General features: G+C 41.2%; 586 protein-coding genes, 6 tRNA genes and 3 pseudogenes (1 of these 595 only partly in view). 375 read left to right on the top strand and 220 right to left on the bottom strand.

Translation table 11 applies throughout. The annotated features are described in order from the left end of the window. Together D0S24_RS01010 and D0S24_RS01015 are read left to right on the top strand one after the other, a co-directional pair. Window positions 1-862, top strand: partial view of a Fic family protein gene (locus D0S24_RS01010; RefSeq protein ID WP_117018003.1) — the 3' portion only. It extends 701 nt beyond the left edge of the window; the window shows 862 of its 1,563 coding nt (coding positions 702-1,563); the start codon falls outside the window, past its left edge; the stop codon is at window positions 860-862. Between the two features lie 91 nt (window positions 863-953). Continuing rightward, window positions 954-3,941 (top strand): DEAD/DEAH box helicase, encoded by a 2,988-nt coding sequence (locus D0S24_RS01015; RefSeq protein WP_220377709.1) that lies wholly within the window; start codon window positions 954-956, stop codon window positions 3,939-3,941. Between the two features lie 185 nt (window positions 3,942-4,126). Here the strand turns inward: D0S24_RS01015 and D0S24_RS01020 are convergent, their stop codons facing one another. From D0S24_RS01020 to D0S24_RS01030, 3 genes are all read right to left on the bottom strand, one after another. Beyond that, on the bottom strand, window positions 4,127-4,348 hold the full coding sequence (locus D0S24_RS01020; protein WP_117018004.1) for an RNA polymerase sigma factor: 222 nt from the start codon (window positions 4,346-4,348) through the stop codon (window positions 4,127-4,129). Between the two features lie 259 nt (window positions 4,349-4,607). Next, the gene (locus tag D0S24_RS01025; protein ID WP_117018005.1) at window positions 4,608-4,952 is read right to left on the bottom strand and encodes a hypothetical protein; all 345 of its coding nucleotides are present in this window, start codon (window positions 4,950-4,952) and stop codon (window positions 4,608-4,610) included. Continuing rightward, window positions 4,949-5,263, bottom strand: a complete 315-nt coding sequence (locus D0S24_RS01030) for a hypothetical protein (protein ID WP_117018006.1) — start codon at window positions 5,261-5,263, stop codon at window positions 4,949-4,951. Before D0S24_RS01030 ends, D0S24_RS01025 begins: the two co-directional genes overlap by 4 nt. 145 nt (window positions 5,264-5,408) lie before the next feature. Here D0S24_RS01030 and D0S24_RS01035 point away from each other — a divergent pair, with 145 nt between their 5' ends. The 5 genes from D0S24_RS01035 (at window position 5,409) to D0S24_RS01055 (ending at window position 10,622) form a co-directional block, all read left to right on the top strand. Further along, window positions 5,409-7,835 carry a TonB-dependent receptor gene (locus D0S24_RS01035; RefSeq protein WP_117018007.1) on the top strand — a complete coding sequence of 809 codons (2,427 nt, stop codon included), beginning with the start codon at window positions 5,409-5,411 and terminating at the stop codon, window positions 7,833-7,835. A 1-nt stretch (window position 7,836) separates the two neighbouring features. Further along, complete coding sequence (locus D0S24_RS01040) at window positions 7,837-9,138, top strand: PepSY domain-containing protein (RefSeq protein ID WP_117018008.1); 1,302 nt, start codon at window positions 7,837-7,839, stop codon at window positions 9,136-9,138. A gap of 404 nt (window positions 9,139-9,542) precedes the next feature. Further along, window positions 9,543-9,788 carry a hypothetical protein gene (locus tag D0S24_RS01045; RefSeq protein ID WP_117018009.1) on the top strand — a complete coding sequence of 82 codons (246 nt, stop codon included), beginning with the start codon at window positions 9,543-9,545 and terminating at the stop codon, window positions 9,786-9,788. Beyond that, a complete protein-coding gene (locus D0S24_RS01050) occupies window positions 9,772-10,044 on the top strand; it encodes a type II toxin-antitoxin system RelE/ParE family toxin (protein WP_117018010.1) in 273 nt (90 codons plus the stop codon). Before D0S24_RS01045 ends, D0S24_RS01050 begins: the two co-directional genes overlap by 17 nt. Before the next feature lie 65 nt (window positions 10,045-10,109). Then, window positions 10,110-10,622: a YfcE family phosphodiesterase gene (locus tag D0S24_RS01055; RefSeq protein WP_117018011.1), complete on the top strand. Its 513-nt coding sequence runs from the start codon at window positions 10,110-10,112 to the stop codon at window positions 10,620-10,622. 105 nt (window positions 10,623-10,727) lie between these two features. On the opposite strand, the gene D0S24_RS01060 is transcribed toward D0S24_RS01055, so the two are convergent. Beyond that, window positions 10,728-11,675 (bottom strand): helix-turn-helix transcriptional regulator, encoded by a 948-nt coding sequence (locus tag D0S24_RS01060; protein WP_117018012.1) that lies wholly within the window; start codon window positions 11,673-11,675, stop codon window positions 10,728-10,730. A 143-nt stretch (window positions 11,676-11,818) separates the two neighbouring features. On the opposite strand from D0S24_RS01060, the gene D0S24_RS01065 reads away from it, so the two are divergent. Then, complete coding sequence (locus tag D0S24_RS01065) at window positions 11,819-12,478, top strand: DUF975 family protein (protein WP_117018013.1); 660 nt, start codon at window positions 11,819-11,821, stop codon at window positions 12,476-12,478. 443 nt (window positions 12,479-12,921) lie between these two features. Here the strand turns inward: D0S24_RS01065 and D0S24_RS01070 are convergent, their stop codons facing one another. Together D0S24_RS01070 and D0S24_RS01080 are read right to left on the bottom strand one after the other, a co-directional pair. Next, a complete protein-coding gene (locus D0S24_RS01070) occupies window positions 12,922-14,346 on the bottom strand; it encodes an L-serine ammonia-lyase (RefSeq protein WP_117018014.1) in 1,425 nt (474 codons plus the stop codon). 335 nt (window positions 14,347-14,681) lie between these two features. Next, window positions 14,682-17,063: an outer membrane beta-barrel family protein gene (locus D0S24_RS01080; protein ID WP_117018016.1), complete on the bottom strand. Its 2,382-nt coding sequence runs from the start codon at window positions 17,061-17,063 to the stop codon at window positions 14,682-14,684. A 328-nt stretch (window positions 17,064-17,391) separates the two neighbouring features. Here D0S24_RS01080 and D0S24_RS01085 point away from each other — a divergent pair, with 328 nt between their 5' ends. Continuing rightward, window positions 17,392-18,417, top strand: a complete 1,026-nt coding sequence (locus D0S24_RS01085) for a LacI family DNA-binding transcriptional regulator (protein ID WP_117018017.1) — start codon at window positions 17,392-17,394, stop codon at window positions 18,415-18,417. A 131-nt stretch (window positions 18,418-18,548) separates the two neighbouring features. Here the strand turns inward: D0S24_RS01085 and D0S24_RS01090 are convergent, their stop codons facing one another. The 18 genes from D0S24_RS01090 to D0S24_RS01175 all read right to left on the bottom strand — a co-directional run bounded on the left by D0S24_RS01090 (window position 18,549) and on the right by D0S24_RS01175 (window position 41,301). After that, complete coding sequence (locus D0S24_RS01090) at window positions 18,549-19,994, bottom strand: tagaturonate reductase (protein ID WP_117018018.1); 1,446 nt, start codon at window positions 19,992-19,994, stop codon at window positions 18,549-18,551. Between the two features lie 401 nt (window positions 19,995-20,395). Further along, window positions 20,396-21,439 (bottom strand): Gfo/Idh/MocA family oxidoreductase, encoded by a 1,044-nt coding sequence (locus D0S24_RS01095; RefSeq protein ID WP_117018019.1) that lies wholly within the window; start codon window positions 21,437-21,439, stop codon window positions 20,396-20,398. Window positions 21,440-21,514: 75 nt separating this feature from the next. Continuing rightward, window positions 21,515-22,789 (bottom strand): TRAP transporter large permease, encoded by a 1,275-nt coding sequence (locus D0S24_RS01100; protein WP_117018020.1) that lies wholly within the window; start codon window positions 22,787-22,789, stop codon window positions 21,515-21,517. Next, the gene (locus D0S24_RS01105) at window positions 22,786-23,250 is read right to left on the bottom strand and encodes a TRAP transporter small permease (protein WP_181938001.1); all 465 of its coding nucleotides are present in this window, start codon (window positions 23,248-23,250) and stop codon (window positions 22,786-22,788) included. The genes D0S24_RS01100 and D0S24_RS01105 overlap by 4 nt, the downstream gene beginning before the upstream one ends. After that, window positions 23,240-24,235 (bottom strand): TRAP transporter substrate-binding protein, encoded by a 996-nt coding sequence (locus D0S24_RS01110; protein WP_117018022.1) that lies wholly within the window; start codon window positions 24,233-24,235, stop codon window positions 23,240-23,242. Before D0S24_RS01110 ends, D0S24_RS01105 begins: the two co-directional genes overlap by 11 nt. Before the next feature lie 313 nt (window positions 24,236-24,548). Further along, window positions 24,549-24,911: a hypothetical protein gene (locus tag D0S24_RS01115; protein WP_147321413.1), complete on the bottom strand. Its 363-nt coding sequence runs from the start codon at window positions 24,909-24,911 to the stop codon at window positions 24,549-24,551. 356 nt (window positions 24,912-25,267) lie between these two features. Beyond that, window positions 25,268-26,536: a sorbosone dehydrogenase family protein gene (locus D0S24_RS01120; protein ID WP_117018024.1), complete on the bottom strand. Its 1,269-nt coding sequence runs from the start codon at window positions 26,534-26,536 to the stop codon at window positions 25,268-25,270. A 359-nt stretch (window positions 26,537-26,895) separates the two neighbouring features. Further along, window positions 26,896-28,173 (bottom strand): DUF3570 domain-containing protein, encoded by a 1,278-nt coding sequence (locus D0S24_RS01125; protein ID WP_117018025.1) that lies wholly within the window; start codon window positions 28,171-28,173, stop codon window positions 26,896-26,898. Between the two features lie 6 nt (window positions 28,174-28,179). Continuing rightward, a complete protein-coding gene (locus tag D0S24_RS01130; protein ID WP_117018026.1) occupies window positions 28,180-28,389 on the bottom strand; it encodes a DUF4266 domain-containing protein in 210 nt (69 codons plus the stop codon). Window positions 28,390-28,393: 4 nt separating this feature from the next. Next, window positions 28,394-29,371, bottom strand: coding sequence for an FAD:protein FMN transferase (locus D0S24_RS01135; protein WP_117018027.1), 978 nt, complete (start codon window positions 29,369-29,371; stop codon window positions 28,394-28,396). A gap of 8 nt (window positions 29,372-29,379) precedes the next feature. Further along, window positions 29,380-29,814, bottom strand: a complete 435-nt coding sequence (locus tag D0S24_RS01140; protein WP_117018028.1) for a thioredoxin family protein — start codon at window positions 29,812-29,814, stop codon at window positions 29,380-29,382. A gap of 156 nt (window positions 29,815-29,970) precedes the next feature. After that, the gene (locus D0S24_RS01145) at window positions 29,971-30,885 is read right to left on the bottom strand and encodes an alpha/beta hydrolase (RefSeq protein ID WP_117018029.1); all 915 of its coding nucleotides are present in this window, start codon (window positions 30,883-30,885) and stop codon (window positions 29,971-29,973) included. 512 nt (window positions 30,886-31,397) lie between these two features. Beyond that, complete coding sequence (locus tag D0S24_RS01150; protein WP_117018030.1) at window positions 31,398-33,515, bottom strand: M56 family metallopeptidase; 2,118 nt, start codon at window positions 33,513-33,515, stop codon at window positions 31,398-31,400. Beyond that, window positions 33,515-33,874 (bottom strand): BlaI/MecI/CopY family transcriptional regulator, encoded by a 360-nt coding sequence (locus tag D0S24_RS01155; RefSeq protein WP_117018551.1) that lies wholly within the window; start codon window positions 33,872-33,874, stop codon window positions 33,515-33,517. Before D0S24_RS01155 ends, D0S24_RS01150 begins: the two co-directional genes overlap by 1 nt. A gap of 368 nt (window positions 33,875-34,242) precedes the next feature. Beyond that, entirely contained in the window at window positions 34,243-36,009 is a 1,767-nt protein-coding gene (locus D0S24_RS01160; RefSeq protein ID WP_117018031.1) for a SusD/RagB family nutrient-binding outer membrane lipoprotein, read from the bottom strand. Window positions 36,010-36,028: 19 nt separating this feature from the next. After that, on the bottom strand, window positions 36,029-39,424 hold the full coding sequence (locus tag D0S24_RS01165) for a SusC/RagA family TonB-linked outer membrane protein (protein WP_117018032.1): 3,396 nt from the start codon (window positions 39,422-39,424) through the stop codon (window positions 36,029-36,031). 304 nt (window positions 39,425-39,728) lie between these two features. Beyond that, entirely contained in the window at window positions 39,729-40,559 is an 831-nt protein-coding gene (locus tag D0S24_RS01170) for a sugar phosphate isomerase/epimerase (RefSeq protein ID WP_117018033.1), read from the bottom strand. Between the two features lie 13 nt (window positions 40,560-40,572). Next, window positions 40,573-41,301, bottom strand: coding sequence for a phytanoyl-CoA dioxygenase family protein (locus D0S24_RS01175; protein WP_117018552.1), 729 nt, complete (start codon window positions 41,299-41,301; stop codon window positions 40,573-40,575). Between the two features lie 88 nt (window positions 41,302-41,389). On the opposite strand from D0S24_RS01175, the gene D0S24_RS01180 reads away from it, so the two are divergent. Both D0S24_RS01180 and D0S24_RS01185 read left to right on the top strand, forming a co-directional pair. Beyond that, window positions 41,390-42,253: an AraC family transcriptional regulator gene (locus tag D0S24_RS01180; protein WP_220377710.1), complete on the top strand. Its 864-nt coding sequence runs from the start codon at window positions 41,390-41,392 to the stop codon at window positions 42,251-42,253. Window positions 42,254-42,816: 563 nt separating this feature from the next. Then, window positions 42,817-43,626 (top strand): glycerophosphodiester phosphodiesterase family protein, encoded by an 810-nt coding sequence (locus tag D0S24_RS01185; protein ID WP_117018034.1) that lies wholly within the window; start codon window positions 42,817-42,819, stop codon window positions 43,624-43,626. 101 nt (window positions 43,627-43,727) lie between these two features. On the opposite strand, the gene D0S24_RS01190 is transcribed toward D0S24_RS01185, so the two are convergent. The 4 genes from D0S24_RS01190 to D0S24_RS01205 form a co-directional block, all read right to left on the bottom strand. Further along, window positions 43,728-45,236, bottom strand: coding sequence for a RagB/SusD family nutrient uptake outer membrane protein (locus D0S24_RS01190; RefSeq protein ID WP_117018035.1), 1,509 nt, complete (start codon window positions 45,234-45,236; stop codon window positions 43,728-43,730). A 20-nt stretch (window positions 45,237-45,256) separates the two neighbouring features. Then, window positions 45,257-48,664 (bottom strand): TonB-dependent receptor, encoded by a 3,408-nt coding sequence (locus D0S24_RS01195; protein ID WP_117018036.1) that lies wholly within the window; start codon window positions 48,662-48,664, stop codon window positions 45,257-45,259. 121 nt (window positions 48,665-48,785) lie between these two features. After that, entirely contained in the window at window positions 48,786-50,033 is a 1,248-nt protein-coding gene (locus tag D0S24_RS01200; RefSeq protein ID WP_117018037.1) for a FecR family protein, read from the bottom strand. Between the two features lie 100 nt (window positions 50,034-50,133). Next, complete coding sequence (locus tag D0S24_RS01205; protein ID WP_117018038.1) at window positions 50,134-50,724, bottom strand: RNA polymerase sigma-70 factor; 591 nt, start codon at window positions 50,722-50,724, stop codon at window positions 50,134-50,136. 213 nt (window positions 50,725-50,937) lie between these two features. Between D0S24_RS01205 and D0S24_RS01210 the strand changes: the two genes are divergently transcribed. The 15 genes from D0S24_RS01210 to D0S24_RS01280 all read left to right on the top strand — a co-directional run bounded on the left by D0S24_RS01210 (window position 50,938) and on the right by D0S24_RS01280 (window position 72,631). After that, entirely contained in the window at window positions 50,938-51,804 is an 867-nt protein-coding gene (locus D0S24_RS01210) for an AraC family transcriptional regulator (protein ID WP_117018039.1), read from the top strand. Window positions 51,805-51,908: 104 nt separating this feature from the next. Next, on the top strand, window positions 51,909-53,231 hold the full coding sequence (locus tag D0S24_RS01215; protein WP_117018040.1) for an L-fuconate dehydratase: 1,323 nt from the start codon (window positions 51,909-51,911) through the stop codon (window positions 53,229-53,231). Between the two features lie 214 nt (window positions 53,232-53,445). After that, on the top strand, window positions 53,446-54,222 hold the full coding sequence (locus tag D0S24_RS01220; protein ID WP_117018041.1) for an SDR family NAD(P)-dependent oxidoreductase: 777 nt from the start codon (window positions 53,446-53,448) through the stop codon (window positions 54,220-54,222). Between the two features lie 317 nt (window positions 54,223-54,539). Further along, window positions 54,540-56,783: an alpha-L-fucosidase gene (locus D0S24_RS01225; protein WP_117018042.1), complete on the top strand. Its 2,244-nt coding sequence runs from the start codon at window positions 54,540-54,542 to the stop codon at window positions 56,781-56,783. A 126-nt stretch (window positions 56,784-56,909) separates the two neighbouring features. Then, a complete protein-coding gene (locus D0S24_RS01230) occupies window positions 56,910-58,493 on the top strand; it encodes an arylsulfatase (RefSeq protein ID WP_117018043.1) in 1,584 nt (527 codons plus the stop codon). A 137-nt stretch (window positions 58,494-58,630) separates the two neighbouring features. Beyond that, complete coding sequence (locus D0S24_RS01235; protein ID WP_117018044.1) at window positions 58,631-59,491, top strand: fumarylacetoacetate hydrolase family protein; 861 nt, start codon at window positions 58,631-58,633, stop codon at window positions 59,489-59,491. A 178-nt stretch (window positions 59,492-59,669) separates the two neighbouring features. Further along, window positions 59,670-61,823: a TIM-barrel domain-containing protein gene (locus D0S24_RS01240; protein ID WP_117018045.1), complete on the top strand. Its 2,154-nt coding sequence runs from the start codon at window positions 59,670-59,672 to the stop codon at window positions 61,821-61,823. A 35-nt stretch (window positions 61,824-61,858) separates the two neighbouring features. Continuing rightward, complete coding sequence (locus D0S24_RS01245; RefSeq protein ID WP_117018046.1) at window positions 61,859-64,000, top strand: GDSL-type esterase/lipase family protein; 2,142 nt, start codon at window positions 61,859-61,861, stop codon at window positions 63,998-64,000. A 155-nt stretch (window positions 64,001-64,155) separates the two neighbouring features. After that, window positions 64,156-65,559 (top strand): sialate O-acetylesterase, encoded by a 1,404-nt coding sequence (locus tag D0S24_RS01250; RefSeq protein WP_117018554.1) that lies wholly within the window; start codon window positions 64,156-64,158, stop codon window positions 65,557-65,559. A gap of 22 nt (window positions 65,560-65,581) precedes the next feature. Next, window positions 65,582-66,922, top strand: a complete 1,341-nt coding sequence (locus tag D0S24_RS01255) for an alpha-L-fucosidase (protein ID WP_117018047.1) — start codon at window positions 65,582-65,584, stop codon at window positions 66,920-66,922. A gap of 24 nt (window positions 66,923-66,946) precedes the next feature. Beyond that, entirely contained in the window at window positions 66,947-68,494 is a 1,548-nt protein-coding gene (locus D0S24_RS01260; RefSeq protein WP_117018048.1) for a sulfatase, read from the top strand. A gap of 194 nt (window positions 68,495-68,688) precedes the next feature. Next, window positions 68,689-69,471: an SDR family oxidoreductase gene (locus tag D0S24_RS01265; RefSeq protein ID WP_117018049.1), complete on the top strand. Its 783-nt coding sequence runs from the start codon at window positions 68,689-68,691 to the stop codon at window positions 69,469-69,471. Window positions 69,472-69,534: 63 nt separating this feature from the next. Next, window positions 69,535-70,845: an L-fucose:H+ symporter permease gene (gene fucP / locus D0S24_RS01270; RefSeq protein ID WP_117018050.1), complete on the top strand. Its 1,311-nt coding sequence runs from the start codon at window positions 69,535-69,537 to the stop codon at window positions 70,843-70,845. 217 nt (window positions 70,846-71,062) lie between these two features. Beyond that, window positions 71,063-71,392 (top strand): L-rhamnose mutarotase, encoded by a 330-nt coding sequence (locus D0S24_RS01275; protein WP_117018051.1) that lies wholly within the window; start codon window positions 71,063-71,065, stop codon window positions 71,390-71,392. Between the two features lie 81 nt (window positions 71,393-71,473). Then, window positions 71,474-72,631, top strand: a complete 1,158-nt coding sequence (locus D0S24_RS01280; protein ID WP_117018052.1) for an alpha-hydroxy acid oxidase — start codon at window positions 71,474-71,476, stop codon at window positions 72,629-72,631. A gap of 65 nt (window positions 72,632-72,696) precedes the next feature. On the opposite strand, the gene D0S24_RS01285 is transcribed toward D0S24_RS01280, so the two are convergent. The 5 genes from D0S24_RS01285 to D0S24_RS01310 form a co-directional block, all read right to left on the bottom strand. Next, window positions 72,697-73,704, bottom strand: a complete 1,008-nt coding sequence (locus D0S24_RS01285) for a LacI family DNA-binding transcriptional regulator (protein WP_117018053.1) — start codon at window positions 73,702-73,704, stop codon at window positions 72,697-72,699. Between the two features lie 729 nt (window positions 73,705-74,433). Beyond that, the gene (locus D0S24_RS01295) at window positions 74,434-75,918 is read right to left on the bottom strand and encodes a sodium:solute symporter (protein ID WP_117018055.1); all 1,485 of its coding nucleotides are present in this window, start codon (window positions 75,916-75,918) and stop codon (window positions 74,434-74,436) included. A gap of 343 nt (window positions 75,919-76,261) precedes the next feature. Then, entirely contained in the window at window positions 76,262-77,422 is a 1,161-nt protein-coding gene (locus D0S24_RS01300) for an exo-alpha-sialidase (RefSeq protein ID WP_117018555.1), read from the bottom strand. A gap of 52 nt (window positions 77,423-77,474) precedes the next feature. Then, complete coding sequence (locus D0S24_RS01305) at window positions 77,475-79,256, bottom strand: L-fucose isomerase (protein ID WP_117018056.1); 1,782 nt, start codon at window positions 79,254-79,256, stop codon at window positions 77,475-77,477. A gap of 32 nt (window positions 79,257-79,288) precedes the next feature. Beyond that, the gene (locus D0S24_RS01310) at window positions 79,289-80,974 is read right to left on the bottom strand and encodes a ribulokinase (RefSeq protein WP_117018057.1); all 1,686 of its coding nucleotides are present in this window, start codon (window positions 80,972-80,974) and stop codon (window positions 79,289-79,291) included. 290 nt (window positions 80,975-81,264) lie between these two features. Here D0S24_RS01310 and D0S24_RS01315 point away from each other — a divergent pair. After that, window positions 81,265-81,336, top strand: a tRNA-Arg gene (locus tag D0S24_RS01315). A gap of 217 nt (window positions 81,337-81,553) precedes the next feature. Here D0S24_RS01315 and D0S24_RS01320 read toward each other — a convergent pair. The 6 genes and pseudogenes from D0S24_RS01320 to D0S24_RS01345 form a co-directional block, all read right to left on the bottom strand. Continuing rightward, window positions 81,554-82,819 (bottom strand): annotated as a pseudogene (locus D0S24_RS01320) (efflux RND transporter periplasmic adaptor subunit); the annotation flags it as partial. Between the two features lie 5 nt (window positions 82,820-82,824). After that, window positions 82,825-83,307, bottom strand: a complete 483-nt coding sequence (locus D0S24_RS01325; RefSeq protein ID WP_117018059.1) for a DUF305 domain-containing protein — start codon at window positions 83,305-83,307, stop codon at window positions 82,825-82,827. 12 nt (window positions 83,308-83,319) lie between these two features. Beyond that, a complete protein-coding gene (locus D0S24_RS01330; protein WP_117018060.1) occupies window positions 83,320-83,916 on the bottom strand; it encodes a DUF3347 domain-containing protein in 597 nt (198 codons plus the stop codon). Window positions 83,917-83,944: 28 nt separating this feature from the next. Further along, on the bottom strand, window positions 83,945-85,138 hold the full coding sequence (locus D0S24_RS01335) for a TolC family protein (protein ID WP_408912540.1): 1,194 nt from the start codon (window positions 85,136-85,138) through the stop codon (window positions 83,945-83,947). A gap of 55 nt (window positions 85,139-85,193) precedes the next feature. After that, window positions 85,194-88,958 (bottom strand): efflux RND transporter permease subunit, encoded by a 3,765-nt coding sequence (locus D0S24_RS01340; RefSeq protein ID WP_117018062.1) that lies wholly within the window; start codon window positions 88,956-88,958, stop codon window positions 85,194-85,196. 111 nt (window positions 88,959-89,069) lie between these two features. Continuing rightward, window positions 89,070-89,492 (bottom strand): HYC_CC_PP family protein, encoded by a 423-nt coding sequence (locus tag D0S24_RS01345; RefSeq protein WP_117018063.1) that lies wholly within the window; start codon window positions 89,490-89,492, stop codon window positions 89,070-89,072. 329 nt (window positions 89,493-89,821) lie between these two features. On the opposite strand from D0S24_RS01345, the gene D0S24_RS01350 reads away from it, so the two are divergent. Continuing rightward, a complete protein-coding gene (locus D0S24_RS01350; protein ID WP_117018064.1) occupies window positions 89,822-90,178 on the top strand; it encodes a hypothetical protein in 357 nt (118 codons plus the stop codon). A 181-nt stretch (window positions 90,179-90,359) separates the two neighbouring features. Then, window positions 90,360-90,533, top strand: a complete 174-nt coding sequence (locus tag D0S24_RS01355; protein WP_117018065.1) for an adenylosuccinate synthetase — start codon at window positions 90,360-90,362, stop codon at window positions 90,531-90,533. A gap of 280 nt (window positions 90,534-90,813) precedes the next feature. Here the strand turns inward: D0S24_RS01355 and D0S24_RS01360 are convergent, their stop codons facing one another. Next, window positions 90,814-91,641 carry a ferritin-like domain-containing protein gene (locus D0S24_RS01360; protein ID WP_117018066.1) on the bottom strand — a complete coding sequence of 276 codons (828 nt, stop codon included), beginning with the start codon at window positions 91,639-91,641 and terminating at the stop codon, window positions 90,814-90,816. Window positions 91,642-91,662: 21 nt separating this feature from the next. Continuing rightward, entirely contained in the window at window positions 91,663-92,397 is a 735-nt protein-coding gene (locus D0S24_RS01365; protein WP_117018067.1) for a ferritin-like domain-containing protein, read from the bottom strand. A 468-nt stretch (window positions 92,398-92,865) separates the two neighbouring features. On the opposite strand from D0S24_RS01365, the gene D0S24_RS01370 reads away from it, so the two are divergent. The 4 genes from D0S24_RS01370 (at window position 92,866) to D0S24_RS01385 (ending at window position 95,025) form a co-directional block, all read left to right on the top strand. Continuing rightward, window positions 92,866-93,309: a molybdenum cofactor biosynthesis protein MoaE gene (locus D0S24_RS01370; RefSeq protein WP_117018556.1), complete on the top strand. Its 444-nt coding sequence runs from the start codon at window positions 92,866-92,868 to the stop codon at window positions 93,307-93,309. A gap of 2 nt (window positions 93,310-93,311) precedes the next feature. Next, window positions 93,312-93,743, top strand: a complete 432-nt coding sequence (gene moaC / locus D0S24_RS01375; RefSeq protein ID WP_117018068.1) for a cyclic pyranopterin monophosphate synthase MoaC — start codon at window positions 93,312-93,314, stop codon at window positions 93,741-93,743. Between the two features lie 69 nt (window positions 93,744-93,812). Then, window positions 93,813-94,190, top strand: coding sequence for a hypothetical protein (locus D0S24_RS01380; protein ID WP_117018069.1), 378 nt, complete (start codon window positions 93,813-93,815; stop codon window positions 94,188-94,190). Window positions 94,191-94,515: 325 nt separating this feature from the next. Beyond that, window positions 94,516-95,025, top strand: a complete 510-nt coding sequence (locus tag D0S24_RS01385) for a hypothetical protein (protein ID WP_147321414.1) — start codon at window positions 94,516-94,518, stop codon at window positions 95,023-95,025. A 154-nt stretch (window positions 95,026-95,179) separates the two neighbouring features. Here the strand turns inward: D0S24_RS01385 and D0S24_RS01390 are convergent, their stop codons facing one another. Then, on the bottom strand, window positions 95,180-95,902 hold the full coding sequence (locus tag D0S24_RS01390) for a hypothetical protein (protein WP_117018071.1): 723 nt from the start codon (window positions 95,900-95,902) through the stop codon (window positions 95,180-95,182). A 465-nt stretch (window positions 95,903-96,367) separates the two neighbouring features. Between D0S24_RS01390 and D0S24_RS01395 the strand changes: the two genes are divergently transcribed. The 7 genes from D0S24_RS01395 (at window position 96,368) to D0S24_RS01430 (ending at window position 103,062) form a co-directional block, all read left to right on the top strand. Then, window positions 96,368-97,822 (top strand): arginine decarboxylase, encoded by a 1,455-nt coding sequence (locus D0S24_RS01395; RefSeq protein ID WP_117018072.1) that lies wholly within the window; start codon window positions 96,368-96,370, stop codon window positions 97,820-97,822. Between the two features lie 45 nt (window positions 97,823-97,867). Further along, the gene (gene speB, locus D0S24_RS01400; RefSeq protein ID WP_117018073.1) at window positions 97,868-98,812 is read left to right on the top strand and encodes an agmatinase; all 945 of its coding nucleotides are present in this window, start codon (window positions 97,868-97,870) and stop codon (window positions 98,810-98,812) included. After that, window positions 98,799-99,776, top strand: coding sequence for a deoxyhypusine synthase family protein (locus D0S24_RS01405; RefSeq protein WP_117018074.1), 978 nt, complete (start codon window positions 98,799-98,801; stop codon window positions 99,774-99,776). The genes speB and D0S24_RS01405 overlap by 14 nt, the downstream gene beginning before the upstream one ends. Before the next feature lie 3 nt (window positions 99,777-99,779). Next, window positions 99,780-100,094, top strand: a complete 315-nt coding sequence (locus D0S24_RS01410) for a hypothetical protein (RefSeq protein ID WP_031442019.1) — start codon at window positions 99,780-99,782, stop codon at window positions 100,092-100,094. A 209-nt stretch (window positions 100,095-100,303) separates the two neighbouring features. Next, on the top strand, window positions 100,304-100,720 hold the full coding sequence (locus D0S24_RS01420; protein ID WP_117018076.1) for a VOC family protein: 417 nt from the start codon (window positions 100,304-100,306) through the stop codon (window positions 100,718-100,720). Between the two features lie 326 nt (window positions 100,721-101,046). After that, the gene (rimK, locus tag D0S24_RS01425; RefSeq protein WP_117018077.1) at window positions 101,047-102,423 is read left to right on the top strand and encodes a 30S ribosomal protein S6--L-glutamate ligase; all 1,377 of its coding nucleotides are present in this window, start codon (window positions 101,047-101,049) and stop codon (window positions 102,421-102,423) included. A 144-nt stretch (window positions 102,424-102,567) separates the two neighbouring features. After that, entirely contained in the window at window positions 102,568-103,062 is a 495-nt protein-coding gene (locus D0S24_RS01430; protein ID WP_117018078.1) for a hypothetical protein, read from the top strand. A gap of 256 nt (window positions 103,063-103,318) precedes the next feature. On the opposite strand, the gene D0S24_RS01435 is transcribed toward D0S24_RS01430, so the two are convergent. The 4 genes from D0S24_RS01435 to D0S24_RS01450 form a co-directional block, all read right to left on the bottom strand. After that, complete coding sequence (locus D0S24_RS01435) at window positions 103,319-104,023, bottom strand: hypothetical protein (protein WP_117018079.1); 705 nt, start codon at window positions 104,021-104,023, stop codon at window positions 103,319-103,321. 131 nt (window positions 104,024-104,154) lie between these two features. After that, window positions 104,155-104,529, bottom strand: a complete 375-nt coding sequence (locus D0S24_RS01440) for a hypothetical protein (protein WP_117018080.1) — start codon at window positions 104,527-104,529, stop codon at window positions 104,155-104,157. 122 nt (window positions 104,530-104,651) lie between these two features. Next, window positions 104,652-105,461 carry an SDR family oxidoreductase gene (locus tag D0S24_RS01445; RefSeq protein WP_117018081.1) on the bottom strand — a complete coding sequence of 270 codons (810 nt, stop codon included), beginning with the start codon at window positions 105,459-105,461 and terminating at the stop codon, window positions 104,652-104,654. Continuing rightward, window positions 105,458-107,740 (bottom strand): M28 family peptidase, encoded by a 2,283-nt coding sequence (locus D0S24_RS01450; protein ID WP_117018082.1) that lies wholly within the window; start codon window positions 107,738-107,740, stop codon window positions 105,458-105,460. The genes D0S24_RS01445 and D0S24_RS01450 overlap by 4 nt, the downstream gene beginning before the upstream one ends. 214 nt (window positions 107,741-107,954) lie before the next feature. On the opposite strand from D0S24_RS01450, the gene D0S24_RS01455 reads away from it, so the two are divergent. Continuing rightward, window positions 107,955-108,419: a CBS domain-containing protein gene (locus D0S24_RS01455; protein ID WP_117018557.1), complete on the top strand. Its 465-nt coding sequence runs from the start codon at window positions 107,955-107,957 to the stop codon at window positions 108,417-108,419. A gap of 236 nt (window positions 108,420-108,655) precedes the next feature. Here the strand turns inward: D0S24_RS01455 and D0S24_RS01460 are convergent, their stop codons facing one another. The 5 genes from D0S24_RS01460 to D0S24_RS01480 all read right to left on the bottom strand — a co-directional run bounded on the left by D0S24_RS01460 (window position 108,656) and on the right by D0S24_RS01480 (window position 111,132). Further along, window positions 108,656-109,006, bottom strand: a complete 351-nt coding sequence (locus tag D0S24_RS01460) for a hypothetical protein (RefSeq protein WP_117018083.1) — start codon at window positions 109,004-109,006, stop codon at window positions 108,656-108,658. A gap of 7 nt (window positions 109,007-109,013) precedes the next feature. Continuing rightward, window positions 109,014-109,622 carry a DapH/DapD/GlmU-related protein gene (locus tag D0S24_RS01465; RefSeq protein ID WP_117018084.1) on the bottom strand — a complete coding sequence of 203 codons (609 nt, stop codon included), beginning with the start codon at window positions 109,620-109,622 and terminating at the stop codon, window positions 109,014-109,016. Further along, entirely contained in the window at window positions 109,619-110,005 is a 387-nt protein-coding gene (locus D0S24_RS01470; protein ID WP_117018085.1) for a VOC family protein, read from the bottom strand. Before D0S24_RS01470 ends, D0S24_RS01465 begins: the two co-directional genes overlap by 4 nt. Before the next feature lie 84 nt (window positions 110,006-110,089). Then, a complete protein-coding gene (locus D0S24_RS01475) occupies window positions 110,090-110,662 on the bottom strand; it encodes a pentapeptide repeat-containing protein (protein ID WP_117018086.1) in 573 nt (190 codons plus the stop codon). A gap of 89 nt (window positions 110,663-110,751) precedes the next feature. Continuing rightward, window positions 110,752-111,132, bottom strand: a complete 381-nt coding sequence (locus D0S24_RS01480; RefSeq protein ID WP_117018087.1) for a DUF1304 domain-containing protein — start codon at window positions 111,130-111,132, stop codon at window positions 110,752-110,754. Between the two features lie 270 nt (window positions 111,133-111,402). Between D0S24_RS01480 and D0S24_RS01485 the strand changes: the two genes are divergently transcribed. Then, window positions 111,403-111,735: a single-stranded DNA-binding protein gene (locus tag D0S24_RS01485; RefSeq protein WP_117018088.1), complete on the top strand. Its 333-nt coding sequence runs from the start codon at window positions 111,403-111,405 to the stop codon at window positions 111,733-111,735. Between the two features lie 290 nt (window positions 111,736-112,025). Continuing rightward, window positions 112,026-112,241 carry a hypothetical protein gene (locus D0S24_RS01495; protein WP_117018090.1) on the top strand — a complete coding sequence of 72 codons (216 nt, stop codon included), beginning with the start codon at window positions 112,026-112,028 and terminating at the stop codon, window positions 112,239-112,241. A gap of 1,100 nt (window positions 112,242-113,341) precedes the next feature. Here D0S24_RS01495 and D0S24_RS01505 read toward each other — a convergent pair. The 5 genes from D0S24_RS01505 to D0S24_RS01525 form a co-directional block, all read right to left on the bottom strand. Further along, complete coding sequence (locus D0S24_RS01505; RefSeq protein ID WP_117018092.1) at window positions 113,342-115,465, bottom strand: Tex family protein; 2,124 nt, start codon at window positions 115,463-115,465, stop codon at window positions 113,342-113,344. A 207-nt stretch (window positions 115,466-115,672) separates the two neighbouring features. Further along, window positions 115,673-115,972, bottom strand: coding sequence for a GIY-YIG nuclease family protein (locus D0S24_RS01510; protein ID WP_117018093.1), 300 nt, complete (start codon window positions 115,970-115,972; stop codon window positions 115,673-115,675). 278 nt (window positions 115,973-116,250) lie between these two features. Then, window positions 116,251-118,335 (bottom strand): methionine--tRNA ligase, encoded by a 2,085-nt coding sequence (metG, locus tag D0S24_RS01515; RefSeq protein WP_117018094.1) that lies wholly within the window; start codon window positions 118,333-118,335, stop codon window positions 116,251-116,253. A gap of 276 nt (window positions 118,336-118,611) precedes the next feature. Then, entirely contained in the window at window positions 118,612-120,327 is a 1,716-nt protein-coding gene (locus tag D0S24_RS01520; protein WP_117018095.1) for a DUF1501 domain-containing protein, read from the bottom strand. An 11-nt stretch (window positions 120,328-120,338) separates the two neighbouring features. Further along, on the bottom strand, window positions 120,339-121,847 hold the full coding sequence (locus D0S24_RS01525) for a DUF1800 family protein (RefSeq protein WP_117018096.1): 1,509 nt from the start codon (window positions 121,845-121,847) through the stop codon (window positions 120,339-120,341). A gap of 197 nt (window positions 121,848-122,044) precedes the next feature. On the opposite strand from D0S24_RS01525, the gene D0S24_RS01530 reads away from it, so the two are divergent. Then, window positions 122,045-122,404, top strand: a complete 360-nt coding sequence (locus D0S24_RS01530; RefSeq protein ID WP_117018097.1) for a YraN family protein — start codon at window positions 122,045-122,047, stop codon at window positions 122,402-122,404. Between the two features lie 51 nt (window positions 122,405-122,455). Next, the gene (locus D0S24_RS01535) at window positions 122,456-123,115 is read left to right on the top strand and encodes an aspartate kinase (protein WP_117018098.1); all 660 of its coding nucleotides are present in this window, start codon (window positions 122,456-122,458) and stop codon (window positions 123,113-123,115) included. 103 nt (window positions 123,116-123,218) lie between these two features. Here D0S24_RS01535 and D0S24_RS01540 read toward each other — a convergent pair whose 3' ends face one another. The 6 genes from D0S24_RS01540 to D0S24_RS01565 all read right to left on the bottom strand — a co-directional run bounded on the left by D0S24_RS01540 (window position 123,219) and on the right by D0S24_RS01565 (window position 132,457). Next, complete coding sequence (locus D0S24_RS01540; RefSeq protein ID WP_117018099.1) at window positions 123,219-124,550, bottom strand: thioredoxin-like domain-containing protein; 1,332 nt, start codon at window positions 124,548-124,550, stop codon at window positions 123,219-123,221. Between the two features lie 14 nt (window positions 124,551-124,564). Beyond that, entirely contained in the window at window positions 124,565-127,963 is a 3,399-nt protein-coding gene (mfd, locus tag D0S24_RS01545; RefSeq protein WP_117018558.1) for a transcription-repair coupling factor, read from the bottom strand. A gap of 77 nt (window positions 127,964-128,040) precedes the next feature. After that, window positions 128,041-128,745: an SCO family protein gene (locus D0S24_RS01550; RefSeq protein ID WP_117018100.1), complete on the bottom strand. Its 705-nt coding sequence runs from the start codon at window positions 128,743-128,745 to the stop codon at window positions 128,041-128,043. A gap of 4 nt (window positions 128,746-128,749) precedes the next feature. After that, window positions 128,750-129,547 (bottom strand): formylglycine-generating enzyme family protein, encoded by a 798-nt coding sequence (locus D0S24_RS01555; RefSeq protein ID WP_251795676.1) that lies wholly within the window; start codon window positions 129,545-129,547, stop codon window positions 128,750-128,752. Window positions 129,548-129,559: 12 nt separating this feature from the next. Then, window positions 129,560-131,020, bottom strand: a complete 1,461-nt coding sequence (nirK, locus tag D0S24_RS01560) for a copper-containing nitrite reductase (RefSeq protein ID WP_117018101.1) — start codon at window positions 131,018-131,020, stop codon at window positions 129,560-129,562. 174 nt (window positions 131,021-131,194) lie between these two features. Then, the gene (locus D0S24_RS01565) at window positions 131,195-132,457 is read right to left on the bottom strand and encodes an alginate export family protein (RefSeq protein WP_117018102.1); all 1,263 of its coding nucleotides are present in this window, start codon (window positions 132,455-132,457) and stop codon (window positions 131,195-131,197) included. Window positions 132,458-132,897: 440 nt separating this feature from the next. Between D0S24_RS01565 and D0S24_RS01570 the strand changes: the two genes are divergently transcribed. The 14 genes from D0S24_RS01570 to D0S24_RS01635 all read left to right on the top strand — a co-directional run bounded on the left by D0S24_RS01570 (window position 132,898) and on the right by D0S24_RS01635 (window position 164,656). Continuing rightward, window positions 132,898-135,225, top strand: a complete 2,328-nt coding sequence (locus tag D0S24_RS01570) for a hypothetical protein (protein WP_220377711.1) — start codon at window positions 132,898-132,900, stop codon at window positions 135,223-135,225. Window positions 135,226-135,891: 666 nt separating this feature from the next. After that, window positions 135,892-138,606, top strand: coding sequence for an NPCBM/NEW2 domain-containing protein (locus D0S24_RS01575; RefSeq protein WP_220377712.1), 2,715 nt, complete (start codon window positions 135,892-135,894; stop codon window positions 138,604-138,606). 140 nt (window positions 138,607-138,746) lie between these two features. After that, entirely contained in the window at window positions 138,747-141,629 is a 2,883-nt protein-coding gene (locus D0S24_RS01580; RefSeq protein WP_181938003.1) for a two-component regulator propeller domain-containing protein, read from the top strand. A 546-nt stretch (window positions 141,630-142,175) separates the two neighbouring features. Next, window positions 142,176-143,318 (top strand): S9 family peptidase, encoded by a 1,143-nt coding sequence (locus D0S24_RS01585; RefSeq protein WP_181938004.1) that lies wholly within the window; start codon window positions 142,176-142,178, stop codon window positions 143,316-143,318. 93 nt (window positions 143,319-143,411) lie between these two features. Further along, window positions 143,412-144,689 carry an alpha-L-fucosidase gene (locus D0S24_RS01590; protein ID WP_181938005.1) on the top strand — a complete coding sequence of 426 codons (1,278 nt, stop codon included), beginning with the start codon at window positions 143,412-143,414 and terminating at the stop codon, window positions 144,687-144,689. A gap of 905 nt (window positions 144,690-145,594) precedes the next feature. Next, the gene (locus tag D0S24_RS01595) at window positions 145,595-148,804 is read left to right on the top strand and encodes a TonB-dependent receptor (RefSeq protein WP_117018107.1); all 3,210 of its coding nucleotides are present in this window, start codon (window positions 145,595-145,597) and stop codon (window positions 148,802-148,804) included. An 8-nt stretch (window positions 148,805-148,812) separates the two neighbouring features. Beyond that, on the top strand, window positions 148,813-150,627 hold the full coding sequence (locus D0S24_RS01600) for a RagB/SusD family nutrient uptake outer membrane protein (protein WP_117018108.1): 1,815 nt from the start codon (window positions 148,813-148,815) through the stop codon (window positions 150,625-150,627). A gap of 374 nt (window positions 150,628-151,001) precedes the next feature. Next, entirely contained in the window at window positions 151,002-154,364 is a 3,363-nt protein-coding gene (locus tag D0S24_RS01605) for a VCBS repeat-containing protein (protein ID WP_181938006.1), read from the top strand. A 329-nt stretch (window positions 154,365-154,693) separates the two neighbouring features. Further along, window positions 154,694-156,766: a hypothetical protein gene (locus tag D0S24_RS01610; RefSeq protein WP_117018110.1), complete on the top strand. Its 2,073-nt coding sequence runs from the start codon at window positions 154,694-154,696 to the stop codon at window positions 156,764-156,766. A 48-nt stretch (window positions 156,767-156,814) separates the two neighbouring features. Further along, window positions 156,815-159,247, top strand: coding sequence for a hypothetical protein (locus D0S24_RS01615; RefSeq protein ID WP_117018111.1), 2,433 nt, complete (start codon window positions 156,815-156,817; stop codon window positions 159,245-159,247). Window positions 159,248-159,508: 261 nt separating this feature from the next. Beyond that, entirely contained in the window at window positions 159,509-161,233 is a 1,725-nt protein-coding gene (locus tag D0S24_RS01620; protein WP_117018112.1) for an IlvD/Edd family dehydratase, read from the top strand. A gap of 12 nt (window positions 161,234-161,245) precedes the next feature. Then, window positions 161,246-162,013, top strand: a complete 768-nt coding sequence (locus D0S24_RS01625; protein ID WP_117018113.1) for an SDR family NAD(P)-dependent oxidoreductase — start codon at window positions 161,246-161,248, stop codon at window positions 162,011-162,013. A gap of 64 nt (window positions 162,014-162,077) precedes the next feature. After that, window positions 162,078-162,959 carry an SMP-30/gluconolactonase/LRE family protein gene (locus D0S24_RS01630; RefSeq protein WP_117018114.1) on the top strand — a complete coding sequence of 294 codons (882 nt, stop codon included), beginning with the start codon at window positions 162,078-162,080 and terminating at the stop codon, window positions 162,957-162,959. Between the two features lie 71 nt (window positions 162,960-163,030). Next, the gene (locus D0S24_RS01635; protein WP_117018115.1) at window positions 163,031-164,656 is read left to right on the top strand and encodes a sodium:solute symporter; all 1,626 of its coding nucleotides are present in this window, start codon (window positions 163,031-163,033) and stop codon (window positions 164,654-164,656) included. Window positions 164,657-164,696: 40 nt separating this feature from the next. Here the strand turns inward: D0S24_RS01635 and D0S24_RS01640 are convergent, their stop codons facing one another. Next, a complete protein-coding gene (locus D0S24_RS01640) occupies window positions 164,697-165,581 on the bottom strand; it encodes a dienelactone hydrolase family protein (RefSeq protein WP_117018561.1) in 885 nt (294 codons plus the stop codon). Window positions 165,582-166,302: 721 nt separating this feature from the next. Here D0S24_RS01640 and D0S24_RS01645 point away from each other — a divergent pair. Further along, the gene (locus tag D0S24_RS01645; protein ID WP_117018116.1) at window positions 166,303-166,725 is read left to right on the top strand and encodes a hypothetical protein; all 423 of its coding nucleotides are present in this window, start codon (window positions 166,303-166,305) and stop codon (window positions 166,723-166,725) included. A 17-nt stretch (window positions 166,726-166,742) separates the two neighbouring features. Further along, window positions 166,743-167,168 carry a response regulator gene (locus tag D0S24_RS01650; RefSeq protein WP_117018117.1) on the top strand — a complete coding sequence of 142 codons (426 nt, stop codon included), beginning with the start codon at window positions 166,743-166,745 and terminating at the stop codon, window positions 167,166-167,168. A 350-nt stretch (window positions 167,169-167,518) separates the two neighbouring features. On the opposite strand, the gene D0S24_RS01655 is transcribed toward D0S24_RS01650, so the two are convergent. The 5 genes from D0S24_RS01655 to D0S24_RS01675 all read right to left on the bottom strand — a co-directional run bounded on the left by D0S24_RS01655 (window position 167,519) and on the right by D0S24_RS01675 (window position 177,839). Then, entirely contained in the window at window positions 167,519-169,906 is a 2,388-nt protein-coding gene (locus tag D0S24_RS01655) for a PDZ domain-containing protein (protein WP_117018118.1), read from the bottom strand. A gap of 112 nt (window positions 169,907-170,018) precedes the next feature. After that, window positions 170,019-171,503: an alpha-L-fucosidase gene (locus tag D0S24_RS01660; protein ID WP_117018119.1), complete on the bottom strand. Its 1,485-nt coding sequence runs from the start codon at window positions 171,501-171,503 to the stop codon at window positions 170,019-170,021. A gap of 203 nt (window positions 171,504-171,706) precedes the next feature. Continuing rightward, a complete protein-coding gene (locus D0S24_RS01665; RefSeq protein WP_117018120.1) occupies window positions 171,707-173,161 on the bottom strand; it encodes a RagB/SusD family nutrient uptake outer membrane protein in 1,455 nt (484 codons plus the stop codon). A gap of 18 nt (window positions 173,162-173,179) precedes the next feature. Then, window positions 173,180-176,554 carry a TonB-dependent receptor gene (locus D0S24_RS01670; protein ID WP_117018121.1) on the bottom strand — a complete coding sequence of 1,125 codons (3,375 nt, stop codon included), beginning with the start codon at window positions 176,552-176,554 and terminating at the stop codon, window positions 173,180-173,182. 127 nt (window positions 176,555-176,681) lie between these two features. Further along, a complete protein-coding gene (locus D0S24_RS01675; RefSeq protein WP_117018122.1) occupies window positions 176,682-177,839 on the bottom strand; it encodes a FecR family protein in 1,158 nt (385 codons plus the stop codon). 165 nt (window positions 177,840-178,004) lie between these two features. Here D0S24_RS01675 and D0S24_RS01680 point away from each other — a divergent pair, with 165 nt between their 5' ends. From D0S24_RS01680 to D0S24_RS20990, 3 genes are all read left to right on the top strand, one after another. Next, window positions 178,005-178,547: an RNA polymerase sigma factor gene (locus tag D0S24_RS01680; protein WP_117018123.1), complete on the top strand. Its 543-nt coding sequence runs from the start codon at window positions 178,005-178,007 to the stop codon at window positions 178,545-178,547. Window positions 178,548-179,176: 629 nt separating this feature from the next. Continuing rightward, entirely contained in the window at window positions 179,177-181,606 is a 2,430-nt protein-coding gene (gene ppsA / locus D0S24_RS01685) for a phosphoenolpyruvate synthase (protein WP_117018124.1), read from the top strand. A gap of 3 nt (window positions 181,607-181,609) precedes the next feature. After that, window positions 181,610-181,765 carry a hypothetical protein gene (locus tag D0S24_RS20990; protein ID WP_181938007.1) on the top strand — a complete coding sequence of 52 codons (156 nt, stop codon included), beginning with the start codon at window positions 181,610-181,612 and terminating at the stop codon, window positions 181,763-181,765. 108 nt (window positions 181,766-181,873) lie between these two features. Here the strand turns inward: D0S24_RS20990 and D0S24_RS20995 are convergent, their stop codons facing one another. Then, window positions 181,874-182,023, bottom strand: a complete 150-nt coding sequence (locus D0S24_RS20995) for a hypothetical protein (protein WP_181938008.1) — start codon at window positions 182,021-182,023, stop codon at window positions 181,874-181,876. A 143-nt stretch (window positions 182,024-182,166) separates the two neighbouring features. Here D0S24_RS20995 and D0S24_RS01690 point away from each other — a divergent pair, with 143 nt between their 5' ends. Further along, complete coding sequence (locus tag D0S24_RS01690; protein ID WP_117018125.1) at window positions 182,167-182,502, top strand: hypothetical protein; 336 nt, start codon at window positions 182,167-182,169, stop codon at window positions 182,500-182,502. 88 nt (window positions 182,503-182,590) lie between these two features. Here the strand turns inward: D0S24_RS01690 and D0S24_RS01695 are convergent, their stop codons facing one another. Next, window positions 182,591-183,322, bottom strand: coding sequence for a hypothetical protein (locus D0S24_RS01695; protein ID WP_117018126.1), 732 nt, complete (start codon window positions 183,320-183,322; stop codon window positions 182,591-182,593). Between the two features lie 288 nt (window positions 183,323-183,610). Then, window positions 183,611-184,453, bottom strand: a complete 843-nt coding sequence (locus D0S24_RS21000; protein WP_181938009.1) for a hypothetical protein — start codon at window positions 184,451-184,453, stop codon at window positions 183,611-183,613. Window positions 184,454-184,594: 141 nt separating this feature from the next. Between D0S24_RS21000 and D0S24_RS01715 the strand changes: the two genes are divergently transcribed. The 3 genes from D0S24_RS01715 to D0S24_RS01725 are packed head-to-tail and all read left to right on the top strand — an operon-like array spanning window position 184,595 to window position 188,705. Further along, window positions 184,595-185,107, top strand: a complete 513-nt coding sequence (locus D0S24_RS01715; RefSeq protein ID WP_117018129.1) for an RNA polymerase sigma factor — start codon at window positions 184,595-184,597, stop codon at window positions 185,105-185,107. 52 nt (window positions 185,108-185,159) lie between these two features. After that, window positions 185,160-186,074, top strand: a complete 915-nt coding sequence (locus D0S24_RS01720; protein ID WP_117018130.1) for a FecR family protein — start codon at window positions 185,160-185,162, stop codon at window positions 186,072-186,074. Window positions 186,075-186,083: 9 nt separating this feature from the next. After that, window positions 186,084-188,705, top strand: a complete 2,622-nt coding sequence (locus D0S24_RS01725) for a TonB-dependent receptor (RefSeq protein ID WP_117018131.1) — start codon at window positions 186,084-186,086, stop codon at window positions 188,703-188,705. A 424-nt stretch (window positions 188,706-189,129) separates the two neighbouring features. On the opposite strand, the gene D0S24_RS01730 is transcribed toward D0S24_RS01725, so the two are convergent. Together D0S24_RS01730 and D0S24_RS01735 are read right to left on the bottom strand one after the other, a co-directional pair. Beyond that, window positions 189,130-189,888, bottom strand: coding sequence for a LytTR family DNA-binding domain-containing protein (locus D0S24_RS01730; protein WP_117018132.1), 759 nt, complete (start codon window positions 189,886-189,888; stop codon window positions 189,130-189,132). A gap of 2 nt (window positions 189,889-189,890) precedes the next feature. Further along, entirely contained in the window at window positions 189,891-191,924 is a 2,034-nt protein-coding gene (locus tag D0S24_RS01735) for a histidine kinase (RefSeq protein WP_117018133.1), read from the bottom strand. Window positions 191,925-192,176: 252 nt separating this feature from the next. Between D0S24_RS01735 and D0S24_RS01745 the strand changes: the two genes are divergently transcribed. From D0S24_RS01745 to D0S24_RS01755, 3 genes are all read left to right on the top strand, one after another. Next, window positions 192,177-193,112: a hypothetical protein gene (locus D0S24_RS01745; protein ID WP_117018135.1), complete on the top strand. Its 936-nt coding sequence runs from the start codon at window positions 192,177-192,179 to the stop codon at window positions 193,110-193,112. 87 nt (window positions 193,113-193,199) lie between these two features. Then, window positions 193,200-194,453 (top strand): hypothetical protein, encoded by a 1,254-nt coding sequence (locus tag D0S24_RS01750; protein ID WP_147321416.1) that lies wholly within the window; start codon window positions 193,200-193,202, stop codon window positions 194,451-194,453. Between the two features lie 213 nt (window positions 194,454-194,666). Next, window positions 194,667-195,557 (top strand): hypothetical protein, encoded by an 891-nt coding sequence (locus D0S24_RS01755; RefSeq protein WP_251795678.1) that lies wholly within the window; start codon window positions 194,667-194,669, stop codon window positions 195,555-195,557. 289 nt (window positions 195,558-195,846) lie between these two features. Here D0S24_RS01755 and D0S24_RS01760 read toward each other — a convergent pair whose 3' ends face one another. The 5 genes from D0S24_RS01760 to D0S24_RS01780 all read right to left on the bottom strand — a co-directional run bounded on the left by D0S24_RS01760 (window position 195,847) and on the right by D0S24_RS01780 (window position 199,457). Then, window positions 195,847-196,464: a TlpA disulfide reductase family protein gene (locus D0S24_RS01760; protein ID WP_117018137.1), complete on the bottom strand. Its 618-nt coding sequence runs from the start codon at window positions 196,462-196,464 to the stop codon at window positions 195,847-195,849. 12 nt (window positions 196,465-196,476) lie between these two features. Further along, window positions 196,477-198,129, bottom strand: a complete 1,653-nt coding sequence (locus D0S24_RS01765; RefSeq protein ID WP_117018138.1) for a bifunctional UDP-sugar hydrolase/5'-nucleotidase — start codon at window positions 198,127-198,129, stop codon at window positions 196,477-196,479. 10 nt (window positions 198,130-198,139) lie between these two features. After that, on the bottom strand, window positions 198,140-198,562 hold the full coding sequence (locus tag D0S24_RS01770) for a sulfur reduction protein DsrE (RefSeq protein ID WP_117018139.1): 423 nt from the start codon (window positions 198,560-198,562) through the stop codon (window positions 198,140-198,142). A gap of 5 nt (window positions 198,563-198,567) precedes the next feature. After that, a complete protein-coding gene (locus tag D0S24_RS01775; protein ID WP_117018140.1) occupies window positions 198,568-198,969 on the bottom strand; it encodes a DoxX family protein in 402 nt (133 codons plus the stop codon). Window positions 198,970-199,094: 125 nt separating this feature from the next. Then, the gene (locus D0S24_RS01780; RefSeq protein ID WP_251795680.1) at window positions 199,095-199,457 is read right to left on the bottom strand and encodes a hypothetical protein; all 363 of its coding nucleotides are present in this window, start codon (window positions 199,455-199,457) and stop codon (window positions 199,095-199,097) included. A gap of 824 nt (window positions 199,458-200,281) precedes the next feature. Between D0S24_RS01780 and D0S24_RS01785 the strand changes: the two genes are divergently transcribed. The 9 genes from D0S24_RS01785 (at window position 200,282) to D0S24_RS01825 (ending at window position 218,148) form a co-directional block, all read left to right on the top strand. Then, the gene (locus D0S24_RS01785) at window positions 200,282-200,896 is read left to right on the top strand and encodes an RNA polymerase sigma factor (protein ID WP_117018142.1); all 615 of its coding nucleotides are present in this window, start codon (window positions 200,282-200,284) and stop codon (window positions 200,894-200,896) included. Window positions 200,897-200,995: 99 nt separating this feature from the next. After that, window positions 200,996-202,057, top strand: a complete 1,062-nt coding sequence (locus tag D0S24_RS01790; protein ID WP_147321417.1) for a FecR family protein — start codon at window positions 200,996-200,998, stop codon at window positions 202,055-202,057. A 136-nt stretch (window positions 202,058-202,193) separates the two neighbouring features. After that, entirely contained in the window at window positions 202,194-205,610 is a 3,417-nt protein-coding gene (locus D0S24_RS01795) for a TonB-dependent receptor (RefSeq protein ID WP_117018144.1), read from the top strand. Window positions 205,611-205,620: 10 nt separating this feature from the next. Continuing rightward, entirely contained in the window at window positions 205,621-207,375 is a 1,755-nt protein-coding gene (locus tag D0S24_RS01800) for a RagB/SusD family nutrient uptake outer membrane protein (RefSeq protein ID WP_117018145.1), read from the top strand. Between the two features lie 323 nt (window positions 207,376-207,698). Further along, complete coding sequence (locus D0S24_RS01805) at window positions 207,699-210,206, top strand: hypothetical protein (protein WP_220377713.1); 2,508 nt, start codon at window positions 207,699-207,701, stop codon at window positions 210,204-210,206. 96 nt (window positions 210,207-210,302) lie between these two features. Continuing rightward, window positions 210,303-212,090 (top strand): FAD-dependent oxidoreductase, encoded by a 1,788-nt coding sequence (locus D0S24_RS01810; protein ID WP_251795681.1) that lies wholly within the window; start codon window positions 210,303-210,305, stop codon window positions 212,088-212,090. Window positions 212,091-212,155: 65 nt separating this feature from the next. After that, entirely contained in the window at window positions 212,156-213,271 is a 1,116-nt protein-coding gene (locus D0S24_RS01815; protein ID WP_117018147.1) for a hypothetical protein, read from the top strand. Window positions 213,272-213,328: 57 nt separating this feature from the next. Further along, window positions 213,329-214,768 carry a carbon starvation protein A gene (locus D0S24_RS01820; protein WP_117018148.1) on the top strand — a complete coding sequence of 480 codons (1,440 nt, stop codon included), beginning with the start codon at window positions 213,329-213,331 and terminating at the stop codon, window positions 214,766-214,768. Next, window positions 214,765-218,148 carry a VCBS repeat-containing protein gene (locus D0S24_RS01825; protein ID WP_117018149.1) on the top strand — a complete coding sequence of 1,128 codons (3,384 nt, stop codon included), beginning with the start codon at window positions 214,765-214,767 and terminating at the stop codon, window positions 218,146-218,148. The genes D0S24_RS01820 and D0S24_RS01825 overlap by 4 nt, the downstream gene beginning before the upstream one ends. 310 nt (window positions 218,149-218,458) lie before the next feature. On the opposite strand, the gene D0S24_RS01830 is transcribed toward D0S24_RS01825, so the two are convergent. Then, window positions 218,459-219,211 carry a DeoR/GlpR family DNA-binding transcription regulator gene (locus D0S24_RS01830; protein ID WP_117018150.1) on the bottom strand — a complete coding sequence of 251 codons (753 nt, stop codon included), beginning with the start codon at window positions 219,209-219,211 and terminating at the stop codon, window positions 218,459-218,461. Between the two features lie 330 nt (window positions 219,212-219,541). Between D0S24_RS01830 and D0S24_RS01840 the strand changes: the two genes are divergently transcribed. From D0S24_RS01840 to D0S24_RS01885, 10 genes are all read left to right on the top strand, one after another. After that, complete coding sequence (locus tag D0S24_RS01840; protein ID WP_220377714.1) at window positions 219,542-221,134, top strand: glycerol-3-phosphate dehydrogenase/oxidase; 1,593 nt, start codon at window positions 219,542-219,544, stop codon at window positions 221,132-221,134. 38 nt (window positions 221,135-221,172) lie between these two features. Continuing rightward, window positions 221,173-222,669: a glycerol kinase GlpK gene (gene glpK, locus D0S24_RS01845; RefSeq protein ID WP_117018565.1), complete on the top strand. Its 1,497-nt coding sequence runs from the start codon at window positions 221,173-221,175 to the stop codon at window positions 222,667-222,669. 21 nt (window positions 222,670-222,690) lie between these two features. Continuing rightward, a complete protein-coding gene (locus D0S24_RS01850; protein ID WP_117018152.1) occupies window positions 222,691-223,425 on the top strand; it encodes an MIP/aquaporin family protein in 735 nt (244 codons plus the stop codon). A gap of 247 nt (window positions 223,426-223,672) precedes the next feature. Continuing rightward, window positions 223,673-226,975, top strand: coding sequence for a SusC/RagA family TonB-linked outer membrane protein (locus D0S24_RS01855; RefSeq protein WP_117018153.1), 3,303 nt, complete (start codon window positions 223,673-223,675; stop codon window positions 226,973-226,975). An 11-nt stretch (window positions 226,976-226,986) separates the two neighbouring features. Further along, a complete protein-coding gene (locus D0S24_RS01860; RefSeq protein ID WP_117018154.1) occupies window positions 226,987-228,555 on the top strand; it encodes a SusD/RagB family nutrient-binding outer membrane lipoprotein in 1,569 nt (522 codons plus the stop codon). A 25-nt stretch (window positions 228,556-228,580) separates the two neighbouring features. After that, a complete protein-coding gene (locus D0S24_RS01865; RefSeq protein WP_117018155.1) occupies window positions 228,581-229,810 on the top strand; it encodes a BACON domain-containing protein in 1,230 nt (409 codons plus the stop codon). A 61-nt stretch (window positions 229,811-229,871) separates the two neighbouring features. Then, window positions 229,872-231,122, top strand: a complete 1,251-nt coding sequence (locus tag D0S24_RS01870) for a hypothetical protein (protein ID WP_117018156.1) — start codon at window positions 229,872-229,874, stop codon at window positions 231,120-231,122. Between the two features lie 57 nt (window positions 231,123-231,179). Beyond that, window positions 231,180-233,168 (top strand): calcineurin-like phosphoesterase family protein, encoded by a 1,989-nt coding sequence (locus D0S24_RS01875; RefSeq protein ID WP_117018157.1) that lies wholly within the window; start codon window positions 231,180-231,182, stop codon window positions 233,166-233,168. A 135-nt stretch (window positions 233,169-233,303) separates the two neighbouring features. Then, window positions 233,304-234,104, top strand: a complete 801-nt coding sequence (locus D0S24_RS01880; RefSeq protein ID WP_117018158.1) for a glycerophosphodiester phosphodiesterase family protein — start codon at window positions 233,304-233,306, stop codon at window positions 234,102-234,104. Window positions 234,105-234,108: 4 nt separating this feature from the next. Then, a complete protein-coding gene (locus tag D0S24_RS01885; protein WP_117018159.1) occupies window positions 234,109-235,056 on the top strand; it encodes an HAD family phosphatase in 948 nt (315 codons plus the stop codon). A gap of 287 nt (window positions 235,057-235,343) precedes the next feature. On the opposite strand, the gene D0S24_RS01890 is transcribed toward D0S24_RS01885, so the two are convergent. Both D0S24_RS01890 and D0S24_RS01895 read right to left on the bottom strand, forming a co-directional pair. Next, a complete protein-coding gene (locus D0S24_RS01890; protein WP_117018160.1) occupies window positions 235,344-236,027 on the bottom strand; it encodes a GDSL-type esterase/lipase family protein in 684 nt (227 codons plus the stop codon). Window positions 236,028-236,528: 501 nt separating this feature from the next. Further along, a tRNA-Leu gene (locus tag D0S24_RS01895) sits at window positions 236,529-236,608 on the bottom strand. A gap of 331 nt (window positions 236,609-236,939) precedes the next feature. Here D0S24_RS01895 and D0S24_RS01905 point away from each other — a divergent pair. From D0S24_RS01905 to pth, 3 genes are all read left to right on the top strand, one after another. Beyond that, the gene (locus D0S24_RS01905) at window positions 236,940-237,881 is read left to right on the top strand and encodes a ribose-phosphate pyrophosphokinase (protein ID WP_117018162.1); all 942 of its coding nucleotides are present in this window, start codon (window positions 236,940-236,942) and stop codon (window positions 237,879-237,881) included. A gap of 45 nt (window positions 237,882-237,926) precedes the next feature. Beyond that, window positions 237,927-238,556 carry a 50S ribosomal protein L25/general stress protein Ctc gene (locus tag D0S24_RS01910; protein WP_117018163.1) on the top strand — a complete coding sequence of 210 codons (630 nt, stop codon included), beginning with the start codon at window positions 237,927-237,929 and terminating at the stop codon, window positions 238,554-238,556. Between the two features lie 88 nt (window positions 238,557-238,644). Then, window positions 238,645-239,274: an aminoacyl-tRNA hydrolase gene (gene pth / locus D0S24_RS01915; protein WP_117018164.1), complete on the top strand. Its 630-nt coding sequence runs from the start codon at window positions 238,645-238,647 to the stop codon at window positions 239,272-239,274. 5 nt (window positions 239,275-239,279) lie between these two features. Here the strand turns inward: pth and D0S24_RS01920 are convergent, their stop codons facing one another. Then, window positions 239,280-239,963: a hypothetical protein gene (locus D0S24_RS01920; protein WP_117018165.1), complete on the bottom strand. Its 684-nt coding sequence runs from the start codon at window positions 239,961-239,963 to the stop codon at window positions 239,280-239,282. A 132-nt stretch (window positions 239,964-240,095) separates the two neighbouring features. Then, window positions 240,096-243,869, bottom strand: a complete 3,774-nt coding sequence (locus tag D0S24_RS01925) for a reprolysin-like metallopeptidase (protein WP_117018166.1) — start codon at window positions 243,867-243,869, stop codon at window positions 240,096-240,098. A gap of 52 nt (window positions 243,870-243,921) precedes the next feature. On the opposite strand from D0S24_RS01925, the gene D0S24_RS01930 reads away from it, so the two are divergent. Next, window positions 243,922-244,848 carry a bifunctional riboflavin kinase/FAD synthetase gene (locus D0S24_RS01930; RefSeq protein ID WP_117018167.1) on the top strand — a complete coding sequence of 309 codons (927 nt, stop codon included), beginning with the start codon at window positions 243,922-243,924 and terminating at the stop codon, window positions 244,846-244,848. After that, a complete protein-coding gene (locus tag D0S24_RS01935) occupies window positions 244,849-246,183 on the top strand; it encodes an HTTM domain-containing protein (RefSeq protein WP_117018168.1) in 1,335 nt (444 codons plus the stop codon). Between the two features lie 4 nt (window positions 246,184-246,187). Here D0S24_RS01935 and D0S24_RS01940 read toward each other — a convergent pair whose 3' ends face one another. Continuing rightward, complete coding sequence (locus D0S24_RS01940) at window positions 246,188-246,568, bottom strand: VOC family protein (protein WP_117018169.1); 381 nt, start codon at window positions 246,566-246,568, stop codon at window positions 246,188-246,190. 88 nt (window positions 246,569-246,656) lie between these two features. Here D0S24_RS01940 and serS point away from each other — a divergent pair, with 88 nt between their 5' ends. The 8 genes from serS (at window position 246,657) to D0S24_RS01980 (ending at window position 255,439) form a co-directional block, all read left to right on the top strand. Beyond that, window positions 246,657-247,928 carry a serine--tRNA ligase gene (gene serS / locus D0S24_RS01945; RefSeq protein WP_117018170.1) on the top strand — a complete coding sequence of 424 codons (1,272 nt, stop codon included), beginning with the start codon at window positions 246,657-246,659 and terminating at the stop codon, window positions 247,926-247,928. A gap of 593 nt (window positions 247,929-248,521) precedes the next feature. After that, window positions 248,522-250,306: a tetratricopeptide repeat protein gene (locus D0S24_RS01950; RefSeq protein ID WP_117018171.1), complete on the top strand. Its 1,785-nt coding sequence runs from the start codon at window positions 248,522-248,524 to the stop codon at window positions 250,304-250,306. Between the two features lie 87 nt (window positions 250,307-250,393). After that, entirely contained in the window at window positions 250,394-250,705 is a 312-nt protein-coding gene (locus D0S24_RS01955) for a DUF4286 family protein (protein ID WP_117018172.1), read from the top strand. Window positions 250,706-250,721: 16 nt separating this feature from the next. Continuing rightward, the gene (rsmA, locus tag D0S24_RS01960) at window positions 250,722-251,594 is read left to right on the top strand and encodes a 16S rRNA (adenine(1518)-N(6)/adenine(1519)-N(6))-dimethyltransferase RsmA (protein ID WP_117018173.1); all 873 of its coding nucleotides are present in this window, start codon (window positions 250,722-250,724) and stop codon (window positions 251,592-251,594) included. Next, complete coding sequence (gene mgtE / locus D0S24_RS01965; protein WP_117018174.1) at window positions 251,581-252,933, top strand: magnesium transporter; 1,353 nt, start codon at window positions 251,581-251,583, stop codon at window positions 252,931-252,933. The genes rsmA and mgtE overlap by 14 nt, the downstream gene beginning before the upstream one ends. Window positions 252,934-253,153: 220 nt before the next feature. Further along, window positions 253,154-254,092 (top strand): 2-hydroxyacid dehydrogenase, encoded by a 939-nt coding sequence (locus D0S24_RS01970; RefSeq protein ID WP_117018175.1) that lies wholly within the window; start codon window positions 253,154-253,156, stop codon window positions 254,090-254,092. A 263-nt stretch (window positions 254,093-254,355) separates the two neighbouring features. Continuing rightward, the gene (locus D0S24_RS01975) at window positions 254,356-254,823 is read left to right on the top strand and encodes a TM2 domain-containing protein (RefSeq protein WP_117018176.1); all 468 of its coding nucleotides are present in this window, start codon (window positions 254,356-254,358) and stop codon (window positions 254,821-254,823) included. A 124-nt stretch (window positions 254,824-254,947) separates the two neighbouring features. Beyond that, a complete protein-coding gene (locus tag D0S24_RS01980) occupies window positions 254,948-255,439 on the top strand; it encodes a GNAT family N-acetyltransferase (protein WP_117018177.1) in 492 nt (163 codons plus the stop codon). A gap of 39 nt (window positions 255,440-255,478) precedes the next feature. Here the strand turns inward: D0S24_RS01980 and D0S24_RS01985 are convergent, their stop codons facing one another. The 3 genes from D0S24_RS01985 to D0S24_RS01995 form a co-directional block, all read right to left on the bottom strand. After that, complete coding sequence (locus D0S24_RS01985) at window positions 255,479-257,302, bottom strand: lysophospholipid acyltransferase family protein (RefSeq protein ID WP_117018178.1); 1,824 nt, start codon at window positions 257,300-257,302, stop codon at window positions 255,479-255,481. Between the two features lie 86 nt (window positions 257,303-257,388). Then, window positions 257,389-258,639, bottom strand: coding sequence for an aspartate kinase (locus D0S24_RS01990; RefSeq protein ID WP_117018179.1), 1,251 nt, complete (start codon window positions 258,637-258,639; stop codon window positions 257,389-257,391). Continuing rightward, window positions 258,636-259,115 carry a GNAT family N-acetyltransferase gene (locus D0S24_RS01995; RefSeq protein WP_117018180.1) on the bottom strand — a complete coding sequence of 160 codons (480 nt, stop codon included), beginning with the start codon at window positions 259,113-259,115 and terminating at the stop codon, window positions 258,636-258,638. The genes D0S24_RS01990 and D0S24_RS01995 overlap by 4 nt, the downstream gene beginning before the upstream one ends. Before the next feature lie 113 nt (window positions 259,116-259,228). Between D0S24_RS01995 and fbp the strand changes: the two genes are divergently transcribed. Continuing rightward, entirely contained in the window at window positions 259,229-260,236 is a 1,008-nt protein-coding gene (fbp, locus tag D0S24_RS02000) for a class 1 fructose-bisphosphatase (protein ID WP_117018181.1), read from the top strand. A gap of 208 nt (window positions 260,237-260,444) precedes the next feature. On the opposite strand, the gene D0S24_RS02005 is transcribed toward fbp, so the two are convergent. Next, complete coding sequence (locus D0S24_RS02005; RefSeq protein WP_117018566.1) at window positions 260,445-260,867, bottom strand: TerB family tellurite resistance protein; 423 nt, start codon at window positions 260,865-260,867, stop codon at window positions 260,445-260,447. A 323-nt stretch (window positions 260,868-261,190) separates the two neighbouring features. On the opposite strand from D0S24_RS02005, the gene D0S24_RS02010 reads away from it, so the two are divergent. The 4 genes from D0S24_RS02010 to D0S24_RS02025 all read left to right on the top strand — a co-directional run bounded on the left by D0S24_RS02010 (window position 261,191) and on the right by D0S24_RS02025 (window position 266,864). Then, window positions 261,191-263,233 (top strand): response regulator, encoded by a 2,043-nt coding sequence (locus tag D0S24_RS02010; RefSeq protein WP_117018182.1) that lies wholly within the window; start codon window positions 261,191-261,193, stop codon window positions 263,231-263,233. Between the two features lie 348 nt (window positions 263,234-263,581). Then, window positions 263,582-264,442 carry a UDP-2,3-diacylglucosamine diphosphatase gene (locus D0S24_RS02015; protein WP_117018183.1) on the top strand — a complete coding sequence of 287 codons (861 nt, stop codon included), beginning with the start codon at window positions 263,582-263,584 and terminating at the stop codon, window positions 264,440-264,442. Between the two features lie 38 nt (window positions 264,443-264,480). Beyond that, on the top strand, window positions 264,481-265,476 hold the full coding sequence (locus D0S24_RS02020) for a glycosyltransferase family protein (protein ID WP_117018184.1): 996 nt from the start codon (window positions 264,481-264,483) through the stop codon (window positions 265,474-265,476). Between the two features lie 14 nt (window positions 265,477-265,490). Further along, window positions 265,491-266,864: a GH1 family beta-glucosidase gene (locus D0S24_RS02025; RefSeq protein WP_117018185.1), complete on the top strand. Its 1,374-nt coding sequence runs from the start codon at window positions 265,491-265,493 to the stop codon at window positions 266,862-266,864. Between the two features lie 11 nt (window positions 266,865-266,875). On the opposite strand, the gene D0S24_RS02030 is transcribed toward D0S24_RS02025, so the two are convergent. Beyond that, window positions 266,876-268,957 carry a TonB-dependent receptor domain-containing protein gene (locus tag D0S24_RS02030; protein WP_117018186.1) on the bottom strand — a complete coding sequence of 694 codons (2,082 nt, stop codon included), beginning with the start codon at window positions 268,955-268,957 and terminating at the stop codon, window positions 266,876-266,878. Between the two features lie 428 nt (window positions 268,958-269,385). Between D0S24_RS02030 and D0S24_RS02035 the strand changes: the two genes are divergently transcribed. Both D0S24_RS02035 and D0S24_RS02040 read left to right on the top strand, forming a co-directional pair. After that, complete coding sequence (locus D0S24_RS02035; RefSeq protein ID WP_117018187.1) at window positions 269,386-270,147, top strand: exodeoxyribonuclease III; 762 nt, start codon at window positions 269,386-269,388, stop codon at window positions 270,145-270,147. Between the two features lie 201 nt (window positions 270,148-270,348). Further along, the gene (locus D0S24_RS02040) at window positions 270,349-271,389 is read left to right on the top strand and encodes an NADP(H)-dependent aldo-keto reductase (RefSeq protein ID WP_117018188.1); all 1,041 of its coding nucleotides are present in this window, start codon (window positions 270,349-270,351) and stop codon (window positions 271,387-271,389) included. 119 nt (window positions 271,390-271,508) lie between these two features. Here D0S24_RS02040 and radA read toward each other — a convergent pair whose 3' ends face one another. The 11 genes and pseudogenes from radA to panC form a co-directional block, all read right to left on the bottom strand. Beyond that, window positions 271,509-272,870 carry a DNA repair protein RadA gene (gene radA / locus D0S24_RS02045; protein ID WP_117018189.1) on the bottom strand — a complete coding sequence of 454 codons (1,362 nt, stop codon included), beginning with the start codon at window positions 272,868-272,870 and terminating at the stop codon, window positions 271,509-271,511. A 307-nt stretch (window positions 272,871-273,177) separates the two neighbouring features. Beyond that, window positions 273,178-273,477 carry a type II toxin-antitoxin system RelE/ParE family toxin gene (locus D0S24_RS02050; RefSeq protein WP_117018190.1) on the bottom strand — a complete coding sequence of 100 codons (300 nt, stop codon included), beginning with the start codon at window positions 273,475-273,477 and terminating at the stop codon, window positions 273,178-273,180. Then, entirely contained in the window at window positions 273,470-273,721 is a 252-nt protein-coding gene (locus D0S24_RS02055) for a type II toxin-antitoxin system ParD family antitoxin (protein ID WP_117018191.1), read from the bottom strand. The genes D0S24_RS02050 and D0S24_RS02055 overlap by 8 nt, the downstream gene beginning before the upstream one ends. A 226-nt stretch (window positions 273,722-273,947) precedes the next feature. Continuing rightward, a pseudogene (locus D0S24_RS02060) lies at window positions 273,948-274,097 on the bottom strand (type II toxin-antitoxin system HigB family toxin); the annotation flags it as partial. Window positions 274,098-274,218: 121 nt separating this feature from the next. Beyond that, on the bottom strand, window positions 274,219-275,463 hold the full coding sequence (locus D0S24_RS02065) for an RNA polymerase sigma factor (protein ID WP_220377715.1): 1,245 nt from the start codon (window positions 275,461-275,463) through the stop codon (window positions 274,219-274,221). Further along, window positions 275,456-275,773, bottom strand: a complete 318-nt coding sequence (locus D0S24_RS02070) for a hypothetical protein (RefSeq protein ID WP_117018192.1) — start codon at window positions 275,771-275,773, stop codon at window positions 275,456-275,458. Before D0S24_RS02070 ends, D0S24_RS02065 begins: the two co-directional genes overlap by 8 nt. Further along, window positions 275,770-276,108, bottom strand: a complete 339-nt coding sequence (locus D0S24_RS02075; protein WP_117018193.1) for a YciI family protein — start codon at window positions 276,106-276,108, stop codon at window positions 275,770-275,772. Before D0S24_RS02075 ends, D0S24_RS02070 begins: the two co-directional genes overlap by 4 nt. 149 nt (window positions 276,109-276,257) lie before the next feature. Then, complete coding sequence (locus tag D0S24_RS02080; RefSeq protein WP_117018194.1) at window positions 276,258-277,400, bottom strand: alpha/beta hydrolase; 1,143 nt, start codon at window positions 277,398-277,400, stop codon at window positions 276,258-276,260. Between the two features lie 25 nt (window positions 277,401-277,425). Beyond that, the gene (locus D0S24_RS02085) at window positions 277,426-278,391 is read right to left on the bottom strand and encodes a lysylphosphatidylglycerol synthase transmembrane domain-containing protein (protein WP_117018195.1); all 966 of its coding nucleotides are present in this window, start codon (window positions 278,389-278,391) and stop codon (window positions 277,426-277,428) included. Between the two features lie 2 nt (window positions 278,392-278,393). Then, window positions 278,394-278,744: an aspartate 1-decarboxylase gene (panD, locus tag D0S24_RS02090; RefSeq protein WP_072860413.1), complete on the bottom strand. Its 351-nt coding sequence runs from the start codon at window positions 278,742-278,744 to the stop codon at window positions 278,394-278,396. 77 nt (window positions 278,745-278,821) lie between these two features. Continuing rightward, window positions 278,822-279,664 carry a pantoate--beta-alanine ligase gene (gene panC, locus D0S24_RS02095; RefSeq protein ID WP_117018196.1) on the bottom strand — a complete coding sequence of 281 codons (843 nt, stop codon included), beginning with the start codon at window positions 279,662-279,664 and terminating at the stop codon, window positions 278,822-278,824. Between the two features lie 103 nt (window positions 279,665-279,767). Here panC and D0S24_RS02100 point away from each other — a divergent pair, with 103 nt between their 5' ends. From D0S24_RS02100 to D0S24_RS02125, 6 genes are all read left to right on the top strand, one after another. Further along, window positions 279,768-280,577, top strand: coding sequence for a glycogen/starch synthase (locus D0S24_RS02100; RefSeq protein WP_117018197.1), 810 nt, complete (start codon window positions 279,768-279,770; stop codon window positions 280,575-280,577). 5 nt (window positions 280,578-280,582) lie between these two features. Further along, complete coding sequence (locus tag D0S24_RS02105; RefSeq protein WP_117018198.1) at window positions 280,583-282,421, top strand: DUF4270 domain-containing protein; 1,839 nt, start codon at window positions 280,583-280,585, stop codon at window positions 282,419-282,421. A 125-nt stretch (window positions 282,422-282,546) separates the two neighbouring features. Continuing rightward, entirely contained in the window at window positions 282,547-284,394 is a 1,848-nt protein-coding gene (glmS, locus tag D0S24_RS02110) for a glutamine--fructose-6-phosphate transaminase (isomerizing) (RefSeq protein ID WP_117018199.1), read from the top strand. A gap of 255 nt (window positions 284,395-284,649) precedes the next feature. Beyond that, window positions 284,650-287,460 carry a TonB-dependent receptor domain-containing protein gene (locus tag D0S24_RS02115; RefSeq protein WP_117018200.1) on the top strand — a complete coding sequence of 937 codons (2,811 nt, stop codon included), beginning with the start codon at window positions 284,650-284,652 and terminating at the stop codon, window positions 287,458-287,460. A gap of 194 nt (window positions 287,461-287,654) precedes the next feature. After that, on the top strand, window positions 287,655-289,163 hold the full coding sequence (atpD, locus tag D0S24_RS02120) for a F0F1 ATP synthase subunit beta (protein ID WP_031445674.1): 1,509 nt from the start codon (window positions 287,655-287,657) through the stop codon (window positions 289,161-289,163). Between the two features lie 81 nt (window positions 289,164-289,244). Next, window positions 289,245-289,523 carry a F0F1 ATP synthase subunit epsilon gene (locus D0S24_RS02125; RefSeq protein ID WP_117018201.1) on the top strand — a complete coding sequence of 93 codons (279 nt, stop codon included), beginning with the start codon at window positions 289,245-289,247 and terminating at the stop codon, window positions 289,521-289,523. A 78-nt stretch (window positions 289,524-289,601) separates the two neighbouring features. On the opposite strand, the gene D0S24_RS02130 is transcribed toward D0S24_RS02125, so the two are convergent. The 4 genes from D0S24_RS02130 to D0S24_RS02145 form a co-directional block, all read right to left on the bottom strand. Beyond that, window positions 289,602-290,723, bottom strand: coding sequence for a Gfo/Idh/MocA family protein (locus D0S24_RS02130; protein WP_117018202.1), 1,122 nt, complete (start codon window positions 290,721-290,723; stop codon window positions 289,602-289,604). Between the two features lie 223 nt (window positions 290,724-290,946). Continuing rightward, a complete protein-coding gene (locus D0S24_RS02135; protein ID WP_117018203.1) occupies window positions 290,947-291,243 on the bottom strand; it encodes a putative quinol monooxygenase in 297 nt (98 codons plus the stop codon). A gap of 125 nt (window positions 291,244-291,368) precedes the next feature. Then, on the bottom strand, window positions 291,369-292,817 hold the full coding sequence (locus D0S24_RS02140) for a sulfatase (RefSeq protein WP_117018204.1): 1,449 nt from the start codon (window positions 292,815-292,817) through the stop codon (window positions 291,369-291,371). 434 nt (window positions 292,818-293,251) lie between these two features. Further along, window positions 293,252-294,376, bottom strand: a complete 1,125-nt coding sequence (locus tag D0S24_RS02145; protein ID WP_117018205.1) for a serine hydrolase — start codon at window positions 294,374-294,376, stop codon at window positions 293,252-293,254. 544 nt (window positions 294,377-294,920) lie between these two features. Here D0S24_RS02145 and D0S24_RS02150 point away from each other — a divergent pair. Beyond that, a complete protein-coding gene (locus D0S24_RS02150) occupies window positions 294,921-295,202 on the top strand; it encodes a type II toxin-antitoxin system RelE/ParE family toxin (RefSeq protein WP_117018206.1) in 282 nt (93 codons plus the stop codon). A gap of 4 nt (window positions 295,203-295,206) precedes the next feature. Further along, window positions 295,207-295,509 carry a HigA family addiction module antitoxin gene (locus D0S24_RS02155; RefSeq protein ID WP_117018207.1) on the top strand — a complete coding sequence of 101 codons (303 nt, stop codon included), beginning with the start codon at window positions 295,207-295,209 and terminating at the stop codon, window positions 295,507-295,509. Window positions 295,510-296,074: 565 nt separating this feature from the next. Here D0S24_RS02155 and D0S24_RS02160 read toward each other — a convergent pair. From D0S24_RS02160 to D0S24_RS02175, 4 genes are all read right to left on the bottom strand, one after another. Continuing rightward, entirely contained in the window at window positions 296,075-297,031 is a 957-nt protein-coding gene (locus tag D0S24_RS02160; protein WP_117018208.1) for a c-type cytochrome, read from the bottom strand. 658 nt (window positions 297,032-297,689) lie between these two features. Further along, entirely contained in the window at window positions 297,690-297,866 is a 177-nt protein-coding gene (locus tag D0S24_RS02165) for a sodium-independent anion transporter (protein ID WP_117018209.1), read from the bottom strand. A 96-nt stretch (window positions 297,867-297,962) separates the two neighbouring features. Then, a complete protein-coding gene (locus tag D0S24_RS02170) occupies window positions 297,963-298,526 on the bottom strand; it encodes a PIN domain-containing protein (RefSeq protein ID WP_117018210.1) in 564 nt (187 codons plus the stop codon). Further along, window positions 298,516-298,971, bottom strand: coding sequence for a helix-turn-helix domain-containing protein (locus tag D0S24_RS02175; RefSeq protein WP_117018211.1), 456 nt, complete (start codon window positions 298,969-298,971; stop codon window positions 298,516-298,518). Before D0S24_RS02175 ends, D0S24_RS02170 begins: the two co-directional genes overlap by 11 nt. Window positions 298,972-299,756: 785 nt before the next feature. Between D0S24_RS02175 and D0S24_RS02180 the strand changes: the two genes are divergently transcribed. The 3 genes from D0S24_RS02180 to D0S24_RS02190 all read left to right on the top strand — a co-directional run bounded on the left by D0S24_RS02180 (window position 299,757) and on the right by D0S24_RS02190 (window position 302,256). Beyond that, entirely contained in the window at window positions 299,757-300,752 is a 996-nt protein-coding gene (locus D0S24_RS02180; protein WP_117018212.1) for an SDR family NAD(P)-dependent oxidoreductase, read from the top strand. Between the two features lie 29 nt (window positions 300,753-300,781). Continuing rightward, window positions 300,782-301,603: a helix-turn-helix domain-containing protein gene (locus D0S24_RS02185; RefSeq protein WP_117018213.1), complete on the top strand. Its 822-nt coding sequence runs from the start codon at window positions 300,782-300,784 to the stop codon at window positions 301,601-301,603. A gap of 173 nt (window positions 301,604-301,776) precedes the next feature. Beyond that, entirely contained in the window at window positions 301,777-302,256 is a 480-nt protein-coding gene (locus D0S24_RS02190) for a hypothetical protein (RefSeq protein WP_117018214.1), read from the top strand. Between the two features lie 594 nt (window positions 302,257-302,850). Here the strand turns inward: D0S24_RS02190 and D0S24_RS02195 are convergent. Continuing rightward, window positions 302,851-304,944, bottom strand: a complete 2,094-nt coding sequence (locus D0S24_RS02195) for a lipocalin family protein (RefSeq protein ID WP_117018215.1) — start codon at window positions 304,942-304,944, stop codon at window positions 302,851-302,853. 440 nt (window positions 304,945-305,384) lie between these two features. Between D0S24_RS02195 and D0S24_RS02200 the strand changes: the two genes are divergently transcribed. From D0S24_RS02200 to D0S24_RS02260, 13 genes are all read left to right on the top strand, one after another. Then, window positions 305,385-305,738, top strand: a complete 354-nt coding sequence (locus D0S24_RS02200; protein ID WP_117018216.1) for a VOC family protein — start codon at window positions 305,385-305,387, stop codon at window positions 305,736-305,738. A 497-nt stretch (window positions 305,739-306,235) separates the two neighbouring features. Further along, window positions 306,236-306,682, top strand: coding sequence for a MarR family winged helix-turn-helix transcriptional regulator (locus D0S24_RS02205; RefSeq protein WP_117018217.1), 447 nt, complete (start codon window positions 306,236-306,238; stop codon window positions 306,680-306,682). Beyond that, complete coding sequence (locus tag D0S24_RS02210; protein ID WP_117018218.1) at window positions 306,679-307,182, top strand: transposase; 504 nt, start codon at window positions 306,679-306,681, stop codon at window positions 307,180-307,182. Before D0S24_RS02205 ends, D0S24_RS02210 begins: the two co-directional genes overlap by 4 nt. Window positions 307,183-307,685: 503 nt before the next feature. Continuing rightward, the gene (locus D0S24_RS02215; protein WP_117018219.1) at window positions 307,686-308,744 is read left to right on the top strand and encodes a serine hydrolase; all 1,059 of its coding nucleotides are present in this window, start codon (window positions 307,686-307,688) and stop codon (window positions 308,742-308,744) included. Between the two features lie 474 nt (window positions 308,745-309,218). Further along, entirely contained in the window at window positions 309,219-309,752 is a 534-nt protein-coding gene (locus D0S24_RS02220; RefSeq protein ID WP_117018220.1) for an RDD family protein, read from the top strand. A 343-nt stretch (window positions 309,753-310,095) separates the two neighbouring features. After that, on the top strand, window positions 310,096-310,749 hold the full coding sequence (locus tag D0S24_RS02225; RefSeq protein ID WP_117018221.1) for a Yip1 family protein: 654 nt from the start codon (window positions 310,096-310,098) through the stop codon (window positions 310,747-310,749). A gap of 14 nt (window positions 310,750-310,763) precedes the next feature. Beyond that, window positions 310,764-311,771: a tetratricopeptide repeat protein gene (locus D0S24_RS02230; protein ID WP_117018222.1), complete on the top strand. Its 1,008-nt coding sequence runs from the start codon at window positions 310,764-310,766 to the stop codon at window positions 311,769-311,771. A gap of 211 nt (window positions 311,772-311,982) precedes the next feature. Continuing rightward, the gene (locus D0S24_RS02235; RefSeq protein ID WP_117018223.1) at window positions 311,983-312,735 is read left to right on the top strand and encodes a hypothetical protein; all 753 of its coding nucleotides are present in this window, start codon (window positions 311,983-311,985) and stop codon (window positions 312,733-312,735) included. A 298-nt stretch (window positions 312,736-313,033) separates the two neighbouring features. Next, window positions 313,034-313,786: a DUF4844 domain-containing protein gene (locus D0S24_RS02240; protein ID WP_251795684.1), complete on the top strand. Its 753-nt coding sequence runs from the start codon at window positions 313,034-313,036 to the stop codon at window positions 313,784-313,786. A 475-nt stretch (window positions 313,787-314,261) separates the two neighbouring features. After that, on the top strand, window positions 314,262-314,852 hold the full coding sequence (locus tag D0S24_RS02245; protein ID WP_117018225.1) for a hypothetical protein: 591 nt from the start codon (window positions 314,262-314,264) through the stop codon (window positions 314,850-314,852). Between the two features lie 301 nt (window positions 314,853-315,153). Next, window positions 315,154-316,029, top strand: a complete 876-nt coding sequence (locus D0S24_RS02250) for a carboxypeptidase-like regulatory domain-containing protein (protein ID WP_117018226.1) — start codon at window positions 315,154-315,156, stop codon at window positions 316,027-316,029. Between the two features lie 167 nt (window positions 316,030-316,196). Then, window positions 316,197-316,745: a hypothetical protein gene (locus D0S24_RS02255; RefSeq protein ID WP_147321418.1), complete on the top strand. Its 549-nt coding sequence runs from the start codon at window positions 316,197-316,199 to the stop codon at window positions 316,743-316,745. 160 nt (window positions 316,746-316,905) lie between these two features. After that, complete coding sequence (locus tag D0S24_RS02260; protein ID WP_117018228.1) at window positions 316,906-317,424, top strand: SRPBCC family protein; 519 nt, start codon at window positions 316,906-316,908, stop codon at window positions 317,422-317,424. A gap of 381 nt (window positions 317,425-317,805) precedes the next feature. On the opposite strand, the gene D0S24_RS02265 is transcribed toward D0S24_RS02260, so the two are convergent. Next, on the bottom strand, window positions 317,806-318,063 hold the full coding sequence (locus tag D0S24_RS02265) for a helix-turn-helix transcriptional regulator (protein WP_117018229.1): 258 nt from the start codon (window positions 318,061-318,063) through the stop codon (window positions 317,806-317,808). A gap of 876 nt (window positions 318,064-318,939) precedes the next feature. Between D0S24_RS02265 and D0S24_RS02275 the strand changes: the two genes are divergently transcribed. From D0S24_RS02275 to D0S24_RS02285, 3 genes are read left to right on the top strand one after another with little or no spacing between them, the layout of a single operon-like run. Continuing rightward, complete coding sequence (locus D0S24_RS02275) at window positions 318,940-321,966, top strand: SusC/RagA family TonB-linked outer membrane protein (RefSeq protein ID WP_117018231.1); 3,027 nt, start codon at window positions 318,940-318,942, stop codon at window positions 321,964-321,966. A 10-nt stretch (window positions 321,967-321,976) separates the two neighbouring features. Beyond that, window positions 321,977-323,371, top strand: a complete 1,395-nt coding sequence (locus tag D0S24_RS02280; RefSeq protein ID WP_117018232.1) for a RagB/SusD family nutrient uptake outer membrane protein — start codon at window positions 321,977-321,979, stop codon at window positions 323,369-323,371. Further along, a complete protein-coding gene (locus tag D0S24_RS02285; protein ID WP_117018233.1) occupies window positions 323,361-326,252 on the top strand; it encodes a pitrilysin family protein in 2,892 nt (963 codons plus the stop codon). The genes D0S24_RS02280 and D0S24_RS02285 overlap by 11 nt, the downstream gene beginning before the upstream one ends. Window positions 326,253-326,319: 67 nt before the next feature. Here D0S24_RS02285 and D0S24_RS02290 read toward each other — a convergent pair whose 3' ends face one another. From D0S24_RS02290 to D0S24_RS02305, 4 genes are all read right to left on the bottom strand, one after another. Next, the gene (locus D0S24_RS02290; protein WP_117018234.1) at window positions 326,320-326,625 is read right to left on the bottom strand and encodes a DUF6520 family protein; all 306 of its coding nucleotides are present in this window, start codon (window positions 326,623-326,625) and stop codon (window positions 326,320-326,322) included. 369 nt (window positions 326,626-326,994) lie between these two features. After that, complete coding sequence (locus D0S24_RS02295) at window positions 326,995-327,453, bottom strand: MauE/DoxX family redox-associated membrane protein (RefSeq protein ID WP_251795685.1); 459 nt, start codon at window positions 327,451-327,453, stop codon at window positions 326,995-326,997. A gap of 99 nt (window positions 327,454-327,552) precedes the next feature. Beyond that, window positions 327,553-328,512 (bottom strand): helix-turn-helix domain-containing protein, encoded by a 960-nt coding sequence (locus D0S24_RS02300; protein WP_117018235.1) that lies wholly within the window; start codon window positions 328,510-328,512, stop codon window positions 327,553-327,555. A 53-nt stretch (window positions 328,513-328,565) separates the two neighbouring features. Beyond that, a complete protein-coding gene (locus D0S24_RS02305; protein ID WP_147321419.1) occupies window positions 328,566-328,955 on the bottom strand; it encodes a hypothetical protein in 390 nt (129 codons plus the stop codon). A 238-nt stretch (window positions 328,956-329,193) separates the two neighbouring features. Between D0S24_RS02305 and D0S24_RS02310 the strand changes: the two genes are divergently transcribed. Continuing rightward, window positions 329,194-331,617, top strand: coding sequence for an aminotransferase class I/II-fold pyridoxal phosphate-dependent enzyme (locus tag D0S24_RS02310; protein ID WP_117018237.1), 2,424 nt, complete (start codon window positions 329,194-329,196; stop codon window positions 331,615-331,617). 343 nt (window positions 331,618-331,960) lie between these two features. Here the strand turns inward: D0S24_RS02310 and D0S24_RS02315 are convergent, their stop codons facing one another. Together D0S24_RS02315 and D0S24_RS02320 are read right to left on the bottom strand one after the other, a co-directional pair. Then, entirely contained in the window at window positions 331,961-333,613 is a 1,653-nt protein-coding gene (locus tag D0S24_RS02315) for a hypothetical protein (RefSeq protein WP_117018238.1), read from the bottom strand. 280 nt (window positions 333,614-333,893) lie between these two features. Then, window positions 333,894-335,702, bottom strand: coding sequence for a M61 family metallopeptidase (locus D0S24_RS02320; protein WP_117018570.1), 1,809 nt, complete (start codon window positions 335,700-335,702; stop codon window positions 333,894-333,896). Window positions 335,703-335,853: 151 nt separating this feature from the next. Between D0S24_RS02320 and D0S24_RS02325 the strand changes: the two genes are divergently transcribed. From D0S24_RS02325 to D0S24_RS02350, 6 genes are all read left to right on the top strand, one after another. Continuing rightward, complete coding sequence (locus D0S24_RS02325; protein ID WP_251795687.1) at window positions 335,854-336,987, top strand: 8-amino-7-oxononanoate synthase; 1,134 nt, start codon at window positions 335,854-335,856, stop codon at window positions 336,985-336,987. Next, window positions 336,984-337,367 carry a DUF2007 domain-containing protein gene (locus tag D0S24_RS02330; RefSeq protein ID WP_117018240.1) on the top strand — a complete coding sequence of 128 codons (384 nt, stop codon included), beginning with the start codon at window positions 336,984-336,986 and terminating at the stop codon, window positions 337,365-337,367. Before D0S24_RS02325 ends, D0S24_RS02330 begins: the two co-directional genes overlap by 4 nt. Before the next feature lies 1 nt (window position 337,368). Then, window positions 337,369-337,980: a dethiobiotin synthase gene (bioD, locus tag D0S24_RS02335; RefSeq protein ID WP_117018241.1), complete on the top strand. Its 612-nt coding sequence runs from the start codon at window positions 337,369-337,371 to the stop codon at window positions 337,978-337,980. A gap of 137 nt (window positions 337,981-338,117) precedes the next feature. Beyond that, complete coding sequence (bioA, locus tag D0S24_RS02340; RefSeq protein WP_117018242.1) at window positions 338,118-339,386, top strand: adenosylmethionine--8-amino-7-oxononanoate transaminase; 1,269 nt, start codon at window positions 338,118-338,120, stop codon at window positions 339,384-339,386. A 3-nt stretch (window positions 339,387-339,389) separates the two neighbouring features. Further along, window positions 339,390-340,559: a beta-ketoacyl synthase N-terminal-like domain-containing protein gene (locus tag D0S24_RS02345; protein WP_117018243.1), complete on the top strand. Its 1,170-nt coding sequence runs from the start codon at window positions 339,390-339,392 to the stop codon at window positions 340,557-340,559. Between the two features lie 142 nt (window positions 340,560-340,701). Then, window positions 340,702-341,565, top strand: coding sequence for a bestrophin family protein (locus D0S24_RS02350; RefSeq protein ID WP_117018244.1), 864 nt, complete (start codon window positions 340,702-340,704; stop codon window positions 341,563-341,565). Between the two features lies 1 nt (window position 341,566). Here D0S24_RS02350 and D0S24_RS02355 read toward each other — a convergent pair whose 3' ends face one another. The 4 genes from D0S24_RS02355 to D0S24_RS02370 all read right to left on the bottom strand — a co-directional run bounded on the left by D0S24_RS02355 (window position 341,567) and on the right by D0S24_RS02370 (window position 345,415). Beyond that, complete coding sequence (locus D0S24_RS02355; protein WP_117018245.1) at window positions 341,567-342,334, bottom strand: sterol desaturase family protein; 768 nt, start codon at window positions 342,332-342,334, stop codon at window positions 341,567-341,569. 125 nt (window positions 342,335-342,459) lie between these two features. After that, window positions 342,460-343,335 (bottom strand): helix-turn-helix transcriptional regulator, encoded by an 876-nt coding sequence (locus tag D0S24_RS02360; protein ID WP_117018246.1) that lies wholly within the window; start codon window positions 343,333-343,335, stop codon window positions 342,460-342,462. 161 nt (window positions 343,336-343,496) lie between these two features. Beyond that, window positions 343,497-344,450 (bottom strand): nitrilase family protein, encoded by a 954-nt coding sequence (locus D0S24_RS02365; protein WP_117018247.1) that lies wholly within the window; start codon window positions 344,448-344,450, stop codon window positions 343,497-343,499. A gap of 80 nt (window positions 344,451-344,530) precedes the next feature. Continuing rightward, window positions 344,531-345,415: a restriction endonuclease gene (locus D0S24_RS02370; RefSeq protein ID WP_117018248.1), complete on the bottom strand. Its 885-nt coding sequence runs from the start codon at window positions 345,413-345,415 to the stop codon at window positions 344,531-344,533. A 510-nt stretch (window positions 345,416-345,925) separates the two neighbouring features. Between D0S24_RS02370 and D0S24_RS02375 the strand changes: the two genes are divergently transcribed. Next, complete coding sequence (locus D0S24_RS02375; RefSeq protein WP_117018249.1) at window positions 345,926-346,438, top strand: heme-binding domain-containing protein; 513 nt, start codon at window positions 345,926-345,928, stop codon at window positions 346,436-346,438. A 143-nt stretch (window positions 346,439-346,581) separates the two neighbouring features. On the opposite strand, the gene D0S24_RS02380 is transcribed toward D0S24_RS02375, so the two are convergent. The 6 genes from D0S24_RS02380 to D0S24_RS02405 form a co-directional block, all read right to left on the bottom strand. Beyond that, window positions 346,582-347,109 carry a hypothetical protein gene (locus tag D0S24_RS02380; RefSeq protein WP_147321420.1) on the bottom strand — a complete coding sequence of 176 codons (528 nt, stop codon included), beginning with the start codon at window positions 347,107-347,109 and terminating at the stop codon, window positions 346,582-346,584. A 213-nt stretch (window positions 347,110-347,322) separates the two neighbouring features. Beyond that, window positions 347,323-348,501 (bottom strand): acyl-CoA dehydrogenase family protein, encoded by a 1,179-nt coding sequence (locus tag D0S24_RS02385; RefSeq protein ID WP_117018251.1) that lies wholly within the window; start codon window positions 348,499-348,501, stop codon window positions 347,323-347,325. A 75-nt stretch (window positions 348,502-348,576) separates the two neighbouring features. After that, window positions 348,577-349,290, bottom strand: a complete 714-nt coding sequence (locus tag D0S24_RS02390) for a tRNA1(Val) (adenine(37)-N6)-methyltransferase (protein WP_117018252.1) — start codon at window positions 349,288-349,290, stop codon at window positions 348,577-348,579. A 60-nt stretch (window positions 349,291-349,350) separates the two neighbouring features. Next, window positions 349,351-349,938 (bottom strand): SET domain-containing protein, encoded by a 588-nt coding sequence (locus tag D0S24_RS02395; protein ID WP_117018253.1) that lies wholly within the window; start codon window positions 349,936-349,938, stop codon window positions 349,351-349,353. A 201-nt stretch (window positions 349,939-350,139) separates the two neighbouring features. After that, window positions 350,140-350,667 carry a ribosome maturation factor RimM gene (gene rimM, locus D0S24_RS02400; protein ID WP_117018254.1) on the bottom strand — a complete coding sequence of 176 codons (528 nt, stop codon included), beginning with the start codon at window positions 350,665-350,667 and terminating at the stop codon, window positions 350,140-350,142. Window positions 350,668-350,680: 13 nt separating this feature from the next. Continuing rightward, complete coding sequence (locus tag D0S24_RS02405; protein ID WP_117018255.1) at window positions 350,681-351,241, bottom strand: 30S ribosomal protein S16; 561 nt, start codon at window positions 351,239-351,241, stop codon at window positions 350,681-350,683. A gap of 284 nt (window positions 351,242-351,525) precedes the next feature. Between D0S24_RS02405 and D0S24_RS02410 the strand changes: the two genes are divergently transcribed. The 12 genes from D0S24_RS02410 to D0S24_RS02465 all read left to right on the top strand — a co-directional run bounded on the left by D0S24_RS02410 (window position 351,526) and on the right by D0S24_RS02465 (window position 363,677). Further along, window positions 351,526-351,978, top strand: a complete 453-nt coding sequence (locus D0S24_RS02410; protein WP_117018256.1) for a PA2169 family four-helix-bundle protein — start codon at window positions 351,526-351,528, stop codon at window positions 351,976-351,978. 243 nt (window positions 351,979-352,221) lie between these two features. After that, window positions 352,222-356,658: a DNA polymerase III subunit alpha gene (gene dnaE / locus D0S24_RS02415; RefSeq protein ID WP_117018257.1), complete on the top strand. Its 4,437-nt coding sequence runs from the start codon at window positions 352,222-352,224 to the stop codon at window positions 356,656-356,658. A gap of 148 nt (window positions 356,659-356,806) precedes the next feature. Continuing rightward, window positions 356,807-357,124, top strand: a complete 318-nt coding sequence (trxA, locus tag D0S24_RS02420; RefSeq protein WP_031442126.1) for a thioredoxin — start codon at window positions 356,807-356,809, stop codon at window positions 357,122-357,124. Window positions 357,125-357,323: 199 nt separating this feature from the next. Next, window positions 357,324-358,253 carry a DUF58 domain-containing protein gene (locus D0S24_RS02425; protein WP_117018258.1) on the top strand — a complete coding sequence of 310 codons (930 nt, stop codon included), beginning with the start codon at window positions 357,324-357,326 and terminating at the stop codon, window positions 358,251-358,253. A 74-nt stretch (window positions 358,254-358,327) separates the two neighbouring features. After that, window positions 358,328-358,404: transfer RNA gene (locus D0S24_RS02430), tRNA-Asp, on the top strand. 117 nt (window positions 358,405-358,521) lie between these two features. Beyond that, window positions 358,522-359,163 (top strand): hypothetical protein, encoded by a 642-nt coding sequence (locus D0S24_RS02435; protein WP_117018259.1) that lies wholly within the window; start codon window positions 358,522-358,524, stop codon window positions 359,161-359,163. 137 nt (window positions 359,164-359,300) lie between these two features. Beyond that, complete coding sequence (locus D0S24_RS02440; protein ID WP_093978170.1) at window positions 359,301-359,624, top strand: AlpA family transcriptional regulator; 324 nt, start codon at window positions 359,301-359,303, stop codon at window positions 359,622-359,624. A 29-nt stretch (window positions 359,625-359,653) separates the two neighbouring features. After that, window positions 359,654-360,859 (top strand): primase-helicase family protein, encoded by a 1,206-nt coding sequence (locus tag D0S24_RS02445; RefSeq protein WP_117018260.1) that lies wholly within the window; start codon window positions 359,654-359,656, stop codon window positions 360,857-360,859. A 208-nt stretch (window positions 360,860-361,067) separates the two neighbouring features. Next, entirely contained in the window at window positions 361,068-362,024 is a 957-nt protein-coding gene (locus D0S24_RS02450) for a toprim domain-containing protein (protein WP_117018261.1), read from the top strand. Beyond that, window positions 362,021-362,326 (top strand): mobilization protein MbpA, encoded by a 306-nt coding sequence (mbpA, locus tag D0S24_RS02455; protein ID WP_117018262.1) that lies wholly within the window; start codon window positions 362,021-362,023, stop codon window positions 362,324-362,326. The genes D0S24_RS02450 and mbpA (D0S24_RS02455) overlap by 4 nt, the downstream gene beginning before the upstream one ends. Beyond that, a complete protein-coding gene (locus D0S24_RS02460; protein ID WP_117018263.1) occupies window positions 362,323-363,192 on the top strand; it encodes a relaxase/mobilization nuclease domain-containing protein in 870 nt (289 codons plus the stop codon). The genes mbpA (D0S24_RS02455) and D0S24_RS02460 overlap by 4 nt, the downstream gene beginning before the upstream one ends. Window positions 363,193-363,203: 11 nt before the next feature. After that, window positions 363,204-363,677: a DUF6730 family protein gene (locus D0S24_RS02465; protein ID WP_117018264.1), complete on the top strand. Its 474-nt coding sequence runs from the start codon at window positions 363,204-363,206 to the stop codon at window positions 363,675-363,677. A gap of 167 nt (window positions 363,678-363,844) precedes the next feature. Here D0S24_RS02465 and D0S24_RS02470 read toward each other — a convergent pair whose 3' ends face one another. Further along, window positions 363,845-364,168, bottom strand: coding sequence for a SymE family type I addiction module toxin (locus D0S24_RS02470; RefSeq protein ID WP_220377716.1), 324 nt, complete (start codon window positions 364,166-364,168; stop codon window positions 363,845-363,847). A gap of 48 nt (window positions 364,169-364,216) precedes the next feature. Here D0S24_RS02470 and D0S24_RS02475 point away from each other — a divergent pair, with 48 nt between their 5' ends. After that, on the top strand, window positions 364,217-364,423 hold the full coding sequence (locus tag D0S24_RS02475) for a helix-turn-helix transcriptional regulator (RefSeq protein ID WP_117018265.1): 207 nt from the start codon (window positions 364,217-364,219) through the stop codon (window positions 364,421-364,423). Window positions 364,424-364,675: 252 nt separating this feature from the next. Here D0S24_RS02475 and D0S24_RS02480 read toward each other — a convergent pair whose 3' ends face one another. The 5 genes from D0S24_RS02480 to D0S24_RS02500 all read right to left on the bottom strand — a co-directional run bounded on the left by D0S24_RS02480 (window position 364,676) and on the right by D0S24_RS02500 (window position 371,457). After that, window positions 364,676-365,701 carry a DNA cytosine methyltransferase gene (locus D0S24_RS02480; protein WP_117018266.1) on the bottom strand — a complete coding sequence of 342 codons (1,026 nt, stop codon included), beginning with the start codon at window positions 365,699-365,701 and terminating at the stop codon, window positions 364,676-364,678. Further along, window positions 365,701-366,243, bottom strand: coding sequence for a hypothetical protein (locus D0S24_RS02485; protein WP_117018267.1), 543 nt, complete (start codon window positions 366,241-366,243; stop codon window positions 365,701-365,703). Before D0S24_RS02485 ends, D0S24_RS02480 begins: the two co-directional genes overlap by 1 nt. Further along, window positions 366,240-367,124 carry a hypothetical protein gene (locus D0S24_RS02490; protein ID WP_117018268.1) on the bottom strand — a complete coding sequence of 295 codons (885 nt, stop codon included), beginning with the start codon at window positions 367,122-367,124 and terminating at the stop codon, window positions 366,240-366,242. Before D0S24_RS02490 ends, D0S24_RS02485 begins: the two co-directional genes overlap by 4 nt. 2 nt (window positions 367,125-367,126) lie before the next feature. Further along, entirely contained in the window at window positions 367,127-369,850 is a 2,724-nt protein-coding gene (locus tag D0S24_RS02495) for a sensor histidine kinase (RefSeq protein WP_117018269.1), read from the bottom strand. 398 nt (window positions 369,851-370,248) lie between these two features. Continuing rightward, on the bottom strand, window positions 370,249-371,457 hold the full coding sequence (locus D0S24_RS02500; RefSeq protein ID WP_117018270.1) for a site-specific integrase: 1,209 nt from the start codon (window positions 371,455-371,457) through the stop codon (window positions 370,249-370,251). 617 nt (window positions 371,458-372,074) lie between these two features. Between D0S24_RS02500 and D0S24_RS02505 the strand changes: the two genes are divergently transcribed. Further along, complete coding sequence (locus D0S24_RS02505) at window positions 372,075-373,841, top strand: PQQ-dependent sugar dehydrogenase (protein WP_117018271.1); 1,767 nt, start codon at window positions 372,075-372,077, stop codon at window positions 373,839-373,841. A gap of 13 nt (window positions 373,842-373,854) precedes the next feature. On the opposite strand, the gene D0S24_RS02510 is transcribed toward D0S24_RS02505, so the two are convergent. The 4 genes from D0S24_RS02510 to D0S24_RS02525 form a co-directional block, all read right to left on the bottom strand. Then, the gene (locus D0S24_RS02510) at window positions 373,855-374,580 is read right to left on the bottom strand and encodes a LytTR family DNA-binding domain-containing protein (protein WP_117018272.1); all 726 of its coding nucleotides are present in this window, start codon (window positions 374,578-374,580) and stop codon (window positions 373,855-373,857) included. After that, a complete protein-coding gene (locus D0S24_RS02515; protein WP_117018273.1) occupies window positions 374,561-375,622 on the bottom strand; it encodes a sensor histidine kinase in 1,062 nt (353 codons plus the stop codon). The genes D0S24_RS02510 and D0S24_RS02515 overlap by 20 nt, the downstream gene beginning before the upstream one ends. 8 nt (window positions 375,623-375,630) lie before the next feature. Continuing rightward, a complete protein-coding gene (locus D0S24_RS02520; protein WP_181938010.1) occupies window positions 375,631-375,960 on the bottom strand; it encodes a DUF4907 domain-containing protein in 330 nt (109 codons plus the stop codon). A 173-nt stretch (window positions 375,961-376,133) separates the two neighbouring features. Further along, window positions 376,134-377,138, bottom strand: coding sequence for a kelch repeat-containing protein (locus D0S24_RS02525; protein ID WP_251795711.1), 1,005 nt, complete (start codon window positions 377,136-377,138; stop codon window positions 376,134-376,136). A 229-nt stretch (window positions 377,139-377,367) separates the two neighbouring features. On the opposite strand from D0S24_RS02525, the gene D0S24_RS21280 reads away from it, so the two are divergent. The 14 genes from D0S24_RS21280 to D0S24_RS02590 all read left to right on the top strand — a co-directional run bounded on the left by D0S24_RS21280 (window position 377,368) and on the right by D0S24_RS02590 (window position 397,146). After that, window positions 377,368-377,925, top strand: a complete 558-nt coding sequence (locus D0S24_RS21280) for a DUF4270 family protein (RefSeq protein WP_251795689.1) — start codon at window positions 377,368-377,370, stop codon at window positions 377,923-377,925. A 6-nt stretch (window positions 377,926-377,931) separates the two neighbouring features. Then, entirely contained in the window at window positions 377,932-378,684 is a 753-nt protein-coding gene (locus tag D0S24_RS21285) for a DUF4270 family protein (RefSeq protein WP_251795712.1), read from the top strand. Further along, window positions 378,668-379,924, top strand: a complete 1,257-nt coding sequence (locus D0S24_RS02535) for an OmpP1/FadL family transporter (protein WP_117018275.1) — start codon at window positions 378,668-378,670, stop codon at window positions 379,922-379,924. Before D0S24_RS21285 ends, D0S24_RS02535 begins: the two co-directional genes overlap by 17 nt. Before the next feature lie 177 nt (window positions 379,925-380,101). Next, window positions 380,102-381,064: a 2-dehydro-3-deoxygalactonokinase gene (locus D0S24_RS02540; RefSeq protein ID WP_117018276.1), complete on the top strand. Its 963-nt coding sequence runs from the start codon at window positions 380,102-380,104 to the stop codon at window positions 381,062-381,064. Continuing rightward, window positions 381,054-381,695 carry a bifunctional 4-hydroxy-2-oxoglutarate aldolase/2-dehydro-3-deoxy-phosphogluconate aldolase gene (locus tag D0S24_RS02545; RefSeq protein WP_117018277.1) on the top strand — a complete coding sequence of 214 codons (642 nt, stop codon included), beginning with the start codon at window positions 381,054-381,056 and terminating at the stop codon, window positions 381,693-381,695. Before D0S24_RS02540 ends, D0S24_RS02545 begins: the two co-directional genes overlap by 11 nt. A gap of 284 nt (window positions 381,696-381,979) precedes the next feature. After that, window positions 381,980-383,128 (top strand): lactonase family protein, encoded by a 1,149-nt coding sequence (locus D0S24_RS02550; RefSeq protein ID WP_117018278.1) that lies wholly within the window; start codon window positions 381,980-381,982, stop codon window positions 383,126-383,128. Between the two features lie 209 nt (window positions 383,129-383,337). After that, window positions 383,338-383,943 carry an RNA polymerase sigma-70 factor gene (locus D0S24_RS02555; RefSeq protein WP_117018279.1) on the top strand — a complete coding sequence of 202 codons (606 nt, stop codon included), beginning with the start codon at window positions 383,338-383,340 and terminating at the stop codon, window positions 383,941-383,943. A 74-nt stretch (window positions 383,944-384,017) separates the two neighbouring features. Further along, window positions 384,018-385,151: a FecR family protein gene (locus D0S24_RS02560; protein ID WP_117018280.1), complete on the top strand. Its 1,134-nt coding sequence runs from the start codon at window positions 384,018-384,020 to the stop codon at window positions 385,149-385,151. 144 nt (window positions 385,152-385,295) lie between these two features. Then, a complete protein-coding gene (locus D0S24_RS02565) occupies window positions 385,296-388,685 on the top strand; it encodes a TonB-dependent receptor (RefSeq protein WP_220377717.1) in 3,390 nt (1,129 codons plus the stop codon). 4 nt (window positions 388,686-388,689) lie between these two features. Continuing rightward, window positions 388,690-390,360, top strand: coding sequence for a RagB/SusD family nutrient uptake outer membrane protein (locus D0S24_RS02570; protein ID WP_117018282.1), 1,671 nt, complete (start codon window positions 388,690-388,692; stop codon window positions 390,358-390,360). A gap of 13 nt (window positions 390,361-390,373) precedes the next feature. Next, complete coding sequence (locus tag D0S24_RS02575; protein WP_117018283.1) at window positions 390,374-392,899, top strand: alkaline phosphatase D family protein; 2,526 nt, start codon at window positions 390,374-390,376, stop codon at window positions 392,897-392,899. A gap of 98 nt (window positions 392,900-392,997) precedes the next feature. Further along, window positions 392,998-394,560 (top strand): arylsulfatase, encoded by a 1,563-nt coding sequence (locus D0S24_RS02580; protein ID WP_220377718.1) that lies wholly within the window; start codon window positions 392,998-393,000, stop codon window positions 394,558-394,560. A 105-nt stretch (window positions 394,561-394,665) separates the two neighbouring features. Beyond that, a complete protein-coding gene (locus D0S24_RS02585; RefSeq protein WP_117018284.1) occupies window positions 394,666-396,132 on the top strand; it encodes a sulfatase in 1,467 nt (488 codons plus the stop codon). Between the two features lie 177 nt (window positions 396,133-396,309). Beyond that, on the top strand, window positions 396,310-397,146 hold the full coding sequence (locus D0S24_RS02590; protein ID WP_181938011.1) for a phosphatase PAP2 family protein: 837 nt from the start codon (window positions 396,310-396,312) through the stop codon (window positions 397,144-397,146). Between the two features lie 156 nt (window positions 397,147-397,302). On the opposite strand, the gene D0S24_RS21290 is transcribed toward D0S24_RS02590, so the two are convergent. Then, window positions 397,303-397,425: a hypothetical protein gene (locus tag D0S24_RS21290; protein ID WP_258922813.1), complete on the bottom strand. Its 123-nt coding sequence runs from the start codon at window positions 397,423-397,425 to the stop codon at window positions 397,303-397,305. 514 nt (window positions 397,426-397,939) lie between these two features. On the opposite strand from D0S24_RS21290, the gene D0S24_RS02600 reads away from it, so the two are divergent. Then, a complete protein-coding gene (locus D0S24_RS02600; RefSeq protein ID WP_117018286.1) occupies window positions 397,940-398,824 on the top strand; it encodes a lysophospholipid acyltransferase family protein in 885 nt (294 codons plus the stop codon). Window positions 398,825-398,840: 16 nt separating this feature from the next. On the opposite strand, the gene D0S24_RS02605 is transcribed toward D0S24_RS02600, so the two are convergent. Continuing rightward, a complete protein-coding gene (locus D0S24_RS02605) occupies window positions 398,841-401,462 on the bottom strand; it encodes a sodium:solute symporter family transporter (RefSeq protein WP_251795690.1) in 2,622 nt (873 codons plus the stop codon). 119 nt (window positions 401,463-401,581) lie between these two features. Continuing rightward, window positions 401,582-402,355, bottom strand: coding sequence for a creatininase family protein (locus D0S24_RS02610; protein WP_117018287.1), 774 nt, complete (start codon window positions 402,353-402,355; stop codon window positions 401,582-401,584). A 236-nt stretch (window positions 402,356-402,591) separates the two neighbouring features. On the opposite strand from D0S24_RS02610, the gene D0S24_RS02615 reads away from it, so the two are divergent. Beyond that, a complete protein-coding gene (locus tag D0S24_RS02615) occupies window positions 402,592-403,317 on the top strand; it encodes a FadR/GntR family transcriptional regulator (RefSeq protein WP_117018288.1) in 726 nt (241 codons plus the stop codon). 29 nt (window positions 403,318-403,346) lie between these two features. Here D0S24_RS02615 and D0S24_RS02620 read toward each other — a convergent pair whose 3' ends face one another. The 7 genes from D0S24_RS02620 to D0S24_RS02650 form a co-directional block, all read right to left on the bottom strand. Then, window positions 403,347-404,222, bottom strand: a complete 876-nt coding sequence (locus D0S24_RS02620) for a phytanoyl-CoA dioxygenase family protein (RefSeq protein WP_117018289.1) — start codon at window positions 404,220-404,222, stop codon at window positions 403,347-403,349. 107 nt (window positions 404,223-404,329) lie between these two features. Further along, window positions 404,330-405,460 (bottom strand): exo-alpha-sialidase, encoded by a 1,131-nt coding sequence (locus tag D0S24_RS02625; protein ID WP_117018290.1) that lies wholly within the window; start codon window positions 405,458-405,460, stop codon window positions 404,330-404,332. A 162-nt stretch (window positions 405,461-405,622) separates the two neighbouring features. Next, the gene (locus tag D0S24_RS02630; RefSeq protein WP_117018291.1) at window positions 405,623-406,795 is read right to left on the bottom strand and encodes an AGE family epimerase/isomerase; all 1,173 of its coding nucleotides are present in this window, start codon (window positions 406,793-406,795) and stop codon (window positions 405,623-405,625) included. A 40-nt stretch (window positions 406,796-406,835) separates the two neighbouring features. After that, a complete protein-coding gene (locus D0S24_RS02635) occupies window positions 406,836-408,890 on the bottom strand; it encodes a family 20 glycosylhydrolase (protein WP_181938012.1) in 2,055 nt (684 codons plus the stop codon). A 5-nt stretch (window positions 408,891-408,895) separates the two neighbouring features. Continuing rightward, a complete protein-coding gene (locus D0S24_RS02640) occupies window positions 408,896-409,795 on the bottom strand; it encodes a dihydrodipicolinate synthase family protein (protein WP_117018293.1) in 900 nt (299 codons plus the stop codon). 367 nt (window positions 409,796-410,162) lie between these two features. Beyond that, window positions 410,163-411,668 (bottom strand): RagB/SusD family nutrient uptake outer membrane protein, encoded by a 1,506-nt coding sequence (locus tag D0S24_RS02645; protein ID WP_117018294.1) that lies wholly within the window; start codon window positions 411,666-411,668, stop codon window positions 410,163-410,165. An 11-nt stretch (window positions 411,669-411,679) separates the two neighbouring features. Further along, complete coding sequence (locus D0S24_RS02650) at window positions 411,680-415,000, bottom strand: SusC/RagA family TonB-linked outer membrane protein (RefSeq protein ID WP_117018295.1); 3,321 nt, start codon at window positions 414,998-415,000, stop codon at window positions 411,680-411,682. A gap of 418 nt (window positions 415,001-415,418) precedes the next feature. On the opposite strand from D0S24_RS02650, the gene D0S24_RS02655 reads away from it, so the two are divergent. The 21 genes from D0S24_RS02655 (at window position 415,419) to D0S24_RS02755 (ending at window position 447,048) form a co-directional block, all read left to right on the top strand. Continuing rightward, window positions 415,419-415,919, top strand: a complete 501-nt coding sequence (locus D0S24_RS02655) for a hypothetical protein (RefSeq protein WP_117018296.1) — start codon at window positions 415,419-415,421, stop codon at window positions 415,917-415,919. A gap of 1,018 nt (window positions 415,920-416,937) precedes the next feature. After that, a complete protein-coding gene (locus D0S24_RS02660) occupies window positions 416,938-419,886 on the top strand; it encodes a TonB-dependent receptor (RefSeq protein WP_220377719.1) in 2,949 nt (982 codons plus the stop codon). A gap of 18 nt (window positions 419,887-419,904) precedes the next feature. After that, window positions 419,905-421,590 carry a RagB/SusD family nutrient uptake outer membrane protein gene (locus D0S24_RS02665; protein ID WP_117018297.1) on the top strand — a complete coding sequence of 562 codons (1,686 nt, stop codon included), beginning with the start codon at window positions 419,905-419,907 and terminating at the stop codon, window positions 421,588-421,590. 314 nt (window positions 421,591-421,904) lie between these two features. Further along, the gene (locus D0S24_RS02670) at window positions 421,905-422,930 is read left to right on the top strand and encodes a LacI family DNA-binding transcriptional regulator (protein ID WP_117018298.1); all 1,026 of its coding nucleotides are present in this window, start codon (window positions 421,905-421,907) and stop codon (window positions 422,928-422,930) included. 142 nt (window positions 422,931-423,072) lie between these two features. After that, complete coding sequence (locus D0S24_RS02675) at window positions 423,073-424,014, top strand: class II fructose-bisphosphate aldolase (protein WP_117018299.1); 942 nt, start codon at window positions 423,073-423,075, stop codon at window positions 424,012-424,014. An 11-nt stretch (window positions 424,015-424,025) separates the two neighbouring features. After that, the gene (gene iolB / locus D0S24_RS02680; RefSeq protein WP_117018300.1) at window positions 424,026-424,901 is read left to right on the top strand and encodes a 5-deoxy-glucuronate isomerase; all 876 of its coding nucleotides are present in this window, start codon (window positions 424,026-424,028) and stop codon (window positions 424,899-424,901) included. A 6-nt stretch (window positions 424,902-424,907) separates the two neighbouring features. After that, the gene (gene iolC, locus D0S24_RS02685) at window positions 424,908-425,921 is read left to right on the top strand and encodes a 5-dehydro-2-deoxygluconokinase (RefSeq protein ID WP_117018301.1); all 1,014 of its coding nucleotides are present in this window, start codon (window positions 424,908-424,910) and stop codon (window positions 425,919-425,921) included. 100 nt (window positions 425,922-426,021) lie between these two features. Then, on the top strand, window positions 426,022-427,881 hold the full coding sequence (gene iolD / locus D0S24_RS02690) for a 3D-(3,5/4)-trihydroxycyclohexane-1,2-dione acylhydrolase (decyclizing) (protein ID WP_117018302.1): 1,860 nt from the start codon (window positions 426,022-426,024) through the stop codon (window positions 427,879-427,881). A 20-nt stretch (window positions 427,882-427,901) separates the two neighbouring features. Further along, window positions 427,902-429,500, top strand: a complete 1,599-nt coding sequence (locus D0S24_RS02695) for a solute:sodium symporter family transporter (RefSeq protein WP_251795692.1) — start codon at window positions 427,902-427,904, stop codon at window positions 429,498-429,500. 38 nt (window positions 429,501-429,538) lie between these two features. Beyond that, window positions 429,539-431,014 carry a CoA-acylating methylmalonate-semialdehyde dehydrogenase gene (locus D0S24_RS02700; protein WP_117018303.1) on the top strand — a complete coding sequence of 492 codons (1,476 nt, stop codon included), beginning with the start codon at window positions 429,539-429,541 and terminating at the stop codon, window positions 431,012-431,014. 12 nt (window positions 431,015-431,026) lie between these two features. After that, entirely contained in the window at window positions 431,027-431,932 is a 906-nt protein-coding gene (locus D0S24_RS02705; protein WP_117018304.1) for a sugar phosphate isomerase/epimerase, read from the top strand. 43 nt (window positions 431,933-431,975) lie between these two features. After that, window positions 431,976-432,986 carry an inositol 2-dehydrogenase gene (iolG, locus tag D0S24_RS02710; protein WP_117018305.1) on the top strand — a complete coding sequence of 337 codons (1,011 nt, stop codon included), beginning with the start codon at window positions 431,976-431,978 and terminating at the stop codon, window positions 432,984-432,986. Between the two features lie 309 nt (window positions 432,987-433,295). Continuing rightward, window positions 433,296-433,880 carry an RNA polymerase sigma-70 factor gene (locus tag D0S24_RS02715; protein ID WP_251795694.1) on the top strand — a complete coding sequence of 195 codons (585 nt, stop codon included), beginning with the start codon at window positions 433,296-433,298 and terminating at the stop codon, window positions 433,878-433,880. 63 nt (window positions 433,881-433,943) lie between these two features. Beyond that, on the top strand, window positions 433,944-435,086 hold the full coding sequence (locus D0S24_RS02720) for a FecR family protein (protein ID WP_117018306.1): 1,143 nt from the start codon (window positions 433,944-433,946) through the stop codon (window positions 435,084-435,086). Between the two features lie 170 nt (window positions 435,087-435,256). Next, entirely contained in the window at window positions 435,257-438,778 is a 3,522-nt protein-coding gene (locus D0S24_RS02725; protein WP_251795697.1) for a SusC/RagA family TonB-linked outer membrane protein, read from the top strand. An 11-nt stretch (window positions 438,779-438,789) separates the two neighbouring features. Continuing rightward, the gene (locus tag D0S24_RS02730) at window positions 438,790-440,370 is read left to right on the top strand and encodes a SusD/RagB family nutrient-binding outer membrane lipoprotein (protein ID WP_117018307.1); all 1,581 of its coding nucleotides are present in this window, start codon (window positions 438,790-438,792) and stop codon (window positions 440,368-440,370) included. A 344-nt stretch (window positions 440,371-440,714) separates the two neighbouring features. After that, window positions 440,715-442,166, top strand: coding sequence for an amino acid permease (locus D0S24_RS02735; protein ID WP_220377720.1), 1,452 nt, complete (start codon window positions 440,715-440,717; stop codon window positions 442,164-442,166). Window positions 442,167-442,266: 100 nt separating this feature from the next. After that, a complete protein-coding gene (locus D0S24_RS02740; protein WP_117018309.1) occupies window positions 442,267-443,643 on the top strand; it encodes a glutamine synthetase family protein in 1,377 nt (458 codons plus the stop codon). 5 nt (window positions 443,644-443,648) lie between these two features. After that, complete coding sequence (locus D0S24_RS02745) at window positions 443,649-445,034, top strand: aldehyde dehydrogenase family protein (RefSeq protein WP_117018310.1); 1,386 nt, start codon at window positions 443,649-443,651, stop codon at window positions 445,032-445,034. A gap of 41 nt (window positions 445,035-445,075) precedes the next feature. Next, window positions 445,076-446,248, top strand: a complete 1,173-nt coding sequence (locus D0S24_RS02750) for an iron-containing alcohol dehydrogenase (protein WP_117018311.1) — start codon at window positions 445,076-445,078, stop codon at window positions 446,246-446,248. A 2-nt stretch (window positions 446,249-446,250) separates the two neighbouring features. Further along, window positions 446,251-447,048 carry a type 1 glutamine amidotransferase gene (locus D0S24_RS02755; protein WP_117018312.1) on the top strand — a complete coding sequence of 266 codons (798 nt, stop codon included), beginning with the start codon at window positions 446,251-446,253 and terminating at the stop codon, window positions 447,046-447,048. A 135-nt stretch (window positions 447,049-447,183) separates the two neighbouring features. On the opposite strand, the gene D0S24_RS02760 is transcribed toward D0S24_RS02755, so the two are convergent. Then, a complete protein-coding gene (locus tag D0S24_RS02760; RefSeq protein WP_117018313.1) occupies window positions 447,184-449,445 on the bottom strand; it encodes a GH92 family glycosyl hydrolase in 2,262 nt (753 codons plus the stop codon). Further along, window positions 449,432-451,390, bottom strand: a complete 1,959-nt coding sequence (locus D0S24_RS02765; RefSeq protein ID WP_117018314.1) for a metallophosphoesterase — start codon at window positions 451,388-451,390, stop codon at window positions 449,432-449,434. The genes D0S24_RS02760 and D0S24_RS02765 overlap by 14 nt, the downstream gene beginning before the upstream one ends. Window positions 451,391-451,816: 426 nt before the next feature. Between D0S24_RS02765 and D0S24_RS02770 the strand changes: the two genes are divergently transcribed. Together D0S24_RS02770 and D0S24_RS02775 are read left to right on the top strand one after the other, a co-directional pair. Next, entirely contained in the window at window positions 451,817-454,966 is a 3,150-nt protein-coding gene (locus tag D0S24_RS02770; protein WP_117018315.1) for a TonB-dependent receptor, read from the top strand. Between the two features lie 29 nt (window positions 454,967-454,995). Further along, window positions 454,996-456,540, top strand: coding sequence for a RagB/SusD family nutrient uptake outer membrane protein (locus D0S24_RS02775; protein ID WP_117018316.1), 1,545 nt, complete (start codon window positions 454,996-454,998; stop codon window positions 456,538-456,540). A gap of 545 nt (window positions 456,541-457,085) precedes the next feature. Here the strand turns inward: D0S24_RS02775 and D0S24_RS02780 are convergent. Next, window positions 457,086-458,996: a tetratricopeptide repeat protein gene (locus tag D0S24_RS02780; RefSeq protein WP_117018317.1), complete on the bottom strand. Its 1,911-nt coding sequence runs from the start codon at window positions 458,994-458,996 to the stop codon at window positions 457,086-457,088. A 779-nt stretch (window positions 458,997-459,775) separates the two neighbouring features. Here D0S24_RS02780 and D0S24_RS02785 point away from each other — a divergent pair. From D0S24_RS02785 to uxaC, 3 genes are all read left to right on the top strand, one after another. Continuing rightward, window positions 459,776-462,322, top strand: a complete 2,547-nt coding sequence (locus D0S24_RS02785; protein ID WP_117018318.1) for a phosphoenolpyruvate carboxylase — start codon at window positions 459,776-459,778, stop codon at window positions 462,320-462,322. A 171-nt stretch (window positions 462,323-462,493) separates the two neighbouring features. Next, window positions 462,494-464,734 (top strand): c-type cytochrome, encoded by a 2,241-nt coding sequence (locus D0S24_RS02790; RefSeq protein ID WP_117018319.1) that lies wholly within the window; start codon window positions 462,494-462,496, stop codon window positions 464,732-464,734. A 67-nt stretch (window positions 464,735-464,801) separates the two neighbouring features. Next, window positions 464,802-466,211 carry a glucuronate isomerase gene (gene uxaC, locus D0S24_RS02795; protein ID WP_117018320.1) on the top strand — a complete coding sequence of 470 codons (1,410 nt, stop codon included), beginning with the start codon at window positions 464,802-464,804 and terminating at the stop codon, window positions 466,209-466,211. Window positions 466,212-466,396: 185 nt separating this feature from the next. Here the strand turns inward: uxaC and D0S24_RS02800 are convergent, their stop codons facing one another. Together D0S24_RS02800 and D0S24_RS02805 are read right to left on the bottom strand one after the other, a co-directional pair. Next, window positions 466,397-467,314 carry a ThuA domain-containing protein gene (locus tag D0S24_RS02800; protein ID WP_117018321.1) on the bottom strand — a complete coding sequence of 306 codons (918 nt, stop codon included), beginning with the start codon at window positions 467,312-467,314 and terminating at the stop codon, window positions 466,397-466,399. 7 nt (window positions 467,315-467,321) lie between these two features. Further along, complete coding sequence (locus D0S24_RS02805; RefSeq protein ID WP_117018322.1) at window positions 467,322-468,338, bottom strand: LacI family DNA-binding transcriptional regulator; 1,017 nt, start codon at window positions 468,336-468,338, stop codon at window positions 467,322-467,324. Window positions 468,339-468,612: 274 nt separating this feature from the next. Between D0S24_RS02805 and D0S24_RS02810 the strand changes: the two genes are divergently transcribed. The 27 genes from D0S24_RS02810 (at window position 468,613) to D0S24_RS02940 (ending at window position 507,517) form a co-directional block, all read left to right on the top strand. Next, a complete protein-coding gene (locus tag D0S24_RS02810; RefSeq protein ID WP_117018323.1) occupies window positions 468,613-471,813 on the top strand; it encodes a SusC/RagA family TonB-linked outer membrane protein in 3,201 nt (1,066 codons plus the stop codon). Between the two features lie 20 nt (window positions 471,814-471,833). Then, a complete protein-coding gene (locus D0S24_RS02815; RefSeq protein WP_117018324.1) occupies window positions 471,834-473,681 on the top strand; it encodes a RagB/SusD family nutrient uptake outer membrane protein in 1,848 nt (615 codons plus the stop codon). A 57-nt stretch (window positions 473,682-473,738) separates the two neighbouring features. Continuing rightward, window positions 473,739-474,965 (top strand): PmoA family protein, encoded by a 1,227-nt coding sequence (locus D0S24_RS02820; RefSeq protein WP_117018325.1) that lies wholly within the window; start codon window positions 473,739-473,741, stop codon window positions 474,963-474,965. A 63-nt stretch (window positions 474,966-475,028) separates the two neighbouring features. Further along, on the top strand, window positions 475,029-476,405 hold the full coding sequence (locus D0S24_RS02825; protein ID WP_117018326.1) for a Gfo/Idh/MocA family protein: 1,377 nt from the start codon (window positions 475,029-475,031) through the stop codon (window positions 476,403-476,405). Between the two features lie 102 nt (window positions 476,406-476,507). Further along, entirely contained in the window at window positions 476,508-477,884 is a 1,377-nt protein-coding gene (locus tag D0S24_RS02830; protein ID WP_117018327.1) for a putative oxidoreductase C-terminal domain-containing protein, read from the top strand. 242 nt (window positions 477,885-478,126) lie between these two features. Then, window positions 478,127-478,945 carry an SDR family oxidoreductase gene (locus tag D0S24_RS02835; RefSeq protein WP_117018328.1) on the top strand — a complete coding sequence of 273 codons (819 nt, stop codon included), beginning with the start codon at window positions 478,127-478,129 and terminating at the stop codon, window positions 478,943-478,945. 218 nt (window positions 478,946-479,163) lie between these two features. After that, window positions 479,164-480,360 (top strand): mannonate dehydratase, encoded by a 1,197-nt coding sequence (gene uxuA / locus D0S24_RS02840; protein ID WP_117018329.1) that lies wholly within the window; start codon window positions 479,164-479,166, stop codon window positions 480,358-480,360. A 162-nt stretch (window positions 480,361-480,522) separates the two neighbouring features. After that, on the top strand, window positions 480,523-481,512 hold the full coding sequence (locus tag D0S24_RS02845; protein WP_220377721.1) for a TRAP transporter substrate-binding protein: 990 nt from the start codon (window positions 480,523-480,525) through the stop codon (window positions 481,510-481,512). Continuing rightward, a complete protein-coding gene (locus tag D0S24_RS02850; RefSeq protein WP_117018330.1) occupies window positions 481,512-482,000 on the top strand; it encodes a TRAP transporter small permease in 489 nt (162 codons plus the stop codon). The genes D0S24_RS02845 and D0S24_RS02850 overlap by 1 nt, the downstream gene beginning before the upstream one ends. Further along, complete coding sequence (locus D0S24_RS02855; protein ID WP_181938013.1) at window positions 481,990-483,300, top strand: TRAP transporter large permease; 1,311 nt, start codon at window positions 481,990-481,992, stop codon at window positions 483,298-483,300. Before D0S24_RS02850 ends, D0S24_RS02855 begins: the two co-directional genes overlap by 11 nt. Window positions 483,301-483,652: 352 nt before the next feature. Next, window positions 483,653-486,862, top strand: a complete 3,210-nt coding sequence (locus tag D0S24_RS02860) for a SusC/RagA family TonB-linked outer membrane protein (RefSeq protein ID WP_117018331.1) — start codon at window positions 483,653-483,655, stop codon at window positions 486,860-486,862. A gap of 11 nt (window positions 486,863-486,873) precedes the next feature. Further along, a complete protein-coding gene (locus tag D0S24_RS02865; protein WP_117018332.1) occupies window positions 486,874-488,373 on the top strand; it encodes a SusD/RagB family nutrient-binding outer membrane lipoprotein in 1,500 nt (499 codons plus the stop codon). 21 nt (window positions 488,374-488,394) lie between these two features. Then, on the top strand, window positions 488,395-490,122 hold the full coding sequence (locus tag D0S24_RS02870) for a LamG domain-containing protein (RefSeq protein ID WP_117018333.1): 1,728 nt from the start codon (window positions 488,395-488,397) through the stop codon (window positions 490,120-490,122). 124 nt (window positions 490,123-490,246) lie between these two features. Further along, entirely contained in the window at window positions 490,247-491,899 is a 1,653-nt protein-coding gene (locus tag D0S24_RS02875) for an alkaline phosphatase family protein (RefSeq protein WP_117018334.1), read from the top strand. An 84-nt stretch (window positions 491,900-491,983) separates the two neighbouring features. Continuing rightward, window positions 491,984-493,201 carry a phosphonoacetate hydrolase gene (phnA, locus tag D0S24_RS02880; RefSeq protein ID WP_117018335.1) on the top strand — a complete coding sequence of 406 codons (1,218 nt, stop codon included), beginning with the start codon at window positions 491,984-491,986 and terminating at the stop codon, window positions 493,199-493,201. A 17-nt stretch (window positions 493,202-493,218) separates the two neighbouring features. Then, window positions 493,219-494,646: an aldehyde dehydrogenase family protein gene (locus D0S24_RS02885; protein WP_117018336.1), complete on the top strand. Its 1,428-nt coding sequence runs from the start codon at window positions 493,219-493,221 to the stop codon at window positions 494,644-494,646. A 218-nt stretch (window positions 494,647-494,864) separates the two neighbouring features. Then, the gene (locus D0S24_RS02890) at window positions 494,865-495,977 is read left to right on the top strand and encodes a 2-aminoethylphosphonate aminotransferase (RefSeq protein WP_117018337.1); all 1,113 of its coding nucleotides are present in this window, start codon (window positions 494,865-494,867) and stop codon (window positions 495,975-495,977) included. Window positions 495,978-496,179: 202 nt separating this feature from the next. Next, the gene (locus D0S24_RS02895) at window positions 496,180-497,442 is read left to right on the top strand and encodes an MFS transporter (RefSeq protein ID WP_117018338.1); all 1,263 of its coding nucleotides are present in this window, start codon (window positions 496,180-496,182) and stop codon (window positions 497,440-497,442) included. A gap of 221 nt (window positions 497,443-497,663) precedes the next feature. Then, entirely contained in the window at window positions 497,664-498,743 is a 1,080-nt protein-coding gene (locus D0S24_RS02900; protein ID WP_117018339.1) for a zinc-binding dehydrogenase, read from the top strand. Continuing rightward, window positions 498,744-499,988 (top strand): MFS transporter, encoded by a 1,245-nt coding sequence (locus D0S24_RS02905; protein ID WP_117018340.1) that lies wholly within the window; start codon window positions 498,744-498,746, stop codon window positions 499,986-499,988. Between the two features lie 68 nt (window positions 499,989-500,056). Further along, on the top strand, window positions 500,057-500,998 hold the full coding sequence (locus D0S24_RS02910) for an alkaline phosphatase family protein (protein WP_117018341.1): 942 nt from the start codon (window positions 500,057-500,059) through the stop codon (window positions 500,996-500,998). Between the two features lie 89 nt (window positions 500,999-501,087). After that, window positions 501,088-502,314, top strand: a complete 1,227-nt coding sequence (locus tag D0S24_RS02915; RefSeq protein ID WP_181938014.1) for an FAD-binding oxidoreductase — start codon at window positions 501,088-501,090, stop codon at window positions 502,312-502,314. 19 nt (window positions 502,315-502,333) lie between these two features. Then, on the top strand, window positions 502,334-503,338 hold the full coding sequence (locus tag D0S24_RS02920; protein WP_117018343.1) for a metallophosphoesterase: 1,005 nt from the start codon (window positions 502,334-502,336) through the stop codon (window positions 503,336-503,338). 243 nt (window positions 503,339-503,581) lie between these two features. After that, complete coding sequence (locus D0S24_RS02925; RefSeq protein WP_117018344.1) at window positions 503,582-504,139, top strand: helix-turn-helix domain-containing protein; 558 nt, start codon at window positions 503,582-503,584, stop codon at window positions 504,137-504,139. Between the two features lie 571 nt (window positions 504,140-504,710). Beyond that, window positions 504,711-505,517, top strand: a complete 807-nt coding sequence (gene proC, locus D0S24_RS02930; protein ID WP_117018345.1) for a pyrroline-5-carboxylate reductase — start codon at window positions 504,711-504,713, stop codon at window positions 505,515-505,517. 3 nt (window positions 505,518-505,520) lie between these two features. Continuing rightward, entirely contained in the window at window positions 505,521-506,291 is a 771-nt protein-coding gene (proB, locus tag D0S24_RS02935; RefSeq protein ID WP_117018346.1) for a glutamate 5-kinase, read from the top strand. 23 nt (window positions 506,292-506,314) lie between these two features. Beyond that, a complete protein-coding gene (locus D0S24_RS02940; protein ID WP_117018582.1) occupies window positions 506,315-507,517 on the top strand; it encodes a glutamate-5-semialdehyde dehydrogenase in 1,203 nt (400 codons plus the stop codon). Window positions 507,518-507,844: 327 nt separating this feature from the next. Here D0S24_RS02940 and D0S24_RS02945 read toward each other — a convergent pair whose 3' ends face one another. Continuing rightward, the gene (locus D0S24_RS02945; protein ID WP_117018347.1) at window positions 507,845-510,130 is read right to left on the bottom strand and encodes a GH92 family glycosyl hydrolase; all 2,286 of its coding nucleotides are present in this window, start codon (window positions 510,128-510,130) and stop codon (window positions 507,845-507,847) included. Window positions 510,131-510,439: 309 nt separating this feature from the next. Here D0S24_RS02945 and D0S24_RS02950 point away from each other — a divergent pair, with 309 nt between their 5' ends. The 4 genes from D0S24_RS02950 to D0S24_RS02965 all read left to right on the top strand — a co-directional run bounded on the left by D0S24_RS02950 (window position 510,440) and on the right by D0S24_RS02965 (window position 515,408). After that, window positions 510,440-511,024 (top strand): bifunctional precorrin-2 dehydrogenase/sirohydrochlorin ferrochelatase, encoded by a 585-nt coding sequence (locus D0S24_RS02950; protein WP_117018583.1) that lies wholly within the window; start codon window positions 510,440-510,442, stop codon window positions 511,022-511,024. A 294-nt stretch (window positions 511,025-511,318) separates the two neighbouring features. Beyond that, a complete protein-coding gene (locus tag D0S24_RS02955) occupies window positions 511,319-512,803 on the top strand; it encodes a xylulokinase (protein ID WP_117018348.1) in 1,485 nt (494 codons plus the stop codon). 3 nt (window positions 512,804-512,806) lie between these two features. Next, window positions 512,807-514,132 carry a xylose isomerase gene (xylA, locus tag D0S24_RS02960; protein ID WP_117018349.1) on the top strand — a complete coding sequence of 442 codons (1,326 nt, stop codon included), beginning with the start codon at window positions 512,807-512,809 and terminating at the stop codon, window positions 514,130-514,132. Between the two features lie 259 nt (window positions 514,133-514,391). Next, window positions 514,392-515,408, top strand: a complete 1,017-nt coding sequence (locus D0S24_RS02965) for a LacI family DNA-binding transcriptional regulator (protein ID WP_117018350.1) — start codon at window positions 514,392-514,394, stop codon at window positions 515,406-515,408. A gap of 21 nt (window positions 515,409-515,429) precedes the next feature. Here D0S24_RS02965 and D0S24_RS02970 read toward each other — a convergent pair whose 3' ends face one another. Beyond that, window positions 515,430-516,503 carry a phosphotransferase enzyme family protein gene (locus D0S24_RS02970; protein ID WP_117018351.1) on the bottom strand — a complete coding sequence of 358 codons (1,074 nt, stop codon included), beginning with the start codon at window positions 516,501-516,503 and terminating at the stop codon, window positions 515,430-515,432. Window positions 516,504-516,515: 12 nt separating this feature from the next. Continuing rightward, window positions 516,516-517,406 (bottom strand): sugar phosphate nucleotidyltransferase, encoded by an 891-nt coding sequence (locus tag D0S24_RS02975; protein WP_251795698.1) that lies wholly within the window; start codon window positions 517,404-517,406, stop codon window positions 516,516-516,518. Between the two features lie 262 nt (window positions 517,407-517,668). Here D0S24_RS02975 and hemN point away from each other — a divergent pair, with 262 nt between their 5' ends. The 3 genes from hemN to D0S24_RS02990 all read left to right on the top strand — a co-directional run bounded on the left by hemN (window position 517,669) and on the right by D0S24_RS02990 (window position 521,128). Further along, window positions 517,669-519,030, top strand: a complete 1,362-nt coding sequence (hemN, locus tag D0S24_RS02980) for an oxygen-independent coproporphyrinogen III oxidase (protein ID WP_117018353.1) — start codon at window positions 517,669-517,671, stop codon at window positions 519,028-519,030. A 56-nt stretch (window positions 519,031-519,086) separates the two neighbouring features. Next, window positions 519,087-519,908 (top strand): universal stress protein, encoded by an 822-nt coding sequence (locus tag D0S24_RS02985; protein WP_117018354.1) that lies wholly within the window; start codon window positions 519,087-519,089, stop codon window positions 519,906-519,908. Between the two features lie 152 nt (window positions 519,909-520,060). Further along, window positions 520,061-521,128 carry an amidohydrolase family protein gene (locus D0S24_RS02990; protein ID WP_117018355.1) on the top strand — a complete coding sequence of 356 codons (1,068 nt, stop codon included), beginning with the start codon at window positions 520,061-520,063 and terminating at the stop codon, window positions 521,126-521,128. Between the two features lie 196 nt (window positions 521,129-521,324). Here D0S24_RS02990 and D0S24_RS02995 read toward each other — a convergent pair whose 3' ends face one another. From D0S24_RS02995 to ccoS, 8 genes are all read right to left on the bottom strand, one after another. Next, the gene (locus tag D0S24_RS02995; RefSeq protein WP_117018584.1) at window positions 521,325-522,191 is read right to left on the bottom strand and encodes a PIG-L deacetylase family protein; all 867 of its coding nucleotides are present in this window, start codon (window positions 522,189-522,191) and stop codon (window positions 521,325-521,327) included. Between the two features lie 151 nt (window positions 522,192-522,342). Continuing rightward, complete coding sequence (locus D0S24_RS03000) at window positions 522,343-523,044, bottom strand: sulfite exporter TauE/SafE family protein (protein ID WP_117018356.1); 702 nt, start codon at window positions 523,042-523,044, stop codon at window positions 522,343-522,345. 37 nt (window positions 523,045-523,081) lie between these two features. Further along, window positions 523,082-523,540, bottom strand: a complete 459-nt coding sequence (locus D0S24_RS03005) for a FixH family protein (protein WP_117018357.1) — start codon at window positions 523,538-523,540, stop codon at window positions 523,082-523,084. A gap of 68 nt (window positions 523,541-523,608) precedes the next feature. Beyond that, on the bottom strand, window positions 523,609-525,027 hold the full coding sequence (gene ccoG / locus D0S24_RS03010; protein WP_117018358.1) for a cytochrome c oxidase accessory protein CcoG: 1,419 nt from the start codon (window positions 525,025-525,027) through the stop codon (window positions 523,609-523,611). A 66-nt stretch (window positions 525,028-525,093) separates the two neighbouring features. Further along, window positions 525,094-525,972, bottom strand: a complete 879-nt coding sequence (locus D0S24_RS03015) for a cbb3-type cytochrome c oxidase N-terminal domain-containing protein (protein WP_117018359.1) — start codon at window positions 525,970-525,972, stop codon at window positions 525,094-525,096. Further along, window positions 525,969-526,163, bottom strand: coding sequence for a CcoQ/FixQ family Cbb3-type cytochrome c oxidase assembly chaperone (locus tag D0S24_RS03020; RefSeq protein ID WP_117018360.1), 195 nt, complete (start codon window positions 526,161-526,163; stop codon window positions 525,969-525,971). Before D0S24_RS03020 ends, D0S24_RS03015 begins: the two co-directional genes overlap by 4 nt. Before the next feature lie 3 nt (window positions 526,164-526,166). Continuing rightward, on the bottom strand, window positions 526,167-528,368 hold the full coding sequence (gene ccoN / locus D0S24_RS03025; protein ID WP_117018361.1) for a cytochrome-c oxidase, cbb3-type subunit I: 2,202 nt from the start codon (window positions 528,366-528,368) through the stop codon (window positions 526,167-526,169). A gap of 2 nt (window positions 528,369-528,370) precedes the next feature. After that, window positions 528,371-528,577 (bottom strand): cbb3-type cytochrome oxidase assembly protein CcoS, encoded by a 207-nt coding sequence (gene ccoS, locus D0S24_RS03030; RefSeq protein WP_117018362.1) that lies wholly within the window; start codon window positions 528,575-528,577, stop codon window positions 528,371-528,373. 254 nt (window positions 528,578-528,831) lie between these two features. Here ccoS and D0S24_RS03035 point away from each other — a divergent pair, with 254 nt between their 5' ends. Beyond that, on the top strand, window positions 528,832-531,501 hold the full coding sequence (locus tag D0S24_RS03035) for a c-type cytochrome (RefSeq protein WP_220377722.1): 2,670 nt from the start codon (window positions 528,832-528,834) through the stop codon (window positions 531,499-531,501). Between the two features lie 103 nt (window positions 531,502-531,604). Here D0S24_RS03035 and D0S24_RS03040 read toward each other — a convergent pair whose 3' ends face one another. Beyond that, window positions 531,605-534,001, bottom strand: a complete 2,397-nt coding sequence (locus D0S24_RS03040; protein ID WP_117018586.1) for a heavy metal translocating P-type ATPase metal-binding domain-containing protein — start codon at window positions 533,999-534,001, stop codon at window positions 531,605-531,607. A 172-nt stretch (window positions 534,002-534,173) separates the two neighbouring features. On the opposite strand from D0S24_RS03040, the gene D0S24_RS03045 reads away from it, so the two are divergent. Beyond that, window positions 534,174-534,809 carry a Crp/Fnr family transcriptional regulator gene (locus tag D0S24_RS03045; protein WP_117018363.1) on the top strand — a complete coding sequence of 212 codons (636 nt, stop codon included), beginning with the start codon at window positions 534,174-534,176 and terminating at the stop codon, window positions 534,807-534,809. A 404-nt stretch (window positions 534,810-535,213) separates the two neighbouring features. After that, window positions 535,214-536,116: a universal stress protein gene (locus tag D0S24_RS03050; protein ID WP_117018364.1), complete on the top strand. Its 903-nt coding sequence runs from the start codon at window positions 535,214-535,216 to the stop codon at window positions 536,114-536,116. On the opposite strand, the gene D0S24_RS03055 is transcribed toward D0S24_RS03050, so the two are convergent. Continuing rightward, window positions 536,109-536,336, bottom strand: coding sequence for a DUF2101 family protein (locus D0S24_RS03055; protein WP_117018365.1), 228 nt, complete (start codon window positions 536,334-536,336; stop codon window positions 536,109-536,111). The two genes, D0S24_RS03050 and D0S24_RS03055, sit on opposite strands and share 8 nt — an antisense overlap. Window positions 536,337-536,552: 216 nt before the next feature. Between D0S24_RS03055 and D0S24_RS03060 the strand changes: the two genes are divergently transcribed. Then, window positions 536,553-537,257 carry an NrtR DNA-binding winged helix domain-containing protein gene (locus D0S24_RS03060; RefSeq protein ID WP_117018366.1) on the top strand — a complete coding sequence of 235 codons (705 nt, stop codon included), beginning with the start codon at window positions 536,553-536,555 and terminating at the stop codon, window positions 537,255-537,257. 312 nt (window positions 537,258-537,569) lie between these two features. Then, window positions 537,570-538,727, top strand: coding sequence for a homogentisate 1,2-dioxygenase (locus tag D0S24_RS03065; protein ID WP_117018367.1), 1,158 nt, complete (start codon window positions 537,570-537,572; stop codon window positions 538,725-538,727). 108 nt (window positions 538,728-538,835) lie between these two features. Here D0S24_RS03065 and D0S24_RS03070 read toward each other — a convergent pair whose 3' ends face one another. The 3 genes from D0S24_RS03070 to D0S24_RS03080 all read right to left on the bottom strand — a co-directional run bounded on the left by D0S24_RS03070 (window position 538,836) and on the right by D0S24_RS03080 (window position 543,275). Next, window positions 538,836-539,798 (bottom strand): glycosyltransferase family 2 protein, encoded by a 963-nt coding sequence (locus D0S24_RS03070; protein WP_117018368.1) that lies wholly within the window; start codon window positions 539,796-539,798, stop codon window positions 538,836-538,838. A 56-nt stretch (window positions 539,799-539,854) separates the two neighbouring features. Further along, window positions 539,855-542,254: a lipopolysaccharide assembly protein LapB gene (locus D0S24_RS03075; RefSeq protein WP_117018369.1), complete on the bottom strand. Its 2,400-nt coding sequence runs from the start codon at window positions 542,252-542,254 to the stop codon at window positions 539,855-539,857. Between the two features lie 166 nt (window positions 542,255-542,420). Continuing rightward, entirely contained in the window at window positions 542,421-543,275 is an 855-nt protein-coding gene (locus D0S24_RS03080) for a class I SAM-dependent methyltransferase (RefSeq protein ID WP_117018370.1), read from the bottom strand. 491 nt (window positions 543,276-543,766) lie between these two features. Here D0S24_RS03080 and D0S24_RS03090 point away from each other — a divergent pair, with 491 nt between their 5' ends. Both D0S24_RS03090 and D0S24_RS03095 read left to right on the top strand, forming a co-directional pair. Next, the gene (locus D0S24_RS03090) at window positions 543,767-544,660 is read left to right on the top strand and encodes a LysR family transcriptional regulator (RefSeq protein ID WP_117018372.1); all 894 of its coding nucleotides are present in this window, start codon (window positions 543,767-543,769) and stop codon (window positions 544,658-544,660) included. Between the two features lie 30 nt (window positions 544,661-544,690). Continuing rightward, window positions 544,691-545,242, top strand: coding sequence for a nitroreductase (locus D0S24_RS03095; RefSeq protein ID WP_117018373.1), 552 nt, complete (start codon window positions 544,691-544,693; stop codon window positions 545,240-545,242). 9 nt (window positions 545,243-545,251) lie between these two features. On the opposite strand, the gene D0S24_RS03100 is transcribed toward D0S24_RS03095, so the two are convergent. After that, entirely contained in the window at window positions 545,252-545,767 is a 516-nt protein-coding gene (locus D0S24_RS03100; protein ID WP_117018374.1) for a DUF456 domain-containing protein, read from the bottom strand. Window positions 545,768-546,585: 818 nt separating this feature from the next. On the opposite strand from D0S24_RS03100, the gene D0S24_RS03105 reads away from it, so the two are divergent. The 13 genes from D0S24_RS03105 to D0S24_RS03170 all read left to right on the top strand — a co-directional run bounded on the left by D0S24_RS03105 (window position 546,586) and on the right by D0S24_RS03170 (window position 558,285). Continuing rightward, window positions 546,586-546,948, top strand: a complete 363-nt coding sequence (locus D0S24_RS03105; protein WP_117018375.1) for a BlaI/MecI/CopY family transcriptional regulator — start codon at window positions 546,586-546,588, stop codon at window positions 546,946-546,948. After that, entirely contained in the window at window positions 546,945-549,452 is a 2,508-nt protein-coding gene (locus D0S24_RS21295) for a M56 family metallopeptidase (protein ID WP_251795700.1), read from the top strand. Before D0S24_RS03105 ends, D0S24_RS21295 begins: the two co-directional genes overlap by 4 nt. Window positions 549,453-549,603: 151 nt before the next feature. After that, window positions 549,604-550,080, top strand: coding sequence for a hypothetical protein (locus D0S24_RS03120; protein ID WP_117018376.1), 477 nt, complete (start codon window positions 549,604-549,606; stop codon window positions 550,078-550,080). A gap of 147 nt (window positions 550,081-550,227) precedes the next feature. Continuing rightward, window positions 550,228-550,785 (top strand): crossover junction endodeoxyribonuclease RuvC, encoded by a 558-nt coding sequence (gene ruvC, locus D0S24_RS03125; protein ID WP_117018377.1) that lies wholly within the window; start codon window positions 550,228-550,230, stop codon window positions 550,783-550,785. A gap of 21 nt (window positions 550,786-550,806) precedes the next feature. Then, entirely contained in the window at window positions 550,807-551,172 is a 366-nt protein-coding gene (locus D0S24_RS03130) for a four helix bundle protein (protein WP_117018378.1), read from the top strand. 292 nt (window positions 551,173-551,464) lie between these two features. Beyond that, complete coding sequence (hemW, locus tag D0S24_RS03135; RefSeq protein WP_117018379.1) at window positions 551,465-552,598, top strand: radical SAM family heme chaperone HemW; 1,134 nt, start codon at window positions 551,465-551,467, stop codon at window positions 552,596-552,598. Between the two features lie 24 nt (window positions 552,599-552,622). Further along, the gene (locus D0S24_RS03140) at window positions 552,623-553,375 is read left to right on the top strand and encodes a cyclase family protein (RefSeq protein WP_117018380.1); all 753 of its coding nucleotides are present in this window, start codon (window positions 552,623-552,625) and stop codon (window positions 553,373-553,375) included. An 8-nt stretch (window positions 553,376-553,383) separates the two neighbouring features. Then, window positions 553,384-553,743, top strand: a complete 360-nt coding sequence (locus D0S24_RS03145) for a DUF4260 domain-containing protein (RefSeq protein WP_117018381.1) — start codon at window positions 553,384-553,386, stop codon at window positions 553,741-553,743. Next, on the top strand, window positions 553,736-554,359 hold the full coding sequence (locus D0S24_RS03150; RefSeq protein ID WP_117018382.1) for a DUF4230 domain-containing protein: 624 nt from the start codon (window positions 553,736-553,738) through the stop codon (window positions 554,357-554,359). The genes D0S24_RS03145 and D0S24_RS03150 overlap by 8 nt, the downstream gene beginning before the upstream one ends. Window positions 554,360-554,468: 109 nt before the next feature. Beyond that, window positions 554,469-554,864 (top strand): Dabb family protein, encoded by a 396-nt coding sequence (locus tag D0S24_RS03155; RefSeq protein WP_117018383.1) that lies wholly within the window; start codon window positions 554,469-554,471, stop codon window positions 554,862-554,864. Between the two features lie 176 nt (window positions 554,865-555,040). Further along, window positions 555,041-555,400, top strand: coding sequence for an MmcQ/YjbR family DNA-binding protein (locus D0S24_RS03160; protein ID WP_117018384.1), 360 nt, complete (start codon window positions 555,041-555,043; stop codon window positions 555,398-555,400). Window positions 555,401-555,433: 33 nt separating this feature from the next. Next, window positions 555,434-557,206, top strand: a complete 1,773-nt coding sequence (locus tag D0S24_RS03165; protein WP_117018385.1) for a MutS-related protein — start codon at window positions 555,434-555,436, stop codon at window positions 557,204-557,206. A gap of 77 nt (window positions 557,207-557,283) precedes the next feature. After that, on the top strand, window positions 557,284-558,285 hold the full coding sequence (locus D0S24_RS03170; RefSeq protein WP_117018588.1) for a metal-dependent hydrolase: 1,002 nt from the start codon (window positions 557,284-557,286) through the stop codon (window positions 558,283-558,285). Window positions 558,286-558,309: 24 nt separating this feature from the next. Here D0S24_RS03170 and D0S24_RS03175 read toward each other — a convergent pair whose 3' ends face one another. The 4 genes from D0S24_RS03175 to D0S24_RS03190 form a co-directional block, all read right to left on the bottom strand. Then, the gene (locus D0S24_RS03175; RefSeq protein WP_117018386.1) at window positions 558,310-559,410 is read right to left on the bottom strand and encodes a DUF4407 domain-containing protein; all 1,101 of its coding nucleotides are present in this window, start codon (window positions 559,408-559,410) and stop codon (window positions 558,310-558,312) included. 226 nt (window positions 559,411-559,636) lie between these two features. Continuing rightward, window positions 559,637-561,721 carry a M56 family metallopeptidase gene (locus D0S24_RS03180; RefSeq protein WP_117018387.1) on the bottom strand — a complete coding sequence of 695 codons (2,085 nt, stop codon included), beginning with the start codon at window positions 561,719-561,721 and terminating at the stop codon, window positions 559,637-559,639. 2 nt (window positions 561,722-561,723) lie between these two features. After that, complete coding sequence (locus D0S24_RS03185) at window positions 561,724-562,089, bottom strand: BlaI/MecI/CopY family transcriptional regulator (RefSeq protein ID WP_117018388.1); 366 nt, start codon at window positions 562,087-562,089, stop codon at window positions 561,724-561,726. A 194-nt stretch (window positions 562,090-562,283) separates the two neighbouring features. After that, window positions 562,284-563,672, bottom strand: a complete 1,389-nt coding sequence (locus tag D0S24_RS03190; protein WP_117018389.1) for a dipeptidase — start codon at window positions 563,670-563,672, stop codon at window positions 562,284-562,286. 111 nt (window positions 563,673-563,783) lie between these two features. On the opposite strand from D0S24_RS03190, the gene D0S24_RS03195 reads away from it, so the two are divergent. Then, window positions 563,784-563,865: transfer RNA gene (locus D0S24_RS03195), tRNA-Leu, on the top strand. Between the two features lie 214 nt (window positions 563,866-564,079). Here D0S24_RS03195 and D0S24_RS03200 read toward each other — a convergent pair. Then, window positions 564,080-564,763 carry a TetR/AcrR family transcriptional regulator gene (locus D0S24_RS03200; RefSeq protein WP_117018390.1) on the bottom strand — a complete coding sequence of 228 codons (684 nt, stop codon included), beginning with the start codon at window positions 564,761-564,763 and terminating at the stop codon, window positions 564,080-564,082. 593 nt (window positions 564,764-565,356) lie between these two features. Between D0S24_RS03200 and D0S24_RS03210 the strand changes: the two genes are divergently transcribed. The 13 genes from D0S24_RS03210 (at window position 565,357) to D0S24_RS03265 (ending at window position 573,739) form a co-directional block, all read left to right on the top strand. After that, window positions 565,357-565,854 carry a mechanosensitive ion channel domain-containing protein gene (locus D0S24_RS03210; RefSeq protein ID WP_117018391.1) on the top strand — a complete coding sequence of 166 codons (498 nt, stop codon included), beginning with the start codon at window positions 565,357-565,359 and terminating at the stop codon, window positions 565,852-565,854. Beyond that, complete coding sequence (locus tag D0S24_RS03215) at window positions 565,847-566,431, top strand: hypothetical protein (protein WP_069858489.1); 585 nt, start codon at window positions 565,847-565,849, stop codon at window positions 566,429-566,431. Before D0S24_RS03210 ends, D0S24_RS03215 begins: the two co-directional genes overlap by 8 nt. Continuing rightward, window positions 566,421-567,113, top strand: a complete 693-nt coding sequence (locus D0S24_RS03220) for a DUF2490 domain-containing protein (protein ID WP_069858491.1) — start codon at window positions 566,421-566,423, stop codon at window positions 567,111-567,113. Before D0S24_RS03215 ends, D0S24_RS03220 begins: the two co-directional genes overlap by 11 nt. A 20-nt stretch (window positions 567,114-567,133) precedes the next feature. Then, complete coding sequence (locus D0S24_RS03225) at window positions 567,134-568,090, top strand: calcium/sodium antiporter (protein WP_262921896.1); 957 nt, start codon at window positions 567,134-567,136, stop codon at window positions 568,088-568,090. A 543-nt stretch (window positions 568,091-568,633) separates the two neighbouring features. Next, window positions 568,634-568,873, top strand: a complete 240-nt coding sequence (locus D0S24_RS03230) for an AlpA family transcriptional regulator (protein ID WP_117018392.1) — start codon at window positions 568,634-568,636, stop codon at window positions 568,871-568,873. Between the two features lie 104 nt (window positions 568,874-568,977). Continuing rightward, window positions 568,978-570,174, top strand: coding sequence for a primase-helicase family protein (locus D0S24_RS03235; RefSeq protein WP_117018393.1), 1,197 nt, complete (start codon window positions 568,978-568,980; stop codon window positions 570,172-570,174). A gap of 95 nt (window positions 570,175-570,269) precedes the next feature. Continuing rightward, window positions 570,270-570,452 (top strand): hypothetical protein, encoded by a 183-nt coding sequence (locus D0S24_RS20910; RefSeq protein ID WP_147321421.1) that lies wholly within the window; start codon window positions 570,270-570,272, stop codon window positions 570,450-570,452. After that, window positions 570,430-571,296 (top strand): toprim domain-containing protein, encoded by an 867-nt coding sequence (locus D0S24_RS03240; protein ID WP_117018590.1) that lies wholly within the window; start codon window positions 570,430-570,432, stop codon window positions 571,294-571,296. The genes D0S24_RS20910 and D0S24_RS03240 overlap by 23 nt, the downstream gene beginning before the upstream one ends. A gap of 85 nt (window positions 571,297-571,381) precedes the next feature. Continuing rightward, a complete protein-coding gene (gene mbpA, locus D0S24_RS03245; protein WP_117018591.1) occupies window positions 571,382-571,678 on the top strand; it encodes a mobilization protein MbpA in 297 nt (98 codons plus the stop codon). Further along, on the top strand, window positions 571,675-572,544 hold the full coding sequence (locus D0S24_RS03250) for a relaxase/mobilization nuclease domain-containing protein (RefSeq protein WP_117018394.1): 870 nt from the start codon (window positions 571,675-571,677) through the stop codon (window positions 572,542-572,544). The genes mbpA (D0S24_RS03245) and D0S24_RS03250 overlap by 4 nt, the downstream gene beginning before the upstream one ends. Before the next feature lie 17 nt (window positions 572,545-572,561). Beyond that, the gene (locus D0S24_RS03255) at window positions 572,562-573,026 is read left to right on the top strand and encodes a DUF6730 family protein (RefSeq protein ID WP_117018395.1); all 465 of its coding nucleotides are present in this window, start codon (window positions 572,562-572,564) and stop codon (window positions 573,024-573,026) included. A gap of 195 nt (window positions 573,027-573,221) precedes the next feature. After that, a complete protein-coding gene (locus D0S24_RS03260; protein ID WP_069858505.1) occupies window positions 573,222-573,446 on the top strand; it encodes a type II toxin-antitoxin system ParD family antitoxin in 225 nt (74 codons plus the stop codon). Beyond that, window positions 573,446-573,739 (top strand): type II toxin-antitoxin system RelE/ParE family toxin, encoded by a 294-nt coding sequence (locus tag D0S24_RS03265; RefSeq protein WP_069858507.1) that lies wholly within the window; start codon window positions 573,446-573,448, stop codon window positions 573,737-573,739. Before D0S24_RS03260 ends, D0S24_RS03265 begins: the two co-directional genes overlap by 1 nt. A gap of 164 nt (window positions 573,740-573,903) precedes the next feature. Here the strand turns inward: D0S24_RS03265 and D0S24_RS03270 are convergent, their stop codons facing one another. Continuing rightward, window positions 573,904-575,040 carry a site-specific integrase gene (locus tag D0S24_RS03270; RefSeq protein ID WP_251795702.1) on the bottom strand — a complete coding sequence of 379 codons (1,137 nt, stop codon included), beginning with the start codon at window positions 575,038-575,040 and terminating at the stop codon, window positions 573,904-573,906. Between the two features lie 1,315 nt (window positions 575,041-576,355). Between D0S24_RS03270 and D0S24_RS03275 the strand changes: the two genes are divergently transcribed. The 9 genes from D0S24_RS03275 to D0S24_RS03315 all read left to right on the top strand — a co-directional run bounded on the left by D0S24_RS03275 (window position 576,356) and on the right by D0S24_RS03315 (window position 594,502). Then, entirely contained in the window at window positions 576,356-579,100 is a 2,745-nt protein-coding gene (locus tag D0S24_RS03275) for a substrate-binding domain-containing protein (RefSeq protein ID WP_117018396.1), read from the top strand. Between the two features lie 428 nt (window positions 579,101-579,528). After that, window positions 579,529-580,890: a sugar porter family MFS transporter gene (locus D0S24_RS03280; RefSeq protein ID WP_117018397.1), complete on the top strand. Its 1,362-nt coding sequence runs from the start codon at window positions 579,529-579,531 to the stop codon at window positions 580,888-580,890. Window positions 580,891-580,919: 29 nt separating this feature from the next. Next, entirely contained in the window at window positions 580,920-582,545 is a 1,626-nt protein-coding gene (locus D0S24_RS03285; protein ID WP_117018398.1) for a glycoside hydrolase family 32 protein, read from the top strand. Window positions 582,546-582,558: 13 nt separating this feature from the next. After that, a complete protein-coding gene (locus tag D0S24_RS03290; protein WP_117018399.1) occupies window positions 582,559-585,711 on the top strand; it encodes a TonB-dependent receptor in 3,153 nt (1,050 codons plus the stop codon). An 11-nt stretch (window positions 585,712-585,722) separates the two neighbouring features. Beyond that, on the top strand, window positions 585,723-587,465 hold the full coding sequence (locus D0S24_RS03295) for a RagB/SusD family nutrient uptake outer membrane protein (RefSeq protein WP_117018592.1): 1,743 nt from the start codon (window positions 585,723-585,725) through the stop codon (window positions 587,463-587,465). Between the two features lie 71 nt (window positions 587,466-587,536). Further along, window positions 587,537-588,424 carry a carbohydrate kinase family protein gene (locus D0S24_RS03300; protein ID WP_117018400.1) on the top strand — a complete coding sequence of 296 codons (888 nt, stop codon included), beginning with the start codon at window positions 587,537-587,539 and terminating at the stop codon, window positions 588,422-588,424. Window positions 588,425-589,488: 1,064 nt separating this feature from the next. Continuing rightward, the gene (locus tag D0S24_RS03305) at window positions 589,489-589,791 is read left to right on the top strand and encodes a hypothetical protein (protein ID WP_117018401.1); all 303 of its coding nucleotides are present in this window, start codon (window positions 589,489-589,491) and stop codon (window positions 589,789-589,791) included. Between the two features lie 409 nt (window positions 589,792-590,200). Continuing rightward, a complete protein-coding gene (locus tag D0S24_RS03310; RefSeq protein WP_117018402.1) occupies window positions 590,201-593,044 on the top strand; it encodes a DUF1549 domain-containing protein in 2,844 nt (947 codons plus the stop codon). 6 nt (window positions 593,045-593,050) lie between these two features. Then, a complete protein-coding gene (locus D0S24_RS03315; protein WP_117018403.1) occupies window positions 593,051-594,502 on the top strand; it encodes a DUF1501 domain-containing protein in 1,452 nt (483 codons plus the stop codon). Between the two features lie 142 nt (window positions 594,503-594,644). Here D0S24_RS03315 and D0S24_RS21300 read toward each other — a convergent pair whose 3' ends face one another. The 4 genes from D0S24_RS21300 to D0S24_RS03335 form a co-directional block, all read right to left on the bottom strand. After that, window positions 594,645-594,770, bottom strand: a complete 126-nt coding sequence (locus D0S24_RS21300) for a hypothetical protein (protein WP_258922814.1) — start codon at window positions 594,768-594,770, stop codon at window positions 594,645-594,647. A 152-nt stretch (window positions 594,771-594,922) separates the two neighbouring features. Further along, complete coding sequence (locus tag D0S24_RS03320; RefSeq protein WP_117018404.1) at window positions 594,923-596,239, bottom strand: sugar porter family MFS transporter; 1,317 nt, start codon at window positions 596,237-596,239, stop codon at window positions 594,923-594,925. Between the two features lie 208 nt (window positions 596,240-596,447). Continuing rightward, complete coding sequence (locus D0S24_RS03330) at window positions 596,448-596,732, bottom strand: hypothetical protein (RefSeq protein ID WP_147321422.1); 285 nt, start codon at window positions 596,730-596,732, stop codon at window positions 596,448-596,450. Window positions 596,733-596,764: 32 nt separating this feature from the next. Next, window positions 596,765-598,000, bottom strand: a complete 1,236-nt coding sequence (locus D0S24_RS03335; RefSeq protein WP_117018593.1) for a 3-deoxy-D-manno-octulosonic acid transferase — start codon at window positions 597,998-598,000, stop codon at window positions 596,765-596,767. Between the two features lie 115 nt (window positions 598,001-598,115). Between D0S24_RS03335 and D0S24_RS03340 the strand changes: the two genes are divergently transcribed. From D0S24_RS03340 to D0S24_RS03360, 5 genes are all read left to right on the top strand, one after another. Beyond that, window positions 598,116-599,273: a DegT/DnrJ/EryC1/StrS aminotransferase family protein gene (locus tag D0S24_RS03340; protein WP_117018407.1), complete on the top strand. Its 1,158-nt coding sequence runs from the start codon at window positions 598,116-598,118 to the stop codon at window positions 599,271-599,273. Between the two features lie 202 nt (window positions 599,274-599,475). Beyond that, the gene (gene galE, locus D0S24_RS03345) at window positions 599,476-600,492 is read left to right on the top strand and encodes a UDP-glucose 4-epimerase GalE (protein ID WP_117018408.1); all 1,017 of its coding nucleotides are present in this window, start codon (window positions 599,476-599,478) and stop codon (window positions 600,490-600,492) included. Between the two features lie 135 nt (window positions 600,493-600,627). After that, window positions 600,628-600,978, top strand: coding sequence for a transposase (locus D0S24_RS03350; RefSeq protein WP_408912541.1), 351 nt, complete (start codon window positions 600,628-600,630; stop codon window positions 600,976-600,978). Window positions 600,979-601,297: 319 nt separating this feature from the next. After that, window positions 601,298-601,729 (top strand): hypothetical protein, encoded by a 432-nt coding sequence (locus D0S24_RS03355; RefSeq protein WP_117018409.1) that lies wholly within the window; start codon window positions 601,298-601,300, stop codon window positions 601,727-601,729. 172 nt (window positions 601,730-601,901) lie between these two features. Continuing rightward, window positions 601,902-602,258, top strand: a complete 357-nt coding sequence (locus tag D0S24_RS03360; protein ID WP_117018410.1) for a hypothetical protein — start codon at window positions 601,902-601,904, stop codon at window positions 602,256-602,258. Between the two features lies 1 nt (window position 602,259). Here D0S24_RS03360 and D0S24_RS03365 read toward each other — a convergent pair whose 3' ends face one another. Beyond that, the gene (locus D0S24_RS03365; RefSeq protein ID WP_117018411.1) at window positions 602,260-602,790 is read right to left on the bottom strand and encodes an alpha-ketoglutarate decarboxylase; all 531 of its coding nucleotides are present in this window, start codon (window positions 602,788-602,790) and stop codon (window positions 602,260-602,262) included. Window positions 602,791-602,893: 103 nt separating this feature from the next. On the opposite strand from D0S24_RS03365, the gene D0S24_RS03370 reads away from it, so the two are divergent. After that, entirely contained in the window at window positions 602,894-605,704 is a 2,811-nt protein-coding gene (locus D0S24_RS03370; RefSeq protein ID WP_117018412.1) for a 2-oxoglutarate dehydrogenase E1 component, read from the top strand. Between the two features lie 117 nt (window positions 605,705-605,821). Then, window positions 605,822-607,033: a 2-oxoglutarate dehydrogenase complex dihydrolipoyllysine-residue succinyltransferase gene (gene odhB / locus D0S24_RS03375; protein WP_117018413.1), complete on the top strand. Its 1,212-nt coding sequence runs from the start codon at window positions 605,822-605,824 to the stop codon at window positions 607,031-607,033. A gap of 97 nt (window positions 607,034-607,130) precedes the next feature. Here the strand turns inward: odhB and D0S24_RS03380 are convergent, their stop codons facing one another. Beyond that, window positions 607,131-607,571, bottom strand: coding sequence for a TIGR02281 family clan AA aspartic protease (locus D0S24_RS03380; protein ID WP_117018414.1), 441 nt, complete (start codon window positions 607,569-607,571; stop codon window positions 607,131-607,133). A 39-nt stretch (window positions 607,572-607,610) separates the two neighbouring features. Here D0S24_RS03380 and D0S24_RS03385 point away from each other — a divergent pair, with 39 nt between their 5' ends. The 8 genes from D0S24_RS03385 to D0S24_RS03420 all read left to right on the top strand — a co-directional run bounded on the left by D0S24_RS03385 (window position 607,611) and on the right by D0S24_RS03420 (window position 613,036). Next, window positions 607,611-608,378 (top strand): TatD family hydrolase, encoded by a 768-nt coding sequence (locus tag D0S24_RS03385; RefSeq protein ID WP_117018415.1) that lies wholly within the window; start codon window positions 607,611-607,613, stop codon window positions 608,376-608,378. A 231-nt stretch (window positions 608,379-608,609) separates the two neighbouring features. Next, window positions 608,610-609,656, top strand: coding sequence for an asparaginase (locus D0S24_RS03390; RefSeq protein ID WP_258922816.1), 1,047 nt, complete (start codon window positions 608,610-608,612; stop codon window positions 609,654-609,656). A gap of 66 nt (window positions 609,657-609,722) precedes the next feature. Beyond that, window positions 609,723-609,810, top strand: a tRNA-Ser gene (locus tag D0S24_RS03395). 79 nt (window positions 609,811-609,889) lie between these two features. Further along, a complete protein-coding gene (locus D0S24_RS03400; protein WP_117018416.1) occupies window positions 609,890-610,639 on the top strand; it encodes a MotA/TolQ/ExbB proton channel family protein in 750 nt (249 codons plus the stop codon). A 26-nt stretch (window positions 610,640-610,665) separates the two neighbouring features. Next, window positions 610,666-611,109 (top strand): hypothetical protein, encoded by a 444-nt coding sequence (locus tag D0S24_RS03405; protein WP_117018417.1) that lies wholly within the window; start codon window positions 610,666-610,668, stop codon window positions 611,107-611,109. Window positions 611,110-611,124: 15 nt separating this feature from the next. Further along, a complete protein-coding gene (locus tag D0S24_RS03410) occupies window positions 611,125-611,745 on the top strand; it encodes a biopolymer transporter ExbD (protein ID WP_117018418.1) in 621 nt (206 codons plus the stop codon). 25 nt (window positions 611,746-611,770) lie between these two features. Next, on the top strand, window positions 611,771-612,253 hold the full coding sequence (locus tag D0S24_RS03415; RefSeq protein WP_117018419.1) for a biopolymer transporter ExbD: 483 nt from the start codon (window positions 611,771-611,773) through the stop codon (window positions 612,251-612,253). 90 nt (window positions 612,254-612,343) lie between these two features. After that, the gene (locus D0S24_RS03420) at window positions 612,344-613,036 is read left to right on the top strand and encodes a porin family protein (protein WP_117018420.1); all 693 of its coding nucleotides are present in this window, start codon (window positions 612,344-612,346) and stop codon (window positions 613,034-613,036) included. Here D0S24_RS03420 and D0S24_RS03425 read toward each other — a convergent pair. The 6 genes from D0S24_RS03425 to pyrH all read right to left on the bottom strand — a co-directional run bounded on the left by D0S24_RS03425 (window position 613,031) and on the right by pyrH (window position 620,829). Beyond that, window positions 613,031-613,636: a hypothetical protein gene (locus D0S24_RS03425; protein ID WP_117018421.1), complete on the bottom strand. Its 606-nt coding sequence runs from the start codon at window positions 613,634-613,636 to the stop codon at window positions 613,031-613,033. The two genes, D0S24_RS03420 and D0S24_RS03425, sit on opposite strands and share 6 nt — an antisense overlap. Further along, on the bottom strand, window positions 613,636-615,093 hold the full coding sequence (rpoN, locus tag D0S24_RS03430; RefSeq protein WP_117018422.1) for an RNA polymerase factor sigma-54: 1,458 nt from the start codon (window positions 615,091-615,093) through the stop codon (window positions 613,636-613,638). The genes D0S24_RS03425 and rpoN overlap by 1 nt, the downstream gene beginning before the upstream one ends. A 40-nt stretch (window positions 615,094-615,133) precedes the next feature. Next, entirely contained in the window at window positions 615,134-616,567 is a 1,434-nt protein-coding gene (gene asnS / locus D0S24_RS03435; RefSeq protein WP_117018423.1) for an asparagine--tRNA ligase, read from the bottom strand. A gap of 102 nt (window positions 616,568-616,669) precedes the next feature. Further along, entirely contained in the window at window positions 616,670-619,072 is a 2,403-nt protein-coding gene (locus tag D0S24_RS03440) for an RND family transporter (RefSeq protein ID WP_117018424.1), read from the bottom strand. Between the two features lie 455 nt (window positions 619,073-619,527). After that, the gene (frr, locus tag D0S24_RS03445) at window positions 619,528-620,082 is read right to left on the bottom strand and encodes a ribosome recycling factor (protein ID WP_117018425.1); all 555 of its coding nucleotides are present in this window, start codon (window positions 620,080-620,082) and stop codon (window positions 619,528-619,530) included. A 39-nt stretch (window positions 620,083-620,121) separates the two neighbouring features. Further along, entirely contained in the window at window positions 620,122-620,829 is a 708-nt protein-coding gene (gene pyrH / locus D0S24_RS03450) for a UMP kinase (RefSeq protein ID WP_117018595.1), read from the bottom strand. A gap of 239 nt (window positions 620,830-621,068) precedes the next feature. On the opposite strand from pyrH, the gene D0S24_RS03455 reads away from it, so the two are divergent. Beyond that, window positions 621,069-622,961: a peptidase M61 gene (locus tag D0S24_RS03455; protein ID WP_251795706.1), complete on the top strand. Its 1,893-nt coding sequence runs from the start codon at window positions 621,069-621,071 to the stop codon at window positions 622,959-622,961. Window positions 622,962-623,036: 75 nt separating this feature from the next. Here the strand turns inward: D0S24_RS03455 and tsf are convergent, their stop codons facing one another. The 4 genes from tsf to rplM form a co-directional block, all read right to left on the bottom strand. Next, the gene (gene tsf, locus D0S24_RS03460) at window positions 623,037-623,861 is read right to left on the bottom strand and encodes a translation elongation factor Ts (protein ID WP_117018426.1); all 825 of its coding nucleotides are present in this window, start codon (window positions 623,859-623,861) and stop codon (window positions 623,037-623,039) included. Window positions 623,862-623,959: 98 nt separating this feature from the next. Next, window positions 623,960-625,006 (bottom strand): 30S ribosomal protein S2, encoded by a 1,047-nt coding sequence (rpsB, locus tag D0S24_RS03465; RefSeq protein ID WP_117018427.1) that lies wholly within the window; start codon window positions 625,004-625,006, stop codon window positions 623,960-623,962. A 306-nt stretch (window positions 625,007-625,312) separates the two neighbouring features. Further along, window positions 625,313-625,699 carry a 30S ribosomal protein S9 gene (rpsI, locus tag D0S24_RS03470; protein ID WP_031442374.1) on the bottom strand — a complete coding sequence of 129 codons (387 nt, stop codon included), beginning with the start codon at window positions 625,697-625,699 and terminating at the stop codon, window positions 625,313-625,315. Beyond that, a complete protein-coding gene (gene rplM, locus D0S24_RS03475) occupies window positions 625,699-626,154 on the bottom strand; it encodes a 50S ribosomal protein L13 (protein ID WP_110357074.1) in 456 nt (151 codons plus the stop codon). Before rplM ends, rpsI begins: the two co-directional genes overlap by 1 nt. A gap of 404 nt (window positions 626,155-626,558) precedes the next feature. On the opposite strand from rplM, the gene D0S24_RS03485 reads away from it, so the two are divergent. Then, window positions 626,559-627,059, top strand: coding sequence for a hypothetical protein (locus D0S24_RS03485; protein ID WP_117018429.1), 501 nt, complete (start codon window positions 626,559-626,561; stop codon window positions 627,057-627,059). Between the two features lie 48 nt (window positions 627,060-627,107). Here the strand turns inward: D0S24_RS03485 and polA are convergent, their stop codons facing one another. The 3 genes from polA to D0S24_RS21305 are packed head-to-tail and all read right to left on the bottom strand — an operon-like array spanning window position 627,108 to window position 631,136. After that, window positions 627,108-629,954, bottom strand: coding sequence for a DNA polymerase I (polA, locus tag D0S24_RS03490; protein WP_117018430.1), 2,847 nt, complete (start codon window positions 629,952-629,954; stop codon window positions 627,108-627,110). A 44-nt stretch (window positions 629,955-629,998) separates the two neighbouring features. Continuing rightward, entirely contained in the window at window positions 629,999-630,994 is a 996-nt protein-coding gene (locus D0S24_RS03495) for an isoaspartyl peptidase/L-asparaginase family protein (protein WP_117018597.1), read from the bottom strand. Between the two features lie 10 nt (window positions 630,995-631,004). Then, window positions 631,005-631,136, bottom strand: coding sequence for a hypothetical protein (locus D0S24_RS21305; RefSeq protein ID WP_258922817.1), 132 nt, complete (start codon window positions 631,134-631,136; stop codon window positions 631,005-631,007). 231 nt (window positions 631,137-631,367) lie between these two features. Between D0S24_RS21305 and D0S24_RS03500 the strand changes: the two genes are divergently transcribed. The 3 genes from D0S24_RS03500 (at window position 631,368) to D0S24_RS03510 (ending at window position 633,943) form a co-directional block, all read left to right on the top strand. Further along, entirely contained in the window at window positions 631,368-632,096 is a 729-nt protein-coding gene (locus tag D0S24_RS03500) for a copper homeostasis protein CutC (protein ID WP_117018431.1), read from the top strand. Between the two features lie 229 nt (window positions 632,097-632,325). Further along, complete coding sequence (locus D0S24_RS03505; protein WP_117018432.1) at window positions 632,326-633,555, top strand: metallophosphoesterase; 1,230 nt, start codon at window positions 632,326-632,328, stop codon at window positions 633,553-633,555. 91 nt (window positions 633,556-633,646) lie between these two features. Continuing rightward, window positions 633,647-633,943 carry a co-chaperone YbbN gene (locus D0S24_RS03510; RefSeq protein ID WP_117018433.1) on the top strand — a complete coding sequence of 99 codons (297 nt, stop codon included), beginning with the start codon at window positions 633,647-633,649 and terminating at the stop codon, window positions 633,941-633,943. Window positions 633,944-633,998: 55 nt separating this feature from the next. Here D0S24_RS03510 and D0S24_RS03515 read toward each other — a convergent pair whose 3' ends face one another. After that, complete coding sequence (locus D0S24_RS03515) at window positions 633,999-637,331, bottom strand: DUF2723 domain-containing protein (RefSeq protein ID WP_117018598.1); 3,333 nt, start codon at window positions 637,329-637,331, stop codon at window positions 633,999-634,001. Window positions 637,332-637,618: 287 nt separating this feature from the next. Between D0S24_RS03515 and D0S24_RS03520 the strand changes: the two genes are divergently transcribed. Continuing rightward, window positions 637,619-637,690: transfer RNA gene (locus tag D0S24_RS03520), tRNA-Gln, on the top strand. Window positions 637,691-637,825: 135 nt separating this feature from the next. On the opposite strand, the pseudogene D0S24_RS21310 reads toward D0S24_RS03520, so the two are convergent. Continuing rightward, window positions 637,826-638,008, bottom strand: a pseudogene (locus D0S24_RS21310) (transposase); the annotation flags it as partial. Between the two features lie 1,416 nt (window positions 638,009-639,424). On the opposite strand from D0S24_RS21310, the gene D0S24_RS03530 reads away from it, so the two are divergent. From D0S24_RS03530 to D0S24_RS03610, 15 genes are all read left to right on the top strand, one after another. Then, the gene (locus D0S24_RS03530) at window positions 639,425-639,946 is read left to right on the top strand and encodes a sigma-70 family RNA polymerase sigma factor (RefSeq protein ID WP_117018434.1); all 522 of its coding nucleotides are present in this window, start codon (window positions 639,425-639,427) and stop codon (window positions 639,944-639,946) included. Window positions 639,947-640,060: 114 nt separating this feature from the next. Next, window positions 640,061-640,252 carry a hypothetical protein gene (locus D0S24_RS03535; protein ID WP_117018435.1) on the top strand — a complete coding sequence of 64 codons (192 nt, stop codon included), beginning with the start codon at window positions 640,061-640,063 and terminating at the stop codon, window positions 640,250-640,252. Between the two features lie 1,037 nt (window positions 640,253-641,289). After that, a complete protein-coding gene (locus tag D0S24_RS03545) occupies window positions 641,290-642,402 on the top strand; it encodes an acyltransferase family protein (RefSeq protein WP_181938015.1) in 1,113 nt (370 codons plus the stop codon). Between the two features lie 909 nt (window positions 642,403-643,311). Beyond that, window positions 643,312-644,493: a FecR family protein gene (locus D0S24_RS03555; protein ID WP_117018439.1), complete on the top strand. Its 1,182-nt coding sequence runs from the start codon at window positions 643,312-643,314 to the stop codon at window positions 644,491-644,493. A gap of 128 nt (window positions 644,494-644,621) precedes the next feature. After that, the gene (locus tag D0S24_RS03560) at window positions 644,622-648,008 is read left to right on the top strand and encodes a TonB-dependent receptor (RefSeq protein WP_117018440.1); all 3,387 of its coding nucleotides are present in this window, start codon (window positions 644,622-644,624) and stop codon (window positions 648,006-648,008) included. Window positions 648,009-648,018: 10 nt separating this feature from the next. Then, window positions 648,019-649,662 carry a RagB/SusD family nutrient uptake outer membrane protein gene (locus D0S24_RS03565; protein WP_117018441.1) on the top strand — a complete coding sequence of 548 codons (1,644 nt, stop codon included), beginning with the start codon at window positions 648,019-648,021 and terminating at the stop codon, window positions 649,660-649,662. Between the two features lie 103 nt (window positions 649,663-649,765). Beyond that, the gene (locus D0S24_RS03570; protein WP_117018442.1) at window positions 649,766-652,237 is read left to right on the top strand and encodes an alpha-glucuronidase family glycosyl hydrolase; all 2,472 of its coding nucleotides are present in this window, start codon (window positions 649,766-649,768) and stop codon (window positions 652,235-652,237) included. Between the two features lie 11 nt (window positions 652,238-652,248). Continuing rightward, window positions 652,249-653,565 carry an exo-alpha-sialidase gene (locus tag D0S24_RS21005; RefSeq protein ID WP_181938016.1) on the top strand — a complete coding sequence of 439 codons (1,317 nt, stop codon included), beginning with the start codon at window positions 652,249-652,251 and terminating at the stop codon, window positions 653,563-653,565. A 30-nt stretch (window positions 653,566-653,595) separates the two neighbouring features. Further along, window positions 653,596-654,348 (top strand): RraA family protein, encoded by a 753-nt coding sequence (locus D0S24_RS03580; RefSeq protein WP_117018443.1) that lies wholly within the window; start codon window positions 653,596-653,598, stop codon window positions 654,346-654,348. A gap of 40 nt (window positions 654,349-654,388) precedes the next feature. Beyond that, window positions 654,389-655,582 (top strand): sialidase family protein, encoded by a 1,194-nt coding sequence (locus tag D0S24_RS03585; RefSeq protein ID WP_117018444.1) that lies wholly within the window; start codon window positions 654,389-654,391, stop codon window positions 655,580-655,582. A 34-nt stretch (window positions 655,583-655,616) separates the two neighbouring features. Further along, entirely contained in the window at window positions 655,617-656,780 is a 1,164-nt protein-coding gene (locus D0S24_RS03590) for an exo-alpha-sialidase (RefSeq protein WP_181938017.1), read from the top strand. Window positions 656,781-657,106: 326 nt separating this feature from the next. Beyond that, complete coding sequence (locus D0S24_RS03595; protein WP_117018446.1) at window positions 657,107-658,333, top strand: exo-alpha-sialidase; 1,227 nt, start codon at window positions 657,107-657,109, stop codon at window positions 658,331-658,333. An 83-nt stretch (window positions 658,334-658,416) separates the two neighbouring features. After that, the gene (locus D0S24_RS03600; RefSeq protein ID WP_117018447.1) at window positions 658,417-659,949 is read left to right on the top strand and encodes a sodium:solute symporter family transporter; all 1,533 of its coding nucleotides are present in this window, start codon (window positions 658,417-658,419) and stop codon (window positions 659,947-659,949) included. A gap of 37 nt (window positions 659,950-659,986) precedes the next feature. After that, the gene (locus D0S24_RS03605) at window positions 659,987-661,555 is read left to right on the top strand and encodes an FAD-dependent oxidoreductase (protein ID WP_117018448.1); all 1,569 of its coding nucleotides are present in this window, start codon (window positions 659,987-659,989) and stop codon (window positions 661,553-661,555) included. Window positions 661,556-661,650: 95 nt separating this feature from the next. After that, entirely contained in the window at window positions 661,651-662,595 is a 945-nt protein-coding gene (locus tag D0S24_RS03610; protein WP_117018449.1) for a dihydrodipicolinate synthase family protein, read from the top strand. 386 nt (window positions 662,596-662,981) lie between these two features. Here the strand turns inward: D0S24_RS03610 and D0S24_RS03615 are convergent, their stop codons facing one another. From D0S24_RS03615 to D0S24_RS03640, 4 genes are all read right to left on the bottom strand, one after another. Then, window positions 662,982-663,182, bottom strand: coding sequence for a hypothetical protein (locus D0S24_RS03615; protein ID WP_117018450.1), 201 nt, complete (start codon window positions 663,180-663,182; stop codon window positions 662,982-662,984). A 1,526-nt stretch (window positions 663,183-664,708) separates the two neighbouring features. Then, entirely contained in the window at window positions 664,709-665,932 is a 1,224-nt protein-coding gene (locus D0S24_RS03630; RefSeq protein ID WP_117018453.1) for a site-specific integrase, read from the bottom strand. Between the two features lie 727 nt (window positions 665,933-666,659). Continuing rightward, on the bottom strand, window positions 666,660-667,061 hold the full coding sequence (locus D0S24_RS03635; protein WP_117018454.1) for a response regulator: 402 nt from the start codon (window positions 667,059-667,061) through the stop codon (window positions 666,660-666,662). A gap of 124 nt (window positions 667,062-667,185) precedes the next feature. Further along, on the bottom strand, window positions 667,186-670,233 hold the full coding sequence (locus D0S24_RS03640; RefSeq protein ID WP_117018455.1) for a PAS domain-containing protein: 3,048 nt from the start codon (window positions 670,231-670,233) through the stop codon (window positions 667,186-667,188). 921 nt (window positions 670,234-671,154) lie between these two features. Between D0S24_RS03640 and rimP the strand changes: the two genes are divergently transcribed. The 3 genes from rimP to infB are packed head-to-tail and all read left to right on the top strand — an operon-like array spanning window position 671,155 to window position 675,737. Then, window positions 671,155-671,616, top strand: a complete 462-nt coding sequence (gene rimP, locus D0S24_RS03645; protein WP_117018456.1) for a ribosome assembly cofactor RimP — start codon at window positions 671,155-671,157, stop codon at window positions 671,614-671,616. A gap of 13 nt (window positions 671,617-671,629) precedes the next feature. Continuing rightward, window positions 671,630-672,862, top strand: coding sequence for a transcription termination factor NusA (gene nusA, locus D0S24_RS03650; RefSeq protein WP_072862850.1), 1,233 nt, complete (start codon window positions 671,630-671,632; stop codon window positions 672,860-672,862). A 43-nt stretch (window positions 672,863-672,905) separates the two neighbouring features. Continuing rightward, window positions 672,906-675,737 carry a translation initiation factor IF-2 gene (gene infB, locus D0S24_RS03655; RefSeq protein ID WP_117018457.1) on the top strand — a complete coding sequence of 944 codons (2,832 nt, stop codon included), beginning with the start codon at window positions 672,906-672,908 and terminating at the stop codon, window positions 675,735-675,737. A 39-nt stretch (window positions 675,738-675,776) separates the two neighbouring features. Here the strand turns inward: infB and D0S24_RS03660 are convergent, their stop codons facing one another. Beyond that, window positions 675,777-676,148, bottom strand: a complete 372-nt coding sequence (locus D0S24_RS03660; RefSeq protein ID WP_117018458.1) for an SPOR domain-containing protein — start codon at window positions 676,146-676,148, stop codon at window positions 675,777-675,779. A gap of 229 nt (window positions 676,149-676,377) precedes the next feature. Here D0S24_RS03660 and D0S24_RS03665 point away from each other — a divergent pair, with 229 nt between their 5' ends. The 9 genes from D0S24_RS03665 to D0S24_RS03705 all read left to right on the top strand — a co-directional run bounded on the left by D0S24_RS03665 (window position 676,378) and on the right by D0S24_RS03705 (window position 689,054). Further along, complete coding sequence (locus D0S24_RS03665; protein ID WP_117018459.1) at window positions 676,378-677,706, top strand: c-type cytochrome; 1,329 nt, start codon at window positions 676,378-676,380, stop codon at window positions 677,704-677,706. A 35-nt stretch (window positions 677,707-677,741) separates the two neighbouring features. Continuing rightward, complete coding sequence (locus D0S24_RS03670) at window positions 677,742-680,861, top strand: TAT-variant-translocated molybdopterin oxidoreductase (RefSeq protein WP_117018460.1); 3,120 nt, start codon at window positions 677,742-677,744, stop codon at window positions 680,859-680,861. A 33-nt stretch (window positions 680,862-680,894) separates the two neighbouring features. Further along, window positions 680,895-682,643, top strand: a complete 1,749-nt coding sequence (nrfD, locus tag D0S24_RS03675; protein WP_117018461.1) for an NrfD/PsrC family molybdoenzyme membrane anchor subunit — start codon at window positions 680,895-680,897, stop codon at window positions 682,641-682,643. A gap of 2 nt (window positions 682,644-682,645) precedes the next feature. Next, on the top strand, window positions 682,646-683,167 hold the full coding sequence (locus tag D0S24_RS03680) for a DUF3341 domain-containing protein (protein WP_117018462.1): 522 nt from the start codon (window positions 682,646-682,648) through the stop codon (window positions 683,165-683,167). An 11-nt stretch (window positions 683,168-683,178) separates the two neighbouring features. After that, the gene (locus tag D0S24_RS03685) at window positions 683,179-683,739 is read left to right on the top strand and encodes a cytochrome c (RefSeq protein WP_117018463.1); all 561 of its coding nucleotides are present in this window, start codon (window positions 683,179-683,181) and stop codon (window positions 683,737-683,739) included. Between the two features lie 18 nt (window positions 683,740-683,757). Then, window positions 683,758-685,071 carry a quinol:cytochrome C oxidoreductase gene (locus D0S24_RS03690; protein WP_117018464.1) on the top strand — a complete coding sequence of 438 codons (1,314 nt, stop codon included), beginning with the start codon at window positions 683,758-683,760 and terminating at the stop codon, window positions 685,069-685,071. 34 nt (window positions 685,072-685,105) lie between these two features. Continuing rightward, a complete protein-coding gene (locus tag D0S24_RS03695) occupies window positions 685,106-686,164 on the top strand; it encodes a cytochrome c oxidase subunit II (RefSeq protein ID WP_117018465.1) in 1,059 nt (352 codons plus the stop codon). A gap of 46 nt (window positions 686,165-686,210) precedes the next feature. Further along, window positions 686,211-688,031 carry a cbb3-type cytochrome c oxidase subunit I gene (locus tag D0S24_RS03700; RefSeq protein WP_117018466.1) on the top strand — a complete coding sequence of 607 codons (1,821 nt, stop codon included), beginning with the start codon at window positions 686,211-686,213 and terminating at the stop codon, window positions 688,029-688,031. A 198-nt stretch (window positions 688,032-688,229) separates the two neighbouring features. Next, window positions 688,230-689,054: a GIN domain-containing protein gene (locus D0S24_RS03705; protein WP_181938018.1), complete on the top strand. Its 825-nt coding sequence runs from the start codon at window positions 688,230-688,232 to the stop codon at window positions 689,052-689,054. Window positions 689,055-689,215: 161 nt separating this feature from the next. On the opposite strand, the gene D0S24_RS03710 is transcribed toward D0S24_RS03705, so the two are convergent. Next, window positions 689,216-691,480 (bottom strand): acyl-CoA dehydrogenase, encoded by a 2,265-nt coding sequence (locus tag D0S24_RS03710; protein WP_117018468.1) that lies wholly within the window; start codon window positions 691,478-691,480, stop codon window positions 689,216-689,218. A gap of 143 nt (window positions 691,481-691,623) precedes the next feature. On the opposite strand from D0S24_RS03710, the gene ruvB reads away from it, so the two are divergent. The 25 genes from ruvB to tsaB all read left to right on the top strand — a co-directional run bounded on the left by ruvB (window position 691,624) and on the right by tsaB (window position 722,178). Continuing rightward, the gene (gene ruvB, locus D0S24_RS03715; protein ID WP_117018469.1) at window positions 691,624-692,646 is read left to right on the top strand and encodes a Holliday junction branch migration DNA helicase RuvB; all 1,023 of its coding nucleotides are present in this window, start codon (window positions 691,624-691,626) and stop codon (window positions 692,644-692,646) included. 192 nt (window positions 692,647-692,838) lie between these two features. Continuing rightward, window positions 692,839-693,759 carry a tRNA epoxyqueuosine(34) reductase QueG gene (gene queG, locus D0S24_RS03720; protein WP_117018470.1) on the top strand — a complete coding sequence of 307 codons (921 nt, stop codon included), beginning with the start codon at window positions 692,839-692,841 and terminating at the stop codon, window positions 693,757-693,759. Between the two features lie 183 nt (window positions 693,760-693,942). Beyond that, window positions 693,943-696,237, top strand: coding sequence for an NADP-dependent malic enzyme (locus D0S24_RS03725; RefSeq protein WP_117018471.1), 2,295 nt, complete (start codon window positions 693,943-693,945; stop codon window positions 696,235-696,237). Window positions 696,238-696,293: 56 nt separating this feature from the next. After that, entirely contained in the window at window positions 696,294-696,875 is a 582-nt protein-coding gene (ruvA, locus tag D0S24_RS03730) for a Holliday junction branch migration protein RuvA (protein ID WP_117018472.1), read from the top strand. Between the two features lie 5 nt (window positions 696,876-696,880). After that, window positions 696,881-704,062 carry a cell surface protein SprA gene (sprA, locus tag D0S24_RS03735; protein WP_117018473.1) on the top strand — a complete coding sequence of 2,394 codons (7,182 nt, stop codon included), beginning with the start codon at window positions 696,881-696,883 and terminating at the stop codon, window positions 704,060-704,062. 354 nt (window positions 704,063-704,416) lie between these two features. Further along, window positions 704,417-704,797, top strand: a complete 381-nt coding sequence (gene gcvH, locus D0S24_RS03740) for a glycine cleavage system protein GcvH (protein ID WP_117018474.1) — start codon at window positions 704,417-704,419, stop codon at window positions 704,795-704,797. Then, a complete protein-coding gene (locus D0S24_RS03745) occupies window positions 704,790-705,191 on the top strand; it encodes a VanZ family protein (RefSeq protein WP_117018475.1) in 402 nt (133 codons plus the stop codon). The genes gcvH and D0S24_RS03745 overlap by 8 nt, the downstream gene beginning before the upstream one ends. 288 nt (window positions 705,192-705,479) lie before the next feature. After that, a complete protein-coding gene (locus tag D0S24_RS03750; RefSeq protein WP_117018476.1) occupies window positions 705,480-706,190 on the top strand; it encodes an energy transducer TonB in 711 nt (236 codons plus the stop codon). 213 nt (window positions 706,191-706,403) lie between these two features. Beyond that, on the top strand, window positions 706,404-707,303 hold the full coding sequence (gene cyoE / locus D0S24_RS03755) for a heme o synthase (protein ID WP_117018477.1): 900 nt from the start codon (window positions 706,404-706,406) through the stop codon (window positions 707,301-707,303). Between the two features lie 5 nt (window positions 707,304-707,308). Next, entirely contained in the window at window positions 707,309-707,890 is a 582-nt protein-coding gene (locus D0S24_RS03760) for a cytochrome c oxidase subunit 3 (RefSeq protein WP_117018478.1), read from the top strand. Window positions 707,891-708,037: 147 nt separating this feature from the next. Beyond that, complete coding sequence (locus D0S24_RS03765; RefSeq protein ID WP_117018479.1) at window positions 708,038-709,012, top strand: cytochrome c oxidase subunit 3; 975 nt, start codon at window positions 708,038-708,040, stop codon at window positions 709,010-709,012. A gap of 60 nt (window positions 709,013-709,072) precedes the next feature. Then, complete coding sequence (locus D0S24_RS03770; RefSeq protein ID WP_117018480.1) at window positions 709,073-709,456, top strand: cytochrome C oxidase subunit IV family protein; 384 nt, start codon at window positions 709,073-709,075, stop codon at window positions 709,454-709,456. Window positions 709,457-709,591: 135 nt separating this feature from the next. Next, window positions 709,592-710,224, top strand: a complete 633-nt coding sequence (locus tag D0S24_RS03775) for a hypothetical protein (protein ID WP_117018599.1) — start codon at window positions 709,592-709,594, stop codon at window positions 710,222-710,224. Beyond that, window positions 710,224-710,952: an SCO family protein gene (locus tag D0S24_RS03780; RefSeq protein WP_117018481.1), complete on the top strand. Its 729-nt coding sequence runs from the start codon at window positions 710,224-710,226 to the stop codon at window positions 710,950-710,952. Before D0S24_RS03775 ends, D0S24_RS03780 begins: the two co-directional genes overlap by 1 nt. Next, entirely contained in the window at window positions 710,952-711,485 is a 534-nt protein-coding gene (locus tag D0S24_RS03785; RefSeq protein WP_117018482.1) for a DUF420 domain-containing protein, read from the top strand. Before D0S24_RS03780 ends, D0S24_RS03785 begins: the two co-directional genes overlap by 1 nt. Beyond that, a complete protein-coding gene (locus D0S24_RS03790; protein WP_251795708.1) occupies window positions 711,475-711,738 on the top strand; it encodes a hypothetical protein in 264 nt (87 codons plus the stop codon). Before D0S24_RS03785 ends, D0S24_RS03790 begins: the two co-directional genes overlap by 11 nt. An 89-nt stretch (window positions 711,739-711,827) precedes the next feature. Next, window positions 711,828-713,075: an ABC transporter permease gene (locus D0S24_RS03795; RefSeq protein WP_117018484.1), complete on the top strand. Its 1,248-nt coding sequence runs from the start codon at window positions 711,828-711,830 to the stop codon at window positions 713,073-713,075. A gap of 24 nt (window positions 713,076-713,099) precedes the next feature. Next, complete coding sequence (locus D0S24_RS03800; RefSeq protein ID WP_117018485.1) at window positions 713,100-714,359, top strand: ABC transporter permease; 1,260 nt, start codon at window positions 713,100-713,102, stop codon at window positions 714,357-714,359. Between the two features lie 165 nt (window positions 714,360-714,524). Beyond that, window positions 714,525-715,637, top strand: coding sequence for an efflux RND transporter periplasmic adaptor subunit (locus D0S24_RS03805; RefSeq protein WP_117018486.1), 1,113 nt, complete (start codon window positions 714,525-714,527; stop codon window positions 715,635-715,637). A gap of 99 nt (window positions 715,638-715,736) precedes the next feature. After that, the gene (locus tag D0S24_RS03810; protein WP_117018487.1) at window positions 715,737-716,438 is read left to right on the top strand and encodes an ABC transporter ATP-binding protein; all 702 of its coding nucleotides are present in this window, start codon (window positions 715,737-715,739) and stop codon (window positions 716,436-716,438) included. After that, on the top strand, window positions 716,431-717,660 hold the full coding sequence (locus D0S24_RS03815; RefSeq protein ID WP_117018488.1) for an ABC transporter permease: 1,230 nt from the start codon (window positions 716,431-716,433) through the stop codon (window positions 717,658-717,660). Before D0S24_RS03810 ends, D0S24_RS03815 begins: the two co-directional genes overlap by 8 nt. A gap of 1 nt (window position 717,661) precedes the next feature. Beyond that, window positions 717,662-718,924 (top strand): ABC transporter permease, encoded by a 1,263-nt coding sequence (locus tag D0S24_RS03820; protein ID WP_117018489.1) that lies wholly within the window; start codon window positions 717,662-717,664, stop codon window positions 718,922-718,924. A 31-nt stretch (window positions 718,925-718,955) separates the two neighbouring features. Further along, a complete protein-coding gene (locus D0S24_RS03825; RefSeq protein WP_117018490.1) occupies window positions 718,956-720,104 on the top strand; it encodes an efflux RND transporter periplasmic adaptor subunit in 1,149 nt (382 codons plus the stop codon). A gap of 42 nt (window positions 720,105-720,146) precedes the next feature. Further along, window positions 720,147-721,487 (top strand): TolC family protein, encoded by a 1,341-nt coding sequence (locus tag D0S24_RS03830; RefSeq protein ID WP_117018491.1) that lies wholly within the window; start codon window positions 720,147-720,149, stop codon window positions 721,485-721,487. Between the two features lie 19 nt (window positions 721,488-721,506). Further along, window positions 721,507-722,178, top strand: coding sequence for a tRNA (adenosine(37)-N6)-threonylcarbamoyltransferase complex dimerization subunit type 1 TsaB (gene tsaB, locus D0S24_RS03835; protein WP_117018492.1), 672 nt, complete (start codon window positions 721,507-721,509; stop codon window positions 722,176-722,178). A gap of 48 nt (window positions 722,179-722,226) precedes the next feature. Here tsaB and D0S24_RS03840 read toward each other — a convergent pair whose 3' ends face one another. The 3 genes from D0S24_RS03840 to D0S24_RS03850 all read right to left on the bottom strand — a co-directional run bounded on the left by D0S24_RS03840 (window position 722,227) and on the right by D0S24_RS03850 (window position 724,410). Beyond that, a complete protein-coding gene (locus tag D0S24_RS03840; protein WP_117018493.1) occupies window positions 722,227-723,051 on the bottom strand; it encodes a mechanosensitive ion channel family protein in 825 nt (274 codons plus the stop codon). Between the two features lie 186 nt (window positions 723,052-723,237). Next, window positions 723,238-723,438 (bottom strand): dodecin family protein, encoded by a 201-nt coding sequence (locus tag D0S24_RS03845; protein WP_117018494.1) that lies wholly within the window; start codon window positions 723,436-723,438, stop codon window positions 723,238-723,240. Between the two features lie 69 nt (window positions 723,439-723,507). Then, window positions 723,508-724,410: a NifU family protein gene (locus D0S24_RS03850; RefSeq protein ID WP_117018495.1), complete on the bottom strand. Its 903-nt coding sequence runs from the start codon at window positions 724,408-724,410 to the stop codon at window positions 723,508-723,510. A 59-nt stretch (window positions 724,411-724,469) separates the two neighbouring features. Between D0S24_RS03850 and D0S24_RS21010 the strand changes: the two genes are divergently transcribed. After that, on the top strand, window positions 724,470-724,646 hold the full coding sequence (locus D0S24_RS21010; RefSeq protein ID WP_181938019.1) for a hypothetical protein: 177 nt from the start codon (window positions 724,470-724,472) through the stop codon (window positions 724,644-724,646). Window positions 724,647-724,787: 141 nt separating this feature from the next. Next, window positions 724,788-725,780, top strand: a complete 993-nt coding sequence (locus tag D0S24_RS03855; protein WP_117018496.1) for a type IX secretion system membrane protein PorP/SprF — start codon at window positions 724,788-724,790, stop codon at window positions 725,778-725,780. A gap of 505 nt (window positions 725,781-726,285) precedes the next feature. Here the strand turns inward: D0S24_RS03855 and D0S24_RS03860 are convergent. Further along, window positions 726,286-727,464 (bottom strand): VWA domain-containing protein, encoded by a 1,179-nt coding sequence (locus D0S24_RS03860; protein WP_117018497.1) that lies wholly within the window; start codon window positions 727,462-727,464, stop codon window positions 726,286-726,288. A gap of 460 nt (window positions 727,465-727,924) precedes the next feature. On the opposite strand from D0S24_RS03860, the gene D0S24_RS03865 reads away from it, so the two are divergent. From D0S24_RS03865 to D0S24_RS03900, 7 genes are all read left to right on the top strand, one after another. After that, a complete protein-coding gene (locus tag D0S24_RS03865; RefSeq protein WP_117018498.1) occupies window positions 727,925-730,126 on the top strand; it encodes a tetratricopeptide repeat protein in 2,202 nt (733 codons plus the stop codon). Between the two features lie 70 nt (window positions 730,127-730,196). Beyond that, window positions 730,197-730,928, top strand: coding sequence for a LytTR family DNA-binding domain-containing protein (locus tag D0S24_RS03870; RefSeq protein ID WP_117018499.1), 732 nt, complete (start codon window positions 730,197-730,199; stop codon window positions 730,926-730,928). Between the two features lie 325 nt (window positions 730,929-731,253). Continuing rightward, complete coding sequence (locus D0S24_RS03880) at window positions 731,254-731,763, top strand: gamma carbonic anhydrase family protein (protein ID WP_117018600.1); 510 nt, start codon at window positions 731,254-731,256, stop codon at window positions 731,761-731,763. 257 nt (window positions 731,764-732,020) lie between these two features. Continuing rightward, window positions 732,021-732,905 (top strand): ACP S-malonyltransferase, encoded by an 885-nt coding sequence (fabD, locus tag D0S24_RS03885; protein WP_117018501.1) that lies wholly within the window; start codon window positions 732,021-732,023, stop codon window positions 732,903-732,905. A gap of 155 nt (window positions 732,906-733,060) precedes the next feature. Next, complete coding sequence (locus D0S24_RS03890; RefSeq protein ID WP_117018502.1) at window positions 733,061-736,924, top strand: Calx-beta domain-containing protein; 3,864 nt, start codon at window positions 733,061-733,063, stop codon at window positions 736,922-736,924. Between the two features lie 8 nt (window positions 736,925-736,932). Then, window positions 736,933-737,928, top strand: a complete 996-nt coding sequence (locus D0S24_RS03895) for a type IX secretion system membrane protein PorP/SprF (protein WP_117018503.1) — start codon at window positions 736,933-736,935, stop codon at window positions 737,926-737,928. 12 nt (window positions 737,929-737,940) lie between these two features. After that, complete coding sequence (locus tag D0S24_RS03900) at window positions 737,941-739,872, top strand: OmpA family protein (protein ID WP_117018504.1); 1,932 nt, start codon at window positions 737,941-737,943, stop codon at window positions 739,870-739,872. 60 nt (window positions 739,873-739,932) lie between these two features. Here the strand turns inward: D0S24_RS03900 and D0S24_RS03905 are convergent, their stop codons facing one another. The 5 genes from D0S24_RS03905 to D0S24_RS03925 all read right to left on the bottom strand — a co-directional run bounded on the left by D0S24_RS03905 (window position 739,933) and on the right by D0S24_RS03925 (window position 745,258). Then, a complete protein-coding gene (locus D0S24_RS03905; protein ID WP_117018505.1) occupies window positions 739,933-740,124 on the bottom strand; it encodes a hypothetical protein in 192 nt (63 codons plus the stop codon). 405 nt (window positions 740,125-740,529) lie between these two features. Then, window positions 740,530-741,789, bottom strand: a complete 1,260-nt coding sequence (locus D0S24_RS03910; RefSeq protein WP_117018506.1) for an NRAMP family divalent metal transporter — start codon at window positions 741,787-741,789, stop codon at window positions 740,530-740,532. A gap of 298 nt (window positions 741,790-742,087) precedes the next feature. Continuing rightward, complete coding sequence (locus D0S24_RS03915; protein ID WP_117018507.1) at window positions 742,088-742,723, bottom strand: vancomycin high temperature exclusion protein; 636 nt, start codon at window positions 742,721-742,723, stop codon at window positions 742,088-742,090. Window positions 742,724-742,893: 170 nt separating this feature from the next. Continuing rightward, on the bottom strand, window positions 742,894-743,349 hold the full coding sequence (locus D0S24_RS03920) for a hypothetical protein (protein WP_117018508.1): 456 nt from the start codon (window positions 743,347-743,349) through the stop codon (window positions 742,894-742,896). A 1,060-nt stretch (window positions 743,350-744,409) separates the two neighbouring features. Then, on the bottom strand, window positions 744,410-745,258 hold the full coding sequence (locus D0S24_RS03925; protein WP_117018509.1) for a DUF1080 domain-containing protein: 849 nt from the start codon (window positions 745,256-745,258) through the stop codon (window positions 744,410-744,412). A gap of 599 nt (window positions 745,259-745,857) precedes the next feature. Between D0S24_RS03925 and D0S24_RS03930 the strand changes: the two genes are divergently transcribed. The 3 genes from D0S24_RS03930 to D0S24_RS03940 all read left to right on the top strand — a co-directional run bounded on the left by D0S24_RS03930 (window position 745,858) and on the right by D0S24_RS03940 (window position 752,874). After that, window positions 745,858-749,100, top strand: a complete 3,243-nt coding sequence (locus D0S24_RS03930; RefSeq protein ID WP_220377723.1) for a TonB-dependent receptor — start codon at window positions 745,858-745,860, stop codon at window positions 749,098-749,100. 17 nt (window positions 749,101-749,117) lie between these two features. Continuing rightward, window positions 749,118-750,893: a RagB/SusD family nutrient uptake outer membrane protein gene (locus tag D0S24_RS03935; RefSeq protein WP_117018510.1), complete on the top strand. Its 1,776-nt coding sequence runs from the start codon at window positions 749,118-749,120 to the stop codon at window positions 750,891-750,893. Between the two features lie 94 nt (window positions 750,894-750,987). Continuing rightward, window positions 750,988-752,874 (top strand): heparinase II/III family protein, encoded by a 1,887-nt coding sequence (locus D0S24_RS03940; RefSeq protein WP_117018511.1) that lies wholly within the window; start codon window positions 750,988-750,990, stop codon window positions 752,872-752,874. A gap of 153 nt (window positions 752,875-753,027) precedes the next feature. Here D0S24_RS03940 and D0S24_RS03945 read toward each other — a convergent pair whose 3' ends face one another. Both D0S24_RS03945 and D0S24_RS03950 read right to left on the bottom strand, forming a co-directional pair. Then, window positions 753,028-753,495: a hypothetical protein gene (locus tag D0S24_RS03945; RefSeq protein WP_117018512.1), complete on the bottom strand. Its 468-nt coding sequence runs from the start codon at window positions 753,493-753,495 to the stop codon at window positions 753,028-753,030. Between the two features lie 7 nt (window positions 753,496-753,502). Continuing rightward, window positions 753,503-753,937: an META domain-containing protein gene (locus tag D0S24_RS03950; RefSeq protein ID WP_117018513.1), complete on the bottom strand. Its 435-nt coding sequence runs from the start codon at window positions 753,935-753,937 to the stop codon at window positions 753,503-753,505. 421 nt (window positions 753,938-754,358) lie between these two features. Between D0S24_RS03950 and D0S24_RS03955 the strand changes: the two genes are divergently transcribed. Beyond that, a complete protein-coding gene (locus D0S24_RS03955) occupies window positions 754,359-755,774 on the top strand; it encodes an alkaline phosphatase (protein WP_117018514.1) in 1,416 nt (471 codons plus the stop codon). A 209-nt stretch (window positions 755,775-755,983) separates the two neighbouring features. On the opposite strand, the gene D0S24_RS03960 is transcribed toward D0S24_RS03955, so the two are convergent. From D0S24_RS03960 to nadA, 3 genes are read right to left on the bottom strand one after another with little or no spacing between them, the layout of a single operon-like run. Further along, entirely contained in the window at window positions 755,984-756,373 is a 390-nt protein-coding gene (locus tag D0S24_RS03960) for a putative zinc-binding protein (protein WP_117018515.1), read from the bottom strand. 36 nt (window positions 756,374-756,409) lie between these two features. Next, window positions 756,410-757,999 (bottom strand): L-aspartate oxidase, encoded by a 1,590-nt coding sequence (nadB, locus tag D0S24_RS03965; RefSeq protein WP_117018516.1) that lies wholly within the window; start codon window positions 757,997-757,999, stop codon window positions 756,410-756,412. A 1-nt stretch (window position 758,000) separates the two neighbouring features. Further along, a complete protein-coding gene (nadA, locus tag D0S24_RS03970; protein WP_117018517.1) occupies window positions 758,001-758,927 on the bottom strand; it encodes a quinolinate synthase NadA in 927 nt (308 codons plus the stop codon). 610 nt (window positions 758,928-759,537) lie between these two features. Between nadA and D0S24_RS03975 the strand changes: the two genes are divergently transcribed. The 7 genes from D0S24_RS03975 (at window position 759,538) to D0S24_RS04005 (ending at window position 766,162) form a co-directional block, all read left to right on the top strand. Continuing rightward, entirely contained in the window at window positions 759,538-760,017 is a 480-nt protein-coding gene (locus D0S24_RS03975) for a DUF2975 domain-containing protein (RefSeq protein WP_117018518.1), read from the top strand. Window positions 760,018-760,020: 3 nt separating this feature from the next. Continuing rightward, window positions 760,021-760,236, top strand: a complete 216-nt coding sequence (locus tag D0S24_RS03980; RefSeq protein ID WP_117018519.1) for a helix-turn-helix transcriptional regulator — start codon at window positions 760,021-760,023, stop codon at window positions 760,234-760,236. 454 nt (window positions 760,237-760,690) lie between these two features. Beyond that, the gene (locus D0S24_RS03985; RefSeq protein ID WP_181938020.1) at window positions 760,691-761,584 is read left to right on the top strand and encodes a sugar phosphate isomerase/epimerase; all 894 of its coding nucleotides are present in this window, start codon (window positions 760,691-760,693) and stop codon (window positions 761,582-761,584) included. Between the two features lie 300 nt (window positions 761,585-761,884). Next, complete coding sequence (locus D0S24_RS03990) at window positions 761,885-762,184, top strand: type II toxin-antitoxin system RelE/ParE family toxin (RefSeq protein WP_220377728.1); 300 nt, start codon at window positions 761,885-761,887, stop codon at window positions 762,182-762,184. A gap of 5 nt (window positions 762,185-762,189) precedes the next feature. After that, window positions 762,190-762,489, top strand: a complete 300-nt coding sequence (locus tag D0S24_RS03995; RefSeq protein ID WP_117018520.1) for a helix-turn-helix domain-containing protein — start codon at window positions 762,190-762,192, stop codon at window positions 762,487-762,489. A gap of 340 nt (window positions 762,490-762,829) precedes the next feature. After that, on the top strand, window positions 762,830-764,326 hold the full coding sequence (locus D0S24_RS04000) for a SulP family inorganic anion transporter (protein ID WP_117018521.1): 1,497 nt from the start codon (window positions 762,830-762,832) through the stop codon (window positions 764,324-764,326). Between the two features lie 621 nt (window positions 764,327-764,947). After that, window positions 764,948-766,162 carry a site-specific integrase gene (locus D0S24_RS04005; RefSeq protein WP_117018522.1) on the top strand — a complete coding sequence of 405 codons (1,215 nt, stop codon included), beginning with the start codon at window positions 764,948-764,950 and terminating at the stop codon, window positions 766,160-766,162. 37 nt (window positions 766,163-766,199) lie between these two features. On the opposite strand, the gene D0S24_RS04010 is transcribed toward D0S24_RS04005, so the two are convergent. From D0S24_RS04010 to D0S24_RS04030, 5 genes are all read right to left on the bottom strand, one after another. Further along, on the bottom strand, window positions 766,200-766,409 hold the full coding sequence (locus tag D0S24_RS04010; RefSeq protein WP_117018523.1) for a hypothetical protein: 210 nt from the start codon (window positions 766,407-766,409) through the stop codon (window positions 766,200-766,202). Between the two features lie 20 nt (window positions 766,410-766,429). Further along, on the bottom strand, window positions 766,430-767,041 hold the full coding sequence (locus D0S24_RS04015) for a plasmid pRiA4b ORF-3 family protein (protein WP_117018524.1): 612 nt from the start codon (window positions 767,039-767,041) through the stop codon (window positions 766,430-766,432). 52 nt (window positions 767,042-767,093) lie between these two features. Further along, window positions 767,094-767,447 carry a hypothetical protein gene (locus D0S24_RS04020; RefSeq protein WP_117018525.1) on the bottom strand — a complete coding sequence of 118 codons (354 nt, stop codon included), beginning with the start codon at window positions 767,445-767,447 and terminating at the stop codon, window positions 767,094-767,096. A gap of 419 nt (window positions 767,448-767,866) precedes the next feature. Further along, the gene (locus D0S24_RS04025; protein WP_117018526.1) at window positions 767,867-768,934 is read right to left on the bottom strand and encodes a PepSY domain-containing protein; all 1,068 of its coding nucleotides are present in this window, start codon (window positions 768,932-768,934) and stop codon (window positions 767,867-767,869) included. Between the two features lie 60 nt (window positions 768,935-768,994). Continuing rightward, window positions 768,995-771,379 (bottom strand): TonB-dependent receptor, encoded by a 2,385-nt coding sequence (locus D0S24_RS04030; protein ID WP_117018527.1) that lies wholly within the window; start codon window positions 771,377-771,379, stop codon window positions 768,995-768,997. 931 nt (window positions 771,380-772,310) lie between these two features. On the opposite strand from D0S24_RS04030, the gene D0S24_RS04035 reads away from it, so the two are divergent. The 4 genes from D0S24_RS04035 to D0S24_RS04050 all read left to right on the top strand — a co-directional run bounded on the left by D0S24_RS04035 (window position 772,311) and on the right by D0S24_RS04050 (window position 775,826). After that, window positions 772,311-773,075 carry a hypothetical protein gene (locus D0S24_RS04035; RefSeq protein ID WP_117018528.1) on the top strand — a complete coding sequence of 255 codons (765 nt, stop codon included), beginning with the start codon at window positions 772,311-772,313 and terminating at the stop codon, window positions 773,073-773,075. A 312-nt stretch (window positions 773,076-773,387) separates the two neighbouring features. Continuing rightward, complete coding sequence (locus D0S24_RS04040; protein WP_117018529.1) at window positions 773,388-775,058, top strand: SulP family inorganic anion transporter; 1,671 nt, start codon at window positions 773,388-773,390, stop codon at window positions 775,056-775,058. Window positions 775,059-775,266: 208 nt separating this feature from the next. Next, window positions 775,267-775,512, top strand: coding sequence for an AbrB/MazE/SpoVT family DNA-binding domain-containing protein (locus D0S24_RS04045; protein WP_117018603.1), 246 nt, complete (start codon window positions 775,267-775,269; stop codon window positions 775,510-775,512). Continuing rightward, window positions 775,503-775,826 carry a type II toxin-antitoxin system PemK/MazF family toxin gene (locus tag D0S24_RS04050; RefSeq protein WP_117018530.1) on the top strand — a complete coding sequence of 108 codons (324 nt, stop codon included), beginning with the start codon at window positions 775,503-775,505 and terminating at the stop codon, window positions 775,824-775,826. Before D0S24_RS04045 ends, D0S24_RS04050 begins: the two co-directional genes overlap by 10 nt. Window positions 775,827-775,942 lie beyond the last annotated feature (116 nt).

Genomic DNA, 775,942 nt, shown 5'->3' on the forward strand with positions numbered 1-775,942 from the left:
CTTTGATGCCAAATTGGAATTGAAATTGTCGGCAAGGGAACGTTCTCCTTATGCCAACCGCATACGCCTGATATGGCTACAGATGCGTGGGGCTGTAATGGCCAATTTTCCCCAAGCCCCCGGCATACGGACCGACCATGAATCCTATATGAAGGACGTGGACGATATATACATAACGGATGCCTACCATTCCCTGTCCATTGAGCGCTATCGGGTGACCCCTGAGTTGATTCAAAAAGTGAGTTCCGGCGAATGGGACACCGAGGAAAACGAAGGGGACCGGAAACAACGGGATGCGATGGCAGCCCGGGGCTATTATCAGGCTTTCCAATCCGTAAAGCGGAGCATCAAAGCCATATTGGAAGGAGCAAATGCAGGAACACAGGTCGATAAAGACCATGCCACATGGTACAGGCAGTTGTTCGACCCAAGTGTAACGGCAGGCCTGTTGAAGGCTTCCGACCTTTCCGGTTACCGCAATAGCCAAGTGTACATCGGAAACTCCAAACATGTTCCCCTAAATGTAGAAGCCATGCGCGATGCCATGCCCATACTATTTGAACTGTTGGAGGAAGAGTCCGAGGCTTCCGTGCGCGCCGTGCTGGGCCATTTTGTCTTTGTTTTTATCCACCCGTATATGGATGGCAACGGTCGTATGGGCAGATTCCTGATGAATACAATGCTGGCCTCCGGGGGCTATCCATGGACCGTAATTCCCGTAGAAAAGCGGGATGAATATATGCAGGCATTGGAGGAAGCGAGTGTAAGACAGAACATCGAACCGTTTGCAAAATTCTTGGGAGATTTGGTCAACGAAAGAATGAAAGGTAAAAATGCAGCGGAATTACCGAACAAAAAATAGCCACATTATATTATTTGAAATCATTTGATTAAAGTTACCGTATAGAAAGCATAAAACGCTCCCGTCGATGTCCTAATTACAAAACACTGGAATGAAACTCCAAGAACAAATACAGCTCTTAAAACTCTTGTTCAAAGGACGAGACGATGTATTTGCCTTGCGATGGGAAAAGGGTAATAAAAGTAGCTACATGCCTGCCTATCATTACGACCCCTATATGTACCGCCTACACAAGCAGAAAGGAGGAACATTCAGTAATTATAAAGACAAGACCTATTTAAAATTAGATGGCCATCAATTATCAAAACATATAAAAGGCGAGCAATTTATTGGTGTTTATCCGCTTTTAAAGGATAACACCTCTTGGTTTATCGTGGCCGATTTTGACAAGAAAGACTGGAAAGAGCAATCCGTCAAAGCCATAGGTATTTGTAAGGAAAATGGAATTCCTGCTTATTTGGAACGTTCACGTTCCGGAAATGGCGGACATGTATGGGTGTTTTTTGAACAACCATACCTGGCTACAAAAAGCAGAAAGATTATATTGAAACTTTTTGAGCAAGCGGGCATTTTTTCGCTATTTGATAAGAACACAAGTTTTGACAGACTGTTTCCAAATCAGGATTATCTATCGGGAAAAGGGTTTGGAAACTTGATTGCCCTTCCACTTCAGGGAACAGCTTTTCAATATGGAAATTCCTGTTTTATCGATCTCGAAACATTTTCACCTATCCAAAATCAATGGCAATTTTTAAAAGCCATCAAAAAAGTTTCGACCATTCATTTGGATAAGGTTTTACAAGCATTATCCAATCAAAAAGAAGAAGCAAGAGTTCTTTTCAAAAACAGCATTTCCAGTTCTGGAAGATTGCATATTATCTTGAAGAGCAGTGTTATAATCAATCGAAGAGGCTTAATCCCACCAATAGTCGATTTTCTAAAAGAACATTTGAATTTTTTCAATGCCAATTATGCGATTAAAAAAAATACTGGAAGAAGTACTTGGAAAACGGAGCGGTATTTCAAACTTATCGATGAAACCGAGAACACCATTGAAATTCCAAGAGGGTTTATAGGAAACTTGGTTCGGTTTTGTAAGCAACAACATATTGATTATGAATTTATAGATCAAAGAAAACAGTTGAATAAAGTTGGGTTTTCATCTACAATTCAATTGCTAAAACATCAATTCCATCCAGTAGAAACAGCGACAAAAAAAGATTTCGGAATCATTGTAGCCCCTCCGGGTTCGGGAAAAACAATTATTGGGCTGAAAATTATTGAGCATAAACAACAACCTGCATTAATCCTTACCCATAGAAAACAGATTGCCGACCAATGGACGGATAGAATTGAAACATTCTTCGGTATTCCAAAAAGAGAAATCGGTAAAATAGGCCAAGGAAAGATGAAGATTGGTAAGCAGATAACAGTGGCATTGATTCAAACTTTGGCAAAGAAATTATCCAATGAAAATGATATGGGAAAATTGGCATCTGCTTTTGGCACCATTATCATTGACGAATGCCATCATATTCCAGCTAAATCCTTTCGGAAGGTTATCCATAAACTTTCTCCTTATTATCAATATGGGTTAACGGCTACCCCTTTTCGGAAAAACAATGATGAAAAACTATTTTTCGTCTATTTGGGAAATATCATTTCTGAAATCAAGCCCCAAGAAATTGAACATTACAAAAAAGCACGGGTTGTAATTCGGGAAACCAACCTTAATGTTCCCTTTAACTCAAAAACTGACAATTTTGAAACCCTTTCCAAAATATTGGTCCACGATTCCGAAAGGAATAAACTGATTTTAAGCGATGTTCAAGATGAACTGAACAAAGGTAGAAAAGTAGTAATAATCACAGAGCGAAAGGAACACATCCAAACGCTGCATCAGTATCTGAAAAATCAATACGAAGTTGTTCCGATTTCCGGTGATGACAATGTAAATTCACGTGCCATGAAATGGAAAAGCATCGAGCAGGACAACTATCAAACTATTATCACTACTGGGCAATTTTTTGGTGAAGGAGTGGATATTCAAAGTATATCCTGCTTATTTTTGGTCTATCCGTTTGCCTTTAAGGGCAAACTAATCCAATATATAGGAAGGGTACAACGTTCTGAATTAACACCTATTATTTATGATTATCGAGATAAACAAATCCCATATTTGAACAGGCTCTTTTTAAAACGGAACACTTACTACCGAAATCTAGACCGACAAGCTACCTTATTTGAGGATTTACAGGAAACCATTGAAAACAGAATGCCTCTAAGTGACATCGATAAGATTATCAAAATCGCAATCCATGATTTGGATTTTCATTACGGGATGGTCTGTTTTTCGTATAAACTATCAAATGGTGTTTCACTTAAATTTGAAATCGAGAATGAAGAAGTACAGCCAGAATTCGAGGTGTTAAAGCCTTACTTTTCCAAAGTTCTAAATTCAAAATCCGTTAAAGTTCGTATACATGTTGGATTTGAAAATGATGTAGTTGTTTCACAACTGGCCACTTCGGAAGATATTGACCATATCAATAAAGAAATAGTGGATAGTGTAAAATTTCAGTTTATTGAACAAAAGTTTATTAGGAGTGGAAAGTTTGTAAATAAAGAGGATATTGAAGAAGCTCCTAAAACAATAGGTTCTTTCTTTGGTTCTGAAGAAAATTTACTGGAAAGCCTATTGAAAAACAGCAAGTATGTCCACCATAAGCAGTTATTGTATCTAGCAAAACAGCATCAGAATAAAAAGCTGAAAATTAGGTTTGTTTTAAATCCATTTTCATTCGTTTTCCTTTTAGAGGGAGAACAAAAATTTTACATTGTTTTGGAAACATTAGACACCAAAGAGGCGACCTATGTTTGGCATCTTTCGAAAGAACATTCTTTTTTCAAAATAGAATTGGAACGCATCAACCGGAAATTGAACTGGATACGTAAAAATGGGCGCCAATCATTTTTGGAAACCAAAAGCGAAAATTTCAGTAGGATAATCCATGACTATAGCGAAGATAAAAAAGGGTTCTATAAATGGAAGAATGCTTTGGAGGAAAGGTTAGTCTAATAATTGTGCGCTTATAAAACTTACGGTTAAATAGATTGTTTTAATATTTAACAAAGTTTATATTTGCACCGTCAGAAAGTAAAGCAATTTATTTTGAGTTCATTGAAGTATCGTCAACAAATCGGATAACAGTTGTCTCTTTAAGACTGTAACTGGTTGATATATAAAGAATTACGTGGTTGGGTTCAAACTCTGCCACAAACATTCAGGGTGATACGGAATATCCAGGTGGACAATGAGGAGTTGGACTTAAAATTGGGCATTGATTGCCATATTTGGATCAATACTTCTTGGAAAAGGTCTTTGGTATCTTCAGCATCTTTAGAGTAAGCGTAACAAATTCTCAGCACCTTTTGCTCATTTTGTTCCAATGCCTCTAGAAAAGTGGTTTCAAATTCTTTGACCATTCTTATATTTTGTCTATATTACTTTAGTTACAAGAGCTCTAAAAATATGACACTTTGGTCATCTTTTTTTAAGTTATATGCCAAATGCCTTCAGATGTTGGGCTCAAGTGCGATATAGATATCCGCAACATCTTCGGTTGTTTTAAGCAGTGGTTTACTGATTTACTGGTCTTCAGTTTCATTGGCCGTTTTATTTATTCGTTTTGGTAATTTAATTTGTATTGCTAACCTCCCTTCAAATTACATTCTTTTCCCATTGTTATTGTAACCCTTCCCTCAATTTTTCCTCCCTATAATAAAGATTGAGATGGTCCATAAGTTCTTCCTCTCCCTGGGGCATTAACCGGTTGGCAATTGTCAATATTTGGCGGAGATACTCTTTTTCATATCGTTCATTGATGTCATCGTACAATTCCGGGTCGATCACCTTCTTGGCAAGGTAGAGCATGACACGTACTGTTAGTAAGAGATCCAGGTGGTTGTCCACATAAAAGAAGCTTACTTCATATTTATTGTTAAAGAGGGGGTGGGGCTTTAGGGTAGGGTGATGGTCCTTCGCCTGATATTTTAGGCTATTGATCAGTTTTTCTTCGTTCGGGTTCATAGGTGTTGATTTTTAGGTGATTTTGTTTTGGTATGGTCCAAACCGTTCAGCTTTTCGGTCACATAGTCCATAAAATCCATTTGACTGTGGGGCAGTATATTGAGGACCAGTTCCAGCACCCTGCAAACGCTGTCGTGTTTGGTTACATTTTGATGGTTTGGGAACAAGAGCATTCCGTTCCCGTCCAGGGCAAATACACATACTTCCAGAAGGCTGGCGATGTTCAATAGAAGATCATTGTTGTCCCTTATCTTCAGGGAGACCTTATAATTTCCTGATGGATTGCCTGGATCCCGATTTAATAGCCCCATCAGATTTTGGTGCAGTCTATGGATGTCGTTCAGGGTCTTAAGATTGTTTTTTATCTAAAGTCTGTATGAATCATATAATATCTTTTATTCATATTTGGTCTAAATAAGAATAAATGCGTATCATTGCACCTTAAAAAAATTATCCATGAAAAAATTCTATTTCTCATTAACTCTCTTTTTCCTTATTCAAAACATATTGATTGCGCAAGCTACTTTAAAAGGAAGGGTACTTGATCAAGAAGGGGCACCGCTAATGGGCGCCAATATTATGGTTGCCGAAAACGAGGGTACCATTGCCGATTACGAAGGAAACTATACTATTCAGAACCTTTCACCTGGAACCCATACGATAAAAGTAACTTTTATAGGTTTTATTCCACTGAGCCGAACCATAACAGTTATCGATAAAGAGAGTGCAACCTTAGATGTTGTCCTAGTTGCTGCCAGTGAACAATTGCAAGAGGTTGAGATAACAGGAAGAAGGGAAAAATCATATAAGAACAATCTAACGTTTGCCGCAACCAAGACCGCTACGGCCATTAAAGACATCCCTCAGGCGGTAAGTTATGTGACCAAAGAAGTCTTTGCAGATCAACAGGCATTTCGGGTAAACGATGTTATAAAAAACATTAGTGGTGTTAATATGTATTCCTATTATGATGATTTCACCTTCCGTGGATTCCGTTCTGGTGACACCTATATCAATGGCCTTCGGGTTGTGGGGTTATTTGGCCCTGAACCCTTACTGGCCAATATTGAAAGGGTAGAAGTTATAAAAGGACCGGCATCGGCCATGTTTGGGAATTCGATTCCTGGGGGTATTATGAATAGGGTTACCAAAAAACCCTTGGCAGAAGATCGGAAAGCAATTAATTTCACTTTAGGAAGTTTTAATACCCTTAGGACCACTGCCGATTTCACGGGTCCCATAAACGAAAAAGAAACCTTGCTATACCGACTTAATTTAGCGTACGAAAACTCGGATTCTTTCAGGGATCTTCAGGAATATAAGTCCTATGTGATTGCTCCTTCCATTTCATTCTTGCCTACGGATAGGACCCGTATTAATTTTGACCTGGTCATCACCAATTTTGATGGAAAATTGGATCGTGGGCAACCTATTTTTGGGGCTACGGCCGGGACAGATATTTACGCTACCCCTATTTCTTTTGCTATAGGACAGACCAGCGATTTTCATAAAAGCGATGTTGTGTATTCCACTCTTTCCTTAAATCACGAATTCACCGATAATCTTTCTTTTAATGCCTCTTATATCAAGTATCTTTTTGATGAGGATCTGGAAGAACACCGTACCTCCAATCAATTTGCCATTGATGCCAATGGGAATCCTATCCCAACTTTAATGGGAATGCAAGTGATTACGCGACAAGGGCAGACCATTGCCGATAACCTTTCTACCTATTTTGTTTATAAGGCCAAAACAGGAAATCTTGAACATAAAATAGTGGCTGGGTTTGATTATAATGAACAAAAGCAACCTGTTGGTAATGCACAGTCTTTTGCAAGAGGATATCTTTTAGAGGGTGGTGGTGCATCGAACAGTGCCGCAGATTTTGACAATTTCCTTAGGGATGCAAACGGTAATCCTGTACCCAATGTGCCGCATTTTGATTTACAGAACCCTACCTATAATGTTGCTAGACTTAGTGATTATATATTCACCAATTCTCCTTCAGATCCTACAAAATATTACTCTTATGGTTTCTATATCCAAGATCAAATTAAATGGAACAAGTTTCAGCTATTGTTGGGTGGAAGACAGGAATATTATAACGATGTTTCCAATTTTGACCAACCCGAAGAAGAGATTACCACCCAAAATAAATTTCTTCCCCGTATTGGCTTCGTCTATTCGGCCACTCCAAATATGAACTTATATGGGACCTATACAGAAAGTTTTCAGCCCCAAGGTGTGGCATCTTTAAACAACCCCCAAGCTGGCGGACCTTTTGATCCAGTAAATGCCTTTATGCTGGAAACAGGAGCGAAGGGGGAATTTTTCAACAATAAATTAGCGGCCAATCTTGCCATATATTATATAGAAAACAACAACATTCTGATCAATGCCAATGATACCAATAATCCCGAATTGCTCCGTCAGCGTGGACAGGAGGAATCTAAAGGGATTGAACTGGACATTAACGGACGTATTCTGCCCAACTTGAGCATCACCGCTAATTATGCCTATAACGAGGCAACGATTACCGAAAGTGATATTTTGGATGAAATAGGAACTAGCAAAGAGAACGCCCCATTGCATCAAGGAGGAATTTTTGGGAAATATAGTTTTCTTTATGGGAAATTAAAAGGCATTGGTCTTACCTTGGGAAGCAATTTTGTAGGGGAACGCAACACTATGGAACCAACGCTTCAACTGCCTTCTTATATGGTTATGGATGCAGGGGTTTCGTATGAAGTGGATAAATTTAGCATTCGCTTTTTGGTCAATAACCTCACGGACAAGACCCATTGGGTAGGAGGGTATAGTTATACCCGTTTATATCCTGGAACGCCAAGAAATTATCTGTTAAGTGTGGGGTATACCTTCTAAAATGAAATTGGATAAGAAAATATTTTTTAAGATCCATAGTTGGATAGGTGTAAAGCTCAGCATCTTATTTTTTATTGTTTGCTTTTCAGGAACCTTGGCCACGCTTAGTCATGAAATGGATTGGCTTTTTAATCCGGATATGCGGGCAAGTCCACAAAACGAATATGCTTCCCGCAACCTCATTGCCGCCAATTTTAAGGAAGCATATCCAGATGCCCGAATTCAGTATTGGATGCGTTCTGAAGAACCGTATCTATGCGATATCCTCTATAAAATGGAAGGGGATGCACTGAGCTATGTATTTGCCAATCCCTATACAGGAAAAATACAAGGGGAATCCGCGATTACTATTCAGCGCTTTTTTAGGGATCTGCATTATTTTCTGTTCATTCCGTTTCAGATTGGAAATTTTTTGGTTTTGATCTTTGGATTCCTCCTGTTCATTTCATTGGTTACCGCATTATTGTTTTATAAAAAATGGTGGCGTAAACTATTTGAATTGAAAACGGGAAAAGGTCCGCTCGTTTTTTTCCGAAGTTTTCATCGATTGGTCGGACTTTGGTCTGTCCCTTTTACTTTGTTATTTTCTATTACTGGAATTTGGTATTTTATAGAGCGGGCCAATGTAGGTGGAATTGGCGGCGAAGTAAACCCAAAGATGCCCCAATTGGAAATAACCGACCTCACTCAAAATAATGTAGCAGATAATAATTTAAGTTATAACATTGATTATGATAAGGCGATTGCCATAGCCGAAAAAGAGATCCCTGGACTTCATGTGGGCAATTTATACATTCCATATAAGCAAACGGATATACTTGGGTTAGTAGGTAAAAGTAATGTTCCGTTAGTACGCCAAAGGGCCAATAGGGTGCATTTGGATCCAAGATCTTATGAGGTTATCTCTTCTCAAAAAGCCGACCAAATTAGTACAACTATGTGGTTAAACGATATTGCCGACCCGCTTCATTTTGGATATTGGGGAGGAATACCTACTAAAATAATCTGGTTTGTTCTAGGGTTGGGAATTTCCTCCTTGGTATTGTCCGGAATTTGGATTACAATGAAACGCAAGAACCTGAAACAAAAAAAGATTAAACGACCCTTAGGAGTATGGAAATATATAAACTGGGCAGTTTACGGAATTATGCTATTGTTTATGTATATGAGCTTAATAAATCGCTATAAGGCCTCTGTTGAGGCATTAATTACAATCAGTTTTGGTTGGATTGTTTTTATTTTCCTGACCTATTATATTTTCGTTATTAGACTAAACAGAGTTGTTAAGAAAAACAAAGCCTAATTTTTAATGAATCGGGTGGAATTAGGTTTAATTCTATTAAATTCTTCTATATTTATTTGTTGGATGATGGAATTTTATGGGAAAATTTGGACAAAATGCCGGTAAGACATTTGCCAAAATGTGTACGATTGCTCAAGTTTTTCTAAATGGGAGGATAGGGGGCGGTAGGACGAACCTGATACTTTTCCTGATTTATATATAGTATTTATTGTTATTATAAATGCTGAAACAGAGGTCGTTTCTGCTATAAATTTTAGGCCCTTGATGAGGATACTATTTTGGGAAATTATGGCCTGAAACCGACAAAAATTATAAATGCATGGTTGGTAATGTTTACATATGGGATTGATTGGTAATTATTTCGGTAATATTACGTATATTGTACGTATAATTAATATTCGATTATGATACGTAAGGAATTACATTTGGACGAAAAGGTCATTTTGGCATTGGAGGCCGAAGCAAAAAGGCAAAATCGCAGTCTCAAGAACTATCTTGAGTTTTTGGCTATAGAACAGGCCAAAAAACTAGAAGTGCCGTCAAAGGAGTACATGGATATGATGGATGGCCTTTTAAATAAGTTTGATAAAGATGAAATTGAGTTTTCAACCATTGAAGAAGTAATGAGCCGAAATGGAATATCCAGTTAAGGTTTCAAAAGATGCGGAGAAGGATATTTTAACAGCCAAATGTCATTACCGTATTTCCGGTATGGAAAGGCTTTTTGATGATGATTTTATAAAACAGCTAACGTATTTAAAAGCCAATCCTTTCCTCTATCAGATTTACTATCGCAATGTTAGAAGGTCCCACTTTGATAGTTTTAAATATGCTATTCATTTCGTAGTCCAAAATGATGCCCTTTATATTTTGAGAATTCTACATCATAAGCAAGAGTTAATATAAACGATGGTCAAAAAATAACCGACTTGCTGCAACTGGAACAGTAACGATATAAAAAGATACTTCAAATGAAAATCGCCCTAATGTCCGATATCCATGACAACATTTGGAACCTGCAAAAAGCCTTGGCCAGGCCCGAGCTACAGGCTACGGAAGCGATGCTGTTCTGTGGGGACCTTTGTTCGCCCTTTGTCATCCATTTATTGGGGCGGGGGTATTCCGGACCTATCCATATGGTACTTGGCAACAACGATGGGGATGTTGCGGCCATCATGGCAAACTCAAAAAAGTATTCGAATATCCACATTCATGGGGAATATTTTAAAAGTGTCTTGGGTGGGCGTACAGTGGCCATGAACCATTACCCGGATAAAGCGAGGGCCATTGCGGAGAATGGAGGGTTCCATATAGTGTGCTATGGACATAACCATACCATGGTGAACGATGAAATGGTGGGTGACACCCTACTGATCAATCCAGGGGCCATTATGGGCTATCATGGGGGAGGGCTGATGGATATCCCCGCCACCTATTTGGTGCTGGATACCGACCTGCTCCAAGCCGAGGTACATCAAATTTGAGGGGAGGGCCACACAGGAAGTCGTTGCCATTGTTCAAATAAACGACCCCATGTAATAATTTTCAAAATAAAGATAAAAATTGAGAGAGATTGAAAAACCGCAATCCTACCCGTTCACCAAGCGTACCAGCTTCATTCGACTATTTATACCGATTTTGGTATAAATCCTATGGGTATGGTCCTTTACCGTCTGTAGGCTAATAAACAGTTCGTCCGCTATTTGTTGGTTGGTCTTGCCCAGGCAGATCTGCTCAATAATCTCTTTTTCCCGCTTGGAGATGTCATACTTGCTATAAATGAATTCCTTTTTTCCTTGATTCGGGTTTTCGGAATGCAAAGGTGCAAATATCAAATGGGAACGGAGTTTCAGATAAAATACAGGGACAAAACTCGACATAAAGTACACCAATATCAATAGGGCAATCAGCCATGGACTGGAAAAGGCAAAGGCCAATACCAATAGTCGCAATACAAGGCTCCCAAACATCAAAATTATAAATTGGAGGACCATTTTTTTAGTAGCTGGTTTTTGTTTTTTGGAATAGTGCCGGGCAATACCAACAAATAGGAGCGTATATCCCAGTTCCAAACCAATGAATATTACCATTTCCGCATACATGGGATGTGCTGTAATTAACGAAGGAACGGTATTAGTTGAAAAGTAAATTCCGGATGCGATAGCGATGACAGATGCCAAAAAAATAAGATAGATCCGAAAAGCTTTGTTCTTTGACTCTACAGCAACTACGGAAAAACCCATTTTAATTAACATATACCAGGAAATAAGTAGGAAGGGGACGCCAAGTACAGGTGAAAAATGGGTTACCTTTTCCACGGTCGTAACCTCCACCTCAATTGAAGAGAGGATGACCCGCATAATGATCGGTGCCCAAATGCCATAAAAGGCAAATGAATAAAAGGTGGCCAAAAAATAAAAGTAGTTACGATGAAATTCGGTATTGTAGGTGGTAATGAGCTGGTGGGCCACCAAAATACTGGCCGATGCTATGGCGGCACAAAAAACAAATACGACTATGAAGGTTAAACTAAGCAAAAATAATTCTGTTATAGGCTAAAAGTATAAAAATGCAGGTAATCCCAACCCCTACTTAAGTAGTGATTTTAAATTCACTACTTAAGTTGGAATGTAATTTAATAAGACACCCTTACATTTACCCGAATTTAAAATCAAAGCTCATGGAAATCATAAAAGCGGAAAGAAGACCTGAAGCAACCATTACGGGAAGTTATGGTTATGGATGGCAACAAATGTGGAAACATTTTTTGTATTTATTTTTAGTGATGATCATTGTGGGTATTGCAGAATCCCCGATCTCCATTATTAGTGATTCCGATGCCGAGAATTCTCCTGGAAGGATCATTGTACAGATTTTGGCCGCCGCCTATTGGTTGTTGGTCTTTTCAGTAATCAAATATGGGGGTGACTTAATGTACCTGCGTGCCGTTCGCAACCAAAAATTTGAAATCGGTGAAATGTTCGATGGCTTTAAAAAGAACTATATCAATATCATCCTTGCTAATCTGCTTACCTTTTCCATAATTGGTTTGGGCTTTGTTTTTCTAATAGTACCCGGAATTATTTTGGCCTGTAGGTTGGCTTTCGTTTCCTACCTGGTAATGGATAAAGATATGGAGCCGGTTGCCGCAGTTGAAAAAAGCTGGGAAATGACCAGAGGGCACGGATGGCGGCTTTTTGGGATGGGCCTGCTTGCAATTCCCGTAGCAATAGGCGGATTCCTCTGCTTTATTGTCGGGATTATATTCTCCATTATATGGATTTCCGCAGCGTTTGCCTCTATGTACCATGCCGTGGACCTATCAAAAAACAGTAATTGAAGGTAAAGATATTTGTTGTTGAGAAATGGCCTAGCCTTTCCAAAGGGGAATAAAAAGTAAATGATTTTGCCACATTGAACCAGAAACCTTGGACTCAACCTTGAACCTTGGACTTTGAACCTTGAACTTTTTCCCTGCCCACTGCCCGCTTCTGTAAGAGATCTCGATCCCCGTCCGGACACGGCCGTCACTTCGACATAAGCCCTTTTCGGGCGATTGAGAAGTCGCACATACTTGGTCTGAGCTACATGTGCGATTTAGCTTATAACATTTTTATTTTACGGGTATTCGTGAACCCTCGGTTTCTCCCTTTGGACACTCCACAGACATTGAACCTTGAACCTGAAACTTTGAACAAAAAATACGGTCCAGTTTCTAGGATCCAGAATCTAGATTCTAGATTCTAATTTCTAAATACTCACTACCCAATACTATGTAATACATCAACAATCGCTGAGATAAACGCCAACGGCGAGCCCCCCTTCAGAGGTTTCCTTGTATTTGGTATTCATATCCTTGGCCGTTTCCCACATGGTATTGACTACTTTGTCCAATGGTACTTTTGCATTGGCAGGGTCCGAGTCCAATGCCAGTTCCGCCGCATTGATGGCCTTAATGGCTCCCATGCAATTGCGTTCTATACACGGAATCTGTACCAATCCGCCTATTGGATCACAGGTAAGGCCCAGATGGTGTTCCATGGCAATTTCCGCTGCTATCAGTACCTGTTCCGGGCTGCCGCCCATAAGCTCTGTTAGTGCTGCGGCGGCCATGGCGGAAGACACGCCGATTTCGGCCTGGCAGCCGCCCATGGCCGCTGAAATGGTAGCCCCCTTTTTAAAGATGCTGCCAATTTCTCCCGCTACAAGAAGGAATTGCTTAATATGTTGAAAGCTGGCCTGGTGGTTCTCTATGACCATATAGTACATGAGCACGGCCGGTATTACCCCGGCACTGCCATTGGTAGGGGCGGTGACCACTCTGCCCAGGGAAGCGTTTACCTCATTCACGCTTAGGGCAAAACAACTCACCCATTTAAGGATGGAACGGAACTTAACTTCGGTCTTTCTTATAGTAGTCAGCCATTGCTGGGGGGTGGAATAGGGGAGGTCGCCCTTTAGTTTTTGATAGGTATCATAAGCCCTTCTCCGCACATTGAGTCCGCCTGGCAGGCTCCCTTCGGTATGGCATCCTATGTACATGCACTCCAGCATGGTATCCCAAATATGTTGCAGGCCCCGGTCTATTTCCGTATCGGAACGCAGGGAACGCTCGTTTTCCAGCACCAATTCGGAAACGGATTTGTTTTCTTTTTTGCAAGTGGCCAAGAGGTCCGCCCCCTTTTCTACGGGAAAGGGGAAGGCCTTAAAAACTTGCCTTTTCCTTTTGGACCTTTTAAGCTCCTCTTTAACAACAAATCCCCCTCCAATGGAATAGTAGGTTTCGCTAATGGATTTGCCGTTGGCAAGGCTGGCGTTAAAAGTGAGTCCGTTGGCATGGAATGGCAAAAATTCCCTTTTGAACAGGATATCCAATTGGGGATCGAATGGAATCTCCTTGGCATTGTTCAACAGCAGTTTTTTGCTCTCCCGGATCCCGCTTATGATCCCGCTTATATTTTCAATAGGAATATTGACCGGGTCGGCCCCTGTAAGGCCCAACATAATGGCCAGATCGGTGGCGTGGCCCTTTCCGGTCAGGGAGAGGGAGCCATATACGTCCACCTGTATATGGGCAATGTCATGGAACAATTTTTTTTCCAATAGTTCGCCAATAAACCGTTCTGCGGCACGCCATGGGCCCAAGGTGTGGGAACTGGAGGGGCCTACACCTATTTTGAGCATATCGAAAACACTAATGCATTCCATTTTATGTTGTTTTATCAGGTTAAATATATGGTTTACAATTGGAAAAATCGATGTAGATATAAACGACTTGATTAGGAATTGTGAACCTATTTTGAGAATTTGGCGTATGTCCTATTTGGGCCAGGTTCCAAGATATAAGCGATTTCCCATAATGGTAAGGGTGGGTCACTGTTATCATATTTGATGGCTGGAAAAATAACAACAAATTGCCCGTCACCATTTTTAGGGTGATAAAGGGAAATGATATGCCGTGCACTGTTTCCCAATAGAAGGGGAAGATTAAATGGAACCGGGATTGATCAAGGATTTTGTGTTGGCCCAAAACCGGGATTTGGTTACATTCTGTTCTGTCCGGAATACTGCATGGCCTCTCCCTTACCAAAGCCATAGCTAAAACCAAGGGCTACAAATGTACCGCGTTGACGGCGATTGTACACTTCGTAATTGGCCTGGGCAATTTGGCTCTCGTCTACCCTGGAGGCGAACAGGTCCCTCACACTTAAATTGAGGACGGCCTTGCCTTTCAGGATACTTTTTCGCAGCCCCATATCCATAAAGAGCATATCGCTAACGTTGCTTTGTACGGTTTGGTAACTGGATTGGTAATTGCCGGTCATTTCCATATCGAAATCCGATGGAAGTTTAATTTTTGTCATTAATTTGGAAGTCCATTGGTCATTGTTAAAATCGAAAACAGTGGTCTCGAAGATACCATCCCTTTGAAATTTGTTGTAATTAAAATCCCCGTTCAGGCTAAGCCATTTTGCAGGGCTATATTTTGCATTGAATTCGATACCATAAGCTTTGTTGGTTCCAATATTTTCGGGCCTGCTGGTGCTAATGTTGTTTTCAAAGGTGGTAATGCCCTCTATGACGTCTGTGGTATAACGGTGGTACGCCCCAAAATTGATACTGGCAGGACCTAAAATGTATATACTGGTTACCTCATAGGAATCGGTAAACTCGGGCTGTAATTCGGGATTTCCCTGGCGTATGCTATAATTGTTCCGGATATTGAAGAAAGGGTTCAAATCCCACATTCTGGGTCGGTATATTCGTTTGGAATAGCCGGCCTGAATGGAAATCTTGTTACTGAATTTATAGGAGCTATGAAGGCTGGGAAAAAAGTTGCCATAGTTTTCATCGTTGGCAGAGTCCGTTGTGACGAGCAAGGTATTCTGATCGGTATGTTCCAAGCGCAGGCCTCCTTTTACGCCCCATTTTTTACCTTCATAAGATCCTGTACCGTATAGGCCCAGCACCTTTTGGTCGAATTGAAAAACATTGGTCAGACCAGGGTCGTTGACAAAGGCTCCATCTATGAAATTATTTACCTCAAAATCATTGCTTACGTCGTTCATTACGTATTGGGCTCCGGTTTCCAAGGTCCATTCGTCCGAAATAGGATTGGTATAATCCAGTTTGTAGGTATATATGGCTTCCTTGAAATCGGTTCTTGTCTGTTGCCTGGAATCATTATCCGCTCCGGAAATAGTGCTGTTGAGGAATTCGGAGGATTGGTCCTTCCCAAAGAAATTTCCCAGTCCGCTAAAAAGTAGGGTATGGTCCTCATGGTTTTTAAATTCCTTTTTGTACTGTAGTTCAAATTGAAATTTTGGGTTTCTCGCATCTGTAACTTCGGTGCGTTCCCATTCCGAGCCAATGGCATTGTTGGAATCCAGGGACACAAAACTGGTGTTGGAGGGTTGGTCCTCTATTTCCATGGCAAAGTTTCCGGAGAGGGTCAGTACATTGTTATCATTAATGTGATAGTCCGTTCCCAAGACAAAATTATAATAGGCTTCATTCCGGTACTCGGTACCCGTACTAAGAACGGTAATGTTGTTTTCCAAATCTACGTTTCTGGTTTCAATATCGTTGGGCAAATCCCGAAGCCCTGCTCCCAATTGGGTGAACAAGTTGAAATTCTCGGTTCTCCTATTTAGGCTAACCCCAATACTATGGCTATCTGGGGCCCCGGTATTCACAGAGATGGAACCGTTAAGGCCTTTGCGTTCCTCCTTTTTTAATACAATATTGATTATACCGGAAGTACCCTCGGCATCATATTTGGCCGAAGGATTGGTCATTACCTCTACCTTTTCGATCATATCCGCCGTAATGGTCCCAAGGGCATTTCCTTCCTCACTGGCAATGATGGACGGCTTGCCATTGATGAGGATCTGCACTCCCTGACTGCCCCTTAGGCTAACGCGGCCCTCCATATTAACGTTAACGGATGGTACATTGTTTAAAACTTCCAAGGCACTTGCCCCGGTAGTACTGAGGTCTTTGCCTACGTTGAATACCCGTTTGTCCAATTTAAATTCGGTACGCGAAACTTCACCTTGTACCACTACTTCCTGTAATTGTTCCACATCTTCCGAAAGGGCTATTTTCCCTAAATCTATAATTTTGCCCTGGGTTGGTGGTGGTCCAAATGTTTTGGTCCGGAAACCAAGAAAACTTACTTCTATATAGTATTCGGTAGCAGCGGTCTCCAAGCTAAAACGACCATCATCCATAGTGGTAGTACCACTTATGGGTTTTTTGGTTTCGTTATCCCCTACCATTACCGTGGCATATGCAATGGGCTGTCCGCTGGACTCCTCCACCACGGTTCCCTTTATGGTAACCGTGCCTTGTTGCGCCATGGCCATGGGGCAAAAGAGGATTAAAGAACTGGCGATGAACATATGTACCAATATTTTTTTCATAGTTTCCTTTAATGGTTTATAATGGCATTGTAAGAATTGCAAATATGAATCTTTTTATTGGGACAGCTTGGGTATTTTCTGCAAACGACAAAAGTATTCCATTAAACAACAGACCTCATCTGGTATTAACAACGGCCAAGAAAGAGTTTGTGGAAAAATACGATTGTAACTAAAATACTTTCAGACTTACATTGCAATCCATTACAACCAAATAACCAAATTAGTATATCTTGCCAGGATTAAACCTAAAATACGATTATAATAGGGATCCCTTTCTTTTCAATTCATAGCCAGCCTTTGGGATATTGTTATAAGATGTACTCAATTCATGGAAAAGAAAACGACCATATATGATATTGCGGCCAAACTTGGTCTAACCGCTGCCACAGTCTCCAGGGCCTTGAACAACAATGCCAAAATAAGTTTAAACACCCGCAAGTTGGTCTTGGAGACGGCTTTGGAAATGAATTATGAACAGAATAAGTTGGCTTTGGCCCTAAAAAGTGGAAAAAGTTATAATGTAGGGGTCATAGTTCCCAGAATTGATAGTAATTTCTTTTCAACCGTTATACGTGGCATTGAAGAAGAATTGTATCCCAAGGGCTACCATGTCATTATCTGCCAGACCCACAACCAGGAAAATTTGGAAATTGAAAAAATAAATTCCCTCTTAAATGTTCAGGTAGATGGCATTTTAATGTCTATTTCCAATGCCGATCTGGAGGAAGATAAAGGGTTTAACAAACTTTTAAAAAATAAAGGAACGCCATTGGTGTTCTTTGATAGAAAGAAGGACATAAAGGGGGTTAGTTCTGTAACCATAGATGATTTCAAGGGAGGATATGATGCCACCAAACACCTAATAGAACAGGGCTGCAGGCGTATAGCCCATCTGTACAACGACCGTAAGTTTGAGATTTTCAACAATAGGTTTTTAGGGTATAGGCAGGCTTTGCTCGATAATGGCATTGAATTCGACGAAAGTTTGGAAATCGAAACCATTAGCAATGTGGCGGAGGGCAGAAAATCCGCTAGGGAGTTGCTTGGTAGGGACAGACCTCCGGATGCTATTTTTTCTTCCAGTGATTTTGCGGCTTTGGGGGCCTTGCAGGAAATAAGGGAGCGCGGACTTGGCATTCCGGAGGACATATGTATTGTTGGATTCTCCAATGAGCCATTTACTAAGTTTATGGAATTGACCATCACTTCAGTGGATCAGTTTCCTATGGAAATGGGGAAAGTGGCGGCCCAGGTATTTTTGGAAGAGGTAAGCAATATCCAGGACATCAAAATAGCCAAAAATATTGTGCTGACACCGGAACTGATTGTGAGAAAATCGTCATTAAAAACTTAGACATTCTCTCAAAAGGCTTGAATCAATTATCCCAATTCTTCGCGCTTTGATTTTTAAGGGATACACCTCTGCGCCATGGAATTCCATTCCGTTCCAAAACCCATTTCATTACATATTCTGTTAGTTCTTCCTTAGAACCTTTTGCTGAAATTGGCAAACCCCCCTTCTATTCCGTGGGTGTCAATTTCCTCCAAGGCTACCGCTACGGCATCCGTAAGGTTTTCCGTTTGGTTCAGGTCTTCCCCCCAGTAGCTTGTTTTGCCCAGGACATTTGTAGCTATTTCCCTATAATTATTGGATTTCCATATGTCGGCAAACACATCCACAATATCCGCACTGTCATTTACCGGTAATTTTTCACCCTTCCAGCTTCCTTTGTAAAATCTGATCAAGGCGGCAAAGGCAAAGGTGAGGTGGAGGGGTAATTTTTTGTTGAGGGCAACGTATTCCAATAAACTTGGTAGTACCCTTACCTTAAATTTGGAAATGGAATTGAGGGCTATACTGGATAGGTTATGGACAATAAACGGGTTTCTAAAGCGATCCAAAACCTCTTCGGCAAATTGGTCCAGTTCCTTTTTATCCATAGGGAGGGTTGGGTTGATCTCGTTAAAGATGGCATTGTTTACAAAGCCACCGGTAAAATCGTTGTCTACGGTTTGCTTTACGGTGGCATTGCCGTATAAAAGGGAAAAGGGGACCATAGCGGTATGCGCGCCGTTTAGGATTCTAACCTTTCTGGTCCTATAGGGCTGCATATCCGCTACAATCTTTACGTCCAGATCGGTTTTATGAAAGGGCAACTTGTCCTTAAGTGCGTCATCACCTTCAATCACCCATAGAAAAAATGTTTCCGCCGCTACTATTAAATGGTCCTTATAGGATAGTTGGGCATTGTAGGCCTCAATGTCATCTTTGGGATAGCCCGGTACAATTCGGTCCACCAGGGTGTTATGGAAGGAGCAGTGTAGGTTGAGCCATGTAATAAAGGCGTCGCCAAGTTTCCAATCATCGGCATATTTTAAGATGATTTCCTTAAGACTGTCCGAATTATAATTGATCAATTCACAGGGGATTATGGTCAGGCCCTTATTGGCATCCCCTTTAAAATATTGAAAACGATGGTGTAAAAGTAACGTGAGTTTGGCAGGAAATGAACTTGGGGGCTGCATATCCATGGTGTCGGTTTCCACATAGGCTATGCCCGCTTCGGTAGTATTGGAAACAATGAACTGAAGCAATTCTTCCCGCGCCAAATTGAGATAATCTTTAAAATTGCTATAGGGATCGATTCCTTTTACAATATTGGTAATAAGTTCTTTATGTTGAATCTCCCTGCCTTTCTGAATACCTTTCATAAACAGGGTATACAATCCATCTTGGGCGTTCAGCATTTTTACCATGCCCCGATCAATGGGCTGTACCACCGCTATGCCCGCATTAAAATGGGCTTTTTCATTTAATTTTTGGAAGGCATAATCCACAAAGGCCCTTAAAAAGTTGCCCTCACCAAATTGTACGACCTTAATGGGCAGGTTAGATTCTAAATGGGCGTTAGTTCTGTTTACTATTTTCATCTGTTGGTATTTATTGTTGTCTGGCGAGTGTAATTACACACATCAATTTTTTATTATTAATGGGTTTGTGAACCTTCGGTTTCGCTTATTAACATTTCGTCCCGATAATTATCGGGAGGTATCAACTTTATTGTTATGGCTCATTTCATGTTTTTAAGATTAAGGTTTGCTATACGCCATATATTTTAAATCTTAATCAATAGATTTTTTATTGTGGCATTTTTTAATTTGTTGCCTTTAATTTTTTTGAGGACGCCTTAAAAACCTTTTCTGATCATCTTCCATCAATAATGTAATCGATTGCACAAAAATACTATAAATTATTTTATGTCCTATTGCTTTCCCTTGATTGTGTCACCCAAATTGTACGGTCAAAGCTAGAGAGGCATGTCTTCGTAATGTTATAATGGGACTACTTTCTTGTCCCTGTTGCTTTCCAAAGCTGCTTCAATTACTTTAATTACATTCTTTCCTTCCGTTCCTGTTACCGGGACCGATGCATTATTTCGCAAGGTCTGGTAAATACCTTCATAGTATTCCATGTAATCCCCGTTTAGGGTAGGTAGGTGTTCCCTGATAATTTTACCTTCCTTTTCGGTGTGCAATAATCCTTTTTCCCCATCCGGTTCCACCCCCCAGTCTTTGGAGCCCGGAATTTTTCCGGCCTGTAGTTCCGCTTCCTGAATATCGGCCTTGGACTTAACAAAGGTGCCCTTGGTTCCGTGAACAATATTTCCGGGCAATTTCTCCCGAACGTAATAACTGGATTTCAATATAACCCTATGGGTATCATAGAATAATTTTAAATCGAAGTAATCACCTACTTTGGAATTTGGGCGAAAAGTATCCAGATCTGCAAATAGGGCCGTGGGCATCCCAAATAATACCAATGCTTGGTCTATCAAATGTGAGCCCAGGTCATAGATGCTTCCAACGGCGGCCGTGGGGACTTCCTTATGAAGCTTGTAGCTCAGCCCTGGGTCATAACGGTCATAATGGATCTCTGCTTCAACAATATTTCCCAGCCATCCCTCATCGAGGATTTTTTTCACGGTTTTAAAATCACTGTCATATCTTCTATTGTGGTATACGGAAAGTGCCACATTTTTTTCCTTGGCCAACTGTATCAGTTCTTCCGCCTGTTTTACAGTGGCGGTGAACGGCTTTTCTACAATGACATTTTTCCCTGAAATTATGGCCTGCTTGGTAAAATCATAATGTGTAACACTTGGGGTATTCACAACTACCAGTTCAATATTTTGGTCTTCCAGCATTTCTTCCAGGGTGCGAAAGGTCTTTATATTTGGATATTTGGCCTGGGCATTGTTTTTGGTCCTTTCCCAAACCCCATATAAATTGAACGCTGGATGTACCTCGATGAAGGGAGCGTGAAAAACGTATCCACTCATTCCAAAGGAGCATAAGGCAGTGTTTATAGGTTTCATTGTTTTAAATGTTTAAAAGGGTTCTATAATAATCTATTTTCAAAATAATTTCAAATTAGATCCGGAACTTATTGGTCAATCTATAAAAAGGTTGGGCAATGCGAGGGATAACCATGGAAACAAGGTCACTAGAATCAATACCAAAAAGCTCACCAATAAAAATGGAAGTCCAGCCTTGCTTACCGCTCCAATGGAAATCTTTCCTATGCTGGAGGCTACAAAAAGGCAAACCCCAACTGGTGGCGTTGTTAAACCTATAATTAAGTTCAGCACGGCAATCACGGCAAAATGTATGGGATCAACATCTACGGCGACCGCCACCTTCAACAGGATAGGAAATAGGATCAATAAGGCGGCAATGGTCTCCATAAAGGTACCGACTACTATCAGTAACAGATTGATCAGCAAGAGAACTACATATTTATTGTCCGAAAATCCCAAAATTTCCATGGAGATCTCCTGTGGAATTTGTTCCGTAATCAATATATATCCAAATAGATTGGCAAAACCTACCAAGACCATTAGGGAAGCCGATGTTTTCATGCTGTCCAGGATAATGACCTGGGTGTTTTTCATATTCAATTTTTTATACACAAATTTCCCAATTACCATGGCATAGACTACGGCGATAATAGAGGCTTCCGTTGGGGTGAATATGCCGCCCACAATTCCATAAAGGATAATGAAGGTCATCAAGAGCGACCAAAAGGTGTCCACAAAACTTCCTGCCACATCCCTTAGGCTACTGCGCTTATGCTTGGGGTATTTTTTTCGCCTGGATATAAAATAGGCGGTCAACATGAGGCCAATACCCAATAACAGACCGGGAAGCGCTCCAGCCAAAAACAATTTCCCCACGGAAAGGCCGCTCAAGGTGGCCGCTATGATCATGGGTACACTGGGTGGAATTATGGGCCCAATGGTGGAGGAGGCCGCGGTAACGGCACATGAAAAGTCCGTATCGTAACCTTCCTTTTTCATGGCCGGGATCATAATGGAGCCCATACTGGCGGTATCCGAAATGGCCGTACCGGATATTCCGGCAAAAAGCATGGAAGCCCCAATATTGACAAGGGAAAGGCCACCGCGAATATGGCCCAAAAGGTGGTTGCAGAACTTGATTATTTTTTCGGTCAACCCCCCTTGATTCATCAGATTTCCTGCAAGGATAAACCCGGGAACACTGAGCAGGACAAAGACATCTATGCCAGAGTACATTTTCATGGGTACTAGGATCAACGGTACCCCTTTGACCACCAAATAGCTTAAACAGGCAAGTCCCAAAGCAAAGGCAATGGGAAAGCGAAGTATTAGACCAAGAATAAAAACGATGACCAGGATCCAAATCATGGTTTAGAACTTTTCTTAATGTTCATAATTTTTCTTATGAGGTAATAACTTATTGATGATGACATTATAAAGATGCTAAAGAAGGCGATTCCCATATTGAGGCCCATACTCGGGGATTTTTCCGATAGTCCCAAAATCACGAATTTAATGGCGTATATGGCCATAACAACAAAAAGGACCAGGGTAATTGAAGGTACTGCCATGTTCAATGTTCTTTTGATCCTTTCCGGAAACTGATTGTAAAACATGTCCAAGTGCACGTAAAATTCGTTCTTCATGGCCAGACCGGCGGCAAAAGACATCGCATAAATAAAGAAAAGACGGGAAGCCTCCTCGGTCCAAGGTGGGGTGTTAATGGGTGAAAACCGACAAATTATTTGAAGCATAACGGTGAAAAGTAGGCCAAATGTACTTAGTAAGGTCCCCATTTTGAGCAGGCGGCCAATGTTTTTATTTAACATCGTCTTCGTCATTTTTTAGTTCCCTATATAATTTTTGTATTTCGGGAGAGAGACTTTCATAAATGGCCTTTTCGCATTTTTTTGCAAAGGCTTCCTTGTCCACCTCTATAAATTGCATTCCTGAAGCCTTAAGTTCTTCCTGTACATTTTTCTCATTTTCCAGATAGAGCTGGTGTTCAAAGGCCTGCATTTCTTTCCCTGCCTGTAGAAAAATTTCCTGAAGGTCCGGGGGCAGTTTTTGAAATTGCTTTTCGCCCACTACCGGGTAGACCCAACTAATGACATGCCCGGTTAGGTTGAGGTATTTCTGTACTTCTGAAAATCCTGCGTTATGAATCATGGCAAATGGGTTTTCCTGGGCCTCTATGGTACCCTGTTGTAGGGAAGTAAAGACTTCGGAAAATGCCATGGGAGTTGGTTTGGCCCCAAGGGCGCTCCATGTGGTTACAAATGCGGGTACATTGGGCACTCTAATGATAAGTCCCTTTAGGTCGTCCGGATGGCGTATAGGTCTATTGGAGGTTAAATGCCGAGGTCCCCTTTCAAAATGGCCAAGGGCGCGTAGCCCTGATTTTTTGATCATTTCCTCTTCCATTAATTTCCCTACCGGACCATTAATATACCGGTTCATATCGGTAGAGTCCCTCATTAGGAAGGGCAACTCGCAAAAAGTGGCCACCTCGAACCAATTGGTCAAGGTAGATCCCGTTGTGGTCATATCAATAACCTCGGCCTGTATCATGCGAATGGCCTCGATCTCTTTGGCCAATTGTTCGGAGGGATATATCTCTACTTTGATACGGCCTTTGGAACGTTCTTCCACAATTTCCGCAAAAAAGGCAAAGGCCTTGTACCAGGTATGTTCCTCATTTACCAATAGGGCGGTCCGCATCAAAAACTCAGGTTCCTTTTTTTGTGTTTCGCATTGGGGGAAGAGGAATATGCAGAGTAAAGCGAAAATTAATGTAGCGAGGAAACGGGCCATCCGAAGCGGATTTTTCATGGTATTGGTCCAAAATTGATTATTCGTATAAATATAACTATTTAGTTTTAACGGCCATAAAAGTTAAAGGGGGTAAAATGGAAGAATATAATGGGTGGAAAGGGCCTCCGCTCCTCTAGCGTTAATTGTTTTTTAAGGAGTACTTTTATTTAGGCCGATTTTCAGTTTCTCCTAGATCAAGTTACTAAAAAGTCAAAAACCCTTAGAACTAGGAACCAAGGGTTTTTGATATGGGGGAATGTTTTTTACGTTGCTACACTATTGAGTTTTGAAAGTATAGCATTTGGCGTACCAATTAAAGTCGGACCAACTCCTCTGCATCCAAAGCTTCTTTTAGTTTGGCTTTTATATAGCTATGGCTATTGAAAAAGCGTTTTCCGTTTTTCCGCTTTAGGTGTACTACCTTACTACCATCTGGCATCTCTTCCATTTTCGAAATGATCACTTTGCTTTCGAAAAGTGTTTTGTAGTTTGGTATACCGCCTTTCTTAATGATGAAATTCATCCTTGGTACTTCTATATGTTCATACAGATTTGCCGATGGACTTCCGATCATTAATACCGAACCTACTTCCAAATCATCAATTTCAGTTGTCGGTGACGCTTGTAGTAGGGTTACTCCACAAAAAAAATAAAGTGCTGTTAATACTGTTTTCATAGTTTTACAGTTGTTTTTTAATTGTTTAATCATTTTTACCGCTTAAAAATAACAATAATTAAATATTTGGAGTCTTAAGATTTTCATAAATCGGCTCGTGTAGAGGGACAAATAGGAGGGGAATAGCTTTAAGTCGACTTTTTTGGAGCAAGATTGCCAAACTATAAATGGGGCATCACCTGGAACGCTATAGTAGTCCGTTCCAAAAGTTGGCCATTAATGCATGTTTAGGGGTTGGGCAAAAATAAATCCCTTTAGAAAAGTAGCTAAAGGGATTTGTTTGTATCAATATTGCCACTTGCCCCATTGTGCCATAGAGGTATGTGATGGCATTTAGGTCATTGCCTCGATGTTTATCAATAGGATATTTTGTATACGGTACCATTTAAATCTTCACTTACATACAATTCGCCATTAGGTCCTTGCGCCAACCCACAGGGTCTGTGCTGAATGGGGCCGCTGGGATTTGCCAGGTCAATGCCGGAAAAATTGTCTGCAAAAATTTCCCAATCCCCATTGGGCTTGCCATCCTTAAAAGGGATGAAGGCCACGAAATATCCTTTTTTTAACTCTGGGGACTGTCCGTGGAAAGCAATAAAGGCGCCATTTCTATATTTTTCAGGGAACATGGTACCTGTGTAAAAAAGTAGGTCGTTGGGTGCCAAATGTGCTGGGAAGGCCATTATAGGATCTATAACGTCTTCGTTTCCTGTTTTTTCGCCATCTCCCCCATATTCCGGAGCAAGTATATTCTTTTTCTTAAACTGGTCGTAATAGATATAGGGCCAACCGGCATCATCCCCTTGATTAAGTTCAAACAAAGTTTCCGCAGGAAGCTCGGCACTGTGCTTGGCCGTATAGAGTTCTGGATAAAAATCATGGAATGCTCCCCGGCCATGTACGGCGGCAAATAAGGAGTTGGTCTTGTTGTTCCAGGCTGTGGCTACCGCATTTTTTACTCCGGTGGCATAGCGTTTTCCATCGGAAAAGGATTGGTTTAGTTTATCGGCCTTGAATTGCCAGATACCCCCTGCCGAATCCAGGATAGCGCAGGGCATAATACCTTTTCCAGTGCCTTCTTCGCGACAGGAATCGTTCCAGGAGCCTATAGTGACATAAATATTGTCATTATTGTCCATTACAAATGATTTTGCATTGTCCCGGCCTTTATCCGCCAATCCGTCTACTATATTCTCTGGATTATCGACGTCAATGATTTCTTCGTTTTCGTTTAATTTATAGCGATATATCCCAGAATTGGAAGAGGCATATAGGTATCCGTTTTTAATCAATATTCCTGTACCGGGGAGCTTGCCAAACTGATGTTCCCCATCAATTTTTCCGTCCTTGTCCGTATCTTTTAAGACTACAATTCCTTTTTCGTCCTTTAGCTTGGATCGGTTAATAAAGATATCCCCGTTTTTTGAGACGGTCATATGTCGTAGATTTCCCAAATCTTTGGCTACGACCTCAAGGGAAAACCCGTCAGGGATTACAATATCCGTTTCATTGATTGCAACTGCTGCTTTTTCTTTGGAATTTTGTTTGCATTGGGTAGTCAGTAATCCCAATAAAACAATCATGGTCAATGATTTAAAAAGAGGGAAGGAAATAGTGTTCTTCATGAATAAATTTTAGTAAAGTTTGAAAAGGGGCTAAAGATACTACATCAATCCAAGTTTTGGGCAAAAAACTCAAAATTGGCCTAAGATGTTAAAGTTTTTTAATGGAAGTGATTTATACTTTTTGGTTAAGTACATGACAAAAATCGTTTCAACATGGTTTCTCGGAAAATCAGTTTAACCCCAAACCCTAAAGCCTGCCTGTCCGGTAGGCAGGGGAGCCTGATTTTCCTTGATTTCTCCCTTTAGGGTCGGGGCCAAAAATTGAGGAAAATCATGCAAAATTAAATTTTGTCATGTACTATAACTTTTTGAAAATAACCTTGTTTTTTTCGGGGCATTACAGAAGAGTTCTGTAAATTTTAATCCATTATAAACTTGGCGCCCAATTCAAAAATGCTGGCACTTAATCCGGTAGTTCTTTCGTATTGGTTAAACCTAAAACTAATGCTCTTTAATCCAAATTTCCACACTTTGCTCTGGGTAAAAATGTCCTTATAGGTAACGCCCAAGCCATATTGGCTGCTGTCAAAGCCCGAAAGGTCGTAATCCGAGGTGTAATATTCATAGGTGGACAAGGCCGTTTCCTTGGCGTAAAAATAATTGGAGGCAGTTTGGGTATAGTAACGGTACATAGGATATATCGTAAACTTATCCGATATTTTTACCGGTATTTCCAAACTTCCCGTATAGGCGGTCACCCCCCAATCATCGTAATAGTATCTGAAATAGGCCCTAAGGCTTATAAGTTCGTTGAAATAGTATGAGATTCGGCCTCCTAGGGGAATTTTAAACCTACTTTCAGGCAATATTTCCACATTGTCCGCCAATTGAAACTCTTCTATAAAAAAGTTGTTCCTGTCCTGCAGATACACCCTTTGGTGCGGAGTGGACAGCAATCCTTCCTGAAAAATAAAGTCGAGCGAAAGGGATGCCTGAAAACGCTTGGTGATGATTTGGGAAAAAATAAGGGAAACGGAATACGAATTCCGATTAAGTTTATCAAATTCATTGAAAAGGGGGGAATAGGTGCCGTTGCCACTGATTCGATTATCAAAAAAGCCTTCCCGTAATTCAATGGGGTACTGTGGTTTATAGGTATCCAGATATACTTGTCCGCTAATTCCCAATTCCGTATTTTTTTCGTTCATGAGATGGGTGTAGCCACCACCGAAGCCTATGGAAAAATAATCATACTCTGCAGATACCGCAATATTGCCGCTAAGGATATTATTTCGATCCTTGGAGCTATGGGTAAAGGTGGGGTGAAAATAAGTTAGGGCATCACTTCTTGATGCGCCGGAGGAGGCTACCCACGGACTGGCCGTATTGTTGCCGTCAAAAGGGTTGATATTGCTGGAAGAAGCTGAGGTATAGGCCGATATTCCAGCGTCCAGACTCAGAACATTATCCTCCCCAATAGGAATGCTCACAATGATCGTTGGGGTCATATCCGTCAATTTTTCTGTTCCCTCCCCACCCGTAACAGCGGCATTGTTTCCGTCCTGACTGTAATAACTATATAGCAGCTCCACTTCAGGGGTCTCCAAAACTTTTTTTATATATTCTTGATTGTTTTCTTGGGAAATTCCTGCCCATGAAACCATTCCAAAAAATAAGATACATCCTATTGCCTTCATTCTATTTTAATTGCATCCGCAACCACCACCTGTTTTGCCCCCATTGGCCCCAGCAGCAGCTTCCCGATAAATATGAAAATTGGTTTCAAAGCGTTCCAGACTTTTGGTGGCCAAATCCATTTCTTCATCGTTGAGGTATACTTTGTCGTATTCCTTTACCGCAACGCATGAGGATAGTGATAAAATGCCAATAATAGGAAGGATCAAATGTCGCATAATGTTATTGGGTTTTGTTAAGTTCAATATTTTGGGAAGTGTGAATATTGTTTTGGTCATCAATAATAATGCATTCCACCCCTTTAATTTGGTCGATCATATTAAGTCCCGTTTCCGTTCCAGTAATAAAAACGGAGGTAGCCAGCGCATCGCACAATTCGGCACTAAGGGCAAAAATGGTGACGCTTTGGATACCTGTGGAGGGGTATCCCGTTCTTGGGTCGATAATATGGCTATATTTTACCCCATTAAAGGTGACGTATTTTTCATAATTACCCGAGGTGGCCACTGCTGCATTGACAACGGGGAACCAGGAGAAAATGTTGTCCTTGTTCAAAGGATTGGTTATGCCTACCATCCAATCCTTGCCGTCCGCTTGTTTCCCCCAAGTTGTCAGATCCCCGGAGGCATTGATTATTCCGGCTTTTACCCCTTCGGCCTTTAACATGCTCCTTACCTTATCGGCAGCATAACCTTTACCAATGGCCCCGAAACCTATTTTCATACCCTCCAATTTTAAAAATACGGTTTGCGCCTTTTTGTCCAGTACAATATTTTGGTAGCCGATCTTGGCAACCGAATTTTTTATGGCCTCTTTAGAGGGCATTTGGGCCATACTGCCATCATATTTCCAAACCTTGTCCATGGAGGCATAAGTAATATCGAAGGCACCGTCCGTAATTTTGGAAACGGTGATGCACCGTTCGATCAGATCTATTAATTCTTGATCTACTTTTACGGGTGATATGCCCGCATTTTTATTTATTTCAGAGGTTTGTGAGCTAGGGTTCCAGGAGGAAATCAACTTTTCAATTCTAGAAATTTCTTCAATGGCCATGTCTATATAATGGTTGGCAGCAGTTTCATCCGGGGCAACGATAGTAATATCGAACCTGCTACCCATTAACTTTGTAGTTCGTCTTTGTGCCTGTTCTTGGGGAAAAACGGTACCATAAACTAGAATGGCAATTGCCAATACCATTGGGATTTTCAACCTTCAAACGATTTTAAAAGTGCTATATATTCTTTGACGGAAATATTCTTAAACCCGGTTTGGCCCAGAATATTGCCATTGGAATCCAAAACTAGCACCAAGGGGAAATATCCGTTTTTATTATACTTTTCTGCAAGTTGGGCGTTTTTCTTTTTTTGGTCTTCTTGGAGTTGGTTGGCTTTTTTTCGTGGAAAGTCTGCCCTTAGCATAATCCAATGGTCCTTGGCATAATCCTGAAATTCTTGGGCCTGCCAAATACTTTTATCCAATTTTATGCAGGGCGCGCACCAATCGGAACCAGAGAAGACCATTACTATATTCCGGTTACTTTCTTTGGCCATTGCCGCTGCGGCGGACCAATCGGTTTCCCAGTTTTGAGCGGTTATTAGACTTGATATCAACAGCGCCATTATTAAAGTCCACTTCTTCATTTGAAATGTTTAAGTGATAAAAGTATTGCTTTTGAAAATATCAAATCATGATAACTATCATGTTTATTTTGTCGGGCTAAAATCAATTCCTTACATTCAGTAGTTGATCAAAATCTTGGATAAGAAGGATTCCTTAATAATATAATTGAAAAGTAATTACCGTTTTAAGGTATTTAACCATCCTACCCATTGATCGGTCCAACTGGCCAGATGTGGGTCATTTAGGCCCAATGCAAAACCGTGGCCCCCTGTTGGATAGATATGCATTTCAGCAGGAACTTGGTGCTGCACCAATGCGGTATAAAATAATAGGCTATTTTCTACGGGAACAGCAGTATCGTCCGTGGCATGGACCAAAAAAGTGGGCGGCGTATCGGCCGTAACCTGTAATTCGTTGGAGAAATGATCCAACATTTTTTGGGAAGGATTTTCTCCCAATAGGTTTTTCCTGGAGCCTCCGTGAGTATTGGGTTCCCCCATGGTAATTACCGGATAGGCCAGGGTCATGAAATCTGGACGTGCACTTTGTTCGTCAATGACATCTTTCTTGGGGTAAACATTTTCATTAAAGTGGGTGCCCAAGGTAGAGGCCAAATGTCCTCCTGCAGAAAAGCCTATGATACCAATGTTGCGGGGATCAATATTCCATTCAGTAGCCCTGGAACGCACTGTCCTCATGGCCCTTTGTGCATCTTGTAAGGGTACTATGTGCATATTTGTTTGGGATTTTGCACTGGGCAAACGATATTTTACCACAATGCCTGCAATACCCTTGGAATTTAAGAATTTGGCGAAATCGGTCCCCTCCCAATCATAGGCCAGTATTCCGTAACCACCACCTGGAAATATCAATACCGCCTGTCCTGTGGCATTTTTTTTGGAAGGCAGATATACTTCCAATTCTGGTATTTGCACCTTGGCGATCCTCACAATATCCGCACTAATCGCCTCCTCTTTTTCATTCGTTTTTATAGTATTTGGAATGTCGTTGGGCCAAAGCGGAAGTACGGTGTTTTGTGCGAAAGTAGTCATAGTAAATAAACAGCTCAAGAGAAAATGAAATGGTTTCATTATTATTTTTGAATTGGTTGATAAGGTTAAAGATAGAAAATTTGGATGAACAAGAAGGTTAATGGTTTTTTAAGCGCATCCTATTCCCCGAAATGAATTGTTTTAAGCGATTTTCACTGTAATAAGGGCTATATTTTAATACATATGGGATATTGAAATATGTTTTTCAATAGTTATTAGTTACTAATATTTTTTTAAAACATTGATAATAAATGTATTACAATATTGACATTATTTAACTTTCTATATTTCACTAGAAGTTTTAAAGGTGACTCCGTAGAAATGACCACGGCAGTCATTTCGAACAACCGATAGAGGGAGAAATCGAAGATTCACGAATACCTTTAAAATAAAAATGACATGGGCTAAATCGCACAAATGGACCGCTCCAAACTAGGCCAGGGCCAAATCCTATAGTAAATTCAAATATATGCGATTTCTCTATGAATACTTATTGGGACCTGTATAATATGGTGTCTTTTATCGAGGTAGTTGTTGGGTTGCGTAATGAATTAATTTTTCTTTGTAGTAATCTCTATAACTCCATTCTTTCCTTGTTTTCCATATTTCTTTGTAGTTTCAGCACCTGGCCTATAAGTAGTCGTGCTTTCAACCTCCGAATATTTCAAGGTGGGAACAAAATTCTTGCCCTTGTTTACACCGTTCACATAAATGACAGCTTTTTCCATTCCATTCCGTCTAAATGGGCTTAAGTCATAGATGTCATCCGGGTCGTTCATATTGATGCTATAACCAACCTTCCATTTGCTAATTTGAGTGGTTTCACCTTCATGTTTTATGACTTCAATACTTTCCACAGAGCCCGGTGTGTTGCCGTTTAGGTTGCCATTGGATTGTGGGTCACTGTTATTGTTGCCGGACTGGACCTTCCATTCACTTTTTTTGGAAGTAATTTCAATTACTCCATTTTTTTCTCCTTTTTTGCCGTATTTATTCAAGGCCGCGTCTCCTTTTAACACCTTCATGTTTTCGATTGAACTAGGGGGGATGGTACCAAAATTAAAATCCGAATCTTTTTCGACACCATCAATAATAAATAAAGGTTCCTTATCGGATTTAATGTAGGTGTAAGGATTGATTTGGGTATTTGCTGGGGTTTTGTCGACTGTTATCGCGTTATGATAACTTTTAGTCGTAATCTCTATAGCACCATCTTTTGCTTTTTCACCGTATTTATTGGTAGCCGTAGCTCCTTTTACTACATTAATACTGTGTATGTCCGCAGGGTCAACTTCACTGGCCTTTGAGTCCTTAGTTGCCTTAACTCCATTTATAATGATCATTGGGTCTGTTGGGACTGAATTATTCGTCGTTGGTGATGCCTTGATATGGATTGTTTCAGGATTAGGATTAGTTTTTCGAATTTGGTTATAGGTTTTAAGTCCATCTAGGTTATCATATTGGTCCGACCCATGACCCATAGAAATAATTTTACCATCCTTATCGGCTTCAACATATAATGAAAATGGTTTTATACCACTCTGGTCATTAAATGTATTGGTGCCGGTGATGGTAGAATTGTCAGCTTTGGATACGGTGAACGACGATGATATATTTATGATCACTCCTATTTGGTTTCTCTTAATGTCTGTAAAAGATTGGGAAATGTTATAAACTCTTTTAAGGGTGCTGGTTATCTTTTCCAAATCTTCATCTGAAGTATTTCTATCAATTGTAAACTCAACTTTGGTGGTTTCGTTGCTACCGTTTACTAATGATGATTCCTGTATGTTAGTTGAGGAATTTACCTTTGTAACCGTTTTAGTATTAAATGCTAGTAAAAAGAAGGCAAGGCCAGGAATTACAAGACTAAATTTCCAGGCTTTGAATTTGTTTGATCTGTTTTTGTTTAACATGACGATTCGTTTTTTGATTGATGATGTATAAAATGGATTGATAATTGATGAATATTGTTGTTCTGCTGAGGAATTTTTTAGTAATAGGTATTGATATTCCTTAGAGTTGTCCATTTTTTTTGTAGCACAATGGTCCGCTATATATTCCAAATTTTGTGTTAGTGATTTTTTGTAAAGCCATACAAAGGGATTTACCCATTGAAACGCAGAAAATAACTGGATCAACAAAATATCTATGGAATGCCATTGAAGCACGTGTATTTTTTCATGGGCAATGATTTTTTCCAATTCATCTGTCCGGTGCATGTCCGGATTGTAAACGATGAGATTGAAAAAGGAAAAGGGAGAAGTGTTGGTTTTGGACTCTATATATTTAAAGTCTTTATCATTAATAATGGTTCCTTGTTTTATCAAGCGCCTTAATGATAATAGTTGAACTCCAAGTCGTCCCAGAAAAAGGAGTACACCACAGGCGTATAGTATTGCAATTATGTTCCACCTATTAAGTGTAGTAGCGCTTATGGGAGTGGATTCCATAGTCGGGGATTCGGTCAAAGTTAAGGGTAGGGGGTCTACCAGAATAATCTCGGTAAGCGTCCAGATAGGAAAAATTAGGGCCATGACAATCCCCAAAATCAGAAAAACCCTATGGAAGGTTAAAAAGGTCTCCTTTTCCAGGAAAAGTTTAAAGCAGCACCAAAAAAGACCAAGAATACCACTGCTTTTTACCAGGTATATAAGGAAATCTTCCATTAGTTCTTTTTTTCTATGTGCTTTATAATTTCTTTCAATTCTTCCACACTTATTTTATCCTCGGAGGCAAAATGTGATACCAGATTCTTATATGAATTATTAAAATAATCCTCAATGGCTCCACTAATGAATTGCTTTCGATACTCTTCCTTGGCTACTAAAGGGTAGTATTGGTGGGTATTTCCGTAGGCTTCATGGGATACATATCCCTTTTCTTCCAGATTACGGATAATCGTGGAAAGGGTGTTATAATGGGGTCTGTCTTTCGTAAATTTAGCAAGAACATCCTTTACAAAAGCCTTCTTCAAATCCCACAAAACTTTCATTACCTCTTCCTCCTTGTTGGTCAATTTCTTCATAGCTGCTTTATTTATCATTTGTTGGGCGTTACGGCAAAGGCCGCCAGGCTTTACGTTACAAGTCCTCGTTCTGGAATCCATAACTGCGGGCTTTTCACTCCAATCCTTAACGCAGGTCAAACATACAACTATATATTTAGTTGTGCAACTACACAAATAGTTAATTAACTATTTGTGTAGTTTTTATTCGTTAAGGCCAGAAATGTCTATGCGTCAGGATCATTCAAAAAGGCCCCTTATGTGCGCAATGGGTTTAAACCAACGTTTTTCTAAAAGTGATGGTGACATCAAAAAAAAAAATGGTTGGCTAAGAATTTAGCCAACCATTTTTTTAATCAATAAACACTTACTTTTTTGTCAAATCACAACTAGTTTCCTCCGCTACCTATGGTCGGGTTGTTTTTATCCCACCAAAGGCGTTGGGAGTTTAGAACACTTGGGGTTTCATCCCTTGGGCTGGTAAATCCTTGGTCTGCGCTTGCTTTCTCCCAGTTTTCCCTATTTAAATCACCTGGTTCCGGTGTTGGGGCTCTCCTAGGAAATGGTATTTCATTGTCATCGGTAGGATAACGCGCCAATAACGAAGATCCATATTTTGGATATCCGGTACGCATGGATAGGGCCCAACCTTCCGAGGGCAATCTGTAAAAATTCAGAAACTGTTGTACATACACCTTTTCCAAATCGTCAGTACCATTAAATTGGACTTCAGGAGTGGCAAGGTAATTTGTAATCTCATTATCCGCTATTGGTAGATAGGGATATGTTTTATTGGCTACTCTTAAGGAAAGATCTCCTCTTTCACCTATCATGTTGTAGGTTCTGATAGAAGATTCTATTCCTTTAATGTACCAATCCTCGGCATTCCCGGAAGTATAACCTTTAAGGATAAATTCGGACATCAAAAAACAGACCTCTGCATAGGAAATGACTACATCAACGTAATTGCCTTCGGGCTGTGGTAGTCCACCATAGGTGTGCTTCGATTCCTGGATCAGTCTTCGGTTCCATTTTGATACCATCATAGTATTGGTTCCTATGGTATTGGGATCGTCTATAAACAAATAATATCCGGGTACCCCTATATTGGGATCCTGCCTATGGGTAGGGGCCCCAATATAACGGTATCCCAATATATCCTCTCCCTCGGCGGTAGTATAAAGTACCGTATTGTCATTGTCTATATCCACAGCAGGTGAAATATCGGCTGTGCTAGCAAAGGCATCAATGGATTCTTGTGTATAACCATTGGGTTCAAAGAAAATTCTCAATCTAGGATCTACGGTACCTTTCATAAAATCTACAATAGGTTTTGCGGCCCACATAAGTCCTTTCCATTCAAAGGCGGCACCGGCAGAACCACGGTATGTTCCGCCTAGGTCAAAAATGAACTGATCTTCATCACCTTCAAATAACCGGCCATCTGTCACCACACTGGCTATAATTTCCCTTGCCTTGGTTTCGTTTTGAGACAACAAACGTGTGGCAATTCGCAATTTAACCGCATTGGCACATTTCACCCATTTTGAGGCGTCCCCATTATATACTATGTCACTGCTGCCAAAGTCGAATTCATTGACCAGATTCTCACTTAAATTTATGATGGCGTTGTCCAATTCGTCTATCAATTGCAATAAAAGGGCTTCCTGCTTATCATAAATAGGGTCCAATTTTCCCTCATAACGACCTTTACCCGCCTCGGAATAGGGGATATCCCCGTATTGATCCGTAATAGTTAAAGCAAAATAGGCCTGAAGTACATCGGCAGCGGCAACCAATTTTTGTTTTGATTTTTTCTCCTCTTCTGGAAGTTGGCTTATTTGAAGCCGCATTTCATCCAAGTGGTTCATAACCGTTCCATAGAAAGTACCGTATTTACTGCCGGGCAAAATGGTATTTACATCATCCGCATTGGCAATCCCTTGGGAGAGGTACTGGGCCCAGGTCATTTTTTGATGGTTTTCATGGTACCATTCCCCACCACCTTTGTAGGTGCCTATTGATTTTTGCACATAAGTAAACAAGGTTTCCGGAGGGGGAACCCCTACCTCGGGATCGGTATTTATCTCCTGAAAATCCTTTTCGCACCCTACAAAAAGTCCCAGTGCAAACATTATATAAATTATTTTTTTCATGGCTTCTAAATTTTTCCGATTAGAAATTAAGATTTACTGCAAATGTTATGGACCTTACATATGGCGCCGATCTCATTTGCAACGGATTGGCCGCAGCATTATTGCTTATAGATGGATTGATATTGTCCGGCATGGAGTTGTATATGAATCCCAAATCCCTTCCGGTTAGGGAGAGCGAGGCACTATTTATGGACAATTTGTCCAGTATTGATCCCGGTACTTGGTAGGATAGCGATAATTCACGCAGGGCAACCCAACTTTGGGTATAGACTCCCGTTATGGGAGTACCCGTACTTGCAGATGTCCATCTATATATATAGCCGGACCAATGGGTTGGCTCTACCAATCCCTGATCGTACGCCTGCTGATAGGTTAAGCCCCCAACATCAACACTTGTTCGGTTGCCCGAAGGGCCGGAATCAATTGTTGTTCCATCCGGAAAAACACCATCCGGGATATATCCATCCTCATAGGTTTTGCCGAAAAAGTTTTGCCCCTGTCCCTGGCTGGTCCAAACAATACCACCTTGGGAAGCATCCCTGTTGGGCAAAGAGCTTTTTATTACTCCTTGGTGCAGACCATAACGGGCATCCGCGGAATATATTTCACCCCCGTACCTGGCATCGACAATGGCGCTTAGACGTAACCTTTTAAACCTTACGGAAGTATTTGCACCGCCATACCAATCTGGTTGCATATTTCCCATTACGTGCAACGAATCCAAGTTGTTGATTCCAATGGGGTAGGCTACGGACCAACCATTTCGGTTTGCCAAAATTGGTTTGTCATGATTTTCGGTATTGGATCCTTCATAGTAGGAGTAGCCCCTTCTGGTGACCAAGTCTCCGTAATTGCCACCAACATAGGCATAGGATGCCGTACCAGCATTGCTGTCATCAGGATTTCCGTATAAATTAAATTCGTTTATGCCGGGTGCCAATTCAATAATTTTATCCCGGTTTCTAGTGAAATTGGCCCCAATATCCCAACTAAAATCTTTGGTGTCAATAATATTTACATCCAGTGCCGCCTCGATCCCCGAATTTTGAAGGTTACCGGCATTTATCAATTGCCTGTTTATACCAGATTCACTGGGAACGGGCAAGTCGATTATCTGATTTTTGGTATTGTCCTTATAATAGGCCACATCCAAACCAACCTTATTATTAAAAAAACGGATATCTATTCCGGTTTCCCAAGAATATTTCTTTTCTGGCTGTAGATCTGGGGATATTGCCGTATTGTTTTCATATCGAAATAGGTTTAAAGCTGGGTTGTCATTAAAATTGTCTGACACGAACCCTGTAGAGAGTCGATAAGGAGAGGTGTCATTACCAACAATGGCATAGGATCCCCGTAATTTTGCAAACGAAATAAAGCTGGGCAAAGGCAAGGTTTCACTTACCACCCATGACAAACTCCCTGAGGGATAAAAATAGGAATTATTTCCATGTCCGTCCGGATAGACCAAAGCGGAGGACCAGTCATTTCTGGCCGTTAGATTTAGATATAGGTCTCTTCTGAAGCTGGTATTGAAGAAGGCATATACGGAATTTATTTTTTTCCTATCACCAATTCCCCCGTCTACATTGGCAGGATTAAGGGAGTTTGAGATGTTAAAGAAATCCCGGATTTTAAATCCGCCGTTAGTACTTATACTGGTATATTTGGTCTCTGTACTCCACATATCACCTCCCAATATCAGGTCCAGTCGGATATCCTCATTTATCTCTTTGTTAAAGAATAGTTTTCCGGAAAAGCTATATTGAAATTTTTCTCCATTCTCCATTCCATAAGCCCCGCCCAATCTATTCACATCCTTTGCAAAGGTTTTAAAATCCTGGGTCCAAGTGTATTGGTTTAAATTTCCTTCCAAGGAAGCACTAATGTTTTTGGTTATGGTGTAATCCAAATTTAATTTACCGATAAGGGAACCTTCCACACGCTCATTTTCATCGTCCAAAATACCCATCCACAGTTTGCTCATTCGGGTGTAGTTGTAGTTGTCTCCGGCAGGATAGGGTATACCACCGTCTACATCCTTATAATTGTTTCTCCACTTATTTACATCGTAATTACGGGGAAAACCATCGTGGAACCAATCGGAATTTGCTCCGGGATTTACGGGATTTTTTCCTATAGATCTTGTGTAATGAACTGTGGCACCAACGGTTAATTTATCTTTGATCAAATCTTGGGAACCCTTGAAACTAATAGAGTTTTTATCGAAATCGTTCCTCGGTGATACCCCTGTTTCCGAAAAATTGGAGAAGGACAATCGGAAAGCGTTCGTTTCCCCACCGCCATCTACCGAAACGTTGGTATTTCTTAGAAAACCGGTATCGAAAGAGTCTTTGTAGTTATTGGGCTGCGCTACCCATTTGGCCAAGGAACCGTCGTAATCTATGATATCCTGTCCGTCAAACCTTGGTCCCCAACTCGCTGCATGTTCCTCGCTGGAAGTAAAAGCCATGGAGGGCAGACCAGTGGTGAGGTCGTAAGTAAAAAACTGGCTGGTGTCATGTCTGTCGTCCCTTACTCTAGTGTTTGGACCGTTATCAACGCCACTGAACCAACCGGCCGTGTTGCCAGATCCGTATTCATTCTGGAAATCTGCACTATCATAAACGTTTCTTGTGCCTATGGTCTGATTGATACTAACCCCTAGCCCTTTGCGTTTTTGACCGGATTTTGTGGTAATCATTACTACACCATTTAAAGCGCGCGAACCGTAAAGTGCGGCAGCTGCGGCGCCTTTTAAAATGGAAAAGGATTCAAAATCGTCAGGGTTTAGGTTTTTTAATTGGTTGCCCCAGTCCGATCCGTTAGTACCACTAAGGTCGTTGTCCATCAACACACCATCAACCACGAATATGGGCTGTGTATTGCTTCCAAAAGTAGAATTACCTCTTATAGTAATACGTGAACCACCAAAGGTACCCCCCGAGGTAGTACTGATCTGTACCCCTGCCGTTTTCCCCTGCAAGGTGTTAACAGGATTTACCTGTACCGCTTGGGCCAATTCGCCCCCGGCTATTTCGGTAACCGAATATCCAAGGGCCCTTTCCTCCCTTTTTATTCCCAAGGCCGTTACCACTACTTCATCCAATTGACTGGAATCTTCTTCCATAGAAATATTGACGCTGTTGGAATTGCCAATGGTTACCGTTTGGGTCTTCATTCCTATATAGGAGAAAGAGAGTATATCCCCTACGGAAACCTCAAGGCTATAATTCCCGTCAAAATCGGTTTGTGTGCCGTTTGTGGTCCCTTGAACCACAATGCTTACCCCGGGTAGGGGAGTTCCGTCATTGGCATCCGTAACGCTGCCCGAAACTGTTTTGTTTTGGGCCATTACCCCGTTTAAACAGAGTAGGGTCAGAGCCATTAGGAAGAAATGGATTTTCTTGTTCATGTGAAATTAATTAGTCTAGTTAGTATTGACGACGGATGCATTTTGCAAGCGTAGATACCATTAAATTTCTTAACTATTTGTTAACTTTTTTAAAAATATCGACCAACAACATTATTGAAATGACGAACAACGTTCCTTAGTCGTTATTGAAAAAAATATTATGATTTTTGAGAGTGAAAATTTGTTGATTAGTGATATTTTTTTTGCCCTATTTTTTGATGATATTTGATGATGGTCTTTTTTTTGTCAATATTTGATTCAATTGAATTTATGGACCTAATTTGCTATATCTCGTTAATGGATATTAATTCCTTAAATGATTTGGTAGTATTGACACAACAATATGGCTTTTAATAAAGTTATTTATTTCCAATTGATCCCCAAGCGGTATTTTAGTATTGGGCCGGTAAAGGGAGTAGGGGTATGGACCATATTCCGGGGTGATGGTGATAAAGGGGCGGTTGTTATCTTGGGCATTTTTGATCATCAAACCCCACCACTCTGTAAATTGTTCCAACTCCGCTTTGTAATTTTCGTCGCGTGGGTCCACGACCTGTGGAGTTTGGGCCGATCCTACCCTAGCATGGATATGGTACGTATGGCTTATGGCCTTTTTTACTGCTTCGGGTTGGTTTTCCAACAAAGATTCGGCAACACAGCACCAATGTGATAGGTCCGAAGTGAGTTTCAGAAAGGGATATTCCTCCAAGTAGGGCAAACAGGCATGGGCGGCAAAGGAAAATCGTGAGCGATGGGTTTCATGGGTAATGATGACCCCGGTCTCCAATTCAATTTCATGGGCAGTTTCAATTAGGACGGAGTTTTGGCACCTTGTATAAAAGTCCATGCCGGTATGCGAATTCACCAATAGGGGGTTGGCCTCCACGAGGTTGTACAAATGTCTTTTATATTGTTCCCGATGCTTGGTAAAATCTACCTCCTTGGTTTGCCAATGCTGTCCTATGAAATCCAGTTCCAAATCTTTCAGCATGGAACAAATTTCCTTCTTTTTAACAGTTTCCAAAGGAAGGTCTATTTCTACGCCCTGATAACCGGCCTCTTTAATTTTGTTTAAAAATACGGGCCAGGATACATCGGTACTTCCCCAACGTGGATATATAAATTTAATTTGCATGCGTTGTATTGCTTTAATTTCTCTGCTTTCTTTCGCCAGTATGATCTACCCCTTGTTCCCGCTCATAATCGATCATTTTTTTGGGCCTAAAGTTTAGGATCAATGCCCTTCTATGGGTTTCGGTGGTGTTGCCCCGGCTAAAGTGAAGCGTAAAGCCGTCATGAAAGGTGCATCCACCTGGATTTAGGGGCATACTTAAAGCCTTTGAACTGTCTATTTCGCAGTATAGGGCTCCCCCATTGGGTAGGTTTTTGTGGGGCAGGATGGCATTATCTTCTGTTTTTGGGATAAACCACATACATCCATTTTCTACGAACACCTTGTCCAATGCAATCCAACAACTGGCCGATCTTTTGTCTGGCATGGCTATCCAATAGGCAGCGTCCTGGTGCCAAGGGGTTGGGGTATTGGTATAAGGGGCCTTATTGATCATCATGTCAAAATCCAGTTCCATATCTTCGCCTAGTAGGTCTTTGGCCCATTGTTCCGCTTTTTTATAGGCACTGTTATTAATGAGTTCATGGGCTATGGTGCTGGGTCTCATAATTTGGGTAATACGCTCCACCCTACTATTGGTACTATTATCCGCGCCTGCAAGGTCACTTCGCAGGTGGGCGGTTTTCACTTTGTCCCCTAACAACCCGTCGTAAATGGTCCTGAGAGAGTCCACTTCCTCTTGTGTGATTAAATGCTCTATTTTAATAAATCCATCCTTGATGAATTTGGATCTTTTTGTTTCCATGCTGCTCATTTGTGTGCATCAAAGATGTAGTTAAAATAGATAAATAGCTATCAATTTTGTACTATATTACTTTTTTATACATTTTATCATGGATATTGGAGCACAGGAAAGACGGGTGTTTAATTTACAGGATTATGGGGTTAAAAGAGGATTGGCCATTGGGCATTATCGTTATAAACAGGTAAAGCCGGGTCTTGAACGTCATCAACATAAAGGAGCTTTGGAAATTTGCTACTGTATGAAAGGGCAACAACACTATAAGATTGGGGAGGAATTGTATGAGCTTAACGGTAATGATATTTTTGTAGTACCCCCTAATACTGTTCATAGCACGGGGGAATTTCCGGAAGATAAGGGAGAACTGTTTTGGATTCAATTGCTTGTAGATAGTTCCAAAGGGAAACTATGCAATATGCCCAAAGAGCATTCCGAATTTTTGCTTGCTGGGCTTCTGGATAAATCGCAACATGTTTTCAAGGGCTCCTTTCAACTAAAATTTATTTTGGAGAAACTGTTGGTTCAGTTGGAGAATTTTGATTCCTTGTTGTCTAGAATAATGGTGGATCAGTTGATTGCCCAATTACTATTGGAAACCGTTATGCTGTCCAATAGTCCCCAACAAAGTCCGCCATCCGTAAAGCTGAATGACCTGAACAAGTTTATTCATAAAAATCTGCATAGGACAATTTATGTGGATGAAATGGCAAATCTAATTGGGATGTCCGTGGGGTATTTTAAGTTTTGGTTTAAATCGAAAACGGGTATGCCGCCTAGGGAATTTGTTAACCGATTAAAGATTGAACAGGCCAAAATAGATTTATTGTCCGGTAACTCGGTAACTAAAGTAGCCTTTGGTCTGGGTTTTGGTTCCTCCCAATATTTTGCTGTCACTTTTAAGAAGTTTACGGGGTCTACCCCCCGATCTTATAGAAGTTTGCATAGTGGAGAATGAAATATAAAATAAACCTACACCACTTACCTTAATAAAAAAATCCGGAACCACTAGGGTATCCGGATTTTTCAAAACTAACTCAACTCAATTTTAACAGGCCTATTTAGAGGAACTTGAAACAAGCCTGAAAATCATTAAAACTCTAATATTATGTATGTCAATTCATTTCATGAATGAAATCTTAGGCAAGATATGATGTAAATATCCTCTAGGCTACCAATTTAATGATTATTAATGATACATTTTTTGCATTTTTAGCATAGAATAATAATTATATGGTATATATAGGATATATAATTTTAGAAGAATGTCTAAAAGCAAAGTACTAATTAGGTTTTTACGGGTCACCATACCAAGGTGGTGGCCTTTTAGGGGTTAACTCCTTCGTTGACCTTATCTTGCTTTCCTGTTGGCACTTATATTGAAGCTCCGATTTATACACAATTACAATTTTCACTAACTTGTAATCTTGTTACGGATGAATTTGCATAAACAGGTTTTACGACTTGTTTTTCAGTTTGTTCCGAGCCTTTTAATTACATAAATTGTTAATTAACAATAAAATGAAAGCCACTATACTAATATCCCGTTTCCTCCTAATTGGATGTCTCTTTATTCAAAGTCTTATATTCGGACAGTTTAATAAACATAAAGGAGAAGATAAATATCATTTGATAGCCCATCGCGGAGGAGTTGTTGATGACCAAACTGCGGAAAACAGTATTGCTTCGTTGAAAAAGGCTTCAGAAGAGGGATATTGGATGGTCGAGGTTGATTTGCGTTTAACACGGGACAGTGTTCTGATTATCCATCATGATTCAAATTTTAGGAGATACTATGGGGTAAATAAAACCGTATCGGAAATGGATTGGAATGAGGTAAAGGAATTAAAAGGGGATTTGGGTAATAGGGTCCTTTCTTTTGAAGAAGCGCTGAAGTTTTGTCAAGAAAGCGATCTACAGGTGATGGTCGATAATAAAATTAAAGGGTACGATATCGATTTATTTGGGGAAGTAGTGGCATTATTAAAGAAGTATGAACGTTTGGAGCATGCCATGATGATCGGAACGGATGAATCCACTGCCTTCTTCACTGGGAAAGTAAAACTCAGTTGCACACGCCAACAGCTTCAGGATAATATGCTCAAGCCAGGGTTTAATCCTAAAGACTATTATTTGTTTTCTAAAAGTATATCAAAAGAGGATGTGGAATGGACAGGGAGGCATGGTATAATGGCTGTTGGGATAATCAATGCTTGGGCATTGAAAGCTAACAATATGATGGAGGAAGCCGGTGAAGAGGCAAAAAAGTTAAAAGAAGCAGGTGTGGGCTACTATCAAATTGATTCGATTTTTGGTTCTTTGTTTAAGTAGAAAACAAAAACACGGGAAGAAAATTCCTGCCCGTGTCCTGTAATTGTTTTTTTTGAAACTTTTTGGGATTTCAAAAAAATCATATCCATTCCTTAAATGAATCAGTAACCTGTGTTTTGTTCCAGATTTGGATTATTCTGCATCTCGGAGGTGGGTATGGGGAATAAGAGTTCCCTTGCGGTAAGTGCCTTATTTGGCAGGTACGAGAAATTATGCCCCACAAAATCTTCCAAAGCATTGGTTTCCGTGTTATATGCCTTTCTCCATCTAACCATGTCGAACCATGTCTTGTTTTCGAAACTAAGCTCATGGATTCGCTCTATTCGTACCGCTTCCCTAAAGGCATCCTGTGAAAGACCGGTGAGATCGGCAAGCTCGGCACGATCCCGAACTAGATTGACTGCATCATATGCCTCTGTTGTAGGCCCGCTTTGGGCTTCGTTCGATGCTTCCGCATACATCAACAATACGTCGGCATATCTATAAATGCACCAGTTCAAGTCCGATTGGGCACTTCCTTCATTGGCGGTAATATCAAAAAGTTTATAGATATATGGTGCTCCTAGATTGATACTGCTGTTGCGATCGGCCTCCAAGGAATAGCTTGTAAAATAGAATTGCTTTTCTTCTGCCCTCTTGTCGCCCGTCTCATAAGAATCCACAAAGGCATTTGTTGAAAAGATACCTCCGGTTTGGTCGGAATAGGCCGAAATTCCCAAGTTATATGGTAAAATCGCTGCTTGCCAGTTACCAGATTGGATACCCGCCGCGAACTGGGTCATAAAGATATATTCCCCTGTATTTTTGGTCGCAGGGTCGTGCAGCTCGTCATAGGTTTCAAAAAGACCAAACTCTTCCGAATCGATCACCTCTTTGGCTTTGGCGGCGGCAAGTGCGTAATTCTCGGTTTTTTGGAGGGGGTAGCCCGCCATGGTCAGATATACATCTGCCAACAGTGTTTTAATGGCTCCCATAGATACCCTTCCCGATGCATCCCTCCAAGGTAAGTTGGCATTTTCCGCATCTGTAAGATCGCTGACAATCAAATCATATACCGCTTCGGGCGACGATTGTTCAGGGTATAACTGCTCCGAGCCCAAATCTACCGAATTGGTGATAATGGGAATATTCCCGAACATTCTTACCAAACCAAAATAATAGTAGGCCCTAAAGAATTTTGCTGTGGCCAAATAATTTTCCTTATCGGTCTCATCCATATTTATTTCAGGGATTTTCTCTATGGCCAGATTGGCCCTGGAGATGCCGGAATAATATCCGGTCCAGAAACTATTGCCATATCCATTGTCGGAATTGTTAATTAGATCCTTTACCAGGTATATATTGGTAGCCTGTCCCAAAGAGGTATTGGCCAGACCAGTGGCAAACTCGAGCATTAACCAGGTACCTCCGCCAAATCCACTGCTGGTAATCGGAATCAGGGGTTGGTACAATCCATTAACCGCACTTTCGGCATGTGCAGCCGTGGTAAAGTAAGTGTCGGTGGTGAAGTTAGACTCATCTTCTTCATCCAAAAAATTACTACAGGCCGTTATACTTGATATTGTGGTTACGACGGCTATAGCTCTTATAAAGTTTTTATAGAATTTCATTTTTTTTATCTTTTATATGGTTATAGTCCAATATTTAGTCCTAGCATAAAGGTTCGGGGCCTAGGATAATCGTACAGTGAGAATCCTTGATCAAAAGCGCCACCGCCATTCGAACTTTCAGGGTCATACCCCGGATATTTGGTCGATACAAAAAAGTTCTGCACCGAGGCGTATACCCTGAAACGATTCAGGTGCAAGCGCTCTACCAATTCCGGTTTGAAGACATAGGACAGCATCAAATTTCTTCCCCTTAAAAAGGAAGCATCCTTTAATTTTCCTGAATCGTTGTTGGTGTCATATCCGGCCGCAATTGGTCTTATCTGGGCTATATCGGTATCCTGATTGTCCGGGGTCCACGCATTAAGGACGGTCTTGAAGCTATTGGCAATGGTCTGGCGGTCTTCTGCAGAGTGTTCGTCACGATACATTACACTATTGCCATATTGAAATTGCAGGTCTACCAATAGCTCAAAATTGCCATACCTAAAGGTATTGGAAAAGGTTCCAAAACCATCCGCAATACCTTTTCCGATGATGGCCCGGTCATCGCTATTGATGGCCCCATCGTTATTAAGGTCGCGGTATTTGATATCCCCGGGCAATCTGTCGTAGATAGCTGCCTGGGCCGCCTCATCGGTGTTCCATGTGCCCTCATCAATATATCCGAAGAAAGTACCTAAAGGCTCGCCAACACGGATCAGGGTAGATCCCAAGAAAATATCGGAACCTCCTGAAAGCGCAATTACTTCGTTCTTATTGATTGAAATATTAAAGTTACTGCTCCAGCCAAAAAGGTCATTATCAAAATTGACCGTATTCAAATTGATTTCGATACCCTTGTTTTCCAGGCTTCCAACGTTTCTAAACACATTGGTAAAACCACTGGAGGAGGGTATGGGCGCATTTAGGAGCATATCCGTGGTCAACTTTCTATATACATCAAGCTCCAGTCCAATGCGATTGTTTAAAAGGCCCAATTCAATGCCGGCATCCACTTGTTCTGTTTTCTCCCATTTTAAATCCGGATTGGCCATACGGCCCGCTACGGTATAAGTGGCTAGGGCATCATCTAAAATTACCGTTCCATTGGACAGGCCTGCCAAGGCTTGGTAGGCCGGTAGTTCTGAGTTGCCCGTTGCCCCGTAACTGGCCCTGATTTTAAGATTGGAAATGGTTTCGCTCTCCGAGAGAAAATCCTCTTCGGAAGCCCTCCAGGCCAATGCCGCAGAAGGGAAAAAGGCAAACTGATTTTCCGGTCCAAATTTTGAGGATCCGTCGGCCCTACCGGTAAGGGTCAACAAATATTTGTTCATGTAGTTATAGTTGACACGCCCAAAATAAGAGTTGAGACCGTAAGCTACCTTGCTCGAAGAGGGAGCCTGTGGGTTGGAACCTGCACCAAGGTTGTTAAAACCGTAAAAATCATCCGCAAACCCTCTAGTGGATGCTGTTGCGCTGAATTCATCTATATGTTGCCAGGAAAGCCCTACCATGGCCGTTATGGAATTATTGCTGTCAAAATCCTTGTTATAGGTCAAATAATTTTCAAATTGCCATGAATTATAACGGGAGTTGGCGACACTGGCGGCACCATCGGGCATGGCTATATATCTTAGGTCCTTACCTCCGTAATAATCGTTTCTTTGGTTGATAATACTGGTACCTATGGTGGTTCGCAATTGAAGGTTTTTATTAAATTCAATATTACCGTAGAAGTTGCCGAGAACGGTCTGGGTCTTAAGGAAGTATCTACGATCGTTGGCAACCGCTACTGGGCTGCCGCCACCTTCCATTCCTGGATAGTCTATATTGGATCCCCAACTGCCATCTTCATATCGAACGGGGATAATGGGCAAGGCCTCATATACTTGGCGCATGGTAGTGATACCGCCGCCTCCAAGTTGATCTACCTGCTTTTCGTTTTGGTCGTTGTAGCTCAGGCTGCCTCCAACCCTTAACCAATCGGTTACTTCCGTGTCCAAAGTAAACCTGCCGGAGTAACGCTTTAGCCAAGATTCCACGATTAATCCTTCTTCATCCCTAAAGCCCATAAATAGCCCGAAATTTGATTTTTGGTTACCACCGGTAAAGGAAAGCTGATGGTTTTGGGTAAGGGCCGCCCTAATGGCCTCATCTTGCCAATCGGTATCATATAGGGGGTTGCCGTTGGCGTCAAAAAGCCTGGGATCGGTCCTCTTTAATCTGGGGTCGGTATATCTTCCCCCGGCCCATCCTTCAGGGTCGAATTTTTCGGCATTGGCATAGGCAATTTCCTCAACGCGAAGAAACTCTTCCGAATTCAACAGATCAAGCTTTTTAGGTAAGGTTCCCAAACTGAAATCCACATCGTAATTAAGTCGGGTTTCACCGGTGGTCGTACCTTTTTTGGTAGACACCAGTATTACCCCATTGGCGCCCCTGGCTCCATAAATGGCAGTTGCGGAAGCATCCTTTAATACTTCAATGGATTCGATATCATTAGGGTTCAGGTAATCTATCGGGGTACTGCCGTTAGGTAAATTCACTGCATTAAGGATTACACCATCAATTACATAAAGGGGAGTATTGGCGATACTTACCGAGGTATTGCCACGGATCCGTACTACGGTCCTACCTCCTGGTCGTCCGGAGCCGGAGGTTATGTTTACCCCTGCTACCTTCCCGGCCATGGCCTGGTTTAAGGAGGCTGCCGGCCTTTCTGCCAACTCTTCGGACTTAATGGAGCCCACAGCCCCGGTTAGGTCACTCTTTTTCTGTGTTCCATAACCGATCAGCACAACCTCGTCCAATCCTGCTGCACTTTCCTCCAAGCTAATGGAAACAGAGGATTGCCCATTAAGGGGTACTTCTTTTGAGGCAAAGCCAATATAGCTTATAACCAAGGTTGCATTTTCATTGGCCACATCCAGTGAAAAGTTGCCGTCAAAATCGGCCGTAACCCCATTAGTGGTTCCTTTTTCCACGATATTTGCCCCCGGTAGGGGGTTGCCGTCCGCATCGGTAATGGTTCCGTTTACGGTATGTTGTTCAATGGGATTATTTACGGGGTCGACAGATTTGCGTATTTTACCCGTTTTTAATATAATCTGCTTGTTCTTAACGGTAAAATAGATATCTGTTGCTTCAAACATCCTGTCCAAGATATTTGAAATAGGTTCTTTCTTCACATTTACGGAGACAGTTCTCTTTAAATTTACCTTTTTATGGTTGTACAGAAACCTGAAATCGGAAAGGGATTCTATTTCCTCAAAAACCTGTTGAACGCTAACGTTATTTAGGCTTAATGTGATTTTTGTATTCTGGCCATAGGTGTTGGCCTGAATTTTAAATAGAGAAACTATTAGTAATAGGGTCGTTAGTTTCATCTTTAAATGATGTTTACTTAGCCAATCCGAATGGAAAGGCCCTACTAGATTCAATTTTTTCATACTTTTGTAAAGGTTTGGTGATTAAACATTTCGTTTGTTTATATCACTTTCTTATGCCGGGAAATGCTCCAACATTTTCCGGCTTTTTTTGTGAAAGCGATTTGTCCAGTGTTCCTAATTCTCATTTATTGTTCATTGGCGTCTTATTTAAGTTAGTATTAGTTTCGAGTATAATAATTTTGGAACCTTCGCGTACATATTCAAAGGGAGTATCTTCTTTGAAGGCGTCCATGATTTCTTCAATAGTCTCATTTCTAAATGTAGCGGTGTATATTTGATTTTCCAATCTCCCGCTTCTATCTTCTATACTAATATTGAAATGACGTTCCAGTTTTGCCCTAATACTATAAAAAGGGGAGGCCTTGAATAAAAGATACCCATCTTTCCATGCCGTGTAGATATTGGTGTCCACCTCTTTTACGGTCATGGTATTATTGGTCTTGTTCCATGCCGCCCTTTGTCCGGGTACCAGTTGGGCCGTAGTATTTGATCCCATGTTGGCCCCTTCCTTGTATAGGACCACGGCCCCTTCTACCAGCACGGTGCTGATGTCCTCATCTTCCGGATAGTGAGAAAGGTTAAATTGGGTGCCCAATACCCTTATGTTCATTTCGTCCACGTTTACAATAAATGGATGGGCCTTATCTGTGGTAACGTCAAAATATGCTTCCCCTTTTAAAAAAACTTTTCTCTCCTGCCCCTTAAGGAAACTGACCGGATATTTAATGGAGCTTCCTGAATTTAATTTTACCTTGGTGCCATCGGAGAGGACAAGGTCGAATTCCCGTCCATAGGGAATGTTGAGGGTATTGTAAACCAATTTGTCCTGAGCTTCGGTACTGTTATATTGTAAAGAGTTTCCCTGCTGTGAAGCCACCAAATTTCCATTGGTAGTGGTAATTTTTCGCTCTCCGTTCAGCGAAATGGTTTCAACAGTACCATTGTCCAATTGCAATGTAATTAGCTCGGAATTCGGCTTGTTTTCAATATCTGTTGGAGTGGTAGCGGCTCCCAATGTGTTTTGGTTATAAAAGTAAACACCAATCAGCACTAGGAAGGTTGCTGCAATACCGGACCAAAATCCAATATCTGATTGTGGAAAAAATAACCTAACTTTTTTTTTCTTTTCAATACCCTTTATTTTGAAAAGTATTTTGTTCAATAGAATTTCGGAATCTCCTTTTATTCTTTTCTTGATGGGCAGGTTTCCTATTTTTACATTTTCCCAATGCTTGGCCAAAATTCCGTTCATAAGGTCATTTGGATCGGAACTATTGATAAGCTCCATTAAACAATCCAATTCCTTCTCGGAAATGGTATTGTCCACCAATTTTTGGAAGAGCTTCTCCAATTTGTTCTTGTTTTGCATCTATTGTATTTTGATAGCCGTATTATGGGTTGTATAAGTAATACACCTCAAAAATGAAAAAGTCCCAAATTAAATGTATTTTTTTTACGAAATAGATAAATTAGGCTGGAAGAAGGAGAGCGAATAGAAAAAAATATATGGTGTCTGCCATATGCGGTTTTAATTCTGTCCTGATAATTTGTAAGGTCTTCCAGAGATGGTTTTTCACCGTTTTTTGGGTTATTCCCAAAAGATCGGCTATTTCCTCATTGCTCTTTCCCTGTTGTTTGGACAAAATGAAGATGCTGCGTTTTTGAGTGGGAATGTTTTCCAATATATCATTGACCAAATCCTCATATTCGGCAAGGAGAATAGTGTTTTCGGTTTCCTCGTTTAATAGACTAATGTTTTTCCAATATTCCTTTTTTAAGGATTCTTGACAAGCAATACTCCTTAAATAATTGTAGGTTGAATTTTTGGCTATGGTAAATAGAAAGGCATCAAAAGATTGTCTTGCATCTATGGTTTCTCTTTTTGTCCAAATCTTTATGAATACCTCCTGTAGTATTTCCTCGGAGGCATAATCCGACTTGGTTATGGAATGTATAAAATAGTACAGCCTTTTTTCATACAGATCAAATATGGTCTTGAATGCCGCCCTGTTTCCCTTTTTCAGGGAAACAATCAGTTGGTCTAAGGGTTGTCCTAACATTTTACAAGCAATTGAAGGAGTTGGGTTTTGAGTAATTTAAGTTAGTAATTTCCTTAAGAAAAAGGAACCACTTCATGTTAATATCCGAATATATGATGTAATTTCTTTCATTTCAACTAAAATTTACACATTTAGCAATACTTTTTTTGCCAATTATGTATCAGTACAAAAAAAGATGTATATTTATAATCTCAATTAAGCCGTTTATTTTTTATGAAATTACACCTTCTTAATAGGGCCAGTTTACAGAATAGTTCCTTTACGGTTACCTATAATAGGTATTCCCATTTCTTAAAAGTGTGGCATTACCACCCGGAGTTGGAATTGGTTTACATTGCCAAGAGTACCGGTACCCGTTTTATTGGGGATGGAATTGAAAAATTCTCTGAAGGAGATCTCGTACTTATTGGTAAAAACCTACCTCATATGTGGCTTAATGATGAGATCTATTTTGAGGCCGATTCAGGCCTGGAGTCGGAGGCAATAGCCATCCATTTTAAGGAAGATTTTTTAGGGATGGAATTTTTGAATGCCATAGAAATGAAGCCGATATTACAATTGATCAAAAGGGCCGGGCAGGGGATTAAATTCTCCAATATGGATTCCAGACTTATTGAGAAAATTAAGAAACTTCATAGCCATGAACCTTTTGACAAAACAATAAAGCTTATTGAAATTTTGTACAAATTGGCAAATCATGAGGAGTATCAGCTATTGTCGAGTCCAGGGTTTTTAAATTCCTTTAACAAGACCGATAATAAAGGGTTGGATGAAATTTATGAGTTTGTCTTTAAAAATTTCAATCAGCCTATCGGCTCCAAGGATGTGGCGGAGATAGCCAAAATGAATCCTTCTGCCTTTAGTAGGTTTTTTAAGCGTATTCACAGAAAGACCTTTACCCGTTATTTAAATGAAATTCGAATTGGTTATGCCTGTAAATTGCTGATCGAGAACAAGAATAGCATTACCCCTGTCTGTTATGAATCCGGATTTAACAATATTTCAAATTTTAACAGGCACTTTAAGTCCATAACCGGGATGTCGCCTTCAGATTATATTAAACTTCATACTCAAAATTAATATGTATCTTATTTAATGGCAAAGAAAGTATTGATATTGGTACTTCTTGTGGTTGTCATAGATAAGCTTTGGGATTAGTTTTGTTGTGATCAATTTTAAACATAATGAACAGTAAAATTATAATTACGGATGTTCTGGTAAAAGATGTCCGATTTCCTACCAGCAAGTCGCTGGATGGTTCTGACGCCATGAATCCGGATCCGGACTATTCCGCAGCCTATGTAATACTAAAAACCGATCATCCCGACCATCTGGAGGGGCATGGACTGACCTTTACCATTGGAAGGGGTAATGAATTATGTGCAGCTGCCATCCATTCATTGGCACCCTTGGTAAAAGGAAAATCGTTGGGGAGTTTCACTGCCAATATGGGCGCCTTTTGGAAGATGATTACGGGCGACAGTCAATTGCGTTGGTTGGGACCTGAAAAAGGAGTGATCCACTTGGCTACAGGAGCTGTGGTAAACGCCGTTTGGGATCTTTATGCCAAAGTAGAAAAGAAACCCTTGTGGAAACTATTGGCGGACATGACACCCCAAGAATTGGTTTCCTGTATAGATTTCACCTACATCACAGATGCCATTGGCCCTCAGGAAGCTTTGGAACTTTTGGAATCAAAGGTGGCTACCAAACAGCAGCGGATAGATAATTTATTGGCTAATGGTTATCCTGCCTATACTACTTCAGCAGGGTGGTTGGGATATTCGGACGATAAAATGAGGAGATTGTGCAGGGAAGCCAAGGCATCCGGATTTAAGCATATGAAAATAAAGGTAGGATCGGATCTAAAGGACGACATGCGGCGGGCGGCCATAATCAGGGAAGAGATCGGGACCGACTTAAAACTTATGATGGATGCCAACCAGAAATGGGATGTGGACGAGGCCATTGCCAATATGGCGGAACTTAAAAAGTTTGATCCATGGTGGATCGAGGAACCCACTAGTCCGGACGATATTTTAGGCCATGCAAAAATAGCAAAAGCCGTTCACCCTATAAAAGTGGCCACTGGGGAACACTGCCAAAACAGGGTTGTTTTTAAGCAACTTATGCAGGCCAATGCCATTGGTATCTGCCAGATAGATAGCTGTAGGGTTGGAGGGGTAAATGAAATATTGGCCATCCTTTTAATGGCCGCTAAATTCAATATTCCTGTTTGTCCCCACGCTGGGGGAGTAGGGCTCTGCGAATATGTACAGCACCTTTCTATGATAGATTATATCGCTATAAGCGGCTCTATGGAGAATCGGATAATAGAATATGTAGATCATTTGCACGAGCATTTTTATGACCCTGTGGTAATAAGGAACGGGGCTTATATGCCGCCTTCCATGCCAGGTTATAGTATCACTATGAAAGAGCAATCCTTGGAGGACTATAGTTTTCCGGAAGGCGTAATTTGGCAGGATGGGGTCGTAGCCAAATAAATGGGAAAAGTATAATAGTAAACTACCTCGGGGCAATCCCGATAGTTATAGGGACACGAGGCATTGAAAGTAAATTCAAGTTTGATTTAGACGTCTGTCTGCCGACAAAGGCAGGTCCGTCCGAACGGATACGGGCGGGCAAGCGTCGGAGCACCTGCCTGCGACAGGCAGGTTTAAATCTCGATTATCGAGTATAATTAATTTAAAATATAATATGTCACTTTTTAGTCTAGAAAACAAAATAGCAGTTGTCACCGGTGGTGCCAGCGGGATTGGTGAGGCCATATCCAAAGCGTTTGCCGGTCAAGGTGCCCATGTGCACATCTTGGAATTTAATGCGGAAAATGGAGAACGTGTTGTTGGGGAAATCAAGTCCATGGGAGGAAAGGCCAATTTTCACGCCTGTGATGTGTCCAATAATGCCCAGGTGGCCCAAATAATTTCCGCCATTGGTAACGAGGGCTATATTCATATTTTGGTGAACAACGCCGGAATTGCCCATGTAGGAAATTTGGAAGGAACCGCCGAGGAGGATATGGATAGGATCTATAATGTAAACATCAAAGGGGTGTATAATTGTATGCATGCCGTTATCACCAAAATGAAGGAGAAGGGCGGGGTCATTTTAAATATGGCTTCCATTGCCTCCACAGTTGGTATATCGGACAGATTTGCCTACTCTATGTCCAAAGGGGCAGTGCTTACCATGACCTATTCCGTGGCCAAGGATTATTTGGATCAGGGCATTCGCTGTAATAGCATTTCCCCGGCGCGGATCCATACCCCATTTGTAGACGGATTTATAAAAAAGAACTACCCTGGCAAGGAAGCGGAAATGTTCGAAAAATTATCCAAATCCCAACCTATTGGAAGGATGGGCAAACCTGAGGAAGTGGCAAATTTGGCCGTTTATCTCTGCTCGGACGAGGCCTCTTTTATCACAGGAACCGATTTTCCTATAGATGGGGGGTACATAAAATTGAACGGATAGGTTTAATGTGGCAATGTGATAATGAACCAATGAACCAATGAACCAATGTATCAATGTATCAATGTACCAATGAACCAATGTGATAATTTGATGATTTGGAGATACGGGGTTTGAAATGGGATTGGTAGAGATTTGAAAAAGGAAAGACAGTTGGCAGTAGCAGGGGGCAGAAAGAAGAGAATGTACCAATGAAGCAATATACCAATGAAACAATGTAGCAATTTGATGATTTGGAGATTATAGAAATTGTAAAACATAACCTCATAACATGATAACCCCATAACACAAGAAGTAATTCTTATTAAAAAAAATGATAAATGAGTAGGATATTTCAATATTTGGCCATCATATGTTTGTTGGGAGCTTGTGAACAAAAACCAAAGTTCAATGCTTTGGCTATGCAGGTTTCAAATACCATAGAAGTCAAAGATACGGACACTAAAGATTCCATTTTACTTAAGGCGGCCCATGTGGTGCCAACAGCAAATCAGTATGGGGCCCTGCAAAACGAGTTTATAGCCTTCATACATTTTGGTCCCAACACCTTTACCAGGATGGAATGGGGAAATGGAATGGAAGACCCTAAAATATTCGATCTCCAGAATTTGGATACCGATCAATGGTGCAGGGCCATGAAGGATGCCGGCATGAAAATGGTCATTTTTACCGCCAAGCACCATGATGGTTTTGTACTATGGCAAAGTCGTTATACTAAGCATGGCGTAATGTCCTCTCCCTTTAAAGATGGCAAAGGCGATGTCCTTAGGGAATTGTCCGAGTCCTGTAAAAAATATGGCCTAAAATTAGGGGTATACCTGTCCCCTGCAGATCTGTTCCAAATTGAAAATAAGGAAGGGCTATATGGAAATTTAAGCGAGTATACCGAAAGGACCATCCCAAGGCCAGTGGAGGGAAGGCCATTTGAGAATAAAACGACCTTCACTTTTAAAGTGGACGACTACAACGAATATTTTCTGAACCAACTCTTTGAGCTGCTTACCGAGTACGGACCCATCCATGAAGTTTGGTTCGATGGTGCCCACCCGAAAAGAAAAGGTGGCCAGACATACAACTATTTGGCATGGAAGGAATTGATCAGGGCCTTGGCCCCAAAAGCGGTAATTTTTGGGAAAGAGGATATTCGTTGGTGCGGTAACGAGGCCGGGAAAACCAGGGATACCGAATGGAATGTAATTCCCTATCAGGAAGATCCCGATCAGATGAACAGTTTTGCGGATTTGACGGACGAATCCCTGGGGAGCAGGGAAGATCTATACAAGGGCAAATATTTACATTATCAACAGGCCGAGACCAATACTTCTATCCGTGAAGGCTGGTTCTATAGGGATGATGAGGACCAGAAAGTGCGTAGTACGGACGATGTATTCGATATGTATGAAAGATCCGTAGGGGGTAATTCCACTTTTCTTCTCAATATTCCCCCAAATAGGGAGGGTAAATTTTCCCCTACCGATGTGTCCGTACTGGAAGAAGTGGGGGTCAGGATCAATGAAACCTATGGTTCCAATTTGTTGGCGGATGCCAAGGGACCACAAGGGATCTTGGATAACGACCCTGCAAGTTTCGAACTTTTGGGGCTGGGAGCCCAAGAGATGGTTATTGAAACCGATGTCCCTATTACCATAAACAGGTTGGCTATCCAGGAAGCCATAAATACGCACGGGGAACGCGTGGAAAGGCATGCCTTGGACGCTTGGGTGGACAATGGGTGGAAGGAAATTGCTGACGCCACCAATATAGGATATAAACGTATTTTACGTTTTCCAGAAGTGACCACTCAAAAATTGCGCATCCGAATTCTGGAATCCCGTTTTTATCCGGCCATAGCCAATGTATCGGCACATTATTATAAGGCGAGGCCTCCACAACTCAGCATTGAAAGATCGGTAGAGGGGGCGGTATCCATTTCTCCCAAAAAGGATAGCTTTGGTTGGAAACCCCACGGGGAGGATATTGCCGGAAATATAAATTCTGGCTATAACATTCGTTTTTCCACAGACGGTAGCGAACCTACAGCAGCTTCGGAAATTTATCGGCAGTCCTTTAATTTGCCTTCGGGAGAGGTGAAGGCGGTAGCAGAAGTAAATGGAAAATTGGGGAGTGTAACTTCGCAGCTATTCGGAATTGTAAAAAAAGAGTGGAAGCCCGTAGGGGAAGATAGTTTTAAAGGGGAACATACGGCCTTAAAGGCCTATGATGGGGATCCCTTATCCTACTGGAGTTCTGCGGAAAAAGCGGGAACCCATTTCATCAATATAGATCTTGGTAAGGAATATGCCATCAGTGGATTCACATACACCCCCCAAACGTCTTCCTCCGAAGGGATGATAGAAAAGGGTGTGGTTAGGGTAAGTGCAGATGGAAAATCCTGGAAAAATGTGGAGGACTTCCAGTTCGGAAACTTAATAAACGATCCCACGACCAGAACCCATATGCTGAAGTCCAAGGTAAATACCAGATATATTGGGATTGCATCCAAAGTAATTGCAGGAAACGGTAAAACGGCGACTATTGCGGAATTGGATTTTTTATTGGAGTAGTATTTATGCGCAATGAATGAAAATATATCAAAATTGTAATTGGTAGTGGAAATTGAATCCAACTATATTTAGGAATCAAAAAAAAGTCGGTTATCACTGGCGACCAGGCAGTAAGGAATTAGCACTATGAAGGGTTGGTATACGTATTTTTTTATAATAGTATTGATTGGGGGAACTATATATGCCCTTAATGGGAAGTCAACGGTCAACCAGGAAATGCGGCCGAATATTATCTATGTGTTGGCCGATGATCTTGGATACGGTGATATTGCAATCTATAATCCGGAAGGTAAAATTAAAACGCCCCATCTGGATGCAATGGGATCTGCAGGAATGATCTTTACGGATGCCCATACCTCATCTTCCGTATGCACTCCTACCCGATATGGAATTATTACCGGGAGGTATAATTGGAGGAGTCCATTAAAAAGTTCAGTACTTACAGGGATTTCCAAGGCATTGATCCCTAAAAGCAGAACTACGGTGGCCTCCCTGCTCAAAGAAGAGGGCTACGAAACCGCATTTATTGGAAAATGGCATTTGGGGTGGGACTGGGCCCTTAAGAATCCCGATTTGGAAACAGCTGAAGGTTGGAATCCGGAGGATTTTGATAATTTGGATTTCTCCAAAGAGGTTGGGAATTCACCCAACACCCTGGGTTTTGAATACTCCTATGGGCATAGTGGTTCACTGGATATGGCGCCCTATGTATATGTGGAAAACGGGATGCCGACCATGATCCCCGATTCCGTTACCGAAAGTAAGGACACCTATGGTTGGTGGCGCAAGGGGCCTACCGCACGGGATTTTGATTTTGATGATGTGACCCCCAATTTTTTTAGAAAAGCCTTTGGTTATATCGAAGAGAAGTCTAAAGGGGAATCGCCCTTCTTTTTGTATTTGGCCCTGCCTTCGCCCCATACCCCGATCTTGCCCACTGAAGCATGGGAGGGAAAAAGTAATCTAAATCCTTATGGGGATTTTATGATGATGATAGACGACTATATGGGACAATTGAACAAGGTAATAAGGCAAGCGGGAATAGAGGAAAATACCATGGTGATCTTTACAAGTGACAATGGCTGTTCCCCAGCTGCCAAGATTGATGAAATGTTGGCCAAAGGGCATAGTCCCAATGGAATTTTAAGAGGGCATAAGGCCGATATTTTTGAAGGAGGGCATAGAGTGCCCTTTATGGTAAAATGGCCTGCCAAGATCCAGCCTAATTCGGAATCGGACAAAACTATTTGCACAACGGATTTGTTGGCTACCTGTGCAGAGATAGTGGGTGCCGAGCTACAAGAGGACGAAGGGGAGGATAGTTTTTCCTTTTTGCCCCTATTGACCGATCCTGCTTCCAAAAAGTATCTAAGGGAAGCAACGGTGCACCATTCCATCAATGGGAGTTTTGCCATAAGAAAGGATAATTGGAAAATGATTTTTTGTCCAGGATCGGGTGGGTGGAGCGATCCCAAACCGGATTCTAAAGGCATTGGGGAACTTCCCAAATTTCAGTTGTACGATCTTAGCAAGGATCCTCAGGAAAGGAACAATCTATACGGACAGTTTCATGAGGTGGAAAGTGGACTGACAAGACTAATGGTTTCCTATATAGAAAATGGGCGAAGTAATCCGGGAGAAAGGCAAAAAAATGACCCTGAAGGTTACGGAAGCAAGCAATGGAAACAATTGGAGGTGTTTTATAATTGATTTGAGAATTTGAAGATGGGATGATTTGGAAATGTACCAATTTGGAAATGTGCCAATTTACCAATGTAATAATTGGAACCAGAAACCAGAAACTAGAAACATATCATAATAAACAATAACTGAATAAATAAAAACAAATGAAATTAGTACGATTTGGAGAAATAGGACAGGAAAAACCTGGGGTTCAATTGGAAAATGGTACCCGATTGGACGTATCGGCCTTTGGAAGGGATTATAATGAAGATTTTTTTGGAACGGATGGTTTGGCCCAACTAAAGGATTGGTTGGCAAAGAATGAAGGCAATTGTCCTAAAGTGGATGATAGCGTCCGTTTGGGCGCGCCCTTGGTGAGACCATCAAAAATTGTTTGTGTAGGGCTAAATTATGCCAAACACGCAGCAGAAAGCGGAATGGCAGTACCCAAGGAACCGGTTTTGTTCTTTAAGGCCACTTCTGCCATGGTGGGTCCCAACGATGATGTGATCATTCCAAAAGGTAGCGAAAAAACAGATTGGGAAGTGGAATTGGCAGTGGTTATAGGTAAAAAGGCATCCTATGTGTCGGAGGCCAACGCCTTGGACCATGTTGCCGGATACGTATTGCACAACGACTACAGTGAGAGGGCCTTTCAAATAGAAAGGGAAGGTCAATGGGTAAAAGGAAAAAGTTGTGACACCTTTGCCCCCGTAGGACCTTTTATTGCCACCAAGGATGAAATTAAAGACCCCAACAATTTACACTTATGGTTAAAATTAAACGGGGAAACGGTACAGGATAGTTCCACTTCCGATTTTATTTTCAAAGTGCAGGAGGTGGTAAGCTATATAAGTCAGTTTATGACCTTGTTGCCCGGGGATATTATTTCTACGGGAACGCCATTTGGGGTAGGCTTAGGATTTAATCCACCTAAATATTTAAAAGCTGGCGATGTAGTGGAATTGGGAATTGAAGGACTTGGAAGTTCCAAGCAAACGGCAAGGGCCTACAGCGGGAAATAATTCAAATTAATTTTGATATTACCCTAATTTTATTGGATGGTTCTCTCCAGAATGGCATATTTTAATTTGAGAATCGGTCCGGGTCTTGACAGGGCCTTGTATATTAAACGCTATAGTGTCCCCTGGAATGGAGTCGAGAGGTTAACAGTGAAAATTTAATTTAATAATTCCAAGCAGCATGAATTCCAAGTTCTATGTAATCGTTTTGTGTTTTGTCCTTACCCTATATAGTCCACTTATTTTTGGACAGGACCTGGAATGGACCGAGATTGAAAATGGCATCTGGAAAGCCAGTGTAGGGGAACCTGAGGATATAAGCCTGCTTCGGGCTGCAGATATAAAGCCCAAGGTGAATGCCTTGAACAAATTGCCGGCCACCGTTTTTCCTTTACCAAAAGATAGGATCAAAACAAAAATAATGGACGGGAAGATCTATTTGCAGTTTCCATTGTCCAGGAAAGAGCAAATTTATGGTTTGGGACTCAATTTTAAAACGGTACATCAGAGAGGTAGAATCATGCAATTGCACGTGGACCACTATGGGGGTCGTGATGATGGCCGTACACACGCCCCTGTTCCTTTTTATGTATCTTCCAAAGGGTATGGGGTACTGATAGACGCGGCCAGGTATATCACCGTATATGCCGGGACAGGTATTAGGGTAGATGCGGACGATAAACCGGTGTTGAGGGACAGGAACACAGATCCGCAATGGCAGGCACAGCCCTATTCCGATGCCGTGGAAATTTTGGTACCGGCAAAGGGAACCGATGTCTATATATATGGGGGTACTACGCCCATGGAGGCGGTACAACGCTATAATTTGTATAATGGAGGGGGGTATATTCCCCCAAAATGGGGCCTGGGATTTACCCAGAGGGTACCTACACTTTATAGCCAGGACGATATTGCCAAAGAAGCCCAGGAGTTTAAGGACCATGATTTTCCCTTAGACTTTATCGGAGTGGAGCCAGGCTGGCACAGCATGGCCTATCCCTGTACCTTTGAATGGGACAGTACAAGGTTTCCGGATCCAAAAAAGTTCAATAACGAATTATTGGCAGAGGGGATAAGAACCAACTTATGGCTGAATCCCTATGTATCCCCGGTAGGTTCCCTTTATCCGAAATTAAAAGGTCTTTCCGCTTCACATACCGTGTGGAACGGAATCGTACCCGATTTGATGCTTCCCGAAACCAGGGATATTCTAAAGGAACACTTTGTTCAAAATCATTTGGACCTTGGGGTCAGCGGCTATAAGATCGATGAGGTTGATGGTTTTGATTTTTGGGTATGGCCGGACGTAGCTACATTTCCTTCCGGTTATAGCGGGGAACAAATGCGACAGGTCTATGGCCTACTAATTCAGGACATGACCGCAAAATGGTTCAAGGAAAAAAATCAGAGGACCTATGGTCTGGTAAGGGCATCCAATGCAGGGGCGAGTGCCTTGCCCTATGTGATTTACAACGATTACTACAGTCATAAGGATTTTATAACGGCCTTGGTCAATAGCAGCTTTATCGGGGTGTTATGGACACCGGAGGTACGTGCCTCCAAGACGGCGGAGGAGTGGTTAAGGAGAATGCAATCTGTTTGCTTTTCATCTATGGCCATGCTGAATGCCTGGGCGGACGGTACCAAACCCTGGTCTTTTCCCGAAGTGGAAGAGGCCGTCAGGGAAGTAGCCAATTTAAGGATGCAGTTATTGCCCTATATCTATTCTACCTTTTCCCAATATCATTTTGAAGGCCTGCCCCCTTTTAGGGCCATGAATTTGGTAGAGGGATTTTCTTACTCCCAAGAGGTAGCAGAAGGGGAATTGGACTCAACGGACAACCCCTATAAAGTAGCCATTAAAAGTGAAATAAAGGATCAGTATATGATGGGCGACAATATTTTGGTAGCCCCTATGTTCGAAGGTGAGACGGAGAGAACGGTTATTCTCCCAAAAGGAAAATGGTTCGATTTCTACAGTGGGGAATTTGTTGGGGAAAACGAGCTTATCACCGTAACCCCCGGAATGGAAAAAATACCGCTCTTTGTCAGGGATGGAGGCATAATCCCCATGCGGCCTACCCAAAGACAGGCCCCAAAAGTAGGGGAAAAGGTAGACCTGATTATTCGTCATTATGGCACCAAGGAGGGTGAATATACCCTTTATGATGATGATGGACTAAGCTTCGATTTCGAAAAGGGACAATACTCGGAGGTCAAAATACAGGTAAAAAAGGACCGGAAAGGAAAGTTGGTCGGGAAAATTGGAAGCCCTGAAAAGGGGAAGCCCTATAGCTATAACAAAAAGGTAACTTGGGAATTTAAAACCAAATAATATCCAACCAAAAACAGGGAGGATTTCAGAAAGATATGATTAAGAAGCATTTATTATTTTTACTTTTTGGATTATTTTCAATAACGGGATCCGTAGGGGCCACCTTTCAGGACCCCATTAAAATTGCCTGTGTGGGAAACAGTATTACCTATGGTTCGGGAGTGGCCAATAGGGAAAAAAATGCGTATCCGGAACAATTACAGTCCATGTTGGGGAATACATATGAAGTACGGAATTTTGGGGTGGGCGGAAGAACCCTCTTAAAAAAGGGGGATAAACCCTATTGGGAAGCGGAGGCCTATTCCAAGGCACTGGAATTTAAGCCCGATGTTGTTTTTATAAAATTGGGCACCAATGATACCAAGCTCCAAAATAGGATTCATTTGGCCGATTTCGAGAGTGATTATATAGACCTGATCAATAGTTTTAAAACAGAAAATGAACACGCTAGGATAATTCTTTTACTTCCTGTTCCTGCCTTTACTGCCGATACCACCGGAATATGGAACGAGGTCATCAAAAATAAAATCGCCCCCATAACCCGCAAGGTCGCCTACAGGACCAATTTGGAGGTATTGGACCTGTACCAGCTGTTTATAGATCAACCGGGCCTCTTGCCAGATAAGGTGCACCCTTCCTCCCTTGGGGCTACGGTCATTGCCAAAAGATTATATGAAGCTGTAATCCAAAAGGAAACTGTAAAGATAGATATACCAAAATCCAAGGAAATAAAAGTGCTGGAATCCGAAAATTTTTATGGGTATTCCCTCACTAATTTTGAACTTAAGGGCACCCTATGTAAGGTGGTAAAGCCCAAGAAAGTGGCACCTGGAGCTCCTTGGGTACTTAGGGCCCGCTTTTGGGGCCATGAACCACAAACCGATATAGCCTTATTGGAAAGGGGCTTTCATATTGCCTATTGTGATGTGGCCAATTTGTACGGTGGTCCCGAAGCCATTGAACGTTGGGACCGGTTTTATGGGTTCATGACCCAGGCCGGACTCTCCAAAAAAGTAGTGCTGGAAGGAATGAGTCGGGGAGGGTTGATTATTTATAATTGGGCCGAAAAAAATCCGGAAAAAGTAGCCTGTGTTTACGCAGATGCCCCTGTTCTTGATGGCAAGAGCTGGCCGGGCGGAATGGGAAAGGGTAAGGGAAGTGCCAATGATTGGGAGACCTTTAAAAAGGTGTACCATTTAAAGAACGAAAAAGAGGTATCCAAATTTAAGGGTAACCCCATTCAAAAGATAGCATCCATAGCAAAAGGAGGTTATCCCATGATGCACGTATGTGGTGCTGCCGATGAGGTGGTACCTATTGAAGAAAATACCAAGCCATTTGAAGATGGAATCAAAGCCCATGGGGGCAACATCCATGTAATTTACAAGGAGGGGGTAGGGCATCATCCCCATAGTTTGGAAAATCCGACTCCGATGGTCAACTTTATCCTTAACGCAACAGGGCAGAAGGTAAATTTTGCCCAAATTCCAGCGCCTAGTGCGGAATTTAGATCGGGTGCCGGTTGGAAGGAAGGAAAGGATTGGTGGGCCCAGGCCAATGATATTGATTCCCTGTGCAGGACCTCCAAGGAAACCGATTTGCTGCTCATAGGGAATTCCATTACCCAAGGCTGGGGCGGAAAAAGACCTAATGTTACCTATGCCCCCGGTAAAGAAGCCATGGAACTATATTTTAAGGATTTAAATTGGATCGGTGCCGGTATTTCCGGGGACCGTACCCAGCATATTTTATATCGTCTAGATAATGGTAGCTATGAAGCCGCCAGACCAAAGGTGGTGGTATTGACCATTGGCGTGAACAATTTTGGTGACAATACTGCGGAAGAAATTGCGGACGGCATAGGAAAAGTACTGGGCTTAGCAAGGCAAAAATTTTCGCCTTCCACAAAAATAATGTTGTTTGGTCCCCTGCCCACCGGCTTGGACCCCAATACGGATAGAAGGGAGAAGTACCATAAGGTACATGCCCTGATAAAACACCATGGAGATGGAAAAAAGGTGTTCTATTACAATCTGATCAATGAATTCTCCAATGAAAAGGGATTCTTAAAACCCGATTTGCTTTCCCAAGATGGCATACATTTAATGGCAGACGGCTACAAGGTATGGGGTAAATTAATTAGGGATAATTATTTTAAAATCAATAAACAGGAATAATTATGAAATATCCATTGGCAAAATTTTCAAACCTCCCGATAATTATCGGGACGAAAATGACTACTTGGATATTACACCCGCCGGAACGAAGAAGTCGGGCAGGTCTGACCGATAAAAAACTGTCTGCCGAACAGGCAAGCAATAAATATAAACAGATGAAAAATAGAAAAAAATTGTTGGGCTTACTGCTGCTGCTATCCGTTGCCAATACCTATGCAGAAATTTGGCTTCCTTCCATTCTTTCGGATAATATGGTACTACAGCAAGATTCGAATGTCACTATTTGGGGATGGACAACAAGTACCAGTGAGGATATTACGGTATATGGGACCTGGAACAATGAAAAAGTAACGACCAAAGCCTTTCAGGGAAGTTGGTCCCTTCAATTGCCCACCCCAAAGGCGGGGGGCACTTACAGCCTAATTGTGGAGGGCCACGAGAAATTGGAGTTGACGAATGTACTGATAGGGGAAGTTTGGTTGGGTTCAGGACAGAGCAATATGCAATGGACCCCTAAAAACGGATTGGAAAATGTGGATGAGGAGATTAAAAATGCCAATTACCCTGAGATACGTTTTTTTCAGGTAGCACAGCAGGTTTCGGAACATCCGCAGGATCAATTAAAGGGAAAATGGGAAGTCTGTACAGCTGAAACTATGGAGAAATTTAGTTCCGTAGCTTATTTCTTTGGAAGGGAGTTGTATAAGAATCTATCTGTTCCGGTAGGCCTTATTAACTCTAGTTGGGGGGGTACACCTGTTGAAGTATGGTTAAAAAAAGAGTTGATAACCAAGGATGCCGAATTGGCGGAGGCATCGAAAAAACTGAATGAGGTGGCCTGGTGGCCCAGTAACCCAGGTTTGACCTACAATGCTATGATACATCCCATTACCAAATTCAATATAGCAGGATGTATTTGGTACCAAGGGGAATCCAATAGGGTAAATCCTATTTCCTATTACAAATCCTTTCCCTTGATGATCAAATCGTGGAGGGAGGAATGGGGCAAGGACCTGCCCTTCTATTTTGTACAGATTGCCCCCTATAAATATGACGACCCAAAAGGAACCGATGCGGCACATGTCAGGGATGCGCAACTGCATACCATGAACAATTTGGCCAATACGGGCATGGTGGTCACCAATGATATCGGGAATTTGGAAAATATTCATCCCATAAACAAGCAGGATGTAGGGCAGCGTTTGGCACTATGGGCCTTGGCCAAAACCTATGGAAAAAAAGGGTTTGAATATTCTGGTCCTATCTTTAGGTCAAAGGAAGTTAAGAACAAAAAAATTGTCCTCAGTTTTGATTATGCCGACAAGGGTTTAATGCAAAAGGGAAAGGAACTGCGCGAGTTTTATGTTGCAGGGGAAGATAGGGTATTTTATCCTGCAAAGGCAAAGATTGATCGTAATACCGTAATACTATCTTCCTCTAAGGTAAAGCATCCCGTGGAAGTTCGTTTTGCCTTTACCAACGGGGCCTTGCCCAATCTTTATAATTCGGAGGGCCTACCGGCATCCGCTTTTAGGACGGATGATTGGGATTTGAAATAAAATACGTTAAATACTATAATACATGAAGTTTTTGATTGCCCTTACTTTTCTTTTGACCGTTACAGCTAATTTTGGCCAAGAAGTGGCAGAGGATACCGTTCATCAAAAAGAACGGAAAATGCAATGGTTCAAGGATGCTAAATTGGGTATTTTTATCCACTGGGGCTTATATTCCGTAAATGGGATAGACGAATCCTGGTCCTTTTATAATGGGTATATTTCCCATGAAAATTATATGAAACAGACCAAAGGGTTCACCGCCAAAAAATACGACCCACAGGCCTGGGCCGATTTGATAAAGCGCAGTGGCGCCAAATATTCGGTGATCACTTCCAAACATCACGAAGGCTTTGCCTTATGGGATACCAAGTTTGGGGATTTTAATGCGGTTAAAAGTGCTGCGGCAAAGCGCGATGTGTTAACCCCTTTTGTATCCGAACTCCGAAAAAATAATATAAAGGTGGGCATATATTATTCGTTGCCCGATTGGTCATACCATGATTACACCCATTTTACGAGAGACTCCATTAGGTACAAAATTTCCGAAGAACCAAACCGATGGAACAAATTCCTTAGCTATTACCAAGGCCAACTAAAGGAATTGTCGGACAACTATAATCCCGATCTATATTGGTTCGACGGGGATTGGGAACACAATTCGGAGGAATGGCAAGTGCCCAAGGTAAGGCAGATGCTTTTTGACACGAATCCCAATATCATTTTGAATTCCAGACTTAGGGAACAGGGAGATTATGCTACCCCGGAACAGGGAATGCCCATTACGAGACCAAAGAATAAATTTTGGGAATTATGCCTTACCATGAACGATTCATGGGGGTTCCAGAAAAATGACCACAATTATAAGACCACCGATCAAATTATCGGGATTTTTGCGGATGTTATTGGAAATGGGGGCAACCTATTGCTGGATATTGGTCCCAAGGGAGATGGAAGTATTCCGGAAGAACAGGTAGCCATATTGGAAGGTTTGGGCCGTTGGACCAACAAACATAAAGAGGCTATTTACGGGACGCGGTCCGGCATTCCAAAAGAACATTTCTATGGCCCATCTACCTTGTCAAAAGATGGGAACATCCTGTATCTATTCGTTAAGGGCAATCCGAATGGGGAGGTCGTGATTCGGGGATTGAAAAACAACATCAATCGTATTTACGTGGTGGGCGAAGGCACTAAATTATCCCATCAGGTAATTGGGAAGGTATATTGGAGCCATTACCCGGGAATCAATTATATAAAGTTACCGGAACATGTGCTGGATGAAAACATGACCGTTCTAGCAGTTATGTTGGATGGTAAGGTGGATCTATATCGCGAGGATGGGGATGTAATAGAAAGTAATTAAATTAAGGTAAAAAAACGAAACGCCATGGTGTCACGGTTCTTAAGTTTTCTGGTCCTTGGATTCCTAATTTTAGGATGTAGGGATAAAGCCAGCCAAAAAAATGGGAAGGCTCCCCAAGCTCCCAATATTGTCCTGTTTTTTGTAGACGATATGGGCTGGCAGGATACTTCGGTACCTTTTTGGGATAAAAGAACCCCGTACAATGATCTTTATCAAACCCCTAATATGGAGCGTTTGGCCCAGGAAGGAATGAAATTTACCCAAGCCTATTCCACTGCAGTCTGTTCACCCACCAGGGTAAGCCTAATGACAGGAATGAATGCGGCCAGACATAGGGTTACCAACTGGACCTTGCACAAGGACAAATTGCAGCCCATGGAGACCAATCACAAAACGCTGAAATTTTCGGAATGGAACGTAAACGGGATGAGTCCGGTTGCCGGTACGGAAAAAGCCGTACACGCTACCCCATTGCCACAAATCCTGAAGGATGCGGGATACTATACCATACACTCGGGGAAAGCGCATTTGGGGGCCATAGGCACCCCTGGAGAGAACCCATTGAATCTTGGTTTTGAAGTAAATATAGCGGGACATGCCGCCGGAGCTCCCCAAAGTTATTTGGGAAGTGATTATTTTGGAAATGGTAAAAAGGGCAAAGAGATATGGGCGGTACCAGGATTGGAAAAATACCACGGCACGGATATATTTTTGACCGAGGCCATAACCCAAGAGGCAAAATTGGCCATGGATGCCGCCTTGGGAAAAGACAGACCTTTCTTCCTGTACATGGCACATTATGCCGTACATACCCCGATAATGGCCGATAGTAGATTTGTTCAGAAATATTATGACAAGGGACTGGATTCCACCGAGGCCAAATACGCATCATTGGTGGAGGGAATGGACAAGAGTTTGGGAGATATTATGGATTATCTGGAAGACAAAAATGTTTCCGACAACACTATTATCCTGTTCATGTCTGATAACGGCGGACTCAGTGCAGTGGCAAGGGGAGGGGAAAAACATACCCATAACAAACCCTTGAGCAGCGGTAAAGGTTCCGCTCGTGAAGGAGGTATCCGTGAGCCCATGTTGGTAAAATGGCCAGGGAAAATAGAGCCTAATTCGGTTGAAGACCAACCGCTTATCATCGAAGATTTCTACCCGACCATTTTGGAAATGGCAGGTATTGAAAACTATGAAACAGTGCAGCCAGTGGATGGGGTTAGTTTTCTTCCCGTTCTTACAGGCAAATCCATGGATGGAACAAGGCCCTTATTTTGGCATTACCCCAATGAATGGGGGCCATCGGGACCGGGAATAGGAGCTTCCAGTACTACCAGAGTGGGCGATTGGAAATTTATTTACTATTACAATGACGGTAGTATGGAACTGTTCAACCTGAGGGAAGATATTGGGGAGACCAAAAATTTGGTAGTGGAGCGGCCGGAAAAAGCAAAGGAGTTGGCCAAGATATTATCGGATTACTTAAGGAAAGTGGAGGCCCAATTACCTTCAAGGAAAGATACTGGGGAGCAGATTGCCTATCCGGATGAGGCATTCCAATAATCTTCAATGATAGGAGGAAACGCTATAAAGTGTTTCAAGTTAAAAATGAAATGGTGCCAATAAAAGAATTGAGAAATTTGATATGATAAAATGAAGTAGATTACGAATAAAAATTATAGATTCGGTCGCTTTAGGACAAATTAAGGATTTAGTGCCTATTTTGCTGAGGATAATGGAATTTAATTAATAGGATAATGGATTTACAATTAAAGGATAAAGTAATTTTGGTAACTGGAGGTTCCAAAGGAATCGGTCATGGCATAAGTATACTACTGGCCGCTGAAGGGGCCGTTCCGGTTATTATAGGCAGGGATGAAAGCAGTATGTTGGAGGTGGTTGCGGATATCGAAAAGAATGGTGGAAAAGCATCCTATTCCATGGCCGAACTTACAGATCCGGAACAATGCAGGCTTGCCGTGGAAAGTGCTGTTGAAAAATATGGGAAGATTGATGGGGTGGTAAATAATGCCGGTATCAACGATGGAGTAGGGCTGGAAAATGGGAATTATGAAGATTTTCTAAGATCTATAAACCGAAACCTTACCCATTATTATTTAATGGCGCACTATGCTTTGCCCGAATTAAAAAAATCCCGGGGATCTATTGTAAATATAGGATCCAAGACGTCGGTGACGGGGCAGGGGGGGACTTCGGGCTATGCCGCAGCCAATGGTGGGCGCAATGCCATAACACGGGAGTGGGCAGTGGAACTATTGCCCTATAATATAAGGGTCAATGCCGTCATTGTGGCCGAATGTTATACCCCATTGTACGATCGATGGATCAAGACCTTCGACAATCCGGAAGAGAAATTAAAGGCCATAACCGATAAAATTCCGTTGGGACAGCGGATGACGACTGCAGAGGAAATTGCAAGCACCGTGGCCTTTTTGCTTTCCAATAGATCTAGCCACACTACCGGGCAATTGCTCTTTGTGGATGGGGGGTATACCCATTTGGACAGATCAATTTCTTAAAAAGATAAATATTGAAGCCTATATATAAGTGATCTAAAAAGTTAAACTGTAATCAACAATCCAATGAAAGACCAAAGACCACCCGTTGTATCCAAAAAGGTACTCCTTCCTTTTATTCTAATTACCTCCTTATTCGCCCTTTGGGGTTTTGCCAACTCAGTTACCGATCCCATGGTACAGGCTTTTAAAAAGGTTTTGGAACTCTCCAATTCCCAAGCTGCCTGGGTACAGATGGCATTTTATGGAGGCTACTTTTGTATGGCGTTGCCAGCAGCCCTTTTTGTACGTAAATACTCCTATAAGGTGGGGGTATTGATTGGGTTGGCCCTATACGCAGGAGGAGCCCTATTATTTTACCCGGCTGCCATAACCGAGCAATTTTGGTTCTTTTGTCTGGGGCTCTATGTCCTAACTTTCGGATTGGCTTTTTTGGAAACCACGGCCAATCCCTATATTTTGGCCATGGGCGCACCCGAAACCGCTACCCAGCGTTTAAACTTGGCGCAAGCCTTTAATCCTGTAGGATTATTGCTGGGCCTTTTAGTGGCACAGCAATTTGTCCTTAAAAAATTGCAGTCGGACGATATTGCAGATTATTCCACTTTGGAGGAGGCACAAAAGGCCTTGATAAGGACTACGGATTTAATGGTCATTCGAGATCCTTATGTTATTTTAGGATTGGTAATCTTGGCAGTTTTTGTCCTTATCCTCATAAGTAAAATGCCGCAGGCCAAGGATGAAGGCGGTATTCCCAGTCTGAGGGATACTTTTAGCGGGCTGTTCAATAATAAGAAATATGTGTTGGGTGTTGTGGCGCAGGTATTTTATGTAGGTGCCCAGATTATGTGCTGGACCTATATATATCAATATGCCGAGGCCATAGGGATTTCCAGTGAGGATGCCGCCAATTACCAATTTGCCGCCTTTATCCTTTTCTTGGTGGGCAGGGCAATCGGAACCTATATGTTGCGCTTTATGAGCCCGGGCAAATTATTGATGTACTTTGCCGTATTTGCAACCTTGTGTTGTGTGGGGACCATTTATATAGAAGGTATAATAGGATTGTACTGTTTGGTGGGAATTACCTTTTTCATGTCCCTTATGTTCCCTACCATCTACGGTATAGCGCTAAACGGACTTAATGAGGAGGAATCCAAGATTGGTGCCGCCGGCCTGGTGATGGCTATTGTGGGCGGTGCCCTAATGCCAAAATTGCAGGGAATGATTATTGATGCCGGCGGCAATGCGGTAAACGACATTCAGATTATGGGGGCTACCGAGGTAAATTTTTCTTTTATCCTTCCTACACTCTGTTTTGTGTATATAGCTTGGTACGGATTACGGGTCTTTAAGAAGTACGAACTGCCAGTCTAGTGTCGTGTTAATGCTACTGTGTAGTTTAAGTCGCGGTTAATTTTTATCTGGCCAAGGCAAAAAAATGTTGCATAGCCTTAGCTACGGAACTGTTTTTTAACGAAATCCAGGTGAAAAAGAACAAGACTTGGGACGGCTAAAGTAGGGTTGACAGGACACTGGATGAAAGCTTTGAACATAAATAAACTTCAACGAATAATAAACAAAAAATAGGAAAATGAAACGATATTGTTTGGCATTGGACCTTAAGGATGATCCCGAGTTGATCAAGGCCTATGACGATTACCATAAGGAAGTATGGCCAGAAATCCTTCAAAGTCTTAGGGAATCGGGTATAAAGGACATGGAAATCTATAGGGTAAGGAACCGCATGTTTATGATAATTGATGCAGATGACCATTTTTCCTTTGAAAAAAAGGCAAGGATCGATGCCAAGTATCCGGAAAATGAAAAGTGGGAGGAATTGATGTGGAAATACCAACAGGCACTTCCATTTGCCAAACCCGGTGAAAAATGGCTACTTATGGAAAAGGTGTTTCAGTTATAGGCCCCATATAAGTTTACAATATTAATATGGGAGCGGGAATTATAAGGGAAAAATTAAAGAACAATTGCAGATTAGAATGCCATGGAGAATAAAAAGGAAATAAGGATCAATAGCAAATATCCATCCGTTACCGATTTAAGGAACAAAGCCAAAAAAAGGATTCCCAAGTTTGCCTTTGAGTACTTGGACGGAGGTTGTAATGATGATGTAAACCTACATAAGAATACGGCTGAAATTAGGGACATAGAGTTATTGCCCTATTACCTTAGCAAGCATACCGGGTCCAGTATGAAGACCGAATTGTTCGGGCATGTATATGATGCCCCTTTTGGAATTGCACCTGTGGGCCTACAAGGATTAATGTGGCCCAAAGCCCCTGAAATTTTGGCTAAATCGGCCTTTGAACATAATATCCCCTTCATTCTAAGTACAGTGACCACCAGTAGTATAGAGCGCATAAGCGAGATTACCGAGGGAAAGGCCTGGTTTCAACTTTATCATCCTACGGAAGACGCCGTTAGGAACGATATTATTAAAAGGGCCGAAGTGGCAGAATGCCCGGTATTGGTTATTTTGGCCGATGTGCCCACCTTTGGTTTCCGTCCAAGGGATGTGCGCAACGGACTGGCCATGCCTCCTAAAATGTCTATTAAGAATATACTTCAGATATTGGGCAAGCCAAATTGGGCCATGCAGACCTTAATACACGGACAGCCCAACTTTGAAACCCTTAAACCCTATATGCCCAAAGGCCTGGATCTGGCACAATTGGGGAAATTTATGGACAGGACATTTACCGGAAGGTTAAATGAGGAGAAGATAAAACCGATAAGGGATATGTGGAAGGGCAAATTGGTAATTAAAGGGGTTGCCAATGAGGCCGATGCGGAGAGTGCTATTAAATTAGGGTTGGATGGGATTATAGTGTCCAATCACGGGGGCAGGCAATTGGATGCCGGCGAATCTACCATAAAACCTTTAACAAGGATAGCTGCAAAATTTGGGGACCAAATAAAGGTGATGATGGACAGTGGCCTGAGAGGGGGTCCGGATATTGCTAGGACCATGGCCAGTGGGGCGGAATTTACCTTTCTGGGGCGCTCCTTTATGTACGGGGTTGCGGCATTGGGCGCCAAAGGGGGCGACCATACCATTTCACTTTTAAAAACGGAACTACAACAGGTAATGGAACAAATTTGCTGTGAAGAGGTAAAGGATTTCCCCAATCATCTTATTTAGGAGTCCTTTTTTTGAAGGGATTTACGGGTTTGGGAAGCATTGTAACACTAAAGGTTTTTTTAGTGTTACAAGGTGCTGTTTTCCAATCTGGCGTCAAAAGATATTTGCTGCAGCTCCTGGTCGGGTTCCTGGATCTGTCCTATAAGAATTCGCAATGCTTTTTGTCCTATTTCCTTAATAGGCTGATGGAGATAGGGGATAGGGTCTTCCAAGAAATTATAGGAGGAATTTTGGTCGAAAACCACCACATTGACCTTTTTTAATATCTTTCTGTCCAACCCCAACATTTGTGTTAATCCTTCTTCGGCAAGGGTATTGGTATGAAAATAAATGGCATCCACCCCGGCCTCCAGTACCAATTCCTTTACGACACTTTTCATTTCCGCTTTTAGGGATCCGTGATCAATTTTTTTTATCCATTTGGGATCAACGGGCACACTAGCATTTTTAAGGGCTTCAAGGTAGCCCTGATGCCTTTCTTTGTAATGGTGCATGCTTGAATTATAAAGTACGGCCCCTATTTTTTTGTTGCCTTTTCCCAACAAATAGTTGGTGGCCTGCATAGAAGCCTTAAAATTGTCAACTGCGACGTAATTGGTAGTAAGGTCATTGAAGAACCTATCGATCAGCACAAAGGGAATACCCGTTTTTGTCAGTTCCGCAATAATATCTTTGGAACCTTCAGGGGCTGCTATAATAAAACCATCCACCTGTCTCATTTTAAGAAAATCCAACACCTTGTTGAATTTTTCCACCTTTTCGTCCGAAGATCCAAATATTACGGTATAGTCCTGGGAAAATGCTTCATCCTCAATGGTCCTTGCCAGATTGGAAAAAAACGGGTTGGAAATATCCGCCACAATAACCCCTATGGACCGAGTTTTATTGGTTTTAAGGCTTCTGGCATTCCAGTTGGGGTGATAGTTCAATTCCTTGGCCACCTCCCTTATTCGTTTTGCCGTCTTTTCGGATACCCTGTTCTCCTTACCCTTATTGCTCAAAACATATGAAACCAAGGGGATGGAAACACCCACAACTTTTGCGATATCCTTTAATGATGTTTTAGGTTTCATATCCTCATATTGGGTTAAAATTGGAAGATTGTAGCCAATCAGATTTTAATTCGCTGTTAAATAATAAGTTAACGTGAGTTCGATAAGTATTTTATTTAAAATCAGTTGTTTATATGACATCTGTCCGGTCGAGCGGATGTAAATACATTACAGTAAAATAACCTCTCGACTCCGCCCGCCTGAACGGCACGGGCAGGCTCGAGGGGACCGTAGCATTTATTTTAATTCACATTAAATCAATGCGTTGATAATATTTTTATGTCGAACTCACGTTAAGTTATTTAATTTAGTGGGCAATAGTTACAAGGTGCTGAAATTACGAAATTCATGCTAAATACAAATACCGGCATTTATTACCCAGTTAAAGCTTAAAACCCCGCCTCAAGGTAGTTGGACAGTAGACAGTGTTCATTAAACAGTTTTCAGTTGGCAATTTTTTGTCAACTGTTTATTACTCATTACTCATGGCTTACTGCTTACAGCCAACCTACCAATTTGCCCCTTTTATGAAATCCCGTGAGAGGCAAAATAAAACTTTTTTCTTAGAGACTGTCCAAATTTTGTTCTTGGAATATTTTATGTTGTATTCCTGCCTGCCGGCAGGCAGGTTTTTGTCAGACGAAGGTATTTTGAGGTTCATAGCCATAGCTACGGACCGAAAAATAGCTGATGTATGGCGGGAAAAGACATATAAAAGAACCAAAGGATAAGGTTTAGACAGTCTCTTAATTAATGTTCATATATTTCATCGGTTTTCTTATTGATTATGGAGATAAGGAAGCCCACTATGAATATGGCCGCGGTTCCAAATACAATGGTCAAATAGGTATGGAAGGAAGCACCAAGGGAATCCTCTCCGAAAATGCTGCCGGATAAACTCATCCATACAATGACCAAAATACCTGCCAATACCCCGATAAGGGCCCCTTTTACATTTTTGGTTTTGGAGAACAGTCCCAAAAGCAAAAGTCCCAGCATACCCCCACTAAAAATGGAAGAGAGTTTCCACCAGGCATCGAGGGCACTTTTTACATTGATCATGGCTATGGCGATAACGATCCCGATAACGCTTATGATTGCCGATGAAATATAGAGTACCCGCATCCCTTCTTTGTCCGATGCCGTCTTTTTAAAATATTTATTGTAATAATCCGTAAGAAAAACGGTTGCTGAACTATTAAAACTTGTAGATATGGTACTCATTCCGGCTGCAAAGATAGAGGCGATCATTAGTCCGGTTATCCCTGCAGGCAGGGCATTTACAATGAAATGGGGGAATACGCTATCGCTTTTGTTGATATCTTGGAGTTCTATGGGTAAAGTGGCGGCCGAATGGTAATAGGCAAAAAGGGAAGTCCCTATAAAAAGAAATACCACGGAAATGGGCAAATAGATCAAGCCACCGATCAGGGCCGATTTTCGAGCTTCCTTATCAGATTTCGAGGCCATATAGCGTTGCACATAATTCTGGTCTATCCCATAATTTTGGAGGTTAATGAATATACCGTAAACCAGCACCACCCAAAAGGTAGGTTCGGTAAGGCTAAGGCTAAAACTTCCCAGTCCAAATTTATCATTCTCCGAGGCTATTTCGAATACCTGGCCGGGACCTTCCGGCATATTAAAGAGAATAAATCCAACACAGACCAGGGCACCAACTATTAGAATTATGCCCTGTATGGCATCGGTCCATAATACGGCCGTAATTCCGCCCAATAAGGAGTAAATGGAAACTACCAGGCCCGTAAAAATGATTATGGTGACCATGTCCCACCCAACAATGGCATTCAAGGTAAGCGCCAAGAGGTATAAAATGGTCCCGATCCGCATCAATTGGGTAAGCAAATAACAAAGCGAGACATAGATCCTGGCCCAGGCGCCAAAACGTTGTTCCATATAGGTGTAGGCAGAGGGGCTATTGATCTTTCTGTAAAGGGGGACAAAATATTTTACTGCAATCAAGGAGGCAATGGGAAGGGAAAGGCTAAATGCCAAGGCGTTCCAATTGGATTGATAGGCATTTCCAGGTAGGGCAAGGTAACTTATACTACTGACAAAGGTGGCAAAAATGGACATGGTGACCACCCATCCAGGAATATCGTTATTGCCCATGGTATAAGAGGAGGAAGTTCTACTTTTCTTAAAAAATGAACCCCCAAAAAGGGCTATCCCCCCTATGTAAATGAAGAATACTATTAAATCCAAACTTTTCATTGTTATTGGCTATTTAGGTTATATCGTATAAGGTTTAAAAATAGGATATTTGCACTACTTAAGGGTTGGTTACTTGTAAAATCCTAAAAATACTTTGCTGCTAAAACAATGGATCAATGGGTTAGAACAAGTGAAACTGATTTTCAGATCGCTAGTATAGCTTTATCGATTAAGCAATGATAATTAATTCTTTTGTGATTACAAAAGAAAGTGGGTTTAATTTGGAGGGGCTCTTCTAATCTAGTCCGAAATTTAACCATGCACTTTCCGTGTTTCATAATTCACCCCAATTTTACTCCAAGACTTATTTTTAATCTGTTTAGGGATACTCCCAACCTTGGGATTATAGCTGTTTCGGATCTATGACCACATGCTTTACGGACTGTCTAACATAGGTATAGGTAATGTGCACCAAGCCGTCCGAGGTCTGGATGATGGCAGGGTAGGAGTATCCGGATTCCGCCGGTACGTTTTCCAAGGTCATCACAGGTTTCCAATCGGTACCGTTATCGGATATGGCCAAATTAAGCATATTTCTGCCCTTGGGCTCCTCTCCCTCTTTGGTGGTATGGTTGTATATAAGCAGTTGCCTATTATCTGCAAGTGTTACTGCATCGGTGCCCGAATTGGGGTTGGGAAGTTCGGTTGCGGTCATTTTGCTCCAGGTTTGTCCTTGGTCGTCCGACCAGCTTTGGGAGATTACATTTTGCCGTGTCCTGCACAGTACCTGCATTTTTCCATTGGGATAGGTAAGGATGCTGGGCTGAATGGCATCAAATTCCTTACCGTCGTTGATCGGCCCTACAACTTCCCATGTCTTGCCCTTGTCCTTGCTTATTTCAAAGTGTACCATCCAATCCACATCCCCGTCGTCCAACATAATTTCTGTACTGGTTGGGCTAATAATAGTGCCGTCTTCCAATTGGATAGGCTTGTTTTTGACTGGGCCCAACAAGTGGCCAATTTTTTCATCCATTCCCATTTTTTCGGGTTTGGACCATGTTTTACCGTCATCGGAGGAGGTCATTAACATGCCCCACCAAGTCCTAGGATCCGGTCCCTCTTTATAAAATAATAAGAGTGGCCCTTCCTTGGGCTGAAATAGTACCGGATTCCATAGGGGATAACGCAAGGTGTCGTTTTGCACCCCGTTGGCCACTTCTTCCGGCCAGGTCCATTTGCCATTCACCATTCTGGATACCCGGATGCCGACATCGGGATTTCGCTCATGGGTACCTGCAAAAAATGCACATACCAATCCGGTAGGCGTTTCTACTATGGTAGAGGCATGGCATTCCGGAGTGGGCTTATTGTCCAAAGGATAGAGAAGTCCCCCACTTAAATAGGCTCCTTCACCTGGCTGGGACAACGGGGGCAAGGTAAAATTACCGGTAATGTCATTTCCGCTCTTATCCGCTTCCGTTGAAGGTTTTTTCTCTGCCTTATCCTTGCAGGAGAAAATTGTAAAAGTTAGTACTGTTAAAAAAAAGGGAATGGTTTTCATGGTAATTTTGTTTTGTCCGTTTAACAATCAATAATAGGTACTTTTTTTCAATTTAGTATAGTGGACCGTAATTCTGGCAGGCCCTATAGTCGGCAGATTCCTGATCCATACCAAACGAAGCCCAGTCCTTGGGCCTAAAAATGCGTTCTGGCTCAATATTATGCATATTTACCGGAATTCTGAGCATGGAACAAAGGGTAATCAATTCGTCCCCAAAATGCCCATAACTGAAGGCCCCGTGATTGGCTCCCCAATTGTTCATAACGCTGTACACGTCCTTAAATGCTTGGTCATTGTTCAATCTTGGGGCAAACCAGGTGGTGGGCCAGGTTGGATTGGTCCTGGCATCCAAAGTATGGTGTACTTCTTCGGGCAGGTCTACCGTCCATCCTTCCACGATCTGCATAACCGGGCCCAGGCCCTTTACCACATTTATCCGGCACATGGTTACGGGCATTTCGCCTTTGGTGACAAAATGGGAGGAATATCCACCCCCTCCAAAATACTCATACATGGCAGGAGGCCAATCTGTAGCTTCCAAGCATTTTGCAGCTTCCGTTTCTGAGATGTCCCAGAAGGGTTTCATGGCCGGCTTCCCGTTTATTTCCTGTTCGCCAGTACCATCCAGGGTTGATGAGCCGGAATTGATAAGGTGGATAATACCATTTGCCGCCTTGCCTTGTAGCTTATGACCAGTGACCCTTTCTACGGAAGCCGGACTCCAATACGTCCTTACATCCGAAAACATTTGGGCCTGGTTGGTCAAAAGATAACCAAAAAGCATGGAAATACCGTTAAGGCTGTCATTTTCCGTGGCCATCATATAGGGGGGGCGAATGCCATTCCAATCAAAGGAGGAGTTAAGGATGGCCTCCATAAAATCCCCGTTGGGCATATAGTCGTTCCACTGTCGTTGCCCTTGGAATCCTGCAGCAATGGCACCATGCCCTAGCGCCTCCTCCCCGAAGCCCAATGCGGCCAATTTGGGATTGCCTATCATAAGATCTCGGGAGATCAATGTCATTTTTACTATGGTCTCCCATTCTTCATCCATACGCCCCCGGGATTTTTGTAACTCCTTGGCATTGTAATTTTTTCCTTCCCTACAATGTTCTTTGGTCCATTTTAGGGCTTTTTCGAATTCTTCCGGATCAAATATCCCGAGTTGCATCCTGCGGTTTACCTCGCTCATATCCACATATTCGTTCCGCATTCCCAAGTAGTCCTGAAAGAAACTTTCGTTTACAATGGATCCGGCTATCCCCATGGACACGGAGCCTATGGAGAGATAAGATTTACCGTTCATCATGGCTACTGCCAATCCGGCTTTGGTAAATTGCAACAACAGCTTTTGCACGTCCTCGGGAATGTTTTCATCATCGGAGTCCTGCACTTCCTTTCCGTAGATACTAAAGGCAGGCACCCCTTTTTGGGCATGTCCGGCCAAGGCGGCGGCCAAGTACACCGCACCGGGCCTTTCGGTACCGTTAAATCCCCAAATAGCTTTGGGGCGGGTGGGATTCATATCTATGGTCTCCGTTCCATAGCACCAACAAGTGGTTACCGTAATGGAAAGCCCTACGCCTTCCCTAAGAAATTTTTCCTCGCATTTTTGTGCCTCCGGTACCCTTCCAATGGTGGTATCCGCAATAACGCATTCTACCTTACTGCCGTTATAGTTCCTTAGGTTGTTGGAAAGGAAATGGGCCACACGTTCGGCCATGGCCATGGTGGTCTGTTCCAAGGATTCCCTTATCCCGCCCAAACGGGCGTCGATTACCGGTCTTATTCCTACTTTGGGGATAGCTCCTAAATGGTTGTGTATGTTTTGCATTACTTGAATTTTGGTGTATTGAATTAATTTATTTAAATTTTCTGTAATTCCTGGGTTTCAATAAAGTCGCCCAAGAAGCCGTATTGCCCATACAGTTTCGTGTATTTTTTTACATTTTCTGGGATGGGGTAGTATTCTTTTAGAAATCCGCTGCCCATGGCATTTTGTGCCTCCAGAAAGGTCTTGTGGATTCCCGAAGCTACCGCTGCTGCCATGGCGGCGCCAAGGGCACAGGTCTGTTCCGATTTAATTATCCGGATGGGGAAGTTGAGGACGTCGGCCAAGATCTGCATTACGAATTCCGACTTTTGGGCCACCCCGCCAATGGCGATAATACCGTCTATGCGGACCCCTTCTGCCTGAAATTGTTCTACTATTTTTTTGGAACCAAAGGCGGTAGCTTCCACCAGGGCCCTAAAGATATGTGGGGCCGTAGTTCCCAAGGTAAGGCCTTGAATGGCTCCTTTAAGACTTTGGTTGGAGTCCGGCGTTCTCCTCCCGTTCATCCAGTCGAGCGCAATTATTCCAGAGGTATCTATTTCTATTTTACTGGCGGCCAATGTCAATTCGTTAAGGATGCCATCGGCCATTTCTTCCAATAATTTGGTTTTGGTTTCAGCATCCAAAAGGGTACTGTTTCCAATAATTTTGTTGGAGGGCCACAGCAACATTTCCCTGAACCAGGCATACAGGTCGCCAAAGGCGGCTTGGCCGGCTTCCAGCCCTATCATGTTTGGAATAATGGAGCCATCTACCTGTCCACAGATACCGCGGATCGCCTTTTTTCCTATTTCCTCCTTGGGAGCAACGATCATATCACAGGTTGAGGTACCTATCACTTTTACCATTTGATAGGGTTTTATGGCACTGCCAATGGCCCCTATATGGGCGTCTATGGATCCGGCACCGATAATTACCTCTTTGGGCAGCCCCAGTATTTGTGCCCATTCTTCGGAAATAGTGCCTACGGCATGATCGGAAGTATAGGTATCGGTGTACAATCGGTCTCTTAATCCGGAGAGGAGGGGGTCCAAGCCGGACCAAAAGGTATCTGGGGGCAGTCCATTCCAATCAGTGTGCCACATGGCTTTATGCCCTGCCGCACATCGACTTCTTTTTAGGGTCAGGGGATCGGTATTTCCCGTGAGCAGTGCCGGAATCCAATCGCAGTGTTCTACCCAGGAATAGGCCGCTTTGCGGACAGCTTCATCTACTCTCAGGGTATGTAATATTTTCGACCAAAACCATTCCGAGGAGTATTCCCCACCGCTAAATACGGTATAGTCCTTGCCATTTTCACGATGTGCCAGTTGATTAATTTCCTTGGCTTCTACAATGGCCGTATGGTCTTTCCACAGGATGAACATGGCATTGGGATTTTCTTCAAAACCGGGAAGCATTGCCAAGGGGGTACCTTCCTTATTAATGGCAATGGGTGTGGAGCCTGTGGCGGCCACGGAAATAGCGGCTATATTGTTTACAATTTCTTGGGAAAGGGGGGCAATGGTCTCCTTAACGGCTTTTTTTAGGCCTTCTATGTAATCCAAGGGATGCTGTCTAAATTGGTTGGTCTCCGGTTGGCAGTAGAGGCCCTGGCCCCATCTTTCGTAAAGGGCAACGGCCTGACCCATAATCTGGCCATTGGTGGTATCTACGATCATGGTCCTTACGGAATCCGTTCCATAGTCGATTCCAAGGGTGTATTTCCGTTTTTGCATAGGTGGTATAGTGAGTAATTTAATCTAATTTAAACGTTTAAGCAAGCAAAGTAAAAAAATATCCCCAGACTCTTGTTACAAATTTGACTTTTTAACAATTGTGGGAATTGGTTAATGATTTCGGTATTTTGTGGCTTAGATACAGGATTTACAGCGTCTTTTTATTGGAAAAGGACGCGATAAAATCGCCCCCTCTTACAATTATTCAAAAACAATCCATAAAGTATCGAGTTTTTTTATCAAATAAATTTTACTTTTGCAGCCGCGGTTTAAAATATTGAATTGCGAATGGCCTCATAGTTCAACGGATAGAATAGAAGTTTCCTAAACTTTAGATCCAAGTTCGATTCTTGGTGAGGTCACTTTTTAACTAGTAAATCAGTATAATTTGATATAAATTTAACTGATTTACAGTGTTTTAGATAAATTTTGATATCAAATGGGTTTATTTGATATCAAATGGGTTTATTTGATATCAAAGGATAGAGTTCACAAATCGTCAACATTTTTGTCAAATGTTTTCGTAACTTAAGGCTACTTGTTTCAAATTGATTAGGCTTAATAATATGAATCCTAGTTCATACCATCATGCCCTTCATGGCTAGTCAATGTTTTTCCACTTTCTTTATTCATCATTGACTTTTTGCCCTGCAATTGTGCTGCTGCATCTATAGTGAATGTGCCATTGGTGACTATTTCATCATCCATGTCCAAACCATTTAAAACTTCATAATTTTCTCCAATGGTTTTACCTAATTTAACTTCTCGCATTTCGAAAACAGGTTCATCAGGGCTGCTTTTTAGATATACGACCGAACGTTCCCCAGTCCAAAGGACCGCTGTTGATGGTATATTTAGGGAGTGTTTTTTTTCCGACGAAGAATCCTCAATTTTCCCCTCAACAAACATACCCGGTTTAAAAATGGCCTCTTTATTATTTAAGACCACACGCAACTTAACCGTACGCGTTTTGGTATTTAAAACAGGATCGATAAAATCTACCGTTCCTATAAATTCTTGATTTGGATATGCATTTGTTCTTGCAATAACCTCCTGGCCCCTTTTAAATAAGTCTATTTGATTTTCATACACATCAAAATTTGCCCAAACCGTAGTTAGATTAGCAATTTTAAGCAAGGGTTGCCCTTGCTTTATGTAATCGCCTTGTGCTACCAATTTTTCTGTTACCGTACCAGATACGGTAGCGTATACAGGAAAATTCTCAAGTACTTTACCTGAGGTTTCAATTTTATTTATTTGGATTTCTGTTAGTTTCCAAAGTTTCAATTTGTTCCTTACAGCCTCGTACAAAGCTGGTTGGGATTCTTTTAAGGTAACTGCCGTAATCAGCTCTTGTTGGGCAGCATAAAGTTCTGGGGAATAAATAGTGGCCAATAATTGTCCCTTGCGAATCTCCTCTCCTGTAAAACTCACATTCAAGCGCTCTATTCTTCCTGAAAAATAACTCACTTGGACCACATTGGCTTCTTCGTTTTCAACAATTTTACCTGATAGCTTTACAGTATTATTTTCGGTTGTTCCATTACCAACTACAGTGGTTTGTATATTTGCCAATCCCATAGCATTAGGGGTTAATTTAAATTGGTCTGCTGTTAAACCATCTACACCTGCCTCTGCAGGAATCAGATCCATCCCGCAAATAGGGCAATCCCCCGGTTCTGCTTGCATAATTTGTGGGTGCATGGAACAGGTCCACATCTGACTGTGTTCGGCCACTTCATTATGATTATGTTCTGTTTCGTTATTGGAAGAATTGCCAAAGAACAGCCTACCTATGAGAAACCCCAGCGCTAATATTCCGAAATATATAATATACTTTTTCATCGTTCCTAATTTGTTTCATTTTCCATTCGTTTTATCATGGCTTTCATTTCTTCAATCTCCTTTTGTTGAGCTTTAATGATGTCATCTGCCAATTTTTTAACTTCTGGATCTTTAATATCTGCTCTTTTACTTGTTAAAATGGCAATGGAATGGTGGGGAATCATCGCTTTCATCCATAGGACATCACCTATTATTGGTCTTTGTGTCCTTACAAGAACTAAAGCTCCGGTAAAAAGGATAAGGCTACCCATTAGAATAGCGATATTCTTTTTTTTGTTTTTGTACATTTTTAGCATAAAGAGCAGCATTATAACTGCCATTGCCGAAATACCTAAACAGGTCATGTAAAACCGTGTCAAACTAAAATACACATGGTCAATAGTATATGTATTTAAGTACATAGTAATATACATTGCTATAAATGAACCTCCTAACATTAAAAAAAATGTGGTGTAATTGTTTTTTGTTTTTTGTTGTGAATTTTCCATAACGATATGGTTTTATAGTTTTTCAATTGTCTCTGTAATCGTACCGCATTTTAACATCTTTTGTCCATAATACGGATTTTGGATTAACTTGTCATTGGAAAGCCAATATCCTCCAGCATTGTTAAATGCCATAGGGCAAAATTGTTTGTAGATTTCCCCGGATGACAACGATTTTTTAAGGAGCGGCTCTATTTGGGCAGTAACTTCAGAAAATGCTTTTCGCTGTATTTCTATATCATCGGTATCTGCAATAGACGAGGCGGTGGATTTCAATGCAACGTTGTCCGTATTTTCAATGAGCATCCTTGCACCCGATTGTGCCTCGGCAATATCGGAATTTACCAAGGCGGTCTTAATATGAATATAATGCTGAAATATTGCCTCGGTTTCTACATCGTTAAAGTTGGCCTTGGTATTTACTTGTTCCGGATTGTCCGTTTCTGAACGCAAGGTATTATCCTGTGGGTTTTCTTTTTTTGCTTCTTTACAAGACATCGTAATTAGTCCAATAATAACCATTCCCATAATTGTTGTAGTTAATCTTACTTTTTTACTCACAACATTTTTATTGTTGTTTTTGTGTCCGTGATTTTTCTTTGAAAAGTTCATTGTTATTAATTTTAGATTAAACTTGATTTTAGTTACTTAAATAATTGATTATTGTAGTTTGTAAATAGTAGGTTTTAACAGATTCGATTTGGTTGATCTGAAATTTTAATTGTAATTCCTGAATATCCAGAACATCCTTAAAATCAATTGTTCCAGTTTCATAACTTTTGATTAGAATTTCTTCGGCATCATTGGCCTGTTTTAAGTTTTTGGTTTGAGTATTGTAGCTGATTCTTGCAGAAATCCTATCATTTACAGCTTTATCCAAAAGTGTTTCCAAATTGTTTAGGCGTTCTTGTTTCTGTGAAGTTATTTCCTGCTGTTGCAATTCGTTTTGCTTGCTTTGGGAATTGTATTTTTTATTAAAAATGGGTATTGATACCGACACCATTGGCATTACGATATCTTTTCCGTTATCGCTAAAACTCATATCTGGGCGTTCATCAACATTGATATAATCCAATCCGAAGCCAATCATAGGAAGGCTTTCTTTTTGGTTCAATAGTTCGGACTGCTCAACAGATTGGTAGAGTTTGTCATATTTAACCAATTCGGGATGTAGGAGTAAATTTTCTGTTTTGATCAGGTCGTCGATTTCCGATGGAATAGTTAGTTTGTCAACCACGATCACAGCTATATCCTTATCACGGTTTAAAAGTTTATTGAGAGCTGTTTGTTCAGCCAAGTATTGTTGGCCCAATACTGCTTTCAATTGTTCCAACTCATTTTGGCGCATTTGTAACTGCAAGACATCCACTGCCGAAGCTTTGCCAACTTCCAAGGAGGTCAAGGCCAAAGTTTCATAGGTTTTTAACAATTCAATGTTGTCAATCAATATCCTTTGTTTTGCCCTGTTTGCATATAGATTAAAGTAGGTTTGTGATACGGAAGCCATTAGTTTTCTTTTGGCAATCACTATGTCTTCATACTTTACATCTGCCAAAGAACTTACATAGTTTTCTCTTGCCGTAATGTTTCCAAACCAAGGTAACATTTGTTTAACGGAGACTTTGAAGCGTTGGGGCCCTGTCCTGGTCTCTGGTTCGCTCACAAAATAACCAACACCCAGTTCAGTATTTGGAATCGCGTTTACTTCATTTAATTTTTCCGAAGCTATACCATATTGCAATTCAAATTTTTGAATTTCTGGACTATTGGAAATAGCCTCATCAATATAGGTTTGCAAATTTTGGCCATGACTGTTTAATACAAAGAATAACATGCCTGGGAGCAAGACCAACTTTATATGTGTTTTATGTTTTATCATCCTTCAATATTTAGGGTATCAGAATCTTTTTTAATCTTCTTTTGGCAATCCGTTCTTTTCTCCAACTATAGAGCACCGGAACAAGGAAGTAAGAGGTGGTGTCCAGTAACATTCCTCCGAAAATAGGGATTGACATCGGGATCATAATATCACTCCCTTTACCCGTAGAGGTCAAAACTGGCAAAAGAGCTAAAATAGTGGTTACGGTAGTCATCAGGCATGGCCGTATGCGCTTGGAAGCTGCTTCCAAAGTAGATTTTCTTATTTCCCCTAGATCTGTAGGGTCGTTTTTATCAAAGGTCTGCGTGAGGTAGGTGGCCATAACCACACCATCATCGGTAGCGATACCGAAAAGGGCAATAAAACCAACCCAAACTGCCACGCTCAAATTGACGGTTTTAATATTGAAGAGTTCCCGAAGGTTTTCGCCAAAGAAATTGAAATTCAGAAACCAGTCCTGTCCATAGAGCCATATCATGACGAAACCACCGGCAAATGCCACGGCAATTCCGGTAAAGACCATAAAGGTTGTAGAAACCGACCGGAACTGGAAATAAAGAATTAAGAATATAATCAACAAGGCCAAAGGAACAATGATCGATAGCGTTTTTTCGGCACGCAATTGATTTTCATAGGTTCCGGTGAATTTATAACTGATCCCTTTAGGAACTGTTAATTCTCCATTATCAATCTTATGCTGAATAAGCGCTTGGGCATTTTCAACCACGTTCACTTCCGCAAAACCGTCCAATTTGTCGAACAACACATAGCCCATCAAAAAAGTATCCTCACTTTTTATGACTTGCGGACCTTGTTCGTAACGAATGTTTGCCAGCTCACTCAATGGCACTGGGTTGTTCTTTTCTACAGGCACATATATACGTTCTAAATCGGATGGGTTTGCCCGCAATTCCCTTGGGTAACGAATTCGAACACCATAGCGTTCCCTGCCTTCCACAGTTTGCGTCAACGACATTCCTCCAACAGCTACTTTTAGAACATTCTGTACTTCCTCGATAGATACCCCATAGCGCGCCAGCTTTTCCCTGTCAATGTCAATAAGAAGGTATGGCTTGCCTACGATTCGGTCGGCGAAAACAGCTTCTTTTTTTACGCCTTCGGCCTGTTTCAGTATATTTTCCAATTCGAGTCCAAAATTTTCTATCTTTTTTAAATCCTGACCTTTAACTTTGATTCCCATTGGTGCGCGCATTCCCGTTTGAAGCATTACCAAACGGGTTTCTATGGGTTGTAATTTTGGAGCGGAGGTTACACCTGGTAGTTTGGTGACCTTCACAATTTCAGTCCAAATATCATCTGGGGAATTGATTTCTGGTCGCCAGTTTCGGAAGAATTCGCCATCCTTATCAGGAATTAGATTATTGGGCGATTCGTCAACGGTTGTCAGAACCTTTTTGCCATTTTTTCGTGCATTTTCAATTTTTTCCGATTCCAGTGAATGATTAGGGTTATCAACCAAACTACTGTCCTTTAGAATAAATAATCCATCATCGTTCACTTTATAGCGTTGGCGATTTCCTTTTTCATTCAATATATATTCTGATTTGTACTGGATTATATTTTCGTACATAGATAAGGGAGCTGGATCCAATGCAGATTCCGTTCTTCCGGCTTTTCCGACCACGGTCTCAATTTCGGGAATGCTTGCAACAGCCATATCCAACTGTTGCAATACCCGTTTGTTTTCTTCAACCCCTGCATGTGGCATCGAGGTGGGCATCAAAAGAAATGAACCTTCATTTAGTGATGGCATAAACTCCTTCCCGGTGTTCTTATAAATGATGAAACCAAGGATAAGAAGTGATGTGGGAATGGTTAAAAAAAGGAACCGGTTTGCCAAGGCCCATTTAAGGATATGTGAGTAGTAATTTTTGAAAATTGAAAAGCTTGCCAACAGGCCAAAGCAGATAATACCCACGAAAATCAGATTCCAGAAAACGCTTTTGTCAACTCCCAATGGCCGCCAATATTCTGCCAATAAGAATACAATGGCCACTGCCGAAAGGGAGATGCTGTATTTACTGGAGCGTTCTTTAGACCAATTGCCACGTAGTTTCGCGAATGCCAGAAAACTAAAACCCATCAGAATAAGTCCTAGCCAATGCCCGAAAATTGTCACAATAAACCCGGCAACCAACAATAGGCCGTTGATGCCATAATTGGTACTTCTCCTTATTTTTCTATTCTTGAACAAAAATGCCGCAAATGGTGGAATCAAAAACAAGGCAATAATAATGGATGCCGTAAGTGCAAATGTTTTGGTAAATGCCAGGGGTCGGAAAAGTTTTCCTTCTGCCCCGATCATCGTAAATACAGGTATGAAGCTTATTATCGTTGTCATCACTGCTGTTACAATAGCTCCAGAAACCTCGGCTGTGGCGTTGTAGACTATTGTATTAATAGGAAGTTTATGGTCATCTTCATCCAAATGCCTTATGATATTTTCAGAAAGGATAATTCCTACGTCTACCATTGTACCAATGGCAATAGCAATACCGGAAAGTGCCACAATATTAGCATCAACACCAAATATTTTCATGGCTATGAACACCATCAAAACCGCAACGGGTAGAAGTCCGGATATAAGTACTGAAGCACGAAGATTGAAAACCATTATAATGATGACCAAAATGGTAATCAGTATTTCTAAAGTTAGCGCTTCGTTAAGTGTTCCCAGGGTTTCTTGGATAAGCTCAGTTCTGTCATAAAAAGGAACAATGGTCACTTGGGACGTTCTTCCATCACTTAATACTTTAGATGGTAAACCTGCACTCAATTCTGTTATTTTATCCTTTACATTATTGATGACCTCCAATGGGTTTGCTCCATAGCGGGCAACAACAACGGCCCCAACGACTTCCGCACCTTCTTTGTCCAACAACCCCCTGCGGGATGCCGGACCTAAATTCACTTTCGCAATATCTTTGATCTTGATAGAAGTATAATCCTCAGAGGTGACCACTGTATTTTCAATGTCCGCAACAGATTTGACATAACCCAGGCCACGAACCAAATACTCTACTTTATTTATTTCCAAGGTCTGTGCACCAATATCTTTATTGCTTTCCTTGACCGCTTTTACAACTTGGTTCAGGCCAATATTGTATTGGCGCATCAATTCTGGATTTACATCAATTTGATATTCCTGAACATAGCCGCCAATGGATGCTACCTCGGAAACACCACTTGCCGCTGACAGTGCGTATTTTACGTAGTAGTCCTGAATGCTTCTCAATTCCTGCAAATCCCAACCACCGGTTACATTGCCATCTGTATCCCTGCCTTCGAGGGTATACCAGAAAATTTGCCCCAAGCCAGTGGCATCTGGACCTAAAGCAGGATTTACCCCTTCAGGGAGCAATCCACTGGGTAAGGAGTTTAGTTTTTCAAGAATCCGACTGCGGCTCCAATAAAATTCTATGTCCTCTTCGAATATAATATAGATGCTGGAAAACCCGAACATAGACGAACTACGTATGGTTTTTACACCGGGGATACCTAAAAGCGATGTGGTTAAGGGATAAGTGATCTGGTCTTCTATATCCTGAGGCGAACGACCATCCCATTTAGTAAATACGATTTGTTGGTTCTCACCGATGTCCGGAATTGCATCTACAGCAACCGGATTGCGGGGCAAAAATCCAATATCCCAATTGAAAGGTGCGTTTATAATGCCCCATCCAACAAACAATACGAGCATGAGTACCGCAACCAATTTATTCTCGATAAGAAATTTAATTCCTTTGTTGAGCATTTTAAGTGATTTTTAAACATTTTGAAATTGAATTGGCCTAAACCCAACGTACAACAGGTTTAGCCCTTAAACAACAATGGTCGTTGGGCTTTAATTTCTATTGTTTATAAATCAAATAAGGAAGATCTGATCCAGAATTTGGATATCACGTATCAGAGGTGGAGGAGAGTAATCCCCAAAAGGAATAATATTTTTGTCAAATCCTTCAAATAAGTTTATGTAGGTATGAACAAATGAGGTGAGAAATAGTTGTTGGTCAAAAGAAATGTGGTCGAATGTAATTTTTAAATCATCCTGTCCATCCTGTAAAAATTGAACGTCAGTACAACAATCCATATCCATTTTCACAATTGAACATTCACTGCCTGAAGTTAAATTGTCTGCCTTCATCAAACAGGCGTCAGCCTCTTCAAAGAAGCTGAAATCTACCAAATGGTCGCCACAATAGTGCATATCCACAGAAAAGGACATCGTGGAAAACAGCACTATAAAGGCTATTACAATGGATACTATTTTTCGAAAAAATGCTAACATTACTTTGTAAAAGTACAAAATTTATAGGTCTATTGTGATTTTTAACAGAAGATTAGAATTATCAATTTTTAGAAGTAGGACTATCCCACCTTCTGGGTTCTGTACTTTCTTTTGTTTGTTCTTAGGTGTTTGATGTTGTAGATAGGGAGGCAGCTATTGATCAATTATTTCAGGAAAACCTTCGCAGCCAATGTTGCATTGACGCATGGAGTATCTTTTATGTTGTTTAAATGTGCTCTACAATCTTATAACGTTAATTATAAAATATTTAGAGCAAAGATAACAATGCTAACTTCGTTACATTTCATTGTAATTAAAATTATGTTGAAATGATTACAGAAAATAAAAATCAAGATAAAAATTCCGGATCCAAGGGCTTGAATAATGAGGTGCAACAAAATCGAGGCTTGAACCTACAAAGAAGCCCTAGTGAGGATTCTGATGAAGGGATTGGCAAACCTGTTGATAATGGCGGCGTTGTAACTTCAGAATATGATGTTCATTTGGAAAAACAATGGTTGGCCGTACGTGATGATTATCTCGCAAATTTTCCAGAGCTAAACGATTTGGATACTAGGTATGACAAAAACAGCTTTGGTACTTTAATCGCGAACTTGGCCAAAAGACGTCAGCAAACATCTGCCCAAGTACAAGAGGAAATAATGAACTGGCCTTCTTCAGAATAATAGCTGTTTGGCTTACTTCCTTTTAAGGTGTTTTTTAAAGTTGTTTTCCAGTATTGAAAATGAAATAATATTGGGATTATACTTTGAAATAGCTATGGGTTTTCCCATCAAAAAAACAAGGAAACCCAAGAGATGTCTCATTTAATTTAAAATCAAATATAAGATACATTAAAATAGAACCATGTTACATAAACTACACCCTTTACTACTCCAATTGCCCATAGGTACCCGTAACCCGGACGACAATAGTCCCATTGATCTTACAAGCACATTTGATATTGTTGTATATATTATCCTGCCTATACTAATGATCATCTTTTATATTCTTTGGAGGAAGAAAAATAAGAAGGACTAGAATTAAAATTTTGTCAGGGATTATTCCAAACCGTCCCATTATATCCTGTTTTCTTCATATAAAAACCCCATCCCCAAAATTGGGAATGAGGTTTGGGGCTCTCATTTCTAGGAAGAAAATTAACTTAGTAATCCTAGTGTTAAGTTAACCGTGAAATAACTTCTCGACTGCCCGCCCGAACGGGCCGTTCGGTACGGGCGGGCGCTCCAAGTGACGATAGATTGTCTGGTCGAGCGGAGTCGAGACCTGAATTCAATACCATAATATCCTCAACATAACACTAGGAAACAATAAAGAGACTGGCAATGGCAACGGCATCATCGCCGGACAAGGGCTCGTCATACGCCTCTGTAGAGGCTTCCATACTGAAAGCAGCGCTATTTCCCAAAGTAGTGACATCCAAACCTCCCTGAACCACATTTTCTTCCCCGTTATATACGGCCTGGGTTGCTTCGGGCATGCCTTCCCCTCTTTCCTTATTCGTGATCCAACCTTTAAGACTTCTCAGTCTTCTAATCTCCGAAGCGTGCATGGCCTCTACGGCATGGATCTGTAAGGCTGCCGTTAAAAACGGAGATCCCAAAAGATTACCTGCCTGGCCTTTGTAGGCCCTCACACCGGTATCCTCAAAGGCCTGTGCCAATGCCAATAATTGTGCATAGGCGGTTTCCTGGCCTATTCCATTTTCATTAAATGGATCGAACGTACCGCCAACGGTAAAATCGAATGTAGGTTTTTCCACAGGGGTAACACCTGCGCCTTCCAGGCCTGCAATTAGAAAATCCACATGTGCCTGTTCGTGCTTTGAAATCTGCATGTATACGGTTTCCGGTCTTCCGCTGGGCAGTACTCCGGACTGCAGGGCCAGGTCATAGAATTCGTCCTCCAAGTACTCTAAGGTCAACGCCAATTGAAGTGCGGCTACAGGGTCATTTCCCATATCCTGGGCAAAGGTTTTTTGGGGCATTGTAGCCAATCCAAGTGGTACCGCAGCAAGGGCCGCTTTTTTGCCCAAAATGCCCAAGGCGCCAAATATTTCTCGTCTGGACGACCTTCCGGTCAGCATCGACTGGTTTGTAAATTCGTCTAAAAATTTTATAATGCTCATAATTTTATTTCTTTTAAGTTATTAAGGCAAGTTGTTTGCCGTGAAAGCTGTTTTTATAAATCCTGTGGCACCAACCGCCGCAAGTATTTCCGATGGATCCAGGGCGGCACTCAGTCCGGTATCCGTGGTTACATAATCATCCCCTGCAAAATCCGCGGATCCGGGGTTCAGCAATGATCTAATGGCCGATGCATGCCTTGCTTCTACAGAAACAATTTTGCCGGCCAATAGTAAATATCCTGGATCGGTTATAAGTTTTCCGGCACCATTGTAAGCGGCTACCCCGGTATCTTCCAGAACCCGGGCCGTACCAAGGACCATTTCCCTGTTCCCAAAATCGAGACTTCCGTAGTCAAATTCCAAGGTAGGGAGTACCAAGTCGGTATTTCCATCCACGGCAGCGGTAATAGCGGCCTTAAAAAAGTCCCTATGATTCACCTCATGGTAGTACAGGTCCGTCAATACCTGCATTTCTTCATCGGATATGTTTCCATAAAATGAATTGACCACTTTAGTGTAGAAATCGGCTTCCAACTGTTCAAGTGCATAGGCATAATTAAGTACACCAAGATCTCCCTTTCCCAAATCGAAAATACCATTTCCGGGATCTACGGGAGGATCTCCCCCCATATCGTCGTCGTTGCTACATGCTACCAAAAGACCGGCTCCTACAACGCCCAGCCCCCCTATTTTAAGGAATTGGCGCCTATGGTTAAGGTTGCTGATAGGTGCTATCCTAATACGTTTTTTGTTCATAAGGCATATCATTTTTAAGGTTAATACAGCCTTACCTACGAGAAAAGAAAGGGGAGGTTTTAATTAAAATGTTAAAAAAATGTTAAAACAAGTGATGGGATAAGCTAATAGCAGGCCAAGATGAAATCATTTTGTTTTAATGATAAACAGTATCCCATAGAAATAAGGAGGTTGTATTAAATGGGGCGGCATCAAATATGTCATGGATTAACCCAAAAGTTGGAGTATTCTTTAATCTCCGTTTCAATTTAAACAATACCATTCATAACCATTTGATTACATTTGTAATGAGGAAGGAATAATCCATCTAAAAGCTCATGGATCGGGGTCTGTTAGGGGCTCGGTCAAGATGGGCAGGAGCATGTAGAGGCCCTAATAGGATACATGAACAGACCTTTCACTTTGGTTGTGGGGTGCATATGGCCATTGATGCTTACAATTGTTTTGGCTTGCTTAAATTTGCTGATTATGGAGAAAAACAAAATAAAGAACGTATTTGTACAAGGGGCTATTGGCCCGGAGTTCATTGCCAGTTCCATTGCCAAGCACCAGTCCAAGACTTCTATTGGGGCCCACGATATTTTTTTGGGCCAGGTTAGGGCGGATCTAATTGACGGGCAGGAAGTTGCCGCCATAGAATATACGGCCTATGAGGAAATGGCCAATGTAAAATTTCATGAAATTAGGGAGGCCACCTTTGCCAAGTACAACTTGAGCTGTATGCATATTTATCACAGTTTGGGAAGGGTAAGGGCTGGAGAAATATGCCTGTTTGTCTTTGTGTCATCACCGCATCGTAACCAAGTTTTTGAAGCCCTGCAGTATGTTGTGGAAGAAATAAAAAATCTGGTCCCTGTTTTTGGCAAGGAATTGTTTAAGGATGATTCCTATCAATGGAAAGTTAATAAATAAAGATGGTAGATATTACCCATAAAAAAGCTACGCTCCGCACTGCCATTGCCCAGGCTATAGTCCAGGTAAGTTCGGAAGATACCATAATGGCCATAAGAAACCATACGGTACCCAAGGGCGATGTGTTTGCAATGAGCAAGGCTGCAGGCCTATTGGGGGTCAAAAAGACAGCAGACCTTTTGCCGGACTGTCACCCATTGCCCATAGAATTTACCGATATCTCCTATTCCATAGAAGGGTTGCGGATAAAGGTTTTGATAACGGTGAAGACCATTTACAAGACCGGGGTAGAAGTAGAGGCTATGCACGGTGCCAGTATAGTGGCCCTGAATATTTACGATATGCTAAAGCCGATAGACAAGGGGATTGAGATTCAAAGTATTAAACTGCTAAAGAAAACAGGGGGCAAGTCGGACATTGGTATAAGCGAATAATCTTTGAACGAGTTCTCCAACTATATTTTTTAACAAATCTTTTAGAATAACTCTATATATCTTTGTGGTATGAATGTATCAAGCTGCTTACATTTTCTGAGGTTATTGGCCTTTGTACTCTTGTTCGGGATAGGACAGGTGCAATTGGCAGCCGCCAAAGAGGTAATAGAGGCTAAGGCCAAGGTGGGTGGTGAGATCCAAACAGATCATCATTTAACCTATAAGGCACCGTACTCCGGGTATAGTATGCTCCTTGCCCAAGGCAATTATAAATTGCCATCGGTCAATGAGTTGAGGCCTTATCTTAATTTGTTTTCCACAAATGTTATTATAAGTTACCGGTCCGAACTTAAGGAAAGGGAGCTTATCTTCTTAAAGAGGAAGGTCCAAATTATTGCTAGTCTGGACGCACTTACCATTATATATCCCTTTCACACCTTTTTTTAATTTTTTCCATTTTTTAGCCTGAACAATCCCCAGGACGGCTTTTCCAAGCCTTTATGTGGCCATTTTCTGCACAAAGCCTTGCGGTTTTCTTTGCACCTCTCTTGTAGAGGAGTTAAAGCTGCTTTTTCTGCTGTTCAAAGGAGGCTAAATAACCAATTTTGGAGTTTCCCCCATGCCCTATATTAATTCGGCAGGGAAAAGTAATTAGTAAAATACCTCGGGGCAAGCCTGTCTGTCCGATAGGCAGGCCCACGAGGCATTGAAAGGAAATTCAAGTTTAAATCTCGATTATCGAGTAAATGGAATAATTTTAAAAATATATACAATGAATACATCAATGTTATTGGTATCGGCTTTATTGGTGCTTTGCACCGTCATACCATTTGTAATCCTCAATAAATCAGGAAAAGGGGATTTGAAAATAATGTCCAAGGAAGTTAAAAAGTTATTGGTCGAATCCCAATTGAAATTTGATCTAAAGGAAAGTTGGGGCAATTCCTTCATCGGCCTGGATTCAAATAATAGGAAACTTGTTTTTTCCAAAGTGTTTGATGGCGTTGTGGCACTAGAAAATATTGATCTTGAGGAGGTGTCCAATGTCAAGATCGAAAAGAAAACCCAGCTGGTCAAGTCAAACAATAGGAAAGAGACGGTTTTGGAGAAATTGGATCTGGAGATTAGTTTTTTAGATCATGAAAGGGAGGCTAAGACGCTTAATTTCTATGACATCAACAGTATTTACATGGAAGATTATGAACTTGTCCGGGCAGAAAAATGGAATACTGCTATAAATAATATATTAAAAGGAAATATTAAAACTGCCAAAGTCGCTTAGGGTTGACCCGAACCTAGTTTTTTAGGCCTTATTGATCGGTAAGCTAAGGAGCCATCTGTATTATGAAAATAGACCTTTCGTAATGCAGATGGCTTTTTTTGTACGAAACCAAGATGGGTTCATAAAATATTTTTTACGGATAATAGACCTTGAATTACTCCCGTATGGTCCAAATTTCGTTTAAGGGATCGCCCTTACTACTTTTGCCGCTATGGTACCAATCCTTGCCATTTACTTTGTAATTGAAGGACAATGCGGCCCCTACCCGGGAATTATCCCTGGAGAAGTAGCCTATATTTTCTGTGTATTTGCCATTGCCGGCCTTGTAAGTGCCGCCCCCGCTACCAAAAAATTCAAAAGTTTCGGTATTGTAGGCAATCCATTGAAAATGTCCGTTCAATAAATACTTCATGGTCTTTCTTGGTCGGGAGGTATCCCTTCTTTCCTCACCCTGGTCCGTTATCCTGCCGGCCATCAGCCACTTGCCGTCCAGATCCTGGGGGCCATTCGTGGCGGGTGTAAATGTCATTGGACTGTCCCCTTCAAGGATTAGGTTTCCATTTTTTAGCTTAAAGGGTACATTGATATTTGTAATTTTGTCTTCTTTGTGGTTGGAATTAAACTCAAGGTCTACCAAAAGATTGTTCCCGGAGATGGTGTAGAAGCCCCCCATTGTTTTAATAAATTCTGCGGGCGACTCTTTATAAATAGTATGTACATAATAATCTGTGTCCAATTTCAACTCATGGTGCAGATTTCCTTCCTTGTTTTTTTCCACAAAATGATAGACATTGGCAGGAATTTGGGCCTTGATCGTATCAAAAAAAACGAAGCAGGATACAAGACCTATAAAAACGCTAATTTTTGTTAGTTTCATGAATAGCTGGGTTTTGTTTAAAAATAGTCAATAGAAGGTTAAAAATCAATTGTTTAAGTTTAATTTTTAGTTAATTATTTACATTTGGGAAAATTCATTTTTTACTTCGGCGTAAAATTTCTCAAAACGCTTGTTTTTTCATTTTTTTTGTTTTCATTTGTCACATTAATTTAGCCTTAAATTTCATCTTGTTAAAAGCATCTAGTTGAGTACAATGAACCATATTTGTAAATTTGGTCTTCTGGCAAAAGAAAGATTCGGGCAACTGATATTTGAAGGAATAGGTAGCCATAATTTACTTTGTATTCCAAATTTTTCTTCTATAACCGTGTGCAGTCAACACGACTATTTTTTTATGCCCACTACCGAAAAGCAGATAATTGTATAGGGATTTAGTTATTATTTCCAATAATATTTGCATTTGGCGATGCTATTTACTTATTTACAATTCATATATTTATTTAAATGAACACGAAGTACATTAATCTTATAGATCAAACCTACTATTTCCCGCAGGAGGAATTTACCTTGGATGGTGAAAACCTAAAGTTCCATGGTATTCCACTTATGGATTTGGTGGAGAAATACGGTAGTCCTTTGAAGTTTACCTATTTGCCCAAAATTTCCGAAAATATTAATAAGGCAAAGGAATGGTTTAAAATAGCCATGGAAAAGAATAACTACAAAGGCAAATACCATTATTGCTATTGTACCAAGAGTTCCCATTTTAAGCCGGTTTTGAACGAGGCCTTAAAGAACGATATCCATATAGAAACCTCTTCCGCCTTTGATATCAATATCGTTGAAAAATTAAAGGAAAAGGGTAGGATCAAGGACAATACCTATATCATATGTAATGGATTTAAACGGGATCAATATATTGACAACATAGCCAATCTCATAAACGGGGGGCATCAGAACTGTATTCCTATCATTGATAACTACGAGGAAATAGATCTTCTGTCCGATGCCATTAACGATACTTTTAAAGTGGGGATCAGGATTGCGTCGGAAGAGGAGCCAAAGTTTGAATTTTATACCTCGCGGCTAGGAATCGGATATAAAAATATTGTACCCTTTTATGAGAATCAAATTAAGGATAATGACAAGGTAGAGTTAAAAATGCTGCACTTTTTCATTAATACCGGTATTCGGGACAATGCTTATTATTGGAACGAGTTGGTGAAATGTTTAAAAGTGTACGTGAGGCTCAAAAAGATTTGTCCCTCTTTGGACAGCCTAAATATAGGGGGTGGTTTTCCCATAAAAAACTCTTTGGCTTTTGATTACGATTACCAATACATGATAGATGAGATCATCAATCAAATTAATATTGCCTGTCAGGAAGCAGATGTGGCAGTGCCAAATATATTTACCGAATTTGGGAGTTTTACGGTAGGTGAGAGTGGTGGGGCCATTTATGAAATCCTATATCAGAAGCAGCAGAACGATCGAGAAAAGTGGAATATGATCGATTCTTCCTTCATTACCACCTTGCCGGATACCTGGGCCATAAATAAACGATTTATTATGTTGGCCATTAACCGTTGGCAGGATGAATATGAGCGGGTGCTGTTGGGGGGATTAACCTGCGATAGTGATGATTATTACAATAGTGAACAAAATATGAATGCCATTTATTTGCCCAAATACAGAAAGGATAAGCCGCTGTATATAGGGTTTTTCAATACAGGGGCCTATCAGGAAACTATTGGAGGTTATGGTGGGTTGCAGCACTGTTTAATACCACATCCAAAACATATTTTAATTGATAAGGACGAAAACGGAAATATAACCACCAAATTATTTAGCGAAGAACAAAAGGCAGAGGACCTGCTTAAAATTTTAGGATATGAAATGAATCTTAACGGCAATATTGAAGTGAGCAAATCCGTGAAGCGGAAAATAAAACCTGCCTGATGGCTAGGCAGGCCTGACCTTTAAAAATCAATAAACTTTAAACAAATGAACACAACTAACAATTACGCTGGCATACCAGACGAGTTTGCGCAATTGGAAAAGGCAAAGGTAGTTTTAATACCTGTGCCTTATGATGGAACCAGTACTTGGGGCAAAGGTGCGGACAAAGGGCCGCAGGCTTTTTTGGAGGCCTCGGAAAATATGGAATGGTATGATATAGAGACCGATACGGAGGTTTACCAGCAAGGAATATATTTGGCGAATCCCATAGAGGAAGGCAGTTCTCCGGAGGCTATGGTAAATGCGGTTCACAAGGTCACCAAGGAGTACATTAAACGAAATAAGTTCGTTACCCTTTTCGGAGGTGAACATTCCATTTCCATAGGCACCATTAGGGCCTTTAACGAGTGTTTTGACAACCTTACCGTATTGCATATAGACGCCCATGCAGATATTAGGAAATCTTATAATGGCAGTAGGTTTAATCACGCCTGTGCGGTTCACGAGGCAAGTCAGACTACCAACCTTATCCAAGTAGGGATACGAAGTATGGATGCCATTGAAAAAACCTTCATGGATGAGGAGAAAACATTTTTCGCACATGATATGGTGAACGATGAGTATTGGACGGATAAGGTCATAGATCTTATGACGGACAATGTTTTTATCACTTTTGATCTGGATGTGTTGGATCCGTCCATTATGCCATCTACCGGAACTCCCGAACCGGGAGGTTTGTTCTATTATGAGACCTTGGAGTTTTTAAAACAGGTGTTTGAGGATAAAAACGTTGTAGGGTTTGATATTGTAGAACTTTGTCCCAATAAAACGGATAGGACTTCCGATTACCTAGCGGCCAAATTATATTATAAAATGCTTAGCTATAAGTTTATGGGCGAGGCAGTAGAGGACGAATACGACAATACATATGATGTTGATTCCAAAGTGGGAGCCAATAATAATTTAAAATTCGACGATGACGAAGACTAAAGGGGAAATTTCCAACTTTATTGAAAAGTACTATTTACATTTTAATGCGGCCGCCTTGGTGGATGCCGCAAAGGGTTATGAGGATCAGCTAAAGCAGGGTTCCAAAATGCTGGTTTCGTTGGCAGGAGCCATGAGTACGGCAGAATTGGGAAAGATATTTGCGGAGGTGATCCGTCGGGATAAGGTGCATATCATCTCCTGTACAGGTGCCAATTTGGAAGAGGATATCATGAATCTTGTAGCCCACTCCCATTATAAGCGTGTGCCCAATTACCGGGATCTAACGCCACAAGATGAGTGGGATTTGTTGGAGAAGGGATTAAATAGGGTAACGGATACCTGTATTCCGGAACATGAAGCTTTCCGAAGGCTGCAAAAGCATATTTTTGAAATTTGGAAAAAGGCCGAGGACGATGGGGAAAGGTATTTACCACATGAGTTTATGTACAAATTGTTGCTTTCCGGGGTTTTGGAAGAGTATTATGAGATAGATATCAAGGATTCTTGGATGTATGCCGCGGCCGAAAAGAATTTACCAATAGTTTGCCCAGGTTGGGAAGACAGTACTATGGGGAATATCTTTGCCTCCTATGTGGTAAAAGGGGAGTTAAAGGCCAGTACCATGAAGTCCGGAATTGAATATATGACCTTTCTGGCCGATTGGTATACCGCCAATTCCGAAAAAGGGATCGGATTTTTTCAGATAGGCGGTGGTATTGCCGGAGATTTCCCAATTTGCGTGGTGCCTATGTTGTACCAGGATCTTGAAAGGACAGATACACCGTTTTGGAGTTATTTTTGCCAAATCAGCGACTCTACCACAAGTTATGGTTCCTACTCCGGTGCTGTGCCGAATGAGAAAATTACTTGGGGAAAATTGGATATAAACACCCCTAAGTTTATTGTTGAAAGTGATGCAACCATTGTTGCGCCCTTAATTTTTGCGTACCTATTAGACATGTAGTATATGGACAATTTAAAAAGAGTAATTGTAGACTTTAAAAAACTTACGCCCGAAGTTTTGAAACTTTTGGTAGAGAAGTACCCGGATGGGTACGACGATCTTAATATTATCTCCTTTAAAAACGCACAAGGGGAGCGTATCGAGGCCGTTGAAGTGACCACTGAGGATACCAAATATTTGGTAAAGATCAGCGCCAAGTTGGAAAAGACGATGGCCAATTACGATGAGGATGATTATGAGGATTTTGATGATGACGATCCGGAGGCCATTCCAGATGTGGATTTGGAAGGGGTAGAGGGAGATGATGACGATGATTAACGCGGAATGTTTGAGGTTGTTGCCTTTCATATAGCATCATCGATCAATATAAGGCAATGTAAATCGCAATTGCCTTTAAAAATATTGTTTTCGGACAGTGATGAGCTCTATTTGAAAAGCGGCGATGAAAAATTCGTTTATATCTTTCAATACGGTCTGGTGTCCTTTTTTAATCGAATTTTAAGAATTAAATATAAACGTGTAAACGTATGAAAAATGCACCCTTCCATATGTCGTTGCCCTGCCTTAGCATAAGCAAAACAGAAGATTTCTATGTAGATGTCATTGGTGCCGAATTGGGAAGGCATTCTTCCCGATGGCTGGATATTAATCTGTACGGAAACCAGATTACGTTCACCAAGGCCGGTATTTTTAATTTCACCTTTAAAACCTATAAGTTTGAAGATACCGTGCTGCCTTCTTTTCACTTTGGGATCATTGTGGATGAAATCACCTGGAGTAATTTACATGCCAAATTGACAAAGTCGGAATATGAACTTACTACCGAGGTAGTATTTTTAAAGGATAGGATAGGTGAGCATAAGTCCTTTTTTATTCAGGATCCCAATGGACATATGGTAGAGTTTAAATCTTTCAAAAAGCCAGAAGAGATTTTTTTATCCTGATTTTTAGGACTGTTTTTGGAAACCCTTGTTATTTAATAAATTAATAATCGATTATTCTTGATTCCCAAGGGTCAAGTGATTATTTTGCAATTGAAGTGATTTAAACTTTTAGGATTGTAGCGAACCCGCCCGATCCGGTACGGGCAGGAATTAGCGATTTTGTGCCCAGTTGAAGGCTTTTTTAAGTTGCATAGCAGGGCTACGGAAAGAAAACCTGCCTACCGGCAGGCAGGAAAGACAAAAAGCGGGTGCAAAAGGGAAATTTTTTAGCCAATTTTAAAACTTTAAATCACTTCATTAATTAAAAAGTAAAATTATATAGCGCAATGAAGTATAAGGACCTGGATATTATTGGGAGTGAGGAATGGTGTGTGTTCGACGATTTGGAGATTCCTGCAATAAAGGCCAGGGTAGATTCCGGGGCAAAAACCTCGTCCATACAGGCCAATAATATAAAGGTTTATACCAAAGGCGCCCACGAATGGGTAAAGTTCGAGGTTAACCCCCTACAGGACAATAGGGGCATTAATATAGACTGCAAGGCGCGTTTGGTAGACCGTAGAACGGTAAAGAGTTCTTCAGGGATATCCGAGGAGCGTTATGTTATAAAGACCCCGGTACGTGTGGGCAACCTTGTTTTTGAGATAGAGCTCACCTTGGCCAATAGGGATACCATGGAATACCGTATGCTTTTGGGCAGGGAGGCGTTAAATGAACGTTTTGTGGTCAACCCTGCGGTAAGTTTTAATCTGGGCGAGTTTACAGCAACGGAAATCAGTCAGAGATATGCCTCCCATTTTAAAGAAAAAACAGGCCTTAAAATTGCATTGTTGGCCAGTAACCCCTTGTTGTACAGCAATAAGCGAATTATGGAGGCCGGTGAGGCCTTGGGCCATGATATGGTGTTCTTAAATGTAGAGCACGCCTATATGAAATTGGATGCCAATTCCCCGGAGATCAGATATAGGGGAGGCAACATATTAAATGAGTTCGATGCCATTATTCCTAGGATAAAACCTGCGGTTACCTTTTATGGCTGTGCCCTGATCAGGCAATTCGACAATCTTGGGGTGTACTGTTTAAATTCGGCAGAAGCCATTACCCAGTCCCGGGATAAATTGTTTGCATCCCAGCTTTTTTCCAAAAATGACATACATATCCCTATTACCGGATTTGCCAAATCCCCTATGGATACCAAAGATCTTATCCGCATGGTCAACGGGGCGCCCCTTATTATAAAGTTATTGGAAAGTACCCAAGGTAAGGGAGTGGTGTTGGCGGAAACAAACAAGGCAGCAGAAAGTGTTATCAACGCCTTTAAAAGTGTGCAGACCAATATTTTGGTACAGGAGTTCATAAAGGAAGCAAACGGTCAGGATATCCGCTGTTTTGTGGTTAATGGAAAAGTGGTGGCCTCCATTCAGCGCCAGGCCGAAAAGGGAGAATTCCGTGCAAACCTGCATCAAGGGGGAAAGGCATCCATCATAAGAATAACTTCCGAAGAAAGGAAATTGGCCGTAAAGGCGGCCAAGGTTTTAAATTTGGCCGTTGCCGGGGTAGACATCATTCGTTCCAACAAGGGTCCTTTATTACTTGAGGTAAATTCATCCCCGGGACTGGAAGGGATAGAAAATGCCACTGGAAAGGATATTGCCAGTATAATGATCCAGGCCATAGAGAGTAAGATTAAATTTAGTGTGTAATCCTTGGTCCCAATAGAAAATACCATTAATTGTGTAGGGCCTGCCCATTGTTCACGCTTTGCCCCTATGGTCAAAACCGGTTTTTGCCTTAAAACCTAGTTAAATATAAAAACCGGCGTTTATTAAAATTTGTACCTTCGCCCCATGGGAAGAATATTGTTTTACGTCATTGCTTTCATATGGATGGGCTCCTGTAAGCAGCAGGGAACCAAGGAAGTGCTCGAGGAAAAGACCGAGGAGTTTTTTAGTGTGGATTCGCTACCCAAGCCCAATCAAATAAATGAAGAGGCCCTGGCAATTTTAAAGGAATGGCAGGAGTTCAACGGTTTGGAAACTTCTTTTGAATCCTTGTACAGGGTTGCTAATAGGGAAGATTTGGAATTGGTTATAGAAGATTTGGTGGAAAAACAGAAAACACTGGAAGCATCTACCTATCCAGAAACTTTTGATAAGCCTCAGATTAAGAGTAGGCAGAAGGTCTTTAAGACCTATATTCTTAAAACCAAGGGAAATTTGGAGTACAGGGATGGTACCAAAGCGGCCACGGTAGAAATGATCAATGCGTACAATGCATTTAGGAACCAGTTCAATGTTCTTGTCAATAGTAAGTTGGACACTATATTAATTTTAAATGAGTAGGGTCCCGGTGTTTATATTAACGGTTCTTTATCCCTACTTCTAAAGTCCCAAATACAAGTGGATAAGTTGGAATGCTTTTTCGAAGCCGGTCATTGTCCATAGATACTCCATAGATACTCCATAGTTAGTCCATAGTTAGTCCATAGTTAGTCAGTATATGAAAATACAGAAAAACAGGCTGGATCCACCCCTTTTTGGCGCGCTAAAATAGCTCTGTTTGCAAGGAAGCAAAAATCAGGGAGGGGAAATTAATGGACTATTCCTTAGTTTCCTTATTCTCTTGTTTCTCTTTTCTGGATTGTAGCGCTTGTTTACTAAGACTGGCCAAATTAAAATTGGGGTCTATTTTTAAAGCTTCATCTATGGTAGCCAGGGCACCATCTATATCGGTTTGATCCTTATTGAATTCTACCAGGGCCTTCAAATGGATAAATGCCGCCTTTAAAGCAACTTCGTAAGGTTGTTGCCTTTCGTAGAATGCATATTTCATATCGTCTTTCGCATTGGCAATACCATATTCGATATTGGCCGCCGCCCCTTCATTGTCGCCGGTCTGAATTTTTAGATCTGCCAATTCGTACGCCAAATACGGATTAGGCTCTCTCTTGTTTAGAATTTCAAATTGCTCCAAGGCCCTTTTGGGTTGGTTCAATGCCTTTAAGGAAATGGCTTTTACCTGTACGGCCAAATCCGAGTCCGATTCGTTTTTTTCAACCCCAATGGTGTTCAAAGCCTGTAAATGCTGATTGTCCGTGGTGTAAATGTACGCCAGGGTGTCATTGCGCTCCTTACTGGGGGAAAGTATGTTTAGGTGGGTTATGGCACTAATGACGCCATTGATATCACCTTGCTGTCTCATTTGGTCATAATAGGCCTCATAATGTTTAAGTAACTCACTTTTTGTCTGTGAATTTGCTGTAAATCCTGCCATTAGCAGTAGGATCAGTACTATTTTCTTCATTGTTCTAATTTTTGGTGTGCCAAAACTAGTAAATTATTTCTAACGATTTGTTAAGGAATGTCTTAAACCTTGGAAAGGCAATAAAAAAGGATGCCGAGCGGCATCCTTTTGTACAATATGGTTGGTCTTGTTTAAACAACGCTGAGCGTAACATTCCTATTGTCATAGGCCCGAATAAGTCTGGCATAAAATGCAATACTTACATTGTCCTTGTCCAAGCTAGAACTTAAAAATTCCTTTAAATTCTTAAAAAGTAAATTGGCCCTGAGAGTGGGAAGGGCGGAGTTTACCTTATTTGGGTCATAACAGCTGTCGTCCATAACAATATCCATAATGACTCGCTTTCGGTGATAATCAATGGATACATCTGCGGCATTGTAATGTTTTTTCAAGATGGCCACATGCAGATTTTGAAATTTTTGGGACATTTTGCTTTTGGAGCAACTTTTGGAAATTAAATTTTCAATTTCGGTAAGTACCCTAGTTTTTAGACCTGAATTTTCCATGATAATCTGATTTATTCGTTTACTTAAAGGTACGGACTTAACTATAAATGGTTAATAATCAGGGGTATAATTTAACCAAAAGCAGATGTTTTTGTTGTGAAAGCATAAAAAAGTGTGGTGTATTAACTTATAATTGAAGTTTTAAAAGGGTATATTTTAACATTTAAATACTTACTTTTAATGCTTTTGTTTTCTGATCTATCCAGTTTATTCGTGTAAATGGGAGACAGAAGCCCTCTTTTAATGGCTTCCGAGGTATAATAAGACTCCTTTGTAGGATGTAGGGGATACACGCCATTTATCACTTTATTTTTCCAGTTCCCATTCATGATCAGCTTGATAATTCCTATACAATCATTAAGATGGATTAGATTCACCGGGTCATTGCCGTTGGTAAGATCGCTTTTCCCGGCAAGAAATGTTACCGGGTGCCGGGAAGGACCAATTAGTCCCCCAAATCTTATAATCGTGGTATTCAGTTCCCTATCGTTCAACCATATATTTTCCGCTGCCAGAAGTTGCCTGCCCGACTCGGTATTTGGCCGGGTAGGGGAATCCTCTGTGACCACTCCGGTGATGTCCCCATATACAGAGGTACTGCTTATAAAGATTACACACCGCAGGGAGGTATTTTTTATTTTATCGTACAAAAGGAGCATTTTTTTAATATAGCTCTCCTTGGGATCCGAACGCAGCTGGGGAGGAACGTTTATGACCAATAGATCCAATTCCGCCAGGAAGTCTTCAATATTACCTTCAATCCCGTTCTCTCTTAGAGCAATGGTAAAGGGGATGATATTGGCTTTTTGCAATAACTCTATTTTGGAATCGGAAGTAGTTGTCCCCCTCACGGTATGCTGGTCCCGGATAAGGGACGTGGCCAAGGGCAATCCCAGCCATCCACAACCTAGAATGCCAATCTTTTTGTTCAAAATTTTATTTTTTTACTGATCAAAATGGCGTCGTTCAGGACAAATGGCATAGGAATATTGTCTTCCGGTCTTGGCGGAACAGTGAATAAGGGATTGTTCAATAGATCATTTGATGCTTCGTACAAGCTTAGTTCCAGGGTACTCTCCCTAGGAATGGTGATCTGTAATTCGGTATAATCGTTATTGCTTACATAGTGGGTAACCAACTTTCGGTTTTTTCTATTTTTAAGATAGTGGTCGGAAAATTCAATTTTATTTATACTGGCCTTAATAATTTCCACTTCATTCGTAAATATTTCCAAACGGTTGGTATTGCGTTGGGGCATAATACATATTTCCAAGTTTCTTTGGTCCCCAATTATGGTATCCATAGTAGTTTCTATGATTGGGGGGGCAATATTTTTTACAGGGGCTTCGGACGTATAGCTAATCCCTGTTCCATATTTACTACTCTGGGCATCAAAACTGGGATCAATAGGCTGTGCCTGTTTAACGTCTACGTACTGGGATGTCCAACTGGATAGTACTTTGTCATAGGTGGCCCATTGTGCAGTGTTTTTATCCACATCAAGAATATAGACCAAACTGGTGGGTTTTGCATTCTCCTTATTAAAACCTGAAGAAAAGTGTGCGGACAAAAGAAATCCGAAACAGAGCAATAGAAATATATAGGCCAAACGTTTTTTGTTTTTTATGGGACCAAAAACCGGGAGCAAAAGAAAAAAGGTCAAGGAGGTCAATAGGGTAGTGGTAATCATCATTTTAAGGCCAAGACCCACGGGAAACATTTTAATGAGGGGAGAATAGATCCAAATGGCGGGCAAGGCCAAAAATAGGAGCAGGTACGGATTTGGCAATTTTTGATGTGTTAGGATAAGCAATGATGCGAGCAATGCAAATACCGGTATAATAAAGAAGCTGGCACCTTTTAAATATACGGCAACTAGGGTGCAAAGAATTAGCCATAGAAACAATGGGGCAATTATGAGATTTTGTGTCCGGGCCTTTCCAAATTTGTGATAGGCCCAAAAACCAACTGCCACTGAAAATAGGACAAAAGCCGCTATGTAGGTATAGCCATTATAAGTGAAACCATGAAGTATATCCTGGTATTGCGGGTAGATATTTTTAAGTACGGTCCAGCCAAAATAACCTACGGCCCCATTAATGGCCAAAATTAGGAATGGGGGAAGAAAACCCCTTCCAATTTCTTTAATTTCTAAAGAACTATTTTTAAGACCGAGGAAAAATAGTACCAAAAAGCCTATTATGGCAAGTGCCAGCATAGGTAAAATCCAATCGAAGGGATAGGAGACCAATCCAAAGAATGGCATATTGAAATATATGGAATCGTTTGGACTCTTTAAGCTGCCAAGGTCTGCATCGCCAAAATGCTTCATCAGCGGCATTAGATAACTGCCCTGGTGGGCAAGGGTATTGCGGTCCAAACGCTCATAATTGTCGCGTACGGTATGATAGTCATAATGGTCGTCAATAAAGGCAAAATTGAGCCCTTCTATGTCCATATCCTCCCGGAACACAGTAAGGTCCGTATCATTTGGGAGCATTTTGTAAACACTATAGACCAAGGAATTGGCTGCAGGGTATTTCGGATTTGCCTTAATAAATTCTTCTATTACCCTGGCGTTGCCCCTATTGGTCTCCAATAACATATAGGAGGGGCCGCCACTTCCCCGGGCCTCAAAATTTAAAACCAATCCTACTTCCCTTACCCATGGGTGATTGTTCACAAAGAAATCCGCTCCGTTAAGCCCCAGTTCCTCGGCATCGGAAATTAGAATAATGATATCGTTTTTAGGGGCGGTGTTTTGCTTGAGAAAGGCCCGCACACCTTCCAATATGGTTGCCACCCCACTTCCGGCATCACTGGCGCCCAAAGAGGAATGGGGGCTGCTATCGTAATGCGAAAGTAAAAGAAGGGCCTTTCCCTTTTCACTGCCCTTTATTCTGGCCAATATATTGGTTGCGCTACTAAAATTACCCCAGTCCCCGGAAGTATAGCCTTGTTGGGTGGTTGTTTCCAGTCCTAGTTGGGTCAATTCCGATATGATATACTCCCTAACCTGCGAATGTGCTTTAAATCCAACAGCATGCGGCTTTTCGGACATATTTTTTACATGGACGAGGGCCCTGTCCGTTGAAAATGAAGTATCATCCACATTGGCATCCGGGGCATAGCTTGGCATAGCGCCTTTGAAGCTCCAATATATGGCCAGTAGAAGAATTAGAAGGATTATGGAAGAAGAATATGGCTTCATAGTATTTGGTAAAGACTTAAAAGTAAGAAATTATCCTTTTTATTATATTACAATGTGAAGTATAACCAATAATTTGAAGGTACAAGAATATTTCGGAATTGAACAATACGCAATAATTTAAATAAATAATTATCAATACAACTGATTAAATATTAAATAGTTGTGTAATTATCCAAAAAAGACTATCTTTCAAATTAACCTAAAAATAAACGATATGGGAATAAAAAGTTTTCAGGGAGTACGCAGGGTCGTAAAAAAGGAATTTGATGCTCCCATTTTAGTTGAGGACTATATGACAAAAAAACTGATCACCTTTAGTCCTGATCAATCTATTTTGACGGTTATGGAGCACTTGGCCAAATACCATATCTCTGGAGGTCCCGTATTGGACAACAACGGATTTTTGGTCGGGATTATCTCCGAAGCGGATTGTATGAAACAGATTTCCGAAAGCCGTTATTTCAATCAGCCTATCTTGGACAAAAGTGTGGAGCGGTTTATGACGAAAGAGGTAGAGACCATACCCCATGATATGTCCATATTTGATGCCGCTGGTATTTTTGACAAGCATAAAAGAAGGAGATTACCGGTGATGAAAAGTGGAATATTGGTGGGGCAGATTAGCCGAAAGGATATTGTGATAGCGGCCCTTAAACTAAGCGGACATAACTATAAATAGGAAACTCCTGTTATGTTAAGCATGTTTTGCCATTGAATTTAGGTCTCAACTCCGCTCGACCAGACCATCGATCGTCACTTCAAGAACCAAGTCGAGAAGTCATTTCAAGGTTAAGATAACACTACCTTCACTTTTCTATCTGGTGGCTGATAGCTTATAAAACAACGATACTTGATTTTTGCCCTTGAACGTTTTCTATAAGCTGTTCAAGGGCATTCTTTTATTTAGGCAGCCTCCTATTCCCTTTTCACGATCATATAATAATCATTGTCCAACGGAAGATACCCCAGGTCATATACAAAATAGTAGGTGGTTCCTTTTTTGGTGGTATATAAATTGGTGATGTACTCAAAATCGAAACCCTTGTCCATTAATCGGGTCTTGGTAGTTTTGGTCTTGCCATCGGTAAGGGGGTAGCTATCCAAGATCCTGTAATTCTTGCGCAGGCGGTTATTGATATTCCTGACCAGGTTTTTACTGTCTTTGTTCAGCTTATTGTTGTAGGCATTTCTGCAATGGTCCGTACAGAACTTTTTGTCTATCCTGCCCAAAATCTTATCTCCGCATTCCAAGCATTTTTTTTCCATGGTCCATTTAGTTGTTTTGTTCCAAAAGCTCCAATCGCTTTACTACGGATTTCCTTTGCAATATGGTGCCAGGGGAAAGTACGGCATTTGCCCCTATTTTGGAATGGTCCCCTACCAGGGCCCCAAATTTAATGACTCCGGTATTTGTCCTTATACCATTTATTTGGATCCAAATGGTCTTGTCGGACCTTTCGTTATAGTGGTTGGCAATAAGTGCTCCCGCTTCAAAATTTACATGGTCACCAATAAGACTATCCCCAATAAAATTAAAATGGGCCGTGGCCGAATGGTCCCCAATAATGCTGGATTTGATCTCACATCCCGGACCTATCCGCGTTCCCTTGCCCAAAAACACGCCACCTCGCAGATAGGCGTGGCTGGCTACAAAGCAGTTTTCCGATATGATCAGGGGTTCTTTTAAAATGACCCCTTTTTCAATTACCGCAGTTTTATGGATGGCAATTCCGCCCGTAACCGTATAATCGTCAGGATTCAATTCCAGGATCTTCATGGATATTAGGGAGGTTATATCTTGGGTTATTTCCCATGGCGGCATTTCTTTCAGGTTTGGAAATTGGGTGTAAAAATGTGCTAGGAAATTAGGTATGTCCGTCATTTTTGGTATAGTTCTATGGGTAAATTGTCCGGGTCGAATATAAAGGTGAACTTTTTCTGGTTATGCTCGTCAATGCGAACAGGTTCTGCCACAATTCCTTTTTTGGACAGTTCCACGAGGCTGGATGTTAGATGGTCCACTTCAAAGGCCAAGTGCCTTAAACCGGTGGCTTCCGGTCTGGTGGATCTGGGAGGCGGTGTTGGAAACGAGAAGAGTTCAATAATGTAATTTCCGTTCATTGCCAAATCCAATTTATAGGAGTCCCGGTCTTCCCTATAAATTTCTTGCAGGGGTTCCAGGCCTAAATCCTCTACATAGAATTTTTTGGATTTTTTATAGTCCGAACATATAATGGCAATATGGTGTATTTTATTTAAGATCATTTTTTATAATGAAAACAAATCTTCTCGTTGAAACCAATAAGGTACAAATTATCCGATTACAAACGATTAATTCTTTACGGTAGTTCAGGTTATTTGGATGCGGTACTTCTGTAAGAGGCCCAAAGCACCTTCCTTGGAGAATTTGGCTTTGGTCATTTTATTTTTTTCGGGATCCAGGCTAAAGTTGTAGGCTGTACTGAAATCGGCCTTTTCCAGATTGCAGTTTTCGAAGAGTGCACTTTCAAGATTACAGGAATCGAATATGGCTTCGGTCAGGTTGGTTTCCGTAAAATCGACCGAAATCATTTTGCAGTTTTGGAAGAGGGTATGCTTCAGTTTCAATTTATAAAAAGAGGATAGGTCCAGGGTACAATCATAAAAATTGAAGGACAGAAGAAAATCATTGCAGTGGTCAAAACGGATGCCCAAAAGCTTACTCCTTTTAAAGACACTTTCCTTAAAGGTGGTGTTTTTTAGGTTTACATTGCTAAGGTCGCAATCGGTAAAAACGCATTCCATAAACACCATATTGGATATATCGCCTTTGGAAAAGGTACAGGAGTCGAAAACGCAATTCTCGTATTCCCCTTTGGGCAAGGGTTGGGAGCTAAAATCGGTTCCCTTTAAGGTTTTATCGGTGATAAATGTATGGTTCATTTAGGGGGACAATTTTTGGGGATTTAATATTCCTTACCTCGATTGTAGGGCAAAGGAAACAATAATTTATTATGGTTAGATCGTTTAAACTATAAAAGGGAGGAAGAAGATAACAAAATTAGGAACAGCGTAATGAGCGCTGGCAGGGCCTGGACCACAAATATTTTTTTGCTAGCGGTGAGTGCTCCATAAATGCCGGCAATTGCCACACAGCTAAGAAAGAAAATGGCGATGTTGGTACTCCAGAACAGGTCTTGGATAAAAAAGGTCCAGACAAGGCCTACAGCCAGAAAGCCGTTGTAGAGGCCTTGGTTGGCGGCCAACCCTTTGGTAGGCTTGAACAAATGCTCCGGAAGCGCCTTTCCAAAGGTCCTTTTGCCCAGGGTTTCCCAGGCAAACATTTCCATGTATAGGATATAAAGGTGTTCCAGGGCGATAATGCCGATAAGGATGTTTATTAAGGTCTGCATATAATTCTTGGTTTATCGTACTGTAGGTAAGGTACCTTATAAAATTAAGGATATTATTGAATCTGGGATTAATATTTATGTGAAATGCCTATATAGATGCCTATGAGAGGGCATCTATATACATTTACAAACGACTACAAACGATAACAAACGAAATTAAATACTTTCCAACCGAATAATCTTTGGAGGGGCCGCTAAGTTTGTTCCATCAAAAATCATTAACTGTTTAACCATTCCCGAAATGGATTCGGGATTTAAAAATTATGTATTATGAACGCACTTAGAAACAAAGTACAGTTGATCGGAAACCTGGGCAGCGATCCAGAAATTATTAATCTGGACGGGGGCGGTAAATTGGCCAAATTCGCCATCGCCACCAATGAGACCTACAAGAACGGCAAAGGGGAAAAAGTCACGGATACCCAATGGCACAATGTGGTGGCATGGGGCAAGACCGCGGAAATCGTGGAAAGTTATTTAAACAAAGGCAAGGAAGTTGCCGTGGAAGGGAAATTGACCACCCGGTCTTACGAAACCAAGGAAGGGGAAAAAAGGTACATCACCGAAATTCGATGTAATGAACTCCTGATGTTGGGGAAATAAACCGTCCTGCCATATCCGGGCATCTAAACTGGATATGGGCTATTGGCTAGAAGTAATCTGTTGGGTCCATATTCGGATCTATTGGGTTGCTTCTAATGCTTTTGTAAACATGTCATCTTGAGGTACCTTAGTAACGAAGCAATCTTGCACTAATGGTGGATCAATCTCAAAAGTTGTGTGTGTATTGAAAAAAGATAGAATTTTATATCCCAAATTCATCTTCTGTTCATTTTTTGCATCGCCCAAATGCAGCGCATTCATGAATACCAATAAAAACAATAGACAAACTGATGAATAAAAAACGACCAGGGCCGAACAACCAAGGTACAGTGTACCTTGGCTTGGAGGAGCCGGCAGTAGCCAAGGCCAACTTTGCAACACTTACAATTAAAAGAGCCGAACAACCGCCGCAGCGTCCAGACCGCTTTCACTTGGGTGAGATGCTCTTTGGACGCCTGCCTGGCGGACAGACAGGGCTTCCATTGCCCAATGTGGAAACCACTTGATTTAAGACGAAATCGAAGATTCACGAAAACCGTTAAAAAACAATAGAAACCAATTGAGTAAAATGAAAGAATAATTTGATCATTGATCTTCGTAGATACTTCTTTGTATAAAAAACTTTATATCAAAAAACATGTCTATTCTAATTATTTCCGATTTTTTGAATAAACACAACAATTAGTCATGATCCCTAATGGTATTATCCAAATTCCCCTCTTGAGAGCGCCTGTCCCGCTTTTTTGCGGGAGGTTAGGGGTGTGTTATTGGAGGACTAAACCAAAGTCCCATCTCCGGTTTCATCCTAAATCCTGAACGTTCAAATCCCTCCGTCTTCTCCTTCTGCGAAGCCACCTACCTTTGGCTAAAGGGAGGAGCTTTTTATTATTATCGTTATGGGAACGGATGCGGATACGGGTGTTTGCCACTGGACCGAAATGTTCACAATGATGGAAACTTGGTTTAAAATTATAATAGACATCGTCATTACGAGTTCACCTACCGTTAGGTAGGCCTGCCTAGTTGGACGAGACAGGGAACGAAAGTGACGTGGTAATCTGTTTGTTGGGAGCATGCAATAAAGGGATTGCTTCACATGGCCTGTCTATTGACAGTCCCGTTCGCAATGACGGAAATGTAAACAGGAAACGTCATTGCGAGGAGCCTAAGCGACGAAGCAATCTATTGGTTGGGAACATGTATATTGGGAATACTTCACTGACCGGTCCGGCAACAACCAAGGTGGTACAGGCAGTAAATTATGTTACGCCACTTTCTGAATCAGATCAAAACACGGACAACGGTTGCATCTTTTGGATTCCGACTTTTTGTATTTTTCGCAGCATTTGGTCTTACAGCCAGTGGGGACCATTTTCTTTAGAGCGGCTTTGTGCTCCTTTTTTAAAGCTTTTTTTAGCTTTTTCTTTTCCTGTTTCTTTTTTTTGCCCACTGGATATTGGAATAATAATTGGGCAAAAATATTTATTTTAATTAAATCTAAATAAGATTAAATGTTAAATTATTTGAGGGAACAGTATTTTCTTTGGCAACGGGCGTAATAAAGGGAAAGGATTCCCATCACCGACCCTTAATTTACGATTTAGGGTTATTTGTGCAAAGCCAGTTGGATCCGTTTTCTGGGAATGTCCACCTCCAGCACTTTAACAATGATTTGTTGGTGCAGGCTCACATGTTCGTTCACATCTTTTACGAAGCTATCCGCCAAGTTGGAGATATGGATCAGTCCACTTTCCTTGATACCTACATCTACAAAACAGCCAAAATTGGTAATATTGTTCACTATTCCGGGCAATAACTGTCCCTCCTTAAGATCGGAAATGGTCCTGATGTTCTGGTTAAAGGTAAATACCTTTGCCTTTTTCCTTACGTCCAGACCTGGTTTCTCCAATTCCTTTACAATATCCTGTAGCGTGGGCAATCCCACATCTTCGGTACAGTATTTTTTTAGATCGATTTTTTTTAGGACTTCCCTGTTTCCTATTATTTCGGAAAGGGGAACGCCCTGGTCTTTCAACATTTTTTGTACCAAGGAATAGCTTTCCGGGTGAACCGCCGAATCATCCAAAGGGTTTTTTGCCTGCCGGATACGTAAAAATGCCGCCCCCTGTTCAAAGGCCTTTTCTCCCAAACGGGGTACTTTTTTAATTTCGTTCCTATTAGTAAAGGCACCGTTTTCGTTCCTGTAGGCCACAATATTTTCCGCAAGTTTTGGGCCAATTCCCGATACATAGCTCAGTAAGGGAACACTGGCCGTATTAATGTTTACGCCTACGGTATTTACACAACTTTCCACTACCGTGTCCAGTGAGTTTTTTAATAGGCTCTGGTCTACGTCATGCTGATATTGTCCCACCCCAATAGATTTGGCATCTATTTTCACCAATTCCGCCAAGGGATCTGCAAGCCGCCTTCCTATGGATACGGCGCCCCTTACGGTAACATCGTAATTGGGGAATTCTTCCCGGGCAATTTTAGAGGCGGAATAAATGGAGGCGCCGGCCTCGCTCACCACAAACACCTCGATATGGTTCTTGAATTGGATCCGCTTTATTAATTGCTCCGTTTCCCTGGAGGCGGTACCGTTTCCTATGGCTATCGCCTCAATCTTGTAGGCATCTGCCAAAGAACTGATTTTCTTTATAGCGCCTGTACTGTCGTTTTGCGGTGAGTGTGGATAAATGGTCTCGTTGTGCTCCAAATCGCCCTGAGCGCTCAGGCAGACCACTTTACAGCCTGTTCTGAAGCCAGGGTCTATGGCCAAAATACGCTTTTCCCCCAAAGGCGACCCCAACAAGAGCTGTTTCAAGTTTTTGGAAAATACCTGTATGGCCGACCCATCCGCTTTTTCCTTGGCCGATTTTAGGATTTCATTGGACAGGGAAGGGAACAGTAATCTCTTATAGGCATCCTGTATGGCCAGTTTAAGATGGGGGGCAGTGCCATTATTGTTTTTGATGATCCTGTACTCCATATTGGAGATGGCCTTCTCCTCGTCTATTTCAATTTTAACACGGATAAAGCCTTCATTTTCCGCCCGAAAGATGGCCAGGAGTCGGTGCGATGGACATCGGTTCAATGGCTCGCTCCATTCAAAGTAATCCCTGAATTTTTGTGCTTTTTCATCCTCTATCTTAGTGGAAATTACCTTGGTGGAAATAAGGGCAAATTTTTCCAACTGGGACCTGATCTGGTTTCGAATATCACTGCGTTCGTTAATCCATTCCGCAATGATATGCCGGGCCCCCTCCAGGGCTTCATCTTCGTTGGGAACGGCATCATTGATATATTTTGAGGCCTCAAAATCGATTTCATCGGTCCGCTGGGCCAGTATAATTTTCGCCAGAGGCTCCAAGCCATTTTTTTTAGCGGTTTCCGCTTTGGTCTTTCGCTTTTTCTTGAAGGGCAGATAAAGGTCCTCCAATGTGGTGAGGTCCTCTGCATCAGTTATTTTTTTGGCCAACTCCGGGCTTAGTTCCTCCTGTTCCGCTATGGATTTCAGGATGGCCTCCTTGCGTTTTTCCAAGGCTTCAAACTGCGATTTGTACTGTACAATGGCACCAATTTGTACCTCGTCCAAATTTCCGGTCCGTTCCTTTCTGTAGCGGGAAATAAAGGGTACTGTACAGTCCTCGTTTAATAGGGCAACCGTATTTTCTATGCCTTTTACCGGGAGTTGGGTGTTTTTTGCGATGTAGGATATAAGATTCATGGGGTAATTTGTTTTAAGGAGGTCTCTACTTCGACCGGATATAATAGTTTTTAAACTTTGGTTGATCTTTTTATAGAGTATTATTGTTATTTACTTTATAACGTACATGGTTTGTTGGTTCGTGCCTATCTTTCGGTTTTCAAGTCATTCATGATTTGTCAGGTCGAGCGGAGTCGAGACCTATTCATCTTCATTTTTGGGTTTATACTATGCATGGGTGGCGTTATTACATTCCGATAAAATTTGCAGAAGATCAAACTGGCCATTTGCCAAAGCCAATTTCTTTTTTCCGCTCCATTTCTTAATTTTTTTCTCAAAATAGATGGCCTGGATAACATCATTGAATTCCTGTTGAAAGATTAATTTAACCGGTCTTCTTTTAAAGGTGAAGCAAGTCTTGTTTAATCCCATGAGGTGTTCTTGAAATCTTCTTTCGATATCATTGGTGATACCTGTATAGGTTAATCCGTCAGAGCATAATAGTATATATACATAATAGAACTTCATAATATTGAACTTAAGGAAGTCTCGACTCCGCTCGACCGGACATTTCGATGAGTAGGACTCTCTCGATAGAGCCATCGGAATCCACTCTAACGGATATTCCGACTCCAAGAATTATGGTGCTTTATTTAAATAGCACTGTTTCTAAGACCATATAGTTTTATGCAAAATAGTTATTTTAACCCAATTGTAGTATAATAGAATTTCATGATATAGTACTAGAGGAGGTCTCGACTCCGCTCGACCGGACATTTCAATGAGTGATAACCTTAGGGAGAGACCTAATTTATAGTCTCCCCATTCCCAACTCCATCTTCATCGGGATTGATGAAGACGAGTTTGCCATCCGTATTTTCGGTCATAAGGATCATACCCTCGCTATCCACGCCACGCAAGGCCCTTGGGGCCAAATTGACTAATACGGTCACCTTTTTTCCAATGATGTCCTCTGGGGAAAAGCTCTCAGCAATGCCGGATACAATGGTTCTTACGTCCAGTCCGGTATCTACCTTTAAGACCAAAAGTTTTTTTGCTTTCGGCATTTTTTGGGCTTCAATAATGCTACCTACGCGCATATCCAACTTGGTGAAATCATCGAAGGTAATGGTGTCTTTTTGCGGGTCGATTTCTTTGTTCATAATTTCATTTTCTTTTTTGGTAGCTTCCAATTTGTCCAATTGTGCCTGTATGGTTTCGTCCTCTACTTTACTGAACAAGAGCTCGGCTTCATTTATCCGATGTGCTGCCGGAAGCAATATTTCTTTTTCTGATATGTCTCCCCATTCCAGGGAGCCTTTGGTCGAACTTGCGGATATATTTAGAATTTGTTTCAGCTTGGCGGCGGTAAACGGCAGGAAAGGCTCACTTAAAACGGCCAAAGCGGATGCTATTTGAAGGGACACAAACATAATGGTTCTTACTCTTTCCTCATCCTGCTTAATTACTTTCCACGGCTCTTCATCGGCCAAATATTTATTGCCCAGTCGAGCCAAATTCATTACCTCCTGTCCCGCTTCACGGAAACGGTATCTTTCTATGGAACTGCCAATGATCCCGGGATATTTTTTAAGCGCTGCCAGGGTGTCCCTATCCACTTGGCTATAGGTGCCAGGGGATGGAACAGCTCCCTGGTAATACTTGTTGGTAAGCACTACTACACGATTGATGAAATTGCCGTAAATGGCCACCAATTCATTGTTGTTCCTGGCCTGGAAGTCCTTCCAGGTAAAATCATTGTCCTTGGTCTCGGGGGCATTGGCGGTGAGGGTATATCTAAGAACGTCCTGCATATTGGGAAATTCTTCCAAATACTCATGCAGCCACACGGCCCAATTCTTGGAAGTGGAGAGTTTATTGCCTTCCAAATTTAAAAATTCGTTCGCAGGAACGTTTTCAGGTAAAATAAAATCGCCATGAGCTTTTAGCATGCTCGGGAATATAATACAATGGAACACAATATTATCCTTGCCGATAAAATGTACCATTTTAGTGTCCTTGGCCTTCCAATATGGTTCCCAATCCTTGCCTTCCCTTGCTGCCCATTCCTTGGTAGAGGAAATATAGCCTATCGGGGCATCGAACCACACGTACAATACCTTGCCTTCCCCGCCTTCTACCGGGACCGGGATCCCCCAGTCAAGATCACGGGTAACCGCCCTGGGTTTTAGTCCGTCATCTATCCATGATTTACACTGCCCGTATACATTGGGTTTCCAATCATTTTTATGGCCTTCCAAAATCCATTTCCTTAAGAAATCCTCGTACCTATCCAATGGTAAAAACCAGTGCTTTGTTTCTTTTAGGGAGGGTACTGCTCCGGAAATGGTAGATTTCGGGTTGATCAGGTCAGTGGCATTCAAAGTGGAGCCACAATTTTCACACTGATCCCCATAAGCCTCTTCATGGCCACATTTGGGGCATGTACCGATTACAAAACGATCGGCCAAAAATTGTTTTGCCTCTTCGTCATATAATTGTTCGGTAGTTTCCTCAATAAAATCTCCTTGTCCGTACAGTTTTACAAAGAAATCGGAGGCCGTCTTATGGTGTACTTCCGCGGATGTCCTGGAATAGTTATTGAAGGTAATTCCAAAATCCTGGAAGGATTGTTTTATGATACCGTGGTATTTATCGATGATGTTTTGGGGGCTTACACCTTCTTTTTTGGCTTTCATGGAAATAGCAACCCCATGTTCATCGCTTCCGCAAACGAAGGCCACGTCATTTCCGTTTAATCTCAAGTATCTGGCATAGATATCCGCCGGCACATAAACTCCTGCCAAATGCCCTATATGTATGGGGCCGTTGGTATAAGGAAGGGCTGCGGTTATGGTATATCTTGCTGGCTTCTGAGTGTTCTGCGACATTATTTTTGGATTAGGCAGCAAAAATAAAGATTTTTACTCGATAATCGAGATTTGAATGCTCCGACGCTTGCCCGCCCGTATCCGTTCGGACGGGCCTGCCCGTTCCGTTCAGGCGGGTGTCGAAAGGTTATTAGTAGTTTCCTTCCTATTTATCAAGTGCTTGCCCTTAGGTAATTGACTTGCAGCTGGCCAATTCCTTTAAAAAATAAGCCTTCGTTAGCCTGAAAAGAATTCAGAATTTACGAAGGCTTGCTCACATAGTAAGTAGGGGTGATTTTAAGCTACCATTATGGATTTACTCAGTTTTTTATCCTGTACCTGTATCCTATATATATATTTTCCGGTAGCCAAATAGGTTTTAAGTCGCTCCCTAATATTGATCTCAATGGAACCTTCGAACATTATTTCGTTATATACCGATCCCAAATATTGGCCCATAATATTGAACAGTTGTATGTCTACATGTGCGCTAAAGGGCATTTCCAGATAAATGTGGGGCGTTGAATCCGTTGGGTAAAAAGGTTTGTGTACAATGGCATTCAACAATTCCGGGTTTGGATTTTCCTCAACTGGATCTGTGGGCGTTGGGGGAGTGGGCTCACCATCGCTATATACAATATCCGGAAAATCCACTCCACTGCAATTAAAGCCTAAGTTTACAGGGGTGTATGTATACCCGTCCATGATATGTTGTTCTACGAGGGGGATGTCCACACATAGCCATTCCGCCAGTACGGTAGCATACAGGTTTCTGAAGTCCATAGTGTACTCCAGGTTTCCCCTACTATTGGGCTCGTCCAAGGAGGGGTGGTCTCCCACAAAGGCACTTCCGTTTAATCCGGAACCAAAAAATAAGGTGGGAGCAGCTTTTCCATGGTCAGTTCCATTGGATCCGTTTTCGAAAATCCTTCTACCAAACTCGGAAAAAGTCATGCTCAATACCTTGTCGTCCTGCTGGGTAAAGGCAAGGTCATCATAGAAATTATCCACTGCTATGGATAGTTGGGTCATTAGACGTTCGTGTACCAAAGGTTGATTTCCGTGGGTATCAAAACCTCCCATACTGATCATGTAGACCTTGGTGCCAAGGTTTCCTTTGATCAATCTGGCCAATAGGGCCAACTGTCTGGCAAAACCATTGTCCTGATACTCAATTTGGTTGGCACCCCGCATATAGGCCTCATGTATAGTGCCGGCATACTCATTGGTTACATTGGATACCCCTCTTAGAAATTTAATCTGATCACTGTACATGCAATTGTCGAACAGTTCATCATTTACCGGATATTGTAAGCCTGTTTGCGCAATTTGCTCCAACTGATCAATATTGTTGGTTACAAAGGCATAATTGGTCTCTTCTCCTTCAAAAACCAAACTTCCGTAGTTTCCAACTTGTATCGCGGCAGGACCCTCTGGTCTGCTACCGGGAAAATCCGATAAATAATCGGGGTATAGGTATTCAAAATGCCTTCCCATCCAGCCGGTATTCCTTCCACTGAAACCTGTGGTACTTAGGTCGGTATTGGCAAAAATATCGGAACCTGTAAAATGGGACAGGCTTTGGTTTTCATAGCCTACGCCATGAACCGCTTTAAATTGGCCTTCGCCCCACATGGGCTCCAAAGATTTCATATAGGTAGGGACACCAAATTCGTCGGTAAGTCTTAGGATCTTGCTTTCCGGCAGATAAATATTGGGGCGCGCATTGGCGTAAATGTCGTATTGTTCAATGGGAATAATAGTACTAAGACCATCGTTCCCACCTGACAAACGAATTAATATCAAGATATTATCAGTTTCCGCCATTGCTATTGCCGAGGTTAATGGGGATGGCGCGGATGCCGTTAGAAAATTACTGCCCAGCATCATAGATCCTGAACCGGCAATACCCAAGGCTTGAAGAAAGGAGCGTCTGCTCCAGGTCTTGTGCTCCAGATCATGGCCATCATGGTCTTTGCCTTTATGGGGTGATTTATGGTGATTATCGCACATAATGGTCGGTTTTATTTAAGTTGAAATTCGGGTTGTCTGGAAAGGTGTCTTAACAATAGCTGTACCTGAAGAGGTACTGATGGCCACATGCTCAAGACCCAAGTTGAATCTCCGCCAGCGTAAAAATCCGGGCTATAATATTCTTCTGGAACATCCTCTATTAGAAAGGACGACATGGCATTGTCAAAATCCTGTTGGGTAAACAATCCTTTTGGGGTAATTTTATCCACAATGGCCTGTACAACGATCTGTGGATTACTGGTATTGCTGTTGGCAGGTCCAACCGCATCCATGGCAAATGTCCTGAATTGTTCCGAATTGTCCTGGTAAAAACCATCAATGATGGTTTCCATGGTCAGCCAACGTCCAATCATGAAATTGGTATTGATCCAATCCCTATTTCGTTGCCATCCCGCAACATCAAAGGGATCGAACAGATCCTGGCCCAGCATTCCACTATAATTTATGGCACTCCCAATGGTTGTAGTGTTGTGGGAAAAACCTGTTTCTTTAATGAGGTTTAGATATAGGTCGAACGGGCTTTTAATGATAACGCCTATGGCCTCATCGTCAAAAAAGTGTTGACTTTTAAAAAGTTGGCCCAAGACTGGTGCCAATTCAAAATTATTGTTGATAAAAGTGGTGGTTAGGCCGTCAATGATGGTCTTTGCGTTGTTGGCCTCATCGGTTGAATCCGGGTGTACAAAAAATTCGTATAGCTTTTTACAGATGAAATAACCTATTTCGTTGGCCCTTTCTTCAAAAAGAATGTCGATAACGTCATCATATCCCCAGTTTCCAGTGCGTCCAAAAATTGTTTTGTTCTCCGTATTGAAATTGGAAGCATCAAATACAACCTGCTCACAGCCCAATTCTCCCCTTTCAACATAACCGGAAAGTGCTTTGGCCGTTTCAATGATATCCTGTTCTGTATATCCGTTTCCCTCTCCTAATGTAAATAGCTCATAAAGCTCGCGGGCATAATTCTCATTGGGGTTTTCGCCATTGTTGTAAACGCCGTCCAAATAATAGAGCATGGCACTGGTAAGGCCAATTTCACTCACAAAGGTCTTAAAATTGCCAATAGCGTTGCGCTGTAGGCAGTTGATATAATAATAAAGGAAAGAATTACAATTGTACACGTCCAGTTCCGTTACAAAATGATTGCTCCAAAAAAAACTGAGTCGGTCCCGGAGGTTATTTTCAAGTAAGGAATTGGTATAGGCCAACTTGAATTCTTCTTGTTGCGATCTTATTATTTGTCCACGCTGCTCATCATCCTCGGGATAATTGCTGTTGTTCCAGTCCGCCCATAGGGGGGCGGCCAAGAGGGGCATATTTTGCGCTTCGGAAATGAGGGAATCAACCAAGGCACCGGCAGTTTGGCCAGTGGCTTGATCAATGGTTGGGACCGAGGCGCTAAAACCCAATCTTCTATATAGATGTTGGGCCCTTTGTACATTCAATGGAGTGGTATAGGGGGCCAAACCAGAAGTATTACAGTTTACGAAAAATTCCATAATTTATTCCGCATTTGATAGGTTACTGGTAAAGTAAGGGGGTCATTGAATAACGCAGATTATAATAAGAAATTATCGCTCTTATGAAATTTTCGTTATACTGCTTAATAAATTACGTGGTTTGTAGAAATTTGGACGACAATATGTGAGGTTTTTCGATAAAATACACGTTTTTTGGTAATTAGAATGGAATTGATATGGCAAAGCATAATGAGTTTGGAAAAAAGGGAGAGCAATTGGCGGTCGACTATTTAACTGAAAATGGCTATAGGGTAGTTCATAGAAATTATAGGTATTTGAAGGCTGAGATAGATATAATTGCAAGAAAAGGAGATATTTTGGCAATTGTAGAGGTCAAATCAAGAAGTTCGGATTATATGCAATCGATAGCGGAAACGGTGACCGAAGCCAAAATAAAACGTTTGGTAAAGGCAACAAATTACTATGTGATTGCCAATAATCTTGATGTTGAGGTTAGGTTCGATATCATTACCATACATAAAAATGGCACAACATTTAGTATGGAACATTTGGAAAATGCGTTTTATCATTTTTAATTATTTGTTTTATTTGTAACAATTTGTTATTTTTACCAAAAGTTTAGGAAAATGAAGACTATTTCGTCGGTCGTGGAAGACTACATTAAGAAGAAACCATTTTTGCAAAGTGCTTTAGCTCAAGGAATTATAAATTTAACATCACTTTCCAGAATAGTAAAACCGGAAATAGAAGGGGAATTGGGCAAGGATATTCGCAATGGTGCTATTGTAATGGCCTTGAAACGTCTTTCCGATGATTTGGAGTTCCGGGCTACCCATAAAATCATTAAGGTCCTAAAAAATATTGGGGAAATTACCGTAAGGTCATCATTGACCGATTTTACCTTTTTGGTATCGGAATCCATTTTGGAAAATCAGACGGTTTTGTTAAAGGAGGTAAATAGGAACAAGGATGTTTTCTATACCTCGTCAAGAGGGGTCAACGAGCTCAATATAGTTGTCAGTAATATTTTGGATGGGGCAGTGGAAGAGTTGTTCAAGAACGAGAAGTGCACACAAAAGGCAGAAAACCTTTCTTCCATTACCGTAAAATTACCCGCGGAAAACGTTTCCGTACCCGGTATCTATTACTTTATTTTTCAACGTTTGGCATGGGAGGGTATCGTGCTTTATGAAGTGATATCCACCACCAATGAATTTACCATCATCGTAAATGATGAGCAGGTAGATGTTGCCTTTAAGACCATTAAGGATCTTAAAACATTGTAATGTTTCAATGTAACAATGTAATAATTGACTAATGTATCAATGTATTAAATGGTTCATGTGAAAATAGGGCGATTTAAAATTACATCAACTCCATTAATGTATGTTATTTCCCCTCTTTTAAAAAATTCAATACCCCTAGGTAATCATCCGGTCTTGCAACAATGCGCTTTTCAGGGTCCAAAATATAATAGGTGGGGGTTTGGTGAACATCATAGAGGTCTACATACGGACTTTCCCATTTCCCCACAGCAATGCCATGAATAAAATCAGGGAGTTTGGACGATTCCTCTTTCCAGGTGATATCATCGTCCTCTAGGCCTATGGCCAGTACCTTGGTACCGGAAATGTCCTTTAATGCCCTATGGAATTCAGGAAGTTGCTGTAGACAGTGCGAACAGGTGCTGCTCCAAAAAACAATAACATAATTTTTTGCCCCTGTAAGACTACTGAGCTTTTTGGTGATATTGCCCACGTTCCAAGTAATTTCCGGGGCTACGGCTCCCAATCTAAGGCGGTTTTGGATTTCTATATTCTTTAAGAGTTCGGATTTATTGGTTTGGGTGGCCAGGGCTTTTAGGTGGTTATGGTAAATAAAATCGGCCACCACATTTAAATTATCATTGGACGCCCGTGTCCATAGACTGTTGAACAATTGCACCTTGTTGGTGGCGCTTATATTTTGCAATAGTCGGGCCAATTCCTTTACATTCCCAATCATTACCGGTTCTTTTTCTTTAGGGGAATCTTGATCTTGTGGCAGGGCCGTAAATACATAGTTCACTACCTTGTCCGTTAAAAAGTCGGACCCCAAAAGCAGGCTGTCGTTAAAGTCGATGGCATCAAAATAATGATCCCTTTTATGTTGCACATAGGTTTCCATATCCTCATATTCAGAAGGAATATAGGGTCTGTTTGCAGAAATGAAATGTCCGCTGAGCAAACCTTGCGATTGGCTCTCAAATGATTTTTGGACCGTGGCCAACTCCTTGTTGAGGTTCAAAAACAGCTTAGGGTCCTTCTTTTGTTCCGAATAGAATTGGGCAATTTGTTTCTCCAACCCATATATTTCCTTAAAATAGTTTACATACAATAGGTTTTCGATGGAGGAAATAAAGGACAATCCTTTTTGGGAATCAAAGGAAAGTATAATATCCTCTTTGCCATTATAGATAAAATCAAAATAGAATTCCTCCTGTGGCACTGCATATACCAGTCTGTACATGCCCGTCTGGGCATCTGAAGGAATATTTAAGGAGAAAGCCCCATTTTCAACGGCGGTATCGGCTATATAATTCTGATGGTCGGGATTTAATTTATAGGCAATTAACCATTGGTAATCTTCCGCAGGGGATAAATTACCCGAAACACTGTGCTGGGCCTCCGAGAATAGGGAAAAACATAGGCTTAAAACGAAAAATATATTTTTCAGGTCCATTTTTCAAGGGGATTTTATGGGACTGTTATTTCCGGTTTGGCGATAAGTGCATTGAAGGGTTGGATAGATTTATAGGCCTTGTCCATAGAATCAATATGTTCAAAGACCAACAATAGGCGCAAGCCATTGCGGGTCTGCTTTTCCTTTAGTTGGGCCAGTTTGGGGTGGGTCTGTACAAACTGCATTACGGCTGTAAAGGAACTGCTTTGATAAAAATCCGATTGTTGGTCCGCAATGAAATAGCCGATCATTTTGCCCTTCTTCATTACTATTTTCTCCAGGCCGATACTATTGGCGATCCACTTGATACGGACCGAGTTCAATAAATCCACTGCCTGGGTGGGGAGTCCCCCGAACCTGTCTACCAACTCCATCTCAAATTTTTGTAGACCTTCCTCATCGGAAACCTGGTTCAGTTCGGTATAGAGATTTAGACGTTCGGTAATATTGTTGATATAATCATCAGGGAACAACAATTCAAAATCCGAATCTATTTGGGTATCCTTTACAAAGATTTTTTGTTTGCCGCCCACTTCCTCGTACAGTTCCTTGAATTCGTTTTCTTTGAGTTCGTCTATGGCTTCGGCCAATATTTTCTGATAGGCATCAAAGCCGATTTCATTGATAAAACCACTTTGTTCGCCTCCCAACAAATCCCCGGCACCCCTAATTTCCAGATCTTTCATAGCAATATTGAAACCGCTGCCCAGATCGGTAAATTGCTCCAAGGCCTGAATTCTTTTTCTGGCATCGTTGGTCATTACATCATAGGGAGGGGTAATAAAATAACAGAAGGCCTTTTTATTGCTTCGCCCTACACGCCCCCTCATTTGATGCAGGTCACTTAGGCCAAAATTATTGGCATTGTTAATGAAAATGGTGTTTGCATTGGAAACATCCAGGCCACTTTCCACTATGGTGGTAGAAATCAATACATCGAATTCCCCGTTCATAAAGGCCATCATAAGGGTTTCCAATTTTTTGCCCTCCATTTGTCCGTGCCCTATACCGATCTTGGCATCCGGTACCAGTCTTTGGACCATTCCGGCAACTTCCTTAATATTTTCAATCCTATTGTGTATAAAGAAAACCTGTCCCCCTCGTTGTATTTCATAGGAAATGGCATCGCGAACGGTCTCTTCATTGAATCGGATCACCTCGCTTTCTATGGGGTATCTGTTTGGGGGTGCCGTATTGATTACCGATAGGTCCCTGGCCGCCATTAAACTAAATTGGAGCGTTCTTGGGATAGGGGTGGCCGTAAGCGTTAGGACATCTACATTTTCCTTTATGGCCTTTAATTTGTCCTTTACCGATACGCCAAATTTCTGTTCCTCATCCACTACCAACAAGCCCAGATCCTTGAACTTCACGTTCTTGTTCACCAACTGATGGGTACCTATAATGATGTCTACCTTGCCGGATGCCAAATTTTCCAAGGTCTCTTTTTTCTCCTTGGCCGTTCTAAAGCGGTTTAAATAGTCTACGGTGACCGGCATATCTTTTAAGCGCTCGGAAAATGTCCTGTAGTGCTGAAATGCCAAAATGGTAGTGGGTACCAATACGGCCACCTGCTTGCCATTGTCTACGGCCTTGAAAGCGGCCCTGATGGCCACTTCGGTCTTTCCGAAACCTACATCCCCACAAACGAGTCGGTCCATAGGCCGTTCGCTTTCCATATCCTTTTTTATGTCTTCGGTAGACTTGCTTTGGTCCGGGGTGTCTTCATATATAAACGACGCCTCCAATTCGTGCTGCAGATAGGTGTCCGGGCCGTATTGAAACCCTTTTTCCAATCGGCGTTTGGCATACAATTGGATTAGGTCGAAGGCAATTTTTTTAACACGTGATTTTGCCTTGTCCTTAATTTTCTTCCAAGCCCCGGAACCTAGTTTGTATATTTTTGGGGGAGCACCGTCCTTCCCATTGAACTTCGAAATTTTGTGCAGGGAATGTATGCTTACATAAAGGATGTCCCTTTCGCCGTACATCAGTTTTATGGCCTCCTGTTTCTTGCCCTCAACGTCTATCTTTTGGAGGCCGCCAAATTTCCCAATGCCGTGGTCTATATGGGTAACATAGTCGCCAATTTCCAATTTGTTCAGATCCTTTAGGGTAATGGCCTGTTTTTTGGCGTAGCCATTTTTTAAATGGAATTTTAGATACCGCTCAAAGATCTGATGATCCGTATAACAGGCTATCTTTAAATCATTGTCCAAAAAGCCTTGGTACAGGGGGAGGACAATGGTCTTGTAATGGACCTCTTTTCCCACTTCATCAAAAATATCGTGAAACCGTTTGGCCTGCTGGTCGGTGGCGCAAAATAGATAATTGGTAAACCCGTTTTTGTAATTTTCATTTAGGTTTTCAATCAACAGGTCAAATTTTTTATTGAAGGAGGGTTGCGGTTTTGTATTGAATACTATGGTTTCCGAATCCCTTGCTGCTTTAGGGCTTCCATCAATCTCTATCACACCAAAATTGGCCAGCTGATGCTTTAAAACATGGGAATTGGCAAACAATTCCTGAGGTTCGGAATGTTTTATTTCTTTGGACAGTTTGCTAAATGCCTCTTCCGCCTTTTCAAAAAAAGAATCCAGCCTAGCGTAGACCAAACTCAGGTCTTTGCTAAAAATCAGGGTGTTTGGAGAGATGTATTTAAGAAAGCTTTCCCGGTTTTCGTCCAGGAACTTGTTTTCCACATTGGGGATGATGGTAATCTTATTCACCTTTTGGGTAGACAATTGGGTTTCTACGTCAAAGGTTCTGATACTGTCTACCTCGTCCCCAAAAAATTCAATCCTATAAGGTTCGTCGTGGGAAAAGGAAAATACGTCCATGATACCGCCCCGGACCGAAAATTCACCCGGTTCGGTAACAAAATCGACCCTTTTAAATTTGTATTCGAACAAAACCTCATTTAAAAAATCCAGGGAAAGGGTATCGTCCAATTTAATTTTTAGGGTATTTTTCTCCAGTTCCTTTCTGGTCACCACTTTCTCAAAAAGGGCGTCGGCATAGGTAACGATGATGGCCGGTTTTTTTCTTGAGTTGATGCGGTTCAGTACTTCGGCACGTAAAAGCACGTTGGCATTGTCCGTTTCCTCAATCTGGTAGGGCCTTCTGTAACTCCCGGGATAAAATAGGACATCATTATCGCCAATAAGCTGTTCCAGGTCGTTTAAATAATAGGCGGCTTCTTCCTTATCGGTCAAAATAAACAGAAATGGAACTTCGGACTTATGGAATAATTCTGCTATTACAAAGGACAGGGCAGACCCTGTTAGTCCTTTTAAATTCGTTTTTGGTCTGGAGTCTGCTGAGGCATTTTCTTGAAAACCGGCAATAGTGCCCTTCAGTTTTCCCAGTTGGGGAGACTGTGCCAACAGTTGTAACATTGAAGATTTGGTCAACCGTAAATTTTTATGCAAATATAAAGCTTGATTATTCTTTTTACAAAGAATGGTGGGATTTAAAAAATCTGTTTGGACTAATGAACCAATTCTATAATTTTGGATATCGTTTCTTTATTGTTAACCCCTAGTCCCTCCTGTTGATAGGCCAATTCCCCTCCTTGATCAAAAACGCTTATGATGTTGGAATGTGAGAAATCCATGGGGGATATTTTTTTATAGTTGACCGCCAGGACTGCTGAAAATTCCCTAGTGTCCTCTTCGGATCCCCTAAGAAATACCCAATTATCAGTATCCATTTGGTTTTCCTTTGCGAATTCCTTAAGGCGTTGAGGGGTGTCCGTTTCCGGGTCGATGCTTACAAAAACAAGGGTAACGTCGTCTTTTTTATCGGCAGGGATCTGTTCTTCTATGCCGCGCATATCGGCCACCAATCTAGGGCATGCTGTTTTACAGGAAGTATAGATCATGACCATGACCAGGACATCCCCTTGCATGGCCTTAAGTTGTATTTCCTCATTGTTCTGATTGGTCCATTTGGACGGGAGATTAAAAATGGATAGCCCAGAGATTTCCCCGGTTTTTTTATTGTTCATGGCCAGAGGCTGAAGTTCCATTTTACAAACGTCACATTTTCCAGGTTGATTGTAAGTCTTGTCGCCTTCACAATGCATGGGACATTGATATTTTTCCGCCGTTGTTTTATTGGAATTCTTGGTATTACATGCCATTAGATTAATGAGCATAAGGCATAACAATACGGCATTGGGAATTTTTTTCATATCCTTAATAAGTTAGGTTTTTATTATTCGATTCCTTTGTTTGTACACATCGGAACCCTAAGTTCCGTATGGAATAATTGGCTTTTAGGCTTCCTCTAAAGGCATAGCGCATAAAGGCGGCATAGTTCATTAAGTCCGATGCTCCAACCGCCGCACTTCCACAAAAGAGATTACTGTCCTTGTCCACATCTTTTCTGGATTCACCGGAAATAAGGACCGAATTGAAGTCTATGGTCCACTCCCAAACAAGTCCATGTAGATCGTATATTCCCCAATAATTCTTAAAGGTGGAACCTATGGAATTGTTAAATGTTCTAGGAGCTTCGTACCAGTCCAATATTAGTTGGTTGTAGGTTTCCTTTTTACGGGCATCCGGACTATTTTGATCTGCCATTGCCGCGTATTCCCATTCATCTACGGTCGGTAATCTTTTTCCTTGGCATTCACAGTATTTCTTGGCGGCAAACCAAGAAACGTTGGTGACTGCTGCATCGGGGGCCAACTGGTTTCCAAAGAAATCATCCCCCTCCCAATTCACCAAGTAATTACCGTCTGCAAACAATCGTTTGACCTTACTTCTTTTCCATTCAGGATTTTCCCGAACAAACTTTAAATACTGTTTGTTGGTTATGGGATATACGTCCATTTTAAATGCGCCAACCGTTATGCTGGTCGAATCCACTCCGTAAAGTGGAATATAAGTCCCTCCTTTTACAGTAACCATTTGTTCCGCTTGTGCAAAAGTGCTACTGGTGGCAATAATACCCAAAAGGGAAAGTGCTACTTTAAATAAGGGACTCATATTTTTTTGATTCTATTTGTTCCTTACGCTTTTGACCATAGCCGGAGTTATATCTTTTTTGGAATTGCCCCAACTATTGTATACATAGGTAAGTACATTGGCCACCTCTTCATCAGTTAAGGTTTGCGCCGTCATTACACTATTATATTTTTGTCCGTTTACCGTTATTTCGCCCGTTTTTCCATGTAGAACAATGTCTATGGCGCGATTGACATCGGCATTTAAGTAATCCGACTTGGCCAAAGGAGGGAATGCATTGGCAATTCCCTGTCCCTCTCCTTGGTGACAGGCAAAACAGGTCTGCATATAGGTGGCTTTTCCAAATTCCATCTTTTCTTCCAAGGATTTGGCGGGGATTTCGGACTCCACCACTCCGTTTTCAGAGGGCATTTTTTGAATTCCACTACCTTCGGGCTGGTAAATACCGTCTTCCAGTTCCCCGGAATAAATAGTCTTGTTTTCCTCCCCTTCTACTTTTAACATTCCCAATGCTCCCTTGTTAAAGGCCCTGAATATGGAGTGGTCAACCAAAATAAAAGTTCCGGGCACATCAACTTTAAATTCTACTATAGCCGCTCCACCTGCAGGGATTAGGGTTGTTTGTACATTTTCGTTGATCAAATCACCTCCTTCTACATGTACTTTATCGAATATTTCGCCAATAACATGAAATGAGGAAACCAGGTTGGGCCCCCCATTGCCCACAAACAGGCGAACTGTCTCACCTACTTTGGCGGTAATGGCATTGTCCCCTGTCAAAGCTCCCATTTTGCCATTAAATACTACATAATCTGCCTTTTCATCCACTGCTTTTTGCATATCGAAGGGTTGTAGACCTCTGTCACCGTTGGCGCCTTTGGTGTAAAAATCGCCCTGCATAATATAGTATTCCTTATCCACCAAGGGCAGGCCCCCTTCCGGTTCAACCAAAATTAAACCGTACATACCGTTGGCTATGTGCATCCCTACGGGTGCTGTGGCACAGTGGTACACATATAGGCCGGGGTTTAGGGTCTTAAAGGAAAAAACCTTTTCGTGACCTGGTGCTACAAAAGAGGATTCTGCACCGCCCCCGGGACCGGTAACGGCATGCAGATCAATATTATGCGGTAATTTATTGTCGGGGTGATTTTTTAGGTGAAATTCAACCTCATCGCCAACCCTTGTTCTTATAAAACTGCCCGGTACCGAACCTCCAAATGTCCAATATACATATCGCACCCCATTGGTCATCTCCCCTTCCTGTTCCAGGATTTCCATATCTACTTTCAGCAACTTGGCCTTTCTATCCCCAACAGGTGTAGGCACATGCGGGGGAGCGGTTAGTTCTGCGGTCATTTCGCGATTTGCAGGAATATCTGCGGTGTTCTCATAAACAATTTTTTCCTTTTTTCTACAGGAGAAGTTAATGATGCCCGTTCCTATCGTCAGTATTAGGAGTAGTAATACTTTTTTTGTCGATTTTGTATTCATAATGTGTTGTTTTGGTTGTATATCTTATCAATATAGGATTTTTTATCCTAATATGGGGCAAAAATAATGGTGATCGTTATATGAAAACATGACATCTGTCATATTCACTATTTCTATATAAATGGGATTGATTAGGCATTGGTATCCGTGTCCATGGTTAAACTTTTCTTTGGATCAATCCTTATTTGAGAACAAAACAGGATTAATCGTCAACATGATCCAACCCCAGTTATTGGTGTTCCCGTCTGTATTCCCTTTAACGTTTTCCATACCTTGTGAGGCAAAAAGATGGGAGTATCCGGCACTGATACCAATTTCCTTTTGTATTTCATAGCCGTAAACCATATCCAGCTCCGCCCCTAACAGTTTATTGCTGTTCGGACCTATTTTTGCTGCAGCGGCGAATTTATGAACCGCTAAATTAAGGTTGGATTTTTCATTTAGAACTATTTTGGCGTGGGTGTATATGTCCAATAAGCCTACGTTGTTTGCATGGTTACCAACATAGAAATAGTCCATGAGTCCATTAAACTTATGATTGGTGCCATAAAGTGGGCTAAAGGCTTTGTTTTTATGGTTGGAAGGCGATCCGTTATCATTACCGCTTATTAGTTCTGCCCCGAGCCCTAAATTGGTTTTGGGAGTAATTTTATAGCTCCCTTCCAAGGATAGGAGATATGCGGTTAAATTGTTATTGGCCATATCGTTTCCAAACTGATAATAAATATTTGAGGTCATTTTCAAATTATTTGCCATATAATTTAAATGGGTCCCAAGGGTTTGGCTATACCTGGTTTCGTTGTTGTTGGAATTGATATCATCAATAAATTGTAGGCCATTGTTCAAAAAAAGTAAACTGGCCGAGAATTTGTTACCTTGCTTATGGATCCAAATATATTGAATGCTCTTATAAGTTCCGGGCGTGGCCAAGGTGGTCCCGGTTAAATTCTCCTCATTTTGGTTAAATGCAAACCCAAGGTTTATGGTGTATTTTGAATCGTCATAATTTACTAAAAGTGCATCATGACTTCTGGCCTGTTGGGCCCAATCTACATTGCCAAAAATTCGCTGGTCGTCGTAAATTATTTCTTGTCGTCCCACCTTGAGGGAGAAATTTGGATCCAATCGTATTTTTCCCCAGGCCTGATGAATCCCAACCCCATTTTTATCCGTGCTGTTTAGTTGAGGTACATCTCCCCATATCCGGATGTCCTGTAAGCTAAGATGGAAAGACAATTTTTCAATGTCATAAACACTGTTCAATCTGGTACGTTGTGAAACGAAGGCCGCTGGGTCTTCATTGTCGGGGAAAAGGGTTTTGAAACCGTGCCTGTATTCGAACCTTGGGCGTAATTCGGCATTTATGCTTAATTGTGCCTTTGCTTGGGTGGATAAAAGAATAAACAGAAGAACGTTAAGAAGTTTCTTTAGTTTCATAATTGTTTTGGTTGATTTTTCTTGGACAAAATTCAGACGGTATTAATTAATATTTTATGACTTATGTCATTTAGGAATGTTGGTATTCAAGTAATTATTCCTTTATTGGGATATTATTTTTTCCGGTATTTAGCTTCTGACACTTTGAAAACCATATGTCCCAATGATAATTGGGACATTATTATGGCCAAAAATAGTGCCATATTATTTTTATAGGTCGATTGGCGGGGATAGTTGCCCTATTCTTGTTTTAACTTTCCGTGGAATAGGCGATAAACGGGTAGCAATTAAAAATGAAGATAGAAAATAGAAATGTGGAAAATAAAATAAAAGTAGAGGTTACCATCCTTGCCAATTCCTTTTAGCAGTGGATATAGGAGGGATGGTCAAAATAGATTATGTCTGAACGGATATTAAGTTTTCAATGAAAAATGAAACAAATGAGCATCAGTTTTGTAAAACATTATATTAGCTTTCTTTATTTTAAAAGTATTTATTCAATTTGGTTCAATTATAGGGGAAGTTTACTTTTAATACCCTTTTTAATCTTAAGTTGTTCCAAGAATGACCAAACCAATTTTAAGACCAAGTATTTAGATGTTGGTTTGAATGGTCAAGGGCGCATTTACAGCTTAAAAGATATCACAAAGCAACAAGCTCGGGAATTAAGTCCATCCGATAAGAAATCATCATTGTTGTCCTTGTATAACAGTAAACTTGACACCATTTATGAGTCACAAAGTGCCGTATATAACAAGTTCGAGAATACAATCAAGCTTACTTATCCCAACAATTCCGTAGCTGAAATCAAGGTAGAGCCCAAAGACAAGTACCTTAAATTCACTTTACTTTCATTGACTAACCGTGAAGATATTGAGGGCGTGCAATGGGGCTCAATCCACACCAATATAACCAATCTTTTTGGTGAAATAATTGGGGTGGCCCGTGATACTAGTGAAACTATCAATTATGCCCTAGGGATGCTCGCCCTAAACGACAATACCCTTGGTGGAACTTCAAGGACCATAGCCGACGCTGCACCTTTTCAATATGTAATCCACTCCCCTGATACTATTCAATACCCATTGCCTAATGACCTTCATGAAGGACAGGTTTTTACCCTAGGTGGAAATGGAATCAGTGATGTGGCTTTTTATGCCCATAAGGAACCTTATTATAGGATTGTGTATGGCAATGCCGCTGAAGTAGATGATAAGGGAAGGATATCCATTACCTATAATTCCAGGGATAGGTCAAAGAAAAGGGAAGTATATTTTTCGTTAATTCCCAATATGCCTGCCAACATACCCAATCATATTGATGTTGAACCGATACCCGAGGTGGATTATATTGGGTCGTCGGTAGCATTATGGGGTAGTCCGGATCATACAGCGCTTATGGACGTTATTCAAGACATAGTAAAAGAAGAAAACTTGCCATACCCTACCATAAAGGATAAATGGGTAAAAGATCCTACTGCCTTTGTACCTGATGTACTTACTTACGGCAACTTATATGATAGTATTATTTCATATACCCACCAACTTGGTTTTAAAACAATTAGTTTATATGATCAAGGATTTGTTCGTGCAGATCGGGGTAACAAGGGATATTTGGATGGGTTTAATTTTGAAAAGAAACCAATACGTTTAACTGCAGGCAATGTATCTCACAAAGAATATGCGGATATGGCCGCAAAATACGGAATTACGATCGGTAGAACCCCTATTACCACAGCATTGGCTCCTGGTACTAAAGATGCAAGTCCCATTCCAAGTGATAGTTTGTGTTATCAGCAAAAACGCTTGTTGGTGAAAGGCATCAGTCCAACCGATACCATTATAATTGTAGACTACCCTAAATATATGGATGAGATTGCCAGTTGGGAGGGCCATGCCGAAAACTTGAATATGATAAAAATAGGGAAGGAGCTAATCCATTATTTGGGTATTTCCCAAGAGGAACCATACCGACTTTTAAATGTTAAGCGTGGCTATTGGGGCACAACCCCTAGCAACCACCAAGAAAATGATACCATTTATAAACTACAAGTAACAATTAATTATGGGTACGACGGGCTGATACCAAATCTGGCATTACAAGATGAAATTGCAGAATATTACGCCGATGTATGTAAGATAAATGGTCTTGGATATTACGATTTTGATGGACAGGAATTTCTATTCAATAACGGTCACGGTTATTACTCAGTGAAACGCTTTTTTGGTAAAATGTTTAACAAAGCCAAGGAGTATGGTTTGCCTTCCATTCGTTTTACCGGAGCTACCTTATCCGAAGGCTCATGGCACTACCAAAGCATCTGGAATGTTGGTGGAGGTACTAACCTATATGATTTAGATACTAGGGAATGGGGAAGTTCAACAAGTCAAGGTAAAGATTTGAGGGATGTTACCTATGCTAACTTCTTTCCTGTCGGTGTAGGGGGCAATTTTCCTATTACGGCCAGTTCTACAGTTGAACAATACGAGCACATTATGGCCATATCCTGTGGTATTGGCATGACATTTAGTTTAAAGCTAAATCAAAACGATGTGGAGAGTTGTCCCCAGAAATATGATATTTTTAAAGTGATTAGAACCTGGCAGGAGGCCCGGGAAGCAAATGCCTTTCCCAGGGATATAAAAAAACTTTTGGTAAAACCGGATAGAGACTGGCAGTTGGAGAAAGTAGATGATAATAATTGGGATCTATTTCCAATAACAAACAATACCAGGGGCGCCGTTATAAAATTATCCAGGGGGGATTAATTGTACCGGGTATGTTATAATTTAAAAATACATAAGAATCACAGATTGATGAAACTTGCATTAGGACAATACAAGATATAGAGCCAGAATTCAGGTTAATAACGGTTGCAAAAACAGGAATTTTCTTAGCGATCATTATGAGTTAGGGCCATTTTGAAATTTTAGTACATGACAAAATTCAATTTGGCAAGATTTTCCTCAATTTTTGACCCCGACCCTAAAGGGAGGAATCGAGGAAAATCAGGCTCCCTTTAGGGCTTGGGGTAAAACGGATTTTCCAAAAACCTTGTTAGTGTGATTTTTGTCATGTATTGAATTTTGAAATATAAAACGTAACAATTCAATTTTGACTAGGTAAAGGAGAAATTAATGTCCCAATTATCATTGGGACATTGTTATGGCCAAAAATAATCCCTTATTATTTTTTTAGGTCGATTGGCGGGGATAGTTGCCCTATTCTTGTTTTTTTACTTTTCATCCGATTTGCATTATTAGGGTTTTTAATAAATGGAACGGATAATTGTTTAATATTGGGAAGAGTTGGAAGTAGAATAAATTGTTTATAGAAAATAGTAAGGTATGAATGGTCTTATGAATTTGAAAGGGACAGTATTGGCATTAGCTTATATGGTTTTTTCCTGCTTGGTTGGAAACGCCCAAAAAATAATGGAAGTTGGTGAAATGCAGATTTCATTGGCGTTGCAGACCTATAGTGCTCCGATCAAGAATAAATCTATAACGGGAGAACTATTGTCCGTAGCCGGGGAGCGGTTCCAAAAAGGAATCGGAGTCCATTCCGCATCAAAAATCAAAATTAAAATCAATGATGGACAGCGGTTTACCGCAAAAGTGGGGGTGAACGATTCCAAAATAGATTATAGTTCGGAGCAGATCACATCCATTCCCTTGACCGATGGAAAACGTATGTTTTATGAGATTTCCGATACTAAAAAACAATTTGTAGGAGTAGAAGGAAACGAAGGGGGGGTAAGTAATGGAAGTGTGAAATTTATTTTGCTTCACAATGGTAAAGAAGTGTACAATAGCGGAATCATGAGGAAGGGCCAACCTTTCAAGGAGGTCGACATTACGGTAAAAGGCGGAATGTTGGAAATGATAGTGGACGATGCAGGAGACGGGGAGAGCGGGGACCACGCGGTTTGGGCAGATCCGAAAATTACTTATTTTGAGGTACCTCCCATTATGGTAGCCTATGATTACCAAGGGGAAAGGCCGGAACAATCAAAAGAAATCAGTTCAGGGCTTAAAGATTTAATCTCCTATTTGCCGGAAATAAAAATGCCTTTACCGGAGCCTGAATATGATTGGCTTATCAATAACGAACAGGCAAAAGCCTCTGTGTATAGGTCCGGTACGGGAAAGGATATTGTGTTGACCAATGGTTTGGTGGCGCGGGTCTTTCGCCTTTTGCCCAATTTGGCAACTATTGATTATGTGAATCAAATGACAGGGGAAAGCCTCTTGCGCAGTGTTTCCAATGAGGGAACCTTGGTATTGGACGGGAAGGAATATACCATTGGCGGGTTAAGCGGTCAACCCGAATTTGGATATACCTTAATGGAGTGGTTGGATACTATGTTGGTGGCCCCAAATTCTTTTATGATCCAGGATTTTGAGGTCAAGGATATTAGTGACCGCTTGGAATGGAAACGGGTACGATGGGCATCCAATACACAAATGCCCAGTGGCAAAGAGCTCATCTTTACATTGGCCAAAAATGACATTTTGGTAAAGGTCCATTACGCCTTGTACGATGGTATCCCGACCCTTAGTAAGTGGATAGAGGTCATCAATAAGGGGGATATTATGGTTCAATTAAATGAATTTAAATTGGAGCAATTGGCCATGGTTGAGGGAGAAAGCCTGGTAGACGTGCCCCAGTATTTCGAAAAGCCGAATATCCATATTGAAACGGATTATGCCTTTGGTGCTATGCAACAAAAAACATCGGATAAGACTACCTTCTGGGAAACGGACCCGCGCTACACATCCCAGACCAATTATGCCATGCAATTACCGGCAATGTTGGAGGTGAAACCCCCGTTGGGCCCCAATACGGCCATTGCCATTGGGGATACCCTTACCACTTTTAGGGTATGGGAGACACCATTTGATAGTTATGATAAGGAGCGGAATGGCCTGTTCATTAGAAAGATGTACAGGACCATTTCTCCTTGGGCTACCGAGAACCCTATTTTTCTTCATCTTACTTCTACAGACACCAAAAAAATAAAAGAGGCAGTGGATCAATGTGCCGAAGTGGGTTATGAGATGATCATTTTGAGTTTCGGCAGTGGCTTGGATATGGAGAAGGAATCAGCCGAATATTATAAAAAATTTAAGAAATATGTGGATTATGCAAAATCCAAAGGAATAGAATTGGGAGGGTATTCACTACTGTCCAGTAGGTGGATCAGTGATGAGGTAGATGTAATAAATCCGGAAACCGGGAAGCGTGGGGGAATGATATTTGGATCCTCCCCATGTCTGAGTTCGGATTGGGGGTATAATTATTTTAGAAAGATCAAGACATTTTTTAATGAAACGGGGATGAGCGTTTTTGAAAACGATGGTTCCTACCCAGGAAATGTATGCGCTTCTACTACCCATGCACACCATAACGGTTTGGAGGATTCGCAATGGAAACAATACGCCCAGATCCAGGGATTATACAAGTGGATGAGGGCTAAGGGGATTTACATGAACGTACCGGATTTTTATATAAATTCTGGCACCAATAAAACAGGCATAGGGTACAGGGAGGTAAATTGGTCCCTACCCAGGGCAAGACAATTGGTCTTGGGCAGGCAGAACTTATATGATGGTTTATGGAAAACAATTCCGAGTATGTCATGGACCTTTGTACCGCTTACGGAATACCATGGTGGCGGTGAGGAGGCCACTTTGGAGCCTTTAAAGGATCACCTGGTTGAATATGAAAGCCATATGATGCAAAATTATGGGGCAGGCGTGCAGGCCTGTTATAGGGGGCCAAGGCTATATGATACCCCGGAGACAAAGGCTGTAGTGACCAAGGTTATTAACTGGTACAAAAAGTATAGGGATATTTTGAATAGTGACGTAGTTCATTTAAAAAGACCTTCGGGCAAGGATTGGGACGGATTTTTACATGTCAACCCCAAATTGAAGGAGAAGGGATTTGTTATGGTTTTCAATCCTTTGGACAAGGATGTGGTCAGGGAGATAAAACTCCCCTTGTACTATACGGGAATAAGCAAGACAGCGTATGTTCGGGAAAAGGAAGGGCCGGGGAAAAAGTATAATTTGGATAGGGAGTATGAAATAAACGTTAAGGTAACAATTCCCGCAAACTCATATACCTGGTTGGTTGTGGAATAAGGGCCAATATAGATTTTGCCCTATCAGATATAAAATTTTCCTAAATAAAAAAGTTCGCAAATATAGGGGTTGAATTAACCTTTTACATGTTTTGAAAATGCAATACATATTGTATCTTGTTTTCAAAAGTAAATATGAAGATGCCAAAAAACTATGCCGCTCTGATTTTTATTTTTTTTATAGCCTTCCTTGCCGGAAGGTCCCAAGAATATAAATTTCAGCATATAACTACGGTAGAAGGGCTGTCCCACAATGAGGTTCGAAGAATTGTGAAGGACTCCCAGGGATTTTTATGGTTTGGCACCCAGAACGGACTCAACCGATATGATGGTTACCGATTCAAAATATTCAAGAATATTCCCGGTGATAGCACAACCATTGTTGGGGACAAGATATACTCTATGGTTGCTACCAAGGATAAATTGTGGGTAGGCACCATTACCGGACTTAGTATAATCAATACGGTTACCTTAGAGGTATTGCCAACCCCCACTATCCTAAAAACTGCAGGCGAAAAAGGTATGCTACAACTTTTTTCCGATGCATCGAATAAAGTTTGGGCCTCCACCGAGAATGAAAATTTTCTTATCGATGCAACCACTTTGGAGGTAAAGCCCATATTGGAAGATTATAAAGTAGCTACTGTGGCCAAGGGATTGGATAATGTGTACTGGATTGGGACGGATAAGGGGCTGTTGAAATTCGATGGCAAAAACAATTCCATAATCAAGACTTATGACATTGGGGCATTCAATGTTTATGGGCTGGATGAGATTTTTACCAATACCTACGGAGAGTTATGGATTACCCTTGGGAGTACGATTCTGAGGTACCAATCCGAAAGGGATAGGTTTGTCGAGGTCTTTCGGTCCGATGCCTTAAATGCTATAGCACAGAACAAGAAGGGGGATATTTTCTTTGGCAGTTACGGGAGTGGGGTTTTAAGATATTCAAGGGATACCGGAATGTTCGTGCCCATTTTGGCCAATCCGGAAAACCACCTGTCCGTTAGTAGTAACGATGTGTACGAAATTTATGTGGATGAAGAAGACATTATATGGGTAGGCACTCAGGAAGGATTGGACTATTACGATAGTTCCAGGCACCGATTCAATAGTTTGGTGCACCTGCCGGAGAATAGGAACAGTCTTCGCAGTAGTTTTGTCCAAAATGTTTTTCAGGATAGGGACGGCACTTTTTGGGTAGGGACGAGAGAGGGAATAGACCATGTTGTTTTTGGGGAGGGTTATTCCAATCCTAAAATCACCCATATAGATATGGGAAGTATAGGCTTCGAATCCCTGAACAAGGATTATGTTACCAGCATATACAGGGATTCAAAAGATAGGTTGTGGATAGCCACCATGGGCAACGGACTTTTTATGATCCATGAAAAGCATAAGCACTATAAGCATTTTATTCAAGATGATGGCAATGCCACCAGTTTAGCGTCTTCATCGGTCAGGGCCATCTTGGAAGACCATTTGGGGAGAATGTGGTTTGGCACTGGTGGCGGGCTGGCTTTGTTGAACGATCAAGGCAACAAAGATTATTCCTTTGAGAATTTTGGATATTCCAAGATGACCACCAATTCCGAACCCTTGAACGATATTTATACCGTGTTTGAAGATAGCAAGCATAGGATTTGGATAGGGACCAATAGGGGCGGATTGAGTTTGTTACAGGAAGAGGGGGGCAGTACGGATTTTTTAAGATTTAACCATAATCCAACGGATCCTAAATCCATTAGTAACGACGAGGTTTTTGTTATTTATGAGGATAGTAAAAAGCGGGTTTGGTTCGGGACTTCGGCCGCTGGGCTAAATTTGTTAAAGGAAGATGGAAGGCCGGAAATAAATGAAGGTTACTACTTTCAAAGTTTCACTGAAAGTGATGGGCTTGCCGATAATGAAATCAATTCCATATTGGAAGATGACGAAGGGGATCTATGGATTGCAACCAATACCGGTTTTTCTGAGTTCAACGCAAATACAGAAACCTTTACCAATTATTCTACTTATGATGGGGTATTGAAGGGCAAGTTTAGGAAAAATGCAAGATGGAAAACGAAGGATGGGACTCTTTTTTTCGGTGGCGCAGCTGGAATAAATTATTTTAATCCCAATAACTTTAAACTTAACAAAGTTGTTCCGGAACCTGTTTTTTTGGATCTGTTGATAGACGGTAGGGTTATTGAAATTGGGCAGCAATTGGATGGTAGCGTCATCGTGGATAAGCCTTTAGGGTCTGGATCAGTGGTAAGACTGCCCGGAAAGGATAATCGATTTCAAATTGAATTTGCCTCCCTCACATATGCTTCCCCCATCAGGAATATATACGCCTATAAATTGGAGGGTTTGGATAAGGATTGGCGATTTACTACGGGAAATGATCCCAGTGCCCGCTATTCCAAACTTAAGGCCGGAAATTACCGCTTTTATTTAAAGGCGTCGAACAATGATGGGGTTTGGAACAACGAACCCATATATCTCGATATCGTGGTTAGGGCCAATTTTATGGATAGAAATATCGTAAAGATCGGAATCGGAGTTTTATTGCTCTTAACACTGCTTTTAGGGATATTGGCCTTTAAAAAGTATAAGAACCACACCAAACTAAAAGAAAGTAGCGCAAAAATAAAGAAATCCCATAAGCCCATTGATCCCGTATTGAATGAAGAGAATTTGGAAAAAATTAAGGAATTGGACCAGTTGATGGAAATGGAAAAGGTGTATTTGGATTCAGAACTGGGGCTTGGTCAGTTGGCCGATAAAATTGAAGTGAGTGCCAATCATTTGTCCATGCTGCTCAATGATTATGTGGGTAAAAATTTCTATGATTATATAAATCATTACAGGGTGGAAGAGGTTAAAAAACGACTCAAGGATCCCAATTATCAGAAGCAGACCCTTTCTTCCATTGGCGGGGATTGTGGCTTTAATTCCAAATCCGCTTTCAACAGGATTTTCAAAAACCTCACCGGGAAGACACCCAGTGAGTATCAAAATATGACCAAGGACTAAACCCTGATCGGGACCTGTCAGTGCCCTTATTTAATATGCCATAGTTTTTTTGGAATTTTTTTAGCGGACAATATTCATGCATATATTGAATATGAATCTAAATAATTCTTCGAGGATCTTTCCTTAGGAATAGTCTGATTCAATATGTAGATTTTCCTACCTCCTGAGTTGGGCCCAGCTTTGGCTTGTTCGTAAGGTAGGGTTTCCGATTCGCCCTTACCGGTGCGGACTATTTTACCTCTCCTTGGGAGAGGTCGGGACTGCTTTTTCAGCAGTCCCGGGTGAGGTAAAATATAAAGTTTCTTCAAATTTTTATTTCAGGTTTGTCCCATTCTTCATTTTAGGACGGTTATGATATAATTAATATTTATAATTGTTTATGGATTGGTAGTTTCCCCAATAGTGGAACTTTTGCATTTAACGGTTTGTGTGATGTATTTGAACAAGTTAAGATCAACGTTTTTATTTTTTTTGGTTTTTGCAATATGGCCTTTCTGTGCATGTTTTGGTCAAGAAAAACTTTCTATACCCAGAATAGATCGATCATTGATTAAAATTGATGGTTTAATTTGGGATCTGGATCTTCTTCAGCAAACACCGGGATTTACTTATGTGGATAGCACCTCCAATGTAAGAAAAATTCTTTTTGATGGACCCGACCATAATGGTGGGAGTACAAAAGTATTTGCTTTTTATTCCAATCCGGATATTATAAGGACGGGTAAAAATCAAGGGAATACCTTTCCTGGAGTGGTTTTGATTTCAGGAGGTGATCAAGGCGCTATGAGCGAGTGGGTGCAACGGTGGGCCCATGAAGGATATGCAGCAATTACCTGTGATTACGGAAACACTCAAATGGAGCTAGGGAGAGGGCCGATCTTGAAAAATTCAGAGGAGCGTTTGGCCATAATATATGATTCGATCGCAAAGGGTCCTAAAGCAGTAAGGGGCTATAGAACAGCAGCAATAGCTGTATTGGCCCATTCATTAATTCTTAGTTTTCCGGAGGTTGAGAAAAATAAGACTGCTGTTACCGGTATTAGCTGGGGAGGATTTCAAACTTGTATTGTTTCGGGAATTGACAATCGTTTTAAGGCAGCTGCCCCGGTCTATGGCTGTGCATTTCATGACGAGATAATATTTAAAAGATATTTCAAGAATCTCACTAAGGAAGAAATGGCCCTTTGGATGGCTAAAATTGATCCTAAAAACTATCTGCCATTTTCACAATGTCCAACACTTTTTATTAATGGCAATAAAGATGGATGTTTTGATATATTGCCTTTTGATAAGACCACAAAGCTAATTCCGGAGAAAAACAGGTTCGTTAGGATAACCCCTAATATGGGCCATGACCATCCCGATGGATGGAGGCCCAGGGAAATCGCCGTGTTCTTTAATTCCATTTTTAAAGATCAAATTCCTCTGGCAAAAATTACAGCTGTGGAAAGGACAGATAACATGATAAAATTTGATTATAAGAGCAAGGTGACTCTTAAAAATGCAAATTTTTATTATACCAATGATACCCTGAATATTAATGCAGACCGAACTTGGAATTCCATTCCAGCAGAGATTTCAGTGGGAGGCATAGAATGTACTGGACCTAAAGAGGGGTTTGTTATGGGTTTTCTTTATGTTACCGATATAATGGATTTAGGGGTGTCGAGTGAATTGATAATTAATTAGGCTACAATGTTTGCCGACTAATTAGGTTGGTTGATGTCTATTTAAAGAAATAATTGTGCAAATCAATTAATGAACTTAAAAATAACTTTGAAAATGAAAAATTTAAAATGGATCTTGATCCTGCCCTTTTTAGTGTACTTGTCTTGTAAAAATGCGGACAAGGACGAAATATCCTTGGTTGGTGATCTATATGCCAAACAAATTGTGGGCCTTCCATTGGATTTTTCAAACGGGAAGGAAAACCTGGAGTATAATTGGTATATGGCACCGACCCCTACCGGAGAATGGAGCCGGTTGCAGGGGATATGGACCCATGAAATAATATTGCTCACTTCCTATGTTGGTAATTTTATCAAATGTGAGATAAGCTATAATGAAGCGGGGAGCGATAAAAAAGTTAGCGACTCCGTAGTATCTTCTTCAGCTGTAGCGTATAATGGGAATACCAATACGGATTGGTTCAAGGATGCCGGTTATGGGGTAATGCTGCATTATTTAAAGGAGGCCATGGTTCCTGAAGGAGGATCCGAGGAATGGAACAAGACCGTTGATAGTTTTAATGTGGACCGCTTTGCCAGTCAGGTCCATGAAGCCGGGGCCGGTTATGTCATGTTTACCTTAGGGCAAAATTCCGGGTATTATTGCGCTCCCAACAAGGCTTTTGATAAGGCCGTTGGGGTTGGGGCAGGGGAATTGTGTTCCAAAAGGGATCTTCCCAAGGATTTGATAGCAGCGCTTAAAAAGTACGATATTCCATTAATTCTATACCTGCCGAGCAATCCCCCCATAAATAACAAATATGTGTCCGAGAAATTAAGATATTCCTTCCAAAAGGATTCCGCCACAAGTCAGTTCAATCAGCCCATTTTGGAAAACATGATAAGGGAATGGAGTATGCGCTATGGCGATGATGTTAAGGGATGGTGGTTTGATGGGCTATATTCCTGGAACGATATAAGGAGTACCCGTATGGACATGTCCCTTAAGCATAATATAAGTACCCATGCCCTAGCCGCAAAGGCCGGAAACAAAAATAGTATCGTTAGTTTTAACAGTGGCTTTGGAAAGATTCACGGGAACACTCCTTATGACGATTATACCTCCGGTGAGAAGGCTACCATTGATGAATTTCCTTCCGGCCGATGGGCGGAAGATGGGGTGCAATGGTTCTTGTTTACTTATTTGGGTGAAAAGTGGGGAGGTCACGGACAACAATTTGTAACCGATACATTGGTGGACCAGGCCACAAATATTGTGAACAATAAAGGGGTATTGTGCCTTGAGGTAGTAACCAATTCGGAAGGCGGAATTCTCCCCGGGCATTTAGAACAGATCAAGGCAGTCGGCCGCAGATTGAAAAGGTCCAGGTAGCTTTTCTTTAATATCTTTAAAAGTAATCTTAGGCTTCCCTAATATATTTATCGATCTAAAGATTCTCCGACCCTTGGGGCGGGTCTACCTATTCGTCAAACAGGGTTTACCTCTCCTTGGGAGAGGTCGGGACTGCTTTTTCGGCAGTTCCGGGTGAGGTAAAATAGAAATTTCGTTAGGGTTCTTCGGGCAAAATGATACCGATAGTTCGGTATGGCGAAACCGGCCAGAATAACCTTGTCGGGTTATGACCTCTATGTCCGCCCGTTCCGGTACGGACGGGAACGAAGTAGTCGGGCAGGGGTGAAATCGGGGAAAATCAGGCTCCCCTGCCTACCGGACAGGCAGGCTTTAGGGTTTGGGGTAAAACGGATTTTCCGAGAAACCTAGTTAAAACGATTTTTGTCATGTACTTAGATTTATAAATCTAAAGATTCTCCAACCCTCGGGGCGGGACTACCTATTCGTCAAACCGGGTTTACATCTTCTTGGGAGGGCCCGCCCGGGTCGTTCGGACGGGCAGGCTTTAGGGTTTGGGGTAAAACGGATTTTCCAAGAAACCTTGTTATGACGATTTTTGTCATGTACTTAGTTACTTCATAATAGAGCGTACAAATTCATATAGTCCCAATGCTCATTGGGACTATTTTTCAACACCTGAACAGGTCTCAATACACCTTCTAGGTCGACCAATGGTTAATTTAATGTTAATATCGTCCTGAATTTTACAGCGGAATTGAGTTTCCGCTGAAAAGGCTAACACACTAAACTAATTTAAACAAAGTATGCATTATGGCTTAGAATTATTTTATGGATGTAATGGCCAAGTAACCAGATTGGTCAAGGAGGTTCCGCAAACAGGAATGTCCTAATTAAAGGAATAAATAACAATCAAAACCTTAAGAATGAAATTAAAAAACTTAAAAGGGCACAGAAAAATCAGTGCTAGTTGGGTAAAGATGTTTCCCTTATTATTTTTAACATTTACGGCTTTATCCATGAACGGCGCACCAATGCCGGCCATGCCATTGGAGATGGTGCAACAGACCATTACAGGGACCATTACGGATGAAATGGGATCCCCATTGCCGGGCGTAAACGTATTGGTAGTAGGGACAACCAATGGTACCCAATCCGATTTCGATGGGAACTACAGTATTACGGCAAGTCAGGGAGATATACTTCGCTTCTCCTATCTTGGCCTTATGACCAAAGATCTTGAAGTGGGCAGTGCAGCTACCTTAAATGTCTCCATGCAGGAGGATGTAAGTACCTTGGACGAAGTGGTCGTTGTAGGGTATGGGACTACCATAAAAAGGAATTTGACAAGTTCCGTATCTGCAGTAACTACAGAGGAAATACAAGAGATTCCGGCAACTTCCTTGAGTAATGCGGTTGCCGGTAGGTTTGCAGGGGTTAATATTAGTCAGGCTGGCGGTAAGCCCGGTAGAAGTTCCGATATCATTATTAGAGGGGCAACCTCGGGACAGTTTGCAGGAAATAATGAACCCTTATATGTAATAGATAACATTATCTCAACCAAGGAACTTTTTGATGCCCTGGATGTTAGTGAAGTGGAATCCGTGTCCATATTAAAGGATGCGGCCTCTTCTGGAGTCTATGGATCTAGAGCGGCAAACGGGGTGGTCCTGGTAAAAACAAAATCGGGAAAAAGTGGAAAACCCACCATTAATTTTACCTCTACCATAGGAACTACCGAGCCTACCAATGTTCCCCCAATGACCAGTGCCTATCAGCAGGCGTTGATCATTGGTCGGGTACAGGATTTTAATAATGTGCCCGCGGACGATCCGGGAAGGTTCAACCAGACCGAATTGGATTATCTCCAAAATTTGAATATTGGATCTTTCCTTGATCAAGCGGAAGAAACACCCATATTAAACAGACATGCCGTAACAGTAGGCGGTGGCACGGACAATGTCCGCTATTTCATGTCCGGATCCTATATTAAGGAAACGGGTGCCGTAAGTAATCTATCCTATCAGAAAACCAATTTTAGGGCCAAGGTAGATGTAGATATTACCGAAGACCTGAACGTTTCCTTAAACTTAAATACCAATAACGATCTGCGCGAGGAGTTTTATTGGAGATGGAACGGAACCGATGAGGATTTCGGGGATTTTTATAGAACCACCAATAGAACGGGCCGATGGGGTCCTGCAGTTCACAATGGCGAGTATGTGGCCAATTTTAACGGTTGGAACCCTGTACATTTGGCAGAAGAAGGAGCCGGAAGCAACGACAGAACCTCTCGTAACATCGGTGCCATTGTGGATGTAAATTATAAGTTTCCATTCCTAAAGGGGCTTACCGCCGGAATGACCTATAACAAATTGAACATTCGCAATGATCGCACCTTACGGCGGAATATAGTAGAGGATATTACGTTTGGGGTAGATCCCAACAATAGGTTTGTCCTCACGGATGAAATCCTGGGAACCAGGCTTAGAAGTGATGACGGGGCAGATTCCAACAGTTTACAGGAATCTACGGCAGAAACCAATTCCTATCAGTTGAATGCCAGGATCGGCTATGAGAATACTTTTGGTGACCATACCCTCAACGCATTCTTTAATTATGAGCAATATGAAAGGGATGATAAGTCGTTTTACGCCCTTAGAAGAGGTCTGCTTACCCCCTTGGTATCCCAATTGTTCGCTACCAATCCTGCCGTTGAAAACCAATTTGCCAATGGCAATGCCGGGGAAACCGGGAGACAGTCCTATATTGGAAGTTTGGGCTATAATTATAAGAACAAATTTTTCCTGAACTCCACCTACAGATATGATGGTTCCGTACAATTTGCAAAGGATGAACGATGGGGATTCTTCCCTTCGGTTTCCGCAGCATGGATTTTGAGCGAGGAAAGCTTCTTTAGCGATAATTTGGGCTTCTTCGACTTTTTTAAACTTAGATACTCTATAGGTAGTACGGGCAACGATGACGTTACAGGAGGGGGGACTACAATTTTTCCCTATATCCAAAACTATAACGTAGGAGGTACAGGACCAATTTTTGGAACCAACAACGCCATTTCCAGTGCCACCTCCATTGGTGCGGAGCCGGATCTGTTCATTACCTGGGAAAAGCAGACCTCCTATAACTTCGGATTGGACTTTCAGGTCCTGGATGATAAACTGTCTACGACCATCGATTTTTTCAAAAACAAAAAGACCGATCTGTACGGTAGTAGACAGGTATTTATTCCTTCCTCTTCAGGACTCACCTTGGGCCCGGTGAATTACGGAGCCATAGATATAAATGGGGTGGAAGGATTGGTGACCTATAAGGATAACCTTACCAACGATTTTAGTTATGAGGTAGGGTTTAATGTAGGCTACTCCAAAGCGGTCTATGTTACCTTGGACGAACCCGAAACAAGAAGACCCTATGAACTGCTGTCCGGTAACGAGACCAGTAGGTTTATGGGCCTAACGGCGGAAGGGATTATCAGGACCCAGGACCAATTGAACGACCTAATAGCCAGCGGCTATACCATATATGGTCAAGTTCCGCAGATTGGGGCGTTGTACTTTAAGGATTTAAGAGGTCCTGCCGCCGTTGATCCCCAAGGGAATACCCCGGACGGTGTAATCGATGACAATGATAGGGACTTTATAGGGGCAAGAAGCAACCCTTCTGTCAACTATGGAATACGGTTGAACTTGCGATATAAAAGACTTACCGTTATGGCATTTGGCCAAGGCTTTGCAGGAAACCAGAGGTATCAGCCTGCCAATAACAGATTTACCTTTGCGGATATAGGGAATTCTTCCCATACCCAATGGCTCAATGCCTGGACGCCGGATAGTCCTAATAATTCCTTTCCACGATTTGGATCGCCCTATTCGGATACCGATTCCTCATTCTGGATGGAGGATGCCGATTTCCTAAGATTGAAAAATTTGAATGTTGGCTATGATATCCCTCTGGCCTGGGCCCAAAAAGTGGGAGCGGAAAGGATCAATCTTTTTGCCAATGGGACCAATCTATTTATGATCTACAGTAAGATCAAGGCGTTTGATCCCGAGACCTCAGGAAGAGGTATTCCGGTGAACAAGACTTATAGTTTGGGATTAAATGTTACATTTTAAAAAAAGGTATGATGAAGATAAATAATATAAATAAACTGGTAATTCTTTGCTTTTTGTTCCTTACACAATGTAGCGAAGATCCTTTGGACAAGCGGCCTTTAGGGGCAATTAGTGAAGATGTGGTGTGGAACGACGAGAATCTGGCAAAAGGATTTTTAAACAATATCTATCTTAGGGCCATGCCGGGATGGGCAACAACGGCCTCCCAATTGTCGGACGACGCCCATGGGGAAAATGGATTTATGTACGGGGAGGCACAACCGGGATCAATGAATATTTATGCCAATAGTTATACCACTATTAAGGATATAAACCTATTGATCGCAAAAATTGGCACCGGGACCATAAGTACCGAGGCGCAGGATATGATGATTGGTCAGGCATTGTTCTTCAGGGCACATCTTTATTTTAGACTGGTATCCGCCTATGGCGGTGTACCCTTGGTGCTGGAAGTAAAGGATAAATCGGATGTTGAGGCCTTGCAGGTACCCAGAAACAAGACTTCTGAATGCATTGCCCAAATTTTAAGCGATCTGGACGAAGCTACCGAATTGTTGCCGATCAACTATCCAAATGCCGGGGAAGATTATGGAAGAATAACAAGAGGTGCCGCATTGGCCTATAAGGGAAGGGTATTGTTGCACTATGCCAGCGAACAATTTGATCCTGCCCAAGATAAGGGTCGTTGGCAGGCGGCCTATGATGCCAATAAAGCGGCACATACCTTCCTTGTTGAAAACGGTAAAGGACTGCATTCCAGTTATGCCGATCTGTGGTTCGATGAAACCGAATCCAATCCGGAAGCCATTATGATAAGAAGGTATACCCTGGATCAATCCCACACTAGGGATGCCGGATGTAGGCCATTTATTGTAGGTACCAACGGAGAATCCTTTGACAAACCTACCAAAAGTTTGGTAGACGCCTACCCCATGAAGGATGGAAAGGCCATAGACGATATTACTTCCGCCTATTCCTATGATCCTACGGCACTTTGGGTGGACAGGGACCCAAGATTTGAGGCCAATATTGCCTGGAACGGGGCTGTATGGCCTTTAAATAATCCGGCGCCCAATAGGACCAGCGATCTGGAATGGTCCTTTCAACAGAGTGCCATTGAAGCTCAGGCCGATAGTAGGATAACGCCCACCAGCTTTAGTTGCAGAAAGGCCATAGATGGTTCTATAGAAGGAGGTGCAGCTAGCTTGAACTCCCCTACGGACTGGATGGAAATACGATTTGCCGAGGTACTGCTTAACCTAGCGGAGGCCGCCAATGAGGTTGGACTTTCCGGGGAATCATATACCATTTTGGAGCAGATTCGGGAAAGGGCCGGTCTGGAGCCTGGAGGAGATGGTCTGTTTGGACTGGAAGCGGGAATGGACCAAGATCAAATGAGAGACGCCATTATGTTGGAAAGAAGGTTGGAATTGGTATTCGAGGGCAAACGCTCTTCCGATCTTAGAAGACGTAGAATGTACGATGATATTAATGGCACCTATCGCCAAGGTTATAGGATTACCAAAACCGCAGCCTTTGATGCCCTTGATCCATCCAATGAAATATTGGATGACCGCAAGGCTTTGGAAGAAGGTATTTTGGACGGTTCCATAGATTTGAGCGACCCCGTTGTCTATAATACCTATTTTACAACGGAGTTAAGAAGTGTTGAAAGGTTTGGGAATATTGATGACAATGGTGATGCCATCAATTATTTGGACAATTATTATTTTTTCGATATTCCTCAGAATGATCTGAATAAAAATCCCAACCTGGAACAGACCAACGGATGGCCGGGCGGAAACTTTGACCCCTTACAATAAGAAGTTAAAAATTTTAAGAGACTGTCCAAATTTTGTTTTTGGAATATTTTATAGTGTATTTTTTTGTTAGACGAAGGTATTTTGAGGTTCATAGCCATAGCTACGGACCGAAAAATAGCTGATGTATGGCGGGAAAAGACGCATAAAAGAACCAAAGGATAAAACTTAGACAGTTTCTAAGTTGATTGTTGAGTTACATTAGTATTGAGTTAGTTGTTAATTAGTTTGAAAAAGAGGCTGCATTTTAGCAGCCTCTTTTTACAATAGAATACATTTACCTTTGTTGAAAAATGGTCCGGATACCATGGGTTAACAAAAGAACCTGGACAATGCCCGGGCCAAAAAATTACCAAAACATTAATTCCTTTCCCGTTATGAACAGATTGATCTTCATAATTCCAGCAATTTTGCTCTATGGCTATCCCACATATTGTAGTGCCCAAGGAGCTGGGACTAAACAGAAAGCCGATCTGCTGTTTACTCTATTGGACCCTACTGAAACCAATATAAATTTCACCAACCAACTTTCCCAAAGCAAGCAAGATAATATATTTGTTTACAAGGGCTTTTATAAGGGAGGTGGAGTGGCTATAGGGGATATTGATAATGACGGGCTTTTGGATATCTATTTTACCGGAAATCAGGTGGGTGATAAGCTATATCTGAACAAGGGAGATCTAAAATTCGAGGATATTACCAAGACAGCAGGGATTTTGGATAAAGGCGGATGGTCCACACATGTAAGCATGGTGGATATCAACAATGATGGATTGAAGGATATCTACGTTTGTAAAAGCCTTTACGATGGTAGAGAAGATCTGCGGAAGAATGAACTGTATATCAATAATGGGGATCTTACCTTTACCGAATCTGCCGAAAAGTACCATTTGAACGATTCCAATAGAACTACCGAAGCCAATTTTTTCGATTTTGACAGGGATGGGGATTTTGATGTTTTTTTGATAAACCAACCAAAAAACTCATCATTCCTGGCACCTTTGAACGATGAAAAAAAGATAGGTCCCGCCCAGAATTATAGATTGATGGAGAATATTGACAATCATTTTTTTGAAATGCCCAATAATGGAGGGGTCAGTAATTTTGGCTACGGATTGAGTTCCAGTATAGCCGATTTTAATAATGATGGATGGCAGGATATTTATGTGGCGAACGACTATTTGGGCCCCGATTTTTTCTACATCAACAACGGCGATGGGACCTTCACCAATAAAATTTACGAAAATATTAAACATACTTCCTACTTCAGTATGGGTACCGATATGGGAGATATCAACAATGACGGCTGGCTGGATTTTGTGGTGCTGGACATGGTTGCGGAGGACAATTACCGATTGAAGAGCAATATGAGTTCCATGAATCCCGCCGAGTTTTGGAACAATGTAAGTAGGGGCGGACATTATCAATATATGTTCAATACCCTTCAGCTGAACAATGGGGTGGATGCCCAGGGAAATATGCTTTTTAGTGAAATTGCGCAAATGGCGGGCATCTCCAGTACGGATTGGAGTTGGTCCCCGCTATTGGCCGATTTTGATAATGACGGACTGTTGGATCTGTTTGTAACCAATGGAATACGCCATGAAATAGGGAACACGGATGCCTTGAAAAAATTGGACGAATATATTGGTGAGATCGATAAAAAATACAATACGGAGGGCAACAAAAATTTTGATGTATGGGAGTACGCCGATCTGGAAAAGATGTTGTCCTTTTTTCCTTCGGATAAGATTCAGAATTATATGTACCGGAATACCAATGGGCTAAAGTTTGATAAGGTTTCGGAAGAATGGGGCCTGGACCAAAAGACATTTTCAACAGGTGCCGCTTATGGGGATTTGGATAATGACGGGGATCTGGATTTGGTGGTCAACAATATTGACGAGCCTGCCTATGTTTATAAAAACAATATTTCTGAAACCCAGGATAATAATTATTTAAGGATAAAATTTAAAAAGGGCAAGGCAGGTCAAAGCTTTTTTGGAACAAAAGTTTCCCTGTTTCATGGTAAGGGAGTTCAAATCTCCCAATTGACCAATGCCCGCGGAATCAACTCCAGTAGTGAGGATATACTTCATTTTGGCTTGAATAAGATCAATAGTATAGATAGCCTGCAAATAGATTGGTTCAACGGCCAAACCTCGGTGTATAAAAACATTAAGTTAAATAGCACATTGGAATATGATTTTCTGGTGGCCAAAAAATCGGAAAAAACGCCCTTGGTAAAAAGGGCTTTGAGATTTGAAGATATTTCCGGGACGGCCAATATTGATTATGTCCATAAGGAAAATAAGTTCGATGATTTTGAACGTGAGGTTTTGTTGCCCCACCGCATGTCTACCTTGGGCTCTGGAATTGCCGTTGCCGATATTGATGGCAATGGTTTGGAGGATTTCTATATCGGCGGTCCCAATGAAGCATTGGGCAAGCTTTATACCCAACAGGCCGATGGATCGTTCAAGGAAAACCCATTAAAGCTCATCCCCGATCTAAACCGAGAGGATATGGGATCCGTTTTTTTTGATGCCGATAATGATGGGGATCAGGATTTGTACGTGGTTTCTGGAGGAAATGAATTTGAATCGGGTTCGGAGAACTACCAGGATAGGCTGTATCTAAATGATGGCAAAGGTAGTTTCCAGCTATCCATAGATGTTCTGCCTATGATCAACGCCAGTGGATCTAGGGTAAAGGCAGCGGATTATGACAATGATGGGGATTTGGATCTGTTCGTAGGGGGAAGGCAGGTTCCGGGATATTATCCGGAACCGGCGGATAGTTATTTGCTAAAAAATCAGCTCATGGAAACCGGAACCTTGGGTTTTGTAAAAACGAATACCAAGGTATTGGATAAGTTGGGGATGGTGACAGATGCGGTTTGGACGGACATTGATAGGGACGGGGATTTGGATCTGTTGGTTACAGGGATGTGGATGCCCATTACCGTTTTGGAAAATGAAAATGGTGAATTCAGGAATAGCACGGAAAAATTCAATTTGCAGAATACCACAGGATGGTGGTTCAGTATTTCGAACGATGATTTGGACGGGGATGGGGATGAAGATTATGTGTTGGGAAATCTTGGCTTGAACTATAAGTACAAGGCTAAATTAAATGAACCTTTTTCTGTCCATTACGGGGATTTTGATGAAAATGGCAAAAATGATATAGTACTGAGCTATTATAATTACGGAACGCAGTATCCCCTTAGGGGCAGGTCGTGTTCTTCCCAACAAATACCGGAAATAAAAAAGAAATTTGCCACCTATAATGAATTTGCATCCTCTACCCTGCAGGATGTATATGGGGATTCCAATCTGGATAATGCCCTGCATTATGAGGCCAAGACTTTTGCCAGTATAAGTATGGAGAATTTGGGGAACGGTAATTTTGAAATTAGGCCATTGCCGGATTTGGCGCAAGTTTCCAATATCAATAGTTCCGTAATATATGACTTTGACGGGGACGGGATAAAGGATATCGTTATCGCGGGCAACCTTTACGGTTCGGAAATAGAGACTACCAGGAACGACGCCAGTCTTGGGTTGTTTTTAAAGGGACAGGGCCGGTTTAATTTTGAACCAATACCTATGGGAGAATCGGGTTTAAATCTTTCCCAAGATGTAAAGGAGCTGAAACTTATTGGTTATGGAAACCATAAGGCACTGGTAGTAGGGGTAAATAATGGCCGGGCAAAATTTATTAAAGTAATAAAATAGGAACGCAAATGCCCCAGACCTTTCCAAGCCCTATCGATAAGTTCGGGGAGTAATGCAGTAGAAGTTATGATTTGAAGGGGATTTGGAGAAAAATATGGTGTTTTTATGGTATTAATGATTATTGGGGCCTATTTGATTAGGTGTAGGTTGTCCCAATCTTCATTAAAGGACTATTATTACCACTATGTTCTATATACTTGTTTTGGATAAAAATAATGAACGGAACAAATAGATTTTAGGAAGTGAAAAAGTGTAGGGCAATTTTAATCTCAGGTTTTTTTATTATGCCATTCACCCTTATAGAATAAATACCAATTAAATAATTATCAATGAAGTCCATTTTAAAGCTTTGTCTTGCTCTGATCTTATTTATAGCGGTAAGTTGTACAACAAAAAATGAATTTGTCATAGCCAACGAATCTGTAGCAAGGGTCGTCAAAATTAGTAATGATGGCCATCTATTTACCTCGGAGATCCTTAATAAAATAAGTGGTAAAAAGTTAATTCCGAGGGATAAAGAAGAGTTCAGGTTGAGGATTTCCCCCGGCACGCACATTGAGGGATTGGACGTAGTGTTGAGTTCGGAGGATTTTAAATTTATAAAGGTGCTTCAGGAAGACAGTACCTCCCTTGGTTTCCTTTTGGAAAATAGGGAGCATCAATTGGAAGTTGAGGTGCATTATGAATTGGAAAAGGACGATTTTTACATTCATAAATATTTGAATATAAAATCGGCCAAACCGGTAACCTTGGAACGGATAGATATGGAATCTTTATCGTTGGGGGATCTTTATCAACCCTACCGGATAAAACAAATTACCGCTCAAGGGGTGGCCCAATGGAGACCCGGTCTTGGCCAACCCTTGTATGGATCCGAATCCGCCACTTTTTTTGGCACCGAGTTTCCTGCAGCGGACAATTATGTTGAAAACAAAAAGGGCTATTGTGGTTATTTGTGGGGAAGGGAAATTAAGCCGGATGAGGTTTACACTTCCCACAAGGCGGTAATTGGAGTAGGCGATAATCCGGAGTATATTCAAGATACATTTTTTAATTATATAGACAGGATTCGGATTAGGCCACTTAGGTTACAGATTCAATATAACAGTTGGTTCGATTTTTATAATGGAGTGGATAAGGAAAAATTTAACCAAAGCGTGTCCAAAGTGCATCAGGAATTGGTAAGCGAAAGGAATGTGGACCCCTTGAGTACCTATGTGATCGATGACGGTTGGCAAGACGTAAACGCAGATTGGTCCCAAAAGGCATGGCAAGTAAACTCAAAGTTCGATGCCAATTTTTCTTCGAGTATCAAGAGTGTAGAATTGGCCGGTTCAAAACTCGGATTGTGGATGAGTCCGGGCTGTCTTTTTGGGGCCCAAACGGTAGTACAGAATTACAAGGAGCAAGGGTTTGAAACCTTGGGAAAATGGATGTCCATGGCCGGACCAAAGTATATGCGATTGTTGGAGGATAGGATTCTTGAACTCACCAAAAGCGGGGTAAACTATTTTAAGTTGGATGGGGTGTTCGGCCACCTAAATACAAGAGAATTTGAGCTCAATGGAAATAAATATGGTATGCCGTATATGCCGCAGTTGGGAACGGAGGGTTTATCGGCATCGGACCCACTACTGAACAGCTCCAAATATGATGAATTAAAAACCTATTATTTAGTAGCTGGAACCGAAAGGTTAATGGAACTGTTTAAAAATCAACACCAATTGGATCCCAATGTCTATGTCGTAATTTCCAACGGAGCCTATCTAAGCCCCTGGTGGTTAATGTACATTGATGCCGTGTGGATGATCAATGCAGGGGATGCGGCAGAAGGAAGTAATAGAACGCAAGAGTTGGTCTATAGGGATGGGGTCTATTATGATACCTGGCAAGTAGAGCATACACAATTCCCCATTAACTCCGTTTTCAACCATGAACCAAAAAAGGTAAAAACAGGGGAGAGTAGTGAGGAGTTTTCAGAATACCTATGGATGAATCTTTCCAGGGGTACCGGATTTATAGAACTTTACATAAAAACACAGAAACTTTCCGAAAGTGATTGGGATGTTTTGGCCAAAGGGCTAAAGTGGGCAAAGAAGGTCTTTCCTTATTTTAAACGGGCCAAAATGCACGGGGGCAATCCAAAACAATCCGAAGTATACGGTTATACGGGCTGGAATGAAGATGGAGGGTATATTTCGTTCCACAATCCTTCGGACCAGCCTACAAGTTATACCATTACATTGGATAGAAAATTAGGATTGATTTTAGGTAAAGACCTTTATAAAGTGTCATCTCCTTTGGAAAATGCCGAAGAATTTAAAAGTAGGGTATATGCCTACGGGAGCGAATTAACAATAAACTTAAACCCGGGAGAGGTAAAGGTTTTAAATTTCCATTGAATTAAAATTACATAAAACCATTTAAAAACTGTCCATAAATATATTGAAATGAAAACCTTGAAAATTACTGTAATTTTGCTTTTAGTTGCAATTACGTCCTGTAACCGTAATGCAGATGTTATTTTTCCTGCCGGAAAGCTAAATATTGGATTAAACAAATCCGGTAAAATCACCGGCCTGGCCGATGCGGATATGAATACCGAATATGTGCATACAAGCAGTGACCCTAAATCCATTTTGGCCATTAAGATAGATGGGGAATTGGAATATCCGGCATCTTTTGAAAAGAGGGAAGGGGAGGGGACCATTTTATTAAGCTATCCAAAAAATGGGGTAGAGGCAACGGTTCAAGTCGTAAAAAAAGACCGGTACACCACTTTTGAGCTAACGTCCATTACCAAGGAAAATGATATTGAACTGGTGTTGTGGGGACCTTTTGAGACAAACATTAGCGAGACTATTGGGGAAACCGTGGGGGTGGTCCGCAACAAGGATTTCTCCATAGGGATTCAGGCCTTGAACAAAAGAACCTTGGGAGGATATCCCACCAATGAGGACGATTCCACTCCTTCCTACGATATTTTTGGAACTACCAGTTTGGTAGATATCTCGGATTCTTTGAATATTCTTTATAGAGGCCATACCGCTTTGCCAAGGGACTATGGCAGTTCCGTACAGGCTTATACACGAAACAGGGCCAAGGAAAGGGTCGTCGCCTCTATGGGGCACGAACATTATATGGCACCTGCGTACGGGGATGAAGGAATTATAGGTTCCAAGATTGCCCTGTTCGGTTGTGCGCCGGAAGAAGTTTTGAATACTATAGAGGCAATAGAGCTGGATGAAGGATTGCCACATCCTACCATAGATGGGGTATGGAGCAAAAGGGCGGTATCGGCAACATCCGCTTATTTGATTCAGGATTTTGGAACCGCTACTATTGATGAGGCCATAGCCTTGACCAAAAAGGCAGGCCTACAGTATTTGTATCATTCGGGTCCCTTTTTGAACTGGGGTCATTTTGACTTGCAAAAGGAGGCTTTCCCTGAAAACTGGGATAGTATGAAAGAATGTGTAGATAAGGCCAAGCAGCAGGGTATTAAATTGGGGGCCCACACCCTTTCAAATTTTATAACCCCCAATGACCCCTATGTAAGCCCGATTCCTGATGAAAGATTGGCAAAAGTGGGCTCCAGTGTGCTTGTAAACGATATAGATGGCGAGGAAAGGAATATCGAAATAAAAGACCCTACCTTTTTTAATCAAATGGGGAACAACAGCCTTCATACCGTGGTCATTGGAGAGGAACTGATCAGGTACGAAAGTGTCTCGGAAACCGCGCCATGGGTTTTGTTAAATTGTCAGCGAGGTTCATTTGGTACCCAAGCAAGTGCTCATAAAAAGGAGGATAAAATATCGAAATTGGCAGACCATGGCTACAAAACGTTTTTGACCAATACGGAACTAGGTATTGAAATGTCCAAAAAATTGGCGGAACTGTACAACAAGACCGGATTGAAACAAATATCCTTTGATGGTCTGGAAGGGAACTATTCCACAGGGATGGGGGCCTATGGAGAACTATTGTTTGTAGATGCCTGGTACAATAATCTGCAACCGGAGGTAAAGAACGATTACATAATGGATGCCAGTAGGCCGGGCCATTATTTTTGGCATATGTTCACCCGGATGAACTGGGGGGAACCATGGTATGCCGGTTTTAGGGAAAGTCAGACCTCTTACAGACTTCTGAACCAGGATTATTTCAGGAGAAATTTTATTCCCTGTATGCTGGGATGGTTTAGTATGCGCGATAATACCAGTTTGGAAGATATAGAATGGATGTTGGCCAGAAGCGCAGCTTTTGATGCGGGTTATGCCTTGGTCACCTCTGTGGATCTAGTGAATAAAAATGGATTTGGAGATGAAATATTGGAGAAAATAAAACAATGGGAAGAAGCGAGACTGGGGGGGGCATTTACCGATGAACAAAAGAAGAGGATGGAAAATATCAATGATGAATTTTCATTGGAAAGAATATCGCAAACCAGTTGGGGTTTAACCCCTTACTCCGTTCAGCGCTTTGAGCATGAATTAAAGATACGTCAGCCTGGAGAGCCCGTATGGTCGGTTTTCGATTATAATAATATTTTTTCTTCCCAGCCATTGCAATTTATTTTGACCACCAAGAATACTTCTGTTTCAGGGATATCGATCGAGATCAATGATTTTAAAAAGATAGAGTTGGACATATCAATTCAACAAGGGGAGAATCTTAAGTATAACGGGGGTACGGAAGCAGTACTCTATGATAAATCCTGGAACAGGATTAAAAGCATCCCGGTAGACCCCGAAAAATTTATGGTAAGCACCGGCGATCATAAAATTAAGGTAGACTGCACTTTTTCGGCCAAGGAAGAGGCCAGCCTTAAACTTGAAATGAAAACTGCAGGGAAGCAGGAGAAGGTTGGAGTGGAATAAAAGTTTTTTATAACAACAAGAGTTTCAATATATAAATTTTAAGGGTAAAAGGGCCGCACTTTTCAGAATGCGGCCCTTTTTCGTGGCCTGTTTTTTATAATTTATCATATTCACTTTGTCTAGATTGTAAATTCCCTAAAAAATGAAGTTTTTATTTCGGAAAAGTTTACGATATTGATGTCTTCAAATTGAAAATGAGCCTAAAGGGCATAAAAAATATCGATATAAGTCTTTTTTATTTCGCAAAAACCAAAATTACCAATGGAAAAAAATGACAGGAAAAAGTTAAGGAGCAGCAATTGGTTCGGCCGTACAGGTAAGGACGGATTTATATATAGGGCCTGGATGAAGAACCAGGGAATACCGGATTATGAGTTTAACAACAAACCGGTAATCGGGATCTGCAATACCTGGTCCGAGCTTACTCCTTGCAACGGTCATTTTAGGGAGTTGGCAGAATCCGTGAAAAAGGGCATTTGGGAAGCCGGTGGATTCCCGGTAGAATTTCCGGTAATGTCCTTGGGGGAGACCCTTATGAAGCCTACTGCCATGCTTTATAGAAATTTGGCCAGTATGGATGTGGAGGAAAGCATACGCGCAAATCCTTTGGACGGGGTTGTATTGCTTTGCGGTTGTGATAAGACCACCCCCTCCTTGGTCATGGGGGCCTGTAGTGTGGATATCCCCACCATTGTAGTATCTGGTGGCCCTATGCTGACCGGCAAATATCGAGGAAAAAATATTGGGACCAGTGATATTTGGCGCTATCATGACGACGTTCGGGAAGGCAAGCTGGAGAATTCGGAGTTGCGGACTATAGAGGCGGCCATGTGTAGAAGCGACGGACACTGTGCCGTTATGGGCACGGCTTCCTCCATGGCATGCATGGTAGAGGCATTAGGGCTGAGCCTGCCAGAAAATGCGGCTATCCCGGCGGCAGATGCCCGTAGAAAAGTATTGGCACAGTTGAGCGGACTGCGAATCGTTGAAATGGTGAGGGAAGACCTTAAACTATCCAACATTTTGACCATAAAGGCTTTTGAAAATGCCATAAAGGTCAATGCGGCCATAGGCGGTTCCACTAACTTTGTAATCCATCTTTTGGCCATAGCAGGAAGAATTGGCGTCCCTTTAAAGCTGGAGGATTTTAATAGGCTTTCGGCCAATATTCCCCTGATCGCCAATTTGCAGCCTTCAGGCAAGCACTTTATGGAGGATTTATTTTATGCCGGTGGCTTGCCCGCAGTGCTAAAGGAACTTAAGGATATCTTGAACAACGATGTCATTACCGTAAATGGTAAAACGGTTGGAGAAAATTATCAAAAAGCACAAAATTACGATAACGAGGTTATAGGAAGTGTGCATAAACCCTTTAACGTTGCTACTGGTCTGGCCATTCTAACTGGTAACCTCGCCGAAAATGGGGCGGTTATAAAACCCTCGGCAGCAAGTGCCCACCTACTGAAACATACGGGCAGGGCAGTGGTCTTTGAGAATATTGAGGATTATAAGGCCAGAATAGATACCGACATCTTGGATGTGGATGAGAGCTGTATTTTGGTGTTAAAAAATGTGGGTCCAAAGGGATACCCTGGTATGCCCGAAGTAGGGAATATGGGCCTCCCCAAAAAACTTTTGGAGAAGGGCGTTAAGGACATGGTCCGTATTTCGGATGGCCGTATGAGCGGAACCGGTTTTGGAACAGTAGTACTGCACGTATCCCCTGAGGCCGCCATGGGCGGAAATTTTTCGGTATTGGAAGATGGGGATATGATTAGCTTGGATGTGCACAACAGAAGTTTATCAGTGGCCATTTCTGATGAAGAATTGGAAAAACGTAAGAAAAATAGAAAAGTATTGCCCCCAATCGTAGACCGGGGTTATGTTAATTTATATGTAAACCATGTGCAGCAGGCACATTTGGGCGCGGACATGGATTTTTTAAGGGGAAACTCCGGGAGCGAGGTCCCTAGGGATTCCCATTAATCGAAACCTATTATGGATTTTAAGGATAAAGTAGCCATTGTAACAGGTGCTGGCCAAGGAATTGGCCTTGAAATCTGTAAACAATTGGTGGCCCTTGGGGCCAATGTTATTTTGAATGATCTGGATGCCGTTCTTGCCAAAGAGGCAGTTGAAAAAATGGACCTAAAGCATGGAAAATGTATTCCTTTTATTGGGGATTCAGGGGATATAGGGGTCATACAGGAGATGGTGGTCAGGGCCGTTGAAGAATTTGGAAAACTGGATGTAGTGGTTGCCAATGCAGGGATTACGCTCTTTGGGAAATTTCTTAGCTATCCGCCGGAATCTTTCTTTGAGGTGATGAAAGTAAATTTGGGCGGGAGTTTCTTTTTGGCCCAGGCAGCTGCCAAACAATTTATAAAGCAGGGGTGGGGAGGATCTATCCTTCTAATGTCTTCGGTAACAGGACACCAGGCACATGAAAATTTGGCGGCCTATGGTATGAGTAAGGCCGCCTTGGAAATGTTGGCCAAAAATTTGGTCATAGAGCTATCTCCTTATAAAATAAATATAAATACTGTAGCTCCCGGCGCTACCTTGACCGAGAGGACCATGAAGGATAAAGACTATTTGGGAACCTGGGAGAATATAACGCCCTTGGGCAGGCCTGCATCCGTAAATGATATTGCCCAGGCCGTGCTGTTTTTGGTCTCCGATAATGCTAAGCACATAACGGGACAAAGTTTGGTGATCGATGGGGGTTGGACATCTGTGAGTCCGTCCCCTTATAAAGTCCAATAGGCTCCTAGTGTCGTGTCATGTCTGAAATGACGTATAGGATGAATTGTAATAGAACATAAAAAATATGGGTTTAGAAGTAGTAAGTGGAATTATTTGTGAATTGGGGGAGGGACCCCTTTGGGATCACTCCAAAAAACAGATATGTTGGGTAGATATTTTAAATGGAAATATCCATGAATGGTCTCCAAAAACCAATACTTCCACCACCATTTCTGTAGGCCAAATGATAGGTACCATGGCGATTTCAAACAATGGAAATTATATGGCTGCAATGAAGGACGGATTTGGGTTTGTTGACCGTAAGACCGGGAAAGTTGATATGGTAGCCAATCCGGAGAAAGCATTGCCGGGAAACAGATTTAATGATGGGAAATGTGATCCTGAAGGCCGTTTTTGGGCAGGGACCATGCCAGTGTCTGAAAAGGAATCCTCCGGCAGCCTATATGTTTTGGACGCTTCTTTAAATGTAAGAAAAAAGGAGTCCAATATTAGCGTTTCCAATGGTCTGGCCTGGAGTCTGGATCATAAAACAATGTATTTTATAGATTCCCCTACCCGTAAAGTAGTGGGCTATGATTATGATAGGACGAACGGGGAACTGGCCAATAAAAGAACGGTCATTACCATTGCCGAGCAAGATGGCTTTCCGGATGGAATGACCATAGACCAGGAGGGAATGTTATGGGTGGCCCATTGGGGAGGCTGGCAAGTGGCCCGCTATGACCCTGGAACGGGAAAAAAATTATTCTCCGTTGCCATGCCGGTTTCCCAAGTTACCTCCTGCACCTTTGGGGGTGAAACCATGGAAGATCTCTATATTACTTCGGCGAGGAAGGGACTTGGTAAAGAGGAACTGGAGAAGCAACCCTTGGCGGGATCCTTATTTGTAGTTAGGAATTGTGGCCATAAGGGACTCCCCGCCAATAAGTTCAAGACAAAAGTTTAATATAAATACCTGTCATAATCTATTTTCAAAAATTGCCATAAATAAAAACCAACGAAACCAAATAAATTGGAATGAAAGGATTGGATACACTGGATTGGCTGGTAATCGGCGCCTATTTTGTGATATTGCTCGGGGTGGCCTGGTGGGTAATAAAACAAAAACAAAAGAATACGGAAGATTATTTTTTGGCAGGAAGGAACATTGGATGGTTTATGGTAGGGGCCTCCATTTTTGCCTCCAACATTGGATCCGAACATGTGGTGGGATTGGCCGGTAACGGTGCAGGGGATAAAATGCCCCTATTGATTTATGAGCTCCATGCCTGGATAGTTTTGATGTTGGGTTGGGTATTTCTGCCTTTCTATGCCAGGAGCGGCGTTTTTACCATGCCGGAGTTTTTGGAAAGGCGCTTCGATGCCCGCTCTAGATGGGTACTTTCCATTGTTTCTATAATTGCCTATATCCTTACCAAAGTTTCTGTGACCATATATGCCGGTGGGGTAGTGGTATCTGCCCTTTTGGGAATCCCTTTTTGGATAGGTGCGGTGGCAACGGTGGCGCTTACCGGACTCTACACTATTTTAGGGGGAATGCGGGCGGTGGTCTATACAGAGACCATTCAGGCCATTGTATTGGTACTTGGGGCCGGAATATTAAGCTTTATGGGGCTTGAAGCAGTTGGGGGTTGGGGAGCGCTGAAGGAAACCATAGGAGTGGATTATTTTAATATGTGGCGGCCCAATTCGGACCCCGACTATCCCTGGTTGCCATTATTCCTGACCAGTACCATTGTAGGCATTTGGTATTGGTGTACCGATCAGGTAATTGTACAACGGGTGCTTACTGCCAAAAGTATCAAGGAAGGTAGGCGTGGAAGCATTTTTGGGGCCCTTCTAAAATTGATGCCCGTTTTTCTTTTTCTAATTCCGGGGGTTGTGGCCTTGGGGCTTAAACTACAGGGCAAATTGGAATGGAACAGTCCGGACGAAGCATTTCCGGTGCTAATGAGCAACCTTTTGCCATCCGGTCTACGTGGATTGGTGGCGGCAGGATTATTGGCTGCGCTGATGAGTTCCTTGGCTTCCGTATTCAATTCCTGTTCCACTTTGTTTACCCTGGATATTTACAAAAAGCTGAAGCCCGAAAAACCTGAGGAGGAATTGGTGAAAACGGGGAGGACCGCCACTTTTTTTGTGGTAGGTCTCGGCCTGTTGTGGATACCGGTTATAACAAGACTTTCGGACGGACTATATGAATACCTACAGAATGTACAGGCCTATATTTCCCCTCCCATCACGGCAGTATTTCTTTTGGGAATTTTTTATAAGCGTATTAATGCCAACGGGGCCATAGCTACTTTGGTGGGTGGACTCATCATTGGGTTTTCCAAACTGACCTTGGAAATTATGAAGTCCAGTTTTTCCGAGGGTAGTTTTCTTTTTAACCTCGCCGACGTGAACTGGTTGGTATTTGCAGCCTATTTCTTTGCCCTGTGTGTGGCCATTGCGGTGATAGTGAGTATGTTTTATCCTGCCCCTTCGGCCGCACAACTGTCCGGACTGACTTTCGGAACGGTTACGATAGAACAGAAAGCGGACAACAAGCAGAGCTATACCGGTTGGGATATAACGGCTTCGGTATTGGTGGTGCTGATTGTGCTGTATATTATGTTTTCTTTTAGTACGCTTTCACTTTAGGGATTACCGGAACCCTTTTAGGTTTGTGTTCAGAAAGGCATTACCCCAGTTTTTCCCTAAAAAAATCGATGGTCCGTCCCCAGGCCAATTCGGCGGCTTCCCGGTCATATCTCGGTGTAGTATCATTGTGAAACCCGTGGTTTGTCTTAGGGTATATATAGGCCTCGTATTCCTTGCCATATTTCTTTAGGGCTTCTTCATAGGCCGGCCACCCTTCGTTGACGCGAGTATCCAGTTCGCCAAAATGGAGCAGTAAAGGAGCATTTATCTTATTAATATCCTCTGTTGGCTGTCCCCCGTAGAAAGGAACGGAAGCTCCTAAATTGGGAACCTTTACCGCCATCATATTGGAAATCCAGCCACCAAAACAGAATCCTACTACACCTACTTGACCGGAGCACTCTGGATGGGCTTTTAAATACGCAAAGGCAGCGATAAAATCCTCCAACATTTCATCCCTATTTCGTTTGCTTTGCAGTGCCCGGCCCTCATCGTCATTGCCGGGATAACCGCCCAGCGGTGTCAATGCATCCGGAGCCAAAGAGAGGAATCCCGCTAGGCCTGCCCTACGTCCTACATCTTCTATGTGCGGATTCAATCCACGGTTTTCGTGTACTACGATTATCCCTGGAAGTTTTACCTTGGCATCGGCCGGTCTGGAAAGCAGGCCCTTGATGGAGCCACCCCCTTTGGGAGAATCGTAATGGATATATTCCGATTTTAATTTTGGATCACCTGGCCTTATCTGAATTTTTTTTACATAATCAGGGGAAATAAAGCTAAGAAGTGAAGCTACCGTTAACCCGCCGACCGCATAGGTGGATAATTTATCCATAAACAACCTTCTGCTTACCCTATTGTGGGCATAGTCGTCATATAGATCAAATACCTCTTGTTTAATATCTTCTTTTTTCAATGTTTTCATGGGCATTAATTTATGGTTGAACAAGCTTTGCCACGGTTCTTCCGATTCAAAGTATACACTTATCATATTCAATATCGGACGAATAGGGCGAGACTCCTATGAAAGGAATTTTCAGAACTCCATTGCTTTTAATAAATGTATTCGCAGCAAAATGAAACCTTGAAATAAGGTGACTTATAAAAGTATGAAATTAGTTTTAATTTTTAAAGATATTTTGCCATAAGCCATAAGCCATAAGCTCTTAGCTATAAGTCATGAGAAATAGGCAATGGACAGTGAAATCCGATTTTTTTTGCCAACTGCCAACTGCCAACTGCTTACCGCTTACTGCCAACATATCATTCAGTCCTTGCCATGAAATTTTTTTGCTTTCCAAAAACCCCTGCCTATACAGGCAGTCAGGCCTGCCGATACCGTCCTTTAGGGATGTAAATTCATTGCACTTTAGTTTGGTTTTGAGCTTCCAGAGTAAAGGAATACATGATATTTATCAATATCACTTCTTAATATAAATGAATTTCGGGCTATCAATTTTAATTTTGTCTATATTTGGTATCCGGTTTACTGGTAAACAGGACCGTAAAAGCTTTCCCCAAAAATAAGTGCATTGTGCATTGGCCGATGTTGGGACGCCAACAATAGGTTTCACCATATAATAACTTTTAATTTGCCTGGACGATTGCTTTTTAAATTTGTCAAATATTACCTTCCAATACTTATTATGAGCATTTTGGCGGTATTATGGGTATATGAAAAGGGGCATGAAAAGCCAATTTCCTTACAGCAAGAAGCACTCCCCAATACAAGGCAACTTATCGTAGAACTTCTAAAACCCACGATGGACAATCTCAATTATTGGGAGCAGTACCCTATTGCCAAGAGCGATTTTTATCCACAGAAGATTGCCCATTTTGACCATGTAATTGTGGGTTTGGTTATTGGTATGGACAGTGATTACCCATTTGGAACAATTGATTTATCAGGAAAAACGGTACATGACAAAAACCGATTAGAGCATAAAAAATGCGTCATTGCGAACACAGTGAAGCAATCTGCCCAATGGGCGACAGATCGCTTCGTACCTCGCGATGACGAAAAACTATTTTTGTCATTTTCTAAAATCAGTAAAGGGAACCACACATAAAGGATTATTTGACAATTATGAATGACTTAAGCTTTTTTTTAATCGATGATGATGATATTTTTCGTTTCATAGTAAAGAATACTATAGATGAAATAAATCCGGAAATGAAGATTAAGTTTTTTTCCGATGGGGAACAGGGAATCGATTTCCTAAAACAAAATCTGGGCGCTGCAACCAATCTTCCGGATATTATCCTATTGGATGTAAATATGCCTTTTATGGACGGGTGGGAGTTTTTAAATGAATATAGATCCCTTCAAACGGAATTAAAAAAGGAAATTAATATTTACCTGTTAACATCTTCAAAAAATCCCAATGATGTAGATATGGCCAAAAAAATTAGTGAACTTTCGGGTTATTTGGTAAAGCCGATATCCAAAGAGGGAATAAAAAACCTAATTGGTCATTTTCCCACAAACGGGTGGTATCAAAATAAATTTTAGGTGTTGATTTTTTAGATTATTTGTTCAAGATCCTTCTTCCAAAGCTAGTGAACGTTTAAATTACCCGTAGGTATAGGCCTGATTGGACATTAGCTTTGGAAGAGGCATCTTTGATTAGAATTATCAGGTAAAGCTGTAATATATTATACAGGTTGACAGGATATATAGGAGCTTGTTGACCCCTCTCTAGACTGTTTAGAGTACTGCCATTCCGGCGGAAGATTTACATGTAATTGACCAGTTTCTGAATGTACCTGTTCATTTTCTATATCCCAAGGTAGCGCTTATGAAACCCTATTGATTAGACCCATTAAGGGTTTTGCTTAAAAGACGAACACCTTATTCTCTTATTATTTCTTAATCGGTACCCTTAGATCAATACTTTTCTGATTTCTGAAGACGGTCAGGTTTAAACTTCCTTTCCAGTTGTGTGCCTGAATAATTTGTCTTAAATCCAATATTTCATTGATCTCCCTTTCTTCACCGCCTATGATGACATCCCCCACCTGAAGTTCGGATAGGGCCATAATACTGTTCGGCTCAATGGCCAAAATCAAAATACCTGCCGTTTTGTTAAGCCCTGAAGCAGATCTTTCCGCTAAAGTCTCGATATTTTTGAGGTTCCCACCCAGCCAATCCATAGTTACTGCTTTCGATCCCTCGGCATCGGAAGTCAACAATAAATCTGGAATTTCAGGCGTTTTTGCCAATGCCTTAAGTGCCGGTTTCTTTACCCCAAAACTGTCCATTGGAAAATTGGTGAAACCAATGGCCATGGCCGGAGAATTTTGTTCTACACGGAAATCCCCATTTTCCGGATCCAAAAACTTTGGATATCCATAAATACTATGGGTATCAATGCCATTTTCTTGGGATTTTAAGAGCGATTCCTGATCTGTAAAGAAATTATAATCCACTTCCTTTCCCCAAGCCTGAAGCCTAATGTCCTTATGGTCTGTCATTACAATATTTTTGCGGAAAACATCACCACTGTTCTTAAACCAGACATGGGGATGAAAACCATTGTTGATCATGATATTGTTCTCGACCGTTCTGAAAAACCCTTCCCTTAATTTTATTCCCCCATTTAGGCATAGGTTGTTGTATATCTTATAATTGGTAGAACCATCATCCAGATCTATATCCCAACCATGATCGCACCTAAATCGGTTATTTCTTATAATAGTGGTATGAATGGCGTCCCAAAGGGGCATATTGGGGTTTTCCAGGGTCATTTTATCCATTATGGTCCTGTCGGGATGCCAAAACCGGTCCCTTCCCCAAGAATTGAAGGACCCGTGATCACCGGATTCCAGGACCGTGCTAAAAACATCATTATATTCAATAATATGACCGCCCCAGGTACCCTCGCTCACATTTATACCCGCACGTGGAACCTCATAGATGCTATTATTGCTAACAGTAATATCCATGGCCATTGAAATCTCTACTCCAGCGGTTTGTTTTTCCAATCTCCCGATCCTGTAAATTAAATTATTGTCCGCAATACATTCCCGTGGATAACTATTGTTTAAAGGACCTTTAATGGTATCCAACTTTGCCCGGTCCACAAATTCCCGATATTGAAAGGAAGGGGAACGTACCGCAGAGGGGCTTCCAACAAAACTTATGGCAGAGGCACCACAATCATGTATGTGGTTTCCAGTAATCAGGGCCCCTTTATTGAATTCACTTAAAAAAATGGCATTGCCCCCCAGATTCCTGAATTCACAATCCTTGATCGTTATGTTCTCTGTCCCTTCCATGAAAAGCGCCCCGCCCCTATATATCGTCCAATCGCTCCGAAGCAATTGCTCGTAGGGTTCCATGATGGTCCTTTTTGCATGTTCAAAACGGATGCCTTCTATTAAAACATCTTTTACTGGAACGTTATCATCTCCTTTGATATCCACTAAATGTTTTAAATGGGACCCTTCTACCAGATCCTTGTTTAAATCCACACCTTCTTGGGGCCAATAGTATAGCATATCGGAATTTTTATCCATATACCATTCCCCGGGGCTATCCAGTTCTTCAAAAACATTTTCTACCATTCTATATTTTTCATGTATTCCTGCAGAGGTCCTATTATTTTGATGGCCACCTTCCAAAATGGCCTGTCCATTTTCGTCGATCCCCGAAATTACAAAATGGAAGCCTCCCCATTCCCCCGCATGCATGGCATGTAGAATAGCGCCAATGGGTTGAGACCACCCTTTTATACGTTCAGGGTCAATGGCATCGGAAGCATGACCTTGCCAATGCCCCCCATTTTCATCATAATTGGGATAGCGGGCCAAAACCTGCTTTTTGCCATCAACAAACAATTGATCAAAGTTGGTATTGTCCGGAATTTTGGATACCCAAATATGATCCGAATGCCTTTTCCAATCCAGTTCCAATTTTTTGGAGCCCTTAAATGTAACCTTGTCCGCACCTTGTCCAATTATTTGAAGGTTGTTCAGCAAGGGGGTAAGGAGGAGGGTGGAATCCAAATAATATTCCCCTTGTGACACATGGATGGTTATGGGATTCATTTTATCTTTTGAACGAATGTCCTTTGCCTCTTCCAGGGCCTCGTCAATATTATCAAAAATGGGCCCTGCAACGTCTTCATGCCCTTTGCCAACATATAGGTCAATAGTGTTTTCATTGGATTTACAATTTATAAATAGGACGATCAAAAGTATTATGGACGGCCATTTTATGCGGTAATTGGATATAAGGTATGTTAACATCGGTAATGGTTTTATTTTTGGTTCAATACTAATTTTATCGGGCAATTTGTTGTTGTTCGGTCACTATTTTTGTAATACTAATGTAAGGGATAAATAGATTATCCAAATAAATTTATTGGGCTTGCTCCTTTATGTTCCGTTTTACCTCTTTCATAATTTCTAAGGCTTCCTTGCCTACGGTGCCATCTTGATAAATACCTAAATTGATAGTCACCGCCCCCTTATTTTTATTACATTCTTTGATATAGTTGGTCAGTGTTTTTGAATCAAACCTAGGCTTTGGCATTTCGGAAGTTTGCTGCACCCAGTAAGGTTCCATGATGAGCAATGCCTGATAGGGTAAGTCGGGCACTGGGCCATCCTTCATAAACCCGTCTGTTGGAATTTCAATTGGGCTTGCTACCTCTCCTGCCCAATAGTCCTGCCAAGGGGTAACAGAGGGATATATCCAGGAATTTAGACAGATAATCCTGTTTTTATTTCCTAATTTGGAGGCTCTATCGAATTCTTCAAAGGGTACCTCGGGAAACTCCTCGAAGATCTGGTACCAACTATCAAACCAATATCCTGCTATTTTATTCCCGTATCTATTTCCGATTTCACTTAGCATCTCCTTAAAATTGAGAACAAAGTCTTGCTTCTCCATAGCTGTAGGCTCTCCCTTTACGTTTAGTTTAAAGGCTAGCGGGCCATTGATATAGGCTATTAACCGTACTCCCTTTTTGTTCAATGCATCGGCGATCTCCAAAATTAAATCCCTTTTTGTTGTTTTACCGGGGTGACGTTTATCCCAGCTTTTGATTGGGGCAGGACAGTATGATTCTGCATGCCCTATGGTAAATATTACATAACCGGCACCCGTTTCTTCTACCATTTGGGCAAACTTTTCCACATCAAACTGGTTAACGGCATCTTCATAACTTTTAATGCTGCCATCTGGCTGAACACTTTCGGATGTCCAGTGGAACATTAGTCCGTAATTACTTTTGATAAGCCAATCAACGCTTTCCCTGGACTGTACTGCACGTAATTCTTCTTTCTTGATTTTTCTTTTTGCGGAAATGGGCAAAAGCTCTATGGACCGAATGTGCATTAGGGATTCCTTTTTGGTAATTCCCTGGGTGGAAAGAGAGACGACTTGCCTACCTTTCTTCAATGAAATTTTGGAAGAAATTGGGATACGCTCAAAATTTCTTCCCCCGATATAGGGTCCGGTTGTTGGTTTTAATACGAATTTGTGAATGCCCTCATTGGACGTAAATGAAATTTCTACATTTTCCCCTGCTTTTGGTACATTGGCGATCAGGAAAAGTTCATAGCTTTCATCGTCAGGGACGTTAATGTCCCATGTTAATTCGGAATTTCCCTTCCATGCCATATTTTCTCCTCCCTGCATTGCCAGTTCGCCTTTGGCCGTCAATGCCTTTGAACAGTATAGAAAAGTACTTTCATCGCTTTGGAGATGAACGGGTACGGGGTACGGGTTTGCAATATGCGGTGTGTGAACACCGATAAAATTGTTTGAAAATATATGTATTGGAGCTAAAATCAAAATAAGGAAAATAGCAAATGCCCTAAGACTGATATTTTTTTTCATCTTATATTATTTGATAATTGTAAAGAAAGATTGCTAGGGGAAGGTTTAAAATAGATCTACCCTATTTTCTTTAATAAAACCAATTTGAACATACCTTCAGGGCATGTTGGTTTACTTGGTGCCATGTTGTTTTTATGGATGAAAGGGAGTGGGAAAATAGGCTTTTCCCACCCTCGTTCAAAAACTAACTCAAACAACTATTTTTATCCTCCGTATGGCGCATTGTCGGGAATATCATTATTTAAAATCTCAAAATCCGGCAAGATCCAAACTTGGTTGTACGGGCCAATAGGCACGGTAAGTTCATCACCTCTGGCCATTTGGACCTTATTGAAGGTATTGGTTCTTTTTAGATCGAACCATGCCTGTCCCTCGGCATAAAGCTCCCATTTTCTCTCATTGAGTACGGCTTCCCTAAATTCATCCTGGGTTAGATCGGCAAGATCCGGCACATGGGTAGGATCATTTTTGTCCACTCTTGCCCGCCACCTTATTTTATTAATATAAGGATAGGCAGCATCCGGACCGTTCATCTCATTTTCCGCTTCTGCTGCTATAAGGAACATTTCTGCCAGTCTAATTAAAGGAAAAGTATAGAAACTCTGTGCGGACGATGGCGTTGCCTTTATTTCCAATTGGCCTTCATCTATAAACTTGTTGAAATAGGATCTGGTTATAAATTCGGTTCCGTCCGTGGTCACGTAATTATCCTGAATCCCCCATTCAGACCTGTTGTCACCTGTTGCAAAGCTATTGATAAACGGCTGTGACGGCAACAGAAGGGCACTTTGATTTCCTGTGGGAGCCGTTAAAGTATGCATACCATTATTGCTGGTACCTTCCAAATAGAGAATTTCCCAAATCGATTCCGAAGTATAGCTTGTATTTTTAAAAACATCGGCAAAGTTGTCCGCCAAAGTATAGGGGCCAGCAATGACCTCATTGGCCTTGGTCAGGGCCAATGTATAATTGGCCGTAATGTTCATTGGGTTTCCTGCCGATGTAAGATATACCCTTGCCAATAGCGCCTTGGCCACAAAGCTATTAGCTCTTCCCTCTTGGGGGGAAGTAGTTGGCAGGCCTGCTTCGGCATCCAATAAATCCTGAATGATCAGGTCGTAAATGTCGCTCTGGGGAGACCTATCTATCTGTACATCATTTACACCTGCCACTGGGGCCGTTCTTAGCGGTACATCGCCGTAGAGCTGTACCAGTTGAAAGTAGGCATAGGCTCTTAACAACTTGGTTTCCGCAGCAAACATCGTTTTTTCCGCCTCTGTCAATACCGTTGTTGTTTCCAAAGCCAGCAAAATCTGATTGGCATTGCTTATAACGGAATACGGTACAGACCAGGCATAACGGATGGACCAAAAGGAATTTCCCGGGCTGTTTCGCCACATATCCGTTCCCTGCTCCGCAGATTCGGGCTGGTCATAAAAGTCGCCGAACAATTCCTTTACTTCAAATTGTCTTCCTCCGACCATTTCATGGGACAAACCATAGGCTCCTTTTACTGCAGCCTCAAAATCATTGGTATTCTTGAAAAAATTATCCGGTGATATAAAGGTCCTTGTATCTTCTTCCAATATATCTTCACAGGAAAGGATACAAAAAAAGCCGAACAATATCATGCTATAGTTTAATATTCTTGATTTCATCTTTTAGTTTTTTATGTGTTAAAAATCGATCATTACCCCTACGGTTACGGACTTGGTAGAGGGGTACACGCCCCGGTCCCATCCATTTACCGGTGCAGATTCCCATTGGGCCTCTGGATCGTAATGTGAGTAGTTTGTTATTGTAATCAAGTTTTGACCGCTTACGTACAATTTGAATCGCTCCAGACCAATTTTATCAATTACGGACTTTGGAAGATAGTAGCCCAATTTTATATCACGGAACTTTATATAAGAGCCATCTTCTACCCACAGGGAAGTTGGTGGGGCAAAAGTTATCGTATTAATGGCATTGGAGGATGCCTTGGCGTAAGTACCCCCGGATCCGGGACCGGTCCACCTGTTATCCCAGGCTTCTTGTGTAACATTCCAATCCCCTGTTATCGCCGTATAATATTTATTAAATTCGTTTACAATATCATTACCTACGGAGCCTACCATTAAAATGGTCAGATCGAAATTTTTATACGAAAATTCGTTGTTAAAGCCGAAAGTGAAATCTGGTTGTAAATTGCTTAATATTGTCTGATCGTCATTGTTTACGATTCCGTTGCCATTGGTATCCTTAAACCTGTAATCACCAGCGGTTTTGTTGGGCTCCCCGTTTTGATCGGCTTCCGCATCGGTTTCATAAATACCCTCTATTTCAAAACCGTACAATTGCTGCCCTGGTTCGCCCAAAAACAGTGGAAACCAATTGCCACCACCACCAGGGGCATCAATACGTTCAATTTTGTTTCCAAGTCCATCGTTGCCCAAACTGACCACTTTATTGCGGTTGAAGTTCATGTTAAGGCTGGTCGTCCAATTAAAATTTCCTACAAAATTTTTGGTGGCCAGTTCAAATTCAAACCCTTTGTTCTCGATTTCCCCTACATTACGTACCGAAGAAGTAAAGCCGGATGAGGTTGGGAGAATCGCGTTGAATAATAGGTCTTCAGTATTTTTTGTATAGTAATCGGCTATCAGATTGATCCGATTGTTGAACAGCCCCAGATCTACCCCGATATTACTGGCTGTCGTCGTTTCCCATTTAAGGTCCGGATTTTCAAATGCACTTAACACAAAACCTACATTTTGAGTGCCATCAAAAACAGGCGATGTGTTAGTTAAGCGTGCCAAGGTTTGGTAAGATCCTATGGCCTGATTTCCGGACTTTCCATAACTAAGCCTCAATTTTAGGTCGTTAATATTCTTGGAATCTGCCAAAAATTCTTCATTTGAAATTTTCCACGCCAGAGCAGCGGAAGGGAAGAACGCATATTTATTGTTCTTACCAAATTTTGAGGAACCATCATACCTTGCCGTCAAGGTCATCAAATATCGATCATCAAAGGTATAATTGGCCCTGCTTAAATAGGAAATCAAGGTGGCATCACTAAATCCAGTACTTGGTGTTCCGCGATTTGCCGCCGATTGGAGGTTGTTGTTTCCAAAAGCGTCCGTTAAAAAACCGGTGCCACTGGCCGATAGGGAATTGGACTTGTCCTTTTGATAGGTCATCCCCGCCAATGCCCCAATGCTATGCTTCCCGAGCTCTTTTGAAAAGTTCAGGATATTTTCATTGACAAGGCTAAAGCTATTATCAGTAGATTTTGAAGCCTGGCCATCCGATGGGCCTGAACTTATTATACCAATGGGCCTATAGGTATTCGTGGTTCCTGTCAAGGCTGTAAGGCCCACATTGGTATTAAAACTTAGCCCATCCAAGATTTTATAGTTCAGATCGATACCTCCAATAATCCGGGTATTCAATCTTTGGAACATATCTTCATTGGCAAACGCCACGGGGTTGGTACCACCCCAAGGCACTCCTGAAAATACAGAATAACTTCCGTCACTTTCACGGATTGGGTCGGTAGGCGGCATAACAAGTGAGGTAAAGGGAATTGCCCCATAGCCATCTGCCGCTGCATCATTGGCCTGATTGTATTCTGACCAAGTAATCGCCAAATTGTTTTGTAGGGAAAGTCGATCGTTTATCTTTAGATCGCCGTTGATCCTTACACTATAGCGTTTAAACCCGGAATTGGTAATAATACCTTCTTGGTTCAAATAATTGAAGGAGGTATAATATTTTGCAACATCATTACCCCCGGAAACCGATACCTGATGATTTTGCATCGAAGCCGTTCTATAGACCATATCCTGCCAATCATTATTGGGCAGATTGGCTATTTCTCCGGCATTGAAAACAGGAGCATCCCCTTCGGCCGCGGCTATACTATTGGCCATCTCTACATAAGTGTCACGATCCAACAGATCTATTTTATTTCGAAGTGTTTGAAACCCCTGGTACCCGTGATATGACACCTTCGCCTTACCTTCTGCACCTCTTTTGGTGGTTATCAGGATAACGCCATTGGCTCCCCTTGCCCCATAAATGGCAGTGGAGGAAGCGTCTTTCAATATTTCCATGGACTTGATGTCTTCCGGGTTGATGTCGGAACCAAAATCATTCAAAGGAAAACCATCTACCACGTATAGTGGATTGTTGCCGCCACTTATGGAATTATTTCCCCGTACCCTAATAACCACCCCCTGACCTGGTTGTCCGGAAGCCTGATTAACGCTGACACCTGCCGCACGGCCCTGCAATGCACTTGATACGCTGGTTACTGGAACTTGTGCAATTTCTTCGGAGGTTACTGAAGAAACGGAGCCGGTAAGATCGGATTTTTTTACAGTTCCATAGCCTACTACGACAACCTCCTCTAGGCCAGCAGCACTTTCCACCAGGCTTACCGTAATATTGGTTTGGCCATTAATGGAGATCTCTTTGGTGGCATATCCAATATATGAAACCGTTAAAATGGCATTTTCATCTACCACGGAAATAGAAAAATTCCCATCAAAATCCGCCTGGGTTCCATTGGTGGTTCCCTTTTCCAGGATATTGGCACCTGGCATGGGAGTGCCACTTTGATCGGTTATTGTTCCAGTAACCGAGAATTGTAGTTCCTTTTCCGGGTTTAATCCAATGTTCGGGGATTCTATTATAGGTGTCTTCGGTTTTTCCCTCTTTAGGATGATCTGTCTATCGATAATTTTAAAGGAAATGTCGGTACCTCTGAATAAATCGGTCAATATGTTATCGATCCGTTCCTTGTGGACATGTACGGAAACAAGCCTTTCCGTATCAATCACATCTTGGTTGCCCAAAAACTTAAACTCACTTTTAGCTTCAATTTCATTAAATACGGTCATAAAACTTACTGCTTCCAAGTCCAATGTAATTTTGGTATTTTGGGAGTAGGTACTGGCCTCAATTCTAAAAAGGGCTAATATTAGAAAAAGAGTGGTCAACTTCATTTTTAAACTGATATTGGGAAATAATAGATATACTATCCCCAAACGAATAATATTTTTATTCATATTTTTGTATACGTTTTTGTGGTTATTAAATTAATCACCTTTTACTATCGGGATATGTTAGAGCATATTCCGATTTTTTTATTTTAAGGTGGAACTAAAGTGGAATTCCAATCATAGGCATCTGGTTTTATGGTTCGTTAATAATTATTTCATCCCCTAGCCTGGTATAAGAGAAGGGAATACTACTCTGAAAATAGGTCATTACCTGCTCGATGGTTTCGGTATCGAATTTTGCAAAAAATTGTTGACTGTCCAATAGGCCATAATTATTGGTAATGGAAACATCGTAATGTCTCTCCAACACCTTAATAATTTCTGGAAACGGTCTTATTTTGAATATAATCTGCCCATTGATCCAAGAGGTATATTCAGTTACATCGGTCTTTGCGATCTGCATATTATTTATAGATTTGTCCCAAGAGGCGATCTGCCCGGGTATCAATACATATTTTTTCTCATCTTTCTTTGCACTATCCGTTGTATTTAACTCAACCGAACCTTCTACCAATACCGTATTTACGGAATTGTCGTTTGCATATGAGCTAACATTGAACCTTGTTCCCAATACGCGGATGTCAATATTATCCGTATTGACTATAAAGGAGGACGTTTTACTTTTAGATACCTCAAAAAAGGCCTCACCTTCCAAAAAGACCTTTCTGTCCTTATTTTTTAAAAATTTGACGGGATATTTTAGTCGGGTACCGGAATTAATATGAACTATAGAGCTATCGGATAGGATTAATTTCATTCTTTTTCCATAAGGCACTACCAGTTCATTATAGATAAGTACTTCATCTGGCTGTTGGTCCCTGTTTTCGGAAACAACATTTTTATAATCCAACTGGGTCCCGTTTTGCCTACCAATTGTTTTACCGTTCTTATCTACAATTTTCACACTGCCATCTTCTTTTATGACCTGGGTGTTTCCATTTTCCTGTATTATGGTAATTGAATTTTCATCAACAAGTATTTCCTTGTCATTTTTTGTTGTCCAATGCACCATGTAGCCCAAGCCCATAAGTCCAATGAAAATGGCTGCGGCTTTATACCACCTGGCATAAGATCGCTTATTGGAAATGGTCTTACCTTCGATCCTTTTCAACAACATTGAATATTCAGTTTCCAAATCAACCTCCTGTAAACCCAAGTTGATATAATAGTGGTTTTCTAAAATGGCTTTAAATTTGTCCTGGTTTTTTTTCTTTGCCAACCAAACCTTAAGTCTTTCCATTTCTACACCGTTGATGGAGTCACTTAAATATTTATCTATTATTTCTTTCAATTTATCTTTCTATTAATTAACAATAGGTTAAATTTCGATATTCAGAATGTAAACGAACAGAAAATGGGAAACCCTTAAAAAAATCTAAAATATTTTTCATATTTGTATTTTGTCATAGACCACAAATTAATAATCACCTTCTTTGGGAAGGCCATTTGAAATTATATGCAGCAGAGGAAGGACCATGAAAGGGAACAGAAGTTTAAATTAGTGTACGAGCAGCTTTTTGGCCCTGTCCTGGCATATACCAAAACATTGACCAATAACCACGACCAAGCCAAAGACATCGTCCAAAATTGCTTTATTGCTTTATGGCAAAAACGTCCGGATCTAATAGAGAGTAAGTCCCTCAAAAGCTTTTTATACACCACGGCCTACAATTCCTTTATAGATCTATACCGAAAAGATCAGAGAAAAAATCAAATTCTGGATGAGCTTAAATACAGTATGGCCAAGGAAAATTTGAGCGAGGTAGAAAGTAACGAGGATAGTAAAATAAAAAAATTGAAAAAGGTGATCGACCAATTGCCACCCAAATGCAGGGAAATAATACTTCTAAATAAAAAGGATGGCCTAAAATACAAGGAAATAGCAGTTTTAAAGAACATTTCTGAGAAAACGGTAGAAAGTCAGATGCGTATTGCCTTTGCCAAGATAAGGGAGGCATTTGATAACAATGATTCATTCTTATTTTTACTTTTCAGCTAAAAGGGTCCGTTTCCCCACTTAGGTTTGACCTGGATTTTTGTGGTAAGTACGTCCCAGATCTTTTGATGCCCAAGAAACATATGTACACATTCTTCCTAAGGAATTCTGGTACTGCCATTTTTTAAATCAGCCACACTTAACCTATAGAATTTCCCGAGATTTTAACTCGGGTGTAGCCTTATAATAAGTCACCATGCAGGGCATTGGATTATTTTGTCTTAATATCTTGGTTCTAGTGTCTTGTCAAGCCTAAACCTATGGGTAACTTAAAGTGTCTCTTGAGCCGCTCCTACGTTGCAAAAATCCTTACGTACCTACGGCTATGCTCGTTTTTGCGCCTTGGCTCAACTCAAGACCCATCATTCCTTACCCGTCATTTAAATGTTGACTAGACACTAGTAGCGCAGAGGTCTTGTTTCTGAGGCCTCGTACACGCTGTGTCGAGATAGTTAATTTGTACTAAAATTTCAATATTTATTATTTATTCGATATACAGGTATAAAAAGTATCGTTATTTGAATTAATATTGGTTGTGCACCTTCAATAATAAATGAAATTTTGTAGACGAATATATTTTTTAACGATTTACGCAAACGATTTCGTAAAAAATCCAATTGATAAAAAAATCTATGAAAACGGCGATAATGTATATCCAAAAACTAAGTGAAGTGGGGATGGAAGATTTACCAAGGGTTGGCGGCAAGAATGCCTCCCTCGGGGAAATGATCCAAAATTTAACGGCCCAGAATATAAAGGTCCCCAATGGTTTTGCCATTACCGTAGATGCCTTTGATGTCTTTATTGATGAAAACCATTTGAAGGAAAAAATCAATGCCGCTTTGGAAGGCCTGGATACTACGGACATTATCCAGCTTCGAAAAACGGGTTCCCACATTCGGAAACTGATATCCAACGGTAAATTTCCAGTTTCTCTGGAGAAGTCGATTTTAGAATCCTATTACGCCCTTTCTGCAGAATATGATCAGGAAGCTACGGATATTGCGGTACGTTCCTCCGCTACGGCAGAAGATCTGCCAGACGCTTCCTTTGCAGGGCAACAGTCCACCTATTTGAACATCCGTGGGGGAGAAATGTTGTTGACGGCCATAAGAAGTTGTTTTGCCTCTTTGTATACAGACCGTGCCATTTCCTATCGTTCTTCCCGGGGTTACGATCACTTTACCATCAAATTATCGGTCTGTGTGCAAAAAATGGTACGTTCGGATCTGGGTTCCTCCGGGGTAGCTTTTTCCCTGGATACCGAAAGTGGGTTCAAGGATGTAGTGTTGATCAATGGTGCCTATGGCCTGGGAGAACTGGTAGTAGGTGGGGAAATTTCCCCGGACGAATTTATGGTGTTCAAGCCTACCCTAAAAAAAGGATTTGATGCCATAATTGATAAAAAACTAGGCAAGAAAACCCACAAAATGGTTTATGGAAACAAACCTTTTGAAACCGTTAAACAGGTTCCTGTAGATCAAAAGATTCAGGATACCTTTTGCCTAAAGGATTCCCAAATTATACAATTGGCACAATGGGTACAGAAGATAGAGAACTACTACAGTTCACAACGAGGGTCCTGGTGCCCCATGGATGTAGAATGGGCCATAGATGGGCTCACCAATGAACTCTACATTGTTCAGGCAAGGCCGGAGACCATCCACTCCCAGGAACAAGCCGATAGTATTAAAGAGTATGAAATTGAGGATGAGGAACATCTCGTGGACAAGCTTATTCTAGAAGGGGTTGCGGTAGGGGATAAGATAGGCAATGGCAAGGTGCATAGAATCTTTTCTTTGGACGGCAGGGATGGCAGTGCTGATGAGACCGATTTTAAGGAAGGCGATGTTTTAGTTACCGAAATGACCGATCCCGATTGGGAACCATTAATGAAAAAAGCCTCGGCCATTATTACCGAAAAAGGAGGTAGAACTTGTCATGCCGCCATTGTGGCCCGTGAAATAGGTGTCCCGGCAATTGTAGGTGCGGCCTCTGCTACTACCTTGCTCCAAAACGGGCAGGAAATTACGGTTTCCTGTGCCGAGGGCAATGTTGGCAAAGTATATCAAGGAAAAATAAACTATAGTCTCCACGAGACCGCATATACCGAATTCCCAAAGACCAAAACACCGGTACTTATGAATATTGGCTCTCCGGAACTGGCCTTCCAATACAGAAAAATCCCCAATGCAGGAGTTGGTCTTGCAAGGGAAGAATTTATAATCAACAATTACATAAAGGTACATCCCCTGGCCTTGTTGAAGCACAGGGAACTTAACGATCCGGCCCTTTCCATCTCCATTGCGGAATTGATCAAGGGCTATGCCTCCGAAGAAGCCTTTTTTATAAATAAGTTAGCACAGGGAATCGCAAAAATTGGTGCTGCCTTTTACCCCAATAGGGTGATTACCAGATTGTCCGATTTTAAGACCAATGAATATTACAACCTCTTGGGCGGGAACCATTTTGAACCCAAAGAGGAAAATCCCATGATCGGATGGCGCGGAGCATCCCGTTACTATTCCGAGGCCTTCAAGGAGGCTTTCATTATGGAATGCAAAGCACTAAAAATGGTACGCGATCAATTTGGCCTGGAAAATATCACTATCATGATCCCCTTTTGCAGAACCCCGCAGGAACTGGCCAAAGTGTTGCGGATTATGGAGGAAAACGGACTTAAGAGAGGCGAGCGTAGTCTGGAGATATATCTAATGGCAGAATTGCCCTCCAATGTAATCTTGGCCCATGAGTTTGCACCTATGATAGATGGGTTTTCCATAGGTTCCAACGACCTTACCCAATTGGTGCTGGGACTGGATAGGGATTCCAGTCTGGTAGCCCACCTCTACGACGAACGCAATTGTGCCGTAAAAAGTATGATCAGAATGCTGATCGCAACGGCCAAGAAACATAAGACCAAGGTGGGGATCTGTGGACAAGGCCCTTCGGATTTTCCGGATTTTTCCCAATTCCTGATAGAAGAGGGAATCGATACTATTTCTGTAACCCCGGACTCCATGCTAAAGACATTAAAAGTTATTCATGCTATAGAAAATTAAGTTATGGGCAATACTATTGAGGACATCCTGTACAATGCGCACAAACACAACAAAAGGGAAGAACTATTGGCTTATTTGGAAAACATCCGATTAAAGAACCCAAATAGGGAATTGACAGATTTATACCAAATTGCCTATGAACGTATAATGAATTCCTAATGGTTTGGGGATTATGTCCTTATACAATTTATAGGGGCATATCTGGGGTGTCAATGGCGGAAACTGTATGTATTAACATTGCTAATTGCCAAGCGCTTATTACTTTGGCTAATGGCTTACTCCCCATTTATCACCCACTCCCTGCCAAGGAATTCCCATCCGTTCCAAAAAACCCACCTGAAGATAGTCGGGCAGGCCTGCCTTTGCTGTTCCTTTAGATTTATCCCCCTTAAAAGATGTAAGCTTACTGGACACCATCTGTAAAAATATTTTACACCATTTGAGGAATGTTTTTACTTGATATTACATAACTAATTTGTTTTCAGTACATTATGTTTGTGGCACGCTATTCGAGATTAATAGGATAAGGATTTTCATCAATCATTTAAAACAAACAAATCATGAGAAAAATTAGTTTAACATTAGTGGCTGCAATGCTGCTTTTTACAGGAAGTGTATTTGGGAACGGTTCGGACAAAGGCGATCCATCCAAGGAGTTAAGAAAACAGGTAAAGGAACTCTTGGGAGACTATCGTTCTGAGTCCAATAGGAATTTGGTTGCAGGTATTTTATTTATAATCAACCGCGATAATGAGATAGTGGTGCTATCCGTTGAAACAAACAATTCCAATTTCAAGGAATATATTAAAACTCGTTTGAATTATAAAGAGGCTAAAACCGAAGAAAATGTTGGGGACAAAAGATTTGTCATACAGGTAAGGGTCTTGCGCTGGTAATTACAAATTTGTTAAAAAAGTTTACGAGGGCAACACCGTTATATGGGAGGGTGTAAATTGATAGGCTCAATTCCATACGTATCAAATTTTATACTTCTTCTCGGATAGGTTGCATTACTGTTTTAGTACCCTGCACCACTATTAATTTTATTTTTCCCGAAGCTTTGGAATCAAGGATATATAACAAAAGTCCTTTTATGAATACACCTACACCCAGCATTTCCAGAAACTCTTCTATGGAGTAATAGAGAACCAATGTAGCATCGTGTCCGTACAGTGAATTGTGTCGGCCACCAAGCATTTCCATACCCACTGCACCTCCCATAAAAAGAAGGAATGCAAGAATAAAATGATACAACGCCTTTACGGGTAGTTTTAATAAAAATGGAATGTAATAAAGGCCAAGTAACGACACCGCCAAAAAGTAAGGTACAATCCAAGCATAGTAAAAAACTCCCGTAAGATTGAATTGACTGCGTATCGGTCCCATTATTTTTTCATGCAATGAAATATTCTCATCAATAGCCAGAAATAAAAAAACCATCCCTAAAAGCGACCAATATCCAAACCGTACCCATTTACCGTTTTCAATATAATGAATTAAAAAAAGGATCAAGGCACATGCCAAAAGGGTAATAGTGGAATACAGTGAAGGAAGGTTTACCTCAGTGTTTACATCAAAGAGCCTAAAAAAAACCTTTGAAAAAAATGTTTCCGAATGGAACTTCAGATAATTGGCTATCAAACTGGCAACAGATAACAATCCGATGATAAAAAATAAAAAGTAGAAGACCTTTTCGGGGATAATAGCAATTTTCATTTGTTTAAAATTTATTTTCAGCGGTCACCTGGAATCTTACATAGGAAATAATGAACTTTTTATAAGTCGTTTGTGACATGCTCCATTTCATTTTCAGTATTATTGAAATACCGATTTCTGTAGTACCATCAATATAACATACCATATATATATGGCTTTACGAAATAATTCAGGGATAAAAACCAGCGTGGGGCCATTTTAATTTAAGGAGCAACCCTCTTGATTCTTGTTCTACCTGAACCAAAAGGGCACTACTACTCCACTACAAACTGGTAATCATTCTAAATATTAATCGTCCAAAAGGTCTATATAGTCCTTCATGCGATCCTTAATTTGATTTGCCACGGATCTATTGCCATCGTCGTCATTGGGGCTTATTTCAATAAGACCATCTCCGTTCGCATCTTGTGCCGTGCTGAAGTCGATCCCGTTCAATATTCCCGTCAGGTCAAAGTTGATGGTGATATCATTGTTGTTCTCTGTAATAATGATGTCGTTGTTGTCGTCTTCAAAATCGATCTCCACATCTTCGTCAAAATCATGCCAGAATTCAAAGGGTAAACCATCAATAGTTCCTTTTATCAGCACCGTTTTATTAAAAAGCATGCTGGACGAGTTTTTGTTCCTTGCAAACTCAAACTCCAGTTCTTCATACCGTGTTTGGGGCAGATCTACAAAGGCAAAGGTAACTTCCTTACCGAGCAAATCCAATTCAAAGGGCCCCCTTAGTTCAATATCATCGTCAGAACCGTAATATTTGTCATCGCCATCCCAATCGTCGTCATCATCATCATCATCCCTATCGTTGTCATCGTCCCTATCGTCGTCGTCGTCATCATCCCTATCGTCGTCGTCCCTATCTTCATAAAAATCGTCATCAAACTCCAGTTCTACCTCTCTAATGTTTACCAAAAAATCAGAAATTTCCAGGTTTTCATTCAAAATTTTAAGGGAAAGGCCTTTTCCTGCAACGGAATTATACGTGCTCCTCGCTTTTAAATTTACTGCTGCAACTTCGGTAATCTGGGAAGGATCGGCCATGTCCCCTTCACCGTCTTTGGAGCAAGATGTCAAGAAGATAGCACAACCAAGGGCAATAGTGAATAGTAATTTAAAACTTTTAGTTCTCATGATTATAAATTTTATGTGTTATACCAATAGAACAGCCTATAATTATTTTACCCAACCCCCTTGGCCATATTTTATTTTTCTATTTTTAGCCTAAAATTGCTAACCGATATAATTCTATAGATCTTAGGTCTAGGTTTCTTTATGGAAAAGAACAATAAATCCGTATGCGATCGTAAACACTTCAATACCCTTTTTGATATGCACGCGGAATCCCTTCGTAATTTTATGTATTACCGCTGCGGAGACCTATATCAGGCAGAAGATCTAACCCAAGATGCTTTCATTAAGCTTTGGGACCATTGTAAAAAAGTGCTGTACGAGAAGGCAAAAGGGTTTTTATATGCCGTAGCCAAAAACAAGTTTTTTAATGAAGTGGCCCATAAGAAAGTTGTTTTAGAGTACACCAAATTACCCCAACAGCAGGTGGATGTTGAGTCTCCGGAATATCAAATGGAGGGGAATGAATTTATGGAGCGGTTGGAACGAGCCATAAACCAATTGCCGGAAGGTCAACGCGAGGTTTTTTTATTGAACAGGGTAGATAAAAAAACGTACGCAGAAATAGCCGCTATGTTAGCCGTTTCACAAACTGCCGTAGAAAAAAAGATGCAAAAGGCATTGATAAAAATGCGGAAAATTGTTAAAAACATATAATGGGGGATGGGTAAAAAGCCATGTCACTTGTTTACCATAAAAGACAAAGCAGATGCTTGAAGAACGCGATGATACCATTTTGGCCCGATGGCTTTCCGGAGAACTTAGTCCGGAAGAAAGGCAGGCGTTTGAAAATTCCGAAAGTTATAAGGATTACCTGAGCATTATAAATGGAGTAGACCGGTTTATAAAACCGTCCTTCGATAAGGAAGGATTGCGTTCCAAACTCTTTTTGGAATTGGATGCTCCCAAAAAGGGTAAAATTGTCAGGTTAAAATCTTGGTACTATGTCGCCGCAGCCAGTATTGTTATTTTACTTTCTTTAGGTTTGTTTTTTAATGAGGTACAATATATTTCGGCAGTTGGTGAACAGAAAACGGTGGTCTTGCCCGATGGCTCTACTGTGCGACTAAACGCAGATTCGCATTTAAAAAGAGCCCGCTTCTTTTGGTCCAACCATAAAAAACTAAGCTTGGTGAAAGGCGAAGGATTTTTTGAAGTGAAAAAAGGAGATGGTTTTGAAGTACATACAACATTGGGGAAAGTACAGGTGTTGGGCACCAAGTTCAATGTAAAAAACCGAGAGGATTATTTTGAAGTGGCCTGTTATCAAGGAAAAGTACAATTTGAAGAAGCCGAATCAAAAACTAAAACAATCCTTGTCCAAGGTCAGAAAGTAATAAAGACAGCGAGTGGTTTTGATCAGGAAACCATTACAAATCTCCAGCCCACATGGCTTGAGGGGGAAAGCATCTTTACCAATACCCCCCTGCACCTTGTTTTAAGGGAATTGGAAATTCAATACGGAGTTACTTTTGAAATGAACGGGGTAGATATCAACGATAAATTTACGGGCGGCTTTGTCCACGATAATTTGGACACGGCCTTGACTACTGTTTTAGTCCCCATGGGAATTCAATATACGCTAGGGAAAGACAACAAAACAGTTTTGCTAACAACAGAATAACTAGCCTTCATGAGAAAATTGCTTTGTTTTTTTGGATTGCTTATGCTGCCCCATTTACAAGCGCAGGATCGTATTGGATTACAGCATGTTAAAAGTCCGTTGCGGTTGGTATTACAAGATATTGAGTCCAAAACCGATGTTATTTTCTCGTTTAGCGAAGAGGTGATAAAAAACCTTTCTGTCACCATTGATAAGACCAATATTTCTTTGTCGGAGGCCATTGCCCTTATTTCCGAACAAACAGGGCTCATCCTTGAACGGGTATCGGACAAACAAATTATTTTGAGGAAAAAGTCGGACAGAATATCGGTTTGTGCTTATCTTATAGATGCCAGCAATGGGGAAAGCCTGCCCTTCGCCACGGTTTTGATAGAAAAAGAGGCATCAGGAACAACAACCAATGAGGAAGGCTATTTTAAACTGGAGGATCTACCTCCGGATGCTGTGCTAAGGTTGCAATACGTTGGTTTCTCGGACCTACTTATCACAGCTAGTACCTACGCGGACAATTCTTGCCAAAACATAATGCTACAGCCGGAGTCCCAGAACTTGGATGAGGTTGTCGTTCTCGGATACCTCACAAAAGGGGTGAACAAGAATGCGGATGGTTCCTTTACCATGGTGAGCGAGGATATGGGTCTATTTCCGGGTCTGGTAGAGCCCGATATTCTTGAAAGTCTTCAATTTGCCCCAGGGATTGGCAGTTTGGATGAATCCGCTTCGGGCATTCAGATCCGTGGCGGTTCTCCCGACCAAAACCTGATCCTTTTTGATGGAATAAGAATGTACAATACGGGCCATTTCTTTGGAATGATTTCGGCCTTTAATCCTTACGTAGTTGAAGCGGCCAAAATATTTAAGGGTGGTGCCAGTCCGGAATATGGGGATCGTATTTCGGGGGTTATCGATATTTCCAGCGGAGAAAAAATACCGAAAGAAGTCAGTGGCGGCTTTGGTGTTAACGGAACCCATGCCGATGCGTTTATGAGAGCGCCTGTAGGGGATAAGGTGGGGGTTATATTCTCTGCAAGACGATCCTATACCGATATGTTACAGACCCCCACCTTTGATGCCCTGTCCGAAAAGGTATTTCAAAATACCACCTTGGTAGCCAATGCCGAGGGCCAGCTTCAGGATGGGGAGGACGAGGAGGAAGATGGTGATGATGGCGGGGAGCTGTTTGGTAGGGAAAATTTCCTGTTTTACGACACCAATGCCAAAGTAATTATTGAACCGTCCGCTACAGATCGCATCACGGTAAGCGCCTTGTATACCAAAAATGAACTGGATTTTTCGGTACGGGACGATGAGGATATCATAGCAGATCGGTTTGATATTGAAAACAGGGGGGCAAGCTTCGGGTGGATGGGTGCTGCGGGGCCAAAATGGCATTACGGTCTTAAAGGATATTATTCCGGTTTTGATTCCCGTTACGAGAATATCACGTCGGAAGATGTGGAAATAGAAGAACGGACCTTAAGGCAAAATACGGTGGAGGATATGGGGGCCGACATTCATCTTTCCCATGATTTTTTACCACGACATAGTTTGTTGCTTGGCTATCAGTTCTCTAAAACCGATGTGTTTTTTCAGCTGTTCTATAATGATGACGATGATAATGATGATGAAGAAGATGAAGATGATTTTCAGAACCGTGATTATGATGTTACCAGGAGCGGGGTCAACTATTCCAATACCGTATATACAGAATACAATTATCGGTTTGCCAACAAGGGCTTTATTAGTTTAGGGGCCAGGGCCTCACATTATTCTGTTGTAAACGACTATTTTATTGAACCCAGGATAAATTTGGAACTTCCTATTTCCCCGTATTTCCGTCTAAAAGGAACCTTCGAAAAACGATTTCAACCTATTAGCCAGTTAGTGGAATTTGAGGATATACAGCTACGATTGGAAAATAACATTTGGACACTTTCAAATGGAACGGATATTCCTGTTTTGGAAAGCAGTCAGTACTCCGGAGGGTTATTGATGAATGCAGGGGGCTGGACGCTGGATGTTGATGGGTACCGAAAAAATATCACGGGCTTAACCTCTTTTACCAATGGATTTATAACGGCCCCTACCAATTTGACCAAAGGGGAAAGTTCCATATTTGGAGCCGATGTTCTGGTAAGAAAGAAATGGAACTTTTACCATATATGGATAGGATATACTTTTAATGAGGTGGAATATACTTTTCTAGAGCTTCAAAGTACCGCCTTTCCCGGAAACAATGATATTACCCATAACCTTAGGCTGGCCAATACCTATGACGATGCACACTGGCAGTTCTCATTGGGATGGAGCTATAGGACAGGCAGTCCGTTTACCACGGTCTCCGATTTTGACCCGAATACAAACCGTATCAATTATGGGGCTATAAACAGTGAACGTTTACCGGCCTATCACCGGCTGGATGCTTCGGCCCTCTATAAATTTAAGATTTCTTCAGGAGGATTTCGCGGCGAATTAGGTGCTTCCGTTAAGAATATTTATGCCAGAAGGGTTCCTATTTCCGTTTTTTATCGGTTGGACACCAACCTTAATACCGGCGATGTTGAACTCAACCAAATACAGCAGTTATCACAGGGACTTACCCCAAATGTTGTATTGCGATTTTATTTTTAGAAGAGGCTACGCCCTTGAATACTTTATGTCGCCAAGTGATTTGTGTATCCGGTTGCGTTATTTCACTGATTTAATACTCCTGTCACCATGTTTATGTATTAAAAAAGGACTAAAAGTGGCTCTAAGGGTTATCCAGCTCGTAGATATGTACGCTTCCTTTAGCAATTATTTTCAATCAGTTTTTCTAAGAATTTAATATGCACCACATTAGGCTTTCGGGGAACGGACAAGTGACTTATGGATAAATCTTGTAGTATGCACTTGGTCCTGTACCAAGAATATATGGTGCGTTGGTATAAAGGAAAAGTATACTAATTGGAAAAGCTGTACGATAATAACTCTAGTTTAAAGCGACTTTTTTCCAAGGAGGGGTACAGTTCCAAAAAAAGCAAAAAGTATGGACATAATAAAAACCAAGAATGTCCTATTTGAATCGTAACATGGATTCTAGAATGCCGTTTATTTCGTTCCTTTTTTGCCTTGATACGGGAATTTCCCTATCGTCTTTCATTATCACGGTGCCCCCGTCACTTTTTAGGATGCCTTTTACAAAATGGGGGTTGATCAAATGGGATTGGTGTACTCGCAGGAAGCCATAGTCCTGCAACATTTCCTCTATTTCCTTAAGTGTTCGGCAAATGAATACCTTGTTTCCGTCATCAAAGAAAAAGCTAGTGTAATTGTTGTCCGATTCGCAGCGCACAATGTCCTTGATCTCTGCAATGTGGTAGCCCCCACCCGTGGGCAAGGCGATCTTGGACAGGTCCTTCACCGTGCTCTTCAAATTGTGCCGTAACATGTCCCACTGCTCTGGATAGGTTTTTTTACGGCGTTTTTCCCAATTCGACAAAGCCTGCACTATACTTTTTTCGGTAATGGGTTTCAATAGATAATTGATGGCACTGTACTGAAACGCCCTTATGGCATATTGGTCATATGCCGTCGTAAAAATAATATCAAAGTCAATGGGCAGGATTTTGTCCAGTAGGGCAAAACCGTTCAGGTTGGGCATCTCTATGTCCAGAAACAAAAGATCTGTAGAATGGTTTTGTAGATACTCCAAGCCTTGGATGGAGTTGCAGAACGTTCCCGTAATCTTGTAGTCGGGATGCACTTTTGTTATCAGGTTTTTTAGCACGTTCACACAGTGCATTTCGTCATCGATAATAATGATATTGGCCATGGTTATTCGTTATAGGTTATGGTTATACGGGTGCCCTCTGGCACGCCTTGGTCATTTTCAAGGTCCAAAATGGTCAATTGCATTTTGGCCTCGCTGATGTGGTTGTAGAGGGACAATCGCTCTTGTGTGATGCGTGTCCCCGCGGATGGGTGTGTTTTTTTGGTTTTACCACTTTCCTTTCTACCAACGCCATTGTCCTCTATAGTGATCTTTAGTTGCTGCGAGGTGTCGAAAGTAACAGAAAGTTTTTTTTCGGGTTTGCCACTGGGATGCAGCCCATGCCAAATGGCATTTTCCACGAAAGGCTGCAACAAGAGTGGCGGTATGGTATACTGTGAGAGCGCTTCGCGGGAGTTACACTGGATAGTAAAGGAGAAATCCTCGCCCAATCGACTTTTTTCCAAGGAAAGGTAGAGTTCCAGCATCTCCAGTTCCTCCTCTACGGAAATGGTATTTTTACTGCTGTTCTGCAATATGGTGCGGAGCAGTACCGAAAAATTGTCCAGATATTGGATGGCATCCTCCTCCCGTGACAACATCACAAGGTTTTTGAGGGCATTGAGGCTGTTGAAAATGAAATGGGGGTTCATCTGGGAACGCAGGGCCAGCATTTTCATGTCGCGGAGGCGTTCGACAAAGGATCTTTTGATCTGTTCTTCCTTTTGCTTTTCCATTTCGGAATATAGTTTTATCAGTTCTTCGGTTTTTTGCTGTACCTGCTCGTCCAGTTCCTTGCGCATGTTTTCCTCCATGATCTGGTTCTGTTGCAATTGCTCGATCAATTTTTGGCTGGCCCTGTCCTTTTCCTTTTGGATGAGGAACACCTTTTCCCCAAGCGCTATGGAGAAGCAGAACACTTCGCCCAAAAGTCCTGCCTGAAAGATGATATGCTGTGCGTGCGGAAAATTGAAAATGCCATCCGGCTCCAGATGTAATTTGTTATAGTGAATATAGGAGGAAACAAAAGCACCGATAAAAAACAGGCTTTGCCCCATCACAAAGTATTTCATGAGGGGATGCTTCACTTTTAGTATAATCCAAATGAACAGGACAATATTTAGTGGCAGGACAATGAGGCGGACAATATAGGCTATCAATTCCCTATTGTTACTATATAACCCTTCATAATAGTTGAAAATGAATTTGGACAATGCATATACAAAGCAAAAAATGCCTAAACTTACCAAGGCCTTTGACAGTTGCCGACTGAACGCTTTGATTTCCAACAAATGCAGGATAAAGAAAATATAAAATCCAATAAAGGAAAACTGTATCGATTCTTTAGTTATTAAGGAAAGATAGGGTACATGGCTGCCGAGATTGCCCACCGTTGCCAGAGTGGTCTGCAAAACAACAAAGGCGTATAATATTTGAAAGACTAGGTATCCAAGATAATAGAAATAGACCTGTTTGCGCAGGCGAAACCAAAAGACCAGGACAAATATAAGGATACAGCAGAGCGAAATAAGATAGGTATAGATAAAGGCAATGGAAGGGGCTTCCCTTGTCTTCACCCTGTCCATAAAATCCAAATAGTCGGTCCTGGAATACAAGATCGGCGCATTGGAACGGCCCGTTTTGTAGTCATTGATGATACGGATATAACATAGGGACTGCTGCAAGGACAATAGTTCCAATGCTGTGAAAAAATACCATTTGGGCTCGGAACGTTCTCCCAAGGACACTAGGTAACCATTTTGGAAATGCTCGATTTCCCCATCATTTTGTAGGTACAAATCCATGTGGAAACCGCTGTAAAAGAGGTAAGTGGTAAGCGTGTCCAATGAGGTGTTTTCAAGAGGGAACTTGATCCATATCGCCGTTTCCGGGGTGGTGGCAAAAGAGGAATCATACGCTTTCCAACCATCGGTTTTCAAGATTTTCTCGAGGGACTCCTCCCGACTGCTCCGCAAAGCCTGTACTTCCGGATGGCCTACTAGGTCCACTCGGGAAGCAAGGGAATCGGCCCTGATCTGGGCAGAAAGGGAACACAGCCCCACAAGGAGAAAAACAATGACCGGGGCTATTTTTTTCATTTTTCCATGTTTGAAATCGCATCGGTACGAAAGGCCCGATTGCCAGGACCTTAAATAATCCCTCCAATATATAAAATGATTCCGTTCCCTGCGCCACAAATTAGGGTTTGACCGTTGTGAACTAGAATTTGGTACGTAAAGACTCCATTCCCGAATTCTAAGTTGAACAGGCCAAATTCTAAATCAGGGTTTTTAAGGGAGATGTGAACGGCTAAGTTTGTTTTCATTAGGTATTTCAAAGTAAACCTCAACATGAAAATCACACGATTTTACACCCTATTTTTATATATGGCGGTATTGCTCTTTGCATCATGCAGCGAGGAAACCGTCATGGGTCCCCAAGGTGAAACTGGGGCAACAGGCCCCATAGGCCCCCAAGGTATTCCCGGAAAGGATGGGGCACTCATCCTATTTGGCAATGGTACTCCCGCGGAAAGCTTTGGCAAAGACGGCGATATGTACCTGGATCAGGCGGGCAGTGAACTCTACGGGCCCAAAACCGATTCCGGTTGGGGCACACCGCTCCAATTGACAGGGCAAAAAGGCGATCAGGGCGATGCCGGGGCGCCGGGGAGCCAGTTTCTCAGTGGTGCGGTCGATCCCTCAACCGGGGAAGGGGCCGAGGGGGATTACTTCCTCAACCAAGAATCCGGAGATCTTTTTGGTCCCAAGACAGCTTCCGGATGGGGCACCCCCATCAATCTCAAGGGCACCGCCAATGTGGTGGCCAGTACTTGGATGGATTGGAAAACATGGAACGGTACGGATCCATATTTCAGAGAGGCAACATATAATGTTCCAGCGCCAATACTGAATGCCGTTGGATATACTTCATTGGGGAACATGCTTTCCGATGGAGGTGTATTCTTGGTATATTTCACTGATCCTGGGGGGTATCAGCAATTTCCAACGCCCTTTATCGGAAGTCTTGATAACTGGCAGGCATTCTGGTATGCAAGAACGGGGAACTTTAGTACTTTCTATTTTGTTGTACAATCCCTTGGGTCATCATCTCTTCCATCAATCATAATAGACTTGTACAATGGCAAAAAAATTCGCTATGTGCTCATTCCTGCCGGTACCCAGGTAACTGTTGCCAAGGGAGGGAAAAAGGAGTTTATGGATGCAAAGGAATTGCAGAAAATGGGCTATGACGAGGTCAGGGAACTATTGGGACTTTCGGATTGATCCATGTAACATGTAAAGCATCCCAGAATTACCATTATGAGGATGCAAATTTTTATCACAACGATAACATTACTAATAATTATATCTATGAAAACGACAACAAGAATCATGTATTTGTTCACCTTGGCCCTGATAGTGGGCAGTTGTTCCTCCGACGGGGAGAATGATGACCCGCAACCGCAGTATAATCTTGATGCCCTGCAGGGTAAATGGTACAGGGTAGGGGGCAACAATCCCGATGCCAACGGTATGGAAGTCACTGTCAGCAACGACCAGGGTGTACTGACCGATCCGGCGAACACCAGCTTACAGGTGGACAATATCAAATGGAAAGACATTGAGGCCACCGGGGAAACCAATTACGAACACGGTGAATTGGGCTCCGACCAGAATTATTACAGCGGGTTCATGGAAATGGGCACGGACGATACCTTGAGGATCAGCGTCAATAGCCCCGGTGCGGGCAATGTCCAAAAATGGGTCAGGACCTTTATCGCCCCCAATGTAGAATTGGACGAATGCGAACCCTACGAACCGGATGCTTTTTCCATGGCAAATGATGACCTTTGGGAGGAGGCCGGCGAAGAGGATGAGTTTCCCGGATTGCTCCCGGCATCGACGGATCCGGCTGGGGGGTATTATATCGTTACCTTGGAATCAACAGGGCCCATACCTTCCCAACCGTGGATAGAAATTTCGGTTTCTGGAGATGAGGTTCCCGTCATCAACGGTACGTCCGCTGGAACCGATACCCCCCTTAGCAGAAAAGTGGCCTTTTCGGCGCATCCGGGCATTGCCTATGACGTCATGGCAAGACCTTTTTACAATGCATCATCGCCATCGGATGTTTATCCAGAACCGTATAAAATATCATGGGAATACGTGGGCATCATGGACTGCTATGAACCTAATGACAGTTTTGATGAGGCCAAGTTTATCCCGAAGGATGAGGTCATTGAGGCCTATGCGAACAAGAACAATGAGGGTTACGGTATCCAGGAAGAACAGGATGATTATTATAAAGTGGTCCTGTTCCAACCGGCCAGGTTGCAGGTGCAATTGCTGCAAAGCCCTTCAGATGATTTCGTCGACCTCAATGTATATAGAGAAAGTGGAGGGGAGATCGTGACCACGTTGACACCCATTTCAGGTATGCCGGGCGACAAGGAAGATGGGGCGCTGTATTTTAAGACCACTAATTCCACGCTTGATGCGGGCACATATTTTGTGCGGGCACGTACGTTTATGAATGATGGCAAAACGGCCGACCTCAACCTTGGGGAACCTTTGCCGGACACTTGGACCATGCCCTATACCTTCACCGTGACCGCAGTGGATTGAAATAAAACGGAAGCATCTGCCCAATTGAAAAATAACCTTATTTTTGATTTGGCAGATGTTTTTTGTTGATCTTGACAAAAAGGTCCGTTATATGGGATGAAGCTATCAAAAACCCTTAAAAAATAAATTTATATGAGATCTTTAAGTTGTATATTATTCCTTATATTTTGTCTTGTTGTCTCCAACGTTTCGGGTTAATCCCTTTCGGGAACATTGAACGTGGAAGGATGGAACAAGATGGCCGAGTGGAAATCACAGGAACCGGTATCCCTTTTCAAAAACTTTAGGGATGGCAAGCACAAGATCCTGTTCCGGTTCAAGAACAGCTCACGGGACAGGGACATTGTGCTTTTCCAGATGAAAACGACCCTTATCCACAACGGAAAAACCAAAACGCCTTTAGATATGAAAAAGTTGTTTACACTTCTCGCATTACTGCTCTGCATATTGGGCAGTGCCCAAACCTTAACGGGAAAACTTGTCAACCCATTAAAGGGGATGAAGGGGATGGATATTGCCATCTGGCCCTTGGGTCTCGACAGGTCCATTACCATTGGACAATTAAAGGCCGATGGAACGCTGGAATTTACATTTCCTCCCAAGGAGAGCTTTCAATCCGACAATGAGGCACAACAAATGGTTGCAAACGATCTTAAATATGCTCTAGCTTTCAATTGCTTAGGACAGGAGGAAGCAGTGTATCCGGAAATTATGGCCGCTCGCATCAATCCCATTTCGCTGTGGTACAAAGGACGATATGCTGGTGTGTTGTTCCCGGTGACGAGTGAGGCTTTGATCCCCTGGTTGGAAGATGAGGCCTACAACAATCCTGAAAAGGGTACTTTCTACGAACTCATTTATTTGGCGCAGGCCACTATCTTGAACATGAAATGTACGACCACGAATCAATTTTCCGGCGATGTCGTGGAGTCCACCTATGATTACCAATTGGAATTGGAAGCCGGACTGAACTTTATTGCCTATACTATTGAAGATATCTATGAGACCGACCCAAAGATAACCTCTTTTAAACCAAGTAGGGTCACGGTCAAGAATATCCAGGAAGGTTTGGATGGTATTCAATGGTTTGCCAAATATTTTTAAGGGAGGTTTCCGTTTATTGGTTTCTCTACGTTATACGGCTGGGGAGCAATGGAAAAGTCCCAATCGGACTGGCAGGTTTCCGTATGTACACGAAGCCAAAGGTTTTTGTTTTGTAATTCTTTTCTAAATTTAATTGCTCAAAATCATTTAATTCCCCTTTGTGGTGTAATCGACTTTATTTAAGTCCTTCTTTTTATTCTTGGTCTAAAGTTGTTTGTCCGTCATTGTGATGTTGATTAATTCAATTCTATCGATCCTATATGCCTTCTGTTTCGATTCTATAGATTGTTTACTTTAAACTTCTCAGAAAACTTATGAATTCTGAATCGCTATAATCGGCCATACCCTTATGGGTCAGTGCCAAGTTTCCATCGGCATCTATGATATAAGTGGTAGGTATAGCGGAGGAATTGTATATTATGGGCAAACTACTTGCAGGTGCATAAATGGGTAAATTATAGCCTTTACGTTTGTCAAATTTTTTGGCCGTTTCAAAATTTTTATCCATCGATAGCATTACAAAGGCCACTTGGTCGCCCATTGTTTCATGTAACTTGGCAATACTGGGCATTTCCGCAATACAGGGCGGACACCAGGTAGCCCATAAATTCATAAAGATGACCTTGCCCTTTAAATCTTCCAAGGAGGTGATGTTGCCTTCCTTATCAATTAATTTCAGGTTGAAATCTGCCTTGGTGGGATTTGGCGTAGTTGCCGTTTCATTATGGGTTGCAAGGTTTCTTTCTTCGGCTATTTTTTCCACATTGGGGTTCATTATGCCCGTGGCCAGAAGACCGCGTTGTGCAAAGCCAATAAGCTCGGTATGCATACCCGTTGTGTACAATATTATCGCTACTACCGCAAAAATGCCGTACTGTATCCAATTTTTCTTTTGTTTCTTATCCATAATTTTATTTTTTTATTGAAACTTATAATCTGTCCTTGGTACTGTTGAAAAGGAATATTTGCCCAAATACTCACAATAGGCCCGGCCTTCCATAGTTGGTGATACGGGCGAATTTTTAGTAAGGTATTCCTCCACTACCTCATGAATGGTATAATTTTTTACTTCTACATCCTTTACATTGGGCATTCTACAAAGATTGTCCATTGGGTCTCCAGGGCGAACACAGGCAGAAATGGTATAGAACTGTCCGTCTTGCATGGGTAGGCCATTTACAGTGATTTTTGAAATTCGTTGGCCTTTTTCATTTTGACTGTTGAAATTGACTTTCATCCCGGAAAATCGGATCAACCAGCCGCCAAAACGTTCGTTGGGATTTTCAGAGAACGTATTGTGCATTTCTTTTTCCAACCAATTTTTAATCTGTTTTCCCGTAGCTTTTCCAGTTTTTACTTTTTCGTTTACCGGAAGTAGGTTCCATAGATTTGCCCTAGTTATGGGTGCAGGCTTTCCGTTTTCGGGCACAATGGGGTTGCCGAACCGAAATCCGTTGGAAATGGCAATATCTACCCCCGTTTTCCATCGGGCGGCATCGGTAATCATATTGTCCATTGGGTTTTCAACGGTCAAATATCTATACATAGGGGTATTGGTATGGCCAATCACGGTTTCAAGATGTTGTTCGTAAGGTTTCTTTGCCTGGTCCACCAAGGATTTTATCTCGGGATCGGCCGGAAAAACTTCCGGATCTACATCTATCAATTCATAATCATCGGCCACCAATTTCCCATCAACAAAATGTAAGCTCAATTTGCCTACGAAAGACCCAAAAGCACCAGGTTCCGTCACCTTGGCATATTTTCCCTGAATGGGTTTTCGTATACGTTCATGCGTGTCATTGCCAAGGATATAGTCAACATTTTCGGCAATGGGGTTATTGGATAGTGCTACCTGCTTGAAAATGCCGATATGGGTCACCAAAAAAAGAACATCTATTTTTTCCTTTACCTTGATATCATCAACTGTTTTTTTTAATTTTTCGTCAAGTCCGCTAAATGTAATGCCTTCACTAAAAATAGGGTTCTGCCTGATGGGCACATCTGGATCGTTGATGCCAATGAAGCCAAGTCGTATGCCTTCAATTTCCTTGACCCAATAGGTAGGAAACAGAGGTTTCTGGGAAGGATCGTGATACATATTTTGTGCAATAATTTGGGTGCCATAGCCTTCCATAACATCCATCATGATCTGCTTTCCATAGACGACTTCCCAATTTCCGGGGATGATGACATCGTACTTCATTTCTTTTACAATTTCCGTCATGACGGATCCTTCCGAAAGTGCCGTATAGCCGCTGCCCTGAATTAAGTCTCCACCATCAACGATAATGGTCCTGTTTGGATTTTTTTTGCGCTCCTGGTCAAAAATAGTTTTGATGTTTGCCATTCCGCCACGGTTTTTAAACACCACTTTTTCATTTTCCCAAAACAGTTCGGGGTGGGTATCGAGCTGACCGTGTATATCCGCAGTCTGTAATACCGTGATGCTCAAGGTGTCCTTTTTAGATGTTTTTTGTGTCATTTCTTTTATTTTGTCAGATTTACAGCTGCTAAATACTATGGGTGCCAGCAGAAGTAACGCAATACTCTTTGATTTAAGGTATTTCATATTTTCCGGCTTAAAGAGTTATACTTTTATATCCTTTTTTCTGAAGCTGAAAATTATATAGAATTCCATTTTCAACGGTAATTATTTCTTTAGGAACCCTGGATTTATCAACCTTGAATTTGTTTAAAGAGAATCCGCATGCTATTATCTGCACTCCAGCAGCATTTGCCTTGGATACGAAATCACTCATTTTTTCGGGAGATGTAATATCACCGATTTGTTTTCCACAGATGATGACCTCAAACTTCCCAAAGTTGGCGCCATCTTCCTGTTTTAAAGCCTTGGCAGTTAAAATAATAGGCTGTAGCTGTGCAACGTTTTTGGTCAATACTACGTAATTGTTTACGGTTGTAGAATTTTTATCCTGTGCGTGTATGGACTGTGCGAAAAATGTCAGGAAAAATACGGTTGCTTTGATGAATATCGTTTTCATGATTTTTATTTTATAGTGTTATTATCAAAATTGTTCAGTACAAAAAACAACAAGGCGCCCAGTATGGCCATGTTTTTAAACAAAGGCCCCAAGGTGTTTATTTGTCCTATCTGTACGGTTAGGGTAATGGGGATTAAAACGGCTATCAATGCAAGGGCCGCCCATTTGGTCTTATACCCTATTAAAAAACTAAAACCGGCAATAAGCATAACGATGCCCGAGGCTATTACCAACCAACTGGGATCCCCAAAATAATACGCAATCCCTTTAAAGTTGGCTTGTTCTATTCTAGCTACTGTTTCTTGCGTATTTAATATATGTCCAAAACCGGCCACTAAAAATATACCGCTGGCAAGAACCCGCAAAAGCTGTATAGAACGACGGTTGACTAAAATTTTTGTCGTCATAAAAGATAAATTAAAATGATGTTTGTGATCGTGGGGTGTTTGTGAGTAATAGTCCATCCAACCTTATTTCTATATGAAAAAGGGACAATTAAGGAAACACCGACCTTAAATTTTATACCATGGGGTTATACCAAACGTGGTGGCGGAGAGTCGTTATCAATATATAGATAACTTAATTTTGAAGTAAGGTGTTCATTGAAAACCGTAGTGGATTTTAAAACAACTATTTCCCAGGAGAAAGGTGCCAATTGAAATTGTGTACTACAAAAGCCGTTTAAGGTGATCACTTGCGATGCTTGTAAAGCTGCCTGGGAAAATACTACATTTTGCTTTGTGTGTTTTAGTAATTTTTCTTTTTTACAATGCGGATTTTGGAAAGATATATCACTTCCGCTGAACAGAAGGTTCAGTCCATTTGCATCTATGGCAGCAAATTTTGCCAAAAAGATGAAGGTAAGAAATACCGCTATGTACGTTTTGGTTTTCAAAGTCGATACAAAAATACGGCTAAGGCTTCGTTCTGTATGTAACAGTTGTTACTTAACAGTATTAAAAATATATTAAATGGAAAAATATACGTTCTTGGTCTTTGCTACAATTAGTCATGATCCAGGATCTGTAAATGGAACATAGCATATAAAAAACCCTGTAAATGGCAACATTTACAGGGTTTTGGTTGAATTTGATATTCAAACTGTACTCGAGGTGGGAGTAATCTAAAACTTATCTTACGCCATATTTTTAGGAACTTCCAATACTAGGTTGTGGAGTGCGGCCGGATGCCTCACCTTTAACAAAAGTATAGTATTCGAATAAGGATTTTTTGGATGTTTTTGGTGGAAATTGGCAAAGGGTCCGGGTTGTTTTTTCATTAATTTGAGGATACGGAACCACGGTCTACAAATCCTTATCATAACTTAATCTCCCATGGATCCTGATTCGATGTAATAGTGTTCCAATGGAAAAGGGTCAATTAAAATCGAAGTAGGGACGCATTGTGCCTATATTCGGTTGTAATATTGATTTCTTTTGTTTGTTTAAATATCACAATTCGATTAAATGAACGTTTTTTGTTTAAGCGTTTTCATTATATTTGGCTAATTCCCTATTCCATAGACTTTCTTTGCTCATTTACCTCATGATGGAATTAAGTTCTGTAAATCAATAACTTAACCACAAGTCTGCATGAAGTTATTGGCAGGATAGTTGGAAAATATTTGTAGAATTATTTTTTTAGGTTTTACAAACATAATTTTGAAAAGTAACGCAGAGGTTTTCTTTAAAGTAAAGAAAGATTTCAGGTATTAGGCATATGGATATCAAAGACCAGAAGAAAGATTGTTCCGAAAAATTGGAAATAATCTATTGGAATAAGTTAAGATGCGGTGACACTTCTGCGCTAGGAGCTTTGTATGACAGGTTTGTAGATGTTTTATTTTTCCATGGCATGGGAAAAGATCACAATAGAGATTATGTCATGGACTGTATTCATGATTTATTTTTCGATTTATATAAATACAGGTCCAAGTTATCCGATACTGATAATGTGGAATATTATTTGAAAAAATCCTTGAATAGGAAAATTAATAGGCAGTATAAGAAGAAAGACATGCCATTTGAAATTGAGAGTAACTTACTTAAGAAAAGTCTGGTCAAAAATTACACTGATTCCTATGAAGATGATTTAATTCGAGAAGAGGGGATGGCCGAAAGGTCACTTAAACTGCATGAAGCTATTGATACCTTGACACCAAAACAAAAGAAGGGGCTATACCTTAGATTTGACCAGGAGCGGACCTATGAGGAAATAGCGGATATAATGGACACATCCATTGAATCGGCAAGAACTACCGTTTATAGGGCCCTTAAAACCTTAAGGAAGTATCCTTTTTCACTGGGGATATTTATCAAAATCATTTTTTTTTAAATATTTTTTTATCAATACTGTCTATAAAAGGATAAATAATTGCTTATAGTATTGTAGGGGTTACTTTTTATTGTGGAAATTGCCCTAAAACCAATACAAGTGAGAAAAGAAAATTCAATACCTAATGGTTCCGATCAGTTAACAGATTCGGAAAGAGTAGAATTAAGAGCCCGTATTTTTAAGTCGGTCCATTCCTTTAAAAGAAGGAGACGCGGTGTTAGGTATGCCACAGGTATGGCCATGGCCGCTTCCTTGGCTATTATCGTCGGCCTGGTATACCTAAGGGAAGATCCAGCTGTTTCTATTTCCGATTTTGCAAGAAGCTCTGCCGCCAAGGACGGCAAGGGACCTGACAAGGTTGTGCTGGTGCTGGACTCGGGAGAGAACGTAACGTTGGACGAGGAAACAGCCAGGATAAACTATTCAACTACAGGAGAGCGGGTGGATATCGGAAATAACCAAGCTATAGCCCAGCAAGTTTCCAAGGAAAAGGAAATGGTCTACAATACGCTGATCGTGCCCTACGGAAAAAGGTCGGAAGTACAACTTTCGGATGGCACCAGGGTATGGCTCAATTCCGGTTCCAGGTTGGTATACCCTGCCGTTTTCGCACCTGATAAACGCGAGGTGTACTTGGACGGAGAGGCTATATTCGAGGTGGCCCACAATAGCGAGCGCCCCTTTATGGTGCTTTCTGAGGGCCAGGAGATAGAGGTGCTGGGAACGGTATTCAACGTGAGCAACTATCTGGACGAGGGATCTATAAATACAGTTCTTAAAAGTGGGAGTATACGCATAAGTTATGGGGAAGGCTCTATCCTATCGGGAAGGGACCAGTTACAGATCCTGCCCGGGACTATGGCCAGCTATGATCGGGATATCAAGAACATGAGTTCCAAGGCAGTGGACGTGGAGCAATATTTTTCGTGGAGGGACGGGGTACTGATCTTTAAGAACGATGACCTGAGGTATATAATAAAGCGACTTTCGCGCTATTATAACGTGGAGATAAATATCGCCGAGGGAGCCAGTGGTGAAGGAACCTTTTCCGGTTACCTGGACCTGAAGGAGGATATAGAAAAAGTGATCGAAACCATAAGGGAGGCAACAGACCTGGAATATGAACGTGTAGACGAAAATAAAATAACAATAACCATCTAAACCGAAAAGCAAATGAGAAAAACCTGAACTTCAAAAAAACCAACAAAAAAAGCCGGAGGATGTTTGCCCATCCACCGGCCATGAAAAAATTAACATTGCTGTACTAGAGCAGCATTAACTTACCAAAAACAAAATTATGAATAAAATTATCAAGCGCGTTCCCTTGTGGGGTGAAAAAACCTTTTGGCGCGGAATAATTAGCATTATGAGGATATTTATATTATTTATATGTATCGGTCTCAGCTCGGTCTATGCCAACCTAACCAATGCTCAAACCAAGATCGACATTAATGTCACTGGAGTAACTTTTGAAGAGCTCTTTAAGGAAATACAGAGTAAAAGTGAATTTGTTTTCTTTTATAAGGATGATGTATTAAACAGTAAAAAAAAGATTTCCATACATCTAAAAAATGCAATTGTTGCCACCATATTGGATAATGCATTTTTGAACACAGATCTTGATTATAAAATTGACGATAGACAGGTTGTAGTCAAGAAAAAAATAGTTTCAGTGCAGCCCGTAACACTCACCAATTACACAAAATTACAGGGTTTTTCCATTTCCGGGACTATTACGGACAATACTGGGGTTCCTTTGCCAGGGGCCAGTATTGTGGAAAAAGGAACTACCAATGGTACCCAATCCGATTTTGATGGCAACTTTTCCATGACGGTTGAAAATGGGAATTCGGGTTTAACCATTTCCTATATTGGCTTTGCAACAAAGGAAATCGCGATTAATGGACAGGAAGTTGTAAATGTTAGTTTGGAAGAAAGTTCTTCTGGGCTGGAAGAGGTTGTAGTTGTTGGATATGGTACCCAGGCCAAAAAAGATATTACCGGTTCGGTCAGTGTAGTGGACGGCGATGAAATTGCAGCGCGAAGTACTACCAACGTCTCCAATGCTTTACAAGGCTCTGTAGCCGGTGTAAGTGTTACTAGGAGCAACTCGGAACCTGGTGCAGGAAACGAAGTTAGGGTTAGGGGAGTCACCACTTTGCAGGGCAATAGTTCTCCCCTCATTCTTGTGGATGACGTACCTGTATCCAGTATCAATGACGTGAACCCAGATCAAATAGAAAGTATTTCGGTTCTTAAAGACGGGGCTTCAGCTGCCATTTATGGGTCAAGGGCTGCTGCGGGAGTCATTATCATTACTACAAAAAGAGGGAAAAGTGAGGTTTTCAACTTGGGATATAGTGGGGAGTATTTTATTAATACGCCTACGGAGACCAGAAAAACGGTGGCTGCCATACCCTATATGCAAATGGATAATGAAAAGGCCTGGAACGACAATGGAAATGATGGTAATGAATACCCTACTTGGTCGGAGGAACTCATTTCCAACTATACAGCCAACAATGCGATTAATCCAGACCAGTATCCAGATACCAATTGGAGAGACCTCATACTTAGGAAGTCTTCATCGGGATATCGTCACAACATCAATATAAGTGGGGGGTCAGAAAAGGTAAGGACCAATGCCTCCTTTGGTTATGAGTATCAAGATGCCTTGTACGCCTATCGGGACTGGAAAAGATATAATGCAAGGATCAACAACGATATAAAAATATCGAATAAACTTGGTGCGACATTGGATTTTGCCATGAGATTGACAAAGGATGATAGGCCAACCGCAGATCCAACGGCCAGGGCAATACAATCTGCACCAGTTTATGCGGCCATATGGGCCGATGGGAGGATAGGCGAAAGTAAATCTGGGGACAATATGTATGCGCAACTGCATCAAGGGGGGTACCAGACCAATGAAAATTACCTGTTTTACGGAAAAGTGGGATTGTTTTATAAACCTAACGATGCTCTTAAGATTTCCGTGAATTTGGCTCCCAATTTCGAATTTAATAAATATAAATTCTTTAATAAATCAATTCCTTATTGGGGCTTTGATGACCCAAACCAATTGGCTAATCCCAATTATATTTCGGGTCACAACTCAACCCAAACCTATCTTATTGAAAGAAGGGCCAATGACAACACCATTACCACCCAAGCTCTGGTGAATTATGAAGAAAGTTTTGGCAATCATAATATTAGTGGTGTAATAGGCTATGAAGAGTTTTCATCCCAAAGTGAAACTTTGGGTGTTAGGGGCAATGAATTTGTCAGTAGCGATTATCCCTTCCTCAATCAAGCACCTATAGACAAGGTTTTTGATAGTGGTACAGGTGTATCGGAAAACGCCTATTCCTCATATTTCGGAAGGGTGGCCTATAATTTCAATAATAAATATTATCTACAGGGTACGGTTAGAAGGGATGGTTCTTCCAGATTTGGAAAAGATTATAGATGGGGGTCGTTTCCCTCTGTTTCTGGAGGATGGGTTGTTTCCAACGAAAATTTTATGGAAGCCCTGGATCCAGCTATTTCATTTTTAAAATTAAGGGCATCCTATGGTAGCCTTGGTAACGATAGATTGGGGAACTACCTTTACTTATCGGTACTTCAATTCAGTAATGCCTTAATCGCCAATGGGGGCAATGTACAGGCGGTAAGGTCTGCCGCCCAACGTTTTTTGGCTATTGAGGATGTAACTTGGGAAACCACTACAACCTTGGATCTTGGTATAGATTTAAACCTTTTCAATGACAGATTGTCCATAACCGCAGATTATTTTAAAAAAGATACCAGAGACATGCTTTTAGATCTTAGTATACCGGCGTTAAGTGGTTATGACGATCCAACAGTCAACGTGGGAGGAATGGATACCAAAGGTTGGGAATTGGGGTTAACCTATCGTCAAAGTATAGGGGATGTAAGATTGACAACCTCTTTTAACATTTTCGATTCCAAATCCATAATAGGTAATGTTAGTGGAAAACGTTTATTTGATGGGAATTTTTTGTCTGAAGAGGGAACTGAATTTAGATCTTGGTATGGTTATCAATCGGACGGACTCTATCAAACTCAGGCGGAGGTTGATAATTCGGCCACAACCAGTGATGCGGTTAGCCCTGGAGACATTAAATATAAGGACATCAGTGGTCCGGACGGTACTCCTGATGGGGTGATAAATGAATTGGACAAGACTATTTTAGGCGGTTCATTACCGCGATATCAGTACGGGGGCAATCTTAATTTGGCCTACAAAAGGTTTGATTTTGGAGTGGTGTTTCAAGGTGTAGGACAGCAAAGTTTTAACCTATCCTCCAACTTTATCAGACCATTTCAAGAAAGTTGGCTGTCGCCTTCTACCCTATACGCAGGTAATTACTGGAGTGCCTATAATTCTCCGGATGAGAATTTAAAGGCAGCCTATCCACGGTTGTCCGAAAACGCTGTGGGCAATAACTACAATAGTTTTTCAGATTACTGGTTGATCAATGGTTCCTATTTAAGGGTTAAGAACATTACACTTGGTTATACCTTGCCCTCTGAAATATTTGGGGAAAACGGATTCTCTGCATTAAGATTATATGTTGCGGGAAACGACCTGTTTACAGTGGATAGGTTGCCGGAAGGGATAGATCCGGAGCAGGGGAGCGGATATTTAATCACAAAGTCCTTCATTGTTGGGGTAAAAGCTAATTTTTAAACTTATAAAAATGAAAAATTATATATATAGAACAATTTTTGGTCTGGGATTCCTGCTTTTGGGAATTTCCTGTACTGAGTTGGATCTGGTGCAAGAGGATGCCGCCAGTTCTGGAAGTTGGTATCAGAATAAAGATCAATTTAGACAATCTTTGAATGAGGGCTATAGGGAAGTATTTTGGCCCGTGGACCAATCTGCTGAAGGTTGGACGGACGATTGGCAGAGAAGGGATGCCTTGGATGCAATTAAAGCTGGAACCGTTTCTTCGGAGTATGGGATTGCTAATACCAATTGGGATAATATCTACAAGGGAATTACCAGGGTTTTAGTGGTATTGGAGAAATTGGAATCACAGGATTTTCTTACAGATGAGGATGAAAGGTTGTTTAAGGCAGAAGCTAACTTTTTAAGGGCATCTTATTGGTCATACCTAATTTCTCATTACGGTGACGTTCCCTTCTATGAGGAAGAACTTACCGTTGATGAATCTTTCGAAATAGGTAGGACCAATAAGGATGAAATACTTCAGAGAATTTATGCGTATTATGATGATGCAACTCTTAATTTACCGGTTTCGTATGATGGATTAAAGTATGCTACCAAGGGAGCGGCCTATGCCATGAAAGCTAGGATTGCCTTATATATGGGAGATAATGCCACGGCTGCGGAAGCGGCTGAGGATTGTATGGATTTAGGGGAATATGAGCTTTATCCAAATTTTGAAGAGCTTTTTATCGCCAGTACTAAAAATTCCAAAGAAACTATTTTCCATATTCCCAGAAATGTGGATCTAAATGAGATTAGGAACGATAATGTTCGCGATTATCTTCCAAGAAATCATGGGGGCTGGGGGGCAAGGCAACCCACCTGGGAACTACTGGCTTCCTTTGAATGCGTAGATGGATTACCTATAGACGAATCCCCATTATTTGATCCCCAAAACCCATTTAAAAATAGAGATCCAAGATGTAGTATTACCATTGTACCCTTTGGTTCTTTGGAAGAGGGCGATGGATTGGCCCCAAGTGATGGTTCCAATTTTATGAATTTGGAATATACCCCACATCCTGCAAAAAAGGAAGTAATGGATTATTCTTCCAATAGTCTTATAAAAAATAATGATACCCCCTCTGTTGCCGCTTTTGCCTCCTTTAATGGTTTGGCATGGAAAAAAGGAATAGACGAGGATTGGAAGGACTATCTTACGGATCCGGATTTAACGGTTATCAGGTATGCCGATGTTTTATTGATGTATGCGGAGGCAAAAATTGAATTGGATCAAATTGATGCCAGTGTACTTGCGGCAATTAATGCAGTACGTGATAGGGCATACGCCAATTCAGGTATACCAAATCCAGCGGTGACCACTACAGATCAAGATGAACTAAGGCGAAAGGTTAGAAGTGAAAGACGGGCAGAACTCGCTTTTGAAGGCAGAAGATATATGGACCTTATACGATGGCGTTTGGCTGAAAAGGCCCTTACAGGTACTTCCTACGGTTTGTTGAATGTGGCAACGGATGGAAATGTAACGGTACCTCCAACTGGCCCCTTAATGGATGATGTTGTAACCCCTGGCCTGTGGTTTTGGGGAATGGTACCGGAAATAGACGAAGATGGCCTACCTGATTTTTCAGCATTGTTGAATGCCGGGCTATGTAGGTCACTTAATACCATTAATTTTCCAGAGCGTCAATATTTATGGCCAATACCTGCTTCCGAGCGATTGTTGAACCCTAACTTAACCCAAAATACAGGTTATTAATAGAACTCATCTTGACTTTTTGTTTTCAACCGAAAAGTTATGCTTTTGTATCCTAATGAAGGCTTTTTGGAGCAGCATAGCAGCGCTACGGTGAGAGAAAAGACAAAATTAGGGTGCAAAATGATGATTTTGCAGGGAATAGAAAAAGTCAAGATGAGTTCATAGTTTATTCCCCGGGAATAACAATATTTCTGGGGATTTTTTTATTTTTTCAAAAAGAGGATTCGTCAAAGTTGGTATTGGAAATACTTCTAGACCCTTAATTTTTTGAGATATAAATTAATTGAAATTGGTTACGCGATTACAAAATCAAAAAAATAATAATGATAAAAGCTATAAAAACAAATTTCTTTTCTCTTGTGGGGATACTGTTGTTTGGTTTTGCCCTATCCTGCAAAGACAATATGGATAAAAGTGAAACCGAGGGGAAAGCGGATAAATATATTTCACTTAGTGGGATATACCCACATTTGGCGATGTACAATTTAGGAGGTGAATGCGGAACCGGGGCCGTGGTACCCTGGGCCAATAAATTATGGGTAATGACCTATAGTCCTCATCAACCCAATGGTTCTTCGGATAAACTGTACTCCATAAATTCAGATCTGGATCAAGAAGTAAGGGAAGAGAGTATTGGCGGAACCCCCGCCAATCGTATGGTACACTTGGAAAGTAATAAGCTGTTTATAGGTCCGTATGCCATAAATGGAGAAGGAAAGGTAAGGGCCATTCCCTATGGGAAAATGCCCGGGAGGCATACTGGGAATGCCCGACATTTATTTGATCCTGAGGGTAAAATATATTACGCTACCATGGAGGAAGGGTTTTATGAGGTTGATGTAAATACCTTGGAGCCAACAACGCTTTACCCAGATGCCAATGCATTGCGGACAGCCAAAGACATGGCACAATATGGTCCGTTATTACCTGGTGCCCATGGAAAGGGATTGTATTCAGGGCAGGGCGTTATGGTATATAGTAATAATGGGGAGGCCAATCATGAGGCTTTAGGAAAATTTGATGTGGAATCCGGTTCATTGTCGGAATGGGATGGGAAAGATTGGAATGTGGTTCGTCGAAACCAATTTGTGGAAGTTACGGGGCCAGGAGGTATTTACGGAAATAAAGATCCGGAAAATGACCCCATTTGGGCCACGGGCTGGGATTTTAAATCGGTGCTTATAGGTGTTAGAAATCCAGAAACCGGATGGAACTATTACAGGCTGCCCAAGGCGAGTCATTCTTACGACGGCGCACATGGTTGGAATACGGAATGGCCTAGGATAAGAAATATTGGCACTGAAGAAACCCCAGAGTTCCTAATGACCATGCATGGCATGTTCTGGCATTTTCCAGAAACCTTTACGGCCAATAATTCTGCTGGTATTAGACCTCGTTCATCCTATCTTAAAGTAATTGGCGATTTTTCTAGATGGAACGATCAATTGATTTTTGGTTGTGACGATTCTGCAGAGAAAGAGTTTTTAAATACGCGTAAGCAGAAAGGTAGTTTGATAGGTCCTGGGCAATCCAATTCCAACCTTTGGTTTACCACTCTGGATAAGCCCGATGAATTGGGACCTAATACAGCTGAAGGTGCGGTCTGGATTTCCGAAGAAATTGGGGGCAATGAATTTTCCGAACCATTTCTTTTTACAGGTTGGGATAAAAGATCGGCCTGGATCAAGAACGAAGGTAATTCAACGGTTACTTTTTACTTTGAAGTAGATAAAAAGGGAGATGGCAACTGGACACCTTTAAAAACTGTTGATGCTCTAGCAGGCGAGTCCAAGCATATAATGTTCCAAGATAACGAAATAGGGGAGTGGGTACGCATTAAGCCAAACAAAGCTACAAAGGCCACAGTTCATTTTTTCTATAGTGATACGGATAACAGGAACGTCCAACCAAATGAGATGTTCCGGGGAATAGCGGATATCTCGGATAGGAATGCCACTGGTGGGCTACTTTGGGCCCTTGGGGACAACAGACGGACCCTTGGGGTTTTGGCAGGAAAGGTCTCCACTTCGGGATTCCAGGAAACCGGATACTACGAATTGGATTCTTTATTGAACTTGGTTAAAAAAGAGGATGACAAAACCGTGCAATTAATGCGGGACAAGGTCGCCATACCCAAAAACGTGGTGACAACCGATGCGGCTTCTGTTTTAATAGTAGACGATCAGGGGAGACGCTGGAGATTGCCCAAGGGCAATGATGCCTACGGCGAAGGGATGGATAACGGAGCACTACGTATATGTCGGGAGGTTTCTACAGAACGCGATCTATTAAATTGCTCAGGTACCTTTTATGAGTTGCCTGCAGAGAATGCCGATGGTTTTGCAAAAATACGGCCTGTTTCCTCCCATAATATGCTTATTCATGATTATGCATCATACCGTGGACTGTTCGTGTTAACCGGTATTGAAAACGATTTTATGGGAGACAATGAACATGTTATCACATCTAATGACGGGAAAGCCAAGGTATGGGCGGGAACTATAGATGATTTGTGGAAATTGGGCAAACCAGTGGGTGTAGGGGGGCCATGGAAAGATACCGAGGTATTGGCCAATATACCTAGTGACCCCTATTTGATAGGATTTTATGACAAGAAAAATATCAAAATTTCCAATCTATCCAATATATCGGTTACTTACAAGATTGAGGTAGAGCCTATAGGGCATGGACCATGGATGACCTATAAGGAGGTAACTGTTAAGGGAGGTGGGGAGTATGACTATACCTTTCCTGATAACTTTCAATCTAGATGGATCAGGATTGTAGCGGATAAAGACTGTAAGGCAACCGTGCAATTGGAGTATAGGTAAAATTTTGTATTATTTACGGAGGAAATAGAATGGAAGTATTAGATGCCATAACCTCCTAGAGGAATAAGTTTTTTTTAACAATTAATATATATCCGAATGAAATATTTAGTTCTGATTCTGTGCTTCTTCAACATAAATTTTATGATTTCCCAAGATTTGTTGTTGGAAGCGGAAAGTTTTGACGATACAGGTGGATGGGTCGTTGATCCACAATTCATTGAACAGATGGGTTCTTCCTATCTTCTGGCCCACGGTATGGGAGAACCGGTGAAAAATGCAAAGACTGAAGTGAATTTTAAGAAAGATGGCAAGTATAAGGTCTGGGTTCGCACCAAGAATTGGGTACCTGGGGAATGGGAAGCCCCAGGGAAATTTCAAATAAAAGTAAATGATGTGTTATTGGAAAATACCTTGGGTCTCCGATCCGGTTGGGGATGGGAATATGCCGGGGCCATACAAATCAAGAATAAAAAAAATGTTTTGGAACTAGTAGACCTTACAGGTTTCAATGGGCGCTGTGATGCAATCTATTTTACTACTTCGGATAATGAACCGCCTTCATCTTTAAAAAAGTTGACCGCTTGGAGGAAAACAGTGGTTATGGAACCCTTGGCACCGGAGGTGACTAAAAAATATGATCTTGTAGTCGTAGGTGGAGGAATTGCCGGTTGTGCAGCTGCAATTGCAGCTGCGGAGCAAGGACTTCAGGTTGCCCTGATTCACGATAGGCCCGTTTTGGGGGGTAATGCAAGTAGTGAGATTAGGGTACATACCTTAGGGATATATGGCAATTTTGAGAGGATCTTAAAAAAGTTGGATACGGAACATTATCCCAATGGTTCACCGGAAGCACATAAAGACCAGATAAAAAGGGACAACAATGTAAAAAGTTATAACAACATTTCCCTCTTTTTAAACTGGAGGGCCTATGATGCCAAGGCAGTTGAAAACAGAATTAGCTATGTAGATGCACGCCAGACCGCAACAGGGGAGCGCATTCGGTTTAATGCACCGCTTTTTGTTGATTCTACAGGAGATGGTTGGATAGGTTTTTGGGCCGGTGCGGAATTTTCATATGGTAGGGAAAGTGTAGATGAATACGGGGAAGAATGGAAAGAACACGGGGAATTATGGAGTCCAAAGCAACCCGACAATGCGGTGATGGGGTCTTCTGTTCTTTGGCGTTCCTATGAGGTAGAACAAAAGGTCGACTTTCCAAAGGTACCTTGGGCAATGCCGGTGGCTAAGGATTATGCAAAGGTAAAAGGGGAATGGCAGTGGGAGTTTAGTCGAAATGACCTTAATCAGATCGATGATGCAGAAGAAATTCGTGATCATATGCTCCGAGCTATTTATGGCTCATTTGCAAATGCCAAAAAACAACCTGAAAACGCCAATCGAAAATTGGAATGGGTATCTTATTTGGTAGGTAAACGTGAATCCCGAAGATTGGTAGGGGATTATATTTTTACATTGAACGATGCTAAAACTGGCCGTACTTTTCCCGATGGTGTAGTTGAAGAAACCAGGGAAGTGGATGTGCATTATCAGACGGTGTTGGAGGATGAGAAAAACCCCGACTTTATTTCTGAGGCACTTTTTTATAAGACCCCCAAATATTACATTCCCTATCGAAGTTTGTATTCAAAAAATATTAGTAATTTATTTATGGCGGGGAGAAATTTCAGTACTTCCCATGTTGGCCTGGGTGGGCCTAGGGTAATGAGGACCACAGGACAAATGGGTGCGGCCGTAGGTTTTGCGGCATCACTTTGTAAAAAGTACGAGGTAGACCCTAGGGATATTTATACGGGTTATTTGGATGAATATATGGAGCTTATCGAAAAACAAAAATATACACCCATTCCAGACTCCAAAAAATAGTTGTCCCAATCTTAAAAAAGACTATGTAACTGGTCTTGTTATATGCCTTGGGCAGGTAAATTATCATGAAATTAATAGTTGTCAACATATTAATTTGCGGATTGGGATTTTTGTCGACCCAAAAATTGGTCATGAACTACAACGGTGATGGGCAAGATAGGGGGATTACAAAAAAGCCGGAGTACTATGCCATGGAATGGCAAGATGGCCTTGCATTGAACAATAAGGCAACTCCTTTTTATATTGAGGTGGAGGCGATGGGCAATCAAAATGTAGATATGCTCGTAACCGATCTGCAAAGACCAGTTCTCTATACAGCGGATATTTGTACTCCCGTTTGTGCCGATGGTGAATGTAGGTTAATGTACCTTACACTTTATTGGAATTTATTGGGAGCTTATGTTGGTTTTGATAAGGTGGAAGGCCAAGCACTAACAAAACATGATCATGTGGAATTTGTGGAGCAGGATTATGAAAAATTACACCAGTTATTGTTGGATGATAATTCAATTCTTAAAAGAAGGAAAATTGATGAGTTGGTATCAAAACCAAAAGAGCCACAATTGGATGGTGTAGATGCCATAGCCGGTGCTACAATAGCTGAGGTTAAGGAGTCTGTGGTAGATGGGGCGCTCTACTCCTGTTATGTGGCATGGAATATTGCTAATGGTCCAATTAAGGCAGAGCTCCAGAAATATACCGCATCTATGTTCGATGAGGAATTAAAGAATTATATGCTCATGAGCAGGGAGGTGGATTATCAAATGTATGCCCTTAATTCCTTGAGAGAATCCGAATACATGGAACATAAGGACCGAATTGCTCAAATTTTTAGGGAAAGTATTCCACTGGTCCGTACCTATATTGTGCAAAATCTTCCTAAATTGTTCTGGGAAACAGATAGTCTACAAATTCCTTTTTGGGCGAGCTTTGCAGAAGTCGATATCAATAATAGAAGCTTGTTGCTAAATCATATTCAGAAGGCTCCAGTCGAGGTTTTGGTCTCCTTGGCCGGCAATTTGGAGTTAATGACCAAAAATCAGCTGAAATTGTATCTATCGGCTATTGAAAATACCGTAAAGACCAATCCTGATATTAACGCACAACTTTTGCGGTTTGCCGAGTCGGGTAACCACACATACGCCTACATTGTAACTGAATTTTTAGAGGATTTGGAATAATTGGGGTAGAGGTGATTGATTTGGAAAAATTAATTTTATAATTATAACATTATCGAAATGATATCATTTTTATTATCTATTGGAGCTTTGGTACTGGGCTATTTCACATACGGGAAATTGATGGAGCGGATATTTGGGGTCGATAAGGACAGGGAAACTCCAGCGGTCAGACTTCGGGACGATGTTGATTTTATGACATTGCCCACATGGAAGGTCTTTCTGATCCAGTTTCTGAATATTGCAGGCTTGGGACCCATCTTTGGTGCCATTGCCGGGGCCATGTTTGGGCCTGCCGCTTTTTTGTGGATCGTATTGGGAAGCATCTTTGCAGGTGCGGTACACGACTATTTTTCCGGAATGTTGTCCATTAGGCATGATGGATTGAGTATTAGTGAAGTGGTCGGAATTTATCTAGGACCTACTGCCAAACAGTTTATGCGCCTTTTTTCAGTGGTCCTATTAATTTTTGTGGGGACCGTATTCTTGGTAGGTCCCGCCAAAATAATAGATGGAATGACCGGGAATATCTGGAACGTATGGGTTTGGGTAGCCATTATTTTGGTTTATTATATACTCTCCACTTTGCTGCCAATAGATAAGTTGATAAGTAAACTTTACCCTATTTTTGGCGTGGCCATGTTGCTAATGGCCATTGGCTTGGTAATTGCACTTTTTTTTGGGGATTACAACATTCCGGAACTGGTGCCGGGTAATTTAAGAAATATGACCAGTGATCCAGAGGCGACCCCCTTGTTTCCAATCCTTTTTATAACCATAGCCTGTGGTGCCATTTCCGGATTCCACGCCACCCAGTCCCCGCTCATGGCGCGCTGCATGAAAAATGAAACGGACGGAAGAAAGATCTTTTACGGCACAATGGTCACAGAAGGTATCGTAGCCCTGATATGGGCCGCAGCTGCAATGACCTTCTTTGGTAATGTGGAAGGTTTAAACGGCGCTATGATTGCCAATAACAACAACGCTGCATGGGCGGCAAATGAGATATCGCTTAACATGCTGGGCCAAATTGGGGGGGTACTGGCCTTATTGGGTATTGTTGCCGCCCCGATTACTTCTGGCGATACCGCCTTCAGGTCTGCACGTCTAATATTGTCCGATATATTTAAATCCGACCAAAAAAAAATAATCAACAGACTTCTTATTAGTCTGCCGCTATTTGTAGTAGCCTTTGTGCTTACCCAAATCGATTTTGGAATTATATGGCGTTATTTTGCCTGGAGCAACCAAACCTTGGCCATGATTGTGCTATGGACAATAACCGCCTATTTAATTTATGAAAACAAGGCATATTGGGTTACCCTTTTACCGGCAATTTTTATGACCATGGTATGTAGTACCTATATTTTGATAGCTCCAGAAGGTTTCCAATTGCCCAATGATATTTCATACATAGGTGGCACGCTAATAACATTGACTATTACAATCTCATTTTGGGTATATACCGCCCAAAAGAAAAAAATATTTGTTGGGGTATGATGCAAAAAATTCAGACCCTTATTTTCACATCCGTTCTGTTGATTATTGGTTTAGAGTTCCTTTCTTGTTCCGATGATCGGGCCCAAAAGATTATTGGGGAAGAGCAGGAATTATATACCGTACTAGGGGTTGAGGATACCGGTCTCAATTTTGTCAATAAGCTGGAGGAAACCACTACCATGAACGGATTTTACTATGAATACTTTTATAATGGGGGAGGGGTTGCCGTGGCCGATTTTAACAATGATGGACTTCAAGATGTCTATTTTATTAGCAACCTTCGGACCAATAAGTTATTCTTAAATATAGGAAACCTAAAGTTCAGAAATGTAAGTGTAACTGCCAATGCCCAAGGCAATGGTGGGTTTCCTACAGGTGTGACCGTTGTGGATATCAACAATGACGGTTTAAAGGATATTTACATTCTTAGATCAGGTCGGTTTGAATCCGATGAGCCATTACGCAATCTGTTATTGATCAATAAAGGAATGAATAAAGACAATATCCCTGTCTTTGAGGAGGATGCGAAATCGTATGGACTGGACTTGCCACATTATTCCACCCAAGCTTCTTTTTTTGACTATGACCGTGATGGGGATCTGGACATGTTCTTGATCAACCATAATATAGAAATGTACGGGATAGAGGAGACAGCTGAAATAATGAATGGAACATCCGATAAGATTGGGGAAAAACTCTACCGCAATGATGATGGAATGTTTATCAATGTAACTGAAAAGGCAGGAATTATCAGCAATAATCTCGGTTTTGGCCTGGGTCTTGCCGTTGGGGATGTAAATTATGATGGTTGGCCGGATGTTTATATAAGCAATGATTACTATGAAAAGGATCATCTTTATTTGAACAATCAAAATGGCACTTTTACGGAAAGTTCCCATAAGTCATTTAATCATATGTCCACTTTTTCTATGGGCAATGATATTGCCGATATCAATAATGATGGCTTATTGGACATAGTATCACTTGATATGATGGCTGAGGATAATTATACCCAAAAGACAAGTATGAGCGGTATGAATGTAGCTCAATTTTATAATATTGAGAATTTGGGTCTTCATAGGCAGTATATGTACAACGCTCTTCAGATTAACAATGGTAGGTACCCCAATACGAATATCCCAGCCTTCTCGGATATAGCGCAACTGGCAGATATATCCAGTACGGATTGGAGTTGGGCACCATTGCTTTTGGATATGGATAACGACGGATATAGGGATCTGTTTGTTTCCAACGGCATTAAAATGGATTTCAGAAATAATGATTTTGCTATTTATTTGGAGGAAAAATATCAAGAAGGGCAACGCAGCAGAAAAGTGGATCTGGCAAAGTATGTGGATGATCTATTGGACAAGTTGCCTGAACGAAAAAAGGAAAATTATTTTTATCTGAACCAAGGAGATCTAAAATTCAATAAACTCGCCGTAAATCAATCGGCTACCTATTCAAATGGCGCAGCATATGCCGATTTTGATAATGATGGGGACTTGGATATCGTAGTCAATAATACGGATGATTTCGCCCAATTGTATCGTAACAATCAGTCTAAAAATGCATTTTTGAAAATAATATTAAAAGGGCCGGATAGGAATATTGATGGCATTGGGGCCCGCATAGAGATCAAGGCCGACAATAGGACCTTTTATGCCGAAAATTATTTTTCAAGAGGTTTCCAATCCGCTATGGCTACACCTATTCATTTTGGACTTGGAAATATTGATAAAATTGATTCCGTTAAAGTAATTTGGCCAGATGGGGATTGCCAGATCTTGACCAATATAAAGGCTAACCAAGAAATTTTTATTCAATATGCCCCTGTAGGGACAGTAACGTTCGAAAAGGATAAGCCGGACTATACATTTCTGGATATAACGGAGGACTATGGCATCAACTTTAAACATGAGGAAAATGATTATAATGATTTTTCTTTGGAATCCTTATTGCCCCATAAAATGTCACAATTTGGACCATGTCTTGCTGTTGCTGATGTGAATAGTGATGGTTTGGATGATTTTTATGTTGGAGGGGCAATGGGTCAATCGGGGATGTTGTTTGTCCAAACTACTGCTAATAAGTTTGAGGGCAGGCGAATGGAATCGTTTTTATTGGACAAAAACCATGAGGATACCGGTGCTATTTTTATGGATGCCGATAAAGATGGAGACCAAGATTTGTATGTTGTAAGTGGTGGTAACGAAAAAAAAGCCGGAAATTTATTTTATTTGGACCGTTTTTATGAAAATAATGGTAAGGGCGAGTTTATAAGAAACAACAATGCTATTCCCGAAATCCTTGGTAGTGGCCAGGTTGTTAAGACTTTGGATTATGATAGGGATGGTAATTTGGATCTGTTCATCGGGTCAAGGTTACAGCCCCAAAACTATGGTTATCCTGCAAAAAGTTTACTGTTAAAAAATGTATCCCATAGTGGTAGCATTGAATTTAAGGATGTCACGGATAAAGTTTTTCCCGGACTTAATGATTTAGGGATGGTAACAGACGCGTTATGGGTGGATTTGGATAACGATCAATTTGAAGAACTGATTATTGCCCAAGAATGGGGAAATATTCAGGCCTTTAGCTGCAGGAACAATGAATTTCAAAACATATCCGAACGATTTGGATTAAATAATAATGTAGGTTGGTGGTTTAGTCTTGCGGCTGCCGATGTTGATTATGATGGGGACACAGATATCATTGCAGGCAACTTAGGGCTTAATTATAAATATAAGGCTTCAAAAGAGGAGCCCTTTCATTTATATTTAAATGATTTTGATGATAATAATACCAACGATATTGTTTTAGGATACCATGAAGGGGAGCAAATGTATCCTTTGCGCGGGCGGGAATGTTCTTCTGGCCAAATGCCCTTTATAAAGAAAAAGTTTAAGACGTATGAGGACTTTGGCAAGGCCAGTTTAAGTGAGGTTTATGGTGAGGGCTTGGACAAAGCCCGTCATTTGGCAGCTACTAATTTTGCAAGTAGTATTCTAATTAATGTGGACAATCAATATTTTGATTTTGCTCCACTCCCAAATAGTGCACAGATTTCGTCAATAAATAAAATATTGACTCTGCAGAACAAAAGTGCAAAAGATACAGATCTAGTTTTCTTCGGAAATCTATATGGTTCGGAAGTCGAAACTCCCCGAAATGATGCAAGTTATGGTCTATATCTAAATAAATCTGCAAATGGTAGCTTTGAAACTATTCCCTCCAAAGAGTCTGGATTCTATGTTCAAGGAGATGTAAGGGGAGCAGCGGTTATATATTTGGGACAAGAAAAAAGGAAAGCTTTTATGGTGGCCAGAAATAATGAATCCGTTATATTATACCAAAGGCATACTGAAAAAATTAAATAATGTTTGTTTGGGTTGAGTTGGTTAGTTGATTGATTGATTGATGGGTAAGGAGGCCTTATCCCAATTTTATTTAGTGCTGGGATCAAGCTGTGCTAAAAAGTGTTTCCCCAAATCTTACCATAACCTAACCGCACAGGGTTCCCGATTTTATTTTATAGTGTTTCAGAAGATAAGTGTTAAATAAAATCGAATTTAGGCGCAATCGTAATTTGCCTAGTTCATAAATGCCTAAAGATGTAAAATGTTTTTTTTCAAAGTATTACCTTGACATGCCTTGGGATAATGCATTACGTTGCATAAATTCAAAAAATCACACAATTGTTACTAATATGCCCATATCCTCAAGTTTGTCCAGAACCGTGGTAGAAATGCCCTTGTCAGTTATAATATGATCTATTTGTTCCAAACCACATATTCGGGCAAAGCTTTTTTTGCCAAACTTGGACGAATCGGCCAAGACTATGGTTTTTTGTGCTGAGGATAACATTTTTTTATTAAGTTGTGCCTCCTCTAAATTAGAGGTAGTTAATCCATATTCCAAATCTATTCCATCTACACCTAAAAAGAGTTTGCTACAGGAAACGTTTTCTAAGATGTGTAAAGCATAGCTGCCAACTACAGAAGCGGAACTATGTCTAACGTATCCACCCAATTGTAGGGCATCTACTTCCTTAAATTTAATTAATTCCAATACAACATATAAAGAAGATGTAATTACCATTAGTTTTCCTATTGGCTTAATGGATTTTGCCAATGCCTGCACAGTGGTACCCGAACCTATCAAGATAGTGTCGTTTTCTACAATGAGTTTGGCGGCTGTAAGTGCTATTCCACTCTTCTCCTCTACTGATATTTTTTCTTTTTCAGTTACATGTCGATCATTAATATATGGGTCTTCCAATGAAGCTCCGCCATGAGTTCGAAACAATAGACCTTTATCTTCCAAAAATTTAAGGTCTTTTCTAATAGTAACAGCAGATACACCAAGCGATTTGCATAGGTCTAACACCTCAACATACTTTTCCTGATCTAATTTATCCAAAATGATCTGATGTCTTTTCATCATTGTACGATTAATTATTTACGAGTGAAATATATTCTAGACAATTAATGAAGATGCAGTATTGTAATGTACGCTTTCCCATTAATTCTTTTTCCCAGAATCTTTGTGTGTTTCAAAATACAAAAAAAATTTTCACAATATGTAAAAATAGAACAAAACGAAACCAAATACCTATTGGATAGCCTAATTATACCTTGTCTGGGAATTTCAGATTTTATCAAGTTATGTTTAAAAGCATTAAAAAGTTTCATAATTCTTCATTTTATTATTAAATACTTTTGTTTTAATAATATTTTAATTAATATTGGCCTAAATTGAAAATTTTCATAAGTGAATATATTTGAAAGGAAAATAATAATAGAAGAGTTAAATCCATACAAAGAATGGGATACGATTATTATAGGGGGCGGTGCAACGGGTTTAGGGGTAGCACTGGATAGTGTTACAAGAGGTTATAAAACCCTTTTGCTTGAACAGATCGATTTTGCCAAAGGAACATCAAGTAGAAGTACAAAATTGGTTCATGGTGGGGTTCGTTATTTAGCTCAGGGTGATTTAGGATTGGTTAAAGAAGCTTTATACGAAAGGGGATTATTGGCTGCTAATGCGGCCCATTTGGTAAAAAATCAATCATTTATTATCCCAAATTACAAATGGTGGGGTGGTATGTTTTATACAATAGGACTCAAGGTATATGACTATTTGGCGGGCGGGTTGAGCTTGGGCAAATCAGTGCATATTGGCAAGTCGGAGACACTGGAGCGTGCAAAAACTCTTAAAAGAAATAAACTAAAGGGTGGAGTTGTATATCATGATGGTCAATTTGATGATTCAAGGTTGGCCGTAAATCTTGCTCAAACTTGTATAGAAAGGGGAGCTACGGTCATAAACCATTTTCCGGTTACCCAATTATTAAAGGATAATCTAGGGGTTGTGTGCGGTGTTGTTGGTAAAGACCTTGAGACGAATAGGGAATACCGTTTGCATGCCAAGGTGGTAGTTAATGCAACAGGTGTTTTTACGGATCAAATTTTAAAAATGGACGATCAAACAGCCAAGAATATGGTCCGTCCAAGTCAAGGAATACATTTGGTGGTGGATAGTACTTTTCTGCCCGGCGAGGACGCCATAATGATACCGAAGACAGATGATGGTAGGGTTTTGTTTTTGGTCCCTTGGCACAATAGGGTGTTAATAGGTACAACTGACACGGTGCTGAACGATCATAGTCTTGAGCCTGTTGCTTTGGAGGAGGAGATTAACTTTATAATCAATACCGCCAATAATTATCTCGCAAAAAAGGTTTCGAGAAAGGATATACTAAGTGTTTTTGCAGGCCTCAGACCTTTGGCAGCCCCTAAGGACGGATCTGAAAAGACAAAAGAGATTTCTAGAAGCCATAAGATTATTGTTTCTAAATCCAACTTGGTTACGATCACGGGAGGGAAATGGACCACATATAGAAAGATGGCACAGGATACCATAGATAAGATAATTCGTATGGGAATACTCCCGAAAAGAAAGTGTATTACCCATAATATTGAAATCCACGGTTCGACCGAGGATAAGTTTGAGGACGATCATTTAACGATTTATGGAAGTGATAGGAAGGCCATTTTGAAGTTAGTGGAAGAATGTCCTGAATTAGGGGAAAAAATACATCCGAATTTAGAGTTCATCAAGGCGGAAGTTGTTTGGGCGGTCCGTTATGAGATGGCGAGAACTGTTGAAGACATTCTCGCCAGAAGGGTGAGGATTTTGTTTCTTGATGCTCTTGCCTCTATGGAAATTGCTCCTATGGTTGCGAAAATTTTGGCTACAGAAATGGATATGGATTTGCTATGGCAGGAAAAACAGGTATTGGATTTTAAGGCTATGGCCAACAAATATGTTTTAAAAGAAATCCTGAATCCAACATTTTAAATTAAATGAAAACAATTTTTTAATCTATGATTTCTAATATGGAGAAATATATACTTGCCTTGGATCAAGGTACTACAAGTTCCCGGGCAGTAATTTTTGACCAAAAGGGCGATATTGTATCTATAGCCCAAAAAGAGTTTACACAGTATTTTCCCAAACCAGGTTGGGTAGAGCACGATCCTGTTGAAATTTGGTCTACTCAGGCTGGGATAGCAGCAGAGGTTGTAACCAAAAAAGGACTAAGCGGGGCCAATATTGCAGCTATCGGTATTACGAACCAACGGGAGACTGTTGTTGTTTGGGATAAAAGAACCGGAGATCCGGTATATAATGCTATCGTTTGGCAGGACAAAAGAACAGCAGATTTTTGTGATGAGCTTAATTTGTCGGGGAAGGCCGACCTAATAAGGGCTAAAACTGGTTTGGTTATCGATTCCTATTTTTCGGCCACAAAGGTGAAATGGATTTTAGACAATGTAAGCGGCGTCAGGGACCTTGCCGAGACTGGTAAATTACTGTGCGGGACAATAGATTCCTGGCTTATTTGGAAAATGACTCAGGGCGAGCTCCATATTACTGATGTTACTAATGCCAGTAGGTCTTTAATCTTCAATATAAACACTTTGGAATGGGACGATGAATTATTGGAGCTTTTCACTATTCCAAAAAATATGTTGCCCCAAGTAAGGGAGTCAAGTGAGATCTACGGTTATACCCATCCCAATTTTTTTGCGCACAGGATACCTATAGCCGGAATTGCCGGAGACCAACAAGCTGCACTTTTTGGTCAGATGTGTACAAGACCGGGAATGGTAAAGAATACATATGGTACAGGGTGCTTCATGCTTATGAACATTGGTGATAAGCCAATTATATCCACCAATAATTTATTGACAACAATCGCTTGGAAAATTAATGGTAAAACATATTACGCCCTTGAGGGAAGTGTATTTATTGCTGGGGCAGTGGTACAATGGTTGCGGGACAGTTTGAAAATTATAGCCAACTCCTCCGAGGTTGAAAAATTGGCAAGCTCGGTAGAAAGTTCAGACGGTGTTTATTTTGTTCCGGCCTTTGCCGGATTGGGGGCTCCCTATTGGAATCAAAGAGTACAGGGAACAGTATTTGGGCTCACTAGGGGAAGTACCGACGCACATATTGCCAGAGCTGCCTTAGAATCCATCGCTTACCAGACAATGGATATTTTAAAGGCAATGGAAGCCGATTCCGGAGTGAAAATAAAGGAGCTCCGAGTTGATGGGGGAGCTACGGTAAACGATATGTTAATGCAATTTCAGGCAGACGTATTAAATACTAAAACGGTGCGTCCAAAAGTAGTAGAGACTACTGTTATGGGAGCAGCCTATCTAGCGGGACTAGCAGTAGGTTTTTGGAAGGATCTAGAAGAAATTCAGGAGATTTGGAAGACCGATCGACATTTTGTGCCTACCAATGATCGAAAACAAATTCAACAGGGCATAAAAGGGTGGTACAAGGCCATTGATACTCTTCAATATTGGGCGGAGCAAGATTAATCAATAAAAAATAGATATATAATGACATCATTTATTGCAGAAATTATTGGAACAATGTTATTAATTCTTTTGGGAGGGGGTGTAGTGGCCAATGTAGTATTGAATCTTACCAAGGGACATAATAGTGGGTGGATTGTAATTACAACAGGTTGGGCATTAGCAGTCTATGTTGGTGTTGTGGTGTCGGCACCATACAGTGGAGCGCATTTAAACCCGGCGGTAAGTGTCGGATTGGCCATTGCCGGTAGTTTTCCATGGCAAGATGTGCCCCATTATGTATTGGGGCAATTGATAGGTTCAATGTTAGGTGCGTTTTTGGTATGGTTAATTTATCGAAAACATTTTGATGCGACCTCTGATGGGGGACTAAAAAAAGCAGTTTTTTGTACAGATCCCGCTATCCGTGATACAGCTACTAATCTAATTAGCGAAATTATGGGCACTTTCGTCCTTCTTTTTGCTGTTCTTTATTTTACCGATGCTACCATTAGCGATAATGAAACGGTCATAGGACTCGGCTCTTTAGGGGCTATCCCAGTTGCATTTGTAGTTTGGTCAATTGGTTTGTCGCTAGGAGGAACAACGGGATACGCTATTAACCCGGCTAGGGATCTTGGGCCCAGGATAATGTATGCTATTTTGCCTATAAGAGGGAAGGGGAAGGCAGATTGGAGGTATTCATGGATCCCGGTAATTGGCCCGCTTATCGGTGCCATTATAGCAGCATTGCTCATGTTGTTTTTATCAGGAATATAGTTTTAAGAAAATTTGACCTGCTTTTAAGGGGGGTGCTCAAATAGGAAAGAAATGGGCTTTTTGGTTAATCAACAAAAAACATTCGAATTATTTCACATAATTATATTTTATTTCATATTGTTTTGTTTTATTATTAATATTTATGTATTATTGACAAGTTAATAATAATTCGAAACAAAATAGTGTTCATTCAAAAAATTCAGGTTCGGAATTTGTTTAGCTAATCAACAATTAAACTTAAAAAGTAATGAGAAAAAGAATTACAAAACTTCTGGCAGTGTGCATGCTACCTTTGCTCTCTTGGGGTCAGGATTTTATTATTGAAGGGGAGGTTACCGATCAGGAAGGCATCCCGTTGCTTGGTGCAAGTATTGTAGAAAAGGGTACCAACAATGGGGTTGTTTCAGATTTTGATGGGAATTTTAGTATAAAGACTTCTACGAAAGACGCTCAATTGGTTGTTTCGTTTATAGGATATATAACCAAAGAAGTCAAAGCATCTTCTGGTGTTTTACAAAAAATTGTGATGTTGGAGGATGCCAATACTCTTGATGAGGTAGTTGTCACGGCTCTAAATATTACCCGTGAAGAGAAATCGCTTGGCTACTCCATAGCCAAGGTTGAAGGCGAAGAAATTACAAAAACGGTTTCTGGAAATTGGCTGAACGGAATGTCGGGTAAAGTTGCAGGATTGACTTTTGATCAGGCGGGAACCGGTCCTAGCGGTTCTATTCGGGTTACTTTACGTGGAGACCAATCGTTGAACTATGGTAACAACGAAGCTCTTTTTGTGATTGACGGGGTGCCAGTGACTTCTGGAGCTACTGCTACCCGAAGCGTGAGTAACTATGCACAAGGTGATGCGCCGATCGATTATGGTAATGGGATGAGCGATCTCAATCCCGATGATATTGCTTCAGTATCTGTTTTGAAGGGGCCCGCCGCTGCGGCTTTGTATGGTTCTAGAGCAGCAAATGGCGCTATAGTGATCACTACTAAATCTGGAAGAAAAAATAAAGGTTTGGGCATTTCGGTCAGTTCTTCCGTGACATTTGAACAGGCGGGATATTTCCCTGATTTTCAAACGGAATATGGAAATGGATCGGACATGGGGGAAGGTGAATTTTCTTTGTGGGAACTTACTCCTGAAATGGCTCCGGATGGGGTAGGTGTACCAAGACGTTATTCGAGGTATACTTTTGGTGAAAAATTTGATTCCAATAAATTGCGTTACCTGTACGCCTCAAAAAACTGGGACACCGGCGAATTTAAGAAATTACCATTTGTTTATCAAGATGATTGGTATACCGGATTATTCCAAACGGGACTTACGACCAGCAATACTGTTAGTCTTAGTGGAAATAATGGGAAGGGTACATCTACCCGTTTTTCGATGACCAATTTTAAGAATGATTGGATAATGCCGAATACAGGTTTTGATAGGAAAAATGTTTCCTTGACTTTCAATACGCCCGTAACGGAAAAAATTAAACTAAACGCGAAGGTTAATTATTATATGAAAGAAAGCGATAATATGCCTGGTGGAGGGTATAATGAGACTAACCCGATGTATGCTTTGGTTTGGGGATTTAATGTAAATAGTATTGATGATTGGAGAGAGGAGTATTTTCAAGGTCGCTATAATTACGCCAACTGGTCTGCACAAGGAGAGAACGGCCAAGGATTGGTTTATCCTTCCACCAATGGATTTAACCCATATCGATCATTATATGAGGAACTAAACACTCAGGATAAGAATAGGGTCTTTGGAAATATTGGTTTGACCTTTGATCTGATGAAGGATCTTACCCTAAGCGTTGGATCTGGCTTGGATTGGTCAGATGAATTCCGCACACAACGAAGACCATTTTATACAGCGGATTATCAAAATGGTTTCTATCGTGAGCAGACCGTTAGGGTAATCGAGAACAATAATGACATTATGTTGCGTTATGCCAATAATGATTTTGCCAACGGGCGCTTTGGCCTTTCTACCATGATAGGTGCCAACAACAGGATAAATGAGTATTATAACAGTAAGATAACATTGGGTCAGTTGGGAGAAGAAGGAGTTTATCATACCACCAATCTCCCTACTGGGGTAATTCCTGATCCTTATAACTATAGAAGTAAAAAAATTGTCAATAGTTTGTATGGGTTGGCTTCGTTAAGTTGGGATGATACGTACTATTTGGATATTACAGGTCGTAATGATTGGTCCAGTACCCTCTCTGAAGGGAATTGGTCATTTTTTTATCCGTCCGTGGCTGCCAGTATTTTAATGAATGAAATCTTTGATTTTCCATCCAATGTGCCCTGGGTAGATTTTACAAAAATGCGCTTATCATGGGCGAACGTGGGGAACGATACTTCGCCTTATTCGTTAGATCAGTACTATGGGACGTCTTCCTATCCTGGAGGATATGTATTGCCCGGAACAATTCCAGATCCACTGATCAAGCCAGAGAATGTGGAGAGTTGGGAAGCCGGTTTGGAAGCTAAACTTTTCAAAAACCGCATTTCGTTCGATGTCACTGCCTATCATTCATCCACAACTAACCAGATCGTTTCGGTTGATGTGGATCAGATTTCAGGTGCTACAGGGTTGAAAATCAATGCCGGAGAAATAACCAATGAAGGATTAGAGGTTTCTGCTGGTTTTGTGCCGGTAAGAAGTCAGGATTTTGAATGGTCATTTGATCTTACCTGGTCTAAAAACAAGAACAAATTGGTTAGTTTGCAAGACGGTTGGGATCCGGAGGTACCCTTGGAAACCGATATGGGTACTACCATAGGGGGAAGGGTATATGTTTATTCCTATGTAGGTCAGGAAATGCATGAATTATATGGCCGTGGATTTCAAAGAGCACCTGAAGGATCAACCTATACTGATGAAAACGGGGCAGAAGTCGATGCTTCCGGAATGCATATTGTAAATGCCGATGGTTACCCTGTTCTGGATGAATCCCCAGATCGCAAACTTGGAAATGTAAATCCCGATTGGCGAGGTGGAATGGTGCAACGTTTCAGGTATAAGAATTTTTCTTTAATGGCTTCATTTACAGGACAAATGGGAGGAAATACTTTTTCTGTAACCAATTTTGCCCTTTCATACCAGGGGAAACTTAAAAATTCTTTGGAAGGAAGATACGATGGCCTTGTACATGAAGGTGTAAATGTCATTAACAATGACGACGGAACTGTAAGTTATCAAAAGAACAATACAGTGACCAAAAATATTCAAACGTACTATAATTCATATATATGGAATCGTAATAATGTGGAGATGAATACTTTTAGCAACTCATTTTTAAAATTGAGGGAATTACGCCTGAATTATAATTTGCCACAAGAGGTGTTACAGAAAACGGGCTTTTTGCACGACTTAAGTTTTGGAGTGTACGCCACCAATATATTTACCATTACGGATTTTCCACAATATGATCCGGAAACAGGAATGCTGAACGGATCCAATATATACAAGGGAATAGAATCAATGTCCTTTCCAATGACAAGATCTTATGGCTTTGACGTTAAATTTTCATTCTAAATAATCAGGATATGAACAAAATAAAAATAATAACAATTGGATTGTTAACAGTAATTGGCCATGCTTGTACTGCAGATTTTGAAGAAATCAATACAAATCCAAATACAACTAATGTAGGTCAGATACAGGCTAGCGGTATGTTTGAACCATTGTTATACAATGGGGCCAACTTCTGGCTAAATTATACTTGGTACTGGAATAATGAACTTATTCAATTTACGGCATTTACAGGCGGAACAACTCGTCAGGAACATCGTTATTTTATAAGTGACAGCAATTGGCAAAGTGTTTGGAATGCTTACAGTAGATATGGCAATAATGTTTCCCATTTGTACGATTTAAGTGTTGAACAGGAAGATCGCTCATTGGAGGCAATTTCTCTAACCTTGAAGGTTCTTTATATGTCCAATCTTACGGATATGTTTGGAGATGTTCCGTACTCTGAGGCTTTTACCGCCCGTAAGGCAAATGGAACTACCAAGCCAAAGTTCGAGTCCCAGAAGGAGGTGTATGAACAAATGTTTGCAGATCTGGCCACTGCCAATGCTATTTACGCTACTGAACCCATATTTATAAAACCGGCTCTTGATGGAATGTATTCCGGGTCCATGAAAAAATGGCAAAAATTTAATAACTCCTTATATCTTCGACTGCTCATGCGGGTAAGTGGACGTAATGAAATGAATGTGGGAGCAAAAATGACAGAGATAATCAACAATCCTTCTACCTATCCCATATTTACTTCAAATGCAGATAATGCCACAGTTGTATTTTCAGGGAACGACCCATATCGAAGTCAATTCGCGGATACAAACGAAGGTAGTTTTACCAGTTCGGGTAGAAAACTGACCGAGCAACTTATTAAGATGGCCGTCATTAAAGATGGCAATGGCCAAGAAACTTTTGTTGATCCCCGACTTCCTATTATTGGAAAGAAAAATCCTAATTTGAGTGTCAATCCGGACAACGTATGGAAGGGAACGGTATCGGGCGTTCCGGAACAAGATCAAAGTGATGCGGATCGTGGGTCCTCTTGGTTAAATACAGCAGTTTTGGCTAGAGTAGATGCTCCAGGAAGTTTTATGGATTATGCAGAAGTTCAATTTATTTTGGCCGAGGCAGCATTGAGAGGTCTAATTTCAGGTGGGGAATCAGCCTCAAAGGAATATTATGAAAATGGGGTTACGGCTTCGGTTGAAAAATGGGCGGAATATGGCCAGTATAGTGAAACTCCTGTCACTGTGGAAAATGCAGATATTACAGCCTTATTGAAATCCGATTTGGCATCTTGGGATAAGGCCTCTGATAAGAACGAGTTAATAGGTAACCAAAAATATCTAGCCTTGTTTTGGATCGGAATGGAAGCTTATCATGAATTTCGTAGAACAGGTTATCCCGAATTAACCATTGGGGCAGGTACTGTTTTTAACGATTATACCCTACCTACAAGGTTTGTTTATCCCACCACTACATTGGCAACAAATCCCGACAACGTTGAAGAAGCAATTGCAAGGATGGGGGGCAATACTATGAAAACTCCTGTTTGGTGGAGCCAACAGGCAATTCAAGGAGGAAATTAATAATGATCAATATAGATTTAATAAGATGAGAAATAATTTTTTTAGATTAAAACGAATGGGAAGGATATTGTTATTTATATTTTTCCTCTGCCCCCTGATTTTTATTTCCTGTAGTGATGATGAAAACGTGGTCAAAGAAGAACCATATTTTAGAATTGAAGAAAACCCTACCGGTCTTTCCGTAGATATCAATGGCGCTACGGAAAATTATGTTGTACGGTCCAATCGCCCGTGGCAAATTGTAGCCCAAAGTCAAGTAGATTGGATAAGGGCTTTTCCTGCAGAGGGGGAAGATGACGGTATTTTTGAATTTATAGTAGAGGGAAATGATACCTTTGAACCACGTAATGCCAATTTTGCATTTATTGTTGATGGAAATGAACAACCCGTTCTTTTCAGAGTGGACCAAGAGGCCAACGTCCCGTTTATAGTAATCGAAGATTCCGAAAGTGGCATTGGCGTGCCTTCCGCTCTAACAGATGTAACCATTAATGTTCAATCCAATGTAAATTGGAGCTATACCATAGTTGATGGTAGTTGGTTGACCGGTACGGATTTATCGGAAAGTGTAATAAAATTGATTGCGGCTAAAAACACTGGAGAGGAACGTGTAGCCAAATTAACAGTTAGTTCGGCTCAGTACCCTAATTTGGATCAGGAAATTACTATTACCCAATCTCCGGGCAATGTTATTTTGGAGGAGGGTTTTGACTGGTTGAATTATGGTAGTACTATCTTTTATACCACAACAGGGGAAACCAGAATGGATTCTTGGAGTACCGAAGAGATGGACAGGGGATGGAACAGTACGGAGAACGTTAGCTCAAGCAACCAAAAGGTGGTCTACGCTCGCACTGGGTTCCTTAAGTTGGGTAAAACTGGTTATGGAGGTGATTTGATTTCTCCGGCTTTATCGGCATTGGAAGAACCACAAAACCTAAGAGTTACTTTTAAGGCCGTACCCTATAAGACCAAGGGAGGTACGGAAGATGATAATATTCTTAACGTGAGCGTCGTTGGCCCAGGAACTACCAATATAGGGTCATTGACAATTGATAATTGGCCCGATTACGATAGCGATCCGGAATGTATCGCTATATGGGAAGATGAATCTTCCAATTATGAGTTTATTATTACTGGGGCAACTGCAGAAACAAAAATAAAGTTTCTGGGGGGCGATTATAATCTGGTAGGCGTTGGTAAAGGTAAAAACCGAATTTTTCTTGACGATATCAAGGTAAAAATAATCGAATAAATCAAAATTGTGTAACTAAAGTAGTTGCTTTTTAACGATCCTTACACTAAAGATATCTAATATGGGAACAAAGTTTTATATTGTTTGTTTTGCGGTATGCGTATTATCTATAGGTTGTACGGAAGAAGATGTAGTGGCAGATGCCCCAACAGCCTCGGAAAAAGAAGCAACTACCCCGGTGCAAAATTTAGTTGCATCGGGAATATCGGTTAACCACAGCTACTCGGATAGTTATATAAGTAGCGGTTTTTCATTTTTAAGTCCAGATCAGCTCGATAAAAACAGACAGGCCATAGGTGGCAGTTCCTATACGGAAGTCTATGGCTTTAATGTCCCAGAAGCAAACAGGGCAAGAGGAATTCGCTGGAATAGTGGCGATGAAACAACGGCTTCTTGGAGACCTCAGGGAATAGCGGGATTTAAAAAAAACGGTATAAGGTATCTGCTGATTACTTGGTATGCGCGAAATGCTTCGGATTATAAGGGGTCACGTATTACCTTACTTGATATTAGTCCAAGTTCCAGTACATATCTTATGTACAGACATATACTTTTGGTGCATGATGTAATACCCTCAAGTGTTTCCGGATATACTCAATATGGAAGCTACGCCCCATTAAACTTACATGCTGGTGGCGTTGCCTATTTTAATGATAAAATCTACATTGCCAGTACCAACCTTGGTATGAGGGTGTTCGACCTTAATAAAATAGTGGAAGTTTCAACAGGCTCATCCACTAGCACAAAATGCGGCCAAGATTCCGGTGGAAACCTATATGCATTTAATTACAGGTATATTCTGCCTCAGATGGAGTATTATGATATCAATGGCGGGGCCAATCCCTTTTCTACAATTCAACTAAATGAAGAGGGAAATGAATTTTGGACCGCTCAATATTCCCATGGTAGTGCGAGTTCGTCAGTAGTTCCAAAAATTTATGGTTTTCCTATAGACTCGAATGGGACCGTTCTTAATTCGGGAATTGAATATTTTATTCCCAAAAATTCCCTTTTTGCAGATGATCATGCCCATGGAATGCAGGGAATTTTTAGAAAGGGATCAAGAACATGGTTGTCCTGTACAGGTTCCCCATCGTCATCATATGGTTCTACGGCACGATTGGCACGTTACACAGATGGGGCCTCCAATACAGTACGTTATAGATGGCCTTATGGAGCAGAATCATTATACTATGAAAAGCAATATGATTATCTCTGGAGTTTAACGGAATACGAACCCAATAGTGGTGCTGCAAATGGTAGCCAGGTTAATCGCTGCATATTTGCGGTTCACTTTTCCAACTATGAATAACCTTTTTAAGCAGGCGGTTTTCACGGAAATTAGCTCGCAAAATCAATAAAGATATAAATGGAGAATACAAGAAGAAAGTTTATAAGAATGGGAGGCTTGACTACCATAGCCGGATTGAGCGGTATGGGAGTGGCATTTTCGAGTTGTAGTGAAGATGAAGGGAGCGGTCCTGTAGACGGAGACAACAATTTAAATATTACAGGGGTCTCCATTCCATCAAGCATGGACATAGTTGAAGAGGGCAATATTACCTTAATAGGGAAAGGATTCAAATTAGGGGATAAAATACAATTGACCCCTTCCTTAGCTTCCCTTAAACCCTTTGCCAGTGAGGTTACTTCGGTTACGGATGGCACAGTGGTTTTTTCCGTACCTATCGGATTTGCAACAGGGAACTATAAGATTTCTGTAGTCAGGGGAACAGAAAGCTTGGTATTGGGCACTGTTTTACTTAATTTGATTGCTGACACCCATATTCCGGATATGGAAGGAATGACGGTAAAGGGAATTGTATTTTCAGATGGGAAGGGTATCCCCGGTGTTGCGGTCTCGGATGGCCATGAAGTTGCGATTACCGATGAAGAAGGGATATATTACCTTCCTTCACTAAAAAAAACAGGCTTTGTATTTATTTCCATTCCCGGAAATTATGAAGTGGTAACTACAGGAAACGCCCCTCAATTTTTTAAGCGCTTAAGCAGTAGTGTCAGCACAGTGGAGCAAAAGGATTTTTCCCTGATCAAGGTAGACAACCAAAAACATGTGGTTATCCCAATGGCAGACTGGCATTTGGCCAATCGCAATAACGATATTGATCAGTATACGGGCAAAGTACTCCCCGACGTAAATGCAAGTATAGACAAATACGCAGCTGATGGGACCAAGGTGTATGTATTGACCCTAGGTGATATGACCTGGGATCTTTATTGGTACGACAATAATTTTGGATTGAACGAGTACCTACCTTATATGAACATGCTAAATTGCCCTGTCTTTAATCTGATAGGGAACCATGATTATGATCCCTACTATGCCAATGACTGGGAAGCTGAAAATAAGTATAGGGATGTTCTGGGGCCAACCTATTATTCTTTCAATCTGGGGGATATCCATTATGTGGTATTGGATGATGTTGAATATATAAATACGGGAGGTTCGCAAGGTACTGTGGGTAGTCGTAACTACAATTACATCATTAACTCTGAACAGATGAAATGGTTGAAAAAGGATCTCTCGACCATTACCGATAAAAGTACTCCTATCGTGGTAGCTATGCACACGCCACTGTACAAAAAACCATCCTTGGATCAAAATGGCGATCAGGTCAGTGAAGTTTATTTAAGCAACGGGAACGATCTAATAGAAAGCCTTAAAGAATTTACTACAGTCCATGTTTTAACGGGTCACACGCATGTAAATTATAGGGTAGAGGAAGAGGCCAATTTGATGGAGCACAATACAGCGGCCATTTGTGCCACATGGTGGTGGACGGGTAAAAATGGCTATGCCAATAATCATATCTGTAAAGATGGCAGCCCTGGAGGATATGGGATTTGGCAGATGAACGGAAGGGATATGCAATGGCGTTATAAAAGCATTGGGTACAGTGAAGAGTATCAATTCCGTACCTATGATTTAAATTCGGTACATATTACAGCTGCCAATTTTGCCCCGCAATCTACGGATTCTGAATTAGCACCGTATGCGGGTCCATACGCCCTGCAGAATAGTAACAATGAGGTTTTAATAAATATTTGGTCCTATGAAAAGGATTGGACAATTGAGGTAACTGAAAATGGTGAAAATCTGGAAGTGGCACGAATAGTGGCAAAAGATCCATTGCATATTATTTCATATGATGCGCTGCGTTTAAATGCAGGGGCAACACCTACAAGTTCGTTTGCAACCAATGAAACATCGCACCTATTCAAAGTAATGGCTTCGGCACCGGGTACGACGCTCGAAATCAAGGTAACGGACCGATTTGGAAATGTTTATACTGAAAGCATGATACGTCCCAAAGCCTTTTCTTTAAATATGAGCTGATTTCAGAAAATAAAATACCAACTATTTTTAAAAATAAAGGAAAAGGAGGGATGGGACTTAAAACTTTTCGCTTTTTCCATAAAGTAAATTACACTATTCGATTAATTTTATACTTAATGTTTAATAAATAAATTAATGACATCAAGATTCTTAACTGTCCAAAATATTAAAATAGCTACTTTATCCTTGGCTTTTTCTCTTCTATCGGGAGGCTGTAAAAGTATAGATAATCCTGTAATAGCCCATAGAGGTGCTTGGAAGGCACAGGGGCTTCCGGAAAATTCCATTGCCGCCCTTAAAGAAGCCATTGTATTAGGGTGCTATGGCTCGGAATTCGATGTGCATCTTACCAAAGACGATATTCCGGTAGTTAATCATGATAAGGATTTTATGGGAATCGATATTGAAACTTCCACCTATAGTGAATTATTGGCCAAGCAACTTTCCAATGGGGAGAGGATACCCACCCTTAAAGCCTATCTGGAAGAAGGGCTCAAGCAAAAAAAGACCAAATTGATCTTGGAGATCAAGTCTGCCCCTTCTGGAAAAGAAAGAACATTAAAGTTGACCAAAATGGCGGTAGATATGGTACATAGTTTAGAGGGTCGGTCTTTGGTGGAATATATATGTTTTGATTTTGATGCCGGTCAATTGGTAAGTAAACTGGACCCCAAAGCGGAGATAGCCTATCTTAATGGGGACAGAACGCCGGCCGAAGCCAAACAGGCGGGTTATACAGGTATAGATTACAACTATATGGTGTATAAAAAAAATCCAACTTGGATCAAGGATGCCTTGGATTTGGGGCTAACAGTTAATGTCTGGACAGTCAATAATGAGGAAGATATACAAGACTTGTTGCGCCAGAATGTAGATTATATTACGACTAATGAATCGGAGCTGCTTTTTAAGGTGCTGAATAAAAATAAGCGATAAACAAATGCTGTTTGAACTAAAACTCAAGAAAGTACTCCTACTTCCCTGCCTATTGTTGTTCGTCTTTATCGGTCATACACAATCATACAGAAATATTGGGGGTTGGAGTACGGAGATAAATCAAAAGATAGAGAGTTTTCTCAATTCCACTCTTATCATTAAAGAACGAAAAGTTGCTGTTTTTGATTGTGACGGAACTTTGTTTGGCCAGACACCTTATTATTTGGCAGATGAAGCTATTTATTCATACGCCAAAGATAAATTCGCGGCAAGAAGTGATAGTTTGTCATTGGCCAAAATGGCTATAATAAATAATCTCATTCAAGGCAATAACGTTGGTGTGGACTATGTTAAAAATCGCATTGGATTTCTGTCCGGATTATCTCCAGAAGAGATAGAAACCATAGGTGAGAATTATTTTCGTGCAAAGTATCAAACCAAATTCTATCCCGAGATGCGAGAACTTTTGGCCAATTTGCAGGAATATGGATTTGAAATATGGGTCCTGACAGCTTCCCCTGAAATTTTATATCAAAAATTTGTAAGTGAGAATCTTGGTATACCTGAGAATCGTATTTTAGGTGTTAAATCTGTCATTAGTCAAGGGAAGGTTACAGATAAAATAGTCTATCCAATTCCCCAAGATAAAGGTAAGGCAGAGGCTATACAGACTTTTATAAAAGCTAGGCCCTTATTTGTTGGGGGCAATAGCAGGGGCGATCTTGAAATGATGAACGAGTCTATAGGAATTAAGATGATTGTAAACCCGGATGATGGAAAGGTTGAAAAGGGTCTACATGCGGGAGCTATGGAAGGACATACTGTTAAGGAATATTGGGATAGGCACAACGGGCTCGCCGTATATTGCAAGGACGTTCCGGAAGGCTCCTATCACTATGTATCCGAAGAAATGAATATTAAGCCCAATAAGGTTAATCCTATAACAAAATAGGGTATATTTATTAGGTTTAATATAGTTTTTGATGACCAGCGGGGCCGACTTTTGTTTAAAGTCGGCCCTTTTTTAATGACAAACAACTGGAAAGCTGTCCATATCATTGATTGGGAACAATGTTTTGTTTTAAGTGTTTCAAAGGCCTACAAAAAGGCAGGCAGATTTATATTTTTAGGTCCAGCCCATCTTCATTGATCATGGAACTTTTCTGCAATAAAAAATGGTATTGAAAATCCTTTTAGGAACATTTTTCTATTGGAATTAGAGACTAATGGACCTACTTTTTAATGGGCTATATATGGTTCTAGAATTTTCGCCCAATGTTCATATCCTTTCTCATTAAGGTGGAGTCCTTCATCTGTGTAAATGGCATTAAGCCTTTCCTCTTCATCTAAAAATTGGGAATAAAGGTCGATGAGTGTTACTTGGTGCTTTTGTGCCAACTTCTTTATGCCATTATTTATGTTTAGGATATGTTGGTCCTTGTTGTAGTGGTTGTTATAGACTCCAAAACTACTGTTTACGGGCAGTATGGTTTCAATATATAATTTGGTATTTGGGGATTCTTTCCCAATTCTCCTCATGATGGATTCGTAATTTGCCAAAATTGCTGAATCTGGAAAGTTTCTTGAAATATCGTTGATGCCGATTAATAAAAATATTTTGGCCGGATGTCCTTCTGTTATTTCATTCAATCTTTCTAAAATGCCAAAAGTAGTGTCTCCGGAAATTCCCCGATTTTTAGCATTAGGGAGTCGTAAAAGTTCGTTCCAATGAGCTCTTGCAGTAATACTATTGCCTAAAAATATGATATCGGTGGATTGGTTTAAATAGCTTTTAAATTGTCTTACTTGTACATCGTAAGTCTTAGGTCTATAGGTGGTGTCAATTTTTATTTCCTGTCCATTAATTATAAATGTGCCTAACAGAAAAATGAATGTGAAATGTAAAATTTTTGTTATGTTCATTGTATTACTTGTTAATTAAATGAAATAAAACGAAATATAATGAAATTTTTTATAAAACAAAATGAAATTTAAAATGATATAGCCAAGCTATGCTGAATTATTTGAGCAAGCCGGATTACAGCAAAAATCACGAAAGCGTTTTTGCAATTAGCAAAGTATAAATTATTAAAATTTTGATTATCCAATATGCAGGTTACCTTTGGAGAAAAGCATTCCATTTAATACTATGTGAAATATAAAAAATGTCATTGTAGCGGTTAAATGGAGTTGGTTAAAATCAATCAGTAAATCAAATCAAACCTGATAAAAATTGTTTTAACTTATTAATATTTAATAAAAAAAAGACTGAAAGTTCTGTGTCTTGACTCCTTGACTCCAAATGATAAAGAGGTAGAACTATAATTTTACAAATAAAACATTACAGCCGTACAAATATCATATATAAATGTAAATAAAAAAGACTTAAAAAGCAGTATTTCAGCTTGTTAAGTCTTTTTTTAGTACTCGAGGTGGGAATCGAACCCACACTCCGAAGAACTGGATTTTGAATCCAGCGCGTCTACCAGTTCCGCCACTCGAGCATTATAGGTAATTTTCTTAAAGTCGGAATAAGCCAACCTTAATATGCAATCTCAAAATTTCATTTTTAACTTGTCTACCATCCCGATAGCTATCGGGGCCGCCCTGCCTACCGCAGGCAGGCACTCGAGCAAGGTAATTATTTTTTGGTTTTCAATTTTCCCTGGAGCTAAAAACGCCTGAGATTTAATTGAGACTGCAAAACTAAAAAATAATTTCTTTATAACACTAAAAAAATAACAAGATTTATACTTTAGCAACCCAAATTAATTTCTAAATTTGCACCTCCTTATAAAAAGGAGTTGCAATAAACTAAAAAACAAGACATTAACAATGCCATATCAAGTGCCGGAGCCTAAAATTTTTACCTGTACCCAAAGTACAAAGCTATCCGAAAAAATAGCAGAGCATTTTGGTTCCAATTTGGGCAATGTTATTTTTTCCAGATACAGTGATGGGGAGTTTCAGCCATCCTTTGAAGAATCTGTACGTGGAATGCGTGTGTTTATTATTGGGTCTACAAACCCCAGTTCTGAAAACTTGATGGAAATGTTGTTGATGTTGGATGCCGCAAAAAGGGCGTCCGCAAGGCACATAACTGCGGTAATGCCTTATTTCGGTTGGGCCAGACAGGACAGAAAGGACAAGCCCAGAGTGCCAATAGCGGCCAAGTTGGTGGCCAAAATGTTGGAGGCGGCAGGGGCTACCCGGATCATTACCATGGACCTGCATGCCGATCAAATACAAGGTTTTTTTGAAAAGCCGGTAGACCATTTATTTGCTTCTACTTTGTTTTTGCCCTATTTGAACAGCCTTAACCTCAAAGACCTTACCATAGCCTCACCGGATATGGGCGGATCCAAAAGGGCATACGCCTATTCCAAGGCACTCAATTGCGATGTGGTCATATGTTACAAGCAAAGGGCACTGGCCAATGTAATTTCGCACATGGAACTTATTGGCGATGTGCAAGGGAAAAATGTGGTTTTGGTAGATGATATGGTAGATACTGCCGGAACCTTGACAAAAGCTGCTGATTTAATGATGGAACGGGGAGCTCTAAGTGTCAGGGCCATTACTACCCACGCACTTCTATCCGGGGATGCCTATGAAAAAATTGAAAAATCGAAACTGTCGGAACTTATAGTAACCGATTCCATACCCCTAAAAAAGGAAAGTAAAAAAATTAGGGTAATAAGCTGTGCCGAGTTGTTTGCCGATGTAATGCACAGGGTACACCACAATACTTCCATTAGTTCCAAGTTTTTGATGTAGAAGTTATAGTACTAGAATAATTTTAATTAATATTTAATAAATACAATGAAGTCAATTACAATTAAAGGATCAGAAAGAGAAAGCGTGGGCAAAAAAGCTACAAAGGCCTTACGTAATGCTGGAAAGGTTCCTTGCGTTATTTACGGAGGGGATAAACCATTACACTTTGCAGCGGAAGAACTATCGTTCAAGGATTTAGTGTACACTCCAAACGCACACACCGTTGTGGTTGATTTGGAAGGTGGTAAAAAGTATGATGCGGTAATGCAGGATATTCAATTTCACCCTGTAACCGATAGTATTTTACACGTAGACTTTTATCAGTTGTTCAAAGACAAGGAAGTTACTATGGACATTCCAGTTAGACTGTTGGGGAATTCTCCAGGGGTTAGAAACGGGGGTAGATTATTGTTCAGAAAAAGAAAGCTTGCCATTAAGGCCTTACCGGACAATTTGCCCGATTTCTTTGATGTGGATATCTCTAAATTGAGAATTGGAGGAAATATTTCCGTATCTACATTGTTGAAGGATGAATTTACCATTCTTCACCCGGAAAATACAGTGGTGGTTCAGGTTAAAGCTGCACGTAATGCGGTCTTGGTAGATGATGAGGAAGAAGACGAAGAGGGAGCGGAAGCTGCTGCGGACGCATCCACTGATGGAGGTGAAGCATAGATGTAATCTAAAAATAAGTGTAAAAGCATCCCGTATCTGCGGGATGCTTTTGTATTTTTAAGGATGAAGTGATTTAAAAAATAAGGATATGTTCCGGTTTTTAGCATCTATTTTTAAATTGAAAGGGACATTGTTGGATGAAAAAGACGCCATGAAGAAATTTTTAGTTGTAGGATTGGGCAATATTGGGGAGGAATACGTTGAAACCCGTCATAATATCGGCTTTAAAATATTGGATTCCCTATCCGTGGAGGAAGATTTTAGCTTTGAGACCGCAAAATTGGGCGATGTGGGCACGTTTAAGGTTAAGGGAAAAAGTATCATCTGTCTCAAACCGTCTACTTATATGAACAGAAGTGGAAAGGCCTTAAAATATTGGATGGACAAGGAAAATATACCCCTTGAAAATGTACTTATCATCACTGATGACATTAATCTTTCTTTCGGGACCATCCGTTTAAAGACCAAAGGAAGTGACGGGGGCCATAACGGATTGAAGGATGTTCAACAGTACCTGCTTACTACCAATTACAATAGATTAAGGTTTGGTGTTGGTTCCGATTTTGGAAAAGGCAAACAAATAGATTACGTTTTGGGAGAATGGAACCAAGAGGAAAAGGAGGCCTTGACAGAACGATTTGCAAGAGTCAATGCCCTGATCCGCTCCTTTGTCCTTTCCGGGGTCAATAGGACCATGAACGAATACAATGGTACCTAACCTGTTTAACGTACCTTAAATTCCGAAATGGTATTGGTAGCCGTATTGCCTTCCCTATCCATGGTAATTATTCGCCAGTAATACACGGTATTGGCTGCAACACTTACCTTTAGACTGGATTGCCCGGATGTAAGCGTACCTATCAGCGTGGTCGGCGGGGTTTCGGTAGAAAAATACACCTCATAGCCTTCAAGGTCGTTATCCACATCGGCGCCCTCCCAATCCAAAAGAACTTCATTGTTGATATCCCTGGCTATGTTCGATCCTGTCTTTGGAGATATGACCGCTGCGGGAAAAGGGGGATGGGTGGTTTCTGCACCGGCATTAAAAAATTGCCATGTTTCGCTACGTGCCGTTTCCGGAACTTTGGTGTTTTTGGAAACTACCAGCCAAGAATATGGGGTTCCTTTTTCAATGGTCAAATTTGCCGAAGTACCGCTCACTACAATGGTTTGGGTGGTGTTGGTATTTAAATTGGTAGCCCTCAATTCATAGGATTCCGTGTGGTCCGCACCCTGCCATCTAAACTCCACCGTAGAAGTATTGGTTCCCGCTACGTTTAGGCCTGTGTTGCATTCCGAATTTTTTTGGGGAAAGACCAATAGGGCGGACGAGGGTGGTTTGGGACTGTCCTTTCCTCCGCATCCTGTTAGGGCCAAAAAACATAGGATTATGGTTATTGGTTTCATCCGTTTATATTTATTGCCTGCCTGTTCGGCAGACAGGTTTTTTTATCGGTCAGATGTAATATCCAAGTAATCATTTTCGTCCCGATAATTATCGGGAGGTTTGAAAATTTTGTTAATGGATATTTCATCCGTTTATTTTTTTACTACTTTAAAATTACTGTTTACACCTTCTCCCTTAATCTTAAGGATATAAACGCCGGAGGGCCAGCCTGTAAAATTAATTTTAATTTCATGGTTATCCGGGATATAATCCCTATTACTTATCAACTGACCGGCATAATCGAAAATTTGGGCATTTACGACATCCGGTCCATTACTGAGTAAAATGTTGATTTCCTCCTCAAAGGGGTTGGGGAATACCAAAGGCTTGTCCATAAGATACAATTGATCTTCATAAACGCCCTGACATGGCAGATTGGTGTGCACTTTTATTTGGTTGATGCCTTGTTTTAGGTCCAAGCTTATGCTCGAAGATTTGGTTTGCATAACAATACCATTTAATTCAATATGGTACATGTCGCCCCCTGCCAGGTTCAATATGGCCTGACTTCCAGTGTCCGTTAGCTTTGAAGTAACGGTGAATGGCGAAGGTTCTGTAATGATGGCTTCAAAACAATAGGGTTCGTACACCTTGCCATCTTCCATGCCAATAATACATATTTCATAAGTACCGGCTGCAAGGCCTTCCCTAAAAAAGAAATTGGTAAAATTACTGCTCTCATTTATACCATTGCCATTAAGGGTTAGGTCGTAATCCATATGAATCCCGGCCACGACACGGATAGAGCCATTATTTTGATTGCTACAGGATTCACTGTTGATTTCCACTTCAAAATTATCGGTAGGTAAAATATAAACAGGGCACCCGTTTAGGTCTACAGTTGCCCCCAAGGGGGTGTTAGGGCATAGGTCGTCCCCATCATCGAAAACGCCATCCTTGTCCTCATCCGCTCTAAAGACGCCTTCTACACAGATGTCCATGGAAAATGCGTTTAAAGTTCCTCCGTCCGAGGCCGCAATATCCTTGACTTCCAATATCCAGTCCCCATAGGTAGATTCCCCATTAAAAGCGGCCAAAGAACTTAAGGGCCTTACGGTACCCTGTATGGCCGGAGTTGTACCGCATATGAACCCTTCAGCACTATCATCAAATGTTGCCATTATATCCTGATTTCCGCCACAGGAATTGGAGACAAGAATTACCCGAGTGCCGGCAGGGGATATAAGGCTTACTTCCAAATCGGCAAGGAAGGTATGCGTCAGGTCCAAATTCACATTGATATCGGCCACAGGCAGATCGTTCATTAAAGTGATGGTAGATGTTATCGTAGGTGCCCCGGTCGTTGAAATGGTAATGGGCAAGTCCTTGGCGGATTCCAATTCGCAGTTCTGTTCTAGGGTGGTAAAGCTAAAGGCAGGGCCAAAGGTTCCTTCCCCACAGCTATTTTTGGGTCTAACACGCCAATAATAGGTAGTTTCCTCTTGTAGGTCGGGGCTTAAATAGGAGTTGAAAATAACAGTGGTGGTATCAATGATATTGGTGAAGGCCACGTCAGTGGCAATCTCGACATCATAGGAGGTATGGGAAATATTGGATTCCCATTCCAATTGTGGTGCAATACGCGTATTTGTAGCGCCATTGGCGGGCAATTGCAGCACAACATCCGTAAATGTAGTTTCCAGTATTTTAACATCGATGATCACTTCCTTGGTAACATTTGCCGTTGTGGCCACTATGTTTATGGGGTAGTTGCCGGGATTTACCAAATCCGTATCGGTAAAGCTAATGCTCACCGGGGTATCGTTTGCCATTGCAGTAGTAAGGGAGAAGTCAACGGACAATCCAGAGGGCATTCCGGTAGCGGAAAAGGTAGCCTCCTCTGAAAAGTCATTATAGGTCTGGTAGGTGAAGGGCACTACCAAATCAGTACCTTGGCAAACTTCGTGCTGCAATTGGTCGAAGCCCAACACTATATCGGAGGGTGTTATGGTAATATCGGAAGCATTTACCGCCAAAAAGATATTGTTGTGGGCACTGACCATTATACGGCCGGTAGGAGTGGCAAATCCTGGGATCAAGATATCCTGTTGTCCGTCATTGGGCACGCTGTCCGCTAATTGTATGGGAAATGAAGCGCCCCCGTTTGCCGAAAAATAAATGTCCACTTTTTGGGTGTTTACCGGGCCCTGATCTGTTTTTGCCACATCCCATACAACGGCTTGTCTCGTGCCCGCAACATATTGCTCATTGGCGGATTGGGAAGTTATTACAAACGGTCCCGCATTGTCTATAACCTTAACTTTGACCAGATCCGATGTAACTTGCCCTCCCCCAAGGGCATTGTCCCTTACGGTAAGGGCAAAATCCATTTCCCTTTCTACATCGGAAACGGTTTCCCAGGTGGTATTTACATTGGGATTGGTCTGGGTAAGATTGCCCGATACGATACTGCTTAACCTCGGAAAATATCTGGTTGGGGATACCGTTGGTTTTAAGGATCTAAAGTTGGCGCCACTCAGATTTGTTGGTCCAAAGGTATTATGGGTAACTACACCGTCATTTATCTGTTCCCAATTGTAGGTGAGGATATCAACTTCATCCACATCCGTGGCATTGCCCTTTAACCTAAAGGCGGTAGATTTTGGTATGGTAAAGTTACCTGTGGGCACTATTTCGGGTGGATTGTCCAACAAGGAAATTTCCTGGGCACAACCCGTTGTTTTTATATATTCCAATATCTGAAATATGCTGTAGTAATGAAAGTAGTCATCTCCGTTTAGGGCCACATTGTTGCTGCCGGAAATACCTGCATAGCCCATAATGGTCGTTCCGCTTCCCGGTTCGGCCTGGACCTGGGTGCCTTCGGACTCAAAGGACCAGGTGTGGGAGGCACCAAACTGATGCCCCATTTCATGGGCCACAAAATCCAGATCAAAAACATCTCCTTGCGGAACCAAAGCGGAAGAATAGCCACTTCCTTTTCTGGAGTCTATGCAGACCGAAGCAATGAAACCGGCATTTCCCCCATTTTCATCATTTTGGAACAAATGGCCTACATCGTAGTTTTCCGGGCCTATGACCGTCGTAAGGGTGTTCTGTACCTCGGAATTTAAATTGATGCCGTAGGGGTCCGTGTCCTTGTTGGTGTATATGACTTGATCTGTATTGGCTACAATTTCCAGGCGGATGCCCAGATCGGTTTCAAAGACTTCGTTTACCCTGGTTAAAGTCGCATTAATGGCGGCAAGGGCATCGGGTACCGTTCCGCCATGGAACTCGGTATACTCCCCGGTTGCCGAAATGGCCACCCTGAATTTTCTTAGTACTTGGCCATCCACCAACTTTAAGGCGGAGGGTCCTTTTTCCTTTTCGATCAGGGAAGTGGTACTACAAATGAAATTGCTGTTCATCATATAGGCATCCTTCCTATTGTACACTACATATTCATTGTCCGAACCCGATACTTTTTGCATATAGGTGGCATTTTTGTCTCCCCCGTATACGATCATGCTTTGTATGCCCTTTTGGGAAACACTAAATCTTACCCTGTCCTTGTTATTCTTTAATCCCCTGCCTACATACGACTTTATTTGGGGGTATTTCTTGGAAAGTTCCGGAGAAAGTACGGGGGCTTCCCGTACAACGAAAGGGACCAAGTCCCCGTTTTCATCTGGAAAGCTTATTGTTTTTGAAGACTTATGGATTTGGGCCGACTTTAGTTCATTGCTAAAAATATCTTTTTCCAAAGAAAAAACAAGGCCTTGGCCTATTGCTAATGCCGCTGTCTGCCTATTGATATTCTTGCCCCTTGACTCGGTTTTTTGCCAATATTTGGTTTGCCCAAATCCGCAATAGCAAAGAAAAAATATGGATATTGAAAAAACAAGACGTAATTTTACAACCATCAAGCAGGTTTTTGTACAAACTCAAAGATAAGTTTTTTTATTATTCGAATTTGTGATAACAGTTCAAAGCATTTCCAATTACGATAAAGCGCACCCTACTGCCATTACCATTGGCACTTTTGATGGGGTGCATATCGGTCACCGAAAAATATTGGAACGTCTCATAAACAATGCCAAAGTGCTGGAGTTGAAAGCTACGGTACTTACTTTTTTTCCCCATCCTAGAATGGTGCTTCAGAAAGATGTCTCTATAAAGCTTTTGAATACCATTGACGAGAAGATCAAGATTTTGGAGGAATTAGGGATCGATTATTTGATAATACATCCGTTTACCAAAGAATTTTCCCGCTTAACGGCAACACAGTTCGTTAGGGATATTTTGGTCAATGATCTAAAGACCAAGAAAATAATTATTGGTTACGATCATAGGTTTGGAAGGAACAGGAATGCCAACATAAATGATTTGATGGCATTTGGGAATGCCATGGATTTTGAGGTAGAGGAAATTTCGGCCCAAGAAGTGGACGACGTTTCCGTTAGTTCCACAAAAATCAGGAAGGCTTTGGAAGAGGGGGACGTTAAAACGGCCAATATGTATCTGGGATATAATTATATGCTAACAGGGAGCATTGTAAAAGGGAAGGGATTGGGCAGAAAGCTAAACTTCCCTACGGCCAATTTATCCATTCAAGAGGAGTATAAGCTAATACCTAAGAACGGGGTCTATGTGGTGAGCAGTGTATTGGAGGGCCATACGGTGTACGGAATGATGAATATTGGTTTTAACCCTACGGTGGAGGGCAAGATAAAAAGCATAGAAATTAATTTTTTCGATATTGATCTCGATCTTTACGGCAAAAAAATTCAGATCGATATAATAGATCGTATTAGGAATGAGAAAAAATTTAATTCCCTGGAAGGCCTACAGGCGCAATTGAAAAAAGACCGGGAGACTTCCCTTGCCATAATCTCCAAGTAAATGTGGGACCGGTTTCTTTTTAAGCAAATCGATAACAGTCCCCTCCTAATTTTCAGGATATTTTTTGGTATTTTGGTAAGTCTTGAATGCTTTGGGGCCATTGCCACGGGTTGGGTAAAAAGAAATCTGATAGACCCCGAGTTTACCTTTAATTTTATAGGGTTCGATTGGTTGCAGCCACTGCCAGGGATAGGGATGTACCTGTATTTTATTGTAATGGGCAGCTTGGGGATCTGTATTGCCCTGGGATATAGGTACCGATGGACCACAGCGGCCTTTACCCTGCTTTGGACCGCAGTTTACCTTATGCAAAAAACAGCCTACAACAATCATTATTACCTGCTGGTGTTGATTGCGCTGATAATGGCCTTTATGCCGGCGAACAGGGATTATTCGCTGGATGCCAAGAGAAACCCTTCCATAAGGACCAACCATATGTCCGCCTATTTAAAATGGATGGTAGTATTGCAATTGTTCATTGTCTATACCTATGCCGCCATGGCCAAGTTGTACGGCGATTGGTTGGATTTCAGCATTATAGAGATCCTCTTTAAAAATAGGAAATCCTATCCCCTTATCGGGGAGCTTCTTCAGGAGCCTATGATGCACAGGGTGGTAGGTGTTTCGGGCATCCTGTTCGATTTGCTCATTGTGCCGGCCCTTCTGTGGAAACCTACAAGAAAATGGGCTTTTTTGGCTTCCCTGTTCTTTCATTTATTTAATTCCATTGTTTTTCAAATAGGCATTTTTCCCTATTTGTCCTTGGCGTTTACGGTATTCTTCTTTGAGCCTGAAACCATCCGGAAATTGTTTTTTAAAAAAAAGGAACCTTACCTAGGGAATACCCTGCTCGTACCGCCCCAACGTGCCCTGGTTTTAGGAATTTTATCCCTTTATTTTTTCGTCCAACTGGCCCTGCCGATCCGTCATCATTTTATACAGGACGATGTGTTATGGACAGAGGAGGGGCATAGGTTGAGTTGGAGAATGATGTTGAGGAGCCGCAACGGAATTACTTCCTTTAGAATAGTAAACCACAGCAACGGAAACTCGTATCCGGTAAAATTGGACGATTATTTAACAAAGGGGCAGAAAAGTAAGGTGAAGTGCTATCCGGATTTTATATGGCAGTTTGCCCAACGCTTAAAACAGGAGTACGCTGAAAAGGGGGAGGATGTCTCCGTATTTGTATATTCCAGGCTAAGCGTAAACGGAAAACCGTACCAAGAGTTTATAGACCCCAAAATAGATCTGGGCAGCGTGTCCTGGAACTATTTTGGACATAATGCCTGGATCTTGCCTTCCCCTACCCACCCAATAAGGAATGCCCAATAGTTTTTTAAAACGGTTCGGCCCTATGGCAAAGTTGCAAGGGCATGCCCCAGGGATCCCGTAGCATTACCAAATGGCTTCCATCTTCCTTTGTTATTTCCTCTACGAAACCAGCACCCTTATCCATTAGCCTCCTCTTATCGGCATTGGCATCTTGGGAAACAAAGGCCATGTGAAAAGTAAGGGGATGCTTCGTTTTAAAATCGGTCATTTCTTCCTCTGGCCTATGGTAAAGTTCCAAAATTACCCGTCCGGACGAGTCTGCAAAGAAAGTCATGAAGGGCGCTTCCGTTTGTTCGCTTACTACCCTCAGCCCTATATGGTCAACATACCAATCCTTAATATCCTTGATGTTTTTTACGTTCAGGGCGATGTGTTCAAAAACCATATAATTTAATTTTGACAATTATATCTAACCCAAAATTATATCGAAAATCCGAAGATTAGGTTAAATTTGCACGATAAAAATTAAAAAAATGTTGCAGTTACAGGTAATCCGAGAGGATAAGGATCAAATTGTCGAGGCTTTAAAAAAACGTAATTTAGATGCCCTTCCACTTATTGAAAGCGTACTTCACTTGGATGAAAAACGACGGTCCCTGCAGACGCGCCTGGATAACACCCTTGCCGAATCCAATAGTATTTCCAAGGAAATAGGCCTTCTTTATAAAAGCGGGAAGGCGGCGGAAGCCAACGCTTTAAAGGAACGTACCGGAAGTTTAAAGGAGGAGTCCAAGGAATTGGGCGAGGCCCTGACCGCAACTGCGACCGAACTTCAAAATGTACTCTACCAAATTCCAAATGTTCCCCATGAATCGGTTCCTGCCGGTAGCACGGAGGAGGATAATGAAGAGGTATTCAGGGAAGGGGACATCCCTACCCTAAAAGAAGGTGCACTTCCCCATTGGGAACTGGCAAAGAAATATGATATTATAGATTTTGAACTTGGGGTAAAGATAGCTGGGGCCGGATTTCCGGTTTACAAGGGTAAGGGTGCCCGCTTGCAAAGAGCACTTATTTCCTACTTTTTGGATAAAAATGCGGCTGCCGGATACCATGAAATCCAAGTGCCCCATATGGTAAATGAGGCTTCAGGTTATGGTACGGGCCAGTTGCCCGATAAGGAAGGGCAGATGTACCACGTGGGCGAGGATGACCTTTATCTGATCCCTACGGCCGAGGTGCCGGTAACCAATATTTTTAGGGATGTTATTCTAAATGAGACCGATTTTCCCATTACCCATACGGCATATACACCTTGTTTTAGGAGGGAGGCCGGGAGTTACGGTGCCCATGTAAGGGGACTTAACCGCCTGCATCAATTTGACAAGGTAGAAATAGTGCGCGTGGAGCATCCCGCCAAATCGTACGAAGCTTTGGATGGTATGGTAGCACATGTGAAGAATATCCTTAGGGAACTAAAATTGCCTTATAGGATTTTGCGACTTTGTGGAGGGGATTTGGGTTTTACTTCTGCCCTTACCTATGATTTTGAGGTCTTCTCCACAGCCCAGGATCGCTGGTTGGAAATTAGTTCGGTTTCCAATTTTGAAACCTTCCAGGCCAATAGATTAAAACTGCGCTATAAGGACGAAAACGGCAAAAGTCAGTTGGCACACACCTTAAACGGCAGCTCCTTGGCCTTGCCACGGGTATTGGCCGGAATATTGGAAAATTATCAGACATGGGATGGTATCCAAATTCCCGAAGTCCTTATCCCTTATACCGGTTTTGATAAAATAAGCTAAGGCAGGACGACGGACCCGAAACATTAAAAATTGAGGAAAATCTAGTGGAATTTAATTTTGTCATGAACTGAGATAAAAGTTACGGCTTAAATCTAAGCTGAATTTAAAGTTTAGGATACACATAATCTTTATATCGGCCTAAAATCATTCGGCAATAATTGTCCGGGGATAAGCCATAGATACTCCATAGATACTCCATAGATAGTCCATAGTTAGGCCGTATATGGAATGGGCATGACCAAAATTGGGTCGCCAGCCCTAAAAATTCATTCTGGGGGCAAACTCAAATGCAGATATGCGAATTATACTTCCTGTTTGGATTAACTCGGTTATTTGCGTAAATATCCAAATACCCAGGAATTGTATTTGATCCATAGTAATGCATCGCCCCAGATAGTCATAGTTTTGTCCTGGGCCCTTAGCGTTGTGCTCCTTGGTAGTATCAGCAATATAGACAAAGTTTTATACGGTGAAGGAATAGAACAGTCCCCTGACTTAGGTTGTAAACCATATTTTATTAACATTAGCAGGAATTCTTTATTGGGGCCTTAACACCCACTTTGTACATTCTGTGTATCTTTGAAAAAAAATCTTTGAGACTACTTATTTTCATACTACTAATTTCTTGTTCCCAACTACTGGTTTCTCAGGAAGACTTTTTGGCGAAGCAGTATTTTGAGGATGGGGCGTTTGATAAGGCCGTAGTTTTCTATGAAAAATTGGTGGCCAAAAATCCGATGAGGACCGATTACAGTGAAGGCCTAGTGGCCTGCTACCAACAATTGGAACAGTATGGCAAGGCTGAAGAATTTTTGTTGAGGGCGGTGAAAGGGCAGCATGTGTACCCTACCATGTTTATTGAGCTGGGTTATAATTACACCTTACAGGACCAAGCGGAAAAGGCTGACGAATATTACAATTTGGCCCTCCAAAAAATAAACGAAAACCCTAATTTTGGCTATGGCCTTGGGTATAGGTTTCAAAAATATGCCTTGTTGGATTATGCCATAAAAGCGTATTCCATGGCAATGGAGCTAAATCCCCAATTGGATTATAATTTTCAAAAAGCTAGGATCTATGGGGAGCAAGGGAATATAGGGCAGATGTACGAATCCTACTTGAAATTAATAAGCGAAGGCAAGGCTTCCCAGGCAAATGTGCTTCGGAACATTAACGATTTTATTAGTTCGGAGGCCGAGAACCCAAATAACATTATTTTCAAAAAGGTGTTGCTCCAAAATGCACAAAAAAGCCCGGATATCCTATGGAACGAATTGCTGAGCTGGCTTTTTGTTCAACAAAAACAGTTTAAGAGCGCCTTCAGCCAGGAAAAGGCCATTTACAAAAGAGGAGGGGAGACCTCCTTGCAACGTTTGCAGGGATTGGGAAAATTGGCCATGGAAGAACAGGATATGGATACGGCAAAAGAAGTATTTGGCTATATAACCGAAAATAGTGCAGATGCCGAAGTGGCCCTGGATGCCCAGTTAAATCTTATTGAAATGGATTTGCTGGATACCGATGATAAGGTATTGGACAAGGTCCAAAAGAAGTTTGAGGCCCTAATGGGCGTTTATGGTTACGAAATGGAGACCTTACAGCTACAGATAGCCTATGCCAAATTTTTAACCTTCCATAAGAACACGCCCGAACCGGCTATTGGCATACTGCATCAATGTTTGGAGCTGCCCTTGAATAATTACGGCAAATCCTACATTAAAAGTACTTTGGGCGATATTCTGGTCTATGATCGGCAGTTTAATCAGGCTTTGATCTATTTTTCCCAGATCCAGAGAGATTTAAAAAATGATGTCCTTGGTCAGGATGCCCGTTTTAAGGTAGCGCAGACCAGTTTTTACAAAGGGGATTTTGATTGGGCATTAACACAATTAAAGATTCTTAGGGGATCAACCTCGCAATTGATAGCCAACGATGCCATGCAATTAAGCCTGTTGATCTCCGATAATTCCTTGGAAGATTCTACCCAAACGGCTTTAAAGAAGTATGCACGAGCCGATTTTTTGGCCTATCAGAATAAGAAGGGGGATGCGGTGGACCTGTTGGAGGAGATTCTGCAAAATCATAAAGGGGAAAAAATTGAGGACGAGGCACTTTTAAAACAGGCCCAAATTTTAATCGAATTAAAGGATTATGAAAAGGCGGAATTTAACTACCTTAAAATAGTGGAATTCTACGCCAACGATATTTTGGCCGATGATGCCAATTTTGCCTTGGCGGAACTATACCGCAATATCCTGGATCAACCTGAAAAGGCCAAGGCCTATTACGAAAAAATTATCTATAACTACCAGGACAGTTACTTTTTTCCATTGGCAAGAAGAAATTTTAGGATGTTGCGGGGAGACAGTATTAATTAAGGTCCTATACCTTGATCCGTGGATAATGCATTGAACTCAAGACGAGTTCATTATAAATATTCCCTTTTGGGAACGTAAAGACGAAGCATGTATATTTACAATGTTACCATAAATATTGAAGAATCGATCCAGGTACAGTGGTTGTCCTGGATGAAGGAAGTGCATATCCCCGAGATGTTGAAAACTGGAAAGTTTACCAAGGCCCTGATGTCCCAAGTTTTGGTGGAGGAACAGATGGGAGGAATTACCTATTCTATTCAATATACCACCGATTCCAAAGAAACCCTTCAAAAATATTATGACGAAGATGCAGAAAGACTGCGCAAAAAAGTGATGGAACGCTTTGAGGGCAAGTTTGTTGCCTTTAGGACAGAGTTGGCGATCATTAGCGAACATTAATTATTTAGGCTGTACCATGAACAAAAAGGGGAAAAAGGCCTTCCAATCCAAGAAGGAAAAGTTCAACAGGCCTTGGAAGGAGGAAAGTCCGGTGAAGGCAAAAAAACATTTGGGGCAGCATTTTTTGAAAGATGAGGCCGTTGCCCAAAAAATTGGGGAAACGCTGAGGTTGGATGGGTATCACAATGTTTTGGAAATTGGGCCGGGTACCGGAGTACTCACCAAATATTTATTGGAAAAGGATATCGATTTGGTAGTGATGGATCTGGATGAGGAATCCATTATCTACCTTAACCATAGTTTCCCTTTGGAATACCATAGTTTAATGCAGCGCAAGGGAGGGTTCAAGGTGCTGGAGGCCGATTTTTTAAAGTATGATCTATGGGCCCTTTTCGGAGAGGAACAATTTGCCATTACCGGGAATTTCCCCTATAATATTTCTACCCAGATTGTTTTTAAGATGTTGGAATTTAAGGATCAGATCCCGGAATTTACCGGCATGTTCCAAAAAGAGGTGGCCGAAAGGATTTGTGAAAGGGAAGGGAGCAAGGCCTATGGGATACTTTCCGTTTTGGTACAGGCATTTTACGATGCGGAATATTTATTTACAGTTTCGCCCCAAGTTTTTGATCCGCCCCCTAAAGTGCAGTCCGGAGTATTGCGACTTACCAGAAAGGAAAATTTTCAACTGGGGGTGGATGAAAAACTGTTCAGGCAGGTGGTCAAGGCTGCGTTCAACCAACGCAGAAAAACCCTTCGTAACAGTTTAAAAACATTCAATCTTTCCGAAGTTTTCAAAGAAGATGCTATATTTGGCCTGCGTCCGGAGCAATTGGGGGTTGCGGACTTTATTACGTTGACACAGAAGATAGCAGATGATACCATTTAAACTCACCGAAGAATATTTGGCCGAAATAGAAAGGCTAATAGACGACCGGCAGGACGCACAATTGTCCGTGCTATTGGCCGAGGTGCATTATGCGGATGTGGCGGAGATCATCAACGAAATGGACGAGGACCATGCCACCTATTTAATTAAACTTCTGGACAGCGAAAAGACATCGGAAACCCTTACGGAGCTGGATGTAGATGTTAGGGAGGCGATTCTTGCCAATCTTTCCGCAAAGGAAATTGCCGGGGAATTGGACGAGCTGGACACCGATGATGCCGCGGATATCATAGGGGAACTGCCCAAAGAAATGGTACAGGAGGTCATTTCCGAATTGGAAGATAGGGAACATGCCAAGCATATTGTGGACCTGTTGCGCTATGATGAAAATTCGGCGGGGGGACTTATGGCCAAGGAGCTGGTAAAGGTAAATGAGAATTGGAACGTGCTTACCTGTGTAAAGGAAATGCGGGCCCAGGCAGAAAATGTAACCAGGGTACATTCCATATATGTGGTGGATGATGAAGGGAAACTTAAGGGGCGACTTTCCTTAAAGGATTTGCTGACTACCTCTACCAAGACCCATATCAGTGAAGTATATATTCCCAAGGTAGATGCCGTTAACGTTAATGAAAAACCGGAGGAAGTTGCCAAAATCATGTCCAAATACGATTTGGAGGCCATTCCCGTGGTAGATGAAATTGGACGGCTTGTAGGCCGGATAACCATAGACGATATTGTGGATGTTATCCGTGAGGAAGCAGAAAAGGATTATCAATTGGCGGCCGGTATTTCCCAGGATGTGGAGGCAGATGATAGTATATGGGATCTGACCCGGGCAAGACTGCCCTGGTTGTTTCTGGGCCTTTTGGGAGGTGTAGGGGCGGCGGCCATCATGGGTGGCTTCGAGACCCTGATGAGCGATTATGGAGTGCTGTTCTTCTTTACTCCGCTAATAGCGGCAATGGCCGGCAACGTTGGGGTGCAGTCCAGCGCTATAATGGTACAGGGGTTGGCCAATGACGATCTTAAAGGGAGTATTAGCGGCAGGCTTGTAAAGGAAATGCTGTTGGCCCTGCTCAATGGGACCGTTTTGGCATCCATACTGTTATTTTTCACCTGGCTTTGGAAAGGCAGTTTTCTTACCTCCTTGGCCATTTCCATCTCCTTGATCACCGTAACCGTGGTGGCAGGAATCATAGGGACCTTTATACCGCTGTTTCTCCATAAAAGGGGCATAGATCCGGCCATAGCTACGGGGCCGTTCATTACTACCAGCAATGATATATTTGGCATTTTGATCTATTTTTCCATCGCCAAGGTTATTTTGGGCATTTAGTGCCCAATAAACGTTTAAATTACCCGTAGGTTTAGGCTTGACTGGATACTGGGGCACTCCGCCTTCTTCGGCGGCGGCGGGCTTTCCGCGCTACATGGTAGCCAGCTGCAATCCCTAGTGCAAGTACATCTTCAAATTTATATGCAAACCTGAAAATAGTCCGGTTTCTTGTTTCCAATAGCTCGGCGGTCTTGTATCTTTGCCGTTTAATATTTAGTTTATGAAAGTACTCCATTTAGATGTAAACCATCCATTGATCATTGAGCAATTCAATGCCCTGGGGTTTCAAAATGATGAAGATTATTGGTCCTCCAAGGAGGAAATTGAAAAGAAAATAGCAGATTATGATGGTGTTATCATCAGAAGCAGGTTCACTTTGGATAAGGCCTTTTTGGATAAGGCCGTCAACCTTAAATTTATAGGGCGCCTAGGTGCCGGTCTGGAAAATATAGATACCGATCATGCCAAGCAACTGGGAATCTTTTTGGCTGCCGCTCCCGAAGGGAATAGGAATGCTGTAGGGGAACACGCCCTAGGAATGATCCTATCCCTTTTCAATAAATTGAACAAGGCGGACAAAGAGGTGAAAAATGGAAAATGGGACAGGGAAGGAAATCGGGGAATAGAGTTGGATGGCAAAACAGTGGGCATCATCGGGTATGGAAATATGGGCAGGGCCTTTGCCAAAAAGTTAAAGGGCTTTGATGTGGAAGTAATATGCTATGACATTGTTGGTGGTGTAGGGGATGGGAATGCCAGACAGGTGGGGATATTGGAATTTAAACAAAGGGCCGAAGTAATCAGCCTTCACCTGCCCCAGACTCCAGCTACCATAAATATGATCAATGCCGATTTCCTAAAGGATTTCAAAAATCCCCTTTGGCTCGTCAATACCGCAAGGGGGAAATGTGTGGTTACGGAAGACCTTGTTTCCGCTCTAAAGGAAGGCAAGGTGCTCGGAGCCGGTTTGGACGTTCTTGAATACGAGAAAAAATCTTTTGAGGATATGTTTAGCGGTTCAGAATTGCCAGAAGCCTTTACCTATTTGATCAATGCCGATAATGTGCTCCTTAGTCCGCACGTGGCGGGATGGACAGTGGAGAGCAAAGTAAAATTGGCACAGACGGTGGTAGATAAGATCAAGGAAAAATTCTGTTAGGCTACATAGCCTTCAAACTTGGATTCCGTTCCTACGGATACTGTTGTTAACACTTGGAAGCAGGCGTATCCGAAAATAGGGAATCACGAAAAAAGGGATACAGGATTGGGCGGAAATGCAATGTACAGTTACGGTAAATTTGGTTGTATTTTGGATACTGATGGCAATTGGTTGGAAATGTAATAACCTCATGACAAAGCGTTTCTTTGATTAGAAAAAAATTATTACATTTAGAACTGTTATTAATCAACTAAAACACAACCATGTCAGAAGAAAATAAAGATTTGGGAGATAAGGCCGAAGAGGCTGCAAAAGGCGCCAAAGAGTCTGCCCAGGAGTTTGTAAACGAAACCAAGGAATCGGCAAAGGAGTTTGCGGACGACACCAAGGAAGCTGCCAAGGATTTTGGACAGGAAGCCAAGAAAACCGCCAACGAGTTTAAGGAAGGCTTGGCAAGTGCAGGAGGGGATAACAAGAAAATTCTAGTTGGGGTCCTCGCTATACTTTTTGGCCAATTGGGCGTGCATAAGTTTATATTGGGCTATCAAAAGGAAGGGATAATCATGTTGGTAGCAACCGTAATTGGATACGCAACCATGTGTTTTATAATTGGTAGTTTTATTGTTATGGCCACAGCAATTGTTGGTCTTATAGAAGGGATCATATATCTGACCAAAAGCGATGAGGAATTCTACAATACCTATCAGGTAGGGAAAAAACCTTGGTTCTAAGAATAATATAAAGTCGGGCTATATTGGTCCGACTTTCTTTTGCCCCAATCAATCGTAATATTACGATTGATTGGGGCAATAATTCAAGGGTTTTGAATAGTGGTCCTGCCATAAAAGAACATTTATGGAGATTCGGAAAATGATAAATAGCGATTGGCCAGCGGTGGCCCAAATTTATCAGCAAGGTATGGATACCGGTTATGCGACCTTCGAGACAATGGTCCCGACTTTTGAAACATGGGATGCCGCTCATCTAAAGGTAGGCAGATTGGTGGCCGCCAAAGGGGAAACAATTTTGGGCTGGGCCGCACTTTCTCCGGTATCAGGCAGATGTGTTTACGGGGGTGTGGCGGAGGTAAGTGTTTATATAGGGCAGAACCATAGGGGTCAAGGTGCGGGAAAAATGCTTATTCGGCAATTGATTGTTGACAGTGAAGAAGCAGGTTTATGGACCCTGCAATCGGGAATATTCCCCGAGAATAAGGGGAGCGTGGAATTGCATCTCAAAATGGGATTCCGTTTTATAGGTAAAAGGGAGCGCATAGGCAAACGGGATAATGTCTGGAAAGATAATCTGCTCTTTGAAAGGAGAAGTGTTGTTATTGGTATCGATTAGTCCAATACGGCCGCTTTAACGATTGCCTGGTCTAATATCCTATACAGGATTTCCTTCATCTTGTTGCCCCTCGGCCAATTTTCGTTCCAGCTCGGCCTGAAACTCTTCCATAACAGGCTTTACCGTGCTTTCCGGTAAGTCGGCTATTTTAATGTACATGAGACCATCCACAGAGTTATTGAACAAGGGGTCTACATTAAAGGCCACTACCTTGGCGTTTTGTTTAATGTATTTTTTTATAAGTACCGGCAGTCTTAAACTTCCCGGCTCCACTTCTTCGATAAGCTTGTCAAATTTGTTAAGATCCGCCTCGGTTTCATCAAATATAAAGTCCTTGTCCGCATCGTTAAGTTTTACCTTAAATTCCTTTTTGGGCCTAATGTATTGCGCCACATACGGATCCCAATAATTACTTTTCATAAATTCTATCATCAAGGATTTGGAAAAGTTGGAAAACTGATTACTGATGCTTACCCCTCCAATTAAAAATTTGTGGTCGGGGAATCGCAGGGTGGTATGTACAATGCCCTTCCATAAAAGAAATAACGGCATTGGTTTTTGTTGGTATTCCTTAATGATGTAGGCCCTGCCCATTTCTATGGATTGGGACATCATTGCGTACAGTTCCGGTTCAAACCTAAACAGGTCCTGTAGGTAAAACCCATCTATTCCGTGTTCTTCAAATATTTCAGACCCCATGCCCATGCGGTAGGCCCCTACAATAACCTTCTCCTCATCGTCCCAAAGGAATAGATGTCGGTAATAAGTATCAAACTTGTCCAGATCAATGGCATTATTGGTACCTTCGCCTATGGCCCTAAAGGTAACTTCGCGCTGTCTGCCTATTTCCTTTAGAATAAAGGGCATGTCCGCGGCCTTGGCCAGAAAGACCTCATAATTTTTGCTTTGCAATAGCCTACAGTCTTTTTCCCTTAGGCGTTCAATCTCTTCCTGAATAACCTCTTTGCGTATGGCTGCAGCTATTTTTCTTGGTGACTTCGGGATTTTTAGGCTGGTCGGAATCTGGTCCAACAGTCTTTCCTTCTCATAGGCATTGGACAGCATATAGGTCTTGCGCCTTAAAAGGTCGGCAAATTCAGCAAGGTTTTCCTGTTCGTTCTGTGTTTGCACGGAAATAGGTTGCCCAATCCGTACCTTGATGATCCTGTTCTTTTGCGAGGTAACCTCGGAAGGTAGTTTGGCGGTACGGAATACATCGCTTATCTTGGATAGGCGGTAAAACAATCTGCTGTTCTTGGCATGAAAGTAAATAGGGACCACAGGTACCTCCGCCCGTCGTATGAGTTTTAGGGCAGCCTCCTCCCAGGGCCTGTCCACAATTAATTTCCCATCCCTGTAGGTAGACACTTCCCCTGCCGGAAAAATGCCCAAGGGATGGCCTTCCTGTAAATGCTTCATGGCACTCTTAAACCCAGATATACTACTCTTGGCGTCCTTGTGGGTCTCAAAGGGATTTACCGGAAGTATATATGGGGACATGGGTGCTATCCTGTTCAACAGAAAGTTGGCGATGATCTTAAAATCGGATCTATGGCTTAATAGTAATTTTAATAGTAGTACGCCGTCTATCCCGCCTAATGGATGATTGCTAATGGTGATATAGCAACCTTGTTTGGGCAAGCGTTTAAAATCTTCCTCCGGAATTTCGAATTTTATTTCATAATGGTCCAAAATGGCATCCAAAAAGTCCTGTCCTTCCAAATGCTTGTGTTCGTCGTAAAATTGGTTGATGCTGGAAATTTTTGTTATTTTCATAAGCACCCATCCAATAAACGTTCCCAGAAAGCCGTATTTATCCAAGTGAATAGCTATAGCTACTTCCTTTGCGGTTACTAAACCCATGCCTTAATGTAATTTGGTAACCGCTAAGATAGGAAAATCGCTACAGCTATCCTTATATATACTTTCCAATAAATAAAATCACCCCTCTATTGCACCACCAACTGCACCGTCTCCTTACCCCGTTGTTCAAGCAGGATTTCCTTGCCTTTTTGTAGACTTGTCAAGGCTTCCGTATCAAAATGCCTAATGGTGTACAGGGAAACGCCCTCCTGGTGCACTACCTTGAACCTACTTTTTAATAGGTTTAAAAGCTCCTGCAATTTGCCAAATTTATTATCAACGCAAACCGAAAAACTTATGGCGGAATTTTGGATGAGATCTACTTTCATCTGATGATCGTGCAATAATTTAAAGAGTTCGCTGATACTATCTTCAACAATGAAAGAAAAATCCAGGGAGGAAAGTTTCATAAGTACAAGGTTCTTTTTTACGATAAAACAGGGAACCTTAGGTTCTATTCCAATGCCCTTGCCCACTGTTGTCCCCTTGTCCTTAGGGTTTATGAACGATTTAACATGCAGGGGTATTTCCTTTCTCTGTAAGGGTTGCAAGGTTTTGGGGTGGATAACGGAAGCTCCATAAAACGCAAGTTCAATAGCTTCCCTATAGGAGATGTTGTTCAATAGTTCCGTTTTTTCAAAATACCTGGGATCCGCGTTCAGAACCCCAGGGACATCTTTCCATATGGTCACTTCTTCGGCATTTAGGCAATAGGCCAAAATGGCTGCGGTATAGTCGGAACCCTCCCGGCCCAAAGTAGTGGTAAAGTTGTTGTCGTCACTTCCCAAAAAGCCTTGGGTAATATTTAACTTGTGTTTGTCCACTTTTTCAGTAATGTTCTTCTGTGTCTTTTCCCAATTTACAATGGCATCGCGATAGTCATCGTTGGTTTTGATCAAGGTACGCACGTCCAACCACTGGTTGGCTATTCCAATTTCATTAAAATAGGCACTGAGAATGGTGGTCGATACCAATTCCCCATAACCTACTACTTGATCATATACAAATCCGTATTTGGGGGATTTGTTCCAGACCAAAAAGCCCTGCACTTCATCAAAAAGTGTTTTTACCTGCTCAAAGACCGGATGCTTGTCGTTGGGAAACAAGTCGCGCAAAATCTGGTCATGATATTGAACAACTTCGTGTACGGTAGACGGCAATAACGACTTATCCTTAAAATAGGCATTTACCACATCTTCCATGGCATTGGTCGTTTTTCCCATAGCGGATACTACCAGAAGGGTATTTTCATGACCAACTTCCTTTAAAACCTTAACCACGTTTTTTACACTGCTTGCATCTTTCACCGATGCTCCTCCAAATTTAAAAACCCTCATAACTTATTTAAAAATGTTTTAATTCCTTTTTCGTCCAAATGAACAACATTCCAATCCCGTAAAACTTTGGCACCCTTACTTTCGTAAAATGAAATGGCAGGATCGTTCCATTCCAGTACCTCCCAGCTAATGCGCTTAACCCCGAGTTGATATCCGTGTTCCACTACTTTTGTCAATAAGGCCGCACCCAGACCGCTACCTCTCATGGCCTCTGTCACGATCAGATCTTCCAAGTGTATAATAGGCCCCTTCCAAGTAGAGTACCTATTGTACAAGAGTGCTAGCCCTACCACACTCCCATTGGTCACGGCCACATAGCAATGGAATAATTTATTGGTACCAAAACCATCCCGTATTAAATCCGCTACCGTAACCTCCACCGCATTTTCCTCCTTTTCGAAAACGGCCAGCTCTTTGATCAATTGATGTACCTGGGCCATGTCCTTGGCTTCGGCGTCTCGAATACTGTACTCCATAATTGTTACAAATAAAACACAAAGTTATAAATTTAAAAAATCAAACTTTTACGAAAACGTTGTAGTTTCACAAATTAACCGATATTTGTGCTCAAATAAACAAAGCCATTGCAATGCATAGAAAAAATACCACTCTGGGGGAGTTCATCATTGAAAATCAAGCATCCTTCCCATATTCCTCAGGGGAACTTTCCAAGCTTATCAATGCCATTAGATTGGCGGCAAAAGTAGTGAACCACGAGGTAAATAAGGCAGGACTGGTAGATATTATTGGGGCGGCAGGGGATACCAATATCCAAGGAGAGGACCAGCAAAAACTGGATGTTCTGGCCAACCAAAAATTTATTCAAACCTTAATAAATAGGGAAATAGTCTGCGGGATCGCCTCTGAGGAAGAAGATGATTTTATTAGTATCAATAGCAGTGACAACCGGCACCAAAATAAGTACATTGTGCTGATAGATCCCTTGGATGGGTCTTCCAATATAGATGTGAACGTTTCGGTAGGAACTATTTTCTCCATCTATAGGAGGGTGACCCCTATTGGCACTCCTGTTGCCCTAGAGGATTTTTTACAGCCGGGAAGGGCGCAAATTGCTGCCGGTTATATTGTTTACGGAACTTCCACTATGTTGGTCTATACCACTGGCGATGGGGTAAACGGATTTACCTTAAACCCTGCACTGGGTACATTTTACCTTTCCCATCCCAATATGGAGTTTCCGGAAACGGGAAAAATTTATTCTGTAAACGAAGGGAATTATGTGCATTTTCCACAAGGTGTAAAGGATTACCTCAAATATTGTCAAAAGGAGGAAGGGGATAGGCCCTATACCTCAAGGTACATAGGCTCCCTGGTTTCCGATTTCCATAGAAATATGATAAAGGGCGGAATTTATTTATATCCCAAAAGCAGTGTTGCAGCTGAGGGCAAATTGCGATTGCTCTATGAATGCAATCCCATGGCATTTATTGCCGAACAGGCCAAGGGTAAGGCCAGTAATGGGTTTGGCCGTATAATGGATATTAAACCCACCGAACTGCACCAAAGGGTGCCCTTCTTTTGTGGAAGCAAAAAAATGGTAGAAAAGGCCGAGGAATTTATGCAGGCCGCAAAATAGGAAAAGGAGCTTTTGGCTCCTTTTTTAATTCATATCGCAATGGGACCCTAGTGTCGGGACAATGCTACTGTGTCGTTTAAGTCGCCGTAATTTTTTGTCTGGCCAAGGCAAAAAATGTTGCATAGCCTTAGCTACAGAACTGTTTTTTAACGAAGGCCGGGTGAAAAAGAACAAGACTTGGGATGGCTAAAGTAGGGTTGACAGGACACTAGTGTTTTAAAAGGTACAAATAGTCTTCAAAATCTATTTTTCCAGAAAAAATATCTATAGATCTTTTAATGATCAGATTGGCACTTTCGGATCTATACCCCAAGCCAATGGCGTATTTGGTTATTAGGGTCCGCTCTTCCTCATCAATATTATGATCAACGAAAATAATCCTGAACAGATCGAACAATCTTTCCAAACGTTCCTCTGAACTTACAGGGGGATTGATGGGATATTTGATCTCTGATTTCATTACTTCCTGGTATTCGGCATCGGTAATGTCCAGTTTATTGGCGAAACGGTCCAATAATTTTTTTTCTTCCGTATTTATGGCCCCATCCACTGCGGCCAAGGTAGCAATGGATGCGAAATGTGCCAAATTTCTTCTGTGCGTTCCACTACTATATAAATCTACATAAGACATATTCATGATATTTATTTGAAACAAAGATAAATTTTTAGAAAAGCTTATTTGTAAATTTCTTTAATTTTTTCATTGGGGCAGGCAAGAGTATATGTTGGGATGGGTTAAAGATGGTAGCCGCCTATGAAGAATGGCCGAATATGATTATTGGACAGAAGTTGGTAAGTAATTGGCAGCATTTCGCCAATGGTTTTCAGTCCGTGAAACTGTTTTAACACCCCTGTATATTACAATAAATAAAAAGAGTTGTTTTTTTATTTATTGTAATATCTTTGGTTATCTCAACCACAAATTATAATAATTCGCTTTAGAGCACCCCAAGTATGTCCTTTAAGATCCCAAAGAAAGAAATAATATACCCGCTTTCTGTTTTTGCCATATTAATGATTGTGGTAGTTTTCCTTTGGAAGAATTCTTTGGATTCCAATAGGGAACTGCTCAAAAAGGACATTGAGGCGAATGGTCTTATCCAGTCCCAGGGGTTTTTGTCTTCCGGCCAAAAAAGTATAATTGTCCTTGAGAATCTTATGAAGAGGTTGGAGATGACCAATGGGGATTATTTCGAGTATTGGGAAAAGGACGCCGAACTTATTCTAAAAGAAGATCAATCCTTTAAGTTTGTTGAATGGATCGATAGTTCCTTGGTGATCAGGAAGATTGTTCCGTTGAAAGGGAACGAGGCCGTGGTTGGCATGGATTTGCTAAACCATCCACGGCGTGATGAATGGTTGCGGCATGTACGGGACACATCGACCAACTTAACCTCTTGGATACCAATGATGCAAGGAGGCCATTCCATATTATTGGATGTACCTGTTTTTTTTGGGGGTAAATTTCAGGGAACCATAACCGCTGGCATGGAATTTACGGCCACATTTGATAAGTTGTCGGCCGGAATGGATAATTATGCCATCGAAATAAAGGACGATAAGGGAACTACTTTTTATAAACGCAATGACCCCTCGCCCGGCGACTTTAGCGATGATTTGGTCTATGTTAGGTCTTATGAGGTGGACCAGGACGACAAACAGGTATGGACCTTTTATTTAATGCCCCGCAATAAAAACGTATTGGCCGAAAGAAATAGGTCCTCTTCCAGCATTTTAATTTTTGGGATACTTATATCCCTGCTAATGAGTTTATTGACCTATTTTTATCAATCTTCCAGAAATGAAAATACACGTTTTAGGGATTTGAACATTAAGCTCCGGGTAGCCAATAGAAGTTTGAGGGAGGAACGGATAAAAGCGGAAAAGGCCTCCAAGGCAAAAACCGAGTTTGTTTCCAATATGAGCCATGAAATCAGGACCCCTTTAAATGCTATTATGGGCTTTATCGAAGTGCTAAAGGAATCCAAAATGGATAGTTCCCTACAGGAATACCTTTCTTTGATGGATGTTTCTTCCAAAAAACTGCTGCTATTGGTGAACGATATTTTGGAAATAGACAAAATAGAATCTGGCCAAATAAGCTTTAAAAAGGATATCTTTTCCCCATCGGAAGAGTTGCGGAATATTATTAGTATTTATAGGCCCAGTATTGAAGCTAAAGGGCTTTACGCTAATTTGGATATTGTCTCGGATTCCAAATCCCATGTTATTGCGGACATAGGTAAGTTTGGCCAAATCCTCACCAATCTATTAAGGAATGCCCTAAAGTTTACGGAAAAGGGCGGAATAGACATTTCTTATGAAGAGACCATAGTCAAAAATGACCTAAATATAAGTATTGGCATTCGGGATACCGGAATCGGAATTCCTAAAAACAAACTGAAAACCATATTTGATAGGTTTACACAAATAGATTCCGGTTTAACCAAGAGACACGAAGGCAGTGGTCTTGGCCTGTACATTACCTATCTGCTTATAGAGCTGCTGGAGGGGCATATTGAGGTAGACAGCATGGAAAATGAGGGTACGGAATTTAAGATTTCGTTCAAGTTTCCTATTACCGAGAAACAACCGAAAACCAATGCGCCCATTTCCAAGAGTATTGATTTGACCGGATTTAAGGTATTGATCGTAGACGACAATAAGGTAAATGTAGTGGTTCTTAAGAAGACCTTGGATGCCTTTGGTATTAATACTTATTGGGTGGGCAATGGAAAAGAGGCCGTAACGGCAGTGGCCGAAAACCAATACGATCTGGTCTTTATGGACATACATATGCCGGAAATGGATGGTTTTGAAGCCACCCTGGAAATTAGAAAAACCCAAAAGGACCTCATTATAATCGGTTTCTCGGCCGATGTAACCAAGGAAACCATCCAAGGGGCCATGGAGGTCGGGATGAACGATTATTTTACCAAGCCGATTACATTTGATAAACTTAGGCAGAACCTATCCAAATACCTTGTTCGGTTATAGTACAGTTGGCCCTAGTTATTTGCCCTGAGACATTATGGTTCTTCATGGATTTGAGGCGTTTCCTCCATGTAGCGTTATATATGCTACTATTCTTAGGTAATCCCAGCTCTTAATCGGACTTTCGGAGGTCGTGAAAAACAGTCTGTTAACAATCATATAACCTAATTTTAAAGCTGTATTTAGGTTATTATCAACCTGAAATGTCAATCTTTGAATTTATATTGATTTTCTATACATGAAAATTGTTTTCAATTCAATGACCTCCATGGTCTTATTCTTTCATCTGGAATCCAGGTCCCTTTGCCCTCTTTTCAAGTTTCATCCCATAAACCGACCAAATACAACTTCATGAAAAAAAGAACTGTGGAACTAGTGGTCTTGTCCGATGTGCATTTGGGGACCTACGGATGCCATGCCAAAGAATTGGGCAAATATCTAAAGTCGATAAAACCCAAGGAAGTGGTTTTGAATGGTGATATTATCGATATATGGCAATTTAGCAAACGCTATTGGCCAAAATCCCATATGAAGGTGGTAAAGATCATTATGCAATGGGTAGCTGAAGGAGTCCCCGTACACTATGTGGCGGGCAACCATGATGAAATGTTAAGGAAATTTCTGGGATTTAAATTGGGCTCCTTTAGTATTGTCAACAAAGTGGTCCTGGAGATTAATGGGAGCAAGGCCTGGATGTTCCATGGGGATGTTTTTGATGTTACCATGCAACATTCCAAATGGATAGCAAGGCTGGGTGCCACAGGGTATGATATGTTGATTTTGTTGAACAGTGCCATAAATTATTGCAGCAAAAAAATAGGAAGGGGACCGGTTTCCATGTCCAAGAAGATAAAGAACAGTGTTAAATCGGCCGTTAAATTTATTAATGACTTTGAACAGATTGCAGCCGATATCGCCATAGAAAATGAATACGATTATGTGGTTTGCGGTCATATTCACCAGCCGGAGATGAGGGAAATAACTACCTCCAAAGGCTCGGTCATGTATCTTAATTCCGGAGATTGGATAGAGAATTTAACCAGTTTGGAATATAATTATGGAGCGTGGAAATTATACCACTATATGGACGATGTTACGGTTATAAATGAGGACGAAAATATTTTGGAGCCTACGGAAATCCTGGATAAGAACCAACTTTTTCAAAATTTGGTGAAGGAGTTTCAATTTTTGTCCTCCATCGGGAACAAATGATCTTCCTATCCGTTTGATCCCATTAAAACGATAATGAAATGAAAGTATTATATGCCATCCAGGGAACTGGTAATGGACATTTAAGTAGGGCTCGAGATGTTATTCCGGCACTACAGAAAAAGGGCTTGGAATTGGATATACTGGTAAGTGGAATACAGGCAGATATTCAGATTCCCCATCCGGTAAAATATCGGCTTCAAGGCCTTAGTTTTATTTTTGGGAAACAGGGAAATGTTAATTTATGGAGGACCTATCTCAAGTCCAATGCAGCTAGATTGCAGCGGGAGATAAAAAGTATACCCATAGGGGATTATGATCTGGTCATAAACGATTTTGAGCCTGTTTCCGCCTGGGCTTGTAAGCTAAAAAACAAACCTTCCGTAAGTTTTAGCCATCAGGCGGCGGTGCTTTCCCCCAATTCTCCCAAACCGGACAAAAATGACTTGATGGGAAAGTTTATCCTAAAGAATTATGCGCCTACCACCCAACAATTCGGGCTTCATTTTAGAGCTTATGGGGATAAGATCTATACCCCTATTATAAGACAGGATATTAGAACGGCGGAGGCTAGGGAGGGGAGCCATTATACGGTATACCTACCGTCTTATAGTGATGGAAGGATATTGAAAACCCTTTCAGAGGTTCCCCATATAAATTGGGAGGTTTTTTCCAAACATAATAAGGTGGAATTTTATGGCAAGCATATTAGCATTAGGCCAATAACCAATGAGGCCTTTGTAAACAGTATGGTCACCGCCAAGGGTATATTGTGCGGCGCAGGTTTTGAGACACCGGCGGAGGCATTGTACCTGGGCAAAAAGCTGATGGTAATCCCTATGAAGGGGCAATATGAACAACAGTGCAATTCCGCTGCATTGGAAGAATTGGGGGTACCGGTAATCAAATCCCTAAAGAACAAGCATTTGGACAAACTAAGACAGTGGGTAGATAGTGATGCAAAAATAGAGGTAAACTATCCGGATATAACCGAACAGATTATTGGCCAGTTGCTGGAAGAGGTAGTTCTGGGCTAAGCATCTTAATTATTATGTCGAAAAATTCAGGTTATTTCAATTTAAGGGCAAATGACTATGGTAAAGATTTTATTTGGGGCGTAGCTACAGCGGCATATCAGATAGAGGGTGCCCACGACCTACATGGTAAAGGACCCTCCATTTGGGACGACTTTACCTCAAAAAAAGGAAATACCTATCAAAATCAGCACGGCAATGATGCCTGCGAATTTTATCATAGGTTTCAGGAGGATATCCTCCTGATGGCGAAAATGAATATTGGCCATTTTAGGTTCTCCCTGTCCTGGTCCAGGATACTGCCAAATGGAACAGGAACGGTCAGCACCAAAGGCATTCAATTTTATAATGATGTCATTAACTTTTGTCTGGAATGCGGTATAACCCCTTGGGTAACCTTATACCACTGGGACCTGCCCCTTGCCTTGGAAAAAAAAGGGGGATGGACCAATCGTGAAATTCTTGGATGGTTTCGGGAATATGCCACTGTTTGTGCCCATAATTTTGGGGATAGGGTAAAGAATTGGATGGTATTGAACGAACCTATGGTCTTTACGGGTGCTGGGTATTTTATAGGGGTACACGCTCCAGGGAGGAAAGGTTTAAGCAATTTTTTGCCCGCCGTGCACCACGCCGTATTGTGCCAGGCTGTGGGTGGTAGAATTTTACGCAGTTTAGTGTCCAATGCCAATATTGGCACTACCTTCTCTTGTTCCCAAATATCACCTTATAGGAACAATCCAAGGGACCTTAAGGCTGCTGAGAGGGCGGATGCCATGCTTAACCGACTCTTTATAGAACCTTCTTTGGGAATGGGGTACCCTTGGGATATCGTTCCGGTATTAAAACGACTGCAATCCTATATATTGCCGGGGGACGCCGACAACTCCGTTTTTGATTTCGATTTTATTGGGGTCCAAAATTATACGCGGGAAAAAGTTAAGCATTCCTATTTCGTACCCTATATAAGGGCAAAAATTGTAAAGGCAAGTAAGCGAAAGGTGAATGCTACCCTAATGGACTGGGAAGTCCATCCCCCCAGTATTTTTAAAATGATAAAAAGATTCAACAGTTATAAGGGCATAAAAAAAATAATAATTACCGAAAACGGAGCTGCCTTTGCCGATGAAATCTACAAGGGCAGGGTAGATGATAAAGAAAGGCTTTCCTATCTACAGGCGTATTTGAAAGAGGTGCACAGAGCACAAAGGGAGGGACTAAAGGTAGATGGGTATTTTGTGTGGACATTTACCGATAATTTTGAATGGGCAGAAGGATATTACCCTAGATTTGGATTAGTCTACATCGATTTTGAAAATCAGCAACGCATTATAAAGTCATCCGGAAAATGGTTCAGAGAATTTCTGGACACTGGGAAGTTAGCGTTATAGAGATCCCTTTTTTACAAGGAATATCCCAACCTTAGGCTGCCGTAATAATTCCTTCCGTTTCCGGGATAGTAGAATCTGGGTTCCGCCCCGCCAAATCCCGTGGTGTTGATAAGTACGGATTGGGCATAGTTGATGTCGAAGATATTATTGATCCCAAAAGCCAAATCCATGGACAACCTTTTCCCCAATTGCTTTTTATACCCCAGCTTGGTATTCATTACATTGTAGGCATTACTGTAGAGGCTATTGGCGTCCGTTAACGGAATTTCCCCTACGTACTGGTGGGTGGTATACCAATACATTTTATTGTTGAGTTGGGCTTGTAGGCCAGAATTTAATCGGTGTTGGGGAACCCCCGTCAAGGGATTTCCGGAATAATCGTTATCCCCGTCCACAAAGGTCACAAAATTATGATCGTTAAAGGTATAGCTGATAAAGGGGGTTATCCTTAGTTTGGGGCCAATATCCCAATTGTAGTCCATATCCAGTTCCAAACCCTGATGTTTCGTCTTGCCCGCATTTTTACCAATATATTGATCCTCTCCAACCCGTTGGGCAACCAAAAGGTTTTTTATGTCCATTCTGTAGAGGGCAAGGTTTATGTTTAATTTCCCATCCAGCAGCAGTAGTTTGGAACCAATTTCATAGTTTACACCCGTTTCTTGGGCAATATCAGGATTAATTACCCCATCCGGAGTAAGGGTCTCTTCCACAGTAGGGTTGGAAAAGCCTTTACTTATATTGGCATAAATTGAATTTACGGCCGATAAATTATAGTTGAGGTTTAGGCTGGGCAGTACTATGGCGTCAAAATTTCTTTCTGCGCTCCTATTGTCGGCCCCTTGATTGAATTCATCCCTGAAATCATAATACGTCTTGTTGACGCTCAGTCCAATCTGGGTAGAAAAAGCCTTTCCAAAGGGAATAAGCAGATTGCCAAAAGCATTGAACTGTCTTCTAAACTCTTTGTTTTTTGCAAATTGGTCGCCCTCTACACTTCCTTGGCCATTATTGTCTTCATATAGATTTTCATATTCGTCCCATTGGTATTCGTCCTTGTATAATTCGGCCCCAAAATTATAATCAATGTTAGCGCCGTTGGCCACCCACTTACCCGTAAACTTTGTACGGAACCCATAGCCGTTGGTGTATTCCTCCAAAATGCCAAAGGGCCTGGGTTCATAGTGGTCCAGATAGGAATAGAAAATACTGGTGGTGTTCTTTATTTTATCCGAAAAGCTATGGTTTAAGTTTAGGCCGGCTATGCTGTATTTGTTGTCCTCGTATCCTTTGGCAGCTTTCCAGGTAAACGCTGCCTTGGTAGGGTTTTCCTTAAAATCCGTCTCTCCTATAGAACTGGAAATTTGGGCGTTATAATCAACATGGTTGAAGAGAAGCCCAATATTGGTTTTAGTGTTTATTTGGTAATTTAAATCCAAGAGCACGCCTTCACGTGTAAATTTGTTGTTTTCCCTATAGCCATCGGTCTCCAAAATGCCATAATGAAAGTTTAGTGCTATTTTATTTTCCTTTAGGCTAAATTGTAAATTGTTCTTGACCATATTGTACGAGCCTACTGTAAAGTTATTCCTGAAATAAGTGGACTCGTTGCCGGGCTGTTTGGAATTCAGCAAAATGGCCCCTCCCAAATTTGCCCCGTGATTGGTCGCTTTTGGGCCCTTGATCACTTCCACTGAACTTAAGTTTTCCAAATCGAAGGATTCAATGGCGGAGAAGCCCGAACCGTTCGTAATGGGTATGTCATTATAGTAAAGTCGCAGTTTATCCGTCCCGAACAATGTTCTTGCACCTACCCCCCTTATGGTGATCCTGTTTGTATTTAGGGCCCCTGACAATATATAGACCCCGGATATCTGATTTATTGCCGATACCATATCTACGGGACTATAGTTCTGAAATACCTTGTTTCCTATTATTTTAGTAGCTATAATGCCATTATCGGTGGCCGATTGAAGGCTGTCCAGAAGGATTACTTCATCCAATTCGGTAATGCTATCTCTTTGGGTAGGTTCTTGGGCACTGGATACAAATACAGAAACTAAGGCAAATAGAAAATATCGGAAGCATTTCATGTGTTATGTTTAAGTTTCAAACTTAAGGATTATTATCTGAATTTTTTCTATTGAAGTGTATAGGGTACCATGTTTGTATGCTTTAAAATGGGAATAAATATCAACTATTTAGCGCAGTCTTTTCGGTTACAAAAAACATTGGTTATTTTTAGCGGGATATTGGCAAAATGGCCATAGCACCAAATTAAAGCGCATGGGTCTTTTATGATACATAAAGAGGTAGGCGCGGTATAAATGTATTTAAATGAAACGAACATTAAGAAATTTTAAAAATTACTTCACAAAAGGGGATGTTTAAAATTCCTGCCTTGCCGGCAGGCAGGTTTAATGTGAGAGCGAAGCGGTTACATACGCTCTCAACCTGCCCGACTAGCTATTCAGGCGGGTTTTAATTAATTTATTATCAAATAATTACAAAAATTAAACGTGTGAAAATTATTTCTTATAACGTAAACGGAATCAGGGCTGCGGTGAACAAGGGTTTTTTGGATTGGTTAAAAACAGTAAATCCGGATGTAGTGTGTTTGCAAGAGATCAAGGCCAATAGGGATCAATTGGATCTTGCACTTTTTGAAACCTTGGGTTACCCCTATCATTATTGGTATAGTGCCCAGAAGAAGGGCTATAGTGGAGTAGCCATTTTGGCCAAAATACAACCGGATCATGTGGAGTACGGTACCGGAATAGACTATATGGATTTTGAAGGACGAAATCTTAGGGCCGATTTTAATGGCATCTCCGTTATGAGCCTTTATTTGCCCTCAGGGACCAATATAGCCCGATTGGATCATAAACTACAGTATATGGCCGATTTCCAGGACTATGTTGACAATCTAAAAAAAGAGAGGCCGAACCTTATTATTTGCGGGGATTATAACATATGCCATGAGGCCATAGATATTCACGATCCGGTCAGGAACAAAAATGTTTCGGGGTTTTTGCCTGTGGAAAGGGAGTGGATCGGTAATTTTATGGATAACGGGTTTGTAGATAGTTTCAGGCATTTTAATAAGGAACCCGATAATTATACCTGGTGGAGCTATAGGGCCAACTCCCGTGCCAATAATAAGGGATGGAGATTGGATTATGGATTGGTCAGTAGCCCATTGGTAAGTCGTTTAAAACGTTCCGTTATTTTGTCGCAGGCCGTTCATAGTGATCATTGTCCCATTCTTGTGGAATTGGAGTAGGGACGCCATGGAACGTATATTTTTTGTTATTTACCGAAGTAGGGTTTCCCTTACCACAGAATAAAAGCATTGGCTTCTGCCGGAGTATCTTTAATTTCCTCAAGCTTTTTATTGACGCAAGTTGAGTTATATAACGAGAGTTGGGATATTTATTTGCTTTAGTTGATATTAATCATTTTTTTTACACTTAAAATCATCTGAATGAAGTATACCAATCTCCCCCATACCGATATAGAAGTAAGCAAAATATGTCTTGGCACTATGACCTGGGGCAGACAAAATACGGAAGAGGAAGGTCATGCACAGATGGATTATGCCTTGGAACAGGGCATTAATTTTTTTGATACGGCAGAATTGTACCCTATTCCTGCAACAAAGGAACGCTATGCGGATACCGAAAGGATTATCGGGAATTGGTTTAGAAAGAAAAAGAACCGAGATAAGGTAATTTTGGCATCCAAGATCGTAGGCAAGGACGAAGTCAGTAAGTTTATAAGAACCACGGGAATCAATCGAGAAACCATTACATCGGCCGTTGAGGGAAGCCTTTCCCGTTTGCGGACAGACTATTTGGATCTGTATCAGTTGCATTGGCCGGACCGGACTACGAATTACTTCGGAAAGAGGGGATATAGGCATAGTAGCCATGACCATTGGGAAGATAATATCCATCAGATATTGGAAACTTTTAGGGATCTGGTACGGGAAGGTAAAATTAGGCATGTAGGCATTTCCAATGAAACCCCTTGGGGAGCTATGCGTTACTTGGAGGAAAGCAAGGTACATGCCAGTTTGCCAAGAATGATTACCATACAAAATCCGTATAATCTCTTAAATAGGCTTTTTGAAGTGGGTCTGGCCGAGATCTCGCATCGTGAAAATTTGGGTCTTTTGGCTTATTCCCCTTTGGGTTTTGGTACATTGAGCGGCAAGTACTTAGGGGGGAGAAAGCCAGAGAATGCCCGTGTTACCCTATTTCCAAATTACAATAGATACAGTAGCGGGCCGGCTGTACAGGCTACCCAGGAATATTATAAACTGGCGCAGCAAAACGGTTTGTCCTTGGTGCAAATGGCACTGGCCTTTGTAAATTCGAGACCATTTTTAACCTCCAATATCATTGGTGCCACCACAATGGACCAGCTTAAGGAAAATATTGGTTGCATTGATGTGCAATTAAGCGAGGAAGTACTTAGGGGTATTGAGTCGATACACAATGAAATTCCAAATCCCGCCCCTTAAGGACATGACGGTGATAATTTTATTAAAAGTAGGGTTTTGGCAATTGGGCCTAATTGTTGTCGTTGTGGTATTGATGCTGGTTCTGGCACGGATGTTCAATTCAAAAAAATAGCGAATACCTAAGAGAATAGACTATTGGCCACATCTTCTATTTTTGAGGCCAACTGTACTCGGATATGGGTATTCTTTAAGGTTATCTTGTTGTTTTTGGAAACATAGATAGTGCTGAAACCCAATTTTTCCGCTTCCAAAATACGTTGATCTATACGTTGTACCGGCCTTATTTCTCCGGCAAGACCTACTTCTGCAGCAAAACAGACTCCTTTTTCAATCGGAATGTCCTCATTGCTGGAGAGAATGGCCGCAATTACAGCGAGATCAATGGCGGGGTCATCTACGGAAATTCCTCCGGTGATATTGAGAAAAACATCTTTGGCAGCCAACTTAAATCCGGCCCTTTTTTCCAGGACTGCCAAAAGCATGTTCAATCGCTTTGCGTTGTAACCAGTAGTGGAACGCTGTGGGGTGCCATATACTGCCGTGCTTACCAAGGCCTGTATTTCTATCATTAACGGGCGCATGCCCTCAACGGTTGATGCAATGGAGGTACCGCTTAAGCCTTCGTCGTTCTTGGAAATTAAAATCTCGGACGGATTGTTGACCTCCCTCAGGCCGCTACCCTGCATTTCATAGATTCCCAATTCGGATGTAGATCCGAAACGGTTTTTAAGGGATCTCAGGATGCGGTACACATAATTTCTATCGCCCTCAAATTGTAATACGGTATCTACCATATGCTCCAATATCTTTGGTCCGGCAATAGTGCCGTCTTTAGTGATATGGCCAATGAGTATAACGGGTGTATTGGTTTCCTTTGCAAATTTGATAAGTTCTGCGGTGCATTCGCGTATCTGGGAAATACTGCCTGCCGAGGATTCAATATAATCCGTATGCAGGGTCTGTATGGAATCGATGACCACAATATCGGGCTCGGTGGCTTCGATCTGTTGAAAGATATTTTGTGTTTTGGTCTCTGTAAGGATAAGGCAGGTTTCGCTATTGGGGTGAATGCGATCGGCACGCATTTTAATTTGTTTTTGGCTTTCTTCCCCGGATACATATAAAGTTTTATAGGGAAGTTTAAGGGCAATCTGTAGTAATAAAGTACTTTTTCCAACGCCCGGTTCCCCGCCCAAAAGCGTTAGGGAGCCTGGTACGAGTCCCCCGCCCAGGACCCTGTTGAACTCCAGATCGAAAGTATTGAGCCTTACTTCCCTGTCGGTACTAATTTCATTGATTCGTAATGGTTTTGCAATTTTTTTTAAAGATGGGGAAGTGTTTTTCCAGGAGACCTTCTCCTCTTTCTGGACTACCTCTTCCACAACGGTGTTCCATTGTTTGCAGGCTCCGCATTGTCCTACCCACTTGGCGTACTGCGTGCCACAGTGCTGACAAAAAAAAGCAGTTTTTGTTTTGGCCATTATTTAAATTATGGTTTGTGCTAAGGTAATGAACTCATTTAAACTTTTCTCAATTGGCTAAAAAATCGCTCTTTTTCGCCCACTTTTCACCTTTCCTGCCTGCCGGCAGGCAGGTTCTTGTTCCGTAGTTCTATTATGCAACTCAAAAGAGCTTCAATTGGACAAAAAATAGTTGATTCCCGCCCGTACCGTATCGGGCGGGTTCGCTTCAATCAGAAAAGTTTAAATGAGTTCAATAAGAAGTTTGAAAAGGAATTGGGGGTATGTAGTCCTATCGTGGAGCCTTATGCTCGATTGTCTGCAGTTTTTATTCGGTTATTCTTTTCTTTAAATCCATTCTTTCGTGCAATATTCTAGTTATCTCAACATAATTTTCATTCAGAGTTCTGTAGAATATTATATGCCGATCTGTTTTCATTCCGAGAAGCTGTTTTGAAATTCCATTATAGTTTTTTCCTATTTCAGGATTTTCAGCTATTCCTTGACAATTGGAAATTAGTCCATCGTAATACTTGTCCGCTTGTTGTTCGGACCAAACCTCAAACGTATAATTCCAAATTTTGGATAAATCCTCAACAGCTTTATTTGTCAATTTATATTCAGCCATTCGAGTGCTTTCTCTCTTTTAAGGATTCAAGATGTTTTTTTGGATCGAAGTCGTGAGCTATTCCGCTGTCGATCCCTTCTTGAATTGCTTTTTTCAAGGCGGTCACTTTATTTTCTTCTTCTTCCAAAAGTCTTAATCCAGCACGAATAACTTCGCTTACATTTTTAAACCTTCCTTCATTTATTCGGCTTTGAACGAATTGGTCAAAATAATTTCCGAGTGATATTGATGTGTTTTTGTTCATTTGATTACTCAATTTTATCAAAAATACCAAAAATTGGTATAAAGACAAAATTTTTATCAAATTGCACGCAATGTTCAGGCTATGATTTTGGTCTGGGAAATCCTTGTCTATGCAGGCAGGCGTTAGGATTTTTTAGAAATAGGCGAGAACAGGCAATTACTTATTGCCAATGTTTCTATTGGCTCTTTCATTAATAATCTTGGACCAAAACTTCAGTCGGTATGTGAAGAGTTGCGCTTGGATACTCATTTTTTAATTCATTAATCGACTTCCATTCGGATTTTTCGGTTTCCCTATACCAGGATTTCAATTGCTCTTCACAGTCAGTGTGTTTTTCCCAAAAATCCCGTAAGGTTCTTTTTGCTATTACTCTCACATTATACTTGTTCGACGCATAAATAGCATACAAGTTACCAAATTGGTAATAAAATTTTTTTTTTCAGCTTGTTGCCAACTGTTTTGTGCCAAGTATCTTTTTTGCACCCAATTTAAAAAGTTTAACCGAGTTCATTAAGTCGCTCGATTTCTTTTTTCAATGTCTGTTTTTCTGTGTTCGATTTAGTCAGTTTTATGGCTTTTTCATAATGTTCAATTGCTATTTGAATATCCGATTTAGCATATAGGTAACCCAATAGTGCGTGGTATTGATCGTTATCAGAAAGATTTAATTTATCAGCTTCCAGAATCGCTTTTTCGTGTCCGTAAATTTTTGAAAAAACAAAGGTTCTGTTCAAGGCGGTTATGGGCGAATATTCAATTAATATCAGTTGGTTGTATAGTTGCAAAATATTTTTCCATTTGTCTTTGTTGTCCGTGGTATGCCAATAAGCAATTCCTGCTTCCAAATGATATTTTGAAATTTCGTTTCCGTTCGTAGCGTTTACCAAGAAATAATTTCCTTTCTCGATGAGCGATTTATCCCATTGGTTTTTGTCCTGTTCGTTAAAAAGTATGGCTTCGCCTTTTTCGTTGGTCCGAGCTTCAATCCGTGAACTTTGAAAACACATCAACGCCAATAAAGCGTTTGTTTGTGGTGTATTGGTTAACGGATTTTCTGTCAATATCAAATTTAACCTGATGGCTTCCGAGCAGAGTTCCTTTCGGATGAATTGATTGTTCGATTTTGAAAAATAACCTTCGTTAAACAGCAAGTACAATGTTTGCAAAACCGTTTCCTGTCTTGATCGGATTTCACTTTTGGATAATGTTTTGATTTGGAAATTATCGTTGCGAAGATTGTTTCTTGCCCGTTGCAACCGCTTTTTTATGGTTTCGGCTTTGGTGATAAACGCATTGGCAATTTCGTCCACGCTAAATCCACAAAGAATCTGAAGTGCCAATGCAATTTGACTTTCAGAATTGTTAGAAGGATTGCAAACGGCAAAAATCATTGTCAATTGACTGTCCGAAATAATTTGTTCGTGAAACTCAAAATCGTTTTCCTGTTTGGGCCTATCTGAGTTTATGTCGTTCTTGATTTTGGTTTCAAAAACCGAAAGGTGCCTGAAATAATCCTTGGTCTTGTTCTTGGCAACCGTATAAAGCCAGGCTGTGGGATTTTCAGGGATTCCGTTTATTGCCCAATGTTCCGAAGCTTTTAGAAAGGTGTCGCTCGCAATATCTTCGGCAATCCCAATATGTTTTAAACCAAAATGACGGCATAAAACGGCCGTCATTTTCGCATATTCCTGTCTGAACAAATGCGGTAAAAGTTCGTTATGTGAAGCCGGTAGTTCAGCCATTCTGCAAAGGTTGACTCGTACCGCCTACACATTCCAGGATTTCTACCAGATGCGAGTCATTCAATCCGCTTTCATCGCGTCTTCGCTGAAATTCAAGGAATGAAGGAACATTCAAAATTTTATTCTGAACTGACACGTCAACATAACTTGAGGTGTGAACGAAGGTTTTTCCGTCTTCTTTTAGGAAAACACGATACTCAAACTCAGAAGTGTCCAGCGACTTAAAATCCTTTAGGAATTTATCTATATTGGCTTTGTTCTCCGGCACAAATTCCGGTTTTATCCGGTAAGAAACTGTTACGTATATCATTTTACCAGAATTTCTCTTACCTCAATATTTCCTCCAATTTTGAAAACAGGGTTTCCTTTGGCCATTTCCACGGCTTCGTCAATGTTCTCGGCTCTTACAACGATATAGCCACTAATGAATTCCTTGATTTCGGTATAAGGCCCGTCCGTAACCACATTGTTTGGCTTTACGGTTTTGGCGCTTCCGGGAATGGGCAAAAGTGTATTTCCTTTGTCCACTAGCTTGTTTTGTGCGGCAATACTGCCCAGCCAATTCATTCGCTCCTGCATTTGCTCTGGCGAAGGTTTGAAGTCCGAAATGTCCTTTAGTCTGAAAATTAATGCAAATTCTTTCATTATATTATAATTTTTTTAAATTCAACTTAATGACGATTCAATTTTCAATATGGGGACAAAGTTTCAATTTTTTTTGAGCGTTTTGTTCAAGTTGGGGGTAACAAGTCTATAACAACCATTACCTATTTCGGTTTTATACCAAAATCCTTTCAATACCCAAAATCGGCCTTTAGGGCATCAATTTTTTCCAAGGCCATTTCTTTGGTAAGAAAATCTATTTCTTCCATGCCAAAAGCCTTTTCAAAAGTTCTAAGGGCCTTTTTGGGTTCTCCCAGTTGCTCGTAATATTCCCCTTCAAAATAAAAGCCCAACATGGTATCGGGATACTCTTTTTTACATAGGTCGGATAAGGGTTTTAGGGATTCAAAGTCTTCCTTTTTTCTAGAGGCTGCGTAAATGGCCATAATATCGTTGAGACTGGTGGTTTTTCTAAAACCGAACAGGTTTTCTATGGACGCTTGTTTGTCTTCCAAATACTTGAACACGGGTTCGTCCGAGGTCAGTATTTTTTCTTTGTATTCCTTAGGACTTATAGGTTTGAACATGCCGAAGATATTGTCGAAAGCCTTCCCAATGCCATAGGTAGCTACAGAGATATGGTCGGCATTCCCATACTGATCAAAAAAATAACGCAGATTATCTATCTGCATATCCTTTAATGTTTGGTTCAGGGCCAGTACCCTGTTGCTATTTTCACTTTTTTCGCCCTCCAGGATCAATTGGTAGAAAATTTTCTTGTTCATCGCGGATAGTCTTGCGGGCAACCTTGTTTCCATTTCTGGAGCTAAATAGGGCGAAATACTGATATAGGCGTTAAATAGGGAATCGTCCTTGAAAAGGTAATAATTTCCAAAATTGGCCGTGATATCATAGCCCACAAACATTTTAAAGGGAGCCGTACTGAATTTGGTTTCCAAATAGGGAATAAGCTCCATCCCCAAAAATTCGAAGAACAGCTTGCCTTTTTCGCTGGGGAGGCCGGTATCCGGATCAAAGCCGCAATCCTGAAGCCTTAGATTGTCCTTGGATTGGTTTACGCCAACTACTATAGCTTCGGGCATACCATGAAAATTACTGTAAAACTTTGCATTGGCCACCACCTGGTCAAATAAATATTCCCCGTCCAAAACCACGATGACCGGGTATTTTTTTTCTGCGGTGTAACTTTCGGGGAAATAGTACTGTACATCCCTGCGTTCCTGTAACTTGAAGGATTCGAATATTTCTTGGGTCAGCTGTGCCTTGCCGCCAAAACAGACCAGCAGGGCCAATAGGGTAAAAAAACGTTGCATAGAACAGAATTTGGGCAATAGATGCCTATTTGTTTCTGTTCCATAACGGTAATATCAGAAAAGATATTGCGCCAAAAACGACTATCATCAAAGTTTGTGAAATCCACATGATCCACCCAAAGGCATCTCCCGAAACCTTGCTGATTCCAAAAATGGCCAGGGCACTGCTCACGGCAATGGGATAAATGCCTATGCCCCCATTGGTGGCCGACATGGCAAAGGCTCCTGCCACAAAAGCGACCAGCAACTGACTCAAGCTTAGGTCCACGGTTTCCAGTACGGTATATTTTATTACCCAAAACATGGCTATATAGGCGAGCCAAATAAATAGGGTGTGAAGAACAAATCCCCATTTGTTCTTCATTTCAAAAATACTGAGGATGCCCTCCAATAGGCCCCTCAAAAATGTTTTTAGTTTTAGGGCAAATTTCGATTTCGATTTTTTTAATACATACATTCCCAAAGACAGGATCAAAATCCCGGAAAAAAGTAGCATCGATAACAAAATAAGATTAAAACCTTTTTGTTGAAGGAAGTTCCAAATAATTTCGGTTTGAAGGAACAGTGCTATGGCAACGATCAGGAATAGCATCACCAAATCGATGACCCTTTCCGTTACAATGGTCCCGAATCCTTTTTGGAAAGGAACATGCTCGTAGGTGGCCAAGGCCGTGGCCCTCAATATTTCCCCAGACCGGGGTATTCCCAGGTTGGTAAAATATGCGGTTAATATAATCAATATATTGTTGAATACCTTTGGCCTATAACCTAATGGCTGTAACAGGTAGTTCCATCGTACTGCCCGTGACAGGTGGGTAAGTATCCCCAAAACAACGGATACCCCTACCCAAAAAAGATCGGCATTTTTTATATAGTGGATAATTTCCGACCTATCTTCGGCAGAAGTGGAATAATAAGAATACCATACCAAAAAAATACCCAATACGATGGGCAGAATTGTTTTTAACGAATTCTTGATGGAGGACTTCAAACCTAGGTCAAAAGATTGGTTTCCTCATTGGGGAAAACCAAGGATGGGTTGAATTTCTTGGCCAGTTCGATGTCCATGGTAGCATAGGTGATCAGAATTAGAACATCGCCAACCGCGACCTTTCTAGCGGCCGCACCGTTCAAGGTAACCTCACCACTGCCCCTGGCTCCAGGTATGGCATAGGTTTCCAGCCTTTCACCATTGTCGTTGTTGACAATCTGTACCTTTTCGCCCCTAATTATGTTGGCCGCGTCCATCAAATCTTCATCAATGGTAATGCTCCCAATATAATTAAGGTCGGCACCCGTCACCTTTACACGGTGTATTTTAGATTTTACAACTTCTATTTGCATGGGACAAAGTTAATCAATATCTACCAATTGGATATCCATTTTCATTTCGGTCGGTATTTTGAAATCGGTGTTCAATTTTAGAGGGCAATGTTGTCTATTAGTCGAACATCCCCCGCATAAACGGCTATAAATGCCCTGTATTTTGTATTTCTGTTTTTTCTTTTAACAGGTTTCAGTTGGTCTATATCCGTAATTTTAACATATTCAAGGGTTAGTTTTGGGTGGTCCTTAAATTGTTTTTTTACCCAATCCATCGTAAAATTAGCACTTTTCGTGCCAAATTTATGTTTGGCAGCGATTAGGGTTTTGTATATAAAACCGGCCTCTTGCCTTAATTCCGTGTCCAATCGTTCGTTCCTGGAACTCATTGCCAATCCGTTGGTTTCCCTAACGATGGGGCAACCTATTATTTCTATTGGCAATTGGATTATTTTTATCAGTTTTTTGATGATCTGAAGTTGTTGAAAATCCTTTTCACCAAAGTATGCCCTGGTGGGCGAGATGAGACGTAATAGCTTTTCAACAATAGTTCCTACCCCGTCAAAATGTCCTTTTCTAAATTCCCCTTCCATAACATTTTCCAATCCCTCAAAATCATAAGTTTTGGAGATAATTTCACTGGAATACATTTCGGTGGCGGAAGGGGCAAAAACTACCAGGTCATCCGAAACTGTTTTTAATAGGGCCAAATCGGCCTCCAAAGTATTTGGGTACTTTTCCAGATCTTCCTTATTGTTGAATTGGGTGGGATTAACGAAAATGCTTATCAGGGTAAGCCCGTTCTCTTCAACCGATTTTTTAATTAGGGAGATATGTCCCATATGCAATGCCCCCATCGTGGGGACCAAACCAATAGTTTTGGTTTTTGGGAGGGAGGATAGATAGGACTTGAGTTCCTTTTTAGTGCTAATTAGCTGCATTCGTTTTACTTAAAAGACAGCAAACTTACTATAATTACTGCTAATCTGCATAATTTTTGTAATTTTGCACTTTCTCTTACTCTATTAATAAAATATTGCTTTTATGAATGGCAAAAAGATATTGTTTGTATCTTCAGAATTAGTACCCTATCTACCAGAGAACGAAGTTTCCTTAATGTCTTACGAAACCCCAAGAATGGTCAATAGCAATGGTGGCCAGATAAGGATTTTTATGCCAAGGTTTGGGAATATAAATGAACGTAGACATCAATTGCACGAGGTAATTAGGTTGTCCGGGATGAATTTGGTGATTAATGATATGGATATGCCATTGATCATAAAAGTGGCTTCCATTCCCAGAGAGCGTATTCAGGTTTATTTTATTGATAATGATGAGTACTTTAAAAGGAAGGCGACCTTTACCGATGAGGATGGTAAATTGTTTCCCGATAATGACGAAAGGGCCATTTTCTTTGCCAAGGGAGTGGTCGAGACGGTCAAGAAATTAAATTGGTCTCCGGATATTATTCACGTTCATGGTTGGATGGCCTCCTTGTTGCCACTCTATCTTAAAAAATTCTATGCCGATGAGCCTTTATTTTCCGGGAGCAGGATCATTATGTCCGTTTATGGACAGGGTTTTGATGGCACCTTGGATAAGGACCTCATTAAAAAGATTGCCTTCGACGGTGTTCCCGAAGAAAGTATAAAAGCGCTTGAAGAGCCCAATTATAATAATTTGTTAAAGGTTGCTGTGGATTATGCCGATGCTGTTATTTTAGCCGCAAAAGATATACCAGCAGAATTGGAAGACTACATATCCAAGCTCGAAAAACCTGTATTGCCATTTTTTCCTTTGCAGGAGTTTGAGGAGGCTTACATGAATTTTTATAACACCAAAGTATTAAAATAATCTAAATGAATTTACTGAACAGATTAAAATTGCCTACCGTGGTAGGTATGTTCCTTGTTGTGGTCTTGGGGTCCTGTGAGGAGGATTTGACTACCGTTGGTAGTGGCGTGGTAGGTGGTGAGCCATTTACGGCAGGCAAGGCGGTTTATGATGTATTTGCCTATAATAAAAAGATAGAAGCGGTCAGGACCAACAAATTGCCGGTGTATCAGATCGGGAACTACGTAGACCCTATATACGGCAAAACGGAAGCTAGAATTACCACTCAGGTACAACTGCCCGTAAACAACCCTACTTTTGGGAGTTACTCCGCGAAAGTGGAAGAAACTGCCGATACGGATTCCAGTGTTTTGACCATTAAAGAGAACGAGACAGTGGAAGAAGTGATTTTGTTCATTCCCTTTATAACAAACCCAAAAGGGGATAAGGATCTGGACGGTGTTGCGGACGAGTTTGATGTCGATCCCGAAGATCCCAACAGTGATAGTGATGGGGATACTTTAACCGATGTTCAGGAAAAGGCCTTGGGTACCGATCCATTGGATAAGGATACGGATGGGGATGGGGTCAATGATAATTTGGACGATGATACCGCTGTAAATAGGTTTCCCGTAAAATATGATCTGGACAGTATTTTTGATGCCAATGGGGATATTCCTGAATCCTTTAATTTTAAGGTGGAACGGTCTACATATTTCTTAAGGGACTTGGATCCCAACACCAATTTTCAGGAAGCCCAGCAATATTATTCATCCCAACAATTTTCTCCTGACTTTGTATCGGACGTTTTATTTGAAGGGCCTGTCCAGGTCAGTAATGTAGAGCAGTTGGTCTTTAAGGAAGACGATCCCGAAACGGAAGATGTGGACGAATCCGAGGAAGCGCCTACCAGGATTGCCCCGGGTATTAGGGTAAGCTTGAACAAGGTATTTTTTCAAGAGCATATTTTGGATAAGGAAGGTTCATCCGAGCTGCTGAGCCAGGCCAATTTTGCCAATTTTTTTAGAGGGGTCCATATGTCCGTGCCGGACGACGTTTTGTTATTGTTGGACATTACGCAAGGGAACATTACCGTTAAATATAAATACGATAGCGTAACCAGTTCGGCCGATACGACCATTATTCAAAATGAGAGGGAATTTGTCCTGTATTTTACAAGAAGGGATAGTAGTACCGGCAGTATATTGGGTAATGCAGTAAATACCTTTATTAATGAGGCCTACCCTGCTGAGGTTGCCAATGGTATGGACAATGGCTCCAACGCTTCAAAAATTTACTTGAAGGGCGGGGCCGGGAGTTTTGCACAGATCAAGCTTTTTGATGATGTGAACGGTAATGAAATAATAAATCAGATCAAGGCCAAGAATTGGATAATAAATGAGGCCAATTTGGTTTTTTACGTGGATAGAAATACTTTGGATGCTGCAGATGCCGTTATTGAGCCTTCCAAGTTATATTTGTTCAAGGACAACACCAATGCGCCGGTCTACAATCAATTTCTGGAATCGGAGGAGGATTACAACGCTGGGAATTTTACGAATTATGATGGAAATTTATATAAGGAAAGTGGCAAAGGGCAGCACTATAAAATTAAAATCACCAATTATATCAACGACCTTATAGTAAGGGATTCTACCAATACCACCTTAAACCTTACATTAACCTCCGATATCAGGGTTACGGCAGCCGGAAAGGCCATGTTGGACAATGCTACGGAAGGGGTAGTGCCCGTAATGTCCGTTATAAACCCTTTTGGAACAGTGCTTTACGGTAGTGATAATTTGCCAAGTGGGCTGGAGGGGAAAAAATTAAAACTCGAAATTTTCTATACCAAGGCCAATTAAAAGCCAGAAAAATACCACTTATAGTATTTTTAGGTTGATGAACTAAAAGTTAAAAGGTTTTAGATAACAAGGAGTTATATTTGTTATCTAAAACCTTTTGTTACTTAACCATTAAACTATAAGATATGTGTGGAATTGTTGGATATATTGGGCATAGGGATGCCTATCCCATAATTGTAAAGGGACTTCAGCGTTTGGAGTATAGGGGGTATGACAGTGCGGGCATAGCCCTGTACGATGGCAACGACATAAATTTAGCCAAGACCAAGGGAAAGGTGGAGGATCTTAAAAATAAGGCAAAAAGTACCATTTCCTTGGAAGGGAAATTGGGAATAGGTCATACAAGATGGGCTACACATGGGGTCCCGAACGATGTTAACTCGCATCCCCATTATTCCAATTCCGGCGATTTGGTAATTATCCATAATGGGATTATAGAAAATTATGATGCTATAAAGAAGGAATTGACCAAAAGGGGCTATACTTTTTCTTCGGAAACCGATACGGAGGTATTGGTAAACCTCATAGAGGAAGTGAAGCGCAAAGAAGGGGTCAAGCTCGGAAAAGCGGTTCAAATTGCTTTGAACGAAGTAGTTGGGGCATATGCCATCGCCGTTTTTGACAAACAAAAACCAGATGAAATAGTGGTGGCCAAATTGGGGAGTCCGTTGGCCATTGGGGTAGGGGAGAACGAATTTTTCATAGCCTCCGATGCCTCACCTTTTATAGAATTCACCAACAATGCCATTTATTTGGAGGATGAGGAAATGGCGGTCATTAGATTGGGGAAGGAAATTAAATTGAGAAAAATAAAAAACGATGCCATAGCCTATCCTTCAATCCAAGAATTGGCACTTAATCTTGAGGAGATTGAAAAGGGAGGTTTTGACCACTTTATGCTGAAGGAAATCTACGAACAGCCAAGGGCCATTTTGGATACCTATCGCGGACGCCTATTGGCCAAGGAAGGGATAATTAAAATGGCTGGGATAGATGATAATCTTGAAAAGTTCCTGAATGCCAACCGTATTATAATTGTGGCCTGTGGTACTTCATGGCACGCTGGATTGGTGGCAGAGTATATTTTTGAAGATTTGGCCCGGATTCCCGTAGAAGTGGAATACGCTTCGGAGTTCCGCTATAGAAACCCCGTTATCACGCATAAGGACGTGCTTATTGCCATTTCCCAATCCGGGGAAACAGCGGATACCTTGGCGGCCATTAAATTGGCCAAGGAAAAGGGGGCCTTTGTGTTTGGGGTATGTAATGTGGTAGGTTCCTCCATAGCTAGGGAGACCGATGCAGGTGCCTATACCCACGCCGGTCCAGAAATTGGAGTGGCTTCAACCAAGGCCTTTACAACCCAAATAACGGTATTGACCTTATTGGCCCTAAAGTTGGCCAAGGAAAAAGGGATTTTTAACCATACCCGTTTTCATGAACATTTAACAGAATTGGAAAATATTCCCTCCAAGGTAGAAAAGGCCTTACTTTCCAACCCACTTGTAGAAATAATTGCCAATGTCTATAAGGATTCTACCAACTGTCTTTACTTGGGAAGGGGCTACAATTTTCCCGTAGCCTTGGAAGGGGCATTAAAATTAAAGGAAATTAGTTATATACATGCAGAGGGCTATCCTGCCGCAGAAATGAAGCACGGACCAATTGCCCTAATAGATGAACATATGCCCGTAGTGGTCATAGCAACGAATAAGGGGCATTATGAAAAAGTAGTAAGTAATATTCAGGAGATAAAATCCCGAAAGGGTAAAATTATCGCTGTGGTTACCGAAGGCGACGAACAGGTAAGGGATTTGGCGGACCATGTCATAGAAATTCCTGAAACCTTGGAGAGCCTGACTCCCTTATTGACTACTATTCCTCTCCAATTATTATCCTATCATATTGCGGTAATGAGAGGTTGTAATGTAGATCAGCCCCGTAACCTGGCCAAATCGGTAACGGTGGAATAGAGAACCCTTCAAACAAAATTATAATGATATCCATTAATGGTGTTCCAAAAAGGGCACTATTGATGGATATCATTTTTTTGTAGCTTATTTTTTATCATATTGGCACTAATAAATGTTAAATTTTGAACAAAAAATACTATGCATGCATAATTTATTTGATTTTCGTATTGTTAGTTTTAAAATTAATGTATCTTGGCTATTAGATGATATCTTGCCATTACCTAATACTAATTTAACCCAAAAACTCAAAAATTTATGAGATCAATACTTCTATTATTCTTTTTCTTGTTTGGGATGTTGACTTATTCCCAAACGATTATTAAAGGGAATGTGGTGGATCAAAATAATGATCCCGTGCCCGGGGCCAATATTGTAATTGTGGGGAAAGCCATTGGAACGGTAACCGATTTTGATGGGAATTTTTTGTTGAATACGAGTGAGAATCCCCCCTTTACCTTAAGTGTTAGCAGTATTGGTTTTATGGCTTCTACGGTGGGTGTCACTCAAAACGATCAAACCATTTCAGTTATCTTAAACGAGGAGCAAACCAATTTGGACGAGGTGGTTATCTCTGCATCCAGAACCCCCGAACGTATATTTGAGTCCCCTGTTACCGTTGAAAGATTCGGGCTTAGGGATATCCAGAATACGGCCTCGGCCGATTTTTATGATGGCTTGGAGAATTTAAAGGGTGTGGATATCAATACCAATAGCTTAACGTTCAAGGCTATTAATACAAGGGGATTTGCCACTTTCGCCAACACGCGTTTTATGCAGTTGGTAGATGGTATGGATAACTCTACCCCGGCCCTTAACTTCCCTATGGGCAACCTTATCGGGATGATCGAGACCGATGTGCTCAGTGTTGAGCTACTACCCGGGGCATCTTCCGCCCTGTACGGGGCAAATGCCTTTAATGGAATACTTTTTATGCGAAGTAAAAACCCCTTTGATTATTCGGGGATAAGTACCTATGCCAAAAGAGGGATTACTTCCCAAAAGGCGGCCGGCGATAATGCCTATACCGATTTTGGGATCCGGGCGGCCCATAAGTTCAGTGATAGGTTTGCCGGAAAGGTCAATTTCTCCCTTTTAACGGGAACGGACTGGGCGGCCAACAATGAAATGGGAAAGGCCGGTGGTGGAGCCACCAGGGCCTCGACCGATTATGATGGCATAAATGTGTATGGTGACGAGGTTTCTGAAAACATGCAGGTAGTGGCAGCGGCATTGGTAGATGCCGGTCTTTTAAATTCTGCCGCGCTACCGTTGATTCCTTCCCAAGTAGTAAGCAGGACAGGTTACAACGAGGGGGATCTTACCGATTATAAGGCGGAAAGCATTAAGGCGGATTGGGGCCTCTATTATCGTCCTTTTGCGGATGATTTTGAAATTGCCTATGTGGGAAAGGTAGGGAAAGGAAATACCATCTATCAAGGAACAAATAGGTATAATATTGATGGCTTTTTCATGCAGCAGCATAAATTGGAAATTAGAAATGATAATTTCTTTGTGAGGGGATATTTTAATGAAGATAAGGCCGGAGATTCCTATGATATGGTTTTTACCGGGGTAAACGTTAATAATATCTGGAAAGATAACAGTACTTGGTTTGGACAGTATGTGGGCACCTATGTAGGTGCCGTATCCCAAAATGTTCCTGCCGAACAAGCCCACCTTTTAGCCAGACAGGCGGCCGATACGGGACGTTACCTTCCTGGAACTCCTGAATTTGAAAGTGCCTTCAATAGGGTGATCAACGATCCTGATCTGACCAAGGGATCCAAGTTCCAGGATAATTCCAAATTCTATCATGCCGATGCCAATTATAATTTTGGTCATTTAATGGATTTTGCCGAAATTCAGTTGGGCGGATCCTACAGGCAGTACCGCTTAAATTCTTTCGGAACAATTTATACGGATGCCGACGGCCCTATTTCCTATTCCGAATTCGGACTTTATAGCCAGGTGCAAAAGAAGTTTCTGGAGGAAGACCGTTTAAAATTGACAGCCTCCCTGCGTTATGACAAATCCGAATTGTTCGATGGATTCTTTTCACCACGGATATCTTTGGGGTATACGGCCGGTGAAAGCGGCAACCACAACATAAGGGCCTCTTACCAGACAGGATTTAGAAACCCTACTACACAGGATCTGTATATTGGCCTCAATGCAGGTAGGGGCATATTGGTGGGCAGTGCTCCGGATAACCCCGCCAGGGAGGTCAGGCCTTTTGATCTTAGTCCGACCGGAACGGCCATTATTGGAAGTCCGACCATTGATTTTAACGGGGAAGGGGTTTACAACAACTCTTTTACGGCAAGTTCGGCCATGGCCTTTGCTGCCAGTAGAAATCCAGCGGATCTGGTCATCGCAAATCCGGATTTTGTACAACCGGAACAGGTAACTTCCTATGAGCTTGGTTATCGGGGCAAATTGAACAAGGTAACTTTGGATGTGAGTGCCTATTACAGTGCCTACAAAAATTTCTTGTCAGGCCAAAATGTTGTGGTGCCCTTTTATGGGGATGTGCAGTTGACCCAGACGGTGCCTACACCGGGAGGTCCCTTGCCTGCCGCTATGGTAGCCTTGGGAAGTGGGGATTGGCAGGGATACCAGGCCTATACCAATACGGATGCAAAAGTAAATTCCTATGGGGCGGCTTTGGGCCTAAGTATGAAAATTTGGGGCAATTATGACCTTGGAATGAACTATACCTACGCCAAATTGGATTTTGACCAAGAGGACGATCCTGATTTTGTAACCAACTTCAACACCCCGGAACATAAGGTAAAGGCTTCTTTTGGCAATACGGCACTATTCAAGAATTTTGGGTTCAATGTGGCCTGGAGATGGAGCGATACCTATTTATGGGAAGCCACTTTTGGCAACGGACAAATTCCGGCCTACCATGTGGTGGATGCACAAGTAAGCTATAATGTGCCAAGTATAAAATCGGCCTTTAAACTAGGGGCCTCCAATGTTTTGGGAGATGAATATTACACGGCCTTTGGTACCGGATATATTGGTTCCCAATATTATGTTTCCTGGACCATTAACCCCTAACTTGTTAAAATATCAAAGAAGGGAGTATAATTAAAAATGGCGTCAATTTTTTGGACGCCATTTTTCTTGGTAAAAAAAGGAAAAAGTAGTTTCCAAATTAAGATGGAAAACATATCTTTGCAGCCTTAAAAACAAAGCGGTATGTCGCACTGTTTTTAATTTAAAGATAACAGTAAAACATAAATACTCAAGTAATGTCTAAAGTTACAGGTAAAGTTTCCCAAATCATCGGCCCGGTAGTTGATGTTGAATTTCAGTCCGGAGCGGACCTTCCCAAGATATACGATTCTTTGGAAATCATTAATAAAGATGGTTCCAAGTTGATTTTGGAAGTTCAGTCGCACGTAGGTGAAAATACGGTTAGGACTATTTCTATGGATTCAACCGATGGATTAAGTAGGGGGGTTGCCGTTGAAGCAACGGGAAGCGCAATCCAGATGCCCATAGGGGATGATGTTTATGGGCGTTTATTTAATGTAATTGGAGATGCTATTGATGGACTTGGGGATTTGCCAAAAGCCGGTAAGGACGGTCTTCCGATTCACAGGGATGCACCTAAGTTTGAGGATTTATCAACTTCTACGGAAGTCCTATTTACTGGGATTAAGGTGATCGATTTAATTGAGCCTTATGCAAAAGGAGGTAAGATTGGGTTATTTGGAGGTGCCGGTGTTGGTAAAACGGTACTTATCCAGGAATTGATCAACAACATTGCAAAAGGACATGGCGGACTTTCGGTATTTGCAGGAGTTGGGGAACGTACCCGTGAAGGGAACGATTTGCTTCGTGAGATGTTGGAGTCCGGTATTATAAAATATGGGGATGATTTTCTGCATTCTATGGAAGAAGGCGGATGGGACTTGTCCAAAGTAGATAAAAAGGTAATGAAGGATTCCAAAGCGACCTTCGTTTTTGGACAAATGAACGAACCTCCCGGGGCCCGTGCCCGTGTGGCTTTGTCCGGATTGACCATAGCGGAATACTTCCGCGATGGTGCAGGGGAGGGTCAAGGTAAGGATGTTCTTTTCTTCGTGGATAATATATTCCGTTTTACGCAAGCAGGTTCCGAGGTATCGGCCCTTTTGGGACGTATGCCATCGGCGGTAGGTTACCAACCCACCTTAGCTACGGAGATGGGTGCCATGCAGGAGCGTATTACATCCACCAAAAGAGGTTCCATTACTTCAGTTCAGGCGGTATACGTACCTGCGGACGATTTAACGGATCCAGCTCCGGCAACCACATTTGCCCACTTGGATGCCACTACGGTATTGTCCCGTAAAATTGCGGAATTGGGGATTTATCCAGCGGTAGATCCATTGGATTCCACTTCAAGGATTTTGACAGCCGAAATTTTAGGTAAGGATCATTACGCCTGTGCCCAAAGGGTAAAGGAGTTATTGCAACGTTATAAGGAACTTCAGGATATTATTGCCATCTTGGGGATGGAAGAATTATCCGAAGAGGATAAATTGGCCGTAGGTAGGGCAAGACGTGTACAACGTTTCCTTTCCCAGCCATTCCACGTTGCGGAGCAATTTACCGGTATCCCAGGGGTCTTGGTAGATATTAAGGAAACTATAAAAGGATTTAATATGATTATGGATGGGGAGTTGGATCATCTTCCAGAATCGGCCTTTAACCTTAAAGGGACTATAGAGGAAGCTATTGAGGCCGGAGAGAAAATGCTTGCCGAAGCGTAAATGGGTAGGCAGTAATTAGTTGACGGTTGCCAAGATGTGACCGAATACGGAATACTGAATATGGATTACTAAAAAGAGAATATGTATTTAGAAATTGTATCACCAGAGGCTACTTTGTTTGCCGGGGAAGTTACATCGGTAACGGTTCCTGGAATTGATGGTGAATTTCAAATGTTGAACAATCACGCCCCTATCGTATCCCTTTTGCAGGAAGGAAAAGTAAGGATAAAGGGCAATATAGTTCTGGACGAGGTGCATGGGGATAAATTTTCCAAAGCTTCCAATGGGGATGCCATTCTGGAAATTAGCAGTGGTACCGTTGAGATGAAGAACAATAAAGTAATTGTATTGGCGGACTAACAAGGTGAAATACAAAAATTAATACAGCAAAAGCCGTACGTTTCGTATGGCTTTTGCTGTTTTATGGCCCCTATGGGCCTACTTATCCAAAGAGTGGTTTTTAAATTGGATGGTACGTTCTGTTTTTGCACTTTGAATGGCTGCTTCCAGGATTTCCATGGTAATCATATTGTTTTCCAAAGAATAAGGGTCGTACCTTTCCAAGTTGGTTTTGCCCCTGATCACCGAAGCGAACAGGGCAAAGGGGTCGTCATAGGGGGCGTCCCTTTCCCCCAGTTTAAAAATTTCCTCATCATAACCACTGTATCCTTGCGAAATCCGCAGTCGGAGGTCATGATTATTATCGGCGTAGATAGCGCCTTTTTCTCCATAGATTTCCATATCCTTGCGGCCGATGGGCCAATTCCAAGAGGGTTCCAAAATGGCCATGGCACGGTCATAGGTAAGAATAATGGTAGCATCGTCATCTACCTTAGGGTTGTTTTCCGGCTGTAACTGCTGGGTTACGGCAGTCACGGAATTGGGTCTTTTGCCTTGTTGTATCCAGGTCATTAGGTTGGCACCGTAGCACCCAAAGTCCATTATGGCACCACCTCCGTTAAGTTTGGGATCGGTAAGGAAATTTAAAAACTCAGGACTTACCCCTATTTTTTTCGGACCTTTATGTCCGTCCCTAACAATTACCTTTCTAAGGGCGCCTATTGTGCCTTCCTTGAGCAGTTCATTGGCTTTTACATTGGTAGGGTACCAGGAGGTTTCATAGTTGGTAAGCAGGTGAATTTGGTGTTTTTTGGCCAGGGCCTCCATTTTCTTGGCATGTTCCAAACTAACGGCCAAGGGTTTTTCTACCATCACATGTATGCCCTTTGGGGCACAGGTTTCCACAATGGCAAGGTGGTCGTATATGTTGCCGAAGCCGGCCACGGCCTCCGGCTTAACGGCAGTGATCATCTCCTCCATGGTGTTAAAGACCATGGTCATGGGAAAGCCGTGCTTCTCGGACAGACGCTGCGCTAAATTTCGATCGGTCTCCACAATGCCCACCATGACGATATCCTCATTGGCCTCCCGGTTTAGAATCCAGCCAACATGGCCATGGGTAAGGCCCACCACTCCCAATTTTATCGGTTCTTTCTGTGCCAGGGCGCTCGTTAGGGTCAATAGGATGATACAAAGAGATACTACAGTGCGTTTTTTCATGGGATATGGTTGTTTAAAGACCACGGCGAATACGGTTGCCGTGATCCCTGAAAGATACTACATTTTTTACTCAATAATCGAGATTTAAACCTGTCCGCCCGTGCCAGTCGGGCGGGCCTACGGCAGGCAGGTGCTCCAACGCGGGCGTCGAAATCAAACATGAATTTTCATTTAATGCCTCGTGGGCCTGCCTATCGGACAGACAGGCTTGCCCCGAGGTAGTTTACTTTACCGGGGATAATTGGCCTATAATTACCTCTACTACGGCGCCCTCGGTAGCCTTTTTGTGTGCTGCTATATGGGCACTGTTGTTATGTTTTTGCCAATGCCCATAACTGGCCCAGTTTTCATAGAAGAAAAAACGATCCGGGTTTTCATTGTCCTGGTGCAGGTCGTAATTGAGGCAACCTTCCTCCTTTAGGGTAGGAGGTATAAGTTTTAATAAGGCCTGCTTTACAAATTCGCGTTGTTCGGTTTTTGCCAAAATACTGGCGGTGATGGTCAATTGCTCGTTACTCATTTTTAATGGGAATTTTATTCTTTAAATATAGGGAACTTGCGGGCTTGGGGAAAGGCAGTGGGCAGTGAAATCCGTTTTAGCCAACTGTAAACTGCTTTTGCCAACGTATCTTCAAGCTGCCAGGCTTAAAATGCGCCTTTTACATTGATTTTGGAGGCGTTTAACTTCTGTCCTGGCATTTCTCCCCTAATATTGTGAAACTCCGTTTTTATTAGTCCGCCCTCCTTAAGGTACCAGTCCTTGGTTAGGTTTTCCGGGATATTATCGCCTGTTTCCATCATCCAATCCCTCAATACCTTTCCCATACTTTTTAGGGTTTCCCTATATTCGGGAAGCGAGGCCACATTGAGCAATTGAAGGGGATTCCTACTGTAATCATATAGTTCTTCATGGGGTCTGGGTACTATAAAAACATCGGCCTGTATGGGAGAAAGCCTTCCCTGATCCCTTAACATTTCCAATTCCTTAAAGGAAGCACTGCCTACGGCATCTGCAGGTCCATTCTGTGGTTGCAGGGGCCTCGAATTTAAGATGTACATATACTCCTTGTTCCTGACCATGCGCTCATGGGCCTCGTAATCGTGCCAATTGTGCTCGGCAAACACATAATTGCGAAAGGGCCGGTCCGGTTCCGTTAGAAGGGTGTCGAAACTATGGCCCTGAAATTGGTCGGGACTATCTATGCCTGCCAGCGTTAATAGTGTGGGGGCAATATCCACGGCACTTATGAGGCCTTTGCTGGAGGTATCCTTGTATTTAATTCCCTTGGGCCAATGCATCACAAAGGGGGTTTTCATACCCCTGTCGTTCACCCTGGTCTTACTGTGGGGAAAAGGCCGTCCGTTATCGGACATTATAATTATCAAGGTATTGTCCAGCTCTTTTTGTGCTTTCAGTTCTTGGACCACCTCTCCGATATAAAAGTCGAACCTTGTAATTTCGTCATAGTATTGGGCCAAATCCAATTTTGTTCCTTCTCCATTGGATAAATAAAATGGGGGTTCCAGTTCGCTGGGCGGATGTGTTCCGGTAAATTTATTGGGTCCCCAATCCCTGTGGGCGTCATATGATGCGAACCACATGAAAAAGGGGCTGTTTTTTGGACGTTCCTTTAGGGAGGCTACCCAGCTTTCTTCGCCCCCATCCCCATTCTCTTGATGATGCTCGTATATTTTATCAAATCCACGTCTGGCATATGGGCCCATATGGAACTTGCCGGCCAGGACGGAATAATAGTTGTTGTTCCTTAGAATCTCGGGAAAGGATAGCATATCCAAGGGAGGGGTGGTATGTAATTCGGCAGCTCCCGTATTGTGGGGATATCTCCCGGTAATGATGGAGTTTCTGCTGGGGCTGCACGAGCTAGCCGTTAAATAGAAATTATCAAACCTTAACCCATCTTTGGCAAGTTGGTCAATGTTGGGCGTCTTTACCTGTACATTCCCGTAACAACCAATGTCGTCCCAGCTAACATCATCGGCAATAAAAACAATGATGTTCAATTTTTCTTTTTGGGCATGAACAGTACTAAAGAAGAACAGATAAAAAGATAATAGTACAAATAAAGGTTTCATATATGGCAGGTAATTTACTGGCCTGTTAAAAGTATAGAAAAACTACTTCTAATAAAAATGGTAGGGTACTAGTGTCCTGTCAACCCTACTTTGGCCATCCCAAGTCCTGTTCTTTTTCATACCTTAAAATTTTTGTAATTATTCGAAAATAAATTAATTAAAAAATTTAGAACGTATGTAACCGCTTCGCTCTCACATTAAACCTGCCTGCCGGCAAGGCAGGAATTTTAAAAATCTCCTTCTGATAGCAATCGGGATATGAAGTAATTTTAAAAATTTATTAATGTTCGTTTCACCCGGCCTGCGTTAAAAAACAGTTCCGTAGCTTCGGCTATGCAACATTTTTTTGCCTTGCCCAGATAAAAAATAACGGCGACTTAAACGACACAGTAGCATTGACACGACACTAGGGGTAAGAGGAGAGCCATCATATGCTATTTACGGGCGGTAGAATCTGTTTTGTTCAGGGTTTCCAATAAGCGAACGCTTAGGTTATCTATATTTATGCTGTTCTTATGAAAGGCCGTTACATTGGAGAGAATGACTATTCCGGTCCTGTGGGCCATATCAATTATAACATTCGATCTATATCCTCCGGTGCCACCTCCATGCATCAATTGTTCCCCAACTAGGGTTTTTTTAATGGCCCATCCCAGTCCCATCCCGGCATTATTGGTTTGTAGGCCAAATGTAGGCCTTCTGGTCAATGCCAATATTTCGTCGGAATCATTGAACTGAGCCTGCGCAAATTTGGATAGGTCGGCTACCGATGATACTATTCCTCCGGCTCCTACCAAAACGTTCAAATCCCAATTGGGAGTTTCGTTACCATCAGTATCAAGCCCTCTAATCAATTTGTTCTTAATACTGTTTCTATCTGTTGTAGTACTGGCCATTTCGTACTTTGTGCTTATTTTGGTCTGGAGTAGGTCTTCATAGGAGGTACTGTCTATTTCACTCAAAATAAAACCCAACAATCCTACGCCCAGATTTGAATACTCTGATTTTTCACCTGGATTATGGTTTAGGGTAAGCTCTTGGGTCAAATACTGTTTTAATTTCAGTTCGTCATAATCCTTATAAGGGTTTTGCAGGTCAACAGAATCAGGAAGCAGGTTGCTGGGAAGCCTTGGAAGCCCCGAGGTGTGATTGGACAACTGTTTAAAGGTTATTTTTACATCGCCCTTTAGGGGCCAATCCAAGTAATCGTTGATATGGCCTTCCAGTTCCAGTTGATGGTTTACCACAAGATCTGCCAACAGGGTAGCGGTAAATACCTTGGAAATAGAGCCAATTTCAAAAACACCATCATGATTGTCAACAGTAAGAATGGTATCGTTTTGCCGTTTAATACCATAAAATTGGGCCGCCCCGTTCTTTATAAGGGCAAAGGACAGTTGGGTATTGTTGGGGAAATCTTTTGATTCCGCATAAATAATTTTGGATTGGGCTTCCGTAATGCTGCGGGCATCATTTTGTTGACCATTAAAAGCGACTTTTTCCTGTGTACACCCGCCAATGACCAATAGGGGTAGGATGCATATAAAATAGACCTTCATGGAATAGTTATTAGGTTATTTAAACATTTGGCGGGGGTAGTGCATGATAATCAAGGGGGATGAAAAGGGAAGGTAAAAAAAATGCTCTTAACTTCCACATATTCAGCACAAAAAGCATCATTAAATAATAGCTGGTGTTGCTATAAAATAGGTAAATGGCCTCGTAGGCCGTAGTTTAAAGCAAAATTGCACGGCATGGAACGTGGTTTGGACTTGCGTATTGTTCCGTGAAGATTTCGGTTATTTTGATGCTAATTTATATAGTAACCTCGCTCGTGCCCGTAAGAGTAAGTAAACCATAGTGCAAAAGAAAACGATAGTTTAAAAATGAGGAGCAAATACAAATTCCCTAATCCTACTGAATATACTGGCAAGTGCATTGGTGCAAATTCTGCAAAAGTACAATCCAACTAAAATTATTTGTTACATTGGGCCAATGAAATTTAATTACAAGTTACTATATCCGTAGGTTGTGCGTAATTTCACAAAAATTCCTCATTTCAAAATAGAATACTTATCTTTGACGTTAGTAACGTGAAAAGATATGATATTGTCCTTTGGTTCAAAACCGACCGAACAAATTTGGAATGGCATTCGGGTTAAGAAAATGCCGATTGAAGTTCAAAATGTAGGACGAAGGAAGCTCAGAATGCTGAACAACTCACAGGACATTTCTGATTTAAGGATTCCACCGTTGAACCGATTTGAAAAGCTTAGTGGAAAATTAGGTGATTATTATAGCATTCGAATAAACAAACAATGGCGTATAATGTTTTTATGGGACAAAGGAAACGCAAGCGAAGTGGAAATAATAGATTATCCCTAAAAAAATGAAAAAGTTAGCAAATGTACATCCTGGCGAGATTTTGTTTTACGAGTTTCTTGAACCTCTTGAAATTTCGGCCTATCGACTATCAAAAGATTTGAAAATACCTCAAACACGAATTTCGGAAATCGTAAAAGGCAATCGCAGAATAACAGCGGACACAGCTTTGCGATTGAGTAAATATTTTGGGAATTCAGCTAAGTTCTGGCTCGGACTTCAAGATGATTACGATATCGAGGAAGAGAATGAAACAAAGGGGTCGGAATTCAATGAAATTAGGCACTTCGAGAATAAAAACGTTGCCTAATAACCAAGCGTTCGTGTGGTCGGTACTGCCCGTCCCGCAAATTTTTCGGGAGCCTAACATGAACGCAGTGTTGACTGAACCGGTCTGGGTCGGTTTGCCTGTATGGGGATTGATCTGTTTTTCTTGTGGGTTTTTGGGATGGCCTGTTGACCTATGGTGCTGCTTTTTAGTAATACATTCTGCTTTCTACTGTAAATTCCGCTTCTCGGATCCCATTGACCGTGGTATTTTAATGGTTTTTTCCGAAATCCCTTTGGTAAAAGGCCATAGGCATCCCATTACGCTTTTTGGAAGCTGTTTTTAGGTATTATTTGTTTTCTTGTCCTACCAATATGCCGGGGGTATTTTGGCTTCGTTTTCCACAAGGGATTATGCCGTCCATGAAGGGTGAAAAGTGGCTTGGAACGGAGTTATTTTAGCGCGCCAAAAAGGGGTGGACCTAGCCTATTTTCATATACGGACTAACTATGGACTAACTATGGAGTATCTATGGACTATCTATGGAGTATCCCCGGACAAGACATTTGGTTTTTAAAATATCTATGCGCTATCAATTACAGAGACCTTAATAAAGGGACCGCTCTACTTTGTTTTTTATAGGGGGTATGGTTTGGAGATACTCAAATATGGCTCCCGCTTCGGCATCGGTAAGTAGGGGGTAGGGCAGCATAGGGTAGCTAAGGGCCTTTTCCCCTTTTATCTGCCCATACTTAAGTGTATTCACAAATTCATCCTTGGTCCAATTTCCTATTCCAGTTTCTTTGTCCGGAGTAAGATTTGATGTCAACATTACTCTTCCCTGCAGATCCAAGGGTTTGTTGCCCCCTGCAAAATAGCCGACACTGAGTTCAGGATTTAAAAAATCATTGGTTTTAAAGTCGGCCGAATGGCAGGAGAAACAATCCAGATTCTGTGCCAGATACTTACCCAATTCCACTGTTTGATCTTCCTTGGGTATGGAAATCGTCTCAGTAGGCATTGGTAGGGGCTTAAACGCAACCCTACATAGTAGTTTGGTCAATAAAGAGGGTTCTGATGGGGTATCCGGGGTGGGGTCTGCTTTTACCATAGGATGGTCCGATCTTAAAAATGAAATTATGGCATTGATATCTTCATCCGCCATATGTGGTAATTTGGCCATGTAGGGAGGACTGTACTGTCCGTCCCTTTTTATTCCGGTTCTAAGTAGGTATACCAGTTCCCCATCTGTCCAATCCCCAATGCCATAAGTGTTGTCCTGGGTAATGTTCTGCGAATAAATTTCTCCAAATTCCGGTGGGGCATCCATCATTTTATGCCCGGTAAGTTTGTTGGTCTGTTGGCTTAAATGGCAACCTGCACATAACATTACCGTCAATTTTTCACCTCTTGCTATAGCCTCGGGGCTACTGTTTACCTTAAAGTCGATTTTTTGAACTTCATAGGAAGGAATGTCATTGGCACTGATAAAAAGGATCCCAATTCCAACCAATAATAGTATCACTCCTATGCTCACTCCTAGAATTTTTAATAGTTTTTTCATCTAAGTAATTTTTAATTAAACAAAAGCGTTTTAAGATTAAATTGGGAGGGGGAAGTTTTATAGTTTCAATCAACTATTTTATTTGGAATTTTAAGCACACTAAAATGATGTGAAAAACACATGCAGTAGGCTATTCCGTATATGAATATCTTAGTCTTTTCCTATAATTATTGCGTGAAGGGATTTAATCATAGGGTGGTTTTTGGATGTTATATTGGCTAATTCGTCAGTTTTGAAAACTCAGCTCACAAAATTAATATTTTTTTTAATATCACATTCAACTTTCTTAGATTCAATCTTAAAAATATAAGGGAATTGAACAGAATGGATTGATTATTTTAGAATTTACTTTCTTTTGTGTTAAAATTTTAAACAAAAAAAGATGATCAGCTATTGCGGGCATCAGTGCTGGCCTAAGTGTTTGCGGTCTGGTAAATTTTCTAAGGCGATGGAGTTGATAAGGACATATGGAATAATGGAAGGTTGGGACGGGCCATAGCATTGGGCCATTATTTGAAGGGATTGAAGGGAATATATGGCGAAGAAGGGGATTTTTCTTAAAATACATTTTTCAATTAAATGATTTGGCCATTTCCAACGCCTCAGTGATATGCCTAGGGATATATTCTTCGACCAATACCGAAAACATTTCGTTTTTCTAAAAATCTTTTTTGGTCTCTTCGTTAATTCCGGATAGAATCACTTGTATGCCCTTGGCCCTATATGATTTAATGATCCCTTTTAAGCTTTGACATCCAGTGGCATCAATTAAAGGTACATACCGCATAACCGGCACCGCATAGTTCAACTGTGTGGTCATAAGAACTGCGCCCATGGCTTACATGATGTAATCCTATAATCTTACAATTTTGCGCATAATTTTACGGAAACCTAAATCTATTCATTAATCCCAGTAAATTTTAAGTTATGCCTATAATTGTGAATGCAAAAAGTCGGCAGTATCCTTTAATCCTCTATTTCTAAGTATATCTAAGACTTCGAACTCATCTAAGTCAGGATTTCGTCGATATAGTACCATTTCCTTAAAGGCCTTTATAGCTTCTTCAGGGTTTAAGTCAATAATATCTGTCAGGAAGTCATCAGCGGTCTTTGCTGAAAGGCCAAAAGACGATAAATACTCTTTTGGAAAATCTTTTATATTATTGGTAACAATTACGTTTGCATTTGTTTTGATTGCTGCGGCGAGTACATGGCAATCATTCTTGTCAGGTAATTCCAGTCCAGTAATCAACCCTGAATAGTTAGATACAAAAGCGTCCGGAAATGCTAAATTTGCCCTTGCCAAACGTTTTGAAATTTCTTCCTGTGAAACTCCTTTTCTTTTCATTACAGCAGCCCATTCATCAAAAATATGTTCACTCCATTTAGGAGTATATAAATCATAATGCGCAAACCAAAACAGTAAATCCCTTATCTCAATTGGATAAATAACATTGGTATCCAAGACACAAATAAAACGAACACTATGTATCATACAACCCGATTTCTTCGTCAGATTGCATAATATCAATAATATGCTTTTTCTGAGCTTCTTTCATTTTTCTTTTATGCTGCATTACATCCTCAAACTTCACTCTTCGGTGTTTTCCAACCTTTGTGAAATCTATTTTTCCTTCCTCTAAAAGCTTAACAAAATGAGGTCTGGAACAACCCAAAATTTCAGCTGCCTTTTGAGTTGTAACTTCTGTAGCCATAGGTACCAAAGAAAATGGTTTCCCTTTACTCATTGCTTCCAGAATCTCTCCTAAAAGTTTCAATGCGCTTAATGGAATTTTAATTCTCTCCTGAGTCTCAGCTATCTCAATTTCCGGATTTTTGGACTTTAATTCCTTAATTACGGAAGAAAGAGCATCATATGATTGAATTGCAATTTTTTGCTCCTCTTTTGAGGCTTTATTAACGTTATTGTAAGTTTCCATTTTGGTTTACCAGTTATATATTTTACAATAATAAACGAAATAAACGAAACAAGCTTACATTTAAAATGTTAAAATTTAAATACATTGTACAACAACTCATTCCTCGCTGGTCGGTACTGCCTATCATTAATAAAACTAATTGGAGCCAAACATAAAGACCGTGTTAATATAATTGGGCCCAGTTTTCCTCTGCTATATGGCCTGCCAATTCATAAAATATCCTGGCGGTCAATGCCCCCTATCCCGTTTTAAATTGGGCCACTTTAAAGAAAACAAGAAAAAATTTCCCCAGCACAAACCAAAAATCCCTAAATTGGAAGAAATAAAATAGTAATCCCAAGAGTTAGTGTCCAGTCAAGCCTAAACCTACGGGTAATTTAATTTGTCTCTTGAGCCGCTCCTGTGTTGCAAAAATCCTTACGTAGCTACGGCTATGTGCGTTTTTTGCGCCTTGACCCAGCTCAAGATCCATCATTCCTTACCCGTCATTTAAACGTTGACTGGACACTTGGGTAGTGCAAAACCGAGACCAACACCGTCATTCCCTCCAGACGCTGTAAAATAGGGATCTTACAAATCCGGCTATAGTAAGCAGCAAAATTTATTTGTTACATTGGGCCTATAAAAGAAATGTAATTAGCAGTTACTATATCCGTATCTTGGCGGCAAGTATAGCGACATTCCCAATACAAATATCGGACGTTTAAACAAAGTATATTAGGACGTTTAAACAAAGTTATCCGTTAGAATACTATCTACATTTGTCCCAATAAAATAATTAAAAAATGGGACAAAACAATTATAACGGAGCTTTACAGAAACCGATAGGTTCGCGCTTCAACGGAAAATCAACTTCAACAGAAGTTATCAAAAGCATTGACCTTAAAGGTAAAACCGCCATTGTTACAGGTGGAAACACGGGAATAGGATTGGAAACAGTGAAAACGCTTGCCATTGCAGGCGCAACGGTAATCGTTCCTGCAAGAGACATTGAAAAAGCAAAAAACAATTTACGGGGAATTGCCAATGTAGAAATAGAGGAAATGGACTTATTAAACCCTGCTTCCATTAATACATTTGCTGAAAAGTTTTTGGCTTCGGACAAACCGTTGCATTTGCTGATAAACAATGCTGGCATTATGTGGGTTCCGATACGCAGAGACAGTCGCGGAATAGAATCACAATTGGCAGTAAATTATTTAGCACAATTCCATCTCTCTGCCAAATTATGGACAGCATTAAAAAAAGCAAATGGCGCAAGAGTTATTAATGTATCATCGCAAGGACATCAATTTGCCACTTTTAATTTTGAAGACCCAAATTTTGAATATCGGGAATACGAAACCTTGCAAGCTTATGGACAATCAAAAACCGCTGTCAATCTGTTTTCTCTTGAATTGGACAACCGGGCAAAAAAGTTTGGTGTAAGAGCATATTCATTACATCCAGGTTCTATTGGCGGTACAGAATTAGCTAGAGAAGCACCTTTGGAATTATTTATAAAAATGGGTTTTTGCAATGGGAAAGGAGATATGTTACCTGAAGTTGCCGCGTCACTCAAAACAATTCCGCAAGGTGCATCTACAACGATTTGGTGCGCGACAAGTCAGTTGCTAAACAACATTGGCGGTGTGTATTGTGAAGACAACGACATAGCCGAATTGTACTTAGGACAAGAGTTTTCAGCAGGCATAAAACCCTATTCGGTGGACGAAACTAATGCAAAGCGTTTGTGGGAATTAAGCGAAAATTTAACCAACATTACTTTTAACGTTGTTTGATATTTGTAATTTTACATTACACAAGTAATATGGAATTTCAGTTCACATATATAACAGACGACATTAAACTTTCTTGTTACGAAGACAAATTGTTTAAGACAGAAGTTGTGTTTGACCACCATATGCTTGTGTGGTTCATTTCTGGCGAAACAAAAATCATTCAGGCAGACCAAAACTATTTGTTTAAAGCAGGTGACATCTTTCTTATTCCAAGAAATCAGTTAGCGACAATTATTAATTACCCAAAAGATGGATTGCCCCATAAGTCTGTAGTAATGCACCTTTCAGTTGACAGACTACGAGAATTTTACGCCAACATGAGCGTAAAACCAAAAGTTTCCGCAACACAAAAAATAAAAAGCTTTAACCAACACCCATTATTGGAAAGTTGTCTTGCTTCTTTAATACCTTATTTTGATGTGCAAGAAAAATTTCCCGAGAATATCGCTTCATTAAAAATTACGGAAGCTATTAGCGTTTTGCGGACAATTGACAAAAACATTGATACTATTTTAGCCAATTTTGAGGAACCACATAAAATTGACTTAGCAGATTTCATGGAAAAGAATTTTATGTTCAATATGCCTTTGGAAAAGTTCGGCTATTTGACAGGACGAAGCCTTACAACATTCAAACGTGATTTTCATAAGATTTTCAACATAACGCCACAACGTTGGCTGACACAAAAGCGTTTAGCGTTGGCCCATTACCAACTTGCCGAAAAAAACAGAAAACCCATTGAGGTGTATTTAGAAATAGGATTTGAAAACTTATCGCATTTCTCATCCGCTTTTAAAAAACAATTCGGATTGACACCAACAGAACTTATCCTTAAAAATACCGGCCGCTAACAACTAAGGTTTCGTTCAACAACGGCTCATACGCCATTGCTATCTTGCAGACTAATTGAAATTATAAACTTTATTGATTTGAACCGGGCGCGCTTAGGTCTTAATTTGCCGCTACAGCGCATAAACGCACCGTTGGGTGTAATTTTGGAGCAATTTTTGATGTCTTAATCAATATGAAAAGCTTTTCCTTTTTACTGGTTATTTTGTTATTTGCCGGAAACTCAACATTTGGACAGGAAAATACAATTTCTGAATTTGACTTATATGGTTGCTGGAAAATGAAACTTGGGACAAACGAAAATGGAATTAAAAAAAGGACTTATATCTCTTGTGGGATTTCCGAACCGAAAAATTCCGAAAAGCACTCTAGTATTGTTTTCAAAGCCTTTAATAAGTGTGAATTTCCAGCAGTAATCCAAGACGCCCTTTGCCCACTTATTTATAAAAATGTCGAAGGGACTTGGAAATACGACAAAAAATCTGGAATAGTAGAAATTTATTACCCAAAGGACTTCAAAAAAGAGTTCTGGGACGCGGTAAAAGAAGAATCTCCTGAAGCGGAAATTCCTAACCCAAGAATGAAAACAAAGTTCAAAATAGTTGGGTTTGAAAAATGGACAGCTGGAAATAGAATAATTACGCCCAATAACTAAGAAGCGTTCTTGTGGCCAGCATGGCCCAGCATAAACCCCATGTTAACCACACCCAGTCCCGAGTTTCCCTGTACCATGTAGACTACCAATTTATATAATATTCCGGTTATTAATGCCAGCCATTCCGTTTCAATCTGCGCCACTTAAGGCAAACAAGTAAAAAACTCCCACAACACAAAGCAAAAATCCCTAAATTGGAAGAAATAAAAAGTTATCCAAATTAAATAGCAAGGTTAGCGCAAAACCGACACCGCATAGTTCAGCGGCGGTTTAAATATAACTGCGCACTTGGCTTCGGTGATTAAATCCTATAATGTTGTACACCTTTTGAAAAAGGTTATTTGCATAGGAATTTTGATATGCTTTTGCTGTGTCGATTTGGAAAAGAATGACATATATGGGGATTGATCTATTTTTATGTGATTTTTTGGGACGGTCAGCTGACCTGTGCGCTACCCCTTTTATTACAGGGGTGATTTTTTGGGTGGATAGCACTTCATGATTCCCATTGGCCCCATGTATTTTAATGGTTTTTATCTAAATTCCTTTTGTAGGGCCATGGGCATAGTAGCCATAAAATTCAAACGTCAAGTTTTAAAGGAAATTTATTTTCTCAACAAATACATCAAAATCGGTTATCATTTGGTTTTTAGGAATTGATATTGAAAATATCTCACCAAGGTTATTTTCAAATACCCTAATAGGGTATCCCTTCGTTTTAATGGATTGTATTTCATCTGTTTCAGTATTGAATAATAATACTTCACGTTTTAAAAATTCTGTTTTTATATCACTTCCAAACCAATCAGGGTCAATGGTAGATGCAAAAATATATTTCGCATCTTTGGATAACCCTAGAGCAAACAAATCTTCAGGCAATTGTGCCTCAACCTGAAAAGAAATTGTAGAATATAGTTTTCTCTGACCGTAATTAATCAGTAAGTTACCGGAGTCACTGTAATAAGAGGTGTTTTTATATTTGGCAATATAATCGGAACTAAGTGGTAGCGTAATCACTCTTCTATTCTGTAAAATACCATTATCATTAACCGTATACAGGATACTTTCCTCATCATTTTTATGCCCTACTATTATTTCATTATCGTTCACGTGGATCATTCTGTATAAGTTATCACCATGATGTGTGTCGTAATGAATTTGTTTGTCTAGAAGTATTAATTCTTCCCCATTTCTTTGAAAAATGAATATGGAGTCGGTATCAATAACAACCAAAAAGCCATTTTTTGAATACGTAAAATCTACAATACCAGATAAATTAAATTCCTCAAATAAGTAAAAAGAACCAAAGGAGAAAACCTCTGAAAGGGATGTCGGATTTAAAAAATGTAAATTATTTCGCCCATTTACTACCAACTCTTTTCCCTCGGAAAAATTAAATGGTTTTCTAAACGGAAATTCACCCGCAACATAGACTTCTTCACTTGTAGTTGATTCAAGCACACCTTGGTCGTAATTAAGTCTCAGTACCGCATTTGTATCATAACTGGCCCAACTTGGAATTTGACTGCTTCCGTGTAAGTATACAGCAGGCTCATCATCATCAACTTCTAGATGGCTTAAATAAATTGGTCCGAACAAATCATTATGTCTAAAAGTTACCTGTTCATAATTTGAAACCACATTTGTACCAAAAACATTATAAGCATAAATTGCATAAAATGGATTTTCAATATAAGGAGGGTCGGTATCAAGAAAACTGGTTTCTTCGATAGCATTAATTTTTACAATACTGTCCTCTTCATGGAAAAGTAAATTCGTTCCGTCGGTACTGGCATAAACTATTTCGTAATGGGAAAAGTATGGGATGTCATATTCACTCCATTCTAAAAGAATACTTTCCCCATCTACACTAACACTGTTTAGGTTAGGTATACTTGGAATAATTAAATTTTTTGGGTTTTCAGTAAGTAATTTACTTTCACCAACCAAAATATTATTAGAATAAACCCTCAAAAAATAACATAAATTATTTGTGGTAGCTGGTGGATCGTAATCGATAAAGGTGGTGTTGGTATTATCTTTAATTTCTGTTAAGAGCACCGCATTTTCTTTTGCACAAGACCCCTCTATTGAACGATATACCTCGTAACTAGTAAACGAATTAACAGCTGTTTCTTGCTTCCAGTTAAATTTCAAAAGTGATGTTTCATCGGAATCTCTTTCAAAAGAGGTGGCTATATGATTATTAGAAATAGGATCATAACGATTTAAATTAGCTTTGAAAACATCTTTATTTCCATCATCATCAAAATCAAATAGAAACCTAATCACCAATTCAGAAGGTTTGAAATCGATTATTGAAAGCTCTTCCACTTCCCCCGATGAAAACGAGACTGATATTATTCCGTTTTCAATTTTCCAATTGCCCGTTTTTTTAACTGGAACACAGTCATCGTTGTTATATAAAACTTCTTCATATCTGTCATTTTCGGAAAAGACAAAGTAATCATATCCACATATTGGGAAACGTGGAGCTATCTGAACACTAGTGCCCATAAATTCTCCTGAATAAACAAACCATGTTCCTAGAATATCCCCACTTTTTACATTCGTATTTACATTGGTATCATCATCAGGGGTAACGGTCTCCTCTTCTTCCCCACTTTCACAAGCAAGAATAGTAAGTAATAAAATAATAAGATATCTGTATCTTTTGAACTTCATCATAAAACTAAAAGACTTTCTAAATATTGAAAACTAAAAATAAACTTAAATCTTTCACCTCCAACTTTATTTTCTAATAAACACGAAGTAAAATAATATTATTGAATGTTACTATTTACTCTTCCATTGTACCCACTTTCAAAATAATATAGTAAAAAACGTGCTACAACAATGTTAACCGTTCCACTAGCTCAAAAAGGGTCAAAAAATTAACATTATCAAAAACCGCTCCTGTCCTGCTGCCACTTTGTATATATTAACCAAAAATCCCTAAATTGGAAGAAATAAAAAGTATTAAAAATAAATAAAAAGGGTTACGCAAAACCGACACCACATTGTTCAAGGCGTATAAAAATCGGCACCCCTGGCTTTCATGATTTAATTCTATAATGTTAGCAACAAGCTAAAAAAATAAAATTCACACAACGAAAAATAAAGTAGTAATGCGAAGAATTGTTCCGAATATATATTCAAATGACATTGAAAAAAGCAAGCAATTCTATACTGAATTTTTAGGAATGGACTTAGAGATGGATATGGATTGGATATTAACTTTCGTGTCAAAAGAAAACCCAACTGCACAAATTTCAATTTTCCGAAACAACAAAAACAATCCTTTGGATAACTCGGCGATATTTTTATCAATTGAAGTTTCGGATATAGACAACTGGTTTGAACGCGCCAAAGAGCAAAAAATTGAAGTTGTATATCCAATAACTAATGAAAATTGGGGAGTAAGACGATTTTTTGTAAAAGACCCAAATGGAGTGACCATTAATTTATTAACCCATTTATAGAAAAACCAGCTGCTTATAACTAAGGATTCCGCCCACCGTGATGCCAATTCTGAATACCATATTGCCTTAACCCCGGCCCCAATTCCCCCTTACCATGTGGCCTGTTAATTCATAATATATCCCCGTTAATAGTGCCGCCCATTCCGTTTTAAATTGTGCCACTTTAAATAAAACAAGAAAAAAATCCCGTTGGCGCAAGCGTCACGCCTGCCTTAGTCGGCAGGAGGGATGGTTAAAACAACATTCTTCCTCCATCCGACTTTTTTAAATTGAAGAAGTACATATCCAGCCTTAGTAAAGGAAAAAAATTGTTTTTTAGACTGGACCAATAAAAAAATATAATCAATAACCATATCCAATTGTTTTGGGCGTAATTCAATATCTCACTACAAACCAATAAATATCTTCCCTTTAAAAAATCCTAACAAACATTTGTTTGAACAGCTTATTTTAATATATCTTTGTAACTAAGATGTTTATAATGTAAGATAATTGTTATGGAAAAAACCGAAATTTTCAAAGAAATAAGTAGAAACTATTCTGATGCCTCAATTTTAATGCATGAAACCATTGCACGCAGTGTTGGACTTTCAGGAACAGACCACAAATATCTTGGACTGATTATTAAAAAAGAAGAAATGACCGCCGGAGAAATTGCCGAAATAACGGGGTTGACAACAGGAGCTGTTACAGGATTAATAGACAGGCTTGAAAAAAGAAAACTTGTGAAACGTAAAGCTGACAAAGCCGACCGTAGAAAAGTAATGATTGTTCCAAATACACAAAAAGCAATGGAACTTCTTCAGCCAATATTTTATGACTTACAAGAAAGGACACAAGAATTGATAAGTACATTTTCAGATGTAGAAATAAATGTGATTGAAAGGTACTTTATTTCGGCAACAGAAATTATGAAAACCGTAACCAAAAACTTAAATAAATGAATATTACAGAAAGTTATTTATCAAGAGCTGAATTGTGGATGCTCATTACCACAATAACATATTTTTTAATGAATGGAGCGCAGATTTTTGAAACCACTGTTTTAGTGCCAAAATGGACAGGAAATCCACCCGAATCGTTTTCATTGCTAGCAGACAAAAATGGGACAAGCCTAAAGACCTTTTGGATTATTTTCCATTCTTTGCACGAACTAACCTTTATATTGGCCATTGCTTTTTGTTGGAAATTAGAAGGCTTAAGAAACGGATTGCTTATACTTTTTGTGGTACATTTTGCAGTCAGAGTTTGGACGCTTACCTATTTTGCACCGAATATCATTGAATTTCAAAAAATTTCCGAAGGATTGATTTCACCAACAGATTTGGTTAAACGAGCTAATTTATGGAAAGCTTTAAATTATATCCGTGTTGGAATTTTCATAGCCGTATCTATTGGTTTGGTCCCGTTGCTCTTGAAATTAATAAATCTAAAACAAAATTAATATTCCCCGTTGGCCCGTTACCCAAGTCCCCAATTTTCAGAAAATCCAGCTTATCTAAAATGCTTTTCAAGCTTCCTTTAATGCTGTTGTAAACGCCAAATACAAGCCATCTACTCCATGTAAACTTACAATACACCCGCTAGCGCGGGCGTCACGCCTGCCTTTGTCGGCAGACAGGCCCGTGCCTCTACCTAACTTAGCTGGCCATTTTAGCGTGCCAAAAAGAGGTGGACCTAGCCTATTTGCATATATGGCCTATTTATGGACTAACTATGGAGTATCTATGGCTTTCAAAATTTTACCATATCATATTCCTTTGCTTATATGATTTAATCCTATAATGTTGTAAACATTTAAGACACTGCATTGTACCGAAAATGAAATTATGACAAGAATTTATATTTTTTGCCAAATTGTAACTTTTGATTGGACAAGGTAGTCTAACAAACATAAGGCCGAAATCGACAGAATTTGCCGTCTATCCCGGACTAACTTAACATCATATGAAATATATTGTATCTTTTCTGGTCACCATTTTGCTATGCCAATATACAACAGCTCAAGGTAAACAGCTCGAGTCATTTGTTCAATCGTACGCTACCGAAAACAATTTTAATGGCACGGTATTGGTCGAAAAAGATTCAACCATACTCTACCATAATAGTTTTGGTATTGCCGACCGAAGGTTTAACCTGCCAGTACATAATGAGACCGTTTACAAAGTGGCTTCAATAACAAAAGCTTTTACCGCAGTTTTAATACTTCAACTTCGGGAACAAGGAAAACTCGATTTAAATAAACCGATCAAGAACTATTTACCGGACTATCCGGATAAAGTAAGTCTTAGGGTAACTCCGCACCAACTTCTTAACCATACTTCTGGCATCATTCTGATAGACACCGTTTCAAGTTTGGAAAATGCAATGAAATATGGATTGGGACTTTATTCAACACCAAACACGTCCGACGAACTTTTGAAAAGTTTTGTCAATGATTCCCTTGTAAATGAACCTGGGACAACATTCAATTACAACAATGCAGAATACATTGTGCTGGGAAAAATCATTGAGGAACTTTATCAGAAAACTTTTGAACAGGTACTAAATGAAAAGATTCTTGAGCCCTTAGGTATGACCAATTCAGGAATGGCCCAAGAAAAGAACATTATCAAAAACTTGGCAAGTACCTATTTTTCAGAAAAGAATCCAGATTCTTTGATAAACGATATTCCAATTTTTATCGAAAACTGGTATGCAGCTGGAGCAATGTATTCCTCTCCTACTGATTTACTTAATTTTTCAAACGCCTTGTTTGGACTTAAACTGATCAATAAAGAAAGTCTGGATTTAATGCTAACGCCGGGGCTTGATGACTATGGGTATGGTGTATGGGTTAGGGGGGATGGAGATGAAAAAGCAATGGAACGCTATGGAAGAATAATGGGCTCGAATGCTGTATGGATACGGTTCTTAAATAAATCAACAACAATTATTATTCTTAGTAATACCAATATGACCGATTTGGGGGAGTTTGCGACAGCACTAGAAAAAAACATCCGTTAAAAAAGCGAAGATAAAAGCGGCCTTTTAGAACCGTTTGGATATTCTGGAGCATGCTGACCCCTCAAAAGCTTTCTCGGTGGTCAGTACCACCCATTCCATTTTAATCTTTACTACTTAAGTAAAACAAGAAAAAAATCCCGTTGGCGCGAGCGTCACACCTGCCTTTGTCGGCAGACAGGCCCATCCTAACGGCGTGGGCAAGCCTGTCTGCCGGCGAGGCAGGCTCGTGCCTTTTCTTAAATTGGCATGCCAACTAGCCATAAGGCAGTCTTAAATGCCGCTCCTGTCCCTCTGCTTTGCATATATTAACCAAAATTCCCTAAATTGGAAGAAATATAAAGGATTAAGACCCATAGCAAGGATAGCGTAAAACCGACACCTCAGAGTTCATCGGCGAGCTCCTAAAAACTGTGCCCTTGGCTTACCTAATTTAATCCTATAATGTTGGTACCGATTAAAAAAAAGAAAAACTAAATGACTGAAGAACCACGATACGCTAAATTTTGGGACAGATTCGGAGCATATATTCTGGACGCATTAATAGTTGGACTCATTTCATACGGAATAAATTATTTAAACTTCATAAGCTTGAAGAGTTTTTATATCTATTTACCTATTGCCCTAATCGCAATTCTTTACAAACCTTATATGGAAAGTCGGCATCAGGCTACTTTGGGAAAAATGGCGCTTAATTTAAAAGTTACCAACTTAAATTACGAACAAATTGATTTTGAAAAATCACTTCTCAGAAGTTTAATAGTAATGATTCCCGCATTATTCTTTATTCCAGTCCAATATTTGGCTTTTTACAATCCTAATCTATTGGCAATAGAAGGGTTTTGGAATTTTTCCAAAGGAGTAGCGGAAACCTATCCTACTATGAGGACCTTTAACAGTATATATTCCTTAGTATTTATCGCTGACTTAATATTCCTTTTAACGGACAGTTCAAAAAGAAATCGAAGTTTAAAAGATAGAATAGCGAAAACCTTAGTACTTCAAAAATAATTTCTATTGCTCAATAACTAACCTGCCTGCAATCTCCAGATCCTGTTGATGGATCATGTCTCCAACTATATGGACTGCCAATCATTAACATATTCCGTTTATTAGTACCACCCATCCCGTTTTAAACTGTTCTATTTAAGGAAGAACGGAAAAATTCCCTTTCACAAACCAAAAATCCCTAAATTGGAAGAAATAAAAAGGATCCAAAGTAAATAATTAGGATAGTAAAAAACCGACACCGCATAGTTCAAGGACGAACCCAAGAAAACTGCCCCTTGGCTTTAATATTGTTAAACTAAATGAGTAGAGGGGGTAGTAAAGTATTAATAGTATAAGTGAATTAATGAATAGTGAACTAATAAACACCGAAAATCAACAAGAGTTATCCGACAAGGAGATTTTTATGGAAATTTGGACTTCTCCAAGAAAGGTCTTCAAATTCATAAATGACAACCATTATGACAAATATGTAAATGGACTTTTGTTTTTCGCTGGGATCTCAAGTGCATTCGACAGAGCCTCTTTGAAGAATTCTGGAGACAATTTGTCCTTAATAGCAATATTGGCTCTTTGTATAATAGTAGGTGGCCTTTTAGGGTGGATTTCATATTATATATATGCAGCTTTGTTAAGCTGGACAGGAAAATGGATAAATGGTGAAGGTGATACTAAGTCAATTTTAAGAATTATTTCTTATGCTATGACACCGGCAATAATTGCGCTAATTTTTCTCATACCTCAAATTGGAATTTATGGAAATGAAATGTTCAAATCAGATGGAGATATAAGCAGTGCTGGAATTGTCGCGAATATTTTTGTTTATAGTTCTATGATTTTAGAATTCATTCTAGGTATTTGGACAATAGTCTTTTGCGTAGTTGGTGTTTCTGAAGTCCAAAAACTATCAATTGGAAAATCAATTGTAAATTTAATATTACCTCTTTTAGTTTTTGCTATTCCAATAATGATAATTGTATTGATAATTAAAGCGTTGTAAATAAAACGAAATTAATGAAAAACTTTAATCTGTATTTCTTCTGCGTACTCGCATTAAATTTTCAAATCATCTCCGGACAAGTAGATAAAATTGCAGATTTGGTAAAACAGGGAATCGACCATCATGATAGAGGAGAGTTTGATCAAGCTATCGAAATATATCAAAATGCATTAGCCATAGATGAAAACTCTAGTTTGGCCAACTATGAAATAGCGTATACCTATCTGTCCAATAACCAATATGAATTAGCAGAAAAATATAGCAAAAGAGTCCTTGACCTAAAAAATGGCAACCTGCTCGAAGGTTATATTGCATATGGTAATTCTCTTGATTTACAGGGCAAAAACAAAAAGGCTATCCAGGCATATGAAGAGGGATTAAAGACCTTTGACAATTATTTATTGCATTATAATCTGGCAATGGCCCATTATAATTCCGAAAATTATGATAAGGCGTCAGAATCTGCAATTAATGCGATATTGAACAATTCGTCACATGCCAGCAGCCATTTGATATTAAGCAAAATTATGGTTAATAAAAACGTACGTATAAAAGCAATGCTTCCCTTATACTTTTTTCTAATGATAGAACCAAATTCAGAAAGAGCTGGTATTGAATACAAAAACCTAAGAAATTATTTGGCCTATGGCGTTACACAAAAGGATAATAACAATGTAGACATCACGGTACCAATGAATGGAGATGTAGATTTTGGAGCGGCTGAAATGATGATAAGTTTACTAAAGGCGTCGGAGAATTTGGAAAAAAATGAAGGGAAATCCGATATGGAACTATTTGCTGACAATAATCACAAATTATTTAAAATTTTAGGTGAACTTAAAAAAGAGAATACTGGTTTTTGGTGGGACTTTTATGTTACCTTCTTTTATGACATGGCCAAAGAGAACCTAACAACTCCATATAGCTACTACATATCCCTTTCCAAAGGACAAGAAGTGCTGGATTGGTTGGATAAAAATAGTAACGATTTTGAACGTTTCTCCGGATGGTTAACAGAATAAACAACCAATACCTAACACTTGATCCAATTCAGAGTGGAAGTATAAAAAACAAGTACAGTTAAAATAATAGCCAGTAATCAAAATGTCAAACTCAAATGGAAATAAATGATACATTCCAACTATATTTTTTTATTACATTAGGTCTATTGAGAATATTTTTTTCATAACTATATCCAATCGTTGGCATTCATTATAAAAAAATCAACCAAACTTGAGGACATTAAAAATTATTATCGGATTTCTATTGCTTTATGGAGCTGGAACGGAATATGTTGCGGCAAGTCGAGAAGTTGGCTCTTGGTACTCGGCTGGAGTAATTGGAGGTGTTATAACAATGCTTTTGATATGTACTTGGCTAATCGGAACTGGATTTTCAAACTCAAAATATAAGCTTAGTAAAATTCAGATAGCGAAATGCCTAGTAATTTCTATTGCCCTATTTTCCTTGATTGCATTTATCAAAATAGGTACGTATGTGGTTCCCAAAAATTTTGTAGAAATAAATGGTCTTAAAGTACCTATTGGCAAATGTATTGACGGAAATCGAAGACTAATATCGGACAATAAAAAAAGAGAGGACTACTGCACTTGCTTTGTCGAAAAAATAACAGCGGTCCCAGAATTTAAAGAAAAGTATCAAAACCAACTGGAAAGCGATAAAATAATGGAGGTTTTCAAAGAAGTTCAAAGTGACCCTAAATATCTGGACTTGAAAATTGAAGAATGCTTTGAGGTTGCTCAAATGAAATGGACGGACGAGTTGGCGGAAGCGATGAAAAGAAATTGGAAAAAAGAGTTGGCAGGAACGGAATTCGCACAGACAAACGATATCGAGAAATATAGCGACTGCCTAATTGAAAAATATCGTAAATATCCGTTTCAGGAAATAATGTCCGACGGTTTTGCGGAAAGCGAAGAGGCTATTGCGATAGATGAAGAGTGTACGAAAGCCTCGGAAAAATAAGGAAATGCCAACAATGGTTATAACAAACAGAGCATAAAGGGCTAAATTTAATGGCTTTGGCGTGTTTACTATGTCCGTCACATCTTTTGGCTTTGGAAATTTAAAAAATAATTACAAACGGAAAGCTCTGGCTTCGAGTGTAGACGGAAACTGGCCAGCGCGCCCACTGCTGTCGCAGATGTCGTACCTCCGCACTACGCTTAACTAAGACGTTGGCAACATTTGAGAAATGACGAAATGCATTCAAATTTTATTAATTCTATTGACATTATCTGCTTGCGGACAAAATGCAACTGAAATGAAAACACCAGAAAATGCGAATGAAATGTTTGCGGAATTCATTGCAAAGAAAAAGTTCATTAAACAACCATATCCAAATTACTATCCTGGAATTGCAGACGAAAAAATGCGCCCAATTTTTACGGAAAAAATAAACCAAGTTGCGACTGACTTTAAGACTGTTGCGGAATCTGAAAAACCGACTAATAAAATGTATCAAGCAAAAATCGGAATTGGACTTTCAAGGTTTGCAGACATTTATCTGGAATTAGATACCGAAGACAGAGAAAGAATTTGTATGTATTTCGAGGAATTAATGGATGTTGTCGGACTGGAAGGTTCGAATGGTCAACTCAATAAATTTATGTACGGTTTTGACCCAATGGAAAAGCCAAAAGAAAAAAAGTGGACCGATTCGCACGGAAACGTTTTTATTGAAAAAGGGACTGAAGTTTCAATAATTCCAGCGAAATACGATAAAACAGGAAAAAAATACAAGGTTTTCCTTTACAACGAAACAACTGAAGCTATTGGAATAATAAAAGACTTGATTATAAAACCGAGGGAATTTAAAGTATTTAACGTTTCAGATACAGATACTCTTAAATTAGATAATGGAGTTAAGTTTATGTTCGGAGAAACCTATGGACTTGAAGTTGAGGACAAAAAATCACAAGTTAGTGGACTTGGAGGGAAATATTTGACTGATTATGGCGTGCCCAATGAAATTGATTTTGCTTTTGTCATAGTTCCAGTTGGAAAAGGAGATTAAGAATAAAAAACTACCACCAATAACTAAGCCTTGGTGTGGTCGGTACTGCCTGTCCTGCACATTTTGCGGGAGCCTAACATAAATACCCAATTACCTTAACCCAGGCCCAGATTCACCTTACCATATGGCCTGCCAATTAATAATATATCCCGGCAGTCAGTGCCACCCATTCCGTTTCAATCTGTGCCACTTTTTAACGACAACAAGAAAAAAGTACCAGTTGGCGCGGGCGTTACGCCCTGCCTTTGCATATATTAACCAAAAATCCCTAAATTGGTAAGAAATAAAAAAGTTCAAATTTCCATAGCTTGGTAAGGGCAGGAGGGAAGGCTGCATACCAACATAACTCTTCTATCAAGTACGGTTCTGAGAGAGGTTTGGGGTGAAACTCCAGTTTTCTATTCGACCACAAACACGTTATCCTTTATTTTAATAATCTTTTAGCTAAATATTAGGTGTAATTTCCAAAGTTCATATGAAGAAATCAGAAATTAGAAAAGAAATCAAAGTAATATTAAAAAATGGAACATCTAAGATTGGGGTATATGAGTCATTGAGGCAACGTGATGATATACCCGATGTAGAATTAAGAAAGCTCCTAGCTTCAATACCTGATGCCAATATTGATAAAATTGACAAAGTCCTGCACAAGATTATTTGTGTATTTTGGGTTCTGTTTGCACTTATTGAGATTGGAAATGTGATTGATGGGCTAATATCAATTAATTTAAAACTTTTGATCTCATTTATTGTTACAGTTTACATAACGGTCCAAATATGGAGATTCAATGGAGATTTATATTTACCTGCAATTGTTTGGCTTGGGCTATCGGTCATAAACGCCCTTAGGGAATTTTATTCGATTGACCCTTATGATCCTGACTATGAACTATATCAAATTATGACCTATGTCTATATTTCGGTTGTAATAATTGTTATTGCACTCATGATAATAGTAAGAAAAAATGTTTTCGGTTACTATAAATGGTTTAAGCCGGAAATGAATTTCAAGAATGAAATAATGTTTGAAAACTATAAAACTACTCTTAATAATGACCCCTCATAAGCTCCCTCGGCTATAAGTGCCACCCACTCCGTTTTAAACTTTTCTATTTAAGTAAGAACAGAAAATTTTTCCCTTCATAAACCAAAAATCCCTAAATTGGTTAGGAATAAAATAGTAATAGCAAAGGTTGCGCAAAACCGAGACCAACACCGTCATTCCCTCCAGACGCTGTAAAATAGGTGTCGTACAAATCCTACCAAATCAATTAGACAAAAGTTATTTGTTGCATCGGACCTATAAAAGAAATATAGTAACTTGTGGATACTATATCTGTACGTTGTGCAGCATTTAAAAGAAAAAATTGATTAGAAAATATCTGATATTCCCCTTTCTTTTAATTCCAATTTTGAGTTGGAGTCAATATGAAGTTACTGGAGTTGTAACATCTAAAACCGATAATGATTTAATCCCAGGTGTAATCGTAATTGAAAAAGGGACTAAAAATGGAGCTCAAACAAACTTAAACGGTCAATTTTCAATTAAAGTTTCAGATCCTAACGCAATCTTGATTTTTTCATTTGTCGGAATGGTAACCAAAGAATACAGTCTCAAAGGTGAAAATAAAATAATAGTCGAAACGAAATGGGATTGTAACAAAGATTTCTTTGATGCAAATAGTATTAGAATTTATGGGCAATCAGGGCTAATTAACAATCCTTTTGGTGGTCAAATTGAGATCGCGTCTCCATATATAATATCAGGAGGAGTATTAGATGCTAGTTATAGCTATCAAACCAATTCAGAAAAGAATACCTTTCATAGAGGTAGTTTGGAATTTAAACATCCAATATCAAATTGTGATTTTGACATAGATTTTAGGATTAGCTACCGCGATTTTCAATTTGAAAACCAATTTGACAATAACGCTTATTCATTTGAAATTGACCTGAACCTATCAAGAATTAGTTTTATAGCGGGTTACACAAATTTAGATTTCAATGACCTAACCACTTCAATCAATCAAAATTCTTCAGGAGTATTGATTGGATTTGGAACCAAATTAGGAAAACCGTTATTTCCTGAATTAGTAGGCAAAATCTCAATATATGATGATTTCATCGAATATCAAGGTAGAATTCAAGGGAGTTACAAACGGTTCTTGTTATTTCTGAAATATTATAGATTGAGTTCTTTTAATGAATTGAGTCTTGGAATAGGATATAGCTTATTTTATTAACTAGTGATGAAAAAACGCAGCACAACGACAACGCCTATACCCCATTGCTCCCCTTCGCTTGTCTTAATTTCCTATCTTAGGTTATTATAAATCAATCTTGGTTTGGTCTGGGCTTCTAAAGCAACGGGGCATAGCCAGGGCCGTTGTGAGCAAGCTAAAAAAACGAAGTGAGAAACATTGAACAATTGATAAAAGAATTAATTCCACCGAATGATTATCAGAATCGGAATGGATTTAGTAATGAACACATTGTTTTAAGCTTGACCGAAAAAGAAAAAGTAGAAGTTGAGCGAAATCTAATTGAAATGCCCAAACAGGAAGAAGATGACATGATTGGAGAAACTTTGACAATAATGAAATCGACTGACTCGCTTCCGACTTTGCAGAAACGTCTGAACTTAACTAAAAGTCCGACTATGAAAATTATTTGGGCGAGTTACATAAACGAAATAAATAATGGAGATGAGAAAATGAAAGAAATCGCGTTAAACGAAATGGACAAAATTTCTGAAAAATATTCGCGAATCGGAATCTTTCATCATTTAGCAAAATTTCGAGATTCTCGAATAAATGACAAGATTCGGAATTTTATAAATCACGAAGACTATTTGACTGCATACAATGCGAGAACGTCTTTGGGAATGGAAACAGCGGAAATAATTAAACGAGAACAAATAAAAAACGGAATCGGAACTAAAAAATGGTGGGAAATATAGAAATAAAGCCAGCTCATCACATAGATGCTAAGCGTAAAGCGGGCTGAACAGCTAAAATTGAGCACTTTTGCTCCTATGAAACTTTGCGGTAGGCGGACAGTGAGTCGCTCCGAAATCCCGCACTATGCTTAACTTGACCGTTACCATACATACCCAAACAATGCCGAAAATTGAACTTCAAACTGAAATAAAAGCTGATAGAAATATCGTTTTTGACTTATCACGAAGTATCGATTTACATAAAATATCGACTGAACATACGAATGAAGAAGCAATTGCAGGAAAAACAAGCGGATTAATCGGAATGAATGAAAGCGTAACCTGGCGAGCTAAACACTTCGGAATTTATCAAAATCTGACTTCTAAAATCACGGAATATAACCGACCAAAATACTTTGCAGACGAAATGGTTAAAGGTGCGTTTGCGGAGTTTAAACACCAACATCACTTTTCGGAATCGAATGGCGGAACTTTGATGACCGACCTTTTTTATTATAAATCGCCTTTTGGAATTTTAGGTAAGCTAGCGGACAAACTCTTTCTTAAAAAATATATGACTGAATTACTGACTGAACGAAACCGAATTGTAAAAGAGTTTGCGGAATCTGACAAATGGAAAGAAGTGATAAATGAAAAAAGTACGTATGGTAACAATGGTAACCGCTGCACAACCCTATAAATTAAAAATTATCTATGATAAAAGCGGCCTTTTAGAACCGTTTGGATATACTTGTGCATGCAGACCCCTCAAGAGCTCCCTCGGTTATAAGTGCCACCCACTCCGTTTTAATCTGTACACCATAGGGTAAACAAGAAAAAATTTCCCTTGCTGGTGCGAGCGTCACGCTCACACCTCATATTAGTAAAATGGACACTAAATTTTTCAACGTCAGGTTAAATTAAATCGCTCCTTTTGGTGTACTTCTAGATGTAAAATAGGTAAATGTCCTCGTAGGCCGTAGTTTAAAGCAAAATTACACGTCATGGCACGTGGTATGGAGTTTCGTTGGTTCCGTGAATATTTCGGTTATTTTTTGATGCTAATTTATATGGTAACCCCTTATTTCTTTTTGAGGTCGTCCTCAATGCCCAGAAGTAGCTCACTAACTGTTATCTTCAGTCCCTCGGAAATTCTTATAAGGGTACTTATTTTCATTTCTTGGTCACCTCTCATGTACTTACGCAGATTTTCTACATCCATATCCGCATCATGTGCCACATTTTTTTGGACTAAGGATTTTGAAGTAATAGTGCCTTTTATCCTTTTCCCCAAAGCAGCTACGACCGGATGATACTCTTTTTTCTTCTGCTTCTTCATGTAGATGAAATTATTACAATCAGGTTATATGTAGAGGATTATTAATAATCAGGTTGTATATAACCGAAATTTTATTATATTTGAATCATTAACTTAAGTTTGCGATACTTCTATTTGAATTAGCTTAGAAGCATCCGCTTGGATTCCCGGTCCAAAAACTGGTAACTTGATGCACGGGAGGATAAGTAAGATGCCCATGACCCGGGGCATGGGTTTTCTTATCAAGTGCATATTATATCAGTATCCAGGACCTTGAAGTGGAGTTTTAAACATGGGTTCCAACCCACTTTATGGACGAGCGTTGTTTTTATTTAGAAGTTTTGCAGGCAGTAACTAAAAGGCTTAAAAGCGCTATGGAACACCAACTATGTAACTTAAAAAGTAGAGTTGCCTCTGGGCATCTTACCATTTTGTTGCAGCACACTGTGTTCGATATCCTCTTTACCAAGAAGCCTAAGAACCCTATATAGGTTTTGCACAGAACTGGTTTAAGCCAGTTCATTAATTATGGGATTGGTGTTGTATCCTTTTTTCCGGAACCCGAAAAATAATTTTGTCCCATAATCCACGATCCACATAGTTTTGGCATCCGGCCAAATAACGATATCACAGCCTAAGATCTTTGGGACCTGTCCTTGTGCCCTTTCCGACTTGTGTACAAAGCGGAAAGGGAAGGGGGAAGCCCTGCCTATTGACCAAGTTTATGTGATGCCTATAACCTTGTGCCAATGAATACCACCGTATCTTAACCAAATACTCCTCTTATGCCCAAGACATAAAAATCACATAAAAAAACAACCTCCCAAACCCTGTTGACGCAAACGTTTGGAAGGTCTTAACTAAATAAAATCAAGTTTCATCCAATATTTCAAAATTATGAAAAATAATCTTGAGTACAGGGGCATGCTACGCCTTTGTCTAATCTTTCTTTTTAGTTTTTTTCCCCCACCTTACTTTGCCCATTTCCCCCATGGGCATTGTTTTAAGGTCTCCACCATACCATTCAACCAACAACAGCACATTTCGGGCACCGTTACGGACCCCTACGGCCCCATGCCGGGGGTACACGTCCTTATCAAAGGCACCCTGACCGGCACCTTTACAGACCAGGATGGGGCATACTCCTTACAAGTAGACAATACCGATACCCTGGTCTTTAGCTACCTGGGCTACCATAGCCGGGAACTGCCCGTTCTGGGCCGGACCACCCTGGACATAGAGTTGCAGTCCGAGGTTACGGAACTGCAGGAAGTGGAGATCAATGCCGGGTATTATACGGTGAAGGAAAGGGAGCGGACGGGGAGTATTAGCAGGGTGACTGCGGAGGAGATAGAACTGCAGCCCATTGTAAGTCCGTTGCAGACATTGGAGGGAAGGATGCCAGGGGTGGAAGTGGAGCAGGGGGTAGGTATTACTGGCCTGGCGCCCACCATCCGCATAAGGGGCACCAATAGTTTAAGAAATGATGGCAATTACCCACTCTATATAGTTGATGGAGTTCCCCTTAATTCCACACCCCTACAAAGTGGTGGTTCGCTGACCGTTTCTACAGGAATAGATCCCTTGAACACCTTGAACCTGGCCAACATTGAAAGTATAGAGGTGCTAAAGGATGCCGATGCCACGGCCATCTATGGTTCCCGGGGGGCCAATGGGGTAATATTGATCTCTACCAAAAAAGGACTTGACAATCAGGGTAGGACTTCCTTGGATATTAATCTTTATTCCGGAATATCCGAAGTTTCCAACAAGGTTAAACTTTTAAACACCGAGCAATATCTTACCATAAGAAGGCAGGCCATTGAAAATGATGGGTTTGCTCCAGAGGACGTCTATGCCCCCGAACTTACCTTATGGGATCAGGACCGTTATACCGATTGGCAGGAAGCACTTTTTGGGGGAACGGCTTCAATGACGGATGTGAATATGGCGGTTTCAGGGGGCAATGAATATACCTCGTACCGTATTGGGGGTTCCTTCCGTGCCCAGGGTACCGTTTTTCCGGGGGATTTTGACTATAAGAGGACAACGGCCAATATCAACCTTAACCACAGATCCAAGGACAATAGGTTTAAATTGGATTTTTCCGCCAATTATGGGGTAGATGGGAACCGCATTTTTAACGGTTCCAATTTTATAAACTATGCCCTTACCGCACCCCCCAATGGGCCACCAATCTATAAGGAAGACGGTAGTCTCAATTGGGAGAATTGGGTGGTGGACAATCCCTTGGCGGTCTTGGAACAGCCACAGGACATAAGGGCAAATAATCTGCTTGCCAATATGGCCCTTTCCTATACCCTATTACGGGGGCTGGACCTTAAGGTCAATCTTGGGTATTCCAAACTGGATAGTGAGGATATGATCCGATATTATAGGGAGCGTTACAACCCTACAAGATGGGATAATATAGATTTGGGAACAGCCCAAAGTTCTACCAATAGGTTTTCATGGATTACCGAACCGCAGTTGATGTACCAACGGCATTGGGGTAAATTGGGCATGGATGCCCTAATGGGCGCCACCTTCCAGGACAATCGGAATAGTTATCTGAATATTTCAAGCACGGGCTATGCCAACAAAAGCCTAATGGGAAATTTGAGCGCAGCCGACGAGGTCAGAGTTTTGAGCGATGAAAATACGGATTATAGGTACGCGGCATTATTTGGACGTGTTGGCCTGAATTGGGACGGGAAGTATTTCCTGAACATCACGGGCAGGAGGGACGGGTCCTCGCGTTTTGGACCGGACAGGCGTTTCTCGAACTTCTGGGCATTGGGCGGGGCCTGGATCTTCTCGGAAGAGAAGGGTGTCCAAGAAAATGTTCCCTTCTTGAGCTTTGGAAAGCTTAGGGGGAGTTACGGGACCACCGGGAGTGACCAGATCCCGGACTATGGCTTTTTGGATGCCTATGAGGCCACGGACGGGGTAGGGGGACTGTATCCCACCCAGTTGTTCAATCCAGACTACTCCTGGGAGGTGAACAAAAAACTGGAGGCTTCGCTACAGTTGGGCCTTATAGACGACCGTATAAATCTGGAATTGAACTGGTATAGAAATCGTTCCTCCAACCAATTGGTAGGGTACCCATTGCCATCTATTACTGGCTTCGGATCGGTACAGGCCAACCTCCCGGCACTGGTACAGAACTCCGGTTGGGAGATGCAAACGGAAACCGTCAATATTAGAACAAAAAACTTCTCCTGGCATACCTCCCTCAATGTAACCTTCCCGGACAACAAGCTTATGGAATTCGACAATATAGATCAGACTTCCTATAACAATCAATACAGGGTGGGTTACCCTTTGAACATATCAATGGTCTATCAATATGACGGCATTGATCCCGAAACCGGTTTTTATCGGGTGGTGGACATCAATGAAGATGGAAGGTACAATAGCGAGGACAGGCAAGTAATTATAAATAGGGGAAGGAAGTTTTATGGTGGATTGGGCAATCATTTACGGTATAAGGGAGTGTCACTGCAGTTTCTTTTCGAATATGTGGACCAAAGCAATTTAGGGCATGTATTCGGGGCCCCTTCACCAGGTCGATACGGAAACGGCCCTGTGGATTTTTTGGAAACCTGGCAGGGACCTGGCGATAATGCCAATATCCAGAAATTATCCCAGTCAAGTGCAGCCCGTACGGCTTTTGGCCGGGCCGCCAGTAGTTCTTTTGGAATAGAGGATGCTTCTTTTTTAAGGTTAAAGAACGTATCCCTATCCTATACATTGCCCAAAGAGGTGCTGCAACATATTAATATAAGTGCACTAAGCATGTATGTCCGGGCGCAGAACCTCCTGACCATTACCCCCTATCATGGATTGGACCCGCAGGGAGGTACAAGTACCGTACCCCCGTTAAGAACCATTACATGTGGCATTCAGTTAAACCTTTAAAATCAAGGATATGAAAAATATATGGTATACCCTATTGATAGGTATCTGTTTTGCACAAACTTCCTGTGAGGATTTTGTGGAGGTGGATGTACCTGATAACAAAATAGTAAGTGAAACGGTATTTGGAAGCGATGAAACCGCCAATAGTGCGGTGACCGGCATCTATAACGAACTGTTCAAAGCGGAATTTTCAAACGGTGGATTTTATTCCGTTTCCCTTTTGGGGGGACTTTCAGCGGATGAATTCCGGACAACGGCATTGAACGATGAACTTTTGGAGTTTGGGGAAAATGAAATATTGGCCGAAAACTCATATAACCTTCCACTTTGGTCCAGTGCCTACAACATTATCTATATGTGCAATGCCGTAATGGACGGTCTTGAAAAATATGATGGGGTTTCATCGGCAATGAAGGTCCAATTGTTGGGGGAAACGGCATTCGTCCGGGCATTTGTTTATCTCTACCTTGTTAATCTTTATGGGGAGGTACCCCTTATCCTATCTCCGGATTACAGGACAAATGCCCTGGCTTCCCGTTCGGATGCCCAGGAAATCTATAAATCCATAATCTCCGATCTGGAAATGGCCATAACCAATCTAGGAGATACCTTTTTAGAGGGCCAAAGAATACGCCCCAATAAGTTTACCGCATTGGCCTTGCTGGCACGGGTACACCTGTACAGGGAAAATTGGGAAAAAGCAGAAGCGGCAAGTACCCAGGTTATTGGCAGTACCTCGAATTTTAGTCTCATTAATAATTTGGATGAAGTTTTTTTGGCCAATAGCAAAGAGGCTATTTGGCAGATAACCCCGGCCGGGGGAAGTCTGAGTTTTGCTACCAATGAGGGCCGGATCTACATCTTGACAAGTCCTCCCCCAGATTCCCAAAAACCTGTTGCATTGACCAATGATCTGATAGGGTCATACGCCGATGTGGACATTAGAAAGGAAAATTGGATAGGGAGATTGGACACCGAGGATGAAGTGTACCACTATCCGTTCAAGTATAAAGTAAATAGTGCGGATGAAATAACGGAGTACTCCATGGTACTGAGGTTGGCGGAACAATATCTGATAAGGGCCGAGGCCCGGGCACATCAGGATAAATTGGCCGGGGCCATTGCGGACCTGGATAAAATAAGGACACGTGCCCACCTTGCACCACTCTCGATGATTGCACCTGGAATAAATAAGGTAGCTCTATTGGATTCCATGCAATTGGAACGCCGCAGGGAATTGTTTACCGAATGGGGCCATCGATGGCTGGACCTGAAACGTACCGAAAGGACATCGGATGTTTTGGGAAGTATAAAAACATCCTGGCAGCCTTCGGATGGGCTATACCCAATACCGGAAAGCGAAATAGACAAAAACCCAAACCTGGAACAAAATAATGGATACTAATATTCAGCAAGATACAATGAACGATAACAGAACACTAAAGGGCATTTTAATGTTACTTGTAAATGTTTTCCTATGGAGTACAATCTCTGTTTATTCCATAACCTTTAAGGACACAGTGCCCCTTGATCCCAGTATAAGGCACGGAAAACTTTCCAATGGCCTTACCTATTACATAAAACCCACCGGTGATGGTAGCTCTGAATTGTCCCTACGCCTTTTGGTCAAGGCCGGTTCAGCGGTTCAGGATGCGGACCAATATGAACTGGACCATGTTATGGAACATCTCGCATTCAAGGCAGGGAAACATATGACCATGGCTAAAGCCAATGAATTGGGGTTTCGGACCGGTGAAATCAATGGCAACTCCCCCTATGATTATACACAATATTATTTTAGCTCTGTAGACACTAAGGAGAAACTAAAAATTGCATTTCAGCTTTTTCAGGATATTATCTGGGATCTGGACCTTAAAAAAGAATATATAGATAGTGAACGTTCAGTAATACTCAATGAAAAAGGGATACGTGGTGGATTCGGTGCTCTATCCATATTAACCGATCTGGAAAGTACGATGATGGGCAGGGGGGCCGATAGACCTGCCGATTTTGTCCAATTTATAAATACCTTTCCCTACGATGCGCTAAGGAGGTATTATGATGATTGGTACCGTCCAGAATTAATGGCCCTGGTCGTTGTGGGCGATATAATAGATGTGTATGCCCTGGAAAAAGAAATAAAGGACAAGTTCTCCCGGGTCAAACCCCTTAAAAATCCCCGTTCCCCAATCAGGGAATTCGGGGCTTACCGAAATTCCCCTCCCCAATTTATCAATAATGCCCATATCTTCACTTCAAAGGAATCCAAAAAACAAGCGGTAAATATGCGGATTTATATGCGTCAAAGGGAAGATCTGGATAAAAATGGCCTGGAATTATTGAAACAGGAACAAAAAGGAAACCTTTTAATCGACATGTTGAACAATAGGTTAAAGGAGAAACAGGATTATTACGTTAGCACTTATACCGTATCCCCCTATATGGCCCTGCCATCTTCCTTAGGTGTAAAATTGCATATTACCATGGAAGAAGGTACCGTAGAAGGGACACTGTCCAAAACGATCCAGCTTTTGAGGGAAATAAGGACCAATGGCTTTTCGGAACCCGAATTTACAAGATTTAAAAAAGAATACTTGGAGTCTTTGTCCAAAACGGATACTATGAAACAAATGTTTTGGGAAGATAATATTGTGGATCATTTTGTTTATGGTAAAATATTGCCCGCCAATAGAATGGCGCTTTTACGGAATATGCTGGACGGCCTAACATTGGACGAATTGAACGTTTTTGTGAGGCAATATATCAAAACCGATCCTCAAGAACTGGATATTATTATGCTGTCACCATCTGGACATAGGGCCCTGTCCTATTCTGAAAAGCAAATAAGGGGATGGATTTCTGAAGCCAATAATTTGCCCATTGCCAAATATAGTCCTCCAAAAATACCCAAGGAGTTGATGGAAGCATCTTTCATAAAGACCCTAAAGCCAAGTACTCTTCAGAAAAATAAAGTGGACATTCCCGGAGCCTCGGAATACACATTGGGCAATGGGATAAAAGTAGTATTAAAACCATTTGATTCCGTACTTGTGCCACGCGAACGAAATAAACTGAGTTTTCACGGTTTTTCTTCCAAGGGCATAAGCTGCTATCCTCGAAGTGACTATTTTTCAGCAATGAACGCAGCAGACATTGTATATAATTCGGGAGTAAGTGGAATGGATAGGTTTGAGTTGAAAAGATATTTTGCCAAAAACGGTTATAACGCGCAGGTAGCACCCTATATAGGGCATAATGAAGCGGGAATAAGGGGGAGTGCGTCCGTAAGGGATCTGGAAACGGCATTTCAATTGGTTTATTTGTATTTCACGGATCCCAACAAGAATAGTCTGGCTTTTGAGGATTGGAAGCTTAGGACCCGGTCATCCCATGCATTGCATTCCATCAATTCCGAAGATTTTAAGAATTTCATTAAACTGAAGTTGGGGGAGAGTACCTTTTTGCCCAAAGGCACCAAGGCTTTAGAAGGGGTGTCAAAAACCGACTTGGATCGTGCCTATGGGATTTACAGGGTCTTGTATGCCAATGCCCAAGATTTCACTTTTATTTTTACAGGGGATTTTCCCGAAGAAGAAGTATTGTCCCTTTGCCGGAAGTATTTGGGGAATTTACCTACAGGGAATGTGCTGTCAAAATGTGAAGAGCCAAAAACTTCAAAGAAGTACAGATTGCCAAAGCCTCGAGAAAAAGTTTTGGTGGGCATGGAATATGCCCAAGAAGTTAAGGTACAATTGGAATATATTTCAAATTTAGCGGCAAAAGACTTGGATTGGAAAGAAGATCTAAAATTAAAACTTCTACAGTCCATGATGAACTTTTCAATAATGCAGGAAATGCGATTTAATTCCGTTAAAAATGAGGGCATTTATACAATAAAAGTAGTGTGTAATTTTGATAAGGACCGTTTGTTCAATGAGGTATATGTGGAGTTTGGGGCCAGTCCGGAAGACGTGGAACAATTGATAAAGGCGGCTAAACAATTTATGCGGTCGATTAAAAACAATGGCGTAGATGTGGAAGTATTGGAAAGGTTTAAGTTGGAAAGAGTGGATTATCTGGAAAGGGAAAAATACCATAGGGGCGATATCTTAAAAATGTTATACGATTATTACAAGTATGGAATTCGATGGCCCCGGGGTGGTTTAGAACAGCGGCAAGCATATGTAAGATCCCTTTCACCAAGGGATATCGAAATCTTGGCAAAAAGACTGTTAAAGGACAACCCCCTTGAATTTAAAATGCTCCCAGCCAAGAAGGTGCAATAATTTGCGGCTTGAATGAAAGAAGAAAAAAGGGGGCATTCAATGCCCCCCTTCAGGTTACACCACAAAATTAATCAGGATTTGGTGCCGATCCATTTAATTCTATAATCTGGCCATTACCCTCGGTTGGCTTAGAAGTATCCTTTTCATCATAAACCCTATACTTCGTTCCGGGTTCTTCTGAGAATTCTACTTCACATTCAGCATTATCCGGGGTACACTCAACATCTATAGTTGCCCATCCATTGGGAGCTTGGACCAAGATGTACTTGGTGGCGTAATAGTCCTTGTCCGCGGATTTGTCTACAAACGCGAACGACAGTGCAATGGCAAAAACAAATGCCAACAGCGGTAATATTAACTTCAACTTTTTCATGATAATATAAATTTAATTAATAATAAGTGCCTACTCTCTTCTACAGGTTTTCGGTCTTCCCCCTGCTCTTGTTGCGCAACAAAATATTTTTATTGTTTTACTTCTTTAGTTAAAGGTTGGCAGATGTTTATCCGGATTAGTTTACAATAACTTAGGTAATCCAAACGCGGCACAAAGCAATGGATTTTGTTTTTTTGCTTTCTCCAGTAAAAAGGTCACGCCCGATAGATTCGGGATCTGCCCCATTTCAATAAATACACACCCCTAACCCCTCTCAAGAGGGGAATTTTAAACCTTTTTGCTTACTGCCTACTGCTCACGGCCAACACATCATACAGCGTATAATTTCAATGCCCCCGAAGGGATTGGTTAAGTTCGTTCCAAAGTCATATTTTTATGTTTGGGGGAGAACAATATGGCCGGTAGGGCCAATAGGAGCAATGCTACATTGAGCACCAAATGCTGTTCCCAGGACAGTAGCGAGATAACGCCCCCACAGGAACATGGTTTATAGGGGGCAAAGAATACGATGGCCATGGTATAGCCCGTAAATAAAAGCATAAGGCCCATGGCCCCATAGAGCCCCATCAACCGGGTCCTGGTCCTGACCAACAACAGGGCAACGGCCAGCTCGGCCAAGGGAACCATCCAGGAGGCCAAAAAAGCCATGGTCTCCCCACCAAGGATGGGCGAGTTCCTGATATTGTCATAGAACCTATGGCCTTCCAAGAATTTGGTGAGTCCGGCATAGGCAAAAAGGATAATGAACAGCAAGCTGATGACCTCTACAATTGTCCTCCTATGTTTTTGAACCCATTTCATATCCATTGTAGTTGTTTGATATTGAATGGTATAAAGGTAGGGAAGCCCACTGTTGCGTAGTGGATTAAAACTATTCCCTAAGGGATTTTTTAAGGGGTAAAAACCTTAGGAATTCTCCCTGAGCTGCCTAGGTGTATAACCATACCTTGCCCTGAATTCCTGTGTAAAATGGGAAGCATTCCTAAAGCCGTTCATTTTGGCTATATTTTTAAACTGCTCGTTGGTATTCCTTATGGAAAGGTGTGCATTCTTAAGTCGTTCATTTTTTAGGAACCGAAAGACCGTCATCCCGAAAAACTCCTTAAATCCGCGCTTTAATTTATATTCGTTGGTACCGAATTCCAGTGCCAATTTTTTTAGGGAGGTAATATCTTTTTCAGGATGGTGCCTTAGATGGTTCCCTATGTTCCTTATAATTTCTATATCGTCCATATTAAAAATGGATTTTATTTTTGGGGTGTCCTGTCTATTTGATCCGAGGCGGTCTATCCTTGCCAAGATCTTTTGTTTAAGTTTGCCTTCCAATGTGGCCTTGTCCTTAATCAAGTTTGCCGTGATTATCATGATCTTTGCCGAAAGAAGGCCCTCATTAGGTAATAGCATCAATTTGCAGAACTCGGACATTACTAGTCCGTCACTGGTCATAAATTTCAATTTTAAGTTTTTTTTCATTTTTCCATTGGTCAAAAGGTTCCGTATTTGGTCGGTCCAAATTGGCTGGGAATCCTTTTGGAGGATATATCCCATTGGTTTATGTATCAATTCTTTTTTTCCATACCCCAATAATCGATCTACATCCTCGTTTATCAACACTATCTTGCCGTCCAGATCAAGAAAGAACACCATATTCACCAATTCCATATAGGAGGCATCAGTGTTGATAAACCCCTGGTGCAGAAATGAATCCTTTAATTCTTCGACTACAATGTTTACCAGTGCGGTCAGTGCTTCAAGCTCATCCGTTTCTTCGCTCCGTTCAATAATGGCAGTGAAATTGCCCATAGCGATCCTGATCAATAGGGTGAAAACCCTTTCGAGCCGTTCGGTATTTTCTTTTTGATCCATAACGATAGTTTATAGGGGGAACCTATAATCTTGATCCGGTTAAGAGGGGAACTTTATTTCGGATTACATTGCCCGACCGAGGATAAAAATTCAATGCCCTCCAATTCATTGGCCACAACTTTTGTCCGCACTGAAGGCGAAGTGCTGAACAGATAGATATTGGCCAATAAGCGCGACAATGGATTGGCCGATATAAGGGCCACGGAGGTGGCCAGATGGGACCCTTCCCTTGCCAGGTACCATCTGGCGGCCTTGTCCATATTTCTTATTCCCTTGGTATTGCACAAAATGGGGAAAGGCTTTCCCTGTTGCCATAATAATCGGTCGGCTACAATTTTAACGGCATCTTTTAAGTGGATGACCACATTTTCCTTATAGTCAAAATAGAGGATCCCGTCTTCTATACGACAATGAAAAAATTCATTTTCCATACTATTATCCATAGTATTTTTAATTAAAAGGGGTTTTAAAATAAAAGAAATAAATTTAATTACACAAAGAATTTCGATGTAAATACTTACAACTGTTCTGTAAGGGATTATCACTATTCCATAAGGGATTTTATTTCATAGTAGATGGCAATTTATAAGATTATTCCCTAAATTTTTATCCAGTTTATGTTGTCCACAATGGGAAACACTATTTTATTTTATAAAATACAATCCCTAAAACCAAACCATTATGGCAAAGATTGCGCCCAACAATTTCCTCGATACCGTGCACGAAGTATTTACCGATGCCACCCGTCAGGGGGTACTCCATCTCTATGCCGAGGGGGACTCGTTTACCGGCAGGCGAATCCGGATCAATAAAAGGGACCTGTTCCATTTCGGTACCACGGGCTATCTGGGCCTGGAACAGGACGAAAGACTCAAACGGGCTGCCGTGGAGGCCATCCAAAAGTACGGGACCCAATTCCCCCTGTCCAAGACCTATGTCTCCCATCCGCTGTACCGAGGACTGGAGGAACGTGTATCCCGGATGTACGGGCAGCCGGTGATCATCACCAAGAACAGCACCCTGGGCCATATAGGGGTTATCCCTAGCGCGGTATCGGACCGGGATGCCATAATCCTGGACCACCAGGTACACTGGAGCGTGCAGAGTGCCGCAAGGATGCTGAAGACCCGTAGCGTACCCATCGATATGATCCGGCACAACGACCTGGAAATGCTGGAGGACAAGATCAGGAAACTCTCCTCCCGGCACAAGCGCATATGGTATATGGCGGACGGAGTCTTTTCCATGTACGGGGACGTTTCGCCAGTTGCAGGGATTATGGCCCTCTGCAATAAATATCCCCAGCTCTACCTTTATTTCGATGATGTACACGGGATGAGCTGGATCGGGGAGAACGGTACCGGGTATGTTATGGACCAATTAAAGGAACTTCCGGAGAACGTCCTTTTGTTCGGTACCCTGAGCAAGACCTTTGGGGCCAGTGGTTCCGTTCTGGTCTGTTCCAATAGGAGGATGTACGAAAAAATTAAGACCTTTGGTGGGCCACTTACCTTTTCCGCCCAATTGGAGCCGGCATCGGTGGGGGCGGCGATCGCCTCGGCGGACATCCATCTTGGCCCGGAAATATATGTATTGCAATCCAATCTGTTGGACCGTATCGAGTACTTTAATAAGCTCCTGGCCCGGACGGACCTGCCCTTGGTGGAACGTAACGGTTCCCCGGTCTTTTATATCGGGACGGGGATGCCGGTCACAGGCTACAATTTTGTGAACCGCCTGATGGGTGAGGGATATTTTGTGAACCTCGGTATATTCCCGGCGGTCCCCGTGAAAAATACCGGGGTGCGGATCACTATTTCCTGCCATAACGAAAAAGCGGAGATCAAAAGCCTGGTGGAAGCCATGCAACACCATTACTCCAAAGCTCTGGAAGCTACCGGGACAACGAGCAACAAGGTACGACAGGCCTTTAAACTCCCTGTTCAAGGGGCAGGGGAGAAAGTGCTCCCCGCCGAAGGCCTTACGGTACACCATTGGGAGACCATTTCCGAGGTTCCTGGGAGGGAATGGGATTCCCTCCTAGGGGCCAATGGTGCCTTCGACCGGGCAGGAATGGAATTTTTGGAGGCCGTTTTTTCCGGGAACGAAAAAAAGGAGGAGAATTGGGGCTTTCACTATTTCATTATCAGGGACCTAATGGACAGGCCCGTTCTGGCCACCTTTTTTACCTATGCCCTTTGGAAGGAGGATATGCTGGCTCCGGAAGCGGTCTCCAAAAAAATGGAGGAGGCCCGTTTACATAGGCCCTACCATATGACCACTTATGTCCTGGGCATGGGGTCCCTGTTCACCGAAGGGAACCACCTGTTTCTGGACCGGTCCCATTCTCAATGGCAAGGTGCGCTGCGGCAACTGCTCCGGGAACTGGAAGGACTGGAGCAACGGCTAGTGCCGGGGATGATCGTCCTAAGGGATTTTGAAAGGGACGAAAAACTAGAGGAATTTTTCCACAACCATGGATTCGTACAGGTGGCCATGCCCGATTCGGGCCGGATAGGGAACCTGATCTGGGGAGATGAAAGGAGTTATGTTTCCCGGCTCTCTGCCCGTTCCCGATCGCATTTCAGGAAGGATATCGAACCCTTCCAACTACACTTCCACGTCCAGGTCCTAAATAAATTGGACAAATATCGAGCGGAACGGTTCTTCGAACTTTACGATGAAGTAAGAAGTTACAATTTGGGCCTCAACACCTTTCCATTTCCCAAAAAGATAGTCGCCCATATGTCCGACCACCCCGGTTGGGAATTCATTGTCCTTACCTTAAAGGGCGAGCATACCGATGATGGGAAAGATCTGATTGTGGGGGCCATGTTCTGCTATAGCAACAGGGGCAAGGGGTATGTGCCCGCATTTGTGGGGATGGATTACAGGTATGCCCACGGGCACCAGGTATATAGGCAGCTGTTGTACCAGACCGTGAAACGGGCCGGGGAACTGGGCAGCATCAGTATAGAGTTCGGCCTAACGGCCGCTTTCGAGAAAAAAAAGATCGGTGCCGAAATCACGCCAAAGCTCGCCTATATCCAGGCCAGGGACAACTATTCCATGGAACTGCTCGGCATGATGGAAGGGGGCGGCTAACCTGCTCCGCCTTAAGGTCCCCAAGCCTGATTTTCCTACTTGCCCGCTATGGATGTGAAACGAAACAACTGCGGGATGGAAATAAATTTGAAAAGTTCCCATGTATTGTCCATTAAGATTTCTTTGGACATCATCATTATCACAACCGAACATTGTAAAAATTCCAATTAATAAAATCATGAAATTTATTCTTATTTTTTCTTTTTCAGTAAGATGAAAACCCTATTAAAAGGTTACGGAAAAATGTACTACAACGGCCTCGGCACCGAGTAGTAAGGGGTTGCATACACTTGTATTTTGGCCTCTAAATTAGGTTGGTATATTGGATTTTCAATACAGGATCCTAATACGTATTTACCTTTACGTCCTTGAACATAAACGGATTTCTGCTGATGATCAGGTTCTTTCCACTTGCTGTGGTCACATTCTTAAGGATTATTTCATTGGTTCTGATATAGGGAAATTCTTCTATATAAGTATCGTCAGTCATTTCTTCATTAAAATCTTTAAATATGGCCGGCCCTTTATAATCTTCAGGGTGATGGGTGTCATCTATATGAAGGTTTTCTATGGTAATCGTTTCTGGCATATAACAGGTGTAGCCAAAATTATGCTGCCCAGAGTAGGCGCCTCCAATTATATTGGCACTGCTAGTTTTGCCCCCTTCGGGCACAAAAATACAATTGCGGATCACTATTTCTCCCTGCCAGGAACTACCATAATCCCCTCGCAAATTGATCAAGGTTTTGCCCCGGATAGTGCTGTTCTCAACGGTCAGGACACCACTGCCAATGGCATTGATTCCCATATGGCCAAGGGTAGAGTTTAGGATCGTGGCATTCGCAACCCCCTTATGGGCATCGAAGCGTGAAAAAGTACAATGGTCATAGATTAGGTTCTTGGAATAGTTGGAACTCATTACCCCCCAATAGGTACTGTCGTTAATATCATTGGTCTGCCTGCAGTTCTCAAGGGTTACGTTCAGCGCACGGTTTACCAAAAGGTCATAAGACCCCATGGAGACCGGCTTCCCGGCCGAGCCAATAGTGCGGTAAGTCTTACGTCCGGTAAGGAGGGTATTCTTCACCCTTACATAGGCGCAATCACGGATGTTGATAAAGCCGCCATAGGGCGCACCATGATCCCCTTCCCCTATAACGTGATGCTCCAGCCCATCCACCACCACATTGGAACGGGTAATGGCAATGTTCCTGCTATAATAATTGTACTTGGATTCGGCCTTATTGGCAATGGTGGTAAACCGGCCTCCTGATATATAAAGCGTTGTGGTGTCCAAAGGTATGGCGGTCATATCGGTAATCTGGTCGAAATCCCAAATTATAGGAGCGTCCAAATCCACATTTCCGTTTTTATCAACGACAAAGATATCGGTCTGCTGGGACCCATTGTCTTGGTTCAACCCATAGCGGATATAGTGCTTTACGTTGGAATTGACGACCGAAATAAGACAGGATCGGGGCAAGCTAAGGTCTATTTTCTCTTGGTTCCTCTTTAGGGAAGTTATGCCATTCACTTTAAAGGGCCGCTGTTGGGAAGCCACCAAAAAAACAGAAGCCCTGTGGTTTTGGACTTCCGTGTCATCAATGATAAATGCTGCCGTACCGAAATCGGTATCGGTTCGTATTTCCGCTGTGCGCTCCTTTCCTCCAATGTAATAGGTGAAGCCCTCGTCGGCCTTCACCCTTAGGGCGTGTAGATTGGCGAAGGCGTGGGTGGCGGCAATGGCGTCCATATCATCTGTTTTGCCATCACCTACGGCACCGAAATTACTATAGCTTACCCCTCCCATGGCTTTAAAGTAGAGGACATCCTTTGGGGAGACATTTACATGCAATTTCCCATTTTTATCTGCTTTTACTTGGGTTTTTTTCTTTTTGGAGGTGATCATTATATTGTCCAAGTGGTTTTCTAGCTGTCCATGTGCCAAAAACAAACACGAAAAGAAGAAGATTATTAAAAGGGAATATTTTATCATGGACGTATGCTTTGGGCCGGTAATTTGAGAAAAAATCTTGCGTACTTGATAAATATATAAAAACTTGGCATGAAAAGCTACCCACTTTCTTACATCTATTCCAGCTTATTCCCGAAAAATCATTACCGCAACACGATCAATTTCCAATCCTGCCCGCCTGCATGATAGGTTGAATCCCACTGCATAATGGGCCTCCAAGGAACGATGGTTGGTGGCGTCTACCTCGGTGATGATGCTGCAACTCGGTCGTTGTAGTGCAGCGGGGGAATTTTATTTCCATTTAATCCAGTTTTAACCAATCCTTTCTATTTTTCAACAGCTGTTTGTTTGGTTTGGTACCATCCTTTTCAACTAAATGTATGCCATAAGCAGGGTTCCCTGCTAAAACTACGGTGGTAGATTTGGGAATGCCATAACGGGTATAGGCTACTTTTAGCGTGTCCCCTACCTTAAACTGGTCTATAATGTTGTTAAAAGGCTGTGCCGCTGTCAACGGAACCTTGTTGATAGCGGTAATAACATCGCCGGAGTCCAGCCCGGCCTTATATGCCGGACTACCTATTGTGGTATTCCGTTGTATAATGCCTGCCCCAAATTGGTTGACGGTTACATTTGCCCCAAAATAAGGCTTGTCCAAAGCTTGTTTTAAAACCACCCCAACTGTGGCGAACAATGGTCCATAATCCGGCATTTCACTTTTGTAGATGTAATGGTCAAAGAAATGATTTCCAAATTCCTTACCGGCGTATTGCACCAAGGTTTGTCGTAGGTCCTGCAGGGTATAGGGCGCTTCTTTTTTGCCATAGATCTGCCATACCAATTTCATATAACCGTCCAGGTTAAGTCCGTTTTTTCGCAATGAAAGGTCTAGTGCCAACCCCAGAACACTGCCATAGGAATAGTAGGAGATAAAGGTGTTTTCCCTATTTACCGGATCTACCGAAGTGGCGGCATCCACAAAGGGGGCCTGATAGCTCATTTCTATAGGGTTGAAGAATTGCCTGGCCGGAGAGTTCCATACATAGTTGAAAGTGCCCGTAAGTTCTTCTATATATTCCTCCGGGGTGATGATGCCGGCCCGGCACAGTATAAAATTGGTGTAATAGCTGGTAAACCCTTCTGCAAACCAAAGTTCCCCGCTCATATTGGCCTCGGCAAAATTGAAGGGTTCCAGGGCCTTGGGGCGGATGCGTTCTACGTTCCAGCAATGAAAAAATTCATGGGCAACGGTACCTATATTGTTCTTCATTCCCCCTTCGGCCAGGCCTTCCCTATCGGTAAGAATGGTAGAATTTCTATGTTCCATTCCGTCGCCGGAGGCATTGGGAATATAACAGGCCAGAAAGGTATAGGTGCCATAATCGAAGTTGGGCAGTTCACCAAAGACCTCCTTTTCGGCCAGGACCACCTGTTTCACCTGTTCAAAATAGGTGTCCAGCTCCGCTTCCGTGCCGTTGTGGTGCAGCACAAATTGTATGGTTTGGGGCGTACCATGGTTATCTACCACAAATTGGCGAATGTCGTAATCGCTGATTTCGGTGGGACTGTCCATAAAATACTGTAAGTTGGGTGCCGTATAGATATTGCCCGTAACTTTGGGCATTTGGGTGGCCACTTTCCAGTTTAAGTCTTGCCGAACCTTGAAATCCACTTCTATTTTACGATCGTCCAAATGGCTCGCGTATATAAAGGTGGCAGGGATGTTGAGATGCGCATGGGTCTCATCAATTTGGGCATAGGTACCATCCCCCCGATCGGCAAAAAGGGTATAGCTTATGTTCACTTCCCCGTCATGACCGTTAATATCCCATTGGTACGGATTGGGCCTGGAAATCTCCAAGGACTTTCCCTGACTGTCCGTAGCTTTGAAATTATACACATTTTTTGCAAACTCGTGCAGGGCGTATCGGCCAGGGGAGGAGCGACCCATGCGGACGGAAAGCAGACCGGGTTCCAGTTCAGGAAAGGAGGCCGTAATTTCCGCTTCGTGATGTTCGGCATTGGCAAAAGAAATGCTATAACGGTTGGTTTGGCCCTGCAGGTTTAAGCAAAGGGCAAGGAATAAAAGGCTAAAGAATCTACAGTTCATAGGTGTTTCCCTCAATACTAATGGTTTGCGTGGAAACCATATTATGGGTGTTTCCACGGTATAATTTTTCAATGTCTTTGTAGAAACGAATATACTATATAAATACAGGATATGCTACATTTGCCATATGATGGAACTACCCAAAAAATTGATGGCAAAATTAACCGAAAGGAAAACCAATAACGCCCTTCGGAAATTGGCTGCGCCCAATGGCCTGATCGATTTTTCCTCTAACGACTATTTGGGCCTTGCCAGAAATGTGGAGCTATTTAACAAGGCTTCAAAATTTTTGGAAAACAATGGTGCCATGGCCAATGGCGCTACCGGGTCCAGACTGTTAACGGGGAATTACGGATTATATGGCGAATTGGAAGGGGTACTGGCCAATTTTTTTGGTTCGGAATCGGCCCTGGTCTTCAATTCGGGATACGATGCCAACCTAGGTTTTTTTAGTGCGTTACCACAGCGTACGGATGTTGTTTTTTATGATGAACTCTCGCATGCCAGTATTCGGGACGGGATTGGGATGGGCCTTGCCCAAAGCTATAAGTTTAAGCACAATCAGTTGGAGGGTCTAAAGGAACGGATAGACCGGGTGCGCCAACGAAAGCCCGATAGCGATATTTATGTGGTTACAGAATCGGTCTTTTCCATGGATGGGGATAGCCCGGATTTAAAAGCCTTGGCGGCAATGTGTACTTCCCAAGGGGCCTATTTGGTGGTGGACGAGGCCCATGCGGTAGGGGTGTTTGGCATAAGGGGAGAGGGACTCTTGAACGAACTGGTGTTGCAGGATAAAGTATTTGCCCGGATCGTTACTTTTGGCAAGGCCATGGGCTGCCATGGTGCCGCCATCCTGGGGAGCAATGCCCTTAAAAATTATTTGGTAAATTTTGCACGCAGCTTCATTTATACTACGGGATTGCCCCCGCATTCATCGGCGACGATTCTGGCGGCTTGTGAACATTTGTCCGTGTCCGGAGGGGAACAAATGCAACTTCGGCGGAATATCGATTATTTTAAGGAGCAATTAAGGGGCCATGACCTTGAACCCTATTTTATATCCAGTAATTCGGCCGTACATTGTTGTTTGGTAGCAGGCAATGAAAAGGTAAAAAAGTGGTCGTTACAGTTAATGGACAAGGGTTTTGATGTAAAGCCCATTCTTTCGCCCACCGTACGGGGAGGGCAGGAGCGATTGCGATTTTGTTTGCACAGTTATAATACGGAAAATGAAATAAAGGAGGTACTTTACATTTTGTCCCAATTATTTGATCAACGATGAACCCGGAATTCTATACCCTGGCCGCCTTTGAGTTTGTGGCGGACGTTCAAATTTTAAAAGGAAGATTGGAGGCCGATGGCATCCCTGTATTTCTCAGGGATGAGCATATCCTTAATTCCGATCCCCTGATCAGCAATGCCATAGGCGGAGTGAAACTGCAGGTGTACTATTTCGATAGGGAAAGGGCTACCGAAATCTACAATGAAATTAGGACCTATGCCATGGATGACCAGGGTAATTTAAGGACCTGCCCCAATTGCAAGTCAAAGAGAATGGAAATTTATTATAACAGGAAAGGGGTTTTTTATAAACTTTTTCCATTTTTTGAAAAAAGAAAGTATAAATGTCTAAATTGTGAGTTTATAACAGAACCAAGCTAGAATGAAACAATTTTTTGTAACAGGAATATCAACGGATGTAGGGAAAACCATAACTTCTGCCGTCCTGGTAGAGGCCTTGCAGGCAGATTACTGGAAACCCGTTCAAACCGGCGATGATTCCGATAGTGATACCATTTCCAGCCTAATCTCCAATTCCAAAACGGTAATACATAAGAGTAGCTACTCCCTTAAGGCCCCTATTAGTCCCCATGCGGCCGCTGCTTTGGAAGGGGTATATATAGACCACAATAAAATACAGGAGCCCATAACGGAGAACCACTTGATCATTGAAGGGGCAGGTGGGGTATTGGTGCCCCTTAACGATTCCGATACCTTATTGGATATTATTATGCCAACCTATCATGTGGTCGTTGTAGTGAAGCATTATTTAGGGAGTATCAATCATTCCCTGTTAACCATTAAATGGCTCCTGTTGAAGGGTTATGATGTCTCCATCCTTTTCAATGGTGAGCCCAATGCCGCTTCCGAGGATATTATTACTAAAATTACGGGAGTGCCCGTCTTGGGCAGGATTGGCCAGGAAGCCACGTTAACCAAGGAAGTGGTCAAGAAATACGCAGAGCAATTGAGGCCAGCGCTTATGGCCAGTTAAGGTCGTGGCCTAAAAACATATTCCCGTAAACTGAAAGGGATTATGGGGTGGAATCCCCTTAAAATGAATTGGGATCAGGATAGCGTTTTTGGTCATTATTCCCCATCTTTGTACTTCTATTTAAAAAGGAAATTCAATTGAAGAATCTTTCGGAAAGGGATCAACAACACCTTTGGCACCCCCTTACGCAGCATAAATTGTACCCTAAAATGCTTGGCATTGTCAAGGCAAAGGGGGCGGTCCTGTTCGATGAGCACGGCAAGGAATACATAGATGGCATATCCTCTTGGTATACCAGTGTGTATGGCCATTGCAATGATGCCATTATTGACAGGGTATATGCACAAATGCAGCAGTTGGATCAGGTGGTCTTTAGCGGGTTTACCCATGAACCTGCCGTAGCGCTTTCCGAAGCCCTGATCTCTTTGTTGCCGGAAAATCAGGAGAAATTGTTTTTTTCAGATAATGGTTCCACAGCAACCGAGATCGGGATAAAGATGGTATTGCAGTACCATCACAATAGAGACAAAAAGCGTTCCGTTCTGATGGCTTTTGAGGAGGGTTTCCATGGGGATACCTTTGGGGCGATGTCCGTTTCCGGCCTTTCGGTATACAATGGTCCCTTTGAGGATTATTTTATTGAGGTAAAACGGATTCCGGTGCCTACCGAAGCCAATTTGGAGGGACTGTTGCATCAATTGGAAAATACCATGGATCTGGATACCGTGGCCGGATTTATTTACGAGCCTTTGGTACAGGGTGCCGCAGCCATGAAAATGCACAAGGCGGAGCATTTGGAGAAAATTTTAAAAGTGATAAAATCGCATGGGGTTTTGGCCATAGCCGATGAGGTGATGACCGGTTTTGGTAAGACGGGAAGGCATTTTGCTTCCGATCATATGACGGAGAAACCCGATATTATCTGTATGTCCAAGGCTTTAACGGCCGGGATGCTGCCTATGGCGGTAACAAGTTGTACCCAGGAAATTTACGATGCCTTTTATAGCGATGATATAGCAAAGGGACTTTTTCACGGCCATACCTATACGGCAAATCCCTTGGCCTGTGCCGCTGCCCTGGCAGGAATTGATTTGTTGAAGTCCGAAGGAATTCAAAAAAATATTGCCGAAATTATCCAATGGCACCAAGAGTTCGATGCCGAAATAAAAGACCATCCCAAAGTGGCCGCCACCAGGCAGACCGGGATAATCTACGCCTTGGATCTTGATATGGCGATGGAGCGTTATGGCAATGTAAGGGATAGACTATGGCAACATTTTATGGATTCCGGTGTTTTTTTACGCCCCCTGGGCAATACTATCTATATTTCGGCACCTTATATTGTTACCAAAGATGAAATGCACAGGATATACGACAGCATAAGGGAAGCCCTTGAAAAATTTTAATCCATGCAACACCAACCCGTTTATATCACGGCTTTATCCTCTATTTCCCCATTGGGGACCTCTCTAAGGGAGGCCTGGGAAAACTATAACCTGCCGGACCATTTTTTAAAGGAGCGCAACTATGGCCATATAAGGGCCTGGGGAGCATTCCTGACAGAGGATGTGCAGCAGCGGATAATGGCCTTGGCCAACTCGGACACCAAGTATAGGAATTTGGATCCCTCCGTGCTGTACGCAATTTTTGCGGCCCGGGAAGCCATAGGTCTAGCGGGATGGGAGGATGGGTGTTTTGGGGTAAACATTGGCTCTTCCAGGGGGGCTACTTCCCTTTTTGAAAAGTACCATAGTGAGTTTATCCAAAAGGGCGAAGCCTCTACCTTGTCTTCCCCTACCACTACTTTGGGAAATATATCCTCTTGGGTGGCCCATGACCTACAGACCCAAGGCCCGGAAATATCCCATTCCATTACCTGCTCTACGGCCTTGCATTCCCTTCTAAACGGAGTGGCTTGGCTAAGAAGTGGGATGGCCAATAAATTTTTGGTGGGTGGTAGCGAGGCGCCATTAACGCCCTTCACTATTGCGCAGATGAAGGCGCTGAAGGTATATTCCAGATTTGTATCGAACTCCCCAGAAGGTTATCCCTGTCGCGCCTTGGACCTGGAAAAGAAACAAAACAGTATGGTGTTGGGGGAAGCGGCCTCCATGGCCTGTTTGGAGATGGGCAATTTGGATAATGCCCTTGCCCGCATTGAAGGTTTGGGTTACGCCACCGAAATATTGGAGCATAATATTTCCATTTCGTCTGATGCAGTATGTTTTCAGCGCTCTATGGCAATGGCTTTGGGAAAGATGGATCCCAAGGAGGTGGATGTAGTAGTTCTACATGCTCCCGGTACCATTAAAGGCGATCTGTCCGAAGTAGCGGCCATAAAAAAAGTATTTGGAAAGGATATACCGGCCCTGACCACCAACAAGTGGAAAGTAGGGCATTCTTTTGGGGCTTCGGGGTTGTTGAGTTTGGAACTGGCAGTGCTGATGCTGCAACATAAAGAGTTTATTGGGGTGCCTTTTGTGGGCTACGATTCCGTTCCAAAACAGATCAACAAGATAATGGTCAATGCCGTAGGTTTTGGGGGGAACGCGGTGAGTATATTACTCGGAAACGTATAATGGGCCGCACATTTGAAGTTAAGGACACGAGCCTGCCTCGCCGGCAGGCAGGCGTGACGCTCGCGCCAACAATTATGCAAATTGTAGGTGGTCCCAAACAAAAAACATTTCCTAATTTAGCGACCCAATACGAATCTCCTATATGGTACAATACAATCCCAAAGACTGGATTACCTTTATTTTTAGATTTCACAAGTCCGACACCTTTAGAAAATTGATCCCTATGATGCTCTTTATAGGATTGTACACCTATGGTGTGGGCTATCTGGAACTTGAATACTGGAATATGTCCGAAAGAAATCCCCTATCGAACATCACTGTCATGCATACTATGCTGGGTTTTGTAATTTCATTGTTATTGGTATTTAGGACCAATACGGCATATGATAGATGGTGGGAGGGAAGAAAGCTCTGGGGAGCATTGGTCAATAACAGTAGAAATTTGGCGATCAAACTGAGCGTAATCCTAAAAGACGAACACGACCATGCGTATTTTAGAAAGTTGATACCGGGCTATGCCTCTATTTTGGCCAAGCATTTGACCGATGTGGAAACCGGCAAGCAACTTTATGAAGGTACGGATCTGGATATAGACCATCACAAACACCGTCCAAACCAGGTAGCGAAAATGATCTTTCAAAAAGTGGATGACCTATATGTCCAAAAGAAGATCAGCGGGGATCAACTGATCGTTCTGAACAATGAGGTACAATCCTTTACGGATATATGTGGTGCCTGCGAGCGTATAAAGAATACCCCAATACCTTATTCCTATAGTGCCTTTATAAAGAAATTCATTTTCTTTTATGTGATGACCTTACCGTTCGGATATGTCTTTAGTTTGGGATATTATGCCGTACCTGTGGTTATCTTTATTTTTTATGTTTTGGCCAGTTTGGAACTGATTGCGGAAGAGATTGAAGACCCCTTTGGATTTGATTCCAACGACTTGCCGATCGAAAAAATTTCAACCAACATCAGGAAGCATATAGAGGAGATCTTGTAGTCTATATTTTATCATGATAATCCTTTGCCTCAATGTCCCTAAACAATAGCATATCCGCTATCTTGGAGGAGGCTCCCATATAGAATCCGTTTTCGTTTTCATAATCCTTGGGATTTCTCCATGTTCCAAACAGGATATCGTAAATGGTAATATCCCCATAATTGTAGGCATGGATGCCTTTTGCATGGTGCAGGGAGTGGGCTTCGGGCCTTTGTACAATATACCCCAACCATGTAGGGGTGCGGATATTGCTGTGCTGGAACATACTAAAAAAGGTATTCGCCAAAATAATCACGGTAGCGGCCTGTGGGGCAAACCCTGCTACCAAAACCAGTAATAAGCTGCCCAATGCAGTAAAACCGATCATGTCCATGGGGCTGAAAATAAAGGCGCTGTAGGTGTCCAAGCGTTCAACGCTGTGGTGCATTTGGTGAAAAACCCTCCAAAGCACATTGCTTTTGTGCATAGACCTGTGCCAGACATATAGTCCAAACTGGTAGATTAGCACGCCAATCAGCGCACCCCATAAGGTGCCTAGTCCGGTAAGGTCCATAAGTTGGTATTCGGCAAGGTAGCCGTCCCATATCAACGGCAAGTAGGTGGACAGGTAAAAGAATAGGACAAAAAATGTCAATCCCTTTAGCTTCCAATACTTAACCGTGGGAAGTGGGCGAGCAGGGAACAATGCTTCCCAAAGCATAAGCCCTGCATACATAGCGAGTACAATAAGGCTGATAGGGTCCAATAAAATTTCGAGTGGTGTTGGCATGACTGTTCGTTTTAATATGATTTATGAAGCAAATGTAGCCTGCAGGCATAAAAACAATTTTGCTCAAACGTTTTGTTTTTTTACTGTACGGTCCATATGGAAACGGAAGTAAAAAATTGGGGGGACTAACCTTGTGCTTCCTTGTATTTTAAGGGGGATACTCCGTATTTTTGTTTGAATACGCGACTAAAATGGCTGAGGTTTTCAAAACCGCTGCTAAAGGCCACTTCACTTATGTTTGTTTTACCTGCTTCCAAGTACGATTTTGCAAGTTCCAACCTTTTTTGGGTAAGCCATCTCCCTGGGGTAGTATGGTAATAGTGAGAAAACTCTTTTTTAAATACGGAAACACTGCGATTTGCCATACGGGCAAACTGTTCCACACTTAGGTTGAACATATAGTTTTTCTCCAATACTTGCCAGATTGGCGTTTTGGAAATGTTTATTAAACTGTTGGCATAAGCGAGTATATTTTTATTGGAAGGGTCTAAAAAGATGTTAAAGAGGAGTTCTTTGAATTTGAGTTCCAGTAAACCTTCCGGAGCCAGTGACTTTTGTGAAAAATAAGGGAGAATACTGTAAAAAAATGCGCGGGTGGTTTCGTTTAAATGAATTTCGATCAGCATATCGGCAGTAGGTGCCGGGAGGTTTTTCAAAGGAAGGTATTGATGATATTCCTTAATTACCTGCCTAAAAAAACTGTCCCGAAAGTAAAAGGCAAGGACTCTCCATTCCGTTGATTCTGGCAATTCCTGCAAATAGGCAGTTTTTAGGGTAAGGATGCAGGAATGTTTGGTGAGGGGCCATGATTTTCCGCCGTGACGTATGACACGGCCGCCATCCAGGGTAAACATTATTTCGTTGTAATGTGAAAAAAGTTGCATTTGTTTATCCACCTGAGGGCACTTGTAGTACAGGAACAGCGCATCTTTTACGGCCAACTGCTTAAATGTAACAGGGTCGGCAATGCTGTCATCATAGTTATTAAATACAAGGCTCATATTATAACAAAAATAGAGGTCTTCTTTTGGTCCGGTATCATTTTGGCAAGGCTTTTAAGTAACAAATGGATATGGTTATTTAGGTATATCCATTTAATACTTAAGGTTTTAGGGCTTTAAGGTAAGAAAATTAATTGTCCGATCAGGTTTAACGGAACAATTTATGAACCTTTGGCCGTTTTCCCTTTCATCCATACGGGTGTTGTGTCCGAATTGTGATGGCCCCCTATAATGTTTTTGTACAGTTCGGGTCTACGGGCATTTTTATATCTCCAACCTCCCGAAAGTTGAATTTTATCCTTTGTCAATTTTGAAATGGTAATTTCGTCCTCAAAAGATTTTATTTCGGACAACACTTCCCCATAAGGGTCGATGATCATTGAATTCCCATTTTTAAGGTGTTCGCCATCGTAACCAATAGGGTTGGTAAATGCATAGTAGACCCCATTGTCGTAGGCCCTTGCAGGTAGCCATCGCATTAACCAACGTCTGCCTTTGGGTCCGTCAAATTCCATTCGTAACGAAACCGGGTCGTTTGTACGATTTTGCCAATATTTGTCATCAACATAATCCCGGTGCGGCATTGCTGACGGGGTACAGCCCGTAACGTGGGGCGCAAAAATTATTTCCGCTCCTAAAAGGCTTGTTGCACGCACGTTTTCTATTACGTTATTGTCATAGCAGATCAAAATTCCGCATTTCCAACCGAGGAGGTCGAATACACAGTATTCGTTGCCGGCGGACATATATTTGTTGATAAAAGGGTGTAATTTTCGGTACTTTGCTACCACTCCATCTCCCGTAACGCAGATATAGGTATTGTATATTTTCCCTTCTGATTTTTCCACTAGACCTGCCAGGATGGGGATATCCAAATCCTTGGAAATGGCCATTAAGGCCTTGGTGCTTTTTCCGTTTGGTACCTCTTCCGCTAACTGGGTAACCTGCGACAGATTCAAATCTTTGGTAAAGGTGTAGGCCGTAATGCACATTTCGTGAAAACTGATCAAGTCCGCTCCGTTGGATTTGGCTTTTTCCGCCAATTTTCGAATTACCGATAAGTTGTATGTTTTATCTCCGTCCTTTGGTTGAAATTGGGCTACTGCTAGGTTCATTTTTTAACTGAGTGTTGATTTTTTTGGTTGTTTGTGCTTAATATAGGTCTTGTGTAGAGAAGGAAATGCCATACAGTTAATTAATTATTCTCCTCAAAGAAATCATTATCTAATTCTTTTACTTCGTAAACAGCTTTTATTTGGATACCTACGTTATATTGGTGCATTAGGTCTGCTAGCTTTGAACCATCAATCAGAATAATTGTATGATGTGCATCATGTGCTTTTTTTACAGCTCCTGAATCAAATGAGGATGTAGTAACAAAAACTCCCTTTTGCGTGTCTCCACTCATTGCTCCTATAAAATTTCGAATATCCTTTTCCCGAACTTTATTTTCGCCATATCGTTTTGCTTGAATATAAATCTTATCCAAACCAAGTTTATCCTCATTAATTATTCCATCAATGCCCCCATCTCCAGTTTTTGTTGTTTCAATGAAATCACCATATCCCATTCTTTGAAGTAAAATAAGAATCACTTTCTCAAAATAAAATGGATCTATTTCTTTTAATTTCTCTAACAATTCGTCTTTAACTTGAATATCAATTTGACTAAAACCTTCATCAATCAAGTCTTGAGGTGAAGCATTTTCAATTACAGTAGGTGTAGATTCTTTTTTAGAATTTTCTTGGTTGTAAAATTCCAAATAGTTTTCAGAATTTTCGACTTGTTTCAATGTCAAATCTGTCGAACTATGTTTTTTGCCTTTTTCTGTAATCTTTACAAATCCTCTTTTTGGAAATTCAATATAACCTCCCTTTTTAAGATATGATTTTCCCCAGGCAATTCGGTTTATAATCAGAATATCACCGCTTTTTGTTGTCTGCTCTAATTGCTCCTTTGAAAGTCCAGAATAGAATTGCTCAATGACCTTCATGTACATATCTCTTGCCTGTAGAGTTTCTCCATTTTCCAATACCTTTAAAATTGGTATAAATGTTTCATGAAATTTTGGTATATCCATATTCTATATTATTTCTGGTCTGGTTATAATTAAGCAAAACAATTGCATATAGCCATTAAACATATTTCCTGATAGCTCTAATGTAACAAATAATTTAGTTGGATGGTGCTATGCCATGGGGTTGGATTTTTTATGTTTTTTCCAATTGAGAGATTTTCTGCTTTGTGGCTGCAAAGTAGGGAAACAGGAATACCATGGCCGGCTAACTTCGGTGAAAGCTAAGGACACGAGCGTGACGCTCGCGCCAGCGGGGAATAAAAAAACCGATGAGACCATCGGTTTAGAGTAGCTAACTCAAATCAAATTATAAGAACGTATCCTAATATTAGGTTGAGGTAAAATTAGGCTTTATGGTTATTGTCAAAGTTACTATTTGATAGACAATTTGTTAGCTGAATATTAATTATGATACTATTTTAGGGAATGTGGGTCAAAACTAAAAATATATTATCTTAGTAAACATCCGTTTACGTATAATTCGCTGATTTATCAATAACCAATATTTTCATTATGTTAAAAAAAATCTTGTTAGGGCTGGGAGCAGTATTGATCTTGATCCAGTTTATCCGACCCGAAAAAAATGAATCCAATGATAATACTTATGACATTTCCACTACATATAAGGTTCCGGAGGATCTAAACCATTTGTTGCAGGTGTCCTGCAATGATTGTCATTCCAATAAAACGGAATATCCCTGGTATTCCAATGTACAGCCGGTAGCCTGGCTTTTAAACAATCATGTGGTGGACGGTAAAAGGCATTTAAATTTTTCCAATTTTACAAGCTTGCCTTTGGCCATCCAGTACCATAAATTTGAAGAAATGGTAGAAATGGTGGAAGAAAAGGAAATGCCGCTACCTTCCTATACTTACTTTGGACTTCATCCTGAGGCCGACCTTACCCCTGAACAAAGGGCCCAAATTGTAGATTGGTCCAAGGAGCAAATGGCCTATTTGAAGGCTACTTATCCGGCGGATAGTTTGGTGAGGAAACCTAGGCCAAAAGCTGCTCCCTCTAAATAATAAAGTGCAGTCTTTTGTGAAATTCGTTCTTTTTTTATCTTAAACCGAAATCAGATTTTGGTAAAGTAAAAAGATAGGCTTGAATTCATTTCATATACATTTAAGCCAAATTTATTTTCACTTAAAGATATTGAATTCAAAATTTAAGGAGTGGGTTCCTTGTTAACGGAAAAAAGAATCGAGGTCTTATTATTATCATAGTCAAATAAAAGTTTAATAAAAAACTTCTCCTTATACCAGTATACAAGGAATGGGGTTGTGTCGGTATTAGGCCCATCTTCCTTCAGTGCAATATAGGATTCCTTAAGAAATGCAAAATCGGTTTCTATTTCCTCACCTTCTTCCACCTTATCAATAATAAAATTTTTGTTTGCTTTACCATAATGGCCTTCTTCGAGTTTTTTTTGGAGGTCAAGAACTATTCCGGGGAAAATCAAGTCGATAGATTCAATGACATCCTTATTGTCCGTTGTGAAAATTATGCGATTGTATTCGTGTCCATAAAATTCTTCCTTTGACTTGTTTAAAATCCAATATATTGATCCTTCTTTCAATGTATTGTGTAATAGTTCCGTTGAAAGTTCATTAATATTAACTCCCAAAAATTTTTCTATCTTTTGGTCAGTAAATTGAATGAATAGAGCCATACAAGAAAAAAATAATGTTTTCATAAATTATTGCAATTAGCTGTTGTAAGTAAATTAACAGCATACTAGGTTTTAAAAGGAGTAACGGTTGAAACTTGTCTGCCAGATCCCTTTATTAGAGCTTTCATTGTGGTTCCCAATCTTTGTGCAACAGTCGCTTTACTTATATTGATATAATACCATGCCCTCGTTATTTTTATGGTCTTGTCATATTATAGCTTTTTAAGGCAGGAATGTTTATTGAAAAGCCGGAAGCCCGGTAATGTCGGCCCCCGTAATCAGTAAATGGATGTCATGCGTGCCCTCATAGGTGATGACACTTTCAAGGTTCATCATATGGCGCATAATACTGTATTCCCCGGTAATGCCCATTCCGCCCAAAACCTGTCTGGCCTCCCGGGCTATTTGGATCGCCATTTCCACGTTATTGCGCTTGGCCATTGAAATTTGTGCCGTAGTGGCCCTACCTTCGTTCTTTAATTGTCCCAATCGGAAGGCCAATAATTGTGCCTTGGTAATTTCTGTAATCATCTCGGCCAATTTTTTTTGTTGCAATTGCGTAGCGGCTATAGGTTTTCCAAATTGGATGCGCTCCTTGGCGTATCTCAGGGCGGTATCATAACAATCCATTGCGGCGCCTATGGCGCCCCAGGCAATGCCGTAACGGGCAGAATCCAGGCAGCCCAAGGGTGCGCCAAGCCCACTTTTGCCGGGGAGTAGGTTTTCTTTGGGAACTTTTACATTGTCAAATATTAGTTCCCCTGTCGCCGAGGCGCGTAAGGACCATTTATTGTGGGTCTCCGGGGTGCTAAAACCCTCCATGCCCCGTTCTACGATCAATCCATGGATACGTCCTTCTTCGTTCTTGGCCCATACCACGGCTATATCTGCAAAAGGGGAATTGGAAATCCATAGTTTGGCGCCGTTCAGTAGAAAGTGATCGCCCTTGTCCTTAAATTTGGTTTCCATACCACTGGGGTTGGACCCATGGTTGGGTTCCGTTAATCCGAAACAGCCCATACATTCGCCGGAGGCCAATTTGGGCAGGTATTTTTTTCGCTGCTCCTCATTGCCATAGGCAAAAATAGGATACATCACAAGGGACGACTGTACCGAGGCGGTAGAGCGTATTCCGCTATCGCCCCTTTCTATTTCCTGCATGATTAGGCCGTAACTTATCTGGTCCAGGCCGGCCCCGCCATATTCTTCGGGGATATAGGGTCCGAAGGCCCCAATTTCAGATAAGCCTTTGATGATTTGTTTTGGAAAGGCCGCTTTTTGGGCATATTCTTCTATGATGGGGGAAATATCCCGCTTTACCCATTGTCTAGCAGCATTGCGCACCAATTTATGCTCTTCAGATAAAAGGTCGTCTACATTGTAATAATCGGGAGCTTCAAACAAATCGGGTCGCATGGCGTATCTTTTAGAATCAAAAATAAACAAATTAAGGATTTTTATTTAAAAATATAACATTGCAAAATAGTATTGTTACATATTTAAATAAAAATCTTTCGTCAGTTCTATGTATTCCTTGGTGTATTTGTGGCGTTCGGATTCTATGGTCAGATATTCAATATCAAAGGATGTCTGTCCAAAGCGGAATTCCAGAAGGCTCCGTTTTGTTTCAGAGCTAAGATTTCCTTTAATCCGCATAAGTCCGCTGGGATATAGGTCCATGGCAGCCGCCAGTTCCAAAAATTCTTTCTCTTCCCTAAAAGGGATGATGGTCGCAAAGCTGCCATTTCCCGCCAGGAGTTTCGCAACGCCCCTTAAAAGATCCTGAAAGGGTAGGGATTGGTTCTGTCTTGCCATATCCCTGGATTCATTGCCGCTGGACACTATTTCCGGGTAAAATGGCGGATTGGATACGATAAGGTCATATTTATCGTCCATTTCGGCCACAAATTCGTCCAGGGAGGCGTGGTAACAGAATAATCGATCGGCCCAATCGGAGCCTTCAAAATTTTCTACACATTGCTCATAGGCATCCTCGTTTATTTCTATGGCGTCTATGGTTTCCGCCTGGCACCTTTGTGCCAACATCAAGGCAATTACCCCGGTTCCCGCCCCAATATCCAAAATGGACAGGGGCCGGTGTCCCAAGGGGGTCCAGGCCCCCAGCAATACTCCGTCAGTGCCGATTTTCATGGCACAGCGATCCTGATATATTTGGAATTGTTTAAATACGAAGGGTTTGGTCATCAACTTTTTGGCTTTTGCTCACGCTACTTTTCCTTCCTTCCAGGTCCGGTAGGGCGTCCCCTAATTGGTGTTGTAATAGTTGTTCTTAATGGAATCCATCATTTTTTTGCCTTCGGCAATAGCACTTACCAAATTCCATAGGTTTTCTGAAAACAATGGCTTTAAGGGTTGGTCCAACTTCGGGATTTTTGGAAATACGAGTTGTAATTTTTTGTCCCACACTTTATAATATTTTAAAAGATCGTCAGGGTATACGACCTTTCTCCTTGTGCCTTCATCAATTGCCCTGAAAGGTTGCGGAATGTTCAGATACCCATAGTCGTCCGTTAGTTGTTCCCCTACATGGATGTCGCGTATGGCTACCTCAAAATCATAGGCCGTGGTGAGGCAATTGGAGTTAAAGCTGTGGTTTACATATCTGGCATTGTCCCAACAGAGGATGAATCTTCCCTTATTGTCCCTAAAGGTGTAGGTGTCCAAAATGGACTGATAAAGGGGTTCCAGGGATGTAAGTTCGTCCGGGGTAAATTCGCGGTCCAGCTTATCCAGTACCCAGGTTATGGTTCCCGCGGGAATAAATTCTGTAGCTACCACACCATAGCCAATTTCCTTATTGATGAATTGTAATTCTGTTTTAGGGTGAATCATTTAGGGCATAAAATAATCTCGTGAATACTGAATCGTTATTTCAAAATGTCTTGAAGTATTCCCCATATGAACAATTTGCCCTACTTAATACAAATGGGGGCTTGTATTGGATCGGGTCCTGTCAACGAGAAATGACATAAGGAAAGATAGGTAAAATTTTCCTTCCATTTATATGGCGGGAAAAATTAAAAAGAGGGTAGTTTAGGACAGGTAAAGGTCTACCAATCCTTCCGGTGTATCCACAAAAATGGTCTTGTTTTCACGGTCCACTTTAACAATTATCTCATCCCTGACGGGAATAAGCAATTGTTTATCGCCCTTTTCCACCTCAAATAGCGCTTGGGCCGTGCTGTCGTTAATGCTTTGGATAATTCCTATAGGTCCGTGTAGTTTGTCCTCCATGGCAAAGCCGATTACCTCGTGGTAATAGAACTTATTGCCTTTTAGTTTGGGTAAAAATTTAAGGGGGAGGTATATTTCGGAGCCCATTACCTTATCTGCGTCCGATTCATCTGCAACTTCCTCAAAGCGCACCCGCAGTAGACTGGATTTGTGAAGCTGACTTTTTTCAATAAAAAAAGGAACCAGATTGTTTCCGAGGGAAACGAATACTGATTCCAATTTTTCGTACAATTCGGGTTCATCGGTATCCAATTTAATGAGTACCTCGCCCTTAAAGCTATGTTTTGAAACGATTTTACCGAGGTAGAAACATTCTTCCTTTGTCATCGTTTCCTATTGGCTATTCTGTTTCTTTGGTCTCCTCGGGAGCTTCGGCGGGTGCGGCAGTATCTTCGGATACTGTTTCAGGAGCGGCTTCTTCGGCAACTGCTTCTTCAGCGGCCGGAGCTTCTGCCTCTGCAGCAGCGGCCATACGTTTTTCGTTTGCCTCCTTCTCAGCTTTTAAGGCCTTGGCCTTGGCATCGGCATCGGCTTTTGCCAAACCATCTACCTTGGAACCAACAATAGCTGCTTTCTCTTCCAACCAGGCATTGAACTTTTCTTCCACTTGCTCTTCGGTCAAGGCTCCTTTACGGACACCGCCCAATAAATGGTGCTTTAAAAGTACCCCTTTGTAGGATAAAATTCTTTTTGCAGTATCGGAAGGCTGTGCGCCGTTCTCTAGCCATTTTACAGAGCTGTCAACATTCAATTCAATAGTTGCAGGGTTGGTATTTGGGTTGTAAATACCTAATTTTTCCAAGTATTTACCATCCCTTTTGGCGCGGGAATCCGCAGCTACTACCCAATAAAAAGGTTTTCCTTTTTTTCCGTGTCTTTGTAATCTAATTCTAACTGGCATATCACATTAATTTGTAGGGTGCCCGACCCTTGGTTATTAATTCTTTATTTACTTGCTTCTTCCAAAGCGGGTGCAAATATAATATTTCTTTTTAAGTGGGAATCAAATATTTGAGTTAAAAATCAATTAATGGAGGCAAATAACTTAACATTTCTTAAGAAAAGCTGTTAAACTTAGGCTAAAACCGTTTAGGATTTTGGAGTTATGTACAATTGTCATAGTTTGTTAAAAGGGTTGGCGAAAGTCGCTGCCCATAGTAACTAATTAAAATGAAGAGAGACAACATGAAGTATTCAGAAAAAATTTCAAACGGATTAAACCAATTATTGGAGAAAAATTATGATGCGGAAAAAGGATTTAAATTGGCAATGGATAAATTGGATGGTCCATCGATCAACAAATTTCTAAAGGACAGGGCCGCACAACGGGGAGGATTTGCCCAAGAACTAAAAAGCGAAATATTGGAGTACGGGGAATTGCCCGAAAAGGGTGGAAGCTTAAAAGGGGATATCCACAGGGCCTGGATGAATCTCAAAGCGGCCGTGGCCTCCAATGAAAGAGAACAACTGTTGGAAGAGATAGAGCGTGGAGAAAAGGCAAGTCTTGAGGAGTATAATCAGATTTTAAATGATAGGGGAGTTGTACTCCCGCCATCCACGGAAAGTATGTTGAAAAGACACAGGGATGCCATAAAGGCCTCCTTGACCGTGGCCAATATTCATGAGCAATTGGCATAGGGTATGGGAATTTATGGAAAGTAAACAGCCTAGGGACAAGCTTGTCCTGCCTACAAAGGCGGGCCCGCCTGAACGGAACGGGCGGACAGGTTTAAATCTCGATTATAGAGTAAACAGGAACCGGATGGAAACATCCGGTTCCTAGTTTTTGGTAAGGTTGATAACTCCTGATAAATGCCTTTTTCGTTTAAGTGTCATTTCCTTATTTTTACCACTTCCAATCCCATCATATAAACCCGCACTATGTACCTAATTTTTGATACGGAAACCACTGGATTGCCCAAACGTTGGGATGCCCCTTATACGGACACCGACAATTGGCCGCGCTGCATTCAAATTGCATGGCAGTTGCACGATGCCATGGGCAACTTGCTGGAGAGCCAGGATTATTTGGTGCAGCCGGACGGATTTAATATTCCCTTTGATGCGGAGCAAATACATGGGATTTCTACGGAACTGGCCCAACAGAGCGGGGTTCCGATCGTGGAGGTGTTGGAAAAATTCAATGCGGCCCTTTCCAAATCAAAGTTCGTAGTAGGCCAGAATGTGGGATTCGACCTTAATATTATGGGTGCCGAGTTTCATCGGTACCAGGTGGAAAATTCCTTACAGGAATTGCCAGTGTTGGATACCTGTACCGAGCATACGGCACAACTGTGCCAGATTCCCGGGGGACGGGGGGGAAAGTTCAAATTACCGACATTAACGGAACTACATCAATATTTGTTTGGCGAGCCCTTCGGGGAAGCGCACAATGCCACTGCCGATGTGGAAGCTACTACGCGTTGCTTCCTGGAGTTGGTCCGTAAAAAGGAATTTACGGCCGAGCAATTGGATGTTAAACCCGATTATTTTAAAAAATTCTCCGAGGCCAATCCGCAAGAGATACCATTAATAGGTCTAAAGCACATCAACCTTAAAAAGGCATCGAAAAAAATAGCCGATGCCTTATGGGAGAAGGATACGGGTGGAATTTCCAAGGAAGAAATAAAGGAGAATCTGGCCACTTTGGAAACGGCAAACTTTGCCCATCTCCACAACCATACCCAGTTTTCCATTCTACAGGCTACCATTAGTATTCCCGCTTTGATCTTGGCAACCGCAAAGGCCAAAATGCCGGCGGTGGCGATCACGGATCACGCAAATATGATGGGGGCCTTTCATTTTGTAAATGGGGTCATTAACCATAATAAAGGGGTGGTTGCCAAAAACGAGGAAAATTTAAGGCGCTATGAGGCCACGGTAAACGGCACCTTGGAAGAAGGGCAAGAGCCCTTGCAGGAACTTCCGGAACCGGAGATGGAGATTACCCCTATTATAGGTTGTGAATTTCAGGTTTGCGAAGATCATACCAATAAATCCCAGAAGGATAATGGATATCAGATAGTAATGCTTGCCAAAAACAAAAATGGGTATTTAAATTTGGCAAAAATGTCGTCCATCGCTTTCGTAGACGGGAAGTATTACGTTCCGCGTATAGATAAGAAGGTGATAGAAAAATACAAGGAGGATATCATTGTACTTACCGGAAATCTTTATGGCGAAGTGCCCAGTAAGGTCTTAAATATAGGGGAGAACCAGGCGGAGGAGGCCTTGCTTTGGTGGAAGGAGACTTTCGGGGAGGACCTGTATATCGAAATTATGCGCCACGGGCAGGAAGATGAAGACCGTGTAAACCAGGTACTGATCCAATTTGCACAGAAGCATAATGTAAAACTGGTGGCCACCAACAATACCTATTACCTGGAAAAGGAAAATGCCCATGCCCATGATATCCTTCTTTGTGTAAAGGACGGTGAAAAACAGGCCACTCCCATAGGTCGTGGTCGCGGTTACAGATATGGCCTGCCCAATAAGGAATATTACTTTAAGTCCTCTGAGGAAATGAAGGACCTATTTAAGGATATTCCCGAGGCAATTACCAATATTCAGGAGGTGATAGACAAGGTGGAAACGTTTACCCTTGCCCGTGATGTGTTGTTACCGGCTTTTGATATCCCGGAGGAGTTTAGGTGCGAAGAGGATAAATTGGATGGGGGAAAGCGCGGGGAGAATAACTATCTGCGGCATATAACCTATGAAGGGGCGAAAAAGAGATATGGTGAAATTACCCCGGAAATTGATGAGCGACTGGATTTTGAGCTTAAGGTAATTGAGAAGACAGGGTATCCTGGTTATTTCCTGATTGTGGAGGATTTTATCCGGGCCGCCCGTAATATGGATGTGTCCGTTGGTCCCGGGAGGGGTTCCGCAGCAGGTTCCGCGGTGGCCTATTGCTTATGGATAACCAATTTGGACCCTATCAAGTACGATCTACTTTTTGAGCGGTTCCTAAATCCGGACCGTGTGTCCATGCCCGATATCGATATTGATTTTGATGATGAAGGCCGTGGTAGGGTAATGGATTATGTCATCAAAAAATACGGTGCCAACCAGGTGGCCCAGATCATCACCTATGGTACCATGGCGGCAAAGTCTTCCATTAGGGATACTGCCCGGGCCTTGGATCTGCCCCTGGGAGATGCGGATCGTATGGCCAAGCTGATTCCCAATATGTCCAAGTTGAAAAAGATTATTGGGGTAGATGAAAAAACCTTAAGGGAAAAATTCAATAGTGAGGAACTGATAAAGATCAACGAGTTGTTGGCCATTTCCGAAGGGGATGGCCTGGAGTCTGAAACCCTTAACCAAGCTTATGTTTTGGAGGGATCCGTACGGAATACCGGGATCCATGCCTGTGGGGTAATCATTACCCCGGATGACATTACCAAATTTGTCCCAGTGGCCTTGGCGAAAGATTCGGAGATGTACTGTACCCAGTTCGACAACTCTGTGGTAGAAAGTGCGGGATTGCTGAAAATGGATTTCTTAGGGTTAAAAACCTTGACCCTGATCAAGGATACCGTTAAAATAGTAAGAGCCAAGCACGGTATAGAATTGGATCCGGAGAATTTCCCCTTGGACGATGAAAAAACGTATGAACTTTTCCAACGTGGGGAAACCGTAGGGGTGTTCCAGTATGAATCTCCCGGGATGCAAAAGCACATGCGGGCCCTAAAGCCTACCGTTTTTGCAGATCTTATTGCCATGAACGCCTTGTACCGCCCCGGTCCCATGGAATACATTCCCAGTTTCATTGCCCGTAAACATGGTACCGAAGAAATTATATATGACCTTGATGCCTGTGAAGAGTATTTAGCGGAAACTTATGGGATTACCGTGTACCAGGAGCAGGTGATGCTTCTTTCGCAGAAGCTGGCCGATTTCACCAAAGGCGAGGCCGACGTTTTGCGTAAGGCGATGGGTAAAAAGCAGAAGTATGTACTGGATAAAATGAAGCCGCAGTTTATAAAACAGGCTGCGGAAAAGGGTCATGCCGTTGATAAGTTGGAGAAAATTTGGAAAGATTGGGAGGCCTTTGCAGCCTATGCATTTAACAAGTCGCACTCTACCTGCTACGCTTGGATTGCATACCAGACAGCCTATTGTAAGGCGCATTATCCTGCAGAATACATGGCGGCGGTGCTTTCCAATAACATGAACGACATAAAACAGGTTACTTTCTTTATGGAGGAATGTAAGCGTATGGGGTTACAGGTGCTGGGGCCGGATGTTAACGAATCCTATTACAAGTTTGCCGTTAACGATGCCGGGGCGGTGCGTTTTGGCATGGGGGCCGTAAAAGGGGTTGGCCGGGCCGCGGTGGAAACCATAGTAGCGAACAGAAAGAAGGACGGACCCTATAAATCCGTTTTTGATCTGGCCAAACGCATAGACCTAAGGGCGGCCAACAAGAAGGCCTTTGAGAACCTTGCAGTGGCCGGCGGCTTTGATTCTTTTGGGGATACCCATAGGGCACAGTATTTTTATGATGAGGGGGATGGAATTACTTTTTTGGAAAAGGCCATGAAGTACGGAGCCAAATTTCAGGAGAATGAAAATTCTTCGCAAGTAAGTCTGTTCGGTGATGCCAGTGATGTGCAGATTCCGGAACCCGTAGTGCCTCCCTGTGAGGAATGGGGTACCATGGGAAAATTACGAAGGGAAAAGGAAGTAGTGGGAATCTATATTTCCGGTCATCCCTTGGACGATTTTAAAGCGGAGATCAATGCTTTCTGCAATGCCGGTCTTTCCAATTTAAATGATTTGGAGGCGATAGTCAATAGGGAGGTGTCCTTTGCGGGGGTCATTACCGATGTACAGCATAGGGTTTCCAAAAACGGTAAGGGATGGGCCATGTTCACCATGGAAGATTATACGGATTCCTTTGAATTTAGAATATTCGGGGAAGAGTATTTGAAGTACCGTCATTTCCTAATGATCAATTCCTTTGCTTATGTCAAGGTATTTGTACGCGAAGGTTGGATGAACAGGGATACCGGATTAAAAGGGGATCCCAGGATGCAGTTCAATATGATCATGATGCTGCAGGATGTTATGGAAACCTTTGCCAAAAAACTCACCATTAAATTGGATATATCCCAATTGAGGGAGGAAAGCATTCTGGATCTTAAGGACACTTTGGTTTCCCATAAGGGAAACCATCCCTTAAGTTTTGTGGTATACGAAATGGAGGAGCAGATAAAGGTAAACATGGCCTGTAGAAAGCAAAAAATCCAAATATCGAGTGAATTGCTTCTTCAGCTTAATGAAAAAGACGTACATTACAAGTTGAACTAACTAGTATAATGTTGCGGCTAAGAGAGTTCCTGTATGTTTAAAGAGAATAGGTTTTATCAATTTAGCCATAGTCAAAACGAATATAATCTTAGTAAGGAAAAGGCAAAATAATTGTCTAAATTTGTATAATATTTAAAAATAACGAAACATGGCATTAGAAATAACAGATGCTACTTTTGATGAGGTAGTTTTAAAAAGTGATAAACCGGTAGTAGTGGATTTTTGGGCGGCTTGGTGTGGTCCATGTAGAATGGTCGGTCCCATTATAGACGAGGTAAGTACCGAGTATGATGGCAAGGCCGTTGTTGGTAAGGTAGATGTGGACGCCAACCAAGAATTTGCCGCGAAATATGGCGTAAGAAATATTCCTACGGTATTGGTATTTAAAAATGGTGAAATAGTGAACAGACAGGTTGGTGTTTCCCCTAAAAAGGTATATACCGATGCAATTGATGCATTATTGTAACCTTCAAAGATTCCAAATAGGGAATATAAATGATAAAAAAATCCTGCTTTTAGCGGGATTTTTTATGTCCAATTTTTAAAGCAGAAAATTTTCGAAACCTAGATTAATTAGTGGGTCTGCTACAGTTTGTCCAATTATTCCCGTTATTTTGCGGTATTTCTAATTTCCAAGAAGTCCATATCTTCATTACCTTAGCCAAATGAACCTACAATCCGAACTAGATAAAGCAAGCCTGTTCCAGAATCTGGAATTATTGGCAGGTCAGGTAGTGGAAGGATTTATCAGTGGGATCCATAAAAGTCCCTTTCATGGGTTTTCCGCAGAATTTGCGGAGCATAAAATCTATAATAATGGGGAAAGTACCAAGCATATAGATTGGAAGCTGTTTGCCAAAACGGATAAATTATATACTAAGCGTTACGAAGAGGAGACCAATTTGCGATGTCATATGATCTTGGATAATTCGGCTTCCATGTATTATCCGGAGGTAGGTAATTTAACGCTTGACAACCTTAATAAAATAGGTTTTGGGGTCTTGGCCATTGCCGCTTTGATGAACGTACTTAAGAGACAGCGCGATGCCGTTGGCCTAAGTGTTTATAGTGACCAATATAATTTCTATTCGTCGGAAAAGAGTAGTGAAAGGCATCACCAAATGCTATTGGCCCAATTAAATGGGATCAGTAGGGAAACGGAACCTGCCAGACAGACCGAAACTTTTACCTATCTGCACCAGATTGCCGAAAAAATAAAGCGAAGGAGTTTAATTGTACTTTTTACGGACATGTTCCAATCATCTGGGGATGACGGACAGTTGTTCCAAGCCTTACGGCATTTAAAGTTCAATAAACATGAGGTTATCCTTTTTCATGTCATGGACAAGGAAACGGAATACACCTTTAATTTTGAAAATACCCCCAAGCGTTTTTTGGATGTGGAAACTGGAATCCATATGGATCTATATGCCGATACGGTAAAAGAGGCCTATGAGAAGGAGGTGGAATCTTACTTTGCGGAACTGCGGTTAAAATGTGCCCAATATAAAATTAAATACGTGGAAGTAGATGTAAAGGATAGCTTCTCCTTGATAATGAATACCTTTATGGTGGAGCGCCAAAAATTTATGTAGAAACCTGCATTATTTTTATAAAATTGTTTGTGCAATTAAATAAGGGGTGTATATTTGCACTCGCTAAACGCCACGGTTCGGTAGTTCAGTTGGTTAGAATACCTGCCTGTCACGCAGGGGGTCGCGGGTTCGAGTCCCGTCCGGACCGCCAACAAAGATAAGCTTTTCAAGAAATTGGAAAGCTTTTTCTTTTTTACGGGTACAACATAGGTACAACAAAATTATTTTTAATTTATTAAATTTAGTTCAAGCTTACACTTCTTCAGGTTTGAACTTAATTGATAAAATAATCGATCGGCTGGACGCTTTGGATAAATTTAAAGAGCGGGTCTATATTTGGTATAACTATAAGGATACCCAAGTAGCACTGGCCATCATTCTGTTTTTGGTCCTGATCGGAATAGTCCTTTATTTTATTTTCGATGTAGGCCTTGCCTGGTATTGGTCCCTGATCTTTGTTTGTTCATTATGTATCGGTATACTTTATTTGATTGTCCGATATACCAGAAATAAAAGGAAGAATATTGGAACGGTTGGGGCTGTACCCATCAAGACCATTGGGCTGGACTTCAACCGGATGGTCCTGGATAACATTTACTATGTCCTTAGGGGCTACGAAAAGATCGATATTGAAAAGACCGGAATCGATAATTTCCATTCCGTGCTTACCCAACAATTTGAGGACATGGACTCGGAAATACATTTCACGGATATGAGCTGGGCGGAAGTACGGTATGTATTGTCAAAGTTCAAGGAAAAATGCGGTGTGGAATATTCAACTTTTGAGAAATCCAATAAATTGTTCTTGGATGGAAAGCCCGTTACCGCAAAAAAACTTTCCAACAACGGTCTAAGAAAGCATCCTGCCAAATACTTCACCGATAAGATCGATAACTGCTTTCCAAGGTAAAAAAGGGTGTGTCTGTGAATTGTAGGGGTGTATGTCCCCTTTTGTTATGTCTTCCCTTGTCATCCAGCTATATTGGTCTTCGAATTCAATATCGTAAAAGGCCCTTTACTCATCATTAATTTCTAAAACGTGAAACCATGAATGAGCAAACAAATGTAATGTCCGATCCAGACGCGGACAAATCGGTCATTGAACTGTTAAAGGAAATAAAGGGGCTTATGGCCTTCAATAAAAAGGTCCTTAATCTGGAGGACCTGGTGCAATACACAGGGATGTCCGAAAGTACTATCTACAAACTTTCCAGACTGAATATGATCCCCAAGGGCGATAATAGGGAAATCCGCAAACTCTTCTTTGAAAAGGATAGGATAGATGATTGGTTATTGGGGAAACCTGATGTCTCGGATGAATATCTAGAGCAGAAATTCAATGAGCAGCTCTTGAAAAACAGAAGGCGGTAACCCATCCTATTTTTCTTAAACTGCCTGTTATGATAGATATACCGTACATCCGGGTGGGCACTGCGTATTATAAAATGGTCAAGGTGCCCACCATCTCCGGCCATTTCAATGAAGTGCTCACCCACTGGAACATTGAGACCATTCGCCAGGACCATGGCAAGGATTACCTGAGCAAGGTACCCAAGTACGATGGATTCACCTGTATCCCGAACCACATCGACTTCAAACAGGAATACCAAAATTTTTATAATACCTACTCCCCCTTGGGCAAAGATCCGAAGGAGGGGGACCTCCAAACCTCCCTGGGATTTATCCGTCACATTTTTGGGGAGCACCATGAACTTGGACTGGACTATCTGCAATTGCTGTATACCAAACCTGTACAGATGTTGCCCATACTGTGCCTGGTCTCCAAGGAGCGGTCCACGGGGAAGAGTACCTTTTTGAAATGGCTAAAGGCTATTTTTGAAAACAACCTTACCTATCTGACCAATGACAGTTTCGGCAGCCAGTTCAATGCCGACTGGGCCAACAAGCTGCTCATCTGTATCGATGAAGTGCTGTTCAATAAGGAAGAGCTCACCGAACGCATCAAATACCTGAGCACCACCAATATCAACAAATTGGAGGCCAAGGGGAAGGACAAAAGGGAGGTGGAATTCTTTGGCAAGTTTATCCTTTGCAGTAACAATGAGAACAACTTTATAAAGATAGATGGGAACGAGACCAGGTTCTGGGTATTGAAGATACCCCATCTGCAGAAAGAGAATACCCATTTTTTGGAAGCCCTTATTGAAGAAATACCTGCTTTCCTTTATTTTCTGAAGGGTCGTAATCTGACCACACGGCATGCCACCCGCATGTGGTTCGCTCCCGGGCAGATCCGAACACCTGCCCTGAAGAATTTGGTGAGGCACAACCGTAACCGGGTGGAAAAGGAATTGGCATCATTGTTACAGGGAGCCATGGAACACTTTGATATTACGGAAATAAACATATGTCCCTTGGATGCACTTCAGCTATTGAGCCGTACACGCATAAAGACAGACATTACCCATTTAAGGCGAATGCTGAAAAAAGATTGGAAACTGGAGAACAAGGACAATACCCTCAGCTACTACAAATTAGTAATCTGGCAGGACGCCTCCATGCATCTATTGGAAGCCAAGGGGCGCTATTTTACGGTGGAGAAATCCTTTCTGCTGGAAAATTTTGATGAATCGATGACATATTGAGGGGAGTTCAATGCCCGTCGATGTTGGTGCGCTCATCATTAAATCATCATTTGTTCATCAAAATAAAAAGTGATGAAAACCAGGAAAGCCTAAAACTATAAAAGTGATGAATCGATGAATGTTTTGATGACCGGGAAAGCCCTGTAAATATTGACTTTGGGACGGTTTGTCATCAAAACATCAAAAAAATGAAGAAAAAGTATTGCTAATGAAAAGAAAAAGAACCAATAGACTCTCGTGTGAAAGAGCCCGAGCCTTTCCCATCGAAAAAGCGCTGGCAAAACTCGGGCACTTTCCGACCAGGTCAACGGAGAAAGAAGCTTGGTTCCTGAGCCCGTTCCGCTCAGAAACACAAGCCTCTTTCAAGGTGTCCAAGAAACTGAATAGATGGTACGATCACGGAGCTGGAAAAGGCGGTAACGTAATCGACCTGATATGCCTATTGAACAATGGAACGGTCAAAGAAGCATTGAAACTGATACAACAGGAACAGATCTCTTTTTCTTTTCAACAGCAACCAATTATTAAAGAGGAACAGGATACCACAATAAGGGTTGCCAAAGTCATGGAGCTGACCCATTTTGCCCTAAGGGACTATCTGAAGTCAAGGAATATTTCAATACCAACTGCCCATAAACTCATCAAAGAAGTCCATTACCGGTTCAAGGATAAAACGTATTTCGCTTTGGGATTGAAGAACGGTTCGGGAGGCTGGGAACTAAGGAACAAATATGTGAAGAATTCCAGTTCGCCCAAGGACGTTACCCATATCAATAATGGCCGGACCAAACTTATCATCACCGAAGGCATGTTCGACCTGTTATCCATTATGGAGTGCAACGTAAAATTGGAACTTGAATATGATTTTTTGGTATTGAACTCCACCGCTTTTGTTCAGAAAGCCAGAGGAATAATGAAGGGTTATAGCTGTATTGATCTCTATCTGGACAATGATGCTACGGGCGAACAGGCTACCAAAAACTTTTTGGACCACGCAAACAACAGTGTGGATAGATCACTATTATTTGCAGGTTTTAAGGATATGAACGAATGGCTCATGTCGGGCGCAAAGGAGGCAAACGGTCAGGGAATTCAAGATGTGTTTTTGTTGCCACAAAAACAATCTTGCTTTGCTCCCGACGGTCGCAAAGAAAACAAAAAATGAAAAGGACCTATATCAGATTCCGGTGTTCCATCTACGAGAAGAAGCTGCTCAAAAAAAGGGCACAGCGGGCCGGAATTTCCCTTTCCGAATATTGCCGCAGCTCGGCCTTTGGGAATACCGTTATCGAAAGGCTTACCCCGGAACAATTGGAATGTTACAGGACCTTGGTAAAATACAAGAACAACTTTACGAGCATAGGGAATATGTTCAAGAAACGAAACCCGAAACTGGCCCATGAGGTCGAGAAATTGGCAGAGGAAATACGATTGCACCTTTATAATTTTAAAAAAATAAAGAAATGATAGGCAAGGGAAAATCCATAGCGCATACTGGAGCTTCCCTGGAATATGGATGGAACCAGGAAAAAGGGGCAGAAGTGGTCTTCAGTCAACATGTGGCCGGAAACGACGCCAAACAGATCACGGAGGAGTTCAAACTGGTACAGGAACAGAATATAAGATGCCAGAAGAACACCCTGAGCTTTGTACTGAGTCCGACCAGGGAAGATGGAAAGAACCTTACTGCCGAAAAACTAAAAGAAATGGCCCAACGGTTCATCAAGGAAATGCAATTAAGGGAACGCCAGGCCATCGCTTTTGTGCATAGGGACAAGGCACATACCCATATCCATCTGTATGTGAACCGCATCGGCTTTGATGGGAAGGCCTACAATGACAGTTTTATTGGCAAACGGAGCCAACTGGCAGCGGAGAACGTGGCCAAGGAAATGGGCCTGACCACAGTGAAGGAGGTGCAATTGGAAAAGGAGCTGGATTCCATAAAGGTCCGTCTTGAAATTAAGAACGTTCACCAAAGGGTCATGGAGAACGATAGGCCAAAAACATTGGATAGTTATATCAAGGCTATGAAAGAAAGGAATATAGAGGTCATCCCAAGTATCAACAAGGCTAATAAACTGCAGGGCTTCCGGTTCCAATATAAAGGTCAAAATTTTAAGGCAAGCGGGGTGCACCGTACCATGTCCGGAGGGAAGATCATCGGACAGCTTTCGCAGAATAGAAGTGTTGGAAAACAGATAGCAGCAGAGAAATCAGTTCAAGTATTGGGAAAGACCTTGGAAATGAGTACCAATCTAGCTGCCAGTATTGCTAAGAACATAATCAAGAAAACGATCAAAAAAGCCATCGATACAGGAATCGGGTATTAAAACAAATAACAATGGGATACAAGAAACTGGACGAAGTAATGGAACTGCTCAATGATGAACTGGACGGTTTCAACAAGGCCCTGGAAAAGCTGGAGAAACTGACCGAGAATGTGGACAACATCAAAATATCCCCGGATACTTCCCAAATCGAGCATATGCTTAAAGAACACCTAAACTCCGAAAGGACCAAAAGTGAAAGGATCCAGGGGTCCCTTCAAAATTTTGGACAGCAGATTTCCAAGGCTAGGATGGTCCCTAAAGCACAATTGTGGCTGCAATATGCCATATGGGCCATCTCCCTTGTCGTAATTAGTTATCTGTCCTTTCAGGTCGCTCGGATAGATCGGATACGGGAAAGGGCATTTATAGAAGGGGAGCAATCGGAAATTTCAAATCTAAAAGGCTATTTTGATCATTATCCCGAGCATTACCAGACTTACAAGAATTGGGCAAAGGAAAAGGACAGTCTTCCAAATCATAAGTAGTTTGCGCCCTATCCGGTTTTTGCTTTACGCTTATCTGCCGGAACACTACAAAAACCGGACAGGATCCATGCGCAGATAAGTTATGGTAAGATTTGGGATTTAATTTCTTTTCTGGACCATTTCCAGGGAGGGTAACGTTTGTTCAGTTCCAATGTAAACAGCGGTACTTAGTTGTCCGTTTGTGTTTCGTCATTTACAGTGATGACAATCTTATTTTTCTCATGAACAACGGTCACTTTCCTTCCACATTCAAAACCGATTTCACGGAGCCACTTGCCACAAAGTCGAATTTCGGGAAAGATAACATGTTCCTGATAACAGCGTGGAATGAACTTTTGATATATTTTCAACTGTCTCCGGCCTGTTGGTAGGGTATTTTTTTCTTTTTCCAAAACAATAACTCTTGGCACAAGATTACAAATAATTATATTTTTATGCAAATAAAAATGCATTAAAATACTATTTTTTGTGGTATGACTATAATTTTCCATAATTTATAATTTTATGATATTTGCATTGGAAGCCAATAAATTTGCACTGTGTCGAAACAAAACCTAAATAGAATCAAATCCGTCCTTGCGGAAAAAAATAAAAGCAGCAAGGATTTAGCTGCTCATTTACACAGAACCGAATCTACGGTATCCCGCTGGTGTACCAATGAGGTCCAACCGTCTGTTGAAACACTTTTTGAAATTTCCAAATTTCTGAAAGTTGATATTCGGGAACTATTGGTTTCTACTGGATAAATTGCACTGTACAAAAAAGAGAATAACAAGTTTCCTCCTTAGTTCAATAGCTTAGATTTACTGATTTTAAATTGAACCTTCCAGTGTTTAGGGATCATGCATTGTATTAGAAAGCAACCAGCGCACTACAAAACAGCAATACTGCTCTATAATGACGATAGATACGCAGCCCTTCATATTAATATAGGTGATAAAATATTATTTGAATAGGTCGCTTTTTTGAAAGAAATTTTAATATTAGATAAATGCAGTTTATTCCAAATATTTTTCTAAATGTTTCTTAATATTCAGCGACTGATGATAGCTAAATTTAGGTGGTAAGGCATTTCCAATCATTAAAGCTAAATTGGATTTTGGAATATTAGTGGGAAATATGTACTCTAAGGGAAAAGACTGTAGTAAAGCCGCCTCTCTAGCGGAAATGTTTCGATTCTGCTCAGGATGTAAAAACCTACCCTTTGAGGGGTTCAAACACCCACCAGTTATAGTCGTTGAATAATTGTCCCAGCATAACCTGCCATAGACATCATTAAACCCAATATTTTTTCCTTTATGACACTCCAAAGTATACTCATCAGGAAGGTCTTTTCTGCTACCCCCATTTTTGGGTGTTAATTTAATTCTTTTAAGGACTTTAGGAGTGTGATTTGGAAATATTTTGTGAAGTGTATCAGCACAATGTTCAGGAAATGGTAAATGACCTATTGCATCTCTAACAAAATTAGTTTCATTAGTCGGTTTAGCAACTTTGATTTCTCCAAGTAAGGAACCTACCAAAACAAGTCTTTTTCGGCTTTGAGGAACACCATAATCTTTAACATTTACAACTTTAAAATCTACAAAATAACCTAACTCCTTTTGAAGAATATCAACTGCCTCTTTAAATAAATCATATTCCACCAAGCCTGGCACATTTTCCATCATTATTGTTAAAGGTTTTATCACCCTAACCAGCCTAATATATTCCATTATTAAACCATTCCGTTCATCTTTAACAGCATCTTTTCTATTTAACCTTCGAATTGAAGAAAACCCTTGGCAAGGAGGACATCCAGCGAGTAAATGAACTTCTTTGCCTTTAAGTTTTTCTTTTATTTCAGAGTATGCAACTTTACGTATGTCTTTCGAAATAACTTCAGTGTCTTTATGATTTAATTGATATGCATAGGAAGCCATATCATTAATTTCAAAAGCTATGGCAGTTTTAAAACTAGCTTGATGCATACCTTCCGTTAGTCCTCCAACACCGCTAAATAAATCTAAAGCATTTAATTCCATTAAATTAATTCTAATAGGTCAAACAAATTTGTATATCCAAGTTCAATAAAAACTTTCTTCGTAGCCTCCCACAGTTCTGGGGGAGTGTTGGGGCCTCCATATCTATCTGAAAAATTATTAATATAGATGTAACCATCGGCACCAAAAAACAACTCACCTCCAATATATGCCAAATTATTATTGGTTAAATTTGTATGACAAATAAAGCCACTATCATGTGTCCTTTTTGGATTAAATATTTTTTCCCTAGCTATAATTAATGAATCTTTAGTAATAACCCAAAGGAAACATTTGGACCTATAATGCTCCTTGTTTTTTTTTCTAAAGGTCAAAAATTCATTTTTCAAGTATGAAATTTCCCCATCATCTAATTTTGTAATCAACGGAGGTTCACCATCCCACTTCACAAAATGTGCATATTCTTTACAAACTTCAAATTCTCGCTCTCCATCTTGCAGATCGTCAATAGTTTTAGTATCAGCTATTGAGAAAGCTTCGATTAAGCTCCATTTAGATTCAATGTACCTAACTATTACGCTCATGGGTCAATCTTAATTATTCCTATTTCCAAAAGTTCCATAAGATTTTTCAATCCATAATTTTTGAGGACATTGGTAATAGAAATCTTCACTTTATTTTCAATTTTATTAAGCATTAATTTGGAGCTTCCCAAAACTAATATATTCTTGACTGCGTCATAATATATTGTAATATTTAAATCTTCTAAAATCAATTCTATTGTCTCATCGGAAATTTTGTCTATACTATTCTTTAATTTATGAATAAGGTTGGCTTTACCTAAGACCTTTTCTATATATAAAATATCCGATGGACTATCTAAATAGCTATTTTCATTAAAAGGAATAGTCATTCCTTGTATTCTTATTGTGCTGGTTTGTTTTATTCGATTTAACACATATTGTAGAATGAACTCTTCTGATGAAAACACCGAATTAGAATCACTCCCTTTTAAGAAAAGTTGAAATCTATGGGAAAATTTTTCATACTCAGGTTTGTTTAATAAATGTGGGATTTCATCTCGCACCATTGAGTAAACAAAAATGAAAGCTGATGTCAAATCCATTATCTCTTTTAACCAATTGGAAGAGTTCACATGTGGTTCAATTCCATATTCCCAATCATAAATAATTATATCAGGAATCAATCCAGAATCAATCGCATCGAGACATAATGAAGGATGCGTAAAGGCCCATATTTCTATATCTGCCTTATATTGTTCACTAGAATTAAGAATATATGATGTTAATTGCTTTAAATGTTTCTCACCTGTCCACTCTTCACTTTCCACTAATTGAATTAACTGATCCGAATTAATTGGACCATCATAAACGGATTGATCCACATATGCAGGCGTTTTAGGTATATTATCGTCAAGAATAAAAACCTTAATTCTGTTCCCCATAATTAATAGTTAACTTTTGAAAAATCAAGAATTAGTTGAGCCCCATTCAATTCTTTTATTTTATCACGTTCCCTCGCTAAATATATATCTCCTCTTTTTTTCATTAAATTCATGTAATGCTTGCAAACATATAATCCAATTCCACTCGGCGGAAACTTAAGACTTGCTCCAGGTTGAAATAAATATGGAAGAATTGAATCATGAAATCCTGGACCACTATCGGCGATTACCATAGTTCGGTCTACAGAATTCAATTGGATTTCCACCTTTCTATGGGTGAAATCCGGGTTGTCCAACCAATAACAAGAATTATCAAATAAATTGGTCAAAATCTGATTCAATGCTCCATAACGCGCTACAATTTCAAAATCTTCATTTTCGTTATATTTGAATTCTATATCCAATGAATTAAATCTTCTTTTAAAAACAGATTGCACATATTTTATAGATTTCGATACATTAAACTTTAAAGCTTCTTCATTTCTCAATGCCCGCAAGGGACTTAATCTAAGTATTTCAGATTCTAGTGCTTTTGAAGTGTCTTTTAATTCCTCTAGCTTTTTATCATCAAAGTAACCTTTCTCAATTACTTCAAGAATACCAAAATAGAAATTTGAGGTAGTCTTAGTAATTTCATGTAAAGCTACAGCAATTCCAAGACCGAAACCCGCTTGTTCCGTCAGCATATCCTGTATTTCCTCTATTTGTTTAAGGTTTTTTTCTAAGTTCTTGAGAGAACTAGAAAGCTGTACTAACCTTCCTCTCCTCTCACTTATATCTCCAAGTTCTTCAATGTCTTCAAATAATTTGTACTGATCAAGTGCAATATCATAATTGGTATTAATATTTGAAATTATTTTAGCTGATTGTTTTGAAAATTTCCTAAGCGGTCGAGGTTCTTTAATCAAATCTCCACTTAATACATTATATTCATTTCTCTTGTTAATATAGTCATTTTCAACAAAATAAGTAACTGCCTTAACTAAATCCGTTAAATCTTGGAAAGCTCGATTTTTAATCATACCCTCCCTGTTGGTTTTGTCTATTAAATCTATATTGGAAGATTGATCAATTTCTACATTACCCATCATATGATAATATGACATTCTATAAGCTTGTTTAATTTGTCTCTGCCTTAATCCTAACCAATCCGTTTCCGTCCCTAATTCCGCAGAATGAACATTAATCCCATCCCGATATATGGATATTCCTCCATAATCTTCCAGATACCTTTTAAATTCTCTGTCGTCTTCGGTATGCCCAATCCAAGGTTTGTCTCTGTACCACACATCTATATGAATGTAGAATGCACCGCATGCTGGTTTTCTCCAAAGTTTACGTCCTTGTTCTAGCCTAAACCAGGGTTTACTTTCTATAGTTTTTAAATCAATTTGTTTATCCTTATGGTCGAAACCTGCTAGAGGAACATTATATGGCGGCGTAAAAGTGTAATCATATTCAAAATTACCCCATTCATCGACCAACCCATAGATTTGAAAAACAGGGTCATATTTTTTCGTAATAATTCTTTCATCCAATTCCTTAACTTGGGGGCATTCGAAGGTAGCTTTGAAAAGGGGTGTACTAAGGTTAGGGTTGGGGTTAGGAGAATTTAACTTAAGTATTGTTCTATTAATACCTTTTATCTCCTGCTCTGTTAGTTCAAATCCATCACGTCCTCCAAAAATAATTAATTGTGTTCCGCTTTGGCGTTCACCATAATCCCATGAAGAAGGTTGCCGGTTTAATGATACTTTGACATCGTCTAAATTTTTATAAACACCATCTATTAAATTAAAATCATCCCAATCAATTTCCAATAGATACTCATATTCATTATCTGCCGTTTTAGTTTTAATAACTAATTTACTTCCTAATCTATTACACGCGAACCTTCCCACCCCTTTTTCTCCAAGTGGTATTCTTCCTTTGTTAGCTTGTTTTGCTTGCTCGAATATTCTATTATATGCTTCTAATTTACCTTCTTTTATGGCGCGTTCTTTTTCTCGTTTAAGTCGATCTTTGACATTTGTCTTAATAGTAGATGCTGGTCTTAACCAGCCGAATTCTATCTGTTCTCTTGTCATTCCGCTTCCATCATCTTCGATAATAATAACTGGTCCATCTAAATGATTATATCTATAAAGATTTTCAGGTATCTCAGATAGATTTGGAACTTTCTCAATGCGAACGTTGCAATTTACTGCGCCGGCATCAAAGGCATTTTTAACTAACTCTAAGATACCAACCCTTTCAGAAGCAATTAACTGTTCTCCTAGAACTTGTAAGAGATGGGCATCAGCAATAAAATTCAATAAAATTCCACCATCAAGACATAACTCATCTAAAAATTTTGGATTAATTTTTCGAACAGCGTTATTATAATTATAAAATTCTTCATTAAATATTTTCTCAATAATCTCTCCATATTCATTTTTAAAATGAACTGGGTTAGAGAATTCCCGATAATCAGATATTGCTACAAAATAGTATCCATCTTCTCGTTTATCCTTAAACGGTGGAGTTTTGATTTTTCCATACCCATAAAAAACCCCTTCCCCTTTCTTGTCAGGTTCGTAATAAACGATCTCAATAGGTAAATTATCGAATTGTTTTAAATAATTTTTTTTTGAGGAGGCCGGGAAATGGTAAAATTTACCTATAAAGTCGTTATACTGACCTTCATTTCGGTATTGAGTCAATATTAAACAGTTTCTATCCGGCATACGTGGCTTATTTGCATTAAAAAGTTAAGATACAAAATTATCCAGTTTACTTGGATATTCAATTTTTTGATTGGAGTAACTAAAAATATAAATAGACTTTTGCAACGGAATTAATGTAAATATATGTCCTTAGAAAGCTATCAGCTAGAATTTGATAATCGTCTTTTTGATAAAAAACCTCTTCAAACAAGGCCTAATTTGTAAGCCTTAAGGGGAACTTTAGTATTTTTCGAGTTGATTTCCAAATATTGGGAATAAATCCGAATTTTTACTAAGATAATTTTAAATATTAAAGGAAATAACTTTTTTACATTTGATGTATGATATTGTATCGGCAAAACCAAAAAGTCATATCAAAAGGTATTTTATAACAGCATTACTACATTTACTACTTTTGTTCAAAGCAGCAAAGCCGCAGCATCGTCAAGAACTGCACTCCCCAATTCCTTTAAATAAACCTGGGTTGTGGTCAAATCTTTGTGTCCCAATGATTCTCCAATAATATCTGTAGCCACTCCTTTTTGTTTTAAACAATTGGCAAAACTATGCCGTGCCACATAACTGGACAAGGATTTGTTTATACCACATAGTCTTGCTATTTCTTTTAAGTCCCTATTATATTTGGCCAGGGTCTTCTTTTTACGATGATCGATCTGGGCCGGGGTGAGACCGTCCTTTAATAGGATGGGAAATACATATTTAGTGGGCAACGAATGTTGTTGATAATAATCTAGGATTTCTTGTACCGGTGGAAGAATGGTTATAACAAACCTGCCCTTGGTTTTGCTTCTGATATAAGAAATCGTTGTTGCCTCGACATCTTGCCATTTGAGGACCATCATATCGGTATAATTCATCCCTCTGGTATAAAAGCTGAATACAAAATAATTTCTGGAATCTGTTAAATGTGGATAATGGGATACATCAAAGTTGATGATTTTGGTTACCTGATCAAAGTCCAAGGCCTTTTTGATACCCTGACCTTTTAGTTTTGATATCTTATAGGTCTTGAAAGGGTGGTCTACGTCCTTTATAATATTCCGTTCAATGGCCTTATTGTACAATGCTCTCAAAGTGCGTTGCTTTATGCTGATTCCACCATCCGTTCCGCCTCTGGATCTTAGCCATGCCTCATATTTGTTTAAAAAGGTATTGGTAATGTCCTGAAACCTTATTTTTCTATGTCCGCAAAAGTTTTTGACCGATTTCATGGTCTCTTCATACATTGTGGCGTTGCCCATTCTTCCCGAGAGTTTTAATTCTGAAACTATTTCTTCCCAAAAAGGAAAAACAGCATCGTTTGCAGGATTGCTGTCCACCCGGAATCGCTGACCAAAATCGTCCAGGTTGAAAAATTCTTTTTTAAATTCAAGGTCTGCATAGACTTTTAGTGCCCGGTCTTTTATTTTCAACAACAGCCTATTGTTTTGAATGTAGTTGGCATTGTTTTTATTAAAACAACCGGTATGGGTATCCCATTCCCTTTCTGAGCTTTTAAAAATTGTGTTGAAGTATTTTGTTTTTCTATCTTTAGTGATTCTTAGGCAGACAGGATAAGTTCCATCGGAAAGGCCTTTTTTTCGCAAAACAATCTTGATACTGGACATAGCTTTTAGTTTAATGGGTACAACATAGGTACAACAAATTGGATCTTAGAACCATATTTGATGACGGCCGATATAAAATTACAAATCTTAACTAACTGATAATCAATCTAAATGATAGTTAAAAGCGTTAAATGAAATGTAATTTTAATCGTCTGTCACGCAGGGGGTCGCGGGTTCGAGTCCCGTCCGGACCGCTAAAAGCCTTCAACGCAAGTTGGGGGCTTTTTTCGTCTGTTAATATTCTGTCATTTTCTTTAGTTTATTTGGATCATGACTAATTGGGGATCAAGTCCAAAATCTGGGTTTTTGATCCATTAAAGAATTGAAAATTCTGCTCTGCCCAGGCCATACCCTCAAGATTTTGAAGTTTTATACCAAAACCATATTGGAATCATCCATTTAAAATATTTTTTAAATATTTCAACAAATTTGATTAGTTTAGGAGGTATGGTTTGGTATGGGAATCAGGGATTTATGTGCGTTGGATAAAAGGTTGCATGCGCTTTCCTATGGCGACTAAAATAGACAATGATTTTTCAACGCATCCATGGGGATGTAACACTACTAGACTGTAATCAATATAACGCTATTTGGCACGGAAAAGAAAATATAAAGATATGGCAGTACCCATTCACTTAAAAAGCGTCCTATATATGCTGCTGTTATCCGGCATTTTAGCACAATGTTCCAAGAATTTGCCGCCCGGAGACATTGATAATGGGGGATTGATACTTCCGGAAGGTTTTGAGGCGGTAGTGGTGGTGGACAGTATCGGGCCGGCAAGGCATCTTGCAGTCAACGATAATGGGGATATCTATATTAAGATGCGATTTGCCCATGAACAAGGTGAGAATATTGGTCTGCGCGATAACAACAATGACGGAAAAGCGGACCAAATAGAACGGTTCGGGGTATTTGATCCGCGGGGTTATTACGCTACAGGGATGCGGATCTATAAGGATTATTTATATTATAGCACAGCGAGTACCGTGTATCGGCAAAAACTTACAAAAGGAAAGTTGGTGCCCGAAAGTGAACCGGAGATCATGCTCACGGATGATTATCGAAATTCCCCACATGGTTATTCCCATATTGCCAAACCACTGACTTTTGACCGGGACGGCCATATGTACGTTCCCTTTGGCTCCCCTGGGGATATCTGCCAATCAAAGGGACAGGACAGAAAACCCGGCGCACTGGGGCAGGATCCCTGCCCGGAACTGGAGTGGCATGCCGGTATATGGCAGTTTGACACCAACAAGCCCGGTCAGACACAAAAGGATGGATACCGCTATGCCACGGGTATCAGGAGTATTGTGGGAATGGATTGGAACCACAACGATAATACCTTGTACGCCTTACAGCACGGAAGGGACAACCTGAACCGTAATTGGCCCGAGTATTTTTCCCCTTGGCAAAGTGCTATGTTGCCGTCGGAAGAATTTCTTAAGATCGAGGAGGGGACCAATGCTGGTTGGCCGTACTATTATTACGATCATATGCAGGGCAAAAAACTACTAAATCCCGAGTACGGGGGGGATGGCAAAAAGGAGGGTGATGGAGCCAAATACGCCCAGCCTTTAATTGGTTTTCCAGGTCATTGGGCACCTAACGACCTGCATTTCTATCAGGGAGATCAATTCCCTGAACATTATAAAAACGGTGCCTTTATCGCCTTTCACGGTTCAACCATTAGGGCACCTTTTCCTCAGGCCGGTTATTTTATTGGGTTTGTCCCATTTAAAAATGGGCAAGCGGGCGAGTGGGAGGTTTTTGCCGACGGTTTTACACAGGTCGATAAAATAGTTGATACCGACGATGCGGGATACAGGCCCATGGGCATTGCCATGGGACCGGACGGATCTTTGTATATCAGCGAAAGTGAACACGGAAAAATTTGGCGGGTCATGTACAAAGGGGATAAAAGGAATTTCGGCAGGGATCAGCTTTCGCAAATGGAAAAACTTAAAGAGTTGCCGCATATCAAAACTCCAGATGAAAAAAGAGATGACCTTACACCGCTCAGGGCAGAGGCAGGAGCAGTATTATACAATAAATACTGTGGGTCCTGCCATATGGCCAATGGGATGGGAGATGGAAGTAGGTTTCCGCCTATCGCCGGTTCCGAATGGGTCAAAGGGGACCAAAAAGTACTCATAGATGTTGTTTTGAGCGGCTTAAAAGGGCCTATCGAAGTGAATGGAAAGACCTATGACGGCGTGATGCCACCGGTAGATTACTTGGAAGATGAAGAAATAGCCCAGATACTGACGTACATAAGGAAGGAGTTTGGGGATAACGCACCTCCGGTTGGCTCCTACTATGTAAAAGAGGGCCGGTACTATGCAAGGAAGAAAAAGGAGGCCTTAAAGAGTGGAATTTAATTATTATGGCCGATCACAATCCCAGGAAGGCAAAGAATTGAGTCTTGTGGCTTTCTCCGATAGGGATACGGGTGTCGTTGATAACGATCCGGTTCCTTTGAATGGTCTTAATGACATTTACATTCACCACAAAAGATTTATGTACCCGTATAAATTGGTTTTGCGGTAATTTGTCCAAAATATCCTTAAAGCTTAGAAGTGTCAGGATGGTCTTGTTGGTGCCCTTGATATGAATTTTTAAATAGTCTTTAAGCCCTTGTATATACTCAATTTCGTCCAGATTTATTTTAATGTTTTCATGTTCCGACCTCACAAATATGAATTTTTGCGAATCGGTGTTTCCGCCATTGGAAGGAAAAATATTGGCAGTTAAAGGCACCTTTCTTTGAGCCAAAATCTCCTTGGTCCTTGAAACGGCCTTAATAAATCTATGGTAAGGGATAGGCTTGACCAAGTAGTCAACGGCATTAAGCTCAAACCCTTCTACGGCGTAATGTGCGTAGGCAGTAGTAAAAACGAATAATGGCCTATTTTCCAAGGCATTTATAAATTCAAGACCGCTTATTTGTGGCATTTCTATGTCGCAAAAAATTAAATCCACCTTTTTTTCCTTTATAACGGTAATGGCATCCAAAGGATTGGTAAAAGTTCCTACCACTTCCGTAAAGTCTATTTTTTTGCAATAGTCGGTTAATACATCTATTGCCAGGGGTTCGTCATCAATGATTATACAATTCACGGCTTTTTAAATTTAGGGTTAAATTTACCTCATAGGACTTTCCGTCATCGTTTATAAGCAAGACATGTGAATGTGGATACAAATAGTTCAATCTATTTTTGACGTTCTCCAGACCCAGCCCGCTGCTTCCCGATTTTGCCTTAAAGGTTCCTATTATATTCACTACCTGTAAATGAATGGATTCATTATCTATGGAAAGGTTTATTTTAACAGAGGTTTTGCCGTTATAATCGGTACCGTATTTGAATGCATTTTCAATAAAGGAGATGAACAATAGGGGGGGGACAAATTTCCCCTTCTCCTCGCCCGATATTTTTAGCATCACATTTTCACTATTGGCCAGACGTAGCCTTTGCAATGACACGTAACTTTTTATGTATTCCAGTTCCTTGCTTAAGGGTACATGTCCCTTATCGGCCTCGTACAGCATATATCGCATCAGTTCTGATAAATTAATGACCGCCTCGGGGGTATCGGTAGATTGTTTAACGGAAAGTGAATAAATAGTGTTCAAGGAATTGAATAGGAAATGTGGGTTGAGCTGTGTCTTTAAGAATTGGAGCTCGGTCTGTATTTTTTCCTTTTCCACCAATTTCCGAAGATCTTCGTTGGTCTGCCATTCAGTATACAGTTTTAACATAGTGCTGAAAATATAGGGAATAGCAAAGATAACACTGGTCATCAGTGAAAACCGTATTATACCTAGACCCCTTTCGCTTGGTGGGTGCATAGGCATTCCCCTTCGTGCTAGGTCTTCTGGAGGAGTTGGAGGGAATGCGATATTTGTAAAAAGACCAAGGGCCAAAAGAAGTAGTATAGATAAGACTATATAGGTCCACCTGCGCTCTTTTAGTAAAAATTTTGGTACCAGATAGTTGTAATTGAAGTAAAACAGGGCTATTGCCAATAGCAATTTAGCAACAAGACCATAGGTATGGCTCTTGGATCCCGTTAAAAAGGGATAAAATAAAATTCCGGACAGCGTACACCATAAAAGGAGGTGAACTAGCCATTTCGGAATATTTTTTTTATCAAGGACCATGTATTTCTTTAGTATGGTTTTAATTCCTCTAGTTCGGAAATTGTTAAAACGGGACTCTCTTTTTTTAATAATTTGCTGATTACCTTATTGGCGGTACGCTGGGCATCCTTGGCGGTTGTAAATGGTCTTTTTCCTTCCAAAATAGGAATATACTCCTGCTTTATAAGTATTCTACCTTTTAGATCAATTTGATATCCATAGCCACTACCCACTTTAAATATTTGGGAATGAAATGGTGTTTTGCCTTTTGTTGTACCTAAAGAGTAATTTGAAAAGCTGAATAACAAAGATACGGCTACCACCGTTATCAAAATATACGCTACTAAAATTCTTTTCATTTTGTTTTTCATTTTAAAAGAGCTACACCATAAAGCATAGCTCTTTTTACTCGATAATCGAGATTTAAATGCTCCGACGCTTGCGTCGAAATCAAACTTGAATTTCCTTTCAATGCTTCGTGGGCTTGCCCAGAGGTGGTTTACTAATCAGCAAATAAACATAATCGAAATCACTAATCTTCGTCGTCGTATTCGTCATATGGGAAAAACTCTTCCAGATCATCCAAGTATAAACTACCCGAACGTCCTAGGCCAATAAACGCCCTTACATTGTTGGAGAATACTACCACATCCTGCCTTGAGGTTCGTTCAAAACTTGTTTTGGATTCCCATGTATCGGTATCAGGGTCATATTCCCAAATAGACTGTAAGGTTCCGCCAGATGTTCCACAGGCTATGTATCCGTAATCGTTCATGGTAAAACCTACCGCATTGCTCCGTACAATGGTGTAATCATCCTCCTCGTCCAAGTCCAGTTTTTGGGTCCAACTTTCCGTGGCAGGATCAAACGCCCAAAAGTCATCCAAATAAATGCCATTGGAAACCCCTGTCCCCATATATACCTGATCTCCTATTGTAAAGGTAGTTGCAGCTCTTCTTTTGTCGCCGCCAAAACCTACCAACTCGATCCAGCTATCGGTGGAGGGGTCATATTTCCAAAAATCCTTGCGGTCGTTGTCACCGTCAAAACCGGTACCGAAGTAACCAAAGCCATTTATACCGAATGCCACAGCACTTCGCCTTGGAGTGGATGGGAACCCTGCAATTGGGGTCCAGGTATTAGTGCTTGGATCATAGGAATAAAAATCCGACAGTTCGTCCAAGCCATCATAGCCAGACCCAATATACCCCTTTTCGTTTATGGTAAAACCAACAGCGGCATTCCTCGCCGTTCCCGGGAAATCGGCCTTTTGGGACCAATAATCACCATCCATGTCATAGGACCAAAAGGAGGTTAGGTAATCATCCCCATCGAACCCTACTCCACAATACCCTATGTCCCCAATGGTGAAATAGGCGCTTCCGCTACGTGGACTGCCATCAAATACCGATCTGTCCGTCCAATTTCCCAAATCTTCTTCCTCATCGTCGTTAGAGCAACTTACCATTGCGCTAAGGGCCAAGCAGGCCATAGCCAACACCTTAATGTGGTTTATCCCGGCCTTCATGTTATTCATGTACTTCATTCGTAAATTTTTGTTCAAATCTAATTGGCGAAGACCGTGTTTAAAACTTAAATAGATAAAGGCTTCTATTTAACATATGAAAACGGGTATTTTATCTACCAATCAAAGACGGTATTTAATAGGTAAAATGGGGCTATTGGTCCTATAACTTAATGGGTTGGTCTATTGGGGTTTCCGGGCTGCCAAAACCCCTATACTTTTGACCATAAATCATAAACGAATGAAAAAATTCCTTGGACTTATGGCTTGGTCGATATTAATGGTTTCATGTAGTACGGATACTATTAATGATTCCGATTTTGTTGCTGGCGGCACATTTACCAACAGTAATATACGGGTGGTGCAAATAGATACCATGAAGGTGGAGACCTATACCATGAAATTTGATAGCCTGATCACCTCACAGGCCTCCCGTATGCTGATAGGAAAATATATGGATCCCGTTTTTGGGGCCGTAAGAAGTGCGAGTTATACAGAATTATTGCCCAAAAACTATTCCATTGATTCCGAAGCGGAGTACGATAGTATCGCCTTTATGCTTAAATATGACAATTATTATTACAATGACACCTTAAAAAGCAATACCATCCATATCAAAAGGTTAAGTGAAATATTGTATCCGGCAGATCGCAGCGATTTCTACAATACCAGTAAGGTGGCATATTTAGAGGAAGATTTGGGTTCCATAACCTATACACCCAGACCTTATGAAACTGATTCTTTGTTTATAAAATTGAGCGACACCTTGGGGCTTGCCCTTTTTGGGAAGTTACAGTAAAAGGATATTACAAATGCAGAAGAATTTAAGGATTACTTTCCTGGGGTAACCTTTCAACCGGATGAAGACGACAATGGGGCCATAGTAGGGTTTAATTTTTCTACTAGTGTAATGCGAATGTATTACAGTATTCCCGGAGAATCCAGTCGCACCCAATTAACAGCAGATTTTGCCATAAACACTACAAGTAGCCCTATTCCTTTCTTTAACCGGATGTCGGTGGTCGAGACCAACGAATATCTAAAGACATTAACGGATAAGAAAGTTGTCCTCAATAGTTCGGAATCTGAGAATCAAAGTTTTGTTCAATCCGGTATAGGGTACACGACCAAAATAGAATTCCCCAATTTAAAAACGCTGTTCGATATTCGGGGACAGGGCACCTTGTTGAATGCCGTTCTTAAAATTAAACCGGTTTTGGGATCTTATAATGATGCACTGGCCTTAAGGGACAGCCTATCGCTATATATAGTAGATCAGAACAACAATTTAACGGATCAATTGGTTGGAACGGACAATGCAAGTGTGCAAGCTATCCTAAACCGTGTTGGTGAAGAATTCAATGATGTTTATTATGAAATACCTCTTACCACCTATGTAGAAGGTATTTTGTCATCGGAAAGGGATACGGACAATACCATTATTCTTTTACCGGATAATTATAACAGTACTGTAGACCGCTTTGTTTTAATGGGGAATAAGGCCGATCAGGGTGTAAAATTAGAACTAACCTATGCCATATATGATGAAGAGGAATAAATTACCTTTATTGGCCCTTTTTCTAATATTTTTATTTGCAATTCCTGCTTTGGGCCAATCCGAGGGACTTACAAGTTCACCTTATTCCCTATATGGTCTTGGGGTAATAAATCAGACCAGTATTGGGAGGACCAATGGAACGGGGTATTCCGGGATAGCATTGAAATCCGATACGGAAATAAACAATTTAAATCCTGCCAATTTTGCCTTGATACCCCAAAATTCATTTTTTTATGATGTGGGATTAAGGGGAAAGTATAACAATTATAGCAACAGGATAAACGATGAAACAAAAACTACGGTCAACTTTTCCAATCTGGCCCTTGCCTTTCGAATAGCGGACAGGTTGGGGGCGGGTATTGCCATAGTTCCATATACCGATGTTGGCTATACCTTGTTAGGGGTGAAAACCAATATTGAAGGCTCCGAAGATACCTTTGAAAGTAATGTTAACGGACTTGGGGGAATGAGCGATCTTAAGTTAAATCTAGGGTATGGGATTACCGACAATTTGAGGTTCGGGGCCAGTTTTTCCATATTATTTGGAAAAATTGAGGAAGAAGAATCTTTTCAGGTTTACAGTAGTGCCCTGGTTTCCACAGAGGATACCAATTATAGCGGCACCCGTTTTGGTCTGGGATTGCAATATGACCTCACCAATACTATTACCATTGGAAGTACGGTGCAATTCCCCACCCGTCTAAAAGGGAGTGTAAGACGCTCTGTAGTTAAAAGTCTTGTAGGGGTTGAAATACAAGTGGAGGAGGATGAAAGTGATACGGTTGCGGATTTCAAAATGCCTTTGGAACTGGGGGTAGGGCTAAGTACCAATTTTCTAAAATTCTTTACCCTAAATACCGATTATAAAAAGAACTATTGGAGCGATACCGGACAGGCCGAGAATATTGGCACTTATATGGATCAGGATATCTATGCGGTGGGCCTGGAATTTGTGAGAAATGCCAATAGCTATAAATATAACCAACGTATTCGTTATAGATCTGGTTTTAACCATGACAGTGGATATTTGTCCATTAACGGTGAAAAAATAGAGGGCCATAATTTTACTGCCGGCATTGGTCTGCCAATTGGGCGGGGCAACAATTCCATGATCAATCTGTCCTATTCCTATGGATCCTCAGGCTTAATAGAGAATATACTTGTCAAGGAAAATTACCATGTACTTACCCTGAATTTAAGCTTGGAGGACTTGTGGTTTAAAAAACGGAAAACCGACTAAAGTAAGAATTTGTACCTATACCCGTTTAGCTTCAGAGAGATATATTTTAAGGTTGAAAATAAATAACGTATTTTTCGGAATTAATGGAATCTATGGTACATTCCCCAATGTCATTATGATTTGTGCCGGCCCATTGGGGAATAAAATCCAATCGATCTAAAAACAAATTCGAGCATTATGACAAATAGGGGGCTGCCAGAAAAATTTATCAGTTGCGATTGGGGCACCTCCAATTTTAGACTGCGTTTGGTGGATACCCATTCCCTAAAGGTACTTTCGGAATATAGGACCAATTTGGGGATCAAAAAATGCCATCGGTTATTTAAACAACAAAAGGAACTATCCCAGCAGGCCTTTTTTGCAGATTATTTATTGGCGCAGCTGGAAAAGTTGGATTTGAACAGTTTGGGAAACTACCCTTTGGTTGCTTCCGGAATGCTGTCATCTTCCATAGGCATGCAGGAATTGGATTACTGCAAATTGCCTATCGCCTTTACGGGAGAAGACCTAATAAGCAGTTCCATTGTTTTGGGCCGAGACCTGAACCTCCTTTTAATTTCCGGGGCCCGCACCGACACCGATGTAATGCGTGGGGAGGAAATCCAGGCCATTGGACTTTCGGACCACCTGCCCAAGAGTGGAAAGGGGATGCTTTTACTGCCAGGAACCCACAGTAAACATATTCGGTACCATAACGGACATTTTATAGGTTTTACTACCTACATGACCGGGGAGTTGTTTGAGATTATTGGGAAACACAGTATTTTGTCAGGTTCTATGGAGGAAGTACCATGGGAGCCATTATATGAAAATATCTTTTTGGATGGCGTCAAAAAAGGGGTAGCCAACCAACATATGGCATCGCTTTTTTCCATTAGGGCACATAGCTTGATACATAAAGCCTCCCCTGCCAAAAACTATTATTTTCTTTCGGGATTGTTGATCGGGGCCGAGTTGTCCCATTTGAAAGGGAATAATGAAACGGTATACCTTGCGGTTACCGGAATACAGAACCCATTGTACACATTGGCCTTGAAATCGTTGTTGACCAAGGACCGATTGGTCTGTTTTGAGCCACAAATTATAGCATCGGCCCTATTGGTCGGTCAGCGAAAAATATTGGAAACATATGTCAAATAAAGAATCATTTTCTTGGGAACTTTATAAAAGGGCTCCCATTGTGGGTATTGTAAGGGGAGTGTCCATGGACGTAATGCCGGATATTGCCAGGGCGTATGTGGGGGCAGGCCTACATACCATAGAAATTACCATGAACACTCCCGGAGCTGCCGAAATGATATCTGTGTTGCGTACTAATTTTCATCAGCTCAATGTGGGTGCCGGTACGGTCTGCAATATGGAAGATTATGAAAAGGCTTTGGCTGCCGGAGCCCAGTTTATGGTGACCCCGATTATTGATGAGGCCGTTATTAAAACTGCCGTAGCCCAAGGGATTCCTATTTTCCCGGGAGCCTATTCTCCTACGGAAATATATAGGGCATGGCGATTGGGCGCATCGGCCGTAAAAATATTCCCGGCCTCCCAGCTTGGGGTCCAATTTATTAGAGACATTTCGGCTCCACTGAATAACATTAAGCTTTTGCCCACCGGCGGAGTTTCTGTGGAAAATATTAAATCTTTTTTTGAGGCCGGAGTTGTAGGCGTTGGCATGGGCAGTTCGCTCTTTGATAAAAGGCTTATTCAAGAAAGGGATTTTAAGGGCCTTGCCGAGCACTTTATCAAGATAAAATCTCAAATAGAGGGAGTTTAGAAACTGTTTAAATTTTGTTTTTGGAATATTTTATAGTGTATTCCTGCCTGCCGGCAGGCAGGTTTTCGTCAGGCGAAGGTATTTTAAGGTGCATAGCTATAGCTACGGACCGAAAAATAGCTGAAGCATGGTAGGACCGAACGTTAAGAAAACTGCTGGTAGCTGTTTTTAGTGAAGGGGCCAGCTGGCGTAAGGGCAGCTAAAAGAACCAAAGGGTAAAACTTAAACAGTTTCTTGAAATAATTGAATATATTTAACAGGATCAATACCTAACTTTTATTATTATGCAACAATCTATTGGTTTTCTATTATTTCTTGTTCTTTTATTGATACCGGCAGGGTGTAAAAACGAATCCAAGAAATCCCCAACGGGGATGATGGAAGCACCGATTCAAAAAGAAAATCTAAAACTCTTGGTAGGGACTTTTGCAGAAGGGGACGGCCAGGGTATCTACCAGCTCGACTTTAATCCTGAAACGGGGGAACTTACCAATAGTCGGCGCGTGGCCGAAGAGAACAAGCCCGGGTACCTTTACCTTTCCAAGGATGGGAACAGGGTCTATTCTTCCAATGGAACCAAGCCGGGGAGTGTATCGGCATTTCAATGGAACAAAGATAAAACGGCCTTGAATAGAGTGGGCAATCTCCCCAGCATAGGGGATGGAGCCTGTTATGTTGGGGTAAGTCCCGAGGAGCATCTTCTTGCGGCCGCAAATTATAGTTCCGGAAGTATCGTTCTTTATCCCTTGGATGAAAAAGGGGGTATGATAGATGATCCACAAGGGATACAGCACAATGGAAGTGGGCCACATCCGAATCAAAAATCGGCCCACGCACACTGTGTACAATTTTCCCAAAACGGAAAATTTTTATATGCCGTGGATTTGGGGATAGATCAGGTTTTAACGTATCCAATAGATTCGGACAATAAACTGGGAGAAGCTAAAGTTGGTCTACAATTGGACCCCGGAGACGGTCCAAGACATCTCGTCTTCCATCCCACTCAGAACATGGTGTTTATAATAAATGAACTGTCCAGTACCGTTGTATCGGCCACGGTGGATGAAGAGACCGGAGTTTTTACAACAATAGATAAAAAGAGTACACTCCCGGACGGTTACCAGGAACCGAATGCCTGTGCCGATATTCATATTAGTAAGGATGGGAAATTTCTATATGCTTCCAACAGGGGGCATAATAGTATAGCTGTTTATTCGGTATCCGAAAGCGGAGAATTAAAGCTTTTGACCATAGTATCTGTGCAAGGGGATTGGCCGCGAAATTTCACCTTGTCTCCTGATGGCAACTTTCTTTTGGTAGCCAATCAAAAATCGGACAATATCACTGTTTTTGAGGTAGATAAACAAACCGGACTACTTAATTATACTGGAAACCAGATACACCTTCCGCAACCGGTATGTTTAAAGTTTTAGGGAAAGGCCTAGTGTAACAAACCACGCCAAGAAGAACACAGAATCTCTAAGATGACTTTACTAAAAGAGAATGGACCCATTAGTACATTGAATACGACATAGAACAAAGGGGCTTTATTTTTTAACACGTAAATTTTACATTTAATAAAAATGTGTATATTTAGGTGCTAAATACGTAGCTATCCAAAGATAAATTTGTGTAATCCATAATGGAAAAAGAGCTTATAAGTTCGGCCGATTTTCGCTTCCTTCAATTTAAGGAAGGAGATCGCCGTGCTTTTGAGTATTATTTTAAGGAATACTACAATAGTATTGTTGGGTTCGGTATTCAGTTTATAAGGGACAAGGACAAAGCAGGAAGTATTGCCCAGGATGCCTTTATAAAACTATGGGAGAATAGGGAAAAGGTCCAAAAAGTCAATGGAATCCCATCCTTTCTGTATACCTCGGTAAAAACCGATTGTTTAAACTTAATAAGGCATAACAAGGTTGTTCGAAAGTATGAATCCAAACAACTGCAAGATAGGGAGGGCAGCTTGCACACTGAAATTTTGAACTCCTTGAATTTCGACTCCGTCACCTTTTCGGAATTGGAAAGCCTTATTGAAAAGTCTATAGAGGAATTACCGGACAAATGTAAGCTGGTATTTGTAAAAAAGCGATTTGAAAATAAGAAGAACAAAGAGATTGCGGACGAGCTCGGTATCACTCTCAAGGCAGTAGAGGCCAATATTACACGAGCAACCAAATTCCTTAAATTAAGACTCTCCCATTACGTATTACATATATTTATTTATTGTTTTTTGCAATTTTAGCAAAAAAAATCACAATTCAATGTAGGGTAAAGGACTTCTAAGGTGTACTTAATTGGAACGCTAAATTCCAGTTAATGGATCACCATTTAATTTCAAAGTATCTTTTAGGGAATGCCACAGAGGAGGAAGTGGAACGAATCTTCCAATGGATAGATGATTCCCCGGAGAATAAAAGTGTCTTTATTCAATTTAAAAAGGCCTGGGCCTTGGGCGCCAAAAGCGATGAAGATAGCCAGCTGGCGTGGAAGGCATTGGAATCCAAATTGGACAACAACAAGTCGAAACCTAGGTTTTCCGGACTTATAATGTATGCCGCTATCTTCCTACTTCTTTTGGGCATAGGGTATTTCTTTACGCAACAAAAATCAAATTCCGATTTACCTATCATCGATGAAAACGCCATAACCTTGCAATTGGGCAACGGAAATATTCAGGTTATAACTGAGGATGGAGAACAAACTTTTGTTGACAAGAAAGGAAAGCTGGTTGGAACCCAGAAAGGGAATGTCTTGAATTATAAGAGTGTTGCCAATGATCTTTCTTCTTCAACGCCTATATATAACGAATTGACCATTCCTTATGGAAAAACCTTTAAGCTGGTTTTGTCCGATGGCACAACTATTCACCTTAATGCAGGGAGCTCCATTAAATATCCGGTAAAATTTATTGAAGGCGCCCAAAGGGAAGTATTCCTAAAAGGGGAAGCTTTTTTTGATGTTGTCAAAAATGTAAACCAACCTTTTGTAGTTAATGTAAACGAATTAAACGTAAGGGTTTTGGGAACAAAATTCAATGTTTCTTCCTATCCTGAAGACAAGAATATCAATACTGTTCTTGTGGAAGGATCTGTTGCGCTGCACGAAAAAGGTGATGCATACAATGCTTCGACCGCATTTTTATTGGAACCGGGCTATAAAGGGGAATGGAACCCTGACTCAAAAGCGACCATCGTGGCGAAAGTAGATACCAATGAGTATACCGGTTGGGTAGAAGGAAGGATGATCTTTAGAAATACCCCATTTAAAATCATCAGAAAGAAACTGGAAAGGCACTACAATGTCTCTATTATAAACAATAATGAAATTCTGGAAGAGAAGACCTATAATGCGGTTTTCGATGTTGAAAGTATAGAACAGGTGTTGCGAACTTTAAATGAAATTTATTCTATTGAGTACATCATTGATCAAAATGAAATAGTAATTAATTAATCTTAAAACAGTTAAATATGAAGTGAATTTTTAGAGTCTAGGACACAATCTACTTTATAAAAAAACCAGAAAATGCTTGCGACATTTTCTGGCAGATTAAAGTGATTAAAAATTTTTATTAACCACCAAACGTATTACTAAATTATGAAAAAATTTAACAAACCGCGGTATCGTGATGGTTCTCCATGGCGATTCGATTTAAAAATGAAATTAACAACCCTGTTTTTATTAGTTGCACTTTTTCAAGTTAATGCAAGTACCTATTCCCAAAGTACAAAAATAGACTTGAATCTTAACAATGTTAAGGTGTTCGACGTTCTCAATGAAATTGAATCCCAGACGGAATTTAAGTTCTTTGTGGACACTAAAGAAGTGGATTTGGAAAGAATGATTTCCATAAAAGTGAAAAGGGAAACTATTTCCAAGATATTGGAGAAAGTGTTTATAGGAACCAATATTGTTTATAAGGTTCTGGACAAACAAATAGCATTAAAGCCTGGAGCAATAGAAGAAAAAGTTGACCAAAGTAGCACTGGGGTAAGGGGATTGCAACAACCTACCGTTTCAGGTACAGTTGTGGACAATACTGGTACTCCATTACCTGGGGCCAATATTGTGGAAAAAGGAACCACAAATGGGGTAATAGCCGATTTTGACGGTAATTTTTCTATTGAGGTAGCAGATGCCAACGCCATTCTGGTAGTTTCCTATATTGGTTTTTCAACTATAGAAGTGCCTATAGATGGTAAAACCAACCTTAACATTAGCCTACAGGAAAGTGCGGCTGGCTTAGACGAAGTGGTAGTTGTTGGTTATGGTATCCAGAAGAGAGTCAATGTAATCGGCTCCATATCGCAAGTTTCTTCCAAGGATATAGAGAATAGGCCGGTAACGCAGGTATCCCAGGCGATAACTGGACAAATGCCCGGAGTTACGGTAGTTCAAAGGACTGGTAGGCCAGGGCAGAGTGGAGGGGATATTAGTGTAAGAGGGGTGGGTTCTTTCGGTGCCACTCCAAATGCCCTTGTATTGATAGATGGAATAGCGGGCACTTTAAATGATATCAATCCAGACGACATTGCTTCAATCTCCGTTCTTAAAGATGCTTCTTCGGCTGCAATCTATGGTGCCAGATCTGCCAATGGGGTAATATTGATTACCACAAAAAGTGGAGGTAATAAGAAATTTTCGGTTAGCTATAATAGTTATGTAGGTTTTAATGAGGCCACTGAGCTTCCAGAATTTGCCGACTCTTGGGAGTACGCTGAAATGTACAATATTGCTTCAGAAAGTAATAGTTTTAGTGCTGAGGACATTGAAAAATACAGGGCACAAAACGACCTTGATAATTATCCGAATACCAGGTTCTTGGAGGATCTTTTTTCCAGAAATGGAATACAGACATCCCACACCCTTACTGTAAATGGAGGCGATGAAAGAAACAAGTACTATGTATCTGCAGGTATTTTGGACCAGCAAGGTATTGTACCCAAAAATAGCTTTGACCGCTATAACTTTAGGATGAACCTTCAAAATAAATTAGGGGATAAGTTTGAGTTGAACTCTAGGTTTTTTGGCTCCTTGGAAGAGAGAAAAGAACCTCAGGCCACGGCCAATAAGGGTGGGGGATTTTTAGATCAACTGGTTCAGAATGCAGTGCGTTACCCAGCAACTTTTTTGGGAGTTGATTCCCAAGGCAATTACGGTATAGGACCTGAAAGTGGGGGAACACCAGTGGCGTGGTTGGATTCCAAGTCCTATTTGAACAACCCTACAACAAAGACCGGGGTTAATGTGAAATTGGATTGGAAACCTACAGATGATTTGGTCTTTTCCGTAATAGGTGGATATAATTTTACTCTTTACGAGCAACGATCTTATTTGGCATCTCAAAGACTTAACGAAGATGTTTTTTTAGGTCAGTCTTATCTCAATCAACAAAGTGACAAGACCATTTTTAAGACCATGCAGTTTACCGGGGAGTATTCCAAAGAATTTGGGTCGCATGATTTTAGCCTATTGGCGGGATATTCCTTTGAAAATGAGGAGCTGTCCCTTTTCAACGGTTATCGTCAGGATTTTGCGAGCAACGACTATACCGTAATGGATCTTGGTAGCGCAGAGAATCAACAATCTGGGGGCTATGATGCCGAATGGGCCTTGCAATCGTTTTTCTCCCGTTTAAAATATAGCTTCAATGAAAGGTATCTGTTTGAGGCCACTATGCGCTATGATGGTTCCTCGCGTTTTCCGGAAAATAACAAGTATGCGTTTTTTCCATCTGCGGCAGTGGGATGGCGTGTTTCCCAAGAATCCTTTATGGAGGAAGTGTCATGGGTATCCAATTTAAAAGTAAAAGCTTCATGGGGAATTTTAGGGAATCAAAATATAGGTAATTACCCATATCAAACGGTTTTGGCCTCGGGAAGGGATTATTCCTTGGGGGGCGGACTTGCCACAGGTGCCGCATATGCCAATTACAAGGATGCCAATATTAAATGGGAATCCACGGAAACTACGGATATAGGTTTGGAAACCGGTTTTTTTGACGGCCAGTTAACTTTTAACGCCACCTATTTCAATAGAAATACCACAGATGTGCTGTTTAAGCCTTCAGCAAGTGTTTCTTCTGTCCTAGGGGTAGGTATTAGTGAAACCAACACCGGAGAGGTAAAAAATACAGGATGGGAATTTGATTTGGGCCATCGTGGAAATGCCGGAGATTTTGGATATTCCATTAACGCTAATTTTTCCATCATTAATAATGAGGTAATTACCTTAGGACTTGGTAATGTAGAGCAGCCCAATGGGTTTGTAGGGAATGGCTCCGACCTATTTATAGGGTATCCTATGCAAATGTACTATGGATATAAAGCCGATGGGGTATTTTTAAACGATGGGGAGGTAGATAGCTGGCCAGATATGTCAGCGGTGAATCCAACTGCACAGGCGGGCGATTTTAGATATAAGGATATTAGTGGTCCAGATGGTATACCCGATGGCAAAATAGACCCTACTTATGACCGTACCTATCTAGGAAGTCGTATCCCTAAATATACTTTTGGTGCCAATCTAGGTTTTAATTATAAGAATTTTGACCTTTCGGTTTTATTTCAGGGAACGGCTGAGGTAAAAGGCCAATTAACGGGTTATGCCGGTTATGCCTTCTTTAACTTGGGAAACATTCAACGTTGGCAGATGGACGGTAGGTTCGACCCCAACAATCCTGTGCGTTACCCTGATTACCCTAGGTTGGAAGTGTTGACCAACAGTGGATCTGCCAATACAGAGACTTCCGATTTTTGGGTAATTGATTCCGGGTATTTGCGTGTAAAGAATATACAGATAGGATATAATTTCCCAAATACATTAACCGATATAATTGGAGTAGATAATCTAAGATTCTATTTAGGGGCAGAAAATTTGCATTCGTTTAATTCCTACAGAAAGGGATGGGATCCCGAAATAATTGGGGGTGGAGCATATTACCCTATATTAACCACATACACTTTTGGTTTAAATCTAAAATTCTAAGATCATGATTAAAATATATAATAAATATTCATATAATTCTAGATTCATAAAGAGGCTTTTATTGGGCATCATTTCTTTGGGAGCAATTGTTTCCTGTGATAAGGAACTGGAACAATTTCCTAGTAACGCCTTTGCGGCAGATAATTTTTGGACATCGGAGTCCAATGCCAACATAGCGCTGACCGGAGCCTATAGAGGGGCCGTGGAATATGGGACCCAAGTGGTGCCTTCGGATTGGTGGACCTATTGTGGCATTGTTTTTATGGAATTTGCTACGGACAATGCCTATGATAGGAGAGGTGATAATTCTACCCAGAACCGATTGACCAACGGTACCCTGCTGCCCAATAATAACGTTGTTAATGGATATTGGAAGGGTTCCTACAAACGAATCGCTATTTGTAACGATTTCTTGGAGAATATTGAAAAGGTAAATATGGAACAGGCTAAAATAGATAGGATGAAGGCCGAAGTACAGTTTCTAAGGGCCACACAGTATTTTTATCTTTCACAGTTTTGGGGTAGCGCTCCTTTGGTTACGGCTACTTTAACACCTGATGAAGCTAATAATGTAGATAAGGCATCCAAGGCAGAATTGGTGACTTTTGTTGAGAATGAGCTTAAAACCGCCGCAGCCGCACTTCCAACATTCGGGGAATTAAATGCAGGAGAAGCTGGTAGGGCCAGTAAACAGGCAGCATTGGCTTTTTTAGGAAGATTGTATCTTGGGGAGAAGAAATTCCCTGAAGCTTCCATAGTGTACAAACAGATTATAGATATGGGCGATAATATTATTGATCCTGATTACAGTTCACTTTTTATTCCTTCCAATGAGAATAGTAGTGAAAACATTTTTAGTGCCCAATATTTTGGTGGTCAGGCAGGTAATTCATTGCCCCAGCATGCCTATCCGGCGGTTGCCTCGGGCTGGCATATTGTAAACCCTTTGGGTAGTCTTGCCGATGCCTATGGTTTTGATGATGGAACGCCCTTGTCATATGAGGACCCTCGATTTAACTATGAGGATATGGGAGCCAATAGGGACCCTAGGTTTAGGTACAATTTTATATGGGATGGTGCTACCTTTGCAGGAAGGACCTATGATTGCCATCCAGATTCTTCCGGGTCAGTAGATCAATTGACCTATTCCAAGCAAGCAACTAGAACAGGTTATGGGTTGAGAAAATTCTTTGATGAATCGTTTAGTGGAAATCTATTGTCCGATTATGGAGGGAATATTCCAATAATAAGATATGCCGAGGTATTGCTGAGCTATTTGGAAGCAGAACTGGAGGCTGGAAATGCTATTACACAGCAATTATTGGACCTTACCATTAATGCCGTAAGGGGTAGGGCCTCTGTAGGCTTACCGCCTATTACGGAAACCAATGCCGCTGCATTGAGACCAATTTTAAGAAATGAAAGAAGAATTGAGTTGGCCTTGGAAGGACAGCGCTTATGGGATATCTTTAGATGGGGAATAGGAGATGAGGCATTGGTGGGCGATTTTTGGGGGGCACCATTCCCGAATTCCACCCTATACCCGACGACTTCCAAGAAAATTGATCCACAGTCAAGATGGTATGTTACCAGCAAAAATTTTCGCGAAGGTGTGGATGATGTTTGGCCAATTCCAGAGTCGGAGGTCAACGTAAATCCTAAATTAGGGAATTAATCATTTTCTTGCAATGGTCTTAAAAAGAAGAAAATTTATTCAAAAAGTAGGGTTGGTAATTCCAGTAATTGCCAACCCCTTTTCCAATCTTTTTTCCCAAAGCGGGGCAATATTGGAGGAGGTGAACAATAGCCCGATAATATCCCAAGATTTCAATTTTACAAATTTGAACGAGAGGATCTGGATAGGAAAAGATTTTTGGAGTGTTCCCATGGAAGATTGGGAAATAAGGAATAATAGACTACAGTTTAACGGTACCAAAAGAAATGCCCGTTTACATTTACTGACCTATGTTCTTAAAAAGGACAAGGGGGAATTTTGGGTTAAAAGTAGATTGGGTCTATTAACAAATAACGACAGTAAAGGTAGCGTTGGTTTTACTATAGGAATTAAAGATTCTACAGATCCAAAAAGTATAAAGGCGGCTTGTTATTTCGGGGATGGTCTTTCCGCTGGTATTTCCCTGGAGGGGAAAATGTTTGTGGCCGAAAAGGAGGCTCAGCTTCCTGAAAATTTTGATTACTCGGATTTTACCATGGAATTAGAAGTATCACCAAAAAATAAAGGGTATGAATACTCCTTGTCCGTTATTGATATGGATGGAAAAAAAGGGCGGCTAGTTTATAATTCTTCCAACGAAATTGAAGGTTTGCTAGCCTTGGAGCAAAACTTGAACGAAAAGGATGGGAGTACATTTTGGTCTCGATCAATAAGTTTGGAAGGCACTAAATTAACACATGTCCCTGAAAATAGTTTTGGGCCTATTCTTTGGGCCATGTACACTCTTTCGAAGGGAAAACTTAAATTAATGGCACAACTACCTCCTGTAAGCAACAAGGATCCACAAAGGATGGAGCTTCAATTTTTTAAGAAAGGTAAATGGGTCAGGGAAGAAAAAATCGAAATTGATCCTGTATCCCTTAGCACCGTTTTTTCAATTGAAAATTGGGATTCGGCCCAAAATACACCTTATCGTTTGGTCTATACCATAGACAAAGAAAAACATTATTATGAAGGTTCCATAAGGCAAGAACCAAATGATCGGCCGCTTCGGTTTGGGGGACTTACCTGTCAAGAATGGGCGGGTTATCCCTATAGACCTTTGGTCGAGAACCTTGAAAAAACGAATCCGGATATACTTTATTTTTCAGGGGATCAATTGTACGAAGGCAATGGGGGATATCCTATTAAAAGACAACCAGAGGACAGCGCCATTTTAAATTATCTCGGCAAGTGGTATATGTTCGGCTGGGCATTTGGAAATATTATGCGCGATAGACCTACCGTATGTACCCCGGATGACCATGATGTTTACCAAGGCAATTTGTGGGGAGAAGGGGGAGAAGGTATTTCATTTGAAGATTGGGAAAAGGTAAGGGATGCACACGGCGGTCTTGTACAGACCCCAAAAATGGTCAATGTGGTATACCGCACCCAATGTGGTCACCTTCCAGATCCTTATGATCCATTACCTTTACCTTCAGGGATAACCAATTGGTACACTCAAATGGTTTACGGAAAAGTGAGTTTCGCTATTGTAAGTGATAGGCTTTTTAAATCTGGTCCGGAGATGCTGAGGAACGGGGAAGGTAGGATAGATCACCTTACAGCCCCGGCCAAACCAGAGGAACTTGATTCCAATAATCTCACCTTTTTTGGAAATAAACAAATGGAGTTTTTAAATGGATGGATCGGTGATTGGCAAGGATCGTATATGAAAGTATTGCTAAGTCAGACCCTGTTCTCCAATGTAGGTACACACCATGGCCCTAAAAAAGAGTTTTTATTTGGGGACTTGGATTCCGGGGGTTGGCCTAAATCCAAAAGGGACGAGGTAATACGCACCATTAGAAAGGCCAGTACATTCCATATAAACGGAGATCAGCACCTACCCTTTATGGTACAATATAGTGTTGATGAAGTACGGGATGGGGGCTGGACCTTCTGTACCCCGGCCATTTCAACCGGTTATCCAAGATGGGGACAGCCAGACGCGGTCAATGTGCCTTTTACGGATAGACCAGCGCATGGATTACCTAATACAGGGTGTTATCGTGATGGATTTGGAAATACTAATTATATCTATGCCGTTGGGAATCCGACCGATGATTTTAACCTTGAGAAAAACAGATACTTAAAAGCTCATAAAAAGGCATCGGGTTTTGGGCTAGTTACCTTTGACACCTCCGCTAGGACTATAAAAATGGAGGCGATACGGTTTTTGGCAGATCTTGGGGTGGAATCTAAAGAAAACACTTATCCTGGTTGGCCTTTGACCATTGGCCAAGATGATAATGATGGCAGAAGGGCATTTGGCTACCTTCCCAGATTACAGTTTAAAGAATCCGACCAAGTTGTTAGGGTTATTAATGAGGAGACCAATGAAATGGTGAAATCGATAAGAGTTAAGGGCAACGAATATATTCCTCCTGTTTACTCTTTGGCCAGGTATACCTTGGTCATAGGAGAAGGGCAAAATGAAAAAAGTATTACATCGGTTGAAATAAGTACCGACCCCAATGAGGTCATTGAGGTTTAGTCCAAATAAAAGATTAAGTACCATGGCCAAACTAAATAACAGAAGGGCTGTATCTTACGAACCGTTAAAACAAAATCAGTAAATTAATTAAATAGAATATGAAAATAAGTAAAATGAATTGGTACCAAGCCTTAATGGTGATCTTACTATTAACAGGATGCAAATCCAAGGTAGAAAGAGAGGTCGCTCCTGTAGAAAATTCCCAAAAGCCCAATATTGTATTTATTTATATGGACGACCTGGGCTATGGGGATATGAGCGCTTATGGTGCCACGGAGATCAGCACGCCCAATATGGATGCCCTGGCCAATGGCGGCGTGCGGTTTACCAACGGTTATGCCACTTCTGCTACCTGTACCCCTAGTAGGTATGCCATACTTACGGGGCGGTATCCATGGCGCAATAAGGACGCCAAAATATTGCCGGGAACGGCTCCATTGATTATAGATACTACCCTAATGACAGTTCCTAGGATGTTACAAGGGGAAGGATATGCCACCGGCATTGTGGGCAAATGGCATTTGGGACTTGGAAGTGGCATGGTCAATTGGAACGAACGGATATCCCCTGGTCCCAATGAGGTTGGTTTTGATTATTCCTATATCCTTGCCGCAACCCAGGATAGGGTGCCAACGGTCTATATTGCCGATGGCCATGTGGACGGATTGGATCCCAATGACCCAATAGAGGTAAGTTACGACACAAATTTTGAAGGGGAACCAACAGGTTTGGACAATCCGGAACTTACCACTATGAAATGGCACCACGGACACAATAACAGTATTGTGAACGGAGTGCCCAGAATAGGATTTATGAAGGGTGGGGACGCAGCCAAATGGAGCGATGTGGATATGGCAGATCATTTTTTGGCCAAGGCCCAACAGTATATAAAAGAACATAAGAGTGGACCTTTCTTTCTTTATTATGCCCTACAGCAGCCCCATGTGCCCCGTACCCCGCATCCCCGTTTCGCAGGAAAATCCGGTATGGGTCCAAGGGGCGATGTAATTTTGGAGGCCGATTGGATGATAGGCGAGTTTATGAAAACCTTGGAGAACGAAGGAATACTTGAAAATACACTTATAGTCTTTTCCAGTGATAACGGACCTGTGGTCAATGATGGCTATTATGATGATGCCGTTGAAAAATTGGGCAACCATACCCCTTCCGGTCCCTTGCGTGGAGGGAAATATAGCCTGTTCGAAGCAGGGACAAAAGTTCCCTTTATCGCTTATTGGAAAGGAACCATTGCCCCCGGTATATCCAATGCCCTGGTGTGTCAGGTAGACCTGCTCACTTCAATGGCCACTTTGGTGGGGAGTGATGCAACAGGCGAGGATAGCCAGGACCTATTGGAGGTATTTTTGGGCAGATCCAATAAAGGTAGGGAAGAATTGGTATTGGAAGCTACCTCAAGAACAGCATTTAGAAAGGGAAATTGGGCCATGATACCACCTTATAAGGGACCTGCACTTATTAAGTCGGTCAATATAGAAATTGGAAATTCGGAAGAGTTTCAGCTCTATGATTTGGAGCAGGACCCCGGTCAAAGGGAGAATTTGGCCCAATCCAATCCGGAAAAACTTCAGGAATTGGTTGCCGATTTTGAAAGGATTCGTGGCATAGGCACAGGAAAAATTGAAGATTTGGAGCTGAAGTAACCTTTTATCTGCTCCCTTTTGTTGATCGGTGCCCTTTTCTTTTGCTCTTGGTAAAGGGTTAGAAGGGCATGGAATAATAGAATGAATTTTTAACAATTATATCCAATGAATGCAAAGTTATTAGCCTTGGGCATCATCATTATGGGGTTGTTGCTCCAGGGGTGTGCCGATAAGAAAGTGGAGGACACAAAACCAACATCTGTCTCCAGACCCAACATTATTCTTTTTGTTGCCGATGACCACGGAACGGATGCTTTGGGCTCCTATGGAAATAATGTAATTAAAACCCCTCATCTGGATCAATTGGCTACGGATGGCGTACGTTTCAACAATGCCTATTGTACCACTGCCAGTTGTTCCGCCAGTAGGTCCGTAATTCTTACCGGGCTATACGGCCATGCTATCGGAGCTTATGGGCATGTGCATGATTACCATCATTTTAGCACCTATGATAAGGTGAAATCCTTACCCGTATTATTGGAGAAGGAAGGGTATGCCACGGCAAGAATAGGTAAGTACCATGTGGCCCCCGAAACGGTGTACCATTTTCAGGAGGAGTTAAAGTCCGATCCCAGAAACACGGTGGAAATGGCCGAACAGTGTAAGGATATATTGGCTTCGGAAAAACCATTTTTTCTTTATTTCTGTACGGATGACCCGCATCGGGCGGCCTCTACCGATCCTGGAAGGTGGGATGCCCCCAACAGTTTTGGAAATAAGGTGGAAGGTTATGCCGGTGTAACGACCATAATGTACGATCCAGAAGAGGTTATTGTGCCGGATTTTTTACCGGATACCAAGGAAAGCAGGGAGGAAATTACGCAATACTATCAAAGTGTTTCCAGAATAGATCAGGGTTTTGGTAGGCTGATGCAGATGCTCAAGGAGTCGGGCAAGGCGGACAATACTATCGTAATTTATATTTCGGATAACGGAATGGCTTTTCCGGGCGCAAAGACCACGCTGTACGAACCGGGGATGAAATTGCCCTGTATTATTAGGGATCCCCTCTCAAAGTTGAAGAACACTACCTCCAACGCCATGATTTCATGGGTAGACCTAACACCAACCATCTTGGATATGGCGAAGGTGGAAATAAAGGAAGATTCGTTTCACGGACGTTCTTTTAAGGAGGTATTGAATGAAACGGAGGCGGAAGGTTGGGACCAAGTATATGCCTCCCATACCTTTCACGAGATCACTATGTATTACCCTATGCGCGTGGTCCGCGAAAAGAATTACAAGCTTATTAGAAATATAGCATGGCGTATGGAATATCCCTTCGCCTCAGACTTGTGGGCGGCTTCCACCTGGCAGGAAGTTCATAGAAACCACAAGGAATTTTACGGAAAAAGAAGGGTACAGGATTACCTTTTTCGCCCCGAATTTGAATTATTTGATTTGGAAAAAGACCCGGATGAAATTTTCAATCTGGCAAACGACCCGGAATATAAAGAGGTCATGGATGAAATGATCAAAAAAATGAAGGACTTTCAAATCCGGACCAAGGACCCGTGGCTTATTACATGGGATCATGACGATTCTTTGCAAGGAAGAGGGGTCAATTTATAGTGTAATACAACTACAAGCGGTCAATATACATCAATTTCTTATTCCTTTTCTTGGGGCAGGCAGTTATGGCTTCTGTTCAAGGGCAAACAACTATGGATATTTTAAATTTCAGAACTTAGACAGTCTCTAAATCTATAATTGGTTAATTTTGCCCCTCATTTAGATGCAGTTTTGAAAATGAAAATAAAAGTAATTGTATTGGGTCTTGGCCTCTTTTTAGGTATTGCCAAATTGGAGGGCCAGTCCCAATTGAAAGATACCCTCTCTACTTGGAAAACCTTGGGCTATGATGGGGCAAGTGCCTTTGGCGGATTAAAATATGCCTACTCGCAGCCGTTTCATTGGGGAAAAGAGGATTTTCTAAGGGCGGGGGCCATTGTTTTGGGAACTGCTGGGCTATTTACTTTTGATGGGGATAGTTCCCAATGGTTTCAGGGACAGGAAAATGACATACCAGGGTTTCTTAAGGAAACGGGCTACTATCTTGGAAAACCACTGTACAACTACTCCATTAATGGCGGGGTATATTTAATAGGGCTTTTTACGAAGAATGAAAAATGGAGAAAAACAGGGGTGCTCTTAATCTCATCGGCCACTGCGGTCGGATTGCTCCAAACGGTTAGCAAAACCTTGGTAGGTAGGGCCAGACCCATTGCCAATGTAGGAAAGGCAAGCTTTAAACCTTTTAGTAAGGATGCCGCCTATCATAGTTTTCCCTCAGGACACACTATATTGGCATTTACCACTTTCTATGCCATAGGCAAGCAGTTCAAAAACCCATGGGCCAAAGGCGGATTCTATACTATGGGCCTACTTTCCCCGGTTAGTAGACTTTGGAGCGGAGCACATTGGTTGACGGATGTGGCACTGAGTGTAGCGCTGAGTGTTGTTGTGGTGGATTCCATTGATAAATACCTGGATAAGCAAAGATACCCCAATGAAATTTCTAGGGACAGGATTAGTTGGAGCCTTCAAATAGGTCCGGGCAGTATTGGTTTGAGGGGCACCTTTTAAGGACGGCTATGTCAAGCTGGTTGTGCAAACTTCCTATTGTTCATATGGCCGTATGTCATTTTAAGTATGGAACAATACCATTTCGGTAGTGCGGCTTGGAAATCGGAAATAATAAGGGATGGGATACAGGGTCACCATCCCATTTATTATTGGATTTTAATAGCTTCTTTTCTTTACAATTTTGTAGGTGATAAGTGCCAAGGCTATAAGCAGGCAAAACACTATAGAGATAAATGGATAGCTATCTATAAGCTTTACTATTGCGTTCACTATTTCCATATCATTAATTTATTTCAGGGTATCTAAAAAATAGACCAAGGTTAAACGATTTTTTTCTTTAGATATTTTATTTGTACAAAGGTTGCTCTGAAACTTCTTAAATAAATTACAAAACAATGCCAAACATTGTTAAACTTACCTTTAAACGTTGACCCAAGCGGGAACTATTCCGCTTTAGCCTCTAAAAATATTTTTGTCATAGGTAATAGGTCATAGGTCATAGGCCATAGGCAATGGGAGTCTACTGTTTAAAGACCCCCTGCTTACAGCAGCCTTGCCTTTGCCGACCTTGGGATATGGCTAATTGTATTAAAATCAATGAATTGGATATAATGGGATCAGTATTAACAAATTCTTACCGTTTTAGATATTATGGTAATGGGTAAGGATTTTTAATTTTGACGTACTAATGATTATAGCGGGAGGACAACAATTTAGTTTTAGTCCGTTTGGGGCATTAAAATAAAGTGTTTTGTAACAGGGGTTTTATTTGGAGAACTAAAGGCACAACAGGATGAAATACCTTTCAAGAATTAAATTTCTACCTTTTTATATGGTATCCGTACTACCCATGGGGGTACTATATGTAGTCTCGGATGTAATGTATTTTTTTGTATACAGGATAGTGGGATATCGGAAAAAGGTAGTGTTCGTTAACCTTAGAAACTCATTCCCTTCCAAAAGCGAGAAGGAAATTGGGCAGATTGCCAAGGATTTTTATAGGCACTTCTGTGATGTGGTGTTGGAGTCTTTTAAAAGGTTGACAATAGGGGAGAAGGAAATAAAAAAGCGTTTGCTCATTAAGAATCCGGAGTTGATCCAGGAATATGTGAATAGCAAGCGAAGTATTCTTATGTATACCGGGCATCAGGGCAATTGGGAATGGATGGTTTTTTTGCCTTTAATGTTCCCATATAGTTCCAATACATTTTACAAACCTATCAAAAACAAGTATTTTGATGAGCTGTTCAAAAATATGCGGCAGCGATTCGGCGTCAATTGTGTGGAATCGGATAAAGGGTTTAGGACCATTTTGGACAATCATCAGAAGAAGGTACTTACTTTGAACTGTATGATCGGTGATCAAAGTCCGACTAAAAAGAGCTCCAAATACTGGTATAATTTTCTGAATCAAGAAACCGCTTTTTTTATAGGTGCCGATAAGATAGCCAAGAAAACCGATCAGGTAGTCCTATTTCCATATTTCAAAAAATTGAGGAGGGGATATTACGAATTGGAGTTTCGGATCATTGAAGATCACCCACGCATAAGGAACAATTTTGAGATTTTGGAAAAATATGCCCAACAATTGGAACAGGCTATTACCAGCGCACCGGAATTGTGGCTGTGGAGCCATAGACGCTGGAAATTGAAAAGGGAAAATGATCCCTCCTTATAGGAATTGGTGTGCGATATTAGTTTTGTATGCCCTTAGGTGTCTTATCCTTAAACAACAAGCTAAAAATATATCCGAAAACAAAACAGGAAACCAAGCCAAAAAAGGCATACATTAAAAAGTTTATGGAGGTTTGGTTGCTTATGTAGTAGATTAAAAATCCACTTATTACAAATCCGATCAGGGTACCTTTGGCATTGGCTTTTTTTGTCAGCATGCCCAGCAGGAACATTCCTCCCAGGCCACCCGTAAAGAGGCCAAGGTATCTGTAAAATTCATCCCACAGGGATTTTATGTTGGAACTCGCCATCCATAGTGCGAACATTACCCCCAACAAACCAGTGATAACAGTGGTTGCCCTGGCAATCCTCAGAAGACGCAGATCGGCTACCCTGGGATTGAAATGTTTGTAGAAGTCGCTACAGAAGGCAGTGGAAACGGAGTTTAGGCTACTACTGATGCTGGACATGGCCGCTGAAAAAATACCTGCCACGAGAAGTCCGGATATGCCCAAGGGAAGCTCTTTAACAATATACCATGGGAAAATGGAATCGTTATTGCTTATGGAAGGGGATAACCGATCTGGCATTTCCGAGTAAAATATAAATAACAAGGTGCCAATACCAAAGAATATAATGGTGGCCGGGAGGGTCATAATGGCGTTGGTGTAGACTGTTTTCTGTGAATCCTTTACATTGCTGCTGGTTAAATAACGCTGAACAATGGTTTGGTCCGTGCCTTGGGTTACCAAGGCCGAAGCCAATCCACCAATAAATACCACCCAGAAAGTGGAGTCCGTAAAATTGAATTCCATGTTCATAAGGTTGAACTTATTTCTGTCCGAGGCATAATCTATCATTTCACCAAAGTTGGCCTCTGTATGCATCATAATCCAGATAACCGCTAGGATACTTCCGCCCATTAAAACTATTACCTGCATTACATCTGTCCATACAACGGCCTCTATTCCACCAAAAGCGGTATATATGATACATAGTATTCCCATTATTAATATACAGGCCTCAACGGGTATGCCCGTAACTATGGATACGGCCAATGACGGTAGTAAAAGCACTATTCCTATTCTCCCCAATTGAAACAAAATAAAGGACAGACTGCCCAATGCCCTGGCGGTGTAATTGAACCTATTTTCCAGAAACTCGTAGGCGGTGGAAATTCGGAGTTTGGCAAAATAAGGTATAAATATATAGGCTATGACAGGGGTGATCAGAATAGCGGTCATGTTGAGCATAAAATAGGACCAATCCGTAATAAAGGCTTTGGCAGGAATGGCCATAAAGGTTATGGCGCTCAACAAAGTACCAAAAACACTGAGTCCCGAAGCCCACCAGGGGATACGTCCACCGCCGGTAAAGTAGTCTTCAGTGGAACGTTGTTTTCTTGAAAAATAGAGGCCTATAAGTACGGAAATACACAAATATGCTACTAATATCCCATAGTTTAACAGCCCAAAAGGATGTGCAGCTTCCGCAATTTGAAAGGCTTGGACCTTTGGGGTACGTATTCCCGGGGATATTTCTCCGGAAACGATTACAAAATCGTCCTTATCATGGAATGACAATGCCGTAACCGGGATTTTAACGTCCAGACTGGCATATTTGAACCACTTTTTGGTAATGGTATTGTAGGTCAAAATCTCCCTACTAAAGCCGGGATGTGTATTTAATATATTATTTCTTGATCGTATTAAATTTTGCCTTATGGAATCATTCTTCTCTTCGGAAATTTGAACCCCATATTTCTCTAATTGATGGAAGAGGGTTTCGTCCGAACCCCCGTATATCATTATGTGCATAGATCCGATTGCTTCGGCCGAAGCGCCCATCAATACCGTTGGCTTTTCATTTAAAAGAACTTCACCTTCCTCTTCCCAACTCTGGGTTTTTAGATTATAGGACAAATAGTTACTGCTTACTTCCGAAAGTTTACCTTTCACTTCATTCCTTCCACCAATTACAAATATCTTTTTGGCTTCGGACGCCTCCTGAACTACCGCTGTGTGCAAGCCTCTGGGCGCTCCTGGAAAATCGGGTAGTCGTTCCCAGGAAGTTTTGGTCTTTGTGTTAAGGCGGTAGAAGGCATTGGTACTTTTGCCATTATTTATACCACCAATAACATAAATATAATCCCCATTGGTTACGGCTGCGGTATAGGACAAAGGTTCTGGGAGGGATGGGTAGTCCACTATGCTAATGTCCGAGGTATTTTTGTCGTAACCTAAAAGAAGAACGGCATCACTGCTCTTCTCCCTATTGTTGCCGCCAATACAGAGAATTCCGTCGGGGAGGCTCAGGGAGGCGCCGTAGGCCAAAGGAAAAGGTAGGGTAGTTTTGGATAATTGCCATATACCGTCTTTGAGGATATATATGGAACTGCTCCATTTTTTTTCCCCTCCTTCCCAGGGAAGTGCATCCGGAAAGTTGGCTCCTCCCGCGGCCATGATTACACCCTGGTGCGTTCCCCCCATCATGCCCGCATAGCCCAACGCCTGTTCTTGGCCTGGTTCGGCAGGAAGATTTGCTATATTACGAATTGAGAGTTTTGGGCCATCCTGACCAAAGATCGATAACGTGCCAAAAAGCGCTATTGCTATAGTAAAAATCTTGCGAAACATCCCCATATTAGGTAAAATTAACTTTTTCGGCAATATAATTAAAAATAATGTATTATGTATAACATAAATAAATATTATACAAATTATTACCTTTAATAACCTGAAAAGGAAATTATCGAATATTGCTATTCATACATATCGTCAATACCAACTTCATGGAGTTCCTGTAAAAATCCTGAGATACCCTCGGTCACGGCCATAAAGAACTTGGCTCCATTTTCCGTTTTGGCCATCTTCGGATTTCCTACTCCCGTATCTTCGGTTACGGCAGTCCATTTGCGTTGCGCGGTTACCCATCCTTCTTTCAAGCCTTTTATTTTAAATGTTTTGGCGTTTCCATCTCCTGCTTCTTCCAAGGGCAGTACCAAATTTGGGGTTAGATGCATTACAACGGCGGTTTCCAATTCCCCGGCATGGTCGCCCGGTTCATGAAAATAGTTGGATGCCTTGGCAGCTTCCCACCAATTTAGGGAGCAAACAAAGACCGAAGGGTATAGTATGCTCAGTTCCCTAATAATCTGTTTAAAATTATTGCCCCCATGTCCGTTTACGATGACCAGTTTGTGTATATTATTGGCTTCCAAAACCTGTACCAAATCTTTTAGTACTGCCATTTGTGTGCTTGGATTCATATTTATACATAGGTCAACATCCATTTGTCCGGTATTGACCCCAAAAGGGATATTGGGCAGGACAATTACCTTTGCCTTTTTGTCCCAAGCCAGTTTGGCGGCTTGGATGGCCGCATTTTCGGCCAGGATATTATCGGTTCCGTAGGGCAAATGGTAATTGTGTGCCTCCGTGGCGCCCCAAGGCAATATCGCAACGGTGTAATTTTGCTCCCGCACGGTTTTCCAATTGGTTTCTGCCAGCACATAGGGTCTTGGACTATTCTTCATCGCTATATTTTTTGTTTTTATTGCTGTTTCTTATTTTGAGGATTGATAGAAAGCATTTAAATATGTAATACATAAAACAATTTATCAAAATTAAGGTGATATAATTGTAATTTTGTTATAAATTACGCAAAATTTAATCTTAAGCTTCTCCGACCCTTGTGTTGGCCCCGCCTTTTGGGCAATTACGGGTGAGGCAAAATTACAAGGTTTATCTCAAAACACTAAAGTTCGTTAAAATGAGTAAATTAAACAAAATTGAACCCTTGGATAACCTGTCTTTGGTAGATAAGGCAGAAATTAGGATTTTAAAATTTTTCAAGGAAAACAAATTGAAGCCTGGGGATGCCATTCCCAAGGAACTGGAATTTTCCGAAGCTTTTGGGGTTAGTAGAACGGTAGTTCGGGAAGCATTGTTGCGTTTAAGGACGCTAGGGATTATAGATTCCAAAAAGCATAGGGGCATGGTTTTGACCCGGCCCGATATCATTAATAATTTTGAACGTATTCTTGATCCCACTTTACTGGGAGATGATACCTTAAGGAATTTATTCGAGCTCCGACTTATTATGGAAATGGGAATTGCGGATTTTCTCTTTGAGCACAAAACTCAAAAGGACATGGACGAATTGGAGCGAATCGTGACCTTGGAAGAGGAAACAAGTTATGAAAAGGATCGCTTTTCATTGGACCGGGAAATCGCATTTCATGGAAAACTATATCAAATGTCCAACAATGCCACGGTACAGAGGTTTCAAAGTCTTTTATTGCCCGTTTTTGAGTACGTGTATTTGGAAGAAGCCAAGAAAAACAAAACGGATTATCAATATTCTTCCGGACAATTTGTAACACATAGAATGTTGATGGATAATTTGAGGGTAGGTACCCCCGAGACCTATAGAAGTGCCATGCGCCGACATTTGGAACCCCATTTTGATCATGCACTAAGGAACGGGAGGAAATAGTACAATTCCTGTTTTGGGGATATCAGGAATTAGGAATAAAGTAAAGGGAAAAATTTCCCCTCCATCTTATTGCCCTTGGCCACCTTGGGAACCCCGGACAAAAGTTCCTCGTCCGTATTGCTTATGGTGCCATCTGCAAATACATTAAGGACAAATGCCCTCCTGCTTTTTTCCGACTTATTTTCGTAAGAACCGTGCACCATTAATGGATGGTGAAAGGTGGCGAAACCTTTTTTTAATTCAATGGGAGTTGGCTTAAACTCTTTTTTTTGATCCTCGTTAAGATATTTCATAAGTCCGTCCATATCGCCAGCAAGTGACGGGGCATCCAAAAGGCCCCATTTGTGGCTTTTGGGGATATAATGAAGACAGCCATTTTCAGTATTGGCATCATCCAATCCCGTCCAGCAGGTGAGGTGTTGCATGGCTATAGTCCTTGTCCAATAGGAGTAATCCTGGTGCCAGGCTACTACACCACCATGAAGTGCCGGTTTACAGAATAATTGGTCGTGCCAAAACCTAACGGGCTTCATGTCCAACAACTGATGGGCAGCCATAACAAAGGCGGGGTTCCACAATACATCATGAAAGCCAGGGGCAATGCGCCAATGACCTAGGGAATGGAACAAAACCGAATTGGGATCTTGGGATTCGTTGCTGTGAAATTCATAGAACAAATGATTGGCAGGATGTTCAGGGACTATTATTTCCGCCAATTCTTGGTTTAATTTATCTACCTGCCATTCCTCCAACAATTTTATTCCCGATACATAGCCAAATTCATGGAAGTGAGCAACCTGCTCATTGGATAATTTGTACTGTTCCCATTCCGCCGCTGATTTTGGCAGTTGGAACATATCGGAAATGGGATGGTCAAAATCGGCTAGATCCTTTACAATGGCCATAGGTGGGCTTGTTAAATTAATCGATATACCTAAACTACCATGTAGTTCATCATAAATATATCCATTATTTTCCAAAGGGGCAACTTATCTATTTATGGCATAATAGTTTAGTCTTTCTTTGGCCTTGGCTTTCTGTACTTGTCCTTTCCATCTGTCAACCATTTTAAGGAGAAGCTTACAAAAGGATTTTTCTGATAATCATCCTGTTCAAAAAACAAGCCTACATCCCCGTTTTCCAAAATGGTCATTGACGAGTAGGCAGATTCCCCTTCATAGATCGTTTTGCCCTCGGACCAGGTTTCGCCTTCGTCATAACTTATTCTGACCGTCATGTTAACACGTCCCTTTTCACTTTTGGCATTGGAGAACAACAACCTATTTTTCTTATAACCATCCTCAATGGAAGTATAACGCACAATACTGGCATTACAACCCGGATCTATCAAATTGGGTTCGGGTCGGGTTTTCCAACTTTTTCCTTCGTCCTTGGAAATATGTACGTACCGCTTTCCTTCTTTATTGGCCCTGGCATTGATCATCCAATCCCCATTGGCCAACTCCATTATTTTGGATTCGTCCGCCGGACTCACGGGAGTATCTATAAAGAACCAGGATTTTCCGTGGTCCTTGCTACCAAAAACATGAAGCCCGCTATTTAGGTTCACCATGCAGTGGAGCAATGTGCCGGATCGGGTCTGTATGCCCCGGCCGGAGGTGATAAATTTAAAGTCGTTGTGCCATTCCCGCTTTGCAATTTGAGGGGTAATATCTTCCGGCTTGCTCCACGTCTTTCCATTATCCGCACTTTTTACAACATGTAAATAGTAAACGTCCTTTTCCTTATCCAGATCCATATAATTGTAAAAAAGAAAAATTTCGTTGGTTACGGCATCTACTATCATAGAGGGATCGGAAGCCGATTTGCCCAAGGGGAAATCCACAATTTTTTCTATGGCCGACCAAGTTTTGCCATTGTCGCTACTTCGCCTTATCACAATATTTATATCCTTGCTCCACTTAAGGTCGCCACAGGAAGGTACCCGTTCGTCTATGGCCGCTATGAGGTCGCCATTAGGAGCGGTGGTCAGGGCAGGGATACGATAGCAGGAAACATCCTGGTTCATGGTAGTGTTAAACAGATCCTGATGCTGTTTTACCCCATCGGCAATCTTGAAATTTTCCTGTTGGGCCTTACATCCGAAGGCGACGAACAATAGTAGTATCAATGAATTTTTCATACGTTTAAATTTTTGTAATTATTTGGAAATAAATTAATTAAAAAATTGAGAACGTATGTAACCGCTACGCTCTCACATTAAAAATTTTAAACATTGCCTTTTGTGAAGTAATTTTTAAAATTTATTAATGTTCGTTTCATGTGTTATTAATTTAGGTTAATTTTAATTTACCATTCCATTATTCTCCATTTTCTCAAAGGTTTTCCAACATTGGAGCATAGCTCTAGGCACGTGGAAACATCCCTTCCATTTGCCGCCTTTAAGGTGCAACAATACTTTGCCTTCCCTATTTAAATATCCAAACCACTCCCCATGTTCCGTGTCCGAAAAATGCTGCCAACTAAAGTCGTGCACTTTGGCGTACCATTTGGAAATTTCAGGCTCATGTGTCTGTTCATAGGCCTTGGCAAGGGCAACCAAAGTCTCCAAATGTACCCACCATAATTTTTGGTCCCATTCCAACTGTTGTGGTGGATGCCCCTTGGCATCCATAAAATAGAGTATTCCGCCATATTCTTTGTCCCAACTGTATTCCAAAATTTTAATAATGGTCTCCGTAGCTTTTTTTATAAGGCCTTGGTCATTTCTTCTGACGGCAATATCTATCATAAACCACATGGCCTCTATGCCATGGCCCGGATTTAATAAACGTCCGTTAAAACTGTCTTCAAGGCTGCCGTTGGGCTTTACGAATTCATAGATCAAGCCCGATTTTTTATCCAAAAAGACTTCCATAACCTCATGGATCGAAAAATCTATGGTTCGCTCCACTTCGGAGGGTTCCAATATGTCTTCCAGCTCCAAAACCAGGTTGGACAGAATCATGGGTAGGGCAAAACTTTTAAGCGGTCGGGCGGAGGTTCCTTTTTCGTATGGGCCCTTTGGATTATCTTTCCTCTTGAGAATATTTAGATATGTTTTTTTTGCCAGTTCCTTATAATCCGGGTCTTGTGCCGCTTTACCATATTGGGCAAAGGCCATGGCCGCAAAGCAATCCGAAAAAATATTATAGGGTTGTACCAAAGCTTGTCCGTTGGCAGTTAGGGAAAAATAGACATTGCCTTCGGCATCCATTCCCTTATCCCTTATAAAATCGACCCCACTTTTGGCAATTTCCAGCCATTTTTTCCTTGGTTCCACCTGGTTGTACAAGGTAGCGAACATCCAGGCCTGTCTTCCTTGCAGCCATATAAACTTATCGGTGTCGTACACCCTGCCTTCCCTATCCAAACAGGTAAAATAGCCTCCATTTTTAAGATCCAGGGAATGTTTCTCCCAAAAGGGGATCACATTATTCAATAAGGTGTCTTTGTACAGTCTACTTTGTGGTTTCATTAATTCCTGTTATTAACAATTATGAATATACTTATTGGGTTCATTTTAAAGCGGTATCCAAGGAAGCGTTAAACCTTAAATCCTCGGCCTCCCTAACGTTTCCGTGTATTGTGTTAAGGGGGGTACAGCTGAACATCCATTTCCAAGAGCTATTTCCATGCGGAATTTTTAGAAGTACTTTGTTCCATCCTTTTTTTAATCGGATAGGAGTGGGTGCCCTATAAAAATAATCCTCGTCCACGAATGCTATTTCCTGAGTATCCACATCCAAATTTGGTTGTTTCCAAACCGGTGGGTCAATAAGCCTATCATTGACCCATATCTGGGGATTGGTATGATGCCATTCCCCTAATTTGGGCGTAGGCCCGCCCCTTCTGCCTCCGGCCCTGGACCATCCGTGGAATCCGACCCAAAAATCCTGTATCCTGTCCTCTGGGGAATAGATTTGGGTATACGCATAAAAGGTGCCATTTTCCTCTTCCGTAATGGATGGGAAGCCAAAGAAGTGCTTTAGATGGATGGTGGCTCCCATATAGGGGCCTTCCCATTTATAGGTTTTGTCTTCTACCGTATAACTTTCCTTTACATTATTTTCTACCTCAAAAGTGGTCTTTACATCCCCTTGATGGTCAAAAGGCCCAAGTAGGCTCCATTCAATATGGGTTTGTTTTATATAGGGAAATTCCTTTCCCTCAAAAAATAAATCCCGGTGGACCAGTACTTTATTTTCAAAGGCCTCAAAGCGCTTGAATTCCGGGCTGTCTTTTTTGGGCAAATTGGCCCAATATTCCGGATAGTTCCTATCCTTGCCCTTCCAAATGGCATCTGAATAGAACAGGATGGAAGGGTATATGGGGTTCTGTCTTAGAATGTCCCTTTCTTCGTTAACGTTGTTGTCCGGCCAGGCACAGAGAATTCCTCCCAATGCCAGTTCATCCCCTTGAGGTTGCCTACAGGGTTGTTGGAAAAATAATCTTGCCATACCTGCAAAGGGATCCAAGTGATTAATATAGTTGGCACGGGAATCTATAAACGGATGTCCTTGCCTAGGGTTAAATTGGGCCCATAACTGGTTGATGGAAGTTGAATCTTCGTCAATTTGGATACCATCTTTCCATACAATTACCTCTCGGTCCTTTTCTTTAATATGGGCCATAATGGTCAGGATCATTTGGTTGTCAACATATTCTTCCTTATTCTGTACTTCGTCCGTACCGATATGGATATAGGGCATGGCTTCCTTATTGCCTAAGGACATGAGCTCGTCAAAAAGATCCAAAAGAATGGGCAAAATCTTTGGGTCTGCCATAGATTCCAGACTGAACGCCCTTCTAAAGGCGGTGGTATGACCTGGGATGTCGAACTCGGGAATAAGGGTAATTTGCCTATCCGCACAGTATTCCAAAATCTCTTTGAACTCCTCCTGGGTATAGAATTTTCCTTTCCCCCGTGCCGTGGCCTTATCCGATTGTAATTCCGGATACTTTTTACTTTCCAAGCGCCATCCCGGATCATCGGTCAAATGCCAGTGAAAAACGTTCATTTTGTATTGGGCCAATACATCGATCTGTTCCTTGAGCTGATCGATGGATTGAAAATTTCTTCCCGTATCGTGCATAAAACCACGGATTTTAAAAGCAGGCCAATCCACTATTTTGATTTCTGGAAATGTACCAAGTCGGTTTTGTTTTCGGAACAATTGCTTTAAGGTCTGAATTCCGTAAAAAATACCCTTGTTTGTAGGGGCTGTTAGGGTTATGGTATCGCCAATGAACAGGGAATAGGCTTCTTCATTGTCCATATGGGGCAATTCCTTTTTTAAAAGGTGAATTTTTAATCCATTCTTGGAAGTTGCTATACCGTTGTCATTAAAAAAACCGACTAAAAGATCGCCTTCCTTTTTGAATTCATTGGCCGAAACAGCGGCAAATTCAAAAGAGAGCTGTTTGTTCCCATAAGTAATTTCCTGGGGAGTGGGTATTACCGGAAAACTATCTTCGAGGGAAATTAATGTTTTTTCAGTATGGCAACCCATACATAGCCAAAGAAGCCAGATGGTGAAAGCGGTGGATAGGGGTGTTGTTTTATAGATCATAGTGTTCATCGGCTGGTATGGTCCATAATTCCCAGGGCATTCAAGGCCGACTTGGCTTCTTCCAATTCTTTTGGTGAAAGGGTTGTATGTGGAAACCTACTAGGGCCACAATCTACCCCCAATACCTGCATGAAGGATTTGGCCGTCCCGTTAAATCCGCCTTTTGCATTTAGAATATCCACGAACTTCATGGATTTTTCCTGAAGGGCCGCTGCCAATTTATGATCGTTGTTGTGGAATGCCTCTATGATGGATAAATACAAGGGCGCCAAATGGTTATAGGTACTGCCTACCCAGCCTTCTGCTCCCATGGGAAGGCTCGCCAATAAGATTTCATCAAAACCGAACAATATGTTGTAGGCGCCATTATTAAAATCCTTACAATATTTATAATCTATTAAATTATTGTTGGTAAACTTTATCCCTGCAAAGTTGGGTATTTCCCGGGAGGCCATTTCCAAAAATTCGTGCATTAGGAAATTGGCACCTGTCAATACCGGAATGTGGTAATAATAAAAAGGGGTGTTTGGAGCGCAGGCTGCAATCCCCTTGCAGTACTCCAACAAACTTTTCAGGGAGCTTAGCCTAAAGTAATAAGGGGCCAAGGCGGCAATGGCATCCACCTTATCGGCAGAATGGGTCGCCAAGTCCTTGGCTTCCATCAGGCTGTTATGTCCAACGTGGTTTACCAGGAAAAAGTCGTTCGGTTTGGTTTTGGACCATTCAGTGATAATCTCCTTCCTTTCTTTTGTGCTCAAGGAAACAAAATCTCCTGTAGATCCGTTTACAAAGGCGCCTCTGACCTTATTGTTTTTTAAAAATTGGCCGTATTCGGAGATTACTCCCAGGTTTATGGAGGAATCGGTATGCATTGGCGCATAGGTGGCGGCTATTAGTCCGTTCATTTTTTTTTATTATGTATTACAAAGCTTAATTAGGTGTAAATATTTCAATTTAAAAATTTTTCCGATACTTGTTCCGGGTTTGTCTGTTCGGTTGCTTTGGTTCTGATAGCCCCGATTTTGTTTCGGGAACTTAAAAAAGGGTTCCAAAAAAAATGGAACCCTTTTTTCTGCAAACAACTCAATTTAAACTAACTCAACATTTTTAGAGCATGACAAAAATTGTTTTAACAAGGTTTCTCGGAAAATCCGTTTTACCCCAAGCCCTAAAGGGAGCCTGATTTTCCTCGATTTCTCCCTTTAGGGCTGGGGTCAAAAATCGGGGAAAATCTTATAGAATTGAATTTTCTCATGTACTAAGCTCAACATTTCAATTATAACCGTCCGTCTGTTCCAATAATGGGTTTCTACCAATCATATCCGTTGTAATGGGCAATACCAATTTAAACTCGTCGCCAGGGTTTAAGAAACTTATATTGTCTATAACAAAGCTGTCCCCGGCCCTTCTTAGGTCCCACCATCTTTTGCCTTCACCTATAAATTCCTTATAGCGCTCCTCTAAGATGGCATTGGCGTTTTCTGTTGGGGAACCATTGGTGTAGGCATGGATGAGCGGAACATAATTCTCGCCATATGCCCTTTGCCGTATTTGGTTTATTTCGGTGGAGGGATCCTCGCCCAAAAGGTTTTTGGCTTCTGCCAGTAATAGGACTACATCGGCATATCTGTATAGCGGGACGTCGTTTTCAAAAATTCTTTCGGACCCGATAACCTGTCCCAAAAATTTATTGAATACGGAACCAAAGTAAGGCGTTTCATTATAGGTAGGATATCCAAGTCCATTATTGTCGTCCACATACAATCTAATAAAAGTGGCATCCTTTCTACTATCGTCATTGTCGTCCAATAACAATAGGGTTTTATCTGACTGGCCATATCTATTGGCCCCGGCGATGACAAAATCGCCCATGGAGTTGCCCTTGTCGTTAAAAGTTGGGTTAATTTCCGTGCTTCTTCCGGTAAGACTATTGTAAAAGTTGGAAGCCTCGTCCTGTTTGTACTGTACTGCAAAAATAAACTCGCTATTACCCTCATTGTCCACGCCCCAGAGATTGGAAATATTAGGCTCAAGTGCTACCCCGAATGATGCTATTTGTTGCAAGGCGGTTTTGGCGGTTTCAAAATGGGCACTGCCTCCTCCCATTATATTTCCGGACCATATGTAAACATCGCCCTTAAGTGCTAATGTGGCAGCTTTGGACCAAAAGTTTCTATTGCCCTCCCAGAAACTATTGTCCGATCCAAAGGTGCTCAGGGAAGCTTCGATATCGGCTTTAATCTGTGCCATAACCTCGGCTTCGGTAGACCTGGCTTTGCTCAGACCATTGGGGTCTACTTCGGCAATGGGTTCCAAAATAATAGGTACCCCGCCCCAGGTCTTTAAAAGGGTGTAGTAATAAAAAGCCCTTAAGCCATAGGCCTGTGCCAGAATATGGCTTTTGTCCACCTCATTTACAAAACTTACATTGGGTACGTTCACCAAAAAGTCGTTTATTCTGTGAATTCTGGTATAAAGTCCGGCCCAGCCTCCGAAAGGTGCTGTGGCAATGGTTATATCGGAACGAATAAGCGCCTCGTTGTTTGGGGATTCAAAGGTTCTGCCGCCCCAAATGTCGCTTCGTATTTCTCCCAACAACCATAGATTTTCCATGGAAGATCTAAAATTGGCGTATAATCCCGTATGGGCCGTTCTTGCCCCTTCCTCCGTATCCCAAAAACCTGCAGTGGTCAATTCACTTGGGCTGGTGAGTTCCAACTCGTTTTCACAGGCACCCAAGGTACATGCTATTAATAGTAGATAGATATATTTCTTCATTTTTAAGTGGTTTAAAAAGTTAGGTTCATTCCTATGGTAACTGTCTTTGGAACGGGGAACGCCCCGTACTGCACCCCGCCAATCTCAGGTGTTTCCCCGGTATAGCTCTTGAAATAATGCAGGTTGCTGCCCGTTACAAAAATGTTCAATCTTTTGATTACGTCATTGAAATATTCGGAGGGAACGTCATAACTAAAGGTCACTTCCCTTAGGGCCAAATAGTCCCCCTTCTCCCAGAACCGACTATTACCGGCATTTAAAAGGCTGGCACTGTCCCCATAGCCGGCTCCTTCATTCCCCCTCCATACATTCTTGGTTCCGTTTACGAAAACAAAACGTGGCCAGTCGGTATCCGTATTGGTCGATGTCCATGAATCCAAGACTTCCGAGGGCTGATTTAAATTTCCCTGTGTTTGCCCATAACCTTTATTTCTAATATGGTTCCAAACCAAATGGCCTGTGGCAAAATCGGTCTTCACGAACAAATTAAAGTTTTTGTACCTAAGACTGGTAGTTACACCTCCCAGGAAATCCGGGGTAGTGCGGCCAATAACTTTTCTGTCCAAGCTGTTGATAATTCCGTCGTTGTTTTGGTCCTTCCATTTTACATCTCCCGCGAAATGTGTGTTTTTGTCCCCGGGCAGGAAATCGTCCTGAATATTACTGTCGGCATCTGCTTCTGCCTGACTCGCATAGATGCGCTCCTGTTCATAGGCAATCACCAGGTCGTTGCCAACCCGTTGGCCTTCCTGTAGGCCACCTACCCATTCTTCTTCCCCTGTCCTGGCATTCCAGATCAACTGTCCGTCCTGTCTGTTAAGATCGTTGGCATTTTCCGGAAGTTTCTCTACGTAATTTCTGTTGGAAGTAATAGTGGCGCCAACATTCCAACTGAGGTTTTCGTTCTGAATAATATCTCCATTTAGCTGTAGTTCAAATCCTTTGTTCCTTATGGTTCCGTTATTTGTCAGTATACTGCTAAAACCGGTGTAAAAGGGAAGGGTAAGATTTGCGAGTTTGTCCTTAATATCCCTGGAGTAGACATCTGTGATAAAGGTTAGTCTATCGTTAAAAAATGAAATGTCCAAACCGGCATTAAAGGTGGTCGACTTTTCCCATAGCAGACCTAAGGTAGGCAGGCCGGAATTGGCGTAACCCGTTTGCCCGTTGTAGACCCCTTGGCTACCGTAGGCTCCAAAAACGCCATAATTGCTTAATACGTCCTGATTGCCGTTGACACCATAGCTCAATCTCGGTTTTACCCTGGAAATGGTATTGGCTATATTGGAATTGGCAAAGAAATTCTCATTGTGTAGGTTCCATCCAAAGGATACCCCTGGGAAAAAGTCGCTTTTGTTGTTTCCCAACCTTGAGGAACCGTCATTTCTAAAGGTAAATCCCAATAGATATTTGTTGTCATAATCATACAATAACCTTCCAAAGGCAGAGGCAATGACATATTCCGTTTCAAAGCTGGAAGGTATTCCATTGGCTTCTGCTCCTGCATTCAAAGTCTCTATTAGGTCCGTAGGGGAATTTCTGGTCCCTGCGGATGTTGTAAAGAAGTTGTCCTTGAAATACTCTGCTCCTATCAGGGCATTGAAATTATGGTTGCCCAGGTTTTTGGTGTAGTTTAAGGTGCCCGTTAACTGGTTCCTAAGGGTTCTTTCCAAGCCTACCGAGGCTTCACGAGCTATTCGTAAGGGACCTGTTGTACTCCCTACCCTAAAGGCTTTGTTGAAATTTTCGTTGTGGTTGTTGATGGTAAAATGGCTCCCGTCTATAGAGAGGATCAGGTTGTCCAAAATACTCCAATCCATGCCAACGGAGGCCGACAACCGCTGTTCCAGGTTTTTTCTCACAAATTTATCCTGATAGTACAGGGGGTTTCCAAAACCTTGGTTTTGTCCCACGGCATAGATATCGGACCATGTACCATCAGGGTTGTTGTCATAGGTCCTCGACGTTGGTGCCTGACTTTGAAATCTTCTAAATACGGTATCATCGCTTCCTAAGGGACTTAAGCTAAGGTTGGAATGGGAATACAATACATTGGAGTTCACCTTTAGGTTGTCCGTAATTCGGTAGGTGCCCGTAAATTTCCCTGAGTACCTTTTAAAGCCCGATCCAAGAATTAAACCATCGTTGTCCAATAGTCCCAAACCTAAATAGTAGGAGCCTTTTTCGTTTCCACCGTCAAAGGAAAGATAGTGGTCCTTGGTTGCGCTATTTTGGTAGATGCGATCGCCAACGGTCTTATTGTCATAGAATAAAATATTCTGACTTGGGTTCAGGACATCCGGGATACTGTTCCAACCGGGTTGGGCCAATAGGTATTCATTGTCGGCATTTAGGAGTTGGGTGGTAAAAGGGGAATTGATGGTATTGCCGCCTGTACCCATACCGTTCTCGCCGTCCAAAAAGGCGACAAAGGATCCAGGGTTGTTTATGGCTTCCCGATACCAGGCAATGGATTGTCTGTTGTAATTTATGAAATCGGCCGCACCAATATATTTTTGGTCATTTCTTTCCTCGTTCATACTATATTTATATTTATAGTTGATAGAGGATTTGCCGGGTTTGCCGGATTTGGTCGTTACCAGAATTACCCCGTTGGCAGACCTGGCACCATAAATAGCGGTGGCCGCCGCATCTTTTAGTACTTCAATAGACTCGATATCGTCCGAATTTAGGGCATAAAATGAACCGGGGATCCCGTCGATCAAAATCAAGGGAGATCCCGTTCCGTCAAAATTGGTACCACCGCGCAGCACGATCTGTGGGGTCGCACCCGGTTGTCCGGTGGTATTGGTTACCCTAAGACCGGCAATGGTACCTTGAAGGGCCGTTGCGGCATTGGATCTTGTGGAACTTTCGAGGATCTTGGTATCCAATTTGGATACCGAGGTCGTAAGGGTGGCCCTGGTTTGGGATCCATAGCCCGTAACCACCACCTCGTCCAGAAGGGCGGCGTCTTCCTCTAAGATTGCCGCTATGGTGGACTGGGTTCCTACGGTAATGGATTGTGTAGTAAAGCCCAAGAAGCTGAATATTAAAACATCGCCAGTAGTTGCCTCTATGGTGTAGTTTCCGTCAAAATCGCTCTGGGCCCCTGTTGTGGTTCCCTTTACCAAGACGTTGGCCCCGGGCAAGGGTTGTCCTGAACTATCCGTTATGGTTCCGCTTATATTCCTTTGTTGCGCCAAGACCGGGGAGCTGGCCAAAATAAGTAAAAGACCAATGACCCATGTGATTCCTAGGTTCGGGGTTTTTGTTTGAATTGAACTGGGTGATGGTTCATTTCCCCTACATCGCTTAAAAAACTGTTTCATAAATTAATTGTGTTTGAGTTAACATGATCGGTTAGATTTTTGGGCAAGGTAAAAATTTATATTATTATGTTATACATAATGCTTAATTATTTTTCAATATTTAACATATTATTGTTTTTATTTTGCTGTTATTTTATTTTTTTAATTTAAATAGGTATAATTAATATTTAGTATGGTTTATATATTAACCGTACTTCCTGAGTTTTGTGTTCTTTAGAAGGCCATCATGAGTTTTTGAAGTACCAATAAAATGATTCTCCATGGCCTTTGGGGTAAGGTATATCTACCATGATAGATTACTTTTTAGTCGGGATTCCCATTCCCCACAACCTATTTCGGTGGTTTTACAACATAAATTCGCATGGGTTCCAACTAGATTCTAGATTTATATCGACCAATAGCAACCAATATTTTATTTATGAAAAAAGTGTTTATAACTTTTATGGGTATCCTTCTAGGAATGGGCCTATATGCCCAAGAGGGATTGAAACTGGGAATTCACGGGGGGCTGCCCTTGGATGAATTTCAGGATGAGCTCAGCCTTGTTGCCGGGGTGGATCTTGGATACCGATGGGGTTTAAGTGAATTTGTAGACCTTGGAGTAATGCTAGGCTTTGTAAATGGATTTCCAGAAAAGTATGATAGGGAACTCTTTGCAGAGGACTTGCCCCACATTCAATTTATGCCCTTGGCCGCGTCCGTCAGGTTCTGGCCTTCCAATTCGTTCTCCATTGGGGGCGATGTTGGTCAGGCCATCGGAATAAATAGCGGCAATGATGGCGGATTGTACTACAGGCCAACCATAGCCTATTTAATGGGGGCACAAACGGAAGTGAATTTTTCGTATACCGGGATAGCCTTGGACGGTGCCACATGGGCTACCCTTACCCTTGGGGTGCTTTATACCTTCGATTTTTAAAGGTGGACAGTTAAATCCGTGCCAACTGTAAACTGCTACTGCCCAATTATAATCCGTTCCCTTCCAAAACCAATATAATTTCATTGCTCCAGATGGCCATCGGAATCAGTTTCTATACACTTTGGTAGTCCACAGTCGGCAACAGTGGACAGTGAAATCCGCTTTTTCTTGCCAACTGTAGACTGCTACTGCCCACTTATAACTCGTTCCCTTGTCCCTCATAGTGGCCTGACCAAGGCACCACAATGTTAAATTATGGTTACCGCCTTATAATATTGGGTACTTGGTATCTGAACACCATATGCCATTACCTTGCAGCTTTGGGAAACATGGCCGTAATTACTTTGTAATAAGTTAAATAGTGTTGAGATCCATAGCTTTTGGAAGCAACTATTGCTTACGCGCTTACTATTTAGTTCCATTAAAAATGGTTGTAAGGCAAAACAGGACCGCTGTTATTAAAACGTAAACTCATGGTAAAATCATAAAACAGCTTCATTTTCATACTTGCAATTATATAGTTTTGCCGAGAATACCAAGCGTTGATTAAACGGTACGGTAATTATAGGTCTTTGGCACGGGGCCCTTGTGTTTTTTATTCAAGGGAAGGAATAAACTTGAGTTCATTTAAACACACAAGGTTTGTGGGTTTGCTTAAAAGTGCAAGGGGCGGTACTGAATTGTACAGCCTTTAGGCTAGTGTCGTTTCAATGCTACTGTGTCGTTTAAGTCGCCGTTATTTTTTGTCTGGCCAAGGCGAAAAAATGTTGCATAGCCGTAGCTACGGAACTGTTTTTTAACAAAGGCCGGGTGAAAAAGAACAAGACTTGGGATGGCTAAGGTAGGGTTGACACGACACAAGGGAATTGATTTCGGATTATGGCCATTGGTCCGTAAGAATTTTCTGCTTAACCGAGGATATGCAAACCTTTGCATTGCTTTTTAAGACCTAAAAATTCCGACATCGTTAAATTAGTGTTAATTTGGTTATGACAAAACTAATTTAAACTGTGAAAATATGAAGAAACTGAAATTTTTGATGTTTGTCTTTTTGATAGGCACATCTATGACATCATGGGCACAGACCACTGTAACCGGTACGGTGTCCGATGAACAGAATGTTCCCTTGCCCGGTGCAACAGTGGTGGAAAAAGGAACTTCAAATGGAACTACTACCGATTTTGATGGGAATTTTACCATACAAGTATCGGAGGAAAGTGCTATTTTGGTGGTATCCTTTTTGGGATACGCTACCAAGGAGTTCCCGCTTAACGGTCAGACCAATATGAACGTGGCCTTGCAGGAAGACTCCTCATTATTGGACGAGGTGGTCGTAGTTGGTTATGGTACCCAAAAAATTAAGGACGTAACCGGTGCGGTAAAACGGGTAACCAGTGAGGATTTTAACAAAGGGGTCGTTAATAATGCGGGCCAACTTATTCAAGGTAAGGCTGCAGGTGTCAATGTTACTTCTTCAAGTGGAGAGCCTGGTAGTGGTCAACGTATTGTAATTCGTGGACAAGGAACTATTCGTTCTGGGTCGGGGCCACTATTTGTATTGGATGGTTTTCCATTGGGATTGGCAGGTACGGGTTCTGTGGAAAGTCCTTTAAATTTTATAAATCCAGATGATATAGAGTCTATTGATATTCTTAAAGATGCCTCGGCAACTGCTATTTATGGTTCTAGAGGAGCCAATGGTGTAGTTATTATTACAACTAAAAATGGAAAGGCCGGTGTTTCTAAAATATCACTTTCCACAAATGTAGGTGTCTCTACACTGGCACGTAAATTGGATGTTTTCAGTGCAGATGAATTTCGTAGGCAAGTTGCTGCAATTCCAGGGAATGAACTTATAGATGGGGGAGGTTCTACGGATTGGCAGGAAGAATTGACCAGGGCCGCGATTACACAAAACTATAATCTCGTATTGTCGGGAGGAACCGATAAATTAAATTATTACGCTTCCTTAGGTTTGCAAGACCAGGAAGGGATTGTATATAATTCAGACTTAAAAAGAACGAGTGCTAGAATTAATGTAACCCAAAAATTATTGGATAATAGGTTAAGAATTGACTATAATTTAAATACCACACTTACCGATCAATCCAGAAATAACAATTTGGGGTATAGCACCAATCCAACCTTTGATGCGTATACTGCGGATGGAGAAATTAACAATCCCCTAATTTGGAACAACCCTTTATTGTCCAACAAATATAACGGCGATTTCTCAGAATCCCGAAGGATTTTGATAAACATAGCACCATCTTTTGAAATTGTGAATGGTTTGGTATACAAGCTCAACTATGGTTATGAAAATAGATCATCGGATAGGGATGAGCAGACAATAGCGAATAGTGACAGAAATGATTTAGGTTTTTTAAGACAAACATTTGGGAAGTATGAAAACAACCTAATTGAGAACTATTTAACCTATACATTTGATATTGGGGAGCACAATATTAGTGTTTTAGGAGGGCACTCCTTCCAAAATACGTTTTCGAGAAATAGTAGTTGGTCCATTGATGAATTTCCAGCCGATACAGGTATAGATCCTCGTAATAATCCTGGATTGGGAGGGGATACCAACATTACTGACCATAGGCCTTCAGGTAGTACCTATGAAGATGAACTACAATCCTTTTTTGGTAGGGCCAACTGGAGTTTTAAGGATAGATATCTCTTTACGGCCACAGTAAGGGCCGATGGCTCCTCTAAATTTGGCGGGAACAATAAATACGGTGTGTTTTCTTCCTTTGCGGGCTCTTGGAGGATTATTGAGGAAGACTTTATGGAAGGTTCTATTTTTAGTGATTTAAAATTAAGGGCTGGCTGGGGACAAACAGGAAATCAGGAAATTCCCGGAAAAATTACAAAAGCTTCCTTTTCGGTCAGTAATTCCAATAACGTGAGTTATCCTATCGATCAGAATGGTGCATACCCCGTAGGTTCCGTGTATACTCGTTTCGCCAACCCCGATATTCAATGGGAAGTTTCGACCCAATCCAATGTGGGTGTTGATTTTGGATTGTTCAATGGTAGTTTAACGGGTACTGTGGATTATTTCCATAAAGTATCGGATAATATTCTCTTAGAGGTGGTACCAGTAGATCCTATCGTGCCTGCCCCAACGTATTGGACAAATGTTCCGGACATGACCATTACCAATAAAGGATTGGAAGTTGCTCTGGATTATTCTAAACAAAATGCTGATGGACTTTCCTATGGGTTTGGAGGGAACGCAACTTTTATTGATAATTTAGTGGAAGACTCTCCTTTCACAATTGTAACGACTGGATCTGCATCCGGACAAGGACTTACGGATGCTACTATCAATGGATTTGTAAGTGGGGAAGCCATAGGGGCATTTTATATGCAAACTTTCCTGGGTATTGGGGATGATGGTCTATCACTGTTTGCGGACAATGATGGGGATGGGGAGATAACTGAAAAGGATAGAACCATTGTTGGAAGTGCTTTGCCAGATCTGACCTATAATTTTTACGCAAATTTAAAATATAAAAATTTTGATTTTAACGTGAATTTTAACGGAGTATCCGGTAATGAAATTTATGACCATACTGCCATGGGGAGTTTTTATAAAACCTTGTTGAGTAAATCCAACAATACCACAGCTGCAGCCATTCAGTATCCTGAAGAAAGTATTATAAATTCTGCAGCGGTTTCCACTCGTTATTTAAAAGATGGCTCTTATTTAAGATTGAATAATATGACCCTTGGATATTCGTTCGATACAAAATCCATGTCTTGGGCCTCAAACTGGTTGCAAGAATTCCGCCTAAGCTTTACAGGCCAGAATCTATTTGTTATTACGGATTATGATGGTTACGATCCCGAAGTAAATACAGATAGCTCAACGAATGGAATTCAATCCTTTGGTATAGATAAGTTCGCATATCCAAAAGCAAGAACATTTGTTTTTGGAGTGAATGTATCCTTTTAATAAAAAATATAATTAGATATGAAAAACAAGATAAAATTAGCATTGTTGTTTGGCAGCATGTTATTAAGTTGGAATTGTACTGATCTTGAAGAAAATGTTTTGGACGAATCTTTGAATCCCAGTACTGAAGGAATCGATGAGGCTATGGCAGCGATAGCTCCCGTATATGCAAATGCAAATAATGATATATGGGTACACACGAAATATTTTTCAATGCAGGAAATCTCTACGGATGAAGCCATTTTGCCCTATAGAGGTGGTACCGATTGGGGAGATGGTGGAAAATTTTCGGATTTATATCGTCATGCCATGACTCCCGGAAATGCTATAATGAAAGATGTTTGGGAAGGGGTTACGAAACATATCGCTAGATCGGTTAGTGCTATTAATGCTTTGGAACCGTTGACGGAAACCGATCCTCAAGCGGTGGTGTATTTAGCAGAAGCCAAGGCCATGAGGGCTTTGTTCAACCACATTTTATTGGATGCATTTGGGTTGGTGTTCGTTAAGGATAATATTGATGACCAATCCGTTATTCTTAGAGGAAGTGAAGCGGTTGATTACTTGATCAGTGAATTGAAGGCTGCAGAGCCAGATTTATCAACTACTACGGCCGTAGGGCCTGGAAGGATGACCAAGACAGGTGCTAAGGCGTTATTGGCAAGAATATATTTAAATGCAGCTGTGTATAGGGACCCTTATGGAACACCTAATTTTACTCAAGAAGATATGGATGCCGTTATCGATTATGCGAATCAAGTAATTAATTCCAATGAGCATACCCTGTCTGCCGAATATTTTGAAATATTCGATGATGAAAACCATACCAATAAAGAATTAATTTTTGCAATTGATCAACGTCCGGATTTGGGAGGACATAATCGTATGGCCTATTTTTCCATGTCAGGGGACTTTTACCCGCTTCCTGAATTTCCAAGTGCCAATGGAACGGATGGTCCTGCTATTACGCCCGATTTTTATCAAAGTTGGGTGGATGCCTATGGGGATGTAGATCCTGCTGATGCCGATCCCCGATTCCATAAGGATAATTTAATCAATGAACCCGGATGTGTAAGTGCCGAGGATTTCGAAGTTGATAGGGGTATTTATAGGGGGTTATTGTACGGATTGCAACATGAACAGGGAGGGGATCCCTTTGAACGATGTGAAGGGGATAAATATGTAGTGGATTTGGTAAAAAACCGCAGGTCCGAGGTAGGTGATCCGGTTTTCCATTCATTGGAGGTGGATTTTACAACCAATAGTGCGCATAGTAATGGATATAGAGTTGAAAAATATGAATTCAGTAAAACCTCTGATTCCGGTAGGAATAACGGACAGGCCGATTTGGTAGTACTTCGTTATGCAGATATATACCTTATGCGGGCAGAAGCTATGCTCAGAAATGGGGATGCCGGCGCAGCGCTTAGCGATGTGAATTTCGTTAGGGCTTCCAGAACGGCCAGGCATACAGCTCCGGCACTTGACGCAATGGACCTGGATATTCTGTATCGAGAGCGCGGCTTTGAGTTTTATTGGGAATTTCAGAGAAGGACCGACATGATCCGCTTTGGAAAATATGAGGACTCATATACCGAAAAAACAAATTCCGACCCCCAAAAACGTCTAATGCCAATTCCCCAAAGTGCTGTTGATGGAGCGTCCATACTTGATGGATTCTTGGTTCAAAATGCAGGTTACTAGTAAAATAAAATAGATCAAATTTTAAGTTGGGGCGGACAATTATTTGTCCGCCCCAATCTTTTTAGGTTTTGGACAAGGTTTAATAGGGGAAGAACGGCTTGCAGTTGGCACCAATTATTAGAGCTTCTATATATTTGCTGTTCTATATTCATAGTCCATTACCTATATGGAAATTTTGTTGTATTTTGTGTATAATGTTCAATTCCCTAATTTTTGCCTATAATTGTAGTGAATGCAAATAGGGGTGTAAAAGGGTGTTTAGGAATCAATGGGAATATGATAAGGGAGATAAGGATGGGAAATAAGAACTTGCTATGAAGAAGGGCCGCGTTACCATTAAAGATATTGCGCGGGAGCTCAATATTGCAGCTTCAACGGTTTCCCGGGCCTTGAACGATCATCCGGCCATAAAAAAGGAAACTAGGGATGCCGTTAAGGCGTTGGCGGAAGCATTGGATTATCAGCCCAATCTGTTGGCCTTGAACCTGCTGCAAAAGAAATCCAACACCATAGGGGTGATCGTTCCGGAGATTACGGGCCATTTTTTTTCCGCCATAATTACCGGTATACAGGATGTCATCGTTGACTCCGAGTACAATATTATGATCTGTCTCTCCAACGAATCCTACGAGGAAGAGCTGACCATTGTAAAGAAATTGTCAAAGATCCAGATAGATGGGGTTCTGGTAGCGCCATCATCCGAGACCAAGGATTTTGATCATTTCCGTAGACTGCAAAAAAGTGGAATTCCCGTGGTGGTCTTTGATAGGGATTGTCCGGGCTTGGAAGCTGATAAGGTGTTGGTGGATGATTATTTTGGTGCTTTTCAGGCAGTGGAATACCTTATAGGTACAGGCTGTAAAAATATAGCACACCTTGGGGGTCCTTTAAATTTAAGTACTACCGAACAAAGGCTTCAGGGATATTTGGATGCCCTCGGGAAAAATGGGGTTCCTGTCAACAGGGATTATATTGTCCATGTACCAGGCTTTTCGCATAAGGATGGTGCCAGGGCCACTAGAAAAATATTGGAACTCAAAGATAGGCCCGATGCCATTTTTGCATACAACGATAATATCGCCATTTCAGCTATGTACATTGCAAAGAAATTGGGGTATTCAATACCAGGGGAAATCTCCGTTCTGGGTTTTGACGATGAGCCGCATTCCGCTTATATTAGTCCCTCTTTGTCCACAGTCTGGCAACCGGTCTACAGTATGGGAATGCTTTCGGCCAGGATTTTATTAAGCCATTTGAACAATAAAAATAATACCCTGGATTTTCGAAAGGAAGTCTTTAAGCCGGAATTGGTAATTAGGGCTTCATCCAAGGCAAAATAAGGAATTGTAATGCGAACGGAGAGGCGCTTGGAAATGCAAACCTTTGCATAGACTTTTGATGCGGAATTCTTCGGAACATCAATAAATTATTGTTATTTGTATACGCTATTTTAGTTAATGGCCCAATGTAACCATATATTGCATGCACCTATCTCCAAAGATATTTTATGAACACTGTTATGGCAAATATGCCATTGCAGCCGTCAATGTTTTTACCATGGAACAGGTCCTCGGACTTTTTAGTGCGGGAGAAAGGGCCAATGCCCCTTTTATAGTCCAGATTACACCTGCAGCAAGGAATTATGCCCACCCTACCATGCTAATTGCCATGATCAATGCGGCGGCCAAAATATACCCCAAAGCGGTGTACGCCGTCCATATGGATCACGGCAACGAGGAACATGCCTTTGATGCGATCCTATCCAACGATTATAAGTCCATTATGATCGACGCCTCCCATGATAGTTTTAAGGACAACGTAAAAAGGACCAAGGCCGTGGTGTTGGAGGCACATAAGAAAAATATAGTTGTAGAGGCGGAATTGGGTGTGCTGAGCGGGGTGGAAGACGATCTGTCCATAGATGAAAAACACGCCAAATATACCCAGCCGTCAGAGGTGCAGGAATTTGTGGAGTTGACGGGATGCGACAGCCTGGCCGTCGCGGTAGGTACCAGTCATGGGGCCTATAAATTTTCCGGAGGGGATGGTATACAGTTTGCCATATTGGAGGAAATCCAACAGCGATTGCCCCAATTTCCGATAGTGCTGCACGGTGGCTCCGCCGTAAATTATCAGGAAATAGAACGGATCAACAGGGCAGGGGGGAATTTGAACGAAGGGGCTTCCGGGGTTTCGCCCCAAGAGATTGTGAAATCTATTGCCTATGGGGTCTGTAAGATCAATATAGCAACAGACACCAGGCTTTTGTGGACAAGGGTGCACCGGGAATTCTTTAAGGATACTCCCGAGCTATTCGATCCCGTTGTTCCAGGGAAGACCTATATGGCGGAATACGAAAAATTTATGCTGGAAAAGTTTGATCTCCTAAGGGCTACGGGAAAAACAAGTTATATAAAGATTTAAGATAAAATAGTATGGAACATAGTTCACATTTACAAATAAAGCCAAGATCCGAAACAGGAATATATCATAGTATCACCACCAAAACGGCCAAGTGGAAATACCTCAATTTTGAGGCCAGGCTCATGAACAAAGGGGAAACTTGGGAGCATGATACCCTGAATAACGAAATGGTGATCGTACTTTTGGGCGGTAACTTCAAAGTGGAAAGCAATCAGGGAAATTGGGAAACCAAAAATGGACGAAAGGATGTTTTTAGCGGAGTGGCGCATACCTTGTACCTTTCGCGCAATAGTAAATTTATGTTGACCGCCTTGAGCGATACCTTGGATATAGGATACGGTTGGTGCCAAGTGGATGAGGATTTTCCGGCCAAGTTCGTGACTCCCGAAGATACCCCCATAGTCATTTTTGGAGGGGACAATGCCACTAGGCAGTTCAATGATCTGGTGCCACCGGGTTTTGGCTGTAGCAAAATAGTAGTGCGGGAAGTGTATACGCCTTCAGGGAATTGGAGTTCCTTTCCTGCCCACAAACACGATGAAAGGTTGGTGGGAACAGACGGTACGGTACTGGAGCCGATTCAGGAGGAGACCTATTTCTATAAGTTCCAAAAGCCCGAGGCCTACGCCATACAGCAGGTATATACCAAGGATAGGTCCCTGGACGAAATAGTTAGGCCAAGACATAACGATGTGGTATTGATACCCAAAGGCTACCATCCGGTGGTGGCAGAGCATGGCTTTCATTGCTATTACCTAAATTTTCTGGCCGGTACGGACCAATGCCTGGCCAATTCCACCGATCCGGATCATGAATGGATTTATGGTTCCTGGACCTCAAAGGACAAAAGATTGCCATTGGTAATTGCGGAAATGAATAAACAATAATTTAAAATGAGCGATAAAAAGTTTGATGTAATTACGTTTGGAAGGTCCAGTATCGATCTTTATTCCCAGAATATCGGGGCCCCCTTTAATGAAATAAAAGGGTTCGATGCCTTTGTGGGAGGGTCTCCGCTCAATATAGCCGTGGGCTGTGCAAGATTGGGCGTCAATGCCAGTCTTTTAACAGCGGTAGGTAATGATAAGGTGGGAGAGTTTATCTTGAATTTCCTGAACAGGGAAGGGGTAAACACCCATGCCATCCCAGTAAAAAATGGCACTAGAAGTAGTGCGGTGGTACTGGGCATAGAACCTCCGGATAAATTTCCCCTAGTGTATTACAGGGACAATGCGGCCGATAGTCAAGTAGATATCGATGATGTGGATAGGGCCAATATCCAGGACTACAAAATATTGTTGATCAATGGTACCGCATTGAACATAGAGCCTACCAGGAGCGCTACCTTTTACGCCACGGAAATAGCCAATAGGAATGATGTGGATGTGGTGCTAGATTTGGATTTTAGGGCGGACCAATGGCATGATTATAGGGCATTCGGATTAACCGTAAGGGCCATTTTGCCCAGGGTAAAAATAGCCATTGGTACGGAAGAGGAAATCCTGGCCGCCACCCTGATCGATGCTTCCCAGGTGACCATTAAGGAACAACAAATTTCGGCACCGGAAATTAAGGGGGATATTGATGAATCCATCAAACAATTGCTTTCTTCCGGGATAGAGACCCTGATCGTAAAACGAGGGGAGAAGGGGGCAAGTATATACCAAAAGGACGGCTCCAGAGAGGATGTTCCCGGATTTCCCGTAGCGGTTCTGAACGTACTGGGTGCCGGTGATGCCTTTGCCAGCGGATTCCTATATGGTATTCTACAAGGATGGGGTTTAAAAAAAGCATGCCGGATGGGGAATGCCAGTGGTGCGCAAGTGGTTACCAAAAAGGGCTGTGCCAATTTTATGCCTACCTTGGAAGAATCCTTGGACTTTATAGATCAAAAGGGCGGATTTTAATTTTATAAGCGATGAAATGCCCATTAAAGGCTTTATCAAACCAACCGATATGTTCTCAGGGCATTCTATCTGACCTATTAAAACAAATAAAGAAGAACAGATGACAACAAAAAGACTTACCGTGGCCCAGGCTACAATTGAATATCTAAAAAATCAATATGTTGAACGGGATGGGATCCAGAACAGGTTTTTTGCCGGTTGTTTTGGGATTTTGGGCCATGGCAACGTGGCAGGAATAGGACAGGCACTGCACCAAAACCTCGACTTTCCCTTTTACGTAGCCCGTAACGAACAGGGAATGGTGCATACGGCGGCAGCCTTTGCCAAGGTAAAGAACAGGTTACAGACCTTTGTCTGTACTTCTTCCATTGGTCCAGGGGCTACCAATATGCTTACCGCTGCCGCTGCGGCCACTATCAATAGGATTCCGGTTCTCTTGATTCCCGGCGATATATTTGCCACAAGACAGGTGGCCCCTGTATTGCAGCAGTTGGAATCCAATCTGTCACAGGATGTATCTGTCAATGATTGCTTTAAACCCGTATCCAAATATTGGGACCGGATCAATAGACCGGAACAATTGATTACCGCCTTGCCAGAAGTAATGCGGGTGCTCACCTCCCAAGCGGAAACAGGAACGGTTACCCTTTGCATTCCCCAGGACGTGCAGGCGGAAGCCTTTGATTTTCCAGAGGAAATGTTCCAAAAGCGTGTTTGGTACATAGGTAGGAACATGCCGGACCAAACCCTGTTGTCCAGGGCCATTGCCCTGATCAAGGAAAGTAAGAGGCCAATTATTATTTCCGGTGGCGGTACTATTTATAGCGATGCCACCGCCATATTGAAAAAATTGGTCAATAGAACGGGGATACCCGTGGCCGAAACCTTTGCGGGAAAGGGCTCCTTGGATTATAACGAACCGCAAAATTTGGGAGCTGCAGGGGTAACGGGTACACCAGGGGCCATAGCAGTGGCAAGGGAGGCCGATCTGGTCATAGGGCTAGGTACAAGATATAGTGATTTTACTACCATCTCCAAGTCGGCCTTCCAAGATCCCAAGGTCCAATTTATAAATATAAATGTTACAGAATTCGACTCCTTTAAGCACGGGGCATTGCCGTTGATAGGGGATGCCAAGGCCATATTGGAAACTCTGGATAGGGAGTTGTCCACTTTTAAAGTGAGCGCGGATTATCGTGAAAAAGTGGAGCGTTTTAATAAGGACTGGGATCAATTTGTAGAGGATATCTATGCGGAAAAGAATGGGGTGCCCGCTTTTCAGGGAGAGGTGATCGGAGCCATAAATTCCTTTTCCAACCCTGAGGATATAGTGTTGTGTGCTGCAGGAAGTCTTCCAGGGGATCTCCATAAACTGTGGCGGACGCGAAACCCGAAAGGCTTCCATCTGGAATACGGATATTCCTGCATGGGGTATGAGATTGCCGGTGGGCTGGGGGCCAAAATGGCACGTCCTGAAAGTGAGATATATGTGATGGTGGGCGATGGCAGTTACCTGATGATGGCGCAAGAGATCGTAACATCGATCCAAGAAAAACAGAAGATGACCATAGTGCTCTTGAACAATGATGGTTATTCCAGTATTGGAAGCCTTTCCAGTTCCCTTGGTAGTGAAGGTTTCGGAACCTATTATAGATATCGAAATGAGGAGACGGACCAATTGGACGGAGGAAAGTTGCCCATAGATTATGCGGCCAATGCTGCCAGTATGGGGGCACATGTCATTAAAGCGGCCAATGTAAAGGAATTGAACGAGGCCCTTAAAACAGCCAAGACCTTGGACAGGACTACCGTAATCTACATAGAGGTAGACCGTAAAAAGGCAGTTCCGGGTTTTGCCTGGTGGGATGTGGCCGTGGCCGAAGTATCGGACAAAAGTGGCGTAAAGAAGTCTTTGGAAACCTATAGGGAGAACAAGAAGACCCAAAAATATTATTTATAGACCTTAACCAACCTAGCCTTATGAATTCCGAACTGATCATTATCCTAACCTCATTCCTGCTTTTTACCGGAGGAGTTGCCTTTTTTACATGGTACAGTCTTAGAAAAACAAACCTAACCTCATCCGACGGTTATTTCTTGGGAGGTAGAAGCTTAACTGGAATCGTAATAGCAGGTTCCATGTTGTTGACCAACATTTCGTCCGAACATCTTATCGGGATGAACGGTAATTCCTATGTCAATGGTTTTATTGTCATAGCTTGGGAAGTCACCTCTTCCATAGCCCTTGTTATTGCGGCCATTTTTTTTGTGCCCAAATATTTAAAGATGGGACTTACCACCATACCCCAGTTTTTGGAAAGTAGATTTGATGGGATGACCAGGACAATGGTAGCCGCCATTCTTATCTTTTCCTTTGTGGTGACCTTGTTGCCCATCGTTTTATATTCCGGGGCAATAGGCATTGAAAGTCTCTTTGGTATTTCGGAGGCCCTAGGGGTCAGTAAATCCGAAGGCTTATGGATTACAGTGGTCATTATTGGGGTCATAGGGTCCATATACGCCATATTTGGAGGCTTAAAGGCCGTGGCCTATTCCGATACCATTAATGGACTTGGACTATTATTGGGGGGTCTTTTAATACCGGTTTTGGCGTTGATGGCCATAGGGGACAACAATATTTGGGACGGATTGGTCAAGGTATATGAATATGCCCCCGAGAAATTCAATGTGGTAGGGGCACGGGATTCTGTACTGCCCTTCGAAGTATTGTTTACGGGCCTTATTATTAATCAGCTCTATTTCTGGGGAATGAACCAGACGATCATCCAAAGGGCCTTGGGGGCGAAAAACCTGAAGGAGGCCCAAAAGGGACTGTTGATAACGGGACTTTTCAAGATCTTGATTCCCCTGATCATTGTATTGCCCGGGGTAATTTGTTATTATTATTTTCAGGATACCTACTTCGATCAACAGGACACCGTTTACCCACAATTGGTCAAGAAGGTGCTGCCGGTCTGGTTGATAGGCTTTTTTGCGGCCGTAATTATGGGGGCGGTATTGAGTACCTTTAACTCTGTTCTGAATTCTGTGGCCACCCTGTTCAGTATGGATATTTACAAGAAGCATATCGCAAAGGATGTCAGCGATAATAAACTGGTAAAGATCGGGAAGGCTACTTCCGCCATTTTAGCGGTAATGGCAATTTTTGCAGCCCCAATGGTGGCCAATGCTTCGGACGGACTGTATCAATTGCTACAAGAGCTGAACGGGATATTCTTTATACCGATCGCCTCTATTTTATTGGCCGGTTTCTTTATGAAAAAGGTCTCGGCAATGGGGGCAAAGGTAGCCCTTATATTCGGGCTCTGTTTTTATGTTTTTATGACCTGGGGCTACACCTCCCACGGCATTCATTTTGTGCATTTATGGGGAATAGAGTTCTTGCTGAACGTGGCCATCATGTATTCGGTGTCCTATTTCTATCCCAATGATAACAAGTATGAAATTACAGATGTTGGCGCGGTAAATCTAAAAGCTTGGAAATATACCATTCCTATGTCCATTGGTTTGTGCGCCGTTACCGTGTTAATATATGTCCTGCTCTGGAACAACCAGTAGCAGAATTACTTTGAGCAATAATATTAAACAATTTGAAAATGGAAATTCTAAAAAATTATATCGATGGTGTTTGGGTTCCAAGCACTTCCAAAGAAACAATAAACATTGTGAATCCGGCCACCCAGGAAACCTTGGCCAAGGTTCCTTATGGTTCCGATACCCGAAAGGATGTTGATATGGCCGTGGAGGCTGCCTCAAAAGCGTATAAGGAATGGAGTAAGGTACCTGTGCTTAAAAGGGTCCAGGTACTGTATCGCCTAAAGGCCTTAATGGAGGAAAACACCGAGCTACTTGCAGAGATCATTACCAAGGAGTCGGGAAAGACCTATGGGGAATCTGTTGGGGAAATCCAGAGGGCCATAGAAAATATTGAAGTCGCCTGTGGAACGCCAATGCTAATGGCGGGCGATGTTATAGAGGATATCGCAACGGGAATAGATGAGATGATGATCAGGCAGCCCATTGGTGTGGCCGCCTGTATAACCCCCTTCAACTTTCCAAGTATGATCGTTTTTTGGTTCCTTCCCTATGCCATTGCCACCGGTAATGCCTTTGTAGTGAAGCCTTCGGAGAAGGTGCCTATGACCATGATGAAGATTTTCGAGTTTTTGGACCAATTGGATATTCCAAAGGGACTTGTTAGTCTGGTGCACGGTGGAAAGGATTCCGTGGATGCCATTTTGGAACACCCTATCATTAAGGCAGTGAGTTTTGTGGGCAGTACCCCTGTTGCCAGATATATCTATTCCAAGGGGACGGCCAATGGCAAGAGGGTCCAGGCCCAAGGGGGCGCCAAAAATCCGGTAGTGATCCTTCCCGATGCGGATATAGAAATGTCTACCAAGATCATTGCGGATTCCGTTTATGGATGTGCGGGCCAAAGATGTTTGGCCGCTTCCACGATCATCACTGTAGACGATCAAAAAAGGCAAATTAAGGATGCCCTATACGAAACCGTTAGATCCAGGACGACCGGATATGGACTGGATAGGGACGTTAACATGGGGCCGGTAATTACCCCTGAAAGCAAGGCAAGGATAACAGGATTGATCCAAAAAGGAATTGATGAAGGTGCCAAAGTACTTTTGGATGGTCGAAATACCTCCATTTCCGGTTATGAGAAAGGAAACTTCCTAAACCCTACCATATTGGAAGATGTAGCATTGGATAGGGAATTGATCAAAACCGAGATCTTTGGACCCGTTATGAGCCTCATCTCCATGAAGAATATAGATGATGCCCTTAAATTTGTGAACGGTGGCAATTATGGTAATATGGCCTGTTTGTTTACGGGTAGCGGTGCCAATGCCAGAAGGTTTAGGAATGAGGCCGATGCCGGAAATATCGGCATCAATATTGGTGTGGCAGCCCCCATGGCACAATTCCCTTTTAGTGGTTGGAAGGATAGCTTTTTTGGCGACCTTCACGGACAGGGCAAACATGCCATAGAATTCTTTACGCAGACCAAAGTAATAATAGAAAGATGGCCCAACATATGGTCAAGAAAATTTTAATAGGATCGTAACATGATGAAAATCGCAAATGCTCCCTGTTCATGGGGGGCCTTGGAATTTGACCTGGAAGAAAAATCCGAAGAGATAGGTTTTGAACAGGTACTGGACGAAATAAGGGAAACGGGATATATGGGTACCGAATTGGGAGATTGGGGATATATGCCTACCACCCCCGGACTTTTAAGAGCGGAGTTGGATAAGAGAGAATTGGATCTCTTAGGCGCTTTTGTGCCCGTTGCCCTGGCCAATGCCCCCAGTCATGAAGCTGGGATGGAATCGGCGCTTAAAGTAGCGGAACTTATGTTCAATGCCGGTTACGAAAAATCCTTTATCGTATTGGCGGATGACAATGGTTCGGTTCCCGGACGCACCAATAATGCGGGGAGAATTACGCCCGAAATGGGACTCACGGAAAAACAATGGAAGGGATATGCCGCCGGTGCCGAAAAGATCGCCAGGGCGGTCAAGGACGCCTATGGTATAAGAACGGTGTTCCATCATCACTGTGCAGGATATGTAGAGACCCCGGAAGAAATAGATACCCTTATGACATTGACCGATCCGGAATTGTTGGGCCTGTGTCTGGACATGGGGCATTATGCCTTTGGTGGGGGAGACCCGGTAAAGGCGCTGACCAAGTATGGAAAAAGAATATGGCATGTTCATTTTAAGGATTACAGTCAAGAGGCGGCAAAGGCTTCCAGAGAGGCCAATGGAGATTATTTTGATGCCATTAAAAGAGGGGTATTTTGTGAATTGGGGAAAGGTTCGGTAGATTTTCGGGCCGTTGTAAAATTGTTGGAAGTAATTGATTACAAGGATTGGATAGTAGTGGAGCAGGATATTTTACCGGGTATGGGAAATCCAAAGGTATGTGCACAGGCCAATAGGGACTATATAAGGTCCCTGGGACTTTAGGTAATTAAAAATTCATGAAACAATTATAAAGAAATATACATCTATGACAAAAGTTAAATTCTCCGTAGCAGGATTGGGAAGGATTGGAAAGATCCATTTGGAAAACCTGCTTCAGATGGAAAATGTGGAAGTGGTGGCCGTAATGGATCCCATGGAAGAATGTAGGAAATATGCACAGGAAAAGAAGATACCCCATATAGCCAGTACCTTCCAGGAACTTTTGGCCATTGCCCCCGTCGATGCCGTGGTCATCTGTTCCCCTACGGATACCCATGCCGATTATGTTGAAATGGCGGCCAAAGCCGGAATCCATATTTTCTGTGAAAAACCTTTGGATCTATCCATGCAGCGGGTGGTCCAGGTATTGGAGGTGGTAGATAAGGCCAACATAAAATTGATGTTGGGTTTCAATCGCCGTTTCGATAAGGAGTTTAAAAGGGTCCATGATCTTGTAAAGGAGGGTGCGGTAGGACAGCCCCATTTGGTAAAAATTACGAGTCGGGATCCAGGAGCTCCCCCAGTTAGCTACATTAAGCAATCCGGTGGGCTGTTTTTGGATATGACCATACATGATTTTGACATGGCCAGGTTTGTAGTGGGCAAGGAAGTGGAGGAAGTATATGCCAAAGGCGCCGTTTTGGTAGATCCAGCCATCGGCGAGGCCGGGGATATAGACACCGCAATAGTTACCTTGACCTATACGGACGGTACCATGGCCGTAATAGACAATAGTAGGGAAGCGGCCTATGGGTATGACCAAAGAATAGAAGTATTTGGATCCAAGGGCATGGCACAGGCCGATAATAATTATGAAGATTCACATCGTCTATATACCAAACAGGGAATACAGGGGTCATTGCCCCTTCACTTCTTTTTGGAAAGGTATGCGGCAGCCTATAGATCCGAAATGGACAGTTATGTGGCAAGCCTTAAAAATGGTAATGCCGTAGCGGTAGATGGTAGGGATGGCTTAAAGTCGCTTCAAATAGGCTTGGCCGCAATAAAATCATTAAAGGAAAAAAGACCTGTCAAAATTGTTGAAATAAAAAACTAGTATCCCAAAATCTGCGAAAACCTAAAATCAATATTCTTTTGTATAGTTAAAAAATTTGATTCTTGGTTAAATTGTAATTATTTGTTAAATTGGGGTGGATTTGAAATTTCGAACATCTGGATACTAGCAAGAAAAACGAATCGGATAGTCTTGAATTATTATATACGATATACTTTGAATATCATTATAAATAGATACAGAAAATGTCGATGCTGAAAGTGCAGCCGGATGTATAGGCCGTATCATGGAAAGAGGATACATTCCAGATAGGTAGCTTGGTAGCTTGGAAAATGTAAACCCATTTGTAAATTGGAAAAAGGGCAGCCCAATATCAATAACGAGCTTTTTCTTTCCCTTTTGGAAAAGGGAGGGAAGCATGCTTTTGAGACCCTGTTCCGGCTCTACTATTCCAAATTGGTTCATATTGCCAGAGGATATCTGGTCTACCAACAGGAGGCCGAAAATATAGTTCAGAATGTATTCCTTAGAATATGGGAAAATAAGGAATGCTTGGGCGAAGTGTCCAATATCAATAGCTATTTGTACACCATGACAAAGAATTTGTGTCTGGACCAATTGAAGCATGAAAAGGTCAAGAGAAACTATTTGGATAATAGTTACCGCATTAAATCCGAGATCCAGTATAACTTTATTCAAGATGAGGCAGCTTCCCTTCTGTTGGAAAATGAATTGGAAGACAAAATTATTCAGAGTATTGAATTGTTACCTGAAAAATGTAAAAATATTTTCAAGAAAAGTCGATTGGAAGGCTTAAAGCATAGCGAAATCGCGGCAGAATTAGGTGTTTCGCATAGAACGGTAGACAACCATATTGCCAATGCCCTAAGACATTTGAGGCTCCATTTAAGGGAGTTTATCACTATTTCCCAATAAAATTTTTATCCTGTACTAGGTGTAAGTCCATTTTGAGTCGTCTTTATAGAGTAACACAGGACGATGTTGGATCAAAAAATATATAAATACCTAAGGGGTACCGCAACTTCAAAGGAGGAAAAAGAAGTCCAAAATTGGATTACTGCCTCCGATATAAATGCCAGGAGATTCAATCTTTTAAAGGCAAAACATATTGCTTCCGCTTTGGAGGAAACCAACATGGATTTGGATGGTTCCTACCACCATATTGTCTTTGCCCAAAAACCTAGCTCCAGCGATAGGCGTCGCTTTTCAAGTACAATTTTGAAATCCGTAGCTATTTTTGCAATTCTCCTTGTACTAAGCTCTATATTTAGGGACACTTTTGTTGATTCCGGTGCTAAGTCCGTTATTCCTGAAGATGCCATTATATTACAATTGGAAAATGGAAATATCGAGGTAATTTCCGAGGAGGGAACCGCCAAGGTCGTAGATTCCGAGGGGAACGTATTGGGGGCACAACAGGGGTCGCGATTAATCTATAAAAAAAGCGGGGCACCAAAAGAAGGTTTGGTTTACAATACGCTTACGGTGCCCTATGGCAAGAGATTTGATGTATTGCTTTCCGATGGAACCCAGGTAACCCTCAATTCCGGAACATCCCTTAAGTATCCGGTACAATTCCTTAATACAGAAAACAGGCAGGTCTTTTTGGACGGGGAAGCTTTTTTTAATGTAGCCAAGGATACGGTACATCCATTTATTGTCAATACAAACCAGCTAAACGTGCGTGTGCTGGGTACAAAATTTAATTTATCCTCCTATCCGGAAGATCAGTTTGTCAACACGACGCTTTTGGAGGGGTCCGTTTCGGTCTATAATAAACAGGACAGCTTTGATTCTTCCAAGGCCTCTTTGTTGGAACCCGGTTTTAAAGCGGAATGGAACAAATACAATAAGCAAATTTTAATAGAGGAGGCGGATATAGCCATGCATACCGATTGGCTGAACGGGAAGATCATATTGAGGCACGTGCCCTTTAAGAACATCGTAAAAAAATTGGAGCGGCATTATAATGTGGAGATCGTTAATAATAATCCAAAACTGGATCAGGAATTGTTTACGGCAAGTTTTGATATTGAAACCATAGATCAAGTGTTTCAAACCTTCAACCTCACCTATGAAATGGATTACAAGATCAACGACAGACAAATAATTATCAACTAACTAAATAAAACAGCTGCCAATGAATTAGATTTCCTGAAATTTAAACAGATCACAATATTTGGAGGACACCTAAAATATATGGGCTGGAAGCAAAAAAAATCGGAAAGTGCGCCAACACTTCCCGATTAGGTGTGATCAAATTAATTAACCACGTAAAACACTACAAAAATATGAAAAACCTGATTATGCCGGGGAGGAAATTCCGTTTTCGGCTACAATATGATTTGAAGATGAAACTTACTACCTTATTGTTGCTTATTGTTTCGCTTTTTCAAATTCATGCCAACGAAACCTATGGTCAAAAGACCAAAATTACTTTGAATGTCCATCATGTCAGTATCGAAAGTGTATTAAACAGAATAGAGTCCCTTACGGAATTCAAATTCATGTACAATGACAAGGAGTTGGATTATAAAAAAATCGTCTCCGTAAAGGCTGATAAAGAATTGATTACTACAATTCTGGACAGAATTTTTTCCAAAATGAACATTACCTATGAGGTGTTGGACAAGCAGATAGTGCTAAAACCCGAAATAGTAACCACGACCAACGGCAGGGATGATGCAGAAAAGGTAGATGTCTATCAGCAGTTTGTGGTAAATGGGACTATTGTTGACAGTGACGGGAATTTATTGCCCGGGGCCAACGTATTGGAAAAAGGGACCACTAACGGGACCCAGTCCGATTTTGATGGTAATTTTACCCTCAGTGTCAATAGTGAAAATGCTGTTCTAACGGTTTCCTATATTGGCTATACCACCAAGGAAGTAGCCGTTAATGGACAGTCAGATATATCCATCACCTTGGAGGAGAGCGCCACCGGTCTAAGCGAGGTGGTGGTGACCGCCTTGGGGATCAAAAGGGAAAAGAAATCCTTGGGGTATGCCTCCCAGGAGCTCGATGCCGATCAGGTATCCTCCGCTAGGGAACCCAATCTTTTGAACGGTATTTCCGGCAAGGTGGCCGGTCTGCAGATTACCAACAGCCCTTCCGGCCTAGGTGGTTCCGCCAGGGTATCCATTAGGGGCGATGCTTCCTTGAACATTAATGGCAACTCCCCTCTTTTTATTGTGGACGGAACCCCTATAAGCAATGAAATTGTTGGGTCTAGCGGTTCAGGGACCCAAGAGGTGGATTATGGAAACGGGGCCGCGGAAATAAACCCGGAGAGCATAGAATCTATCAACGTGTTAAAAGGTCCTGCAGCTGCGGCATTATATGGAGCCAGGGCAGCCAATGGGGCCATCATCATAACCACCAAGAAAGGAAGCTCTAAAAAGGGCCAATTGGGGATTACCATAAATTCTGGAATCTCCATGGAAAATGTCCTGCTATTGCCAGATTGGCAAAACGAATACGGACAAGGGAACAATCAACAGTTTGCTTTTGTGGATGGGAGTGGAAGTGGTATCGCCGATGGTGTGGATGAAAGTTGGGGGCCCAGATTGGATACCGGACTAATGATCCCCCAGTTTGATTCTCCCAGGGCAGATGGAACAAGGGGCGGGGATTATTTGGTTAGCGATTCGCCAATTACCCCTACACCTTGGGACTCCAATCCGGACAATACCTTGGATTTCTTTAATACAGGCTATACAAAGACCAATAGCATTGCCATCTCCAAGTCCGGAGATCTGGGCAATATTAGGTTTTCCTACCAAAATTTGGACCAAGAGGGCATTGTACCCAATACGGACCTTAGGCGAAATACCTTCAATTTGAATACGGGCCTAAACCTGACCGATAAGCTAACGATCAATACCAACGTAAATTATATAAAATCCGATAGCGACAATAGACCTTCCCTTAGTTATGGTACGGAAAGTATCATGTATCTGTTCATTTGGTACGGCAGGCAATTGAATACCAATAGTTTGAGGGATTACTGGATGCCCGGTAGGGAAGGACTGCAGCAGTTCAATTACAACTACAATTATCACGACAACCCTTTTTTCAATGTCTATGAGAATACCAACTCACAGAACAAGGACCGGGTATACGGGAATATTAGTGCCAATTACGAAATAAACGACAATTGGAACCTTATGGTAAGGACCGGAAGGGATTTCTATCGGGATCTTCGGGGAAGGAAAAGGGCCTTTAGTACCCAACGTTTCCCTTTGGGGTACTATAGGGAGGACAATGTTTTCTTTGAAGAGTCCAATACGGACTTCCTTTTGTCCTATGACAAAACCTTCAAGGAAAAATGGAACATAAATATATCCGCCGGTGGCAACCAATTTCGCCAAAAACAGGAATATACCCAAACGGTGGCGCCACAATTGATCAACCCCGGAGTGTACTCCTTCAATAATACCAGAAGGCCCTTGGAGGTAAGTACCAACAACGAACAAAAGAGAATAAACAGTCTCTACGGTTTTGCCCGTTTCGCCTATGACAACCTGCTTTTCTTGGATGTTACCGGCCGTAACGATTGGTCCAGTACCTTGCCCACCGATAATAATTCCTATTTCTATCCTTCGGTGACCTTGAGCGCCATAGCCAGTGATATGTTCAAAATGCCGGAATTTGTTTCCTTTGCCAAATTAAGAGCGGCCTATGCGGAGGTAGGTAACGATACGGATCCCTATAAGTTGTCCAGTTTCTTTACCAATGAAACCCCATTTGGGGACAATCCCATTTTAACGGAATCCTCATTGATCCCAAATGCCGATCTGAAACCGGAGATTACTTCCTCCTATGAGTTTGGAGCAGATATTAGATTGTTCCAAAGTAGACTTAATCTGGATGCCACGTATTATAACGGTAAGACCAAGAACCAGATCATACCTATTAGCACGGACATCTCCAGTGGATATACCAGTAAGCTGATCAATGCGGGCGAAGTACGGAATTATGGGTTCGAGGCCATGTTGAACGTAGTTCCGGTAAGAACGGAGAATTTCAGTTGGAACACCATGTTCAACTACTCCAGAAACAGGAGCGAGGTTACCGATCTAGGGGGTATAGATTATACCCTTACCTCAAGGAACAATGTTTTTATCCAAGCTCGGGAAGGGGGGTCCATTAGTGCCCTTTACGGAAGGGGCTTCCAGCGTGTGGAAGATCCTAACAGTGAGTACTTTGGCCAAAAAATAGTAAACAATAGTGGTATCCCGATAAGGACGGACGATCTGGTGTACCAGGGCGACTACGCCGCCGATTATACCTTGGGGATACTGAACAGCTTTAAATATAAGTCACTCGATTTTGGATTTATGTTCGATATCCGGCAAGGGGGAACGGTAGTGTCCATGACCAAGACCATAGGATCCACCTCAGGGCAGCTTATGGAGACCTTGGAAGGAAGGGAAACGGGTATCGTTGCCGAAGGAGTGTTGGAAACATCTCCCGGGGTATATACCCCCAATACCATAAACGTGGACGTAAGGACCTATAACAACCGTTACTATGAGAGGGATAACGTGGAGGCCGCCAAATACGATGCCTCCTATACCAAATTACGTGAAGTTACCCTGGGCTATAGCCTTTCCCAAAAAATTATAGATAAATTACCCATAAGTAAGGCCAGGTTATCTTTAACGGGAAGAAATTTGGCGCTTTGGACGGACAATCCACATTTTGATCCTGAAACGGTTGCCATTTCCGGTGGTACCCTTCAACCAGGGATAGAAAATATGTCCTACCCCAGTACCAGAACATACACGCTAAATTTACAAATCGATTTTTAATTGCATAAAAGATGAAAAACATATATATATCTAAAAAGGGTTTCTTCATATTGATTCTTTTGTCAGCTTTTATGGGTTGTACAAAAGATTTTGAAGAGATAAACCAAAACCCCAATTTTCCCGAGCAGGCCTCTTCGGAACTGCTTTTGCCCGGAGTCTTGAGACAGATGGCCTATAATTGGGGGAGCCAGGGATGGGAAGAAGGCTTTACCGTGGTCCAATATGGTGCCCGACTACAATTTACCTCCGGGGACATCTATCAGTGGTCCCCTACCGATAATCCTTACAACGATGCCTATGACGGGCTACGTGATATCATGAATATTATTCGGGATACCCAGGATAATCCTGACCGCCAAAATTATTACGGCGTTGGCCTGATCGTTAAATCATGGATCTATTCGTATCTCACGGATTCTTATGGTGATGTTCCTTATACGGATGCGGTAAAGGGAATTACTGATGATAATATTACCCCTGAGTTTACGCCCCAACAGGAAATTTATGACGGACTTTTGGCCGACCTGAAGGCAGCCAATACGGCATTGACGGGTACGGAAAATATATCCGGGGATATATTGTACGGTGGCGATGTGCTTAAATGGAGGAAATTTGCCAATTCGCTCAGACTCCGCCTGTTGATGAGGATCAGTGATGTGGACCAGGCAAAGGCCGTGGCCGGGATGTCCGAGATTATGGGCGACCCAGCAACCTATCCCATATTTGAAAGTAATGGGGATGCGGCACTATTACAATGGAATTCCGATAATCCACAACCGAAATACAATACCCGTTCTGGAAGTTTCGATGAGGTAAGGTTGAGCCTTACCTTGGAGACCAGATTAAAGGATCTAAATGATAGAAGACTTATTGTCTTCGCACAGCCTACTTCCAATTCCGGGAAAGGAATATATTCCGATAATCTGGATGATTATGTGGGTATGCCCAACGGCTTGGACGATGAGGCCGCCTTGGGCTACAGTCCGTCCGGAAACCCCAATGAGGTAGGTTCCAATTTTATATCCAGGATAGGGATACTTATGGCGTGCAGGGCCTGTAATGTAGAGCTTGCTTCCCCAACGGCTTCCCAGACCATTATCATGGATTATTCGGAGCTCCAATTTATTTTGGCCGAGGCCAGGGAAAGAAATTTTATAAGTGTGGGCGATGCCGCAACCTACTACGAAAATGGTATCAGAGCCTCTTTTTCCTATTATTTGGATAGGATCGTTGCCGGGGGATGGAACGAGATTGCAGCGGATCTACAGGCCTTTGACCTAGATGCGTATATGGCACAGGAAAAGGTGGCCTATACGGGAACGACGGATGAAAAATTGGAGAAGACGGCCCTTCAGAAATGGATTGCCCTATTTTATACCGGGTTTGAGGCCTGGTCCGATTGGAGGCGTACCGGTATGCCGGAAGTTATAGCCGGTCCGGATGCGGTAAACGATAAAAGGGTGCCTGTAAGGTTCCAGTATCCAAATTCGGTAAAATCGACCAACAATGCCAATTACCAACAGGCTGTTTCCAGAATGGGAGGCGATGATTTAAACACCAGACTCTGGTGGGATGTCGCGGCCAATGATTAAGGGGCATTGTTTATTACATGACAAAAAATAATTTTTCGTCAACGCGAGGTACGAAGCGATCTGTCGCCATTGGGCAGATTGCTTCACTTTGTTCGCAATGACGCATTTTTTGTGCTCTAATCGGTTTTTGTCATGTACTGTTGGGGCGTTGAGTAAATATATTGTGAATCTTTTAGACCATAGGGATTCTTTCCCTATGGTCTTTTGTTAGAATAATAGTTTGTTATATAATTTTTTGGGAAGTTGCTTTTCCTATTTCATTGTATATTAGTTATCAACTTAAAAATATTTAGTAACCAAAACCAAGAAAATTTAATATGGGCAAAGGCGTAAAGTATAAGAAAATGGACAAATCCTACTTTGAATCCAGGGAGCTTAAACGGCATGCCGGTGTTTGGTCCTTATGGGCCTTGGGTGTTGGAGCGGTGATTTCCGGACATTTTTCTGGATGGAATTTGGGCTTGGCCTCTGGGGGATGGGGGGGTATGTTCGTCGCCACATGTATTGTCGCTATTATGTACATAGGGCTTACCCAGAGCGTTGCCGAAATGTCCCCTGCCCTGCCACATACCGGGGGAGCCTATTCCTTTGCCAGATCGGCCATGGGGCCTTGGGGAGGATTCTTTACAGGCCTGGTGGAAAATTTGGAGTTCATCCTCACCCCAGCCGTTATTGTTTTTTTTCTTAGTAATTATATGCAGGGCATCTTTGAAACCGCACCCGAAATGCTGCCTTTTTGGTGGTTCGGTTTTTACACCATTTTTACCCTGTTAAATATTGTAGGGGTGGAACTGTCCTTTAAATTTACCGTTATGCTTACTTTTTTGGCATTGGGATGTTTGGGGGTATTTTGGGTGTCTTCCATTGGGAGTGCCGATTTTACTACCTATGCCTTGGACATTAAGGCCGGTACGGATGGCAATGCCCAACATTTGAAAGGGGGGGGAGGTTCCCTTTTTCCAATGGGATGGCAAGGTGCCCTCAAAGCTATGCCCTTTGCAGTATGGTTGTTTTTGGCTATTGAACAATTGCCCTTGGCGGCAGAAGAATCTGTAGACCCCAAAAAGGATATGCCCAAAGGACTCACCTATGGTATCATTACCTTGATTATTTCTGCCTTTTTAATCCTTTGGCTCAATGCCTCCATACCTTTGGGCTCCTATGCCCTTTCACAGTCGGGAGAACCTTTGTTGGACGGATTTAAGGTACTGTACGGGGATAATATAGCCAAACTCTTGGCCTTGGTGGCATCCATTGGCCTCTTGGCCTCTTTCCATACTATAATTTTTGCCTTTGGAAGACAGATTTATTCCTTGTCCAGGGCCGGGTATTTTCCGGTAATATTATCCTTGACCCATAGCAAAAGAAAAACGCCCTATACCGCTTTGATCCTGGGATCCCTTATCGGTTTTACGGTCTTAATGGTCACCAAATTTTTAGCGGGGAATGAAAGTGGGGTCTTTATAGGGGGAGCATTGCTTAACATTGCCGTTTTTAGTGCCATGTTGTCCTATATTTTGCAATGTGGTTCCTTTTTATTGCTGAGGAAGAACAAACCCGATCTTGAAAGGCCCTATGTAAGCCCTTTTGGAAAACTAGGGGCTTGGGCCACTATTTTTCTGGCCAGTGTAATCATATATTTTCAGTTACAGGATCAATCTTATAGGACGGCCGTGTTTATCTCCATTGGGTATTTGATCATAGGCTTGGTATACTTCGGCTTAAAAGGCAGACATCGATTAATACTCTCCCCGGAAGAAGAGTTTGCTTTGGAACACGATGCTAAAAAACAATAAACATCTACATATGAAATGAGCATGACCAAAATTTGGTCGCAAACCCAAATGAAGATATGCGAATTACATATGACCGCTAAAAAACGATAAATATCTACATATGAAAAAGGAAATACCAAAAATGACCATAGAATCGGTCAGGAGTTATATACAAGAACATCAAATTGAAAATATAAAGTTGGCCGTTGTTGATGTGGATGGCATACTGCGCGGAAAATACGTAAATTCCAATAAGTTCCTATCCGCTTTGGAGAAGGGGTTTGGTTTTTGCAGTGTCATCTTTGGTTGGGATTCCAATGATGTTCTATATAAGAATGATTCCTTTACGGGCTGGGCAGATGGTTTTACCGATGCCAATGCTACCATAGATGTCTCCAGTATGAGAATGTTGCCAACTGAAGATTTTAAGTCCGTTATTTTTTTGGTAGATTTTTCGGAGAGTAGTGCTGCAAGCGTTTGTCCAAGATCCATTCTTCGCAAAACTTTGGAAAGATTGGGAAAACTGGGGCTTAGGGCAAGTGCCTCTTTTGAGTTCGAATTTTTCCTTTTTAATGAATCCCCTAAATCCGTTCGCAATAAGAATTATCACCAACTTGAACCGATGACCCCGGGGAACTTTGGATATTCCATATTGCGAAGTTCTACCCATGCCAGTTTTTATCACGAAATAATGGAACTCTCCAAGGAGATGGGCATGCCCTTGGAAGGCTTGCATACAGAGACGGGGGCCGGAGTATTGGAAGGTGCGCTGGAGTACTCAGAAGCACTTAGGGCAGCTGATAATGGGGCATTGTTCAAAAACTTTGTAAAGGTGTGGGCACAACAAAATAATTTAATGGCCTGCTTTATGGCCAAATGGTCTTCCAATTACCCCGGTCAATCGGGACATATCCATATTTCCCTGCAGAATACCGATGGTACCTCTGCCTTCTACGATAAGGATAAGACCAATGGCATGTCCGATGTAATGCGCTGGTTTATTGGGGGACAACAAAAGTTGATGCCCGAATTGTTGGCCATGGTGGCCTCTACATGTAACAGTTATACGCGACTTATTCCCGGTTTTTGGGCTCCCACCGCGGCCTCATGGGGTATGGACAATAGAACCTGTGCCCTCAGGGCCATTCCAGGTTCCGAAAAGTCCCAAAGAGTGGAATACAGGGTATCTGCAGCAGATATCAACCCATACTTGGCATTGGCAGCCGCTATAGGTTCCGGATTATGGGGCATAGAGCATAAAATTGAACCCACAAAAGCCGTGGATGGAAACGCCTATGATGTGGATTTTCCGCAAGAACTGCAGTTGCCCAGGACCCTGTCCCAGGCCGCTGAAAAATTTAAGAATTCTAAAATTGCCCGAGACCTGTTTGGTGATATATTTGTGGATCATTATTCGTATACCCGACTTTGGGAAGATCAACAACAATTGGGAGCTATAACCGACTGGCAATTAAAACGTTATTTCGAAATAATTTAAAAAAAATGATAAACACCATATCACCTGTAGACGGCACTATTTATTATACTGCCGAAGAACATGGCCCAAAAGATATTGGGCAGGCCTTGGATTTGGCCAAAAGTGCCTTTCCACTTTGGTCCGACCTTTCCATTGCCGAGCGTGCCAAATACATGACAAGGTTTGTTAACGCCATTGTGGAGGAAAAAAATGATATTGCCCTGGAAATTACATGGCAAATGGGGAGGCCTGTAGGTCAGTCCCCAGGAGAAATAAAGGGGTTTGGGGACCGCGCCCATTATATGATTGGGGTTGCGGAAGAGGCGTTAGGTGATTATAAGGTGATAGATGCTGAAAATCCTGATAAAAGATGGGTAGAACGTGTTCCTATCGGGGTTGTTGGTGTATTGAGCCCATGGAACTATCCTTTCCTGACTTCTGTAAATGCTATTGTTCCCGCTTTAATGGCAGGAAACGTAGTTGTTTTAAAGCATTCGTTTCAAACGCCTTTGGTAGCGGAACGCTATGCCAAGGCAGCCATCAAGGCCGGATTACCGAAGGGTGTTTTCCAGATACTGCATTTAAATCATAGGAATACGGCCCTATTAATTGGGGATTACCGAATTGACGGGGTCTACTTTACGGGTTCCGTACAAGGCGGGGTAGCGGTCCAAAATTCCTTGGTAAACAAGTTTATTCCATGTGGATTGGAATTGGGAGGGAAAGATCCCGCTTATGTTATGGCCGATGCCAACTTGGAGAATAGCGTGGAGAATTTGGTGGATGGGGCTTTCTTCAATAGCGGTCAATCCTGCTGTGGTATTGAAAGGATCTATGTACACGAAGCATTATACGATAAGTTTATAGATGGATTTGTAGCGCTTACCAAACAATATAAATTGGGAAATCCTTTGGATGGCAGTACCAATTTGGGACCAATGGTAAAAACGGATGCGGCCAATTACGTAAGAAAACAGATAGGGCAGGCATTGGGCAAAGGGGCCAAATCCTTGGTGGCCGAATCTTTGTTCACGGCTTCCAAAAAAGGGACGCCCTATTTGTCGCCACATGTATTGGTCAATGTAGATCACAACATGGAGGTAATGACCGAGGAGAGTTTTGGACCGGTAGTAGGGATTATGAAAGTCAAGAATGATGAGGAGGCGTTACGGTTAATGAACGATTCCCAGTACGGACTTACCGCTTCATTGTGGACAATGGATCTGGACCGGGCCATTGATCTGGGCAGGAAAATCGAGACAGGTACCGTGTTCATGAACCGCTGCGATTATTTGGATCCCGCATTGGCTTGGACGGGTGTTAAAAATTCCGGTAAGGGCGTTACATTGTCAAAAATAGGATACGACCATGTTACCCGGGTGAAGTCCTTCAACTTTAGAAAAGGAAAATAAGAAGATATAAATCAATTCATTGAAATTAAAAAAAGAAATTAATGCAATTAGCAAATACAAATTGGAACTATCCTACCACCATTTGGTTTGGAAATGGTAGAATAAACGAAATATCGCAGGCATGCAAAAAATTGGGAATCAACAACCCGTTATTTGTTACCGATGAAGGCTTGGTGAAACTGGATATAGTTGAAAATACCATAAACATTTTGAAAAGGGATGGTTTAAATTTCACGGTGTATAGTGAAGTTCAGGGAAATCCGACAGAAAAAAATGTGGTTGATGGGGTTGCGCATTATTTAAAGAACAAACATGACGGGGTCATTGCCTTTGGAGGTGGATCTGCCATTGATGCTGCCAAGACCATCGCTTTTATGTCCGGACAAAAGAAGTCCATATGGGATTTTGAAGATGTTGGCGATAATTGGAGTTATGCCGACCCTGCCGGAATTGCACCCATAATAGCAATCCCTACCACTGCCGGTACCGGCTCCGAGGTGGGGAGGGCTTCGGTAATATTGGATGAAAAATTACATACCAAGAAAATTATTTTTCATCCAAAAATGTTACCGGCCATTGTGATATCGGACCCAGAACTTACTTTGGGCCTACCGCCACATATTACGGCCTGGACCGGTGTGGATGCCATGGTACATGCCATTGAGGCCTATTGTGCCCCAGGGTATCATCCTATGGCCGATGGTATTGCCATTGAGGCCATCCGAATTATTGCCAAGTATTTGCCCATGGCAGTCAAGGACGGAAAAAACTTGGAGGCAAGGGGACAAATGTTGGTAGCGGCATCCATGGGTGCTACGGCCTTTCAAAAAGGATTGGGTTCCGTGCATTCCGTAGCCCATCAATTGGGGGCTATATACAATAAACAACATGGGCTGCTAAATGCTATAATATTGCCCTATGCCTTACAACAGAATAGATCGGCAATTGAGGAAAGAATGGTATATCTAAGTAAGGTGTTGGGTCTGGAAAAGGAAGGTACCACTGCTATTATAGATTATATCATAGATCTCCGAAAAGAATTGAATATTCCCCATACACTTAAAGAAATAGATATTAATACGGATAATGCCAAGGAAATTGGAGAAATGGCCTATAAGGATCCATCAACACCTTCCAATGCAAAGCCTATTAAGGCAGCAGATTTGGAACTGCTTTTTAGAGCTGCAGTATCCGGGGATATAAAGGCACTGTAAGCGTGAAACTATTAATTGTAGAAGGGAATAACGAACAGACGCGTCTGCAGCGGGGAGCTTTTGGGATAAGGCCCTATCATCTTACTTTTCAGGAAATGCTAAGGGGCTTGGTCCCAAAAGCAGGGACAGCTTTGGCCTTTCCAGCAGATGGGATTGGCGGATTGCCCACAGTGGCCCAGTTAAGGCAGTATGATGGGGTGTTATGGACAGGAAGTTCCCTTAGCGTAACCGACGCTGTTCCGGACGTTCATAGACAGTTAAATTTTGCACATGAGGTCTTTGAAAGTGGTGTGCCGTTCTACGGTAGTTGTTGGGGCATGCAGGTGGCCACGGTAGTGGCCGGGGGCAAGGTGGCACTGAGCGGCAATGGTTTGGAGTTTGGAATATCCAAGCCCATAGAAGTATCCGCTGCCGGAAAGGAAAGTCCGTTTTTCAAACATAGAAAAACCCCGTATTCCACCCTCTGCATTCATTATGACGAGGTGGTAAAAACTCCTGAAAACGCCATTGTTTTGGCTAGTAATGCACATTCCAAGGTACAGGCCATGACATTCGATTTTAAAAACGGATCATTTTTCGGGGTGCAATACCATCCTGAATTTAGTACTTCAGACATGGCTCAGATCGGTTCATTTTTAGCCGAAAAATTGGTCAAGAGTGGTGATTTTAGTTCTTTGGAGGAAGTGCAGGAATTCTGTTTATCCTTGAAAGAACAAAAAGGAATTCCCCCAGAAATTAGCGATTACCAACTCCATACCCAGGAAATTAGGGCATGGTTAAGGTATATATCCGGAGATTAAAAGAATGGTTTACAAAATATAAAGAGGATGGTTTTGAAATGAATAAACCATCCTCTTTTATTGTTTGGTTAAAAGTTAAAACCCATAGTTGGCAGTGGTATTGATTTTATTGCATACAGCTTATTGCTTTATTGTTTAATTATTTTTGAAGATGGTGTAATTGGGACTGCTTCCCATTTTAAATTCGAGGACATTGCCGTTCATTATTTGGGTATAGCTAATAAAGGGTTCCTCCAATACCTTCCCATCCAATTTCAGCGATTGTATGTATAAATTTTCTTCCGAGAGATCATGTGCTATTATTTTAAAGGATTTTGGCGCCCCATCCTTGAGTAACCTTAGGGTGAATTCCGGGAATTGCGGGGCGCCAATGGCAAATGTTTCATTTGCCGGCGTAACGGGGTAAAACCCCATTACACCAAATATGTACCAGGCCGACATTTGCCCGCAATCATCGTTTCCGTTTATACCCAAAGGATGGTTTCTATAATTAATGGTCGAGGTGTGCTTGCGAATCAATTCTTGGGTTTTCCAGGGCTGTCCGGCGTAATTGAATAGGTAGGCATAATGATGCCCGGGTTCGTTATCGTGCCTGTAGTGTTGCCCATCAAAGTTTTCATTTAATTTGGCGGCAAACTCTTCCTTTCCCCCAAAGAGGGCTATACTGCCCTGAATATCGTGCATGGCACCAAACAAATAGGTCCATCTGCCACCTTCGGTAAAGCCTTCCTGTTCGTTTTTGTCCCAATCGCCGTTATAAAGTCGCGCATTAAGGAACCCCGTTTCCTTGTTGTAGAGATTTTTATAATTCTTGCTCCATCCCATTAATCGCCCGTAGTCTTCCATTTTACCCATATCCTTGGCCATCTGGGCAATACTGTAGTCATCTATTCCAAACTCGATGGTCCTGGTTACGGATTCCCTGGTCTTATCCGAAGCTACATACCCTAGGGAATGGTAATAGGTTAGTCCGCCCCTTGCTTCGTACAAAGTACCTTCGTCCCTGTCTCCCCAAGGCTTTTCGGTATCACTGTATGGCGGGTGCATGGCATTTTTTCTAACGGCTGCATAGGCCAATTCCAGGTCATAATCCCTAAAACCCTTTATATATGCATCCGCTATTACCGCATCGGCATGGGTTCCGGTCATGATGTTGGTATAGGTAGGATTGGGCCATTTTGGCAACCAACCTCCTTCCTGGTACATTTGTAATAGGGATTTTACCATGGGGCTTACCCGTTCCGGATGTGTAAAATGGAGTAGGGGATGCAGGGCCCTAAAAGTATCCCAAAGGGAATAATCGTTATAGGAAACTCCCTCATGGACCTTATCATCGAACGGACTGTAATAACGTCCGTATTCCGAAAACTCCCTAGGGAACAACATGGTATGGAACAAGGCGGTGTAGAAAATGCTTTTCTGATCTTCGGTGGCACCATCTACCTTGATTCTGGAAAGGTTTTCCTGCCATATGTTCCCAGTATTTTGTACTACTTTGTCAAAATCCCAATCCGGTATCTCCTTGGACAAGTTTTCCCGGGCCTGTTCCAAACTTATAAAGGAGGTGGCAATTTTTACCTTTATTTTTTCATTCTTATCGGTTTTGAAACTGATATACCCTCCCATTCTTGCCCCCGTCTGCTCCCTGCCCATTTCATTGATATCGGGTTCTGTCCTAAAAGAATTCCATGTACCAAAGCGTTCAAAGGGTTTATCGAATTGAATAATAAAATAGCCTTTAAAGTTTTTAAGTTCCGGTCCTAAATGGGATGACATTCGCTCCGGGTTATAGCCCGTTATCTCCCTTTTGTTTTCATCAATCTGGATATGGCCATGAAAAGCCTTCTTGTTTTCGGTTATATTGATACCCTGGATAACGATATGGGATTCATCCGATTTTGGGAAGGTAAATTGAAAGATACCGCAGCGGGAGGCAGCGGCAATTTCACCTTTTATCCTTTGTTCTTTATTCCCCATAGAAACACTGTAGTAATTGGGTTTTGAGACCTCCTCCTTGTGGCTAAAGGGCAGGGCCCGGTCTTTGGGGAGAAGTTTTAATTTTCCAACCTGTGGCATAACGGATACGTAGCCATAATCGCCCATCCAGACCGTTGGTTGGTGCGTTGCCATAAAGCCTTGAATGGTATTGTCCTCATAGACGTAGGGCATTTCGCTTATTTTGTTCTCACGGGTCTGGGCCACAAAATTGGTCATCGCAAAAGGGGTACCCACACAGGGCATAGTGCCACCACCGTCCCTGCCCTCCATAAATCCGGCCACAGGCGTGCCAATGAGGGGGTTAACGTAATCAATTTCCAATTGTTGCTGTGCAGGCACGTAGGCCATCCAAAATAGGAAAAGGGGCAGTGCGTACAGGATTCTCTTATTCGTTTTCATATATGGGTTGTTTTAAGGAAATAATTGTGCCGGAGTTAAGGTTCAACTGAAAGTGGTCCGAAGGCGCTCCATTGAGAAATTTATTGAAAATACTGGCAAGTAGGTACATTTTTCTTTTTATAGGGTCGTCTTTCCCTTGAAATGAGGGATTGTTCAAAATGGAATCAATGATCAATCGATATTGTTTTGTCCTTTGGGCTCCTATATCCTTCAGGGCCAATCTGTCGGCACTTCTTAGCCTATATAGATCCAACAATAGGTCATATCCGGACCACTCTTCAAAATGGGTTGTAACGGCCTGTATTTTCCTTGTTTTTTCTTTAACGGAATTGGACAATTCCTTTATTTTGTCCGGGTTGTCCCTAAGGTTTTTCAAGACCATATGTAAAGGAAGGGAGGTATTGTCCATGGAGAGAAGTAGTAGCTCCTTGCCCGAAAGTCCGACTAAAAAATCCTTAAAATCAGCTGGCCATTCATCAGGAAGGAATCGAAGGCGCACAAGTTCTTTTAGGTGCCATTCCATAAATTCACCATAGTTTTGTGAAGATAGGACTTCTTTGTTCCATATACGCCCTTCTTTCATGTGTTCCAGGAAAGTGTATTCCTGATGGTATAGCCCAAAAAACTCCTTGTATTTAGGAACGGAATCCATTACAATGGTTTCCACTTCTGCAAATCCGCCTTCTTTGAGCGTCAAAATTTTAAAGGCTGGTTTGTAGGCGGCCAGGGATGGGGTCTGAATATTGAATAAGGTGTTTCCTTCATCGGAAACGGCCACCCCGGTATCATTTAGGTGCATATGGCCTCCCAAATGAAGTTTTAGTCCGGCTTGGGCAAATAATTGGGCTACCCTTTTATCGGGAACCCTTTTTAATTGCATTTTACTGCCAACAAGAAGTTCTTCCATTTCCGGGGAGGCCCCATCATTGAATTCTACCATAGGGTAATGGCTGAAGGCAATAAGGGTTTTACCCATTTTTTTGGCATTGTCCGCTACTTTACATACCCAGTCCAATAAGTACTTTTTGTCTTTCAATAGATTGTTTAATCCGAGACCGGTATTTGGGTATTCTTGCCGGGAGGGGTCGCCACCCTGTTTTTCTTTTTGAGTGTAAGTATTGGCGTCCAGGGCCAATAGCCACAATCCTTCAACAGGTTCTACCAAATAGCTTATATCGGGAATTGGCAGGCCATATGGTGGAATGCTGTGACTTCTTTTTGTTAGATCCGCGGTTTGTTCCGCTTTGTGAAAACTATAATTTTCGTAGTTATATTCTGAAAAAGGGGTTCCCCAATAGAGATATTCCTTTTTTGGGAAAAAGCCATAGTCCCCCAAAAACCTTGTGATTTCTTCATAACCTAGATTTTGAAGATCACTGGAGATTACAACGGGATGTTCTTTATTTTGTTTGGAAGTATACATGCCGGGTTGTGACATTATGGGCTGTGCCTTTCCGTCAGCACCAAGAAAATCCGTTTTGCCATCCCTTCTATTAAAAGGTTGTACCACGTCGTGATTGCCCGTTATAAGAAAGAACTTAATTCCGTAAGTAGTGGTATAGTGGTCCAGAATTTCCTTTAACGCACGAATATGAATGGGCTGCCCGTCATCTGAAAAATCTCCGGGCAGAATAACGTATTTAATATTTCTGTCCACTACATTATCCATAGCGGACAAAAAGGCGAAATAATTTTCATTGAAAATCCTTGTGGAATGCAACTGCGATTCCATGGTCCTTATATGTGCGTATTTCCCATTTTCTACATTTTTAAGCCCCATATAATCATTGTCCTTTAACTGCCCGTAAACATTGCTTAAATGAATATCGGCTATTACGGCAATTTTTATGGCCTCCAGGGTGGTAGATTTTATTGGTGCGCACGAAACAGCTATGGTTAAACCGATCATTAACAGGTAAGGGAGCAATGGCTTTTGAAAAATCATAGATATATTGGGGTACGCACCAATCAAAAAAACGATAAAATATTGATAACACGAAGGATAGGGTGAATATTTATTGTGCAAAGGTTTGCATGGTTTTGAAAACGAAGCAACGGTCAATTGGGCTTGGGTTTGGTTAACGATCCAAATTGGAAAAGGGTTTTTAAGGATCTATTTTACTTTTTTGGGCAACTATTGGGTGCAGGTCCAATACTGAGGTGGCTTGTAAGGTATTATGGACTCCAATTGGGAATACTTAAAAAAATATAGGGAAGAACTCTAAAATTCATGAATTTTAGAGTTCTTTTTTTTGTTATTCGCAACATTTAATTCCCCTTAACATATATTTAACGAGGCTATGTTTTTAGGCTTTTAACTCGGCTGGACATACCATTTAAAAAACAATTAACTAACTAAAGCAATTTATTTATGAAGATTACACTATTTAAAAGTTTTTTGCTATTGGGAGCTTTTTTAAGTTTCGGATTGGCGAAAGGACAAACGGTTACCGGTACCGTTTCCGATCAGTCAGGACCCCTGCCTGGGGCGAACGTATTGGTGAAAGGTACAACCAATGGAACCCAAACGGATTTTGACGGTAACTACTCCTTGGACAATGTAGGAAGTAATGCAACTCTGGTCTTTAGCTATATCGGCTTTAAGAAAGTAGAGGTTCCCGTTAACGGCAAAACCACTATTGACGTAAACCTGGAAGAGGATGCCAGTGAGCTGGAAGAAGTGGTGCTAATTGGGTACGGTACCTCAAGAAGGTCGGATCTTACCGGTGCGGTCGGATCCGTAAACGAGGATGAGCTTAGGGAACGCCCTGCTACTTCCCTTAACCAGGCCTTATCGGGCAAGGTAGCCGGGGTGCAGGTAAATACCAACTCAGGTCGTCCGGGAGGAAAGTCCAATGTTAGGATAAGGGGATTTAGTTCCATTAACTCTTCCAACAACCCCTTGTACGTGGTAGATGGGGTGCAATTGCCACAAGGTGCCCAGGATCAGTTTAGTACCGCCATTGATTATTTGAACCCTAACGAGGTAGTTTCCATAGAAGTGTTGAAGGATGCATCCTCCACGGCCATTTATGGGGCCAGGGGTGCAAACGGGGTCATTTTGATCACCACCAAGAAAGGACAGGTAGGTGAAGGCAGAATTACCTATGATGTGGATTTCAGTATGGTGCAGCACGGTCCCAATGGTGCAGAGGCACTTAATGCCGAGGAATATTTGATGGTAGAGCAGCTTGCTTGGGAGAATTCTGCGAAATTCGACCCTGATGGATGGGCCGCAGGTAATTATGCCCAATACGAACCAAGACTTAAACATCAGGACCCGGCGACCGCCCTTCTTTTCGATAGCGAAGGCAATCCTTTGTACGATACCGATTGGAGGAAAGCGATTACCCAGCACAACCTTTCCCAAAACCATCAGTTAGGTTTTTCAGGTGGCAAGGATGGTACTACCTATTCTTTGTCCTTGGGCTTTAGGGACGATCAGGGCCTACTTTTAAACTCCTACCTTAAAAGGTATTCGGGCAGGTTTTCCATTGATGATCAGATCAAATCATGGTTGAAGATCGGTGGTACCTTGGGGTACAACTATCAGACCGAGAACCTGGTGGATACCAACGATGCCGTACCACGGCAAATGGTAGAGGATCTGCCGATTTTGCCTGTTATATATGAGAGGGGTCCAAGAGAAGGTATGTTTGCGGACAATAGGGACTATCCTTTTGCGGAAGGTTCCAGAAGTTCGGTACACAGACTAAATAGCCAGAAATATATTCTTAACACCCAGAATGTTGCCGGTAGTGTGTATGGCAACCTGGGGCTGATGGAAGGGCTGGTGTTCCGTACCGTACTGGGTGTAAATGTCATGACCCAGGAGAACAACGAGTTCAGTGACAGTACGTTGAGCAATGAAGGTTTTGCCAGGGCATTGTCCAGCAATGAAAAACAAAACTTTTGGTCTTTCGAGAACTATTTGACCTATGATAAGACCATCAACGAAAACAACTCCTTCACCGCGATGTTGGGGCTTTCCTGGCAGCAGTCCGAAAGGTTCTTTGTAAATGCGGATTCAAGGAACTTCCCTGCAGATTTCTTGGAATATAACAACTTGGGGGCAGGATCCAATAATATTGCGGTTCAATCCAATGCTTGGAGACATGCAATGAATTCTTACTTTGGAAGGGTAAATTATAACCTGATGGGCAAATACCTTTTCACTGCAACAGGTAGGGCCGATGGTTCTTCCAAGTTTGGTGAGAACAATAAGTTCGCGTTCTTCCCGTCCGCTGCAATTGCTTGGAGGGTTTCCGAGGAGGATTTCTTGGCAAACAGTGAAACGATCTCCAATTTAAAGCTAAGAACAAGTTATGGGTTAACCGGTAACTCGGAAATTCCCCCATATACCTCATTATCCCTTTTGGGTTCCGGCTACGCCACTAGTTGGGGCGGTAACCGTATAGGGGGTACAGGGCTGAACAGATTGGCCAACCCCGATCTGAAATGGGAAAAGACCGCCCAGTATGACGTGGGATTGGAGCTGGGAATGTTCAATAACAGGATTTCCCTTGAAGCCGATTTTTATTACAGAAAGACCACGGATATGCTCTTGGACGCTCCTGTTCCACAGACGAGTGGGTACGCTACCATTAGAAGGAACGTAGGATCTATGGAAAACAAGGGTATTGAACTGGCCTTGAATACAGTAAACATCAATACTGCCGATGTTACCTGGAATACAACTTTTAATATTTCCATGAACCGGAACAAGGTACTTTCACTAGCTACCCCTGCCGATATCTTTGGAGTTGGTGGTCCCGGTATTACCAACGAGACCAGTATAATCAGGGTAGGGGAACCGGTAGGTGCCTTTTGGGGACTTACACGATTGGGTACATGGGGCACCGATGAAGCTGCCGAAGCTGCGGCGTTTACCAGCTACCGCGGAGGCAAAACCTTATTGCCTGGAGATATTAAGTATCTTGATGTAAACGGTGATAAAGCCATAAACGATGCGGACAGGTCTATTATCGGTAACGGTAGTCCGGACGCCTGGGGTGCATTTACGAATTATATTACCTATAAGAATATAGACCTTACCTTGGAACTGCAATATTCCTTTGGCAATGATGTAATGGATATGAACCTGCACGCCAGTGAGGATAGGCAGACCTTGGCCAATAGCTATAAGTCGGTATTGGATGCCTGGACCCCGGATAATCAGGATACCATGATCGCTCAGATAAGGGATACCCGGGCCGGTTATGTGACCAACGTGGATTCCCACTGGGTACAGGACGGTTCTTTCGTAAGGGGCAGGAACCTGATGTTGGGCTATACCTTTGAACCCGAATTGGTTGAAAAATTAAAATTGAACAAATTAAGACTTTATGCTTCTACCCAGAACTTTTTCTTGATCGTAAGCGATGATTTAAAGGGAAAGGGTGATCCAGAAGTAACGCCTATTCGTGGGAACATTAACAATAACGCTTTCTCCCAAGGGATGAAATGGCACGAATATCCAAGGTCTACTACCTTTTTGATCGGGCTTCAAGTAGGATTATAAAAAATTAATTTTTTAAAGATATATATATTATGAGAATCAATATAAAAAAGCAAATAGGTAAATTTTATCTCTGTGCAGTACTTGTGGCAGCGGTTGGTTGTTCCGATTTTTTGGATGAATCAGATCCTTCCAACCTGACTCCTGAAAGTTTTTATACGGAGGCCAAACATGCGGAGGCCGCTATTGCCGCCGTATACGCTGATGCCAGGTTTGTTGGTGACGGGGCTGGTATTTTTTCATCCAACTGGCAAATGTTGGATGCCCCAACGGGTACCACTACCACGCAGACGGCCCAAAATTCGGATTTGAACAACCTGTATACCCTTTCTTGGGATGCCAATACCGGACATATAAGAAACTGGTGGCGTGGTGTCTATAAGTTAATAGGCAATGCCAATTTGGTCTTGGCGAATGTTCCAAACATTTCCATGGACGAGGCTGTCAAAAACAGGGTTTTGGGAGAGGCAAGGTTCTTCCGTGCCTGGGCTTATTTTTATGCGGTACGGCTGTGGGGCGATGTGCCTTTGATCACAGAGCCACAAAGTGCCACTTCCGAAGATTTTTACCCCACCCGTACCCCACAGAGCGAGGTATATGCCCAAATTGTAACCGATCTGCAGGAAGCTGAAAGTTCCGGATTGGCTTGGACGGATGAATCCGGCCGTGTTTCACAAGCGGCGGTCAAGTCCTTATTGGCAAAAGTGTACCTTACCATGGCCGGGAATCCCCTAAACGAAACGGCCCGTTATGCCGATGCGGCCGCCAAGGCCAAGGAGGTCATAGATAACCCCGGACCGATCGACCTTTTCGACACTTATGGGGAAGTACATGACGAAAGGTTTAACAATATGGTAGAGCATATATTCAGCCTGCAATATAATAATAACACGGTAGCCGGTAATCCTATGGGCAATACCCGCCCCAATTTCCAGCCTGTGACCTACAGAGGGCCTGAAGGAACCGGGAGTACGGTACCGGAAATCAGTTTTTTCAATTCATTTGAAGACGGAGACCTTAGAACTGTGGACAGGGAAGGATGGTTTTATGAAAGTTACTTCAGAAACGGTAGTGAAGAACTTTTTGATTTGGGGGCCCCCTACATTTTTAAACACTTTAATGTTATTGCCAATGGAACTTTCGAGGTTCCGGGAACGGGCCAGGACAACCTGAATATGCCTATCATTCGTTTTGCGGAAGTTCTGTTGATCTATGCTGAGGCATCCAACGAGGCCACAGGTCCCAATCAAGATGCTGTGGATGCCTTGACCAGAATTAGGGATCGTGCAGAACTTACAACCCCTACCTTGGGCGGTTTTACCCAGGAGACCTTAAGGGAAGCAGTTTGGAAGGAAAGATGGCACGAGCTGTGTTTTGAGCAGATTACTTGGTTTGATATGGTACGTCTAAGAAAAGTGTTGAACCATAACACTGGTGACTTCGATAATTTTGTAGGGCATGTGAATTTGAACTCGAACGAGGCCTTGGAGGAAAAACATTTGTTGTTCCCGATTCCGCGTCAGGAAATGGTCAATAATCCAAATTTAGATCCCCAGAATCCCGGTTATGAAAATTAATCCGGAATACTAGCGGTACTATTATAGTTAGTTTAGTTTGAGTTAGTTTTGAAAGGCAGTACCCAATTAGGGTACTGCCTTTTTCTTTTGCCTTACCCGGAGTTAAAACCCCCCTTGAACGAGGTCGGGCAGGCCCGCCTGACGGTAAAGGCAGGGATGTACTTTAGTGCATCGTGATTTCGTTTATTGAATAATTTTGGTATAAGCCATAAGCTATAAGCAATCAACAATTAGCAATTAGCAATGAACAATGAAACAATGAACAATTCGCAGTAGGCAATATGCTATAAGCAATAGGCAATTGTGTATTGCAGGCAGTGTTGAAAAATTCCCCTCTTGAGAGTGTCTAATCCGCTTTTTTGCGGGAGCTTAGGGGAAAACACCAATGTTAAAAAAATGGTTCCAGTTTGGTCTTGAAATTGGTGTAGAAAATGGCTAAGTACATGACAAAAATCGTCTTAAGAATGTATCTCGGAAAATTGAGGAAAATCTAGTGAAATTGAATTTTATCATATACTATAAAAAAATGGAAACGATAGCTGCTGCTACCCGATCTTTTTTAATTTATAGGGTGGTAGGGCCGGAGTATTGTTTTTAATTTCAAAGGCGTTATTAAGTTCATTGATAAAGTTGGAAGGAAGAATGCCCAGACGCTTTTTAAAAGCCGCATTAAAGGTGTTTAGGTTGTTATATCCAAGGGAAAAGGCAATGTAACTTAACTTGCTGTTTCTGAACTCTATATCCTTTAGTAATTTGGGAAGTAAATAATTTATCCTTAATTCGTTAATGTAGTTATTGAAATTGGATTTTTTTTCCTGATTTATGACCTGGGATAGGTACTTGGGATTTGTTTTTAAGAGTTCGGAAAGCTGATGTAAATTACAGTTGGGGTCCAAGAAGAAGTTTTCCTTCTCCAGTTTTTCCAATTTTGTCAAAATAATATTCTTAATGTCCTTATCTATACTTGGCTGAGTTTTGGGGATGTCCGCACTTTTCCTTTCAACGGACCATTGGGTTTCCATATCTTGAAATCCACTTATTTTTTCGCTCATTCTAAGCTGTATTTCAGCCAGATCTATTGTTCTTAACAACAATAGTCTATTTTTCTTCCTTACCTTTAGGTAGGAATAAACGGAAATCGTACTAATTAAGAACAATAAAATGAGTACGATGGTAATGGCACGGAACTTTTCTTTCTGGGCCTTGTTTTCCAATTCCAGTATTTTTTTGTTTTGCAGGACCTCCTTTATTTTTCTTTTGGTCTCTAAAATAATGATCTTTTGTTCCTTTTCATTGGTAAACAATGAATCGCTTATAGACTTGTACAAGGATTTGTAATCGTTGGACTTGGATAGCTGATGGGTTTTTTCATACAGTTGGCCCAAAACATAACTATTTCGCTTTACAACATCAAAGGCATCAATGTTTTCCGCAGCTTCAATACTTTGTTCATAATTGGATATCGCTTGGGCAGTGTCCTTGGTCTGTAAATATAATTCCGCCTGTATGGTAAGGGCCCTGGGAATCCTAAAAAGATAATTATTTTCATAATTGATTTCCAAGGCTTTTGATATGTGTGCCAATGCCTTTTCGTGTTCCCCAATGGACATATAAATATTGGCCATATTACTTTGTACGGATGCAGATATATAACTGCCTGCAGGAGGAAGCTTTTTTTCCAATTCCAAAAAATAGCCATATACCTTAAGGGCTCCCTCGGGATCGTTTAATTTTGCCGTCATTCGGGCAATTTCATCTATTTTTGGGTAGATGTAATGGGTTTTCTTAAGTTTAAGGATGTAGTGCAGCCCTTTAAGGCAATAATTCAAGGATTTTGAATAATTCTCTATCCTTAAATAATAATGGGACAAGGCAGAATAGGCTTTCATCAAAAGATAGTCGTTCTTGGTTTTTTCGGCATTATCCAGTAGTTTTAAGCCTGTTTCAAGTGCCCGGTCATATTCGCCTCTTTCGGAATATATATAGGACCTTAAGGTGGCAAAATCAGCGTAGATTTCTGGATAAGAGCTAACATCAATTATTTTTTGTATCTCCAGGATCTTATTCATCGACTTATCAAAATTACCTTGGACAAATAATAGATAGGCCATGTTATAGTCCGCCTTGAGGATCCCTTCCTGATAGGCTATTTTTTTTGACAGCACCATGGCCTGATTGTTATAACTGTTGGCCAAGAGGGCGGATTTATAGATATAGGCGGTATATAGTTGTAGGAGGGTCAACACTTTTTCTTTGCCCTGTGTACTATTATTTTTTTTCAATAAAAACTCAATATCCAAAAAATCTTCTTTAAAATTGTTCTTGTTCTTGATAAGGTCCTGTACCGAATTTAAATAGAAATCAACCGAATCAATGGGCGTTTCCCTAGCTTCTGTTCTATTAAGGGAAAAAAATAGGGCAAAGACAAGAATGGTAATTTTGGTTTGGTTGTTCATGGTTAATATTTTAATGTTTTATGAGTATGGGGCTTTTTTCAAAAGAACCGTGATTCTCATTTTTGAAGTTGGTAATGTGCCTTATTTTATGGAAAACATAATGAATGTTGAAAAAAGGAAAATAGTTACTTGGTTAAAATTATCAAAATAGTATTGATGTAGGTAAATATAACATTATAAATATAAAATTAGGGTAAAGATGGGGTTATATTCATTTTGCAAAGGTTTGCATAACTTTCTTGTGGAACCGGGAAGAGGGTGTTGAAGGCAAAAATGGGCCAGGGGTCGGGTTCTGTTAATTTTTTGCCATCTAGTCCAAAAAAAACGGCTGGAAACTAAAAAGAGCCCTGTCCATAGAACAAAGCTCTTTTACGAGAACACTATATGAAAATGAAAAAATTACTTTTTTAAAGAATACTTAGGTAAAAGTAACCACTTGCTTTCCTCTAAGGAAAAGAATGTTGTGAAGTGGTCTGATTATGAGGTGTCCCCATTAATTTTTGATGTTTGGCGCCCAATTTTTCCTTCAAATCTAAAAATATGCCGATATTTATTGCTTGAAATTCATGTTCCTAAATTCTAGTGTGCTGATCTGAATGAAGTATGACTAAAATTTTTCTTCCAATTTTTCTTTGAACTAGGCAAAATTTGCAAGCATAGCGGTAGTGAATGTGAGAAATTTTAACGAATCACAAAGGAAAAGGAGTGGAAAATTAGTTGGCTTTTTTACGGGTCACCATACTAGGGAGGACGATTATGTAGAATGTAATTAAAGATGTATGCTTCAAACAGAGAGATTAGACGAATTTAAAAAATCGGTTCAGAACAAGTTCAATATTTACAATAGCCTGTTTCTTAATTTACCGTACCGAAATATTGAAAATGTTGGGATGCTGATCCCCTTATTGCTCCATCAGGCCGAAACGGGACTGAAATCGGGGAAAAACCCCCAGGAAATTATGGATGCCTTTTTTCAAAATTATGCGAATATTGATTCGGAAAGGGACAGGATAGATTTTATGTTCCGGATTATACAGTATGTGGAAAGACAGGTGGTGCTGTACGATAGTGTTGAGGACGCCGCCTTTCCTAAGCTACAGAAACACAGTAGCTCCCTGACTATTGGCGACTATTTTCAATTAGTGGACAAAAATAAAAGTTGGGACCAGATATCGGAAAAACTGTCCACCTTTAGTGCACGTATCGTTTTAACGGCCCACCCTACCCAGTTTTATACTCCGGCAGTACTGGATATCATAGGCAATTTAAGGAGTCTTATTTTGGAAAACAAAATCAGCGAAATAGATTTAGTACTTCAACAATTGGGACTGACCTCTTTGGTAAATGCCAGAAAACCCACTCCTTTGGATGAGGCAAAAAATATAATCTATATACTAAGAAACGTCTATTATGATGCTGTTGGGGAGCTTTATGCTTACATTAAGGATAATATTGGCGACATGGACTTCAACAACCACAATATCATGAAATTGGGATTTTGGCCAGGAGGGGATAGGGATGGGAACCCCTTTGTAACGTCCAGTATCACCAAAGACGTTGCCGATGAGTTGCGTATAACCTTAATGAAATGTTATTATCACGATGTAAAAAAGATACAGCAAAAACTTACCTTTAGGGATATTCAAGATATTATTTCCAGTTTAAGGGGACGTTTGTACAATACCATGTTCGATGCAAACATGGTAATGGGCTACGACGAAATTATAGAACCCCTTCTTGAAATAAGGAAGGTTCTAATTGAAAAATACCATAGGCTTTACCTCAAGGATCTGGATTATCTCTTAGATAAGGTGAAGATCTTTAAGACCCATTTTGCCACCTTGGATATCAGGCAGGATCACAGCGTCCATACCCAAGTGGTAGAGGCCATATTAAAGGCGAACGGGCTAATATCCGAAAGTATAGGGGAATTGGACAAGCAGGAATTAATAGATATATTGATCCATAAGGACATCAACTTACAAGCCCAGAATTATGAAGGGGATATTGTTAAGGATACCATACAGAATATTCTACAATTAAGGGGAATTCAGGAGAAAAATGGGGAAGAGGGTTGTAACCGTTATGTTATAAGTAATTCCGAGAATATTTTTTCGGTACTTTTTGTATACGGACTTTTTAGGTGGTGCGGTTGGAAATCGGATGGGATTACCTTCGACATTATTCCGTTGTTCGAAACCATGAAAGGTATGGAAAGCTCTGAAAATACAATGAATGAATTGTTCGATCTTCCAGAGTACAAAACACATCTGGCCCAGCGCCAAAATAAGCAGACCATAATGCTCGGGTTTTCCGATGGTACCAAGGACGGGGGATATGTGAAGGCAAATTGGGAAATTTTCAAGACCAAGGAAAAGTTATCGGCCGTATGCGATAGGAACCATATAAAGGCGATATTTTTTGATGGACGTGGCGGACCTCCGGCTAGGGGAGGAGGAAAAACCCACAGGTTCTATGCGGCCCAGACCAAGGATATTGCCAATAATGAAATTCAATTGACCATCCAGGGGCAGACCATAACCAGTACCTATGGCACAAAGGAGCAGTTTATACATAATTCCGAACAATTATTGACAGCAGGTCTTTCCAATAATTTTTTTGGCAAGGAAAACGTTATTTCCAAAGAGTCGAGACAATTACTGGAAGCACTGTCGGATCTGAGTTTCGAAAAATACGATGCTCTAAAGAATCATGACAAATTTATTGCCTATTTGGAAAACAAGAGTACCTTAAAATACTACCAAAAGGCAAATATAGGGAGTAGGCCGGGCAAAAGGGGACATAAGAAAAAACTGGAACTCACAGATCTGAGGGCCATTTCCTTTGTAGGTTCATGGAGTCAGCTCAAGCAGAACGTCCCTGGCTATTTTGGTATTGGTACTGCCATTAAGGCTTTAAAGGACCAAGGAAAATTGGAAGACCTGAAAAAGTTGTTCATAGAAGTACCTTTGTTTAAAGCGTTGATGCTGAACAGTATGATGTCCCTGGCCAAATGTTATTTTGAACTCACCAGCTATATGAAGGACGATAAGGAATATGGGGAATTCTGGAACATATTATATGAGGAATATCTGCTTTCCAAAGAAATGTTGTTGCTTATTTCGGACTCCAAGATTCTGATGGAAAAAGAGTCGGTTTCACGGGAATCCGTTAAAATTAGGGAAAACATTGTATTGCCCCTATTGGTAATCCAACAATTTGCCCTGCAGCAAATGAGTAGGGAAACGGAATATAAGGAATTGTATGAGAAGATAGTAATACGGTCTTTGTACGGGAATATAAATGCCAGTAGGAATTCTGCCTAAGGGACGACTTTTTTGGGAAGTACCCCATAGGGTATTTATTTTTTCAATCTAAAGATTCTCTTGGCTCGGGACTGCTGGGGCAAAATAAATATCGATCCATTAGCATTTTAAATGCCTCTGTATTAATTTAGAGGCTTTGTCAAAATTTTGGAATACAAACTACCCATTTTAATGAGATTATCATTTTCTTTATTCCTTTCTTTATCATTTATCGTAATTTCATGTAAACCTTCCTTTCATGAACCTCAAATTTTCCTTGGGGATTATAGGGTGGAAGAAGGTTTTGAACTGGATATGGTGGCCTCCGAACCGCTTTTGAAGGCTCCTGTGGCCATAGATTTCGATTCCAAAGGAAGGATCTGGGTCGCTGAAATGGCCGGATTTATGCTTAATCTTGAGGGTGATGGCGAAGATTTGCCCAACGGATCCATCAAAATTCTGGAAGACCGTGATGAGGACGGAATCATGGACCATGCCAAGACGTTTTTGGACAGTTTGGTAATGCCAAGGGCATTGGCCCTTGTTTATGACGGATTACTTTACGTAGAATCCCCTAATCTTTGGTTTGTTGAAATTGATAACGATAAACCGGTAAATAGGGTGCTGGTAGATTCACTTTATGCTACAGTAGGAAATCCGGAACATCAGCCCAATGGTTTAATGATGAACTTGGACAACTGGATTTACAATGCGAAATCCAATTATAGATACCAACGCAAAGATGGGGTATGGCATAAGGAACCAACGACCAGCAGGGGACAATGGGGCATTTCCCATGATAATTTTGGTAGGCTCTATTACAATAACAATTCTACCCAATTAATGGGCGATCATTTACTGCCCAATAGATTGGTCCGTAATAAATATTTTGTTCCAAAAAAGGGTGTTGATGTAGAATTGACGAAGGATAATCGTGTTTACCCCTTGCACAGGGCATCTGTGAACAGGGGTTATCAAGAAGGGGTTTTAAACCAAGATAGTATTTTGGTCAATGTTACGGCCGCTTGTGGTCCATTGGTGTACAGGGGAGGAACCTTTCCGGTGGGATATGATCAAAATGTTTTTGTTTGCGTACCTGAAGCCAATTTGATAAAGAGAAATATCCTATCCTTTCATGGGAATCGTGTAGAGGCCGAACAGGCATGGCAGGGCAAGGAGTTTCTAGCTTCTACCGATGAAGGTTTTCGGCCGGTAAATCTGTCAACCGGACCCGATGGCAACATGTATGTTGTAGATATGCACCGAGGTGTAATTCAACATTATGCATTTTTGAGCCCTTATTTAAAGAAATTATCGGCCGAGAAAAAATTGGATACCATTCTGGACTATGGACGCATATTAAGGGTTAGGAACAAGGACAATAAGGCCAGGAAAATTACTGATCTTAATACCTTATCGGCATCGCAATTGGTGGCGTCATTGAAGGATTCCAATGGTTGGATCCGTGATAGGGCGCAGCAATATTTGATCAATAAAAACGACAAAAGTGTTTTGCCCGAACTTAAAAAAATGGCTTTGGACAATGAAAGCCCATTGGCACAATTGCACGCCCTCTACGTTTTAAAGGGCGTTGATGCCCTTTCTTTTAATTTTCTGGTTCAATTGGCCCAAAGTGGTGGTCCCGAAGCCGCATCGCATGCCATTGTGCTTATGGAGGATTATGTCTCTAAAAAAAATGTTGCCCAAGCACAAATTCTTTTTACCGAGCTATTAGGTAGGAAAGAGCCTATGTTGGATCTATATCTTTCTTCAACATTGGGTATTTGGGCCAAGTACGATCAAGAAGTGTTTTTTCCTTATATTTATGGGTTGTCCCATAAATATAAGGATGATATTGTGGTTCAAGAGGCTATCTTAAGTGGTGCCGAAAAGGTTATGCCCGCTATGAAGGTGCAGTTGGATGGGACGGAAAATTTAAAAGATACGGACCTAAACCTATTAATGGCAGCAAGTCTGGAACGGAAAGAAAAAGATAATCCCAATTATATTTATTCTACCAAGATTGCAAGAGCGGATTCCAGGACCAATGGAGCTATACTTTTTCGACAAATTTGTGCTTCCTGCCATTCTACTAGCGGAGAAGGTATCCGCGGATTGGCACCACCACTGGTGGGATCCAAGTATATTACCAATCATTTGGAACAATTGGGGCTCATCATACTCCACGGCCTTAAAGGGCCCTTGCTTATAAATGGGGAAATATATGATAAAGACCATCAAATGCCCGGCCTTAAGTACAACAAGGATCTTTCCGATAAGGATATATCGGATATAATATCTTATGTTACCAATGCATTTTCTACAGATTCCAAGGGCTTGGAGCCGGAGAAAATAAAGGAATTAAGGGGGGTTATGTCCAAAGACAGTATGGAATATACCGAAAAGGAATTGAATGAACAGATTGGAAAATAACCTTGAACAGTAAATCTGCTTCCTGATATAAACAGGGCGGATTAAAAAAATAAATAAAGGTAGTTAGATGAAGACATTTATAAATGATGATTTTCTTTTGCAGAGCGACTTTGCAAAAACATTATATCACAATTATGCGAAGGAATTGCTCATAATTGATTACCACAACCATTTGGCTCCCCAGGAAATTGATGGGAACCGGGTTTTTGAAAATATAAGTCAGGTTTGGTTGGCCGGTGATCACTATAAATGGCGGGCTATGCGCGCATTTGGGATAGATGAACATTATATTACAGGTAAAGCCACGGACAAAGAAAAGTTTCTTAAATGGGCAGAAACGGTACCTTATACCGTAAGAAACCCTTTGTACCATTGGACCCATTTGGAACTGCAGCGTTATTTTGGGGTGAAGGAGTTGTTGGGACCGGATAATGCGGAGGAGATATATGAACAAACTTCGGCAATGCTTCAGCAAGCTTCGCACCATACCGTGGGATTGTTGCAACAGCAAAGAGTGGAGTCGCTATGTACTACTGATGAAACTATAGATTCCCTTCAATTTCATAAAAGCATTAAGCAAAAAGGGATTTCACCAAAAGTTTTTCCAACCTTTCGCCCGGATAGGACCTTTGCCATAGAACAGGGGACTGCCTATGTGGTCTATCTAGAAAAATTGGGCAAGGCATCCAACATTAATATTTCCTCATATACCGATTTGTTGGCAGCTTTGGAAAATCGTATCGACTACTTTCATGAGCAGGGGGGAAGGTTGGCCGATCATGGGTTGGAACAATTATATTATTTCAGGGAAGGCAGCTTTAATGAAGAAAATTTATTTAAGAAAGTATTGGCAGGTCAGGCCATTTCCGAGGAGGAGGTGCAATACTTTAAGGCACAGGTGTTGCTGTTTTTGGGAAGAAACTATCATAAAAAAGGATGGGTGCAGCAATTCCATATTGGGGCTATCCGGGATAATAACAAAAGGCTATTGTCCAAATTGGGGCCGGATACCGGGTTCGATTCCATAGGCGATTTTTCGCAGGCGCGTGCATTGGGCGGTTTCTTAAACGCATTGGATGGGACAGATCAATTGGCCAAGACCATAATATATAACCTTAACCCCGCCGATAACGAAGTAATAGCGACCATGGTGGGTAATTTTAACGATGGCAGTGTTAGGGGAAAGGTGCAGTTTGGCTCTGGATGGTGGTTTTTGGACCAGAAAGACGGTATGGAAAAACAAATGAATGTGCTGTCCAATATGGGGCTTTTAAGCTGTTTCGTGGGAATGCTGACCGATTCCAGAAGCTTTTTGTCCTTTCCAAGGCATGAATATTTTAGAAGGATTTTATGTAACCTGATCGGCAATGATGTTGTAAACGGAGAGTTGCCATCGGATGAAAAATTACTCGGTAAAATTGTGTCCGATATATCCTATTACAACGCCAAAAACTTCTTTGATTTTAATAGGCAATAGATATTAGAATTGAGATTCTGGATATTAGATTCTAGACGATAGATGTTATTTTAAACTTTGAACTTTTAACATTATAACTTTTAACAATTTCGTCACGCTCGTGCCCGGCAATAATATGAAATTTATTTTTCCCAGATTAGAACTTGGAACTTTGCACTAAAGCCCCTGCCAACTGCAACTGCCAACTAATTTATCTTTATCGGGCTATCATCGCATTTTAAATCGCCCGTTACGTATTGCATACCGTCCAAAAAGAACTGCAGCAATTCCGGATTGTCCATACTTTGGGCATTGTGCGATGGGGAGGTGTAGAATACCCTGCCTTTGCCATGTCGCTTGATCCATGATACGTATATGGTATTGTCACTGACTTCTTTCCTAAGACCTTCAAGTTTGTCCGCTTCTATATAAAGTAGCGGTCTAAAATTATAATCGGAATAGGCATTATTAAAGAAATAGGGCTCATCCACATGGGTAAGGCCTTTTCCCTTAAAGGCGCGTACCATTGGGTGGTCCGGATTTACCTCCTTTAAATGCATTTCCTGTTGTTTGGGGTGGTAGTCAAAACTGCCTCCGACCATCTTACTGAATTCCTTGGAGTTGTTTTGTACGGTAATGGCCCCGTGCAGAATCATAAGCCCTCCCCCTTTGGAAACATAGTCCATTAGGTTCCTTTCGTATTGCGCGGCCAATTCTGCAATCCTTCGGTCATCTAAGTTGGAGTTTTTCTTGAGAAGATCCCAGAACAGGTCCCTTTTTGGGCCTGCCGGATTGGAATTGTTTAAGATTACGGCATCGAATTGTTTTAAATTCCTTTTATCAAAACTGGCTATGTCCTTAGCTATGGTAATCTGGAAGGCGCCGGATTTTGTGGCCAAAATTTTTAGCATTTCATTGTTATGGGGAGTGGTCCAATGGTCAAATCCAGTGTGTTGGGAGAAGACCATTATTTTTTTAACATCGGCTTTGACCCTTGGTGCGGTAGGTGCCAAAGATGTTATTTTGGCAAGCCATTGTTCCGATATCGGAAATTCCTGAAGTCCTTGGGCGGAAAGTGTTCCTATAAAAAGGAAGGTGATTAGGGTGTAAGCTACTTTGTTCATGTTAGTGTTATTTATGTGTCGATTCCCTGATGATTAATTTATGCCTTAGGGTGATGGCATTGGTGGGTTGTAAATTAATGCCGCCATTTAAGTGGCTTATTATGCTTTGTCCTGCCAATATTCCCATTTCGTATCCAGGATAATTTATGGTGGTCAAGGTAGGGGTAATCAGATCCGATATTGGATCATTGTTAAAACCAACTATTTTTATGTCCTGGGGAATTTTATAATTTTCTTTTTTCAATGCCTTTATCATATGTACGGCAAAGTTGTCACTGGCCACGAAAAGTCCGTCTATCGGGTTTTTCGAATTTCCCATATACCGGATTACGGTATCCACATTATTGGGGGCCAGATCGGTTTCCAGAAAATTGGTCTTATCAAATTTCAATTGCCGATTTTCCAGGGCGTCCTTAAATCCTTGCAACCTATCGCAATATACGTTTCGTTTTATGTTTCCCCCAATATAAAGAAGGTTTTTACAGCCTTGTGCCAATAAATGTTCGGTAGCTTCAAAACCGGCCAATCTATTGTTGATTATTATCGTGGAACAATTGGGCAAATTGTGGACCCTATCAATAAAAATGAGGGGTATTTTATTCCGAATGTAATGGGCAAAATGATCAAAATTTGAAGTGTCGTAGGCTAAGGACACCAAGAGGGCGTCCACTCCACTGTGGTACAGGGTCTTTGCATTTATCTTTTCCTTTTCCATGGATTCCAAGGATTGGCTAATGATCAAATTATAGCCGGCCTCATTGGCTATTTTTTCGATCCCCGCCAATAGGGTGGACATAAAGATGGAATTTAACTTGGGAACAATGACCCCTATGGTATTTGATTTTTGTTTGCTGAGGTTTACTGCAAATTTGTTGGTTTTATACCCCAATTCATTGGCTACGGTAATTACCCTTTCCTTGGTCTTTGGACTAATGGAGGGGTGGTCGTTGAGACTCCGGCTTACGGTTCCGGCAGAAACACCCAGCGTTTTTGCCAAATCGTAAATGGTAATTCTTTTGCCCATGACAATATTGTTGCACAAATTCAGCAACAATATTACGAATAAAATATAATTATGGAAATATTATTATTTGTTCCTTTATAAAATTATGTATTTACTCGTATTTTAAGTATAATATGGAATTATATATATTTTTTGATATAAAATAATGCATTTATTTACGCAATCGGTTGCACAATAAGTTGCAATTATTTAGATTTGTCAAGATTGTAAACATGACCACGGTTTTCTGGTCATGACTTTAAATCAATAACTAACCAACTTTAAATGTTAACGTATGAGAAATTTATTTAAAAAAGTTTGGTGCAGGGCTTTGTTATTTATGATGCTACTGTGCACCTTATTTTCAACTTCTGCCTATGGGCAAGACAGCTTCATAGTTAGGGGTGAAGTAAGTGACGAATTGGGGCAACCCCTGCCCGGAGCTTCGATCGTTGAAAAAGGAACCACAAATGGGGTATCTGCCGATTTCGATGGAAACTATTCGATTGAAGTTTCAAATCAAAATGCGACCTTATTGTTTTCATTTATTGGATATTCCGGTAAGGAAATATCCATTGAAGGCCAATCGGTGATCAATACATCTCTAGAGCCCAGCGCCTCCACGCTCGAGGAAGTAATTGTTGTGGGTTATGGAGCGGTAAAGAAGAAAGATCTGACAGGATCCGTTGCCCAAGTAGATGCAGCTGAACTTTCAAATCAATCTGTAAACTCGGTAACTGATGTTCTCCGTGGTAATGTGGCCGGTCTTCAAATCGGCTTTTCGCCATCACCAAAAGGAACTAGCCAGATTCAAATACGGGGAAATAATAGTTTAACAGCGGGAACCAGTCCTTTGATAGTGGTAGACGGAATTCTTTTTACGGGGGACCTTTCCGACATTAATCCAGCCGATATCGATAAATTGGATGTTTTGAAAGATGCAAGTTCGGCTGCGGTATATGGGGCTCGTGGAGCTGGTGGAGTTATTTTGATAACCACTAAAAGAGGGTCAAGTGACAAACCTGTAATTACTATAAATACGAGCGTTGGTTTTGCACGCGAACAAAACCCTGTCAAACCATATAGCCCTCAAGGTTATGCGGACTGGCGGGTTGATGTATTTAAAAGTAGTCGTGGTCAGTTAGCTGATGATAACCCTGGCATATTTGATAATCCTAACAATTTGCCATCTGGAGTTTCGGTAGATCAATGGCTGGCTTACACTGGGGCTCAAGGTGATCCCACCACGGCTTGGTTAACCAGAATTGGCTTTCAAGATGTTGAAGTACAAAATTATTTGGCTGGCAGAAGCCTTGACTGGTATGATAAGATTATGCAAACAGGCTTAAGAAACGAACAAAACCTAAGTATTTCCGGTCGCAATGGAGGATTAAACTATTATTGGTCCATTGGCCGTACCTCAAACGAAGGTATTGTGAACGGTGAGAAATTTGAGGCTTTGCGTTCACGTTTGAATTTAGATGCCAAAATCAACGATTGGCTTACGGTGGGCATGAATACCCAGTTCGCAAAACGAGATGAAGGTTTCATTCCTGCCGATCAAAATCAGGTATTTAGTTCTTCACCTTGGGGCTCTGAGTTTAATGATGAAGGTACATTGTTGAGAATTAGTCCGCAAGATGATCCAGGTGCAGGTGCAGCATCAGCTTTCTTGCGTCCTACCTATGATGATTTGGTGGATTTGGAACATACGTTCAATTCTAGGGTATATGCCAAAGTGAAGCTTCCATTGGGCTTCTCTTATGAACTTGGCTATACCAATCGCCTAGATATTGAAGAGTATTTTTATCATTCATCTTCTGAAAATCCCAATAATATTGTGGGAAGAGCACAGCGTTGGAACAGGAAGCAAACAGAGTATCAGCTAGATAATATTATCCGCTGGGATAAAATCATAGACAAGCACACTTTTGGTTTGACCGCACTTTTTTATGCGGAAAGATTTCAAACCGCTACCACAATTGCCAACGCAAATACTTTTGAACCTAGTGATGCACTTGGTTTCAGTAACTTACAAGCAGGTGTCAATCAAACTGTCGCTACTGACGACGAAGAGACTACGGGTGATGCTATAATGACAAGATTTAATTACAATTATGATTCTCGATATAATTTGAGTTTGACGATGCGTAGGGATGGTTATTCTGCTTTTGGTTTGAATAATAAGAGAGCTTACTTCCCTTCTGTTGGTGGTGCTTGGACAATATCAGAAGAAAACTTCTTTAAATCGGACTTTGTAACATTCCTAAAATTAAGGGTTTCTTATGGTGAAAATGGAAATAGAGGCTTTGGTAGTGCACGTGGAATTACAACTGATGGAGGTCTTAGATCATTTAATAATAACAGGGGTTTGGGTGCATATGCCCAATTATCCGAACTGTCCTCAGGTAATTATTTAAATGTAAATGATGGCACAGTTAATCCTGTCCCGGCCTTTAATAATAATACCATTGCAAACCCCAATCTTCGTTGGGAAAGAACTAAGGCAACCAATCTTGGCCTCGATTTTAGTTTGGCTGGTGGCATTGTAGAGGGATCAATAGATGCATATCGAAATATAACAACGGATTTAATAGTACGCAGACAATTACCTAGTGTTATTGGTTTTAACGAAGTATTTACGAATTTGGGGGAAGTCCAGAATCAAGGCCTTGAATTTGTGGTCTCGACGCAAAATTACAACCGTGAAAATTTTAGTTGGAAGACGAGCTTTAACTTTTCATTGAACAGAAACCAAATCAATGAGCTATATGGTGATTTGGATGAAAATGGGAATGAACTTGATGATTTTACAACTCAACGCTTCATAGGAGAAGCTACGGATGTAATATGGGACTATGATGTATTGGGTGTTTGGCAGACGAACGAAGCTGCTGAAGCTGCTGCCCTAGGTTTTGAGCCTGGTGATTTTAAATTAAGGGATGTTGATGGAAACGGTATTTTTACAAATGACGACAAGGTTTTCGTGGGAAATCGTTCTCCTCTCTTTAACATGGGTATGTCCAATCGTTTTTCTTTTCTGAAAAACTTTGATTTTTCCTTTGAATGGTATGCTCGACTAGGCCAAAAGCGGGTATTTAATGAGGCAAAAAATAGAAATGGCTTTGTTGACCGCGTAAATTCCCCTCAAACACCATATTGGACGCCTGAGAATCAACTTAACGATTATGCGCGCCTTTTCTCCAACGATGGTCCAGGTTTTAATGTCTATAGAAGCGGGTCATTTGTTCGTTTAAGTAATATAACACTATCGTACAGACTTCCTGAGTCTATTCTGTCTAAATTCTCAATGTCGAGCGCGCGTATCTATACTAACATTAGAAATGTGGCCGTTTGGGCCCCAGATTGGGATTTTTATGATCCTGAAGGTACAAATGTCAATGGGGCATCATTAAATGCTCAAGGTTTATTTGACGCAAATGGTAGAGAGCCCACGCCAAGATTCTTCACTTTAGGTATTGATATAAGTCTTTAATTTATAAAACCCATAGTAAAATGAAACATATAGATAAAAATATTTTAAAATGTCTGAAACTACTTTTGGCAGCTGTATTTTTTTTCCCAGTTTCTTGTAGCAAGGATTTCTTGGATCAAGAGCCAAAATCGTTTTTTACGCCAGAAAATGCATTGAATAGTCCTGAAGGCCTTAATGCAGTGCTTTCTCAGGCACTCATTGGTATTAGAGCTGAATTTTATGGAGATGGTGCCCCAATGATAACCGAAAATATTTTTTCGGAGGTCTCTGTTGAAGGTACAACGGACAAAGCGGGGCCAGCACAAGATTTAAACGCTCAAATTTTACCAGATGCCAACAATAACAGTGGAGACACCAACAAAATTAACTTCTTTTGGGAAAGTTTTTATGAAGGCATCAAATTTGCTAATACTGTAATCGACAGGTTGGACGATGCTGAATTTGATAGTGCCGAACAACGGGCCGATATTCTTGGGAGGGCCTTGTTCCATAGAGCGTATCGTTATTACCGGTTAACTCATCAGTTCGGCGATATTCCATTTTTATTAAATGAAGTAAATGGTCCAAAATTAGATTTTGTCTCTACCGATCGGGACGTTATTCTTAGAAAAATTCAAGAAGATTTAAACATGGCGGTACCAATGGTCAATGAAGTTGCTCCAGGCGGCGAAATCTCCAGAGGAGCGGTATTGCATCTGTTAACAAAGGTAAACCTTGCTCTTGGTGATTTCCAAGCGGCCATAACTTCGGCATCCCAAGTTATTGATGGCGGCCAATACGCTTTGATGACGGAAAGGTTTGGCATAGACGCCGGGGTTGCTGAGAAAGATGTAACATGGGATTTGCACCGGGTAGAGAATAAGAGTTTGCCCGGTAATACAGAAGGAATTTTTGTAGCCATTGACAGATTGGAGTTTGAAGGCCAAGGAGCCTTTACTGGAGGTACCCAAATTCAACGCCAAGCGGTACCCTTGTGGTGGAGATTTATCAACACCCCAGATGGTCAGAATGGAATGTCGGATTCACCCGATGCCGAAATTAATTTGGTGACGGATATAGGAAGGGGCATTGGAAGAAATAGGGGTACACATTATAGCACTAAAGAGATTTGGCAAGATGCCAATAATGATCAGCGGCATAAATTGGGGAACTGGTACGATATGGAGGACTTAGTTTATAATGCGCCGAGTTTGAAAAACTCTGGAAATCCCTATTATGGAAAAAATCTTGAGCTTTACCTGCCCAACGGAACGCCTTTATGTTCAGATACCATAAGAAACTGGTATGGTTTTCCACAATATAAATTCTTGGTTCCAGATCCTACCCAAACAAGACCGAGAGGTGGTAACGGAGACTGGTATATCTATCGACTTGCGGAAACATATTTGTTGAGGGCCGAAGCTTATTTTTGGAATAACAATAACGACTTGGCAGCAGCCGATATTAATGAAGTTCGTCTAAGGGCCGAAGCTGATGCAATTGTTGCCAACGATGTCAATATTGATATGATTTTAGATGAACGAGCTAGGGAATTGTATTACGAAGAAAGCAGAAAAACGGAACTTACGCGCATCGCTTACATTTTCGCTAGGACTGGAAGACCTGCGTATAATGGAAAATCCTATAGCTTGGATAATTTTTCCCAAGATAACTTTTGGTATGATAGGATAATGGACGTAACAGATTTTTATAACGTTCCTGGGCTTAAAACTATATTTGGGGTTTCATATACCATGAGCCCATATCATGTGCTATGGCCAATACCTGCTTCCGCAATCAATGCCAATACCCAGGGAATAATAAATCAGAACGAAGGGTATCCGGGAGCGGAAAACAATATTCCTCCCCTAATTACCATCCCTGAATAGCATTAAATTAAATTGAGTTAATTAGTTTTTGTAAATTCCGTATTTCAAACTTAAGTAATGAGGTATATTTTTTTTGGATATTTTATAATACTGTTACTGTCGTGTAATGGGAAAGAGGAACATAATTTTAAATTGCTGATGGATGAGGGAGTTACCCAAGCCTCCCCGGTATCAGTGGATTTGGAAAGCCTGGGAATTATTGACGGGGAAAGCTTGGACATCATGGCCTTGACCAATGAAGGCCGGAAAGTTCCGTTCCAAGCAGGGAATAAAGGGAAATCCCTCTCGTTTTTACATGACCCTAAAGATCCCGCCGAATATAAGCTTGAATTGTCAGGGAGGAATACTAGGGATTCCAATGGAATAACAATACATAAGGCCAATGGAAACCTTCAGCTGATAAGGGATAATAGGCCCGTACTCAGCTACAGATATGGAATGACCTATCCGCCGCAGGGTGTGGATTCCATTTTCCGAAAGTCGGGCTATATTCATCCTTTGTTATCCCCTTCCGGAGATACGCTTAGTCGTATTCAGCCTCCGGATCACTATCATCACTACGGTATTTGGGGTCCATGGACCCATACACGGATAGAAGGGGAACGGGTAGATTTTTGGAATTTGGCAGAGCAACAGGGTACTGTGCTTTTTAAGGATTTTAAAGATACTTTTTCCGGACCGCTATATGGAGGTTTTAGTGCATACCAGGAGCATATCAGCCTAAAGGCCGAGAAGGAAAAGCGCATTGCCATTAACGAAAATCTGGAGGTAAAGGTGTGGGACTTGGGCCGCCGGGACAGATATATGGTAGACTACACCTCCCAATTTAATTCTCCCCTGGAAAATGGTATTCTCCTTGAAGCGTATAGGTACGGTGGGGGCTTGGGAATGCGGTTTACTGAGCGATGGCATAAGGACAATTGTTCCGTGCTGACTTCGGAAGGTAATGATCGACTAACGGCTGATGGAACCAATGCGCGATGGTGCATGGTTACCGGAGCATCGGCCGATGGAAATGGAACCAATGGCGTACTGTTTTTAAGTTATCCGGAGAATAGGGCACATCCGGAACCCATGCGCGTTTGGCCAATTGATGGCAACGGGGGTAGGGGGGATATGTTTTTTGAATTTTGTCCCATTCGGCATGAAGAATGGAAAATTGAACCGAACAAAGACTATCGCTTAAAATATAGGATGGTGGTTTTTGAGGGAAAGCTTACGGTCCAAGAAGCTGAATCCTATTGGAAAAGTTTCGCAACCATGCCCAAGATCGTAAAAAAATAAATTGAAGGCCAGGGATAATAGTTTTCCATCAAATAATTAGTAAATCAAATAAAATCAAAAAAGATGCAAAGAAGAAAGTTTATCAATAACTCCTTGTTGACCACTGCCGCCGTGGTTGGGTTTCCAACCATAGTTCCCGCAAGTGTATTTGGGAAAAATGCACCGAGCAACAAGATCAATATAGGACAGATCGGTTGTGGACGAATAGCTCGTGACCACGATATTCACGATACCATAAGGTTTGATCAGTCCCGCTTCGTGGCAGTGTGCGATCTTGATTCCAATAGGGCCAATGACGCCAAGGTTTTGGTAGATGGCTTCTACAAGGAGAAAACCGGGAAGGACAAATATATGGATACCAAGATCTACGATGATTACCGTGAGATGTTACTAAACAAGGATATAGATGCAGTGGTGATCAGCACCCCGGACCATTGGCATTCCCAACCTGCCATGGAGGCCGCTCTGGCCGGAAAGGATATTTATTTGCAAAAGCCTACTTCCCTTACGGTTAAGGAAGGTCAGCAATTAAGGGATGCCGTCCAAAAAACGGGCGTTATCCTCCAGGTAGGAACCCAACAAAGGGCCATGCCCCAATTTAGGATCGCTGCCGAGCTGGTCAGGAATGGTCGCATAGGCAAGGTTCATACGGTCAAGATAGGCCTCCCGGGCGATCCAAGTGGACCTGAAGCAGTACCTATGCCAGTTCCCTCCAACCTCAATTTTGATATGTGGTTGGGATCGACCCCGAAGGTACCCTATACCGAGATCGGGGTACACCCCCAGCAGGGATATGGTAGACCGGGATGGCTTAGGCTAAGAAGTTATGGGGCAGGGATGATCACCGGTTGGGGTCAGCACCATTATGACTCTGCTGCATGGGGAATGGATACAGAGCTTACCGGACCTAAATCCGTAGAGGCTTTGGCCGAGTTTCCCAAATCCGGGCTGTGGAACGTACATGGCGATTTCTTTGTAAAACACGAATATGATAACGGAATTACGGTCTATACCAGCGGAGGATATACCAACGGAATACGTTATGAAGGTACGGACGGATGGATATTTGTTTCCCGTGGGGCCTATCAAGCTTCAGCCTCCGATCCCGTAGATCAGGAAAAGAGCAGTAAGGCCCTAAATGCTTCGGATCCCAAAATATTGGAATCGGTAATTGGGGATAACGAAATCCATTTAGAGAAAATTGATGATCAGCACGGCAACTGGTTGGATTGTATTAAAACCAGAAAAGCGCCTATTTCACCCATTGAAAAAGGACACAAGGCCTGTGTAACTTGCCTGATCAGTGATATTGCCATGCAATTTGACAGAAAATTGGAATGGGACAACGAGAGGGAAATGTTTATTAATGATGATGAGGCCAACACCATGTTGCACAGGGACCAAAGAAAACCTTATGGGACCGACTTTGTTAAAGTTTAGGAAACAAGTTATATATTTAACCATGTGAAAATGATCCCTCTTTTGGTCAAAATTAGGTTGAACAAGGGAGGGTTTTGTTGTTAAATGTGATAAATCAAGTAAATGAAGAGAAGTATTTCAGCATTAATGGTAGTCTTATGTCTAGGTTGTCGGGATAGTCAGAAAGAGGTAGAATCCAACGTGGAAGATAAGCAGGGTCAAGTTAGATTAATGACACTGGACCCTGGACACTTTCACGCTGCCCTGGTTCAAAAAACCATGTACAATGGGGTAGATTCCACCATTTATGTTTTTGCTCCCGAAGGACCGGAGGTAAACGATTTTTTAAACAAAATCGAATCTTACAATTCGAGGTCCGAAGACCCCACACATTGGAATGTGGACAGTTACTTTGGGGCCGATTATCTGGAAAAAATGATTGCCCAAAAACCGGGCAACGTCATGGTAGTAGCTGGTAAGAATTCCAAAAAGATAGACTATATTTTAGCTGCGGTAAAAGCTGGATTGAACGTGTATGCCGATAAGCCATTGGTAATAAACCCTGAGGGATTCCTGAAATTGGAAGAGGCCTTCAAAATTGCTGAGGAAAAAGGGGTCATGATATACGATATTATGACAGAACGTTTTGAGGTTACCACCGGAATGCAAAGACAGTTTTCCATGTTGCCCAATGTATTTGGTCAAATATTGGAGGGAAGCCAGGAAGAACCGGCAATTATTAAGGAAAGTGTACACCATTTTTTTAAGTACGTTTCCGGGCAGCCGTTGGTAAGACCGGCCTGGTTTTTTGATGTGAACGAGGAGGGGGAAGGAATTGTAGATGTAACCACCCACTTGGTAGATTTAGTGCAGTGGGAGCTTTTTCCGGACGAAATTATTGATCGCACGGACATAGAAATGGTCGAGGCAAAGCGTTGGCCAACAATCCTGACATTGGAGGAGTTTAAAAGGGTTACCGGCTTGGACGGTTTTCCGGATTACCTTCAAAAAGATTTGGATGGCGATAAACTTAAGGTGTACTGCAATGGGGAAATGGTTTATAAAATTAAAGGCAAGTATGCCAAGGTTTCCGTGATATGGAATTATGAGGCACCCGAAGGTACCGGGGATACCCATTATAGTATTATGAGGGGGACCAAAAGCGACCTGGTCATTAAACAGGGGGAGGAAGAAAATTATAAGCCTACCCTGTACATTAAATCCAAGGGCGTGGAAAATTTTGATAGTGTAATAACCGAAGCCATCGAGCAACATATTAATTCCAAATTTCAGGGAACCAAAGCAGAAAAAGTGTCGGAGGATACCTGGAAGATCAATATCCCGGATGAATTTAAAATTGGCCATGAGGCACATTTTGCCCAAGTAACCCAGAATTATCTACGTTATTTGGAAGAGGGTAAATTGCCCAACTGGGAGGTGCCCAATATGATTGCCAAGTATTACACGACCATGGAAGGCTATAAAATGGCCAAGAAATGAGGCCTTGCACTTTTCTTAATCTAAAGATTCTCCGCCCATGGGTCGAGCGGGTCTGCAGAAAAGGCAGTCCCAATAGCTATCGGGACGGGTGGTGTAAAATATAAAATTTAAAGATATTTTTTTGTTGAATTCTGCAAACTTTTGCAGAGTTCGGCTAGGGTTAATATTGGATATTATGTTAATTATGGTGCCCTTATGTTATATTTGGGCATTAATGAACCAGAATAATAAAATTTGATTTGATGAGTGAACTTTTTTCGATTGAAGATAAAATTTATGCCCTATCCGGTGCCACAGGCACTTTAGGTGGGTCCATTGCCAAGTATCTTGTAGAAAACGGAGCCAAGGTATTGCTCTTGGGCAGATCTTTGGATAAACTGGAGGAAAAGTGTAAGGAGTTAAATGTAATTGCTCACAACAGTGCCTATTTGTTCGTGTTGGATGTGATGGATGAAAAGCAATTAACAGAATTGAAGAACACTATAATTACCCAGTTTAAGAGATTGGACGGACTGGTAAATTTGGCCGGGGGAAACATTCCCGGGGCTACTTTAAAACCGGATCAGACCATATACGATATTGAGCTTGGGGATACACAAAAAGTAGTGGACATAAATTTGTTCGGCACCGTTATTCCAACTATTATTTTAAGTGAAATTATGGCAAAACAAGGTTATGGCTCCATAGTGAATATATCGTCCATGGCGGCCAAACAGACCATTTCAAGGGTGTTGGGCTATTCCATGGCCAAGGCAGGCGTAGATATCTTTACCAAGTGGATGGCCAATGAACTGGCCTCTAAATTTAGCGATAAGATAAGAGTGAATGCTATTGCACCCGGTTTTTTTATTGGGAATCAGAACAGAAGACTTTTGACCAATGAGGACGGTACCTTTACGGATAGGGGAGAAAAAATTATTACCAATACGCCAATGGGGCGTTTTGGGGATGCCTCCGAACTTAACGGAATGGTTCATTACCTGCTAAGTGACGCCTCTTCATTTGTTACCGGTACCATTTATGATATTGACGGAGGATTTAGTTCCTTCTCCGGGGTATGATTTTTTTAATGTACAAATGTAGCAATGTAAAAATAGGAAGGTAGGTCAAGTTCCCCTCCTAAGAGCACCTGTACCGCTTTTTTATGGGAGGTTAGGGGTCTGTTTTCGGACATGAAGGGATTGCCCTGTATATTGACAGTGCTATATTGAATTTTGTTCAAATACTATCAAGAAGTCTTCATTATTATAAAGAAACAACCTGTTAATAACGCTCTTAATTGAAATATTTAAAAAAAACACTTAGATGGTTCGGACCCAATTTTGGAGTGTCCCTAAAGGATATCAGGGAGCTAGGGGTCGATGGTGTGGTTACGGCATGCCATGAAGTACCCATTGGAGAGGTCTGGTCTTCAGAGGTTATAAGGGGTGTCCGGAAGGAAGTGGAGGCCAATGGCCTGGAATGGTCCGTGGTGGAAAGTGTCAATGTACACAAATCGATCAAATACGGTTTGCCCGAAAGGGACATCTACATACAGAATTATATTGATACCCTTAAGAATTTAGCGGAAAACAACATAAAAGTGGTCTGTTATAATTTTATGCAGTTGATAGATTGGACCCGTACAAATTTAAACTATGTACTTCCTAGCGGGGCTATAAGTTTGTTGTACGACCCTGTAGCCATTGCTGCATTTGATCTGTATATGCTGCAAAGGAAAAAGGCCGCAGGGGTCTATACCGATGGAATGGTAAATAATGCCAAAAACTATTATGATTCCTTGGACAGTCAGGGACGTGAACTGCTGGAAGCGGCTGTATTGGCAGGGATGCCCGGTTCCAAGGTGGCCATTCCCATTTCCGACTTTAGGGCCACCCTGGAGGAAGTTGGCAAGATGGAAAAGCCGGTACTAAGAGAAAATATAGCCTATTTTTTAAGGGCGATTGTTCCAGAAGCCGAAAAACTGGGCATAAAGATGGCATTGCATCCGGATGATCCGCCATTTCCCGTTTTTGGAATACCCCGTATTGCCTCGACCTATGAGGATTTAAAGTATATTCTGGATTGCATTCCCTCTCCGAGTAACGGATTAACGTTTTGTTCCGGATCCTTGGGCGCGGTAGATTCCAACGATCTTCTTAAAATTATTAGGGATTTCGGTCCGAACATTCATTTTCTGCACCTAAGAAATGTTTTGAGGGAGGCGGACGGAAGATTTTACGAAGCGGCCCATCTGGAGGGATCCTTGCCCATGCCTAAAATAATGCTGGAAATTATCAAGGAGCAACAGCGAAGGCAAGATAGTGGACATGGAGAGGTAGCCATACCCATTAGGCCAGATCATGGACATGTACTGTTGGATGATAAAAAAAGGCAGGATGAGTTTTATTCGGGATATTCCCTAATCGGAAGGGCCATTGGTATGGCCGAGCTTTATGGATTGGAGAAGGGCATTAGGGAAATGTTATCCAATTAGTAAATCGGTAAGATAGAGGTGTAATTCTTAATGATGAGGCAGATAAAAGGTGAATGTTCTAATGAATTGTTGTTAAATTTTAAAAAAAGAGTATTTTTAAAGTTTATAAACAGAATTCAAAGATGAATATCGTTAACGTTAACGCATAAATAGGAAATGCACATGCAGGTATATAGATCCCAAAGGGGAAAATTAGTTATGATGATTGGTATTTTGGTATGTTTATATTCCTGTGCTGATATCACGGATCACAAAACCTTATTTTTTGCCCATTCCCTGCCAATAACCCATCCGGTCCATAAGGGTATCCTGGCCATGCAAGAGGCACTTCACGAAAAATCGGGAGGAAAGTTGCAGATCAAGATATTTCCCGATGGCCAGTTAGGTACGGAACGGGAAGTATTGGAGTTGTTGCAGATTGGCAGCGTGGCAATGACCAAGGTAAGTGCGGCCTCCATGTCCAGTTTTTCTCCGGAATATAGGGTTTTGGGTGTTCCTTATTTGTTTAGGGACAGGGATCATATGTTTAGCGTATTGGAAGGGCCTATAGGAAAGGAACTCCTGGATGGTGGCAGTGAATATTTGCTACGTGGCCTCTGTTTTTATGATGCCGGGAGTAGAAGTTTCTATACATTGGACGGATTTATAAAAACACCGGAAGATTTAAAGGGCAAAAAGATCAGGGTAATGAACGACCAGATGGCCGTTAATATGGTTAACGACCTAGGTGGATCCGCCACCCCAATGGCCTATGGGGAGCTATATACCGCTTTACAGCAACGGGTGGTAGATGGTGCGGAGAACAATGTTCCTTCCTTTGTGACCTCCAATCATTACGAAGTATGTAAATTTTATACCTTGGACCAACACAGTATGGTACCGGACGTTGTTGTGGTAGGCACCAAGTTTTGGGATACATTGAACGATATGGAAAAGGGTTGGTTACAGGATGCGGCGGACGAAAGTGTAAAAAAACAAAAAATTTATTGGCAGGAAACCGTAGAGGAAGGTATGGAAATCCTGGAAAAGGCCAATGTACAGATCTATAACCCTGATAAAAGTCCCTTTGTAGAAAAGACCAAATCCATTTTGGAAGATTTGAAGAAGGATCCAAAAATGAAAATAATAATCGACCAAATCAACAACCAATAATGCAGACGACGTACAGAATATTGAATAAGGCCATTGAAGGGTTGCTGGTTCTAATTTTTAGTCTCTTGGTACTGGATGTGGTCTGGCAGGTAGTTTCCAGATATGTAGTGGGTCAATCCAGTTCGTTCACCGAGGAGTTTGCCAGATTTTCCTTGATCTGGTTAACAGTTTTGGGTGCCGCCTATATCAATGGTCAAAAAGAAGGCCATCTTTCCATGGATTTTTTACTGTCAAAACTTCCGGCCGACAAGCAAAATAAAAGACATAGGGTAATCCAAGTAGTAATGGCCGTCTTCGCCTTGGTCATTATGGTGATCGGCGGGGGCAATTTGGTGTACACCACCTTAATGTTGGGACAGTTGTCCCCGGCCTTATTGGTGCCACTTGGTTATGTTTACGCCATAGTGCCCATATGTGGCCTTATCATCATTTTCTTTTCCGTTTATCACATTAAAATAACCTATAACGCCAGCAACAATGAGTATTGAAACCATAAGTATCCTAGTATTGTTTATTAGTTTTATGGGTTTGTTGGCCTATGGCGTGCCCGTGGCCTACGCCATTGGGATATCCACAACCATTACCTTATTGCTCAATATAACGTATATGCCCGCTACCACTACCGTTAGTCAGAGAATGACCACGGGCATCGATAATTTTGCTTTATTGGCCATACCTTTCTTTATCCTGGCCGGAGAAATCATGAACCGGGGAGGCATTGCCAATCGTTTGATCGACTTTGCAAAATCGCTCATAGGAAGTCTGCCAGGAGGTTTGGCCTATGTCAATATTATTTCCGCGATGTTGTTCGGCGCCATTTCGGGTTCGGCCATTGCCGCAGCATCGGCCATTGGGAGCACGCTTACGGAAAAGATGGCGAATGACGGTTATCCCAGGGAATTTAGTGCTGCCGTAAATATTAGTTCTTCCACTACAGGTCTTTTAATTCCGCCCAGTAACGTATTGATCATTTTTGCCTTGGCCAGTGGCGGCACCGCATCGGTGGCGGCATTGTTTATAGCCGGATATATACCAGGAATTTTGGTAGGCCTCGCCATTATGATCATGGTGTATTTTTACGCCAGGAAAAAAGGTCTGCCCAAGGAAGAAAGAGTGGGTTTTAAAAAGTTGTTCCGAGATTTTAAAAATGCCATTTTAAGCCTTACCCTTCTAGTAATCGTAGTTGGGGGAATTGTAGCCGGAATTTTTACGGCAACCGAGGCCGCGGCCATAGCAGTGGTTTATGCCGTTTTGCTCGGATTTGTGAACAAGGAGCTTAAGTTTTCCGATTTTAGGCCTATATTGCTCCGTAGTGCCAAAACAACGGCCATTGTTATGTTCTTGATTTCTACGTCCATGGCCATGTCCTGGCTGTTTTCGTTCGAGTCCATTCCCCAATCATTGACGGGCTTCCTTTTGGAATCGGTTAAAAATCCCTTATTGGTACTTCTTTTTATAAATATCACCTTACTTGTGGTAGGCACCTTTATGGATATGACCCCGGCAGTACTTATTTTTACACCTATTTTCCTGCCGGTAGTTATGGCCATGGGGATGCACCCGGTTCAGTTTGGGATGGTCATCGTTCTCAATTTGTGTATAGGGGTTTGTACCCCTCCGGTAGGTACCCTGCTCTTTGTGGGTAGCGGGGTGGCCAAAGTGCCGGTCACAAAAGTGATCAAGCCTTTATTGCCATTATTGGGGGCAATGACCGTCGTATTATTGATCCTTACCTATGTACCGGAACTATCCTTATGGTTGCCAAGGGCCTTTGGATTGATCGACTAATGATCCCACTTTTTAAGCAGTTGTAACAAGCCTTTATAATATACTAAGTCCCTAAACTTTATTGTTTCAGGGACTTTTTTGCGATGGGCCCAGCCTATTGGTTTATGTTTATTTTCATCTCAAGCGACTTATGCTCCCAATCGGGTAGGCTTATACTTAACCTCACATGAGTTCCTGTATTTGATAACCTAATCTTAATAAATACTTGTCAATAAATTTAACTAGGAGTAAATTTTTTTAACTTTTTTTGCTAAAATATATTAACTTTAAGTTAATATATTAATATATTAGATTGTTATTTTAACTATATGTAAAATTAAATTTGAATTTAACTAACTAAAAAGGACCAACAATGAACAAAAGAAAAACTAAATTATTAGGGCTCTTATTCTCCGCCGGAATGGCCCAGCTCCTATCGGCAAATATGCCGGGATCCAATCTGGATGTCAAGGCGATGGCCCCTTATTATGTAGGGGCCACTTTTCAGCAGACCTTATCCGGTACTATAGTGGACGAGGATGGGGTGCCCCTTTCGGGAGCCTCGGTCATGGTAAAAGGAACCACCAATGGAGTGGTTGCCGATTTTGACGGAAAATTTAATATAGAGGTGGCCCCTGGAAGTATTTTGGTGGTTTCCTATGTAGGATTTGAAACCAAAGAGGTTACGGTAGGGCTTCAAGAAGAATTGAACATTGTTTTGATTGCCGGGAATGTGCTGGAAGAGGTTGTGATAACCGCTTTGGGCATCAAGAAAGAGAAAAAGCGGATTGGGTATGCCACTCAGGAGGTAAAGGGGGTAACGCTCCAAAAGGCCATTACGCCAAATGTCCTCGAATCCATGTCGGGAAAAGTAGCCGGACTTACCGTAATAAGTAATGGCGCCGACTTTTTTTCAGACCCAAGTATATTTTTAAGGGGAGAGAAACCCATATTGGTGGTAGATGGTGTACCGATGCCCGATACCGATTTTTGGAATATTAGTTCGGACGATATAGAGAACATTACCGTTTTGAAAGGTGCTGCAGCCTCTGCCCTTTACGGTTCCTTAGGTAAATTCGGTGCCCTTCAAATTACAATGAAGTCTGGAAAGGGTATCGATGGCACCAGGGTGAGTGTGAACAGTTCCACTACCTTTCAGACTGGTTTTTTAAGGATACCAAAGGCACAGACACAATATGGTCCCGGCAATACCGGGAGATACGAATTTGGTACCGGGGCTGCCGGAGGAGGGGGAATCAATGATTATGACTATTCCATTTGGGGTCCAAAGTTCGACGGTAGACTTATAAAACAGTCGGATTCGCCCATAGATCCGGTTACAGGGGAACGCATTCCTACCCCATGGATTTCAAGAGGTCCTGACAACTTAGGGAATTTTGTGGAGACAGGCTTGGTGACTTCCAATAATGTTTCGTTACAATCCGGATCCGAAAAGGGAAATTATGTAATATCCAATTCCTATAAACATGCAAAAGGCTCTATTCCCGGTCAAAAATTGGATATTAATACCCTCCGCCTTTCGGGGACTTTGAATGTTTCCGATGCTATAACGGTCGATGCCTCCCTGCAGTACAACTATCAATATTCCGACAATAGGATCAGGGGCTCTTATGGCCCTACCTCCCCTATTTATTTATTGAGTATTTGGGGTGGTGCCAATTTTGACGTAAGAAATCTAAAACATGTTTGGGTTCCGGGCAAAGAAGGAATTCAACAGGATTTTGTGGAAAATTGGCGCTACAATAATCCATATGCCCTGGCGTATAATTGGAAAAAACCGTGGACCAAAAACGATATACTTACCTATGGAAAAGTAAATTTTAAGATTTCGGATAAAATCAATGCCCATATAAGAAGTACGCTTAGTACCTATTCCCTTACGGATAATGAGGAGATATCCAAGAGTATCTACAATTATGACATTCCAGATAGGGGAGGCCGATTTAGGTACAATGCCTATCGTTATTTTGAAAACAACACGGATTTTTTGATTACTTATAACGATAGATTTTTCAATGACGATATTGGCCTTGAGGCTACAATTGGCGGCAATCAGCGGTATCTGAAAAAGGAGGAGGAACACGCGTCCACAACCCAACTTATTGTTCCCGAGGTATTCACCCTTCAAAATTCGGTAGATCAGGTTACCCCGACCAGTTATAAGTTTAAACAAGGGGTCTATAGTGCCTATGCGGTAATGGACTTCTCTTACAGAAATCAAATATTCTTTGGGATGACGGGAAGAGTGGATAAATCATCTACACTGCCCGAAGCAAATGACACCTTTTTCTATCCGTCGGTATATTCCAGTATTGTCCTAAGCGACATGATTAAAATGCCAAGCGTGATTAGCTATTTAAAATTAAGAACGGCTTATGCACAAGTTGGAGGGGATTTAGGGATATATGAGGCAACCAACTCATATGGTACAGGAAGATATAGGAATTTGCCAACCGCGAATTTTCCGGCCACACTGGAAAATCCGGATTTGAGGCCTTCGTTTACCAACTCCTTTGAATATGGCTTTGAAATGAAATTTTTCAATAGTCGTTTGGGAATCGATTTTTCTTATTACGAAAACCAGAACGGCCCACAAATTTTTACCCAACCCTTTTCCAGTGCCTCTGCTTATGATGGGGTATTGCTGAACGGTAGGACCACAGAACGAAGGGGGATGGATTTTTCAATCACGGCCATACCTGTTAGGACAAAGGATTTTAATTGGTCGGCCATTATTAATTTTGATAAATCAAAAAATTACCTTACTTCTTTACCTCCCTTACCGGATGGAACGGTACCCGAATGGGAAGGTGCCGAGGGGGATAATTTCCGGAACAGGGTAGGAACACCGATAGGGGATTATTTTTATTATGTTTGGGAAAGATCCCCGGACGGACAATTGATTATTTATGAAAATGGCCTGCCCCAAAGAACGGATTTCAAAGTAAATACTGGAAATACACAACCCGATTTTATTGCAAGTATAAATAATTCAATTTCCTATAAAAATACATCCTTAAGTTTCTTGTTCGATGGTAGGTTCGGAGGTGTAACCCAGGATGCATATGAACGTGATCTATGGAGGGCCGGTGGTCATCCGGATGCCATACATCCGGAAAGGGAACTTTCCAATATTGCCTATGTAAATGGAGGTGATGCAAGAACCATGCAAATAGAAGGAGTAAGTATTGTATCGGGGGAAGCAACCTATGATCCGGACGGGAACATAGTAACGGATACCAGGGTCTTTGAACCTAGTACTTATATGGTGGATTACCAGTCTTGGGCAAGCCGGTATAAGGCCGATTGGCCCAATGTAATAAAGGATAAGACCTTTATTAAGTTAAGGGAAGTGGTGCTAAGTTATAATTTTGGAAACAAAGTATTGGATAAGACCTTTATGGATTCAGCATCGATCTCCCTTGTTGGAAGAAACCTATGGTATTGGACCAAGGACCATTTTTTTGGTGACTTGGATACCTATACAGTGAAGGAAGGCGATACTGATTTACAATTGCCTTCCCAAAGGTCTATTGGTTTTAACCTTAATGTTTCATTTTAATACAACTAATCATGATAAAGAATATAACTTTCAAAATTACGCTATTGGTATTCCTTTTGGGAACACTAATTAGCTGTTTGGATTATGAGGATTTAAGGGAAAATCCCAATGAACCCAATTCCGTACCGCCTAGTTTAATTTTTACCACTTTGGTGCCAGGAGTTACGGGATCATTTTCAGATACATATGAAAAAATGCAATATCATTTGTGGATAGCTACCGATAATGTTAATTCCCCTAATTTTAATAATGGCTTTGGTGGGGAATTTGATTATTCCACATTAAGGAATATTATTCAGATGACCAAAGAGGCCGAAGCTACCGGTGCTCCGGCATATGCTATATTAGGGAAGTTTTTAAAAGCTAGAATGTTTATTGAAATGACCAGGAGAATGGGCGACATACCATTGTCCGAAGCTGGTCTTGGAGCGGAAAAACCCCAGCCAAAATACGATTCACAGAAATCAGTCTATATACAATGTTTAAATTGGCTCGATGAGGCCAATTCGGAACTGGGTACTTATATTGATGCAAATCCCGGGCTTAGTATAGAAGGGGATCCCTATTATAATGGAGACTTAAGGCAATGGCAGAAATTGATCAATGCCTATACCTTGAGGGTTTTAGTATCCTTGAGTAAAAAGGAAAATGATCCTGATGTAAACGTGAAGGGCCGTTTTGCCAATATGGTAAATAATCCAGATACCTATCCCTTATTGTCCGGATTGCAGGACAATGCACAGTTGACGTATAGTAACGAAGATGGATTTCGACAAACGTATAATCCTGACAATGCCGTTTATAGGGATGCCGTTGTTTATGCCAGCACCTATATAGGCCTACTTAAGGGCAAAGAAGATCCCAGGCTTATGAAAGTGGCCGATCCTACCAAAGATGCCCTGGAGGCCAATCCAATCGAGGCCGAGGTCCGCGCTGATTATGATGCCTATGCCGGTGCGGATATCTCCGCTGCGGCAACCGAAAATTCTGCCAAAAAATTGGATGGTGATTTTTCATTTCCCAATTTCGATAAATACTGGAACTATGTTGGTCAACCTGGTATTTTTATGAGTTATTGGGAGCAGGAACTTCATATTGCCGAGGGTGCGCATCGGGGCTGGGTAGCCTTGGACGCCAAGACCCATTACGATAACGGAGTAACGGCTTCCATGGAATTCTATAGTGTGGACGAAGCTGAAATAACCACCTTTTTAACTACAAAGCAACCTTATATTACAGGAGCGGCAGGATTGACCAGAATCTTGGAACAAAAATACTTGGCCTTTGCGGAAAATTCCGATCATGAATCGTTTTTTACTACACGCAGGACCGGGGTGCCTACTTATTTATTTAGTAGTGAACACAATAGCATTACCAAGTATCCGGTTCGTTGGACATACCCAACTTCGGAAGATCTGGATAATAAAAATAACTATAGGGCGGCACTCAGAGCACAATTTGGCGCAGAGGTGGATGACAGGGATCAAGTTATGTGGTTGCTAAAAGATTAAGAACAGTTAAATTTTACTACAATGAAAAGTATAAATAAAATTAAGAAAAATAACGTTAAGGTTTTCCTGTGGCTGTTATCGGGATTCATCTTGACCCTAGGGTGTTCGGATGATAAAGGTGAAGGTTGGGCAGATGAAAGGTATCTGGAAAACTTTGAGTTTTACGTATATCATGTCAACCCCAATACAGGTGTAGAGTATACCGATGATGAACTGGCAGAATTGACCTATGACCCAAGACAGAAGGAATCTTATTCCGATGGTCAATTAGTAGATTTGGCGATAGTTACTTCCAAGTTGCCATCGGAAATAAAGGTGCTATCGGGAACGGATTTGTCCGTTCTGGAGACCTTGACAGATTTCCCAACTTTTGGCGATAAATTTAAGTCGCAAAGTTTTGTATCCAGTTTGGAAGAACTTAACCTATTGGAAATAGGGGACAATACTACTCTTAAATTTGATATCCTATATATGGATGGCTCCATCGGGGCGGTGAATTTTGAAGTTAAGAAGGTGAAATTTTTTGATCCAAATGCCGTCATAGATACTTTTGTGTATTTAAAGAAGAGTACCGGAGAAACTATTCCTTTGGCTATAAACGAAAAGGTGACCTCTAGAATTAAGGATGCAGCCTACGGTTCAATAGTAGCGTTCAATGGCGCGGACAACCAGGTAGAAATTTTGGATGTTCCTGAATTGAGTTTTAGGCATGACAGTGATTATTCTATTGGATTTTGGGTAAATACCACCTCTACGGATAGCGACCCTGTTATGATCGGGGATCAAGACTGGGGCAGTTCATCCAATCCGGGATTGACCATAGCTTTCCGTGGGGACAATTGGCGTGTTGCCACCTCAGATGGTGTAACCAAAGCGGATACCGATTATGATGGTAGTTTTAATGATGGGGAATGGCATTATATCGTGACCACTTTTGATCGGGATGGCAGCATGACACTTTATCAGGACGGTACCTCAGTGGCCTCGGCAAGTATGGCAGGTATTGGAAGCACAGAAAGTGGAAACCCACTACGCATAGGACAGGATGGTACCGGTGCCTATGGCCAATTCTTTGAAGGAAATATTGGCGAGGTATCCATCTATGATTACGCTTTGTCTTCTCAGCAGGTTGCAGGTGTTTCTACACCATTAACGGGCGTACAGTTAAAACAACAGGATGGTACCGTTAAGAATATATCGGTCACCAATTCCGGTGCTACCATTAGTAGTGAGAATAATTTGTCCGCTTTCACCTTTGATGGTGTAAATCAGTTCGCTACAATTAGCGATACCGACTTGGATTTTAGGCATGACGGGGACTATTCCATCTCATTTTGGGTAAATACGACCTCTTCTGACAGTGATCCGGTCATGATAGGGGATCAAGACTGGGGCAGCTCCTCCAATAAAGGGTTGACCATTGCATTCCGAGGTAGCAACTGGCGTGTTGCCACTTCTGATGGAACAACCAAAGCGGATACCGATTTCAATGGTGGGTTTAATGATGGCCAATGGCATTTGTTGACTGTGGTCTTTGATAGGGATGCCGATATGACCTTGTATCAAGATGGTAAGGAAGTAACCAGTACAAGTATGGCGGCTGTTGGCAATACGGAAAGTGGGAATCCATTGCGCCTGGCCCAAGATGGTACAAGTAACTATGGCCAATTTTTCCAAGGAAAAATAGCGGGTACGGTAATTTATGATTATGCGCTTTCAGATCAAGAAGTTGCAGCATTGTTTAACTGATCAAATAACAAACCAGATTGTATAAAATTGAGTTGAGTTAGTTTTTGTAATGAGGGAGGGGCTTTTAATGCTCCTCCCTTTTTAATTTGGTGGCTTTATTATTAAAAAATATACTACTAGAGATATGGGATTTATAAAAATAACATTTTGGATCGTCATAATAGTGATATCCATATGGTCCTGTTCCCAAAATAATTCGTCAGAATTAAAAAAGGATGTGGAAGGGAAAGCGGAAAATAAAAAAATATTGATCATAGGAATAGATGGTTGCAGGCCAGATGGTTTAACAGCGGCCACTACCCCAAATTTGGACAGGCTAATGGCGAATGGGACTTTTTCCTTGGACGCCCGAAATACAGGGATTACGATAAGTGGCCCCAGTTGGTCCTCTATGCTTACCGGAGTATGGGAAAACAAACACGGCGTTAGCGATAATTCCTTTTCGGGCGCCAATTATGCACAATACCCCCATTTTTTTAAATGGATAGAGGAGGCCAACCCGGATTATTATACAGTTTCTGTAAGCCAATGGCATCCTATAAATGATCAAATGGGAGCTCCACTGGATAAAACGGTAAATACGCAGGATTCCACTTTGGATACCAAGAACAAGGCAATAATGGAATTGAAGACTGAGGACTTAAAAGCATTGTTCCTTCATTTTGATGATGTTGATCATGCTGGGCATGGTTCCGGTTTTAGCCCTGAAAATCCAGAATATATAGGAGCCATAGAAATTGTGGACGGGGCCATTGGTGAGGTATTAATGGCTTTGAGGGAGCGTCCCAATTATGAAAATGAGGATTGGGCAATCTTGATAAGTACGGATCATGGTGGAATTGGTACCGGCCATGGCGGGGATACCGATGAGGAACGTACCATATTCTTGATCGTGAGCGGGGACAATGTGCCTAAAATGGAAATATCAAAAACTACAGAGGAAATTGTGGTCCTACCTGTGGATAATTGCTTGGAGAGCAGTACTGACCTTTATTTTGACGCCAAATCCGTTATTGAAGTGCCCAATGATCCGGCATACAACTTTGGGGCCGCCCAGGATTTCTCCATAGAATGCAGGATACGCACTTCCAATTCGGGTGACGTTAGTATTCTGGCCAAAAAAGATTGGGATAGTGGTCTTCTGCCTGGATATGTTTTTTCCTTTAACCCCAACAATAGGAAGTTTAAGGTGAATCTGGGTGACGGAAATCGCCGTACGGATATAGAAACAGAAATGATTTCCGATAATGAATGGCATACCTTAAGTGCTACTTTTGATCGTGATGGCCTACTTAAGGTGTATATTGATGGAATACTAAAAAATACAGCGGACATCTCTGTCATAGGAAATATGGACAATAACTTTCCTTTTACGATCGGGGCGGACGGCCGTTCCAATTACAACTATCAGGGCTACGTTTCAGAGGTCAGGATTTTTAATACTTTGTTGGATGCTTCTGATATTAATTCTTGGAAATGTAAGGAGTTGAACGAAACGCATCCGAAGTATTCGAATATTAAGGGATATTGGAAAATTACTGAGGGTCATGGGACTTCGATTCTTGATGCTGGTCCCCTAAGTGCCAATGGGGTATTGAGCGGTGGAAATTGGAAGCCTTCCAACCAGAACTCCATAGAAACCTTAAATAATTTTGACAATACTCCTAGAACAGTTGACGTGGTCACTACAGCCTTGAATCATTTATGTATTCCCATCAAACCCGAATGGGGATTGGAAGGAAATTCACTTTTGAATATACCCTGTAACGACCAATAATTTTAATAATTATAATTATCCTATTAGTATAATTTTTGTACTTTAGTGCAAAATTAATGAAAAACTCAAAAGATATTTTAGAACATGAACATTAATAACAGAAATTACCCTGAACAAAAACGGACCATTATTGGAATATGCATGGACGGAACCTCTTATCCTTACTATGAAGGTGCCAAGGAGGTAATGCCCAATTTGCAACGTTTTATAAGGGAAGGTTCCATGGGAATGGTGAAAAGTGTAATCCCCTCCTTTACCAATCCGAACAATATGGCCATTGTTACCGGGGTAACTCCAAAAATTAACGGAATTTGCGGCAATTTTTATTGGGATACCGAGCTGCAGCAGGAGGTAATGATGAACGATCCCAAGTATCTAAAAGTTCCCACCATTTTGTCCGAATTAAGTAAGAATGGCAGAAAGGTGGCCGTGGTGACCGCAAAGGATAAATTGCGGAAAATGTTGGCCCATAATCTGGAAGGCATCTGCTTTTCTGCCGAATTTGCCAATCAGGCCACTGTTGGGGAGAATGGTATAGACAATGTGGAAGAGGGATTAATGGGCAAGGAAAGACCGGGAATTTATGATCCCTATATTTCTGTGTACTGCATTGAGGCCGGTGCCAAATTGTTAAAGCGCGAACATTTTGATGTAATGTATTTGACAACAACGGATTTTGTGCAGCATAAATATGCTCCAGGAAGTCCGGATGCAAACGATTTCTTATCCAAAATAGATCTTTGGTTGGGGGAATTGGACAAGTTGGGTGCCATTATAGGCGTAACCGCCGATCATGGGATGCAGGCCAAGACTAATTCTGACGGAAGTCCAAAGGTACAGTTCATAGAACAGTTATTGGATGCCCAAAATATTAAATCGAGGGTAATATTGCCCATCACCGATCCCTATGTGGTACATCATGGTGCCCTAGGCGGATATGGTACTTTGTACTTGGAGGATAAATCCCAGTTACAGCTGGCCAAGGAGTATCTGTTGGGTCTGGATGGCATTGAAAAGGTGCTTACCAACGCCGAGGCTGTGGAAGAATATGAACTTCCTGGGGATAGAATCGGGGACTTGGTGGTTTTGGCAGATGCTGCGACCACTATCGGGAGAACCCCGGATTGGCATGAGTTGGATAAGGTCAAGGAAGGATTGCGCTCCCATGGAGGTGAGCATTGTCAAGAAGTGCCCATGATATTCAATAAAAAATTGAACGCAGAATACAGTGAAAAATTGACATCAGGCACCTGTAGGAATTTTGACCTGTTCCATTTCTTGAGCAACGGATTTTCCAACTAACCATTAAATACAATACGATGATCGAATTTGGAAGTATAATTAATGGAAAGCAGGTAAAAAGCGGGCAATGGATAAATATTTATAACCCGTACACCAAAAAACAGGTAGGCAGGGTGGCTTCCTTGGATACAAAAACCTTGGACAAGGTATTGACGGATACCAAGAATACCAAAATCAACCTTACCCGTTATGAACGGTACGATATACTAAATAAAATTGCGAGTGCGTTGGAAGAGCGCGTTGATGAAGTGAGTAAGATGATTACCGATGAAACCGGACTCTGTCTAAAGGATACGCGTTATGAAGCCAGCAGGGTTTCCGATGTGCTGCGATTTTCGGCCATGAAGGCTTTGGATGATGACTCCCAGGTGTTTCCCTGTGATGTCTCCAAAAATGGCAAGCCCAGAAGGATCTATACCACCCGTGTACCCTTGGGGCTCATCAGTTGTATAACGCCTTTCAACCACCCTATGAACCAGGTGGTACACAAAATAGCTCCGGCCATCGCCACCAACAATACGGTGGTCTTGAAACCATCGGAAAAAACCCCCTTGTCCGCCTACTATTTTGCGCAATTGGCCTTGGACTGCGGTCTGCCGCCCAATATGTTGAACGTCATCAATGGAGCGGATGTTCAGGCAACGGCAGAAATGATGACCGTTCATCCGGAAATTACCATGGTCTCATTTACCGGTGGTAGTAAAGTGGGAAAAATAATTGCTTCCAAAGCAGGCTACAAGAAATTGGTTTTGGAGCTTGGAGGAAGTTCCGCATTATTGGTACTTGAAGATGCGGATATTGATGAGGCGGTCGAAGTTACCATGTCCGGAACCTTTAAAAATTCTGCCCAGCGTTGTACCGCTATCAGAAGAATTTTGGTTCATGAAAGCATAGCGGATGACTATGCCGCTAAATTGACCGCCCGTGTTAAAGCCTTGAAATATGGGGATCCCTATGATGCAGAAAACGATATGGGAACTGTTATTACCGAAGAATCCGCCAAAGAAATGGAATTGCGTGTCCAGGACGCCATAGATAATGGCGCAGTGCTTTTGGCCGGTCATAAACGCGATGGTGCCCTATATGCACCAACGGTTTTGGACCATGTGCAAAATGCCCACGAAGTGGTGGCCAAGGAGACCTTTGGGCCCGTAGCCCCAATCATTAGGTTCAAAACTTTGGACGAGGCCATAGACATTGCCAATGATACCCCTTACGGGTTGTCCGGGGGAGTAGTGAGCAATCACTGGCCATCCATTCAGCGGGTCATTACCGAATTGGATACGGGGACGGTAAATGTAAACGAAGCCCCTAGTTACCGTTTGGAATGGACACCCTTTGGCGGGGTGAAGGATTCCGGCTTGGGGTATAAGGAAGGGGTCATAGAGACCATGAAGGGGTATACCTATGTTAAGACCTATTCCCTGCCTTGGGATATTGCCTAGCGTAATGTCAATGCTACTGTGTCGTTTAAGTCGCCGTTATTTTTTATTTGCTCAAGGCAAAAAAAATGTTGCATAGCCTTAGCTACGGAACAGTTTTTTTAACGAAGGCCAGTGGAAAAAGAACAAGACTTGGGATGGCTAAAGTAGGGTAGACAGGATACTAGGGTACGGTATCAATAATTTTAAACAATTCAAAAATCTTAATCCAAAAGTATAAAATGCAAATAAAAAGAAATGTATTGCTCAATCCCGGTCCGGCAACTACCACGGATTCCGTGAAATTGGCCCAGGTCGTTACCGATATCTGTCCCAGGGAAAAAGAGTTCGGGGATCTTATGGAATACTGCGCCACTGAGATTACCAAATTTGTGGGAGACCCCAAGGAGTATGCCACTGTTTTGTTCGGGGGGTCGGGGACGGCCACCGTAGAGGCCATATTGAGCTCCGTAGTTCCGGAAGATGGCCGTATTTTAATAATAGATAATGGTGCCTATGGTAAACGTATGTGCCAGATCGCCAAAATATACAAGCTGGGTACGGTAGTTTTTGAATCTTCATCCATAGCGCCCATAGATTTAAGGGCCCTGGAAGAAGTTATGAAATCGGAAAAGGGAGTAACGCACCTGGCCATGATCCATCATGAGACCACTACGGGTTTATTGAATGATATTGCAGCGGTAGGAAGATTGTGCTCTTCCTACAATATTAGTTTTATAGTAGACTCCATGAGCGGTTTTGCGGCCATTCCAGTGGATATGAAGGCCATGAACATTCATTATTTGGCGGCCAGTTCCAATAAGAATATTCAGGGAATGGCCGGGATAGGTTTTGCCATATGCAATAAAAAAGCTTTGTTGGCCACCGAATCCGTTCCTATGCGGAACCTGTATTTAAACTTGTATGCCCAATATGCCTATTTTGAAAAAACGCACCAAACCAGGTTTACCCCTCCGGTACAGACCTTCTATGCCTTAAAGCAGGCCATTATCGAAACCAAGGAGGAAACTATTGCCAAGCGTTATGACAGATATGCCAGGTCCTGGGAAACTTTATTAAAAGGTATAGAAAAATTGGGATTGGAGTATTTGATAGACAGGGAACATCACTCCAAAATAATTACCTCCATCATAGAGCCTAAGAGCGATAAATACGATTTTGATGAAATGCACGATTTTTTCTTCGAGCGTGGGTTTACCATTTACCCTGGTAAGGTAAACAACTATGATACGTTCAGGATATCCAATATTGGACAGATCGATTATAAGGATATGGAGAATTTTTTAAAGGTATTGGAGGAATATCTTGTTCAAATAGGTTTTTTGGAAGCCTAATTCGCAATTATTGACCGTCTTGCCAATTATATTCATAATTGTTTATTGTTTTTAATCCAAGTGAAATAGTTTTTGAATACCTTTTCATAATATTACTTAAGGGATACCGCCGGTTCCTAGGCCCCGGTGGTGTTTACTTCCGATCAATTTTTTAGACATGGGGTCCCTAATCTTGAATTGAATAAAATAATTAATACCAACCATGAGTTTAACCGTAGATCAGAAATATTGGAGAAGAAGAATATTTGTTCTTACTTGGCTTGCCTATGCAGGCTTTTATTTTGGAAGGAAAAATTTATCGGTTACCTGGAGTTCCATGGAGGACGATCTGGGACTGGACAACTCTGATTATGCTTCCATTATTTTCGTGTATAGTTTGATATATACTATTGGGCAATTTGTAAATGGATATCTATCCGATACCTTTGGACCTAGGAAGGTGGTTACTGTAGGCTTGTTTCTGGCCGCAATAGGAAACTTGTTCCTTGGCATGACCTTTTCTGCAGGTGTAATTGTTTTTCTGATAGCGGTTAATGGCTACGGACAATCTACAGGTTGGAGCGGGTTGATAAAGAATATGACCCCTTGGTTCAGAAGGACCGAGCGGGGTATAGTAATGTCCTGGTGGTCTACCTGTTATGTTACTGGGGGCTTCCTGGCAACTATCTTTGCCACTTATGCCGCTTTTGATATGGAGTTCCTTTCGGAACTGGGTTGGAAAAGAGGGTTTATTTTCCCTTCTTTGATTCTCTTTGTAGTTGCCATTTTATATCTCTTGTTCACCAGGAACAACCCACAAGATGTAGGGTTGCCTAAAATAGTTGAGAATAAATACGATTTTGAAGGAGGGGCCAAGGCGGAGAAATTGAAAATATTGGGATTATTGTTAAGGAATAGTTCCCTATGGATTTATTCCAGCTGTTATATGATCCTCAAAATGACCAGATATGCCTTTCTTTTTTGGTTGCCCGTTTATTTGGAAAAGGCTTTGCACTACGGGGTCAGTGATGCGGGTTATATGTCTTCGGTATATGAATTGATAGGTTTTTTTGGGGTTATTTTGGCGGGCTATAGTTCCGATAAGATCTTTAAATCCAATAGGTTTAGTACGGTTTCCCTCATGATGATAGGCCTGGGGCTGGCCTGCCTTGCACACCCTTTTATGGTTCCCTATGGGAAAATAGCGACCATTATCAGTATCGCACTTATAGGTATAGCTACTTATGGCCCGGACTCCTTAATATGCACCGCCGGTTCCATGGATGTAGGGGGTACTAAGGGGGCGGCCATGGCAGCTGGTATCATTAATGGAATGGGATCCGTGGGACAGATGTTCTCCGGTTTTATAGTGGTGGCCATTAATGAGTATTATGGATGGGATAATTTATTTTATTTTTTCGTTATTATGTCGTTCATAGGGGGAGGATTGGCGGCCATAAAATGGAACCTTCAAAGTTCGGATTAATGTTGAAGGGATGTCGCAATTTAGATGATACAAAAATGGGAGCAATCAAGTAGCGCGGTTTAATATTTTGGGAACCATTTAAAATTGTCAAGAATGTGATCTTCTACAAGCTTTATGCTTTATGGTCCATTCTTGGACCCTAATGTTCGAGTAATAAGGATTTTCCCATATCGGAATGGTACACTATAGGGATACTTTCCGATGTTAAATCTATTTGCCTTATGGTAAAGGATAAATTTTTGGATATGGAATTTCAAGTTTTTCACGGGGCAGGGATGCCTTTTGATTTTGAACGGAAAGAATTGAAAATTAAGTTGAATGCCGGGGAAGCTCTGGTGAAAATTGTGATGGCCACCATTTGTGGGTCGGACCTACATACCATTGAAGGTAAAAGAAAGGAAGATGTTCCCTGTATCCTCGGACATGAGGCCGTAGGGGAAATTATTGATATCAAGGACCGCCTGGGCTTTGCCATAGGAGATCGGGTAACTTGGTCCATTGCGGATACTTGTGGAAAGTGTCCTTGCTGTACAGAATATGGTCTTCCGCAGAAATGCGATCAACTATTTAAATATGGACATGCCTCTATACATAAAGGCAGTGGTTTCAATGGCTGCTACTCCTCCATTATCCATATTAGAAGGGGAACGCACCTGGTAAAGGTGCCAAAGGCACTAAGTGATAGTATGGTAGCCCCTGCCAATTGTGCTCTTGCTACCATGGTCAATGCGGTTTCCCAAATTAAAATAAAACCCAATAAGGTAGTTGTACAGGGGGGTGGACTTCTAGGAATTTATGCCTGTGGACTTCTAAAGGAAATGGGGGTTCCCCTTGTTTTTTGCTTGGAAATCAATACCGATCGGTTTGATGTTATCAGAAGGTTTGGAGCCATACCAGTAGATGCCGGGGATCCCCAAAATGTCAAGACATTTGTAAAGGACGGGATTGGACCAGGAGCCGATGTTGTTTTTGAGGTCGCCGGAGTTAAGGAATTGATTCCCCAAGGAATGGACTTGCTGCGTGCAGGAGGGGAATATGTCCTGGTAGGGCTGGTGCATCCAGATTCGGAACTGGGAATTACAGGGGAACAAATTATCCGAAAATGTATTGGTATAAAAGGAGTGCATAACTATGCCCCTTGGCACTTGGACGAGGCTGTTGCCTTTTTGGAACGCAATCAATGGCGATTCCCTTTTGAAGAATTGGTGAGCCCCCCTTATAAGTTGGAGAATTTGGTTGAAGCCGTGGCGGAAGCAAAGAAACAGCATTGGTTTAGGGTCTCCTTAAATCCGCAACTATAAATGTCCTTTACCAATAGTATCCAGCGGGATTTCAGAACGTACCAATGGAGAATCCTCCTTGCGGTGATGTTTTGCTATCTGTTTTTTTATATGGGCCGGCAGAATTTTGGATGGGCGATTCAAGGTATTTCATCGGAGTTCAATATTTCCAAACAGTACATCGGATGGGCGGGGGCGGCCATGCTCTGGGCTTATGGCCTGGGACAATTTTTTAATGGCAATTTGGCCGATAAATACGGATCCCGAGGAATGATAGTATTGGGCGGTATTCTTTCCGTTCTTATGAACTGGGCAACAAGTTACGCTACCGCATATTGGATGGTTATCGTTTTTTGGGCTTTAAATGGTTTTGGTCAGTCGCTGGGCTGGGCTCCTGGCAGCCGCCTGTTGGCCAATTGGTGGAGTGCCAAGGAAAGGGGGAAGGCCTTTGGATTTTATGTATTTGCGGCAGGATGTTCCTCCATACTAATTTATTTACTGTCCATCATTATGTTGGACGTTTATGAGCTGGATTGGAGATGGCTTTTTAGACTGCCCGTACTATTACTATTTTTGGGCTGTACCGTTTTCTATTTTGTGGTTCGTGATAAACCTGAAGATTTCGGATTTCCGCCGATAAAGGAAAACTCAAAATTCATGGTCCCAAAAGAGGGGGAAACCTCTGTGGAGCGCTATAAAAATGTTATAAAGAACAAAAAATTCCTATTGGCATGTATCTCCATGGGTTTTCAGAATATGGCAAGGTATGGCCTTTTGGTATGGGTGCCGCTCTATTATTTGGGAACCGGGTCAATCGGGGCCGCTAATTTATATGTTGCGTTGGCATTGCCAGGAGGGATGGCTCTTGGGGCAATCTTTTTTGGACAACTATCCGATAGGGTCTTCAATTCAAATAGATCGAAGCCTATAGCCATATCAATGTCATTGGCCGCCATTGTAGTTTTATTTATGTATCTGGTGCCCCAGGAAAATTTGTTCGGGGAATTAACATTGATGTTTGCTGCGGGCTTTTTGGTATACGGTCCCCGCTCTTGTTTTTGGCCCTTAAGTCCGGATTTATTGGGAGTGAAGAGGTCAGGAACAGGGTCTGGGGTAATGAACGCCTATGCCTATGCCTTTGCGGGTGCGGGGGAGCCTTTTATTGGTTATATGGTAGATGTGACCAAAGAGCAAAATATAGTTTTCGTAATTGTGGCCCTTATGTGTTTCTTAAGTGCAGTAGTTATTTTATTTGTAAGGCGATAGGGGCATTGTGGAGGTAATAAGATGGGAGAGAAATTGGAAAATAATTTGAACTATTAAAAACAACCATAATGAAAAAACGTTTTTTATTATTAGTATTGACTGGTATAGGTCTGTTCTTGGGCTGTAAGAAAATGCAAGAACCCCCCAAAAAGGAGAAATTGGCAAAAAGGGTTGTTGCCATTGGTCTGGATGGTATTAGCGTTGAGGGGTATTTAAAGGCAAAACATCCCCATTTGGATGCCTTGATGCAAGATGGGGTGTTGTCCTTGACCACCAGGAACGTTATGCCATCCGTCACCTTGCCCAATTGGACTTCCCACCTTACCGGAAGCGGCCCCGAGCAACATGGCGTATTAAGTAATGGCTGGGAATTGGAGAAAATAGTACTACCTGCAATAGATGTTGACGAACAAGGATACTATCCCTCTATCTTCAAAATATTGAAGGAAAACGTCCCAAATGTAAAAACAGCCTTTTATTACAATTGGGCCGAACTCATTAATTCGTTCAATCCACTTTATATGGACGAAGTAAGTTTTGAAGGGGACGATGAATATCAAAAGAACTATGGCAAGGCCCTGGACTTTATTATTAAGAACAGGATGGATCCTACTATGGTTTTTCTTTACTCTGTACATACGGACCATGCTGGCCATAATTACGGTTGGATGTCCCCGGAATATATTACCTCCATTGAAGAGATAGATTCGCATATTGGACAGTTTATTCAAAAACTTAAGGACGAAGATCTATATGATGATACACATTTTATGTTTTTTACGGACCATGGCGGGGTGCCGGAAAAAGGTCACGGGGGTATAACCCCTCAGGAACTGGAAGTACCCTGGGCCATAACAGGACCGGGAATAAGAAAGGGACAAGTGTTAAAAGAACCCAATAATTCAGTGAATACCGCTATGACCATCTCCTACCTCTTTGGTTGTTGGAATGTTCCGCTCTCGTGGACAGGGGAAGTGCCCATGTCCATATTTGAACCGGAGAAGCCTTAGGTAAGCCCTAGTTAAGCAGTGATATTTGTAGATATAATTTGAAATAAAGTGAATATGTTCAGGATAAAAATAGATATAAAATGAAAAGCATGTGGATTGAAAAAGCCGATCTGGTTATTATAGGAGGAGGTATATTTGGGTGCGCCATCGCCTATTACTACAGTAAAAATAATCCGGGAAAACAGGTTGTTCTTTTGGAACGCAATGAGCTGAACAATGCGGCAACCAGTAGAGCGGCGGCCCTTATGACCATGGTACGGTCCAAGCGTTCCTATATTCCACTTACCGTTGAGACCTTTAGGGTTGCAAAGGAAATGGAGGAAGAACTTGGGGAAACCTTGGATTTTAAGACCGTAGGTATGATGCATGTGGCGGCAAGTGAAGCCAAGGTAAAGGATTTGGAGGAGTTACTGGAGATAGCTAAGGAATTTGATCAGGAGGCCTACTATATCAGTAAGGAAGAGGCTAGGGAAAAAGCTCCTTGGCTAAAAGTGGACGAGGCCTTGAAAATTGGGTTTGTTCCCAATGAGGCTTATTGCGATCCCTATATGTTGGGAACTTTTTTTGCAAGATGCGCCAGAAACCGTGGGGCCAAAATGCTACAGGGAGTTGAAGTCTTGAGTGTAATACAGGAAGAGGGTACAGTAAAAGGAGTGGAGACTACGGAAGGTGCGATATTCGCCGAAACCGTTGTGGATGCTGCTGGGGTATGGGCCCCTATTCTGGCCAGGGAAATGGGGGCAGGCCTTCCCATGGCACCGGTGCGAAGTCAATATTGGATTACCGAACGCGCCGATATTTTTCCTACGGATTCCCCTATGGTCCTGTTGCCGGATGCCCAGGCCTATGCCCGTCCGGAAGGGGGCAGCTTGCTTTTTGGGATACGGGAGGGGAAATCACTAGTGGCTTCACCCAAAGAGGTTCCCAATGATATTACGGATTTTGTTTTTAGCGCGGATGAAGGGATGGATGATCTTGTGCAAAATGGGGAGCGATTGGCACGTTTTTTTCCGGCCTTTTATGACATAGGGATCAAGTATTATGTGGCAGGATTTTCAGGCTATACTCCGGATTCCCAATTGGTTTTGGGTGGCGTACCCGGAACCAAAGGTTTTTTGGTGGCCTCCGGATGTTGCGGGGCAGGGATTTCAGTTGCCGGGGGAGTGGGATTGGGCATTGCCGAAATGGCTTCGGGCAGGTCCAATCCCCTCGATTTTTCAGAATTTGAAATTTCGAGGTTCGGAGAATTGGACCCCTTTGGTGAAGAATGGCTCAATAGATGTGCCACTGCCAGATCCAATAAAGTAAGTGGTTAAATAATAAAAATGGACTATTATGGAAATCCCTAAAAAAGGACGACGTAAATTTTTGGCCCACATGGGTTTGGGCATTGCAGCCTTGGGCCTTGGAAATGCAAGGTCTTACGCATTCTTGCCCAAAAATCATATCCCTAAAAGTGAAATGCTCAATATTGGTTTTATAACCGATCTGCACCATGGATATTGCAAGGACGCCATGGAACGTTTGGATGTTTTTATAAAGGAGGCTTCTTCCCGCCAATTGGATTTTATTATCCAGGGGGGCGATTTTTGCCATCCTACTCCGGAAGCACGGGTATGTATAGATCTTTGGAACAGTTATAAGGGAGAGAAGTATCACGTGTTGGGAAACCATGATATGGACAAGGGAAGCAAACAGGATGCCATAGATTTCTTGGGCATGGACAATAATTATTATTCCTTTGATAAAGGGGATTTTCATTTTGTGGTGATGGATGGAAATTATATTCTAAACGATGGGAAATATGAGGATTACGGCCATGCCAATTTTTATATCGATCAGCAACATAGAAGTTTGGTGAACCCGGAACAAATTGAATGGCTGAAGCAAGATCTGGAAAGAACAGATAAACAGACATTAATTTTTTCCCATCAGGCCTTTGATGAAATTTGGAACGGGTGGTCTTCTCCAAGTAGGTTTGCTGTACGGAAAGTAATCGATGATGCCAATAATAGGACAGATTATCAAAAGGTAATTGCCTGCTTTTGTGGTCACCATCATGTAGATGACCACAGTTATATTAACAATGTGCATTATTTCCAAATGAACAGTGCCTCCTATTATTATGTTGGTGACGGATTTGGCTCCGATGGCAGTAGGGCCATGTACAAGGATCCCATTTTTGCCTTTTTAAGCTTGGATCCCTCCGGTCATATTTTAATTGAAGGAAGGCAAAGTCAATTTATGCACCCTACTCCTACAGAGAAAAGGCATCCGGATGCCCCCAGGCTTTCCGCATCCATTAGCGATAGAAAGGTAGGTTTTAAACGGAGAGGGTAGCATAAGGGCAAGGCCTAATTATTGCCTATGGCTTATGCACTCAATGTACTATTGGTTTGAAGGATAATTTTTTATAAAAAAGTGAATCCAATTGAATTTAATTCAGTCGATGACCCCTTTATTAAAGCCACTTCAGATTGCACTGACGTTTTTAGTGTTTTTCTATTAAAATAAATGTCTATTTTTGCTGTAATAACGTCTTTGCGGCCAGTTGTTTGCTAGCAGTGGACCAATAGTAGCTAAATGGATGACATACTTATAAATATAGGGCGACAATTGAAATTGGCCCGTCAAAAAAGGGATTTGACCTTACAGCAAGTAGCGAAAAGGACCGGTGTTAGTGCCGGACTTATTTCTAAAATAGAAAATTTAAGAACCACCCCATCCCTACCTGTACTATTAAAAATAATGCAGACCCTAAGTATAGATCTATCCGAACTGGACCTATCATCCAGTGTTAACGGAGATTATATAGTGATCAAAAACGGAACGGGGACCAGGGAAGATCGGGAGGATTCCATTAATCTGGAATATACCCATTTATTGTCCAGTCCTTCTTCGGATAGCAGTATTAGGGTATATATCGTTAATGTTTCCGCTGGTGCATACCGCAAGCCCATCTCTACCAATGCCAATGAATTGATATATGTTTTGGGGGGTAAGGTAAACTACTTGCTCAAAAAAGATAAGGTACTTTTGGAGAAAGGGGATCTTCTATATTTTGATGGCTCTATTCCCCATGGTGTTTCCAATGAGTTTAATGAGGAGGCCATCATGTTGAAAATATACTTCCTGCATTAAAAATCGAAACAAACAAGGCCTAGGGTTTCATTTCCGTATTACTCCTTAAAGCGAATTTTTTAATCCTTTTCAGATATGCCCCCCTTTGGTCGGAGAATCCACCTTGTCCTCCCGCGGAAAACGCAAGCCAGGCTTAACCAAGGGAAAGAGCTTTTATTTACCTTATTAGGTGATGGCCTGGCATATGTTGGATGTTGGAATTGGGATGAAATGAGATTTTCCTTGAACCTTGAACCTTGAACCTTGAACCTTGAACAAAAATACTGTCCAGTTTCTAGACGCTAGGCCATTCTTCACCTACACAACTTTTGAAATGGATCCTTTTTTGTTATTTGGACACCATTTTGTCAGGTTTTGCGCGGGACACACTTTGGCATAAGGCCAAACCTCTTATTTTCCCCAAAATATCATACCATGCCAATCCCAGTATTGGTAGGGGATAACACAATAGTATAGATTTTATCTATTAAGATTATCTTAACACAGCTAAACTCTATTATTGTAATAGGGGTATTGCATGGTTATTGTGCAATTGGTGTTGTAAATTAAAGTATAAATTTAAAAACAATACATGAAAGTATTAGTAATTGGTGCAGGGAATATGGGATTGACCTATGCGGAATCCATGTCGAAATCAAAACTGTTAAAGAAAAGAAATTTAATGATCTTGGACAGTTCCCAGGAAAAGACCTTGTCCCTAAAAAAGATATTACATTTTGAGGTACATGAAAATTTGGAGGATTGTGTCCCAAAGGCAGATCTAATCTTTGTAGCCGTTAAACCGTTCCATAGCGAGGATTTGTTCAAGAAGATGCGAAACCTGGTCAATGAAGGTCAGATCGTTATTTCAATTATGGCCGGAGTAAATATAAATTCGATGCAGGAACAGTTGGGGCTCCAAAAAATTGTGCGTGCCATGCCAAATTTACCTGCCCAAATCGGGAAAGGGGTAACATCGTATACCGCTTCCAAGGAAGTGTCAAGGATAGAATTACTGACCATAGAAAATTTATTGGATACCACGGGGAAATCCATTCTGGTAAGCTCGGAAAAATTCATTGATGCCTCCACGGGCATTTCCGGCAGCGGCCCGGCCTATGTATTTTATTTTATGCAAAGTATGATGGAGGCGGCATTAAAAATGGGCTTCTCGGGCAATGACAGTAAGATGTTGGTCAGTCATACCTTTGAAGGGGCGGTGGAGTTGTTCAACCAATCCGATCTTTCCCCCAACTCATGGATGGAAAGGGTAGCTTCCAAAGGGGGTACTACAAGGGCGGCATTGGATTCCATGGAAGACAATAATGTAAAGGAGCTTATTAAGGAGGCCGCCTACTCCGCTTTTAATCGCGCTGTAGAATTGGGACAAGATAAATAGGATATGTATAAACAGAGAATAGTTATAAAAGTAGGTACCAATGTAATGACCAATAAGGACAATAGGATCGTAAAACCTATCCTTGATCATTTGGTGCAACAGATAGCAGAATTGTACGAACGCAATATCATGTCGGTTTTGGTCTCTTCGGGATCGGTAATTGCCGGTATGGAAGTCATGGGGGAGAGCCATATTAAGGATAAGGCTACTAGGAGACAAGTGTATTCGGCCATTGGGCAGCCAAGGATGATGCGCCACTATTACAATATATTTCAAGATTATGGGATGAAGTGTGCCCAAGTGTTGGCCACAAAAAGGGATTTTAACCCTGGAAACCATCGTGATAATATGATCAATTGTTATGAAGGTCTTTTGGCTGAAGGCGTAGTGCCCATTGCCAATGAGGATGATGCCGTTTCCTTGACCAATTCCATGTTCTCGGACAACGATGAATTGGCGAGTCTGGTAGCGCAACTTACCAAAGCCGATAAATTGATCATTCTCACAGATACGGACGGTCTCTTTACCGGGCATCCGGATGATAAGGATACGGAAGTGATCAAGAATGTTAGCGTGGACCAGAACGTGGAGAAATATATAAAGACCATACATAAAGGTGAAGCGGAAGGAAGGGGAGGTATGGGCTCCAAGCTTAGTATAGCCAAGCAGACCGCCTCCAAGAATATACCGACCTATATTGCCAATGGTAAAAGAAAGCGGGTTATTCTGGATATTGTGGAAGGAAAGAGCGTGGGTACCAAGATTACGGTATAAGTTGGATGATTAAAAAGGAAGGAATGAAATTACTAAATACACAAATAAAAAATAAGGTATTGCAATCCATGATGCAGATTTTGGATAGCAAAAGAAAGGAAATTATAGTCGCCAATCAGAAAGATCTTGATCTTTTTGATAAGACAGACAGGGCTATGTGCGATAGGCTCATAGTGGATGATTATAAGGTGGACGGAATGATCAACGCTATCAGGGAGGTGCTGCAGCAAGAAGATCCAGTGGGCAAAATAAAATCGGGGCAGGTCCTGGAAAACGGATTGAAAATTGAGAATAAAACAGCACCTTTTGGGACCATAATGATCATTTATGAATCCAGGCCGGATGTGACCATAGAAGCGTCAGTTTTGGCCTTTAAGGCCAACAATAAAATCTTGCTGAAGGGAGGAAAGGAAGCCGTGAACAGTAATGTTGTATTGGAGAAATGTTGGCACTTGGCCCTGGAGGAAAATGGTTTGGATACCCAATGGATCCAACTGCTGCACATGAATAGGGAAGAGACCCAAGCGTTTTTGAGGAATCCTAGTGAGAAGTTGGACCTAATAGTGCCCCGTGGAGGGGAGCGGTTGATCGCCTTTGTAAAGGAACATGCCAAATGCGCGGTACTCGTCAGTGGAAGAGGGAATAATTTCCTTTTTGTGGACAAGGATGCGGATTGGGCACAAAGTTTAGAGATAATCCTAAATGCGAAGACCCAAAAAATTTCTGCCTGTAACGCATTGGATAAAATACTTGTAGATGTTAACATTGATGATTACCCAAACAAATTAAAGGAGCTCAATACTGTTTTAAAAGGTCAAGGAGTTTCTGTTGTAGTGGATGCTAAGGCCGCTGAGGTGTTAACAGAAAATACAATTGTGGAAGACGAGTCTATTTGGCATGAAGAATTCTTATCCATGAAGTGCGTCATTGGATCGGTAGATGATTTGGAAACGGCCGTTCAAAAGATCAACCACTATTCGGGGGGACATTCCGCAACCATTATGACCAAGAATAAGGAGCTGGCCATGGAATTTATGGATCAGGTAGACAGTGCTGCGGTATACCACAATGCCTCCACAAGGTTTACCGATGGCGGACAAATGGGGGTTGGCGCGGAACTGGCCATAAGTACGGACAAACTGCACCATAGGGGCCCCTTGGGGCTGGAGCAGTTGGTAACCAACAAATATTACATTTATGGGGATGGCCAAACAAGGGTGTCCTAAACAATTTTAACCCTATAAGGATTCTCAAATATCGGTGCGACGGCCTTAAGGCAATTTGTTGCTTCTTTAAAGAGCCGTCGCTTTTGATTTGGAGAAGTTTATAAATTTTATAAAACCTACTCTAATAACGTGAGTTTGATTTATTTTTAATTGTTAAAGAGTTGTTTATGATAATTTTGTCCGGTCGAGCGGAGTCGAGACCTCATTGTAAAAGCATTACAGTAAAATAACCTCTCGACTCCGCTCGAGGAGACAATGGCAATTTTTTAATTTGCAAGAAATCAATGTCTTGAAATTATTTTTATGTCGAACTCACGTTAATAGTTCTTATTTTTCATTGGAAAGAGAAAAAGGGAAATCCTCGCTTTTAGTTCCCCTTTTTTTGTTTGGGGTATCCGTCATTTCAAAATCCAAAACAGCCCCTTGCATCAATTCCTGATGGCCCAACCAGTTTTTGGAGTATGTCTTGCCGTTTAAGGTAAGCCCGTTCACATATTTGTTGGTGTTGCTGTTTTTGGGTGCGTTAATGATGATTTCTTTCCCATTTTGAAGTGTGAGCGTTGTTTTTTGGAACAGGGGCCCTCCCAATACATACTGATCCGTCCCTGGGCAGACCGGATAAAACCCCATGGCAGAAAAGACATACCAGGCGGAAGTCTGGCCGTTGTCCTCATCCCCGCAATAGCCGTCCGGTGCCGGAGTGTACATCCTATCCATGGTTTCCCTTACCCAATATTGGGTTTTCCAGGGTTGCCCGGCATAATTGTATAAATAGGGCATATGCTGTATGGGCTGATTGCCATGGGCATACTGACCCATTTTGGCCACTTGCATTTCCCGTATCTCATGGATAACAAAACCGTAATAGCCCTCGTCAAAAACCGGCGGTAATGAAAACACTTCATCCAACTTGGTGGCAAAGGCTTCGGTACCGCCCATTAGGTCTGCCAAGCCCTGGATGTCGTGAAAAACGGACCAGGTGTAATGCCAACTATTGCCCTCGGTAAAGGCATCTCCCCATTTATAGGGATTAAAGGGAGCCATAAATTGGCCGTTCCTGTTCTTTCCACGCATTAATTTGGTCTCTGGGTCGAACAGATTTTTATAGTTTAGGCTTCGTTTTTTATATAGGTCGATTTCCTTTTTAGGTTTGTTCAGGGCTTTTGCCAACTGATAAATCGTGAAATCGTCATAGGCATACTCCAAGGTTCTGGCCGCATTTTCATTGATATCCACATCATAGGGGACATACCCAAGTTTATTGTAATGCTCCACTCCGGCACGTCCTACCGCGGTTAGCGGGCCTGCATTATTGGCGCCATGGATCAAGGCCTCATATAATGTATCAATGTCATAATTTTGGTCTTTCCCATTTTTTAAATAGGCATCAGCTACAACGGAAGCGGAATTGTTGCCTACCATAACGTTTCTTAGGCCGGGACTTCCCCATTCGGGCAACCATCCACTTTCTTTATATGCATTGGCAAGACCTTCCTGTATTTGGGAGTTGAGTTCGGGGTACATCAGGTTGAGAAAAGGGAAAAGTGCCCTAAATGTGTCCCAGAACCCAGTGTCGGTATACATATACCCTGGCAGTACTTGCCCGTTATAAGGACTATAGTGAACTACCTTACCATCTATGTCATATTCAAAAAATTTTCTAGGAAACAACAACGATCTATAGAGACAGGAATAAAAGGTCCTGAATTGGTCCACACTGCCACCTTCTACTTTAATTCTTCCCAGTTCCTTGTTCCAACTAGCCCTTCCTTTTTCCTTAATAGTGTCAAAACCATCGGTACCAAGTTCCTTTAGGTTCAATTCGGCCTGCTCATGGCCAATAAAAGAGGAGGCTACTTTGGCACTCACGACTTCATCGTTTTTTGTTTTGAAGCTGACAATGGCACCGGCATGGTCGGTTTCGATCTCAAGACCGTCCAATAGCTGCTTCCCGCTAAAAGTCTTGGCGGATTCGAAATCCTTATCAAAGACCATCACAAAGTAGTTCTTAAAATTGTCAGGGACACCGCCGCTATTTTTGGTGGTATACCCTATAATTTTACGTTCGTTAGGAATAATTTTCACGTAGGAGCCTTTGTCCAAGGCATCCAATACGACATGTGAATTCTCGTTTTCAGGAAAGGTGAACCTGAACATGGCAGCTCTTTCCGTCGGGGTAATTTCTGTGGTAATATCATGATCGGCCAGATATACACTATAGTAATGCGGCTTTACGATCTCTGATTTGTGCGAAAACCAACTGGCCCTATCGTCTTCCGTGAAGCGCAATTCTCCCGTAAGGGGCATTATGGCAAACTGGCCGTAATCGTTCATCCAAGGGGAAGGCTGGTGGGTCTGTTTAAAGCCCCTTAATTTATCCGCAGCGTAGGTATATGCCCAACCATCTCCCATTTTTCCCGTTTGTGGGGTCCAAAAGTTCATTCCCCATGGCATGGCTATGGCCGGATAGGTATTTCCGTTGGACATGCTGGGCTTGGAATCTGTGCCTACCAAAGGATTAACGTAATCTACAAGTTCCTGCGCACTTGTGTTGTAAGCAAATAAGAGCAATAAGGAAATGGTTAGCTTTTTCAGGTGGATGTAATTGGTCATAATAAAAGTGTTAAAGCAGCATTGTTGCCGGTGGTGCATTTCATTAAGAAACAAACCTATTGGAATTGCTTAATGTGGGTATTGGGTTACAAATATCGAAATTAGCGCTTTTGACCATGACATTAAAAAATATAACTCCATTTTACATCGAATTAACAAAATCAACTAGGTGGATATAAAAATCTATCGAAAATCAAAGAGGGTCAAGCATTTTGTGTGTTATCTTTGAATAGAATATTTTTTGAGCTCTTTTATAAGTGAAAGCGATGGTTGTGCCGACCAGAAAACAAGAATAATACAGAAGTACTTATGGAAAGGAATGAATTATACCCTGTTTTTTTAAAAGTATCCCAACTAAATATCCTAATTATAGGCGGTGGTAACGTTGGTTTGGAGAAACTGACATTTATGCTGAAATCCAGCCCGCACGCCCAAGTAGAGATGGTGGCACCGGAATTTTTGGATGCTACATTGGAACTTGCAGGAAAACATCAGGTAAAAATAAGCAAGGATATCTATAGGAAAAAGTACTTGGACGGGCGGCATATGGTGATTGCCACTACGGATAAGGTGGATGTAAACGAACAGGTGTATCACGATTGCAGGGAAAAGTATATTCTGGTGAACGTGGCGGATAACCCCCCTTTTTGTGATTTTTACATGGGAGGTATCGTCACTAAGGGAAATGTAAAGGTGGCGATCTCTACCAATGGGAAATCGCCTACCACGGCAAAACGCTTACGACAGTTTTTTGAAGACGTAATTCCAGAGAATATAGACGATCTAGTGAAAAATTTAAACGAATTCCGAAAAACCATAAAAGGGGATTTTGAAGAAAAAGTGGAGACCTTGAACGAGTTTACCAAAGGTTTGGTGAACAAAAAAAAGGAATAAATTCTATCAAGGGTATTGGCCCAAATTTGCTGGCCGTCTTTAATGGCCTCTAGTAATTCGCAACTATTTCTACGAAAGCGTTTTCGAAAAGTTTCGTTAGACCACAAAAAAAATTTAATTAATTCATTATTAGTTATTTATGCAGTTTAATAGGGTGTAATTATAGCCTTCGGTTTTTGCTATTAATTATGCCCGGTAGCTCAATTTGCGTATCGTGATATAGATTTTAATATATTTGGTATATTCTTCAAAAATTTTCATATTATAAATTTATTCCATAAAATATTGGGACATATGTATTATTTGGGATTGGATATTGGTAGCTCTTCAATTAAAGTAGCTTTGGTAGAGGTAGATACCGGTAAGAGTGTTGGGGTGGTACAGGAACCCGAAACTGAAATGGAAATGCTCGCCTTAAAAAATGGTTGGGCGGAACAGGATCCCAAGGAATGGTGGGAATATGTTTGCAAGGGCATTAAAAAACTACAACAGAAATACGGGATAGACCGGGATCAGATTAAGGGGGTAGGTATTGCCTATCAGATGCATGGCCTGGTATTGGTGGACAAACAAGGGGAACCGTTACGAAAATCCATTATTTGGTGCGATAGTCGCGCTGTGGAAATTGGGCGGAAAGCTTATGCTGACCTTGGAGAGGATATCTGTAAGGCCCATTTATTAAATTCCCCGGCCAACTTTACGGCTTCCAAATTAAAATGGGTAAAGGAGAACGAACCAGAGATTTATGGGGCGGCGGACAAGCTCATGCTACCGGGAGATTATATTGCCTTTCGTTTTTCCAATGTGATCAATACTACTATTTCCGGATTATCGGAAGGTATCCTTTGGAATTTTAAACAAGATTCGGTGGCCCATCTGCTTATGGAGCATTATGGTATTCCCAAGTCCTTTATTCCGGATATTGTAGATACTTTTGGACTTCAATCCAAAGTGGATGCCAAAGGGGCGCAAGAAAGTGGTTTGGCAGTAGGCACCCCCATACTGTACAGGGCGGGAGACCAACCCAATAATGCCTTGGCCCTTAACGTGTTCAATCCGGGAGAAGTTGCTGCCACCGGAGGTACCTCTGGGGTGGTCTATGCGGTTACGGATAGTCTATCCGGGAAGGAAAGCACTAGGGTAAACAATTTTGCCCACGTCAACTACAGCAAAGAGCATCCAAGGGTAGGTAAATTGTTGAATATCAATGGCGCCGGGATTCAGTACCGCTGGCTTTTAAATAATCTGGATGTGGAATCCTATGAAGAAATGAATTCCTTGGCTTCGGAAATTCCAGTGGGTTCGGACGGGGTATGTCTTATTCCGTTTGGAAATGGGGCAGAGCGGATGCTGAACAATCAGGATATAGGGACTAGGATGGTCAACATCAACCTTAACAACCATACCAAGGCCCATATCTGTAGGGCAGCTTTGGAAGGGATAGCCTTTTCCTTTGTCTATGGCATGGAAATCCTTAAATCGGACGGCATATCCATTGGGGTAATGCGGGCCGGGAACGATAATTTATTTCGGGCCGAAATCTTTTCCAATACCCTATCCACCTTAGTGTCACAGGACATTGAAATTTATAATACTACCGGGGCAATTGGTGCGGCCAGGGCAGTTGGAATATTTGAAGGGGGTTTTGAGAAGTTTGGAACCTATATTACCAATAACGACCACGTAAAGACTTTTAAGCCTTTGAGTAATAAAAGCGCTTATCAAAGGGCCTATGAAAATTGGAAAAAAGAATTGGAACTAATCATTAAAAATAAATAAAAGATGGCAATAATTGGAAACAAGGAATACTTTAAGGGAATAGGGGATATTAAATTTGAGGGCAAGGAATCTGATAATCCTTTTGCCTTCAAATATTACAATCCGGACCAAGTGGTTGCCGGGAAGACGATGCGCGAGCATTTTAAGTTCGCAATAGCGTATTGGCATACCTTCTGTGGGCAGGGAGCGGATCCGTTCGGTCCCGGCACCCAGAATTTTGCTTGGGACCAATCTACGGACCCAGTGCAGGCAGCCAAGGACAAGGCAGATGCTGCTTTTGAATTTATCAGTAAAATGGGATTTGATTATTTTTGTTTCCATGATTTTGATCTTATACAGGAAGGGGCCACTTTTGCGGAATCGGAGAAACGGTTGTCTATAATAACCGATTATTTGAAAAAGAAAAAGACCGATTCCGGAATTAAATTATTGTGGGGAACGGCCAATTGTTTCTCCAATCCACGTTATATGAACGGTGCCGCTACCAACCCGGATTTTAATGTAGTGGCAAGGGCAGGAGGGCAGATAAAATTGGCCTTGGATACTACCATTGCCCTTGGCGGCGAAAATTATGTTTTCTGGGGAGGTAGGGAAGGTTATATGTCCCTTTTAAATACCGATATGGGACGCGAATTGGACCATATGGCCCAATTCTTGGGGATGGCCCGGGATTATGCCAGGGCGCAGGGTTTTAAAGGAACTTTTTTTATAGAGCCCAAGCCTATGGAACCTTCCAAACATCAATACGATTTTGATACGGCAACGGCCATAGGTTTCCTTCGTGAATATGGACTGGAGAAAGATTTTAAAATAAATATTGAGGTGAACCACGCCACTTTGGCCCAGCATACTTTTCAGCACGAATTGGCGGTAGCGGCCAAAGCGGGAATGTTGGGGAGTATTGATGCCAATAGGGGGGATTACCAAAATGGATGGGATACCGACCAGTTCCCGAACAATATCCAAGAAACTACCGAGGCCATGCTGGTATTCCTTAAAGCAGGGGGACTACAAGGTGGTGGGGTAAACTTTGACGCCAAAATAAGAAGGAATTCTACTGATTTGGATGATGTTTTCCATGCCCATATCGGGGGAGCCGATACCTTTGCCCGGGCCTTGCTTACTGCAGATAGGATCATTTCTTCCTCTGCCTATGAAAAGATGCTTTCGGAAAGATATAGTTCTTTCGATTCGGGAAAAGGGAAGGACTTTGAGAATGGTAAACTGAATCTGGAGGCCTTATATAAAATAGCACAAGAAAACGGGGAGTTAAAATTACAGAGCGGGAAACAGGAGCTTTTCGAGAACATCATTAATCAATATATTTAGGATTTTTTCCACTGACCAGCTTTTTTAGCTAAATCGTGGTTGTTCTAATTTAGATATTAGAAGCCGATTTTTATGGAAAAGTAAATATTTGTAATATTAGGCCTTCTCCCTTTGACCAAAGGGAGGAGGCTTCGCCTAAGCGAAGACGGAGGGATTGGGATCAATAGCCTATATTATACTGTGCATGAATTTTCGGGGTTTAATCTCCCTTTCCCGCCACTCCTCTTTAAAAGAGAGGAGAGCTTTTTAAGGATTGAAAATGAAAAAAATAACCCTAAAGGAGATTGCCCAATATTTTGATGTTTCCATTTCAACGGTTTCCAAGGCTATTAACGACAGCCATGAAATTAGTGATGGTCTAAAGGCCAAAATCCAACAGTTTGCCAAGGATAATAAATACAGGCCAAACAAGGTGGCCCTTAGTTTATTGCAGCGGAAGACCAAGACCATAGGGGTCGTGGTACCCAATATTCTCAATTATTTTTTTACTCAGGTATTTTCAGGGATTGAAAAGGTAGCTAACGAACACGGGTATATTTTACTTAGCTGTATTAGCGATGAATCCTATGAAAAGGAAGTTGCAACACTTGAATTTCTGGGCGGCGGCACTGTTGACGGATTAATCGTGTCCATGGCGGAAGAAACACAGTTTAAGAACAAACTGGAGCATTTTCAAAATTTTTTGGACGAACAAATTCCCTTGGTAATGTTCGATAGGGTTTCGGATGGTATCCTGTGTGATAAGGTGGTGGTGGATGATTTTGAGGCAGGCTATAAAACCACGAAATATTTTTTAAATATCGGTTGCAGGACGGTTGCCCTCGTTACCACTATTGATCATTCCAGTGTAGGTAAATTGAGGGTGGAAGGATATAGGAAAGCATTGGAAGAGGCAGGTATTCCCTTTGATGATAAATTGATATTGAGGGTAGGCAAGGAGGACGATTTGGAAGTTCTAGTGACTTTTCTGTTGAATTATAAGTCTATTGACGGTATTATGGCCTTGGATGAAATTACGGCGGTAGAGGTCTTGAGGTTGATCAAGGCCAGAGGGTATAGGGTGCCGGAAGATATTTCCGTTATAGGGTTTACCAATGGCAAATTATCGCGCTACGTGAGTCCCGCACTTACAGCTGTAAGTCAGCACGGTACTTTTATAGGGGAAACGGCCGCCAAGGTCCTAATTGAAAGAATAGAGAGCAAGGTATATATGGATTGTACCACCAAGGTAATTAAAACCAGTCTTATCGTTAGGGATTCCACGAAGAGGCTTTAAACATTGCCATCACACAAAAAATTAAACTTTAGGGGTTAGTCCTTTATTTACGACTTGGGTCATATAACCTATTTCTTGAAGTGCTTTGTTGGTGAAATCGAACAAGCTTCGGCAACGGTCCAAATTCTGGTTTTCGTATGATACCTTGTAATAGATATTGTTGTTCAAATAGTCTGTTAGGGCCCTTAGACCATGAATAAAGGGCATAAATACAGCTCCCCAGGGCAGAAGGTCTATTTCTTCCTTATACAAAAAGGGGCCGTTACTCTCCAGGCCTTTTATAAAGGCTTCGAACAAGGGTCTTTCAAAAGTAATCTTCCTGTGATCCTGTTCGTCTTCGGTAGCAGTATTGGCAACAGTCCTTATGGCATCCCCAAAATCAAAGTAAAAATACCCTTTCATAATGGTATCCAGGTCTATAAGGCAAAGGGCTTTGTTATTCTCTTTGGAGAAAAGGATATTGTTTAGTTTGGTGTCATTGTGGCAGACCCGTAACGGCAACTTGGAATTGTCCAAAATTTTCAATTTCTCCAAGGTTTCTTTGGCAAAACTTATTGCCTGTTTGGCCGTTTGCAATTTTGTTACACTAGCGGATAGAATGGATTCCTCAAATTGATTTTCCCTTAACTGGAGATTATGGAATTGTGGAATGGTATCCACGTAGTGGTCCAAAGGAGCTTCCGCCAGAAGTTGGTGGAATTTACCGACCACCTTCCCGGCTTGGAAGGCAATGTCCGTATTGGTGGCATTGTCATATGCAGTGGTGTTGTTGATATACGTCATTAACCTCCAATAGCCCGTTTTTTCATCCTTAAAATAGGAATTGCCCGATTCCGTTTTTAGGAGTTGTATAGCGGTATAATCCAGGTCTGCCAAATGTTGAAAAGCATTTGCTATATTGTCCATTAGGCCATGTATATCCTTAAAGACATTATGGTTTACCCTTTGAAGAATATACATTGGGCAATGGTTGTCCAAGACCAAATATGTATCATTGATATAGCCCTGGTTTATTCCTTGGAACCCATAGGTTTTCCTATCTATAGCGAAGTTTTTCAACAGCTCGTTGAGCTCAACATTTTTATTTGCCATCATGGATCAACAAGTCTAAATATTGCCCCAAATAGGAGAGGGATACCCATTATTGTCCGTCATACGCTGTAATTCCGAGACTGCCACATCCTTATCGCTGGCGTAGGTTACCCCGAACCATTGGCTTTCAGAAGGAATTACATCCACATCTATCAGATTTTTAGCAATCATTTCCTTTATGGCGAAAGGTAGATATATTTCCCCTTTGGCGTGATTCTCCTTATTTCCAATAAAGTCCTTGAGGTATTGGGTAATAAATGGAAATATGGAAGGTTGACAGACCCAGAAGTTCATGCTGACCAATTCTTCCCCTGTAAATTTAGCGCCCGAATCCGTATCAATGATAACATTATCCAAGGCCTCTATTTTGGTATGCTCATGTATTGAGGTCAATTTGCCTCCGTCCGATTTACATACTCCCCTGGACACCGATCCATGTTCGGAAAGGGTGTTTTTTAAGATATAGGCAATAAGGCCAAATGTTTCTTTGTTATTGTTGTTCCCTATAAAGTGGGCGGCGCTTTCAAAAGCATTTTTACCGTAGTAGTCATCCGCATTAATGATGGCGAATGGTCTATCGATTACATTTCTTGCGGTCCATACTGCATGAGCCGTACCCCATGGTTTTGCCCTTTCCCCGGTAAAGGTTACTCCCTCTGGAAGATCGTTTACTTCCTGGGCCAAAACATCCAGTTTAATATTTTTTGGCAATCTGCTGGATAAGTGCTCTTTTAAAAAGTCTACATTTTCCTTTTTTGTAATGGCAACTATGTGGTCAAAACCATTTTTCAGGGCGTCATAAATACTGAATTCCATTAGGAACTCGTCTTTCGGGCCCAGGTCATCAAATTGTTTAAGCTTGCCATATCGGCTACCACTTCCGGCCGCCATTAAAAGTAATGTCATAATTGGTTATTTTTAAGTTTACAAAAATATAGTTTTTATCATAAAGGGGCTCCTAGAACGGATTATTTAAAAAATTAGTTTCCAATTGTACTGTATTTAACGATTATTTAAATTAAATGAGCGGGAAAATAATTATTTCGGGAATTATACCGTTCGGCATGGTCGACATTATTTTTCCGTACGATTAGGAAACCTGATAAGTGTCATATTTTTATAGTTCGCCCCAAGGTATTTTTGTGGCTATTACATACAACAATGGCATATGACCAATTTAGTTCAAAAATATAATATTCCCGGTCCCAGATATACCAGTTATCCCACGGTTCCCTATTGGGATTTGGACACTTTTTCCGGCCATCAATGGCGAAATACCTTAATCAAAAAATTTAATGAAAGTAACGGAGAGGAAGGGATAAGCCTTTACATTCACCTGCCTTTTTGCGAAAGCCTCTGTACTTTTTGCGGGTGTCATAAAAGAATCACCAAACGGCATGAAGTGGAAAACCCTTATATCAGTAATGTCTTAAAGGAGTGGAAACTTTATTGTGAATTGTTTGAAACAAAACCAAGAATAAAGGAGCTTCATTTGGGAGGTGGTACCCCTACCTTCTTCTCACCTGAAAATTTAACACGCCTTGTCAATGGTATTTTTGCCTCTGCTACCCGTACGGAGAATTATGAATTTAGTTTTGAAGGACATCCCAATAATACCACCAAAGAACATCTAAAAGCCCTTTACGATGTTGGGTTTAGAAGGGTAAGTTATGGGGTTCAGGATTATAACAGGGAGGTTCAGCTTGCCATTCATAGGTTGCAACCTTTTGAAAATGTAAGGAATGTTACCCAATGGGCCAGGGAAATAGGGTATACTTCGGTAGGCCATGATATTATTTTTGGTTTGCCCTTCCAAACGAAGGAAGATATTGCCGAGACTATTTTAAAGACGAAAGCGCTAATGCCAGATCGATTGGCATTTTATAGTTACGCACACGTTCCCTGGTTAAAAGGAAATGGACAAAGAGGGTACAAGGATTCCGATTTGCCTACGGCCGGGGAGAAACGGGAGCAGTACGCTATGGGCAAGGCACTCTTGGCCGAGGCGGGCTATTCGGAAATAGGAATGGATCATTTTTCGCTAAGGAAGGATTCGCTTTTCAAGGCTATGGAGAAGGGAACCTTACATAGGAATTTTATGGGCTATACAGCCTCCAAGACCAAGGTAATGATTGGTTTGGGGATTTCCAGTATCAGTGATAGTTGGGATAGCTTTGCACAAAATGTAAAAGGTCTGGAAGAGTATGGCCATTTGGTGGAAAACAATATTTTACCTATTTATAGAGGTCACATTTTAACCGATGAAGATAGGGTTATTCGCAGGCATATCTTAAATTTAATGTGTAAATTTAGGACTGGTTGGGACCATCACAACGAAAGGTTCAATGGGTTGGAGGTGGTCAGGGACAAACTAAAGGAGATGGCTTTGGATGGTTTGGTGGAAATGGCTTCCAATGGTATTTACGTTACCGAAAAAGGAAGGCCTTTTGTACGCAATGTATGTATGGCTTTTGATCTGTTCCTGCATCGCAAGGCTCCGGGAACTAGATTGTTTTCTATGACTGTTTAATGGGCCCCTGGCTATTTTTAATCTCTTGATAAACTAATCATTAAAAAAAATATGTTATGAAAAAAATTATTGTGCCCGTCGATTTTTCGGAACAATCCGAAAAAGCCCTTAAAACAGCGGCTTCCATTGCTACAAAATACGGATCCGAAATTTTTGTCCTACATATGCTGGAATTGTCGGAAGCGCTTGTCTCCGCCAATGAACAGGCACATTATGAGCAGGCCGTCTTCCTCATAAAATTGGCAGAAAAAAGATTTGAAGCATTTTTGGAAAAGCCCTACTTAAAAGGAATAAAAGTTACCCCAATCGTTAAACATCATAAGGTGTTTAGCGAAGTGAATGCCATTGCGGATAAACATGGCGCAGATCTAATTGTGATGGGGTCGCATGGTACGGACGGTCTAATGGAAATATTTGTAGGTTCCAATGCCGAGAAAATGGTGAGGAATTCCAATATTCCAGTACTGGTCATAAAAGATTATATAGAGGGTTTTGAGGTAAAGAGATTTGTCTTTGCCTGCGATTTTGAAGAGGAAAACCTGGAAGCCTTCCAAAGGGCCAAGAAATTGGCGGATAAGCTTAGCGCTGAATTGATTTTGGTAAATATTAATACTCCAGGGGATAATTTTCTGAGCACTAAGGATGCCTTTAAGAAAATTAATAAGTTCCTACATTTGGCCAAAGTAAGTTTGGAAGTGGAGATTTATAATGACTATAGTGTAGAGCGGGGAATATTGGCTTTCAGTGAAAGTAGGAATGCCGACCTTATAGGATTGCCCACCCATGGTAGGAAGGGGCTGTCCCACTTTCTAATGGGGAGTATTGGGGAAGATGTTACCAATCATTCCAAAATACCCGTTATCACTTTTAAAATTTAGCGGACTTTCTGGTCAATACGTCCAAGAATTCAATCTGGCCTTCAGTATGAATGGCCATGATTGGAAAAACTCCCTTAATCGGTAGTTTAAATTAGTATATTTGGGAAACATGGGATAACCATTGCTCACGGACCAATTTACCTAAACCTCGTATGAAAATTTACTACATCTTTATTATTTTACTGGTTTTTGTTTCCAACTCGGTAAAGGCGCAAGAAGATATCCTACTTAAGGACTACGAGCCAATATCCATATATAACACGCCTAGGACCAAGATATCCAAAGCCAAATTTCCCTTAGTGGATTTTCATTCCCATCCCTATCCAAAGTCGGAACGGGAAATTGACGAATGGGTGAGGACAATGGACGAGGCCGGGGTAGCAAAATCTATTATTCTTACTTATCAGACCGGGAAGCCCTTTGATAGTATTGTGAACCTTTATTCCAAATATGGGGACCGTTTTGAACTATGGTGCGGTTTCGATTTTACAGGCTATAATGAAAAAGGTTGGAGTAAAAAAGCAGTAACGGAATTGGAAAGATGTTATAAGATGGGTGCCAAGGGAGTGGGCGAATTGGGCGATAAGGGCTTCGGTTTTTTTTACTCCAGGCCAACCCCTGCAAAAGGGATGCATGCAGATGATGCACGTATGAGACCCTTATGGGAAAAATGTGCGGAATTGGGTATGCCCGTAAGTATACACGTAGCAGATCCCATGTGGATGTACGAACCCATGGATGTGCATAATGATGGGCTGATGAATGCTTACAAATGGAGAATAGATATTAGCCAGGGTGGGCGGTTAACACATGCGGAATTGATTACTACCTTGGAAAATGCGGTCAGGGAAAATCCAAAGACCACTTTTATTGCCTGTCACTTTGCCAATTGTAGTTATGATCTGGATATTATTGGGAGTCTTTTGGGCAAATATGACAATATGTACGCCGATATTTCTGCCAGATATGCGGAAACGGCGGCAGTTCCCCGATATACGAAACAATTCTATGAAAAGTATCAGGATAAATTGGTCTATGGGACCGATATGGGTACCGATCCGGAAATGTACCAACTAACATTTCGTATTCTTGAAAGCGAGGACGAACATTTTTATGACAGGAATATTTCTTCCTATCATTGGTCCTTCAACGGTTTGGGCCTCAGCGATGAGGTTTTGAAGAAAGTATATAGCGAAAATGCCAAGAAAATCCTGGATTAGGCAATTTTGCTTGGTACATGACAAAAATCATTTCCGCAAGATTTTCCTCGATTTTTGACCCCGACCCTAAAGGGAGGAATCAAGGAAAATCAGGCTCCCTTTAGGGCTTGGGGTCAAACAGATTTTCCGAGAAACCTTGTTAAGACGATTTTTTGTTATGTACTAAAATAATTTTGTTATTAGTCCTGCAGGGGAGTTATCTTTGGAGCATGGGGAAGATAATCTTGATTTCTTCATCAGTGGGCTGCTTGCCGTACTCGCATATTTCAAAACCCTCAATATGTTTGGCTCCGGATGCCTTGGGCCCATACCATTTTTCAGCACATTTAAGGAGTGCCTCCCTTGGAGGTTGTGATCGCCAAGTGGCCAGCATTTTCAATCTGCCCTCCTCATCCTTGGGTACTTTGTCCAAATTCCCTGAGGTCCAGGGGAGCCATTCAAAGAATTGGGATTTGTGTGCCGACATGGCATATATTTTTTGATCGAAAACGGGATCGATGATTACGGCAATATCCGGTTCGAACGGGCTGGGTTTTTGAAAACTATCTTCCGAGTACAGAAATACCGGATTTTTTTGGAGCGGGGGTACTTCCGGAGCCACATTGGGCACTATTACCATATAGGCGGCGTCCTGTACCAAAACTCCTGTATACCTGTGGTCCGGGTGATAATCATTGGGCCTGGGGGCAATGACCACATCGGCGTTCCATTTACGGATTTCGCGTATCACCTTAAGTCTATTTTCCAAAGTAGGCATCAATTCCCCATCATGGTTGTCCAAAACGCTGTAGGCTACCCCAAATCTTTTGCCCGCTTCCTCGGCCTCCGCAATCCTTATTTTGGCAAGCTCCCCTCCGCCCATGGCATAATGGCCTGCATCTCCATTGGTCAAGGAAACAAATTTTACATTATGCCCCATCTTGGCCAGTAAAATGGCCGTACCCCCAGTGTCGATATCGCAATCATCGGGATGCGCACCAAAAACGATGACGTTTATTTTTTCGTTCTGGGAAAATAAAGGAGTCCATAAAATGAGATAGGCCAGCAATATGATTTTCTTCATTATAGTATGTTTGTAGTTGGATGAATATACAGCATGAAATTGGTTGACAGGGAATGCTTGCGAAAGCGGAATCCCAATGTACTTGAAATTTACATTATTTTTGGACACGCCACAAGTTAGAGAAGATAACGGAAATAAAAACAAGGAAAAATTAATGGCACTCCAGGGTACTGTCCACGACCTCCAGGACAGGTTCGGGAGAAATATAGGGAATGCCAAGTCCCATTCCCCTTAATATAAAGAGCAGTCCAACCAGGATTACGAAGACCGGGATCAATCGCTGCACCGATTTTTTTGTTACGCCTTTAAGCATACTTCCAAAGTAGACGGCCGTGGTCATTAATGGTACGGTACCTAGTCCAAATAATGCCATGAACAATGCACCAAGCCAGGGGTTGGCAGTGGCAATACTGCCAAATAGGGCCATATAGACCAATCCACAGGGCAGTAGTCCGTTCAGGAATCCAATGGTGAGAAAGGTATCCGGACTTTTTCGCTGTAATTCCTTGCCAAGTTGGCTTTTTATTTTGGTCAAAAAGGAATAAATGGGTTTGGAGAAATTATATTTGCCAAAAGTCTTATAAGGCATAAGGATGATGAGGATCATCAGGACTCCTATGATAATGGAAAGTCTTTGCTGTAGGCCAAATACATAAAGGCCCTTGCCCAAAAATCCAAATATGAGCCCAATAAGTGCGTAGGAAGTAATCCTTCCCAGATGGTAAAGAAAGACCTGAAATAATTTTTTGGCCGGTTTGTTATGGTCTACCGGGAGCATAAAGGCAATAGGGCCGCACATGCCAACACAGTGAAAGCTTCCCATGATACCCAAGATTACGGCAGATAACAACATAGTTTAAATTTATGGACCTTTGAAGTGTACACCCTCCTTATTTATTTTGATGATAGCTTATTTTTTTCTTGTATAAATAAGCCTCGTCCTGGTATTTCCAAGATACTTTAATGTCCCAACGACCATCTAATAAACGATTGTTGGGTATGAGCAAATAGTCTTGGGATAAACTTATGGGCATTTCAAAATCTAGGTGCTTGTTGGATGGCCTGTACAGGGACACTGTACCTTTAATGTCTTCTGAATTCAAGGTATTTGGGAAAATTAATTTTACACCTTCACCGGTGGTTTCCAATTTAAGTTCCACTTCCTTTCTACGGGCATTATTCTCCGCATCGATTTCATTTTGATATCCCAATTCCGCCCTGTAGTAGTTTTCCGTTACCAAATCGTGATTGGCCTTATTGTCCATGCTCATCCGCACAACAAAAAACAATATAAAACTTATAAACGCTATAAAGGCGAGTACAATTCCTGTTCCCCAATTAATTTTCATGTCTTTTCCAATTTTTTTCAATTCCCAATGTACTGGAATCTTTAGTTGTTAATCCTATATATTTTAATCTATTTATAGCTTCTAGGGCCTAAAAATCTGGCGGTGGCCGTTTCTATCAACTTATCCCCACTATAGACGCCGATATTCAATTTGTTCTTGTCGCCTTTCAAAGCCGAATTGTTGATCTCTACAAATAGGGTGCCTTCCGCCAGGCCTTGCGCCGGTACCGCAAAAAGTTCATGTCTCACCAGCTTAACGGTCCCTTTGTGGGATAAAAGCCTAAAGCTTATGTCCGGTATATCCTTGGTGGTTTTGTTTATCAGTTTATAGGTATAGACGTTGCTAATGATATTGCCTTCCTTGTGTTCGTAGAGTTGCCCTGGAAGTCTAAGGATGTTGGCCTCTACTTCATTTCTTAAAAACAGCATTCCAATTAAAATTCCGGTAAGAATTACCAGAACAGCGGTGTATCCTTTTAGTCGGGGTGTAAACTTGAACTTGGACTTTTTTTCAATATTGTCCTCACTGGCATATCGGATAAGACCCTTGGGAAGGTTTACCTTTTCCATTATGGCATCGCATTCATCTATGCAGGCCGTACAGTTGACACATTCCAATTGGGTTCCGTTTCTAATATCTATGCCGGTAGGGCATACATTTACACATTGAAAACAATCAATACAGTCGCCATGTCCCAAGGCGTCCCTGTTCTCTCCTTTTCTGAACTTTTTTCTGCCGTTTTCTGCCTCCCCCCTTTTATGGTCATAGGCCACAACAATGGACTTATTGTCCAGAAGTACGCCTTGCATCCTGCCATAAGGGCAAGCTATGATACATACTTGTTCCCTAAACCATGCAAATACAAAATAAAATACCCCCGTAAATATTAAAAGGGATACCAGTGTGCTGATGTGCTGAAAGGGGCCATCGGTGATATATTCCATCAATCGGTCGCTGCCTATTAAATAGGCCAAGAATACATTGGCTATTAAAAAGGATATAATGAAAAAAATAATCAGTTTAAGGGCTCGTTTTCTAATTTTCTCTGCATTCCAGGGCTGCTTGGCAAGGCGTATTTGGGCGCCACGGTCACCATCTATCCAAAATTCGATCCTTCGGAATACCATTTCCATGAAGATCGTTTGTGGACACATCCAGCCACAAAAAATACGGCCGAAAGCAACGGTAAATAAGGCTATGAAAATAACGCCGATAATCATCGATATTACAAAGAGATGAAAATCCTGTGGCCAAAAGGGAAATCCAAAAATGTTGAAACGCCTTTCCAACACATTGAACATTAGGAACTGGTTGCCGTTTACTTTTACAAAGGGAGCTAGAAAGAGAAATACCAACAGCACATAACTTACATACTTGCGATATTCATAAAACCTGCCACTAGGTTTTTTTGGATATATCCATGCCCTTTTCCCCTCCTCATTGATTGTTCCTATGGAATCCCTAAAATTGTCCTGGTCCTGTACCATTTCTTTGTTCTACTTTGTTGGAAATATGGGTAGGTCTTAAAATGTGCCTATTGCGTTATTAAGTGTTTACTCTCCGGTCCAGATTTCGCCTTCTGCAGCTTTTGGGTTCGCAGGGGCCTTGCCATGTATTTCCGAGAGAATATAACTGGCTACCTGGGCTATTTCGGCTGGTTTAAGGGTCTGTTTCCAAGCTATCATTCCCTTGCCGTTCCTTCCTCCTTCCGAAATGGTTTGGAAAACATTTTTAATCCCACCTCCCAAGATCCAATATTCGTCGGTAAGGTTAGGGCCTATGCCACCCCCGCCATCCGGCATATGGCATGCTACACAATTGGCACTGTAAATTGCTCCACCTGCCTTAATATCGGAGGCATCGGTAAGTAGTTCCACCGTATTGGCATCTACCAAACCCTTTGCTGTTTTTTTATAGGCTTCAATGGCTATTTGGGCTTCGGCCACTTCGCGGTCATATTCCATGTCTTGGGTATAGTCGTTAAAGACGTGGAAACGGGCCAGATAAACCACCCCAAAAATAATGGTGGCATAGAACATATATACCCACCATGGTGGAAGATTATTGTCCAATTCACGGATTCCATCATAATTGTGGTCCAGGATAATTTCCTGTTCTTCCCCAACGGGCCTGTTTCCGGTAATTTTTTTCCAGTATGCTTTGCCCCATTTCCATTCCCATTGTTTGAATTTGGCCTCCAAATATCGTTTTTGAGCTTCCGGGGATAGGGTTTGGAACATGATGTTTTCTACTGAATTTAGGATCAATTCAATAGCCACCAATATGAACAGCACCATCAACATAAACAAAAGGGCGATAGGGTATGCAATAAATGCGGGTTTGTCCCCTGAATCAATAAAATATTCCATCAATCCGAAGATTAGGAAAAAGATCAAAGGGACTCTTACCCACCAAGGTGATATATTTCTCATAACGATTCTTCTTTAGGTTGGTTTTCTGTTTCTAATGGTATTTCGCTAACTTCCTTGATATGTTCTTTAGAGGCGGTAAATACCCACCAGAAAAGAATGGTAAAAAACACAAAAAAGATTAATAACGATATCATGGGATAGGTAGCAACGCCATCTATACTTTCCATATAACCTTTTACAAATTTTAGCATGACTTACTTGTTTTGTGAAATTATTTCGTCCGTTTCCTTTATTTTAATATCTGTCCCCAGACGTTGCAGATAGGCTATCATAGCTATAATTTCCCTATCCTTCATTTCTATGAATTCCTCCCCGTTTTCTGCGGCATATTTTTTGTCCTCTTCATATCCTTTGGCAAAATCGGGATCGGAGTATAGATTTTTTTCTATTCTGGTCGCTTGCTCATCCATAGCTTGTTCGGCATTCGCAATCTCCTCTTCGGTATATGGAACCCCTAGGGCAACCATAGTTTCCATTTTGGATTGGATATTGGTTCTGTCGTGCCTATTGCGCACCAGCCATGAATAGGAGGGCATAATAGATCCGGAAGAGGTGCTTTGTGGGTCGTACATATGGTTCAAGTGCCAGTTGTCGGAATATTTGCCACCTACCCTCAAAAGATCGGGCCCGGTGCGTTTGCTTCCCCAAAGGAAAGGGTGGTCGTACACGTACTCTCCAGCTTTGGAATATTCGCCATAACGTTCTACCTCACTTCGGAAAGGCCTTACCATTTGGGAGTGGCATCCAACACATCCTTCCCTAATGTATAGATCCCTACCTTCCAATTCCAAAGGGGTATAAGGTTTAACACTGGAAATTGTTGGAATGTTCGATTTTACCAGAATAGTGGGAACGATTTGGATTACCCCTCCAATTAAAATGGCAATGGTAGCCAAAATGGTCAATTGTATAGGCTTGCGCTCCAACCAAGTGTGGAAAGTTTCTCCGGCGGTCCTTTTTTTGGATACGGTGGTCAAAGCGGCCGCCTCCGCCAGTTCATCCTCCACTTTTGTCCCATGCTTAATAGTAACAACAACGTTGTAGATCATTACAATGGCCCCAATAATGTACATGGTCCCGCCAATGGCCCTCATCCAGTACATGGGGATAATTTCATTTACGGTCTCCAAAAAGTTACCATAGGCCAAGGTGCCATCTGGGTTAAATTCTTTCCACATCAGGGCTTGGGTGAAACCGGCAACATACATCGGGAGCGCGTAGAGTATGATTCCCAAGGTGCCGATCCAGAAATGAAAATTGGCCATGGGAAGGGAATGCAATCTGGTCTTGAACATTTTTGGAACCAACCAATAGATCATTCCAAAGGTCAGGAATCCGTTCCATGCCAAGGCTCCCACGTGGACGTGTGCAATAATCCAATCGCTAAAATGTGCTATGGCGTTTACATTTTTTAGGGAAAGCATCGGGCCTTCAAAAGTGGCCATCCCGTAACCGGTAATCGCGACCACCATGAATTTCAAAACAGGGTCTGTCCGCACCTTGTCCCAGGCTCCACGTAATGTCAATAGTCCATTGATCATACCTCCCCAGGAGGGGGCAATCAACATAATCGAGAATGCGACTCCCAAATTTTGGGCCCATTCGGGCAAGGTAGAATACAATAAATGGTGCGGTCCCGCCCAGATATAGATAAATATCAAGGACCAAAAGTGGACAATCGATAAACGATAGGAATATACGGGCCTATTGGCCGCTTTGGGAACAAAGTAGTACATCAGCCCCAAGAAGGGAGTGGTAAGGAAGAAGGCCACGGCATTATGTCCGTACCACCACTGTACCAAGGCATCCTGCACCCCTGCATATACAGAATAACTTTTAAAGGCACTAACGGGAAGGGCCAGACTGTTAAAGATATGGAGTACGGCTACCGTTACAAAGGTAGCTAGGTAGAACCAAATGGCCACGTACAAATGGCGTTGTCTTCTTTTTAGCATGGTCCCGATCAGGTTCCAGCCAAAGGCGACCCAGACTACGGCAATGGCCAAATCTATGGGCCATTCCAATTCTGCATATTCCTTTGAGGAGGTGTAGCCCAAAGGCAGGGTGATTGCTGCGGCAACTATGATGGCCTGCCATCCCCAAAAGTTAAAGTTGCTTAATGCATCGCTGAACATTCTTGCCTTCAACAAGCGTTGTGTAGAATAATAGACCCCCGCAAAAATGGCATTCCCTACGAAGGCAAAAATAACCGCATTGGTGTGGAGGGGCCTAAGACGGCCAAAACTCAACCACGATATCCCATCGGTCAAATTTGGAAAAAGGAACATAAAGGCGAGCAAAAGACCCACCGACATCCCCACAATTCCCCAAAACATAGTTGCATAAAGGAATTTTTTTACGATTTTGTTGTCGTAATAAAACTGTTGTACTTCCATAATTACAATTTTTGATTTTCATCTTTTTGGTTAGCTATTTTTTCCGTCTTTTTGGAGGAACTTTTAACCAGTTCATCTTCAAAGAGCATTCGGACGGATGGGGTATATGAATCATCAAATTGACCACTCTTGGTAGCCATAATAAAAGCCGCAAAAAAAATGACGGCTACAACAATACTCAATGTCAACAATAAATAAATAACACTCATACCTACCTGAATTTGGGCGTAAAACTAAACATGGGGGTGGTGGAATAATATGACATTTATCAGCTTTTGATAAAATATGGCAAGTTCCTCTTCCCAAGTATATTTAAGTTGCCTTCCTTTCAAATATCCTAATTTTAAATGAGTCTATAAAGTAAATTCATCCAATAATGGTGTTGTTCTGTCCGTAATTATTCAATTTAAGGATGGATTTATGGGAAAGATTTTTAGTTTTGCCACTATACAAGGATATAATTATGAATTTAACGGTAATGGATATTATTAAAAAGGCAGGATTTATTTTATTTTCAAGTTGTATGTTTTTTGGTTGTAAACAGGGAGAGGTTCCCTGTACACCGAGTACCAAGGAAATAAATTATCCTTCCACAGATTCTTTGGCCCAGGTCCTGAACTGGCCGAAAGATTTGGATATCAGTGGATTTTCAGGTCCCGACCTAACGCCAAGTCCGGCCTGTATGGCCGTTGCCGCTACCGGGGAGGTCTTTGTGGGGGTAGATATGATGGGTTCCCTTGGGAAGGAGATGAACAAAGGGTTTATAAAGCGTTTGGTAGATTGCAATCACGACGGAATAATGGATTCCCATACCGAATTTGCCCAAGTGGACAACCCACGGGGCATTTTGGCGATCGGGGATGAAGTATTTGTTTTACATACCACTTTTTCTCCCGAAACGGGAAAAGCCTTTAATATGGACTTGGTGGTATTTGAAGATAAGGACAGGGATGGAGTGGCCGATGGCCCTGCAAAAGTCCTCATTAAAAATTTGAGTAATTCCAAATACTTACAGGAAAGAGGAACGGACCATGCTACCAACGGTATTCAGATGGGGATAGACGGATGGATATATATTGCCGTGGGCGATTTTGGGTTTCACAATGCCACAGATCGCGATGGAACACAATTGACCATGTTGGGCGGCGGGGTATTGAGGGTACGTCCCGATGGAACCGAAATGGAAGTGTATACCCATGGATTGCGGAATATTTATGATGTGGCCATAGATCCTTTTATGAATATCTACACTAGGGGCAATACCAATGATGGTGGGGGATGGAACATCAGGTTTATTCATCAGATACAATCGGCCGAATATGGTTATCCTGTACTGTTCAAGCATTTTACGGAAGAGATCCTACCCGCCTTGGTGGATGTTGGCGGGGGATCCGGAACAGGGTCGCTCTATATGAACGACGACCGTTGGCCGGAAAAATACAACAATGTTCCCATGATGGCCGATTGGGGCAGAAGCTATTTGTATTTTCACAGGTTAACCAAAAATAAGGCCAGTTTTACCCAAGATGAGGAAGAGTTTATACAGCTGCCCCAAATAACCGATGTGGATGTGGACGCGGCCGGGGCCATGTATCTTTCTGCCTGGGACGGGGCAGGATATTCCGGAAGTCCGGACAAAGGTTACGTGGTCAGGGTTTTACCTGAAAACTATAGTTACGAGCCATTCCCCGATCTAAAGGATTTCTTCTGGACGGGCAGTTTGGTAGATCTGCTAAAGGCAGATAATGCCAAGACCCGGTTAAGCGCCCAATACGAATTGATCAAAAGGGGGAAAGGGGCCGATAAGGTATGGCAATTGGCCCAGGACAGCTCCTTGTCATTGGAGGTACGTGCGGCAGCTATATTCACTTTTGCCCAATTGGCCGGGGAAAGTGGAATTGACCGTTTAGTGTCATTAACCGAGGATCCACAGGTTCAGGAATTTGCCTTGAGGGCCTTGTCGGACCGTTCGGGTACTTTGGAAAATGTACCTACGGCACCATTTGTAAATGCAATGAAGTCGGGCTCAGACCGGGTAAAGGCGGTCGCTATTGTTGGTTTGGGCAGATTGGGCAGAAAGGAAGTGGCCAAGGTTTTAATGGAGATTCCAGTTCCGAATTCCTTTAAAGCCCCGGAAATGGGATCGGAAGGACCCCATGCCAGGCCAAATGCCGAAATTGTTGTTCCGCATTTGGCCGTAAAGGCATTGGTTCAATTGGATGCCGTGGACGCCTGTGTCAGTGCCTTGGATACCGATAAAAGGGATATGGCACTTTGGGCAATGCGATATATGCATAGCCCAAAAGCGGTTGATGGAATGATAAAGGCCTATGAAAGTACGGAAGATGCCGTTTTCAAAAATAAAATAATCAATACCTTGGCACGTATTTATCACCAAGAAGCACCCTATGATGCCTCCTGGTGGTGGAGTACCCGTCCGGATACCCACGGACCCTACTATAAAACGGTAGAATGGGACTATACCCCTGTGATACGTTCGTTCTTAAAGGAGGAATGGAAAAAATCTTCGGAAGACGAAAAGGAACGGTACGCGGCATTGAACAGTAAGTACCGATTGGCGATCGATGATTTTGGCACCGTGGATATTTCGGCTCCCAAGGAGGATATGCCAACGGTTGACCTTGAAAAGATTAAAAATAAAAAAGGCCAGATCGGGGAGGCTTCCATTGAAGATATCATGATCGCCCTGAAAAATATTAAGGGCGACCCCGAAAAAGGAAAGAAAATTTTCAAGGCCCAGGCTTGTTTTACCTGTCATAGTGTGTCTACAAGTGAAGTAATGAAAGGGCCTTTTATGGGGCAAATAGGTTCCATAATGAACAGGGAGCAGATCGCAGAGTCCATTCTGAAACCCAATGCCTCCATTTCCCAAGGATTTTCAACGGTACAGATACGTACCAAGGGAGGGGATAATTATGTTGGTTTTGTAACCCAGGAATCGGCAACGGACCTGACCATAAGAAATATAGCAGGTATTGCCACCCAATTAAAAAAATCGGATATTGCCGAAAGAAAGGAACTCGAAACATCCATGATGCCCTCTGGGCTGGTAAATGCCCTGAGTTATGAGGAAATGGCTTCCTTGGTAGCGTATTTGGAACAACAGAAATAGGGGAAGTCCCATCTTTGATTAAATTATATGGGTTATTGCATAAGAAAAGGCAACTGTAGCAAAACAGTTGTCTTTTTTATTCAGTTAATTCCAGACCCAAAAGCTATTTCCAGGATGACTGTTCCGACTTAAGTTTTCTTCCTAAAAGGTTTGTTGTTACCGTAGTGAAGATAACAATACTAATGGAGCTTAAAGGCATTAGGATGGCCGCAATAACGGGCTGTAATTGTCCCGTTACCGCAAAGTACAATCCCACTACGTTGTACATCAAGGAAAGCATGAAACTTAATTTTATGATCTTTATGGCTTTTCTTGTGGCCAGGATATATGGATATAGCGATTTGAAATTTTTGGCGTCCAGAATGCCGTCACAGGCCGGGGAAAAAACATTAACGTTCTCAGAAATGGCTATGCCTACATTACTTTGTGCCAAAGCCCCGGCATCGTTTAGTCCGTCTCCTACCATCATTACCTTTTTATTTTGATCTTGGAGCGTTTTTATAAATTGGAGCTTGCTGTCCGGTTTTTGATTGAAATATAATGGTGTTCCCTCGGGCAATAATTTGGTTAGGTTGGCCCTTTCCCCTGCGTTGTCACCGGATAGGATTGCCAATTCCAGGTCGCTAGCCATGGTTTTGAACGTTTCTTCCACTCCCTCCCGGTATTGGTTCTGAAAAATAAAACAGCCCTTGTATTGATCGTTGGAGCTCAGGTGGACCGAGGTACTGTCCCTATTCTTTATATCCGAATGGCCAACAAAGGCTGCAGACCCAATTTTAACACTGTCTTTAACCGTAGCCCCTTTGATCCCCTGGCCCAAATACTCCTCGTACTCCTCCAGCGGTACAATGTTTTGTTCTGCCAACATATCATAGAGTTTCCTGCTCAACGGGTGATTGGAGGAGCGTAGGGTATTTTTTAACAAGGACTCCTCTTCGCTGGTCAGTTCGAGGCCTTCATAGTAAACATTTCCCTTTTCGGCCGTGGTAATGGTACCTGTTTTGTCGAATATAGCGGTATCTATCTGGGCCAATTGTTCTATGGTCTGGGTGTCCCTCAAATAAAATCCGTGACGGCCAAAAATACGCAACATATTGCCCAAGGTAAAAGGGGCCGCCAGGGCAATAGCACAAGGGCAGGCAATTATGAGTACGGCCGTAAAGACATTTATGGTTTTACTTGGGTCTAGTATTAACCATATTATGGAAGATACAAAAGCGATGATCAGAACGGCAATGGTAAATCTTTTACCGATACCGTCCGTTAAGGTTTGAAAGCTCCCCGATTTGTCTTGTTGGAAGACCGCATTGCTCCAAAGTTGTGTAAGATAGCTTTGGGAAACAGATTTTATAGCTTCAATTTCTATGGCACTACTTATCTGTTTTCCGCCGGCATAGACTTTGTCTCCAGATATCTTTTCCACCGGTTCCGATTCCCCGGTCACAAAACTGTAATCGATCCTGGCATTTCCATTGGTCAGGATAGCATCCACTGGAATTAATTCCCCATTTCTTATAAGGAGCCTGTCCCCGGCCTTAATATCGTATACCTGAGTGTTCTCTTCCGTATTGTTGCTTGTAATTCTGGTGACGGCAATAGGAAAGTAGGATTTGTAATCCCGTTCAAAAGACAGATAGGAATACGTTTTTTGTTGAAAGAATTTACCCAAGAGCAAAAAGAAGACCAAACCCGTTAGGCTATCAAAAAAACCCGACCCCCAGTCGAAAATGATTTCCACTGTACTCCGAAGGAATAAAACCAAAATACCCAGGGCAATTGGGATGTCTATGTTTAAGAATCTGGATCTTATTCCTTTGTAGGCCGAAATAAAATAATCTTGGGCAGCATAGAAAACCACAGGTAGGGAAAAGGCAAACATAAGCCATCTAAAAACCCCTTTAAACTGTTCCAGCCAAAATTCCCCAACCTCAAAATATTCCGGAAAGGAAAGAAACATAACATTGCCGAAGGCAAAGCCGGCAATACCCAATTTATAGGATAAACCACGGTCCTTACTTTTTTTGGCCCTGTCAAAATCGTCCAGGGAAATATAAGGTTCATAACCAATTCTGGACATTAGTAGCACCAACTCCTTAAGGGAAACCTTGTGGGAATTAAAGGTGACCCTCACGGTCTTTTTGGGGAAGTCGACCTGGGAACTGTTTATGCCCTTGTTTAGTTTGTTCAGGTTTTCCAATATCCAAATACAGGAACTGCAATGAATATGGGGAATGTACAGATTAATGATCTGGATGCCATTATCATTGAACTCGATCAATTTTTCTACAATGTTGCTGGAGTCAAGGAAGTCGTATTTGCCTTCCACTTCCTTAGGCGGTGCACCCGCAGCGGATTGTAGGTCATAGTAATAGGACAGGTCGTTGTTGGAGAAAATCTCATAAACGGTTTTACACCCAACACAACAAAAATTTTTGTCTTTAAGATTTATGGGGTTCTTCCCGCAATCGTCACCGCAATGATAACACCTTACCTTGTCCATATAAATTTGCCTAATACTTGCCTGCAAAGATGTCCATGATCGCCAATTAAAAACATGATAATTGTCAGTTTTCCCTCTTCCAATAACCTTTAAATTTGCCGTGTCAGATAATTTTTTACTTATGGGCAGATGCGAAAACTGTATTATTCGTCAATTTAATTCCTTGCGGGCAATGAGCAAGGAAGAATTGAAAAGGGTCTCGGATACCAAAACTGCCAAATTAGTAAAAAAAGGGGAAACCATTTTTGGAGAGGGAGAAAAACTTAATGGGGTTTATTGCGTAAGGGATGGAGTCTCCAAATTATCCAAATTAAGCCCGAACGGGAAAGATCAGATAGTAAAACTGGCAACCAAGGGGGCATTATTGGGGCAGCGTTCCGTAATTACCGAAGAGGTGGCCAACCTAAGTGCCATAGCAGTAAATGATATGCAGGTTTGTTTTGTTCCCAAAGATGCCATTATTGATAGCCTCAACAACAATCCCAATTTTGCTGTGGAAGTATTGAGGCATATAGCCCACGATTTAAAGGAAGCCGATGACGTTATTGTAAATATGTCCCAAAAAACAGTGAGACAGAGGATAGCCGAGGCTTTTATATATTTGGAGGAAAATTTTGGAACGGATAGGAACGGCTATTTGGCCCTGACATTATCCAGGGAAGATATAGCCAATGTAGTGGGTACGGCAACGGAATCTGCCATTCGGATCATATCGAATTTCAAAAAATTAGGGTTGATAAAAACTAATGGAAAGAAAGTGGCCATAGCGGACAGAAAGGCACTTTATGATGTTGTAAAGGGGTGTTGATTTGCGTAATTCCCGTTCTTCTTGATTCTAATGTAGCCTGCATTGCCCGGTTTTCTAACTCCCGCTTATACTTCCGAGTTCTATTTCTTACTAAGTTTAGGAACAAAAATAGAAGTAATTTCCCTTTCCAAATGAGCTGCTGGCCAAGTTCTTATAGTGTGACGCCAGTTCCAAAAGCTGATAAATGTCATAGTTCAGGTTTTTGACTTCCTATAATTTTGCTCGATAATCGAGATTTAAACCTGCCTGCCGCAGGCAGGTGTTCCGACGCTTGCCTGCCCGTTCCGTTCAGGCGGGCGTCGAAATCAAACTTGAATTTCCTTTTAATGCCTCTTGGGCTTGCCCTGAGGTAGTTTACTTGTGGTTTTGACCCTTATTCGGGGTTTTAATAAAATATAAATAGTTTGAAAAAGATATTATTACCTACAGATTTTTCTCCCAATGCTTGGAATGCGACCAAATATGCCATTTCCCTTTATAAGCATGAGGAGTGCGAGTTTTATATTTTGAATACCTATACCCCTACCATTGCCCATAGTAGGTTTATGGCTGCGGCTTCGGGTGGCAAAGCCTGTGAGGATGTGGTAAGGCATAATTCCGAAAAGGGTCTGGACCAACTTTTGACAAAGATCCGGGATAAGTACCATAACCCAAAGCATACCTTTATTGCTATTTCTTCATTTAGTCTATTGGTTGATGAAATAAAGAACATAATAGAGACCCATCAAATTGGTTTGGTGGTTACGGGAACAAAAGGTGCATCCGGATTGGAGGAAGTGTTTATGGGTAGCAATACCGTAAGAATAATAAAGTGTATTAAGAACTGCCCTGTATTGGCCATTCCCCAGCATTTTAAATTTAAGACCCCCTCCGAGATAGCCTTTGCAACAGATTTTAATAGGTTTTATACTACCTCGGAATTGAGGCCCCTATTGGAAATGGCCAAATCCTTTAAAGCGGCCATTAGGATAGTTCATGTACAATATGAAATTAAAGCACTTACAGAAGTCCAGCAATTCAACCTTAATATGTTAAGGAAATACATAGGTGAGGTAGCGCATTATGTACACACCGTATCAGAATTGAATTCGGTTTCACGGACCTTGGAGGTTTTTGCCAACGAATTGGACATCCACTTGTTGGCCATGCTCAATTACCAGCATAGTTATATGGAAAAGATGACGCGTGAACCTGTAATTAAACGATTGGCCTTTCACACCCAAATCCCTTTATTGGTAATCCCGGAACTGGGTATGGGAACCCCACCAAATAGTAAAAAGGGAAAGGAAATATCCGTAGCTAATTAAATCCGTCCTTTAACGGATAATCCTCATAAAAATCCTTAAAGGTCTTGTCTGTGGTATACTTGTCCTTAAGTACTCTGAAGACCATATATACAAGCATTATTTGCCCAATAACGGTAAGGTAAAAAATCCATTTAAATGGAAAATTCATAACCGCCATTATGGTCAGGGAAAGGAGGACCAGGGAGGTGGCTACTACCCATAACATGGCTGTATTTTGCATCTTTTTTATTACAAGTTATTGAAAATCAAAAAGTTTTTATGTTAATTGACTGCTAAATATATTTGGGAAAATCGTTATTGGTTATGTGAAAATTTATAGGTACGATCGGGTCATGGCTAAATGGTCATAGGATTTATGAATTGGTTTGGGAGGTTAAAATATGGGCTTTTATCGATTTGATATATATTTTTGATATTTTAGTGAATTATAGATGAAATGAAGGCTTTGGAGAATAGACGGATTTATACTGAGCAGCCTAAAATACTTGTGGCAACGGATTGTATTGTTTTTGGTTTTGATGAGGGGATCCTAAAGCTTCTGGTCTTTAGGAGAAGAATAGACCCATGTAAGGGAGAATGGTCCCTTATCGGGAGTTTTGTGGATGCGGAGGAGAGTGTTTCCGATGCTGCGCGCCGGGTACTGCTCCAGTTTACGGGCTTGGAAAATATATTTTTGGAAGAGCTAAGGGTGTATAGCAATGTGGAAAGGGACCCTGGTGCAAGATGTATTTCCATAGCCCAGTATGCCTTGATCAGGGTTAACGATTATGACAGGGAGCAGGTGGAATTGCATGGGGCCAAGTGGTTTGCTTTGGACGATATCCCGGAGCTGGTGCTGGACCATAATGTAATGATTACTGATGCCTTGGAGCGTTTAAGACAGAAAACTACCCACAAGCCCATTGGATTTGAACTTCTTCCTGAAAAATTTACTATCCCAAAACTTCAGTCATTGTATGAAGCCATTCACCGGACCCAATTGGATGATCGCAATTTTAGAAAGAAATTGTTGTCCTTCAATTTGTTGATCAAATTGAATGAGAAGGATAAATCCACTTCAAAAAAAGGTGCCTTTTTATATAAGTTTGATTTTGAAAAGTACAAAAAATTGGAAGAATCAGGATTTAATTTTGTACTCTAACCAGTCCTGATACGGTGGCAAAAGGTTTGTTCAAATAAGCCTGTCCAAACACTGAAAATCTAAAAACCTTTACTATCTTTGCCCAGTTGTGTTGTGTCTCAATGCAAATTGAGGCAAGGTTGTATTTGTCGATTTGTCCGGATGTAAATTTGGACCGGCAAGCACCGATGAAAGGCTTTCCATTTTGGGAGGCTTTTTTTGTTTGTATTGATTTCTAAATGGCAATATTGCATTAGCATCCATAGGACTTCCCTATTTTAATTACTCCTTATTTTATCGTATTTTTAAAACGGAATCAATAATGATATAGTTATGCCCTTGTATCACAGCTTAGGTAAAATTCCCCCCAAAAGACATACTATTTATAAGAAAAATGACGGCGGATTGCATTATGAGCAATTGTTCGGGACCATTGGTTTTGATGGTATGTCATCGCTCATGTACCACCTGCATAGGCCCACAATGGTAAAGGAAACGGGAAAGTCTTTCGATGTTTCCCCCAAAGCCATGGTGTCCCATAATATTAAGTCCAGATTGTTGAAAGGCTTTGAAGTGGAACCTATGAACGATTATTTGGAAAGTAGGAGTGTAATGTTGTTCAATACCGATGTTCATATCTCCCTTGCAGCCCCCAAAAAATCCCTGACCGATTATTTTTATAAGAATGCCGATGCGGACGAATTGTTGTTTGTCCACAAAGGGAAAGGGATATTAAAAACGATGTTGGGAGAAATTGGGTTCGAGGACGGGGATTACCTGCTTATTCCACGTGGAATGATCTACCAGATTAGCTTTGACACAGCGGAAAATAGGTTGTTGATTGTGGAATCCTATCATCCCATGTATACTCCCAAGCGATATAGAAACTGGTTTGGACAACATTTGGAACATTCCCCATTTTGTGAGCGCGACTTTAAATTACCGCAGTGTCTACAAACCTATGATGAGATGGGCGATTTTGTGATAAAAGTAAAAAAACAAGGCCAGTTGCACCATGTGGTGTATGCTTCCCATCCATTTGATGTGGTAGGTTGGGACGGGTACAATTATCCTTATGGATTTTCGATTCACAACTTTGAGCCCATTACTGGGCGTATCCACCAACCACCCCCGGTACATCAAACTTTTGAGACATCTGCTTTTGTGGTCTGTTCCTTTGTGCCGCGAATGTACGACTATCATCCCCAATCCATACCGTCACCTTACAATCATTCCAACATAGATTCGGATGAGGTATTGTATTATGTGGATGGCGACTTTATGAGCAGAAAGAATGTGGATAAAGGATATATTTCATCACATCCCGCGGGAATTCCGCACGGCCCGCATCCGGGTATTTATGAGGCCAGTATTGGAAAATCCAAAACGGAAGAGTTGGCCGTGATGATAGATACTTTTAGGCCTTTACAACTTACCAAGGCGGCCCTGGATATTGATGATGGCAAGTATTTCCGATCTTGGATGGAATAGGTAAGTAACATATTTGCCATACCGGAAATATTTTTATCCCTATTAAGCTACTTCCTCAGGACAGGAACAACGGTTCCAAAGCATTACTTGTAACAAAGCGTATGCCCTTTACTGCGATTTTGGGGCATTGATTATGTCGTATTGGATGGCCTGAAGGATAAGCTGAAAGCCCAATATAATGGATAGGGTTACGATCATTATGGTGCCTGTAGGGGCAAAGGTGTTTATGGAAGCGTAATATATCCATTCCGCAATTCCAAAGATGAGGCCGAACATAAATAGGGGAAGACCAAATAATAAGTATACCGAACCGATATTAAAATCGTATAAAAAATATTCCTTTACAATACGCTTTATAAAAGTGCTTGTTAATCTTGCCCCAAAGACAAAGGGCATTTGCCATATTTTCATGCCCGATTTTTCTTCACCGTATATGGCCGGCATGGCAACATCCTTAATAGCCGCCTTTTCAAAGTATAGTTGGGACAAGAGAGAGGTTTCAAAATAATAGCGGTTGGCCAGTTTACTAAAATCCAACTTCTTGACAACATCGGTTTTAAGGGCTAAAAATCCATTGGTGGGATCAAAATTGTGCCAATATCCCGTGGCCGATTTTATGAGGAACGATAAACCTAGATTACCGATCCTGCGGACAAGGGGCATAGCTCTTAAAGCCTTTAAGTCCCTGAACCTGTTTCCTTTGGCAACATCGCACTTATTTGCAATCAAGGGGTCCAGTAGATCGGGTAGGTAGCCCAGATCCATCTGATCATCGGCATCTACCTTGATTATTATTTCCGCTCCAACTTTTATAGCTTCTTCAAAACCTCTTTTGGTAGCGCCACCTACCCCTAAATTTATCGGATTTTCCAAAAAATAAATGGTTGCCTTGGAAGGGGCAAGTTTTTCTATATCCGCTTTGGGTAGGGGGGTGGGACTTTGGTCGTCCACAATAATTACATTTTGAATGTATTCCGGTAATTTGGAAATAACGAGCAATATTTCATTGGAGGCATTGTAAAAAGGGATTACAACAGCGATTTTAATTGAATTATATTTCTCTATTTCCATGATTGCGGGGTTACTTGGGATTCAGTGTGTTATTGGTCATGACTTTTATTCCAATGTTATTGCGCATGCTGTTTGGCATAATTTAAATTGCCATTGGCCAGTTTGGAACTTGGGTCCAATTTTAACGCCTCATTACATGCCGCTATTGCCTTTTGGTATTCTTCTAGTTGGTTATAGGAAGAACATATATTATTAAAGGCAATGGCGTTGGGTATAATTGCGATCGATTTCCTCGCGGCGGCAATGCTGGTCCGATATTTCTCCTTTTTGTAAAACTCAAGACTAAGATTTATGTAATAAGCAGATGCTTCCCTATCCGATAGGTTAGAAATAGCATCGGCCAAATCCTTCTTTTTGTCCTGGGCATTTTTCAAATTGTTCTTCGCCAATTGATAGGACGGATTTAATTTCAGGGCTTTTTGGTATGCCTCAATGGCCTCGTCATAATTCAAAAGATAAAAATGGCCTATCCCGATATTGTTATGGGCATCTGCATATTCAGGATTTAATTCCAAGGCTTTTCCCGCTACTCGGATACAATCCTCGTAATTGCCTTCATTGAAATATTGCAAACTCAAATTTAGGTATTTTTCCGGGCTGGGAGCCTTGACGACCTCTTCTTCTAATACGGTAAGTACGGATTTTTTGTTCAAGGCAATATCCAAATATTTTTTTGAAATTTCATCTTTGGGCCAGTTGGCCAAGACTTCTTTGCTGAAGCTTTCCATGGCCTCCCATTCCTTCAATTTATGATAGGATTTGAAGATGTAGTCGTGGGTGTCCAGATAGTTGGGAACATTTTGGTCTACTTCTTTAAATTGATCTATGGCCTCACTTAATTTATTGTTTTGAAACAAGTATCTACCATAGAAGTACTTGGTCTTATGGTTGGCATCATTAAGGGACAAGGATTTTTGGAAGTACTTATCCGCACTTTCCTTATCCCCTATGGCATTTTTCAAGATCCCCAGATTGGTGTAAATACTGGAATAATAGGGAACATATTCCAAGGCATTGTTGAATGATATTTCGGCATTGGCATAATCCCCCTGGGCCATTAACGCTAGGCCATAGTTCATATGTCCGCGCCCATTTTTTGGACTTTTTTGGGTAACGTCCTTCCATAGGCTAAGCTCGTCTTTCCATACTTTGTTACGCTGGTGCACCCCATAGGCATTGCCGAATAGGAAAAAGATCATCAACAGTGATATTATGGATAGCCCTTTTTTTGAGGCCAATATTTTTGGGAAATAGGTTTCAAGAAGGTATTTGGCGCCGAAAATAAAGGCTATTGTGAGTCCCATATAGGGGATAAAGCTTCGGTGATCATTAAGCACCTCGGCAAAGGGAAGAACGGAAGAAGAGGGCAGGAGCGCGATAAAGAACCAAAGTAGGCCAAAGGAAAATAATTTGGTCTCCCTCTTTTTAGATGCTCTTAGGGCCAAGAACACCAATATACCTACTCCGACTATTCCCAATATGGCCCTATAGTCCATAATGGTTTCAAAAGCTATCCAATCGGTGTCGGCAGATAGGTTATAGGGTATAAAATAGGTAAGTATATAATGGCACATGACCAAGGGTTGGGTAATTAAATAATTGTAGCGATCCGGCCCTCCGGGAGCAAATGTTTCCGGGAGCATACGGAAATAAAAAATTAAAAAGCCCAGGGTAAGCACAAAGGACGGAAATACCTTTACAAAGGAGCGGATACATTTTTTAAATTCTGTTCCCCTGTAGAAGTGTAAAAGATCTACCTCCTCTTCAAAAATTAATAGATACAGGAAAAGTAGCGGTGAAAAAACCAATGCCATTTCCTTGGAAAAAAAACCTATAAATGGAAAAATGAGATAAAGATGCCATTTACGCCATTTCCCGCCACTCAAAAATGCGACAAACCCCAGTAGAACATAGAAACCGGATACAATTTCCGATCGTTGAATAATATAATTCACCGTTTCCGCATTGGCACACAACAGTCCGAAAGCCGCCGCTACCAGGAGTCCCCAAAAGGGGTTGTAATTGGAGTATTCCAGCCTATCTAGAAGTTTTTTTACAAAAAGGCAAAGTGCGGCACAGCTTAAAATGAAAAACACAAAGATGTGGATATGAAAAGCAAAGGGGTCCAGTCCACCTGCAAGTTTGTAATCAATGGCATTTTCAAGGGTAGTATAAGGGCGGTAAGACCTATTGCTGGGGAGCGTGCTAAAGGTGGTTGCATCTTTGAAAAAGGCCGGTGCGTTTACCTCCCTAATGGCCTTGTTTTCCTCTATGGTGTGGTTGTCGTCAAAATGAAAGCCATTTTGGAAATGATTGGTATAGGCCACAAAAAGCGTTAATACAAATAGGGCACTAAGAAGAATAAATGTCGGATTTCTAAAAGAATTGTTGTTATCGCTGGTAAATCCGGTAGACTTGTTTATCCATTTATTTGCTTTTAGTAATATTTCAATCATCGAGTTTGGCAATTTTATACTTCTTGGTGTTTTAACAGCTAGGAATTGAACAGTTCCAAGCTGCCCATTCGTGATAATGGACAAACTAAATTAACATTTTAACGATAATCGATTTTAAATCTTGTTTTTATTTTTTTAAGTCGATACATTTTTTCCATACACATACCTACTTTTTTCTAAATATAAAACAACGGGTATCCGGAAAAATCTGTAGGAAGGGAAACAAAAGCAACACCCCTATTTTAGTTATCATCTTCGCAAGCGTTCCCTGTTGGTTGTCCTGATCTATCCTATCCGATATTTCGGATACATTAATAGTTTTTAAAGGAAAGGATTCTATTGCCTCAAAATGGTTATCCTTGGCCAATTTTATTAAGGTTGATTTAGTAAAATAGCTCAAATGCGGGCTGTGGAAATTAAATTGCCACATTCTGTCCATTAACGATTTTATCCCGAACCGGTAAGCCATTTTGGAGATGAAATAAATTAAACCATCCTGTTGAGGCAAATTTACGATCAAAAGGCCTTCCGGATTTAGCAAATCGTAGTTGGCCTCCATAATTCCGTTTAGATTGGGAAGGTGTTCCATGACATCGTTATAGGCTATAAAATCAAAATCCGATTCTTCTTGCAGATCTTGCGGAAAAAAACCATTCTTTACTTGCAAGCCTTCCTTTTGGTAGTGTTCATTGAAGCGGGTTTCCGGTTCAATGCCCAAGCAACTAATGCCGTGGTCCCTACAGACCTCCAAAAACCAGCCATATCCTGGGCCTACCTCCAGGCCTTTGGACTTAATTTCCTTGGTTTTTTTAATGGAGGCGATGATATGTTGGAAATTCTCTTTCCTTAAATTGATGAGTGCTTTTTCGCGGGTTTCTTCATTTAAATCGGAAACCAGACTTTTGTTGAAAGTAGCATCGGGACAAAATTGAAATCCGCAATTGGCACATTCATGTACATTAAATTTAAGTTGGAATTTTAATTTGGTTTTGGGATGGTTACAGATGGGACAGGGAATCATTATTTTAAATATTGCTTATTTATCAAATGTTTGTTCCAACAAAAGGAGGAACAATCCTTAATAGAATGTCTATATATTTGGTTAAGGGGCAGTTCAGCAAATAAAAATAGATGATTCCAAGTAATATTTAGAATTTTGGATATTTATTTTGCGCTAAATCCACTGGTTGGTAGGATTTGGATTACGGCGTAGGCGTGTGGGGCATATGCGTTAGTATAAATGGCTTCCATGTCGCCAAACAACATCGGGATGTCCAATCCCAAATTTATAGGATGTATATGTGTCATATTGAGTGGCATGTTTTGGGAATGGTTAACTAATGTGATCCATATAGGTTACTGTGGGCATGGCCAAATATTGATCTGTCCTTGGATAATCTTTCCTGAAAAATTGGATTTTATGGAAGTAACCATGGAATTATTTTCTATCGATAAAAAATATTCCTTAAGTTTGATAATCTCCAATATTATTAATAGATATAGTTAATAACTATGGGTAATCAAATAGAACTCAGACATTTCAATTATTTCTTGGCAGTGGCCGAAGAACTGCACTATAGAAAGGCTGCTGAAAAATTGGGTATTTCACAACCTGGTTTAAGTAGGCAGATTAAACAAATGGAGGAGATTTTGGAGGTAAAACTTTTTGACAGGACAAAGAAGAGGGTTAGCCTTACTACTTCCGGAGAATATCTTAAAAGTGAAATAGAGTTTGTGCTAAACCATTTGGAAGTGACCAAAAAACAGTTGGGGCATATTAGGGATGGTAATTTCGGGGAGGTCCGAATAGGTTTTTTGGGTTCGGCCATGCAGGAAGTGATCCCCGAACTTTTGATCAAGTTAAAACAGAAATTTCCCGGGATCCAAGCCCATTTGGAGGAATTGTCCAATAATGCCCAGGTCAGTGCTATTTTAAAGGGCAAATTGGATATGGGGTTCGTATGTATGTCCAGAGTTCCTGAAGGGCTACATATGGAACCGGTCTATACCGATACTTTTTCCGTGGTTTTACCGGAATTATATCCTTTATTGACCAGGGAATTTAGGGATGTAGGGCAATTGGCGGTAGAGAATTTTATTTTGTTCGCCCAAGATTATAGTCCGTTGTACTATGAGACGGTAATGGGCATTTGTGAGGATGCTGGTTTTAGTCCGAAGATATCCCATAAGTCCGTACATGCCCAGACCATTTTTAAGTTGGTGGAGAATAATCTGGGAATAGCTATAATACCTACTTCCCTACAATATGGGTTTCAGATGAAAGTGAAATTTATTGAGCTAAAGAATATTCCGCAAAGGGCGGTGCTATCCGTTTGTTGGAAGGAGGACAATAGAAACCCGGCCCTCCGCCATTGTATTAATTTATTGTTAAACCAATCGCAATAGGGAATTAAAAAATATTTAAATAGATAGCTTATGATTTTTGATATAATAAAGAGGCGTCGGTCCATTTTTCCTGCCCAATATAATGATCGACCAATAAGTAGGGAGGATATCGAAAGGGTGTTGGAGGCTGCCAATTACGCACCCACCCACAAGAAGACGGAGCCTTGGCGGTTTAAAGTGTTACAAGGGGAGAGCAAGGAAAAATTGGGCTTGTTCCTATCTTTAAAGTATATGGAAACCGATGCCAAGCCGAAGCAGTTCAAGGTAGAAAAGTTGATACAGAACCCCAAAAAGGCGGCTGCGGTCATTGCCATTTGTATGCAACGTGATCCTTTGGAAAGTCTGCCCGAATGGGAAGAGGTGGCCGCTACCGCCATGGCGGTACAAAATATGTGGCTCTGCTGTACCGAGATGGGCATAGGGAGCTATTGGAGCTCTCCAGATCTTATTCAATATATGGACGATTTTTTTGAGATGAACCCTGGGGAAGTGTGTTTGGGTTTTTTCTATATGGGCTATTATGACGATGAAATTCCGGAAATCGTTAAGGGGCCTTGGCAGGAAAAAGTAAGCTGGATGTAGAAATACAGATTAATTAAAAAAGGGAAATAGGTCCGATTTATATGCCCAGGCTTTATAGATAAATAGGCCTAAATAAATCATGGTGACCATAAATTTCAGGAAAGTTCCGGTTAAAAAGCCTAAAAAGGAACCAAAGGCGGCCTTTAGGGCCGTTTTTTGATCGGCCTTGTTGATCAGTTCCCCTGTCAAAGCCCCTAAAAATGGCCAGATGATGATTCCAAAAAATCCAAGAACCGGAAAAATAAGGGCTATTAAAAGTCCAACGGTAGTACCTATCATACCCCATTTGCTTCCCCCGAATTTTTTGGTGCCCCAAACGGGAATGATATAATCCAGGACAAAGACCATGATGGCAATGGCCAGGGTAATTCCCAGAAAGAACCAGTCATCCGGAACGGCTTTTGTAAGATAGAGTAGGAATAGGCCTATCCAACTTAGGGGAGTTCCGGGCAGGACCGGTAGAAAACTGCCCAATACGCCAACGAACATTAAAATGAGCCCGATAATCAATAATGCGATATCCATAAGAATTCCTTAAATGTTTTGTTTGACGAAGATAGGGAGGATTTGTTACGGGAGTGGGGAAAGGGCGTTTGTAAAAAATGTGCTCTCCACTCCGCGAACGGGCATTAGTATTTTTGGACATACCTGCTAAGTAATTCAGGAAGTGGGTTTTTTTTAACGTCATTGCGAACTTGACTGGCGGCAGACAGGTATAGTGAAGCAATCTACTTAATTTGCTGGTAGAACTAACAAATAGCTTCGTCCCTTTGGCTCCTCGCAATGACGTGTTTATTTACGTTAAGTCTCGCAATGACTGATTTACGTCACTTTTACAGAGTCCTTTTCAGGACGACGAGAAGTCGCACATATACTGGTTTAGATCAATACACATTTTTTTATTGTTCAAAGCTTAAAGTTTATTGACACAATTGATGTTTTGGTAGAGCCACTTGTGTGATTTCTCCTTACCAGTCGGTCGTTCGAAATGACTGGTGTAGTCACTTCGACAGAGTCCTTTTTCAGGACGACGAGAAGTCGCACAAGCTTGGTTTCCCCTGTTTATTTTGTGTATTCACAAACCTCGGATGTCTTAATATCCATTGTCGAGGAAGCAATAAAAGGCTCCTTCCACTAGCTAGGTGAAGGTGGATCCTCAGCCATCAGCTGGGGAGACGGAAGGGGTGGCAGTCCATTACTGGCCAATGACTGGAGTGGTCACTTCGTAAGACTCCTCTTGCTAGACCTCACAATAACCTCAAACAAAATTTATAACTAAATAATTAGTTTAAACTAATTATTTAGTTATATTTGTTATAATGTTAAACTAAAAAGTTAGTTAAATGAAACAATTGACCAAAGCGGAGGAAGAGGTTATGCAGGTATTATGGCAGTTGCAGAAGTGCAACGTGGCCGCAATCATAAACGAACTGCCGGAACCCAAACCGGCCTATAATACGGTCTCTACCATTGTCCGTATTCTGGAGAGCAAGGGTTTTGTGGACCACGAGCAGGAGGGCAGGGGCTATCTTTATTTTCCACTGATCAAGAAGTCGGATTACGGCAACCAGTCCATCAACAAATTGGTAGATGGGTATTTTCAGGGCTCTTTTAAAAGTATGGTCTCCTTCTTTATGAAAAGGAACGATATGAGCCTTTCCGAATTGGAATCCATTTTAAAGGAAATTAAAAAAGAGAAGGAATGACACAGTATATATTAGAATGCATGGCATTCCAGCTAATATTTTTGATCGTCTATGATCTGTTCCTAAAGCGGGAAACTTTTTTTCAGTGGAACAGGGTGTACCTTATCGCGACCTTTGTACTGTCCCTCTTGCTGCCCTGGATTAAGATCGAAGCTTTGAAGACCACCATTTCTCCAAAATATTTTGTATATCCTGAGTATTTATGGGGCATGGATATGTCCGAAGGGGTGGTTGTTGCTCCGGAAAATCTGTCTTCTTTTGATCTTTCTGCCACCGAAATACTATTTTACGGCGGAATGTGCATTGCAGCCTTGCTCTTTGCCTACAAACTTTACCAAATAAACCGACTCAAAACCCAGGGTGAAATCCGTTATTTTAAAGATTTTACCCGAGTAGTGGTACGGAACAGTAAAATGGCCTTTTCTTTTTTCAGGTACATCTTTTTGGGGGACAAGGTATTGGAAAAGGACCATGAAAGCATCATTCAGCACGAGCTGGTGCATATAAGTCAGCGGCATAGTTGGGATTTGATGTTCTTTGAGCTGATGCGGATCATAGGCTGGTTCAACCCCTTGGTCTATGTGTATCAAAATAGGGTTTCCGAACTGCACGAGTTCATCGCCGATGCAAAAGTGGCCAAGACCCATAAGTTGGAACAGTACCAATTGTTGTTATCGCAGGTCTTTCGGACCCAACATATTTCCTTCATCAATCCATTTTTTAAATCATCATTAGTCAAAAAACGAATCGTCATGTTACAAAAATCAAAATCAAAAAGAGTTTGGCAATTTAAGTATTTATTGTTGCTGCCATTGGTAGTGGGGATGTTGGTCTATACTTCCTTGGAAGCGCAAGGGTCAGATTCAAATGATTATGAACAAACATTGAATGATAAAGCTTTGATTCAGAAATTGGAAGCAAAAATCCAAAAAGAGATTGAGGTTAAAGGTTCGGCAGAGGCAGTGTTTAAGGCTTTTATAAAAAGAGGAAGAACTTACAATGATAGTTTGATTCCCAACAAGGTGGATTTTTTTGAAAGAGCATTGATTATGAAAAGATATAATGCCGAAACATATAAAATGATGGATGGCAAGATTGAGGATATTGCAAGTACGATGTCTCCTCCTTCTACAGAATTGTATGAAACATTTAAAGAATGGAAAAGGGCTTTCCGCGTGATTGACAATAAATTATTAGCATCCTTTGAAAATGAAAATTTTAATATAAAATTGGTCGGTCTTCAAGTTGTAAGTTTAAAAGGGTTTAAGATTCAGAATGTTCGAAATGCAAAAAGACTAACAGGTGAGGAGCTTGTAACTTTTAATAGAAATTTGGATGATCTTTCCAAGGATGAAAATGTTTACAAGGGACTTCTAATAACTGATGGCGTGGTTACTGCCCAAGTGACTCATATACCTATTCTTGATTTTAATAAGGAAGCTATTGTTATACAAGACCAAGCTGATATCCCCTTTACTCAAGTAGATAAGGTACCCATTTTTCCTGGTTGCGAAGACGGGGATAATAAAAGGGCTTGTTTTCAACAACAAATGCAGAAACATATAAGTAAGAATTTTAGATACCCCCAAGAAGCTCAGGAAAAAGGGATACAAGGAAGGGTGAATATATTGTTTATTATTCAAAAAGATGGGAGTATAGGGAATGTGCGGATGCGATCGCCCGATAAAATTTTGGAAGCGGAAGCAGCAAGAATTATTTCCCTACTGCCCCAGATGACCCCAGGGGAGCACCATGGAGAAAAGGTGCGGGTGGCTTATTCCGTCCCGATTACATTTAAGTTGGAAGGAAAAGAGGTATATGGTGCAAGGAGGAATGATGACGGCTCTTTGGATGTGCCTTTTGCCATAATAGAGAAAGTTCCTGTTTTTCCTGGTTGTGAGGATGCTGATAATATGAGGGATTGTTTTAATGCCATGTTGCAAAAACATATTTCCAAGAATTTTAGGTATCCCAAAGAAGCCCAGGAAAAGGACATTCAGGGACGGGTGAATATCTTGTTCTTTATTCAGGAAGACGGAAGCATAGGGAATATTAAGATGCGTGGACCCGATAAGCTCTTGGAGGATGAAGCGGAACGGATTATTTCTTTATTACCGCAAATGGTCCCGGGAGAGCAAGGTGGAGTGAAAGTAAGGGTGCCTTTTTCCATTCCGATCAACTTTCGCCTAAAAGGCCCTGACGAAAATACGGCATTGCAATCGGCAGAATCAAGGTCGGTTTCGAATTTGATGTCTGTCATGGCGTATATTAAAAAGGTTGGGGCTAAGGAATTTCTGCGCTGTATGGTAAGCGATGAAACCAAAGGTCTGCCAGGGGTAAATGTATCCATTCAAGGAAAAAATGAGACTATGGTTACAGACTTTGATGGGATAATTGAGATTGAAGTCCAAAAAGGAGATGTTTTAATTTTTCAATACAAAGGACTGCCTACTACAATGCTTACCGTTACGGATCAACAGAAATACCAAATTACCAATAAGTAAATACTACTTGTTGTTTATATTTGGGGAACCCCGCCGCCGCCGATACTTCGGGAAATTGTAGCAGCTCGGATTGGATTTTCAGGAGGAAATTGACGGCGTCACCCCATAAATTGATCAAAAAATTGTAATTTCCGCCCAGAATCTGGCATACATGAGGAAAGTTGCGGTTTTGGCCTGTTTTTGTCTTTTTACCTCTTGCGACTGGTTTGCTTCCAAAGAAGAAAAAACCCAAGAATTGGTAAACGAGGAAATGCGCAATATAAATTTTAATGAGGTGGATAAGTACCCCTTGTTTGACAACTGTGATGAAATGTTGGACAAGGAGGGACAGTTGGAGTGCTTTCAAAATACCCTTTTATCACAATACACGGAGACATTGGAGGATTTTGAATTTAAATTCGTTTCCGAAGTAAATACCACCATTTATGTGGATTTTTTGGTAGACCACGAAGGGCAGATCTCCGTTTTGGAAGTGGAACGGAACGAGGATATCGAAAATCAGATTCCCGAGTTCCGTACCATCTTGGCCCAAAGTTTAAAAGGATTACCGCCATTATCGCCCGCCCTAAAAAGAGGGGTGCCGGTAAGCTCAAAATTTAGGATTCCCATTATTGTAAACTCCAACTGAAATATAAATCTAGTGTTATGTTAAGTATGTTTTGTTATTGAATTTAGGTCTCGACTCCGCTCGACCGGACAATCTGTCGTCTCTTCGAGCGGAGTCGAGAAGTCATTTCACGGTTAACTTAACACTAGCATCTAAATAAGTCCTTATTTGGAAAATGAAAAAATAATATTGGGTATCGATCCAGGAACCACCATTATGGGCTTCGGCCTTATAAAGGTGGTCAATAAAAAAATGGAGTTTATTCAAATGAACGAGCTCTTGCTTCAAAAATATGCGGACCCCTATACCAAGCTGAAACTTATTTTTGAACGCACCATAGAATTGATAGATACTTACCATCCGGACGAAATTGCCATTGAGGCTCCCTTTTTTGGAAAGAATGTACAATCCATGCTCAAGTTGGGCAGGGCCCAGGGCGTGGCCATGGCCGCCGGCCTATCGCGTCAAATCCCCATCACGGAATACCTTCCAAAAAAGATTAAGATGGCCATTACCGGAAACGGTAACGCCAGTAAGGAACAGGTGGCCAAAATGCTTCAAAGTGTGCTGGGGTTGAAGTCGCTCCCCAAAAACCTGGACAGTACCGACGGTCTGGCCGCTGCCGTATGTCATTTCTATAACGAAGGCCGTTTGGAAATAGGTAAAAGTTATAGTGGTTGGGATGCTTTTGTGAAGCAGAACGGTGACAAAATCAATAAACAATAAACAATTACCAATAATTTATTTATGGGTACTGATAGTAATCCTTTAGCAGAGAAGTCCTATGCTTTTGCATTAAAAGTAGTAAAGTTATATAAGGAAATCATCAGAAAGGAAAAGGAGTTTGTAATATCCAAGCAATTGTTAAGGGCAGGAACATCAATTGGGGCAAATGTTTCCGAAGCAAATGGTGCAATTTCAAAGGCGGATTTTTCCGCTAAAATTTCTGTTGCATATAAAGAGAGCCTAGAAACTAAATATTGGTTGCACCTTTTAAAAGATTCAGATTATATTTCGTCTACTGAGGCAAATAAATTAATAGATGAAGCAGATGAATTATCTAAAATTATGTTTGCCATTCTAAAAGCCACAAGGATAAGCAAAGTGAAATGAATTTTAATTCCCATTGTTAATTGTTCACTGAAAGAAGTTTGCATTGTTTATTGCTAATTGTTAATTGTTCACTGAAAGAAGTTTGCATTGTTTATTGCTAATTGTTAATTGTTCACTGAAAGAAGTTTGCATTGTTTATTGCTAATTGTTCACTGAAAGAAGTTTGCATTGTTTATTGCTAATTGTTAATTGTTCACTGAAAAAAGTTTGCATTGTTTATTGCTAATTGTTAATTGTTCACTGAAAAAAGTTTGCATTGTTTATTGCTAATTGTTAATTGTTCACTGAAAAAATGAGCGGTATCTATATCCATATCCCCTTCTGCAAGCAGGCGTGCCATTATTGCGATTTTCATTTTTCTACCAATATGGGGAAGAAGGAGGCTATGGTATCGACATTGATAAAGGAATTGGAGCTTAGGAAAGAGGAGTTCAAGGCGGAGGTGGTACAGACCATTTACTTTGGTGGTGGAACGCCTTCTGTGTTGGATACGGCCGAAATAGATCGGATTATCGCCTCAATACGAGCAAATTTTGAGGTGGTCGCCGATCCCGAGATTACTTTGGAGGCCAATCCCGATGATCTGTCCAAGGAAAAGATAGAGGCACTGGCCAAATCGCCGATCAATAGGTTGAGTATTGGCATCCAATCTTTTTTTGAGGAAGATTTAAGGATGATGAACAGGGCACATAATGCAGAGGAAGCTGCATTATGTATTGTATGGGCCAAGCATTATTTTGATAATATTTCCATCGATCTTATTTATGGCATTCCCGGAATGTCCAATGACCGGTGGATGGCCAATGTGGACAAGGCCTTGGCCTTAGGGGTTCCCCACATTTCCAGTTATGCCCTTACCGTGGAACCCAAAACAGCTTTAAAATCGTTTATAGATAAAGGACTCGTTCCCCCTGTAAATGATGAATGGGCGGAAGCCCATTTCCATCTTCTAGTGCAAAAATTGGAAGCTGCGGGGTTTGTTAACTACGAAATATCCAATTTTGGAAGACCAGGGTATTTTTCAAGGAACAATACGGCCTATTGGCAGGGAAAAAAATACTTGGGCATCGGACCCTCGGCACATTCCTACAACGGTATAAGAAGGGGTTGGAACATTAATAATAATGCCAAATATATGAAGTCCATTGCACAGAACCAGTTGCCCATGGAAGTGGAGGTGTTGTCCAGGACCGATCGCTATAACGAATATATTATGACCGGCTTGCGAACCATATGGGGAGTTTCCCTGAATAGGGTTAAAGAGGAATTTGGAGTGGAATTCCATTCGTATTTGTTGGAGCAGTCCAGTAAAAAAATCAAGGATGGCTTACTCTATGTGGAAAAAGATCATTTGTTCGTCTCTCCAAAGGGCAAATTTTTAAGCGATGGGATTGCTGCCGATTTATTTTTGGTTAACTTGTCCTGAGCATGATCAACAAGTTCAGCATTAATGAAAGCAAACATAAAACATAACAGCAAAAACTACACTATAGACCTATCCCGGCCCTTGGATATTTCCATTCCCATCACAGGAAAGGATACCAATGTAAATGCATGGTATGTAGGTCCCCCCAAAATTGGGCCGCATACCGAAGGGGATTTTATTGGGAAGGTTACGGAAGGGGCTTCCACCAATTTTAACGATATTAGTTTTAACCCACATGCCCATGGTACCCATACCGAATGTATTGGCCATATTACCGAAACGTTTTATTCCGTAAACAAAAGCCTTACCAAATTTTTCTTTTTGGCAGAAGTCATCACTATAGCACCGGAAAAAATTAAGGGCGATTTTGTAATCTCCAAAAAGCAATTGCAGTATGCCTTGGGCAATAAAAACAGGGAAGCCTTGGTCATTAGGACCATCCCAAACATTAAGGATAAAATGAGTAGGCAATACGCCCATACCAATCCCCCATATTTATTGGAATCGGCAGCACAGTTTTTGGTAGACCGTGGAGTGGAGCATTTGCTGGTCGATCTTCCTTCCGTGGACAAGGAAAAGGACGGGGGCGCTTTATTGGCCCATAAGACTTTTTGGAATTTCGATGGAGAACGAAGATTTCAGGCTACTATAACCGAGTTTATTTATGTGGCCAATTCCATTAAGGACGGGAAGTACCTTTTAAATCTTCAGATGGCTTCCATAGAAAATGATGCCAGTCCCAGTAGGCCTGTCCTATATTCAATAGAGGAATTATAAACAGTGCTATGCGGTTACTTTTAAAAGTGGAGGAATTGTTAATGTTCGGTCTGGGATTATATCTCTTTGGCCTGTTGGATTATAGCTGGTGGTGGTTTGCCGGACTTATCCTATTGCCGGATATTGGAATGCTGGGCTATTTAACGGGAAATAGGGCGGGCGCCATAGGGTATAATTTGTTCCATCATAAGGGCTTGGCCATCGCTATTTATTTTCTCGGGATATATCTTTCCTTACCTTTGTGCCAATTGATAGGGATTATACTTTTTTCCCATGCTTCCATGGATAGGATATTTGGCTATGGATTAAAATATAACAAAGGATTTAAATATACCCATTTGGGTGGAATAGGTAACAGGGATGAGTGATATATTGGAGCTTTTTTTGGGCCTTATTCTGGGGGCCATTGCTATGTACTGGGTCTTTTCCTTTTTTAGAAAGAAGAGGAGCAAGGAACTCACGGAACATCAGTCCACCATACTGTTGGACAAAATAAAGAGCGTTTGTAAGCTGATAACGGTGGAAGGCGATTTCGCCGAAATATACAGGTATGAAAATACCAAGGAACGCTTTCTGAGTCTGGTAAGCAGTAAGAAGAAAGCGCTGATCATTATAAACGCCAAGGCGCATATCGGTTTCGATTTAAAGAAACTACAAATGCATGCCGATAACGATAAGAAGAAAATTATCCTTACCAATTTTCCACAGCCCGAAATTTTATCCATTTCGCCTGAACTGCAGTTTTACGATATACAGAACGGACTTTTCAATTCCTTTACGCCAACGGACCTTACCTCCCTCAATTTGGAGGCCAAACAGCACATAAGGGATAAAATTCCACAAAGTGGTTTAATGGATACGGCAAATAAAGAGGCTCTTGAAGCCGTACTTTTAATTGAAAAGATTGTGGAGACCATAGGATGGAAACTGGATTATTCCACTTTGGAAATGAACAATAGAAAGAATCAATTTTTGGATAATTAATTTCCCCTTGTCCAAAGGCTGCAATTTGGAAAATTGTTTTTTATTTTAGCGGATGAAGCACCAATTTTAAATCTGCGGACTTTGGATTTTTTTAAATCAGACCTATAGAATGAAAACTATAATTTACACTGTACTATTTTTAACAATGACCGTAAACAGCTATGGTCAAAACAATGAAAACATGAAAAACTTTGATCCCAATTTTGTGCACACCGTTTATTTTTGGTTGAAGAACCCTGATAATGTAGAGGATAGGAAGGCTTTTGAGAGATCCATCCTTAAATTTATGCGAGATTCCAAATACGCCAAGACCAACTTTGTGGGCGTGCCGCCAAAGGCCACCAGAGATGTTGTGGACGGGTCCTTTACCTATTCTTTGGTGGTATCCTTTGAATCTGCCGAGGCTCAGGTAAAATACCAGACCGAAGAGGCCCATAACTTATTTATTGCGGAATCCAGCAATTTATGGACCAAGGTCATTGTGTATGATTCCCTAGGGATTTAGTTTGGGTCAAAATTAAATTTAAGCCTACAGTTATATAACGATTAGCCAATACAGCCAATTAGATAGGCAGTGCAAACACATCTTTAATTGTTCTTAGACGGTCTTTTAGTAAATGAAGGGCAATACGGGAAGGTTTAAAGGAACTGGTCCGTTTGTGATTCAATATAAAGTATATTATGAATATAGAGGAGTTTCGGGAGCATTGCATCATTAAAAAGGGGGTTACGGAAGAATTTCCCTTTGATGCCGCTACCTTGGTATTCAAGGTAATGGGGAAAATGTTTGCCCTGGTCCCATTGGAACGGATTCCGTCCCAGGCCAATTTAAAGTGCGATCCGGAAAGGGCCATTGAATTGCGGGAGACCTACGATGGGAGAATAACTGCAGGGTACCATATGAGCAAAGTACATTGGAATACCCTTTGTTTGGAGACTTTGTCGCCCACTTTGGTCCGGGACTTAATAGATCATTCCTATGAATTGGTAGTTGCCGGGCTAACAAAAAAAGTACAGGCCCAACTTAAGACTTTGGATTAACTACATTTGTGTAATTTACAATTACACTTCTTAATGGATAGCTTAAAAACATTTTATAAACAAAGGGTTGAACTCCATACCGGGGTGCTGGGGAAGGTAAAAGGACTGTTGGCCCTATCCAGTAGTATCAGATTGATCGTTTTTGTTATCGCCGCCGGCTTTACCTACTTTTTTATTGGGGATACCAAATTGGTCCTAGGAACACTTATAGTTGCCATAGGCCTCTTTTTATATCTGGTTTCCAAACATACGGACTTACAATACAAGAGGGACAAGCTTTTGGCCCTTATAAAAATCAATGAAACGGAAATTCAGGTGTTGGAGCGCAATTTTTACCACCTTCCAGATGGTTCTAAATACAAGGATCCCACCCATTTTTTTGCCCAGGACATTGACCTGTTCGGGAAGGGATCATTTTATCAGTACAGCAATCGTACCGCCTTAAATCAAGGTAGTGATATGTTGGTGGAGATGCTATTGGCCAATGACCTTGACAATATTTCTGGCAAGCAGAAGGCGGTGGCAGAGTTGTCCAAATTACCCGATTGGAGACAGGAATTTTCGGCAATATCGGTCCTGGTAAAAACCGATACCACCACCAAAACTATTGTTTCATGGCTTGCCGGGTACAAAGCGTACGTTCCCAAGCCCATGCGTTATGTATCCTATACTTTTTCTTTGGTTTCCCTGATTTTGTTAGGGGGATATTTGTTGGGGGTGTTGCCCGGCTTCCCCATTTTTATTATACTTTTGGCCGGGTTGCTTTTGAGTGGTATTTACCTGAAAAACACTTCCAAACTGGCTTCGGATGCCAACAGGGTGCAAAGCACCTTTCAGCAATATCAAAAATTGATTCTTAAAATAGAGGAACAGGGATTTAGCTCCGATCTTTTAAGGGAAAAGAGGAATGCTGTGGTCTCCCAGAAAGAGCTGGCCTCAAAAGTTTTAAAGGAATTCTCCGAAATTCTCGGTGCCTTGGACCAAAGGAACAATATGTTTTTTGCCTTGTTGGGAAACGGATTTTTTCTTTGGGATTTGTTGCAGGCGTATAGGATAGAACGGTGGATTGGTGAACACGGACCAAAGGTGGAGCAGTGGTTTAATGCCATCGCCTTTTTTGATGCCTTTAATAGTTTGGGGAATTTTGCCCACAACCACCCGGGCTATAGCTACCCCCAGTTGGTAGATAATGGGGCAATACTAAAATCGGTCAATGCATCCCATCCTTTGCTGCATCCCCAAAAATCGGTTCCCAATGACATAACGATCCTCAAGGAGCAGTTTTTTATTGTAACCGGGGCCAATATGGCCGGTAAAAGTACTTTTTTAAGAACGGTATCCCTGCAAATTGTTATGGCCAATTTGGGCCTGCCCCTATGTGCCACCGCAGCCGAATATTCTCCGATCAAATTAATAACCAGCATGCGCACAACCGATTCCCTTACGGACGACGAGTCTTATTTTTTCTCGGAACTGAAAAGGTTGAAGTTTATAGTGGATGAAATACAAAAGGACAAGTATTTTATTGTATTGGATGAAATCCTGAAAGGTACCAACAGTTTGGACAAGGCCATAGGCTCTCGCAAGTTTGTTGAAAGATTGGTGGCTTCCAAATCTACCGGGATCATTGCTACCCATGACTTAAGCTTATGTGAAGTTTCGGAAGAACTGCCCCAGGTGAGGAACTATTATTTTGATGCCGAAATCATTGATAATGAACTTAATTTCGATTATACCTTTAAAACCGGTGTCTGTAAAAATATGAATGCGTCCTTTTTGTTAAAAAAGATGGAAATAGTGGAGTAGAGTCTGGGTAGGGAATTGTTAATTTTAGTACCCTCCGGAGAAATTAAGGCTTGGCCCTTTTTGAATATATAATAAGGATGGATTCGCTAACACAAATAGTATTGGGTGCCGCGGTGGGAGAGGCGGTACTGGGAAAGAAAGTGGGCAATAAAGCTATGCTGTACGGAGCAATTGCCGGCACCATTCCGGATTTGGATGTTTTGGCCAATCATGTTACCGATACCGTTACGGCCATAGAATGGCATAGGGGGATTACCCACTCTATCTTCTTTTCCATAATTTTTGCCCCTATCTTCGGGTGGCTTATTTATAAATTGGAACGGAAGGGTCCTGCCACCTGGAAAGATTGGTCTTGCTTATTTTTTTGGGGACTTTTTACCCATCCCATTTTGGATGCCTTTACTACATGGGGGACCCAACTTTTTTGGCCTTTTGATCTTAGGGTGGCCTTTCAGAACATATTTGTTATTGATCCCCTATATACCCTGCCATTTTTGCTTTTCCTTATTCTGGCAATGCGCCAAAAACAGGATTTAGCGTTGCGGTGGCGCTATAATATGTGGGGATTGGCCATCAGTAGTTTATATTTGGCACTTAGTTTGCTGCTCAAAGGAGTGGCCTATAGACAGATCACCAATAGTTTGGACGCACAGGGAATAGCTTATCTGGAAATAGATACCAGGCCATCTCCATTTAATACCATTCTTTGGTCTGCCAATATAGATGCAGGGGATGCCTACCTCATTGGGAACTACTCTTTTTTCGATGATAGGCCCGTTCATTTTAGTCGCTATCCAAAAAACCATGGACTTTTGGGCGGCCTGGGCGAAAATAATAAGATGCAACGGCTGATAAAAATTACTGAAGGATGGTATACCATAAATGAGGTAAACGGACAGTTATTTTTTAATGATTTGCGATTCGGGTTGATGAGTTTGGATCCGGATGAATCCCAATTTGCTTTTAGTTATAAGTTGGTCCCGAAGGCAGATGGTTTGTTGGTGGAAGAAACCCCTAAACTAAAACGGGATGCTAAAAAACTACTTTTGGCGCTTTGGGTTAGAATGTGGGGGAATTAATTGATCATTGTTAATTGTTTTTAACTATAAACTTTTCACCTGGGCCTCGTGAAAGGCATTGGCCTGTAGCCTTAACAATTCCTCGGCCTTCTGTTTTTTGTATTTGTAAATTTCCTCTTCTTCAGCAATTTCACTGTAGATCTTATTGTTGAGTTGGGTGTCTGTTTCCAGTGCTTTTTCACGTTGACCTACTTTTTGGACCACCCAGGTCCTAACGGCGCTTTCCTCATCCTCCAGTTTATAATCGTAAGCACCTTTTGGGGATAACAATTTTGCGATTATGGGCGATGTTTCTATGGCGAGGAACAGGAGAAAAATAAAGAAAGAAGGAAGCCAGGGCAATTTTTCCAGGGCATTTATTCTAGCCATGAGTCCGTCGAAACCATCTATAATGGGCTGTGTTGTGGTGATTTGATCGGCATATTCCATATCCAAGGCCGTAATCTGGGCTTCCAAGGCCACAATTTTTTCTGCGTTCGTTTGCTTTAGTTGCTGTAGCTCCGCCAGCGCGGCGTCGTGTTTGTCCCTTTTTTCCTTGTAAACCGGGCCTTTGCCCAATAATTTGGTGCCTGCCGTACCTTCCGCTTCGGAAATGTAGGTGTCGTAAAGTGAATTGGTTTCGGTTTCTTTGGCTATGATTTCATTTTTAAGACCCAAAATTTCGGTCTTCAGTTGTTCTGTTTTTGGGGTGTATTGGGTAGCGATCTGCTCTTTGTTGGCAAGCGTCATTGTATTTTTTTCCTCCAAAAGCACTTGATTGATCTCTTTTTCAAAAATTTTCATTTCCAAAGGTTTGGAGATGACAATGGCGATGATGACCGCTAAAATTATCCGTGGGGTTGCCTGTAAAACCTCACTTTTAAAGCTATTGGTCTTCTTTATGGTAGAGACAATAAATCGGTCCAGATTAAATATGAGCAGGCCCCATATAAGGCCAAAGAAAATAGCCGTGTAGATATTGTCGAAGACAGTGAAAAGGGCGTAGGCACTAGCTATAAAAGCCATGACAGCGGTAAAGAACACCGTTGCGCCGATTCCGGCATATTTGTTTTGTTCCCCTTTGGAACAGGTTTTTAGAATATCTGCATCCGCCCCTGAGCAGAGTATAAAAAATTGCTGTAACATAGTGTTCTGATTTTGATTGATGTTCATATACAATAGTACCAAAAAACAGGCTCTTTGATAAGCTTTTAAAAGGCTGTCTTTGGAAACATTGGATAGTAGTTAGAACGTAGGGAGGTGCAAATTGTTACATTATAAATCATAAAAAAATGAAGTATTATCACTTTTTGCAGGATCGCCGGAAGGGGTATGTTGTATCTTTGGTCAATTTTTATTGGAATGTGAACGATCAACAACCTCCCAGTCTTACTATTGGGTAATCGCTTACATCAATACTGGGATCTTTACTCTTCTTAACCAATTCAATTACTTCATCAGTTTTGTATTGATGCGGGCCCATATAAAATATGGCTCCTTTTTCGGCCAATTCCTTTATATATTTTACGGGGTCTTCATTTGGCTGTGGAGGCGGTTGAGGTACAGTGTACAAATTTCCATATGGTGCAGCAAGCTCTTTTGGTATCTTTGGCTTTTCGTTGGATTCCTTATGCCCGTTTATCGTTTTATTTAAACTGGTCTTTGGGGAAGATGGGGGGTAAGGTTGATGTACTAATTTCTTTTCCTCTACGGTCATATTAGCATATGACTTTTTCAAATGTGAAAAAAGTGTTATAAGTGTGTTTTTTTCATTTTTGGTTTTGTTTTCTTTTTGCTTTAACCCTTCATAGACCCCATACATTTTATTGTAATCTTTTATCAATATTAACCTATGCCGTACCACCTTTTTTTGTGGATCTCTTTGATTTTTGGTTTCTCCATTTGAAGTTTGTGAGGGTGGCAATGGGGCGGTTGGAGTTTTGGGCGCTTCAAGTTTTTTTGCAGGAACCGGAGCGGGTGGAGGTGGAGGCAGGCATTCTGGAAAGGGCTGTGCCTGCTGTTTTTGCTTATTGTTCATGCGACTGTAAATAGTTTCCAAGGTCTTTAAGTCTTTTAGCGGAATAACCCTTGTTTCTTGAGGTTGGGCATTATATTTTTTGGCTAGGGCATTGAATTTATTTATTTCCCTTTGGCTGGCCCCCACTGTGTTTTGAGATTTTTTAGGCCCTTTGATGTCAATGGTGGCTACCCCATAGTCCAATAATATGGCATCTACTTTTTTTATGATGTTCTTCGGCGTTTTTTTCTCTACCCTAATTATGGCCCTAATCCTTTGCTCTCTTTGTTCTTTGGTAAGCCCTTGGTTGTATTTGAGGAGGTGGGATTTTAAGTCCTCCAATTTAACCAAATCAACATTGACCAATAACTGTCCATATTTATTTATGGATACGGAAATTTCTTGTGTTGGAATGTTTTGATTGCTTGATTCATTAATATTTTCCTGTTCCATAATTCCTTGTTGGTAGTCCGGCTTAGGGGTCAGGGTCTCCAATTCTTGAATTTCAAGAATTTCTTTGGTGCTAAAACTGTACAGTAACAGTGTTATTAAAGGAATTAACAATAAACTTTTAAGCCAAATGGCCTTTTTTGATGTTTGTGATTTCATAATAACGATTCGTTTTTTGACCTGCCCGAATATACTTGGTCCAAAAACAAAGGTTTTACCAAATAGCTTCAAGCGGGTCGGAGAATAATGAATGGCATTCGCCAATGGCGGTGCTACGGCATTCCGATAGCTATCGGAAGAGGAGAATGCCAATACCATATTTTGATAGTCGGGAACACTTGCTCCTTTTTTTAGAACGGCCTGGTCCGCTAAAAATTCATGGTTCAGTTTTACCAAATGCTTGGCCCAGTAGACCAAGGGGTGGAACCAAAGGACAATTTGGAGCAGTTCCAACAATAAGATGTCCAGGCTATGTTTTTGTTGGGCATGGGTTTCCTCGTGCCAAAACACTTCTTGGGGAATTTTTTGGGTTTCATAATCTTTTCGGTTGAAAAAGATATAGCTAAAAAAGGTGTGTGGTACAATGAGTTCTTGAAGCAATACGTGGTGGATACGTCCCGATATTAATTTGGGATTGTTCTTGATATTTTTGAGCAAGGACCTGAGGTTTCCCAAAAACTTGAGTACGAAAATGAATACGCCTAAAATGTAAATACCCCATAAAATAATGGGTAAAATTTGGGCAATGTCGGTTTTGTTTTCTATTAAATTACCTCTGGTCTGCTCAATATAGGTTGGAATCTGGGCAGGTTCCAATGTAACTGTAACATAATGGGTAAAGGTGATTAAGGGGATACTTAGGGAAATGATAAAGGCGGATAGCAGATAATATCTTTTAAAATGATGAAAATGGACCTTCTCCAGCACCAATTTGTAAAACAGTAGGAGTATGGCCAGACACGCACTGAATTTTAAAAGATAGATCCACATGGCTACTTGTTTTTAATTTCGGTATCTATTAAGTTTCTTAATTCTTCCAATTCTTGCTTGCTCAAATCGGTTTCTTTGGCAAAAAAGGAGGCGAATTGGGAAGCACTGTCATTGAAAAAAGTTTTAATGAGTCCGTCCAAGTGCTTGGAGAAATAGTCTTTTTTCTTTACTAGGGGATAGTATTCCCTAGCGTTGCCCAATAGTGTATACCCAACAAAGCCTTTGTCCGTCATCCGTTTTAGCAAAGTGGCCACAGTAGTGGTGGCAGGTTTGGGCTCGGGATAAACTTCCAATAGATCTTTCATAAAAGCTTTGTTCAGCTTCCAGAGATGGTTCATTAATTCTTCTTCCGTTTTTGATAGTTTCATTGGTGAAATGAATATGTGCTCTACAAACATAGAGCAAATAATTTAATTCTACAAATGTAGAGGTATCTTTTTGTGGATAAGTTTGGTTGTTCAAGCCATGCAGGGCTACCTTGTGAAGGATTGGACATGAACCAAAAAAGATACAGCGGAAAGAACGATCCGTTAGGGAAACGCCCAAAAAAAAGGATATTATCTTATTGGGATAGTTCCGTAAAGTACTGATAAAAATATGGAATGGTCTCTATGCCCTTTAGGTAGTTCCAAATTCCAAAATGCTCGTTGGGGGAATGTATGGCATCGCTGTCCAGCCCAAAGCCCATAAGAATGGTCTTGCTTTTCAATTCTTTTTCGAAAAGCGAAACAATAGGGATGCTGCCGCCGCTTCGCTGAGGTATGGGGGTCTTACCAAAAGTGGTTTCGTAGGCTTTTGAAGCGGCCTTATAGCCATTATTGTCAATAGGTGTTACATATCCTTGACCGCCATGGTGAGGGGTTACTTTTAAGGTAACTCCGTCCGGGGCCAAACTTTCGAAATGGGTTTTGAACAGTGCTGTAATTTCCTTCCAATCCTGATGGGGTACCAGGCGCATGGAAATTTTGGCATAGGCCTTACTGGCAATAACGGTTTTTGCTCCCGCACCCGTATATCCTCCCCAAATTCCGTTTACGTCCAAGGTTGGTCTAATGGAGTTGCGTTCGTTGGTGGTATAGCCCTTTTCCCCATAAACGGCTTTTATATCCAAGGATTTTTTGTAGTTGTCCAGGCTAAAGGGGGCCTTTGACATTTCTGCTCTTTCTTCCTTGGAAAGTTCTTCTACCTTATCATAGAAACCTGGGATGGTAATGCGGTTATTTTCATCGTGCAGGGCCGCGATCATTTTGGTCAATATATTGATTGGGTTGGCCACGGCGCCACCGTACAAGCCGGAATGTAGGTCCCTATTGGGTCCTGTTACTTCTACTTCCACATAGCTAAGTCCCCGTAGTCCGGTGGTTATGGAGGGCACATTATTGGCAATCATGCCGGTATCCGAAATTAGAATGATGTCATTGGCCAATTTTTCTTTGTTTTCGGCCACGAAAGTGCCCAGGTTTTCACTGCCCACTTCTTCTTCCCCTTCTATCATAAATTTTACGTTACAGGGCAATTGGTTGGTTTTTACCATAAATTCCAACGCCTTTACGTGCATGTACATTTGTCCCTTGTCATCGCAGGCGCCCCTTGCAAAAATGGCACCTTCGGGGTGATTGGGGGTGGTTTTTATGACGGGTTCAAAAGGCGGGGAGTTCCATAGGTCAATGGGATCGGCAGGTTGCACATCGTAATGGCCATATACCAATATGGTGGGGAGTTCCGGGTCTGTTATTTTTTCCCCGTAGACTATGGGGTATCCATTGGTTTCGCATATTTCGGCGGTATCGCAACCTGCTTCCAGAAGTGAGGTCTTAACGGCTTCGGAAGCATTGATGACATCCTGGGAATAGGCAGGGTCGGCGCTTACCGAGGGGATCTTTAGGAGGTGTATCAGTTCATTGATAAAACGTGCTTTGTTCTGTGCTAGGTACTCTGAAATTTGATGCATAAAATGTTTTGATTGAAGGCTAAATTTACAAAAAAGAACTTTTTAATGCCTAAGTATTTTAAAATTGAAAAATTACTTTATATTTGCATCCCGATAATAATCGGGTTGAATGCAGGCGTGGTGGAATTGGTAGACACGCTAGACTTAGGATCTAGTGCCGTGAGGTGTGAGAGTTCGAGTCTCTCCGCCTGTACAACATGGGAAAGCCGACTTTTAGGAGTCGGCTTTTTTATTTCAGGTACAACATAGGTACAACATTTGTTAAAGTTTTATTTTAACATATAATTTGATGTTGTTTGTGGTCAATTGACTGCTAAATTTTATAAAATAGAATTTCCAAAAGGATTAACTTGGTCCATGCCTACTACTGTATTTATTAAGAAAAACAAGTCCAAATCTTGCTCCAATTACATTTCGTAACCTAACAATTTGGATGCAAAATAATTGAGCATTTTTTGTACTTCAGAGTATTTGTTTTCTTCTACTTTTATATCGGTGAGCTTAGGTAAGTGCTTGGCAAAGTAGATCTGGTTGTTGGACATCTCACATAAATTACTGGCCAAGGCGTATGGATACTCAAATGAAGGATTGATTTCTAAAATTACCACAGCAACCTTTGTGATAAGTTTTTTGTAATGTTCAAAAAGACCTTTTCCGTTTTCCTCATCCACTTCTTTTGTCCTATAGGCTTTTGTTCCTTCGGCAATGACGACCCTGTGAAGTATATTTTCATCAACATGGTCGGTAGTCGGATTGTCCACTGATGCCAAAACAAAGGAATTGATGATTATTTCTAATTTCTTTTTCGGGTCATTAATATTAATTGTGTTTATTTTAATAAGATAGGCTACCCACTCCCAATACCAAGAAACCAAATAAATTAGTAGGGCGTGCTTGTTTTCAAAGTAACGATAAACAGAAGGTTCTGTTGAACCAATTTTCTGTGCCAATTTTTTGAAATTAAAAGCTTCAAAGCCCAGTTCGTCAATTAACAAAATACTGTGCTTAATAATGTTTCGCCCCAATGTGGAGTCTTGAGGGTCTCTTAGATAAATACTTTCATTTAGAGAAATTTTAATTTCCACTGACATAATTGAATGATATAAAAACAAAGCTAAACAATTTAAAATTGAAGTAAAACATTATTTAAGATTACATATACTCTTTTTAATAATAGTTTTACTATTATATAGGAAAGTATTTATATATTTGCTACTGCTAATTATTAAGGCCCAAATTATGAAAACCTCATTATCCCTTTTTGTTACTACAATTTGCCTTGTCATTCTTGCATCCTGCTCAGACGTAACCAGCAAGTTTGAAAATCAATTGAACAACCTTTCAAATAAGGCCAACCAATTAGATTCGGTCATTAATACCGAAATTAACAGGGTTAAAAGTTTAGATTCGGTAATGAATTTGGAAGATCTAAAAATTAATAATTTGGACTCGCTTGTAAATAAAACCTCGTCGAAATTAGATTCTATTTGGAAGGAATATAAATGACAATATTCCAAGATATAGTTTCTTCCATGAAGCCTAACTATTATATTAAATTAATGGTATTGCAATTTTTAAAAATAAATACAATGACATGGATGCGTTCTTGAAAGAGACCCATCTATTTTCTTGGTTGAAACTTGGATCGAACAAAAAATGAAGTTAATGCGATAAATATGAAATAATGGAGAATACACAGTTAAAAATTATTGAAACGGCGGCAGTAGTTATTGGATTCGTTTTATTGTTTATAATGACAGCTAAATTAGTAGATAAAACAGTTTCCAATAGTTTGTTGAAAAAGGCAAGGGGCAAAATCATTAAAAAAGCGATTAATATTATTAACCTCACGGTTTGCATTATAATTATCTTAATAATTTGGGGGGTTGACCAATCAGAATTGGCCGTTTTCGTGGGGTCGACAGTTACTATTCTGGGTATTGCAATGTTTGCCCAATGGTCAATCCTATCCAATATTACCTCCGGTATTATTATATTCTTTAACCACCCTGTAAAATTGGAAGATACGATTAGCATAATGGATAAAGACTATGAAATTGTAGGAAGAGTTAGTGATATAGGTCTTTTTTTCATCATCCTTAAAACAAATGAAGGGGAACAAATAACTATACCCAGTAATGTATTTATTCAAAAAATGATAAAAAAGAAAATAAATGGTTAAGTATGTTATTGTCACTTTGTTTTTTTTGATTTTTGGAAATTTTTCCAATTATATATTGGCACAAGAAAAGTATGAAAGGGAAAGTCGTTTAAAACAAAAATACGTTCCCTCCAATGCGTTAAATTTTATCGATTCTTTAAGCTTGAAGAATAAAGTTAAATGGTATTTGGAGGAAGGCTTTGAAAGTAAAAGTATTGAAGCCAAATTTAAAAGAAACGGAGAAAAGCACAGCATTGAATTTGATATACACGGAATTATTCAAGATGTTGAAATTGAAATGAAATGGAATGATTTATATATGCCATTTAAGAATTTAATAATCAAACAACTAAAGGAAGACTGTATAAAGCACAAAATTGTAAAAACGCAAATACAATACACAGGAAATCAAACGGCGTTACTTTTAAAACTGTTGTCGGATGTATCAGTTAAAGATTTGACCGTTAAATATGAAATTATATTAAAGTGCCATTGCGATAAGAATACTCAACTATTTGAATACCTCTTTAACGATAATGGACAATTAATTATGGCTACTCCAATAATATTTAAACCCAGTAATCACCTTGAGTATTAATAAATTTCATCTAGTATTATTTATTGTTTTTAGTCAATTTTCTAACAACATATCAGCCCAAAGCTCCTACTTGTTTGGATTGTTGCCTTCTATAAATGTAAATTACAAATTGGAAAATGATTGGTCACTTAATACAAAGCTAGAATCACGACATCTTTTACGAAGTGGAGAGTTCAATGGAATTATAGAAAGGAAGTATAACTATATTCTTACTGACCTTTCAATGATTGCCGCCAAAAAAGTTGGATTAAATTCACGGGTAGCAAGCGGCTATCTTATTAGGTTTGAAGAGGAAAAGTTATTTCACAGATTTATTCAACAATACACTGTGCTGCAAAGATTGACCAATTTGAGGTTAGCACATCGCCTTTCCACTGATCAAACATTTTCTCCTATGGAAAAGCCCGAATTCAGATTAAGATATCGCATAGCTTCAGAAGTGGCGCTAGATGGACAATCGGTTGACCCTCGGGAATTCTATTTTAAATTTAATAACGAATACCTTAATAGTTGGCAGGATTATGGCTATGACCTTGAAATTCGCCTTGTTCCACTCTTAGGTTATAACTTAAAGAGCACTAACAAAATTGAAATGGGATTAGACTATAGGGTAAACTCTTTTTTAAACAACAATACGAGACATAGTTTTTGGGTGAATTTAAATTGGTTTATTGAATTGTAAAAATCTTATAAAGATAGTTTATGATAATAATTTCTTCGCTTTTACTTTTGGTAGGTTTTACAGCCTTAATTGCAGGGGCAAATTGGCTGGTCGACGGGGCCTCCTCTCTAGCGAGAGAAAACAAAATTTCAGATTTGGCAATAGGTTTAACAATAGTTGCTTTCGGAACATCTGCACCGGAATTAATAGTCAATTCGGTGGCCTCGTTCAATGGACATTCTGATATAGTTTTAGGGAATGTTATAGGAAGTAATAATTTTAACTTATTTATTATTTTGGGAATTGCAGGTTTAGTCTACCCCATTACCGTGCAATCCTCAACAGCTTGGAGAGAAATCCCAATTTCTCTATTAATAACCCTGTTGTTTCTTGTATTGGCAAACGATTTCTTTTTTACTGCAACTTCAAAAATTTCAAGACTTGATGGTGTCATTCTATTTGCTTGTTTTCTCTCCTTTCTTTATTACGTTTCCAAGAAAATGAAATTAGAAAAAAATGAGGATAGTGATTATCATAAAAAAGCGAATTATAAAATCTGGGGGTTGATAATTTTTGGGCTAGTAGGTCTTTTGGTAGGGGGGAAACTTGTGGTAGACAATGCAGTGGACATAGCAACAACATTGGGCGTAAGCCAAAAGATTATCGGTTTGACCATTATCGCAGCAGGAACATCCTTGCCAGAGTTGGTAACTTCCATAATAGCCGCAATTAAAAAGAAAAGCGACATAGCTATAGGCAACGTAATAGGTTCTAATATTTTCAATATTCTGTTTATATTATCCGTAAGTGCGGTTATCGGTCCAATCGAGTTTAGCAAAAATTTTAATCAAGATATATTAATTATAGTGGGAGGCACTGTCTTTTTAATTATCGCAATGCTTACGGGGCGAAAAAGAATATTGGATCGATGGGAAGCTTTTATATTAATCAGTTTTTATTTATTATACACGGTTTATTTGGTATCGAAAGAATTGTAAAAAACAAACAGAGATACATTGGTTTTAAAAAAAATTGCAATCTAATTTTGTAATAAAGCCTTTCATGGAATTAAATTTCTCTTGAGAATGTTAAGTTTTCATCAAGTTTTGGAATCTGAAAATCATTTGTAGCACATAATTTATATATGCTTTTCCGATAAAATTATTTAGCAACAAGCTGCGGTCAGGATTGCAATTTAGAAAGACAATCTATATGAAATCTGTGTTTTTAGGAGCCATTATTTACCTGGCCCTTCTAAATTCATTGTTAATAACTACAAAATCCCCTAGAAATCGACATTTTTCCATTGTTATATGTTGTGGCCATTTGATATCAAATGATATCCAATAAAATTAAGGGAAGCTAAGTGCAATATTATTTGATATGATTTGTTGTAATTTATTGTACCTCAATTAGTTGTGAATAACTATTGCAATTTTTCACATTCCTTTTTTGCCTATTTTCATACATTTATCCTACCTACAATGGCGTAGGAAGATAAAAGCGCTTTTGTTCATTTAACAACCTTAAATAAGAAACAAATGGACAATTTTTTAATCTTGGAGCGATTGGATCGTTTGGAAAAACTATTGATCGCCAATAAGGAAGTGTTGACTTTTGAGGAGACCTGTGACTTTACGGGAATATCCAGAAGTTATCTGTACAAGCTCACCTCTGTGGGAAAGATCCCATATTCCAAGCCCAACGGTAAAATGCTCTTTTTCGAGAAAAAGAAAATCGTTGAATGGCTGCTCCGGAACGGGCAAAGATCCGCGGAGTAACACGAAGCCCAAACCTGGGCCATGGCCAATATAAAGGCCAATCAAGTAATCACTTAAATTAATATTGCACCAGTGGGATCTCTCTGGTGCCAAACACAATACACATGGACGACATACCCTACATTCGCGTGGGCACCAATTATTACAAATTAGTGAGTGTCCCTACCATATCAGGGAATTTGAGGGAGGTCATAGTACCTTGGACCCTAGAGGCCATCCGCCAGGATCACGGAAGGAATTATATCGGCGGCATAAAAAAATACGATGGTTTCACCTGTCTTCCCTGCCATATCCATTTTGAACAGGAGTGCCACGGTTTTTACAATACCTATTCTCCCTTGCCCCATAAACCCCAAGAGGGAGACTTTCCCTATACCCAGCAGCTTTTGGAACACATCTTCGGGCAACAATCGGATCTCGGAATGGACTATCTGCAACTATTATATTTAAGACCTGTGCAAATCCTGCCGATCCTCTGTTTGGTATCCAAGGAAAGGTCCACAGGCAAGAGTACATTTCTTAAATGGCTGAAGCTCGTGTTCGACAACAACATGACCTACCTTACCAATGACAGTTTCAGCAGCCAATTCAACGCCGATTGGGCGAACAAGCTTTTGATCTGCATCGACGAGGTGCTTTTCAATAAGGAAGAGCTGACCGAGCGCATCAAGTACCTGAGCACGACCAATATCAATAAGCTGGAGGCCAAGGGCAAGGACAAAAGGGAGGTCGAGTTCTTTGGCAAGTTCATCCTTTGCAGCAACAATGAGGACAATTTCATCAAAATAGACGATAATGAGACCCGTTTTTGGGTGTTGAAGTTACCCTCCCTGAAGAAAGAGGAAACCCAGTTTTTGGATTTTTTGGAAGCGGAGATACCTGCTTTCCTGTGCCATCTACAAATTAGAAAACTCACCAGTCCCAATAAGACCCGGATGTGGTTCTCCCCTTCCCAGATCAGGACCAAGGCCCTGGAAAGTTTAATGCGGAACAATAGGAACCGAGTGGAAAAGGAACTAGCCAGTGTGATACTGAGTGCGATGGAAACCTTTGACCTTGAAGAGCTTGAGTTATGCCCCTTGGATGCCCTTCAATTATTGAACCGTACCCGGATCAAAACGGACCTTACCCAATTGAGGCATATCCTGAAAAAGGACTGGAAGCTGATTAATCAGAAGAATTCCATGGTCTACCGGAAATTGATGATCTGGCCGGAAGGAGTGATGGGATGGATAGATGGCAAGGGAAGATATTATACCATAAAGAAGGATTTCCTATTGGAGCAGTTTGGGGAAGAATAGAAAAACGATGAAACGATGACAAATCGATGATGGGTGAAACGTAATGTCCATGGGCGATGCGGTGGGTCTGTCATCATTTGCCAAAAAAATTGCCAATGAAAAGAAAAAACACCCCTCTATTTATACTTTTTTTTGATGAAACGATGACAGATAGAGTTCGTGTCAATAAAGACGGGGGGTTGGGCCGTCATCGTTTTGTCATCATTTTGTCATCAAAAAAGAATGATGATGGGAAATGGGACCAAAAGACAAGAAATGCACAAAAAGAGAACATTTAGGACGAGGTGTGAAACAGCCCGAGCCTTTCCCATCGAGAAGGCGCTGGCAAAACTCGGGCACTTTCCTGCCAGATCGACGGAAAAAGAAGCTTGGTTCCTAAGTCCTTTCAGGCCAGAGTACCAAGCCTCTTTCAAGGTGTCCAAGGAACTCAATAGATGGTACGATCATGGGGCCGGGAGAGGGGGCAATGTGATCGACCTGGTCTGTATTATAAACGGATCATCGGTTAAGGAAACCTTGGATTGGTTGGAGAACGGCCAGATCTCTTTTTCTTTTCAGCAGCGGCCATTAATTCCCGAACAAAATGCAAGCGGTATCCGGGTCCGCTACGCACGACCCATTGGACATTTTGCATTGATCGGTTATCTTAACTCACGCAAAATCCCTGTTTCCACGGCAGCCAAACTTTGCCAGGAGGTCCATTACATCCTTCGGGGCAGAAACTTTTTCGCCATCGGATTGAAGAATGATTCAGGAGGTTGGGAGCTTCGGAACAAATACTATAAGAACTCCAGCTCCCCAAAGGACATCACCTACATAAAGAACGGTAACCGCAGATTGATAGTTACAGAGGGCATGTTCGACATGTTGAGCCTGTTGGAACGGGATAAAAACCTAATGGAAAAGAATGACTTGTTGATATTGAACTCCCTGGCATTTGTGGAAAAAATACCCGGAGTAATTAAGCGCTATCAATCCATAGCACTCTATCTGGACAATGACAAAGCAGGGAAAAGTGCCACAAAATTATTGATGGAACAGAGCCCAAAATGCAGGGACATGTCAAACTTGTACAAGGATTTTAAGGATGTGAACGCATGGTTGATGTCCAAAAAACTATGACCCGTCGGGGAAGGAATTCAAGATGTGTCTTTGTTGCCACAAAGACGATCTTGCTTTGCTCCCGATGGTTGCAAAGAAACAAAAAATGAAAAGGACCTATATCAAATTCCGCTGTTCCCTATTCGAGAAGAAACTGCTAAGGATCAAGGCCAAAAAGAGCGGTCTGAGCGTAAGCGAATATTGCCGTCGTGCTGCTTTCGGGGACAGGATCATCGAACGCTTGACGGAGGAACAGATAGACATCTATAAGATGCTGATCCAGTATGCAACAAACTTTAAGCTGATCGGGAACATGTTCCGAAAACGAAATCCCAAACTGGCGGAAGAGGTCACAAAGCTGGCCGAGGAAATACGGGACCACCTCAAAAATTTCAAAAAATGATAGGCAAGGGAAAATCGATATCGCACACCAGGGCTTCCATGCAATATGGCTGGAACCAGGAAAAGGATGCGGAGGTAGTTTATTCCAAACATCTGGCTGGGGAAACTCCAAAGGAGATTACGGCGGAATTCAAGATCATCCAAGATCAGAATACCAGGTGCACCAACAATACCCTGAGCTTTGTCCTTAGCCCTACCATAGAGGATGGAAAGGAACTTGATTCCAAAGGGCTTGGCGAGATAACTGAAAAGTTCCTCAAGGAAATGAAACTACAGGAGCACCAGGCCATCGGCTTTGTACACAGGGACCAACAACATACCCATGTCCATTTGTACGTAAACCGCATCGATTTTAACGGTAGGGCCTATAACGACAGTTTTATCGGAAAGAGGAGCCAGCAGGCTGCGGAAAATGTTGCCAAGGAAATGGGGCTGACCACGGCAAGGGAGGTGCAACAGGAAAAATTGGACCGGATCAAACTTATACGATTTGAGATCAAACAGGTCCATGAAAAGGTCATGGCCGAACACCGCCCCCAGGACCTGGACCGGTACATCAGATTAATGGGAGAAAAGGATATAAATGTTGTTCCCAGTATCAACAAGTCGAACCGATTACAGGGATTTCGGTTTGAATTTAAGGGACACAGCCTAAAGGGGAGCGAGGTGCACCGTTCCATGTCGGGCAGTAGATTGTTGATGGGGATAGGGGAAAACGCGGGTAAGGGCTTCGTCAAGAACAAGGTCAATAAAGTCAGCCTCATGGGAAAGGCCACCCAGCTCAGTGGTAATATCACCTTGAAGTTGGCAAAACAGGCCATCAAACAGGCGATCCAAAAAAGTGCGGGATTAGAGATAGGATATTAATAATAAAAGAAAAAGTTATGGCAAAGTTGGACGAGATTACGGAATTATTGACGGACGAACTGGAAGGTTTGAGACGGATGTTGGTGAAACTGGAGACCTTGAGCAAGGAACTCAAGGGTTCGGAAACGGTACAGGATATTTCGGCGATCAGAAAAGAACTGAAGGAACTCAACAGAACACAGGGGGATCATTTCCAAGGGCAGGATACAAGAACCGACCAAATAGGGGAGCAGTTGAAAAAGTCGCAGATCATCCCTGAATGGCTATTGTTCATGGTCAGTTTGATATTAATTATTTCTTTATCCATTTCGGGCTATTTGGGCTACCAGGTGGTACAGTTCGAAGAAGAAAAGGAGAAGGCTTTCGAAGAGGGAAAAGCAGCCAATCCAACGGAACTGAATAGCTATTTTAAAGAGCATCCCGATATCTACAAGGACTTTTTGATATGGTCCAGAAAAGAAGTAAAGCCAGGTCAAAAGTAGGTTGCGCCCTAATTCGATTTTATTTAACGCTTATCCCCCGGAACGCTATAAAATCGAATCAGGATCCATGCGCAAAGTTTTTGTAAGATTTGGGAAGTTTAGCACCATTAAATCAATGTGAAATCAAAAACTGTATTATCCATATTTGACACATATGGATAAATTTATTATCTTTACTTTTAAAAAATATAAGTCATGAATATTAGTTTCACAAAGAAGCAAGAGGAGTATATCTCTGAACAGGTTCAATCCGGGGAATACCAAAACAACAGTGAGGTTATTAGGGACGCCCTAAGACTTCATAGCATATATCGGGAAAAAGTAATTCGAGATTTAAGAAAGGAAATCGAGAAAGGTTGGGACGGTCCTGATAGCCAAAGATCCATGCAAGAAATTATAGCTTCAAAAAGAAAAGCCTAATGTCCAAATACGTTCTTGCGCAAGAGGCAGAAAACGACATCGAGGAAATCTTTGAATTTGGAGAATACAAATTTGGCAAGGCCCAAGCGATATCTTATTTAATTCAAATGGAAGAATACTTTGTGCTCTTGGCAGAAAACCCAGGTATTGGCAAAAAACGGAATGAAATTAAGGAAGGGCTATTTAGCCTCCCTTACGTTTCCCACATAATATTCTATAGAATATTAGAGAATCATATTAGAATTGTTCGGGTACTATATGGTGGAAGGGATTTGGTAAGATTCTTAAAGTAAGATTGTGACCAAACAAAGTTAGCCTAGTATTTGTTACATATCACATCCCACCAATATAGAGCTGTGTCGCTATTTCAGGTAGTTGAATCAAAAATTCACAATATTTTCAAGGGCTCTATCCGTTTCGGTACTTATAAAGCTGGATTGATACATCATTGTTGTTGTTACAGATGAGTGTCTATATAATTTTGTAATAGTTGCACGGGTACTGTATCGCCAGCAATTTGACCAAAACTATGTCTAGCTATGTGCATAGTAAGTTTTTTACTGATTTTTGCGTGAGAAGCAATATTGGTTAATTGCCTGTTAAGGCGTTTATTGGCCGTCTTAATTTTGATATAAATGTCTTCGGGGTTCTTAGGGTCTGAAACTTTAAGCTCAGGAAAAACAAAGTCATCTGCACCATCTTTATATTTTAGGTAAGTCTCCAAAATAGGTTGGATCTTTTCCGGAAGCTTTAGGGAAACTATTTTGGAATTTTTACTCATCGTATAATGCAATCGACCGTCGTAGATATCGCTCCATCGTATTTTTAATACGTCTCCTATCCGTATACCTGCTAAATAGAAACTAAATAACCATACGTTTCTTGCATGTTCCTCTTCCGGGCTTAAATTGTCCAAATTTTCAATAGCAAGAATCTCGTCTATGGTCAATCCTATTTTTCTAGATTCTGGAAATTTGATGATGATCTTTCCTATACCGAATGGATAGAACTTTCTATCCACAATTCCATTTCGGATGGCCCTATTGAAAATAAGTCTTATAAATACAAAATGATTAACTACAGTACGTTCGGAAAGTGATTTGTCGATTATTAGATGTGTTTTATAATCTTTCAAAAATTTCTCGTCAATATCTTGAAAGATTAATGCCTTGGATTTTGAATATCTTTTAAGGTGATTGATATATGCCCTTTCTACAGATATTCTGGAGAATTTTTTATTGGCAATAGATTCTTTTAAATGCATATCGGCAATCTCGAAAAATGATTTTCCCTTATCTTTATAAATTATTTCATCTTTAATTTGTAGTGGTGTGATATCACTATTATTGGTCTGCAATTTTAGCAAAATCTTGCTGGTTTCGGCCAACTTTGTAGCAATGAGGTTGTTTAAGTAAACTGCGTTCGGATGTGATTTTCTAACGCATTTTCTGTTCTCGTCCCAATATTTTAGGTCTAAGTAGTGCCCAAGGTAAATATAACTGGATTTGCGATTTTTAGTAACCCTAATAGATAAGGGAAATAACCCTCTTTTATTAGGTTTTTTTCTTAAAGTTATTGTCGCTAATGATGCCATTTTAGAATCTCTATTTTTAAAGATAATAAAATTTCAGGTACAACATAGGTACAACATTTGGCGATATCATTTGATATTAAATGATATTAAATTTTATTACATTCAGTATAATACACTGAAAATGAAATAGTTTGGTTTTTTTTGTTGCAATTTGATTTAATAATTAGCAAACTTAGGATCTAGTGCCGTGAGGTGTGAGAGTTCGAGTCTCTCCGCCTGTACAACAAGAAAAAACCTCCCTAATGCGGAGGTTTTTTTACGCCCGATGTCCAAATTTTTCGGCGGAGAGGCGATTTTTAATTCTGGATCAAGTCCAAAATCTGGGTTTTTGCGGATCAGGAACAATTACTGTGTTTATGCAAATATTCCTATGGAAAAAATAGCTACATAAAAACACTGCTTTTTAGCTTCGTTTTCCGCAAGGGATCCCGGAGCGTATTATGCCGTCCATTAAAGGTAAAAAGGAACTTTAAACGGAGCTATTTTGGCGCGCCAAAAAGGGGTGGATCCAGGCCTATTTTCCCTATTTTCATATGTAGATATTTATTGTCCGCCCGTGCCGTTACGGACGGGTTTTTTAGCGGTCATACCTACCCGACTACATCGTTCAGGCGGGTGTAATTCGCATATCTTCATTTGAGTTTGCCCGCCAGAATGAATTTTTTGGGCTGGCGACCAAATTTTGGTCGTGCTCATTTCATATACGGACTAACTATGGACTAACTATGGACTAACTATGGAGTATCTATGGACTATCTATGGAGTATCTATGGCTTATCCCCGGACAATGACCCGTCCTAAAATAGCTATACAAGTTATTAAATTAACCCTGATATAATTATACAACTCTTTTTCTTAATCCTAAAATGACTGTACAGTCATTTTAGGATTGTTGTAATTTTGATAGTTTTTTCATCGTTTTTTAAGTTTAGCTGTTACTGAATGGGCTTGATTGGGAGTCATGTAATCACAGCTGGCATGTGGTCTTAAATTATTGTAATTGGCATTGCACTTTGAGTTTCATTTTATCATATAATTTGATATTATTTGGATTCAAATGATTGCTTAGTTTGTTAAAATAGGATTCCGAAAGTAAAATTCAGAATTCTCTCAGTACGTTTTATTCCAGATTTTGCTAATCCAAGATTCCTAATGGCAATGTTAGTCACTTATTTTATATTGTATTTGTAATTTAGGGTTGATTAAATGCTAAATTTAAGTATAGCATTCTCTTTAGGTATTTATTTGAAATTAATAGGAGGATGTACATAACTGTTTTCAATTTCATTAAGTTTACATTTTAACCCAACATTTAATGAGGTTCCAAAGCGTTTTTTTTCTATCTGCAGTAGTTTTTATTTTTTTACTTCAATCTTGTGCTAATCGGAAAGATCAAGAGGAAATAAAGATTGGGTTTTCCCAAGCTATGATAGCTGACGAGTGGAGGCAGTCCATGAATAATGCCATGAAGCTGCAAGCTTCCTTATATCCCAATATTACTTTGAGTATTTCCAACGCAAATTATAACGTTCAGGAGCAAATTACGCAGCTAAAGGCATTTATAGCGGATAGTGTAGATATAATTATAGTCTCCCCAATACAATCCAAGCCAATAACTCCTATTGTAGAAGAAGCAATGAAGGCCGGTATCCCGGTTCTGGTAGTGGATCGAAAAACGGATAATCAAAAATATACCGCTTATGTGGGAGCGGATAACATTGAAGTAGGCCGCAATGCGGCGAAGATTATAGTTTCTAATGTACATGATTCACTAAAAGTTGTTGAAATTAGGGGACTGACTGGATCTTCTCCTGCAGAGGAAAGGAGTCTGGGATTCCATCAGATTGTGGACAAATTCCCGAACATAGAATTTATGGGAACCATTGAAGGCGATTGGGAGAAAGAATCCATTACCGACGGTTTTATGGAACTGTTACAGGAAATTGGACCGGTGGATTATGTTTTTGTCCATAATGACAGAATGGCCCTAGGTGCATGGGAGGTGGCAAGAAATTTGGGCATGGAGGATAAAATTAAAATCATAGGTGTCGATGGTCTAAATGGGCCTAATGGGGGCATCCAATTAGTGAAGGAGGGAGTGTTGAACGCTACCATATTATATCCTACCGGAGGCGATGAGGCCATAAAGACGGCCTTGAAAATCTTGAATAATGAAGTGGTACCCATAAATAATATCCTTAGTACTACGATAATCGACAGGTTTAATGCGGAAATTATGCAAAACCAGTTGAATAAAATAAATGAGCAGCAGACCCTCCTGGAGTCACAGGTTACTGCCGTAAATAAGCAAAAGGAGCTCTACTATTCCCAAAATAATATTTTAAAGATTATACTGGTATTTTCTTTTACAATTCTAGGTTTGGCCATTTATAGTATATATTCCAAAGTTGCGATTGCCAAGAAAAATAGGCAATTGGAGATCACCAATAGAAAAATTACGGTCCAAAGAAATCAAATCGAGAAAATAGCCAAGGAGGTAAAAGAAAGTAATGAAGCCAAGCTAAACTTTTTTACAGGGCTGTCCCATGAGTTTAAGACCCCTATCACATTAATTATGAGTTCCATAGAATCTTTAAGGGACTGGCATAAGCAAAAAGGCTTTAAAACCGGGTTTGAAGTAGAGCTGATTCAAAATAATTCCAATCGCTTGCTGAGGTTGATAAATAATTTATTGGATTTTAGAAAGGTGGAGGACCAAAAATTCAATGTTAGGGCTTCAAGAACAAATATTTTTAAGTTTTCCAGTAATATATTCAACGAGTTTAAAGTGGAGGCCAAAAAGAGAGGGATAAAATTCAATATTATTTCCAATAATGAAGATTTGGAGTTGTTTATAGACCGAAATTTAATGGATAAGGTCTACTTCAACCTTCTGTCCAATGCCTTTAAATTTACACCGGATAATGGAAGGATCAATATTGAAATTCATGACAATAAGGAAGGGAGTATAGTTACCATCCATTTTAAGGATAATGGAATAGGTATTCCTGAAAATGAACTGCAGTTTGTGTTTACACCTTTTTTTAAGGGTTCCAATAATAGGAAAAATAGCTCAGGAGTTGGGCTTCACCTGAGCAAGCAATTTGTAGAATTGCATCTTGGTAAAATTGAAGTTAAATCCTATCAGGGAACAGAATTTATTATTACGCTATTTAAAGGGGATACTCATTTTAATGAGGATCAAATTGTGGTAGATCCCGAATTAGTGGATACGACCCTGATCAATTTTTCGGAGTATATTACTTTAAATGATGGCTTAAGCGGAATGGAGAATCAAAATGGTGAGGAACAATATTCTATTCTGTTGATTGAGGATAATCGGGATTTATCATTCTTTTTGAATAACAAATTGGGCAGTGAATACGATATGCTATTGTCCGATGGCACCGATGGGCCCGAAATGGCATTTGAACATGTTCCCGACGTTATTTTATGCGATGTTAATTTACCTGATAAAAGTGGATTTGAAATTTGCCAAATGCTTAAAAACGATCTTAGAACCTCTCATATACCAGTAATCCTCTTGACTGCTTTAAGCAACAAGGAATCATTCATAAAAGGGCTTGAATGTGGTGCCGATCTATATTTGACAAAGCCCTTCAATTACTCCATCTTAACCCAATCGATAAAGTCGTTGCTCTACAATAGGGAAAAATTGAGGTATTACTATACGAATAACATCCATAAAATAGACCAGTTACATTCTTTTGGTGATCCAGAACAATTGTTTGTACGCCAACTAAATCAAGAGATAAAGGGCAATTTGGACAACACCGATTTTTCCGTGGAGAATCTCGCCGATGCCCTGAACATTTCTAGGGTTCAATTGTATAGGAAGGTTAAAGCCATGTTGGGAATAAGTGTGAGCGATTATATTTCCAATTACAGACTGGAAAAGGCAAAATCTATGCTTGAATCCACTAATTATTCCATTTCTGAAATCGGGTATGCTACCGGTTTTTCTTCTCCAAATTACTTTTCTACAGCTTTTAAAGGGAAATTTGGGATTACTCCAGGGGCCTATAAAAAATCTCTTTAAGGTGTTTTACTTTTTGAATTCAATCTAAAGATTCTCCGACCCTTGGGTCGGGGGTTCCAATCCTCCTGTGCCGGTAGGCAGGATCGGGACTGCTTTTTCGGCAGTTTCGGGTGAGGTAAAATATAAAATTTCGGTTTTTAGCCCCTTCGGTCAAAATGAAACTGGCCAAATACCACTATAGTTTGCCTTGGGGATAGTCAGTTTCAAGAAATTTTTCATTTTGAATGTATCAATTTTGTAGTTGGGGGTAACACAAGTGTAATCGACTTAATGCCATAAGGTTAAATTATTTTTATTAAAATATTGATAATTAGATAGTTGTGATTTTTTTGATCAAATGTTAACTAAATCATAACATATTGTAACATTGTTAAAATTATTCCCAATTTAATTGTAATAATATAGTCTTCATATTTAATAATTGTGATATGAAGAAAATATTGATATGGTCAATAACTGCGGCTCTGGCCGGATTCCTATTCGGATTCGATACTGTAGTGATTTCTGGTGCTGACAAGAAATTACAGGTGTTATGGGGTTCCTCAGATGTATTTCACGGAACTGTGGTTATGGCAATGGCTCTATGGGGAACTGTAGTGGGGGCATTATTGGGAGGTATACCTACCAATAGGTTGGGTAGAAAAAAGACACTTTTCTGGATAGGTGTTTTTTATACGGTATCCGCCGTGGGTTCTGCATTGGCCAATGACCCTATTACCTTTGCTTTCTTTAGATTTTTGGGCGGATTGGGCGTAGGTGCATCTACAATAGCAGCTCCTGCCTATATATCGGAGATAGCTCCGGCCAAGGATAGGGGTAAATTAGTGGGGCTGTATCAATTTAATATTGTCCTTGGAATCTTGGTGGCCTTCCTTTCAAATTACTTGTTAAGTGGGATAGGTGAAAATGCCTGGCGATGGATGCTAGGAGTGGAGGCTATACCCGCAATTATTTATACCCTATTTGTTTTAAGTGTTCCCCAGAGTCCCAGATGGTTATTGACCAAGCTAAGGAACGATGAAGCAAGAAATGTACTTCAATTGATAAATCCAGGTCAGGATGTTGAAAAATTGATGTTGGAAATAAATCAGGAAAACGAAAATAAGGTACCGGGTGAGAATATTTTTATGAAGAAATACCGCTTCCCATTAATTCTTGTTTTTTGTATTGCTTTTTTTAATCAGGCTTCAGGTATAAACGCCTTTTTATACTATGCCCCAAGAATTTTGGAAGAGGCCGGACTAGGTGAAAGTACTGCCTTGTTAAGCAGTATTGGAATAGGGGTGACCAACCTGCTTTTTACCCTCTTAGGTATTTTTCTTATCGATAGGTTTGGTCGCAAGCAATTGATGTACATAGGTTCCTTTGGATATATCATGTCGCTGACCTTGGTTTCCTGTGCTTTTTTCTTTGATTGGGAGGGTATGTCCGTGGCCATATTCCTGTTTTTGTTCATTGCCGCACATGCCATAGGCCAAGGTACAGTAATCTGGGTATTTATTTCTGAGATTTTTCCCAACCATTTAAGGAGTTCTGGACAATCTTTTGGAAGCTCGGTACATTGGATTTTGGCCGCAGTGATACCTTCTTTGATACCTGTTCTGTTTACCTCTATAGGCGCTGGGACAGTGTTTGCCTTTTTTGCTTTTATGATGTTTTTGCAATTGCTTTTTGTTGCCTTTGCTATGCCGGAAACCAAAGGTATTTCATTGGAGGCATTGTCCAAGTCCCTGATCAGGTCCAAAGGTAACGGGGATAAAACCAAATTGAATATTGAAAAGAATAAATAGGTCTAATTATTAAATCAATTTTTAAGAATATGGAAAATTATAAATTAAGATTATTTGTCGCCTTTTTGGGTCTTTGCGTTGTTTTGTCCTGCAAGGATCAAGGGCAAAAAGAGAATGTGGGAAATACTTCCCCAAGTGAAGTTTCTTTTGATTCGGAAGAAGGATTGTACCGACCTAATTTTCATTTTACCCCTAAGGTGGGCTGGATGAACGATCCCAACGGGATGTTCCATTACAATGGATACTACCATTTGTATTATCAGCATTACCCCGATGGCAATAAATGGGGGCCCATGCACTGGGGCCATGCCATAAGTACGGATATGGTAAGTTGGAAGGAACAGCCTATTGCTTTATATCCGGACGACAAGGGATATATTTTCTCCGGAAGTGCCGTTGTGGATTTGGAAAATACCTCTGGCTTTGGTACAGGGGGGCAGGTGCCTATTATAGCCATATTTACCTATCATAATATGGACATTGAAAAGGCCAAGGGAATTGATGTAGAATCACAGGCCATTGCCTATTCCTTGGATGAGGGGCTTACATGGACCAAATACTCGGGCAACCCTGTTATCCAGAATCCGGGAATAAGGGATTTTAGGGATCCCAAGGTTTCCTGGAACGAAGAACATGAAAAGTGGGTCATGGTCTTGGCGGCTCAGGACAAAGTGATGTTCTATGCGTCTAAAGACCTTAAAAACTGGGAGCTATTATCAGATTTTGGCGGGGATTTTAATAAGGAGATAGGAACCCATGGGGGGGTATGGGAATGTCCGGATCTTTTTCCGATTCCTGTAGAGGGTACCGATGAGACCAAATGGGTACTTTATGTTAGTATAAATCCCGGAGGTCCAAATGGAGGCAGTGCTACCCAATATTTTATTGGTGATTTTGATGGTACCAAATTTGTCATGGATGAGGATTTTGAAACGGTATTGAATAAGGATCATAACTTTTGGATAGATTTTGGGAAGGATAATTATGCCGGGGTTACCTTTTCAAATATCACCTCCAAGAAAGGGGGGAAATTTTATATGGGCTGGATGTCCAATTGGGAATACGCCAATGAAGTCCCTACCGAAACTTGGCGTAGTGCCATGACCGTGGCCAGGGAAGTAAAATTGATTAAAGATTCTAAATCCTATAGATTGGCTTTTGATCCCGTTGGTGAAATGGATACCTATAAAGGGGTAAAGTATAAGAAAGAAAATATTGCAGTGGAAGGGGAATTGGAATTAATAGATTTGGAAAAGGTAAACCTTTCAAAGGCTGTAATCAACTTCAATATAGCCGATATCAAAAAGGATGGCTTCACTTTTAAACTTACCAATAAACAAGGGGACGAATTATCCTTTGGATATGATGCCACCGATAACAAATATTTTATCGACCGCAGTAAATCGGGTAAAGTAGGTTTTTCCGATACATTTTCAAGTAAGCAGAGTATTGCCCCGCGAATTTCAAGTAGTGAAAAGCTTTCCGGAACCATTCTTTTGGACAAGACATCCATAGAATTATTTTTTGATGATGGGGCAACCGTAATGACCGAAATTTTCTTTCCCAATGCACCATTCGAGACACTAAGGATAGAGACTACAGGCCAAAATTTTGTTATTGCAGATATAGAAGTAAATCAACTTAACATTAACTAAATACAACTCAATTATGAAACTGAAACTCTTATTATTGCTAACAACGTTTGTTCCATTGGGGCTATTGGCCCAGGAGCAGATAAAAGGTACCGTAACCTCTCAGGATGATGGCATGCCTTTGCCAGGTGCCTCCGTGGTGGTGGCAGGCACTACCAATGGTACCACAACGGATTTTGATGGTAACTTTGCCTTGGATGAGGTGCCCTCGGATGCTACGCTTTCCGTAAGTTATGTTGGGTTTTTAACCCTATCGCTACCGGTAAATGGGCAAACAACTTTTAATATTGTATTACGGTCAGATGCACAAATGTTGGACGAGGTTGTACTAACGGGCTATACCACCGAAAGAAAGGCCGATTTAACAGGGGCTATCACCGTCGTGGAACTTGGCCCTGTGGAAGGGCAAAGTTTAAGTTCCGGTAATGCCATGCAGGCCTTACAAGGAAGGGTGCCAGGGCTTTTTGTTGAAAAGTCTGGAAACCCTAATGGTACCAATAGCCGAATTCTAATTCGCGGGGTTACCACCTTGGGGAACAACGACCCCTTGTATGTAATAGATGGGGTACCAACAGTTAGGCAAGAGGTTTTTTCAGGGCTTAATCCCAGTACCATTGAATCTGTTCAGGTTTTGAAAGATGCATCCGCTTCTTCTATTTATGGTTCCAGGGCAGGAAATGGCGTTATCATTGTAACCACCAAGAATAGTACTAAAGCAGGTGGGGAAGAGAAATATAGGGTAAGTGTAAATTCCAACATTTCCGTACAGTCCGAAAAAAAGCAGCGTTATGATATGCTGAATTCCCTACAAAGAGGAGAAGCATTATGGAGGGCATCCGTCAACGATGGTGCCGATCCAACCGGAGGTTATGGGGAAATCTATAATTTTGATTGGAATGGGGATTTAAATAATCCGGTACTAAACAGTGTAACCCTACAGCCCTATGTTGGGGGGGATACCAATGTGCCTGCAGGGGATACGGATTGGCAAAATGAAGCTTATGAAACGGGTTATGTGTACAATAATGAAGTTTCTATTTCGGGGGGAACGGACAAAGCTTTTCATCTAATCAATTTGGGGCATCTAAAGAATACGGGGATATTAAAATATACCGGTTACGAACGATTTTCAGGGAAATTGAATTCCAATTTTAAATTGTTCAACGATAAATTGAAGATAGGGGTAAATACGGCTTTTACCACCTCTGATGAAACCTTGGCCTCTACTGACATAGGGAGCGCCCCAACACCTGCATTGGCCATTAGTTTGGTGCCTACAATACCCTTGTTCGATAGCAACGGTAATTATGGAGGGCCTTTGGGAGCAGGATATTCTGATCGTAACAATCCTGTTTTGATGCAATATTTAAATAGATGGGACAACACGGAAAGGACCAATATTTTCGGAAATGTATTTGCCGAATTACAGCTATTGGACAATTTAACTTTTAGGACCAGTATTGGTCTTGATTATAATGATTTTAAACGTAAAGACATTGAACCCACGGTTGCCAATGGGTTTGTAAACAGGAGTAATAATAGGTTGATTTTGGACACCAATAAGTTTACCAGTGTTGTCTTTACCAATACCCTAAATTATAACCTAGAACTGGGAGATCACCGATTTGGCCTATTGGTCGGAGCAGAATCCATTAAAAATGATTTTGATTCGGTCACGGCCATAGCCGATGGCTTTGCAGTGGAAACTGAGTCTTATTTTGTTTTGGATGCGGCTACAGGAGCCAGGACCAATACAGGACGTTCCAGTGGTAGTAGTCTGTTGTCCCAGTTTGGGAAATTAAATTATGCTTTTGCAGATAAGTATTTAGCCTCTGTTACCGTTCGTAGGGATGGTTCCTCGCGATTTGGTGATGAAAATAGGTATGGTGTTTTTCCTGCCGCTACTTTGGGTTGGAGGATTAGCAAGGAAGATTTTTTCAATGATGAAGGTGCGGTGTCGGATTTAAAACTTCGTGCCGGATATGGTGAAGTTGGTAACCAATCCATTGGTGATCTGGCCAGATTTGGTCTTTACGAATCAAGATATGGTCCCAACCAAGATCAATTTGTTCCTGATTTTTTCAATCAGTATTATAACGTTGGTACGGCATATGATTTAGGAGGCAATGATGGCGGAACCTTACCTTCAGGTTTTGTTTCCATTCAAGCGGCAAATCCGGCACTTAAGTGGGAAACTACCAAGGAATTTAACTTTGGTGTAGACTTTGGGCTTTTTAACAATACAGTAATTGGTGCTTTCGACTACTTTACCAGAGAAACTAGTGATATCCTGATTACACCGCCAATAGCCTCTGTAATTGGTGAAGGACAACAGCGTGTCCTTAATGGGGCTACCACAGAAACCAAGGGATGGGAGCTTTCGGTGGCCTATTCCAAAACTTGGGATAGTGGCTTTTCTTTTGGGTTATCTACCAATTTTGGAGCTTTCAAGGACGAGATTACCTTTTTGCCCGAAGAAGTTAGGGCAGGTTTTCCCGGAACGGCGGAGAATTCTATCCTAGGTCATTCACAATTTTCCATATTCGGTTATAAAACGGATGGATTATTCCAAAGTCAGGCCGATATCGATGCCAGTCCCGCACAAGTTGGGGCAAGACCTGGAGGATTGAAGTTTCAAGACCTTAACGGGGATAATGTAATAGATAGCGATGACCGTGACTTTATTGGGAATACCTTGCCAGACCTGGAATATGGAATTAGACTTGATCTTGGGTATAAAAACTTTGACTTCTCTATTTTTGGATCAGGTGTAGCCGGAAGAATTGGTCAGGATCCTTATATTTTCTGGAATAATTTCACCCAAGGCCGTGAGAATGCAGGTCTAGGCGTTCTCAATGCCTGGACTCCATCAAATACCGATACGGATATTCCATCCCTGTCGTTGGCTTTTAACGATCAGAGAACTTCCGATTATTTATATAGGAAGAATTCCTATTTCAAAATAAGAAATTTACAGATAGGCTATTCTTTACCTGGGGAGATGATTAGTAAACTTTGGGGGATGACCGGATTACGGGTCTATTTTCAAGGAGAGAATTTATTTTGGTTTACTCCTAAAGACTATATCGGATCGGATCCGGAGCGTATTAGTGTTGATAACATCCCTGTACCAACAGTGCTATCATTGGGACTTAATTTAAACTTTTAAAAATGAATATCATGAAAAGAAATAAATTATATATAATAGGAGTGCTGGTTTCATTTCTTTTGGTCTCCTGCGACAAGGACTTTTTGGAATATGAACCTGAGGGAGTGCTGTCCAATGAGAATGTAGCAACGACCGATAATGCAGAAGCTTTGGTGGTTGCCGCTTACGCAGGAATAGCTAATGATGAAATGATAGGGCCCTTAACTCACCAGTGGGTATATGGAAGTGTACGTTCGGACGATGCCTATAAAGGTGGGGGAGGCCGAAGTGATGTGGATGTGGTAGACCGCTATGAGCAGTACAACTTGACCATTCCTGATTATGGAGATTGGATGGCGCCACGAACATGGACCAATTATTACAAGGCTATTTCAAGGGCTAATTTTGCGTTGACCGTTATCAATGATATACCCGATGCGGAATATCCAAATAAGACCTTAAGACAGGCCGAACTTAGATTTTTGAGGGCACATTCCCATTTTATGTTGAAGCTCTTGTTCAAAAAAATTCCATATATCAAAGAAGGCTTGTCTCAGGAGGAGACAGCGGCCATTTCCAATGATGTGCCCAATGATGAATTGTGGGATACTATAGCCGAAGATTTTATTTTTGCTTATGACAATTTACCCCAATCACAGGATGAAGTAGGTAGGGCAGACAGAAATGCGGCAGCAGCTTATATGGCGAAACTTAGGTTATATCAGGCTTATGAGCAAAATGACCAGCATCAGGTCACAGCTATTAATCCTGCCCAACTTCAGGAAGTAATAGATTATGCCGATGAGGTTATTGCTGGATTGGAAGCCGATTACGGTAATAACTTTTTGGACGGTTTTGATAATGGGCCAGAATCAATTTGGGCCGCTCAGTTTTCCATAAATGACGGTACCAAGGTGAGTAGGGTAAGTTTTGTTACTGGACTTAATTCTCCTCATGGATCTGCACTTTACGGCTGCTGTGGTTTTCATTTGGCCAGTCAAAATATGGTAAATGCGTTTAGGACCGATGGCACAGGATTGCCCCTGTTGGATACTTTCAACGATGCCGATATTTTTACCACGGTTAATGAGGATGGTACCGTTACCCCAGCCCCGGGATTAACGGTGGATCCCAGATTGGACCATACCGTAGGGATACCTGGACGTCCTTTTAAATATAGAAATACGGTTAATGCTGCCGGGGATATGGTCTACAATTTTAGCTGGGCCAGAGACCCAGGGGTGTATGGCTATTTCGGCAATATGAAGGAGCAGCAAGCTCCGGATTGCTCCTGTTATGTGAAGGAAGGACCATTTGTAGGAACCTCAAAGAATGTTGATTTTATTAGGTACGCGGATGTCTTGTTGTTCAAGGCAGAAGCCTTGATACAATTGGACCGTTGGGATGAAGCTTTGCCTTTGATCAATCAGATAAGAGCCCGTGCCGCTGTAAGTACTCAACGCCAGATCGAGGCTGGTGCAACTGATATCTATAATATTCAACAGTATACGACCTTCCCGGATAAAGACTACGCCTGGAAAGCCTTAAAATTTGAGAGAAGATTGGAATTTGGTATGGAAGGTCCACGCTTCTTTGATTTGGTAAGATGGGGAGAGGCAGCAGAAGTATTGAACGCCTATTTAACGGAGGAAAAAACAAAAAGGGATTTCTTGTCTAGTGCCGTTTTTACTGCAGGAAGGGATGAATATTACCCAATTCCACAACGTGAAATAGATTTTACGGGTGGACTCTACAAGCAAAATCCGGGTTATTAATTTAATATCGAGTTAGTTTTTTAAAGGCACGGAGAATAGTTTCTTCGTGTCTTTTATTTAAGGATTTAATTATGAAAAAATTAAACGCAATATGTTTCGGAGAGGTTTTATTTGACAATTTTCCTACTCATTCGAAGATTGGAGGAGCACCCTTGAACGTTTCTTTGCGATTGCAATCATATGGGGTGGAGGTATCCATAGTAAGTAGCGTAGGTGATGATAGGGAGGGGAAAAAAATAATTAATTATTTAGGCAGTTCTGGTGTCAATACGGATGGAATACAGATTAGTCCCAATTATGGGACTGGACAGGTAAACGTTGTCTTAAATGACAAAGGGGTGGCATCTTATGATATTGCCTACCCGGTTGCTTGGGATAAAATTATGCCAAGAAAATTTTATAAAAGCCAATTAAAGATATCGGACATTTTTATTTACGGTAGTTTGGCCTGTAGGGATAATACATCGCGTACAACCTTAAAGCAACTTTTGGAAGTTGCTCAATACAAGGTTTTCGACGTTAATTTGAGAGCACCACATTATACCAAGGAACTGCTCTTGGATTTAATGCAGCCCTCCAATTTTGTGAAATTTAATGATGATGAATTGTACGAAGTGGCCGAATATCTTGGTTCCAAGTACAATTCTATGGAGCAGACCATTGCATTTGTTGCCGAAAAAACCCAAACGGAAACTATTTGTGTTACCAAAGGCGCCTATGGAGCCGTTTTATATCACCACAAGATTTTTTATTATAATAGTGGCTATAGGATAAAAGTTCTTGATACGGTAGGATCCGGTGATTCTTTTCTAGCCTCTGTAATTTATAAGTTGTTTACTGGTGAAGACCCCCAAGCCGCTATCAATTTTGGTTGTGCTGTCGGTGCGATGGTGGCTAAAAGCGAAGGGGCCAATCCAATATTTACCATGCAGAAGATATCTAGGTTTATGAATCCTTAAAATTTTTATTTCATAGTATATTGCATTTTAGAGCATATCCAACTTTTAAGGGAGAATGGTTTTTTTAGAAATATCCATGCATTTATAAAATTATATATTCAATGGCATAGTTCACAAAAAAACTCCAAGGGAATTATTTTAGGTCAGCCAATAAACTAAAATTTAATTTTTTTGAAGTTCTTAATATTGTATTCAGTGGATTTTAGTTGTCAATAACAACGAAAATTCAAATAAATGGTCAATTATCGCCCACTATTTGACTAAAACCATGTCTTGCCATGGACATGGTAATTTTTTGCCGATTCTATCTTTGGCTCAATAATAAACCTTGTCATTTTGGTCCATAATATAGGAAAACCTACATTTTATCCATGGTTTATCAGCGTTGAACGTTGATATTTTGAAACAAGGGCATTCCGTAGTAGTTTTATTTCACAATGGTGCCCTAATGTGGGTTTGAAATTCTGATCAAAGAAATTGCCCGATCACATTTAAATGACCTTCCGTGTGGAGGCGGCTAGAATGGGAAACAATAAAAATTAGTAAATGAAACACCCAAGAGAACCACATTCACAAGTAGGAGGATGATTATTCTAGGTGTTGCTCCCGATAGTTATTGGGATGACCGAAATTTAAAATAATATAAGCAGATGAAACGAGCATTAATAAATTTTAAAAATTACTTCACAAAAGGCAATGTTTAAAATTCCTGCCTTGCCGGCAGGCAGGTTTAATGTGAGAGCGTAGCGGTTACATACGTTCTCAACCTGCCCGACTAAGTTGTTCAGGCGGGTTTTTTAAATAGATTATTTTCAAATAATTAAAAAAATTTAAGCGTATGAAAAAGAAATTCAATTTTATAGACCTAATGTTGACATTTAGCGGTGCCTTTGCAGTTATTGTATTGTTATTGGTGGTTTCCAAATTTATATAGAGCGCTCGGTACTTAGGTATAAGGCCATAGGAAAGTTTCTTAAAATTAACGGTCCAAGGATACTTTTTTTACGTAAATAAAGTGTTGTCTATTATGGAACAATCTATTGTTTTAATCTAAATTAGAAATAATGTCTAAAACATCCGTCCGTTGGTCGTTGGTATTGGGTCTTGTTATTGTTGCCTTTGGGGTCGGTATTTATTTGCAGGATTTAAAACATCAGGAAAGTACTAAAGCTGCATGGAAGGCCAATCGCTTCAATGTAGCCCGATTTCACAAGATAATGCGCTATGCTGGTGATATGAATGCCCAAAATTGGGCATCTATGAGGGATAGTATTGGCAGTCAGTTGGATAGTTTAATGATATTAAGGTTCAGAAAAGAGGTGGATAGCATTAATAAAACAAAAAATGAATCCCTCGGCCTAAAGTAGTCCTTATCGAGATGTGTTTATGCCATAGGTATATAAGTATTAGGAGCAACCCAAGAGGGTTGCTTTTTTTGTGAACAACAATATTAATCAATAAGATTCTCCGCCCCTGGGTCTGGCTTGCCAGTGCCATTATTAAGGGCCAACTGCTTCTGCATACATGGTTTCCCATCCGCCCGCGCCGGTAAGGACGGGCGGGTTTACCTCTCCTTTGGAGCACCTGCCTTTGCAGGTAAGCAGTTCCGGGTAGGTTAGAATAAAAAATTTCTTGAAATTTTTTATTGGTATTGTATTTTTAAACCGAATAGTTAACTTAGAAGAAAATAAATGTAATGGGCATAAAATTATGTGGACTATTGGGAAACTCCCATTTAAAGAAATGTTGGCATATAAAAAATATTAAATTACTGCTATGGACGTGAATTCGTGGGAATGGATATTTCTGCTGTTGGGACGCTTTCACCCTTTGGTGGTGCATTTTCCCATAGGCTTGTTGGTGGTTGCCCTATTTTTGGAGTTCTTGACCCTTGGCGGAAAAAGGCAGGGCCTTAGGGAGGGTATTCATTGGATGGTCTTTTTGGGGGCCATATTCGCCGTTTTGGCGGCGGTCTTGGGTTGGTTGCTCCATGCCTACGACGATTATGAAGGCGATTTGGTTCAGTTTCACCAGAATGCAGGTATTGCAACCGCTGTTTTGGCCATGGTAACCGGGCTCTTATTGCGAACCACCTTGAAGGGCAAACTTGCCACTTATATGTATTATAGAATCGGGCTGTTCGCAACAGTAACCATTCTGGTTGTTGCCGGCCATTTGGGAGCCAATCTGACCCATGGGGAAGATTACCTGACCAGTGTCCTGCCCCGTAATCAAGATTCATATGACAATGAAAGTACAAAGGTATTATTGACGGAATTAAAGGGCTTGGATTCTTTGTCCGAAGCACAACAGGAAGAATTAAATTTGGGAGTTAGGGCCATTTTGGCACATAACTGCTATCAATGCCATAGTGAAAATAAACAAAAGGGCGATTTGGTACTGGACAATAAACGCGGAGTGTACCAAGGTGGGAAGTCGGGCCCCGTTATAGTTGAGGGCAGGCCGGAGGAAAGTGAGATGTTTCTCAGGATAAGCCTTCCGCCAGATCATGATGATGTAATGCCAAAGAAAGGGAAGGTATTGAAGGATAGCGAAATAAAGTTGATCGAGTTGTGGATCAAAAGTGGTGCAAAATGGTCTGATGGGGCGTTAAAGATTTTTCCCGAGGCCGATTTGGCCCTCTCACAACCTAAATTGCCCAATGATAGCAAGGAGAGCCATCCCGTAGACAAAATAATGGATTCCTATTTTAAGGAAAAAAAGTTAAAATGGCCAGTGGTTGTTGACGATAGGACATTTATAAGGCGTGCCTATCTGGATATTCTTGGCCTCCTGCCCGAGCCACTGAAAATAGATCATTTTGTGGGCAATGGGGATAAGGATAAGCGGACCAAGCTTATAGATGAATTGTTGGGGGATACCCATAATTACACCCAACATTGGTTGAGTTTTTGGAACGATATACTTAGGAACGATTATAGTGGCCCCGGATTTATAACCGGAGGACGTAAACAGATTACGGATTGGTTGTACAAGTCACTTTTGGAAAATAAGCCTTATGATGCAATGGTAAAGGAATTGATAAATCCGACCGAGGAATCGGAAGGATTTATTAAAGGGATTGAATGGAGGGGCCTGGTCAATGCCAGTCAGCGTACGGAAATGCAGGCCGCCCAAAATATTGGTCAGTCATTATTGGGGGTAAACGTAAAATGCGCCTCCTGCCATAACAGTTTTGTAAGTAACCTTACTTTGGAACAATCCTATGGGTTTGCCTCCATTTTTGCAGATTCCGTAATGGAACTGAATCGGTGTGATATGCCCATTGGGAAAATGGCCGAGGTTAATTTTTTATATCCGGAACTGGGCTCGGTAGAGGCGGAGAGTGTAGAGGAAAGATTGCTCCTGCTTTCGGAGGTAATGGTAAAACCAGAAAACGGCAGACTGTACAGAACCATTACCAATAGGTTTTGGAAGCGATTAATGGGAAGGGGGATAGTGGAACCTGCAGACGAAATGGATAATAAACCTTGGAATGCCGATCTGTTGGATTGGTTGGCCGCCGATTTTGTGAATTCCGGTTTGGATATAAAACAGCTCATGAAAACGATCATGACATCAAAATCCTACCAATTGGAAACTACCCGATTGGAAAATCAGGAAGAGCTGCAAAAAGGATATGTATTTAACGGCCCCATACTTAGACGATTAAGTGCAGAGCAGTTTTCAGATGCCGTTAGCCAAGTAGTGGCCCCCATGTATTATGCGGCAGCTTATGACCCCAACAATGAAGGGCTGCCTTCCAATAGGATCTGGCACAGGGAAATCAAGTTTGACCGAGACGTATTACCAGAACCGGGAAAACGGTATTTTAGGAAGAGTTTTAATTTGGATGATAAAAAGATTCGGGCAGCAAAAGTATTGATTTCAGTAGATCATTCCTATGCCCTATATCTCAATGGCAAAAAAATTTCCGAAGGTTCGGATTGGAGAAAAGTAGATCGCTTGGAGGTGGCCGACAAGCTTGCTCAGGGCAAGAACCTATTGGCTATAGAGGGCCAAAATGAAGGTGCCATCGCCAATCCCGCAGGAATCCTTTTCGCCATGAAAATCCAATATGAGGATGGGACGGAATTGTTGGTCACTTCCAATGATACTTGGAAAAGTACGGATATACTGCCAGAGAAGGGATGGGTAACCGTTAATTTTGATGATGGCAGTTGGCAGGAAGTGCGTAATTATGGTGCTGGCAACTGGGATAAATTGGTAAATTTTACCTTTGAAGGTACGGAAAGGGAATTTGCCAGGGCCAGCCTTGTAAAGCAACATCCATTTATGAAGGTTATGGGCAGGCCCACTAGGGAAAATGTGGCTACCACAAGAGACGAACAGGCTACCTTGTTGCAGGCGTTGGAGCTTACCAATGGGGAGTATTTCAATAACGTGCTTAAAGAAGGGGCAGCCGAATGGCTTAAAAAATATGGGGATAGCAATGAGGATATAGTACTCAATTTATATCAAAAGACCTTGGGTAGAAATCCGACCGAAAAGGAAAGGGGGATAATGCTCGGCGTCTTGCAAACGGATGCGAAGGAAGAAGCATTGCAGGATCTTTTTTGGTCCATGTTCATTTCTCCCGAATTTCAATTTATATACTAAGCAATAATGGATAAGGATTTACATAGCAATGCACGTAGGGATTTTGTAAAAAAGATGGCAGCGGCTAGCCTGTCAGCAGCTTCTACCAGTATTCCCCTTGCCAGTTTTTTAAGTTCCTGTACTTCGGATCCCGCTATAACATCCAAAGCGGATACGGTAATATTGCTATGGATGGCCGGTGGTATGGCCCATACGGAAACATTTGACCCCAAGGCATATGTACCTTATTCCAAGGGAGTGGAGAGCAAAAGGGTATTGAGTACCTTTCCCAAGGTGCCCACCATTGTGGACGGACTCCATTTTTCGCAAGGATTGGAATCCATTGGAAATGTTATGGATAAAGGAGCTATAATCCGTTCCTATAAATCGGCCGATCTAGGCCATATCCTCCATACCCGGCACCAATACCATTGGCACACCTGCTATGAGCCACCTCAATCGGTCCAGGCGCCGCACCTAGGGGCGTGGATTGCCAAGGAGCTGGGTCCCGTCAATCCCGTTATTCCCCCTTTTATTGCCATGGGGCAACGTTTTACTGTGGGGGAGGCCGAGGAGCTCAAAGCGTTTCATTCCGCTGGTTTTCTGGGGAGTGAGTATGGCCCGTTCCTAATTCCGGACCCCTCTTCGGGTTTGGATAGTGTAAGACCGCCACAGGGAATGTCACTGAAAAGATTTGAAGCCCGCTATAAACTTTATAAGGAATTGGCCAACAAGAGCAAGGTCATGGAAGGGGGAAGTGATTATCAAAGGGAATCCTTGATGCGCTCCATGGAGCAATCCTATCGTTTGTTAAATTCACCAGAGGCCAAGGTGTTCGATTTGAGCCAAGAGCCCAAGGAGGTGTACGATACCTACAATACGGGGAGGTTTGGTCTGGGATGCCTATTGGCAAAAAGATTGGCCATGAACGGGGGAAGGTTTATAAGTGTTTCTACGGAATATGAACCTTTTCTTGGCTGGGATACCCATGAAAATGGCCATACCCGTGCGGCAAAAATGAAAGAACTAATTGATAGGCCCATTGCCCAACTAATCAAGGATCTGGATGAATCCGGGCATTTGGATAGAACGCTGATTATCTTGGCCAGTGAATTTAGTAGGGATGCCATAATGGAAGGTCGCCCCGGAGAACCTGTTCAGGACCAAGTGGATCAACCGGATATTATTGAGGACGAAAAGTTTTATGGCATGCATAGACATTTTACGGATGGTAGCTCTATTCTTATGTGGGGAGGAGGAATTAAAAAAGGTTTGGTCTACGGAAAGACAGCGGATGAACGGCCTTGTTCTTCCATTGAAAACCCGGTAGTGATAGATCAGGTACATCAATCCATATACCATGCCTTGGGAATACATCCGGAAACGAATTATACCATAGAAGGGAGGCCCTTTTATACTACGCCCGATGGACAAGGGAAACCTATATTGGATCTATTTGGTGAAAAAATAGTGTCCTAAGCTAGGTGCCGGTTAAAGTGTGTTGTTGTGAATCGGTTAAAATGATTCATGCCGCAATCAAAAGAAAATAGGTGCCAGTAGTTTTGGAGAAAAGAATTCGACCCTAAATGGTAAAGGTCCTAGTAACATGTATCGGATTCTATTAAAAGAAACCAAAAGCGGCCAAAATCAAGCATACTACCACAGCCAATAGGATAGCTACCAATACTACGACCATAAGGCTAAGGAATCCATTGAGCACCCTTGTGCCAAAAGTAACTTCTTCCATGATATTCAAATTTTAAAACAATGTAATAAATTATCCCCAAATTATCATGTGTTTTGGAGTCAAATCCGTTATGTGACCATCATTTGGTATACTATTCCGTTGTATTGTTAAAATTTTCGATAAAATACTGAAAATCAATATGTGGTATTTTCTTACTTGCTCAGTTTTTTGCTCAGTTCCTCCAAAGTAATCCCTTTGGTCTCCGGCATTATAAAAATTACAAAGAGCAATTGCAGCACCATCATAAAGGCGAAGAAACCAAATACAGGACCTGGACCTACCCAGGCAAAAAGGGCAGGGATGGAGGAAGGAATAAGCCAAGCCAATACCCAATGTACGGAACTGCCAAAGGACTGACCGGATCCTCTGAGATGATTTGGAAATACCTCGGATATAAATACCCAAATAACGGCCCCTTGGCCAATGGCATGGGAAGCTATAAACAAGAAGAGAAAAATGGGGACTGCCATTCCTTCCCAGTTTAGAATAAATGCCGCTGCTACGAGCGACAAGGAAATGATATAGCCAAAGGAGCCAATATACATTAGCTGTTTACGCCCAAGCCGGTCAATAAGAAATATACCCAAAAAGGTAAAGATAAGGTTGGTGATACCGATCCCTATACTACTGAGCAGGGCAGTACTTTCACCCAATCCGGCCGCTTCAAATATCCGTGGGGCATAGTATAAAAAAGCGTTTATTCCTGAAAATTGATTGAAAAAGGCAATTAAAAAGGCCAAGGTTAACGGAAAGCGATATTTTTTCATAAAAATATTCTCCGAAGCCTGTCCAACTGCTTCCCCGTAGGCCATCTCGGTTTCCAATTCTTTCACGGAAAGGGTTGGATTTATGGAGTTGAGTATTTTTTTTGCTTCCTCGGTCCTGTTCTTGGTCAATAGCCATCTTGGACTTTTTGGAACCGTTAGGACAAACAAGGTATAAATTATTGCGGGGAAGGCCTCCACCCCAACCATCCATCGCCAATCATTTTCACCAACATTGCTCAGTGCGTAATTGGACATGAAGGCTATAAGGATGCCAAAAACCAACATAAATTGGTAAAGTCCAACCAATCTCCCCCTATCTTTTGCAGGGGCAATCTCGGAAATATAGGAAGGGGCCGCTACCGTGGAGGCACCTACTCCCAGGCCGCCTATAAATCTGAATATTCCGAAGGTAACGGGGTCATTGGCAAAGGCAGATCCTATGGCCGAGACGGAATAGAGTACCCCTATCCAAATTAGGGTGTTTTTTCTACCGATCTTGTTGGTGGGTATACCTCCCAATATAGCACCAATAACGGTCCCGAACAAAGCCATTCCTATTACTACCGTTCCATGAAAGGCTTCGGAGGAGTTCCATAAAAGTTGTAGTTTTTTCTCGGCACCGGAAATAACTACAGTGTCGAAGCCAAATAAAAAACCCGCTAAGGCGGCAATAAGTGAAATGCGAAGTATTTTGGAATTCATAATTTGGTTTGTTGATTTTTGTAAAGCTAACAAAAAAAGTAAACCAAATGTACGGTATATGCAATCTAAAGATGCTCCGACCCTTGGGTAAGGCCTGCCTGTCCGTCAAACAGGGTTTCCGATCCGCCCGTGCCGGTACGGACGGGTCCGCCCGAACGGCACGGGGGGGTTTACCCCTCCACGGGAGAGATAAGGACGGCTGGAGCAATTAAATATCTCCCGAAGGTTTTAGGGACAGGAAATTTTCCGATGCCAAGGCCAATTTGGGAGTGAGCGTATCCCTTGATCTGGACTTTTGCCCATTTTTGGATTTGCTTGGGGTGCTATTGTTCTTCAAAGGAGCTATTTTTACCGGTTCCGCCTTCTCCATATCTTCTTTTTGACTATTTGGAACGGTACCTTCAGATGGTGTGGTGCCCTGTTGTTCTCCCATAGGCTCTCTGCATGAGAGGCAGAAAAGGAGAAAAGTGGTCAGGGAAACCAGGTGTAACATTCGGGAATTTTGCATAATCGTAACATAGGTGTTCAGATTAATGTACGTATATATGCCATGATCTGGATGCTTGCCCCCTTATTTTCAGAAATGTAAGTACTGTTGATATCCCCTGCACTTTTTAAGTACTCTGTCTTGTTTTGCAGGTCGTTGATAAGCGTGAAGAATTCTTTTGTGGATTTTACCACCAATACCCCGCCTTTGTTGACTAAATCCTCGGCCTCCTTAAAGCCTTTAAAGTTGGGGCCAATAATTACGGGTATACCATATACCGCAGGTTCCAAGGTGTTGTGCAATCCGGTGGAAAAACCGCCACCTACATATGAAATTTCCGCGTAACTATAAATCTTGGTCAATAGGCCAATGGTGTCAATAACAAGCACATCATAATTGGATAGCTCCTTGTTTTCCATTTCCGAATAAAGTATTGTTTTCTTGGTGATGGAAGCCTTAAGCTTGTTGATGTGTTCCTGTTTGATATTGTGCGGGGCAAGAACAAATTTTAAGGAAGATTCCCCGGCATTTATATAAGGTACCAATATTTCTTCATCCTCGGCCCATGTGCTGCCGGCCACCAAAATCTGCTTGCCATTTTTAAAATTTTCCATAAAGGACAGGTTGTTATCCCTATCAAGAATTTCAACGACCCTATCAAATCTGGTATCCCCGTTAATGGTGGTGTTCCTGATGTTGATTTTACTCAATAGTTCAATGGATTTGGCATCCTGAACAAAAATATGGGTGAAATTGTGGAGGGCCTTTCGCATAAAACTACCGTAACCCTTAAAGTAAATTTGATCCTCCTTGAAGAGGGCGGAGATCAGTAGGGTAGGGATGCCCCTTTGGGACAAAGCTTTCATATAATTGGGCCATATTTCATACTTGACAAAAATGACCAACTTGGGATGGATAAGGTCCAGGAACTGCCTGACATTTTTTTTGGTGTCCATTGGGAGGTAGGTCACCATATCTGCGGCTGCGGTATTTTTTTTGACCTCATAGCCCGATGGGGAAAAAAAGGTGACCAATATTCGATGCGCGGGATAATGCCTTTTTAACTGTTCAATAATGGGAAGGCCTTGCTCAAACTCGCCCAGAGAGGCCGTATGTACCCAAATTATGGAATCGGCCCCACCTATGTTTTTCCGGAGATAGGACATTACCCCTTTTCGCCCATCTACAAAAAGTTTGATTTTTGAATGGAACAAGGCAACCAATTTTAGGAAAAGCGCGGACAATTGTACCGCAAAATTATATATGGCAAACACAGAATTTTCGTTTGGGGCTAAAATACGTTTCTTTATATAAATTCCATTGGCTGCCAATCCTTATTTTTGTAATATTGTTCGCTCCAAACCAAGTTTGGAACCTAAGTTTTATTCGATGAGGAAAATTCAAATGGTAGACCTAAAAGGTCAATATGAAGTCATAAAGGATGAAGTAAACGCTTCCATATCCCATGTTTTGGAAACCTCTACATTTATCAATGGCCCAGAGGTGCATGCCTTTCAAAAGGAATTGGAGGACTATTTGGAGGTGAAGCATGTTATTCCCTGTGCCAATGGGACCGATGCCCTTCAAATAGCGATGATGGGTTTGGGTCTCAAACCAGGTGACGAGGTAATAACGGCCGATTTTACCTTTGCAGCTACGGTAGAGGTGATTGCCCTGTTGCAACTTACCCCCGTTTTGGTAGACGTGGAGCCCGATAGTTTTAATATTGATCCAGTAGCGCTGGAAAAAGCGATCACTTCCAAGACTAGGGCAATAGTGCCTGTACATTTATTTGGCCAATGCGCCAATATGGATGCCGTTCTTGAAATTGCGGAAAAGTATAATCTTTTTGTTATTGAGGATAATGCTCAGGCCATTGGGGCCCACTATACCTTTAAGAATGGCAAAAAACAGAAGGCAGGAACTATGGGGCACGTGGCGGCAACTTCATTTTTTCCTTCCAAGAATTTGGGTTGTTATGGGGACGGAGGTGCCATTTTTACCAATGATGATGATTTGGCGCATACTCTGAGGGGCATTGTAAACCACGGAATGTACGAACGCTACCATCATGATGTGGTGGGGGTAAACTCCAGATTGGACTCCATTCAGGCAGCGGTTTTACGATCCAAATTGTCGCGATTGGATGGTTATAATGCCAGAAGGAGGGCAGCGGCAAGCAAGTATTCCAAGGCTTTTGAAGGGAACAAAAATATTCAGGTTCCCCAAATGGTACATTCCTGTGCCAAGACCTGTGAAACTTGTAACTGTCATGTATTCCATCAGTATACCTTACGGATTTTAAATGGGCAACGCGATGCATTGGTAAAGCATTTGGCGGATAATCAAATTCCATGCGGGGTGTACTACCCCATTCCTTTGCACAGACAAAAGGCCTATTTGGATGAACGCTATCAAGAAAAGGATTTTCCGGTAACGAATCAATTGGTCAAGGAGGTAATTTCCTTGCCCATGCACACGGAGTTGGACGATGAACAAATTTTGTTTATTACAGAGACCATTATGCAGTTTGTGAGCAGGCAATAGGATAACGAATAGGTGCTGGCAAGTTCGAATAATAAAAATTAAATCAAAATTTAAACGTATGAAATGAGCGTGTCCAAAATTTGGTCGCCAGCCCGAAAGATTCATTCTGGCGGGCAAACCCAAATGAAGATATGCGAATTACACCTGCCTGAACGATGTAGTCGGGCAGGTATTACCACTAAAAAACAATAAATATCTACATATGAAAATACTCGTAACGGGAGGTTTGGGATTTATTGGTTCCCACACCACTGTAGAATTACAGAATAAAGGCTATGAAGTAATTATTATTGACGATCTGTCCAATTCAACCGAAAAGGTCCTGGATGGGATTGTGGCCATTACGGGGAAGCGACCGATTTTTGAAAAAATAGACCTGAAAGATAGGACAAAAGTCGAGGATTTTTTTAAAAGACATCAGGATGTTGCCGGGGTTATTCATTTTGCCGCCTCCAAGGCCGTTGGTGAAAGCGTGGAAAAACCTTTATTGTATTATGAAAACAATATTGGTACTTTGGTGTATTTGCTAAAGGAACTTGCTAAAAAGGACAAATCCAGTTTCATTTTTAGTTCGTCCTGTACCGTCTACGGCCAAGCCGATAAAATGCCGATTACCGAAAGTGCCCCGGTGAAAATGGCAGAATCCCCTTATGGCAATACCAAGCAAATGGGCGAGGAAATAATTCGTGATACCTGTAAGGTAACTCCGGGGATAAATGCCATTGCCCTCAGATACTTTAATCCAATGGGGGCACATCCGAGTGCTGAAATAGGGGAATTGCCAATTGGTGTCCCACAAAATTTGGTGCCCTTTATTACCCAAACAGGGATGGGCATTAGGGAGAAGCTTTCCGTTTTTGGCGACGATTATCCCACGGTTGATGGTACCTGCATCAGGGATTATATTCATGTGGTGGATCTTGCCAAGGCCCACGTAGTGGCTTTGGAAAGATTGATGAACGGTAAGAACCCGGATAATTATGAAGTTTTTAATGTGGGGACTGGCAAAGGCAGTTCGGTTTTGGAGGTCATTAAAAGCTTCGAAAAGGTCTCTGGAAAGAAATTGAATTATAAAATTGTGGACAGGAGGCCTGGCGATATTACATCGGCCTATGCCGATACCACCAAGGCCAATAAAGTCTTGGGCTGGAAAGCGGAATCTACCCTGGATGAAGCCATGAAGTCGGCCTGGCTTTGGGAAGAAAAAATTAGAAAATAAATTTCTTGTAAATAGGAGTGCATAATGGCATGTACCTTCTCACAAATATATATTCAAGTCGGTTTTGTTGGAAAAGGAAGAGAGAGCTTAATACATTCTTCTTGGGAAGGGGAATTATAGAAATACATATCGGGCATTATCATTAATAAAGGACAAAAACTTCTGGCCATAAATGGAATGCCCGACCATATGCACATTTTATTAGGGATACGTCCCTCGTGCTGTTTGTCTGACTTGGTCAGAGAAATTAAGAAAGCGAGCAATGGATTTATCCATCAGAAAAAGTTTGTGAGAGGCAGGTTTCAGTGGCAGGAAGGTTATGGGGCCTTTTCCTATTCCCATTCGGCACTGGATAATGTGATTGGTTACATTCAAAATCAAAAAGAACACCATAGGAGAAAAATATTTAAAGAAGAGTACAAAGAATTTTTGATGAAATATCAGAAAGAACATAAAGATGAATATTTGTTCGAATGGATCGAATAGGACCTTGAAAGGGTCGCATATTTATAGAACATGAACAAGAATAACAAGGTACGACCCCTACAGGGTCGAATAAAATGAAACCGAAACATATTTTATAAACATGCAATCCCTTCGGGATTTTAAATTTGAACAAAGCAAAAAGAAATAAATGGCCAACTCCAAGGAATCGTAGACAACATTTGCAAATCATGTGGCAGGTCCCCGGACTGAATCGTTACGCAACCACAACAAATTGGCCATAAAATTTGTCGGTTTGTATAAATTGATCTTGAACAAAGCAACCCATCCGGATCTTTCGTATCCTTAAATAAAAAGGCTTATGAAACTATATGCGGGTTTACTGGCAGTGTTGGTTTTGCTATCCCTAAATTGCAGTGATAAGGGTAAGGAGGATACACCCAATTGTCTGGATGCAATCTGTACCGAAGAATTTAGGACCATTACGGTAAGTGTCAAGGATAAGAATGGCACCGCCCTGGCTTTGGACTCCTTTAAGGTTGTCCTGTCCAATGGCGATGATCTTACCTTGGACACCTCGGGAAATGACTATGACTGGATGGTTAAAAATGGGACCTACCCTTTGTTCAGCGATAAATATGTTGCAAAATACAGAAATATGGAGCTTGAAATAAATTTTCAGGGATATGTGGACGACATGCTATTGGTTGATTCGGATTATGTGGTAGGGGTAGATTGCTGCCATGTTACACTTCTTGAGGGGGAAACAGATATTGTGATAGCCGATCCTTGATCTGAAAATGACCGTGAAATTTCTTGTTTGGAATATTGGAAACCCGAGTGAGATGTGGTTTCCATATAAATAATTTCATCAAAAACAGTGACAATACCGGTGAATTATTAAAAAAGATGGTTTTATTGTGCTTTCTTAAAAACCATTTCCAGTAAAATTTCGTAAATAGCATATGGTTGTAAATTTCCCCAACATTTCGGCACTGCTAACACATGCCATAGATCAAAATCTTTATCAGAACCTGGTTTCACAGTTGCAAAAGGATTTTCTGTTTGCCAACGTATTGATAGAGTTGCCGGATAAAATATCCCCCCAAGACCTAAAGACCTTGGTACATGAGAAAATATATTATTTGATCATGGAGAAATTTACCGATTATTTGAACCTTCTCTACATTATCGATGTTCCGGAGAAAGTAGTTAAAACCATTGAGGCAACGGATGTGGTCGAAATTTCGGAACAGGTGACCTTCGAGATACTAAAAAGGGAATGGCAAAAAGTGTGGTTTAGGAACGAGTATGGTTCTTAGTTTAAAAATAGACCCGTACAAAAGGCATTAGAGCATTGGCGTAGATGCTTTTTTGTTGGTCGTGCAAAACATTGTAGCGTATGCCCAGGGTTACGTTCCTATTGTTATAGCCAATGCCAAGAAACAAAGCTGGCGACCAATAATTTTCTTCCAGGGTGCCTCCGTCAAGTTCTAGTTCCCGATTTACCCTGAGCTGTTCCATCTCGGCCGAAAGCTGTAGTGCTGGAATTGGATTGAACAGGGAAAGCACACTGCCGCCGTAGGCTATAAATTTGGCATCCCGAAATTTGGCATAGTTGAAATTAATTCCCGCCCCCACACCCAATTGCTCGGTGGCTTGGTAAATAGCACTGGGAGAGAAGGATGCGTTAAAGGAATTATTGCCAAATCCAAGCCCTAAACTGCCTCCAAAATATACTTGGTTCCAAAAATCGGAATTCCTTGGGGATAATTGCGAATAACCGAAGCTCCAAAATGATGTGAAAAAAACACATAAAATCAGGCTTTTTTTAAAGGATTTGCAATTTATCATAAAATTGTAATAATTTTCTATTATTAGGGGCTAAGATAAGCTTAGATATGCTAAATGTTGTATTTTTGAATAAATTTTGTTCAAAAGACAGAGAGACTTTTTCATGGATAAATATTCCTTTTTAAACGCTGCGCATACTTCTTATTTCGCAGAATTATACGATAAGTATTTAATAAATCCCGATAGTGTTGAGCCTAGTTGGAGAGCCTTTTTTCAAGGCTTCGATTTTGGTATGGAAAGTGCCATGGACGGGATGGTGGATGAATTGCTTACTGCACCCTTGTCCGTGGCAGGGGGTCACAAGGTAGAGGTTCCGGAGAAACTTCAGAAGGAATTTCAGGTAGTGCGGCTTATCGATGGGTATAGGACAAGGGGACATCTGTTTACCAAAACCAACCCGGTCAGGGAAAGAAGACAGTATTTTCCTACCTTGGAAATTGGAAATTTTGGACTGTCCCCCAGTGATTTGGATACTACATTTACCGCAGGGGAAATTCTGGGCATTGGCCCCAGTACCTTACGTGAAATTATAGAGCACTTGACCAGCATCTATTGTGATGCAATTGGTGTGGAGTATATGTATATCAGAAACCCGGAAAGGGTGGAATGGATCCAAAATTGGTTGAACGTCAATGACAATCATCCCAAATACGATGCCGATAGGAAAAAGCATATTCTTAAAAAATTAAATGAGGCGGTTTCCTTTGAAGGCTTTTTGCATACCAAATATGTAGGCCAAAAGAGGTTTTCCCTGGAAGGAAATGAATCGTTGATTCCTGCTTTGGATGCCGTGGTGGAAAAGGCTGCCGAAATGGGTGTTGAGCAATTTGTTATGGGCATGGCCCATAGGGGCCGTTTGAATGTGCTTACCAATATATTCGGAAAGAAGGCAAAAGACATCTTTAGCGAGTTTGACGGCAAGGATTATGAGCAGGAAATATTTGATGGGGATGTAAAATACCATTTGGGGTGGACCTCGGAGCGGAAAGCCAATAACGGCAAGAAAATAATCATGAATATTGCACCAAACCCTTCCCATTTGGAGACTGTTGGTGCGGTTGTGGAAGGTATTGCCAGGGCAAAACAGGATGCCCGTTATAAGGAAGATTTTTCCAAAGTACTGCCCATTGTAGTGCATGGCGATGCTGCAATTGCAGGTCAGGGATTGGTTTATGAAGTGGTGCAAATGGCCAATTTGGATGGTTATAAGACCAATGGTACCATACACATTGTTGTAAACAATCAAATTGGGTTTACGACGAATTATCTGGATGCCCGTAGTTCTACTTATTGTACGGACGTGGCCAAGGTAACCCTGAGTCCGGTGCTGCATGTTAATTCCGATGATCCGGAGGCAGTGGTCCATGCGTCACTTTTTGCACTGGAATTTCGTATGCGTTTCCAAAGGGATGTATTTTTAGATCTTTTGGGATATAGAAAATATGGGCATAATGAAGGCGATGAACCGCGTTTTACCCAACCAAAACTCTATAAGGCAATTGCCAAGCATAAAAACTCCAGGGATATTTATGCTGAAGCCTTATTAAAGGAAGGGATTATTGGGGATAGTTTTGTGCAGGAGCTGGAAGAGCAGTACAAAGCTTCCCTGGAAGAAGAATTGGAAGATTCCAGAAAAGAGGATAAGACCGTGATAACCCCTTTTATGGCCGACGAATGGAGTGGGTATACCCATGTAAGGGAGTGGGAGATGATGGAAGCGGTAGATACCAAATACGACAAAAAGAAACTTGCTGCCATAGCAAAGGTGTTGACCGAGTTGCCCAAAAATAAGAAGTTCTTGCGTAAGGTGGAGAAATTGGTGAACGACCGTAAGGCCATGTTCTTTGAAAATAATTCCTTGGACTGGGCCATGGGGGAACTTTTGGCATACGGCACCCTTTTGGAAGAAGGTTACGGAGTGCGTATGTCCGGCCAGGATGTTGAAAGGGGTACTTTTTCACATCGCCATGCGGTAATGAAAGTGGAGGAAAGTGAGGAGGAAGTAATGCTTTTAAACCACATTTCGGAAAAGCAGGGAACCTTTCAAATCTATAATTCACTTTTATCGGAATATGGTGTAGTTGGTTTTGACTATGGATACGCTATGGCCAGCCCCAATACATTGACCATATGGGAAGCTCAATTTGGGGATTTTAGCAATGGTGCCCAGATCATGATAGATCAGTACATATCTGCGGCAGAGGATAAATGGAAATTGCAGAACGGATTGGTGATGCTCTTGCCGCACGGTTACGAGGGTCAGGGTGCGGAACATTCCTCCGCCCGTATGGAGCGCTATCTGCAATTGTGTGCCAGGGATAATATGTATATCGCAGATGTCACTACCCCGGCAAATATGTTCCATTTGTTGAGAAGGCAGATGAAGGTAAATTTCAGGAAGCCCTTAATTGTGTTTACGCCAAAAAGTTTGTTGCGGCATCCCCGGGCGGTATCAACGGTGGAGGAGTTTGCCAACGGAGAATTCCAAACCGTAATTGATGATGCAGCCGCTGAGGTATCCAAAATTAAGAGTATGGTATTCTGTACCGGGAAATTCTATTACGACCTTTTGGCCTATAGGGAAGAAAATAATAGGGATGATGTTGCCCTGGTAAGGGTAGAACAGTTATTTCCGGTGCCTACCCAGCAAATGAAGGCTATCATGGATAAATATAAAAATGCCGAAGATAAGGTATGGGCACAGGAGGAGCCAAGGAATATGGGTGCTTGGGGACATTTGACCATGCACTTCAGCGAGGCGCATAAATTAAGGGTGGCCTCCAGAAGATTTTACGCTTCCCCAGCGGCCGGTAGTGCAGTACGCTCCAAGCGTCGTCACCAACAGGTAATCGATTATGTTTTTGATGTAAGCAAGAATAATATGGGTAGAAACCCGGATACCTTGGATAAATAATATTATTTATCTTGGACATTTGGACTTACGGATACATAAATGTCCAAAAAAAGATACAGTTATAAGGATTAAATTTAAGAACGAGTTTAGGCAAAACACAAATTAAAATTATAAAACATGATTTTAGAAATGAAAGTCCCTTCTCCAGGGGAATCCATTACAGAAGTGGAGATAGCGGAATGGCTGGTGAGCGATGGTGATTACGTGGAGAAGGACCAAGCAATAGCAGAAGTAGATTCGGATAAGGCCACATTGGAATTGCCGGCAGAGGAAAGTGGGATCATTACCCTTAAGGCAGAGGTGGGAGATGCTGTTGCCGTAGGTGCGGTAGTGTGTTTAATAGATACTGCTGCTTCCAAACCGGAGGGGGCTGCCAAGAGTGGAGAAAAACCAGTGGAAAAAAAATCTGAAGTCAAGGAAGTGGCAGAGGTAAAGCCAGTGAAGGCCTCCTACGCATCAGGGACCGCTTCGCCAGCTGCCAAGAAAATACTTGCCGAGAAGGAATTGGATGCCTCAACCATAAAGGGCACTGGGAAAGATGGTCGTATTACAAAGGAGGATGCGGTCAATGCCATTCCGTCCATGGGTACTCCAACCGGAGGGTCCAGAGGCGATAGCAGGACCAAATTGTCCATGTTGCGCCGTAAGGTTGCCGAACGTTTGGTAGCCGCTAAGAACGAGACGGCAATGTTGACCACCTTTAACGAAGTGGATATGTCCGCCATCTTTGCATTGCGAGACCAATACAAGGAGGACTTTAAGAACAAACACAATGTTGGTTTAGGGTTTATGTCCTTTTTTACCAAGGCCGTAATCAGGGCCTTACAAATGTACCCTTCCGTGAACTCTATGATAGATGGCAAGGAAATGATCTCCTATGATTTCTGTGATATCAGTATAGCGGTTTCAGGGCCAAAAGGCCTTATGGTACCCGTTATAAGAAATGCGGAGAACTTAACCTTCCGGGGTGTGGAATCCGAAGTGAAAAGATTGGCCATAAGGGCCCGTGAAGGGGAGATTACGGTAGATGAGATGACAGGGGGCACCTTTACCATAACCAATGGCGGGGTGTTTGGCTCCATGTTGTCCACTCCCATTATCAATCCGCCCCAAAGTGCTATCCTAGGGATGCACAATATAGTGGAAAGGCCTATTGCCCGTGATGGGGCCATAGCCATTGCACCCATAATGTACGTGGCCCTGTCCTACGATCACCGAATTATTGACGGTAAGGAATCTGTAGGTTTTCTGGTGGCGGTCAAGGAAGCCTTGGAGAGTCCGGAAGAGCTGTTGATGGACAATAACCTTAAAAAGGCATTGGAACTTTAGACGAATACATTTTCCGTTGGGGTGCGCCCTGTTGGAAATACAATGGACCTGCCAGGTTTTGAAAACTTGGTAGGTCTTTTTTTTGGGATATGGGACGCTATTGTTTTAGGTAAAGGCGTTTTTTATGATAATCAATAACGGCTCTTCCTTTTTTTAGGATATCCGCTCCAATAATGCCATCAACGGGCATGGCCTGGTGGGAGGTCAGGGCCTGGTTGACGTGAACGAGGTCGAAAAGGACAATTTTCTGTTTTTGTTTATACCATTTTCCTATTTCTATAACGTTCTTGGTAGATAATTTGGTGAGCATTTCCGTTGCTCCTGCCCCTGCCGCCTTTATTTTGGAATCTTTGGAGTTTAGTTTGAAGAATTCTATCTTGTCCAGACCAATACAGGTGTTGGATGCTCCGGTATCCAGGATGAACCTGCCCTTCACTCCATTGATGGTGGCCGTAACTTCAAAATGATTTGTAGCTGTAAGTACCAAGGGAATGGCTATAAATTTTTTTTTATGTAGAATAACTTTAAGGCTGGGCATATGTTCTTTTTTTGTCAAAGATAATCCTATTTTTGTTCTATGATATTAACGGATACGCATACCCATTTATATAGTGAAGCTTTTGACGAGGATCGCGATTTGGCCATAGGGAAGGCCATGGCATTGGGGATAAAGCGCTTTTTTATTCCCGCCATAGATTCATCCTATACGGCAGCCATGTTGAATCTGGAAAAATCCTATCCGGAAAACATCTTTCTTATGACGGGTCTACATCCAACGCACGTAAAGGAAGATTATAGAAAAGAGCTGGACCATGTTGAGGAAATGTTGGCGTTGAGGAAATTTTACGCGGTGGGCGAGACCGGCATCGACCTGTATTGGGATAAAACTTTTTTAAAGGAGCAACGGATTGCCTTTAAACAGCAAATACAGTGGGCCAAAAAGTATGTTTATCCCATAGTTATCCATTGTAGGGAGGGTTTTGATGAAATATTCCAGATTCTTGAAGAGGAGAAGAGCGATACCCTCTATGGAATTTTTCATTGTTTTACCGGTACTTTTGAACAGGCCCAAAAGGCAATTTCCTATAATATGAAATTGGGTATTGGCGGAGTGGTTACTTTTAAAAACGGTAAAATAGATGCCTTTCTTGGGAAGATAGATTTGAAACATGTGGTCTTGGAAACAGATTCCCCTTATTTGGCACCGGTTCCCTATCGTGGAAAACGGAACGAAAGTGCTTATTTGGTGAATATTTTGGAAAAAATGGCCCAACTATATGCTATGGACAAGGAAGAGGTTGCCGCCATTACTACGGCCAACTCCCGAGAGATTTTTGGAATTTAAGTAGGTCACGACAACAGTACATGACAAAAACCGATTAGAGCATAAAAATGCGTCATTGCGGACAAAGTGAAGCAATCTGCCCAATGGGCGACAGATCGCTTCGTACCTCGCGATGACGAAAAACTATTTTTTGTCAAGCACTAAATCACGAAATATCTTGTATTAAGTGGGAGGTTCCTGGATTGATCGGGTTTGGGTTTCCCAATTTTGTAACCCTAACAATAATAAAGTGTGAAAAAAAGCGATGCTACAATAAAAAAGACCAAGATCCTTCTCATTTATACGGGTGGGACCATAGGTATGGTCAAGGATTATGATACCGGGGCGCTGAAGGCTTTTAATTTTAATAAACTGATTAAAAATATCCCTGAACTGGGCCAGTTGGATTGTACTATAGACAGTATTTCCTTTGATGTTCCCATAGATTCATCCAATATGAATGTGGAACATTGGGTAATAATAGCATCTATTATAGAAGATCATTATGATTCCCATGACGGATTCGTTGTACTTCATGGAAGCGATACTATGAGCTATACTTCATCCGCCTTGGGCTATATGCTGGAAAATTTGCGAAAACCGGTCATATTTACGGGTTCCCAGTTGCCTATTGGGGATTTAAGGACGGATGCCAAGGAGAATTTGATTACCTCCATCCAGATAGCTGCATTACAGGAAGACAATATGCCCGTAATCCAAGAGGTGGGACTTTATTTTGAGTATAAATTGTATAGGGCGAACAGGACAACAAAGATCAATGCGGAGCATTTTGAAGCTTTTGCCTCCTTAAATTATCCGGCTTTAATAGAGTCCGGGGTGCACTTAAAGATAAACCGGGAATATTTGTTTAGACCAAATTCATCCAAAAAGCTTAAAGTTCATAAGCTAATGGATCAAAATGTGGTCATTTTAAAACTATTCCCGGGTTTTAACCAAATAACCTTGCATAGCATTCTAAATTCACCTAACTTAAAGGCAGTGGTCCTGGAGACGTATGGCTCCGGTAATGCTCCTACCGATGAATGGTTTGCTTTGGAGCTGAAAAAAGCCATGGAGAGGAAAATTTTTATTTTAAATGTAACACAGTGTTCCGGGGGGAGTGTTCTTATGGGGCACTATGAAACGAGTAAGCATCTGGAGAAACTACAAGTTATTAATGGTAAGGATATTACGACCGAAGCCGCTATAACCAAGTTGATGTATTTACTTGGAAATAATATTTCCCCTAAGTTGTTCAAAACCATATGTGAAACATCCCTCAGGGGGGAAATGCAATAAAAATAACATTCTAAATTTCTTTAACTAATATTTTTTTTGTTATTTGGCTGCCCAATAACTAAGACTAGAGAGGTGGCCGAGTGGTCGAAGGCGCACGCCTGGAAAGTGTGTATACCCCACAAGGGTATCGAGGGTTCGAATCCCTTCCTCTCTGCTGTTAAGTTTTAATTTTTATATTGCGATTTTTTTTTATCTTTAACCCTATTAACTAACTAAATTTAAGTTTGAAAGAAATGAAAAGATTATTCTCTATCCTGGCAACAGCTGGGTTATTTGTGGCAGGTACAAATACAGTAAGTGCGAAAGTTGTTGCGGCAGCGGCCATTTTGCAAGATGCGGCTCCAGAGGCGGAAAAAGGTTTTACCCAGGTGCTTAAGGAGCAATTTATACAGGGTGGTGCCGGATTTATGGGTATCGTTCTTTTGTGTTTGATCCTTGGTTTGGCCGTAGCGATCGAAAGGATCATTTATTTGAACCTTGCCACTACAAACACAACAAAATTAAAGCAACAAGTAGAAGATGCTTTGGCTTCCGGTGGTATAGAGGCTGCCAAGGAAGTTTGTCGAAATACAAAAGGTCCTGTTGCTTCTATCTACTATCAAGGATTGGAAAGGGCAGGGGACAGTATTGAATCTGCTGAGAAGGCTGTTGTTGCCTATGGAGGTGTGCAAATGGGCCAATTGGAGAAAAACGTTTCCTGGTTGTCCTTGTTTATCGCCGTGGCTCCAATGCTTGGGTTCATGGGTACGGTAATCGGTATGATCCAGGCCTTCCAGAAAATTGCTGCGGTGGGTAACTTGAGTGCCTCCCTTATTGCAGGTGATATTCAGGTGGCGTTATTGACTACGGTATTCGGTCTTATTACTGCGATTATCCTTCAGATCTTCTATAATTACATCATTGCAAAGATAGACAGTATTGTAAACGATATGGAAGATTCATCAATCACTTTGATTGATATGTTGGCGGATCACAAAAAATAAGTCGGACACTAAATACTTAAAGTATCATGCATAAAATAGTTAAAATAATATTAGTTGTACTCGGAGTGATAGGGGCCATTCTGTGGTTTCAGCTTCCCAGTGCGGACGTTCCCGTAACGGAAGCCATCAATAATGGGTCCATGAACTTTATGTTCATTATCACCTATGTGTTGTTGGGGATCGCCATTGCGGCCTCGGTGCTGTTTGGATTGAAGAATTTGTTGACGTCCAAAGGGGCCTTAAAGAAAACCTTGATTGGTGTTGGAGGTCTTTTGGTGGTCGTCGTTATCTCCTATGCCCTATCTACTGGAACCGACGTAAATTTGGATGAAATGGCCAAAAAGGGAGTGCCAACAACGGAGGGTACGGTAAAAAACATTGGTATGGGATTGAATGTCTTTTTTATCCTTACCATTATAGCTGTAGGTGCCATGTTGTGGTCCGGGGTTAAGAAAATGATTAGTAAATAATAAATAAAAAATATTATGCCAAAAAGAGGAGCACCACCAGAGGTCAATGCAGGTTCTATGGCAGACATAGCCTTCTTATTGCTTATCTTTTTCCTAGTGACAACCACTATTGAAACAGATGCGGGCTTAGATCGTATGTTGCCACCAATTGAGCCACCGGAGGAGGATGTAGTCATAAAACAGAAAAATATTTTTCAGGTCAATATAAACCGCGATGGACAACTATTGGCAGATGATGAATTGACGAATATCAAGGACCTAAGGGCCAAAGCCATAGCCTTTTTGGACAATGGTGGTGCACCTTCGGGAACTGCGGACTATTGCAATTATTGCAAGGGTGCTAGGGATGCATCTTCGTCCGATAGTCCTTCCAAGGCAATTATATCGCTCAAGAACGATAGGGAGACAAAATACGGAACCTATATAACCGTTCAGAACGAATTGGTGGGGGCATACAATGAACTTAGGAACAGGGAAGCCCAACGTTTGTATAAAAGAAATTTTACGGATATGGAAGCGGAGTTTCTCAATCCCGAAACTCCTGACGATGTTCGTGAAGAGTTGAAGGAGAAGGTGAAGAGAATACAGGATCTATTTCCTCAGAAGCTTTCGGAGGCCGAAACATCATCAAACTAAATTGAGAAGTTAAAAACAAGATACTATGTCAAAATTTAATAAGAAAAAAGATGCGGCCCTACCTGCGGTGAATACTGCATCCTTGCCAGATATCGTTTTTATGCTTTTGTTCTTCTTTATGACGGTTACAGTGATGAAAGATAGTACCTTAAAGGTGGAAAACTTGTTGCCCAATGCTACGGAAATCAAAAAATTGGAAAAGAAGGATAGGGTAATCTATATTTATGTTGGGAAACCTACACGGGAGTATGAGAAGACCTATGGTACCGAATCCAAAATTCAATTGAACGATAAATTTGCCGATGCCTCTGAAGTAGGGGACTATATTTTAATGGAAAGGGCCAAAAAGCCACAGGAATTACAAAATGTATTGACAACCGCACTTAAGGTGGACAAGGAAGCCAATATGGGTATTATTTCCGATATTAAACAAGAACTTAGAAAAGTAAACGCCTTGAAAGTAAATTATACCACCTATGAAGGTGATGCATTCAGGAATTTGCAATAGTTAGTAAAAAGGGATAAGAGAATTTAAAACGCTTCAAATGCATATATTTGAAGCGTTTTTTATGTTTAATTATAATTACCTTTATAGGCCATGAGATGTTCCTATATATTTACCTTATTTTTATTTTCCGCCGCTTTTGCAACTGGGCAAGTTTTGGAATCCAAGAAGGAGGTGGACGGGAAATATTTGGAAGATCAATTTTATTTGGGACTAACTTATAATTTTACCACTAAACTTCCGGCCGATGTCTCCCAAAGAAATCTGTCTTACGGGTTACAGGGTGGTTTTATAAAGGATATTCCGTTAAGTTACAACAGGAACATGGGCATCGGTATTGGCCTAGGCTATGGCATTAATTCCTACTATACCAATTTATTGGCTACCCAGCAGGGATCCGATGTGGAATATACGGTGTTGGATAATGATGCCGATTTCAGGAGAAATAAAATTGCTACCCATGTCCTTGAAGTTCCCTTTCAGTTTAGATGGCGCAATTCAACCCCGGAAGAGTATAAATTTTGGAGGATATATACCGGTGTTAAGATCGGTTATGTTTTTGACGGTCGGTCCAAATTCGTATCAAGTACAGAGAGAACAGTCTTTGTAAATAAGGACATAAGGGACTTTCAATATGGCCTTACCTTGAATGTAGGGTACAATACCTTCAATATCCATATTTATTATTCCCTCAGTTCAATGTTTAATGATGGGGTAATGGAACTATCAGGAGAACTTATTGAAATTACTCCTTTAAAGATGGGGCTTATTTTCTATATTTTATAACCAAAATTTAATTGTAAATAATTGGGTAAATAGTCCAATGGCAAAGCCAATCAGTACTTCTGCTTTGGTATTGGCGTTTAAATAAAGTCGTGAAGTAGCCGCTAGGCCACTTAATAATGTTACTATGCTTATGCCAATGGTAACATTGATTTCAAAGTGGATACTCAGGTTTATCAAGTACATCAATAGGCTGCCCATGCCTAAAAGATGCATACTGCACTTGAAGTTTAGAAACAGCAGTACAAGAGCGCTAAATAAGCCTGCTATTAGGCCTAAAAAGTAGTAGTGCAGCTCTATGGTAAAATTGTTGGGGATTACCTTTAACAAGACCATTATAAGCAGCCCAAGACTAATATATATATGGTATTTCCTTTCTTGAAGGTTGGGCATGAATATGGAAGTTACAATGCCCAGGTTGCGCAAGATCAAGTAAAATATAATGGGTATGATTATGGTAAGTATAAAAATGGGCAAAATATTTCCGCTCTGTACTTCCAACGGACTGTATTTGGGGGTTATAAGGAAATAGGCCAGGGTGCCGGCAAAGGGGATAAAAAGCGGGTGTAGAAGGTAAGACGTAAGCTTTAGGAATTGTCGCATTAAATCTGTTTTCTCAACCTGGCTACCGGGATATCCAACTGCTCCCTATATTTTGCTACGGTACGCCGGGCAATTGGGTAACCCTTTTCTTTAAGTATAGCGGCCAATTTATCATCGGTAAGTGGTTTCTTCTTGGCCTCCTCTCCAATAACGGTCTCCAGGATCTTTTTTATTTCTTTGGTTGAGACATCCTCTCCCTGATCGTTTTTCATGGATTCGGAAAAGTAGTCCTTTATTAATTTCGTACCATACGGGGTATCTACATATTTGCTGTTGGCTACCCTTGAGACCGTGGATACGTCCATGCCAATACCATCGGCTATGTCTTTGAGGATCATGGGGCGCAATTTGCGTTCGTCCCCCGTTAGGAAGTATTCCTTTTGGTATTCCATGATTTCGTTCATGGTAATATAAAGGGTCTGCTGACGCTGTCTAATGGCATCTATAAACCATTTGGCCGCATCCAGCTTTTGCTTAATGAACATCACTGTATCCTTTTGGGACTTCGACTTTTCCTTGGAGTTTTTATAGCCTTCCAACATATTGTTGTACTCGCGGGAAACATGTAGCTCGGGCGCATTTCTTCCGTTTAGGGTAAGCTCCAATTCCCCGTCAACAATGCGAATGGAAAAATCGGGGACCACGTGTTCCACAATTCTGTTGTTTCCGGAGTAGGAACCTCCGGGTTTAGGGTTTAAACGTTCTATTTCGGAAATGGCATCCTTTAGCTGCTCCTCCGTAATATTGTGTTTTTGAATAAGCTTTTGATAGTGTTTTTTGGTAAACTGCTCAAAGGATTTCTCCAACAATTGAATGGCCAATTCTACGCTTGGGGTCATTTCCTTCCGCTTCAATTGAAGAAGAAGGCACTCTTCCAAGGTTCTGGCGGCCACACCTTCGGGATCAAGGCTCTGAACAATGTGCAAAACCTTTTCAATGGTCTTTACCTCGGTATAGATATTTTGGGTAAAGGCAAGGTCGTCCATTATATCCGAAAGGGGTCTTCTTATATACCCGCTTTCATCCACGCTGCCGATCAAAAATTCGGCAATGGACCATTCCTCATCGGTCAGGTAAATAGTGTTTAACTGATTAATAAGGTATTGGTTAAAGGAAATCCCGGCCGCATAGGGAACACTTTTTTCTTCATCATCGGCGCTGTAATTATTGGCCTGGGTGCGATATTCGGGAATTTCGTCATCACTTAAGTATTCATCTATATTTATATCTTCCGCATTAATGCTTTCGCTATCGGTTTCGTTGTCATATAAATCATCAAATTCATCCTGCTCGCTATCAATTTCGTCCTTTCCAGTTTCCAGGGCAGGATTTTCCTCCAGTTCTTGTTTTAGTCGCTGTTCAAATGCTTGCGTAGGCAATTGTATCAACTTCATCAACTGTATTTGTTGTGGAGATAATTTCTGCGATAATTTAAACTGTAGGTGTTGTTTCAGCATTTATGACGTTGATCTATCTTATAAAGTTAAAGAATAATGACTAGAATTCAGCATTCTGAGGCGTTCTGGGAAAGGGTATTACGTCCCTAATATTTCCCATACCTGTTGCAAATAATACCAATCTCTCAAAACCGAGTCCAAACCCGCTATGTACCGCAGTTCCAAATTTCCTAAGGTCTAAATACCACCATAGTTCCTTCTCGTCTATGCCCAGTGCCTTGATCTTCTCCAATAGGATGTCCAAGCGTTCCTCACGCTGAGATCCGCCTACTATTTCACCAATACCGGGGAACAGGATATCCATTGCCCTGACCGTTTTGCCATCCTCGTTTAAACGCATATAGAATGCCTTTATTTTTGCCGGATAATCGAATAATATTACCGGGCACTTAAAATGCTTTTCCACCAAGAAGCGTTCATGTTCACTTTGTAGGTCTGCTCCCCATTCATCGATAAGGTACTTAAACTGCTTCTTTTTGTTGGGTTTGCTATTTCTAAGAATGTCTATGGCTTCGGTGTAAGTTACGCGTTTAAAGGTGTTGTCCGAAACAAACTTCAGCTTTTCAATCAAAGGCATCCCACTGCGCTCTGCCTGTGGTTTGCCCTTTTCTTCGTCCAATAATCGCTGTTCCAGGAACAGCAGGTCTTCCAAACAATTTTCCAGCGCATAATTAATGACGTTTTTAATAAAGTCTTCGGCCAAATCCATGTTGGCGTCCAGATCATTAAAGGCTACTTCGGGCTCTATCATCCAAAATTCGGCCAAATGCCTTGAAGTGTTGGAGTTTTCGGCCCTAAATGTGGGACCAAAGGTGTAGACCTTTCCTAGGCCCATGGCATAAGTTTCCGCTTCCAGCTGTCCGGATACCGTTAAATTGGTCTCTTTTCCAAAAAAATCTTCCTTATAGTCTATTTTGCCATCTTTGGTTAAAGGCGGCTTTTTATTGTCCAGGGTAGATACTCTGAACATTTCACCAGCTCCTTCGGCATCCGAACCGGTAATTATAGGGGTATGAACGTAGAAGAACCCATTTTTTTGAAAATATTGATGTACGGCAAACGAAAGGGCCGAGCGCACTCTCATAATGGAGGCAAAAGTATTTGTTCTTACACGCAGATGTGCCTTTTCCCGTAAAAACTCCAAAGAGTGCTTTTTAGGCTGTATGGGATACAGCTCGGGGTCTGCTCCTCCATGAACTTCGATTTCCTTGACCTGTATCTCCACGGACTGGCCTTTTCCTTGGCTTTCCACCAAGGTGCCACTTATTTTCAGTGCAGCTCCGGTATTGATTTGCTTAAGTAAACTTTCATCAAATTCTTCAAAGTCCACTACGCATTGTATATTGTTTAAAGTAGATCCATCGTTTAAAGCAATAAATCTATTACTTCTGTAGGTTTTTACCCAGCCGTTAACAACAACTTCTTGGTGTAAATGATCTGGGGATAGTAGCTCTTTTATGCTAAATGTATTCATTTGGATTCCTTGTAAATTAATTGGCAAAGATAGCCTTTTTGCAAAAATATATATTGGACGAATGTTTGTAAATACCAGGTAAAAATTATTTTTATAAACGGATTATTCCTCTTTGTCAGGGGTATTGAGCTCTTCCTTGGGAAGAATGTCTATTTGAGGTTCCTTCAGTACCTGTTTGTTGGCGATGCTTCTTTCCAAAGACAGCAGTAAAGAGGGCAATAAAATAAGGTTGGCCAGCATTGCGAACAATAAGGTGGCGGAAACCAAGGCCCCTAAGGCTACCGTTCCACCGAAACTTGATATTATGAAGACCGAAAAACCAAAGAAGAGTACTATGGAGGTGTAAAACATGCTTACCCCGGTCTCCCTTAATGCCGCGTAGACCGATTTTTTAATTCTCCAATGGTTGCTTGAAAGTTCCTGCCTGTATTTGGCCAAAAAGTGTATAGTGTCGTCCACCGAAATACCAAAAGCAATACTGAATACCAAAATAGTGGAAGGTTTAATGGGTACCCCAACGAACCCCATGACTCCGGCCGTGATCACCAGCGGCAATAAGTTGGGAATCAATGAAATTACGATCATTCTGAAGGATCGGAACAGATAGGCCATAAAAAGTGCAATGAGGCCAATGGCCAATGCTAGGGACATGATCAAATTTTTTACCAAATATTTGGTCCCCTTTAAAAATAGGAGGGCACTTCCTGTCAGGGTAACCTTGTACCTGTCCGCAGGAAATATCTTGTCAATATTTTCTTTTAGTTTGGCCTCTATGGTTTCCATTCTGGAGGTTTTAACATCCTTCATGTATGTGGTAATCCGGGCAACCTGTCCGGTGCTATCCACAAAGCTGCTTAGTAGGTTGCCGTTGTCCGCGGATTTGCGGGCAACATCCATAATAAAAGTATTTTCCTGGGAGGTGGGCAGTTGATAATATTTGGGTATGCCGTTGTAAAAGGCCTGTTTGGAATATTTAACCAGGTCCACTACTGAAACCGGTCTGGAAAGTTCCGGAATTTCAGTTATCACAGTGCCCAATTCATCCATCTTTCTCAGGGTGGTCGGCTTTAGCACCCCTTTGGGCCTTTCGGTATCCACCACAATTTCTACGGGCATTATTCCGTCAAACTCCTGTTCAAAAAACCGTATGTCCTTAAAAAATTCGGCCTTTTTTGGCATGTCCTCTATAGGGCTTCCGGAAATGTCTATCTGGTACATACCAATTATACTGGCTACCAATAAGGCAATGGATACTATATAAACCGTAATCCTTCTATCCCTTACGATGCTCTCCATCCAGCTGACAAAAGTTTCTATCCACCGGGTATTTAAGTGTTTCAAATGCTTGTGTTTCGGTAGGGACATGAAGCTATAGATAATCGGAATTATCAAAAGGGAAAGCACAAATATTCCAATGATATTGATGGAGGCAACAATTCCGAATTCTTTGAGTAATTTGCTATCGGTAATAATAAATGTTGCAAAGCCCGATGCGGTAGTAACATTGGTCATTAAGGTGGCATTACCAATTTTGGAGATGACACGTTGTAATGACAAGGCTTGGTTTCCGTGCTTTTTTACTTCTTGTTGGTATTTGTTGATCAGGAAGATACAGTTGGGAATACCAATTACGATAATCAATGGGGGAATTAGTGCTGTAAGTACCGTAATTTCATATTGTAATAGGCCCAAGATGCCAAAAGCCCACATAACACCTATGATTACTACGAACATGGAAATAATGGTAGCCCTAAAACTTCTGAAAAAGAAAAAGAAGATCAAGGAAGTGACCCCTAGTGCCGCAAGAATAAATTTCCCTATTTCATCTATGATGTTTTGGGAGTTCATGGTCCTTATGTACGGCATGCCCGAAATATGCACATCGAGTCCGGTTTCCTTTTCAAAATTGTTGACCAGGTTGGAGAGGTCCTCCAATATGAAGTCTTTGCGAACAGAGGTATTGACAATGTCTTTGTCCAAATAAATAACGCTGCGTATGGTATGCGTTTTTTTATTGTAGATGAGGTTGTCGTAAAAAGGAAGGTCGTTAAAAAGGTGATTTGTTAGGCTATCCACTTCCTTTTTGGTTTTTGGGGCTTGTTTAATAAAGGGCTGCAAAACAAATTCTTGTTTTACAGTGTCTTTTACAAGTTCTTGTAAATTATCCGTGGAAAGTACAAAGTCTACCTCAGGGAAGGCCCCCAGCTGTTTACTTAGCTTGTTCCAGCGATTAAATTTTTCAGGAGTAAATAGGGAACTGTCCTTTACGGCCAAAACCACTACATTGCCCTCTTCCCCAAATTGTTTTAGAAAGGAAAGATATTCCAGGTTTACAGGGTGGTGATCGGGCAGGAGGTTGGCCTGTGAATTGGAAAATCTCATTTTGTCCCATTGCTGGGACATAAAAATGGTCATAATGGCCAATAGGACCAGGATTATAATTCTGTTCCTAAGTATTATCCGTGCTACTTTTGACCAAAATCCTCGCGTTAATTTTGCAACCATCTAGTGAAACGTCTTATTTCAGAATGCTTATTTGATGTATGATCTGTATAAAACCAATTAACCGTTATGATTTAAACAGGTCTTTCGAATTCTAAAATTATTCGATCGCAAAGGTAGAGAATGATTGTTATTGTTCCTAGGATGCCGGGACTAAATAGTAATGGGAGTGTCAACCAATTTGACGGACTATAAAATAGGAGGCCATGGGGCTTATTATTTAGAGGTTTTAATCATTCGGATTCACCTGGGCCTTGCCTTGGGTTTGGCCTATTAGGTATCACGACTCCTTTCATTTGGTTGTATTGTTTTGTCTTGTATCTTGATTTTTGTAGCGCAGCGGTCTTTCTTCTTATGCCTTGCCCGTTAAGTAGCGAGGTGGTTTATTGTGTTGAAAATTCTTAAATAAAGGGAGCGATCTTTGGGTCGCTCCCTTTATTTAAGAATTTTCACAAGCATCATACCTTCATGATTTCCACCTCCTTGGCTTCCAGGAAGGCATCTATCTTTTTTATGTACTTATCGGTAAGTGCCTGTACATCGGCCTCAGCGTTCTTCTGTAAATCCTCGGACACTTCCAGGCCCCTAATTTCTTTATTGGCTTCCTGGCGGGCATTTCGGACGCCGATCTTAGCGTCTTCCGCTTCCGCCTTTGCTTGTTTTACCAAGTCCCTTCTTCTTTCTTCCGTAAGGGGAGGCACGTTGATAATTACGAAATCGCCGTTGTTCATTGGGTTAAATCCGAGGTTGGCGTTCATTATGGCCTTTTCTATTTCATGTAGCATATTTTTTTCCCAAGGCTGAACGGACAAGGTTCTTGCGTCCGGGGTATTCACATTTGCTACTTGGGACAAAGGGGTCGGGGAGCCGTAATATTCCACCATTACACTGGAAAGCATTACCGGACTTGCCTTTCCGGCCCTAATTTTTAAGAACATTTTTTCAAGGTGCGCTATAGCACTGTCCATCCCTTCTTTGGTGGTATCCAGTATAAATTTAATTTCTTCGTTCATATGCTGTTTTTAATTGGTTTAACACAAATAGTGCCAAAACTATAGATTTACGACCGTGCCAATATTTTCGCCGGAAACCAACTTCATAAGATTGCCTTTTTTGTTCATATCAAAAACAACGATCGGCAATTCATTTTCTTGGCTTAGGGTAAAAGCTGTAGTATCCATTACTTTAAGTCCCTTTATCAATACATCTTTAAAGGTTATCGTATCAAATTTGGTGGCTGTTTTATCCTTTTCCGGGTCGGAAGTATAAATGCCGTCTACCCGGGTTCCTTTTAATATTACATCGGCCTCGATTTCTATGGCCCTTAATACGGCAGCGGAATCTGTGGTGAAATATGGATTTCCCGTACCGCCACCAAATATGACTACCCTGCCTTTTTCCAAATGTCGCATGGCACGTCTTCTTATAAAAGGTTCGGCCACCTCGTTTATTTTTATAGCGGATTGTAGCCTTGTCTGCACTCCCTGTAATTCTAAGGCGCTTTGCAGGGCCAATCCATTTATAACGGTGGCCAGCATCCCCATATGGTCTGCCTGCACCCTGTCCATTCCGTTACTGGCTCCTGCCAATCCCCTAAAAATATTGCCGCCACCAATTACAATAGCAACTTCTATACCTTTGTCAACAACTTCTTTGATCTCCTCGGCATATTCGGATAAACGCTGTGCATCAATGCCGTATTGCTTAGTGCCCATAAGTGCTTCTCCACTGAGTTTTAAAAGTATTCTTTTGTATTGCATCCTGATGTTGATTAATTTCATGCAAAAATAATCAAAAATATTTATGAAGTCACTTGGCACGGACGATTCATCTATCCTTAATTATTTCCTAATGCCTATAGGAGGGTAGATTTATTTTTATAATCTTGCGTCAGTTATCATAGATCCACTATTTATTATGATAAAATGCCTAGTACTGCCATATGGATGCACTTAGGAATTTGGATATTTTGGAAAATGGTACATTAAATCTAAAGAAAATGACAAATACAATAAGGATGTTTAAAAAATCATGGATTTTAGGAGCGACACTTTTGGTACTTCAAGGGTGTGGAACCACCAAAACTTTGGTGTCGGCCGAAAATGCTTCCATAATTGCAAAAATCGATTTGATCAATGTTGTGGACGATAAGGTAAATGTGATTTTAGATCCTGCCGCATTCGCAACGGATACGGTTTCCTTTTTTATTCCCAAGACAGTGCCGGGCACCTACAGTGATGACAACTATGGAAAGTATATAGATCAATTTAAGGCGCTGGATTACAAGGGAGGGGAATTAAAAGTGGATAAGTTGGATGACAATACCTGGAGGATTGTGAATGCCAAGGAATTGGATAAAATTAATTATTGGGTAAACGATACCTATGATACCGAGGTGGAGGTGGACGAGCCGGTCTTTTCGCCGTCCGGGACCAATATTCTTAAGGGGAAGAACTTTATGTTGAACCTCCATGGTTTTGTGGGTTATTTTGACGGTCTTGAGGAAAACTCCTATTCATTGGAAATTACCGCCCCCGATGGATTGGAACCCGTAACCTCCATGGTTAAAGGTATACAGGATGTAAGCAGGCCGGATACGGATGTCTTTGTGGCCAATCGTTACTTTGATGTAATAGATAATCCTATCATGTACTCCGGCCCCAGTACAGAAACATTTCAGGTAAACGATATAGCGGTAACCCTAAGTGTTTATTCTCCCAATGGTCATTTTACTGCCACTGGCCTAAAGGCGGGAATGGAGAAAATGATGCGGGGCCAGAAGGCTTTCTTGGGAGATATCAATAGTACCAAGAACTACACCATAATCCTTTATCTTTCCAATGCGGATGATAATGATGCTACAGGTTATGGGGCATTGGAGCACCATACTTCTACCGTGGTGGTAATGCCGGAACAAATATCAAAGGAGCGATTGGAGGAAGCAATTTTTGACACGGTGGCACATGAGTTTTTTCATATTGTTACACCTTTGACGATCCACTCCCATGAAATTCAATATTTTGATTTTAATCACCCCAAAATGTCCATGCACTTATGGATGTATGAAGGGACCACCGAATATTTTGCCAATCTTTTTCAAATACAACAAGGGTTGATTAGCGAGGAGGATTTTTATGGAAGGCTAATGGAGAAGCTGGAAAGATCCAAAACTTTTGATGATAGCATGTCCTTTACGGTAATGAGCAAAAATATATTGGAGGAACCTTACAAGGCAAATTATGTGAATGTCTATGAAAAAGGGGCATTGATAAATATGGCTTTGGACATTGATCTGAGGGAATTAAGTAGTGGGGAAAGAGGGGTTTTATGGTTGATGAAGGAGCTTTCCAAAAAATATGGAGATTCCAAGCCTTTTGAGGATGATAAATTGATTGATGAAATTGTGGCTATGACATATCCGGAGATAAGGACATTCTTTTATGACCATGTAATTGGGGATACGCCTTTGGATTACGATGTTTATTGGAAAAAGGTAGGACTGGTAACTACGGAACAGGAGCAGCCTACGGACTATTTTTTTAATGGGGACATACCTTATATTGATGTGGATCCCGCAAATGACAATGCCATTTTTGTTAGGAAAGGAATACCATTGAACAGCTTTTTCAATAATTTGGGGGCCCAGGGAGGGGATATCATTAAAAGTGTTGATGGTAAATTGACCAATCTCGTAAATATTCGATTGCTTATAGGACAGAGTATAAACTGGGGTCCCGATAAGGAAATTGTTATGGTGGTGCAAAGAGGGGATAAGGAAATTACTTTGACCGGAAAAGTTGGGGTCCCTACTATGGATGTCGTTAAATTGGTTCCTATGGAAGGGGCCTCGGACAAACAGCTTAAGTTGAGGGAAGCATGGTTGAAGAGCTGATTTATTATTTGATTTTTACGCATAAAAAATGCCTTCACAATGTAAAGGCATTTTTTTATACTTGGTGTTTGAGTATTATCCCAAAGCAACCCTTTCAAATCCTGTTACTTCCAATTTGGAATCAACGGACTTTACATATTGGGCAACACTAAGTTTGCTATCCTTGATAAAATCTTGGTTCACCAAAGTATTGTCCTTAAAGAAACGGTTCAATTTACCTTTGGCAATGTTATCCAACATGGCTTCCGGTTTCCCTTCTTGACGTAATTGATCTTTGGCAATTTCGATTTCTTTATCAATAATTGATTGATCTACCCCTTCTTCGTTCAAAGCTACCGGATTCATAGCGGCCGCTTGCATGGCCACATCCTTGGCGGCAACATCTGCACCCTCAACAGCAGCGGAAAGTCCTACCAAGGTAGCTATTTTGTTTCCGGCATGAATGTATGAACCTACAAATGGAGCTGTCAGTTTGCTGAACCCGCCTATTTCAATTTTCTCACCAATAACACCGGTTTGTTCCGTAAGTTTATCCTGTACGGTATTTCCTTTGTAATCGGCATTCAGGAACGCTTCTTTAGTGTCGAAATTTAAGGCCAGGTCTGCCAAGTCGTTGGCCAGGGCAACAAAGGTATCGTTCTTTGCAACGAAATCGGTTTCACAGTTCAATGAAATGATGACCCCAGTGGTATTGTCTGCATTTACTTTGGCAATAGCGGCCCCTTCCGAAGAATCACGGTCCGCTCTTTTAGCGGCAACTTTTTGTCCTTTTTTACGTAAGATTTCAATTGCCAGATCAAAATCCCCTTCTGCTTCCACCAATGCATTTTTGCAATCCATCATGCCAGCACCGGTTGTTTGTCTTAATTTGTTTACCTCAGCGGCGGTAATTTTAGCCATTTTATTCTGTTTTAATTTTCACCTAAAAATAAGATTGAAATATGATCCTAATCTAGGTTAATGTTAAATTTATATTCTGTTTTAAGTAAAAAAGGAGTTTACTCTATTCCTCCCTTAACACTGTCTTGCCATTCTTGCAGTTCATCCCAATTGCCATCGGCGGCCATTTGCGCCTGCTTGGGCCATGAAGCTGGATTCTTGGAAGCATATCTTGGGCCGGACTCTGCTAGGATGTCTTTAAGGTCGTCCTCTGATCTGTCCGCAAGGTCGGCATAAGTGTTGATGCCTGCTTCTTGGAAAATTTCAGCAATTTTTGGTCCAATACCTTCTATTTTGGTAAGGTCGTCCCCAGTGGAACTGGATTTTTTAGAATCCTTTTCTTCTGAAGCCACCTTAGCTTTTTTCTCTTTTGGCTTGGTTTCTTCCTCGCCTTCCTTCTCGGTCTGCTTTTCGGATTTACGTTCAGTTAATCCTTCGGCGATAGCGGCAGTCACAGATGCCATAATAACCTCTATGGATTTGGAGGCATCGTCATTGGACGGCACTATAAAATCGATTGGACGCGGATCGGAATTGGTATCTACCATAGCAAAAATTGGAATGTTCAATTTTTGTGCCTCCTTTACAGCAATGTGCTCGCGCATGGTATCAACAATGAACAAAGCCGCTGGCAGACGTGTCATTTCAGAAATGGAACCTAAGTTCTTTTCCAATTTGGACCGTAAACGGTCTACTTGCAAACGCTCTTTTTTGGAAAGTGTATTAAAGGTGCCGTCTTTTTTCATTCTATCAATGGAAGCCATTTTTTTCACGGCCTTACGAATAGTAACGAAATTGGTCAACATCCCACCCGGCCATCTTTCAGTGATGTAGGGCATGTTTACATTGCCTGCTTTTTCGGCCACAATGTCCTTTGCCTGTTTTTTGGTAGCTACGAAAAGTATTTTTCTGCCCGATGCTGCAATTTTTTTAAGAGCCTCGTTGGTCTCTTCCAATTTCGCAACTGTTTTATAAAGATTGATAACGTGAATGCCGTTGCGCTCCATGTAGATGTAGGGCGCCATGTTCGGATTCCATTTTCTGGTAAGGTGGCCAAAATGTACACCTGCCTCTAAAAGGTCTTTTACTTCAACTTTGTTTGCCATTTTTATTTTTTAGTTTACGTTCCTTTGAATTAGCAATATTAAAGTGGTACCCCTGGGCAGCCTTTAATATTTAGATGCTAAACTAATTATACCCTGAACTTGTTTCAGGGTATAGCCTGAATTTAAGTTTCCAATTTTATTGGATCGGGATTTTTTAATTGCCTCAGTAATTGGGGCTTTCAATGAACAATTTTTGGTAAATAGGAACTTGTCATACTACTGAACCTGTTTCAGTGTTTTATTGACTTGTTTCGGTACTGCACTAGTAAAAATTTGAATTCAGTGCTGAAATAAGTTCAGCATGAATTAACGTTTGGAGAACTGGAATTTCTTACGGGCCTTCTTCTGACCAAATTTCTTACGTTCCACCATTCTTGGGTCCCTGGTTAAAAGGCCTTCCGGTTTAAGAACCAATCTGTTCTCGGCATCCAATTCGCACAAAGCTCTGGATAATGCCAAACGAACAGCTTCCGCCTGACCGGTAATGCCGCCACCATATACATTTACTTTTACGTCGAAGTTTTCTTCGTTGTTGGTCAAGGTAAATGGTTGCTTTACTTTGTACTGCAATGTTGCCGTAGGGAAATAGTTGCTCAGGTCCCTCTTGTTAATAGTAATGTTACCATTTCCTTCAGTAACATAAACTCTGGCAACCGCAGTTTTTCTTCTGCCAATTTTATGAATCATTTCCATTACTTAAAATCGTTTAAGTTAATTGCTGTTGGTTTTTGTGCTTCTTGGTTGTGGGTTGCACCAGCATATACCTTCAGATTACGAAAAAGCTCTGCACCCAATTTATTTTTGGGCAACATACCTTTTATCGATTTCTCTACTATACGCGCTGGATCCTTGGCCAACATTTCTTTAGCCGTTGTAAACCTCTGGCCTCCTGGGTAACCGGTGTGACGAACGTAGGTCTTTGAGTCCCATTTCTTTCCGGTCAGGTTGATTTTTTCTGCATTGATAATAACAACATTATCCCCACAATCAACATGTGGTGTAAAACTAGGCTTGTACTTCCCTCTAAGTAACTGCGCTACTTTAGAAGCAAGACGGCCCAATGTTTCTCCTTCAGCATCAACTAGTAACCATTGTTTGTCAACGGTCGCCTTATTGGCCGAAATCGTCTTGTAGCTTAATGTATCCACACTAATATATTTATTGATTAAACACTTCAATCCCGTTTAACGGGCTGCAAATGTACAATTATTAAGTTGAATTCCAAATGGTTGTTTCTTATTATTTTATAGTTTTTTCCATTATGACTCTAATGTTACAAATTTTATCTTCACATTGTGATCCCAATAATTCGTTTTTGTAAGGAACAATACCATTTGTTGGGTACAGATCCCAATATGGTATATTGGCATTCGGTATTGATAGGGTGAATTCTTAAAATTGGGCCAGGGTTTTAAACCTTTGTATATTAGGCTATAATTTTTGTTGTTTTTCTGTTGCTTAAGTAGGGTTTCCTGTTCCACTGTTTTGATTGGGGGGATACTAATTAATGTTGTAATGCGTTAGCTTTTATAAACAATGTAAATTTAAACGTATGAAAATTAAGTATTTATTACTTCTTCTTGTTACTGGCCTTTTCATTTCATGTTCTTCTGACGATGATGGTGATAATTTTAAGGGGGATTCAATAGTGGGGTTGTGGCAGGTCTATGAGCTTAAGGTGAACAATGATACGGCAAGCGATGACGAAAAAAATGTCAGGGATCTATTGGCCTTTTTAACCGAAAAGGAATGTTATTTATTGAGTTTCGATTTTAAACAGGATTTAACGGTGACCATTGAAAACTCGGTAGCGTATCTGGAAATAGGTTTAAATTCCGAGGGCAATGGTTTTGATATTCCCTGTCCCACTGAAAAGGATACGGAAACCACTGTCTATGTTTATGCCGATGGCCAACTAACCTATACGGATGAATATCAACAGCAAATCTCTATAGATGTCACTATAGATGGTGATGTTATGACCGTAGATGCGGCCGATCTTGATATTCCCAACTTAAATGCCGGGGGTCAGCTTGTCTTTAAGAGAAAATAAGCATCGGTTTAAGTTTTATCCTCTTGCCCACTGCAACGGCCAACTATCTTAATGGGCCTCCAGCCAATTATTTCCAACGCCCAATTCTACATCCAAGGGTACGGACAATTTGTAGGCATTTTCCATTTCGGCCTTTATCATGGCCTTTAATTCCTCCAATTCGGGCTTATAAACGTCGAACACCAATTCATCATGCACCTGTAGGAGCATCTTACTTTGGTATTTTCCTTCTTTCAATTTTTTGTGGATCTTGATCATTGCAATTTTTATGATATCGGCGGCACTGCCCTGAATTGGGGCGTTAACGGCATTGCGTTCAGCGGCTCCGCGTACAATGGCATTACTGCCGTTGATGTCCTTAAGATACCTTCGTCTTCCCAACACGGTCTGAACGTAGCCGTTTTCCCTGGCAAATTCTATTTGTTCATTTATATAATTGCGCAATTTGGGGTAGGTCTTGTAATAGGTTTCTATGAGTTCCTTGGCTTCCGCCCGGGAAAGGTTGGTCTGGTTGCTCAACCCAAAGGCCGATACCCCATATACAATTCCAAAATTTACGGTCTTGGCGTTGCTCCTCTGCTCCCTTGTAACGTCCTTTAACGGGACATTAAATACCTTGGAAGCCGTGGAGGCGTGAATATCCTCCCCGTTTTTAAAGGCTTCGATCATGGTAGACTCATCGCTGAGCGCAGCAATGATCCGCAATTCTATCTGGGAATAATCTGCTGCCAATAAGATGTAGTTCTCGTTTCTTGGAATAAATGCCTTCCTGACCTGTCTTCCCCGCTCTGTTCTAATCGGGATGTTTTGTAGGTTGGGATTGTTGCTGCTCAATCTCCCGGTAGCGGCAACCGTTTGCATATAGTCTGTATGTACCCGGCCGGTACTTTCCTCAATTTGTTCCGGTAGTGCGTCCACATAGGTGCTCTTCAATTTGCTGAGTCCCCTGTAATCCAATACACTTTGAATTATTTCATGATCTTTGGCCAGATAGGAAAGTACATCTTCGGCGGTGGAATATTGACCTGTTTTGGTCTTTTTGGGTTTATCCACCAATTTTAGTTTTTCAAATAGTATTTCACCCAATTGTTTTGGCGAAGCAATATTGAATTCCTCCCCAGCTTCCCTATAGATCTTTAATTCCAGGTTTTTGATATCGTTGTCCAAGTCCTTGGCAAGCGAATTTAAAAAGGCCTTGTCCAGCTTGATTCCCTCTTGCTCCATATCCGCCAGCACATGTAACAGGGGAATCTCTATGTCATTGAATAATTCTTCGGTGCTGGCCTCCTTCAATTCTGGTCGAAAGTGTTGTGCCAATTGAAAGGTGATATCGGCATCCTCTACAGCATATTCGGTTTGTTGTTCCAGGGGAACATCCCTCATGGACATTTGGTTCTTTCCTTTTTTGCCTATGAGCTCGGTAATGGAAATAGGGGTGTAGTTTAAATAAGTTTCCGCCAGAACATCCATATTATGGCGAATATCCGGATTAATGAGGTAATGGGCCAGCATGGTGTCGAAGCATTTCCCTTTTATGGAGACCTTATATTTGTTCAGTACTTTGATGTCATATTTTAAGTTCTGCCCAATTTTTTCAATGTTTTCCGATTCAAAAAAAGGTCTTAACTGTTCAATGATTTCCTGGGCTTTGGTCCGGTCCTCTGGAAAGGGGACATAGAACCCTTTTCCTGCCTCCCAACTAAAGGCTATACCCACCAGCTCTGCGGTAAGGGGATTTAATCCCGTTGTTTCGGTGTCGAAACATACGGAGGTTTGTTTCAATAAATTCTGAACAAAAAGCTGCATGGCCATCCCGGGAAGAACACTCTGGTATACATGTGGAACGTCTTTAATGCCTTTTCTGCTGGAAACCTCCTTTATTGTTCCCCCACCAAACTGTCCGTCACCGCCAAACAAGGAAAATTGGCCGCCTCCCGCTTCAGTTTGTTTCTTTTTCGAAACAGGGTCGGTCTCTTGCTGGCCTTCCTCTGTGCCATCCTTATCCGATTCGGACGAAAAGAGCTTTAGGAATTGGTCTTTAAGTCTACGGAATTCCAGCTCTTCGAAAATCTCCTGTACTTTTTCGCCATCGGGCATGGACAGTTCGTAATCTTTGGCATCAAAGGTGACATCGCAATCCACAAATATGGTGGCCAGTTTTTTGGACAAGAGGCCCAAGGCGGCATTTTCATGGATTTTCTCCTTCATTTTGCCTTTAAGCTTATCCGTATTGGCCAACAAATTTTCCATAGAACCAAATTCCTCTATAAATTTTTTGGCCGTTTTGTCGCCCACTCCCGGTAGTCCGGGAATATTGTCGCTGGCATCGCCCATCATCCCCAAATAATCTATGACCTGTTCCGGACGTTCAACGCCAAAGCGCTTTTGTACTTCGGGGATGCCCCAAATTTCTATCCCATTACCCAATCTTGCAGGGCGGTACATAAATATGTTCTCGGATACCAATTGTCCAAAATCCTTGTCCGGTGTAACCATATATACCTTGTAGTCTTCTTTTTCCGCCTGCTTGGCCAAGGTTCCAATAATGTCATCTGCCTCCATTCCTTCCAATTCCACCACAGGAATATGCATGGCCTTTAATATATTTTGAATGTAGGGCACGGCTATTTTAATGGCGTCAGGGGTGGCATCCCTATTGGCCTTGTATTCGGCAAACATTTCGGTTCGGTCCGCGCTTCCTCCCTTGTCAAAACAAACGGCCAAATGGTCCGGTCTTTCCCTTCTTATTACATCCAATAGCGAATTCATAAATCCCATGATAGCGGAGGTATCCATTCCCTTGGAGTTTATTCTGGGGTTTTTAATCAGTGCATAATATCCCCTAAAAATGAGTGCATAGGCATCTAGCAGGAAAAGTCTTTTTTGTTCGGCCATTATATTTGGTTCTTGTTAAGATTTGGATATTGTGAAATTGATAATTAGGATTTCAAAAAAGTCTCCGTCGGATTGTTGCTTTGTCCGGCCTCTGTATATTTGCTATAGCTAAACCCGGGATGTATGCAATAGCCTCCGGTTTCCCCTTTCTTGTTGATTGCTATAAATCCAATTTGGAAATCCCTTCTGTCCTTGTTCTTTTCCATGATTCGTCTTACCCCTTCCTCGCATGCCTCTTGTGGCGATTTTCCTTGGCGCATAAGTTCTACGATCAGGAAGCTGCCGACCGTTCTTACTACTTCTTCCCCGACCCCTGTGGCCGTTGCTCCGCCAACGTTATTATCTACAAATAGTCCGGCCCCTATAATTGGGGAGTCGCCAACACGTCCGGCCATTTTGTAGCCCATGCCGCTTGTAGTACAGGCCCCTGCGATGTCCCCATTTTTATCAATGGCAAGCATGCCTATGGTATCGTGGTTTTCTATATTGATAATGGTTTCGTATTTGGACTTTTTCTTCCATTCCAGCCAATCCTTTTTTGCCTTTTCGGTTAGCAGGTTCGTTTTGGGGAATCCCTTTTCATAGGCAAATTTTTCTGCTCCCTTTCCGGCCAACATTACATGGGGGGTGTCTTCCATGACCTTTCTGGCCACCGAAATGGGGTGGGCAATATTTTCCATGCACAGTACGGCACCACAGTTTCCATCCTTGTCCATAATACAGGCGTCCAAGGTAACATGGCCATCCCTGTCCGGTCTTCCGCCATTGCCTACCGTTTCGTTGCTAAGATCTGCCTCCTCTACCATTACTCCCTGCTCCACTGCATCCAGCGAAGTACCACCTTTTTCCAAAATTTCCCAGGCCTTTGCCGTGGCATTCTTGAAATTCCAGGTGCAGATGACAATAGGTTTTACCATTTCCGGGTCTACCGGCACAGTCGGTAATTCCTTTTTTGTTTCATCAAATGATGCGAAAAGTGGTGCCGATATTATCCCGGCTGTACTTAGGGTGGAATTTTTAAGGAAATTTCTTCTTTTCATCTGTTGGTTTTTATTTGTTTTTATTTGGTCGGGCCTGCCCGACTTCTTCATTCCCGTCCGTACCGGAACGGGCGGACAGGCGGGTGTAATTACTCACATCATTTCTTTCAGTACTGGGTTCGTGAACCTTCGGTTTCGCCATTAAACATTTTTGTTAGTATCAAGGTTTATTAAGGCTCATTTCATCTATTTAAATATTTTTATTAATATGAAAACGAGTGTAATAAAATTTTCTGCATAAATCAACCGCTGCGCTTCCGCCCGGTGTCAATATTTTTTAACGGTTATCGGGAGGGATGCAAAAAATTAATTTTGTTTATGCTCATTTCATAAGATAGTGTTACTTAATTTTAAGGCTCTAAATATAAGAAATATGATTGTAGAAGTATGTGCCAATTCTTTAGAATCTGCCCTAAATGCCCAAAAAGCTGGTGCTGACCGAATTGAGTTGTGTGCCGAGCTTGCCGTTGGGGGGCTTACCCCTTCTTTTGGGCTGTTGCAACTTGTTAGGCAACATATTTCTATCCCCGTAAATGTGCTGATAAGACCCAGAAGTGGCGATTTTACCTATTCCCATCTGGAATTTGAAATAATGAAAAAGGATATTGCACTGTGTAGGGAGCTTGGTTTTAATGGTATTGTTTCCGGGGTGCTGTCCAGGGATTTTGACTTGGATTATGAAAGAACCAAAGAATTAATAGAGGTATCCGGGCCATTGCAATTTACTTTCCATAGGGCTTTCGATTGGGTAAGGGATCCTATGGTCGCTTTAGGGCAATTGCAGGAATTGGGAGTGGATACCATACTAAGTTCCGGACAGCAAAATTCCTCGGTAAATGGGTTGGACCTATTGACCGGGCTGTTAAAAAAATCCAAGGGCTGTGTTATTATGCCCGGAGGGGGCATACGTGATACCAATGTAGTGGAATTTAAGAAGAAGGGATTTTTGGCGGTGCATTTGTCAGGGATAAAATTTCATAAAACGCTGGATCATACCCCTGTAATCCCAATGAGCAGCCCAGGATTCCTTAGGGATGATGAAATTGCTATCAGCGATATGGAAACCCTGAAGGAAGTGGTCCGCTTAGTTAAAGAAAACTAAAAAACCGCTTAATGGATTTGAAACCAATATCTTTACTCGATAATCGAGATTTAAACCTGCCTGCCGCAGGCAGGTGCTCCGACGCTTGCCTGCCTTGGTCGGCAGACAGGCGTCTAAATCAAACATGAATTTTCATTTAATGCCTCGTGGGCCTGCCTTTGTCGGCAGACAGGCCTGCCCGTATCGTTCAGGCGGGCTTGCCCCGAGGTAGTTTACTAAAAAATAAGGAATGCTTCGCTGGATTGTATTTATTGTCATTTTTATAACGCTGGGAATTTATTCCTTGCAGGCCATAAAGGCCGCTACCCGCTATCCATGGGTATATTATGCCTATATGGCCTTATCACTTTTTGTTTTAGGGAATTTTATCTATCAGTTTACCATGGGCGATGCCCCCGGAAGGGTGTTGAGCGTGTCCAAAAGTTATGCTTTTGGCCTCTTGTTGGCCATGCTTTCCTTTATGCTGATTACCATTGTATTTTTGTTTTCCGAGGATATTTTCAGATTTCTTTCTGCTGGCTATCACAAAATATTTGGGGGGACCAAAGAATTCAGCCTTCCCCAGCGAAGACGTTTTTTAAGTACCCTGGCCATGGGTATTGCCGCCTTGCCATTCTCGGCATTGCTGTATGGCATGGTAAAGGGGAAGTATAATTTTAAAGTACTCAAATATAATTTGGAATTTGATGATCTGCCCGATAGCTTCGACGGATATCAAATAACCCAAATATCGGATGTGCACAGTGGTAGTTTTGATAATAGGGAGAAAATTGAATACGCTATAAGCTTGATCAATAAGCAAAAGAGTGATGTATTGCTTTTTACGGGGGACATGGTGAACAATATGGCAGAGGAAATGTTGCCGTGGAAAGACCTTTTTTCGACCTTAAGTGCAAAAGACGGTAAGTTTTCCGTCTTGGGGAACCATGATTATGGAGATTATGTAAGCTGGGAAACCGAAGAGGCCAAAAGCAAAAACCTGACCGATCTTAAAAAGATACAGAAAGAAATGGGTTTTGACCTCTTGTTGAACGATAGTCGGTATTTGCAGAAAGGGAAGGATAGGATTGCTTTGGTAGGCGTTGAAAATTGGGGCAGGGGAGGCTTTAAGAAGGCCGGCGACCTTAAAAAGGCGGTTTCCAACATTGACAGGAATGATTTTAAAATTCTAATGAGCCATGACCCATCCCATTGGGAAGATCAGGTGTTGAAAGATGACTATCATTATCACCTCACTTTAAGTGGGCATACCCACGGCATGCAATTTGGGATAGAGATTCCGGGATGGATCAAATGGAGCCCGGCCAAATGGAGATATAAATATTGGGCAGGGGTGTACGAAGAAATGGGGCAGATGATCAATGTAAACCGGGGCTTTGGATTTTTGGGATATCCGGGAAGAGTTGGTATTTGGCCCGAAATTACTGTAATTACCTTAAAAAAGAGGTCGTTAACGTGATTTTAACTACTACCTTGTCGACAAAAATGATAGCACTAGTTGTATTTTAACATTTTTTCTTATTTTTGATTTATAATCCAATGTATAGTATATGTCTAAATTTGGTGAATTAATTGATATCAATGTTCCTGTGTTATTGGATTTTTACGCCGAGTGGAACGAACAGTCAACAGCCATGCACCCTGTACTTAGGGACGTTGCCGCTGCCTTGGGTGATAAGGGCAAGGTAATTAAAATTGATGTGGACAAGAATAAGGAGCTTTCCCAGGCATTGCGGGTGAAAGGCCTGCCAACTTTGATGATATATAAGAAAGGGGAAATGGTATGGAGACAAAGTGGGGAGCAGGATGCAAATACCCTTATTGGGATACTCAATGAATATATGTAATTGATTTAAAGGGAATAAAAAAACCGAGAAATTCATCTCGGTTTTTTTGTGTCCTTTATTCAGGAACAGTTATACTGTCCAGCTGTTTTTCCGGTATGGCATCTATAGCGGATGAATCCAATAGATCGGGGTCCGTGGATGGGGCCTGTATCTGCTCCATGGGATCGTCGCGATAAAAGCGGTCAAACTTCTCAATGTATTCATTGAATATCAGGGTTTCCTTTTCGGCGGTTTCCTTGTCCTGATTGGTAATCAAAATGTCAATAATTCTACTGTAGGCTTCCAGGTCGGGAATAATTTCGTCCAGGAACATTCGCTGTTCCTCAAAAGGCAAATTGGCGTAATAGTCCAATCGTTCCTGATAGATACCCTTTAATTTTTGAAATAGGTCCCTAGCTTTTTGGGTTTCCCCTACTTTGAAGTATCCATCTATAAAAGGTTCTACAAAAGCGTAATACCCAAAATATTCAACAGGCATATTCTCCATGGCAATATTGATTACGTCTTTTGCCTTTTCAATTTTATTTTCGTTTATCAAGGTTTCGGTAAGCCGGGCCAGGTTGCCCCTAAAGGAGAGTGCCTGTGTACGGGTTTGGGGATCGTGATAAATATCCGGGCTTCCCGCATTGCCCCAATCCCATTTTTTTACAATGTCGTACATGAGATCGGCGTCTATTCTTCCCATCTCGTAGGAGTTTTTGTTTGTGGTTTTAATGGGTACCAATTTATAGACCAGCCCATCCAATTGAAGATAATCTTTCATCCATATATATTCTGCGGCATCAAAACTTCCTCCGGAGAAATATATGGGACGCTTCCAATCATTGTTGGCAATGATGTCCAACATCAGGATTCGGTTTTTTGGCAGTGCACTTTTTGGAAGGTCAATGTCTATATAATCCACAATTAATGCCGAATCCTTTTCTTTTACCAAACCGCTCTCCAATACATTTTTCTTGTTTACCGGAACCCTGATTTTATTGGTAGGATAGTAGACAACATCCAAATTGCTTTCGGAGTATTGGCTCAGATCCGCACCTTTCTTCTGTAATATACTTCTAAATTTGGTTTGTTCCTTGTCGCTGCCTACCCAGTTCATAAAGTCTTTTATGTCCCATCTGCTTTCGGTAAGCTCGTTAAAGTATATGGCATCCCTAGATCCCCATTTGTATTCGTTATGGGTAAGTTGGGAGGGAATCGGCTCGCTTTCATATGCTTTCTTTTTCATTTGGTCTATATACCAATCCGTAGCAAAAAGGCTGGTGTTTACAACGCGTACATCCGTTCTATAGCCTTCAATTTCTTGGGCGTACCACAGAGGGAAGGTATCGTTGTCCCCTATTGTGAACAAAATGGCGCCCGAGTCTTCCTTGGTGGATTCCAGGTAGGCCTTTGCAGTGGATTTGGCGGTAAACCTATTGGATCTGTCATGGTCGTCCCAGTTTTGGAACGCCATTACCCCTGGTACGGCCAAAAGGCAGAGAACGGTAATCCCCGGAGCCAATATTTTGGGACTCAATAGTTTTTGAAATTCATCAAAAAGTCCGTAAACCCCCAAGCCTATCCATAGGGCAAATACATAAAAGGAACCCACTAGGGAATAATCCCGTTCCCTGGGCTGAAAAATGGCCGGATTGGTGTAGAACTGTATGGCGATGCCCGTAAACATAAAGAACACGAACAGAGCCCAAAATTGCTTGGGATTTTTGCTTATTTGGAAGATTAGGCCAATAATACCAAGTAGTAAGGGGAGAAAGAAATAAGTGTTCCTGCCTTTATTGTCCTTAATGTCCGTAGGAAGGTTCTCCTGACTTCCCAATCTGGCACTATCAACAAAATTTATACCGCTCAGCCAATTGCCATGGTTGTCATATCTGCCCTGGATATCATCTTGCTTGCCTGCAAAATTCCACATAAAATAACGCCAGTACATATAGCCAAATTGAAATTGGAACATGTATTTTATATTTTGCATTACCGTTGGGGGTTGTATATCTATATATTCGCTAAACTCCCTAAGGAATCTCATATATTGGGACGTGTCTATTTCGCCTTTGGCGTAACCGTCCTTAAATTGGTTTACGGCATCCCTAAGTTCGTTGTTTCCGAGATAATCGGATTTTATCCTAAAGGTGAGCGGATCAAAATACTTCATATAGTTTTCTGCATTCTGTTCGCTCCACATCCTGGGCAAGATTCCTACGTGCTCAGTGTTGGGTCCTTGCAAGGCATCCTTATAGTTATTTACAATAATATATTTTCCTGCCTTTAGATCTTTTTCGTATTTGGGTTTCTCGTCCATTTCATCCCCTGCAGGAGCAAATGCATTGGAATAATAGGCGCCGTAAACGGGGCTGTCCACTCCAGGGTATTGTTCACGATTGTAATAGGCCAATAAGGATCTGGCATCCGAGGGATCGTTTTCGTTGATTACTACATCGGCATTGGCCCTAATGGGAAGCATTAGCCAGGAGGAGAACCCTAAAAACAAAAACATTAAACACAGAACAATGGTGTTTGCAACGGTATAGTTGTTATTGCGCGTATAGCGTAGGCCCCAATAGAAGACGCCTATAAATATTAGGCCCATAATAATGGTTCCGGAGTTAAATGGCAGGCCAATGGTGTTGATGAAAAACACCTCGCTCCAACCAAAAACCTTCAATACATAGGTCAATGAAAATTTATAGACCAGCATCAAGATGGCAACAACGATAATATTGGCCAAAAGAAAATTCTTAATAGTAGTGGTCTTGTAAGTTTTAAAGTAGTACAGCAAGCCTATGGTGGGTATCGCCAGGAATCCCATGAACTGAATTCCAAAGGTAAGTCCGATCACAAAGGAAATTAGTATTATCCATTTATTGCCCCGTGGATTCTCTAGGTCATCTACCCATTTTAACCCGAGCCAGAGCAAAAGGGACATGATTAAACTGGCCATTGCATAGACCTCGGTTTCCGTTGCGTTGAACCAAAAACTATCGGAAAAGGTGAAGGCCAGGGAGCCTACGATACCGCTTCCCATAATGGCCAGGGCCTTACTGTTGGTAATTACTTCTTCTTTGGAAATGAGTTTTCTTGTGAGATTGGTAATGGTCCAAAACATAAAAAGGATGGTGAAGGCACTGGAAACCCCGGAAACGAGGTTTACCATCTTGGCCACTTGGCTAGGTTCCAAGGCGAACATGGCCATAAATGCCCCGATCATTTGTAACAAAGGGGCCCCTGGTGGATGGCCTACCTGTAGTTTGGCCGCTGTTGAAATATATTCACCTGCATCCCAAAAACTGCTGGTTGGTTCAACGGTTATCCCGTAGGTAATAAGGGCTATAAAAAAAACAAACCATCCGGTGATGGTATCCCATTTTTTGAAATTTTTTGAAAACATGTGGTTTGTCGTTTGTCCGAAGGGCGAATTTACTAATTTAAAAATATAATGGGATATATATTTCATAAACCTTTAACATGATATTAAGGTCAAGGGGGCTTTAACAGCTAGGCCAATAGGACCAAGCATTGGTAGGATTCAGTGATTGGGCAAAGGGTTTGTGGTATCGACTAAGCCCTTGCATTGCAGGAAGTACCAAATTATTTATCTATTTTTTTTGGAATATGGCTCAAAAATATTTGTGCATATTAAACTTTGTTTTAAATTTGCACGCTCAAACGAGGTAGTGGCCTATGGTGTAATTGGTAACACAGCTGGTTTTGGTCCAGTCGTTCTAGGTTCGAGTCCTAGTAGGCCAACACGGTAATCCCTTGATTCTATTGGAATCAAGGGATTTTTTATTTCTTGGGTACAACATAGGTGCAACAAATTAGGTTTTTCAAAAACTAATAGATTATTCATGGATCAAGAACAATTTCTGGGTATTTTGATATTTATGCAAATAGTTGAGTTAATCTAAACAGGAAGAATTCTGTATTTCTAACACCTCTAAATTGTGCTCTGAATGCTTTTATTTTTGCATTGAACGATTCTGCCGATGCATTTGTGCTTCAGTTTGAAAAATAGTTCAGGATAGATCTATAGCTGAGCGATATCGTGTTTGCGATGGTGTTGAACGCCCTAGCAAAATGTATAGGTTTTTAAAAATGGTCGTTCGTACTAAGAATTAAATCAAGGGACAAGGATACCTTATTTATCTGGCAGGCAAGAGGTCACCGGTTCGACTCCGTTATTCTCCACCAGTAAATACAATGGTTTCAAGAGATTTACTTTTGAAACCCTTTTTTATTTGCACGCATTTTTTGGTTTTTTATGGCCTTAATTGAATTGATTTAATGGACAGCTGAGAAAGGGATGTCTCAAAGCGCAAGGATTTCTAGAGCTCAATGGTATTGTCCATTTTTCTTGTTTTTTACTTAAATTTAATGAAAAACATGGCTCACTTTATCTTACTCCCCTTTGATAACATTTGAAGATTACTAATTCCAAATTCACATAAAATACTGAAAATCCATCAGTTGTTTGGAATGAAACATACTTGGAAATTTGAGACTGAACGGCACTTGAAAACGAATTATTACTTTTAGCTAAGGAATTAAAGCCGACTTAACTTTAAAATTGGAGATCGGGAATGAAGTGTTTGGCGCTTTAGTGAGGGACTAGCGACATGGAAATCGAACTCTTTGAAGTTGTGTACAAAACTTTTTTAATCAAGCGCATTTACTTATATGGAGTTTTTTGCGAAATGCTGGGCAATGTGCTGAGTTAAACTACTAAAATTAGAACATAATAAAACGATTTCCTGACACATAATATCGATTATTGAATATGATGAAATAACAACTTCTATACCAAAATTACCTTTCTGGTTAACATATAGTCAACCAAAACAATAGCCTATAGCAATAACCCATTAAATACTGACCTTCAGGTTAATAGTTTGAATCCAAATGAAATCACTCAAATAGTTACACTCCAATACATCTTATGCTTTGTAGGTTTTTTTTGAGTATTTGGCAAGCGGAAGACACATAGCCCCCCAAATATTGAAGCACGAAGGGCGTTTATTGATAGCCTTTGCAGGGGATGCCAAACAAAAAATAGAAGTGGTGTAAGTTAAGATTTCGGATTAGGACAATTTAAAGTTGAACTAAATTCATAGAGGTGAATCTCTACATGGGTATTCCTGCTATATGATAATTTTGAACCTTAACCCCATAAATCAAATCAACCATCTCATCTGCGGAAATAGACATTTCAAAAAGGCCCTTAAAAATTAACAAAGCATACATAAAAAATGTATTTAGGGTTGTAATTTGAGAATTATTTGGTGTTATATATTGGAATTACGCAGTAAAATACCTAATAAAATAAAATTCACACAAAACAAAGTTGTTTTAATGAAATATATTTTTTAATATAGCTTAATCGATAAAGCAAAAAACTGTGCAAAAGTCACAAAATTACTTTGACCACATCCAATTTGAGTAATTAAATCATAGTAACCAACAAAAACTATATTCATTTTCGCAATGAAACTCCAAAAGCAATCTGAAATAGAGCAGTTATTTAATAAAAACTATCGTTTTTATTGTTTGCTTTCGTATAGTTATGTCTCTCAATGGGATATTGCCGAAGATATTGTTCAGGATGTCTTCGTAAAAGTTTTGACGAAGAAGAACAGCACCATACTTTTAAATATCCATGCTTATCTATCGATGGCCATAAAGAACAACAGCATTAAATATATTACGCGTACTAAAAAAGTAGAAACACTTGATGAGAATTGTTTGTCCATCCCACTGCCTGAAGAGCCGTTAATTGAAGAATCCTATAGGACTTCAATACTACAAGAGTCAATAAATAACTTACCCCTGGGATGTAAGAGTGTCTTTGAACTATGTGCATTAGACGGACACAAATACATAACTGCCGCAGACCACTTGGGAATTTCTGTGAATACTGTAAAAACCCAGATGAAAAAGGCTTACAAAATTTTGAGGCGCGACTTAAAAAATTACTATTTAGTTGTACTCCTCTTCCTCGAAAACTAGATATTTCCATCTATTTTAATTGATTTTCTTGTTATAACGTCACCCTATTTCCTTATTTCGGATTCTATTATTAGGCCGTCATAATATTTAACCTGGCAACCCAAAAGAAAAACAATGGAAATAGGCCACATACTTGTAAAGAAGCTTGATGGAACACTTTCTGTTGAAGAACAGAAATTTTTTGATAATTGGATCCAAGAATCTGATGATCACAGATTTATGTTTTTGCGTTTAAAGATATTTTACAATAATGGTCACAACATTTCAAAAATGGATTCTCCCATTATAAAAAAATACCGTTCATAAATATAATTCAAAAATTATAGCGCCATAACTAATTAATCCCTCTCCTTATAAAACAGATTCCCATATTTATTTATTTTTTTTAATTAATCGTCACCCTATGCCATTTTTTTGGTTCTTAATAGTAAGAGGCAAATAATTTGGCCCCAAATACAATAGAATGAATATGGAAATTACCCATATGCTTGTTAAAAAATTAAAGGGAACTTCTCTTCTGAAGCGAAAATTTTTCCCTTTAATTTTTTTCAATTTCTTAGTTAATATATGGTAGTTATAAATCGGATTTTGAAGGTGAAAAAACGGTAGATCTAATAAGCCGTAGTTTATACAAAACACTTAATAGCACTTACAGATTTGGTAATAACATTCTTTTGATGACAACCTTTGATGCCCTTAACCCAGCCTCTGAAATTTTGGATGATAGGAAATTAATCGAACCAGGTATTTTAGAAGGCAGTATCGATTTAAATCCCACGCCTATTTACATACCTATATTGGCACAAAGTTAAGAAGTTTAGAACGCTTTGGAGGGGTTGATGTCGATGACGGTCCATTCAATAATTTGGATAACTATTATTTTTTTGATATTCCATAGGGGATGAATAAAATAAAAATCCAATCTTGGAGTAAACCCATGAATGGCTAGGAGAAAGTTTTGATCCATTGCAGTAACTGGAAGAATTGATTGTAAAGTTGTAGTAGTTTTTGAGTTAGTTAGTTTGAAAAGGGGCTGCATTTTAGGAGCCTCTTTTTGAAATTAATTTCTTTTTATTGAAAAAGGGCTATTATAAAGGAGTTGGAGTAGGTAGCTATTGGAGCATAAATAATGATGATCTTCTGGATATCGATTTTAATACAAAATGAGATTAAACCCAATTTATAGTGTCCACTGCCGAGAAATTAATTTTATATACATCAATGGGTCCGATTAATAGGTTACCTATAATAAGTAAAGTTGTATTTAGAATGTCAGTTTTTGAAGGGACTAGTAAAATCCGATAGAAAGTATTTGATTTCAAAAACACAAAATTATGAGGCTAATGAATTCTCGACTTAATTCCTTGGATTTTTTCCGTGGAGCGACGGTGATTGCAATGATTATTGCCAATGACCCGGGTAGTAGCAAATTCCGATACCAACAATTATCTCATGCTGCTTGGGAAGGATGTACTGTAACAGATCTGATTTTTCCATTATTCCTTTTTATAGTTGGGATTTCAATATCACTCTCATTTAATAAGGCCATTACCAAAGGTAAAACAAAAAAAGACTTACTACTAAAATCCTTTAAACGGGGGACGATTATTTTTATATTGGGGGTATTATTAAATTTGTTCCCAGGATTTGATTTCACATCTTTAAGAATACCTGGTGTACTTCAACGAATCGCGTTGGTTTATGTATTTTGTTCCGTAATCTATTTATATGTCGGCCCAAAAAGTCAATATATTTGGTTTATATCACTTCTAATAGGTTATTATATTATCATGTCTTTCGTCCCAGTACCGGGGATAGGTCCGCCAAATTTGGATCCAACAAATAACTTTTCTGCATGGTTCGACAGGCTAATTCTCAATGGGAATATTGGCCCTATGGGAAGGGGGTTGTATGATTCAACAGGAATTTTTACTACAATTCCAGCAATAGCCTCAGGCCTTTCTGGCATTTTCATTGGACGCCTACTTAATTCAAATAAAATGCACAATGAGGTGAAATTAATATGGATGTTTATTATAGGATGTACACTATTAATAATCGGATGGATTTGGAGTTTTGATTTTCCAATGATAAAACGACTTTGGACGTCATCTTACGTATTACATACTTCTGGTGTGGCTATTCTATTTTTTACAACTTCATATTGGTTTATTGATGTTTTAAAGTTAAAGAAAGGGATCAAGCCAGTATTAGCCTTTGGTTCAAATGCCCTTGCAGCATATTTTCTGGCCAGCGTTTTTGGAAAATGTACATCTGCAAAAATTCTCAATGATAATAATTCATTCTATAGTATTAAGGATTGGATATATATAAATATCTTAACAAAAATATTTAATCCTTATAATGCTTCCTTCGCCTACTCCATTTTAAGTTTATCAATAATATTTATTCTTGTATGGTGGCTTTATAAACGGAATATTATAATTAAAGTTTAAAATTATAGAGATGTAAGTTCATATTCAGCAATTGCACCACGTTCGTTCTGTTGAATTCACAGCAAACAATACAATACAATAAAATTAAAATCACTCCAAATAAATTTGTTTTATTAAATTGATTGTATAATACAGCTTTAAGGATTAAGCCGTATAGTTTATCTCATATTAATCGTTAAAGCGACTAAGCGCCATAACTCAATAATTAATAAGAATACAATTAGGACCCTTCTGTAGATTCTTAAATTGCGATCTACAAGCCACTTGGTAAGATTTATTCTTTTTAAATAAATAATCATAGACCAAAAAAATAGAACATTGATTCAAAATACAATATCGTGTTTATTACTTACTGTCCTACAGTTACGTTTCTCCATGGGGCATTGCAGAAGATATAGTTCAGGATGTCTTCTTAAAGGTGCTAACTAAGTACAATATTTCATACATTGTAAATATTATGCCTACATATATAAATCGATAAAAGATTCCAGCCTTACGTATATTGAATGTACCTTAGAATTGGAATCCATTGATAAAAACTGTTGGGATATACCTCATCCCGAAGAGCTACAAATGGCAGAAAACAATAGCGCCACCAATCTTCATGAATCCATAAAAAAATCACCCATTGGATGTAAAAACGTCTTTAAACTTTGCGCACTGGAAGGACATAAATACAACAGTGCCGCTGATCACTTGGGAATCTCTGTAAACATAGTATGAACTCAGATGAAAAAGGCTTATAAAATTTTAAAATACGTCTTAAAAAATTAATGCTTATTTATACTCTTCTTCCTCGAAAACTAAATATTCCCAATTATTTACTTTTTAAAGTCACCCTATTTTCTTATTTCGGGTCTTATAATAGAGCGGTCATACTTGTTTGACTGAGAACAAGGAAAGAGAAATATGCAAATTGCCCTAATTATTGTTAAAAAATTAAATGGAACACTCTCAATTACAGAACAGAAGTGTTTTGATAATTGGATTCAAGAATCTGATGAGAATAAATTCCTATTTTCACGACTACATACATTGCACAATAATGGACACAATATTTCCAAAGTTGATGACATAAACATTGAATCGGCATGGAACAATGTATTGAGCAATGTTAAAGTAAACGAAAATAAAAGTATTAGATCCAAACTTGCCCAAATTTGTAAATACGCCGCCATTTTTATTGGACTTTTTATTACAGCTTTCCTATACTGGCAAACTACAATTCCCCTATCGCAACAACTTATCCTTGACGATTCAATAACTTTGGAATTAGAAAATGGCGAAATCCAGCAGATATCTACAGAAAACATTCAAACCATTACCAATAACAAAGGGAAAGTTCTTGGTGTACAAAATGGAATTCAAATTAATTACTTTGATAATTCCGACATAGATAAACTCACCTATAATGTTTTAAAAGTTCCCCATGGAAAAACATTTAAACTAATCCTTTCAGACAGCACCATAGTCTATTTAAATGCGGGGTCATCTTTGAAATATCCTGTAAAATTTATTAAAGATCAAAACCGACAGGTTTTCTTGACGGGCGAAGCCTACTTTGATGTTAACAAGGATAAAGCACATGCTTTTATAGTCACGAATGGCACTATGGATGTAAGAGTTCTAGGAACAAAATTCAATATTTCGGCTTATCCTGAAGACCAAGAAATAAACACCGTTTTGGTTGAAGGTTCTGTTAGTCTTTACAACAATGAGAACGATTATAATACCCAAACATCCAATCTATTAAAGCCAAATCACAAAGCTTCATGGAACCGAACAAATGATAATGTTATCATAGAAACCGTAGATACGGATATATATACTAGTTGGATCGCTGGCAAACTGGTAATAAAGAAAATGCCTTTCAAAAATATAATACAAAAACTGCAGCGCCATTATAAGGTTACCATAAACAACAATTACGAACAGTTGGATAACCAAATTTTCACAGCAAATTTTGACACGGAATCTATTGAGGATGTACTATCAACCTTTATCTTGGAAACCCATTTTGAGTACTCCATAAAAGACAATACTATTGAAATCTATAAACCAACAAAATTTAATACAACGCCTATGGAATAACTTATTATTAAATGATTTAATAACTTAAGAAAGGTTGAAAACTGCATAAAAAAAATCGGAAAATGTTGCACCATTTCCCGATTAACTTTAATCAACTATTACTAGTCAACTAAAAACATTACAAAATTATGGAAAAAAATAATAGGGTAGGCTATACTAGGCCTTATTCGTTCAATCTTAGTTTAGCCATGAAACTAACGACAATCCTTTTAATTCTTTCAATTTTTACCGTACAGGCCAATTCCTATGCGCAAAAAGCCAAGGTCACCTTAGATCTGCGACAAGTGAAAATGTATAAGGTATTTGAGGAAATAGAATCGCTTACAGATTTCAAATTTTTATATGACAATACAAAAATTGATACAGCGGAACTAGTTTCTATAAAGGCAAGCAACATGCCAGTATCCGAAGTTCTCAATATTTTGTTCAAGAATACTTCAATCTATTATGTGGTTAGAAAGAAACAAATTGTACTTAAATCACAAAAAGCTACACTTCCAGCTCCAATCAAAGAAGAGAGTGAAGTTATTGAAGAGGAAAAATTTGTTCAAAATATCATTTCTGGAACCATAACCGATGATATAGGACAACCCTTGCCTGGAGCGAATGTAGTAGAAAAAGGAACCACTAATGGCGTTACCGCCGATTTTGATGGTAATTTCTCAATTACCCTTACCAATGAATCTCCAATATTGATTATTTCGTACGTCGGTTTTTCAACAAAAGAAATACTGGTTAGTGGTTTAACAAACCTAGAAATAATATTACAGGAAGACGCTGCAGGGCTGGAAGAAGTAGTAGTGGTCGGGTATGGTACCCAGAAAAAGGCAACTCTCACCGGTGCAGTTGTTGCTGTTAAAGGAGAAGAATTGGAGAAAATCCCAACGAACAATCTTTCCAATACCTTGGTTGGTAGAACGCCTGGGGTAATTGGACTAAATCGAAGTGGACAACCTGGTGATAACGGTTCGCAACTCTTTATTCGAGGGACAAGTACGTTAGGAGTTAATGGTCCATTGTTCGTTATTGATGGTGTCCCAGGAAGAGAGGGTTTTGATCAAATAGATCCACGTGATATTCAAAGTATATCTGTTTTGAAAGATGCCTCGGCCGCTATATATGGAGCTAGGGCAGCTAATGGTGTAATATTGGTTACTACGAAAAGGGGGGCAATTGGAAAACCACAAGTGAGTTTTACTTATAATCAAGGGATTGTTGAGCCAACCCGACTTCCTGATTATGCAAATTCAGCAGCATTGGCCGAATTTCAAAACGAACAGCTTTCACTAAGTGGACAGCCTCTGAAATTTACTCCTGAAGAAATCGAGAAATTTCGTAATCAAAGTGACCCAATTAATTATCCAGATACGGATTGGATTGAATCTACTATGAAGGATTTTAGTATTCAAAGTCGACAAAGTCTTTCAATTCGTGGAGGTTCGGATTTTGTAAAATACTATTTGGCTAGTAATTTCTCCACAGAGGAAGGAATGTTCAAAAATGGAATCACAAATTCAAAATCGTTTGGAGTTCGGTCAAACATTGATGTTAACTTAACAGATAATATTAAATTATCACTTGATTTATCATTTCAAGAAAAAAACAATCATTATCCTGCCAAAGAATTTGAATACATTGTACAACAAACGTATAGAAATTATCCTTATTTAATTGATTACTACCCAAATGGGCTTCCCGGGCCTGGATATATAGAAAATCAGAATCCACGAGTTATGGTTACAGGTGATCAAGGTTATAGAGATGGCACATATAATCTGTATCAAACCAAATTCAACTATGACATCAAAATTCCAGCGGTTCAGGGATTAGGTGTTGATGGATTTATTTCTTATGACAAGAATCAAAACACAACTAAGGTGTTTGAAAAGCCATCTTATGTTTACCAGTTTGATTCGAATACGGATGAATACACCAAATTGTTAGCTGGACAGATTACATCTCCACAATTATCTCAAGGCTACGAGTTTGATTCCCCATTCATTATTAATGCGAGACTTAAATATGAAAGGTCGTTTGGAAATCACAACATTAATACTTTTGCTGCTTATGAACAAGGCAAGTATAAATCTAACTACTTTTCGGCATTCAGACAAGATTTTGTGTCTCCTGAAATAGATGAGTTATTTGCAGGTGGCGGGGCCAATCAAAGGACTGATGGAGGTGCGGCAGAATATACTCGAAGAAATTATTTTGGACGAGCCTCTTACCAATTTAAGGAGCGATACCTCGTGGATGTAAATCTTCGCTATGATGGTTCTTCAGTCTTTCCTAAAGATAATCGATGGGGGTTCTTTCCTGGAATATCAGCAGGTTGGAGACTTTCGGAGGAACCATTTTTCAAAAACTCCGTCGATTTTGTAAGCAATTTAAAGCTTCGGGGCTCATGGGGGAAAATGGGCAATGATGCCATATTACCATTCCAATATTTAGCACTTTATTCTTTTACTCCCGGTTATATTTTTGGTGAGTCAAACCAGTTAAATACAGGTCTTACCCAGGGGGTTGAAGCCAACCCTTACATTACTTGGGAAGTAGCCAAAACAACAAACCTTGGGTTTGATATGGGGCTTTGGGACAACTCATTTAGCCTAACATTTGAACTTTTCAAAAGTGTAAGAAGCAACATTCTTACACAAAGAAATGCATCCATTCCGGTCTATACTGGACTGAGGCTACCACTCGAGAATATTGGAGAAGTGGAGAACAAAGGTTTTGAGCTGTCATTAAATTATAATAGTTCTAATGGCGAAAATAGTCTGAATTACTATATTGGTGGTAACGTTTCGTATGCAGATAATACAGTTTTAAATATTGACGAGCCAGCTACAGTTGTAGACTGGCAGAGATCAACCGGTCGTTCAATGAATACAGGATTGTACTATGACGCTATAGGTATTTACAGGGAACAGTCAGAAATTGACAATTCACCTCATCCCTCAGGCACGATTGTAGGTGATTTACAATATAGGGATGTGGATAATAATGGCGAAATTGATGCTAATGATAGAATTCGTCCTAATAAAACTAATATCCCCGAATACACTTACGGTGTTAACTTTGGATTACAATATAAAAATTGGAGCTTAGATGCTTTACTTCAAGGACAAGCCGGCGTATGGGGCTATTATTACATTCCTCAAGGATTATTTGGTAATGTGTTATCCGAAATGCTGGAAAATAGGCCAACACCTAATAACCCAAATTCTAAATATCCTAATTTAACTTATGATGAATCTCAAGTAAGTGCATTCGTATCAGATTATTGGTTAATGAATTCTAGCTTCCTTCGACTCAAAAGTATGGAAATCGCCTATGATTTTCCGAGTGACATAGTCAATAAAATAGGTCTTGACGGATTTAAATTGTATATCAATGGCTTCAATTTATTGACATTTGATAATTTGAAGATTTTTGATCCTGAAGGAGATGCGGATCGGGCCTCCTTTTACCCACAAAATAAAGTATATAACTTAGGTATTAACATAACTTTTTAATACATAAATCATGAAATTAAAACTCAAATTTAAGTACGCACTTGTCTTGATATTCATCTTTTTTGGAGTAGGATTTCAATCGTGTGATAGTGAATATCTTGAAGGACAACCACTGAATGCAATTTCGGAAGCAAATGTCTGGGTAGACTTGGCTCTAGTTGAATCATTTGTTAACCAAACCTATGGTACCTTGAGGGCCGGCTATTATGCAAATACTCGCATGGTAACAATGACCGATGACGGTTATGGCATTGAGAAAAATTCTGCCCAATTAGTTCAGAGGGGAGAGGTTACTCCCTCCAATATGGGTCTTCTTGGAGCAATGTGGTCGGAATATTATACAACAATTAGTAACTGTAATAAATTTCTATCGAATGTTCAAGGAGATAATTTGGAAATCCTAATGCAACAGGATGAAGTTAGAACTAACAGAATGATTGGGGAGATAAAATTTTTCAGAGCATATTCATATTTTAGATTGATAGCTTTCTTTGGAGGTGTACCACTTATTACTGAACCATTTATTTTGGGAGATGATTATTTACTTCCCAGAAATCAGTATGATGAGATACTTGAATTTATATTAAACGAATTTGATGAAGCAGCAGAATTGCTTCCTCCTTCATTTGACGCGAAGAATAAAGGTCGTGTTACTAGCGGTGCTGCATTGGCCATTAAATCAAGAGCTCTATTGTATGCTGCAAGTCCTTGGCATAATCCTGGGAATGAAAAAGTAAAATGGCAGAGAGCTGCTGATGCTGCTAAGGCAGTGATAGATTTAGGAAGATATTCGTTGTACCCCGATTATAAGGAGTCATTTATGGAAAAGGGTAATTTTAATCAAGAAAGAATTTGGGAGTATGTCCTTAATCAACAAATGCTTTATAGTGGAGAATATCGTGTAGAGAGAAAAATGTTTCCGAATGGATCGAGGGGATGGAGCCAGCCAAGTCCAACTCAAAACTTTGTAGATTGCTACGAAACAACAAATGGATTACTACCTGATAATGATCCATCTTTTGACCCTAATTATCCATATACCAACAGAGATCCACGTTTCTATGCGACTGTTCTTTATGATGGTGCACCGTTTCAAGGACGTGAAATTGAAGTGTTTCCTGGAGGCATAGATTCTCCGGATGGAAACGAAGGATGGAATGCCACATGGACTGGCTATAACATTAATAAATTTATTGATGAATCTATTCTATCTCCCACCAATACCAATTCTTCAAACCCCAACTGGGTATTCTGTCGATATGGTGAAATTTTGCTTAACTATGCTGAAGCTCAGTATTACCTAGGAAATGAGGAAGTAGCTAGAGAATATCTGAATATGATTAGAGACAGACCCAGTGTTTCAATGCCACATATATTGGACAGTGGTGTGGAATTAGAGAAACGGATTAGAAACGAACGTCGAATAGAATTATTTGCCGAAGAACATCGCTTTTTTGATTTACGGCGATGGAAAATAACAGCCGATAGTAACTTATACAGAGTGAATGTAACAAAGAATGCGACTACTGGAGTTAAGTCCTATACCTACACTCCATTCCAATCTTTTATTTTACCAGAAAAAATGCATTTGTCTCCAATTCCATTTGATGAAATTAACAGGGACCCTCTATTGGAACAAAATCCTGGTTACTAAATATTTCAGTAAAATACAAAAATAATTCTCTTGACACTTTAATGGTTTATTTATAAGTGTCAAGGGAATATTATGATCAACATTAAGGTAAAAATATGATGTCATGGAAGGTGAAAATATAAATAGGTCTAAATCATTTTTATTGGCATTTATTCTTGCGATGACGCATGGTTTTATTTTAGGTTTTTATGACCATGCTCCAACATATACGGACTTTTCTTCTGCAAAAATAGTAGTTGCTAAGGAGTTAACGGAAACTCAAAAAGCAGCCATAGAAATGTTGGTGGATGAAGTGGAGACACGTACTTTAATCAATCTACCTGTTTCATGGGAATGGACACAGTCGGATCCTGCAATTATGGTAGGCACTAGAGCATCTTTTAAAACAGAAGATGAACTTCTTGATTCTATTATGTTGCCTTCAGAAGATTTTAAAGAAGGATTCACGGTGAAATTTTTGGAAAGGAAAGGAAAAGCTCCTGTAGTGCTAATCATTGGTGTAGATGACCGAGGAATGCTTTACGGAATTGGATACTTCTTACGTAAAGTAAGTATGAAGCGAGGGAATGTTCTAATCCCTAGCAACCTAAATACAACAACACATCCTAAAATTGCCTTAAGGGGCCATCAACTTGGTTATCGTCCCAAAACTAATTCATATGATGGATTCAGCGTTAAAATGTGGGAACAGTATATACGTGATTTAGTAGTGTTTGGAGCTAATGCCATTGAGCTTCTCCCGCCTTTTACTGATGACGAATCTACAAGTCCTATGTTTACTCTACCTCCATCAGAAATGCTGCTTGAGATGGTTAAGCTACTTGCAAAATATGATTTAGAAGCATGGATTTGGTATCCACTTATGCACGGGGATTACACCATTGAGGAAAATATTGAAAAATCTTTGAAAGAGAATTCCAGGATTTTTAAAATGCTTCCAAAAATTGATGCCATTTTTATACCTGGTGGCGATCCTGGACATACTCACCCAAAGGTTTTGTTTGACTATTTAGAGAAAGAGGCTAAGATTCTTCGTCAATTTCATCCTAATGCTGAAATGTGGTTGTCACCACAAGGATTTAATAAAGAATGGATGGATGAGTTTCTTCAACTTCTTCAAAAAGGCCCCGAATGGCTAACAGGAGTCGTGCACGGTCCTCAAGTAAGAATGAGTGTTGATGAGTTTCGCAAAGCCGTCCCAATTAATTACCCCATAAGAAGATATCCTGACATAACTCATAATTATGATGCTCAGTACCCTGTAGATGAATGGGACTATACGTTCGCAGCCACAGAAAATCGTGAAAGTATAAACCCAAGGCCTATAAGTGAAACAGCTATTTTTCGTTCTCCGAAACTTGGCAGCTATAAGGGTTTTATAACATATTCTGAAGGTGTTAACGATGACGTCAACAAATCTATTTGGAGTGCCTTAGGTTGGAATCCTGATTCAGACTATATGGAGACCTTGAGAGACTACGGCCGATATTTTATAGGTCCCGATTATACCTATAATTTCGCACAGGCAATCATAAACTTGGAAAATAATTGGACTGGCCCCTTAATGACTAATAATCAGGTATTAGTTAGCCATAGCATATTTCAGGAAATGGAAAAGAATGCTCCGCCTTCAGTTCGATTAAATTGGAGGTTCCAATTAGCCTTATACCGTTCTTACTATGATGCCTATAATAAAAGTAGGTTGCTCTATGAAACTTTTTTGGAAAGTGAGGCAATGGGAATATTGCGGAAGGCTAATGTTATTGGGTCATTGGAGGCTATGCGTCTAGCGACTGACAAACTAGACGAAGTGGTATCCCAAAGTTCCAGCCGTGGAGCTGAGGATTGGAGTCAAAGGCTTTCTGAACTGGCAGAGGCTCTATTCCATTCCATTAGAATGCAAAAAAGTGTAAACAAGTATTATGCTGCTGGGATAAGAAGAGGAGCCAATCTGGATTTGTTGCAATACCCCCTGAATAATAGATTTTGGTTTAAAGAACAATTTTCCAGAATTTCAGTAATAAATAATGAAAAGGATCGAATAGAGGAAATTGATAAAATATTAAACTGGACAAATCCTGGACCTGGGGGTTTTTACGATGATTTAGGAGACTTAGGAAATCAAAATCATTTAGTCAAAGATAATGATTATGGCAGCGACCCTTCATTTTATACGACACCTTTTATTGGATATACTATAGGAGGAAAGAGTAAAAAATGGAGAATATCATGGGCAAGATATGCTCAAACTTTATATGACCAACCTCTTAAAATGTTCTATACTGACCTTGATGATACAGCTTCCTACCAGATTAAAGTTACATATACATCTGACTTGTATGGAAGTGATAGGAAAGTGCGCCTCGTGGCTAACGTTGGAAATGAGGATTTTGAAGTTCATTCTTATATGTCTAAACCAAAAGATATGCAACCTGTGATATTTGATATTCCTAGAGAAGCAACTGAAAATGGACAATTGAATCTAGAATGGACTTCAGAACTTGGACAAGGAGGAACAGGTCGTGGTTGTCAGATAGCTGAGGTATGGCTATTGAAGAAAGGAAATATTAATTAAATCTACTTTATATGCAATTTCTAACTCAAAATTTAATGTTTGTATTGACAATGTCAATTATTAATATCTATGGGCAAGGTCCAATATTAAAAAAGGAAATGATATTCCCTATACAAGGCGATCATGTACATAGTTCGACGATTTTGGAACTGAAAAACGGGGATGTTCTAATCGGATGGTTCCAGGGTAGTGGAGAGCGTTGGGCAGACGATGTCCAAATAATGGGAGCACGTAAAAGAAAGGGAAGCGATTATTGGAGTAAGCCATTTTTACTTGCAGATGTAAAAGGATTTCCAGATTGCAACCCCCAACTTTTCATTGATGGGAAAGACCGATTATGGCTTATGTGGTACACAGTCCTTGCAAATCAGTGGGAGACCTCGCTTCTTAAGTATAGAATAAGCGATAATTATTTAAACATGGAGGGCTCGCCTGAGTGGATTTGGCAGGCTGATCTTCATATTAAACCAGGTGACAAAGCGGAACGAGGTATCTTACCGGATGACTCTTTTGTTAAATCTGTTGAATCCCAAACTAAAACTTATTTGGATTATATAATATCCACCTCCAATGATACGATAATCAGCAATAGATGGGAAAAATGGGCTGATAAACTAGTTTCTAAAGCACGTGGTGATAACATGGTTCGTCAAGGTCGAATTTATAACACAAAAGGTGAGTATGATAACGCTTCTCTTGGTTATCCATACTTTCGACGGTTGGGATGGCAAACACAAAACAAACCATTTATAACTAACTCAGGCAGAATGATTGTTCCATTGTATTCAGATGGTTTCGGGTTTTCATTGATGGCATTCACGGACGATTGGGGCGAAAATTGGGACTTTAGCAATCCACTTGTAGGTTCAGGGAACATTCAGCCAGCCATTGCTCAAGGTAAATCTGGGGAGCTGGTTGCCTATATGCGAGACAATGGTCCTGCCCCTAAGCGGTTACAAATTAGTAGGTCATTCGACAATGGGAAAAGTTGGTCGGATGTAAGAGACACGGAAATTCCCAATCCAGGATCCGGGGCGGATATAGTAACCTTGGAAAATGGAAATTGGGTAATGGTATACAATGATGCCGAAAACAATCGGAATTCGTTAGCTGTGGCGCTTTCCGAAGACAACGGCAAATCCTGGCCATGGCATAAACGCATAGAAGATCGTCAACCACCGATAAGGTCACATTATCCTGCAATAATTGTAGGGACAGACGGAATGTTACATGTTTCATATAGTTACTTCGAAACCGATACTGACGTTTCAGTTCATAGAAAAACCATAAAACATGCTGTGTTCAATGTTGACTGGATTAAAAATTAATTATTTGAAATTAGTAAGTAATTTTAGAATATGACAAAAGTACTATCACATGGCGACCTGTTAGAGTTAAAACGCTGGAATACTCCCACTATCTATAATGGATGGGAGCAAATAACGAAATACAATACAGCTCGGGATGGTTTTAATCTAGAGCCTTTAACAGATTATATGCCTCAAATGGGACCAATGATCGGTTATGCGGTTACTGTGGAAATTCAGCCAGGGAATGAGGATAAATCTCATACTCATGGAACTTGGGAACAATATTTTGAATACATAGCTAGTATTCGCGGTCCGAAAATAGTAGTCGTTCAAGATTTGGATAAACCTAATTTGTTTGGGGCTTTCTGGGGAGAGGTTAACAGCAATTCTCATAAAGCACTTGGCTGTGTGGGGACTATAATAGACGGGGGCATTAGAGACATTGATGAAATGCAAAATGCTGGTTTTAAAGCTTTGGCGCGCGGTCTTTGTGTTGGCCATGCATATAGCCATCCTATAAGGTGGAATTGTGATATTAAAGTATTTGGCTGTAAGATTAAGCCTGGCCAGTTGATTCATGCCGATAAACATGGTTTTTTGGTAATTCCAGAAAACGACCAATTACAATTGTTAGATGCCGTTCGTTTTATGGATTCCAACGAATGTAAAACGGTTATTCCTGCATCAAGAAATTCTTATGGTTTGACTACCCCGGACATTTTAAAATCCATAAATGAAGCTACAAACTTATTTAGGAATAATGCTAAAGGTAAATTCAATAGATGCACTGAATTTGAATAGTTCCCCAATTAAAATCAGAAAATAATATAAACTAATACTCATGAGAAATAAAATTTTTTCACTTTTAGTATTTTCTTTTTGCATTTCCATAGTAAACTTACTCCATGCCCAGGGACAACCTGAAGATGTTCAGAATGTCAAAGTTTATTATGAACCTGGAATGTACGGTGGATGGCCCGCAAATTTTGGTATTTGGAACTGGGGAGATGAAATACTTGTTGGATTTTCTAAAGGATATTATAAAGACTTAGGGGCCCATAGGCATAATTTTGACAGGGAAAAAACAGAATACCATATGCTTGCACGAAGTCTGGATGGTGGTAGTATTTGGAATATTGAAGATCCCGGAAGAATAGGAAACGGAGATTTGGTTATACCGAATAAGGGAAGCTATCATGGGGTAATCAGAACAGATGTTGAGGTACAGGAGCCAGTTAAAGCGAGTTCTATTAATTTTGAAGATCCAAATTTAGCCTTTACCGTTCGAATGACTGATTCAGATGGTGGAGAAGCATGGTATTGGTATTCTTATGATAGAGGGCATAATTGGGAAGGCCCTGTAGAGCTTCCGGATTTAGGGACACCAGGAATAGCGGCGAGAACAGATTATGTTGTCGAAAGCAAAAAAAAATGCATGCTTTTTCTTACGGCCGGAAAATCGAATGGTAAAGAAGGAAGAGTCATGAATGTAAAAACAAATGATGGAGGAATAAACTGGTCCTTTGTTTCATGGATAGGTCCGGAACCAGATGGGTTTTCAATTATGCCGGCTTCAGTTCGTTTGTCAAAAAAGGAAATTTTGGTTACAACGCGAAGAAGAGAGGGTCCTAAAAGGTTCATTGGTGCTTACAGTACAAAAGACAATGGTATTACCTGGAATAAATTGGAAAACCCAGTTGATGATACGGGAGAAGGTAACCCGCCAGCCATGGTAAAAATGAAAGATGGTAGAATATGTCTTGTATATGGCTATAGAGCACAAGATGGTGATATTGAAAATGGTTTAGCTACAAGCGATATTAGGGCTAAAATTAGCAGTGATAATGGCAAAACATGGAGTAAGGCCTACATATTACGTAATGATGGTTCCGGTCGTGATATCGGTTATCCTAGGGTAGTACAGCGCTCTGATGGTAAAATTGTGGCTTTATATTATTTTATGGACAAAAAAACGGGTCCAGAAAGGTACATTGCCGCTACAATATGGAATCCACCTACAATTGGGAATGAATAAAATTTATTTACGGAAACATTTTAATTTATATAGTATGAAAAATATAATTATTTTATTATTTGCGGTGATTTTTATTCAATCATCAACGGACGTGGTATATGGTCAATCGAACGGTAAAGGCGTCGAGCATATTAAAGTCTTTTATGAGCCAGGTATGTACGCCGGATGGCCAGCCAATCATGGAATTTGGACTTGGAATAACGAAATCTTAATAGGTTTTGTTGAAGCGTCGTATAAATCAACAAATAGGGGTTTACATACTTATGATGTTTCCACTGCGAAGAATAAATATGCCCGAAGTTTAAACGGAGGTGCCACTTGGAAAATTACGGATGCATATGAAATAGGTCAAAAAGCCTGGGGTCATGATAATAATATTCCTCCCAAAGAGGCAATAAAACCTATACTCATGGCTGAACCAATTGAGGATTTTACAGATCCAGGTTTTCTGTTAACGTTTCTTAGACATAACAACAATGACGGTCCATCCCACTACTATTATTCCTCAGATAAAGGGACGTCATGGAAAGGGGCATTCGAATTTCCAAACTTGGGAACTCCCGGAATAGCAAACCGAACTGATTATATTGTAGATGGAAAACAGTCATTAAGTGTTTTTGTAACCACGGCTAAATCCAACAAAAAGGAAGGAAGGGTGGCCTTGGTCAGAACCAACAATGGGGGGCTTGCTTGGGAACTTGTTTCTTGGATTACTCCTGAACATGGGGGCTTTGATATTATGCCTTCTTCAATTCGAATATCGGAAACAGAATTACTGACAACAATCCGAACTCGCACAGAAGACGGCCTTGATTTGATATGCAGTTATCGATCTAATGATAATGGGAAAACCTGGAGAAGACTCAAAGATCCTGCTCCTTATACCGGAAGTGCTGGTTCACCACCAGCGCTAATTAAACTTAAAGACGGTAGGTTGGCATTAGGTTATATATACCGAAGTAAATATGGTTCTAGGGTACATGTAAGATTTAGTAAGGATAATGGAGAAACGTGGGATGATGAAATTACACTTCGCAGTGGAGATGGAGCAAATAGGGATGCTGGATATCCTAAAATAACACAAAGGTCCGATGGAAAATTGGTACTGGTATATTATTGGAATAATGTCCTTAATGAAAATGCGGAACCATATAGATATATTGCTGCGACAATTTTTGATCCTGCAGAATTTGAGTAGTAAAAATGAGATGATGATACTTTTAAGATTACAAATAAAAAACCATGATAATTTTAATCATAACAACAACATAATAAAGTAAATGATTTTGAAACGATTATTTTCCCACATGTCAAGTCCGTGCTGACCTTCATAGTTTTTTAATATAAGAGTGGGAATGCAAAAAATATATCAATAGTTTATATAAGTAATCTAAGAATAGAAAAACTTGAAAATCCAATGACTTTACTGTTAATTTCACCTTACCCTAATGGCCCCATCTGGGTCAAGAAACTTAACGTATTGGGGTGTTGATTTGCCATTTGGTTTTCAAAAACTGTCACAAAATGAAAGCATTGATAAAATTGGACTACATGTCTATTTCAATAGTGTTTATTGCACTAACAAGCCTGTTTTTCGGATGTAAATCCATTAAAAAGGCGGATTACCCCGACCCAATAACAAATCCAACCTCTAAATTGATGTTACAAGGGGATTGGCTCCAGGACCCGCATGAAATAGATTTTAATACAATCCCTAAAATCCCTGTGGAGCATTCAGTGGTAAGCGATGTTACCCCGGATGGAGTAAACCAACATAATTATTTGGCCTTCTATGACAATCGATATTGGATCATGTGGAGCGATGGTCCCGGAGTTGAAGATAGAGTAGGACAGGTTGTTAAATATTCGACCAGCACAGATGGCCTACACTGGGATGACCCAAAATTCCTTACCACTTATCCTGAAGGATCAGGCCCGGAGTCGCCCAATTACAATAAAAGAACGGAACAAGGCCTCAGATGGATTTCAAGAGGGTTTTGGGAATATAAAGGTGAATTTCTTGCGCTAGCCTCTTTGGACGAGGCAAAAGGCTTTTTTGGTCCGTCATTGGTCCTACATGCTTTTATATGGGACAAGGAAACCCAAAGTTGGGAACACCATGGAATAGTAAAGGATAATGCAATCAATAATTTTCCTCCAAAGCAATTACCATCAGGAGAATGGTTAATGTCCCGTAGGTCTTATGATTATGTCGAAAAAGGGGTCGATTTTATGGTGGGTGCAGAAGATAATTTCGACCAATGGGAAGTCTACCCTGTTTTTGGCACAAATACGGAACTGGATGCCGAAGAACCCTATTGGTGGATACTACCGGACAATAAAAACTTGATGGCACTATTTCGGGACAATCGCAAAAGTGGGTACTTGTACCGCTCCTTTTCAACAGACAATGGTCGGAACTGGAGTCCACCTGTGCAAACCAACTTTCCCGATGCCCGATCCAAATTTCACGGCATCCGACTTAAGAATGGAAAATATGTTCTAGTCTCCAATTCGAATTATAAAAAAAGGGACCCTTTAACCTTGGCCATTAGTGATGATGGTTTGGTATTTTCCAAAATGGGCTATTTGGTAGGAGGAAGACACATAGATTACCCTCATGTGTTGGAGCATAATGGATATTTATTGGTGGCCTTCGCTGGGGATGCCAAACAAAAAATAGAAGTCTTAAAAATTAAAATTTCGGATTTAGACCTATTAGATATGTCCGATTATAATCCAAAGCAATAGAAATGAATGCCCTTAAATACATTCTTCTTGTTTCTTACTCCCAACATTCTTCGACACAGCTGCAGGGCCAAAACAATTAATAAATGGACGTCTCTGTACGAACCGCGGATATTATTACGATTCTCCTCTATCTACTAGGGCTAATGGGGGTTGGTATATATTTTTCAAAAAGAAACAAGACCACAGAAGATTATTTTTTGGGAAGCAGATCTTTCTCAGGCTGGGTTTTAGGGCTTTCCATGCTTGGAACAATTGTCAGTTCAGCTACTTTTTTGGCCCTTCCCGCTGCCGCCTACATATTGGACTGGCGACAGTTAACCATAAGTTTAGCGGTACCTTTTGTTACCGTACTTGCCGTTTTGATATTTATCCCCTTTTTTCGTCGCGGAAAACTCGTTTCTGCCTTTGAGTACTTAGGGGAAAGATATGGCAAGGTACCTAGAATCTATGGCACGGTGAGTTTTATTATCCTACAGCTCATAAGAATGGCTCAAATTCTATTTTTGGTGTCGCTGGTCATTCAATTTTTAACAGGAGCTCCTATAAGTATAGTCATAATCGGAACAGGAATATTCATAGGAATATATACTATTTTGGGAGGTTTTGAAGCTGTCATTTGGACCGATGTTGTGCAGGCTATAATATTAATTGTGGGGGGAATCCTTTGTTGTGTTTGGGTGGTAATGGATCTGCCCGGAGGGTTAGAACAAATTTTTGAGGTCGGTTCAGCTAATAATAAATTTAGTTTGGGTGAAATGGATTTTGATTTGGGCAGGCGTACATTTTACACCGTAGCAATTTTAGGGGTTATCAATTGGTTGGGCATCTATGCCGGGGATCAAAATATGGTACAGCGCTACGCTTCGGCAAAATCTACCCGTGAAGCCAAAAAAGCAACTATAGTGTATTCAGCAATTGCAGTTCCAATGTGGATTATGTTCTTTTTTATAGGCACGGCCCTTTTCGTGTACTACCAGGAATTTCCCAATACGTTAATAAACAGCCTCGAAGCAGACCAGATTCTTCCCTATTTTATACTTTCCGAGATTCCTCCGGTGATTACAGGGATAGTTATTTCGGCCGTTATTGCCGCCGCCATGAGTACGATGGATTCTGGTATAAACTCGATATCAACAGTCACTGTTATCGATTTGATGAAGCCTTGGTTGAGCAAAGGAAAATCTGATCGGTTCTACTTAAAATCAGCTCATATAATCGCATGTACCGTAACGGTTTTAGTCATTTCCGGAGCCGTTGTTTTCAGCATTATGGAAAAAGAAAGTATGAATGATATTAGTTTGATGGTCGCCAGCATATTTGGGGGTTGTCTTATGGCCTTGTTTATGATGGGTTTTTTTACCAAACGTATTGATGGTTTCTCTGCCACTGTAGCCTTGGGTGTCGCCGTCGCTTTAAACATCTACCTCGGATTGGGGGCACTCGGAGTTTTGCCGGATTCCATTACAATTCCCATACATAGTTATTGGGTAGGCGCTATGGTCAACGGCACATTCATGATCGTGGCCTATGCAATAAGTATGTTTAGAAAAAACAATTTTAATGATCTATCAGGACTTACCGTTTGGACAATGAAGAAAATTAATAAAAATGAATAAGGTTGCTCATTTATTAATGTTGAAAATATAAATAGAAATGACATTGGACAAAGAAGAACAATTTGAGATAATTATAATGGGAGGAACCCCGGGAGGTATTGCCACAGCAATAACTGCTGCAAGATTAGGACACGAAGTAGCATTGATTGAACCACATGACCATATTGGGGGTATGACAGCCAGCGGTTTGGGCAAAAGCGATGTAGAACAGAAGGAATTTATAGGGGGACTATTTAAAGAGTTTACGCAAAATGTTTTTGAATTTTATAAAAATAAATACGGTCCAAACTCCAAGGATGTAAAGCTTTGCCGTGAAGGATATTATTTTGAACCTTCCGTTGCGGAGAACATACTAATGGAAATGTTAAAGGAAACAGGCAAAATAACAATTTTCAAGGGGCATGTACTTAAAGAGACCTTGGTTGAAGAAAATAAACTAACAAGCATTATTACTATACAAAAATCTACAAATGAACCGAAGCAGTTGGATGGAAGTATTTTTGTAGATGCTACATATGAGGGTGATCTTTATGCCGCGGCTGGAGCGGAATACTCCCTAGGGCGGGAAGGCAAGGATGAATATAAGGAGCCGCATGCTGGAGTAATCTATTTTGATTATGACAAGGGGGTATTTCTTCCGGGCAGTACGGGGGCTGCAGATGATGGTCTGCCAGCGTACACTTACCGTTATTGCATGACCACTGACATCCATAACAGTAGGATTTTAGAGAAAGAACCTGATAATTACAACCGTAATATATATACGCCATATTTTGATGATCTAAAATCAGGAAGATTAAGTGCACCTACAACTTTCCATGAAGGTTGGGGATACTATCCGGAACATTTTGATACTATGGTTAGGGCATTGTCAATAACCGATCTTCCAAATTCAAAAGTTGATGGCAACACCAACCCTAGACCATTGGCCTTTCCCTTTCCTGAAGAAAACAAAGGCTATATAGAAGGAAATATAGAAACACGAAATCGCATTTGTGATAGGCATAGGGACATTGCTTTAGGCCTTATTTGGTTCTTACAAAACGATACCGAAATATCGGAGGAACACAGAAAAATGGCCCGAAAGTACAATCTCCCATTAGACGAATTCACAGATAACAACAATTTTCCCTTTCAATTATATGTAAGGGAAGGTCGCAGGTTGAAGGGTGAATATACCATCACTGAACACGATGTGGCAATTACGGAAAATACACCTGAATTTTTTTCCCACCGCGATACTATTGCCATGGGTGAATTTCCAATAGATAGTTTCCCAGTACATAAAATACCCAGTAAGGACAATATTGTTCTTGAGGGATATTTGGGAATGTTAGCCCATTTAACCCGCCCTTACGAAATTCCGTATCGGGCCATGATTCCAAAAAAAATTGACGGTCTAATTGTTCCCGTTGCCCTATCTGCAACACATGTTGCATTTTGTTCCATTAGAATGGAGCCTACCTGGATGTCCCTAGGGCAAGCTGCAGGAGTAGCTGCCCATGTATGCCTTAAAAACAATGAAACGCCAAGAAATGTGAAAATTTCTGAAGTCAGGAATATATTAAAAAAACAAGGTCAAGTATTAAAAAATGAATTGGTTTAATCTAATAATACAATAGAAGCATAATTATACCTGCCTAAATCAAGAAAACAAATAGTCTTAAACCCAAATAAACTTTAATTTAAAAAAAAACAAAAATGGAACAAAAACTAAAAGGAATTATACCTCCATTAATAACCCCTTTAACAGAGGAATACAATTTGGATGTACCAGCGGTACACAGATTAACTGAACATTTAATACAAGGCGGAGTACATGGCCTATTTATCTTGGGAACTACTGGCGAGGCCACCGGCCTCAAGTACGATGTAAGACAGAAGATGATAATCGAAACATGTTTGGCTTCAAAGGATAAAATACCGATAATGGTCGGCATCACAGATACATCACTCGGAGAAAGCCTTAAACTAGCCAATTTAGCAAAAGAACACGGAGCAATGGCAGTTGTAGCAGCACCGCCCTACTATTTTAATTTGGGTCAACAAGAATTGCTAGAGTATTACGAAGATTTGGCGAACAATCTGCCACTGCCCCTATATCTATATAATATGCCCGGATTAACAAAGGTGCATATTAATACCGATACTGCTATTGTGCTTTCTAAACACCCAAATATTATTGGGTTAAAGGATAGCTCTGCCAACACCGTCTACTTTCAATCACTAATTCATGGAATTGAAAGAGAAGATTTTGGATTGTTTGTAGGACCAGAAGAAATTACAGCCGAAACGGTACTTATGGGTGGCGATGGTGGTGTTAATGGTGGGGCCAACTTGTTTCCCCGCTTATATGTTGAACTTTATCAGGCTTCTCTAAACAAAGATTTTCAAAGAATGGCTCAGTTACAAAGCCAAGTTATGGAAGTGGCCAGAATGCTTTACAATGTTGGTAAATATGGTTCAAGTTATCTAAAGGGTTTAAAGGGAGCAGCTTCGTTATTAGGTTTGTGCCGCCCATATCTTGCCCCGCCTCTCAAACAATTCAAACATTTGGAAATGGAAATAATTGGGAAAAATTTAAAAGCAATCCAAACTAATATTGAAGAAATAGGGTTATCAAGTTTTACAAAGCAATATAAATAAATCGCATTTGGATAGCATAATATTTAACAACGACCTTTAAATATTACGAAATATTGGTTTATCGGTGTTTAGTCGATAAAGCAAAAACTTAAATACTTGTCATTCATTATTTCATCTTATTGTTAAATAATAGGTATTTAAAACCCATTAATTAAGTACGTGGAATGACTTACTTATAAAAAAGAATGAATGTTGTTTTTGTGAAATCATAATAAGGTAGGGGAAGTCGCGGTTCTGTAAGGGTAATGAAGTGCAACGCAAAAAAGTGGTAATGTGCTGAACGCAACATGAAAAGGGATTATTCGCTCGAGGTAGGAGCTAAAGCACATTTATTTCCCTTTAGTTTTTCTCACGGTTTGAAATTAGGATACAACCAGTTCATTGGCCTAGTCCAACACTGTATTTGTAAAGCTTTTCAAATAAATTTCTGTTGTACGTAAAAAATTGTGGGCTAATCCTTCACTCATGATTTCAGTGGGTATCCCAATGAACTTGGCGATGGTGGCCTGGGAATGACGGATAGTATAAGTAGTAAATGCCTCCCCTATACGCGCATCATCGGCGATGATTTTAAGGTAACCGTTCATTCTTCTTCGTAAGGATTTGTATTTTTCATAACTCTTTGTACTTCCATCATAATTCGCAGGGAATAAGTAATCATATCCCGTTTTGTACTAGATATAGAAACCTAAAATTTTTCCAAGCTCATCCGTAATACGAACAGAGAGCTGGTCTCCCGTTTTACTCCTTCCATAGAATATACTGTGCCGCGCAAAAGTCCAAGGGGAGAAAACCTTTTTTTATCTTTTTCTCCCTAACCACATCCATTTTTATCCGTTGAAATGTTCAATTACCTTCAGGTTGCACTTGGAACGGTTAATTATAATAAATAATATATGGATTGCTACGGTCACGATATATGAATATATTTAAATATGCAAATATAAATATATGGAAATATGTATATAGGTAAATATGATTTACGTAATCTGATGGTTTTATTGTTTTAAAATAGGAACAAATCCGACCCGCCCGTTTTGAGAAAAAACCATTAATAAAATTCTATAAATATTAATCTTCGGAGAAGATAGCAAGTTATGTTTTAAGCATCTTAAAACTACTACTACTAGCGAAGTGAAAACCCTGCCTACGGCTGGAGGCTGATATATATAGAAGGAGAAAATAGTAAATTAAACAGAAATTTTTAAAGAAATCAGGACCACGGTCGGGACAATTTTGAAAATCTCTGGCCCAGGTATTTGATAGAGAGAGGGCAATATAAGAAGGTAGCCTATCTGTTAGTGTTAGAAAAGTTAATGCTCGATTTTCCTTTATTGTAATAAGATCATCAAATGGAAAACAGATTAAAGGAAAGCTAATATACCGTTTCCAAAAAAAAAGACCGATGCCGAACAGACCTATTTCCTTCGCCATGGTATTTATTACAGGGCAATCTGTTTGGAAGTAAATATACCAAGGAGGAGGCGGATTTTTAACAGGTTTACGGCTAAACTGACCAATCACTCCAAGTACTAGGGTAAGTGACTTTCGGTTTAGGGTTTTGATACAGTGATCGCTTATAGAATCTGGCTCTCAATGGCTGATTTTTTTTAATAGGGGAAAGAAGAAAATGGTTAATGTCCCGTCTCCTCTTATACAGATAAATCCCGACAAAATTTAGAAGAAATCTATTATTACATGCTTTAGTGCCAAACTTAAATTTCCAATCTTTCGTGATATTCATCTATTATATGCGTAGGGAGATTTTTAATATATATTTCAGTTGTACTGACATCACTTGTCCGAGCATTTTGCTCAGAGCATTTATTGGAACATTATTGAGAATTAGGTTTGTTCCCATGGAATGACGACTCACATAACTAGTTAAATTTTCTTCAATTTCAAAAAGTTGAGCAATCTCTTTTAGACGTTTGTTATATCGCTTTCTTGCACATCTCTACCGGGTGCTTTTTTATAGATAGGGAGAAGAAATAATTTTTTTTGATTTCCATAATTCAATGCCACTAATACGACTGTAAAATGACGATGTGAAACTACTGGCAATTACTGTGATTGTTTAAGGCCAAAAAAGTTGGGATAGACAAGCAATAAATCAAAAATTTATCACCGCATCCAAAGCCTCATCAGCTTCTTTATGGATAAAATTAGCTTGGTAGTTTATAGTCGTTTTTAAATCACTGTGTCGATAGAGCTTTTGTAACATTAACGGATGAATCTTATCTCCTGCAATATTGCCAAACGAATGACGCGCAATGTGCATAGTTAATTTTTTGCTGATCTCGGCCTTTACAGCGATTTTCTTTAAATGTTTATTGAATTTTAAGGTGGCATTTTTAGTGCTTCGCAACATTCGGTCCGCATTATTATGATCAATACCTCTTAATTCTGGAAAGATATACTCATTCGTGCCAAGATCAGAGTCAGCGTATAGGTTAATAATATTATGGAGCTTGTCTGATATTTTTAATGAGATTACCTTACTGTTTTTGTTCATCTGATAAAAGAGACGACCCTCATGAATATCGGTCCATTTTATTTTTAAAACATCAGCAATACGCATTCCTGCCAAGTAAAAGCTGAATAACCAAACATTCCGTGCATGATTTTGCGGGGCATGAACTGAAAGGTTAAGATTTTCAATACGGGAAATTTCTTCACTGGTTAGACCTATTTTGACAGATTGTGGTATTTTAATTTTAATCTTGCCCTTTTCGGAGCCAAAAGGATAAAATTCAGGTTTCACCAGTTTTTCCTGTATAGCTCTATTGTATAACGTGCGAATAAACATTAGAACATTGGCAATACTTCTATCACCAAGTGTGCCCAGGGCTCTCAAATAACTCTGTAGACCTCGAAGAAAGGGAACAGTTATCTGGTCAAAACTTAATGATTTACCTCCCATATAATCTTTGATGCGATTGAGTAGGGGGCGTTCACTATCGATACGGGATAATTTTTTGCTTTCTTTCAATTGCTTAAAGTGTTTTTCAGCGTAATCAAAAAAGGAATGTACAGTTAGCGTTGTAGTTAATTGTGATTTCAATTCTTGAACGGAAAAATGGTCACCATCTTTTGCAGCCGTATCCAATAAAATGGCATTGGCCTCCGCCTGCTTAATTGCAATTAGATTGTTTAAACGTGCAGAATTAGGGTGTGATTTTTTAACTTTTTGTTTTGTTACGTCCCAAAATTTGGGATCAAGATATTGACCTGTGTAGAGAAAAGTTGATTTTCTATCCTTAGTGACTCGAACTGCGATTGGAAAAAGTCCTTGTTTATTACTTTTTTTTCTTAATATAGTGTTGATTGTTGCCATTTTTTTCGAACATATGTAGTAAAGATACAAAATTCAGGTACAACATAGGTACAACAAATGATGGTTTTTCTTGGTTTCTTGTGGTCTTATGTGATTTTTGGCATAGGTTAAAGTACATATTTTCAGTTAAATAGAAACATTTAAGTTTAAAAGTATATAAGTTCGAGTCCTAGTAGGCCAACGTAAAGTTTAGAAGTAAAATCCCGATTTCGAAAGAGGTCGGGATTTTTATTTTGTAAAAAAAATTGGACAGGGAATTAGGGCATCAAGAACAATTCTGGATCAAGTCCAAAATCTGGGTTTTTACGGATCAGGAACAATTACTGTGTTTGTGCAAATATTTCTATGGAAAAAATAGCTTCATAAAGACACTGCTTTTTGGCTTCGTTTTCCGCAAGGGATCCCGGAGCGTATTATGTCGTCCATGAAAGGTAAAAAGGGACTTTAAACGGAGCTATTTTATCGCGCCAAAAAGGGGTGGATCCAGCCTATTTGCATTTACGACCTATCTATGGACTATCTATGGAGTATCTATGGAGTATCTATGGAGTATCTATGGAGTATCTATGGAGTTGACCCGTCCTTAAAATAGCTATATGACTTTGAACACGAACTTTGGGATAGTTTATCCTATCTTATTCCAATTCACACACAACTTTTGGGATTGATCCCTTCAATTACTGCTGTCCTAATTTTTTGGGGAATCATAAAAGATCAGGAAGTTTGTTCAGTAGGAAAACGTTTTTATAAGAAAATCTTTGTTTATTGGCTTCTCAATAAAATCGAGTACAAGTGGATTTAGTTGTGCACATTGAATATCGGCAGGATCAATGGAAGAGGAGAGTATGTAGATGTTGAATTGATTTTTTATCGGCTTTTTGAAAGTTTCAAATTTTTCAAGAAATTCCCATCCCGTTAAGGTGGGCATATTGATATCCAAAAAAAGGGTTATTTTTTCTTCAAACGGGTGATGCTCCAAGTCGGTTTCAATATAATCCAATGCTATTTCGGGAATATTGAAATCCTTCACTTCCGCCCCTTCAAGATTTTTTTCTATTACTTTTTTTAAGAGTAAATTGCTGAGGGGATCATCATCTACGAGTATAAATAGTTTATATAGGTTTGTCATTTTTGGTTTGCTTTATTGTAATCCAAATATTTGCTAGAAGCCCGCCCGGATGGCGCCCTAGCTTGTAAGGCCGGTCCATTTGTGTAGGCCCTAACTCGAGCACGGTTTGTTTCTATGACATCGTTTATTCGAAAATTATGGTAAATTCTGTTCCTTTATCGGGTTCGCTTGCCACGGTTATTTTTCCGCCCATTGCCTCTACTTGTGTCTTGACCATGAACAAGCCCATGCCTTTGCCTTCTACATGGGAGTGAAACCGTGCATAAAGGCCGAATATTTTATGGCCTTTTGTTTTTAGGTCGATGCCCAATCCGTTATCCTTAAATATAAGAACTATTTTTCCGTTTTCTTTTTTGCTCATTATTTCAATGAACGGTTGCTCGTTTGGCCTACAATATTTTATGCTATTGCTTATTAAATTGTAAAATATACTGTGCATATAAACTTTGAAGGAAAAAATTTCATCAACCTCGGAAAAATCAGATTGGATATGAACGGGATGTTTTTCATTAAGATTACCGTAACTGGTAGATATATCGTTCACCAATTTTGAAAAGGAAATGGGTTCCTTTCTTTCCTTAACTTCCAGTTTTACTTGCAGTATGTAATTGATATCCTTAATAATGTTGTCCAGGCCCAGGGCAGATGTAGCAAGTGCCTGCAAAAATTCTGTTCGCTCCTGTTGTGTGAGCGATTCAGTTTGCAAGTATTCGGATATACCGATAATGTTTGCTGTTGGTGCGCGCAGATTGTGGGAAATAATAAAGGTAAACTGCTCCAGGGCGCGATTCCGGTGAAGCAAGTCGTTCGTTATTTTTATCCGTTCCAATTCTGCATTTTTTCTTTTAGTTATATCCCTGGAATGGCATGCAATACCGGCAATATATTTGTTCACAATAATAGGGTTGAAGCTTGCCTCAATCCATGATTCGTCCCTTCCGGAAGAATGGGGGGTGTAAATTTCTGTTTTAAAAGCCTCTCCCAAAAGTGCTCTGCGATAAAGTTCCTCCCAATTTTTTATGGACTCATCCGGGATCATATCAAAACTCATTAAATCATCCCCCTGTTGAATTTCAAGGCCGGTAAATTCTTTCATTTCCTTGACGAATGCATCGTTGGCAGCTATTAATTTATAATCAGTTGAAATGCTCCAAATGAAATCATCCGTACTGTTAATAAGCGCCTCCTTATCCCTTCTTTCAAACTCTTTTTGCTCTTCTGCCTTCTTCTTCTCCGTAATATCAATGGCTGTTACAAAAGCGCCAAAGATAGTGCCGGATTCATCCTTGGCGGGACTGTATTTGAGGGAAAAGTAAGTGTTTGAATTGTTGGAATCGGGGACGATAATTTCAGCTTGTTCAACATACCCTTCCAATACTTTTTTATATATGGCAGCGGCGATCTCCTTTCTTTCCGGTTGTACATAATTTAAAATGGAATCCCCTTTGCGCACTTCCAGATTGAAATATTTTCTGTATAAATTTCTAAATTGATTATTGAAGGATACAATCTGCAGCTCACTGTTGAGCAATATAAACGACTCTTCGGTGTTATTGATGAGCAATAACATTTCCGCCTCAGTTTTTTTGCGTTCGGAAATGTCGATATGCATCACCACTGCACCTGTCAGAAAATGGCTTTTAAAGGGCCTCACCTCTACTTTATACCATCTTTTTTCGGTAGGTGAATTGCAGGGGTATTCCATCGTAAAATAGGCTCTGGTCCCACTCAATATATCCTTTAGACCCTGTGCCATGCGCCTGCCATCTTCTGCATCAATACCTTTAGAATTTTCGGATATTGCAATATAGTCTTTACCAAGATGCTGATAGGCATCGTCCAACCCGTTTAATTTTCCAAAATGAATCCATTCGTCATTAACTTTTAGTATGCTTCCGTCATTCTCAAGTAAAGCTATGCTAGCAGGCAAGGTGTTTAGAATGGCTGATTGCTGGTTCGAGACCGCTTCCAATTCAGCGAAGTTTTTTTGTAATTCTATTTCCGCTTCCTGATGCCTTTCTGCATTTTCAAACATTTCAAGGGCAAAGGATATATCCCCTGTTACTTCTTTTAGCAATGCAATATCGTCCTGGTCAAAATAATTACGTTCTTTTGCGTAGAGGTTGAACGTACCGACGATGTTGTCCCATTTTTTTATTGGCAATACGATTAAGGATCCAATGTTATGTTTATTGGCATAATGTTTCCAGCTTTTTACTTTAAGGGTCTTCCCAATATCGTTGCAGAGAAAATACTTGCCTGTTCTCAATACGTAATTCTCCGGTCCATTAATTTCATAAGGGGAATCGGTAAATGCTCTGATATCCTGTTCCGGAATGCCGCATGAATCAAGAAGGTCTATTTTATTTTCTGCCGGGTTAAACCTGCCTATCCAGGCTATTTGGTATTTGCCGAACTCAAGGGCAATGTCGCACGATTTTCTAAAAAGTGTGTTCGCATCTTTTACATGTACAATGGTTTGGTTGATCTGGCTTATGAACTGGTAAAGCCGATTGGCCCTCTCCAGTTTTTCCTCCGAAATTTTATTTTCCTCCAACGATGTTGTCAGCCCGGCTAGGAGCAGGTCCAAACATTTGGAAAATGCAAAACTTAATAGAACCAAATTGGATGATATGGCGACCCATGAGCCAAAACCATATACAGAGGAAATAGGGCTTTCCATTCCGAAATAAATAAGTAGGGCAAAGAAAAGGCAGACAAGGGTGTTTGCCCAAGCTGATAAATAGGCGGCCTTGGAAGAGTAGATAAGGGAAGAGAGAATGGTAACCGCAAGGGCAAACAAAAGTCCCGGTGCGGGTAACGGTAAAAAATAGAGGAGCGTTACCGATAAACAGAAAAGTATTCCAATAAAGATGGCCTTCCGTATTTCGAGTTTTATATCGGGACCAATGGTTATGAGGACTATTGTGGAAAAGGCAAATAAATCTGCAAGGCCGATAACGGCAACCCCGTTCACAAAGGCCATTGTAACGCTTGGAACGAGTGCTATTAAACTTAAGGGCGTAAGGTAGGTAAGGATATTGCAGAAAACGGCATTTCGCCAATAGGAAACTTCTCCCGGGCTGCTGGTTTCATTCTTCAAAACTACGTCCTGAACATGCTTTTTATAGATGGCCCACCCGCCGATATAATTTTTACTTAAATGTTGCATAAATTACTAATATTTCGGACCTGTTCCGTTGCAAGTATCAACTTGGAATATTATGAGTTTGCTTTTAGCGGGGGCTTTTCTGTTTTTTTTCTGAATTTGAAAGATAAAGGCTTTTAGGGAAATAACAGTTATGTTGGCGTTTTTTGCCATTTATATTTCTGAAAAATCAATTTTATGGGCAACGTTAAAACGCGCTGCTTGCGTAAATTCCCTTAACTAATTTGGAAAACGATTATTTGGGCAATGTTGAAGGGATAGTTTTTATTGTGGCAATTCATACTACTTTTTAGAAAAGGTTTAGATGGTTGGAACAAACGATTCTTTGTAGAACACGCTGGTGCAAAGGTACTTAATAAAATTAATAATAGATTTTATAACTTTAGGCTTTACCAAAAATATCCTTCACTCAATATAGTCTCCGACCCTTGGGACGGGACTACCTTTTAAGTAGCCCCGAAAACTTTTAGGGTGGTTTATGGTCCCGTTGGCCAATATTCGGCCCTGGTCGATTTTTATATATCGGTTGCTCCATTGTTATTTATTGGTATTCTTGCAATCGATGATTAGCTGCCAAATCGAGGTTCGGCCAAGCCAATGCCGTGCGTTTGGACGATAGAGGGGACAAACAGGAACAGAGCAATTTTTTGGCCGGTAGATCATGACTTTTTCAAATTCGAACAAAACTTTAGGGATTGGTCCATTGGTCTTTCTATATAATAAATAACATAGATTCTTGTAGAATCTAAAAATTATGTATATTTGCGGTGCTGAAAGAATATAAAGTATTCATGAGGGGACATTTTGTCCCCTCTTTTATTACTATACTTAATTGGACGGCACGGTAAGAAAACAGCTTTACCTTATATTCCGAGAGGGTCGATTTTTGGATTTGGGGGTGTGTGTTCAATAAAACCGAAGTATATGTTGAAGGATAAAGTTACTGCACTTTTAGAAGAAGCGTTAAAGGGGAATCAATCACTTTTTTTATTGGATTTCTCTATTTCGGCGGATAATAAAATAAAGATTACTTTGGACGGTGACCAAGGTGTTACCCTGCAGGATTGCATGGATGTAAGTAGGGCCATAGAGCATAATTTGGACAGGGAAGAAGAAGACTTTTCCCTGGAAGTTGCTTCTTCGGGAGCGGCTTCCCCGATTAAATTGCCCAGACAGTATACAAAAAATATAGGTAGAAAGCTTGAAGTCAAGACCCGGGACGGGGAATTTGTAGGCAAGTTAACAGAGGCCTCGGGGGATAGTATCACCCTGGAGTGGAAAGATAGGGAACCCAAACCCGTAGGAAAAGGGAAAATTACGGTTCAGAAAAAGCAGCAAATTGCAATTTCTGATATTAAGGAAGCTAAAGTTGTATTAAAATTTTAATTGTAGTTCAAAAATGGAAAATATTGCGCTAATCGAATCTTTTTCGGAATTTAAAGATGATAAATTCATAGATAGGGTAACGCTAATGGCGATTTTGGAGGATGTTTTTAGGAATGCGTTAAAGAAGAAGTTTGGTTCCGATGACAATTTCGATATCATTATAAACCCGGATAAAGGGGATTTGGAGATTTGGAGAAACAGGGTTGTGGTAGAAGATGGGGAAGTGGAAGATCCAAACGAAGAGATATCGCTTTCCGCAGCTAGAAAAATTGAACCTGATTTTGAGGTTGGTGAAGATGTATCCGAGGAGGTAAAATTGATAGATCTGGGAAGAAGGGCTATTTTGGCCTTACGGCAAAATCTTATTTCTAAGATCCATGAGCACGATAACACCACTATCTACAAGCAATTTAAGGATCTTGAAGGAGAGATTTATACCGCAGAGGTACATCATATAAGGCATAAGGCCATTATTCTTTTGGATGATGAGGGGAATGAGATTATTTTGCCGAAGGATAAGCAGATACCGTCCGATTTCTTCAGAAAAGGGGATAATGTACGTGGAATAATAGAGAGCGTGGAGCTTAAGGGCAACAAGCCTACCATAATTATGAGCAGAAGCTCTCCCCTGTTTTTGGAGCAACTGTTCTTTCAGGAAATCCCTGAAGTGTTCGATGGTTTGATAACCATTAAGAAGGCGGTAAGGATTCCAGGGGAAAAGGCCAAGGTAGCCGTTGATTCCTATGATGATCGTATTGATCCGGTAGGGGCCTGTGTGGGAATGAAGGGATCCAGGATCCATGGAATTGTCCGTGAATTGGGCAATGAAAATATAGATGTAATAAATTGGACCAGTAATCCACAGTTATTGGTTACCAGGGCCTTGAGCCCAGCACGGGTGTCTTCGGTCAAATTGAACGACGAAAAAATGACCGCCCAAGTGTATCTAAGGCCAGAGGAAGTTTCCAAGGCCATTGGCAGGGGAGGGCACAACATTCGTTTGGCAGGACAATTGACCGGTTATGAGATCGATGTGTTCCGTGAAGGTGTGGAAGAAGATGTTGAGCTTACCGAGTTCTCCGATGAAATAGAAGCATGGGTGATTGAGGAATTTAAGAAAATAGGTATGGATACCGCCAGAAGTGTTTTGGAACAGGATGTGGATGATCTGGTGAAAAGAACCGATTTGGAAGAGGAGACAATTTTGGAAGTTGTGCGAATTCTTAAGGAAGAATTAGAAGATTAAACTATATATTAGCAGTAAATTACAAGAATAGGAATTTTTTTTTATGGCGGATAATGCAACGATAAGGCTTAATAAAGTCCTAAGAGAACTTAATATTTCATTGGACCGTGCGGTAGACTATCTCGGGTCCAAAGGGCACGATATAGATGCACGGCCTACCACTAAAATATCCAATGAGGTATACCAGGTTCTATTGGACGAGTTCCAAACGGACATGAGCAAGAAAGTTGCGTCCAAAGAGGTGGGTGAAGAAAAGAGGAAGGAAAAGGAAGCTATACGGTTACAGCTGGAGCAGGAGCAGGAAGAAAAGAAGCTTGCAAGGGAAAAGAGGGCCGAGAAAGATAATATTATCAAGGGTAGGGTAGAACTTGCCGGTCCAAAGACCGTTGGAAAGATAGATTTGGACGCCGGCAAAAAAACAGTGCCTGCACAACCAATTAAATCGGAAGAAGAGGTCCCTGAAAAAACTGTAGAAAAGGCTCCTGAAAAAACGCCGGAAAAAGTAGAGGAAAAAACCCCTGAAAAAGTAGTAAAGGAAGAGCCTAAAGTAGCTGTTCCCGAAAAAGTGGAAGTTCCCGAGGCCAAGAAGGAAGAGGTGGTTCCAAAACAGGAAACTGTAAGATTTGAAGAGGTTAAGGCGGTGAAGGAAGAGAAGAAGGACGAGGCTCCTGCCGAACAGGATGCATCGGGGGAAAATGAGGTCATTGCTACCAAATATCAAAAACTGAGCGGGCCAAAAATTATGGGGGACAAAATAGATCTCACCAAATTTGAAAAGCCCAAAAAGAAAAAAGAAGCACCAAAATCCGGGGATACCTCCGATAGAAAAAAAAGAAGGAAACGTATAGTTTCCAAGCCCGGTACCACTAGTGCCGAATCCACGGGCAGACCACCGGCAGCCAAAGGAAGGGGACCTGTCGTAAGAAGGGCTCCCGGACAGCGGTTCGTATCCAATGCCAAGGTAGAGCCTACGGAGGAAGATGTACAAAAACAGGTAAGGGAAACCTTGGAAAAACTTCAAGGAAAATCCAAAAAAGGAAAAGGGGCCAAATATAGGCGGGATAAGCGGGATCAGCACCGACAACAAACCGAAAAGGACCTGGAACAACAGGAACTGGAAAGTAAAATCTTAAAGGTCACCGAGTTTGTTACCGCCAGCGAAGTGGCTACTATGATGGATGTACCGACTACGAAGATCATATCCGCCTGTATGTCGCTTGGGATCATGGTTACCATGAACCAACGACTGGATGCGGAGACTTTGTCCATTGTAGCCGATGAATTTGGTTATGAAGTGGAATTTGTAACGGCCGATTTGGAGGAAAGTATTGTTGAGGAAGCGGATGCCGCGGAAGATTTGGAGCCAAGGGCTCCAATAGTAACCGTAATGGGGCATGTGGATCACGGTAAAACCTCGTTGTTGGATTACATAAGAAAGGAAAATGTTATTGCAGGGGAGAGCGGGGGAATTACCCAGCATATTGGTGCGTATGGGGTGACTTTGGAAAATGGTCAAATGATATCCTTTTTGGATACTCCCGGGCACGAGGCCTTTACGGCAATGCGTGCCCGTGGAGCACAGGTTACGGATATAGCGATCATTGTAGTTGCGGCGGATGATGATATTATGCCCCAGACCAAGGAGGCCATAAGCCATGCGCAAGCGGCAGGGGTTCCCATAATTTTTGCAATCAACAAAATTGATAAGCCTACGGCCAATCCTGAAAAGATAAAGGATGGCCTGGCGCAAATGAACCTATTGGTGGAGGATTGGGGCGGTAAGATCCAGTCCCATGATATTTCGGCCAAAACAGGGCTAGGGGTCAAGGAATTGTTGGAGAAAGTGCTTTTGGAAGCGGAGCTTCTGGAACTGAAGGCCAATCCTAATAAACTGGCTTCGGGTACCGTAGTGGAAGCCTTTTTGGATAAGGGTAGGGGCTATGTGTCCACTATCCTGGTACAGGCCGGTACTTTGAGGATCGGTGATTATGTCCTGGCCGGAACCTGCAGTGGTAAGGTTAAGGCCATGCAAGATGAGCGTGGCAATATCATTAAGGAGGTGGGACCCTCAAGACCAATATCCATATTAGGGTTGGATGGAGCCCCCCAAGCAGGGGATAAGTTCAATGTTCTGGAGGATGAGCGCGAGGCAAGACAAATCGCTACCAAAAGATCCCAATTGTTGCGTGAGCAATCGGTTAGGACACAAAGACATATTACTTTGGATGAGATCGGACGTCGTATTGCGTTGGGCGACTTTAAAGAATTGAACATCATCCTTAAGGGTGATGTAGATGGTTCTGTGGAGGCCTTGACGGATTCGTTCCAGAAATTGTCTACAGACGAAATACAGGTCAATATAATTCATAAAGCGGTAGGTCCCATTACTGAATCGGACGTATTGTTGGCCTCTGCTTCCGATGCGGTCATTATCGGATTTAATGTAAGGCCAATGGGCAATGCCAGGCAGGTGGCCGAAAAAGAAGAAATAGATATTAGGATGTACTCTATTATTTATGATGCCATCAATGACCTTAAGGATGCCATGGAGGGTATGTTGTCCCCTGAAATGAAAGAAGAGATCACAGGGACCGCGGAGATACGTGAAACCTTTAAAATATCCAAGGTGGGCACTATTGCAGGTTGTATGGTGACCAGTGGTAAGATTTTTAGAAATTCAAGTATTAGATTGATCCGTGACGGTGTGGTCATATACACTGGGGAGCTATCCTCGCTGAAGAGGTTTAAGGACGATGTAAAAGAGGTAGCCAAAGGTTATGACTGCGGGTTGCAGGTCAAAAATTACAATGATATACAGGAATTGGATATCGTGGAAGCTTTTCAGGAAGTAGCTGTTAAGAAGAAATTGAAATAGCCGTTTTTCCGTTATTTAAATAATTGAAGAAAAAACGACCTAATTGGTCGTTTTTTCTGGTTTTAAGAGCATGGCACTCGGATATTTTTGCCTTACCTCTATAAGTTTGCGTTCCCCTTCCAATTGGGTCTTGAATCTCCCTATCCTGACCCTGTAACTTGGGGATTCAAAATCTATTTTAGTGGGCCAATCTGGAAAATCCTTGTCTACGTTTGCCTTCAGGGTTTCTGCTTCCTGAAAGGAGCCAAATCCGACCTGAATTCTGTAATGGCTGCTGTTTTCATTTACGGATTTATAGATCCCCAATAGCTTGGTTATATTTTCATCCTGCTGAATGTTTATATGGCCTTGTTGCCCATGGCAATAAAAAATGGAACTGGCTAGAATAAGGGTAAAAGAAAGGGTTTTCATAGGGCATTTATTTTGTAATATTTAGACGTTGCAAATGTAAAATATTCAGAATCAATCAAAAGATTTTATTATTATTTAGAATTGGTATAAATTATAAATTATCAAGACCTTAACATTTCCCAAATAAAGTCTAATGCGTATTTTTGCCATCAATTTGAGCATGGTCAATTTGTTTGTTATTGTGAATATATAAATATCATGCCAAACTTTCGATAGAAATATTTTTAATATGAAAAAGGTTCCATACCGCAATCTAATTTCTAAAGTTTTAGGTGTAAGTCTGGTAGTAGCATTACTGCTTTCAAATTCCCTTCTTGCTCAAGAATCTACAGCGGCCCCATCGGGGGAAGGCGATGCTGTAAAAGGTAAACAGTTGTTTAACCAAAATTGTGCCGCATGTCATGCTTTGAACAAAAAGATGACCGGTCCGGCTTTGGCGGGGGTCTCTGAAAAGTATGATAGGGAGTGGCTTCACCAGTGGGTTAAGAACAGTCCTGCGATGATCAAATCCGGGGATCCCGATGCCTTAAAAATTTACAATGAGTACAATCAGGCGGCAATGACCCCTTTTCCATTATTGTCCGATCAGGATATAGATGATATATTGGCCTATACCGATGCGCCTCCCGTGGTGGCTGCAACTCCTGTTGCTGTATCGGAAGGCGTCCAGGGTGCAGGGGATGCCTCCGGTATTTCCAATGAAATTATATTGGGGGCGCTGGCATTGGTTTTTGCCCTGTTGGTGATGATGTTGGTTTTGGTGAACAAAACCTTAAGGCGTATTGCGGAAGCCAACGGAGTGGTCTTGGAAAAGGAATCGGCGGAAAAAAGGCTGCCCATTTGGAAAGCCTTCGCTAAAAATCAGTTTTTGGTCCTGGTGTTTTCTATTTTTCTTTTATTGAGCGCCGCTTACTTTGCCTATGGGTGGATGATGCAGGTGGGGGTGGATCAGGGGTATGCCCCGATTCAGCCTATTCATTATTCCCATAAGATCCACGCTGGCGATAATGCTATAGAATGTAAGTATTGCCATTCTTCGGCCAGGGTTTCCAAGACTTCCGGAATACCATCGCTCAATGTGTGTATGAACTGTCACAAGTCCATATATGAATACAAAGGAAACCCTGAGGGGCCAAGCAAGGAGGATTTGGCCAATGGGTATACCAATGAGTTCTATACCGGTGAAATCAAAAAATTGTACAAGGCTGTGGGATGGGATGAGGAAAATCAGAAATATACCGGGGAGTCCAAACCGGTGGAATGGGTAAGGATCCATAATCTTCCTGATTTTGCCTACTTCAATCACTCCCAGCACGTATCCGTTGCGGGAATAGAGTGCCAGACCTGCCACGGTCCCGTTCAGGAGATGGAAATTATGTATCAATATTCCCCGCTTACCATGGGATGGTGTATTAATTGTCATCGCGAAACAAATGTTAAGGTGGAGGGTAATGAATATTATGAAAAGATTCATGCCGAACTTTCCAAAAAGTATGGGGTAGATAAGCTTACGGCCGCTCAGATGGGTGGATTGGAATGCGGTAAGTGCCACTATTAATCAAATTAACCAGAAGATAATTTCAGATATATAATATGTCATCAAACAAAAAATACTGGAAAAGCGAGGCGGAATTGAACCCCAACGATTCCATTGTTGAGACGCTAAGACAAAATGAATTTGTTCAAGAGATTCCTGTAGATGATTTCTTGGGCGATAAGGAAACATTGGCGGCATCTTCCACTAACAGAAGGGATTTTCTTAAGTATGTCGGATTTAGTACGGCTGCGGCTTCATTGGCGGCATGTGAGGGACCGGTGACCAAGTCTATTCCCTATGTGGTGAAACCGGATAACATTATTCCCGGGGTGGCCAATTTTTATGCCACTACTATTGCCAATGGTTTTGATTTTGCCAGTATTTTGGTGAAAACCCGTGAGGGAAGACCTATTAAGATTGAAAATAATACGGATGCAAAAGTTGCCGGTAGTGCCAATGCCCGTGTTCAGGCATCGGTACTGTCATTGTATGATAGTACCCGCTTGCAAGGGCCAACCTTTAACGGGGAGCCTATTGCTTGGAGCGATTTGGATACAGCGGTAAAGTCCAAGCTATTAGGGTTAAAGAATTCAACGAAAAGAATCGCGATATTATCGCAGACATATGCAAGTCCTTCCACTGCTGCATTGATTGCAGAATTCAAGGAAGCCTACGGAGATGTGGATCATGTTACTTATGATGCCATATCCGAGGATGCGGCGCTTTCTGCCTTTGAGGCCAGGTATGGTGAAAGGGCTTTGGCCGATTACAATTTTGCGAATGCCGAGGTCATAGTTTCCTTCGGTGCCGATTTCCTAGGGGACTGGCAAGGTGGTGGTTATGATAGCGGGTATGCCAAGGGCAGGGTTCCTGTAAATGGAAAAATGTCCAGGCATGTGCAGTTCGAGGCCAATATGTCCTTGACCGGTGCCAATGCGGATAAAAGGGTTCCATTGACCCCATCCGAACAAAAGGTGGCCTTGGCCTATTTCTACGGAAAACTTAATGGTACTGCCGTAAGCGCAAGTCTTCCCGAAAGCGCAAAAGCAGCACTGGATGCTGTGGCCGCCCAAGTATTAAAAAATAGATCAAATGCCGTAGTGGTTACGGGGATCGAGGATGTTCATGCCCAGACAGTGGTTTTGGCCATTAATGAAATGTTGGGAAGCATGGCTTTTGATGTTACGGCTCCCAAGTACGTAAGGCAGGGCAATGTTAAGGCGGTCAATGCCCTTTTGTCCGATATGAAAGCGGGTAAAATTGGGGCTTTGTTGATGGACGGTGTTAATCCGGCATACTCCTTGCCCAATGCCGCAGATTTTGTGGAGGGAATCAAGAATGTTGATTTAACGGTGGCATTTTCCACCAATAGAAACGAGACTACGGAATTGGTGCAGTACGTTGGTGCTTCCAACCACTATCTGGAATCTTGGGGCGATGCCCAAATGAAGAAAGGGCATTTTAGCCTTATGCAGCCTACCATAAAGGAATTGTTCGATACAAGGCAGATCCAATCGGCCCTATTGAAATGGTTGGATAGCGATAAAACCTATTACGATTATATAAAGGAAACTTGGAACGCCGGAATATTGGCGGGGAGTGACTGGAATCAGGCATTGCACGATGGTGTTTTTGAGGCTGTTCCGGTTGTTGCGGAAGATGTGGTTACCGTTGCTGCTCCTGTAGTTGCGGAATCGGAAGAAGTTGTTACAGAGGTGCCCTTGGCATCTGCCATTAGAAGTTTGTCCGGAGCTACTGCAGAAGGGATGGAGCTTACCTTGTATTCCAAGGTGGGTATGGGTGACGGACAGCAGGCAAGCAACCCTTGGCTGCAAGAGTTTCCGGATCCTATTACCAGGGTTTCTTGGGATAATTATGTTACCGTTTCCAAAGCCGATGCAGAAAAATTGGCCTTGGTCAATGAAAATGTGGCAGATGGCGGTTTAAACGGTAGCTATGTAAAACTTACGGTAGACGGAGCAGTAATTGATGGTGTTCCCGTTATTATACAGCCTGGTCAGGCTCCCGGTTCTATAGGGCTTTCTTTTGGGTACGGGAAAACCGTAGGAATGAAAAGTGAAATGCAGACCGGGGTAAATGCCTATACGTTGTATAAGGATTTTTCCAATATCCAATCGGTAACCTTGGAAAAGTCGGCCGGAATGCACGAGTTTGCTTGTGTCCAATTGCACAAGACCTTAATGGGCAGGGGCGATATTATTAAGGAAACTACCTTGGAGATATTTAATACAAAGGATGCCAAGGAATGGAACGTTGTTCCTGTAGTGTCCTTGGACCATCAGGAAGTTCCTGCTACTTCCGTAGATTTATGGGATAGCTTTGACCGTTCCATAGGACACCATTTTAATCTGTCCATAGATTTGAATGCCTGTACAGGTTGTGGGGCCTGTGTTATAGCGTGTCATGCAGAGAACAATGTGCCGGTCGTAGGGAAGGCAGAAGTAAGAAAATCAAGGGATATGCACTGGTTGCGTATAGATAGGTATTACTCTTCGGAAGATACCTTTGCCCAGGATGATACCAAAAAAGAAGAATTTGACGGCTTGTTCGGGGATAAGGGATCTTTGGGCGGATTTGGTGAGATGGAAGATCCATCGGCCAATCCCCAAGTGGCATTCCAGCCTGTAATGTGCCAGCATTGCAACCATGCACCATGTGAGACTGTCTGTCCGGTTGCCGCAACTTCCCATGGGCGTCAGGGCCAAAACCATATGGCCTATAACAGATGTGTTGGAACAAGGTACTGTGCCAACAACTGTCCATACAAAGTGAGGAGATTCAACTGGTTCCTGTATAATGAAAACGATGAGTTTGATTACCACATGAACAATGACCTGGGCAAGATGGTCATTAATCCTGACGTTACCGTAAGGTCTAGAGGGGTTATGGAAAAATGCTCTATGTGTATCCAAAAAACCCAGAAAACAATTTTGGATGCCAAACGGGATGGCCGTGTCGTTAAGGACGGAGAGTTTCAAACCGCTTGTTCCGCAGCATGTAGTAGCGGTGCTATGAAGTTTGGGGACGTAAATGATGCCGAGAGTGAAATTGTAAAATTAAAGGAAAGTAACCGCATGTATCACTTGTTGGAGCATGTTGGGACCAAACCCAATGTTTTTTATCACGTGAAAGTGAGGAATACGAACGAAGCTTAATCAAATTAAAGGAACGTAACTATATATTAAATTATGGCGTCGCATTACGAAGCACCTATACGAAAACCCTTAGTTCTTGGAGATAAAGGATACCACGATGTAACTGTGGACATTGCCGCTCCGGTTGAAGGGAAGGCCAATAAGCATTGGTGGATTGTATTTTCCATTGCATTAGCGGCATTCCTATGGGGTGTTGGCTGTATAATTTACACGGTATCAACAGGTATCGGTACTTGGGGATTGAACAAAACTGTAGGCTGGGCCTGGGATATTACCAACTTCGTTTGGTGGGTAGGTATCGGACATGCAGGAACCCTGATCTCTGCGGTACTATTGCTATTTAGGCAGAAATGGAGGATGGCCATTAACCGTTCCGCGGAGGCCATGACCATTTTTTCGGTGGTCCAGGCCGGATTGTTCCCTATCATCCACATGGGCCGTCCATGGTTGGCGTACTGGGTATTGCCTATCCCCAATCAGTTTGGGTCGCTTTGGGTAAACTTTAATTCACCATTGCTTTGGGACGTATTTGCCATCTCGACCTATCTCTCCGTGTCCTTGGTTTTTTGGTGGACCGGATTGCTTCCGGATTTTGCGATGATCCGTGATAGGGCGGTGAGGCCTTTTCAGAAGAAAATATACAGTTTGATAAGTTTTGGATGGACAGGGCGCGCCAAGGATTGGCAGCGTTTTGAGGAAGTGTCCCTGGTCTTGGCCGGTTTGGCCACGCCTTTGGTACTTTCCGTACATACCATTGTATCATTTGACTTTGCTACCTCGGTAATACCCGGATGGCATACTACCATCTTTCCCCCATACTTCGTTGCAGGGGCTATTTTCTCCGGTTTCGCCATGGTGAACACCTTGTTGATCATTATGAGAAAGGTTTGCCATTTGGAGGCCTATATTACCGTACAGCATATAGAGTTGATGAACATCGTAATCATGTTGACCGGTTCCATTGTAGGGTGTGCCTATATTACGGAATTGTTCATGGCTTGGTACTCCGGTGTTGAATACGAGCAGTACGCTTTCTTGAACAGGGCAACCGGACCTTACTGGTGGGCATATTGGGCAATGATGACCTGTAACGTGTTCTCGCCACAGTTTATGTGGTTCAAAAAATTAAGGACCAGTATTATGTTCTCATTCTTTATCTCTATTGTGGTAAACATAGGAATGTGGTTCGAGCGTTTTGTAATTATCGTAACTTCATTGCACAGGGATTACCTTCCATCTTCATGGACCATGTTCTCCCCAACATTTGTGGATATAGGGATATTCATCGGAACCATTGGGTTCTTCTTCGTACTCTTTTTATTGTATGCAAGGACCTTCCCTGTTATTGCCCAGGCCGAGGTAAAGTCCATTTTAAAATCTTCGGGTGAGAAATATAAAAAATTAAGGGATGCGGGCAAGCCTTTGTACGAAATTTCCAAAAGCAGAACTGTGGTGAAAGAAAGGGAACCCATAACCGATGATGTGTTGATGGGGGAAGTAGTGCCACAGATGGGCGATAAAGTAGGGGTTTCCGAGCTTTTAGGCACCCTTGGGACCTTCGATGCTACTACGGAAACAGCGGATGACCTTAAGAAGATAAAAGGTATTGGGCCTCAAATGGAAGCTACTTTGAATCAAATAGGGATATATACCTTCGCGCAGGTGGGGCGTATGACGGATAGGGAGTATGATCTGTTGGACTCCATTACGGAATCGTTCCCAGGTAGGGCACAGAGAGATGATTGGGCAGGACAAGCAAAGATTTTAAATAATAAGAAATAATTATGGCGTCGAAAGTTATACATGCTTTTTATAATGATGACGATGTGCTAATGCATGCTGTTAAGAAGGTAAAAGCCGCAAAGCATCATATTGAAGAAGTTTATTGTCCTTTTCCGGTACATGGTTTGGACAAGGCGATGGGGCTTGCCCCTACCAGAATTGCCATAACGTCCTTTATGTATGGTTGTGTTGGTCTTACGGTGGCCATTGTAATGATGAATTTCATCATGATCCAGGATTGGCCACAGGATATTGGGGGTAAGCCCAGTTTCAGTTATTTGGAGAACATGCCGGCCTTTGTGCCAATCATGTTTGAGCTGACCGTGTTTTTTGCGGCGCATCTAATGGTAATTACTTTTTACCTGAGAAGTAGGTTGTGGCCTTTTAAAGAAGCCGAAAATCCTGATGTAAGAACAACGGATGATCATTTTTTAATGGAAATCGAAATTCATGATAACGAACAGGAATTGATGGATCTGTTGATGGATACCGGAGCAGTCGAAATTAATATTACAGAAAAGTAGTCATAGATATTATGAACAGTTTTAGCAAAATAGGGGTCTTGTTTGGTTTGGTATTATTAGTTGCTTCTTGTGCAGACAAAAATAGCAGAAACTATCAATACATGCCCAATATGTACAAGTCCGTAGGTTATGAGACCTACCAGAAAGTAGATTTTCTTCCAGATGGGATGGAGGCCGGACTTCCGGCCGAAAATACGGTGCCAAGGGGGTGGATACCTTACGGTATTGAAAATACCATAGAAGGAAAGGAAATGGCAAGACTCAATCCAAGTCCGTTGGATTCCCTAAATAGTGAGGCCAATCTGGCAGAAGGCATGGAACTGTACACTATTTATTGTGCAATTTGTCACGGGGACAAAGGAGACGGACAAGGCAACTTGGTGAAGAGGGAAAAGATATTGGGCGTACCCAGCTATGCCGATGTAGCGAGAAACATAACTGTAGGAACTACATATCATACCATTTATTACGGATTGAATTCCATGGGTTCCTATGCAGGGCAATTGGATACCGAAGAGCGTTGGAAGGTTTCTGAATACGTAATGAAATTGAAACATGATTTAACAAAATAAGACCTAGATATTAGCAATATGTACACTTTTTCAAATAGATTAAAAATTGCTTCCTTCATTTTAATGGCTGTAGGCGTTTTGGGAATTGGTATTGGTTTTATGGCTGCACCAAGTACTGTAGAGGAGGCAAAGGCGATTGTGGCCGGACATGGTGATGGTCACGGGGATGCCCATGCGGTTACGGAGGGTCATGGTGCCGAAATGGAACATGGGGAAGCCCATGATGCATCACATGATGAGCATTTACTGCATCAGTTACAGAACAAACCTTGGGCGTCCTTATACGTAGCTGCACTTTTCTTTATGATGATTGCACTCGGAACACTCGCTTTTTACGCTGTACAGCGTGCTGCCCAGGCAGGGTGGTCACCATTGCTATTTAGGGTAATGGAGGGGATTACGGCCTATTTGGTACCCGGAGGTATCATAGTCTTGGTAATATTGGCCCTGTCGGTTGCCCATATGAATCACTTGTTTGTGTGGATGGATCCCGAGGTGGTTGCGCATGATGCCCTATTGCAAGGGAAATCCGGGTATCTTAACGGTACTTTTTTCTTGATCAGGGCAGCGGTCTTCTTGGGAGGCTGGATATTATATAGGGAGTATTCCCGTAAATTGTCCTTGGCCCAGGACGAATCCAATGATGATTCCAATTTTAAATTGAATTTTAGGATTTCGGCCGGTTTTCTTGTGTTTTATTTGATAACGGAATCCATGATGTCCTGGGATTGGATTATGAGTGTGGACCCCCATTGGTTCAGTACTCTTTTTGGATGGTATATCTTCGCAAGTATGTTTCTTATGGGGATAACCGTTATAGCTTTGATAACCATTTACCTTAAATTTAAAGGATATCTGAAGGATGTAAATGATAGTCATATACACGATCTGGCCAAATTTATGTTCGGGATGAGTATTTTCTGGACCTATTTATGGTTTTCCCAATTTATGTTGATTTGGTATTCCAATATTCCTGAAGAGGTAACCTACTTCGTTACCAGGATAGCGGATTTCAATTTGCCATTTTTCGGTATGGTGGCAATGAACTTTTTGTTTCCGGTGCTTTTGCTTATGAACAGTGATTTTAAAAGGGTAAATTGGTTTGTAGTGATGACTGGTATCGTTATTCTAGTAGGTCATTATCTGAATATTTACGTGGCTATTATGCCTGCTACAGTGGGTGATCAATGGTTTATTGGTATCCCCGAAATTGGATCTATTTTGTTCTTTGCAGGATTGTTTATCTTTTTTGTATTCAGGGCGTTGACCAAGGCTCCGTTGCAGCCAAAGCGCAATCCGTTTATTGAAGAGAGCAAACATTTTCATTATTAGTATTTAGTATATAAGTATAATTTCAAATCATACGATGACTCCATTATTGACCATAGTTGTTTTAGTATTAGTGGCAATTGCTATTTGGCAAATGACCAAGATATTCGAATTGTCACAAATTAGAGCTAGCAATTCCCAAGTAGCAAGTGAAACGGATAATAAATACAATGGGTATTTAATGTTCGCTTTCTTGATTTTCCTTTACGGGATTACCATTTTTAGCTTCTGGAAATACTCTAAAGTACTTTTGCCCGAAGCTGCTTCCGAGCATGGCGGTGGATATGATTCGTTAATGGCTATTTCATTTATAATCATTTTTATTGTTCAGACCTTGACCCAATTTCTACTGCACTACTTTGCTTATAAGTATAGGGGGGATAGGGAAAGAAAAGCTTTGTTCTATGCGGATAACGACCGTTTGGAATTCATATGGACCATTATTCCGGTCATCGTTTTGGCAGGATTGATTTTGTGGGGGCTGTACGCATGGACCAATATTATGGATGTCAATGATGAGGACGACCCCCTTACCATAGAACTATATGCCCAACAGTTTAACTGGACGGCAAGATATGCCGGTAACGATAATGTTTTGGGCGATGCCAATGTTAGGATGATCGATATTGATAAGGCCAATGTTTTAGGGTTGGATAGCGCAGATCCAAATGCGGCCGACGATATTATTGTTAAGGAATTGCATTTGCCGGTGGGGCGCAAGGTAAATTTTAAAATGCGTTCCCAGGACGTGTTGCATTCCGCTTATATGCCCCATTTTAGGGCCCAAATGAACTGCGTGCCGGGAATGATTACACAATTCTCCTTTACCCCTACCATTACCACTGAGGAAATGAGACAGAATCCGGATGTTGTTGACAAGGTAAAACGTATCAATGGTATTAGGGCAGAAAAGGCGGCAAAAGGGTTGGACAATTCCGATCCTTGGGAATTTGATTATATCCTGTTGTGCAACAAGATATGTGGGAAGTCCCATTATAATATGCAAATGAAAATTATTGTTGAAACGGAAGAGGAATACAATGCCTGGATAGCAAGTCAGCAGACGTTTGGGAAGTCAATGGCCGCAACACAATAATTTTAGTCTTAAAAAATAACCTTATAAAAAATTTAAAAATAGAACTATGTCTGTAACCGCTCACGCACACGTAGAAGACCATTCAGATGATCACGGACATCATCACAAGGAAACCTTTGTGACGAAGTATATTTTTAGTCAAGATCATAAAATGATTTCCAAGCAGTATTTGATTACTGGACTTATAATGGGATTCATTGGTATTATGATGTCACTTTTGTTTAGAATGCAATTGGCATGGCCAGGGGAATCTTTTCCAATTTTTGAAGCTATTCTTGGCAAATGGGCACCTGGAGGTGTTATGGATGCCGATGTTTATTTGGCCTTGGTAACCATACATGGTACTATCATGGTTTTCTTTGTTTTAACGGCAGGATTGAGTGGTACCTTCAGTAATTTATTGATTCCACTTCAGATTGGGGCCAGGGATATGGCTTCAGGATTCTTGAATATGATTTCGTACTGGTTGTTCTTTGTGTCCAGTGTGATTATGGTAATTTCGCTTTTTGTTGAAGCGGGACCTGCGGCCGCCGGATGGACGGTATACCCACCGCTTAGTGCCCTTCCTATGGCTCAGCCAGGATCTGGTATGGGAATGACCCTGTGGCTGGTATCTATGGCCATTTTTATTGCTTCTTCCCTATTGGGGTCATTGAACTATATTGTTACCGTAATCAATCTTAGGACCAAGGGAATGTCCATGACCAGACTGCCTTTGACTATTTGGGCGTTCTTTGTAACTGCAATTATAGGTGTTATTTCTTTCCCGGTATTATTATCAGCTGCTTTGCTTTTGATCATGGATAGAAGCTTTGGCACTTCCTTTTTCCTATCCGATATTTTTATCCAAGGGGAGGTATTGCATTATCAAGGTGGTTCTCCGGTATTGTACGAACATTTATTCTGGTTTTTGGGACACCCCGAGGTGTATATCGTAATCTTACCCGCTATGGGTATGGTTTCGGAAATTATGGCGGTCAACTCCCGTAAACCAATTTTTGGATATAGGGCCATGATTGCCTCTATTTTGGCAATTGCATTTTTGTCCACAATTGTTTGGGGACACCATATGTTCATTTCCGGGATGAATCCTTTCTTGGGGTCGGTGTTTACGTTTACTACCTTATTGATCGCGATTCCATCTGCGGTAAAGGCCTTCAACTGGATTACAACCTTGTGGAAAGGGAACCTCCAATTAAACCCTGGAATGCTATTTTCCATAGGAATGGTCTCCACCTTTATTTCTGGTGGTTTAACAGGAATTATCCTTGGGGACAGTACCTTGGATATTAATGTGCACGACACCTACTTTGTGGTGGCCCACTTCCATTTGGTAATGGGTATATCCGCACTTTACGGTTTGTTTGCCGGTGTTTATCACTGGTTTCCCAAGATGTTCGGTAAAATGATGAACAAGAACTTGGGGTATGTGCATTTTTGGGTCACGGCCGTCTGTTCCTATGGCGTTTTCTTCCCGATGCATTTTGTGGGAATGGCAGGCGTACCGCGTAGGTATTACGAGAATACGGCTTTTCCCATGTTTGATGACCTAACCGATATCCAGGTCTTAATGACGGTTTTTGCCCTTATTGCCGCCGCCGCACAGTTAGTATTTGCCTTCAATTTCATTAGAAGTATTTTCTACGGAAATAAGGCCGTTCAGAACCCATGGAAATCAACTAGCTTGGAATGGACCACACCGGTAGAACATATTCATGGCAATTGGCCTGGAGCAATCCCGGAAGTACATAGATGGCCATATGATTATAGTAAAACCGATGATAATGGGGAATATATAATTCCAGGTCAGGATTTCGTGCCACAAACCATGCCACTTTACGAAGGTGAGGAGGAGTTGCACCACTAACGATTGGAAACAACAAATTTTAAAAGTCCATCCCTAAGATGGACTTTTTTTGTACCTTCCATTTGCATATGGAAAATCGGCATAGCCTTTGCTGGTTGTAGACCATATTAATTAATTGCAAATTTGTGGTGACCCAGGGTTAAGGGCTATAGCAGTTGTTTTAGATAAAGACCTATTATGTATTTTAAAATTTTGGAAGTGAGACATTTACTTTTATTTTTTATGTTATTGGTTGGCTGTATGGTGTATTCCCAACGAAAACCTAAAATTAAGGGCAATAGAAATGTGATAGAGGTGAGGGAAGCACTGGCCCCTTTCAATGCGGTTCAACTTGATGATGATCTTGATATCAACTTACAGGCCGGTACAACCGGGGAGTACATTATTGAAGCGGACGATAACCTAATCGATATATTAAAATTTGAAGTAGAGAATGAAACACTGATCATTAGTTCCTACTATAAAGTAACCTCCAAGAAAAAACTGAACATTACCGTTAATTTTAGCGAATTGTTCCGTATCGATGCCAATGAGGGCAATGTAGTGGTTTCGAACCGATTTTCAACCGAATATCTTGAAGTAAATACCAAGGGGTCCGGTAGGGTGGAAATAGATGTGGATGCCGATGCTATGGCCATTACAATGAACGATAATAGCCAGGGCAATTTTAAGGTGGACAGTGATTCCTTAACTATTCGCCTTGCCGAAAATGCGGATTTAAGATTGTTCGGGGTTATGGAAAATACGGTGTTGTATATGCAGCGCAATTCCAGGGCCGACCTAGAGGGTTTTACCAATGTTTTCCAGTTCCAGTTATTGGATAATTCCGATCTTAAGGCAAAAAGATTGGAAGCCAATGCGGTCCAAGCAAACTTGGAAGGCAACGCTTCTGCCGAAGTCCTATCAACGGCAACTGTGGACCTGAATTCCAAAGGCTCTTCCAAGACCTATGTATTTGGGGACAGCAAAATTAATCTGCTGGATTTCTTGGATACCTCTGAGTTGTATCGGCGTAAAAACTAGTGTCAAGTGAAGCCTAAACCTACGGGTAATTTAATGTGTCTTTTGAGCCGTTCCTGCGTTGCAAAATATCCTTACGTAGCTACGGCTACGCTTGTTTTTTGAGCCTTGGCCCAACTCAAGATCCATCATTCCTTACCTGTCATTTAAACGTAGACTTGACACTAGCGACTTATCGGTGCGGTCAGGCAATGATCCGGAATTCCGAAACCATCTACCAAAACTTCGATATGGGGTCTAAATTCCGTGCTTAAACGCTCTACTCGCTGTCTTATGGCCTTGGACTTGGTACCACCCAAATAGCCCTGTTCCAGAAACCATGATGCGTCTTCCCGTATTTCTGATAATGCAAAGAGGCAACCCAGTTTTTGAAAGAGTTCTTGGTGCTTCCTGTCTTCCATGGTTGCCGTAAACTTTAAGTAGGTGTTATAGGCCAATTCACAACTATAGGCTTTTCCCAATGCAATTAAATGTGTTTGTACTTTTAAATAGGCCTGATATGTTGGGACCCCTTTCTTGATATAGTCCCTGATTCGCATGGCCGCGGAATAGGTCAACCTTCTTGTTCGGTAATCAAAGGCGTGTTGGTGGAACTTGGGATTGTATAAGTGTTCCTTATCTACCTTGTTGGCGTACATGGGGTTTATGGTAACCAATTTGTCGCTTATTTGGCTGCCCAATAGTTTAAATACTGCAGAAAACCCCCCACTATTTAACTCGGTATTGAAATCGGACATAATTCCTTTGGCGGCCAATTGTAACAGCACCGTATTGTCCCCTTCAAAGGTGGTAAATATATCAACATCGCACTTTAGGTCGCCAATTCTATTCTCCAGTAGGTAGCCCTTACCCCCACAGGCTTCCCTACATTCCTGAATGGTTTGGTTGGCGAACCAGGTTATAATGGCCTTCAATCCGGCTACCTGGGTCTCTATTTTTCGTTTGTCCGTAATACTGTCATCGCTGTAGGTTTCCATCAAGGAATCCAAGGTTACCTGGTATACGTAAGTTTTGGCAATGGCGGGGGTCAGCCTCAGTTGGTGTGATGGATAATCCATGATCAAATCCTCTTGGATTTTAAGGTTGTCGTTGAATTGTCTTCTTTGTAGGGCATATTTCACGGCAATGGCGATGGCCATTTTTGCTCCGCCCAATGCTCCCTTGGCTACACAGATCCGTCCGCCGACCAAGGTGCCGAGCATGGTAAAAAAGCGTTTGTTCGCATTTTTTATTTCGGAATAATAAGTACCGTCAGGTTTAATATCCCCGTATTTGTTCAAAAGATTTTCCCTCGGTACTTTAACCTGATCAAACCAAATTTTACCATTGTCCACCCCATTGAGCCCTAATTTGTAGCCGTTATCTTCAATGCGTACGCCTGGCATTGGACGATTTTCACTGTCCCTTAAAGGCACTAAAATGGCATGTACCCCATGGTTTTTACCGTCCACGATCAATTGTGCAAATACCGATGCCATTGTACCGTGCAGTGCATTTCCAATGTATTCTTTATTATCGTTCTTCCCTGGGGTGTGTATGGTAATATTATCTTCCTCCATATTGTAAGTGGCGGTCGTTTTTATACCCCTTACATTGGATCCATGGCCCGTTTCGGTCATGGCGAAACATCCCAGTAATTTGGCTTCCCCAACGGCCTTTAGATAGAGATCGTGGTGTTTTTTGGTTCCCAACTTCTGAATGCTGCCTCCAAAAAGTCCAAATTGTACCCCAAACTTTACCGTTAGGCTACCGTCTATGTACATCAGGTTTTCAAAAATGCTGGCATACAAGGGCATATTGCCTATCCCCCCGTAAGTATCGGGGTAGGCCATGGCCCCATATCCTTTCTTTGCCAAATATTGTACTTGGGACAACACTTTTAGCCTAAATTGCTCTTTATTCTTTATTATTCTCCAAGTAAAAACAGCATCATTTAATGTATCCCTAAATTTATTTATTTCTATGTGGTACTTACCTTTGAAGATTTTGTCAATCTCCTTAGAGTTATAGAAATGGGAGGTTTTGTCCAAAATAACTTCTATTTCGAACAAGTGTTGATAATGGTTGGGTTGTATCCCTAAATTGATTTCAATGGCCGATAAATTCTCATTGAATAAATGCTCCGAACCATTTTGTGATAATAATTTCTTACTAAAGGACGACAATGGATGGTTGTCGCTTTCCGTCAATTTGACGCCGGAATTGGATATGGCCCGTTGCCAGGATTTTATTACAGAATTCAAAGGGGGTTTGGAGGTATTGAGCCAACTGTTCAAGGTTTCCCTGTTTTCTTTGGATAGGTTTTGATCTTCGTCGATTATCCTTTTAATAATAGAAATCTCTGAAATAGTCAAAAGATCATCGGACCAAATAACAAAAAAGAAAGGTATGTACTGCAGAATACTGGGAGGATATGTTGTCTTTGTCATAAGATGAATTTACATTATTTTTTAGAAAAACCATATTTCTAAGGTAGAAAGAAAGGGTACAATTCTTGAAAGCTGGAAGTATCCCTGTCCTTATAATTGTTTCATGGAAAAACTATTTCAATTTCCTTTATCTTTGTTGGTGTATGAATGAGAATCTAGATCCTACGGCCGGTAATTTCTCCAGTGAGGAGTTCGATATAGAAAGGGCATTGCGCCCTATTTCCTTTGATGACTTTACCGGGCAGGAACAAGTATTGGAAAACTTGAAAATATTTGTTCAGGCCGCCAATTTGAGGGGGGAAGCCCTGGACCATACCTTGTTCCATGGTCCGCCAGGTCTTGGAAAGACTACTTTGGCCCATATTTTGGCCAACGAATTGGGAGTGGGTATTAAAATGACTTCTGGACCCGTATTGGATAAACCGGGGGATTTGGCGGGATTGTTGACCAATCTGGACGAGCGGGATGTGTTGTTCATTGATGAGATCCATAGATTGAGTCCCATAGTAGAGGAATATTTATATTCTGCCATGGAGGATTACAAGATAGATATCATGATAGAATCCGGTCCCAATGCCAGATCGGTACAGATTAATTTAAACCCCTTTACCTTGATAGGTGCCACTACCCGCTCCGGGCTGTTAACGGCTCCCATGAGGGCACGCTTTGGTATTCAGAGCAGACTGCAATATTATTCAACGGAACTCTTGTCTACCATAGTGGAGCGCAGCGCCGAAATATTAAAGACCCCTATTACGCAACAGGCCGCTATTGAAATAGCTGGAAGAAGTAGGGGTACGCCCAGAATATGTAATGCTTTGCTAAGGCGGGTGCGCGATTTTGCCCAAATTAAGGGAAATGGAAAGATCGATATAGAAATCTCACAGTTTGGTCTAAAGGCTTTAAATGTGGATGCCCACGGATTGGACGAAATGGACAATAAGATCTTGACGACCATAATAGACAAGTTTAAGGGAGGCCCCGTAGGGATTACTACCTTGGCTACCGCCGTCTCCGAAAGTGCAGAAACCATAGAGGAGGTGTATGAGCCTTTTTTGATCCAGCAAGGATTTATTATGAGGACTCCCCGAGGCAGGGAGGTTACAGAGTTGGCCTATAGGCACTTGGGAAGGATAAAAGGAAATATCCAAGGAGGGCTATTTTAGTTATCGCCCTTAAAATGTGCAGTGGCCTTGTACATCATGATCAAATCCCATTTACTCGATAATCGAGATTTAAATGCTCCGACGCTTGCGTCGAAATCTAAAAATAAAGTTCCTTTCAATGCCCCGAGGTAGTTTATTATATATTCAGAAGTTGGTGACAAGGTTCCAGCTCTTAAAAAACGATAATCCTTTTTGAACAGTATTCATGAACATACCCAACTTATAAAAACCGAAGCCAAACGCCTCGGGTTTTTGTCCTGCGGTATCTCCAAGGCCGAATTTATGGAAGAGGAGGCCCCCAGGTTGGAAAAGTGGCTCAATAACAATATGCATGGGGAAATGGGATATATGGAAAACCATTTCGATCTGCGCCTGGATCCCACTAAATTGGTGGAAGGTTCAAAATCGGTCATTTCCCTGCTTCTCAATTACTTTCCCGAAGCTACCCAGAAAGAAGACACTTTTAAGGTTTCAAAATATGCCTACGGACAGGATTATCATCATGTGATAAAGTCCAAGCTTAGAGAACTTCAAAATTTTATTTCAGAGGAGATCGGGGAGGTGTACGGCAGGGCTTTTGTAGATTCTGCCCCCGTTCTGGATAAGGCCTGGGCAGCAAAAAGTGGTCTTGGTTGGATTGGGAAACACAGTAATCTCTTGACCCGGCAGGTAGGTTCCTTTTATTTTATTGCCGAACTGATCGTGGACCTGGAACTGGAGTATGATCATAGGGTAACCGATCATTGCGGTAGCTGTACCGCCTGTATGGACGCCTGCCCCACCCAAGCTATTGTGGAGCCCTATGTGGTAGATGGCAGTAAGTGCATTTCTTACCTCACCATCGAATTAAAAAATGAGATTCCCTCGGAATTTAAGGGAAAAATGGACGATTGGATGTTTGGCTGTGATGTATGCCAGGATGTATGCCCATGGAACCGCTTCTCCAAACCCCATCGCGAACCTTTGTTCAATGCAACCCCAGAATTACTTTCCTTTACCAAAAAGGATTGGGAGGAGATTACGGAGGATGTCTTTAGGAAGGTATTCCAGAAATCGGCCGTAAAGCGCACCAAATTCTCCGGTCTAAAACGGAACATAGAATTTTTGGAGTAGGATGGAATTTCAAAAGTTGGCGGTCTAAAGTAGATAACGGAACCGTTCCCCTCCTTGGGAGAGCCTGTCCCGCCTTTTGGCGGGAGGTTAGGGGAGGTATGGATAATATTTAGGTGATTGAAAAAGTTTAAACCTCTTAATTTAAAGAATACTGTTAACTTTGTTTTCCTAAGACAACACTATATGAGCAAGCAAAAGACAAGAAGGGAAGCATTGGTATATCATGCCAAGCCGCAACCCGGGAAGATAAAAATAGTTCCTACCAAACCCTATGCTACCCAAAGGGATCTGGGTCTTGCCTATTCGCCAGGTGTGGCGGAGCCCTGTCTTGAAATTGCCAAGAATAAGGATAATGTATACAAATATACCGCCAAAGGAAATATAGTGGCCGTAATATCCAATGGAACTGCAGTACTGGGGTTGGGAGATATTGGTCCCGAGGCTTCCAAGCCGGTAATGGAAGGCAAGTGTCTTCTGTTTAAGATTTTTGCTGATATAGACGGAATAGATATTGAATTGGATACCACCGATGTGGAAAAGTTTATAGAAACCGTAAAGATAATTGCCCCAACTTTTGGAGGTATCAATTTGGAGGACATCAAGGCTCCTGAAGCCTTTGAGATTGAAAGGCGTTTAAAGGAAGAGCTGGACATTCCGGTAATGCACGACGATCAGCACGGAACGGCCATAATTTCGGCCGCGGCCCTTTTGAACGCTTTGGTGCTAACCAATAAGAAAATTAACGATGTCCGTATTGTAGTAAGTGGAGCAGGTGCAGCTGCCGTTTCCTGTACCCGTTTGTACAAGGCCTTCGGGGCAAGTGACAAAAATATAGTAATGCTGGATAGCAAAGGGGTTATCCGCAGCGACAGGGAGAACCTGTCTAAGGAGAAATTGGAGTTTGCCACAGATAGGAAGATCAATACCCTGGAAGAGGCCATGAAGGAGGCCGATGTTTTTATTGGTCTTTCGGTGAAAGATATCGTTTCTGCAGAGATGCTGTTGTCCATGGCCAATGATCCTATAGTGTTTGCCATGGCCAATCCAGATCCGGAAATAGATTATGACCTGGCCATAAAGACCAGAAAGGATATCATCATGGCCACAGGAAGATCCGATCATCCCAACCAAGTGAACAATGTTCTGGGATTCCCCTTTATTTTTAGAGGAGCATTGGATGTCCGGGCCACCAAGATAAATGAAGCTATGAAAATGGCTGCTGTAAAGGCTTTGGCCGAGCTTACCAAGGAACCGGTTCCAGAACAGGTGAATATTGCCTACGGGCAAACAAGGCTGACCTTTGGGCGGGATTATATAATTCCAAAACCCTTTGACCCCAGATTGATATCCGAAATACCCCCTGCGGTTGCCAAGGCGGCCATGGAAAGTGGGGTGGCCAAAATGCCTATTGATGATTGGGATAAATATAGGGAGGAATTATTGCAACGCTCCGGGAACGATAATAAAATAGTTCGTTTGTTGCACGATCGTGCCCGAATAAGCCCTAAAAAAATTGTTTATGCGGAGGCCGATCATCTGGACGTACTCAAAGCGGCCCAAATTGCCTATGAAGAAGGATTGGCAACACCAATTTTATTGGGAAATAAGGTAGTTATTGCCGAATTGATGAAGGAACTGGAATTCGATGCCGATATTCTCGTTATAGATTCCCATGCAGAAGAAGCCAATGACAAAAGAAATTATTACGCCTCCAAGTATTTTGAAAACAGACAGCGTAACGGAGTAAGTCTCTTTGGTGCCCGTGCAAAGATGAGGGAGCGTAATTATTTTGCTGCAATGATGGTCTTGGAAGGGGATGCCGATGGTATGATCTCCGGATATTCCAGGGCATACCCCACAGTGGTGAAACCGGTTTTTGAGGTAATAGGAAGGGCGGCCAATGTTAAGAAAGTGTCCACCGTAAACATTATGATCACCGAAAGGGGCCCCTTGTTTTTAGCCGATACCTCCATTAATATAGATCCCAATGCCGAGGAAATTGCCGAAATAGCTAAGATGACGGCCAATGTAGCCGTAACTTTTGGCTTTAGTCCCGTTATGGCCCTATTGTCCTATGCCAATTTTGGGTCGTCCACACATCCGAATGCTACCAAGGTAAAGGAAGCGGTAAAAATATTACATGCAACCAACCCGGAATTGGTAGTGGACGGAGAACTACAGGTAGACTTTGCCCTGAACAAAGAATTGCACCAAGGTAAATTTCCCTTTTCCAAATTGTCCGGTAAAAAGGTAAATACACTTATTTTTCCCAATTTGGAGTCGGCCAATATTACCTATAAGCTGCTCAAGGAACTGAATAAGGCGGATTCCATAGGTCCAATAATGGTAGGTTTAAGACGTTCCGTTCACATTCTTCAATTGGGTGCCAGTGTAGACGAGATGGTAAATATGACTGCAGTGGCAGTTATCGATGCCCAGGAAAGGGAGAAAAGGAAATTGGCAAAAATACAAAAATAATAGTTCAAATAATTCCCGTTTCAAGAAGGTTTGAAACATGAAACCTGCAAAAGCCAATGATTACCCATTTAAAAGGAAAACTTGTTGAAAAAAATCCGACCCACATTGTGATCGAATGTGCAGGAGTGGGATATTTTGTAAATATTTCATTGCACACCTTTTCGAAGATCAGGGATACCGAAAGCATTCAACTGTACACCCACCTACAGGTAAAGGAGGATTCACATACTTTGTTCGGCTTCTGCGAAAAGTCCGAAAGGGAGATATTTAGATTGCTGTTGTCCGTATCGGGAATAGGCTCCAGTACCGCCAGAACGATGTTGTCATCCCTGTCCCCTGCTCAAATAAGGGATGCCATTGCAACCGGAGATGTTCCTACAATTCAGGGAATCAAGGGCATCGGTGCCAAAACGGCACAACGGGTAATTCTGGACCTGAAGGACAAGGTTTTAAAAGTCTATGATATTGATGAACTTTCCGCCCCATCAAACAATACAAATAAAGATGAAGCGTTATCTGCATTAGAGGTTCTTGGTTTTGTCCGCAAGCAAGCTGAAAAGGTTGTGGATAAGGTAGTTGGCCAAGATCCTGGACTAAGCGTAGAGAACATTATAAAACTTGCGCTTAAAAATTTATAACAAGTTTGAAAAAAGGGGCAAAATTTTATCTTAAATCATCATTTAAGCTTACTATCCTACTGTTTATTTTCTTGAGTGCAACAGGTATTTCCCTGGCCCAGGAAGTAGAAGGGGAAGATGCAGTTGGGCAGGAAGTGGATTCCTTAAAAACAGGTGTTGCTCTGGGGAAATTGAAAATGGAGAACCCGGACAGCATAGTTTCAAAATATACTTATGACCCCAATCTGGACCGATATATCTATACGGTAAGTGTTGGGGATTTTGATATCAATTATCCCGTTATCCTGACTCCCGATCAATATATGGAACTTGTGCGCCGGGAGGGTATGAAATCCTATTTTAAGGAAAAAATCGATGCCTTTTCCGGTAAAAAGGATGGTAGTGAGGCGGCCCGTAAAAATTTACTTCCCAATTTCTATGTAAATAACAGCTTTTTTGAAAGTGTCTTTGGGGGCAATACCATTGAGGTAATTCCACAGGGATCGGTCGCGATGGATCTTGGGGTTATATGGCAAAAAAATGATAACCCATCCCTATCACCCCGGAACCGGACCAATCTTTCCTTTGATTTTGACCAACGGATCAGCCTAAGTATGTTGGGTAAAATAGGGGAGCGACTTCAGGTAACGGCAAACTATGATACCGAGGCTACTTTTGATTTCCAGAATTTGGTCAAGTTGGACTATACCCCATCCGAGGATGATATACTTCAAAAGATTGAGGTAGGTAATGTTAGTATGCCCCTCAACAGTTCCCTGATTACTGGAGCGCAGAGCCTGTTCGGTGTAAAGACCGAACTGCAATTTGGGAAAACCAGGGTTACGGCCGTATTTTCGGAACAACGGTCCCAAAGCAATACGGTGGTGGCTCAAGGTGGGGGCACAGTGAATAACTTTGAACTTAGGGCGCAGGACTACGACGCCGACAAGCACTTTTTTTTAGCCCATTATTTTAGGGACAACTATGATGCCGCACTGGTCAACTATCCGTACATAAGGAGCCAGGTCCAAATTACAAGGTTGGAGGTATGGATAACCAATAGGAGCCAGCAAACAGTGAATATTAGAAACGTTGTTGCCATCCAGGATTTGGGGGAGGTACAAGCGGATAAGACCAGGATAGGACAAAACAACGGGGATCCTGCCGGATTTTTCAATAGTTCCGCCGCCGGTAATCTGCCAAGGAACGCTGCCAACGATTTTGATCCCCTCCAAATTGGTTCCGGTGGGGCCCTTACAAGCAGTATTAGGGATATAGCTACGGTACAGGCGGGTTTTAATGTGCCCGGATATACCGTAAACCAGGGGTTTGATTATGCTATTTTGGAAAATGCCAGAAAGCTGGAGCAGGGCAGGGATTTTACCTTTAATTCCCAATTGGGGTATATCTCCCTAAACCAGAGATTGAGCAATGATGAAGTACTTGGGGTTGCCTTCCAATATACCTATAACGGGGAGGTCTATCAGGTAGGGGAGTTTGCCAATGGGGGCGTGGATGCCACAACGGTGACTCCAGGGGCGGAAATACCGGTAAACAACAATACCTTGATCCTTAAGTTGTTAAAAAGCAATATTACCAATGTTGTGGATCCCATTTGGGATCTGATGATGAAGAATATTTACGCTACCGGCGCTTATCAATTAAGTCAGGAAGATTTTAAGTTGAACATTTTATATGCGGAAACAACACCAAGAAATTATATTACACCCGTAGAATCCGGTGTAGGTTCGGGTTGGCCAACTTCTCCAAAACCATTGGAAGATAGGATTCTATTGGACGTGTTCAATCTGGATAGGTTAAACGCGTATAATGATCTCCAAAATGGAGGGGACGGTTTTTTTGATTACGTGGAAGGTATTACCATAAACTCCCAGACAGGAAGTATAATATTTACCAAAGTTGAACCTTTTGGGGAATACTTATTTGACCTTCTGGGCGGTGGAACCTATGATGTGGCCGATGATCAAGGTTATAATGCCAACCAGCAGAAATACGTCTTCAGGAATATGTACTCGCTTCCTACGGCAGCTGCCCAACAGGATGCGGATAAAAATAGGTTTATTCTTAAAGGAACCTACAAATCGCAGGGGGCCAATGGAATTCCTATAGGCGCCTTCAACGTTCCCCAAGGATCCGTAAGGGTTACTGCAGGAGGGAGACAATTACAGGAAGGTATAGATTACACTGTAAATTATCAGGCGGGTACGGTGCAGATCCTGGACCCAAGTTTGGAGGCTTCCAATACGCCCATAAATATTTCAGTTGAGAACAATGCCGTCTTCGGACAGCAGACAAGACGTTTTACAGGGGTAAATGTAGAGCATCAATTCAACAAAAATTTTGTGCTGGGAGGTACTTTGCTGAACCTTAATGAAAAACCGTTGACACAGAAATCCAACTATGGTATAGAACCTGTAAACAATACCATCTTTGGACTGAACAGTAATTTTTCCACTGAAGTTCCATTTTTGACCAGATTGGTCAATAAATTGCCAAATATTGATACGGATGTCCCTTCCAACCTGTCTGTTCGCGGGGAAGTTGCCTTTTTAAGTCCAAGTTCTCCCAAGAATGCGGATTTTAATGGGGAAACCACCACCTATTTGGATGATTTTGAGGGGGCACAGTCACTGATCGATATCCGCTCCTTTCTTGGGTGGTCTATGGCGAGTCCGCCTGCAGAATTTGCTACCACCACAAATAGTGTGGAGTCCGGATATGGTAGGGCAAAAATGGCCTGGTATACGGTAGATCCCATATTTTATTCCAATCAGCGGCCTACGGCATTGAACGATGATGATATTTCCACAAATGAGACCCGAAGAATCTACATACAGGATGTATTTAACCAAGATGTTGCCCAAGGGCAGACTTTGGCCCAAAATACTTTGGACATAGCTTATTATCCGGATATGAAAGGCCCCTATAATGCCAATCCAAATTTTACTTCGGAACAACCGCAGGATAAATGGGCGGGGATAATGCGGTCTTTGAGCAGTACCAACTTTGAGCAGTCCAATGTGGAATATGTTCAATTTTGGGTTTTGGATCCTTATGTGGACGGCATTGCAACGAGTGCCGGTGATTTGGTGATCAACCTTGGTAATATTTCCGAGGACATTCTTCCCGATGGAAGGAAGCAATATGAAAATGGGTTGCCTGTAGATCCTGTATCCAATGATCTTACCTATAAAACAAATTGGGGCAAGGTTCCTGCAACCCAATCCTTAATTTATGCCTTTGATGCCGATGTGAACAATAGAGGTTTGCAGGATATTGGTTTTGATGGTTTAACCGATGCGGAGGAGGCTACTTATACCTTTGAAGGGGGAGTTACCTACAATGGCCCGGCAGAAGATCCTGCATTGGATAATTACGAGTATTTTCTGAATAGTGAAGGGAGCATTTTGGAACGATACCTTAATTATAACAATCCGGATGGAAACTCTCCTGTACAATTGAGCAATTCGGACAGGGGATCCACTACATTGCCAGATGTGGAGGATATAGACAGGGATGGAACCATGAATACGGTAAACAGTTATTACGAATACCGTATCAATATTAAGCCGGGGACGACGGTCAATGATAAATATGTAACGGATATTAAGGAAGGGGTTACCAGGTCTTTGCCCAATGGCAATACCCTTAACGAACGTTGGATACAATACAAGATACCATTGTCCGATTTTACCGATGCCATTGGTGGTATAAGCGATTTTAGGTCCATAAGTTTTATGAGGATGTACCTAACAGGCTTTTCAAGCAATATGGTATTGCGTTTTGCTACCTTGGATTTAGTGCGGGGAGATTGGCGTACTTATGCCAAATCGTTACAGCCGGATGTGGACGGGGATCCTACCGATGATGGTACTTTGGTGGATGTTAACGCTGTAAACGTGGAGGAAAATGCCAATAGGACCCCAATACCTTATGTTTTGCCTCCAGGGGTAATACGTGAAAGGCTTAACAACAACAATACCATTATTAGGCAGAACGAACAGTCATTGTCCTTTGTTGTGGATAATTTGGAACCTCAGGATTCCAGGGGAGTCTTTAAAAATTTGGATATTGATGTAAGGCAATATAAACGCTTAAAAATGTTTATGCACGCCGAAGAAATTATAGCATCCGATTATGCCGATGACGAGACGCCCCTAGTTGGGTTTCTTAGGATCGGTTCGGATTTTACACAGAATTATTATCAGATAGAATTGCCTCTAAAACTTACTCCCCATGGAGCAAGCTCGGATACGGAAATTTGGCCGGATGTAAATGAACTGGACCTTTCATTGGATGATTTGTCCAAGGTAAAATCTGCAGGAATCGCTGCCCAAACCCTTAGCACTATTAATTATTACGAAATTGAGAACGGGGAGGTGGTCCAGGTAAATGAATTTGATCCACGGACATTGGGCAAGTTGCGTATAGGTATCCGGGGAAATCCTTCCTTGGGGGGTATCCGCAGTATGATGGTAGGGGTTAAGAATAACGACAACCTTCCCGCCAGGGGCGAGGTCTGGTTTAACGAACTGCGCTTATCTGGATTGGATAACAATGGGGGATGGGCAGCAATTGCCGCCATGGATATGAATATGGCAGATTTCGCCAATATGTCCGCTACCGGTAGTAAAAGTACCTCTGGTTTCGGGGCCATAGATCAAATGCCCAATGAACGGGCACGTGAGGATGCCATTGCCTATGATGTGGTGACCAATGTGAACATTGGACAATTGTTTCCAAAAAAATGGGGCCTGCAACTGCCTTTTAATTATGGTATTTCCGAGCAGTTGATTACTCCTGAATTTGATCCGGTCTACGATGATCTAAAATTGGAAGATCGCATCGCAGCTGCCGAAACACCTGAAGATGCCGAGGCCATTAGACAACAAGGGGAGGATTATACCAAGAGGACCAGTATTAATTTTATCGGGGTAAGAAAGGATAGGGGAGATGAGGCGGAGGCCAATTTCTATGATATAGAGAACTTTACCTTTAATTATTCCTATAACGAGGTGAACCATAGGGATTTTGAGATCGATGAGCTACAGGATCAGAATGTAGTAACAGGTTTTGTTTACAACCATAATTTTAAACCTGCTCCGGTAGCACCATTTGCCAAAAAGGATTCCTTGTTCACAGGAAAATATTGGAAATGGCTTAAAGATTTAAATCTAAATGTTTTGCCCGCCAGTGTTTCGCTTCAATCCAATATCAACAGGTCTTTCAACCAGCAAAAGTTCAGGGATGTTTTTGAACCGGGGGTAGAAAAATTGGAACTGCCATTCCTACAACAAAGGAACTATCTTTTCAATTGGCAGTATGCCATTAATTATAGCCTAACAAAATCCTTACGTTTAAACCTTACCGCATCCAATAATAATATTGTAAGGAACTATTTTTCGGAAGAGGGCAATCCGGATTCGGAAATAAATCAGGCTTTGGGATTGTGGGACGGATTTTTCGATTTTGGGGAGCCCAATAGGCATTCCCAAGAAATGCAATTGAATTATGAGTTGCCCTTCAATAAAATTCCCGCTTTCGATTTTATCAATGCCCAGTATACCTATACCAGTAATTTTGATTGGCAAAGGGGAGGGGATGCTATGCGCGAAGTGGCCGAAGAGGACATAAACACGGTACAGAATGCCAGCACACATAATTTAACCGCTTCCCTTACCATGCAAAAATTCTACGATTTCCTCGGTCTGGGCAGAAAGGATATCAAGGGGGCTGCTGCCGGACCGGCCCGTTTGGACAAGGCGGGCAATCCGGCCTCCGATGCAGGGGATAATGATGGACAAAAGGCTACCGGTGCGGGGTACAATGCTTTTATAGATGTGCTTACCATGGTGAAACGTGTAAACGTTACCTATAGCCAGAACAGTGGTAAGGTGTTGCCGGGATATACCAGGTCCGTAGGGTTTATTGGTACGGCAAAACCGACCATAGGATTTGTTTTTGGCAGTCAGGCCGATGTTAGGTATGAGGCCGCTAGAAATGGATGGCTGACCACTTTCCCGGAATTTAACCAACAATATATACAGAATACAAACAAGCAGTTAAATATAACAGCCACGGCACAGCCCACAAGGGATTTAACTATAGATCTTGTGGCCGATAGACAAATGTCCGAAAGTTATCAGGAGACTTTTAACGTAGAGGATTTGGGCAATAATACCTTTGAATATGTAAACCTACTAGGGAATAACTATGGCAATTTTAGTATTTCCACTTTAATGATCGGTACTGTTTTTAACAAAAGTGATGAATTTAGTTCCGATACCTTTGAAACCTTCAAGGAAAATAGGATTACAGTAGCCAATAGGATCGTTGCCGAAAGAAACCATGATACCGGAGAGGTGGACGATGATGGATTTCCGGAAAGATACGGTAAGACAAGCCAAGATGTTTTGCTGCCCGCTTTTTTTGCCGCTTATACGGGGAAGGACCCTAATAAGGTAAGTTTGGACGCTTTTAGAAGTATTCCGATTCCCAACTGGAACATTAAATTTACCGGATTAATGCGCAACCCCTGGTTTAAGAAGAAGTTCAAGCGGTTTTCACTAAGCCACGGATATAGGTCGGCCTACAGTATAAATTCGTTTCAGACCAATTTAACGCGTACACAGTTGATCAATGAGGGTATGGAACCCATAAATACGGAGACCCAAGATTTTTTACCGGTCAATATTATGAACAACGTGGTGCTTACGGATCAGTTCAACCCATTGATGCGGGTAGATTTTGAAATGCAGAACTCCCTTAGCGTAGTGGCCGAGATAAGAACGGATAGGGCATTGTCCCTGAGTTTCGACAATAGTTTAATGACGGAGATAAACGGCAAGGAATATACGGTGGGACTCGGGTATCGTTTTAAGGATGTGAAATTTGTTACCAATATTGGGGGTGAACAGCAGCGTCTAAAAGGGGATTTGAACCTAAAGGCGGACGTAACCCTGAGGGATAATATTACCATTATAAGAAACTTGGACATAGATAACAATCAGATAACTTCCGGACAAAATTTAATGTCCGTGAAATTTGTTGCGGATTACGCCCTGAGCAAAAATTTGAACGCCCTGTTTTTCTACGATCATTCGTTTTCAAAATTTGCAGTGTCCACTGCTTTCCCCCAAACCTCCATTAATACCGGATTTACCTTGAGGTATAATTTTGGGAACTAGTGTCCGGTCCTGCCTAAACCTACGGGTAATTTAAAGTGTCTCTTGAGCCGCTCCTGCGTTGCAAAAATCCTTACGTAGCTACGGCTATGCCCGTTTTCTGCGCCTTGGCCCAACTCAAGATCCATCATTCCATCCCCGTCATTAAACGTTGACAGGACACTAGTGTTAAGTTAACGCTTTATTGACTTCTCGACTGCCCGCCCGAACGGGCCGTTCGGTCCGGGCGAGTAATCGAAGTGACGATGGATTGGCCGTAAAGTAATTTAATTTACAGCTGTGCCAAAAAGTTTAAATGAGTTTTTTGATTAACATGAGATATTCTTTTACATTTGTTGCCTTAACAAATATTGGACAATGAACATACCTTCAGATTTAAAGTACACCAAAGACCATGAATGGGTCAGAATAGAGGGAGATACCGCTATAGTGGGGATTACGGATTTTGCCCAAGGGGAACTTGGGGATATCGTTTATGTGGAAGTGGAAACCTTGGATGAGACCCTGGGCAAGGATGAGGTTTTTGGAACGGTAGAGGCCGTAAAGACGGTTTCCGACCTTTTCCTTCCCTTAAGTGGGGAAATAATAGCTTTTAACGAATCGCTGGAAGATGAACCGGAAAAGGTAAATACCGATCCCTATGGCGAAGGATGGATCATAAAGGTTAAAATAAGCGATACCTCCGAAGTTGAGGGCTTGCTTGGGGATGCGGAGTACAAAGAACTAGTGGGTGCTTAAAAAATATCTGTTTACAATCTTGTTTATAAGCTGGGCGGTGTTCATAACAACGCTCAGCTTATTTTCTTTTGAGGAAGAGAGCATACCTTGCATAGATGTTCCCCATTTGGACAAGTTGGTGCATTTTTCATTTTATTTTGTATTTACGGTTTTGGGCTGCCTGTCCTTTAGGGAGATTGATCGTAGAAAGGAGCCTTTCAAGAAAATAGGCGTAAAATTATTTTCACTTGCTATTGTTTATGGTATAATTATTGAGGTACTTCAAGGGGAGGCCACAATTGATAGAGATCCCGATTTGCTGGATGTTTTGGCAAATAGTTTGGGGGCATTGTTCGGAAGTTTTACGGTGAAATTCATTTTCTCGGGAAAAACTCCCTTAAAGTGGACGAAATAGTATTTTTTTAAGTAATTTGGGATGTGTTTCAAATATGGGATGTGTTTCAAATATGGGATGTGTTTCAAATATGGGATGTGTTTTAAATAAATAGGTATGGTTCTTAGTGTGGTGAACATTTGGGAGTTTGGAATCTTCCAACTAGTTGCTTTCGAGGCCTTAGGTTACCTATAAAAGGATGCTTTGGAGTCCAATGGGCTGTTTAAATTTATTTGTATTTTTTTTAACAAAAAGTTTTAAACAGATAAAATAAATATATAAATTAGCGAACATTAAAAATTAAGAATTATGGAACTTAAAAAGAATCCTAAAGCGGATTTAACAAGAAATAGCGGGCTTTATTTCGTTATTGGTCTTGTTCTGGTTATGTTATTGACGTATATAGCTTTTGAATGGAAGACCTATGACGATGATAATAATTTTGATTATACCATGAATGTGGAGGATACTTTGGATGAGGAAGTTCCTATGACCGAGCAAATTAAGACACCACCGCCACCACCGCCACCTGCAGCACCCGAGATTATAGAAGTTGTCGAGGATGAGGAGGAAGTGGAAGAGACTGTAATAGAATCTACGGAAACCAGTCAAGAGGAGGAAGTAATAGAAGTGGCCGATGTTGAGGTGGAGGAAGTAGAGGAAGATTTGGATATACCTTTTGCGGTTATCGAAGATGTACCTGTTTTTCCCGGCTGTGAAAATGAGCCAAAAAACAAATTAAGGGAATGTTTTAACTCCATGATTCAGAAGCATATTGCAAAAAATTTCCGTTATCCTGAAATTGCCCAAGAAATGGGGGTTCAAGGCAGGGTTAACGTAATGTTTGTTATCCAGAAAGACGGAAGTATAGGGAACGTAAGAATGAGGGGTCCAGATAAGAACTTGGAAGAAGAAGCAGCTAGGATTATTGGTAAATTGCCTAAAATGACCCCTGGAAAGCAAAGAGGTAGGCCGGTCCGTGTACCCTTTAGTATTCCGATCAATTTTAAACTGCAGTAGTCGAAATTTAAAATATATTTGTGATCCCGAGCCTTGGCTCGGGATTTTTTGTTGGCGCAAGCGTCACGCCTGCCTGCGGAAGGCAGGCTCGTGCCAAGAGCCAGGAAACTTTTGTTCAAGGCTCCATTTTTAGGTTAATTCACATAAACATCTTTATTTGGTTGCAAAAAATTCTTATGCGGTGTATCTTTGCGGTCCATTTAAAAAATGTAAATGAAAACGGCGGTCGGTTCAGTGAAAAATACCTCTTTAGCGTTATATTTTGCTGACTTTAAAGAAATTACGAAGGCAAGGCTGGCTGTAAGTGTGGTTTTCTCTTCTATTGCGGGATATTTTCTGGGTGCTATTGAAATTAATTTCTCCGCAGTGCTGCTTTTGGCCTTTGGAGGCTACTGCATGGTGGGGGCTTCCAACGCCTATAACCAAATTATTGAAAAGGATCTGGATGCATTGATGGACCGCACCAAAAACAGACCCATACCGGCGGGTAGGATGTCCGTAGGCACGGCAATGACCATTGCCGTTGTCATGACCATAATGGGAATCGTGGCCTTGTATTTTCTCAATCCCAAGACGGCCATGTTCGGGGCCATTTCGATTTTTTTGTACACTAGTGTCTATACGCCATTAAAGACCAAAACGCCCTTGGCGGTCTTTGTGGGGGCTTTTCCGGGAGCCATTCCCTTTATGTTGGGATGGGTGGCCGCCACCGATAGTTTTGGAATTGAGCCGGGGACCTTGTTTATGATACAGTTCTTCTGGCAGTTTCCGCATTTTTGGGCATTAGGGTGGATGTTGGACGAGGATTATAGGAAAGGGGGGTTTAAAATGCTTCCTACCGGTAAAAAGGATAAGGGAACCGCTTTGCAAATAATAATGTATACCATATGGATGATGATTATATCGGTGATCCCCGTATTTGGTTTTACGGGAAGGTTGAAATTATCGATTGTAGCAGCTATTATCGTTTTTTTAATGGGTACGGTAATGTTGTTCTTCGCTTTTCGGTTATATGAAAAAAGGGACAATGTTTCTGCCAAGAAATTAATGCTGGCCAGTGTAAGTTACATTACACTGATGCAAATGGTATATGTAATGGATAAATTTATTTAATACGGATGGACTTAACGCAGGGTACGGGAAAGGAAAAAAACGCAAGGGCCAAGAAAATGATGCTTTGGTTCGGAATTGTGAGCTTGCTAATGGGATTTGCGGGCTGGACCAGCGCCTATATAGTGAGTAGCTCCCGGGAAGATTGGATCAAGGACCTGGCGTTGCCATCCTCGTTTTTGGGGAGTACCTTGGTGATAATTATAAGCAGTATAACTTATATTATGGCCAAGAAGGCCATAAGGCAGGATAGGACTAGACAATGTACCAATTGGTTATTGCTGACCCTGGTCCTCGGAATTACATTTATAATATTGCAATTTAACGGATTTTCACAGATGGTGGCCAATGGTTACTATTTTACCGGACCTACCAGTAATATTAAAATGTCCTATGTTTTTTTGATCGCTGCGGTCCATATCGTTCATGTTGTTGCCGGTATAATCTCCCTGTTGGTGGTTATTGCCAATCAATTGCGGAACAAGTATTCCCCAAAGGAAATGCTGGGCTTGGAACTAGGGGCCACGTTTTGGCATTTTTTGGATATTCTTTGGGTTTATTTAATACTTTTTATGTATTTCGTGAATTAGTTTGAGCCTAATTATTTGGTAATTAGAAGGTATTCTGGAAGGGCTTATTTAGAATGGGTTTTTTTTGCCATTTTTAAAAGGCAAAAATTTTGTTTAGCCGAAAAAAATGTAAATTTGTGAAAATTTTATTAACGCTATAATTTTTATATGGATTCTACGGTTACTACGGGTACGGAAGAAAATGTCTGGGGTGGAGGAAATCAACCTCTTGGCGCCAGTTACGGAAAGTTGATGATGTGGTTTTTTCTGGTATCCGATGCATTGACGTTTTCTGGTTTTCTTGCTGCATACGGTTTTTCTAGATTTAAATTTATAGAAACATGGCCGATCGCCGATGAGGTGTTTACCCACGTTCCGTTTTTTCATGGGAACTTTCCTATGTACTATGTAGCGTTCATGACCTTTATTCTAATTATGTCCTCTGTAACTATGGTGTTGGCGGTAGATGCCGGACATAAATTACAAAAAACAAAGGTAATCTGGTATATGTTCCTGACTATCATTGGAGGGGCAATATTCGTAGGTTCACAGGCCTGGGAATGGGCCACTTTTATAAAAGGTGATTTTGGGGCTTTGGAAACCAAAGGAGGTAGGATTCTACAATTTGTGAGTGCCGATTCAGGAGAGCGGCTTGCCTTAAGGGATTTTGCCGAGACCTTGCATGAGGAAAGGGTAGATCATGAAAAGAAGAACGGAATATGGTACTATGAGGGGGAATCCTTGCCCAGTTATTCCTTAAACGAGGTAGTGGAAGGGGTGAAGTCCGATCCGAATGTCTTGATCCGTACAGAGTTATTGAACGAGGATGGCCATAAAACGGTCTTGACAAGGGATGAAACTTTGAAAAAATTGAATGATGCTACGCTAGTAGTGGAGGGGGCCAACTTGGTACGTAATGAGTATGGCAGCAGGTTGTTTGCCGATTTCTTTTTCTTTATCACCGGTTTTCACGGTTTTCACGTATTTTCCGGTGTAATAATCAATGTGATTATCTTTTTTAATGTTATTCTTGGTACCTATGAGCGAAGGGGACATTATGAAATGGTTGAAAAAGTTGGGCTGTACTGGCACTTTGTAGATTTGGTATGGGTATTTGTATTTACCTTCTTCTACTTGGTATAGTACTTAGGAATAATAATATTTACCTTACAAATAAAAGAATACTTAAAATTAGAATTGGAAATGGCACACGAACATAAACTTGAAATATTTAGAGGTCTGCTGAAGTTTAAGTCCAACACCCAAAAAATATGGGGGGTATTGACATTCCTTACTTTGGTTACCATAGTTGAGGTGGCGTTGGGGATCTTAAAACCCGCTGCATTGACCCATTCTTATTTCTTGGGCATGAAAGTACTTAACTGGATTTTTATTATTTTAACCTTGGTAAAGGCCTATTATATTGCCTGGGATTTTATGCACCTAAGGGATGAAAGGAGTTCTTTGAGAAGGGCTATTGTATGGACCCCGATCTTCCTTGTGGCCTACCTTATTTTTATTCTTCTCTTTGAGGCGGATTATATATACCAAGTGTACAGGGACGGCTTTGTTAAGTGGAATTTCTAACGAATAATTAACAGCTTGGGGAGACGGTATAACAACCGTCTTTTTTATTTTTGTACTTATACGGTTTGTACTGATTTTACAGGGAAGGAATCTTTTTTCTTTTAAATTGTAATGTTATGGGTTAAAATATATGGGATGAAGAAAATATTAGTACTGCTTGCCTTATTTGTCCTGCCAATTGTGATCTATCTATTTTTTGCTTCAGGGGTTACCAATTTTGGAAAATTGGCCACTTTAACGGAAAACGTTCCGGAAATTGATTTTGCGGGCAGCACGGTATCCCTTGAGGGTAAAATTACCGTACTGGGTTTTCTTGGGAAGGACGTGGAAAATAAGAAGGGCAACGCTTTCAATCTAAATCAGAAGATATACAAACGCTTTTACGAGTTTAAGGATTTTCAATTCGTTATGGTAATGCCCAAGGGTACGGAGCAGGACGTGGAAGAATTGAAAGGGGAACTGGAGCAATTGGCGGATGTAGGTAAATGGAACTTTGTTTTTGGGAGCGAGGATGAAATTAATGGCCTTTTTAGGGGTTTGGGCACCAACCTGAGCTTGGATGGGAACCTGGGTACCCCCTATGTATTTATTATTGATAAGAGTAGAGTTCTGAGGGGAAGGGACGATGATAAGGACGAAGGGCTTAAATATGGTTTTGATACCTCCTCCGTGGCGGATTTGAACAATAAGATGGAGGATGATGTGAAAATTATATTGGCCGAGTATCGGATGGCCCTTAAAAAGAACTCTGCGGAAAGATCAAAATAATGCAAAAAAACAACTATACATATATTTGGGTTTCCCTGGTAATCCTGGTTTTTGGAATCATTTTTATCCCAAAAATTGTTGATAGGGTAAAAGAGGGGTCTGTGTCACAAAATGATAGGTTGAACCTAAAGGATGCCAATGATAAGCTGGCGTACATTGAAATGAACGGGACAAGGCGCAAGGTACCGCCCTTTGCCTTTGTGGATCAGGACAGTCTACTGATTACCAATGAAGATTATAAGGGCAAGGTATATCTGGTAGAGTTCTTTTTTACCACCTGCCCAACAATTTGCCCGATAATGAACAAGAATTTGGTCCGGATCCAGAACGAATTTAAGGATTTCGAGAATTTTGGGGTGGCTTCCTTCACCATAAACCCGGAATACGATACACCGGCAGTTTTGAAAAAGTATGCCCAAGATTACGGGATAACCCATATGGACTGGCATTTGCTAACGGGAAATCTGAACGATATTTACACCTTGGCCAATACCGGATTCAGTATGTTTGCCGCAGAAGTCCCGGAGGCGGAAGGCGGGTTTGAACATTCAGGCCTCTTTGCGCTGGTAGATAAAAACGGTTTTATACGTTCCCGGGTGGACAAGTTTGGAAATCCGATCGTATATTACAGGGGAGCCATTACCGAGCAGGAAGGGGAAAATGATCATGGGGAAGAGGAACAGATATCGATACTTAAAGAGGATATTAAAAAATTATTGGAAGAATAATGGATGCAATTGTCTTAAAGGAAAAAAAGATCAATAAAATTATAAACGTGGTGTCCGTTGTAATACCCCTTGTGGTGGCGGTCCTTTTCGGGGTTAAACTGCCCAATGTGGAGCCTCTTGGTTTTTTGCCGCCCATCTATGCCTCTATCAATGGACTTACTGCTGTTTTATTGGTGGTTGCCGTGTTGGCCGTTAAGAACGGAAAGTTGGAGCTACATCAAAAATTAATGACGACTTGTATTTTTCTCTCCTTGGCATTTCTAGTGATGTATGTGGCCTATCATATGACCTCGGATTCCACATCGTTTGGCGGGGAAGGAATGTTAAAGTACGTCTATTTCTTTATTTTGATCACCCACATCATACTCTCCATAGTCATAATACCATTGGTATTGCGAACCTATGCGAAGGCCTACCTTAAAAATTATGGGGCGCATCGGAAACTGGCAAAGATCACTTTTCCGCTATGGCTGTATGTGGCCGTTACCGGGGTAGTGGTCTATATAATGATATCTCCCTATTATGTGCACTAGAAGATCAACATGGATTACTCCAGGATATTTTAAGGTTAAAAGGCATTTTTCGGTCTTGTTTTTAACATTGGTATTTGTATTGGTTCCGGAATTTGCCGAAGCCCAATGTGCCATGTGCAGGGCCGTTTTGGAAAGTGAGGGCAGTGAAGCTGCTGCAAAGGGGATCAACAATGGTATTGTATATCTTATGGCCGTACCATACCTACTGGTGGCCGCTTTATTTTTCTTTATCTATAAAAAAATGAAAGCCTGATGGCAGATCAATTTTAACATTTTTTTAAAATTTCTGCTGTAACAATTCCTTGTTACTACGGTCTTACTTCTATAAACATTACTGGGCCCATGTTCGATATTGAGAGATGGCAGGAAATCTTCGATGCCATGCTAAAAAATAAGCTACGTACATTTCTTACGGGTCTTTCGGTGGCTTCCGGGATTTTTATATTGGTTATTCTGTTGGGTTTTGGACAAGGAATGCAAAATGGCATTGCCAAAGAGTTTGAGGGAGATGCCAGTAATAGGGTAGGAGTATGGACTCAGGTAACTACCGAAGAGTATATGGGCTTAAACCCAGGAAGGACCATTCAGTTGAAAAATAGCAATTACGAGTTTATCAATTCCAAGTTTGCCGACCAATTGGAGTACCGATCTTCCAATTTTATGGTGTGGAACCTTTCCGTGGATTATGGAAAGGAATCTGCCAACTATTCCGTACATGGTGTTTCCCCTGAATTTCAAAATATTGAAAATCAATTTATTTCCCAAGGAAGGTATCTTAATTATGGCGATGGGGAGGCGGTTTCCAAAGTGGTTATCATAAGCAACAAAATTAAAAGGGAGCTGTTAAAGGGAGTAGAGGATCCCATTGGATCCTTTGTTAAGATTTCCGGGATCAATTTTCAAGTGGTGGGGGTCTATGGTGATAAGGGGGGAGATAGGGAAGAAGATAGATTGTTTATTCCATTGAGTACGGCACAGCGGGTGTTTAATGGGAGTGACAATTTGAATATGTTGTTCTATACCTTAAAACCGTCGGACAACTTTGATGAGGCACTGGCGCAGTCCGTGAAGTTTACAGAGGAAATCAAGGGATATTTAAAAGAGGCACATACAGTGGCACCTACAGACCCGAGTGCTATAAATACGTTTAATACGTTGGAGGGGGTAAAGCGTTTTCAAAATCTGACAGGAGGTATAAAATTTTTCTTTTGGTTCGTGGGTATTTGTACCATAGTGGCCGGAGTTGTTGGGGTCAGTAACATCATGTTGATCATTGTAAAAGAACGGACCAGGGAAATAGGGGTCCGGAAAGCATTGGGGGCCAAACCCTGGAATATTATAGGAATGGTCTTGCACGAGGCCATTTTTGTTACTACCGTTGCGGGTTTTGCCGGGCTTATATTTAGTATGGGGCTGTTAGAGTTTGTAGGCCCGCATATTAAAGTGGATTACATCCTTAATCCGTCCATTAATTTTACCGTGGCCATCAGTACTGTTTTTCTGCTGATTCTCGCCGGGGCAGTTGCAGGGTTTTTTCCGGCTTGGAGGGCGGCCAGTATAAAGCCAATAGAAGCGTTGCGTGATGAATAAGGGAGTTTATAAGTATAGGGGGATATGTTGAATAGGGATCGTTGGAGAGAGATTTTGGAAGTACTGACCACAAATTGGTTTAGGACCGTTCTTACTGCCTTTGGTGTTTTTTGGGGAATATTGATATTGATTATTCTTTTGGCCGCCGGGAAGGGACTGGAAAATGGGATCAGGGCCAATTTTGGCAGTATTGCCACCAATACTGTGTTTATGTGGTCCCAAAGTACCAGTATGGAATATAAAGGCCTGCCCAAAGGAAGGCGGTTTAATTTTAAATTGGAGGATGTTACTGCCATTAGGAGGGAAGTGGGAAATTTAAGGTTCGTTTCCCCCAGGAACCAATTGGGAGGCTTCAATGGGGCAAATAATGTGGTACGCGGAATTAAAACAGGGGCCTTTAACGTGTATGGCGATTACCCGGACATTATTAATCAGGATCCCATGAGCATTACTTCCGGTAGGTTTATAAACCATCTGGACATAGATGAAAAGAGGAAAGTTGCCATTATTGGTGAAGGGGTCCGCTCCAGTCTGTATGAAATGGGAGAGGAGGTAGTAGGGACCTATATAAAGATCCAGGGGGTGAACTTCACCGTGATAGGTACGTATAAAAAAAACTCCAATAACGGTAATGCGGAAGAGGCCCAAAAGGAAATTTATGTTCCGTTCACTTCTTTTGCACAAGCATTCAACCAAGGGGACAATGTGGGGTGGATGGCGATTACTGCCAAGGATGGTTCCTCTATAACCCAATTAAAGGAACAGGTGTTCGAGGTAGTTCGTGAAAACCGGAAAATTCACCCACAGGACCTAAGGGCCATTGGCCATTTTGACCTGTACGAGGAGTTTAGCAGGGTAGTGAGCCTTTTTGGGGCCATGCGCTGGATAGCCTATTTTGTAGGTATTCTGGTATTGCTGTCCGGGGTTATAGGGGTGAGTAATATTATGCTGATAGTGGTCAAGGAAAGAACCAAGGAAATAGGGATTAGACGGGCGCTGGGAGAGGATCCTTGGTCCATCAGGTTACAGATCTTGATGGAGTCCGTTTTTCTGACCATAATATCGGGGATGGCAGGCATTAGTTTCGGGGCTCTGGTCATATATCTCATTAATTATGTTTTGGATGCGAACGGCCCTGTGGAAATGTTTGCCAATCCCAGTGTGAGTTTGGGGGTGGTGTTGATAGCGTTGTTGATTTTGATAATATCGGGATTATTGGCGGGATTTATCCCCGCCCAAAGTGCCATAAAGGTAAGGCCAATTGAAGCATTGAGGGCGGAATGATGCGTTCTCGGGTCTTTTTGGAACCAGGATGCTTTGGGGATCCGCTCTAGGGGACAGTAGAGATTTTTTAATTTACATAAAATCAATGTTTTGCTAATATTTTTATATCGAACTCACGTTAAATAAAATTCAAAAAAATCAATCAAGAAAAATCAAATAGGGAAAATGAAAAAGTCGGTTACCATTATTATTTTGTTGTTCATTGTTCTAAGCTGTGTAGGGGCACTTTACTATCTGTACCAAAAAAATGCCGAGGACCCCGTGGTGTACAAGACCGAAAAACCCTCGACCCAGACCATCGTTAAAAAAACCGTTGCTACCGGTAGTATCCTACCATTGGAAGAGGTATTGATAAAACCTAATATCTCAGGGGTTATAGAGGAAGTTTTTGTGGAAGGGGGCGATTATGTTAAATCGGGCGACTTAATTGCCAAGATAAAGGTGGTTCCCAACCTTTCTTCCTTGAACGAGGCCAAGAATACCATAGAGGAGGCCAAGATTGCCCTGGACGACCAAAAGCGCAATTGGGAACGGCAAGGTATTTTGTTCCATAAAGGGGTGATTTCCAAAGTAGATCTGGAGAGGGCAGAGGTTGCCTATGATCAGGCCAAGCAATCCTATGCCGCCGCCAACAAACGCTTCGATATCGTTAAGACCGGAACTACCAAAGGGTACGGCAATGAGGCAAATACCTTGATAAGGGCAACGGTGAGCGGAATGGTACTGGAAGTGCCGGTAGAGGTAGGAAATCAGGTGATAGAATCCAATAATTTTAATGAGGGCACTACCATTGCTGCCATAGCCGATGTGGACAAGATGATTTTTGAAGGCAAGGTAGACGAATCGGAGGTAGGTAAAATCAAGGAAGACCTACCATTGGAAATTACGGTAGGGGCTATAGAGAATGCGGTGTTCGATGCGGTCCTGGACTATATTGCGCCCAAGGGGAAAGTGGAGAATGGTGCCATTCAGTTCGAGATCAAAGGTACATTAAAGAAACGCGATTCCATCTTTATTAGAGCAGGGCTTAGTGCCAATGCCTCTATTATCCTGGCCAGGGCGGATAGTGTGCTGGCAGTGAAGGAAGCCTTGATCCAATTTGATCCTGATACCAAAAAACCCTTTGTGGAAATTGCTATCGGCGAGCAGCAATTTGAACGTAGGGAAATTCAATTAGGGGTGAGCGATGGGATCTATATTCAAGTAATACAGGGAATAAAGCCCGATGATGAAATAAAAGTATGGAACGAAATAAAGCCTGCAACCCTCGGGGCCTAATTTTTTTAACACAGCTTTAACACCCCCTGTTGTAACGACTTTATTGCCAGTAGGTCTTATATTCGTATTTTCAGGCAAGCTCAACCAATTCAATATATCATGATAGAAATTAAAGATCTTCATAAATCCTATAAAATGGGAAGCAACTCCCTTCATGTATTAAAGGGCATCAATTTTTCCGTTGAAGAGGGGGAGCTTGTGGCCATTATGGGGTCTTCCGGTTCTGGAAAGTCTACCCTGCTCAATATACTTGGTATGTTGGACGTTTTGGACGAGGGGTCCTATACTTTGGACGGGGTGCCCATTAAAAATCTAAACGAAACGAAGGCGGCACAGTACAGGAACAAATTTTTAGGTTTTGTTTTCCAGTCCTTTAATTTGATCAATTACAAAAGTGCCATGGAGAATGTGGCCCTTCCTTTATATTATCAGAAAGTGGGCAGGAAGGAAAGACAGGAAAAGGCATTAAAATACTTGGAGCAAGTAGGATTACGTGAATGGGCGGATCATTTACCGAGCGAGCTGTCCGGTGGGCAAAAACAAAGGGTGGCCATTGCCAGGGCCATGGCGGCCGAACCCAAAGTGTTGTTGGCGGATGAACCTACCGGTGCCTTGGACAGCACCACCTCCTACGAGGTGATGGATCTTATCCAAAAAATAAACGATGCCGGCAACACCATACTAATAGTTACCCACGAGCCGGACATAGCCGATATGTGCAAGAGAATTGTACACTTAAAGGATGGGGTTATTGTTGAGGATAAAAAAATAACCCAGGTTAGAGCCTCACAATATGTTTAGTAGGGATAATTGGAAGGAAATATTTGAAACTATTCAAAAGAATAAACTAAGGACGTTTCTCTCCGGGTTTACGGTCTCATTGGGGATTCTTATTTTTGTGGTACTTTTTGGGATGGGAAACGGCCTCATCAACACCTTTAACGAGTTTTTCGGTGACGATGCCACCAATGTGCTTTATGTATTCCCAGGGAGAACTACAATTCCCTACAAAGGCTACAAATCCAATAGGGTGATCGAGTTCGATAACAGCGATCTAAGGGACATAGAAAAGAACCTTGCCCTGTTCGTAGAATACACTACCCCAAGAATTTCCAGAAGTGCATTGGTGAAATACAAGAACGAATCCAACAATTATTCCACCAGAGCTGTGGGTCCCGCACATCAAGATGCAGAAAAGACCATCATCATGAAGGGTAGGTTTCTGAATAAAGCGGATATTAAGAATAGAACCAAATACGTTGTCATAGGAAGGTTGGTGGAACAGGATCTTTTTGGGACCGAAAATTCCATAGGCAAATATATAGATGTGGCAGGGAGCGCTTTTATGGTAATCGGGGTTTTTCAGGATGAAGGTGGGGACAATGAGGAACGATTGATCTATATGCCCTATACCACGAGACAACTTATAGAAAAAAACACCGATAAAATAGATCAGCTTATTGTGGCCTTTAAGCCCGAGATAGGATACACTGGGGCAATGGCCCTGGATAGGAGCTTGGATAAATTTTTTAAAGAAAAAAAGTACATCAGTCCGGACGACCAGAGCGGAATCTTTATTAGGAATGTCGCCGATCAGTTAAAGCAAAATCAACAATTTGCCCGTGTTTTGCAGCTGATAGTTGGTTTTGTTGCCTTTGGGACCATAATAGCGGGAATTATTGGAATCAGCAATATTATGGTATTTGTGGTAAAGGAACGCACCAAGGAGTTGGGTATCCGCAAGGCCTTGGGGGCAACTCCAAGATCGGTCATAGGATCTATTTTGCTGGAATCGGTTTTTATAACGACCATTTCGGGTTTTATAGGGATGCTATTGGGGATGGCCATTTTAAATTCCCTAGGGGAAAAATTGAAGGATTATTTTATTACCAACCCCTATATAGATAGTACAATGGCCATTAGTGCCACAGTGCTACTAATTCTGTTCGGGGCCCTTGCGGGATATATACCGGCAAAAAGGGCAGCCGAAATTAAGCCTATTGTAGCATTAAGGGACGAATAATATGCGATTTATATTTGATAGTAATACTTGGCAGGAAATTTTTGGCTCTATCGGAAAAAATAGGACCAGAACCATTATTACCGTAGTAGGGGTGCTTTGGGGTATTTTTATTTATATCGCTTTATCCGGGGCTGCAAAGGGGATGGACAATGGTTTTGAAAAAATATTCGAGAGCGTGGCCAAGAACAGTATGTTCGTTTGGGCGCAAAATACCAGTATGCCCTATGAAGGATTTAAGACTGGAAGGCCTTTACAATTAAAATTGGATGATGCCACCCTTTTGGAAAATAGGATCCCCGAAATCCAATACATTGCCCCGAGAAATGTTCGGGGTGTTTTTGGGGATTCGCCGGGAGTTATCGTTAGGGGACAAAAGACAGGGAGTTATGCCGTTTATGGGGACTTTCCGGTGTATACCAAAATTGCGACAAAAAAGATATATGATGGGGGCAGATTTATAAACGACGAGGATATTGCCGAGGCAAGGAAGGTATGCGTTATTGGGGAACGTACACAAAAGGAATTGTTCGAAAAGGATGAGAACCCTATTGGAGGCTATATCAGGATAGACAATATCTTTTTTCAGGTGGTAGGTGTCCATAAGTTTTCCCCAGGGGGCGGTTTTGATAACGATGGGGACATTTTTATTCCTTTTTCAACCTATAAAAAATTATACAATACCGGAAACGATGTGGGTTGGTTTTCCATAGCTGCCTATGATGATGTGGATGTAATAAAGGTTGAGGAGAATGTAAAAGCGATTTTAAAATCTACCCATAAGGTACACCCTGATGATGAGAGGGCTTTCGGGTCTTTTAATATCGGTGAAATGTTTAACCGGATCAGCGGTTTTGCAAAGGGGCTTACCTTTTTGTCTCTGGTCGTTGGAATTGCTACCATCCTGGCAGGGGTAATCGGTATCGGCAATATCCTATTGATATCCGTTAAGGAGCGTACCAAGGAAATTGGGGTTCGTAGGGCTTTGGGAGCTACCCCAAGGGAGGTTCGTTCGCAAATTATATTGGAATCGGTTTTTCTGACCATGATCGCGGGGGTCATGGGGATCATATTGGGGGCAGGAGTGCTAAGCCTGATCAATAAGATGACCCAGGGGATCGATTTTCCCTATGCCAATCCAACGGTGCCAATACCCTATGTGCTGGGCGCTTTGGGGATAATGGTTATTTTGGGGACATTGATCGGCCTTATTCCCGCGCAAAGAGCCGTTAGTATAAAACCAATAGATGCTTTAAGAGAAGAATAAAACAAACCAATACAAATAAATATATAGTAAAATGAACAAGATTGTAAAATATGTACTAATAGGGATTTTAGTACTAGGAGCGCTTTGGGCAGCAGCCTTTTTTGTGAAATCGAATAGTAAATCGGCCATTACCTACGAGACAAAAAATCCTTTTACAGCCAATATTCAAAAAAAATCTGTAGCAACTGGCAAGGTAGTACCTGAGGATGAGGTGGAGATAAAGCCTCAGATTTCGGGAATTATTGATGAAATCTTTTTAGAAGAGGGGGCCAAGGTAAATGCTGGCGACTTAATTGCCAGGATAAAGGTGGTACCCAATGAGCAGTCGTTGAATCAGGCCATTGGTAGGGTGAAGAATGCCGAAATAGCATTGAACAATACCAAGATCGAATATGACCGGAACAAGGCTATTTTTGATAAAGGGGTAATTTCTTCCCAGGATTTTAACACCCAACAGTTGCGGTACGATCAGGCAAAATTGGAACTGCAGAACGCAAGATCCGATTACCAGATTATCCGGGATGGGTCGGCTGGAGGAAGTGCCACGGCCAACACCAACATTCGGGCCACTGTTTCCGGGACCGTCCTTGAGATTCCCGTTAAGGAGGGGGACCAGGTAATTCAGAGCAACAATTTTAATGATGGGACTACCATAGCCACTATTGCAGATTTGAGCATCATGATCTTTGAAGGGAAAGTGGATGAAGGCGAGGTAGGAAAATTGAAACTAGGAATGCCTTTGGAGATTAGTTTGGGCGCCATTAACGATAAAAAGTTTGATGCTAAACTTAGGTTTATTGCACCTAAGGGCGTTGAGGAATCCGGAGCTGTACAATTTAAGATTGAGGGCGATGTAACCGTAGAGGACGACTTTTTGATCCGTGCGGGTTATAGTGCCAATGCCTCTTTGGTGCTGGAACAGAAGGATAGTGTTACGGTTATCCCAGAGGCACTATTACAATTTGATAAAGTAACGGATAAACCCTATGTTGAAGTGGCAGTAGGAACTGTAGAGGAACAAAAATTTGAAAGAAAGGACGTTGAGATCGGGATTTCCGACGGAGTGAATGTGGAAATTGTTTCGGGCATTACCAAAGATGACAGGGTGAAGATCTGGAACAAGACCGAACCTATTAAGATAGGTACCGACGAGGAAGGGGAAACAGCTGAAGGAAATTAAAGGGAATATCAATCAAAAAAGCAATCAAAAAATAATCAAAGCATGAAAATTAAGATATTAATAGGCCTGTTTATTTTCTCTTGCGGCATACTATCCGCCCAAGAAAAAAAATGGACCTTGGAGGAATGTGTTTACTATGCCGTGGAGAACAACCTCACCATAGAGCAGTTTGAACTTGATCTTGAAAATGCCAAAATTGATAAGTCCGACGCCATAGGTGATATGTTGCCCAATTTTAATGCAAATGCAAGTCTCTCGGGCAATTCAGGGCTTGTTTTGGACCAATCCAGGAACCAACAGGTTACGGGAACGGTAACTACTGCATCAGGTGGCTTTAGTTCTTCCGTAAATTTATTTGATGGACTAAGGAACATTCATAGGTTGAACAGGGCAAAATTGAATGCCTTGGCCAATCAGTATAGATTGGACGACTTAAAGGACGATATTATGCTGGCGGTGGCCAATGCCTACCTGCAGGTTATGTCCAATAAGGAGTCGCTTAAGGTTTTTAGGGCCCAATACGCCGTTACCGAGCAGGATCTTATCAGGACCAAGGAGTTGGTGGGTGCCGGGGTGGTTCCAAGAGGGGATTTATTGGAAATAGAGGCTACGGCTGCCAATCAGGAACAACAAATTGTAAATGGGGAGAACCAAGTGTTGATCTCAAGGATAGGCCTGGCACAGTTGCTTCAGATCAGGGACTACGAAAATTTTGATATCGCCGATGAGGAATTTGACGTTCCTCCTTCCGATATATTGGACAATTCCCCCAAAACAATTTTCGATAAGGCCCTTACCTTTAGGAACGATATTAAATTTTCTATGTCCAATGTGGAATTGGCACAAAAGGACCTACAGATTGCCAAAGGGGCGGTCTACCCAACCCTAGGGGCTTTCTTTAATTACGGTACACGATATTCCAGCGAATTTAGGGACCCCGTAACCTTTAATAGAATTGCCTTTACGGACCAGTTGTATTTAACGGATGGTATATCGTACGGACTGCAGTTGAATGTTCCTGTGTTCAATGGGTATAGTGTTAGGAACAACATTCAAAGGGCCAAGATAGGAGTGGAAAGGGCGCGTTTACAGCTGGAACAGGATAAATTGGATCTGGAAACCAATATCAATCAGGCCTATGTGGATGTCAAGAGTTTCTCCAAAGCCTATGAAGCTGCACAAAAAACGTTGGATGCACGAAGGTTGGCTTATAATTATTCAAAGGAACGATTTGATGTGGGCTTAATGAACGCCTTCGATTTTAGTCAGTCACAGTCCAGGGTAGATAATGCGGAGGCAGAATTGATAAGGACAAAATATGACTATATATTTAGATTAAAGGTGTTGGAGTTTTATTTTGGCTTACCTATAGCCTTGGATTAAGCTATATTTACGGTCTAATATGACTATGATTTTAAATTTAGAGACGGCAACCACGAATTGTTCCGTGAGTATTGCCAAAAATGGGGAAATAATTTCTTTAAGGGAAGATAACAGCCCCGACTATTCCCATTCGGAACAACTTCATATATTTATTGGGAATGCTTTGAAGGAGGCTTCCTTAACTTTTAAGGATATTTCCGCCATCGCGGTGAGCAAGGGACCCGGATCCTATACAGGTTTGCGCATAGGGGTATCGGCAGCCAAGGGACTTTGTTTTTCCTTGGACCTTCCGCTGATATCGGTTTCCACTTTGGAAAGTTTGGCAAAGCAGGGATATGGCAAAGGGTTTGATTTTATAATTCCCCTATTGGATGCCAGGAGAATGGAAGTATATGCAGCCGTATTTGATGCCCAAGGGAATGGGATAAGGGAGACCAGGGCGGAAATCATCAACAAGGACAGCTTTTTGGAATATGCACAAAAAGGAAGTGTTTTGTTAATTGGGGACGGTGCGGAAAAATGCAGGGAACTCTTGGACCATCCCAATTTTAGTTACCATACTGCCCTGCCCACGGCTAAAGGGATGGGAGAATTGTCCTATAAAAAGTTCAAAGCAAGCGATTTTGAAAATGTCGCCTACTTTGAACCCTATTATCTAAAAGATTTTATGTTGCCATCCAAGAAATCTTAGTGTCCAGTTAACGTTTAAATTACCCGTAGGTTTAGGCTTGACTGGATACTAGGAAGGTAACTGGTGCATAACCCTTTGTGGAAATGGAATTTCTATCCCTGTTGCATCGAACCTGATTTTTAGTTCTTCCATTACCTGGAAATGGGCGTCCCAGAATACCTCGTTTTCGGCCCAAAAACGTAGGGAAAGGTTTACCGCACTATCCGCTAATTCCGCTACATAGACTTCAGGGGCGGGATCTTTTAGGATATTGGAATTTTCTGCACAGATCTCCAACAAAATTTCTTTGGCCAATTTAATATTGGAGCTGTATCCTATGCCTACGTCAATTTTATCCCTTCTCGTATTTTGTGCATTATAGTTGATGATATTGTTGTTGGACAATTGGCCATTGGGTATTATGGCGATCTGATTGCCAAAAGTGCTTAATTTGGTAGTGAATATGGAGATTTCCTTCACCGTGCCATCCACCCCCTGGGCAGAAATAAAATCGCCCACCTTAAAGGGTTTGAACAATAATATTAGGACGCCCCCTGCAAAATTGGCCAGGGAACCCTGTAAGGCCAGACCAATGGCCAGACCCGCGGCACCAATAATTGCCACTAGGGAAGACGACTGTACCCCAAGTTGGGTAATGACTATAACGAAAAGCATTAGTTTGAGCCCTATGCTTATAAAACTTTGCAAAAAGGACTCTAAGGAAGGGTCGTAGTCTGCCTTATCAAAGAATTTACGCACCATTCGGTTAATAAATCGTATAACCCAGAGCCCTAAAATATAGATAATGATAGCCATTACCAAACTGGGAAGTGCCCCCCAGAGAAATTTGATGGCATGGTCCAAATGTTCTTGATAGTCGGAAATAATAGTCATAAAAAATTACTTTTTGGTTTAAATTACTTCTAAAAATTCCCCGCCCATAGGTCGGGATTGCCTTTTAGGCAGTTCCGGGTGTGGTAAAAAAATATGAATTGCCTTATCATAACTGGACTTAGAATCCCCGGATAGGACAAAAAAAGCGCCTTTTAACGGCGCTTGTTGATGGCAATAAGAAAAAAATTAATTCACTTCAAAAGTGATTTTAACATTTACACGATAATCTGTCAATTTACCATCCTTGACCGTTGCGCTTTGCTCTTTAATATATACGGAACGGATGTTTTTTACTGTTTTGGAAGCCTGTTCTACCGCATTTTTTGCGGCATCCTCCCATCCTTTTTCAGAATTTGCCAGAACTTCGATAACTTTTAAGATAGCCATAATATTTAATTTTAGATTCTCTTAAAGTTAACAAATTAAAGCTACAATTAGTAGATTTTATATTGAAAATCAACCATTTAAGGCAACTACTTCATGGACCATATCGCCCATCATGTTTTTGAGCATGGTCTCAATACCATTTTTTAGGGTATAGGTAGACGAGGGGCAACCGCTACAGGCCCCTTGCAGAATAACATTGACGGTCTTTGTGTCCCCTTCATAGGACTTAAATAGAATATTGCCTCCATCACTGGCTACGGCGGGTTTTACATACTCTTCCAAAATATCAATGATCTGTTTGGAAATGTCGTCCAAATCGGTGTCTTCCAATTGGGCCGTAGGGGAAGTCGTTTTTTGTTTTTGAAGACTCCTGGCCGATACCACTTCCTTGCCATCTGCAATAAAATCCCTGATTTTCTCGCGAAGCTCCAACGTAATATCCTCCCATTCCGCAACATCGTATTTGTTTATGGAAACATAATTTACATCAAAAAACACCTCTTTTACAAAAGGCAGCATAAACAGTTGTTTGGCCAACTCCGAATCCTTGGCCTCGTCTATATTCTTGAATTCAAAAGTTGTAGGTACAATTCTTTTGTTGGTCACGAATTTCATTACGGACGGATTGGGGGTAACTTCGGCATATACCGTTACGGCCACCTTTTTTGGGTTTTCCTCTTCCTTAACAACAGGCTCGCCGGCATTAAGGTAATCCACCAACTGTTGCGCGACACTATCCTTAACATCGTCCCATTCCACAATATCATAGCGCTCCAAGCCTATAAAGTTGCCCGAGATATAAACAGTTTTGATAAAAGGCAGATAAAATAATTGCTGGGCCAAAGGCGAATTTTTGGCCTCGTCTATGTTTTTAAATTCGTAATTGCTGTTCTTTGTTATGAAATGATTGGTTTCAAATTTCAGTATTGCCGGATTCTTCGTGGGCACCACGGTAATTATAAACTCCTCCATTTAAATATTTTTTACAAAAGTACGAAGGTTTTTCTTAGGGACTGTCCAAATGTTGTTTTTTGGAATATTTTATAGTGTATTCCTGCCTGCCGGCAGGCAGGTTTTTGTTGGAGGAAGGTATTTTGATCCCGATAGCTATCGGGATCATAGCCATAGCTACGGACCGAAGAATAGCTGATGTATGGCGGGAAAAGACAGGGCCGAGCGTAAAAAAAATTTCTGGCAGACATTTTTAGCGAAGGAGCCAGCCGGCGCATAGATGAAAATCTAAGGATAAAACTTGGACAGTCCCTTGGTTATGGCATATATAATAATGTAGTATTTCAACCGTTATGTTTTATATTTGGACAATGTCATTAATACACTCCCAACCTTAGATGAAACAACATTTATTGGCTTTACTGTCTGTTTTTATGATTGGCTATCAGTCCCTTGCCCAAGAAGGCGTTCCTGTGTATTTTGACTATTTGGCGGATAATTACTATTTGGTATACCCCTCTATGGCCGGAATAGGTGAGGGAGGAAAAATTAGGGCAACTATTAGGCAGCAATGGTTCAGTGTGGACGAAGCTCCCAATATGCAGACGTTGAACGCCCATTTTAGGGTCGGGGAAAGTAGTGGTTTTGGAGCTATCGTATTTAATGACGCCAATGGGTACCATTCCCAAACGGGACTTAAACTTACCTATGCGCATCATTTGAGATTGGGAGGGGATTATAGAAACCTGAACCAACTTTCTTTTGGCCTCAGTGCGGGTATCCAGCAAAGTAATTTGGACGAGTCGGAGTTTGTTTCCGTAATTCCGGATCCTATAGTTACGGGTTCCAGGAATAGTGTTGGCTATTTTAATATGGATTTGGGAATGTCCTATAATTTTATGGAATTCTACGCCCACGCGGCAGTTCACAATTTAATGGGAAGGGGTAGGGACCTATATTCGGCCATTGAGTCCAATAACTTAAGAAAATATTTAATATCCTCGGGCTATGTGTTTGGAAGGAGCGAATGGCAGGTAGAGCCTTCCGTACTTTTTCAGTTCACCGAGTTTACCAAAGAAAAGGCTATCGATATCAATGCCAAGGTCTATAAGAGCGTGGATTTTGGAACGGTTTGGGGCGGGCTGTCGTACAGAAGAAGTTTTGATGGGGCACAATACCAAACCGCCAATGATTTTGGGGAACAGCGTTTACAGCTTATTACTCCTATTGTAGGGGTGAATTACAAAAATTTTCTGGTCTCTTATAACTATTCCTATCAGATGGGGGATATTAGATTTGACAACGGAGGGTTTCATCAAATTACCTTGGGGTACGATTTTGGCCAGACCGAGAAAAGATACGACTGCAAATGTCCTGCGGTCAATTATTGATCCTTTGACCTGTGTTTCAAAAGCCAAAAGCCAAAAGCCATGAGCCAATAGCCCGTAGCCAAGCGTTGAAAAAAGAGAAAAGAGAAAAGAAGGCAATGGTCAATAGCCAATAGTACTGGTCTGTCGGGTCGAGCGCCCGCCCGTACCGAACCCCGATGGTTATCGGGAGAGACCTCAGTAAGCAGTAAGCAGTGAACAGTAAGCAGTGAAAAGTAAGCAGTGGATTGGCCTAGTCCTGATTATGTTGGTTAATAGGAGGTATTGCCCCCTTGAGGGGACCTTAGGGGTGAGGCTAAAGCCAATAGCCAATGGCAATAGTACTGTTATGTCGGGTCGAGCGGAGTCGAGACCTCACTAAGCAATAGGCAGTGAGATCCGTTCTTTGTCACACTGCCCACTGTTTACTGCCAACTTATCACTCATTCCATTTCAAAACCCCTGCCTATGCGGTCAGTCAGGCCTGCCTTTGAAGGTAAATATGTGATTTCATTGCTGGGTAGTTTGGTTACTCCCAACGATAGTTCTTCTTGGCCGCCTGTTTTTGGATGGCGGAGATCATCGCATTCTCCAATTCCCCCTTGTCATTGTCCTTTTTCTGAGAGGCTATATAGGCCTCCCTTTTTTGGTCGAGGTCTTGAATTTCTTTTTGGATATCGCTGCGTTCCCTTTTTTTGGCTGCTATGAAGGAGGTAATTTCGGCCTTGGATTTTTCCCTTAAATCCGTGGGCAATTGCTCCTTTTTTATTTTATCTATGTCAAAATCTTCGGCTTTGGAGGCATCCACCAAGTCCCAAGAGGAGTTAGTGTAGAGTCGGGACGACTTGCTTACCGCCCTTTTAACCGCAACGGCTTCCTCCATTTCCATAGCATTGCTGTCCTGGTCACTTTGCTGTCGTATTTTTGCAGCCCCTAATGCCCCGTAGGAAATATAGGTATTGTTCAATTTGGCATTTAACCTTATGATCACATCATCGTAGGGGGTAGCTATATGTACCACTTCACGGTTATGGTCGATGGCCATATATTCCCCACCCGTTAATTGCGCCCCATTTTTCCATTCCGTATTGATGCCCTGCTCGTAGGCACCGCAAAAAATGGTATTTACAACAACGTCCTTTTCCTTGGCATTGGCAACTGCATCCCTATAATTTAATTTTCCCTGGGTAAAAGGTTCATTGCCGGCAATAAAGATCATCTTTAGCTGGTCGGGATTTTTTCCCCAGTCCAATTGGCTCAAGGAAGTCTGTATTACCTGTCCGCAATATTCTTCCCCTCCATTGGTGGACAGGGAGAATAGTTTTTCTGAAATTTCATCCAGATCACTGCTAAAACCCAAGACCTGTTGAATATAACCTTCCCTTGAGGCCAGATTATCGTTTCCGTATTGGTAGAGGGCAATCTGTAACTGGGGCCTGCCATCGTTTCCACATTTGGCATGGGTAAATTTGTTTACAATATCCCATAATTGGGCTTTCGCCTGATTAATTAGTCCGTCCATGCTATTACTGGTATCCAGCAAGAGGGCAATCTTGACGGTATTATTGCCAGGCTTGGAAACTTTCATGGTCATTTCGGCCATAAAAGGATCCATTAAAGTAGACCCAATATTGGGGTTGTTGCCAAAACTTTGGCCCATTCCTAGGGCAATGGTCCCTATAACTAATAGCTGTTTTACATTTTTCATTGGTACCTTATTTTAGTTAAACATTAATTCCAACTTGTTTTTTTAATGTGAGTTCGATTTAGGATAAATTTCAAATAATTGATAATCAATTATTTGAATTAATGCTTTTGTCTCCTCGAGCGGAGTCGAGAGGTTATTGTATTATAACGCTTTTAAATTGAGGTCTCGACTGCGCTCGACCGGACAAAATTATCATAAACAACTCATTGACAATTAAATGTCAGTTGAACTCACGTTATTTTAAGTTTTTGATATTAATCGATGATATCATTGGGTTAAAAGTAAGGGCAACATTTTTCTAAAAAAATAAGCAATGAGTAAATGGGCAATTTGAGTGAGGCAACGGGAGTTTTGGGTTCGCTAAACTTATTTTATGTTTAAAAACGGTACCAATTACAGGAAAAGGGCATTTTTTAATATGGTTAAAATCAGTTAAGTTTATCCTATTGATCCAAAGGATATGGCCAGATTTTTTTATATATGTTTCATCTTTGTGTTGGGTGTGGCAACGGGGCATTCCCAAATATCGCAGACCGGGTCCGATTTTGAACTTCAGGGGGTGGTCAGGGAAAAGGAAAGTAATCAAGGCCTGGCCGGAGTGGCGGTGTCGACCAATAGTGGCGAATACACATTGACAAATGCAAAGGGGGAATTTAAAATAAAGGTAGCCCTGGGGCAGGAACTTGTCCTTGAGGGTCCCGCCATGGAAACCGTACGCCATAAAGTAACCAGCAAGGAAGATTTGGAGATCTTGGTAGTGGCCGGAGAAAAGGAGCGTATGGGTATAAGTAAAGCAAGTAAAAGAGGGGGATCTGCTTCTTTGTACCATAGTTATATCGATTCTGCCAATTATTACAAAAAGAGCAACATTCGAAAAAGCATCGATTTTATTACACAATCCCTTGCCCAATTGGGGATGGGGAGTAATAAGGAACAGTTGGCAATAGCATATACCACCCTGGGCGAGGTATACCAATATCACAAGCAGTACGATTTGGCCATCTCCAGTTACAAGGATGCCTTGGAGGCCAACAAGACATTAAAAACGTCACTGTTACTTGGCAAGACCTATGTCCTGAACAAGGAGTATGAAGAAGCCGGGAAGTTGTTGTCACCGTTGGAGAAAGTAACTAAAATGGTACCATTTCAAAGGGTGGAGCTGTACGAGATCCTGGGAGATGCTTATGTTGGATCGGGAGATGTGGACAAAGCCGTGGCATTCTATAGCGAGGGGCTTAAAATAGCCGATAAGAACCAGATAGCCCCAAAGACCATCGATCTAAATTCCAAAATAGCCACTGCCTATGCAAAGGACAATCGCCTTCAGGAAGCAAATGCCTATTTTAATAATTCATTGGAGCTTTCTTCCGGACAGGCACCACAACGTTCGGTTCAGGAAAAAGAGAAAGTGGCCGATTTTTACAATCAAAAAAATCAATTTGGTCAAGAAATCCAATTGCGAAAAAAGAGTTTGGAGGATTTAAGGAAAATTCCCAAAAACGAGGCGACAGATGGCTTGTCCATGGAAAGCGATTCCATATCGGCACAAAGGATAAATTATAAAATCGCTAATGCCTATATTGCCCAGGACAAGTATGATGAGGCCATACCTTATTTGGAAGAGAGCATAAAGGATGCGGATGTTGACGATGATTTGTTGGTCCGTAAGGATGCCACCCGAAAATTATCGGAAGTATATAAATATAAGGGCGATTACACCAAAGCCTTGGAGACCTATCAGGAGTATGTGGCCGTGGTAGATACCCTATATGTAAGAAAGGAACAGGAAATAGCCAGGGCGGCCAGATTTAATAGGGAACTGGCCGCTAAGCAAAGTAGAATATCCGGTCTTGAACAGGAGCGGGAGCTCAATCAAAGTAAATACAGCCTGGCACTGACCGAGCAGAAATTGGTGGCCGAAAGTATTAAACGGCAAAATTGGATTATTTATTCCCTGATTTTTGGAATGTTATTGATGGGATTGGCGGCCTACTTCTTTTACAGGAGCAATAAGCAACAAAAGTTGGCCAATAATTTATTGGCCCTCAGATCCCTAAGGTCGCAAATGAACCCCCATTTTATCTTCAATGCCCTTAACTCGGTCAATAATTTTATTGCAAAAAGCGATGAAAGAAGTGCAAATAGGTATTTGAGCGATTTTTCAACCCTGATGCGGGCCGTATTGGAAAATTCCGATGAGGATTTTATTCCGCTGTCCAAGGAGCTGGAATTGTTGGAACTCTACACCAAGTTGGAGCATTCACGTTTTTCGGATAAATTCGACTACCTAATACTAGTGGACGAAGGAATTGATATTGATGCTTTTCAAATTCCGCCCATGTTGTTGCAACCTTATATTGAAAATGCCATCTGGCACGGCCTTAGATATAGGGAGGACAAGGGTTTTTTAAAAATTGAACTGAAACAAAAAGATAAGTTTGCCTTGGAAATTTCCATAACGGACAATGGTATTGGCAGAAAAAAATCGGCCGCCCTAAAGACCCAAAATCAGAAGAAACAAAAATCGAAGGGGATGGGCAACATCAAAAAGAGAATAGAAATATTGAACGATATGTATAAGGATAAGGTAGCTGTTCTTATTTCCGATCTGGAAACCAATGGTTCCGGTACCAAAGTGCTGTTTACAATAAAAAGGGATTGATCAAGGATGGGAATGTTGGGGTCTTTGGTTTAACGGATTTGAGTATTCCTCCAAAAAAGATATATAAAAGATGAAGCTAAACGCTATAATCGTTGAAGACGAGGCCAATAGTAGGGAAATTTTACGTAATTATCTGGCCAAATATTGTCCCACTGTTAATCTAAAAGGCGAAGCGGCAACCATTAAGGATGGACTGGCCTTAGTAGAAGGCAACGACCTTGATGTGGTATTCCTGGATGTGGAAATGCCCTATGGCAATGCTTTTGATTTGTTGGATCGGCTGCCGGACCGTAATTTTGAGATCGTATTTGTCACGGCCTACAACCAGTACGCCATGGATGCCCTTAACGCCCATGCCGCCTATTATTTAATGAAGCCCATTAGCATAGATGAGCTCATAAAGGCAGTAGATTATGTAACGGAAATACGTCAGAAGGAGAGGGCCATTGGGGACCGGGTGCTAACGCCTAAATTCAATAAGGTGGAGGGAAAAATAACCCTGCCGCAACAAGATGGTTTTCAGGTGCTGGATGTAGCCGATATTTTGTATTGCAAGGCCGATGACAACTACACTGAAATATATTTGGAGAAGCAAAAAATTCTGGTGAGCAAAACCTTAAAATATTTTGAGGAGGCTTTAGAAGATTATTCCTTTGCCCGAATTCATAAGTCGTACCTCGTAAACCTTAACGAAGTGGTAAAATATAAAAGGGGAAAAGGGGGCAGTGTGGTGATTTCCAATGGCAAGGAGCTAATGGTCTCTGCTTCGAGAAAGAAGGATCTGCTGTCCTATTTTGAATAGGATGGGAAGCAGTAAACGGTAAACAGTGAGCAGTGGCAGGCAAAAGCCAAAAGCCAATGGCAATAGTGCTGTTTATGTCTGGTCGAGCGGAGTCGAGACCTTAGTTAGCCCGTGGCCTAAAGCCAATAGCCAATGGCCAGAAGCCAATAGCCATGAGTTGAAAAAAGAAAAAAGAAGGCAAAGGCCAATAGCCAGTAGCCAATGGCAATAGTGCTGTTTATGTCCGGTCGAGCGGAGTCGAGACCTTAGTAGGCAGTAATCATTAATCAGTAATCAGTAATCAGTGAACAGTGGAAAACAAGAAACCATAAACAAACTAATTGAGATGATAAAAACGATAAATGGGAAATCGCCCCAAATAGGAGAGGATTGTTATATTGCGGAGAATGCCACCATAGTAGGGGAGGTAAGCATGGGAAACCAATGTAGTATCTGGTTCAATGCGGTATTAAGAGGGGACGTACATTATATAAAAATGGGCAACAAGGTAAACGTACAGGACGGTGCCGTTATCCATTGCACCTATTTAAAGTCGCCCACCACTATTGGCAACAATGTATCCATAGGTCACAACGCCATTGTCCACGGCTGTACCATTCATGACAATGTCCTAATAGGTATGGGCAGTATCGTCATGGACGATTGTGTGGTGGAAAGCAATAGTATCATTGCGGCAGGTGCGGTGCTCACCAAGGGAACCCATGTACCTTCAGGTACTGTTTTTGCGGGGATGCCGGCAAAAAAGATTAAGGATGTCAGCACTGAACTCAGTATCGGGGAGGTAGAGCGCATAGCCAATAATTATGTAAAATATTCCAGTTGGTTCAAGGAATGATTTTTTTATATTTAAAGATGCTTCAAGGATTACGTTTTAGGTCTGTAGGCTTTTAGAAAGGATTTCCGATCCGCCAGAACGGTACGGACGGGCCTGCCTTTGCCGGTAGGCAGGGTCGGAACTGTCTTTTTGGACAGTTCCGGGTGAGGTCTGAAAATCGGAATGTATGTTGGGAAATCCAAATGGACATTAAATCATGCATTCCTAATCAAATAATCTTATTTTTGCCCCTATATAAAATAGTTAAAAATAAACATATGAACGCATATATTTTTCCTGGACAGGGAGCGCAATTTGTAGGAATGGGATTGGATCTTTATGAAAAATATCCCTATGCGCAAAAAATGTTCGAAACTGCCAATGAAATTTTAGGCTTTTCCATTACAGACCTTATGTTTGAAGGTACTGCGGAGGACCTAAAGGAGACCAAGGTTACTCAGCCGGCCATCTTTTTGCATTCGGTGGTCATGGGCAAGGTGATGGGGTCCAGCTTTAGGCCGGATATGGTAGCGGGACATTCTTTGGGCGAATTTTCCGCATTGGTGGCCAATGGGGCGTTGGACTTTGAAGATGGGTTGAAATTGGTGTTCCAGAGGGCAATGGCCATGCAAAAGGCCTGTGAAATACAGCCAAGCACCATGGCGGCGGTATTGGGGCTGGATGATGCCATTGTGGAGAAAATATGTGCGGAAGTACAGGGTATTGTAGTACCTGCCAATTATAATTGCCCGGGACAATTGGTCATCTCCGGGGAAGTGGGGGCTATAAATATCGCCTGTGAAAAGTTGAAGGAGGCCGGAGCCAGAAGGGCCTTGGTACTGCCGGTGGGCGGGGCCTTCCATTCCCCTTTAATGGAGCCGGCTAGGGAGGAATTGGCAGCGGCCATAGAAAGTACGGTTTTTAAAACCCCAAGCTGTGCCATATACCAAAATGTGACCACTACCGCGGTTACGGATCCGGAGGCCATAAAGACAAATTTAATTGCCCAATTGACGGCCCCAGTAAAATGGACCCAAAGCGTGCAGCAGATGGTAGCGGACGGGGCCACTTTGTTTACGGAAGTAGGACCGGGGAAAGTGCTTCAGGGCCTGGTGAAAAAAATCCACCCTGTCGCCGAAACTAGGTCTGCGGAGCTTTCTTAAACGGGCCGACTTTAGTTTATTGCCGTTCATCCGATAAATGTATATTTAACCCTGATTCTTAGGATGGTGGTCTATTTTTTTATTAATATTGATTCCCTGTTTTGGGGATATGGTAAGGCCGTTCCCCAATTAAATCTTTGAATGAAAGACCGGCTATGAAAATAAATACCCTTTTCAATATAATTATCGTTTTTTTGGCCTCCTTGAGGCCGAAGCTTGTCATTCTTTTTGGGACCTTCTTGCTTGTTGGGGTTCATGGGTTTGGGCAGACGGTAACGTTTTCTGCGGCCAGTGGTTCGGACGATGAGAATTCGGGTACCGATATACCGACGCTTGTGGTTGATGGTAACTTCGGAATACCTAGTTCTGTGACGCTTGCCCTAAGTGGCACTGCCGCTGGAGGGGGTGTGGACTATACCCTAGCTAGTACTACGATAGACATCCCTGTTGGGATCTATAGCAATACGGTTATCCCACTTGGCCTGACGATAACGGCGGATGCGGTAGTGGAGCCCGATGAAACTATTGTCCTTGACCTTGGCGGTGCCACCGGTGATGTCTCGATCGTTGCGCCTACCTCTACGACGTATACGATATTGAACGATGACGGAGCGGCCACGGTGGCTTTTTCATCGGGTACAGGTTCCGGTGCGGAGAACTCGGGTACCGGTATCCCGACCCTTTTGGTCAACGGTACGGTTGTGGCCGCAAGCTCCGTGACGCTTACCCCTGGGGGTACGGCCACAGGCTCGGGCACTGATTATACCTTGGCGAGCACAACGATAAACATCCCTGTTGGGACCTATAGCAATACGGCGATCCCACTTGGCCTGACGATAACGGCGGATGCGGTAGTGGAGCCCGATGAAACTATTATCCTTGACCTTGGCAGTGCCACCGGTGATGTCTCGATCGTTGCGCCTACCTCTACGACCTATACGATATTGAACGATGACAGCTATACGGCCAGCATAACCGCAACGGACGCCGCTGCCTCGGAGAGTCCCTTAGGTACAGGTACGTATACGGTGACCCTTGATATGCCCAACAGTAGTGGGGGCGATATCACGATAAATTATACGGTAGGAGGTACAGCTACTTCTGGGGATGATTATGTAGGGCTGTCCGGTACTGTGACCATTGCCAACAACCAACAGTCAAATACGATTTTGTTGACGCCAATTAATGATAACCTAGCGGAAGCAGCTACTGAAACGGTAGTAGTGACCTTGGAAAACGGTACAGGATATACGGTGGGCGCGCCCAACAATGCCACGGTGAATATTGCCAGTGAGGATACAGCTGGTGTTTCCATTGATGATGTAACGGTCAATGAAGGCGATGGTACCGCAACTTTTACCGTTATCTTAAACGGCTTTGTGCTTTTTGGAACCAACGTTTCCTATACTACGGTCGACAATACCGCTTTGGCAGGATCGGATTTTGAGGCTGCTTCAAACAGCTTTTTTCTCTCGGGATTTAATGGTCAAACCGAAACAATTACCATCGATATTAATGAGGATGTCCTAGTGGAAGGAGACGAAACCTTTTTTGTAAACCTCACCAATGCCTCGGGTTTTGCACAGCTTGCCAAGGCAGAGGGAATAGGGACCATTACAGACAATGATAGTTATGTTGCAAGCATTACGGCGACCGATGCTACTGCTACTGAGACAGGCAGTGCCACGGGGCAGTTTACGGTCGACCTCGGTACGATCAATACTACAGGAAGCCCTATCTTGGTTAATTTTGGGGTAGCAACCGGGGGGTCCAATGCGACCGATACAACGGATTATGCCAATATAGGGACTAGCGTTTCAATTGAGGATGGTGAGCAGACAGGGCTAATTACGGTCACACCTGTGGATGATGAACTTGTTGAGGGTCCAGAGACGGTAGTGCTTACCCTCGCTACTGGCACAGGCTACAATGTGGCCACGGCACCCAACAATACCGCGACTGTTACCATTGCCGATAACGATAGTTATGTTGCATCGATAACCGCTAACGAACCTACTGCCTCGGAGACGGACAGTGCCTCGGGGCAGTTCACGGTTAGCCTTGGGGCGGCCAACGCCACAGGAGGTGCGATTGAGGTGAATTATGTAATTTCAGCAGGAGGTTCCAATGCAACCAATACCACGGACTATGCAACCATTGGAACAAGCGTGTCTATAGCCAATGGAGACCAGACAGGGCAGATTACGGTCACACCAGTAGATGATGATTTGGCTGAGGGTTCCGAATCTGTGATATTGACATTGACCTCAGGTATAGGGTATGATGTTGCCTCTGCACCCAACAATACGGCTACGGTAATTATTGCCGATAACGATAATTGTATGGAGGCACCCCTAATAAATGATACTCCTACCATTTTTTGTGAAGATTTTTCTCAAGACTTGGATGCCTATACCGATACTGCAATTCCTTCCGGTTTTGAGCTAATTTGGAAAAGTAGTAGTGATTTTAATTCTGGGGCAGAATATGACATTGTCAGTGATCCTGCCACCTATTATGGGTTCTTGCACAATGAAGGTTCTGGATGTACCAGTCCTCCTCTGGAGGTTACTTTGGTTCGTAACGAGCCTCCCGTGGTAGAGGAAAGTCCAACCAACCTTACTATTTGTGGACCAGGCATGGTAACCTTAAGCGCAGCGGCATCTGGTGGAGGCAGTTTGTTTTGGTACGATTCGGAAACGGGTGGAGTTTCACTGGAAGAGGGAAGTAGCTTTTCACCTAACGTTACTGTAACTACTACTTATTATGTGGAGGCCTTTGCCAATGGTTGTTTCTCAGAACGGGTACCGGTTACGGTAACCGTGGCCGAATCCCCGGATACGGGGATTACCACCAATACTACGGCCTGTAGTACGGTTGGGGAAGACTCCAGCAGTATTGACCTGGATTCTACCCGTAGCGGGGGAGACAGCGGGGTATGGAGCATAGTGGGCACCCCACCGGGAAGTATTGCCATTGCTGCGGGCAATATGGTGAATTTTGAGGGAGTCCCCGATGGGGATTATATCTTTAGTTTTACTACCAATACCGCCGTGGCCCCTTGTCCGGACGAAAGTGTGGAGGTTACTATTTCGGTCACTAGCTGTACCGTGGATTCCGATGGGGACGGTATCCTAGATCAGGACGAAATGGCTTTGGGACTGGATCCCAACGATGCGGATACGGATGGCGATGGCTTGGATGATTTAGTAGAAGTGGGGCCGGATATAGATAGTCCGTTGGACACCGATGAGGACGGAATAATAGATGCGCTGGACTCCAATATTTTGGATTCGGACAATGACGGGGTAGTGGATCAATTGGATCCGGCGAACACCAATCCTTGTATCCCTGCCATTTCTGAGGCCTGCCAGATAGACCTTGCCCTGGAGAAAACAGTGGATAAGGAAAGCGTATTGGTAGGTAGGGAAGTTGTTTTTACGGTAACTTTGACCAATCTAAGTCAGATGATGGTGACCAATATAGCGGTGAACGATCTTGTGGGTCCGGCAACAGGTTTCCAGTACGTAAACAGTGTTGCCACCAAGGGGGTGTATGATGCATTGGCCGGGGTATGGCAATTGGATGAGGTTTTGGCAGAGGAGATCAATACTTTGACCATCACTGCCATAGTGCCCGAGGAGGGCAGCTATCAGAATGTGGTGGCCCTTGTAGATTCTTTTCCCGAGGATTCCAATGCAACCAATAATACGGCTTCGGCTACGGTAACGGTGACACCAAGGTCATCGAATGAATGTGGATTTCTCTTTAATATGATATCTCCTGATGGTGATGGAACAAACGATTTGTTACGCATTAACTGTATAGAGGATTATCCAAATAACAACCTTCAAATTTATGACCGTTATGGGAATGAGGTCTTCGCTGCCAATGGTTATGACAATACTTGGACGGGTACCGGAAATAATGGGGATCTGCCAAAAGGGACCTACTTTTATATCTTGGATCTAGGTGACGGCACAGAAGTCAATAAAGGTTGGATCCAAATCATAAGATAAAATAGACTATGAATTTAAAAATATACAATAAGGGGTATAGAAATATTTTATGGTTTTGTGGCCTGCTGTTTTTTTCAGTGGGAATGCTTTTTGCACAGAAAGAACCCCAGTATACCCAGTATATGTACAATATTGGTAGTTTTAACCCCGCCTATGTAGGTACCGTAGAGACCCCGGATATTACAGGATTGTACCGCGTACAATGGTCTGGAATTCCAGGTTCGCCAAGAACATTGAGGTTCGGCGTAAACCTGCCCTTTGCCAATGAAAAAAACGGCTTGGGATTTAATGTGGTAAGCGATCAATTGGGACCCACCACCCAAACCTATATAGATGTGGCCTATTCCTTTCAGGTAAATATTACGGAGGATACCAAACTGTCCTTTGGGGTGGATGCCGGAGGCTCCCTATTGGATGTAGATTATACCAAGGGCGATTTTGAAAACCCAAATGAGCCCTTGATCAATAATGCGGATGCCTTTAATAAATTTTACCCCACTGTGGGGGCGGGGGTATTTATGTACCAGACAAACTGGTACCTGGGGGTATCGGTACCCAATTTTTTAACCTCAGGCCTATATGCGGATGAAGTGTCCAAAATAGTGGAAGATAAAATGCAGTTCAACTTGATTGGGGGGTATGTTTTCGATTTTTCGGAAGGCCTTAAGTTTAAGCCGGCCTTCTTAATGAACTATTTAAATGGCTCGCCCTTAAACCTGAATTTGTCTACTAATTTTTTAATTAACGACATAGTAACCTTAGGGGCCTCCTATAGATTGGATAACGCCCTGAGCGGTCTGGCCGGATTACAAATTTCCAATAGCCTGTTCCTAGGGTATTCCTATGATTATAATACCAATGGACTTGGGGAGTACAGTCAGGGTTCGCATGAGGTAATATTGAAGTTTTATTTGGGTAGGGGAGGCAGCAAGGTTAAAAAGGAAAATAATAATAGGGATCAAAAAGGAATGCCGAAACAGATAGACAGTCCCCGGTTTTTTTAAACATATATGAATATGAAGTTTAATTTCGTAGCTATATTTTTTATCATTTTGTCGTCCTATGCTTTTGCCCAGCAAAAAAAGTCCAAAGGGGATATATTGTTTTTTGAATATTCCTACAACAAGGCCATTATAGAATATCAAAAGGAATTGAGGGAGTCCAAACTTTCCAATACACAGTATTTAAACCTGGCGGATTCCTATATGAAAATAGGGGACCATAAAAAGGCTTCAGAAATTTATGTTTCCATTTTTCAGAAGGATACTACCATGTCTTCCTTTCATTTTAATAAAATGCTGCAAGCCTTATCCAAAACGTCCGAAATTGAAAAAGTTAAGGCCTACCTATCCACAAAGAAAGATGATCTGGCCCCGGAGTTATTGGAAAATGCCGATTTTAACTATGAACTGATCGCCACCAATAGGAATGAGGAGTTGGATTTTAAGATCTTTAACATCAGCGGGAATAGTCCGCAGGCCGACTTTTCCCCAGCTTTTTATAAGGGGAAGTTATTGTTTTCCAGTAGTAGGCCCGATGGTACCAAAAGGATTTATGGTCCTTCGGGAGAGGCGTACCTCAATATTTACGAATCAAACATTGAGGCTCAGGGCGACATAAAAAGGCCCCAAGTTTTTAAGGGCATATCCAATACAAATTTTCATCGGGCAACGCCTTATTATGCCGAGGAGCTCAATTATTTATTTTATGTACTCTCCAATGCCGATGAGGAGGTATTGCAGTTTAGTGAAAACGGTAAGAACGCTCTGGCCATGGGAAGGATGGATGAAAGTGGGGCATTTCAGTTTATACTAAGGGATTTGGATACTTCCTTTTATTATCCTTTTTATGAAGCTAGTACTGGAAAATTATTTTTTGCCGCAAATTTTGAGGATGGTTATGGTGGCACGGATATTTATTATGTGTATACCAACAATGGGCTTATTATGTCCGCTCCGGTAAATTTAGGTCCAAGGATCAACACCCCTGGCAATGAAATAGCCCCTTATATCTTTGAAAACAGCCTTTATTTTTCTTCCGATATTTTTTATGGGCTGGGAGGAATGGATATCTATAAATCCAATATTAATTCCGATGATGGTTTTAGTATTCCCATAAACCTGGGAGAGGGGATAAATTCTGGAAAGGACGACTTCGGATTTATTATTGGGAACAATGATACCAATGGGCTGTTGGGTTATTTTTCATCCAATAGGGATGGCGGTAAGGGCAATGATGACATCTATGGGTTCAATGTTAAGGAAAAGCCGGGATTAAAAACCCTGGCACTTAAAGGAAGGGTAATTGATCTTGGCTCCAATAATGGGGTATCCAAGGCCCAGGTCCGATTGATGGGCAAGGACGGAGAGCTTTTAAAGGAGGTGTTTACAAATGAAGATGGGGATTATAGTGTGGAGATTCCTTTTCAAAATTTCGTTACCGTAGAAGCTACAAAAGAAAGGCATTCCATATTTTCCAAGACCTATCAAGATAGCGAATTGGACGAAATACAGAATAAGGCCTTTAATATGGGCATTAAACTTTTGGACGACTTGGTGGAGGAGCAAGAGGACCAAACCGTTATAAAGCTGAAGAAGTTTTATTTTGAAAAGGGACAGAACAATATTACCCCGGAAATTGCCCAGGAATTGGATAAGGTTGTCGATGTAATGGATAGATTTCCCCAATTACAGTTAAGGATAGAATCGCATACCGATAGTAGAGGGGGGGGCAGTTCCAATTTTACCTTATCCCAAAAAAGGTCCGATTCCATTAAAAAGTATCTCATACAACAAGGTGTTCCGGCAGGGAGTATCCTTTACTCCATAGGTTATGGAGAGGAAAAACTCTTGAATGGCTGTAAGAATGGCGTTTTTTGCTTGGATATGTTGCACAATAAGAACGAACGATCCTTAATAGTGGTGCTCAACTACAAGCTATTATACTAAGGACGTTTCATTGGTCAAAACCACTTTAACGGGTATTATGGGATTGATATCCTTGGCAGGTTACTTGGCCAAGTTGCACTCGTTACAATCCTTGATTTCGCCATAGTAGGTTTCCCTATATTTATGGAGGGTTCGGATTGGAATACCTAAAACCACTTCTTTTATATAGGTTACCCGGGTGTATAGGATTCCCATTTTGGAATTATAACGCTTCTCGTTCCTTGTATTTCTTTTTATACGAATCAATTTCATTATTCTGCGATGCTTCTTCATATTGTACAAAGATTAAGGATTGAAACGTTAAAAACAAATTTTAGGTGTTAAGTCTTATTTTCTATGGAATTTTTTACATCATAGTATTGGTAGCTTCCTTCCGATGTAATATGGGCCCGCCATTGTTGGACATACAAAAAACCATTGAACCAGCTTATGCTTATAGAAACCTATTCTGCGGATAAGGAAACTAATCCACAAGCTTCTTGTTTTGCTTTTTATTCATCGGATAGTCTATTTTTTATTGGTATTCAGGAATGCGCTGTATTTGGGCGATGCAAAAAATGAACAGAACACGATTTAGGGATAGCAAATTCTGTCTTTTTCCAATACACACGGTTATTGGGGTTGATCTACAATAACTCCTTTTATAGGAGCTTTCTATCAAAAAAACAGCATCCAACAATAATATATGGAAAAGAGGGTAAGAAAGAGGATGCCCAGATAGGTCAATAACCGTAGGTTTCCGTTGGGTCTATCCGCCTCAGGTATTTCCTGGCCCATAACGTTTTTTAAATTCATGTACCCTATGATCGGAGCCATAACAAATGACACAAAAGTGGCCAGGGCAACAAGGATCCCCATATTGGCTGAAAAAATACTTATGACCATAAAATTTACTATGGCCAGTAACAAAACCCCAATGGTAAACCCCTTATTTTTAATGGCCTCCTTTTTTGGGAACAGCAGGGACAGGATGTCCACGCTTACCCTGGCAAGGGCATCATGGGCGGTGATACAGGTGCTGAACATAGTGGCAAACGCGGCTATGGCAATCAAAATATAGGCCCAGGATCCGATATTGGCAGTAAACAGTTGAACCAGTTGGTCTGCAAAAACAACGGCACTATTGCTCAATTCCGTGTTGGTGCCATAGAGGGTGAACCAGCCAATGACCATAAAAAAGAGGGCCAGGATAGCTGTCGTAAAATAGCCAAAATTAAATTCCTGAAGGGCCTCTTTTAAAGTGGGCTTCTGTTTGGAATTTTTAAATTTTTCTATGCTCCAAAGACTTATCCACCCGGATGCCTCCACAGCGGTTGGCATCCATCCCATTAACCCTATTAAAAAAAGGATTCCCACCTCATTGAAAATGATGGGCGTTTCAAAGTTTTCTATGGCGGTAACCTTCCCATTGGCGATTACTAAAATCGTTGTGACCAAAAGGGCCAAAAATAAAATGGATACCACATACTTCAGGGAGATTTCCAGAAATTTATAACGGCCAACGATGAGGAGTATACAGATTAGAATAAATAGTCCACCAGCAACAATGCTGATGGGAATATTGGTCAATCCGAAAAGATTGATCAGCAATCCGGAAGTAACCACATAGAGTGCGGCCAGAATGGTGAAGGTGCTGAATAGCGTAATAATGGCATAAAAGATCAGATAGGCCTTGCCACGGTTAAGGTAACCTTCTATGAGCGTTTTATTGGTAATAATGGTGTATCTGACCCCAAATTCAAAAAACGGATATTTAAATATATTGGCCAATAAGATAGGGAGTACCATGATCCATCCGTATTGGGCACCCGCTTTGGTGGACAGCACTAAATGGGAAGTTCCTATGGCCGTACTGGCAAAGAGCAGACCTGGACCTAGGTTTTTTATCAGATTTTGTATGGAAGCCCGGATAGACATAATTAGATAGACATAGTAGGAGTAAATATAGCTAAGATTACTCGATAATCGAGATTAATCCCGGTTTCGGGAGAGCGCTTTTTACAGGAGTGGGCAGTGAGCAGTAGGCAGGTTCAAAGTTCAAGGTCTGACCTCTTGAGAGCGCCTGTCCCACTTTTTGCGGGAGGTTGGGGATGTGTATTGATAGCCGTCTTTCACAAGACCAAAAATACCTAAAAAATAGATTTCTTTATTTGATTATTGACACAGAATCTATCGGGAGCTTTGTCCCGATGACTCGGGATTGCCCCGAGCTTGTTCATTTTATTTCAATTTTCTCTCCCAAAAATTTTGGTTGGGTGTTAAGGGCTAGATCGATAAATACCTTGACACGTGCAAAATACTCCCTTAGCTGCACTTTTAGGCCCTGATGCAATGAGATGCCATCGGCATTAAATCCGATGGCATGCAATCCTTTTTTTTCAGCCAGATATATAGCCCTTTCATTGTGGAACTTTTGGGATATCACGGTTACATTATCCAATCCAAAAATGGCCTTGGCCCTTACCATGGAATCCAAAGTGCGGAAACCGGCATAATCCAGGAATATATTCTCTGCGGGTATACCGCCCTTAATGAGGTCCTTTTTAAATACATTGGGTTCATTGTAATATAACGAACCATTGTCCCCACTTACCAATACAAAATCTATTTTTCCTGCCCTGTACAGTTCAAGGGTAGCTTTAATTCTGTTGGTGTAATAGGGGTTGGATCCGCCGCCCACCAACTTATTGGACGTTCCCAAGACTAGGCCTACCCTGTTTTTAGGGACATTTTCAACATTCCAATAGGTCTTGTTTTCGGCCGCGTTCGTAATGATTTTATTGCAAGTAAGCAATATGACATATGTGGATATAATCCCAATTAGAAGTGCAATGCCAATTTTCTTAACCATTTGTCAATTTAATCAATAAAAAAATATTGTACCAAATCCAAAGAGTGAAAGTAAGCCGTATTTTTCAATCTTATATAGCATACCCGATAATAAAAGTAAATATTAATACAAAAAATATACCCCAACTTCTATTAGTTGGGGTTGATATAATTGTGCAAAGGATTTATAGTTTAATTGGCAAGTGCACCGATATTACCTTGGGTAATAATTATCTCCAAGTGTTCCTCATTTTGATGGATCTTAATATGGCCTTCAAATTTTAAAAGTTGTTCGTAGGTAATAGGTGTTCCATCGTCCAGGGTAGTTACAATGGTACTACTGGATTCGCAATCACAGTCAATGGGCGCTAAGGTAATGGCCACTTCACCACCGGTTGCCACATCGTTAAAATAAATAAATGCCGGATGTATGTCCTTGGAAGCACCATTTATCTCCAAAAGAATGGTGGTTGACCCATCTTCGTTTTTTGTAAAGCTTACCTTTCCCGAGATTTTTGAATTGGAAACAGAGCTCAAGGGATACACCTTAACACTCGTAGAGGGATCGTTAGAGGAGGGGTCATCTTTCCCACAACTAGTAATTAATAATGAGATTGATACTAGGAACAAAAAGTAATATTTTTTCATTTTACGGAGGTTTTGTTTTCCAAAGGTTCCGAAATAATTTGATCAATATTCTATAAAAACTTTTATTGGTCCAAATATTCGATGAAATGTAAATAAATACTTACTTAAAATATAAAGGAGGTTAAAATAATCCTATTTTAAGGTAAATAAATATAAGGGAGTCTTTAGAACATGACAAAAAATAGTTTTTCGTCATCGCGAGGTTCGAAGCGATCTGTCGCCCATTGGGCAGATTGCTTCACTTTGTTCGCAATGACGCATTTTTATGCTCTAATCGGTTTTTGTCATGTACTGTTCAGGGATACTGTATTTTGAAGATAAGAAATTCTGTACAGGGTGGTTTTGTTTTGAATAAGTACCCGACAACTTCGTTTACGAATTTTAATGTAGGGCAGGAATTTTAAAAATGGTCCAGAAACAGGGGTGTTAGGGGATAAATACTTTCTACCTCAGTGTCCTTTCAAACCTAATTTAACATCCCAAATCTTGTTCTTTTTCACTTGGGCTTCGTTAAAAAAAAACAGTTCCGTAGCTATGGCTATGCAACATTTTTTTTGCCTTGGCCAGTTAAAAAATATCGGCGACTTAAACTACACAGGAGCGTTGACCCCACACTAGGATTTTTTGGCTTTCTTGTCCCTTTTTGCCGCTTTCTTTTCCTTGGCGGATAAAACGGGTTCCTTTTTTACATTTTTCTTTGCATCTTGACTCTTTGCCATAAGATTTGTTTTTATCAAATGTACTCATTATTTACATTTGTAGTAATTTCCGATCTGTAATTTATGTAATCGGTCGTAATAATTAGGTTAACTATCAAAATGTTTCCCCTGAGGAAAGAGAGCGGGCAAGCCTGCCTGTATCCTATGGTTGTCAGGATTGGTTTCTATTAATGGGGGAGTCCACGGTTAGCAGTGGCAGTGGGCAGTGTTTTTTTGCATACTGCATACTGCATACAGCCAACTTACCATCCAGTCCTTATCAAGGAATTTCATCCTGTTTCAAAGCCCCTGTCTTGGCCGATAGGTTTGTAATTTTGTTGTGTAGTTGAGTTTCGTCAATATTACTGAACGGGAACCCTCTTTTCTGCCCTTAGTTTGGCAAGAATTTTTTCCAATTTCTTAGGTTTGTCCGCAAACTTTTCCAAATCAATGATTTCTACTTTTCGGAAGTCTACCGGGTGACTCTCGCTTTGTAGGGAAATGCTTCCGGACTTTAGAAATTTGCCTTGTTCCGATCCCTTTATGGGGTCTAGTTGGGGTTTGTTGTATCGCATAACTTCTTCCCCATTTACATAATGGACAATTAGGGAGTCCCTTAGGACAAGGACTTCCGCCCTTACCCATTGATTACCGTGGTAAGTTTTGGAAGTGGAATTGGTGCAATGTTGTTTTACTATTTTGCCTTTCATTTCGAACTGGGTGCCGGGGGTGCATAAATTGGCCGTAGAACGTTCGTCCCTGCCATTTCCTCCCAATAACTGTACCTCAATGGAATTTGGGAAATCCTGGTCCAATGTCATGGTCGCTGGATCCTGACCGTGAACCATTATGCCACTGTTCCTAAAGGCCCACCCCGGTCCTCCCTTAACTTGATCGCCAACAAATCTATATTCAACGCCTATTAAATAGGAAGAAAATGGCTCCTTATAAAACAGATGTCCAAATTGTTCGTCAAATTTGGTATAGTCATCATATCTTACCTGAATATTTCCGTCCTTGACCTGAAATGTATTGCCAAAATTATCGTTCAATTTATGGTACCTTATTTTTAATTGCCAGTCATTTAGATCCTTTCCGTTGAACAACCGTTTCCACTTCATGTTCTTTTGTGCTCCACATTCACTAGAGCTAAGACCTATACCAATGATTAGGAAAATGATAAAAAGATTTTTGTTGTATTTGGCGTTCATAAAATGAATTATAGTTTGAAGCACCTAAAATAGTATTTTAAATTTAAAATAGTAAACAGGTTAACCAGGGCATTTATTTTTTTGTCCCAATTGCCCAGCGATTTGTTAAAATATTGTTCAAATTACTATTTGCAAATGGTGGGTGGGAAAATTACCCAACTTCATGCCAGATTGTTTTTACTATCATAATATGGTCTAATTTATTCCGTATATATCCTAATAAATCCTATGGCACTAATAGTTTAACATGCTAAACCCCTTGCCATTACTCTTAAAGGCAAATTATGAACATAGTGTATTTTGTAGCCTAATTTTTATGTTATGGGAGATTATGTTAATAAAAGAAGGAAATTTCTTTTTTTTTATTAAATCTATTCCTATATTAGAAAAGTTAAATAATTGTTAATACATAATTTTGAACTCTATTTTGCAAGAAATCAATAACTCTATGCAAGTAATTTTAAAATTTAAATAAAAAAGGTCTTAATATTTTTAGGATATGATATTTACCCTTGCAATGGGTTGTCCAAGATTTGTAGTTGCAAAATTAACAGGTTTATCTCAACTATCAGTATCTCAACTAACTTAATTTATTTATTATGATGAAAAATCGCTTACAAAAATTGATCCCAAAAGCTAAGGGCTTTTTATTGCCTGTAATGCTGTTTTCTATGGGCATACCACCAGCATTTGCGTATGCAGGAATAGATGAACCATTTTCTTTTATGGAGAAAATACAATCGATTGTACAAGGCAAGGTTTTGGACGAGGACGGTCTTCCGTTACCTGGGGCCAGTGTAGTCGTAAAAGGAACATCCACGGGTGCAGTAACAGATTTTGATGGTAATTATAGTATAGAGGCGCCTTCCCAAGGTATTTTAGTTTTTAGCTATGTAGGTTACAAAACAACTGAAGTGGCCATCGGAGGAAAATCCACTGTTAATGCAACCCTTTCTATTGATGCCGGACAGCTGGAGGAAGTTGTTGTTGTAGGTTATGGTACCCAGAAAAAGAAGAACCTGACCGGTTCTGTAGGTATTGCCGATGCCGAACGTCTAGAGAATAGGCCTATTACTTCGGCAGGACAGGGGTTACAGGGGGTAGTCCCCAACCTTAACATTTCTATCAGAAACGGGGATCCGAGCGAATCCGCCGAATTTAATATTAGAGGTTTTACTTCTATAAATGGGGGAAGCCCTTTAATATTGGTAGATGGAGTACCCATGGACCTTGAACGTATCAATCCAAATGATATCAAAAGTGTTTCAGTACTTAAAGATGCTTCGGCTGCCGCTGTCTATGGTGCAAGGGGTGCTTTTGGGGTTATCTTGGTAGAAACGAAAAAGGGTAGGGTCGGCAAGACTACTATCAATTTTAGTACACAGCAATCCTACGCAAAGCCTATATTTAATATAGATCCCGTAACCGATCCATATGATTTGGTAAACTATCTTAACGAGGCGCAAATTCGTACCAGTGGACAACCAAGATATGATGAGGATTATGTAACCGGTACAAAAAGGTATTCTGAAAACCCCATAGCGGCAAATGAGTGGGGTGTGGTAAACGGAAATCTTCGTTTTTATGGTTACAATGATTATAACAACAGGGCCATTGCCGATTTCGCACCCCAACAGACCTATGATTTTAGCATAAGCGGGGCTACCGAAAAGGCATCCTATTATGTGTCGTTCGGGTATCTCAATAAAGACGGATACATTAACAATAGCGAAAAAAATGAGAAGTTCAAACGTTATAACGTATTGATGAAAACGGACTACAAAGTAAATGATTGGCTCAGCTTGGATTCAAAAATTGTGTTTAATGCCCAAAATAGTGACAAACCGCATTTTTACAATTGGGATGTCAACATCAATTCCGTTGCCAGGGTAAATGCCATTACACCCGTAGAATTTCCCGATTTACCGTATTATCTTACACCTGGGGATCATGCAGTTTATGAGCCTTACATTGGTAAATACTTTGGAGGCACCATATTTCTGCCTTATTTGGAAGACGGTGGGCGCGATACTTTTGTAACCGGCGATACTTGGTTAACACAAGGGATTACTTTAGACCCTCTCCCCGGCCTAAAAATCAGAAGTGATTTCTCATACAATACGTCTAACAGAAACGATAAGGAGGTTGCAAGTAAAATTGAAATAATAGATACAGACCTAAATGCAGATCCTATTATTACCAATGGCCTTAGTGGAAATGACTATATTCAAGAATCCAATGATCGCAATGAATATTATGTTTTTAATGCTTTTGCGGAATACGAGTTCAATGCTGATCGTGCAGATAAAGACCACTTCTTAAAAGCCATGATCGGTTTTAACCAAGAATGGGGACATAAGCGCTATTTTTCTGCACGGGCACAAACCTTGATAACCCCTGCCATTACAAATATTAAAGCCACTACGGGTGCACAGACAACAAATGGAAACGAAACGGCAATTTCGTTGAGAGGTGGTTTTTATCGTTTAAACTATATTTATAAGGATCGATACCTTTTTGAGGCCAATGGTCGTTATGACGGTACTTCGCGTTTTCCTACGGATGATAGATTTGGATTTTTCCCCTCTTTTTCTGCGGGTTGGAACATCTCTGAAGAGTCTTTTATGAGTGGTGCCAGCGGTTGGTTGGATCAGTTTAAGATACGTGGCTCTTGGGGTACTTTGGGGAATCAATCGGTAGAGGACAGTAATGGGAATGACATATTTTACCCTTATATCTCAAGCCTGAATTCGGGCACTTCCGCATATATTCTAGGTTCGGGCAGAACTCCCTATGTAGGTCCTGGAGGTCTGGTCAGTCCAAGTTTAACTTGGGAAACTGTCGTCTCCAAGAACATTGGACTTGATTTGGCGCTATTTAAAAATAAGCTGGCCATTACGGCGGATTATTATACACGTGATACCGAGGACATGCTGATGTCCGTAAGCTACCCCGGACTTTTAGGAACCAACGCACCTGCAACAAATGCAGCCGATTTGAGGACCAAAGGTTGGGAGCTTTCCGTTACATGGCGCGATACCTTTGGTGAGCATGGCCGATGGGGCTTAAACCTTGCCCTGGCCGACAGTCAATCGGAAATCACCAAATATATTAATCCTTCTGGGGCATTATCTGAATATTATGTAGGACAGAAGATAGGCGATATCTGGGGATATGAAACGGTGGGAATTTTTCAGGACCAGGCCCAGTTGGATGCAGCACCGGACCAATCGTTCATAGATCCGAACTTCCTGGTCGGGGACATGCAGTATGCCGACCTTAATGGTGATGATAAAATAGATAGTGGAAGTAATACCTTAAGCGATCCTGGAGATCGCAGGATCATAGGGAATACAACTCCGCGATATTCCTTTGGGATCAACCCTGATGTTAAATACAAAAATTGGTCTTTGGATCTCTTTTTTCAAGGTTTATTTAGGGACTACCTTCCCGGAAACGGCAATTGGAATGCCTTTTACCCTAATAATTCGGGGGTAACGGAAAAGTATTACTTAACGGAATCATGGAGTCCCGATAATCGGGATGCCTATTTTGCTGCACCACTGGTCGGAACCTCCAACAAGCGTAATATTGTACCCCAGTCCCGTTATGTACAGGACGCGGCCTATATTCGTCTTAAAAACGTTACGCTTAGTTATAATCTGCCCAACAATGTCCTTGAAAATCTGGGTATGGATAAATTTCAGCTATACCTATCTGGCCAGAACCTTTGGGAGTATACTAAAATGCACAAACCTCTTGATCCTGAATCGGTGTTTACGGTAACCCAAGAATATTATTTACAGCGAATCTTTACGTTTGGAGTCAACGCATCATTTTAATTTAAAAAATATATACTATGAGAACTAATAGAATTAAAGATATAATGCGGTTTTCGACGATACTCCTTTTGTTTGGCTGCAACGATGATTTTCTGGAAAGATTGCCGTTAGATGGAGTTAGCGATGCCACCTTCTGGTCTACTGAAAGCGATTTACAGGTGTACAATAACAATTTTTATCACCTAGCGCGGATCGATTCCGATATCCCGATCATGATGGGCCATCAAGAAGGGTTTGAAAGCAACAATACCAGTATTTGGTATTTGGATGAAGCCTCCGATAACATTACGGCCCAGCATAACCGACATGATCGTTATAGAAATTTACGGGCCGGCATTTATACGGTTCCCGATGGTTCCCAACAGTACGGTTATCGCGGATGGAATTTCGTACGCTCTTTGAATATTGGCCTTCAGCACTATGACCTTGCCAATGTTTCTGAAGAAATTAAAGATAAATATAGGGCTGAAGCACGTCTTTTTAGAGGTTGGTTCTATGCCGATAAGGTTTCGAAATTTGGGGACATCACTTGGATGGATGAAGAACTTTCTACGGATTCGGAAGAATTGTTCAGTGCCAGAACCCCGCGCAATGAAGTTATGTTGAATGTTTTGGCAGATTTGAATTTTGCTTCCCAAAACCTACCAGAGGCTTGGGGCGATGGGGGCAATCATGGGCGATTGAATCGGTGGGCCGCTTTATTGATCAAATCAAGAATATGTCTATTTGAGGGTACATGGCAAAAATACCACGGTGGCAGTAATAGTGAAATGTGGCTTACCGAGGCGGCCAATGCGGCAAAAGAGCTAATAGAAAATAGCCCTTATTCACTATATAGCACAGGAGATCCTGAACATGATTATAATGCCTATCACCGGCAATTGGACCTTGATGGCAATCCTGAGGTTATTTTATGGAGGAAATACGATCCAGGACAGTATACCAATCACGTAATGTCCTATTGGAGAGGATATAACGGTGGAGCAACCAAAAGTATGGTCGAAGATTATCTGTGCACTGATGGACTGCCTATCACCCTATCCGGACTATATGCAGGAGATGGCCAAATTGAAGATGTTTTCGAAAACCGGGATCCGCGTCTTCGACAAACAATTCTGCACCCAGATGACCGGGAATACTATAACTTCGGCAATAGTGGAGATTTTACCTATCCTCGCGTAACCGGTATGGTAGGTGGAGAAAAAAGTGCAACGGGCTATCATATCATTAAAGTTTATGATGTTGAGGCAGCTTACAGATCGTACAATACTTCATGGACTCCGGCCATTACTTTGCGTTTGGGTGAGGCCTTGCTCAATTATGCGGAAGCAGTGGCCGAATTGGGCACCATTACCCAAGACGATTTGGATATGACGATCAATGCCTTACGGGATCGTGTGGCCATGCCACACCTTGATATGGCCAATGTGCCGGTTGATCCCCGGTATACAGATGACGGAATATCCCCATTGATTGCTGAGATCAGAAGGGAGCGACGCATTGAGTTGTTTATGGAAGGTTTTCGTTATGACGACCTTCGCCGATGGAAACAAGGGGCAAAATTGCAGAAGAAAGATTTTGGTATGTTGTGGGATGCAGCGGCCGAGGCACGCTATGTTGGAGCTACGGTAAAAACGGCCGTAGATCCCATTTCGGGAAAAACCTATATAGATCCGTTTGGGGGTTCAGCATGGGCTACCCCGCAGTTTGACGAGAACAAACACTATTTGTGGCCAATTCCACTTTCGGAAATAGCGCAAAATCCCGACCTAGGTCAAAATCCTGGGTGGTAATAGACATTAATTTAATGAGACATGGCCATCCAAAGTTGATGGCTATGTTTTTTAAATATCTGAACGATTTCATTAATACTTAAACCAATTCCAAATGCCATTCAGAAAAGTCCAAAGGTTGTTATTGTCCTTACCACTAATATGTTTATTAACTGTCCAGATTACAAGGGCCCAAGAGGGGACTAATAGTAATCTCCCGAAGCTTCAGAATCCTATAAGTGTACAATATCTTCAAAAAAAGCTAAAAAAGGCAGGACCAAAGCTGGTCTTAAACCCTAAAATTGAAAAAAATCTCATAAAGCGACTGAAAACAGATCCCGTTGTCCGGAATCTGTACAAGGCAATACAGGCCAATGCCGTTGAGATTCAAAAAGAACCACTGTTGATGAGGGAGTTGGAAGGCCGAAGGTTGCTTGATGTATCACGGGAAATGTTGTATCGTATGAATATTTTGGGAATGGTCTATCGCATTGAAAAGGATCCGGTTATTTTAGCTCGGATAGATGAGGAACTAAAAGCCGTGTGCAATTTTTCGGACTGGAATCCATCACATTACCTCGATGTGGCAGAAATGTCGATGGCCGTTGCATTCGGCATTGATTGGGCAGGTGAGGCATTGCCTTCGAGTACTGTTGAACTGGCCAAAGTTTCGCTTATAGAGAAAGGAATCAAACCTAGTTACAATGAAAAAGGCAATACATGGTGGGTAGGAGGCAGCAATAATTGGAATCAGGTATGCCACGGTGGTATGGTAGCGGCCTCTATAGTCACAGCCGATAAAAATCCTGAATTGGCGGCAAAGACCATCAGCAGGGCTTTGGACAGTATGCCTCGGGCACTTGTGGCCTACGGTCCCGATGGTGTTTATCCCGAAGGGTCTACCTATTGGTCATATGGCACCTCTTTTACCGTATTCACGGCTGCTATGTTCGAAAGTGCATTTGGCACTGATTTCGGATTGGCCGCATTTCCTGCCTTTTTGGAGAGTGCCAATTTCAGATTGCTTTGCAACGCTCCGTCCGGTTGGTATTATAATTTTGCCGATTGTAGTGATAAGCGTAGCCAACAGGGCGATATTACTTTGGCTTGGTTTGCTTCCAAAACGGGCAATAAGGCTTTTTTTGAGGAAGACCGTTTTTTGGCCCCCGCCGATAATATGGGAAAATTAGGGAGGAATGCCGGTGCCGGTCTGGTATGGGTTTCTCAATATAAGGAAAAAGAGGACCAAGAAGTCCCATTGGCTTGGAAAGGTGATGGCGAAAACCCAATTGTAATCTTTAAATCCCCTACTGGGGATCCCAATCAGTACTATTTTGGAGGAAAAGGGGGTAGTGGAACGGTTAATCATGGCAATATGGATGGAGGGTCTTTCGTATTTGAACTTAACGGTGTGCGTTGGTCTATCGATACCGGAAATCAGAAATATCACACGCTCGAAGAGACCGGTTTTGATCTTTGGCATAATTGTCAGGAGTGTGATCGTTGGACGCTATTAACGAAAAATAATTTTGGGCATAGTACTTTGAGCGTAAACGGCCAACACCATAAAGTTGATGGCAAAGCTATTTTTACCGACTTTAAGAACGGGGATCGACCAGAGGCTTCACTAGACCTTAGTGCTGTCTTTGAAGGTCAATTAAAAAGTGCGCACCGTCGATTTGTTAAGGACAGCCCAATATCATTGCTAATTGAAGACACCTTGGAGGCATCCGATTCAACGCAATTGATTACTTGGCAGCTAATTACAGTTGCCGATGTTGAGATTGTTAAAGGAGGGGCAATTCTGAGTCAAGACGGCAAACAACTGAGGTTGGAAAATTTGTCACATCCTGAAATATCGGTATCCGTGGTTTCCTTGGACCCTGCACCATTGGAATTGGATCGACAAATTGAGAACCTTAAACGTATCGAATTGCGAATTCCAGCGTATGTCATGAACAACCGAAAAACAACGCTAAGAGTACGTCTTAGCGGAGATTAAGCAAAGAGTGGATTAGGGCAAAACTACTATCGGATTTCCTTTATTATTTTCCCGTTCTTAAGGAATTGGGTTTAATGCTTAGTGTCGCTATTTTCAGATAGGGTTGCTTTACCCTAGAATACCTTTACCATTTGCAAATAAAAAAGATGCACTTTATTTATTGCAATCCGTTTTGGTCAATGGCATGGCAGAAGTATAGCTGATATTGTTTTTGTCAACAAATGCGGTTCCGTCTTCATTTAATTCGCCATAGCCTTCAATAAGTTGGTCGGCTTTTACCAAAAAGGCTACCTCCCGTTTACTTTGGATACCTTCCGACATAAATGAGTATTCCCCAATTAGTTTATCGCCATTTAAATGTCCTGTAAAAACTCCGGAATTACGGTCCTTTCCATCCAGTGTGTATGTTAATTTCCCGGTAACCCCATTCTGAATACCAGTAATTTCAATATTTACAGTATTATTGTTGGTGTCATAGGAATAACAACCAAGTGCCAATAAGGATTGTGATTCTTTAGTGGCCATAATTTCTTTTTCTTCCTTTGTCCCTTGTTCTTTTGTTATGTTTTTACAATTCGTAAGGCCAACGGCCAATAACGATAGGATAATCAGCTTTTTCATTTTTTATTTAATTTTGATCTATCAATTTTCTAAAACGCATCATAGGTACTTCACCGATCATCAAATTCAATTTTCCATCCGTATCAATTTCATACCTATCTATTTTTTTTATCGTATTTAAAAAGAAATTTTCTCCTTCACCGCAGTACATCATTGTGGTTGGTCCAGGTTCTCCAAAAGAAATTTCATTACCGTCCAGCCTGTAATCGGCCGAATAACCATTACAGCTATTATTGCCGCTTACCGAGTTGGTTGTTTTGTTGAACGTGATTTTGGGTTTTTTGTCAGGGTACAGCCCGTTAAAGGCAATTCGGGGTCCAGAAAGGTACTCTAGTTCCCATGCGCCATTAAAAAGAGCGTCGTTTGCCATTTTTTTAGTGGATGAACAAGAAAAAATGATCAAAGCAAATATGCAAAGCGAAAGGATATTTTTTATTTTCATAATGGGAAGTTTTAAATAGTAAAATACCCATAACTATTGATACCTACAATAAAATAAACAGAATATTTTTGCAATAGGCAATGAACAATAAGCAATTAACAATTAACAATGATCAATTAATAGAGGTGTTGAGATAGGAAGTCTGATTTCGGCCAATTGCATAATATCAATTGCTTTACCGTCTGTACTTTTGGTGCATAGGAGTGGATTAGTTTGTTTTTGGAAGGATCCAAAAGGGATTGGGCCACTTCTATATAAAAAAAATGACCAAAGTTATGAATAAAGCATAATTTGATTGGATATATTGTATGCCCTATAATACAATTATAGGGCTATAATCCTAAACTAAGTAAATGCTCCACAGATAAGAGTACCCACCTATACCCAATCAAATATAGAATTATAACATAAACTGAACACAATGAAAATACGAGTATTGATTTCCTTAGGAATTTTTGCAATATTATGCGGTCCTATCCAGGCTCAAGAAAATAATGAGCAAGTATACTTTACCAACGGATTCAAGATTGGGGAAATAACCGCTACTTCGGCAATACTATGGACCAGATTGTGCAGTTCTAAAAAACCTGTTCCTATAAAACACCAACAAAAGGGGGCTCCTTTTAGAAGCCCCATCAACTTTGACAACAATATGCCGGTATATGAAATGGACGGGGCGGTAGAAGGCTCTTTTGGACAGCTAAGATTGGAAGTGCGATCCAAGGACACCGTAATCAACACCCCATGGGAATATGTTTCGGAGTATAGGGACTTTACCTTTAAACAAAGGATTACAGGACTAACATCCAATACGGCCTATACGCTGACCATTAGGGGCAGAAAGTCGCCCGAGGCGCCCATTGCCGAAATACAGGGAGGCTTTACCACAGCGCCCTTGGCAAATGAGGCGGTACCTGTACTTTTTACATCTTCCACTTGTCAATACTTTTGGTCTTACGACGATCCTGATAGGGGCTTTAAGATATATGATAAAATGCTGGAATTACATCCGTTGTTCCACTGCCAAACGGGAGATTATGTGTATTATGACAAACCTGGGCCTATGGCCTACAACGTTCCATTGGCGAGACATAAGTGGCACGCCATTAATTCTTGGCCTTCCCTGGTCAATTTCTACAACAATACCCCGTTGTACCTGCAAAAGGACGATCACGATCTGTTAAAGGACGACGCCATGCCCACCTCCTCCCCATTCGGGGAACTGGGTTTTGAGGACGGGCAACTCATCTGGAACGAGCAGGCCCCGATCATGGATAAATCCTATAGGACCTTTAGATGGGGAAAGGATCTTCAGATATGGATGGTAGAGGGTAGGGATTACAGAAGTGATAATAAGGCTCCGGACGGAAAGGATAAAAGTATTTGGGGCAAGGAGCAGATTGAGTGGTTTAAAAATACGGTGGAAGCCTCGGATGCCACGTTTAAGATTCTGAGTTCTCCTACCCCCATAGTCGGTCCGGATAGGGCCAAGGGAAAAACGGACAACCATTCCAATATGTCGTTTAAAACAGAGGGCGATTGGTTGCGGCAATACCTATCCGAGCAGAAAATGTTCGTGATCAATGGGGACAGGCATTGGCAGTATGTATCGGTTGATCCGGATACAGGCCTAATGGAGTTTAGTCAGGGACCATCCAGCGACTCCCATGCCCAGGGATGGGATCCTAATGACAAACGCACGGAGCACAGGTTCCTTAGGGTAAAGGGTGGTTTTTTGGCTGTAAAAGTATATAGGGAAAAGAACATACCGCAAATTGAATTCTTACATTACGATGTGGAAGGAAATATCGTGAATAGGGAGGTTTTGGGAAGATAGAAGTTAGATGTTAGTATTATTGAGATGCTAGATGTTAGATATTAGAATTGAGACATTAGAAGTTTTGCTATCCAGGCATTTATGGTATTAAATATCCAATTATATTATTTCAAAGATCAAACGGGAATGGATACATTGATCAAAGGGGGGACGGATACATTGTTGTCCACCTTTTATAGGTGTAAAGGGCTTGGTCGTAAACTTCGTTTTTATGGGCGGCATGTTTTTTGTATATTATTTATTTTCATGATAATATGTTCAATAATATCCAATCTCTCTTCCAATTTTAAACGGACATTATTTTTTTTCTTAAGATCATGGTCCGTTAAGACAATATGTACATGGGGTTCGACGTCTATGTTCTTCAGGCATTCTTTGGCACATTGAAGGGGACATCCGTCAACTACAATTATTGGCCTGTTCGACCTGGCCTTTTTAACAAGTGATTTAACTTTTCCACCTACTCCGGCTATGCAGGACATTTCGGCGATACCATCGGAATTGATTTTTATGGCAATATCGTTTGCCAATTGGGCCACATTGCTACAACCGGAACAGGAATAAATAAATGGTAGATTATTTTTCTTTTGATTTTCCATTATCAGTACCTTATATTAAATATTATTGGTTATAATTCATAGTAGATTCTTAAAGGGATTATCCGTATTTATTTGGGCATTGTCCAAATTATAATAGCCGCCCTTGTTTTGTTTTCGTTCCAGGGATTGATGAATAATCAAATGGGCTACGTTCACCATATTTCTCAATTCACAGAGCCTGGTGTTTATTTTTGTGTTCTTATAAAGTTCCTCCACCTCTTTGTAGATCAGATCAAGATGTCGGGCAGCTTTTGTCAATCGACTATTGCTGCGAACAATGCCCACATAATCCCTCATAAGGTGCTGCAGCCGTTCCAAGTTGTGTTGGATCAGGATATATTCTTTGGGAATACTTGTTCCCTCATCGTTCCATTCGGGAATATTCGTGCAATTGGGATCTAATGGATGTGTGGCGTGGTATTCAAAAATATTATGTGCGTAAACCAAGGCTTCCAATAAGGAATTGGAAGCCAGTCTGTTGGCTCCGTGCAATCCCGTTCTTGAACATTCACCGCAGGCAAAAAGGTTGGCCACCGTGGTCTGTCCGTTCTTATCCACAACGATACCGCCACATAGGTAATGCGAAGCCGGAACAACAGGGATCCAGTCTTTTTCAATATCAATATGATGGGTTAAACATTCTTGGTAAATAGTTGGAAAATGATTTTTGAAATCTGCAATATCCAAGTGGGTGCAATCCAAGAAGACCATTTTGTCCCCTGATTTTTTCAACTCGGCGTCAATGCATTGGGATACGATATCCCTGGATGCCAATTCCGCCCTTTCGTCATAGTCGGGCATAAATCTATGGCCTCTTTTATTTCGAAGTACCGCACCGAAGCCCCTTACCGCTTCGGAAATTAGAAATGAGCGCCCATTCTTACTGTTATAAAGGGCCGTAGGGTGAAATTGCACAAACTCCATATCCTTAATTTCGGCCTTGGCCCTATAGGCCATGGCTATACCATCTCCGGTTGCTACCGTAGGATTGGTAGTATGACCGTATATCTTACCGATACCCCCTGATGCCAATACTGTTCTATCTGCCTTAATGGCGATGATGTTCCCTGTCCTTTGATCCAAGACATAAGCCCCGTAGCAGCTAATTTTATTTGGATCCGAAAATCCAAGTTGATGTTCCGTAATCAGGTCCATGGCAAAATGATAGGACAAAACAGTGATATTTGGCAATTTATGAACTTGTTGCAATAATACCCGCTCTACTTCCAACCCGGTAATATCCTTATGGTGCACAACACGGCATTCCGAATGTCCACCTTCCAGTCCTAAATCCAATTTACCGGATTCATTTACATCAAAACTGGCCCCCCAAGTTATTAAATCCTCAAGCCGTTTCGGACCTTCCACAATGACCATTTTTACTACGGCCTCATCACATAGTCCGTCTCCCGCCAACAAAGTATCTTCTATATGATTCCGAAAGGAATCTTCTTCCAAGTCCATTACTGCCGCAACACCGCCCTGGGCATATTTGGTATTGGATTCCTGTTCATCTGCCTTAGTGACTATGGTTACGGCCTTATTGGGAAACCTTGTGGCAATTTTTACGGCGTAGGTCAATCCTGCAACTCCCGAGCCTATAACAAGATAATTTGCATGTATCATTTCATTTAGATAATTCCAGCATTCTTTGAATTGGTTGCAGTGCGCGTAACCTTATGTCCTCTTGTACTTCAATATGTGGTCTTTCATTTAAAAGACAATCATATAGTTTTTGAAGGGTATTTACTTTCATAAAGGCGCATTCACTACAGGCACAGGTATTGTCTTCCTCTGCAGGTGCCGGAATAAGAACGGTATTAGGGACCTCTAGTTGCATTTTGTGCAATATGCCTGCTTCCGTGGCCACAATGTACTGTTCCTCGGGACGGTTCTTTACATAATTGATCATACCGGCAGTGGAGCCAATGTAGGTGGCAAGTTCCAAGATGTGCTCCTCAGATTCGGGATGGGCAATTATTTTCGATTCGGGATAGGTCTTGTATAGGGCCAACAATTTATCTACGGAAAAAGCTTCATGTACTAGACAGGAACCATTCCAAAGCAATAGGTCCCTTCCTGTTTTTTTACTTATGTAGCGACCCAGATTTTTGTCGGGCGCAAAAATAATCGGTCTGTCCTTTGGTACCGACTCCACTATTTTTAGGGCATTGGAGGAAGTACAGACAATGTCGCTCATTGCTTTAATTTCTGCAGAGCAATTAATATAAGTAATGACCAAATGCTCCGGGTGCGATTTTATGAATTTAGAAAAGGAATCGGGCGGACAGGAATCGGCCAATGAACAGCCTGCACTTAAGTCGGGCAACAGTACTTTTTTAGTTGGATTTAGGATTTTTGCAGTCTCTGCCATAAAATGTACCCCGGCAAATACAATTATTGATGCATTGGTATCCGCTGCCTTTTGTGAAAGCCCCAAACTATCACCAACGTAATCGGCTATTTTTTGTATTTCATCACGTTGGTAGTAGTGCGCGAGAATTATGGCATTTTTTTCAAGTCTCAGTGCGTTTATGCCCTCTATTAAATCCATATGTTCAGAAGCAATTTTGAGCCGAAAAAGGTAGGTCTATGGATCAAGCCAGAAAATGATAAATGTCATTGAAATCTATAATAATCTGCAAAAAGCACCATTATCGGATCAGTTTCGAAGCCAATCTCTTTCCTCTCCAAGTCACAAATATGATGTTTTCAAGTGGACAATTATCCTGCTATAGCGGTTATATGTTGGATTTGGTTAGTTTACTGGTAGACTAATAAAGTTCCTTAGCATTAATCTCCTATCCCCCTAATAATTTGGTTTTTCCGGTATTTGTCCCTGAAATAAAAGCAGTAATTGAACTATTAAACGGAACTGATCCCAATAGTCTGATAATTCAAGTTTTGAATTGGTAAATTACTAGGTGAGATACCTTATTTTATCTAAAAACATTTATTATTTATTGTTTATCAATAAATATTAAATATATTTGTAGGCTAAGAAAATTTACGTACCCATTATGAAACGAGCATGACCAAAATTTGGTCGCCAGCCCGAAAGATTCATTCTGGCGGGCAAACCCAAATAAAGATATGCGAATTACACCCGCCTGAACGATGTATTCGGGCAGGTATGACCGCTGAAAAACAATAAATATCTACATATGAAAAGAGCTTCAATACTATTTCTTCGGGCAGTCATTGTGCTTATCGGTATGGTGGCACTTTTTATTTTGATTCGGTTTCCATTGACCGAGGGAAGGGCGGTTAACTTGGATCTGTTCAGTATTTATTTGGATCCCTTCATCCTTTATGGATATGTCTCGTCGATCGCTTTTTTTGTGGCCTTGTACAAGGCATTCAAATTACTTGGAAATATCGCACAGGATAAATTGTTTACCTTAAACTCGATAAGGACTTTAAGAAGTATAAAATATTGTGCCATCCTTTTGAGTATTTTAATTTTGATTGCGGGACTGTCCATAGTGATATTTCATAATCCAGAAGACGATGCCGCTGGTTTTCTTTCCATGTGTATTATAACCATTTTTATTTCTATCACCGTGGCCATCGCATTGGCAGTACTTGAAAAAATATTGCGGAATGCCGTAGATATGAAATCCGAAAATGACCTAACCATATAAGCTATGCCAATTATTGTAAACTTGGATGTGATGATGGCAAAGCGAAAAATGTCGCTCAATGAACTGTCGGACAAAGTGGGTCTGACCCTATCCAACCTGTCTATTTTAAAAACGGGGAAGGCAAAGGCCATTCGCTTTACCACTTTGGAAGCGGTTTGTAGTGTATTGGAATGCCAGCCGGGCGACCTATTGGAATATATTGCTGAGGAAGGGAAATAAACCAACGGGCAACAGCAGTAGCCGTTGTACAGACTTTAATCTAAATAATGTAAATGACAAAATTGGCCTATTGGGGTCACTTGGTTTTTGTGCGGGCCAGGACTGTCTTTTTATCTGGTTGAAGGTTAAAATTTTGCTCCCGGTGGTTATTGGGATTCGTATCTATAAACGTTGGTTATCCACAGTAGGCAGTGGCAGTTTACAGTTAGCAAAAAAATAGATTTCACTGCTTATGTCCAAGGTATCATCCAGTCTTTGTCAAAGAATTTTATTCTGTTCCAAAAATACCTGCTTACCGCTAAGGCAGGTATTTAATTTCATAGTTTAGTTTATAGGGGAATAAATCCTTAAATTGGGTTGCATTGGAAGGGATCAATTTCCATAACATGCCAAGGTTAGAAGGGGAGGGCATGAAAAAATATGCCGATCCTTAATAAATTAGAAAATTGAATTTATGAACCGAAGAGCTTTTATAGAAAAAACGGTGACCCTTGGGTCGGCAGCATTGTTGCCCATATCAAGTTTTTCAAACTTTAGGTCGCATTCATATAAAATGGGACTACAACTTTTTACCATCCGCGAAGATATGGCCAAAGATCCCATAGCAACTTTAAAAGAAGTAAAGGCCATGGGCTATGAAGATTTCGAGACCTTTGGGTTTGATAGTGAAAAAGGAACTTTTTACGGCTACAAATCTTCGGAATTCAAAAAAATACTGGATGATCTACAACTAACTGTTTCCAGCGGGCATTATGGATTTTCTCCCTATCTTAAGCAACCTGAAGATGATCTAAAACGGTTTGTTGACCAGTGTATAAAAGGGGCCCGTGCCTTGGAAATGAAATATATCACCTGGCCCTGGTTGGATCCGGAACTGCGTACGATAGATAATTTTAAACTGATGTCCAAAAAGCTCAATCTAATAGGGGAACAAGTAACTGCCGCAGGCCTTGGATTTGCCTATCACAATCATGGCTTCGAATTCATGGATCAGAATGGGGAAAATGGTTTTGATATCATTATAAATGAAACAGACCCCGCATTGGTCAAACTTCAAATGGATATGTATTGGGTAATGCATTCTTCTAAATTTACTCCCAAAGAGTTAATTGCCCAACAACCGGGGAGATACGTGATGTGGCATATAAAGGATATGGATAAGGTTACAAGGGATTACACCGAACTGGGAAATGGTTCCATTGATTATGTTGAAGTACTCCCGGATCCAATGGAATCCGGACTCGAATTCTATTATTTGGAGCAGGGAGGGAATTTTGCACACCACCCAATGAAAAGTGTAGCTGATAGTGCCGATTACTTTAAAAAACATTTGCAGCAATTTTTTTGATTGTTGATTAAAGAAGCCGGATGCCAGCACTCAGTTTAAAAGATATGGGGTTTATAGGTTTGCGTGTGGCATAACAACATAGCCCCACCGTCCAGGCGCTCTTAAATAGGAAAATACCATAGGGAGCAATCCAACAAAATTTATTTGTTAGATTAAGCTTGTGGGAGATATGGTTATATATCCAATTGTTGTGGTACATTTTGACCAGCCAAAATAGTCTCTCCAAAATTTGGAAAATGTTATCTTTTAAGATAACATTGTTGGGTGAATAGAAAGATAATCTTCTATTAAAATCACTTTATTGAATTTTACCAAAAACAAGACCAAAAAGTTAAAGGGAAAATTCAATATGTTTTTGAGTTGATTAAGCAGGTTGACCGAGTTCCCGAAAAGTTTTTAAAACATTTGACAGGAACCAATGGGCTTTACGAAATACGAATTGAGTATCAATCGAACATTTACCGGATTTTCTGCTGTTTTGACGAAGGAAAACTGGTAGTTCTTTTTAACGGATTTCAAAAAAAGACCCAAAAAACACCGCAAAAAGAAATTATCAAAGCGGAACATTTAATGCAAGATTATTTTAACAACAAAAAATAACGGATATGGAAAAGTATAAGAACATAAAAACATTTGACGAACTGATTGAACTTGAACACGGAAAAATCGGGACTGAAAGCCGAAACAAATATGAAGAAGGTGCACAAATGTTCATTATTAGCGAAATGTTGAAAACTGCACGTAAGGAAGCAAAATTGACTCAGGAAGAGTTAGCGGACAAAGCGGGAACAAAAAAAAGTTACATATCCAAACTTGAAAACGGAAAAGGGAACATCCAACTCTCAACGTTAATCCGAATTTTCGAGCAGGGTTTAAACCGTAGAATTGGACTTACTTTCCTTTAAGCCGATTAAAAAACGACGCCACATAGTTCAATGGCAGATAAAATGAAACTGCCCACAACCATCATGCCCAAACCCGCATCAATACTGATTTTTTACTTTTAGAAGGGTTTATAAAAGTGGAATATAAAAGCAATAATTTTGGGGCATGGGATTTATTGCCCTATATTTGTCGCTTCTTAAAATGGACAAACCCAGAGCAACATATCAATATCTATTGCCAGTGGCGACCCCGCCATGATTCTTTTGTCCTAGGATCTAATCGGATCTGCCTTCTATTTAATTTTCTACGTTTTTAGATAACCTCAAATGCCCGGATAGGGCCAATACCATATTTTCAATAATGAAGCAATATTTAAAACTGTTTGATTTTTCACAGAAAGTAAATTATAAAACAGAAGTCCTTTCAGGTCTTACCGTTGCCCTTGCATTGGTGCCGGAGGCAGTGGCTTTCGCTATGATAGCAGGCCTGCCCCCATTAGTAGGGCTATATGCCGCCTTTGTTATGGGCCTGGTGACTTCCATCTTGGGCGGAAGGCCAGGAATGATTTCAGGGGCTACCGGGGCCGTCGCGGTCGTAATTGTGGTCCTGGCAAAAAGTCATGGGGTGGAATATGTGTTCGCCACCGTTGTGTTGGCAGGTATCATCCAAATTCTTGCCGGTGCTTTGAGACTAGGGACCTTGATGCGCTTGGTACCCTTGCCCGTAGTATATGGTTTTGTGAACGGTCTGGCCATCATCATCTTCATGTCCCAATTGGACCAGTTCAAGGATGTCTCCGGTAATTGGCTTACGGGCAGTGAACTATATGTGATTCTGGGCCTTGTGCTTTTGACGATGCTCATCATCTGGGGATTGCCCAAGATCACCAAGGCCGTTCCGGCATCATTGGCCGCAATATTGGTGGTCTTTGGTGTTGTTGTAGCTTTTGGGATAGACACCAAAACCGTGGGGGATATCGCATCTATAAAAGGAGGGTTCCCCCCGTTCCATATTCCAGAAATTCCATTTACTTGGGAAACCCTGAAACTCATTTTTCCCTATGCCGGCATTGTGGCCGGGGTGGGGTTGATAGAGAGCCTGCTGACCTTGGAGCTCATAGATGAGATTACGGAAACAAGGGGGCGGACCAATAAGGAAGCCGCTGCCCAAGGGTTGGCCAATATTACCTCCGGGCTGTTCTCGGGGATGGGCGGCTGTGCCATGTTGGGCCAGAGCCTTATCAATATTTCCAACGGTGCCCGTGCGCGACTATCTGGAATTGTTGCCGCGGTGACCTTGCTGCTCTTCATCATGTTCGGAGCGGGAATAATCGAGAAAGTGCCCATGGCGGCCTTGACAGGGCTAATGATCATGGTGGCCATAGGAACGTTTGAGTGGATTAGCTTTAAGGTGTTGGACAAATATCCCAAATCGGATATCATTGTCATGATCATTGTAATACTGGTAACGGTATTTTTGCACAATCTGGCCCTTGCCGTTTTAATAGGGGTAGTAGTATCGGCTTTGGTATATTCCTGGGGCAATGCCAAACGCATCCGTGCCAGAAAGCGAATGGATGAAGAGGGCGTTAAACATTACGAAATTTACGGCCCCCTCTTCTTTGGTTCCATCAAGATGTTCAATGAAAAATTTGATGTGCTCAACGATCCCCAGGAAATCATCATCGACTTCAGGGAAAGCCGTATCGTGGATATGTCGGCCATTGAAGCGGTGAACAAGCTTACCGAAAGGTACCACAAAGTAGGCAAAAAGGTGTATATTACCAATCTATCGAGCAGTAGCCACAAGCTATTGATCAAAGCGGATAAAATGATTAACCTGAACTTAATGGATTAAGAAAATATATTGAACGCTAAGGAAGATTAGGCCAGGTTTATAGGGAATGTAAAATAGGAAATTCCCGAATGGGAATAATAACCATGAATTTTTGAACAAATCAAGGGGGCTTTTACGGCCCTCTTTTTTGTCGGGCAAAAGGTAGTATTTTTAAGATTGTGGGGTTAAATTCGGGCTAAATCGTAAATAAAAAATCCGCAAAAACTGAATAAAAGTTTAATGCCGATTTTAAAAGTACTCGAGGCGGGAAGTGCCTAACAGCGAGTCCCGCCCAAACATGTTGAAATTGAAAAAGCTGGTATATTATGCCATTTTTTGTATTCGCCCACTTTCGCACAAATAAATTTGGCTCAGCACCAAATACAAAAAACCCCGACCTATGGGTCAGGGCTTTTTCAATTATCTGTACTCGAGGCGGGACTTGAACCCGCACGGACTAATGTCCATTGGATTTTAAGTCCACGCCATTTAATCCCAAAAAGAGACAATACAACTGATAATCAATTGATTATAAGTAATTTAATTTTTTATGATATCAAATAATGTTAGCTAATATCATAAAATGTTGTACCTATGTTGTACCTGAAAAATTGTTATATTAGTATTGAAAATAAGTGAGTTATGTCTTCAAAAACCAAAATAGTACTTAGGAAAAAGGCTAATAAAGAAGGGCTTTTTCCACTTGCAATTAGAATTACAAAAAATAGAAGTTCCAGTTATATTTTCATAGGTCATTATATAGACCAAAAACATTGGGATGGGCGCAGAAACATAGTACGTAAATCACATCCCAATTCTGAATTGCTAAATACTTTGTTGAGTACAAAATTAGCTGAAGTCAATAAGTCATTGATGGAATTACAATTTGAAAACAATGATATTTCCGCGAATCGGGTTAAGAAGGAACTTACAGCTTCTAACATTGATAAAAGTTTCTCAAGTGTTTCTGATGAATATCTAAATGAATTGGAAAGTAATAATAAGTTAACGCGATTTTATGCTGACAAGGTCAGGGTCAATCATGTGATAAAGTTTTATAAATCCAGGCAGTTAATGTTCCAAGAAATTGACGAAGGCTTTTTGATAAGGTTCCAAACGTACCTAAGAAATAACAAAAATTTGTCAGAAAGGTCAATTGTAAATAATCTTGTTGTAATTAGAACTCTATATAATAGAGCTATTAGAATGGGTGTGGTCGAACAAAAAAGTTATCCTTTTGGAAAAGGAAAGATCCAAATAAGATTTCCAGAAACGGAAAAAGTCGGATTGACAATTAAGGAGATACAAAGAATTGAAAGCCTGGAAAACCTTACAAAGATGGAGGAGCATACTAGAAATGTGTGGTTATTCAGCTTTTACTTGGCAGGTATTAGAGTAGGGGACGTATTAAAAATACGCTGGAGTGATCTGTATGATGGACGGATTCACTATAGAATGAATAAGAACTCCAAATTGGTGTCATTGAAATTACCTCATAAACTTAAGCCTATTTTGGAATATTATGAGGGCCATAAGCTAAATCCAAATGATTTTATTTTTCCTGAACTTAAGATATCCGATATTAAGAATGATAGGGATGTGTATGCTAAAACAAATACGGCTACTAGCAAGTTCAACAAACATTTAAAGGAGATAGCCAATAAGGCCGGATTGGATAAAAAGTTGACAATGCATATCGCGAGGCATAGTTTTGGTCATATTGCCGGGGACAGAATACCAGTGCAAATGTTACAAAAACTATATAGACATACATCCATTACTACTACCATGCAATATCAATCCAATTTTATAAGTAAAGAAACGGATAGGGCATTGGAAGATGTGGTTAATTTTTAATGCTGTTGTGACAACAACCTGGTTGTTATTGCAACCTTTAATTAGACTTGGTTCTATGATAATTATCTATCAAAGCTTCCGAAACTATTAGGGACTTTTCCTTGGTTATACAGTCAAAAGTGATTTTTTTGGTGGTAGTATATTCTTTAAGCAGCTTATTAACATCCTCAATGCTTAGAAATCCATTTTCTTTTAAGTGATCCAGTATGTCGCTATATTTATGCGAACTAAAACCATCTTCTAACATAAGCTTAGTTTGTAAATTTATTATTGGTTACTCCCATTCTCCCAATCCTTGATGTACATATCTAAATTGACCAGTGTAGAATTTACCTTATCACTATAGAATTTCTCAGAATCATATTGGCTGTCAACAGCGACCAGCTTACTTTTTACCCATTTAATCAACTCCTTGTACTCTGGATGCTTAGGTTTGTTCATGATTTTAAGAAAATCATAAAAACCGGGTAGGCCACCAACATCCTCTGGGGGACAGTTTAAATTTCCCGAACAACAAACTGGAAATGGAATTGTCAGATCCTCTATGATTCTTTCCAAGGTCAAGGTATGTTGCCAATAATCCCCAAAATCATAGAGGTAGTCCAATTTCTGGCCTTTGGATTTTAGGACATCGCCTATTTTTATCGTCTTCGAATCGATGATCTCATTAGGTCCGTTAAAGCCATCCTCCTCAAATTGTTGGCCTATACGATAGCTGTCAATGCTAAATTCATACAGGTGATAATTCTCCCATCCCATAACAATTTGAACGGTATGATGAAACTTGTAAAAGGTGAAATCCGATGGAACCAAAAATTCACGTGATATGGTAGGATGACTACCCTCCAGCTCAATCCTAAATTTAAATATGCTACTCAACTCTTATTCAATTAAGCTGTGCAATTTATGACATAATGACCAACATTTTCCGTTATTTGGCCTTTTGATTTGATAAAATCCTGAGTTTTTCAAAATAATTGTCCCAAAGTTTCGAATCGTATTCTGAATGGTTCGATGGATTCGTTGCGTCATCATAAAAAAATACCTTAGTAATAATATTGTTTTCATCCATGTGAACGGAGGTAGGTCCGTCTGCCAGTTGCATCAACAGTTTATCGGAAAGCTTGCCATAATTGGTGTAAACAAAATCACCATCAGAAAAAGACTTAAAGGTGTCATTCTCGCCCAAGGGCTTATACTCTCTATTAAAAGCCGCCCAATGACCGTTATTGTCTTTCTTAATGCCATAGGGTAGATTGATTTTGAAGAAATTACTAAGTGCCATATTTATTCAATTTTACGGGTTGATCAAATATATAAGTAATGAAATGTTATAATTGATAATGAGGTTTAATTTTTGATCTGACCTTAAAGCTTGCTTATTTTTTGTCCTATCAAATTTGAGATTAAATTCAGACTTATATTTTACCAAAAGTATAAAATGATATACTATTTAAGTCACCATTAAAAATACTAAAATTAGGATAAGTTGATCCAAAATGATCATTTGAGCATTCCTAAGATTGCCATGATACTATACTTTTCATAATTATCCGTCTGTTCATAGATTGCTGTGTGAACTCTATTCCATTCTACAGGTGGGTTTTGATTGTTCAATTATTTTCAACGAATATAAGTATAGGCAAAGGTTTTGGCATCGGCGGACTTAATATGTTGAAAATTACACCAAATAAAAATTACAGATTACTTTTTCTTTTTCAGTACGAACAGACTTAGACCTGTAATATACAGGGTTATTGGAATTAGACCTGAAAAGAAAACCATGACCCTTCCCCATAACCCTCCAAGTTCCCCTATATGAACGGGATAGAATTGTGCTGCAATGCGGTTGCTGTTGGGATCTGTTTGAAAATCCGTCAGACTAGTAATAGATCCTTTTTGATCAATTTTCAGTTCCTTGGTTTTTCTTAGCCCGGACATAAGAAACCTATTTTGAATATATCGAAAATGGTATCCCTCCCGTTCATTATTAGGAAAGACTATTGTACGAAGGTCGTAGTTTTTGTCAGGGTTGCGCAGGTAATCTTGATAGGTCTTGGTGCCACCAACAGTTAGTCGAAGTTGGTCCGACTTGGCTTTTTCGGAATTATCGAATATGCCCAGTACTGATTTGTAGTATGTATTATAGGTGAAATAAGCGCCGCTAAACGCAATGACCATGAGAGGGATGAAAAAACTTGCACCCAGTACTTTGTGAATGTCGTAATTCAATTTCCTTTTCTTGGCAGACCATTTAATTTTGAAGCCTTTGATAAGATTGCTGCTATATGTTTTCCACCACAAATAGACGCCAGAACTTAATAATAACAGGAAAAATAAAAGAGTGCTAGTTCCGGTAATGTATTTTCCAATTTTCGGAATCCCCAAGGTGCGGTGAAAGTTCAATAAATTTTCGAAAAATTTGATGGTAGCCGATTTTTCACCCAAAAAGTGGCCAGAAATAGGATGGTAATAATGGGTCGCCCCATTTTTAAATACCAGGGAAATAGTTTGTTGCTCCCGATAGGGTAGGTTTATTTTGGTCAGACTGTCCCGGTGCTCTTCTACCAGTTCATATGCGGTCCTATAGAGCATATTTTCATCGAAAGGAGTATTTTGCCCGATGGTCAATAGCTCAGGATTGAATATACTGGTTATTTCAGGTTGCCAGATATATAGCGAACCTGTCAATCCGGAGATCGAAGCGATCAGGCCACATGTTAGACCCAGCCAAAGATGTAAATTCCTGATAAACCTGTTAAAAGTAACCAAAGAAGCTTTTGTTTAAAATAGGCCCTATATCTGATGATAGTCGAACATGGGGCCTATGTTTTAAAAATTGAACCTAAGCCCCAGTTTTGCATTGGCTCCTTCTCCTACCCCTGTAAAGGTTTTTAAAGGTGCGGCCCACTGAGATCTGGCAGGTAGATAGTATTCGTTCAATATATTGTTGACGCCTAATGAAAGGGATAGGTTCGATTTTAATTGATAGGCCATAGAAATATTCAGTAAAGTATAACCACTCACAGGGAACTGTGTATGTCTATAGGCCCAAGTATCGTTGGCATCGATAAAGGGATCGAATCGGTTTCTATCACTCAGATTGGTCATTCTAAGCGATGTGTTTAATTTTTCCGTTGGATGCCAGTTAATATATGTGGTCCATTTTGGAGCCGCTATAACATCACCTCCCAAATAGGTTAAGTTATTTTCATCACCCACACTATGGGTTAGCCCTTCAACATAAGAAAATGAAGTTCCTATTTGCCATTTCTTGTCCCAGCTAAAATAATCCAAGGATACTTCGCCACCATAAATTCGCTGTGGTTGTTTTGAGGGGACGAAGGAATTGATCTCGTCCACAAATACAACACCTGTACCCAAATTGGAGGTACTGTAATATCCAACGGCCTCTAGTTGAAAGTTATTGAACTTGGATATAAAGCCGAATTCATAGTTATTGGTAACCGCGGGTTCCAGCTGGATGTCATTTATGTTTTCGGCTACGGCAGACCTCAATATAGAGCCTAGGTCGGCAATCGAAAATCCTTGGGAATAGCTTATGTATGGAGTAAATTCCTGATGCTGTATATACCGGACTCCTAAGTTGAAGGCCAGATTGTTGAACTTAAGTTTGCCTCCTTCCACGGCTACGGATGGACTGAAATTGCCATCGCTTTTAGCTGAATAGGGAAGTGTATTGTAATCTACGATATCCATATTCATATCGTCATATCGCAATCCAGCTTTAAGAACCCATTGGTTGTCAAGTTTTATGGTAGATTGCGCGTAGGGTGCCCAACTTATCAAATCGATATTCGGAACCCATAACCTTCCATCCAAAAGCCCTTGATTGGTTTTGTCCTTTAAAAGGTCTATCCCATAGGTCAAAGTTATATTTGTTGTGCCATAAGAGCCAAAACTTGTATTGAAGTTAGGTCTGATACCATATTTTTTGGCATTTATTACGGATTGGCCGCCATTTTCGAATTTGTCGGAATAGAAAAATACGTTCTCAGTGTTTTGATAATAAAGGTCCGTCTCAAAATTGGTCGTACCCTGGAATATATTGTTGAGACTATATTTTAATTGTCCGTTGACCAAGGTCGTCCCAGTAGGTTCTTCACCAACAATGGTCCCCTTTATGCCATAACCGGGAACAAGCGAATAATCCCCATTCCCATTAAAGACTTCCACCTCCGCCGCCACCGGAATGAAGGGGCTATCTTGAGCGGAATGGTAGATATTGCCACTAAGGGTCAGTTTTTGTTGATCCGATAGTAAATATTCCAATTTTCCAAATGTACTGTAGATGTCGGTGTTATCAAATCCATATGTAGGGAGAATGGGAACTCCATCTGCATCGTATTTATTGCCGGTCTGTTCCAAACTGCCACTGATGTAATAACTGAGTCTATTCAAGTTGCCCTTAAGGGACTGATGTATGCCCCAGCCTAAGGCGTCATCTGTTTTGGCCAAATTGGCTGAGCCCCAGATATTGGTAGTGCCCTCAATTTTTTTATTGGAAGCTGGATTCTTGGTAATATAATTGATAAAACCGCCATTGCCCCCGTTACCAAAGATGGAGGTGGCGCCTTTGATTACCTCAACACGGCTAATGTCATTGGGATTGACCGATTTCACTCCCAATTGCCCATTTCTTAATGGAGTGGATTGAGGAATACCGTCGACCATGACCAAGAGTGAACGCCCTCTTAGGGTCTGCCCCCAATTGGAAAAGGTGCCGGTGGAAACTGCGAGTCCCGGAACGGTGAATTCCAATATTTCACTGATGTTGGAGGTAGATTGTGTAAATTCCTCCAATTTGGCCAGACCTACAACAGTAACGGAAGCAGGGATTTCGGATAGATATTCGGAATGCCTGCTGGCAGAAACGACCACTTCGTCCAAACTGCTCAAATCCTCTGTTAATACCGCATCATAGGCCAGGGTGGCGTCCGGTCCCAAGGTAATTTGTTCGGTTTTCGATTGATATCCCAGCATTCTAAGGGTAATCGTCCAAGAACCCGCCTCAATGTCCCGAAGCTCATAATGTCCATCTAGGTCGGTCATGGTCCCTTTTTTCAATTCTGCAATATATACCGTTGCACCGGTGAGCGGTTGATTGGTGTCATCGGTAATTTTACCTTTAATACTGGCTTGTGAAAATGCATTGAGTGAGAGGAGTAGGGCAGTGGCCCAAGCAATTAATTTCATTCTATTCTTATTTGGATTTATTTAAAATAACGGCAAATATAGAGTCCAAATCATTAGTCACAAAGAAATATTTGCTTTAGTTTTTAAATAGCTTTATTATGTTGATTTGAAATAAGGCATAGGCCACTGGCAAATGTTATCCTAATAATCTCCAAAAGACCATACCATATAAACTGGAACATCTCAAATTAGGGTTTCCCACAATTAGGGTTTCCCACAGCATGCATTGCAAAGAGTTGATTTAATATCGGGCAATGGAGTGAAGGTCAAAACCCGCAAAAATAGGTCGGATATAGAATAAAACATCCTCTACTTTGTTGCAAATAATTATAGGAACACCGTTTATTATGTTACCACCAATGATTACTGCCCACATGCTATTTTAAGAACATACAGTCAATTTTTTATATTTATAGGGGTTAAGATTAGGTCATTATTTAGGTCCGGGAAGAACTGTTCCCATTACTTATAAAGACCGGTAGTGTAAATGCTCTGCAATATCTGTATTTAAAACCTGCGGTAACCGAACATAAAGCCCATAACTTCTATAATCGGGCCCCAATTCCCCCTTGCCAAGTGGCCTGCCAATTTATAATATATCGCCGTTATTGGTGCTATCCATTCCTTTTTAAACTGTACCACTTTTTACCTAAAACAAGAAAAAAATTCCCGTTGGCGCGGGCGTCACGCCCGTGCCATCCATTTAACTTGCCTGGCCAAATGCCTCTCCTGTTTATGCACTTTGCATTTATTAATCAAAAATCCCTAAATTAGGATAAATAAAAAGGATCAAACAAAAATAGCAAGGATAGCGCAAACTTGACACCGCATAGTTCAGCGGCGGTATAAATAAAACTGCACTCTTGGCTTACATGGTTTAATCCTATGGTGTAAACGGTAATTTTCTGATCATATTATTACAATTTGACAAATGAAGAAACTGAAATATCTATTTTTAATAGTAGCCATTGTATTCTTGGTAGGTATTGTCCTAGTCAATATTCCTGAAAACAGAAAGACATTTAATACTAAACATTTTACATTCCTATTTAGTAGTAGTATAGACACGGCTAAGATTCATGAACTATCCAATGCTTTAGAAAGCAATTATCTTAGGATTGGAAATGATTTAAAAACGTCTCCGGCAGAGAATATAGAAACAAACATCTATGCCCAAAGATGGAGATACATCAAGACGACTAATAATTGGGGTGGTTCGGGTAACATTGAAGGTATTTCCAAACTGCACTTTGTAGAACAAGTATGGGAAGAAACCGATAGTGAAAAAGTGGCTGTTCATGAATTTGCCCATACTGTAACATTAAAATTCCTTTTGGAACATGAACCACAACCCTTAAATTCAGCAGAATTCGATAAGAAATTTTCAACTTTTCCAACATGGCTTTGGGAAGGAATTAGCGTATATGAGGCGCAACAATTCGTAGATCCCAAAACATTACCCTACCTAAAAAATGGACAATACCCAAGTATCTTAGAGCTAAACGACCGCTTAAAAGGTGGTAAAATATATGATTGTGGTTTTACAATCGTCGAATACATTTTATTTAAATACGGGCAAGAAAAATTTATCGCCCTAATTGAGAATTATGGGGACTTAAAAATGACATTTGATGTGACCGATGAACAATTTTGTAAGGAGTGGTATGAGTTTGTTATGAATAAATACCTAAATTGAAACTGCACGTGCCTTTGCATCTATTAACCAAAAATCCCTAAATTGGTAGGAAATAAAAAGGATTTATCCCCAAAGTAGGGTTAGCGCGAAACCGAGACCAACATAATCATTCCCTCCAGACGCTGTAAAATAGGTATCGTACAAATTCTGCCAAATTAATTCGACAAAATATATTTGTTACATTAGACTTATAAACGGAATAAAATTACAAGTTACTACATCCGCACCTTGTAGCAAATGGTAAAAAAACGACAGACATCAATGAATTAATTAACAACCGACCTTGGAACAGGAGAAATCGAAATCATACAATTGAAAAACAAAGAATTTACACCCAAGGTTATAACTCTGATTAAGGAAGGAATTAGCAGAAAACAACTTACCAAAGACGTTTTATCGGGAATTATTGTCGGTATTGTGGCTTTACCTTTAGCAATTGCCTTTGCCATTGCATCGGGTGTGTCTCCAGAAAAAGGATTGATTACCGCTATTATAGCAGGACTTGTCATTTCAGTACTTAGTGGTAGCCGAGTGCAAATAGGTGGCCCTACGGGAGCATTCATCATCATTGTATTTGGCATTGTACAAGAGCATGGAGTTAGCGGATTAACCATAGCCACTTTTATGGCAGGATTCCTGATTATTGGTCTAGGAATTCTGAAACTTGGCAATTACCTGAAATTTATTCCATACCCTTTGATTGTAGGTTTCACAAGCGGAATAGCAGTCGTCATCTTTTCAACACAGATTAAAGATTTTTTAGGGATGGAAATCGACAACATTCCTGCTGACTTTGTTGAGAAGTGGCTCGTTTACTTCCAACATCTTAACAGCATCAATTGGATGGCCTTTACTATAGCAATAGGAACTGTTTTTATTGCACTTAATTTTTATCGTATTACGACTAAGATACCAGGTTCTTTAGTGGCCATTTTACTTGCTACGTTACTTGTTTACTTCTTTGAATTACCTGTGGAAACCATCGAAAGCAAATTTGGTGAAATTCCTAACAAGATAGCCATGCCACAAATACCAAACATAAACTTTAAGATAATTCAACAGCTCATTGAACCTGCCATTGCGATTGCCTTATTGGGAGCTATTGAATCGCTACTCTCGGCTGTTGTTGCAGATGGTATGATTGGCGGAAAGCATCGCTCAAATATGGAACTTGTTGCACAAGGTGTTGGAAATATTTTTTCAGGACTTTTTGGAGGTATTCCAGCAACGGGAGCTATTGCTCGAACAGCCACCAATGTAAAAAATGGCGGAAGAACTCCAATTGCAGGTATTGTCCATGCCATTTTCCTGCTGCTCATTATGCTACTTTTCGCACCTATAGCCAAACTTATTCCGCTCTCTTGTTTGGCAGGAATATTAGTCGTAGTTGCTTACCACATGAGCGAATGGCGACATTTTAAAGATTTGTTGAAAAGCAATCGAATGGATATCATCGTTCTATTGACAACCTTTTTTCTTACCGTATTTTTCGATTTGATTTTGGCGATTGAAATAGGGTTGATTTTATCAAGTTTCATTTTTATGAAACGTATGAGCGAAGCAACAACCATAAATAATGCAGAAAATCTTTTCGGAGTAGCAGAATCTAATAGGGAAAAATTATTTGAAGAAGAACTGCCCTACATTCCAAAGAATACCATGCTATATGAAATAAACGGTCCGTTGTTTTTTGGAGCATCCCAGAAATTTCAAGAATTTTTGACAGACTTAAAGCAAGAACCCAAAGTACTTATTCTAAGAATGAGAAATGTTCCGTTTATTGATGCAACTGCTGTCAATAGGTTAAAGGAATTTCATCAAAAATTGAAATCTTCAGGGACAACTATCCTCATTTCAGGTGCAAATAGACAGGTAAAAGAAGAATTATTTAAATCTGAATTTTATTCACTCATTGGAAAAAATAATATTCTCGACAGCATTAACCAAGCGATTGAAAGAGCTGAAAAAATAAACAATGAATGAAAAACCACAGGCTACAACATTGGCTATACGTAATGCGGGTAAAAGTGTTGATATGAAAGTAATTACATTAAATAAACCAACTGTTAAACGGAAAGTGAAGTGCCTTGAAAACCCGCACTACGCATAGCCGAGACCGTTGGCATTAATACTGATCGAATTTTGATATTCCAACAAAATGTATTTACTTTGTAATAACATTTATAAAGTTATGGAAACTTCAATAATCAAAATCGGAAATTCAAAAGGACTTCGTTTGAGCAAGACCATTTTGGAAAAATATAACATTAAGGACAAGGTTGAACTTATTCTTGAAAAAGGACAAATAATCCTCAAACCGATCGATTCACCAAGAAAAAATTGGGAAAAGGAATTTAAAAAAATGAGTGAAAACGGAGATGACAAGTTGCTGATGAACGATGTGTTCGATGACGAAAACCTTGAGGAATGGAATTAAAACAATATTCGATCGTTCTTGTGAACCTTGACCCGACAATAGGGAGCGAAATAAAAAAGACAAGACCTTGTGCTATCGTTTCGCCAAATGAAATGAATAAATACCTGAACACGATCGTCCTTGCTCCAATGACAACGAACCTGAAAAAATATCCGACAAGAGTTTCCGTAAAGCACAACGGAAAAAAGGGAATGATCGCGATCGACCAAATCCGAACAGTTGACAAAACCCGAATAATCCGAGTTTTTGAAAATCTGACCAAACCGGAAATTGAAAAATGCAAAGCTGTGATAAAAGAAACCTTTGTGGATTGAAAAAGTACTAATGCCAATAACTAAGTATTCGGCCCGCCGATAGGCCAGGGCTGAATATCTTGTTGACGGATCCGGTTCCTCCCTATGGGGAAAGCCTTCTTTTTTGTGTTTGTCCT

The sequence above is a fragment of the Arenibacter sp. P308M17 genome (assembly GCF_003426735.1).
Classification (GTDB): Bacteria; Bacteroidota; Bacteroidia; order Flavobacteriales; family Flavobacteriaceae; genus Arenibacter.

What these genes read in the sequence shown, in the direction of transcription:
- D0S24_RS03150 (WP_117018382.1), top strand. Translation starts at nt 553,736, where the DNA reads ATGAGTGATATATTGGAGCTTTTTTTGGGCCTTATTCTGGGGGCCATT.
- D0S24_RS01600 (WP_117018108.1), top strand. Translation starts at nt 148,813, where the DNA reads ATGATGAAGATAAATAATATAAATAAACTGGTAATTCTTTGCTTTTTG.
- proB (WP_117018346.1), top strand. Translation starts at nt 505,521, where the DNA reads ATGTATAAACAGAGAATAGTTATAAAAGTAGGTACCAATGTAATGACC.
- nusA (WP_072862850.1), top strand. Translation starts at nt 671,630, where the DNA reads ATGGAAAATATTGCGCTAATCGAATCTTTTTCGGAATTTAAAGATGAT.
- D0S24_RS03615 (WP_117018450.1), bottom strand. Translation starts at nt 663,182, where the DNA reads ATGAACGGTTACCTTAAAATCATCGCCGATGATGCGCGTATAGGGGAG.
- D0S24_RS02800 (WP_117018321.1), bottom strand. Translation starts at nt 467,314, where the DNA reads ATGAACAAAGTAGCTTACACCCTAATCACCTTCCTTTTTATAGGAACA.
- D0S24_RS02495 (WP_117018269.1), bottom strand. Translation starts at nt 369,850, where the DNA reads ATGCCGGATAGAAACTGTTTAATATTGACTCAATACCGAAATGAAGGT.
- D0S24_RS03950 (WP_117018513.1), bottom strand. Translation starts at nt 753,937, where the DNA reads ATGAAAATAAAAAATATCCTTTCGCTTTGCATATTTGCTTTGATCATT.
- D0S24_RS02730 (WP_117018307.1), top strand. Translation starts at nt 438,790, where the DNA reads ATGAAAAACATATATATATCTAAAAAGGGTTTCTTCATATTGATTCTT.
- D0S24_RS01860 (WP_117018154.1), top strand. Translation starts at nt 226,987, where the DNA reads ATGAACAAAATAAAAATAATAACAATTGGATTGTTAACAGTAATTGGC.
- D0S24_RS03035 (WP_220377722.1), top strand. Translation starts at nt 528,832, where the DNA reads ATGAATTTAACGGTAATGGATATTATTAAAAAGGCAGGATTTATTTTA.
- D0S24_RS02570 (WP_117018282.1), top strand. Translation starts at nt 388,690, where the DNA reads ATGATTAAAATATATAATAAATATTCATATAATTCTAGATTCATAAAG.
- D0S24_RS03660 (WP_117018458.1), bottom strand. Translation starts at nt 676,148, where the DNA reads ATGAAAACCCTTTCTTTTACCCTTATTCTAGCCAGTTCCATTTTTTAT.
- D0S24_RS04050 (WP_117018530.1), top strand. Translation starts at nt 775,503, where the DNA reads ATGGAATTAAAACAATATTCGATCGTTCTTGTGAACCTTGACCCGACA.
- D0S24_RS01195 (WP_117018036.1), bottom strand. Translation starts at nt 48,664, where the DNA reads ATGAAAAAATTGAATCTAGTAGGGCCTTTCCATTCGGATTGGCTAAGT.
- D0S24_RS02145 (WP_117018205.1), bottom strand. Translation starts at nt 294,376, where the DNA reads ATGAAGGTCTATTTTATATGCATCCTACCCCTATTGGTCATTGGCGGG.
- D0S24_RS03415 (WP_117018419.1), top strand. Translation starts at nt 611,771, where the DNA reads ATGTCAAAATTTAATAAGAAAAAAGATGCGGCCCTACCTGCGGTGAAT.
- D0S24_RS02720 (WP_117018306.1), top strand. Translation starts at nt 433,944, where the DNA reads ATGTTGGATCAAAAAATATATAAATACCTAAGGGGTACCGCAACTTCA.
- D0S24_RS03690 (WP_117018464.1), top strand. Translation starts at nt 683,758, where the DNA reads ATGTACACTTTTTCAAATAGATTAAAAATTGCTTCCTTCATTTTAATG.
- fucP (WP_117018050.1), top strand. Translation starts at nt 69,535, where the DNA reads ATGAAAGACCAAAGACCACCCGTTGTATCCAAAAAGGTACTCCTTCCT.
- iolD (WP_117018302.1), top strand. Translation starts at nt 426,022, where the DNA reads ATGACAACAAAAAGACTTACCGTGGCCCAGGCTACAATTGAATATCTA.
- D0S24_RS03785 (WP_117018482.1), top strand. Translation starts at nt 710,952, where the DNA reads ATGGATGCAATTGTCTTAAAGGAAAAAAAGATCAATAAAATTATAAAC.
- D0S24_RS02965 (WP_117018350.1), top strand. Translation starts at nt 514,392, where the DNA reads ATGAAAAAAATAACCCTAAAGGAGATTGCCCAATATTTTGATGTTTCC.
- D0S24_RS01590 (WP_181938005.1), top strand. Translation starts at nt 143,412, where the DNA reads ATGAAAAATTTAAAATGGATCTTGATCCTGCCCTTTTTAGTGTACTTG.
- D0S24_RS01210 (WP_117018039.1), top strand. Translation starts at nt 50,938, where the DNA reads ATGAAATTACACCTTCTTAATAGGGCCAGTTTACAGAATAGTTCCTTT.
- fabD (WP_117018501.1), top strand. Translation starts at nt 732,021, where the DNA reads ATGAACGCATATATTTTTCCTGGACAGGGAGCGCAATTTGTAGGAATG.
- D0S24_RS03200 (WP_117018390.1), bottom strand. Translation starts at nt 564,763, where the DNA reads ATGTCAGTGGAAATTAAAATTTCTCTAAATGAAAGTATTTATCTAAGA.
- D0S24_RS02970 (WP_117018351.1), bottom strand. Translation starts at nt 516,503, where the DNA reads ATGATGGCAAATAAAAATGTTGAGCTCAACGAGCTGTTGAAAAACTTC.
- D0S24_RS03020 (WP_117018360.1), bottom strand. Translation starts at nt 526,163, where the DNA reads ATGCTAAAATTTGTAAAAGGTTATATGGAAAGTATAGATGGCGTTGCT.
- panC (WP_117018196.1), bottom strand. Translation starts at nt 279,664, where the DNA reads ATGCAGCTAATTAGCACTAAAAAGGAACTCAAGTCCTATCTATCCTCC.
- D0S24_RS03815 (WP_117018488.1), top strand. Translation starts at nt 716,431, where the DNA reads ATGTTTAGTAGGGATAATTGGAAGGAAATATTTGAAACTATTCAAAAG.
- D0S24_RS01735 (WP_117018133.1), bottom strand. Translation starts at nt 191,924, where the DNA reads ATGAAAAAAATAGCCCCGGTCATTGTTTTTCTCCTTGTGGGGCTGTGT.
- D0S24_RS01050 (WP_117018010.1), top strand. Translation starts at nt 9,772, where the DNA reads ATGGAATATCCAGTTAAGGTTTCAAAAGATGCGGAGAAGGATATTTTA.
- D0S24_RS04000 (WP_117018521.1), top strand. Translation starts at nt 762,830, where the DNA reads ATGAAGCAATATTTAAAACTGTTTGATTTTTCACAGAAAGTAAATTAT.
- D0S24_RS02635 (WP_181938012.1), bottom strand. Translation starts at nt 408,890, where the DNA reads ATGATCTATAAAACAACACCCCTATCCACCGCTTTCACCATCTGGCTT.
- D0S24_RS01715 (WP_117018129.1), top strand. Translation starts at nt 184,595, where the DNA reads ATGGAAAAGAACAATAAATCCGTATGCGATCGTAAACACTTCAATACC.
- D0S24_RS03005 (WP_117018357.1), bottom strand. Translation starts at nt 523,540, where the DNA reads ATGAAAATTAATTGGGGAACAGGAATTGTACTCGCCTTTATAGCGTTT.
- D0S24_RS02545 (WP_117018277.1), top strand. Translation starts at nt 381,054, where the DNA reads ATGTCAAATAAAGAATCATTTTCTTGGGAACTTTATAAAAGGGCTCCC.
- D0S24_RS02905 (WP_117018340.1), top strand. Translation starts at nt 498,744, where the DNA reads ATGTCCTTTACCAATAGTATCCAGCGGGATTTCAGAACGTACCAATGG.
- D0S24_RS02660 (WP_220377719.1), top strand. Translation starts at nt 416,938, where the DNA reads ATGAAGAAACTGAAATTTTTGATGTTTGTCTTTTTGATAGGCACATCT.
- D0S24_RS03170 (WP_117018588.1), top strand. Translation starts at nt 557,284, where the DNA reads ATGGATTCGCTAACACAAATAGTATTGGGTGCCGCGGTGGGAGAGGCG.
- D0S24_RS01620 (WP_117018112.1), top strand. Translation starts at nt 159,509, where the DNA reads ATGGAAAAAAATGACAGGAAAAAGTTAAGGAGCAGCAATTGGTTCGGC.
- D0S24_RS02925 (WP_117018344.1), top strand. Translation starts at nt 503,582, where the DNA reads ATGGATGACATACTTATAAATATAGGGCGACAATTGAAATTGGCCCGT.
- D0S24_RS02290 (WP_117018234.1), bottom strand. Translation starts at nt 326,625, where the DNA reads ATGAAAAAGTTGAAGTTAATATTACCGCTGTTGGCATTTGTTTTTGCC.
- D0S24_RS02540 (WP_117018276.1), top strand. Translation starts at nt 380,102, where the DNA reads ATGACAAATAGGGGGCTGCCAGAAAAATTTATCAGTTGCGATTGGGGC.
- D0S24_RS02645 (WP_117018294.1), bottom strand. Translation starts at nt 411,668, where the DNA reads ATGAAGAAATATATCTATCTACTATTAATAGCATGTACCTTGGGTGCC.
- D0S24_RS02580 (WP_220377718.1), top strand. Translation starts at nt 392,998, where the DNA reads ATGAAAATAAGTAAAATGAATTGGTACCAAGCCTTAATGGTGATCTTA.
- D0S24_RS02115 (WP_117018200.1), top strand. Translation starts at nt 284,650, where the DNA reads ATGAGATCAATACTTCTATTATTCTTTTTCTTGTTTGGGATGTTGACT.
- D0S24_RS21300 (WP_258922814.1), bottom strand. Translation starts at nt 594,770, where the DNA reads ATGGAAGAAGTTACTTTTGGCACAAGGGTGCTCAATGGATTCCTTAGC.
- D0S24_RS02675 (WP_117018299.1), top strand. Translation starts at nt 423,073, where the DNA reads ATGCACCTATCTCCAAAGATATTTTATGAACACTGTTATGGCAAATAT.
- D0S24_RS03870 (WP_117018499.1), top strand. Translation starts at nt 730,197, where the DNA reads ATGAAGCTAAACGCTATAATCGTTGAAGACGAGGCCAATAGTAGGGAA.
- D0S24_RS01495 (WP_117018090.1), top strand. Translation starts at nt 112,026, where the DNA reads ATGAATAAAAAACGACCAGGGCCGAACAACCAAGGTACAGTGTACCTT.
- proC (WP_117018345.1), top strand. Translation starts at nt 504,711, where the DNA reads ATGAAAGTATTAGTAATTGGTGCAGGGAATATGGGATTGACCTATGCG.
- D0S24_RS03175 (WP_117018386.1), bottom strand. Translation starts at nt 559,410, where the DNA reads ATGTTACAGCAATTTTTTATACTCTGCTCAGGGGCGGATGCAGATATT.
- D0S24_RS02405 (WP_117018255.1), bottom strand. Translation starts at nt 351,241, where the DNA reads ATGCCAGTTAGAATTAGATTACAAAGACACGGAAAAAAAGGAAAACCT.
- D0S24_RS01055 (WP_117018011.1), top strand. Translation starts at nt 10,110, where the DNA reads ATGAAAATCGCCCTAATGTCCGATATCCATGACAACATTTGGAACCTG.
- phnA (WP_117018335.1), top strand. Translation starts at nt 491,984, where the DNA reads ATGAACATTAATAACAGAAATTACCCTGAACAAAAACGGACCATTATT.
- D0S24_RS01875 (WP_117018157.1), top strand. Translation starts at nt 231,180, where the DNA reads ATGGAGAATACAAGAAGAAAGTTTATAAGAATGGGAGGCTTGACTACC.
- D0S24_RS02305 (WP_147321419.1), bottom strand. Translation starts at nt 328,955, where the DNA reads ATGGATAATAGTATGGAAAATGAATTTTTTCATTGTCGTATAGAAGAC.
- D0S24_RS01365 (WP_117018067.1), bottom strand. Translation starts at nt 92,397, where the DNA reads ATGAACAAAAAACGTATTAGGATAGCACCTATCAGCAACCTTAACCAT.
- D0S24_RS01555 (WP_251795676.1), bottom strand. Translation starts at nt 129,547, where the DNA reads ATGAGTCCCTTATTTAAAGTAGCACTTTCCCTTTTGGGTATTATTGCC.
- D0S24_RS01505 (WP_117018092.1), bottom strand. Translation starts at nt 115,465, where the DNA reads ATGAATCTTATATCCTACATCGCAAAAAACACCCAACTCCCGGTAAAA.
- D0S24_RS02940 (WP_117018582.1), top strand. Translation starts at nt 506,315, where the DNA reads ATGAAATTACTAAATACACAAATAAAAAATAAGGTATTGCAATCCATG.
- D0S24_RS03535 (WP_117018435.1), top strand. Translation starts at nt 640,061, where the DNA reads ATGGAAATAGGCCACATACTTGTAAAGAAGCTTGATGGAACACTTTCT.
- D0S24_RS03600 (WP_117018447.1), top strand. Translation starts at nt 658,417, where the DNA reads ATGGACGTCTCTGTACGAACCGCGGATATTATTACGATTCTCCTCTAT.
- D0S24_RS21280 (WP_251795689.1), top strand. Translation starts at nt 377,368, where the DNA reads ATGAAAAAATTCCTTGGACTTATGGCTTGGTCGATATTAATGGTTTCA.
- D0S24_RS02260 (WP_117018228.1), top strand. Translation starts at nt 316,906, where the DNA reads ATGCCGAAAATTGAACTTCAAACTGAAATAAAAGCTGATAGAAATATC.
- mgtE (WP_117018174.1), top strand. Translation starts at nt 251,581, where the DNA reads ATGATACCATTTAAACTCACCGAAGAATATTTGGCCGAAATAGAAAGG.
- D0S24_RS02465 (WP_117018264.1), top strand. Translation starts at nt 363,204, where the DNA reads ATGGGATACAAGAAACTGGACGAAGTAATGGAACTGCTCAATGATGAA.
- D0S24_RS03695 (WP_117018465.1), top strand. Translation starts at nt 685,106, where the DNA reads ATGACTCCATTATTGACCATAGTTGTTTTAGTATTAGTGGCAATTGCT.
- D0S24_RS01890 (WP_117018160.1), bottom strand. Translation starts at nt 236,027, where the DNA reads ATGAACATAACAAAAATTTTACATTTCACATTCATTTTTCTGTTAGGC.
- D0S24_RS01035 (WP_117018007.1), top strand. Translation starts at nt 5,409, where the DNA reads ATGAAAAAATTCTATTTCTCATTAACTCTCTTTTTCCTTATTCAAAAC.
- D0S24_RS02750 (WP_117018311.1), top strand. Translation starts at nt 445,076, where the DNA reads ATGCAATTAGCAAATACAAATTGGAACTATCCTACCACCATTTGGTTT.
- D0S24_RS01065 (WP_117018013.1), top strand. Translation starts at nt 11,819, where the DNA reads ATGGAAATCATAAAAGCGGAAAGAAGACCTGAAGCAACCATTACGGGA.
- gcvH (WP_117018474.1), top strand. Translation starts at nt 704,417, where the DNA reads ATGAACATACCTTCAGATTTAAAGTACACCAAAGACCATGAATGGGTC.
- D0S24_RS01615 (WP_117018111.1), top strand. Translation starts at nt 156,815, where the DNA reads ATGAAAACCTTGAAAATTACTGTAATTTTGCTTTTAGTTGCAATTACG.
- D0S24_RS02005 (WP_117018566.1), bottom strand. Translation starts at nt 260,867, where the DNA reads ATGTCTTATGTAGATTTATATAGTAGTGGAACGCACAGAAGAAATTTG.
- D0S24_RS01170 (WP_117018033.1), bottom strand. Translation starts at nt 40,559, where the DNA reads ATGCAAATTAAATTTATATATCCACGTTGGGGAAGTACCGATGTATCC.
- ccoN (WP_117018361.1), bottom strand. Translation starts at nt 528,368, where the DNA reads ATGGAAGTACAACAGTTTTATTACGACAACAAAATCGTAAAAAAATTC.
- D0S24_RS01525 (WP_117018096.1), bottom strand. Translation starts at nt 121,847, where the DNA reads ATGGAATTTTTCGTAAACTGTAATACTTCTGGTTTGGCCCCCTATACC.
- D0S24_RS02725 (WP_251795697.1), top strand. Translation starts at nt 435,257, where the DNA reads ATGAAAAACCTGATTATGCCGGGGAGGAAATTCCGTTTTCGGCTACAA.
- nadA (WP_117018517.1), bottom strand. Translation starts at nt 758,927, where the DNA reads ATGGATTTAATAGAGGGCATAAACGCACTGAGACTTGAAAAAAATGCC.
- D0S24_RS02605 (WP_251795690.1), bottom strand. Translation starts at nt 401,462, where the DNA reads ATGGGGATGTTTCGCAAGATTTTTACTATAGCAATAGCGCTTTTTGGC.
- D0S24_RS02585 (WP_117018284.1), top strand. Translation starts at nt 394,666, where the DNA reads ATGAATGCAAAGTTATTAGCCTTGGGCATCATCATTATGGGGTTGTTG.
- D0S24_RS03385 (WP_117018415.1), top strand. Translation starts at nt 607,611, where the DNA reads ATGATATTAACGGATACGCATACCCATTTATATAGTGAAGCTTTTGAC.
- D0S24_RS03215 (WP_069858489.1), top strand. Translation starts at nt 565,847, where the DNA reads ATGGTTAAGTATGTTATTGTCACTTTGTTTTTTTTGATTTTTGGAAAT.
- D0S24_RS02555 (WP_117018279.1), top strand. Translation starts at nt 383,338, where the DNA reads ATGGAAAAAGAGCTTATAAGTTCGGCCGATTTTCGCTTCCTTCAATTT.
- D0S24_RS01410 (WP_031442019.1), top strand. Translation starts at nt 99,780, where the DNA reads ATGGACAATTTAAAAAGAGTAATTGTAGACTTTAAAAAACTTACGCCC.
- D0S24_RS03820 (WP_117018489.1), top strand. Translation starts at nt 717,662, where the DNA reads ATGCGATTTATATTTGATAGTAATACTTGGCAGGAAATTTTTGGCTCT.
- D0S24_RS01160 (WP_117018031.1), bottom strand. Translation starts at nt 36,009, where the DNA reads ATGAAAAAAATAATTTATATAATGTTTGCACTGGGACTTTTTGTAGGG.
- D0S24_RS01140 (WP_117018028.1), bottom strand. Translation starts at nt 29,814, where the DNA reads ATGAAGAAGTGGACTTTAATAATGGCGCTGTTGATATCAAGTCTAATA.
- D0S24_RS02590 (WP_181938011.1), top strand. Translation starts at nt 396,310, where the DNA reads ATGAAAATAAAAGTAATTGTATTGGGTCTTGGCCTCTTTTTAGGTATT.
- D0S24_RS01665 (WP_117018120.1), bottom strand. Translation starts at nt 173,161, where the DNA reads ATGAAATCAAGAATATTAAACTATAGCATGATATTGTTCGGCTTTTTT.
- D0S24_RS03160 (WP_117018384.1), top strand. Translation starts at nt 555,041, where the DNA reads ATGAATATAGAGGAGTTTCGGGAGCATTGCATCATTAAAAAGGGGGTT.
- D0S24_RS02775 (WP_117018316.1), top strand. Translation starts at nt 454,996, where the DNA reads ATGAGAATCAATATAAAAAAGCAAATAGGTAAATTTTATCTCTGTGCA.
- D0S24_RS03105 (WP_117018375.1), top strand. Translation starts at nt 546,586, where the DNA reads ATGAAACAATTGACCAAAGCGGAGGAAGAGGTTATGCAGGTATTATGG.
- D0S24_RS03100 (WP_117018374.1), bottom strand. Translation starts at nt 545,767, where the DNA reads ATGGATATCGCATTATTGATTATCGGGCTCATTTTAATGTTCGTTGGC.
- D0S24_RS01085 (WP_117018017.1), top strand. Translation starts at nt 17,392, where the DNA reads ATGGAAAAGAAAACGACCATATATGATATTGCGGCCAAACTTGGTCTA.
- D0S24_RS03565 (WP_117018441.1), top strand. Translation starts at nt 648,019, where the DNA reads ATGAAATTAAAACTCAAATTTAAGTACGCACTTGTCTTGATATTCATC.
- D0S24_RS03155 (WP_117018383.1), top strand. Translation starts at nt 554,469, where the DNA reads ATGAAAACTATAATTTACACTGTACTATTTTTAACAATGACCGTAAAC.
- D0S24_RS02485 (WP_117018267.1), bottom strand. Translation starts at nt 366,243, where the DNA reads ATGAGCGTAATAGTTAGGTACATTGAATCTAAATGGAGCTTAATCGAA.
- D0S24_RS01650 (WP_117018117.1), top strand. Translation starts at nt 166,743, where the DNA reads ATGAATGACTTAAGCTTTTTTTTAATCGATGATGATGATATTTTTCGT.
- D0S24_RS01260 (WP_117018048.1), top strand. Translation starts at nt 66,947, where the DNA reads ATGGTGTCACGGTTCTTAAGTTTTCTGGTCCTTGGATTCCTAATTTTA.
- D0S24_RS02460 (WP_117018263.1), top strand. Translation starts at nt 362,323, where the DNA reads ATGATAGGCAAGGGAAAATCCATAGCGCATACTGGAGCTTCCCTGGAA.
- D0S24_RS01635 (WP_117018115.1), top strand. Translation starts at nt 163,031, where the DNA reads ATGAAAGGATTGGATACACTGGATTGGCTGGTAATCGGCGCCTATTTT.
- D0S24_RS02655 (WP_117018296.1), top strand. Translation starts at nt 415,419, where the DNA reads ATGAAAAAAGTGTTTATAACTTTTATGGGTATCCTTCTAGGAATGGGC.
- D0S24_RS01255 (WP_117018047.1), top strand. Translation starts at nt 65,582, where the DNA reads ATGAAGTTTTTGATTGCCCTTACTTTTCTTTTGACCGTTACAGCTAAT.
- rsmA (WP_117018173.1), top strand. Translation starts at nt 250,722, where the DNA reads ATGAACAAAAAGGGGAAAAAGGCCTTCCAATCCAAGAAGGAAAAGTTC.
- D0S24_RS01850 (WP_117018152.1), top strand. Translation starts at nt 222,691, where the DNA reads ATGACATCATTTATTGCAGAAATTATTGGAACAATGTTATTAATTCTT.
- D0S24_RS01975 (WP_117018176.1), top strand. Translation starts at nt 254,356, where the DNA reads ATGTCAGAAGAAAATAAAGATTTGGGAGATAAGGCCGAAGAGGCTGCA.
- D0S24_RS03670 (WP_117018460.1), top strand. Translation starts at nt 677,742, where the DNA reads ATGTCATCAAACAAAAAATACTGGAAAAGCGAGGCGGAATTGAACCCC.
- D0S24_RS02055 (WP_117018191.1), bottom strand. Translation starts at nt 273,721, where the DNA reads ATGAACAAAAACACATCAATATCACTCGGAAATTATTTTGACCAATTC.
- D0S24_RS01100 (WP_117018020.1), bottom strand. Translation starts at nt 22,789, where the DNA reads ATGATTTGGATCCTGGTCATCGTTTTTATTCTTGGTCTAATACTTCGC.
- D0S24_RS03890 (WP_117018502.1), top strand. Translation starts at nt 733,061, where the DNA reads ATGAAAATAAATACCCTTTTCAATATAATTATCGTTTTTTTGGCCTCC.
- D0S24_RS01610 (WP_117018110.1), top strand. Translation starts at nt 154,694, where the DNA reads ATGAAGTCCATTTTAAAGCTTTGTCTTGCTCTGATCTTATTTATAGCG.
- D0S24_RS02295 (WP_251795685.1), bottom strand. Translation starts at nt 327,453, where the DNA reads ATGGATATGAAATGGGTTCAAAAACATAGGAGGACAATTGTAGAGGTC.
- D0S24_RS02825 (WP_117018326.1), top strand. Translation starts at nt 475,029, where the DNA reads ATGCAAAGAAGAAAGTTTATCAATAACTCCTTGTTGACCACTGCCGCC.
- D0S24_RS03585 (WP_117018444.1), top strand. Translation starts at nt 654,389, where the DNA reads ATGAGAAATAAAATTTTTTCACTTTTAGTATTTTCTTTTTGCATTTCC.
- D0S24_RS01350 (WP_117018064.1), top strand. Translation starts at nt 89,822, where the DNA reads ATGATTACAGAAAATAAAAATCAAGATAAAAATTCCGGATCCAAGGGC.
- D0S24_RS02490 (WP_117018268.1), bottom strand. Translation starts at nt 367,124, where the DNA reads ATGGGGAACAGAATTAAGGTTTTTATTCTTGACGATAATATACCTAAA.
- D0S24_RS01330 (WP_117018060.1), bottom strand. Translation starts at nt 83,916, where the DNA reads ATGAACTTTTCAAAGAAAAATCACGGACACAAAAACAACAATAAAAAT.
- D0S24_RS02225 (WP_117018221.1), top strand. Translation starts at nt 310,096, where the DNA reads ATGAATAGTGAACTAATAAACACCGAAAATCAACAAGAGTTATCCGAC.
- D0S24_RS02220 (WP_117018220.1), top strand. Translation starts at nt 309,219, where the DNA reads ATGACTGAAGAACCACGATACGCTAAATTTTGGGACAGATTCGGAGCA.
- D0S24_RS02995 (WP_117018584.1), bottom strand. Translation starts at nt 522,191, where the DNA reads ATGAAGAAAATCATATTGCTGGCCTATCTCATTTTATGGACTCCTTTA.
- D0S24_RS02855 (WP_181938013.1), top strand. Translation starts at nt 481,990, where the DNA reads ATGAGTATTGAAACCATAAGTATCCTAGTATTGTTTATTAGTTTTATG.
- D0S24_RS01370 (WP_117018556.1), top strand. Translation starts at nt 92,866, where the DNA reads ATGGAGAAAAACAAAATAAAGAACGTATTTGTACAAGGGGCTATTGGC.
- D0S24_RS03845 (WP_117018494.1), bottom strand. Translation starts at nt 723,438, where the DNA reads ATGGCTATCTTAAAAGTTATCGAAGTTCTGGCAAATTCTGAAAAAGGA.
- trxA (WP_031442126.1), top strand. Translation starts at nt 356,807, where the DNA reads ATGGCATTAGAAATAACAGATGCTACTTTTGATGAGGTAGTTTTAAAA.
- D0S24_RS02205 (WP_117018217.1), top strand. Translation starts at nt 306,236, where the DNA reads ATGGAAAAAACCGAAATTTTCAAAGAAATAAGTAGAAACTATTCTGAT.
- ppsA (WP_117018124.1), top strand. Translation starts at nt 179,177, where the DNA reads ATGAAAACGGCGATAATGTATATCCAAAAACTAAGTGAAGTGGGGATG.
- D0S24_RS02780 (WP_117018317.1), bottom strand. Translation starts at nt 458,996, where the DNA reads ATGAACAACCAAACCAAAATTACCATTCTTGTCTTTGCCCTATTTTTT.
- D0S24_RS01180 (WP_220377710.1), top strand. Translation starts at nt 41,390, where the DNA reads ATGGATATTGGAGCACAGGAAAGACGGGTGTTTAATTTACAGGATTAT.
- D0S24_RS03760 (WP_117018478.1), top strand. Translation starts at nt 707,309, where the DNA reads ATGGACTTAACGCAGGGTACGGGAAAGGAAAAAAACGCAAGGGCCAAG.
- D0S24_RS03860 (WP_117018497.1), bottom strand. Translation starts at nt 727,464, where the DNA reads ATGAAAAATGTAAAACAGCTATTAGTTATAGGGACCATTGCCCTAGGA.
- D0S24_RS01805 (WP_220377713.1), top strand. Translation starts at nt 207,699, where the DNA reads ATGATAAAAGCTATAAAAACAAATTTCTTTTCTCTTGTGGGGATACTG.
- D0S24_RS03440 (WP_117018424.1), bottom strand. Translation starts at nt 619,072, where the DNA reads ATGGTTGCAAAATTAACGCGAGGATTTTGGTCAAAAGTAGCACGGATA.
- D0S24_RS03260 (WP_069858505.1), top strand. Translation starts at nt 573,222, where the DNA reads ATGAATATTAGTTTCACAAAGAAGCAAGAGGAGTATATCTCTGAACAG.
- D0S24_RS03680 (WP_117018462.1), top strand. Translation starts at nt 682,646, where the DNA reads ATGGCGTCGAAAGTTATACATGCTTTTTATAATGATGACGATGTGCTA.
- glmS (WP_117018199.1), top strand. Translation starts at nt 282,547, where the DNA reads ATGTGTGGAATTGTTGGATATATTGGGCATAGGGATGCCTATCCCATA.
- D0S24_RS03330 (WP_147321422.1), bottom strand. Translation starts at nt 596,732, where the DNA reads ATGTTACACCTGGTTTCCCTGACCACTTTTCTCCTTTTCTGCCTCTCA.
- D0S24_RS01440 (WP_117018080.1), bottom strand. Translation starts at nt 104,529, where the DNA reads ATGGAAAATTCAGGTCTAAAAACTAGGGTACTTACCGAAATTGAAAAT.
- D0S24_RS01395 (WP_117018072.1), top strand. Translation starts at nt 96,368, where the DNA reads ATGAACACGAAGTACATTAATCTTATAGATCAAACCTACTATTTCCCG.
- D0S24_RS02895 (WP_117018338.1), top strand. Translation starts at nt 496,180, where the DNA reads ATGAGTTTAACCGTAGATCAGAAATATTGGAGAAGAAGAATATTTGTT.
- D0S24_RS01640 (WP_117018561.1), bottom strand. Translation starts at nt 165,581, where the DNA reads ATGAAAACATTGAAAAAAGAAGATATTAAACAAGAGGTATTTGATCTA.
- D0S24_RS02640 (WP_117018293.1), bottom strand. Translation starts at nt 409,795, where the DNA reads ATGAACGGACTAATAGCCGCCACCTATGCGCCAATGCATACCGATTCC.
- D0S24_RS02845 (WP_220377721.1), top strand. Translation starts at nt 480,523, where the DNA reads ATGCAGGTATATAGATCCCAAAGGGGAAAATTAGTTATGATGATTGGT.
- D0S24_RS02160 (WP_117018208.1), bottom strand. Translation starts at nt 297,031, where the DNA reads ATGAAAAAACTATTAAAAATTCTAGGAGTGAGCATAGGAGTGATACTA.
- D0S24_RS02620 (WP_117018289.1), bottom strand. Translation starts at nt 404,222, where the DNA reads ATGGCCATTGTAAAGGATCTAGCCGATTTTGACCATCCCATTTCCGAT.
- D0S24_RS03235 (WP_117018393.1), top strand. Translation starts at nt 568,978, where the DNA reads ATGGACGACATACCCTACATTCGCGTGGGCACCAATTATTACAAATTA.
- D0S24_RS02505 (WP_117018271.1), top strand. Translation starts at nt 372,075, where the DNA reads ATGGCAGTACCCATTCACTTAAAAAGCGTCCTATATATGCTGCTGTTA.
- D0S24_RS03790 (WP_251795708.1), top strand. Translation starts at nt 711,475, where the DNA reads ATGTGCACTAGAAGATCAACATGGATTACTCCAGGATATTTTAAGGTT.
- D0S24_RS01040 (WP_117018008.1), top strand. Translation starts at nt 7,837, where the DNA reads ATGAAATTGGATAAGAAAATATTTTTTAAGATCCATAGTTGGATAGGT.
- D0S24_RS01695 (WP_117018126.1), bottom strand. Translation starts at nt 183,322, where the DNA reads ATGAAAATTGCTATTATCCCCGAAAAGGTCTTCTACTTTTTATTTTTT.
- D0S24_RS02355 (WP_117018245.1), bottom strand. Translation starts at nt 342,334, where the DNA reads ATGCCAACACCACTCGAAATTTTATTGGACCCTATCAGCCTTATTGTA.
- moaC (WP_117018068.1), top strand. Translation starts at nt 93,312, where the DNA reads ATGGTAGATATTACCCATAAAAAAGCTACGCTCCGCACTGCCATTGCC.
- D0S24_RS03945 (WP_117018512.1), bottom strand. Translation starts at nt 753,495, where the DNA reads ATGAAAAAGCTGATTATCCTATCGTTATTGGCCGTTGGCCTTACGAAT.
- D0S24_RS03930 (WP_220377723.1), top strand. Translation starts at nt 745,858, where the DNA reads ATGATGAAAAATCGCTTACAAAAATTGATCCCAAAAGCTAAGGGCTTT.
- D0S24_RS03315 (WP_117018403.1), top strand. Translation starts at nt 593,051, where the DNA reads ATGGATAAGGATTTACATAGCAATGCACGTAGGGATTTTGTAAAAAAG.
- D0S24_RS01470 (WP_117018085.1), bottom strand. Translation starts at nt 110,005, where the DNA reads ATGATCTTAAATAAAATACACCATATTGCCATTATATGTTCGGACTAT.
- D0S24_RS01800 (WP_117018145.1), top strand. Translation starts at nt 205,621, where the DNA reads ATGAAAAATTATATATATAGAACAATTTTTGGTCTGGGATTCCTGCTT.
- D0S24_RS02065 (WP_220377715.1), bottom strand. Translation starts at nt 275,463, where the DNA reads ATGGCTGAACTACCGGCTTCACATAACGAACTTTTACCGCATTTGTTC.
- D0S24_RS01595 (WP_117018107.1), top strand. Translation starts at nt 145,595, where the DNA reads ATGAAATTAAAAAACTTAAAAGGGCACAGAAAAATCAGTGCTAGTTGG.
- D0S24_RS01165 (WP_117018032.1), bottom strand. Translation starts at nt 39,424, where the DNA reads ATGAACAAGAAAATCCATTTCTTCCTAATGGCTCTGACCCTACTCTGT.
- D0S24_RS03505 (WP_117018432.1), top strand. Translation starts at nt 632,326, where the DNA reads ATGCTTCGCTGGATTGTATTTATTGTCATTTTTATAACGCTGGGAATT.
- D0S24_RS01135 (WP_117018027.1), bottom strand. Translation starts at nt 29,371, where the DNA reads ATGGTATTGGCAATTGCCATTCTAGTTTATGGTACCGTTTTTCCCCAA.
- D0S24_RS03095 (WP_117018373.1), top strand. Translation starts at nt 544,691, where the DNA reads ATGATTTTTGATATAATAAAGAGGCGTCGGTCCATTTTTCCTGCCCAA.
- D0S24_RS02550 (WP_117018278.1), top strand. Translation starts at nt 381,980, where the DNA reads ATGCAACAATCTATTGGTTTTCTATTATTTCTTGTTCTTTTATTGATA.
- D0S24_RS03805 (WP_117018486.1), top strand. Translation starts at nt 714,525, where the DNA reads ATGAAAAAGTCGGTTACCATTATTATTTTGTTGTTCATTGTTCTAAGC.
- D0S24_RS02480 (WP_117018266.1), bottom strand. Translation starts at nt 365,701, where the DNA reads ATGGAATTAAATGCTTTAGATTTATTTAGCGGTGTTGGAGGACTAACG.
- D0S24_RS03015 (WP_117018359.1), bottom strand. Translation starts at nt 525,972, where the DNA reads ATGAGAAATATATCACCTTGGTGGGTAAGAGTCCCTTTGATCTTTTTC.
- D0S24_RS04030 (WP_117018527.1), bottom strand. Translation starts at nt 771,379, where the DNA reads ATGAAATTAATTGCTTGGGCCACTGCCCTACTCCTCTCACTCAATGCA.
- D0S24_RS01155 (WP_117018551.1), bottom strand. Translation starts at nt 33,874, where the DNA reads ATGAAGAAATTGACCAACAAGGAGGAAGAGGTAATGAAAGTTTTGTGG.
- D0S24_RS04045 (WP_117018603.1), top strand. Translation starts at nt 775,267, where the DNA reads ATGGAAACTTCAATAATCAAAATCGGAAATTCAAAAGGACTTCGTTTG.
- D0S24_RS03380 (WP_117018414.1), bottom strand. Translation starts at nt 607,571, where the DNA reads ATGCCCAGCCTTAAAGTTATTCTACATAAAAAAAAATTTATAGCCATT.
- D0S24_RS01670 (WP_117018121.1), bottom strand. Translation starts at nt 176,554, where the DNA reads ATGAATAAAAATATTATTCGTTTGGGGATAGTATATCTATTATTTCCC.
- D0S24_RS01355 (WP_117018065.1), top strand. Translation starts at nt 90,360, where the DNA reads ATGTTACATAAACTACACCCTTTACTACTCCAATTGCCCATAGGTACC.
- D0S24_RS02735 (WP_220377720.1), top strand. Translation starts at nt 440,715, where the DNA reads ATGGACAAATCCTACTTTGAATCCAGGGAGCTTAAACGGCATGCCGGT.
- D0S24_RS01865 (WP_117018155.1), top strand. Translation starts at nt 228,581, where the DNA reads ATGAGAAATAATTTTTTTAGATTAAAACGAATGGGAAGGATATTGTTA.
- D0S24_RS01300 (WP_117018555.1), bottom strand. Translation starts at nt 77,422, where the DNA reads ATGAAAACCATTCCCTTTTTTTTAACAGTACTAACTTTTACAATTTTC.
- D0S24_RS01825 (WP_117018149.1), top strand. Translation starts at nt 214,765, where the DNA reads ATGATGCAAAAAATTCAGACCCTTATTTTCACATCCGTTCTGTTGATT.
- D0S24_RS03630 (WP_117018453.1), bottom strand. Translation starts at nt 665,932, where the DNA reads ATGGCAACAATCAACACTATATTAAGAAAAAAAAGTAATAAACAAGGA.
- D0S24_RS03370 (WP_117018412.1), top strand. Translation starts at nt 602,894, where the DNA reads ATGGATAAATATTCCTTTTTAAACGCTGCGCATACTTCTTATTTCGCA.
- galE (WP_117018408.1), top strand. Translation starts at nt 599,476, where the DNA reads ATGAAAATACTCGTAACGGGAGGTTTGGGATTTATTGGTTCCCACACC.
- D0S24_RS03725 (WP_117018471.1), top strand. Translation starts at nt 693,943, where the DNA reads ATGAGCAAGCAAAAGACAAGAAGGGAAGCATTGGTATATCATGCCAAG.
- D0S24_RS01090 (WP_117018018.1), bottom strand. Translation starts at nt 19,994, where the DNA reads ATGAAAATAGTAAACAGAACTAACGCCCATTTAGAATCTAACCTGCCC.
- D0S24_RS01580 (WP_181938003.1), top strand. Translation starts at nt 138,747, where the DNA reads ATGCCAAAAAACTATGCCGCTCTGATTTTTATTTTTTTTATAGCCTTC.
- D0S24_RS03500 (WP_117018431.1), top strand. Translation starts at nt 631,368, where the DNA reads ATGATTGTAGAAGTATGTGCCAATTCTTTAGAATCTGCCCTAAATGCC.
- D0S24_RS03090 (WP_117018372.1), top strand. Translation starts at nt 543,767, where the DNA reads ATGGGTAATCAAATAGAACTCAGACATTTCAATTATTTCTTGGCAGTG.
- D0S24_RS01630 (WP_117018114.1), top strand. Translation starts at nt 162,078, where the DNA reads ATGGGTTTAGAAGTAGTAAGTGGAATTATTTGTGAATTGGGGGAGGGA.
- D0S24_RS02230 (WP_117018222.1), top strand. Translation starts at nt 310,764, where the DNA reads ATGAAAAACTTTAATCTGTATTTCTTCTGCGTACTCGCATTAAATTTT.
- D0S24_RS02990 (WP_117018355.1), top strand. Translation starts at nt 520,061, where the DNA reads ATGAAAATTTACTACATCTTTATTATTTTACTGGTTTTTGTTTCCAAC.
- D0S24_RS02280 (WP_117018232.1), top strand. Translation starts at nt 321,977, where the DNA reads ATGAAAAATATATGGTATACCCTATTGATAGGTATCTGTTTTGCACAA.
- D0S24_RS02390 (WP_117018252.1), bottom strand. Translation starts at nt 349,290, where the DNA reads ATGACCAAACCCTTCGTATTTAAACAATTCCAAATATATCAGGATCGC.
- D0S24_RS02185 (WP_117018213.1), top strand. Translation starts at nt 300,782, where the DNA reads ATGGAATTTCAGTTCACATATATAACAGACGACATTAAACTTTCTTGT.
- D0S24_RS02080 (WP_117018194.1), bottom strand. Translation starts at nt 277,400, where the DNA reads ATGCAACGTTTTTTTACCCTATTGGCCCTGCTGGTCTGTTTTGGCGGC.
- D0S24_RS03765 (WP_117018479.1), top strand. Translation starts at nt 708,038, where the DNA reads ATGGATTCTACGGTTACTACGGGTACGGAAGAAAATGTCTGGGGTGGA.
- D0S24_RS02885 (WP_117018336.1), top strand. Translation starts at nt 493,219, where the DNA reads ATGATCGAATTTGGAAGTATAATTAATGGAAAGCAGGTAAAAAGCGGG.
- D0S24_RS02365 (WP_117018247.1), bottom strand. Translation starts at nt 344,450, where the DNA reads ATGAACCTAGCAGTAGCCCAATTTCAACCAAAGGACGGAGATAAAACA.
- D0S24_RS03770 (WP_117018480.1), top strand. Translation starts at nt 709,073, where the DNA reads ATGGCACACGAACATAAACTTGAAATATTTAGAGGTCTGCTGAAGTTT.
- D0S24_RS03255 (WP_117018395.1), top strand. Translation starts at nt 572,562, where the DNA reads ATGGCAAAGTTGGACGAGATTACGGAATTATTGACGGACGAACTGGAA.
- D0S24_RS03605 (WP_117018448.1), top strand. Translation starts at nt 659,987, where the DNA reads ATGACATTGGACAAAGAAGAACAATTTGAGATAATTATAATGGGAGGA.
- D0S24_RS03795 (WP_117018484.1), top strand. Translation starts at nt 711,828, where the DNA reads ATGTTCGATATTGAGAGATGGCAGGAAATCTTCGATGCCATGCTAAAA.
- D0S24_RS03270 (WP_251795702.1), bottom strand. Translation starts at nt 575,040, where the DNA reads ATGGCATCATTAGCGACAATAACTTTAAGAAAAAAACCTAATAAAAGA.
- D0S24_RS03060 (WP_117018366.1), top strand. Translation starts at nt 536,553, where the DNA reads ATGAAGGCTTTGGAGAATAGACGGATTTATACTGAGCAGCCTAAAATA.
- D0S24_RS03495 (WP_117018597.1), bottom strand. Translation starts at nt 630,994, where the DNA reads ATGAAAAGAAGAAATTTCCTTAAAAATTCCACCCTAAGTACAGCCGGG.
- D0S24_RS03610 (WP_117018449.1), top strand. Translation starts at nt 661,651, where the DNA reads ATGGAACAAAAACTAAAAGGAATTATACCTCCATTAATAACCCCTTTA.
- D0S24_RS03165 (WP_117018385.1), top strand. Translation starts at nt 555,434, where the DNA reads ATGGATAGCTTAAAAACATTTTATAAACAAAGGGTTGAACTCCATACC.
- D0S24_RS01310 (WP_117018057.1), bottom strand. Translation starts at nt 80,974, where the DNA reads ATGCAAAAACGGAAATACACCCTTGGAATCGACTATGGAACGGATTCC.
- D0S24_RS03595 (WP_117018446.1), top strand. Translation starts at nt 657,107, where the DNA reads ATGAAAGCATTGATAAAATTGGACTACATGTCTATTTCAATAGTGTTT.
- D0S24_RS03570 (WP_117018442.1), top strand. Translation starts at nt 649,766, where the DNA reads ATGGAAGGTGAAAATATAAATAGGTCTAAATCATTTTTATTGGCATTT.
- pyrH (WP_117018595.1), bottom strand. Translation starts at nt 620,829, where the DNA reads ATGCAATACAAAAGAATACTTTTAAAACTCAGTGGAGAAGCACTTATG.
- D0S24_RS02330 (WP_117018240.1), top strand. Translation starts at nt 336,984, where the DNA reads ATGAACCCGGAATTCTATACCCTGGCCGCCTTTGAGTTTGTGGCGGAC.
- D0S24_RS01145 (WP_117018029.1), bottom strand. Translation starts at nt 30,885, where the DNA reads ATGAAACCATTTCATTTTCTCTTGAGCTGTTTATTTACTATGACTACT.
- rimK (WP_117018077.1), top strand. Translation starts at nt 101,047, where the DNA reads ATGAAGTATAAGGACCTGGATATTATTGGGAGTGAGGAATGGTGTGTG.
- ccoG (WP_117018358.1), bottom strand. Translation starts at nt 525,027, where the DNA reads ATGGTACAGGACCAGGACAATTTTAGGGATTCCATAGGAACAATCAAT.
- D0S24_RS02705 (WP_117018304.1), top strand. Translation starts at nt 431,027, where the DNA reads ATGATGAAAATCGCAAATGCTCCCTGTTCATGGGGGGCCTTGGAATTT.
- D0S24_RS01235 (WP_117018044.1), top strand. Translation starts at nt 58,631, where the DNA reads ATGAAATTAGTACGATTTGGAGAAATAGGACAGGAAAAACCTGGGGTT.
- D0S24_RS01275 (WP_117018051.1), top strand. Translation starts at nt 71,063, where the DNA reads ATGAAACGATATTGTTTGGCATTGGACCTTAAGGATGATCCCGAGTTG.
- D0S24_RS01380 (WP_117018069.1), top strand. Translation starts at nt 93,813, where the DNA reads ATGAATGTATCAAGCTGCTTACATTTTCTGAGGTTATTGGCCTTTGTA.
- D0S24_RS01870 (WP_117018156.1), top strand. Translation starts at nt 229,872, where the DNA reads ATGGGAACAAAGTTTTATATTGTTTGTTTTGCGGTATGCGTATTATCT.
- D0S24_RS02820 (WP_117018325.1), top strand. Translation starts at nt 473,739, where the DNA reads ATGAGGTATATTTTTTTTGGATATTTTATAATACTGTTACTGTCGTGT.
- D0S24_RS02600 (WP_117018286.1), top strand. Translation starts at nt 397,940, where the DNA reads ATGAAATACCTTTCAAGAATTAAATTTCTACCTTTTTATATGGTATCC.
- D0S24_RS03295 (WP_117018592.1), top strand. Translation starts at nt 585,723, where the DNA reads ATGAAAAGAAATAAATTATATATAATAGGAGTGCTGGTTTCATTTCTT.
- D0S24_RS01405 (WP_117018074.1), top strand. Translation starts at nt 98,799, where the DNA reads ATGACGAAGACTAAAGGGGAAATTTCCAACTTTATTGAAAAGTACTAT.
- D0S24_RS01025 (WP_117018005.1), bottom strand. Translation starts at nt 4,952, where the DNA reads ATGAACCCGAACGAAGAAAAACTGATCAATAGCCTAAAATATCAGGCG.
- D0S24_RS03000 (WP_117018356.1), bottom strand. Translation starts at nt 523,044, where the DNA reads ATGTTGTTATCTGCCGTAATCTTGGGTATCATGGGAAGCTTTCACTGT.
- D0S24_RS02740 (WP_117018309.1), top strand. Translation starts at nt 442,267, where the DNA reads ATGAAAAAGGAAATACCAAAAATGACCATAGAATCGGTCAGGAGTTAT.
- D0S24_RS01070 (WP_117018014.1), bottom strand. Translation starts at nt 14,346, where the DNA reads ATGGAATGCATTAGTGTTTTCGATATGCTCAAAATAGGTGTAGGCCCC.
- D0S24_RS03800 (WP_117018485.1), top strand. Translation starts at nt 713,100, where the DNA reads ATGTTGAATAGGGATCGTTGGAGAGAGATTTTGGAAGTACTGACCACA.
- D0S24_RS01455 (WP_117018557.1), top strand. Translation starts at nt 107,955, where the DNA reads ATGGGAATAAAAAGTTTTCAGGGAGTACGCAGGGTCGTAAAAAAGGAA.
- D0S24_RS03230 (WP_117018392.1), top strand. Translation starts at nt 568,634, where the DNA reads ATGGACAATTTTTTAATCTTGGAGCGATTGGATCGTTTGGAAAAACTA.
- D0S24_RS02285 (WP_117018233.1), top strand. Translation starts at nt 323,361, where the DNA reads ATGGATACTAATATTCAGCAAGATACAATGAACGATAACAGAACACTA.
- D0S24_RS03145 (WP_117018381.1), top strand. Translation starts at nt 553,384, where the DNA reads ATGCGGTTACTTTTAAAAGTGGAGGAATTGTTAATGTTCGGTCTGGGA.
- glpK (WP_117018565.1), top strand. Translation starts at nt 221,173, where the DNA reads ATGGAGAAATATATACTTGCCTTGGATCAAGGTACTACAAGTTCCCGG.
- D0S24_RS01475 (WP_117018086.1), bottom strand. Translation starts at nt 110,662, where the DNA reads ATGAACCATACATTTATCACCGATAAAACCTTAAAGGGAACCGATTTT.
- D0S24_RS02100 (WP_117018197.1), top strand. Translation starts at nt 279,768, where the DNA reads ATGAATGGCAAAAAGATATTGTTTGTATCTTCAGAATTAGTACCCTAT.
- D0S24_RS01460 (WP_117018083.1), bottom strand. Translation starts at nt 109,006, where the DNA reads ATGGAAAAAAAATGCTTGGAATGCGGAGATAAGATTTTGGGCAGGATA.
- D0S24_RS01970 (WP_117018175.1), top strand. Translation starts at nt 253,154, where the DNA reads ATGAAAGTACTCCATTTAGATGTAAACCATCCATTGATCATTGAGCAA.
- D0S24_RS02770 (WP_117018315.1), top strand. Translation starts at nt 451,817, where the DNA reads ATGAAGATTACACTATTTAAAAGTTTTTTGCTATTGGGAGCTTTTTTA.
- D0S24_RS03880 (WP_117018600.1), top strand. Translation starts at nt 731,254, where the DNA reads ATGATAAAAACGATAAATGGGAAATCGCCCCAAATAGGAGAGGATTGT.
- D0S24_RS03065 (WP_117018367.1), top strand. Translation starts at nt 537,570, where the DNA reads ATGCCCTTGTATCACAGCTTAGGTAAAATTCCCCCCAAAAGACATACT.
- D0S24_RS01125 (WP_117018025.1), bottom strand. Translation starts at nt 28,173, where the DNA reads ATGAAGGCAATAGGATGTATCTTATTTTTTGGAATGGTTTCATGGGCA.
- D0S24_RS01465 (WP_117018084.1), bottom strand. Translation starts at nt 109,622, where the DNA reads ATGACGGACATACCTAATTTCCTAGCACATTTTTACACCCAATTTCCA.
- D0S24_RS01215 (WP_117018040.1), top strand. Translation starts at nt 51,909, where the DNA reads ATGAACAGTAAAATTATAATTACGGATGTTCTGGTAAAAGATGTCCGA.
- D0S24_RS03590 (WP_181938017.1), top strand. Translation starts at nt 655,617, where the DNA reads ATGAAAAATATAATTATTTTATTATTTGCGGTGATTTTTATTCAATCA.
- hemN (WP_117018353.1), top strand. Translation starts at nt 517,669, where the DNA reads ATGACCAATTTAGTTCAAAAATATAATATTCCCGGTCCCAGATATACC.
- D0S24_RS01285 (WP_117018053.1), bottom strand. Translation starts at nt 73,704, where the DNA reads ATGAAACCTAAAACATCATTAAAGGATATCGCAAAAGTTGTGGGTGTT.
- D0S24_RS01690 (WP_117018125.1), top strand. Translation starts at nt 182,167, where the DNA reads ATGAGAAAAATTAGTTTAACATTAGTGGCTGCAATGCTGCTTTTTACA.
- D0S24_RS01775 (WP_117018140.1), bottom strand. Translation starts at nt 198,969, where the DNA reads ATGACGACAAAAATTTTAGTCAACCGTCGTTCTATACAGCTTTTGCGG.
- D0S24_RS02385 (WP_117018251.1), bottom strand. Translation starts at nt 348,501, where the DNA reads ATGCGACCCGATTTGTTTGAAGCTCCCGATTATTACAATGTAGACGAC.
- D0S24_RS01980 (WP_117018177.1), top strand. Translation starts at nt 254,948, where the DNA reads ATGGAGATTCGGAAAATGATAAATAGCGATTGGCCAGCGGTGGCCCAA.
- D0S24_RS01115 (WP_147321413.1), bottom strand. Translation starts at nt 24,911, where the DNA reads ATGAAAACAGTATTAACAGCACTTTATTTTTTTTGTGGAGTAACCCTA.
- D0S24_RS02075 (WP_117018193.1), bottom strand. Translation starts at nt 276,108, where the DNA reads ATGAAAGAATTTGCATTAATTTTCAGACTAAAGGACATTTCGGACTTC.
- D0S24_RS04010 (WP_117018523.1), bottom strand. Translation starts at nt 766,409, where the DNA reads ATGTTAGAAGATGGTTTTAGTTCGCATAAATATAGCGACATACTGGAT.
- D0S24_RS01720 (WP_117018130.1), top strand. Translation starts at nt 185,160, where the DNA reads ATGCTTGAAGAACGCGATGATACCATTTTGGCCCGATGGCTTTCCGGA.
- D0S24_RS01110 (WP_117018022.1), bottom strand. Translation starts at nt 24,235, where the DNA reads ATGGCCCGTTTCCTCGCTACATTAATTTTCGCTTTACTCTGCATATTC.
- D0S24_RS01295 (WP_117018055.1), bottom strand. Translation starts at nt 75,918, where the DNA reads ATGAAAAGTTTGGATTTAATAGTATTCTTCATTTACATAGGGGGGATA.
- D0S24_RS02785 (WP_117018318.1), top strand. Translation starts at nt 459,776, where the DNA reads ATGCTTCAAACAGAGAGATTAGACGAATTTAAAAAATCGGTTCAGAAC.
- D0S24_RS01015 (WP_220377709.1), top strand. Translation starts at nt 954, where the DNA reads ATGAAACTCCAAGAACAAATACAGCTCTTAAAACTCTTGTTCAAAGGA.
- D0S24_RS03920 (WP_117018508.1), bottom strand. Translation starts at nt 743,349, where the DNA reads ATGAAAAAATATTACTTTTTGTTCCTAGTATCAATCTCATTATTAATT.
- D0S24_RS02150 (WP_117018206.1), top strand. Translation starts at nt 294,921, where the DNA reads ATGATATTGTCCTTTGGTTCAAAACCGACCGAACAAATTTGGAATGGC.
- D0S24_RS01185 (WP_117018034.1), top strand. Translation starts at nt 42,817, where the DNA reads ATGAAAGCCACTATACTAATATCCCGTTTCCTCCTAATTGGATGTCTC.
- D0S24_RS03210 (WP_117018391.1), top strand. Translation starts at nt 565,357, where the DNA reads ATGGAGAATACACAGTTAAAAATTATTGAAACGGCGGCAGTAGTTATT.
- D0S24_RS03190 (WP_117018389.1), bottom strand. Translation starts at nt 563,672, where the DNA reads ATGCATCAAATTTCAGAGTACCTAGCACAGAACAAAGCACGTTTTATC.
- D0S24_RS04035 (WP_117018528.1), top strand. Translation starts at nt 772,311, where the DNA reads ATGAAGAAACTGAAATATCTATTTTTAATAGTAGCCATTGTATTCTTG.
- D0S24_RS02670 (WP_117018298.1), top strand. Translation starts at nt 421,905, where the DNA reads ATGAAGAAGGGCCGCGTTACCATTAAAGATATTGCGCGGGAGCTCAAT.
- D0S24_RS01535 (WP_117018098.1), top strand. Translation starts at nt 122,456, where the DNA reads ATGAAGACTATTTCGTCGGTCGTGGAAGACTACATTAAGAAGAAACCA.
- D0S24_RS02125 (WP_117018201.1), top strand. Translation starts at nt 289,245, where the DNA reads ATGTATTTAGAAATTGTATCACCAGAGGCTACTTTGTTTGCCGGGGAA.
- D0S24_RS03900 (WP_117018504.1), top strand. Translation starts at nt 737,941, where the DNA reads ATGAAGTTTAATTTCGTAGCTATATTTTTTATCATTTTGTCGTCCTAT.
- D0S24_RS02275 (WP_117018231.1), top strand. Translation starts at nt 318,940, where the DNA reads ATGAAAAATAATCTTGAGTACAGGGGCATGCTACGCCTTTGTCTAATC.
- D0S24_RS01810 (WP_251795681.1), top strand. Translation starts at nt 210,303, where the DNA reads ATGAAATATTTAGTTCTGATTCTGTGCTTCTTCAACATAAATTTTATG.
- D0S24_RS02135 (WP_117018203.1), bottom strand. Translation starts at nt 291,243, where the DNA reads ATGAGTAACGAGCAATTGACCATCACCGCCAGTATTTTGGCAAAAACC.
- iolC (WP_117018301.1), top strand. Translation starts at nt 424,908, where the DNA reads ATGAGCGATAAAAAGTTTGATGTAATTACGTTTGGAAGGTCCAGTATC.
- D0S24_RS03070 (WP_117018368.1), bottom strand. Translation starts at nt 539,798, where the DNA reads ATGGAAATAGAGAAATATAATTCAATTAAAATCGCTGTTGTAATCCCT.
- D0S24_RS01785 (WP_117018142.1), top strand. Translation starts at nt 200,282, where the DNA reads ATGGATATCAAAGACCAGAAGAAAGATTGTTCCGAAAAATTGGAAATA.
- D0S24_RS03405 (WP_117018417.1), top strand. Translation starts at nt 610,666, where the DNA reads ATGCATAAAATAGTTAAAATAATATTAGTTGTACTCGGAGTGATAGGG.
- tsf (WP_117018426.1), bottom strand. Translation starts at nt 623,861, where the DNA reads ATGGCTAAAATTACCGCCGCTGAGGTAAACAAATTAAGACAAACAACC.
- D0S24_RS02560 (WP_117018280.1), top strand. Translation starts at nt 384,018, where the DNA reads ATGGATCACCATTTAATTTCAAAGTATCTTTTAGGGAATGCCACAGAG.
- nadB (WP_117018516.1), bottom strand. Translation starts at nt 757,999, where the DNA reads ATGATACATGCAAATTATCTTGTTATAGGCTCGGGAGTTGCAGGATTG.
- D0S24_RS03340 (WP_117018407.1), top strand. Translation starts at nt 598,116, where the DNA reads ATGAGGAAAATTCAAATGGTAGACCTAAAAGGTCAATATGAAGTCATA.
- pth (WP_117018164.1), top strand. Translation starts at nt 238,645, where the DNA reads ATGTTCCGGTTTTTAGCATCTATTTTTAAATTGAAAGGGACATTGTTG.
- dnaE (WP_117018257.1), top strand. Translation starts at nt 352,222, where the DNA reads ATGTACCTAATTTTTGATACGGAAACCACTGGATTGCCCAAACGTTGG.
- D0S24_RS02040 (WP_117018188.1), top strand. Translation starts at nt 270,349, where the DNA reads ATGAAGTATACCAATCTCCCCCATACCGATATAGAAGTAAGCAAAATA.
- D0S24_RS03120 (WP_117018376.1), top strand. Translation starts at nt 549,604, where the DNA reads ATGAGGAAAGTTGCGGTTTTGGCCTGTTTTTGTCTTTTTACCTCTTGC.
- D0S24_RS03320 (WP_117018404.1), bottom strand. Translation starts at nt 596,239, where the DNA reads ATGAATTCCAAAATACTTCGCATTTCACTTATTGCCGCCTTAGCGGGT.
- D0S24_RS03840 (WP_117018493.1), bottom strand. Translation starts at nt 723,051, where the DNA reads ATGACTATTATTTCCGACTATCAAGAACATTTGGACCATGCCATCAAA.
- D0S24_RS02875 (WP_117018334.1), top strand. Translation starts at nt 490,247, where the DNA reads ATGGGATTTATAAAAATAACATTTTGGATCGTCATAATAGTGATATCC.
- D0S24_RS02310 (WP_117018237.1), top strand. Translation starts at nt 329,194, where the DNA reads ATGGCAAAGATTGCGCCCAACAATTTCCTCGATACCGTGCACGAAGTA.
- D0S24_RS03485 (WP_117018429.1), top strand. Translation starts at nt 626,559, where the DNA reads ATGAAAATTAAGTATTTATTACTTCTTCTTGTTACTGGCCTTTTCATT.
- D0S24_RS21005 (WP_181938016.1), top strand. Translation starts at nt 652,249, where the DNA reads ATGCAATTTCTAACTCAAAATTTAATGTTTGTATTGACAATGTCAATT.
- D0S24_RS03185 (WP_117018388.1), bottom strand. Translation starts at nt 562,089, where the DNA reads ATGAAACTATCAAAAACGGAAGAAGAATTAATGAACCATCTCTGGAAG.
- D0S24_RS02500 (WP_117018270.1), bottom strand. Translation starts at nt 371,457, where the DNA reads ATGTCCAGTATCAAGATTGTTTTGCGAAAAAAAGGCCTTTCCGATGGA.
- rimP (WP_117018456.1), top strand. Translation starts at nt 671,155, where the DNA reads ATGTTGAAGGATAAAGTTACTGCACTTTTAGAAGAAGCGTTAAAGGGG.
- D0S24_RS02765 (WP_117018314.1), bottom strand. Translation starts at nt 451,390, where the DNA reads ATGATTTTTCAAAAGCCATTGCTCCCTTACCTGTTAATGATCGGTTTA.
- D0S24_RS02395 (WP_117018253.1), bottom strand. Translation starts at nt 349,938, where the DNA reads ATGATTCACCCTAAAACAGAATTACAATTCATCAATAAGGAAATTGGC.
- D0S24_RS03940 (WP_117018511.1), top strand. Translation starts at nt 750,988, where the DNA reads ATGCCATTCAGAAAAGTCCAAAGGTTGTTATTGTCCTTACCACTAATA.
- D0S24_RS02805 (WP_117018322.1), bottom strand. Translation starts at nt 468,338, where the DNA reads ATGGGCAAAAGAATTACCATTTACGATTTGGCAAAAACGCTGGGTGTT.
- D0S24_RS01450 (WP_117018082.1), bottom strand. Translation starts at nt 107,740, where the DNA reads ATGAAGCCATATTCTTCTTCCATAATCCTTCTAATTCTTCTACTGGCC.
- D0S24_RS01570 (WP_220377711.1), top strand. Translation starts at nt 132,898, where the DNA reads ATGAGCATCAGTTTTGTAAAACATTATATTAGCTTTCTTTATTTTAAA.
- D0S24_RS01095 (WP_117018019.1), bottom strand. Translation starts at nt 21,439, where the DNA reads ATGAAACCTATAAACACTGCCTTATGCTCCTTTGGAATGAGTGGATAC.
- D0S24_RS20990 (WP_181938007.1), top strand. Translation starts at nt 181,610, where the DNA reads ATGGGCAATACTATTGAGGACATCCTGTACAATGCGCACAAACACAAC.
- D0S24_RS01990 (WP_117018179.1), bottom strand. Translation starts at nt 258,639, where the DNA reads ATGAGGGTTTTTAAATTTGGAGGAGCATCGGTGAAAGATGCAAGCAGT.
- D0S24_RS01625 (WP_117018113.1), top strand. Translation starts at nt 161,246, where the DNA reads ATGGATTTTAAGGATAAAGTAGCCATTGTAACAGGTGCTGGCCAAGGA.
- D0S24_RS03275 (WP_117018396.1), top strand. Translation starts at nt 576,356, where the DNA reads ATGAGGTTCCAAAGCGTTTTTTTTCTATCTGCAGTAGTTTTTATTTTT.
- D0S24_RS03180 (WP_117018387.1), bottom strand. Translation starts at nt 561,721, where the DNA reads ATGTGGATCTATCTTTTAAAATTCAGTGCGTGTCTGGCCATACTCCTA.
- D0S24_RS02520 (WP_181938010.1), bottom strand. Translation starts at nt 375,960, where the DNA reads ATGAAAAGAATTTTAGTAGCGTATATTTTGATAACGGTGGTAGCCGTA.
- nrfD (WP_117018461.1), top strand. Translation starts at nt 680,895, where the DNA reads ATGGCGTCGCATTACGAAGCACCTATACGAAAACCCTTAGTTCTTGGA.
- D0S24_RS03830 (WP_117018491.1), top strand. Translation starts at nt 720,147, where the DNA reads ATGAAAATTAAGATATTAATAGGCCTGTTTATTTTCTCTTGCGGCATA.
- D0S24_RS01540 (WP_117018099.1), bottom strand. Translation starts at nt 124,550, where the DNA reads ATGGACCTGAAAAATATATTTTTCGTTTTAAGCCTATGTTTTTCCCTA.
- D0S24_RS02105 (WP_117018198.1), top strand. Translation starts at nt 280,583, where the DNA reads ATGAATTTACTGAACAGATTAAAATTGCCTACCGTGGTAGGTATGTTC.
- D0S24_RS02020 (WP_117018184.1), top strand. Translation starts at nt 264,481, where the DNA reads ATGAAAGTATTATATGCCATCCAGGGAACTGGTAATGGACATTTAAGT.
- D0S24_RS03910 (WP_117018506.1), bottom strand. Translation starts at nt 741,789, where the DNA reads ATGTCTATCCGGGCTTCCATACAAAATCTGATAAAAAACCTAGGTCCA.
- D0S24_RS03980 (WP_117018519.1), top strand. Translation starts at nt 760,021, where the DNA reads ATGCCAATTATTGTAAACTTGGATGTGATGATGGCAAAGCGAAAAATG.
- D0S24_RS02575 (WP_117018283.1), top strand. Translation starts at nt 390,374, where the DNA reads ATGGTCTTAAAAAGAAGAAAATTTATTCAAAAAGTAGGGTTGGTAATT.
- D0S24_RS02975 (WP_251795698.1), bottom strand. Translation starts at nt 517,406, where the DNA reads ATGACATTACTTTTAATGGCGGCCGGAAGTGGTAGCCGATATGGCAAG.
- D0S24_RS01220 (WP_117018041.1), top strand. Translation starts at nt 53,446, where the DNA reads ATGTCACTTTTTAGTCTAGAAAACAAAATAGCAGTTGTCACCGGTGGT.
- D0S24_RS01080 (WP_117018016.1), bottom strand. Translation starts at nt 17,063, where the DNA reads ATGAAAAAAATATTGGTACATATGTTCATCGCCAGTTCTTTAATCCTC.
- D0S24_RS03285 (WP_117018398.1), top strand. Translation starts at nt 580,920, where the DNA reads ATGGAAAATTATAAATTAAGATTATTTGTCGCCTTTTTGGGTCTTTGC.
- D0S24_RS02410 (WP_117018256.1), top strand. Translation starts at nt 351,526, where the DNA reads ATGAAGTATTCAGAAAAAATTTCAAACGGATTAAACCAATTATTGGAG.
- D0S24_RS01345 (WP_117018063.1), bottom strand. Translation starts at nt 89,492, where the DNA reads ATGTTAGCATTTTTTCGAAAAATAGTATCCATTGTAATAGCCTTTATA.
- D0S24_RS01305 (WP_117018056.1), bottom strand. Translation starts at nt 79,256, where the DNA reads ATGCAAAACATACACAACCATTTAGGAGCTATCCCCAAAGTAGGAATA.
- D0S24_RS01030 (WP_117018006.1), bottom strand. Translation starts at nt 5,263, where the DNA reads ATGGGGCTATTAAATCGGGATCCAGGCAATCCATCAGGAAATTATAAG.
- D0S24_RS01510 (WP_117018093.1), bottom strand. Translation starts at nt 115,972, where the DNA reads ATGAAGTTCTATTATGTATATATACTATTATGCTCTGACGGATTAACC.
- fbp (WP_117018181.1), top strand. Translation starts at nt 259,229, where the DNA reads ATGCATAGAAAAAATACCACTCTGGGGGAGTTCATCATTGAAAATCAA.
- frr (WP_117018425.1), bottom strand. Translation starts at nt 620,082, where the DNA reads ATGAACGAAGAAATTAAATTTATACTGGATACCACCAAAGAAGGGATG.
- D0S24_RS01725 (WP_117018131.1), top strand. Translation starts at nt 186,084, where the DNA reads ATGAGAAAATTGCTTTGTTTTTTTGGATTGCTTATGCTGCCCCATTTA.
- D0S24_RS03700 (WP_117018466.1), top strand. Translation starts at nt 686,211, where the DNA reads ATGTCTGTAACCGCTCACGCACACGTAGAAGACCATTCAGATGATCAC.
- D0S24_RS01420 (WP_117018076.1), top strand. Translation starts at nt 100,304, where the DNA reads ATGAAAAATGCACCCTTCCATATGTCGTTGCCCTGCCTTAGCATAAGC.
- D0S24_RS01575 (WP_220377712.1), top strand. Translation starts at nt 135,892, where the DNA reads ATGGAAGTTGGTGAAATGCAGATTTCATTGGCGTTGCAGACCTATAGT.
- xylA (WP_117018349.1), top strand. Translation starts at nt 512,807, where the DNA reads ATGGCAATAATTGGAAACAAGGAATACTTTAAGGGAATAGGGGATATT.
- infB (WP_117018457.1), top strand. Translation starts at nt 672,906, where the DNA reads ATGGCGGATAATGCAACGATAAGGCTTAATAAAGTCCTAAGAGAACTT.
- D0S24_RS01745 (WP_117018135.1), top strand. Translation starts at nt 192,177, where the DNA reads ATGAAAATCACACGATTTTACACCCTATTTTTATATATGGCGGTATTG.
- asnS (WP_117018423.1), bottom strand. Translation starts at nt 616,567, where the DNA reads ATGAATACATTTAGCATAAAAGAGCTACTATCCCCAGATCATTTACAC.
- D0S24_RS03750 (WP_117018476.1), top strand. Translation starts at nt 705,480, where the DNA reads ATGGAACTTAAAAAGAATCCTAAAGCGGATTTAACAAGAAATAGCGGG.
- D0S24_RS01795 (WP_117018144.1), top strand. Translation starts at nt 202,194, where the DNA reads ATGAATAAAATTATCAAGCGCGTTCCCTTGTGGGGTGAAAAAACCTTT.
- D0S24_RS03995 (WP_117018520.1), top strand. Translation starts at nt 762,190, where the DNA reads ATGGAAAAGTATAAGAACATAAAAACATTTGACGAACTGATTGAACTT.
- polA (WP_117018430.1), bottom strand. Translation starts at nt 629,954, where the DNA reads ATGGCCGAACAAAAAAGACTTTTCCTGCTAGATGCCTATGCACTCATT.
- D0S24_RS02320 (WP_117018570.1), bottom strand. Translation starts at nt 335,702, where the DNA reads ATGAACTGTAGATTCTTTAGCCTTTTATTCCTTGCCCTTTGCTTAAAC.
- D0S24_RS02695 (WP_251795692.1), top strand. Translation starts at nt 427,902, where the DNA reads ATGAATTCCGAACTGATCATTATCCTAACCTCATTCCTGCTTTTTACC.
- D0S24_RS02950 (WP_117018583.1), top strand. Translation starts at nt 510,440, where the DNA reads ATGGAAAGGAATGAATTATACCCTGTTTTTTTAAAAGTATCCCAACTA.
- D0S24_RS01565 (WP_117018102.1), bottom strand. Translation starts at nt 132,457, where the DNA reads ATGAAACTAAAGAAACTTCTTAACGTTCTTCTGTTTATTCTTTTATCC.
- D0S24_RS03410 (WP_117018418.1), top strand. Translation starts at nt 611,125, where the DNA reads ATGCCAAAAAGAGGAGCACCACCAGAGGTCAATGCAGGTTCTATGGCA.
- D0S24_RS03455 (WP_251795706.1), top strand. Translation starts at nt 621,069, where the DNA reads ATGACAAATACAATAAGGATGTTTAAAAAATCATGGATTTTAGGAGCG.
- D0S24_RS01655 (WP_117018118.1), bottom strand. Translation starts at nt 169,906, where the DNA reads ATGTTAACATACCTTATATCCAATTACCGCATAAAATGGCCGTCCATA.
- D0S24_RS02195 (WP_117018215.1), bottom strand. Translation starts at nt 304,944, where the DNA reads ATGATGAAGTTCAAAAGATACAGATATCTTATTATTTTATTACTTACT.
- D0S24_RS02130 (WP_117018202.1), bottom strand. Translation starts at nt 290,723, where the DNA reads ATGAAAAAACGCACTGTAGTATCTCTTTGTATCATCCTATTGACCCTA.
- D0S24_RS03915 (WP_117018507.1), bottom strand. Translation starts at nt 742,723, where the DNA reads ATGGTTAAGAAAATTGGCATTGCACTTCTAATTGGGATTATATCCACA.
- D0S24_RS01200 (WP_117018037.1), bottom strand. Translation starts at nt 50,033, where the DNA reads ATGCAAAACAAGAACAAATTGGAGAAGCTCTTCCAAAAATTGGTGGAC.
- D0S24_RS01880 (WP_117018158.1), top strand. Translation starts at nt 233,304, where the DNA reads ATGACATCAAGATTCTTAACTGTCCAAAATATTAAAATAGCTACTTTA.
- D0S24_RS02370 (WP_117018248.1), bottom strand. Translation starts at nt 345,415, where the DNA reads ATGGATATACCAAAATTTCATGAAACATTTATACCAATTTTAAAGGTA.
- D0S24_RS01045 (WP_117018009.1), top strand. Translation starts at nt 9,543, where the DNA reads ATGATACGTAAGGAATTACATTTGGACGAAAAGGTCATTTTGGCATTG.
- D0S24_RS01815 (WP_117018147.1), top strand. Translation starts at nt 212,156, where the DNA reads ATGAAATTAATAGTTGTCAACATATTAATTTGCGGATTGGGATTTTTG.
- D0S24_RS02190 (WP_117018214.1), top strand. Translation starts at nt 301,777, where the DNA reads ATGAAAAGCTTTTCCTTTTTACTGGTTATTTTGTTATTTGCCGGAAAC.
- D0S24_RS02955 (WP_117018348.1), top strand. Translation starts at nt 511,319, where the DNA reads ATGTATTATTTGGGATTGGATATTGGTAGCTCTTCAATTAAAGTAGCT.
- D0S24_RS01120 (WP_117018024.1), bottom strand. Translation starts at nt 26,536, where the DNA reads ATGAAGAACACTATTTCCTTCCCTCTTTTTAAATCATTGACCATGATT.
- D0S24_RS02890 (WP_117018337.1), top strand. Translation starts at nt 494,865, where the DNA reads ATGCAAATAAAAAGAAATGTATTGCTCAATCCCGGTCCGGCAACTACC.
- D0S24_RS04020 (WP_117018525.1), bottom strand. Translation starts at nt 767,447, where the DNA reads ATGGCACTTAGTAATTTCTTCAAAATCAATCTACCCTATGGCATTAAG.
- D0S24_RS02350 (WP_117018244.1), top strand. Translation starts at nt 340,702, where the DNA reads ATGGTACAATACAATCCCAAAGACTGGATTACCTTTATTTTTAGATTT.
- D0S24_RS03710 (WP_117018468.1), bottom strand. Translation starts at nt 691,480, where the DNA reads ATGACAAAGACAACATATCCTCCCAGTATTCTGCAGTACATACCTTTC.
- D0S24_RS03960 (WP_117018515.1), bottom strand. Translation starts at nt 756,373, where the DNA reads ATGGAAAATCAAAAGAAAAATAATCTACCATTTATTTATTCCTGTTCC.
- D0S24_RS02625 (WP_117018290.1), bottom strand. Translation starts at nt 405,460, where the DNA reads ATGAAAAATTCATTGATACTACTATTGTTCGTCGCCTTCGGATGTAAG.
- D0S24_RS03400 (WP_117018416.1), top strand. Translation starts at nt 609,890, where the DNA reads ATGAAAAGATTATTCTCTATCCTGGCAACAGCTGGGTTATTTGTGGCA.
- D0S24_RS02025 (WP_117018185.1), top strand. Translation starts at nt 265,491, where the DNA reads ATGTCGAAAAATTCAGGTTATTTCAATTTAAGGGCAAATGACTATGGT.
- D0S24_RS01605 (WP_181938006.1), top strand. Translation starts at nt 151,002, where the DNA reads ATGAACAGATTGATCTTCATAATTCCAGCAATTTTGCTCTATGGCTAT.
- D0S24_RS03580 (WP_117018443.1), top strand. Translation starts at nt 653,596, where the DNA reads ATGACAAAAGTACTATCACATGGCGACCTGTTAGAGTTAAAACGCTGG.
- D0S24_RS01645 (WP_117018116.1), top strand. Translation starts at nt 166,303, where the DNA reads ATGAGCATTTTGGCGGTATTATGGGTATATGAAAAGGGGCATGAAAAG.
- D0S24_RS02180 (WP_117018212.1), top strand. Translation starts at nt 299,757, where the DNA reads ATGGGACAAAACAATTATAACGGAGCTTTACAGAAACCGATAGGTTCG.
- odhB (WP_117018413.1), top strand. Translation starts at nt 605,822, where the DNA reads ATGATTTTAGAAATGAAAGTCCCTTCTCCAGGGGAATCCATTACAGAA.
- D0S24_RS03780 (WP_117018481.1), top strand. Translation starts at nt 710,224, where the DNA reads ATGCAAAAAAACAACTATACATATATTTGGGTTTCCCTGGTAATCCTG.
- D0S24_RS01225 (WP_117018042.1), top strand. Translation starts at nt 54,540, where the DNA reads ATGAGTAGGATATTTCAATATTTGGCCATCATATGTTTGTTGGGAGCT.
- D0S24_RS02745 (WP_117018310.1), top strand. Translation starts at nt 443,649, where the DNA reads ATGATAAACACCATATCACCTGTAGACGGCACTATTTATTATACTGCC.
- D0S24_RS02865 (WP_117018332.1), top strand. Translation starts at nt 486,874, where the DNA reads ATGATAAAGAATATAACTTTCAAAATTACGCTATTGGTATTCCTTTTG.
- mbpA (WP_117018262.1), top strand. Translation starts at nt 362,021, where the DNA reads ATGAAAAGGACCTATATCAGATTCCGGTGTTCCATCTACGAGAAGAAG.
- D0S24_RS02360 (WP_117018246.1), bottom strand. Translation starts at nt 343,335, where the DNA reads ATGAGCCTTGTATTTAATAACTATGATGACAGCATTGCCGACCCTGTT.
- iolB (WP_117018300.1), top strand. Translation starts at nt 424,026, where the DNA reads ATGGAACATAGTTCACATTTACAAATAAAGCCAAGATCCGAAACAGGA.
- rimM (WP_117018254.1), bottom strand. Translation starts at nt 350,667, where the DNA reads ATGACAAAGGAAGAATGTTTCTACCTCGGTAAAATCGTTTCAAAACAT.
- D0S24_RS03955 (WP_117018514.1), top strand. Translation starts at nt 754,359, where the DNA reads ATGAAAATACGAGTATTGATTTCCTTAGGAATTTTTGCAATATTATGC.
- rpsB (WP_117018427.1), bottom strand. Translation starts at nt 625,006, where the DNA reads ATGGCAAACAAAGTTGAAGTAAAAGACCTTTTAGAGGCAGGTGTACAT.
- D0S24_RS21295 (WP_251795700.1), top strand. Translation starts at nt 546,945, where the DNA reads ATGACACAGTATATATTAGAATGCATGGCATTCCAGCTAATATTTTTG.
- D0S24_RS02610 (WP_117018287.1), bottom strand. Translation starts at nt 402,355, where the DNA reads ATGAAGAATAGTCCAAGACCCTATGTGCTGGCAGAAACCAATTGGAAA.
- D0S24_RS21000 (WP_181938009.1), bottom strand. Translation starts at nt 184,453, where the DNA reads ATGAGAACTAAAAGTTTTAAATTACTATTCACTATTGCCCTTGGTTGT.
- D0S24_RS03075 (WP_117018369.1), bottom strand. Translation starts at nt 542,254, where the DNA reads ATGATTGAAATATTACTAAAAGCAAATAAATGGATAAACAAGTCTACC.
- D0S24_RS02245 (WP_117018225.1), top strand. Translation starts at nt 314,262, where the DNA reads ATGAAGAAATCAGAAATTAGAAAAGAAATCAAAGTAATATTAAAAAAT.
- D0S24_RS01530 (WP_117018097.1), top strand. Translation starts at nt 122,045, where the DNA reads ATGGCAAAGCATAATGAGTTTGGAAAAAAGGGAGAGCAATTGGCGGTC.
- D0S24_RS02860 (WP_117018331.1), top strand. Translation starts at nt 483,653, where the DNA reads ATGAACAAAAGAAAAACTAAATTATTAGGGCTCTTATTCTCCGCCGGA.
- D0S24_RS01995 (WP_117018180.1), bottom strand. Translation starts at nt 259,115, where the DNA reads ATGGAGTACAGTATTCGAGACGCCGAAGCCAAGGACATGGCCCAGGTA.
- D0S24_RS01390 (WP_117018071.1), bottom strand. Translation starts at nt 95,902, where the DNA reads ATGAAACTAACAAAAATTAGCGTTTTTATAGGTCTTGTATCCTGCTTC.
- D0S24_RS02200 (WP_117018216.1), top strand. Translation starts at nt 305,385, where the DNA reads ATGCGAAGAATTGTTCCGAATATATATTCAAATGACATTGAAAAAAGC.
- D0S24_RS02835 (WP_117018328.1), top strand. Translation starts at nt 478,127, where the DNA reads ATGAGTGAACTTTTTTCGATTGAAGATAAAATTTATGCCCTATCCGGT.
- hemW (WP_117018379.1), top strand. Translation starts at nt 551,465, where the DNA reads ATGAGCGGTATCTATATCCATATCCCCTTCTGCAAGCAGGCGTGCCAT.
- ruvB (WP_117018469.1), top strand. Translation starts at nt 691,624, where the DNA reads ATGAATGAGAATCTAGATCCTACGGCCGGTAATTTCTCCAGTGAGGAG.
- D0S24_RS03530 (WP_117018434.1), top strand. Translation starts at nt 639,425, where the DNA reads ATGAAACTCCAAAAGCAATCTGAAATAGAGCAGTTATTTAATAAAAAC.
- D0S24_RS02910 (WP_117018341.1), top strand. Translation starts at nt 500,057, where the DNA reads ATGAAAAAACGTTTTTTATTATTAGTATTGACTGGTATAGGTCTGTTC.
- D0S24_RS01920 (WP_117018165.1), bottom strand. Translation starts at nt 239,963, where the DNA reads ATGAAACCAATAACCATAATCCTATGTTTTTTGGCCCTAACAGGATGC.
- D0S24_RS02265 (WP_117018229.1), bottom strand. Translation starts at nt 318,063, where the DNA reads ATGAAGAAGCAGAAGAAAAAAGAGTATCATCCGGTCGTAGCTGCTTTG.
- D0S24_RS01105 (WP_181938001.1), bottom strand. Translation starts at nt 23,250, where the DNA reads ATGTTAAATAAAAACATTGGCCGCCTGCTCAAAATGGGGACCTTACTA.
- D0S24_RS03140 (WP_117018380.1), top strand. Translation starts at nt 552,623, where the DNA reads ATGAAAGCAAACATAAAACATAACAGCAAAAACTACACTATAGACCTA.
- D0S24_RS02515 (WP_117018273.1), bottom strand. Translation starts at nt 375,622, where the DNA reads ATGGTCCTTGATAAAAAAAATATTCCGAAATGGCTAGTTCACCTCCTT.
- D0S24_RS02380 (WP_147321420.1), bottom strand. Translation starts at nt 347,109, where the DNA reads ATGAAAACATTATTTTTTTCTTGTATGGCTCTATTCATTCAATTTACT.
- D0S24_RS01830 (WP_117018150.1), bottom strand. Translation starts at nt 219,211, where the DNA reads ATGAAAAGACATCAGATCATTTTGGATAAATTAGATCAGGAAAAGTAT.
- D0S24_RS02830 (WP_117018327.1), top strand. Translation starts at nt 476,508, where the DNA reads ATGAAGAGAAGTATTTCAGCATTAATGGTAGTCTTATGTCTAGGTTGT.
- D0S24_RS02630 (WP_117018291.1), bottom strand. Translation starts at nt 406,795, where the DNA reads ATGAAACCACAAAGTAGACTGTACAAAGACACCTTATTGAATAATGTG.
- D0S24_RS01020 (WP_117018004.1), bottom strand. Translation starts at nt 4,348, where the DNA reads ATGGTCAAAGAATTTGAAACCACTTTTCTAGAGGCATTGGAACAAAAT.
- D0S24_RS02985 (WP_117018354.1), top strand. Translation starts at nt 519,087, where the DNA reads ATGAAAAAAATTATTGTGCCCGTCGATTTTTCGGAACAATCCGAAAAA.
- D0S24_RS01340 (WP_117018062.1), bottom strand. Translation starts at nt 88,958, where the DNA reads ATGCTCAACAAAGGAATTAAATTTCTTATCGAGAATAAATTGGTTGCG.
- D0S24_RS02665 (WP_117018297.1), top strand. Translation starts at nt 419,905, where the DNA reads ATGAAAAACAAGATAAAATTAGCATTGTTGTTTGGCAGCATGTTATTA.
- D0S24_RS02900 (WP_117018339.1), top strand. Translation starts at nt 497,664, where the DNA reads ATGGTAAAGGATAAATTTTTGGATATGGAATTTCAAGTTTTTCACGGG.
- D0S24_RS01680 (WP_117018123.1), top strand. Translation starts at nt 178,005, where the DNA reads ATGCAGCAGAGGAAGGACCATGAAAGGGAACAGAAGTTTAAATTAGTG.
- D0S24_RS03850 (WP_117018495.1), bottom strand. Translation starts at nt 724,410, where the DNA reads ATGGAGGAGTTTATAATTACCGTGGTGCCCACGAAGAATCCGGCAATA.
- tsaB (WP_117018492.1), top strand. Translation starts at nt 721,507, where the DNA reads ATGACTATGATTTTAAATTTAGAGACGGCAACCACGAATTGTTCCGTG.
- D0S24_RS03040 (WP_117018586.1), bottom strand. Translation starts at nt 534,001, where the DNA reads ATGGACAAGGTAAGGTGTTATCATTGCGGTGACGATTGCGGGAAGAAC.
- D0S24_RS20910 (WP_147321421.1), top strand. Translation starts at nt 570,270, where the DNA reads ATGAAAAGAAAAAACACCCCTCTATTTATACTTTTTTTTGATGAAACG.
- D0S24_RS03825 (WP_117018490.1), top strand. Translation starts at nt 718,956, where the DNA reads ATGAACAAGATTGTAAAATATGTACTAATAGGGATTTTAGTACTAGGA.
- D0S24_RS02790 (WP_117018319.1), top strand. Translation starts at nt 462,494, where the DNA reads ATGAGATTATCATTTTCTTTATTCCTTTCTTTATCATTTATCGTAATT.
- D0S24_RS02165 (WP_117018209.1), bottom strand. Translation starts at nt 297,866, where the DNA reads ATGGGCGCAGTTCTTATGACCACACAGTTGAACTATGCGGTGCCGGTT.
- D0S24_RS03665 (WP_117018459.1), top strand. Translation starts at nt 676,378, where the DNA reads ATGAAAAAGGTTCCATACCGCAATCTAATTTCTAAAGTTTTAGGTGTA.
- D0S24_RS02650 (WP_117018295.1), bottom strand. Translation starts at nt 415,000, where the DNA reads ATGAAACAGTTTTTTAAGCGATGTAGGGGAAATGAACCATCACCCAGT.
- D0S24_RS02175 (WP_117018211.1), bottom strand. Translation starts at nt 298,971, where the DNA reads ATGGAAACTTACAATAACGTTAATAAAGCCTCAAAAGAGGAGCAAAAA.
- D0S24_RS01520 (WP_117018095.1), bottom strand. Translation starts at nt 120,327, where the DNA reads ATGTGCGATAATCACCATAAATCACCCCATAAAGGCAAAGACCATGAT.
- D0S24_RS01485 (WP_117018088.1), top strand. Translation starts at nt 111,403, where the DNA reads ATGAACGCACTTAGAAACAAAGTACAGTTGATCGGAAACCTGGGCAGC.
- D0S24_RS02870 (WP_117018333.1), top strand. Translation starts at nt 488,395, where the DNA reads ATGAAAAGTATAAATAAAATTAAGAAAAATAACGTTAAGGTTTTCCTG.
- D0S24_RS01325 (WP_117018059.1), bottom strand. Translation starts at nt 83,307, where the DNA reads ATGGAAAATTCACAACAAAAAACAAAAAACAATTACACCACATTTTTT.
- D0S24_RS01885 (WP_117018159.1), top strand. Translation starts at nt 234,109, where the DNA reads ATGCTGTTTGAACTAAAACTCAAGAAAGTACTCCTACTTCCCTGCCTA.
- D0S24_RS01430 (WP_117018078.1), top strand. Translation starts at nt 102,568, where the DNA reads ATGGGAAGAATATTGTTTTACGTCATTGCTTTCATATGGATGGGCTCC.
- D0S24_RS01750 (WP_147321416.1), top strand. Translation starts at nt 193,200, where the DNA reads ATGAAAACGACAACAAGAATCATGTATTTGTTCACCTTGGCCCTGATA.
- D0S24_RS03240 (WP_117018590.1), top strand. Translation starts at nt 570,430, where the DNA reads ATGCACAAAAAGAGAACATTTAGGACGAGGTGTGAAACAGCCCGAGCC.
- D0S24_RS01940 (WP_117018169.1), bottom strand. Translation starts at nt 246,568, where the DNA reads ATGGTTTTTGAACACATCGCCCTGAACGTAAAAAACATCAAGGATATT.
- D0S24_RS01955 (WP_117018172.1), top strand. Translation starts at nt 250,394, where the DNA reads ATGTATATTTACAATGTTACCATAAATATTGAAGAATCGATCCAGGTA.
- D0S24_RS01910 (WP_117018163.1), top strand. Translation starts at nt 237,927, where the DNA reads ATGAAGTCAATTACAATTAAAGGATCAGAAAGAGAAAGCGTGGGCAAA.
- D0S24_RS01250 (WP_117018554.1), top strand. Translation starts at nt 64,156, where the DNA reads ATGAAAAATAGAAAAAAATTGTTGGGCTTACTGCTGCTGCTATCCGTT.
- D0S24_RS03775 (WP_117018599.1), top strand. Translation starts at nt 709,592, where the DNA reads ATGAAGAAAATATTAGTACTGCTTGCCTTATTTGTCCTGCCAATTGTG.
- D0S24_RS03905 (WP_117018505.1), bottom strand. Translation starts at nt 740,124, where the DNA reads ATGAAATTGATTCGTATAAAAAGAAATACAAGGAACGAGAAGCGTTAT.
- D0S24_RS03355 (WP_117018409.1), top strand. Translation starts at nt 601,298, where the DNA reads ATGAAACTATATGCGGGTTTACTGGCAGTGTTGGTTTTGCTATCCCTA.
- D0S24_RS01760 (WP_117018137.1), bottom strand. Translation starts at nt 196,464, where the DNA reads ATGGATAAGAAACAAAAGAAAAATTGGATACAGTACGGCATTTTTGCG.
- D0S24_RS03360 (WP_117018410.1), top strand. Translation starts at nt 601,902, where the DNA reads ATGGTTGTAAATTTCCCCAACATTTCGGCACTGCTAACACATGCCATA.
- D0S24_RS01925 (WP_117018166.1), bottom strand. Translation starts at nt 243,869, where the DNA reads ATGGTTGTAAAATTACGTCTTGTTTTTTCAATATCCATATTTTTTCTT.
- D0S24_RS03130 (WP_117018378.1), top strand. Translation starts at nt 550,807, where the DNA reads ATGGGTACTGATAGTAATCCTTTAGCAGAGAAGTCCTATGCTTTTGCA.
- D0S24_RS02915 (WP_181938014.1), top strand. Translation starts at nt 501,088, where the DNA reads ATGTGGATTGAAAAAGCCGATCTGGTTATTATAGGAGGAGGTATATTT.
- rpsI (WP_031442374.1), bottom strand. Translation starts at nt 625,699, where the DNA reads ATGGAAATGATTCATAAAATTGGCAGAAGAAAAACTGCGGTTGCCAGA.
- D0S24_RS03300 (WP_117018400.1), top strand. Translation starts at nt 587,537, where the DNA reads ATGAAAAAATTAAACGCAATATGTTTCGGAGAGGTTTTATTTGACAAT.
- D0S24_RS03515 (WP_117018598.1), bottom strand. Translation starts at nt 637,331, where the DNA reads ATGTTTTCAAAAAATTTCAAAAAATGGGATACCATCACCGGATGGTTT.
- speB (WP_117018073.1), top strand. Translation starts at nt 97,868, where the DNA reads ATGAACACAACTAACAATTACGCTGGCATACCAGACGAGTTTGCGCAA.
- D0S24_RS01150 (WP_117018030.1), bottom strand. Translation starts at nt 33,515, where the DNA reads ATGGAAGATTTCCTTATATACCTGGTAAAAAGCAGTGGTATTCTTGGT.
- D0S24_RS21305 (WP_258922817.1), bottom strand. Translation starts at nt 631,136, where the DNA reads ATGGCGAAACCGAAGGTTCACGAACCCAGTACTGAAAGAAATGATGTG.
- D0S24_RS02140 (WP_117018204.1), bottom strand. Translation starts at nt 292,817, where the DNA reads ATGAAACCTTTATTTGTACTATTATCTTTTTATCTGTTCTTCTTTAGT.
- D0S24_RS02315 (WP_117018238.1), bottom strand. Translation starts at nt 333,613, where the DNA reads ATGATAAAATATTCCCTTTTAATAATCTTCTTCTTTTCGTGTTTGTTT.
- D0S24_RS03855 (WP_117018496.1), top strand. Translation starts at nt 724,788, where the DNA reads ATGAAACAACATTTATTGGCTTTACTGTCTGTTTTTATGATTGGCTAT.
- D0S24_RS02010 (WP_117018182.1), top strand. Translation starts at nt 261,191, where the DNA reads ATGTCCTTTAAGATCCCAAAGAAAGAAATAATATACCCGCTTTCTGTT.
- D0S24_RS03510 (WP_117018433.1), top strand. Translation starts at nt 633,647, where the DNA reads ATGTCTAAATTTGGTGAATTAATTGATATCAATGTTCCTGTGTTATTG.
- bioD (WP_117018241.1), top strand. Translation starts at nt 337,369, where the DNA reads ATGAAACAATTTTTTGTAACAGGAATATCAACGGATGTAGGGAAAACC.
- cyoE (WP_117018477.1), top strand. Translation starts at nt 706,404, where the DNA reads ATGAAAACGGCGGTCGGTTCAGTGAAAAATACCTCTTTAGCGTTATAT.
- D0S24_RS21290 (WP_258922813.1), bottom strand. Translation starts at nt 397,425, where the DNA reads ATGGAAATAGTGAACGCAATAGTAAAGCTTATAGATAGCTATCCATTT.
- D0S24_RS03290 (WP_117018399.1), top strand. Translation starts at nt 582,559, where the DNA reads ATGAAACTGAAACTCTTATTATTGCTAACAACGTTTGTTCCATTGGGG.
- D0S24_RS02030 (WP_117018186.1), bottom strand. Translation starts at nt 268,957, where the DNA reads ATGAAATGCTTCCGATATTTTCTATTTGCCTTAGTTTCTGTATTTGTA.
- serS (WP_117018170.1), top strand. Translation starts at nt 246,657, where the DNA reads ATGTTGCAGTTACAGGTAATCCGAGAGGATAAGGATCAAATTGTCGAG.
- D0S24_RS01935 (WP_117018168.1), top strand. Translation starts at nt 244,849, where the DNA reads ATGTGGGACCGGTTTCTTTTTAAGCAAATCGATAACAGTCCCCTCCTA.
- metG (WP_117018094.1), bottom strand. Translation starts at nt 118,335, where the DNA reads ATGTCGCAGAACACTCAGAAGCCAGCAAGATATACCATAACCGCAGCC.
- D0S24_RS02470 (WP_220377716.1), bottom strand. Translation starts at nt 364,168, where the DNA reads ATGGAAAATTATAGTCATACCACAAAAAATAGTATTTTAATGCATTTT.
- D0S24_RS02815 (WP_117018324.1), top strand. Translation starts at nt 471,834, where the DNA reads ATGAAACATATAGATAAAAATATTTTAAAATGTCTGAAACTACTTTTG.
- D0S24_RS02170 (WP_117018210.1), bottom strand. Translation starts at nt 298,526, where the DNA reads ATGATACATAGTGTTCGTTTTATTTGTGTCTTGGATACCAATGTTATT.
- nirK (WP_117018101.1), bottom strand. Translation starts at nt 131,020, where the DNA reads ATGAATACAAAATCGACAAAAAAAGTATTACTACTCCTAATACTGACG.
- D0S24_RS01550 (WP_117018100.1), bottom strand. Translation starts at nt 128,745, where the DNA reads ATGAAAAAAATTCCCAATGCCGTATTGTTATGCCTTATGCTCATTAAT.
- D0S24_RS03545 (WP_181938015.1), top strand. Translation starts at nt 641,290, where the DNA reads ATGAATTCTCGACTTAATTCCTTGGATTTTTTCCGTGGAGCGACGGTG.
- D0S24_RS03555 (WP_117018439.1), top strand. Translation starts at nt 643,312, where the DNA reads ATGCAAATTGCCCTAATTATTGTTAAAAAATTAAATGGAACACTCTCA.
- D0S24_RS02920 (WP_117018343.1), top strand. Translation starts at nt 502,334, where the DNA reads ATGGAAATCCCTAAAAAAGGACGACGTAAATTTTTGGCCCACATGGGT.
- radA (WP_117018189.1), bottom strand. Translation starts at nt 272,870, where the DNA reads ATGGCCAAAACAAAAACTGCTTTTTTTTGTCAGCACTGTGGCACGCAG.
- D0S24_RS03810 (WP_117018487.1), top strand. Translation starts at nt 715,737, where the DNA reads ATGATAGAAATTAAAGATCTTCATAAATCCTATAAAATGGGAAGCAAC.
- D0S24_RS02700 (WP_117018303.1), top strand. Translation starts at nt 429,539, where the DNA reads ATGGAAATTCTAAAAAATTATATCGATGGTGTTTGGGTTCCAAGCACT.
- D0S24_RS03640 (WP_117018455.1), bottom strand. Translation starts at nt 670,233, where the DNA reads ATGCAACATTTAAGTAAAAATTATATCGGCGGGTGGGCCATCTATAAA.
- D0S24_RS02215 (WP_117018219.1), top strand. Translation starts at nt 307,686, where the DNA reads ATGAAATATATTGTATCTTTTCTGGTCACCATTTTGCTATGCCAATAT.
- D0S24_RS04005 (WP_117018522.1), top strand. Translation starts at nt 764,948, where the DNA reads ATGTCTTCAAAAACCAAAATAGTACTTAGGAAAAAGGCTAATAAAGAA.
- D0S24_RS02070 (WP_117018192.1), bottom strand. Translation starts at nt 275,773, where the DNA reads ATGATATACGTAACAGTTTCTTACCGGATAAAACCGGAATTTGTGCCG.
- D0S24_RS02525 (WP_251795711.1), bottom strand. Translation starts at nt 377,138, where the DNA reads ATGAATAACATGAAGGCCGGGATAAACCACATTAAGGTGTTGGCTATG.
- D0S24_RS02210 (WP_117018218.1), top strand. Translation starts at nt 306,679, where the DNA reads ATGAATATTACAGAAAGTTATTTATCAAGAGCTGAATTGTGGATGCTC.
- D0S24_RS01335 (WP_408912540.1), bottom strand. Translation starts at nt 85,138, where the DNA reads ATGTTATTCTTTGTATTAAACAGTCATGGCCAAAATTTGCAAACCTAT.
- D0S24_RS02300 (WP_117018235.1), bottom strand. Translation starts at nt 328,512, where the DNA reads ATGGATCAAAAAGAAAATACCGAACGGCTCGAAAGGGTTTTCACCCTA.
- D0S24_RS03560 (WP_117018440.1), top strand. Translation starts at nt 644,622, where the DNA reads ATGGAAAAAAATAATAGGGTAGGCTATACTAGGCCTTATTCGTTCAAT.
- mbpA (WP_117018591.1), top strand. Translation starts at nt 571,382, where the DNA reads ATGAAAAGGACCTATATCAAATTCCGCTGTTCCCTATTCGAGAAGAAA.
- D0S24_RS20995 (WP_181938008.1), bottom strand. Translation starts at nt 182,023, where the DNA reads ATGGTGTCCAGTAAGCTTACATCTTTTAAGGGGGATAAATCTAAAGGA.
- ruvA (WP_117018472.1), top strand. Translation starts at nt 696,294, where the DNA reads ATGATTACCCATTTAAAAGGAAAACTTGTTGAAAAAAATCCGACCCAC.
- D0S24_RS03250 (WP_117018394.1), top strand. Translation starts at nt 571,675, where the DNA reads ATGATAGGCAAGGGAAAATCGATATCGCACACCAGGGCTTCCATGCAA.
- D0S24_RS03895 (WP_117018503.1), top strand. Translation starts at nt 736,933, where the DNA reads ATGAATTTAAAAATATACAATAAGGGGTATAGAAATATTTTATGGTTT.
- D0S24_RS01480 (WP_117018087.1), bottom strand. Translation starts at nt 111,132, where the DNA reads ATGCAGACCTTAATAAACATCCTTATCGGCATTATCGCCCTGGAACAC.
- D0S24_RS02050 (WP_117018190.1), bottom strand. Translation starts at nt 273,477, where the DNA reads ATGGCTGAATATAAATTGACAAATAAAGCTGTTGAGGATTTATCCAAA.
- D0S24_RS01385 (WP_147321414.1), top strand. Translation starts at nt 94,516, where the DNA reads ATGAATACATCAATGTTATTGGTATCGGCTTTATTGGTGCTTTGCACC.
- D0S24_RS02375 (WP_117018249.1), top strand. Translation starts at nt 345,926, where the DNA reads ATGTTAAAAAAAATCTTGTTAGGGCTGGGAGCAGTATTGATCTTGATC.
- D0S24_RS02535 (WP_117018275.1), top strand. Translation starts at nt 378,668, where the DNA reads ATGATGAAGAGGAATAAATTACCTTTATTGGCCCTTTTTCTAATATTT.
- uxaC (WP_117018320.1), top strand. Translation starts at nt 464,802, where the DNA reads ATGAAGACATTTATAAATGATGATTTTCTTTTGCAGAGCGACTTTGCA.
- D0S24_RS01360 (WP_117018066.1), bottom strand. Translation starts at nt 91,641, where the DNA reads ATGAGCATTATAAAATTTTTAGACGAATTTACAAACCAGTCGATGCTG.
- D0S24_RS02015 (WP_117018183.1), top strand. Translation starts at nt 263,582, where the DNA reads ATGAAAAAAAGAACTGTGGAACTAGTGGTCTTGTCCGATGTGCATTTG.
- D0S24_RS03225 (WP_262921896.1), top strand. Translation starts at nt 567,134, where the DNA reads ATGATAATAATTTCTTCGCTTTTACTTTTGGTAGGTTTTACAGCCTTA.
- D0S24_RS02565 (WP_220377717.1), top strand. Translation starts at nt 385,296, where the DNA reads ATGAAAAAATTTAACAAACCGCGGTATCGTGATGGTTCTCCATGGCGA.
- D0S24_RS01130 (WP_117018026.1), bottom strand. Translation starts at nt 28,389, where the DNA reads ATGCGACATTTGATCCTTCCTATTATTGGCATTTTATCACTATCCTCA.
- D0S24_RS03985 (WP_181938020.1), top strand. Translation starts at nt 760,691, where the DNA reads ATGAACCGAAGAGCTTTTATAGAAAAAACGGTGACCCTTGGGTCGGCA.
- D0S24_RS03055 (WP_117018365.1), bottom strand. Translation starts at nt 536,336, where the DNA reads ATGCAAAATACAGCCATGTTATGGGTAGTAGCCACCTCCCTGGTCCTC.
- ccoS (WP_117018362.1), bottom strand. Translation starts at nt 528,577, where the DNA reads ATGAGTGTTATTTATTTATTGTTGACATTGAGTATTGTTGTAGCCGTC.
- D0S24_RS02440 (WP_093978170.1), top strand. Translation starts at nt 359,301, where the DNA reads ATGAATGAGCAAACAAATGTAATGTCCGATCCAGACGCGGACAAATCG.
- D0S24_RS01245 (WP_117018046.1), top strand. Translation starts at nt 61,859, where the DNA reads ATGATTAAGAAGCATTTATTATTTTTACTTTTTGGATTATTTTCAATA.
- D0S24_RS03635 (WP_117018454.1), bottom strand. Translation starts at nt 667,061, where the DNA reads ATGACAAACCTATATAAACTATTTATACTCGTAGATGATGATCCCCTC.
- D0S24_RS02240 (WP_251795684.1), top strand. Translation starts at nt 313,034, where the DNA reads ATGAAAACACCAGAAAATGCGAATGAAATGTTTGCGGAATTCATTGCA.
- D0S24_RS02155 (WP_117018207.1), top strand. Translation starts at nt 295,207, where the DNA reads ATGAAAAAGTTAGCAAATGTACATCCTGGCGAGATTTTGTTTTACGAG.
- D0S24_RS03310 (WP_117018402.1), top strand. Translation starts at nt 590,201, where the DNA reads ATGGACGTGAATTCGTGGGAATGGATATTTCTGCTGTTGGGACGCTTT.
- D0S24_RS03045 (WP_117018363.1), top strand. Translation starts at nt 534,174, where the DNA reads ATGAGCAAGGAAGAATTGAAAAGGGTCTCGGATACCAAAACTGCCAAA.
- D0S24_RS01280 (WP_117018052.1), top strand. Translation starts at nt 71,474, where the DNA reads ATGGAGAATAAAAAGGAAATAAGGATCAATAGCAAATATCCATCCGTT.
- D0S24_RS01985 (WP_117018178.1), bottom strand. Translation starts at nt 257,302, where the DNA reads ATGGGTTTAGTAACCGCAAAGGAAGTAGCTATAGCTATTCACTTGGAT.
- D0S24_RS02445 (WP_117018260.1), top strand. Translation starts at nt 359,654, where the DNA reads ATGATAGATATACCGTACATCCGGGTGGGCACTGCGTATTATAAAATG.
- rpoN (WP_117018422.1), bottom strand. Translation starts at nt 615,093, where the DNA reads ATGCTGAAACAACACCTACAGTTTAAATTATCGCAGAAATTATCTCCA.
- D0S24_RS01265 (WP_117018049.1), top strand. Translation starts at nt 68,689, where the DNA reads ATGGATTTACAATTAAAGGATAAAGTAATTTTGGTAACTGGAGGTTCC.
- D0S24_RS03865 (WP_117018498.1), top strand. Translation starts at nt 727,925, where the DNA reads ATGGCCAGATTTTTTTATATATGTTTCATCTTTGTGTTGGGTGTGGCA.
- D0S24_RS02425 (WP_117018258.1), top strand. Translation starts at nt 357,324, where the DNA reads ATGAACCTACAATCCGAACTAGATAAAGCAAGCCTGTTCCAGAATCTG.
- D0S24_RS03365 (WP_117018411.1), bottom strand. Translation starts at nt 602,790, where the DNA reads ATGATAAATTGCAAATCCTTTAAAAAAAGCCTGATTTTATGTGTTTTT.
- D0S24_RS01820 (WP_117018148.1), top strand. Translation starts at nt 213,329, where the DNA reads ATGATATCATTTTTATTATCTATTGGAGCTTTGGTACTGGGCTATTTC.
- D0S24_RS02345 (WP_117018243.1), top strand. Translation starts at nt 339,390, where the DNA reads ATGCAACACCAACCCGTTTATATCACGGCTTTATCCTCTATTTCCCCA.
- D0S24_RS03305 (WP_117018401.1), top strand. Translation starts at nt 589,489, where the DNA reads ATGTCTAAAACATCCGTCCGTTGGTCGTTGGTATTGGGTCTTGTTATT.
- D0S24_RS03685 (WP_117018463.1), top strand. Translation starts at nt 683,179, where the DNA reads ATGAACAGTTTTAGCAAAATAGGGGTCTTGTTTGGTTTGGTATTATTA.
- D0S24_RS03425 (WP_117018421.1), bottom strand. Translation starts at nt 613,636, where the DNA reads ATGCGACAATTCCTAAAGCTTACGTCTTACCTTCTACACCCGCTTTTT.
- D0S24_RS01205 (WP_117018038.1), bottom strand. Translation starts at nt 50,724, where the DNA reads ATGTTAGGACAACCCTTAGACCAACTGATTGTTTCCCTGAAAAAGGGA.
- D0S24_RS01190 (WP_117018035.1), bottom strand. Translation starts at nt 45,236, where the DNA reads ATGAAATTCTATAAAAACTTTATAAGAGCTATAGCCGTCGTAACCACA.
- D0S24_RS02325 (WP_251795687.1), top strand. Translation starts at nt 335,854, where the DNA reads ATGGCAAAATTAACCGAAAGGAAAACCAATAACGCCCTTCGGAAATTG.
- iolG (WP_117018305.1), top strand. Translation starts at nt 431,976, where the DNA reads ATGACAAAAGTTAAATTCTCCGTAGCAGGATTGGGAAGGATTGGAAAG.
- D0S24_RS01660 (WP_117018119.1), bottom strand. Translation starts at nt 171,503, where the DNA reads ATGAAAAAAAATATCAGTCTTAGGGCATTTGCTATTTTCCTTATTTTG.
- D0S24_RS01730 (WP_117018132.1), bottom strand. Translation starts at nt 189,888, where the DNA reads ATGGCCAATATCATTATTATCGATGACGAAATGCACTGTGTGAACGTG.
- D0S24_RS01230 (WP_117018043.1), top strand. Translation starts at nt 56,910, where the DNA reads ATGAAGGGTTGGTATACGTATTTTTTTATAATAGTATTGATTGGGGGA.
- D0S24_RS01855 (WP_117018153.1), top strand. Translation starts at nt 223,673, where the DNA reads ATGAGAAAAAGAATTACAAAACTTCTGGCAGTGTGCATGCTACCTTTG.
- D0S24_RS03420 (WP_117018420.1), top strand. Translation starts at nt 612,344, where the DNA reads ATGAGATGTTCCTATATATTTACCTTATTTTTATTTTCCGCCGCTTTT.
- D0S24_RS01240 (WP_117018045.1), top strand. Translation starts at nt 59,670, where the DNA reads ATGAATTCCAAGTTCTATGTAATCGTTTTGTGTTTTGTCCTTACCCTA.
- D0S24_RS03265 (WP_069858507.1), top strand. Translation starts at nt 573,446, where the DNA reads ATGTCCAAATACGTTCTTGCGCAAGAGGCAGAAAACGACATCGAGGAA.
- D0S24_RS02850 (WP_117018330.1), top strand. Translation starts at nt 481,512, where the DNA reads ATGCAGACGACGTACAGAATATTGAATAAGGCCATTGAAGGGTTGCTG.
- D0S24_RS02450 (WP_117018261.1), top strand. Translation starts at nt 361,068, where the DNA reads ATGAAAAGAAAAAGAACCAATAGACTCTCGTGTGAAAGAGCCCGAGCC.
- D0S24_RS02945 (WP_117018347.1), bottom strand. Translation starts at nt 510,130, where the DNA reads ATGACCAATTACATCCACCTGAAAAAGCTAACCATTTCCTTATTGCTC.
- D0S24_RS03925 (WP_117018509.1), bottom strand. Translation starts at nt 745,258, where the DNA reads ATGAACGCCAAATACAACAAAAATCTTTTTATCATTTTCCTAATCATT.
- D0S24_RS01175 (WP_117018552.1), bottom strand. Translation starts at nt 41,301, where the DNA reads ATGGAAACAAAAAGATCCAAATTCATCAAGGATGGATTTATTAAAATA.
- D0S24_RS02615 (WP_117018288.1), top strand. Translation starts at nt 402,592, where the DNA reads ATGAGTAAATTAAACAAAATTGAACCCTTGGATAACCTGTCTTTGGTA.
- D0S24_RS01765 (WP_117018138.1), bottom strand. Translation starts at nt 198,129, where the DNA reads ATGAAATACCTTAAATCAAAGAGTATTGCGTTACTTCTGCTGGCACCC.
- D0S24_RS02810 (WP_117018323.1), top strand. Translation starts at nt 468,613, where the DNA reads ATGAGAAATTTATTTAAAAAAGTTTGGTGCAGGGCTTTGTTATTTATG.
- D0S24_RS03280 (WP_117018397.1), top strand. Translation starts at nt 579,529, where the DNA reads ATGAAGAAAATATTGATATGGTCAATAACTGCGGCTCTGGCCGGATTC.
- D0S24_RS03935 (WP_117018510.1), top strand. Translation starts at nt 749,118, where the DNA reads ATGAGAACTAATAGAATTAAAGATATAATGCGGTTTTCGACGATACTC.
- panD (WP_072860413.1), bottom strand. Translation starts at nt 278,744, where the DNA reads ATGCAAATAGAAGTTGTAAAATCTAAAATACACCGTGTAAAGGTGACG.
- D0S24_RS01905 (WP_117018162.1), top strand. Translation starts at nt 236,940, where the DNA reads ATGCCATATCAAGTGCCGGAGCCTAAAATTTTTACCTGTACCCAAAGT.
- D0S24_RS02760 (WP_117018313.1), bottom strand. Translation starts at nt 449,445, where the DNA reads ATGAAAACGAATAAGAGAATCCTGTACGCACTGCCCCTTTTCCTATTT.
- atpD (WP_031445674.1), top strand. Translation starts at nt 287,655, where the DNA reads ATGTCTAAAGTTACAGGTAAAGTTTCCCAAATCATCGGCCCGGTAGTT.
- D0S24_RS01435 (WP_117018079.1), bottom strand. Translation starts at nt 104,023, where the DNA reads ATGAAGAAAATAGTACTGATCCTACTGCTAATGGCAGGATTTACAGCA.
- D0S24_RS03975 (WP_117018518.1), top strand. Translation starts at nt 759,538, where the DNA reads ATGAAAAGAGCTTCAATACTATTTCTTCGGGCAGTCATTGTGCTTATC.
- D0S24_RS03080 (WP_117018370.1), bottom strand. Translation starts at nt 543,275, where the DNA reads ATGATTCCCTGTCCCATCTGTAACCATCCCAAAACCAAATTAAAATTC.
- D0S24_RS01770 (WP_117018139.1), bottom strand. Translation starts at nt 198,562, where the DNA reads ATGAAAACGATATTCATCAAAGCAACCGTATTTTTCCTGACATTTTTC.